This is a genomic window from Pseudomonas sp. B111 (assembly GCF_026428275.1).
GTDB classification, from domain to species: Bacteria; Pseudomonadota; Gammaproteobacteria; order Pseudomonadales; family Pseudomonadaceae; genus Pseudomonas; species Pseudomonas aeruginosa.
On sequence record NZ_CP097857.1, the window covers coordinates 1122707 to 2015504 of the forward strand.

Annotated in this window: 869 protein-coding genes, 21 tRNA genes, 13 pseudogenes and 5 riboswitches (2 of these 908 cut by a window edge); of the genes and pseudogenes, 403 read left to right on the forward strand and 500 right to left on the reverse strand. The window is 65.2% G+C overall.

Annotated elements, in window-relative coordinates; all coding sequences use genetic code 11:
* Together M6E97_RS05125 and M6E97_RS05130 are read right to left on the reverse strand one after the other, a co-directional pair.
* Positions 1-810, reverse strand: partial view of an autotransporter assembly complex protein TamA gene (locus M6E97_RS05125; RefSeq protein WP_003122638.1) — the beginning only. Its footprint begins 930 nt before the window's first position; the window shows 810 of its 1740 coding nt (coding positions 1-810); it begins with the start codon at positions 808-810; its stop codon lies off the left edge, out of view.
* Between the two features lie 133 nt (positions 811-943).
* Positions 944-1657: a GNAT family N-acetyltransferase gene (locus M6E97_RS05130; protein WP_003139068.1), complete on the reverse strand. Its 714-nt coding sequence runs from the start codon at positions 1655-1657 to the stop codon at positions 944-946.
* Between the two features lie 144 nt (positions 1658-1801).
* Between M6E97_RS05130 and xthA the strand changes: the two genes are divergently transcribed.
* Positions 1802-2614 (forward strand): exodeoxyribonuclease III, encoded by an 813-nt coding sequence (xthA, locus tag M6E97_RS05135; RefSeq protein ID WP_003089983.1) that lies wholly within the window; start codon positions 1802-1804, stop codon positions 2612-2614.
* A gap of 107 nt (positions 2615-2721) precedes the next feature.
* Here xthA and M6E97_RS05140 read toward each other — a convergent pair whose 3' ends face one another.
* A complete protein-coding gene (locus tag M6E97_RS05140; protein ID WP_003139067.1) occupies positions 2722-3153 on the reverse strand; it encodes a VOC family protein in 432 nt (143 codons plus the stop codon).
* A gap of 94 nt (positions 3154-3247) precedes the next feature.
* Between M6E97_RS05140 and M6E97_RS05145 the strand changes: the two genes are divergently transcribed.
* The 4 genes from M6E97_RS05145 (at position 3248) to M6E97_RS05160 (ending at position 6957) form a co-directional block, all read left to right on the forward strand.
* The gene (locus M6E97_RS05145; protein WP_078452307.1) at positions 3248-4162 is read left to right on the forward strand and encodes a LysR family transcriptional regulator; all 915 of its coding nucleotides are present in this window, start codon (positions 3248-3250) and stop codon (positions 4160-4162) included.
* Between the two features lie 59 nt (positions 4163-4221).
* Complete coding sequence (locus M6E97_RS05150) at positions 4222-5616, forward strand: substrate-binding domain-containing protein (RefSeq protein WP_003139062.1); 1395 nt, start codon at positions 4222-4224, stop codon at positions 5614-5616.
* A gap of 149 nt (positions 5617-5765) precedes the next feature.
* The gene (locus M6E97_RS05155; protein WP_022580463.1) at positions 5766-6809 is read left to right on the forward strand and encodes a TerC family protein; all 1044 of its coding nucleotides are present in this window, start codon (positions 5766-5768) and stop codon (positions 6807-6809) included.
* Entirely contained in the window at positions 6766-6957 is a 192-nt protein-coding gene (locus M6E97_RS05160) for a hypothetical protein (protein ID WP_003089995.1), read from the forward strand. The genes M6E97_RS05155 and M6E97_RS05160 overlap by 44 nt, the downstream gene beginning before the upstream one ends.
* A gap of 42 nt (positions 6958-6999) precedes the next feature.
* On the opposite strand, the gene M6E97_RS05165 is transcribed toward M6E97_RS05160, so the two are convergent.
* Positions 7000-8229, reverse strand: coding sequence for an acyl-CoA dehydrogenase (locus M6E97_RS05165; RefSeq protein ID WP_003089998.1), 1230 nt, complete (start codon positions 8227-8229; stop codon positions 7000-7002).
* A gap of 173 nt (positions 8230-8402) precedes the next feature.
* Here M6E97_RS05165 and M6E97_RS05170 point away from each other — a divergent pair, with 173 nt between their 5' ends.
* Positions 8403-9335 carry a LysR family transcriptional regulator gene (locus M6E97_RS05170; protein ID WP_003090000.1) on the forward strand — a complete coding sequence of 311 codons (933 nt, stop codon included), beginning with the start codon at positions 8403-8405 and terminating at the stop codon, positions 9333-9335.
* 117 nt (positions 9336-9452) lie between these two features.
* Here M6E97_RS05170 and M6E97_RS05175 read toward each other — a convergent pair whose 3' ends face one another.
* The 6 genes from M6E97_RS05175 to M6E97_RS05200 all read right to left on the reverse strand — a co-directional run bounded on the left by M6E97_RS05175 (position 9453) and on the right by M6E97_RS05200 (position 17296).
* Entirely contained in the window at positions 9453-10580 is a 1128-nt protein-coding gene (locus M6E97_RS05175; protein WP_033938714.1) for an acyl-CoA dehydrogenase family protein, read from the reverse strand.
* Between the two features lie 28 nt (positions 10581-10608).
* On the reverse strand, positions 10609-11799 hold the full coding sequence (locus M6E97_RS05180; protein WP_003108823.1) for an acetyl-CoA C-acyltransferase: 1191 nt from the start codon (positions 11797-11799) through the stop codon (positions 10609-10611).
* A gap of 17 nt (positions 11800-11816) precedes the next feature.
* Complete coding sequence (locus tag M6E97_RS05185; protein ID WP_003090005.1) at positions 11817-12584, reverse strand: 3-hydroxyacyl-CoA dehydrogenase; 768 nt, start codon at positions 12582-12584, stop codon at positions 11817-11819.
* A 19-nt stretch (positions 12585-12603) separates the two neighbouring features.
* On the reverse strand, positions 12604-14271 hold the full coding sequence (locus M6E97_RS05190) for an acyl-CoA synthetase (protein WP_034005388.1): 1668 nt from the start codon (positions 14269-14271) through the stop codon (positions 12604-12606).
* Between the two features lie 176 nt (positions 14272-14447).
* Complete coding sequence (locus tag M6E97_RS05195; protein ID WP_034005389.1) at positions 14448-15533, reverse strand: AraC family transcriptional regulator; 1086 nt, start codon at positions 15531-15533, stop codon at positions 14448-14450.
* A 68-nt stretch (positions 15534-15601) separates the two neighbouring features.
* Positions 15602-17296, reverse strand: a complete 1695-nt coding sequence (locus tag M6E97_RS05200; RefSeq protein WP_034005390.1) for an AMP-binding protein — start codon at positions 17294-17296, stop codon at positions 15602-15604.
* A 220-nt stretch (positions 17297-17516) separates the two neighbouring features.
* Here M6E97_RS05200 and M6E97_RS05205 point away from each other — a divergent pair, with 220 nt between their 5' ends.
* Complete coding sequence (locus M6E97_RS05205) at positions 17517-18209, forward strand: MgtC/SapB family protein (RefSeq protein ID WP_003102512.1); 693 nt, start codon at positions 17517-17519, stop codon at positions 18207-18209.
* A 136-nt stretch (positions 18210-18345) separates the two neighbouring features.
* Positions 18346-18492, forward strand: a complete 147-nt coding sequence (locus tag M6E97_RS05210; RefSeq protein WP_011666632.1) for a PSPA7_2676 family Cys-rich small protein — start codon at positions 18346-18348, stop codon at positions 18490-18492.
* 39 nt (positions 18493-18531) lie between these two features.
* On the opposite strand, the gene M6E97_RS05215 is transcribed toward M6E97_RS05210, so the two are convergent.
* Positions 18532-19074, reverse strand: a complete 543-nt coding sequence (locus tag M6E97_RS05215; RefSeq protein WP_003139045.1) for a DUF4946 domain-containing protein — start codon at positions 19072-19074, stop codon at positions 18532-18534.
* 318 nt (positions 19075-19392) lie between these two features.
* Here M6E97_RS05215 and srfA point away from each other — a divergent pair, with 318 nt between their 5' ends.
* The gene (gene srfA, locus M6E97_RS05220; protein WP_003090022.1) at positions 19393-19623 is read left to right on the forward strand and encodes a stress response facilitator SrfA; all 231 of its coding nucleotides are present in this window, start codon (positions 19393-19395) and stop codon (positions 19621-19623) included.
* 74 nt (positions 19624-19697) lie between these two features.
* Here the strand turns inward: srfA and M6E97_RS05225 are convergent, their stop codons facing one another.
* Positions 19698-19985, reverse strand: coding sequence for a hypothetical protein (locus M6E97_RS05225; protein ID WP_003090024.1), 288 nt, complete (start codon positions 19983-19985; stop codon positions 19698-19700).
* Positions 19986-20243: 258 nt separating this feature from the next.
* Here M6E97_RS05225 and ctpH point away from each other — a divergent pair, with 258 nt between their 5' ends.
* A complete protein-coding gene (ctpH, locus tag M6E97_RS05230; RefSeq protein WP_034005392.1) occupies positions 20244-21860 on the forward strand; it encodes a methyl-accepting chemotaxis protein CtpH in 1617 nt (538 codons plus the stop codon).
* Positions 21861-21984: 124 nt separating this feature from the next.
* Here ctpH and M6E97_RS05235 read toward each other — a convergent pair whose 3' ends face one another.
* A complete protein-coding gene (locus M6E97_RS05235) occupies positions 21985-22479 on the reverse strand; it encodes an anti-virulence regulator CigR family protein (protein WP_031631194.1) in 495 nt (164 codons plus the stop codon).
* A gap of 349 nt (positions 22480-22828) precedes the next feature.
* On the opposite strand from M6E97_RS05235, the gene M6E97_RS05240 reads away from it, so the two are divergent.
* On the forward strand, positions 22829-24316 hold the full coding sequence (locus tag M6E97_RS05240; protein ID WP_034005394.1) for a SulP family inorganic anion transporter: 1488 nt from the start codon (positions 22829-22831) through the stop codon (positions 24314-24316).
* Between the two features lie 9 nt (positions 24317-24325).
* Here the strand turns inward: M6E97_RS05240 and M6E97_RS05245 are convergent, their stop codons facing one another.
* From M6E97_RS05245 to M6E97_RS05260, 4 genes are all read right to left on the reverse strand, one after another.
* Positions 24326-25153 carry a class I SAM-dependent methyltransferase gene (locus M6E97_RS05245; RefSeq protein ID WP_003090032.1) on the reverse strand — a complete coding sequence of 276 codons (828 nt, stop codon included), beginning with the start codon at positions 25151-25153 and terminating at the stop codon, positions 24326-24328.
* On the reverse strand, positions 25143-25568 hold the full coding sequence (locus tag M6E97_RS05250) for a DUF1641 domain-containing protein (protein WP_034005396.1): 426 nt from the start codon (positions 25566-25568) through the stop codon (positions 25143-25145). The genes M6E97_RS05245 and M6E97_RS05250 overlap by 11 nt, the downstream gene beginning before the upstream one ends.
* A 22-nt stretch (positions 25569-25590) precedes the next feature.
* Positions 25591-26778 (reverse strand): NAD(P)/FAD-dependent oxidoreductase, encoded by a 1188-nt coding sequence (locus tag M6E97_RS05255; protein WP_003090036.1) that lies wholly within the window; start codon positions 26776-26778, stop codon positions 25591-25593.
* Between the two features lie 192 nt (positions 26779-26970).
* Positions 26971-27180 (reverse strand): hypothetical protein, encoded by a 210-nt coding sequence (locus tag M6E97_RS05260; RefSeq protein ID WP_003090037.1) that lies wholly within the window; start codon positions 27178-27180, stop codon positions 26971-26973.
* Between the two features lie 255 nt (positions 27181-27435).
* Here M6E97_RS05260 and M6E97_RS05265 point away from each other — a divergent pair, with 255 nt between their 5' ends.
* Positions 27436-29199, forward strand: a complete 1764-nt coding sequence (locus tag M6E97_RS05265; protein ID WP_033938720.1) for a putative bifunctional diguanylate cyclase/phosphodiesterase — start codon at positions 27436-27438, stop codon at positions 29197-29199.
* 58 nt (positions 29200-29257) lie between these two features.
* Here M6E97_RS05265 and M6E97_RS05270 read toward each other — a convergent pair whose 3' ends face one another.
* The 5 genes from M6E97_RS05270 to M6E97_RS05290 form a co-directional block, all read right to left on the reverse strand.
* The gene (locus tag M6E97_RS05270; protein WP_003108811.1) at positions 29258-29665 is read right to left on the reverse strand and encodes a hypothetical protein; all 408 of its coding nucleotides are present in this window, start codon (positions 29663-29665) and stop codon (positions 29258-29260) included.
* Positions 29666-29783: 118 nt separating this feature from the next.
* Positions 29784-30125, reverse strand: coding sequence for a hypothetical protein (locus M6E97_RS05275; RefSeq protein WP_003120049.1), 342 nt, complete (start codon positions 30123-30125; stop codon positions 29784-29786).
* 275 nt (positions 30126-30400) lie between these two features.
* Positions 30401-30769, reverse strand: a complete 369-nt coding sequence (gene lecA / locus M6E97_RS05280) for a PA-I galactophilic lectin (protein WP_003102492.1) — start codon at positions 30767-30769, stop codon at positions 30401-30403.
* 415 nt (positions 30770-31184) lie between these two features.
* Positions 31185-31271: transfer RNA gene (locus M6E97_RS05285), tRNA-Leu, on the reverse strand.
* 113 nt (positions 31272-31384) lie between these two features.
* On the reverse strand, positions 31385-32797 hold the full coding sequence (locus M6E97_RS05290; protein ID WP_033938722.1) for an ATP-binding protein: 1413 nt from the start codon (positions 32795-32797) through the stop codon (positions 31385-31387).
* 76 nt (positions 32798-32873) lie between these two features.
* Here M6E97_RS05290 and M6E97_RS05295 point away from each other — a divergent pair, with 76 nt between their 5' ends.
* Positions 32874-34217: an HD domain-containing phosphohydrolase gene (locus tag M6E97_RS05295; RefSeq protein WP_003090053.1), complete on the forward strand. Its 1344-nt coding sequence runs from the start codon at positions 32874-32876 to the stop codon at positions 34215-34217.
* A gap of 10 nt (positions 34218-34227) precedes the next feature.
* On the opposite strand, the gene M6E97_RS05300 is transcribed toward M6E97_RS05295, so the two are convergent.
* Positions 34228-35835 (reverse strand): methyl-accepting chemotaxis protein, encoded by a 1608-nt coding sequence (locus tag M6E97_RS05300; protein ID WP_003090055.1) that lies wholly within the window; start codon positions 35833-35835, stop codon positions 34228-34230.
* Between the two features lie 111 nt (positions 35836-35946).
* Positions 35947-37095, reverse strand: a complete 1149-nt coding sequence (alkB1, locus tag M6E97_RS05305; protein ID WP_003090058.1) for an alkane 1-monooxygenase AlkB1 — start codon at positions 37093-37095, stop codon at positions 35947-35949.
* A 346-nt stretch (positions 37096-37441) separates the two neighbouring features.
* Here alkB1 and M6E97_RS05310 point away from each other — a divergent pair, with 346 nt between their 5' ends.
* On the forward strand, positions 37442-38044 hold the full coding sequence (locus tag M6E97_RS05310; protein WP_003090061.1) for a nitroreductase family protein: 603 nt from the start codon (positions 37442-37444) through the stop codon (positions 38042-38044).
* 64 nt (positions 38045-38108) lie between these two features.
* Here M6E97_RS05310 and M6E97_RS05315 read toward each other — a convergent pair whose 3' ends face one another.
* Positions 38109-39008 (reverse strand): DMT family transporter, encoded by a 900-nt coding sequence (locus M6E97_RS05315; RefSeq protein ID WP_019371712.1) that lies wholly within the window; start codon positions 39006-39008, stop codon positions 38109-38111.
* A 132-nt stretch (positions 39009-39140) separates the two neighbouring features.
* Between M6E97_RS05315 and M6E97_RS05320 the strand changes: the two genes are divergently transcribed.
* Together M6E97_RS05320 and M6E97_RS05325 are read left to right on the forward strand one after the other, a co-directional pair.
* Positions 39141-39578 (forward strand): Lrp/AsnC family transcriptional regulator, encoded by a 438-nt coding sequence (locus M6E97_RS05320; RefSeq protein WP_033938724.1) that lies wholly within the window; start codon positions 39141-39143, stop codon positions 39576-39578.
* A 14-nt stretch (positions 39579-39592) separates the two neighbouring features.
* Entirely contained in the window at positions 39593-40153 is a 561-nt protein-coding gene (locus M6E97_RS05325) for a GNAT family N-acetyltransferase (protein ID WP_003090067.1), read from the forward strand.
* 31 nt (positions 40154-40184) lie between these two features.
* Here the strand turns inward: M6E97_RS05325 and kynA are convergent, their stop codons facing one another.
* Complete coding sequence (gene kynA, locus M6E97_RS05330) at positions 40185-41051, reverse strand: tryptophan 2,3-dioxygenase (RefSeq protein WP_003090069.1); 867 nt, start codon at positions 41049-41051, stop codon at positions 40185-40187.
* A gap of 324 nt (positions 41052-41375) precedes the next feature.
* Complete coding sequence (locus M6E97_RS05335) at positions 41376-41966, reverse strand: NAD(P)H-dependent oxidoreductase (protein ID WP_003108797.1); 591 nt, start codon at positions 41964-41966, stop codon at positions 41376-41378.
* 423 nt (positions 41967-42389) lie between these two features.
* On the opposite strand from M6E97_RS05335, the gene M6E97_RS05340 reads away from it, so the two are divergent.
* Positions 42390-43430 carry a hypothetical protein gene (locus tag M6E97_RS05340; protein WP_033938727.1) on the forward strand — a complete coding sequence of 347 codons (1041 nt, stop codon included), beginning with the start codon at positions 42390-42392 and terminating at the stop codon, positions 43428-43430.
* Positions 43431-43822: 392 nt separating this feature from the next.
* Here the strand turns inward: M6E97_RS05340 and M6E97_RS05345 are convergent.
* The 3 genes from M6E97_RS05345 to M6E97_RS05355 all read right to left on the reverse strand — a co-directional run bounded on the left by M6E97_RS05345 (position 43823) and on the right by M6E97_RS05355 (position 47789).
* A tRNA-Cys gene (locus M6E97_RS05345) sits at positions 43823-43896 on the reverse strand.
* Positions 43897-44186: 290 nt separating this feature from the next.
* Positions 44187-44720: a ProQ/FINO family protein gene (locus tag M6E97_RS05350; protein ID WP_003090076.1), complete on the reverse strand. Its 534-nt coding sequence runs from the start codon at positions 44718-44720 to the stop codon at positions 44187-44189.
* A 90-nt stretch (positions 44721-44810) separates the two neighbouring features.
* Positions 44811-47789, reverse strand: coding sequence for a response regulator (locus M6E97_RS05355; RefSeq protein ID WP_033938729.1), 2979 nt, complete (start codon positions 47787-47789; stop codon positions 44811-44813).
* Positions 47790-48935: 1146 nt separating this feature from the next.
* Here M6E97_RS05355 and M6E97_RS05360 point away from each other — a divergent pair.
* Both M6E97_RS05360 and M6E97_RS05365 read left to right on the forward strand, forming a co-directional pair.
* Positions 48936-50098 (forward strand): IS3-like element IS222 family transposase gene (locus tag M6E97_RS05360; protein ID WP_087920907.1). Its coding sequence is split into 2 segments (ribosomal slippage): positions 48936-49191 and positions 49191-50098, totalling 1164 coding nucleotides; the frame shifts between segments, so codons are not numbered across the junction.
* Positions 50099-50108: 10 nt separating this feature from the next.
* A complete protein-coding gene (locus M6E97_RS05365; protein WP_148104836.1) occupies positions 50109-50720 on the forward strand; it encodes a fimbrial protein in 612 nt (203 codons plus the stop codon).
* Between the two features lie 732 nt (positions 50721-51452).
* Here the strand turns inward: M6E97_RS05365 and M6E97_RS05370 are convergent.
* The 5 genes from M6E97_RS05370 to pqsH all read right to left on the reverse strand — a co-directional run bounded on the left by M6E97_RS05370 (position 51453) and on the right by pqsH (position 56152).
* Positions 51453-51528: transfer RNA gene (locus M6E97_RS05370), tRNA-Gly, on the reverse strand.
* 68 nt (positions 51529-51596) lie between these two features.
* Complete coding sequence (gene pgsA, locus M6E97_RS05375; RefSeq protein ID WP_003090349.1) at positions 51597-52157, reverse strand: CDP-diacylglycerol--glycerol-3-phosphate 3-phosphatidyltransferase; 561 nt, start codon at positions 52155-52157, stop codon at positions 51597-51599.
* Between the two features lie 33 nt (positions 52158-52190).
* A complete protein-coding gene (gene uvrC, locus M6E97_RS05380; RefSeq protein WP_003090350.1) occupies positions 52191-54017 on the reverse strand; it encodes an excinuclease ABC subunit UvrC in 1827 nt (608 codons plus the stop codon).
* Positions 54018-54662, reverse strand: a complete 645-nt coding sequence (uvrY, locus tag M6E97_RS05385; RefSeq protein WP_003090351.1) for a UvrY/SirA/GacA family response regulator transcription factor — start codon at positions 54660-54662, stop codon at positions 54018-54020. It lies immediately after the preceding gene.
* Positions 54663-55003: 341 nt separating this feature from the next.
* On the reverse strand, positions 55004-56152 hold the full coding sequence (gene pqsH, locus M6E97_RS05390) for a 2-heptyl-3-hydroxy-4(1H)-quinolone synthase (protein ID WP_003090354.1): 1149 nt from the start codon (positions 56150-56152) through the stop codon (positions 55004-55006).
* Between the two features lie 617 nt (positions 56153-56769).
* Here pqsH and M6E97_RS05395 point away from each other — a divergent pair.
* Positions 56770-57798, forward strand: coding sequence for an AraC family transcriptional regulator (locus tag M6E97_RS05395; protein WP_019485641.1), 1029 nt, complete (start codon positions 56770-56772; stop codon positions 57796-57798).
* A gap of 15 nt (positions 57799-57813) precedes the next feature.
* On the opposite strand, the gene M6E97_RS05400 is transcribed toward M6E97_RS05395, so the two are convergent.
* The 3 genes from M6E97_RS05400 to vqsR all read right to left on the reverse strand — a co-directional run bounded on the left by M6E97_RS05400 (position 57814) and on the right by vqsR (position 62619).
* Entirely contained in the window at positions 57814-59028 is a 1215-nt protein-coding gene (locus M6E97_RS05400; RefSeq protein WP_033938731.1) for an MFS transporter, read from the reverse strand.
* Positions 59029-59038: 10 nt separating this feature from the next.
* Entirely contained in the window at positions 59039-61693 is a 2655-nt protein-coding gene (locus M6E97_RS05405; protein WP_033938732.1) for a TonB-dependent receptor, read from the reverse strand.
* Positions 61694-61812: 119 nt separating this feature from the next.
* Positions 61813-62619 carry a transcriptional regulator VqsR gene (gene vqsR / locus M6E97_RS05410; RefSeq protein WP_009314107.1) on the reverse strand — a complete coding sequence of 269 codons (807 nt, stop codon included), beginning with the start codon at positions 62617-62619 and terminating at the stop codon, positions 61813-61815.
* A 152-nt stretch (positions 62620-62771) separates the two neighbouring features.
* Between vqsR and M6E97_RS05415 the strand changes: the two genes are divergently transcribed.
* Together M6E97_RS05415 and qteE are read left to right on the forward strand one after the other, a co-directional pair.
* A complete protein-coding gene (locus M6E97_RS05415; protein ID WP_003090368.1) occupies positions 62772-63875 on the forward strand; it encodes a polyamine ABC transporter substrate-binding protein in 1104 nt (367 codons plus the stop codon).
* A 209-nt stretch (positions 63876-64084) separates the two neighbouring features.
* Positions 64085-64657 (forward strand): quorum threshold expression protein QteE, encoded by a 573-nt coding sequence (gene qteE, locus M6E97_RS05420; RefSeq protein ID WP_003090369.1) that lies wholly within the window; start codon positions 64085-64087, stop codon positions 64655-64657.
* A 66-nt stretch (positions 64658-64723) separates the two neighbouring features.
* Here qteE and M6E97_RS05425 read toward each other — a convergent pair whose 3' ends face one another.
* The 8 genes from M6E97_RS05425 to M6E97_RS05460 all read right to left on the reverse strand — a co-directional run bounded on the left by M6E97_RS05425 (position 64724) and on the right by M6E97_RS05460 (position 73386).
* Complete coding sequence (locus M6E97_RS05425; protein WP_049310583.1) at positions 64724-65683, reverse strand: aliphatic sulfonate ABC transporter substrate-binding protein; 960 nt, start codon at positions 65681-65683, stop codon at positions 64724-64726.
* A gap of 135 nt (positions 65684-65818) precedes the next feature.
* A complete protein-coding gene (locus M6E97_RS05430) occupies positions 65819-66775 on the reverse strand; it encodes an ABC transporter substrate-binding protein (protein WP_003090373.1) in 957 nt (318 codons plus the stop codon).
* Positions 66776-66786: 11 nt separating this feature from the next.
* On the reverse strand, positions 66787-67773 hold the full coding sequence (locus M6E97_RS05435) for an aliphatic sulfonate ABC transporter substrate-binding protein (RefSeq protein WP_003113358.1): 987 nt from the start codon (positions 67771-67773) through the stop codon (positions 66787-66789).
* Positions 67774-67880: 107 nt separating this feature from the next.
* Entirely contained in the window at positions 67881-69032 is a 1152-nt protein-coding gene (locus M6E97_RS05440) for an acyl-CoA dehydrogenase (protein ID WP_033938734.1), read from the reverse strand.
* A 4-nt stretch (positions 69033-69036) separates the two neighbouring features.
* Positions 69037-70119 carry an LLM class flavin-dependent oxidoreductase gene (locus tag M6E97_RS05445; RefSeq protein ID WP_009314104.1) on the reverse strand — a complete coding sequence of 361 codons (1083 nt, stop codon included), beginning with the start codon at positions 70117-70119 and terminating at the stop codon, positions 69037-69039.
* 9 nt (positions 70120-70128) lie between these two features.
* Positions 70129-71073, reverse strand: a complete 945-nt coding sequence (locus tag M6E97_RS05450) for an ABC transporter substrate-binding protein (protein ID WP_033938735.1) — start codon at positions 71071-71073, stop codon at positions 70129-70131.
* 9 nt (positions 71074-71082) lie between these two features.
* Entirely contained in the window at positions 71083-72150 is a 1068-nt protein-coding gene (locus M6E97_RS05455) for an LLM class flavin-dependent oxidoreductase (protein ID WP_003130938.1), read from the reverse strand.
* A gap of 339 nt (positions 72151-72489) precedes the next feature.
* Positions 72490-73386 carry a LysR family transcriptional regulator gene (locus tag M6E97_RS05460; RefSeq protein ID WP_003090383.1) on the reverse strand — a complete coding sequence of 299 codons (897 nt, stop codon included), beginning with the start codon at positions 73384-73386 and terminating at the stop codon, positions 72490-72492.
* 112 nt (positions 73387-73498) lie between these two features.
* Between M6E97_RS05460 and M6E97_RS05465 the strand changes: the two genes are divergently transcribed.
* The 5 genes from M6E97_RS05465 to M6E97_RS05485 all read left to right on the forward strand — a co-directional run bounded on the left by M6E97_RS05465 (position 73499) and on the right by M6E97_RS05485 (position 79556).
* Entirely contained in the window at positions 73499-74104 is a 606-nt protein-coding gene (locus M6E97_RS05465) for a 3-mercaptopropionate dioxygenase (RefSeq protein ID WP_003097613.1), read from the forward strand.
* Entirely contained in the window at positions 74101-75684 is a 1584-nt protein-coding gene (locus M6E97_RS05470; protein WP_016253351.1) for a rhodanese-related sulfurtransferase, read from the forward strand. The genes M6E97_RS05465 and M6E97_RS05470 overlap by 4 nt, the downstream gene beginning before the upstream one ends.
* 456 nt (positions 75685-76140) lie before the next feature.
* Positions 76141-77373 carry a tyrosine-type recombinase/integrase gene (locus M6E97_RS05475; protein WP_034005885.1) on the forward strand — a complete coding sequence of 411 codons (1233 nt, stop codon included), beginning with the start codon at positions 76141-76143 and terminating at the stop codon, positions 77371-77373.
* Positions 77374-77669: 296 nt separating this feature from the next.
* Entirely contained in the window at positions 77670-77915 is a 246-nt protein-coding gene (locus M6E97_RS05480) for a helix-turn-helix transcriptional regulator (protein ID WP_034005886.1), read from the forward strand.
* Positions 77916-78041: 126 nt separating this feature from the next.
* A complete protein-coding gene (locus tag M6E97_RS05485) occupies positions 78042-79556 on the forward strand; it encodes a DUF3987 domain-containing protein (RefSeq protein ID WP_079385802.1) in 1515 nt (504 codons plus the stop codon).
* A 209-nt stretch (positions 79557-79765) separates the two neighbouring features.
* Here the strand turns inward: M6E97_RS05485 and M6E97_RS05490 are convergent, their stop codons facing one another.
* The gene (locus M6E97_RS05490; protein ID WP_034005890.1) at positions 79766-80173 is read right to left on the reverse strand and encodes a hypothetical protein; all 408 of its coding nucleotides are present in this window, start codon (positions 80171-80173) and stop codon (positions 79766-79768) included.
* Between the two features lie 226 nt (positions 80174-80399).
* Here M6E97_RS05490 and M6E97_RS05495 point away from each other — a divergent pair, with 226 nt between their 5' ends.
* Genes M6E97_RS05495 through M6E97_RS05515 form a run of 5 tightly spaced genes read left to right on the forward strand, consistent with a single transcriptional unit; the run spans position 80400 to position 82219 of the window.
* Complete coding sequence (locus tag M6E97_RS05495) at positions 80400-81116, forward strand: hypothetical protein (protein ID WP_034005891.1); 717 nt, start codon at positions 80400-80402, stop codon at positions 81114-81116.
* A gap of 31 nt (positions 81117-81147) precedes the next feature.
* Positions 81148-81615: a DUF5681 domain-containing protein gene (locus tag M6E97_RS05500; RefSeq protein ID WP_034005903.1), complete on the forward strand. Its 468-nt coding sequence runs from the start codon at positions 81148-81150 to the stop codon at positions 81613-81615.
* Positions 81612-81809, forward strand: a complete 198-nt coding sequence (locus M6E97_RS05505) for a hypothetical protein (RefSeq protein ID WP_034005893.1) — start codon at positions 81612-81614, stop codon at positions 81807-81809. Before M6E97_RS05500 ends, M6E97_RS05505 begins: the two co-directional genes overlap by 4 nt.
* 1 nt (position 81810) lies before the next feature.
* On the forward strand, positions 81811-81993 hold the full coding sequence (locus M6E97_RS05510) for a hypothetical protein (RefSeq protein ID WP_034005895.1): 183 nt from the start codon (positions 81811-81813) through the stop codon (positions 81991-81993).
* A 4-nt stretch (positions 81994-81997) separates the two neighbouring features.
* Entirely contained in the window at positions 81998-82219 is a 222-nt protein-coding gene (locus M6E97_RS05515) for a hypothetical protein (protein ID WP_034005897.1), read from the forward strand.
* A gap of 679 nt (positions 82220-82898) precedes the next feature.
* Here M6E97_RS05515 and M6E97_RS05520 read toward each other — a convergent pair.
* Genes M6E97_RS05520 through M6E97_RS05530 form a run of 3 tightly spaced genes read right to left on the reverse strand, consistent with a single transcriptional unit; the run spans position 82899 to position 83757 of the window.
* On the reverse strand, positions 82899-83111 hold the full coding sequence (locus M6E97_RS05520) for a GDCCVxC domain-containing (seleno)protein (RefSeq protein ID WP_071534228.1): 213 nt from the start codon (positions 83109-83111) through the stop codon (positions 82899-82901).
* A gap of 7 nt (positions 83112-83118) precedes the next feature.
* Positions 83119-83394, reverse strand: coding sequence for a mercury resistance system periplasmic binding protein MerP (merP, locus tag M6E97_RS05525; protein WP_024956395.1), 276 nt, complete (start codon positions 83392-83394; stop codon positions 83119-83121).
* A 15-nt stretch (positions 83395-83409) separates the two neighbouring features.
* Positions 83410-83757, reverse strand: a complete 348-nt coding sequence (locus tag M6E97_RS05530) for a mercuric transporter MerT family protein (RefSeq protein WP_024956394.1) — start codon at positions 83755-83757, stop codon at positions 83410-83412.
* 74 nt (positions 83758-83831) lie between these two features.
* On the opposite strand from M6E97_RS05530, the gene merR reads away from it, so the two are divergent.
* Entirely contained in the window at positions 83832-84230 is a 399-nt protein-coding gene (gene merR, locus M6E97_RS05535) for an Hg(II)-responsive transcriptional regulator (protein WP_024956393.1), read from the forward strand.
* Between the two features lie 152 nt (positions 84231-84382).
* Here merR and M6E97_RS05540 read toward each other — a convergent pair.
* A tRNA-Ser gene (locus tag M6E97_RS05540) sits at positions 84383-84470 on the reverse strand.
* A 187-nt stretch (positions 84471-84657) separates the two neighbouring features.
* Here M6E97_RS05540 and M6E97_RS05545 point away from each other — a divergent pair.
* From M6E97_RS05545 to M6E97_RS05575, 7 genes are all read left to right on the forward strand, one after another.
* Positions 84658-85326, forward strand: a complete 669-nt coding sequence (locus M6E97_RS05545) for a Bax inhibitor-1/YccA family protein (protein ID WP_003090386.1) — start codon at positions 84658-84660, stop codon at positions 85324-85326.
* A 110-nt stretch (positions 85327-85436) separates the two neighbouring features.
* Entirely contained in the window at positions 85437-85832 is a 396-nt protein-coding gene (tusD, locus tag M6E97_RS05550; protein WP_003090387.1) for a sulfurtransferase complex subunit TusD, read from the forward strand.
* A complete protein-coding gene (tusC, locus tag M6E97_RS05555) occupies positions 85829-86188 on the forward strand; it encodes a sulfurtransferase complex subunit TusC (RefSeq protein ID WP_003090389.1) in 360 nt (119 codons plus the stop codon). The genes tusD and tusC overlap by 4 nt, the downstream gene beginning before the upstream one ends.
* Positions 86188-86493: a sulfurtransferase complex subunit TusB gene (gene tusB, locus M6E97_RS05560; RefSeq protein WP_003090391.1), complete on the forward strand. Its 306-nt coding sequence runs from the start codon at positions 86188-86190 to the stop codon at positions 86491-86493. Before tusC ends, tusB begins: the two co-directional genes overlap by 1 nt.
* The gene (locus M6E97_RS05565) at positions 86490-86825 is read left to right on the forward strand and encodes a TusE/DsrC/DsvC family sulfur relay protein (RefSeq protein ID WP_003090393.1); all 336 of its coding nucleotides are present in this window, start codon (positions 86490-86492) and stop codon (positions 86823-86825) included. The genes tusB and M6E97_RS05565 overlap by 4 nt, the downstream gene beginning before the upstream one ends.
* Entirely contained in the window at positions 86822-87805 is a 984-nt protein-coding gene (locus M6E97_RS05570; protein ID WP_003090395.1) for a glycosyl transferase family protein, read from the forward strand. Before M6E97_RS05565 ends, M6E97_RS05570 begins: the two co-directional genes overlap by 4 nt.
* 87 nt (positions 87806-87892) lie before the next feature.
* Positions 87893-88867: a glutathione S-transferase family protein gene (locus M6E97_RS05575; protein WP_003138951.1), complete on the forward strand. Its 975-nt coding sequence runs from the start codon at positions 87893-87895 to the stop codon at positions 88865-88867.
* Between the two features lie 4 nt (positions 88868-88871).
* Here M6E97_RS05575 and cysG read toward each other — a convergent pair whose 3' ends face one another.
* The 5 genes from cysG to ftsK form a co-directional block, all read right to left on the reverse strand.
* Positions 88872-90269 carry a siroheme synthase CysG gene (cysG, locus tag M6E97_RS05580; RefSeq protein ID WP_267262523.1) on the reverse strand — a complete coding sequence of 466 codons (1398 nt, stop codon included), beginning with the start codon at positions 90267-90269 and terminating at the stop codon, positions 88872-88874.
* A gap of 1 nt (position 90270) precedes the next feature.
* Entirely contained in the window at positions 90271-91551 is a 1281-nt protein-coding gene (serS, locus tag M6E97_RS05585; protein WP_003097631.1) for a serine--tRNA ligase, read from the reverse strand.
* Positions 91552-91672: 121 nt separating this feature from the next.
* Positions 91673-92998, reverse strand: a complete 1326-nt coding sequence (locus M6E97_RS05590; protein ID WP_003138947.1) for a replication-associated recombination protein A — start codon at positions 92996-92998, stop codon at positions 91673-91675.
* A gap of 9 nt (positions 92999-93007) precedes the next feature.
* Entirely contained in the window at positions 93008-93634 is a 627-nt protein-coding gene (gene lolA, locus M6E97_RS05595; protein ID WP_003090414.1) for an outer membrane lipoprotein chaperone LolA, read from the reverse strand.
* 25 nt (positions 93635-93659) lie between these two features.
* Positions 93660-96095: a DNA translocase FtsK gene (ftsK, locus tag M6E97_RS05600; protein ID WP_003131123.1), complete on the reverse strand. Its 2436-nt coding sequence runs from the start codon at positions 96093-96095 to the stop codon at positions 93660-93662.
* A gap of 227 nt (positions 96096-96322) precedes the next feature.
* Between ftsK and trxB the strand changes: the two genes are divergently transcribed.
* The 4 genes from trxB to infA all read left to right on the forward strand — a co-directional run bounded on the left by trxB (position 96323) and on the right by infA (position 99076).
* Positions 96323-97273, forward strand: a complete 951-nt coding sequence (gene trxB / locus M6E97_RS05605; protein ID WP_034005901.1) for a thioredoxin-disulfide reductase — start codon at positions 96323-96325, stop codon at positions 97271-97273.
* A gap of 37 nt (positions 97274-97310) precedes the next feature.
* Positions 97311-97991 carry a leucyl/phenylalanyl-tRNA--protein transferase gene (aat, locus tag M6E97_RS05610; RefSeq protein ID WP_033939920.1) on the forward strand — a complete coding sequence of 227 codons (681 nt, stop codon included), beginning with the start codon at positions 97311-97313 and terminating at the stop codon, positions 97989-97991.
* A 54-nt stretch (positions 97992-98045) separates the two neighbouring features.
* Positions 98046-98753, forward strand: a complete 708-nt coding sequence (locus M6E97_RS05615) for an arginyltransferase (protein ID WP_003097644.1) — start codon at positions 98046-98048, stop codon at positions 98751-98753.
* A 104-nt stretch (positions 98754-98857) separates the two neighbouring features.
* The gene (gene infA, locus M6E97_RS05620) at positions 98858-99076 is read left to right on the forward strand and encodes a translation initiation factor IF-1 (RefSeq protein ID WP_002553999.1); all 219 of its coding nucleotides are present in this window, start codon (positions 98858-98860) and stop codon (positions 99074-99076) included.
* 81 nt (positions 99077-99157) lie between these two features.
* Here infA and clpA read toward each other — a convergent pair whose 3' ends face one another.
* Together clpA and clpS are read right to left on the reverse strand one after the other, a co-directional pair.
* Positions 99158-101434, reverse strand: coding sequence for an ATP-dependent Clp protease ATP-binding subunit ClpA (gene clpA / locus M6E97_RS05625; RefSeq protein ID WP_003090432.1), 2277 nt, complete (start codon positions 101432-101434; stop codon positions 99158-99160).
* 27 nt (positions 101435-101461) lie between these two features.
* Positions 101462-101830, reverse strand: coding sequence for an ATP-dependent Clp protease adapter ClpS (clpS, locus tag M6E97_RS05630; protein ID WP_003097649.1), 369 nt, complete (start codon positions 101828-101830; stop codon positions 101462-101464).
* 225 nt (positions 101831-102055) lie between these two features.
* Between clpS and cspD the strand changes: the two genes are divergently transcribed.
* Positions 102056-102328, forward strand: a complete 273-nt coding sequence (gene cspD, locus M6E97_RS05635; protein ID WP_003090435.1) for a cold shock domain-containing protein CspD — start codon at positions 102056-102058, stop codon at positions 102326-102328.
* A 73-nt stretch (positions 102329-102401) separates the two neighbouring features.
* Here cspD and icd read toward each other — a convergent pair whose 3' ends face one another.
* On the reverse strand, positions 102402-103658 hold the full coding sequence (gene icd, locus M6E97_RS05640) for an NADP-dependent isocitrate dehydrogenase (RefSeq protein WP_003090436.1): 1257 nt from the start codon (positions 103656-103658) through the stop codon (positions 102402-102404).
* A 358-nt stretch (positions 103659-104016) separates the two neighbouring features.
* Here icd and M6E97_RS05645 point away from each other — a divergent pair, with 358 nt between their 5' ends.
* The 28 genes and pseudogenes from M6E97_RS05645 to M6E97_RS05780 all read left to right on the forward strand — a co-directional run bounded on the left by M6E97_RS05645 (position 104017) and on the right by M6E97_RS05780 (position 137028).
* Positions 104017-106242, forward strand: coding sequence for an NADP-dependent isocitrate dehydrogenase (locus M6E97_RS05645; RefSeq protein ID WP_003090437.1), 2226 nt, complete (start codon positions 104017-104019; stop codon positions 106240-106242).
* Between the two features lie 86 nt (positions 106243-106328).
* Positions 106329-106799 (forward strand): NUDIX hydrolase, encoded by a 471-nt coding sequence (locus M6E97_RS05650; protein ID WP_003097654.1) that lies wholly within the window; start codon positions 106329-106331, stop codon positions 106797-106799.
* 43 nt (positions 106800-106842) lie between these two features.
* Positions 106843-107970 (forward strand): tRNA 2-thiouridine(34) synthase MnmA, encoded by a 1128-nt coding sequence (gene mnmA / locus M6E97_RS05655; protein ID WP_003131114.1) that lies wholly within the window; start codon positions 106843-106845, stop codon positions 107968-107970.
* Positions 107967-108587, forward strand: coding sequence for a high frequency lysogenization protein HflD (gene hflD / locus M6E97_RS05660; RefSeq protein WP_003090440.1), 621 nt, complete (start codon positions 107967-107969; stop codon positions 108585-108587). Before mnmA ends, hflD begins: the two co-directional genes overlap by 4 nt.
* Before the next feature lie 2 nt (positions 108588-108589).
* Positions 108590-109480, forward strand: coding sequence for a DMT family transporter (locus M6E97_RS05665; protein WP_023095475.1), 891 nt, complete (start codon positions 108590-108592; stop codon positions 109478-109480).
* 75 nt (positions 109481-109555) lie between these two features.
* On the forward strand, positions 109556-110926 hold the full coding sequence (gene purB / locus M6E97_RS05670) for an adenylosuccinate lyase (RefSeq protein ID WP_003090442.1): 1371 nt from the start codon (positions 109556-109558) through the stop codon (positions 110924-110926).
* 59 nt (positions 110927-110985) lie between these two features.
* Entirely contained in the window at positions 110986-112155 is a 1170-nt protein-coding gene (locus tag M6E97_RS05675) for a cupin domain-containing protein (protein WP_003090443.1), read from the forward strand.
* The gene (locus M6E97_RS05680; RefSeq protein WP_003090444.1) at positions 112148-112573 is read left to right on the forward strand and encodes a GNAT family N-acetyltransferase; all 426 of its coding nucleotides are present in this window, start codon (positions 112148-112150) and stop codon (positions 112571-112573) included. Before M6E97_RS05675 ends, M6E97_RS05680 begins: the two co-directional genes overlap by 8 nt.
* Before the next feature lie 6 nt (positions 112574-112579).
* Positions 112580-113200, forward strand: coding sequence for a hypothetical protein (locus tag M6E97_RS05685; RefSeq protein ID WP_023875212.1), 621 nt, complete (start codon positions 112580-112582; stop codon positions 113198-113200).
* Complete coding sequence (locus M6E97_RS05690; protein ID WP_003090446.1) at positions 113197-114018, forward strand: secretin N-terminal domain-containing protein; 822 nt, start codon at positions 113197-113199, stop codon at positions 114016-114018. The genes M6E97_RS05685 and M6E97_RS05690 overlap by 4 nt, the downstream gene beginning before the upstream one ends.
* Positions 114019-114612: 594 nt before the next feature.
* Positions 114613-116208 carry an isocitrate lyase gene (locus tag M6E97_RS05695; protein ID WP_003090447.1) on the forward strand — a complete coding sequence of 532 codons (1596 nt, stop codon included), beginning with the start codon at positions 114613-114615 and terminating at the stop codon, positions 116206-116208.
* Positions 116209-116386: 178 nt separating this feature from the next.
* A complete protein-coding gene (locus tag M6E97_RS05700) occupies positions 116387-118405 on the forward strand; it encodes a PhoX family protein (RefSeq protein WP_033939028.1) in 2019 nt (672 codons plus the stop codon).
* Positions 118406-118483: 78 nt separating this feature from the next.
* A pseudogene (locus tag M6E97_RS05705) lies at positions 118484-119037 on the forward strand (DUF4442 domain-containing protein).
* A gap of 599 nt (positions 119038-119636) precedes the next feature.
* Positions 119637-120050, forward strand: coding sequence for an NADH-quinone oxidoreductase subunit A (locus M6E97_RS05710; RefSeq protein WP_003090452.1), 414 nt, complete (start codon positions 119637-119639; stop codon positions 120048-120050).
* Between the two features lie 10 nt (positions 120051-120060).
* Positions 120061-120738 carry a NuoB/complex I 20 kDa subunit family protein gene (locus M6E97_RS05715; RefSeq protein ID WP_003090455.1) on the forward strand — a complete coding sequence of 226 codons (678 nt, stop codon included), beginning with the start codon at positions 120061-120063 and terminating at the stop codon, positions 120736-120738.
* 80 nt (positions 120739-120818) lie between these two features.
* Positions 120819-122600: an NADH-quinone oxidoreductase subunit C/D gene (nuoC, locus tag M6E97_RS05720; protein ID WP_003090458.1), complete on the forward strand. Its 1782-nt coding sequence runs from the start codon at positions 120819-120821 to the stop codon at positions 122598-122600.
* Between the two features lies 1 nt (position 122601).
* Positions 122602-123102 carry an NADH-quinone oxidoreductase subunit NuoE gene (gene nuoE / locus M6E97_RS05725; protein WP_003090460.1) on the forward strand — a complete coding sequence of 167 codons (501 nt, stop codon included), beginning with the start codon at positions 122602-122604 and terminating at the stop codon, positions 123100-123102.
* Positions 123099-124445 carry an NADH-quinone oxidoreductase subunit NuoF gene (gene nuoF / locus M6E97_RS05730; RefSeq protein ID WP_003090462.1) on the forward strand — a complete coding sequence of 449 codons (1347 nt, stop codon included), beginning with the start codon at positions 123099-123101 and terminating at the stop codon, positions 124443-124445. The genes nuoE and nuoF overlap by 4 nt, the downstream gene beginning before the upstream one ends.
* 131 nt (positions 124446-124576) lie before the next feature.
* On the forward strand, positions 124577-127294 hold the full coding sequence (gene nuoG / locus M6E97_RS05735; RefSeq protein ID WP_033939026.1) for an NADH-quinone oxidoreductase subunit NuoG: 2718 nt from the start codon (positions 124577-124579) through the stop codon (positions 127292-127294).
* A complete protein-coding gene (gene nuoH, locus M6E97_RS05740) occupies positions 127291-128286 on the forward strand; it encodes an NADH-quinone oxidoreductase subunit NuoH (RefSeq protein WP_003090465.1) in 996 nt (331 codons plus the stop codon). The genes nuoG and nuoH overlap by 4 nt, the downstream gene beginning before the upstream one ends.
* 11 nt (positions 128287-128297) lie before the next feature.
* Positions 128298-128846, forward strand: a complete 549-nt coding sequence (nuoI, locus tag M6E97_RS05745; RefSeq protein WP_003090467.1) for an NADH-quinone oxidoreductase subunit NuoI — start codon at positions 128298-128300, stop codon at positions 128844-128846.
* 11 nt (positions 128847-128857) lie between these two features.
* Positions 128858-129358: an NADH-quinone oxidoreductase subunit J gene (gene nuoJ, locus M6E97_RS05750; protein ID WP_003090473.1), complete on the forward strand. Its 501-nt coding sequence runs from the start codon at positions 128858-128860 to the stop codon at positions 129356-129358.
* 45 nt (positions 129359-129403) lie between these two features.
* Positions 129404-129712 carry an NADH-quinone oxidoreductase subunit NuoK gene (gene nuoK, locus M6E97_RS05755; protein WP_003090475.1) on the forward strand — a complete coding sequence of 103 codons (309 nt, stop codon included), beginning with the start codon at positions 129404-129406 and terminating at the stop codon, positions 129710-129712.
* Positions 129709-131556 (forward strand): NADH-quinone oxidoreductase subunit L, encoded by a 1848-nt coding sequence (nuoL, locus tag M6E97_RS05760; RefSeq protein ID WP_009314012.1) that lies wholly within the window; start codon positions 129709-129711, stop codon positions 131554-131556. The genes nuoK and nuoL overlap by 4 nt, the downstream gene beginning before the upstream one ends.
* Before the next feature lie 27 nt (positions 131557-131583).
* Positions 131584-133113, forward strand: coding sequence for an NADH-quinone oxidoreductase subunit M (gene nuoM / locus M6E97_RS05765; protein WP_003090479.1), 1530 nt, complete (start codon positions 131584-131586; stop codon positions 133111-133113).
* A 7-nt stretch (positions 133114-133120) separates the two neighbouring features.
* Entirely contained in the window at positions 133121-134581 is a 1461-nt protein-coding gene (nuoN, locus tag M6E97_RS05770; RefSeq protein ID WP_003090482.1) for an NADH-quinone oxidoreductase subunit NuoN, read from the forward strand.
* A 114-nt stretch (positions 134582-134695) separates the two neighbouring features.
* Positions 134696-135505, forward strand: coding sequence for a class I SAM-dependent methyltransferase (locus M6E97_RS05775; protein ID WP_033939024.1), 810 nt, complete (start codon positions 134696-134698; stop codon positions 135503-135505).
* A 119-nt stretch (positions 135506-135624) separates the two neighbouring features.
* Positions 135625-137028 carry an RtcB family protein gene (locus M6E97_RS05780; RefSeq protein ID WP_023091673.1) on the forward strand — a complete coding sequence of 468 codons (1404 nt, stop codon included), beginning with the start codon at positions 135625-135627 and terminating at the stop codon, positions 137026-137028.
* Between the two features lie 47 nt (positions 137029-137075).
* On the opposite strand, the gene M6E97_RS05785 is transcribed toward M6E97_RS05780, so the two are convergent.
* The 3 genes from M6E97_RS05785 to M6E97_RS05795 all read right to left on the reverse strand — a co-directional run bounded on the left by M6E97_RS05785 (position 137076) and on the right by M6E97_RS05795 (position 141418).
* A complete protein-coding gene (locus tag M6E97_RS05785) occupies positions 137076-138134 on the reverse strand; it encodes an AI-2E family transporter (RefSeq protein WP_003090487.1) in 1059 nt (352 codons plus the stop codon).
* Positions 138135-138293: 159 nt separating this feature from the next.
* A complete protein-coding gene (locus M6E97_RS05790) occupies positions 138294-139979 on the reverse strand; it encodes a methyl-accepting chemotaxis protein (RefSeq protein WP_003138923.1) in 1686 nt (561 codons plus the stop codon).
* 113 nt (positions 139980-140092) lie between these two features.
* Complete coding sequence (locus M6E97_RS05795) at positions 140093-141418, reverse strand: Na+/H+ antiporter family protein (protein WP_033939022.1); 1326 nt, start codon at positions 141416-141418, stop codon at positions 140093-140095.
* A 477-nt stretch (positions 141419-141895) separates the two neighbouring features.
* On the opposite strand from M6E97_RS05795, the pseudogene M6E97_RS31175 reads away from it, so the two are divergent.
* Positions 141896-142963 (forward strand): annotated as a pseudogene (locus tag M6E97_RS31175) (HAMP domain-containing protein); the annotation flags it as partial.
* 321 nt (positions 142964-143284) lie between these two features.
* A pseudogene (locus tag M6E97_RS31180) lies at positions 143285-143821 on the forward strand (methyl-accepting chemotaxis protein); the annotation flags it as partial.
* A 4-nt stretch (positions 143822-143825) separates the two neighbouring features.
* Here M6E97_RS31180 and M6E97_RS05805 read toward each other — a convergent pair.
* The 5 genes from M6E97_RS05805 to M6E97_RS05825 form a co-directional block, all read right to left on the reverse strand.
* On the reverse strand, positions 143826-144134 hold the full coding sequence (locus M6E97_RS05805) for a hypothetical protein (RefSeq protein ID WP_003097699.1): 309 nt from the start codon (positions 144132-144134) through the stop codon (positions 143826-143828).
* A gap of 90 nt (positions 144135-144224) precedes the next feature.
* Complete coding sequence (gene carS / locus M6E97_RS05810; RefSeq protein ID WP_033939020.1) at positions 144225-145562, reverse strand: two-component system sensor histidine kinase CarS; 1338 nt, start codon at positions 145560-145562, stop codon at positions 144225-144227.
* Complete coding sequence (gene carR / locus M6E97_RS05815; RefSeq protein WP_003090494.1) at positions 145559-146230, reverse strand: two-component system response regulator CarR; 672 nt, start codon at positions 146228-146230, stop codon at positions 145559-145561. The genes carS and carR overlap by 4 nt, the downstream gene beginning before the upstream one ends.
* Entirely contained in the window at positions 146230-146544 is a 315-nt protein-coding gene (locus M6E97_RS05820; protein WP_003131079.1) for a PepSY domain-containing protein, read from the reverse strand. Before M6E97_RS05820 ends, carR begins: the two co-directional genes overlap by 1 nt.
* Positions 146544-146852 carry a PepSY domain-containing protein gene (locus M6E97_RS05825; RefSeq protein ID WP_003090497.1) on the reverse strand — a complete coding sequence of 103 codons (309 nt, stop codon included), beginning with the start codon at positions 146850-146852 and terminating at the stop codon, positions 146544-146546. Before M6E97_RS05825 ends, M6E97_RS05820 begins: the two co-directional genes overlap by 1 nt.
* Before the next feature lie 214 nt (positions 146853-147066).
* Between M6E97_RS05825 and M6E97_RS05830 the strand changes: the two genes are divergently transcribed.
* The 3 genes from M6E97_RS05830 to M6E97_RS05840 are packed head-to-tail and all read left to right on the forward strand — an operon-like array spanning position 147067 to position 149319.
* Positions 147067-148149 (forward strand): hypothetical protein, encoded by a 1083-nt coding sequence (locus tag M6E97_RS05830; protein ID WP_003113385.1) that lies wholly within the window; start codon positions 147067-147069, stop codon positions 148147-148149.
* 26 nt (positions 148150-148175) lie between these two features.
* The gene (locus tag M6E97_RS05835) at positions 148176-149069 is read left to right on the forward strand and encodes a hypothetical protein (protein WP_033939019.1); all 894 of its coding nucleotides are present in this window, start codon (positions 148176-148178) and stop codon (positions 149067-149069) included.
* Positions 149053-149319, forward strand: a complete 267-nt coding sequence (locus M6E97_RS05840) for a DUF5329 domain-containing protein (RefSeq protein ID WP_003090500.1) — start codon at positions 149053-149055, stop codon at positions 149317-149319. The genes M6E97_RS05835 and M6E97_RS05840 overlap by 17 nt, the downstream gene beginning before the upstream one ends.
* Here M6E97_RS05840 and M6E97_RS05845 read toward each other — a convergent pair whose 3' ends face one another.
* From M6E97_RS05845 to hmpA, 3 genes are read right to left on the reverse strand one after another with little or no spacing between them, the layout of a single operon-like run.
* A complete protein-coding gene (locus tag M6E97_RS05845; RefSeq protein WP_003131074.1) occupies positions 149320-150513 on the reverse strand; it encodes an NnrS family protein in 1194 nt (397 codons plus the stop codon). It abuts the gene before it with no gap.
* On the reverse strand, positions 150500-150757 hold the full coding sequence (gene ppyR / locus M6E97_RS05850; RefSeq protein WP_003090502.1) for a psl/pyoverdine operon transcriptional regulator PpyR: 258 nt from the start codon (positions 150755-150757) through the stop codon (positions 150500-150502). Before ppyR ends, M6E97_RS05845 begins: the two co-directional genes overlap by 14 nt.
* Positions 150758-150811: 54 nt before the next feature.
* On the reverse strand, positions 150812-151993 hold the full coding sequence (gene hmpA, locus M6E97_RS05855) for an NO-inducible flavohemoprotein (protein WP_003090503.1): 1182 nt from the start codon (positions 151991-151993) through the stop codon (positions 150812-150814).
* Positions 151994-152147: 154 nt separating this feature from the next.
* On the opposite strand from hmpA, the gene norR reads away from it, so the two are divergent.
* The 3 genes from norR to mvaU all read left to right on the forward strand — a co-directional run bounded on the left by norR (position 152148) and on the right by mvaU (position 154819).
* The gene (gene norR, locus M6E97_RS05860) at positions 152148-153701 is read left to right on the forward strand and encodes a nitric oxide reductase transcriptional regulator NorR (RefSeq protein WP_033939018.1); all 1554 of its coding nucleotides are present in this window, start codon (positions 152148-152150) and stop codon (positions 153699-153701) included.
* A 100-nt stretch (positions 153702-153801) separates the two neighbouring features.
* The gene (gene queD / locus M6E97_RS05865) at positions 153802-154158 is read left to right on the forward strand and encodes a 6-carboxytetrahydropterin synthase QueD (protein ID WP_003090505.1); all 357 of its coding nucleotides are present in this window, start codon (positions 153802-153804) and stop codon (positions 154156-154158) included.
* A 307-nt stretch (positions 154159-154465) separates the two neighbouring features.
* Positions 154466-154819, forward strand: a complete 354-nt coding sequence (gene mvaU / locus M6E97_RS05870; RefSeq protein ID WP_003090506.1) for a histone-like nucleoid-structuring protein MvaU — start codon at positions 154466-154468, stop codon at positions 154817-154819.
* Positions 154820-154894: 75 nt separating this feature from the next.
* On the opposite strand, the gene M6E97_RS05875 is transcribed toward mvaU, so the two are convergent.
* The 12 genes from M6E97_RS05875 to M6E97_RS05930 all read right to left on the reverse strand — a co-directional run bounded on the left by M6E97_RS05875 (position 154895) and on the right by M6E97_RS05930 (position 165085).
* Positions 154895-155191: a VF_A0006 family four-cysteine protein gene (locus M6E97_RS05875; RefSeq protein ID WP_003097713.1), complete on the reverse strand. Its 297-nt coding sequence runs from the start codon at positions 155189-155191 to the stop codon at positions 154895-154897.
* Positions 155192-155454: 263 nt separating this feature from the next.
* On the reverse strand, positions 155455-156039 hold the full coding sequence (locus tag M6E97_RS05880) for a GspMb/PilO family protein (protein ID WP_031685717.1): 585 nt from the start codon (positions 156037-156039) through the stop codon (positions 155455-155457).
* On the reverse strand, positions 156039-156422 hold the full coding sequence (locus M6E97_RS05885; protein ID WP_003090512.1) for a hypothetical protein: 384 nt from the start codon (positions 156420-156422) through the stop codon (positions 156039-156041). Before M6E97_RS05885 ends, M6E97_RS05880 begins: the two co-directional genes overlap by 1 nt.
* A 646-nt stretch (positions 156423-157068) precedes the next feature.
* Positions 157069-158148, reverse strand: coding sequence for a general secretion pathway protein GspK (locus M6E97_RS05890; RefSeq protein WP_003138906.1), 1080 nt, complete (start codon positions 158146-158148; stop codon positions 157069-157071).
* Entirely contained in the window at positions 158138-158728 is a 591-nt protein-coding gene (locus M6E97_RS05895) for a PulJ/GspJ family protein (RefSeq protein ID WP_033939017.1), read from the reverse strand. The genes M6E97_RS05890 and M6E97_RS05895 overlap by 11 nt, the downstream gene beginning before the upstream one ends.
* The gene (locus M6E97_RS05900; protein WP_003138901.1) at positions 158725-159150 is read right to left on the reverse strand and encodes a PulJ/GspJ family protein; all 426 of its coding nucleotides are present in this window, start codon (positions 159148-159150) and stop codon (positions 158725-158727) included. Before M6E97_RS05900 ends, M6E97_RS05895 begins: the two co-directional genes overlap by 4 nt.
* Entirely contained in the window at positions 159150-159560 is a 411-nt protein-coding gene (locus M6E97_RS05905; protein ID WP_003110088.1) for a prepilin-type N-terminal cleavage/methylation domain-containing protein, read from the reverse strand. The genes M6E97_RS05900 and M6E97_RS05905 overlap by 1 nt, the downstream gene beginning before the upstream one ends.
* The gene (gene gspG, locus M6E97_RS05910; protein WP_003090519.1) at positions 159529-159963 is read right to left on the reverse strand and encodes a type II secretion system major pseudopilin GspG; all 435 of its coding nucleotides are present in this window, start codon (positions 159961-159963) and stop codon (positions 159529-159531) included. The genes M6E97_RS05905 and gspG overlap by 32 nt, the downstream gene beginning before the upstream one ends.
* Positions 159964-160016: 53 nt before the next feature.
* Entirely contained in the window at positions 160017-161204 is a 1188-nt protein-coding gene (locus M6E97_RS05915; protein ID WP_174217693.1) for a type II secretion system F family protein, read from the reverse strand.
* 4 nt (positions 161205-161208) lie between these two features.
* The gene (locus tag M6E97_RS05920; RefSeq protein ID WP_003090521.1) at positions 161209-162936 is read right to left on the reverse strand and encodes a GspE/PulE family protein; all 1728 of its coding nucleotides are present in this window, start codon (positions 162934-162936) and stop codon (positions 161209-161211) included.
* On the reverse strand, positions 162926-163729 hold the full coding sequence (locus tag M6E97_RS05925) for an ABC transporter permease (protein WP_003131067.1): 804 nt from the start codon (positions 163727-163729) through the stop codon (positions 162926-162928). The genes M6E97_RS05920 and M6E97_RS05925 overlap by 11 nt, the downstream gene beginning before the upstream one ends.
* 603 nt (positions 163730-164332) lie before the next feature.
* A complete protein-coding gene (locus tag M6E97_RS05930; protein WP_003110095.1) occupies positions 164333-165085 on the reverse strand; it encodes a class I SAM-dependent methyltransferase in 753 nt (250 codons plus the stop codon).
* A gap of 225 nt (positions 165086-165310) precedes the next feature.
* Here M6E97_RS05930 and M6E97_RS05935 point away from each other — a divergent pair, with 225 nt between their 5' ends.
* The 3 genes from M6E97_RS05935 (at position 165311) to M6E97_RS05945 (ending at position 168661) form a co-directional block, all read left to right on the forward strand.
* Positions 165311-166285: a quinone oxidoreductase family protein gene (locus M6E97_RS05935; protein ID WP_033939015.1), complete on the forward strand. Its 975-nt coding sequence runs from the start codon at positions 165311-165313 to the stop codon at positions 166283-166285.
* Between the two features lie 22 nt (positions 166286-166307).
* Positions 166308-167237 carry a LysR family transcriptional regulator gene (locus M6E97_RS05940; protein WP_033939014.1) on the forward strand — a complete coding sequence of 310 codons (930 nt, stop codon included), beginning with the start codon at positions 166308-166310 and terminating at the stop codon, positions 167235-167237.
* A gap of 182 nt (positions 167238-167419) precedes the next feature.
* Positions 167420-168661: a dienelactone hydrolase family protein gene (locus M6E97_RS05945; protein ID WP_003113399.1), complete on the forward strand. Its 1242-nt coding sequence runs from the start codon at positions 167420-167422 to the stop codon at positions 168659-168661.
* A 7-nt stretch (positions 168662-168668) separates the two neighbouring features.
* On the opposite strand, the gene M6E97_RS05950 is transcribed toward M6E97_RS05945, so the two are convergent.
* The 4 genes from M6E97_RS05950 to tssI all read right to left on the reverse strand — a co-directional run bounded on the left by M6E97_RS05950 (position 168669) and on the right by tssI (position 176054).
* Positions 168669-169631 carry a threo-3-hydroxy-L-aspartate ammonia-lyase gene (locus M6E97_RS05950; RefSeq protein WP_003090528.1) on the reverse strand — a complete coding sequence of 321 codons (963 nt, stop codon included), beginning with the start codon at positions 169629-169631 and terminating at the stop codon, positions 168669-168671.
* Positions 169632-169793: 162 nt separating this feature from the next.
* Positions 169794-169985 (reverse strand): hypothetical protein, encoded by a 192-nt coding sequence (locus M6E97_RS05955; protein WP_003090543.1) that lies wholly within the window; start codon positions 169983-169985, stop codon positions 169794-169796.
* Positions 169982-173935, reverse strand: a complete 3954-nt coding sequence (gene tse5, locus M6E97_RS05960; RefSeq protein WP_033939013.1) for a type VI secretion system effector Tse5 — start codon at positions 173933-173935, stop codon at positions 169982-169984. The genes M6E97_RS05955 and tse5 overlap by 4 nt, the downstream gene beginning before the upstream one ends.
* Before the next feature lie 49 nt (positions 173936-173984).
* On the reverse strand, positions 173985-176054 hold the full coding sequence (tssI, locus tag M6E97_RS05965; RefSeq protein ID WP_003158481.1) for a type VI secretion system tip protein TssI/VgrG: 2070 nt from the start codon (positions 176052-176054) through the stop codon (positions 173985-173987).
* 265 nt (positions 176055-176319) lie between these two features.
* Between tssI and M6E97_RS05970 the strand changes: the two genes are divergently transcribed.
* The 5 genes from M6E97_RS05970 to M6E97_RS05990 all read left to right on the forward strand — a co-directional run bounded on the left by M6E97_RS05970 (position 176320) and on the right by M6E97_RS05990 (position 183108).
* Positions 176320-177036: a response regulator transcription factor gene (locus M6E97_RS05970; RefSeq protein ID WP_019485278.1), complete on the forward strand. Its 717-nt coding sequence runs from the start codon at positions 176320-176322 to the stop codon at positions 177034-177036.
* Positions 177036-178376, forward strand: a complete 1341-nt coding sequence (gene pfeS / locus M6E97_RS05975; protein ID WP_023435125.1) for a two-component system sensor histidine kinase PfeS — start codon at positions 177036-177038, stop codon at positions 178374-178376. Before M6E97_RS05970 ends, pfeS begins: the two co-directional genes overlap by 1 nt.
* Before the next feature lie 98 nt (positions 178377-178474).
* Positions 178475-180715, forward strand: a complete 2241-nt coding sequence (gene pfeA / locus M6E97_RS05980; RefSeq protein ID WP_033939012.1) for a siderophore enterobactin receptor PfeA — start codon at positions 178475-178477, stop codon at positions 180713-180715.
* Between the two features lie 19 nt (positions 180716-180734).
* Positions 180735-181649 (forward strand): ferric enterobactin esterase PfeE, encoded by a 915-nt coding sequence (pfeE, locus tag M6E97_RS05985; RefSeq protein WP_033939011.1) that lies wholly within the window; start codon positions 180735-180737, stop codon positions 181647-181649.
* A gap of 340 nt (positions 181650-181989) precedes the next feature.
* Entirely contained in the window at positions 181990-183108 is a 1119-nt protein-coding gene (locus M6E97_RS05990) for a hypothetical protein (RefSeq protein ID WP_033939010.1), read from the forward strand.
* Positions 183109-183142: 34 nt separating this feature from the next.
* Here the strand turns inward: M6E97_RS05990 and M6E97_RS05995 are convergent, their stop codons facing one another.
* Positions 183143-184348: an NAD(P)/FAD-dependent oxidoreductase gene (locus tag M6E97_RS05995; protein ID WP_033939009.1), complete on the reverse strand. Its 1206-nt coding sequence runs from the start codon at positions 184346-184348 to the stop codon at positions 183143-183145.
* A gap of 268 nt (positions 184349-184616) precedes the next feature.
* On the opposite strand from M6E97_RS05995, the gene M6E97_RS06000 reads away from it, so the two are divergent.
* The gene (locus tag M6E97_RS06000; RefSeq protein WP_003090553.1) at positions 184617-185141 is read left to right on the forward strand and encodes an RrF2 family transcriptional regulator; all 525 of its coding nucleotides are present in this window, start codon (positions 184617-184619) and stop codon (positions 185139-185141) included.
* Positions 185142-185311: 170 nt separating this feature from the next.
* Positions 185312-185812 carry an acyl-CoA thioesterase gene (locus tag M6E97_RS06005; protein ID WP_003090555.1) on the forward strand — a complete coding sequence of 167 codons (501 nt, stop codon included), beginning with the start codon at positions 185312-185314 and terminating at the stop codon, positions 185810-185812.
* A 27-nt stretch (positions 185813-185839) separates the two neighbouring features.
* On the opposite strand, the gene M6E97_RS06010 is transcribed toward M6E97_RS06005, so the two are convergent.
* The 5 genes from M6E97_RS06010 to M6E97_RS06030 form a co-directional block, all read right to left on the reverse strand.
* On the reverse strand, positions 185840-186166 hold the full coding sequence (locus M6E97_RS06010) for a thioredoxin family protein (RefSeq protein WP_009313971.1): 327 nt from the start codon (positions 186164-186166) through the stop codon (positions 185840-185842).
* An 80-nt stretch (positions 186167-186246) separates the two neighbouring features.
* Positions 186247-187350 (reverse strand): DUF1615 domain-containing protein, encoded by a 1104-nt coding sequence (locus M6E97_RS06015; protein WP_034004966.1) that lies wholly within the window; start codon positions 187348-187350, stop codon positions 186247-186249.
* Positions 187351-187463: 113 nt separating this feature from the next.
* Positions 187464-188357: a helix-turn-helix domain-containing protein gene (locus tag M6E97_RS06020; protein WP_073657337.1), complete on the reverse strand. Its 894-nt coding sequence runs from the start codon at positions 188355-188357 to the stop codon at positions 187464-187466.
* Between the two features lie 169 nt (positions 188358-188526).
* A complete protein-coding gene (locus M6E97_RS06025) occupies positions 188527-188808 on the reverse strand; it encodes a XapX domain-containing protein (protein WP_003090560.1) in 282 nt (93 codons plus the stop codon).
* A gap of 56 nt (positions 188809-188864) precedes the next feature.
* On the reverse strand, positions 188865-189545 hold the full coding sequence (locus M6E97_RS06030; RefSeq protein ID WP_003090561.1) for a hydrolase: 681 nt from the start codon (positions 189543-189545) through the stop codon (positions 188865-188867).
* Between the two features lie 607 nt (positions 189546-190152).
* On the opposite strand from M6E97_RS06030, the gene M6E97_RS06035 reads away from it, so the two are divergent.
* From M6E97_RS06035 to M6E97_RS06060, 6 genes and pseudogenes are all read left to right on the forward strand, one after another.
* The gene (locus M6E97_RS06035; protein ID WP_003110530.1) at positions 190153-191991 is read left to right on the forward strand and encodes an amidohydrolase; all 1839 of its coding nucleotides are present in this window, start codon (positions 190153-190155) and stop codon (positions 191989-191991) included.
* Between the two features lie 48 nt (positions 191992-192039).
* The gene (locus M6E97_RS06040) at positions 192040-193347 is read left to right on the forward strand and encodes an OprD family porin (protein ID WP_003090563.1); all 1308 of its coding nucleotides are present in this window, start codon (positions 192040-192042) and stop codon (positions 193345-193347) included.
* A gap of 2 nt (positions 193348-193349) precedes the next feature.
* Positions 193350-194939, forward strand: coding sequence for an MFS transporter (locus tag M6E97_RS06045; RefSeq protein ID WP_003101515.1), 1590 nt, complete (start codon positions 193350-193352; stop codon positions 194937-194939).
* 146 nt (positions 194940-195085) lie between these two features.
* Positions 195086-195562 carry a type VI secretion system effector Tse2 gene (gene tse2, locus M6E97_RS06050; protein ID WP_003090565.1) on the forward strand — a complete coding sequence of 159 codons (477 nt, stop codon included), beginning with the start codon at positions 195086-195088 and terminating at the stop codon, positions 195560-195562.
* A gap of 9 nt (positions 195563-195571) precedes the next feature.
* Positions 195572-195805, forward strand: a complete 234-nt coding sequence (gene tsi2 / locus M6E97_RS06055) for a type IV secretion system immunity protein Tsi2 (protein ID WP_034004967.1) — start codon at positions 195572-195574, stop codon at positions 195803-195805.
* Positions 195806-195864: 59 nt separating this feature from the next.
* Positions 195865-196023: pseudogene (locus M6E97_RS06060) on the forward strand (DUF6434 domain-containing protein); the annotation flags it as partial.
* A gap of 36 nt (positions 196024-196059) precedes the next feature.
* On the opposite strand, the gene M6E97_RS06065 reads toward M6E97_RS06060, so the two are convergent.
* The 5 genes from M6E97_RS06065 to M6E97_RS06085 form a co-directional block, all read right to left on the reverse strand.
* The gene (locus M6E97_RS06065; protein WP_049310721.1) at positions 196060-197079 is read right to left on the reverse strand and encodes an AraC family transcriptional regulator; all 1020 of its coding nucleotides are present in this window, start codon (positions 197077-197079) and stop codon (positions 196060-196062) included.
* Between the two features lie 113 nt (positions 197080-197192).
* On the reverse strand, positions 197193-198374 hold the full coding sequence (locus tag M6E97_RS06070; RefSeq protein ID WP_003090569.1) for a vWA domain-containing protein: 1182 nt from the start codon (positions 198372-198374) through the stop codon (positions 197193-197195).
* A 48-nt stretch (positions 198375-198422) separates the two neighbouring features.
* The gene (locus M6E97_RS06075; protein WP_003090570.1) at positions 198423-198818 is read right to left on the reverse strand and encodes a GFA family protein; all 396 of its coding nucleotides are present in this window, start codon (positions 198816-198818) and stop codon (positions 198423-198425) included.
* Between the two features lie 64 nt (positions 198819-198882).
* The gene (locus tag M6E97_RS06080; protein ID WP_003090571.1) at positions 198883-199728 is read right to left on the reverse strand and encodes an AAA family ATPase; all 846 of its coding nucleotides are present in this window, start codon (positions 199726-199728) and stop codon (positions 198883-198885) included.
* 162 nt (positions 199729-199890) lie between these two features.
* Positions 199891-200976 (reverse strand): DUF748 domain-containing protein, encoded by a 1086-nt coding sequence (locus M6E97_RS06085; protein WP_033939006.1) that lies wholly within the window; start codon positions 200974-200976, stop codon positions 199891-199893.
* Between the two features lie 120 nt (positions 200977-201096).
* On the opposite strand from M6E97_RS06085, the gene cysK reads away from it, so the two are divergent.
* From cysK to M6E97_RS06105, 4 genes are all read left to right on the forward strand, one after another.
* Positions 201097-202071 carry a cysteine synthase A gene (gene cysK / locus M6E97_RS06090; protein WP_003090573.1) on the forward strand — a complete coding sequence of 325 codons (975 nt, stop codon included), beginning with the start codon at positions 201097-201099 and terminating at the stop codon, positions 202069-202071.
* A 58-nt stretch (positions 202072-202129) separates the two neighbouring features.
* Positions 202130-202744, forward strand: a complete 615-nt coding sequence (locus M6E97_RS06095; RefSeq protein ID WP_033942309.1) for a LysE family translocator — start codon at positions 202130-202132, stop codon at positions 202742-202744.
* A gap of 198 nt (positions 202745-202942) precedes the next feature.
* Positions 202943-204034 (forward strand): polyamine ABC transporter substrate-binding protein, encoded by a 1092-nt coding sequence (locus M6E97_RS06100; protein ID WP_003090575.1) that lies wholly within the window; start codon positions 202943-202945, stop codon positions 204032-204034.
* Positions 204035-204453: 419 nt separating this feature from the next.
* Positions 204454-205317, forward strand: a complete 864-nt coding sequence (locus tag M6E97_RS06105; protein ID WP_003119465.1) for a DMT family transporter — start codon at positions 204454-204456, stop codon at positions 205315-205317.
* 47 nt (positions 205318-205364) lie between these two features.
* On the opposite strand, the gene M6E97_RS06110 is transcribed toward M6E97_RS06105, so the two are convergent.
* The gene (locus M6E97_RS06110; protein WP_003090577.1) at positions 205365-205844 is read right to left on the reverse strand and encodes a winged helix-turn-helix transcriptional regulator; all 480 of its coding nucleotides are present in this window, start codon (positions 205842-205844) and stop codon (positions 205365-205367) included.
* A 353-nt stretch (positions 205845-206197) separates the two neighbouring features.
* Between M6E97_RS06110 and M6E97_RS06115 the strand changes: the two genes are divergently transcribed.
* Complete coding sequence (locus M6E97_RS06115; RefSeq protein WP_033939349.1) at positions 206198-208507, forward strand: molybdopterin oxidoreductase family protein; 2310 nt, start codon at positions 206198-206200, stop codon at positions 208505-208507.
* 16 nt (positions 208508-208523) lie between these two features.
* Positions 208524-208862 (forward strand): ferredoxin FdxA, encoded by a 339-nt coding sequence (gene fdxA, locus M6E97_RS06120; protein WP_003090580.1) that lies wholly within the window; start codon positions 208524-208526, stop codon positions 208860-208862.
* A 14-nt stretch (positions 208863-208876) separates the two neighbouring features.
* Here fdxA and M6E97_RS06125 read toward each other — a convergent pair whose 3' ends face one another.
* Positions 208877-210112: an NADH:flavin oxidoreductase/NADH oxidase family protein gene (locus tag M6E97_RS06125; protein ID WP_003114387.1), complete on the reverse strand. Its 1236-nt coding sequence runs from the start codon at positions 210110-210112 to the stop codon at positions 208877-208879.
* Positions 210113-210239: 127 nt separating this feature from the next.
* A complete protein-coding gene (locus M6E97_RS06130) occupies positions 210240-211070 on the reverse strand; it encodes an alpha/beta fold hydrolase (RefSeq protein ID WP_003101542.1) in 831 nt (276 codons plus the stop codon).
* Between the two features lie 232 nt (positions 211071-211302).
* On the opposite strand from M6E97_RS06130, the gene M6E97_RS06135 reads away from it, so the two are divergent.
* Positions 211303-211791: a MerR family transcriptional regulator gene (locus tag M6E97_RS06135; protein WP_003110523.1), complete on the forward strand. Its 489-nt coding sequence runs from the start codon at positions 211303-211305 to the stop codon at positions 211789-211791.
* Between the two features lie 99 nt (positions 211792-211890).
* Complete coding sequence (locus tag M6E97_RS06140) at positions 211891-212577, forward strand: type 1 glutamine amidotransferase domain-containing protein (protein WP_003131041.1); 687 nt, start codon at positions 211891-211893, stop codon at positions 212575-212577.
* A gap of 214 nt (positions 212578-212791) precedes the next feature.
* Here M6E97_RS06140 and M6E97_RS06145 read toward each other — a convergent pair whose 3' ends face one another.
* From M6E97_RS06145 to M6E97_RS06155, 3 genes are all read right to left on the reverse strand, one after another.
* The gene (locus M6E97_RS06145; protein ID WP_003090593.1) at positions 212792-213430 is read right to left on the reverse strand and encodes a DUF6348 family protein; all 639 of its coding nucleotides are present in this window, start codon (positions 213428-213430) and stop codon (positions 212792-212794) included.
* Positions 213431-213858: 428 nt separating this feature from the next.
* Positions 213859-214794, reverse strand: coding sequence for a FecR domain-containing protein (locus M6E97_RS06150; RefSeq protein ID WP_016254227.1), 936 nt, complete (start codon positions 214792-214794; stop codon positions 213859-213861).
* 2 nt (positions 214795-214796) lie between these two features.
* Positions 214797-215336: a sigma-70 family RNA polymerase sigma factor gene (locus tag M6E97_RS06155; protein ID WP_170869914.1), complete on the reverse strand. Its 540-nt coding sequence runs from the start codon at positions 215334-215336 to the stop codon at positions 214797-214799.
* A gap of 168 nt (positions 215337-215504) precedes the next feature.
* Here M6E97_RS06155 and M6E97_RS06160 point away from each other — a divergent pair, with 168 nt between their 5' ends.
* From M6E97_RS06160 to M6E97_RS06220, 13 genes are all read left to right on the forward strand, one after another.
* On the forward strand, positions 215505-215984 hold the full coding sequence (locus M6E97_RS06160; protein ID WP_003090600.1) for a VOC family protein: 480 nt from the start codon (positions 215505-215507) through the stop codon (positions 215982-215984).
* Between the two features lie 31 nt (positions 215985-216015).
* Positions 216016-216408 (forward strand): GFA family protein, encoded by a 393-nt coding sequence (locus M6E97_RS06165; RefSeq protein ID WP_003090602.1) that lies wholly within the window; start codon positions 216016-216018, stop codon positions 216406-216408.
* A 29-nt stretch (positions 216409-216437) separates the two neighbouring features.
* The gene (locus M6E97_RS06170; RefSeq protein ID WP_003090604.1) at positions 216438-216716 is read left to right on the forward strand and encodes a hypothetical protein; all 279 of its coding nucleotides are present in this window, start codon (positions 216438-216440) and stop codon (positions 216714-216716) included.
* A 74-nt stretch (positions 216717-216790) separates the two neighbouring features.
* On the forward strand, positions 216791-217333 hold the full coding sequence (locus M6E97_RS06175) for a hypothetical protein (protein WP_033939347.1): 543 nt from the start codon (positions 216791-216793) through the stop codon (positions 217331-217333).
* Between the two features lie 76 nt (positions 217334-217409).
* Positions 217410-219293 carry an AAA family ATPase gene (locus M6E97_RS06180; protein ID WP_079381527.1) on the forward strand — a complete coding sequence of 628 codons (1884 nt, stop codon included), beginning with the start codon at positions 217410-217412 and terminating at the stop codon, positions 219291-219293.
* Between the two features lies 1 nt (position 219294).
* The gene (locus tag M6E97_RS06185) at positions 219295-219933 is read left to right on the forward strand and encodes a 4Fe-4S single cluster domain-containing protein (protein WP_023111634.1); all 639 of its coding nucleotides are present in this window, start codon (positions 219295-219297) and stop codon (positions 219931-219933) included.
* A 14-nt stretch (positions 219934-219947) separates the two neighbouring features.
* Positions 219948-226244, forward strand: coding sequence for an AAA domain-containing protein (locus M6E97_RS06190; protein WP_034004972.1), 6297 nt, complete (start codon positions 219948-219950; stop codon positions 226242-226244).
* A complete protein-coding gene (locus tag M6E97_RS06195; RefSeq protein WP_033939342.1) occupies positions 226241-227590 on the forward strand; it encodes a hypothetical protein in 1350 nt (449 codons plus the stop codon). The genes M6E97_RS06190 and M6E97_RS06195 overlap by 4 nt, the downstream gene beginning before the upstream one ends.
* Before the next feature lie 164 nt (positions 227591-227754).
* On the forward strand, positions 227755-227979 hold the full coding sequence (locus M6E97_RS06200; RefSeq protein ID WP_023129708.1) for a SymE family type I addiction module toxin: 225 nt from the start codon (positions 227755-227757) through the stop codon (positions 227977-227979).
* 395 nt (positions 227980-228374) lie between these two features.
* On the forward strand, positions 228375-228755 hold the full coding sequence (locus tag M6E97_RS06205; protein ID WP_003155927.1) for a nucleotide pyrophosphohydrolase: 381 nt from the start codon (positions 228375-228377) through the stop codon (positions 228753-228755).
* A gap of 27 nt (positions 228756-228782) precedes the next feature.
* Entirely contained in the window at positions 228783-230639 is a 1857-nt protein-coding gene (locus M6E97_RS06210; RefSeq protein WP_033939340.1) for a DUF2075 domain-containing protein, read from the forward strand.
* A 276-nt stretch (positions 230640-230915) separates the two neighbouring features.
* Positions 230916-232256 (forward strand): site-specific integrase, encoded by a 1341-nt coding sequence (locus tag M6E97_RS06215; protein WP_033988831.1) that lies wholly within the window; start codon positions 230916-230918, stop codon positions 232254-232256.
* Positions 232257-232293: 37 nt separating this feature from the next.
* On the forward strand, positions 232294-232962 hold the full coding sequence (locus M6E97_RS06220) for a hypothetical protein (RefSeq protein ID WP_124123418.1): 669 nt from the start codon (positions 232294-232296) through the stop codon (positions 232960-232962).
* A gap of 29 nt (positions 232963-232991) precedes the next feature.
* On the opposite strand, the gene M6E97_RS06225 is transcribed toward M6E97_RS06220, so the two are convergent.
* The 4 genes from M6E97_RS06225 to M6E97_RS06240 form a co-directional block, all read right to left on the reverse strand.
* Entirely contained in the window at positions 232992-234455 is a 1464-nt protein-coding gene (locus M6E97_RS06225) for a YfjI family protein (RefSeq protein WP_071534398.1), read from the reverse strand.
* Positions 234452-234703: an AlpA family phage regulatory protein gene (locus M6E97_RS06230; protein ID WP_071534399.1), complete on the reverse strand. Its 252-nt coding sequence runs from the start codon at positions 234701-234703 to the stop codon at positions 234452-234454. The genes M6E97_RS06225 and M6E97_RS06230 overlap by 4 nt, the downstream gene beginning before the upstream one ends.
* Positions 234704-235128: 425 nt before the next feature.
* Positions 235129-237624, reverse strand: a complete 2496-nt coding sequence (locus tag M6E97_RS06235) for a UvrD-helicase domain-containing protein (RefSeq protein WP_124123420.1) — start codon at positions 237622-237624, stop codon at positions 235129-235131.
* 158 nt (positions 237625-237782) lie between these two features.
* The gene (locus tag M6E97_RS06240) at positions 237783-238106 is read right to left on the reverse strand and encodes a hypothetical protein (protein WP_033988836.1); all 324 of its coding nucleotides are present in this window, start codon (positions 238104-238106) and stop codon (positions 237783-237785) included.
* A 161-nt stretch (positions 238107-238267) separates the two neighbouring features.
* On the opposite strand from M6E97_RS06240, the gene M6E97_RS06245 reads away from it, so the two are divergent.
* The 12 genes from M6E97_RS06245 to M6E97_RS06300 all read left to right on the forward strand — a co-directional run bounded on the left by M6E97_RS06245 (position 238268) and on the right by M6E97_RS06300 (position 251199).
* Positions 238268-240196, forward strand: a complete 1929-nt coding sequence (locus M6E97_RS06245; protein ID WP_033988837.1) for a hypothetical protein — start codon at positions 238268-238270, stop codon at positions 240194-240196.
* Between the two features lie 15 nt (positions 240197-240211).
* On the forward strand, positions 240212-241420 hold the full coding sequence (locus M6E97_RS06250; RefSeq protein WP_033988839.1) for a hypothetical protein: 1209 nt from the start codon (positions 240212-240214) through the stop codon (positions 241418-241420).
* Positions 241417-241818 (forward strand): hypothetical protein, encoded by a 402-nt coding sequence (locus M6E97_RS06255; RefSeq protein ID WP_033988841.1) that lies wholly within the window; start codon positions 241417-241419, stop codon positions 241816-241818. The genes M6E97_RS06250 and M6E97_RS06255 overlap by 4 nt, the downstream gene beginning before the upstream one ends.
* A gap of 1 nt (position 241819) precedes the next feature.
* Entirely contained in the window at positions 241820-243709 is a 1890-nt protein-coding gene (locus M6E97_RS06260) for a DEAD/DEAH box helicase (protein WP_049310742.1), read from the forward strand.
* 309 nt (positions 243710-244018) lie between these two features.
* Positions 244019-245218, forward strand: coding sequence for a hypothetical protein (locus M6E97_RS06265; protein WP_124123421.1), 1200 nt, complete (start codon positions 244019-244021; stop codon positions 245216-245218).
* A gap of 44 nt (positions 245219-245262) precedes the next feature.
* On the forward strand, positions 245263-246576 hold the full coding sequence (locus tag M6E97_RS06270) for a PD-(D/E)XK nuclease family protein (RefSeq protein WP_033988842.1): 1314 nt from the start codon (positions 245263-245265) through the stop codon (positions 246574-246576).
* 226 nt (positions 246577-246802) lie between these two features.
* Complete coding sequence (locus M6E97_RS06275; RefSeq protein WP_071534400.1) at positions 246803-247129, forward strand: hypothetical protein; 327 nt, start codon at positions 246803-246805, stop codon at positions 247127-247129.
* Positions 247130-247221: 92 nt separating this feature from the next.
* Positions 247222-248190 carry a DUF932 domain-containing protein gene (locus M6E97_RS06280; RefSeq protein WP_033988844.1) on the forward strand — a complete coding sequence of 323 codons (969 nt, stop codon included), beginning with the start codon at positions 247222-247224 and terminating at the stop codon, positions 248188-248190.
* 86 nt (positions 248191-248276) lie between these two features.
* On the forward strand, positions 248277-249281 hold the full coding sequence (locus M6E97_RS06285; RefSeq protein ID WP_033988845.1) for a YqaJ viral recombinase family protein: 1005 nt from the start codon (positions 248277-248279) through the stop codon (positions 249279-249281).
* Between the two features lie 89 nt (positions 249282-249370).
* Positions 249371-250267, forward strand: a complete 897-nt coding sequence (locus tag M6E97_RS06290) for a hypothetical protein (RefSeq protein WP_033988847.1) — start codon at positions 249371-249373, stop codon at positions 250265-250267.
* 41 nt (positions 250268-250308) lie between these two features.
* Complete coding sequence (radC, locus tag M6E97_RS06295) at positions 250309-250806, forward strand: RadC family protein (protein ID WP_033988849.1); 498 nt, start codon at positions 250309-250311, stop codon at positions 250804-250806.
* A gap of 42 nt (positions 250807-250848) precedes the next feature.
* Entirely contained in the window at positions 250849-251199 is a 351-nt protein-coding gene (locus M6E97_RS06300; RefSeq protein WP_071534401.1) for a hypothetical protein, read from the forward strand.
* On the opposite strand, the gene M6E97_RS06305 is transcribed toward M6E97_RS06300, so the two are convergent.
* Complete coding sequence (locus M6E97_RS06305) at positions 251174-251521, reverse strand: helix-turn-helix domain-containing protein (RefSeq protein WP_033988851.1); 348 nt, start codon at positions 251519-251521, stop codon at positions 251174-251176. The genes M6E97_RS06300 and M6E97_RS06305 overlap by 26 nt on opposite strands.
* A 148-nt stretch (positions 251522-251669) precedes the next feature.
* On the opposite strand from M6E97_RS06305, the gene M6E97_RS06310 reads away from it, so the two are divergent.
* The 5 genes from M6E97_RS06310 (at position 251670) to M6E97_RS06330 (ending at position 255270) form a co-directional block, all read left to right on the forward strand.
* A complete protein-coding gene (locus tag M6E97_RS06310) occupies positions 251670-252014 on the forward strand; it encodes a hypothetical protein (RefSeq protein WP_033939301.1) in 345 nt (114 codons plus the stop codon).
* A 51-nt stretch (positions 252015-252065) separates the two neighbouring features.
* Positions 252066-252674, forward strand: coding sequence for a hypothetical protein (locus M6E97_RS06315; protein ID WP_049310740.1), 609 nt, complete (start codon positions 252066-252068; stop codon positions 252672-252674).
* A gap of 267 nt (positions 252675-252941) precedes the next feature.
* On the forward strand, positions 252942-253460 hold the full coding sequence (locus M6E97_RS06320; protein ID WP_033988853.1) for a PAAR domain-containing protein: 519 nt from the start codon (positions 252942-252944) through the stop codon (positions 253458-253460).
* Positions 253457-254164: a VRR-NUC domain-containing protein gene (locus M6E97_RS06325; RefSeq protein ID WP_033988855.1), complete on the forward strand. Its 708-nt coding sequence runs from the start codon at positions 253457-253459 to the stop codon at positions 254162-254164. Before M6E97_RS06320 ends, M6E97_RS06325 begins: the two co-directional genes overlap by 4 nt.
* Before the next feature lie 17 nt (positions 254165-254181).
* On the forward strand, positions 254182-255270 hold the full coding sequence (locus M6E97_RS06330) for a DUF3396 domain-containing protein (protein WP_033988857.1): 1089 nt from the start codon (positions 254182-254184) through the stop codon (positions 255268-255270).
* 196 nt (positions 255271-255466) lie between these two features.
* Here M6E97_RS06330 and M6E97_RS06335 read toward each other — a convergent pair whose 3' ends face one another.
* The 4 genes from M6E97_RS06335 to M6E97_RS06355 all read right to left on the reverse strand — a co-directional run bounded on the left by M6E97_RS06335 (position 255467) and on the right by M6E97_RS06355 (position 260630).
* Complete coding sequence (locus M6E97_RS06335; protein WP_033988859.1) at positions 255467-257047, reverse strand: hypothetical protein; 1581 nt, start codon at positions 257045-257047, stop codon at positions 255467-255469.
* Between the two features lie 48 nt (positions 257048-257095).
* Positions 257096-257251, reverse strand: coding sequence for a hypothetical protein (locus M6E97_RS06340; protein WP_086239748.1), 156 nt, complete (start codon positions 257249-257251; stop codon positions 257096-257098).
* A gap of 133 nt (positions 257252-257384) precedes the next feature.
* Entirely contained in the window at positions 257385-259535 is a 2151-nt protein-coding gene (locus M6E97_RS06345; RefSeq protein WP_033988861.1) for a hypothetical protein, read from the reverse strand.
* A 582-nt stretch (positions 259536-260117) separates the two neighbouring features.
* Positions 260118-260630 (reverse strand): inovirus Gp2 family protein, encoded by a 513-nt coding sequence (locus tag M6E97_RS06355; protein WP_306283416.1) that lies wholly within the window; start codon positions 260628-260630, stop codon positions 260118-260120.
* Here M6E97_RS06355 and M6E97_RS31115 point away from each other — a divergent pair.
* Positions 260517-260774 (forward strand): hypothetical protein, encoded by a 258-nt coding sequence (locus tag M6E97_RS31115; protein ID WP_256927406.1) that lies wholly within the window; start codon positions 260517-260519, stop codon positions 260772-260774. The genes M6E97_RS06355 and M6E97_RS31115 overlap by 114 nt on opposite strands.
* 456 nt (positions 260775-261230) lie before the next feature.
* Here the strand turns inward: M6E97_RS31115 and M6E97_RS06360 are convergent, their stop codons facing one another.
* A complete protein-coding gene (locus M6E97_RS06360) occupies positions 261231-261416 on the reverse strand; it encodes an AlpA family phage regulatory protein (protein WP_033988864.1) in 186 nt (61 codons plus the stop codon).
* Positions 261417-261587: 171 nt separating this feature from the next.
* Between M6E97_RS06360 and M6E97_RS06365 the strand changes: the two genes are divergently transcribed.
* Genes M6E97_RS06365 through M6E97_RS06380 form a run of 4 tightly spaced genes read left to right on the forward strand, consistent with a single transcriptional unit; the run spans position 261588 to position 265309 of the window.
* On the forward strand, positions 261588-262154 hold the full coding sequence (locus tag M6E97_RS06365) for a hypothetical protein (RefSeq protein ID WP_223724252.1): 567 nt from the start codon (positions 261588-261590) through the stop codon (positions 262152-262154).
* Entirely contained in the window at positions 262151-263524 is a 1374-nt protein-coding gene (locus M6E97_RS06370) for a 7-cyano-7-deazaguanine synthase (RefSeq protein WP_223724251.1), read from the forward strand. The genes M6E97_RS06365 and M6E97_RS06370 overlap by 4 nt, the downstream gene beginning before the upstream one ends.
* On the forward strand, positions 263521-264690 hold the full coding sequence (locus tag M6E97_RS06375) for an XRE family transcriptional regulator (RefSeq protein WP_033988866.1): 1170 nt from the start codon (positions 263521-263523) through the stop codon (positions 264688-264690). Before M6E97_RS06370 ends, M6E97_RS06375 begins: the two co-directional genes overlap by 4 nt.
* Positions 264665-265309, forward strand: coding sequence for a hypothetical protein (locus tag M6E97_RS06380; RefSeq protein ID WP_071534404.1), 645 nt, complete (start codon positions 264665-264667; stop codon positions 265307-265309). The genes M6E97_RS06375 and M6E97_RS06380 overlap by 26 nt, the downstream gene beginning before the upstream one ends.
* A gap of 128 nt (positions 265310-265437) precedes the next feature.
* Here the strand turns inward: M6E97_RS06380 and M6E97_RS06385 are convergent, their stop codons facing one another.
* Genes M6E97_RS06385 through M6E97_RS06395 form a run of 3 tightly spaced genes read right to left on the reverse strand, consistent with a single transcriptional unit; the run spans position 265438 to position 269614 of the window.
* Complete coding sequence (locus M6E97_RS06385) at positions 265438-267261, reverse strand: Hsp70 family protein (RefSeq protein WP_033988868.1); 1824 nt, start codon at positions 267259-267261, stop codon at positions 265438-265440.
* A gap of 2 nt (positions 267262-267263) precedes the next feature.
* Entirely contained in the window at positions 267264-268514 is a 1251-nt protein-coding gene (locus tag M6E97_RS06390) for a hypothetical protein (protein WP_034004975.1), read from the reverse strand.
* Positions 268511-269614 carry a hypothetical protein gene (locus M6E97_RS06395; protein ID WP_042857842.1) on the reverse strand — a complete coding sequence of 368 codons (1104 nt, stop codon included), beginning with the start codon at positions 269612-269614 and terminating at the stop codon, positions 268511-268513. The genes M6E97_RS06390 and M6E97_RS06395 overlap by 4 nt, the downstream gene beginning before the upstream one ends.
* A 106-nt stretch (positions 269615-269720) precedes the next feature.
* Here M6E97_RS06395 and M6E97_RS06400 point away from each other — a divergent pair, with 106 nt between their 5' ends.
* Positions 269721-270023, forward strand: a complete 303-nt coding sequence (locus M6E97_RS06400) for a hypothetical protein (protein WP_033988877.1) — start codon at positions 269721-269723, stop codon at positions 270021-270023.
* Between the two features lie 9 nt (positions 270024-270032).
* Here M6E97_RS06400 and M6E97_RS06405 read toward each other — a convergent pair whose 3' ends face one another.
* The 16 genes from M6E97_RS06405 to M6E97_RS06480 all read right to left on the reverse strand — a co-directional run bounded on the left by M6E97_RS06405 (position 270033) and on the right by M6E97_RS06480 (position 289589).
* Complete coding sequence (locus M6E97_RS06405) at positions 270033-272801, reverse strand: DEAD/DEAH box helicase (RefSeq protein WP_033988879.1); 2769 nt, start codon at positions 272799-272801, stop codon at positions 270033-270035.
* A gap of 9 nt (positions 272802-272810) precedes the next feature.
* The gene (locus tag M6E97_RS06410; RefSeq protein ID WP_033988883.1) at positions 272811-273323 is read right to left on the reverse strand and encodes a hypothetical protein; all 513 of its coding nucleotides are present in this window, start codon (positions 273321-273323) and stop codon (positions 272811-272813) included.
* Positions 273323-276595 (reverse strand): site-specific DNA-methyltransferase, encoded by a 3273-nt coding sequence (locus tag M6E97_RS06415; protein ID WP_033988886.1) that lies wholly within the window; start codon positions 276593-276595, stop codon positions 273323-273325. Before M6E97_RS06415 ends, M6E97_RS06410 begins: the two co-directional genes overlap by 1 nt.
* Before the next feature lie 10 nt (positions 276596-276605).
* Positions 276606-276818 (reverse strand): hypothetical protein, encoded by a 213-nt coding sequence (locus tag M6E97_RS06420; RefSeq protein ID WP_033988888.1) that lies wholly within the window; start codon positions 276816-276818, stop codon positions 276606-276608.
* A 207-nt stretch (positions 276819-277025) separates the two neighbouring features.
* Positions 277026-278045 carry a hypothetical protein gene (locus M6E97_RS06425; RefSeq protein ID WP_033988890.1) on the reverse strand — a complete coding sequence of 340 codons (1020 nt, stop codon included), beginning with the start codon at positions 278043-278045 and terminating at the stop codon, positions 277026-277028.
* A complete protein-coding gene (locus M6E97_RS06430; protein ID WP_033988893.1) occupies positions 278045-280792 on the reverse strand; it encodes a DUF499 domain-containing protein in 2748 nt (915 codons plus the stop codon). Before M6E97_RS06430 ends, M6E97_RS06425 begins: the two co-directional genes overlap by 1 nt.
* A 238-nt stretch (positions 280793-281030) precedes the next feature.
* Positions 281031-281107 (reverse strand) — tRNA-Pro (locus M6E97_RS06435).
* A gap of 89 nt (positions 281108-281196) precedes the next feature.
* Positions 281197-281553 (reverse strand): MerR family transcriptional regulator, encoded by a 357-nt coding sequence (locus M6E97_RS06440; protein WP_003090655.1) that lies wholly within the window; start codon positions 281551-281553, stop codon positions 281197-281199.
* Complete coding sequence (gene ihfA, locus M6E97_RS06445) at positions 281534-281836, reverse strand: integration host factor subunit alpha (protein ID WP_003090661.1); 303 nt, start codon at positions 281834-281836, stop codon at positions 281534-281536. Before ihfA ends, M6E97_RS06440 begins: the two co-directional genes overlap by 20 nt.
* A 3-nt stretch (positions 281837-281839) precedes the next feature.
* Positions 281840-284218 carry a phenylalanine--tRNA ligase subunit beta gene (pheT, locus tag M6E97_RS06450; RefSeq protein WP_023115907.1) on the reverse strand — a complete coding sequence of 793 codons (2379 nt, stop codon included), beginning with the start codon at positions 284216-284218 and terminating at the stop codon, positions 281840-281842.
* Between the two features lie 34 nt (positions 284219-284252).
* Positions 284253-285269 carry a phenylalanine--tRNA ligase subunit alpha gene (gene pheS / locus M6E97_RS06455; RefSeq protein ID WP_003090666.1) on the reverse strand — a complete coding sequence of 339 codons (1017 nt, stop codon included), beginning with the start codon at positions 285267-285269 and terminating at the stop codon, positions 284253-284255.
* 97 nt (positions 285270-285366) lie between these two features.
* Positions 285367-285723, reverse strand: a complete 357-nt coding sequence (rplT, locus tag M6E97_RS06460; RefSeq protein ID WP_003099086.1) for a 50S ribosomal protein L20 — start codon at positions 285721-285723, stop codon at positions 285367-285369.
* 23 nt (positions 285724-285746) lie between these two features.
* Complete coding sequence (gene rpmI / locus M6E97_RS06465) at positions 285747-285941, reverse strand: 50S ribosomal protein L35 (protein WP_003090673.1); 195 nt, start codon at positions 285939-285941, stop codon at positions 285747-285749.
* A gap of 61 nt (positions 285942-286002) precedes the next feature.
* Entirely contained in the window at positions 286003-286554 is a 552-nt protein-coding gene (infC, locus tag M6E97_RS06470) for a translation initiation factor IF-3 (protein WP_003119938.1), read from the reverse strand.
* Entirely contained in the window at positions 286554-288476 is a 1923-nt protein-coding gene (thrS, locus tag M6E97_RS06475) for a threonine--tRNA ligase (RefSeq protein WP_031636046.1), read from the reverse strand. Before thrS ends, infC begins: the two co-directional genes overlap by 1 nt.
* A 249-nt stretch (positions 288477-288725) precedes the next feature.
* On the reverse strand, positions 288726-289589 hold the full coding sequence (locus M6E97_RS06480) for an alpha/beta fold hydrolase (protein ID WP_003114410.1): 864 nt from the start codon (positions 289587-289589) through the stop codon (positions 288726-288728).
* Positions 289590-289780: 191 nt separating this feature from the next.
* Between M6E97_RS06480 and M6E97_RS06485 the strand changes: the two genes are divergently transcribed.
* Both M6E97_RS06485 and M6E97_RS06490 read left to right on the forward strand, forming a co-directional pair.
* A complete protein-coding gene (locus M6E97_RS06485; RefSeq protein WP_003090681.1) occupies positions 289781-290107 on the forward strand; it encodes a hypothetical protein in 327 nt (108 codons plus the stop codon).
* Positions 290108-290191: 84 nt separating this feature from the next.
* The gene (locus M6E97_RS06490; RefSeq protein WP_003099098.1) at positions 290192-290368 is read left to right on the forward strand and encodes a hypothetical protein; all 177 of its coding nucleotides are present in this window, start codon (positions 290192-290194) and stop codon (positions 290366-290368) included.
* A 327-nt stretch (positions 290369-290695) separates the two neighbouring features.
* Here the strand turns inward: M6E97_RS06490 and M6E97_RS06495 are convergent, their stop codons facing one another.
* The 4 genes from M6E97_RS06495 to M6E97_RS06510 form a co-directional block, all read right to left on the reverse strand.
* Entirely contained in the window at positions 290696-290983 is a 288-nt protein-coding gene (locus M6E97_RS06495; RefSeq protein WP_003090684.1) for a DUF3509 domain-containing protein, read from the reverse strand.
* A gap of 198 nt (positions 290984-291181) precedes the next feature.
* Complete coding sequence (locus M6E97_RS06500; protein ID WP_023094654.1) at positions 291182-291415, reverse strand: hypothetical protein; 234 nt, start codon at positions 291413-291415, stop codon at positions 291182-291184.
* 53 nt (positions 291416-291468) lie between these two features.
* Complete coding sequence (gene map, locus M6E97_RS06505) at positions 291469-292251, reverse strand: type I methionyl aminopeptidase (RefSeq protein ID WP_174217694.1); 783 nt, start codon at positions 292249-292251, stop codon at positions 291469-291471.
* Entirely contained in the window at positions 292248-292469 is a 222-nt protein-coding gene (locus tag M6E97_RS06510; RefSeq protein ID WP_003090688.1) for a ParD-like family protein, read from the reverse strand. Before M6E97_RS06510 ends, map begins: the two co-directional genes overlap by 4 nt.
* A gap of 156 nt (positions 292470-292625) precedes the next feature.
* On the opposite strand from M6E97_RS06510, the gene M6E97_RS06515 reads away from it, so the two are divergent.
* Entirely contained in the window at positions 292626-293339 is a 714-nt protein-coding gene (locus M6E97_RS06515; protein ID WP_033939297.1) for an endonuclease, read from the forward strand.
* A gap of 18 nt (positions 293340-293357) precedes the next feature.
* Positions 293358-293876 carry a thermonuclease family protein gene (locus M6E97_RS06520; protein WP_033939296.1) on the forward strand — a complete coding sequence of 173 codons (519 nt, stop codon included), beginning with the start codon at positions 293358-293360 and terminating at the stop codon, positions 293874-293876.
* Here M6E97_RS06520 and M6E97_RS06525 read toward each other — a convergent pair.
* Positions 293851-294081 carry a hypothetical protein gene (locus M6E97_RS06525; RefSeq protein ID WP_003090795.1) on the reverse strand — a complete coding sequence of 77 codons (231 nt, stop codon included), beginning with the start codon at positions 294079-294081 and terminating at the stop codon, positions 293851-293853. The two genes, M6E97_RS06520 and M6E97_RS06525, sit on opposite strands and share 26 nt — an antisense overlap.
* Before the next feature lie 65 nt (positions 294082-294146).
* On the reverse strand, positions 294147-294380 hold the full coding sequence (locus M6E97_RS06530) for a DUF3509 domain-containing protein (RefSeq protein WP_003090796.1): 234 nt from the start codon (positions 294378-294380) through the stop codon (positions 294147-294149).
* A 222-nt stretch (positions 294381-294602) separates the two neighbouring features.
* Between M6E97_RS06530 and M6E97_RS06535 the strand changes: the two genes are divergently transcribed.
* Positions 294603-295502, forward strand: coding sequence for a YihY/virulence factor BrkB family protein (locus M6E97_RS06535; protein WP_003090797.1), 900 nt, complete (start codon positions 294603-294605; stop codon positions 295500-295502).
* On the opposite strand, the gene M6E97_RS06540 is transcribed toward M6E97_RS06535, so the two are convergent.
* Complete coding sequence (locus M6E97_RS06540) at positions 295492-295809, reverse strand: hypothetical protein (RefSeq protein WP_003108875.1); 318 nt, start codon at positions 295807-295809, stop codon at positions 295492-295494. The genes M6E97_RS06535 and M6E97_RS06540 overlap by 11 nt on opposite strands.
* Positions 295810-295964: 155 nt before the next feature.
* On the reverse strand, positions 295965-296408 hold the full coding sequence (locus M6E97_RS06545; protein ID WP_003114414.1) for a YqaA family protein: 444 nt from the start codon (positions 296406-296408) through the stop codon (positions 295965-295967).
* 134 nt (positions 296409-296542) lie between these two features.
* On the opposite strand from M6E97_RS06545, the gene M6E97_RS06550 reads away from it, so the two are divergent.
* Together M6E97_RS06550 and M6E97_RS06555 are read left to right on the forward strand one after the other, a co-directional pair.
* Positions 296543-296917, forward strand: a complete 375-nt coding sequence (locus M6E97_RS06550; RefSeq protein ID WP_003090800.1) for a DUF5064 family protein — start codon at positions 296543-296545, stop codon at positions 296915-296917.
* A gap of 110 nt (positions 296918-297027) precedes the next feature.
* Complete coding sequence (locus M6E97_RS06555; RefSeq protein ID WP_003090802.1) at positions 297028-297357, forward strand: DUF883 family protein; 330 nt, start codon at positions 297028-297030, stop codon at positions 297355-297357.
* 65 nt (positions 297358-297422) lie between these two features.
* Here the strand turns inward: M6E97_RS06555 and M6E97_RS06560 are convergent, their stop codons facing one another.
* On the reverse strand, positions 297423-297620 hold the full coding sequence (locus tag M6E97_RS06560) for a hypothetical protein (protein ID WP_003090804.1): 198 nt from the start codon (positions 297618-297620) through the stop codon (positions 297423-297425).
* Positions 297621-297798: 178 nt separating this feature from the next.
* Here M6E97_RS06560 and M6E97_RS06565 point away from each other — a divergent pair, with 178 nt between their 5' ends.
* Together M6E97_RS06565 and eco are read left to right on the forward strand one after the other, a co-directional pair.
* A complete protein-coding gene (locus M6E97_RS06565) occupies positions 297799-298029 on the forward strand; it encodes a DUF2789 domain-containing protein (protein WP_003090806.1) in 231 nt (76 codons plus the stop codon).
* Between the two features lie 348 nt (positions 298030-298377).
* Positions 298378-298848, forward strand: coding sequence for a serine protease inhibitor ecotin (eco, locus tag M6E97_RS06570; RefSeq protein ID WP_003090808.1), 471 nt, complete (start codon positions 298378-298380; stop codon positions 298846-298848).
* 51 nt (positions 298849-298899) lie between these two features.
* Here eco and M6E97_RS06575 read toward each other — a convergent pair whose 3' ends face one another.
* Both M6E97_RS06575 and M6E97_RS06580 read right to left on the reverse strand, forming a co-directional pair.
* The gene (locus M6E97_RS06575; RefSeq protein ID WP_003160516.1) at positions 298900-299286 is read right to left on the reverse strand and encodes a hypothetical protein; all 387 of its coding nucleotides are present in this window, start codon (positions 299284-299286) and stop codon (positions 298900-298902) included.
* 186 nt (positions 299287-299472) lie between these two features.
* Positions 299473-299916, reverse strand: a complete 444-nt coding sequence (locus tag M6E97_RS06580) for a PACE efflux transporter (RefSeq protein ID WP_003090812.1) — start codon at positions 299914-299916, stop codon at positions 299473-299475.
* A gap of 102 nt (positions 299917-300018) precedes the next feature.
* Here M6E97_RS06580 and M6E97_RS06585 point away from each other — a divergent pair, with 102 nt between their 5' ends.
* Positions 300019-300906: a LysR family transcriptional regulator gene (locus tag M6E97_RS06585; RefSeq protein ID WP_033939295.1), complete on the forward strand. Its 888-nt coding sequence runs from the start codon at positions 300019-300021 to the stop codon at positions 300904-300906.
* Between the two features lie 210 nt (positions 300907-301116).
* On the opposite strand, the gene M6E97_RS06590 is transcribed toward M6E97_RS06585, so the two are convergent.
* Positions 301117-301431, reverse strand: a complete 315-nt coding sequence (locus M6E97_RS06590; protein ID WP_003090814.1) for a hypothetical protein — start codon at positions 301429-301431, stop codon at positions 301117-301119.
* A 364-nt stretch (positions 301432-301795) separates the two neighbouring features.
* Here M6E97_RS06590 and M6E97_RS06595 point away from each other — a divergent pair, with 364 nt between their 5' ends.
* Both M6E97_RS06595 and M6E97_RS06600 read left to right on the forward strand, forming a co-directional pair.
* Complete coding sequence (locus M6E97_RS06595; protein ID WP_003090815.1) at positions 301796-303076, forward strand: OprD family porin; 1281 nt, start codon at positions 301796-301798, stop codon at positions 303074-303076.
* A gap of 156 nt (positions 303077-303232) precedes the next feature.
* Positions 303233-303604, forward strand: coding sequence for a hypothetical protein (locus M6E97_RS06600; protein WP_003160518.1), 372 nt, complete (start codon positions 303233-303235; stop codon positions 303602-303604).
* Positions 303605-303646: 42 nt separating this feature from the next.
* Here M6E97_RS06600 and M6E97_RS06605 read toward each other — a convergent pair whose 3' ends face one another.
* Both M6E97_RS06605 and M6E97_RS06610 read right to left on the reverse strand, forming a co-directional pair.
* Entirely contained in the window at positions 303647-303991 is a 345-nt protein-coding gene (locus M6E97_RS06605) for a cupin domain-containing protein (protein ID WP_003090818.1), read from the reverse strand.
* A 111-nt stretch (positions 303992-304102) separates the two neighbouring features.
* The gene (locus tag M6E97_RS06610) at positions 304103-304312 is read right to left on the reverse strand and encodes a hypothetical protein (RefSeq protein ID WP_003090820.1); all 210 of its coding nucleotides are present in this window, start codon (positions 304310-304312) and stop codon (positions 304103-304105) included.
* Between the two features lie 268 nt (positions 304313-304580).
* Here M6E97_RS06610 and M6E97_RS06615 point away from each other — a divergent pair, with 268 nt between their 5' ends.
* Positions 304581-304769 (forward strand): hypothetical protein, encoded by a 189-nt coding sequence (locus tag M6E97_RS06615; protein WP_003090821.1) that lies wholly within the window; start codon positions 304581-304583, stop codon positions 304767-304769.
* A 14-nt stretch (positions 304770-304783) separates the two neighbouring features.
* On the opposite strand, the gene M6E97_RS06620 is transcribed toward M6E97_RS06615, so the two are convergent.
* Positions 304784-304975: a hypothetical protein gene (locus M6E97_RS06620; protein WP_003099127.1), complete on the reverse strand. Its 192-nt coding sequence runs from the start codon at positions 304973-304975 to the stop codon at positions 304784-304786.
* A gap of 348 nt (positions 304976-305323) precedes the next feature.
* On the opposite strand from M6E97_RS06620, the gene M6E97_RS06625 reads away from it, so the two are divergent.
* Positions 305324-306019: an alpha/beta hydrolase gene (locus tag M6E97_RS06625; protein ID WP_003090823.1), complete on the forward strand. Its 696-nt coding sequence runs from the start codon at positions 305324-305326 to the stop codon at positions 306017-306019.
* A 47-nt stretch (positions 306020-306066) separates the two neighbouring features.
* On the opposite strand, the gene M6E97_RS06630 is transcribed toward M6E97_RS06625, so the two are convergent.
* The gene (locus M6E97_RS06630) at positions 306067-306966 is read right to left on the reverse strand and encodes a Dyp-type peroxidase (RefSeq protein WP_003119903.1); all 900 of its coding nucleotides are present in this window, start codon (positions 306964-306966) and stop codon (positions 306067-306069) included.
* A gap of 341 nt (positions 306967-307307) precedes the next feature.
* Positions 307308-307889, reverse strand: a complete 582-nt coding sequence (locus M6E97_RS06635) for a TetR/AcrR family transcriptional regulator (RefSeq protein WP_003090825.1) — start codon at positions 307887-307889, stop codon at positions 307308-307310.
* A gap of 87 nt (positions 307890-307976) precedes the next feature.
* Here M6E97_RS06635 and M6E97_RS06640 point away from each other — a divergent pair, with 87 nt between their 5' ends.
* Entirely contained in the window at positions 307977-308945 is a 969-nt protein-coding gene (locus M6E97_RS06640; protein WP_033939294.1) for an enoyl-CoA hydratase/isomerase family protein, read from the forward strand.
* A gap of 5 nt (positions 308946-308950) precedes the next feature.
* On the forward strand, positions 308951-309433 hold the full coding sequence (locus M6E97_RS06645) for a DUF6632 domain-containing protein (protein WP_012613943.1): 483 nt from the start codon (positions 308951-308953) through the stop codon (positions 309431-309433).
* 149 nt (positions 309434-309582) lie between these two features.
* Here the strand turns inward: M6E97_RS06645 and M6E97_RS06650 are convergent, their stop codons facing one another.
* The 3 genes from M6E97_RS06650 to M6E97_RS06660 all read right to left on the reverse strand — a co-directional run bounded on the left by M6E97_RS06650 (position 309583) and on the right by M6E97_RS06660 (position 311135).
* Positions 309583-309993, reverse strand: coding sequence for a nucleotide triphosphate diphosphatase NUDT15 (locus M6E97_RS06650; RefSeq protein ID WP_022580247.1), 411 nt, complete (start codon positions 309991-309993; stop codon positions 309583-309585).
* Positions 309994-310014: 21 nt separating this feature from the next.
* A complete protein-coding gene (locus tag M6E97_RS06655) occupies positions 310015-310794 on the reverse strand; it encodes a PhzF family phenazine biosynthesis protein (protein ID WP_003108892.1) in 780 nt (259 codons plus the stop codon).
* A 101-nt stretch (positions 310795-310895) separates the two neighbouring features.
* Positions 310896-311135 (reverse strand): hypothetical protein, encoded by a 240-nt coding sequence (locus M6E97_RS06660; RefSeq protein ID WP_003099145.1) that lies wholly within the window; start codon positions 311133-311135, stop codon positions 310896-310898.
* A gap of 370 nt (positions 311136-311505) precedes the next feature.
* On the opposite strand from M6E97_RS06660, the gene M6E97_RS06665 reads away from it, so the two are divergent.
* Entirely contained in the window at positions 311506-312339 is an 834-nt protein-coding gene (locus tag M6E97_RS06665; RefSeq protein WP_020751079.1) for a 5'-nucleotidase, lipoprotein e(P4) family, read from the forward strand.
* 33 nt (positions 312340-312372) lie between these two features.
* Here M6E97_RS06665 and M6E97_RS06670 read toward each other — a convergent pair whose 3' ends face one another.
* Positions 312373-312597, reverse strand: a complete 225-nt coding sequence (locus M6E97_RS06670) for a hypothetical protein (RefSeq protein ID WP_003090833.1) — start codon at positions 312595-312597, stop codon at positions 312373-312375.
* A gap of 160 nt (positions 312598-312757) precedes the next feature.
* Here M6E97_RS06670 and M6E97_RS06675 point away from each other — a divergent pair, with 160 nt between their 5' ends.
* The gene (locus M6E97_RS06675; protein ID WP_003090834.1) at positions 312758-312928 is read left to right on the forward strand and encodes a hypothetical protein; all 171 of its coding nucleotides are present in this window, start codon (positions 312758-312760) and stop codon (positions 312926-312928) included.
* A 19-nt stretch (positions 312929-312947) separates the two neighbouring features.
* On the opposite strand, the gene M6E97_RS06680 is transcribed toward M6E97_RS06675, so the two are convergent.
* The 4 genes from M6E97_RS06680 to M6E97_RS06695 all read right to left on the reverse strand — a co-directional run bounded on the left by M6E97_RS06680 (position 312948) and on the right by M6E97_RS06695 (position 314965).
* A complete protein-coding gene (locus tag M6E97_RS06680; RefSeq protein ID WP_003119901.1) occupies positions 312948-313469 on the reverse strand; it encodes a hypothetical protein in 522 nt (173 codons plus the stop codon).
* 198 nt (positions 313470-313667) lie between these two features.
* Positions 313668-314255, reverse strand: a complete 588-nt coding sequence (gene tse4 / locus M6E97_RS06685) for a type IV secretion system toxin Tse4 (RefSeq protein WP_003138819.1) — start codon at positions 314253-314255, stop codon at positions 313668-313670.
* 4 nt (positions 314256-314259) lie between these two features.
* Positions 314260-314697, reverse strand: a complete 438-nt coding sequence (gene tsi4 / locus M6E97_RS06690; protein ID WP_003099162.1) for a type VI secretion system immunity protein Tsi4 — start codon at positions 314695-314697, stop codon at positions 314260-314262.
* Between the two features lie 191 nt (positions 314698-314888).
* Positions 314889-314965: transfer RNA gene (locus tag M6E97_RS06695), tRNA-Val, on the reverse strand.
* A gap of 183 nt (positions 314966-315148) precedes the next feature.
* On the opposite strand from M6E97_RS06695, the gene M6E97_RS06700 reads away from it, so the two are divergent.
* Positions 315149-316432 (forward strand): NAD(P)/FAD-dependent oxidoreductase, encoded by a 1284-nt coding sequence (locus M6E97_RS06700; protein WP_033939291.1) that lies wholly within the window; start codon positions 315149-315151, stop codon positions 316430-316432.
* 52 nt (positions 316433-316484) lie between these two features.
* Here the strand turns inward: M6E97_RS06700 and M6E97_RS06705 are convergent, their stop codons facing one another.
* The 3 genes from M6E97_RS06705 to M6E97_RS06715 form a co-directional block, all read right to left on the reverse strand.
* The gene (locus tag M6E97_RS06705; RefSeq protein WP_003090842.1) at positions 316485-317441 is read right to left on the reverse strand and encodes a formate/nitrite transporter family protein; all 957 of its coding nucleotides are present in this window, start codon (positions 317439-317441) and stop codon (positions 316485-316487) included.
* A gap of 81 nt (positions 317442-317522) precedes the next feature.
* Positions 317523-318500 (reverse strand): PA2778 family cysteine peptidase, encoded by a 978-nt coding sequence (locus M6E97_RS06710; RefSeq protein ID WP_023099459.1) that lies wholly within the window; start codon positions 318498-318500, stop codon positions 317523-317525.
* The gene (locus M6E97_RS06715; RefSeq protein ID WP_003090843.1) at positions 318485-318883 is read right to left on the reverse strand and encodes a PA2779 family protein; all 399 of its coding nucleotides are present in this window, start codon (positions 318881-318883) and stop codon (positions 318485-318487) included. The genes M6E97_RS06710 and M6E97_RS06715 overlap by 16 nt, the downstream gene beginning before the upstream one ends.
* Before the next feature lie 405 nt (positions 318884-319288).
* Between M6E97_RS06715 and M6E97_RS06720 the strand changes: the two genes are divergently transcribed.
* Entirely contained in the window at positions 319289-319633 is a 345-nt protein-coding gene (locus M6E97_RS06720) for a helix-turn-helix domain-containing protein (protein WP_003115217.1), read from the forward strand.
* 14 nt (positions 319634-319647) lie between these two features.
* Here the strand turns inward: M6E97_RS06720 and M6E97_RS31185 are convergent.
* A pseudogene (locus tag M6E97_RS31185) lies at positions 319648-320295 on the reverse strand (flavodoxin family protein).
* Between the two features lie 154 nt (positions 320296-320449).
* Between M6E97_RS31185 and bamI the strand changes: the two are divergent.
* The 6 genes and pseudogenes from bamI (at position 320450) to M6E97_RS06760 (ending at position 325829) form a co-directional block, all read left to right on the forward strand.
* A complete protein-coding gene (gene bamI, locus M6E97_RS06735; protein WP_033939290.1) occupies positions 320450-321109 on the forward strand; it encodes a biofilm-associated metzincin protease inhibitor BamI in 660 nt (219 codons plus the stop codon).
* Positions 321110-321186: 77 nt separating this feature from the next.
* A complete protein-coding gene (mep72, locus tag M6E97_RS06740; protein ID WP_033939289.1) occupies positions 321187-322986 on the forward strand; it encodes a metalloendopeptidase Mep72 in 1800 nt (599 codons plus the stop codon).
* Positions 322987-323156: 170 nt separating this feature from the next.
* Entirely contained in the window at positions 323157-323714 is a 558-nt protein-coding gene (locus M6E97_RS06745) for a DUF2975 domain-containing protein (protein ID WP_009313922.1), read from the forward strand.
* Positions 323715-323722: 8 nt separating this feature from the next.
* Positions 323723-323941: a helix-turn-helix domain-containing protein gene (locus M6E97_RS06750; RefSeq protein ID WP_003090850.1), complete on the forward strand. Its 219-nt coding sequence runs from the start codon at positions 323723-323725 to the stop codon at positions 323939-323941.
* A 114-nt stretch (positions 323942-324055) separates the two neighbouring features.
* Positions 324056-324524 (forward strand): annotated as a pseudogene (locus tag M6E97_RS06755) (GAF domain-containing protein).
* Positions 324525-324590: 66 nt separating this feature from the next.
* Entirely contained in the window at positions 324591-325829 is a 1239-nt protein-coding gene (locus tag M6E97_RS06760) for a M20/M25/M40 family metallo-hydrolase (protein ID WP_009313918.1), read from the forward strand.
* Positions 325830-325850: 21 nt separating this feature from the next.
* Here the strand turns inward: M6E97_RS06760 and mcpN are convergent, their stop codons facing one another.
* Positions 325851-327446, reverse strand: coding sequence for a nitrate chemoreceptor McpN (gene mcpN / locus M6E97_RS06765; protein ID WP_003108927.1), 1596 nt, complete (start codon positions 327444-327446; stop codon positions 325851-325853).
* A 243-nt stretch (positions 327447-327689) separates the two neighbouring features.
* Here mcpN and M6E97_RS06770 point away from each other — a divergent pair.
* Together M6E97_RS06770 and M6E97_RS06775 are read left to right on the forward strand one after the other, a co-directional pair.
* A pseudogene (locus M6E97_RS06770) lies at positions 327690-328768 on the forward strand (hypothetical protein).
* 434 nt (positions 328769-329202) lie between these two features.
* Positions 329203-329688 carry a hypothetical protein gene (locus tag M6E97_RS06775; protein ID WP_003138785.1) on the forward strand — a complete coding sequence of 162 codons (486 nt, stop codon included), beginning with the start codon at positions 329203-329205 and terminating at the stop codon, positions 329686-329688.
* Positions 329689-329765: 77 nt separating this feature from the next.
* Here M6E97_RS06775 and M6E97_RS06780 read toward each other — a convergent pair whose 3' ends face one another.
* From M6E97_RS06780 to M6E97_RS06830, 11 genes are all read right to left on the reverse strand, one after another.
* Positions 329766-331697, reverse strand: a complete 1932-nt coding sequence (locus M6E97_RS06780) for a right-handed parallel beta-helix repeat-containing protein (protein WP_019486205.1) — start codon at positions 331695-331697, stop codon at positions 329766-329768.
* Positions 331698-332025: 328 nt separating this feature from the next.
* The gene (locus M6E97_RS06785) at positions 332026-332316 is read right to left on the reverse strand and encodes a hypothetical protein (protein ID WP_019486206.1); all 291 of its coding nucleotides are present in this window, start codon (positions 332314-332316) and stop codon (positions 332026-332028) included.
* 93 nt (positions 332317-332409) lie between these two features.
* A complete protein-coding gene (locus M6E97_RS06790) occupies positions 332410-333006 on the reverse strand; it encodes a hypothetical protein (RefSeq protein WP_016253302.1) in 597 nt (198 codons plus the stop codon).
* Positions 333007-333075: 69 nt separating this feature from the next.
* Positions 333076-334116, reverse strand: a complete 1041-nt coding sequence (locus M6E97_RS06795) for a hypothetical protein (RefSeq protein ID WP_003138782.1) — start codon at positions 334114-334116, stop codon at positions 333076-333078.
* 1047 nt (positions 334117-335163) lie between these two features.
* The gene (locus tag M6E97_RS06800; protein WP_305955451.1) at positions 335164-335331 is read right to left on the reverse strand and encodes a polymorphic toxin type 44 domain-containing protein; all 168 of its coding nucleotides are present in this window, start codon (positions 335329-335331) and stop codon (positions 335164-335166) included.
* Between the two features lie 16 nt (positions 335332-335347).
* Positions 335348-335629, reverse strand: a complete 282-nt coding sequence (locus M6E97_RS06805; protein WP_123809176.1) for a hypothetical protein — start codon at positions 335627-335629, stop codon at positions 335348-335350.
* Positions 335630-335854: 225 nt separating this feature from the next.
* Positions 335855-336835 (reverse strand): IS5-like element ISPst7 family transposase, encoded by a 981-nt coding sequence (locus tag M6E97_RS06810; RefSeq protein ID WP_014595514.1) that lies wholly within the window; start codon positions 336833-336835, stop codon positions 335855-335857.
* Between the two features lie 186 nt (positions 336836-337021).
* Positions 337022-338184, reverse strand: a protein-coding gene (locus M6E97_RS06815; protein WP_087920907.1) for an IS3-like element IS222 family transposase whose coding sequence is annotated in 2 segments (ribosomal slippage) — positions 337022-337929 and positions 337929-338184 — 1164 coding nt in all. Because the reading frame shifts where the segments join, the coding sequence is not laid out codon by codon here.
* Positions 338184-338435, reverse strand: coding sequence for a hypothetical protein (locus tag M6E97_RS06820; protein ID WP_071534431.1), 252 nt, complete (start codon positions 338433-338435; stop codon positions 338184-338186). The genes M6E97_RS06815 and M6E97_RS06820 overlap by 1 nt, the downstream gene beginning before the upstream one ends.
* A gap of 147 nt (positions 338436-338582) precedes the next feature.
* Positions 338583-339497, reverse strand: a complete 915-nt coding sequence (locus M6E97_RS06825; RefSeq protein ID WP_023115895.1) for a Bro-N domain-containing protein — start codon at positions 339495-339497, stop codon at positions 338583-338585.
* Entirely contained in the window at positions 339475-339648 is a 174-nt protein-coding gene (locus M6E97_RS06830; RefSeq protein WP_023115894.1) for an Arc family DNA-binding protein, read from the reverse strand. The genes M6E97_RS06825 and M6E97_RS06830 overlap by 23 nt, the downstream gene beginning before the upstream one ends.
* A gap of 130 nt (positions 339649-339778) precedes the next feature.
* Between M6E97_RS06830 and M6E97_RS06835 the strand changes: the two genes are divergently transcribed.
* The 3 genes from M6E97_RS06835 to M6E97_RS06845 all read left to right on the forward strand — a co-directional run bounded on the left by M6E97_RS06835 (position 339779) and on the right by M6E97_RS06845 (position 341530).
* A complete protein-coding gene (locus M6E97_RS06835; protein ID WP_049311437.1) occupies positions 339779-340360 on the forward strand; it encodes a helix-turn-helix transcriptional regulator in 582 nt (193 codons plus the stop codon).
* A 96-nt stretch (positions 340361-340456) separates the two neighbouring features.
* A complete protein-coding gene (locus M6E97_RS06840) occupies positions 340457-340915 on the forward strand; it encodes a hypothetical protein (protein WP_124081071.1) in 459 nt (152 codons plus the stop codon).
* Between the two features lie 48 nt (positions 340916-340963).
* Positions 340964-341530, forward strand: a complete 567-nt coding sequence (locus M6E97_RS06845) for a hypothetical protein (RefSeq protein ID WP_034008237.1) — start codon at positions 340964-340966, stop codon at positions 341528-341530.
* A gap of 312 nt (positions 341531-341842) precedes the next feature.
* Here the strand turns inward: M6E97_RS06845 and M6E97_RS06850 are convergent, their stop codons facing one another.
* A complete protein-coding gene (locus tag M6E97_RS06850) occupies positions 341843-342232 on the reverse strand; it encodes a hypothetical protein (protein ID WP_124123655.1) in 390 nt (129 codons plus the stop codon).
* A gap of 197 nt (positions 342233-342429) precedes the next feature.
* Between M6E97_RS06850 and M6E97_RS06855 the strand changes: the two genes are divergently transcribed.
* Positions 342430-342732: a hypothetical protein gene (locus M6E97_RS06855; protein ID WP_023911946.1), complete on the forward strand. Its 303-nt coding sequence runs from the start codon at positions 342430-342432 to the stop codon at positions 342730-342732.
* Between the two features lie 229 nt (positions 342733-342961).
* Here the strand turns inward: M6E97_RS06855 and M6E97_RS06865 are convergent, their stop codons facing one another.
* The 15 genes from M6E97_RS06865 to M6E97_RS06935 all read right to left on the reverse strand — a co-directional run bounded on the left by M6E97_RS06865 (position 342962) and on the right by M6E97_RS06935 (position 353881).
* Complete coding sequence (locus M6E97_RS06865; RefSeq protein WP_023115890.1) at positions 342962-343204, reverse strand: hypothetical protein; 243 nt, start codon at positions 343202-343204, stop codon at positions 342962-342964.
* A gap of 24 nt (positions 343205-343228) precedes the next feature.
* Positions 343229-343990 (reverse strand): C40 family peptidase, encoded by a 762-nt coding sequence (locus tag M6E97_RS06870; RefSeq protein ID WP_003160548.1) that lies wholly within the window; start codon positions 343988-343990, stop codon positions 343229-343231.
* A 2-nt stretch (positions 343991-343992) separates the two neighbouring features.
* A complete protein-coding gene (locus tag M6E97_RS06875; RefSeq protein ID WP_033946795.1) occupies positions 343993-344742 on the reverse strand; it encodes a phage minor tail protein L in 750 nt (249 codons plus the stop codon).
* Entirely contained in the window at positions 344739-345077 is a 339-nt protein-coding gene (locus tag M6E97_RS06880) for a phage tail protein (protein ID WP_012075340.1), read from the reverse strand. The genes M6E97_RS06875 and M6E97_RS06880 overlap by 4 nt, the downstream gene beginning before the upstream one ends.
* Before the next feature lie 5 nt (positions 345078-345082).
* Positions 345083-348274 carry a phage tail tape measure protein gene (locus M6E97_RS06885; protein WP_034008239.1) on the reverse strand — a complete coding sequence of 1064 codons (3192 nt, stop codon included), beginning with the start codon at positions 348272-348274 and terminating at the stop codon, positions 345083-345085.
* Positions 348271-348534, reverse strand: a complete 264-nt coding sequence (locus M6E97_RS06890; protein ID WP_049246843.1) for a DUF1799 domain-containing protein — start codon at positions 348532-348534, stop codon at positions 348271-348273. The genes M6E97_RS06885 and M6E97_RS06890 overlap by 4 nt, the downstream gene beginning before the upstream one ends.
* A gap of 62 nt (positions 348535-348596) precedes the next feature.
* Positions 348597-348977, reverse strand: a complete 381-nt coding sequence (locus M6E97_RS06895; RefSeq protein ID WP_023115887.1) for a phage tail assembly chaperone — start codon at positions 348975-348977, stop codon at positions 348597-348599.
* A 9-nt stretch (positions 348978-348986) separates the two neighbouring features.
* Positions 348987-349640: a phage tail protein gene (locus M6E97_RS06900; protein WP_012075337.1), complete on the reverse strand. Its 654-nt coding sequence runs from the start codon at positions 349638-349640 to the stop codon at positions 348987-348989.
* 67 nt (positions 349641-349707) lie between these two features.
* Positions 349708-350118: a phage tail terminator-like protein gene (locus tag M6E97_RS06905; protein ID WP_003451667.1), complete on the reverse strand. Its 411-nt coding sequence runs from the start codon at positions 350116-350118 to the stop codon at positions 349708-349710.
* On the reverse strand, positions 350115-350789 hold the full coding sequence (locus M6E97_RS06910) for a hypothetical protein (RefSeq protein WP_034008241.1): 675 nt from the start codon (positions 350787-350789) through the stop codon (positions 350115-350117). The genes M6E97_RS06905 and M6E97_RS06910 overlap by 4 nt, the downstream gene beginning before the upstream one ends.
* Before the next feature lie 3 nt (positions 350790-350792).
* Positions 350793-351182 (reverse strand): hypothetical protein, encoded by a 390-nt coding sequence (locus tag M6E97_RS06915; protein ID WP_023101103.1) that lies wholly within the window; start codon positions 351180-351182, stop codon positions 350793-350795.
* Complete coding sequence (locus M6E97_RS06920) at positions 351182-351646, reverse strand: DnaT-like ssDNA-binding protein (RefSeq protein WP_033990709.1); 465 nt, start codon at positions 351644-351646, stop codon at positions 351182-351184. Before M6E97_RS06920 ends, M6E97_RS06915 begins: the two co-directional genes overlap by 1 nt.
* The gene (locus M6E97_RS06925; RefSeq protein ID WP_023088300.1) at positions 351630-352115 is read right to left on the reverse strand and encodes a hypothetical protein; all 486 of its coding nucleotides are present in this window, start codon (positions 352113-352115) and stop codon (positions 351630-351632) included. Before M6E97_RS06925 ends, M6E97_RS06920 begins: the two co-directional genes overlap by 17 nt.
* Before the next feature lie 41 nt (positions 352116-352156).
* Positions 352157-353128, reverse strand: a complete 972-nt coding sequence (locus M6E97_RS06930; protein ID WP_003103391.1) for a major capsid protein — start codon at positions 353126-353128, stop codon at positions 352157-352159.
* A 9-nt stretch (positions 353129-353137) separates the two neighbouring features.
* Positions 353138-353881: a DUF6651 domain-containing protein gene (locus tag M6E97_RS06935; protein WP_033990719.1), complete on the reverse strand. Its 744-nt coding sequence runs from the start codon at positions 353879-353881 to the stop codon at positions 353138-353140.
* 152 nt (positions 353882-354033) lie between these two features.
* On the opposite strand from M6E97_RS06935, the gene M6E97_RS06940 reads away from it, so the two are divergent.
* Complete coding sequence (locus M6E97_RS06940; protein WP_031637687.1) at positions 354034-354549, forward strand: hypothetical protein; 516 nt, start codon at positions 354034-354036, stop codon at positions 354547-354549.
* On the opposite strand, the gene M6E97_RS06945 is transcribed toward M6E97_RS06940, so the two are convergent.
* From M6E97_RS06945 to M6E97_RS06980, 8 genes are all read right to left on the reverse strand, one after another.
* Complete coding sequence (locus M6E97_RS06945) at positions 354532-355611, reverse strand: hypothetical protein (RefSeq protein ID WP_023115882.1); 1080 nt, start codon at positions 355609-355611, stop codon at positions 354532-354534. The two genes, M6E97_RS06940 and M6E97_RS06945, sit on opposite strands and share 18 nt — an antisense overlap.
* Positions 355608-356963: a DUF4055 domain-containing protein gene (locus tag M6E97_RS06950; RefSeq protein ID WP_033990710.1), complete on the reverse strand. Its 1356-nt coding sequence runs from the start codon at positions 356961-356963 to the stop codon at positions 355608-355610. Before M6E97_RS06950 ends, M6E97_RS06945 begins: the two co-directional genes overlap by 4 nt.
* Before the next feature lie 2 nt (positions 356964-356965).
* The gene (locus M6E97_RS06955; RefSeq protein ID WP_023115880.1) at positions 356966-358261 is read right to left on the reverse strand and encodes a terminase large subunit domain-containing protein; all 1296 of its coding nucleotides are present in this window, start codon (positions 358259-358261) and stop codon (positions 356966-356968) included.
* Complete coding sequence (locus tag M6E97_RS06960; protein WP_023101096.1) at positions 358248-358844, reverse strand: terminase small subunit; 597 nt, start codon at positions 358842-358844, stop codon at positions 358248-358250. Before M6E97_RS06960 ends, M6E97_RS06955 begins: the two co-directional genes overlap by 14 nt.
* Positions 358845-358901: 57 nt before the next feature.
* The gene (locus M6E97_RS06965) at positions 358902-359357 is read right to left on the reverse strand and encodes a hypothetical protein (protein ID WP_003103379.1); all 456 of its coding nucleotides are present in this window, start codon (positions 359355-359357) and stop codon (positions 358902-358904) included.
* Between the two features lie 66 nt (positions 359358-359423).
* Positions 359424-359771 (reverse strand): phage holin family protein, encoded by a 348-nt coding sequence (locus tag M6E97_RS06970; protein WP_003103378.1) that lies wholly within the window; start codon positions 359769-359771, stop codon positions 359424-359426.
* On the reverse strand, positions 359746-360126 hold the full coding sequence (locus tag M6E97_RS06975) for a putative holin (RefSeq protein WP_003103377.1): 381 nt from the start codon (positions 360124-360126) through the stop codon (positions 359746-359748). The genes M6E97_RS06970 and M6E97_RS06975 overlap by 26 nt, the downstream gene beginning before the upstream one ends.
* Before the next feature lie 107 nt (positions 360127-360233).
* On the reverse strand, positions 360234-360533 hold the full coding sequence (locus M6E97_RS06980) for a hypothetical protein (RefSeq protein WP_031685794.1): 300 nt from the start codon (positions 360531-360533) through the stop codon (positions 360234-360236).
* Between the two features lie 300 nt (positions 360534-360833).
* On the opposite strand from M6E97_RS06980, the gene M6E97_RS06985 reads away from it, so the two are divergent.
* Together M6E97_RS06985 and M6E97_RS06990 are read left to right on the forward strand one after the other, a co-directional pair.
* Complete coding sequence (locus M6E97_RS06985) at positions 360834-361109, forward strand: type II toxin-antitoxin system Phd/YefM family antitoxin (RefSeq protein ID WP_023101093.1); 276 nt, start codon at positions 360834-360836, stop codon at positions 361107-361109.
* Positions 361084-361392, forward strand: coding sequence for a Txe/YoeB family addiction module toxin (locus tag M6E97_RS06990; protein ID WP_034008242.1), 309 nt, complete (start codon positions 361084-361086; stop codon positions 361390-361392). Before M6E97_RS06985 ends, M6E97_RS06990 begins: the two co-directional genes overlap by 26 nt.
* A 59-nt stretch (positions 361393-361451) precedes the next feature.
* Here the strand turns inward: M6E97_RS06990 and M6E97_RS06995 are convergent, their stop codons facing one another.
* From M6E97_RS06995 to M6E97_RS07020, 6 genes are read right to left on the reverse strand one after another with little or no spacing between them, the layout of a single operon-like run.
* A complete protein-coding gene (locus M6E97_RS06995) occupies positions 361452-362321 on the reverse strand; it encodes a hypothetical protein (RefSeq protein WP_034008243.1) in 870 nt (289 codons plus the stop codon).
* A gap of 28 nt (positions 362322-362349) precedes the next feature.
* The gene (locus tag M6E97_RS07000; protein WP_023083722.1) at positions 362350-362793 is read right to left on the reverse strand and encodes a RusA family crossover junction endodeoxyribonuclease; all 444 of its coding nucleotides are present in this window, start codon (positions 362791-362793) and stop codon (positions 362350-362352) included.
* Complete coding sequence (locus tag M6E97_RS07005; RefSeq protein WP_010793143.1) at positions 362786-363541, reverse strand: replication protein P; 756 nt, start codon at positions 363539-363541, stop codon at positions 362786-362788. Before M6E97_RS07005 ends, M6E97_RS07000 begins: the two co-directional genes overlap by 8 nt.
* Positions 363444-364328 (reverse strand): hypothetical protein, encoded by an 885-nt coding sequence (locus M6E97_RS07010; RefSeq protein WP_034008244.1) that lies wholly within the window; start codon positions 364326-364328, stop codon positions 363444-363446. The genes M6E97_RS07005 and M6E97_RS07010 overlap by 98 nt, the downstream gene beginning before the upstream one ends.
* Positions 364329-364330: 2 nt before the next feature.
* Complete coding sequence (locus tag M6E97_RS07015) at positions 364331-364903, reverse strand: hypothetical protein (RefSeq protein ID WP_049311436.1); 573 nt, start codon at positions 364901-364903, stop codon at positions 364331-364333.
* Between the two features lie 31 nt (positions 364904-364934).
* Positions 364935-365153 carry a transcriptional regulator gene (locus tag M6E97_RS07020; protein WP_003451709.1) on the reverse strand — a complete coding sequence of 73 codons (219 nt, stop codon included), beginning with the start codon at positions 365151-365153 and terminating at the stop codon, positions 364935-364937.
* A gap of 97 nt (positions 365154-365250) precedes the next feature.
* Between M6E97_RS07020 and M6E97_RS07025 the strand changes: the two genes are divergently transcribed.
* The 16 genes and pseudogenes from M6E97_RS07025 to M6E97_RS07100 all read left to right on the forward strand — a co-directional run bounded on the left by M6E97_RS07025 (position 365251) and on the right by M6E97_RS07100 (position 374566).
* Positions 365251-366102 (forward strand): S24 family peptidase, encoded by an 852-nt coding sequence (locus M6E97_RS07025; protein ID WP_021263391.1) that lies wholly within the window; start codon positions 365251-365253, stop codon positions 366100-366102.
* Positions 366103-366235: 133 nt separating this feature from the next.
* On the forward strand, positions 366236-366886 hold the full coding sequence (locus tag M6E97_RS07030; protein ID WP_031637682.1) for a BRCT domain-containing protein: 651 nt from the start codon (positions 366236-366238) through the stop codon (positions 366884-366886).
* A 555-nt stretch (positions 366887-367441) separates the two neighbouring features.
* Positions 367442-367543 (forward strand): annotated as a pseudogene (locus M6E97_RS07035) (transposase domain-containing protein); the annotation flags it as partial.
* A gap of 60 nt (positions 367544-367603) precedes the next feature.
* Positions 367604-367963: a DUF4440 domain-containing protein gene (locus M6E97_RS07040; RefSeq protein WP_003130870.1), complete on the forward strand. Its 360-nt coding sequence runs from the start codon at positions 367604-367606 to the stop codon at positions 367961-367963.
* A 110-nt stretch (positions 367964-368073) separates the two neighbouring features.
* Positions 368074-368289 (forward strand): hypothetical protein, encoded by a 216-nt coding sequence (locus M6E97_RS31190; RefSeq protein ID WP_371245892.1) that lies wholly within the window; start codon positions 368074-368076, stop codon positions 368287-368289.
* Positions 368289-369451 (forward strand): IS3-like element IS222 family transposase gene (locus M6E97_RS07050; RefSeq protein WP_087920907.1). Its coding sequence is split into 2 segments (ribosomal slippage): positions 368289-368544 and positions 368544-369451, totalling 1164 coding nucleotides; the frame shifts between segments, so codons are not numbered across the junction. Before M6E97_RS31190 ends, M6E97_RS07050 begins: the two co-directional genes overlap by 1 nt.
* Complete coding sequence (locus M6E97_RS07055; protein WP_049310757.1) at positions 369448-369702, forward strand: hypothetical protein; 255 nt, start codon at positions 369448-369450, stop codon at positions 369700-369702. The genes M6E97_RS07050 and M6E97_RS07055 overlap by 4 nt, the downstream gene beginning before the upstream one ends.
* A 9-nt stretch (positions 369703-369711) precedes the next feature.
* Entirely contained in the window at positions 369712-370005 is a 294-nt protein-coding gene (locus M6E97_RS07060; protein ID WP_003130863.1) for a phage antirepressor KilAC domain-containing protein, read from the forward strand.
* 150 nt (positions 370006-370155) lie between these two features.
* Entirely contained in the window at positions 370156-370386 is a 231-nt protein-coding gene (locus M6E97_RS07065; RefSeq protein WP_003126630.1) for a hypothetical protein, read from the forward strand.
* A complete protein-coding gene (locus M6E97_RS07070) occupies positions 370383-370700 on the forward strand; it encodes a pyocin activator PrtN family protein (protein ID WP_019396880.1) in 318 nt (105 codons plus the stop codon). Before M6E97_RS07065 ends, M6E97_RS07070 begins: the two co-directional genes overlap by 4 nt.
* A 49-nt stretch (positions 370701-370749) precedes the next feature.
* Complete coding sequence (locus tag M6E97_RS07075; protein WP_003126620.1) at positions 370750-371376, forward strand: hypothetical protein; 627 nt, start codon at positions 370750-370752, stop codon at positions 371374-371376.
* Positions 371373-371612 (forward strand): hypothetical protein, encoded by a 240-nt coding sequence (locus M6E97_RS07080; RefSeq protein ID WP_003130862.1) that lies wholly within the window; start codon positions 371373-371375, stop codon positions 371610-371612. The genes M6E97_RS07075 and M6E97_RS07080 overlap by 4 nt, the downstream gene beginning before the upstream one ends.
* Before the next feature lie 9 nt (positions 371613-371621).
* Positions 371622-372101 carry a hypothetical protein gene (locus M6E97_RS07085; protein ID WP_023094641.1) on the forward strand — a complete coding sequence of 160 codons (480 nt, stop codon included), beginning with the start codon at positions 371622-371624 and terminating at the stop codon, positions 372099-372101.
* Complete coding sequence (locus M6E97_RS07090) at positions 372098-373978, forward strand: DNA cytosine methyltransferase (protein WP_003130861.1); 1881 nt, start codon at positions 372098-372100, stop codon at positions 373976-373978. Before M6E97_RS07085 ends, M6E97_RS07090 begins: the two co-directional genes overlap by 4 nt.
* The gene (locus M6E97_RS07095) at positions 373975-374187 is read left to right on the forward strand and encodes a hypothetical protein (RefSeq protein ID WP_003130860.1); all 213 of its coding nucleotides are present in this window, start codon (positions 373975-373977) and stop codon (positions 374185-374187) included. Before M6E97_RS07090 ends, M6E97_RS07095 begins: the two co-directional genes overlap by 4 nt.
* A 103-nt stretch (positions 374188-374290) precedes the next feature.
* On the forward strand, positions 374291-374566 hold the full coding sequence (locus M6E97_RS07100) for a pyocin activator PrtN family protein (RefSeq protein ID WP_003130859.1): 276 nt from the start codon (positions 374291-374293) through the stop codon (positions 374564-374566).
* On the opposite strand, the gene M6E97_RS07105 is transcribed toward M6E97_RS07100, so the two are convergent.
* Positions 374540-375694 carry a site-specific integrase gene (locus M6E97_RS07105; protein ID WP_003130858.1) on the reverse strand — a complete coding sequence of 385 codons (1155 nt, stop codon included), beginning with the start codon at positions 375692-375694 and terminating at the stop codon, positions 374540-374542. The two genes, M6E97_RS07100 and M6E97_RS07105, sit on opposite strands and share 27 nt — an antisense overlap.
* A 143-nt stretch (positions 375695-375837) precedes the next feature.
* Between M6E97_RS07105 and dusA the strand changes: the two genes are divergently transcribed.
* Positions 375838-376818: a tRNA dihydrouridine(20/20a) synthase DusA gene (gene dusA / locus M6E97_RS07110; protein ID WP_079381466.1), complete on the forward strand. Its 981-nt coding sequence runs from the start codon at positions 375838-375840 to the stop codon at positions 376816-376818.
* Between the two features lie 79 nt (positions 376819-376897).
* Positions 376898-377821, forward strand: coding sequence for a transaldolase (tal, locus tag M6E97_RS07115; RefSeq protein WP_003090868.1), 924 nt, complete (start codon positions 376898-376900; stop codon positions 377819-377821).
* 87 nt (positions 377822-377908) lie between these two features.
* Here tal and rssC read toward each other — a convergent pair whose 3' ends face one another.
* Positions 377909-378391, reverse strand: coding sequence for an anti-sigma factor antagonist RssC (rssC, locus tag M6E97_RS07120; RefSeq protein WP_003104052.1), 483 nt, complete (start codon positions 378389-378391; stop codon positions 377909-377911).
* Positions 378388-379572 carry a two-component system response regulator RssB gene (gene rssB, locus M6E97_RS07125; protein ID WP_003090870.1) on the reverse strand — a complete coding sequence of 395 codons (1185 nt, stop codon included), beginning with the start codon at positions 379570-379572 and terminating at the stop codon, positions 378388-378390. The genes rssC and rssB overlap by 4 nt, the downstream gene beginning before the upstream one ends.
* 245 nt (positions 379573-379817) lie before the next feature.
* On the opposite strand from rssB, the gene pilZ reads away from it, so the two are divergent.
* Positions 379818-380117 carry a cyclic di-GMP-binding protein PilZ gene (pilZ, locus tag M6E97_RS07130; RefSeq protein ID WP_023085356.1) on the forward strand — a complete coding sequence of 100 codons (300 nt, stop codon included), beginning with the start codon at positions 379818-379820 and terminating at the stop codon, positions 380115-380117.
* 57 nt (positions 380118-380174) lie between these two features.
* Here the strand turns inward: pilZ and M6E97_RS07135 are convergent, their stop codons facing one another.
* A complete protein-coding gene (locus tag M6E97_RS07135; RefSeq protein ID WP_003090872.1) occupies positions 380175-380879 on the reverse strand; it encodes a VacJ family lipoprotein in 705 nt (234 codons plus the stop codon).
* A gap of 102 nt (positions 380880-380981) precedes the next feature.
* On the opposite strand from M6E97_RS07135, the gene M6E97_RS07140 reads away from it, so the two are divergent.
* Positions 380982-381386, forward strand: a complete 405-nt coding sequence (locus tag M6E97_RS07140; RefSeq protein ID WP_003108942.1) for an acyl-CoA thioesterase — start codon at positions 380982-380984, stop codon at positions 381384-381386.
* Position 381387: 1 nt separating this feature from the next.
* Here the strand turns inward: M6E97_RS07140 and M6E97_RS07145 are convergent, their stop codons facing one another.
* Positions 381388-382107 carry a UTRA domain-containing protein gene (locus M6E97_RS07145; RefSeq protein ID WP_003104061.1) on the reverse strand — a complete coding sequence of 240 codons (720 nt, stop codon included), beginning with the start codon at positions 382105-382107 and terminating at the stop codon, positions 381388-381390.
* A 133-nt stretch (positions 382108-382240) separates the two neighbouring features.
* Here M6E97_RS07145 and M6E97_RS07150 point away from each other — a divergent pair, with 133 nt between their 5' ends.
* The 3 genes from M6E97_RS07150 (at position 382241) to M6E97_RS07160 (ending at position 383899) form a co-directional block, all read left to right on the forward strand.
* On the forward strand, positions 382241-382984 hold the full coding sequence (locus M6E97_RS07150; protein ID WP_003108944.1) for an HAD family hydrolase: 744 nt from the start codon (positions 382241-382243) through the stop codon (positions 382982-382984).
* On the forward strand, positions 382981-383562 hold the full coding sequence (locus M6E97_RS07155; RefSeq protein WP_003090877.1) for a phosphonate degradation HD-domain oxygenase: 582 nt from the start codon (positions 382981-382983) through the stop codon (positions 383560-383562). The genes M6E97_RS07150 and M6E97_RS07155 overlap by 4 nt, the downstream gene beginning before the upstream one ends.
* Before the next feature lie 73 nt (positions 383563-383635).
* Positions 383636-383899, forward strand: a complete 264-nt coding sequence (locus M6E97_RS07160; RefSeq protein ID WP_033937955.1) for a DUF4404 family protein — start codon at positions 383636-383638, stop codon at positions 383897-383899.
* A 66-nt stretch (positions 383900-383965) separates the two neighbouring features.
* Here the strand turns inward: M6E97_RS07160 and queF are convergent, their stop codons facing one another.
* The 3 genes from queF to ptrA form a co-directional block, all read right to left on the reverse strand.
* Positions 383966-384796 carry an NADPH-dependent 7-cyano-7-deazaguanine reductase QueF gene (queF, locus tag M6E97_RS07165; RefSeq protein WP_003090879.1) on the reverse strand — a complete coding sequence of 277 codons (831 nt, stop codon included), beginning with the start codon at positions 384794-384796 and terminating at the stop codon, positions 383966-383968.
* Between the two features lie 117 nt (positions 384797-384913).
* The gene (locus M6E97_RS07170) at positions 384914-385531 is read right to left on the reverse strand and encodes a cupredoxin domain-containing protein (protein WP_079381467.1); all 618 of its coding nucleotides are present in this window, start codon (positions 385529-385531) and stop codon (positions 384914-384916) included.
* Between the two features lie 171 nt (positions 385532-385702).
* Positions 385703-385894, reverse strand: a complete 192-nt coding sequence (gene ptrA, locus M6E97_RS07175) for a T3SS anti-activator PtrA (protein ID WP_003090881.1) — start codon at positions 385892-385894, stop codon at positions 385703-385705.
* A 125-nt stretch (positions 385895-386019) separates the two neighbouring features.
* On the opposite strand from ptrA, the gene M6E97_RS07180 reads away from it, so the two are divergent.
* Positions 386020-386700, forward strand: coding sequence for a heavy metal response regulator transcription factor (locus M6E97_RS07180; protein ID WP_003098784.1), 681 nt, complete (start codon positions 386020-386022; stop codon positions 386698-386700).
* Entirely contained in the window at positions 386697-388028 is a 1332-nt protein-coding gene (locus tag M6E97_RS07185; protein ID WP_015502726.1) for a sensor histidine kinase, read from the forward strand. The genes M6E97_RS07180 and M6E97_RS07185 overlap by 4 nt, the downstream gene beginning before the upstream one ends.
* Positions 388029-388077: 49 nt before the next feature.
* Here the strand turns inward: M6E97_RS07185 and M6E97_RS07190 are convergent, their stop codons facing one another.
* From M6E97_RS07190 to M6E97_RS07205, 4 genes are all read right to left on the reverse strand, one after another.
* Positions 388078-388857 (reverse strand): ABC transporter permease, encoded by a 780-nt coding sequence (locus M6E97_RS07190; protein ID WP_003119886.1) that lies wholly within the window; start codon positions 388855-388857, stop codon positions 388078-388080.
* The gene (locus M6E97_RS07195) at positions 388854-389786 is read right to left on the reverse strand and encodes an ABC transporter ATP-binding protein (protein ID WP_003090885.1); all 933 of its coding nucleotides are present in this window, start codon (positions 389784-389786) and stop codon (positions 388854-388856) included. Before M6E97_RS07195 ends, M6E97_RS07190 begins: the two co-directional genes overlap by 4 nt.
* 75 nt (positions 389787-389861) lie before the next feature.
* The gene (locus M6E97_RS07200) at positions 389862-390482 is read right to left on the reverse strand and encodes a glutathione S-transferase family protein (protein WP_033937959.1); all 621 of its coding nucleotides are present in this window, start codon (positions 390480-390482) and stop codon (positions 389862-389864) included.
* A gap of 114 nt (positions 390483-390596) precedes the next feature.
* The gene (locus M6E97_RS07205) at positions 390597-391268 is read right to left on the reverse strand and encodes a transglutaminase-like domain-containing protein (RefSeq protein ID WP_033937961.1); all 672 of its coding nucleotides are present in this window, start codon (positions 391266-391268) and stop codon (positions 390597-390599) included.
* Between the two features lie 152 nt (positions 391269-391420).
* On the opposite strand from M6E97_RS07205, the gene M6E97_RS07210 reads away from it, so the two are divergent.
* The 13 genes from M6E97_RS07210 (at position 391421) to M6E97_RS07270 (ending at position 401581) form a co-directional block, all read left to right on the forward strand.
* Complete coding sequence (locus M6E97_RS07210; protein ID WP_033937963.1) at positions 391421-393868, forward strand: acyl-CoA dehydrogenase; 2448 nt, start codon at positions 391421-391423, stop codon at positions 393866-393868.
* A gap of 128 nt (positions 393869-393996) precedes the next feature.
* Positions 393997-394377 carry a PA2816 family glutamine-rich protein gene (locus M6E97_RS07215; protein ID WP_003119883.1) on the forward strand — a complete coding sequence of 127 codons (381 nt, stop codon included), beginning with the start codon at positions 393997-393999 and terminating at the stop codon, positions 394375-394377.
* Between the two features lie 58 nt (positions 394378-394435).
* Positions 394436-394846 carry a PA2817 family protein gene (locus tag M6E97_RS07220; protein WP_003090890.1) on the forward strand — a complete coding sequence of 137 codons (411 nt, stop codon included), beginning with the start codon at positions 394436-394438 and terminating at the stop codon, positions 394844-394846.
* A gap of 263 nt (positions 394847-395109) precedes the next feature.
* Positions 395110-395835, forward strand: a complete 726-nt coding sequence (locus M6E97_RS07225; RefSeq protein WP_003108957.1) for a Crp/Fnr family transcriptional regulator — start codon at positions 395110-395112, stop codon at positions 395833-395835.
* A 65-nt stretch (positions 395836-395900) separates the two neighbouring features.
* Positions 395901-396494, forward strand: coding sequence for an RNA polymerase sigma factor (locus tag M6E97_RS07230; protein ID WP_003090892.1), 594 nt, complete (start codon positions 395901-395903; stop codon positions 396492-396494).
* 68 nt (positions 396495-396562) lie between these two features.
* Complete coding sequence (locus M6E97_RS07235) at positions 396563-396805, forward strand: RebB family R body protein (RefSeq protein WP_003090893.1); 243 nt, start codon at positions 396563-396565, stop codon at positions 396803-396805.
* 30 nt (positions 396806-396835) lie between these two features.
* Positions 396836-397468 carry a hypothetical protein gene (locus tag M6E97_RS07240; RefSeq protein ID WP_003108962.1) on the forward strand — a complete coding sequence of 211 codons (633 nt, stop codon included), beginning with the start codon at positions 396836-396838 and terminating at the stop codon, positions 397466-397468.
* Positions 397469-397518: 50 nt separating this feature from the next.
* Positions 397519-399660, forward strand: coding sequence for a hypothetical protein (locus M6E97_RS07245; protein WP_033937966.1), 2142 nt, complete (start codon positions 397519-397521; stop codon positions 399658-399660).
* A 10-nt stretch (positions 399661-399670) separates the two neighbouring features.
* The gene (locus tag M6E97_RS07250; RefSeq protein ID WP_015502724.1) at positions 399671-399865 is read left to right on the forward strand and encodes a hypothetical protein; all 195 of its coding nucleotides are present in this window, start codon (positions 399671-399673) and stop codon (positions 399863-399865) included.
* Positions 399866-399888: 23 nt separating this feature from the next.
* Positions 399889-400128, forward strand: coding sequence for a hypothetical protein (locus tag M6E97_RS07255; RefSeq protein ID WP_003116567.1), 240 nt, complete (start codon positions 399889-399891; stop codon positions 400126-400128).
* Between the two features lie 53 nt (positions 400129-400181).
* Positions 400182-400727 (forward strand): hypothetical protein, encoded by a 546-nt coding sequence (locus tag M6E97_RS07260; protein ID WP_003090901.1) that lies wholly within the window; start codon positions 400182-400184, stop codon positions 400725-400727.
* A 150-nt stretch (positions 400728-400877) separates the two neighbouring features.
* Positions 400878-401198: a RebB family R body protein gene (locus M6E97_RS07265; protein ID WP_003108980.1), complete on the forward strand. Its 321-nt coding sequence runs from the start codon at positions 400878-400880 to the stop codon at positions 401196-401198.
* Positions 401199-401260: 62 nt separating this feature from the next.
* Positions 401261-401581: a RebB family R body protein gene (locus tag M6E97_RS07270; protein ID WP_003108983.1), complete on the forward strand. Its 321-nt coding sequence runs from the start codon at positions 401261-401263 to the stop codon at positions 401579-401581.
* A 209-nt stretch (positions 401582-401790) separates the two neighbouring features.
* Here M6E97_RS07270 and M6E97_RS07275 read toward each other — a convergent pair.
* From M6E97_RS07275 to M6E97_RS07285, 3 genes are all read right to left on the reverse strand, one after another.
* Positions 401791-401866, reverse strand: a tRNA-Gly gene (locus M6E97_RS07275).
* An 84-nt stretch (positions 401867-401950) separates the two neighbouring features.
* A tRNA-Gly gene (locus M6E97_RS07280) sits at positions 401951-402026 on the reverse strand.
* A gap of 2 nt (positions 402027-402028) precedes the next feature.
* Positions 402029-402104 (reverse strand) — tRNA-Glu (locus tag M6E97_RS07285).
* Between the two features lie 217 nt (positions 402105-402321).
* On the opposite strand from M6E97_RS07285, the gene M6E97_RS07290 reads away from it, so the two are divergent.
* Both M6E97_RS07290 and M6E97_RS07295 read left to right on the forward strand, forming a co-directional pair.
* Complete coding sequence (locus M6E97_RS07290; protein WP_003090903.1) at positions 402322-403095, forward strand: hypothetical protein; 774 nt, start codon at positions 402322-402324, stop codon at positions 403093-403095.
* A gap of 61 nt (positions 403096-403156) precedes the next feature.
* Complete coding sequence (locus M6E97_RS07295) at positions 403157-403516, forward strand: glutathione S-transferase family protein (protein ID WP_033937968.1); 360 nt, start codon at positions 403157-403159, stop codon at positions 403514-403516.
* A 9-nt stretch (positions 403517-403525) separates the two neighbouring features.
* Here M6E97_RS07295 and M6E97_RS07300 read toward each other — a convergent pair whose 3' ends face one another.
* Complete coding sequence (locus M6E97_RS07300) at positions 403526-404008, reverse strand: GAF domain-containing protein (protein ID WP_003090905.1); 483 nt, start codon at positions 404006-404008, stop codon at positions 403526-403528.
* Positions 404005-404895 carry an ATP-binding protein gene (locus M6E97_RS07305; RefSeq protein WP_003090906.1) on the reverse strand — a complete coding sequence of 297 codons (891 nt, stop codon included), beginning with the start codon at positions 404893-404895 and terminating at the stop codon, positions 404005-404007. The genes M6E97_RS07300 and M6E97_RS07305 overlap by 4 nt, the downstream gene beginning before the upstream one ends.
* 82 nt (positions 404896-404977) lie before the next feature.
* Here M6E97_RS07305 and sagS point away from each other — a divergent pair, with 82 nt between their 5' ends.
* Positions 404978-407338 (forward strand): two-component system sensor histidine kinase/response regulator SagS, encoded by a 2361-nt coding sequence (gene sagS / locus M6E97_RS07310; protein ID WP_003130830.1) that lies wholly within the window; start codon positions 404978-404980, stop codon positions 407336-407338.
* Between the two features lie 18 nt (positions 407339-407356).
* On the opposite strand, the gene ospR is transcribed toward sagS, so the two are convergent.
* From ospR to msrB, 3 genes are all read right to left on the reverse strand, one after another.
* Positions 407357-407848 carry a hydroperoxide stress response transcriptional regulator OspR gene (gene ospR, locus M6E97_RS07315; protein ID WP_003090908.1) on the reverse strand — a complete coding sequence of 164 codons (492 nt, stop codon included), beginning with the start codon at positions 407846-407848 and terminating at the stop codon, positions 407357-407359.
* Positions 407845-408330 (reverse strand): glutathione peroxidase, encoded by a 486-nt coding sequence (locus M6E97_RS07320; RefSeq protein WP_003090910.1) that lies wholly within the window; start codon positions 408328-408330, stop codon positions 407845-407847. Before M6E97_RS07320 ends, ospR begins: the two co-directional genes overlap by 4 nt.
* A 111-nt stretch (positions 408331-408441) precedes the next feature.
* Positions 408442-408840, reverse strand: coding sequence for a peptide-methionine (R)-S-oxide reductase MsrB (gene msrB / locus M6E97_RS07325; protein WP_003090911.1), 399 nt, complete (start codon positions 408838-408840; stop codon positions 408442-408444).
* Positions 408841-409024: 184 nt separating this feature from the next.
* Here msrB and M6E97_RS07330 point away from each other — a divergent pair, with 184 nt between their 5' ends.
* The 4 genes from M6E97_RS07330 to M6E97_RS07345 all read left to right on the forward strand — a co-directional run bounded on the left by M6E97_RS07330 (position 409025) and on the right by M6E97_RS07345 (position 413016).
* Complete coding sequence (locus tag M6E97_RS07330) at positions 409025-410236, forward strand: pyridoxal phosphate-dependent aminotransferase (RefSeq protein WP_003090913.1); 1212 nt, start codon at positions 409025-409027, stop codon at positions 410234-410236.
* A 50-nt stretch (positions 410237-410286) separates the two neighbouring features.
* Positions 410287-410739: a hypothetical protein gene (locus M6E97_RS07335; protein WP_003115276.1), complete on the forward strand. Its 453-nt coding sequence runs from the start codon at positions 410287-410289 to the stop codon at positions 410737-410739.
* A 133-nt stretch (positions 410740-410872) separates the two neighbouring features.
* On the forward strand, positions 410873-411748 hold the full coding sequence (htpX, locus tag M6E97_RS07340) for a protease HtpX (RefSeq protein ID WP_003090915.1): 876 nt from the start codon (positions 410873-410875) through the stop codon (positions 411746-411748).
* A 140-nt stretch (positions 411749-411888) separates the two neighbouring features.
* Positions 411889-413016: a M14 family metallopeptidase gene (locus tag M6E97_RS07345; RefSeq protein ID WP_034005352.1), complete on the forward strand. Its 1128-nt coding sequence runs from the start codon at positions 411889-411891 to the stop codon at positions 413014-413016.
* A gap of 31 nt (positions 413017-413047) precedes the next feature.
* On the opposite strand, the gene M6E97_RS07350 is transcribed toward M6E97_RS07345, so the two are convergent.
* Positions 413048-413704 (reverse strand): thiopurine S-methyltransferase, encoded by a 657-nt coding sequence (locus M6E97_RS07350; RefSeq protein WP_034005351.1) that lies wholly within the window; start codon positions 413702-413704, stop codon positions 413048-413050.
* A 55-nt stretch (positions 413705-413759) separates the two neighbouring features.
* Entirely contained in the window at positions 413760-414206 is a 447-nt protein-coding gene (locus M6E97_RS07355) for a universal stress protein (protein WP_003138749.1), read from the reverse strand.
* Between the two features lie 156 nt (positions 414207-414362).
* On the opposite strand from M6E97_RS07355, the gene M6E97_RS07360 reads away from it, so the two are divergent.
* From M6E97_RS07360 to M6E97_RS07385, 6 genes are all read left to right on the forward strand, one after another.
* Positions 414363-415295 (forward strand): LysR family transcriptional regulator, encoded by a 933-nt coding sequence (locus M6E97_RS07360; RefSeq protein WP_034005350.1) that lies wholly within the window; start codon positions 414363-414365, stop codon positions 415293-415295.
* A 137-nt stretch (positions 415296-415432) separates the two neighbouring features.
* Entirely contained in the window at positions 415433-417025 is a 1593-nt protein-coding gene (locus M6E97_RS07365; protein ID WP_023106275.1) for an MFS transporter, read from the forward strand.
* 11 nt (positions 417026-417036) lie between these two features.
* Positions 417037-418101, forward strand: a complete 1065-nt coding sequence (locus M6E97_RS07370) for an HlyD family secretion protein (protein WP_021264961.1) — start codon at positions 417037-417039, stop codon at positions 418099-418101.
* On the forward strand, positions 418098-419537 hold the full coding sequence (locus tag M6E97_RS07375) for an efflux transporter outer membrane subunit (RefSeq protein ID WP_003090923.1): 1440 nt from the start codon (positions 418098-418100) through the stop codon (positions 419535-419537). The genes M6E97_RS07370 and M6E97_RS07375 overlap by 4 nt, the downstream gene beginning before the upstream one ends.
* 36 nt (positions 419538-419573) lie before the next feature.
* The gene (locus M6E97_RS07380; RefSeq protein ID WP_003130817.1) at positions 419574-420545 is read left to right on the forward strand and encodes a LysR family transcriptional regulator; all 972 of its coding nucleotides are present in this window, start codon (positions 419574-419576) and stop codon (positions 420543-420545) included.
* A 90-nt stretch (positions 420546-420635) separates the two neighbouring features.
* The gene (locus M6E97_RS07385; RefSeq protein ID WP_003109673.1) at positions 420636-421406 is read left to right on the forward strand and encodes a DODA-type extradiol aromatic ring-opening family dioxygenase; all 771 of its coding nucleotides are present in this window, start codon (positions 420636-420638) and stop codon (positions 421404-421406) included.
* A 366-nt stretch (positions 421407-421772) separates the two neighbouring features.
* Here the strand turns inward: M6E97_RS07385 and M6E97_RS07390 are convergent, their stop codons facing one another.
* On the reverse strand, positions 421773-423476 hold the full coding sequence (locus M6E97_RS07390) for a DEAD/DEAH box helicase (protein ID WP_003119873.1): 1704 nt from the start codon (positions 423474-423476) through the stop codon (positions 421773-421775).
* Positions 423477-423786: 310 nt separating this feature from the next.
* Between M6E97_RS07390 and M6E97_RS07395 the strand changes: the two genes are divergently transcribed.
* Positions 423787-424578: a crotonase/enoyl-CoA hydratase family protein gene (locus tag M6E97_RS07395; protein ID WP_034005348.1), complete on the forward strand. Its 792-nt coding sequence runs from the start codon at positions 423787-423789 to the stop codon at positions 424576-424578.
* Positions 424579-424604: 26 nt separating this feature from the next.
* On the opposite strand, the gene M6E97_RS07400 is transcribed toward M6E97_RS07395, so the two are convergent.
* Positions 424605-425354, reverse strand: coding sequence for a spermidine synthase (locus M6E97_RS07400; RefSeq protein WP_003130813.1), 750 nt, complete (start codon positions 425352-425354; stop codon positions 424605-424607).
* A 175-nt stretch (positions 425355-425529) separates the two neighbouring features.
* Here M6E97_RS07400 and M6E97_RS07405 point away from each other — a divergent pair, with 175 nt between their 5' ends.
* Positions 425530-426876: a class II 3-deoxy-7-phosphoheptulonate synthase gene (locus tag M6E97_RS07405; RefSeq protein ID WP_019485734.1), complete on the forward strand. Its 1347-nt coding sequence runs from the start codon at positions 425530-425532 to the stop codon at positions 426874-426876.
* Positions 426877-426916: 40 nt separating this feature from the next.
* On the opposite strand, the gene M6E97_RS07410 is transcribed toward M6E97_RS07405, so the two are convergent.
* The gene (locus M6E97_RS07410; protein ID WP_003110986.1) at positions 426917-428125 is read right to left on the reverse strand and encodes a winged helix-turn-helix domain-containing protein; all 1209 of its coding nucleotides are present in this window, start codon (positions 428123-428125) and stop codon (positions 426917-426919) included.
* Positions 428126-428207: 82 nt separating this feature from the next.
* Positions 428208-428441 carry a DUF1127 domain-containing protein gene (locus M6E97_RS07415; protein ID WP_003090935.1) on the reverse strand — a complete coding sequence of 78 codons (234 nt, stop codon included), beginning with the start codon at positions 428439-428441 and terminating at the stop codon, positions 428208-428210.
* 96 nt (positions 428442-428537) lie between these two features.
* Between M6E97_RS07415 and M6E97_RS07420 the strand changes: the two genes are divergently transcribed.
* Complete coding sequence (locus M6E97_RS07420; protein WP_003090936.1) at positions 428538-429392, forward strand: LysR substrate-binding domain-containing protein; 855 nt, start codon at positions 428538-428540, stop codon at positions 429390-429392.
* A 1-nt stretch (position 429393) separates the two neighbouring features.
* Here the strand turns inward: M6E97_RS07420 and M6E97_RS07425 are convergent, their stop codons facing one another.
* The gene (locus tag M6E97_RS07425; RefSeq protein WP_003110990.1) at positions 429394-430143 is read right to left on the reverse strand and encodes a sulfite exporter TauE/SafE family protein; all 750 of its coding nucleotides are present in this window, start codon (positions 430141-430143) and stop codon (positions 429394-429396) included.
* 100 nt (positions 430144-430243) lie between these two features.
* On the opposite strand from M6E97_RS07425, the gene M6E97_RS07430 reads away from it, so the two are divergent.
* The 3 genes from M6E97_RS07430 to ohrR (M6E97_RS07440) all read left to right on the forward strand — a co-directional run bounded on the left by M6E97_RS07430 (position 430244) and on the right by ohrR (M6E97_RS07440) (position 432314).
* Entirely contained in the window at positions 430244-431200 is a 957-nt protein-coding gene (locus tag M6E97_RS07430) for a LysR family transcriptional regulator (protein ID WP_003090939.1), read from the forward strand.
* An 85-nt stretch (positions 431201-431285) separates the two neighbouring features.
* Positions 431286-431741: a hydroperoxide stress response transcriptional regulator OhrR gene (ohrR, locus tag M6E97_RS07435; protein ID WP_003090940.1), complete on the forward strand. Its 456-nt coding sequence runs from the start codon at positions 431286-431288 to the stop codon at positions 431739-431741.
* Positions 431742-431885: 144 nt separating this feature from the next.
* Positions 431886-432314 carry an organic hydroperoxide resistance protein OhrR gene (gene ohrR, locus M6E97_RS07440; RefSeq protein ID WP_003090941.1) on the forward strand — a complete coding sequence of 143 codons (429 nt, stop codon included), beginning with the start codon at positions 431886-431888 and terminating at the stop codon, positions 432312-432314.
* Between the two features lie 87 nt (positions 432315-432401).
* Here ohrR (M6E97_RS07440) and efp read toward each other — a convergent pair whose 3' ends face one another.
* Both efp and earP read right to left on the reverse strand, forming a co-directional pair.
* Positions 432402-432968 carry an elongation factor P gene (efp, locus tag M6E97_RS07445; RefSeq protein ID WP_003090942.1) on the reverse strand — a complete coding sequence of 189 codons (567 nt, stop codon included), beginning with the start codon at positions 432966-432968 and terminating at the stop codon, positions 432402-432404.
* Between the two features lie 42 nt (positions 432969-433010).
* On the reverse strand, positions 433011-434141 hold the full coding sequence (gene earP / locus M6E97_RS07450) for an elongation factor P maturation arginine rhamnosyltransferase EarP (protein ID WP_022580569.1): 1131 nt from the start codon (positions 434139-434141) through the stop codon (positions 433011-433013).
* Between the two features lie 155 nt (positions 434142-434296).
* Here earP and M6E97_RS07455 point away from each other — a divergent pair.
* Both M6E97_RS07455 and oprI read left to right on the forward strand, forming a co-directional pair.
* Positions 434297-434386 (forward strand) — tRNA-Ser (locus M6E97_RS07455).
* A 416-nt stretch (positions 434387-434802) separates the two neighbouring features.
* Entirely contained in the window at positions 434803-435054 is a 252-nt protein-coding gene (gene oprI, locus M6E97_RS07460; RefSeq protein ID WP_003090944.1) for an outer membrane lipoprotei OprI, read from the forward strand.
* Positions 435055-435177: 123 nt separating this feature from the next.
* On the opposite strand, the gene M6E97_RS07465 is transcribed toward oprI, so the two are convergent.
* The 3 genes from M6E97_RS07465 to tesA form a co-directional block, all read right to left on the reverse strand.
* Complete coding sequence (locus tag M6E97_RS07465) at positions 435178-436149, reverse strand: L,D-transpeptidase family protein (protein ID WP_003090946.1); 972 nt, start codon at positions 436147-436149, stop codon at positions 435178-435180.
* Positions 436150-436226: 77 nt separating this feature from the next.
* Entirely contained in the window at positions 436227-436505 is a 279-nt protein-coding gene (locus M6E97_RS07470; RefSeq protein WP_003090947.1) for a hypothetical protein, read from the reverse strand.
* A 55-nt stretch (positions 436506-436560) separates the two neighbouring features.
* Positions 436561-437166 carry an esterase TesA gene (tesA, locus tag M6E97_RS07475; RefSeq protein ID WP_003119867.1) on the reverse strand — a complete coding sequence of 202 codons (606 nt, stop codon included), beginning with the start codon at positions 437164-437166 and terminating at the stop codon, positions 436561-436563.
* A 10-nt stretch (positions 437167-437176) separates the two neighbouring features.
* Between tesA and M6E97_RS07480 the strand changes: the two genes are divergently transcribed.
* The 3 genes from M6E97_RS07480 to greB are packed head-to-tail and all read left to right on the forward strand — an operon-like array spanning position 437177 to position 440919.
* Positions 437177-437860: an ABC transporter ATP-binding protein gene (locus M6E97_RS07480; protein WP_003090949.1), complete on the forward strand. Its 684-nt coding sequence runs from the start codon at positions 437177-437179 to the stop codon at positions 437858-437860.
* A gap of 8 nt (positions 437861-437868) precedes the next feature.
* Entirely contained in the window at positions 437869-440361 is a 2493-nt protein-coding gene (locus tag M6E97_RS07485; RefSeq protein ID WP_078463852.1) for an ABC transporter permease, read from the forward strand.
* A gap of 51 nt (positions 440362-440412) precedes the next feature.
* On the forward strand, positions 440413-440919 hold the full coding sequence (gene greB / locus M6E97_RS07490) for a transcription elongation factor GreB (RefSeq protein WP_003090951.1): 507 nt from the start codon (positions 440413-440415) through the stop codon (positions 440917-440919).
* A gap of 12 nt (positions 440920-440931) precedes the next feature.
* Here greB and M6E97_RS07495 read toward each other — a convergent pair whose 3' ends face one another.
* On the reverse strand, positions 440932-441249 hold the full coding sequence (locus M6E97_RS07495; protein WP_003090952.1) for a hypothetical protein: 318 nt from the start codon (positions 441247-441249) through the stop codon (positions 440932-440934).
* Positions 441250-441425: 176 nt separating this feature from the next.
* Here M6E97_RS07495 and thpR point away from each other — a divergent pair, with 176 nt between their 5' ends.
* The 3 genes from thpR to M6E97_RS07510 all read left to right on the forward strand — a co-directional run bounded on the left by thpR (position 441426) and on the right by M6E97_RS07510 (position 444177).
* Positions 441426-441974: an RNA 2',3'-cyclic phosphodiesterase gene (gene thpR, locus M6E97_RS07500; RefSeq protein ID WP_003163368.1), complete on the forward strand. Its 549-nt coding sequence runs from the start codon at positions 441426-441428 to the stop codon at positions 441972-441974.
* Positions 441975-442169: 195 nt separating this feature from the next.
* The gene (gene lipA / locus M6E97_RS07505; protein ID WP_014602739.1) at positions 442170-443105 is read left to right on the forward strand and encodes a triacylglycerol lipase; all 936 of its coding nucleotides are present in this window, start codon (positions 442170-442172) and stop codon (positions 443103-443105) included.
* A gap of 49 nt (positions 443106-443154) precedes the next feature.
* Positions 443155-444177, forward strand: coding sequence for a lipase secretion chaperone (locus M6E97_RS07510; RefSeq protein WP_023099439.1), 1023 nt, complete (start codon positions 443155-443157; stop codon positions 444175-444177).
* Between the two features lie 174 nt (positions 444178-444351).
* On the opposite strand, the gene M6E97_RS07515 is transcribed toward M6E97_RS07510, so the two are convergent.
* Positions 444352-444786 carry a DoxX family protein gene (locus M6E97_RS07515; protein WP_034005347.1) on the reverse strand — a complete coding sequence of 145 codons (435 nt, stop codon included), beginning with the start codon at positions 444784-444786 and terminating at the stop codon, positions 444352-444354.
* Positions 444787-444884: 98 nt separating this feature from the next.
* The gene (locus M6E97_RS07520) at positions 444885-446315 is read right to left on the reverse strand and encodes a transglycosylase SLT domain-containing protein (protein ID WP_003090959.1); all 1431 of its coding nucleotides are present in this window, start codon (positions 446313-446315) and stop codon (positions 444885-444887) included.
* A 246-nt stretch (positions 446316-446561) separates the two neighbouring features.
* Between M6E97_RS07520 and M6E97_RS07525 the strand changes: the two genes are divergently transcribed.
* The 5 genes from M6E97_RS07525 (at position 446562) to M6E97_RS07545 (ending at position 451623) form a co-directional block, all read left to right on the forward strand.
* On the forward strand, positions 446562-447365 hold the full coding sequence (locus M6E97_RS07525) for a TatD family hydrolase (protein WP_003130793.1): 804 nt from the start codon (positions 446562-446564) through the stop codon (positions 447363-447365).
* 138 nt (positions 447366-447503) lie between these two features.
* Positions 447504-448976 carry a methyl-accepting chemotaxis protein gene (locus M6E97_RS07530; RefSeq protein ID WP_003110283.1) on the forward strand — a complete coding sequence of 491 codons (1473 nt, stop codon included), beginning with the start codon at positions 447504-447506 and terminating at the stop codon, positions 448974-448976.
* A 125-nt stretch (positions 448977-449101) separates the two neighbouring features.
* Positions 449102-449461 (forward strand): Mpo1-like protein, encoded by a 360-nt coding sequence (locus M6E97_RS07535; RefSeq protein WP_003090963.1) that lies wholly within the window; start codon positions 449102-449104, stop codon positions 449459-449461.
* An 86-nt stretch (positions 449462-449547) separates the two neighbouring features.
* The gene (locus M6E97_RS07540) at positions 449548-450036 is read left to right on the forward strand and encodes a molybdopterin-dependent oxidoreductase (protein WP_003130791.1); all 489 of its coding nucleotides are present in this window, start codon (positions 449548-449550) and stop codon (positions 450034-450036) included.
* Positions 450037-450045: 9 nt separating this feature from the next.
* Positions 450046-451623: a sensor domain-containing diguanylate cyclase gene (locus tag M6E97_RS07545; RefSeq protein WP_031639117.1), complete on the forward strand. Its 1578-nt coding sequence runs from the start codon at positions 450046-450048 to the stop codon at positions 451621-451623.
* Positions 451624-451631: 8 nt separating this feature from the next.
* Here M6E97_RS07545 and M6E97_RS07550 read toward each other — a convergent pair whose 3' ends face one another.
* From M6E97_RS07550 to M6E97_RS07580, 7 genes are all read right to left on the reverse strand, one after another.
* Entirely contained in the window at positions 451632-452429 is a 798-nt protein-coding gene (locus tag M6E97_RS07550) for an acyl-CoA thioesterase (RefSeq protein WP_003090970.1), read from the reverse strand.
* A gap of 80 nt (positions 452430-452509) precedes the next feature.
* On the reverse strand, positions 452510-453280 hold the full coding sequence (locus M6E97_RS07555; protein WP_003117634.1) for a CHAD domain-containing protein: 771 nt from the start codon (positions 453278-453280) through the stop codon (positions 452510-452512).
* Positions 453277-455283, reverse strand: a complete 2007-nt coding sequence (gene tgpA / locus M6E97_RS07560; RefSeq protein WP_003130786.1) for a protein-glutamine gamma-glutamyltransferase TgpA — start codon at positions 455281-455283, stop codon at positions 453277-453279. Before tgpA ends, M6E97_RS07555 begins: the two co-directional genes overlap by 4 nt.
* Complete coding sequence (locus tag M6E97_RS07565; RefSeq protein WP_003119856.1) at positions 455280-456233, reverse strand: DUF58 domain-containing protein; 954 nt, start codon at positions 456231-456233, stop codon at positions 455280-455282. The genes tgpA and M6E97_RS07565 overlap by 4 nt, the downstream gene beginning before the upstream one ends.
* Positions 456233-457150 carry an AAA family ATPase gene (locus M6E97_RS07570; RefSeq protein ID WP_003090974.1) on the reverse strand — a complete coding sequence of 306 codons (918 nt, stop codon included), beginning with the start codon at positions 457148-457150 and terminating at the stop codon, positions 456233-456235. The genes M6E97_RS07565 and M6E97_RS07570 overlap by 1 nt, the downstream gene beginning before the upstream one ends.
* Before the next feature lie 258 nt (positions 457151-457408).
* Positions 457409-458107 (reverse strand): orotidine-5'-phosphate decarboxylase, encoded by a 699-nt coding sequence (gene pyrF / locus M6E97_RS07575; RefSeq protein WP_003452399.1) that lies wholly within the window; start codon positions 458105-458107, stop codon positions 457409-457411.
* Between the two features lie 96 nt (positions 458108-458203).
* Positions 458204-459097, reverse strand: a complete 894-nt coding sequence (locus tag M6E97_RS07580; RefSeq protein ID WP_003101696.1) for a LysR family transcriptional regulator — start codon at positions 459095-459097, stop codon at positions 458204-458206.
* Between the two features lie 45 nt (positions 459098-459142).
* Here M6E97_RS07580 and M6E97_RS07585 point away from each other — a divergent pair, with 45 nt between their 5' ends.
* Complete coding sequence (locus M6E97_RS07585; RefSeq protein ID WP_079381468.1) at positions 459143-459784, forward strand: DUF924 family protein; 642 nt, start codon at positions 459143-459145, stop codon at positions 459782-459784.
* A gap of 23 nt (positions 459785-459807) precedes the next feature.
* Here M6E97_RS07585 and M6E97_RS07590 read toward each other — a convergent pair whose 3' ends face one another.
* Positions 459808-460698 (reverse strand): LysR family transcriptional regulator, encoded by an 891-nt coding sequence (locus tag M6E97_RS07590; protein ID WP_049311524.1) that lies wholly within the window; start codon positions 460696-460698, stop codon positions 459808-459810.
* Positions 460699-460789: 91 nt separating this feature from the next.
* On the opposite strand from M6E97_RS07590, the gene M6E97_RS07595 reads away from it, so the two are divergent.
* A complete protein-coding gene (locus M6E97_RS07595; RefSeq protein ID WP_003110276.1) occupies positions 460790-461260 on the forward strand; it encodes a multidrug/biocide efflux PACE transporter in 471 nt (156 codons plus the stop codon).
* An 8-nt stretch (positions 461261-461268) separates the two neighbouring features.
* Here the strand turns inward: M6E97_RS07595 and M6E97_RS07600 are convergent, their stop codons facing one another.
* The gene (locus tag M6E97_RS07600; RefSeq protein WP_033937994.1) at positions 461269-462180 is read right to left on the reverse strand and encodes a response regulator; all 912 of its coding nucleotides are present in this window, start codon (positions 462178-462180) and stop codon (positions 461269-461271) included.
* 1 nt (position 462181) lies between these two features.
* A complete protein-coding gene (locus M6E97_RS07605) occupies positions 462182-463483 on the reverse strand; it encodes a sensor histidine kinase (protein ID WP_023125660.1) in 1302 nt (433 codons plus the stop codon).
* A gap of 236 nt (positions 463484-463719) precedes the next feature.
* Here M6E97_RS07605 and M6E97_RS07610 point away from each other — a divergent pair, with 236 nt between their 5' ends.
* Both M6E97_RS07610 and M6E97_RS07615 read left to right on the forward strand, forming a co-directional pair.
* Entirely contained in the window at positions 463720-463887 is a 168-nt protein-coding gene (locus tag M6E97_RS07610; RefSeq protein ID WP_003090984.1) for a DUF2897 family protein, read from the forward strand.
* 232 nt (positions 463888-464119) lie between these two features.
* On the forward strand, positions 464120-464884 hold the full coding sequence (locus tag M6E97_RS07615; protein ID WP_003090986.1) for a CPBP family intramembrane glutamic endopeptidase: 765 nt from the start codon (positions 464120-464122) through the stop codon (positions 464882-464884).
* Here the strand turns inward: M6E97_RS07615 and atuR are convergent, their stop codons facing one another.
* Positions 464885-465508, reverse strand: coding sequence for an atu genes transcriptional repressor AtuR (atuR, locus tag M6E97_RS07620; protein ID WP_003114740.1), 624 nt, complete (start codon positions 465506-465508; stop codon positions 464885-464887). It lies immediately after the preceding gene.
* Between the two features lie 253 nt (positions 465509-465761).
* Between atuR and M6E97_RS07625 the strand changes: the two genes are divergently transcribed.
* The 8 genes from M6E97_RS07625 (at position 465762) to M6E97_RS07660 (ending at position 477121) form a co-directional block, all read left to right on the forward strand.
* The gene (locus tag M6E97_RS07625; protein WP_003101727.1) at positions 465762-467564 is read left to right on the forward strand and encodes an acyclic terpene utilization AtuA family protein; all 1803 of its coding nucleotides are present in this window, start codon (positions 465762-465764) and stop codon (positions 467562-467564) included.
* Between the two features lie 72 nt (positions 467565-467636).
* A complete protein-coding gene (locus M6E97_RS07630) occupies positions 467637-468515 on the forward strand; it encodes an SDR family oxidoreductase (protein ID WP_009313867.1) in 879 nt (292 codons plus the stop codon).
* A gap of 1 nt (position 468516) precedes the next feature.
* Positions 468517-470133, forward strand: coding sequence for a geranyl-CoA carboxylase subunit beta (gene atuC / locus M6E97_RS07635; protein ID WP_034005346.1), 1617 nt, complete (start codon positions 468517-468519; stop codon positions 470131-470133).
* A gap of 116 nt (positions 470134-470249) precedes the next feature.
* Positions 470250-471410, forward strand: coding sequence for a citronellyl-CoA dehydrogenase (gene atuD, locus M6E97_RS07640; protein WP_003101733.1), 1161 nt, complete (start codon positions 470250-470252; stop codon positions 471408-471410).
* 20 nt (positions 471411-471430) lie between these two features.
* Positions 471431-472225, forward strand: a complete 795-nt coding sequence (gene atuE, locus M6E97_RS07645; protein WP_003119850.1) for an isohexenylglutaconyl-CoA hydratase — start codon at positions 471431-471433, stop codon at positions 472223-472225.
* A gap of 45 nt (positions 472226-472270) precedes the next feature.
* Positions 472271-474256 (forward strand): geranyl-CoA carboxylase subunit apha, encoded by a 1986-nt coding sequence (gene atuF, locus M6E97_RS07650; RefSeq protein ID WP_031685662.1) that lies wholly within the window; start codon positions 472271-472273, stop codon positions 474254-474256.
* 51 nt (positions 474257-474307) lie between these two features.
* A complete protein-coding gene (locus tag M6E97_RS07655) occupies positions 474308-475132 on the forward strand; it encodes an SDR family oxidoreductase (RefSeq protein ID WP_003101741.1) in 825 nt (274 codons plus the stop codon).
* A gap of 162 nt (positions 475133-475294) precedes the next feature.
* Entirely contained in the window at positions 475295-477121 is a 1827-nt protein-coding gene (locus tag M6E97_RS07660) for a long-chain-acyl-CoA synthetase (RefSeq protein WP_003101743.1), read from the forward strand.
* A gap of 13 nt (positions 477122-477134) precedes the next feature.
* On the opposite strand, the gene M6E97_RS07665 is transcribed toward M6E97_RS07660, so the two are convergent.
* From M6E97_RS07665 to cobG, 13 genes are all read right to left on the reverse strand, one after another.
* On the reverse strand, positions 477135-477557 hold the full coding sequence (locus M6E97_RS07665) for a hypothetical protein (RefSeq protein WP_003091000.1): 423 nt from the start codon (positions 477555-477557) through the stop codon (positions 477135-477137).
* Positions 477558-477902: 345 nt separating this feature from the next.
* Positions 477903-478667 (reverse strand): anti-sigma factor SbrR, encoded by a 765-nt coding sequence (gene sbrR / locus M6E97_RS07670; protein ID WP_023094637.1) that lies wholly within the window; start codon positions 478665-478667, stop codon positions 477903-477905.
* Positions 478664-479248, reverse strand: coding sequence for an ECF family RNA polymerase sigma factor SbrI (sbrI, locus tag M6E97_RS07675; protein ID WP_003130768.1), 585 nt, complete (start codon positions 479246-479248; stop codon positions 478664-478666). The genes sbrR and sbrI overlap by 4 nt, the downstream gene beginning before the upstream one ends.
* A 330-nt stretch (positions 479249-479578) precedes the next feature.
* Positions 479579-481018, reverse strand: a complete 1440-nt coding sequence (locus M6E97_RS07680; protein ID WP_003091003.1) for a PLP-dependent aminotransferase family protein — start codon at positions 481016-481018, stop codon at positions 479579-479581.
* 221 nt (positions 481019-481239) lie between these two features.
* Positions 481240-481608 (reverse strand): hypothetical protein, encoded by a 369-nt coding sequence (locus M6E97_RS07685; RefSeq protein ID WP_021264983.1) that lies wholly within the window; start codon positions 481606-481608, stop codon positions 481240-481242.
* Positions 481609-481694: 86 nt separating this feature from the next.
* Entirely contained in the window at positions 481695-482333 is a 639-nt protein-coding gene (locus M6E97_RS07690) for a response regulator transcription factor (protein WP_033937999.1), read from the reverse strand.
* 193 nt (positions 482334-482526) lie between these two features.
* The gene (locus M6E97_RS07695; RefSeq protein ID WP_003091007.1) at positions 482527-483336 is read right to left on the reverse strand and encodes an OmpA family protein; all 810 of its coding nucleotides are present in this window, start codon (positions 483334-483336) and stop codon (positions 482527-482529) included.
* Positions 483336-483695 carry a DUF4398 domain-containing protein gene (locus M6E97_RS07700; protein WP_003091008.1) on the reverse strand — a complete coding sequence of 120 codons (360 nt, stop codon included), beginning with the start codon at positions 483693-483695 and terminating at the stop codon, positions 483336-483338. Before M6E97_RS07700 ends, M6E97_RS07695 begins: the two co-directional genes overlap by 1 nt.
* Positions 483692-484540 carry a substrate-binding periplasmic protein gene (locus M6E97_RS07705; protein WP_003091009.1) on the reverse strand — a complete coding sequence of 283 codons (849 nt, stop codon included), beginning with the start codon at positions 484538-484540 and terminating at the stop codon, positions 483692-483694. Before M6E97_RS07705 ends, M6E97_RS07700 begins: the two co-directional genes overlap by 4 nt.
* A 69-nt stretch (positions 484541-484609) precedes the next feature.
* A complete protein-coding gene (gene cobJ / locus M6E97_RS07710; RefSeq protein WP_033938001.1) occupies positions 484610-486289 on the reverse strand; it encodes a precorrin-3B C(17)-methyltransferase in 1680 nt (559 codons plus the stop codon).
* Positions 486282-487034 (reverse strand): precorrin-2 C(20)-methyltransferase, encoded by a 753-nt coding sequence (locus M6E97_RS07715; RefSeq protein WP_003091011.1) that lies wholly within the window; start codon positions 487032-487034, stop codon positions 486282-486284. The genes cobJ and M6E97_RS07715 overlap by 8 nt, the downstream gene beginning before the upstream one ends.
* Complete coding sequence (locus M6E97_RS07720) at positions 487031-487657, reverse strand: precorrin-8X methylmutase (RefSeq protein ID WP_003107929.1); 627 nt, start codon at positions 487655-487657, stop codon at positions 487031-487033. The genes M6E97_RS07715 and M6E97_RS07720 overlap by 4 nt, the downstream gene beginning before the upstream one ends.
* A complete protein-coding gene (gene cobG / locus M6E97_RS07725; protein WP_033938003.1) occupies positions 487654-489024 on the reverse strand; it encodes a precorrin-3B synthase in 1371 nt (456 codons plus the stop codon). Before cobG ends, M6E97_RS07720 begins: the two co-directional genes overlap by 4 nt.
* An 89-nt stretch (positions 489025-489113) precedes the next feature.
* A riboswitch (cobalamin riboswitch) is annotated at positions 489114-489365 on the reverse strand.
* An 85-nt stretch (positions 489366-489450) separates the two neighbouring features.
* Here cobG and M6E97_RS07730 point away from each other — a divergent pair.
* Genes M6E97_RS07730 through M6E97_RS07740 form a run of 3 tightly spaced genes read left to right on the forward strand, consistent with a single transcriptional unit; the run spans position 489451 to position 492516 of the window.
* Complete coding sequence (locus tag M6E97_RS07730; RefSeq protein WP_015502696.1) at positions 489451-490698, forward strand: bifunctional cobalt-precorrin-7 (C(5))-methyltransferase/cobalt-precorrin-6B (C(15))-methyltransferase; 1248 nt, start codon at positions 489451-489453, stop codon at positions 490696-490698.
* A complete protein-coding gene (locus M6E97_RS07735) occupies positions 490691-491791 on the forward strand; it encodes a cobalt-precorrin-5B (C(1))-methyltransferase (RefSeq protein WP_033938006.1) in 1101 nt (366 codons plus the stop codon). The genes M6E97_RS07730 and M6E97_RS07735 overlap by 8 nt, the downstream gene beginning before the upstream one ends.
* On the forward strand, positions 491788-492516 hold the full coding sequence (locus M6E97_RS07740) for a cobalt-precorrin-6A reductase (protein ID WP_033938008.1): 729 nt from the start codon (positions 491788-491790) through the stop codon (positions 492514-492516). The genes M6E97_RS07735 and M6E97_RS07740 overlap by 4 nt, the downstream gene beginning before the upstream one ends.
* 53 nt (positions 492517-492569) lie before the next feature.
* On the opposite strand, the gene mntP is transcribed toward M6E97_RS07740, so the two are convergent.
* Positions 492570-493139, reverse strand: a complete 570-nt coding sequence (mntP, locus tag M6E97_RS07745) for a manganese efflux pump MntP (protein WP_003091017.1) — start codon at positions 493137-493139, stop codon at positions 492570-492572.
* Positions 493140-493147: 8 nt separating this feature from the next.
* A riboswitch (yybP-ykoY riboswitch) is annotated at positions 493148-493314 on the reverse strand.
* A gap of 156 nt (positions 493315-493470) precedes the next feature.
* A riboswitch (cobalamin riboswitch) is annotated at positions 493471-493676 on the forward strand.
* A 98-nt stretch (positions 493677-493774) separates the two neighbouring features.
* On the opposite strand from mntP, the gene M6E97_RS07750 reads away from it, so the two are divergent.
* From M6E97_RS07750 to M6E97_RS07765, 4 genes are read left to right on the forward strand one after another with little or no spacing between them, the layout of a single operon-like run.
* Positions 493775-495931 carry a TonB-dependent receptor gene (locus M6E97_RS07750; RefSeq protein ID WP_033938010.1) on the forward strand — a complete coding sequence of 719 codons (2157 nt, stop codon included), beginning with the start codon at positions 493775-493777 and terminating at the stop codon, positions 495929-495931.
* 52 nt (positions 495932-495983) lie between these two features.
* Positions 495984-496757: an ABC transporter ATP-binding protein gene (locus tag M6E97_RS07755; RefSeq protein WP_049310746.1), complete on the forward strand. Its 774-nt coding sequence runs from the start codon at positions 495984-495986 to the stop codon at positions 496755-496757.
* A complete protein-coding gene (locus tag M6E97_RS07760) occupies positions 496754-497725 on the forward strand; it encodes an ABC transporter substrate-binding protein (RefSeq protein ID WP_003122504.1) in 972 nt (323 codons plus the stop codon). Before M6E97_RS07755 ends, M6E97_RS07760 begins: the two co-directional genes overlap by 4 nt.
* Positions 497722-498753 carry a FecCD family ABC transporter permease gene (locus M6E97_RS07765; RefSeq protein WP_003119838.1) on the forward strand — a complete coding sequence of 344 codons (1032 nt, stop codon included), beginning with the start codon at positions 497722-497724 and terminating at the stop codon, positions 498751-498753. The genes M6E97_RS07760 and M6E97_RS07765 overlap by 4 nt, the downstream gene beginning before the upstream one ends.
* Here M6E97_RS07765 and M6E97_RS07770 read toward each other — a convergent pair whose 3' ends face one another.
* The 3 genes from M6E97_RS07770 to M6E97_RS07780 all read right to left on the reverse strand — a co-directional run bounded on the left by M6E97_RS07770 (position 498754) and on the right by M6E97_RS07780 (position 501220).
* Positions 498754-499620 (reverse strand): MBL fold metallo-hydrolase, encoded by an 867-nt coding sequence (locus tag M6E97_RS07770; protein WP_015502691.1) that lies wholly within the window; start codon positions 499618-499620, stop codon positions 498754-498756. It lies immediately after the preceding gene.
* A 119-nt stretch (positions 499621-499739) separates the two neighbouring features.
* Positions 499740-500333: a LysE family translocator gene (locus M6E97_RS07775; RefSeq protein ID WP_014603924.1), complete on the reverse strand. Its 594-nt coding sequence runs from the start codon at positions 500331-500333 to the stop codon at positions 499740-499742.
* Positions 500334-500383: 50 nt separating this feature from the next.
* Positions 500384-501220: an AraC family transcriptional regulator gene (locus M6E97_RS07780; RefSeq protein WP_003091026.1), complete on the reverse strand. Its 837-nt coding sequence runs from the start codon at positions 501218-501220 to the stop codon at positions 500384-500386.
* 210 nt (positions 501221-501430) lie between these two features.
* On the opposite strand from M6E97_RS07780, the gene M6E97_RS07785 reads away from it, so the two are divergent.
* Together M6E97_RS07785 and M6E97_RS07790 are read left to right on the forward strand one after the other, a co-directional pair.
* A complete protein-coding gene (locus M6E97_RS07785; protein WP_003091027.1) occupies positions 501431-502204 on the forward strand; it encodes an SDR family oxidoreductase in 774 nt (257 codons plus the stop codon).
* A 53-nt stretch (positions 502205-502257) separates the two neighbouring features.
* A complete protein-coding gene (locus M6E97_RS07790; RefSeq protein WP_023091599.1) occupies positions 502258-502515 on the forward strand; it encodes a hypothetical protein in 258 nt (85 codons plus the stop codon).
* Positions 502516-502526: 11 nt separating this feature from the next.
* Here the strand turns inward: M6E97_RS07790 and M6E97_RS07795 are convergent, their stop codons facing one another.
* Both M6E97_RS07795 and M6E97_RS07800 read right to left on the reverse strand, forming a co-directional pair.
* Positions 502527-504164: a methyl-accepting chemotaxis protein gene (locus M6E97_RS07795; RefSeq protein WP_174217641.1), complete on the reverse strand. Its 1638-nt coding sequence runs from the start codon at positions 504162-504164 to the stop codon at positions 502527-502529.
* A gap of 84 nt (positions 504165-504248) precedes the next feature.
* Positions 504249-505238 (reverse strand): LysR family transcriptional regulator, encoded by a 990-nt coding sequence (locus tag M6E97_RS07800; RefSeq protein ID WP_003130750.1) that lies wholly within the window; start codon positions 505236-505238, stop codon positions 504249-504251.
* Between the two features lie 100 nt (positions 505239-505338).
* Here M6E97_RS07800 and M6E97_RS07805 point away from each other — a divergent pair, with 100 nt between their 5' ends.
* The 5 genes from M6E97_RS07805 to M6E97_RS07825 are packed head-to-tail and all read left to right on the forward strand — an operon-like array spanning position 505339 to position 509596.
* Positions 505339-506508 (forward strand): M20 aminoacylase family protein, encoded by a 1170-nt coding sequence (locus tag M6E97_RS07805; RefSeq protein ID WP_003114014.1) that lies wholly within the window; start codon positions 505339-505341, stop codon positions 506506-506508.
* 59 nt (positions 506509-506567) lie between these two features.
* Positions 506568-507353: an ABC transporter substrate-binding protein gene (locus M6E97_RS07810; protein ID WP_003124439.1), complete on the forward strand. Its 786-nt coding sequence runs from the start codon at positions 506568-506570 to the stop codon at positions 507351-507353.
* 55 nt (positions 507354-507408) lie between these two features.
* Complete coding sequence (locus M6E97_RS07815) at positions 507409-508098, forward strand: ABC transporter permease (protein ID WP_003091034.1); 690 nt, start codon at positions 507409-507411, stop codon at positions 508096-508098.
* The gene (locus M6E97_RS07820; RefSeq protein ID WP_003091035.1) at positions 508095-508808 is read left to right on the forward strand and encodes an ABC transporter permease; all 714 of its coding nucleotides are present in this window, start codon (positions 508095-508097) and stop codon (positions 508806-508808) included. Before M6E97_RS07815 ends, M6E97_RS07820 begins: the two co-directional genes overlap by 4 nt.
* Before the next feature lie 20 nt (positions 508809-508828).
* A complete protein-coding gene (locus M6E97_RS07825) occupies positions 508829-509596 on the forward strand; it encodes an ABC transporter ATP-binding protein (RefSeq protein ID WP_003091036.1) in 768 nt (255 codons plus the stop codon).
* Between the two features lie 9 nt (positions 509597-509605).
* On the opposite strand, the pseudogene M6E97_RS07830 reads toward M6E97_RS07825, so the two are convergent.
* Positions 509606-509818, reverse strand: a pseudogene (locus tag M6E97_RS07830) (GNAT family N-acetyltransferase); the annotation flags it as partial.
* A 99-nt stretch (positions 509819-509917) separates the two neighbouring features.
* On the opposite strand from M6E97_RS07830, the gene M6E97_RS07835 reads away from it, so the two are divergent.
* Positions 509918-511249, forward strand: a complete 1332-nt coding sequence (locus M6E97_RS07835) for an esterase/lipase family protein (protein ID WP_003160602.1) — start codon at positions 509918-509920, stop codon at positions 511247-511249.
* A 50-nt stretch (positions 511250-511299) separates the two neighbouring features.
* Here M6E97_RS07835 and M6E97_RS07840 read toward each other — a convergent pair whose 3' ends face one another.
* Entirely contained in the window at positions 511300-512808 is a 1509-nt protein-coding gene (locus M6E97_RS07840; protein WP_033938012.1) for a PA2928 family protein, read from the reverse strand.
* Positions 512809-512930: 122 nt separating this feature from the next.
* Positions 512931-513545: a LysE family transporter gene (locus M6E97_RS07845; RefSeq protein WP_003091040.1), complete on the reverse strand. Its 615-nt coding sequence runs from the start codon at positions 513543-513545 to the stop codon at positions 512931-512933.
* Positions 513546-513610: 65 nt separating this feature from the next.
* On the opposite strand from M6E97_RS07845, the gene M6E97_RS07850 reads away from it, so the two are divergent.
* Positions 513611-514537 (forward strand): LysR family transcriptional regulator, encoded by a 927-nt coding sequence (locus M6E97_RS07850; RefSeq protein ID WP_033938013.1) that lies wholly within the window; start codon positions 513611-513613, stop codon positions 514535-514537.
* A gap of 10 nt (positions 514538-514547) precedes the next feature.
* On the opposite strand, the gene M6E97_RS07855 is transcribed toward M6E97_RS07850, so the two are convergent.
* The gene (locus M6E97_RS07855; RefSeq protein WP_003119828.1) at positions 514548-515138 is read right to left on the reverse strand and encodes a TetR/AcrR family transcriptional regulator; all 591 of its coding nucleotides are present in this window, start codon (positions 515136-515138) and stop codon (positions 514548-514550) included.
* A 125-nt stretch (positions 515139-515263) separates the two neighbouring features.
* On the opposite strand from M6E97_RS07855, the pseudogene M6E97_RS07860 reads away from it, so the two are divergent.
* The 3 genes and pseudogenes from M6E97_RS07860 (at position 515264) to cif (ending at position 518600) form a co-directional block, all read left to right on the forward strand.
* Positions 515264-516375, forward strand: a pseudogene (locus M6E97_RS07860) (alkene reductase).
* 65 nt (positions 516376-516440) lie between these two features.
* Entirely contained in the window at positions 516441-517619 is a 1179-nt protein-coding gene (locus tag M6E97_RS07865) for an MFS transporter (protein WP_003091044.1), read from the forward strand.
* A 21-nt stretch (positions 517620-517640) separates the two neighbouring features.
* Complete coding sequence (cif, locus tag M6E97_RS07870) at positions 517641-518600, forward strand: CFTR inhibitory factor Cif (RefSeq protein WP_003110290.1); 960 nt, start codon at positions 517641-517643, stop codon at positions 518598-518600.
* Between the two features lie 19 nt (positions 518601-518619).
* Here the strand turns inward: cif and M6E97_RS07875 are convergent, their stop codons facing one another.
* The gene (locus M6E97_RS07875) at positions 518620-518751 is read right to left on the reverse strand and encodes a hypothetical protein (protein ID WP_003091046.1); all 132 of its coding nucleotides are present in this window, start codon (positions 518749-518751) and stop codon (positions 518620-518622) included.
* Between the two features lie 458 nt (positions 518752-519209).
* On the opposite strand from M6E97_RS07875, the gene M6E97_RS07880 reads away from it, so the two are divergent.
* A complete protein-coding gene (locus tag M6E97_RS07880; protein ID WP_034005344.1) occupies positions 519210-519791 on the forward strand; it encodes a cytochrome b in 582 nt (193 codons plus the stop codon).
* A 155-nt stretch (positions 519792-519946) separates the two neighbouring features.
* On the forward strand, positions 519947-520195 hold the full coding sequence (locus M6E97_RS07885; protein WP_003091048.1) for a hypothetical protein: 249 nt from the start codon (positions 519947-519949) through the stop codon (positions 520193-520195).
* A gap of 55 nt (positions 520196-520250) precedes the next feature.
* On the opposite strand, the gene M6E97_RS07890 is transcribed toward M6E97_RS07885, so the two are convergent.
* Positions 520251-521780, reverse strand: coding sequence for a nucleobase:cation symporter-2 family protein (locus tag M6E97_RS07890; protein WP_003162544.1), 1530 nt, complete (start codon positions 521778-521780; stop codon positions 520251-520253).
* Between the two features lie 428 nt (positions 521781-522208).
* Here M6E97_RS07890 and paaP point away from each other — a divergent pair, with 428 nt between their 5' ends.
* Positions 522209-523819 carry an aminopeptidase PaaP gene (paaP, locus tag M6E97_RS07895; RefSeq protein WP_049311247.1) on the forward strand — a complete coding sequence of 537 codons (1611 nt, stop codon included), beginning with the start codon at positions 522209-522211 and terminating at the stop codon, positions 523817-523819.
* Positions 523820-523905: 86 nt separating this feature from the next.
* On the opposite strand, the gene M6E97_RS07900 is transcribed toward paaP, so the two are convergent.
* From M6E97_RS07900 to M6E97_RS07910, 3 genes are all read right to left on the reverse strand, one after another.
* Complete coding sequence (locus M6E97_RS07900; RefSeq protein WP_003101465.1) at positions 523906-525045, reverse strand: thiolase family protein; 1140 nt, start codon at positions 525043-525045, stop codon at positions 523906-523908.
* A 121-nt stretch (positions 525046-525166) separates the two neighbouring features.
* Positions 525167-525811, reverse strand: coding sequence for a vWA domain-containing protein (locus M6E97_RS07905; protein WP_003119819.1), 645 nt, complete (start codon positions 525809-525811; stop codon positions 525167-525169).
* 20 nt (positions 525812-525831) lie between these two features.
* The gene (locus M6E97_RS07910; protein WP_034005343.1) at positions 525832-526845 is read right to left on the reverse strand and encodes an ATP-binding protein; all 1014 of its coding nucleotides are present in this window, start codon (positions 526843-526845) and stop codon (positions 525832-525834) included.
* Positions 526846-527415: 570 nt separating this feature from the next.
* Between M6E97_RS07910 and M6E97_RS07915 the strand changes: the two genes are divergently transcribed.
* Entirely contained in the window at positions 527416-528510 is a 1095-nt protein-coding gene (locus M6E97_RS07915; RefSeq protein WP_003110207.1) for a 3-deoxy-7-phosphoheptulonate synthase, read from the forward strand.
* A 28-nt stretch (positions 528511-528538) separates the two neighbouring features.
* On the opposite strand, the gene cobN is transcribed toward M6E97_RS07915, so the two are convergent.
* Together cobN and cobW are read right to left on the reverse strand one after the other, a co-directional pair.
* The gene (gene cobN / locus M6E97_RS07920) at positions 528539-532285 is read right to left on the reverse strand and encodes a cobaltochelatase subunit CobN (protein ID WP_034005341.1); all 3747 of its coding nucleotides are present in this window, start codon (positions 532283-532285) and stop codon (positions 528539-528541) included.
* 75 nt (positions 532286-532360) lie between these two features.
* Positions 532361-533413, reverse strand: a complete 1053-nt coding sequence (gene cobW, locus M6E97_RS07925; RefSeq protein ID WP_003113998.1) for a cobalamin biosynthesis protein CobW — start codon at positions 533411-533413, stop codon at positions 532361-532363.
* 120 nt (positions 533414-533533) lie between these two features.
* Positions 533534-533725: riboswitch (cobalamin riboswitch) on the reverse strand.
* 58 nt (positions 533726-533783) lie between these two features.
* A riboswitch (cobalamin riboswitch) is annotated at positions 533784-533934 on the forward strand.
* 101 nt (positions 533935-534035) lie between these two features.
* On the opposite strand from cobW, the gene M6E97_RS07930 reads away from it, so the two are divergent.
* The 5 genes from M6E97_RS07930 to M6E97_RS07950 all read left to right on the forward strand — a co-directional run bounded on the left by M6E97_RS07930 (position 534036) and on the right by M6E97_RS07950 (position 537263).
* Positions 534036-534218, forward strand: coding sequence for a CbtB domain-containing protein (locus M6E97_RS07930; protein WP_003091059.1), 183 nt, complete (start codon positions 534036-534038; stop codon positions 534216-534218).
* A 17-nt stretch (positions 534219-534235) separates the two neighbouring features.
* Positions 534236-534937, forward strand: a complete 702-nt coding sequence (locus M6E97_RS07935; RefSeq protein WP_034005339.1) for a CbtA family protein — start codon at positions 534236-534238, stop codon at positions 534935-534937.
* A 72-nt stretch (positions 534938-535009) separates the two neighbouring features.
* On the forward strand, positions 535010-535438 hold the full coding sequence (locus tag M6E97_RS07940) for a cobalamin biosynthesis protein (RefSeq protein WP_003091063.1): 429 nt from the start codon (positions 535010-535012) through the stop codon (positions 535436-535438).
* The gene (cobM, locus tag M6E97_RS07945) at positions 535435-536187 is read left to right on the forward strand and encodes a precorrin-4 C(11)-methyltransferase (protein ID WP_023099417.1); all 753 of its coding nucleotides are present in this window, start codon (positions 535435-535437) and stop codon (positions 536185-536187) included. The genes M6E97_RS07940 and cobM overlap by 4 nt, the downstream gene beginning before the upstream one ends.
* A gap of 128 nt (positions 536188-536315) precedes the next feature.
* Positions 536316-537263: an alpha/beta fold hydrolase gene (locus M6E97_RS07950; RefSeq protein ID WP_003091085.1), complete on the forward strand. Its 948-nt coding sequence runs from the start codon at positions 536316-536318 to the stop codon at positions 537261-537263.
* 72 nt (positions 537264-537335) lie between these two features.
* Here the strand turns inward: M6E97_RS07950 and fabV are convergent, their stop codons facing one another.
* The 3 genes from fabV to M6E97_RS07965 all read right to left on the reverse strand — a co-directional run bounded on the left by fabV (position 537336) and on the right by M6E97_RS07965 (position 540395).
* Positions 537336-538532 carry an enoyl-ACP reductase FabV gene (gene fabV / locus M6E97_RS07955; RefSeq protein ID WP_003102929.1) on the reverse strand — a complete coding sequence of 399 codons (1197 nt, stop codon included), beginning with the start codon at positions 538530-538532 and terminating at the stop codon, positions 537336-537338.
* 184 nt (positions 538533-538716) lie between these two features.
* A complete protein-coding gene (locus M6E97_RS07960) occupies positions 538717-539646 on the reverse strand; it encodes an electron transfer flavoprotein subunit alpha/FixB family protein (RefSeq protein ID WP_034005338.1) in 930 nt (309 codons plus the stop codon).
* Positions 539646-540395, reverse strand: a complete 750-nt coding sequence (locus M6E97_RS07965) for an electron transfer flavoprotein subunit beta/FixA family protein (RefSeq protein WP_003091107.1) — start codon at positions 540393-540395, stop codon at positions 539646-539648. The genes M6E97_RS07960 and M6E97_RS07965 overlap by 1 nt, the downstream gene beginning before the upstream one ends.
* A 320-nt stretch (positions 540396-540715) precedes the next feature.
* Here M6E97_RS07965 and M6E97_RS07970 point away from each other — a divergent pair, with 320 nt between their 5' ends.
* Positions 540716-542371, forward strand: a complete 1656-nt coding sequence (locus tag M6E97_RS07970) for an electron transfer flavoprotein-ubiquinone oxidoreductase (RefSeq protein ID WP_003091109.1) — start codon at positions 540716-540718, stop codon at positions 542369-542371.
* A 49-nt stretch (positions 542372-542420) separates the two neighbouring features.
* On the opposite strand, the gene M6E97_RS07975 is transcribed toward M6E97_RS07970, so the two are convergent.
* From M6E97_RS07975 to M6E97_RS07990, 4 genes are all read right to left on the reverse strand, one after another.
* Entirely contained in the window at positions 542421-542990 is a 570-nt protein-coding gene (locus M6E97_RS07975; protein ID WP_003091111.1) for a DUF1285 domain-containing protein, read from the reverse strand.
* Positions 542983-543615: a DUF4823 domain-containing protein gene (locus tag M6E97_RS07980; RefSeq protein ID WP_003091112.1), complete on the reverse strand. Its 633-nt coding sequence runs from the start codon at positions 543613-543615 to the stop codon at positions 542983-542985. The genes M6E97_RS07975 and M6E97_RS07980 overlap by 8 nt, the downstream gene beginning before the upstream one ends.
* A 64-nt stretch (positions 543616-543679) precedes the next feature.
* On the reverse strand, positions 543680-544576 hold the full coding sequence (locus M6E97_RS07985; protein WP_003091113.1) for a radical SAM protein: 897 nt from the start codon (positions 544574-544576) through the stop codon (positions 543680-543682).
* A gap of 149 nt (positions 544577-544725) precedes the next feature.
* Positions 544726-545364 carry a TetR/AcrR family transcriptional regulator gene (locus tag M6E97_RS07990; protein WP_003091114.1) on the reverse strand — a complete coding sequence of 213 codons (639 nt, stop codon included), beginning with the start codon at positions 545362-545364 and terminating at the stop codon, positions 544726-544728.
* A gap of 85 nt (positions 545365-545449) precedes the next feature.
* Here M6E97_RS07990 and M6E97_RS07995 point away from each other — a divergent pair, with 85 nt between their 5' ends.
* Positions 545450-546583 (forward strand): aminotransferase class V-fold PLP-dependent enzyme, encoded by a 1134-nt coding sequence (locus M6E97_RS07995; protein WP_033938016.1) that lies wholly within the window; start codon positions 545450-545452, stop codon positions 546581-546583.
* A gap of 225 nt (positions 546584-546808) precedes the next feature.
* Here the strand turns inward: M6E97_RS07995 and M6E97_RS08000 are convergent, their stop codons facing one another.
* From M6E97_RS08000 to M6E97_RS08060, 13 genes are all read right to left on the reverse strand, one after another.
* Complete coding sequence (locus M6E97_RS08000; RefSeq protein WP_003091117.1) at positions 546809-547585, reverse strand: TatD family hydrolase; 777 nt, start codon at positions 547583-547585, stop codon at positions 546809-546811.
* A gap of 14 nt (positions 547586-547599) precedes the next feature.
* Positions 547600-547956 carry a PilZ domain-containing protein gene (locus tag M6E97_RS08005; RefSeq protein WP_003091119.1) on the reverse strand — a complete coding sequence of 119 codons (357 nt, stop codon included), beginning with the start codon at positions 547954-547956 and terminating at the stop codon, positions 547600-547602.
* Between the two features lie 33 nt (positions 547957-547989).
* Positions 547990-548976 (reverse strand): DNA polymerase III subunit delta', encoded by a 987-nt coding sequence (locus M6E97_RS08010; RefSeq protein ID WP_033938017.1) that lies wholly within the window; start codon positions 548974-548976, stop codon positions 547990-547992.
* Entirely contained in the window at positions 548969-549601 is a 633-nt protein-coding gene (gene tmk, locus M6E97_RS08015) for a dTMP kinase (RefSeq protein WP_003091125.1), read from the reverse strand. The genes M6E97_RS08010 and tmk overlap by 8 nt, the downstream gene beginning before the upstream one ends.
* A 28-nt stretch (positions 549602-549629) precedes the next feature.
* Positions 549630-550679: an endolytic transglycosylase MltG gene (gene mltG, locus M6E97_RS08020; protein WP_003130717.1), complete on the reverse strand. Its 1050-nt coding sequence runs from the start codon at positions 550677-550679 to the stop codon at positions 549630-549632.
* 5 nt (positions 550680-550684) lie between these two features.
* The gene (pabC, locus tag M6E97_RS08025; RefSeq protein WP_003110198.1) at positions 550685-551500 is read right to left on the reverse strand and encodes an aminodeoxychorismate lyase; all 816 of its coding nucleotides are present in this window, start codon (positions 551498-551500) and stop codon (positions 550685-550687) included.
* Positions 551500-552744 carry a beta-ketoacyl-ACP synthase II gene (gene fabF, locus M6E97_RS08030; protein WP_003104132.1) on the reverse strand — a complete coding sequence of 415 codons (1245 nt, stop codon included), beginning with the start codon at positions 552742-552744 and terminating at the stop codon, positions 551500-551502. The genes pabC and fabF overlap by 1 nt, the downstream gene beginning before the upstream one ends.
* Before the next feature lie 128 nt (positions 552745-552872).
* Positions 552873-553109 (reverse strand): acyl carrier protein, encoded by a 237-nt coding sequence (acpP, locus tag M6E97_RS08035; protein WP_003091135.1) that lies wholly within the window; start codon positions 553107-553109, stop codon positions 552873-552875.
* 195 nt (positions 553110-553304) lie between these two features.
* On the reverse strand, positions 553305-554048 hold the full coding sequence (fabG, locus tag M6E97_RS08040; protein WP_003091137.1) for a 3-oxoacyl-ACP reductase FabG: 744 nt from the start codon (positions 554046-554048) through the stop codon (positions 553305-553307).
* Positions 554049-554072: 24 nt separating this feature from the next.
* A complete protein-coding gene (gene fabD, locus M6E97_RS08045; protein ID WP_003104134.1) occupies positions 554073-555011 on the reverse strand; it encodes an ACP S-malonyltransferase in 939 nt (312 codons plus the stop codon).
* A gap of 105 nt (positions 555012-555116) precedes the next feature.
* Positions 555117-556127: a phosphate acyltransferase PlsX gene (plsX, locus tag M6E97_RS08050; RefSeq protein ID WP_071534418.1), complete on the reverse strand. Its 1011-nt coding sequence runs from the start codon at positions 556125-556127 to the stop codon at positions 555117-555119.
* Positions 556128-556130: 3 nt separating this feature from the next.
* Positions 556131-556313 (reverse strand): 50S ribosomal protein L32, encoded by a 183-nt coding sequence (gene rpmF, locus M6E97_RS08055; RefSeq protein ID WP_003091143.1) that lies wholly within the window; start codon positions 556311-556313, stop codon positions 556131-556133.
* Positions 556314-556326: 13 nt separating this feature from the next.
* Positions 556327-556863: a YceD family protein gene (locus M6E97_RS08060; RefSeq protein WP_003091144.1), complete on the reverse strand. Its 537-nt coding sequence runs from the start codon at positions 556861-556863 to the stop codon at positions 556327-556329.
* A gap of 109 nt (positions 556864-556972) precedes the next feature.
* Between M6E97_RS08060 and M6E97_RS08065 the strand changes: the two genes are divergently transcribed.
* Entirely contained in the window at positions 556973-557551 is a 579-nt protein-coding gene (locus M6E97_RS08065) for a Maf family protein (RefSeq protein WP_003110197.1), read from the forward strand.
* Between the two features lie 82 nt (positions 557552-557633).
* On the opposite strand, the gene sppA is transcribed toward M6E97_RS08065, so the two are convergent.
* From sppA to rluC, 3 genes are read right to left on the reverse strand one after another with little or no spacing between them, the layout of a single operon-like run.
* Positions 557634-558614 (reverse strand): signal peptide peptidase SppA, encoded by a 981-nt coding sequence (sppA, locus tag M6E97_RS08070; protein ID WP_003091146.1) that lies wholly within the window; start codon positions 558612-558614, stop codon positions 557634-557636.
* Complete coding sequence (locus tag M6E97_RS08075; protein ID WP_003104140.1) at positions 558607-559299, reverse strand: HAD-IA family hydrolase; 693 nt, start codon at positions 559297-559299, stop codon at positions 558607-558609. The genes sppA and M6E97_RS08075 overlap by 8 nt, the downstream gene beginning before the upstream one ends.
* Positions 559292-560248, reverse strand: a complete 957-nt coding sequence (gene rluC, locus M6E97_RS08080) for a 23S rRNA pseudouridine(955/2504/2580) synthase RluC (RefSeq protein ID WP_033938018.1) — start codon at positions 560246-560248, stop codon at positions 559292-559294. Before rluC ends, M6E97_RS08075 begins: the two co-directional genes overlap by 8 nt.
* A gap of 576 nt (positions 560249-560824) precedes the next feature.
* Here rluC and rne point away from each other — a divergent pair.
* A complete protein-coding gene (gene rne, locus M6E97_RS08085) occupies positions 560825-563998 on the forward strand; it encodes a ribonuclease E (protein WP_003130697.1) in 3174 nt (1057 codons plus the stop codon).
* A gap of 157 nt (positions 563999-564155) precedes the next feature.
* Here rne and murB read toward each other — a convergent pair whose 3' ends face one another.
* From murB to M6E97_RS08125, 8 genes are all read right to left on the reverse strand, one after another.
* A complete protein-coding gene (gene murB, locus M6E97_RS08090; RefSeq protein ID WP_003091153.1) occupies positions 564156-565175 on the reverse strand; it encodes a UDP-N-acetylmuramate dehydrogenase in 1020 nt (339 codons plus the stop codon).
* Positions 565172-565636, reverse strand: coding sequence for a low molecular weight protein-tyrosine-phosphatase (locus M6E97_RS08095; RefSeq protein ID WP_003091154.1), 465 nt, complete (start codon positions 565634-565636; stop codon positions 565172-565174). Before M6E97_RS08095 ends, murB begins: the two co-directional genes overlap by 4 nt.
* Complete coding sequence (gene kdsB, locus M6E97_RS08100) at positions 565636-566400, reverse strand: 3-deoxy-manno-octulosonate cytidylyltransferase (protein WP_003130694.1); 765 nt, start codon at positions 566398-566400, stop codon at positions 565636-565638. The genes M6E97_RS08095 and kdsB overlap by 1 nt, the downstream gene beginning before the upstream one ends.
* A complete protein-coding gene (locus M6E97_RS08105; protein WP_003091157.1) occupies positions 566400-566585 on the reverse strand; it encodes a Trm112 family protein in 186 nt (61 codons plus the stop codon). Before M6E97_RS08105 ends, kdsB begins: the two co-directional genes overlap by 1 nt.
* A 37-nt stretch (positions 566586-566622) precedes the next feature.
* Positions 566623-567621: a tetraacyldisaccharide 4'-kinase gene (lpxK, locus tag M6E97_RS08110; RefSeq protein WP_003130692.1), complete on the reverse strand. Its 999-nt coding sequence runs from the start codon at positions 567619-567621 to the stop codon at positions 566623-566625.
* Positions 567621-568061, reverse strand: coding sequence for an ExbD/TolR family protein (locus M6E97_RS08115; RefSeq protein ID WP_003091161.1), 441 nt, complete (start codon positions 568059-568061; stop codon positions 567621-567623). The genes lpxK and M6E97_RS08115 overlap by 1 nt, the downstream gene beginning before the upstream one ends.
* Positions 568058-568693, reverse strand: a complete 636-nt coding sequence (locus tag M6E97_RS08120) for a MotA/TolQ/ExbB proton channel family protein (protein WP_003091163.1) — start codon at positions 568691-568693, stop codon at positions 568058-568060. Before M6E97_RS08120 ends, M6E97_RS08115 begins: the two co-directional genes overlap by 4 nt.
* Positions 568694-568765: 72 nt before the next feature.
* Positions 568766-570991, reverse strand: a complete 2226-nt coding sequence (locus tag M6E97_RS08125; protein ID WP_033938021.1) for a DNA internalization-related competence protein ComEC/Rec2 — start codon at positions 570989-570991, stop codon at positions 568766-568768.
* Between the two features lie 130 nt (positions 570992-571121).
* On the opposite strand from M6E97_RS08125, the gene M6E97_RS08130 reads away from it, so the two are divergent.
* Positions 571122-571655 (forward strand): DUF2062 domain-containing protein, encoded by a 534-nt coding sequence (locus M6E97_RS08130; RefSeq protein WP_003091165.1) that lies wholly within the window; start codon positions 571122-571124, stop codon positions 571653-571655.
* 87 nt (positions 571656-571742) lie between these two features.
* Here M6E97_RS08130 and M6E97_RS08135 read toward each other — a convergent pair whose 3' ends face one another.
* The 3 genes from M6E97_RS08135 to M6E97_RS08145 all read right to left on the reverse strand — a co-directional run bounded on the left by M6E97_RS08135 (position 571743) and on the right by M6E97_RS08145 (position 574983).
* The gene (locus M6E97_RS08135) at positions 571743-572987 is read right to left on the reverse strand and encodes a lipoprotein-releasing ABC transporter permease subunit (RefSeq protein ID WP_003105198.1); all 1245 of its coding nucleotides are present in this window, start codon (positions 572985-572987) and stop codon (positions 571743-571745) included.
* Positions 572988-573056: 69 nt separating this feature from the next.
* Positions 573057-573740, reverse strand: coding sequence for a lipoprotein-releasing ABC transporter ATP-binding protein LolD (lolD, locus tag M6E97_RS08140; protein ID WP_003091168.1), 684 nt, complete (start codon positions 573738-573740; stop codon positions 573057-573059).
* A complete protein-coding gene (locus tag M6E97_RS08145; RefSeq protein WP_015502671.1) occupies positions 573733-574983 on the reverse strand; it encodes a lipoprotein-releasing ABC transporter permease subunit in 1251 nt (416 codons plus the stop codon). Before M6E97_RS08145 ends, lolD begins: the two co-directional genes overlap by 8 nt.
* Before the next feature lie 102 nt (positions 574984-575085).
* Here M6E97_RS08145 and M6E97_RS08150 point away from each other — a divergent pair, with 102 nt between their 5' ends.
* From M6E97_RS08150 to M6E97_RS08160, 3 genes are read left to right on the forward strand one after another with little or no spacing between them, the layout of a single operon-like run.
* Positions 575086-575685, forward strand: a complete 600-nt coding sequence (locus tag M6E97_RS08150; RefSeq protein WP_003091172.1) for a PilZ domain-containing protein — start codon at positions 575086-575088, stop codon at positions 575683-575685.
* Between the two features lie 9 nt (positions 575686-575694).
* A complete protein-coding gene (locus M6E97_RS08155; protein ID WP_033938022.1) occupies positions 575695-576003 on the forward strand; it encodes a hypothetical protein in 309 nt (102 codons plus the stop codon).
* Positions 576000-576722 (forward strand): glycerophosphodiester phosphodiesterase, encoded by a 723-nt coding sequence (locus M6E97_RS08160; RefSeq protein WP_003091176.1) that lies wholly within the window; start codon positions 576000-576002, stop codon positions 576720-576722. The genes M6E97_RS08155 and M6E97_RS08160 overlap by 4 nt, the downstream gene beginning before the upstream one ends.
* Positions 576723-576764: 42 nt before the next feature.
* On the opposite strand, the gene sthA is transcribed toward M6E97_RS08160, so the two are convergent.
* The 11 genes from sthA to M6E97_RS08215 form a co-directional block, all read right to left on the reverse strand.
* On the reverse strand, positions 576765-578159 hold the full coding sequence (sthA, locus tag M6E97_RS08165; RefSeq protein ID WP_003091177.1) for a Si-specific NAD(P)(+) transhydrogenase: 1395 nt from the start codon (positions 578157-578159) through the stop codon (positions 576765-576767).
* Between the two features lie 178 nt (positions 578160-578337).
* Positions 578338-578565, reverse strand: coding sequence for a (Na+)-NQR maturation NqrM (gene nqrM / locus M6E97_RS08170; RefSeq protein ID WP_003091178.1), 228 nt, complete (start codon positions 578563-578565; stop codon positions 578338-578340).
* A complete protein-coding gene (locus M6E97_RS08175) occupies positions 578562-579590 on the reverse strand; it encodes an FAD:protein FMN transferase (RefSeq protein WP_021265004.1) in 1029 nt (342 codons plus the stop codon). Before M6E97_RS08175 ends, nqrM begins: the two co-directional genes overlap by 4 nt.
* Positions 579583-580806: an NADH:ubiquinone reductase (Na(+)-transporting) subunit F gene (nqrF, locus tag M6E97_RS08180; protein WP_003091181.1), complete on the reverse strand. Its 1224-nt coding sequence runs from the start codon at positions 580804-580806 to the stop codon at positions 579583-579585. Before nqrF ends, M6E97_RS08175 begins: the two co-directional genes overlap by 8 nt.
* A 10-nt stretch (positions 580807-580816) precedes the next feature.
* Complete coding sequence (nqrE, locus tag M6E97_RS08185) at positions 580817-581425, reverse strand: NADH:ubiquinone reductase (Na(+)-transporting) subunit E (RefSeq protein ID WP_003091182.1); 609 nt, start codon at positions 581423-581425, stop codon at positions 580817-580819.
* Positions 581425-582099 carry an NADH:ubiquinone reductase (Na(+)-transporting) subunit D gene (nqrD, locus tag M6E97_RS08190; protein WP_003119802.1) on the reverse strand — a complete coding sequence of 225 codons (675 nt, stop codon included), beginning with the start codon at positions 582097-582099 and terminating at the stop codon, positions 581425-581427. Before nqrD ends, nqrE begins: the two co-directional genes overlap by 1 nt.
* The gene (locus tag M6E97_RS08195; protein WP_003091184.1) at positions 582096-582881 is read right to left on the reverse strand and encodes a Na(+)-translocating NADH-quinone reductase subunit C; all 786 of its coding nucleotides are present in this window, start codon (positions 582879-582881) and stop codon (positions 582096-582098) included. The genes nqrD and M6E97_RS08195 overlap by 4 nt, the downstream gene beginning before the upstream one ends.
* A complete protein-coding gene (locus tag M6E97_RS08200) occupies positions 582874-584085 on the reverse strand; it encodes an NADH:ubiquinone reductase (Na(+)-transporting) subunit B (protein WP_003109478.1) in 1212 nt (403 codons plus the stop codon). The genes M6E97_RS08195 and M6E97_RS08200 overlap by 8 nt, the downstream gene beginning before the upstream one ends.
* A 3-nt stretch (positions 584086-584088) precedes the next feature.
* Positions 584089-585426: a Na(+)-translocating NADH-quinone reductase subunit A gene (locus M6E97_RS08205; RefSeq protein ID WP_033938026.1), complete on the reverse strand. Its 1338-nt coding sequence runs from the start codon at positions 585424-585426 to the stop codon at positions 584089-584091.
* A 258-nt stretch (positions 585427-585684) separates the two neighbouring features.
* Positions 585685-587094 carry an amino acid permease gene (locus M6E97_RS08210; protein ID WP_003091187.1) on the reverse strand — a complete coding sequence of 470 codons (1410 nt, stop codon included), beginning with the start codon at positions 587092-587094 and terminating at the stop codon, positions 585685-585687.
* Between the two features lie 101 nt (positions 587095-587195).
* Positions 587196-588662 carry a glyceraldehyde-3-phosphate dehydrogenase gene (locus tag M6E97_RS08215; RefSeq protein WP_009313820.1) on the reverse strand — a complete coding sequence of 489 codons (1467 nt, stop codon included), beginning with the start codon at positions 588660-588662 and terminating at the stop codon, positions 587196-587198.
* Between the two features lie 139 nt (positions 588663-588801).
* On the opposite strand from M6E97_RS08215, the gene mfd reads away from it, so the two are divergent.
* Complete coding sequence (mfd, locus tag M6E97_RS08220) at positions 588802-592248, forward strand: transcription-repair coupling factor (RefSeq protein ID WP_003091189.1); 3447 nt, start codon at positions 588802-588804, stop codon at positions 592246-592248.
* A 10-nt stretch (positions 592249-592258) separates the two neighbouring features.
* Positions 592259-592888, forward strand: coding sequence for a CsiV family protein (locus tag M6E97_RS08225; RefSeq protein WP_003091190.1), 630 nt, complete (start codon positions 592259-592261; stop codon positions 592886-592888).
* 46 nt (positions 592889-592934) lie between these two features.
* Here the strand turns inward: M6E97_RS08225 and M6E97_RS08230 are convergent, their stop codons facing one another.
* The 3 genes from M6E97_RS08230 to psrA all read right to left on the reverse strand — a co-directional run bounded on the left by M6E97_RS08230 (position 592935) and on the right by psrA (position 595585).
* Positions 592935-593672: an S-methyl-5'-thioinosine phosphorylase gene (locus tag M6E97_RS08230; protein ID WP_003091193.1), complete on the reverse strand. Its 738-nt coding sequence runs from the start codon at positions 593670-593672 to the stop codon at positions 592935-592937.
* 11 nt (positions 593673-593683) lie between these two features.
* Positions 593684-594682 carry a beta-N-acetylhexosaminidase gene (gene nagZ, locus M6E97_RS08235; RefSeq protein WP_003118092.1) on the reverse strand — a complete coding sequence of 333 codons (999 nt, stop codon included), beginning with the start codon at positions 594680-594682 and terminating at the stop codon, positions 593684-593686.
* Between the two features lie 201 nt (positions 594683-594883).
* On the reverse strand, positions 594884-595585 hold the full coding sequence (gene psrA, locus M6E97_RS08240; RefSeq protein WP_003091195.1) for a transcriptional regulator PsrA: 702 nt from the start codon (positions 595583-595585) through the stop codon (positions 594884-594886).
* 231 nt (positions 595586-595816) lie between these two features.
* Between psrA and lexA the strand changes: the two genes are divergently transcribed.
* Complete coding sequence (gene lexA / locus M6E97_RS08245; RefSeq protein ID WP_003091196.1) at positions 595817-596431, forward strand: transcriptional repressor LexA; 615 nt, start codon at positions 595817-595819, stop codon at positions 596429-596431.
* An 11-nt stretch (positions 596432-596442) separates the two neighbouring features.
* Positions 596443-596928, forward strand: a complete 486-nt coding sequence (sulA, locus tag M6E97_RS08250) for an SOS-induced cell division inhibitor SulA (RefSeq protein ID WP_003091197.1) — start codon at positions 596443-596445, stop codon at positions 596926-596928.
* A 21-nt stretch (positions 596929-596949) separates the two neighbouring features.
* Here sulA and M6E97_RS08255 read toward each other — a convergent pair whose 3' ends face one another.
* From M6E97_RS08255 to fadB, 6 genes are all read right to left on the reverse strand, one after another.
* Positions 596950-597183: a hypothetical protein gene (locus M6E97_RS08255; protein ID WP_003109483.1), complete on the reverse strand. Its 234-nt coding sequence runs from the start codon at positions 597181-597183 to the stop codon at positions 596950-596952.
* 205 nt (positions 597184-597388) lie between these two features.
* Positions 597389-597907 carry a DUF6586 family protein gene (locus M6E97_RS08260; protein ID WP_003091199.1) on the reverse strand — a complete coding sequence of 173 codons (519 nt, stop codon included), beginning with the start codon at positions 597905-597907 and terminating at the stop codon, positions 597389-597391.
* Between the two features lie 106 nt (positions 597908-598013).
* Entirely contained in the window at positions 598014-600620 is a 2607-nt protein-coding gene (gene topA, locus M6E97_RS08265; protein WP_003091201.1) for a type I DNA topoisomerase, read from the reverse strand.
* 90 nt (positions 600621-600710) lie between these two features.
* Positions 600711-600974 carry a DUF1653 domain-containing protein gene (locus tag M6E97_RS08270; protein ID WP_003109484.1) on the reverse strand — a complete coding sequence of 88 codons (264 nt, stop codon included), beginning with the start codon at positions 600972-600974 and terminating at the stop codon, positions 600711-600713.
* A gap of 193 nt (positions 600975-601167) precedes the next feature.
* Complete coding sequence (gene fadA, locus M6E97_RS08275) at positions 601168-602343, reverse strand: acetyl-CoA C-acyltransferase FadA (protein WP_003091203.1); 1176 nt, start codon at positions 602341-602343, stop codon at positions 601168-601170.
* A 30-nt stretch (positions 602344-602373) separates the two neighbouring features.
* Positions 602374-604521 (reverse strand): fatty acid oxidation complex subunit alpha FadB, encoded by a 2148-nt coding sequence (gene fadB, locus M6E97_RS08280; RefSeq protein ID WP_003118095.1) that lies wholly within the window; start codon positions 604519-604521, stop codon positions 602374-602376.
* A 427-nt stretch (positions 604522-604948) separates the two neighbouring features.
* Here fadB and M6E97_RS08285 point away from each other — a divergent pair, with 427 nt between their 5' ends.
* The gene (locus tag M6E97_RS08285; protein ID WP_033938031.1) at positions 604949-605767 is read left to right on the forward strand and encodes a F0F1-type ATP synthase subunit beta; all 819 of its coding nucleotides are present in this window, start codon (positions 604949-604951) and stop codon (positions 605765-605767) included.
* A 16-nt stretch (positions 605768-605783) separates the two neighbouring features.
* Here M6E97_RS08285 and M6E97_RS08290 read toward each other — a convergent pair whose 3' ends face one another.
* Entirely contained in the window at positions 605784-606218 is a 435-nt protein-coding gene (locus M6E97_RS08290) for a hypothetical protein (protein WP_003109487.1), read from the reverse strand.
* Between the two features lie 207 nt (positions 606219-606425).
* Here M6E97_RS08290 and M6E97_RS08295 point away from each other — a divergent pair, with 207 nt between their 5' ends.
* The gene (locus tag M6E97_RS08295; RefSeq protein ID WP_003091210.1) at positions 606426-606863 is read left to right on the forward strand and encodes a universal stress protein; all 438 of its coding nucleotides are present in this window, start codon (positions 606426-606428) and stop codon (positions 606861-606863) included.
* A 29-nt stretch (positions 606864-606892) separates the two neighbouring features.
* On the opposite strand, the gene M6E97_RS08300 is transcribed toward M6E97_RS08295, so the two are convergent.
* Both M6E97_RS08300 and M6E97_RS08305 read right to left on the reverse strand, forming a co-directional pair.
* Positions 606893-607579: a DUF6901 family protein gene (locus tag M6E97_RS08300; protein ID WP_003091213.1), complete on the reverse strand. Its 687-nt coding sequence runs from the start codon at positions 607577-607579 to the stop codon at positions 606893-606895.
* A gap of 149 nt (positions 607580-607728) precedes the next feature.
* Positions 607729-609651, reverse strand: coding sequence for an ATP-binding cassette domain-containing protein (locus tag M6E97_RS08305; RefSeq protein WP_033938033.1), 1923 nt, complete (start codon positions 609649-609651; stop codon positions 607729-607731).
* 225 nt (positions 609652-609876) lie between these two features.
* Between M6E97_RS08305 and slt the strand changes: the two genes are divergently transcribed.
* Together slt and M6E97_RS08315 are read left to right on the forward strand one after the other, a co-directional pair.
* Positions 609877-611805 (forward strand): lytic transglycosylase Slt, encoded by a 1929-nt coding sequence (gene slt / locus M6E97_RS08310; RefSeq protein ID WP_015649145.1) that lies wholly within the window; start codon positions 609877-609879, stop codon positions 611803-611805.
* Positions 611806-611861: 56 nt separating this feature from the next.
* The gene (locus M6E97_RS08315) at positions 611862-612248 is read left to right on the forward strand and encodes a lysozyme inhibitor LprI family protein (protein WP_003091225.1); all 387 of its coding nucleotides are present in this window, start codon (positions 611862-611864) and stop codon (positions 612246-612248) included.
* 43 nt (positions 612249-612291) lie between these two features.
* On the opposite strand, the gene M6E97_RS08320 is transcribed toward M6E97_RS08315, so the two are convergent.
* From M6E97_RS08320 to M6E97_RS08340, 5 genes are all read right to left on the reverse strand, one after another.
* Positions 612292-613098 carry an MOSC domain-containing protein gene (locus tag M6E97_RS08320; RefSeq protein WP_003113973.1) on the reverse strand — a complete coding sequence of 269 codons (807 nt, stop codon included), beginning with the start codon at positions 613096-613098 and terminating at the stop codon, positions 612292-612294.
* 102 nt (positions 613099-613200) lie between these two features.
* On the reverse strand, positions 613201-614109 hold the full coding sequence (gene yegS / locus M6E97_RS08325) for a lipid kinase YegS (protein ID WP_003091230.1): 909 nt from the start codon (positions 614107-614109) through the stop codon (positions 613201-613203).
* A 74-nt stretch (positions 614110-614183) separates the two neighbouring features.
* On the reverse strand, positions 614184-615743 hold the full coding sequence (locus M6E97_RS08330; protein WP_003109491.1) for an FGGY-family carbohydrate kinase: 1560 nt from the start codon (positions 615741-615743) through the stop codon (positions 614184-614186).
* Positions 615744-615763: 20 nt separating this feature from the next.
* Complete coding sequence (locus tag M6E97_RS08335) at positions 615764-617344, reverse strand: glycerol-3-phosphate dehydrogenase/oxidase (protein ID WP_033938036.1); 1581 nt, start codon at positions 617342-617344, stop codon at positions 615764-615766.
* Positions 617345-617349: 5 nt separating this feature from the next.
* Positions 617350-618945, reverse strand: coding sequence for an FAD-binding oxidoreductase (locus M6E97_RS08340; protein WP_003143646.1), 1596 nt, complete (start codon positions 618943-618945; stop codon positions 617350-617352).
* Positions 618946-619121: 176 nt separating this feature from the next.
* On the opposite strand from M6E97_RS08340, the gene M6E97_RS08345 reads away from it, so the two are divergent.
* Positions 619122-620153 (forward strand): AraC family transcriptional regulator, encoded by a 1032-nt coding sequence (locus M6E97_RS08345; RefSeq protein ID WP_003091237.1) that lies wholly within the window; start codon positions 619122-619124, stop codon positions 620151-620153.
* Positions 620154-620181: 28 nt separating this feature from the next.
* Here M6E97_RS08345 and glp read toward each other — a convergent pair whose 3' ends face one another.
* Together glp and moaB are read right to left on the reverse strand one after the other, a co-directional pair.
* Positions 620182-621399: a gephyrin-like molybdotransferase Glp gene (glp, locus tag M6E97_RS08350; protein WP_003130665.1), complete on the reverse strand. Its 1218-nt coding sequence runs from the start codon at positions 621397-621399 to the stop codon at positions 620182-620184.
* On the reverse strand, positions 621396-621935 hold the full coding sequence (gene moaB, locus M6E97_RS08355; protein WP_003091240.1) for a molybdenum cofactor biosynthesis protein B: 540 nt from the start codon (positions 621933-621935) through the stop codon (positions 621396-621398). Before moaB ends, glp begins: the two co-directional genes overlap by 4 nt.
* A 66-nt stretch (positions 621936-622001) precedes the next feature.
* Between moaB and mobA the strand changes: the two genes are divergently transcribed.
* The 3 genes from mobA to M6E97_RS08370 all read left to right on the forward strand — a co-directional run bounded on the left by mobA (position 622002) and on the right by M6E97_RS08370 (position 623181).
* A complete protein-coding gene (mobA, locus tag M6E97_RS08360) occupies positions 622002-622598 on the forward strand; it encodes a molybdenum cofactor guanylyltransferase MobA (protein ID WP_003109495.1) in 597 nt (198 codons plus the stop codon).
* A 131-nt stretch (positions 622599-622729) separates the two neighbouring features.
* Positions 622730-622951: a YgdI/YgdR family lipoprotein gene (locus M6E97_RS08365; protein WP_003091247.1), complete on the forward strand. Its 222-nt coding sequence runs from the start codon at positions 622730-622732 to the stop codon at positions 622949-622951.
* Between the two features lie 153 nt (positions 622952-623104).
* Positions 623105-623181: transfer RNA gene (locus tag M6E97_RS08370), tRNA-Pro, on the forward strand.
* A gap of 57 nt (positions 623182-623238) precedes the next feature.
* On the opposite strand, the gene M6E97_RS08375 is transcribed toward M6E97_RS08370, so the two are convergent.
* The 3 genes from M6E97_RS08375 to M6E97_RS08385 all read right to left on the reverse strand — a co-directional run bounded on the left by M6E97_RS08375 (position 623239) and on the right by M6E97_RS08385 (position 625851).
* Positions 623239-624642, reverse strand: coding sequence for a cytochrome b6 (locus M6E97_RS08375; RefSeq protein ID WP_033938039.1), 1404 nt, complete (start codon positions 624640-624642; stop codon positions 623239-623241).
* 366 nt (positions 624643-625008) lie between these two features.
* Positions 625009-625248, reverse strand: a complete 240-nt coding sequence (locus M6E97_RS08380) for a glutaredoxin family protein (RefSeq protein ID WP_003109620.1) — start codon at positions 625246-625248, stop codon at positions 625009-625011.
* 45 nt (positions 625249-625293) lie between these two features.
* Positions 625294-625851: a TetR/AcrR family transcriptional regulator gene (locus M6E97_RS08385; protein ID WP_003109619.1), complete on the reverse strand. Its 558-nt coding sequence runs from the start codon at positions 625849-625851 to the stop codon at positions 625294-625296.
* Between the two features lie 165 nt (positions 625852-626016).
* Between M6E97_RS08385 and M6E97_RS08390 the strand changes: the two genes are divergently transcribed.
* The 4 genes from M6E97_RS08390 to opdQ all read left to right on the forward strand — a co-directional run bounded on the left by M6E97_RS08390 (position 626017) and on the right by opdQ (position 629862).
* On the forward strand, positions 626017-626613 hold the full coding sequence (locus tag M6E97_RS08390) for a glutathione S-transferase family protein (RefSeq protein WP_003091251.1): 597 nt from the start codon (positions 626017-626019) through the stop codon (positions 626611-626613).
* A gap of 16 nt (positions 626614-626629) precedes the next feature.
* On the forward strand, positions 626630-627562 hold the full coding sequence (locus M6E97_RS08395; protein WP_023095390.1) for a pyridoxamine 5'-phosphate oxidase family protein: 933 nt from the start codon (positions 626630-626632) through the stop codon (positions 627560-627562).
* The gene (locus tag M6E97_RS08400) at positions 627562-628428 is read left to right on the forward strand and encodes an MBL fold metallo-hydrolase (protein WP_023095389.1); all 867 of its coding nucleotides are present in this window, start codon (positions 627562-627564) and stop codon (positions 628426-628428) included. The genes M6E97_RS08395 and M6E97_RS08400 overlap by 1 nt, the downstream gene beginning before the upstream one ends.
* 168 nt (positions 628429-628596) lie before the next feature.
* Complete coding sequence (opdQ, locus tag M6E97_RS08405; protein WP_009313808.1) at positions 628597-629862, forward strand: porin OpdQ; 1266 nt, start codon at positions 628597-628599, stop codon at positions 629860-629862.
* A gap of 184 nt (positions 629863-630046) precedes the next feature.
* Here opdQ and M6E97_RS08410 read toward each other — a convergent pair whose 3' ends face one another.
* The gene (locus tag M6E97_RS08410) at positions 630047-631255 is read right to left on the reverse strand and encodes an ammonium transporter (RefSeq protein WP_023095388.1); all 1209 of its coding nucleotides are present in this window, start codon (positions 631253-631255) and stop codon (positions 630047-630049) included.
* A gap of 469 nt (positions 631256-631724) precedes the next feature.
* Between M6E97_RS08410 and M6E97_RS08415 the strand changes: the two genes are divergently transcribed.
* From M6E97_RS08415 to M6E97_RS08430, 4 genes are all read left to right on the forward strand, one after another.
* The gene (locus M6E97_RS08415; RefSeq protein WP_003091262.1) at positions 631725-632054 is read left to right on the forward strand and encodes a DUF883 family protein; all 330 of its coding nucleotides are present in this window, start codon (positions 631725-631727) and stop codon (positions 632052-632054) included.
* A 3-nt stretch (positions 632055-632057) separates the two neighbouring features.
* The gene (locus M6E97_RS08420; protein WP_003091263.1) at positions 632058-632438 is read left to right on the forward strand and encodes a phage holin family protein; all 381 of its coding nucleotides are present in this window, start codon (positions 632058-632060) and stop codon (positions 632436-632438) included.
* Positions 632439-632451: 13 nt separating this feature from the next.
* The gene (locus tag M6E97_RS08425; RefSeq protein ID WP_003130654.1) at positions 632452-632775 is read left to right on the forward strand and encodes a hypothetical protein; all 324 of its coding nucleotides are present in this window, start codon (positions 632452-632454) and stop codon (positions 632773-632775) included.
* Between the two features lie 116 nt (positions 632776-632891).
* On the forward strand, positions 632892-634223 hold the full coding sequence (locus M6E97_RS08430; RefSeq protein WP_003091265.1) for a deoxyguanosinetriphosphate triphosphohydrolase: 1332 nt from the start codon (positions 632892-632894) through the stop codon (positions 634221-634223).
* Positions 634224-634233: 10 nt separating this feature from the next.
* Here the strand turns inward: M6E97_RS08430 and M6E97_RS08435 are convergent, their stop codons facing one another.
* The 3 genes from M6E97_RS08435 to M6E97_RS08445 all read right to left on the reverse strand — a co-directional run bounded on the left by M6E97_RS08435 (position 634234) and on the right by M6E97_RS08445 (position 637867).
* Complete coding sequence (locus M6E97_RS08435; protein ID WP_009313806.1) at positions 634234-636459, reverse strand: ATP-binding protein; 2226 nt, start codon at positions 636457-636459, stop codon at positions 634234-634236.
* Positions 636460-636472: 13 nt separating this feature from the next.
* Complete coding sequence (locus M6E97_RS08440) at positions 636473-637096, reverse strand: response regulator transcription factor (protein WP_003091268.1); 624 nt, start codon at positions 637094-637096, stop codon at positions 636473-636475.
* 426 nt (positions 637097-637522) lie between these two features.
* A complete protein-coding gene (locus M6E97_RS08445) occupies positions 637523-637867 on the reverse strand; it encodes a YggL family protein (protein ID WP_003091271.1) in 345 nt (114 codons plus the stop codon).
* A 310-nt stretch (positions 637868-638177) separates the two neighbouring features.
* On the opposite strand from M6E97_RS08445, the gene dacB reads away from it, so the two are divergent.
* The gene (gene dacB, locus M6E97_RS08450; RefSeq protein ID WP_003091272.1) at positions 638178-639608 is read left to right on the forward strand and encodes a D-alanyl-D-alanine carboxypeptidase/D-alanyl-D-alanine-endopeptidase; all 1431 of its coding nucleotides are present in this window, start codon (positions 638178-638180) and stop codon (positions 639606-639608) included.
* Positions 639609-639677: 69 nt separating this feature from the next.
* On the opposite strand, the gene rlmKL is transcribed toward dacB, so the two are convergent.
* Positions 639678-641855 carry a bifunctional 23S rRNA (guanine(2069)-N(7))-methyltransferase RlmK/23S rRNA (guanine(2445)-N(2))-methyltransferase RlmL gene (rlmKL, locus tag M6E97_RS08455; RefSeq protein WP_033938041.1) on the reverse strand — a complete coding sequence of 726 codons (2178 nt, stop codon included), beginning with the start codon at positions 641853-641855 and terminating at the stop codon, positions 639678-639680.
* A 460-nt stretch (positions 641856-642315) separates the two neighbouring features.
* On the opposite strand from rlmKL, the gene rmf reads away from it, so the two are divergent.
* On the forward strand, positions 642316-642528 hold the full coding sequence (gene rmf / locus M6E97_RS08460) for a ribosome modulation factor (RefSeq protein ID WP_003103238.1): 213 nt from the start codon (positions 642316-642318) through the stop codon (positions 642526-642528).
* A gap of 87 nt (positions 642529-642615) precedes the next feature.
* Here rmf and M6E97_RS08465 read toward each other — a convergent pair whose 3' ends face one another.
* Together M6E97_RS08465 and M6E97_RS08470 are read right to left on the reverse strand one after the other, a co-directional pair.
* On the reverse strand, positions 642616-643644 hold the full coding sequence (locus tag M6E97_RS08465; RefSeq protein WP_003138558.1) for a quinone-dependent dihydroorotate dehydrogenase: 1029 nt from the start codon (positions 643642-643644) through the stop codon (positions 642616-642618).
* A gap of 56 nt (positions 643645-643700) precedes the next feature.
* Entirely contained in the window at positions 643701-643922 is a 222-nt protein-coding gene (locus tag M6E97_RS08470) for a DUF2835 domain-containing protein (protein ID WP_003103227.1), read from the reverse strand.
* A 152-nt stretch (positions 643923-644074) separates the two neighbouring features.
* Here M6E97_RS08470 and M6E97_RS08475 point away from each other — a divergent pair, with 152 nt between their 5' ends.
* The 3 genes from M6E97_RS08475 to M6E97_RS08485 all read left to right on the forward strand — a co-directional run bounded on the left by M6E97_RS08475 (position 644075) and on the right by M6E97_RS08485 (position 648101).
* Positions 644075-644956, forward strand: a complete 882-nt coding sequence (locus M6E97_RS08475) for a DUF6685 family protein (RefSeq protein WP_003109612.1) — start codon at positions 644075-644077, stop codon at positions 644954-644956.
* Between the two features lie 71 nt (positions 644957-645027).
* A complete protein-coding gene (locus M6E97_RS08480) occupies positions 645028-646029 on the forward strand; it encodes an alpha/beta fold hydrolase (RefSeq protein ID WP_003091278.1) in 1002 nt (333 codons plus the stop codon).
* A gap of 167 nt (positions 646030-646196) precedes the next feature.
* Positions 646197-648101 (forward strand): M14 family metallopeptidase, encoded by a 1905-nt coding sequence (locus M6E97_RS08485; protein ID WP_003091279.1) that lies wholly within the window; start codon positions 646197-646199, stop codon positions 648099-648101.
* Positions 648102-648217: 116 nt separating this feature from the next.
* Here M6E97_RS08485 and M6E97_RS08490 read toward each other — a convergent pair whose 3' ends face one another.
* Together M6E97_RS08490 and M6E97_RS08495 are read right to left on the reverse strand one after the other, a co-directional pair.
* A complete protein-coding gene (locus tag M6E97_RS08490; protein WP_003103222.1) occupies positions 648218-648694 on the reverse strand; it encodes a helix-turn-helix domain-containing protein in 477 nt (158 codons plus the stop codon).
* Between the two features lie 37 nt (positions 648695-648731).
* Positions 648732-649208 (reverse strand): helix-turn-helix domain-containing protein, encoded by a 477-nt coding sequence (locus M6E97_RS08495; protein WP_009313801.1) that lies wholly within the window; start codon positions 649206-649208, stop codon positions 648732-648734.
* A gap of 125 nt (positions 649209-649333) precedes the next feature.
* Here M6E97_RS08495 and M6E97_RS08500 point away from each other — a divergent pair, with 125 nt between their 5' ends.
* On the forward strand, positions 649334-649564 hold the full coding sequence (locus tag M6E97_RS08500; RefSeq protein ID WP_003091282.1) for a hypothetical protein: 231 nt from the start codon (positions 649334-649336) through the stop codon (positions 649562-649564).
* Between the two features lie 40 nt (positions 649565-649604).
* Here the strand turns inward: M6E97_RS08500 and pelG are convergent, their stop codons facing one another.
* The 12 genes and pseudogenes from pelG to M6E97_RS08560 all read right to left on the reverse strand — a co-directional run bounded on the left by pelG (position 649605) and on the right by M6E97_RS08560 (position 670392).
* Positions 649605-650975, reverse strand: coding sequence for an exopolysaccharide Pel transporter PelG (gene pelG, locus M6E97_RS08505; RefSeq protein WP_033938044.1), 1371 nt, complete (start codon positions 650973-650975; stop codon positions 649605-649607).
* A gap of 1 nt (position 650976) precedes the next feature.
* On the reverse strand, positions 650977-652500 hold the full coding sequence (pelF, locus tag M6E97_RS08510; RefSeq protein WP_003162448.1) for a GT4 family glycosyltransferase PelF: 1524 nt from the start codon (positions 652498-652500) through the stop codon (positions 650977-650979).
* On the reverse strand, positions 652497-653486 hold the full coding sequence (locus M6E97_RS08515; RefSeq protein WP_003091286.1) for a tetratricopeptide repeat protein: 990 nt from the start codon (positions 653484-653486) through the stop codon (positions 652497-652499). Before M6E97_RS08515 ends, pelF begins: the two co-directional genes overlap by 4 nt.
* The gene (locus M6E97_RS08520; RefSeq protein ID WP_031692613.1) at positions 653464-654831 is read right to left on the reverse strand and encodes a PelD GGDEF domain-containing protein; all 1368 of its coding nucleotides are present in this window, start codon (positions 654829-654831) and stop codon (positions 653464-653466) included. Before M6E97_RS08520 ends, M6E97_RS08515 begins: the two co-directional genes overlap by 23 nt.
* 5 nt (positions 654832-654836) lie before the next feature.
* Positions 654837-655355, reverse strand: coding sequence for a hypothetical protein (locus M6E97_RS08525; protein WP_033938046.1), 519 nt, complete (start codon positions 655353-655355; stop codon positions 654837-654839).
* A gap of 39 nt (positions 655356-655394) precedes the next feature.
* The gene (locus tag M6E97_RS08530; RefSeq protein ID WP_033938048.1) at positions 655395-658976 is read right to left on the reverse strand and encodes a tetratricopeptide repeat protein; all 3582 of its coding nucleotides are present in this window, start codon (positions 658974-658976) and stop codon (positions 655395-655397) included.
* Positions 658954-661800 carry a bifunctional glycoside hydrolase 114/ polysaccharide deacetylase family protein gene (locus M6E97_RS08535; protein WP_003109603.1) on the reverse strand — a complete coding sequence of 949 codons (2847 nt, stop codon included), beginning with the start codon at positions 661798-661800 and terminating at the stop codon, positions 658954-658956. Before M6E97_RS08535 ends, M6E97_RS08530 begins: the two co-directional genes overlap by 23 nt.
* A 481-nt stretch (positions 661801-662281) precedes the next feature.
* A complete protein-coding gene (locus M6E97_RS08540) occupies positions 662282-663268 on the reverse strand; it encodes an FUSC family protein (RefSeq protein ID WP_003109602.1) in 987 nt (328 codons plus the stop codon).
* 12 nt (positions 663269-663280) lie between these two features.
* A pseudogene (locus tag M6E97_RS08545) lies at positions 663281-663852 on the reverse strand (isochorismatase family cysteine hydrolase).
* 42 nt (positions 663853-663894) lie between these two features.
* Positions 663895-664338, reverse strand: coding sequence for a MarR family winged helix-turn-helix transcriptional regulator (locus tag M6E97_RS08550; RefSeq protein WP_003109601.1), 444 nt, complete (start codon positions 664336-664338; stop codon positions 663895-663897).
* A 147-nt stretch (positions 664339-664485) separates the two neighbouring features.
* Positions 664486-669348: an NAD-glutamate dehydrogenase GdhB gene (gene gdhB, locus M6E97_RS08555; RefSeq protein WP_023100922.1), complete on the reverse strand. Its 4863-nt coding sequence runs from the start codon at positions 669346-669348 to the stop codon at positions 664486-664488.
* Positions 669349-669621: 273 nt separating this feature from the next.
* Positions 669622-670392 carry a hypothetical protein gene (locus tag M6E97_RS08560; protein ID WP_003091293.1) on the reverse strand — a complete coding sequence of 257 codons (771 nt, stop codon included), beginning with the start codon at positions 670390-670392 and terminating at the stop codon, positions 669622-669624.
* A gap of 339 nt (positions 670393-670731) precedes the next feature.
* Here M6E97_RS08560 and M6E97_RS08565 point away from each other — a divergent pair, with 339 nt between their 5' ends.
* The 7 genes from M6E97_RS08565 to M6E97_RS08595 are packed head-to-tail and all read left to right on the forward strand — an operon-like array spanning position 670732 to position 678685.
* A complete protein-coding gene (locus M6E97_RS08565) occupies positions 670732-671712 on the forward strand; it encodes an AAA family ATPase (protein ID WP_003091294.1) in 981 nt (326 codons plus the stop codon).
* Positions 671713-671722: 10 nt separating this feature from the next.
* Positions 671723-672661 (forward strand): DUF58 domain-containing protein, encoded by a 939-nt coding sequence (locus M6E97_RS08570; protein WP_003091295.1) that lies wholly within the window; start codon positions 671723-671725, stop codon positions 672659-672661.
* Positions 672658-673152 (forward strand): DUF4381 domain-containing protein, encoded by a 495-nt coding sequence (locus tag M6E97_RS08575; protein WP_033938049.1) that lies wholly within the window; start codon positions 672658-672660, stop codon positions 673150-673152. Before M6E97_RS08570 ends, M6E97_RS08575 begins: the two co-directional genes overlap by 4 nt.
* Positions 673145-674167: a vWA domain-containing protein gene (locus M6E97_RS08580; protein ID WP_003091297.1), complete on the forward strand. Its 1023-nt coding sequence runs from the start codon at positions 673145-673147 to the stop codon at positions 674165-674167. The genes M6E97_RS08575 and M6E97_RS08580 overlap by 8 nt, the downstream gene beginning before the upstream one ends.
* Positions 674164-675924 carry a VWA domain-containing protein gene (locus M6E97_RS08585; RefSeq protein WP_023081481.1) on the forward strand — a complete coding sequence of 587 codons (1761 nt, stop codon included), beginning with the start codon at positions 674164-674166 and terminating at the stop codon, positions 675922-675924. Before M6E97_RS08580 ends, M6E97_RS08585 begins: the two co-directional genes overlap by 4 nt.
* The gene (locus M6E97_RS08590; RefSeq protein WP_003113945.1) at positions 675921-677552 is read left to right on the forward strand and encodes a BatD family protein; all 1632 of its coding nucleotides are present in this window, start codon (positions 675921-675923) and stop codon (positions 677550-677552) included. The genes M6E97_RS08585 and M6E97_RS08590 overlap by 4 nt, the downstream gene beginning before the upstream one ends.
* Positions 677553-677605: 53 nt before the next feature.
* Entirely contained in the window at positions 677606-678685 is a 1080-nt protein-coding gene (locus M6E97_RS08595) for a chlorophyllase/cutinase-like alpha/beta fold protein (protein ID WP_003112115.1), read from the forward strand.
* Between the two features lie 6 nt (positions 678686-678691).
* Here M6E97_RS08595 and M6E97_RS08600 read toward each other — a convergent pair whose 3' ends face one another.
* Positions 678692-681562 (reverse strand): S8 family serine peptidase, encoded by a 2871-nt coding sequence (locus M6E97_RS08600; RefSeq protein ID WP_223724226.1) that lies wholly within the window; start codon positions 681560-681562, stop codon positions 678692-678694.
* A 377-nt stretch (positions 681563-681939) separates the two neighbouring features.
* Here M6E97_RS08600 and cprR point away from each other — a divergent pair, with 377 nt between their 5' ends.
* Together cprR and cprS are read left to right on the forward strand one after the other, a co-directional pair.
* Entirely contained in the window at positions 681940-682611 is a 672-nt protein-coding gene (gene cprR / locus M6E97_RS08605) for a cationic peptide response regulator transcription factor CprR (protein WP_003091311.1), read from the forward strand.
* Entirely contained in the window at positions 682608-683903 is a 1296-nt protein-coding gene (cprS, locus tag M6E97_RS08610) for a cationic peptide sensor histidine kinase CprS (protein ID WP_033938051.1), read from the forward strand. The genes cprR and cprS overlap by 4 nt, the downstream gene beginning before the upstream one ends.
* A 71-nt stretch (positions 683904-683974) precedes the next feature.
* Here the strand turns inward: cprS and M6E97_RS08615 are convergent, their stop codons facing one another.
* The 10 genes from M6E97_RS08615 to M6E97_RS08660 all read right to left on the reverse strand — a co-directional run bounded on the left by M6E97_RS08615 (position 683975) and on the right by M6E97_RS08660 (position 698062).
* A complete protein-coding gene (locus M6E97_RS08615; RefSeq protein ID WP_003138533.1) occupies positions 683975-686356 on the reverse strand; it encodes an efflux RND transporter permease subunit in 2382 nt (793 codons plus the stop codon).
* Positions 686357-686367: 11 nt separating this feature from the next.
* On the reverse strand, positions 686368-687465 hold the full coding sequence (locus M6E97_RS08620; protein ID WP_023097386.1) for a WD40/YVTN/BNR-like repeat-containing protein: 1098 nt from the start codon (positions 687463-687465) through the stop codon (positions 686368-686370).
* 179 nt (positions 687466-687644) lie between these two features.
* On the reverse strand, positions 687645-689012 hold the full coding sequence (locus tag M6E97_RS08625) for a DUF1329 domain-containing protein (protein ID WP_003091320.1): 1368 nt from the start codon (positions 689010-689012) through the stop codon (positions 687645-687647).
* A gap of 58 nt (positions 689013-689070) precedes the next feature.
* Positions 689071-691035 (reverse strand): DUF1302 domain-containing protein, encoded by a 1965-nt coding sequence (locus M6E97_RS08630; RefSeq protein ID WP_033938052.1) that lies wholly within the window; start codon positions 691033-691035, stop codon positions 689071-689073.
* Between the two features lie 446 nt (positions 691036-691481).
* Entirely contained in the window at positions 691482-694139 is a 2658-nt protein-coding gene (gene pepN, locus M6E97_RS08635) for an aminopeptidase N (protein ID WP_033988676.1), read from the reverse strand.
* A gap of 18 nt (positions 694140-694157) precedes the next feature.
* Positions 694158-694991: a DUF2797 domain-containing protein gene (locus M6E97_RS08640; RefSeq protein WP_003091329.1), complete on the reverse strand. Its 834-nt coding sequence runs from the start codon at positions 694989-694991 to the stop codon at positions 694158-694160.
* Positions 694991-695254: a YeaC family protein gene (locus M6E97_RS08645; RefSeq protein WP_003104989.1), complete on the reverse strand. Its 264-nt coding sequence runs from the start codon at positions 695252-695254 to the stop codon at positions 694991-694993. Before M6E97_RS08645 ends, M6E97_RS08640 begins: the two co-directional genes overlap by 1 nt.
* Positions 695255-695337: 83 nt before the next feature.
* On the reverse strand, positions 695338-696198 hold the full coding sequence (locus M6E97_RS08650) for a rhomboid family intramembrane serine protease (protein WP_003104987.1): 861 nt from the start codon (positions 696196-696198) through the stop codon (positions 695338-695340).
* A complete protein-coding gene (locus M6E97_RS08655) occupies positions 696195-697175 on the reverse strand; it encodes a metallophosphoesterase (RefSeq protein WP_033938054.1) in 981 nt (326 codons plus the stop codon). The genes M6E97_RS08650 and M6E97_RS08655 overlap by 4 nt, the downstream gene beginning before the upstream one ends.
* The gene (locus M6E97_RS08660) at positions 697175-698062 is read right to left on the reverse strand and encodes an NAD(+) kinase (RefSeq protein ID WP_003104985.1); all 888 of its coding nucleotides are present in this window, start codon (positions 698060-698062) and stop codon (positions 697175-697177) included. Before M6E97_RS08660 ends, M6E97_RS08655 begins: the two co-directional genes overlap by 1 nt.
* 124 nt (positions 698063-698186) lie before the next feature.
* Between M6E97_RS08660 and M6E97_RS08665 the strand changes: the two genes are divergently transcribed.
* Positions 698187-699152, forward strand: a complete 966-nt coding sequence (locus M6E97_RS08665) for a DUF1853 family protein (protein WP_010793219.1) — start codon at positions 698187-698189, stop codon at positions 699150-699152.
* On the opposite strand, the gene M6E97_RS08670 is transcribed toward M6E97_RS08665, so the two are convergent.
* From M6E97_RS08670 to M6E97_RS08680, 3 genes are all read right to left on the reverse strand, one after another.
* The gene (locus M6E97_RS08670; protein WP_049311219.1) at positions 699153-700052 is read right to left on the reverse strand and encodes a 1-aminocyclopropane-1-carboxylate deaminase/D-cysteine desulfhydrase; all 900 of its coding nucleotides are present in this window, start codon (positions 700050-700052) and stop codon (positions 699153-699155) included. It lies immediately after the preceding gene.
* Positions 700053-700089: 37 nt separating this feature from the next.
* A complete protein-coding gene (locus M6E97_RS08675) occupies positions 700090-701529 on the reverse strand; it encodes a chromosome partitioning protein ParA (protein ID WP_074241308.1) in 1440 nt (479 codons plus the stop codon).
* 336 nt (positions 701530-701865) lie between these two features.
* Positions 701866-703905, reverse strand: coding sequence for an NADPH-dependent 2,4-dienoyl-CoA reductase (locus M6E97_RS08680; protein WP_003110070.1), 2040 nt, complete (start codon positions 703903-703905; stop codon positions 701866-701868).
* Positions 703906-704119: 214 nt separating this feature from the next.
* Here M6E97_RS08680 and M6E97_RS08685 point away from each other — a divergent pair, with 214 nt between their 5' ends.
* A complete protein-coding gene (locus M6E97_RS08685) occupies positions 704120-705238 on the forward strand; it encodes a carbon-nitrogen hydrolase family protein (RefSeq protein ID WP_023100919.1) in 1119 nt (372 codons plus the stop codon).
* Positions 705235-706272 (forward strand): AraC family transcriptional regulator, encoded by a 1038-nt coding sequence (locus tag M6E97_RS08690; protein WP_003091367.1) that lies wholly within the window; start codon positions 705235-705237, stop codon positions 706270-706272. Before M6E97_RS08685 ends, M6E97_RS08690 begins: the two co-directional genes overlap by 4 nt.
* Before the next feature lie 287 nt (positions 706273-706559).
* Here M6E97_RS08690 and M6E97_RS08695 read toward each other — a convergent pair.
* From M6E97_RS08695 to xcpR, 12 genes are all read right to left on the reverse strand, one after another.
* Positions 706560-706636: transfer RNA gene (locus M6E97_RS08695), tRNA-Asp, on the reverse strand.
* A gap of 114 nt (positions 706637-706750) precedes the next feature.
* Positions 706751-706827: transfer RNA gene (locus M6E97_RS08700), tRNA-Asp, on the reverse strand.
* 16 nt (positions 706828-706843) lie between these two features.
* Positions 706844-706919: transfer RNA gene (locus M6E97_RS08705), tRNA-Val, on the reverse strand.
* 138 nt (positions 706920-707057) lie between these two features.
* Complete coding sequence (gene xcpZ, locus M6E97_RS08710; protein WP_003091369.1) at positions 707058-707582, reverse strand: GspM family type II secretion system protein XcpZ; 525 nt, start codon at positions 707580-707582, stop codon at positions 707058-707060.
* A 1-nt stretch (position 707583) separates the two neighbouring features.
* Positions 707584-708732, reverse strand: coding sequence for a GspL family type II secretion system protein XcpY (gene xcpY, locus M6E97_RS08715; protein ID WP_003130411.1), 1149 nt, complete (start codon positions 708730-708732; stop codon positions 707584-707586).
* The gene (gene xcpX / locus M6E97_RS08720) at positions 708729-709730 is read right to left on the reverse strand and encodes a GspK family T2SS minor pseudopilin variant XcpX (RefSeq protein ID WP_003138522.1); all 1002 of its coding nucleotides are present in this window, start codon (positions 709728-709730) and stop codon (positions 708729-708731) included. Before xcpX ends, xcpY begins: the two co-directional genes overlap by 4 nt.
* Positions 709727-710440, reverse strand: a complete 714-nt coding sequence (gene xcpW, locus M6E97_RS08725) for a GspJ family T2SS minor pseudopilin variant XcpW (protein WP_003110067.1) — start codon at positions 710438-710440, stop codon at positions 709727-709729. Before xcpW ends, xcpX begins: the two co-directional genes overlap by 4 nt.
* Positions 710437-710826 carry a GspI family T2SS minor pseudopilin variant XcpV gene (gene xcpV, locus M6E97_RS08730; protein ID WP_003091373.1) on the reverse strand — a complete coding sequence of 130 codons (390 nt, stop codon included), beginning with the start codon at positions 710824-710826 and terminating at the stop codon, positions 710437-710439. The genes xcpW and xcpV overlap by 4 nt, the downstream gene beginning before the upstream one ends.
* On the reverse strand, positions 710823-711341 hold the full coding sequence (gene xcpU / locus M6E97_RS08735; protein ID WP_003103530.1) for a GspH family T2SS minor pseudopilin variant XcpU: 519 nt from the start codon (positions 711339-711341) through the stop codon (positions 710823-710825). The genes xcpV and xcpU overlap by 4 nt, the downstream gene beginning before the upstream one ends.
* Before the next feature lie 6 nt (positions 711342-711347).
* Entirely contained in the window at positions 711348-711794 is a 447-nt protein-coding gene (gene xcpT / locus M6E97_RS08740; RefSeq protein ID WP_003130409.1) for a GspG family T2SS major pseudopilin variant XcpT, read from the reverse strand.
* A gap of 4 nt (positions 711795-711798) precedes the next feature.
* Positions 711799-713016 (reverse strand): GspF family T2SS innner membrane protein variant XcpS, encoded by a 1218-nt coding sequence (xcpS, locus tag M6E97_RS08745; RefSeq protein ID WP_003091376.1) that lies wholly within the window; start codon positions 713014-713016, stop codon positions 711799-711801.
* Positions 713016-714524 carry a GspE family T2SS ATPase variant XcpR gene (xcpR, locus tag M6E97_RS08750; protein WP_003091377.1) on the reverse strand — a complete coding sequence of 503 codons (1509 nt, stop codon included), beginning with the start codon at positions 714522-714524 and terminating at the stop codon, positions 713016-713018. The genes xcpS and xcpR overlap by 1 nt, the downstream gene beginning before the upstream one ends.
* Before the next feature lie 219 nt (positions 714525-714743).
* On the opposite strand from xcpR, the gene xcpP reads away from it, so the two are divergent.
* The gene (xcpP, locus tag M6E97_RS08755) at positions 714744-715451 is read left to right on the forward strand and encodes a type II secretion system protein N (RefSeq protein ID WP_019486561.1); all 708 of its coding nucleotides are present in this window, start codon (positions 714744-714746) and stop codon (positions 715449-715451) included.
* A gap of 4 nt (positions 715452-715455) precedes the next feature.
* A complete protein-coding gene (xcpQ, locus tag M6E97_RS08760; RefSeq protein WP_023093918.1) occupies positions 715456-717429 on the forward strand; it encodes a GspD family T2SS secretin variant XcpQ in 1974 nt (657 codons plus the stop codon).
* A gap of 94 nt (positions 717430-717523) precedes the next feature.
* Here the strand turns inward: xcpQ and M6E97_RS08765 are convergent, their stop codons facing one another.
* The 16 genes from M6E97_RS08765 to leuC all read right to left on the reverse strand — a co-directional run bounded on the left by M6E97_RS08765 (position 717524) and on the right by leuC (position 735811).
* Positions 717524-718291: an SDR family oxidoreductase gene (locus M6E97_RS08765; RefSeq protein WP_003091381.1), complete on the reverse strand. Its 768-nt coding sequence runs from the start codon at positions 718289-718291 to the stop codon at positions 717524-717526.
* Positions 718288-719499 (reverse strand): O-succinylhomoserine sulfhydrylase, encoded by a 1212-nt coding sequence (locus M6E97_RS08770; RefSeq protein WP_019486563.1) that lies wholly within the window; start codon positions 719497-719499, stop codon positions 718288-718290. Before M6E97_RS08770 ends, M6E97_RS08765 begins: the two co-directional genes overlap by 4 nt.
* Before the next feature lie 16 nt (positions 719500-719515).
* Complete coding sequence (gene purF / locus M6E97_RS08775) at positions 719516-721021, reverse strand: amidophosphoribosyltransferase (RefSeq protein WP_003091383.1); 1506 nt, start codon at positions 721019-721021, stop codon at positions 719516-719518.
* A 221-nt stretch (positions 721022-721242) separates the two neighbouring features.
* The gene (locus tag M6E97_RS08780) at positions 721243-721785 is read right to left on the reverse strand and encodes a CvpA family protein (RefSeq protein WP_003113932.1); all 543 of its coding nucleotides are present in this window, start codon (positions 721783-721785) and stop codon (positions 721243-721245) included.
* 73 nt (positions 721786-721858) lie between these two features.
* Positions 721859-722506 carry an SPOR domain-containing protein gene (locus M6E97_RS08785; protein ID WP_011666600.1) on the reverse strand — a complete coding sequence of 216 codons (648 nt, stop codon included), beginning with the start codon at positions 722504-722506 and terminating at the stop codon, positions 721859-721861.
* Between the two features lie 3 nt (positions 722507-722509).
* On the reverse strand, positions 722510-723799 hold the full coding sequence (gene folC, locus M6E97_RS08790; protein WP_009313773.1) for a bifunctional tetrahydrofolate synthase/dihydrofolate synthase: 1290 nt from the start codon (positions 723797-723799) through the stop codon (positions 722510-722512).
* The gene (gene accD / locus M6E97_RS08795; protein WP_003104199.1) at positions 723796-724668 is read right to left on the reverse strand and encodes an acetyl-CoA carboxylase, carboxyltransferase subunit beta; all 873 of its coding nucleotides are present in this window, start codon (positions 724666-724668) and stop codon (positions 723796-723798) included. The genes folC and accD overlap by 4 nt, the downstream gene beginning before the upstream one ends.
* A gap of 268 nt (positions 724669-724936) precedes the next feature.
* Complete coding sequence (locus M6E97_RS08800; RefSeq protein WP_003091389.1) at positions 724937-725572, reverse strand: phosphoribosylanthranilate isomerase; 636 nt, start codon at positions 725570-725572, stop codon at positions 724937-724939.
* An 89-nt stretch (positions 725573-725661) separates the two neighbouring features.
* Positions 725662-726519, reverse strand: a complete 858-nt coding sequence (gene truA, locus M6E97_RS08805; protein WP_003091390.1) for a tRNA pseudouridine(38-40) synthase TruA — start codon at positions 726517-726519, stop codon at positions 725662-725664.
* A gap of 21 nt (positions 726520-726540) precedes the next feature.
* Positions 726541-729300 carry a motility hub landmark protein FimV gene (fimV, locus tag M6E97_RS08810; protein WP_033938058.1) on the reverse strand — a complete coding sequence of 920 codons (2760 nt, stop codon included), beginning with the start codon at positions 729298-729300 and terminating at the stop codon, positions 726541-726543.
* Positions 729301-729468: 168 nt separating this feature from the next.
* Positions 729469-730479, reverse strand: coding sequence for an aspartate-semialdehyde dehydrogenase (locus tag M6E97_RS08815; protein ID WP_033938060.1), 1011 nt, complete (start codon positions 730477-730479; stop codon positions 729469-729471).
* Positions 730480-730580: 101 nt separating this feature from the next.
* Positions 730581-731693, reverse strand: coding sequence for an aspartate-semialdehyde dehydrogenase (gene asd, locus M6E97_RS08820; RefSeq protein WP_003111187.1), 1113 nt, complete (start codon positions 731691-731693; stop codon positions 730581-730583).
* Between the two features lie 69 nt (positions 731694-731762).
* Positions 731763-732845: a 3-isopropylmalate dehydrogenase gene (gene leuB / locus M6E97_RS08825; protein ID WP_003091395.1), complete on the reverse strand. Its 1083-nt coding sequence runs from the start codon at positions 732843-732845 to the stop codon at positions 731763-731765.
* A 58-nt stretch (positions 732846-732903) separates the two neighbouring features.
* Positions 732904-733665: a class I SAM-dependent methyltransferase gene (locus tag M6E97_RS08830; RefSeq protein WP_003091396.1), complete on the reverse strand. Its 762-nt coding sequence runs from the start codon at positions 733663-733665 to the stop codon at positions 732904-732906.
* Between the two features lie 71 nt (positions 733666-733736).
* Positions 733737-734375: a 3-isopropylmalate dehydratase small subunit gene (gene leuD, locus M6E97_RS08835; protein WP_003091398.1), complete on the reverse strand. Its 639-nt coding sequence runs from the start codon at positions 734373-734375 to the stop codon at positions 733737-733739.
* An 11-nt stretch (positions 734376-734386) separates the two neighbouring features.
* Complete coding sequence (gene leuC, locus M6E97_RS08840; RefSeq protein WP_003091399.1) at positions 734387-735811, reverse strand: 3-isopropylmalate dehydratase large subunit; 1425 nt, start codon at positions 735809-735811, stop codon at positions 734387-734389.
* Positions 735812-735973: 162 nt separating this feature from the next.
* Between leuC and M6E97_RS08845 the strand changes: the two genes are divergently transcribed.
* The gene (locus tag M6E97_RS08845; RefSeq protein WP_003091401.1) at positions 735974-736867 is read left to right on the forward strand and encodes a LysR family transcriptional regulator; all 894 of its coding nucleotides are present in this window, start codon (positions 735974-735976) and stop codon (positions 736865-736867) included.
* Between the two features lie 92 nt (positions 736868-736959).
* Here M6E97_RS08845 and M6E97_RS08850 read toward each other — a convergent pair whose 3' ends face one another.
* Both M6E97_RS08850 and M6E97_RS08855 read right to left on the reverse strand, forming a co-directional pair.
* Complete coding sequence (locus M6E97_RS08850; protein WP_003115018.1) at positions 736960-737337, reverse strand: RidA family protein; 378 nt, start codon at positions 737335-737337, stop codon at positions 736960-736962.
* A 79-nt stretch (positions 737338-737416) separates the two neighbouring features.
* Positions 737417-738328: a LysR substrate-binding domain-containing protein gene (locus M6E97_RS08855; protein WP_003111185.1), complete on the reverse strand. Its 912-nt coding sequence runs from the start codon at positions 738326-738328 to the stop codon at positions 737417-737419.
* Between the two features lie 111 nt (positions 738329-738439).
* Here M6E97_RS08855 and M6E97_RS08860 point away from each other — a divergent pair, with 111 nt between their 5' ends.
* On the forward strand, positions 738440-739768 hold the full coding sequence (locus M6E97_RS08860; protein WP_033990017.1) for an SGNH/GDSL hydrolase family protein: 1329 nt from the start codon (positions 738440-738442) through the stop codon (positions 739766-739768).
* Positions 739769-739811: 43 nt separating this feature from the next.
* On the opposite strand, the gene M6E97_RS08865 is transcribed toward M6E97_RS08860, so the two are convergent.
* Positions 739812-740261, reverse strand: coding sequence for an Hsp20 family protein (locus tag M6E97_RS08865; protein ID WP_003091405.1), 450 nt, complete (start codon positions 740259-740261; stop codon positions 739812-739814).
* Between the two features lie 157 nt (positions 740262-740418).
* Between M6E97_RS08865 and M6E97_RS08870 the strand changes: the two genes are divergently transcribed.
* Both M6E97_RS08870 and M6E97_RS08875 read left to right on the forward strand, forming a co-directional pair.
* Positions 740419-741222, forward strand: coding sequence for a glyoxalase/bleomycin resistance/extradiol dioxygenase family protein (locus M6E97_RS08870; protein WP_033990019.1), 804 nt, complete (start codon positions 740419-740421; stop codon positions 741220-741222).
* A 16-nt stretch (positions 741223-741238) separates the two neighbouring features.
* Complete coding sequence (locus tag M6E97_RS08875) at positions 741239-741985, forward strand: SDR family oxidoreductase (protein ID WP_003104218.1); 747 nt, start codon at positions 741239-741241, stop codon at positions 741983-741985.
* Positions 741986-741999: 14 nt separating this feature from the next.
* On the opposite strand, the gene M6E97_RS08880 is transcribed toward M6E97_RS08875, so the two are convergent.
* The 11 genes and pseudogenes from M6E97_RS08880 to M6E97_RS08930 all read right to left on the reverse strand — a co-directional run bounded on the left by M6E97_RS08880 (position 742000) and on the right by M6E97_RS08930 (position 748954).
* On the reverse strand, positions 742000-742959 hold the full coding sequence (locus M6E97_RS08880) for a tRNA dihydrouridine synthase (protein ID WP_003091408.1): 960 nt from the start codon (positions 742957-742959) through the stop codon (positions 742000-742002).
* Between the two features lie 92 nt (positions 742960-743051).
* Positions 743052-743489, reverse strand: a complete 438-nt coding sequence (locus M6E97_RS08885; protein ID WP_003107647.1) for an acyl-CoA thioesterase — start codon at positions 743487-743489, stop codon at positions 743052-743054.
* A complete protein-coding gene (locus M6E97_RS08890) occupies positions 743489-744136 on the reverse strand; it encodes a bifunctional 4-hydroxy-2-oxoglutarate aldolase/2-dehydro-3-deoxy-phosphogluconate aldolase (protein WP_003091412.1) in 648 nt (215 codons plus the stop codon). The genes M6E97_RS08885 and M6E97_RS08890 overlap by 1 nt, the downstream gene beginning before the upstream one ends.
* Before the next feature lie 112 nt (positions 744137-744248).
* Positions 744249-745107, reverse strand: a pseudogene (locus M6E97_RS08895) (alpha/beta fold hydrolase).
* Positions 745108-745118: 11 nt separating this feature from the next.
* On the reverse strand, positions 745119-745661 hold the full coding sequence (locus tag M6E97_RS08900; RefSeq protein ID WP_003091415.1) for a TetR/AcrR family transcriptional regulator: 543 nt from the start codon (positions 745659-745661) through the stop codon (positions 745119-745121).
* 158 nt (positions 745662-745819) lie between these two features.
* Positions 745820-745895 (reverse strand) — tRNA-Glu (locus tag M6E97_RS08905).
* Between the two features lie 46 nt (positions 745896-745941).
* Positions 745942-746017 (reverse strand) — tRNA-Ala (locus M6E97_RS08910).
* Positions 746018-746110: 93 nt separating this feature from the next.
* Positions 746111-746186: transfer RNA gene (locus M6E97_RS08915), tRNA-Glu, on the reverse strand.
* A 48-nt stretch (positions 746187-746234) separates the two neighbouring features.
* Positions 746235-746310 (reverse strand) — tRNA-Ala (locus M6E97_RS08920).
* A 201-nt stretch (positions 746311-746511) separates the two neighbouring features.
* Positions 746512-747996, reverse strand: a complete 1485-nt coding sequence (gltX, locus tag M6E97_RS08925) for a glutamate--tRNA ligase (RefSeq protein WP_003130541.1) — start codon at positions 747994-747996, stop codon at positions 746512-746514.
* Positions 747997-748033: 37 nt separating this feature from the next.
* Positions 748034-748954 carry a LysR family transcriptional regulator gene (locus tag M6E97_RS08930; protein WP_003091419.1) on the reverse strand — a complete coding sequence of 307 codons (921 nt, stop codon included), beginning with the start codon at positions 748952-748954 and terminating at the stop codon, positions 748034-748036.
* A gap of 102 nt (positions 748955-749056) precedes the next feature.
* Here M6E97_RS08930 and M6E97_RS08935 point away from each other — a divergent pair, with 102 nt between their 5' ends.
* Positions 749057-750091 (forward strand): HlyD family secretion protein, encoded by a 1035-nt coding sequence (locus tag M6E97_RS08935; RefSeq protein ID WP_031635942.1) that lies wholly within the window; start codon positions 749057-749059, stop codon positions 750089-750091.
* Positions 750092-750140: 49 nt separating this feature from the next.
* The gene (locus M6E97_RS08940) at positions 750141-751640 is read left to right on the forward strand and encodes an MDR family MFS transporter (protein WP_079385783.1); all 1500 of its coding nucleotides are present in this window, start codon (positions 750141-750143) and stop codon (positions 751638-751640) included.
* 3 nt (positions 751641-751643) lie between these two features.
* Here the strand turns inward: M6E97_RS08940 and uvrB are convergent, their stop codons facing one another.
* Complete coding sequence (gene uvrB / locus M6E97_RS08945) at positions 751644-753656, reverse strand: excinuclease ABC subunit UvrB (RefSeq protein WP_003104590.1); 2013 nt, start codon at positions 753654-753656, stop codon at positions 751644-751646.
* Between the two features lie 187 nt (positions 753657-753843).
* Here uvrB and M6E97_RS08950 point away from each other — a divergent pair, with 187 nt between their 5' ends.
* The gene (locus tag M6E97_RS08950) at positions 753844-755040 is read left to right on the forward strand and encodes an amino acid aminotransferase (protein ID WP_003104588.1); all 1197 of its coding nucleotides are present in this window, start codon (positions 753844-753846) and stop codon (positions 755038-755040) included.
* 68 nt (positions 755041-755108) lie between these two features.
* Positions 755109-755184: transfer RNA gene (locus tag M6E97_RS08955), tRNA-Asn, on the forward strand.
* A 72-nt stretch (positions 755185-755256) separates the two neighbouring features.
* On the opposite strand, the gene M6E97_RS08960 is transcribed toward M6E97_RS08955, so the two are convergent.
* The 22 genes from M6E97_RS08960 to mtnA form a co-directional block, all read right to left on the reverse strand.
* Positions 755257-755586 carry a ComEA family DNA-binding protein gene (locus M6E97_RS08960; protein WP_003091430.1) on the reverse strand — a complete coding sequence of 110 codons (330 nt, stop codon included), beginning with the start codon at positions 755584-755586 and terminating at the stop codon, positions 755257-755259.
* Positions 755587-755776: 190 nt separating this feature from the next.
* Complete coding sequence (locus M6E97_RS08965) at positions 755777-757774, reverse strand: polysaccharide biosynthesis protein (RefSeq protein ID WP_021265047.1); 1998 nt, start codon at positions 757772-757774, stop codon at positions 755777-755779.
* A gap of 12 nt (positions 757775-757786) precedes the next feature.
* Complete coding sequence (locus M6E97_RS08970; RefSeq protein WP_023093916.1) at positions 757787-758812, reverse strand: MraY family glycosyltransferase; 1026 nt, start codon at positions 758810-758812, stop codon at positions 757787-757789.
* Positions 758813-758912: 100 nt separating this feature from the next.
* On the reverse strand, positions 758913-759854 hold the full coding sequence (locus M6E97_RS08975) for an NAD-dependent epimerase/dehydratase family protein (RefSeq protein WP_099319968.1): 942 nt from the start codon (positions 759852-759854) through the stop codon (positions 758913-758915).
* Positions 759854-761056 (reverse strand): glycosyltransferase family 4 protein, encoded by a 1203-nt coding sequence (locus M6E97_RS08980; protein WP_071534419.1) that lies wholly within the window; start codon positions 761054-761056, stop codon positions 759854-759856. The genes M6E97_RS08975 and M6E97_RS08980 overlap by 1 nt, the downstream gene beginning before the upstream one ends.
* A gap of 17 nt (positions 761057-761073) precedes the next feature.
* Positions 761074-762204, reverse strand: coding sequence for a non-hydrolyzing UDP-N-acetylglucosamine 2-epimerase (gene wecB / locus M6E97_RS08985; protein ID WP_003091435.1), 1131 nt, complete (start codon positions 762202-762204; stop codon positions 761074-761076).
* A gap of 17 nt (positions 762205-762221) precedes the next feature.
* Positions 762222-763340: a UDP-2-acetamido-2,6-beta-L-arabino-hexul-4-ose reductase gene (wbjC, locus tag M6E97_RS08990; protein ID WP_003091436.1), complete on the reverse strand. Its 1119-nt coding sequence runs from the start codon at positions 763338-763340 to the stop codon at positions 762222-762224.
* A gap of 3 nt (positions 763341-763343) precedes the next feature.
* A complete protein-coding gene (locus M6E97_RS08995) occupies positions 763344-764378 on the reverse strand; it encodes a polysaccharide biosynthesis protein (RefSeq protein ID WP_023093913.1) in 1035 nt (344 codons plus the stop codon).
* The gene (locus tag M6E97_RS09000) at positions 764371-765606 is read right to left on the reverse strand and encodes a hypothetical protein (RefSeq protein WP_023093912.1); all 1236 of its coding nucleotides are present in this window, start codon (positions 765604-765606) and stop codon (positions 764371-764373) included. The genes M6E97_RS08995 and M6E97_RS09000 overlap by 8 nt, the downstream gene beginning before the upstream one ends.
* Positions 765603-766607, reverse strand: a complete 1005-nt coding sequence (locus M6E97_RS09005; protein ID WP_003130527.1) for a glycosyltransferase family 2 protein — start codon at positions 766605-766607, stop codon at positions 765603-765605. Before M6E97_RS09005 ends, M6E97_RS09000 begins: the two co-directional genes overlap by 4 nt.
* Positions 766607-767842 carry an oligosaccharide flippase family protein gene (locus M6E97_RS09010; protein WP_015502630.1) on the reverse strand — a complete coding sequence of 412 codons (1236 nt, stop codon included), beginning with the start codon at positions 767840-767842 and terminating at the stop codon, positions 766607-766609. The genes M6E97_RS09005 and M6E97_RS09010 overlap by 1 nt, the downstream gene beginning before the upstream one ends.
* A gap of 86 nt (positions 767843-767928) precedes the next feature.
* Positions 767929-768990 carry a Wzz/FepE/Etk N-terminal domain-containing protein gene (locus M6E97_RS09015; protein WP_003091440.1) on the reverse strand — a complete coding sequence of 354 codons (1062 nt, stop codon included), beginning with the start codon at positions 768988-768990 and terminating at the stop codon, positions 767929-767931.
* An 86-nt stretch (positions 768991-769076) separates the two neighbouring features.
* Entirely contained in the window at positions 769077-769319 is a 243-nt protein-coding gene (locus M6E97_RS09020) for a lipopolysaccharide assembly protein LapA domain-containing protein (RefSeq protein ID WP_071534085.1), read from the reverse strand.
* A gap of 40 nt (positions 769320-769359) precedes the next feature.
* The gene (gene ihfB, locus M6E97_RS09025; protein WP_003091441.1) at positions 769360-769644 is read right to left on the reverse strand and encodes an integration host factor subunit beta; all 285 of its coding nucleotides are present in this window, start codon (positions 769642-769644) and stop codon (positions 769360-769362) included.
* Positions 769645-769780: 136 nt separating this feature from the next.
* A complete protein-coding gene (gene rpsA / locus M6E97_RS09030) occupies positions 769781-771460 on the reverse strand; it encodes a 30S ribosomal protein S1 (protein ID WP_003091442.1) in 1680 nt (559 codons plus the stop codon).
* 267 nt (positions 771461-771727) lie between these two features.
* Entirely contained in the window at positions 771728-772417 is a 690-nt protein-coding gene (cmk, locus tag M6E97_RS09035; RefSeq protein WP_003091443.1) for a (d)CMP kinase, read from the reverse strand.
* Positions 772417-774657, reverse strand: coding sequence for a bifunctional prephenate dehydrogenase/3-phosphoshikimate 1-carboxyvinyltransferase (locus M6E97_RS09040; RefSeq protein WP_023091538.1), 2241 nt, complete (start codon positions 774655-774657; stop codon positions 772417-772419). The genes cmk and M6E97_RS09040 overlap by 1 nt, the downstream gene beginning before the upstream one ends.
* Positions 774650-775759 (reverse strand): histidinol-phosphate transaminase, encoded by a 1110-nt coding sequence (hisC, locus tag M6E97_RS09045; protein ID WP_003130520.1) that lies wholly within the window; start codon positions 775757-775759, stop codon positions 774650-774652. The genes M6E97_RS09040 and hisC overlap by 8 nt, the downstream gene beginning before the upstream one ends.
* A 68-nt stretch (positions 775760-775827) precedes the next feature.
* The gene (gene pheA, locus M6E97_RS09050; protein ID WP_003091446.1) at positions 775828-776925 is read right to left on the reverse strand and encodes a prephenate dehydratase; all 1098 of its coding nucleotides are present in this window, start codon (positions 776923-776925) and stop codon (positions 775828-775830) included.
* Positions 776925-778010 (reverse strand): 3-phosphoserine/phosphohydroxythreonine transaminase, encoded by a 1086-nt coding sequence (gene serC / locus M6E97_RS09055; RefSeq protein WP_003111764.1) that lies wholly within the window; start codon positions 778008-778010, stop codon positions 776925-776927. Before serC ends, pheA begins: the two co-directional genes overlap by 1 nt.
* Positions 778011-778097: 87 nt before the next feature.
* On the reverse strand, positions 778098-780869 hold the full coding sequence (gyrA, locus tag M6E97_RS09060; protein WP_003091448.1) for a DNA gyrase subunit A: 2772 nt from the start codon (positions 780867-780869) through the stop codon (positions 778098-778100).
* A gap of 236 nt (positions 780870-781105) precedes the next feature.
* Positions 781106-782182 (reverse strand): S-methyl-5-thioribose-1-phosphate isomerase, encoded by a 1077-nt coding sequence (gene mtnA, locus M6E97_RS09065; RefSeq protein WP_003091449.1) that lies wholly within the window; start codon positions 782180-782182, stop codon positions 781106-781108.
* 109 nt (positions 782183-782291) lie between these two features.
* Between mtnA and M6E97_RS09070 the strand changes: the two genes are divergently transcribed.
* From M6E97_RS09070 to M6E97_RS09105, 8 genes are all read left to right on the forward strand, one after another.
* On the forward strand, positions 782292-783626 hold the full coding sequence (locus M6E97_RS09070; protein ID WP_003091450.1) for a TRZ/ATZ family hydrolase: 1335 nt from the start codon (positions 782292-782294) through the stop codon (positions 783624-783626).
* Between the two features lie 150 nt (positions 783627-783776).
* Positions 783777-784475: a bifunctional 2-polyprenyl-6-hydroxyphenol methylase/3-demethylubiquinol 3-O-methyltransferase UbiG gene (gene ubiG, locus M6E97_RS09075; protein ID WP_003091451.1), complete on the forward strand. Its 699-nt coding sequence runs from the start codon at positions 783777-783779 to the stop codon at positions 784473-784475.
* Positions 784472-785152, forward strand: coding sequence for an N-acetylmuramic acid 6-phosphate phosphatase MupP (gene mupP / locus M6E97_RS09080; RefSeq protein WP_003119716.1), 681 nt, complete (start codon positions 784472-784474; stop codon positions 785150-785152). The genes ubiG and mupP overlap by 4 nt, the downstream gene beginning before the upstream one ends.
* Positions 785153-785216: 64 nt before the next feature.
* A complete protein-coding gene (locus tag M6E97_RS09085; RefSeq protein WP_003091453.1) occupies positions 785217-785957 on the forward strand; it encodes a YciK family oxidoreductase in 741 nt (246 codons plus the stop codon).
* 158 nt (positions 785958-786115) lie between these two features.
* The gene (locus tag M6E97_RS09090; RefSeq protein WP_003091454.1) at positions 786116-786844 is read left to right on the forward strand and encodes an IclR family transcriptional regulator; all 729 of its coding nucleotides are present in this window, start codon (positions 786116-786118) and stop codon (positions 786842-786844) included.
* A 15-nt stretch (positions 786845-786859) separates the two neighbouring features.
* On the forward strand, positions 786860-787795 hold the full coding sequence (gene hutG / locus M6E97_RS09095; RefSeq protein ID WP_033938073.1) for a formimidoylglutamase: 936 nt from the start codon (positions 786860-786862) through the stop codon (positions 787793-787795).
* A 38-nt stretch (positions 787796-787833) separates the two neighbouring features.
* Complete coding sequence (gene gltS, locus M6E97_RS09100) at positions 787834-789048, forward strand: sodium/glutamate symporter (protein ID WP_003091456.1); 1215 nt, start codon at positions 787834-787836, stop codon at positions 789046-789048.
* Positions 789049-789276: 228 nt separating this feature from the next.
* Positions 789277-790200 carry a GGDEF domain-containing protein gene (locus M6E97_RS09105; protein ID WP_003105929.1) on the forward strand — a complete coding sequence of 308 codons (924 nt, stop codon included), beginning with the start codon at positions 789277-789279 and terminating at the stop codon, positions 790198-790200.
* A 103-nt stretch (positions 790201-790303) separates the two neighbouring features.
* On the opposite strand, the gene M6E97_RS09110 is transcribed toward M6E97_RS09105, so the two are convergent.
* Both M6E97_RS09110 and rluB read right to left on the reverse strand, forming a co-directional pair.
* Positions 790304-790681 carry a hypothetical protein gene (locus M6E97_RS09110; RefSeq protein ID WP_033938074.1) on the reverse strand — a complete coding sequence of 126 codons (378 nt, stop codon included), beginning with the start codon at positions 790679-790681 and terminating at the stop codon, positions 790304-790306.
* Between the two features lie 92 nt (positions 790682-790773).
* Entirely contained in the window at positions 790774-791934 is a 1161-nt protein-coding gene (gene rluB / locus M6E97_RS09115; RefSeq protein WP_003113439.1) for a 23S rRNA pseudouridine(2605) synthase RluB, read from the reverse strand.
* Between the two features lie 147 nt (positions 791935-792081).
* Between rluB and M6E97_RS09120 the strand changes: the two genes are divergently transcribed.
* On the forward strand, positions 792082-792519 hold the full coding sequence (locus tag M6E97_RS09120; RefSeq protein ID WP_003107683.1) for an NUDIX hydrolase: 438 nt from the start codon (positions 792082-792084) through the stop codon (positions 792517-792519).
* 89 nt (positions 792520-792608) lie between these two features.
* Here M6E97_RS09120 and M6E97_RS09125 read toward each other — a convergent pair whose 3' ends face one another.
* The 3 genes from M6E97_RS09125 to zwf are packed head-to-tail and all read right to left on the reverse strand — an operon-like array spanning position 792609 to position 795461.
* The gene (locus M6E97_RS09125; protein ID WP_003138452.1) at positions 792609-793271 is read right to left on the reverse strand and encodes a bifunctional 4-hydroxy-2-oxoglutarate aldolase/2-dehydro-3-deoxy-phosphogluconate aldolase; all 663 of its coding nucleotides are present in this window, start codon (positions 793269-793271) and stop codon (positions 792609-792611) included.
* Positions 793272-793288: 17 nt separating this feature from the next.
* On the reverse strand, positions 793289-794005 hold the full coding sequence (gene pgl, locus M6E97_RS09130) for a 6-phosphogluconolactonase (protein WP_003130495.1): 717 nt from the start codon (positions 794003-794005) through the stop codon (positions 793289-793291).
* Entirely contained in the window at positions 793992-795461 is a 1470-nt protein-coding gene (gene zwf / locus M6E97_RS09135; RefSeq protein WP_003091465.1) for a glucose-6-phosphate dehydrogenase, read from the reverse strand. The genes pgl and zwf overlap by 14 nt, the downstream gene beginning before the upstream one ends.
* A 186-nt stretch (positions 795462-795647) precedes the next feature.
* Here zwf and M6E97_RS09140 point away from each other — a divergent pair, with 186 nt between their 5' ends.
* Positions 795648-796505, forward strand: a complete 858-nt coding sequence (locus tag M6E97_RS09140) for a MurR/RpiR family transcriptional regulator (RefSeq protein ID WP_003091466.1) — start codon at positions 795648-795650, stop codon at positions 796503-796505.
* A gap of 8 nt (positions 796506-796513) precedes the next feature.
* On the opposite strand, the gene M6E97_RS09145 is transcribed toward M6E97_RS09140, so the two are convergent.
* From M6E97_RS09145 to edd, 11 genes are all read right to left on the reverse strand, one after another.
* Positions 796514-797365, reverse strand: coding sequence for a D-hexose-6-phosphate mutarotase (locus tag M6E97_RS09145; RefSeq protein WP_003112064.1), 852 nt, complete (start codon positions 797363-797365; stop codon positions 796514-796516).
* A 213-nt stretch (positions 797366-797578) separates the two neighbouring features.
* The gene (gene oprB / locus M6E97_RS09150; RefSeq protein ID WP_014603936.1) at positions 797579-798943 is read right to left on the reverse strand and encodes a carbohydrate porin OprB; all 1365 of its coding nucleotides are present in this window, start codon (positions 798941-798943) and stop codon (positions 797579-797581) included.
* A 43-nt stretch (positions 798944-798986) separates the two neighbouring features.
* Entirely contained in the window at positions 798987-800147 is a 1161-nt protein-coding gene (locus M6E97_RS09155; protein WP_003091469.1) for an ABC transporter ATP-binding protein, read from the reverse strand.
* 32 nt (positions 800148-800179) lie between these two features.
* Positions 800180-801025 carry a carbohydrate ABC transporter permease gene (locus M6E97_RS09160; protein ID WP_003091470.1) on the reverse strand — a complete coding sequence of 282 codons (846 nt, stop codon included), beginning with the start codon at positions 801023-801025 and terminating at the stop codon, positions 800180-800182.
* Positions 801018-801950, reverse strand: coding sequence for a carbohydrate ABC transporter permease (locus tag M6E97_RS09165; protein WP_003091471.1), 933 nt, complete (start codon positions 801948-801950; stop codon positions 801018-801020). The genes M6E97_RS09160 and M6E97_RS09165 overlap by 8 nt, the downstream gene beginning before the upstream one ends.
* Positions 801951-802050: 100 nt before the next feature.
* Positions 802051-803313 carry an ABC transporter substrate-binding protein gene (locus M6E97_RS09170; RefSeq protein ID WP_003091472.1) on the reverse strand — a complete coding sequence of 421 codons (1263 nt, stop codon included), beginning with the start codon at positions 803311-803313 and terminating at the stop codon, positions 802051-802053.
* Positions 803314-803426: 113 nt separating this feature from the next.
* Positions 803427-803780, reverse strand: a complete 354-nt coding sequence (locus M6E97_RS09175; protein WP_305954441.1) for an endonuclease domain-containing protein — start codon at positions 803778-803780, stop codon at positions 803427-803429.
* A gap of 57 nt (positions 803781-803837) precedes the next feature.
* Positions 803838-805259, reverse strand: a complete 1422-nt coding sequence (gene gtrS, locus M6E97_RS09180) for a two-component system sensor histidine kinase GtrS (protein ID WP_003130488.1) — start codon at positions 805257-805259, stop codon at positions 803838-803840.
* A 23-nt stretch (positions 805260-805282) separates the two neighbouring features.
* Positions 805283-806011 carry a two-component system response regulator GltR gene (gene gltR / locus M6E97_RS09185; protein WP_003091475.1) on the reverse strand — a complete coding sequence of 243 codons (729 nt, stop codon included), beginning with the start codon at positions 806009-806011 and terminating at the stop codon, positions 805283-805285.
* Positions 806012-806045: 34 nt separating this feature from the next.
* Positions 806046-807041 carry a glucokinase gene (locus tag M6E97_RS09190; protein ID WP_034005617.1) on the reverse strand — a complete coding sequence of 332 codons (996 nt, stop codon included), beginning with the start codon at positions 807039-807041 and terminating at the stop codon, positions 806046-806048.
* Positions 807042-807143: 102 nt separating this feature from the next.
* Positions 807144-808970 (reverse strand): phosphogluconate dehydratase, encoded by a 1827-nt coding sequence (edd, locus tag M6E97_RS09195; protein WP_033938777.1) that lies wholly within the window; start codon positions 808968-808970, stop codon positions 807144-807146.
* Between the two features lie 129 nt (positions 808971-809099).
* On the opposite strand from edd, the gene gap reads away from it, so the two are divergent.
* Positions 809100-810104 (forward strand): type I glyceraldehyde-3-phosphate dehydrogenase, encoded by a 1005-nt coding sequence (gene gap / locus M6E97_RS09200; RefSeq protein ID WP_023097374.1) that lies wholly within the window; start codon positions 809100-809102, stop codon positions 810102-810104.
* A 6-nt stretch (positions 810105-810110) separates the two neighbouring features.
* Here the strand turns inward: gap and M6E97_RS09205 are convergent, their stop codons facing one another.
* From M6E97_RS09205 to M6E97_RS09230, 6 genes are all read right to left on the reverse strand, one after another.
* On the reverse strand, positions 810111-810293 hold the full coding sequence (locus M6E97_RS09205) for a DUF1289 domain-containing protein (RefSeq protein WP_003091481.1): 183 nt from the start codon (positions 810291-810293) through the stop codon (positions 810111-810113).
* A 114-nt stretch (positions 810294-810407) separates the two neighbouring features.
* On the reverse strand, positions 810408-810938 hold the full coding sequence (locus M6E97_RS09210; protein WP_003114836.1) for a hypothetical protein: 531 nt from the start codon (positions 810936-810938) through the stop codon (positions 810408-810410).
* A gap of 81 nt (positions 810939-811019) precedes the next feature.
* Complete coding sequence (scpB, locus tag M6E97_RS09215) at positions 811020-812012, reverse strand: SMC-Scp complex subunit ScpB (RefSeq protein ID WP_023097373.1); 993 nt, start codon at positions 812010-812012, stop codon at positions 811020-811022.
* 144 nt (positions 812013-812156) lie between these two features.
* Positions 812157-812909 carry a segregation and condensation protein A gene (locus M6E97_RS09220; RefSeq protein ID WP_003124353.1) on the reverse strand — a complete coding sequence of 251 codons (753 nt, stop codon included), beginning with the start codon at positions 812907-812909 and terminating at the stop codon, positions 812157-812159.
* Positions 812910-813081: 172 nt separating this feature from the next.
* The gene (locus M6E97_RS09225) at positions 813082-813711 is read right to left on the reverse strand and encodes an L-threonylcarbamoyladenylate synthase (RefSeq protein ID WP_003091486.1); all 630 of its coding nucleotides are present in this window, start codon (positions 813709-813711) and stop codon (positions 813082-813084) included.
* A complete protein-coding gene (locus M6E97_RS09230) occupies positions 813708-814595 on the reverse strand; it encodes a PHP domain-containing protein (protein ID WP_003091487.1) in 888 nt (295 codons plus the stop codon). The genes M6E97_RS09225 and M6E97_RS09230 overlap by 4 nt, the downstream gene beginning before the upstream one ends.
* A 215-nt stretch (positions 814596-814810) precedes the next feature.
* Here M6E97_RS09230 and M6E97_RS09235 point away from each other — a divergent pair, with 215 nt between their 5' ends.
* From M6E97_RS09235 to M6E97_RS09265, 7 genes are all read left to right on the forward strand, one after another.
* A complete protein-coding gene (locus M6E97_RS09235) occupies positions 814811-815398 on the forward strand; it encodes a septation protein A (RefSeq protein ID WP_003091488.1) in 588 nt (195 codons plus the stop codon).
* 1 nt (position 815399) lies between these two features.
* A complete protein-coding gene (locus M6E97_RS09240; RefSeq protein WP_003091489.1) occupies positions 815400-815699 on the forward strand; it encodes a YciI family protein in 300 nt (99 codons plus the stop codon).
* A 175-nt stretch (positions 815700-815874) separates the two neighbouring features.
* Positions 815875-816243, forward strand: a complete 369-nt coding sequence (locus M6E97_RS09245; protein ID WP_003111064.1) for a hypothetical protein — start codon at positions 815875-815877, stop codon at positions 816241-816243.
* Between the two features lie 10 nt (positions 816244-816253).
* Positions 816254-816931: a response regulator transcription factor gene (locus tag M6E97_RS09250; RefSeq protein WP_003091491.1), complete on the forward strand. Its 678-nt coding sequence runs from the start codon at positions 816254-816256 to the stop codon at positions 816929-816931.
* Between the two features lie 128 nt (positions 816932-817059).
* The gene (locus M6E97_RS09255) at positions 817060-817500 is read left to right on the forward strand and encodes a Spy/CpxP family protein refolding chaperone (protein ID WP_003091492.1); all 441 of its coding nucleotides are present in this window, start codon (positions 817060-817062) and stop codon (positions 817498-817500) included.
* 114 nt (positions 817501-817614) lie between these two features.
* Entirely contained in the window at positions 817615-818952 is a 1338-nt protein-coding gene (locus tag M6E97_RS09260; protein ID WP_033938782.1) for a sensor histidine kinase, read from the forward strand.
* 43 nt (positions 818953-818995) lie between these two features.
* Positions 818996-819472: a hypothetical protein gene (locus tag M6E97_RS09265; RefSeq protein ID WP_003138434.1), complete on the forward strand. Its 477-nt coding sequence runs from the start codon at positions 818996-818998 to the stop codon at positions 819470-819472.
* Here the strand turns inward: M6E97_RS09265 and M6E97_RS09270 are convergent.
* Together M6E97_RS09270 and M6E97_RS09275 are read right to left on the reverse strand one after the other, a co-directional pair.
* Positions 819453-820013 (reverse strand): nitroreductase family protein, encoded by a 561-nt coding sequence (locus M6E97_RS09270; protein WP_003109199.1) that lies wholly within the window; start codon positions 820011-820013, stop codon positions 819453-819455. The genes M6E97_RS09265 and M6E97_RS09270 overlap by 20 nt on opposite strands.
* Before the next feature lie 64 nt (positions 820014-820077).
* A complete protein-coding gene (locus M6E97_RS09275) occupies positions 820078-820449 on the reverse strand; it encodes a YkgJ family cysteine cluster protein (protein WP_003114826.1) in 372 nt (123 codons plus the stop codon).
* Between the two features lie 157 nt (positions 820450-820606).
* On the opposite strand from M6E97_RS09275, the gene M6E97_RS09280 reads away from it, so the two are divergent.
* From M6E97_RS09280 to M6E97_RS09300, 5 genes are all read left to right on the forward strand, one after another.
* Positions 820607-822061, forward strand: coding sequence for a TrkH family potassium uptake protein (locus M6E97_RS09280; protein ID WP_003091497.1), 1455 nt, complete (start codon positions 820607-820609; stop codon positions 822059-822061).
* 66 nt (positions 822062-822127) lie between these two features.
* Positions 822128-823273: an MlaE family ABC transporter permease gene (locus M6E97_RS09285; RefSeq protein ID WP_004363206.1), complete on the forward strand. Its 1146-nt coding sequence runs from the start codon at positions 822128-822130 to the stop codon at positions 823271-823273.
* A complete protein-coding gene (locus tag M6E97_RS09290) occupies positions 823270-824064 on the forward strand; it encodes an ABC transporter ATP-binding protein (protein ID WP_267262534.1) in 795 nt (264 codons plus the stop codon). The genes M6E97_RS09285 and M6E97_RS09290 overlap by 4 nt, the downstream gene beginning before the upstream one ends.
* Position 824065: 1 nt before the next feature.
* Positions 824066-825004 carry an MlaD family protein gene (locus tag M6E97_RS09295; RefSeq protein ID WP_003091500.1) on the forward strand — a complete coding sequence of 313 codons (939 nt, stop codon included), beginning with the start codon at positions 824066-824068 and terminating at the stop codon, positions 825002-825004.
* Positions 825001-825633, forward strand: a complete 633-nt coding sequence (locus M6E97_RS09300; protein ID WP_003091501.1) for an ABC-type transport auxiliary lipoprotein family protein — start codon at positions 825001-825003, stop codon at positions 825631-825633. Before M6E97_RS09295 ends, M6E97_RS09300 begins: the two co-directional genes overlap by 4 nt.
* 22 nt (positions 825634-825655) lie before the next feature.
* On the opposite strand, the gene M6E97_RS09305 is transcribed toward M6E97_RS09300, so the two are convergent.
* Complete coding sequence (locus M6E97_RS09305) at positions 825656-826669, reverse strand: AraC family transcriptional regulator (RefSeq protein WP_003109194.1); 1014 nt, start codon at positions 826667-826669, stop codon at positions 825656-825658.
* A gap of 142 nt (positions 826670-826811) precedes the next feature.
* On the opposite strand from M6E97_RS09305, the gene M6E97_RS09310 reads away from it, so the two are divergent.
* Positions 826812-827129, forward strand: coding sequence for an Mpo1-like protein (locus tag M6E97_RS09310; protein ID WP_003091504.1), 318 nt, complete (start codon positions 826812-826814; stop codon positions 827127-827129).
* 216 nt (positions 827130-827345) lie between these two features.
* Positions 827346-828737, forward strand: coding sequence for a protein CyaB (locus M6E97_RS09315; RefSeq protein ID WP_003124349.1), 1392 nt, complete (start codon positions 827346-827348; stop codon positions 828735-828737).
* Here the strand turns inward: M6E97_RS09315 and M6E97_RS09320 are convergent.
* Positions 828727-829782: a glycosyltransferase family 4 protein gene (locus tag M6E97_RS09320; protein ID WP_033938783.1), complete on the reverse strand. Its 1056-nt coding sequence runs from the start codon at positions 829780-829782 to the stop codon at positions 828727-828729. The genes M6E97_RS09315 and M6E97_RS09320 overlap by 11 nt on opposite strands.
* A complete protein-coding gene (locus tag M6E97_RS09325) occupies positions 829779-830591 on the reverse strand; it encodes a UDP-2,3-diacylglucosamine diphosphatase (RefSeq protein WP_003091510.1) in 813 nt (270 codons plus the stop codon). Before M6E97_RS09325 ends, M6E97_RS09320 begins: the two co-directional genes overlap by 4 nt.
* A gap of 146 nt (positions 830592-830737) precedes the next feature.
* Between M6E97_RS09325 and M6E97_RS09330 the strand changes: the two genes are divergently transcribed.
* The 3 genes from M6E97_RS09330 to M6E97_RS09340 all read left to right on the forward strand — a co-directional run bounded on the left by M6E97_RS09330 (position 830738) and on the right by M6E97_RS09340 (position 832805).
* On the forward strand, positions 830738-831502 hold the full coding sequence (locus tag M6E97_RS09330) for a helix-turn-helix domain-containing protein (RefSeq protein ID WP_003091511.1): 765 nt from the start codon (positions 830738-830740) through the stop codon (positions 831500-831502).
* Between the two features lie 64 nt (positions 831503-831566).
* Positions 831567-831902 carry a tRNA-binding protein gene (locus tag M6E97_RS09335; protein ID WP_003109191.1) on the forward strand — a complete coding sequence of 112 codons (336 nt, stop codon included), beginning with the start codon at positions 831567-831569 and terminating at the stop codon, positions 831900-831902.
* A 9-nt stretch (positions 831903-831911) separates the two neighbouring features.
* A complete protein-coding gene (locus M6E97_RS09340; protein ID WP_033938785.1) occupies positions 831912-832805 on the forward strand; it encodes a DMT family transporter in 894 nt (297 codons plus the stop codon).
* A 79-nt stretch (positions 832806-832884) separates the two neighbouring features.
* Here M6E97_RS09340 and M6E97_RS09345 read toward each other — a convergent pair whose 3' ends face one another.
* The gene (locus M6E97_RS09345) at positions 832885-833838 is read right to left on the reverse strand and encodes a LysR family transcriptional regulator (RefSeq protein ID WP_003091516.1); all 954 of its coding nucleotides are present in this window, start codon (positions 833836-833838) and stop codon (positions 832885-832887) included.
* A gap of 101 nt (positions 833839-833939) precedes the next feature.
* Between M6E97_RS09345 and M6E97_RS09350 the strand changes: the two genes are divergently transcribed.
* From M6E97_RS09350 to M6E97_RS09370, 5 genes are all read left to right on the forward strand, one after another.
* Complete coding sequence (locus M6E97_RS09350) at positions 833940-834494, forward strand: NAD(P)H-dependent oxidoreductase (RefSeq protein ID WP_003109189.1); 555 nt, start codon at positions 833940-833942, stop codon at positions 834492-834494.
* Positions 834495-834569: 75 nt separating this feature from the next.
* A complete protein-coding gene (locus tag M6E97_RS09355; RefSeq protein ID WP_003091520.1) occupies positions 834570-835187 on the forward strand; it encodes a glutathione binding-like protein in 618 nt (205 codons plus the stop codon).
* A gap of 145 nt (positions 835188-835332) precedes the next feature.
* Positions 835333-836172 carry an SDR family oxidoreductase gene (locus M6E97_RS09360; protein WP_033938787.1) on the forward strand — a complete coding sequence of 280 codons (840 nt, stop codon included), beginning with the start codon at positions 835333-835335 and terminating at the stop codon, positions 836170-836172.
* Positions 836173-836283: 111 nt separating this feature from the next.
* Positions 836284-836670 carry a glycine cleavage system protein H gene (locus tag M6E97_RS09365; RefSeq protein WP_003109187.1) on the forward strand — a complete coding sequence of 129 codons (387 nt, stop codon included), beginning with the start codon at positions 836284-836286 and terminating at the stop codon, positions 836668-836670.
* Positions 836671-836754: 84 nt separating this feature from the next.
* The gene (locus tag M6E97_RS09370) at positions 836755-837498 is read left to right on the forward strand and encodes a DsbA family protein (RefSeq protein WP_003109186.1); all 744 of its coding nucleotides are present in this window, start codon (positions 836755-836757) and stop codon (positions 837496-837498) included.
* A 254-nt stretch (positions 837499-837752) separates the two neighbouring features.
* Here M6E97_RS09370 and azoR3 read toward each other — a convergent pair whose 3' ends face one another.
* Together azoR3 and M6E97_RS09380 are read right to left on the reverse strand one after the other, a co-directional pair.
* Positions 837753-838394: an FMN-dependent NADH-azoreductase AzoR3 gene (azoR3, locus tag M6E97_RS09375; protein ID WP_003091530.1), complete on the reverse strand. Its 642-nt coding sequence runs from the start codon at positions 838392-838394 to the stop codon at positions 837753-837755.
* Between the two features lie 146 nt (positions 838395-838540).
* Positions 838541-838858: a hypothetical protein gene (locus M6E97_RS09380; RefSeq protein ID WP_003091533.1), complete on the reverse strand. Its 318-nt coding sequence runs from the start codon at positions 838856-838858 to the stop codon at positions 838541-838543.
* Positions 838859-839057: 199 nt separating this feature from the next.
* On the opposite strand from M6E97_RS09380, the gene M6E97_RS09385 reads away from it, so the two are divergent.
* The 5 genes from M6E97_RS09385 (at position 839058) to M6E97_RS09405 (ending at position 843808) form a co-directional block, all read left to right on the forward strand.
* Positions 839058-839987: a LysR family transcriptional regulator gene (locus tag M6E97_RS09385; RefSeq protein WP_003091534.1), complete on the forward strand. Its 930-nt coding sequence runs from the start codon at positions 839058-839060 to the stop codon at positions 839985-839987.
* Positions 839988-839993: 6 nt separating this feature from the next.
* Positions 839994-840821, forward strand: a complete 828-nt coding sequence (locus tag M6E97_RS09390) for an alpha/beta fold hydrolase (RefSeq protein ID WP_033938789.1) — start codon at positions 839994-839996, stop codon at positions 840819-840821.
* Positions 840803-841366, forward strand: coding sequence for a peptidylprolyl isomerase PpiA (ppiA, locus tag M6E97_RS09395; protein ID WP_003109185.1), 564 nt, complete (start codon positions 840803-840805; stop codon positions 841364-841366). Before M6E97_RS09390 ends, ppiA begins: the two co-directional genes overlap by 19 nt.
* 61 nt (positions 841367-841427) lie before the next feature.
* Positions 841428-843260, forward strand: coding sequence for an ABC transporter ATP-binding protein (locus tag M6E97_RS09400; protein WP_003091539.1), 1833 nt, complete (start codon positions 841428-841430; stop codon positions 843258-843260).
* 281 nt (positions 843261-843541) lie between these two features.
* On the forward strand, positions 843542-843808 hold the full coding sequence (locus M6E97_RS09405; protein ID WP_003091540.1) for a DUF2790 domain-containing protein: 267 nt from the start codon (positions 843542-843544) through the stop codon (positions 843806-843808).
* A 32-nt stretch (positions 843809-843840) separates the two neighbouring features.
* Here M6E97_RS09405 and M6E97_RS09410 read toward each other — a convergent pair whose 3' ends face one another.
* The 7 genes from M6E97_RS09410 to M6E97_RS09440 all read right to left on the reverse strand — a co-directional run bounded on the left by M6E97_RS09410 (position 843841) and on the right by M6E97_RS09440 (position 851097).
* On the reverse strand, positions 843841-844965 hold the full coding sequence (locus M6E97_RS09410) for a GNAT family N-acetyltransferase (RefSeq protein ID WP_003091541.1): 1125 nt from the start codon (positions 844963-844965) through the stop codon (positions 843841-843843).
* 314 nt (positions 844966-845279) lie between these two features.
* Positions 845280-845438 carry a DUF3309 family protein gene (locus tag M6E97_RS09415; protein WP_003091542.1) on the reverse strand — a complete coding sequence of 53 codons (159 nt, stop codon included), beginning with the start codon at positions 845436-845438 and terminating at the stop codon, positions 845280-845282.
* A 108-nt stretch (positions 845439-845546) separates the two neighbouring features.
* Positions 845547-846173 carry a 3'-5' exonuclease gene (locus M6E97_RS09420; RefSeq protein ID WP_033938790.1) on the reverse strand — a complete coding sequence of 209 codons (627 nt, stop codon included), beginning with the start codon at positions 846171-846173 and terminating at the stop codon, positions 845547-845549.
* Positions 846170-847969, reverse strand: coding sequence for a cyclic nucleotide-binding/CBS domain-containing protein (locus M6E97_RS09425; RefSeq protein ID WP_003116398.1), 1800 nt, complete (start codon positions 847967-847969; stop codon positions 846170-846172). Before M6E97_RS09425 ends, M6E97_RS09420 begins: the two co-directional genes overlap by 4 nt.
* An 89-nt stretch (positions 847970-848058) precedes the next feature.
* Complete coding sequence (locus M6E97_RS09430) at positions 848059-849714, reverse strand: cation acetate symporter (RefSeq protein ID WP_003091546.1); 1656 nt, start codon at positions 849712-849714, stop codon at positions 848059-848061.
* Positions 849711-850022, reverse strand: a complete 312-nt coding sequence (locus M6E97_RS09435; RefSeq protein WP_003091547.1) for a DUF485 domain-containing protein — start codon at positions 850020-850022, stop codon at positions 849711-849713. The genes M6E97_RS09430 and M6E97_RS09435 overlap by 4 nt, the downstream gene beginning before the upstream one ends.
* A 217-nt stretch (positions 850023-850239) precedes the next feature.
* Positions 850240-851097 carry a glycine betaine ABC transporter substrate-binding protein gene (locus M6E97_RS09440; protein ID WP_003114808.1) on the reverse strand — a complete coding sequence of 286 codons (858 nt, stop codon included), beginning with the start codon at positions 851095-851097 and terminating at the stop codon, positions 850240-850242.
* A gap of 293 nt (positions 851098-851390) precedes the next feature.
* On the opposite strand from M6E97_RS09440, the gene M6E97_RS09445 reads away from it, so the two are divergent.
* From M6E97_RS09445 to M6E97_RS09460, 4 genes are all read left to right on the forward strand, one after another.
* Positions 851391-851612: a DUF2061 domain-containing protein gene (locus M6E97_RS09445; RefSeq protein ID WP_003091551.1), complete on the forward strand. Its 222-nt coding sequence runs from the start codon at positions 851391-851393 to the stop codon at positions 851610-851612.
* 141 nt (positions 851613-851753) lie between these two features.
* Positions 851754-853115, forward strand: coding sequence for an alpha/beta fold hydrolase (locus tag M6E97_RS09450; RefSeq protein WP_031685568.1), 1362 nt, complete (start codon positions 851754-851756; stop codon positions 853113-853115).
* 3 nt (positions 853116-853118) lie between these two features.
* Positions 853119-853922: a VacJ family lipoprotein gene (locus M6E97_RS09455; RefSeq protein ID WP_023111525.1), complete on the forward strand. Its 804-nt coding sequence runs from the start codon at positions 853119-853121 to the stop codon at positions 853920-853922.
* 139 nt (positions 853923-854061) lie between these two features.
* Entirely contained in the window at positions 854062-854919 is an 858-nt protein-coding gene (locus M6E97_RS09460) for a pirin family protein (protein ID WP_003109175.1), read from the forward strand.
* Positions 854920-854982: 63 nt separating this feature from the next.
* Here the strand turns inward: M6E97_RS09460 and M6E97_RS09465 are convergent, their stop codons facing one another.
* Both M6E97_RS09465 and M6E97_RS09470 read right to left on the reverse strand, forming a co-directional pair.
* Positions 854983-856152, reverse strand: a complete 1170-nt coding sequence (locus tag M6E97_RS09465) for a patatin-like phospholipase family protein (protein WP_003091575.1) — start codon at positions 856150-856152, stop codon at positions 854983-854985.
* 67 nt (positions 856153-856219) lie between these two features.
* Positions 856220-857158: a lipid A biosynthesis lauroyl acyltransferase gene (locus M6E97_RS09470; RefSeq protein WP_003091577.1), complete on the reverse strand. Its 939-nt coding sequence runs from the start codon at positions 857156-857158 to the stop codon at positions 856220-856222.
* A gap of 159 nt (positions 857159-857317) precedes the next feature.
* Between M6E97_RS09470 and minC the strand changes: the two genes are divergently transcribed.
* The 5 genes from minC to M6E97_RS09495 all read left to right on the forward strand — a co-directional run bounded on the left by minC (position 857318) and on the right by M6E97_RS09495 (position 861434).
* Positions 857318-858109: a septum site-determining protein MinC gene (minC, locus tag M6E97_RS09475; protein ID WP_003109174.1), complete on the forward strand. Its 792-nt coding sequence runs from the start codon at positions 857318-857320 to the stop codon at positions 858107-858109.
* 61 nt (positions 858110-858170) lie between these two features.
* Positions 858171-858986, forward strand: a complete 816-nt coding sequence (gene minD / locus M6E97_RS09480; protein ID WP_033938792.1) for a septum site-determining protein MinD — start codon at positions 858171-858173, stop codon at positions 858984-858986.
* Positions 858983-859237 (forward strand): cell division topological specificity factor MinE, encoded by a 255-nt coding sequence (gene minE / locus M6E97_RS09485; protein ID WP_003091581.1) that lies wholly within the window; start codon positions 858983-858985, stop codon positions 859235-859237. Before minD ends, minE begins: the two co-directional genes overlap by 4 nt.
* A 103-nt stretch (positions 859238-859340) precedes the next feature.
* Complete coding sequence (locus M6E97_RS09490) at positions 859341-859976, forward strand: RluA family pseudouridine synthase (RefSeq protein WP_003091582.1); 636 nt, start codon at positions 859341-859343, stop codon at positions 859974-859976.
* 168 nt (positions 859977-860144) lie between these two features.
* On the forward strand, positions 860145-861434 hold the full coding sequence (locus tag M6E97_RS09495; protein WP_023100908.1) for a M18 family aminopeptidase: 1290 nt from the start codon (positions 860145-860147) through the stop codon (positions 861432-861434).
* A 42-nt stretch (positions 861435-861476) separates the two neighbouring features.
* Here M6E97_RS09495 and M6E97_RS09500 read toward each other — a convergent pair whose 3' ends face one another.
* Both M6E97_RS09500 and M6E97_RS09505 read right to left on the reverse strand, forming a co-directional pair.
* A complete protein-coding gene (locus M6E97_RS09500; RefSeq protein ID WP_009313721.1) occupies positions 861477-862028 on the reverse strand; it encodes a GNAT family N-acetyltransferase in 552 nt (183 codons plus the stop codon).
* A gap of 65 nt (positions 862029-862093) precedes the next feature.
* Positions 862094-862810: a UTRA domain-containing protein gene (locus M6E97_RS09505; protein WP_003091585.1), complete on the reverse strand. Its 717-nt coding sequence runs from the start codon at positions 862808-862810 to the stop codon at positions 862094-862096.
* A 363-nt stretch (positions 862811-863173) separates the two neighbouring features.
* On the opposite strand from M6E97_RS09505, the gene M6E97_RS09510 reads away from it, so the two are divergent.
* The 6 genes from M6E97_RS09510 to M6E97_RS09535 are packed head-to-tail and all read left to right on the forward strand — an operon-like array spanning position 863174 to position 868364.
* Positions 863174-864232, forward strand: coding sequence for an ABC transporter substrate-binding protein (locus tag M6E97_RS09510; RefSeq protein ID WP_003091586.1), 1059 nt, complete (start codon positions 863174-863176; stop codon positions 864230-864232).
* 54 nt (positions 864233-864286) lie between these two features.
* Positions 864287-865096, forward strand: a complete 810-nt coding sequence (locus M6E97_RS09515; protein WP_003109171.1) for an alkaline phosphatase family protein — start codon at positions 864287-864289, stop codon at positions 865094-865096.
* Positions 865093-865932 (forward strand): ABC transporter permease, encoded by an 840-nt coding sequence (locus M6E97_RS09520; RefSeq protein ID WP_003091588.1) that lies wholly within the window; start codon positions 865093-865095, stop codon positions 865930-865932. Before M6E97_RS09515 ends, M6E97_RS09520 begins: the two co-directional genes overlap by 4 nt.
* On the forward strand, positions 865919-866716 hold the full coding sequence (locus M6E97_RS09525) for an ABC transporter permease (protein ID WP_003091589.1): 798 nt from the start codon (positions 865919-865921) through the stop codon (positions 866714-866716). Before M6E97_RS09520 ends, M6E97_RS09525 begins: the two co-directional genes overlap by 14 nt.
* 2 nt (positions 866717-866718) lie before the next feature.
* Positions 866719-867714, forward strand: a complete 996-nt coding sequence (locus M6E97_RS09530) for an ABC transporter ATP-binding protein (protein ID WP_003138362.1) — start codon at positions 866719-866721, stop codon at positions 867712-867714.
* A complete protein-coding gene (locus M6E97_RS09535; RefSeq protein WP_003091591.1) occupies positions 867714-868364 on the forward strand; it encodes an HAD family hydrolase in 651 nt (216 codons plus the stop codon). Before M6E97_RS09530 ends, M6E97_RS09535 begins: the two co-directional genes overlap by 1 nt.
* 66 nt (positions 868365-868430) lie before the next feature.
* Here M6E97_RS09535 and M6E97_RS09540 read toward each other — a convergent pair whose 3' ends face one another.
* The gene (locus M6E97_RS09540; RefSeq protein WP_033938795.1) at positions 868431-869393 is read right to left on the reverse strand and encodes an NAD(P)H-quinone oxidoreductase; all 963 of its coding nucleotides are present in this window, start codon (positions 869391-869393) and stop codon (positions 868431-868433) included.
* Between the two features lie 129 nt (positions 869394-869522).
* On the opposite strand from M6E97_RS09540, the pseudogene M6E97_RS09545 reads away from it, so the two are divergent.
* Positions 869523-871618: pseudogene (locus tag M6E97_RS09545) on the forward strand (carboxy terminal-processing peptidase).
* 95 nt (positions 871619-871713) lie between these two features.
* Positions 871714-873462 (forward strand): bifunctional diguanylate cyclase/phosphodiesterase, encoded by a 1749-nt coding sequence (locus M6E97_RS09550; protein WP_033938796.1) that lies wholly within the window; start codon positions 871714-871716, stop codon positions 873460-873462.
* Positions 873463-873475: 13 nt separating this feature from the next.
* Here M6E97_RS09550 and M6E97_RS09555 read toward each other — a convergent pair whose 3' ends face one another.
* The 3 genes from M6E97_RS09555 to M6E97_RS09565 are packed head-to-tail and all read right to left on the reverse strand — an operon-like array spanning position 873476 to position 874624.
* Positions 873476-873955, reverse strand: coding sequence for a sel1 repeat family protein (locus tag M6E97_RS09555; RefSeq protein WP_003109166.1), 480 nt, complete (start codon positions 873953-873955; stop codon positions 873476-873478).
* Positions 873945-874310: a hypothetical protein gene (locus M6E97_RS09560; RefSeq protein ID WP_003114793.1), complete on the reverse strand. Its 366-nt coding sequence runs from the start codon at positions 874308-874310 to the stop codon at positions 873945-873947. The genes M6E97_RS09555 and M6E97_RS09560 overlap by 11 nt, the downstream gene beginning before the upstream one ends.
* Before the next feature lie 2 nt (positions 874311-874312).
* Complete coding sequence (locus M6E97_RS09565) at positions 874313-874624, reverse strand: helix-turn-helix domain-containing protein (protein WP_003138351.1); 312 nt, start codon at positions 874622-874624, stop codon at positions 874313-874315.
* A 103-nt stretch (positions 874625-874727) separates the two neighbouring features.
* On the opposite strand from M6E97_RS09565, the gene M6E97_RS09570 reads away from it, so the two are divergent.
* On the forward strand, positions 874728-875474 hold the full coding sequence (locus M6E97_RS09570; protein ID WP_003091598.1) for a substrate-binding periplasmic protein: 747 nt from the start codon (positions 874728-874730) through the stop codon (positions 875472-875474).
* On the opposite strand, the gene M6E97_RS09575 is transcribed toward M6E97_RS09570, so the two are convergent.
* The 4 genes from M6E97_RS09575 to M6E97_RS09590 all read right to left on the reverse strand — a co-directional run bounded on the left by M6E97_RS09575 (position 875462) and on the right by M6E97_RS09590 (position 877449).
* Complete coding sequence (locus tag M6E97_RS09575) at positions 875462-875893, reverse strand: YkvA family protein (protein ID WP_003109163.1); 432 nt, start codon at positions 875891-875893, stop codon at positions 875462-875464. The genes M6E97_RS09570 and M6E97_RS09575 overlap by 13 nt on opposite strands.
* Before the next feature lie 369 nt (positions 875894-876262).
* A complete protein-coding gene (locus M6E97_RS09580) occupies positions 876263-877024 on the reverse strand; it encodes an FKBP-type peptidyl-prolyl cis-trans isomerase (RefSeq protein WP_003091600.1) in 762 nt (253 codons plus the stop codon).
* 256 nt (positions 877025-877280) lie between these two features.
* Positions 877281-877357: transfer RNA gene (locus M6E97_RS09585), tRNA-Asp, on the reverse strand.
* Between the two features lie 16 nt (positions 877358-877373).
* Positions 877374-877449 (reverse strand) — tRNA-Val (locus M6E97_RS09590).
* 164 nt (positions 877450-877613) lie between these two features.
* Between M6E97_RS09590 and rdgC the strand changes: the two genes are divergently transcribed.
* The 4 genes from rdgC (at position 877614) to M6E97_RS09610 (ending at position 880434) form a co-directional block, all read left to right on the forward strand.
* Complete coding sequence (gene rdgC, locus M6E97_RS09595) at positions 877614-878534, forward strand: recombination-associated protein RdgC (protein WP_003091601.1); 921 nt, start codon at positions 877614-877616, stop codon at positions 878532-878534.
* An 86-nt stretch (positions 878535-878620) separates the two neighbouring features.
* Positions 878621-879556, forward strand: a complete 936-nt coding sequence (locus M6E97_RS09600; protein ID WP_015502604.1) for a bile acid:sodium symporter family protein — start codon at positions 878621-878623, stop codon at positions 879554-879556.
* A gap of 139 nt (positions 879557-879695) precedes the next feature.
* Positions 879696-880010: a quaternary ammonium compound efflux SMR transporter SugE gene (gene sugE, locus M6E97_RS09605; RefSeq protein ID WP_003091603.1), complete on the forward strand. Its 315-nt coding sequence runs from the start codon at positions 879696-879698 to the stop codon at positions 880008-880010.
* A gap of 214 nt (positions 880011-880224) precedes the next feature.
* Positions 880225-880434, forward strand: a complete 210-nt coding sequence (locus M6E97_RS09610; RefSeq protein WP_003091604.1) for a cold-shock protein — start codon at positions 880225-880227, stop codon at positions 880432-880434.
* 60 nt (positions 880435-880494) lie between these two features.
* Here M6E97_RS09610 and M6E97_RS09615 read toward each other — a convergent pair whose 3' ends face one another.
* The 4 genes from M6E97_RS09615 to M6E97_RS09630 form a co-directional block, all read right to left on the reverse strand.
* The gene (locus tag M6E97_RS09615) at positions 880495-882369 is read right to left on the reverse strand and encodes an MFS transporter (RefSeq protein WP_003117607.1); all 1875 of its coding nucleotides are present in this window, start codon (positions 882367-882369) and stop codon (positions 880495-880497) included.
* A gap of 174 nt (positions 882370-882543) precedes the next feature.
* The gene (locus M6E97_RS09620; RefSeq protein WP_033989266.1) at positions 882544-884709 is read right to left on the reverse strand and encodes a TonB-dependent receptor family protein; all 2166 of its coding nucleotides are present in this window, start codon (positions 884707-884709) and stop codon (positions 882544-882546) included.
* Between the two features lie 96 nt (positions 884710-884805).
* The gene (locus M6E97_RS09625; protein ID WP_003117606.1) at positions 884806-885660 is read right to left on the reverse strand and encodes an AraC family transcriptional regulator; all 855 of its coding nucleotides are present in this window, start codon (positions 885658-885660) and stop codon (positions 884806-884808) included.
* 62 nt (positions 885661-885722) lie between these two features.
* Entirely contained in the window at positions 885723-886310 is a 588-nt protein-coding gene (locus M6E97_RS09630) for a GNAT family N-acetyltransferase (protein ID WP_003119682.1), read from the reverse strand.
* Positions 886311-886575: 265 nt separating this feature from the next.
* Between M6E97_RS09630 and M6E97_RS09635 the strand changes: the two genes are divergently transcribed.
* A complete protein-coding gene (locus M6E97_RS09635; RefSeq protein ID WP_033938798.1) occupies positions 886576-890055 on the forward strand; it encodes a PAS domain-containing hybrid sensor histidine kinase/response regulator in 3480 nt (1159 codons plus the stop codon).
* Between the two features lie 7 nt (positions 890056-890062).
* On the opposite strand, the gene M6E97_RS09640 is transcribed toward M6E97_RS09635, so the two are convergent.
* A protein-coding gene (locus M6E97_RS09640) for a DEAD/DEAH box helicase (RefSeq protein WP_033938800.1) crosses the window boundary here: on the reverse strand, positions 890063-892798 show its 3' portion. The gene runs 1611 nt beyond the window's last position; only the last 2736 of its 4347 coding nucleotides appear in the window; its start codon lies beyond the right edge, outside the window; the stop codon is at positions 890063-890065.

Here is an 892798-nt window from a genome sequence, read left to right on the forward strand (position 1 = left end):
GGGCTTGCGCGCCTCCAGCCGGACCGCTACCGGGATCGCCTGGCGCGCGCCGTCGGCCTGCGCCTGGGTCGGCGCGGCGTCGACCCGCACGCCCTCGAAGTAGCCGCTGGATTGCAGGTTCTGGTTGAGTTCGGCGATCAGTTCGGAGTCATAGGGTTGGCCGGCCTTGAACGGCACCATGCGGCGCAACAGTTCTTCCTCGATGATCGAGTCGCCGTCGAAGCTCACCTTGCCGAAGGTGTAGCGCTGGCCGCTGTCGTAGACCAGGTCGATGTCGGCGATGCCGGCGCGCGGATCGATGCTCAGGCGCTGGGTGCTGAAGCGGCCCTGGAAGAAGCCGTAGCGCGAGGCCTGGTTCTGGATCAGCCGCTTGGCGTCCTCGTAGACGCCCTGGTTCAGCTTCGCGCCCGGTTTCAGCTGCTTGCCCGACGGCAAGCGGAAGCTCTCCAGGCTGGCGGCCTCGCCGAGCACCTGGATGTTCACCTGGCGCAGGCGCACGGGCTCGCCGGGCACTACCTTGAGCGTGAGCTTCGGCGGCTTGCCGTCCTTCACCTCGCTGTCGATCTGCGCCTGGAAGTAGCCGAGCGCCTGGGCCGCCTTTTCCGCCTGCGCCTCAGCATTGCGACGGAAACGTTGCAACGCCGCCTCGTCCCGCTCGCCGAGGCTACCCACGTAGGCCTCGATATTGGCCTTCAGGGCGGCATTGGCGGGGGTGACGCGCACGCTAAGCTGGCTCTCCGCGAAGGCGGCCGTACTCAGGCACAGCAGCCCGGCCAGTGGGAACCGGAACAATCCTTGAGTCAGTCTCATGGCGCGGATGCTACGCAGGCGGGTGGCGCGCGTCCAGATTTGCGCGGACGCCGCCGACCACCTCCTGACATTCGGGTTTTATGACGCCAAGCGCCTGACAGGCATGGCTTTTCTCGCGCGTCCGGGGGAACGCTCAGGTCGCCGCCGGCGTCTCGCCAGGATGCAGGAGGACGTGCTCGCGCACCGCTCCCAGCGTCACCTCGCCGATCTCGCGGTAGCCGTGCCGCTGGTAGAAGTCCAGGTAGCGCGCATTGCCAGTATCCAGGACCAGCCCCTGCGAAGCGGAGTCCTCGGCGCACCAGCGCTGCACAGCCGCCAGCAACTGCTCGCCGATCTGCCTGCCCTGGTATTCGGGATGCACGCCGAGCATCGGCAACTGGTGGTGGGGGCCGACCGGCAGGCAGGCCTGCACCGCCCGGTGGTAATCCAGGTAGCGCCGGGTCGCGGCCAGGCCGACGCTGAACAGCATGCGCAGGCGCCAGCTCCAGCTCTCGGTGATATCCAGGCGCCGCTGCGGCGGCGTGATCAGGGCCGCCGCGACCAGCCGATCGTCGATGAACAGGCCGATGGCCGGCAACTCTTCGCCCAGATGGCGCTCGACCATCTCCCGGACGCAGGCACGCACGCGCTGGTCGTAGCCGGCGCGCTGCGCATCCATCAGGTAGGCGAAGGTCGGTTCGTGGCGGTAGGCGTGGTAGAAAAGCGAGCGGACTTCGCGGCTATAGCCGTCGTCGAGCAGACGGACATCGGTGACCTGATCAGGCATGGAACGCATTCCTTGTCGGCCGCCGGCGCAGCGACACGCACGCTTCGCCACGGCGATTGGTCGAGCGGATGGCCTGGCCATCCCCGTCCGCGGCAGACCACAGGGCCGGCAAAGCGCCAAGCCACACAGCCATCGGGTACCCGGCGGACACTAGCACAGCGCCTCCAGGGTCGCCAGGCATCCCCCGGCTGGGCTAGCATTCCTGTTTTTGCCAGGACGCCCACCATGAAAATCGTCTCTTTCAATATCAACGGTCTGCGCGCCCGGCCGCACCAGCTGGCGGCGCTGATCGAGCGGCACCAGCCCGACGTGATCGGGCTGCAGGAAACCAAGGTCGCCGACGACCAGTTTCCCCAGGCCGAGATCGAGGCGCTCGGCTACCACGTCCACTACCACGGGCAGAAAGGCCACTACGGCGTCGCCCTGCTCTCCCGCCAGGCGCCCCTGGAACTGCACCGCGGCTTCCCGAGCGACGGCGAGGAGTCCCAGCGTCGCTTCATCTGGGGCACCTTCAGCGACGCCCAGGGCAACCCGATCACCGTGATGAACGGTTACTTCCCGCAAGGCGAGAACCGCGAGCATCCGACCAAGTTCCCGGCCAAGCAGCGCTTCTACGCCGATCTCCAGTCGCTGCTGGAGAACAGCTTCAAGCCCGAGCAGGCCCTGGTGGTGATGGGCGACATCAATATCTCGCCGGAGGACTGCGACATCGGCATTGGCGAGGAAAACCGCAAGCGCTGGCTGAAGACCGGCAAGTGCAGCTTCCTGCCGGAAGAGCGCGAATGGCTGGCTACGTTGAAGAACTGGGGCCTGGTCGACAGCTTCCGGGCCCTGAATCCGGAGGTGAACGACCGCTTCAGCTGGTTCGACTACCGCAGCCGTGGCTTCGAGGACACCCCCAAGCGCGGCCTGCGCATCGATGTGATCCTGGCCAGCCGGGTGCTGCAGTCGCGCTTCAAGGACGCCGGCATCGACTACGACCTGCGCGGTATGGAGAAACCCTCCGATCACGCCCCGATCTGGCTGGAACTGGCCTGAGACCCAGCCTAAGGAAAAGGCTCATCCCCGGATGAGCCTTCAGGCGGTCGCTGCCTGGCCCGGGCGATCTCGCCGACGCCCCCCCTATCCGGCGCGCGACCTTTCCCTCAGGCAGGATTGTCCACCCGCGCCCCCTTCAGCTCCACTCGATTGCCGTCCGGATCGAAGAAGTACAGCGACCAGCCGTCGCCCTCGGCGCCGAAGCGGATTTCCGCGGGAACCTGCGGGACCAGGCCGAACCCCTCGAGATGGGCGATCAGCGCGGCCTCGTCGAACGGCTCGATGCGCACGCAGAAATGGTCGACGTTGCGCCCTTCCCCACCCGGCGCCGCACCGCCCTCCCGGCCGAGCGACCCGGACACCGCGACCAGGTCGAGCATCGACGTGCCCAGGCGTAGATGGGCCAGCTCCAGGTCGTCGCGCCACTTCACCACCACGCAACCGAGGACATCGCGATAGAACGCGATGCTGCGTTCCAGGTCGCGGACCCGCAGGACGATGTGATCGAGACGTTCGACGACGAAGGGTTGCATGGTCATTCACCTCTAGAACCGTGGACTATGGCGAGACTTTAGCCAGCACACCCCAGGTTGATAATGCTTTAATCCCTGATTCATTGATTACTGACAGTGAATTATCCCTGTGGATCACCTCACCGCCCTCAAGGTCTTCCGCGCCGTGGCCGCGAATGGCGGCTTCGCCGCCGCGGCCCGGCAGATGAATCTCTCGCCGGCCGCCGTGAGCAAGAACGTCGCCGAGCTGGAAGCGCACCTCAAGGTGCGCCTGATCAATCGCACCACCCGCAGCATGAGCCTGACCGAGGCGGGCGAAGTCTACCGGCAGCGCCTGGAGCGCATCCTCGACGACCTTGAGGCCGCCGACGCCGCGCTCACTTCGATGCAGCAGGGCCCCAGCGGCCTGCTGCGGGTCAGCGCCCCGCTGACCCTCGCCCTCACCTGCCTGACCCCGGCCATTCCGGCTTTTCTCCAGCGTTATCCGGACCTGCGCCTGGAACTGCTCCTGCAGGACGGCCGCCAGGACCTGATCGCCGAAGGCATCGACCTGGCCCTGCGCGGTAGCGACCGGGTTGCGGACTCCGGCCTGGTCGCCCGCCCGCTGCTGATCCTGGAGCACGTGCTCTGCGCGGCGCCGGCCTACCTCGGTCAGCATGGCCAGCCGCTGCGGCCGGAGGCCCTGCGCGAACACGAGTGCATCCGCTTCAGCCTCTCTGGCCATGCCGACCGCTGGACCTTCCGCAAGGGCCGCGAGTGCATAGCGGTGCCTATCGCCGGGCGTTACCGGGTGTCCTCCAGCCTGGCGGTGCGCGATGCCCTGCTCGCCGGCTTCGGCTTGAGTCTGATCCCACGGCTGTACGTACAGGCGGAACTGGCCGAAGGCCGCCTGGTTGAATTGCTGGCTGACTGGAAGGCCGACGAGACGGCGATCCACGCGGTCTATCCATCGCGCCAACTGGCCGGCAAGACCCGGGTGTTTCTCGACTTCCTGACCGAGACAATGGCGCAGGGCCATGATTCCCCAACGCTGTAACCTTAGCGTCACCCGTCTGACTTAATCTCGCCGGCAAATTCCCTTCCCCATAGAAGACGATGCCCGCGATGCCACACCGCCAGCGCGCCAGTGACAAAGACCTCTGGAGCCGTACCCTGAGCCTGGTTTTCCTCGGATTCCTCTGTTACGCCTTCCCCTGGTCGGTATTCGCCGCCCCCTTGCCGATCCCCACGGACGACACGCCGGCGCTGCGCATCCAGGGTTCCAACACCATCGGCGCGAAGCTCCTGCCGGCCCTGGTCGAGGGCCTGATGGAAGAGGAAGGCCTGGAGGATATCCGCCGTACCCCCGGAGAACGGGAAAACGAACTCCATCTGCTCGGCAAGAGCCGCGACGGCCGCCTGGTGAGGGTGGAGCTATCCGCCCACGGTTCGAGCACCGGCTTCGCCGCCCTCCTCGAACGCCACGCCGAACTCGCCGCGGCCTCGCGTCCCGTCAAGGACAGCGAAGTTCGCGCCCTGGCCGGCTTCGGCGACCTGCGCAGCCCATATGCCGAGCAGGTGATCGCCATCGACGGACTGGCGATCATCCTGCATCCGGACAACCCGCTGGCCTCGCTGGACACCGCGCAACTGGCGGCGGTGTTCGCCGGCGAGGTGCGTACCTGGGAAGAACTGGGCGGCAAGGGCGGCGCCATCCGCCTGTACGCTCGCGACGAGCAGTCCGGCACCTACGACACCTTCAAGGAACTGGTGCTGGCCAGTCACGGCAAAAGCCTGGCCAGCGACGCCCGCCGCTTCGAATCCAACGATCGGCTGGCGGCCGCGGTGAGCGCCGATCCGCACGCCATCGGCTTCGTCGGCATCGCGTCGGTGGGCCGGGCCCGCGCCTTGGCCATCGCCGACGGCGAATCGCTGCCGATGGCGCCCCAGGAAAGCCTGATCGCCACCGAGGACTACCCGCTGTCGCGCCGCCTGTTCCTCTACCTGAAGCCCGGCGAGAAGAACCCCTGGGCCCAGGCCCTGGTACGTTTCGCCCAGGGCCCGCGCGGCCAGGCGATCGTCACCCGCAGCGGCTTCGTCGCGCAGAAGATCCAGGCGGTGCAGATCGCACCGCGCCCGCAGATGCCCGCCGAATACCGCAAGCTCGCGGAACAGGCGCGGCGCCTGACGGTGAACTTCCGCTTCCAGGAAGGCAGCGCGCTGCTCGACAACAAGGCACTGCTCGACGTACAGCGTTTGCTGGACTACCTGCGGCAAAATCGGAAGTTGCAGGAGCGCACCGTGCTGGTGGGCTTCGGCGATCCCAAGTCCGACGCCGAGCGTTCGGTCCTGCTTTCGCGTCTGCGCGCCATGGCCGTGCGCCGCGAACTGGCCCGCGGCGGCGTGAGTTTCCGCGAGATCGCCGGCTTCGGCGACGAGTTGCCGGTCGCCAGCAACGACCAGGAACTGGGCCGACAGAAGAACCGGCGGGTGGAAGTCTGGGTCTACTGAACGCTGTAGCACTTTGTAACCTCGCCGTTTTGCCGGCGCCCGGAGCCTGGTTTATTTTTTCCGAGTGACTGCGGGCCCCTCTGACGGTAAGCAATTGCCGCCATGTCGGAGTCACATGACCATCCGACAATTCGAAGCGAGGGGGCCCAATGGCAGCTCTGCATGCATTTCTCACCGAACCGTTCCTCGGTACGGCTATCTGGTTCTGGCTGGCCTTCCTGGCCATCGTCATCGTTCTCCTGGTCCTCGACCTCGGCGTGCTGCAACGCGACCACCACGAAATCGGCGTGCGCGAAAGCCTGCTGCTGTCCGCCGGCTACTTCGCCTGCGGCCTGGCCTTCGGCGGCTGGGTCTGGTACGCCTTCGGCCCCACCAGCGCGGTGGAGTACTACACCGGCTTCCTGGTCGAACAGTCGCTATCGATGGACAACGTGTTCGTCATGGCGATGATCTTCAGTTTCTTCGGCATCCCCCGCCGCTACCAGCACCAGGTGCTGTTCTGGGGCATCCTCGGCGCCATCGTCCTGCGGGCCATCATGATCGGCCTGGGCGCCGCGCTGGTGAAGGAATTCGACTGGATCATGTACGTGTTCGGCGCCTTCCTGCTGTTCAGCGGCGTGAAGATGCTGTTCAACAAGCACGAGGAAGAACCCGACCTGGAGCACAACCCGGTGCTGCGCTTCCTGCGCAAGCACATGCGGGTGACCAAGGAACTGCACGAGCATCACTTCTTCGTCCGCCTGCCGGACGCCAACGGCAAGCTGGTGCGCTACGCCACCCCGCTGTTCTTCGCCCTGGTGCTGATCGAGCTGGCCGACCTGGTGTTCGCGGTGGACAGCGTGCCGGCGATCTTCGCCATCACCCAGGACCCGTTCATCGTCTACACCTCGAACATCTTCGCCATCCTCGGCCTGCGCGCCCTGTACTTCTCGCTGGCGGCGATGATCCACCGCTTCGTCTACCTGAAATACGCCCTGGCCCTGGTGCTGGTGTTCATCGGTGCGAAGATCATGCTCCACGGTGTGATCGGCAAGATTCCCGCCGGCCTCTCGCTTGGCGTAACCTTCGGCCTGCTGGCGGGCGGTATCCTGCTCTCCCTGCTGAAGACCCGCACGCCGAAAGCCACCGTCGAGGACAAGGCCGAACCGAATGCCGAACACGCTCTGGATCGAACGTCTGGACACCCACGCTGAACCTTTCTGGCGGGTCCGCCTCGGCACGCGTGGGATCTGCTTCCGCAACGAGCGGGCGGCCCGCGAGTTCGCCGCCCTGCTGCACAGCCGTCGCGCGTGGCAGCTGGAACGCAACGCCGAGGAAAAAGGGGCGGACTCCCCGGAATGAAAAAGGCCCGCACCCGCGGGCCTTTCCCCTATACCACAGCCGTCAGCGGCTGCTGCGCAGCATCTCCCTGGGCACGTACTTGCCCAGCTCGAACTTGCCGATCGCCGCGCGGTGCACCTCGTCCGGACCGTCGGCCAGGCGCAGGGTGCGCTGCATGGCGTACCAGTAAGCCAGCGGGAAGTCGTTGGAAACCCCGGCGCCACCGTGCATCTGGATCGCCCGGTCGATCACCTTCAACGCCACGTTGGGCGCCACCACCTTGATCTGGGCGATTTCGCTCTGGGCGATCTTGTTGCCCACGGTATCCATCATGTAGGCGGCCTGCAGGGTCAGCAGGCGCGCCATGTTGATCTCCATCCGCGAGTCGGCGATGTGGTCGATGTTGCCGCCCAGGCGCGCCAGCGGCTTGCCGAACGCGGTACGGCTGACCGCGCGCTTGCACATCAGTTCGAGGGCGCGCTCGGCCATGCCGATGGAGCGCATGCAGTGGTGGATGCGGCCCGGGCCGAGGCGCCCCTGGGCGATCTCGAAACCGCGGCCCTCGCCGAGGATGACGTTCTCGTAGGGCACCCGCACGTTCTCGAACAGCACTTCGGCATGGCCATGCGGCGCGTCGTCGTAGCCGAACACCGGCAGCGGACGGAGGATCTTCACCCCGGGGGTGTCGACCGGTACCAGGATCATCGAGTGCTGCTGGTGGCGCGGCGCGTCCGGGTTGGTCAGGCCCATGAAGATCAGGATCTTGCAGCGCGGATCGCAGGCGCCGGAGGTCCACCACTTGCGTCCGTTGATCACCCAGTCGTCGCCCTGGCGCTCGGCGCGCGCCTCCATGTTGGTGGCGTCGGACGAGGCCACGCCCGGTTCGGTCATGGCGAAGGCCGAGCGGATCTCGCCGCTCAGCAGCGGTTCCAGCCAGGTGCGCTTCTGCTCCTCGCTGCCGTAGCGCACCAGCACCTCCATGTTGCCGGTATCCGGCGCGGCGCAGTTGAAGGGTTCCGGCCCGATCAGCGAACGGCCCATGATTTCCGCCAGCGGCGCGTATTCGTGGTTGGCCAGCCCGGCACCGTACTCGGACTCGGGCAGGAACAGGTTCCACAGCCCTTCGGCCTTGGCCTTGGCCTTCAGCTCTTCCATGATCGCCGTCGGCTGCCAGCGGTCGCCCTCGGCGACCTGGCGCTCGAACACGGCTTCGGCGGGATAGACATGCGCTTCCATGAACGCGCTGACGCGTTCACGCAGCTCCTGGACCTTGGGGGAATAGGCGAAATCCATGGGGGATACCTTCTGACGGGTTGGCAGGCGAGGCATCGGACAAAGGCGCTGGTAACGATGCCGGAACAGGGCTTAAGATTTGCCCAGTCTATTTTTTCCGTCCATGAACATTCATGATCCATATGGGGGTCATCCAAGCCCCCAATAACAAGAAAAGTCGCGGAGCCAGTGCCATGAACCTGAACAAAGTCGACCTGAACCTGTTCATCGTGTTCGATGCGATCTATACCGAAGCCAACCTGACCCGCGCCGGGCAGATCGTCGGCATCACCCAGCCAGCCGTATCCAACGCCCTTTCCCGCCTGCGCGAGACCTTCAACGACCCGCTGTTCGTGCGCACCGCCCAGGGCATGGTGCCGACCCCGATGGCGCAGAACATCATCGGCCCGGTGCGCAACGCGCTGCAGTTGCTGCGGGTTTCGGTGCAGGAGAGCCGCAGCTTCGATCCGCAGCAGGCGAACAAGACCTACCGCATCAGCATGACCGACCTCACCGAAGCGGTCATCCTCCCCCCGCTGTTCCAGCGCTTGCGCCGCCTGGCGCCGAACGTGCATATCGAGAGCTTCCTCGCCAAGCGCCGCGAAACCACCAAGGAACTCGCCGCCGGCCGCCTCGACTTCGCCGTCGACGCGCCGCTGAACACCGATCCCCAGGTGCGCCACGTCAAGCTGATGGAGGACCGCTACGTCTGCGCCATGCGCCGCGGCCACCCACTGGCGGGCAAGCCGAAGCTGGCCCTGGACGATTACCTGGGCCTGACCCACATCCATATTTCCAGCCGCCGCAGCGGCCTCGGCTACATCGACCTGGCGCTGGGCAAGATGGGCATCCAGCGCAAGATCGCGCTGCGCTCGCAGCACTACCTGATGGCCTCCACGGTGGTCCAGCAGACCGACATGGCGATGACCGTGCCGGAACGCTTCGCCCGTCACCACGACCTGCACTACGCGGTGCTGCCGGTGAGCGACGTGCCAAAGCTGGAAACCCACCTGTACTGGCACGAGAGCACCGACCAGGACCCGGCCAACCGCTGGATGCGCGAACAGATCATCGAGCTGTGCCAGCAGGTCACCGCGCGCGAGAACAAGGCGGCACAGCCGGCGTGAGCGCCTGCCAAGGGGCGTAGGGCGAACGAGGCCACAGTCGTTTGCTTCCGAGGTGCCTCAGCGCGCCCTCTCCCTGAAGGGAGAGGGCGCCGTTGCGGAAACGACGGATAGTCGCCGCTACAGGCTGCGCGCGATCACCAGGCGCTGCACGTCGCTGGTGCCCTCGTAGATCTGGCAGACCCGCACGTCCCGATAGATGCGCTCCACCGGGAAGTCCTTGAGATAGCCGTAGCCACCGAGGGTCTGGATCGCCGCGGAGCAGACTTCCTCGGCCATCTCCGAGGCGAACAGCTTGGCCATCGAGGCTTCGGTCAGGCACGGCAGGCCGGCTTCGCGCAGGCTGGCGGCGTGGTGGACCATCTGCCGCGCCACGGCGATGCGGGTGGCCATGTCGGCCAGGCGGAAGGCCACCGCCTGGTGCTCGATGATCGGCTTGCCGAAGGTTTCCCGCTCGTGGGCGTAGTCGCGCGCCGCCTCGAACGCCGCGCGCGCCATGCCGATCGCCTGGGCGGCGATGCCGATGCGGCCGCCTTCGAGGTTGGCCAGGGCGATGCGGTAGCCCTCGCCCTCCTCGCCCAGGCGCAGCGTGGCCGGGATACGCAGGTCGTTGAAGGCCAGCTGGCAGGTGTCCGAGGCGTGCTGGCCGAGCTTGTCCTCGATCCGCACCACCTCGTAGCCGGGCGTGTCGGTGGGCACGATGAACGCGCTGATGCCGCGCTTTCCGGCATCCGGATCGGTGACCGCGAAGACGATCACCATCCCCGCGTGGCTGCCCGAAGTGATGAACTGCTTGGCACCGTTCAGCACGTAGTGGTCACCGTCGCGGCGGGCGCGGGTCTTCAGGAAGCTCGCGTCGGAACCGGCCTGCGGCTCGGTCAGGGCGAAGGCGCCGAGCATCGAACCCTGGGCCAGCGGACGGAGGAAGCGCTCCTTCTGCTCGGCGCTGCCGAACTTGTGGATCGGCATGCAGCCGACCGAGTTGTGCACGCTCATGATGGTCGAGCAGGCGCCGTCGCCAGCGGCGATCTCCTCGAGGGCCATGGCGTAGGCCAGGTGCCCGGTCTGCGCGCCGCCCCATTCCTCGGGCACCAGCATGCCGAGGAAGCCGAGGTCGGCCATCTCGCGGATCGCCTCGGCCGGGAAACGGTGCTCGCGGTCCCAGTCGGCGGCGAACGGTTTCAGCCGTTCCTGGGCGAACTGCCGCGCCATGTCACGGATCTGGATCTCTTCTTCGCAGGGAATCATCGCGGGTTCCTCTTCTTCACTGCCTGCATCAGCGCAAGCGCTCGACGGCGATCGCGGTCGCCTCGCCGCCGCCGATGCAGACCGCCGCCACGCCGCGTTCCAGGTCGTACTGCTGCAGGGCGTTGAGCAGGGTCACGACGATCCGCGCGCCGGACGCGCCGATCGGATGGCCCAGCGCACAGGCGCCGCCGTGGACGTTGAGGCGCTCGTGGGACAGGTCGAGGTCGCGCATTGCCGCCATGCCGACCACGGCGAAGGCTTCGTTGACCTCGAACAGGTCGACCTCGCCCAGCGACCAGCCGGTACGCTGCATCAGGCGCTTCACCGCACCGACCGGCGCGGTGGGGAACAGGTTCGGCGCGTCGGCGAACGAAGCATGCCCACGAATCGCCGCCAACGGCGCGAGCCCGCGTCGCTCGGCCTCGGAAAGGCGCATCAGGACCAGCGCGGCGGCGCCGTCGGAAATCGAACTGGAGTTGGCCGCGGTCACCGTGCCGCCTTCGCGGAACGCCGGCTTCAGGGTCGGGATCTTGTCCAGCCGGGCCTTCGGCGGCTGCTCGTCGCTATCCACCAGGCGCTCGGTCTTGCCGGCGGTGACCGTCAGCGGCACGATCTCGGCCTGGAAGCGCCCGTCGCGCATGGCTTGCTGCGCGCGGGTCAGCGAGGCCACGGCGAACTCGTCCTGTGCTTCGCGGGTGAAGCCGTAGGCCTCGGCACAGTCCTCGGCGAAGGTGCCCATCAGGCGGCCCTTGTCGTAGGCGTCTTCGAGGCCGTCGAGGAACATGTGGTCGAGCACCTTGCCGTGGCCCATGCGGTAGCCGCTACGGGCGCGCTCCAGCAGGTAGGGCGCGTTGGACATGCTTTCCATGCCCCCGGCCAGCGCGACCCCGGCGCTGCCGGCGAGCAACGTGTCATGGGCGAGCATCAGCGCCTTCATGCCCGAGCCGCACATCTTGTTCAGCGTCGAGCACGGCGTGCCGCGCGCCAGCCCGGCGCCAAGCACCGCCTGGCGCGCCGGCGCCTGGCCCTGGCCGGCGGCGAGCACGCAGCCGAGCACGGCCTCGTCCACTTCGTCGGCTTGCAGGCGCGCCCGCTCCACCGCGGCGCGCACCGCCGCGGCGCCGAGGGTAGCGGCGTTGACGTCCTTGAAGTCGCCGAGGAAGCCGCCCATCGGGGTGCGGACGGCGCTGACGATGACGATCGGATCTTCGCGGGTCATGGGATCTTCCTCCTGTATTAGCGGGCGGCCATGCGGATGGCGCCGTCGAGGCGAATCACTTCGCCGTTGAGCATGCTGTTCTCGATGATCTGCCGGACCAGCGCGGCGTATTCGTCCGGACGCCCCAGGCGCGGCGGGAACGGCACGCTGGCGCCGAGGGAGTCGCGCACCTCCTGGGGCATGCCGGCCATCATCGGTGTCTCGAAGATGCCCGGGGCGATGGTCATCACTCGGATGCCGAAGCGCGCCAGCTCGCGGGCGATGGGTAGGGTCATGCCGACCACCCCGCTCTTCGAGGCGGAATAGGCGGCCTGGCCAATCTGCCCGTCGAACGCCGCCACCGAGGCGGTATTGACGATCACCCCGCGCTCGCCGCCCTCGTCCGGCTGGCCCTGGGACATGGCCTCGGCGGCCAGGCGCAGCATGTTGAAGCTGCCCACCAGGTTGATGTCGATGACCCGGCGGAAACTCTCCAGGGCATGGATGCCATTGCGTCCGAGGACCTTCTCGGCCGGCGCCACGCCCGCGCAATTGGCCAGGCCATGGAGGCCGCCGAAGGCCTCCAGTGCAGTGGCCACGGCCTGGCGGCCGTCGGCCTCGCTGGCGATGTCGGCCCTGACGAAGCGCGCCTGGGCGCCAAGCTCGGCGGCCTTGGCCGCGCCGGCCTCGGCGTTGATGTCGGCCAGCACCACCTTACCGCCCTGCTCCACCAGCATCTTCGCGGTGGCGGCGCCGAGCCCGGAGCTACCGCCGGTGACCAGGAACACTCGATTTTCGATACGCACGTCGTTTTCTCCTGCTGAATCAGTTCGCGGCGGCCGCCCGTGGGGCCGCCTCGCGTTGCCGGGCGATCTCCTGGTTGCGCAGGAGAAAGCGCTGGATCTTGCCGCTGGGGGTCTTCGGCAGTTCCTCGAGGAACTCGATCTCCCGCGGGTAGGCGTGCGCCGACAGGCGCTGGCGCACGTATCGCTGCAGTTCGTCCGCCAGTTCCGGCGTCGGCCGGTGGCCGGCGCAGAGCACGACGAAGGCCTTGACCAGTTCGGTGCGCTCCGGGTCGGGCTTGCCGATCACCGCCGCCTCCATCACTGCCGGGTGTTCGATCAGCGCGCTCTCCACATCGAACGGGCCGACCCGGTAGCCAGAGGTGGTAATGACGTCGTCGGCGCGGCCGACGAAGCTGATGCTGCCGTCTTCGTTGAGTTCGACGGTATCGCCGCTCAGGTAGTAGTCGCCGACGAAGGCTGCGGTTTCCAGGCCCTGGTAGCCGGGGAACCACATCAGCGGCGAACGCCGCCGGTCGAGGGCGAGGATGCCCGGCTGGCCGGGCGGCAGTTCGTTGAGATCGTCGTCCAGCACTACCACCCGGTGCCCGGGACAGGCGAATCCGGCGGCGCCGACCCGCACCGGATGCGCCAGGGCATGGTGGTTGCACAGCACCATGCCCAGCTCGGTCTGCCCGTAATGATCGTGGATGGTGGTGCCGAGCCTGTCGGCGAACCAGCGGATCACCTCCGGCGTCAACGGCTCGCCGGCGCTGCTGACCGCGCGCAGGCGCCCCTTCAGCGCAGTTTCCGCGGCCGCGCCGGCGGCCATCAGCAGGCGATAGGCGGTGGGCGATCCGGCGAGGTTGGTGATGCCGTAGTCACGGATGATCCGACAGGTGCTTTCCACGCTGAACGGCCCTTCGTAGAAGGTGGTCGGATGGCCCATGGCGAGGGGACCGGCAACCGCGTAGTAGAGGCCGTAGGCCCAGCCCGGATCGGCGAGGTTCCAGAAGGCGTCCTCGGGGCGCAGGTCCACCGCCTCGCGCAGGTAGCCGACGAAGGCGAGGATCGCCTTGAGCGGCACCGGCACCGGTTTGGCCAGGCCGGTGGTGCCGGAGGTGAACATCATCAGGAACGGATCCTCGCCGCTGCGCGGAACCGGCTCGAATTCGGCCGGATAGCGCTCCAGCTCGGCCCAGAAGCTGAAATCGCCGCGACGGATGCCCTGCCCCTTCGGTCCGCCGACGGTGACGGCCAGAGGCGGATCGGCGAGTTCGTCGAGCTTGTCGCGGTTGGCCGCATCGGTGACCAGCACCTTGCTGCCGGCGGTCACCACGCGGTGTTCGATGGCCTTCGGGCCGAAGGCGGTGAACAGCGGCTGGTACACCGCGCCCAGGCGCCAGGCGCCGAGGATGGTGACCAGCAGCTCGGGCGTGCGCGGCAACAGGCCGGCGACGCAGTCGCCCGGGCGTACGCCCTGGGCCTGGAGGAAATTGGCGAAACGTCCGGAGAGCGCTTTCAGCTCACTGAAGGTATAGCTGGCGCGACTGCCATCCTTGCCCTCCCAGAACAACGCGATCCGACCCGGCAGGGCATGCCGGTCGCAGCATTCGACGCAGGCGTTGAGCGCCTGGAGCGTGCCGGAAAGCGTGGCGGCGGCGGTCCGCTGCAAGTCGAACCCGGCGGCAGTGGTGGCGTAGTCGCGCATTGCAGGACTCCTCGGCTTGTTTTTGTATGGAGTAGCTGGAATCTTCACGCCGTGGCTGGCGCGGGGCAATGTCGAAAGGCTTCAATCTGCCTGAGCGGTTTGGACAATCCGGGCTGGCTGCCTGTCCCCCCGAACCGTTCGCGACATACCGCGGATGACGCTGCGCGGCATTCGCCCTATCGACGGCCGAGCGTTTCGGACAAGACGCCTGACGATTCGGCCGACGCGGTTTCCGCCGCGACCTGCGCCCGGTACTGCCCGGGGGTCGAGCCGGTCCACTTCTTGAACGCCTTGTGGAACGCGCTGCCATCGGCGAAGCCCAGCTCCAGCGCCAGTTCGGCGAAATTCGCCGCGCCGGCGTCCAGCCGCGCGATGGCCAGGTCGCGGCGGACCTGGTCCTTCAGCGCCTGGTAGCTCTGCCCTTCCAGGGACAGCTTGCGGCGCAGGGTCGAGGGCGCCATGAAGAAATGCCCGGCGAGCGCGTCCGCGTCCGGCCAGCGTCCCGGCCGCAGGCTGCGCAGGTAGGCCTTGATCCGCGCCGCCAGGCTCTGCGGATCGCGATAGCGGACCAGGATGTTGGCCGGCGCGCCGAGCAGGAAGCGCCGCAGCTCCCGCTTGTCGCGGCGGACCGGCAGAGCCAGGCAGTCGGCATTGAACAGCAGGCGGCTGAGGGGACGGGAGAAACGCAGGTTGTCGCTGAACATCACCCGGTAGTCCTCGATGTAGTCCGGCTGCGGACAGCGCAGGTCGATGGCCAGGATCGGGATGCGCCGGCCGACCAGCCAGCAGGCCAGGCCATGGGTGATCATCCACAGGGTGAAGTAGGACAGCGCTCGCCCGTACCGGCCCGGCGCCTCGTCGAGGACGATTTCCGCCAGGCCGCCGCGGCGCTGCAGGCGCGGCTGGAAGTCGTCGAACTGCAGGCAGAGGAATCGCAGGATGCCGGTCAGCGCCGGTTCCAGGGTCTGCTCGTGGATCGCGCAGCGGCTCATGAAAGCGAAGCTGCCACTCTTCAGGCGCCGCGCGTCCATGCCGAAGAACTCGTCGTCCATGCGCCGAGCCAGATCCAGCCAGAGCCGCGAATAGGCGTGCGAGGTGACCCGCGCGTAGGGTTTGCCGAGCAGCTGCGGATCGATACCGGCGGCCTGGAGGACCTTCCCCTCCTCGCCGCCCTGCCGGCGCCACTCCACCAGCGCCTCGCCGACCAGGCGCACCGAGATGGTGCCCTTGGTGCTCGCCTGAGTCTCGCCGTCGTTCTTCACCCGTCCTTCTCGCCTCGCTGCGCGCCGCCCGCCACCTTAGCGCAGGAGCGGGGCGCGGCTCCATCCTCTCAATCGCGCCCCTCGCGCAGCGCGAGCAGGCGAATCTCTTCGATGCTGACCTCGCGCATGCGGAACTTCTGGATCTTGCCGGTAACGGTCATCGGGAACTCGTCGACGAACCTGAAGTGGCGCGGGATCTTGAAGTGAGCGATACGCGCCTTGCAGAACGCCCGCAACTGTTCGTCATCGGCGTGGTGGCCCGGATGCAGCTTGATCCAGGCGACGATTTCCTCGCCATAGCGCTCGTCGGGGATGCCGATCACCTGCACGTCGGCCACCGCCGGGTGAGTGAAGAAGAACTCCTCCAGTTCGCGCGGATAGATGTTCTCGCCGCCGCGGATGATCATGTCCTTGCTGCGCCCGACGATCCGCACGTAGCCGTCGTCGTCCATCACCGCCAGGTCGCCGGTGTGCATCCAGCGCGCCGGGTCGATGGCCTCGGCGGTGGCCTGGGGGTCGTTCCAGTAGCCGAGCATCACGCTGTAGCCGCGGGTGCACAGCTCGCCGATCTCGCCGCGCGGCACCACCCTGCCCGTCTGGTCGACGATCTTGCTCTCCAGCCTCGGCTGGGTGCGTCCGACAGTGGTCACGCGCAGCTCCAGGCCATCGTCCGGACCGGTCTGCAGCGACACCGGGCTGGTCTCGGTCATGCCGTAGGCGATCTGCACCTCGGCCATGTGCATGTCGCCAATGACCCGCCGCATCACCTCGATCGGGCAGGTGGCGCCGGCCATGATTCCGGTGCGCAGGCTGGAAAGGTCGAATTCGCGGCGGCGCGGATGATCCAGCTCGGCGATGAACATGGTCGGTACCCCGTACAGCGCGGTGGCGCGCTCCTCGGCCACGGCCAGCAGGGTCGCCTCGGCGTCGAAGCTGGGCGCCGGGTAGATCATGGTCGAGCCGTGGGTGACGCAGCCGAGGTTGCCCATCACCATGCCGAAGCAGTGATACAGCGGCACCGGGATCACCAGGCGGTCTTCCGCGCCGAGTCCGAGGCTTTCGCCGACCATGTAGCCGTTGTTGAGGATGTTGTAGTGGCTGAGGGTGGCGCCCTTGGGGAAGCCGGTGGTACCGGAGGTGTACTGGATGTTGATCGGCTCGTCGAACTGTAGCGAGGCCTGGCGCTGGCGCAGTTCCTCGGCGCCTACCGCGGCGGCCAGCCCCGGCAGGCCCTGCCAGTGCAGGAAGCCCGCCGGCGCCCGCTCGGCCAGGCTGATCACGCCGCGCAGCTCCGGCAGGCGCTCGCTGGCCAGTTCGCCCGGACGCGCCCGCGCCAGCTCCGGCAGCAGGTCGCCGAGCATCGCGTGGTAGTCGCTGGTCTTGAAGGCGTCGGCGCAGATCAGCCAACTGCAACCGGACTGCTTGAGAGCGTATTCCAGCTCGCTGCTGCGGTATGCCGGGTTGATATTCACTAGGACCGCACCGACCTTGGCGCTGGCGAACTGGGTAATGCACCATTCGGCGCAGTTCGGCGCCCAGATCCCCAGGCGCTCGCCGGGGCGCAGGCCCAGGGCGATGAAGGCGCGGGCGTAGGTATCGACCCGCTCCGCCAGTTGCCGCCAGTTGTAGCGCAGGCGTTGATGCCGCACCACCAGCGCCTCGCGCTCGGCATGATGCGCGACGGTGGCATCGAAGGCGTCGCCGACGGTGGTCGCCAGCAAGGCGACATCCTGGCGACCCGAGGTATAGCTCGGCTGATTCATGGCTTTCCCTTGTTGTGGTTGTTCTGGGAATGTCGCTGAACCGTCGTCCTGCGCCGCCGGGGCGCTACGACGGACACCGGCGAACGGTGTCGGTGAAGTCGATGAGCATGTTTACGTTAACGTAAAGGTAAACGCAAGAGGCTTGTCCGCCCGGGGCCGCTGGTCCCGGCGTGAACCAGCGGAACGGCGTACAATGGGCGGTTTTTCACAGGAGCACAGCATGACCCCGGAAATCGCCATCGGCCTGGTGACGGCCCTCGGCCTCGGTGCGCTGGTCGGTCTCGAGCGGCAATGGCGACAACGCTCTTCCGGCATGGCCACCCACGCGATGGTCGCACTCGGTGCGGCCAGCTTCTCGATCCTGCCGCTGTTGCTCGACAACGAGGTCAGCGTGACCCGCATGGCGGCCCAGGTAGTCAGCGGCATCGGTTTTCTCGGCGCCGGCGTGATCATGCGCGACGGCCTCAGCGTACGCGGCCTGAGCACTGCGGCGAGCATCTGGAGCACCGGCGCGATCGGCGTACTGGCCGGCAGCGGTTTCATCCTGGCGGCCTGCATGACGACCGCGCTGATCGTCATCGCCAACCTGTTCCTGCCCGCTCTCGGCCGGGTGGTGGACCGCCACACCTCGGGCGAGGCCGAGCAGGAGCGCTTCTACCAGATCAGCGTGTCCTGCGAGGCGCGCAACGAAGCGCTGGTGCGCATGCAGTTGCTGCAACGCATGGGCGACAACCGCCTGAACCTGCAGAGCTTGGAAAGCCACGCGCTGAAAGGCAGCGGCAACGTAGAAGTGAACGCCGTGGTGTTCACCCTGCACAAGGAGGATTCGCTGGTGGAACAGATGGTCGGCGAGCTGTGCCTGGCACCGCAGGTCACCGCCGCCAGTTGGGTGATGAATCCCGCCGCGGAATGAACCGGCGAATTTAGGTTGCCCATTCTAGACGCTTCGCCGCAGGCTTTTCCCACCTCCAGACAAGAACAAGCCGGAGTGAACCACACCACCACTGCCTGTTTCGTGGACGGGGCGAGCCGCCCCGCGGGGAGGAGTCATGCGCTTGCGTTGTTTCTTGCGAGGTTGCCGCTGGGACGAAGGTAGCCTGGTCACGGTAGGCCCCGACCTGATGCTGCGCCAACGTTGCCGGCGTTGCGGCGCCCAGCGCTATCTCAGCGTCGAGGCACCGCCCGAGGAAGCCTGAGCGACGCCGGTCGCGTCCAGGCGTCGAGCGGCTGGCCCTTCAGCGCAGGACCAGGCTGGCCCGGGTGCGCAGGTAGCTCTGCCGGTAGACCACGCTGTTGGCCGGACTGGCGGTATATACCAGGGAGTACATCGCGCGCTGTCCCAGGGCCATCGCCACGATCTGGGTCAGCAGCACCTCGTTGCCCTGGCTGATCCGGCAGTGGGTCTCCAGCGATGCCAGGCCGCCGAGGTTCGAGCGGATCGGCGTGGTGCAGCGCGAGCCCAGCCCGGCCTTGCGGTAGCCCGATTGGACGACATCGAAGACACTCTGGAACTGGCCGTCGATCTCCACCGACTCCTCTTCCATCATCTTCAGGCTGAGCAACTCGATGCTGGCTTCCTTCTCGCCTCCCGGCCCGAGCTTGGTCGCCAGTTGCCGGGAGCCCAGTTGCTCCACGTCGCGGGCCTCGGGTGGGATGCTCTCGGTGATCACCTGCCAGCCGGCCGGCCAGTCGACCTCGGGCTGATAGCCACTGCTGGCGCAACCCGCCACAAGCCCCGCCACTACCACCAGCGCCAAGCCGGACGCCTTGCTTCTCATAGCATTTCCTTACTCGCAAAACCCATCGGAGGGAAAGGTCGGACCTGTCGCCATGGCGCCGTCCGCGCAGTCTCCGAGCCCATGGCGACAACGTTCCCAGCTTACCGGAGAGACGGCGAGCGCCAAGGCGCAAGCCTGAACAAGCTAGCCGACTTGGCGAGGAACGCACAAATTTCATCGGCTGGCGTACAGGTATGGGACATCGGTACCAATAGCGAAGTCGCGCAATCCGTCAGTTTTTTTTGAATTTTTGCCATTGGAAAAAGTCTGTTCAGCGCAGCGTTTTTCCAAGTCCCATCCGGCCCGCAAGGAGAACCCATGGCTGAACCCCAGGACAAGTACACCCGGCGCACAGGTAGGACCTGGGCGGACGACCAGGCGACCTACAACCGTCTGCGCGAAGAAGCCGACGCCGCTCGCCAGAAGCTGCGCGAAAGCGGCTACAGCGGCGCCGAGTACGACCAGTTGCGTCAAGCCGCCTTCGATCTCAACCGCAAGGCCAACCAGTACTGGGAGCAGATGCTCAGCGACCTGCGCCAGGAAGACTGATCAGCGCCACGCCGGGAGACTGCCGCTCTCGGCCCGCACACCCCCTCCACTCTTTGCGTGCTCCTGGCGTCGGCTCATTCGGGCGCATCCGGGTATTGCACCTCGTCCAGCAGGCGAAACCCCACGCTGTCGGCGTCCAGCGCGCCGAGCAGCTCGATCTGTCGATCGATGTCCTGGTTGATATTGGCCAACTGGCCGATGAAGGCATTGGCCGCCTGGCGGGTGCCAGGGTCGGAGCTGCGCGACAGCTCGAAGCCGAGCTGGGTCAGGGCGGCAGCCAAGTGAGCGAGATTGCGCACACTCAACGAGTGCAACTGGCGGGAAACGGCCTGTTCATCCTGAACGGTGGGAGGGACATCCATGAGTCAGATCCTTCGACTGGCACAATGTGACATTCGTCACAGAGATTAACCGAAGCCCCGCAGAACATCCATGCCAGCTATTTCCCTTCGTCGGCTCTGGCCCGGCCCCTGCGTCGTCCTCAAGTTGTCAGATCCGCTGTCGATACTCTGCGAGCCGGAACACGCGCCACGCCCGCCTCGCCGGGCCACAGGGACGTCCTCGGCTGCCTCGTCGCAGCCTGCGTGCCGGTCCAACCTGGCAATCCATTGAGGCGTTCCATGCTGCAACAATCCCTACGTGCGCAAATCCTTGTCCTGCTCGGCGGCAGCCTGGCGGCGCTGCTACTCATAGCCCTGGCCTGCTTCGGCTCGCTGACCGGCGACGTACGCGCCTACCGCGAGCTGCTCGGCGGCCCCGTGCGGGCGGCGCAACTGATCGACGAGGCCAACCTGCAATTCCGCGGCCAGGTCCAGGAATGGAAGAACGTCCTGCTGCGCGGACGCCAGGCAGAGGCCCAGACGAAATACTGGAGCCAGTTCGAAGCCCAGGAGCGAGCGGTGCAGGACATCCTCGGGCGCCTGGGCAGCGTGGCCGAAGGCGAGTTGAAGGATCGTGCCGAGCGCCTGCGCGAAGAGCACCGGCGACTCGGTACGGCTTACCGACAAGGCAGGCAACGGTTCCTCGAGGCGGGCGCCGACCCCATCGCCGGCGACCAGGCGGTGACCGGCATCGACCGCGCCACCACCGCGCAGATGCAGGCCCTGCGCGACGAACTGCACCAGGCCAGTGATCTCCATTCCTCCTCCATCAGCGCGGAGGCCCGGCGCACCATGCTGCTCGGCAGCCTGGTGCTGATCGGCGCCAGCCTGGCCGTCGCCCTGCTCAGCCTGTGGCTGGTCAACCGCAACCTGGTCCGTCCGGTGCAACGCCTGATCGAGCACATCGCCCAGCTCAGCCATGGCGACTTCGGCGAGCGCATCGAGATCCGGCGCAAGGACGAACTCGGCAAGCTGGCCCTGGCCGCCAACACCCTGCGCGACTTCCTGGTGGACATCTTCGACCGGCTGCGGCGCAGTACCCGCGACCTGGACAGCGCCAGCGGCTCGCTGAACGCGATCGCCAGCCTGATGGCGGCCGGTACCCGCGAGCAGTTCAGCCGCACCGACCAGGTCGCCACGGCGATGCAGGAAATGTCCGCCACCGCCCAGGAAGTGGCGCGCTACGCCGGCGACGCGGCCAGGGCCGCCGACGAGGCGGACGATTCCGCCCAGCGCGGCGAAGACGTGATGGAAGAAACGATTCGCAGCATCGGCGAGATGCGCAAGGAGATCGACCATACGGTGGAGGTCATCCGCCAATTGGAAAGCGATAGCGGCAGGATCGGCAAGGTCCTCGACGTGATCCGTGGCATCGCCGAGCAGACCAACCTGCTCGCTCTCAACGCGGCCATCGAAGCCGCCCGCGCCGGCGATGCCGGCCGTGGCTTCGCGGTGGTCGCCGACGAGGTCCGCACCCTGGCGCAGCGCACCGCCGAGTCCATCGCCGAGATCCACCAGATCATCGATACCGTGCAGAGCGGCGCGGTGAATGCCGCGCGCGCCATCGAAAGCGGGCAGTCGCGCAGCGAGGCCGGCGCCGAGCAGGTTGCCAACGCCGGCGCCATGCTGCGCCAGATCACCGCCTCGGTGGAGGCGATCCGCGACATGAACCGCCAGATCGCTACCGCTGCCGAGGAGCAGACCGCCGTGGCCGAGGACATTTCCCGCAACCTCACGGAAATCGCCTCGATCGCCTCCAGCAACCAGGAACAGGTGGAGCAGACCGAAGCCGCCAGCCGTGATCTCCACAGCCTCTCCGCGCAACTGGGCGATGCCCTGCAACGCCTGCGGGCCTGACCTGGGGTAAGAAAAGGACTTCCACGAGGTAGGGCGGACAAGCGCAACACGGTTATCCGCCACTCCAACGGGGCCCGTCGGATAGCGCCTATGGCGCTACCCGCCCTGCACAGCCAAGGCCCGCTCAGTCGAGAGCGTTGTCCAGCACTTCGTAGATCAGCCCGGTCGCCACCGCCACCAGCAGCAGGTCGGTGCCGGCCTGCATCCACTCGTAGCCGTCGTAGTGCGGCAGCCGGCCGAGCAGGCGGCCGTCGAGTTTCCTGGCGATGCCGGGCGGCAGCGGCTTGCCGCGCGCCAGGTTCTTCTGGATGCCGGGCGGCAGGGCCGGTCCCGGGTTCCAGTAGCCGCGGTTGTCGCCGAGGATCACCCGTACCCCGCCGACGTCGATGCGCGGCCCCGAGTCCCGGTTGCCGCCGCCGTTGCCCTTCTGGCCGGAGCCGCCGCCCTTGTTGCCGGGGCCGCCCTGGTTGCCTTTGTTGCCCTTGTCAGCCTTTCCGCCGTCCATCTGGTTGCCATGCGGATTGCCCTTGCCATTGCCCGGGTCGGCCAGGACGGCAGGCGTACCGCCGAGCAGAGACAGGCTCATGACCAGCGCCAGCACAGAACGAGTGTTGAACATGATGATGTTCTCTCCATGCAAGGACGATCCCTCGATAGCTTAGAACCGTTTCGCCTGTTTGATTCAGCGCCACCGATTGCGCCCCCAGGGAATGTCCGGAGTAGAGCTTGGTCGGGCCTATCGAATCGGCTATGCTGCCGCTCCCTGCAAGCGACCACCCGCACTCCCCGATGACCTGGCTGCCCACTCCGCCATAGCCATGCCTGCCCCTTCCGGCAACGGTCCGAACGACCGCGGCCAGCGTTCGTTCGCCTGAACGCCTGTCGTCATCCCTAGTTTTTTCAATGCCATCCCACGGCCCGCACCGTCGACCGACGGCACGGGCCGCGCCTCGTCCCTGGATATCCCGATGCTACAGACGCTGAAACAGAACTGGTTCTCCAATATTCGCGGCGACCTGCTCGCCGGCCTGGTCGTCGCCCTGGCGCTGATCCCCGAGGCCATCGCCTTCTCCATCATCGCCGGGGTCGACCCGAAGATCGGCCTGTACGCCTCCTTCAGCATGGCGGTGGTGATCGCCTTCGCCGGCGGCCGTCCGGGAATGATCTCCGCCGCTACCGGCGCCATGGCGCTGCTGATGGTCAACCTGGTGAAGGACCACGGCCTGCAATACCTGCTGGCGGCGACCCTGCTCTGCGGCGTGCTGCAGATACTCGCCGGCTACCTGCGCCTGGGCTCGCTGATGCGCTTCGTCTCGCGCTCGGTGGTGACCGGTTTCGTCAATGCCCTGGCGATCCTCATCTTCATGGCCCAGCTACCCGAACTCACCGATGTCGGCTGGCCGGTCTACGCGATGACCGCTGCGGGCCTGGCGATCGTCTACGGCTTCCCGCACCTGCCACGGATCGGCCGGCTGCTGCCCTCTCCGCTGGTATGCATCCTGGTCCTCACCGGCATATCCATCTACCTGGGCCTGGACATCCGCACCGTCGGCGACATGGGACAGTTGCCCGACAGCCTGCCGCTGTTCCTCTGGCCGGACGTGCCGCTGAACCTCGACACCCTGCTGATCGTCCTGCCCTACTCCGCCGCCCTGGCGGTGGTCGGCCTTCTGGAGTCGCTGATGACCGCCACCATCGTCGACGAGATGACCGACACCGGCAGCGACAAGAACCGCGAATGCAAGGGCCAGGGGCTGGCGAACATCGCCACCGGCCTGCTCGGCGGCATGGCTGGCTGCGCGATGATCGGCCAGTCGGTGATCAATGTTAAATCCGGCGGGCGCAGCCGACTCTCGACCCTGGTGGCCGGCGTCGCGCTGCTGCTGATGGTGGTGTTCCTCAGCGACTGGGTCGGGCGGATTCCCATGGCGGCCCTGGTGGCGGTGATGATCATGGTGTCCATCGGCACCTTCCGCTGGGAGTCGATCCGCAACCTGAAGCGCTACCCGCTATCGACCAACCTGGTCATGCTGGTGACGGTCGGCGTGGTCCTCGCCACCCACAACCTGGCCTTCGGCGTGGTCGCCGGCGTTCTCCTGGCCTCGCTGTTCTTCGCCAACAAGATCGGGCACTACCTCGATATCGACAGCGAACGCTCCGCCGACGGCACCCGCCGCCACTACCAGGTGAGCGGGCAGGTGTTCTTCGCGTCGTCCGGCAGGTTCGTCGCTGCCTTCGACCTGAAAGAGACGCTGGAGCATGTGCTCATCGACCTGCGCCACGCCCACCTGTGGGACGTCACCGCCGTCGCGGCACTGGACAAGGTGGTCCTGAGCTTTCGCCAGCGCGGCGTGCAGGTCGACGTGCTGGGCCTGAACGCCGCCAGCGCGACCCTGGTCGATCGCTTCGGCGCCTACGACAAGCCGGGCGCAGTGGACATTCTCTCCGATCACTGAAACGCCCGTTCAGCGGCCGAGACTGGCGACGATGAATACTCGGCGGAACGGGAACAGCGTTCGTCCATCCAGTTCCCGTGGATAGTGACGGTGCAGCAGTTCCAGGTAACGGTCGAGGAAGCGCCGACGCGCCTCCTCGTCCAGTTCGCCGAGCACCGGACGCAAGGCGGAGACCTTGATCCAATCGAAGATCGGGTCGTTGCCGTCCACCACTTGCAGGTACTCGGTCTCCCAGATGTCCAGCTCCGCCGTCAGCGGTGCCAGTAGCCGGTAGTAGTTGTCCAGCGACAGCACATTGCGCCGATGCAGCCTATAGCGCAACGCGGGGCTGCCCAGCGATGCACCGCCGGGGCCCGCACTGTCCAGCGCATCGAGCATCAGGCGATACCAGGAAGCATCGCGCCAGTTCGGCATGTGCGCCGCCAGGCAGCCTCCCGGAGCCAGTTGCCCCAGCAGGCGTGGCAGCAGCTTGCCGTGATCTTCGAGAAAGTGCAGTACCGCCGCTGCGAACAGCAGGCTGGCAGGGCGCTCGGCGCACCAGTGGCGCAGGTTGGCGCGTTCCCAACTGGCCTTGATCGGCAAGCGCGCGGCCTCCTCGAGCATCTCCACGGAGCTGTCCACGCCGTGCAGTTCGGCCAGCGGCCAGCGGCGGGCGAGCAATTCGGTGGCGATGCCGGTTCCGCAGCCAAGATCGTAGATCCGTTCCGGACAGCACAGCTCGATATGGTCCAGCAACTCGACCACCGGCCGCTGGCGCAATCGGGCGAACTGCATGTAGGCGGAAGGGTTCCAACGCGCCTCTAGATCCGCACGATCTCGGAGAAGGTCATGCACCATGGGCAACCTCCTGCTCCGCGGCGAGTTGGCACCCCAGGCTGCGCAAGCTACCCAGCACGAGAACCAGCCCGCGCCGGGTATCGGCGTCGCGCAACAACCGCAGCAGGTCTTTCAGGCTTGGCGGCTGCTCTCGGAGCAGCTCCGCCTTGGCCACGCGTACCGCGTTACCGACTGACCAACCGACACTGGTGACCTGCTCGAAGAGCTGCGCCAGCCTGTCCACCATGGCCGGGTCCAGCAGATCGACGATATCCGAAAGCAGTGACAGCAGATCCACCAGGTTGTCCAGGCGGTGGCCCTCGATCAGCGGCTGCAACTTGACGGCCAGGGCCTGGAGACTCTCGCGGGTCTGCTCGGGAAACAGGGTGGTATCGGCCTGCGCCTGCGACGCGTATGGCTGCTGATGGCTATCCATGTCGGCTCCTCCCCGTGCGGGGTCAAAGCATTCCACGGGCTACGGCCCAGTACAGGCCGCGATTGAAACCCTGGCGCAACAACCCGCCAAGCTTGGTCGGCGGGGTCGGCTTTACGTCGTGCCGATAGTCGTACCAGAGCGGCATTCCGGCGTTCAGGCCCATCTGCGCGACAGCCTGGACTCGTCCATCGTAGATCGCGCAGGGCTTACCGAGACGAATCTCGGCAGCGATGTTGCTGGCGACTACCGGCGCCTGGTTGTGACAGGCACCACCGGCCTTGCTCACCGGCAGATCGACGGTATCGCCCAGGGTATACACCCGGTCGACGCCATACACCTGCAAGGTTTCATGGTTCGTCGGCAACCAGCCTTCGTCGGCGGCGGCCTGGGACAGGCCGCACTCCCGGACCGCATCCACGGCGTGGATCGGCGGTGTCGCCATGAGCAAGTCGAACGGCTGCTCGTCGCCCTCCTCCGAATAGGCGATGCGCCGCTCCGGGTCGACCCTGGCCAGGGTAAAACCGCGCTGGAAACGGATGCCGCGTTGCTCGAACAGGCTCGGCAGGATTTCGCAGGTCGGTCGTTGCAGGAACAGACAGTTGCGCAGCAACTGGGCCGTGGTGGGATAGGTGTAGACGATCTCGACACGTTCGCGGACACCCCGGCGGCGCAAGTAGTCGTCGAGCATCAGGGTCGTCTCCACAGGCGCGATCCCGCACTGGTGGGGCACATTCGGCGTCCTCGGGAAGCTCACCGTGATGAATACCCGCCCCGACTCCAGGCTCGCCAGCCGCTCGGCCAACCGACGGGCCGGCTGGTACTGGTAGAAATGGTCGCCAGCCTCTTTCAGCCCCTCGATACGTTCCGGAGCCGGCACGCAACCCGTGGCGATCACCAGGTAGTCGTAGCCATGGCGCCTGCCGCTGCGGGTCTGCAGTTCCTGGCGGGGGAAATCGAAACGGTCGACCCGGTCGAGCTGGAACATCACTTCCGGCCGCAGCAGCGAGCGCTGCGGTCGTTTCAGATCTTCGAGGAAGAATTGCTCGAAGGCGACGTACATGAAGGCCGGCTTGTAGTAGTGATCCGGCGAGTCGGAAATCAGCAGTACCTGCACCTCGCCGCCGAGTATCTCCGGGTAGAGCCGGACGACCAGCAGGTTGGCGAGCATAGTGCCGCCCACTCCGCCCCCGACGATGACGATTCGTTGCATGACTTCTCCTTAACCCTGAGGAAGCCATGGGTATATCTAGATGAACCGGGGGATTAGGCAAGCACGGCTTCGCCACGGAAACAGGACAAATCCGGAAACCTCACCCAGTTCAAGCGCTTGCCTGCGAAGACCCGCCGCCTACCAGAACTGGCAGGGTAGAACGACGGGAATACAGCGCTGCCTCGCTGACGCCTAGCGCCTCGTTCGGGCGAGGGCCCGGAACGTATCGAACGCCAGCACCAGCACGAGCATCGGCATGAGCAACGGGACGAAGGCGGACATGGCGTCTTGGTAAGGCCGCCCCAGCCACCACAGGTAGAGGCTGGCTCCGCCGATCAGCAGGATGACGAGAAGGATGACGAACTTGCAGAGGCGCGAGGCGAAGGAGAACGTATCGGACATGTCTTTTCTCGGTGGAAGCATGTGCGACCGTTTTAGCGAGCGGTGGTGCCGGTCGATATAGGAAACGTCCGATTGGCAGGTAATCGGTTTCGCAGAGCTGGCGTCGGCGTCGAAGGCCCTACCGGCATGACCGCGATCAACCCCCATGCCCTTTCATCGCTGCAATCTGGGAAAGAGCCCGCGCTCCACGAAATAAAGGCACAATGACATCATTGATTGCCGATGCCCGACATCGCAGTAGCCCAGGAGTCCAGCATGGCAACCCCACCCTATCCCGCGAACGAGCATTCCAGGCAAGCCTACGTCGACCAACTCGGATTGCTGGAAGAAGGTGCGGACGAGGTATTCGAGGAAATCCTCGCCGCCGCTACGTCCTACTTCCAGACGCCCATCGCGCTCATTTCCATCCTCGACCACCAGCGCCAGTGGTTTCGCGCGAGCATCGGCCTCGATACCCGGCAGACGCCGCGACGGGATTCGTTCTGCGCCTACGCGATCCTGGGCAAGGGAGTCTTCGAGGTGGCCGACGCCACCCTCGACCCGCGCTTCCGGGACAATCCCTATGTGCAAGGCGAACCGCGCATCCGCTTCTACGCCGGGGCTCCGCTGGCCACCGCGGAGGGTCTCAACCTCGGCAGCCTCTGCGTCATCGACCGGGAACCACGCGGGCCGCTGTCCGAGCGCGACATCGCCATGCTCGAGCATTTCGCCCGCCTGGTGATGGCCCGTATCCATACGCTGCGCTCGACCAACTACATCGACGAGCCAACCGGCCTGTACAACCGTCTCCGCCTGCAGGAGGACGTTTCCCTGCGCCTGCAGCGCGACGGCGCCCTCACCGTGATCGCCGCCGACCTCCTGCCCCTCGCCCTGCTGAATACCATCATCCGTACGCTGGGCTATCCCTTTTCCAACGACCTCATGCTCGAGGCGCGCGACCGCATCCGCGCGGCACTGCCGGATTTCACCCTCTACAAGATCAGCCCGACGCGCTTCGGACTGCTCCTGCCACGGCAGCAACAGGAAGAAACCGAGTCGGTCTGCCTCCGCTTGCTGCGGGCCTTCGAAAGCCCCGTCGTATGTCGCGGGATCCCGATCAAGGCCATCGTGGGACTCGGCGTACTACCGCTTGCCGACGATCCCCTCGACGGCGACCAGGACTGGCTGCGCCTGGTGGTCAGCGCGGCCGACGACGCCCGCGACCGCGGTGTCGGCTGGGCCCGCTACAACCCGCCGCTGGACCAGGCCCAGCAGCGCGCCTTCACATTGCTGACCTCGCTGTCCCAGGCGATCGGAACCGAAGAAGGCTTCCATCTGGTGTATCAGCCGAAAATCGACCTGCCGACAGGCAGGTGCACGGGCGTGGAAGCGCTGCTGCGCTGGCGGCACCCGCAACTCGGCTTCGTCAGCCCCGCCGAATTCGTGCCCCTGGCGGAGAAAACCGCACTGATGCGCCCCCTCAGCGACTGGGTGCTGCGCCATGCCATGGCCAAACTGGCGCAATGGAACGCACGGAACATCCCGCTCAGGCTGGCGATCAACGTATCGGCATCGGACATGGAAGACAGCAGCTTCCTGGAAGAGGCCGTCAGACTCGCCAAAACCTACGACATCGACCTTTCCGCCCTCGAGCTGGAATTCACCGAAAGCGTCCTCATCCGCGACGCCTCGGCGGTCGGCTCGGTGCTGCTGCGTGCCCGGGAGCTTGGCATGGGCATCGCCGTGGACGACTTCGGCACCGGCTACAGCAACTGGACCTACCTGCGCGACCTGCCGGTCACCGCCATCAAGCTCGATCAATCATTCACCCGCGACCTCGCCGGCTCGCCGAAGGCGCAGAGCGTCACCCAGGCGGTGATCGGCCTGGCCAGCCAGTTGGGTTATCGGGTGGTCGCGGAAGGCATCGAGACCCACGACACCTTCCACCTGCTGCAGGCCTGGGGCTGCCACGAGGGCCAGGGCTATCTGATCGCCCAGCCGATGCTGCCGGAGCAACTGGAGGACTGGCTGCGGCGCTAGCCGACGCAGGCACGTGGAATGGGCCGTACCAGCATGCTCGCCAGCCTCGGCGCGTCGCTCAGGGACTGGCGAGCAAGGCCCAGACCAGATAGATCGAGTAAAGGGTCAGGAGTATCAGTGCCGACAGCACCGCCCTGCTGGCATGGCGCGCAGCCACCCAGCGGGAGTTGCGCCCGCAGCGCCAGACCACGACGAGGCTGAGGCACAGGTAGGCCAGCCTCACCAGCTCGACACCGATCATTCCCCACAAGGTCAGGGCCACCGCATGTTCGCCGGGAGCTTCCTGCATCAGCGGATCGACAATGGCCACCATCGCCTGCCTGGCGGCGACACTGAGCAATAAGAAACCCGCAGCGAAGAACAGCCAGAATGCCTTCCACAGCGGCTGCCCACCGGAAAGGAAACCTCCCGCAGTCAGCCTCTCGTCGGCCAGGTCCGCCTCTGGGGTCTTGTATGGGTGCTCCATGCCCTGGGTCCTCCCTGCAAACGGGCACCCTAGCACATCCCGATCCGCTCGCCTTCTTCAGCGGGCGGCAGACCGTCCGTTGCACCTCGCGATATTTCCAGCACTCGGCCGAGCGTCTCTAGCGCGGGCAGGAGACCTGCGTGCCTTCCACCTTGCGGATGTGATCGCGATAGGAGCCGGAAACCAGGATCGATTGCGTGCCGCCCTTCTCGCTGAGAATGCCATCGCAACTGTAATCGCAGCCAGCCTCGATGCTGAGGCATACGTCCTGTCCCTCGAAACGGTACAGGTTGGCAGGCCACCCCGTGCAATCGTACAGGCCTGCGCCAGGGCATTCGACGGCCTCGAGTCTTCCGGCAACGACGATGGTCGAACCTGCCATGTCCTTGAGTTCCTCCGCGGCGCCAGCGGCAATGGAGAAGAGAGCGGGAAATACAACCAGGGAAAGTCGGCAGGGCATCGGCTTCGGTACTGTCTACTATGTGGACGGAATTCTGAATCGGGTCAGGAATCGATATTCCCGTTCAGGCCGAAGCGTGTTGAAGCAGTTCCCCGCCCCCACTCGCTCGGTTTCCCACGACCGCGGCAGCCCCAGGAGTTCGATACCCTTGTCATTGGTAGTCGCAACTGCGAAGCGCTGCCTGTCCGTTCATAACGGCCACACGGGCAACTTCACTTTATTTGTATTTAAAAAAAGAGCCCATTCGGGCCCTTTTTTTTTTCAGAGACAAGTTATCAGGACTGATCCTTTCCAATATTGACGCTGAACGAGCCGGAGTTATTGCCATAGGTTCCGGGCACGTCGTTGTAGATAAGAGTGATTGCGCCCTGGACATTATTGGGTGCAACCCAACGGAACAACCCGGTATTGACCGGAATGGTTCCGCTGTTGCCAATCTTCATGACCAGCGCGCCACAAAACGCATCGTGGCAGATCAGCCCTTGGTCCGGATGCTCCCGATCGCCCTGCGGCCCCCATTTCTGGGTAGGTCCGTAACTGGCCCAACCGGCGGCGACGATGGTAATGACATCGCCCGGATTGTAGATAATCGACGTTACCTGCCCTGCTTCGTTATTAGCCAGAACCTCACCTTTCCAAGCCATGATTGATCTCCGATATATGAATTCCTGTTCATAAACGAAAGAGGCGAAAAACCCTGATTCGCGATCCTTCCCTGTCAGCAAAGCACAGCAGCGAGAAAGTACCGCCTATCAATTCATGCAGGAGAAAACACAATAATTCCGCCAGTGAATTGAATATATTCGGAAAGGAAATTAAAAAGCAGGAGCAGAAGATAACGACAAAAAAACAAACTTCCAAAGACAACTACTTCAAACTGAACAAACACTCCCGCTCGCCAGCCAGGGCGAACCCTATACGGAGCCGTACTAGAATGAAACGCCTCCAAGGCCGAGGAGGGAAAGAAGGCAACGTCGACTCGTTGACTGCCGCGCGATTGCGGGCCAGAAGAAAATCGGGGAAGGAGCGCAGAAGTCGGCTGAACGCCAGGAAACACGATGGTGCCCGGAGCCGGGGTCGAACCGGCACGGGGTTACCCCCGAGGGATTTTAAGTCCCTTGCGTCTACCGATTTCGCCATCCGGGCAGGATCTCGCTTCAAGTGAGCCGGCAATGGGAACCAAACCGGCATCCCAACCCGAGACCCACCCCAAACGGTAGATAAATCATTGTCTTACGTTACCTTAAGCGGCGCAACAGTTAATTTCCGTGGGCTCCGCCCAGGTTGCCAGGCGATTCCAGGGGAAGCACGATCCGGAAAGCGCTGCCGACTCCCGGCTGGCTGCGTACCTCGATGGTGCCGCCGTGTTTCTGGACGATGCCGTAGGAGAGTGACAACCCCAGGCCGGTCCCCTTGCCTACCGGCTTGGTGGTGAAGAACGGATCGAAGATGCGCGGCAGGATCTCGGGGGAGATACCCTGCCCCGAGTCTTCCACTTCGATCCAGGCATGCTCCAGGGTATGCCCCGTGCGAATCACGATGCGACCCCGCTCCGGCCCCATCGCCTGGGCCGCGTTCATCACCAGGTTCATCACCACCTGGTTGATCTGCGACGGCAGGCACTTCACCTCGGGCAGATCGCCGTATTCGCGGACCACGTCGGCCCGGTACTTCAGTTCGCTGGCGACGATATTGAGGGTCGACTCGATCCCCTGGTGCAGATCGGTCCACTGCCAGTCGTCCTCGGCGTCGACGCGGGAGAAGTTCTTCAGGTCCTGGACGATCTTGCGCACCCGCCCTATTCCCTCCCTGGATTCGCGCAGCAACACAGCGACATCTTCCTTGACGAAGGCCAGTTCGACCCGCTCACCGAGCTGCTCCAGGCGTCTTGCCAGCGCCTCGTCGCGGATCGCGGGGCGAGCCTCTTCATAGGCTTCAAGTACCTCCAGCAAACGCCTGACGTGCTCCTCCAGGGTGGTGTAGTTGGAGGAAACGTAGCTGATGGGGTTATTGATCTCATGGGCGACGCCGGCGGCCAGGTGGCCGATCGAGGCAAGCTTCTCCGTCTGCACCAGTTGGCTTTCCAGCTCCTTGCGCTCGCCGATCTCTTTCTCCAGCGCCTCCTTGGCCTGGCCGACTTCCTGGGTGATCTCCTGGATGGCAGCCTCCATCCGGCTCATCTGCAATTGGAGGTGAGCCGTCACGTTCCACTTGGCGCTGAGATTGCCGGCCATCTGGCGGACCTCCTGTCCCTGCAAAGGCAGGCCGAGGAGCAGCAGGCGCTCTTCCGCGGCCCACGGCGCCAATAGCGGAAAATCGGCGGGAGGCGCATGCACCACGACCTGCAAGCGGGAGTCGAGACGCCAGAACCGCTCGAGAACGGGAATATCCGCGCCTACCGACGACATCCCGAGAAACACCACGGCATACGGCGCATCGGCCTGGAGGGCCGAGCGTATCCGCCCCAATGCCTCCTCGGCGCTTCCCGCCGTATCCACCTGGTAGCCCCGCTCAGGCGCCACGGGAGGCGATTCGGCCCCTAGGGTTCCCTGCAACAACCCGCATACACGATCTCGATCCGCCTGCCGCTCATCGATCACCAGCAAGCGCCGGTTCCTGATGGGTAACGCCTCCATGATCCGCACCTCCGCTCGCCCTGCCGCCGCATGCATGCCCCTCGTCCAGGCCAGACTCGGACTATGCTTGCCTGAAGCACTCAGGCAAAACTCACCCGGTGGACAGACACTCATGAACGATAGCGCACCTCCTTCCAACGAGACGGAGATCCGCTTCAGCGTACTGCTGGTCGACGACGAGCCGCTGATCCTCAGCAGCCTGCGCCGGCTGCTACGCAACCAGCCCTACGACCTGTTGCTGGCGGAAAGCGGCGAACAGGCCCTGCAACTGCTGGAAAGCCGGCCCGTGGACCTGGTGGTGTCCGACGCCCGCATGCCGAACATGGACGGTGCCGCCCTGCTCGCGGAAATCCATCGCCGCTTCCCGGAAACCATTCGCATCCTGCTCACCGGCCATGCCGACCTGCCGACCATCGCCAAGGCCATCAACGAAGGGCGCATCCACCATTACCTGAGCAAGCCGTGGAACGACGACGAGTTGCTGCTGACCCTGCGCCAGTCGCTCGAATACCTGTATTCCGAGCGCGAGCGGCGGCGCCTGGAGCGACTTACCCAGGAGCAGAACGACCGCCTCCAGCAACTCAACGCCACGCTGGAAAAGCGCGTTCAGGCGCGCACCGCCGAACTGCAGCAGACCGCCGACATGCTCGACCTCGCCTATGAGGAGCTAAAGCGTAGCTACGTGGTCGGCACCGAGGTCTTCTCGCTGCTGGTCAACCAGCGCCTGCCCAAGGACAAGCAGACCAACCAGCAGATCATCGAACTGGTCCGCGCCTGCTGTGCCAGCGGTCTCGTCGACGAATCGGATGGTCGCGACCTGGCGATGGCCGCGGCGCTCTACAACATCGGCAAGCTGAGCTGGAACGACACCCTGCTCCGCTCGCCCTCGGACCTGCTCTATCACCACGACCGCGATCGTTTCCGCGGCTACCCGGAACTCAGCGAGTCGCTGCTGATGTCGCTGGAGCCGATGCAGGACGCCGCCCGCCTGATTCGCCATCACCAGGAGCACTGGGACGGCAGCGGCTATCCGGACCACCTCAAGGGCGAGTCCATCCCCCTGGGCTCGCGCCTCTTGAAGCTGGCGGTGGATTTCGTCGAGTTGCAGCGTGGGCTGATCCTCGAACGGCGCATGAATCGCGACGAAGCGCTGATCTACATCCGCAAGTACGCCGGCCGGCTGTACGACCCCGAGCTGATCGAACCGTTCATCCAGGTCTGCGCGACGACCCTTGCCGACGTCACCCTGGCCGATCCGCAAGTCCGTGCCCATGGCACCCGCGACCTGGTTCCGGGCATGGTGCTGGCGCGCAACCTCACCGCCAACAACGGCATGCTGCTGCTCAACGCGGGCAAGGTCCTGAACCTGGCGCTGATCGAGAAGCTGATCGCCTTCGAAGCGATCGAAGGCGCACGCTACACGCTGTTCGTGCGCCTCCCGGAGTCGACGACCTAGGCGGCCCCCGTCAGATCTTGAAGCGCTCCACCGACGAGCGCATGGTCGCCGCAACCTCGTTCAGGCGCCTGGCGGTGGCGGCCATCTCGTGCATCGCCTGGGTGTTCTGCTGCGAACGCTGGGCGATGAGCTCCACGCGCTGGGCGATTTCATCGCTGGCGCGCGACTGTTCGCGGATGGTCTGGGAAATTTCGTCGACCACCGACGCGGCATGACGGGTTCCATCGAGGATCTCGTTGATCGACACCCCTGCCTGGCGGGCGAACGACACCCCCTCGTTGACCCGGCTCACGCCGGCCTCCATGCTGTTGATCGCTTGCCCCGTGCTGGCGCGGATGCGCTCGATCATCGCGGTGATCTCCTGGGTCGACTGGGTGGTCCGCGCCGCCAGCCCGCGCACCTCGTCGGCGACCACGGCGAAACCGCGCCCGGCCTCTCCGGCCCGCGCCGCCTCGATGGCGGCGTTCAATGCCAGCAGGTTGGTCTGCTCGGCGATCCCCTTGATCACCTGGATGATCGAATGGATCTCGTCCGACGACTGGCCGAGAGCGGTGATGCTGGTGGAGGACTGGTTGACCACGTCGGCGATGCGGCTCATCCCTTCCACCACGTTGAGGATCACCTGTCCGCCACTGCTGGCCAGCTCCTCGGACTTGGCCGAGATCACCCTGGCGTTGTCGGCGTGGTCGGAAATCTGCGAGATATTGGTGATCATCTCTTCCATGCTCGCAGCCATGCTGGTGGCGCTGTCGGCCTGTTGGCTGGCGCCGTGGACGATCGACTGCGAGGTCTGGCCGATGGACTGGGAGGTGTCGTGGAGCTCTTCGCTTTCCTGGCGGATGATGGTGATCATCTGCCGCAGGTTCTCCTGCATCTCGCCCAACGCCCGCTGCAACTGGCCGGCCTCGTCATTGCTGTCGACGCCGATCGGCTCCTGCAGGTTGCCCTGGGCGATCACCCGGGCCGATGAGACCAGTTTGCGCAGCGGCTGCAGGACGGCGCGCAGCAACTGGCGACAGAGCTGTCCGAGGACCAGGCAGGCGACCAGGATGCCGCCCGCGAGCATCCAGGCGGAATAGCGCATACTGTCTTCGCGCGCCCGGTTGGTCTGCTCGACGTGTTTCTCGATCAGGCTGCTGAGCGCTTCGTTGCGCCCTTCCAGATCCTTGAAGGCCTGGACGAACTGCGGCAGCTCGGCCCGCGCCGCCACGGGATCGAGCAACGCCTTGCCGACGATGCTCTCGGCGGCGCCGATGTAGGCTTCCAGGTCGGGCCGCAACTCGACCAGCGCCTGGTGGATGGCGTCGTTGAGAGGCAGCCCCTGGTTCTGCTCGACTACCTTGCGAAACCACTGACTGTGCTCCTGCAGGTCCTCGCGGACCTGCTCGGCCGCCGCGCCGTCGCCGGGCTGGACCACGAACGCCGCCAGGACGTCGGCGCGCAAGGCGTCGTGCATCATGTCGCCTTCCATGTGGTTGCGCAGCGCATTGACGCTCAGCTCGTTCTCCGTCAGCGCCTTGCCCAACCGCAATTGCCCCCAGAAGCCGACCCCGCCGAGCAGCACCACAGCCACGATGCCGATGGCGCCCGAAGCGAGGATCCTCTGCCGAATGTTCATCCCTGGGCTCCTTTCCATGCGAGATATCGCTAAGGATAGCCAACCCCCGGCAAGGCGGAATTACCCGAACGAAGAGCTATCCGGGCACGGAGCGGGAGGCATCGGCGATGCTCAGGAGGCCGCCGGCCGCTCGCTCTGTTCGGCCGTCAACTGGAACTCTTCGCCCGCATAGTAGGCCCGTACCTTGGGATCCATGACCGCCCGCCACAGCGGCGGGATCAGCGCCAGCACCACCATCCCGGCGTAACCGCTGGGCATCTGCGGGCTATCGTCATAATGGCGGAGGGCCTGGTAGGGGCGTTTGGCGAAGGCATGATGGTCGGAATGCCGTTGCAGATGGAACAGGACCAGGTTGGTGAAGACGAAGTTGCTGTTCCAGGAGTGGGTATGGTTGGTCCGCTCGTAGCGCCCGTCCTCGCCCTTCCGCCGATGCAGGCCGTAGTGCTCGACGTAGTTGATGATTTCCAGCAGGGTCACCGCGACGAACGCCTGGCCAAGGAAGAAAACCATCCCCAGCCAGCCGAACGCCCAACCGAAACCGACCAGCAACGCCAGGCTCAGCAGGTACCACCAGATCAGTTCGTTCTGCCAGCCGAACACCGGCAGGCCCTTCTTGCGCAGCCGCACCGCTTCGAGGCGCCAGGCGTTGAGGAAGTTGTACTTGTAGGCATGCGGCAGGAACTGGTAGACCGACTGGCCGAAACGCGCCGACGAAGCGTCCTCCGGGGTGGACACATGCACATGGTGGCCGCGCACATGCTCGACCTTGAACCCCGCGTAGCACACGGCGGCCAGCAGGATGCCACCGGCAGCCTGCTCCAACGCCGAGTCCTTGTGGATCAGCTCATGGGCGACGACGATCCCCACCGCTCCCATCACCGTGCCCATCGAGAGGATCCAGCCCAACCGGCCGAGCCAGCCCCATTCCTGGAAAGCGACGAACACGCCAGCGGCCCAGACCAGCGTGCCGATGAGCACCGGCACCGTGGCCAGGGTCAGCAATACGTAGTAGCCCTGGCCGAGCAACTGCGGCGTCTGGGTTTCCTCGTCTGGGTTGGCCGGGTCACGACCGAACAGCATGTCCAGCAATGGCCCGATGCCGAATACCGCAATCACCAGGGAAAATGCCCAGAAGGCCGGATGCGCGCTGTCCTGGGCCATCCAGTAGTTGAACGGCATGGACAACGCCAGCAGCAGCCAGAGCCAATAGGCGTACTTCTTGATGGCCAGCATGGTGGTGGGAGAGAAATTTTCAAACATCGTGCGCTCCAGTTTTTGTCCGACAATCCTACAATCGAACCATCACCGAGCCGGGCCGCCGGGTCACCATCACTAAAGGTTGGCCGCCTCCCTGGCCTCCACCCTGCTTGACCTGAATCAACGGTCAGGTCCTCGCGGGTTTATGCCCATCGACTTTCTCGATATTCCGATTTCATCCGCACTCGCCATCCCTCGCTGTCGGCCTCGCTGGACTGCTGATACCCGGCTTTCCTGGGGAAACAGGACATCCATCGCATCAGTCGATAGGAATCACCGGTTATTTCCCATTGATCTCATCGAGGCCGTCGCTAATATCGAATCCAACTTCCAAACAAGGAGCCTCACGATGTCTGACGCATTCCTCTCCTCCATCAAGAACCGCCGCACCATCTACGCCCTGGACAAGCAACTGCCTATCTCCCAGGAGAAAGTCGTCGAACTGGTCAAGGAGGCCGTCTCGCACAGCCCTTCCGCGTTCAACTCGCAGACCTCGCGGGTGGTCGTGCTGTTCGGCGCCGAGCACGAGCAGTTCTGGAACATCGCCAAGGACGAGTTGAAGAAGATCGTTCCCGCCGACGCCTTCGCCGCCACCGAAACCAAGCTCAACTCCTTCGCTGCCGGTGCCGGCACCGTACTGTTCTTCGAAGACCAGACGGTAGTGCGCCAGCTTCAGGAGCAGTTCGCCCTCTACGCCGATAACTTCCCGGTGTGGTCGGAGCAGGCCAGCGGCATGGCTCAGTTCGCGGTCTGGACCGTCCTCGCCGAGCACAAGGTCGGCGCCAGCCTGCAGCACTACAACCCGCTGGTAGATGCCCAGACCCACAAGACCTGGAACCTGCCGGAAAGCTGGAAGCTGCGCGCACAGATGCCTTTCGGCGCCATCGCCGCCCCGGCGGGCGAGAAAGCCTTCATCGCCGAAAGCGAACGCTTCAAGGTCTTCGGCAACTGATCGGCCGAGATCGCTGTAGAAAAGCCCCGCCCCCGTCACGGGGCTTTTTCTTTTCCCCGCCGCCTCAGCCGCGCCGCACTGCCGGCCCCGGCAGGCGCACGCTCCAACCCTGCTGCATGCCCGCCGCGGCAAGCAGGATGGCGGCCACGCCAAGCCACTGCGCCAGGCTCAGGCGATGTTCGAAGACCAGCCAGTCCACCAGGATCGCCGCGACCGGATAGATGAAGGACAACGCACCGGTCAGCGCCGTCGGCAATTTCTGAATGGCGCCGTAGAGCAGCACGTACATCAGCCCGGTATGGACGATTCCCAGGGTCGCCAGGCTGGCCCAGGGAGCAACGCCCCGGGGCAGTTCGGCAAGGTTCGCCAGCGGTGCGAGCATCAGCACGCCGGTGCCCACCTGGATCAACGCGATAAGATGCGGCGGCGTGCCTTGCAGGCGCTTCACGATCAGCGCGGCAAAGGCATACAGCAGCGCGGCAGCGAGCGCCAGGAGGATACCGAACAGGTAGTCCCCGCGCGGGGCGTCGCTGTCGCCGTGGGCGCTGACGATCGCCAGCATGCCGGCGAACGAAAGCCCCAGCCAGCCCAGCTTGCGCGCCGTGACCTTCTCGCCGAGAAACGCCGCGCCTAGCCCCACCAGCATGAACGGCTGGACGTTGTAGACCGCGGTACCGATGGCGATCGAAGCCCGTGAGTAGGATGCGAACAGCAACACCCAGTTGCCGACGATGAACACCCCGCTGAGGAGCGCCAGCAGGAACGCCTCGCGCCCCAGGCTGCCGCGGCGCAGGAAGCCCAGCGCGGCACAGGCGACCAGCAGGGCGGCGAAACCGAATACGCAGCGCCAGAACACCACGTCCAGCACGGGCTGCCCGGAGAGCAGCACCAGCCAGCCAATGGTGCCGCAGATCAGCATGGCCGAAGTCATTTCCAGCGTACCGCGACGGATCGGATCGTTCATGAGCGCTCTCCCGCAAGACAGGCCTATGATTATCCAAAGCCGTCTTCCAGCCCTCCATCGCATTACTCAGGCAAAAACCCGTGACGACCTTTTTTATCAGGGCTATTTTGAAAAAAAACTTTCGAGGCCGACATGACCGACGACATCGACCAACGCCTGATCAACGCCCTCATGGCTGACTCGCGACTGTCCCTCAAGGCCCTCGCCCAGGTCAGCGGACTATCGGCCCCGAGCGTCGCCGAACGCCTGCGCAAACTGGAAGAACGCGGCGTGATCCGCAGCTACACCCTGGATGTCGACCCCCGCTGTTTCGGCTACCAGTTCCAGGCGATCGTGCGCATCCGCCCCCTGCCCGGCAAGCTGCACGAGGTCGAGCGACAGATCCAGGACATCGCCGAGTTCACCGAGTGCGACAAGGTCACCGGTGACGACTGCTTCATCGCCCGCCTCCAGGTCCGTTCGATGGAACAGCTCGACACGCTGCTGGACAGGATCAACGGCTACGCGGAAACCAACACCGCCATCGTCAAGAAGTCCCCGGTTAAACGCCGGCTCCCCCCGATGACCTGAGCGAGGCACTCCGCATGCCCACACCCGGCACGGGTTCCGTCCCGGACCTGCAACTCGTCCCGTTCCAGCTGGAACACTTCCCCACCCTGCAACGCTGGTTCGCCACGGAAAAGGAGCTGGTGCAATGGGCCGGCCCCGCCCTGCGGCATCCGCTGAGCCTCGAGCAGATGCATGAAGACCTCGCGGAAAGCCGCCGACAACCGCCGCTGCGCCTGCTCTGGAGCGCTTGCCTGGATGGCCAGGTCATCGGCCATTGCCAGTTGCTGTTCGACCGCCGCAACGGCGTCGTCCGCCTGGCTCGCATAGCCCTGGCGCCAAACGCACGCGGCCAGGGCCTGGGGCTACCGATGCTGGAGGCGCTGCTCGCCGAGGCTTTCGCCGACGCCGACATCGAGCGCGTTGAATTGAACGTGTACGACTGGAACGCTGCCGCCCGTCATCTCTATCGACGCGCGGGGTTCCGCGAAGAAGGCTTGCGCCGCTCCGCCACCCGGGTCGGCCGGGAACGCTGGAATGTCGTTCTCATGGGGCTTTTGCGGCAAGAGTGGGCGGCGGGAGGCGCCGGCAACGACTGAGGCGCAGGCGGATGCTGCGCCTCATCCGGTACTACAGGTTGGAACGGAGCCGCCACAGTTCGGGGAAGAGGATGGTATCGAGCATGCTGCGCAGATACCCCACTCCCTCGGTTCCGCCCGTGCCGGGTTTGAAACCGATGATGCGCTCCACCGTGGTCACGTGACGGAAGCGCCACTGGCGGAACGAATCCTCCAGGTCGATCAGTTTTTCCGCCAACTGATACAGGTCCCAGTAGCGCTCCGGCGCCTGGTAGACCTGTCGCCACGCCGCCTCCACCGAGGCCTCGTAACAGGTGCCGGCCGCCGCGTCCCGGACGAGCCGCTCCTGGCTTACCGGCAGCCCCTGGGCGGCCATCAGGCGGATCGCTTCGTCGTATAGCGACGGCGTATGCAGGGCCTGCTCCAAGGCTGCCAGCAGCTCGGCGCGGTGAGCATGGGGCTTGAGCAGGGTGGCGTTCTTGTTGCCGAGGATGAATTCGATCTCGCGGTACTGGTAGGACTGGAAACCGGAAGACTGGCCCAGGTACGGGCGGATGGTGTTGTACTCGGTCGGCGTCATGGTGGCCAGCACCGCCCAGGCGTGTACCAGTTGGTCGAAGATCCGCGAGACCCTGGCGAGCATTTTCAGCGCCGGACCGAGCTTGCCTGACTTGACGTGCTCCCGGGCGGCCCGCAGTTCGTGGAGCATCAGCTTCATCCATAGCTCCGAGGTCTGGTGCTGGATGATGAACAGCATTTCGTTGTGGTCGGGCGAAAGCGGGAACTGGGCGTCCAGGACCTTGTCCAGCTTCAGGTAATCGCCGTAGCTCATCGCATGGGTGAAGTCCAGGGCGGCGTTATGCCACTCAGCCTCTCCGTCCGTTTCTCCCTGGGCCTGGGAGTGAGGGCAAGGACACATGTGAATCTCCTGAATTCGGCGGCAGGCGTCGGAAGTCGATGAGCGACCTGCCGGCAACGTTGTCGGGGGTGGCTTCGACGCGGTCGAAGCGCGCTCATTTTACGATGCGCCCATTCGAATATTCGTGCAAAGCATCCTTTCCTCCCCGTCCCCGATGAAATCTAATTCGACGGATCGATGGAAAAATCGAATTTCGGATCACTCGCGGGTCGTGGCCGACAAAAGCCCGGATAGCGGATCCGTGACCGTTAGGCCTCGTCCCGAGAGCCTGGATTTCGATCCGCCACTCCATCCAGCGAAGCGACACGAGGCCCGCCGTCGAACTCAGCCGGCGCGCCCGAACACCCTGTCCAGGTGCGCCTGGTAGGCAGCGACGGCAGCCGGGACGTCCGGGCGCTTCATCACATCCACCGCGAGGAACGTCGGCAGGCCGGACATGCCGAGGAACTGGTTGGCCTTGTGGAAGGGGAAATACACCGCATCCACGCCTTTCCCTTCGAAGAAGTCGCTCGGATCGTCGAACGCCTGCTGCGGCGCATTCCAGGTCGCCGAGATCATGTAGCGCTTGCCCTGCACCAGACCGCCGCTGCCATATTTCTGCGTGCTGTCGGAGCGGGTACGGCCGTCGTTGGCATAGAGGCTGCCATGACCGGCCGTGAAGACTTCGTCGATGTAGCGCTTCACCGTCCACGGGGCGCCCATCCACCAGCCGGGCATCTGGTAGATCACCACGTCGGCCCAGAGGAACTTGTCCACCTCCGCCGGGATGTCATAGCCGCCGTCGATGAAGGTCTGGCGCAGGTCGAAGCCACGGCGGTCCAGATGGGCCAGGGCGGTTTCGTGCAGGGTCTGGTTGAGGCGACCGTCGGAATGGGCGAAACGCTTTCCGCCGTTGAGCAGGAGAATGTTTTTCATGGTGTTCCGTACATGCTGGAACCGCAGCGGAGATGCCTGCCGATCCCGGGTTGAAGAGAGCGGCAGGTTAGATAGGCGCAGGGAACGGAAAAAGTCGTACGGCGGTAAAACAGATTTGATCCGCACTCACGAATCGCCAGAAGAGCTGGGATCCGCGTCTTCATTGCGCTCCCACGCAGCCAGCCCTCGATGACCGGCACGAACTCTACCCGCAGCGAGCCATCACCAACGCAGTACGCACTGGCTCGCCAGCATTCGCACGCATGTGAGTACCCAGGATTGCAGCAACAGGCTGTGACGCGCTCGACTCAAACGCTCCTTCCTACGCGCGGGACGAACGCTCCTTGGGAATCCGCAAGGAGTAGATTAGGATTCTTCCCGCACTCGCCTTAAGTCATTGGCCAGTATAGATAAGGATATCTCATGAAAACCATCGCTCGGCGTCTGAGCCCCTTCGCGATCCTGCTCCCGGCAAGCCTGTTGTCAGCCTGCGCCTCCCTAGGCAACGCCGGACTCGGCGGCTCCCAGCAGAACCCCACCAACCAGCTCCTGAACATGATCGATGAGGCTACCCGCGAAGGCATGTCCGTGGTGCTGGTACCGGCGCTCATGCCCAACAAGAGCGTGACGGACCTCTCCAGCTACTCGCATCGGGTCATATTCAAGAACAAGGACGTGCCCGGGATCGCCTACATGCAGGCCTTTGCCAACAACGACCTGGAGAAGATCAAGGAAGCCGTCTATCTGTGGGACTTCCTCGAGGTCAACATCGTCCCGCCGGGAACCTACCTGCTGTCCGGAGGGATCGACTACAAGATCGACAGCACCCTTGCTCAGATCAAGGCGCCAAAGGGGCAGCCGGCTGCCAGCCCACTTGGTTCGGTGAACCTGTCCGCCGTGCTGTATCGCCGGTTCGTGAAGGAGAACTACTGGCGCGACGCCTCCTATGCAGACAAAACCTACACACAGAATGTCTGCAGCGCCGTGCACATGGCCTCTGGCCAATGCGTGGGCTGGACCGAGCAGCAATACAGCCAGCGGGAAATGGTCTCGGATGCCGGTTGGGCCGAAGGCACGAAGATCGAGGATGTCCCCTCCATCAAGCTGCAAGCGCAGATACCCGACGCCTATGCCCCGCTGTCCTTCACCATTCAGCCTGGGCAGATCCTGCTCAGCGATCGGTTCCACTTGAAGACCCCGGCCGTGAGCTATGACAGGAAGACCTGCAAGGCCGTGGACACGCAAAACATCAAGTGCACCTTGCAGGATCTCCAGGTCTTCATGAGGCCAGCGCCCATGGAGCTGACGAAAAGGTTCATCGATCGCGAGCAGCCAAGGCTTGATGAAACGGGCCGCCAGGTGCTCGCGCGGATCCAGCCGATGGAAACCGAGATACTCGGCGAAGCAGGCATGGAAGACCTGACCTGGGGCCTGCCGGTTTCCTTGAAACGCAAGGCAAGATGAAACGGGCCCCCCGCCAAGCGCCTTCCGCTCGCGGTCGCCACAACGGTTGATCGATAAAGGCCCGGAAGGCAGGCGGCGGGACAGACCAGCTCGGCTGGTCATGTTCGATGACGACCAGCCGATGACCGACCCAGACCGGATCTTGCGTCCAGATAAAAGCCGCGCACGGGGCTGAATTGCAGGCAACGGCCGAAAACGTGACAGGTGCTGGGGTACTCCTCGGACACTCCGGAAAAGTAGTAATTACGGAGCGGCTTATCGGGAGAGGGAGGCGGTTGCGAGGCCGTAAAAGTATGAAAGCGTTATGGGGACACCCCAAGGAACTTGCTTCAGCAATACCGGACAGGAAAGAAAAAAGCCCCGTAACTCACTGAGCTACGGGGCTTTCCTGTTGGAGGCTGAGGTCGGAATCGAACCGGCGTTCACGGATTTGCAATCCGGTGCATAACCACTCTGCTACTCAGCCTTTGAGCGAAGCGACATGCGTTTGGCATATCGCTGAAATCTCTTTCCTGGTGCGATTTTGAACTTATAACCCTTTGATTTCAAAAGATTTTTAGCTCACCCATCGCTGGAATGGACGCAATTATGGACGGATTCGCCGGGCTTGGCAAGCGCTCTACGAAAAAAACTTTGCAGATCAGGCTATTGCGTAGCACAAGCCGGGAGAAACGGGCCCAGACGTCCGCGAAATGGGCCCCGCGGCGACCGGCAACCGAGGAGCGCGCCAGGATCCGACGCGCCCTGCCCCGGCGATCAGTTCGCCTCGGGACTCGCTTCGGTTGCGGGCGCTTCAGGCGTCGGCGCCTCCGTGGCGGCCGGCGCTTCGCTACCTGCCTGGGCACGCTTGGCGCGCTTCTCGCGCATCTGCTCGCGCTGCCGGCGAGACGCCTGCCGCCGCGCATACACCGCCTGCTCGGCGGTTACCTTGCCGGCAACCTGGCCTTGCAGATCCAGCCGCGGCGCATCTTCCACCATGCAACTCCAGTAGCGGCTGCCCTGGCACCAGGTGGCGATGGCCTGTTTCAGTTGTTCGGCGGTGATTCCCAGTAGCTCGAGGTGCTGCTGCGCATCCTGGAGGATGCCCTGCTTGAGCGGAACCTTGGCCGCGGGGCTTTTCGGAAACGCCAGCGGGAAATGCCGTTGCAGCCTCCAGATAGCCTCGACTCCCGGCTCGACGGCTTCACGTTTCTTCGCGCGTCCCGCGGAGCTTTTGGTTTGAGCCGGTTTCGCCTGCGCCGCCTGTGCGCGCAGACGGTCTCTCAGCTCGGCAAGTTGTTCAAAACCCATCGTTCGCTTCACTAGTGCTGGTTCATTTCTGCGAGAGATTACCCGATACATCCGCTCGCGGCACGCAAAACGGCAACCAGTCGGGCACTTTCATTGCGAATCGACGCTCGTAGGCATGAGCGGCTCTCCCCCGTTCAGCGCCCGAGCGAGCTCATCGAGCGTAGTCGGCTTGAACAGGACCCGGTCCATGCCGGCAGCCAGGCAACGCTCCAGCGCATCCTTCTCGGCGCTGGCGGTAAGCGCTATCACCAAGCAGCGACGCCGACCGCCAAGGGCTTCTTGCGAGCGGATCCGTCGCGCCAGCTCGTAGCCATCCATCCGCGGCATCATGCCGTCGGTAATCACGACGTCGAAGTCTTCGCCCTGCCAACGTTCGAATGCTTCCTCGCCATCTTCCGTGGAGGTCACCCGGTGCCCAAGGCTTTCCAATTGCATGGTCAGGGTCAGCCGATTGAACGGATGGTCTTCCGCAAGCAATATCGAGAGCGCCCTTGCCTCTTTCCGCTCCTCGACCTCGGCAACTCCGGAACGCGCTTCGCTGGACTCGCTGGGCGGAGGTTCGGTCAGCGGAAGATCGAACTCGACCGAGAAGCAGGAGCCGTTGCCCAGCTCGCTGCGCAGGCTGATCTGGCCGCCCATCAGGTGTACCAGGCGTCGGCTGATGTACAACCCCAGGCCGCTGCCGGACGCCTGGCCAAGCGCAGGCGAGCCGACCTGCGAGAATGGCCGGAACAGCCTGGCCTGGTCCTCCTCCGAAATACCGAGGCCGGTGTCGCTTACCTCGAGCAGCAAATGAAGCCTCTCCGCCTCGCGCCGCCCCACCGCCCGCACCGTTACCCCACCGCGCTCGGTGAACTTGATGGCGTTGCCCAGCAAGTTGAACAACACCTGCTTGAAATGCAGGGGATCCACCAGCACCCACTGCTCGAGATCCCCGTCGAGTTCCAGTGCCAGGGAAAGATTCTTCTGCCGCGTCAGCCCGCCAACCAGCGGCAGGATCCCTCTGATCAACTCGCCAGGAAGCACTGGTTCGGGAGCGGAATCGAACCGACCGGATTCGATCCGCGACAAATCGAGAATATTGCCCAGCAGAAGCAGCAACCCCTGGGCAGCTTCCTGGGCGATGCTCAGCGAATCGAGATCCAACACGCCCTTCTCGCCCTTTTTCAGCACCAGCTCCTGCAAGCCGATGACCGCGTTCAATGGCGTGCGGATCTCGTGACTCATCGTCGAAAGAAACACGCTCTTGGCACGGTTGGCAGCGTCGGCTTGCTCTTCTGCCTGGCGGGTCTTGCGCACCTGGCGCATCAGGTAGAAACCCCAGATGAGAGAGATGGAAATCAGTACGCCGAACAATCCGCCGATCTGCAGAATCTTGCTCCGGTGATCGCGCCAGAAGTCCGTCCCTCCCTTGGCGAAGCGAGGCTCCCAGCGGTGGAGGATTTCCGCCACTTCTTCCGGAGCGATCGCCAGCTGCGCCTTCTCCAGGATGCCCTGCAGCTCGGGCTGGTTCCTCGCCACACCGATGCTGATCGGAATGGAGAGATCATCGAGGATACCGACGACCTGGATCCGGTTGTCGAAATGCTGGGCGGACAGATAGCGACCGGTATAATCGCTGCTGATAGAAGCCTCGCTCTGTCCGGCATCGACGCTTTGCATCGCGGCGAGAAAGGTCGGATAGACCTGGAGCTTGATCTCAGGGTGATCGCGCCGAATGGTGTCGTTGAGGAAATAGCCAACCGTCGTGGCCAATCGCTTGCCGTCGAGATCCGCGAGGCCATGGACACGCTCCAGCCGTTCGCCCCGGCCGCCCCGGCTGGCGCTCATCAGCACCGTGGTGCTACGCAGGTAGGGAGTCAGGACCTCGAGGCCGGAATCGAGACGCTCCGTCGAGGGCATGGTCGGCGTAACCAACGCCTCGCCCGCATCCAGTCGACGTTTCGCCTCGACGAAGTTTCGGGCTCCGCTGAAGGAAAACTGCAGGCCGCTGCGCTTGCCGATCAGGTCCAGATAGTCACGCCCGATACCGCTCAGCCGCCCCTCGCTATCCAGTTGCCCGAGCGCGCCAAGGGAATGGTTGATCACCACCGGCACGACCGGATGCGTGGAGAGCCAACGCTGTTCCGCCGGCGCAAGCGTCACCCTGGGCTCGTCGAAACGCAGGCGCCGCCCGGCGCTCCAACTGCGCAACAGTTCGTCGCCGTAGCGCCCATTGATACGCGGCAGGGCTCGATCGAGGACCGCGAGCAGAGGCTCATCCCCCGGCCGGAGCAGGAAACGGAAACCCTGGCTGTCGATGGGCGCGAAGTTCTCGATACGCAAGTTCAGCAGGTAATGGGTCTGGATGAGATAGTGCGCGGAGACGGCGTCACCCAGCACGCCATCGACGTCCCCCATGCTCAGCGCTTCCAGGGCAAGCTGCGGCGAGTCGAACCAGATGACATTGCTGTGCGGATAGGCGGCCTTGATACGTTCGGCGGGAAGATAACCCTTGACCGTGGCCAGCCAGGACTCCGCCTGCGAATCGAACGGGGCGCCGCTGGAAGACACCAGTACCGGCCGGTCGGAAAGATACGCAGCGGATGCCAGCAATCCGTGTTGCCGGGCCTCGACCTCGCTACCGACACCGAGCAGATCGATCTCTCCCCGCGACAACGCAGCGATTGCCGCCTGCCGCGACGGAAAGTCCCTGACGCGCAACGGCCGCTCGAACACCAGGGCCAGGTAATCGGCCGTGAAGCCCTTGTAGGAACCTGCGTAGAAGATGGATAGCGGCGGATAGTCGGGAGAAACCACGCCTATCGTCAGCGGCTCCCGGGCATCCAGCCACTGCCTGGCTCGTTTGTCGAGCCAGGGGCGCGTCGTTGTCGTCATACGACCATCGAGCAGGATGGATTCGGCCGCGACGGGCAGCGGCTGCAGGATGATCGGCAACAGGCAAAAGACCGCAGACAGCAACGACCTTGTCAGCATGTCGAGTCTTCGATGGCAAAGTTCTCCGGCCGGATAGAGGGCATGGCATCCGCGCCCCAGAGCCTGCGGACACATCGGCACCGATGTCGCCATGTTAGCAGGTGAACGGGTATTTTTCCCAGACAGCCGTGGCGGAAACGAGCGGCTGCCGGTGTTTTTACGCTGATACGAAAAAAGGGCCTCTCGATCCTTTTCGAGGTTCTGCAGAACTTGGTGAAATCTGCATATCGATATCCTGGAGCGGGAAACGAGCCTCCATGATACTGACTCCAAAGGAGAGCCTTGCACTCACCTCGGATCGATGGACTGAATTAAGGACTAGTCTTCGAGACAGGACAGGCAGGCACAGTCGAGGAACGCCAGGCAGCCATTGCGTGGCCCTTCCCATGAGTTCCTTTCCCAGCCTTCCGCGCCACGGCTTTTCCCGAAGCCGCTCCACGAACGCTTCATCCTGCGGCCGCAGCTCCTGCCCCATAGCATCGCAGGAAGACCGCCTTGCGATGAATCCGCCGACAGGATGCGAGGCACTACGCCTGGCAAGCATTCCCGCCAGAGACCTGCGCAACCTCAAGTGTTATGGCTGGTTGAGAGGATCAGATTCCAGCGTTACTTCCAATCAGAAAGTTAAGAAATTTCATACAAGCCCCCCGGACCGGTCCTGTCTCAGTTGAAAGACCAGGGATGGAATAATCAGCGTGAGCAAATCATCCTACGAGTTCAAGGGTTCCCGTGAAAAAGCCAGCTCCCGCACACGTCAAGCTACTCTTCTGCATTGGTATATCGACCGCTGGATGCCTTTGGTCGCTCTCCTCGGTGGCCTATTGCGGCAAGCCTGAACTACCTACCAAGACCCCCCTGCCGATACAGAGCCTCCAATCCGTTTTCACCTTGAAGCACGCACCGATCGGTAAATCGATGGGAACAATGACCGTGCAAGTCGGCTCAGGAGAAACTCTAGGTGGCTGGGCGTGGTGCGGAAGTGACGGAAAGCCCGGACAATTCGGTTTTACAGCTCCCAAAACGACCCTCATTCCAATAGATGGAAATGGCCTCTATGAGTCTGGAGTGCCAGGGGTCGGTATCAGAATTGGACACCGAGCACGCTATAACTGGACCGAACCGACAGCAGCTCCCGCCACCTACCCCACGGGCAACATCGGCACCATGCGCTATATGTAGTGGTCTACTGATCCCGGACACCGATTTAGGCGAGAATCCTCGCCGTGAGAGAGGTGTCTGATGAGCAAGCAACGACGTACGTTTTCCGCCGAGTTCAAACGAGAGGCCGCGGCCCTGGTGTTGGACCAAGGCTACAGCCATATCGACGCCTGCCGTTCGCTGGGGGTGGTGGATTCGGCCTTGCGCCGTTGGGTGAAGCAGCTCGAGGCGGAGCGCCAGGGTGTGACCCCGAAGAGCAAGGCGTTGACGCCTGAGCAGCAAAAGATCCAGGAGCTGGAAGCCCGGATCAACCGATTGGAGCGGGAGAAAGCGATATTAAAAAAGGCTACCGCTCTCTTGATGTCGGACGAACTCGATCGTACGCGCTGATAGACCAGTTGAGTGAGCAGGAGTCGGTGGAAGTGGTCTGTTCAGCTTTCGATGTGGCGCGGTCTTGCTACTACGTCCACCGTCTTCGACGGCGGCGTGTCGATGCTCGCCGCGTGGCGCTACGCAGCCAAGTCAACCAGTTGTTCAGCCAGAGTCGGGGCTCGGCCGGCAGCCGCAGCATTCTGGGCATGCTGCGCGAAGAGGGCGTGACCATCGGCCGTTTCCGAGTGCGTCGGTTGATGCGTGAGCTGGGCCTGGTCAGCAAGCAACCGGGCTCGCACGCCTACAAACAGGCCACGGTTGAGCGGCCGGATATCCCGAATCGGCTGAACCGCAAATTCGCGACCGAGCATCCCAATCAGGTGTGGTGTGGCGACATCACCTACGTCTGGGCGCAAGGCCGTTGGCACTACCTGGCCGCGGTGCTGGATCTGCATACCCGGCGGGTGATCGGCTGGGCGTTCTCGGCCAAGCCGGATGCCGAACTGGTGATCAAGGCCCTGGACATGGCCTACGAACAGCGCGGCAGGCCACAGCAGGTGCTGTTCCATTCAGACCAGGGCAGCCAGTACGCCAGCCGCCTGTTTCGGCAACGGCTCTGGCGCTATCGGATGCAGCAGAGCATGAGCCGTCGTGGGAATTGCTGGGATAACTCGCCGATGGAGCGCCTGTTCCGCAGTCTGAAGTCGGAGTGGGTCCCGTCAACGGGTTACCTGACGGCGCAGGAGGCCCAACGGGACATCAGTCATTACTTGATGCACCGCTACAACTGGATCAGGCCGCATCAATTCAACGACGGGTTACCACCTGCGGTGGCCGAAGAAAAACTCAACCCACTGTCCGGGATGGGTTGACCACTACAATATGCCCACTGTTCTCGTAGTTGATTTCATCCGAACCGCAATGGGAGTAGGAAAGGGAGACATCACCCCTTTTAACTACTCAACCAATTTTTTCATCGATACCAACTACACAAATCCATCCAGGGCTGAATTCACCATAGAGGGATATAACCTTCGCGCAACGCTTGAACATAACGCTTTCTTCACCACGTGCAGCACACAAAAGTCGACCATTGATGTCAACATGGGGCGCCCAACGGCGTATGACATCAAAAGAGGGGCTGTGCCAGATCATGGCTTTTCACTGGATGTTGTGTGCGAAGGGCTCAATCCGAGTGTCAAACCTCCTGTGAAGGTCTACTTTGAAGGCAACTCGATCCAGGATGGCCTGTTGAACCTCACAGGTAGAGGAGAAGCCGGTGTAGCCCAAGGAGTCGGCATTTCGTTGACGTCCAGTAAGGGAGCGGCATTGCCATTCACCCAAGCCAGGGCCCTGCCCCTGGACTGGCTGGCCAGCGGTGCAGGGACGGAGATGTACCGCTTTGTGGGATCGGCTCGCTATGTCGCCACTGGCGGAAAAATCACCGCGGGTAAAGCTGACTCCATTTTGACCTACATCCTGGAGTACAACTAACCCAGCAGAACCGGTCGGTCGAACCGAACCCGGCTCACACTGCGGTACAACCAACGCATCGATGAGGCGACGCCGATGCCCACCAACTTCCGGAATGAGCGCCTCCCCGTCGGCTCCGCCTAAGTTGAATACCTAGAGATAAGGGGGCTCGCTCTGCGCGTAACTCATCGACCGCATGAACGGGTCAAATCGCGGGAACCGACCCAATGCCGGGTCGTCGATGCGACAGGGCATTCCGATGACTCGGTAGATGTATCTTCGAGAAGGCGCCCCTTCCACACACCGGGCTTCCCGGCACTCCTGTGTCCGTTGCTCGCAAGAGCCGAGCGCATGCGATCAATTCGCGGACACGACGCATCGGCTGCGAGCCTCTTTGAGAGCGACTTCAGGATAGCTGCCCGACCAAGCGCCTTTTGCTTGTCCTTCCAGCGATAGTGGAAATGCCGGCTCTTGCCATCCTCGGGCGAAACAGCCAGGGAAAGGCCATCGATGACTAAGACTATATGGACCTTGCCGGTGGCCTTCGAATGCCGAATGGCAACGCACCATGCTCAATGCTCTATTGCGCGGATCAAGGGATAGACGATCTGTAGCCGCCGCCCAGCACTGATGCACTAAAGAATGGACTAGAAGATGCTGGCCGATGCCGGGCCGATGGAACCCGCCGAAACGAAAAAAGGGCCCTAAGGCCCTTTTTTCAATGATCTACAGGCAAGCCTGTGGATCTATATCTGGAGCGGGAAACGAGACTCGAACTCGCGACCCCGACCTTGGCAAGGTCGTGCTCTACCAACTGAGCTATTCCCGCATCGTCTTGGTGACGGGCGCCATTCTATAGCATCGCGGCGCCGTGTCAACTCCTTGATTCAAAAAAGTTTATTTCTCTTTCGGGGTGGTCGACAGATGCGGCCACGCGGCCAGCAGGTAGTGCACCATGGACCACAGGGTCAGCGCCGCGGAGATGATCAGCAGCACGTAGCCGAGAATCACCCAGAAGGTCATCAGCGGCGGATTCGCCAGGAGAATGACCAGCGCCAGCATCTGCGCCGCGGTCTTCCACTTGCCCAGGTTGGACACCGCGACCTGCGCCCTCGCCCCCAGTTCGGCCATCCACTCACGCAAGGCGGAAACCACGATCTCGCGGCCGATGATGATCACCGCCGGCAGGGTCAGCCACAGGTTGGCGTGCTCTTCCACCAGCAGGACCAGCGCAACCGCCACCATCAGCTTGTCCGCGACCGGGTCGAGGAAGGCGCCGAACGGCGTGCTCTGGCCGAGGCGCCGGGCGAGGTAGCCGTCCAGCCAGTCGGTGGCGGCGGCCAGGGCGAACACGGCACTGGCGGTCAGGTAGCTCCAGGACGTCGGCAGATAGAACAGCAGAATGAAGATCGGAATGAGCAGGACGCGCAGTAACGTGAGCAGATTGGGGATATTCATCGGACCATCTAGGCTGCGAGGTGAGCCGGCATTCTACTCGCTGTGCAGGACGGCATAAATCTGCTCGGCAAGCTTTTTACTGATACCGGGGGCTTTGGCCAGTTCATCGATACTCGCCCGCGACAATTCCTGCAACCCGCCGAAATACTTGAGCAGGTCGCGCCGACGTTTCGGGCCGACGCCGGGGACATCCTCCAGCGTCGACGTCCGCCGTGCCTTGCCGCGCCGCGCACGGTGGCCGGTGATGGCGAAACGGTGCGCTTCGTCACGTATCTGCTGGATCAGGTGCAGCGCCGGCGAATCGGCCGGCAGGGTGAACTCGTGGGAGGCATCGTTCAGGTAGAGGGTTTCCAGCCCCGGCTTGCGGGTCACGCCCTTGGCCACGCCGAGCAGGATCAGACCGGCGACCGCCAGTTCCTGGAGCACCTCCTGGGCCATGGCCAATTGCCCCTTGCCGCCATCCACCAGGAGAATGTCGGGCATCTTCCCCTCGCCGTCCTTCAGGCGACTGAAGCGGCGGGTCAGCGCCTGGTGCATCGCCGCGTAGTCGTCGCCGGCCGTGACGCCTTCGATGTTGTAGCGGCGATAGTCCGACTTCAGCGGCCCTTCCGGGCCGAACACCACGCAGGAAGCCACGGTGGCCTCGCCGCTGGAGTGACTGATATCGAAGCACTCCAGGCGTTGCGGCGGCTCCGCCAGGTCGAGCGCCTCGGCAAGGGCTTCGAAGCGTGCCGCCACATGCTGGCGGTTGGCCAGGCGTGCGCCCAGGGCCTGTTCGGCGTTGGTCACCGCCAGTTGCTGCCAGCGGGCGCGGGTACCACGCACCCGGTAGCTGATCTCCAGTTCGCGGCCTCGCGCTTCGGCGATCGCCGAAACCAGCACCGGGAAATCCTCGTGCGTCACGTTGACGATCAACTCCGCCGGCAGGTCGCGCTCCTGGTGGCTGAGATAGTACTGGCCAAGGAACGCCAGCAGCACTTCGCCCACCTCCTCCTCGATCGCGACCTGCGGGAAGAAGTTCTTGCTGCCCAGCACCCGCCCGCCGCGTACGCTGATCAGGTGTACGCAAGCGCCGCCAGGGGTGACGATGGCGGCGACGATGTCGACGTCGCCGTTGCCACCTTCCATGCTCTGCTGGTCCTGGACCCGCCGCAGGATCGCCACCTGGTCGCGCAACTCCGCCGCCTTCTCGAAGTCCAGGCGCATCGCCGCCTGCTCCATGCCGACGTTCAGCTCGTCGGCCAACGCGTTGCTCCTTCCTTCGAGGAACATCACCGAGTGGCGCACGTCCTCGGCGTACTCCTCAGGACTGACCAGTCCCACGCAGGGCCCCTTGCAGCGCTTGATCTGGTATTGCAGGCAGGGCCGCGTACGGTTGCGGAAATAGCTGTCCTCGCACTGGCGGACGAGAAACGCCTTCTGCAGCAGGTTGAGGCTCTCACGGATCGCTCCCGCGCTCGGATAAGGACCGAAGTAACGCCCCTTGCGCTTCTTCGCGCCGCGGTGCAGGGACAGCCGCGGATACTCATCCTCGCTGGAGAGGAACACGAAGGGATAGGACTTGTCGTCCCGCAGCAGGATGTTGTAGGGCGGCCGCCACTCCTTGATCAGCGTCTGCTCCAGCAGCAACGCCTCGGTTTCATTGGCGGTGATGGTGGTTTCCACCTGGGCGATCCGCGCCACCAGCGCAGCGGTCTTCGGCGCCAGGCCGGACTTGCGGAAATAGCTGGCCAGGCGCTTCTTCAGGCTCTTCGCCTTGCCCACGTAGAGAAGCTTGGCGTCCGCATCGAACATGCGGTAGACGCCCGGACGATTGCTGCAGGTAGCGAGGAAAGCGCTCGCGTCGAAAACGGCGCTCATCTAGCTGGCGGCATCGACCATGCCGTGGCGGACGGCGAGCAGCGCTAGCTCCACGTCGCTGGTGATCGAGAGCTTCTCGAAGATGCGGTAGCGATAGGTATTCACGGTCTTCGGCGACAGGCACAGCTTGTCGGAGATGCTCTGCACCTTGTGGCAGTTGGCGATCATCAGGGCGATCTGGATCTCGCGCTCGGACAGCGAATCGAAGGGGGAATCGTGCTGCTGCGGCTGGAAGGACTTCAGCGCCAGTTGCTGGGCGATCTGCGGGCTGATATAGCGCTGGCCGGCGAAGACCTGGCGAATCGCCTGGACCATTTCCTCCAGCCCCGCGCCCTTGGTCATGTAGCCGGCGGCGCCGGCCTGCATGAGGCGGGTGGGGAACGGATCCTCTTCGCAGACGGTGACTACCACGACCTTGATGTCGGGCTGGCTGCGCAGCAGCTTGCGGGTCGCCTCCAGGCCGCCGATACCGGGCATCTTCACGTCCATCAGGACGACATCCGGCTTCAGCTCGCGGGCCAGTTTCAGACAGTCTTCACCGCAGTCGGCCTGGCCGACCACTTGCAAGCCTTCGATGTCGGCCAGCATGCGGGTAATACCGGTGCGTACCAGATCGTGGTCGTCGACCACCAGCACCTTAATCACGCTGCACCTCGTCGCGCATTAGCAGACAACCGCCCACACGGGCCCCCAGGAGATTTCGGCAACCTTAACAGAAAGCCATCCCATGACCTAGCTTGGCGCAAAGGCGTCATAAATCAAGCGTCATGGAAACATCATTCGACGGCATCGAACGGGCGCTGCGAAGTATACCGCCAGCCCCCGGCGAGCGGCAGACCGGATCGCAGCAAAAACCGGCGAACCTGTGGAGAGCCCAGCGACGCCGGGCCTGGTAAAGCGCAAGCGCCCTGGTCGCCCGGGACTTCTCCATAGCGACCATCGCCGAACTCGAAAACAGGCGACCAAGACGCCACTGGCACCTGCGGCTACTGCGCGGCCATCTCACCGACACCGGTGAAAAGACGCTGGTGGAGGCGCCTGCGACTGGCATTCGGCACCAGGCGAACGAGGGTATTCCTCAGCCAGACGCTCCAGGGCGATTCCCATTGACCAAGGCGGCCGACGATCCAGGATTGCTTCCTGATGAACTCGATCCGCGCCTCGCGTTGCTGCTGGAACAGGATCAGCGTCTCGGCGCGCGGCGCCAGACACCACAGGCGCGCCAGCAAGAAGGCGTCCTCCAGGGCCATGGCCGCGCCCTGCCCTAGGTTCGGCGTCATGGCGTGTGCGGCGTCACCGATCAGCACTACCCGTCCGCGGCACCAGGAGGCGCCGGCCAACTCCTCGAGGTCGTTGTGCACCAGCGTGGTGGCGCTCGGTATGAGCCGGGCGATGCTCGCGCCGATGCCGTCGAAGTCCGCGTAGTGGGCGGCCAGCCGTTGCGGGGTGACGAAGCCCTCCTCGTCCTCGGGCTCCTCCCGGCGCACCTTCAGGGTCGCGTAGACATACATCTCGCGCGGGCTGATCTGGATGAAGCCGAGGCGCTTGCCGTGCCCCCAGACCTCTCCCGCCAGCTCGGCGTCCTCCAGCCGATGGGGAACGACCAGGCGCCAGCAGGTTTCGCCGGAATGACGCAAGGTCGCCTCCGGCCAGACATAACGTCGCACGCTCGAACGAATGCCATCCGCACCGACCACCAGCGAACAGTCGTGGACAGTGCCGTCGCTCAGGGTCACGCGTTCGTGGTCGAGTCCGTCGAGGATCTGCACGATGGAGACCCCGACCCGAATGCGCGACTCATCCAGCCCCTCCAGTAGCGCCGCATGCAGTTCGTGGCGCTGCAACGCCAGGCCGCCGCGGGAATTCCCACCCAGGCTGGAAGGCATCGACATCAGCATCGAACCGTCGTGGGCGTATACGTTGATGCCGGCCAACGGCATGCCACGGCGGAACAGCCGGTCGAGATCCAGGGTGCTGGACAACGCCGTCAACGCATTGCTCGCCAGGGTGATACCGGTACCGATGGGCCTGATCTCGCTGGCCCGCTCGACCAGCAGCCAGTCGATGCCTGCCTTGGTGAATTCGCGCGCCAGCGCCAGGCCGGCGATCCCGGCCCCCTGGATAAGAACGGTCATCCGTTGCTCCTTAGCAGCGGCATCCGTCGCGACTTCGCGCGGTCGCGACAGGCCTGCCCGAGACGATGAAAATGTCCATCCTAGCCGCCCCGGACAGCCCACCGACCCTATCAGAAGATCGAGTTGACCCTGCTCGCCGACACCTCGCCGCTCGCTTTTCCTGTCCTCCAGGCCACCGGAAGTCCGGCGCGCCGGGAAGGCAAGCGTGGCCCGGGCACGGCACGCGTGGCCGGAAATCCCCGCTAGCAGCCGCCCGCCGCGGCGCTACGGTTTTCCTTGGCCAGCAGCCTCCCGAGCGCCGGCAAACGGCGATGGCGCTTGAAGCTCACGGCGATCGGCCCGCGCCACCATCGCCCACGACGATCATCCAGGCGCAGCCACCCCGGCGAGAGTGGCCGGGACGGCAGCGTTCGGCCGGGCCACGGCGAGCATGCACGACCGATCGGCACGGCGTCGCGGAGGCGCGGCTATACGCAGACCCCGCTCCTGTCAACCCCTTACGCAAGGTAGTGATTGCCGGAAGCCCAGCGTACGAAAATCAACCGAAACGACATCCGCATGGAATAACGAAGCCCTGACGCCTTCAGGGCGATAGCATCGCGTGCAAGAGGTAACCGATGAGCCCGTCCGAAAACATCCAGTACGATTTCGAGTGGCGACCACTCAACAACTACCTCGCCGTGCAACGCATCACGCCTCCGGACATGCGCCAGGGTTCGGCTGCCGAGCCGCGCCTGCCCAGCGAAGCGCTCTACGAGTGGATCGTGCTGAACGGGCGCTCCCCCCTGGAAGGCCTGAGCCTGGGGGAGCACTACCGCCTTTCCGACTACGGCGTCGCCGGGCTGGCGCTGCAGAGTGCCGGCACCGTGGGCGAAGCCTTGCAACTGATCAAGACCAACATGCTGCTGTTCCGCAAGGACATCCGCGGGATCGCGGTGAGACGTTCCAGTTGCGACACCGTGGATGTGGATATCGACCTGCAGGACAAGCCGGACTGGCCGCAGTCGGCCCGGTTGTACCACGCCAACGTCCTGGCGTCGGCCGCCTACGCGGTGTTCCGCGACCTGCTGCTGGGCGATCTGGAACTGGTCCGCCTGCGCCTCCCGGAAAGGAACGGCGACGTGCGGGCATACGAGGAGTATTTCCGGGTGCCGGTGTATTTCGCCGGCGAAGGCATCACCTTCACCCTCCCCGAGGAATTGCTCGAGGCCGAGATCGCCACTGCCAACTCCGCCGTGTTCCAGGCCTCGCTGGCGCTCGGCAGCAAGGCTTTCAACACCCGCGTCACCCGCGAGATGGGCGGCTACCGCCAACGCATCGTGGCACTGCTGGAGGTGCTGCAGGACCGCTACCCGAGCATCGCCTGGGTCGCCCGGCAATTGAAGGTCACCGAGCGGACGCTGCGCCGACGGCTCGCCGACGAGGGCACCAACTACCGGGAAGTGCTCGACCTGGTCCGCCACGACAGGGCGCGCCAACTGCTGCGGGACGAGCGACTGCGCATCGAGGAAGTCGCCGAGAGGCTGGGCTACATGGATACCTCCAGTTTTCGCCACGCCTTCCGCCGCTGGACGGGACAGTGCGCCAACGACTATCGCCAGACCCGCCTCGCCGGCAAGACCGCGCGGCGCCAGGGCGAACGCTAGCCGGCATGATTCCCCTCAGGGCAATTTCTGCGGATAGGGGCGAAAGGCGAACAGGCTGCACGCAGCCAGGGAAAAAGCCGCGAGCAGCACCCATTCGGCCGTCCCGTAGCCTTCGGCGCGGTCGTACAGCCAGCCCAGCAGGTAAGCGCCGAGACTGATCGACAGGGCGAAGGTGAACGGCTGGATCGAACCGTAGATCACACCGAAGCTGCGCAGGCCGAAGTAGCGCATCAACAGGTACTTGGTGGTGCCGCTTTCCCCTCCTCCGCCCAGACCGACCAGGAACACCGCCAGCCATAGACCGCTCGGTGTGTCGCCCACCAGGAACCAGGCCATGCCGAGCACCGCCGCCAGGGCGAAGGGCAACGCCACCCGCGGCGTCGCCACGCGGTCGAGAAGCCAGCCCATCAGCGGCTGCGACAGCATCATGCCGACCCACAACGCCGACAGCGCGGTGCCCGCCTCGCCCCGGGACAAACCGCGCTCCACCAGCATCGGCACACCATGGGTCATGATCCCGGACATCACGAACACCGCCAGCACCTGGTTGCCCAGCACCAGCCAGAAACTGGCGCTGCGCCAGGCCTGGGGCGCCGACGATCCGCTCAGCGCGGTTTCCGCTACGGCCGTGCCGGCGGCCACGCCAGCGCCCGGCGCTGGCTCGCGGAACAGCCAGGCCAGCAGCGGCAGCGCCAGGCCCAGTTCGAGCACGCCGTAGACCAGGAAAGCGCCGCGCCAGCCCCACGCTTCGAGGCTCTGGTGGCCGACCAGCAGGCCCAGCGGCCCGCCCACCCCGAAGCCCAGGCCGAGCAGGCCGTAGGCCACGCCCAGGCGTTGGCGGAACCAGAGTCCGAGGATACGTCCGTAAGGCAGGTTGCCTGGCGCCAGCAGGCCGATCAGCAGGAACAGCGCGTAGAGTTGCCAGACGGCATTCACCGCTGCCAGGCCGAGCAGCGGCAGCGACAGGGCCGCGGTCAGCCCGAGCATTGTCCGCCGCGCGCCCCAACGGTCGATCAGCCAGCCCTTGAGCGGGCTGGTGATGGCGACCGCCAGTCCGAACAGCGTCACCAGCAACGACACCTCGGCGCGGTCCCAGGCGTACTCGGCGCTCATCGGTGCGATGAACAGACTGAAGGTGTTCAGCAGGATGCCGGTGGGCCCGAGCATGATCGCCACCACCGACGCCAGCAGCACGCCGCCGCTGGTCGCGGAAAATTCTCGTTGCGCCACGCCTGGCCCTCTAGAAGCGGTAGGCCGCGCGCAGGTAGTAGAAGGCGCCGTTGAAGCCGATCTGCGAGGCATAGGTGTCGTAGCGCAGCACGTCGCCATAGGTGGTGTTCTGCGCGGGCAGCTTGTCCGGACGGACGTCGAACAGGTTGTCGGCGCCGGCGGTCAGCGTCAGGTCAGCGCTGAGCCGGTAGCGCGCGGCGATGTCGGTGATGTACTTCGGGTCGTTGACGAAATGGTTGAATTTCTCCGTCGACCAGGCGTCCGGCCCTACCGTGTAGTCGAGTTCCGAGCTGGTCCGGCCGTAGCGCGTCAGGCGCAGGCTGACCTCCCAGTCCTGGCGGCTCCAGGTGCCGCCGAGGGAAACCTGGCTGCGCGGGGTGGAGCTGGTGATCCAGGCGACCTGCTGGGCATTGAGCAGCGGCTCGCCGTTGGCGCCTCGATGGTTCTTGCGCAAGGTGGTGCGGTTGAAGTTGGCCGACAGTTCCCAGTCGACCTGCCCGTACTCGCCAAGCGCGACGAGGTAGTGACCGGTGATGTCGACACCGCGGGTGCGGGTGTCGGCACCGTTGGCCAGGTAATGGGTACTGACCGTACTGGCGCTGGCCGGCAACGAGATCCCCGCCGCAGCTAGGGCATCGATGGCTTCCTGGCCGGAATAGGTGGCGCTGTCGACAATGCGGTCGCGGATGCTGATCTGGTAGGCGTCGATGTTCAGCCCGACGTTTTCCCAAGGGTTGAGTACCAGGCCAAGGTTGAAGCTGGTCGACTTCTCCGGTTGCAGTTCGTCGGCGCCGAGCATCTTCGCTGCCGGCGAGTTGGCCGCCAGCAGGCCGAGGGCGATGGTCGGACCGACGCTGAGGCCGGTGTAGTGCTCCTGGACCAGGGACGGCGCGCGGAACCCGCTGCTTACGCTGGCGCGCAGCGCCACCCGCGGATCGAACTGGTAACGGGTGGCGAACTTGCCGTTGGTGGTGCTGCCGAAGTCGCTGAATTTCTCGTGGCGCACCGCCAAGTCGACCTCCCAGGCTGGGGTCAGGGAGGTACCCAGGTCCAGGTAGGACGCCCAGGCGTGCCGCGACCATTGCCCCTCGCTGAGCGGCGAGAGGCCAGCCAGGGATTCCGCCCCGCCGCTGTAGTAGGACGCCGGGTCGCCGGCGTCGATGCGGTAGCTTTCCCGCCGGTATTCCGCACCCAGCGACAACGCCAGCGGAGCAGCGAGGAAATCCAGTTGGAATTCCCGCCCCAGGTCCAGGTTGCTGGTCCATTGGCTGTTGCGGTAGCGCGCCAGGTCGAAGCTTCTCGGGCTGTTGCCGGTTTCACGATAGATCGCCGCGTTCACCGACTGGGTCATGCCGATATCGGGACGGTCGGCGCCGTAGCCACTGCTCAGGTCCCAGTGCCAGGCATCCAGCAGACGCTCGCCGCGCACCCCGGCGAGGAACGCATAGTCGTCCTCGTCGCTGTTCGGGCGCGGCGTGAAGCCGTCCGGATACAGCGTCGGCGCCACCGAAGCCAGGCGATAGTTGGCCGCCGAGGAGGCCTTGCGCCGAGTATAGGTGCCGAAGCCGTACACCTCGATATCGTCGCCCAACCCGAAACCGGAGTTGAGCGCCAACGATTGCCGGTGGAACGCGGGATCGCCCATGGAAATGTTGTCGCGCCGACCGGTGCGCTCATCGATGCCGCTGCGCATCGTGCGCTCCTGCTCGCGATATTCGGCGGTGAGGTTGACGAAGCCGCTATCGCCGAAGGCCAGTCCGATGTTCCCCCCGCCGCCATGGGTGAAGCCGTCGCCGTCGCCGGTCTGCCCGACGTCAGCGGCCGCCGACCCGCCGTGGTCGGCGGACTTGAGGATGACGTTGATCACCCCGGCGATGGCGTCCGAACCGTACTGCGCCGAGGCGCCGTCGCGCAGCACCTCGACCCGCTCGATGGCGTTGATCGGGATGGTGTCCAGATCGACGCCGGTGGAGCCCTTCTCCAGCCCCCCGCTGATATTGAGATTGGCCGTTTCGTGGCGACGCTTGCCGTTCACCAGCACCAGCACATGGTTGGGGCTCAGCCCGCGCAGCGACTGCGTGTGGGTCAACGCCGAGGCGTTGAACGGCTGGGCCTGGCGGGTCAGCGAGGGCAGCAGTTTGACCAGTGCATCGCGCAGGTCGACCGCGCCGCTGCTGCGTAGCTGGGTAGCGCTGACCACATCGATCGGGCTCAGGCTGTCCTGCGCCTTCACATCGCTCTTGCGCGTGCCGGTGACCACCACGGTGGACAAGGTCGGTGCCGCCGCCGCACCTCGCGCCTCCTGCACAGGCGCCTGTCCGCCGCGCAGGACGAAGGCACCGCTTTCGTCCTGCGCGTATGCCAGCCCGCTGCCGACCAGGGCACGCCGCAAGGCGTCCTCGACACTGAGCCGGCCGCGGATATCCGGTCCGCGCAACCCCGCCACCAGGCGCTGGTCGAAGGCGATCGGCACGTGTCCCTGGCGCACGATGTTCAACAACACCTCGGCCAGTTCGCCGGGCGCTATGTCGAATACCCGGGGCGCCGTGGCCGCGTCGCGCGGCCCACCGTCGGCGGCCTGCACCTCGCCCTGCAGCGCGCAGGCGAGCCCCACCGCACAGAGCACGGGGGTCAACGAACGAGAGGAAAGACGTACATCGGGCATGGTCGAATCGTCCTGGATGGAATTCGCCCATGAGTGCAATCCGACGCCGGCTTTTTCAGCGTCGGGCAATATGAATTTCGCATAACCTTATGCGCCCGGATTCCTCCGCAGGCGGCGCACTAGCGTGCGTCGGCGAGCCGCGGCGCGGGCGGGTTGATCAATAGCGCGAATATCTCGGAGTGGGACTTCACGTTCAGCTTCGCGTAGATATGCCGGCGATGCACCTTGATGGTGGCGATCGACAGCGTCAGCCGATCCGCTATTTCCTTGTTCGAGTATCCATCCAGCATCAGCCGGATGACATCCGACTCCCGCGCGGTCAGCGGCGATATCAACCCTCTCCAGGGCTGGACTTCCACCTCCGCCGCTGCGATCGGTTTCGCCTCCTCCCTGACCGCATCCTCGAAGTGGATGCGTTTTTTCATCAGCGCGATGACCCACGGGCGAAGCAGCTCGAACAGCGCGATCTGCTCGGCACCGAAGCGGCTCTCGCTGCCCAACGACAGGCATAGGGTTCTTTCACCATCCAGCGGGACGTTATATTGAACTTCGTCCGTCACCACATAATGCGCAAAGTACGCATTGTAATACTCGGTCGTTTCGAAATCTTCGGAGACGATATCCGCAAGATGAAAAAGCCCGCCGCGCCGACAGTTTCTGGATACCTGGTAGAAAGGATCTTGCAGATAGAGTCCGGTTATATATCGACTGATCAGCGGGTCCGGCTCGATTTCTTCTATCTCCTCTTCCATGAAGGAAAGAATCAAGGGGCTGGAGTCGCTGAATATCAGGGCCGCCCAATTGTCGACGGGGGCGAACTGGCCGAGGGTCTGCGCCATGATCCGCCAGAAGAACGGCCGGTCCAGCGCTTCGAGCAACTTTCCCAGTGACTCGTGCCAGGCGCCGCCGTGCAATGCGATATCCACACAACTACTCCTCTGGGATTAGTCACTCGGCGTTATGTCATGAAGAGTTCCAATGTGCATAATATCGATGCCTTCGAAGATAGCCACAGGTCAGAACTACCAGTTCTGGTAGGTGCAAAATCCAACTTGTTTCGTTTCGGAAAGGAAATCCAATGAAAAAAGTTTGTGCACTGGCGTTATCGATCCTGACGACGATCGGTGCGACAGCGGCGGACAGTGCATGGGCTGCGCAAACCAGCGTCCATCTTTACAACTGGTATGACTTCATCGCCCCGGAAACGCCCAAGGCTTTCCAGAAGGAAACCGGCACCCGTGTCGTCCTCGACACCTTCGACAGCGCCGAGACCGCGCAGGGCAAACTGATGGTCGGCCGCTCCGGCTACGACGTGGTGGTGATCACCTCCAACATCCTGCCCGGACTGATCAAGGCAGGCGTCCTCCAGGAACTCGACCGCGATCGGCTCCCCCACTGGAAGAACCTCGACGCGGACATCCTCGGGAAGCTTCAGGCCAACGATCCCGGCAATCGCTATGCCGTACCTTATCTCTGGGGAACCACCGGGATCGCCTACGACGTGGACAAGGTCCGCAAGCTGCTCGGCCCCGACGCGCCGGTCGACTCCTGGGACCTGGTCTTCAAGGAGGAGAATATCTCCCGCCTCAGCCAGTGCGGCGTGGCCACGCTGGACTCCTCCACCGAGCTGGTTTCCATCGCCCTCAACTACCTGGGCCTGCCGCACAACAGCCAGAATCCCGAGGATTACCAGAAAGCCCAGGAACTGTTGCTGAAGGTTCGCCCCTACATTCGCTATTTCGACTCCTCCAGAGTCGACACCGACCTCTCCAACGGCAACGTCTGCGTGGTGGTCGGCTGGCAGGGCACGGCCTACATGGCCCAGGTCAACAACGAACAGGCCGGGAACGGTCGCCATATCGCCTACAGCATTCCCCGGGAAGGCTCGCTGGTCTGGGCCGAGAACATGGTGCTGCTCAAGGATGCACCGCATCCGCAGCAAGGTTATGCGCTGATCGACTACCTGCTGCGTCCGGAGGTCATCGCCAGGACCTCCAACTACGTGGGCTATCCGAATGGCAACCAGGCGGCGCTGCCGCTGGTGGAGCGGAAGCTGCGGGAAAACCCGGCGGTTTACCTGAGCAAGGAAACCATGGCGACCCTCTTCCCGCTGGAAACCCTGCCACTGAAGGTCGAGAGAATCCGTACCCGGGTCTGGAGCCGAGTCAAGACCGGGAGCTGAAACCCGTCCGAGACGCCCCTGGAAGCACGGGAGCGCCCGGAGCCAGAAAAATCCAGCGAGGTCCGCCAGGACCGGCGTTCGCGCCCTTCACCGGGCGAGGCTCTGCCTCGTCCGTCAGGACGCGGCTTGCCGTCTGACCCGCGACCGATCGATAGAGATACCTCTCCCCCTGGGCGGGAAAGCCCCGGGCATGCCTGATGGAGAAAACCATGCTTATCCATTTCTGCCCCAGGCTGCTGACGCCTGCGGGGTTCGACCTGCCGTGCGAGCTGATCGACATCCGCATCAAGGAGTTCGACCTGCACCTGCTTGGCGGGCGCGACGTGGTGGCGCGTCACCCCCTCCCCGACAAGCGCTACCACGTGGCCTGCCGCAAGTCCGGCTGCAAGGCGGTGAATGGCCTGCTGGTGGACGTGGAAAAGCACGTTCCGCTGTTCACCGTGGACACCCGCTGGAGCATCGACGCCGAAGTGGTCCTGCGCCACCGCGTCGAGTACGTGGTGCTCGACGCCGAGCACGATGCGGTGAGCGACTACATGCTGCTGTGGTGCGACGAGGTGCCCAACTACTTCCTCGGCCAGAGCACCCCGGCCATGCAGGTTCCGTTGATGGAACTGATGCGCGGCAATGCGTTGCAGACCGAGCGGCAGGATGTGTTCCGCCTGCCAACGCTGAGGTCCGAACGCCTGCGCCAGGGCAACGCCGATGCCAACCAGCATCTTCCGAGCCGTGAGCAGGCGTTCCACGTCAAGGCCGAGCAGATCAGCTATGGGCTGGCCTGAAGGACGCGCGCCAACGGCAAGCTACGCTGGCCGCCGGTGCCGCGCATCACAGGGCAGCCGCGCCGCTCAGTGCCGCGGCTGCCATACCTCCACGGCGCGCGTATCCACCGGTTTGGGTAGCAGTCCCTGGGCGTGGAAGGCGTCGGCGATGCGCTGTTGCTCGTCGAGACCATCTGCGCTCACCGGTTGTACGTCGTAGCTGCGCCGCGCATTCGCCTGCTCGACGGTAGCGGCATCGAGATTGCCCCACAGCGGCCCCAGCAGCTTGGCCGCGTCGGCCGGGTGGCTCTTGAGCCAGCGCCCGGTGCGCTGCAGTTCGGCGAAGACCTGCTGGAGCACTTCAGGATGTTTCCTGGCGTAGTCGCTGGAGGCGAGGTAGTAGCGCTGGTAGCTGGCCAGGCCCTGGCCGTCGGCCAGTACCCGCGCGCGTTGCTGGCGCTGGGCGCTTGCCACGTAGGGGTCCCAGGTCACCCAGGCGTCGACCTTGCCGTTCTCGAAGGCGACGCGGCCGTCGGCTGGCGTCAGGTAGGCTGGCTGGATGTCGGAGAACTCAAGCCCGGCGCTGGCCAGCGCGGCGATGAGCAGGTAGTGGCTGCCGGCGGCCTTGGTCACGGCGATGCGCTTGCCCTTCAGCTCGGCCAGGGACTTCAGCGGCGAATGTTCGCCGACCAGTATCGCCTGCGCCGCGGGCGAAGGTGTTTCGCGGGCGAAGTAGGTCAGGCGAGCACCCGCCGCCTGGGCGAACACCGGCACGGTGTCGGCGACGTCGGCGGAGAGATCGACGTTGCCGACATTGAGCGATTCGAGCAACGGCAGGCCGCTGGGGAACTCATGCCAGGACACCCGGATGCCCTGCCTGGCCAACTCGCGCTCGAAGGTGCCCTGGCTGCGGATCAGGGTCAGCAGAGTCGAGGATTTCTGGAAGCCGATGCGCAGGACCTCCTCGGCATGTGCGCCACCAATGCCCGACAGGACGGCGGAAGCGGCAAACACGATGGCCAAGCGACGCAGGAACGGACGAGACATGCGATGACTCCTGGGATAGGTGCGAGCGCCCGCAGGGACGGGAGTTCCAGCTGCCGGCGACGGAACGGATAGATTATTGGAATAAAAAACAATCGATAAATAACTTATAGTTATCAATTAATGCCCGGGCAGCGCCTACCGGATATCCGCATCCGACGCCTGCCTGACCGCAAAGCCGCTGGCGAAGGTCGGCCGCACATCGAGGCGCTGCGGAATCAATCCATGGGCCTGGTAGAAATCGGCGGTCTCCTGCTGCTGGCCGAGCGTTCGCTCATCCAGCGCCTGCCAACGCAAGCGCCGGCGTTCGAACTGCAAGCGCGCGGCGTCCTCGGGGAAGCCGATGATCTGCGCCAGGCTTCGCGAATACTCGTCCAGGTGCAGGTACGCCCAGCGCTGGGCGCTGGCCAGGCGTTGCAGGTAGTCCTGCAGCACGGCGCGTTTCGCCGGGTCGGCCAGTGCGCTATCGGTAGCAGCGAGGAAGCTGTTGCCAGCCCACAGGCCGCGACCGTCGACCAGTACCCGAGCCTTGTCGGCGGTCTCCGCGAACGCGGTGTAGGGCTCCCAGGTCGCCCAGGCATCCACGGAACCATTGGCGAGGGCCATTTTCGCGTCCACCGGGCCGAGGAAGCGGAATTCGACGTCCTTCTCGCCCAGCCCGACCGAGGCCAAGGCCTTGAGCGCGACGAAGTGGCCGATGGAACCGCGCCCGGTGGCAATGCGCTGGCCTTTCAGGTCGTTGGCCGAGCGCAACGGCGAATCCCCTCTCACCAGCACGGCGGTACCGTAGGGATCGGATTTGTCGACGGCGATGGCCTTCAGCCGGGCACCGGCGGCCAGGGCGAAGAGCAATGGCGCGTCGCCGATGATGCCGGCATCCACCGCACCGGCATTGAGTGCTTCGGCGAGGGGGGCGGCGGCGGGGAATTCGAACCAGCGGATGTCGTAGGTCAGGTTGTCCAGCGCGCCGGCAGCCTCCAACTGGGCGCGCATGTTGCCCTTCTGGTCGGCCAGGCGCAGGGTCACGCGCTCGTCGGCACAGGCCTGGCCGACGAGCAGGCAGAGAAGCAGGAACAGGCTCAGGGTCTGACGCATTCCGTAACTCCTCAACGCTGGCCGACGCGGAGGTCGGCGGGCAACTGGCGGGCCACTTCGGCGGCACCAGCGGACAGGCTGAAGTCGAACGCCGGGGCGACCTCCAGCGACTTCGGCAGCACGCCTTCGGCATGGAAGAAATCGGCGGCGGTCTGCAGGGTGGCGGCAACCTCCGGACCGAAGACCACAGGACTGATGCGCGCCTCGCCAACCCAGCGCCGAGTGACTTCGCGCGGCATGTTCAGATCCTTGGCCAGGGCCTCGGCGAACGCCTCCGGGTGCCTCAGGGCCCAGGCCTGGGCACGCGCCAGGCGGGTCAGCAGGTCGCTGATCGCGGCCTTCTTGCGGGCGATCGCAGCGTCGCTGGCCAGGGCATAGGAGTAGCCGGTCATGATCCCGGCACCGTTGTCGATGACCCGCGCCTGATCGAGCAGCACGGCGCTGGAGGTATAGGGCTCCCAGGGCACCCAGGCGTCTACCGAGCCACGCACCAGGGCGGCGCGGCCGTCCACCGGACCAAGGAAGGAAAAGCTTACGTCCTGCGGTCCGAGGCCGGCGCGACGCAACGCGCCAAGGGCGAGGAAATGCCCCCAGCCGCCGCGATTGACGGCAATGCGCTTGCCCTTGAGGCCGGCCACCGAACGGATCGGCGAGTCCTTGCCGACCACCAGCGCCACGGTCGCCGGGTTGAAGTGCCAGGCGCCCACCGCCTTGAGCGGCGCGCCGGCAGCGTAGACGAAGAGGAACGGGATGTCGCCGGTAAAGCCTATGTCCAGGGCCCCGGCGTTGAGCGCCTCGAGCACCGGTGCACCGGAGGGGAACGCCGACATTTCCAGCTTGTACGGCAGGTCGTCGAGCTCGCCGGACGCGCGCAGGGCGGCGTAGCGGTCGCCCTTCACATCGCCCAGGCGCAGGCTGATGAGGTCGGCGGCGCTGGCGGCTCCAGCCAGCAGGGTCGCGGCCAGCAGGCCGGCAAGCACACACAGGGGTCGTTTCATGGGCAATCTCCAGGCAGCTCCGCACGGAGCCGGGGCTATCCTGGGCTATCCGTTCCGCCGGTGCGGTCGCCGACAAGGCCAGGGTCGAGAATCGTGGGAGGTACGTTTCAAAGACTCAGCGCCGCCCTCCCCGCCGCGATCCAGACGCTATCTTTCTGTGGCGTGTGGACACGTCCGCAAAGCACGTCGCGGTAGTGCCGCTGTAGCGGATTGTGCCGGCTGAGGCCGTGGTTGCCGCTCAGTTCCAGGGCCTTCTCGACCACCGCCAACGCGTTGTCGATGACCGCGACCTTGAGCAGCCCGGAGTCGCTGGCGGGCAACTGTCCGCAGCACGCGGCATCGAGCAGCAGGCGGTTCTGCAGGAGCAGGCCGTCGATCCCGCCGAGCGCCTCCTGCATCCTCGGCAGGCTCGCCAACGGCGCGCCGAGACTGGCCGGCACGCGCTCGCGCAGCCAGCCGACGAGCCACTCGCGGGCGCTCCCGGCGATACCGTCGTAGAGCGCGCCAAGCAATACCGCGCTAGCCTGGGCGAAGTCGCGCAGCACGGCCTGGTCCGGCGCCGGAGGCTGGTCGTGGGGATGCAGGCCGATGGCGTTTTCCAGAGGCACCGCCACCTCTTCGAAGAGCACCTCGTGGCTGCCGCTGGCGCGCATGCCCAGATGGTCCCAGCTCTCCACGATACGGATGCCTGGGCTGTCGCGGCGCACCAGCCAGGTACCCACGCGGGGGATCGGCTCGTCGCTGCGCGCCCATACCGCCAGCCAGGTCAGGCCGGGAATGCCGGTGGTGTAGAGCTTGTGCCCGGACAGCTGCCAGCCGTCGCCGACACGCCGCGCCAGCGTACCCGGCAGACCGCCGCGTGACGGCGAACCCAGCTCGGGCTCCACGCGCAGGCTATTGATCAACGCCCCCTGCTCCAGCACCTCGCGCGCCACGCGCCGCTTGAGCGCGCCGGGCCAATCGGGGTTATCGGCCAGGCGCCGCAAATGCAGGTACTGCATGCACAGCACCAGGGCCGTGGAGGGTTCGCCGCGAGCCACCGCGCCGATTACCCGGCGCAGCTCGCCGAGGCTGGCGCCGGGACCGCCGAGCGCAGGCGGCAAGGCCAGGGCGAGCAGTCCGTGGTGTCGCAGCAGGGCCAGGTTGGCATGGGGAAAATCTCCGCTGCGGTCATGGGCATCGGCGCTTTCCGCCAGTTGCCGGGTCAGTTCCGGCAGCCATTCGTCGAACGCCGCCGAGGGAGTCTGCAGGACGGCCATGGGATCAGGCCGTGGCGCGCCGGCGCTCGCGCTCGGCGACTTTGGCGCGGGTCAGCGGGATCAGCTCGCGGCCATATTCCACGGCATCGGCGAGGGGATCGAAACCGCGAATGAGGATATTGCGCACGCCCAGGTCGTAGTAGGCGAGCAGCGCGTCGGCCACCTGTTCCGCGGTACCGACCAGGGCGGTGGAGTTGTGCCCGCCACCGACCAGCCTGGCGATTCCGGTCCAAAGGCGCTCGTCGAGGCGCTCGCCCTGCTCCACCGCCTTGAGCAGACGCTGGGCGCCGACGCTCTGCGGCTTGCCCTTGGGGAAGCCGGCCTCGCCCAGGCGCGCGCCGGCGCTTGCGCGTATCGCCTCGGCCTTGGCCCAGGCCTCGTCCTCCGTGCGCCCGAGGATGGGCCGGAACGACAGGCTGAATTCCACTTCGCGACCATTCGAGCGCGCCTGTTCGCGCACAGCGGAGATGGTTTCGGCGGCCTGTGCCAGGGGTTCGCCCCAGAGCATGAACACATCGGCCTGCTTGCCGGCGACCTTCAGCGCGGCTTCCGAGGAGCCGCCGAAATACACCGGAATGTGCGGTTTCTGCTGTGGACGGATGGCCGAGAAGGCGTGCTCCACGCGGTAGTACGCGCCGTGGAAATCGAAGGGTTCGGTGCTGGTCCAGGTGCGCTTGAGCAGTTCGATGAATTCGTCGCTGCGGGCATAGCGCTGGTCGTGGTCGAGATAATCGCCGTCCTTGCGCTGGTCGGCGTCGCTGCCGCCGCTGATGATATGCACCGCCAGGCGCCCGTCGAGGAGGTGTTCGAGGGTCGCCAGCTTGCGCGCGGCCAGGGTCGGGGCGACGAAACCGGGGCGGTGCGCCAGCAGCAGACCGATCCGGGAAGTGGCCAGGCCAGCGGCGGCGGCCACCAGGAATCCATCCGGCTGGTCCGACCAGTAGCCGACCAGGATTCGATCGAAGCCGGCCTCTTCGTGGGCGCGTGCGAAAGCGGCGATGTAAGGCTTGTCGAGGATAGGTCCGACCGGCGCGAGGGTCTCCGAGGCCAGGCGATGGCCGATCATGCCGAGAAACTGGATGCTCATGGTCCGTACTCAGTGGAAGGCTTCGTTGAAGGACGTGTCGATCATCGTGGAAGTGTCGAACGGCTTGGGCAAGGCACCGGTCTGCAGCAGGAAATCCGCGGTCTCCTGGTAGTCGGTGGCGGCCTGGGCGTCTACCGGGCCGACGCTCATGCCGGCCTGGCCGATCCAATGGCGGGAGACTGCCCGGTCGAGATTGGCCTTCTGCGCCCAGAGGTCGGCGTACTGCTCCTTGTGTGCCTCGACCCAGGCCCGTGCCTTGCGCAGGCGGCCGAGGAAGTCGGCGATCTGCGCGCGCCTGGGCTCGATGGAAGCAGCGTTGGCGGCGATGCTGGACAGCCCCGGCATCAGGTCGCGGGCGGTGAGAATCGGCCGTGCGCCGGAAACCACGATCTGCTGCGAGATATACGGCTCCCACACCGGAAAGGCATCGATGCTGCCGCGCGGCAAGGCGGCGGCGGCGTCGATCGGCATCAGCTTGACGAACTCCACGTAGTCCTTCGGCAAGCCGGCTTTCTCCAGCGCGCGCAAGGTCAGTTGCTGGCTCCAGGCACCGGGCCAGTAGGCGACTTTCCTGCCCTTGAGATCGGCAATGCTGCGCACCGGAGAATCCTTCGGCACCAGCAGGGCTATGGTATCGAGGTTCTGCCGCGAGACGCCGACCAGCTTCACCGGCGCACCCTTGGCGGCGAGGAAGATGAAGCCCGAGTCGCCGAGGAAACCCAGGTCCAGCGCTCCGGCCTGCAACCCTTCGGCCACCGGCGCGGCGGACTGGAAATGCTTCCATTCGACCTGGTAAGGCGCGCCTTCGAGAACTCCCGAGGCCTCCATTGAAGCCCGCACGTTGTAGTAGTTCTGGTCGCCCACACGCAACGTCGGCAGGTCTGCGGCCTGGGCCAGGGAGGCACCGAGCAGAAGCGTGGCGAAGCTGGTTAGCAGGTATTGCTTGAGTTTCATCGGAGCTCCTCAACCGGCGTGCCGCAACAGCGGCAGGCGGGCGATATGGTCATGTATGGCGGGAATCAGGCCCTGGCCGTAGCGCACGGCGTCGCCGAGCGGATCGAAGCCTCGAATCAGGAAGGTCGAGACGCCCAGCCGGTAGTACTCGCCAAGCGCAGCGGCAACCTGCTCAGGGGTGCCTACCAGGGCGGTGGAGTTCCAGCGCGCCCCGGTCAGCCGGGCCACGCCGGTCCACAAACGGCTGTCGAGCACCTCGCCCTGCTCGGCGGCGGCCAGCAGGCGCTGCGAACCGACGTTCTGCGGCTGGTGGTCGCGCAGCGGCAGACCGAGGCGCGCACGGTTCTCGCGGACCTGTTCGAGCACCTCGGCGGCACGCTTCCAGGCGGCCTCCTCGGTATCCGCGACGATCGGCCGGAATGACACCGAGAAGCGCGGATCGCGTCCCTGGGCCTTGGCGGCGGCGCGCACTCGGCGGATATGCCCGTCGACCGCGGCCAGCGGCTCGCCCCAGAGCATGTAGGTGTCGGCGTGCCTGGCGGCGACCTCGATGGCTGCGTCGGAGGAGCCACTGAAATAGATCGGTATGTGCGGCGACTGGCGCGGGCGCACCGCTGGCGAGGCGCCCTGGAAGCGGTAGAACTCGCCGTCGAAATCCACCGGTCCCGTGGCGGTCCAGATAGCACGCAGGGCTTGCAGGTATTCGTCGGTACGGGCGTAGCGGCGGTCATGGTCGAGGTAGTCGCCATCGCGCGCGAGGTCCTCGTCGTTACCACCACTGACTACGTTCAGGGCCAGGCGGCCCTCGCTGAACTGATCCAAGGTGGCCAGTTGGCGTGCCGCCAGCGGCGCTGCGATCACCCCCGGGCGATAGGCCAGGAGAACGCCAAGGCGCCGGGTGGCAGCGGCGACGAAGGAACTGACCACCGCGCCCTCGGCGGCATTGCTGAAATACCCCACCAGCACCCGGTCGAAGCCGGCGTCCTCATGGGCCTGGGCGAAACGCCGGACGAAACCGGCGTCCACAGCCTCCCCCAACGGCTGGTCCACCTCGGAACTCGGTGTGGCGGTGATCATGCCGAGAATTTCCACGCTCACGCTGTTGCCCTCGCCTGGGCCGCTCGACTGATAAGGTTGGCGGCTGTCGTTATAAGAAAAACATCTGCATGGGTGCTTTTCTTAGAAGCTACAGGCTGAAACTACATGATGGAAATTCATTTTTTTCATATCTTAATATGCTAAACACGCATATTTAGCTTTTCCGTCTTTGCGTTTCCCAAGGCGGACACTATGCGTAGCCGCCCTCGCTCCCTCTTCCCTCTGAAGCGAAAAGGGGCTCGCAGGGGAATGTTGATCCCGACTGCAGCCCCTTCTCATTCACGCTCCCGTCTCCCGGGGATCTCCCGGCGCCGCTACTCAACCGGCTTGCATATCCAACCCCTCGGCCACCGCCCTGCCGAACAGCCGTGCCGGCGTCTCCAGATTGCCCAGCAGGCGCGGACGCACCAGCCAGAGCTGGATCAGCGGCTGGAAATCCTCCAATTGCAGCACCTGCAACTGATCGCGGTAGCGGCTACGCGCCAGGGCCGGCGCCGGCACCAGGCCGAGACCCCGGCCCGCGGCGACCAGGCCCAGTTGCAGCTCGCTGCCGAAAGTCTCGAGGTTCAGTTGCAGGCCCAGGCCCTGATCGGCCAGGGCCCGTTGCAGGCCGGCACGGAAGCCGCAGCCATCGGGGTTGAGCACCCAGCCATGGTGGTAGCAATCGAGCAGGCGTCGCGCCTGGATGGCACTGTCGCGGGCGACCACCACGCAGAGTTCCATGCGCCCTAGGGGCGTGGCGCCGAGTTCTTCGGGGAACACCTTGCTTGGCGGAAACAACACCACTGCCGCGTCCAGTTCGGCATTCTCCAGGCGCGCCAGCAAATGGCTGCCCCAGCCAGTGCCGACCTGCGCGCGCAGCTCCGGGTACTCGTCGGCCAGCCGCCGAAGGGCATCCAGCAACACCACCTCGCCGATACTCTGCGGCACGCCCAGGCGCAGCACGCCACTTGGTGTGGCGTCGCCGGCCACCAGTTCGCGCAGGCCATCCACCTCGCGCAGCACCCGCCGGCACTGTTCGTAAACCCGCAGTCCGCTGGCGGTGGGTTTGAGCGGCTTGGTATTGCGGTCCAGCAATGCCACTCCGAGGGACTCCTCCAGGCTCTGTACCCGCCGGGTGATCGCAGACTGGGTCAGGCCCAGGCTCTCGGCGGCCTGGCTCAGGGAAGCGTTGCGGATCACCGCGACGAAGGCGTCGATGTCATCGATTTTCATGGGGCCGGCACCAATTGCATTTCTCGCATATTAGCTTAGATTCAAAATGCATTTCAGGAATAAAAAAGCGTTTGCTACCGTACCGCCAGAACTTCCCGGAGTGAATCCCCGCATGTCATCCATCCTGCGCCTCGACCGCCTGCGCCAGTTCATCGGCGAGCTGGCGACACTGCTCGACAGCCGTCCCGACGAATCCACCCTGCTCGCCCAAGCCCACCCCCTGCTGGCCGAGCTGGTGCGCCAGGACGACTGGCTGCCGGAAGACTGCGCCCGCCCCGATCCACAGCGCTACCAACAGTACCTGCTGCATGTCGACTCACGGCAGCGCTTCTCGGTGGTCAGCTTCGTCTGGGGGCCGGGCCAGATCACACCGGTACACGATCATCGGGTCTGGGGCCTGATCGGCATGCTCCGCGGGGCCGAATACTCGCAGCCGTACGCCTTCGATGCGGGGGGGCGTCCGCATCCCAGCGGAGCCCGTCGACGCCTGGAGCCCGGCGAGGTCGAAGCGCTGTCGCCACGCATTGGCGACGTGCACCAGGTGAGCAACGCCTTCAGCGACCGCACATCCATCAGTATCCACGTCTACGGCGCCAATATCGGTGCGGTACGGCGTGCCGTGTTCAGCGCCGAAGGTGAGGAAAAACCCTTCATTTCCGGCTATTCCAACAGCCGCTTGCCCAATATCTGGGACCTGTCGAAAGAGAACCCCGCATGAGCCAGATCGCCGTACGCACCTTCCACGATATCCGCGCCGCTCTCCTCGCCCGCCGGGAGCTGGCGCTGCTCGACGTGCGCGAAGAGGACCCGTTCGCCCAGGCCCATCCCCTGTTCGCCGTCAACCTGCCGCTGTCCAGGCTGGAACTGGAGATCCATGCCCGGGTGCCGCGCCGCGACACGCCGATTACCGTCTACGACGACGGCGAAGGCCTGGCGCCGGTCGCCGCGCAACGCCTCCTCGACCTCGGCTACAGCGACGTGGCCTTGCTCGATGGCGGCCTGTCCGGTTGGCACAACGCCGGCGGCGAGCTGTTCAGGGATGTGAACGTGCCGAGCAAGGCCTTCGGCGAACTGGTGGAGGCCGAGCGCCACACGCCATCGCTGGCCGCGGAGGAAGTACAGACTTTGCTCGACGCCAGGGCCGACGCGGTGATCCTGGATGCCCGTCGTTTCGACGAATACCAGACCATGAGTATCCCCGGCGGCATCAGCGTGCCCGGCGCCGAACTGGTGCTGCGCGTCGCCGAACTGGCGCCGGACCCGCGCACCCGGGTGATAGTCAACTGTGCCGGGCGCACTCGTAGCATCATCGGTACCCAGTCGCTGCTCAACGCCGGCATCCCCAACCCGGTGGCGGCATTACGCAACGGCACCATCGGCTGGACGCTGGCCGGTCAGCAACTGGAACACGGCCAGACGCGACGCTTCGGTGCGATCTCGCAGGACACTCGCAAGGCCGCCGCCCAGCGCGCCCGTGCCGTCGCCGACCGCGCCGGCGTCGAACGCCTCGACCTGGCCGGTCTGGCCCAATGGCAGGACGAGCACGACCGCACCACCTACCTGCTCGACGTACGCACGCCCGAGGAATACGAAGCCGGTCACCTGCCTGGCTCCCGCTCCACGCCCGGTGGCCAGCTGGTTCAGGAAACCGACCATGTCGCCAGCGTGCGCGGCGCGCGCCTGGTACTGGTGGACGACGATGGCGTACGCGCCAACATGAGCGCCTCCTGGCTGGCCCAGATGGGCTGGCAGGTCGCGGTACTGGACGGACTCTCCGACGCCGACTTCAGCGAGAGGGGCGCCTGGAGCGCGCCGCTGCCGGGGCAACCCCGGGCCGACACCATCGACCCGACCACCCTCGCCGCCTGGCTGGGCGAACCGGGCACCCGGGTGCTCGACTTCACCGCCAGCGCCAACTATGCGAAACGCCACATCCCCGGCGCCGCCTGGGTCCTGCGCAGCCAGTTGAAGCAGGCACTGGAACGGCTGGGCACGGCCGAGCGCTACGTACTCACCTGCGGCAGCAGCCTGCTGGCGCGCTTCGCCGTGGCGGAAGTCCAGGCACTCAGCGGCAAGCCAGTGTTCCTTCTCGACGGCGGCACCAGCGCCTGGGTCGCCGCGGGCCTGCCGACGGAAGACGGCGAAAGCCTGTTGGCGTCGCCGCGCATCGACCGCTACCGCCGCCCCTACGAAGGTACCGACAATCCGCGCGAAGCGATGCAGGGCTACCTGGACTGGGAGTTCGGCCTGGTGGAACAACTCGGTCGCGACGGAACCCACGGCTTCTTCGTGATCTGAAGCCATTACCCGACGAAATCGGAGAGTCATCGAATCGACGCCGGGCAGGCTGCGGAAACGATCCGGAAGTGCGGAAGAGCGGCGCCCCGAAAATGCAAAAGCCCCGCTCAGCGGGGCTTTTCAGTACGCGGATATGGCGGAGGCGGTGAGATTCGAACTCACGGAAGAGTCTCCCCTTCGACGGTTTTCAAGTTTCCCGGTCAACCGCTTTACGCCACTGTGAGTAGCTATTGTAAGCCTTGCGTACCTTTACAGGTCAATGGGTTGCATTCGCTTTTTGTTTTGCGGAACTTGTCGTAACTTTACCTGTGGCGCTTACGAACTGCTTATGAGCGCCTGAAAAGATGCGGCCGGCGACTGCGCCAACAGTCCCGACCGCGTGGTCAACTCCCTTAAGTACGAAGGAAGCCAACGTGACGATAGTAACCACAACCGCACCAGTCAGCGAGGCGCTATATGCCTAAGCTGACGAAGAACTACATCGACAAGATCACCGCGCCCGCTGACAAGGAGGCGTTCCACTGGGACGACTCGCTCAAGGGGTTCGGCCTCCGGGTCACTCCTACCGGCAAGATCACCTACATCGTGCAGGGGCGCGTCAACGGCAGTTCGCCCCGTATCAGCATCGGCCCGCATGGGGTCTTCACCGTCGATCAAGCCCGTGATGTTGCCCGCGAGCACCTGCGCAGCATGCGCATGGGCATCGACCCCCGAGCCGTCGCCAAGAAGGAAGCAGCCCAGCGCGTGACCCTCCGCGACGTGGCCGACGCCTACAAGCGCGACCGCCCCTTGAAGGACAGCAGCAAGGCCGAGATTGAACGCCATGTGACCACAACCTTTGAGGCATGGCTCAAGAAGCCGCTCAGGGACATCAACCGCGAGATGGTCACGAAGCGCTTCAACGACATCAAGAACAAAGGCACGCGCGGCGATGGGCCAGCCCCCGCGCAGGCGAACCAGTCAATGGCGGTGCTTCGCGCCCTGTTCAACTACGCCATCCGCGAATACCGCGAGCCGGACGGGTCGCCAGTGCTGACGGATAACCCTGTCGATGTGCTCTATAAGAAGTGGGTGCCGCTCAAGCCCCGCACCAGCCGCGTGCCTGATAGCAAGGTCGGCGCGGTGTGGTCATTCCTCATCCATGCCCGCGACCAAGCCTACAACCGTGACACGCTGGCAAGCATTGACCTCGTGATGCTGCTCATGCTCACCGGCCTGCGGATTGGCGAGTGCAGCGAACTGACATGGGACAGGGTCAACCTTGAGGAAGGCTGGATTCACATACCCGACCCGAAGAACAGCAACCCCGTTTGGCTACCGCTATCCACGCAGGCGGTGCAGTTGCTGACCACGCGCCAGCGCGTCAAGGGTAGCCCGTTCGTGTTCTCGTCCTGGGGCAAGGCTGGGCACATCAAAGACCCGCGCGACACCATGAAGAAGGTCAGCGAAGCAGCAGGTACGAAGATCACGCCGCACGACCTGCGCCGCACCTTCACGACCATCGGCATCGCCAATTGCGGCATTGACTTGCACAAGGTCGAATTGCTGACGAACCATGTGCCCAAGGGTGTGACCGCGCGCCACTACCTTGAGACGAGTCACCTGCAATATCTCAAGCCTGAAACGCAGCGCATATCCGACTGGATCGAGCAGCAGGCAACGGCCTTAAACGACTGTTCAGAAAGTTAAACAGCCTTTTATATCAACAACTTACGCTTGCTTGTGGCGTAAAGCTGCGTTATAGTTGCGCCAACTTAGCCAACCCCCGTGCAACGCGGGGTTGGCAGTGTGCCGCACTGGGGCACGCCCGCGAGGCAACTTCCAGAGACGGAGCCGGTAGAGCAAGGGTGAAAGTCCCCCAGGACCCGGACACAGGCCAAATCCGTCAGGCCGAGTGACCATTCTGAAGAACCGACGGCAAGCATTCGCCTTGCTGACGCTCCTATTGCATGCGCTGGCAAGGCAAGGTCCGAGGACTACTTGCCATGACCACAATTTCCGCGCTCGACCCGAACCTGCGCACCAATGACGAAGCCGCCAAGCGGCTCAAGATCAAGCCCAACACCCTCGAAATCTGGCGGGGTAAGGGCAAAGGCCCGAAGTTCATCAAGCTGGGCGATTCCAAGCAGGCTCCCATTCGCTATCGGGACTCCGATATTGACGAGTGGCTGGAGCAGCAATCCTTCCGCAGCACCAGCGCCTACGCGCCGAACGCCAAACAAGCAGTTTGACGGTCATGGCGACGAAAACCCAATGCAGCCGCGCAACTTGCCGACCCCGCACACCCGCCGATAAGCCCTGCATAACTCCATCAAGAAAAAAGCCGTCGGGTCAGGACGGCTTTAGAGAGGAACAACATGCACAGCACGCATAGCGTAGGACAAGCCGCGTCTGACGGCTCGGATATTTTGCAAGCAGAGCTTGCGCACTGGACAGCGGTAGAAGCCGAGGCTGTACGGGAGTACCAAGCTCGCCAAGGGGGTAGCACTGGCGCAGCGCTGATCGCGGCCCCTGCCGCCGCTGTGGGGCCTGCGCCAGCGCGCAAGGAAGGCCAGCTTGCTTGGCCGCCGGGAATAGCGGGCAGCATTGCCAATCTGATCTACACCAGTTCAATGCGCCCCGTGCCGGAGGTCGCCATTGTCTCTGCACTTGGGCTACTTGCTGGCGTATGCGGTCGGTCTTGGGTAATCCCGAAATCAGGCTTGAACGTCTATATCGTCCTGCTGGCGCGTAGCGGTATTGGCAAGGAGGCAATGTCAGAAGGCATCTCCATGTTCATTCACGGCGCGGGAAAGTATCGGCAGGACGTGGAAGCACACTTCAGCTTTAACGAATATGCCTCCGGGCAAGCGCTGACGAAGGCAGTCGCCAACGCTCCTTGCTTTACCCACATAGCGGGCGAGTTTGGACGCAAGCTCAAAGCCATGAGCAACGGCAAAGACCCCGCAATGCAGAGCCTGCGCTCTGTCATGACAAAGATCTATTCCAAGTCCGGCCCTAACGCCATTGCTGGCGGGATCGACTACAGCAACAAGGATAACAACGTCGCCAGCATCGTCGGCGCGTCGTACAGCATGATAGGCGACTCTACGCCGGGCACCTTCCGGGAAGCATTAACCTCCGACATGATGGAGGACGGCTTTCTATCTCGCTTCACGGTCGTGGAATACACAGGCCAGCGCCCACCGAGAAACCCGCATTACTTCACCGAACTGCCGGACGCATGGGCGCAATGGTTCGCCTCGCTGACAGCTCACGCCCAACTGCTCGCATCAAACGGAAAGCCTTTGCCCGTGCAGTTCGATGAGCCAGCTACGGAGCTATTCGATCAGTTCGACCAGGAATGTGACGCCGAGGTGAATAGCACTGACGATGAATCACGCCGTCAGATGTGGAACCGCGCACAACTAAAGTCACTACGCATCGCGGCGCTGCTCGCGGTAGCTGATAACCACGTTCACCCGTGCGTCAATGTCGAACACGCCCAATGGGCGATAGACCTAATTCGGCATGACATCGCTTTATTCAGCGAGCGCCTGCGCAGTGGTGATATTGGCGAGGGAAGCGACGTATGTGAACGCAAGCTGCTCTCCATCATGAAGGAGTATCTCGTAGAGGAACCTTCTAAGGGGTACAAGATTCACCCCAGCATGCGGGCAAATTCAATCATTCCGCGTGCGTATCTCCAGCGGCGCACCGCCTCGCTACCAGCCTTCCAGAAGCACAGGTCGGGAAGCGCTACCGCTGCACTTGACCACGCATTGCGCAGCCTTGCTGATAGCGGCTACATCATGGAAGTGAAAAAGGATGTATTGGTAGAGCAGTACAGCGAATTCGGCAAGGCGTTCCGCATTTTGAAGCTGCCCCAATGAACTAACATAGATCGCCGTCTAACAAACTAGGCGGCGATCTATACGCGAGTCAGCGCTAAGTGCTTGCTGCACATGTACTTGCATACAAAATATAGAAATTTAAAAGTTTAGACAGGGGTGTAGTTTGCTGGTGCTGTATGGCGCTGCCTGCACCCTCTAAACGCCTAAACGGCCTAAATTCTATATCGTCCAACAGTTCCGGCCTACGGTTATGCGGTAGCGCGTGACAGGCCATTGAACTTGCGCCAAGCGTAAAACTCGCAGGCCACGTTGTTCGCGTTCCAGCCGTTCTCCGGTGCAGCGGCTTTCGCGTCCTTGATCGTTGCGTCCGGGTGTGCGTCCAGCCATGCCCAAACCGCAGCGCACAGCCCGCCATCCTTTGGACGCTTCACGCCGTTCTGCTCGACACGCTCCACCTTCGGGGCTGCTTTCTTCGGCTTGCTTGTGGTCAACACAGCGTCGGCGGTAGCGGGTGCCGGTGCTTCCATCGCCTTCCAGCCGAAGCGCACCTCATCGCCGTTTTTGTGAACGGTGATCTCTACCAGTTCGGCGGGCACCCCAGCGGCAACACCAGCGCGGCGGGCGTTCTCACGTTTCGTGTAGGTCTTGTCGGTCATGTCGTTGCTCCTGTGCGGGTTGAAGTGCGCACATTGCAAGACAGGTCTCCGAGAAGCGGCAACGACTTTTTGGACGCATGCGACAGCGACAGGATTAAGAACGAATAACGCTGAATTACTTGTTCGCTGTTTGCATGTTTTTGTTTTCCTTGCGGACCTTCGCTGATCTTTCACAGCATGTAAGCACTGCGTACAAAAACGCGCCTATTTATCAAGGAGTTTCGCCATGACAGACAACATTGATCCGCGTATCACGCCAACACTGCACCCCGATAACGTGAAGAGCATCGAAGGCTACGACGAGCAGACCGCGCCGTATCTCGGCCCGACCATGACCGCATTCAGCACCGCCTATGAAGGTGTGCGCGCTGTGTGGTCAGCCCGAGAAGCTGCCGCCCTCAATCCGACCTGGAATGAGGCCATGCAGATCATCCACACCGATGACTTCGCGCAGAAGCATTTCAACAAAATCTGCAAGAGCTTCGACGTGACCCGCTCGAATCTCGAAAAGGGTATTGCGATGCTGGAGCAGCAGCTTGCCGCACCTATTGAATCGAAGGCAGCGCAAAGCATCAGCGCCGAGATTCGTTCCTACGCGAAGAACCTGCCCAACGAGAAGCGACACGCATTTATCCAGCAGGCCATTGACGAGGGTGACCACACTACCGTCAGCGCACTGCTGGGAGCGCCTGCATACCTGTCCGGTCTCGATGCGAACTTCCAAGCTACCTATGTTCGCTTCTGGAACGAGCGCAGCGCGCCGGAGATTGCCCAGCGCCTCAAAGCAATGAAGGGTGCCAAGCAGATGATCGAAGAACGGGCAGGCTTGGTCTTCAAGGAGCTTGAGAAAGCAGTCGGCGCACCACCGCACAAAGCCGCCGCACTTCGTCAAGCCAAGACGAATGCTGAGAAGGCGTTCGTGCTGCAAGACCTCGGTCAGTGATCTTTAGATGATCTATCAAGAGGACTCGCCCATGACCGAAGTAGTTCAGCCTGAATGGCTCAAGGGCTACCAGCCCGACACCGCACCGCCACCGGGCAACCCGAAATGGCAGAAGGGCATGAAGTCCCCGAACCCTGCCGGTCGCCCGAAGGGCATCAGCGACAAGCGCGCCAAGCTCGCCCAGCGCATGCTGGACGACGCGCAAGGCATCGTGGATCGAATGATTGCCCAAGCGCTAGAAGGTGACCCGCAAGCGGCCAACCTGATCCTGTCGCGTGTCATGCCTGCACTGCGCGCACAGTCCGAGAAGGTGGAGTTTGATTTCGATGCGTCTGCATCTGTGACCGAGCAGGCAGAAGCGGTGCTGCAAGCCATCTCGGAAGGCAAGGTCGCGCCTGATGTAGGTAAGCAGATTCTGGAAGGCATCTCGACCCTCTACGGCATCAAGCAAATCGCAGAACTTGAATCGCGCTTACAAGCCTTGGAGGACAAGCAATGAGCTACACGACCCCTTATGCGTGGTTAAAGCCTCGCAGCGCTGCGCAGATCGCGCAGGAGAAGAAGGAACTGGAAGGCGATAAGCGTCTGATCGTCACCACATGCTACGAGGCGATTCTTAACAGCGACGAACCATCTGTCCGCTGGCAAGCCGCCCGACTGCTTCAACGAATTGGCCCACTGGAGGATCACTGACATGCGCAATATGCACACCGACCCGCGCGAGAACGCGCCAGTCAGCACGCCCGCAACCCCTGACGAGGTGAAGCTCATTCACCAGCACCGCATTGAGGCACAAGCAGACCGGCAAACCATGTCTGACTTGAACCTGCTACGCGCGGTCAAGCTGGGGCAGGCGTTGCGCGAACTGAAGGAGTAACCACATGGCCGACACGCGGGGCATGCTGGCACGGTTGCGCAAGCTGGAGCGCTCGCGCGGTGCTGGCGAGGAAATGTGCGACTGGATCAGCGAGAACTTCGGCGCTGCCGTTGCTGACGGTCGCATGTGTCCCGCTGATGGCCCCGTGGTGCTGCACTGTCTGCTGAATTGGATCAGCGACGGCACCGCGCGAAGCGGAATCGCTGGGGAGGGTCTGCTGCGATGAGTCAACCCGCATGGCTTGCGAACTGGCAACCCCAGCCGACGAACCACCGCAGCGGGCCACAGGTCGCGCCCAAGCCCAAGCCCGCCCCAAACCTCAAAGCAGAAGCCAACCCCTATGGCTTCGTGATACCCCAGCGCTGGCCACAGGATGGCGGCACGCGACGGGAACCAGTCCTTGACGTTGTTTTCGATCCGCCCCGTGTGGTCAGGCATGTCGGGTGGAAGAAGTGCATGCGCTGCGGGAAGTGGTTCTTTTCGGAAGACGTGGCGCGCTTGCGCATGTGCGACGAGATGAGCGCCACAGGGGTTCTGGGCTGTCGCAGAAAAGACGTTGATTACGACCTGCTCTAGTCCCACGGGAGCCGAGGCATAGCGGAGAGTCCCTCGTAAATCCAACCACCGCAGCAGCGGGACAGGAAGGCTCCTGCCTGTCTGACGCTGCCTTCAACGGGTGCCACATGGTGCCCGTTGTCGTGAGTACGCGAGCGCTGCGGGCGGCAGGGGCGACGATCACCACACCGCCGCCGCTAGGGTACTGGCGAGCACGGCACGCGGCCTGTAGCGGCGCGCATGCCAGCGGGCAAGGAACGACAAACACGGAGTTATTCGGGCTTGCCCGCTAACCGATTGATGGGCTTGTGGTTAGCTCGGTTCAACCGGGAGCGCATAAGCCCAGCGTACTAACCACAGCACTGTTTCTGAGTCTGGATCGGCGGGCAAGGCACTGATCCGAACGAGCAGAATACGCAGCAGTCACCCGGCTTTGGGCGCAGCAGAATTTTGCAATTCTCGCACTCGTAGTAGAACTGGCACGCATCGGTTGGCATGGTTTCCTTCTTTGCGAAGCCACAATGCGGACACGTAAGCACAGACTCAAGGACAACGGCATCCATAGTAGTATCACTTCCGCACTGTGGAGGGATAACCGGCGTTTGTCGTCGCTGTAGTCAGCACCTGCGGCTGCGCCTTGTCAGGGTCATACGTCACCGTGGCGGTCTTCGAGTCGTAATCAACTTTCACCGCGCTCACGCCAACGACCTTTTCGAGCGACTTCTTGACCGTGATTGGGCATGTGCCACAGGTCATGTTCTGGACATCAAGAGTGACCGTCTTCGGCGTACCGGCGAACACCGCCAACGGAAGCGCTGCAAGCGTGGTAATTAACAATCGGCGCATGGGAACAACCTCCTATCAGTAGAACAGTGGGGCCAGCCACGGCACCGACAACAAGGCGAAGAGCAGCACAGTAACGATCCAGAACACTAGTCGCTGGCGCTTGCGCGTTCGTGCATCAACGCAAGGCGTGTCTGGCGCGCAGGCCTGAGGCACTAGATAGAGCTTGCGGAACGCAAGCCCGAGGAACACCAGTGTCAGTCCGATGAGGATCGGTCGATATGGCTCAAGTGCGGTCAGGCTGCTGACCCATGCACCGCCGATGCCGAGGGTCAACAGCACGAGAGGGCCGACGCAGCACACCGAGGCACCGATTGCGGCCAAGGCACCCGCAATCAATGAGCCGTTGCCGGTGAGTTGTGCCATAAGAGTCTCCTTGAACCTATCTGCCTGGTGCTACTCTAAATGCTGTACCTAGGTACGGGATCAAGGGGAATTTGATGGCGGCAGAGCTAACTATCGGCAAGCTGGCAAATGCGGCTGGCGTGAACATCGAGACGATCCGGTACTACCAGAGGCGAGGCTTGCTGGATGAGCCACCCAAGCCTCTGGGCGGTCATCGCCGCTATGCGCCGCAGCAAGTCAAGCGTCTACGATTTATCCGCCGCGCGCAGGTTCTAGGATTCACACTGGACGAGATCGCCGGTCTCTTGAGGCTCGAGGAAGCGTGCGCATGCGCAGAGACGCTCGACCTTGCTGCTCACAAGCTCCAAATCATTGATGCCAAGCTCGCGGACTTGACTGCGATGCGCAAGGCGCTTGCTGACCTGATGCGCGAGTGCGAATCGTCTGGCATGAAAGGGGCATGCCCGATCATTCACACACTGGCAGCAGACTGAGCTTCGTAGGTAGTTGTCACGCGAACTGCTTATGGTGTGCTTACGCCACACCTTTTGCCCAACTACAAGAAAGCCCCGACTGGCGGGGCTTTTTGTCGCTTTTCACAAACCCTTTGCGCGCTCACAGAACTACGCTAAGCGCTTGTTTTTATTGGCGGAAGCGGTGAGATTCGAACTCACGGACCCTTGCGGATCGACGGTTTTCAAGACCGTTGCAATCGACCACTCTGCCACGCTTCCAAATTCATCCTACAACTGTTTTCAAGACCGTTGCCTTAAACCACTCGGCCACACCTCCGCATCGCGGGGCGCCATAGTACCGGATAGCAACACACTGTCAAACTCTATCGATTGGCCCTGGCAGAGGCTTTGCTATCATGCCCATCAGTACGTCATGGACCCGTTCCCGTTAAGGAGTACCCACACCATGCAAGAACAGCAATATCAGCTGAACTCCGCCGTCGCGGAACAGCGTGAAGTCAGCGGCGTTCTGCGCAATACCTACGGCCTGCTGGCACTCACCCTGGCCTTCAGCGGCCTGGTGGCCTACGTTTCGCAGCAGATGCGCCTGCCCTATCCGAACGTGTTCGTGGTGCTGATCGGCTTCTACGGCCTGTTCTTCCTCACCGTGAAGCTGCGCAACAGCGCCTGGGGCCTGGTCAGCACTTTCGCCCTGACCGGCTTCATGGGCTACACGCTCGGCCCGATCCTCAACATGTACCTCGGCCTGCCCAACGGCGGCAGCGTCATCACTTCGGCGTTCGCCATGACCGCCCTGGTGTTCTTCGGCCTGTCCGCCTATGTGCTGACCACCCGCAAGGACATGAGCTTCCTGTCCGGCTTCATCACCGCCGGCTTCTTCGTCCTGCTGGGCGCCGTGCTGGTATCGCTGTTCTTCCAGATCAGTGGCCTGCAACTGGCGATCAGCGCCGGCTTCGTCCTGTTCTCCTCGGCGATGATCCTCTACCAGACCAGCGCGATCATCCACGGCGGCGAACGCAACTACATCATGGCCACCATCAGCCTGTACGTGTCGATCTACAACCTGTTCATCAGCCTGTTGCAGATCTTCGGCATCGCCGGCGGCGACGACTGATAGAAAGCGCCTCCGGAAAAGCCCGTCCCCGCGACGGGCTTTTTCATTTGAGGACCGGCAAAACACAGGCATTGGTTTATCATTCGAAGAAATCCTTCGCGTATCGCAGCATGAAATTCGCCATCGCCCTATTCGACCCTCCCCACTCCCCCGCCGCCCGCCGCGCGCTGCGCTTCAGCGAAGCCGCGCTGGCCGGCGGGCACGAAATCGTCCGCCTGTTCTTCTACCAGGACGGCGTGCACAGCGCCTCGGCCAACGTCGTGAGCGGCCAGGACGAGTTCGACCTGCCCGCCGCCTGGCGCGAGTTGGTCGAGCGCAACGGCCTGGACGCCGTGGTCTGCATCGCCGCCGCCCTGCGCCGCGGCGTGCTGAACGCCGAGGAAGCCGAACGCTACGGCCGTCCCGGCGCCAACCTTGGCGCACCATGGGAACTGTCCGGACTCGGCCAGTTGCACGAGGCGGCGCAAAGCGCGGACCGCCTGGTCTGCTTCGGAGGCGACCGATGAGCCAGTCGCTGCTGATCATCAGCCGCCAGTCGCCCTGGTCCGGCCCGAGCGCCCGCGAGGCGCTGGACATAGCCCTGGCCGGCGGCGCCTTCGATCTACCGGTCGGCATGCTGTTCCTCGACGACGGCGCGTTCCAGCTGGCTCCCGGCCAGCATCCTGCGCACCTGCAGCAGAAGGACCTGCAGGCCAACCTGCAGGCCCTGCCGATGTTCGGCGTGGACGACCTCTACGTCTCGGCCCGCAGCCTGCGCGAGCGTGGCCTGGCGGAAGAGCGCCTGGCCCTCGCGGTCGAGGTGCTCGACGACCAGGCCCTGCGCGACCTGCTGCAACGCTACGACCAGGTGATTACCCTCTGATGGCCACGACCCTCCACGTACTGTCCCGCTCGCCGTTCAATGACGGCCGCCTGGGCAGTTGCCTGTACCTGCTCAACCCCGGCGACGGCCTGCTGCTCTGCGGCGACGCCGTGCACGCCTTGCTGGCCGGCAGCCACGCCTGCCAGGCCCTGGAACTGATGCCGGCGGAAATCGAACTGTTCGCCCTGCTGGAAGACCTCCAGGCGCGCGGTATCGAGGACGTCCCCGCTCGCCTGGTGGCGGTGGACTACCCCGGCTTCGTCGAACTCGCCACCCGCTTCGACAAGGTCAACAGTTGGCTATGACGCTCCTTACGCTGGAAGGCCGGGAAATCCGGCTGGACAAGGACGGCTACCTCGCCGCCCTCGACGATTGGTCGGAGCCGGTGGCGGAAGCCCTGGCCGCCCGCGAGGAGCTGGCCCTGACCGCCGAGCACTGGGAGATTCTCCAACTGCTCCGCGAGTTCTATGCGGAGTTCCAGCTGTCTCCGGCCAACCGCCCGCTGATCAAGTACGTCGCCCAGCGACTGGGTCCGGACAAGGGCAACAGCCTGCACCTCAACCACCTGTTCAAGGGCGCCCCGGCCAAGCTTGGCGCGAAGCTGGCCGGCCTGCCGAAACCGAGCAACTGTCTATGACTATCTCGACTCCCGCCGAACATCCGTTCGCCCAGTTCGTCCGCATCCTCGGCAAAGGCAAGCGCGGAGCGCGCAGCCTGACCCGGGAGGAAGCCCGCGAGGCCCTCGGCATGATCCTCGACGGCAGGGTCGAGGACACCCAGTTGGGCGCCTTCCTCATGCTCCTGCGGCACAAGGAGGAAAGCAGCGAGGAACTGGCCGGTTTCACCGAGGCGGTGCGCGAGCGCCTGCAAGTCCCGTCCTTGCGCGTCGACCTCGACTGGCCCAGTTACGCCGGCAAGAAGCGCCACCTGCCCTGGTACCTGCTGGCCGCCAAGTGCCTGGCCGGCCATGGCGTGCGCATCCTCATGCACGGCGGCGGCGCGCATACCGCCGGACGCCTGTACAGCGAACAGTTGCTGGCGGCGCTGGAGATCCCGCTCTGCCACGACTGGCTGCAGGTAGAACAGGCCCTGGAGCGCGGCCACCTGGCGTTCATTCCGCTCGGCGCCTGGATGCCGGTGCTGCAACGTATGATCGATCTGCGCAATACCCTCGGTCTGCGCTCGCCGATCCATTCGCTGGTTCGCCTGCTCAACCCCCTGAATGCGGATTGCATCCTGCAGAGCATCTTCCACCCCGGTTACCAGGAAACCCACCGCGAGGCCAGCCGCCTGCTCGGCGACCGGGCCATCGTCATCAAGGGCGAAGGCGGCGAGGTCGAAGTCAACCCGGACGTCGTCGCCCACCTGTATGGTTGCGACCAGGGCGAAGCCTGGGACGAGGAATGGCCGGCATTGTCGACGCACCGGCACATGAAGCCGGAACAGCTCGACCCGGGTTTCCTTCGGGCCGTCTGGGACGGCCGCGAAGGCGACGCCTATGGCCACCTGGCGGTGCTCTCCAGCATGGCCCTGGCGCTACGGGCCCTTGGCAAGAATCGCGAAGAAGCCTTCAAGGAAGCCGCACACTACTGGGCGACCCGAAACGAATCGATCTGATCGATACGAATAGCCCTTTATTTATATAAATTTATCGATCGACCGACACTAGACTGTTCCTCCAACGACGTATGGAGGAACCCGCTCATGGGACAGTTGATCGATGGCCGCTGGCACGACCAGTGGTATGACACACAGAAAGACGGCCGCTTCCAGCGCGAAAACGCCCAGCGCCGCCATTGGCTGGGCGAGCCGGCGTTCCCCGCCGAGGGCGGGCGCTACCATCTCTATGTCTCGCTGGCCTGCCCCTGGGCCCATCGGACCCTGATCGTGCGCAAGCTGAAGGGGCTGGAGTCGCTGGTGGATGTTTCGGTGGTCAGTTGGCTGATGCGCGAGAACGGCTGGACCTTCGACCCCGCCCACGGCTCCACTGGCGATCGCCTCGACGGCCTGGCCTTTCTGCACCAGCGCTATACCCGCGACGACCCGCACTACAGCGGCCGGGTCACGGTGCCGCTGCTGTGGGACAAGCAGGCGCAGAAGATCGTCAACAACGAATCAGCCGATATCGTCCGCATCTTCAACAGCGCCTTCGACGCCATCGGCGCCAACGCGCTGGACTTCTACCCGGAGCCGCTGCGCGAGGAGATCGACCGCCTCAACGGACGCATCTATCCTGCGGTCAACAACGGCGTGTACCGTGCTGGCTTCGCCACTCGCCAGGACGCCTACGAGGAGGCCTTCGTCCAGTTGTTCGAGGAACTGGACTACCTGGAAGGCTTGCTCGGCGAACGCCGCTACCTGGCCGGCGAATACCTGACCGAGGCCGATATCCGCCTGTTCACCACCCTGGTGCGCTTCGATGCGGTGTACCACGGACACTTCAAGTGCAACCTGCGGCGCATCGAAGACTACCCGAATCTTTCCGGCTGGCTGCGCGAACTGTACCAACGCCCGGGCATCGGCGAGACAGTGGACTTCGAACATATCAAGGGGCACTACTACGCCAGCCACCGCACCATCAACCCGACCGGGATAGTACCGCTGGGCCCGCGTCTCGACCTAGCGCGCGCGCCAGGCCGGGAACGACTTCCCGGCAAGGGCATCTGGGGAGAAGGCTGAAGGCTCAGGCGTCCTCGCGGGCGCCTTCGAACCAGGCCAACTTGTCGCGCAGTTGCACGGCTTCGCCGACGATCACCAGGGTCGGCGCATGCACTTCGTGCTCGGCCACCAGCTGCGGCAGGTTTTCCAGGGTTCCGGTGAATACCCGCTGCTGGGCGGTGGTCCCCTGCTGGATCAGCGCCGCCGGGGTCTGCGCGGAGCGACCGTGGGCGACCAGTTGCTCGCAGATCACCGGCAATCCCACCAGGCCCATGTAGAACACCAGGGTCTGGCCAGGCGCTACCAGGTCCTGCCACGGCAGGTCGGTGGTGCCATCCTTCAGGTGACCGGTGACGAAACGAACCGATTGCGCATGGTCGCGATGAGTCAGCGGAATCCCGGCGTAGGCCGCGCAGCCGCTGGCCGCGGTGATTCCCGGCACGACCTGGAAAGGTATGCCGTGGGCAGCCAGTTCGTCGATTTCCTCACCGCCGCGGCCGAAGATGAATGGGTCGCCACCCTTCAGGCGCAGCACGCGCTTGCCCTGGCTGGCCAGCTCCACCAGCAGGCGGTTGATCCGATCCTGCGGCACCGCATGTTCGGCGCGGCGCTTGCCGACGTACAGGCGTTCGGCATCGCGGCGGCATAGTTCGAGGATCGACGGCGCCACCAGGCGATCGTAGAGCACCACGTCGGCCTGCTGCATCAGGCGCAGGGCACGGAACGTCAGCAGGTCCGGATCCCCCGGCCCGGCCCCGACCAGATATACCTCGCCCGTGGCTATGTGCGCGAGGCCGCCGGCCAGGCGCTCTTCCAGGAGACGCTCGGCTTCCGCCGGACGGCCGGCCAGGACACGCTCGGCGATCTCGCCCTGGAACAGGTTTTCCCAGAACACCCGGCGCTGCTGCAGGTCGGGTAGCAATTCCTTGACCCGGTGGCGGAAGCGGCTGGCGAGTCCGGCCAGTTGCCCGTAGGTCGAGGGAATCCAGGTTTCCAGCTTGGCCCGGATCAGCCGCGCCAGCACGGGCGCATCGCCGCCGCTGGAGACCGCCACCACCAGCGGCGAACGGTCGACGATGGCCGGGAAGATCACGCTGCACAGGGCCGGCGCGTCCACCACGTTGACCGGTATCCCGCGCGCATTGGCCGCTCGCGACACCTCGGCGTTCAGCGGTTCGTCGTCGGTGGCGGCGATGATCAGGGCGCAGCCGGGCTGGTCGCCGTCCTGGTAGTCGCGTTCGAGCAGCTCGCCGCCGCCCTGCTCCACCAGATGCCGCAGTTCGATGTGGATCTGCGGCGCGACCACGCGCAGGCGCGCGCCGGCGTCGGCCAGCAGGCGCGCCTTGCGCAGGGCGACTTCGCCGCCGCCGACCACCAGCGCGAGGCGCCCTTGCAAGGAGTGGAACAGCGGCAGGAAATCCATGTCAGCCGATCACCTCGATGCCAGCCATGTAGGGCTTGAGGACTTCCGGCACACGGATCGAGCCGTCCGCCTGCTGGTAGTTCTCCAGTACCGCCACCAGGGTGCGACCGACGGCCAGGCCGGAGCCGTTGAGGGTGTGCACCAGCTCGGGCTTGCCGGTTTCCGGATTGCGGTAGCGGGCCTGCATGCGCCGGGCCTGGAAGTCGCCGCAGTTGGAGCAGGAGGAAATCTCGCGGTACTTGTCCTGGCTGGGAACCCAGACTTCCAGGTCGTAGGTCTTGGTCGCACCGAAGCCCATGTCGCCGGTGCACAGCGCCAGCACCCGATACGGCAGCTCGAGCAGTTGCAGGACGCGCTCGGCGTTGGCGGTCAGGCCTTCCAGCGCCTCGTAGGAGGTGGCCGGATCGACGATCTGCACCATCTCCACCTTGTCGAACTGGTGCTGGCGGATCATGCCGCGGGTATCGCGCCCGGAGGCGCCGGCCTCGCTGCGGAAGCACGGGGTATGGGCGACGAACTTCAGCGGCAACTGCTTGGCATCGAGGATCTGCCCGGAGACAATGTTGGTCAGCGAAACCTCGGCGGTCGGGATCAGGTAGAGGTCGGCTTCGCCGTCGCGGCCGATCTTGAACAGGTCCTCCTCGAACTTCGGCAACTGGCCGGTGCCTTGCAGCGCCGGAGCCTGGACGAGATAGGGGGTGTAGGCCTCCTCGTAGCCATGCTCGGCGGTATGCAGGTTGATCATGAACTGCGCCAGGGCGCGATGCAGGCGGGCGATCGGGCCGCGCATGAGGGCGAAGCGCGCGCCGGAAAGCTTGGCGGCGGTCTCGAAATCCAACCAGCCGTGCCGTTCGCCGAGGGCGACATGGTCCTTGACCTCGAAATCGAAGGTCTTCGGCGTGCCCCAGCGACGCACTTCGACGTTGGCGTCCTCGTCGGCACCGACCGGCACCGACTCGTGCGGCAGGTTGGGAATGCCCAGCAGCATGGCATCCAGTTCGCCCTGGATGGCGTCCAGTTGGCGCTTGCCTTCCTCCAGCTCGGAGCCCATGCGATCGACATCGGCCAGCAGCGGCGCGATGTCCTCGCCACGCTGCTTGGCCTGGCCGATCGCCTTGGAGCGCGCGTTGCGCTCGGCCTGCAGTTGCTCGGTACGGGTCTGTACCGACTTGCGCTGCTCTTCCAGCGCTTCGATGCGCGCGACATCCAGTTGGAAGCCACGGGTGGCCAGGCGGGCAGCCACTTCTTGCGGCTGGGTGCGTACCAGTTTGGGATCGAGCATGTTCTTTTCTCGTCTCGTGTCGGTTATCGGCGGTTCGTGGCCCGGTTGGCGCTTCGCCGGCCCCGGCGACGTCATCGACGCCGTCACGGAAGCCTGGCTAGCTCCGACGAGCCCATACCGCTCAGGATTTTCTGCGTTGGCGGGGGCTGGTGCGATCCAGCTCGGCCAGGTGTTCCAGCTTGTCGCGGATCTTCAGTTCCAGGCCCCTCGGCACCGGTTGATAGTAACGCCGCGGCTCCAGATCCTCGGGGAAATAATCCTCTCCGGCGGCATAGGCATCCGGCTCGTCGTGGGCGTAGCGGTATTCCTCGCCGTAGCCGAGGCTCTTCATCAATTTGGTCGGCGCGTTGCGCAAGTGCAATGGCACTTCCCGCGAGCCGCTTTCGGCGACGTCGCGCATCGCCGCGTTGAACGCGCTGTACACCGCATTGCTCTTCGGCGCGCAGGCCAGGTAGACGATGGCCTGGGCCACCGCCAGCTCGCCTTCGGGGCTGCCCAGGCGCTCCTGCACGTCCCAGGCCGACAGGCACAGGCCGAGGGCGCGAGGATCGGCGTTGCCAACCTCCTCGCTGGCCATGCGCACCACCCGCCGGGCGATGTACAGGGGATCGCAGCCGCCGTCGAGCATGCGCGCGAACCAATAGAGTGCCGCATCGGGATTGGAGCCGCGCACCGACTTGTGCAGCGCGCTGATCTGGTCGTAGAACGCCTCGCCGCCCTTGTCGAAACGCCGGCGGGTATCGCCGAGCAGATTCTGCAGCAGCTCGGGGCTGATCTCGCTGCCGTCCTCGGCGAGGTCGGCAGCGTTCTCCAGCAGGTTCAGCAGGCGCCGCCCATCGCCGTCGGCGGCGGCCAGGAGAACCTGGAAGCTCTCCTCCGGCAGGCTCAGCTTGCGCTTGCCGAGGCCCTTGTCCTCGTTCAGCGCGCGGCCCACCAGCTTGCGCAGGGCGGCTTCGTCGAGGCTCTTGAGGACATACACGCGAGCCCGCGAGAGCAGCGCGTTGTTCAACTCGAAGGACGGGTTCTCGGTGGTCGCGCCAATGAAGATCAGCGTGCCGTCTTCCACATAGGGCAGGAAGGCATCCTGCTGGCTCTTGTTGAAGCGGTGCACCTCATCGACGAACAGGATGGTCCGGCGCCCGTATTGCGCCGCGTGCTGCTTGGCCACCTCGACCGCCTGGCGGATCTCCTTGACCCCGGACAGCACCGCGGAAATGGTCTCGAAATGGGCGTCCGACACCTGCGCCAGCAGCCGCGCCAGGGTGGTCTTGCCGACTCCCGGCGGGCCCCAGAAGATCATCGAGTGCAGCGCGCCCTGCTCCAGCGCCTCGCGCAAGGGCTTGCCGCGGGCCAGCAGGTGTTCCTGCCCCACGTACTCGTCCAGGTTTGCGGGCCTCAGCCGTGCCGCCAGGGGCTGCGCGACGGGCTCGCTGCGGAACAGATCCACGGCTTGCGCTTACTCCTGGATCACGTCGACGCCCGGCGGAACGTCGAAGGTGAATTGCTTGGCATCCAGCGCCTCGTTCATCTTCACGTCGAAGAACAGGATGTTGGTGCGCTGGCCGACGCCATCGATCATCTGCATGTCGTTCACCTTGCCGCTGCGGAACGACAGGCGCAAGGTGTCGAAGAGGGTGTCCTTGGTCTTCGGCTTGAGCACGAAATCGACTACGTTGCCGCCTTCCTTGTAGGTGATGGCGAAGCTTTCGCTGATCTTCGAGATGTCGCCGGAGAGCAGCAGCGCCGGCGTCTGGGTCAGGCGCTGATCGAGCTTCTGGATGGTCACCTGCTCCAGGTCCGGGTCGTACAGCCAGACCTTCTCGCCGTTGGAAATGAGCAATTGCTCGTTCGGCGCATCGGTATGCCAGCGGAACAGTCCCGGCCGCTTCAGGCTCAGTTGGCCGGCGGTTTCCTGCAGGCGCGTGCCGCTACCGTCCAGGGTCAGCTGGGAAAAACGCGCGGTCAGGGTCTGGGCCTTGTTCAGCAGGCCGGTCAGGCGCTGGACGGCGGCGCTGTCGTCGGCATGGGCCAGCGAAGCGCCCATGGCCAGGGCGGCAACGAACAACGTGCGGATCAGTCGCATCGGAATCCTCTAAAACCTGTCGGGTTCAATCACGAACCGGCGCCGGCGCGATGACTTCGCGGGAGCCGTTGGTATTCATCGGGGTGACCACGCCGGCCATCTCCATCGCCTCGATCATCCGCGCGGCGCGGTTGTAGCCGATCTTCAGCTTGCGTTGCACGGCGGAGATCGATGCCCGGCGACTCTCGGTGACGAAACGTACCGCCTCGTCGTAGAGCGGGTCGTCCTCGCTGCCTTCGCCGGAGCCGTCGCCGCCATCGAAGGAACCGCCACCGCCGCCGCCTTCGTCGACGCCAGCGAGGATGTCCTCGATGTAGTCGGGCGCGCCGCGCAGCTTCCAGGCCTCGACCACCCGGTGCACCTCGTCGTCGGAAACGAAGGCGCCGTGCACGCGAATCGGCAGGCCTGTGCCCGGCGGCAGGTAGAGCATGTCGCCGTGGCCGAGCAGTTGTTCGGCGCCACCCTGGTCGAGGATGGTGCGCGAGTCGATCTTGCTGGAGACCTGGAAGGCGATCCGGGTCGGAATGTTGGCCTTGATCAGGCCGGTGATCACGTCCACCGACGGCCGCTGGGTCGCCAGGATCAGGTGGATACCGGCCGCCCGCGCCTTCTGCGCGATACGGGCGATAAGCTCCTCGACCTTCTTGCCGACGATCATCATCATGTCGGCGAATTCGTCGACCACCACCACGATGGTCGGCAGGGTGCTCAGCTGCGGCGGCTCGTCGTCCGGGCTTTCGCGACGGAACAGCGGGTCGGTCAGCGGCGTGCCGGCCTCCTCGGCGTCCTTCACCTTGCGGTTGAAGCCAGCCAGGTTGCGCACGCCCATGGCCGCCATCAGGCGGTAGCGCCGCTCCATCTCCGCCACGCTCCAGCGCAGGGCGTTGGCGGCTTCCTTCATGTCGGTGACCACCGGGCAGAGCAGGTGCGGGATCCCTTCGTAGATCGACAGTTCGAGCATCTTCGGGTCGATCATGATCAGTCGCGCCTCACTCGGCGTGGACTTGAACAGGATCGACAGGAGCATGGCGTTGACCCCCACCGACTTACCGGAGCCGGTGGTACCGGCCACCAGCAGGTGCGGCATCTTCGCCAGGTCGGTGATGATCGGCCGACCGCCGATGTCGTGGCCCAGGGCCAGCGGCACGGTGGACTTGTGCTCGTCGTACTCCGGCGACGACAGCACTTCGGAGAAGCGCACCATCTGCCGGTCTTCGTTGGGAATCTCGATGCCGACAGTGGTCTTGCCGGGAATCACTTCCACCACCCGCACGCTGATCACCGCCAGCGAGCGCGCCAGGTCCTTGGCCAGGTTGGAAATGCGGCTGACCTTGACCCCCGCCGCGGGCTGGATCTCGAAACGGGTGATCACGGGGCCCGGATGCACCGAATCCACGCTGACCTCGACGCCGAACTCCTTCAGCTTGATCTCCAGCAGGCGCGACATCGCCTCCAGCGACTCGGGCGAGTAGCTCTTCTGCTTCACTTCCGCCGGGTCGAGCAGCGACAGCGGCGGCAGGGTGCCCTCCACCGCCGTATCGACGAACAGCGGCGCCTGCTTCTCTTTCAGCACGCGCTTGCTCGGCTCCGGGGCCTTCGGCGGCGGTGGCGGATCGATCTTCGGCGGCGGGCGCTTCTCCCGCTCGCTCATGTGCTTGGCCAGGGCCTCTTCGCGTTCCAGCAGGCGCTCCTTGGCCTTGGACTGTTCGCGGCGGTCCGGCACGCTCGGCGCCACCACCTCGGCGACGCGCTCGTCGACCTCGCGCAGTTGCGCGACCAGTTGCTTGCGCTCGGCGCGCGCGCCCATCCAGCGATTGAAGGCGTTCTGGATCAGTTCGAAGAAGTCCAGGGTGATCTTGCCGGTGACATCCATCACCTTGAACCAGGAGAGATCGGCGAACACCGTCAGGCCGAAGAGGAACAGGGCGAAGAACACCAGCGTGCTGCCCTGCACGTTCAGCGCATCCACCGCGACGCGGCCCAGGCTCTGGCCGATGGCGCCGCCGGCCGAGGCGCTGGCCGGCATGTGGCCGCTGGCGTGGAAATGGATGTAGGCCAGTGCCGAGCCGGCCAGGATCAGGAAGATCAGCCCGACCAGGCGCCAGGAAAACAGCCAGGTGTTCCATTCCCACGGCAGGTTGCGGCGGCGGAATACCTGCCAGGTCTTGATGCCCAGCAACAGCGGAAAGAGGTAGGCGAAGTAGCCGAGCGTCATGAACAGGATATCGGCGGATACCGCACCGAGCCGACCGGCGGCATTCTGCACCTGGTCAACCTGGCTCGAGTGACTCCAGCTCGGATCGGCCGGGTCATAGGTGAGCAGAGCCATCCACAAGTAGAGGCAGAGCGCGCCCAGCGCGATCAGGACCCCTTCCTTCAGGCGGGAATGCAGTTGCTGACGCCATGCGGCGGCATGGCTCGCGGTGGTCGAATCCTTCAAATCGCTATTTTTCCTGCGCACGACTGGTGCTTTAGAAGCTGTCTTGGTCAAAACGCGCCTATTGTACGGCTTTAGGGAAACTCTGAAAAATCACACCCGAAATCAGCGGCAATCCGTGCGTGGCTGATCCCGGCCCCGGGGTTTTGCCGGCCTTTTGCGGATAGGTGTAGCATAGCCGGCAGAACTCTTCAGGCGGCTCCATTGGAGCACGCATTTTCTTATGTGACAAAGGCTTATGGAGTCTTTTTATGAGTGAAGTCAAGCATTCGCGCCTCATCATCCTGGGCTCCGGTCCGGCCGGCTATACCGCCGCCGTGTACGCCGCACGCGCCAATCTCAAGCCAGTGGTGATCACCGGCATCCAGCCAGGCGGCCAGCTGACCACCACCACCGAAGTCGACAACTGGCCGGGCGACGTCGAAGGCCTTACCGGCCCGGCGCTGATGACCCGCATGCAGCAGCACGCCGAGCGTTTCGACACCGAGATCGTCTACGACCACATCCACACCGCCGAGTTGCAACAGCGCCCCTTCACACTGAAGGGCGATAGTGGCACTTATACCTGCGATGCATTGATCATTGCCACCGGTGCCTCCGCGCAATACCTGGGCATGTCGTCGGAAGAAGCCTTCATGGGCAAGGGCGTTTCCGCCTGCGCCACCTGCGACGGCTTCTTCTACCGCAACCAGGTGGTCTGCGTGGTCGGCGGCGGCAATACCGCCGTCGAGGAAGCGCTGTACCTGGCCAACATCGCCAAGGAAGTCCACCTGATCCACCGTCGCGACAAGCTGCGTTCGGAGAAAATCCTCCAGGACAAGCTGTTCGACAAGGCCGAGAACGGCAACGTGCGCCTGCACTGGAACACCACCCTGGACGAGGTGCTGGGCGACGCCAGCGGCGTCACCGGCGTACGCCTGAAGAGCACCATCGACGGCAGCACCAGCGAACTGTCGCTGGCCGGCGTGTTCATCGCCATCGGCCACAAGCCGAACACCGACCTGTTCCAGGACCAACTGGAAATGCGCGACGGCTACCTGCGGATCCACGGCGGCAGCGAAGGCAACGCCACCCAGACCAGCATCGAAGGCGTGTTCGCCGCCGGCGACGTGGCCGACCACGTCTACCGCCAGGCCATCACTTCCGCCGGCGCCGGCTGCATGGCCGCGCTGGATGCCGAAAAATACCTCGACGACCATTGATCGGACCCGGGGGAGGCCCGCCCTCCCCTACCCCGCCATGCTGACCTGGCTTTCCCGCACCGACTTCGACTTTCCGCCCCTCGACAAGGCCCTGCAGGAGCCCAACGGGCTGCTCGCGGCCGGAGGCAACCTCAATCCGCAACGCCTGGTCGCAGCCTATCGCCACGGCTGCTTCCCCTGGTACCAGGATGGCCAGCCAATCCTCTGGTGGTCGCCCGACCCGCGCACCGTCCTGTTCCCCGACGAACTGCACGTTTCCCGCAGCCTGGCCAAGTGCCTGCGCCAGCAACGCTTCGAAGTCACTTTCAACCATGACTTCCGGGCGGTGATCCAGGCTTGTGCCGCGCCGCGTGACTACGCCGACGGCACCTGGATCACCACGCCGATGCAACTGGCCTACCAGGAGCTGCACCTGCGCGGAATTGCCCACTCCGTGGAAGTCTGGCAGGAGCGACAACTGGTCGGCGGCCTCTACGGCCTGGCCATGGGCAGGCTGTTCTTCGGCGAATCGATGTTCAGCCGCGCCGACAACGCTTCCAAGGTCGGCTTCGTCACGCTGGTCCGCCATCTGCGCGACGCCGGCTTCGTCCTCATCGACTGCCAGATGCCGACCCGCCACCTGCACAGCCTGGGCGCCCGCGCCATCAGCCGGGGGGAATTCGCCGACTACCTGCAACGCTATCGCGACCAGCCTCCTACCGGCGACCTGGATTTTTAGGCGAGTTTCCGTGCCTGGCATAAACTTGCTTATGGGTCCCTGCTGGAGTTCACCATGACCGAACTCGCCCGACTGAAGTTCTACGCGACGCAACCGCACCCGTGCAGCTACCTGCCCGAGGAGCAGGCAACCACCCTGTTCCTCGATCCCAGCCAGCCCATGGACACGCAGCTGTACGCCTCGCTGTCGGAGGTCGGCTTCCGCCGCAGCGGCGACCATCTCTATCGTCCGCACTGCCAGCATTGCACCGCCTGCATCGCCGCGCGCATACCGGTCGCCGGCTTCAGCCCGAACCGCCAGCAGCGGCGCATCCTCAAGCGCAATGCGGAACTGCAGGTGATCCGCAAGCGACCGAGCTTCAACGAGGAGTACTACGACCTCTATCGGCGCTACATCGAGCAACGCCACGCCGACGGCGACATGTATCCGCCCAGCCGCGACCAGTTCGCCACCTTCCTGGTCCGCGACCTGCCCTTCTGCTGCTTCTTCGAGTTCCGCCTGCATGGCCGCCTGCTGGCCATAGCCGTGACGGACGTGCTACCGAACGGACTCTCGGCCGTCTATACCTTCTACGATCCCGACGAAGAGCAGCGCAGCCTGGGACGCTACGCGATCCTCTGGCAGATCGCCGAGACCGAACGCCTGGGCCTGCAGGCCGTCTACCTGGGCTACTGGATCAAGAATTGCCGCAAGATGAACTACAAGACCCAGTACCGGCCCATCGAACTGTTCGTCAACCAGCGCTGGGTCGCCCTCACCTGATAGCCGTGTGGCGCTATTGTCGATTTTCTGGCACAATGCACGCCGCTTTTCACGGCCCACCTCTCATTGAAAGGGCCACCCATAGATACCGAGGGCTCTACTGCATGTCGAAAGAAGACAGCTTCGAAATGGAAGGTACTGTCGTCGACACCCTGCCCAACACCATGTTCCGTGTGGAGTTGGAAAATGGGCACGTCGTCACCGCGCACATCTCCGGCAAAATGCGCAAGAACTACATCCGCATCCTCACCGGCGACAAGGTCCGCGTGGAACTGACGCCCTACGACCTGAGCAAGGGCCGCATCACCTACCGCGCCCGCTGAGTCGACACGAGCCGCTGCGGCTCGCCGATTGCAAAAGAAAACGCCCGGCATCTGCCGGGCGTTTTCGTTGCCGCGCTCGGATCAGGCGGGCTCCGCCGCCGTGATCTCGAACTCGAAGGCCAGCTCGTCGCCCTTCAGGTCGACATGCACCAGGCCGCCATGCTCGGCCAGCTCGCCGAACAGGATCTCCTCGGCCAACGGCCGCTTGATCTTGTCCTGGATAAGCCGCGCCATCGGTCGCGCACCCATCTGCACGTCGTAGCCCTTCTCCGCCAGCCAGCCGCGCGCCGCATCGCTGACCTCGAGCTGGACGCGCTTGTCCTCCAACTGCGCCTGCAGCTCGGTGAGGAACTTGTCGACCACGCTCTTGATCGTCTCGGTGCTCAGGCGGCCGAACTGGATGATGGTATCCAGGCGGTTGCGGAACTCCGGGGTGAAGCTCTTCTTGATCACTTCCATCGCATCGGTGGTGTGATCCTGCTGGTTGAAGCCGATCGACGCGCGCGCCGCCACTTCTGCGCCGGCGTTGGTGGTCATGATCAGGATGATGTTGCGGAAGTCCGCCTTGCGCCCGTTGTTGTCGGTCAGGGTGCCGTGGTCCATCACCTGCAGCAGCAGGTTGAAGACCTCCGGGTGAGCCTTCTCGATCTCGTCGAGCAGCAACACGCAGTGCGGGGTCTTGGTGATCGCCTCGGTGAGCAGGCCGCCCTGGTCGAAGCCGACGTAGCCCGGAGGCGCACCGATCAGCCGCGACACGGTATGCCGCTCCATGTACTCGGACATGTCGAAGCGCACCAGTTCCACGCCCAAGGCCTTCGCCAACTGCCGCGCCACTTCGGTCTTGCCCACGCCGGTGGGACCGGCGAAGAGGAACGAGCCGACCGGCTTGTCCGGCGCCTTGAGCCCGGCCCGGGACAGCTTGATCGCGGTGGACAGCGACTCGATGGCGTCGTCCTGGCCGAACACGGTCAGCTTGAGGTCGCGTTCGAGGTTGCGCAGCAACTCCTTGTCCGAGGTGGTGACGTGTTTCGGCGGGATCCGCGCGATCTTCGCCACGATATCCTCGACCTGCGCCACCTCGATGCGCTTCACGCGCTTCTCTTCCGGCTGCAGGCGCTGGTAGGCGCCCGCCTCGTCGATGACGTCGATGGCCTTGTCCGGCATGTGCCGGTCGTTGATGTAGCGCGCCGCCAGCTCGGCCGCGGCGCGCAGCGCCTCGTCGCTGTACTCGATGTGGTGATGCTGCTCGAAGCGCCCCTTGAGGCCCTTGAGGATGCCATAGGTGTCTTCCACCGACGGCTCGGTCACGTCGACCTTCTGGAAGCGCCGCGCCAAGGCCCGGTCCTTCTCGAAGATGCCGCGGAACTCCTGGAAGGTGGTCGAGCCGATGCAGCGGATCTCGCCCGAGGACAGAACCGGCTTGAGCAGGTTGGAGGCGTCCATTACCCCGCCGGATGCTGCACCGGCGCCGATGATGGTATGGATCTCGTCGATGAACAGCACCGCGTGCGGGCGCTTGCGCAACTCGTTGAGCAAGGCCTTGAAGCGCTTCTCGAAGTCGCCGCGGTACTTGGTACCCGCGAGCAAGGCACCCAGGTCGAGGGAGTAGACCACGCTGTCGGCCAGCAGGTCCGGCACCTGGCCATCGACGATGCGCTTGGCCAGGCCTTCGGCGATGGCCGTCTTGCCGACCCCCGCCTCGCCTACCAGCAGCGGGTTGTTCTTGCGCCGGCGGGCAAGGATCTGCGCCACCCGCTCGACTTCATGCTCACGCCCCACCAGCGGGTCGATCCGCCCCTGGCGAGCCAGTTCGTTGAGGTTGCTGGCATAGGCGTCCAGCGGATGGTTGGACGTGGCCGACTCGCCACCTTCCTCATCCTGCATATCCTGCTCCCCATCCTGCGGATGTTCGGCATGCCCGGGCACCTTGGAGATGCCGTGGGCGATGTAGTTCACCACATCGATACGCGCGATGCTCTGCTGCTTGAGCAGGAACACCGCCTGGCTTTCCTGTTCGCTGAAGATCGCCACCAGGACATTGGCCCCGGTCACTTCGCGCTTGCCGGAACTCTGCACGTGGAACACCGCACGCTGCAGGACGCGCTGGAAGCCCAGCGTCGGCTGGGTTTCGCGCTCGTCGTCGTGCTGCGGGATCAGCGGCGTGGTGGAATCGATGAATTCCTGCAGGTCGCGCCGCAGCTTGTCCAGGTTGGCACCGCACGCACGCAATACCGTTGCCGCCGCCTCATTGTCCAGCAAGGCCAGCAGCAGGTGCTCAACCGTCATGAATTCATGGCGTTTGGCCCTCGCCTCCTTGAAGGCGAGATTGAGGGTGACTTCGAGCTCTCGATTCAACATGGCTTCACCTCGCTCCCAAACATCCGATCAACTGTCTTTCTCTATCTCGCAGAGCAATGGATGCTGGCTCTCCCGTGCATACTGATTGACCTGCATCGCCTTGGTTTCGGCCACGTCCCGGGTAAACAAGCCGCAGACCGCCTTACCCTGAGTATGTACCGTCAACATGATCTTGGTGGCTTTTTCCCGGTCCATGTTGAAGAACACTTCCAGCACTTCAACAACAAAGTCCATCGGCGTGTAATCGTCGTTGAACAGTACCACCTTATACAACGGTGGCGGCTGTAATACAGGCTTCGACTCCTGTACCGCGAGCCCCGCCCCTTCGTCCTCGTGTTCATGAGGCTCGGGATGGTCCTGATTGAATGTTAGTCGAATCTGGCTAGGTGCATGCATGAGGAAAAAAAGCTTTGCCTTTCTGGAAAGTTATGGACCGACATGATGTTGATCCGTTTCTCAGGCGTATGGTTCAGCGCCTTGACTAACTGCAAAAGGGTGTTACAAACAATGGAATACCCCTACAGGGTATCAGGGGTTCCGCACCCGTCTCGACCCAGGTCGGACGCGGGATCGTAGTGGATGATACTCCAGCGTTGGAGTCCTTTGCAGAGGGATATGAGCATGCTCAGCGGTAAGGTCAAGTGGTTCAACAACGCCAAGGGCTACGGGTTCATCCTGGCCGAGGGCCGAGATGAGGACCTGTTCGCCCATTACTCGGCCATTCAGATGGACGGTTACAAGACACTCAAGGCGGGCCAGCCGGTCAATTTCGAGATCATCCAGGGACCGAAGGGACTGCATGCCATCAACATCAGCCCCGCCACCGCGACAACCGCCGCACCCTCCGCCCCCGCCCCGCAGGAAGAGCCGCAGGCGACGCCCATCGAAGCCTGACCCCCAACGCGGATGCGGAAATGAAAAAGGCCGGTGCGAACCGGCCTTTTTCTCGTTCGGGCGCTAGCCCTTCCTACATCTTGGCGATCATCGCGTCGCCGAACTCCGAGCAGGACAGCAGGGTCGCGCCGTCCATCAGGCGTTCGAAGTCATAGGTCACGGTCTTGGCGGCGATCGCCCCGTTGGTGCCCTTGATGATCAGGTCGGCCGCCTCGGTCCAGCCCATGTGGCGCAGCATCATCTCCGCGGAGAGGATCAGCGAACCCGGGTTGACCTTGTCCTGGCCGGCGTACTTCGGCGCGGTGCCGTGGGTCGCCTCGAACATGGCCACCGAATCGGACAGGTTGGCGCCGGGCGCGATGCCGATGCCGCCGACCTCGGCCGCCAGGGCGTCGGAGAGATAGTCGCCGTTCAGGTTCAGGGTGGCGATCACGTCGTACTCGGCGGGGCGCAGCAGAATCTGCTGCAACATGGCGTCGGCGATCACGTCCTTGACCACGACGTTCTTGCCGGTCTTCGGGTTCTTGAACTGCATCCACGGACCGCCGTCCAGCAGCTCGGCGCCGAATTCATCGCGCGCGACTTCGTAACCCCAATCCTTGAAGGCACCCTCGGTGAACTTCATGATGTTGCCCTTGTGCACCAGGGTCACCGAACTGCGGTCGTTGTCGACGGCGTATTGCAGGGCCTTGCGCACCAGGCGCTTGGTGCCTTCCTGGGAAACCGGCTTGATGCCGATGCCGCAGTTCTCGGTGAAGCGGATTTTCTTGACGCCCATTTCCTCGGTGAGGAACTTGATGACCTTCTCCGCCTCCGGCGAACCGGCCTTCCACTCGACGCCGGCATAGATGTCCTCGGAGTTCTCGCGGAAGATCACCATGTCTACGTCGCCGGGCTTCTTCACCGGGCTGGGCACGCCTTCGAACCAGCGTACCGGGCGCTGGCAGACGTAGAGATCGAGTTGCTGGCGCAGGGCCACGTTCAGGGAGCGGATGCCGCCACCGACCGGGGTGGTCAGCGGGCCCTTGATGGAAACCACGTAGTCGCGCACGGCGTCCAGGGTTTCCTGGGGCAGCCAGGTGTCCTGGTCATAGACCTGGGTGGCCTTCTCGCCGGCGTAGACTTCCATCCAGGCGATCTTGCGCTCGCCCTTGTATGCTTTTTCCACTGCAGCGTCGACAACCTTGATCATGACCGGGCTGATATCGACGCCGATGCCATCACCCTCGATGAACGGGATGATCGGGTTCTTCGGTACGCTCAAGGACATGTCGGCATTCACAGTGATTTTGTCACCGGTCGCCGGCACCTGGATCTTTTGGTATCCCATGCTGAACTCCGTGTTGTGGTTAAAACCCTGTTGCAGCCTTCTAGGGTAGCCCAGTTGTCCGCCCGGAAACCACATCTTCCTTAGTCTAAACAGGCGAGCGCATCAGCCCGGCGAGAGGGTGGTATACTGCGCGCCATGACTTCGCAGTCATCGAGGTCCGAGCAGTCTGGGACCAGACCCTCTCCCCTCGCAGCGTCGGGTTCGCCACCATGAACCCGCCGTACAACGCTCTACTGGCGCCCCTATATCCCGCGGCATATCTCGATTTCGATTCAACCCGATGTTGAGCGAAGGCATCGCGTCCACCAACGCGTATCGAGACTCTGTGCGCGCCCAGCAAAAAAGAGAGTTACCGTAGATGTCCATCCGCTCGAAGATCACCTACACCTTCACCGACGAAGCACCCGCGCTCGCCACCTACTCGCTCCTCCCCATCGTCAAGGCCTTTGCCGCTTCCGCCGGCATCGACGTCGAGACCAGCGACATCTCTCTTGCAGGACGCATCCTGGCCAACTTCGCCGACCGCCTCGACGCCGACCAGCGTATCGAAGACGACCTCGCCCGCCTGGCGGTCCTGGCCACCTCGCCCGACGCCAATATCATCAAGCTGCCCAACATCAGCGCCTCGGTGCCCCAGCTGAAAGGCGCGATCGCCGAGCTGCAGGGCCTGGGCTACAAGGTTCCCGACTTCCCGGAAGACCCGCAGACCGACGAAGAGAAAGAGGTTCGCGCACGCTACGCGAAGATCCTCGGCAGCGCCGTGAACCCGGTCCTGCGCGAAGGCAACTCCGACCGTCGCGCGCCTGCCGCGGTGAAGGCCTACGCCCGCAAGCACCCGCACTCCATGGGCAAGTGGAGCATGGCCTCGCGCTCCCACGCCGACTACATGCGCGGCGGCGACTTCTTCTCCAGCGAACAGTCCATCACCATGGCCAAGGCCGGTGACGTGCGCATCGAGTTCGTCGGCAAGGACGGCAAGGTCGAGGTCAAGAAGCAACTGAGCCTGCAGGAAGGCGAAGTGCTCGACAGCATGTTCATGAGCTGCGGCAAGCTGCGCGACTTCTTCGAGAAGACCCTGCAGGACTGCAAGGAAACCGGCGTCATGTGGTCCCTGCACGTCAAGGCGACCATGATGAAGATTTCCCACCCGATCGTCTTCGGACATGCGGTGAGCGTCTACTACAAGGACGTCTTCGACAAGTGGGGCCAACTCTTCGAAGAGCTCGGCGTGAACCCGAACAACGGTATCTCCAGCGTCTACGACAAGATCAAGTCGCTGCCCGCCTCCCAGCAGGAAGAGATCCTCCACGACATCCACGAGGTGTACAGCCACCGCCCGGAAATGGCGATGGTCGACTCCGTGAAAGGCATCACCAACCTGCACATTCCGAGCGACGTCATCGTCGACGCCTCGATGCCGGCGATGATCCGCAACTCCGGCCAGATGTGGGGCAAGGACGGCAAGCAGAAAGACACCAAGGCGGTAATGCCGGAAAGCACCTACGCCCGCATCTACCAGGAAATGATCAACTTCTGCAAGACCAACGGCGCCTTCGACCCGACCACCATGGGCAGCGTGCCGAACGTCGGCCTGATGGCGCAGAAGGCCGAGGAATACGGCTCCCACGACAAGACCTTCGAAATGACCGCCGACGGCACCATGCGCGTGGTCCTGGCCGACGGCAGCGTGCTGATGCAGCACGAGGTGGAGACCGGCGACATCTGGCGCGCCTGCCAGACCAAGGACGCGCCGATCCGCGACTGGGTCAAGCTGGCCGTCACCCGCGCCCGCCAGTCCGACACCCCGGCGATCTTCTGGCTGGACCCGGAGCGCGCCCACGACCGCGAACTGCGCAAGAAGGTCGAGCTGTACCTCAAGGACCACGACCTGACCGGCCTCGACATCAGCATCATGGGCTACAACGAGGCCATTCGCGTCAGCATGGAACGCCTGATCCGCGGCAAGGACACCATCTCGGTGACCGGCAACGTCCTGCGCGACTACCTGACCGACCTGTTCCCGATCATGGAACTGGGCACCTCGGCCAAGATGCTCTCCATCGTTCCGCTGATGGCGGGCGGCGGCATGTACGAAACCGGCGCCGGCGGCTCGGCACCCAAGCACGTCCAGCAACTGGTGGAAGAGAACTACCTGCGCTGGGACTCCCTGGGCGAGTTCCTGGCCCTGGCCGTGTCCCTGGAGGAAACCGGGATCAAGACCGGCAACGCCAAGGCCAAGCTGCTCGGCAAGGCGCTGGACGAAGCCACCGGCAAGCTGCTGGACAACAACAAGTCGCCGTCGCGCAAGGTCGGCGACATCGACAACCGCGGCAGCCACTTCTACCTGGCGATGTACTGGGCCCAGGCCCTGGCCGCCCAGGACGAAGACGCCGAACTGAAAGCGCACTTCGCACCGCTGGCCAAGGCCCTGACCGAGCAGGAAGCGACCATCGTCGCCGAACTCAATGCGGTCCAGGGCAAGCCGGCCGAGATCGGCGGCTACTATCGCTCCAACCCGGAGCTGACCAGCAAGGTGATGCGCCCCAGCGCCACCTTCAACGCGGCGATCGACAGCCTGGCCTGATGGCGTCACGCTGACGAAGCAGAAACCCCGGGCCTACGCTCGGGGTTTCTTTTTATCGAGGCCTTTTCCGTACCGAGGAGACATCCATGAGCTGGCATCCCCATGTCACCGTAGCGACCATCGTCGAGGACCAGGGCCGCTTCCTGCTGGTCGAGGAACAGGCCGACGGCCGCGAGGTGCTGAACCAGCCCGCCGGGCACCTGGAGCCCGCCGAAAGCCTGCTCGAGGCCGCCCTGCGCGAAACCCTCGAGGAAACCGGCTGGGAGGTCGAGCTGAGCGCCGTCACCGGCATCTACCTGTACACCGCCCCGTCCAACGGCGTCACCTACCAGCGCGTATGCTTCGCCGCCCGCCCCGTGCGCCACCATCCCGAACGCGCCCTCGACGACGGCATCATCGGCCCGCGCTGGCTGACCCGCGACGAACTGGCCGCCCAGCCGCAGCGCTGGCGCAGCCACCTGGTGCTGCGCTGCATCGACGACTACCTGGCCGGCGGCCGCTATCCCCTGGCGCTGATCCGCGACACCCACGTGTCGCCCTCCCTGCCCCAGGCCTGATAGAATCCGCGTTTTACGAATTCGCCCGTGACGCCTGATCGCTATGTCTGAATCCGCCCCCACCCCACGCCGCGAGCGCGTGATCGTCGGCATGTCCGGCGGCGTCGACTCGTCCGTCTCCGCCCTGCTCCTGTTGCAGCAGGGCTATCAGGTCGAAGGCCTGTTCATGAAGAACTGGGACGAGGACGACGGCACCGAATACTGTACCGCCCGCGAGGACCTGGCCGACGCCCAGGCCGTCTGCGACCGGATCGGCATCAAGCTGCACACGGCGAACTTCGCCGCGGAATACTGGGATAACGTGTTCGAGCACTTCCTTGCCGAGTACAAGGCCGGCCGTACGCCGAACCCGGACATCCTCTGCAACCGCGAAATCAAGTTCAAGGCGTTCCTCGACTACGCGCTGATGCTCGGCGCGGACCTGATCGCCACCGGCCACTATGTGCGGCGCCGTGACCGCGACGGGCGCACCGAGCTGCTCAAGGGCCTGGACCCGAACAAGGACCAGAGCTACTTCCTGCACGCGGTGGGCGGCGAGCAGATCGCCCGCAGCCTGTTCCCCGTCGGCGAACTGGAGAAGCCGGAAGTCCGCGCCATCGCCGAGAAGCATGGCCTCGCCACGGCGAAGAAGAAGGACTCCACGGGCATCTGCTTCATTGGCGAGCGACGCTTCACCGATTTCCTCAAGCAGTATCTGCCGGCCCAGCCGGGCGACATCGAGACCACCGAAGGCAAGGTCATCGGTCGCCACAGCGGCCTGATGTACCACACCATCGGCCAGCGCCAGGGCCTCGGCATCGGCGGTCTCAAGGAAGCCGGCGACGATCCCTGGTACGTACTCGGCAAGGACCTGCAACGCAACGTGCTGCTGGTCGGCCAGGGCAACGACCACCCGCTGCTGTTCTCCCGCGCCCTGCTGGCCTCGCGAATCTACTGGGTCAACCCGGTCGAACTGGAGCGGCCGCGCCGCCTGCGGGCCAAGGTGCGCTACCGGCAGAGCGACCAGGACTGCGTCCTGGAGAAAACCGCCGAAGGCTACCGCGCGGTGTTCGACGAACCGCAGCGCGCAGTGACCCCGGGGCAATCGGTGGTGTTCTACGACGGCGACGTCTGCCTCGGCGGCGGCGTGATCGAAACGGCGGAAGCCTGGGATTTCGGAGGACGCCCGTGAGCGATCCGCGACAGCAACTGATTGCCCTCGGCGCCGTCTTCGAATCCGCAGCCCTGGTCGACAAGCTGGCACGCACCGGGCAGATCAGCGAAGCCCCGCTGGGCTGCATGCTCGGCAGCCTGCTGGCGCGCAACCCGGCCAGCACCCTGGACGTCTACGGTGGCGACAGCCTCAACCTGCGCGACGGCTTCAAGGCCCTGGCCAGCGCCCTGGAGCGCAAGCCCGGCAGCCTGCAGCGCGAACCGCTGCGCTACGCCCTGGCGATGCTGACCCTGGAACGGCAACTGGACAAGCGCGGCGACATGCTTGACCTGATCGGCCAGCGCCTCGACCAGGTCGAACAGCAGGTCCAGCACTTCGGCCTGGTCCACGAGAACGTCATCGCCTCCTTCGCCAGCATCTACCAGGACACCCTCAGCACCTTCCGCCAGCGCATCCAGGTACACGGCGACATGCGCCATCTGCAGGTCAGCAGCAACGCCGCGCGGATCCGCGCCCTGCTGCTCGCCGGCATCCGCTCGGCGCGGCTCTGGCGGCAACTGGGCGGCAGCCGCTGGCAGATGGTGTTCAGCCGGCGCCGGCTGCTCAACGAACTCTATCCCCTGCTGCGCGGCTAGCCATGGCCGTGGCCGGGAGCCAGCCGCAACGGCGCAACAGCCCGACCCAGGGCGCCGCCATGCTGGCTCTTTCGGCGCTGTTCTTCGCCCTGATGGGCGGCCTGATCCGCGAGGCTTCCAGCACCGTCAACAACGAAACCGTGGTGTTCTTCCGCAACCTCGTCGGCGTGCTGTTCTTCCTGCCCCTGGCGCTGACTCGCGGCATCGGCCCGCTGCGCACCCGCCGCCCGCTATCGCACCTGCTGCGCACCACCTACGGCCTGGGCGGCATGTACTGCTACTTCTACGCCCTCGCCCACCTGCCGCTGACCGACGCCATGCTGTTCAGCTATGCCGCGCCGGTGTTCACGCCGCTGATCGCACACCTGTGGATCAAGGAGCCGCTGACCCGCCGCATGATGGTCGCCACCCTGGTCGGCTTCCTCGGCGTGCTGCTGGTAGCCAGGCCCAGCGGCGCGGTAGTGGCGCCGATCGCCCTGGTCGGCATCGCTTCCAGCCTGATGGCCGCCTGTGCCTTCGTCTCGATCCGCGAAATGAGCGACAGCGAGCCAGCCTATCGCATCGTCTTCTACTTCGCCCTGTTCGGCACCCTGTTCTCCGCCGTACCGCTGGCCTGGGCCTGGCAGCCGCTGAACGGCCGGGAACTGCTCCTGCTGCTCGGCGCCGGACTGTTCGCCAGCCTCGGCCAACTGACCATGTCGCAGGCCTATGCCCTGGCCTCCCCGGGAGTGATCGGACCGATCGCCTACATGGCCATCGTTTTCGCCGGGGTGATCGCCTGGCTGCGCTGGGAGGAACTGCCCAGCCACACGTCGCTGCTCGGCGCCGCCCTGATCTTCGCCGCCAGTCTGATCCCCCTGCTGGGCAACCGCCCCGCCGAAAGGCCCCGCTGAATGCCCCACCGGGGCGCACCTTTCATGTATGATATGCGCCCCTTTTTCGTTGACTTCCAGCCACGAGAACGTCTCATGCAGCTTTCCTCGCTCACCGCGGTATCCCCCGTCGATGGCCGCTATGCCGGCAAAACCAGCAGCCTGCGTCCGATCTTCAGCGAATACGGCCTGATCCGTTTCCGCGTCATGGTGGAAGTCCGCTGGCTGCAGCGCCTCGCCGCCCACGCCGGGATTCCCGAGGTCGCGCCGTTCTCCGCCGAAGCCAACGCCCTGCTCGACAGCCTGGCCAGCGACTTCCAGCTGGAACACGCCGAACGCATCAAGGAAATCGAGCGCACCACCAACCACGACGTGAAAGCCGTGGAGTACCTGCTCAAGGAACAGGCCGCCAAGCTCCCGGAGCTGGCCGCGGTCAGCGAGTTCATCCACTTCGCCTGCACCTCCGAGGACATCAACAACCTGTCCCACGCCCTGATGCTCCGCGAGGGTCGCGACAGCGTGCTGCTGCCGCTGATGCGCCAGATCGCCGAGGCCATCCGCGAACTGGCGGTGAAATTCGCCGACGTGCCGATGCTCTCCCGCACCCACGGCCAGCCCGCCTCGCCGACCACCCTGGGCAAGGAACTGGCCAACGTCGTCTACCGCCTGGAGCGGCAGATCAAGCAGGTCGCCGGCATCGAGTTGCTGGGCAAGATCAACGGCGCCGTGGGCAACTACAACGCCCACCTGTCCGCCTATCCCGAAGTCGACTGGGAAGCCAACGCCCGCCAGTTCATCGAAGGCGACCTCGGCCTGACCTTCAACCCCTACACCACCCAGATCGAGCCGCACGACTACATCGCCGAGCTGTTCGATGCGATCGCCCGCTTCAACACCATCCTCATCGACTTCGACCGCGACGTCTGGGGCTACATCTCCCTCGGCTACTTCAAGCAGAAGACCGTGGCCGGCGAGATCGGCTCCTCGACCATGCCGCACAAGGTCAACCCGATCGACTTCGAGAACTCCGAGGGCAACCTCGGCATCGCCAACGCGCTGTTCCAGCACCTGGCCAGCAAGCTGCCGATCTCGCGCTGGCAGCGCGACCTGACCGACTCCACCGTGCTGCGCAACCTCGGTGTCGGCATCGCCCACAGCGTCATCGCCTACGAGGCCAGCCTGAAGGGCATCGGCAAGCTGGAGCTGAACGCCCAGCGCATCGCCGAGGACCTGGACGCCTGCTGGGAAGTCCTCGCCGAGCCGGTGCAGACCGTGATGCGTCGCTATGGTGTGGAAAACCCCTACGAGAAGCTGAAGGAACTGACCCGCGGCAAAGGCATCAGCGCCGAAGCCTTGCAGACTTTCATCGAAGAGCTGGCGATTCCCGCCGAGGCCAAGGTCGAGCTGAAGAAGCTGACCCCGGCCGGCTACGTCGGCAATGCCGCCGCCCAGGCCAAGCGCATCTGAGCACGCAACCCTTTTGCACGCCCGGCTGCGCCGGGCGTTTTTGTTTCAAGGACTTAACCATGAATGCTGATACTCCCCTGCAACTTCTGGGCGGACTGACCGCTGCCGAATTCCTCCGCGACTACTGGCAGCGCAAACCGCTGCTGGTCCGCCAGGCGATCCCGGACTTCGAAAGCCCGCTGTCCGCCGACGAGCTGGCCGGGCTGTCGCTGGAGGAGTCGGTGGAATCGCGCATCGTCCTCGAACACGGGAAAACCCCGTGGGAAATGCGCCGTGGCCCGTTCCAGGAGGAGGACTACCAGCACCTGCCGGAACAGGACTGGACCCTGCTGGTGCAGGCGGTCGACCAGTTCGTCCCGGAAGTCGCCCAACTGCTGGAGCAATTCCGCTTCCTGCCCAGCTGGCGGATCGACGACGTGATGATCAGCTACGCCGCTCCCGGCGGCGGCGTCGGTCCGCACTTCGACAACTACGACGTATTCCTGCTTCAGGGCCACGGACGCCGGCGCTGGAAAGTCGGACAGATGTGCAGCAGCGACAGCCCGCTGCGCGAGCACGCCGACCTGCGCATCCTCGCCGACTTCGAACAGAGCGACGAGTGGGTCCTGGAGCCCGGCGACATGCTCTACCTGCCCCCGCGCCTCGCCCACTACGGCATTGCCGAAGACGAGTGCATGACCTACTCGATCGGCTTCCGCGCGCCCAGCGCCGCCGAAGTGCTGACCCATTTCACCGACTTCCTCGGCCAGTTCCTCTCCGACGAGGAGCGCTACACCGATGCCGGCCTGCAACCGGTAGGCGACGATCCGCACCAGATCCAGCGCGACGCTCTGGAGCGCCTGCAGGGCCTGATCCAGGAGCACATGAGCGACGAGCGCCTGCTGCTGACCTGGTTCGGCCAGTTCATGACCGAGCCGCGCTATCCTGAACTGGTTGCCGGCGAGGATATCCCCGAAGAGGAGCTATTCGGCGCCCTCGAGGATGGCGCGCTGCTGGTGCGCAACCCCAGCGCCCGCCTGGCCTGGAGCGAGATCGACATCGGCCTGGTGCTGTTCGCCAGCGGCCAGAGCGTACTCCTGCCCGGCCAGCTCAAGGAACTGCTGAAGCTGGTCTGCTCGGCCGATGCGTTGCATCTGGAAAACCTCGGCCAATGGCTGGCCGACGACGATGCGCGTAAGCTGTTGGCGGAGTTGGTCAAACAGGGCAGTTTGGAGTTTGCAGATGAATAAGATCCGCGTACGCGTAGCCGACTGGCAGAAGGACAATGCCGAGCTGCGCCGCATCCGCGAAGCGGTCTTCATTGCCGAACAGTCGGTTCCGCCGGAACTGGAGTGGGACGCCGAAGACGACGAAGCCGTGCATTTTCTCGCCTATGAAGGCGAATACGCGATCGGCACCGCGCGCCTGCTGGGCGACGGGCACATCGGCAGGGTCTCGGTACTCAAGGACTGGCGCGGCCTGAAGGTCGGCGACGCGCTGATGCGCGCGGCCATCGAGGAAGCCGAGCGACGCGGCCTGAAGCGCCAACTGCTGACCGCGCAGGTCTACGCCATTCCCTTCTACGAGCGACTGGGCTTCAAGGTCGATAGCGGCGAATTCCTCGATGCCGGCCTGCCCCATGTCGACATGGTTCGCGACAGCGACTGAGGCCCGATGAGCGACACCCCGGAGACCTCGCCGGCCGACCTGCCGGCCATCGAATTCAGCTCTCCGGGGCGCTTTGCGGTACGCAACCCGGCAAGCGCCGCACCACCCGCGGAACGCTGGGAACCAGCGCCATTCCGCCTCGGCGAACATGAGCCGCTGGAGCGCTTCGAGCATCCGCAGGAAGCCCGCGCCCATGCCCTGGCCCTCCTGCAGCAGGCCCGCCGCTCGCTCTGCCTGCACAGTCCCGACCTGGAAAGCTGGCTCTATCACCACAGCAGCATCCAGGAAGCCTGCACCCGTATCCTCCTGGCCAATCCACGCAATCGCCTGCGTATCCTCGTTGGCGACAGCGCCCAGGCCGTGCGCAACGGCCACCGCCTGATCAGCCTTTCGCGCCGCCTGTCGAGCAACTGCCTGATCCGCCGGCTCAACCCGGACTACCCTAAAGAGGACGACGCCTTCCTCCTGGCCGACGACCAGGGCCTGCTGCTGCGCCCGAAACCGGCGCAACCGGCGGGCTACGCCTGCTACCGTGCCGCCGGGCGGGTGCGTCAACTCCAGGCCCGCTTCGAGCAGGCCTGGGACACCAGTCTTTCCGACCCGGACCTGCGGAGCTTCCTCCTGTGACCCTGTTGCGCACCACCCTGCTCTCCTCGCTGTTGGCGACAGTCGTTCTCGGCGCCTCGGCCGCCCCGCGCACCGAAGTGATCCCGCTCAACTACCGCACCGCCGACGACGTGATGGCGGTGGCCCAGTCGGTCATCGGCAGCGAAGGCAAGGTCACCGCCTATGGCAACCAGTTGATCGTCAATGCCGAGCCGGCGAAGATCCGCGAGTTGCAATCGGTCCTGCAGCAGATCGACTCGCGCCCGCATCGCCTGCTGATCACCGTGGATACCAGCGAGAACCTGCAACAGGACAGCCGCGGCTATTCGGTGGATGGTTCGGCCAGCGCCGGCAACATCGAGATCCAGAGCGGCCGCGGCGAGGTCAACGGCAAGGATCGCGTCCGCATCATCCGTCGCTCCACCGACAGCCGTTCCGGCGGCAGCCAGCAGGTCCAGGCCACCGAGGGCTACCCGGCGCTGATCCAGGTCGGCCAGAGCGTCCCCATCACCAGCACCGCCACCGGTCCCTACGGGCAGATCTACAGCCAGACCGAATACCGCAACGTCAACCGCGGCTTCTACGTCACCGCGACGCTGACCGGCAATCTGGTGCACGTCACCATCAGCTCCAGCAATGACCGCCTCAGCCAGAGCCATCCCGGCGTCATCGATACCCAGAGCACCGACACCCGGGTCAGCGGCAAGCTCGGCGAGTGGATCACCCTGGGCGGCGTCAGCGAACAGAACCAGGCCGACCAGCGCGGCTTCGTGCGTCGCTACTCGACCCAGGGACGCGACGACACCAGCCTGCGCCTGAAAGTCGAAACCCTCGACTGACCGACGGCGCTCTTTCCAGCGCGAATTGTCTCCCGCTCCGGCAAAGCCGCGAGGCGCGGGCTCTTGCGGGCATTTTCGATGCAAACGGAAACATCTCGACCAGACAAGACCATCCGGTCACTCTTAGACCTTCGTGTAGTAGTCTTGAAAAAACACTACAAAACGTTTGACGACGGATTTTTTCCAGAGCATGATGGCCCCGCTCCCGCTAATCAGGGGCTCTGAAACGACGAGCTCCCGGTGCCTGCGCCGATACGCCCTCGGCCTCCACCGTGTTGATCTGCCCACAAGGCGGCTTGACGAGATTGCGACTGGAACGAAGTTGTCCTGAGGGACGGGGAAGCGTTTACGTATCAGCCAGATCGAAAGACTCGACAGCGAGTCGCCCACCGGCAACCACGAGCCGAACGGCACTTGATCCAGTCGAGAAGCACGGTCCGCGAACTGTTCGTCTCCACCCCCTCCTCGGCGTCATTCTTCGCCACGGTCATTCTCTCGCCATGCAGCGGTGAGCCACCCGCAAGACAACCTTCACCAGCAGGTTTTGAGTGGGTCAGTCGGTGCTCAACCAATACATTTCTTGAAGGATTGACCATGTCCGCATATCAGAACGAGATCAAGGCAGTTGCCGCGCTGAAAGAGAAGAACGGCAGCAGCTGGAGCGCGATCAACCCCGAGTACGCAGCTCGCATGCGTATCCAGAACCGCTTCAAGACCGGCCTGGATATCGCCAAGTACACCGCGGCCATCATGCGCAAGGACATGGCCGAATACGATGCGGACTCCTCCGTCTACACCCAGTCGCTGGGTTGCTGGCACGGCTTCATCGGGCAGCAGAAGCTGATCTCGATCAAGAAGCACCTGAAGACCACCAACAAGCGCTACCTCTACCTGTCCGGTTGGATGGTCGCCGCGCTGCGCTCCGACTTCGGCCCGCTGCCGGACCAGTCCATGCACGAGAAAACCGCGGTTTCCGGCCTGATCGAAGAGCTGTACACCTTCCTGCGCCAGGCTGACGCCCGCGAGCTGGACCTGCTGTTCACCGGCCTGGACGCTGCCCGCGCCGCTGGCGACAAGGCCAAGGAAGCCGAGCTGCTGGCCCAGATCGACAACTTCGAAACCCACGTGGTGCCGATCATCGCCGACATCGACGCCGGCTTCGGCAACGCCGAGGCGACCTACCTGCTGGCCAAGAAGATGATCGAAGCCGGCGCCTGCTGCATCCAGATCGAAAACCAGGTGTCCGACGAGAAGCAGTGCGGCCACCAGGACGGTAAGGTCACCGTTCCGCACATCGACTTCCTCGCCAAGATCAATGCCGTACGCTACGCCTTCCTCGAGCTGGGCGTGGACGATGGCGTGATCGTCGCCCGTACCGACTCCCTGGGCGCCGGCCTGACCAAGCAGATCGCCGTGACCAACGAGCCGGGCGACCTGGGCGACCTGTACAACTCCTTCCTGGATTGCGAAGAAATTTCCGAGGCCGAGCTGGGCAACGGCGACGTCGTGATCAAGCGCGAAGGCAAGCTGCTGCGTCCGAAGCGCCTGGCTTCCAACCTGTTCCAGTTCCGCAAGGGCACCGGCGAAGATCGCTGCGTCCTGGACTGCATCACCTCGCTGCAGAACGGCGCCGACCTGCTCTGGATCGAAACCGAGAAGCCGCACGTCGGCCAAATCAAGGCAATGGTCGATCGCATCCGCGAAGTGATTCCGAACGCCAAGCTGGTCTACAACAACAGCCCGTCCTTCAACTGGACCCTGAACTTCCGCCAGCAGGTGTTCGATGCGTTCGTCGCCGAAGGCAAGGACGTTTCCGCCTACGACCGCAACAAGCTGATGAGCGTCGAGTACGACGACACCGAGCTGGCCAAGGTCGCCGACGAGAAGATCCGCACCTTCCAGCGCGATGGCTCGGCCCACGCCGGCATCTTCCACCACCTGATCACCCTGCCGACCTACCACACCGCCGCGCTGTCCACCGACAACCTGGCCAAGGGCTACTTCGCCGACGAAGGCATGCTGGCCTACGTGAAGGGCGTGCAGCGCCAGGAACTGCGCCAGGGCATCGCCTGCGTCAAGCACCAGAACATGGCGGGCTCCGACATCGGCGACAACCATAAAGAGTACTTCGCTGGCGAAGCCGCTCTGAAGGCCAGCGGCAAAGACAACACCATGAACCAGTTCCACTAAGGAACAGGGGCCAGCCGGGCAGCCACGATCTGCCCGGCCCGCCTCGCGAAAACCCCGGCTCCGGCCGGGGTTTTTCATTTCCGGATCATGGCAAAAGGCCTCGAGTGCCTGTCATCGTCCCGTCGCTTTCAGCGGTTAGCGTCAATGCTCCGTCGATCAGCCCACAAGGAGCACGTCCGTGAGCCTGGAGAAAAAAGATACCATCCTGTTCGGTGATGGCGACGAGTTGCCCAGCAACCATTCGAACAACCCGCACATGAACGACCTGATCGCCGGCCTCGGCCGCCGCCAGGTCCTGGCCGGCGGCGCGGCGCTCGGCGCCCTCGCCTTCCTCGGCGTCGCGCTCCCCGCCAGCGCCGCTCCCGCCGAAGCGCAGGCGCCCGCCGCGGAAGGCCTGCGCGGCTTCCCTTTCAAACGCCGCAACCGCTTACCCTTCGAAGCCATCGCCAGCGGCCGCGCCGATACCATCCGGGTGCCCGCCGGCTACAAGGCGACGCCCTTCATACCCTGGGGCACCCCGATCAGCGGCAGTTATCCGGGCTTCCTCGACGACGCCAGCAACAGCGCCCAGGACCAGGCCGAACAGATCGGCATGCACCACGACGGCATGCACTTCTTCCCGATCGACGCGCAGTTCGGCTTCGGCGGCGGACACATCAGCAACCATGGCCTGCTGGTGCTCAACCATGAATACATCGACGCGCCGCTGCTGCACACCAATGGCCCGACCGTGGTCGATGGCAAGCGCACCGTCGCCGATGAAGTGCGCAAGGAAATCAACGCCCATGGCGTTTCCGTCGTGGAGATCCGTCGCAACGTGCGTGGCGAGTGGAATGTCGTGCCGTCGCAACGCAATCGGCGGATCACCGCCGCCACGCCGATGCGTATCGCCGGCCCGGCGCGCGGCCACGAACTGCTGCGCACCCGCCACAGTCCGGACGGCACCCGCACCCGCGGCACCCATAACAACTGTTCCAACGGTTTCACCCCCTGGGGCACCTACCTCACCTGCGAGGAGAACTGGGTCGGCTATTTCTCCACCCAGGACAGCGAACTGCCGCGCGAACTGACCCGCTACGGCATTCGCAACACCAGCCGTTTCGGCTGGGAAACCCTGGCGGGCGACGAGTTCGAGCGCTTCGACGCCACCCGCAAGGGCAAACAGGCTCAGGACGACTACCGCAACGAACCGAACAACTTCGGCTGGATCGTCGAGATCGACCCGTTCGACCCGCAATCGGTACCGGTCAAGCGCACCGCTCTCGGTCGCTTCGCCCACGAAGGCCTGGTCTTCGCCCCGGTCAAGCCGGGCCGCCAGGTAGTCTGCTACTCCGGCGACGACTCGCAGAACGAGTACATCTACAAGTACGTCAGCCGCGACAAGTTCCGTCCGGGTCGCAGCAACGCTCGCCTGCTCGACGAAGGCACCCTCTACGTCGCCCGCTTCAACGCCGATGGCAGCGGCCAGTGGCTGCCGCTGGACATCGCCGACGGCAACTTCCGCGCGGCCTGTCGCAAGGCCGGGGTGAGCTTCGCCGACCAGGGCGAAGTGCTGATCAACACCCGCCTGGCCGCCGATGTCCTCGGCGCGACCAAGATGGATCGCCCGGAGTGGGGCGCGGTCAACCCGGACAACGGTGACGTCTACTTCACCCTCACCAACAACACGTCGCGCACCGTCGCCGACGCGGCCAACCCACGGGTGAAGAACGCCTACGGCCATATCATCCGCTGGCGCGAACGCAGCCGCGACTATGCCGGGCAACGCTTCACCTGGGACCTGTTCATGCTCGCCGGTCCCGGCGAAGACAGCCGCGGCCCGGACGGCAAGCCGCTGAACCAGGACAATATCCTGGCCAGCCCCGACGGCCTCTGGTTCGACCCGGAAGGCCGCCTGTGGATCCAGACCGACATGAGCGGCAGCCAGTTGAGCAGCGGCCCGTTCGGCAACAACCAGATGCTGGTGGCCGACCCGCGCACCGGCGAACTGAAGCGCTTCCTCACCGGTCCGCTGGGTTGCGAGGTGACCGGCATTGCCGCGACGCCGGACTTCCGTACGCTGTTCATCAACATCCAGCACCCGGGGGAAGGCTCGACCGCCGATAACCTCCTCAGCACCTGGCCGGACGGGCCGGGCCGCCGGCCACGCTCGGCCACCGTGGTGATCACCCGCGAAGACGGCCGACGCCTGCTCTGACGCGCCACGACGACCTGCGTTGGCCGGAATGCCGGCGCAGGTCGCCGCTACAGCCGTGGGCAAGCCCGGGCAAAGCGGGTGGAATGCAGACTCCCTCTCTATGGAAGGACGCCAGCATGCCCAAGCGCAATCGTCTCAGCCGCGCCGTCGGCGCCATCAACCTCCTCCCCCGCCGCCTGCGCAGCCGCAGCCTGACGCTGCTGCTGGGCTCCCAGGTGCGCTTCGCCGGCACGGCGAGGGTGCGCATCCATGAACTGGGGCAGGAGCGCGCCATCCTCAGCCTGAAGAACCGTCGACCGGTGCAGAACCACATAAAAGGTATCCATGCCGCAGCGATGGCCTTGCTCGCCGAGTCGGCCAGCGGCTTCCTGGTCGGAATGAACGTACCGGACGACAAGCTGCCGCTGATCAAGACCATGAAGATCGACTATCTCAAGCGCGCCCAGGGCGACCTGACCGCCATCGCGACGCTGGAGGCCGGACAGATCGAGCAGATCCGGCAACAGGACAAGGGCGAGGTCCGCGTGGCGGTGCTGGTCAGCGACGAGAACGGCAACCAGCCGATCGCCTGCGAGATGGTCTGGGCCTGGGTCGGCAAGAAACCCCGGGACGCTACCGCAGCCCCTAGGTAGCGCACCTCCAGAGCGACTACATCTGCGCTGCGAAGCGAACCGCCGCAAACCTTGCCCAGCGCCTTCGCATCCGTCACGAAGAACCGCGGGCGCAGCCCCAGGCGGCGCCACAGCCGGGTTGTCATGGTGCGGAAAGAAGAAAAACCGCCATGCGCCCGGCCCGGAAAATATTCCCGGTTTAATGCAATAACGGATTGATCGCGAGTAATTACCAATAAAAGGGTAAACAATAGTAACGCGGCGAAGAATATATGTAGCGAAGTTATACGGATGCGACATTGCAAACGATATTCATTATCGTTTGAGGTCTTGCAAAGAGCCCTCCCCCACGCTTCGCGGCAATACGACCAAAAGCCAGCCAGGCCGCGCCATTTCTCGCAGAGACAGCATTCACGAGGCTTTCGGGGATTAACCAAAGCGCTGGAAAAAGCAGAGAAGCGTCTGTTTGTGTTAGAAAAATTTACTTGTCCGGCGCTTTGGGCATAAAATCGGAAAGATACATACAACCCTTAGCTCACTACGCAGCGGGTTGCACAAGAAGTCGGGCATTGCGCCCAGAACCCACGATCTTATATATCCGGTACAGAAGGAGTATCAGCATGCCAAACCCAGCTGAACTTGCAGCTCATCACTGGGGATTCGCTGCCTTCCTTCTAGGGGTCGTTGGCCTTCTCGCCTTCATGCTAGGGGTTTCGTCCCTGCTTGGCAGCAAGGCATTTGGTCGCAGCAAGAACGAACCCTTCGAATCCGGGATCGTCCCCACCGGAGGCGCACGCCTGCGTCTCTCGGCAAAATTCTATCTGGTCGCGATGCTCTTCGTGATCTTCGACGTCGAAGCCCTCTTCCTCTTCGCCTGGTCGGTGTCGGTTCGCGAAAGCGGCTGGGCCGGTCTGATCGAGGCAACCATTTTCATAGCAATTCTGTTGGCGGGTCTTGTCTATCTTTGGCGGATCGGTGCGCTCGATTGGGCTCCCGAAAGCCGTCGCAAGCGGCAGGCGAAGCTAAAACAATGAGGCTTTGGCGATGCAATACAAACTTACCCGGATCGATCCCGATGCGGCCAACGACCAATACCCGATAGGCGAACGGGAAACCGTAGCCGACCCGCTGGTCGAGGGCCAGGTTCACAAGAACATCTTCATGGGCAAGCTCGAGGATGTGCTGAACTCCACCGTCAACTGGGGTCGCAAGAACTCGCTCTGGCCCTATAACTTCGGGCTGTCGTGCTGCTACGTGGAGATGACCACCGCCTTCACCGCGCCGCACGATATCGCCCGCTTCGGCGCCGAAGTGATCCGGGCGTCGCCGCGCCAGGCCGATTTCATGGTCATCGCCGGCACCTGCTTCATCAAGATGGCCCCGGTCATCCAGCGCCTCTACGAGCAGATGCTCGAACCCAAGTGGGTCATCTCCATGGGCTCGTGCGCCAATTCCGGCGGCATGTACGACATCTATTCGGTGGTCCAGGGGGTCGACAAGTTCCTCCCCGTGGACGTCTACATCCCCGGCTGCCCGCCCCGTCCGGAGGCGTTCCTGCAAGGCCTGATGCTGCTGCAGGAATCCATCGGCCAGGAGCGCCGCCCGTTGTCCTGGGTCGTTGGCGACCAGGGGGTCTACCGCGCCGAAATGCCGGCCCAGAAAGACCTGAAACGCGAGCAGCGCATCCAGGTGACCAACCTGCGCAGCCCCGACGAAGTGTGATCCGGAACTCCCGGCCAGCCCCGCTGGCCGGCCGAGACCAGCCGCGTTCACCCCACCGTTGACCGAAAGCGACCGAGACCATGACTGCAGACTCCGCTCTGTACATCCCGCCTTACAAGGCAGACGACCAGGATATCGTCGTCGAACTGAATTCCCGCTTTGGCGCCGAGACCTTCACCGTCCAGCCCACCCGTACCGGCATGCCGGTGCTCTGGGTCCCGCGCGAAAGACTGATCGAAGTCCTGACCTTCCTCCGTCAGGTACCCAAGCCCTACGTGATGCTCTACGACCTGCACGGCGTCGACGAGCGGCTGCGCACCCATCGCCGCGGCCTGCCGAGCGCCGACTTCAGCGTGTTCTACCACCTGATGTCGCTGGAGCGTAATAGTGACGTGATGATCAAGGTCGCCTTGTCCGAGCGCGACCTCAACCTGCCCACCGCCACCCGTATCTGGCCCAACGCCAACTGGTACGAGCGCGAAGTGTGGGACATGTACGGCATCACCTTCACCGGCCACCCGCACCTGACCCGCATGCTGATGCCGCCGACCTGGCAGGGCCATCCGCTGCGCAAGGACTACCCGGCGCGCGCCACCGAGTTCGATCCCTACTCCCTGTCCGCCGCCAAGCAGGACCTGGAGCAGGAGGCCCTGCGCTTCAAGCCGGAAGACTGGGGCATGAAGCGCCACGGCGAGAACGAGGACTACATGTTCCTCAACCTCGGCCCGAACCACCCGTCCGCCCACGGCGCGTTCCGCATCATCCTGCAACTGGACGGTGAGGAGATCATCGACTGCGTCCCGGAGATCGGCTACCACCACCGCGGCGCCGAGAAGATGGCCGAGCGCCAGTCCTGGCACAGTTTCATCCCCTACACCGACCGCATCGACTACCTCGGCGGGGTGATGAACAACCTGCCCTACGTACTCTCGGTGGAGAAGCTCGCCGGGATCAAGGTGCCGCAGCGGGTCGACGTGATCCGGATCATGATGGCGGAGTTCTTCCGTATCCTGAACCACCTGCTGTACCTGGGCACCTATATCCAGGACGTCGGCGCCATGACCCCGGTGTTCTTCACCTTCACCGACCGCCAGCGCGCCTACAAGGTGGTCGAGGCCATCACCGGCTTCCGCCTGCACCCGGCCTGGTACCGCATCGGCGGCGTCGCCCACGACCTGCCGCGCGGCTGGGACAAGCTGGTCCGCGAGTTCCTCGACTGGATGCCCAAGCGCCTCGACGAGTACGAGACCGCGGCCCTGAAGAACAGCATCCTGCGCGGCCGGACCATCGGCGTCGCCCAGTACAACACCAAGGAAGCCCTCGAGTGGGGCACCACCGGCGCCGGCCTGCGCGCCACCGGTTGCGACTTCGACCTGCGCAAGGCCCGCCCCTACTCCGGCTACGAGAACTTCGAGTTCGAGGTACCGCTGGCCCACAACGGCGACGCCTACGACCGCTGCATGGTCAAGATGGGCGAGATGCGCCAGAGCCTGCGGATCATCGAACAGTGCCTGAAGAACATGCCGGAAGGCCCGTACAAGGCCGACCATCCGCTGACCACGCCGCCGCCGAAAGAACGCACGCTGCAACACATCGAAACCCTGATCACCCACTTCCTGCAGGTTTCCTGGGGCCCGGTCATGCCGGCCAACGAAGCCTTCCAGATGATCGAGGCGACCAAGGGTATCAACAGCTACTACCTGACCAGCGACGGCAGCACCATGAGCTACCGCACGCGTATCCGGACGCCCAGCTTCGCGCACCTGCAACAGATCCCCTCGGTGATCAACGGCAGCATGATCGCGGACCTGATCGCCTACCTGGGTAGCATCGATTTCGTTATGGCTGACGTGGACCGCTGACATGAGCCAGAGCAACCTGATTCAGACCGACCGTTTCGTCCTCAGCGAAACCGAGCGCTCGTCCATCGAGCATGAAATGCATCACTACGAGGACCCGCGCGCGGCGTCCATCGAAGCCCTGAAGATCGTCCAGAAGCAGCGCGGCTGGGTGCCGGACGGCGCCATCCCGGCGATCGGCGAGGTGCTGGGGATCCCGGCCAGCGACGTCGAAGGCGTCGCCACCTTCTATAGTCAGATATTCCGCCAGCCGGTGGGCCGCCACATCATTCGCGTCTGCGACAGCATGGTCTGCTACATCGGCGGCCACGAGTCGGTGGTCGGCGAGATCCAGAAGCAACTCGGCATCGGTCTCGGCCAGACTACCGCCGACGGACGCTTCACCCTGCTCCCGGTCTGCTGCCTGGGCAACTGCGACAAGGCCCCGGCGCTGATGATCGACGACGACACCCATGGCGACGTGCGTCCCGACGGTGTCGCCAAACTGCTGGAGGCCTACGTATGACCCTTACCTCCATTGGTCCGGCCAACCGCATGACGCGTTCGGCGGAAACCCATCCGCTGACCTGGCGCCTGCGCGAAGACGCCCAGCCCGTCTGGCTCGAGGAATACCAGAGCAAGGACGGCTACGCCGCGGCGCGCAAGGCGCTGACTCAGATGGCCCAGGACGACATCGTCCAGACCGTCAAGGACTCCGGCCTCAAGGGCCGCGGCGGCGCGGGCTTCCCCACCGGCGTGAAGTGGGGCCTGATGCCGAAGGACGAGTCGCTGAACATCCGCTACCTGCTGTGCAACGCGGACGAGATGGAGCCGAACACCTGGAAGGACCGCATGCTCATGGAGCAGCTGCCGCACCTGCTGGTGGAAGGCATGCTGATTTCCGCGCGCGCGCTGAAGGCCTACCGCGGCTACATCTTCCTGCGCGGCGAATACGTCGACGCGGCGCGCAACCTCAACCGCGCCATCGACGAAGCCAAGGCCGCCGGCCTGCTCGGCAAGAACATCCTCGGCAGCGGCTTCGATTTCGAGCTGTTCGTCCACACCGGTGCCGGCCGCTACATCTGCGGCGAAGAGACCGCGCTGATCAACTCGCTGGAAGGCCGCCGCGCCAACCCGCGTTCCAAGCCGCCCTTCCCCGCCGCCGTCGGCGTCTGGGGCAAGCCGACCTGCGTGAACAACGTGGAGACGCTGTGCAACGTGCCGGCCATCGTCGGCAACGGCGTGGACTGGTACAAGACCCTGGCCCGCCCCGGCAGCGAAGACATGGGCACCAAGCTGATGGGCTTCTCCGGCAAGGTGAAGAACCCCGGCCTGTGGGAACTGCCGTTCGGCGTCAGCGCCCGCGAGCTGTTCGAGGACTACGCCGGCGGCATGCGCGACGGCTTCCAGCTCAAGGCCTGGCAGCCCGGCGGCGCCGGTACCGGCTTCCTGCTCCCGGAGCACCTGGATGCGCAGATGTTCGCCGGCGGCATCGCCAAGGTCGGCACCCGGATGGGCACCGGCCTGGCCATGGCGGTGGACGACAGCATCAACATGGTTTCCCTGCTGCGCAACATGGAAGAGTTCTTCGCCCGCGAGTCCTGCGGCTGGTGCACCCCCTGCCGCGACGGCCTGCCGTGGAGCGTGAAGCTGCTGCGCGCCCTAGAGCGTGGCGAAGGCCAGCCCGGCGACCTCGAGACCCTCGAGCAACTGGTCAACTTCCTCGGCCCAGGCAAGACCTTCTGCGCCCATGCGCCGGGAGCCGTCGAGCCGCTGGGCAGCGCCCTCAAGTATTTCCGTGCCGAATTCGAGGCGGGCATCTCCCGCCAGCCTTCGGCCGCGCCGCGCCCGGCAACGGTCGGCGCCTGATGCTTTGCAGCCGGACGGCCAGCCGTCCGGCGATGTTTCGTCGTCGTGCCGCGGCCCGGCCGCAGGCCCGACGGAACCGTGAGTTTCTATTAGCCACGCCCGCTGACAACGGGCCAACGAAGACTTGAACCATGGCCACTATCCACGTAGACGGCAAGACGCTCGAAGTCGATGGTGCAGACAACCTCCTGCAGGCCTGTCTGTCCCTCGGTCTCGACATTCCCTACTTCTGCTGGCACCCGGCGCTCGGTAGCGTCGGCGCCTGCCGCCAGTGCGCGGTGAAGCAGTACACCGACGAGAACGACAAGCGTGGTCGCCTCGTCATGTCCTGCATGACCCCCGCCACCGACAACACCTGGATCTCCATCGAAGACGAAGAGGCCAAGCAGTTCCGTGCCAGCGTCGTCGAATGGCTGATGACCAACCACCCGCACGACTGCCCGGTGTGCGAGGAAGGCGGTCACTGCCACCTGCAGGACATGACGGTGATGACCGGCCACAACGAGCGCCGGTACCGCTTCACCAAGCGCACCCACCAGAACCAGGAACTCGGCCCGTTCATCGCCCACGAGATGAACCGCTGCATCGCCTGCTACCGCTGCGTGCGCTACTACAAGGACTACGCCGGCGGCACCGACCTCGGCGTCTACGGCGCCCACGACAACGTCTACTTCGGACGGGTCGAGGACGGCGTGCTGGAAAGCGAGTTCTCTGGCAACCTCACCGAGGTCTGCCCCACCGGCGTGTTCACCGACAAGACCCACTCCGAGCGCTACAACCGCAAGTGGGACATGCAGTTCGCCCCGAGCATCTGCCACGGCTGCTCCAGCGGCTGCAACATCAGCCCCGGCGAGCGCTACGGCGAGATCCGCCGCATCGAGAACCGCTACAACGGCTCGGTCAACCACTACTTCCTCTGCGACCGCGGTCGCTTCGGCTACGGCTACGTCAACCGCGAAGACCGTCCGCGCCAGCCGCTGCTGGTGCTGAGCAAGCAGAAGCTGAGCCTGGACGGCGCCCTCGACCAGGCCGCCGCCCTGCTGAAGGAGCGCAAGGTGGTCGGCATCGGTTCGCCGCGCGCCAGCCTGGAAAGCAACTTCGCCCTGCGCGAGCTGGTTGGCGAAGGCAACTTCTACAGCGGCATCAACGAAGGCGAGCTCGACCGCCTGCGCCTGATCCTGCAGGTCATGCAGGAAGGCCCGCTGCCGGTGCCGAGCATCCGCGACATCGAGGACCACGACGCGGTCTTCGTCCTCGGCGAGGACCTGACCCAGACCGCCGCCCGCATCGCCCTGGCCCTGCGCCAGTCGGTGAAGGGCAAGGCCGTCGAGATGGCCGCCGACATGAAGGTCCAGCCGTGGCTCGACGCCGCGGTGAAGAACATCGCCCAGCATGCGCAGAACCCGCTGTTCATCGCCAGCGTCAGCGCGACCCGCCTCGACGACGTGGCCGAGGAAACCGTTCACGCCGCGCCGGACGATCTCGCTCGCCTCGGCTTCGCCGTGGCCCACGCGATCGACCCAAGCGCCCCGTCCGTGGCCGACCTCGACCCGCAGGCCCAGGCCTTCGCCCAGCGCATCGCCGATGCCCTGCTGGCGGCCAAGCGTCCGCTGGTAGTGTCCGGCAACTCGCTGGGCAACAAGGCATTGATCGAAGCCGCGGCGAACATCGCCAAGGCCCTCAAGCAGCGCGAGAAGAACGGTTCCATCAGCCTGGTGGTCGGCGAAGCCAACAGCCTCGGCCTGGCGCTCTTCGGCGGCGACTCCGTGGAAGCCGCGCTCGAGCGACTGACCTCCGGACAGGCCGACGCCGTGGTGGTGCTGGAGAACGATCTCTACCGCCGCACCGACGCCGCCCGTGTCGACGCAGCCCTGGCGGCGGCCAGGGTGGTGATCGTCGCCGATCACCAGCAGACCGCCACCACCGCCAAGGCGCACCTGGTGCTGCCGGCGGCCAGCTTCGCCGAAGGCGACGGCACCCTGGTCAGCCAGGAAGGCCGCGCCCAGCGCTTCTTCCAGGTGTTCGACCCGACCTACTACGACGCCAAGAACATGGTCCGCGAGGGCTGGCGCTGGCTGCATGCGATCCACAGCACCCTGCAAGGCAAGCGCGTCGACTGGACCCAGCTGGACCACGTCACCGAAGCCGTGGCCGAGGCCAAGCCGATCCTGGCCGGTATCCGCGACGCCGCACCGGCCGCCTCGTTCCGCATCAAGGGCCTCAAGCTGGCCCGCGAACCGCACCGCTACAGCGGGCGCACCGCCATGCGCGCCAACATCAGCGTGCACGAACCGCGCACCCCGCAGGACATCGACTCGGCGTTCGCCTTCTCCATGGAAGGCTACTCCGGCAGCCAGGAAGACCGTCAGCAGATCCCGTTCGCCTGGTCGCCGGGCTGGAACTCGCCGCAGGCCTGGAACAAGTTCCAGGACGAGGTCGGCGGCCACCTGCGCGCCGGCGACCCCGGCGTGCGCCTGATCGAACCGAAGGGCGAAGGCCTCGACTGGTTCCAGGCCGTGCCGGTGCCGTTCAGCGCCAAGGCCGACAGCTGGAAGGTAGTACCGCTGTACCACCTGTTCGGCAGCGAGGAAAACAGCTCGCGGGCCGCGCCGATCCAGCAGCGCATCCCGGAGACCTACGTCGCCCTGTCCAAGGAAGACGCGGACCGCCTCGGCGTCAACGACGGCGCGACCCTCGGCTTCCAGCTCAAGGGCCAGGCCCTGCGCCTGCCGCTGCGCATCGATGAACAACTCGGCGCCGGCCTGATCGGCCTGCCGGTCGGCTTCGCCGGCATCCCGGCGGCGATCGCCGGCTGCTCCGTGGAAAGTCTGCAGGAGGCTGCACAATGAGTTGGCTGACTCCCGCTCTGGTCACCATCATCCTCACCGTGGTCAAGGCCATCGTGGTGCTGCTCGCCGTGGTCATCTGCGGCGCCCTGCTAAGCTGGGTCGAGCGCCGCCTGCTCGGCCTCTGGCAGGACCGCTACGGCCCCAACCGGGTCGGTCCGTTCGGTGCGTTCCAGCTCGGCGCGGACATGGTCAAGATGTTCTTCAAGGAGGACTGGACCCCGCCGTTCGCCGACAAGATGATCTTCACCCTGGCCCCGGTGATCGCGATGGGCGCCCTGCTCGTCGCCTTCGCCATCGTGCCGATCACCCCCACCTGGGGCGTGGCGGACCTGAACATCGGCATCCTGTTCTTCTTCGCCATGGCCGGCCTGACGGTGTACGCCGTGCTGTTCGCCGGCTGGTCGAGCAACAACAAGTTCGCCCTGCTCGGCAGCCTGCGCGCCTCGGCCCAGACCATCTCCTACGAGGTGTTCCTGGCCCTGTCGCTGATGGGCATCGTCGCCCAGGTCGGCTCGTTCAACATGCGCGACATCGTCCAGTACCAGATCGACAACGTCTGGTTCATCATTCCGCAGTTCTTCGGCTTCTGCACCTTCATCATCGCCGGCGTCGCCGTGACCCACCGTCACCCGTTCGACCAGCCGGAAGCGGAGCAGGAACTGGCGGACGGCTACCACATCGAGTACGCCGGGATGAAATGGGGCATGTTCTTCGTCGGCGAGTACATCGGCATCGTACTGGTCTCGGCGCTGCTGGCGACCCTGTTCTTCGGCGGCTGGCACGGTCCGTTCCTGGACACCCTGCCCTGGCTGTCGTTCTTCTACTTCGCCGCCAAGACCGGCTTCTTCATCATGCTCTTCATCCTGATCCGCGCCTCGCTGCCGCGTCCGCGCTATGACCAGGTGATGGCGTTCAGCTGGAAGGTGTGCCTGCCGCTGACCCTGATCAACCTGCTGGTGACCGGCGCGCTCGTGCTGGCCGCGGCCCAGTAAGGAGAACCACCGTGATCAAAGAAATCATCAACGTCGTGCATGGCACCTTCACCCAGCTTCGCAGCCTGGTGATGATCTTCGGCCATGCCTTCCGCAAGCGCGACACCCTGCAATACCCCGAAGAGCCGGTCTACCTGCCGCCGCGCTATCGTGGCCGGATCGTCCTGACCCGCGACCCCGACGGCGAGGAACGCTGCGTAGCCTGCAACCTGTGCGCCGTGGCCTGTCCGGTTGGCTGCATCTCCCTGCAGAAGGCCGAGACCGAGGACGGTCGCTGGTATCCGGAGTTCTTCCGCATCAACTTCTCGCGCTGCATCTTCTGCGGCCTGTGCGAGGAAGCCTGCCCGACCACCGCGATCCAGCTCACCCCGGACTTCGAGATGGGCGAGTTCAAGCGCCAGGACCTGGTCTACGAGAAGCACGACCTGCTGATCTCCGGGCCGGGCAAGAACCCGGACTACAACTACTACCGCGTTGCGGGGATGGCGATCGCCGGCAAGCCGAAAGGCGCCGCGCAGAACGAAGCCGAACCGATCAACGTGAAAAGCCTGCTGCCATAAGGAGACGTCGCGTGGAATTCGCTTTCTATTTCGCTGCCGGCGTCGCCGTACTGGCCACGCTGCGGGTCATCACCAACAGCAACCCGGTGCATGCCCTGCTCTACCTGATCATTTCCCTGCTGGCCATCTCGATGACCTTCTTCAGCCTCGGCGCACCCTTCGCCGGTGCCCTGGAGATCATCGTCTACGCTGGCGCCATCATGGTTCTGTTCGTCTTCGTGGTGATGATGCTCAACCTCGGCCCGGCCGTGGTCGAGCAGGAGCGCAAGTGGCTCACGCCCGGCATCTGGGTCGGGCCTTCGGCCCTGGCCCTGGTCCTGCTGGTGGAACTGCTGGTGGTCCTCGCCCGCACCCCGAGCGGTGCCGGCATCGGCCATACCACGGTAGACGCCAAGGCGGTCGGCATCAGCCTCTACGGCCCGTACCTGCTGGTGGTCGAACTGGCCTCCATGCTGTTGCTCGCGGCCCTGGTCGCTGCCTATCACCTGGGTCGTCAAGACGCCAAACAATAAAGGTTCGGCGGGCGCCCTGCGCCCGCCCCAAGGGAACGTAACGCTATGAACGCAATACCACTGGAACACGGCCTGGCCCTCGCCAGCGTCCTGTTCGCCCTCGGACTGGTCGGCTTGATGGTGCGACGCAACATCCTGTTCGTACTGATGAGCCTGGAAGTGATGATGAACGCCGCCGCCCTCGCCTTCGTGGTCGCCGGCAGCCGCTGGGGCCAACCCGACGGCCAGGTGATGTTCATCCTGGTGCTGAGCCTCGCGGCCGCCGAAGCGAGCATCGGCCTGGCGATCCTGCTGCAACTGTATCGCCGCTTCCACACCCTCGATATCGACGCTGCCAGCGAGATGCGCGGATGAACCTTCTACCTCTTACCTTCCTGTTCCCCCTGGTCGGCTTCCTGCTGCTGTCGTTCTCCCGCGGCAGGTGGTCGGAAAACCTTTCGGCGCTGGTCGGCGTCGGCTCGGTCGGCCTCTCCGCCCTGAGCGCGGCCTGGGCCATCTTCAGCTTCCACAGCAGTCCGCCGGAAGGCGGCGCCTACAGCCTGGTGCTGTGGCAGTGGATGGCGGCCGGCGACTTCAGCACCAACTTCACCCTGTACCTGGACGGCCTCTCGGTAACCATGCTCGGCGTGGTTACCGGCGTCGGCTTCCTGATCCACCTGTTCGCCTCCTGGTACATGCGTGGCGAAACCGGCTATTCGCGCTTCTTCGCCTACACCAACCTGTTCATTGCCAGCATGCTGTTCCTGGTGCTGGGCGACAACCTGCTGTTCCTCTACTTCGGCTGGGAAGGCGTGGGCCTGTGCAGCTACCTGCTGATCGGCTTCTACTACAGCAATCGCAACAACGGTAACGCGGCGCTCAAGGCATTCATCGTCACCCGCGTCGGCGACGTGTTCATGGCTTTCGGCCTGTTCATCCTGTTCCAGCAGTTCGGCACCCTGAACATCCAGGAGCTGCTGGTGCTGGCGCCGCAGAAGTTCCCGGAAGGCAACCTCTGGCTGACCCTGGCGACCCTGGCCCTGCTCGGCGGCGCGGTCGGCAAGTCCGCCCAACTGCCGCTGCAGACCTGGCTGGCCGACGCCATGGCCGGCCCGACCCCGGTCTCCGCGCTGATCCACGCCGCCACCATGGTGACCGCCGGCGTCTACCTGATCGCCCGTTGCCACGGCCTGTTCACCCTGGCCCCGGACATCCTCGAACTGGTCGGCATCGTCGGCGCGGTGACCCTGGTCCTGGCCGGCTTCGCCGCCCTGGTGCAGACCGATATCAAGCGCATCCTCGCCTACTCGACCATGAGCCAGATCGGCTACATGTTCCTCGCCCTCGGCGTCGGCGCCTGGGACGCGGCGATCTTCCACCTGATGACCCACGCCTTCTTCAAGGCCCTGCTGTTCCTCGCCTCGGGCGCGGTGATCGTCGCCTGCCACCACGAGCAGAACATCTTCAAGATGGGCGGGCTGTGGAAGAAGCTGCCGCTGGCCTACGCCAGCTTCGTGGTCGGCGGCGCGGCGCTGGCCGCCCTGCCCTTCCTCACCGCGGGCTTCTACTCCAAGGACGAGATCCTCTGGGAGGCCTTCGCCAGCGGCCATCGCGAGTTGCTGATCGCCGGCCTGGTGGGTGCGTTCCTGACCTCGATCTACACCTTCCGCCTGATCTTCGTCGCCTTCCACGGCGAGCCGAAGACCGAAGCCCACGCCGGCCACGGGATTTCCCACTGGTTGCCGCTCAGCGTGCTGATCGTCCTGTCGACCTTCGTCGGCGCCCTGATCACCCCGCCGCTGGCTGGCGTCCTGCCGGAAAGCGTCGGCCACGCCGGTGGCGAAGCCAAGCACAGCCTGGAACTGGCCTCGGGCGCCATCGCCATCGCCGGCATCCTGCTGGCCGGCCTGCTGTTCCTCGGCCAGCGCCGCTTCGTCAGCGCCCTGGCGAAGAGCGCCCCGGGTCGCTTCTTCGGTACCTGGTGGTACCACGCCTGGGGCTTCGACTGGCTGTACGACAAGCTGTTCGTGAAACCCTACCTGCTGCTCTGCCAATTGCTGGGGCGCGACCCCATCGACCGTACCCTGGGCGTCGTTCCGTTCAGCGTGCGCGGCGGACACAACCTCCTCAGCCTCACCGAGAACGGCCGCCTGCGCTGGTACGCCGCTTCCCTGGTGGGTGGCGCCGCCATCCTGCTCGGCGCGCTGCTGCTGGCCTAACGAATTCACGGAGAGACTGAGCCTGTCATGATTCTGCCCTGGCTAATCCTGATCCCCTTCATCGGCGGTTTCCTCTGCTGGATCGCCGAACACAGCAGCAAGACCCTGCCCCGCTGGATCGCGCTGCTTTCGATGACCCTGGTCCTGATCCTGAGCCTGTGGATCTGGGCCACCGGCGACTTCCAGCTGGCGCCCGCGCCCGGCGGCGAGCCGGAATGGACCCTGCAATTCAAGGTGCTGTGGATCGAGCGTCTCGGCATCAGCGTCCACCTGGCGATGGATGGCCTGTCGCTGCTGATGGTCGCCCTCACCGGCCTGCTCGGCGTGCTCTCGGTCCTCTGCTCGTGGAACGAGATCCAGCGCCGCATCGGCTTCTTCCATCTGAACCTGCTGTGGATCCTGGGCGGTGTGATCGGCGTGTTCCTCGCCATCGACCTGTTCCTGTTCTTCTTCTTCTGGGAAATGATGCTGGTGCCGATGTACTTCCTCATCGCGCTGTGGGGACACAGCTCCGATGACGGCAAGAAGACCCGCATCTACGCCGCCACCAAGTTCTTCATCTTCACCCAGGCCAGCGGCCTGGTGATGCTGGTGGCGATCCTCGGCCTGGTGTTCGTCAACTTCAATGCCACCGGCGTGATCACCTTCGACTACGCCACCCTGCTGAAGACCCAGCTGAGCCCCCACGTGGAATGGCTGCTGATGCTCGGCTTCTTCGTCGCCTTCGCAGTGAAGATGCCAGTGGTGCCGGTGCATTCCTGGCTGCCGGACGCCCACGCCCAGGCGCCCACCGCCGGCTCCGTGGACCTCGCCGGCATCCTCCTGAAGACCGCCGCCTACGGCCTGATCCGCTTCGCCCTGCCGCTGTTCCCCAACGCCTCGGCGGAATTCGCGCCGATCGCCATGTGGCTCGGCATCATCGGCATCTTCTACGGTGCCCTGCTGTCCTTCGCGCAGACCGACATCAAGCGCCTGGTCGCCTACTCCAGCGTTTCGCACATGGGCTTCGTGATGATCGGCATCTACTCCGGCAGCCAGGTCGCGCTGCAGGGCGTGGTGGTACAGATGATCGCCCACGGCCTCTCCGCCGCGGCGCTGTTCATCCTCTGCGGCCAGCTCTACGAGCGCCTGCATACCCGCGACATGCGCAAGATGGGCGGCCTGTGGTCGCGCATGCCCTACCTGCCGGCGATCAGCCTGTTCTTCGCCTCGGCGTCGCTGGGCCTGCCCGGCACCGGCAACTTCGTCGGCGAGTTCCTGATCCTGATCGGCGCCTTCAAGGTGGTCCCGGTGATCATCGTGATCGCCACCTTCGGCCTGGTCTTCGCCTCGGTCTACTCGCTGATCATGATCCACCGCGCCTACTTCGGACCCAGCCAGTCCGACGAGCCGATCCTCGGCCTCGACGCCCGCGAACTGAGCATGGTGCTCGGCCTGGCGGTCCTGCTGGTCCTGCTCGGGGTCTACCCGCAGCCGGTGCTGGACATCTCCGCGGCCAGCATGCACGGCGTGCAGCAATGGCTGGGCGCAGCCCTTTCCACCCTTGCAGGACGGTAGTCGCGAAATGACCTTTACGATCCAACACTTCATCGCGCTCCTGCCACTGCTGATCACCAGCGCCACCCTGGTGGTGGTGATGCTGGCGGTAGCCTGGAAACGCAATCACTCGTTCACCGCCACTCTCTCGGTGATCGGCCTCAACCTGGCCCTGCTGTCGCTGCTGCCGGTCCTCGGCGTCACCCCGATCGAGGTGACCCCGCTGGTGCTGGTGGACAACTACGCCTGCTTCTACATGGCCCTGGTGCTGGTCTCCGCCCTGGCCTGCGTGACCCTCGCCCACGCCTACATGGAAAGCTATCCGGGTAACCGCGAAGAGCTGTACCTGCTCCTGCTGCTGGCCACCGCCGGCGGCCTGGTGCTGGTCAGCGCGCAGCACCTGGCCAGCCTGTTCATCGGCCTGGAGCTGCTCTCGGTCCCGGTCTACGGGATGGTCGCCTACGCCTTCTTCAACAAGCGCTCGCTGGAAGCCGGCATCAAGTACACCGTGCTCTCGGCCGCCGGCTCCGCCTTCCTGCTGTTCGGCATGGCCCTGCTCTACGCCGAGTCCGGTACCCTGGGCTTCGCCGGCCTTGGCGCCAAGGTTGCCGAGCACGTGCTGAGCGGTCCGCTGGTCAGCGTTGGCGTCGGCATGATGCTGGTCGGCCTGGGCTTCAAGCTGTCGCTGGTGCCCTTCCACCTGTGGACCCCGGACGTCTACGAAGGCGCCCCGGCACCGGTCTCGGCGTTCCTCGCCACCGCCAGCAAGGTCGCGGTGTTCGCCGTGCTGCTGCGGCTGTTCCAGATCGCCCCGGCGGCCCTGGACAACCAACTGCTGAACATCTCCCTGAGCGTCATCGCGGTCGCCTCGATCCTCTTCGGCAACCTGCTGGCACTGACCCAGAGCAACATCAAGCGCCTGCTCGGCTACTCGTCCATCGCCCACCTGGGCTACCTGCTGGTCGCCCTGATCGCCAGCAAGGGCATGGCCGTGGAAGCGGTCGGCGTCTACCTGGCCACCTACGTACTGACCTCCCTCGGCGCGTTCGGCGTGATCACCCTGATGTCCACCCCGTACAGCGGCCGCGACGCCGATGCGCTGTTCGAGTACCGCGGCCTGTTCTGGCGCCGGCCGGTGCTGACCGCGGTGATGACCGTGATGATGCTGTCGCTGGCAGGCATCCCGCTGACCGCCGGCTTCATCGGCAAGTTCTACGTGATCGCGGTCGGCGTCGAGTCGCACCTGTGGTGGCTGATCGGCGCCCTGGTGCTGGGCAGCGCCATCGGCCTGTACTACTACCTGCGGGTCATGGTCACCCTGTTCCTGGTCGAGCCCGGCATCCGCCAGCACGACGCACCGTTCAACTGGGGCCAGCGCGCCGGCGGCATCATGCTGGTGGCCATCGCCCTGCTGGCGTTCTTCCTCGGCGTCTACCCGCAGCCGCTGCTGGAAATCCTCCAGCATTCCGGCCTGGCCCTCGCCGGCTGAGTCGCCCGCTCCACGAAAACCCCGCCTCGGCGGGGTTTTTCTTTGGCCCGCCCCACGCACCCTGCCCCGCTGCCGTGGCATGCTCCGCGCTCCATGGATGAACCCGGAGGCCTCATGCCCACCTTCCACGATGTCGACGTCCTGCGACACAACAGCGCCAGTTGGGACGCCCAGGCCGCCCGTGACTGCGAATGGTCGCGACCGGTCAGCGCCGAAGAGGTCGCCGCCGCACGCCGCGGCGACTGGGCGGTAAAGCTGACCCCAGGCGCGTTACCCACTCACTGGCTGGGCGACGTACGCGGCCGCGAGATCCTCTGCCTGGCCTCGGCCGGCGGCCAGCAGGCGCCGATCCTTGCCGCCGCCGGCGCACGGGTCACGCTGTTCGACGCCTCGGCGGGACAGCTGGACAAGGACCGCCAGGTCGCCGCCCGCGACCGCCTCGAACTGGCCTGCGTGCAGGGCGACATGCGCGACCTCTCGACCTTCGCCGATGCCTCCTTCGACCTGGTCTTCAATCCCATCTCCAATCTCTACGTCGACGATGTCCTGCCGGTCTGGCGCGAATGCGCGCGGGTGCTGCGGCCGGGCGGCAAGCTGCTGGCGAGCTTCTACAACCCGGCGCTGTTCATCGAGGACCGCTCGCCGGAACTGGCAGAGCAGGGCCTGATCCGGCCGCGACATCGCCTGCCCTACTCCGACCTGGAAAGCCTCTCCGCCGAAGCCCTCGCGGCGAAGCGCGAGAAAGGCGAAGCCCTGGTGTTCGGCCATAGCCTGACCCAGCAGATCGCCGGCCAGCTCGCCGCCGGCCTGCTGCTGCAGGATTTCTACGAAGACTGGCAACCGCACCCGCGCTTCGTCATCGACCGCTTCATGCCGACCTTCCTCGCCACCTGCGCGCTCAAGCCGAAGTCCGCCGCCGGTTGACAGCGGCGCGCGCGGACCTTAGAGTCCGCGCTCCCTTCCCGCCTGTGCTGCTGAGCGGAAAGACGCCAGCCTCCGGTTTCCACCGGACGGCTTCGCATCGTCTGTAGAGCGGCACTGTCATGTCCAAACATTCCCGGCTTGAAAAAGCCTTCCTGCGCAGCGGCATCCTCGTCGACCGCCAGCAGGACATCGTCACCCTCACCCGTCGTCACGACGGTACTTCGGCCCAGGTCCTGCTGCCCGCTAGCTTCGCGCTGGAGGAAAAGGCCGTGCGCCAGTTGCTCGACTTCGCCTCGGTCCAGGCGCCCGGCGACACCGGGCACGTCTGCAAGGCCTGCGCCACGCCGGACTTCCATCCCGGTAGCATCGCCCCGGTCGGCTCCATCGTCGCCAGTACGGCGGACTTCGTCATTCCCGCTGCCATCGGCACCGACATCAATTGCGGCATGCGCCTGCTGCGTACCGGCCTGACCCTGTCCAGCGCCGAGGAGCACAGGCAAGCCCTGGTCGCCGGCCTGACCCACGTCCTGCTGCGTAACGGCCGCGACGTACCATTGCGGGTCCAGGCGTTCGAAGCGCTGTTCGCCGAAAGCCCCGGGCACTGCCTGGAGCGTCTCAGCGAAGACGGCCTGTGGGCCGAGGTCGACCAAGCGCGGCTGTTCCGCGAGCTACAGGGCTGCATCGGCCTGGATGAATTCGGCGGGCGTCTCGAGTATGCCCCCGAGGCCTTGCGCGATCGCCGCCGCAGCCTGATCCGCGATCCCGGCCTGGGTACCACCGGTTCCGGCAATCACTTCGTCGAGTTGCAGGTGGTGGACCGCCTGCTCGACCGCCACCAGGCCTTCGCCCTGGGCCTCAGGGCCGACGAACTGGTGGTGATGATCCACAGCGGCTCGCGCGATGTCGGCTTCCACGTCGGCCAGCGCTGGATGGACCGTGCCCGCACCGCCTGGCCGCGCGGCCGACGCCACCCCGCGTCCGGCCTCTACGCGCTGGGCGGCGAGCTGGCCGGAGAATACCTCCAGGCCATGGGTGGCGCTGCGCGCTATGCCTGGCTGAACCGGGTGGTGCTGGCGGAGCTGGTGCGCAAGGTCTTGCGCGAGACCTTCCAGCGCGACGACAGCGCCCTGCTGGTGGACGTCCCGCACAACGTGGTGCTCCAGGAACAGGGCCTGAATCTCCACCGCAAGGGCGCCACGCCGGCCCGCCAGGGCGACCTGCTGCTGATTCCCGGCTCGATGGGCGACTACTCGTACATCGCCAGCGGCCTGGGCCACCCGGACTGGCTATGGTCCTGCAGCCATGGGGCCGGCCGCAGCATCCGCCGGCAGGCGCTACGAGCGCTGAAAGGCCCGGGCGACAGCGCGCTGCCCTGGCACTGTGTGACCCTCCGTGAGGAGCGCCGCATCGAAGAGGCCCCGGGCGCCTACAAGCCGGTGGGGCCGGTGATCGATACCCAGGAGCGTGCCGGGCTGATCCGGCCGCTGGTGCGCTTGCGTCCGTGGCTGACCTTCAAGGCCTGAAACGAACAAGCCCCGCATTCGCGGGGCTTGTCTGCCACGGGCGCGACTCAGGCCTGTGGTTCTTCCTCGCGACCAGTGAACAGGTCCCAGCTGGCCATGAACAGCGCGGCGATCAGCGGGCCGATGACGAAGCCGTTGAGGCCGAACAGGGCCATACCGCCGAGGGTGGAGATCAGCACCACGTAGTCCGGCATCTTGGTGTCCTTGCCGACCAGGATCGGGCGCAGGATGTTGTCCACCAGGCCGATCACCACCACGCAGAACAGGATCAGCACTACGCCCTGCCAGATCGCCCCGGTGAGCAGGAAATAGGCCGCCACCGGCGCCCAGATCAGCGCCGCGCCGATGGCCGGCAGCAGCGACAGGAAGGCCATCAGGGTGCCCCAGAGCAAGGCGCCCTCGATGCCCAGCACCCAGAAGATCAGGCCGCCGAGAGCGCCCTGGGTGGCAGCCACGGCGATGTTGCCCTTCACCGTGGCGCGGATCACCGTGGTGAACTTGGCGAACAGGTGGTGCTTGTGTTCCTGGCTCAGCGGCACCGCCTGCTTGATCCGCCGGCCGAGCACGCGACCGTCGCGGAGGAGGAAGAACAGCAGGTAGAGCATGATGCCGAAGCTGATGACGAAGTCGAGGGTGTTCTGGCCGATGCTGAACGCCTTGGTCGCCACCACCTGGCTGGCCTGCATGGCCACCGAGGAGAGCTTCTCCTGCAGGCTCGAGAGATTGGCCAGGTCGAAGCGCTCCAGCCACTGGTGCACCGATGGCGGCAAGGCGGCCACCGCCTGCTGCAGGTAGGCGGCGAAGTTCAGTTCGCCGGACTTGACCCGCTGGTAGACGCTCGCGCCTTCCTGCACCAGCGAACCGGCGATGAAGATCACCGGGATGATCACGATCAGCACGCAGATCAGCAGGGTGATCAGCGCGGCGAGGTTCTTCCGATCCCTCAGACGCACCTGCAGGCGGCGTTGCACCGGGGCGAAGATGATCGCCAGGATGGTGCCCCAGAACACCGCGCCGTAGAACGGCAGCAAGAGCCAGCCGAAGGCGAGCGTGACCACCGCCAGCAACAGGAGAAAAGTCCGGGATTCCAGTTTCGTGTCGAGCATGTCCAATCCATCTGGCAGTGGGAAGCAAAGCATTAGTCAGCCGGCGGAGGTGGATCGTTCACGACTGCCGGCCGACTCCGCCGAATAATGACAGGAAGGCTCTGTGGCGCACCACTGCCGGCTGGCTCTTTTGCCGGCAGCGGTCGCGCGGGGGAAGGGTCAGATGCGGAACTGACCGACCAGCCGGCCCAGGCCCTGGCCCAGTTGCGCCAGGCTGCGGGCGGTCTGCGCGCCCTGCTGGGCCTCGTCGGCGACGCTGTCCACCGCGCCGGCGATCTGGTGCACGCTGCGGTTGATCTCCTCGGCCACCGCGGTCTGTTCCTCGGCGGCGCTGGCGATCTGCGCGTTCATCGCGTTGATGGTGGCAATCAACTGGGCGATGGCGTCCAGCGAATCGCCGGCCTGGTTGGCCTGGTTGCTGGTGCCCTCGCCGGCCTCGCCGGAACGGCGCATGGCGTCGACCGCGGCGTTGGTGCCCTGCTGCAGGCGATCGATCATGCCCTGGATTTCCTGGGTGCTCTGCTGGGTGCGGCTGGCCAGCGCCCGCACTTCGTCGGCGACCACCGCGAAGCCACGTCCGGCCTCGCCGGCACGGGCCGCCTCGATGGCCGCGTTGAGCGCCAGCAGGTTAGTCTGTTCGGCAATCGAGCGGATCACCCCGAGCACGCTGACGATCGACTGCACGTCCTGTTGCAGGCTGTCCAGCGAGGAACCGCTGTCGCGGATCTCGTCCACCAGCGCGTGGATGCGCTCGATGCTGCCGTCCACCACGCGCTTGGCCGCCTGGCCTTCGTGGTCGGTCTGCTGCGCGGCCTCGGCGGCGCGCTGGGCGCTCTGCGCCACTTCATGGGCGGCGGCGGACATCTCGTTGATCGCGGTGGCGACCTGATCGGTCTCGTGGCGCTGGCGCTCCATGGCCTGCTCGGAACGCTCGGCCTGGGCCGACATCTGCTCCACCAGTTGCTTGAGGTCGCCGGTCATCCCGGCGATCTGCCGCACCAGACCGTGGATCTTCTCGACGAAGCGGTTGAAGGAACCGGCCAGCTCGCCCAGCTCGTCGTGGCTGGTCACCGGCAGGCGGCGGGTCAGGTCGCCCTCGCCGGCGGCGATGTCGTCGAGGTTCTGGCGGATCTGGTGCAGCGGACGCAGCATCGCGTTGGCCACCGCCAGGCCGATCACCAGCAGGACCACCAGGAGGACCCCGGCGATCGCCACGATGCTGGCGATCAGGGTGCCGATACGCTCGTCGATGGCTTGCTTGATCTCCACCAGTTGGGCCTCGACGCCGTCGAGGTTGATCGCCGAGCCGATCACCATGTCCCACTTCGGCAGGTACAGGGTGTACGACAGCTTCGGCACCATGACGCTTTCGTTACCCGGCAGCGGCGAGGTATAGGTCACGTAGTGGCTGCCGTTCTTGCCTGCCTCCACCAGTTCGCGGTTGAGGTAGACGCCGCTGGGATCGCGGCGGTCGCGGAAGCTCTTGCCGACGTCCACCGGGCTGTCGCCACGGAACAGGCGCACCACCTGGGAGTCGTAGCCGAAGATATAGCCGTCCTTGCCGTACTTGACCTTCGACAGGCGCGCAATGGCCTCGGCGCGGGCGTTCAGGTCGCCGTTGGCCGAGCGGTCGTACTCGGCCTGGATACTGCCCATGGCGATCTGCACATAGTGCTCGAGTTCGGCACGACGGTCGCCGAGCAGGCGCTCGCGGGTATCCTTGACTTCGGTATCAGCCTGTTTTTTCAGGATCAGCACCGCTCCGCCGCTGAGCACCAGGGCGAAGAGCAGCACCGGCACCATGGCCAGCAGGAGGACTTTGGATTTCAGGGTCAGACGCATCATCAACTCCTAGCATGACGCCCAATAAAAAACGGGATTCCCGTTTCATCGGCAATCCCGTCGGAAGCTTAAGCGGCCGGCCCGACATTCCGTCAGGCGACCGCCCGAAATAGGACTCAGAGCAACATCGCGGCGGCCCAGCCGAACACCAGCAACGGCAGGTTGTAGTGCAGGAAGGTCGGCACCACGGTGTCCCAGATGTGATTGTGTTGGCCGTCGACGTTGAGCCCGGAGGTCGGCCCGAGGGTCGAGTCCGACGCCGGAGAACCTGCATCCCCCAGCGCGCCGGCGGTGCCGACGATGCTGACGATGGCCAGCGGGCTGAAGCCCAGTTGCACCGCCAGCGGGACGAAGATCGCGGCGATGATCGGCACGGTGGAGAACGACGAGCCGATGCCCATGGTGACCAGCAGGCCGACCAGCAGCATCAGCATGGCGCCGACCGCCTTGCTGTTGCCGATCCAGGCCACCGAGGCGTCGACCAGGCTCTGCACCTCGCCGGTGGCCTTCATCACCTCGGCGAAACCGGCCGCGGCGATCATGATGAAACCGATGGTGGCCATCATCTTCATGCCTTCGGTGAACAGGTCGTCGGTCTCCTTCCAGCGCACCACGCCGGACAGCGAGAAGACCACAAAACCGACCAGCGCGCCGATGATCATCGAGTCCAGCCACAGCTGCACGACGAACGCGGCGACGATGGAGACCCCGGCCACCGCCAGGCTTTTCGGGCTATAGCTGACATCGACGCGTTCGGCCTGCTCGATCCGCTGCAAGTCGTAGACGCGCTTGCGGCGGTAGCTGAACAGCACCGCGATGAGCAACCCGGCGAGCATGCCCAGGGCCGGGATGAACATGGCGTGGGTGACGTTGATCCCGCTGACGTTGACGCCGTTGCGCGCCACGTTGGCCAGCAGGATTTCATTGAGGAAGATGTTGCCGAAGCCCACCGGCAGGAACATGTACGGGGTGATGAGGCCGAAGGTGATGACGCAGGCGATCAATCGCCGGTCGATCTGCAGCTTGCTCAGCACATAGAGCAGCGGCGGCACCAGCAGCGGGATGAAGGCGATGTGGATCGGCAGGATATTCTGCGAGGATACCGCCACGCAGAGCAGCAGGCCGACCAGAATCCACTTGAACGCACCGGCGCCCTTGCCCTGCTCGTCGTGCCGGCCGAGCAGCGCCAGGACCTTGTCGGCCAGCGCATGGGCCACGCCGGAGCGAGCGATGGCCACGGCGAAGGCGCCGAGCATGGCGTACGACAGGGCCACCGTGGCACCCCCGCCGAGGCCGCCGTTGAAGGCCTTGAGAGTCCCCTCCAGGCCTAGGCCACCGAACAGTCCGCCGACCACCGCGCCGATGATCAGCGCCAGCACGACATGCACACGGCAAAGGCTGAGGACGAGCATCAGTGCGACCGCCAGCACCACTGCGTTCATCGTTGAACTCCTTGCAAATGAAACGAACCCGGCCGCCTGCGACCGAAAAAAGGGGCGTACTCTGCTACAGCCATCCCCGCCTGTCAAAGCCGCGCATGGGCGAATGTCGCCTGGCTATAAACCGTTGTGCACGGTTCTTGCGTGCGATTCGCCGCACGACGGCAATCCGGCGCCAGCGAACGAACCGTCGTCAAGAATGGGCGAGCCCTGCCGATAAGCCTTGGGCCCCCGCAGTTTCTTCGTACAAGGACCCCTCCCATGTTCCTTCGCCGCCTGTCCATCCAATGGAAGATCACCCTGCTGGCAGGCCTCTGCCTGCTCGGCGTGGTCGCCTTGCTGGTCGGCCTTTCGGTCTACCGCATGCAGCACAGCAGCGTACTGGTGAAAAGCGCCAGTACGCAGATGCTCGACGAATCGGCGCGCCTGCGCCTGGAAGCCCGCGGGGAATTGCAGGCGTTGCGCATCCAGCGCTATTTCATGGATGCCTTCCAGTACGGCAAGGGTTTCTCCCGGCAGATCCTGTTCCTCCGCGACCAGGCGCAGAAGCGCTTCCTCGACGCCTACGACCTGCGCGAAGACCTGACCCGCCAGGTGCGCACCGCGCTCGCCGCCAATCCCGAGGTGCTCGGCCTGTACGTGGTCTTCGAACCCAACGCACTGGACGGCAAGGACGAACTGTTCGTCGACCAGCCCGCCCTGGGCAGCAACGACAAGGGACGCTTCTCCCTGTACTGGGCGCAGGCCACGCCGGGACAGCTGGAGTCCGAGTCGATGGTCGAGTCCGAACTCGCCGACACCAGCAGCGGGCCCAGCGGCGCGGCCTACAACGCCTGGTACACCTGCCCGAAGGAAAGCGCTCAACCCTGCGTGCTCGATCCCTACTTCGACAAGGTCGGCGAGCGCCAACTGCTGATGACCAGCATCGCCTTCCCCCTCGAACTGGATGGCAAGGTGATCGGCGTGATGGGCCTGGACATCAACCTGAGCAATCTGCAGGCGCTCAGCGAACAGGGCAACCGCGAACTCTACGACGGCGTCGGCCAGGTCGGCATCCTCAGCCCGGCCGGGCTGTTCGCCGGCAACAGCCGCGACGCCGGCCTGCTCGGCAAGAACCTGGCCAAGGCGGATCCGCAGCACGCCGGCGAACTCCTGCAACTGCTGGCCGCCGGCAAGAGCCAATTGTTCAACGAGAACGACGACCTCAAGGTGCTGCAACCGTTGCAGCCGATTCCCGGCGCCAAGCCCTGGGGCGTGCTCCTCGAAGTGCCGAAGAGCGCCCTCCTCGGCCCGGCCCTGGCGCTGGAGCGGCAACTGGACGACATGCGTCGCGAAGGCACCTGGGTCGAACTGGGCCTCGGCCTCGGCGCCGCGGTGCTCGGCCTGCTGGTGCTGTGGTTGACCGCCCGCGGCGTGACCCGGCCGATCCTCGGCGTCGCCCACATGCTGCGCGACATCGCCAGCGGCGAAGGCGACCTGACCCAGCGTCTGCCGCACACCGGGCGCGACGAGCTGGGCGAACTGGCCGGATGGTTCAACCGTTTCCTCGACAAGCTGCAGCCGATCATCCGCGACGTGAAGGTCTCGGTGCGCGATGCGCGCAGTACCGCCGACCAGTCGGCGGCGATTTCCAGCCAGACCAGCGCCGGCATGCAGCAGCAGTTCCGCGAGATCGACCAGGTCGCCACCGCATCCCACGAGATGACCGCCACTGCCCAGGACGTCGCCCGTAGCGCCGCCCAGGCCGCCGACGCTGCGCGCGGTGCCGACCAGGCGACCCGCGACGGTCTGGCGCTGATCGACCGCACCACCCAGGGCATCGACAGCCTGGCCGCCAACCTGACCAGCGCCATGGGCCAGGTCGAGCAACTGGCCAGCAGCAGCGAGGAAATCGGTTCGGTGCTGGAAGTGATCCGCGCCATCGCCGAGCAGACCAACCTGCTGGCGCTCAACGCGGCCATCGAGGCGGCCCGCGCCGGCGACGCCGGCCGCGGCTTCGCGGTGGTCGCCGACGAAGTGCGCAACCTCGCCCGGCGCACCCAGGACTCGGTGGAACAGATCCGCGGAGTGATCGAAGGCCTGCAACAGGGCACCCGCGACGTGGTCGACGCCATGCACGGCAGCCATCGCCAGGCCCAGGGCAGCGTCGAGCAGGTGGATGAAGCGGTGGCCGCGCTGCAACGGATCGGCGAGGCGGTGACGGTGATCAACGACATGAACCTGCAGATCGCCAGCGCCGCCGAGGAACAGAGCTCGGTAGCCGAGGAGATCAACCGCAATGTCGCGGCGATCCGCGACGTCACCGAGTCGCTGTCGAGCCAGGCCGAGGAATCGGCCCAGGTCAGTCAGTCGCTGAACCGCCTGGCCAACCACCAGCAGGGCCTGATGGAACAGTTCAAGGCCTGACCGTTCACGGCCTGAATAGCGCCGGGGGGCCGTAGGTCCCCCAGATCGCCAGGCGGGCCAGCGAGCGCAGCCAGCCACGCAGACGCGCCGGGGCTCCCGCCTCGGCCACCTTCGCTGCCGCTGTCCCGGCCTGTCGCGGCTCGCCGCGCTCGCTGCGCAACGCGTTTTCCACGGCCTGCTCGTAGCGAGCCTGCGCGGGTAACCGCGGCGACCGCCCCTCCTCTCGCTGTCCACTGGACTCGCCCAACAGGAACACCAGCACCGGCAGCATCAGCGCCCAGCGCCAGCGGCCCGTACCCGTCCGCCGTTTCATCGTCCAAGACCTCCTTGCAAGAAGCCCGGGATGCTAGGGAAAGCGCAGGAGGAAATCTTGCCGGGACTGTCGGCAAATGGTGAAGAACTGTTAAGCCCTGGCGGCGCGGCCGCTCTTCTGCAACGACAACTCGATGCTCACTCGCAGGCCGCCCAGCGGGCTGTCTTCGAGACTCAGGCGGCCACCGCAGGCCTCGGCGATGTCGCGCGCGATGCCCAGGCCCAGGCCATGGCCGCTGACCTGCTCGTCGAGCCGGGTACCCCGCTCGAGCACCGCCTGGCGCTGGTCGGGGAGGATGCCGGGGCCGTCATCGTCGACCTCCAGGCGGACCATGCCCTCGCCCTGCGCGACAGTCAGGCGGACTTCGCTATCGGCCCACTTGCAGGCGTTGTCCAGCAGATTGCCGAGCATCTCCAGCAGGTCCTCGCGGTCCCATGGCAGGCGCAGCCCCGGTGGCGCGCTCCAGCTCACCTGCAGGTGCGGGCCGTGGATCAGGCGCAGGGTGTCGCACAGCGACGGCAACTCCTCGGCGCAATCGAAATGTGCGCCAGGCAGCGCTTCGCCGACCAGGCGCGCCTTGCCCAACTCGCGACCGAGGCGCTGCTGGATCTGTTCCAGCTGTTCGCGCAGGACCTGTTGCAACTCCGGCTGGCGCGCCATCTCCTCGCGCTCGGCGAGGCTGACCAGCACGGCCAGCGGCGTCTTCAGGGCGTGACCGAGGTTGCCCAGGGCGTTGCGCGAACGCTTCAGGGTCTCCTCGGTGTGCGCCAGCAGGTGGTTGATCTGCTCCACCAGCGGCTCCAGCTCCTCGGGAGCCTGGTTGTCCAGTTGGCTACGCTGGCCCTGCTGCAACTGGGCGATCTGCAGGCGCACCTCCTCCAGCGGACGCAGCGAACGACGCACGGTCAGGCGCTGCAACAGCAATACCAGGAGCAGCGCCAGGGCGCCGGCGCCCAGACCCATCCACTGCACGCGGGCGAAGCTTTCCAGGATCGGCGTATAGTCCTGCGCCACCACGATCCGCAGCTTCTGGCCCATGCGCTTGTAGTGGCCGCGGAACACCAGCAGTCGCTGCTCCTCGGGCCCATCGACCAGGCCCTGCACCAGCCCTTTCTTGTGCGGCACCTCCAGCTCGCTGTCCCACAGGGAGCGTGAGCGCCAGGTGTCCTTTTCCAGCTCGATGACGAAATAGCGCCCGGAATACGGGCGCTGGAACGCCGGGTTGAGGCGTTGCTCGTCCAGTTGCATGCCGTTCGGCCCGCGCACCATGGCCACCAGCAGGTTCTCCGCCTCCTCCCGCAGGTTGCCGGCGAAATAGCGCCGCAGGCCCTGGTCGAACAGCCACAGGCCGGTCTGCGCGAGGACCAGCCCGACCACCAGCAGCACCGCGAACAGGCCGACGCTCAGGCGCCGCTGGATCGACCTCATCCGGCGGCCACCCCGGCGTAGCGGTAACCCTGGCCACGGCGGGTCTCGATCACCTCGCGGCCGAGCTTGCGCCGCAGGTGGTTGACGTGGACCTCGATGACGTTGGAATCGCGTTCGGTCTCGCCGTCGTACAGATGCTCGGCCAGGTGCCCCTTGGACAGGACCTGGCCGGGGTGCAGCATGAAATAGCGCAGCAGGCGGAATTCGGCGGCGGTCAGGTCGACGTCGGCGCCGTTCAGGCACACGCACTGGCGCTGCTCGTCCAGGCGCAGCCCAGCGGCCTCCAGCTGGCTCTGGTTGGCCAGCCCATGGGCGCGGCGCAACAGGGCCTGGATGCGCAAGGCCAACTCTTCCGGATGGAACGGCTTGGTCAGGTAGTCGTCGGCACCGGCCTTGAGGCCATCGATGCGTTCGGCCCAGGAACCGCGCGCGGTGAGGATCAGCACCGGAGTCGCGAGTCCCAGCCCACGCCACTCCTGGAGTATCTCCAGGCCGGGGCGCCCGGGCAGGCCGAGGTCGAGGATGATCAGGTCGTAGGGCTCGCTGGCGCCCTGCACCGCCGCGTCGCGGCCGTCGGCCAGCCAGTCCACCGCGTAGCCCTGGCGGGTCAGGCTGGCCATCAGTTCGTCGGCCAGGGGAACGTGATCCTCAACCAGCAGCAACCGCATCAGTCGTCTTCCTCGTCCTTCAGGATGCGGCCGTTGCGGGCATCCAGTTCCAGTTCACGCACGACGCCGTCGCGGGTGAGCAGTTCCACCTCGTAGACATAGACGTCGTCTTCCTCTTCCAGCTCGACCTCCAGCAGGCGCGCCCCGGGGTAACGCCCCAGGGCTTCCTGCATGAGGGATTCGAGCGGCTGTATCACACCGTCCTGGCGCAGGCGCAGGACCTCGTCCTGGTCCAGGTCGCGCGCCATCGCCTCGAGGCTGATGACCGCCAGGACCAGTGCGATGATCCCGGCGTAGCGCATGAGCCACTTCATCAGTCGTCCTGGTGGTCCTTGAGCACGGCGCCGGTAGCGGCATCCAGCTCCAGGTCCCACTTCACGCCCTGCGGGTCGCGCAACTCGACCTGGTAGATGTAGCGGCCGTATTCCTCTTCCAGCTCGGTATCGTGGACGCTCGAGCCGGGATGCTTGGCGATGGCGTTCTTGTTCAGCTCTTCGAAGGACTTGATGGTCCCGGCGTCACGCAGCTTCAGCGCCTCGTCCGGGCCGAGGTCGCGGGCCTGGGCCAGGCCGGCAGTCAGGGCGATGGCGGTGGCGGCGAACAGGGCAGTCAGTTTCTTCATGGGAATCTCTCCGTGGGAATCAATCGTGTTGCTTTCGACGGTTTGCAGATTAACCGGGCGCTCTTAATTGAAGCTGAATTTGCCGCAAGGACATGGCCGGGGCGCGCCATAGGGTAGCGGAAAGCCTCTGCGATGGGGCTCGCCGGCGTTCGAAAGCGCTTGGTCCTGCGACAACTCGTCCTATAATCGCCGGTTCGCAAGGGAGAAGACCAGCATGCCAGCCATCCAGATCAAGTCCCCCGCACTGACCCTCAAGGCCGGTCGCCGCGCCCTCGCCCGCATCCGCGAGCGCGGACTGCAGCCGGCCGACGTCGGCATCGTCCCCGGTGCCGCCGGCGGGCCAAAGGCGCTGGGCATCCAGGGACTGGACCTGGCGATCTTCGGCGAGTGGCTGCCGCGCGCCCCGCGCGAACGCTCGCTGATCGGCGCCTCCATCGGTTCCTGGCGCTTCGCCAGCGCCTGCCTGCCCGACGCCGTGGCCGGCCTCACCCGCCTCGGCGAGCTGTACACCCGGCAGCGTTTTCCCAAAGGCGTGAGCATCGCCGAAGTCTCGCGCAAGTGCGCGGCGATGCTCGACGACCTGCTCGCCGGCCAGGACGCGCGGATCCTCGACAACCCGCTGTACCGCCTCAACGTGGTGGTGGTGAAGAGCCACGGGCGCCTCGCCCACGACCACAAGGCCAGCCTCGGCCTGGGGCTGTCCTCGGTGATCCGCGACAACCTGATCGGCCGCCGCCACCTGCACCGCCACTTCGAACGGGTGATCCTGCATGACGCCCGCCAGGCGCCGCCGCTGGCCGCGCTGACCGACTTCCCGTCGCGCTACCTGCACCTGGACGGCGGCAACCTGCGCCAGGCGCTGCTCGCCTCCGGCTCGATCCCGATGGTCATGGAAGGCGTCCGCGACCTGCCTGGCGCCGGCCCCGGCACCTACCGCGACGGCGGCCTGCTCGACTACCATCTCGACCTGCCCTACGAGGACCGCGGCGTGGTGCTCTACCCGCACTTCACCGACAAGGTGATCCCCGGCTGGTTCGACAAGGGCTTGCCCTGGCGCCGTGGCGACGCCGGGCGCCTGCAGGACGTGCTGCTGCTGGCGCCGTCGCGCGAGTACCTGGCGCGCCTGCCGCACGCCAAGCTGCCGGACCGCAAGGACTTCACCCGCTACCTCGGCGACGACGACGGCCGCGAGCGCTACTGGCGCCAGGCGATGGCGGAAAGCCGCAGGCTCGGCGACGAATTCCTCGAACTGGTCGACGGCGGCCGGCTCGGCGAACGCCTGCAAGCGCTGGACTGAGCCGCCACCGACGAGAAGGATCCTGCATGAAACTGGCCGTAGCGCTGATCCACGGCATCGGCGACCAGCCCGATAGCCGCGACGAGGACGGTCTGCACAGCTACGCCCGCGAACTGGTAGCGGCGCTGCGCCGACGTCTCGGTGCGGAAGCCGGCGAGGTGGCCTTCCAGAGCCTGTACTGGGCCAGCGTGCTGGACGCCCGCGAACTGGACTACCTCAAGCGCATCGAGCGCGAGCCGCTGGGCTGGCGCTGGCTGCGCCGGGCGGTGACGCTGTTCCTCGGCGACGCCAGCGGCTACCGAAAGGTCAGCGCCGCCTACGACACCACCTACCAGCAGGTCCACCAGCACGTGCGCAGCGGGATCATGGCCCTGCGCGCGAAGGTCGGGCCGCAGACGCCGCTGGTGATCCTCGCCCACTCCCTGGGCGGGCACATCGTATCCAACTTCATCTGGGACCAGCAGAAACTCAACCGCACGCCGAGTTGCTCGATCGACCCCTTCCTCGGCCTGGAAACCCTGGCCGGGCTGGTCACCTTCGGTTGTAACATCCCGCTGTTCACCTTCGCCTACGAGAAGGTCTGTCCGATCCGCTTTCCCGGCCACTGCCTGACCCCGGCGATCCGCCAGCAGGCACGCTGGCTGAACGTCTACGCGCCGGCCGATCCGCTCGGCTATCCGCTGCGGCCGTTGCAGAACTACGCCGCGGTCGTCCACGAGGACCTCGTCCTGCCGGTCGGTCCCTGGTACAAGCGGCACACCCCGTTGAGCCACATGGAGTACTGGAACGATGCGCGCTTTCACGATTACCTGGCGGACTACCTGCGCCGCCTGTTGGCTGCTGGCCTCGAGCCTGCCGGCGCTGGCCACGCCCTCCCCGCAGGCGAGCCAGGAGATCGGCCGCTTGCTGAGCTTTGTTGAAGACAGCGGCTGCACCTTCATCCGCAACGGCAGCGAATACCCGGCCGCGGAGGCCCGCGCCCACCTGCAGAAGAAGCTCGACTACCTGGAGCGCAAGGATCTGGTCGCCAGCAGCGAGGACTTCATCGAGCGCGCCGCGACCCAGAGCAGCCTCAGCGGCAAGCCCTACCAGGTGCGCTGCGCCGGGCAGACGCGCAACTCCGCCGACTGGCTGAACCAGGAGCTGCGGCGTCTGCGGCAAGCCCCCTGATCAACCGGGATGGCCGTCGACCCGCGGACGACACAGCATCGGCGCGTAGCACCAGGCGAATAGCAGGAACGCCAAAGCCCACAGTCCGCCTGCCAGGGGCAGCGCCCAGTTCGCCGGCAACAGGCTGGGCAGGAACACCCGCGCCGCGCAGCCGAGATTGAGCAGGGCGAAAGCCCAGGGCATCGCTGCCGGCGGTTGCAGCGCGCGACCGGTATGGCCGAGAGTGACCCGTGCCAGCATCGCCAGGATCAACCCGCCCATGCCGCCCACCGCCAGCGCGTGCAGCGCCTGGCTCGGCGCCAGCGCCAGGCCCAGGCTCCAGAGCGCCATGCCGAGCGGCGCCACGGCGATCCAGAAATACGCCAGGTGCAGTGACCAGAGCAACGGTACCTGCCAGATGCCGCGATCGCGCCAACGCCACAGGCGCCACAGTTGCGCACCGCCGAGGGCGGCGAACAGTCCTGCAAGCCAGGGCGTCGGCTGCGCCGTGACGCCCGCGGCGGTGAGCAGCGCCACCAGCACGCAGCCCAGCAGGATGCCATTGTCCAGCCAGGCGATCGCCGGCACCTGCTGCTGACGGCCGAGACCGCGCTGGGTGAAGAACGGGATCACCCGCCCGCCGATCAGGTTCATCATTCCGGCGATCAGCCATAGCGCGGCGATGGAGGCACGCCGTTGCCAGTCGTCGTTGCCCTCGAACAGGCCGAGCAGGACCAGGGCGTCGGCCAGGGTCAACAGCAGCAACAGGCCCACCACCGGGTAATTGCGCTTCTGCCGCACCCGCCACAGGCTGCGACCGATAGCCCAGGCCAATAGCGGCAGGAAGCTCAGTTGCAGCACCAGCAGCAGCGCCAGCGGCGCATCGAATAGCCAGGCCAGGCGCGCCGCCAGCCAGAGCCCGGCGAGCAGGGCCAGGGGTTTGCCCTGCAGGCCGGGTACGCCGGTCCAGGTCTGCACGGCGGTCAACAGGAAGCCGGCGATGATCGCCACACCGAAACCGAAGAGCATTTCGTGACGATGCCAGGCCAGCCAGCCTCCGACCGGTTGCCAGCCGCTCCAGAGCCCGGCCAGCGCCGCCAGCCAGAGCGCGATGGCGAGCACCGCGAACAGCGCGCCGCCGAGGAAGAACGGGCGGAAGCCCAGGCGCCAGATCGGCGGTATGGCCATCAGCCTGGAACGATCAAGCACTTGCACAGCAGACCTCCCAACCGGGTCGACGCATGCGGAACAGCGCGCTCAGGCGCATCACGTAGCCAATCTTCAACAGGGTCGGGCCGAGGATCACCAGCGCATGGGAAAACACCAGCGCCGGCATGTTCAGGTAGCGGTCGAGGAAATAGGCGGCGATCACGCCGGCGACGAGCAGCGCCAGGCCGGCCGCCAGCAGCCCGTGACCGATCCGCAGCACCCGCCGTGGACAATCGAACAGAGCGTTCATCTCGATCTCCTTTTTCCGAAAAAGGGCCGACGCACCTCGCGCCGGCCCGTCGCTTCAGGCGTCCAGCGCGGCGGCCGGACCGAAGAACTCGTAGTGGCATTGCTGCGAGGGTACGCCGAGGTCGGCCAGGTGGCGCTTGACCTGCGCCATGAAAGGCCGGGGTCCGAGGAAGTAGGCGTCCAGGTCGCGCTCCTGCGGCAACCAGTCGGCCAGTTTCTCGCGGCTCAGCAATCCCTCGGCGTCGGCACTGTCGCCGGCGCGCGGTTCGCTATAGCAGAAGAAGTGCTCGACCTGCTCGTGCTGCGCCGACACGTCTTCGATCCAGTCGCGGAAGGCATGCACGCCGCCATGCCGGGCGCAATGGATGAAGCGGATCGGCCGCGCCTGCGGCAGCGCTTCCTGCAACATGGCCAGGGCCGGGGTGATGCCGACGCCGGCGGTGATCAGCACCAGCGGCTTGTCGCTGTCACGCAGGACGAAATCGCCAGCCGGCGGAAACAGATCCAGCTCGTCGCCCTCGGCGACCCGGTCATGCAGGTGATTGGAGACCCGTCCACCCGCCTCGCGCTTGACGCTGATGCGGTATTCGCGGCCGTTGCTGGCAGCGGAAAGCGAATAGTTGCGGCGCACTTCCTCGCCGTCGATGTCCAGCCGCAGGCCGATGTACTGTCCCGGCTGGAACGCCAGCAGCGGCTGGCCGTCCACCGGCTCCAGGTAGAACGAGGTGATTTCCTCGCTCTCCGCCTGCTTGCGTGCCACGCGGAAGCGCCGCACGCCGCGCCAGCCGCCATCGGCCTGGGCGCTGGCGGCATACACCGACTCCTCGGCCTCGATCAGCAGGTCGGCCAGTTGCTGGTAGGCCGCGCCCCAGGCTTCGAGGACTTCGTCGGTGGCGATCTGTTCGCCGAGGACCTCGCGGATCGCCCGCAACAGGCAAGTGCCGACGATCGGATAGTGTTCGGGCAACACCTGCAGGGAGACATGCTTGTTCACCACCTTGGCCACCAGCGGGCCGAGTTCCTGCAACTGGTCGATGTGCCTGGCGTACATCAGCACGCCATTGGCCAGCGCCCGCGGCTGGTCGCCGCTGGCCTGGTGGGCCTGGTTGAACAGCGGGCGAACCTCGGGGTACTCGCCGAGCATGGTGCGGTAGAAATGGGTGATCAGCGCTTCACCGCCGGTCTCCAGCAGCGGTACGGTGGCTTTGATGAGGGCACGTTGGGCATTGGACAACATAGATGACTCCTGACGCATGCAAGGTTTTGTTTCACCTCGAAGCATTTCAGGAAGCGTGCCAAGGCAAACTACCAGAATTCACGGGCCTTGCAGGCCGGCATAGGTCATAATGACTGCAACCATTCAGAGTCATTAGGACTGCAAAGAGGTCGAAATGACCACCAATCCCTTGCTTGCCACCCTGATCCCGCTGGTTGCCGACCTGTCCCGCGACCTGCCGGAAGACGAACGCTACCGCCGCCTGCTCCAGGCCCTGCGCGACCTGCTGCCCTGCGACGCCACCGCGCTGCTGCGCCTGGACGGCGAATACCTGATCCCGCTGGCGGTGGACGGCCTCAGCCCGGACACCCTCGGCCGGCGCTTCCGGGTCGGCGAACATCCGCGCCTCGAGGCTCTCCTGGAGCGCCGCGGGCCGACCCGCTTCCCCGCCGACTGCGGCCTGCCCGATCCCTACGACGGTCTGGTGGAAGGCCTCCACGGCCACCTGGAAATCCATGATTGCCTGGGCTGTCCGCTGTACCTCGACGACCAGCCCTGGGGCTTGCTGACCCTGGATACCCTCGATCCGTCGCGCTTCGCCAGCGCCGACCTGGATACCCTGGAGGCCTTCGCCAGCCTCGCCGCCGCCACGGTCAAGGCCAGCGAGCGGATGCGCGACCTGACCCGCCGCGCCGAGGACGAGCACCAGCGCGCCGAGGCCTATCTCGAAGCCGCTGGCGAGCGGCCACGGGAAATGATCGGCCAGAGCGCCGCGCACAAGGCGCTGCTGGAAGAAATCCGCCTGGTCGCCAACAGCGACCTGAGCGTACTGATCACCGGCGAGACCGGGGTCGGCAAGGAACTGGTGGCGCAATCCATCCACCGGCATTCCATGCGCAGCGGCAAGCCGATGATCAGTCTCAACTGCGCCGCGCTGCCCGAGACCCTGGTGGAAAGCGAATTGTTCGGCCATGTGCGCGGCGCCTTCTCCGGCGCGGTCAACGAACGGCGCGGCAAGTTCGAACTGGCCGACGGCGGCAGCCTGTTCCTCGACGAGGTCGGCGAGTTGCCGCTGGCGGTGCAGGCCAAGCTGCTCCGCGTGCTGCAGAGCGGGCAGTTGCAGCGGGTCGGCTCCGATCGCGAGCACCGCGTCGACGTACGCCTGATCGCAGCCACCAACCGCGACCTGGCCGAGGAAGTACGTGCCGGGCGCTTCCGCGCCGATCTCTACCATCGCCTCAGCGTCTATCCCTTGCGCGTGCCGCCGCTGCGCGAGCGCGGCCGCGATATCCTCCTGCTGGCCGGCTACTTCCTCGAGGAAAACCGACCGCGCCTGGGACTGCGTAGCCTGCGCCTGGACCACGAGGCCCAGGCCGCGCTCCTCGACTATCGCTGGCCGGGCAACGTGCGCGAACTCGAGCACCTGGTCGGCCGCGCCTCGCTCAAGGCCCTCGGCCACAATCCGGAGCGATCGCGGATCGTCACCCTGCATCGGCAGGATCTCGACCTGCCCGCGGAAACCCCCGCGCCACCTCGCAGCGTGGTCGAGCCCGCGCCCTCCGTGCCACAGACCGGTCACTCGTTGCGCGCGGCCACCGACGCCTACCAACGCCGCCTGATCCAGGACTGCCTGGCCCGCCACCAGGGAAGCTGGGCCTCGGCTGCACGCGAACTGGGCCTGGATCGCGCCAACCTGGCGCGCCTGGCGCGCCGCCTGCAACTCAGGTGAACGACCGCCCGGTCGGAGCGCACCGGGCCCGGCGCGCAAACCTGTTACCATGGCGCCCCCATTCCGGTTGTCCGATAACCCCGATCCAGAGCGCACTACAGTGGAACTCTTCAAAGAATTCACCTTCGAATCCGCCCATCGCCTGCCCCACGTCCCCGAAGGCCACAAATGCGGGCGCCTGCACGGCCACTCGTTCCGTGTCGCCATCCACATCGAAGGCGAGGTCGATCCGCATACCGGCTGGATCCGCGACTTCGCGGAAATCAAGGCGATCTTCAAGCCGATCTACGAGCAACTCGACCACAATTATCTGAACGATATTCCAGGCCTGGAAAACCCCACCAGCGAAAACCTCTGCCGCTGGATCTGGCAACAACTCAAGCCGCTGTTGCCGGAACTCTCCAAGGTCCGCGTCCACGAAACTTGCACCAGCGGTTGCGAATATCGGGGCGATTGATTCGCCCGACTCTCCCCTGGCGCTTCGCCATCCGCTCTAAAACGGGCTTCCACACAACGGGCCCGTTCTGCCGTCTCTCTCCCATGGGTTGTACGAAGCATTATCCCCACGGACATAAAGGTTTCATATTCTTCCGGGAAACATCCGGCAAGCTGTCTCCACAGTCCGTTAGTCAATAAAACCGTGCAACTATATTGTTCTTCCAGTAGATAAAGACTTATCCTTTGCCGCGGACACGGAAAGTCCGTAAAGCCACTATAAATGCACCAAAACCCAGCACCATATTTTTAGAACGGGAGTGAAACGAATGTCCAAACTTGCCGAGTTCCGCGAGGCAGAGCGCAAACTTCAGGAGCAACTGGCCCTGCTGGAAAAGCTGAAAAGCGACAGCAGCCTGAAGCAGGAACTGGAATTCAAGGACAAGTTGCAGGCGTTGATGGACAAGTACGGCATGACCCTGCACAACATCATCGCCATCCTCGACCCCAAGGCTCCGGTCACCGTCAGCGCCGCTCCGCAGCGCCGTGCCCGCGCCCTGAAGGTCTACAAGAACCCGAACAACGGTGAAGTCGTCGAAACCAAGGGCGGCAACCACAAGGTTCTGAAAGCCTGGAAAGAACAGTACGGTTCCGAAACCGTCGAATCCTGGCTGCAACGCTAAGCCGGTTTTCCCGACGGCATCCTGCCGATGCCGTCGGAAACCTCACTGGCTACTTTCGCTCCCCTCCTCGCCAGATCAATTCTGCGACTTCGATTCGCAAGCGCTCCTGATCTTCTGCGCCGCCAGGTTGTTCTCCACCCCCGGCAGGTTCTCCAGCAGACACTCGTAATAAGCCTTTTCCCGCGACAGCAGGAAGGAGCCGTCGTTATACAACTTGTCGCAGGCCTGGGTGATGAAGTGAACCGCCACCCCGCTCTTCGCCGTGCGTTGGTAGTCGAGTATGCATTGGTCGTAGTCCTTGTCGTCGGCGAGAGCGGAAAGCGGGAATAACAGCAGCAGGGGCAGCAGGAACTTCATGGCAATGGTATCCATGGGAAAGTTGTGCTCCAGCATGGACGAGCCGGCTCGGAGTGCCAAGCCGACCATGAAGTAAAATTTTGCACTTGTTTACAGGCCGGACCAGACTGGCCGTTCTTCGCTGCGCGAATGCGACAATGGCGGGCCGGAGAGCCGAATCGCAGGCGTCCCGAGCGGATTCGGTTTCCCGGCCGCCTGGCGGCAACTCGCTCCATCGACGGGCACCGCCCTCCGCCGAACTCTTCCGGCAAACGGGTGCTGCCCGATCCGCATCCGCTTCAATAGGCCGCTACGAACAGGAACGACAACTGTAGATTGAGCATGGGCGACAAACTATTGTTCAGTTCCAGAAACTCCACCGCTACTTGCCGCTGCTCCGCTTCTATATCCTGCAACAACCGACTGAACGAGGCTGGCTCCAACTGCCCGCGAACCTGGGCCTCGATACGCGCGATCGTCCCTTGCTTCTCGAAGCCGCGAGGAAGCAGTACGCTCACTTCCGCGTCAGGGACGCCCGCCAGGCGAACCCGCTCGGTCAGCCAGGCCTGCACATCGGCCCTCGCCTGCGACGCATTCGGCGCCTGCCAGAAGCGCTCTCGCTGAAGGTTCAGGACCTGCTCCGCCTGCATCGCCCGCTCCGGCCAGGCGGTCTGCCGGGAAACGTCCTGGAGCTTGAGCCATTCCCCGGCCAGACGACGATATTCCTCCCCTCGTTCCTCCCTCCAATCCATGCTGAGCATGACCAGATGCACAACCAGCAGCAGGCACAGGCTCCAGATGGCCATGCGCAAGAGTGGTTTTTCCTGCCATTGTCGTTGCAGGTTCCGCCCCTGGAACTGCAGTGATCGCTGGAAGTCCGACATCAGGCACCCTCCCCCGGCGTACGCAGGACCAGGCTCAGCGATAGCCCCTCGCTCTGCGAAGGTTCCACCCTGACATCTTCGAAACTCCCCGACTCCATGAAACGCCGCACATAGAGACGCGGGTCGACACTGTCGGTGCCAATCCGCAAGTCCAGCTCGGAGCCTCGATAACGCCAGGCGAGCAACCGACTGTCCTTCGGCAACAGTTCCGCTACCTGTCCCAGCAGCGCCACCTGCGAGCGATGCTGCAAAGCGCGCCCCAGCTCCGTGGCCATCCGATTGGTCTGCAAGGCCTGGTTGCGTGCGCTGAGGATCGGCGAGACCTGGTCGCTCAGCTGGTCGTACTGCGTTCGCAGCGCACGCTCGGCCCACCACCAGGACAAACCTTCCCCCAGATTGAATCCGCATCCCAGCAACAGGGTGGCTATGAGCCCATGCGGCAACCAACGCTCCCATCGCAGCAGCGTTGCTTCCGCCGCCGGAACGGCCCAGGGACGGCCCAGCGCTTCCCCAGGCTCGGCAACCAGGCTCTCCGGAATGCGTATTCCCGCCAGCCCCCGGAGCAACCGAACCCATTGTTCTGGCTGGGGTGGGCTGGGAAAGAAATGGCTCAGGACAAGGCAGTCATCTCTCCAGACCTGCAGATCCAGCCCGGAGCGAACCCGAAGCAGCCGAACCGTCTCGCCTTCCGCGACCGACCGAGGGGGAGCCTGCAGGAGGGATTCGGGGATACAGCGATAACGCCGAGGTTGGTCGACGCAGTCTTCGGCAACGGCCTCCCGGACCTCCTCATCCCAGAACCAGACCAGAGCATGGCCACCCCGCCAGGCTACGTAATGGCCTGCGCGGCGAAAAGGCGCCAGGGCGGCAAGCTTCAACGCCAGTGCCTGATACCGGTCAGAGCGCGGCACATGATTGAGATCGAGACAGCGATAGACACACCACGCCCGATCCACGATCCACTGCGCTGGGGCGCGCCGCGCCAACCCTGTACCTCTACGTACCCACTCAAGCTGCGCCCGGCCATCCTTACCACGGCCTTGCCACAAGCGGGGCGGCAAGAACCCCGGGGGCGATATCGGGATGCAGCGGAGGATTCGAGTAGCGATCATTTATCTTCACGGACCTCTTCGAGAGAAGCTGCCAGGGTGGCAGCAGGCGGTGCTCTGAGTTGAAGCGGACCTCGTATTCCGTCCCCTGCTCGGCTCCTGGCGGGTAGAGCCGAATCGACAGGACCGGACTGGCCAGGCGCGCCCAGCCATCCTCGGGAACCAGCCTCGCATGCCCCCCGAGGACGTCATGCAGGTCCGACATCCGGGTGAACGGACGCTGCCAGCGGGCTTGCAGCAGTCGGCCGACAGCGTCCTCCGGTAGTCCCCAGGCAAGAGACAGGATTCGGGCATCCGCGGTGTTGATGTTCAGCGCCGCCTCGTCCGCCGCAACCAGATCGCGCCAACCGGCGTCGAGCAAATGCGCTTCCCAGGGGCGCCAGGCCTCCAGCCGGAAGACTTCCATCACCGAGCGCAACGGACGGCGCCGTGCCTGGCCCGGAGAGGACCTGTCGCTGGCTTGCGCGGCGCTACCCAGTCGTGGAGCGGCGCCGGGATAGAGATAGCTGAACCATTGGGCGACCATGACCTGCACCTGCTCGGCGGGAACCCCCAACCCCGCCAGCAGCCTGGACAGTACCCGCGGATCGATGCCGGAAAGACTGAGGCGCGCGGAGCGATCGAGCAGCGCAATGCACCAGCCATTGGCCATGCAGAACTCCCGGCCATCCAGAGGCAGCTCCCCGCCAATGGGCAGGATCGAAGTGTCCATGTCCACCTTGCTCGGCGCGGCGCCAGCATTTCCCGGTACGCTCAGGCCCGCGACGGTATAGCGCTGGGTAGCCACCAGCCATTGGACCCGCGCCAGCAAGGCATGCTCCTCCAGCTCACGAAGCAGCGCCTTGCGCCGGTTTTCCGTGGCATCCAGCGAGCGCCCGACCCAGAGTACAGCGGCACTGGCCAGCAGGGTCATGATGGCCAGGAACCAGACCACTCCGACCAGAACGAAGCCAGACGAGCGGGCAGACGCCGCATGTCGGCATGCGCCATCAGAAATCATGTTCGGCGGGCCTCGCTCTGGGCAGCGCGACCGCGACAAGGACAAACAGGCGCTCCTCGGGAGCCGTCAGTGCCATCGCCTCGGGAAGGGTATCGGCCAGTTGCGCGCTCGGCGGCCAGTCCCGGAGCCACTGGCCGTGACCGTCCAGATAGCGGAAGCGAGCTTCGCCGCGCAGATGCAGGAGGGGCCAGCGACTGTCCTCCAGCCTTCGCACATAGATCAACTCGGTCCGGTCCTCTCCTGCCCGCCGCTCGAGCCGGAAGGCCAAGGGCGTCGGGATGCCCGCACGGCGATCCAGGGCCGCGGCAGACATGGCCTCGAAACTGAGTTCGTCCCCTCGCAAACGCCAGCGGACCTCGCCAGCCTCGGGAGCGACCAGGTTCTCCACCGCATCACGGAACCAATCGAAGGTCAGCGCCCGGACCTGTCCGCGCCCCAGGTTCTGGTGCAAGGACTGGTTGGCCTTGCTGGCATAGCTCAACCCTTGCATGAGCAACGTGCCGATGAAGGAAACGACCAGCAGCACCACGATCATCTCGAGCAGGGTGAATGCATCCTGTTTTCGTCGCGAGCGGATCATGGTCCATCACCCAGTCGCGCTGGGATGACCACGTAACCGGGAAGCTCCAGTTGCAGCGCCTGCGGCGTTCCATCGCCAGCCTGGATGCTGGCGACGACCCTGAACAAGGTCACGTCGTAGATGCCCGGACTGCCGCTATGGCGGCCCACCGCCGCTTTCGATGCGGACAGCGGCGAACTTCGCCACTCCAGCCGGTAATGCCCCAGCCGGACCCTGCCTGCGGGTTCGAGCGCAGGGTTCATGCGCTCCAGATAGGCCATCGCCACCCGGGCCGTCTCGATGCGCAGCTCGGCCGCCTCGACCCGCTGCATGCTCCGAAAGGCACTGTTGAGCCAGGCGAAAAGCGCACCGCCGACCACTGCCAGGAGCGTCAGCGCAACCACCGCCTCCAGGAGCGTGAAGCCTTCCTGCCGCGCCGGCATCAGCGGATCGTCCCGGGCGCGCAGAGGGGTGGCTGAAGCAGCAGCGTATGTGTCGCGCGCCCATGATGGACCTGCAACTTTCCGCCCAGGCAAACTCCGTTTGCCATGTAACGTATCGGCGGCCGAGCAGTAACCGTCCAGCCATCGGGCAGTCGCAGCAACTGCTCGGGAACCGCCCCGCTCTCATCAATGAGCAGCTCCCGCCCGTCGCTGCGCACGCGATAGCCCAGGGTCTGCAATTGATTGAACAGATCGTCCAGCGCGGTCCTGCGCGCCCAGGTCTCCTGCATCCTCACCAGGCCGGGCAACGCCACCGCAGCAATGGCCCCGACGATCACCAGCACCACCAGCAGTTCGAGCAAGGTGAACGCGGCCTGGTCAACGTTTGGGCGCGTAACCGACATCGGCATCCAGGCCTTTCCCACCGGGCTGCCCATCCGCGCCCTGGCTGTAGAGAGTGAAGGGTTGTTCGGCACTCGGCCTGTCGCTGTACAGGTAAGGCCGGTTCCAGGGGTCCAGCGGTACGCCGCCCTCGAGGTAGGGCCCGTGCCAGAAGGCCCCGAGACGTTCATCGGAAGGCGGCGTGTTGAGTAGCGCCAGGCCTTCTTCTTCGGTCGGCAGCCGGCCGATGTCCAGGCGCATGGTGAGCAACGCGCCCTTGAGCATCTTCACCTGGGTATCCGCCGTCTGCGCCTTCGCCTTGTCGGCCTGACTGAACAGTCGCGGCCCGACGAGCCCCATCAGCATGCCGATAATCACCAACACCACAATCATCTCGAGCAGGGTGAAGCCCTGTTGTGCAGCTCTGTTCATACGGTTTCCACTTCACGTCTCATCCAACCAGCCGCGGCATCGATACCCGGCATTCAAAGCACCATGTCGTTGGCGCTGGTAATCGCCAGTACCACGCCGGTAATGATCAGGCCGAACACAGAGCCGATCAGCAGGATCGCCAGAGGCTCGATCAGCACCAGGGCCTTTTTCATTCGCGCCTGCCCGGCCTCTCCATAGAGCGTCGCCAGGCTCTGCAGCATCTCCGCGAGCTGCCCGGAGGCCTCTCCAACCCGCACCAGGCTCGAACCGATGGACGTGACCGCCTGGCGCTCCTCCAACGCTGCCGACAAGGCGATGCCGGCCCGCACATCCTGGGTGACTCGCTCCAGGGTCCGGCGCTGCCGGGCAATGCGGACGCCAGCGTCGGAAAGCGCCAGGGCCTCCACCAGCGGCACACGATTTCCCAGCAGGGTTCCAAGCACCTTCGACCATTGCGCTATTTCCGCCTGCATCAACCATTCCCCGACTACGGGCAGGCGCACCAACTGGTCGAGCGCATGGGCGCGGAGCGCCGGATTGCGCAACGCCACGGCAATGCCGCCAGCAAGCAGCAGGACGGCGAACGCCAGCAAGCCGGAACTCTCGTTGCTCCATACCCCGATGCTCAGCACTGCCCAGGCAAGCCACGGAAGCTGGGCGGTCTCGTTCAGGAGATTGGCGAATTTCGGAACGACGAAGACGAACAGGGTCGCCACGGCGAGCACCCCGCTGAGCACCAGAATCGCAGGGTAGATCAGCGCCCCTTGCAACTCGGCGCGGGTTCGCCGTTCGTATTCCATCTGCGTGGCACAGTCCCTCAGAGCTCCTGCGAGGTTTCCGGTCATCTCGCCGGCCGCCACCAGTTGATATACATAGCGCGGCAAGTCGAGGCCGGCGCTCTCCAGCACTACGGGAAAGGATTGCCCCTGGCGCAGACCATTGGCCATCGCCTGCAGGGCGGAAATCAACTTCGGGTGGCGCGCGCCTCGCTCCTGGGCCTCCACCGCGTCGGCCATGCTCACTCCCGCCGCGAGCATGGTGGCCAGCTCGTGGATGGCCATGTTCAATTCCTCGGCCTTGAGCCGACGTCGCGAGCCCAGGTTGCGGCGTTTCACCTCCAGGCTGAGCGGGGTGAGCCCCTGGCGCTGCAACTGCCGCAGCGCATCCTGGCGCGTGGGGAGGCAGAGTTCGCCACGAACGCGCCTGCCCTTGCGATCGACGGCTTGGTAGATGAAACTCATGGGCTTAGCCGCTGGTCACGCGATGCACCTCGTCAAGACTGGTCATACCCAACCAGGCCTTGATCAAGCCATCTTCACGCAGATTGCGCTGTCCCTGGCTGGCGGCAAGCCGATGCATCTGTTCGAGGGAAGCTCTCTGTACGATCAGGTCGCGCATCTCGGAAGACAGATCGACGAGTTCGTAGATGCCCACACGGCCGCTGTAGCCGGTACCTTCGCAGCGGCCGCAGCCTCGCGCCACGCGCCATTGCGCTGCCTGCCCCGGGAACAGCCGCGCGGTGGCCGCCTCGGTCGCTGCCAGATCGGCCGCAGCAAGGGTTGGCTCGCAAGGTTCCGCGCAGTGGGCGCACAACCTGCGCACCAGTCGCTGGGCCTGGACACCGCGCACCGGCGAAGCCACCAGGAAGGGTTCCACGCCCATGTCGATCAAGCGCGTGAAGGCGCTCACCGCATCGTTGGTATGCAGGGTCGAAAGCACCAGGTGACCGGTGAGCGAGGACTGTACGGCGATCTCCGCCGTCTCCAGGTCGCGTATCTCCCCGATCATGATCACATCGGGATCCTGCCGCAGGATCGAGCGCAAGGCGGCAGCGAAGGTCAGGCCGATGTCGGCATGGACCTGGACCTGGGTGATGTTGGGCACCTGGTACTCCACGGGATCTTCCACGCTGATGAGCTTGCGCACGCCATCATTGATTTCCTCCAGCGCGCCATAGAGCGTGGTGGACTTGCCCGATCCGGTGGGGCCGGTCACCAGGATGATGCCGTGGGGTTCCGCTACCCATGCACGCATCCTCCGCAAGTGGTCCGGGAGCATCCCGAGCCGGTCCAGGCGCAACCCCTCGCGCTCCTTCGGCAACAGGCGCATGACCACCGATTCGCCATGCACCCCTGGCAAGGTGGAGACCCGCACGTCGAGCTCCGTACCGCTGACCCGGATGCTCATGCGTCCATCCTGCGGCAACCGTCGCTCCGCGATGTCGATGGCGGAGATCAGCTTGATCCGCGAGACGACCGCCGCGAATCGCTCGCGGGGAAGGCTCAGTTGGTCGTGCAGGACGCCGTCGACGCGGAAGCGGATACGGAAGTCGAACTCCCGGGGTTCGATGTGAATATCCGAAGAGCGCTTTTCCATGGCCTGGCTCATCACGTTGTTGACGAGTTCGACTACCGGCGCCTCCTCCGCCAGCTCCCGCAGGTAGCGGATGTCTTCGCTGCCGTAGGCGTGCCGATCCGCACCTTGCCGGGCCAGGTCCAGGGAGTGCTCCAACCAGCCGTCCAGATCCTGGGAGCGGCACAGCACTGCTTGAATCGAGCGCTCCGGATAGAAATAGCCCAGGGTTTCGCGTATCGAAGGAGATAACGGATCACGCGCCGCGAACAGCAGTTGCTCGCCCTCCTCCCAGACCACCAGTTGCTCTTCGACGAACCAGTCGGTATTGATCGGGGTACTGAGCAGGAATGCGGCGATGGACTCTTCGCTCGGCTTCCGCAGGTCGTCCCCCACCAGCGGCAACCGCAGTTGCTCCGCCAGCACCTGCATGAGGGTATTTTCCGAGATGGCTCCGGAACGCACGAGAATACCTCCCAGGCGGCCGCCAAGCCGGCGTTGCAGGTCGAGCGCCCGCTCGAGTTCCTGGCCGCTCACCAACCCGCGTTCGAGCAAACGCTGCCCCAGCGGTATCCACTCGGCCGTCACCTGCGGGCCCGGGGAAACGGCCTCAGAGGACATCTGCAAAACCTTCCTGTACCCGACGGAACCAGAGGAAGCCCGATGAACAGACCAGCAGCGACGCAACGCAATAAACGCTGAAGACCTCAAGGGTCGGATAGGGAGCATCGAAAAGGATCGCCCTGACCATTTCCACCGGGATCGTCAGCGGATTGAGGTACAGGTAGGGCTGCATTACCGGTGGCAAGGATGACAGCGGATAGAACACCGGGCTGATGAATAGCAGAAGCACCAGGAGAAACTGGACGAACTGCCCTATGTCGCGAACATAGACCCCGAGCCCCGCGAGGAACCACGCCAGCCCCGTCACGCAGAGCAGGAAGGGGAGCAGGGCAAGCGGTAGCAGAACCAGTTGCCAGCCCGGCTCGACGCCGCTGAAGAGAAGAAAGATACAGAGCACCAGGTAGCCGAGCATGGCGTTGAAGAAAGCGGCCAGCAGCGGTGTGAGGGGGAGTATCTCCAGGGGAAAAACCAGCTTCTTCACGTAGTTGGCGTTGGCCTGGATGATAGTCGGGGCCCTGGACAGGCTTTCAGCGAGGATCCCGTTCAGCAGGAGTCCGGAAAACAGGGTCAAGGCGAAGGAAAGCGTGCTCTGGCTTCCGCCCCAGCGCGACTTCAGCACGAAGCCGAAGACAAACGTATAGATCAGCAAGAGCAGGAACGGCGAGACGATGATCCAGATGCGGCCCAACATGGCGTCGCGATAACGCAGTTCGACCTCGCGCCGGGTCATGACCAGCAGGAGCCTGATGCGACTGGCGAGACTGGCCGGTACCAAGAGGGAACCACTCACAGAAAAACTCTCCACGGCGAAGAAGAACAGAACCCGCTAACCATGAAGGATCGAAGCGAGCTGGGCCATCAGCCCCCACTACTTCTGGCGTAAGGTTTTTCTGATTCAAGAAGAGTCTTCAGAAGACCGGAGCAAGCCGGCACTCTCGCCAACTCGATCTCCCATCGGCTCCGTACCTGCTGGAAAGCACGTGGGTAACCCCGGCAATGGCAACGACTCTCAAGGTGTGGGGCCGGACTGCGCGGAGTGCACCCTCGATTCAGCAGCCAGCGGCAGTGAAACCGGGACGAAAGCAAGACTCATCCTGCAATCGGGGCGATTTCTTCATAGCGCTGGAAAACCTGGCTCAGTGAAACGAAAGCACGCACTGAGCGCCCCGTACGCCAGGGACTGGCAACCTGCACGCCGACCCGGCCTGGGGCGGCATGGCGAGTTCGACGAATACGACTCGGCGCGCCACCTGCCCCCTGTGCCCGCGCTCAAGCGACGCCGCGGCTGCCAAGGGGTTGCAGCGACCTGCGTAGACGGCAGGCGGAAGCGCTGGCGGACGCGATCGGCGCTCTCCCCGCCGTCATGGTTGAGTTTCGGATTGCGTCCGATGGCTCAGCGGATCACCCCGGCGCGCACCGTCAGCGGCCAACTGACCCGATAGCGCGTCTGCGGGTCGCCCCAGGCTTCGCGCAGCTCATCGACGAACGCGGCGCCCGGATCCTGGCCAAGGGCCTTGCCGGCCTCCTTCACCGCCGACCAGGTACCGACGTAGCCCAGCAGCTCGTCCAGGGTCCAGGCCACCTCGATGGCCAGGTCCGGCAGGCGGCGCTCCTCGAAGGGGAACGGCAGATTGCGGTAGCCCTCCTCCACGTGGCGCCGCTCGGCAGGCCAGTAGGGGCCGACGACCTGGTGGTAGAAGTGCTGGACCAGCGGTTCCATGGGTCCGTCGACATGCAATACGCCATAGGTGACCAGGGCCAGGATGGCATCCGCGCGGGCCACACGCCGGACTTCCTCGTAGAAGCGCGGCAGGTCCAGCCAGTGGGCGGCCTGGGCGACCGTCACCAGGTCGGCGCTGGCCGCCGCCAGCCCGCTGTCCTCGGCCAGGGCCACGCGATACTCGACCCGCTCGCGCGCCTGCGCCTTGTCGATCTGCGCGGCGCTGGCGTCGGTACCGACCACCCGTTCGAAACGCTCGGCCAACAGCACCGTGAGCTGTCCGGTGCCGCAGCCGCAGTCCAGGGCCAGGCGGGTGCCGGGGCAGAGCGCGGCCAGCTCGTCGACCAACCGCGCCGGGTAGGTCGGACGATGTGCGGCGTAGTTCGCCGAACCGGTGGAGAAATGATCCTTGAAAGGTGCCGTCATGGGACTCTCCCGAAATGATCCCGGCGACCACAGGGACCATGGCCGTCCAGGCTGCCGCCTTACACTAGGCGAATCCCGTCGATACGGAAACACGACTTTCGGTCACCTTGGAGCACCGTCTCACTACTGCATGCGGTGCAGCAATCAACTGCAAAGAACCTACCTGGTCATCCCCGGATGCTTCATTAGACTGCCGGAACAACGAACGCAGCCAAGGAGACCGCCATGCCCAGTCGCATCACCCTCAACGCAAACGGAGGCCCCGAGGTCCTGCGCCTGGAGCAAGTCCAGGCGCAGCAACCGGGCCCCGGCGAGGTCTGGCTGGAGCAGGCCGCCATCGGCGTCAATCCGCTGGACCTCGGCCAGCGCTCGGGAGCGGTACCGATTCCGCTGCCGTCCGGCCTCGGCCTGGAAGGCGCCGGAGTGGTCGCCGCGCTGGGTCCGGGAGTCTCCGGACTGGCGCCGGGCGACCGCGTCGCCTATGCCACCGGCCCGCTGGGCGCCTATGCCAGCGCCCGGCTCTACCCCGCCGAGCGCTTGCTGAAGCTGCCCGACACACTCGCTTTCGAGGACGCGGCGGCTCTGCTGTTCAAGGGGATCACCGCGCACTACCTGCTGCATGCCACCTACCCCGTCGGGCCCGGCACACGCATCCTGCTGTACGGCGCGGCGGGCGCCGTCGGCCAGTTGATGGCGGCCTGGGCCCGGCACCTGGGCGCCTGGGTGATCGGCGTGGTGTCGAAGGCGGAAAGCGTCGAGCGGGCCAGGGCTGCCGGCTGCGACGAGGTGCTGGTGTTCGACGCGGCCAGTCTCGCCGCCCAGGTCGCCGAGCTGACCGCCAGGCGCAAGGTCGATGTGGTCTACGACCCCATCGGTCGCGCTACCTTCGAGGCGTCCCTGGACAGCTTGCGTCCGCGCGGCCTGCTGGTGTCCTTCGGCGCTACCTCCGGCGTGCCGCCAGCCGTCGAAGTCGCCACCCTCAACGCCAAGGGTTCGCTGTTCCTCACCCGTCCCTCGCTCGCCGCCCACACCGCCAACCCGGAGGAATACCGGCTACGCGCGCAGGCTGTGCTGCGCGCCCATGCAGACGGTGTCATCCAGCCCCGGGTCTGGCGGCGCTACCCGCTGGCCGAGGCGGCCGTGGCGCATACCGATCTGCTGGAGGGACGCTCGCAAGGCGCGCTGGTACTCTTGCCCTGACCCACCCGCAAGAGGCGCATGCATGCAACCGTTCGACAGCCGGCAGGCCGATGAAGTCGCCACGCTCCTGGCCCTGGCCGAGCACGGTTCGTTCGCCGCCGCCGGCCGCGCCCTGCAACGCCATCCCTCGGTGCTCTCGAAGCGGCTCTGCGCACTGGAGCGTCGCCTCGGCATCCGCCTGGTCGAACGCACCACCCGGCAACTGCGCTTCACCGATGAAGGCGAGCGCCTGGCGAGCCGCTTCCGCCAGGCCGTCGACCTGCTCGACGAGGCCGAGCACGAAGCCAGCCTGGGCGCCGCGCAACTGCGCGGACGCCTGCGCATCGCCCTGCCGTCGGCGATGGGCCGGCTCTGGCTCGGTCCGCTGCTGGCGGAGTTCGCCCTGGCGCATCCGCAGGTGGTGCTGGAAACCGACTATTCGGAGCGCTTCGTCGACATCATCGCGGAAGGCTTCGACCTCGCGATCCGGGTCGGCGAACTGGCCGACAGCCGCCTGGTGGCCAGGCGGCTGTGCGCCCACCGGCGCATCCTCGGCGCCGCTCCCGACTACCTGGAGCGGCATGGGGTACCGCGTATCCCGGCCGACCTGGCGGCACACAATTGCCTCGGCTTCAGCGGACTGCACTCGTACCCGGAATGGAAGCTGACCCGCCAGGACGAACAGCAGCCCGTGCGGGTACGCGGCTCGATGGTCAGCAACGACAACGAGGCCCTGCTCTGCGCCGCACGCCAGGGCCTGGGCATCTTCGCCGCCGGCGAGTGGCTGATGAGCCGCGACCTCGAAGCCGGCAGGCTGGTACGGGTGCTGCCGGAGTGGCAACTGGACGCCGACGCCGGCGTCTACCTGGTGCGCCCCTCGGCGCGCTACGCCACGGCGGCGGCCAGCGCGTTCCGCCAATGGGTGGAAGCGCGGTTCGCCGCGGGCCCGCCCTGGCAGCGCCAGCGGGACTGAGCGGTATCCGCGAGCGGCTCGCCGAGGATCGCGCCGCCTCCCGCCCCTCGCTCCCGGACAATCCGGATACCCTCCCGCCAGCATGCGGATAGCCAATGACCCGCCGGCCGGTTCCTACTAGGCTGGTTCGCTTCGCTTTCCCGTTTTCCCACTCCAACAACAACCCGATGAGGAATCCAGGCATGGGACAGTACGTCAGCATCGCCGCGTCCGACGGCAGCGGCCGGTTCGACGCGTATCTCGCGCTCCCCGCCAGCGGCAAGGGGCCGGGCGTGGTGATCGGTCAGGAAATCTTCGGCGTCAACGCGAACATGCGCGCGGTGGCCGACCTGTACGCCGAAGAGGGCTACGTGGCCCTGGTCCCCGACCTGTTCTGGCGGCTCCAGCCGGGGGTCGACCTGGGCTACGACGAAGCGGCCTTCGCCAAGGCCATCGAGCTGTTCCAGCGCATCGACCTGGACGCCGCGGTGGACGACATCGCCGCCTGTATCGAGCACCTGCGCCAACGCGAGGAGGTGGTCCACGCCGGGATCGGCTTCGTCGGCTTCTGCATGGGCGGGAAGCTGGCCTACCTCGCCGCGACGCGCACCGACGTCTCCTGCTCGGTGGGCTACTACGGCATGGGCATCGAGGCGCTGCTCGACGAGGCGAAACAGATCAAGGGCCGGCTGGTGCTGCATTTCGCCGAACAGGACGCCTACTGCCCGCAGCAGGCCCGCGACGCGATCCTGCCCTGCCTGCGCAACCTGCCCAAGACCGAGTTGTACCTCTACCCCGGCGTCGATCACGCCTTCGCCCGCGTCGGCGGCATGCACTTCGACAAACCGGCCTACCTGATGGCCCACGAACGCAGCATCGCCGCCCTGAAGCGGGAGATCGGGCCGAACTTCGACCTCTCCGCGCTGTGGGACGAGCATGTGCGCCACGAGTTCGATACCCGCGACGTCGCCGCGACCATGGCGACCATGGTCGCCGAGCCCTACGTCAACCATGTCCCGACCCTCACCGGCGGCGTCGGCCAGCGCGAACTGAGCCGCTTCTACCGCCATCACTTCATCCACGGCAACCCGCCGGACATGACCCTCACGCCGATTTCGCGGACGGTGGGGGCGCTGCAGGTGGTCGACGAGTTCGTCATGCGCTTCACCCACAGCTGCGAGATCGACTGGCTGCTGCCCGGCGTCCCACCCACCGGGCGCTTCGTGGAAATCCCCATGCTCGGCGTGGTGCGCTTTCGCGGCGACCGCCTTTACCACGAGCACATCTATTGGGACCAGGCCGGCGTGCTGGTGCAGATCGGCCTGCTCGACCCGCAGGGCCTGCCGGTCGCGGGGGTGGAAAGCGCGCGCAAGCTGCTCGACGAAAGCCTGCCGTCGAACCGCCTGATGGCGCGCTGGGCAGCCAGCGAAGGACTCGGCCTCTAGCGGCCGGCTAGCCGCCGAGCAAGGCGCAGAAACGCGCCAGGTCGACGTTACCGCCGCTGAGCAGGATCCCGACCCGCTTGCCGCGCAATTCGTCCTTGCGCTGGCGGGCGGCGGCCAGGCCGAGGCAACCGGTGGGCTCGACCAGCAGCTTCATCCGCGCGGCGAGGAAGCGCATGCCATCCACCAGTTCGGCGTCGCTGGCGGTGAGGATGTCATCGACGTTGCGCTGGATCAGCGGGAAGGTGAGATTGCCCAAATGCTGGGTCTGGGCGCCATCGGCGAGGGTCTGCGGCGTATCGATATGCACGATGGCGCCGCTGCGCAGCGAACGCTGGCCATCGTTGCCGGCCTCCGGCTCCACCCCGTAGATCCGGCAGGCCGGCGCCAGCGCGCGGATCGCCAGGGCGCAGCCGGAGAGCAAGCCGCCGCCGCCGAGGGGCGCGAAGAAGGCGTCCAGCGGACCGACTTCTTCGAACAGTTCCTTGGCCGCGGTGCCCTGCCCGGCCAGCACGTCGGGGTGATCGTAGGGCGGGATCAGGGTCAGGCCATGGCGCTGCGCCAGGTCGCGGCCGATCTGCTCGCGATCTTCCGTATAGCGGTCATAGAGCACTACCTGCCCGCCGTAGCCACGGGTCGCCTCGATCTTCACCGCCGGCGCGTCGGCCGGCATCACGATGGTCGCCGGGATCCCCAGCAAGCGCGCCGAGAGGGCGATGGCCTGGGCGTGGTTGCCGGAGGAGAACGCCACCACCCCGGCGGCACGCTGCTCGGCGGAAAACCGCGACAGCGCGTTGAAGGCGCCGCGGAACTTGAACGCTCCCATGCGCTGCAGGTTTTCGCATTTGAAGAAGACTTCCGCGCCGAGTTCTTCGTCGAGGGTACGCGAGGACATCACCGGCGTGCGGTTGGCATGCCCGGCGATCCGCGCGGCGGCGGCGATCACATCGTCGTAGGTAGGCAGGTCGTGCATGGTCGGTTCCTCGGACCTTGGCAAAGAAGACAGGCAGGTCGCCAGGTTACCAGGCGAACGCCGCCAGCAGCGCCTGCGCGACAGCATCGGCGGCGGAAGACTGGCGGAGCCATTGACGAAGAGGTCCTGCATGGGTCGATGCTCCGCGATGCCGGGTCGGCCTCACTCGTCCAGGTAGCCGTCCCTGATGCCCTTCGAGCGGCGGTAGAGGTAGAGCCCGAGGCGCAGCACGACGAGCACGCCGAAGAACACCCCGACGGTCACCCAGGTGTTGCCGAAGAACCATTCCAGGCAGACGTAGAGCAACGCCAGCGGTATGCAGACGAGGGTCATCAGCAGGTAATGCTTGATCATTGCGGCGGGCACTCCTCTTCTTCGTCCTTCAGCGGGCATTTGACGATCTGCTTGCCCGTTTGCCAGGCGGCCTGGGTGGCCACGGCCTTCTTGATGGTATCGGCATGGGCGGCCTTGCGCGCGGCCAGCTTGGCCGCGCGGTTGGCGGTGTTGGCCGCCTGTCCGGAAAGGGTCCTGATCGCCTTGGCGGACTGCACCACAGTCTTGCCGGTGCTGAGCATGCCCGGCGCCACGGTGCCGATGGCCGCCGAGGCGCCGACGTGTTTCCAGTTGATGTCGATGCACTTCCACTTGATATCGGTGAGGTCGCGATCGCTGTCCCAGTTGTCCTTCATCTGCCCCAGCACCTGCTTGCCGGTCTGCATCCCCAGCTCGATGCCGGCGCCCAGCGCCGCTCCGATCGCGGCGCGGGCGGCGAAGGCACCGATCACCACCAGCGGGATGATCAGGCCGGTGGGATCGTAGGCCAGCGTGGGCGCGTTCAGCGCGTAGGCATAGGGGTTGGGACCACCGCCCAGGCCGAGCGGGTCCTGGCTGGCATAGCGCCCGGCTTCCGGCAGATAGTAACGGTAGCGGTTGTAGTAGAGGCCGCTTTCCTCATCGTGGTACTGCCCCTGGAAGCGAATCGGCTGCGCACCCGGCTGTCGTTCCGGCGCTACCGCCCGCCAGTCGTCCGGAACGCCCTGCCAACGCAGTTGGCCACGTTCGTCGCTCAGCTGCAGGGGGGTACCGAGGTGATCGGTGTGGAAGAAAGCGATCCGCGCCTCGCCCAGCGCCGGCACGCATTGCGCCGGCAGCGGCTGGCCCTCGGCGGCGAACGCCTGGCGCAGTTGCAGCAGCTCCGGGGGATCGGGCTCGCAGGCCTGCTCCAGGCGCAGCAACGGGACGAAACCGCCCGGTTCGTGAACGGTGGTGCGCAGTTCCCGCGCAAAGGCTTCGGCGCATTGGCGATCGCCGTCCCAGCCGAAGCGCACCTGCTGCTCGACACCCTCGCGCAGCACCACCTTGGCGATCCGTCGCGACAGCGCGTCGTAGCGGTAGCGCGCCTCCAGCCGCGTGCCGTCGGCGCAATCGCGCGACAGATGGACCAGGCGCTGCGCGCCGTCGTAGGCCAGGCACAGGCGCTCGCCGTCGGCGCCGATACGCTCGACCAGGTTGCCCAGCGCATCGAAGCGATAGCGGTTGCCGGCGATCCTCTCCACGCGGTTGCCAGCCCAGCGCGCCGGGCCTTCGCCGGCCTGGCTCGCGCGCGCCTCGGAGCGACTGAAACCGGAGCGGTACAGTTCGTTCTCGGCAAATGCCTGGCGAGCGTCCTCGCGCGCATGCTCGCCGACGCCCTCCAGGCGGTTGCCGGCGGCGTCATAGCGGTAGGTGCTGGCCGCCGCGCCAGCGCGCCGGCTGGCCAGCAGGCGACCGCCGAGGTCGTATTCGTAGCGCACCGACGGATACTGGTTGTCGTCGATGCCGACCAGTTGTCCAAGTCCGTCGTAGCGATAGCCGCGCTGCCAGTCGAAACCGCCGGCCAGACGCAGGTGGCTGCGCTGCAGGCGTCCCAGCGGCGCGTGCTGGCGCTCCTGGGTGAACAACGCGTCATCCTGCCCGTCACGGCGGGCGTCGCGACGCACCTCGCGGTGCAGGGCGTCGCGCTCGAAGGCCAGCTCGACCGCACCGACCAGCGCGCCGTGCAGATGACCCGGGCCATAGGTCAGCCAGGCGACCGGCGGCGCGTCGCCATAACGGCTGGTCTGGCGCACGCCTAGCGCGTCGTGGCTGTGCTCGACGCTGTAGACCCAACCGTCGGCATGTACCTGGCTTTCCAGGCGCAGGTTACCGACCTCGTCGTACGTGTAGCGCACCTCACAATCCGCCCCGCCGGCGCTGGCCAGGCGACCGTCGGCCAACCAGCGGTAACGCTCGACCAGGGCCGGTGCGTGCTCGGTGGCGGGAACCCGGATGCTCGCCAGGCGGCCGTCGCGGTCGTAGGCATAGGTGGTCTCGCGACCGTCGGCATCCTCGCGGGCGATCAGTTCGTCAGCGGCGTTGTAGCGATAGCGTTGGCGACGACCGTCGAAGCCGGTCTCTTCCACCAGACGGTCCAGCAGGTCGTAGCGGAACTGCGCCTGGACGCCGTTCTCGTTGGTCAGGGCGACCAGCCTGCCGGCTTCGTCGTGCAGGTAGGACAATTCGCCGCCGCCGGCGTCGGAAACCCGCGCCAGCAGATCGCCGTGGCCCCAGGAAAACAGCGTGGCGTGCCCCTCGGCATCGGCGATACGGGTCTGCCGCCCAAGGGCGTCGTATTCATAGCTCAGGGCGCTGCCGTCGGCCAATTCCAGGCCGATCAGTTGCCCCAGCGGGTCGTAGCGGCGCCGGGTCAGTTGTCCCAGCGGGTCGCTGCTGGCGACCAAACGTCCTTCGTTGTCGTAGTCGTAACGCCAGACCTGGCCGGAACAATCGGTCAACGCGGCCAACAGGCCGAAGCGGTTCCACTCCAGGCGCCGCTCGCCGCCGCGCGGGTCGACGATTCGCGTCGGCCGGTCGGGCAGGCGCGGGTCTTCGTAGGCGTAGCGGGTGCTGCCGGCCGGGCCGCGCACCGTCGTCGCATTGCCCCGTTCGTCGCGCTCGAAGGTCCAGCGGCGCTGCATCGCGTCCCCCAGCTCGACCAGCAGCCCGGTCTCTTCGTCGACGCGCTTGCGATAGCGCGCCTTGCCCGGCGACTCCTCCTCGAGCATCCGCCCCTGGCCATCACGCCGGCGCCGCGTCTCCCGTCCCAGCGGATCGCGCATGGCGACCAGGCGGCCGAACAGGTCGTAGTCGAACTCGCTACGGCTGCCGTCGGCCCTGACCAGCGCGGTCCAGCGCCGCTGCCCACCCTCGCCGGCGAACTCGTAGCGTTCGACGCGGCCGAGGCTGTCGCTGACCTCGGTGGCATCGCGCAGGTAGCGGAAGGTACGGGTCAGGCCGCCCGCCTCGATCTGCTTCACGACCCGCCCGTGCGGAGCATGGACATCCCACTCGTAGCGAACCTCCAGCCCACCCGGTTCGCCGTGGGCGACCAGCATGTGCTCGCGCCAGGCGAATACCCGGACCACCTGGCCAAGACGGTCGCGCACGGCGATCAGGTCGCCGCTGTCGCTGAACTGGTAGCGCACCAGCCAGTCGAGCCCCGGGCTCTGCGGATCGATGTAGTCCGGAGGCGGTCCGTCGTGGCTGGCCAGGATCACGCCGAACAGACGCAGGCCGTCGTCGCCCTCGCTCGGCTCGCAGGCTTGCTGGTAGACCAGCGCATAGCTGCGCCCGGCGCTGTCGCGCACGCCGGTGAGCAGGCCACGTCCGCTCCAGCGGAACTCGGTGCGATAGCCGGCGCGGCCGAAGCTGGCCTGCAGGCGCCAGATACCGTCGGGGCAACGCTGGAAATGCAGGTAGCTGTGGCCGGACAGCACCAGCACGGAGCCCTCCTGCGTCTGCAGTTCGGCCGGCACCGCCGCCCAGCGCCCGCGCCAGGCCTGCGCTTCGCCGCCGCTCGAACCGCCGCGGCGCAGCCACAGCTCCTCGCTGCCGGAATAATGCTGCGCGCCGGGAGCCAGCGCAGGAAAGCCGATCCGGCGGCCCTGGGCGTCGACCAGCACGCAGGCGTCTTCGCTCAGTTCCAGGTGCATGCTCTCGCCCGGCAGCCACCAGCCCCGGCCGAGCCGGCCGATACGGGGGTTGCTCGACAGGTAGCCACGGGCGAAGGTGAAGGTGTCCGGCGCCGCCAGGGCGAAATCGACCTCTTCCGGCAGCAGCTTGCTGCCGAGCATCGGGTTGACCGGCTTGCCCACCAACGGCACGCAGGCGGACACCCGGTCGGCCAGGCCGACCGCGCTGCTGCCGACGTGCACGGTGGGCGAGCCGGTGGAGATAACCCCTCCCGAGACTTTCTCGCCGACATGGGAAACCGGTAGGCCGCTCATCTATCCATCCTTCCTTGGGAAAAGCCGCGACAGGACATCCGCCCGCCGCTCAACAGTTGATATCGACATTGGGCGAGAGGATCTCGATCTCCCCCGGCGTCAGGCGGATCGTGCTCTGGCCGCAGCGCAAGAGGATCTCGCGGTCGGCGGTCAGCTCGATGCGCTGGCTGCCGAGGGTGATGCTCTGACCGTCCAGGGTGATCTTAGAGCCATCGTCGCTGCCGCCCACGCTCACTTCGTAGCTATCGCCCACCGACAAGGTCTTCTTCTTCATCACCTGGGTGCTCTGGTTCAGCCCGACCACGGTGTTCATCATCATGCCGACGTTCAGGCTGTAGCCGAGCCCGACGTTTTCCATGCGCCCCATGCCGACGTTCTGCAACGAGGCCATGAGGATGGTTTCCGTCTTGTTCATGCCGATCCTGACCGTCTCGTTGCGGTCGACCGTCTTGCTGCGGTTGGCATGCACGGTGATGGTCTCGTTGTTGTCCACGGTCTCGGTGCGATCGTGCTTCACATGCACCGTCTCGTCGTGGTCGATGGTCTTGGTCCGGTCGTGGCCGACCCAGTGGGTCTCGTCGTTCTCGACCTCGATGTCCTGGTTCCTCTCGGCATGGATGAACAACTGCTCGGCGCCCTTCTTGTCCTCCATGCGGATCTCGTTGAAGTTGGCCGGCGTGCCGCCCTTGCTCGAACGGCTCTTGGTGCCGCTCTGGGTAGCGTTCGCCGGCAGCTCGTAGGGCACCGTCTGCTCGGCGTTGTAGACCCGCCCGGTGATGATCGGCCGGTCCGGGTCGCCTTCGAGGAAGCTGACGATCACTTCCTGGCCGATCCGCGGGATCTGGATCGAGCCCCAGTTCTTCCCCGCCCAGGCCTGCGAGACGCGCATCCAGCAGGAGCTGTTCTCGTTGGACTGGTCGTGGCGGTCCCAGTGGAAATGCACCTTGACCCGGCCGTACTGGTCGGTCCAGATCTCCTCGCCCTTGGGCCCGACCACCACCGCGGTCTGCGGGCCGCGCACCACCGGCACCGGGGTCGACGGCAAGGGGCGGAAAGCCTGGCCGGCGTCGATACAGTCCAGCTCGCTCTCGAACTGCGCGCCGCCCCCGCCATTACCGGTCTCGTAGAGTTCCTGGACTACCCGGTACTCGGCGCCAACCACCAGGTATTCGCGGTTCTGGTCCAGGCGCGGGTAGTTGCTCAGGTGGAACAGATGGCCCGCCCCGATACCCCTGGCGCATCCCCGCAGGCGAACTCGCTCGTACTGGGTCTGGATCGCCTCGATGCGGGTCCGTGCATAGTGTTCGCCGTCCTGGCTCTGCACATACTCGCCAGGGTAGTCGTAGAGCGGGTAGTCGGCCGCGGCATGGGCGCGCCCGACATTGGAGCGCACTTCCAGGCGGGTGCCGGGACGCTGGAAGTCGTAGTCGTTGAGGCTCAGCGAGCCGGGCTGGACCTCGCGCGCCATGTGCCAGTCGAAGAAGTGGTCGCGCTCGCGATGGCCGAGGCTCGGCGGGTAATAGGGCACGCTGGTGTAGCCGGCCGGGCTGTGGTGCGCGCCGTAGGCATCGGAGAGCACCAGGATGTGACGCTTCTTTTCGTGGCGGAACCAGTAGTAGATGCCTTCCTGCTCCATCAGCCGGCTGACGAAATCGAAGCTGGTCTCGCGGTATTGCACACAGTATTCCCACTCGCGGTAGGAGCGGCTCAGGGCGTCCTCGAAGTCGGAGAAGCCGAGGTCGCGGAACACCTGCTTGATGATGTCTGGGACCTTCTGGTTCTGGAAGATGCGGCAGTCGGAGGTGCGCGTCAGCAGCCACAGCCAGGGCCGCAGGGTGACCTGGTAGCTGGCGAACTGGCCAGCGCCGGCGCCCTGGCTACAGCGCGCGACGATGCCGTGGAAATACCGCCGGCTGCCGCCGGGGAGTTCCAGCGCGAGGCTCATCGGCTTGCCCAACAGGGCATCCAGAGGCAAGGCGGGATTGCTCGAGACCAGTTCGAGCTCGTGGCTGAACAGCCGGCCCAGCTCTTCGCGACCCTCCAGCCGTTGCAGTTGCAGGACCTCGGGTCCCAGCGGGGAGTCCACGTGTACCAGGCGGGTGTGTTGGGAGAACAGCATGGGGAATCTTCCTTGATAGTCACCTGCGGCGGGCGGCCCGAACAACGCGCCAGCAGCGCGCCAGATGATCGTACAACCCAGTGCCGTCGCGAAAGGCTGGCCAATAGCCACGACACCCCTGCCCGCCTCCTGCGGACCCGCCGACCCTAAGCCAGAAAAAAAACCGAAGCAACGACGGCTTTGTCGAAAAGTATTTCCGCTCCGAGCACGCTGCGGCGCACTGGCCCATTGCCCGATCCCCGGCAAAAATGAGATATTCACGAACGTGAATCATTCTCATATCTCATCCCCATCTCCCCGCCTGCTGCTGGTCGAAGACGACCCGCGCCTGCGCGAGGATCTCGACGCGCATTTCCGCCAGCGCGGCTTCCGCGTGACCGTCTGCGGCGATGGCTCGCACGGGCTGGAAGCCGCCGGGCGCGAAGCGTTCGACCTGGTGTTGCTGGACATCATGCTGCCCGGCCTCGACGGCCTGGCCCTGCTGGAGTCGCTGCGCCGCGAGCAGGCCACGCCGGTGATGCTGATGTCGGCCCTGGGCGCCGAACAGGATCGCATCAGCGGCTTCACCCGCGGCGCCGACGACTACCTGCCGAAGCCGTTCAGCCTGGCCGAGCTGGATGCCCGCACCGACGCCCTGCTGCGCCGCGTACGACTGGACCGCCTGCCGTCGGCGCAGCGGCGGGATACCCGGCTGGTGTTCGACGACCAGGCCCAGGATGTGCTCCACCAGGGCCTTCCGGCGGGGCTGACGCCATCCGAGTACCGCCTCCTGGCGACGCTCCGCGAACACGCTGGCGAGGCGCTGAGCAAGCCGTTCCTCTACCGGAGCGTGCTGCACCGCAGCTACACGCGCCTCGACCGCGGTCTCGACGTGCACGTCTGCAACCTGCGGCGCAAGCTCGCCGCGGTCGCCGTCCGTCACCTGCAGATCCAGGCGGTACGCGGCCAGGGCTACCTGCTGGTGGAGACGGAACACCCCTGATGCGCAGGCACCCGCTGTTATGGAAACTGGCGCTGCTGCAGGTCGGCTTCTGCCTGCTGCTGACCTGGCTGATCTACACCTGGGGCCTGTCGGTGGAGCGCAGCACCTACTTCCTCGCCCCGGCCGACCGCAGCTACCTGGCGGACTACGCGCGGCAGGCGGAGGATGCCTGGCGCAGCGAGGGCGCCGCGGGCGCCGAACGCTTCCGCAAGGAACTGTCGGCGAAGGAAGATACCTGGGTGGCGCTGGTCGGACCGCACCTGGAAAGCCTCGGCAGCACGCCGCTGAGCGCCGAGGAGTCGAGCCACCTGACCTTCATGCGCAAGCTCGACTGGCCGATGAGCCGGCGCCTGCAGGACGAACTGCCGTACGTCAGCATCGAGTTCCCCGGACATCCCGAGCAGGGCCGGCTGGTAATCCAGTTACCGGAGCGCCTGCTGCCCGGCGGACTGACCCCCTGGACCCACCTGGTCACCCACGGCATAGTCCCGACCTTGCTGGCCGCCCTGCTCGGCCTGCTGCTCTACCGCCACCTGGTGGTGCCGCTAAACCGCTTGCGCGATCGCGCCGACGCCCTGCGCGCTGACGAACTGGAAAGCACTCCCCTCGCCGCACCGCTGGCGGCCCGCCGCGACGAACTCGGCGAGCTGGCCCAGGCCCTGGAGCACATGGCCGAGCGCCTGCGCCTGAGTCTCGCCCAGCAGCGCCTGCTGCTGCGCACCCTGTCCCACGAACTGCGCACGCCGCTGGCGCGCCTGCGCATCGCCCACGACAGCGAGCTACCGCCGGAACAGTTGCGCCAGCGCCTGGATCGCGAAATCGGCGACATGCAACGACTGCTGGAAGACACCCTCGACCTCGCCTGGATGGACACCGAGCGCCCGCAACTGCCCACCGAGCCGGTGCTGGCGCTGTCGGTGTGGGAAGCGCTGCGCGAGGACGCCTGTTTCGAAAGCGGCTGGGACCCGGCGCGGCTACCCTGCCGCTTGGGCGTCGACTGTCGCGTCGAGGTCCACCTGGACAGCCTGGCCCAGGCCATGGAAAACCTCCTGCGCAACGCCATCCGTCACTCGCCCGAGGACGGCACGGTCAGCCTCGACGGCGAGCGCGAGGGCGACTTCTGGCACCTGCGCCTGCAGGACCAGGGCCCTGGCGTGGCGGAAGACCAGTTGGAACGCATCTTCCTCCCCTACCAGCGCCTGGACGATAGCGCCGGCGAAGGTTTCGGCCTCGGCCTGGCGATCGCCCGGCGCGCCATCGAGCTACAGGGCGGCCGGCTCTGGGCCAGCAACGGCAAGCCCGGATTGTGCCTGCACCTGTGGCTGCCGGCGGCCGCCTGAGGGCGAAGTGTTTAGAAAGTTAATGCGCTTTACTCTCAAATAACAATCAATATCATTCGTGATCTCTTGCATTTCGCTGCATTGCCCGGAGATCACCGATGTCCTCACGCGCCCTTCCCGCCGTTCCCTTCCTGCTGCTGTCCAGTTGCCTGCTCGCCAACGCCGTACACGCCGCCGGCCAGGGCGACGGCTCCGTCATCGAGCTGGGCGAGCAGACCGTGGTCGCCACCGCCCAGGAGGAAACCAAGCAGGCGCCGGGAGTTTCCATCATCACCGCCGAGGACATCGCCAAGCGACCGCCGAGCAACGACCTGTCGCAGATCATCCGGACCATGCCGGGGGTCAACCTGACCGGCAACAGCTCCAGCGGCCAGCGTGGCAACAACCGGCAGATCGACATCCGCGGCATGGGCCCGGAGAACACCCTGATCCTGGTCGACGGCAAGCCGGTCAGCTCGCGCAACTCGGTGCGCTACGGCTGGCGCGGCGAGCGCGACAGCCGCGGCGACACCAACTGGGTGCCGGCCGACCAGGTCGAGCGCATCGAAGTGATCCGCGGCCCGGCGGCGGCGCGCTACGGCAACGGCGCGGCGGGCGGCGTGGTGAACATCATCACCAAGCAGGCCGGCGCGGAAACCCACGGTAATCTCAGCGTCTACAGCAATTTCCCGCAACACAAGGCCGAAGGCGCCAGCGAACGGATGAGCTTCGGTCTCAACGGGCCGCTCACGGAAAACCTCAGCTACCGCGTCTACGGCAACATCGCCAAGACCGACTCGGACGACTGGGACATCAACGCCGGCCACGAATCCAACCGCACCGGCAAGCAGGCCGGCACCCTCCCCGCCGGTCGCGAAGGCGTGCGCAACAAGGACATCGACGGGCTGCTCAGCTGGCGCCTGACGCCCGAGCAGACCCTCGAGTTCGAGGCCGGCTTCAGCCGCCAGGGCAACATCTACACCGGCGACACGCAGAACACCAACAGCAACAACTACGTGAAGCAGATGCTCGGCCACGAGACCAACCGCATGTACCGCGAGACCTACTCGGCCACCCATCGCGGCGAATGGGACTTCGGCAGCTCGCTGGCCTACCTGCAGTACGAGAAGACCCGCAACAGCCGGATCAACGAAGGCCTGGCCGGCGGCACCGAAGGCATCTTCGACCCCAACAACGCCGGCTTCTACACCGCCACCCTGCGCGACCTGACCGCCCACGGCGAGGTCAACCTGCCGCTGCACCTGGGCTACGAGCAGACCCTGACCCTCGGCAGCGAGTGGACCGAGCAGAAGCTCGACGACCCTAGCTCCAACACCCAGAACACCGAGGAAGGCGGCTCGATCCCCGGTCTCGCCGGAAAGAACCGCAGCAGCAGTTCCTCAGCGCGGATCTTCTCGCTGTTCGCCGAGGACAACATCGAGCTGATGCCCGGCACCATGCTCACCCCAGGCCTGCGCTGGGACCACCACGACATCGTCGGCGACAACTGGAGCCCATCGCTGAACCTGTCCCACGCGCTCACCGAGCGGGTCACCCTGAAGGCCGGTATCGCCCGCGCCTACAAGGCCCCCAACCTGTACCAGCTGAACCCCGACTACCTGCTCTACAGCCGTGGCCAGGGTTGCTACGGGCAAAGCACCAGTTGCTACCTGCGCGGCAACGACGGCCTCAAGGCCGAGACCAGCGTGAACAAGGAACTGGGCATCGAGTACAGCCACGACGGCCTGGTAGCGGGGCTGACCTACTTCCGCAACGACTACAAGAACAAGATCGAATCCGGCCTGTCACCGGTCGACCACGCCAGCGGCGGCAAGGGCGACTACGCCAACGCGGCGATCTACCAGTGGGAGAACGTGCCCAAGGCGGTGGTCGAGGGCCTCGAAGGCACCCTGACCCTGCCCCTGGCCGACGGCCTGAAGTGGAGCAACAACTTCACCTACATGCTGCAATCGAAGAACAAGGAAACCGGCGACGTGCTCTCGGTGACGCCGCGCTACACCCTCAACTCGATGCTCGACTGGCAGGCCACCGACGACCTCTCGCTGCAAGCCACGGTCACCTGGTACGGCAAGCAGAAGCCGAAGAAATACGACTATCACGGCGACCGTGTCACCGGCAGCGCCAACGACCAGCTCTCGCCCTACGCCATCGTCGGCCTCGGCGGCACCTATCGGTTAAGCAAGAACCTGAGCCTCGGCGCCGGCGTCGACAACCTGTTCGACAAGCGCCTGTTCCGCGCCGGCAATGCCCAGGGCGTGGTCGGCATCGACGGGGCCGGCGCGGCGACCTACAACGAGCCCGGACGGACCTTCTATACCAGCCTGACCGCGTCGTTCTGAGCCATAACGAGAAAGCCTGATGAGAACCTCCCTGCTCGTCGCCGCCCTGGGCCTCGCCCTGGCGGCGGCCCTGCCCGGCGGCGCGCCGCTGGCGCAACCGGACCCCGAGGCGACCATGGACCGCAGCCTGCTGCAACGCCAGGACCTGCCCTATCGCTTCAGCGCCGTGGACCTGGACTCCGTCGATGGCCAGCGGCATTACCGGCTGTGGCTCGGCCGACCGCTGCAGGCACCGCCCGCCGCCGGCTACCCGGTGGTCTGGATGCTCGACGGCAACGCCGCCGTCGGCGCCCTCGACGCGTCCACCCTGAGACGCCTGGCCGACGGCGACGCACCGCTGCTGGTCGCCATCGGCTACCGCACGCCGCTGCGCATCGACCGCGCCGGGCGTACCTTCGACTACACCCCGGCGAGTCCCGGCCAGGCCGATCAGCGCGACCCGCTCAACGGCCTGCCCAGCGGCGGCGCCGACGCCTTCCTCGACCTGCTGCGCGACGGCATGCGCCCGGCCGTGGCGGCGCAGGCGCCCCTGGACACTGCGCGGCAAACCCTCTGGGGACACTCCTACGGCGGCTTGCTGGTGCTCCACGCACTGTTCACCCGTCCCGGCGAGTTCGCCCGCTACGCCGCGGCCAGCCCGTCGCTGTGGTGGCGCGACGGGGCGATCCTCGGCGAGCGAGCGGGGCTCGAACAGCGCCTGCGCGGAAAGCGCGCGGAACTCCTGCTCTGGCGCGGCAGCGCCGAACCGCCCAGCCCGCGCGGCTCGCTGAAAGCCGAGCCGGGCCAGGCGATGGCGCGGCTGGTAGATGACCTGCGCCGGGTTGCCGGGCTCACGCTGGACTTCCAGCCGCTCGACGGCCTGGGTCATGGCGAAACGCTGGGGGCCTCGTTGCGCCTTCTGCTCGCCCGTCCGGCGGTGGAACGCCAGCGCTGAAGGCGCACGCTCCCAGGAGCCCTTTACGCTTACGCCGTCCCTTTCTTCCGCCCGCGAGAGAAGGTCGGATTGAAGGACAACCGCCTGGCGGCTCTTCTTCCTACCGAAAGGGCTGCGTCCTCCGGACACCGACCCCGGAAACGCCTCCACTGCAACCCTCTGCGGCGTTGGGAAGAGGAGCTATCTCGAAGCCTTTTGTCCTCGCGATCCCCGGCTCTCCCACCCCTCAAGCCCCGCTCACATGAGCAGCGCAGGAATCCTGCCAGCAATGCCAACTTGCCATCACTCGAATCTGATCTAGCGTTGCAAACAGAAGAGGCATCGAATCAGGAAGGACGACATGAACGGCAAAGGACGCGGCAATACTCTCTACGCCATCAGCCTGCTGCTGGTCGGCGGTTGCTCCAGCAGCCTGCAACATAACGAGGGGGCGACACAGGTAGCGCACAGCCCGGACAAGCGTGCGATGAGCAGCATCTTCCTACCGTCCGGACGCAACTCGACGACCGCCATCGAAAAGGGCGAAGCCCTGTCGATCAAGCTGATCGCGGCCTACCTCTGCGATTTTCGCGAGGAGAAAGGCAATGGCGACCTTCTGGCGAGCGGCAACAAGGAATCCAGCCTCTGCACCGGTGGCGACGGCAGCCTGTTCGACAATGCGCGCAGCACTCAGGGCGAGATCGCCATCACCGCCAGTGCCGGCGAACGCGGTGCGACCTCCAACGGCCTCAGCTTCAATCCCGCCGACATCAAGCGCAACGGCCGGGTTGTCTATTACAACGAGGACATCCGCGAGAGCGGCCAATTGATCAACGCGCTCAACATCCCGATCTACGGTCCGAAGACCTACGACGGCGGGACCTTCTTCGTCGACCTGGCGATACTCGAACTGGACGAGAACGAGAACAAACAGAGCCGCAAGCTCCTGCAGGAGCTGGCCAAGGTCGGCAGCGCCTCCTACGCCCCCGGCACGCCGGTTCTCAATCTGCTGAACAGCCTCGGCGACGCGCTGCTCAGCGCCAACGGCGACGACGTCGAACTTCGCTACCAGATGGAGTTCGATCCGCCGTACCAGGGACGCACGCGGAAAACGGATACGCAGCCACGCAACGGGACCAGCATCAGCAGCCGGGCTCCCTTGCGCGAGGGGTACTACGCCTTCGTGAGAATGGAGCAGCGTGACCGCCTGCCGGCCTTCGGGCAGTTGACAGTGTTCACCGGGTCCCACAATCCCCTGCTGGTCGAAGCGAAGACCAGGCAACTCTATCGAGGCGGCTCCTGGTTGCTGGTACGGGTTGCCCGCGAAGACCATGAGCAAGCCTCGGCGCAGGACGTTTCCACCGCGACCGCTGCATTCCTTGAACAACTGGGTCGCGCGGATGTCCCACCGGACACGTTCGCCAAGGTGCTGGAGCAAAGCCTCAAGCTCATGGCTGCGGAGACGGCGCCAGCCCAGTAGGCGAGCGCCTCCTCCAGCCCCGTCCGGCCAGGATTCAGGCCACCACCGGAATCAGCGGGTCGGCCGCCGCCAGCGCCACGGCGCGGTCCGCCGCCGGCGGGTAGATCCACACGCCATTGATCTCGGTCTTTATCTTCTTGCCCTCCTCGCGCACGAACCGTACCTGGCGGTCCCAGCCCTCGGTGAACACCGCGCCCCAGCCGCCGAGGTCGAGACAGGTCACGTACTTCACCTGGCTGTAGGGAATCGGCTCGACGCCGAGCAGGTCGGCGGCCACGTTATTGCCGGCCGAGCGACCCAGGGCGATGGCGTGCTGGCAGGTCATCAGGGCATGGTTGCCAAGGTCGTCGGTAGCCGCGCGGGCCACGTCGCCGGTGGCGTAGACATCGTCGAGACCGAGCACCTTGAGGTTGCGGTCGACATGCAGGCGACCCTGGGCATCGCGCTCGCCCGAAATCTGCCCGGTCAGGGTGCTGGCCCGCACGCCCACGGTCCAGACCACGGTCTTCGCCTCAATCCGCTGGCCGTCGTCGAGCGTCACGCCCTCGGCATCCACCGCCGCCACCGAACGCCCCAGGCACCACTCCACGCCCAGTTCCGCCGAGGCCTCGGCGATCAAGCCGCTCAGGTCCGCGCCCAGCGATGCGCCGATGGCGGCGCCGCGGTCGACCACGATCACTCGCAGCGCCGCTTTCTCGCCGAGGATCGCCCGCAGGCGCGCCGGCATCTCGGTGGCGGTCTCGATGCCGGTGAAGCCGCCGCCGGCGACCACCACGGTGTTGCGTGCCGGCGAATCCGGCAAGTCGCGCAGGGCATGCAGGTGTGCCTCCAGGCGCAGGGCGTCTTCCAACTGGTCGACATCGAAGGCAGCGTCGATGCCGACGACACTCGCCGGACGCCACACGCCGCTGCCGGCCGCCAGCACCAGGCGGTCGTAGTCCAGTTGCGCCAGCGTGCCCTCGGCATCGCGGTACTCCACCCACTTGCCGGCCACGTCGATGCGCTGCGCGCTGCCCTGCACGAAACGCACGCCGACCGCGGCGAACAATTCGCCCAGCGGCGCCGCCATGCGCTGCACGTCAGGCTCGTAGAAACGCGGGCGGATACGCAGCTCGGGCTGCGGCGCGAGCACCGCGACCTCGACGTCGTCGCGGCCCTGGCGGTCGAGCTGGCGCACTGCGCTCAGCGCGCTCCACATGCCGGCGAATCCGGCACCGACGATCAGGATACGTTGTTTCATTGGGGGCTCCTGGAGGGAAAGGACGGGATATCCGGAGAAAAGCCTCTCCGCAACTACGACTATATTTGTCGTAGTTAAGAAGATCAATCCCCGAAAAGCGTTCCGACAGGCAATCGCCCCTCGCCGTGAAAGAGAGGAAAAGACGTCGAAAACATACGAAAAGGATCGGAGATAGAGCGCTTCGAGGCGGAAGACAGCGAACGACCTGTCCTTGTGAGCGGCCTGAAAACCGCGCAGAATATTGCGAATATTTCTGTCGGAGTTAGTGATGGCTCTCTATAGCGCCGGCGTCGAATACGGCATCCACTGCCTGTTGTTCCTCGCCGACGAGAAAGGCGACAGCCGCGAGTCCAGCGTACGCACCCTCGCCGAGTTGCAGGGCGTGCCGCCGGAACTGCTGGCCAAGGTCTTCACCCGCCTGGCCAAGGCCGGCCTGGTGGCTGCCACCGAAGGCGTGCGCGGTGGCTTCCGCCTGGCACGGCCGGCCAACGAAATCAGCGTGCTCGACGTGGTCCGCGCCATCGACGGCGACAAATCGATCTTCGAATGCCGCGAGGTCCGCGAGCGCTGCGCGATCTTCGAAGGCAACCCGCCTTCCTGGGCGACCCGCAACACCTGCTCGATCCACGCGGTGATGCTCACCGCGCAGAAGCGCATGGAAGAAGCGCTGGCCCAGCAGACCATCCTCGACCTGGTACGCCGGGTGGGGCGTATCGCGCCACCGGAGTTCGGCGAAGAAGTGCTGCGCTGGATGGATGCCAGCCGGGAAGGACGCGGCGGCTCCCGCGACTAGCCCTTGGCGCATACGGAGCGGCGCCGCAAGCCCGTTTCGCGGAAAACACCATTGTCGACTGCGGTGCTAATCGCGCCGGCGTTTCTCCCTACCCTATCGCCAGAGGCCGCCGCAGAGCGGCCGCCGGCCCACTGCAATGGCCCGTGACCAACTTGCGTGATAGGTGAACGATGGAACCTGGCAGCTACCAACTGACCATGAGCGTGCTCATGACCCCCGACAAGGCGAACTTCTCCGGCAACGTCCACGGCGGCGCGCTGCTCAAGCTCCTCGACGAAGTGGCCTTTGCCTGCGCCAAGCGCTACGCCGGACGCTACGTGGTGACCCTGTCGGTGGATCAGGTGATCTTCCGCGAGCCGATCCATGTCGGCGAACTGGTGACCTTCCTCGCCTCGGTGAACTACACCGGGCGCACTTCGATGGAGGTCGGGGTGAAGGTGATGACCGAGAACATCCACGAGCGCACCGTGCGCCATACCAACAGTTGCTTCTTCACCATGGTGGCGATGGACGACCAGCGCCGGCCGGTGGCGGTGCGTCCGCTGGAACCGGAGACCGCGATCGAGAAACGCCGCTACGCCCAGGCCCTGGCCCGGCGCGAGCAGCGCAAGCTGATGGAACTGCGCTACCAGGAGATCCGCGAACAGGTGGATCACGCGATGCCGGCCTGAACGCCGCCCGGCCCGCGGGCCGGGTCCTCAGCCCTCGCCGACCAGGCTCTCGAACGCTTCTTCCAGCACGCTGGCGCTGCCGGGGCGGACTACCCGCGCCACCTCCCGGCCGTCGCGAAGAAAGACGAAGGTCGGCCACAGCTTGACCTGGAACGAGCGCCCCAGGCGGCGCCCGGGACCGTCCTCGACCTTCAGGTGGCCGACCTCCGGATAGTCGTCGAATACTTCCGCCAGCAGCGGCTGGGCGGCCTGGCAATGGCCGCACCAGTCGGTACCGAACTCCACCAGCGTCGGACCGGCGAGCCGGTCCAGTTCGTCGCGCGCCGGTGCCTCGGCGCTGTATCGGGTCTTCATACGCTGCTTCTCCATGAGCTTGGCTGACAGGACGGCAGACTCCCGCCGCGGCGCCAGGTTCGACCCGCGCGACGATGGACTCAGCGTTTCCGCACGCGCGCCATGCAACGCTGGTAGCGTTCGTCGACGCGCTTGGCGAACCAGGCGGTGGTCAGCTTGCGGGTGATCTTCGGGCTCTCCAGGGCGATCCCCGGCAGCACGGCGCGGGGCAGCGTCTTGCCGATGGCGCTTTCGGCCAGGGCGAAGACCTTGCGGTACAGCGCGCTGTCGGCGAACTCCGGGCTGTCGCCCTGCTCCAGCGCCCGGCGGATCGCCGCGTCGCTCATGTCCAGGCGCTTGCCGAGGCTGCGCACGGCCAGTTCGGTGGAGCCCGGCGTGCGCGTACCGTAGCGGATCAGATCGCCATCCAGCGCCAGCGGAATCCCCGAGACGCGACTCACCGCATTCTGGAACGCGGCGTTGCGACTGGCATACCAGCCGGCGTTGAAGTCGGCGAAGCGGTACAGCGGCGCCGGGTAGTCCGCCGGATAGCCAAGCAGGTGGGCGATGCCGAAATACATGCCGCCGCGCCGGCTGAACACCTCGCGGCGGATGCTGCCGTCCAGCGGATAGGGATAGCCGTCCGCGTGCTGCTCGGCGAAAGCGATGCTGACCTGCATCGGCCCGCCGGTGTGTACCGGGTTGAAGCCGCCGAACAGCTTGCCGCCCATGGGCACGATGGCGATGAAATCGTCGAATGTCTCGCTCAGTTCCTTCTCCGTGCGCGCCGCGGCCAGGCGCTGGCTGTAGGTGCGGCCATCGGGCGACTTGATATTCAGCGCCGAGCTGACCAGGAACGCCGGCACGTGCAGCTTGCCGGCACGGCGCTCGACCTCGCGGGTGGCGATCCTGCCCAGGCCGGCCACCGGCGGGTCGACCTGGTAGGTGGACTCCTGCTCGGTCACCGCCAGCACCGCACAGAGATTCTCGTCGCTGGGGTAGACCTGCTGGGCGGAAAAGGCCGCGTAGATATCGCTGGCCCACCCTTGGCGATCGCGCACCGTGGCCGGCATCAGGCGGACGATCTTCGCCCGTACTTCGTCGGGGTTGGGCGGCGGCGGCTCCGCCGACCGCGAACTGCACCCGGCCAGCGCCAGGAGCATGAGCAACCCCGTTACGCCGCGACCCTGGCGTACTGCTTTCATCTGCGATTCCCTGTTCCGTTGCGAAGTGGGCGGCCGGTGGCGACCGCCGAAGCCAGGGCATTCTAGCCGAGCATCCGGCGGCTTCCGTACCGTCCGTCACGCACCGTCGCGGTTCACAGCGCTGCGTCGGTGCGCTGCCGCTTGACCCGACGCCAGGTCGAGGGCGAGGCGCCGGCCAGCCGGAGAAAGATCCGCGAGAAATGCGGCTGGTCGGAAAAGCCGCAGGCGACGCCGATCTGCGAAAGCGGTTCGTCGCTGCCCAGCATCAGCTCCTTGGCCCGGTCGACGCGCAAGCGCATCAGCCATTCGTGGGGCGAAACACCGGTGCTGCACTTGAAGGCCTTGGTGAAATAGCTGCGCGAGAGCCCGCACTCCTCGGCCAGGCGCGCCACCGATACGCCCTCGGCCAGATGCCCGGCGATCAGCTCCTTGGCCCTGCGCAATTGCCAGGGCGCCAGGCCCTTGCCGGTGCAGGCCGGGACCTGGGTCGAAGCGAAGCGATCCTGGACGTGGGTCAACAGCGCCAGCATGACCTGTTCGATGAACAGCTCGTTGCGCTCCCCCGCCCTGGCGAAACTGGGCAGCAACGCCAGCGCCAGGTGATAGACCACCGGATCGTCGACACCGATGATCCGCTCCGGCTCGGCGGACGCGCGTTGCCCTTCTTCGTAGAGAAACTCCTTTATCGAAGCGCGCGGCAACATGAAGCGGACATTGTCGTAAGTTGTCCGATGCTGGCACTTTATTTCATCGCCAAGATAGGCGATGGAGATACTTTTCCGTGGATGTCCGCCATCGAAAACCAGTTTGTTTCCATTCCAGAGACGATGGGAATTGAAATCGCGCAACTGCACGATGACGGAAAACGAATCGGCACAAGGAATATGGATCACCTTGTCCGGATCGGGAGTCGCCTCACTATTGCGAATCAAGGCGTACCCTTCTCCCCTTATGATGTTCCCTGGCGTGGATTGGTCGCCCTTTGTTCTGTCTATGGCAACAGTCATGACTCCCCCTGATTCCATGCGCCTGATGATCTCGTGACACTTTTCTCTCGACGCGAAAAACGACGCACGAAAGCTCCCCCAGAGATTAATCCGAGGGAGCCGTTCCGGGGAAATCTAACCGACGAAGATAACTACCAGATTACTGCGCTGTTACTCGATGATATAACGCTCAACCCTTTTCCTGTTCCGACGGGCCAGCGGCCTGGTCGAGGCGATGCCGACCCGGTAGTTGCCCCAGCACATGGCCGACCGAACCCGCCTTGTCGCAGGCCGAGGCGAACGCGCAACCGCCGAGCAATTGCTTGCCGACCGGGATGACCTGCTCGCCGAGCAGGATGCCGAGCAACCCCACCAGCGCCACCAGCGGCGGAGCCGGCGAACGCACCTGCAGCAGGCTGTAGACGATCCCCACCAACAGTCCGGCGCCCAGCGACAATACGTAGAGCTTCATCTTCGTTCTCCTTCGCGGCCGTGCCGCCCGGCGGGCCGGAGCGGCACGGCCGGCATTCACTTGGCCGGATTCGGGCCGATGCGTTCGCCGTGGGTCACCCGCTCGGGCGCCTTGTGCACCATGGTGTAGGCGTAGTCCACGCCCATGCCGTAGGCCCCGGAATGCTCCTTGGCGATGGCCATCACGGCGTCGTAGGTATCCCGGCGGGCCCAGTCGCGCTGCCACTCCAGCAGGACCTGCTGCCAGGTCACCGGTACCACGCCGGCCTGGACCATGCGGTCCATGGCGTACTTGTGGGCGTCGCTGGAGGTGCCGCCCGAGGCATCGGCCACCATGTAGATCTCGTAGCCGCCCTCGAGCATGGCGCAGAGGGCGAAGGTGGTGTTGCAGACCTCGGTCCACAGCCCGGCGACCACGACCTTCTTGCGCCCCGCGGCGGCCAGCGAGTCGCGCACGTTCTGGTCGTCCCAGGAGTTCATCGAGGTGCGTTCGAGGATCTTCTGCTCGGGGAACACCGCCAGCAGCTCCGGATAGGTCGGGCCGGAGAAGCTGTCGGTTTCCACCGTGGTGATGGTGACCGGGATGTCGAATACCTTCGCCGCCTTGGCCAGGCCCACTACGTTGTTCTTCAGCGTCTGGCGATCGATGGACTGTACGCCGAATGCCATCTGTGGCTGCTGGTCGATGAAGATGATCTGGCTGTTCTGCGGAGTTAGAACTTCGAGATAGTGGCTCATGATTGTTTCCTGACAACGAACGATGAATTCCAGCTGTTGCGCACAACAGCACGCGGGCCAACAGATAATTTCCCGTGGCCGGCCAGACTATGAAGCATGAATATTGGAAAAAACAAACTTTTCGAGAAAATAAATCACTGAACTGCGGCCCTGGATAAAGTTGAACGGCGATATTCAAAATATTCGACACATCCATACAAAAAGCGCACACAGAGACAATAAAAGAAGGATTACCAGCTAGCAGAATCGACAGTCCGCCCTATAAGAAAAAGCCCCCATGAAGTTCAGGACATGTCTCGCGTCTTACTTGCTATCGACTACCAGCAAGTTGCGCTTGCAGGAGGATGCGTCATTCGGGAAAACCGCTCTTTCGTCCCGTACGTTTCCCGCCGCACCTATCCTGTCCGGTGGCCTCTCTCGCCGCCGCCCTCGCTGACCGATTCCGCCCCGCTGCCAGGAGCACGCCATGAGCCACGATCCGCCGAGCAAGGACCGCCGCCATTTCCTCACTACCAGTTCGGTGCTGGGCGCCGCCGGGGTCCTGTGGTCCGCCCTGCCCTTCGCCAACGCCGCCAGCCTTTCTCCCGCAAGCAACCCAGGAGGTTCCATGACCGCCGACCTGATCCTGCACAACGGCCGCTTCCACACCGTGGACCGCGACAACCCCACCGCCACCGCCGTGGCGATCAAGGACGGCAAGTTCCTTGCCGTCGGCAACGACGCCGAGGCGATGCTCCATCGCGGCAGCGCCACCCAGGTGATCGACCTGCAGAAGCGCACCGTGATCCCCGGTCTCAACGACTCGCACCTGCACCTGATCCGCGGTGGCCTCAACTACAACCTGGAGCTGCGCTGGGAAGGCGTGCCCTCCCTGGCCGACGCCTTGCGCATGCTCAAGAACCAGGCCGAACGCACGCCCAGCCCCCAGTGGGTGCGGGTGGTCGGCGGCTGGAACGAGTTCCAGTTCGCCGAGAAGCGCATGCCGACCCTGGAGGAATTGAACAAGGCCGCGCCGGACACCCCGGTGTTCGTCCTCCACCTGTACGATCGCGCCCTGCTCAACCGCGCCGCCCTGCGCGTGGTCGGCTACACCAAGGACACGCCCAACCCGCCCGGCGGCGAGATCGTCCGCGACAGCAGCGGCGAACCCACCGGCATGCTGATCGCCCGGCCCAACGCGATGATTCTCTACGCCACCCTGGCCAAGGGACCGAAGCTGCCGCTGGAATACCAGGTCAACTCCACCCGCCAGTTCATGCGCGAACTCAACCGCCTCGGCCTGACCAGCGCGATCGACGCCGGCGGCGGCTTCCAGAACTACCCGGACGACTACCAGGTGATTCGCGAACTGGCCGACCAGGGCCAGCTCACCGTACGTATCGCCTACAACCTGTTCACCCAGAAACCGAAGGAAGAACTCGCCGACTTCAAGAACTGGACCGGCAGCGTCAAGTACGGCCAGGGCAGCGATTTCTTCCGCCACAACGGCGCCGGCGAGATGCTGGTGTTCTCCGCCGCCGACTTCGAGGACTTCCTCGAACCGCGCCCGGACCTGCCGCAGACCATGGAGCAGGAGCTGGAGCCGGTGGTCCGCCACCTGGTGGAGCAGCGCTGGCCGTTCCGCCTGCACGCCACCTACGACGAATCGATCTCGCGGATGCTCGACGTGTTCGAGAAGGTCGACCGCGACATTCCGTTCAACGGCCTGCCCTGGTTCTTCGACCACGCCGAGACCATCACCCCGCGCAACATCGAGCGGGTACGGGCACTCGGCGGCGGCATCGCGATCCAGGACCGCATGGCCTTCCAGGGCGAGTACTTCGTCGACCGCTACGGTGCCAAGGCCGCCGAGGCCACGCCGCCGATCCAGCGCATGCTCGCCGAGGGCGTGCCGGTGGGTGCCGGCACCGACGCCACCCGGGTCTCCAGCTACAACCCCTGGACCTCGCTGTACTGGCTGGTCAGCGGCCGCACCGTCGGCGGCATGGCCCTGTATCCGCAGGGCCTGCCGCGGGAAACCGCGTTGCAGCTGTTCACCCACGGCAGCGCCTGGTTCTCCAGCGAGCAGGGCAAGAAAGGACAGATCAAGGTTGGCCAGCTCGCCGACCTGGCGGCGCTGTCGGCGGACTTCTTCGGCGTCGAGGAAGAGGCCATCAAGTGGATCGAGTCGGTGCTCACGGTGGTCGACGGCAAGATCGTCTATGCCGCCGCCGAGTTCGACAAGCTCGGTCCGCCGGCGCCGCCGGTGCTGCCGGACTGGTCGCCGGTGGCCAAGGTACCCGGCCACTGGCGGCAAGGCGCGCCGCTGACCGCCCAGGTCCACCAGTGCGTCGGTGCCTGCGCGGTACACGCCCACGAGCACAACCGCGCGCGCCACTCCAACGTACCGGTGAGCGACTTCCAGGGTTTCTGGGGCGCATTCGGCTGTTCCTGCTTCGCTTTCTGACGTACCCGGGCGGGCCCTTCGCGGCCCGCCTCGCCCGGAGTTTTCCCGATGATCCGCGTTCGACCGGTCGGCCGCCTGGCCCTTTTCCTGGCGCTGGGCGGCACCTCGCCGTGCCACGCCGCGACAGAGGAAGCCAAGGCGCCCGACTACCTGGAGTGGCGCCTGCTCAACCGCAACTACTTCCTCTACAACGACTATCGCCGCGCGGACGCCGGGCGCGGCTACCGCAAGGAATGGGCACACGGCCTGATCGCCGACCTGGAGTCGGCCTATACTCCCGGCCGCGTCGGTTTCGGCCTCGATCTCCACGGCTTCGCCGGCTTCAAGCTCGACGGCGGACGTGGCCATGCCGGCACCGGCCTGTTGCCGCTGGACTCATCCGGCGATAACGCCAGCGAGTATTCCGACGCCGGCGCCGCACTCAAGCTGCGGCTCGGCGAGAGCCTGCTCAAGGTCGGCGAGATGACCGTCGAGACCCCGGTCTTCGATACCAGCGACAAGCGCCTGCAACCCCAGTACGCCAGGGGCTTCTTCCTGCAGAGCGACGACCTCGACCGCGTGCGGATCCAGGCCGGGCGCTTCACCGCCTTCAAGGAACAGGCCTCCAGCTCCGGCCATGGCGACTTCGACGGCTACGGCGCGAGCACCGCCGGCAGCGCCATCGGCTTCGCCGGCGCCAGCCTGGCGGCCAGCGACAACCTGAGCGGCTCGCTGTTCGCCGCGCAACTGGACAACGTCTGGCGCCAGGTCTATCTCAACATGAACCTGCAACGTGCCGCGTTCAGCCTGGATGGCAACCTCTATCGCACGCGCGACCAGGGCCGCAGCCGGGCCGGCGCGATCGACACCCTGGCCTACAGCCTGCAACTGAAGTACCGCGTCGGCGCACAGGGTTTCTCCCTGGCCTACCAGCGTGTCCATGGGGATACGCCGTTCGACTTCGTCGGAGGTGACTCCATCTACCTCGCCAACTCGATCAAGTACGCCGATTTCAACGGTCCCGGCGAACGCTCCTGGCAGGCCCGCTACGACCTCGACCTGGCCCCGTTCGGCCTGCCGGGGCTGAGCTTCATGGCGCGTTACGTCAGCGGCCGCGCCATCGACGGCAGCCATGCGCCGGCCGGCGGCGCCTACAACCCGCTGGGCGCCGATGGCCGCTACCGGCCCTTGCAGGGCAGCGGCGGCAAGCACTGGGAGCGCGACCTCGACCTGCGCTACGTGTTCGCCTCGGGCCCGCTCAAGGACCTCTCGCTGAACGTCTCGCACCTCAGCCACCGGGCCAACGCGGCCCAGGCCGGCGACGACATCGACCGCCTCTACCTGATCGTCGAATACCCACTCAAAGGCTCGCTCTGACCATGACCGCACCCGCCGCCTCACCCTGGAGTCCCCTGCGCCAAGCCACCTTCCGCTGGCTATGGCTGGCCAGCATCGCCTCGAACATCGGCACCTGGATGCACGAGGTGGGCGCCGGCTGGCTGATGACCTCGCTCTCCGCCAGCCCGCTGAACGTGGCCCTGGTGCAGGTCGCCGGATCGCTGCCGATGTTCTTCCTGGCCCTGCCGGCCGGCGCCCTCGCCGATATCGTCGACAAGCGCCGCTACCTGCTCGGCGTGCAATTGTGGATGGCCTTGGTGGCCACCCTGCTGGCCAGCCTCACCCTGCTCCAGTTGACCAGCGTCTGGCTGCTGCTCGGCCTGACCCTGTGCATGGGCATCGGCACCGCGCTGATGATGCCGGCCTGGAGCGCCACCACTCCGGAACTGGTGGGCAAGGACGAACTGCCGGCGGCGGTGGCGCTGTCCAGTGTCGGGGTCAACCTGGCGCGGGCGGTCGGACCGGCCATCGCCGGGGTGCTGGTGAGCCTGGTCGGCCCCTGGCTGACCTTCGCCCTCAACGCCCTCTCCTTCTTCGCGGTGATCGCCGTGCTGCTGGCCTGGAAACGCGAGGCCGTGCCCTCGGTGCTGCCGGCGGAACGCCTGTTCGGCGCCCTGCGCGCCGGCTGGCGCTACAGCCGCAGCTCGAGGCCACTGCAATCGGTGCTGGTGCGCGCGGTGGCGTTCTTCCTCGGCGCCAGCGCCGGCATGTCGCTGCTGCCCCTGATCGTGCGCGGCGAACTGCATGGCAACGCCATGGACTTCGGCCTGCTGCTGGGCAGCGTCGGCGTCGGCGCGGTGCTCGGCGCCGCGTTCCTGCCGCGCCTGCGCGAACGCCTCGGCAGCGACCGCCTGGTGCTGCTCTCCAGCGTGCTCTACGCACTGGTGCTGGTGGCCCTGGCGCTGCTGCGCAACCTCTATTTGCTGGTGCCGGTGATGCTGCTCAGCGGCGCGGCATGGATCGCCGTGCTCTCCAGCCTGCAGGTCGCCGCGCAGACCTCCGTGCCGGCCTGGGTCCGCGCCCGCGCGCTGGCGGTCTACATCCTGGTGTTCTTCGGCAGCATGGCCGCCGGCGGCGCCCTGTGGGGTCTGGTCGCCAGCCACCTGTCGATCACCTTCGCCCTGCTCTGCGCCAGCGCCGCGCTGCTGCTCGGCCTGTTCGCGTCGCTGCGCTGCCGGCTGCCGGTCACCGAGGCCGAGGACCTCGCGCCGTCGCTGCACTGGCCGGCGCCACTGGTCGACGAAGAGGTGGACCAGGAACGCGGCCCGGTGATGGTCACCCTCGAGTACGACATCGACCCGCAGGACGCCGCGGCATTCCAGGCGGCGATGGTCGAGGTGCGCGCCATGCGTCGGCGCAACGGCGCGGTGTCCTGGGGGCTGGTCCAGGACAGCGGCAACCGTCGCCTGTGGCTGGAGTTCTTCATCGACGAATCCTGGCTGGAGCACCTGCGCCACCACCAGCGGGTGACCCGCGGCGAGTTGCGGGTCGAGGCCGCCGCCCGGCGCTTCCAGAGCGCCGGCGTGGAGGTGCGCATCCGCCATTACCTGCACGGCGCGGCCAGGCCTTGAGCCTCCCGGGCGACGGTCGTCGCCTGCCCCTGGCGGATCCGCCCACGGCTGTTATCCTGCTCGCCAATGGCGCCACAAGGACGGTGGCCGGTAGCGATGCCGCGCACCCGCGGCGCCGCGAACGCAACCCACAGGGAAGTCCACGCATGTCCTACGACTACGAGAAAACCAGCCTCACCCTCTACCGGGCGGTATTCAAGGCCAACTACGACGGCGACGTCGGTCGCTACCTGCGCCCCGACCAGGAACTCGCCGAGGCTGCGGAAGTCGCCCCGCTGCTGCATCCGACCTTCGACAGCCCCAACACCCCTGGCGTCCCCGCCCGCGCGCCGGACATCGTCGCCGGCCGCGACGGCCTCTACGCCCCGGACACCGGCGGCACCTCGGTGTTCGACCGCGCCGGCGTGCTGCGCCGCGCCGACGGCGACTTCGTGATTCCCGACGGCACCGACATCCCGCCGGACCTGAAGGTGAAACAGGACAGCTACAACAAGCGCCTGCAAGCCACCCACTACACCATCATGCCGGCCAAGCCGATGTACCGGGAGGTCCTCATGGGCCAGCTGGACAACTTCGTGCGCAACGCCATCCGCCGCCAATGGGAAAAAGCCCGCGGGCTCTAGGAGTGAACCATGAACCTGAAACCCCAGACCCTGATGGTGGCGATCCAGTGCGTCGCCGCGCGCACCCGCGAACTCGACGCGCAGTTGCAGAACGACGACCCGCAGAACGCCGCTGAACTCGAACAGTTGCTGGTCGGCTACGACCTCGCCGCCGACGACCTGAAGAACGCCTACGAGCAAGCCCAGGGCCAATACAGCGGCCTGCCGCCCTATGACCGGCTGATCGAAGAGCCGGCGCCCTGACGGCCCGTGGGCGGGCCGTCGTTGGCCTGCCCACTCCAGCGCGCGCAGAGGAACCACCGATGGTCTTCGGCTGGCACGGCGACACCATCACCCGCGACACCCAGGACGTACGGCGCTTCCTCGTCGGGCTGTGCGGCGCCGACTTCCGCTTCGATCGTGCCTTCATGGCCTGGATTGGCGACGGCGCGGCAAAGCCCCTGGGCGAGGTGGCGGACGAACGGCGGCGGCGCCAGCCCCTCCGCCTGAGCGAGCGCTCAGGCGCGGAAATGGCTCGGCGGCTGGCCGCTCCAGCGCTGGAAGGCATGGCGCAGGCTGGCGGTCTCGCTGAAGCCGAGTTCCTCGGCGATCCGGTAGATCGGCATGTCGCCGCTCTGCAACAGCTCCTTGGCGCGGGCGAAGAGCAGCTCGTCGAGCAGTTGCTGGTAGCTGGTGCGCTGCTGCTGCAAGTGCCGGCGCAGGCTGCGCGACGAACAGTTCAGGCGCCGCGCCAGTTCCTCCAGGCCCGGCGGGTCCTGCAGGCGCTCGGCGAGGATCGCCCGGACCTTGTCCAGCCAGGCGCGGCGCGCGGCCAGGTCGATGTTCTGCCGCCGGCACTGTTCCAGCATCTCCCGGTGGGTCACCGGGTCGGCCAGCGGCAACGGGCGCTCCAGCCATTCGGCGGCGAAGCCGATGGCGCTGCGCTCGCGTTCGAAGTGCAACTCGCAGGCGAAACCCTCGGCGTAGGCCCGCGCCATCGCCTCGTCGCCGGCATAGTCGAAGGCCGCTTCCAGCAAGGGCAGCGGCTGGCCGAGCAGGTCGGCGCAGGTGACCTTCAACGAGCCCAGGCAAAGCTCGGTGTTGAACGGCCGCAGCGCCTCGTCCTCGCCGTAGCCGGTGGCCACCAGCCAGGCGCGGCCGTCGGCGACCTCCAGCGACAGGTGGAAGTAGGTGCCGAGCAAGACCGGATAGCTGAGGCCGATGCGCAGCGCCTCGCCGAGGGTCGGCGCGGAGAGCAGCGCGTAGCCGAGCAGGCCGTAGGCGGAAATCCGCGTGCGCAGCCCCAGGCGCAGGCCGAGGGCCGGCTCGTCGCTGAGCCGGCAGGCGTTGGCGAACACCTGCTGCTCCTGCCAGGGGCTGATCAGGCGCCGCAGGTCGAGCAGGTCGGCGGGGGTGATGCCACTGCCTTCGAGCAGTTGCTCGCGGGCGAACCCTTCCTTCTCCAGCAGCGAGAGAGTGAGGGTCGACATGTGCAGCGAGTTGAGCCAGGTGGCGCGGGAGAAGGTCGAGTCGATCATGGCGTGCCCATCGTTACCGGTGGCCGCGCCGCGCTGTTACCGCGCGGACGGGATACACAGGGTAGGCAAGTTGCGTGCCGCCGCGCCTGTCGCCGGTCCCGCAGGCAGTTGGCTCAACCGCGCGAGAGGAAGCGCATGCCCTCCTCCAGGCCGCTCAGGGTCAACGGATACATCTGTTCCTTGACCAGTTCGCGGACCAGGCCGGTGGACGCCGTGTAGTTCCAGGTGTCCTTCGGATAGGGGTTGATCCAGATGAGCTTCTTGTACTTCTCCATGAAGCGCTGCATCCAGACGTAACCGGCTTCCTCGTTCCAGTGCTCGACGCTGCCGCCGGCCTGGGTGATTTCGTAGGGCGCCATCGCCGCGTCGCCGACGAACACCACCTTGTAGTCCGGACCGTACTTGTGCAGCAGGTCGAAGGTGGCGGTGCGTTCGCTGCTGCGGCGCAGGTTGTTCTTCCACACCGACTCGTAGATGAAGTTGTGGAAGTAGAAATACTCCAGGTGCTTGAACTCGGTCTTGCAGGCCGAGAACAGCTCCTCGCAGACCTTGACGTGGGCGTCCATCGAGCCGCCGATGTCCAGCAGCAGCAACAGCTTCACCGTGTTGCGCCGCTCCGGGCGCATCTGGATGTTGAGCAGCCCGGCGTCCTTCGCGGTGTGGTCGATGGTGCCGTCGATGTCCAGCTCCTCCGCCGCGCCCTCACGGGCGAACTTGCGCAGGCGCCGCAGGGCGATCTTGATGTTGCGCGTACCCAGTTCGACCTGGTCGTCGAGGTTCTTGTATTCGCGCTGGTCCCAGACCTTGGCCGCCTTGCCCTGGCGCTTGCCGGCGTCGCCGACGCGGACGCCCTCCGGGTTGAAGCCGCCGGAGCCGAACGGACTGGTACCGCCGGTACCGATCCACTTGTTACCGCCGGCATGGCGCTCCTTCTGTTCCTCGAGGCGTTTCTTGAACTCCTCGATCAGCTTGTCCAGGCCGCCGAGGGACTGGATCTGCGCCTTTTCCTCGTCGGTCAGCAGGCGCTCGAATTCCTTGCGCAGCCATTCCTCGGGGATCAGCGCCTTGAGGTGGTCGTCGAGCTTCTCCAGGCCCTTGAAGTAGGCGCCGAAGGCCCGGTCGAACTTGTCGAAGTGGCGCTCGTCCTTGACCATGATGGTGCGCGCCAGGTAGTAGAACTCGTCCATGTCGGCGAACACCACGCGGTGCTTCAGGGCGTCGATCAGGTCGAGCAGCTCGCGCACCGACACCGGCACCTTGGCTGCGCGCATTTCGTTGAACAGGTTGAGCAGCATGGCTGCGACCTCGTCTGTTGTCCGTTGATCCCGGCGCGCGAGCGCCGGTCAGTATTGGTGTTCCTGCGGCAGGTCGTCGGCGATGACGTACCAGTCGGCTTTCGAACCCACGTAGATGTGCCGCTGCGCTACCGATGGCAGCGGCGAGTCGAGGGTGCCGAGGGCGATCGAGGTGTACCTCGGGTCCTCGTTGCCGCCAAGCCACTGCAGGTTCGATCCGCAGTGGCGGCAGAAGGTACGGGTGACGCCTGGCGACGAGTGGTATTCGGCCACCGCGTCCGCCCCGGCGACATAGCGGAACGCCTCGCGGCGCACCTTGCCGTAGGTGGCGAACGCCGCGCCGTGGGCCTTGCGGCACTGGCTGCAATGACAATGGCTGGCCGATTCGATGGGCGCGTCGATCTCGTAACGTACCGCGCCGCACAGGCAACTTCCGCTGAGCATGGGATGTTCCTCCGCTGTCTGGCGTGCCGCCCCGCAGCCCTTTCCCCGGAAAGGGCCGACGCACTCAGCGGCTGGCGCGGCGGCTCATGAACGCCAGGCGCTCGAGAAGCTGCACGTCCTGCTCGTTCTTCACCAGGGCGCCGGCCAGCGGCGGGATCGCCTTGGTCGGGTCGCGTTCGCGCAGCACCGCTTCGCCGATCTCGTCGGCCATCAGCAGCTTCAGCCAGTCGACCAGCTCGGAAGTCGAAGGTTTCTTTTTCAGGCCGGGCACCTTGCGCACGTCGAAGAAGATGTCCAGCGCCTCGCTGACCAGCGACTGCTTGATGTTCGGGTAGTGCACGTCGACGATCTTCTGCAACGTCTCGCGGTCGGGGAAGGCGATGTAATGGAAGAAGCAGCGGCGCAGGAAGGCGTCGGGCAGTTCCTTCTCGTTGTTCGAGGTGATGATGATGATCGGGCGCTGCTTCGCCTTGATGGTTTCGTTGGTCTCGTAGACGTAGAACTCCATCTTGTCGAGTTCCTGCAGCAGGTCGTTGGGGAACTCGATGTCGGCCTTGTCGATCTCGTCGATCAGCAGGATCACCCTCTCCTCGGCCTCGAAGGCCTCCCAGAGCTTGCCCTTCTTGATGTAGTTGCGCACGTCGTGAACCTTGTCCACGCCCAGCTGCGAATCGCGCAGGCGGCTTACCGCATCGTACTCGTAGAGGCCCTGGTGGGCCTTGGTGGTGGACTTGATGTGCCAGGTGATCAGCTTGGCGCCGAAGGACTCGGCCAACTGCTCGGCGAGCATGGTCTTGCCGGTGCCCGGTTCGCCCTTCACCAGCAGCGGCCGCTGCAGGGTGATGGCGGCGTTGACCGCGAGCTTGAGGTCGTCGGTGGCGACGTAGGACTGGGTGCCTTCGAACTTCATCAGGAAATCCTCGAACGGTAACGCCCTGGCTGGAAAACCGGGCAGTTCAGTATTGTTTGAAAACCCGACTATAACGCGGGGACAAGCGCACTGTGAACGCAGACGGGTCATTCAGTCACTGAATGCCCGGCCACCTCGCGACCCGCCGTTCCGCCCGCGTCTTCAGCCGTCGTCGTCGCGCGTCGCCGGGGAACGCTCGAAACGAGCGTTGAACGCCTCGACGAACGCGTTGCGGAGAATCCCGAGGAACGCCTGGAACGCGCTGACGTCCCGCTGGTGGATATTACCGCTCAGGCTCACACGGGTTGCGAACTGGTCTTTGCGCTGGTTCTTCAGCACCGTCTCGCCACCGCCGACCAGCGCCTCCCACACCGAGCGGAACAGGTTCTTGTCGCCATCCTCCACGTCCTGCCGCCAGTTGAACACGTCCACGTCGCGCAGCAGCGGCTTGATGTAGCCATCCAACTGGCCGCGCTTAGCCTGGGCCTCCAGCACCAGGTCGCCGGTGCCGGCATTGAAGTCGAACTTGCCATAGGCGCTGGCGAAGTCGTTGAGCCGCTTCAGCTTGACCCGGGTGACCCGCAGGCGCAGGTCGAAGTCCTCGAAGTCGCTCAGCGGGTCGAAATGCGCCGCCACTTCCAGCGGCGCCTGGCCGAGTATCCGCGCCGTGCCTTCGAGACGCGCCGGCCGCTCGCCCCGGGCGTCGGCCACGTTGGTCAGGTTATAGATGCTGGCGTTGAGCGCCGAGGCGTGCAGGTTTACCGGCGGCTTCGAAGTGAAGTTGCGGAAACGCAGGGTGCCGTCCACCACCCGCACCTCGTTGAGGGTGATCGGCAGCAGCTTGTCCAGTTGCTCGCGCCAGTCGGTGCCGGCACCGGTCTGCGAGGCGTCGCGGTCGCCGCCGGCATCGACGAAGTTGAGCTGCGGACGCTCGAAGACCACCCGCGCCACTACTGCGTGATCATCCCAGAGCGCCTGCCAGCTCACCGACAGGTCGATGCTCGGCGCGTCGAGGAACGGCACCGGCACCTTGCCGTTGTCCTTGACGATGCTCAGCCCGTCGATCCGATACGCGCCGCGCCAGAGCGCCAGGTCGACGTCGGCGATGTGCCCACGGTAGTCGCCCATGTCGGCCAGCTTGCCGTTCAGGTAGTCGCGCACCAGGTACGGCAGCGCCAGGTGCAACGCCAGCAACAACAGAAGCAGCGCCGCCAGGCTGCCCAGGGGAATGGCATAGCGTTTCTTCATCGGTACGGCCCTCCTGGACAGTGGACACGCGCGGCGCGCCGCTGGTTCGAACGCGTCTGGACGCGCGGGCGGGGGCGGAATAGGCTGATTGATCTTTCTCCATGCGACAAGGACACCATCATGAGCCGCATCTTCGCAGACAACGCGCAGTCCATCGGCAACACGCCGCTGGTCCAGATCAACCGCATCGCCCCGCGCGGCGTCACCATCCTGGCCAAGATCGAAGGGCGCAACCCCGGCTATTCGGTGAAGTGCCGGATCGGCGCGAACATGATCTGGGATGCCGAAGCCAGCGGCAGACTGAAGTCCGGCATGACCCTGGTCGAGCCGACCTCCGGCAACACCGGCATCGGCCTCGCCTTCGTCGCCGCCGCACGCGGCTACAAACTGATCCTGACCATGCCGGCGTCGATGAGCCTGGAACGACGCAAGGTGCTCAAGGCGCTGGGCGCGGAGCTGGTCCTGACCGAACCGGCGAAGGGCATGAAGGGTGCGATCCAGAAGGCCGAAGAACTGGTCGCCGGCGATCCCGGGAAGTACTTCATGCCGCAGCAGTTCGACAACCCGGCCAACCCGGCGATCCATGAGAAGACCACCGGCCCGGAGATCTGGAACGATACCGAGGGCGCGGTGGACGTACTGGTCTCCGGGGTCGGCACCGGCGGCACCCTCACCGGCGTCTCGCGCTACATCAAGAACACCCGGGGCAAGCCGATCCTCGCCGTGGCGGTGGAGCCGGTGACCTCGCCGGTGATCAGCCAGACCCTCGCCGGCGAGGAGGTCAAGCCCGCCCCGCACAAGATCCAGGGCATCGGCGCCGGCTTCGTGCCGAAGAACCTCGACCTGTCGTTGGTCGACCGGGTCGAGAAGATCGGCGACGACGAAGCGAAGAACATGGCGCTGCGCCTGATGCAGGAAGAAGGCATCCTCTGCGGCATCTCCTCCGGCGCGGCGATGGCCGCCGCGGTGCGCCTGGCCGAGGAGCCGAATATGCAGGGCAAGACCATCGTGGTGATCCTCCCCGATTCCGGCGAGCGCTATCTTTCGAGCATGCTCTTCGACGGCCTGTTCAGCGAACAGGAACTGACCCAGTAACCACCGACCTGCGGCGCCGCAGCGAACCGGCGCCGCCTTGCGCCAGGCGTATCGAATCATGCTGGAAACCTCGCTCTTCGTAGCCACCCTCGCCACCCTGGGCATGCTCTCGCCCGGCCCGGACTTCTTCCTGATCATCCGCAACGCGGCGCGCTACCAGCGCTCGGCGGCGATGATGACCTCGCTGGGGGTGATCCTCGGCGTGGCCACCCACATGGCCTACTGCGTCGCCGGCCTGGCGGTGCTGATCACCACCACGCCGTGGCTGTTCAACGCGCTGAAGTACACCGGCGCGGTCTACCTGATCTGGATCGGCATCCAGGCCCTGCGCTCGCGCGGCGGCGGCACGCTCGACCTGGCGGTCGGCGGCGTGCAGCGCGGCGGCCACTGGAGCGCGTTCCTCCAGGGCTACCTGTGCAACCTGCTCAACCCCAAGGCCACGCTGTTCTTCCTCGCCGTGTTCACCCAGGTGCTGAGCCTGGACTCCAGCTTCGCCGAGAAGCTCTGGTACGCCGGCATCATCGTCGGCCTCGCCGCACTCTGGTGGCCGCTGCTGGTGGTGCTGATCCAGAGCGCGGTGGTGCGCCGTGGCCTGGCCAGGGCCCAGGGGGTGGTGGACAAGCTGCTCGGCGGCCTGCTGATCGCCCTCGGGGTCAAGGTCGCCCTGAGTTGAGGCAGGCGGGCGGAGCGACGCCCCGCTGCGGTGCCGCCTCCTGTCTGCGGGCCCGCAGGTAAAAGCCGCCCCTTTCCTCGCTTCCGGCAACGCGGGATAAAACCCGGGTGCCGGCCAGCGTTGCCGGCGCCCCCTGAGCGCCGGCGGCGAACCAGTCCGTCGCCGACGCTGTCGTCAGCCGACAGGACACCTACAACAATGAAGACCCGCATCGCTTCCCTCACCCTCCTCGCCCTCGCTTGCGGCAGCGGCGCAACCCTCGCCGCGGACAACCTGAAGATCTACAACTGGTCCGAATACATCGCTCCCGAAACCGTGGCGAACTTCGCCAAGGAAACCGGCATCCAGGCCACCTACGACGTCTACGACAGCAACGAGACCCTCGACGGCAAGCTGATGACCGGCCAATCCGGCTACGACGTGGTATTCCCGTCGAACCACTTCATGGCCAAGCAGATCCAGGCCGGCGCCCTGAAGAAGCTGGACAAGTCCCAGCTGCCCAACTGGAAGAACCTCAACCCGGTGCTGCTCAAGGCCCTGGAGGTCAACGATCCGGGCAACCAGTACGGCTTCCCCTACCTCTGGGGCACCACCGGCATCGGCTACAACCCGGCGAAGATCAAGGCGGTGCTCGGCGACGACGCGCCGCTGGACTCCTGGGATATCTTCTTCAAGCCCGAATACATGCAGAAACTGAGCAAGTGCGGGGTGGCGGTGCTGGACAACGGCCCCGAGCTGCTGCCCATCACCCTCAACTACCTCGGCCTGCCACACCACAGCCAGAAGGCCGACGACTACAAGCAGGCCCAGGCGGCGCTGCTGAAGGTGCGCCCGTACATCCGCTACTTCCACTCCTCGAAGTACGTCAGCGACCTGGCCAACGGCGAGATCTGCATGGTGGTCGGTTTCTCCGGCGACATCCTGCAGGCCGCGACCCGCGCCAAGGAGGCCAACAACGGCGTGGAAGTGCGCTACTCGACGCCGAAGGAAGGCTCGCCGCTGTGGTTCGACATGGTCTCGATGCCGGTCGATGCGCCCGACGAGAAGGCCGGCTACGCCTTCATGAACTACCTGCTGCGTCCCGAGGTGATGGCCGCGATCAGCAACCATGTGCACTACGCCAACGGCAACCTGGCCGCCGACCCGCTGGTGGACGCCGAGATCAAGGCCGACCCGGCGATCTACCCGCCGCAGGAGAAGATGGCCAAGCTGTTCGCCCTGGAATCCATGCCGCAGAAGATCGACCGCGTGCGCACGCGCACCTGGAACACGGTGAAGACCGGCAAGTGAAGCCCGGCGCCGGCCCGGTTTGTCGCCGGGCTGGCGTTTTAGCGCAAGGCTCGCCCACAGGCTCGTCAAATCCCGGACGGCCCGCTATAGTCCCTCTCGTTGTCTTCATCGACCGGATAGCCTCCATGAACCAGCGCTCGCACAGCTCGCTCCCCGCCCTTCCGGTAGCCACCGGCGAGGTCGGCGCGCTCCAGCCGTGCGCCAGCCTGGGCTGCGTTTCCCCTCCTGTAGTCGCCTCGCCTCCGCCTCCCCCTCCCGGTTCGGCCGCCTGCCCGCCGCCGGGCGTCAGTCCCTGACGAGCGCGGTAGCGCCCCAACTCTCTTCCACAGCCCGCCGCAAGCAGCGCCATCCGCTGCCGAGGCGTGCCGTCCGCCGCCGGCCCGAGCCCGCGGCATGCCCGACTACAAGGTGGCAGATCCATGTTTGCACTGAACAAATCCGCACTGGCCGGCCTGGCCAGCACCAGCCTCTTCGTCCTGCTCTGGAGCAGCGGGGCCATCGCCTCGAAATGGGGCCTGGCGCACTCCTCGCCGTTCGCCTTCCTGGTGTTCCGCTTCGGCATCGCCCTCGCCTGCCTGCTGCCGCTCGCCCCGCTGCTCAGGCTGCGCGCGCCGCGCAGCGCGCGTGAGCGCGGCAAGGCCCTGCTCACCGGCCTGGTGATGCTGGGGATCTATCCGATCTTCTATATCTTCTCGCTGAAGCTGCAGGTCACTCCCGGCATGATGGCGACCATCCTCGGCGTGCAACCGATCCTCACCGCCGTCATCCTCGAACGCCGGCAGTCGCCGGCGCGCCTGTTCGGGCTGCTGCTGGGCCTGGCCGGCCTGGTGCTGGTGGTCTACCAGGGCATCGGCCTGGCCGGGATGTCCACGGCCGGCATCCTCTGCGCACTGCTGGCGCTGGCCGGCGTCACCGGCGGCTCGATCATGCAGAAGGGCATCCGCGAGAACCCACTGGGCACCCTGCCCCTGCAGTACCTCGCCGGCCTCGGCCTGTGCCTGGCGTTCGTGCCCTTCCAGCCGTTCGAGTTCGAATGGAACGCCGGCTTCCTGGTCCCCGCGCTGTGGATGGGCGTCGTGGTCTCGGTGGGCGCGACCCTGCTGCTCTACCGGCTGATCGCCCAGGGCAACCTGGTCAACGTCACCAGCCTGTTCTACCTGGTGCCGGCGGTGACCGCGATCATGGACTTCATGGTCTTCGGCAACCGCCTCGGCTGGCTCAGCCTGCTGGGCATGGGGCTGATCGTGGTGGGTCTGATGTTCGTCTTCCGCAAGGCCGGCTGAGCGAACCGAGCGGGTCGCGGCCCGCCCATGGCAGAGCGCGCGCGGATTCAGTTCTGCGCGAGCTTGCCAGCCATCGCCGCGAACCCCGGCCCCGGCACCGCCGTCACATCGCGCGACCCCACCGGCTCGCCGCACTCCGGGCAGACCATGGTCGGCCGGAACTTGTGGCCACAGGCCTTGTGCACATACTCCACCGGAGCGCCGCGGCCCTCGTCGAGCCAGCGGTCGCCCCAATTGGCCAGGGCCAGCAGCACCGGATGCAGGTCGTGGCCCATCTCGGTGAGGCGGTATTCGTAGCGCGGCGGTCGCTCCTGGTAAGGCACCTTCTTCAGCGCGCCCGCCTCCACCAGCCGGCTCAGGCGGTCGGCCAGTACCTGACGGGTGACCCCGAGGCTGGCCTGGAACTCATCGAAGCGGCGCATGCCGAGAAAGCAGTTGCGCAGGATCAGCAGCGTCCAGCGGTCGCCGAGGATCGCCAGGCTGCGCGCCATCGAACAGGGCGTTTCGCCGACTTCTTGCCATTTCATGGGGTTCTCCCGGAAAAACCTCCGTCCATTCTAGGGGGCCGCTTCGGAGCCTGACCAGTTCCAAATTGGAACTTAGTATCCGGCCGAAAAGGTCATGGACCCGGCGCGCTCCTGGCAGGATCGGACAAACCAGCACTACGGACGGGTCCCATATCAGCGCCCGCATAGTAAGTTCCGATTCGGAACTGTAGAAGCGTCGAGCATGAGAGGGAAAGGCCGATACGACGGGGTTCCGTGTGCCGCCCGCGCGTCGTCCTTGCAGCACAGCGTCAGGCAGTCCCGAAAGAACGAAGCCCGCACGGCTGGGGTGCGCCCCAGGTTGCGCCGGCAACGACAACAACGAGGAACACACCGTGACTACGCCGTCCCCGCAATGGAAGAAGACCGCCTGTATCCTCTGCAGCCTCAACTGCGGGCTGGAAGTGCAGACCGAGAATGGCCGCATCAGCAAGATCCGCGGCGATGACGACCACCCCGCCTCGCAGGGCTACGTCTGCGAGAAATCGCAGCGCATGGACTACTACCAGAACGGCGCCGACCGCCTGGACACGCCGATGCGCCGGCGCCCCGATGGCAGCTACGAAGCCATCGACTGGGACACGGCGATCCGCGAGGTGGCGGAGAAGTTCCTCGCCATCAAGCGCAGGCATGGCGGCGAAAGCATCCTCTACTACGGCGGCGGCGCGCAGGGCAACCACCTCGGCGGCGCCTACGGCGACAGCACGCTGAAGGCCCTCGGGGTGAAGTACCGCTCCAACGCCCTGGCCCAGGAAAAGACCGGCGAGTTCTGGGTCCAGGGCAAGATGTTCGGTACCGGCGTGCACGGCGACTTCGAGCATTGCGAGGTGGCCATCCTGATCGGCAAGAATCCCTGGCAATCCCATGGTTTCACCCGCGCCCGCGTGCTGCTCAACGCCATGGCCAAGGACCCCGCGCGCTCGATCATCGTGATCGACCCGCGCCTGAGCGAAACCGCCGCCCTGGCCGACTTCCACCTGCAGATCCGTCCGGGCACCGACGCCTGGTGCCTGGCGGCGCTGGTCGGGATCATCGTCCAGGACGGGCTGCTGGCGCGCGACTGGCTGGCCGAGCACACCAGCGGCTACGAGCACATCGTCGACGAACTGAACGCCATCCCAGTGGCCTACTGCGCCGAGACCTGCGGGGTGGCGGAAGACAAGCTGCGCGCCGCCGCCCGGCGGATCGCCAGCGCCAGCAGCGTATCGGCGCTGGAAGACCTGGGCATGCAGATGAACCTGCACTCGACCCTCGGCAGCTACCTGCAACGCCTGGTCTGGTTGCTCACCGGCCATTACGGGCGCCCCGGCACCAGCAACGCCTTCGTGCCCTTCCTCTCGCTGTCCAAGGCGAGCAAGGGCGATACCTCGATGGGCAAGAAGGGCGCGCCACGCGTCGAGAAGCGCAGCCCGGTGGCCAATGCCAAGATCATCATCGGCCTGATTCCCTGCAACGTGATTCCAGAGGAAATCCTCACCGACCATCCCAAGCGCTATCGCGCCATGCTGGTGGAGACCGGCAACCCGCTGCATTCGCTGGCCGATAGCCAGCGCATGCGCGAAGCCATGCGCGCCCTGGAGTTGTCGGTGGTGATCGACGTGGCCATGACCGAGACCGCGCGCCACGCCGACTACGTGCTGCCGGCGGCGAGCCAGTTCGAAAAAGCCGAGGCGACCTTCTTCAACCTGGAATTCCCGCGCAACGCCTTCCATCTGCGCGCGCCGCTGTTCCCGGCGCGCCCCGGCACCCTGCCGGAAGCGGAGATCCACGCCCGCCTGCTGGAAGCCATGGGGGTGCTCGGCGAGAAAGACTACCGGCCGTTGCGCCTGGCCCTGAAGCTCGGGCGCAAGGCGTTCTCGGCGGCTTTCCTCGCCGCCGCGGCGACCCGCCCCAAGGTCATGAAATACGCGCCGGTCCTGCTCTACCGTACCCTCGGCCCGACCCTGCCCGCCGGCATGGAAGCGGCCGCGGCGATCTGGGGCATCTGCCAACTGCACGTGCTGAACAACCGCAAGACCGCTGCCCGCGCCGGCTTCGACGGGTTGCCGCCGCTGGCCGCCGACCGCCTGTTCCAGGCCATGCTCGACAACCCGTCCGGGGTGGTCTTCGCCGAAACCACCTACGCCGAAAGCTGGCAGGCCATCGCCCGTCCCGAACAGCGGATCAACCTGCACATCCCCGAACTGTTGCCGGAACTGGCCAAGCTCGCCCACAGCGCGCCACCCCACGATCCGGCCTACCCGTTCATCCTCGCCGCCGGCGAGCGGCGCAGCGACACCAGCAATACCGCCGTGCGCGACACCGGCTGGCACCGCCGCGGGCGCTACGGCACCCTGCGCATCAGCCCGCAGGACGCCGAGGCGCTGGGCTGCGCCGACGGCGAGGTGCTGCGCGTGGTGACCCGCCGCGGCGACGTCGAGGCGGAAGTGGAGATCAGCGACATGATGCAGCCGGGCAATATTTCCCTGCCCAACGGCCAGGGCCTGGACTACCGCAACGCCGAGGGCGAGGTGGTGCGCCGGGGCGTGGCGCCCAACGAGGTGACCGACTGCACCCAGCGCGACTTCCTCGCCGGCACGCCCTGGCACAAGTACGTGCCGGCGCGCCTGGAACGGCTGGCGACGCCCGCCGCTACGAACGCCTGAGCCAGGGAGGACGATCATGACCTTCGTCGTGCTGGAAGAATGCATCCGCTGCAAACACACCGACTGCGTGGAAGTCTGTCCCGTGGACTGCTTCTACGAAGGCCCCAACTTCCTCGTCATCCACCCCGATGAATGCATCGACTGCGCGCTCTGCGAGCCGGAATGCCCGGTCGCCGCGATTCGCGCCGAGGACGAGGTGCCGCTCGGGCAACGGCAGTTCATCGCCCTCAATGGCGAACTCGCCGCGCATCCCAACTGGACGCAGATCACCCGCAAGAAGCCGGCGCCCGACGACCACGACGCCTGGTTCGGCCTGCCGGGCAAGCTGGCCGAACTCGACCGCAACGGCGCCTGAGGCGCTGACGGTGCTCAGGCTTCGGCGCGCGAACGCATGAGCCGCCGGTAACGGCGGGTCTGCAGGAGCGCGCCGGCCTGCTGCGCGAGCAACGCGCACAGCGGCGACACCCGTGGGTTGGTCGCCCTGCCCCGGCTCAGCTTGCGCAACTGGAACTTCACCGCGGCCATGTTCGCCAGCGAGGCCAGGGGTTTGTTCCTCCAGGTTATCGGCCGCAACTGCGGCGCCGAGTCCTTGCCGGCGCGCCAGTCGCGCGGCAGGTTCGGCTCGATGGCCAGCGCCGTGCCGATGCCGACCATGTCCACCCCGCTGGCCAGCACCTGCTCGGCCACCGGCCGCCGGCGGATGCCGCCCGTGACCATTACCGGCATCCGCGCCGCCGCGCGGATGTCGCGGGCGAACTCGACGAAGTAGGCCTCGCGGGCCAGGGTCCGCCCATCGCGTGCTTCGCCCTGCATGGCCGGCGCCTCGTAGCTGCCGCCCGACAGCTCGACCAGGTCGACGCCCAGCCCATCGAGCATCCGTACCACCTCGCGGGCATCGTCGGCGCTGAAACCACCGCGTTGGAAGTCGGCGGAATTCAGCTTCACCGCCACCGCGAAGCCAGGGGCAACCTCGGCGCGCACCGCCCGGACGATCTCCAGCAGCAGGCGCGCGCGATTCTCCAGGGAGCCGCCCCAGGCGTCGCTGCGGCGGTTGCTCAGCGGCGAGAGGAACTGGCTGAGCAGGTAACCGTGGGCGGCATGGATCTCCACCCCGCTGAAGCCGGCCCGCTCGGCCAGGCCGGCGCTGCGGGCGAACCGCTGGATCACCTCGGCGATCATCGCCTCGTCCATCGCCTTCGGCGTAGCGAAGTGCCTGGACATCCCGCCCAGTTCCAGCGGCACCGCCGAGGGCGCCCAGGCCTGCTGGCCGAGATTGGCCTGCATCTGCCGGCCGGGATGGTTGATCTGCAACCAGAACTGCGCGCCGGCGGAACGCCCGATGCGCGCCCAGCGGCGGAATTTCTCCAGTTGCGCGTCGTCTTCCAGGACCACCCCGCCGGGGCCGGTCATGGCACGGCTGTCGACCATCACGTTACCGCTGATCAGCAGCCCGGCGCCGCCGTCGGCCCAGGCCTGGTAGAGGCGCATCAGGCGTTCGGAGGGGGCCTGCGCGGCATCGGCCATGTTCTCCTCCATGGCGGCCTTGGCGAGGCGATTGGGAATGGTCGAGCCGTTGGGAAGCGTCAGCGTGTCGAACAGGTTCATGGGCCTACCTCATGAGGACAGTGGCCCGACGATAAGATTGAAGTCGACTTCAAGGTCAACGCTTTTTTTTGCCACGCCGCCCGGGCCCCGACCAGGTGCCGGGAGCGCGCCCCGGCACCCGGCGCGCTCAGCCGCGGATGAAGGCCAGCAGGTCGGCGTTGATCACCTCGGCCTGGGTGGTCGGCATGCCGTGCGGGAACCCCGGATAGGTCTTCAGCGTGCCGTTGCGCAGCAGCTTCGCCGAGAGTACGCCGGAATTCTCGTAGGGCACGATCTGGTCGTCGTCGCCATGCATCACCAGCACCGGGATGTCGATGCGCTTCAGGTCATCGCTGAAGTCGGTCTGGGAAAAGGCCACGATCCCGTCGTAGTGGGCCTTGGCGCCGCCCATCATGCCCTGCCGCCACCAGTTGCGGACGATCCCTTCCGAGGGCTGCGCCCCGGGACGGTTGTAGCCATAGAACGGGCCGGCGGGAATGTCCTGGTAGAACTGCGCGCGATTGGCCGCGAGCTGCGCCTGGAGATCGTCGAAGACGCTCTTCGGCAGGCCGCCCGGATTGCCCTCGGTCTTCACCATCAGCGGCGGTACCGCGCTGATGATCGCCGCCTTCGGCACCGGGTCGTCGGGATAGCGGGCGATGTAGTGGACGACCTCGCCGCCGCCGGTGGAATGGCCGACATGGATCGCCCCGCGCACCCCGAGGCGCTCGACCACCGCCGCCACGTCGTCGGCGTAGTGGTCCATGTCATGGCCGTCCCAGACCTGGCTGGAACGACCGTGGCCACGGCGGTCGTGGGCCACTACGCGAAAGCCCTCGGCGAGGAAGAACAGCATCTGCGCATCCCAGTCGTCGGAACTCAGTGGCCAGCCATGATGGAAGTAGATCACCTGGGCGTCGCGCGGCCCCCAGTCCTTGTAGAAGAGTTCGACGCCATCCTTCGTTGTCACGTAACCCATGTCGCTTCTCCCGATCGGTGTGGATGCAGGCAACGGCGCCACCCTGCGGCCGCCGTCCCCTGTGTAGAGTAGAAAGCCGCCTGCGTTGCGCCGCCTGGACGAGGAAAACGCGACCGGCGGTAGCGCCCATGCGGCCTGGCGAACCCGTCGATGGAGGCGAGTTCGTCGCCCAGCCGTGAAACCACCCTAGGCTTGAAGTAGGCTTGAAGGTCAACGCGTTTCGAGGTGCGACATGAAAATCGGCGAACTGGCCAAGCTCACCGGCCTGGCGACATCGCGCATCCGCTTCTACGAGGCCAGCGGCCTGATCCGCTCGCAGCGCAAGGCCAACGGCTACCGCGACTATGCGGCAGATACCGTGTGGATCCTGGAGTTGGTCACCGGCGCCCAGGGCGCCGGCTTCTCCCTGGAGGAGATCGCTCGCCTGCTGCCGAGCGGCGACGGCGCCTGGCAGCACGGCGAGCTGCTCGAAGGCTTGCGCCGCAAGGTGGCCGAGATCGAGGCCCTGCAACGACGCCTGGAACAGAACAAGGCACAATTGCTGGTGGCCATCGAAAGCATCGAGAACAAGCCGGACGGTCTGCAGTGCACGGAAAACACCCAGCGCGTGCTGGAGCGCCTGCGCGAGGAAGGCCCTCCACAGACGGTCGGGCGTCCACGGCAAACCCGCTCGCGGGGGGCCTCTTCCACGCCGGCGGAGCAGCGGCTTTCCGACGCTTGACCTTGAAGTCGACTTGAATCTTAGAGTGACACCAACCCACCCGGACAGCCTGCCGAAACCGGCTGCCGAAGGGATCACTCACCGAGGAAGGTCAACGCAATGACCAAGCGCATCCTGCACGTCGTCACCAACGTCGCCCACTATGCCGATCCGACCCAGCCCACCGGGCTGTGGCTGTCGGAGTTGACCCATGCCTACGAGATCTTCGCCGCCCGGGGCTACCAGCAACGCCTGGTCAGCCCCCGCGGCGGCGAGTCGCCGCTGGAGCCGCGCGCCCTCGGCTGGCCCCACGCCGACGCCAGCGCCAAGGCCTGGCTGGCCGACGAGGCGCGCCTGGCGCTGCTGGCCGACACCGCCGCTCCCGAGCAGGTCGACGCGGAGGCCTTCGACGCCATCTATTTCACCGGCGGCCACGGCGTGATGTGGGACTTCCCCGACGACGCCGGGCTGCAGCGCCTGACCCGCGAGATCTACCAGCGCGGCGGCATCGTCTCGTCGGTCTGCCATGGCTATTGCGGCCTGCTCAACACACGCCTGGACGATGGCCGCCTGCTGGTCGCCGGGCGCCGCCTGACCGGCTACTCCTGGATCGAGGAAGTGCTCGCCGGGGTCGCCCGCAAGGTGCCGTACAACGTCGAGGAAGAAATGAAACGACGCGGCGCGCTCTACGAAAGAAGCCTGCTGCCGTTCACCAGCAAGGTGGTGGTCGACGGCCGCCTGGTCACCGGGCAGAACCCGCAGTCGGCCAAGGCCACGGCCGAGCAGGTGGCCGCCCTGCTCGGCTGAACACGCGGCGCGTCAGTCCTGCGCGCGCCTCATCTGGAAGTCGTGGCGCCGCTTGCCGATGAAGAACGACATCTGCATCGTGCCGTCGGCCAGGGGCCGCAGGATCGTCGCAGTGCTGGTCGTGTGGTAGGGGTCGAACTCGTCGAAGGGCGACCTGACATGGATGGAGCCGCCATCGTCCGGTTCCGCCTTGCGGGCTTCGCGACGCGGCGGCCTACGCCAGTGGCTTGAGCATGAGGAAGTTGCGCACGCTGTAGTAGCCCTGCGAATCCTGCCAGTCGAGAGCGGCCAGGTTCTGCATGCCGGCCTCCCACGGCTGGTTGTCGAACAGCGCCTCCACCGTGCGCTGGTTGCCGAAGGCACAGAAGAAATGCCGGAACCAGTGCAGGCGCGCGTCCAGCGGCTCGGCGCGGATCGCCCGCTCGATGCTCGGGAACAGCCCGGCCGGCAGCGGCGGCGCCTTGCCCTCGGCGCCGCGCAGGCCGAGGTTGCCGATATGCACCTCGAAACGCCGCTCGCCGATCTCCCAGGTCTCCACCATCACCTGGTCCTCCTCGGCCTGGCCCCAGAGCGCGGAAAGCAGCACGTGGAAAGAGTTGGAGGCGAAGTTACGCAACGCGTCCTGCAAGCCGTCCTCGCCGCTGCCGATGCCGGCGAAGGCTTCCTGCAACTGGCGCTCGTCCTCCAGCAGCACGTCGACATCCAGCCGCCCGGTCTTCTCCCCCGCATACCAGGTGGCGCGGATCGCCGGTAGCCGCCCGGCTGGCGCCACCCATTCGCCGTGCACGACGCACTCGATCCGGTGGGATTCGAACAGAGCAGCCAGATGCTGCGAGACGGAGACCGCTTCCATGGGTTGTCCTTGCATGGTCGAGGGCGCGCCGCCGAGGCGCTGCCCGGAAAGCCCGGCGAGGCCGGGCGAAACGCGGCATAGGGTAGCGCAGATCGGAACCCTCGGCGCCGCCAGCTTCGCCACGCTGGCGCAGCGACAGCCAAGAGCCCTACTGCCGTCGCTGCTGCGAGCGGGGCCTCGTCCACCTGGCTGGTCTGGCGCAGGCGTGGGACAGGTCGGGCCGAAGCACCCTCCCAGGCCCTGGCCGAGAACTCGGGCGCATAGGCAGGGAAACGCATCGGTAACGATGAGCCGGACGTAGTGCGCAGGAACCCGGAAGGGAATGCGACATCAGATTTTTCTGTTTGGCAACGTCCGCGGCTGCTTCATGTGTTGGCCGAACAAGAATGACCATCGGCAAGCCCGCGACGTTGTTCTGCGTCTGTCCTTCAGACCGACTCGACGGTGACCCAGTAACGCGTCAGGTAGCGCACGCGCACCGGCAGCGACTTGCCCAGGTTCTGCAGGACCGCGTCGATCCGGTCCAGGCGGTAGGCGCCGGAAAGGCGCAGCTCCGCCACCTCGGCGGCGCAGCGCAACACCCCGGTGCGATAGCGGGACAGCTCGGCGATGAACTCGCCCAGCGGCCAGTCCACCACCGTCAGCACGCCCTGCGTCCAACTGCCTTCGCCTTCGCGCAAGGGCGTCGACGAGTAGCCGCGTCGCTCGTCGAAGAGGGCCTGCTGGCCGGCTGGCAGGCGCATCGGCCGGGTCGGCGTTTGCAACGGGCGTAGCTCCACTGCATGGCTGAGGACGCAAACGCGCGTGCGCGGCCCCTCGCAACGCACGCTGAAACGGGTTCCCAGCGCGCGCACGCTGCCTTGTGCGGTGTGCACGAGGAACGGGCGAGCGCTCTGCGCGCTTTCCACGAGGATCTCGCCCCGCCACAGGTACGCCTGGCGCAGGCTTTCGTCGTAGGCCAGGTCCAGCGCGGTGGCGCTGCTCAGGTCGACCCGGGTACCGTCCGCCAGGCGCAGTTGGCGGCGTTCGCCGACGCCCGTGCGCTCCCCGGCGAGGAGCGCACGGTAAGGCAGGCCGCCGCTCGCCAGCCAGCCGCTACCCGCGGCGCAGGCCAGCAGGGCGAGCGTCTTGAGCAGCGCTCGGCGCCGCGCACGCACGCCTGCCAGCGTGTGCAGGGAGGTCTCCGCCGGCAGCGCCGCCCATTGGCCCTGCAAGCGCTCGATACGCTCCCAGGCCCGACGGTGTCGCGGGTCGGCCTCCAGCCATTCGCGCCAGGCCTGGCGCTCGCCATCGTTCGGCGGTTCCGCGCCGAAGCGCACGTACCAGGTGGCGGCGGCCTCCAGCACCTCGATCTCCAGTTCCATGGTCAGTCCTTGCAGAGCAACAGGCAGCGGGTCATGGCGCGAACCATGTGGTTCTCCACGGTGGTCATCGAGACGCCCAGGCGCTCGCCGGCCGACCTGTAGGTAAGCCCTTCGAGCTGTACCGCGAGGAACACCTGGCGGGTACGCTCGCCCATGCCGTCGAGGGCGAGGTCGATGGCAGTCAGGGTCTCCAGGATCGACAGTCGCGTTTGCGCTGGAATGTCCAGCGGCTCCGGCCGCGCGGCCAGGCTGTCCAGATAGGCCTGCTCGGTGGCGCAGCGGCGGAAGCTGTCGCTCATCAGCGCCCGGACGCTCGCGCTCAGGTAGCAGCGCGGTTCGCGGAGGGCCTCGGCGCTACGCGAGGCGAACACGCGCACGAAGGTGCCGTGGGCGAAATCGGCGGCATCCTGGGCATTGCCCAGGCACAGGCGAAGCCATTGCCGGAGCCGGCTTCCATGCTCGACGCGGGGTTTGCCTATCGAGGCCGTCGGGCACACTGGCCGTTCTTCTTGCGGTGGATGGGGGCTGGCGGGAGGGAGCATGGCAGTCCACGACACTTATGATAATGAGTCTCATTCTATTTACGCCCGAAGCGGAACTGCAACTGCGCATGCGATCGCCCGGCAGCGCCACCGTTCGGCGCCCAGCACGGCTCGAAACGCCCGCAGGTCTAGACTTCCACGGTCGCCCCCGCCCATGGAGACCCAGCCATGATCAGCAAGAACACCATCTGCCTCTGGTACGACAGTGCCGCCCTGGAGGCCGCGACCTTCTACGCCGAGACATTTCCTGACAGCGCCGTGCTGGCTGTCCATCGTGCGCCCGGCGACTACCCTTCCGGCAAGGAGGGTGACGTGCTGACGGTGGAGTTCCGGGTGATGGGCATTCCCTGCCTCGGCCTCAACGGCGGCCCGGCCTTCCGCCACAGCGAAGCGTTCTCCTTCCAGGTCGCCACCGACGACCAGGCCGAGACCGACCGCCTGTGGAACGCCATCGTCGACAATGGCGGCGAGGAAAGCGCCTGCGGCTGGTGCCGCGACAAATGGGGCATCTCCTGGCAGATCACCCCGCGCGTTCTCAGCGAAGCCATCGCCAGCCCCGACCGCGCGGCGGCCAGGCGCGCCTTCGAGGCGATGATGACGATGGGCAGGATCGATATCGCCACCATAGAGAAGGCCTTCAAGGGCTGAGCGCCCCAACGCCTTGCAGAGGAGTACCGAAATGGATCGATTCACCGGCGGCTGCCTCTGCGGCAAGGTCCGCCTGGTGGCGAGCGGCCAGCCCTATCGGGTCGGCCTCTGCCACTGCCTCGACTGCCGCAAGCACCACGGCGCGTTGTTCCACGCTTCGGCGATCTTCCCCGAGGAGGCGGTGAGCATCGAGGGCGAGACCCGCGACTACGCCGGGCGTTTCTTCTGTCCGCAGTGCGGCTCGTCGGTGTTCTCGCGCAGCGCCGACGAGATCGAGGTCAGCCTCGGCGCCCTCGACGCTCCCGACCAGTTCCAGCCCACCTACGAACTCTGGACCATCCGCCGCGAGGGCTGGTTGCCGGCGTTTCCGCTGGCACGGCACTATGAAAGGGATCGCGAAGGCGACGGCCGTAGCGAAGAGTGACGTTATTCCGCCAGGAGAAGGGAGGCAGCATGGACGAACTGTTCGAAGAGCACCTGGAGATCGCCAAGGCGCTGTTCGCCCAGCGCTTGCCGTACTGGTGCGATGTCTTTCTGCGCCCGGCCGACCGGGCTTTCAACGCCTACCTGAATGCCCGCGGCCAGGCCTCCACCTACCTGGTGCTCGAAGGCTTCGATCCGGTCTATATTCCTCGCGGCTGCGACCTCGACGCCGTGCGCGCGACCGCCAGGGCCAGGGCGCGACTGAGAGAAGCGGGGCTGGGCGAAGACGCGCTGCCCGTACTGCTCTGAGCGCAGGCCGCCAGTATCGCGGAAGCATCTGCTGGCAATTCCTCCCACCGCACTGTCCGCCAACGGAAGGCTACATGAACGCCCACCCCTACCTGCTCCGTCTCGCCGCCGGCCTGGCGCTGCTCCTGCCGGCCGCCTGCACGTCCCCTGCCCCGCCAGCACCGAACCTGACCGCGCTGTTCGCCGACGCCCTGCACTGCCGCGGCGACTTCCCCGACGCCCGCGACCGCGCAACCGCCGAGCGCCTGCGCGCCGAGGGCGTCGAAGTGCTGGATCGCGCGCCCGGCGAGACCCTCGACCTGCTCTACCGCTTCGCCACCCCGCTGCGCATCGACGGCAGCCTGGTGAACGCGGTGCGGGTACGCGGCGACAGCGGCGTGCTGGTGATGGCCTACGCCGAGGGCGACCTCGAAGACTTCGCCCGGCGCCAGGGCGCGACGCCGTACCCGGCGGAACGCGCCGCGCTGGATGGTTTCGGCGAGCTGGAGGTGCTCTACAGCCGGCCGCTGTCGCCGCGTCCCGGCCTCGACGAAAGCCCGCCGCGCCTGGTGATCGGCCGCGGGATCGAGGCGGCGGCGCAGGCGTTCCGCTGGGGCTGCCGGAGCTACGACGGTTGAGCAGGCGCTCCGCCAAGCCTGGCACCCGGAACTCGTAGCGGTTTTCGTCGCCTCCGGCGAGGTCAGGGTTGGAGACATGGCCCTCGGGGCAATATGCTGTGGCCATGACACACGCTGTGAGCGACTATCGATGCCAGGGACTGCACTGTTCGAAAAGCCACGCTGGTTGCGCGACCTCCTGCGCTTCCTGCCCCTCAAGAGTCAATTCGTCCTCTCCGGGAACATCCGCGACCTGCAAGCCTGTGAAGTGGTGCCGGGTACGGTTACCGCGCAGAGCTTCAACCAGACCCTCTGCGACGCCCTGCTGGACGCCGGCTACACCCAGGTGCTGGCCTGGGATCCGCTGGCCGGGTTCCGCGTGCTCGGCCGGCCGGGCAGCGAGGCGGGCGCCACTCCGCAGGTGCTTCTCGACCTCGGCCTGACCCCGGTGGACGGCGCCGCGCCGGCCGGCATCGACCTGCTCAGCGCAACCCTGCAACGCCTGGTCAACCGTAGCGGCGAGTCGATCGCCCTGATCGTCGACTTCGCCTCGCGCCTGGCGGTGCGCAACGACGCCCTGAGCGCCGCCGAGCATCAGTTGTTCACCCAGGCCCTGGTACTCTCCCACCAGGCCCGCAGCCGTCCCGCCGGGGAACAGCGCAAACCGTTCTTCAACAGCGTGCTGTGGGTGGTGGAAAAGGAAGGCGACCTGCCCGACTGGCTGCTGGTGGACAACCCGCGCCTGCGCCATATCCCGGTGTCGAAGCCCGACCAGGCGGCGCGCCGGGCCCTGGCCCCGGCGCTGCTCCGCGGGCTCGGCGGCGCGGGCGTCGCCGAGGAGGCCCTGCAACAGGCCGCCGCGACCTTCGTCGAGAACACCGAAGGCCTGCTGCTCCTCGATCTCAACGCCATCGTCCAGCTGGCGCGCGTGGAAGGCCTGGCCATGGAACGCATCGCCGACGCCGTGCGCCGCTACAAGGTCGGCGTCACCGAAGACCCCTGGCTGAAGATCGACCGCCAGCGCATCCGCCAGGCCGACGAGATCGTCCGCCGCCGGGTCAAGGGCCAGCAGCACGCGGTGACCCACATGCTGGACATCGTCAAGCGCGCGATGACCGGGGTCGGCGCCAGCCGCAAGGGCAACCGCCCGCGCGGCGTGGCCTTCCTCGCCGGGCCCACCGGGGTCGGCAAGACCGAGCTGGCGAAGACCGTCACCAGCCTGCTGTTTGGCGACGAGAGCGCCTACATCCGCTTCGACATGTCCGAGTTCAGCGCCGAGCATGCCGACCAGCGCCTGATCGGCGCGCCGCCCGGCTACGTCGGCTACGACGTCGGCGGCGAACTGACCAACGCGATCCGCGAAAAACCCTTCAGCGTGGTGCTCTTCGACGAGATCGAGAAAGCCCACCCCCGGATCCTCGACAAGTTCCTGCAGATCCTCGACGACGGCGTGCTCACCTCCGGGCGCGGCGATCGCGTGTACTTCTCCGAGGCGCTGATCGTGTTCACCTCGAACCTGGGCATCTACCGCCAGGGGGAAAACGGCGAACGGGTCGCCAACGTGCTCCCCGGCGAGCCCTTCGAGGCGGTGCAGGGCAAGGTCCACGGCGAGATCGAGCGCTACTTCAAGCTGGTTCTCAACCGCCCGGAAATCCTCAACCGGATCGGCGAGAACATCATCGTCTTCGACTTCATCCGCGCCGACGTCGCCGAGCAGATCTTCACCCAGATGGTCGACGGCACCTTCGCCGACCTCCGCGAGCAGCGCCTCGTCATCGAACTGGCCGAGGCGCCGCGCCAGGCGCTGCACGACCTCTGCCTGGGCGACCTATCCAACGGCGGCCGCGGCATCCGCAACCAGCTCGAAGCGCGCCTGCTCAACCCGTTGTCGCGGGCGCTGTTCGACCAGGACGCGCAGCCGGGCGAGCGCTTCCTGATCAGCGCCCTGGACGCCGACGGCCTGACCCTGGAACGCCGCTGAGATGGAACTGAGCCTGTCGCGGGTGCACTTCCCGGTGACCACCCTGGGCCCGGGACGGCGCCTGGGCATCTGGTTCCAGGGCTGTAGCATCCGCTGCCCCGGCTGCATCTCCGCCGATACCTGGGGGCCGGGCAGGCGGCGCATCGCCCTGGCACGCCTGCTCGCCGACATCCAGCCATGGCTGGAGCAGGCCGAGGGCATCACCGTCTCCGGCGGCGAACCCTTCGAGCAGTTCGCTGCCCTCCTCGCCCTGCTCGGCGAACTGCGCCAGCGCAGCCGCGCCGACATCCTGGTCTACAGCGGCTACCCGCTGGAGCATCTGCACGCGCAACTGGAACAGGCCGCCGGGCTGATCGACGCGCTGATCAGCGACCCCTACCAACAGCACGCCGAACAGAGCCTGGCCCTGCGCGGCAGCGACAACCAGCGCCTGAGCCTGCTCACCGACCTCGGCCGCTCGCGCCTTGGCGGCTACCAGCGGCCACTGCGCGAAGACGACAAGGCCCTCGACCTGATGTTCGACCATGACGGCAGCGTGTGGATGGCCGGCATCCCGCGCCGCGACGACCTGCTGCGGCTACAGGACCTGCTGCGCGAACAGGGCCACCAACTTAGCGTCAGCGCCCATCGGCCGCGCTGAATGGATCGATACCGATGATACGTTTCTGCCCCAACTGCCAGAGCGAACGCTCGCTTTCGGAAATCTTCTGCGAAGGCTCGATCCAGGGCCAGCCCTGCGGCTGGGACCTTTCCGCCGAAGCCATCCATCCCGCCGGCTGGCGACCGCAACCGGTGCTGACCCAGGAAGCCATCGCGCCGCCCGCCAGCGAGCCGCCAGCGGCGTCCGCCCCGCTCTGCGCCAACGGCCACCCGCTGCAACCCGGCGACCTGATGTGCCTGGAGTGCGGCGCCGCGCCGGCCGAAGGTCCGCTGCCGATGCAGGCCGAGGCCACGCCTCAACCCGCCGTCACGGAAACCCTGATCGACGGCTGGCGTCTGCTGCGGCAGATCGCCAGCAGCGACGGCGTGCGCGAGCGCTACCTGGCCGAACACGCGGAAAGCGCCCGCCAGGCGGTGCTCACCCTGTATCGCCCGGGCGCCGAGCCGGACCCGGCGATCTACGACGTGATCCGCCGCCTGCCGCGCGAACACGTGCCGGAAATCCTCGCCACCGGCCGCTGGGACGAGCGCGCCTACGAAGTGGTCGAGGAACTCACCGGCGGCAGCCTCGCCGAGCTCGGCACCGTGCTGGAGGACCGCGAGACGGTGCGCCACGTGGTCCGCGAGCTGGGCCACGCCCTGCACGTGTTCAACGAAGCCGGCCTGCGCCACCGCGACCTGCGCCCGGCCAGCCTGCTGGTGCGCAGCCACGAGCCACTGGACCTCGTGATCAGCGGCTTCGGCTCGGCGCGTTTGTCGGAATTCGACCTGGATATCGTCTCGCCGCTGGAGACCAGCCGCTACATGGCCCCCGAGGCGATCGCCGGCGGCGTGGCGGCGGCTTCCGACTGGTGGAGCCTGGGCATGATCCTGCTGGAGCAGTTGACCCGCGGCGCCTGCTTCGAAGGGGTCAACGCCAACGCCTTCCTGATCCACGTGCTGGCCAACGGCGTAGCGCTGCCCGACGACCTCGACCCGCAGTTGCACCTGCTGCTGCGCGGCCTGCTTGCACGCGACCGCCACCAGCGCTGGCAGTGGCCGCAGGTACAGGCCTGGCTGAACGGCGAGGCGGTGGACGCGCCGGCCTCGGCGGACAGCGAAAAGGACGACGCCGAAGGCGCCAGCATCGCCCTCGGCGCCCGGCGCTTCCGCAAGCCGACGGTCTTCGCCCTGGCCGCGGCCCAGGCCGAGCACTGGGCGGAGGCCCTCGACCACCTGCTGCGCGGGGCGATCGTCACCTGGGCCGAGCAGATCGGCCTGTCGCCCAGGCTGCTCGCCGGCCTGCGCCAGGTGGCCCAGCACGAGGGGCTGGAGGACGACTTCCGGCTGATGCTGGCGCTCAAGCTGTTGAACCCGGAAATCCCGCTGATCCAGCGCGGCGAGATCGTCACCCCCGGCTGGCTGCTGGAGCATCCGCTGGAAGGCTACCGGCTGATCAGCGGCTCGGTGCCCGACCTGCTCGAACAGTTACACACCGAAAGCTGGCTGTCGCGGCTCAAGACCCGCGCCGAGAACGTCCGCCAGCGCGCCCTGCACCAGCACATCGAACTCGCCGAAGAACAGTTGCGCATCTACCTGCTGTCGACCTCGCGGGCGCGCCTCGCCGCGCAGTGGCAGGAGCGCCAGCGCCTCCTGCCGGACACCGAGCACCCCGGCCTGCTGGCCCTGGCCGAGCGCCGGGTGATCGCCGAGGAAGACCTGATCGTCCTGCTCAGCGCCAACATCGGCCAGTTCCGTGCCGCCGAGGCGATCGTCGAGGAAGCCGCCGGCCTGGCCCGCGACGCCGATGTGCACCTGTTCGACGCGGAGACCGCGCGCGGCCTGTTGCAGCACTCGCGGCAGGAGCTGTACCGCCGCGTCGACGAACGCATCAGCGGCTTCGCCCGCAGCGGCGTGCCCAGGGTCGACGAATGGGCCGAGCAGTTCCGCCTGGAGCGGCGCATGCCGTTGGCGAGGGTCCTGGTGCTGCTGGCGATCCCGCCGGAACAGTGGCTGGAACCGCAGAAGCAGCAGTACGTGTCGCAGATCCTCGATTTCTTCGAGAAGAAAGTGGTCGCCGCGGTGATGCGCGGGCCGCTGGTGCGCATGAGCATCGGCAAGAGCACTCCACGCATCGACCTCAACGAACTGCACAGCGCGCGACGCCCCGCCGCCGCCCTGCTCGACCATCTGCTGCAACGCAACGCCCGCGCGGTGAGCCTCGACCCGGACAGCTTCCTCGCCAACCCGCAACTGGAAGTGCGGCTCAACGCGCTGTCCCGGCAAAGCTCGCTGTACAAGCGCGACACCGGCATCGACGGCCTCTACCTGGGCTTCCCCTTCCTGCTCAACCGCGACCCGCGCGGCACCACCCGCACGCGCATCCTGCCGCTGCTGTTGTGGCCGCTGAAGCTGCAGCTGGAAGTCGGCAGCCGTGGCCAGGTGGCGCTGGCCTTCGACGGCGAGCGCGAGGAAGTGCGCCTCAACCCGGCCCTGGAAAGCCTGCTCGGCCCCGAGCCGTGCAAGCGCTGGCGCAAGGTCGCCGACGAACTGCTCGGCCGCTCCGCGCTGCGCGCCGCCGACGTGATGGATGCCTTCGGCCTGCTCGCCACGCCGCGCGCGCGGGTGCTGGAAGGATTGCCGCCGAGTTCCACCGAGGTCACGCCCTACCAGGACCAACTGGCCTGCGCCGCGGTGCTGTTCCACGTCACCTTCATGGGCCAGGCGATCGGCGAGGACCTGCGCCAGCTGAAGAGCCTGCCGCCCTCCGGCACTGGCCTGGAGACCGCGCTGCGCCTGCGCGAGAACGGCGAGCCGGAAGCCCGCGAGAGCCCGCCGGAGTTGCAGCGCTACTTCACCGTGGCCAGCGACCCGTCCCAAGAGGCCGCCGTGTTGCAGGCCCGGCAGAGCCCGGGGCTGCTGGTGGAAGGCCCGCCCGGTACCGGCAAGAGCCAGACCATCGTCAACATGGTCGCCGACGCCATCGGCCGCCAGCGCAGCCTGCTGATCGTCTGCCAAAAGCACGCCGCCCTGGAAGTGGTGCACAAGCGCCTGGTGGCCGAGGGCCTGGGCCAGCGCATCGTCATGCTCAACGACGTCAACCGCGACCGCGAACCGGTGATCCGCAACATCCGCGAGCAGCTCGAAGCGCTGTTCGCCGACGCCGGCGGCGCCCAGGGCTGGGAGCGCCAGCGCGAGCGCCTGGCGGCGCGTATCGAGGCGCTGGAAGGCGAACTGGACCGCTACCACCAGAGCCTGCACCGCGTGGACGAGGCCACCGGGCTGAGCTACCGGCGCCTGCTCGGCGAACTGATCGAGCTGGAGAAAGGCTCGCCGCCGCTGGACTTCCCGGCCCTGCGCCAGCGCCTGGCGGCGCTGGACATCGGCAGCCTGGCGCGCCTGGAGGAAAACTGCGCGCCGCTGGTCCGCCTCTGGCTACCGGCCCACTACGAAGGCAGCCCGCTGGCGCAACTGCGCGCCTTCGCCACCGACCAGGCCACCCTGCAAGCCTTCGCCGACAGCCTGCGCGCCTTCGGCGAAGCGGAGAAGGCCCGGCAGAAAGCCCTCGACGAACACCCGGCGAGCTTCGAGGTCGACGACCCGACGCCCTACCGCGCCTGGCTGGCAAGCCAGGTCGGTACCCTGCTGAATTTGCGCGAGGAGCAACGCCAGCGCCTGGCCCACTGGCTGCCGCTGTTCCGCGACGCCGCGCCAGGACAGCCGAGCCGTGGCGACGGCCTGTTGGCGGAGGCCGAGCAGATCGAACGGCAACTGCGCCAGCTCGACCTCGAACGGCACGCGCCGCTGCTGTCTCCTGCCCTCGCCATGCTCGAAGAGAAAAACCTCGAACGCCTCCAGGCCCACGCCCGCCAGGTACTCGAGGCACGCGCCTGGCTGGCCCGGCTCAACCCGCTGCGCCTGCTGCGGCGCGGCCGCCTGCGGCGCTTCCTGCGCGAGCACGGCGAGGCCGACGACGACAGCCGCCTGGCCGCCCTCCTCGGCGCCTGCGACCTGGAGCGCCAGTGGCGGCCGCTGCGCCGGCAACTGGCGGCGCTGCAACAGAGCCTGGGGCTGGCGACAGTCGCCACCGATGCCGGTCCGGAACTGACCGGCCTGGCCGGCAGCGCCAGCCAGCAACTGCGCGAGATCCAGACCCTGGCTCGCAGCCTGGCCCAAGCGCCGCGCGCCGAACAGCTCGACGCAGTGATCCTCACCGGCGAGAAACAGCGCTTCGAAGCGCTGCTCGGCGACCTCGACGCCGCGCTGATCCGCCAGGCCGCTCGCCAGCTCAGCCTGGACAAACTCAAGGTGCTCGCCGACTGGCTCGGCGACGAACTGCTGGAACAGCTGCACCGCGCCATCGCCGGCAACCAGAGCAACCTGCCGGCCCTCGGCCGCCTGCGCGAGGCGCTGCCGCAACTGGTCGCCTACCAGCGCTTCCGTGGCCGCGCCAACCAGCTCGAAGCCACCGACCTGGAATTCCTGGCCCTGCTGCGCCAGCGCCAGGAACGACTCGACGCGATTCCCGCCGAAGCACTCGAAGCCACGGTGCGCCGCATGCTCAATCGCGAAGCACGGCTGGGCTGGAAGCAGCGCCTGGAACAAGACAATCCGGAACTGCTGTTCAGCCAGGACGAAGCCAGGGCCAGGGTCGCCAGCCTCGCCGAAGCCGACGTGCAGATGCGCGCGCTGAACCGCGAACTGCTCGGCAAGGGCATCGACGCCGCGCGCCTGGGCAGCCGCAAGCAGTGGGAAGACGTCACCCGCCTGACCGGCAAGCGCTCGCGGCGTCTGCGCGAGTTCATCGAGCTGGGCGCCGAACTCGGCCTGATGAGCCTACGCCCGGTCTGGCTGATGAACCCCGACCTGGCCAGCCGCGTGCTGCCGCTCAAGGCCGGGCTGTTCGACACGGTGATCTACGACGAAGCCTCGCAGATGCCGGTGGAGTTCGCCCTGCCGACCCTCTATCGCGGGCGGGTCACGGTGGTCAGCGGCGACGAGAAGCAGATGCCGCCGACCGCGTTCTTCTCCAGCCGCGTGGAAAGCGACGAGGCCGAGCTGTTCGACGGCGAAGCGCCCGAAGAGGACGCCGACGAGGAGCAGCGCGAAGCCTACGAGGACACCTGGAACCGCCGCGAGATCAAGGACTGCCCGGACCTCCTGCAACTGGCGCGCAACGCCCTGCCCAGCACCACCTTGCAGATCCACTACCGCTCGGCCTACCGCGAGCTGATCGGCTTCTCCAACGCCTCGTTCTACGGCAACCGCCTGAGCGTGCCGGTACGCCATCCGCAGGCCAACATCCTGCGCATCAAGCCGCTGGAACTGATCCAGGTGAACGGCCTGTACCAGAACCAGAGCAACGAGCGCGAGGCCGAGCGAGTCGTCGACTACCTCGCCGAACTCTGGCGCCAACCCTACGCGGCGCGGCCGTCGGTGGGCGTGGTCACCTTCAACCGCAAGCAGGCCGACCTCATCGAAGAGCGCCTGGAACTGCGCGCCGAGCAGGACGAAGCGTTCCGCGCCGCCTACAGCGAGGAGCGCGAGCGCAGCGAAGACGGCGAGGACATGGGCGTGTTCGTGAAGAACGTGGAGAACGTGCAGGGCGACGAGCGCGACGTGATCGTCTTCTCCTCCACCTTCGGCCGCAACGGCCAGGGCAGCTTCCGGCGCAACTTCGGCGTGCTCGGGCAGACCGGCGGCGAGCGCCGCCTCAACGTGGCGGTGACCCGCGCGCGGCGCAAGGTGGTGATGATCACCTCGATGCCGATCGGCGACATCTCCGACATGCTCGGCACCCAGCGCTCGCCGAGCAGCCCGCGCGACTACCTGCAAGGCTACCTGGAATACGCCCGCGCACTGTCCGCCGGCGAGTTCGCCGGTACCGGCCAACTGCTCGAGCGCCTGCACACCGACCGCAGCGACCAGCGCCGCCAGCACTACCAGCGACACGACGGCTTCAGCGAGATCGTCGGCGAGTACATCCGCTCGCTGGGCTGGTCCGCCGCGCCCGCCAGCGAAGGCGACGCCTTCGGCCTCGACTTCGCCATCGAGAACCCGGCCACCGGCCTCTACGCCATCGGCATCGAATGCGACGCCCCCTGCCACCCGCTGCTGGAACGCGCCCGCGCCCGGGAAATCTGGCGACCCTCGGTGCTGCGACGGGCGATCCCGCACCTCCACCGGGTTTCCTCCCAGGGCTGGTACCACGACGGCGACAACGAACGCGCACGGCTGCGCGCCGCCATCGAGAAGGCCCTGGCGCCCAGCGCGGAAACCCATCCCACGGCAGCAGCGGAGGCCTCCCAATGAGCGGACCGAAAGTCGTACGAATCGTCACCCGGGAAGAAGCCATCGCCACCTGCGAGCGCGACCTGCAACGCCTGGACAAGGCCCTCGCGCGCTGGGAAAACCAGGCCAGCCGGCTCGCCCAGCTCAGCGACGCCGAGCGCGCCGCCGCCCACGCCCGCCGCGCCAGCCTGCACGCCCTGCTCGAACAGGATCGCTGGCTGGACGTGCAATTGCAGGTGAAGATCGAAAGCGAATTCCTCAAGCGCGACCTCGCCGAACGCGAAGAGCGCGCCATCCGCCAGGCCGCGGAAACCCGCCAGCAACGCCGCCGCCTCCAGGAAAACGCCAGCGCCCTGCTCCAGGCCCTCGACGCCAGGCCCGATGCCGCCAGCGCGGCATTCCGGCAAACGCTGCAAGCGCTGGCCGACGGCGCCCTCCGCGACGACGCGGAAGCCCTGCTCGCCCAGGGCTTCGCCGCCCTCGCCAGCGCCCCCGCCGAAGAACGCCTCAGCGAAGCCCAGCACGAACTCGCCCAGCGCCTGAAGACCGACGAAACACCCATCACCCTGGAACAGTGGCGCGCCCGCCAGCAACCGGACACCCCGCGCGAACAGCGCCTGGCGCGCATCGACCGGCACATCGCCGAGCTGCAACTGCTGCAAGGCGAGGCCAGCGCCCAAGCGTTCCTCGAGCAACTGGCACGCGCCGAAGCCGAACAGCACCCGGAGCGCCGCAACCTGCTGCTCGACAGCCTGGTCCTCGACCTCGCCCAGGCCGCCCGCGAACACCGGCAGCAACGCCAACGCCTGGAACACCTGCAAGACCTCGCCAGCGAAGTCGCCGCCCTGGGCGCCGCCGAACACGAAGAACTGCTCCGGCGCGCCGCCGCCTGCCAGCCCGACAGCGATCCGCAGCACCTCGCCGAACTCACCGAGCGATGCAACGCCATCCTCACCGCCCACCTCCAGCAACAGGCCGCCCTCGCCCGCCGCCAGGCCGTGCTCCAGGGCCTCGCCAGCCTCGGCTACGAAGTCCGCGAAGGCATGGCCACCGCCTGGGCGCAGACCGGCAGGGTCGTCCTGCGCAAACCCGCCACCCCCGGCTACGGCCTGGAAGTCGGCGGCAAGGCCGACAACGGCCGCCTGCAACTGCGCGCCGTCGCCCTCAACGCCAACCGCGACAGCCAGCGCGACCGCGACATCGAAACCCTCTGGTGCGGCGAATTCCAACGCCTCCAGGCCCTGCTCGCCGCCCAGGGCGGCGAACTCAGCGTGGAACGCGCGCTGGGAGTGGGAGAAGTGGCGTTGAAGGAGATTGGCGAGGAGGAGCAGCGGGAGATGGGGGTGGTGCGGCAGAGGGGGTTGTGAAGGTGCCGGCTGGCGCCTCGGCGAGGCATTCGATCCGGGCAGTCCATCGCTTGACCCCTGGATGCCCCCTCGCTACCCTGCCGGCCAGGTGCTGAACACACCTTCTCTAGGCGGTTAGCCGCTCCCGAAAGCCAAGCGGTTTTTTACCTACACAGGAAAAAATCATGGCTACCCAGAAATCCCCTCTTTCGAATTCTCGACTTCTAAAGATCGGCTACCAGCTCTATGAAAGCCGTCATAGCGATTGGGAACGTCGTGGCAAGCCACGGCAAATTCCCTACCTGCGCTTGAGTGGCGACTGGCTGGAGGCTGCGGGCTTTGAGGTTGGCTGCAAGGTGAGCATTCAGGTCACCAGGCGGCGCCTTGTCATGCAAGTGGTTGAGGATTGAGGCCAAGCGCCCCTCGGGCAGAGGGTATCTGCTCAGGGGGCGCTGGTTTCTCTGTGAACCTTCATCCCATTCCTGCCGCATCTCGCCCTGCGCTCGCGCACCAGGCATCGTAGGAAAACGTCGCTCAGACACCCTTGTCTCCTCGAGCTGAAGCCAGCATGGGAGAGCAAGCTCAGCGTGAAGCGAACTCCTGGACTACAGGTAGCAGCAAAAAACCTATGGGTGGCTGACGATTCGCCAGGAGCACATCCTACAGCTTGTAGCCCCCCTATCCCATGAAGAATCCCTACGATCTTTCTCCCTTCGTCTGAAGGAAGTATGGTGGCGGGCAATGGCGTCGCAGACGCCCGAGGCCCCGCCTCGCCGCCAGCCCGAAAAGATTCCTGGATATCGCCGTGACAAACGCATCGCCCCCCTCCTCCCTGGTAGACGTCGGCCAGCTCGCCGCCGCCCTCGAACGTTTCGCCGCCGAGCGCAACTGGGCCCAGTTCCACTCGCCGAAGAACCTGGTCATGGCCCTGACCGGCGAGGTTGGCGAACTCAGCGAGATCTTCCAATGGATGGACGAGGAGCAGTCGAAAGACGCCGCGCGCCATCCCGACACCGCCCAGGCGGTGCAGGACGAACTGGCCGACGTACTCATGTACCTGGTGCGCCTGGCCTCGGTCCTCGGCGTCGACCTGGATGCCGCCGCCCGGCAGAAGCTGGAGCAGAACAACCGGAAATACCCGGTAGAGAAAGCCCGGAATAGCAGCAAGAAATACGACCAGTTCTGAAGAAAGGCCATATCAGGGAAGATCGACGTGATCGTTTACGAAGCGACCAAGAAGCAGTTCCTGCAAGACAGCGACAACGACGATATCGAAGAGGTGATCCTCCAGCATTTCAAGGCGGTCACCGGCAAAAGCGTCGGCAACTCGGAAATCAACTCGTGGAAAGGCTCCCTCGGCTACATGGCCAAGGTACTGCGCGACGAGGAAGTGCCCGTCGACACTGGCCTGGCCATCGAGTTGCATATCCCCCAGACCTCCAAGCGCATCGACATCACCCTCACCGGGCGCGACGAGTCGGGAGCCAAGAACGCGGTGCTGGTTGAACTGAAGCAGTGGAGCAAGGCCAGCGCCACCGGCAAGGACGCCATCGTCCGCACCGCCCTGGGCAATGGCCTGCGCGAGGTCGTCCACCCCTCCTACCAGGCCTGGTCCTACGCCACCCTGCTGGAGGGTTTCAACGAGGCGGTCTACGAGGCAAGCATTTCCGTCCGCCCCTGTGCCTACCTGCACAACTACCCGCGCGACGGTGTGATCGACTCCCCGCACTACCGCGACTACATGGAAAAGGCCCCGCTGTTCCTCAAGGGCAAGGAAGAACTGGCGCGCCTGCGCAGCTTCATCAAGCAGCACATCAGGACCGGCGACGCCAAGGAAGTGCTCTACGAACTGGCCAACGGCCGGATCCGCCCGTCCAAGGCCCTGGCCGACTCGCTCAAGGGCCTGCTCGCCGCCCAACCGGAGTTCGTACTGATCGACGACCAGAAGGAAATCTACGAGTCCGCCATCGCCGCAGCCAAGTCAGCCTCCGAGACGCATCCCCGTGTACTGATCATCGAGGGCGGCCCGGGCACCGGCAAGACGGTGGTCGCGATCAACCTGCTGGTCCACCTCACCGGGCTCGGCCTGGTCGGCAAGTACGTGTCCAAGAACGCCGCGCCACGCAAGGTCTACGAATCCAGGCTGGTGGGTTCCATCACCCGCAGCCGCTTCTCCCACATGTTCACCGGCTCCGGCGGCTTCATCGATACCGAGCCCAACACCTTCGACATGCTGATCGTCGACGAGGCCCACCGCCTGAACGAGAAGAGCGGGCTCTACGGCAACCTCGGCGAGAACCAGATCAAGGAACTGATCGAAGCCTCCAAGTGCGCCATCTTCTTCATCGACGAAGACCAACGCGTCACCCTCAGCGACATCGGCAGCAAGCAGGCCATCCGCGAGTTCGCCAAGGCGAAAGGCGCCACGGTCGAGGAATACAGCCTCGCCTCGCAGTTCCGCTGCAATGGCTCGGACGGCTACCTCGCCTGGCTCGACGACGTGCTCGACATCCGCCCGACCGCCAACCAGCAACTCGACGCCAGCCAGTACGACTTCAAGGTCTTCGACACCCCCGAGGCCCTGCACGCCGCCATCGCCGCCCGGAACCAGGACAACAAGGCCCGCGTCGTGGCCGGCTACTGCTGGCCATGGCGCAGCAAGAAGGATCCCCGGCAACAGGACATCGTCATCGGCGACTACCAGCGCCAATGGAACCTCGACCAGGACGGCAGCCTCTGGATCATCGCCGAGAACTCCATCGAACAGGTCGGCTGCATCCATACCTGCCAGGGCCTGGAGGTCGACTCCATCGGCGTCATCATCGGGCCTGACCTGATCGTCCGCGACGGCAAGATCATCACCGCCCCCGAACAACGCGACCGCCACGACAAATCCATCCGCGGCTACAAGAAACTGATGAAGGAAAACCCCGAACTGGCGCGCAAGGAGACCGACCTGATCATCAAGAACACCTACCGGACGCTGATGACCCGGGGGATGAAGGGGTGCTACGTGTTTTGTACGGATGAGGAGACGGCGAGGTATTTTCGGGGGCGTGGCGGAAGGTAGGACAGCTTCCAGGCATCGTGGACGCGTCATGCAAAGAGATGGGGATGAGGAGTTTTAATACTCTACCCCTTGCACCCCATACAGGTAATAACCCGTCCAAGCAGATTCAAGCAAATTCAAAGCAACCCCGTACAACCCTTGATTTTACTGGCTCGCAGCTAATTTCTCGTCCAAAATAGCCCTATTCGATTCGAAGAAAGCCGATCTCAATTGGCAACGAATTGGCAACCAGACAATCTCAATTGGCAACCAATTGGCAACGGGAAAACTGACCATATGGCCAAGATTACAGACCGCCAGATGACTGGCAAACCAGGGACAAGTGACAAATGGCTGAGCGAAGTCGCCATCTGGGGACATGGCAGCCTAGTAGCTCGGATCACTCCTAGCGGAGAGCGGCTGTTCTACTTTCGCTATACCAATAGCCGCAGCGAGCGCGTGACCTTCCCTATTGGTACATACAGCCGTGATGGCAACGAAGGCACGATGACGCTAGCCGAAGCCGGCCAACGAGCAAAAGAGCTTGCTGGGCTGCACAAGTCAGGTATCAAGGATGTAAAGGAGCATCTCGAAGCGGAGGAGGCCGCCCGAATTGCAGCTCGCGATGCCGAGCTTGCAAGAATCGTAGCTGAGAAAGCGGCCATCGAAGCAGCAAATGCTCGACTTGCTGCCAGGAAAACCGTCAATGACCTATTCGACCACTGGGCAAAGGTAGACCTGATTAACCTCAAAGATGGCGGCGATGAGGTTCGCCGGATGTTCAATAAGGACGTCCTACCTTTTCTGGGCCAACTACCTCTCGATGAAGTAAAGAAAGGCCACATCACAGAAGTGACCGATGCGCTGCTTGCCCGCGGCGTTAACCGGATGGCCAAAATGATCTTCAGTCTTATGCGCCAGATGTTCAGGTTCGCCGTGGACCGCGACTTGATTGAGCACGACCCAACAGCGAGCATCCGCAAAGCAAAAATTGGCGGCAAGGACACAGAACGCGACAGAGTTCTTAGTGAGGATGAAATCCGAACACTGGCCAAGCTAGCACCAGAGGCCGGACTGCTTCCTTCAACCGAAGCAGCAATCTGGATAGCCCTATCGACCTGTTGTCGTATAGGAGAACTGATGAACGCGCGCTGGGAGAATGTCGACCTGAAAGCAGGCACCTGGCTCATTCCCAGTGAAGACAGCAAGAATGGAAAGGCGCACACCGTGACTCTATCCGAATTTGCAATCGAGCAATTCGAACGCATCAAGGTAATCAGCAGCAAAAGCGAGTGGTGCTACCCCAACACCAAAGACACTGGGCCAGTCTGCTCCAAAACTGTTACAAAGCAGCTTGGAGACAGACAGCGCAAACCAGATCAAGGGACCATGAGCAATCGCAGCGCCAAAGCCCAAGCTCTCTTATTAAAAGGCGGGAAGTGGACTCCACATGACCTGCGAAGAACAGGAGCAACATTAATGACAGCTCTAGGTGTATTACCAGAAGTAGCAGAGCGATGCCTTAACCACACTGAGGAAAATAAGATAAAAAGAACCTACCAAAGACACAGCTACCAGAGTGAGATGACTGCCGCTTGGCAGGCCCTTGGCAAACACCTGAAAAAAATTATAAGTTAATAGCCTCGAAAATCACAATTCCAGATAGAACCCCAACATGAATATAGAAGAAAACCCAATCGACAACCCCTTCACAATCCGAAAGCGCATCAACAACGAACTATCAGAAATCGTGCCCAAGCTTTGGCCGGAAGAAACACACAGAACCCTAAAAGAACTAATCATCCAGGCAGGCCAAGAAAAAAAACTGACACTAGCCAACGCAAAGAAACTATGGAAGTCCGACCCAATAACAGAAACAATTAAATCAACACCCAACAATGGAAATACACTCTTCGAAAGCTACATAATGGCAACCCTCTACAACTCAAAAATAAAAATAAACCAAGATGTTAATCTTGGCTATAATTTTTCGTGTCTGGCTCTTTACCACCTAGGCAAGCTCGCTTGGCAGCTAGACATTATAGAAAACCATGAAAGATATCAAAAACTATCCGCATCAGGAGGAAAAGCCAAAAGCCAAGGTACAGAGTTAATTAACCAAAAAATAATACAGCTTCTTAACACACCACCCCAGGACGGCTGGACAACGAAAACTTCAACAGCAGATCTACTCGAAAAAGATGTAGATAAATTCATATTGGAAACAAACTTAGGGAAGCATATCTACAACACACGAGACTTCATAGAGCGAGCACTCCACTCCAACACAGGAATAAAGGATGCATTCAATAAAAATAAAAAAACTAGAGACACAAAAAAATAGGCCAGCTTATGCTGGCCTGATACGTGTTATTAATTCCTCCCAATCCGCTTCCTTACCCTTCTCCTGCCAGTAGGCGCTTCACCTACATACCTAACCCCTTCTTCCTTCCAAATTTCAATTTTCTTGCGAACAGACAAAAAATCTAACGCCAGCTCCAGGCGCGCCTTTTTCCTAGTTGCATTAGGCCCAGAGTTCATTAGCTCACTAATACGGATTTTTGTTACCCCATCATCGAATTTTTCATTCAACCAAAGCCACAAAGTTTCTGCCTCGCGCTCTTCCCTAGTCGAAGAAACAAAAAGCTCCTTAAAATCAATTGAGCAGCGCATGCAAAAGTCAATTGCATCGAGCAAGCAGTCACGAGAAACTGTAACATCACCGTACTCAAAGTAACTCACCACAGCAGCAACTCGTGCAACATTTTCCGCCAGTTTTGAGGCGTGATCAGTAGCACGCTCAAAGTATCCACCCGGACGAATTTGCCCCTCAACAAAGTTCGCAAATTTAACCCATTCATCAGTAGCCTCGCGCGACAAATTCAACACCTTCCGTTCTTGGCCGAGCTTATAGTTAGCCACCCCCTCTTCGGTAATTTCCATGATACGCTTGCTGAAGACCTCTAGTGCCTTCCAGCTTTGCAATGGATTTTCAATAAAACGCGTACCCTGCGTGGAGTCAGGATTAGCAACAAGAAATCGTGCCCACAAACCAGAAGCACGAGCCTCTTGGCCTCGCCGTTTCAAATAATCATCAAACAAGCCTCCCTGAACCATAATCGCCACCGTCAATCGCGCACCAGAAACAACAAATCGCCCTGCATTGACACGATCAATCGTCACATCATCACCACTCCACAGCGAGTTCTGCTTTGGAAGGTCATTAAAGGCTCGCCCAACAAGAATTTCCTTACCCTCACTGGTTACTAAGCCTGCATAGGGATATCCGGCACTCAAGCCCTTGAACAAAGCCTGCGAGGTAGCATCTTCGTACACAAACTGCATACTCATAGGGGCAAGCGGCTTCATTGAGTGAAGAACCTTAAGTGCCTCCATCAACTCTGCCCTCTCCACTTCATCCATCGACTTGGCAATTCGATTGACCAAAACCTTCTTCTTAGCCGTCCAAATTTCCAACTCCAACTCAAAACCATCCATACCAGCTTTATCGGCCAAAAGCTCACGCCGCTGAATGTGTCGAAATGGCTTAAGAAAATTATTCATGACGAAACTTTTGCGCTCACCAGAGTCGCCCAAAATCAAAAGCATAAGAGACGTCGGAATGACACTACCAAACGGTGTTTTTAAGTCACATACAGATTGCACAGCAAGTGACATTGCGGAAAGCGCCGACATGTAGATAAGAGAAGCAGGAGCCTGTACATTATTCTCCGCCTCATTGACCGCAGCGACGAAAGTCTTCGCCTCCGGAAAAGCCAGCCGCCCTTGAGCTGCTGAAATATACGACCGCGCCAAATGAACATAGTCTTCGTTCATTCATTTACCCCCAAATTACTATCAGTACCCTTCGACAGTTGCGCCTGCATACCGAGCCAAACTTTGACATCCTGCAGGAACCAACCTTTGGCTTTACCGCCCAACCCAATAGAACGCGGGAAAGAATCGTCATACCGAGGGGATTTGGGATTCATACGGTCATAAATCGTCGAACGCGAGAGACCGATCATCACGATCAATTGCTTGAGTCGAACGACTCGAAGCTCACTATCACCAACTTCTTTCATGCCCTGATCCTCCGAGCCTGTTTTTGAATGCCAGGCCAGCGTACGAGGGAGTGAAGAGCCGCACACCTCAAGCGCTTGCACGAGTTATTACGTGCGCAAGCACTTGACTTGACAAAGTCGTTTCGCCCCATTAGGCGAGTGATTCGCAGCAGAAAGTCAAAAGCATAGGCCTGCGAAACCTGCGAAAAACCGCAGGTTTCGCAAAGCAGCAAACTCGGACACAGATTCGCTCCTGCTCCACCGCAGAGAAAACCCAACAAGCGGTAATCGACCTAAACGTTGGGGGCTGGGGTGCATACAGGCATTTCAGTCATGAATGGCGGCCTTGAAACGCGAGCGCTTTCTCGTCAACCGATATACAGTCACCCAGCCGGCGCGCGTGTGGCTTGTATCAAATCTCAGTCGAATAGAGCTGGCCGCCTACCTTATCCTCGCCTGAAATCCTGAAAGTAGAGTTGGCTTTTATCGATGCGCTCCGAGGCTTTGAGCAGTCCTTGACTAGCGGCCTTTACCGGGTCCATGAACCAATAGCAGTGCAGCTTCGCACGGGTGATTGCCACATAAGCGAGTCTCATCACCTCCTCGGCCTGGGCCGCGTCATAGGCTCTGGGCTCGCCGTCGATTCCGAGATTGGCCTGGGCATACGCCTGATTTCGATAGTCCGAGAGCGTTTTCTGCTCGCAATCCCCCACGAGAAAAACAACATCCGCTTCAAGACCCTTTGAACCGTGATAGGTCATCAGGCGCACCCGGTGCGGCTGCTTGTCACGCTTCGCACGCAACAAAACTCCGCCTAGCTTTTGCGTGAGTTCGTCCAATGTGTTTCTGGAGCGAGAGAGCACCATGATCTCGTGCCCGCTCTCGTAGTGTTCTTCGAGTAGCGTCACAAGACGATCATCATCACGCGTCCAAAGCTGGACCGGAAACTTCAGCTGCTTCACATCCGGATGTGAAGCTTCGCCATGCTTGCCCTCAATGGAGCGGGTCAACTTCACAATGCTCTCGGCAGCATCAATGACCATCTGCTGAGATCGGAAATTCTGTTGCAGCATTAAGGGCAGCGTGTTGGGCGACGGGAAATAGCTTGTAAACTGCTGAAAGAATTTGGGTGAGCTGCCCCGCCAACCATAGATGCTCTGCCAGTCATCCCCTACCGCCATGAGCGATGGATAGATTACGCCGCGAGGTGAATCCTGCCGTGTACCGCGCCGTCGAAGCTCGGCGAACACCCCGCGCAACCAGGTGATGGTGTTGGCGCCACAATCCTGAAACTCATCAACCAACGTAACCATCTGGGGTTTCAGGACACTGTCCGGTAGTTTCCTAAAATTTTCCTCGCCGCGCTCGCTGTATATCGCGAACATCTTGTTAAAGGTGAAAATAGGCGGGTTCTGTTCCGCCAAAAAGCGCTCAAATGCAGGCCAGAAGAGGCCAAGGGCTTCGAAGAACTTTGCTTCGATATCCTCTTCCTTGAATGCCATACCCTTGATGGCTTCCGGCACCCCGAGGCCTACGTTTTCCAGGAAAGAAGCCGTGCTGTGAAACGCCTGCATAATCGGAGCCGGTTTGAGCTCTCCATTGACTTGGTAGCTAAATTTCGGACTGGCAGAAACTTTCCCTTTCAGCGTCTCCAGAGAGCTCAAGGCTTCTTCATAATTGCTGAAGAACAATACCCGCTCTGAGTAAAACAGCTGGAAAAAGATCTTCCGCATGTTCAGAGCAAGTGAAAGCTTCGTCTTCCCTGATTCGACCGTAAAGGAGTCCCCTTCGTTGCGATCAAGGCCGAGAACCACGAGAGCTTCTAATTCTTCTACATAGCCATTCGCATGGAAGGTCTGAGCACGGAACGTGAGAGGCACGATCTCTGCCCTCACCCCAGGCATCGGCCAATATCCCGCTTTCTGCCACAGGGACTCCACCGCTTCACAGGTCTCCTGATCACGATCTGAGCAACGCTTCAGCATCCTGATGCGCTTGGCCTGCGTCGGGTCATCTGGGTTAAGCGGCTCTCCAATTCTGACGGAATGGCTGACAAGCTCGATGACCAGCGCCCGAAACCGCTCGTGGTTTTCGAAAAGGTGCTGATAACACCGATTCATCAGTTCAAGCTGTCGTGAGTTCAGCCGGATATCCAAGACATTTTCCGGCTCCTCATCTTCGGCTCCTGGGTCCTTACTGAGAAACTCAAACGCCTTCGCCCCCTGAAACGCGGGCGACCACTTGAAGAAGTCGAGAATGCGCGAGTGGAACGTCCGAACGAAGCTCTTGCCGGCGTCCTCATCAAGGGGGATGTCCCACAAGCCGAATACCTTGATCACCTTTGCGATAAAGTCGAAGCGAGAATCACGGGTAAAGGTGACGACCGTTATGCTGCTAAGCGGTACCTTCAGATAATGGTGAAGAACCAGCAACCTCAGCACCATCGTCGTGGACTTGCCGCTACCGGCTCCCGCTACGATGTACGTCGAGGGGCTACGGGACAGGATCATGTCCCACTGCTGAGGTGTAGGATGTTGGTAATCGGGCAACCGAGCCTGGATATCCAAGCGGATAGCGTTCTCAAGCTCTGCAGAAATCGGAAAAGCAAAATTCTCAAAAAGGTTGGCATCCACGCCCGGCGCTACATCTATAGGTGTCGCGCCAGACTTCAGCTCCAGGATCAGCTTTCCGGCTTCCAAGCCAGCCTCGTGGCCCTCCTCATAGCCTTTTTGAAGTCCCTTTTTGCGGCCTTTCTCGTAGCCATCAGCGAATCCTGCGGAGCGGCCTGCTTCCCACGAAGAGGAGTCATGAGCCTGGACAGCCCGGAGCATCCATTCGGCAAGGATGTGCGCGGCCCTGCTCCAGAAACCCTGTGCTTGCGCAGGCTGTGTGATCGCTCGATTAGCAGATGTTTTTACATTCGATTCGCTTACAGAGCCCACTTGATACCAGCCTTTGCGATGTCCATGCGATTCGGCGAATCTGTCTCGCCAGAAAAGGCTGATCTTAACAGGGGAAAGCTACCTAACTGGCATTAGCTCCTTGCGGTGCCCCTCCGCTAGATTGCGCGTACCAGCCGGCCTCCCCCTCTAATTGCAGGTCAACCCTGTCGCTGAGCTTCCTGCTGCTGGAATGCAGCAGCCAAGGTGAGTTGCGCACGAGCCTCGATGATCTCGATCAACTCGAAGTGCTTGGGAAACTCGCGCTTGAGCCAGTCGCTGGGTACGAAGTGATGATCGAGGTGCACCGTTGTGCTCTGCCCGTCAGCAGAGGCGCAGAGCATGACGTGCAACTCCGAATCATCGCCAGCCATTGCCGCCGGCACGAAGACGGTGCCGTTGTCGCTGATGCCGAAGGAGCGTCGCCATTCAGGGAAACGCTTCTGCTCGGGGTTGGAGACAGCAAACCAGTGAATTCTGTCCATAACGATTCTCGAAAGTGGATATTTCCCCACCTACAGAGACTGAGGCAAACTGCCACTAGGGACAAGACGGTCGGCTATGACGGCCTGACTGAAACGAGACGTTCGCGATAAATCTGGGGCGCTTCATTTGACTCAGCGACCGACCTGAAGGACAAGATCACATGCAATCGAAGGAAGCTTTGGATCAAGGTTTTCGTACAGCACTAGGCGGCTTCAATGAGCTGCAGAACCAGTTTTTGAACGAGGCGTTGGAGCAGTACTCGGTGCTAATCAAACAGTCGATTAGTACCGACGCGGGCGTTATTACGAACCAGTCTCTGGACATCCAGCAAGGCTTCGCCGCGGAAGCTCACCATACCGGCTCATATAACATCGAGGCCGCGGGTAAAGGCGCTAACAACCATCGCGCCACGATGGATGTTGGGCGCCGTAACGACCCTGTGACCGACATTAGAATCAACACACCTGAAGGTTCGAAGGATTACCAGCTCAAATTTTACAAAGACGCCGAGAACAGCGCTAAAGCAATCAATCATGCTGATTACCAAGATGTCGGTAAGGTCGTTCCTGAGGAACAGCTAACAGATGCTCAGGCTACGGCCCACAAAGAAGCTGCCCGCAACCGTGATACACGGCCCGATGTCGGCAAAAACTACGAAAAAACAGCTGAGACGCTCGACGACTCCATCCATTCGGACGACCGCCCCGACATCAAAAGCAAGCCGCTTAAACGTCGGGGAGAAGGCAGTTCAGAAGAGCTCGTCAATGAGACAAAGAAGGATGGGAAAGGCCCCGAATACGCCGATAAAGACCGCGTTAGGGCTGAATTTAATCGCATGCAGTACGCAAATGCTGCCAAGGCTGGTGCGATATGCGGCGCTTCGATCGGCGCTGCATCCGAGCTACTCGGCATCCTGCGCAGCGACGAGCCTCTCACCATAGAACAATGCTGCGAAGCAGCCGAACGTATCGTGTTGAGTTCCCTTAAAGGTGCGGGGAACGCCATGCTCGTGACTGGTATACAGCATTTGGGCCAAAACCTGATCGACACGGCCTCACACTCTGCTCTTAAGAATGCTGGAGGCCATCTCGTCAAAGGCAACGTTGCCGCCGCTGTTGCCAACATTACAGTGAATCTCGGGCAGAACATCTACAAATTCTCCCAAGGCGAAATCGACAGCCTGGAGTTTGGCGGCTCCATGATCAGTACAACGGTCACTGTAGTGGGTGGATCGATGGCGTATAGCGCGGGAGCAGCCACTGCCACCTTCCTCGGTCAGTGGGTCGCCTCTGAAATCGCCTCCACCACCCTCCTGGGCACTACACTTGGTGCGCTGGGCCCGATCGCATTGGGTACCGTCTTCTCCATTGGCTTTTCCTTTGCCATATCGGCGTACGTCGGGCATTTCTCGGCGGAAGGCAAAAAGCTGGCGATGCAGGACTTGCAAGACGCGATGGCCAAGCTCAACGGCGGTACGATCAATCTCTCTCAGTATGTGGGGTTGGTCGGGACGATGTCGGAGTTTAAATTCGAGTGGAAGGACATGTTGCCGTTCTCGGGCAGCATCTCGGTTTTCTCCGAATACCGCACCCGCAAAAGCCAACTCATGGCTGTGCAGAAACAAATCGAATCGCAGATTTCCAAACTGCCTACTCAAGAGGCCGAAGCGCTTTACCAGCTCAAGGCTGGCTACCAGCAGAAAATACTGATGATCGAGCAGGACTATGAACATCAGCGACAGGAAATCACTCGCCAGGCTGGCGAGCGCTACCGGATGCTCAGCAAAGACCTGAATACTCACCTTGAAATCCAGTTCCTGATGTTTACGCCCATCAAGAACAACCTGGTCAATCAGCGCAAGGAAGTACAGACGGCCAGCATTCAGGAACGTCTCAAGCAAGCGCGAATAGAGGCATACAGTGAAGAGCTTAAGACGCTCCAACAGTCGCTCGAACAAACTGGGGTAGCGGGCGGCGATACGGAAAAGCTGACACGCACCATGCTGTCCACCATCGATATACGGCTGACCCAAGTCTTGCCTCACAAGAGCCCCTGGGATCAAGCCTACGAATTCTTCGTGCAGCCGTAGTGCTAGGAGCACAGGATGCTAAAAAAACTAATCCATTTTCTGACTAACCGCAGCCTCGAAAAGCATCGGCACAAAACGCAATGCATGATTGATGAGTACGAGCGTGAGGCGGCTGCAAGCCAAGCACGCGTTCAGGCAAAAGCGGACGCTTACAAACATCAAATTCAACAGCTCGCCAAGCTACGCCAGGAAGAACTGGAAAAATATGTGGCGCTATTAAACGATCACATTGAGCAGACGACCGACTACGTGGCCTACCTCGAAGAGCTGCCGGCAGCCATGTTCCTTTGCGTTGAGATCTGGTTGCGCAAAAACATCAGCGAGCAGCGCTGGAATCTGGACAAGGAAAAAGTCCAGGTCATTGTTTCTACCATCGACTACCTGGATGCCCTCGCTGAGGAAATGGTGCGGTTGTCGCGCGAGCAGGATCGGAAAGCCTGGCAAAACATCATTGCCGATCGCCCACCGCGGATCAGCACGGCGGCAATAATCAAACACACCAAGGACTTCCTGAGAGATGCCAAATCGGATGCGAAGGAGTACGACCGTGCCCTGCGCCGTATCGAAAGCTATAAACGTCTACTCAGGAAACAGCAAAGCGAGCTAAGAAAGTCCATTGCAGCGCTGAAGGCGGAAGTGGATAAGCATCGCGAGGAGCATCGCCAGGTCAAACAGCGGGTGAAGCAGCTCAACGAACTCTGCAGTACCAAGTTCAGGGAGCTGCAGGAAGTATTCGAGAACTATTACCAATTCACTCAGACCGACTCGCCTCTCGCCAACGAATGGATTTCTCAGATGCCCCATGGGGGAAATCTAAAGGAAATCCTTCTGTTGATCTCCGACACCGCGCCTATGTGGGAGGAAGCAAAAGCCAATATCTCAGACCTCCATGATCAGAGAAAACACGTCCAGTCGCGGATTGATCAAGCCTATCAAGATCAAGAGTATGAGTCGCTAGACGGTTACAAGGCAGAGCGGACAGGGATCTACGAGTCACTGAATCATGCCAAGGCTCGTAAAGACGATGTGTTTGCGGGACGGCAAGCCCTCTACCAGCGCCGGGATGAGATCAAGAAACTGTTGGGATGGATCAACGAGCTTCACCCGTCGAAGATCATCGAGCAAATCTTCCATCTACTTGCACGCGAAGACACTGAAATCTATTGGCCAGCCATTGGCCTCGCCACAAAAACCGTCAGGCCACCAGCAGGGAGTCGCAAGTGACCTCATCGAAAGCCGCTGTATCAAAACTCAGCTTTTACTGGCGCAGCCCGCATTCCAAAGAGAGCTTTGTATCCATCTGCGAAGCCGTACGCCTGGGATACAACACCAACGAATCCCTTCTCAAGGCTTTGCCGCAGTTTTCGATCAACCGCCTTGTGCTTGGCTTGGATCGATTGATTGCAGCCAACATGGCTCATCTCAACATGGGCGTGCTGACCGTCGACACCGACATGCAAATCGTAGAGGCGCTGGCAGCTGGCCAAGTACTGGAACTTCCCTTGGCAGCCGAGCAACTGGAACGAAATGCCCTACTGATCCACGAGATTTTGGCGGGTATCGGTGTTGATAACCCCGCAGGTGCCATGGTGCTCCTCAAACCAAAAGTCGAGGAGATCTGAGATGACAGCGAAAAAACTATTTGGCCAACCTGCTCCAGCCAGTCCCATTACTCCTGGCTCACCGCCTCCAGACTTGATCGATCACATTGACGACTGGCTGGAGTATCTCGTGAAGCTGGTCGACATGACGGATGATCCGATCACGCGCAAAAAATACGAGCGCCAAATCAAATACGTTACGCGGTTTCGCTGTGGTGCCAACTGCAACGTTTCTCACAATGTCATCCTGGCCAAGTACTACCTGGAGAAAGCCACTGCCATCGATGAAGCCGCGGGCGGTTACAAGCCATCCGCAGCATCAGGTTCTCGAACTCGCAACAAGGTTACTACTGAGTTCGCTGACGCGGGGCTACACGATTCAATGGCCATTGATGCGCCAACGCCAGTGCAAAAGTGTTATCTGACGGATACCTATGCCTACTCACAGATCCAGAAAGCCCTGGTGTGTGAGGACATCTTCTTCCTCCAGGGCCCGCCCGGTACCGGGAAGACCACGGCAATCGTTGAAATAATTCTTCAAACCCTGCGCAGCAAACCGGAGGCGCGGATTCTCATCACGTCGGAAACGCACGTTGCCGTCGACAACGCGCTTGATCGACTGACCATGCACCTCGACGCCGGCCAGATGAAGAAGGTAATGCGCTACCCACGCTTCTCAGTATCTTCACTGGAAAACCCAGCAGCCACTGAAGTCCAGGCCCTAGACCGAGCCGACACCGCATGGCGGCAGGCGCTAGCTCAGGCCCCGGAGCTCACCGCGCGGCTTTGGCAGAAGCTGGAATGTGGGCGTAAACGGGGTGGAGTTATAGATCTTCCCAGGTGGCAGGTGCGAAACCTGGCTGACCGCCACCAGATCATCGGCGTGACCTGCAATCAGCTGGAGCACTTCATGGACAAGGACAGCGAAATGTTCGACTTGGCCATCGTCGATGAATGCTCAAAGGCGACTATGCCCGAGTGGCTGATGTCGCTCACCGTAGCCCGCAAATGTGTATTGGTGGGAGACCACAAACAGCTCCCGCCAACTTTCTGCCAAGAAGAATCCGAAGCGCTTTCGGAGCTCGACGAAGCCCAAGAGAAGCTGATCCGAGACGGCGTTATCGAGCGGATCTTCGAGAACTTCCCGGAGTGCATGAAGGGGACGCTGCTAAAGCAGTACCGTATGCTGCCAGAAATCGGCATGTTCATCTCGAAACACTTTTATACCAATGGACTTGAGCACAGCCGCACCGTAGGAAACGGCTTGTTCGAGCATTTCGCCTGGCTGACCTACGACTCTAAGAATTACTACGTCCCCCCAGAGCGAGGCAACGAGCGGAAAACTCTAGTTAATCAGCGAGAGATCCAGATCATCATAGATCGCTTGGGCCAGATGCATCAGCAGATTGGCGAAACAAAAGCTGCAGCGTCCAATACCCAAGCGTTCCCTCGCGCAGACATCGATTCAGATGGCGTTATGCTCGACGCCGACGGAGGTTCTACCCATTTACCAGAAAGAGAGAGAAATGACGATTATTTCAACAACGGAAGGTGTTTAAGCGTAGCGGTGATCACGCCCTATCGTGCCCAATGCAAGCAACTTCAACTTGCTCTATCCAAACTCGATTTCAGCGAGCACCTAACTATCGAAGTAGATACCGTGGATGCCTTTCAGGGCAGGCAAGCTGATGTGGTTTTCTTTTCCTTCGTGCGGACTGTCGGGCCCGCTACCTTCTATGCCGATGACCGTCGCATAAACGTGGCTATATCTAGGGCGCGTGATTGCGTCTACTTGGTGGGGAGCATCGACTACATCAAAAGTAAGAGGATACCGGCGTTGACGGCACTTGCACGGAGGCCAGTGCTTTCCAGGCTCGACAAGCTCCCAAATAGCTTACGGCAGCTTTCGTGAGCCCACCCTCAACGGACATGACGGAACCTCATCTGATAGAGGTAGCCCTGGCACAAGTCGACAAGAGCGAGGTGCATAGCACCCAAACCAGGCTTACGAAACCGAGCGCCATCGCCCCGTGGTCACCTGGTGAAGCAAGCGAATTCAGGAAGCGGCTAGCTATAATCTTTCAGTATTCGCGCCCCAGAAGAGAGGTCGTTTCAATACGCTGACAACTGCCGGCTATCGGCCATAAGCGGAACAGCAGAAGCACCTACGAAATTCGGGGCGACTCAGTACCAATAATGATTCTATGAATAGGGATGTTTGATGCTTTTTTATGCTCAGCAGGTTGATAAGAAAGAAGGGACTGCGGGATACAGCGTCATACTTGATACCGCTGAGCTTGCCGACACCCTTGAACTGGCAAGGTTGTTAGGGGCATCTGAGGAAGACTTAGCCTCGGACAACCCTGCCTCCATGCTTCGCTTCGATTATTTGCCCGACAGCTACTTTGGTTGCCGGGAGGGTTCTTGGTACGAGATTCCCGACACATTTTGGGAGGGATGGGTTTATCAGGCCATCGATCCCACCGGACCGAGCAGTGTATTTCTGCGTGGCGAGCTGTCTGTGTCAGAGGGGAAAAAGAACTTCTCACGACACCTAGTTTCGCCAATGTTTATCGAACGAGGCATCGTATCTGCATCGTATTACCCGCTTTCCAGCCCGAGCGAGTTGGCATCGGTTAGTACGACTGCGACGCTTTCGGTGATCGACTGCGGGCACGGTAACTGGAACGAGATTCGCACGGATAGCCTGCGGATCATATACGACGTTGGCGCCAGCCGCCTCTACGACGCAGCACAAGTAGAGCGTCTTGTCGCATCACAGGGCATCGGTACACAAGGAGTTGAGGTCAAAATCTACATCAGCCATTGGGACGTCGATCATTATCAGTCACTTTTGAAATTTACTCACGCAGATATGACTGTGATAACAGAGGTAACAGCTCCTAGTCAGCTACCAGATACTGCGACCTGTAAGCGCATTATGGCTTTGCTCGATGAGCATGAGATATCGGTTCGGCTTTTGCCTCCTGCGCAACGGAATGCTCCGGGACGTACGATTAAACTGATCGAAATCCAACGTGTGGGGCCACTTACCGTATTTCGTGCAACTGCGGGTCGATCTCGCAACCAGAGCGGTATTGTTCTTTGTTATGAAGGCCGTAACAAATTAGCCCTACTGGTCGGCGACCACCATTATGAAAAAATACTGAATGCCATTCAGGGCCGTTTCCAATCAACAAAAGACTGCGTATTTGTTGCACCTCATCACGGGGGTAATGCTGGTTCGATAGACGTCAGTGCCTGGAGAGCATTGTTCTCGTCATTCGAGACGGTAATTTCATGCGGGGATAATGCTTGGGATCACCCATTGGCCGACAACCTGAATGGTTTGAGTGCACTCCAAAATAATATTGCCTCATACCGAACCGACCACGATGGAACTTTGCAATTCAGGCTGTGAGCAGTAAATATATTAAATAGTTGTTTTTCATGGGGGAGGCAAATGTGGAACCGTCGGAGCTCAACGCATTCTTGAGAGACCCCAAGCTTTTGGAGCTGATAGAGCTCAACAAAACTGTCGACAATGTTTTTGAGGTGACGACACTTCTGGAGAACCAAAATTCTGAAGTGCTTGCCTGGTGTATGAACCCCAATGAAGGCCATTCCCAAGGCGATGGGATTATTAAGGACTTCCTAGAAGCGGCCCACGCTGCGAGCGATGGTTGCACCTATGATAACCGCAAGTTTTTTGCAAAGTGGACGCCAGGAAAAATTCGCACCAGTAGCTTTGGCGCGGCATTCGTTACTCGTGAGTTCAGTATCAAAGGCAACGGAGGCACCGGCAATGGTAGGCTTGACCTATTTTTGGTCGACCCAGCAAATCAGATTCTGGTCGCGATTGAAAATAAGGTTAAAGCATCGTTGACGGCACAGCAGCTCGAAAAATATGTGCGCGCCGTCAAGGAGCAAATCAGCAGTCGTAGAGTTTTTGCTGATTACGACCTAGCTTTCGTCGTGCTCGACCAGGATCTTGATGCCTACAAGGAAAAGCAGTTGCTGGAGTTAGGTAAGCGCTGGGCCCTTCTTGACTATCGCTGGCTAGAAGCCTCTGCCAGCAGGGCCAGGTTCCAACTTAGCCGGGGTAATAACTCCGCGCAGTTACTGGTTGCCTATTGCCAAAGCGTGACTCGTTGGCAAAGCCCGATCAGCGAAAAGATTTCGGATCTTGCAGCTGATCTGGTTCTGACTCATCAGGCTGTGATCAGTGCAATGCGCCCTTTGAAATACAAGCCTCTAAATAAATGGACACCCGCTACGCTACAGGGGCACCTGGGCGAGTTGACATTGTTCCTCGCCCAGAATCAACATGTGTGTGAAAAGCTACTTAGCGTGAGGGGCGTAGCCAGCCTAGCGCCCTTGTTGTTCAAAGCTATCCCGACGCTCTCAGCCGAGCGGGTTGATCAGGGCACTCAATGGATCTCAATAACACCGCCAGAAGCCCTGGAGCTAATGCGTGATGAAGTCTGGCCGGTTTATATCACGATCTACCGGGTGGCCAAGGTGTCGAAACCATCGACCCCCAGATACAACGTAAGGCTGGACTGGGATAAAAACGAATTCAATGTAGAAAAGGTCAGTGAAACAAAACTGCGGTTTCACTTGAGTAAAAGCTTCTCCGGGCTGGAGAAATTTGCTTCCTCGCAAATGCGCCGGGTCTTGTTGGCGGAACATGTAACGCCATTACAGGCGATAGAGTCCGCCGCAAGAAACATGAAACTTCTATCTTTCCAAATAGCCAATTGTCCCGCGCCAGATTAAACCGACAAGGAGAAAAAATCAGATCACACTTGGCCAGCGCATGCTTGTCCGAAAGCATATTGAATAGCCATATATTCCCTAGAGCTTTCCATACCTAGTGTAAGTCCGCTTTTGCCGACTGCTACCTATTGTGCCCTTAATTTCGCTTCCATAAAGCGGCCATTCGATCCAAAAAATCTCAGTCACACATCACCGCAATGACATCCCCACCCTGGAGTCTTCAACCATGTCATTGCACTGCCCGAGCTGCGGCTCTCCTCAGGTATCTACGCACCTCACCGCCATGCGGATTGCTGCCTTCATCGGCATGCTGGGCGGTGCACTGCGTGGTGCCGGTACCATCCTGCTCACTGGTCCGGCCATTGCCAGCAGCGGCCTAGCCAAACCTCCCAACGTCAACCTCAATGCCCTGTCGTCGGCCATTCTCAGCGGCCTGGTTGGTGCTGCTGGTGGTTGTGCGATGGGCGCTCAGCTTGGTGAAAAACTTGACCGTCATGTGCTGGCCCACAACCACTGCCTGAGCTGCGGTCACCGCTTCAATCAACCGGTCTGATCCGGCGGCCCTTCTCTTTCATTCATCCCTAAATGCCGGTGCTGCGCCATGCGCAGCGCTTTATGCCGGCTATTGCTCAAAGGAAATTCATCATGGCTCATCAAGTCGAACAAATGGCTTACGTAGGCACCACTCCCTGGCATGGCCTGGGCAACAACCTACCTCGCAAGCAACCTATCGAGGTCTGGCAGCGCGAAGCTGGTATGGACTGGAAAATCATGGAGTCGCCGGTTCATTTCAAATCGGATGCTGTCGGTCACCTGGGCGCAATTCATTCCTTCCCAGAGCAGAAGGTGCTGTATCGCTCGGACACGAAAGCCCCACTGTCAGTAGTTTCCAACCGCTACCACACCGTGCAGCCGCGCGAGGTGCTGGAGTTCTATCGCGATCTGACCGAAGTATCCGGTTATGAGCTGGAAACGGCAGGCGTGCTCAAGGGTGGTCGCAAGTTCTGGGCGCTGGCGCGTACCAGACAGGGCACGTCGATCAAGGGCCACGATCAGGTCAACGGTTATTTGCTGCTAGCGACTTCCTGTGACGGCACCCTGGCCACCACGGCGACACCAACCACCGTGCGCGTGGTGTGCAACAACACTCTGACGGTGGCCCTGGACGGTACCAGCCGTGCGATCAAGGTGCCGCATAACACCCGCTTCGATCCGAAGGTGGTGAAGAAGCAGCTCGGCATCGCCGTCTCGCAATGGGACGACTTCATGTACCGCATGCGCGCGCTGGCTGAGCGCAAGGTGCAGTGGCATGAGGCCTTGGGCTACTTCATGAACGTGCTGTGCGAGGTCAGCCCGACCGGACAATTGCCCGAGCAGTTACCCAACGAACGCGCTTTGCGCCGCGTGCAGGAGCTCTACGAAGGACGCGGGCGTGGTTCGGATCTGGAGTCGGCTCGCGGCACTGCCTGGGGTCTGCTCAACGCGGTGACCGAGTACGTTGACCATGAGCGTCGCGCTCGCAGCACTGAGTACCGCCTCGACTCAGCCTGGTTTGGCCAAGGTGCACAGGTCAAGCAACGTGCGCTGGATGCGGCCCTGCAAATGGTCGCCTGATCTTCCCCTTTTCCATTTCATCCAATCCATGACGCCCGATCAGCTCAGCGCTGATCGGGCGTTTTTATGTCCGCAAGGTGAACACCATGAAAGCAACGTCATTGAATGGCAGCACCAGCAAGAAACGCCCTGCCCTTCGCCTGGTCAGCACCAAGGAGCTGCCGCGCGAGGACTGGCTGCAGATCCGCAAGCAAGGCATCGGCAGTTCAGATGCAGCAGCGGCGGTCGGCCTCAATCCCTACAAATCCCAGCTGGAGCTGTGGCTGGAGAAAACCGGCCGCGACAGCAACCTGCCGAAGACCGACCCGCACGACGAAGAAAGCCCGGCTTACTGGGGCAACGTGCTGGAGCCCATCGTGGCCTGGCATTACAGCAAGCGCACGAAGCACAAGGTACGTCGCATCAACGCCGTACTGCAGCATCCCAATCCGGAGTTGCCCTGGATGCTGGCCAACATTGATCGCGAGGTGATCGGTACAGACGAGGTGCAGATCCTCGAATGCAAGACAGCCGGCATAAACGGGGCACGCCTCTGGAAAGAAGGCGTCCCCGAATATGTACAGCTGCAGGTAATGCACCAGCTCGCCGTCACCGGCAAGCAGGCGGCCGATGTGGCGGTGTTGCTCGGTGGCCAGACACTGGAGATCCACCGTATCGAACGGGACGAGCAGATGATTGCTCGCCTGATCGAGTTGGAGCGCCGTTTCTGGCAGTACGTTGAAACGGACACGCCACCACCTGCCGATGGCAGTGCCTCGGCCGAGCTGGCGCTGCGTTGCCTGTATCCGCAGGACAACGGCCAGGTCGTCGACTTCAGCGGCAATGCCGGTCTGGCGGCTGCCTTCCTGGAGCTGAAGGCTGTACGTCAATCAATCTCCGAGAAGGAGAAACGAGAAGCCGAGCTCAAGCAAATGCTGCAGCAAGCCATGGGTGAATCCACTCGTGCTGAGTTCTCCAGCGGCTACGTGAGCTGGCGCAAAGCCAAAGACAGCACCGTGCTCGATGTCGAGCGCCTGCTCCAGGAAAAGCCCTACCTGCAGGCCCGTTATCCGAAGCTCAAGGAAGGTAGTCGGCGCTTTCTGATCGGCTGATCACCCTCTTCAACTCAATCCCTCCCCTTGGCCAGTCCATGCAGTTCGCGCTGTGTGGCTGGCCTTTTTTGTTTTCAAGGAGCGCCATCATGCTCAAAGGTCTGGCAATTACCCCTCCTGTGCTCGGACGCATCTCCATCGGCAAGGTCGTCGAGAAAAACGGCAAGCGTCTGCCGGAGAAAGACGATCAATTCACCATTACCTCTCAGGTGCAGGGCAAAGACGGCTGGCTACTGCATCCGCTGAATGATGAGCTGCGTCAGGGCAAAGACGACAAGCTGCGCAGCATCCCGGTGCGCTTGTTGTTCAACGAGCCAGAGCTGAACTTCCGCGCCGACTACACCTTGTTTGATCGGCAGAACGGTCGACCGGTGTGTGTCGGCAACGGTGAGACCTGCAAGCGTATCGGTAAGGAAGGCGTTCAATCGCTGCCCTGCCCGTCGCCCGATGCCTGCCCCCTGGCCAAGGGCAATGCCTGCAAGCCCTACGGACGAATGAACGTGGTGATTGGCGATGAGGATGCTCTGGGTAGCTTCGTGTTTCGCACCACGGGCTTCAACAGCATCCGCACGCTGATTGCCCGACTGCAGTACTTCCGGGCCATATCAGGTGATCGTCTGGCGTGCCTGCCGCTGGAGCTGCGTCTACGTGGCAAATCCACCCGGCAGAGCCATGGCACGCCGATCTTTTACGTCGATCTGACGCTGCGCAGCGGCATGAGCGTGGAGCAAGCGTTACTCACTGCGCGTGAGCTGGATGAGGCGCGTTTGGGGGCTGGTTTTGATCAAGCCGCGCTGGATGCCACCGCGCGTGTCGGTCTGGGCAACGGCATCTTCGAGGACGACGGTGAGGACAGCAGCGCCATTGCTGAAGAGTTCTTTCCGAACGGTCAGCCCGCCGCGTCGAAACCCGACAGCACCGTTCACACCCAGTCACTCGCTGAAAAACTCGAAGCCCAATCCCAGCAGCTTGAACCTTCTGCCTAACCACGGGCGGGCCGAATCGGCTCGCCATCCGGAGACACACCATGAAATTTCACAAGCTCAGAGCCGGTGAGGTCGCCGGCAGTTACCTGGTGGACTCGCCCGTTAGCGAAAACGACATCCTGCGCATGGCCCAACAGCTAGCCACTCAGCGACTGAGTAAAGGCCGCGCGCTGACTGATCCACACAAAGTCAGAGAGCATCTACAGGTGTTGCTGCAGGATCTGCCACATGAAGTCTTCGCGGTGTTGCTGCTCGATAGCAAACACCGCGTGATCAGTTTCGAGGAGCTGTTTCGCGGCACCCTCGACGCAGCCAGCGTCTATCCGCGTGAAGTGATCAAAACAGTGCTCGCGCAAAACGCCGCGGCTGTGATCCTGGTGCACAACCATCCTTCCGGCGATCCCTCTCCCAGCCAGGCAGATATACGCCTGACGCAAACACTCAAAAACGCCCTGGCCATGGTCGGCACCACCACGTTGGATCACTTCATCGTGGGGTCAGAAGGCATCGTGTCGCTGGCTGAACAGGGCTTGCTCTAACCACCCTTTACTGCGGGCACCATCACGCCCCGAGGAGCGATCATGTCCACACGCTGCTTGATCTGTGAATCATCCGCAGTGCTGTCCAAGGAATCGGTCGGCACGCTGGTCATGCTAGCCAGCGTAATAGGCGGTTTTATGGCTGCGGCACGACAACAGTCTGACCAGGAGGCTGCGTCACCTGAAGTGAAGTCAATCAACCTAGAACAGGTGCTGGGATTTATGACAGAGGGAATTGAATTAGCCCAGCGGCAATGGGCTGGGAACCAACCCTTTCTGCAAGACACCCGCCGCTATCAGTTCATGCAACACGACTGCATGTGCCTGCGTTGCGGGGCGCTGTTTAACCGTGCATCCGAACCTGAACTCAATCCTGACTCAGGCGTTGGGTGAGACGCTCGATCATCTCCAGCACCAACTGACGATCTGTCGGTGTGAGTTGATTGAGCATCTGGCTGATACGCACGGCCTGGTCTTCAGGCCGGTGGCTAGCTTGGGTCAGCAGATCCGCAGCCTCACAGCCGAATATCTCAGCAAACTGCATCAGGCGCTCGATGTTCGGCATCACGATGCCACGCTCGATACGCGACACCGCTTCACCACCAATCCCCAGCCGCTCGGCGACCTGCTCTTGGGTCAGTTCGCACAGCATGCGCTGCCTGGCAATCGCCAAGCCCACCACTTTGGCCAGGTTCGTTTCTTCAGACTTCGGCATACACCCTCCAGGTCAACCTGAATGGTCGAATGCCATCCTCTTGACATGAAGGGCTTCAAAGGTTGTTATCCAACCCATAGAGTCGACATGCATCCATCTAAGTCGACACTGCAAAACCCTTCATTGCGCAATAAGCGAGACCTTCACCATGACACAACTGACATTCGACGACTTGGCCACCGCCAAGTTGCCTCAACTCATCAGCCGCAAAGAGTCGTTTGAGGTCGTAGGCCTCAGCGGCAAGTTGATCGAGGCCGTTCGCCTGGTCGAAAGCAAGATCGAGGTCACCGGACTGACCTGTCGCGTTTACACCGTAGGACGTGTTGGCCTGGCAGCTGGCAGTTTTGCAGGAGGAGTCACGGGGGCATTCGGATTGCTCTCGGCGACCAGCATTGCTGTGCACAACCTGCTGACCTTCAACCCCGATTACGAGATCGAGAAGTACCCGGTGCATAACCGGATCGTCGTTCGCTACAAGAAAAAGAAGAAGTAACCCGCCCCATACCGAGCGGCCATAAGCTCACCATACGAAGGGAGTTCGATCATGAACCTGACCACAAACCCCAAACTGATTTTCGGTCTTGCTGCCACGCTGATCACTGCCGTCACAGCGAGTAACTTCACCACGGCCCAACAGCGTGAGGTGGACTACGTTGTTGGCGAGAACGTCTTTAGCTGCTCAACCACGAAACACAGAAGCATCGGTAGCTACGACTGCCGCCCTGCAGGCGACCGTACGCCACGGATCAAACGCCTGCCCTTCATCGACACCCAGACCGGCACCAAGACGCTAGAGGAAGTACCCGGCTCGTTGAACGTACTCTGCGACCAATACGGCTGCGCCACGATCTCGAATCAGCCTGGGTTTCCGAAGGGCACGATGGTAGGTAAAGGAGCCAACGGTTACTTCATCATCGAATCGGGTTGGTATCTGGGCTACGACAGCAATGGTCACACCACTGCATACCGTGGAGATGTGGGGCCAGACAGAGGCGACGCACCTTACGAACCGTTGGTGAATATCGCCAAATACGGAACGGATGCCTGTTACGACGACGCCGTCAATGCTATTGAGAGCAGAACTGGCGCACCCTTGGAGGAGTACTACATGATCCGCCAGATTCTCGAGGAATGCGGTCTGCCGACACAGTGACAGACTTCAGTAGCAACGAATGTCCCGCATCTGGCGGCGCGGGACATTCTTTTTTTGGCATTTCTTTATATCCAGCTCGTGCCCAACCCGAAATAAATTGTCACACTCCCTGCAAAGCCAAACAGGGCAAAGGCTAGCGGGCATTCGCGCAAAAAATTGCGCAATTTTTTCTTGCTATTGTCCCGCGCGAAATCTGACTGACGGCCACGCCTTCCAAGCTTAAAGCTCTCCGTAGCCCAGCCCCACGCTCATGCAAGGATCTGCAAAATGAGTGGAAAACCAGCAGCTCGCGTTACTGACCCAACGGCCTGCCCACTGCCAGGCCATGGCACCAACCCCATCGTTGCCGGCTCGCCCAACGTCCTGTTCGATGGTTTGCCTGCAGCCAGGCAAAGCGATGTCTCCGCCTGCGGGAGCCCAATCGCTTCTGCAGTAGCCTCCACTGTATTCATCAATGGCTTACCAGCAGCTACGCTGGGCAGCGTTGGTGCACACGGCAATGTGATCATCGGCGGCTCAGGAACTGTGTTGATCGGCGATGCCTCGGTCATGGCAGCTTTTACGCCACCGGTGCCACTGAACAATACGGCATCCCCATTCTCCGGGCGTTTCCAATTGATCGACCAAGAAACGGGCAAGCCCGCAGCCGGCCGCAAGGTCAAGGTCTGGTCGAGTGGCGGATGGAGCACCATGGAGACCACTGACGCAGATGGCATGACCTCTTGGGTCAAGCACGACGCTTCTGAAAGCCTGCATATCGACCTAGTTCAGGGAGATGGGCAATGAGTGATCAACCCGGCCTGTCACGAGGCGGTATGAGCCCCGCTGGCAAGGTCAATCCCGTCGGTGTGCTGGAGCCCAAGCTCGATCCGCAAGACAAGAATGTGCTGTGCTCAGCAATCTGTTACTGCAGCAGTACACCCAACGTCAGCCAGGACGGCAAAAACCTCAAACAGTCCTGTGTCGCCCAACGCCTCGGTGAGCTCAATGAGGTACTTCAAGGGCGCAGCCCTTACCGGCCGGAAGTCAGCTACGACATGACCAAGAACCCGCCGCAGCCCATTCTAGATAGCCAGACGGGCAGCAGCGCTCATGGCTGGATACCGGGGTGGATAAGCAAGTATTGGAATGATGACCCTGAACATCCGCCCTTCAAACCGGGCAAAGGGATGATTCGCCGACCTGACGTAGTGATCGTAAAAGATCCGAGCAAGCCGCCGACCCAGGACAATATCAAGCAGGTGGTGGAGATGAAGTTCCCACCAGACCAGAAGAATCGCGAGCAATCTGAAGCATATGCAGCTATCGCTGGGGACGAGCGGAAAGTGGTGGAAATGAAATCAACCGACTGCGACTGCAGCCAGGAAAACCAACAATCTAAGGTTCCTGTCGAGCAAATGGGTTGGGCCGCTGCTGCTGCAAGCGCTCTGATGTATATCCTGACGCGTGGCCGCTCGCCACGCCCGCCGCTGCCAGCACCTGCTTACTGATTTCGAGGAAACACCACATGGCACAACCATTCGACCTGGCCGAGGAACTAGCCAAGCAGCCTCACCTCCTAGAGATGCCGGGTAATCTGCTGATGAAAGGTGGCCCGGAGGACTACGTTGGGGCAGTGCTTTGCGTGCGCGGCACGCTCTACTTCAGAGAGGCACACACGCCCTTGGTACGTGAAGCGCTTTGCCAATGCTTCGACGAATTCAAGAAGGTGTCAGAACCGCATCTGACTTGGTTGTGGCGAGAAGAGCCCCCCAAGGGTAAGCCGCTTATCACCTACAAGGACGTGAAGCCGCTGCGGGATATGATGCAAGAGATGGATGAAGATGATCACCTCAGCTTCTCCTACACCAATGGAAAGAAAGCACATGATGCCGGCGCTTGGCTATTCGATATCTACGGCAAGCGTGGATGGCAGGCCAAGATGGGGAACGGCCTGAGCGTTCTAGAGTTCTCGGTTCCACTGCTTTACCAAGAACAAGATCCCCTGATTTTTCAGCAGCTGTTCATGAGCTTCGCCCGTCGGCTGGATCCCGAGCAGGGCTACGCCGGCCTGGCCTTCAACCTTTCACCGACTCGGCGCGATGACAACGAACCCACCGAAGCCTTTATGGCTCAACGCATGCCCGGGCTGGATGTAGGTACCGCAGCACTGCTTGCGAATCGCCCGGCGTTCAAGCAACCCAAGATCAAGTGCATCAGTTGGCTGACCTTGCTCAATCATGAACGCCTGGAGCAAGTGGGCGGCCTGGACGCGCTGCGCGGTCAATTGCCATCGAGTCATTTCGCTTTCTACAAATGTGGCAATGGCTTGGTCATTCAAGCAGGCGCCCACCCCTATCTTGGCGGAGATACAGACGACCCGAGGCCTGCTCCCTATGTGTTGCTGAACCATGCGCTCAAGGGGGTCCGCTACGAAACCGTAGGCTCCTTGCATGGTGGCTCACATGACGGGGAGTTACGGTTGGTGGGCTGGTCGGCAGATCAGTGGCTCAAACGCCTGGACGTGGATGATGGTGATCTCCCTGGCTGGCGAGACAAACTACTCAGCAGTGAGCCCTATCTAGACACCACCAACACCCTCCCTGAGCGCTTGTAGAGCATTCAGGGAGCATACAGCGGAAATCAGCATGCCTTGCCAGGCGCAGAACAACTGGGAATTAACCATAACCAGGCTTTGACTGCTGGAGGGAGTCGAAGACACGTTCGATATTCCTAAAGATATCTACGTCTGCTCGACGCCTCTGCCGTACGAGAAACGGCTAAGCAGAGAGAGAGCAACGCGTCTGACGTCGCTACATTTGGTGGTCATACCGGGCGATTTTCAGCATGTAGCAGACGTAGTCCAGCTTCTCTTCGGTGGGCTCATCATCACGCAGCCAACGCACCTTAATGTCCAGGTACTGCGCCCATTCAATTCCCTTCTTGAAACCCCGTCGGTCATCATTTTTTGCCGCGACCTCGACGTACTGGTTCACCAGCTTGTATTGGTTTTTACCTGCCCGGTACTTGGCATTTTCAAAGGCTGCCTGGAAGTGCGGCATGGCAGCCTCGAACTCCTCTCGACGATAGTGATAGACCCCGCGCAACCAGGGCACCATCCAGCAAAGTTGCTCATCCAGGCCGTAAGCAGCTACCTGAGCGGCATACTCGTCAATTTGATTTAGCTGGGTTGCTGGAGAACTCTTGAGGTCAAAACCTTTAAACAGAAGCTCGGCAAAACCGTGCGGAGGGGAAAATGCTGAGTGCCGCTGAATCAGATCCTGAATGGAGAGCACGGCAAAAGGGCCGTACTGACCTTTAAGCTCTTCAATGCCATCCTCGCCAAGGACGGCTTCTTGAAGCTGCTGGAAAGTACCGGCTGCGCCTCGCAGCCTCGCATAGAAGAAATCCCAGTAGCGATCCCAGCCAGCAAACCAGATAGCCTGGGCCATCTCAGAGGACTCTTCTTGCCGCATCTGCTCCTCCAATACGGCCTTGAACTCGTTGATGTCATCGGCGATCCACAGGGCATAATCACGGAATTGATTGCAGGCATCGGCGAGGTACTGATGACCGTAGGCGGCAGCAATTTCCCTCGTTAGGTAGCTTGAAACCCGGGCAACCATTAATGCCACGAGGATGCTGGCCTGAAGCTCTTTGGGTATCTCTCGCCCGCTTTGCGCCAGCGCGGCGAAGGACTCTTCGAAATTTCTAAACAAGGCAGGTAATGCAGGAAGCCTTGCGCCCCGCGTCCACTTGATGGCGTTGTCGAGATTCTGCTGAAGCATGTTGTTGTCGCTTCGCGGGTTCTTGCCTGGGTAGTGGAACTGCGTCTGCGAGAGATCACAACGCGCATAGACCCAGCGCATGACTTTTTCCAGCGGCATTACTAGGCGGCCATCTTCAGTAACCGTCGGCAGGTACCAGAATGCGTCTTCCGGCACTTCGAGCACCAGGTCTGCAATTCCGTGTTTGAGCAGGCTCTGATTCAGCGAAACGACCAGCAAAGGAATTGCCTTCGTCGAGATGAAGTATCGGAGGGTTTCAGCCTTGCTGAGATAGGTGCCCTCTTCGCGAACCAAGCGGTTGTATGCTTCCAGCAGATCATCGAACGGATCGCCAATAGCACTCATGATCTGAATGCTGGGCAAATACGCTGCCAGGATGCTGCTGAGCGTTTGAATCACCTGCCCGAAATTCGACAGCAGTCCGCCTTCTTCCTCGGCAAGCCTCGCCAATTGCTTTTGAATGACCTTCTTCTGTGTTTCATCAATACCATCGCGACTGGCTTCCTTGCTCGTACGGCGGGAGCCCTTGCGGGGAAGTACGCCGAATGCATCGTAGGCCAGCTTGGCCAGCTCGCCCTGGGTGGCAAAGCAAGTATCTCTACTCATCTGAAATCCTTGATACCCCCGGCCAGTGCTGACCGGGGGAGCGCGATCCTAGCGCTGATTGGGGTTGAGTTGTTTACCGCGATTGCCATGAACGTGGGCATTGGTCGGGTTGGTACCCGACGTACCGCGATTATTGTTCAGTGCATCCGAACGATGGTTGTGCTGCTGACGCTGCTGGCTGGTAGTGCTGGGTTGCTTGGACATAATCGTCTCCTGCTGGGTGGTTAGGAAGTCGCATCCTAGCCACCCGGCTTGATGCAGTATCTGGGCTTTTTGGAGACGAACTTTTGGGTGTTCTGCCGCCACCCAGCTATGCCAAGCTATTAACTGCAGAGCCCTAACAGATGCCGCGCCACAGCTCATCCGACTCGACCACGGCGACAAATCGCCCAGCACTAAACCCGTCAGGAAACAACGACCCCCGACTCTCCTCGCCACGCTGATCTATGGGCCCCAGGAGCCGCTTCTCATCACGCAGAACGACTTCCAGTGCCTCTCGGGATACCACCCTAAATCCTTCGACTGACTGACCATCGAGCTCAATTGAGGTATCGACGATCCAGGCGCGCATTTCCGCTCTAGGCTTTTGACCGTGATAGCCCAACCTAGCGCGCAACTCTTGATCAGCAACTAGCGCACTTCGAACAGCAGTCTGTTTGCGACGTAACTGCCAGGCCGCCTTGCGCAACGTGTTGGTGCGATGCAACCAGACCTCATGCTTGGTCGAACGGATATAGCCTGACTTGACCTCAAGCAGCAGTAGCACTCCATCCTGGTGGCAGATCAGATCCACCTCGCCGGCATCATCATCGTCTGTCACAGTCGGCCGATACCCCACCTCAACGGCAAAGCCTCGTTGCCGAAGACTCTCGGCCAATGCGAGTTCTACGCGTTGGGTTTCAGTCTGCATGTCGGCCCGACGGGCGTTTACCCGCCGAAGGTTATTGATGGCCGCCGTCAGGTTGTTCTGCTGCGCGCCAACCCAAGGGAACTGAAAGCTATAGCGTCCGATTTTGTAGAAGGGCTGCTCATTCAGCCTCGGCGCTGGCATCCCCGGCTGCAGTTTCAATTGCTGAGATAGCGCTTTGAAGTCGCTGGTCCAGAACGCGAGGATTGCCTTGGCCGAGCTGGCGCAGCCTTTCGGGTGTTCTTCACAGACAGTCCAGCCAGTGATCCTGCGGATCTTTTCTGGCTCTTCGGACCAGGTCATCGGGAACCGGTTTTCACCGGTAAGCATGCCATTCATGGCTAAGCGCCCCAGTGCCTGAGCAAGCACACCCGATTCGCGCAAGTGACGCTGGAATGGCTGGATAAACTCTTTCTGAAAGAAAACCGAGCTCAGCTCGCTCGCCAGCAGCAAGTGGTGAAGCTGAACCTGGGAGCCATCACTGAGCGAGAGCCGGTCACCCAAGCCGTAGATTTGCTGCAGCTGTAGCTTGCTGCGAACCGCCTTGATAAAGGCCAACTGGTTCAGCTCATGATTCTCAGGTGAACCGATGATTTGTTCAGCCATGCCGGAGAGAGCGAAGGCATGCACGGCGCGATTCATCCAGTAGTGCCAAAGCAAATCACTCTTACGCCCGGTACGCCGCCACCGCTCTGTTCCCGCCTCCGACTGGTTGTAGATAACCGGCTCACCGCGTTTTAGCTGGTAACGGCATTCAGGATCAAAGCAGAACCAGTCGATGGAGCCTTCGTAGTCGATCCGCTCTTGAGTGGCCCCAATCAGAATGGCCAGAGATTCGAGATTTTGACGACATCTCACCACATCAGAATTGCTGGATCCGGGAAAGATAATCGGTGACAGGTGCCGTTTCAGCGATTGCCCAAGCCGTGACTCGCTAAGGCGGAAATCCTCTTCTGAGCAAGCGCGAAGCTTGTTCAAAATAATGCGGTTGTAGACCTTCCACTGCTGACCGGATGGATCATCGGAACCGTCTTCGGCAAATGCCTGGTAGGCCAGCACACTTAGGTAGGAAAACAGCTCCAGCAGCGTTAAATGCTCAAGCTGTTTTTCGGCACTGGCAATCAGTTCATCAAAGGGCTTGAGCTGATCAAGCAATCGATCACAGACACCGAAGAAGACTTGCCAGTCATCCCCTGTGAGCGCCGCACGCAGGGCAAGCCAGAGAGGCGACTCGATACGCTCAAACAGCTTCGAGTAGCGAATGGCCCATCTGAGGGTTTCAGGGTTATGGCTAGCCAGGTGCAACAGCCGCTCGACACTGACTGCATTGTCGAAAAACAGCACTCGGCTGAGGGCAAGGCTGGCAAGCTCGGATTGGGCAACCGCATCCATATCAAGCCAGAACGATGCGGTCGCCAGACCTTGCGCACGATCAATGGCTGATAGATTCTTACCTGCAGGCCGCTGATCCAAGAAATGATGCAGGCTTTCATCAAGAGCCTGCCCCTTGCTAAGGTCAGGCTGGCTCTTCTCATAAACCAACTGGTAATGCTGCCGACAACGCTCCCGTTTCTCAGACATCCCTAAGCACTCACACCAGTCAATGATTCCTGGTCGGAGCCTAAACCATCAGTCGATCTGTACTCCATACACTGCGTGAGTCCAGAAACATCGACTTCATCTGCGATGAACCTGCACTTCTGATCCAAACTGCCTGAGTAACTGGGTTCACCGGGAGATAGACCGACTAGCAAACCCGAAAACCGGTTTTTGCTTGCCCCTTGCGCAAGCACTTCGCCCCCTTCGGACGCAGGCTCAATCGCTGAAACCGCTAGCTCATCGCTTGAAGGACATTGTCACGAGCCTGCTCGTCGCGCCGGTGAATCATCCCGATACCGCATTCATCACCGTACTGGGCTTTGTCATGATTGCAGTTGTGGTAGCTCCCTGTGCAACGGGTGATCTGCTCCCACAGAGCACCAATCTGCTGCGCCTTGTAGATGTCGCCTCGCACCATAGCGCCATTGAAGAAGAAGGCAGCATGGATGTGGTAACCGCGACGCTCCCCCCTGCTCAACACGGCAGATATAGCCAGTCTCATGCTCGAAGATCGAATTGCGCTCACATGGACGAGGATCCACGAGCCGGCCGAGGTTGCCTCATCTAGCCTCGACTGGTACCGAATCCACGTTGACGGTCGCCGTAAGATTTCGTCGCAGCCTTGCACAGGTAGCTGACCCGGTGGAGCAACTCTGGTAGCGCATCATGATCACCAGTACGGATGTATCGGTCTATCCGATACTCAGCCCGCTCAGGAATGTGCACCAGCCCCCATACCTGCTCAACTGGAAGCCTCAAAGCGCTAGCCCAGGCCTCTTCCATACGACGAACATTATTGGTTCTGCTTGAAACTAACCGTCCTACGCCGTAGTAGGCATCCCTGTTTAGCAGGACTAGCAAGTGATAATGCGGTCGTCTGTTTCGTCCAACCTCACGAGCCCAAACGTAACGAACTCGCGAGTCCCGTGCACACGGGTTCCTACCCTGTGCCCGGCTACGATCATGCCTGATCTTGGCCTTGAAGGACTCGATGAAACGACTGATAACTACATTCGTGTAAGCGTCATCAGGAAGCTCAGCATCCTGCGGAAAGCGCAGGTCTACCCTGAAGGCCAAGACCCTCGGGTAGTGATCCACTGCCCGCTCGATAGTTCGCTTGGTGGCTACAAGATATTCAAGAATAAATGGTCCTTTCTCGGACATGATTGGCATGCCCTCGAAGGTGTTCTCCCAGTACAGATGAAGATTCGGATTATCTGAATGACGGGTCACGGGTACTACTCCTCAAAGAGTTTCATACCCTGTGGTGCTTATATTTTTTTTTACTGCTCGGTAGTTAATAGCAACAGCGCACTGACCTGCGATAGGGCCTGCTATACCTTGCGATTCAGGAAGTAGATGTTCTATAAGGCATATTACTCACGCCAAAACCTTCCACCTCTGAAATATCTAAGAGCTTGGCTTGCCGCAACCTATAAAGGCCTGAGACCAAGCGACCGACAGTTACTCTGGAATTAAAATAAGGCTAGTCATACCGTTTGGCAATATTAAATCCCAAATCCTAGCTGTAACTGAATGCCCTGATTGCAGCCCCCAATTATTGACCAAGCCAAGCTGGTTGTGCTTCAAAACCATCCACTCTTCTTATATTTACATGATGCTGAACGCGGATACGTTGCGAGGCTTGCGTGCAGCGGCTAGTACCTCGTGAGCCGTTTAAGCCATATCGCGCTCATCAATCCTCGACCTAATCCAAGCCACTACCTCGCTCTCAATCCAGCCAACACTTCGTTCAGTCAGTGGCACAGGCCGCGGAAACGCGCTTGATCCAATCAGCTTATAGATTGTTGACCTGGCCAGACCGGTAGAGCTGATTACCTCTTTCAAACGCATGACTCTCAAAACATCTCTCCTCTGCTGACTGTGCCGCCTAGGCACAAACAAAGGATTCTCTCCGATCCGACACCCAGCCGCGAATGCGGCTAAGGCTCCTACAACCCCAACCTTGACAATGTCATATTTTTATATGAAATTACTGACATTGTCAGAAACGGTGACACCGGAGGCTGGACGATGAGCGACGGACCACACAGAAGCTTGCCGATGCGAAAGCCTTGGAAAGATCTGGCCATGCGCGGCGACAAGGCCGCCTACAGCGCCAGTGAAGTAGCAGAGGCCGCAACCAACGCCCTCGCCAGCGATTTCAAGATGGAGGTTTCCTGGGAACTGACCCAAGAGCTGAAATCCATTTTTTCCGGTCGTGACAATTCCCTCATGCTCCCTGAAATTGCGCTTGCCCAGCTAAATGAAACAAACGCTCTTGCTGCTGGATCAGTGTTTGGCAGAAATGTCGTAGCGTGCAGCATTGAGCTCATCCATGAAGGCAAATTCGGTTCAGATGCGTTTCATGAAGCTGTAGGCCTTGCTGCCAAAATGCGCGGACTAGCAACCGTGCGCTCTGTTGAAGAGCACTACCTGAGAGAGTCCAACCACAGGCGAGCGGACCATGTGAGCACGCGTATCTCCGACGCAATCTGCGGACTCTCAGAAAACCAACTGGGCTTGATTCTGTTGGGCCCAGCACCGGTCTCTCAGCGCTCAAGAAAAATGACCGGCTTGGACGCAGGAGTATCGCTTTGAAAAAATTCTCACCGCTGAAGGAGATGGCTGTTGATGTGGTCGAATCCGGCGTACGCCCACGAAAAGGCATGCTGCCCTGCCATCTCGGACAGAACATCAATTTCGATCTAGAAGCTCTCGCATCCTTCTCCTCGCAAAAATGGCAACCCAGGGTCTATGACGCCCTAGTCGTGGCCGCTGCCGTTGAGTTTTGTGATCGCACTCTTACCCGCAGCACAATGAACTGGGGGCGGCGTTTTGTTGTACGCATTCCAGTTCATGACCACGAAAAATGGTCAGAAAATGCAGTTACCGGAGCACTAGTGGAGGCACTGAACCTTCTTACCGGAGATGCCTGGCATTTCGAGTTTCACGCTCGAAAAGCTCCCGCAGAACCACCAGTTCAAGACCACATGCAGTTCCCATCCAACGCGGAAGCGGTCATTGCCTATAGCGATGGAATGGACTCCCGTGCGGTAGCCGAGCTGGAAAGCAAGCGCTTAGGAAAACGCTTGGTTCGCGTGAGAGTAGGCAGCAAGCAGCACGATATCTCCAGGAAGGAACGTCTCAAAATCCCGTTCACGGCACTCCCCTATTCAGTGAAGCTTGATGACCGCAAAAATACTGAAACTAGCGCCCGAAGCCGCGGATTCAAATTTGCTGTCGTATCTGCAATGGCGGCATACCTAGTTGATGCACCAGCAACCATCGTTCCTGAAAGCGGCCAAGGCGCACTCGCACCGGCCCTCCTTCCAGTTGGTCATGGATACGAGGACTACCGAAACCATCCGGTCTTCACCAAGCTGATGGAGCGATTTGTTAACGCGCTACTCGACTATCCGATCCAATTCCAATTCCCCCGTCTATGGAAAACGAAAGGCGAAACCCTGCGCGAGTTTGTCGAAACCTGCGGTGATGGAGCTGGCTGGGCAACTACCAGATCTTGTTGGCAGCAGTCGCGACAAACCGCCGTTCTAGGCTCACGGCGACAATGTGGCATTTGTGCTGCGTGCATCCTCCGTCGCCTAAGCGTACATGCCGCTGGCTTGAATGAAGCGCCGGAGACCTACGTGTGGGAATCGTTGAGTGCAACGGACTTTGAAGCTGGAGCAGCAAAAGACTTCAGCAGACAAACTCAAGCCTTGCGAGAATATGCCATCGCAGGGGTGCTCCATTTCGAGCACCTTTCTTCTATTAGGGAATCCACGCAGTACGAACTGATCAAACGCCTCAGGACGAACGAGCTAGCTCGTGCTTTGGCTGAAACGCCACAAACGGTGGCGGAGAATTTTGACCGGCTCTTGCAACAACATGCCATGGAATGGTCAGCGTTTACGAACGACCTGGGACCAGAGTCGTTTGTGAGAAAATGGATAGATTACGCATCATGACCAAACCAAATTACGATCTCAGCCCAGTAGAGCTGGGTGAACGACTGAAGGTTGCGCGGGAAACCGCGAACATCACCCAAGATGCTGCCGCTAAAGCAATAGGCGTAGCACGCACCACGCTTGTGGCCATTGAGAAAGGGCAACGTACTGCGCGGCTCGATGAAATCCAGGCACTCAGCCGCTGCTATGGCGTATCTGCCAACTCGCTGCTGCGACAGGAAGCCGTTCACGTGGATCTTGTTCCACGCTTCCGCTCGCTTCCAGATACCAATGAGGTAGGTGTCGAGCAAGCTGCGCGGATGCTGAACGATCTCGTCAGAGCTGAGGTTGAGCTTGAAAATGTGCTCGGTATTCAGAGAGCACACAACTACCCTGCAGAGAAAACTATCCTTCCTGGTGATGTCCGTAAGCAGGCGGAGCACGATGCACAAAGCCTGCGAAACTGGCTGGGACTTGGCGAAGGACCAATTCAGGACATCTTTGCGCTTTTGGAGCTACAGCTAGGCGTGCGAGTCTATAGCCGAAAACTCGCTCCAAAAGTCTCTGGGCTGTTTGCTTATGACGACTCCGTTGGTGCTTGCATACTAATCAATGCCAGTCACCGAAAAGATCGTCGAGCCCAAACCAGCGCTCATGAGCTTGGTCACTTTATTGCGACTCGGCGCCGGCCAGAGATCTATCAAGACGAAAAATATGAAAACTCCCGCGAGGAGCGATACGCGAATGCTTTCGCGAGTGCATTTCTTACGCCAGCCCGGGCCGTCATGGAGAAATTCAAGGAGCTAACCATTGGCTCAACTCATCTCACTCGCAGACACATCATCCTGCTTTCCAGCTTTTTTGGCGTATCTCGCCAAGCGATGGTGATGCGCCTTGAAGAGCTGAGTCTGACTAAAAAGGGAACCTGGGACTGGTTCATGGATAATGGCGGCATTACCGATGAGCAAGCCCGCCAGGTTCTGGGAGATACTGTATTTGACTCAATCCCTGCTGATGTTACGCAATCGTCACGGCTCTTCTTGCTGGCGATCGAAGCATGGAAGAAAGATCTAATCAGCGAAGGCCAGATGTCGGAGATGCTGAAGCTTGATCGCGAGAGAGTACGTGAATTGCTTGATGAGGCAGAAGAGGACGAGGTAGATGACCTTTTCAAGCTGTCTCATTAACCAGAGGAACGCCATCGTCCTGGATGCTAGCGTAATCATAAATTTGCTGGCGACGGATCATGCGAACACTATCTTGCAAGCATTAGCTGTCCCTCTCTATGTATCTGACAACGTCGTGCGCGAGATTGAGCAAGGCGCAGTAAATGGGCGTCCAGAAACGGCGTTACTGGCTGAACTGATCAGCAACAAAGTCTTGGTAGTCAAGGAGCTAACGGGGTTCTCCCTGGAGGATTTCTTTGGGATGGTGTCCGGACATACCTCAAGCTCACTTGGCGACGGTGAAGCGGCAACTTTAGCTCTCGCACATAGAAATGGATTCTCTGCCGCCATTGACGAAAAGAAAGCTACCCGGATCGCCGCGGAACGCTTTGAAATGCTGAAGCTCGTCACAACTGTAGATATCCTAGCGTCCCCCCCTGTGCAGGCCGTTCTGGGAAATGAAGTGCTCGCCACCGCGACGTTGTATGCTCTTCAGCGCACAAGAATGCAAGTTAGAGAACACCAATTTGACTGGATAGCTCAGCTGATTGGGAGACAAAACGTGGACGCATGCCAAAGCCTGAAACGACATGTAAGACGAAGGATGTCAGTCCTTACGGCCGCCAATAGTTGCGAGTGAGGATCGCGCGACGCCTGGTCACGCCCAACTCATCTTCTTTCCAATTCCATTAACTTCCAGGCTGGCTTATAGACTTTTCCTGTAAGTTTAACTGGATAGTGTACTCAAGCAGCTTGAGTGTGCCCCCATCAAAAATCGAATATTATTCTGCGGATGTTGCCAGTTTCACCAGAGGCACACTGGCACAAGGGATCATTGCTCCGCCGTCCACAGCCGCTACAGGGGGTGTAGTAGAGATTCTCCCGTACCTGCAATGGCGTGAGTTCATCCCGAGTGTAGGGTGTCATCTTCTGCACTTCATACAGATATTCGCCGGGTACTAGAGACTTGTCCTCACGCAGAGCCAGATTCGACCGAAGCAACAGCGCGCCCCTTGGCTCGCAGAACCTCCGGCCTTCAGGCTTTTTTAGTGCTGAATCCCCCTGATGCCCAATACCCCCCAGCCCTCCAAGACTCAGTCCAAACTCTAGGTTATGGATTTCGGTTGCATCCTGATCATTAGCAACAGTCGAGCGCACCTCGACCTGCAGAATCAGGTTCTCATCCACCCGCATATCCAGCTCAACACGCTCGAATAAACGACCGCTCCGCTCATCCACCTTTACGCTGAGACTGGCCAGATTGTTGCGCGGATCACTGGCCTGTACATGCCTGCCATGCCGGCGGGCAGGTACTTCCAACTGGATCTTCGCCACGCCATCACGAGGATCGGTGCAGTAAAGATTGAGTCTTTCGGATTGCTGTATCGCACCTTCGTGGGGCATCACTGAGCCTGCCTTGATCGCAACATGGCGAGTATCGCGCGCCAGTGCCAGCTCAACGTTCTTGGCCAGCAGCAGATCAGCCCGATCATGGGCAATCCAGGCGGCGCCCTTGGAAATGATCAGTTGCCCCTCTTCCGATACACACAGCCGCTGCGGCCCAAACATTTCCAGCAGACGAGTCTTGATCAGCGGCATGTTTACCATCCCACCAGTGGCCAGACACAGACTGATATCTGAGACCTCGAATCCAACCGCTCCCAACAAGCTGCTGATCATTTCTAGCCCCTCGGCCAGCTTGCCGCTGACGATCTCCTCCAGCACCTCGCGAGACAACTGATAGACAAGGTCGGGATCGAGGCCTACCTGGTTGGTACGGAAGTAATCAGGCACGTAAATCTGTGCCTGGCTCAGGCTAGACAGATCGATCTTGGCCCTCTCTGCACGCGCCAGCAGCTTTTTCTGGGCATCCGCCGCAACATCTACACCTTCAAGAGCCGCATGCTGGGCACAGTGACGGCGCACCACCTCATGCATAATCGACTCATCGATCACATCACCGCCCAAGTGACTGCAGCCATGGTTGATAATCTGCACTAAATAGCCATCGACCAGTTGGCACAGGGTCAGGTCGAGCGTACCGCCTCCCCAGTCGAACACCAGCATGTACTGGCGATCCAGGCGACGGATCTCGCTGGCAAAGTCGGGCAGACCGCGCAGATGTCCGTATAGCGCCGCCAGTGGTTCATGGACAAACTGATCGATGGTTACACCCGCCAGGCGAAACGCTTCGCGCAAGTCACGGCGGCGTTCACCACTCATGTCGACCGGGATAGTCACCACGGCGCGACTGTAATCCCCCGACCGCTCATCCCGTGCATGTCCAGTCACATAGCGGACGATGTCGGCCACCATCTGTCGCGGGCTACGGCTCACGCCATCCACATGCACCGAATGCTTTCCGAGCAGGGTTTTCGGTGAGCGCACCACATTGCCAATCACCCCTAGCCCGGAGCTGGACAGCCGACCCTTGGCTTCGTGCCCGACGACCACTTCGTCGCCGTCATAGCACACCACCGATGGATGAGGTGAACCACCATTGTCCTCATCCACGTATGCAATGCAGCGGTCACCCTCGACCACAGAGATCAGGCTGTTAGTCGTGCCAAAATCAAATCCGTAGATGGCCATGTTTACCTGTCCTTGATTCGACTGATTTCCTTGTTCAACTTCTCGACCACACTCCCAAGGTACTCACGGGCGACAGTCACCTTGGGCGGCTCCCGGTCCAGCGCAATGAGGACGTCCTGAAGGATTGGCATCTCGCTATTCAGCACACGCAGAACCTGCCCACGCAAACGCGACAGGTCATCATTGGAGTGCACTTCTTGGATGCGCGACTGCTCCTGGGCAGCACCCAGTTGTGCCTGGAGCTCATCTAGCCGGGCAGTCTTGTCGGCAAGCTCAGCCTCGCATGCTTTCAGCTGCTCTTCAGTCTGGCTCTTGTCTACAGCCAACTGGCGCAGTTCGCGCTCGAGCTGATCAGCCCGAGCATCGGCCTGCTGAACCATGCGCGCCTGATCATCCAACAGCCAAGTCAGGCCCGGCACATCCCCGAACGGCTGGCTAGCTAGCAGACGAACCAGCCCATCGCTCCGCTCACGTTGCAGCGGATTTGGTGCAAGGATCGAGCGGCGCAGCACACCTACTAGCTCGCGGGGAGCAGTACCCTGGTAGAGGCGCCACTGACAGGCCAGATAAAAACCGCATTCCAGACGCTTCTGAGCCTTCTTCTTTTCCGGCGCCGACACCTCAGAGGCAGCCACCTTCTGCACGGCATCCCGGACCTCGTTAGCAATGACTTCAAGGCTCAATCCGTCCTCTGTGGTTCGGGGCAACCAAGACTCCAGAGAGCGTTTACCCTGCCCCTGTACCCGCCGCCCGACCTCAGCGGCAAAGTAGCGTAACTGCTCCTCGATACTCCGATAACCATTCAGGTCTGCAGCTAGCAGCATCAGATTGAGGCTTTTCTCCAGGGTCGGGTCGTTCTCCTCTGCAAGGGCCAATAGCTCGTAGCGCCGGATCTCTTCGATTCTTGAGCTTTTCACCAGCTTGCGCAGTGTTGCTTCCGGCAAGGTCGACTTGGTCTTCCCAGCATAAAAGTGCTCAAGGAAATCAGCCAGGCTCTCGATCTTCTGCTGCTCCTTGTCCTTCGGCTTTAAGATGCTGACCGTATCCGGAGTGGCCTCGGCTACTGCTTCGCGGGCCTCATCTACTAGCGTTTCTGGCACAAGGTCGCTGGCAACTGGCGCGGCCTGTACAACTTCTACCGAAACCTCCAGCTCCGACACTTCCTGACGCCTAGCCGGCTGAAGCATCTCTTTCGCCCCAGTTTTCCGGCTCATGACAGGTACGCTACCCGGCTTGCTCATCTTGTCACTCATTGATTTATTCTCTCTAGCACCTGCTCGGCGTAGCCGGCAAAGACCGCATCATTCAGCAAGCGGCGCGCCATCCGCCGAAGCTCATCTGTCGATCGGTAGGTACGTCCCCATTCCAGCCACAGCACTAAAGCCTTGGTTCGGTCTTCTGCCGTCCATATCGAACTGGCACTGACCTGCTGCAGTTCATCCAACTCCCCTTCCTGTCGCTTATCCGGCAGGGCCATCCAGCTCAAAAGCCTGTCAGTGGCGTGATCAACGGGCAAACGTGCTTGAGCCTCCTGCGGCACTCCCGCACAGCCCTTCACAGGCTTTCCAGCCCAGCCTGCAAAAAGGCTAGCTGCAGCAGCTAGCGCTGGCGCATCGGCTTGGCTAGTAACCTGGACGAAGCTGTTGAACGAAAAGTTGATAATGCCGCGCATCGTCCGAGCCAGCGGCCTGTCCACGTAACGTAAGGCCTCCAGCGCCCGATTGAAGCGCTCCTTGTAATGAGCATGACTCAGCTGCGTACCACCTCGCTGATCCTTGGCCAACACACCGTAGAGATACTGGCAAACCCCCTCTAGGTATTCATTGGCTGTCTTCAGCGACTTGCAGGCCTCGGCAAAACGCCGGACATCATCGACACTCAGCTCGTTATCAAGAAAAAGCGTATTGAAAATGTCCTCAAGGCGCTGCAGCTCTGCAAGCTCCGGAATACAGAAGCGCAAATCGAGTCGTTCAGTAGTGTCCTGATTGCCAAGCTCCAAGACATGGAACCCCTGCCGACACTCGGCAAGCCTCTGAAACAGCTCTTCCGGGGCCATCGTTTGCCCATTCAGAGAGACGCTGTGGCAACTGCCCAGCAGCCAATCCGTGGCCTGGACAGGTACATTAATCACGGTTCCGCTATTACCCAACAGCTGCCCACACAGCAAGAGCTCCGGCTTACGGTATGGATGCGCCGTGAAAAAGTGGTCACGGCGCGCCTGGACACTGTCGAAATGGGCCGAGCAGCGCGGACACTCGTAGACTATCGGCTGCAGCACCACCGGTGGCGACTCCGGAATACTGACGCTGCCGCCAGCGTTACCAGGGTCGATAAAGCTCAGATACCAGGCCATCCATTTCCCCATCTAACTCAAGCTACAGTGCTTGGGACTTTATTGAAGTGGTCTGATCCGAGCGTGCTTTGGTAAGCTCCGCCGCCTCACAGGCAGGCAACAGACCATGAAACTCCTAAACACCTACGACGACCGCGACGAAGCTGAGGAAGCCGCCGAAAAACTAACCGGTGAAAAACGTCTGGCCAGCGAGCGTGACGCTACGATTACCATCTATAACCTTTTTGGCATACCGAGCTGGGGTAACTTCCACCGCCTTGGTATGTATAACCTAGCCGAGCTAAAGGAACTGCTGGATCGCCGCCCAACATGGCAACCAAATGACCAGATGAGGCATGAAGAGATTCTATCGGTACTGTCCAGCGTGGCCAGGAATTACGAGATCGAGGTCCCAGCTCACTGGTTTTAGCCCATACAGCTAGCTGACGATCTCAACATAACCAATCAGCTCCGCCGAATAGCTGCCATCACCATTCGCGGCCCCCTTGTGCTTGAGCTCCCGCTGCAGTGTAGGTTCAACCACTTGTGCGAATAGTTCCTGTCGCTGCTCTGGTTCGAACATCGGCAAGGCTACCGGTGCCTTCAGGTATTGCTCCGCCTGTCGCTCGACCGCCGGAACACGAGTGCCGTCCTGCTTGACGGCAATGGGTTGAAGGACGACACGGCGCTCACCGTTACCGGCGGACGATTCGACCATCCAGAGAGAAAGTAGAACCGGCGCGTCCACATACCCTGAAACCGCAATGCCAATATCTTCAGGTGCAACGCTGCGCCAGCGTCCAAATTCTTCCTGTATCAGCGGATGATCCAGGCCCATCAGTTCCACGTTATCGCTGCTGGTTGCCGTATCGCGGTTCAAGGTAAATCGTGCCCGACGTGTGCCATCAACCGTCACAAGGTCGTACGTTTCGTCGTCGATTTTGACTAGGCGCTGCTGACGATCCGCCACTGCTGCCGACAGGAAACGTACCAGCCGATCCAGGCTGGACGACACGTCGGAGAACGGCTTGTAGTCATCAAGACTGAAGCCGTCGAGGTCTTGGAACAGATCAAACACCACCTGCCGCGCCTCGCGTGAGTTCGACAACGCCGCTTCCAGTTCCACTTGTGTGCGTTTCAATTCAGGATCGGACAACGCTTCCTGGTAAAGACGGTCGTAATTGAGACGCTCGGATAGCTGGCCAAGAATCTGCGCGCGCAGGTCTTCGGCAACCTTGCCTTGGTCGTCGACCTTACCAACTGTCTTGGCAATTTCCGTCAGCTTCTCGTCGAGCATCAGGAAAATTCGTCCTTCGATAGTGTCGGACAGAACCAGGTTGTAGACCTGTGCCGTGTGATTTTGTCCATAACGGTGGATGCGCCCAATTCGTTGTTCCACATCCATCGGATTCCACGGCAAATCGAAATTGAACAGGATTCGCGCGAACTGCAAATTCAAGCCTTCGCGGCCGGCCGCTGTACAAACCATTACACGCGGCCCATCTTTCAGACGGAATTTCCGCTCTGCCGCCAACTTGGCACCGTGATCGCCGCCGCGCAGCACAACCACACCCTGGCCGGGATAGGCCTGCTCAATCTCACGTGCAATCAGATCGACCGTGCCGAGGTAGGTGGCAAAGATGACGATCTTCTCGCCGGCATTCTGCCGCCACAGATAGCCCAAGCCATCCAGCAACTTCTGCGCTTTGGTTTCCCGCTGGAGCGGAAAGACCTTGAGCAAATCGCCGATACGCAGGCGCTCCTCGGGCAAATGCAGCTCCACGACTGCAGAAGCAGCTTCCTCTGCGTGCGTTGCAGAGTATTCGCTGCCGTAAGGGTCGGAGGCCATTTCCAGGGCCTCCTCATCTAACTTCTTGACCAAGCGGTATTTGAGGTCGGCGAGCACACGATCCACTTCACTTCGCCCGATGCTGTCATGCGGCAGGCCAAACTCCTCATGAATTAATGCCCGCGCTTCCTCAGTCAGGCGCTCACGACCTTCAATATCAAGCTCTTTGTCCCGCAGCAGCGCTTCATGCAGGGTCAGCATAAGCAAGCGGCGCTTGAGCGTGCGGCGCACAGCCGCGAAGCTGGACGCTGCGATCTTCTGAAAGATCGCCATCAAAAAACCTAGGGCCCGCCCCTTGTTACCCTGGCGGCGGGCTAGGTCGAAGCCGTCCTCCAGATACTCACGCAGCTTCTCGTAGAACAGTCGCTCTGCCTGATTCATCAGGAAAGATTCGGTATGCACCCAACGCCTTGCAAACAATGGCGATCCATCAGGCTGACAGGCATCAGCCTTAGTGCGACGAAACATCACCGTATTGAGACGATGGCGGTTTTCCAACATCTCTTCGGGGCTGCGAAAGAGCGTGGGATTCAGGAGCTGAGCCAGCATCCAGAACTGGAAATGATTGCCTTGGTGGGGAGTGGCCGACAGCAGCATCAGATCACGCGAATGATCCTTCAAGGCCTCAGCCAGTTTGTAGTTCTCGGTCTTCCTGACCTTGCCCCCAATGCGGTGTGCCGTCAGATGGTGCGCTTCGTCGAACACCACAAGATCCCAACAAGGGGCATCAAGCAGGCGCTTGATACGTGCCGGGCGTTTGAGGGTGTCGATGCTGGCTATCAGCCGATCGTGTTTGGCAAAAGCATTCGTCTTGCGGTCGGTGATGTCACCCTCGGAGCCGAAAACCTCGAAATCAAGGTTGAACACTTCGTTCAGCTCGCGGTGCCAGTTGTTCACCAGCCCTGCGGGTACCACCATCAGAGCGCGATTCAACTCGCCTCGGCTAGCCAGCTCTCGCAAGATAAGCGCAGTTTCAATGGTCTTGCCCAAGCCCACCTCATCGGCAATCAGATAGCGCCTGGGAGATGCCGTGGCAATCCGATGTGTCAACACCACTTGATGCGGTAGCAGGTCGATCTTGGCCGAGGTCAGCGCCGATGCGCTCTCCATGACGGGCAGAGCATGGGCCTCGTAAGAGAGCCAAGCCTTTCTGGCTCGCTCTGCGCTGCCATCGACCGTTCGCAGGATGCGTTCAGTGCGCGAGACTTGGCGATGTACGGCACCGACCGGCACACGACGCTCACCCACGCCGAAGAAGGCACGAACGTAACCATCATGCGCGAGGTCAAGAACTACGCCCTGACCGAATTCATGGTGGGAGATCCGTTCGCCAGGTTGAAACTGTGTTTCTATTTCCACACGTCAATCTCAGGTAATTCGCAAATGGAAAAGACCCGCAGCTTTCGCGCCCTCGCGTAGCAGAATTTCCTGCGGATACTCGTTGGCCTCGCCCCAGAGTAATCGGCCAAAGTCGAGCTGCTTTCCACGGTGCGGCGCTTCGCACAACCACGACACTGCATCGGTAGTAGTTTGCACACTGAGGCGTTTATCTCCCTGCGGCATCCAGAAGATCAACGCACCATCGCCTCCCCATTCGTCCTGAAACGAGAGAATCGCGCGTTTTATCGTATCACCCAACCACACTTCACCCTGATCAGGCGCCAGCAAATCAAGACTACCCTCGAGGCCAGCAACCACCAGTGTTCTGCCTTGGTTACTAGGTAGATCCTCGGGCCACCCGTCCCCATTCGGAGCGGCGGCCAATAAGAACTGCCGGAGACTCCACACCTCGCCAGCAGCGCACACTGTATTGCGAGCTTCCTCATCCCATAGCCAACTGGTACCGCGCCGTTGCCATACCGTGTCGAGCACCTGCCTCATTACGCATACTCCCCATCGTCATTAAACAGCGATCCTTGCTGCGGCTTGGGTGCCTGGCTGGCTTGCCAGGTCGTGAAGATCGACACCGCACGCGAGGCTCCATTTCGGGTGGTTTGATCTGGACCGTTCTTCTGCAACCACTCCAGCAACGGCTTGAGGGCAACGTGCGGAGTAAAATTCTCGTTCTTCAACGTGTCCGAAGCATTGATACCGCTACCGTCGACACATGCGCCGATCAGAACCAGTGCTTGATCAAGATCGGAAACCAGTTTGTGCTTCTGCTTCCCATGCCACGCTCTGGCGAAATCGAGAGGATTGGTACGCGTAAACACCTTCTTCTCCTCACTACACCAGCCTCGCTGCACAAAATCATCGGGCGTAGTGATGGTGCCACGCAGAAATTTCTGTAACTGGTCACGCTTCATCTCGCTGACAGCACCGAAGGTGCGCAGAAACTGACGGGTGATCGGCTCAGCATTTACCGGCGGGGGCTCTTTCCCTTTATCGGCGTCTTCGTCAATAAGTTGGTTGATACCGACGAGCGCATCCCTGACCGAGATGGTGCGGTTTTCATCGACATAGACTTTGCCGTAGTGGCGAGAGAAATATTCCAACGCCTTGCCGCGTCGGATTACCTGAAGGTCTGCGGCAGGCAAGCCCTCCTTAGCGTGGTTTTCCAGCATTGCCTGCAGTTGGCGCACATCCGCCATCACCTCACGGCGCATCCGACCCCAGCTAACCGGCTTGGGCTCTTCGGTACGCTTGCGGCAGACGTGAATGATGTCGTATTCGATGGTTTGTGAGCCAAAGGTTCCAGGCTTCGCCCCATCACCCTTTGTTTCATCGGAGCGAATGGGGTACGTTGCTTCGAGGTAGAACCCAGCATCAAACAGCGATTCCAGCACCGCCACCCAAGGCTCATCCGCGCTATGGTGAAAAGTGAAGGCCAGGATGCCGCCTGGCTTCAAAAGGCGATGTGCCTCGCACCAACATTGGGTCAGGAGTCGCTGATAAAAGCCATCTGGGTCTTCCGGTTCCCTAGCTCGGTTGGCCACAGCCTCCAGCGATTTGGGAGTGTACTCTCCGCCGAAAATTGCTGGGTACTTGCTCTTCAGAACCAAGCGCAGCCAGACATAGAAAAAGTCTGCTAGTTCTGAGTAGTGGAGCAAGCCACCAAAAGGCGGATCAGTGATAACCAAATCTAGGCTGCCACTCTCCAACTGGGCAAGATCGGTGGACGAACCTTGATGCACCGCCACGTCCAGCACAGGGTCGCCGGGAAAGACCTTTTCGCTCTTTCCGCTCAATTGCTTCGCCAGCAGTGGCTCGCGACGCGTCAACGCTTCGGTGCTTACGGCTTCCCAGGGCTGAATCGCCCATTCGCGGCCTTCAATAATACCTTCGGAGCTTGAGGCCCAGTTGCCACGCCCCAATGCTGGAAAAACACAGTTTTCAACTACAGTCGATTTCGGGTGATAGTTGTTATTCGCAAACTGTGGTTCGAGCTTATCACCCTGAACATTCCATAAAGTGAACAGGCTTTGATTGCGCAAATATTGCTGAAAAGCCCCGAGCACAAACTCCCTCACCGTCCAGTCATAGTCACCGTTTTCAACAATTGCCTTGAGTAGTTGCGCATGTACCAGCAACTGACGTGGATTGAACATCGTCCACCAATGCGTGAAACCATGATTTGGTAGCCCCCCGTTGTTCATGTGCGTCATGAAGCCGTAAGGAAGCTCAGAGCGTGGCCAGTAATCTTTTAAGTCACCCTCCTTACGTGCCTCCCACTCCACGAACGCCGCTTCATACTGCTGGGTGTATGTCTGGTCATAGGCAGCAAAAAAGCGACCGCTGTAGGGCTTACCCGCCTCATCGCGCCGGGGCGCGTAACCATGAACCGCGTAACCAGCCATCGGGCCGGTTTTGCCGGTAGCCTTGATGGTGGTCAATACATCCTGCACAGTGCCGCAGGCTGCGCAAGCGTAGTGGGATTTTTTTGGAACCGTGCCATTTTCGGGGGAAAAAGTGACCTTGGTTTCCGGGCAGGTCACCTCCTCCGGCAATGTTCCACGAACCTCCAACAAGCGAATCTTGGAGGCACGCACCCTGCCCCAGCGCGAGGTCGCGGCCAGGTCATCCTGGAGTGAGCCACCATAGACGTGGTTATTCTCATCCTGCCTGGGTGAACCGGCCAACCATTGCGGATGCACCAGCAGACTCAATTCAACCTTCTTGTTCTTACCCTTACCCAGCTTGATCTGGCCGCGTGAGCCGGCAATAGCCAATCCGTCTTTGGGGTGGATATTGGCTGCTGCAATATCTCCGCAGTGAGGACAGGTAACGCCCGATACAGGATCAAGCACCGCATAGGGCTGCTCCGTAGGCGCCACGAATAGCGGTACATCAGCAGCCATTCGCGCTGCGTCAGCTTCAATATGGAACTGTCCCCCACATTTGCCGCAAGCGTGCTCCCAGTGCTTGACGGTGAGGGCCTTCACCGCCATCACAGGGCTGGTCATGATTGGCGTTCGGTGGCCGCAGCCGGTCACCTGACAAGGGCCGTGCTTGGCCCAAAAGGTGTAGATGATCTCCGGGCCTTCGTAGTGGTAGTCCTTGCGCTCGTTGCGGGGAATAGTCAGTGGGTCGAAATCAGCTGGCATTACCTTCTGGGTTGGTAGGTGCGTCCACGTACCTTTTTCACCTTCTGGGCCGTCGCAGTAGTAGTACGGCATGATCTGCGGCTTGACCTCAGCCTCGATATCGGCGAGAAGGCGCTTTACTTCCTCCAAATCGACGTTGGCCAGCTCTTGCTTGACCACGAACCAGGCGACCGGATTCAGGTCGTTACCAACCATCTGCATGCCGAGACGTGAGCCTTCAACCAGCGTGGTGCCGCCGCCCATGAAGATATCGGCCACCTTCAGGTTCTTAAACGCACCTTTTTTCTGGTGGTTCGCGTAGTAGTTTTCCCAAACCAGCTTGGCTGCGTGCGATTTGTCTTCTGGGGCCTTGGTCGCCGCTGCGAGCAACATGGAGCGGAAAACACTGGAACGACGACGCGCCCACCACTTCGACATCTGGTAAATCGGCTTGCCCGCATTACCCTCGATGATCGCCACCTGATTGACGGGCAGGATCGGGAAGTCCACCTCCAGGCAAGTCTTGGGACGATTCGGATCGTTGAAGTCGACGGTCTCAAGCGCAACCGCCTTACCTGCCCCAACAGCCTTGGCGACTTCCTGCGCGAGTAGTTCTTTTTTAGTGGCCATTCAAATTTCCTTAATCTTCTTGTACGCGGGACTGGCGGCGCATGTTTTCTACGGCGGCAACTAGATCGACTTGTGCCGTTGGGGCGGCCCAACGGGTCCAGAAGCGGATCATTGCACTACGTGGTTCGTGCTTGGGCTTCGACATCTTGATACGAGTCGACAGCAGGGTGGCATCGCCCAACACCACAGCCTCGCCCACATCCAACGTCGGTAGCACCTCCATCAGCCCCTCCAGATATTTTTTGCTTCATCTGTGGTCAGCACGTCGTCAACGGTATTTGCAAGTGCTCTGCCAGAGCTCCCATACCAGGAAGGCCATAGCCGCAAGAGAATCCAGACCTGACAAGGAGCACCGGAGCTTTACGAAAAGCGCCCTGTATTTCGTTGAAGAGCTCCTCAGGCAAATCTGCTACCGCCATATCGTGCCCGCCTATTTGGTCAGCTCAACAAATGGCGACAACACCTCCAACAGCGAGAGGCCTCCGTGCGTCAGAGTCGGGTAACCGCCTTGGCTACGCCATTTTCTTCGCCCCATAGCCAACAAATGAGTCCCGTGAGGACTCTGAATTTGCAAAGCAACCGGAGGAACGAAGGGGCCAGGGTCACCATTACCAGCATTACTACGCCCGCTGGAAAAAGTCTGTTTGAGGTGGGCAGCGACCTCACCATCGGCATCGGGGAAGTAACCCGTGGCGGCGTAGCCGTGATCCGAGGTAATGACCAAGCGCCGCCCAGTAGCCAGGCGCTCAACAAAGGCCCAAAAGTCCTCGCTGGAAAGCTGCTGCGCTGCGTCCTTGGTCAGCAGCTCAAGCCCCTGGCCTGCGCCGTAGTCATGCAGCTTGGCATCCGGCCAGTGATGCCAGAACACCCAGTTCTTCGCCCCGGACGCACTGAGAACCAGACTTTCACAGTCCTTCCAAGGTAGATCGATGGTCTCAGTCTGAGCCGGTTGCAGCTTGTGAGCTAAGCCACCTCCGTTGGCCTGCAATTGACTGCGACTTGCCAAGCCCAGTGCACGGGCGAATTGGTTGGTTTCACTAGGCAACTCAGAGGCGGTAGCTGTAACACCTTGCAGAGTAAAACCGCGCTCTTTGGCGCCCTGCAGCAACCAAGGCAGCTCCCGCAAGCTCAAGGCATCCAGAACCAGCACAGCACGGGCTGCGTTATTGCCATAGCTCGGCTCGGCCCACCAACGAGCTAGACGATCGGAAGTGCGCTCGACAGCGCTGATCTCGGGTTGACCGAAACACTGCCACAGATCCCAACCACTGGAAGCGAGAAACAGATCAAGCTCTCCGATCTCTCGGTCGCGCTTGACGACCTCGCCCGGTGCGTTGCTCTCGGCCAATGGTCGTGAAGCGATATCAAGCGTGCGCTCAATAATGAATTGCCACGCATCCGATGCGGAACCTTGAGTTAGGCGCTGCAATATTGCTGCATCGAGTGCCATCAGCTGTCCTCCTTCTCAAGACTCAACTCGAAAGTCATTCCGTCTGGCAACTTCTTAAGCAGTTCCTTGAGCTGAGCACCGGTAATCTGCGTGCTTTGACCAGCAGACACTCTGATCGAGACCTCTGCCACGGGCGTGGCTGGGCCAATGCCCCATCCTTCAAGCTTGCCGATCAGGTTGAGCGGCGAGGTTGGCGGGTTGGAGAGCGGGATGCGCAGTTTGGTAGTACTGCCAGTACCACCGAAGATTTCGCCAGGTGCTGGGGCTGGCTCGGGCGAAGTACCGGGGTGCGGTTCTTGTACACCGGAAGCGGTGCCCCCCCCAAAGATGTCGCCTCCGGTTCCAGCTGCGGGTAATTGCGGCACCTGTGGCGTAGTGCCGCCGGTAGCGGGCACGGCCGAGGGCTCCATGAGGAAAACTTCATCCAGTTGACGCCCGGTGTAGGACAGTTTGGGCCGCAAGCGCCGCCACGCCGATTCCTCGTCTTCGCCTGCGTGGGTTTGCAGATGCTCCAAATTACGCAGGTTGATGGCGATCTTGCCGCGTGCGCATAGGCGCAGGATGCGCTCCTTCATGGTGGTTTCACCCAGCCAGGGGATGCAGTCCTGGCCAGCCGGGCGGGGTTCCTGCAGCTCGCGCAGTAGCTTGCCAAGGGGCGCATTTTCCGAGGCGGCCTCGAGCACGAGGTCTTCGAAGTCTTCAGGCACGAAAAGATCGTTGGTCAGCGTTTCCTCGATACCTTCGGGGATTTGTGCTCCTTGCTTTTTCAGATGCTCGACACTGAAAAGGGATTGCAATGGGCTCTGGTGATCATAGCGGTGCAGTACAGCGAAACGGTCAAAGCGCCTCTTAAGGTTTTCACGCAGGGTGCCTTCGAACTCTTTGTGCAGTTTTTTGTATTCCGGGCTCTGGCCGCTCCACTCCTGCGCCTTCATTTCAGCGCGTGCGAGGATGAGCAGATCTCGATCCAGGAATGCATTGGTGGAACCAGATCTGGGCAGCAGGAAGCGAATGGTGTTACGACGCTTTTGCAGGTGATCTTTGAGCCAGCGGCCAAGTGCCTGATCAATTTTTTCCGGCTCTTCCGGTAGTACCAGGACGGGCAGACGGTCATCCCAGCGCTCAGGCTGCTCGGCTTCGTCAAGTGGTGTCCATGGGTCTGTCTGCCAGGATCTCGGCAATGCAATTACACGGAAGTTTTTTGCGACCTCGTCGCTGCCGCCGATTACGTAGCGAATCTGCTTGGCCAGCTGCGCCTGATCAGAGCCATCGGTGAACAGTTTGTCGTTACGGGCACAAGCCATCAATTTGGCCCGTGGGTTTTCTTCCTCACGGAAGACCAGGCGTGGGCCGTCCTGATGGATGTTGAAGCTGTTCTCAACAATCGTCGCCAGTTCAACCTGGAAGGCATTACCGTCTACCGGCTTGCTACGCGTGATGTCAACCTGCAGCGTGGCTGGATCGGCCCCGGCAAGATTGCCAACGGCAATCGACCGCAGCCACAGTGCGCCCACAATCTCTTGTAAATGCGGCGCAAGATCTGCATGGTCGTACACTGCCTCGGTTACCGAGATGATGTTGTGCTGTGCCTTTTCTCGCAGGGTGCGATGGTGCTCGTTGGACACCGAGTCCAACAGCGCGCCAATGCCCGAGGCATCGTCATCCAGCCGGAAGTCGGCGGCGGTGAGCACAGGCACTGCTTCGCCACGGCTCTTGTAAAGGTTGGCCAGGATACGAATCATGTCGCGCGTTTCCTGCGCGTCAGTGGCTATCAGCACCTGTTCCTCCAGCAGACGCAACAGGTGTGGTGCATAAGGCCAAGACTCGGTGAATTCGCGGCGTTTGCGCTCCTGCTCGGCCGGCGGCACATCAAGCAGGCGGAAGTATTCTGAGACGTGCTGGGCGACCAATGACTCAATAGTGCCGTCAGCTATCTGAAGACGGTTGTCGAACAAACGGTGCAGCAACATTCGCCGCCGATCCTGCTGGATGCGCTCAGCATTGCCCCCCGCTTTGAAGTCAATGGCTACAGGATTAACGCGGTGTACCTGCTGGTAGGCATCGCTGCCACCATTACGGACGGAGATCACGAGCACCAACAAATCTGGCCGCTCTTTGGCAATCTCCGAAAGGATCTGGATGAAGTTAAACGCCCAGTTCTTCCATGGGTACTGCTTAGTATTTGTCAGGCCGTCGTACCAGGTCTGGAATTCATCCAGCAGCAACATTGTTGGCGTGTGCTCTAGGAGCTCAACGATGAGTTTGTCAGATGGGATATCGGTCTTGGCCGCCCCCATACCCTCCCACTTACCTTTGATAAATTCGCCGCGAGGATGGCGCTCGAACAACAAATCCCACAAAAATTTGTAGCGCTGGCGGTGAAGGCTCTCGCCAATGACCAACATTCCATTGCGCAAAGCGATCTGACTGACATGGGCATCACCTAGCGTGGCAGCCCATCCGTTTAGCCAGGCCCCAGTCGATACTGGATCGTTAACGGCGTGATAAAGAGCAGCCATCAAGTGGGACTTACCTAGACCACGCTCCCCGATCACTACCACCGGGCGCCCCTGGTTAGGGCCTACGGCCTCAATGCCCTTTAACAGGTCATGGGTCGGATAGGTGATCTCAAGAAACTGCTGTGCGGCAATTTGCGTCGCACCAGTATTTGCGTCGTTGGAGAGCTCGATTGCTGTCCCTTTGAGGCGCTTGCCTCGAAACTCTTCCCGTAAAGTCAATCCAAGCATTATTCAAGCTCCCCAACAAAAATTGGGCCCTCAGGCTCTGGCTATGCACCTTGCACTACCAACATGAGACCTTGGGCTCGGCTTTTGTGACCAAATAGCCAAAAAGACATCATGGATAAGCCAATCTCAATTGGCAACCAATTGGCAACCAGAAAGCCATTTTCCTGGAATCGCAACAAAACCATCGGGCATAAAAAAATCCAACCACCGCTAAGTGATTGGATTTTCTAGGGTTTTTTGGTCGGGACGGAGTGATTCGAACACTCGACCCCTTGCACCCCATGCAAGTGCGCTACCAGGCTGCGCTACGCCCCGACTGTACTTCCAAGCTCAGTGGCTGTGCTTCCGAAGTGAGCCGCACTATATACTAAGCTTCTGATAAGTGGAAGTTTTTTTTGCTTCCGTCACTTCTTCAGGACCAGCAGGACTTCCTCCAGCTCGGCGATCATCTGGCGGATGAGCTGCTTGTACTGGGTGACGTCGTCCTTGGCCTCGTCGCCGGAGAGGCGCTGGCGCGCCCCGCCGATGGTGAAGCCCTGGTCGTAGAGGAGCGCGCGGATCTGGCGGATCATCAGCACGTCCTGGCGCTGATAATAGCGGCGGTTTCCGCGGCGCTTCACCGGGTTGAGCTGCGGGAACTCCTGCTCCCAGTAGCGCAGCACGTGGGGCTTGACCGCGCACAAGTCGCTGACTTCGCCGATGGTGAAGTAGCGCTTGCCGGGAATCGGTGGCAGCTCGTCGTTATGACTTGGTTCCAGCATATGCCTCAACCCTGGCCTTCAGTTTCTGCCCTGGACGAAAGGTGACAACGCGGCGGGCCGTGATCGGGATTTCTTCGCCGGTCTTCGGGTTGCGTCCGGGGCGCTGGCGCTTGTCGCGCAGGTCGAAGTTGCCGAAACCGGACAGCTTGACCTGCTCGTTGTGCTCCAGCGCCTGGCGGATCTCTTCGAAGAACAGCTCCACCAACTCCTTGGCTTCCCGTTTGTTCAGGCCCAGCTCTTCGTACAGACGTTCCGCAATTTCAGCTTTCGTCAGAGCCCCCATACGCTATTTCCTTAACGTGGCATTGAACCTTTCTTCCAACGACGTGACGATGTTCTGCGTCGTGCTATTGACTTCATCGTCATTAAGAGTGCGCGATGGATGCTGCCAGGTCAAGCCGACGGCAAGGCTTTTTCTATGCGGATCAATGCCTTTACCGTGATACACATCAAACAGCCTGAGGTCCGTCAGCCATTCGCCGGCCGCCGCACGGATTTGTGTCAGGATGTCTTGTGCCGGCACGTCCTGATCCACCAGCAGCGCCAGGTCGCGGCGCACTTCGGGGAAGCGCGACAGCTCGCGGAACTTCGGCAGGTGACCGTCGACCACTTCGGCCAACAGCAGTTCGAAGAGGAACACCGGCTGCTCGAGGTCGAGTTTCTTCGCCAGTTCCGGATGCAGCGCGCCCAGGTAGCCGACCAGCCGCCCGTCCCGCTCGATGCGCGCGGTCTGCCCCGGGTGCAGCGCCGGGTGCTCACCGGGCACGAAGCTGAAGTCGCCGAGGGCGCCGGCACTGGCCAGCACTGCCTCGACATCGGCCTTGGCGTCGAAGAAGTCCACGCCGTCACGGCCGTTGGCCCAGCCTTCCGGCAGGCGCTTGCCGCAGATGGCGCCGGCGAGCATGGCTTCCTGCTTCAGGCCTTCCAGTTGACCGACGAAGCGCAGGCCGCTTTCGAACAGGCGGACCCGCGACTGCTGGCGGTTGAGGTTGTGCTGCAGCGCCTTGACCAGGCCCGGCCAGAGGCTGGAACGCATCGCCGCCATGTCGGCGGAGATCGGGTTGGCCAGGGTCAGCGGCTGGGTGCCCGGATCGAACAGTTCGAACAGGGCCGGATCGATGAAGCTGAAGGTGATCGCTTCCTGATAGCCGCGGGCGACCAGCAGGCGCCGCAGCAGCGGCAGCGCGGCGCGCGCTTCCGGCTTGTTGTTCGGCGCCAGGCGCGCCTGCGGGTAGCGCACCGGCAGGCGGTTGTAGCCGTAGAGACGGGCCAGTTCCTCGATCAGGTCGACTTCCAGGGAAATGTCGAAGCGATGGCTCGGTACGCCGACCGACCACTGCCCTTCCCCGTCGGCTACCACAGTCAGTTCCAGGGCTTGCAGCAGGCGCACGATCTCGGCGGCGTCCAGCGGCATGCCGAGCATCTGGGTCACGCGCTCGGCGCGCAGGGTGATCGGCGCGACCTTCGGCAGGTGCGCTTCGCTGACCTGCTCGACGATCGGCCCCGGTTCACCGCCGACGATGTCGAGGATCAGGCGCGTCGCGCGCTCCATGGCCTTGCGCGCCAACTGGCTGTCGACGCCGCGCTCGAAGCGATGCGAGGAGTCGGTGTGCAGGCCATAGGAGCGGGCCTTGCCGGCCAGGGCGATGGTGTCGAAGAACGCGGCTTCGAGGAACAGGTCGCGAGTGCTGTCGCTGACGCCGCTGTGCTCGCCGCCCATCACCCCGGCGATGGCCAGGGCGCGCTGGTGGTCGGCGATCACCAGGGTGTCGGCGCGCAGGGTGATTTCCTGGCCGTCGAGCAGGACCAGCTTCTCGCCGTCCTCGGCCATGCGCACGCGCACGCCGCCGTTGATCTCGGCAAGGTCGAAGGCATGCATCGGCTGGCCCAGTTCGATCATCACGTAGTTGGTGACGTCGACCACCGGATCGATACTGCGAATGTCGGAACGGCGCAGGCGCTCGACCATCCACAACGGGGTCGGCCGGCTCAGGTCGACGTTGCGGATCACCCGGCCGAGGTAGCGCGGGCAGGCGGCCGGCGCGGCGAGTTCGACCGGACGGGTCTCGTCGTGCTGCGCGGCGACCGCGTCCACCGCCACCAGCGCCAGCGGGACGTCGTAGATGGCGCTGACTTCGCGGGCCAGGCCGGCGAGCGACAGGCAGTCACCGCGGTTCGGGGTCAGGCCGACCTCGATGGTGTAGTCGTCCAGCTCCAGGTAGGTGCGGACGTCCTGGCCGACCGGCGCGTCGGCCGGCAGCTCGAGCAGACCGGCGTTCTCTTCGCTGATCTGCAATTCCTTGGCCGAGCAGAGCATGCCGAAGGACTCGACGCCACGCAGCTTGGCTTTCTTGATCTTGAAGTCGCCCGGCAGTTCGGCGCCGATCATGGCGAAGGGAATCTTCAGGCCCGCGCGCACGTTTGGCGCACCGCAGACGACCTGGAAGGTCTCGCTGCCGTTGCTGACCTGGCAGACGCGCAGCTTGTCGGCGTCCGGATGCTGTTCGGTCGAGAGCACCTCGCCGACCACCACGCCGCTGAAGGCGCCGGCGACCGGCAGGTCGGCGTCGACCTCGAGGCCGACCATGGACAGGCGAGCGACCAGCTCGTCATGGGAAACCTGCGGATTTGCCCAGCTCCGCAGCCACTTTTCACTGAATTTCATCCTGTTCTCCTAAGGAATCCGGTTGCGTTCTGGCCTAGCGGAATTGTCCGAGGAAGCGCAGATCGTTATCGAAGAACAGACGCAGGTCGTTCACCCCGTAGCGCAGCATGGCCAGGCGCTCGGCGCCCATGCCGAAGGCGAAGCCCTGGAATTTCTCGGGATCGATGTTGGACATGCGCAGCACGTTCGGGTGCACCATGCCGCAACCCATGACTTCCAGCCAGCCGGTCTGCTTGCACACGCGGCAGCCGTTGCCGCTGCAGATCACGCACTGGATGTCCACTTCAGCCGAGGGCTCGGTGAAGGGGAAGAAGGACGGACGGAAGCGCACTTCGAGCTGCTTCTCGAAGAAGGCGCGGAGGAATTCCTCGATGGTGCCCTTGAGGTCGGCGAAGCTGACACCCTCGTCCACCAGCAGGCCTTCCACCTGGTGGAACATCGGCGAGTGGGTCAGGTCGGAGTCGCAGCGGTAGACGCGCCCCGGGCAGACAATGCGGATCGGCGGCTGCTGAGACTCCATGGTCCGCACCTGCACCGGTGAGGTGTGGGTACGCAGCAGCATGTTCGCATTGAAATAGAAAGTATCGTGCATGGCACGCGCCGGGTGGTGGCCCGGAATATTGAGCGCCTCGAAGTTGTGGTAGTCGTCTTCGACTTCCGGGCCTTCGGCGACTTCGTAGCCGATGCGGCTGAAGCACTGCTCGATGCGCTCCAGCGTGCGGGTGACCGGATGCAGGCCGCCGCTCAGCTGGCCACGACCAGGCAGGGTGACATCGATGCGCTCCGCGGCCAGCCGGGCGGCCAGCGCGGCCCCTTCCAGCTCGGTCTTACGCGCGTTCAGCGCATCCTGGACCTTTTCCTTGGCCACGTTGATCAGCGCGCCGACCTTCGGCCGCTCTTCGGCCGGCAGGTCGCCCAGGGTCTTCATCACCTGGGTCAGTTCGCCTTTCTTGCCGAGGTAGTGAACCCGGATCTGCTCCAGGGCATTGACGTCTTCGGTGTGTCGCACAGCCTCCAATGCTTGAGAGACCAGCGCATCCAGGTTTTCCATGTATGGACTCCAGATACAAAATAGGGGAAGAGCGGTAAGGCTCTTCCCCTATCGGTGACGTTACGTCCGGACCGAGGTCCGGTGATTGTCGTAGGGCTTAAGCCAAGCTTGCCTTCGCTTTCTCGACAATCGCGGTAAACGCCGCTTTTTCGTTCACTGCCAGATCGGCCAGGACCTTACGGTCGATCTCGATGGCCGCCTTTTTCAGGCCGGCGATCAGGCGGCTGTAGGACAGACCGTTCTGACGAGCACCAGCGTTGATACGGGCGATCCACAGTGCGCGGAACTGACGCTTGCGCTGACGACGGTCACGGTAGGCGTATTGGCCAGCCTTGATCACCGCCTGCTTGGCAACGCGGAACACGCGCGAGCGTGCACCGTAGTAGCCCTTGGCGAGCTTCAGAATTTTCTTGTGACGACGACGGGCGATAACGCCACGCTTAACACGAGCCATGAATTAATCCTCTACCTTAATAATCAGCGCAGACGCAGGGAGCGTTCTACGCGCGCAACGTCAGACTTGTTCAGCATCGAGGTGCCGCGCAGTTGACGCTTACGCTTGGTGGTCATCTTGGTCAGGATGTGGCTCTTGAAGGCGTGCTTGTGCTTGAGGCCACCAGCAGTCTTCTTGAAGCGCTTGGCCGCGCCACTTTTGGTCTTCATCTTTGGCATGTTCGGATACTCCGCATTGAGTGATTACGCATAACCGCAAGGCCTGCCAGTGCCCTGGTGGTTACTTTTTCTTCTTGGGAGCGATGACCATCATCAGCTGGCGTCCTTCCAGCTTAGGATGCTGCTCGACGGTGCCGTACTCCACGAGGTCGGCTTCGACCCGCTTCAACAACTCCATCCCCAGCTCCTGGTGAGCCATCTCACGGCCGCGGAATCGCAGGGATACCTTGGCCTTGTCCCCTTCACTAAGGAAACGTACCAGGTTGCGTAGTTTTACCTGGTAATCCCCTTCTTCCGTCCCTGGACGAAACTTGATTTCTTTGACCTGCGCCTGCTTCTGGTTCTTCTTGGCGACCGCAGCCTGCTTCTTCTTCTCGAACAGGTGCTTGCCGTAGTCCATGATGCGGCAGACAGGAGGCACCGCGTCGGCCGAAATCTCAACCAGGTCCAGCTTCGCCTCTTCGGCTAGGCGGATCGCCTCATCGATCGAAACAACACCAACCTGCTGGCCATCAGCTCCAATCAACCGTACCTCACGAGCCGAGATGTTCTCGTTGATCGGGGGTTTCGGTTGAGCTCGCTTATCCTGTCTCATTTCACGCTTAATAATGATTACTCCGAGTCTTGGCGACCACGCCGGGAAACCGCCTGTGCCAACAGCTCAGCGAACTGGGTGACGGGCATGGAGCCCAGGTCTTCCCCTTCGCGCGTACGCACCGCGACGGCCTTCGATTCAACTTCCCGATCTCCAATAACCAAGAGATAGGGAACCTTGAGCAAAGTATGCTCGCGGATTTTAAAGCCGATCTTCTCGTTTCTCAAGTCGGACTTGGCACGGAATCCGCTTTCCCCGAGGACCCGCACCACTTCGGCGGCGAAATCGGCCTGCTTGTCGGTGATGTTCATCACCACTGCCTGGGTCGGCGCCAGCCAGGCCGGGAAGGCTCCGGCGTAGTGCTCGATGAGCATGCCGATGAAGCGCTCGAAGGATCCGAGGATCGCACGGTGCAGCATCACCGGGCGCTTACGGTTGTTGTCCTCGGCGATGTAGCTGGCGTCCAGGCGCTCCGGCAGGTTCGGGTCGTACTGCAGGGTGCCGCACTGCCAGTTACGGCCGAGGCAGTCCTTCAGGGTGAACTCGATCTTCGGCCCGTAGAACGCGCCCTCGCCCGGCTGGTATTCCCAGGCCAGGCCGGATTCGTTCAGCGCATCGGCCAGCGCGCCTTCGGCGCGATCCCACAGCTCGTCGGAACCGACGCGCTTGGCCGGACGGGTCGACAGCTTCATGGCGATGTCGGTGAAACCGAAGTCGCGGTAGACCTGCAGGGTCAGCTTGATGAAATCGGCCGCTTCCTTCTTCACCTGCTCTTCGGTGCAGAAGATATGCGCGTCGTCCTGGGTGAAGCCGCGTACGCGCATGATCCCGTGCAGCGCGCCGGACGGCTCGTTGCGGTGGCAGGCGCCGAACTCGGCGAGGCGCAGCGGCAGGTCGCGGTAGGACTTCAGGCCCTGGTTGAAGATCTGCACGTGGCACGGGCAGTTCATCGGCTTGACCGCGTAGTCGCGGCTTTCCGAGGAGGTGGTGAACATGTTCTCGGCGTAGTTCGACCAGTGGCCCGAACGCTCCCAGAGGATGCGGTCGACCACCTGCGGGGTACGCACTTCGACGTAGCCATGGTCGCGCTGGACCTTGCGCATGTACTGCTCGAGCACCTGGTAGACGCTCCAGCCGTTCGGGTGCCAGAACACCATGCCCGGCGCCTCTTCCTGCAGGTGGAACAGGTCGAGCTGCTTGCCGATGCGGCGATGGTCGCGCTTCTCGGCCTCTTCGATGCGCTGGATGTAGGCCGCCAGTTGCTTCTTGTCGGCCCAGGCGGTGCCGTAGATACGTTGCAGTTGCTCGTTCTTCGAGTCGCCGCGCCAGTAGGCGCCGGAAATCTTGGTCAGTTGGAACGCCTTGAGGAAGCGGGTGTTCGGCACATGCGGGCCGCGGCACATGTCCACGTACTCCTCATGGAAGTACAGGCCCATGGCCTTCTCGTCCGGCATGTCGTCGATCAGGCGCAGCTTGTAGTCTTCGCCACGGGACTTGAACAGCTCGATGACCTCGGCGCGCGGGGTCATCTTCTTGATCACGTCGTAGTCCTTGTCGATCAGCTCGCGCATGCGTTGCTGGATCGCCGCCATGTCCTCGGGGGTGAAGGGGCGCTCGAAGAAAATGTCGTAGTAGAAGCCTTCCTCGATCACCGGGCCGATGACCATCTTCGCGGTCGGATAGAGCTGCTTGACCGCATGGCCGACCAGGTGGGCGCAGGAGTGGCGGATGATCTCCAGTCCTTCCTCGTCCTTGGGCGTGATGATCTGCAGGGTCGCGTCGCGATCGATGGTGTCGCAGGCGTCGACCAGGCGGCCGTCGACCTTGCCGGCGAGGGTCGCCTTGGCCAGGCCCGCGCCGATGGATTGGGCCACCTCGGCCACGGAGACCGGGTGATCGAAGGAACGTTGACTGCCGTCGGGAAGAGTAATGATGGGCATGGCGCCTCCTCTCCTAGTGGTGACCCCTACCAAAGGCCACGTGGGTTGGGATGTGCCAGTAAGCGTCGCCCGCCGGGCCGGCCTGCCTCACAGTGGCAGGCGCCTTGCGGCACCCCTGCGCCGAAGCGCGCGGACGGAGATCACTGGGAATGGATACTGACGAAAAACGCCGGAGCTGATCCGGCGCGAAGCGCCCATGGTAAAGCATCCGCGGCGAGCTGACGAGCGGTCAGTTCGCTCGACCTCGCTTCAGGACGTTTCCACGTCCGGCGCAACGCCATCGACGCGCGCCAGGAACTCCAGTACCGACCGGTTGAAAGCCGCCGGACGGGTGGCATTGAGGCCATGGGACGCGCCCTGGATGCGTTGCAGCTCGGCGCGCGGCAGGGCCGCCGCCAGCGCCTCGGCGGTGGCCGGGAATGGCAGCGGGCTGCGTTCGCCATTGAGGATCAGGCTCGGCAGGTCGATCGAGCGCAGTTCCGACAGCGCCAGCGCCGGCGGCTGGTCGGCCACCTGCCCGACCAGGGTCATGGCGTTGTCCAGGGTCATTCGGCGGAACGTCGCCGACGAGCGTTTCCATACCCCGGCGCCGCTCACCGTATCGACGAACAGTTCCAGTCCCCGTTCCGCCTCGCCGCCACGGATCAATTCGAGCGCCTGGCGCCGGAACTGGTTGCGTTCCAATGGCTCCTCGGGCGCAGGCAGGCCGGCGTGAGCGTAGACCTCGGCGGCATAGTCGCCGCCGGGATCGGCCAGGCTCAGCGAACGCAGGGCGTCCGGAGCGGCCAGCGCCAGGCGCAACGCCAGGTTGCCGCCACGGGAATGGCCGAGCAGGTGTACCGGCTCGCCGAGCCGCTCGACCAGCGCCAGCAGGTCGGCGACGTGGCGGGCGCTGGTGAAGTCCGCACCCTGCCCGTCCCAGCGCTCGGGGTAGTAGTGACGCAGGCTCGGCACGATCAGCCGGTGGCGCTCGCCGAGGCTGCGCAACTGCCATTGCCAGTAGCGGTAGTCGCACAGCGAACCGTGGACCAGTAGCACCGGCGTGCCCTCGCCCAGGTCCTGATAGACCAGTTGATACCCATCCACCTCGAACGAGGCGAGTTCGCCACTCATGCACGCAACCCTTTCGGTTTCTTTTTCGACTCAGCGCGACGAACGGTGAGCGGGCCCGCAGCCCGATGCACGGCATCGCCTGGAAAAGATGGATGTTAGCGGCCTGAGGTCACGCCCCGTAATGACAAATAGGTCTAGGGCCGTCTCGCCCGCTGGGCTAGGCTGGAAGTTCCCCTGCGGAGGTGACGCCGATGAATACGCCGATCTTCTACGAGCTATTCCGCAACCACCCGCTGCATGCCCCGTCCGCCCGGACCCTGGCGAGCATGCTGGCTCTCGGCCTGGCGCTGGCCGGGGTATGGGCCCTGCTGCTGGGCTGGGGCATCGGCCTGGGCATCGACAACTTCGCCATGTACTTCGGCTGGACCGCCCTGCTCATGACCATCCTCCTGGTCGCGCTGTTCCTCGGCGCCACGCTGTTGCGCATGGAGGCCATCTGGCTGGCCTTCCTGCTCGCCCTGCCCCTGCTGACCAGCCTGACCGGCTGCCTGGCTCTGGTCGGCGCCGGCCCCGAGTGACCGCGTTTCAGACCATGGTCGAAGACCGATTGCAGTAATTCCCCTTCCCGCAGGGTCTATCCTTGGGTAAGAGGAGGACGAACCATGACTCCCGAATCCTTCGTCACATTGCTGATCGTCGCCTGGCTGGGCCTCGCCGGCGTCACCCTGTGGGCCTTCCTGCGCGTGCCGCGTCGGCGCGCGCGCCTGCAACGCAAGGCACGGCAAGCCGAAAACCGGCATCCCGCGCGACCGCCACAGCCTCTTCCACAACGCAGCTGAAGCCGCCACGCCGACCGGTCACGGCAGGAAGGCGTGCTGGGAAACCCCCAGCAACAGATAGGCCGCCAGCACGGTGAACGCGAGAAAACCCACGACGTAACGCAGCATCCCGACTCCTGTCAGTCATTTCATCCCTGATGCTGACCCGAACGACCTTGCATCGTTCTGCGCCAGCCTGCCGAAGCGCCGAACGGGCAGGCCAGCCCTGGCCTTCCCTTCCGACACGAGCGGGGGCCGGTCGATCCTCGCCCAGCCCCCCTCGAAGCTTCACTCTAGCACTCTCGCCCGCCCTGCCGGAGGTCTCCGCCAGGATTCCGGACGAACCGTTCAGCCCGCCATGTAGCTCGGCAGGCCGCGCTCCTGCAGACGACGCAGGGTGCCGACCACATCCACCGGCAGGCTCCCCGCCTCCAGGGCCAGGTCGCGGCGCACGGCGTTGATGAACCAGTACATGCGCTTCTCGTCGGCCAACTGGGCGGCGGACACCACGCGACGGGTCACGATCTCTTCGCCGTTGCGCAGGGTCAGCAGGGCGCCGCCGTCCGGACGCATCTGGGTGGATACGGCAAAGGTGGCCTGGAAGGCATCGAACAGCATCTTGATGGACTTTTCCATGATCGTTTATCCCCTCTTGCATGAAAACCGACCGCGAACTTCAGCGCAGCCGCAACACGGGGAAAGGTGGCAGCTTTCATGCCAGCCACATGGAAAATTAAAACCATTTAAAATCAATAAGTTGTGAAAATACTCAGCGAAGCGGCCCGTGCAAACTGCAAGATCGTGCGAAATGCACCATGCGATTTGCCAGCAGGCTCAGTCGGAAAACAGCGGCCGGCCCCGCGCATCGAAGCCGCGCACCCGGTACAGCGCCGCTTCCGCCAGCGACAGCGCGGCCGCCGCACTCTCGCACGGCGGCTGGCCCGGCAGCACCAGCCATTCGGTGCGTCCGTCGTCGATGCTGGTTATCTCGATCTCGGCCAGATAGCCGCTGTCCTCGCGCAACCAGGTGGCGCGCAGTTCGAACTCGCCAAAACGCCTGCCGGACACCCGCCAGCCTCCCTTAGGAAAAGTCGTCGCAGTGTAACCAGGCCGGGCGTCGATCAGCCAGCCAGGTCGGCCAGCGCCTCGCGCTCCTCTTCGCGCAGGGTCAGGACCCGGCAACCCCGCTCGGTGACCAGCACGGTGTGCTCGTACTGGGCCGACAGGCGGCGGTCGCGGGTGGTCACGGTCCAGCCGTCCTTGTGCAGCTTCACCGCGTGGCCGCCCTGGTTGATCATCGGTTCGATGGTGAAGGTCATCCCGGCCTTCAGCCGCGCACCCGCGCCAGCGCGACCGAAGTGCAGGACCTGCGGCGCCTCGTGCATCTTGCGGCCGATGCCATGCCCGCAGTATTCGCGGACCACCGAATAACCGTTGGCTTCGGCGTGACTCTGGCTGGCATGCCCGATATCGCCGAGGGTGGCGTCCGGGCGCACCACGCGGATCGCCCGGTACAGGCATTCGCGGGTGACGTCGAGCAGCTTCTGCGCCTGGCGGTCGATGGCGCCGACCCGGTACATCTTGCTGCTGTCGCCGAAATAGCCGTCCTTGATCACCGTGACGTCGACGTTGACGATATCGCCGTCGCGGAGGATCTGCTGCGCCGACGGCCAGCCATGACAGACCACCTCGTTGACCGAGGTGTTCACCGTGAACGGATAGCCGTACTGCCCCTTGCTGCCGGGAATCGCCGCGAGGGTGTCGACGATGTAGCGCTCGCAGAAGCGGTCGATCTCTGCCGTGCTGATGCCTGGCCGCACCACCTCGTCGAGGGCTTCGAGGACTTTCGCGGTGAGCGCGCCGGCCACGCTCATGCGCTGGATTTCCTCCGCGCTCTTGATCATCCCGAGATCCTCGCCGCGTCCTGCTCGCGGCGGTCGCTTTCGCGCGCTTCGTCCATCAATTGGCGTAGCACCTGCGCATAGGTCAGGCCGGGATTGGCTTCGATCAGCATGCCGATGCGCATCCAGTGCTCGGCCTGGGCATTGATCGAGCGCGACATGGCCTTGCAGGCGATGCGCGCCTCTTCGTGCAATTGCTCGGAAATCTTCACCAGGCCCACACTACACCTCGACTACAAAACATATACGTAACGCATACTAACCATCGCATGGACGCGGCGCAAACGGGAAGGTCCGCCCTCGCCTGGCCATGGACTGGCCACGATTGGCATCTCCTGCAAAATCAGTAACATGCGGATTTTTTTGGAAGTTGCCGCATGCTTTCCCGTTTGTTTGTAGGCCTTTTCGCCCTCCTCCTCGCCAGCGCCGGCCAGGCCAACGCCCCGCGCACGTTCTCCGAAGCGAAGAAAATCGGCTGGAAGCTCTACGCCCGGCAATCCGTGGAGTTCTACTGCGGCTGCCGCTACTCGGGAAATCGCGTCGACCTCGCCAGTTGCGGCTACAAGCCGAGGAAGAACGCCAACCGCGCGCGGCGCATCGAGTGGGAACACATCGTTCCGGCCTGGGTGATCGGTCACCAGCGGCGCTGCTGGCAGAACGGCGGGCGGAGCAACTGCGCGAGGCACGACAGCACCTACCAGCGCGCCGAGGCCGACCTGCACAACCTGGTGCCGAGCATCGGCGAGGTCAATGGCGACCGCAGCAACTTCGGCTTCGGCTGGCTGCCGCAGAAACCCCAGCAATACGGCGCCTGCCCGATGGTGGTGGACTTCAAGGCGCGCAAGGCGATGCCACGCACGCAGATCCGCGGGATGATCGCCCGCACCTACTTCTACATGAGCGACCGCTACGGCCTGCGCCTGTCGAAGCAGGATCGCCAGCTCTACAACGCCTGGCACAAGCAGTACCCGCCACAGACCTGGGAGCGCCAGCGCAACCACATGGTCGGTTGCGTGATGGGCTGGGGCAATCCCTATGTCGGCCCGGTGGACCTGGCGACCTGCAGCAACCTATCCTCGCGTCGACGCTGACCTCCGCCGGAGTAGCCCATGATCTTCCGCACCCTCGCCCTGCTGCCGCTCTGCGCCGCCCTGGCGTTCGCCGCCGACGCCGGGGAGCGCCGCTTCGACTGCACGGTGGTGGCGATACACGACGACGCCAGCCTGGGCTGCCGCCTGCCCGGGGCGAACAAGGCGCTACGCATCCAGCTCGACGCCGTCGAGCTACCGGCCGCCGAGCCCTGGCGTCGGCGCGCCCGGGAAGCCCTGAAAGACATGCTGCTCGGCAAATCGGCGACCATCCGCGAGCAAGGCCGCGACGCGCGCTTCCGCATCCTCGGCGCGGCCTGGGTGACCCCGGCCGACTGCCCCACCTGCGGACATACCCTGGATGCCGGGCTGGCCCTGCTGACCATTGGCCTGGCCAGTTGGCGCGACGCGCCGGACAGCGGTCAGACAGCCGAGGCGCGTGGCCAGTACCGGTTCGCCGAGGAAGAAGCACGGGCGCGCAAGGCTGGCCAGTGGGGACCGCGCGACGCCGCTCCTACAGATGGATCTCCGCGAACTTGATGCCCAGCCCGCGCAGCTCCTTGACCGCGTCGTCGAGCCGGCGAAACGACATCACCTCGTCGCTCTCGTCGACCAGGAAATAGCTGCGCCCGCCGTCCTTCTTGAAGAACACGATCCATTCCCTGGCCAGGGTGGGATTGGCGATGATGTGGGTCGCCGAGATCTTCCCTGCCGCCTGCCTGTCCCGAACCTTCTCGCGCTTCATTGCCTTCCCGTCAGCTGTGTGGAAAGGCGGAATTATCGCATCATCGGTTCCCGCGGCGAAAAAACTCAGCGTGCCGCCATCGCCATTTCCATGCCCGGCACGGCCAGTTCCCGGCGGATGCTGCGGATCAGCCATTCGGTCTCCGGCGGCGCGCTGAGCTGCGGCGAGGGTATGGTGCGAGCTACGTAGCGGCCGTCGGCGGCCTGCAACTGCAACAACAGCGCGCCGTCGTGGCGGCTCTTGCTGGACAACTGGAACTCGGGAAAGGCAGCGGCGATTTTCTTCAGGTCGACAGACATGGTGCGCTCCATTTCTGAGAAGTTGGACGGAGGCCCGCCGCGCGGCGGGCAGGCGCAGTCTGGCTAACGGATGCGACCGAATGATGACGCCGGCGACGAACCAATTCGCCCGCCGTGGCGTCCCAGAAAGGACGCGACGAATTTCACCCAACGGAAAACGCCTGGCGGCAAGCGGCCATCGGTGGTCGATCGTCATCGGCACGCACACAGCAAGGAGATGGAATGTTCCGTACGGCTTATCGGGAAATAGGCCTGTTCGGCCTGGTCAAGCGCACCGTGAACGAGTTCCTCGAGGACGACATGCCGACCTACGCCTCGGCCCTCGCCTACCAGATGCTGTTCTCGCTGTTTCCGTTCCTGCTGGTGCTGATCACCCTCGTAGGCTACCTGCACCTGCCGGAGTTCTTCGCCTGGCTGCGCGAGCAGGCGGCGTTGCTGCTGCCGCCCGAGGCGATGGATCAGGTCAACCCGGTGATCGACCAGTTGCAGCAGCAGAAAGGCGGCCTGCTGTCGATCGGTATCGCGGTGGCGCTGTGGACCTCCTCGGCGGGCATCCGCTCGATGATGATCGCGCTCAACGCCGCCTACGACGTGAAGGAGAGCCGCCCGGTATGGAAGCGCTTCTCCCTGTCGATCCTCTACACCCTCGGCATCGCCCTGTTGTTGCTGGTGGCGGCCGGCCTGATGGTCACCGGGCCGCAGGTAATCGCCTGGATCGCCGGCCTGGTCGGTCTGGAACAGTACCTGGTGACGCTCTGGACCTGGCTGCGCTGGCCTCTTGCGGTGTTCCTGCTGATGCTCGCGGTGGCGCTGTTCTACTACTTGGTGCCGGATGTCGAGCAGCGTTTCCGCTTCATCACTCCCGGCTCGGTGCTCTCGGTGATCGCCTGGATCGCCGCGTCCCTCGCCTATGGCTTCTACGTGAAGAACTTCGCCAACTACAACGCCATGTACGGCAGCATCGGGGCGATCATCATCCTCCTGCTGTACTTCTACCTGTCGGCGGCAGTGGTGCTGTTCGGCGCAGAACTGAACGCGGTGATCGAACACCATTCGGAAGACGGCAAGGACCCTGGCGAACGCGAACTTCCGGACAACGACGACCCCGAACTCAAGGCTTGAGCAGGGCGTCGGCCTCGCTGACGCTGGCCTTGCCGGTGGCGCGCCGGTACAGACACAGCTCGCGGCCCTGGCGGCCCTGCATGTGCGGCTGCGGATAGCGGCCCTGCAGGAGCAGCGCCGAATAGCCCACCTCATCGTCGAAGGGCAGTACCTGCCCCACCGCGCGTACCTGGCGCAAGCCGCTGGCTTTCAGGCAGGCGGCACGCACCATGGCGTCGTGCGCCTGCCACGCCTCGGCCGTGGAAGCCCAGGCCGGCGCCGAACCGAGCAGCAGGCAGACCAGCGATCCCGCAACCACCCTCGACATTGCGCACCTCGCATCGCCGGAAACAGGCAGGAAAAGAGAAGCCCCCGGGACCACAGCGGCAACTAAAGGCCCCGGGGGCGATGAGGCGGCAGTTACACCTCGCAGCAATGGACATTGCCCCGCGAAAAATAGTTCTACGCTCGCCGACGAAGCGCTCAGCCGGCCCAGCCCAGCACCAGCGCAGCCAGGACGAGGTAGCGGAGCGTCTTGGCCAGGCCGACGATCAGCAGGAAACTCCAGCAGGGCTCACGCATGATGCCGGCCACCAGCGTCAGCGGATCGCCGATGACCGGCACCCAACTGAGCAGCAGGGTCCAGCGGCCGTAGCGGCGATAGTGTCGCTGCGCCCTGAGCAACTGCACCTCGCCCACGGGAAACCAGCGGCGACCGCGGAAATGCTCGAGGTAGCGACCCAGCCACCAGTTGACCCAGGAACCCAGCACATTGCCGACGATGGCCAGCGCCAGCAGCCACGCGACCGACTGGCCGCCGCGCAGCAGCAAGGCGGCCAGCACGGTTTCCGACTGCAACGGCAGCAGGGTCGCCGAACCGAACGCCGAGAGGAACAGCCCGGCGTACGCGGCCCAGTCAGTCAACACCGAACGCTCCCAGCGCCATTCGCATCCCCACTCCAATCCGAAAAAAACTGACCTGGGACAGCCGTCCCGAGGCCGGCGAAGCATACCCTGGCAGGCAAGGGCATTTCCCCGGTTATCCGAAAAGGAGGCAGGCCATGTTCATTCCCGGCCACCTGCATCTCGCCTCGGCCAGCGAAGTCGACCGCCAGGCATTCGATATCCACCTGCGCTACCGGGTCCTGGAGGCCGAGGCCCGCCCGGTGGCCGTACACTTCGACATGGAGGGCCGGATCGACGGCCAGCCTTTCAGCGAAAGCTTCGAACTGCCACGCGACGCCGCCGTGCATTTCGCCAGCCGTGCCAGTCGCCTGGCCCGGCGCCACGGCCTGCGCTTGCGGCAGGGACCGATCGTGCGCCAGCGCCGCGAGTACGACGCTATGTTCGACGACCTGCGCCGACGCCTGAAACTCAAGAGCGGCGAAGCGATCGACCTCGACCGCTACCTGCGCGGCGAGGCCGGGGCATCCTGAAACGGCTCTCCCGCATGCTACGGAAACCCCCGACGCAGGCCATGCCGTGCAACTTTCAGCGAAGCGGGCGACTCCATACCTAGGTAACCATCCTCGTCAAGGAGACCGACATGACTCTGAAAACCCGCTCCGCTCGCGCCAAGCAGGCTATCCAGGACCAGGCCATGGCCGAACTGCAGGACCTGATCGCCGAGGTGGACCAGTTGATGAGCGGCACCGGCAGCCTGGCCGGCAAGGAGGGCGCGAACCTGCGTGAACAGATCAATTCCGTGCTGCATCGTGGTCGCGACGCCATCGAGCGCACCCGCCGCGGCGTGGTGCAACGCAGCCAGGCGGCCGCCGAAGCGACCGAGGAATACGTCGAGGACCACCCCTGGCAGACCATCGCCGTCTCGGCCGGCGCCGGCTTCCTCCTCGGCTTGCTGGTGGGCCGCCGCTAGGGCGTTTCCGCAGGCAACAGAAAGCCCGCGCTCGGCGGGCTTTTCGGCAAGGCAAGGGCCTTGGCTCAGGCGGAGATCGCCGCCTCCAGCGGCCAACTCAGTTCCCAGGTTCCCTTCAAGGCTTCCGCCTCGTCACGACTGGTGAAGGGTCCGGCCCACATGGCACCGTCCACCATCAGGATCCAACAGGCCAGCAATCCCTTGCTGCGCAGCGATTCGGGAACGGACGTCCCCACCAGCACGGCGACTTCGATTCTGGACATAGGCTGACTCCGGTTATCATTAGCTTGCTAATAATAAGCGCCCGCCCCTTCGCCATGAAGCGCGCCGCGCACAACAGTCTTTTTCATCTGCGACAAAATTACCCACCCCCGGCTCCCACGGCAGCCCTGCCGTCCCGCCGGCTATAGTGGAAAAACAGCGAGTCCAGGAGGAACCGTCATGGACACCAGCCCGCACACCTTTTCCAACCTGTTCCGCCAGTTGGGGCTCCCCGCTGGGCGGGACGACATCGTCGCCTTTCTCGCCCGGCACCACCTCGAGGAGGGCACGGCGCTGCCCGATGCGCCATTCTGGAACCCTGCCCAGGCCAGCTTCCTGCGCGAGGCCCTGGCCGAGGACTCCGACTGGGCCGAACAGGTCGATGAACTGGCCTTGCAACTGACCCGCTGAAAAAAACGCAAACTGATGCGCTGACGGCTCTATCGTGCGGAACTTGCTATGAGTTGGCGGGGAATTTCAAGTCACCGGCATCGATAGCCACTATCAGCCCAAAGCATTTTTCCCCAGCGGAGCGGCGTGAGATCGTAGCGGCGTCGGGAGAACCCCAAGTCCCCGACGCTCCTTTGAAGACCATCGCCCTCCCCCCGCAGATGGTCTTTTTTTTGCCCGCGATTCGGCCGTGCCCCGACCGGCTGGCCCAGGACATGGAACATTCCGTTACGTCCCCCACTGAACTTTTCACCCGTGCCTCGGTGTCTTACCCTGCTCGCGTTACCACGTAAGGAGAACCTCAAGGACATGAAAGCACTACTGATCGCCGCCGGCGTTGCCGCTCTTTCCAGCACCGCCATGGCCGCCAAACTGGATGAAAAGGTTCCCTACCCGAAGGCAGATGCCGGCTTCACCCGCCAGGTCATCCACCTGCCGAAACAGGACGCGGAAGACGCATTCAAGGTCGAGATCATCGCCGGCAAGACCCTCGAGGCCGACTGCAACCAGCAGCGCCTGGGCGGCGAGCTGGAAGAGCACACCCTGGAAGGCTGGGGCTACTCCTACTACCGCCTGGACAAGGTCAGCGGGCCGATGAGCACGATGATGGCCTGCCCCGGCCAGAAGAAGGAGCAGCGCTTCATCCCGGTGGTCGGCGAAGGCTTCCTGCTGCGCTACAACAGCAAGCTGCCGATCGTGGTCTATGCGCCGAAGGACGTGGAGGTCCGCTATCGGATCTGGTCAGCGTCCGAAAAGGTCGAGAAAGCGGTCAGCGAATAAACGCCGCGCATGAAAAAGCCGCCCACGGGCGGCTTTTTCGTTGCGCCGGCGTCAGCCCGGCACCAGGCCGATGTTCAGGCCGGAGTCCACGGTGATCCGGTAATGCGTGGTCTGCCCGTTCTGCACATGCACCACCTGCTTGGGCGCCTCGCCGCGGCAGATCCCATCGCCCTGCACGGATACCACCCGCAGCCCCGCCGGAAGACGGAAACGCGCGCTCTCGCCGGCCTGGATCTCAGCGGCCAGGCGGCTATCGATGATCAAGCGGGTATTGCAGACGCTGCCGAGGAACTCGCGGTCCCGGGAAACCACCAGGAAGGCGTCGCCGTCGTCACGGAACTGGTAGTTGTACAAACGCTCCTTCGGTACCTGGTCCGTCTCGTCGAGCGAGGGCGTCGATGTCGAACAACCCGCCAGCAAGACGGCCCCCAGTAGCATCCCCAAAATCCGCATAGTGACCCCAATCCGTTCATCGAAATGCCGCACCCCATCCTCGCCGGGGCAGACCTTCATGGCTTGCGGTCGTACTTCCTCCCTGAACCGGCACCACAGCGCACGTCCGTCTAAGGTAGGCGATTTGCCCCGGCCAAGGCGAGCGCGAATGGCGCTGAAGAAAAAAAATCCTCAGACGGAGGCCGCCTCGCCGGCCGGCAACGCGGAAGTCGGGAGGCCGAACAGGCGATCGAAGGCCCAGTTGAAGAGGAAGGTGTAGCACGGGATCAGGACGATAAGCGCCAGGTCCAGCCAGAACGCCTCCAGCAGGGAAATCCCCATCCACCAGGCAATCAGCGGGATCAGGTAGACCACCAGGGTCAGCTGGAAGCCGATGGCGTGCGCCACCCGCCGCGCAATGCTGCGTCCGCGCACGGCCTGGCGCCGCTCCCAGAACTCGAACAGGCAGTTGTAGATGAAGTTCCAGGTCACCGCGACGGTGGTAATCACCACCGCCAGGGGGCCGGTGGTAGTGGGCGTGGAACCGGCGAGCAGGGCCAGCCCCAGGGTCGAGATACTCATCCCGATCAATTCGTAGGCGGTCACGTAGACCAGTTTGCGCTTGATGCCTTGCACGTGGACCTCTCGGGCGTGATAGCGGAAAGGCGGGCAAGGTTGGATCAATTTTCTTGACAGAAAAAGTCAACAGCTTTCAGATCTGCTGATAGGAGAATTGCCATGAACTTTTCCAGCGATACCATCGAGCTGTTCCTCGCCGTCCTCGACCGCGGCTCCTTTTCCGGCGCCGCCCGTGCCTTGGGTCGAGTGCCTTCGGCGGTGAGCATGGGCATCGCCAACCTGGAGGCGGAGCTGGGTTTCGCCCTTTTCGAGCGAACCCACCGCGAAGCCCGTCCTACGGCGCTGGCCAGGGCCCTGGCACCGCAAGCGCGGATGATCGCCGAGCAGCTCGCCCAGTTGCAGGTGCATGCGCTGGAACTCTCCCAGGGATTGGAAAGCCGCCTGTCGCTCGGCGTGGTTGCGGACATCGACAGCAGGCGGCTGTTCGGCGCCCTCCGCACCCTTTCCGAGCGCTACCCGCTGCTCGATGTCGAGGTGCTCAGCGCGGCGCAGGACGATGCCCTCGCCCTGCTCCATGGCGGCCGGATCAGCCTGTGCTTCGGATTCGCCGGCATCAGCGTGAACCCGCAGGAGCGCTTCCAGTATGTCGGCGCGGAATCGCTGGTCGCGACCATCTCGCCGCACCATCCCGCCCTGCAGAAGCCGGGGCAGGCGCTGTACCTGGAAGAGCTGGTGAACGTGCGGCAGATCCTGGTCGCCAGTTGCGACCTACCGTTGGCCGACACCCGTCCGCTGATTGCCGGCGCCTGCTGGCGCACCGACAGCCTGGGCACGGCGCTGGAAATGGTCGAGGCGGGGATCGGCTGGGGCAATTTCCCGTTGTCCCGGGTCGCGCCGCTGCTGGCAACGGGAAGGCTGGTACGCCTGGACTTCAGGAATACCAAGAACGAGCTGAAACTGCCTGTCCACGCTATCTGGCTGAAAAACCAGCCATTGCGCAAGGCCGCCCAGGAACTGGTTGGCATGCTGGCCACCCGTCCCGATTGAAGCGTTATGCAATGCACTTCACAGAAAAAACGAGACCCGTCACGCGAATCGCCGCACACGCCGGCTCCCCGGCCTCCAGTACTTGATCTCGATCAAGCGCAGCGCCGGCCATAGGCAGATGATCGTTCTGCGGCCATCCTCCGTTTGCGGCCGTAGAGCTCCGGACACTTCATGCTAGGGGGGCCGGAGCTCTTCCCTCTTCCTCGCGGCTCAGGAACAGGTCCTGGCCGCATCGATGAAGGCCCCGCGGGTGACCCAGGGCTGCTGGTCATGGATTCGCACCAGGCTGCCACCCCTCGCCGGCTGCACCTCCAGCCACTGACCGGCGTCCGCCAGGCGATAGCCGCGGCCTTCCTCCACCAGCGCCACGCCCGGCGCCTGGCGTTGCCACTTGGGCAAGACGCACATCGCGTAATCGTAGGGAGCCTTGCTGGTGCTGGCGGCCAGCGCCGGGGCGTTCGAAGCGGGAGGCGAGGCACAGGCGGACAGGGCCAGGGCGGCGAATACAGCGATAAGAATCTTCATGTCACGTCCCTCTTTGTCGATCCGTTCACGATTCGACGGTATCACCGCCCAAAGCGAGAACTGCAGCGACTTCGCGGCATGGTACTTATCGATAAGGTTGATATTGCAGGCGCATGACGAAGCGATCCGGCAACGCCCGATTCAGAGCCTATGGAAGGGGCTTTCCTTGCACTTTGGTTATTAGCAAATGACTCGAAGCTTTCTTGGATCGAACAATGTTCTGGTATTGTTGCGCCGCCAACGGGAGAAACAAGAAACCAGAACCGCCACGCACGGTAAATGGGACAAATGACTCCCGTGCACTTCGAACCTTGCGCTTCCTTCAATTTCAGCGCACATCAAGCCAACAACCAGGAACAATAAGATGTTGAAGAAAAGGATTTGCCTGCTGGCACTGGGCATCGCGACTGCAAGCCAGGCGATGGCCAATGACCAAGAAGCAGCAAAGGGGTTTGTCGAGGACAGCCACCTCGATCTGTTCTTCCGCAATGCATATATCAAACGCGACAAGAAGTACGGTACAGAGGACCAAGCAGAGTGGGGCCAGGCTGCAACCGCGACCTTCACTTCCGGCTTCACCCAAGGAACCATCGGGATAGGTGTGGACGTGTTCGGTATGTACGCTGTTCGCTTGGACGGCGGGAAGGGTCGTAGCGGCGCCGCCGGTATCGACTTCTTCAAGCAGGGCGACAGCGGCTCCGCGGCGGACGATCTGTCCAAGGGCGGCGCGGCGGTGAAGTTCCGCATCTCCAACACCGTGCTCAAGTACGGCGACCAGATGCCCAGCCTGCCGGTGCTCAGCTACGACAACTCGCGCCTGCTCCCGGAAAGCTACAGCGGCACCCTGATCACCTCCAAGGAGATCGAGGGCCTGGAGCTGAACGCCGGTCGCTTCACCGCGGAATCCCGCAAGAGCGCCGAAGGGCGCGACAGCGGCGGCCTGAAGAGCATCAACGTGTTCGGCGGCAAGTACGCCTTCACCGATCACTTCAACGCCTCGCTGTACGCTTCCGACGTCGAGGACGTACTGAAGAAGCAGTACATCAACCTGAACTACACCATCCCGCTGCAGGCCGACCAGTCGCTGAACTTCGACTTCAACGGCTATCGCACCAAGCTGGACAGCGACTTCGCCGACCAGAACTTCAACGGTAACCGCGACAACAAGATCTGGAGCCTGGCGGCGTCCTACACCATCGACGCCCACACCTTCATGATCGCCCACCAGCGCAACACCGGCGACACCGGCTACAACTACGGCTGGTACCAGAACGCCGGCGGCATCGGCGACGGCGGCACCACCATCTGGCTGGCCAACTCCTACTGGTCGGACTTCAACGCCGAGGACGAGCGTTCCTGGCAGGTCAGCTACGCCCTGGACTTCGCCAAGTACGGCGTGCCCGGCCTGACCTACCGCGTAGCCTACGTGCGCGGCGACAACATCAAGACCGCCGAGACCAGCAACGGCAAGGAGCGCGAGATCTTCAACCAGGTCCAGTACGTGGTGCAGAGCGGTCCGGCCAAGGACCTCACCCTGCGCCTGCGTAGCTCGTTTGCCCGCGTTTCTGCTGATGCCCGCGATAGCTACTTCAGTGGCGGCAACGAAATCCGTGCCTTCGTCGAGTACCCGTTCAGCGTGTTCTGATCGAACCCACGAGCGCGACGAGAACCCCGGGCCAGTCCCGGGGTTTTCTTTTTTGCGTTTCGTGCGCCAGTTCAACCTTATCGGGTAGAGCCGTACAGCTTCGGAAAGCCAGTGATAGCATTCGCTCTCGCTTGCCATTGCTTATCGATATCGACAATGCCGTTCCGGAAACACCTTCTGCTCCCCCTCCTCGGTCTTGCCTTGCTGCTCGGCGGTTGCGGCCCTAGCGTCAGCTACTCCTACATTCCGCCGACCAGCGATGCCGGCCTGCACTGCGTGAGCCAGTGCAATGCCGAGAAGCGCCAGTGCAAGACCCTCGCCAAGCTGCAGCAGCGCCAGGACGAGGCGCTCTACCAGGCGCAGAGCACGGCCTACAACTACTGCATGCAGAACAGCGACAAGAAGAAGCGCAAGTCCTGCCCCTACCCGCAGCGCAACTTCGATTTCGGCGACGACTGCCAGGACGAGTACCGCAGTTGCTACCAGTCCTGCGGCGGCACCATCCGCCGCATCGTCCACCAGGACTGAGGCGCGACGTCCGGCAGGCATCCCGGACGTGCGGCAATACCGTCAGGCGAAGACGAAGTACTTGCGCACCGTCTCCACTACCTCCCAGGTACCACGCAGGCCCGGCTCGATGACGAACACGTCGCCCGCCCTCAGGTGCACCGGTTGCTCGCCTTCCGGGGTGATGATGCAGTAGCCGTCGAGGAAGTGGCAGAACTCCCAGCGTTCGTAGTTCACCTCCCACTTGCCCGGCGTGCAGATCCAGGTGCCCATCAGCTTGCTGCCGTCCGCCGAGGCGTATGCGTTGAGGTTGACGGTATGCGGATCGCCGTCGATCCGCTTCCACTTGGTGGCGTCCAGCACGGGTACGGGACAGGTATCGCGCAGTACGGTGATGAAATCTGACATGGTCGCTCCAGGAAGGCAGTGGATGAATGCCTCACCATAGGGCCACGCGCGGGGCGCCGGTTGTCTGGGTTCGACATCGGCCTAGCTGAAAGCGCTAGGCAGCCCGGGCGCTCAGCGACGCCTGCCATTCAGCGCTGCCAGCAGGTCGCAGACCATGATCAGCAGCAGCATGGGTACGGCGAACGGAAAGAACGCCAGCGCCGCGTATTCGTAGGCCTGGCCCGTCCACCACAGGCAAAGGCTGGCGACCGCCACGAGCAGGAAGCTGGCGGCGACGATGAACTTGCACAAGCGCGAGGCGAACCTGAGCGTATCGTCCACGACGAATCTCCTTCGGCGACTCCCCCGCAGTCTGCCGAAACCGCTCTGTCCCGGCGGTGACGCAAGAATGACGATTCGGACAGAATTGTTACGCCTGCCGCAAAACTTCATTCCACTTTGTTAGCTGGCTAATCAAATTCCCCCTTGATATCGTCTTTTTCGCCAGATCCCCAAGGCCTGGCAAATGTCCCTTGTACAGGCCATTACCAACCCTCCCCCGCTTGGTAATGGCCTTTTTTTCCCTTCTGCCGTAGTCCATGGAGATCGCATGCCACGCATTGCCCTGGTCCTGGGTGTGCTGCTGGTCAGCGCCTGCGCACAACCTGTCACGCCGGACTCGATAGTCGAGGAATCGTTTTCCCGCAGCGCCAGCGAACGCCAGCTGGAAGAGCTGAACCGCCAGGGCCTTCCCTACGAGCAGTACCGGCTGCGCCGCCAGCGCATTCTCGGCCGCTGATCCCGGCGCCGCGCCTAGCGCTTCTTCGGCACCACCGCCCGCACCGCCTCGCAGACGACCAGCCCGACCATCAGCGGGATCAGCAGCGGCAGGATCGACATCGAGAGGTTTTCCGCTCCCGAGCTGAGGAGAAACGGAAACTGGCTGAGGAAGGCGACCATCGCCAGGCTGAGCAGGATCAGCAGGCCGTAGAGGCATGACGCCAATTTCAGAGCTTTTTCCATGACCGGGTAGAAAGTGAAGGATTCGGAAGAAAATCTACCCGCCCCGCTCCCCCGGTATGGCGAGAAGCAAGATTTTTTCAGATTCGGGTGCCCCGAAAAGACGCGAACCCGACCGACCGATCACCCCTCCATGCCCGTCGCGACAACCCGATCGGTCGGGTCCGGACTTGCAACATACCGCCGTGCCGATATCACGTCGCCTACCGGAACAAGGAGTTGTTCTTTTCGACGAACGTCCTCACCTCCCGCTATCGCCCGCCCATCGCGACCTCGTATGCTCGCCGGGCGATGCCTCATGCCAGCAACCCTCACCCACAAGGGAGCAACACGATGAGCAACCTGCCTGCGATCATCCTGGTCCACGGCTTCTGGGGCGGCGCCGCCCACTGGAGCAAGGTCATTCTCGAACTGAAACGCCTCGGCCACGACAACCTGCATGCCGTCGAACTACCGTTGACCTCGCTGGCGGACGATGCCGAGCGGACGCGCAAGATGATCGCGCAGCAACAGGGGCCGGTCCTGCTGGTCGGACACTCCTATGGCGGCGCGGTGATCACCGAGGCCGGCAACCAGCCGAATGTGGTCGGGCTGGTCTATATCGCCGCCTTCGCCCCCGACAGCGGCGAAAGTCCCGGCGGCATCACCCAGGAGCACTTGCCCCTGGCCGCAGCGAACCTGGCGCCGGACAGCGATGGCTATCTCTGGGTGAAGGCGGACAGGTTCCACGAAAGCTTCTGCCAGGATCTCGCTGCGGACGAAGGGCTGGTCATGGGCATCACCCAGAAGGCTCCGCTGGCCAGCACTTTCGGCGATGCCATCGGCAGCCCGGCCTGGAAGAGCAAGCCCTCCTGGTACCAGATTTCCAGCGCCGATCGCATGATTGCGCCGGAGAACCAGGAGCGGATGGCCGCGCGGATCGCACCGAGGAAGATCGTCACCCTCGATGCCAGCCACGCGTCACTGGCCTCGCGAGCGAAGGAAGTAGCGGCGCTGATCGACGAGGCCGCCGTGGCCACCGCCCACTAGCGCCGCGCAGGACGCGGCAGCAGGCCTGGCCTGCTGCCGCGGCGGGCTCAGAGGCCGAGGGCGGACAGGTCGAGGCGGCCGTCGGCCATGGGCGGACACCAGAAGTAGCTGCCGCTGATCGGCCGGGTGAAACGGAACAGGCCATCGAGCACCCCGTCTTCCACGCCGATCATCCGTAGCCACTGGACCTCGAAGGCCTCGAACGAGCGGCCGAAGGCGGCGAACAACAGCCCCGCGCGGTGCTCGTCGGACCAGGGCGCGCCGCGCCGCAGGAGGAACGCGGCGGGCTCGAAGCTTTCCTGCTCGGTGCGCTTGACGTGGGCGTAGGCCGGCGCGTCTTCCAGTTCTTCATCGTCGGACTTGCGGCGGCCGATGATGTTGTCCATCTCCTCGCCGGGGATCGCCTGCATCCGGTCGAAGTCATGCAGCCACTGCTGGACAGCAACGAAACTGCCGCCATCCAGGCCCGCACCGCGCCCGGAGACCAGCGCGGCTTCGAGCGCCGCATCGCCCTTGGGGTTCTCGGTGCCGTCCTTGTAGCCGGACAGGTCGCGGTCCTCGCCGTAGAGGAACGCATCCACCGCGCCGGTCCGCTGGAAGGCCGGCGCCAGCGACCGTTCCAGCGCGTGCGAGCGCAGCGTCACCTCGCCGCGATCCTCGCCGCGCAGCCAGCACCACAGCGCGGAGGGCGTGGACGGCAGGTCGATGCCGGGCGCGGCGAGCACCGGATAGTCCTTCATGCCCTCGACGGTCTTGCCGAGGCTGAGCATCAGCGAATGGCCGATACCCACCACCAGCTGGTAACCATCGGTGGCCGCGGCCAGGCTGGCCAAGGTCGCGGCCACCTGCTCGGGTTGGGAAATACTGAAAAACAGGTAGCGACCCACCACCGGAATCGGGGTGAGAATGCCTGGCTGAGCCGCGCTCATGTTGCCTCCATCTATCATCAGGCCGTGCGCCGCTCGTGGCGATGCACCTTCGATCTCGTTCTGGTTCGAGCAATGCTCGGTCTCGGAGCGCAGCGGCGGGCGACGCCAAGCGAAGCGGCTCCGAAATACCCGCGCATCCTAAACCGGTGCAACGCCAGAGACCACTCGAAGACGAGGGAAAAGCGCGAAGCCGGACCTGCGTCGCTCAGAACTCCATCGGCATGAGACCGACCACCAGGCCGGCGACGGCAAGAGCAAACACCAGCAGGGCCTTGGCGAGTTCGAGATGATGGGCGTTCATGGGCTTACCTGTCGGAGGGAAAGCCTGACGCTAGACGCCGAACATTGCAGTTGTGCAATCAGTCCCGGTCCGCTTGCGGCGAAACCGCTCCGCTCGCCGAAAGCAGGCCCAGCGCATGCTCCAGCGCCGCATCCAGGACCTTGTCGCGCGCCACCTCGCTCGCCTGGGCACGCGCGAGAAGCACCGCGCCGACCGACAGGCAGGTGAGCACCCAGGCCCGGTTCTCGTCGCCCATCAGTTCGGCCAGCCGCCGTTGCCGTTGTTCCAGGGCGCGTTCGAAGGTTTCCCGCACCTCGGGCCCTGCCCGGCCCACCTCGGCGGCCAGCGCCGGAATCGGGCAGCCCATGTCGGCATGCTGCGCATGACCGCGACTGAGGTAGAGACGGGTGGCGCCGGCCAGTTGCTCCAGGCTGTCCAGCGGAAAGGCATCGTGCTGGGCGCTCAGCTCGCGCTGCAGGATCGCTTCGAGCAACTCCGCCTTGCTGGAGAACTGCGAGTAGAACGCCCCGGTGGTAAGACCAGCCGCCTTCATCAAGGTGTCCAGGCCGGTGCTGGCGAAGCCCTGGCGCTTCACCAGCGGAGCGGCCTTGCTCAACAGCAGGGCGCGGGTGGCCTGTTTCTGTTCCGGTTTGTAGCGCATGCCGACTATCCGTTGGTTGGGGAGACGATGTCGTCACATTGGATAATGATCGTTATATAACGCTCGTTATCCAATGAGGAAGCCGCAATGACTCTAGCACCGCGACACCTGCGCATAGAACAACGAGGACGCGTCCTGCAAGTCCTGCTCGACAATCCCCCGGCGAACTTCCTCACCACGGCGGTGATGCAGGAACTGGCCGACCTGCTGGACGACCTGGAGCAGCGCCAGGACATCGGTGCCGTCATCCTTTCCGGAGCGGCGGATGGGGTCTTCCTGACCCACTTCGACGTCGACGAGATCGAGCGCGCCGTCGCCCCCATCACCTTCTCCATGCCGGCCTGGCTGACACGCCTGCTGCTGGAAAGCGAAAGCCTCCTGCGCCACTTGCCTGGGGCGAGGAAGCTGCTGCGGCGCACCCTGCTGGCAGGCGTCGCCGACATGAACCTGTTCCATGAGGTCACCGCGCACATGCGCCGCATGGACAAGGTGTTCATCGCCGCGATCAACGGCCTGGCCCTGGGCGGCGGCTGCGAGCTGGCGCTGGCCTGCGACCTGCGCCTGATGGCCGAGGACGACCAGGTGGAACGCTTCCTCGGCCAACCGGAAGTACTCATCGGCCTGATACCGGGAGGCGGCGGCACCCAGATGCTGGCGCGCAGCCTGGGCGTGGCCAAAGCCCTGGAGTTGTGCCTGGAAGGACAACTGCTGGAGCCGCGCCAGGCTCTTGCGCTGGGCCTGGTCAACGGGCTGGCGCCAGCGGAGGAGCTACTGGAAGCCGCCGACGCGCTGGCGCAACGCCTGTCCCGGCGCTCGCCGCAGGCGGTGCACCTGATCAAGCGTTCGATCTACCAGGCGGCTTCCCGCGACTGGACGGAGGGCATGGCCAGCGAAAAGGCCGGCTTCCTCTCCGCCGCCTCCCAGGGCAATACCCGCCGCGCCATGCGCGAATACATCGAACGGGTGCGCACCATCACCCGTGAAGAGCGTCCTTTCCGCCGTGCGGATTTCGACGACCTGACCGAAGGCAACGCCATCGACATGGCCTACAGGTGATCTGCATGACTGCCTCCTCTTCCCCGGTTTCCGCCACGCCCTGGCTGACCCTGAGCATTCGCCTGATGGCCGGCGGCTTCCTGCTGTTCTTCGGCCTGGCCCTGGCCACGCTGCTCCTGCGGCTCGACCAGTCGCTGCTCGACTCCGACGCCGGGCGCCTGCTGCTCCGCCTGGTTCGCTGGGGCGACCAGCAAGGCGGCGGACAGCACTATGAGCTGATGATCTCGACGATCTACCTGGTCTGGGGCGCATTCCTCTGGCGCGCCGCCAGCCAGCCCTTCCGCCACCGGCTGTTCATCGACTTCACCGTGGCGGCCAATGCCGCGCACTTCGGCCTGATGTTCCTGCAGGGACTATTGATGCCCGGCGAACACATCCACCTGGCCGGCGATGTCCTGCTGGGCTGGGCCTCGCTGCTGCCGCTGATGCTGTTCTGGATACCGCAACGCAAGCGGGCAGCCCCTTCGCTCGCCGTCGAGCGGAGATGACGACGGTGCAACGGCCTCAAAGGGGCCTAGCAGTTCGAACAGGCTCCTCTTGATGCCGTTGCGGACTGGCCTATGCTCACGGTGTGTGCGAACCCCAAGGGTATTTCCCGACCAGCTCCCCCGCGGTCGGGATTTTTTTTGCCTGTCGCTCAGCGCACCGGATCGAAGGGCGAATAGCCCCGCCGGCGCAGGCTCGCCAGGGGCGCGAACAGCGGCTCCGGCAGATCGGCCCAATCGAACCAGGCCCAGCCGTCGCACTTGTCCGGCTCCATGAGGCGCGCCTCGGCATCCTCCGCGCAACCGGCCAGGATGAACGCGGTGAGGTAGTGTCGCCCCTCGAAGACGTCATTGCTGAACGGGCCGTGGCGCAGTTCGCTCAGCGCCAGGCCGGTCTCTTCCAGGGCTTCGCGCAGGGCGCAGTCCTCCACCGCCTCGCCGAACTCGAGATGGCCGCCGGGCGCCGACCAGCAGCCAGCGCCGTGGCTGCCCTTGCGGCGCCCCAGCAATACCTTGCCGTCCCGCAAGATCAGGACGCCCACGCCTACCTGCGGTACCGGCATCGTCGCACTCCTGCTTCGGGATCAGAGATGGAGCGTACCGCTCATGTACAACGCCGCCTTGCCGGAGATGACCACCCGCTCGCCGCGCACGTCGCATTCCAGGCGCCCCTTGCGCGCCCCGCCCTGCTCGGCGCTCAGCCGGGTCTTGCCCAGGCGCTGCGCCCAGTACGGCGCCAGGGAGGTATGCGCGGAACCGGTCACCGGGTCTTCGTTGACGCCGACGTTGGGCCCGAACCAGCGCGAGACGAAATCGAAGCGCTGGCTGCGCGCGGTCACCGCCACCCCGCGGCACGGCAGGCCCTTCAGCCGGGCGAAGTCAGGCGCCAGGGCAGCGATCGTCTTTTCGTCGTCGACCACCACGAGGTAATCGTCGGTCTTCAGCACTTCCGCCTCGACAATGCCCAGCGCCTCCAGCAGTCCGTCCGGTGTCGCGCAAGGTTCCGGACGCTTGGCCGGGAAGTCCATCGCCAGCGAGTCACCCTCGCGCCGCACGCTCAGCTCGCCGCTGCGAGTGGCGAAACGCAGTACCGGGGAAGCGTCGTCGAGCTTGTGGATCAGCACCCAGGCCGTCGCCAGGGTCGCGTGGCCGCACAGGTCCACCTCGACCTGCGGCGTGAACCAGCGCAATCGATAGTCGCCGTCGCGGCCGACGACAAAGGCGGTTTCCGAAAGATTGTTCTCTTCCGCGATGGCCTGCAGGCGCTCGTCGTCCAGCCAGGCATCGAGGGGGCAGACCGCCGCCGGATTGCCCTGGAAGGGACTGTCGGCGAATGCGTCGACCTGGAAGATCGTCAGTTCCATGTTCCGGACTCCTGTATTGATGGGCTGCGCACCTTAGCAGCCGGACCTCGACCAGGACAATGCCGCGCCCCCGCGCGGTTGCGCCAGCGCAGGCGCCTCGCTCAGATCTGCCGGATATCCAGCAGCGCCCAGACCTGGTAACCCTGGCGCTTGGCTTCCTTCTCCGCCTCCAGTTGCGCGGTGACCTTGCTGATGGAGCGCGAGCGATGTTCGAAACGCAGCGGCAATCCCGCCCCGTCCTTGCGCACGCTCAGTTCGACGATGGTGTAGCGGACCGGCTGGCTAGCCTCGGTCCGGGCCTTTTTCGGTCGTGTTTCGGCAAGGCCCAGCGCCTTGCGCATCTGTTCTTCAGAGTAGATTTCCTGCACGCATTCACCCAGATTGAATAAAACCCGCAAATCCTATTGGTTCGCGACCCCACTTGCCAGGATAGTCGGCGAAGCGGGTCACACATCGACGCGAAAATCGCGCCTACCAGATCCGGCAGCTTCATCGAAACCGCCGCCGACATAAGCTGTGGGCGCTGTACATCCCTGGATCCTTTCCCGGCCTGCTCCACGCGGCCGGGATTTTTTTTGCCCGCCGCAGCCGTTTCCCGGACAACGCGTCAATCGGTTACGTCATTGCGCCATCGCGATTGTGGTACCGCACGCCTTGAAGTATGAAAACACACCGCCATTCCCGCGCGGACATACTGCCCAAGACCCATCCATGCCACGAACCAGAACAACAATAATCGCCGCCACCCTGCTGCTGGCCAGCTCCCTGCTCCACGCCCAGGAGCAGATGCCCGCCGCAACGCCAGCCTCGAACCTGCTCACCGCCGCAGTCGCCTGGCGGCAGACCGCCGCCGAATACCGCGCCCTCTACTACCAGGGCTTCAACGTTGCCCGCGATCGACTGGACCGGGCGCTGGCCGCGCGCCAGCCCGGGGCGAGGAAACCGGCGATCGTCAGCGACCTCGACGATACACTGCTCGGCAGCAACAGCTACTGGAGCTTCCTGCTCAGCCAGGACAAGGAGTTCTTCGACGACGCCGTCTGGGACCGTTGGGTCGCAGCCAACGGCCCGAGCCTGACCCCCGGCGCCCTGGAGTTCCTCGAATACGCCAGGTCCCGAGGCGTGGAGATTTTCTACGTGTCCAGCCGCGACCAGGGCGAAAAGACCCTGGAGTATGCCCTGGGCAACATGCGCGCCCTGCGCATGCCGTTCGCCGACGCAGAGCATGTGACCATCCTGCGCGACAGCTCGAATAAAGAGCCGGCGCAGAAGGCCATCGCCGCGCAGTACGACGTGTTGCTGATGCTCGGCGACAACCTGAACGACTTCCAGCGCCGCTACTACGTCGACGACGTGATGCAGCGCAACCGGCTGCTCGACGAGGACCGCAAGGCATTCGGCGAGAAGTACGTGATCTTCCCCAATCCCACCGACGGCCATTGGATGAAAGCCATCTTCGGTGAATCGGAACCCGCCGACACGCCGGCCAACCGCGCCCGCTTCCGCGCTGCGGCGAGCCAGGGCGCCTGGAAGGGCGGCGACTGAAACCCTACACGGCGCACCAGGGAAGGTCCGTCGTCAGTCGAGCGCCGCGCACTCCGCGCAAACGTAGTGCCCGTCCGCGTCCCTCGCTACCAGCACGTCCTCGCAGCAAGCGCAGGGTTGCCAGGCCGGCCCGGCTTCGCTCTCCTCGCCGCCATCGGCGTAGTCTTCGGCGGACGCCGCGTCGAACTCGTCCTCCAGGTATTCGTTGTCCAGCAGGTGGTCGTGCTCGGGCTCGTGGATGTCGTCTTCGTCGCGCATGTTCGACCGTCGTCTCGCTGGAGGTGGCGGACTTATAAATGCGCCCGCCCGTCACGTCAACGTCCGTTCGCAGCGGGCCGGCAAAAGGACGCACCCACTCCGGGCGCTCGTCGAATTGCCCTAGAATCGCCCCTGCCTCCTGCCACCGACCCAAAGCATCATGAGCAAACTCCAGCACATCGGCCTGTTCTTCTTCGTCCTCCTTTCCGCCGGTCTGGCCCTCGGCTACCAGCTCGACTGTGCGGACGGCAGTCACATCGAGACCTATCTGTTGCGCGGCCTGGGCGCCCGCCTGCTGGGCATCGACCTGTGCCTGCCGCCCAGCCACTGAGACCGGCAGCGCGGCGCCGCTAGCCGGCCAGTTGCAGCCAAAGCGAAAACACGCCCAGCGCACACCAGAAGCCGGCGAACAGAAACGGCACGCGTCGCGAGAACAGCAAGGTTTTCTCGAAGCTGCCGCGGTTGACCTCGCGTTCGCTGAACAATGGCGAATCATCGTAGGCCAGGCCGATTTCCGGATCGCTGTGCAGCAGGCAGGACTGCTTGAACTGCCAATGGCAGATGATCTCCGAGGATGCCTGGATGCCCGGCCAGGCATGCAGGGAATTGACGATCCCGAGCAGTGCCAGGAGCGCCGGCACTACCAGGGTGAACAGCTCGCCCCAGGCCGGGTTCAGGTTGGCCATCGACGAGGCGTAGGCGATGACCAGGAACGACTGTGCCGTCAGGTAGGCGTTGGTCCGACTGGATAGCTGGCCCGTCTCGTAGTGGATTTCCCGCCGGTAGAAGTCCAGCCGCTCCTTGGCTGAACAGAAGATCCGGACATCGGATTCTTGCGACAACGGCCCTCCGGGCATGATCAACCTGGACACAAGCACGACACCTCGAACGAGTGGATGGGCTTGTTTGGAAAGAACTGATCCACGCCGGTTCGGAATCTCCGACGACCGTTCCCCGCGCCGGTAACGATTTCCGCCACCGCCCCGCTGGCCATGGAACTCAACGGGGCCCTGGCCGCCGCACGCCTGCGCAAGGTAAAAAGGGCGATCCTCCCGGATCGCCCTCCTGCATCAGAACAACGCCCCCAGGTAAGCCGCCGCGCCGCCGCCGAACTGTGCACCGACGTTGACCCCGGCCATCAACAGGGCGCCACGGGACGATTGCAGCAATTGCCGCGACATGCTGGCGCCCAACGCGGCGGTCAATGGCGAGGCGCTCGCCAGCGCCACCGCCGCCAGCAGCTTGGGATCGAGGCCGAAGAGGATCGCCGTGCCCGAACCGCCGGCGATGACTCCCGCGCCGAGTTCGACGTACATGCAGGGCCCGGTGAAGTCGCCGCGGGACAGGTCGCGCCCCACCAGGCCGTCCGCGACCAAGACGGTTCCGGTGCTCGGCAACGCCTCCAGCGCACCGGCCCCGCCAACGCTCTTGCCCTTGACATTGAGGTTGACCTTGCCGAAGCGCGGCAGGCGCATGCCCAGTCCGATCCCGCCGCCCACCCCGCCATAGCGGAAGGACACGTTCTCACCCTCCGGCGAGAGCAACGTGATGGAGCCGCCGCTGCCCGCCAGGAAGGCCACGGTCACACCTCCGCCGCTGGCCGTCACATAGCGCCAGCGACTCTCGTTGAGGGGCAAGGGAATGGGAAGTTGCGACATGACTTCAATGTCCTTTTGAGGTCGGTTGGGAAGAACGCAGGCCCAGCAATCCCCTGAACCCGACAATACCGAAGAGTGCGCCGAAGCCGCAGAGGAAAGCGCTGGTTCCCCAGAGCGCGCCGGCATCGTCGACTATCGCGCTGGCCGCCGGCCGCCCAGCCTCGTAGAGGACGCGAACCGGCTCGCCCACCTGGTAGCCGAAGATGAAGCCGCCCTGGGGATAGGAAATCCGCTCGCCGGAAACACTGGTGAAATCGATCTGCGGATGCGAACCACCGGCATTCAAGGCGCTGACCGTCCCCTGGGCTTCCTGCGCAGTACGCAGGAAATGGTACCGCTCGACGGTCTTGAAACCGCCGGCGAGCAGGAGGCCGAGTCCGAGCAGGGAAAAAAGGGAAGCGTGAAGAAGTCCGCCGATACGCGAACCGGAAGAGGTCGTCATGAGCCTTGTCGCCTGAATCATCCGTGAAGGCGCTAGGGTCGGAAAAGACCGCCCCCGCTGTCAATAGCGGCTATGCGATGAAGCGCGAGCCCAGGCGAGCTCGGGCCGAGCGGCCTTTTTCGGGGCGCAAACGAAAAAAGGCGACCCTTTCGGATCGCCTTTCTTGTCCCGCCAGCAGCGCGGGATTTGTTTGGTAGGCACGATTGGATTCGAACCAACGACCCCCACCATGTCAAGGTGGTGCTCTAACCAACTGAGCTACGTGCCTGCTGATGGCGCGCATTCTACAGACCCCAAAAACACCGTCAAGCTTTTTTTTCGCTAACTCTCTGAAAAAGTGGAATTTTTATTTTCATGGGGTCCGTTGAAAATTTTGCACGGAGGCTAGCCGGCCGATTTCGACTCGGGTAGCATCCGGGCATCCGTAAAAAATAAAAAACAGAGGTGCAAGATGCCGCACACCCCCTACCCCTCCTCCTATTACGCCGCGTCGGCCAATCCCGCGCCGCCCCGCCCGGAACTCCAGGGCGAGGTCGAAACCGACGTCTGCGTGATCGGTGCCGGCTATACCGGCCTCTCCACCGCCCTGTTCCTGCTGGAGAATGGTTTCAAGGTCACCGTACTGGAAGCCGCCAAGGTCGGCTTCGGCGCTTCCGGGCGCAACGGCGGCCAGATCGTCAACAGCTACAGCCGCGACATCGACGTGATCGAGCGCACCGTCGGCAAGCGCGAAGCGCAGTTGCTCGGCGAGATGGCCTTCGAAGGCGGGCGCATCATCCGCGAGCGTGTGGCCCGCTACGGTATCCAGTGCGACCTGAAGGACGGCGGGGTGTTCGCCGCCTTCACCGAGAAGCAGATGGATCACCTGCGCGCACAGAAACAGTTGTGGGAACGCTACGGCCACAACCAGTTGGAGATCATGGACGCCAAGCGCATCCGCGAGGTGGTGGCGACCGACAGCTATATAGGCGGCATGCTCGACATGAGCGGCGGCCACATCCATCCGCTGAACCTCGCCCTCGGCGAAGCGGCGGCAGTGGAGTCACTCGGCGGCAGAATCTACGAGCAGAGCCCGGCGACCCGCATCGAGCGCGGCGCCAACCCGGTGGTGCATACCCCGCAAGGCAAGGTGAAGGCGAAGTTCATCGTGGTCGCCGGTAACGCCTACCTCAACGGCCTGGTCCCGGAACTGGCGGCCAAGACGATGCCCTGCGGCACCCAGGTGATCACCACCGAGCCGCTGAACGAGGAACTGGCCCACAGCCTGCTGCCGCAGGACTACTGCGTGGAAGACTGCAATTACCTGCTCGACTACTATCGCCTCTCCGGCGACAAGCGCCTGATCTACGGTGGCGGCGTGATCTATGGCGCTCGCGATCCGGCGGACATCGAGGCGATCATCCGGCCGAAGATGCTCAAGACCTTCCCGCAACTGAAGGACGTGAAGATCGACTTCGCCTGGACCGGCAACTTCCTGCTGACCCTCTCGCGCCTGCCCCAGGTCGGCCGCATCGGCGACAACATCTACTATTCCCAGGGTTGCAGCGGCCACGGCGTGACCTACACCCACGTCGCCGGCAAGGTCCTGGCCGAAGCCCTGCGCGGCCAGGCCGAGCGCTTCGACGCGTTCGCCGGCCTGCCGCACTACCCCTTCCCCGGCGGCAAGCTGTTCCGCGTACCGTTCACCGCCATCGGCGCCTGGTACTACAGCCTGCGCGACAAGCTCGGGGTCTAGTCCGCGTCGACAGAACGGCACCCCGGGGTGCCGTTTTTTTTCTGTCCGCGCCTCAACCTTCGCTACGGATCTGCGCATGACTGATCAGGGCGAAGATCAGGCTACCGCCGACGATGTTGCCACCCAGGGTAGGCAGGGCGAACTTCAGCAGGAACTCGGACCAGTCGATTTCCCCGGCGAACGCCAGGTAGCCTACCTCCGCCGAACCCACCACGATGTGGGTGAAGCTGCCCAGCGCCATCAGGTAGGTGACCATCGCGATGATCCAGATCTTCGCGCCCTCCGCCGCCGGGATCAGCCAGACCATGGTGGCGATCATCCAGCCGGAAACGATGCCCTTGGCGAACATCTGCGCCAGGTCGTTGTGCATCACCTCGCGGCCGATCTCGAGGAACGCCGCGTCGGCCGCTTCATTGAAGATCGGCAGATGCAGCACCGCCCAGGCGAACAGCAGCGTACCGACGATATTGCCGAACAGCACCACGCTCCAGAGACGCAACAGTTGCCAGGCCTTTTCCAGGGTCGGCTCGGTCATCACCGGCAACACGGCGGTCAGGGTGTTTTCGGTGAACAGTTGCTGGCGGGCGAGGATCACTGCCAGGAAGCCCATGGGATAGCCGAAGCTGCTGACGATGATCGCCCATTCCTGCTCGGGCAGGGCCGCGCGGAACAGGCCCATGCCCATCAACGAGAGGCCGATGGTCAGTCCCGCCGCCACCGCCGACCACCAGAGCGCCGCCAGCGTGCGCTGCAGCTCGTGTTCGCCCTGGACGCGAATCACCTCGTGCAGGACAGCGGCGCGCGGTGGCTGCTTGTCGTCGATCTCCCGCCGCTCGTTGGCGGTCAGCGCCGTGGCCGAACGTCCGTCGGCCGGTTTCTCTTTCCGCTCCTCGCCGCGCGCACGCGGCTTGCGCGCGCCCTCCGCTGCACGCCCCTGGCGCTTGCCCGCCGCGCCGCCCTTGGCCGGTTGTCGGGGGCCGGGAGTCGAAGTTTGCTTGTCGTTGGCCATGCTCTGCACCTGAGTGGGGTCCTCCCAGGTATAGAGCCGTCTCGCTGGAACGGGGTTCCGACAACCTTCGGCTGGGCCGCCTCAGCGGGGCGGTGCGCCAACGGGACAGGCCGGCAGCTCGGCGCACCGAGCCGCGGGTGCGACGGCCTGCGGCAAGGCCGCAGCGAAGCGGGCTTCCCCAGGCTGCAATGCCCGCGCGCAGGCCTGCGCCTGGCGCGCCGGCGCCGCGCAACCGCGTTCCGCCAGCAACTGGGACAGGTTGAACCAACCCGCGGCGAAATCCGCGCGACGCTCGACGCTGGTGAGCATGGCCTGTTCGGCAGCGGCGGAATCGCCTGCGGCGTAGCGACTGTTGCCCAGGGCGAACCAGGCGAAGGCGTCCTCAGGCCAGCGTCGCACGGCTTCTTCGTAGGCGCGCCGGGCAACCTTGGGGTGGCCGGTTTCCTCGCTGTCGCTGGCGGCCTTGAGCCACGGAACCGTCGCTGCCGTGGCCGGCAGGCGGTCACCCGGCAGGGTCAGCACCGCCCAGCGTCCCGAACGCTTCCAGGTCGATTCGAAGCTGGTGAAGTCGGTGACCCAGCGCCGGGTGATGCCCGAGCGCAGCACCAGTTCGCGGCGCTCCCGATCGAAACCGACCACCACCGCGAAGTGCCAGCGCGGCCACCAGGAGAAAGCCTGGTTCTGTAACACCAGCACCGGGTTGCCCGCCGCGACCTCCTCGAGCACGCTCTCCAGTCCGCCTTGCAGCGGATAGACCAGCATGCCGTGGCGGCGCGCCGCGGCGACCATCTCCAATTGCAGGCTGCCCTCGCGACCGGGAATGAACACCTCGTCCTTCAATTGCCCCGGCGTCAACGCCAGGCCGCGCTGGCCGAGCATCGTGGCCAGCGCGGCGGGACCGCACTGGTAGGCTTCCTGGGGGAAGAACGGCACGTCGCGCAGCTCCACCCGTGCGGGCAGCGCCGCGCTTTCCGGCGGCAGCCTCGGCGGCTGCGCGCAGCCGCCGAGCAATGCGGCGAGCAGCAGCGCCCCTGCCAGCCGCCTCACCGATTGATGCATTTGATGAAGCTGAAGATGTCCGTGGCGCAAAGCATGTCGGTGATGATGAAGATCACCAGGAACAGCACGATGATGCCGATGATGCCGCCCGCCGGTGCCTGGTCCAGTTGCTGGTTGAACTGTGCCAGCTCGGCGTTGGTCAGGCTGTTGATGCGGCTCGCCACCTGGTCGCGGGGCACGCCCATGGCCTCCAGTTTCTTCTGTACGCCCTGGTCGTCGAGCATCTTCAGCAGTTGCTGGCGATCGAGGTTGTGCTGCTGTTGCTGCATGACCTCGGCGGTGCCGATCATCGCCGCCTGGGCGAGCGGAACCTCGGCGAAGGTGAGCAGGTGCAGCGCTGCCAGGACGGCAGCGACACGGCGAATGCTTGTTGTTGTTCTCATGGGAATGACCTCTGCGTGAAACCCGACTATCAGCCCTGGGAGGCGAAGCTTGGTTCCGCGTCGCCGACCTCCCCTGAGTATCGTCCCGATCGCCGTTTTCCGCCGCCTCGGCGCCGATGCCCGCCCCAGGCGGCACGACGACCCGCCGCGCCCAGGCGACGAAGCGGCATTCGTTTTTATGCAATTCGCATATACTCCGGCTCGCCGCGAGAAAACCGGAGCATGCGCGATCTCGGCGACATCGACGCATATCCCCGCCGCAGCCTCGTACACGGCGTCGAAACCGCGCGCCGCCCCGGACGACAGAGCCTCCGGCACGGCGAAAACTAAGGATTCCTGAGCTTCCATCTTGTCCAGATTTGCCCAACCTTGAGCGAGCGGGCCAACGGGACGGGAGTTGTATGGATGCTAGGTACCCGGCTAAAAGCCGCAAGAATCAGAGCGGGATACTCGCAGAAACAGTTGGGCATGCTGGTGGGAATGGACGAGTTTTCCGCCAGCGCACGGATGAACCAATACGAACGCGAACGGCACTCCCCCAACATGCGGACTTCCGAACAGCTGGCCATGGTCCTCCAGGTCCCCATGGCCTACCTCTATTGCCCCGAGGACGAGCTGGCCGAGCTCATCCTCAAGGTGTCCAGCCTGACACCCGAGTTCAAGAAAGAGCTGACGCGTTTCATCGAACAGTTGCTCGCGGCCCAGGGATCCACCAGCCGCCAGCCTGTACGCACAAGGAGTGAACTGTGAACAAAAGCTTGGATTCAGACTCGATAACCACCGCCATAATGGCCCTGCGTCGCCTGCGCGACACGCACCCGGAGCAGTACCGGGAGCTGCTGCCGTTGTGCGCCTCGGGGCTGGTGGAGACCCTGGTCGGACAGAGCGACGGGGACGACCGCAGGAAGGCCGAGACGCAGAGCGAGACCATCGCCCGCTGGACCTGGCTGCAGTTGCTCGGCTGGGCCCAGAACAACAGCCTCAGCCAGCAGCAGATCGAAAGCCTCTACAGCATCGTCGAAGGCATCCGCAGTTGCCGGCCGCTGATGCAGGAGCGCGCCCGTCTCCTGCAACTGGCGCGAGGCTGAGGCCCCAGCGCGGCTAGAGGCCGTACCGGGTTGCCTGGAAATGAGCGAACATGCCAGCGTCGGCCGGGATGTCGACACCCCATAGCCAGCGCGAGGCGTCAGCGAAGCCAGTTGGACGAACCAGGGCTTTGAGGTGGCATCGGCGAACTTCTTGAACTGCCAGGCCGGTCCGCCCATCTAGGTGGGGCTGCCGAAGACGATGGCATCGGCTTCGACGAGCCGAGCAACTTCGTCCAGTTCTTCAAGCGCGAGGTCGGTCAGGTGCGCCGAAGCCTTCCGCCGCGAACAGCGTGGCGGCCGAACGCCAGCCTTGCCGCAGCGCACAGAGCGCACGTGACCTGGCGCCCGCAGCGCTCCGGCCTGATTCGCAGTTTCGTCACGCCGGCGCGCGGCCTGGCGCAAATGTGAACGGTTGCCGCCACGCCGGGAGAGGCTTCTTCCTAGACTCCGCGCCACGTTCACTCAGAGGAGAAACAACGTGGCCAAGACATGGATCTACGCAGCCTCGGCCGCCGCCATCGGCGGTGCGCTGATCGGCGGCTGGCTGCTCGACCCGGCTCCGCCCGAGGCACCGCCGCAGGCCCGCCAGTCCCCCGCCGCCCAGGCAGTCGCCGCCCCGGCAGCGGCGCTCGCGGCGCCGACGGCGGACACTACCCACATGCTCGCCCCGGCCCCCGTCGCAGCGCCCGCGCCACGCGAGCGGGTGACGCTCTGGCAAGGCGAACTGCGCAGCCGCGAAGGCGCCCAGGGCATTCCCGAATACCTGGCGCAGATCGAACCCGCCCTGCTCGACACGCTGGCGCTCGGCCAGGTGCTGGAAATGAGCCTGCCGGGTCGCGAGCGGCCCTTGCAGGCACGCCTCGCCAGCACCCATAACAGCGCCGGCCTGCCGGTCTGGCGCGGCGGCCTGGTGGACGGCGACGAGGCGGAAAGCCTGACCGTGGTGCGCGGCAGCCTGGAAACCCACATCAATGTCGCCACCCTCGACGGCAGCTACTCGATCATCGTCGACAACCGCAGCGGCAAGACCCGGGTGATCGACGAGAACGACATCGCCGCGCGTAGCGACCCGCATGGCGATCATGTCGACGCGCCGCTCGCCGAGCTGCCACCGATGCCGCCGCCCGCCCAGGGCTGAGCCCACCTTCCCAGCATGTTTCCCCAGCGGTGCCCTCGGGGCGCCATGGCTTCCTATTGTCCGAACACAGGCAACCCATGAAGAAATCCCTGCTCTGCTCCACCCTCGCCCTGGCGGTAGCCTCTGCCGCCCAGGCCGCGCCGAAGACCGTCGACATCATGGTGCTCTACACCCCCGCGGCGACCCAGACCGGAAACGGACGCGACATCGATGCGCGGATCGCCAGCTACATCGAGTTCGCCAACACCGCCTACGAGAAGAGCGGCGTCGACCTGCGCCTGCGCCTGGTGCACAAGCAGCGCCTGGACTGGGCCGACTACCCGACGGTGACCGGCACCAACCTCGATCGCTTCATGCGCGACCCGCAGGTGCAGCGCCTGCGCGAGCAGTACGGCGCCGACCTGGTCAGCCTGGTCAACCGCTCGCAGAACAGCGGCAACGGCTACATCACCTGCGGCATCGGCTACATGGGCTCGGGCGATAAGAACAGCGGGCGCTTCCACGGCAACGCCAAGGACATTGCCTACAACCTCACCGGCGTCGACTGCGGGCTCAACACCTTCGCCCATGAAGCCGGCCACAACATGGGCCTGCGCCACTCCTACGAGCAGGACCTGGAGTCCAGCTACTACGATCCGCGCTACGCCCACAGCGGCACCTACGAATGGAGCCGCGGCTACGGCGTGCAGGGGCGCTTCGCCACCGTGATGGCCTACCCGCATGCCTTCGGCACCAACAAGCAGGCACCGTTCTTCGCCAACCCGCGCCTGGTCAACGCCGAATGCGCCAACCAGCCCTGCGGTCGCGAAGAACACGCCGACGCCGTACGCGCGCTGAACAGCATGGCCACGCAGATCGCCGACTTTCGCCCGACCAAGGTACCCGGCACGCTCAACCCGGGCTCCGGCGGCGACACGCCGACCCCGCCGGACCTGCCATGGTGCACGAAAGCCAAGCTCGGCGGCATGCTCGGCGATGGCGAGTTCGCCAGCATGGAAGGCTGGCGCGCATGGTCCGGCAACGCCCAGCTGAGCCTGGTGAACGTCGCCAAGGGCTGCCGCGACAATGCCTTGCTGGTCGACGTGCGTGGCTTCGATCTGCTGGTCCGCCCCATTGCCCCCCTGCGCGCCGGCAGCGGCTACCGGCTGAGCGGCAAGGTCATGCTCAAGGCCGCCAATACCCGTGAAACCGTGCGCATGGCGCTGCTCAGCGAACGCGCCGATGGCGCCCTGGCCTACAACCCGGCGCAGAGCGTCGAACTGTCGGTCAGCGGCAACGAGTTCAGTCGCCTGGAGAAGACCTTCGACTACCGTCCCGCCGCCGACCAGCGCAACCTCTACGTGGCGGTCTGGAGCGACAGCGGCGCCAGCCTGCTGGTCGACGAGATGAACCTGCAGGAAGCCCAGGCCGCGCCGCCGAGCGTACCGCCGGCGCCGAAACGCATCGCCTACGACTTCGAGAGCGGCATCGGCGGCTGGAGCGGCGTGCATGCCAGCGCCCGCGCCACGCGCGTCGCCAGCGCCGGGCGGCTGGCCCTGGAAGCCTACCAGCGGCGCTACGCCGGCACCGGCGCGAGCACCAGCCTGCTGGGCAACCTGGAAGCAGGCCGGACCTACGCGTTCAGCGCGGACGTACGGGTCGGCGACGGTCGCGGCTCGCAGGCCATGACCTATGCCTACCTCTACCTGGAAAGCCAGGGTCGGCCCGGCGAATACCTGCCCCTGGGCTACAAGGTGGTCGAGAATGGCCGCTGGGCCAGCCTGCGCGGCCAGGTGCAATTGCCGAAGGGGCCGATCAAGCGTGCTGAACTGATGATCCTCAGCGGTAACCAGCAGGAGTCGATGTTCATCGACAACGTCCAGTTGCTGCAGAAGTAGGACGCTTCCCCTCCGTGCCCCCGGCAGGCACGGGGGGATTTTGCGGAGCGCTCCAGGCTGGATGCAGCGATCATAAAATTATCGTTTTACGATAACTTATTATTAAATTATGATCACTCCAATTTCCCTCGTTTCCGAGGGGCCTGCCCACCTTCCCAGGAGTACCCCCGATGACAAGCGACCGCCTGGCCGGCTACAGCCGCCTGATGGCTACCCTGACCCTGCTGTTGATCGCCGGCATGCTGCTGCTCAACGCCGCGTGCTGGATCTTCCCCGACCTCGCCAGCGAGCACGGCCTCGGCTTCGCCCTCACTGCCACCGGCGTCGCCGGCGACCTCGGCGTTGCGGCGCGAGACATGCCGCTCTGGCAGGCCCTCGGCGGCATCCTCCTGTCGAGCCTGCCGCTGCTGGTCCTGGCCAGCGGACTGCAAGCGCTGCGGCGGCTGTTCCAGCACTACGGGCGCGGCGAGTATTTCTGCGAAGAAGCCGCGGCGCTGCTCGGCAAGGTCGGCCTGTGCCTGGCTTGCTGGGTGCTGGCGAACTTCCTGCTGGAGCCGCTGCTGACGGTCTGGATCACCTTCCTCCAACCCCAGGGGCAACGCATCGTCAGTCTCAGCTTCGGTTCGGCGGAACTGGTCAGCCTGTTCGCCGCCGCCTCGGTGATGGTGATCGCGCGCATCCAGCGCAAGGCCGCCCTGCTCGCCGAGGAAAACCGCCAGTTCGTCTGAGGTCCGCCATGCCCATCGAAATCAGGCTGGACGTCATGCTCGCCCTGCGCAAGGCCAGGTCCAAGGACCTGGCCCAGGCCATCGGCATCACCGAACAGAACTTGTCGCTGCTCAAGCAGGGCAAGGTAAAGGGCATTCGCCTCGCTACCCTGGAGGCCATCTGCGCCTACCTGGCGTGCCAGCCGGGAGACCTGCTGGAGTACCTGCCCGGCCCGACCGAGGGGTGACAGCCGGGCGCTTATGCGCTCGAGCGAGGGGGAGCGCAACAAAGGGTATTTAGGCCAAGCCCCCTTTCGCCGCTACAGTCGCGGTTCATCCACCAGACATGGGCGAGGTCGGGCATGGCGAAATCCTCCGAACGATTCGAATCCCTGCGCCGGGATATCGACGCACTGGCCCGCCGGCTCGACGTGCCGTCGGTGCTGATCATGCGTTCCCTGCCCCGGCACATGCGCGTCGAGGCCTCCGCCGGGCGACTGGAGGACACCTACCCGATCGGCGCCGAAGGCCGCAAGAGCGTCCATGAAGACGGCGCCAAACCCCCTCTACTGCGAACGCGTGGTCGACCGCGACGCCCCGTTGCACGTGCGCGACTCGCGCCAGGAGACGGAATGGGCCGGCAACGAGGATGAAGTCGAGTTCGGCCTGAGCAACTACCTTGGCTATCCGGTTCATACGCCCGACGGCACCCCGTACGGCACCGTCTGCGTACTCGACAGCCGACCGCGCGACTATTCGGCCGAGGAACGGGCCCTGCTGGAAGAATTGCGGCGCAAGGTCGAGGCGCTGCTGGCGGAAACCGTCTCATGACCTAAGGTCAATCGGATACCGCGGCGCACAACCGCGCCGCCTCCGCCCACCAGACGAGGACCTTCCGTGCACGCCCGCCGCCTGCCCCACCTCTTGCCGCTCGCCCTCGCCTTCCTGCTTTCGCCCGCCGCCTTCGCTGCCGACACGCCAGCCACCGAGCTGCTGCGCCAGGCCGAAGCCGAACGCCCGGCCTACCTCGACACGCTCCGGCAACTGGTCGCGGTGGACAGCGGTACCGGCCAGGCCGAAGGCCTCGGCCAGTTGTCCGCGCTGCTCGCCGAACGCCTGCAGGCGCTCGGCGCGCAAGTCCGCAGCGCACCGGCGACGCCCTCGGCCGGCGACAACCTGGTGGCCACCCTCGATGGCACCGGCAGCAAGCGCTTCCTGCTGATGATTCACTACGACACCGTGTTCGCCGCCGGCAGCGCGGCGAAGCGTCCGTTCCGCGAGGACGCGGAGCGCGCCTACGGACCCGGCGTGGCCGACGCCAAGGGCGGCGTGGCGATGGTGCTGCATGCCCTGGCGCTGCTCAGGCAGCAAGGCTTCAGGGACTACGGACGGATCACCGTGCTGTTCAATCCCGACGAAGAAACCGGCTCCGCCGGCTCGAAGCAACTGATCGCCGAGCTGGCCCGGCAGCAGGACTACGTCTTCTCCTACGAGCCGCCGGACCGGGACGCAGTGACGGTAGCCACCAATGGCATCGACGGCCTGCTGCTCGAGGTGAAGGGTCGCTCGTCCCATGCCGGCTCGGCACCCGAGCAAGGCCGCAACGCCATTCTCGAACTGTCGCACCAGTTGCTGCGTCTCAAGGACCTCGGCGATCCGGCGAAAGGCACCACGCTGAACTGGACCCTCGCCAGGGGCGGCGAGAAGCGCAACATCATTCCCGCCGAGGCTTCGGCGGAAGCCGACATGCGCTACTCGGACCCGGCCGAGAGCGAGCGGGTACTGGCCGACGCCCGGAAGCTGACCGGCGAACGCCTGATCGCCGATACCGAAGTCAGTCTGCGTCTCGACAAGGGTCGTCCGCCCCTGGTGAAGAACCCCGCCTCGCAGCGCCTGGCGGAAACCGCGCAGACGCTCTACGGTCGAATCGGCAAGCGCATCGAGCCGATCACCATGCGCTTCGGCACGGACGCCGGCTACGCCTACGTGCCCGGCAGCGACAAGCCGGCGGTGCTGGAAACCCTCGGCGTAGTCGGCGCCGGCCTGCACAGCGAGGCGGAATACCTCGAACTGTCGAGCATCGCCCCGCGCCTGTACCTGACGGTGGCGCTGATCCGCGAGCTGTCCGCCGACTAGCGCCGACGCCCGCAGCCAGCCTCAGGTGCGGAAGCGACCGAGCACCACGCGCAAGCCAGCCATGTGCTCCTTGACCCTCTGGTTGGCCGAAAGCACTGCGGCGGTCCCTTCGTGGGCCTGCTCGGAGAGTCCGGAGACGTTGGTGATGTTGCGGTCGATGTCCTGGGCCACCTGGCTCTGTTCCTCGGCGGCGGTCGCGATCTGCTGGTTGAGGCCGTCCAGCTCTTCCACCGTGGCGACGATGCGCCCCAGCGCCTGGGCCGCGCTGTCGGCCTCGGCGAGGTTGCTCTGGGCATGGCTGGCGCTACCGCGCATGGCGGCTACCGCATCGTTGGCGCCGTCCTGCAACTGCTCGATCAGCCCCTGGATCTCCTGGGTCGACTGCTGGGTACGGTTGGCCAGCGAACGCACCTCATCCGCCACCACGGCGAAGCCGCGCCCGGCCTCCCCGGCCCGCGCCGCCTCGATGGCGGCATTGAGCGCCAGCAGGTTGGTCTGCTCGGCGATGCTGCTGATCACCGTAAGCACCTGGCCGACGCTGCCGGCGTGCTGGTGCAGGGTGTTCAGCGCCAGGGCGGTCTGTTCCAGTTCCTCCGCCAAGGCACCGGTCTGGCTGCTGGCGTGCTCCACCAGACGGCGTCCCTCGTGGGCCAGGGCCGCGGCGTCGCGGGTGGAATGCGCCGCATGGTTGGCGTGGCGGGCGACCTCGGCCACGGTGGCGCTCATCTCGTTCATCGCGGTGGCCACCTGGTCCAGGTCCTGGTGCTGGCGCGCCACCTGGTCACCGGCACCGAGCGCCTGCTCCAGGGCCTCGGCCACGTCCTTGTCGGTCTCTGCCGCGCTGCGCTTGACGTTCGCCAGCAGACCGCTGACGTCCTGGCGCATCCGCTCGTAGCCGGCGACGATGCGGCCGATCTCGTTGTCCGCATGGCCCGCCGCCAGGGCATGGGTGAAGTTAGCCGCACCGACCTCGGTCAGCGCCACCTCCAACCCACGCAACTGCCGCATCAGCGGCGCCAGGCCGAACTGCCGGCCGAGCACCACCAGCACCAGGATCGCCAACAGGCAACCGAAGGCGATCCACATCTGGGTGTGCTGGACACTGTCGGCGCGCGCGCTCATCAGCGAGACCAGTTTGTTCAGCTCGCCCAACAGCTCGGCGGAATACTGCGAGAAGCCGCGCAGGTCGACCTGGCTGGCAGGCTGTGCCACCTGGTCGAGCATGGCCCGATAGCGGCCCCAGATCTGCGCCACCTTCTGCCGCTGGGCGGCGATCTCCGGCGCGCCCATCCGGCTCACGTTGCGCTCGGCATTGCCCGCATCCAGGTCGGCGGCCGAGCGCTCGTACTGGGCGATGGTCGCGGCCAGGGCCTTTGGGTCGCCGGCGCCGAGCCGCAATTGCAGCGCCTCGCGGGCCATCTTCTGGCTGAGCATGCGCTGCGCACCGGCCACGTTGATGGTTTCCGGCGAGATCGACATGCTCAGGTACAACGCCACCGAGGCGCAGGCGGCCAGGCCGAACATCAGTGCATAGGACAGTAGGAACTGGGCGTTCAGGGTCTTCAACCCGAGCCCCCGCAGAATCCGATCGAACACCCTGGCGACGCTTTCGTTCATTGGCTTTTCCCCACTGGACTGCAGAAACCGATAACCACCCCATCGGCCCGTCGCGCCTGGGCTTGAATCGTCACTTCGCCGATTCCGTCCCCGAGCGCCTCCCTCTCCAGAGCGTGGCCCCCGGCGGGCAAGGCCTGAAGACAGTTTGCCGCTGCGGCATCGGGACGCGCCCTGTAAACTCTGGCAGGTACCCGGCACGCCGCGCCGGAGACGTCATGGAACCCAGCCCGCAAGGACGCCCGCGTGATCCCCGTCGCCCCTCTTCCCCTGATCGTCCCGCTCATCTACCTGTCGTCGTTCGTCGCCGGCATCTGGCTGCTGGTCTGGCTATCGCTCCTGGCCTTCAGCCCGCGCGCGCGCCAGCGCTTGCGCCGCCGCTGGCCGAGCCGCGGCCTGCTGATGCTGCTCCTGCTGATCCCGTTGGGACTGCGCGCCTGGCTGGAGATCGGTCTCTGGCAGTACGAGCGCGAACGCGCGCGCGAGGAAGCCGCGCACAGCGCCGTGCTCGAGCGCCCCTCGCGCCTCGGAGGCATCGAGATGCCTGCCGGCACCCGGCTGAAGCTGGAACTCAAGCACCAGCCAGAAAGCTTCCGCGAAGCCGAATTCCCCACCCCGGTGACGATCCGCGGCGTCGCCACCCGCCACCTGCAACGCTGGCTGCAGAGCGAGCAGGACGACCCGCAGGACCCATGGAAAACCACCGGCGTCCATCCCACTTCGCTGCGCCTGCGTGGCGAGGGCGTCGCCGAGATCGAAGGTTGGCGTTGCGACGCCAGCCAGGAAATCGCCTTCGCCAGCGAGCGCGACGGGCGTCCCGCCGCCTTCGAAGGCTGTAGCCTGGCGACCGGCAACCGCGCCGACGAGATCGACTTCCCCGCCGGTGCGCGATTGTTCGCCAGCGACGGCATGGTCTACACCGACGGCTACCGCGACGCCGAGCGCTGGCGGGTAATGCCGGAAACCGGGCAACGGGTGTCGGTGCGCGGCATCGCGCTGAGCGGCGGCGCCCTGGCCTTCGACCGCGACCGCGCCTGTACGGCCTCGGCGGCACGGTCCTCGCCGAGGCCTTGCAACTGGGCGCCTGGCACTACCCGGCGGGCACCGAGGTCAGCCTTTCGCCCCGCGCCGCCTGGCGCGCGCAACATCCGCACGCCTGGCTGTTCAGTCCTACCCGCGAAGCCGCTTCGCATGCCTCCGGCGAGCGCCTGGAACACGGCACCTCGCTGTTGCAGACGCTGGACGGCCAGGAACTCGAGCGCCTCGACAACCGCGCGGCAGGAGTCATCGACTTCATCGAACTGGAGATCGGCGACGACCGCTGAACCCGCGCCTCGCGGTTATCTGAGGCTCAGCCGGCAGCGCGGCGGGAAGGGCAATCAGGAAATGGACGAGGCGCATGGACCCTCCGTGGCCATCACTGCGGTATGGCTAGGCATTTTCCCGATCCCGCGGGAAAAGCGATGCCGCTTCGCTTGCCGCACAGCGAAACAGGGCTAGTCTTATCAAGGTGACTTTCTCCTATGGTGGTCACCAAAGCCCCGGGGGCCGCTCATCCCCCCGGGGCTTTCCCTCTCACCTGCTGCCTCTCCCCTCCTTGATACAGCAGCCCATCGCAGTTCAACGAGGAAACCCGATGAAACTCAGCATTGTCGCCCTGGGCCTCTTGTCCATGGCAGGGGTGCTCATCTGCACCTATCTGATCCTGAAATCGCTCAGTGCCATCTGATATCGCTCATCTACGAAGCTGTGGATGCCCATGGGCAGATCGAGCAGTCCGCGCGTAGGATGGGCAGGCACGCTTCCTGCCCATTTTCCGCCAGGAAAAGAAAGGAATTCCTTTCCGAGATTTCCACAGAGGTCATGGATGAAAAAAAGCCCCCTGCTGATACTGAGCGTACTCCTCGCCGCCTGCGGCCCCGACAAGCTGATTTCCGACCTGCCGTCGCCGAACGGGCAATACCACGTCGAGGTTCGGAAATGCCCGGAGAAAGGTTCGATCACCTGGGGCGAAGAAATACAGGTCTCCCTCCTCGAAACCGGGAAATCGGAAAAGTGCCATTCAGTCGTGCAGTCGCTGGCGCAATTCGACCTGCGCGCATCCGCGGACGAATTGCAATTGGAGTGGCTGTCCGATACGGAACTCAGGGCCTGGCACCCTAGCTTCGAGCCCGGAAACCAAGCGGACGGCTCGCGCCTGAAGCACGATGCGCCGGTGAAGATGGTCTTTGCGCCGAAGCGCTGAGCCGCTCGAAAAGCTGTCCTGGCATACCGACCATACGCCATGACAGTCGGAGGCAAGCCAAATAAAAGGTTTACGCGTCATTTCAGGACCCAGGTGCTTCCATTGCTCCATAGCTCGGCATACTGCCCATTGATCAAGGTCAGGCTGCTTCCTGTGTTGGTGTAGCTACCGTAGGTACTGCCCGTGATTCCTCCAGCCAGTGCCGTGACGTTGATGCTGCCGCTCGAACCATTCCTGATCCTGAAGACACAGCCCGAGGCAAGAGCGGCCTCCGGCAGTACGAATCCTCCGCTCCCCGTCAACTCGACCATTTGTCCGACATAATCCGTTCCTGCGATTGCTGAGGACGAGGACAAGGACACCATCGGCAGCTCGCTCCACCCTACGCCTCCTTGTACTTTCGTACGTAACGGCAAAACAGCAGGATAGCCATGTCGGTTGACGTAGACATTCCTCACCTTGGCGATTGTAGGAGCCGCCACTATTCCCATGGTCCACACGGGTCGAATGAGCTGTTGGTTATCGTCGAAGACGGTCAGCCCATCCACTTCGAAATTGCCCTTTGGTTCAATCACTTCCATGGAGTCAGAAGAGTCCTGCCAGACTCCGCATCGATTTATGTTTCCCGTGGCCACGCCGAAGTTCACATTTCTTATCGTGACATCCCTGATGAGTACCGGCGCGTTTCTGGCACTCCAGTTGCGGAAACGCATAGCGCTGCCAAAAGGCTCGTCGACAACGATGCCAACCAGTTGGATCAGACCCGACATAGTGTTTTTCGGAGAGACGCCCCCTCCATATATGAAACCCACTCCGCCATTCTTCGCCCCGTATTGAGTAGCCGAACCGTCTCGTCGGGACTGGAATCCGGAGACCCTGACGGAGACAGGGGAGTCCGTATTCGGGATGGTGAACTGGAGTCCGTTCCCAGCATTGCCCTCGCTCGAACAACCGATCAGGTTGATATCTTCGATGAAGTAACCGCTTCCTTCATTGGGCTCTATGTCGAAGGCCGCCCAGGGTCCATTGGCTGATGCACCAAGTCCATTGGTATTCGTGTTAGTCGCTCGGCAATTCAGCAGCGTCGCGCGCCTGGCATTGATGACCGAAAAGCCATTGCGTCCATTGAAGTTGCAAAGGACTCGGTCGATGCGTACATCTTCGCTTGGTCGCCCCGCATCGCCGGTAACGGCCAATCCATCACCGGAGAACGCGTTGATTGTCAGGTCCTGGACCAGGACTTTTTTCGAGCCATAGATGAAAAGTCCATATCGACCTTCGCCGCTGCGTGCCTCGTTCTTCTGTCCATTGATCTGCATTCCATTGCCGAAGATGAACACATTGCTCTGTCCGGCCATGCTGATGAACGGCTGGACATCCATCGTCACCGTACCGGGCTCCTGGAGAATGACAGTCCGGCTGGTTCCGGCGATGATCTGGTCCGAACCGATAACTAATGGACCGGAGCGAACGGTCGCCGGGGGAAACATGGCCGTGTAACCGATGTGGGCCGCAGAGCCTTCGTTCGAACGGGTTTGTTGCAGAAGCTTTTGCGCTGGCGCGGTGGCGAGTTCCCCTGGCAGCCAGCCGAACCATTCGAGGCGAATGCCATGGCCTTCGATTTTGCGGACAAAGCAGCCAAAGGCGGACGGCTCAGTTTCCCCCGAGCCATCCAGATAGCCAGCCAACCCCGTCTGGGCAGTGTACGCAGGAACAGTGGGGCTGATGATAGTCCCGCCGTTGTGGCGATTCCGCGCAACCGCCCCATCCCAGTAGAACCTGCCACCACCAGTGGTAATACCGGGTCTGTGGCCTTGAACGATGTACTCATGGGTGTAGCTTTGCGGAACATCTGGAAGATCGGCCAGGCTGGCTAAAACCATTGCCGATCTGCCTATAAGTGATGCGCCCTTTACGAGGTCGGTTTCGTCAATCAACGCATTCCATCGCTCATCGCTAGGGTCTCCTACTGTGGCCCCCACCATGGAACCGGTCGTGTCGTAGCTCATGCTTCCTCCTGAAAAATCCGTTTCGCACTTCACCAGGAAAAGGGCAGCCGCAATCGCCATGCTCCCTTGTCAGCAGCCCATGATATGACCGGGATCGTGACAAAGCCCCACCGCCCCAAGTCCTCTGAGCCCCATCGCACCGTGACATCAACTTCCGTCCCAAGCTCGGCATCATTCCTGCGAAAACGAAGCTACGCTACACGGTCTACTGGCGGGGCCGGCTGAACGTCCACCCATTGAAATGGACAACACACTCATTGCCCCCAGGAAAATGATGAAACGGCCCTCATGGCTTGTCGCTCTGCGGGTTGAGAGGAAGTACATCGGGCTAGACGCTGGCAAGGACATAACAAAGCGGCGCCATCCACAGCACCAGGTTGATCGCCCATTGCAGCGCTCTTTCGCGAGCGCTCCCCAGCTTTCGCTGCTGGAGCACGAATGCCAACGCAGTGGAATGCAGCAACAGGGCGCAGGCAGGAAAGACCAGCAGGTAGGCGAACAGCCCAGGCGCATTCATATTGGGATAGCCATGGCTGTCGAGCGATCGCCAGTACGCCACCAGGAAAGCGCTCGCGACCGCGAGGCTGAGCCCCAGGCTGATGCGGCTATACCACTTCATCGATACCCTCCCGACGCGCCTTCCGGACCTACGCCGATCGTCCCGGAAAACGGCCCGATCCGCCTCGCTTCACCCTGCTTCAGTCAGAGCGGCTCAGGGCTTCCGGGGCTCGTTGCCGAGCAGACGATCGAGTTCGCCCATGACGCGATCGCTCTTGGCCTCTTCGAGCTTGCGCCGGGCCTCGGCGAGATTGGCCTGGGCGCGCTCCATCTCGACCATGCCGACGGCGGTGATCACCGCCTGCAATGGCACGCCCCTGCCGGTGGAGCGCATGCCGTTGCGTTCGCGTTGCTGCGGCGCGCAGATGAACTGGAGGACAGCCTCATGGCTTTCGTTGGGCAGCGGGGTCCAGCCCTTGGCGAAGGTGAACTGGAGGTTCGTGGGTTGCCCGTTGTTGGAGAAGGTCTTGGCGTTGACCACCTTCACCTCTCGCGTATCGCAGCGGTACTGATGCGCGCTGAGCAGATGGAAAGAGTCGAACAGCATGGCGATCTGCACCTGCCAGGCGTTTTCCATACCCGGCACCGGTGCCAGCGAATCGGCATCGGCCAGGAACACGTCAAGCTCGGCAGGGTCGTCGCCCTTGTGTACCACCCACCAGTCTTCGGCCCAGGCATGGCCGGATGCGGCCAGCAGCGCGGCGCACAGCCAAGTCACGGCACTGCGGGAAACCTTGCGATAGACGTTCATGTCACCTTCCTTGTGGGGAAATGCTTCCGTGGATAGGGGCGACACCCGGCGCCCCTGAGCGAACACCCGCTATTTCAATGACAGCGGCACGCCCCAGACCGGGTCTTCCATGCCCTGCTTGCGCAGCGGTGTGATCTGCAGGGGCTGGAGCCTGGACAGCAGTTGCCGGTGCTTGTCGCTCAGGGCCCGCTGGGCGATCAGGGACTGGCTGAAGTCCATCGGCGCCGGCCAGGTGTAGACGGTCAGGTTTTCCAATGGGCATTCGATCTTCTTCGGATCGATCGCCCGGCACTTCGACTGCTGGTACTTGTAGCCGGGGGTCTTCAGGTGCATGCGCGGGGCCAGCAGCAATTGCCCGCCCTGCACGCTGAAGCTGGCCAGCGCCTTGTCGACCGGCAAGCGTGCCTGGATCTTGATCGAAGGTACGTCGCGGGAGTCGGTCTGCTGGTAATAGCCGGCCTGGGAGCCCTGGGTCGTCTGCGTGTATTGCTGCTCGCCCCAGCTCACGCAGGCGCCCGAGGCCACATGCACGGCGGTGCAGACCTTCTCGGTCTTGATCTCGCTGCCATAGGTGGCATCTTTCCAGACTTCTTCCCGGTAGTACTCGCGATACAGCTCGGGGGACAGGTACGCGGTGCCGTTGGCGCCATGGCCCGAACCGGGCGGACCGCCGCGGGCGCCGACCTGGTCGAGCAAGCCATGGATCTGGTAGTCGTCGCCGCCGGTCAGCAGGTACTTGCCGGGCGGCAGGATATGCACCTCGAAGGCCTTGAACAGATAGGTCTCGTCGGGCTTCCGCTGCAGCGCGTTGGTCTGGAACTTGCGGCCGAAGGTCACCTTCGGGTCCTTCTCGTACTCCCAGATCGCCGTTGGCGTCCACTGGGTCATGGTCAGCGCATCGCTCAGGGACTTGTGCGGCATCACGTCGGCCACCAGTACCACGGCCATGTTCCCTTTCAGCGCCTGGTCCACCAGGTCCAGCATCTGCGCGTTGCGCGGATCGTCCATGCTGCCATAGGCGCCCGAATCGAGTTCAGACACGCAACCGGAAAGGGAAAGAGAAAGCAGCAAGGCGGCGGAAAGGGTAAAACGCGGGCGGGACAGTCTCATGCATCGATCCTTGATAGAGGCTGGTGCGGGTCGTCGGACGGCCCATCTTACTGGCCCCAGCCTGGATCACAATATTTCAAATGAACTAGGTCGGCAGGGGCACACCGGCAGGGCCAGGAGCTGCCACGGCTCTCGTTGGTTCTACGCCTACGCAAACCTCCAGGCATTGGGAGCGGCGTTGTCTGGCAGGCCAGGCTCGGGAAACGTGCACATCCGGAAGAGTGGGTCCCGCGCGCATTGAGGCCACGCCAGTCTCTTCGGAGAGTTTCCAGATGTACCAGGTGTAAGCACTATATTACGGAGGTTTTGTCAGTGACTGAAAAACGGTCGCAGCCTATGTCAAGAAGGCTGATGGGGATGTCATCCGCATCGAGCGATTGGCTAACAGCATACGAGCCTCGCTGGAAGGTCTTGGGTTCTCGGACGCCCATGGTAGACAGTTGGAATTGCTCGCCACCGACGATATGGCACAGGCAACGATACTCGACCAGCTACGCATAATGGGAGTCGCGCTTTCAGCAGGCAGGGAATGGTGTCCAGCAGAGGTGTTGGAACTCCTATGTGACCAGGGACTGCTGCATCCTAAAGCACAAAAACTTCGCCACCACACTCCCATCCCTGCGGTGACGGCGCTTCATTTGTCAAGGCATGGTAGCCTTCAGGTTGAACCTAATGGGTACCAGTCGCCCTTCGATAATAAAGAATCCCTGACTCCTATACTTATAGATAGTATCCGTGACATACAAATCTGCTCGATCACCATGAATTTCACGCACAGCATTAGGACTCTTCGTTACCAGAAAGGGCTCTGCACCTCTCAGCTTCTTCAGAGCCTCAGCATCATCAGTCTGAAACTCCATCAAAAAATAGCGATAGACAAACGGAACTGTAGCCCCACCAGAGACATATAGGACCTCGTATATAGCCCCGCCATTTCCAACCACTTTAACAGAGACAATCCTTGCTGGAGAAGGCATACTTGGCGAAGTGAAATATATATAACCAAACAACCCCAGAGCCAAACACGAGAGCCCTATCAGAGCAAAATTAGTACCCTTTCGACTTCGCATAGTCTATTCCCGCCTTAATCCATATCTGATCAACGGGATTGTCGCCATACGGAGTACCCGCCCACCAAGCCCCAAAATCTTTATCAGAGGTTCCTGCTAGAGTCTGAGTAGCACCTGCCGCTCTCAATAAGATCTGCTCCGACAATCCTGCGGCAGCGCCCCTAGCACCATTTATCTCTCGCTGCCTTGCGCGCTTTGGCAGCAGCGGACCTCATCTTACTCTCTGTTTTCTTCTTGACCTCTGGGTATCCATCTTTTTCAATTCCACTACGAACAATTGACTCTTCCTGCATGACTTGTAGAAATGGATATTCGCTAGCCTCGACACCAGGAACACGCCTTCCCTTTCCAGTGCCACCTCCAGCAGGATCTCCAAGCCCATCTATAGAGGTGTTGTCGCCGTAGATCGTAGTAGAAACTAGATTTAGAGGTGCCTTACTCATTTCTCATTCCCCTACTTGCATCATATTTCACAACACGTTAAACACGAGTAATTATCAATTCAATTGAGAATTTTCCTAAGGATGGTCTGAAGTAGCCATGCATTTCCGGCTGACTTCAGCCTCCGCCGATTTTGAAAGCGGCAAACCGATCAAAAACGATCAGATAACCAGCTCATTTCGGTGTTTCTAGCCGCCGAGAACACCTCGCGGCGGCCATTTCCTGCATTACAGGCGCACCTCTCCTGCATTGGTCAGCAAATGTCGGCGTGCCATCCACAGGTTCGACAACGCGAACAGCGTCACCAGTTGCGCAGTATTCTTGGCCAAGCCACGGAAGCGCGTCTTCACATAACCGAACTGCCGCTTGATCACCCTAAACGGGTGCTCAACCTTGGCCCGTACCTGAGCCTTGGCTTTCTCGATCTTGCGTCTGGCTTTGTACAGCGCGCTGCTCTTGCCCAGCTTTTTGTAAGTGCTGCGCCGTGCTGCCACCTGCCAAATCACTTCGCGGCCATCATGCTCGGCACGCTTCTCGACGCCGGTATAACCCGCATCGGCGCAGACCACGTTTTCCTCGCCATGCAGCAACTTGTCGACCTGGGTGACGTCCGCCACGTTAGCCGCCGTACCTACCACGCTATGCACCAGGCCCGATTCGTCATCGACGCCGATGTGGGCCTTCATGCCAAAGTAATACTGGTTGCCCTTCTTGGTCTGGTGCATCTCTGGGTCGCGCTTGCCGTCTTTGTTCTTGGTCGAACTCGGCGCATTGATCAGCGTGGCATCGACGATGGTGCCTTGGCGCAGCGACAGGCCACGGTCACCCAGGTAGCCATTGATCACGGCCAGGATGCCAGCAGCCAGTTCGTGTTTCTCCAGCAGGCGACGGAAGTTGAGGATGGTGGTTTCGTCGGGGATACGCTCCAGGCTCAGCCCCGCGAACTGCCGCAGGATGGTGGTCTCGTACAGTGCCTCCTCCATCGCTGGATCGCTATAACCGAACCAGTTTTGCATTAGATGAACCCGCAGCATTGCCATCAACGGGTACGCCGGACGGCCACCTTCACCCTTGGGGTAATGCGGCTCGATCAGGGCAATCAACCCCTTCCACGGCACCACCCGATCCATCTCGATCAGGAACAGCTCTTTGCGGGTCTGCTTGCGCTTGCCGGCGTACTCGGCATCGGCGAAGGTCATCTGCTTCATCAGAAAACTCGGTGGGTGGCGTTCGGCTATTTTGCCAAAATCAGAAAGTCTTTTTCAGACTGTCCCTAAAGACGAAGTAGCCTGTTCTCCCCTCTGAAAGCCGAGAGTTCTAAGGCGCACTGGTGGACGTCGGCTGCGAGATAGGCAAGATCCGTCGAAGGAGATGCTGGGTGAATGGTGTAGTGGTCAACCCATCCCGGACAGTGGGTTGAGTTTTTCTTCGGCCACCGCAGGTGGTAACCCGTCGTTGAATTGATGCGGCCTGATCCAGTTGTAGCGGTGCATCAAGTAATGACTGATGTCCCGTTGGGCCTCCTGCGCCGTCAGGTAACCCGTTGACGGGACCCACTCCGACTTCAGACTGCGGAACAGGCGCTCCATCGGCGAGTTATCCCAGCAATTCCCACGACGGCTCATGCTCTGCTGCATCCGATAGCGCCAGAGCCGTTGCCGAAACAGGCGGCTGGCGTACTGGCTGCCCTGGTCTGAATGGAACAGCACCTGCTGTGGCCTGCCGCGCTGTTCGTAGGCCATGTCCAGGGCCTTGATCACCAGTTCGGCATCCGGCTTGGCCGAGAACGCCCAGCCGATCACCCGCCGGGTATGCAGATCCAGCACCGCGGCCAGGTAGTGCCAACGGCCTTGCGCCCAGACGTAGGTGATGTCGCCACACCACACCTGATTGGGATGCTCGGTCGCGAATTTGCGGTTCAGCCGATTCGGGATATCCGGCCGCTCAACCGTGGCCTGTTTGTAGGCGTGCGAGCCCGGTTGCTTGCTGACCAGGCCCAGCTCACGCATCAACCGACGCACTCGGAAACGGCCGATGGTCACGCCCTCTTCGCGCAGCATGCCCAGAATGCTGCGGCTGCCGGCCGAGCCCCGACTCTGGCTGAACAACTGGTTGACTTGGCTGCGTAGCGCCACGCGGCGAGCATCGACACGCCGCCGTCGAAGACGGTGGACGTAGTAGCAAGACCGCGCCACATCGAAAGCTGAACAGACCACTTCCACCGACTCCTGCTCACTCAACTGGTCTATCAGCGCGTACGATCGAGTTCGTCCGACATCAAGAGAGCGGTAGCCTTTTTTAATATCGCTTTCTCCCGCTCCAATCGGTTGATCCGGGCTTCCAGCTCCTGGATCTTTTGCTGCTCAGGCGTCAACGCCTTGCTCTTCGGGGTCACACCCTGGCGCTCCGCCTCGAGCTGCTTCACCCAACGGCGCAAGGCCGAATCCACCACCCCCAGCGAACGGCAGGCGTCGATATGGCTGTAGCCTTGGTCCAACACCAGGGCCGCGGCCTCTCGTTTGAACTCGGCGGAAAACGTACGTCGTTGCTTGCTCATCAGACACCTCTCTCACGGCGAGGATTCTCGCCTAAATCGGTGTCCGGGATCAGTAGACCACTACACAGAGCACCTATTGGTAGCAGCACTAAACAGATCAGGACTTTTTTTGCTGCCCCCATAGTGGGCTTTTGAAGATTTTGCGGCAGCCCTACTTCCTCATTAAGTGCTTCGCCACAGTACCTGCACTTAATCGCTTCAGCCTTGATTACTTCAGCGCAGAAGGGGCATTTCTTTTCGTCGGCATCCATACGACTCTCCACAATATAATTGTGGCGGAGGATACCAAATAGCCAGCATCAAGACCCAGGGCTCATTCGGCAGAAACAGAGAGGGCGCCTGAAGGCGCCCTCTCCATGCCGTTTACGGCCCATACCCTAGGATGAGCAGTTCCATGCTCATGCCGAAGCCCGCGTCGACCAGTTCAGTTGCTTGGCACAGTGCTTCCTCACGTGCGCTGCGGAACCCAGCCCATCCCACAGAAAGCCCGCCAACTCGACGCCAGCATTACAACCGAGCCCGCTCAGGTGAGTGGCCAGGCGACGGCTCTCAACGATCTTCCAGCACTTCTCCACGCAGTCGACCAGAAACGCGATGTTCGACCACGAGCAGGTGTCGACGGCCGACGCGGCTCTATCCTTCGGCAGCCACTCGCCTTCCAAGGCGTAGGCGGCGATGAAGTTCCGCGCGCTGTCGAGCCGGTCGGCCGGAATATCCTCGGCGGTCACGACGCTGAACGCCTTATGCACCTGGCTCCAGATGTGGTTCTTGGCGCCTCGGCGAATCGCCGACGGCAGGTGCCGCACCTTGCCATCGACGACGGCAGCCAGGCAGTGGAAGCCGTCGGTGCCGATAGTTTGGCCAATCAGAGTTACCAGGCGGCCCTGCTGGTCGTCGTAGCGACCGGTCTTGCGGATGGCTGGGAGCACTTCGCCGGTTACCCACTTCTTGAAGAGCTTCGCCTCTTGCTTGCGACTACGCAGGATGGCCGCGTATAGGCCAGACTCGTTGATCGCCAGCATTTCCTGGGCTCCACCGAGGGTACTCACAATCTGAGTACCCTTTTCGTCCTCGTCGAGGTTTCGGCACATGTTGAACGAATCGCGGTATTGGAGAGCTGCCGCGATGTCGGCAGCGACGAACCAAGGATCGCCGTCGATCAGCAGCGTACGAACCTGCTGCTTGCCAAAATTGAAAGGGATTACGTTTGTGCTATTATCGCTCATGACGTTTTTCCTAGACCGATTGACGTTATCCAAAGCCTCAGCGCCTGCCAGCACTGGGGCTTTTTCATGCCCGCTGTTTTTGCTCATTCTGCGTCTCCTCTTCCATCATCTTTTTCAGGCGATAGATGACCTCGCCGTTGATGGTGCGCCCGTTCGAATCAGCCTCCCCAAGCAACCACTCACGCATGGCCGGGGCCAGCCTCAAAACCGTCTGCACCTTTGCCTCTGCCTTTCTCATCACATCCCTCCATGTGCTTGCGTGTCGTTGAATGTCATTTAATGTCACTTACCTATGAATGTCAAGCTATGTCTCATGACATCATTTCTTCTCTGGTACAATGATATTGAACCTTGCAAAACGGCACGCTATGACTGACACACGAGAGTTTCCTGAGCGCCTCGCTTGGGCGCGCGCTGAAATGGGCCTGACCCAAAAAGAACTGGCCGATGCTGCCGGCATCAGCTTGGTGCAAATAGCTAGGTACGAGACTGGACGCTCAACGCCGCGCCTCAGCGGAGCCCTTAAGCTCGCCCGCGCACTGAAGATGGACGCCTTTGACCTGATGCCCGAACTCAAGAAAACCACCATTGAAGTGGAAATTGAGCTCAGCGACGATGAGCTAGCCCGATTCGAAGCGGAAGCGGAGGAGCTCGGCATAACCACAGAAGAGCTACTGAGGAAGCGGGCCGGAGTTGAGGAAGACGAATTCTCAGAAGAGCTGCCCGATACACAAGGCCGGAAAATCAGCCTCAACATTTCAGCAGAGCATGAAGCCAAGATCCACGAGTTCGCCAAGAAGGAAGGCGTCTCATTCGACGCTGCGGTACAGCTGATCCTTGCCCAGGGACTGAAGGATAGGCTTGATGCCGATTCCACCATACTCGCCAAACTAGAGCAGGACATTCCCGGCGCCTATGAAAAGCTGGTGGAGCTGCTCAGGAAGCAATAACCCCAAGCCCGGCCAAGCGCCGGGCTCTTTGAGCCAGCACAAACCCTTCCCGTCCAATCTTTCATCTTCTTCAGCTTTTTTTGATGGATCAACTTTATGGATGAATGGCTTACTAATCCACAGTTCTGGGTCGGAGCAGCAGTCTCTGGCACCGTAGGCTGGATGCCAAGTATTTACCGCTGGATGCGCATGCGCGCTCCTTCATGGTTTGAGAACACCAGAGGCCGAATTAGAAGAATTTATCGAGCGAAACGCTGTAAACGACTAATCCGGATTAAATCAATCAGGTTTGATAGCGCTAAAGTCAACCGGGAAATCGTGCTTAGCTATTTGTTGCTAGGCGCATTTATGGCAAGCACCGCAGCATGTATTGTGAGTTTCGTATTTGCCCCTCCTCAAGTTCACAAAAGCTATCCGCTTGCCATAATGTATGCTTCATTGACAGGTATGCCACTTCTTGTCTTCGAATTTGCATGGTTAGCAGCTTCTACTCGAGTTGGAGATATCTTAAAAGCCAGAAATAAGATCAAACGTCGTGGTCGTCGCCTTATTTGACCCCACCGGCCAAACGACGGTCGCCTTCTGAGCTAGAGGACAATCCGAATGCAGGTCACATGCTCGAAATTTGAAGCAGCCTCACGCCAGCTGGATGAAGCGATAGGCCTGCTCCTGGCCGATCATGACCCCCTGGCAGTTCGCACCCTTGCCGCGGCTGCTTTCGGCTTGTTCGCTGATCTTGTGGAGCATCAGAAACCGAACGAGTCTTGGCGTTCGGAGCTCATCGAGAGCTCGGGGCTTAATCGAAAAGAGGCGCTCGCCGTCATTCATAACGCGCAGAACTTCTTGAAGCACGCTGACCGCGACCCACATGAGCAGCTTTCTTTTGAGGAAAGCGAGAACGAAGAGCTGATTTTCATCGCAACTCTAGATTGCGGTGAGTTAGGTGGTCCTTTGACTACGACTATGCAGGCCTTTCAGGTCTGGTACATAGCGCTCAACCCAAGCAAGCTCGGTGCAGATCATGACTTTACTCAGAGGGCGAGCACAGCGTTTCAGAATCTGCCTACCCTATCCCGCGAAGAGCAGCTCGCTGCCGGGTTGGATTTTCTCCACCTCATGCTTGATAAGTACGGCAGAGGATCATTCCAGCCTCGAAAGACTCAGATGTAGTGGCAACCCGACGCCAGACGCAAAAAGCCCAGCGCGGGGCTGGGCTCTATACTGCTGGTTAGCCTTCGTACTGGAAGATCCATTGCATCTTGCAATCATTCCCGCTAATGCTGTCAGGATCCGGATCCTTCAACGAGACTTTGTTCCAGATAGGATGGCTTGCGTCTCCTAATGGCCATGAGTGACGACAAGAATTGGAACCAGCTGCCGGATTATCCCAATATACTTTGAACGACATTTTCATATTCTGGGGACCGGCATTCTTATAATCACCACATATCAGATACTCAACCCATCCTTCAGTGCCAACCGCTAAACCGTTTGACTCAGCCCCCAGGCAACGGCTTGGCCTGGAGCGATAGACTCTGGCGGTAGAGACCCACCCATCCAATTACTATGCTCCAAGCTGTGCTTGAATAATACCAAACTATATGGACTTCTATTAACAAGCGTTATTTTTACAGACCTAAAAGCGCTAGACTTAAAGTTGACGATATTAGCAAATTTATCATCAACCTTAATATCTTCCGAAGCAAGACTGTTACTAACTGAGTTAAATGATTCCAGAGCTGACGAAGAAAATTCCTCAGATATCAACTCTTCAGGTGAAAACTCTCTGTGAGGAACTACTCCACCGCCAAAAACATTGTTAATCCAGACCATCGCACGAGCATAACGGAGCTCATCTTCTGAGTTCGACATAGCGCCTCCCTTTCCTTAGTTGGCAAGTACCGTATGAACAACAGCATAGGGAGATTAGCAGAGATTTTTAGGCGCAACCCATTATCGCTGCCTGTCCACCCATCTACCCTGGACGGAAAGCCAGTACATGGCCTGGGTCTGGGCGTAGTAGCGTTGTGCCTCCCAACGAACTGCCCCGGACCGTTGCCGGAAAGCCCATGGACTGGGGCGATCAAGACCTAGGAGGTCAAATGGTCAAGCATCTATTCATTCCTCATAACCTGAGCGAAGACTTTGACAAGGAAAAAGCTGCCGCAATTCGTCGATCGTTTGATGCAGACGATGCGGAGATGCTGCTTTCTGCGCCCACCACTAACACGGTTTCCAGCATCGAAGGCAATAAGTACTCGGGCATAGTGAAGCATCACTTTGAACGTAATGACAGCCCGGTCCATTACGAATACCGGCCAGATGCTGAACAGGGCTCGAAATTCATAATCACCAAAGACAACCGTGACTGATGGAACGAGGTTGAAATGGGAATCAGAAGTCTTGTGCAAAATCTCCCCAAAGACCCCGACAATCTTGGATGGGTTCTGGGCTGGGCAGTTGTCCAAAGCTCTCCTTGGAGGTTCGTGGATATTTACGCCTCTGAAGCCACTGCCCTAGCGGAAGCTGCGTCACGTGGCGTCGGGTTCGCAGTCGAGTACGGCTCGCATCAGGTGGGCACCGATAACTTCGTCGGCGGCCTCACCCCTCCGACAGATTAATCCGAGCCTCCTTCGGCTCTACCAACGAGAAGCCGAAGGAGCACTGTCCTGACTTCAGAACTGCCGTGAGGCCGGGCTCGCCGCAAACTAAACGGCGATAACCCGGACCTCCGCTGACCTTGCCAATGAGTCGCTCTACTCGCACCATCTGGGACTCCTTCTGCAGCGCAATTTCTGCAGATCCCAGTAAGTTAAAAATGCGCAGCTCGTAGACTTCACACATGACATCCTCCTGCGGCCAGGCCGCTCAGCTTGTTCTTGAGTCTTTGTGGCGCAGCACTAGGCGAGCCCGCTCGTGCCAGTTACCGCCGTAGACGATGATCTCGCTGGGCTTTCCGTACAGGTGGTGCAACAGGAACGGGCCAGCGCCGAAAACTTTGGTCTCCTCGCCCGGCAGCGACGGATCGTCGCCCAGGTAGATCCCGGCGTGGTTCGGATGCGCGGTGCGCCCCACCGCCATCACGATCATGTCGCCGCGCTGCGGCCGATCCACCCGGACGAATCCTGCAGCCTCGAACTGCTGCTCGTAGAGGCTCGGACCGTCTGCCCGCTCCCACCAGCCATCGGCACGCTCGAAGTGCGGGAACTCGATGCCCCACTCCCGCTGGTACCAGTCGGCGCAGACCTGCCAGCAGTCCTGCACCCCATGCACGAAGGCGCGCCCGAGCAGCGGCACCTGGTCGACGGGCTCGATGGTACGCAAGTCGCCCTCCGGCCAACTCAGGATGTGCCATGTCAGGCCCGAGGCGTTGCACATAGCGACGTCTGCGGCACTCGGTCGGCTGGCGGCATCGGGATGGCTGTGCACCACGGCGACGATCTCGCCCTGGTCCTCTGCCTCGGCATACGCCTTCGGTGCGATGCGGAACTCTTCGCCGGCGTCGGTAGCGGTGTTTTCGCAGGGAACGTATCGCTGGCTCCGGCCAGAACGGATGATCAGTCCGCAGCACTCGCGCGGATACTCTGCCGCGGCATGCTTCTGCACGGCAGACAGGATGTGCTTGAGCATGGTCAGCTCCTGGCGATGATCGAGACGGCAGGGAAGCCGCCGAAGGGCAGTTGGTTCCCTTCACCGAAGCGCGGGATGCAACCGGTGCCCAGGCAGCCATCACACTCGTCCCGGGCTGGATCATCGGTGGGGTTGCCGTCGATGTCGAAGTACGGGCCGGTGTAGCCGCAGTCGGGCCCGCGGTACCCGCCCGTCATCGCCCAGTGGCAAAGGGTGGTCATCTGCCGGCCGACCTGCTCGCCGCCAACGTCGCCTGGCGAGGCCAGTTCCCAGGCCACGTACTGGCCGTCCTCGCTGGTTTTCTGGTCCAAGTACCAGATTTCGACGATCTCCTGGGAGGGATCAGCGTCGGGATTGCCGCCTGGGAAGTTCGCCGCGTCCAGATATTTCGCAAGCGTCGTCCGGATGGTGAGGCGGAACTGGAGCAGGTCCTCGAACGCCAGGCAGAGCGCCGTAATCCGGCCATTGACGTTGCCGGCGGTGAAGCTCGGCCGCGCCGCAGTACCATCGCTGTTGGCCTCGATGCCCTCGATCTGCACCGGCCAGGCCGCGTATTCGTGGCCCTGCCACCAGATCGATTTCGCCGGCAACTGGTCGGCGTTGGCGCCGGCAGCGGCCAGTTCCTGCGGACTGTGCGGGATAGCGTGACCGTGGAACCGGACCACGTCGGCGCCGAAGTCGCTGCCGTCGAGCTCGAACAGCACGACCTCGCCGCCCGGCTCCAGCTTCTGGATATCGGTGATCAGTGTCATGGATGGAATGCCTGTTCAAAGGTCGCGGTCAACCGGTAGACCCGGCCGCCGAGGTTGACGGGCCGGTAGCCCGCACAGGTGTAGAAGCCCAGGCCGCCCAGGGGCGGCGTCCAGAGAAATGCACGCGCTCCGGTGTGGCGGTCCAGGAAGTCCATCACGGCCTTGATGGTCGCCGCCGGCCCGGTGATGGACACCGGCCAGCTCTGGGACTTGCTGTTCAGACCTTCGCTCACTAACTGCTTGTAGCCGTCACCGAATTGCGCGGACCTGGTGGCGAAGGTTATGTCGCCCTCGCCACCGCTCTCGGTGGCCCAAGTGAAGGTTTCGATTGCCATGTGCTCTACCCGTTGATGGCCCGGCCGATCGCACCGTCACGCCGCAGATCCCGCGCCAGGAGTTGTCGGTATTTCTGCTCGACGAACGTCCCGATGTCGCGACCGAACTGGTCCAGGCCAGGCTGGCTGCTGGAGACGTTGGCCGAACCATCCGAGGCAATGTTCACCTCGACGTTGATCTGCGAACCGCCGCCGCCCATAGCGCGCACACCGAGGGCGCCGGATGAGGTTCTGGTCAGCGGCATCACTGCCTCTGGCCCCGCTTCGCCCATCACACCCAGGCGGCCGCCGCTCATGCCGAACGCGGTTGGCGTGCTGACCACGCTGTTGGTGAAGGCCCCGCCGGTGGCGAACATCTGCACGCCTCCGGCGAACGTGCCACCGTTGGCGAACAGCCCACTGTTGCTCACCAGGTTGTCGACGCCCGACTGCACGGCAGCGTTTCCACCGCCGAAGAAGCCGCCGAAGAGGGACGAAAGGGCCTGCGAAGCAGCGGCGCGCATTGCAATCCGCGCCATGTCGGCCAGGATGCTCTTGGCGAAGTCGGAGAACGACAACTTGCCGGTCGTGGCGAAGGTAGCGACTGCATCCTCCATAGCGCGGAAGGCGTTGGTGAACAGGTCATGTGTCTGCCCTGCGACATTCCTGGCGCTTTCGAGATAGTCGTTCCAGGCTCCGCTCGCTCCGTTGCTCCAGTCTGACTGGGCAGCGGTCATCTGGTCGTAGTTGCTGACCACGGTGTCTCGCAGGTCCTGATGCACCTTTCTGAGCGCGGCCAGACGTTTCTCGTACTCCTCGTCCGACATTTGCCGACTGGGATCGGAGCGCTGGTTCTCCAGGTCCATCAGTTGCTGGTTGTAGCGGTCGTCGAGACTGTTCAACTGCTCGAAGCGGGACCGCTCTCGTCCGCCCATGCTGACACCGGCCGCAGCGCGCTCGCCCTCCAGGCGCAACGCATCGACCTGTGCCTGCAGCGCCTGCGTGTAGCGCTGCACCGACTGCTCCTGTCGCCGAAGCCTCCCCTGCTCGCTGAGTTCGATCTGGTTAAGCTGTGAATCTGCGTCCTGCTGCGCCTTGACCAACGCAGTCCTGGCGTCGGCGATGTTCTGGTCGAGTTGGATTCGCTGGGCTGCCGAGGTTCCTTGCTTCGCCCTGGCAGCCTCCAGCGCTGCGATTTCACGCTCGTAGGCATGGGTGACCTCATCCCGCTCCTGCTGGATGATCGAGATGCGCTGCTGCGCGTAGCTTTCCGCGCTGATCACGCCTGCGCGTTGGGATGCCTCCAATTCCTTTTGCGCGTTACGGTAGGTCGCGGTGATCTCGGCCAAGCTGTTCTTCGCAGCGTTGGCCGCGCGTAGGTCCACCGAACCGGCGGTTCCCTTCTGGTCCTTGTACTTGGCGTTGATGTTGGCGATCTCGCGATCGACGGTCGCCTGCCGCAGGCGGTCATCGTTCGGGTTCACCTCGCGGATCGCCTGTAGATCCTTCTTGTACTGCTCCAACTCCTTGGCGCGCTTCTGCTGGTTGGTCAGCGCCGCCCTGGAACGAGCGTCGATCCGGTCAATAGCATTCTGGGCGGCCTGTTCAGCCCGAGCGCGCTCGCCGGCGGTTCTGGCATCGTCCTCCATCGCCTTCTTCCGCTCGCGGAGCATGTCGAGCTCTTCGCGCAGGCGGTTCCGGCTCTCGTCGCGGTTGCCGACCAGGCCGAAACCACCTTGATCGAGCTGGGCAAGGCGCCGCTCCACGTCGGCGATCTGGGAGTCGATGTCCTGGCGACCAATGCTCTTGGCATCATCCCACGCGCGCTTCGCAGCACGTGCGACTCCATCCCAAGCACGCTCAATCCAACCCAGGTTCTCCAGAATCTTCGGGGTCCGCTGGTTGATTGCGTCAGCGTAGGCCTCAGTCGCCAGCTTCACCGCGCCGGCGTGATCCCCCTGCTCCTCCAGCGCCTTGATCTGCGAGTAGACGGATACGGTGAGGTAGTTGTACTGCTCGTTCAGGGCCTTCGAGGCCTTCACAGGGTCCTCTCCCAGCCTCACGAACTCGGCGACGGTATCCCCCACCGCGCGGCCAGTTGCCTCTTCCATCGACAGCGCGGCCTGGGTGATGGCAACGAAGCTTTCGCTGGCCAGGTCTCCCTTGCCTGCCAAGGTGGCCAGCACTTCGGCAGCAGCTCCGGTCGTGCCAACCGTATTGCTGACTTGGCGCGCCATTTCGCCCAGTCCAGAGGCGCTGGTACCAGCGTAGTTGCCGGTCATGATCAGCGCCTTGTTGTATTCGCCCTGTTCCTTGCTGCCCAGGTACGCCGCCGCAGTCACACCACCGATCGCCGCTGCCAGCAGCCCAATCGGGGCCAGGACGCCGATAACACCGCGCGCGGCGCCGCCGGCGTTCACACCGATCTCGGCGATGTTGTGGGCGGCGACCCGCCAGTTACCGGTGGAGAGGGCGTTACCCAACTGCAACACGTTCTCGCGCGCTTCCTTGCTGGTCAGCCCGAGCTTGTTGATCGCGCCGCCGGTCCCTTCGATGTCCCGCCGCTTCGCCGCGATCTTCTCCAGGCCTGCGGCCAATCCGGCGTCATCCAGCCCGCCGGCGGCGCGCAGCCCACGCAACGCGGCTTCCTGCTTCTCAAGCCTGGCCAACGCGGCGGTCACCGGATCGATGCTGTTGACCGTGCGTTGCATCGCTTCGATCTGACGGTTCTGCGCCGCGACCAGGCGCTGCTTCTCGGCGGCCTCCTTGGTTTCCGCTTTCTGCAACCGGTCATAGGCCGCACCCAGGCGATCCTGATACTGCGCTTCGTCCTGCAGCGTGGTCAGGCCGGCCTTGCGCGCCCGCTCGAGCAAGCTCTCGGCGCGAATCAGATCGTCGATGTTGGCGACGTTGCCGGAGAGCGCCCGTTCCAACTGGCTGATGATGGATATCTCGCCAGCGGCACTGTCGTATACCTTCCGGCTGGCAGCAGCCTGGCGTTCACGCGCACCGGCCGCCTTGTCGACACTGCGGGCAGCGTCCTCCTCCGCGCGCGACACTCCCTTGGTGGCCTGCTCGAGGCCCTTGCTGGCGTCGGACAGGTTGTCGATTGCCTGTTCGGCCTGATCGGCGGAGTCGACCAGCTTGTCGAGGTCCTCGGCCGCCTTTACGGCCGGGCTCGAATCGACCTTGATGCCCAGTTCGGCGAAGTTGCTCATCCCGACTTCCTCTGCTCGTGGAAGGCCTTCAGCGCAGCGTCTTCCATCACCCGGATATCCGCGAATACCGCGGGTTGCTCACCAGCGGCTACGCCGCACATCTGCATCACCACCGGCAATGCGGTGTAGTCCAGGCCTGTTGCGCCACACATGCCAGCCCGCCACTGGGTGCTCATCGCCTCGAAGACGATGAATGCCGTCCAGTTGCAGGGCCAAAGCTCCATCTGCTCGTCGCTTTCGTCGAAGTCATCCGGCGACAATCCGAACTGCGCCAGCTCCTGGGGGCTGGCTACAGGCCGATAGAGCTCCTGTGCGGCGCGCTTCAGTTTCCCAAGCGCCCTCTGCTGTAGGCGCTCTGGTAGGCCTCGAGGATGGCCTCGGGCACGCTGACCAAGGAGGACACCAGCAGCCGGACGTTGGCCTCGGTGAACGCCTCGTCGAACCCCCACCCGGCCACAACGGCTTGTACCTGCTCGACCTGGAGGTCGATCTGGCCCTTGGTGAACGCTTCCAGAGACTGCTCGCGAGTCTCCTCGACCAGGCGTTTGAACCGCTCCCCCCAACTGCTGTAGAGGTCGGCCAGCGCTTCACGATCTAGGTACTTGAAGGTGAATGGCACCTTGATGGACTCCCCGCCGAGGCGGGGAATCTCCACACTGGATTCGAAGGTGGGCGCCTGCGCGATGCTGAACTTCTTCGCCATGACAGTTCCTTAGGGGGCCGGGTTGTAGCGAACAGGGCGACCATCGAGAGCGATGGTCAGGGTCCGGGTCATGATTTCGTTGACGTTCAGGGTCGGAGTGTCGCTGACCGAGACGTAGCCGTTGTAGAAAACCTCCGATCCGTTGCGCAGCGTCAGGCGGATAACCTGCAGCGCCTTACTCTGGTCCGCCGCCTCAATCACCGCCCACTGCGGCAAGTTGGGGTCGTCGGCGATCGGCATCGAGAACGACTGCGCGTTGCGGAAGGTAGGCAACTGGCGCTGGTCATCGTCCTCGAGGTACTGGTACTGGACGAACTGCTGCTCGCCGCCGGAGGTGGTCGGGTTCATCACCTGCTGGATCTGCTGCCAGGTGAGGACCTTCTTCGCCGAACCGATGCCGCCACCGGCCGGGTAGCGGATCACATCCGTGGTATCGATATTGCCCAGGGAGAAGGTGTCCTCGGTGGAAGCTGCGACCTTGACGGCTCGGCCGTTCAGGCCGGTCCAGCCGGACACCAGCGACACGACGTCACCGACCAGCAGGCCGTGAGCATCTGCGGTAGCAACCGCTGGCTTGGCGTTGGAGACAGCGGTAACCGGAATAGCCGGGCCGTAGGTGGCAGCAATGGCCAGCAGCGCGCCGTTGGGGAGGCTTGCGGACATGGAGTTTTCCTCGTGTGGAAATGAAAAAACCCGCTCATGGCGGGTGCTGGTGTGCCCATGCGGGCGATCAGAAGATGTCGGCGCGATAGCCGATGGAGACTGGCTTGGTATCGGCGATGTCCCCCGATATCCAGGGTCCCGGCGCTGGGGGGCTCACCACCTGCACAGAGAAACCGGGGCGGGACAACTCGCTGTAGAGAGGGAACTGCTGACCCAACCCGGCGATGATGTCTGCGGCAACGCCGGTGCCCTGCCCACCAGGGACCACGATGCTGATCTGGAACACACCGGTGAAGCCCCGGTGGTAGCCGCCCAAGTCGCTACTGGTACTGCCAGCGGGCAGCGTGAAGCAGCGCAGATAGATGGCACCCGGCGTCGGTTCGAACGCCACATTCGGGTACGCGACCGGGATTCCCTTGGCCTTCGCCCAGACGTCCAGGCGAGCCTCGAACAGTTGCTGAATGATCTCGTGACTCATACCTGGTTCGCCCTGACGGCGGCCTCCACAATCTGCTGGAATTCAGCGATGGTCACCCGGACCATGCCAGCCGGTGCCTGGCTGGAGTGCCCGTACTCCAGCGGTACCGCATACGGCAGGTTGTTCACCAGGTAGGCGGTATCACCGAGCTTCAGCGGCTGGACCCCAGCGGTCACTGCAGAAATTGCCTTGCTGCCAGTCGGGTCGACGTCATCAATCTCTCCCGGTGCGGCCGTGCCAATGCTGAACTGCCAGTTGGCCCGAAAGCGCCCGCCAACATACCCGCGCCCGGCCACCATCCCGTTGACGTCGAAGTTCTGGTCACGCTCCGCCTTGGTCAGCGGCTTCGCGTGCTTCACGCCTCGACGTAGCTTCCCGTTCCTGGTGAAGTTGCTCGGATTCAGGTTGATCAGGGTGTTGCGAATCGCAACGTTCTCGTCGTAGCGGTCCGCCGCAGCACTCGCTCGCTGGCGGTAGGCGACGTTCGCGGCCCACCGCTCCGGGTCACCGACTGGAAATTTCTCGATCACCTTGACCGACAGGTCCAACATGATCCGCTGGTAGATCGCATCGCCGGCAGCCAAGGCTTGGTCGCGGAATTGCGCCACCGCTGCAGCGAAGCTGCCCTGGCGCCCCGAGTAGCGTTGACGCATGCGAGAGCCACGGGCCATGCGCTACCTCCTCGCTTGCGCGACGAAGCCGATGCCCAGGCCGGCATAATTCCAGGCTTTCGCAGTCACCACCTTGAAGGCCTCGCCGTCGAACTCGATACGGTCGCCGTTCCTCGGCGCCGGCATGTCCTGCCCCCCAAGCTGCACTGGAGACATGATGATCTCGACATCACCCTGTTGGATCAGCGAACCGTCGATAACCCGCACATCGTAGTCCTGGCGCATGCCGGAACCATCGAAGCGGCGCTCGATGGTTGGACTTCCACCGGTCGCCGGGTCGTACTCGCCCTGCTCGAACTTGGTCAGGCGTAGCTCAAGCCCCCTACCGCCCTTGCTCCGCGGTGCCAGCATACGAATGGCCATCGCCCGGGAACGGTCGTAGATATCAGCCATCAGCTCATCCTCGACACCCTGACGTTGAACATGCCGCCGCCGACGGTCAGCGCCTCCAGAAGCCGATCCACTGCAACGTAGCGCGGCTGCCCCTGGTTCACCGGATCGGCGTAGACCGTGGTGAGGGGCCCCACCGTCTCGGATTTCACAGCGGAGGCCTGCTGTACCTTGTCCAGCGGCCCGTCGAGCGCCAGCAGGGCCAGTTCGCACGTTGCGGCCTGCAGCTTCCGGTTCGGCCAGGCCAGGCCGGTGCGTGGAAACTCCAGCGGCTGGTCCGGGTCGACCTTCGAGCCTCGGAATTGATAGCTGCGGTCGATGTAGTCGGTCGCCCTGATCAGTGCCGAGGAGCGGCTGTCATTGGAGGCCGACGCCCAGGCAGCATTGCCGCGCTGAGCGTGATACTCGGTAGCCTGGTCGACGGAGACGTAGCTGTTGGCGCTGTCACCCTCAGTCATCACCGCCATTGGCTTTCTCCTCGGTCGCCTTCAGGAGCTCGCGCAGCGAATCGGGCGTGGCGCCTTCCGGCACCTCGACACCCAGTTCAACGAGACGCGCCAGCACCTGCTCGGCGTTCAACGGCGAGGGCTCCTGGGCCGCCTTCGCCTCGGCGAGCAGTTTCGCCAACGCAGCCTTGCCTGCACGCCCATCGAACGCGACGCCGAGGGCCTTCAGGTCAGCCTTGATTTCGTCGAGGGTGGGCTCGCCGTCATGGATACCCGGAGCCTTCGCAGCACCGTTGGTTTGCAGTTCGATCAGGTCGTAGGCCACCGAGTATGCCCGCGGCACCTCGCCGGCCACCGCATCGGCCTGTTCGAGGAAGTCACCCTGGCGATAGGCGAGCGGATCCCGAATCGTCAGCCCATTGCGCTGGGCGAACTCCATCTGGTCCGAGGTCGCCGGGCCAGCTACGAACCACAGAATCTTCTTGGTCATTGTCCACCTCATGAAAAGGGGGCCTGGCGGCCCCTCTGCGGTTACTTGCTCAGCACCAGAACGCCGGCGGTGTCTTTGACGCTGGTGGCGGTGCGCTCCCAGTTCGCCGCGGTGCCGATCGCGGTATCGTTCGGCGAAGCGCCGCCCGTACCGGTCTTCCAGGTGTAACCGAGCACGCCCAGGTTGTAGCTCCATTCGGCCTGGTAGACCGAACCCAGGTTCTCCTTGCCGGTAGTACGGTTCAGAACGGCGTCGAAGTCGTTGTTGCCGGTCACCAGCACCGAGCTCTGCACCAGGCCCAGGGAGCGGAACGAAGCTGGGTTGGCCTCGGGGTCGGCGCCAGCCGGCACGATCAGCGAGTCGGCGTCGGTCACCACGAACAGACGGCCGAACGGGTCGCGCATCACGTTCACGCCGTCGTAGGTGAACAGGTTCTCGGCGTTCGCAAGAGCGTTGTCGTAGAGATCGCTGACCACGCTGGAATGGAACACCCAGGCCGCGATGGCGTTGGCGCGGTCACCGAACTTGAACGCCGCCTTGTTCAGGGTGCGGAAGGTTGCGGTCTCGGTGGCGCTGCCATGGGTCGCGTCGGCGTGACCGCTGATTGCAGCCACCGCGCCTCGGATGGCGGTGTTCAGCATATCCGCGACACGTGCTTTACCCAGTTGCTCACCGATGGTCAGGGCCGCCAACGCCGGGTTTTGCAACACCCAGTTGTACTGGGCCGCTTCATACTCGATCGGTGGCGTGCCGGCGGCGACCTTCACCGCGGCGTTGAGCAACTGCGTCAGACGAGTCGCAGCCACGTCGCCGTTGCCGTAGACGTTGCGGCGGCGCACCAGATTGGCGATCAGCTTGAAGCTGGCCTTGATGTCGAAGTCACCCTGCGCCGGCGCGTTCTGTAGAACGATGGTGCCGGCGGATGCCTGGTTGAATTTGTCGATCGCCTGGGCGACGGTTTCGGTCAGAGCCGTGTAGGTCTGCTTGTTGAATACAGCGAGATCGAAAGCCATGTGGCCTCCTTACTTGATCGTTTCGAGGTAGGCGACCTTCTCGGCCTCTGTCTTGCAGTCGGCGAGCGACTTGGCCGTGCTGCCGGAGGGCTTGCCGCCCGGGGGCGTTCCGCCGCCGGAGTGGCCAGAGCCCTTCAGGATCTGGTCGCGGTAGGGGTACTGGTCGACGAGAATCTCCAGCGCTTCATCGAAGTCGGCGGCCTCGCCGGGACGGGCCTTGCTGTACAGCTTGTTGCCGTGGGCGTCGTAGGCCACGACATTGCCGTCCTCGACTTTCAGGTGCTTGCCGAACACGGACTGCACCATGTCGGCCGGAACAGCCAGGCGGTCTGCCACGAACTTCGAGCGGGAGAAGCTGCCGCCGATCTTCTCGGCGTAGAGCTGCTGCTCCAACTGCTCCGCGCGCGTGGTGACCTCGGTCAGCTTGGTGTCGTAGGCCTTGCCGATTTCAGCCTTCACCTTCTCGATCTCGCCGGCATCCACCAGCTTCTTCGCGTCGAGATTGGCGACGGTTTCCAGGGCTTTGCGCGCTGCGGCCGGGTCCTCGATGCCTTCGAAGTCCTTTGCGATTTTCTCGGCCTTCTCCGCCCGCTCGCGGTGCTGCTTGGCCTCTCCGTTCAAGCGGGTGATGGTGGCTCGGGTACCAACCGCATCGAAAGCGATCTCCTTGCCGTCATCCTCCACGTAAACCGGCTTGCCATCCTGGACCTCGGCGTATTGCTTGCCATCGACTTCGACAGTCTTCAGTTTCATCTCGTCTTTCTCCGGCCATCCGGCCATTGCGATGGGCCATCCGGCCCGGAAGGCGCCCCGCTCCATCCGAAACGCAGGCATAAAAAAACCCGCCAAGGCGGGTCGTAGGTTGTAATTTGATGCGTTCCTACCGATTGCAAATGGAACTCAAGATGAGCACCACCACGAACTCACTATGGAATGCACTGAGCCCCTTGATTGCAGCAGCCATAGGGGGATTTGCCGCGTTGGGTGGCCAACTGATAGCGACGAAATCGAGCGATCGCTCTATCGAACAAATTGCAGTCCAAAGTTGTATTCAGCGCATCGACACCCAGGAGGCGAAACTACGTGAGGTTGGCGAACGGCTCTTTGGAACACTCGGGGGCTTGATTGGAGCGTCGGTCGAAAACGATCAGCAATCCTTCAACAGTGCGGGCAAGGAGATCATCCGGGCCGCTTTCGAAGTGAATGCGTATGCCCCTCCCGAGCTCGCCCTTGCAGCCTTAACCATCGCGCAGCTGACACGACAGGGAATGACTGCAAGCACGCCAGAGCAGCAGGAAACAGCGATCCGAGCAGCATTGGCTGGCTACAGGCTCTGGCCCCAGCAGTACCGAGAGCAGATGGGCGAGTTCGATAAGCTACGACACTCCTGCGAGAGCAGCAGGTTAGCGAACTCCGACTGACTCCCTAAGTTGAGCCAGGCTCAGCGGGTTGCCCCGCTGGTCCAACAGGTCGCTCAAGGTGATGACGCCTCGGCGCCAGAGGTCGGCGCGATCGGGCCCCAGCTTCTCGTCCTGGAAGGCCTTCGACTTACCCTTGAGCCATGTCTCGAAGTTCAGACTGGCCGGCACCTGGCCGTCCATCGACGCCCGGGTGCTCTTCACCTCGTCGACGTCGATACCCAGCTCACGCATCGTCTTGAGCCAAGGCAGAGTGGTACTGCGACACCCCCAGTGCCGCGGGCAACCTTGCTTGTACGGCAACGAGTGCCCCACAGGCCTGAACTGAAGATCCCAAGTCTTCTGGTCGTAGACCATGCAGATTTCAGTGGTGTGCGAGTCCAAGGTGCTGAGCTGGCGATACCCTTTCACCGGGCCATTCTCGCCAGAATTGGCCTTGTAGACCTCCATCCTGGCGCCATTGGCCACCGCTTGGGCGCTGTTGTGGACCAAGGTCCTCGCCGCGCGCTTGCTGACATCCATGAAGCCCTTCACCGGCGGTTGGTCGCCCCGAGCCCGGCGGCCGACGATCTGGGTGACCATCTGTTCCGTGGTCTCGCCGTTCACGAAGCCATTGCGCACCACACCGGCGAACCGGAACGACACATCCGCAGCCTGCTTGAGCCACCATTGCTTGGTCGGCGCGCCCTCGATGAGCGTATTCGCAACCACAGCGCTGAGTCGGTTCTTGCCGACGCCGAGCATGATTGGCCGGCTCACCAGACTGTTGATTGAGTTCGACGCGAAGCCTCCTTCGATGACCGCGAGTTGCCGCAGGTTGGCATCATGTGCCGCAGCGATCTCGGTGTACTGCGCCTTGATTGCCTTAGCCGCCTCGTCGAGGATCGCATTGACCTCCTTAACGTTCTTCAGCGGCAACCGGCGGCCCTGCAGCAGCTTCACCAACTCCTCGGCGAGTTCGGTGATCTTCTCCTCGACTTCCTTCGACATACCCGCCGTGGCCCTGATCAGGTCGATACCATGGTCGGTATACAGCTCCGCCAGCAGCACCTCCAAGCGAGTCATATCGCAGGCTCCTGGTTGCGGATCCGCTCCTGCTCCGACTCCCAGTCCAGGTCCTCGGCAAGCATGCCGCGGCGCTGGGCCTCGTTGAACAGGGTCTGGTCTGACAACGAGCCGCCGTCACGCATGCGCTGCAGCACACCCATGGTCTCGGCCGGAGCATAATCCGGGTCGAGATTCGGCTGGAGCTGCACGGTGCCGCCCTCGGCGCGGTTGTTCAGTGCGAGGGAGAAGTACGACAGGAACAGCACCAGGCTGTCCTGCAGGCCCTGGCACATCATCGCCAGTTTGCTGGTCTCCTTCGCCGATTCCTCGCCAGACTGCTTCGCCGTCATGACCTGGGTGGACTTTTCCACCAGCTTCGCACCGGCCTGCCGCATCTCCTCTTGCAGTGAGTCAAGCTGTTCCCGCGCGGTCTTGATGGCGGCGCCGGTGTGCTCGACGTACTTCATGTCGGCTTCCCGAGGCAACTTCACCGCGGAGCGCGCGCCGATGGCCAGCTCGTCGCCGGAGTCGACACCAGTCATCACCAGGATCGGCACGCAGGCGACATCAACCAGACTGTCCAGGGAGGACTGGAGCCACCAGTGCTTCGCCACCAGGTGGGCGAGTTCGAGCAGCGGTGGCTTTGCTGTGAGGAACCCGGTACGCGCGGTGTAATACGGCACCAAGGGGATGAAGCCGAGCGTGTACGGGGTGTCCGTCACCATCTCCCACCCGTCCTTGCCCTCCTCGAACACACGATGCCGGTGGGGCTCGATCACGCGGATCTGCTCAACGGTTTCGTCGGTGAACTCGTCCACCTCCTCCACCCGGCACGTCCGGAAGCGGAACTGGGTCAGGCTGTCGACACCAGCAACCTTGCCGGTCTTCCACCCCAGCACCTGGCCAGGCTCGATCAGCACCCCGTAGGGCCTGAAGCCGGCTTGTTGCTCGGCCTGCCGTGTGTTCGGCAGATCCTCTGGCCGTTGCGGTATCTCGACCAGGGCGAACTTCAGGCCATACTCCAGCCCGCCGCGGAACCAGTCTTGGGCGAACACTTGCAGGTCACGTCCCTCCGTATCCACGTCGGTCAGCAGGTCGGCGATCTCCTGCGGCACGTCATCGCCGATCACGACCGGCTTCGCAAACACTCGCCCCACCATGGCGCCGACCGTTTCCTCGAACGCGGGGTGCAGCGTCGCCAGCTTCAGCCGCGCTTCATAGTCCTCCCTCGTCTCGAGTTGCCGCTTGGGCAGATACGCCTCCCCCGCCTCGCGCATGGCCGAGGTGCCGCCCTTGATGCAATCGATCAGCTTCCAGTGCTCGCGCATCTCCTCGACAGCAGCGCAGCACTGGCAAACGGAATCGCTCATGGTCAGAACCTCAGGGTGGTAACAACGGCCGCAGGTCGCTCGACCGGGAATTCCTTGTGAATGAAGTAGCCCGCAGCATCGTTGGGGTGATCGATGTCGGCGGACTTGTCCGGCTCACCGTTGGTGCCCCAAACCTGCTGCTCGAGGGCATCGGCGTAGGTCGGGCAGCGGTCGGGATTGACCCGATACCGCCGCTCGCCCTTGGCGTTGCAGAACATGGCGTTCATGGAGTTGATCCGGTCCTTGACCGGAGGGTTGGCGGCGGGCGCCGAGACGATGAAGCCGGCCTGCTTGAGCAGCGCGATATCGGTCTCGCTGGCCCGGACGGACTTGCGAGAGTCGCCGGAGGCGTCGGGGTAGATCCTGATCTGGCGGGTCGGTCGGTAGTCACCGTCGGCGTACAGCCAGAACCGCTCCTTGATCTGGCGGATCATGTCCGGGGTGTCGTACCCGTTGACGATCTCGTCGACCGCATGCGGCAGGCCCAGGCGCTTCACATGCACCACGGCGGCCATCTTTCCGACGTTGAAGTCCATGCCCACGAACAGCGTTTCGCCGGGCTGTACGGTCTCCTGCGAGGCGTTGAGGGTGCGGTCGTAGGCGGTGTAGATCGTGCCCGACGTCAGGTTGACGAACTGGCCGCGCAGGTACGCCGCGATTAGTTGCGGCGGGTACGACTCCATCAGCGAATCGATGTAGTCGTCCGGCAGATTCGCCTCGTTGTCGTAGGTGCTGGCCTGGACCAGTCCATACAGGTCCTGCAGGTGCGGCTTCTCGCGCAACTGCTTCACGAACTGCTGGAAGACGAACTTGAAGCCTTCCGGGGTGGTGGTGACGTCGACACGGTTGCGCAGGCCGTCCACCTTGTAGCGCATCCGCGCGATGATCTTGCGCCAGGCCTGCTGCGCCTTGACCAGCGACAGGACGTCGAGCTCGTCCACCAGGGACCGGCCGACCTTGAAACCGACGATGGTTTGCGGCTTCTCCATGGAGCGGCAGATGATCGTCGTGCGGTAGGCGCTACCACTGAAGAGGTGAACCTCGTGGTTCGCCTGGTTGATCCTGGTCCGCAGCCCCCAGTCGAAAGCCACCTCCTCCATCGTTGGGTAGAAGATGTCGCGGATCTGGGCGTAGGTCGGCGCGAAGTAGCCGGCGTTGATGCGCGGCCATTCCCAGGCGTGCTGGGCGAGCCCTGAGCAGCCCACCCAGGTCTTCCCACTGCCAAACCCCGCAATAAAACCGCAGAACTTGTGCGGCATGGCCAGGAACTTCGCCTGGGGCACGTTAAGCGTCGGCATCGCGCACCCTCGCGTCGATGATGGTCACCGCGACGCTGGTCGGCGGCGCATCGTCCTCGGGGTTCTCCAGCAGCTTCAGCTCGGCGCGTTTCTTCGCCACTTCCAGGCGCTTCAGCTCGATGTCCAGGGCGGCGGACTCGGTGCCGACGTGCCGGCTCAGCAGCTCCAGGTTGCGGAGCTTGTCCGGCCACTTGACCTTCCGGAGAACGCCGGCAATGCGCCGGTCATCACCACGGCCTTCGAACAGCTCGGCGACCTCGATGCCGGAAAGGAACTGGCGCCAGACCTTTGGCCATTCGCGGATCGGCTTGAAGCTGCCGTCGTCCTCATGGATGTCCAGGACGTCCATCTCGTCGATCTCGCGCAGGCGGCGGACGACGTAGTCGGCCGATACCTCGGTGCGCTTCGACCGCTCGGCCATAGCCTGGGCAATCGCCTCGGCCACTTCGGGGATGCGGAGCAGCTCGTAGCCCATCTCGGCCGCACGCTTCGGTGCGTAGCCGGCTCGGATGGCTGCCTGCGTCGCGTTGAGGTCGACCAGGTACTCCTCGACGAACAGGCGCCGCTTTTTGTTCAGCGCCATGTTGGACCTCAAATGAAAAGCCCCGCTCTAGGCGGGGCTAAAACTGGTGACCTGCTGCTATTCAGGCCCTCTTGCGATCGCATAGAGAATCGAAAGAGCCAACATTGCGTATCCATTATCAGTATTGAAACCCGAGACGAGGTATGGGTTGCTTGTCTCGTCTCCACCGAAGGTGCCGTTCTCATCCATGCGGAAATGCCAAACCTTGACCCACTCTGCTTGATCGAATGGGTTCCGCATCTGTTTCTCGATGATGAACTTTCCAACACTGCCTTTTGGGCCCACCGAAAGTTCAAGACGCCCACGACCAGCGCCATAAGGAGTGTCGATTGCAATCCAACCCTGCGGGGAAGGCTCAAATGAAACGCCCCAAGATTCTTTTGGGAAAGGGTCATCGAAAACCTTCTTGATCCCCTGAATCACCCCTTCAGCTCGCCTCTTGAGTTTGGCGGCATCATCAACAGCGTAACGTACCTGGTTGATTTGCTCTTCGCTGAAACGTCCAAATTCCATGGCAACCTCCTGTTTGCAGAGCAGGGAGTATGCCGTCGGAACGACCTCCGGACTAGCTGGTCGGGCTTAGTGCTTCAGCTTGCGCCGCTCAGCCCCGTCCCAATGTTCGCTCCAGTCGATGCGGATGATTCGCGCAACGTTGCCGCGCGCCTTGAAGACCAGAACGGCCAGCACGACCAGGATGATCAGCAGCCATGGGGACAGCGCTGGGTGGTAGTTCCCGCGCAGGGTGTCGAGGAAGAACGTGAGGGAGTAGCAGCCCGAGCCAACGGACAATAGGTATGCCAGTAGCGAAACGCCAGCACGGTAGCGCGCGCCCTGCCGGCGGTAGCTGGCGATGCGAACGCAGATCGCGCTGCAGATCACTGCGGCGATCAGGGACCACGGATCAACCATTCCGGCCATCTCGATCATCTCGACCTCCAAAGCGGCCCGCGATGAAGCGGAACCAACCCGGCGTCTTCCCCCCCTGCACCCACTCCAGCAAGCTGATGCCCAAATAGACGCACAACAGGGCGCCGACCCCAGCCACCAGGCCGGAGGTCTCAACCCATTGCTTACCGACGAACTCGCCGGCGATGTAGTAGCCGAAGATCCAGGACACCAGGAAGTACCCGACGCGGGAGAAGACCGAGAGGTCTTTCGCCTGGACTACGAAGAACATGGCGCCAGCAAAGGCGCCGATGATGGCGTTGATGTCGACGCCCAGCAGGTAGCCGCCGCCGAATCCGACGGCGCCAGCAACTGCGATGGCTCCGGCTTCGGACATGGGGCGATCTCCAGGGTGTTCAGGCAGATGGGCGGCGTGCATTGCGCGACCCTGGTGTAGAAATCAAAAAGCCCGGCTCAAGCCGGGCTTTTTGCTCTTCGTGTCGATCAGATTTTGCCAGCCTCAGCCCAGCGCATTAGCGTCTTTATGGCGATGGCTCCATTCTGAGAGAAACCACGAACAACTGAGGCCTCCGTGACAGGAAAATCAATATCGAAGAGATCATCCTGTGATACTTCCACGAAGGTATTGAGGAGTATCTCAGCGTACTGCGCCTGCTCGGTGTCAGTATGGCGCTTAGGCAGTTGGCGATCGATGTAAGCGCCCACGGTGATGGGACACACCGTTCGCATGGTTTCGTACATATCGATCAAGTTGCGGGCGGTGTCACTTAGGTTGGTTTTCATCCTGAAATCCTTCTACTGCAGGAGCCCAAGAATTAACGATTCCAAAATGATATCGCAACAAAAAACCCGGCGCGATGGCCGAGTTTCGGTGTGTTTATTCGTGCGGGTGCAACTGTGCATATTGGTGGAACAGTACCCAAATGCTCTTCAAAGCGCAATAGGGCCTTGACATAGGTACAGATTTAGGTACAATGATCGCCGTCAGTTTGTAACTGACAGCTTCGCTGCCGGCTGTGCCGGCAAATTACCAGGGCCTAAGGAAGCCCCCCTAACTTGGCGGTGCCAAGAAGGAAAAAAGCTATGCAAATACTCAACTTTAGCCAGGCTCGCGCCGGTCTAAAGCAGACGATGGACGATGTCTGTCGGGACCATGAGCCCGCAGTCATCACACGGCAACGCGGCGAGCCAGTCGTTATGATCTCTCTCGAGGACTATAACGGCATGAAGGAAACACTCTACTTGTTGGAGTCTCCGGTTAACGCTCAGCGCCTACGCGAGTCCATTGATCAGCTTCGGTCCGGCCAAGTCGTCGAACGGGAGATACCGATCAATGTCCAGCAAGAAGAAAGAAAGTAACAAAGAGCAAGCCCGCACCACCGCAAAGGTCACCTTCACAACCAACGGTTGGGAAGACTACCAGCACTGGAAGTCCACCGATGCCAAGATCTCCCAGGCTATCGACGACTTCGTCGAAGAGTGCACCCGCACTCCCTTCACTGGCACCGGAAAGCCCGAAGCCCTCAAGGGCAGCCTCTCTGGCTTCTGGTCGCGTCGCATCACCCGCGAGCATCGTTTCGTCTACCTGCACGAAAACAACCAGCTGTTCGTGATCTCCTGCCGCTACCACTATGAGAAGTAAACCCTTCGCATGAAGCTCGCGCCGAAGACGCCGCCTCGCCCACCTGCGAGGCGGCACCTTCATGCGACGTCCCGAAGGCGCTCCCGCTGGGCCCAGTACGCCGCCACGCGGTCGTGGTATCGCTGGTGCACGTCCGGCTGCTCGTAGACGTCGTCCTTCCACTCAGCGCGATAGGCGTCACTGTAGCGCCTCATCCGGCCCGCCCAGGCTGCCAATTGCTGGTTGGACATGCTACGCAGGCGTTCGGCAAGGCGCTCCTGCATCTGCTCGCGGTGGCGAGAGTAAAGCTCGGCGCGCTGCTCGGCGACAATGTCGCGATCTTCCTGCAACCAGCGCCAGCCTGGCCCTTTCCGCAGCCCACTCTGCTTCGCCACAACTTCGGCAACCGGCCTGAGCGCCTGCGCGTCCAGCTTGTCGACGTGGCGCGCCAGGCGCTCCCAGGTGGCGGCGTAGTCCCGCGCCCAGTTGCAGGGGTCGACGCGACAGCCCAGGCGCTCCTCGACGAACAGGCAGACCTCGCCGGGGCCCAGCGTATCCCGGCCATTCACCGCCCGCTTGTGAGAGTTGATCGCCGCCAGCGCCATCCAATACGCCCGCTCGCCCTGACGCTGTGTGAGTTGGCCAAGGCCGGCGCCGATCCAGACCAGGCCGTGGGCGATCGCCACATCGTCACCAGTGGCCAGCGGCGAGTACAGCGTGTGGCCGAAGTGCTGCAGCGGCTTCGGCAGCGAGCGGATGGCAGCCTGCACCAGGCCGGCGGCCAGCATGTGGGCGGAGCGCCCGTTGGTGTCCTTGCGGTCCGGGTGCGTCTCGTTGGCCACCCGCCCCCGCTTGCCGAGTTTCGCCTTCTCCGCGGCCACGGCGAGAACCGAATCGCGGTTCTCGTAAAGTGCGTCGTGCCATGCCTGGCGGGCGCTGGTCAGTTTCATTTCGGCTCTCCCCTGTGGTTTTCTGTGGTCACTGCTCGCCCTCGAGGAGAGGGACGATCTTCACTCGCACGCCTGGCGTTTCGCTCCAGAGCTTCTGGAATATGCCGCGGGTGGCCTGAACATCGTCACGCCAGACAACGCCGTTGCAGGCATCGCAGATGGCCTTGAGGCAGTTGTCCGCATCCGGTTTGCGCATGGCGGCGATCTCACCGGCCAGAGCCTGTGCACGCTTGCGTTTCGACCATGAGGCTGGCACTTGGTGGTACATCCAGATCTCGATGAGGCAAGGCCGGGTTATCAGCGGGCGCCCCGCCATTGCCTGCTGTGCGGCCATGGCCACCAGGCCTTCGTACGCCACGGTCTTCGCGGGAGTGAACATTCTGGCGTGGGCGCCGACGCGGCCGATACGCGGCCTCCCCTTCCCCTGAGGCTCGCCGGGTACGGTGAACATCACCGGGCGGAGGTCATGCATCACGGCGCACCTCCGGCGCTTTCCGGCGCATCTTGGCCAGCAGCAGTTCCCGCGCCTGTGCGCCACTGAGCCCATCCAGGCCCTGGGCTTGCATCCGGTGGAGCAGTTGCTGCTCGGCAAGCTCATCGGCGCGCTGCAGCTCTGACTTCTGGCTGTCGAGGCCAATCGCCTTGGCGACCTTTCCGTCCAGCGGCTCACCAGCCTCGAGGCGTCGGACCACTACGGCATAGTTATGCTCGAACTCAGCGCGAAGTCGCTTGTCGCCGTACTGGGCCCGACGAAGCTCGAACAGGCCTGTGAGTTCGGCAGCCACCTTCACGACCTTGTGGCTGTAGCGCTGCTCCAAGGCTTCGTACCAGGCGCCCTCGGCGCTCGGCAAACCGTCGATCTTGCGGCACAGCCGCAGGAACTCCTTGAGGCTCGGAGGAAAGTCCTGATCCAGCACCATCCGCTGGAGGCCTCGGTCGACCTGCATGTCGCTCAGGTGCTTGATACCGGTCAGCCAGACTCGCTTGGCGAGCGTCTCCGCACGACGTTCCCCGTAGTGCTTCTCGTACCAAGCCGGATAGCTGGTTTTGAGGGTAGCGAACACGCGTTTCACCGCCCTGCGCGCCTGGGCGTCAAGTTCGACCAGATTCTCGATCTGCGGCTCACCAGTCGTCGTCGTGGAGGATGTCAACAGCGTTGCGCGAACGTCGTGCAGCGGGTCGCTGACGTGCTTGGGTGTTTCGTCCGTCGGTTTGCTCATGGCGGTGCTCCGCATGCGGTGCTGTTGCCATCCGGTGGCGCTCCAGCAAGAGTTCATCGAGAAAATTTCGGTAGTACAGGGGGGAGTCAGGCGGGGCGCCGAGCTTGGCTTCGGCGATCTCTATTGCCGCGAGCATCTGCTCCGCGGTGACACCGCGCTCGACCCAAGAGGCGAACAGCGGCATGGTCCTGGCGGTCTGCACCGCGTGGATCTGGAATCCGCGCTCGCGGATGAAGAACTGGCACCACTGTCCCGCAGTGGCCGGATCGGCTGGGCATTCGCGCACGCACGCGTTAGGTGCGGTACGGTTATTACCGGATACCGGAGGTGTGCCCACTTTTTCACTTTCACCCCCTCCCACATATCTGCCCTCTTTTTCCGGGAAAGCCGCGTAGTTACTGGGCTCCGACCCTTCCACATAACTGCCCGCTTCATCTGCCCACTTAGTGCCCACTTTTTTTCGGACGGATTGATCCCGTGAAGCCTTCGGCAACTCAAAAATCAGGCGCCTTTCGGCCAAGTTGGGGCCCACCAGGCCCACCTTCTGCAGCCAGACCAGCGCCCGCCGCAGTTCCTTTTCGGAGGGCTCCCCGCCCTTGATGCCCTGGTGCGGCTCGACGTAGAGCTCCTCGGCAATCGACTTCCAAGAGATCCCGCGCCGCTCTCCGACAACGCCTGTTGCGAAGTCCATGAACGGGCGCACGGCGAACACGTAGATCTCGCGGGCAAGCATGGGTAGGCCGCGGAGCGCCTCCCGCTCCTCGTCGTTGATCTGGAAGGACGGCACGGCTACCCCTGAACAAGGCGCGGCCAGCGCATCTGGTCGATCATCCGCAGCGCCTCATCTGTCGCCGCCCTGGATTCGGAGAGCTCCCGGTGGGCCTCCTGCAGTTCCTGGTCATCGGCGCCGTCGACGAGATTGGCAACAGCCTGCTGCGCCTCACCGTTCTCCTTGATGAGTGTCCGGAGCATGCAGAGCACCTCCGGCCGCTGGCCGGCATCCCCGCCGATCAAGCGCACCGACACGCCCAGCGGCGTCAGGATGTCGCCCAAGGCCTGGACCTTCAGGTCAGTCGGCAGCGCCGCGAGGATGCTGGGAACGAAGTTCGCCGGCACCAGGTTGGTGTCCTTGGTTCCGTCGTCGAGCCAGCGGAACACTCGGTCGGTGTTGACCTTCATCCGCTCGGTTGTATCGCGTGTTGGCGGGTCGAAGACAATGCCGGTGACCAGCGCTCCCTGGATGCGCTCGTGCACCTCCACGATGTGCTGGACGACGGTCTCTCGGCTCCACCCCTCTCGGCGGCGCCATTGGTTCACCACGCCGAGCAGCGTGGAAATCAGGGTGTGCGATTCGCTTCGCATGACGTGGCGGCTCCTGGCCAGTAAGGTGTGCTCAGGCAGCCGCACCCCATGGGAACGACGGGCACAGTTCGCTTCGGAGGACCCGACCAGCGGTGAGCGCCTCGATCTCAACTGCACGTTTCGCGGGGATTGGTCGAACGCCTGAACACCATTGACTTACGGTGGGCGCTCTCACATTGAGCTTTCGCGCCAACTCGGCCCGACTGCCCAACAGCTCGGCGGCCTGGCGCACTGCTTCTGCTGGAGTCATGTCTCTTCTCCGGGGAATGTTGGAGAGAGAGTAAGGCACTAGCTAATCACAGGCAAGCCATTGCCTAACCACACTACAACTGACGTTAAATTAGGCAATGCTTACCGGACCCCAACTCGGCGCCGCTATTGAGGCCGCCAGACTCGCCAAAAACATGTCGAAAAAGGCTCTCGCAGAGCAGTTCGGCGTGAAGCCCCCTTCTGTCCAGGGATGGATCAACACCGGCAGGATCGATAAAGCGAAACTGATCGAATTGATATCGTTCTTCTCAGGCGTCGTTGGCGCAGAACACTGGGGATTAAGCGAAAAGGAGGCGGAGCTTATTGCGCCAGGTAGTTCGCCTCAGCGCCCTGGCTCATCGGCCGCGGAAAAGGTGATGGAGATGCTCCAGCGCCACGGTAAAGGGCTGAGCGGCGAAGCTAAGGAGAAAATCGCGCAGGCAGTAGCCGAGTCTCTCGATGGCGATCAATCGACGACATCGAACGTGATTCACGCTGACTTCAACCGCACCACTCTGGTGAAAGGAAATACGATTTCGATCGCCCAGTACGACGTGCGCGCTGCCATGGGTGGCGGCCAGGTACCGGCCGAGTACCGCGAGTTCGTCAGGAATCTGGTGGTCGACAAGGTCCAACTGGATGACCTTGGTCTGAAGTACACCGATCCGGCCAACCTCAAGATCATCACCGGGTGGGGCCAGAGCATGCTGGGCACCATCGAGGACAAGTCCCCGATCCTCGTCGACGTGGGCATCACCGACTTCGTCGAGGAAGGCGTCTACGTCTTCACCTGGCTGCAGCACCTGTTCGTGAAGCGGGTGCAGATCCACGATGCCGAGCACTACCTGCTGGTGTCGGACAACAAGTCCTTCGAGCCGCAGAAGGCACGCATGGAAGACGTCCATTTCCAAGCCAAGGTGCTGGGCGCCTGGAATTTCAGAAAGCTTTGACAGGCAAGGTAATCTGGCGGAGTGGGGATTTGTAAAGCGACGAGCATGGCCAAGACCAGCATACATGCCAGGTGCTGCTGGTGTGGAATGCGAAAAGGTTGTGATGGACACCTGACGTTCAAGGAGAGAAGCAATGGTCGACTGGCACGCTGAATTTGGGAAAAGTCGGATTTTCCACGAGAAGCGCATAGACCGAAGGTCTGTCGATGCGCTCTCAGGACTGGCCGCTGGGATCACTGCTGATGGGCATATCAATCAGCATGAGGCCGAGTTCCTACAGGATTGGATCGCTACGAACTTGATCCATCTTGACGATCCAGTGACCAACCTCCTCTACCGGAGGCTCTCAGACATGCTGTCCGATGGCGTGTTAGACGCTGATGAGTCTGCCGAACTGCTTGAGATTCTTAGAGGGTTTGGTGGCCTCTCTGCTTCCAAGCCGAAACCAAGCGACAATGCCTTTACTCCATCGAATGCTCTTCCGCTCAACAATCCAGCTCCCAAGCTTGAGTGGTCGGGCCATCTCTACGTTTTCACTGGCGTCATGGTCTACGGCCCCAGAAAGCATTGCGAAGAGATCGTCGTCAACCGCGGCGGGGGAATAGCCTCAGGCATCAGCAAAAAGGTGCACTACCTGGTCGTCGGCGAGATAGGCAACGAGCAGTGGCTACACAGTACGTATGGAACCAAGATCAAGCGAGCTGTCGAGCTGCGCGAGGAAGGCCATCCCATCGCAATCATCAGCGAGAAGCACTGGCAAGCCTCGATGTTCAACCTGATCTAGATGAAGCGTAGCGTCATCGTATATGGGTTACAGGCTCACAAGCACCGCATCATAGGCAAGGTCATATGGCATTGGAGGCGGCATTGGATAGGAGATCGCTTTGGTTGTGTTTATCGCTTGCCTAGCAGCTTCCCTTTTGGACCCATTGGTGTTCGTCCTTTGCGCGGCTATCGGGTTCTTCATCAAGAGCAGAATCTCGGTACTGATCTCTGCTTGTGTATATGTCGCTATCACGCTTGCCTTTTCAGGCAGTATCCCAGCCAGCGAGAACCCTACTACTCTCCTTCTGGCCAAAGCAGCAGCAGGCGCCATTTTCTGCCTGCTTGGCATGGCCATCAGGAGATTCACTCTAAGACGCCGCAGATAGAATCTTTCCAAAGGAGCCAGGTCATCTGGCGGTGTATTGATCTCTAACCCATGCCGCAGGAGTACCGGAAAATCATGGGGTAGTGACCGCCCGCCTGGAGGCCGTGCCCCCACTCAAACGCGGCCTTATCGTTTACTCCCCCGGCAGTCGTGACAGCATGATCTAGGCCTCAACCAGGGCTGCTGCTCAATGATCCGTATGTCTACCTCAAAGAGGTGCTGACGCGGCTGCCGACGTTACGGCCGAAAGACATCAGCCAGTTGCTGCCGCATCAGTGGGTACTGATCTAGCTTATGTGATCTATTGTCCCCTGTGAAACACATATAAATCACACTTGGTAGGTGAGGGAAATGGATATTCGTCTGGAGATTTTAGCGCTTGAACAGCTGTTGCTAGATCCGGAAGCGAGAAAGAATGATCGACTGCTTAAACAGCTGCTTGCCGAAGACTTCGTTGAATTTGGAGCTGTCGGCAAAAGCTGGACGAAAGCGGAGGTGATCGTGGGACTAAAATCCCAGACTTGGATCAAAAGGACAATCGAGGATTTCAAACTGCGTGTGCTTGCAGATGGTGTCGCGTTAGCAACGTACCGATGCCGTCATCAAAATGCTAATGGCGATGAGTCGTTATCAATGCGTAGCTCTGTTTGGAAAACCTACGAAGATGGTTGGCACATGGTATTTCACCAAGGCACGAGGGTCTCCGAGTAGATGTCGGTACCTCACACATATGAATCGATTCTTTTGCTGATACGGCTCAACCTAAGTAAAGGTGTATTGGCCGTACGCTTACTGCCAGTATAGATATCAAGGATTAGCGAATGAATGCTCGTATCGAAATCACGGTCAACCCAGGAGAAAATGAACGCTCGGCTATCCTTAAACCCTTACGGGCTCATAATTTTTCTAAAGCGGGTGATCCAAAATCGGAGTCAATCGCTCTGCTAGTCCGCGATGAGCAAACCAACGACTGTAGTGGTCTACTGATCCCGGACACCGATTTAGGCGAGAATCCTCGCCGTGAGAGAGGTGTCTGATGAGCAAGCAACGACGTACGTTTTCCGCCGAGTTCAAACGAGAGGCCGCGGCCCTGGTGTTGGACCAAGGCTACAGCCATATCGACGCCTGCCGTTCGCTGGGGGTGGTGGATTCGGCCTTGCGCCGTTGGGTGAAGCAGCTCGAGGCGGAGCGCCAGGGTGTGACCCCGAAGAGCAAGGCGTTGACGCCTGAGCAGCAAAAGATCCAGGAGCTGGAAGCCCGGATCAACCGATTGGAGCGGGAGAAAGCGATATTAAAAAAGGCTACCGCTCTCTTGATGTCGGACGAACTCGATCGTACGCGCTGATAGACCAGTTGAGTGAGCAGGAGTCGGTGGAAGTGGTCTGTTCAGCTTTCGATGTGGCGCGGTCTTGCTACTACGTCCACCGTCTTCGACGGCGGCGTGTCGATGCTCGCCGCGTGGCGCTACGCAGCCAAGTCAACCAGTTGTTCAGCCAGAGTCGGGGCTCGGCCGGCAGCCGCAGCATTCTGGGCATGCTGCGCGAAGAGGGCGTGACCATCGGCCGTTTCCGAGTGCGTCGGTTGATGCGTGAGCTGGGCCTGGTCAGCAAGCAACCGGGCTCGCACGCCTACAAACAGGCCACGGTTGAGCGGCCGGATATCCCGAATCGGCTGAACCGCAAATTCGCGACCGAGCATCCCAATCAGGTGTGGTGTGGCGACATCACCTACGTCTGGGCGCAAGGCCGTTGGCACTACCTGGCCGCGGTGCTGGATCTGCATACCCGGCGGGTGATCGGCTGGGCGTTCTCGGCCAAGCCGGATGCCGAACTGGTGATCAAGGCCCTGGACATGGCCTACGAACAGCGCGGCAGGCCACAGCAGGTGCTGTTCCATTCAGACCAGGGCAGCCAGTACGCCAGCCGCCTGTTTCGGCAACGGCTCTGGCGCTATCGGATGCAGCAGAGCATGAGCCGTCGGGGGAATTGCTGGGATAACTCGCCGATGGAGCGCCTGTTCCGCAGTCTGAAGTCGGAGTGGGTCCCGTCAACGGGTTACCTGACGGCGCAGGAGGCCCAACGGGACATCAGTCATTACTTGATGCACCGCTACAACTGGATCAGGCCGCATCAATTCAACGACGGGTTACCACCTGCGGTGGCCGAAGAAAAACTCAACCCACTGTCCGGGATGGGTTGACCACTACAAACCACGCCCTCTACGACGCCGAAACCCGTCAAGCAGTCCACGTCACTCTCGACATTGAGCGCGGCGCTGGACAGGTCCACGTCATCGTTCGAATGGGCTCCACGCTGAACAGCCTGGGCCTCCCGCTCGACTCCCAGTCCAACGCCAACACCGTGGCCGACTACATCGAGTCCATCGCGAATGGCCGCCTGGACACCGCGGACGAGACCCCGGCTCGCCGCCGTTTCGACCAGGCTGCGTAGGGGGCCGCGATGAAAGACTTGTCCCTGCACCAGGCCGCGCAGCGCCTCGGCCTGAGCCGTCCCGAGCTGATCAAGCGCATGAAGGCGGCCGGCCTGCTCGACAGCAGCAACCTTCCAGCCGCACCGGTCCGCGACCGCCTCTACCTGCGCGCAAAGGAAACGTCCTGGCACCACCCCGAACTCGGCATGCAGTACAGCCACTCGACGAAAGTGCGCCCGGCCGGAGTGGCATGGCTGGCCGACAAGCTCGGCATCCCCCGCGTCTGCGCCCCAGCGGCCCCGGACCGCCGCGAAGTTGGCTGACGAGCCCCGGCCCCGCGAATACGCCCGCCAGATCGTCGCCCTTCGAACCATCGAGGAACGCAGGGCGGCCCTGGAGCGGGTGCCGGAACACCTACGGGAACTTGTACGAACCCACGTAGAGATCGCCTGGAACCACCCGAAGGGGACCAAATGAACAACGCACGCCGACGCCAACTGCAACAGATCACCGCTCAACTCGAAGAGATCCGCGAGCAGATCGAAACCTTGGTTAGCGAGGAGGAGGAGGCCCTGAACGCTATGCCCGAGAGCCTGCAAGCCAGCAACCGCGGAGCGCGCATGGAAGAGATCGTCGACCAACTCAACGAAGCAGCCAGCGGCATCGAGGACGCGGTAGCCGTGCTCAACGAGGCCGCCGCATGAGCACTCCGCACGACAACCAACCCGAGCTTCGCCTGACTCCGGCCCCACGCCCGGAGACGGTGGAACTCCTCTACCGCACGTTCGGCGATGTACTGATCCCGCTGGAGCAACTGCGCACCAGGTACTTCAGGAACCTCAACGAAGACAGCTTCAGCCTGGCCATCAAGGCCAAGCGGATAGCTCTCCCGTTGACCACCCTGGACCCCAGCCGCAAGGCGCCTTTGTTCGTTGACGTACGCCACCTTGCGGCCCTGATCGACTCCCGAGCCTGGCAGGCCGACGAGGCATATGCCCGACCCGGCAGTAACGAGTAACCACACCGGCCGCCACCACCGGCCATCCACCACCAATGGAGAAACCACCATGCATACCCAACACATCATTCTCGCGGCCACCACGCTAGCCGCGCTGCTGATCCTGATCGCCACCGCTTACCTTGCTGGCCGCAAAGACCGGAAGAACTCGCAACAGCAGGCGGTCGACGAGGCGCTCTATCTCTGCCGCGTCTCGCACGGCCAGGAACTGACTGCGCTGCATACCGACCTGATCAAGCTGCGCACCAATGCCCAGCGCCTGCAACAGGTCATAGATGAGCAGGAGGAAGAGATCAGCGACCAGAAGGAGCTTCGTCAAAGCATCGAAGCCGAGGCCACCGAGAAACTTGCGGATTGGCAGCAGCGCCACGAAGAGCAACAAGCGGAACTGAAGCGCCTGGAGACGGAGCTGGAGACAAGCATCGCGACCAATCATCGGCAGGCTGAGACCGCGAAGCTCCTCCGCGAGCAGAACTTGGCCGCCGAAGAACTGGACGCCATCCGCACCGCCAGTCGCCTCCTCAGCGGCCACGCTCGACAGTTCCAAAAGACCGGCACCACCAAGCGCAACGCAGACGCCGAAGCCCAACAGCAGCTCGCCGCGATCCTCCAGCGGCTCGCCATCACGGAGCTGGCCAGCCAGAGCGCAGAAGCTGAAGCGCAGGAGGCGGCATGAACTACTCCAGCCTCTCCACCTACGACCTGCTGAAGCACCGCAGCCACCACGTCGACAGCCTGACCCGCCTGCGCCGCGCCCAGCCGCAGTGGGACGAGGACGCTGCTCGACGCGGGGAAATCACGATGGCCGATATCAGCGACCAGATCCGCGAGATCGATTACCACCTTCGTCCGAGCGGCTGGGAGTCAGTCGACCTCGACTACTCCGGCGACACCGCCCCGATGTGCATGTGAGGCAGCGCGATGACTACTATCCCGGCTAGCCGCGTAGCGGCACAAGACCAGGGCGCCGCCCTGGCACACGCCACCCACAGCACCCAAGCCCCGGCCGCGCAAAAGCGCGGCGGCGGCCTGGCACGTCGCATCCAACTGATCGCCATCGCCCAAGGCCGCCAACCGATGCCCGAGGGTGGCGCTATAGAAAGCCACTGCTGCGCAGCAGCAGGCATATTCCAACCCAACCTTCAGCACACGCCGAAGGCACGCATACCCCACGAAAGGCTGCGCCGGGGCGCGAAGCACATAGCCACGCTTCGCTTAATGACTCGCTCGCCCGCGCAGCTTGTCGAGGGGGGAAAGCGCCCACCGAAGCCCACCGATAACGCACTGATCCGCACGCTGTGCGCGCAGATCCGCGAGCAGAACCAAGAGATTGCCGCGCTGCGCATCGCGAACACCGACCTCCTCCAGCGCCTGGAGAAAGCCGAAGGGGGACGGGCATGACCGCTTTCCGTCGCCACGATCTCGCCCAGGCCATCTACCAGGCCCAGCTCCCTCTCGATCTTCGCGAATATCTGAACATCGATCTCTTCGCCGGCGGCGGCGGGGCCTCTGAGGCCATGGAGGAAGCCACTGGCGAGTTCGTCGATATCGCCGTGAACCATGACGACGATGCCGTGAGCATGCACATCGTCAACCATCCGCAGACCACGCACTACCGAGAAGATATCCGCCTGGTAGAGCCTCGGGTGGCAACTCGCGGGCGGCCCGTAGGCAGACTGCACGCCAGCCCCGAATGCACCCACCATAGCCAAGCCAGAGGTGGGCAGCCCCGCAGCAAGGAAAGTCGGTCGCTGTCATGGATGATGATCAAGTGGGCAGGCCAAACACGTCCCCTGATGCTCACCATGGAGAACGTGATGCAGATCCTCCAGTGGGGTCCGCTGATCGCCAAACGCTGCCCGCAGACCAAGCGGGTGGTCACTCTCGACATGGTGCCGCACCCAACCACCGGCAAGCCCATGCACCGCGTAGCCGAACCAGGCGAGCGCGTACCCGTACAGCGCCAGTACCTGATACCGGACCCCAAGCGCAAAGGACGCACCTGGGCGCGCTTCCTTCGCCTGCTCCGAGACATGGGCTACCAGTACCACTACGACAAGCTCGTTGCCGCGGACTTCGGCGCCGCCACCACCAGGGAACGCCTGTTCTTCATCGCGCGCCGCGATGGCATCCCATTGAACTGGCCAGAGCCAACCCACGCCAAGACCCCAGGCCCTGACCAGCTCCCATGGGTTCCCGTGGCTACGCACATTGACTGGAGCATTCCGTGCCCGTCGATCTTCCTCGACGCGACTGAAGGCAAGAAATTCAAGGTACGCCGCCCCCTCGTCAGGAAGACGCTCGACAGGCTCCGCAAGGGCGTAAAGAAATACGTCACCGATCACGCCGATCCATTCATCGTCAGCGTGAATCACGGTGGCGCCGGGTTCCGGGGTCAGTCCGTGCGCGAGCCCGCAGCCACCATCACCGGAGGCCACGGATTCGCTGTAGCTCAGCCCACGCTTGCCCCATTCATCACTGAGCATGCCAACGCAAGCAACCAACGCAACATGCCAGCCAACGAGCCCGCGCGAACTATCTGTAGCGAGGTGAAAGGGGGCCATTTCGCCGTTGTCGCCCCCGTACTTGTGAGCGCTGGCGGCCCTTCCTACGGCGGTAAACCGACCAGTTGCGGACAACCGGCCGGCACGGTCCTTACTGAAAACCACCGTGCCGTGGGCGTCGCCTACCTGGCGCAACACAATGGCGGGTACAACGCGACACTCGGCCGCCATCCTGCGGAGCCAGCCACCGCCCTGACCACCAGCGGGAGCCAACAGAACGTCGTGACCGCCAGCTTAGTAACACTGCGCAACGGCTGCACCGGCCGCGATCTCCGAGAAGGAGCCCCAGCGATAACCGCCGGCGCCGATGACCTGGCGCTCATGGAATGCACGCTATCGCCGGAGAACGAAGCCGGTGCGCTGCGGGTGGCGGCCTTCCTCATGGGGTACTACGGGTCCGACAACACCTACGATCCGCGAGATCCGGCCGCCACCATCACCACCCGCGACCGCCTCGCACTGGTGACCGTGACGATCAAGGGAAATCCCTACGTGATCGTAGATATCGGCATGCGGATGCTCACGCCGCTGGAGCTGTTCCTGATCCAAGGGTTCCCCAAGACCTACAAGATCGACGTAGGGCACGACGGCCGCCGTTTCAGCAACAAGGCCAAAGTGAAGATGTGCGGCAACTCGGTGTCGCCCAAGCCCTATTACGCCCTCCTCAAAGCCAACCCCCTCTTCCCCGAAGAAACCATGAGGGAGGCAGCATGAGCCAGAACACCCAACAAGACAGCCGCCCCATCGTCGAGGTGGTCGACCTTCCAGAGTTCAGCGTGGAGCACTCCACCGAGTTTCTGACCGGTTCCGCACCGTGCGCCGGCGTATCCCGCCCACTGACCTCCGTCTGGTTCGACCAGCGCGCCCACGCACTGTCCAACATCAACAAGACTGAGGGGGAGCAACAATGCGTAGAGCACTGACCGCACTCGGCATCATCGCCGCCCTCGGCCTTGCCGCGGTGCTCGCTGCAGAGGTGTTCCCAGCCCTCCGCACGCTGGCCGCCTGGCAAGCGGGGTGCTACTGATGAATACCCTGTTCCTTCTCATGGCCCAGTACAACGGCCTCGCCATCATCCCGCTGAATAGAGTATGCGCCGACTACTTCAGTCACCTGACTGTCGAGCAGTTCCAGCGGAAGGTCCTGGCCGGACAGATCCAGATCCCTATCACGCGGATCGAGTCCAGCCAGAAGGCTGCCAGAGGCATTCACTTGGCGGACCTGGCGGCGTATCTGGACAAACAGCGCGAGGTCGCCCTGAAAGACCATGAACGGCTAAACCGAGCCCGACCGGCGGCCTGACTTCTTCTTGGAAACCCATTCCCCGAAGGACACCGGCATCGCCAGGACCTTCGGGAGCCATTCCCAGCCAGCATATTTATCGCCAGACCCACGCAGATGGGTATATCGCCGAAGAGAGTTCCAATCTCGGTGCCCGCTGACCGAAGCCACCTTGGGAATGTCCCACTCCAGCTCAAACAGCCGACTGATCGCTTCGTGGCGCAGATCGTGAAACGTCAGATCCTCTATACCTGCGGCAGTGATCGCGCGACTCCATGCCCCCTGAATCGCATCGGTGGTGTATGGAAAGATCTCCTCGAAAGCCCGCGGCATACTCTTGATGACCGCCATTGCCTCCTCGGGTAGCTGACACCACACGTCGTTACCCCACTTGTCGCCTGGGTTCTTCATGTCCCGGACCAGGACGGCGCCCCGGGCCTCGTCCAGATCCGCCCACCGGATACGGATGATCTCCTCCTGCCTTCGGCTGGAGAACAATGCGAAGGCAGCGACCTTCGCCATGCACATCGAGGTCGGCCGCGATCGCCATGAGCGCTCGAACGCCTGGAACAACCGATCCAACTCTTCAAGTGTCGGGCGCCGATCACGCTCCCTGCTGCGCAACTTGTAACCCAGGTTCTTGAGAACTCTGCGGGCTTTCGCCATAACGTCCGGGTCGACTTGATACCCCCAGGCTGCCTCCGCCACTCCTAACACCGACCCAAGATGTGCCAGGTCATTGGCAACTGTCTGCGCCTTCACCCCTCCCCCGTCCGGCCCCATGCGCCACAGCGCATAGTCAACGAGCACCTGACTGGTGATATCCCGGTCGATGGTATCGCCCAGGTGGGAAGCGGCGATGGCGGTCAGCGTGGCGATCTTGGTCTTACCCAGCGGGCGAGTCTTATCCCGGTCGGCCAGGTACTGGGCGATGATGTTCCGAAGCAGTACCCCCTTTTTCGTCGCCCGCTCCAAGCCACCGGGCTCCGCCAATTCAGCCTCCCGACGGAGCGCCCATGCTTCAGCGGCCTTTTTCCGGCTGAAACTTGCGCTCTCCTGATAGACTTGCGCGCCTCCGCGCTTGATACGAATCTGCGCGGTGTACATCACCGTTCCATCGGCGTTGCGCCGAGCGCGAATAGTGGCCATCGTAACTCCCGGTCCCGGTGGTAAAAGGCGTTAGGCGAGTGGTAATTTTTACCACCAACCCGCCAAATATGCCCGAAAACCCCGAAAAACGCACCGATAAAGCGCACACAAAAGACCTGATGAATCAAGCCTCAACGCCAGCAATGACGCGCCCTACACTCTCCCGCCGCTTCTCCGTTGCGCCGATGATGGACTGGACCGATCGCCACTGCCGCTTCTTCCTGCGCCAGTTGTCCCGTCACACCTTGCTCTACACCGAGATGGTCACCACCGGCGCGTTGCTGCACGGCGATCGCCAGCGCTTCCTCCGCTACGACGAATGCGAGCACCCACTGGCGCTGCAACTGGGCGGCAGTGTGCCGGCGGAACTGGCGGCCTGCGCGCGGCTGGCGGAAGAGGCCGGCTACGACGAGGTCAACCTCAACGTCGGCTGCCCCAGCGACCGGGTCCAGCACAACATGATCGGCGCCTGCCTGATGGGGCATCCGGCGCTGGTGGCGGACTGCGTGAAGGCGATGCTGGATGCGGTGGAGATAGCGGTGACGGTGAAGCACCGCATCGGTATCAATGGGCGCGACAGCTATGCCGAACTCTGCGATTTCGTCGGCCAGGTACGCGAGGCCGGCTGCCGGAGCTTCACCGTGCATGCGCGGATCGCCATCCTCGAAGGGCTCTCGCCCAAGGAGAACCGCGAGGTGCCACCGCTGCGCTACGAGGTCGCGGCGCAATTGAAGAAGGACTTCCCGGACCTGGAGATCGTCCTCAACGGCGGCATCAAGACCCTCGAGGCCTGCCGCGAGCATCTGCAGACCTTCGACGGCATGATGCTCGGTCGCGAGGCCTACCACAACCCCTACCTGCTGGCCGCGGTGGACAGCCAGTTGTTCGGCAGCGAAGCGCCGCCGCTCAGTCGCAGCGAGGCCTTGCTCCGTCTGCGTCCGTACATCGAGCGACACCAGGCCGAAGGCGGCGCGATGCATCACGTGACCCGCCATATCCTCGGCCTGGCCCAGGGCTTCCCCGGCTCCCGGCGATTCCGCCAGTTGCTCTCGGTGGACGTGCACAAGGCCGCCGATCCGCTGCGGGTTTTCGACCAGGCGCTGGAACTTCTGGCGGGGCGATAGCTCCCATTGAGCCGCGCCTGCGGCTCGGGTAAGGTCGGGGGATTCTTCTTCCCAAGAACCCACCTGACAAGACCTCGCCATGACTTCGAAGCTGGAACAACTCAAGCAATACACCACGGTGGTCGCCGACACCGGCGACTTCGATGCCATTGCCCGCCTGAAGCCGGTGGACGCCACCACCAACCCGTCGCTGCTGCTCAAGGCTGCTGCCCTGCCGCGCTACGCCGAGCACCTTCGACAGGCTACCGCGGGTAGCGGCGGCGACGCCGGACTGGCTTGCGACCGCTTCGCCGTGGCAGTCGGCAAGGACATCCTCGGAGTCATTCCCGGACGTATTTCCACCGAAGTCGACGCGCGCCTGTCGTTCGACAGCGAGGCCACCCTCGCCCGCGCCCACCGCCTGATCGAGCTGTACGACGAACAGGGCATCGACCGCGAGCGGGTGCTGATCAAGATCGCCTCCACCTGGGAAGGAATCCGCGCCGCCGAGATTCTGGAACGCGAGGGCATCCAGACCAACCTGACCCTGCTGTTCTCCTTCGCCCAGGCGGTGGCCTGCGCCGACGCCGGGGTGTTCCTCATCTCGCCGTTCGTCGGGCGCATCTACGACTGGTACAAGAAGAGCGAGAACCGCGACTACGCCGGCGCCGAGGATCCCGGCGTGCAGTCGGTCTCGCGCATCTATCGCTACTACAAGGCCAACGGCTACAAGACGGTGGTGATGGGCGCCAGCTTCCGCAATCTCGGCCAGATCGAGCAACTGGCCGGCTGCGACCGCCTGACCATCAGTCCCGACCTGCTGCAACAACTGGCTGACGCCCAGGGCGAGCTGCCGCGCCTGCTGCTGCCGGGCGAAGGCGAGCCGCGCCAGGTGCTCGACGAGAGCGCTTTCCGTTGGCAGATGAACGAGGACGCCATGGCCACCGAAAAGCTGGCCGAAGGCATCCGCCTGTTCGCACGCGACCAGGAAAAGCTCGAATACCAGTTGGCGACCCGCCACTGATCGCCGCTGCCGGCGGGACGCGCATGCAGGGCGTCCCGTTCCGGCGCAGCGGAGGATTCAGCAGGAATTCGGGAAGGGATCGACCGGTTAATGGCGCTCCAGGGCGCTGACCAGGTCGTGGAAGGCTTCGCGGTTGGATTCGTTGAGGCCCATCAGGATGCGGTGCGCCTCCAGGACCTTGTCGCGCACCACATCTTCCGACTGGTCCTGCGGCGGCAGGTCGGACAGGCACTCCGGACACGGAATCGGACGATCGACGATATTGAACACCTGATCGAAACCCATCGACTGCAACAGACGGGTAATGTCCGGATTGGTGGTCACCAGCGTGGGCAACAGGCCGATTTTCTGCCGCGACAGGATGGACAGCTTGGCCAGCAGGCCGAGCGTGGTGCTATCGATGCTCTGGGTTTCCGTAAGATCGATGATGATCGCCGAGAAATTCAGCGCAGCGAAGATCTTTTCGATGGTGGAATCCAGGGCCGAGCACAGGGTGAGGCGGACCTCACCGACGAATTTCAGAACGAAGGAGCCGTTCTGTTCGGCAAACTGGATTTTACCGGTACTCATGCAAGGTTCCTGCTCAACACCAGCAAGGCGATATCATCCGGCATCTCCGCCAGGTTGGCCAGCCCGAAGACCTGGCGCAGCCCGTCGAGGGTGCCTCCGGCGGCTGCCACCTGCTCCGGTAGCAAAGCCTCTTTCTCCTTCAGCGTAGCTCCTGGCAGCACATCGAGGATGCCATCGGAAAACAGCGACAGGCTGAAGGAAGGGGGCAACTCCATGACCCGGTCGTCATAGCTCGCATCGTCGAACAGGCCCACCGGCAGGCCACGGCCTTCCAGGTAGCTCGCCTGCCCGTCGACGAACAGTACCGGGAGCGGCAGGTGGCCGCCGATGCTGTAGGTCAGGCAGTTCTTCTCCAGGTCGATGACCCCGCCGAGCATGGTCACGTGCTTGCCCAGCTTGGTATTGATCAGACCGCGGTTGATGTGCGCCAGCACCTCGGACGGCTTGAACTCCGGGAGCGTGCCGTTGCGCCGTGACTCGTAGAGCAGACGCGTGGTCATGAACTTCAGCAGCACCGTGACGAAGGCCGAGGAAGCGCCGTGGCCGGAAACGTCGGCCAGGTAGAACGCCACGCGTCGCTCGTCGACCCGGAAGTAGTCGACGAAGTCGCCAGAGAGATACAGCGACGGAATGATCCGGTGGGAAAACTCCAGCCCCTCGATGCTCCACGGCGTCACCGGAAGCATGTTCATCTGCACCTGGCGTCCGGCGTTCTGGTCTTCCTGGAGCAGGTTCAGGCTGGCCTGCAATTCGCGGTTGGCGGCTTCCAGCTTGTCGCGGTAGCGCTGGTTCTCGACCCGCAGGTAGGCGCGATCCAGGGCCCGGCGCACCGAATGCTCGAGCACCGCGAGGTCTTCCAGGGGCTTGATCAGGTAGTCGGCGGCGCCCAGGCGCAAGGCTTCCACCGCATCGCTCATCACGCCGGCTCCGGAAAGCACGATGATCGGCGTTTCCGAAGCGGTCTGGCGGATGCGGCGGATCAGTTCGAGGCCGTCGATCTGCGGCATGCGCAAATCGCAAATGACCAGGTCCGGCTGTTCGCTTTCGAAGATCTGCAGGCCCTGCAGACCGTTGAGGGCCTGCAACACCTTGAAGTTGCTGTCTTCCAAGTAGGCAGCGAGGCTTTCGCGCACCACCTCGTCGTCATCGATGATCAGCAGCGTGGCACTGACTTTATGCATGGGTCATCCAGGCAAACGGCGCCGGAAACAGTGGGTCCTAGGCGCTTATTGTAAGTGACAACAGCGCGGCTACGGGGTTCGACAAGGCGCAGACGGTACTCCCATCCGTTGAGCAGTTCAAGCCGTTGACCTTTGCCGGAAAATCCGCCTTTGTCCGTCCGATCCCGTCCGCACGGTATAAACTTTGACGATAATCGCCAGGATTGCCAGTCGCCCCCCATCGCCCCGACCATGAGGATCAGCCCATGCAGCCCATCGAGCACAACTACAGCGAGAAGCGCGACTTCATCCGCATGAAGCTCGACACCCCGGTCACCATCCGCTGCGAAGGCCACGAGTCGGTGGCCCTGTGCCGGGACCTGTCCGCCAGCGGGCTGCTGCTGGAAGCGCAAAGCGAGCTGGCTCCGGGCGACCACCTGCGGGTGAGCATCCCGTCCACCCACGAGACCCTCACCGGCCTGGAACTGGAAGCCCGCGTGGTGCGCTGCGAACGGCTCGGCCCGGGGCGGCATAGCCTGGGGCTGAGCATCGTCGCGATCCACTGAAACGACGAAAGGCGACCCAAGGGCCGCCTTTCCAGGTGTCGCACGAAGCGGGTCGACTTAGAAGTCGTCCTCCACCTCGCCGTCCTTGACCTTGAACTCGCGGTTCTGCAGGTAGGCGTTGCGGATGAAGATGTACTTGTCGCCGCTGATCAGTTTTTCCGACTTCAGCAGGTTGGCACGGGTGTCGACGGTGTTGATGCCGAACATCACGTTGCGCGCGCGTACATCGTCCATGTAGTGGTAGGGACCGACATAGATGTCCGGGATCTTCGCCGGGGCATCGCGCAGCGTGCTCGGGCCGAGGAACGGCAGCATCACGTACGGGCCGCTGCCGACGCCCCAGTAGCCCAGGGTCTGGCCGAAGTCCTCGTCGTTGCGCTGCAGGCCCATCGGGGTCGCCACGTCGATCAAGCCGGCCAGGCCGAAGGTGCTGTTGAACAGCAGGCGGCTGGTGTCCACGCCGGCATTGTGGAACTTGGCCTGCAACAGGTTGTTGGCCAGGTTCTTCACGTCGCCGAGGTTGTTGAAGAAGTTGTGCACGCCGTCCTGAACGAAGTTCGGGGTGACCTTCTGGTAACCCTGGGCCAGCGGTTTCAGCGCATAGGTGTCCAGGGTGTCGTTGAAGGTGAAGATGGGACGGTTGATGCTTTCCCAAGGGTCTTCTTCACTGGCCGCCAGGGACAGCGTGGGTGCCAATGCGAGGCTGGCGCAAGCCAGGATTCGGGCACTACGTTCGATCCAGTTCACGCCGCGGGCGCGCATTGCTGTATCTCCTTTGCATGACTAGTCTTGGCCGCCAGCGCGGCTTCAGCGTGCGCGCAGTATATAGGCTCGCATTGAATTTGAGACTAGAAGAGTTACGAGATGGCTGACAGACAATTGCTACACACGGCCCATATCCCGGTGCGCTGGGGCGACATGGACAGCTACGGGCACGTCAACAACACCCTCTATTTCCAGTACCTGGAAGAAGCCCGGGTGGCCTGGTTCGAAACCCTTGGCATCGACCTGGAAGGCGCTGCCGAGGGGCCGGTGGTGCTGCAAAGCCTGCACACCTACCTGAAGCCGGTGGTGCATCCGGCCACCGTGGTGGTGGAACTGTACGCCGGCAAGCTGGGCACCAGCAGCCTGGTACTGGAACATCGCCTGAGCACCCTGGAAGATCCGCAAGGCACCTATGGCGAAGGCCACTGCAAGCTGGTCTGGGTGCGCCACGCGGAAAACCGCTCGACGCCCGTGCCGGACAGCATACGCGCCGCGATCGCCTGACTCAGGCGCCCGGATAGGCCGCGTCGAGCACGATCTCCAGGGCGTCCGGGCGCCAGAACTCCTGGTCGAACTCGACCACCCTCTGCCCCTCCGCGTAACTCAGTCGCTCCAGGTACAGCGCCGGCGAACCCGGCGCCAGTTGCAGCGGCTCGGCCTGGGCCGCGTTCAGCGCGGTCGGGTGCATCGCCAGTTGGCAGCGCGTCGGCTGCAGGCCGAAACGCTCGCGCAGCAGGCTCATCAGCGAAGTATCGAGGTCGTGGTCCAGCAGGCCCGGGCACCACCCGGCATCCAGGGCGATCAGTTCGATCAGCACCGGACGCTCGTCCACCCAGCGGCGCCGTTGCAGGAAATACACCGGCGCGCTGTCCTCCAGCCCCATCCGCTTGGCCAGCCAGGCGCCGGCTGCTCGCCGCTCGGCGTGCAGCGTCTCGGTACGCGGCTGGCGTCCCTGGGCGCTGACGTATTCCATGAAGCCGGTGGTACGGGTCGGGTTGTAGCGGATCCGCGGCGGCGCGACGAACCAGCCGCGGCGGTTCTCGCGATAGACCAGGCCTTCGGTTTCCAGTTGCTGCAGGGCTTCGCGAAGGGTGATGCGGGTACACAGGAAGCGCTCGGCCAACTCCCGCTCGGAGGGAAGTTTCACCTGCAGCACGCCCTGGGCGATATCCGCGGCGAGCTGGTCGCGGATGCGCAGGTACTGACGAGATTGATCGACCGGCATGACGGCCTCGCTGATTCAGACCGGCCGATTATAACGGCAGCCCGTCGGCCTATCGCCACTGCCACGAAAACGTCACGGCAGCGTCACAAAACCCCTCTAGGCTGGCCTAGACCATTTGCCAGACGCCTTTCGCATGCCCAGCTCCGACCAACTCCCGCGCTTCACCGCCCTGCTCTTCGGACTCTCCGGCGGCCTGGTGGATTTCGGCGCCCGGACCCTGTCCCTGGCGCTGCTGCGCAGCCATCCGCATAGCCCTGCCGAACACCTCCGCGACGCCAGTCTGCTGCCCTTCGCCGAGGCACAAAGCTTCCTGTTGCGGCGCAAGCCGAACAAGAGCGAGCGCCAGCGCCTGGAGCAGGCCCTCGACGAAGCCGCCGGGGAACAGGCCGAAGCCATCGCCGGTGCCGTGGCCCTGTTGGAGAGCCTGGACGAACAACGGATTCCCTATGCCTGGCAGGACGAGCTACCGGAATCGGTCTGCCAGCGCCTTGCCGCGCCGCTCGGCCGAGCGGACGCCCTGATCCCCCTCGCCGGCGCGCGCCCCTGGCCGGCCCCCGATGGCTGCTGGCAGGCCCTCGCCCGGCTGGGCATCGAGCGCCTCGACGGCTGCGTGCTGGTCAGCGCCCAACCGCGTCAACTCCAGGCCGGACTCAATGCCGGGCTATGGACCATCGGCCTGGCCGCCAGCGGGCCGTCGTGCGGCCTCTCGCCGGCCGACTGGGACGCTCTCGGACACACCGAGCGCGACCGCTTGCGTGCCGACGCCACCCTGGAACTGTACCGCCTGGGCGTGCATTCCGTGATCGATCACCTGGGCGAGCTGCAACCCTGCCTGCACGACCTCGCCGTCCGCCGCCTGAAAGGAGAAAAACCATGAGCCGCGCCCGTCACCGCTTTCTCGACGAACTGGCCGAACGCTTCGCCAGCCATGGCGCCGAGCCCTATGGCGAGGCAGTCAGCCAGGCCGAGCACGCGCTGCAGTGTGCGACCCTGGCTGAGCGCGCCGGCTGCTCGGACAGCCTTGTAGTCGCCGCCCTGCTGCACGATATCGGCCACCTCTATGAAGACCCGGCGCAGATCGACGAGGAGGACCTGCGCCACGAGGAATTCGGCGCACGCCTGCTACGCGAGCTGTTCCCCGAGTCGGTCTGGCAGCCGGTGCGCCTGCACGTATCGGCCAAGCGCTTCCTCTGCGCGGTGGACCCGAGCTACCACGCCAGCCTGTCGCCGGCCTCCCGGCACAGCCTGGTGCTGCAAGGCGGGCCGTTCGACGAGCGTGCCGCCGCGGCCTATATCAAGGCGCCCTATGCCCAGGACGGCCTGACCCTGCGCCGCCTCGACGACCTGGCCAAGGACCCGGCCATGCGCACCCCCGAACTGACGCACTTCTTCCCGCTGCTGGAACGCCTGCTGCGGATTGATCCGGATCGCGCACATCTGCGCCCGACAGGTTAATCTGTTCGGCATGGACGGACCTTTCGGCGCCCGCCGGAGGTCCACCGAAGACTTGTACGTCGAGGGAAATACCATGCCGAAAGAGAGTCTGCTGCGCGAACTGTCCGCCCTGCGCGAGCAACTGGAGCAACAACCGCCGCTGAACGAAGAGCAGCGCACCGAACTGGAACTCCTGATCAGGGACATCGAACTGAAACTGGCCAACGAGGACGCCCTCAACGAAGGCAGCCTGGTCGATGGGGTCAACCTCGCCGTCGAGCGCTTCGAGGTCAGCCACCCGACCCTCGCCGGCACGCTCCGCTCCATCGTGCAGAGCCTGGCCAACATGGGTATCTGAACGACTTGCCGAAATGAAAAGCCCCGGCATGGCCGGGGCTTTTTCGTATCCGCGTGTTGCGAGGCGTTACTGGCGCACCAGGCGTCGGTTGTCCGGTGCGACCTCCGCCAGGCTGCGGTAGGGATTGATATCCAGGCCGCCACGGCGTACGTAGCGCGCGTAGACGCTGAGCGCCTGCGGCTGCAACAGGCGCTGCAGGTCGAGGAAGATGCGTTCGACGCACTGTTCGTGGAAGTCCTGGTGCTGGCGGAAGGAAACCAGGTAGGCCAGCAGGCTGGCCGGGTCCAGCGCCGGGCCCTGGTAGTCGACCACCAGGGTGCCCCAGTCGGGCTGGCCGGTGACCGGGCAGTTGGACTTGAGCAGGTGGCTGTAGAGCTGCTCCTCGACGATCCGCCCGGCGTCGCAGCGCAGCAGTTCCGGGCGCGGCTGCTCGTAGCCGTCGACGGCGATGTCCAGCTCGTCGATGCAGCGCCCCGGCAGACGCCCGATGCCCTCCTCGGCCACCTCGTCGAGGCTGCGCAGGCGCACGCCCACGGGCGCCCCGGCAGCGGACGAGAGATCTTTCTCCAACACCGTACGGAGCGCCTCGCGACTGTCGAAGGCGGACTGGTTGAGGGAATTGAGGTAGAGCTTGAACGACTTCGACTCGATGATGTTCGGCGAGTCCGCCGGGATCGAGAACTCACCGATCGCCACCACCGGCTTGCCGGCCGGGGTCAGCCAGGACAGCTCGTAGCAATTCCAGATATCCACGCCGCGATAAGGCAGAGTCTCGGCGCTCAGGCCAAGCTCGGCCCATTTCGCCGTGCGTGAAATGGGGAACAGCAGCGACGGCGTGTAGCTGGAGACGTATTCGCTGGTCTTGCCCAGCGGCGAATGTTCGGCGGGATGCTGCATGAGGGAAACCTGCTGGATGAATCGCGCAGGGCCCTTCCCCGCGCGCCGCGCCGCACTGGCGGGCGGCGGCAAGTGTATACGGATCGGCCGGCATCTTCACGCCGGCCGTCCGCCGGCTCAGGGCTGCACGGTCAGTTGACCGACCATCCCGGCCTGGTAGTGGCCGGGGATGTTGCAGGCGAACTCCAGCCGGGTGGCCTTGGCGAAGGTCCAGGTCAGCTCGGCGCTCTTGCCCGGCTCGACCAGCACGCTGTTGGGGTCGTCGTGCTTCATCATCCGGCCATGGTCCATGCCGGCCATGCCGTGGCCCATCTGACTATGGTCCATCGACGCCATGCCGGTCGGGGTGAGCATCCCGGACTGCTGCATCTCCAGCATCTCCTTCTGGTGCTCGGCATGCATCGCCGCGTCTCCCAGGTTGAACTCGTGCAACAGCTTGCCTTCGTTCTTCAGCACGAAGCGGACCGTCTCGCCGGCCTTGACCTCGATCGCCCGCGGCTTGAAGTACATGTCGCCGAGCGCCACCTCGATGCTGCGGCTGGCCTGCGCGGCCTGGGCCGGCTTGCCGAAGGCCTGGCCGTGGGCCGGTGAAGCCTGGGCGCTGGCACCGAAAAGCACGCCGAGGACGATCAGGGAAGCGGGAAGCAGGCGGCGCGGAAACATACGGGGAATCTCCATCGGGTTGATGTCGCCTATCCTGTGTCGCTGCGCCTGCCGGCTGGCTGTCGGGAGCATTACATCTTTGTCAGCTTGCCGCCGTTGCGGACCGCGAAGGCTAAGATCGCCCAGCGCCACCGACGGGCATAAAAAACCCGCCGACCGGAAACCAGGGAACCGGTGGCGGGTGAAGACGGGATCGGAGCCCTCCGTCATCCCGTGTGGAGCCGGGGGTGGAAGAACTGGCGATCAGCAGTTTTCCTTGTCCTTCTTCGTCGCTTCGGCCTGCTTCGCCAGTTTTTCCTGGTGCGCGGCACGAGCCTTGGCGGCCTGGGCCTGCATGCGCTCGAAGACGATGTCGCCGCCGCTGTCGGCCATGGCCGGAACGGTCGGGGCGAGGACCAGCAGGAAAGCGAGGGTGGAGGCAGTGAAGGTACGCATGGGAAGTCTCCTCGAATGAGTTCCCCTGTAGTCTGCGCGGGGGCCACTGTCGCCCCCGTTACCCACTGATTACGATGCTGTCAGAAACAGGTCGGCATGGCCGGCAAATGTAACGAGGGATGAACATGAAACTGCTGATCGTCGAAGACGAACCGCGCATCGGCCAGTACCTGCGCCAGGGGCTCGCCGAGGCAGGCTTCGCCGTCGACCTGAGCGACGATGGCAACGAGGGCGAGCAACTGGCCCTGGGCGGCGACTACGACCTGCTGATCCTCGACGTCATGCTGCCCGGCCGTGACGGCTGGCAGATCCTGCGCAGCGTGCGCGACGCCGGGATGACCGTACCGGTGCTGTTCCTGACCGCCCGCGATGCCGTAGAGGACCGCGTGCGCGGCCTCGAACAAGGCGCCGACGATTACCTGGTGAAGCCGTTCGCCTTCGTCGAACTGCTCGCCCGGGTGCGCACCCTGCTGCGCCGGGGCAGCCAGCAGTTGCAGGAGACCACCCTGCAACTGGCCGACCTCGAACTCGATTTGCTGCGCCGCCGGGTGCAACGCCAGGGCAAGCGGATCGACCTCACCGCCAAGGAGTTCGCCCTGCTCGAACTGCTGCTGCGGCGCAGCGGCGAGGTGCTGCCCAAGTCGCTGATCGCCTCGCAGGTCTGGGACATGAACTTCGACAGCGATACCAACGTCATCGAGGTGGCCATCCGCCGCCTGCGCGCCAAGGTCGACGACGACTACCCGCAGCGCCTGATCCATACCGTGCGCGGCATGGGCTACGTTCTCGAAGAGCGCGACGAATGAGCGCCGGGTTCGGCTCGCGGATGTCCCTCGGCGTCCGCCTGAGCCTGCTGTTCGCCGCCTGCACGGCGGCGGTCTCGCTGATCGCCGGATTGATCTTCAGCAGGGCCATCGACGAGCATTTCGTCGAGCTCGATCATATGGCGATGTCCGCCAAGCTCGCGGTGTTTCGCGATGAGCTGCGCGGCCTCGGCTCGGAACAGCAGATGCGCCGCCGCGAAGCGGAACTGCTGCGCGAACTGGCACGCCACCCCGACCTCGGCCTGCGCCTGAACGGCCCGGATGGCAACCTCTGGTTCGAGCGCCTGCCGCAGCCTGCGCATCCCGGCCTGCCCGCCAACCGCGAACTCGGCGCCCCGCTGGAGCCCGGCAACGACGCTTCGCCGCGACTTACCGTGATCCTCGACATCAGTCATCACCAGCACTTCCTGCAACGCATGCGCCAGTTGATCTGGCTGACCATGAGCCTGTCGGCGCTGGCCACCGCGCTGCTCGGCGCCTGGGCCACCGGCGCCAGCCTGGCGCCGCTGCGACGGATGCGCGAAGTCGCCGCGCGGGTTTCCGCCAACTCCCTCACCACCCGCCTCGACGCCAGCCGGATGCCAGAGGAGCTGCGCGGACTGGCCGGCGAGCTGAACGCCATGCTGGCGCGCCTGGAAGAAGCCTTCCAGCGCCTCTCGGCGTTCTCCGCCGACATCGCCCACGAGTTGCGCACCCCGCTCACCAGTCTGCTGACCCAGACCCAGGTGGTATTGTCCCGCCCACGCTCGCTGGAGGATTATCGCGAGGCCCTGCACGGCAACCTCGAGGAGCTGGAACGGCTCACCGCGATGGTCAACGACATGCTGTTGCTGGCCAAGGCCGACCACGGCCTGCTGGCGCCCAGCCGCCAGGCCCTGGACCTGGGCGCGGAAGTCGACTCGCTGCTGGAGTTCTACCAGCCGCTGGCGGAAGACCGCGACATCCGCCTGCTGCGCGAAGGCAGCCTGAGCCTGCCCGGCGACCGCGGCATGCTGCGGCGGGTGCTGGCCAACCTGCTGGACAACGCCCTGCGCTTCACCGCCGGTGGCGGCGAGATCCGCATCCGTCTCGGCGACCGACGCCTGAGCGTGGAGAACCAGGGTCCGGCGATTCCTCCCGAGCGCTTGCCGCGCCTGTTCGACCGGTTCTATCGTGCCGATCCGGCGCGCCGCGAAGGCCAGGGTGAACACGCCGGGCTCGGCCTGGCGATCTGCCGCTCCATCGTCCAGGCCCACGGCGGCGAGATTCGCTGCGAGTCTGCCGACGGCTGGACCCGTTTCGTCATCGATTTCGCTCGCCCGCGCCGATGAAACGCGAAGCCCCCATGACGGGGGCTTCTGTTTCATGCCTTCGAGCGTTTCATTGGCGCATGCCGCGCCCGCTCACCAGCAGCCTTACGCAGCCGAGATAGAGCACCGCGGTGGCCAGCAGCATGAAGCCGATGGCCACGCCGATGCGAATGTCGGAGACGCCGAGGATGCCGTAGCGGAAGGCGTTGACCATGTGCAGGATCGGGTTGGCCAGCGACACGGTCTGCCAGAACGGCGGCAGCAGGTTGATCGAGTAGAACACCCCGCCCAGGTAGGTCAGCGGCGTCAGCACGAAGGTCGGGATGATCGAGATGTCGTCGAAGTTGCGCGCGAACACCGCGTTGATGAAACCGCCCAGGGAGAAGATGGTCGCGGTCAGTACCACTACCAGTACCGTGATGCCCAGGTGGTGCACCTGCAGCTTGGTGAAGAACAGCGACAGCAGGGTCACGATCACCCCCACCGCCAGGCCGCGCAGCACGCCGCCGATGGTGTAGCCGAGGAGGATGGTGTGCGGCGACACCGGCGACACCAGCAGTTCCTCCACCGAGCGCTGGAACTTGCTGCCGAAGAAGCTCGACACCACGTTGCCGTAGGCGTTGGTGATCACCGACATCATGATCAGGCCGGGCACGATGTATTCCATGTAGGTGAAGCCGCCCATGTCGCCGATCTGCCGCCCGATCAAATTGCCGAAGATCACGAAGTACAGGACCATGGTGATCGCCGGCGGCAGCAGGGTCTGCGGCCAGATCCGGGTGAAGCGGCGCACCTCGCGGTAGACGATGGTGTTCAGGGCGACCAGGTTGGCGCTCAGTTCGCTGCTCATCGGGCGATCCTCGTCAGGTTCTTCTCCACCAGCGACACGAACAGCTCCTCCAGGCGATTGGTCTTGTTGCGCAGGCTCAGTACCTCGATGCCTTGTGCACCCAGTTGGGCGAACAGGTCGTTGATGCCCTGGCTCTTCTCCACCTGCACTTCGAGAGTGTGGTCGTCGACCAGCCGCGTCGGATAGCCGTCGAGGGTCGGCGGCAGGGCCTGGACGTTCTTCAGGTCGAGCAGGAAGGTTTCCGAATGCAGGGTCATCAGCAGGTCGCGCATGCTGGTGTTCTGCACGATCTCGCCGTGGTCGATGATGGCGATGTTGCGGCAGAGCTGCTCCGCCTCTTCCAGGTAGTGGGTGGTGAGGATGATGCTGATGCCTTCCTGGTTGAGTTCTGTGAGGAAGCTCCACATCGAACGGCGCAGCTCGATGTCGACCCCGGCGGTGGGCTCGTCGAGGATCAGCAGGCGCGGCTGGTGGACCAGTGCGCGGGCGATCATCAGGCGCCGCTTCATGCCGCCGGAGAGCATCCGCGAGGCTTCGTTGCGCTTGTCCCACAGGCCCAGTTGGGTCAGGTAGCGCTCGGCGCGCTCCTTGGCGATCTTCGCCGGGATGCCGTAGTAGCCGGCCTGGGTCACGACGATGTCGAAGACCTTCTCGAACTGGTTGAAGTTGAACTCCTGCGGCACCACGCCGAGGCAACGCTTGAGGCCGGCCGGGTCCTTGTCGAGGTCGTGGCCGAACACCGAGACCGAACCGCTGGTCTTGTTCACCAGGGTCGATAGAATCCCGATGGTGGTGGACTTGCCCGCGCCGTTGGGGCCGAGCAAGGCGAAGAAATCACCTTCGGCGACGTCCAGGTCGATGCCCTTGAGGGCCTGGAAACCGTTGCCGTAGGTTTTCGTCAATTGACGGATGGACAGGGCGGAACTCATTAGGCTTCCCGTGTCGGAAGGTGAAGAGGAAGAGCTAGATAAGGCTACGGGTAACAAAATGCAACAGTAGCCGGCTCAGGTCAGTTCGGTCATTACCACGGTGCGGAACGCCGGGCGCTCGCGCAAGCGCAGGTACCAGGCCTCGAGGTGGGGCAGCGGCGGGCGCTCGATGGGCATCTCGAACCAGGCGTAGATGAAACAGCCCAGGGGAATGTCACCCATGCCGAAGCGTTCGCCGGACAGCCAGGGTTGGCCGGCCAGGGTCTGGTCCGGCACCCGCAGCAACTCGCCGCAGGTCTGCAGCGCCTTTGCGATCAGGGCCTCGTCGCGTTGCTCCGGCGGCGTACGCAGCGTTCCCCAGAACAGGTCGCGGAACGGCCCGGCGAGAGTCGAGGTGGTCCAGTCCATCCACTTGTCGGCGTCGGCGCGGCGCACCGGGTCCTGCGGATAGAGGTCGCCCGGCGCATAGCGGGCGGCCAGGTAGCGGACGATGGCGTTGGACTCCCAGAGGACGAAGCCGTCGTCCTCGATCACCGGCACCCGACCGTTCGGGTTCATCGCGCGGAACGCCGGCTCATCCACCAGGCCGAACGCCCCGCCGGCATCCACCGTCCGGTACTCCAGGCCAGCCTCCTCGGCGCACCACAGCGCCTTGCGCACATTGCTCGAGTTCTTCCGGCCCCAGATGGTCAACATACTCTGCGTTCCCTCTTCGGTTGATGCGGCGGATGGGTCGCCGGAGCGCCCGGACGACATGCCGCACCCTACCGAGGATGGACCGAAGAAGGAAGACGCGCCGGCTGATGGTGACTATCGACGCCCTTCATCTTGTCCGGCCTCGGCCTGGAAATCGCCGTCCAGGGCCAGCGGGCGGCCGGAGAACAGGTGCGGATAGTGCTGCTGCAGGTGAGAGAAGAACAGTTCCTCCGGCAGGTCGGCGAACTGGCCGTGATCGACCAGGTACTCCATGTAGCGCTCGCCCTGGCGGTTGAACGGATGGAAGACGCTGTCGGCGACGCCGTCGAACTCCAGCGGAGCGACGTCGAAGGCGCGGCACAAGGCACGGTTGAACGCCGGGGTGACCTTCACCCAGCGGCCCTCGAGGTACAGCTCGGTATAGCCGTGCATGGCGAACACCTCGCTGCGCAGCGCTTCCAGCAGGCGCGGCGTGGCCAGGTGGTTGCGCACGTCGGCCAGGCCGATCCGCGCCGGAATCCGGCAATGCCGGGCGCAGGCGGCGAGCAGGATGGCCTTGGGCACGCAATAGGACTCGCCCTGCTGCAGCGCGTGGCTGGCCTTCAGGGTCTGCGGATCGCGGCTGAACACGTAGGGGTTGTAGCGCACCCCGTCGCGTACCGCGTAGTACAGCGCGACCGCCTGGTCACGCGGTTTCGCCGAATTCCCCCGGGATTTTTCCGCGAACTCCACCACCACGGGGTGGTCACTATCCACGAAGCGGCCGGATTGTAGGTAGGACTGCATGGCGGGCTCCCGGCGGGCAATTTGTCCCAGTCTAAACGGGAAGTTTTCGCCTATAACGTGACAAACCGGCCAAGCTGACCGGCCCTGCCGCCAAACGGCGGCAAACGGGCTAAGCTCGAGACGCCGCCTGGCGTCTTCATGGAGGATTCCGCATGTTGTTGCTCTGGTTAGTCGTACTGGTACTCGGTGTCGCTTACCTCGCCCATCGGCGTACCCCACCCGCTCCCGCGCTCGGCATCAGCGCCGCCTACCTGATCCTGATGGGCGTGTTCAGCCACGCGCCCGGCTGGCTGCTGCTGGTCTTCTGGCTGCTCTGGCTGGCGGTGGCGCTTCCCCTCGCCCTGCCCGACCTGCGCCGGCGCGTGCTCAGCGGTCCGCTGTTCGCCTGGTTCCAGAAAGTCCTGCCGCCGATGTCCGACACCGAGCGCGAGGCCATCGAGGCGGGCACCGTGTGGTGGGATGGCGAATTGTTCAGCGGCCGCCCGGACTGGCAGAAACTGCTCGACTACCCCAAGGCGCAACTCACCGAAGAAGAGCAGGCCTTCGTCGACGGCCCGACCGAAGAACTCTGCGCCATGGTCAGCGACTGGGACATCGGCCAGCGCATGGACCTGCCGGAAGAAGCCTGGGCCTTCATCAAGCAGCACGGCTTCTTCGGCCTGATCATTCCCAAGGAGTACGGCGGCAAGGGCTTCTCCGCCTTCGCCCACTCACAGGTGGTGATGAAGCTCGCCACCCGTAGCGGCGACCTGGCCTCGACGGTGATGGTGCCGAACTCCCTCGGCCCGGCCGAGCTGCTGCTCCACTACGGCACCGACGAGCAGCGCCAGCGCTACCTGCCGAGCCTGGCCAAGGGCGACGACATCCCCTGCTTCGCCCTCACCGGCCCCTACGCGGGCTCCGATGCCGGCGGCATGACCGACGTCGGCATCGTCTGCAAGGGCGAATGGGAAGGTCGCGAGGTGCTCGGCCTGCGCCTGACCTGGGAAAAGCGCTACATCACCCTAGGCCCGGTGGCCACCCTCCTCGGCCTGGCCTTCAAGTGCCACGACCCGGACCATCTGCTGGGCGACGAGGAGGACCTGGGCATCACCCTGGCGCTGATCCCCACCGACACCCCCGGGGTCGAGATCGGCCGCCGCCACGTGCCGCTGGGCGCCGCCTTCATGAACGGTCCGAACTCCGGCAAGGACGTGTTCGTGCCGCTGGAGTACATCATCGGCGGGCAGGAAATGATCGGCAAAGGCTGGATGATGCTGATGAACTGCCTGTCGGTCGGACGCTCCATCTCGCTGCCGGCGGTGGGCACCAGCGCCGGCAAGGCCAGCAGCTACGTCAGCGGTCGCTACGCCCAGGTCCGCGAGCAGTTCAACGTGCCGATCGCCGCCTTCGAAGGCATCCAGGAGGCGCTCGCCCGCATCGGCGGCAACGCCTGGCTGATGGACAGCGCGCGAATCCTCACCGCCAACGCGGTGGACCTCGGCGAGAAGCCCTCGGTGCTTTCGGCGATCCTCAAGTACCACCTCACCGAGCGCGGCCGCGAGTGCATCGCCCATGCCATGGACATCCATGGCGGCAAGGGCATCATCATGGGCCCGAACAACTACCTGGGTCGTTCCTGGCAGGGCGCGCCGATCTTCATCACGGTGGAAGGCGCGAACATCCTCTCGCGCAACCTGATGATCTTCGGCCAGGGCGCGATCCGTTGCCATCCGTACGTGCTCAAGGAAATGGAACTGGCCCAGCGCGAGGACAAGGACCAGGCCGCCCGCGAGTTCGACGCGCTGCTGGTGAAGCACATCGGCTTCGCCGTCGGCAACGCCGCCAGCAGCTTCCTCCTCAGTCTCAGCTGCGGCCACCTCGGCAACGCGCCCGGCGACCGCATCAGCCGTCCCTACTTCCGCGCGCTGAACCGCCTGGCGGCGTCCTTCGCCCTGCTCGCCGACTTCAGCATGATGCTGCTGGGCGGCGAACTGAAGCGCAAGGAACGCCTCTCCGCGCGTCTCGGCGATGTCCTCAGCTATCTCTACCTGGGCTCGGCGGCGCTCAAGCGCTACCACGACCTGGGCAACCCGGACTACCTGCATCCGCTGCTGCGCTGGGCCATGGAGGAAAACCTCGGCAAGGCCGAGGCGGCGCTGGAGGACCTGCTGAACAACTTCCCCAGCCGCTTCTTCGGCTGCGCGCTGAAGGTCCTGGTACTGCCGTTCGGCCGCCGGCACAAAGGGCCGGGCGACGAACTGGACGCCGAGATCGCGGAAATCCTCGTCCGCCCGGACGACGACCCGGCGTTGCAGGCGATCCTCGCCGGCGCGTTCCTGCCGAAGGACCCACAGGACCCGGTCGGTGCCCTCGCCCACGCCTTCGACGCGGTACGCGAAAGCGCCGCGCTGGAGAAAACCCTGCACAAGGCGATCAAGGAAGGCAGGGTCCAGCCGCAAGCGGGGCAGAACCCGATCGATGCCGGCGCCGCCGCCGGCGTGCTGAGCGCCGAGCAGGCGCAGGCCCTGCACCAGGCCGAAGCGGCACGGCGCAAGGTGATCGACGTCGACGACTTCGCCAAGGAGGAACTGCAACTGGCCGACGGCAGGATCCGCTGACACTCCGCGGCAAAGCGACGGTCGCAACCGACAAAGGCGCCTTCCGGCGCCTTTGTCGTCTTCACCCACCCAAACCCGGGCGATTGGCTAGAATCGACGGGCACATCCCTGACGTACGGGAGGCCATCATGCTCAAGCTACTTGCCACCGGCCTGGCAGCCTCGTTTCTCCTCCTGCCCCCGGCGCAGGCTGCACCGCCTGCGCCCTATGGCGTGCAGCCGCACCAGCAGGCGGTGCAGCGCGCCGGCGAACAGCGCCAACGCCAGCTCCAGGAACAGCGCCAGCGCTTCGACGAACAACGCCTGCAATTGCAGCAGGATCAACTGCAACGCCAGCAGCAGAACCTGCAGCGGCAACGGCAGCAGCGACAGATGCAGGACAACCTGATCCGCCAGCAGCAACTGGACCAGCAGCGCTGGCGCCTGGAGCAGGACCAGCGGCGCCTCGACAGCGAACGCCGGCAACTGGAAAACCGCCGGCGCCAGAGCCAGTCCCCGGCGATCCGCTGAAACTGGCCGGCGCCGCGAAACCCTTTATACTGCCCAGCTTTTTTCCAGAGGACCCGTCATGGCCAACTCCTACCTCGAGCACCACCTCGCCCTGCTCCAGCACCTGCGCAACATCCTCGGCGCCCTGGGCGAGGCCGAGCAGGTGCCGGAAGAAAACCACGGGCTGTTCCTCGAGCGTTTCGACGAACTGATGGACGAACTGCCGCGCGACCCGGAAGGCGCCCAATACCTCGGCCAGGACCTGATTTCCCAGGTCTTCCACCGCTATCCGCAGATCGCCCACCTGGTACCGCGCGACCTGCTGTGGTTCTTCGGCGGCGATTGCCTGCACTTCATGCCGGACGAAGAGATCGACCTGTTCCAGCGCCTCGACGAGCGCCGCTACGAAGCCGAAGAGCGCGGCGAAACGTTCGACTGGAACCGCGAAAAGCAGTTGCTCGCGCTGCCCGAGGACAGCCCGCGGCACTGAATCGCCACGGCCACCGGCCGTCCCGCCCCGACCGCCATCCGTGCGCTCGGGGCCGCCTCCCGCCAGCCCAAACCTCGCTACCCTTTCCGAATAAAAAACGGACCGCCCGCCCGACTGCCGGAGCGCGCCGAGTCCGTACCTAGCAGTTCTGCCGGGTAGCCGGAGCTTCACACCCCTTCGCCGCACACGTCCCCACTGATTGCTCTGCAGCGAGCATGTCGTACCTCGCCGGAGCTGCCGATCAATCTGGCGAAGGCGCAGGCATGCACTCGAACGAGTCAACGGAAGACCGCTGTTCACGCCACTACACCCTGCTGCAACGGTGCCCGCTGCTGCACGGGCTGCCCGATCTGCTGCGGCACGTGGCGACCCATGCGTCGGAGCGCCGGTTGCGCGACAAGGACGTCCTGTTCCTCAAGCACGACCCTGAAGACTTCATCGGCCTGGTCCTCGGCGGACACCTCTATACCGTGCTCTACGGGCCGGACGGGCGGGAACTGATCGTCAATGACATCCGTCCTGGCGAAGTGATCGGGGAAACCGCGCTGATCCAGCCGAACCGCCGCGAGACCTCCGCCTACGCCTCCGGCGCGGCGTCGGTGCTGATCCTCCACCGACGTCACTTCGCCCCGTTGATCGCCGACACGGAATTCCTCAACCGCGCGCTGGCCCTCCTCTGTTCGCGCCTGCGCGAAGCCTCCGGTTTCGTCGAGAGGGTCTGCCTGCATCGCCTGGAGTCGCGCCTGGCGCGCCATCTCCTGGCCAGCCTGGCGAGCGAACAACCCGAGGGAGCCTGCGCGACGCTACCGACCAACCAGAGCATCCTAGCAGCGATGCTCAACGCCAGCCGGCCGAAGCTCAACGCGCAACTGCAAATATGGAAACGCGAAGGGCTGATCAGCTGCCGCAACGACCGGATCCTGATCAACGACCTCGGTCGCCTGCGACGCAAGGCCGAACTACCAGCCGCGCCCCTGTCACCCAGGTAACAGCCTCGCCCACCGCCCGCCTCACAGACTGCTCGCCGACACGAGCAACCAGGGAGGTAGCGGTTATGGATCGTCCGAATCAGCCAGGCGGCAACGAAACCGGTTCCGATCGCCTGTTCGAGGAAAGCTGGCGTGCCGCGCAGGCTGGCCTGCGCAAACGCGCACAACGCCTTGCGCGCGGCAACAGCCATCGGGCCGAAGAATGGCTGTCGAGCACCGCGGTCAAGGCGCTGCTGTTCCTGCGCCAGTCACCGGAGCGGGTACGCGACCCCCAGGGCTTCCTGTTCCTGGTCCTGGAACACGTCTACCTGGACAGCGCGCGCCACCAGATCCGCGAGGACCGCCTCATCGACCGCGGCATCGACCTGCACGATGGCCAGTTGGAGCGCTTCGCCGCCGTCGGCTCGCCTCTGGAACGCCTGGAGCAGCTGGAACGTCTCGACCAGGTGGACAAGGCCCTGGCCTCGCTGTCGCGCCAACAGCAGCAGCTCTTCGAACTGCGCTTCATCGAGGAACTGCCCTATGCCGACATCGCCAGCCAGCTCGGCATAGCCCCGCCGCTGGTGCGCAAGCGCGTGCAGTTGCTGCGCTCGCGGCTGAGCGCCGACTTTTTCGCCGGCGACGTTTCACAAGACAGACGCAGCCGCGTTCATTCCTGACAAGCGAGTCGAGGCCCGTGCGACCGGCCCCCTGCCCGACGAGCACCTGCCCATTCAAGGAGAGTCCCATGGCTGACCCCACGGCTGTGAATGCCCAGATCACCGATGCCGTCACCCAGACCAACGTCAAGGTGGTCGCCGAAGCCCCGGCCCAGGCCATCGCCGCGCTCTACCAGATCGCCAGCCATTCCGCCGGCCTGTCCCTGCAGAACGCAGTCTACAGCCAGCAGGCCCTGAACCAGATCTCCACCGCGGTGGTTTCCAAGGCGGTGTCGATGATCATGGCGATAGAAGACAAGAAAGGTATCTGACCCGCCCCTTGATCCCAGGAGTGCCCAGACATGTTCGGCTTCGGCAAGAAATCCGCGCCCGCGCCCGCGCCATCCGGCGACAGCGAGCAAGCCGCCGCCCCCGGCGAGGCCGGCCGGCAGACGCCAGCCAGCGGCGGCAGGGCGTCCGCCAACGGCGACGTGAAGCTGCCGTCGCGCCCTTCGCCGCTGGCCGGCATGAGCGAGCGCCTGCTCAAGCAGACCGAGGCGCCGCCGCCGGACACCAGCGCCCTGAACAGTCAAGTCGTGCAGGCGGTGCAGATGAGCAACAGCGAAACCGCCGGCTATGCGCCGTCGCAGATCGCCATCGCGCCGAACATGATGATCAGCCAGGCCTCCGGGCTGGTGGCGCAATCCGCCGCCAGCTACTTCGACGGAGTCAGCAAGATCGCCCTGGCCAGCCAGGCGATCCTGCTCCGGCAGATGACCCAGAACATCGCCGAAAACAAGCTGGCCCAGGCTGCCGAGGACGCGCTCGGCGCCCTCGCCACCGACCTGCTGATGGGCGCCGCCGCCGCGGTAGCCGCGGCGGCCGGGGCGATCGAGGCGGAATCGGCCAGCTTCGCCATCGACAAGATCGACCAGAGCATCGCCAAGTACAGCGAGACCCTCGCCAGTCGCGGCGGCAAGGACACCCAATCGTAGCCACCACCGGCTGGGCCGGCGGCGTCCGGCCCTGGCACAGGAGAGCCGTCATGGCCTATTTCAAGCTGGAAGAACCGGTCAGGTTCCATCGCTATCCCTTCGACTTCCATAGTCACTTCGCCGGCATCCTGCCGGTGGAAAGCAACAGCCGCTGGACGCGCGACCGCCGGGTCTTCCGCGTCGGCGAGCGGCAGGTGAGCCTGGAGAAAGGCCAGGAGCTTTCCCTGATCGGGCTGCTGATGAGTGCCCGCGGCGTCGCCCCGGACGTCGATGGCAAGGCGCTGGAGGAGGCTCGCCAGGCCGCGCACTATGAGCTGTTCGAACTGGCTCTGCAGCGGATGGTCAGGCGCAATCCGTTCGCCGCGACCGACCGTCAGGGCTACCTGCGCGGCGAATGCGCGGCGGAGAACATCTATCTCGCCTGCCTCATCCTGGCGCAACGTTTTGGCCGGACCTCGCCGCCAGCGGCCATCGACCAGCCAGCGATCTACCTCGGCACCCTGGAACTGCTCGGTGCGAGCGCGGTTCGCGACAGCGAGACGGACCAGTTCGTCCGCTACTTCAACCGCAAGATCTGGAGCGGCAACAAGTACACGCCGTTCGACGACGCCTACTGGGCCCGCGGCGCCATCCGCGATCGCCATCCGGGCGAATTCGCCTGCCTGACGCTGGGGTTCCTCCTCCACGAAGGAATCAGCCATACCCAGACGGCGACGGGGGAAGACGAGGTGGCCGTCCTCGATTCCCTGTTCGAACAATTCAACGCCTCCGAGAAAACCGCCTACCGCCTGCTCGCCCACACCGCGCATGGCTATGCCAGCGAAGCCGCCTTCGATGCCGAGCTGCACAGGATCCTCCGTCATTTCGAAATACAGCAGGGGCAGCCACCGCAGGCCCGGCTGGTCGGCATCGACCTGCTCGGCATGGAGACCGCTACCGGCCTGTACCGACAGTTCTTCGACTTCCTCCTCGGACAGGCCGCGGTGTTTCGCCGCTACCTGGACGGCAAGCCGGAAACCCGCAAGGTGGTCCTGCACATCCATTGTGGAGAGGGGACCGGGGTGTCCGACGACAACCGGTCGCTGTGCGGTTACTTCCTGCGCAACGCCAACGCGCTGGACGATTTCTACGCAGCGCTCTCCGCCTATGCCTGGAAGTGCTATGGCAACACCATCCGCCAGGTCAAGGCGCGGCTACGCGAACGGGAGAACCTGCAGGACCGTGACAAGGCGCCCAGCGCCCTCGCCGGCCTTTTCGACGAACTGTTTTTCGGCAACAGCCTGACCGCCTCCGGCCTGCGGCTACGCCGCTTCGACATCACCAGCGGGACTACCCAGGCCCTGGTCGCCTACTACGCCCGCACCAACGTCGTGAACCTCTGCCAGGCGCTGGCCAGCCGCGACGCCGACGGCAACAGCTACTACCGCCGCCTGCTGGAGAGCGATCTGTTCAGCCTGCGCATCGGCCATGCCTACTACTACCGCAACTATCTGGCCAGCAAGTTCTCCGAGCTGTGCTTCGACACCAACCTGGGAAGCAATTTCATTACCGGCGCCTCCGGCCTCTTCGACTCGCTGCAGGAATACCGCCTGAACCGTGGCCTGCGCCATCTCGATGGATACGTCGGCACCGACCAGCTCAAGGAACTCAGTCTGGCCATCGCCTACCAGGGCGAACAGCGCCTGGACCCACAACAGATGCAGTACGTCCATGCCCTGGCGGAAAGCCAGAGCGGCTTCGACGAACTGGGCGAACACCTCCCGGGTACACCCGGCTGGGCGAAACCCGCGCTGGAACAGTTCTTCGCAAGTCAGTGCGCGCTCTACCGCTCCGAGGAGGATCGCTACTTCCAGTTCGAAGCCTACCGGCGCCTCTTCGCCCAGGTCCTCAACTGGCGCTCCTATCTGCTGGGCGCCGACGGCCAGGGTGTCGAGCACTCCAACGTACAGGACGAAGCGATCCGCATGGCGCTCCTGCTCAACTATGCCGCCGCGGACCGCCACGGCCGGGTTCCGGCCGCTTCGCTGGAGAATGCCCAACGCCTGCTGGTGCAACTGGGCAGCGCCTACTGGGAGGAAACCATCGGCGCCGTCGACCTGGCCGGCGCGCCCCATCGGGACCGAGAGCTGCAGCGCTTCGAAGGATTCGCCGCCCCCGCCTCGGTCGTGCGCATCTCCACCCGCAGCAGTTGAGGAGCGACCGATGAGCGCCTACGCACGCTACATCAGACGCCGCGCGCTCGCCGCCGCGGACCGCCCGGCGCAGCGTTCGCCGGACGCCAGCGAGGAGGCACGGGACCAACCGCACCCCAGCGGGCCGGCGAGCGGAAAGCGTCTGCTGGAAATATCGGACAGCGATGCGGCCAAGCTCTTGGCCGTGCTGAAACTGCTCGGATGAGCACCTACCCCAGGAGAAGCGTCATGAAGGAAGAACTCGAAACCCTCGTCACCCAGGTCAAGGCACTCCTCACCGAATGCCTGCAAGGCTGGCTCCAGGCCCTGTCCCAGGGAGACAGCGTGGACGACCCGGCCAGCCTCGGACAGTTGGCGGTGCAGTTGAGCACCGCCTACAGCACCCTGCAGGCCGCTGCCGCCGCCTACCCCGGCGATACCGGCGGCAGCGCGCAGGCCCCCTCGGCGGACGGCACGCAGCAGTACTGAAGCCTCGCCACGACACCCCGCGCACCGCGCGTCTATCGCAGAGGAGTCCGCGCATGTCGATCTCGGAAGAATTGGGAAGGAATCTGGTACAGCTGGCGCAACGCTGGCTGAAACGCCCCCTCACCAGCGAAGAACACGAGCAGTTGAGACAGTTCCAGCTCGGCCTCGGCAACGACGCCAGCAGCGATCCGGCCGTGCACGCGCGACAGCAGGCCGAACAGGTGATCGAGAACGGCCGGCAGCGTTCCGAAGGCTCCATCCGCCAGATCCTGCAGAACGTCCAGCAGGCCTCGACCCAGGCCCTCCGCGCCCAGGACAGCGGCGAGCAGGCGATTCTTGAGGCGGTCAATGCCGCCGGCAGCCTGGCCGAACTGCGTCCCGGCCACCTGCAGAGCGGCCAGGCAAGCGCCAACCAGTTGGTGATGTCGCAGATTGCCGACCGCCTGGCCAACCTAGTGAAGAGCGAGGTACGCCTGTGCTTCGAGCAGAACTTCGGCTCGCTCAAGCAGCAACTGGAGAACGCTATCGCCATCTTCAACCAGAGCAACCACAACACGTCCGCACCGCCGCCGGACAAGCCCGACCCACCCGCCGCATGAGACCGCACCGACAAGCGCCCCGCCTCGCGGGGCGCTTGCATTTTCGCCGCCCGCCAGGCCTGGCGCCGACGGATTCACAACTCCCTGGCTGGAGCGTTCATCAAGACAGCACGACATGAGCCGTGCCGTTCACTCACAGGGAGTCACATCATGAGTTTTCCGACCGCAGTCAACGACCAGATCACCGATGCCGTCACCCAGTCCAACGTCAAGGTCGTCGGTGAGGCGCCAGCCATGGCGCTGGGCACCATCTACCAGACCATGGCCCACTCCACCGGGATTCTCTTCGAGAACGCGGTGAGCGCCCAGCAACAGCAGAACGCCCTGGCCCTGGCCGCCTCCAACATGGGCGTGATGCAGATCTACAGCCTCGACACCGCCGCCGATGCCGGAGCCACCGAGAAAGTCGGCCAGTTGGGCGTGGCCGACAACCTCACCAGCCTGCTGACCGTACTGAAATCCTTCACCTGAGCCTGACCCGCCGGGTCCAAGCAATCGCCGTACATCCTTCGCAATGATTCAGGAGAATCACCATGAGCTTCCCAACCGCAGTAAACAACCAGATCACCGATGCCGTCACCCAGTCCAACGTCAAGGTGATCGGTGAAGCCCCGGCCATGGCGCTGGGCTCGATCTTCCAGACCATGGCCCACTCCACCGGCATCCTGTTCGAGAATTCGGTAGCTGCCCAGCAACAGCAGAACGCCCTGGCCCTGGCCGCTTCCAACATGGGCGTGATGCAGATCTACAGTCTGGATACCAGCGCCGCCGGCGGCGCCACCGAGAAGATCGGCCAGCTGGGCGTGGCCGACAACCTCACCAGCCTGCTGACGGTGCTCAAAGCGCTGCCCTGATCGCCGCCGTCGCTACACCAGAGAAGGCCACTCCACGAGTGGCCTTTTTCGTCTCGACGATCGAGCGAGCAGATGCGGAGGGACAGCGGCCTGCCGAGGGGAACATGGGGGGAATCGGGAAAAGCACCAGGGCGGTGCGGATCGCAGAAACGAAAAAAGGGCCCGAAGGCCCTTTTCTCTTCGACCCAGGCCGAAACCTGGATCATGTTTGGAGCGGGAAACGAGACTCGAACTCGCGACCCCGACCTTGGCAAGGTCGTGCTCTACCAACTGAGCTATTCCCGCGTTACAACTTGTTGCCCGTTCGGCCGAAACCGAACCTTTGACGCCTAACTTTCACCAACCCCGCCGAAGCCAGGCTGTAGAATTTGGAGCGGGAAACGAGACTCGAACTCGCGACCCCGACCTTGGCAAGGTCGTGCTCTACCAACTGAGCTATTCCCGCAATGGCGTCCCCTAGGGGACTCGAACCCCTGTTACCGCCGTGAAAGGGCGGTGTCCTAGGCCACTAGACGAAGGGGACGCGGCCCGGAACTTACAACAGATCTTTCCGGCTTCCAGTGTTTCGCGTTTGGCTTCACGCTGGAAGTGGCGCGCATTTTATGGAGCGTCCGGGGAGGCGTCAACCCTTCTGAGAAAATTTTTTTAAATCAAAGACTTCTGTGCAAATAATGAGCTGCTGCTATCAGTGGTAGCACCAAGACATTAGACTGAGAAAATTCTTACAGCGGAGTCCCAAGGTGTCGCCACTCCTCATTACCGCCCTCATCATCGGCGGGATCGCCCTCCTAATCGCCATTGGCTATATCAACCACGTGGTGGAAAACAGCAAGCTGGAGAAAGCGCGCCTGAAAGCCGAACTCAACGACCGGGTCCGGCGCTGCGCGCAGATTTCCGAGAGCCTTCCCGGCCAGTTCGTCAGCCCGTCGCTGAAGCTGTTGATGAGCCAGATCGAGCTCAGCCTCAGCGAGCAGCAACTGGCGCTGGAGAAGAAAGCCGATGCCGGGCTCAAGGCTCGTATAGAAGAGTTGCGCGCGCTGGTCGCCAAGGGCGAGTCGATCCCGGTGCGCAATCCGCCCCAGGCGATCCTGACCGAGGACAAGGCCAAGGAAGTCCGCTTCCTCTTCGAAGCCCTGCATGCCCAGCTCACCCGTTTCACCCAGGACGGCCACCTGCCGCGCAGCGAGGCGCAGATCTGGGTCAAGGAGATTCGCCACCTCCTGGTGCGCCTGCATATCGAGTTCTTCGGCAATCTCGGCCAGCAGGCCCTGCAGCAGAACGAACCGCGCCAGGCGCGCCTGGCCTTCGAACGCGGCGCCCAGTACCTGCGCAAGCAGCCCGAGCTGGCGCGCTACCAGGCGGAGCTGCAGCAGATGGAAGCGCAGCTGGCCCGCGCCAACGCGATGGTGCTGAACAACAGCCAGCCGGCGAGCGAGGAGCCCAGCGAACTCAACGAGGGATTGAAGGCCCTCGATGCAGACGACCTGTGGAAGAAGAAGAACGTCTACGACTGATTCCGGCCTGCCCACGGCAGCCGTGCTATAACCCAGGCTCATATCGACCGAGGAAATCGTTATGAGCCTGACACTCTACGGAGCCCCGCTGTCTCCGTTCGTCCGCAAGGTCCGCCTGCTCCTGGCCGAAAAGGGCCTCGACTACCAGTTGGAAGCGATCGCCCCGTTCGGCCAGCCGGCCTGGTACCGCGAGATCAGTCCGCTGGGCCGCATCCCGGCGTTACGCGACGGCGACCTGGCCCTCGCCGACCTGGCGATCGCCAGCCAGTTGGTCAACCTGCGTCACGCCGGCGAAAACCTGGACGAGCAACGCTGGCCGGCCCTCGCCGCGCATTTCGCGCGGATGCTCGAACGCCCGGCGATGCAAGCGCTGCTGCCGGGGGAACGACGGACCCTCGACAAGCTCGCAGCGAAAGCCTGAACGCGTCGCTCAGCAGTCCGTCAGGCGCAGGAATATCTCCACCAGGCCTTCGATCCCGGCCTGGTCCTCGGCGCTGAAGCGTCCCACGCTCGGGCTGTCCAGATCGAGCACAGCGACCAGGCGGCCGTCCTTGAGCAGAGGCACCACCAGTTCGCTGCTGGAAGCGCTGTCGCAGGCGATGTGGCCGGGAAACGCGTGGACGTCGTCGACCCGCTGGGTCAGCCGGGTACGCGCCGCGGCGCCGCAGACGCCCTTGGAGAAGGGAATGCGGACGCAGGCGACCTTGCCCTGGAACGGTCCCAGGACCAGTTCCTCGTTGCGGTTCAGATAGAAGCCGGCCCAGTTCAGGTCGCCCAGCTCATGGAAGAGAAAGGCGGAGAACTGCGCGGCGTTGGCGATGAAATCGCGCTCGTCGGCGAACAGCGCCTCGGCCTGCGCCGCCAGCAGGGCGTAGCCGGCCAGCCCGGCGCCAGATTGCTGCAGATCGATCATGCCTGGCGCTCCAGCAGTTGCTTGCCCACCCAGTAGCGGGAGAACTGATAGGCGCAACGGCCGTTGCGGTTGCCGCGGCCAAGCGCCCAGCGGATCGCTTCCTTCTCCAGTTCCTCGCTCCAGCTCCAGGCCAGCCCGGCCTTCTCCGCGAGCACGTCCACCCAGTGGCGAACCACGCTGAGGAAATGCTCCTGGGTGAAGGGATAGAACGACAGCCACAGGCCGAAACGGTCGGACAAGGCGATCTTGTCCTCCACCGCTTCGTTGGGATGCAGCTCGCCGTCCACCATCTTCCAGTTCTCGTTGTCGCTCTGCTTCTCCGAAACCAGGTGCCGGCGGTTGGAGGTGGCGTAGAGCAGCACATTGTCCGGCGCCTGCTCCAGCGAGCCGTCGAGCACGCTCTTGAGTACCCGGTAGTCGCCTTCCCCGGCATCGAACGAGAGGTCGTCGCAGAACAGCACGAAGCGCTGCGGCAGGCCTTGCAGTTGCTCGACCACGCGCGGCAGGTCAGCCAGGTGGTCGCGCTCGATCTCGATCAGGCGCAGCCCGGCGCCGGCCAGCTCGGCCAGCAGCGCACGAACCAGAGAGGACTTGCCGGTCCCGCGGGCCCCCCAGAGCAACGCGTGGTTGGCCGGCTGGCCGGCGACGAACTGGCGGGTGTTGCGTTCCAGTTGCTCGCGCTGCCGCTCTACGCCCAGCAGGTCGGCCAGGCGCAGGTCGAGGCTGACCTCCAGCGGCTGCAGGTAGCCACTGCGGCCGTCGCGGTGCCAGCGCGCCGCCAGGCTGCGCTCCCAGTCGACGGCTTCGCGTACGGCCGGCAGCAGCGGCTCCAGGCGCGCGAGCACGCTTTCGGCGCGGGCAAGAAAATCGCTCAATCGGGAATCCACTCTGTTCTCCTCGGATCGGACTGACGTCACGGATCGATCATCGGTTGCGCCCAGGAACCCCGACAGACGGTCGGGATGGGCTATGCTAGGCGGCAGAACCTCGCCAAGGCTGATCCCCGCCCCCATGGATATAGCGCTGACCCATCGCCTGTCGTTCAAACAGGCCAGCCTCACCGTGCTGGTGGCCTTTATCCTGGGAACCCTGCTCAGCCTGATTCAGGTTGGCGTCGATTATGCCAGCCAGGACGCATCCATCAATCGCGAAGTGCGCGCGCTGCTGGACGTCAGCCACAACCCCGCCGCGCGAATCGCCTACAACATCGATGCGGAGCTGGCCCAGGAGCTGGTCCTCGGCCTGCTGCGTTCGCCCGCCGTAGTCCGCGCGGAAATCATCGACACCTCCGGCCTGCCGCTGGCCAGCGCCTCGCGCGAACCCGCCGAAAGCCGCCTGCGGCCGCTCAGCGACTTCCTCTTCGGCCACAAGCGGGTCTACGAGGACCCGTTGCATGTCGACCATGCGCCGGGCGAGGCCCTCGGCGTACTGCAGCTGGAAATCGACACCTTCGTGTTCGGCAACGACTTCCTCCGTCGCGCCGGCATCACCCTGCTCTCCGGCTTCGTGCGCAGCCTGCTGCTGTCGCTGATCCTGCTGGTGCTCTTCTATACCCTGCTGACCAAGCCCCTGGTCAGCCTGATCCAGGCCCTCAGCGGACACGATCCACGCTCGCCGGCACGCATGCGCCTGCCCTGCCCCAAGGGCCACGAACGCGACGAGATCGGCGTGCTGGTGGAAGTCATCAACCGCCAGCTCGGGCGCATCTCGGTAGAGATCGAACAGCGCCGGGAGGCGGAGAACCGCCTGACCCAGTACCTGGAGGAGCTGGAAAGCATCGTCGCCGCCCGTACCGCCGAGCTGAAGGCCGCCAACGCGCGCCTGACGCTATCCAACCAGGAACTCGAAGAAGCCCGCCAGACCGCTCTCGATATGGCCCAGGCCCGCGCCAGCTTCCTGGCCAACATGAGCCACGAGATCCGCACGCCGCTGAACGGCCTGCTCGGCATGCTCTCGCTGAGCCTCGACGGCCCGCTCACCCCGGAACAGCGCCAACAGCTGTCGATCGCCCACGACTCCGGCAAGGTACTGGTGGAATTGCTCAACGACGTGCTCGACCTCTCCAAGTTCGAGGCCGGGCAACTGGTCCTGGAACAGATCCCGTTCGACCTGGGCGTCCTGGTGGAAGACACCGCCAGCCTCCTCTCGCAGAACGCCGCGGCCGGCGTGGAGTTGACCTGCCTGGTCGACCCCGCCCTGCCCGCCCAGGTTTCCGGCGACCCGACGCGGATTCGCCAGGTCGTCAGCAACCTGCTGTCCAACGCGCTGAAGTTCACCCGCCTGGGGCGGGTCGACGTTCGCGTGGAAGCCACCGCCGAGGGTGTGCGCATCAGTGTGCGCGACACCGGCATCGGTATCGCCCAGGAGGCGCTGGATCGCATCTTCCAACCGTTCACCCAGGCCGACGCGGGTATCACCCGCCAATACGGCGGCACCGGCCTCGGCCTGGCCCTCACGCGCAAGCTGTGCGAGGCCATGCAGGGCGAACTGACGGTGGAGTCGACGGTCGGCCTGGGCAGCCTGTTCAGCGTCGGCCTGCCGCTGGCACCGGTCAGCCCTCCGCTACAGGCGCTGCCGCTGCGCGGCCGGGTGATCGCGCAATGCTCGGCCAACAGCGGGCTGGCGCAGCTGCTGCAAACCTGGCTGCCGCGCTGGGGCCTGGAGTACAAGCGCCTGGAGACCGACGACAGCCTGCTCGGCCACTCGCTCGACGTACTGATATCGGATTGCCCGGACTGCCTGATGGGACTGCGTCCGAGCATCGGTACGCCGATCCTGCTGGTCACCGCCTACGGCAGTTTCCTCGAACCGGAGCTGGCCCGCCGCCTGTCGCCGTTGCGCCAACTGGCCAGGCCGCTGAGTCGCAACCAGTTGTACCAGGCCCTGAAACACGTGCTCGAACACACCGCCATAGCCCCGTCGAGCGCCTCGGACACCGCGGGAGAACAGCGCAACACCCGGGTCCTGCTGGTGGAGGACAACCCGGTCAACCAGTTGGTCGCCAAGGGTCTGCTGCACAAGCTCGGCTGCCAGGTATGGATCGCCGAACACGGGCTGAATGCCCTGAAGATGCTGGAGGAGCATCCCATCGACCTGGTCCTGATGGACTGCAACATGCCGGTGATGGACGGCTACGAAGCGACCCGGCAGATCCGCGACAGCGGACGCTGGGGCGGCCTGCCGATCATCGCGCTGACCGCCAACGCCCTGCCGGACGAGCGCGAACGTTGTCGTGCCGCCGGCATGGACGACTACCTGGCCAAGCCCTTCCACCGCGACGAACTGAAGGCCATCCTCGACCGCTGGTGCCCGCTCACCGCGGGCGACTAGCCGGTCTCGCGACGACGGCTAGCCTCCCACCACCAGGCGAAAACGCGACAGCAACCCGCCCAGGCGCTGGTGCAGGTCGAACATCTCGTTGAGGTCGAAACCGGTGCTGCAGATCAGTTGCTGGCGCAGCGGAATGACCCGTTCGCGCAAGGTGATCCCTGGCACCGTCAGCGCCAGGTGCACCTCCCGCTCATCGTGGCTGGCGCGACGGCGATCCACCAGGCCGAGCTGTTCGAGGCGCTTGAGCAAGGGCGTCAGGGTTCCCGAGTCGAGCAGCAGGCGGTCGCCCAGGGCCTTCACCGTCGGCTGCTCCGGCGGGCTCGCATGCCACTCCCAGAGCACCAGCATGACCAGGTACTGCGGATAGGTCAGGCCGATCTGTTCGAGCAGCGGCCGATAGCCGCGAATCACTGCGCGCGAGGCGGCGTACAGCTTGAAACACAGCTGGTTGTCGAGCAGCAGCGATTCTTCGACGCCATCCGGCCTGGCGACTTTTCCCCGGGTGCTCATTCAAGCAGCGCCTCGATCGCCGAGCTCAGCTCCTCCGGCTTGGTGGTCGGCGCGTAGCGCTTCACCACCTGGCCATCGCGGCCGATCAGGAACTTGGTGAAGTTCCACTTGATGCCCTGGCTGCCGAGCAGGCCCGGCGCGCGCTTCTTCAGGCTGACGAACAACGGGTGGGCGCCGGCGCCGTTGACCTCGATCTTCCTGAACAGCGGGAAGCTCACCCCGTAGTTCAGTTCGCAGAACTGCGAAATCTCGCCCTCGTCGCCCGGTTCCTGCTTGCCGAACTGGTTGCAGGGGAAGCCGAGCACCACCAGTCCGCGCTCACGGTATTTTTCCCACAAGGCCTCCAGCCCCTGGTACTGCGGGGTGAAGCCACATTTGCTGGCGGTGTTCACCACCAGCAACGCCTTGCCGCCGAAATCGGCCAGGGTCTTCTGTTCGCCCTTGATGGTGGTGCAGGGAATGCTCAGCAGCGAATCGCTCATGGCTTGTCTTCCTTGTTGAGGGTGGGTCTCGAAACAAAGTAGCTCGCAATTCAATTGCACACAACTTGATTGAATGAAAAACGACCCGAACCAAAGACGGGTCGTCGCTCTCTAGCTCTCCCGCGGCACCAGCTTCAGCGAGGCCGAGTTGATGCAGTAACGCAACCCGGTGGGCCGGGGGCCATCCGGGAAGACGTGCCCCAGGTGGGCATCGCAGCGGCCGCAGCGGACTTCGATGCGGTGCATGCCGTGGCTGAAGTCGTCCAGTTCGCGGACCGCCTCGGCGTCCACCGGCTGGAAATAGCTCGGCCAACCGCTGCCGGAGTCGTACTTGGCGTCGGAGTCGAACAACGCCGTGCCGCAGCAGGTGCAATGATAGATCCCGGGGGTCTTGGTGGCGTGGTATTCGCCACTGAAGGCGCGTTCGGTACCGCCCAGGCGACAGATGTGGAACTGCTCTTCGGTCAACTCCTCGCGCCAGGAGTCCAGGGGTTTGTCGATCTTGCTCATCGGCTCTACCTCGCGATCTGAAAAATGCCCGGCGCTCCCTTTTCCGGGGGACGGGCCGCACGTATCATGCGTGCTCCTTATAGACGCCAGTCTGTCATCCGCGTTACAGCCTGCCAAGCCGCGATCCAGCGGGCTTTTCGCAGCCTGTTCCACGGTGTTCGCTCACTTCGGGACTCGACACATCATGCAGGTCAGCAAATCGAACAAGCTCGCCAACGTCTGCTATGACATTCGCGGGCCGGTGCTCAAGCACGCCAAACGCCTAGAGGAAGAGGGTCACCGCATCCTCAAGCTGAATATCGGCAACCCGGCGCCGTTCGGTTTCGAAGCTCCCGAGGAAATCCTCCAGGACGTCATCCGCAACCTGCCGACCGCCCAGGGCTACAGCGACTCCAAGGGTCTGTTCAGCGCGCGCAAGGCAGTGATGCAGTATTACCAGCAGAAGCAGGTGGAGGGCGTCGGCATCGAGGACATCTACCTCGGCAACGGCGTGTCGGAACTGATCGTGATGTCCATGCAGGCGCTGCTGAACAACGGCGACGAGGTGCTGATCCCCGCTCCCGACTACCCGCTGTGGACCGCCGCGGTCAGCCTCGCCGGCGGCAAGCCGGTGCACTACCTGTGCGACGAGCAGGCCAACTGGTGGCCGGACCTCGAAGACATCAAGGCGAAGATCACGCCGAACACCAGGGCGATGGTGATCATCAACCCGAACAACCCCACCGGTGCGGTGTATTCCAGGGAAGTGCTGGAAGGCATGGTCGAGCTGGCCCGCCAGCACAACCTGGTGCTGTTCTCCGACGAGATCTACGACAAGATCCTCTACGACGGCGCCGTCCACGTCTCCACCGCCTCGCTGGCGCCGGACGTGCTCTGCCTGACCTTCAACGGCCTGTCCAAATCCTACCGGGTGGCCGGCTTCCGCTCCGGCTGGGTGGCGATCTCCGGACCCAAGCAGCGGGCACAGAGCTATATCGAAGGTCTCGACATCCTCGCCAACATGCGCCTGTGCGCCAACGTCCCGGCGCAGCACGCGATCCAGACCGCTCTGGGCGGCTACCAGAGCATCAACGATCTGGTCCTGCCGCCGGGGCGCCTGCTGGAGCAGCGCAACCGCGCCTGGGAACTGCTCAACGACATCCCCGGCGTCAGCTGCGTGAAGCCGATGGGCGCGCTGTACGCCTTCCCGCGGATCGACCCGAAGGTCTGCCCGATCCACAACGACGAGAAGTTCGTCCTCGACCTGCTGCTCTCGGAAAAACTGCTGATCGTCCAGGGCACCGCCTTCAACTGGCCGTGGCCCGACCACTTCCGGGTGGTCACCCTGCCCCGCGTCGATGACCTGGAGCAGGCGATCCTGCGCATCGGCAGCTTCCTCAAGGGCTACCAGCAGTAACCCCCCGCTCCCGCGGCGCCGCTGGCGCCGCCCTGCCCGGCGACCCATCCATGGACCTGCAGATCGACGACTTCCACAAGGACGCCGCTGGCGGCCTCCTGCTTCTCTACCAGGCGTTTCCGCGCAAGACCGCGCTCTACGTCGAAGACCTGATCGGCCGCGAGGCGCCGGACGAGTTCGGCCTGCCGAGCAAACGTCACCAAAGTTGTCTGGGCGCGTTGCTCTGGCTCGCCGAGGAAGGCTACCTGCGCTTCGCCAACACCATTCATTACGAGGCTCTCGACCAGGCGGTGCTCAGCGAAAAGGCCTTCCTAAGACTTACCCGTATCGTCCCCCGGGCCGCGGCGGCGCTGGCCGAGGCGCCGGCCAGCGTCCGCCGCGAACAGGCCAGCCTGGCCAACCAGTTGCGCCAGGCGCTGGCGCAGGGCGACGGCGAACGCCTGGCCGGGCTGACCCGCCTGCTGTTCGAGGGCAACCTGGGCGCGCAAGGCGACACAGTTTGAAATAGTCCCTCGATTGAACCGCCATGGACCGCCCCTTATATAACCCCGCATGATTATCAGGAGCCCGTTCGCCCGCCCCGGCGGCCTGCGAACCGCGCTCCGTGCCTTCAGCCGTGAGGAGAAGCTTTACACCATGATGCGCATCCTGTTGTTCCTGGCCACCAACCTGGCAGTCCTGGTGATTGCCAGCATCACCCTGAAACTGCTCGGGGTGGACCGCTTCACCGGCCAGAATTATGGCAGCCTGCTGGTCTTCTGCGCCGTGTTCGGTTTCGCCGGTTCGCTGGTCTCGCTGTTCATCTCCAAGTGGATGGCGAAGATGAGCACCGGTACCGAAGTCATCAGCCAGCCGCGCACCCGTCACGAACAGTGGCTGCTGCAGACCGTCGAAGAGCTGTCCCGCGAGGCCGGCATCAAGATGCCGGAGGTCGGCATCTTCCCCGCCTACGAGGCCAACGCCTTCGCCACCGGCTGGAACAAGAACGACGCGCTGGTCGCGGTCAGCCAGGGCCTGCTCGAACGTTTCTCGCCCGATGAGGTGAAAGCCGTCCTCGCCCACGAGATCGGCCACGTCGCCAACGGCGACATGGTCACCCTGGCGTTGATCCAGGGCGTGGTGAACACCTTCGTGATGTTCTTCGCGCGAATCTTCGGCAACTTCGTCGACAAGGCCATCCTGAAGAACGAGGACGGCCCGGGCATCGGCTACTTCGTCGCGACCATCTTCGCCGAACTGGTGCTCGGCATCCTCGCCAGCATCATCGTCATGTGGTTCTCGCGCCGCCGCGAGTTCCGCGCCGACGCCGCCGGCGCCCACCTGGCCGGCACCGGCGCGATGATCGCCGCGCTGCAACGCCTGCGTTCGGAACAGGGCGTGCCGGTGCAGATGCCCGACACCCTGAACGCCTTCGGCATCAATGGCGGCCTCAAGCACGGCCTGGCCGGCCTGCTGATGAGCCACCCGCCGCTGGAAGATCGTATCGAAGCGCTGCGCGCCAGCGCACGCTGATCCGCTTTCACACTTGGGACAGGGCGACCATCGGTCGCCCTTTTTTTATGCCCGGGAAAGCCACCTATCCATGGTCGCTTTGACAGCCGCGGGCCAGCCCCGGAACATGCGGGTCCGTGATTTCGCCCGATGAGGTTCCCATGCAGATCCGCGCCGATTTCGACAGCGGCAACATCCAGGTCATCGATGCCAGCGATCCCCGCCGGATCCGCCTGGCGATCCGTCCCGACCTGGCCAGCCAGCATTTCCAGTGGTTCCACTTCAAGGTCGAGGGCATGACTGCCGCCACCGAGCACCGCTTCACCCTGGTCAACGCCGGCCAGTCGGCCTACAGCCATGCCTGGAGCGGCTACCAGGCAGTCGCCTCGTACGATGGCGAACGCTGGTTCCGCGTACCGACGCAATACGACGCCGACGGCCTGCATTTCCAGCTGGAACCGGAGGAAAGCGAGGTCCGCTTCGCCTACTTCCAGCCCTACAGCCGCGAACGGCATGCCCGCCTGGTCGAACGTGCGCTCGGCATCGAGGGCGTCGAACGGCTCGCCGTCGGCACCAGCGTGCAAGGCCGCGACATCGAATTGCTGCGGGTCAGGCGCCATCCCGACAGCCACCTGAAGCTGTGGGTCATCGCCCAGCAGCATCCCGGCGAACACATGGCCGAATGGTTCATGGAAGGCCTGATCGAGCGCCTGCAGCGGCCGGACGATACGGAAATGCAGCGCCTGCTGGAAAAGGCCGACCTGTACCTGGTGCCGAACATGAACCCGGACGGCGCGTTCCACGGCAACCTGCGCACCAACGCCGCCGGCCAGGATCTCAACCGGGCCTGGCTGGAGCCGAGCGCCGAGCGCAGCCCGGAAGTCTGGTTCGTCCAGCAGGAGATGAAGCACCATGGCGTCGACCTGTTCCTCGATATCCACGGCGACGAGGAGATCCCCCACGTATTCGCCGCTGGCTGCGAGGGCAACCCGGGCTATACGCCCCGCCTGGAACGGCTCGAGCAACGCTTCCGCGAGGAACTGATGGCGCGCGGCGAATTCCAGATCCGCCATGGCTACCCACGCAGTGCGCCGGGCCAGGCCAACCTGGCGCTGGCCTGCAACTTCGTCGGGCAGACCTACGACTGCCTGGCGTTCACCATCGAGATGCCGTTCAAGGACCACGACGACAACCCGGAGCCCGGGACCGGCTGGTCCGGCGCCCGCTCCAAGCGGCTCGGCCAGGACGTCCTGAGCACCCTTGCGGTGCTGGTCGACGAACTCCGCTGAAAATGGACGGGGCGCCGCGCGGCGCCCCGTTTCAGCCTCTCTCCAGCAGGTAGACGGCCTCGTTCAGCCAGGACACCCCGCGCTCGAGGAATTTCCAGTTGACGCCGAGCACGTCGCCGCGCTCCAGTTCCTCGATCCGCCAACCGCCAGCGTAGTAGCCACGCACCTCCTCGTCGGGCACGGCGAACGGCGGACCGGCCATCTCCGCCTGCGGGTAGTCGATGGTGACCAGCAAGCCGAGGCTGCGCGTCGGCAGGACCGCCTGGAGATGCCCGGCATAGCGCTCGCGCATCTCCGGCGGCAGGGCGATCAGCGCGGCGCGGTCGTAGAACGCCCTGCACTGCGCCAGGTGCTCTGCCTGCAAGGCGAAGAAATCACCCTGCAGCAGGGTGATGCCGGCGACCCGGTAGCGGCGGAAACCACCCAGTTGATCGATCTCGGGGCGCAGGTCGTGCTCCTCGAAGAAGTCGCTCACGGCCTTTTCCGAAAGCTCCACCCCCAGCACCTCCAGTCTCTGGGCGGCCAGCCAGGCCAGGTCCAGGGTCTTGCCGCACAACGGCACCAGGATCCGTTCGCCCGCTTGCAATCGCAGCCGCGACAGGTGGCGCATCAGGTAGGGATTGATCTCGTCCAGATGGAAGCCGATCTGGTTGTTCGCCCAGCGGGCGTGCCAAAAATCCGCCTGCATCCTGCCCTCCGCATTCGTGGAAAAACCCGCAAGGTGGCGACAATCGGCCGGCAGGTCAACTCCCCTGCGCATCTTCCTCGCGCACTTCCACCAGCACCGGACACGGCGCCTCGCGGATCACCCGGTCGCCGACCGAAGGATCGAGCAGGCGCTCCAGCCGTCCCAAGTGCCGATGGCCGATGACGATCAGCTCACAGCCCAGGCGCCGCGCCTCGCCCAGGATCACCTGCACCGGGTCGCCGGCGCGTAGCTCGGCCCGTACCTCCAGCTCGCACCCGGCTAGCAGCGCACGGGCCTCGTCGAGCACCTGCCGGGCCTCTTCGCACTCGTGCGCGGCGGGCGGATAGTCGAGCAGCGTCGGCCGGCCCGGCAACGCATAGCCGGCGTCCACCGCGCACAGCAGGTGGACCCGCGCGCCCGGCGCGGCGGCCTGCCGCGCCAGCTCGGCAATGCGACGGGTCTGCGGGCCGCCGTCGATGGCGACCAGGAGTGTATGGAACATCGGCAAATCCTCGGACAGGGCGTACACCGGCATTCTTCGGTAGCCACCGGCGCGCGTAAAGGCATCGCGGACGCAATCCAGCAATGCAGCGAACGCACGCCTGGGAGAGCAAAAGACTGCACCTTGCGCACTCAAGGGTGCTTATACTTCCACTCCATGCATCTTCCCGATATGAATCTCCTGGTCGCCCTCAACGTTCTTCTCGAAGAGGGCAGCGTGGTCGGAGCCGCGCGCCGCATGCACCTCAGCCCACCGGCGATGAGCCGTACCCTGTCACGGATCCGCGAGGCGGTAGGCGATCCGATCATGGTCCGCGCCGGCCGCAAGCTGGTGCCCACGCCCCGCGCCCTGGAACTGCAGGAGCAGGTCCGACAACTGGTGGATCAGGCCCGCGACCTGTTCAACACCCGCGAGACCATCCAACTGGACAAGCTGGAGCGCTGCTTCACCCTGCGTTCCAACAACACCCTGGTCGGCGGTCTGGCCACCCGCATACTGGAAATCTTCAGCAAGGAAGCGCCACGCTGTACCCTGCGCTTCGCCCCGGAATCGGACATAGACGACGAAGCCCTGCGGCAGAACCGCATCGACCTCTACATCGGCGCCTCGTCCTGGATGGAGCCCGAGGTCAAGACCCAGCAACTGCTCACCACCCGCTTCGTCGGCCTGGCCCGCCAGGGGCATCCGATCTTCGACGGCGACATCACCCCACAGCGCTTCGCCGCCTTCCCCCACATCAGCGTCTCGCGCCGCGGACTCCACCACGGCCCGCTGGACCAAGCCCTGGGAGAGCTGGGGGTGACCCGCCAGGTCAAGCTGGTCTGCGCAACCTTCCACTCGGCGATCTTCGCCCTGCCCGGTTCCGACCTGCTGCTGCCGATCGCCGAGCACTCCCTGTGGCGGGCCAACCGACTGGGCCTGAGCCTGCGCCAGTTCGACATCCCGGTGCCATTGAAGACCGTGATGGTGGTCCAGGCCTGGCATCCACGCTTCGACAACGATCCCGCGCACCGCTGGTTCCGGCAAACGGTCAAGCGGCTTTGCGAGGAAGTGCAGAACGATCCCCATCCGCTGCTGGGCTCCAACTGATATAGATGCGTAAAACGCACTGATTCATTTCGATCATTTCAATTTTCACACTATCTGGACGCCCCTAGACTGCGGCGGAAATCAGAAGAGTTTCCGCCCATGCCTTGTTTCCCCACCCTCGCCGTAGCGAGGTCGCGATGACTTCGCTCGCCACCCCGCTCGGCCAGCCGACGCCAACCGCAGCCCCCGCCGCCCAGCCTTTCGGCGCGCGCATCGTGGTCGGCCTGCTCGGCGTGCTGCTCGCCTCGCTCACCGCCGGTCTCAATGGTCATGTCACCGAGATCGCCATGACCGATGTGCGCGGCGCACTCGCCATCGGCCATGACGAAGGCACCTGGCTGACCGTGCTCTACGAAGCCACCCAGGTCGCCGCCATGGCATTCGCGCCCTGGTGTTCGGTGACATTTTCCCTGCGCCGCTTCACGCTCTTCGCCATCGGCGGCTTCGCCCTGCTGGCCCTGCTCTGTCCGTTCGCGCCGAACCTCGAGAGCCTGCTGGTCCTGCGCACCCTGCAAGGGTTGATGGCCGGCTGCCTGCCGCCGATGCTGATGACCGTGGCGCTACGCTTCCTGCCGCCGGGGATAAAACTCTACGGCCTGGGCGCCTATGCCCTCACCGCGACCTTCGGGCCCAACCTGGGCCTGCCACTGGCGGCGTTCTGGTTCGAATACGTCGGCTGGCAGTGGGTGTTCTGGCAGGTCATTCCGCTGTGCCTGGTGGCGATGGCCGCAGTGTCCCATGGCCTGCCCCAGGACCCGGTGCGCCTGGAACGCTTCCGCCAGTTCGACGGCATCGGCCTGCTCACCGGTTTCCCGGCGATCTGCGCCCTGGTGATCGGTCTGCTGCAAGGCGAACGCCTGGACTGGTTCGAGTCGCCGCTGATCTGCCTGCTGCTGGGCAGCGGCAGCCTCCTGCTGGGGCTGTTCCTGGTCAACGAATGGAGCCACCCGCTGCCGTTCTTCCGCCTGCAGTTGCTGAAGCGGCGCAACCTGACCTTCGCCCTGATCACCCTGGCCGGCGTGCTGGTGGTGCTCGGCGCGAGCATGGGCGTGCCGACCGAATTCCTCGCCGAAATCCGCGGCTACCGTCCCCTGCAGAGCGTACCCATGGTGTTGCTGGTGGCTCTTCCGCAGCTCGTCGCGCTGCCGCTGGTGGCGGCCCTCTGCAACATCCCGCGGGTCGACTGCCGCTGGGTGCTGGCCTGCGGCCTGTGCCTGTGCGCCGGTGCCTGCCTGAGCTTCAGCCAACTGACGGCGGACTGGGTGCGCGAGGACTTCTACCTGCCGATGCTACTACTGGTGGTCGGCCAGCCGATGGCGGTGATTCCGCTGCTGATGCTCTCCACCAGCGTCATCGCGCCCATCGAGGGGCCCTTCGCCTCGGCCTGGTTCAACACCGTCCGCGGCTTCTCCGGGGTAGTCGCCACCGCGGTGATCGGCGCCCTCGGCACCGCCCGCGAGCACTACCACTCCAACCGCCTGGTGGATCACCTGGGCAATGCGTCCCAGGCCGTCGAACTGCGCCTGCAACAGATCGCCGGCCTGCAACCGGGCGCCGACTCCGGCGCGCACTGGCAGCACCTGGCCGAACAGGCCCGCCAACAGGCCCAGGTGCTGGGCAACGCCGATGTGCTGCTGGCGATGGCCGGCCTGGCCTGCGCCCTGCTGATCCTGATTCCGATCCTGCCGCAACGGGCCTACCCGCCCCGCCCGGTCGCTCCCACACACTGAAAGGTCGCTGTATGTCGTTCATCACTTCGCGCAAGGGCAGCCTGCTGCTCGCCGCCCTGCTGGTCCTGATCCTACTGGTCTACCTGCTGTTCCACCTGCTCGCCCCACGGGTCGTGCAGAGCACCGACGACGCCTATGTGCACGCCGATTTCACCCTGGTCGCGCCGAAAGTCGCCGGCTTCGTCCAGGACGTTCTGGTCGAGGACAACCAGCCGGTCAAGGCCGGCCAGTTGCTCGCCCGCCTCGACGACCGCGACTTCCGCACCGCCCTGGCCGCCGCCGAAGCCGACGTGCTCGGTGCCGAGGCCAACCTGGCCAATGCCGAGGCCAACCTGCAACGCCAGCAGGCGCTGATCGAACAGGCGCGGGCCAAGGTCCGCGCCGAGCAGGCCGAGCTGGTCTTCGCCCGTCACGAGCAAAGCCGCTACCAGACCCTCGCCAGCAAGGGCGCCGGCAGCCTGCAGAACGCCCAGCAGGCGCAATCGCGGATCGATACAGCCAGCGCCCGGCTGGCCGAGGGCCAGGCCGCGGTGGATGCCACGCGCAAGCAGGTGAGCGTCCTCGAAGCCCGCGTCGGCCAGGCCCGTGGCGACCTGCAACGCATGCAGGCGCGACGCGACCAGGCCCGCCTGGACCTCTCCTACTGCGAACTCCGCGCGCCCTTCGACGGCCAGGTCGGCCGCCGCCAACTGCGCGTCGGCGCCTATGTCACGCCGGGCAGCGCGCTGCTGGCGGTGGTGCCCCTGCAGCAGGCCTACGTGGTCGGCAATTTCCAGGAAACCCAACTGACCCACGTCTCTCCCGGACAGGCCGTGGAGATCCGCGTCGATACCTTCCCCGGCGAGGTTCTGCGCGGCCATGTCGACAGCATCGCCCCGGCCACCGGCCTGAGCTTCGCGCCGATCGCCCCGGACAACGCCACCGGCAACTTCACCAAGGTGGTCCAGCGGATCCCGGTGAAGATCGTTCTCGAACCGCGCCAGGCCATGGCGGGCAAATTGCGCGTAGGCATGTCGGTGGAAGCGCGGATCGACACCGCGACCGGCACCCACTCCGCCGAGGTCGCCCAGCAATGAAAGGCACTCCGCTCCTGCTTATTGCCAGCCTTGCGCTCGGCGCCTGCAGCCTCGGCCCCGACTTCACCCGCCCGGACCGCCCTGCGCCCGGCGACTGGTCGCTCCAGGCCGCTGCCGGCAACCCCAGCCACCTCGCCGCCGCGCCACTCGCAGCACAATGGTGGACGCTGTTCGACGACGCGCAATTGAACGCCCTGCTGCAACGGGTCCAGCGTGCCAACCTCGACCTGCGCAGCGCCGCGGCGCGCCTGCAGCAGAGCCGCGCGATCCGTCGCAGCCTCGGCGGTGACGCCCTGCCCTCGGTGGACGCCAGCGGCAACTACCAGCGCCAGCGGACCACCAGCGCCGGCCTGTTCGATCCTTCCGGCAAGGCCGGCAAAGGCAACTACAACCACGCCCTGGCCGGCTTCGACGCCTCTTGGGAGCTGGACTTCTGGGGCCGCGTGCGACGCGAGCTGGAAGCCGCCGACGCGACGGTGGAAGCCAGCGAGAACGAACTGCGCGACGTGCAGGTCTCGGTGCTGGCGGAAGCCGCGCGCGACTATATCCAGTTGCGCGGCGAACAGAGCCGTGCGGCGATCATCCGTGACAACCTCGAGACCGCACGGCGCAGCCTGGAACTCACCCGCACGCGCCTGGCCAACGGCGTCGCCACCGACCTCGAGGTAGCCCAGGCGCTGGCCCAGGTGGCCAGCATGGAGGCACGCCTGCCCGAGGTGGAAAAGAACCAGGCGCACCTGGTCAACGCCCTTGGCTACCTGGTCGGAGCCAGCCCCGGCAGCCTGCTCGCCGAACTCGGCCCGGCGCGGGAGATTCCGCGTCCGCCGGGCAGCGTGCCGGTCGGCCTGCCGTCCGAACTGGCCCAGCGCCGCCCCGACATCCGTCGTGCCGAAGCGCGCCTGCACGCCGCTACCGCCAGCATCGGCGTGGCCAAGGCGGACTTCTATCCGCGCATCACGCTCAACGGCAACTTCGGTTTCGAATCCCTGCAACTGTCCAGCCTGGGCGACTGGGACCATCGCCAGTTCGCCATCGGCCCGGCGTTCAGCCTGCCGATCTTCGAAGGCGGACGCCTGCGCGGACGCCTGGAGCTACGCGAGGCACAGCAGCAGGAAGCCGCCATCGACTACCAGCGCACCGTGCTGCGTGCCTGGCAGGAAGTCGACGACGCGATGCACGACTACGCCGCCAACCAGCGCCGCCAGGAGCGCCTCGGCGAAGCCGTGGCGCAGAACCGCCGCGCCCTGCAGAGCGCCCGCGAGCAATACCGCGCCGGCGCGGTGGACTTCCTCAGCGTGCTCGACAGCCAGCGGCAACTGCTGGACAACCAGGAACAGCAGGTCGCCAGCGACGAAGCGGTGTCTCTGACCCTGGTCAACCTCTACAAGGCGCTGGGCGGCGGCTGGAGCCCAACGTCCGACCCGGCGTCGGGCTGAAACGACGCCGGGCGCGGACCGGCGAAGGAGTTGGAAATGGACCTGCTGCACGGTATCCGGACCTTCGTCCGCGTGGTGGAGCACGGCAGCTTCACCCAGGCCGCCCAGGCGCTGGGCACCTCTCCGGCGACCGTTTCGCGCCAGGTCGCCGGGCTCGAACAGGCGCTCTCGGCGCGCCTGCTGCAACGCAATACGCGCAGCGTCGTGGTGACGGAAAGCGGTCTGCGCTACTACGAGCATTGCAAGCAGATCCTGCGTACGGTCGCCGCCGCCGCCGCGGACGTCGAAGACAGCCAGTCCCACGCCAGTGGTCGCCTGCGCCTCCACGCGGTGACCGAACTGGGCCTCGAGCACCTGATGCCGCTACTGGTGGACTACCTGGACGGCCACCCGGACGTCTCCGTCGACCTCACGCTGGCCCAGGGCACCCCGGCCCTGCTCGAGGAAGGCCTGGACGTGCTGATCACCCTCGGCCGAACCTTGCCGGACTCGACCCTGGTCGCCCGCGATCTCGGCCAGGTGTTCAGCGTGGTCTGTGCCGCGCCGGAATACCTGGCACGGCATGGCGTGCCGCGCACGCCGGAGGACCTGCTGCGGCATCGCTGCCTGAACGTGGCCGCGCCGTCCTGCCCGCAGGGCTGGGCCTTCGTCGGCGAACGCGGCGAAACGCTGCTCGATCTCGACGAGGCGCTCAAGGTCAACCTTCCCGAGGCCGCCTGCGCCGCCGCCGCGGCCGGGCTCGGCGTCTGCCTGCTGCCCGGCTTCGTCGCCGCCCGCGCGCTGCAGGAGGGCAGCCTGTTGCGACTACTGCCGGGCCATCGACTGCACGTCCGCGAGGTGTTCGTGCTGTACTCCTCGCGGCGCTACCTGGACGCCAAGATCCGCACCTGGGTGGACTTCCTCAGGGAACGCCTGCCCCTGGCGTTCGAGCGTGACCGGGCGATCCTCGACGATCGGCGCTACTGGGCGGAAAGCCCAACCGGCGTAGCGCGCGAGACCGCGACCTAACGCCTGGATCGATAGGTATCCTCAAAAACATATACTGGTTTTCGATTGATCGAGGGAGGAACATGGCTCATCCGAGTCATGAGGTGAATCATGCTACCGACTCTCTATATTTCCCACGGCTCACCGATGCTCGCCCTCGAACCGGGCGCCAGCGGCGTACAACTGCGCCGCCTGGCTACAGAGCTGCCGCGGCCGAAGGCGATCCTGGTGGTTTCCGCGCACTGGGAAAGCGACGACCTGCGGGTAACCGGCGCCGCGGCGCCGGATATCTGGCACGACTTCTACGGCTTTCCGCCGCCCCTCTACGCCGTGCGCTACCCGGCCAAGGGCGCGCCGGCGCTGGCGCAGCGGACGATCGAACTGCTCCAGGCCGCCGGCCTGCCGGCCCAGGCCGACCCCCAGCGACCGTTCGACCACGGCACCTGGGTGCCGCTGAGCCTGATGTACCCGCAGGCGGACATCCCGGTGCTCCAGCTGTCCCTGCCGAGCCGCCTCGGCCCGGCCCTGCAGAGCCGCGTCGGCCAGGCCCTGCGCCAACTGCGCGGGGAAGGCGTGCTGCTGATCGGTTCCGGCAGCATCACCCACAACCTGGGCGAACTGGACTGGCACGCCGGACCGGAAGCCATCGCGCCCTGGGCGCGGGAGTTCCGTGACTGGATGGTGGAAAAGCTCCAGGCCGACGACGAGGCCGCGCTTCACGACTACCGCCGGCAGGCGCCCTGGGCGGCGCGCAACCACCCCAGCGACGAGCACCTGCTGCCGCTGTTCTTCGCCCGCGGCGCGGGCGGCGGCGGGATGCGCGTCGAGCACAGCGGCTTTACCCTGGGCTCGTTGGGGATGGATATCTATCGCTTCGATTGACAGAACTTCTCGTGGGACTGGCGGAGAGCATTGGCTTCCCGCCGCAAGCTGGGTGGACTCGGCTGGCAGCCAGGAAATCGCGAGCGATATAGTCCTGTAGCGCGAATAACGCCATAGGCGTTATCCGCGATGTCATGGATAGGCGGCGGATCAGGGCTTCGGTATGTGCAGGTCTGGCATGCACGACGTGGTGCCTGCCCTGGCGGCTGGGCGAGTCTTTTGTTTCCTTTAGACGCTTGCCAGAGGGGCTCGTCCGGGGTGACGAAACGAGAAGCCGGGGCAGGCGCGAAAAACAGCCTGGCCAGCAAACATCAAGCCCATGAAAAAGCCCCGCCGAAGCGGGGCTTTTGTTCATCGCGCTGGACCTCAGTCCTCGCGATAGCGGCGCAGGCGCAGGGCCTTGCCGGCGACGCGGGTGTCCTTGAGCTTGGTCAGCAGGCGCTCGAGGTTGGCCTCGGGCAGTTCGATCAGGCTGAAGGTATCGCGAATCTGGATGCGACCGATGTCCTCGCGGGACAGGCCGCCCTCGTTGAGGATCGCGCCCAGCAGGTTCTTCGCTGCGACCCCGTCGCGCGCGCCGAGGGCGGTGCGGCAGCGGGCACGGCCTTCGCTCGGCGGCGCCATCGGACGACGCTCGCCGCTGCGCTCCGGACGCTCGCCGCGTTCGCCACGGTCGGCACGCTCGCGCGGTGCCGATGGGGTCAGCGGCTGTTCGCGGCGCACCGACTCCAGGTCCAGCGCCTTGCCGGCGGTCAGGCGCGCCAGCAGTGCGGCGGCCAGGGTCTCGGCATCGCAGCCGAGGCGACGGCACAGCTCGTCGCGCACCGCGCCGCGCTGCTCGACGGCGCTGTCGAGCAAGGGCGTCAGGCTCGCGGCCAGGCGCGCCAGGCGGGCCTCCAGTACGGTCTCGGCATCCGGCAGGCGGACTTCGCCGACCTTCTGCCCGGTGACCCGCTCGATCACCTGCAGCATGCGCCGCTCGCGCGGAGTCACCAGCAACAGCGCGCGCCCTTCCCGACCGGCACGGCCGGTACGGCCGATGCGGTGCACGTAGGACTCGGGGTCGTAGGGCATATCGATGTTCAGCACGTGGGTGATGCGCGGTACGTCCAGGCCCCGGGCAGCAACGTCGGTGGCGATGACGATGTCCAGCGAACCGTCCTTCAGCGACTCGATGACCCGCTCGCGCTGGGCCTGCGGCATGTCGCCGTTGAGCGCGGCGGCGCGGTAGCCCTGGCGCTCGAGCAATTCGGCGTAGTCGAGGGTGGCCTGCTTGGTGCGGACGAAGGCGATCAGCGCGTCGAACTGCTCGACTTCCAGCAGGCGCTGGATCGAACCGGCCTTCTGGTCGGCATGGACCATCAGATGGACCTGCTCGATGCGCGCCACGGTCTGGGTCTTGGCGGCGATCTTGACGTGCTTGGGCTGCTTCAGGTGGCGCTCGGCGATGCCACGGATGGACGCCGGCAGGGTCGCCGAGAAGAGCACGGTCTGGCGCGATTCGGGAAGCGCCTCGAAGATCACTTCCAGGTCGTCCATGAAGCCGAGCTTGAGCATCTCGTCGGCTTCGTCGAGCACCAGGCGCTGGACGGTGGCCAGCAGCTTCTCGTCGCGGCGCAGGTGGTCGCACAGGCGGCCGGGGGTAGCGACGAGGATCTGTGCGCCCTGGCGCAGGGCCTTCAGCTGCGGCCCCATGGGCGCGCCGCCGTAGACGGCGACCACGCCGACGCCCGGCAATTGCTTGGAATAGGTTTCGCAGGCGGTGGCGACCTGCAGGGCCAGCTCGCGGGTCGGCACCAGCACCAGCATCTGCGGCTCGCGACGGCTCGGGTCGATGCGCGACAGCAGCGGCAGGGCGAACGCGGCGGTCTTGCCGGTACCGGTCTGCGCCTGGCCGATCATGTCGTGGCCTTCGAGGATCAGCGGAATCGATTGAGCCTGGATAGGCGAAGGCTCTTCGTAGCCTACGGCGACGATTGCCGCGAGCACATTGGGGTGAATACCGAGCGCGGCGAAGCCGACGGTTTCCTGAGTCATGGGTTTGCCTCGTATACATCCGCAAAGACCCATGACCCATGGCTGCTCATGCCCTGTACGGCCGAAACGGCCACCCAGGCAGCTGGGGCGGGGATTTGCGAGATTGCTTTTGAATTAGAAGATTACGTAAAGGAAATCCGCAGAGCGGATACACAGCCAGAGCACAGCGCTCCGAAAAATGCAGGTCCTGAACGGGGTCAGTTTTGACCGGCGCGCATCATACCGGAATTTTGACGTTTGTGTGCGTTTTTTCCGACATGCGTCATCGGAGAGACTGACAATGGACATCCCGATTCCAGACGTCTATACCGTCGTTGCCCGCCCCCCGCCAGGAAACCGCCGCATGAACGACACCCTCCCAGGACGCATCAGCCGCGAACGGCGCGGCCACCTGCTGCTGCTCGGCCTCGACCGCGTGGCCAAGCGCAACGCCTTCGACCTGCCGATGCTCGACGACCTGGTCGCCGCGCTCGGCGAATACGAGGCCGACGACAAGTTGCGCTGTGCCCTGCTCTTCGCCCACGGCGAGCATTTCACCGCCGGGCTGGACCTGGCCAATGTCGGCGAGACCTTCCGCCAGGGCTGGAAACTCCCCGAAGGCGCCGTCGATCCCTGGGGCACCTTCGGCGGCCGGCGTCCAAGCAAGCCGCTGGTGGTGGCCGTGCAAGGCTACTGCTACACCATCGGCATCGAACTGATGCTGGCGGCCGACATCAACCTCTGCGCCAGCAACGCGCGCTTCGCCCAGCTCGAAGTGCAGCGCGGAATCCTCCCGTTCGGTGGCGCGACACTGCGCATGCACCAGGTCGCCGGCTGGGGCAACGCCATGCGCTGGCTGCTCACCGGCGACGAATTCGACGCCCACGAAGCCTATCGTCTCGGCCTGGTGCAGGAAGTCACCGCCCCGGAAGACCTCCTCGACCACGCCATCGCCCTCGCCGAACGGGTCGCGGCCCAGGCGCCGCTGGGCGTGCGCGCCACCCTCGGCTCGGCGCGCCAGGCCCTGCTGGAAGGCGAAGCGGTCGCCGCCGCTGCGTTGCCGGAAGCCGCCAGGCGCCTGCTCGACAGCGAGGACGCCAGGGAAGGCCTGCGCGCGCTCCAGGAACGCCGCCCGGGACGCTTCGAAGGACGCTAGGCCGGGCCCTTGTCCGCGCGCCCTGGCTACTGGGCCGGGCGCAGGCTGTCGATATAGCCCTGCAACGAATAGCCGAGTTGCGGCTCCAGCGCCGCGGCACGCGTCCGCAGGGCTTCCTGGTCGAGTTCGAGGGCCAGGTTCGCCGGCACCAGCATCACCACGTTGCCCTCGGCCACCGGACACTCCCAGTAATGATGGTGATAGCGCCCGCGCAGCAGCGGCGCGCCCAGCGGCTTGCCATCGGTGCCGCTCCACTGGTTGATCACCAGCCAGCCATCCTCGGCGAGGCGCTCCTGGCAGGCGCCGAGAAAATTCCAGGCCAGGTGCGCGGCCGACGGGCCGGTATCGGTATAGAGGTCGAGGAAGATCAGGTCGGCCTCCGCGCATTCGCCCAGGCTCTCCAGTGCGTCGCCGATGCGCAATCGCAGGCGCGGGTCGTCGCGCAGCCCCAGATGCTCGCGGGCCAGGCGCGGAATCGCCGGGCGCAGCTCGATGGCCTCGGCCTCCTCCAGCGGCAGGTGGCTCAGGCAGGCCTGGGTCAGGCTGCCGGCGCCGAAACCGAGGAACAACGCGCGACGCGGTTGCGAATGGCAGAGCCCGCCGAGCAGCATGGCGCGGGTGTAGTCGTATTCCAGCCAGGCCGGATCGGGCATGAACACGCAGCTCTGTTCGACACCGTCGCCGAACTCGAGGAAGCGATAGTCGCCGGACTCGATGACCCGGATGACCCCGTATTCGTCGCGCTCCTCGACCAGCAGACGTTCTTCGCTCACCACTCACCTCCCCCCGCCGCTTCGCCGGCTATCGCCAGGCGCTCCGGCAAAAGCACCGCAGCATAGCAAAGCCGGCCCGACGATGGATTTCCGCTATTGCAACGATCGCTGGCGGCGCTGCGGCGAGCTGCTCTACCATGCCGCAATCCGCTTTCCCGAGCATTGCCAAGAGTCGTAGATGAGCCAGTCCTGGAGCCCCGAGAGCTGGAGGGCCAAGCCGATCCAGCAACAACCCGAGTACCCCGATGCCGCGCACCTGGCCAGGGTCGAGCAGACCCTCGCCGGATACCCGCCGCTGGTCTTCGCCGGCGAGGCTCGCGAGCTGCGCCGGCAGTTCGCCGAAGTCACCGCCGGACGCGCCTTCTTGCTCCAGGGCGGGGATTGCGCGGAAAGCTTCGCCGAATTTTCCGCGGCGAAGATCCGCGATACCTTCAAGGTACTGTTGCAGATGGCGGTGGTAATGACCTTCGCCGCCGGCTGCCCGGTAGTGAAGGTTGGGCGCATGGCCGGCCAGTTCGCCAAGCCGCGCTCCTCCGGCGACGAAACGCAGAACGGCGTGACCCTGCCCGCCTATCGCGGCGACATCGTCAACGGCATCGGCTTCGACGAGAAGAGCCGCGTGCCGGACCCGGAGCGCCTGTTGCAGGCCTACCACCAGTCCACCGCCAGCCTCAACCTGTTGCGCGCCTTCGCCCAGGGCGGCTTCGCCGACCTGCACCAGGTGCACCGCTGGAACCTCGATTTCATCGCCAACTCGGCGCTGGCCGAGCGCTACCAGCAACTCGCCGACCGCATCGACGAGACCCTCGCCTTCATGCGCGCCTGCGGCCTGGACAGCGCGCCGCAGCTCCGCGAAACCAGCTTCTTCACCGCCCACGAAGCGCTCCTGCTGAACTACGAGGAAGCCCTGACCCGCCGCGACAGCCTGACCGGCGAGTGGTACGACTGCTCGGCGCACATGCTCTGGATCGGCGACCGCACCCGCCAGCTCGACGGCGCTCATGTCGAGATGCTGCGCGGCGTGGGCAATCCGATCGGGGTCAAGGTCGGGCCGAGCATGGCCAGCGAGGAGCTGATCCGCCTGATCGATATTCTCAACCCGGACAACGATCCGGGCCGCCTCAACCTGATCGTACGGATGGGTGCCGACAAGGTCGGCGACCACCTGCCGCGCCTGATCCAGGCCATCCAGCGCGAGGGCCGCCAGGTGCTGTGGAGTTCCGATCCGATGCACGGCAATACCATCAAGGCCTCCAGCGGCTACAAGACCCGCGACTTCGCCCGCGTGCTCGCCGAAGTCCGCCAGTTCTTCGAGGTGCACCAGGCCGAAGGCAGCTACGCCGGCGGCATCCACATCGAGATGACCGGGCAGAACGTCACCGAATGCATCGGCGGTTCGCGACCGATCACCGAAGACGGCCTCAGCGACCGCTACCACACCCACTGCGACCCGCGGCTGAACGCCGACCAGTCGCTGGAACTGGCCTTCCTGATCGCCGAGACCCTGAAGCAGGTACGCCGCTGAGCGCGCCGCGGCCGCTCCCGCCGCCCGGCGGGAGCGTTCGCTAGAGCAGCACCCCGCGCAAGCGCACCGCCAACTCCCCGCGCCCCTCGATCGCCACCGTCGCCAGGCCCAGCCAGGCGGCCATGCTGCGCAGCTGCTCGGCCAGCTCGTGCAGGGCGGCATCGTCCATGCCGTTCGCCTCGGCATGCAGCGCATGCACCGCCAGGCGCTCCCGCGCCCGCTCGGCGCGGAGGTCGACGCGGCCGACCAGACGGCCGTTGTACAGGAATGGCAGCACGTAGTAGCCGTACACGCGTTTTTCCTTCGGCGTGTAGATCTCCAGGCGATAGCGGAAATCGAACAGGCGCTCGGCCCGCGCCCGCTCCCAGACCAACGAGTCGAAGGGCGAGAGCAAGGCACTGGCGCCCAGCCGCCTCGGCACCTGCGGTTCGCCGGGGCAGTAGGCCGGCTGGCTCCAGCCCTCGACCCGGACCGGCAGCAGCTCGCCAGCCTCCACCAGTTCGGCGAGGCGCGCGCGGCTCTGCGCCGGGCTCAGCCGATAGTAGTCGCGCAGGTCCTTTTCGGTGGCCACGCCCAGGGCGCTCGCCGCCATCCGCAACAGCTCGCGCTGGGCCTGTGCCTCCGAAAGCTCGGGACGCGCCAGCAATTCCGCGGGAAACACTCGCTCCGGCAGGTCATAGAGCCGCTCGAAGCCGCGCCGTCCGGCCACCGTCAGCTCACCGGCGGCGAACAGCCATTCCAGCGCATGCTTTTCCGCGCTCCAGTCCCACCAGGGACCGGCCCGCTCCTGCCGCGTGCTCAGGCTGCCGGCACCCAGCGCGCCTTGCTCGCGCACCGCCTGCAACACCTGGCGGATCAGTGGCTGCTGTTCCCGGCCGAAACGTGCTAGTTGCTGGTAGATGCCCTGGCCGTCGGCGGCCTGGCGCATCCGCCAGCGCATCAGCGGGTAGTGTTCCAGCGGCAGCAGCGAGGCCTCGTGCCCCCAGTATTCGAACAACTGGCGGTGACGGCCGACACTCCAGGCTGCCTCGTCGAGCAGCGTCATGGAGTAGGGACCGAGGCGGGAAAACAGCGGCAGGTAGTGCGAGCGCACCAGCGCATTCACCGAATCGATCTGTAGCAGGCCGAGGCGCGCGAGCATTTCGCGCAGATGCCGCCGCTGCACGCTGCGGCGCGTCCGTCGGCCGTCGAAGCCCTGCGCGGCCAGGGCCAGGCGGCGGGCTTCGGCGAGGGAAAGCGAAAGACTCATGGAGCGCCCCAGTCGATGAAGGAGACTGCGAGTCTATCGTGCCCCCGCCGCCGCGCCAGCCCGGCGCGCCGCTGCGGTTCGCTCAATGCCGACGCAGCGGGTCGTCCCAGAAATGCCGCTCGCCCTCTTGGAAGATATCCGCCCGACTCAGGCCGAGGTCCTTCAGCGCTTCGTCGCTCATCCTCAGCAGTTCCCGGCGCTCGCGGGCCAACTGCAACCAGCGCCGCCAGCGACGCCACAACGACGGCGCAGCGGTCGAGGCGGGATGGGATGCAGCGTGGCAGTGACTGCCGAAATAATCCTGTTGACCTTTCATCGTCTTGCCCTCCGTTCGGGATAGGCACAGTCTCCCGCCAGGCATAGGATCAATCCAACGAATCATTCTTATGCAATGCATCTTGGAGATTGATGAATGAGCTACCAGCCCGGCATCGATACGGAATTGCTCCGCACCTTCGTCGCCATCGCCGAGCACGGTGGTTTCACCCGCGCCGCGGAGGCGGTGAATCGCACCCAGTCGGCGGTCAGCATGCAGATGAAGCGGCTAGAGGAGGACGTCCTGCAGCGCTCGCTGTTCGAGCGCGACGGAAGGCAGACCCGCCTCACCGCCGAAGGCCAGGTGCTGCTCGGCTATGCCCGGCGGATCCTCAAGCTGCACGGCGAGGTGTTCAACACCCTGCGCCGCCCGCACATGGTCGGCTCGGTGCGCATCGGCACCCCGGACGACTACGTGATGCGCTTCCTCCCGGCGATCCTGTCGCGCTTCGCCGAAGCCTATCCGCTGGTGCAGGTCGAGGTGCATTGCGACACCTCGCTCAACCTGCTGGCGCGCAACGACCTCGACCTGTCCATCGTCACCCGTGAGCCGGGCACCGAGATCGGCCAGTTGCTGCGCCAGGAGCCCTTCGTCTGGATGGCCGCCGAGGGCTTCTGCCCCCACGACCAGCGGCCGATCCCGCTGGCCATGTTCAACACCACCTGCTTTTGCCGGGCCTGGGCCTGCAACGCCCTGGAGGCGGCGGAACTGGACTACCGCATCGCCTACAGCAGCCCCAGCCTGTCGGCGCTGTTCGCGGTGGTCAGCGCCGGCCTCGCCGTGACCGTGCAACTGCGTAGCCTGCTCACCGGCAACCTGCGCATCCTCGACGAGAGCGAGGGCCTGCCCGCCCTGCCCTCGGCCAGCATCATGCTGATGCGCAACCCGCACAGCCAGTCGCCGGTCACCGAGAAGCTCGCCGAATACATCGGCGAGGGCTTCCGTCTCTGACTCAACCGCGCACCAGCAGGAGCACCGCGCACAACGCGAGGAAGGCACAGAAGGCCATGCGCAGGCTGCGCTCGGGCAAGGCGTGGGCCAGCCTCACGCCCCAGGAAATGCTCAGCAGGCCGCCCAGCGCCAGGGGGATCCCCATCCGCCAGTCGACATGACCGTGCATGGCGTAGGTCCCCAGCGCCACCGCCGTGCTCGGTGCGGCCAGGGCCAGCGCGAGGCCCTGGGCGACGACCTGGGCGAGGCCGAACACCGAAGTCAGCACCGGTGTCGCCAGCACCCCGCCACCGACCCCGAAAAGCCCGCCGAGCGAACCTGCGCCAAGGCCCAGCACGCCCATCCAGGGCAAACCGTAGCGCGGCGTCGCGCCGCCCTGCGGCGGGCGCCGGAACAGGCGCCAGAACATGTAGCCGGCCAGCGCCAGGAGGAAGATCACGAACGCTTCGCGCATCCGCGCCGCATCGATCCGCGCGGCCACGCTGGACGCCAGGAACGCGCAAAGCAGGCCGGTCAGGGCAAGGACTCCGGCCTGGCGCGGATCGATGCGGTTGCGCTGGTGGTAGCGCCACAACGCCAGCACCACGTTCGGTACCACCATCACCAGCGCGGTACCCTGCGCCAATTGCTGGTCGAGGCCGAAGATCACCCCCAGCACCGGGATCGCCAGCAGGCCGCCGCCTATCCCGAACAGACCGCCCAGGCAACCGAGCACCATCCCCAGCAGGAAATCGAGAAATACATCCAGCATGTCAGCCCCTCTTTCGACGCCTCCATGCTAGGCAAGCGTGGCTGGATGGGAAACGCACAAGAAAGCACAATGGCTATGCCAATCACGCAAAGGCATGAGCATGTTGCCCGATACCCTCAGCGAACAGTTCGTTCTCTACCTCGATGTCCTCGATGGCGGCAGCTTCTCCGCCGCTGCCCGCAAGCACCCGCTCACCCCGTCCGCCGTGGCGCGCCGGATGGACGCCCTGGAACGCGCCGTCGGCAGCACCCTGCTGGTGCGCACCACCCATACGGTGCGCGCCACGCCGGCCGGCCTGGCCTTCGCCGACCGCGCCCGGCGGATCGTCACCGAACTGCGCCTGGCCCGTGCCGAAGCGGTGTCCCTGAGCACCGCGCCGCAGGGCCTGATCCGTATCGATGCGCCGGTGCCCTTCGGCCGCCGCCACCTGGCCCCGGCGGTCGCCGACTTCCTCAAGGCCAACCCCGGCCTCGACGTGCAATTGCGCCTGATCGGCAGCTTCATCGACCTGCAGGGCGAACATCTCGGCGAGGTCGACCTGGTGTTGCGCGCCGGCCCGCTGCCCGACAGCCGCCTGGTGGCCACTTCGCTGGCGCCGATGGTGCGGGTGGTCTGCGCCAGCCCGGAGTACCTGCGCGAACATGGCGTTCCCGCATCCCCCGGCGAACTGCCGGAGCATGCCGGCATCGATTGGGACAACCTGTCGCCACCCTATGCCTGGCGCTTCCAGCACGACGGCAAGCTCCAGCACCTGCGGCCGAAACGGGCGCGGCTGGCCACCAATAACGCCGAAGCGATGGTCGACGCGGCGCTGGCCGGCCTCGGCATCGCCCACCTGCCAACCTGGTTGTGCAGCGAGTACCTGCTGCGCGGCGAACTGCAGGCGCTGTTCTGCGACGACGGCTTGCCCGCCGCCGAGCCCACCTGCATCTATGCCCTGCGCCTGGAACGCGAAGCCAGTTCGCGAACCCGCCTGCTGCTGGCTTTCCTCCGCGAGCGCTTCGGCTTTCCGCCACCCTGGGACCAAGCCCTGCAGCAGCGTCTCGGCGAGCGCTGAAGACACCACCCGGCGGGAAACCTGGAAAGCCAATAGCCACTACGCTAAATTCATGCACAGCGCCCTACTTACTTGGAAGACAGCCATGTCCCGACTGCCCACCACCCCTTGCGAGCAGCTCAAGCTGGACAACCAGTTGTGCTTCGCCCTGTATTCCACCTCGCTGCAGATGACCAAGGTCTACAAGCCCCTGCTGCAAGCGCTCGGCCTCACCTATCCGCAGTACATCGCCATGCTGGTGCTATGGGAACGCGACGGCCTGACCGTGGGCGAAATCAGCGCACGCATGCTTACCGACCCGGGATCGCTCACGCCTCTGCTCAAGCGCCTGGAGGGCGAAGGTCTGATTACCCGCACTCGCAGCAGCGAAGATGAGCGCGTAGTCCTGCTGCGCCTGACCGACAAGGGCCGCGCCCTGCAGCGACAGGCCGAGAGCATTCCCGCCTGCATCCTGGAGAGCACCGGCCTCGACTTGCCACAGCTGGTCGCCCTCAAGGATGAGCTGCTGGCCCTGCGCGGCAACCTGCAAGCACCGGACTGAGGGGCTTATACCTACCTGTCTGATTTTTATCGCCAAATCTTCCAACGATTTATCTTGCGCGCAAAATAACATGACGATAAATTTCATTTCACGCACTTACTTAGCGCGCAATAAATTAACGCACAACCTAGACAGGTGACCCTCATGCAAACCATCAAGGCTCTCTACACCGCAAGCGCAACCGCCACCGGAGGCCGTGACGGCCGTGCGGTATCCTCGGACGGCGTGCTCGACGTAAAACTCAGCACTCCGCGCGAACTGGGCGGCCAGGGCGGCGCGGCCACCAACCCGGAACAACTGTTCGCCGCCGGCTACTCGGCCTGCTTCATCGGGGCCCTGAAGTTCGTTGCCGGCCAGCGCAAGCAGACCCTTCCCGCCGACGCCTCGATAACCGGCAAGGTCGGCATCGGCCAGATTCCCGGCGGCTTCGGCCTGGAGGTCGAACTGCACATCAGCCTGCCGGGCCTGGAGCGCGAAGCCGCCGAAGCGCTGGTAGCCGCCGCCCACCAGGTCTGCCCCTACTCCAACGCTACCCGCGGCAATATCGACGTACGCCTGAACGTGTCGGTTTGAAGCTTCTGACTCTCCGCGCCGCGGCGGCGGACAGCGGAAACGAAAAAGCCCGGCGAATGCCGGGCTTTTTCTCGTCGCGCGAAAGGATCAGGCCTTGACGCGGGACTTGTACTCGCCGGTGCGGGTATCGATCTCGATCGAGTCGCCGATTTCGCAGAACGCGGAAACCTGCAGCTCGGCGCCGTTGTTCAGGCGCGCGGTCTTCATCACCTTGCCCGAGGTGTCGCCGCGGACGGCCGGCTCGGTGTAGGCGATCTGGCGAACGATGGTAGTCGGCAGCTCTACCGAGATCACCTTGTCGTTGTAGAACACGGCTTCGCAGATGTCGGTCATGCCGTCTTCGATGAAGGTCAGCACGCCTTCCAGATCGTCTTTCTCGATCTCGTACTGGTTGAACTCGCTGTCCATGAAGACGTACAGCGGGTCGGCGAAGTAGGAGTAGGTCACTTCCTTGCGATCGAGGATGATCGGCTCCAGCTTGTCGTCGGCCTTGAACACGGTCTCGGTACCGGCGCCGGTCAGCAGGTTCTTCAGCTTCATCTTGACGACGGCAGCGTTACGGCCGGACTTGTTGAACTCGGCCTTCTGGATGACCCAGGGAGCGCCATTGATGTTGGCAACCTGGCCGGCGCGGAACTCTTGAGCGGTTTTCATACGAATATCCGATGGATGAAAGACAAAAAATCAGGCCGCGTATCATAGCCAATCTGCGTAAAATTGCACCAGCCTTGCCGCAAGATCCGGACGCATGCCCTGTTCGTCGGCCCAGCGCTGCGCTTCCCTACGCCACTCGGGCAGTTGCCTCTCCAGCCCCTCCCAGGCCCCGGCAAGTCCACCGCCGGCGTTCCACGCCAGCCAGAAGGTGCGCAGGTTTTCCGCCAGGTCGGCGGGCAGGCCGGCGCAATAGAGTTCGAGGAATGCCTCGAGCTTCGCCAGGTGCGCCTCCTCTTCCTGTCTATAGATGTGCCAGAGCAGCGGCCGTCCCGCCCACTGCGCGCGAACGAAGGAGTCCTCGCCGCGCACCGCGTTCAGGTCGCAGCACCACAACAGGCGATCGTAGTCGTCCTGCGCCATGAACGGCAGCACCTGGACCCGCAACGCGTCGCGCACGTGGACGTCCCCAACGGCCAGCGTAGCCACCCGCAGCCAATCGGCGACATCCGCCAGCACCCGCCCCTCCGGCACCAGCAGCAGGCTCGGCTGGCGGGCGTCGCGCAGTTGTTCCAGCCAGCCAGGCAGCGCCGGGTTTTCGTAGGCAAACAGCGAAATCAGTCGCTCGCCAACCTTCCGTCGCACGCCGAGGGAGGCGAGAAACTCATCCTGCGCCGAGGCAGAGGCCTGGAAACGGCGCCGACGTTCCAGCAGGCCGGCCTCGCGCAACAGGCCGCCACTGGGCTCGCGGAACCCGGGAAAGAAGAAGTACTTGGAAAGCCCGCACGCCTGCAGCGACGGCAATGCGTGGCAACTGCCGATCCATTCCTCGGCACTCAGGTACTCCAGGTTCAGCCACAGGGACGGCCGCTCGCGCTCGCGCATGGCCTGCCGGTGCGCCTCCGGCAGTTCGCAGGCGAAGGCCTCGATCACCACGTCGGCGGCCGCCACCGGTGCCCACGGCCGGCCCCAGGCACGCACTTCGACCCCATCCAGGCTCTGCACGTGCGCCGCCGGGTCCGCCCGCGGACAGATCCGGGCGAAGGCCTGCGGCTCGTCCACCCACAGGCGCACCGCCTGACCGTGCTCGGCGGCCAGTTGGCGAGCCAGGCGCCAGGTGACGCCGATGTCGCCATAGTTGTCGACCACGCTACAGAAAATGTCCCAGCTCGCCATCCGCCTCTCCTCTTCGTGCCCGGCAGTCTACCAAGGCACCCCGCGGACTTTCCTCCGACGACCTAAGCCGATGAAAAAGTTAAAAAAATATTTGCCAAGCGGGAAATGTTCGAGTAAATTGCGCGCCTCGACAGACACGGCGCTGTCGAGAACCTGGTGAGGTGTCCGAGTGGTTGAAGGAGCACGCCTGGAAAGTGTGTATACGGGAAACCGTATCGAGGGTTCGAATCCCTCCCTCACCGCCAGATCGCAAGAAGGCCCGGCTAATCAAGTTAGCCGGGCCTTTTTCATTTCCGCACCAATACTTACGGCATTTCCGGCAACATGCTGGCAACTTAGTTGTTACTTGCCACTCCCCGCCAAGTCGATAAGCGCCAGCCACTCCGGCGGAACATTCTCGACAACCCGGCAGCCCTCATCCCCCGCCTCTTGCAGCAACTCTACCCAAGGTCCGGGAAATTGCTTACTTGCGCCGCACGCTGGATATTTTTTGAACAAACGACACTCCAACTACTGCTAAAGTCGGGGGGACTAAAAAAAAAGTTGCTCGGCTTGCGCTTGGTCAGTTTACTTACTACAAGTAATGGGTAGTATGTAGCCGGCTAATTTCCCCGGCTGGGGAGATTGCTGTTATGGAAATGTCCACCTTAAGGGGAACACGATGAACAACGTTCTGAAATTCTCTGCTCTGGCTCTGGCTGCTGTTCTGGCCACCGGTTGCAGCAGCCACTCCAAAGAAACCGAAGCTCGTCTGACCGCTACCGAAGACGCAGCTGCTCGTGCTCAGGCTCGCGCTGACGAAGCCTATCGCAAGGCTGACGAAGCTCTGGGCGCTGCTCAGAAAGCTCAGCAGACCGCTGACGAGGCTAACGAGCGTGCCCTGCGCATGCTGGAAAAAGCCAGCCGCAAGTAATAGGTCCCACGACCTGTTGAAAACCGGTCCCTCGGGGCCGGTTTTTTTATGCCTGCGTTTCGCCGGGCATGAAAAAACCCGCGTCCCTTGCGGGTACGCGGGCCTCTGCCTCGACGCTCTCCGTCAGGGCGTAAGCTGGGTAGGATCGCTATCCACCGTCGCGGTCATCGCCGGCGCCGATTCCTGGGCGATTTCCACCGGCACGCCATCCTCCGAGGCCACCACTTCGCGGACCACGTCCCAGTTCAACTGGATACGCTTGGCCAGGTCGTCGCGCTTGAGCAGGGTATTGATCACCGCGGTGTGCTTATCCACCACCGACGGGTCGCCATGGTCGTTCAGCGGCGTATGTGCCTCCAGGTAGACCTTGCCGTTGCTCACGCCGAACTTGTAGGGCTCGTTGATGATACGCACGCTGGTGCCGACGCTGATCATCGAGAACAGGTGGGTCACGTCGGCGTTGTACATGCGGAAGCAGCCATGGCTGGTGCGGGTGCCGATGCCGAACTTCTTGTTCGAACCATGGATCAGGTAGCCCGGCACACCCAGGGTCAGCTTGTACGGTCCCAGCGGATTGTCCGGGCCCGGCGGCACCACGGTCGGCAGCGGATCGCCATCGGCGGCGTGCTCGGCGCGGATCGAGGCCGGCGGATACCAGGCCGGGTCCTTGGTCTTGGCGGTGATGCGGGTGTTCGCGATCGGCGAACCCCAGCCCTCGCGGCCGATGCCCAGCGGATAGGTGTGCACCACGTTCTGCCCTTTCGGGTAGTAGTACAGGCGGTACTCGGCCAGGTTGATCACCACGCCTTCGCGCGGGCCAGGCGGCAGCACGAAGCGGGTCGGGATGATCACCTCGGTGCCGACGCCCGGCAACCAGGGATCGACGCCGGGGTTGGCGGCGACCATTTCGCTGTAGCCCAGGTTGTACTGCTCGCCGAGGTCGGCGAAAGTGTCCTCGTACTTGGCCTTGATCACCTGGACCTGGCCGACGACGTCCTCGCCCGGAGGCGGGAGCTGCAGTTCCAGGGCCGATGCGGAGCCGGCCGAAAGCAGCGCGGCGAAAGACAGTGAGACAACGGGTACGCGCGACAACATTCCGGAGAATCCTTGGCGAGTGCGATGAAGGAGTAGGAAAGACAGTGTAACACCCCGCCAGGTTTCACCGGGAGGGCTCAGACCAACCAGGACAGGCGCTCCCCGCGCTTTTCCGCCTCCAGTTGTTTCCGGCAATCGGGACACAGCAGCCGGTCGCGCAGACGCGCCCGTTCCAGCGGCTGCCAGCGCGGCTGGGCCGGCAGCAGCTTGCCGCAAAGCGTGCGGTCCGCCGGGGTATCCAGCTCCAGCTGACGCGCCACCACATGCACCCGGACCTCGCGACAGGCGAACAGGTCCAGCTGATCGTCGGGCTCGATCAGTTGATAGGCGTAGAGGGTCCAGGCGGGACGCGGCATGGGGGGCTCCTGAGGGGTGCGCAACCTTAGCCGAAAGCGGTTTCCCGGGGAAGTCTCAAAGCAGCGGTTTCAGCGTCGGCCAGACATTTTCCAGGAGCCTCGGCTGGGCGGCGAGCGCCGGATGGATGCCATCCGCCTGCATCATCCCCTGGACCCCGCCGACCCCTTCGAGGAAAAACGGCACCAGGGCGGTCTTTTCCTGCGCCGCAACCGCGCCGTAGACCTTGGAAAAGGCCTCGATGTAGCGCGGGCCGTAGTTCGGCGGCAACTGGATACCCAGCAGCAGCACCTTCGCCCCTTCCGCCCGGGCCTTTTGCGCCATGCTGGCAAGATTCTGTTGCAATTGCGCCGGCGCCATTCCGCGCAGCCCGTCGTTGCCTCCCAGCTCGATCACCACCAGCGCCGGCTTCTCCTCGGCAAGCAGCGCCGGCAGGCGCGCCAGGCCGCCCGCAGAGGTGTCGCCGCTGATCGAGGCGTTCACCACCCGGTAGTCGTAACCTTCGTCGGCGAGGCGCTTCTGCAACAGGGCGACCCAGCCCTGGCTGGTATCCAGTCCCAAAGCGGCGCTGATACTATCGCCCACGACCAACAGCGTCTGCGCCGCGGCCTGCTGGGTCAGCAGGACCAGGGCCAGGCAGCCGCTCAACAGCAATGCACGCATCGGAACCTCCATGAGCGCCAGCATTCTCAACGCGCAGAACCTTAGCAAGGTTGTCGGTAGCGCGGAAGGCAAGTTGACCATCCTCCACGACCTCTCCCTCGACCTCGCCCGCGGCGACAGCCTGGCGATCGTCGGCAGTTCCGGCTCCGGCAAGTCGACCCTGCTCGGCCTGCTCGCCGGGCTCGACCAGCCCAGCGGCGGCGAGGTCCGTCTCGCCGGGCACGCCCTCGGCGACCTCGACGAGGACCAGCGGGCGCGCGTCCGCGCGGCCCATGTAGGCTTCGTGTTCCAGTCGTTCCAGTTGCTCGACAGCCTTGATGCGCTGGAGAACGTGATGCTGCCCCTGGAGCTGGAAGGCCGCGCCGACGCTCGCCAGCGCGCCAGAGAACTGCTCGAGCGAGTCGGCCTCGGCCAACGCCTGGGCCACTATCCGCGCCAGCTCTCCGGCGGCGAGCAGCAGCGGGTCGCCATTGCCCGCGCCTTCGCGGCGGAGCCGGACGTGCTGTTCGCCGACGAACCCACCGGCAACCTCGACAGCGCCACCGGCGAGCGGATCAGCGACCTGCTCTTCGAACTCAACCGCGAACGCGGTACCACCCTGGTCCTGGTTACCCACGACGAGCGTCTGGCGCATCGCTGCCGGCGCCTGATCCGTCTGGAAAGCGGACGCCTGATCGACCGGGTCGAACCCTGATGAAGCCGGTGCCCCTCTCCCGCCTGCTGAGCCTCGCCGCTCGCCAATTGTTCCGCGAGTCGCGCAGCGGCGAGCTGCGCGTGCTGTTCTTCGCCCTGCTGATCGCGGTCGCCTCGAGCACCGCCATCGGCTATTTCAGCGCCCGCCTGAACGGCGCCATGCTCGCCCGCGCCGCCGAGTTCCTCGGCGCCGACCTGGTGCTCAACGGTACCCAGCCGGCAAGCGCCGAACAGATCGAACGCGGCACCCGTCTGGGCCTGCGCCACGCCGACAGCGTCGAGTTTTCCAGCGTGATCGCCACCGACCAGGGCATCCAGCTCAGCAGCATCAAGGCGGTCGGCGACCGCTACCCCTTGCGCGGCCAGCTCAAGAGCGCTGCCGCGCCGTTCGCCGCCGAGCAGGCCGGCGGTCGTCCGCAGGCGGGCGAGGTATGGGTCGAATCGCGCCTGCTGGTCAGCCTCGACCTGAAGGTCGGCGACAGCATCGAGATCGGCCGCAAGCCGCTGCGCATCGCGCGCATCCTTACCTACGAGCCGGACCGCGCCGGCGACTTCTACAGCCTGACGCCCCGCGCCATGATGAGCCTGGCCGACCTCGATGCCACCGGGGTGGTCCAGCCGGGCAGCCGGGTGCGCTACCGCGATCTGTGGGAAGGCCCGCCGGAAGCCCTCCAGGCCTATCGCCAGCAGGTCAGGGGAAGCCTCGCCGCCAACCAGCGCCTGCAGGATGCCCGCGACGGCAACCGCCAGGTGGGCGATGCCCTCGGCCGCGCCGAGCGCTACCTGAACCTGGCCAGCCTGGCCGCGGTGCTGCTCGCCGGCGTCGCCGTGGCGCTGTCCGCCGCCCGTTTCGCCGCACGGCGCTACGACGCCAGCGCGCTGCTGCGCTGCCTCGGTCTGTCGCGCAGCGAAACCCTGCTCCTCTACGCGCTGCAACTGTTGCTGCTGGGCCTGCTCGCCAGCGCCATCGGCGCCCTGCTCGGCTGGTTGGCGCAGCTCGGCCTGTTCCGCCTGCTCGCCACGCTGCTGCCGCCGGACGTACCGGCCGGCGGCCTGTTCCCCGCCTTCGCCGGGATCGCCACCGGCCTGGTAGCGCTGGCCGGCTTCGCCCTGCCGCCGCTGGCAGCCCTGGGCCGGGTACCGCCGTTGCGGGTCCTGCGCAGCGACCTGCTGCCGGTGCCGATGCGCACCTGGATGGCCTACGCCTGCGCCCTGCTCGCCCTGGGCCTGATCATGTGGCGGTTGAGTCTCGACCTGAAGCTGACCCTCGCCCTGCTCGGCGGCGGCCTGGTCGCCACGCTGGTGCTCGGCGCCCTCCTGCTGCTCGGCCTGAACGGCCTGCGCCGGGCACTGGCGCGTGCCAGCCTGCCATGGCGGCTGGGACTCGGCCAGTTGTTGCGGCACCCGCTGGCCGCCGCCGGACAGAGCCTGGCCTTCGGCCTGATCCTGCTGGCCATGGCCCTGATCGCCCTGCTTCGCGGCGAACTGCTGGATACCTGGCAGGCCCAGTTGCCGCCGGACGCCCCCAACCATTTCGCCCTGAACATCCTGCCGACGGAAAAGGACGCCTTCGAACGTCGCGTGCAAAAGCTCTCCCCCGGCGCCGAGCCGCTGTTCCCCATGGTTCCCGGGCGCCTGGTAGCGGTGAACGGCAAGCCGGTCCAGGCGCTCGACGAAGACGTGCGCAGCGAGCGTGCCCTGCAGCGCGACCTCGGCCTGACCTGGTCGGAGCGACTGCCCTCCGGCAACCAGCTCACCGCCGGACGCTGGTGGAGCGCGCCGCAGCCGGGGGCCCTGCCGGGCGTGTCGGTGGAAGAGAAGCTGGCCGCCAACCTGCGTATCCAGGTCGGCGACCGGCTCACCTTCAGCGTCGCCGGGCAGAATCGCGAGGTCCAGGTCCAGAGCCTGCGCAAGGTGAAGTGGGACAATTTCCAGCCGAACTTCTTCATGGTCTTCCAGCCCGGCACCCTGACCGACCTGCCGGTGACCTACCTGACCAGCTTCTACCTGCCGGCCAGCCAGGAACGCGACCTGATCGAACTGGCCCGCGCCTTCCCCACCGTCACCCTGCTGCCGGTAGACGCCCTGCTGAGCCAGCTGCGGAGCATCCTCGACCAGGTCACCCTGGCCGTGGAGTACGTGCTGGTGTTCGTTCTCGCGGCGGGCTTCGTGGTGCTCTTCGCCGGTCTCCAGGCGACCCTCGACGAGCGCGTGCGCCAGGGTGCCCTGCTGCGCGCGCTGGGTGCCGAGCGCGAGTTGCTGCAACGTACCCGGCGGGTCGAGTTCGCCCTGCTCGGCGCAGTCAGCGGCCTGCTCGCGGCGCTCGGCTGCGAGGCGGTCAGCCTGCTGCTCTACCGACTGGTCTTCGACCTGCCGTGGCAAGCGCACCCCTGGTTGCTCGCGCTGCCTCTGGTAGGCGCCGTGCTGGTAGGCGGCGCCGGCCTGCTGGGTACCCGTCGCGCCCTCAACAGCAGCCCGCTGCGGGTCCTGCGCGAGGGCTGATCGGATACACTGGCAGGCTTTCATCCGTTCATTTGTGGAACCACCCGAACCATGAGTCGCTATCGTCCACCGCGCACCGCCGGCACCCCGCTGATCACTCCGGAGGGCGCCGCGCGGTTACGCGCAGAGCTGCATGAACTCTGGCACGTGCGCCGTCCCCAGGTGACCCAGGCGGTCAGCGAAGCCGCCGCCCTCGGCGATCGCTCGGAAAACGCCGAATACATCTACGGCAAGAAGATGCTGCGCGAGATCGACAGCCGCGTGCGCTTCCTGCGCAAGCGCCTGGAGAACCTGAAAGTGGTCGGCGAGCGGCCGGCGGATCCGAACCGGGTGTACTTCGGCGCCTGGGTGACCCTGGAAGACGAAGACGGCGAGCAGGCCCGCTATCGCATCGTCGGCCCCGACGAACTGGACCTGCGCAACAACCAGATCAGCATCGACTCGCCGCTCGCCCGCGCACTGGTCGGCAAGGAGCTGGACGCCGAGGTGCTGGTGCGCACCCCGGCCGGGGAAAAGCTCTGGTTCGTCGTCGAGATCGAGTATCCACCGGCGCCCTGAGGGGCCACGCGCTCAGCGCAGGATACGGCGGGTGATCAGGCCCTGGCGGGCGACCCGGATCAGTTGCCGGACCACCAGGTCCAGATCTTCCGCCCCGGGGGCCTGGACCACGGCGAAGTCGAACGCGTCGCTGGGGAAGCGCGCCAGGTCCTTGCCGTCCTGGGCGAACTGGATAAGGAAGGTACGCGAACCGTTCCAGCGCTTCGGCCAGCCTTCGAGGTAACGGACGAGGGTCGGCTGGTGCGGCCCGCTGAGGAGAATCCTCGGGTTCCGCCGGACCAGGCCGGTGGTGATGGGTGCCAGGCGCAATTGCGTGCTGGGACAGGTCATGACGTCATGTCTCCGCCTCTTCGGTCCCGCTGGACAGCGGTGAGAGGCAACACCGAGCCAGCGCTTTAGCGGTATTTCGGCTGCTGCCGGGCGCCCCGCAAGTTGCTGTTTAAATCGGCGCACGCGCATCCTAGAAAAGCCGCATGGAGACTGTCAAGAAACACGCGGAGGCGCCCATGCCCGATCGCTCTCTTCGCCTGTTCTTCGCCCTGCCCTGTCCACCTCCCCTCGCCGAGCGGATCGGCCGGTGGCGCGATGACCAGCCACTGCCCGGACGCCAGGTGGCGACGGCGAACCTGCACCTGACCCTGGCCTTCCTCGGGCAGGTCCCGTCCGCTCGGCTCGAGGCCCTGCTGGACATGGCCGCGGCCATCGAGGCCGCGCCCTTCGACCTGTGTCTCGACCGTCTGCTGCGCTGGAGGAACGGCATCCTGCTGCTGGCCCCCAGCCAACCGCCCGGCGCCCTCCTGCGCCTGCGCCGCGCCCTGCGCTCCGGCCTTGCCGAACTGGAGCTGCCCGTGGAAACCCGCCCATTCAGCGCCCATCTGACCCTGGCTCGCGATGCCGCGCCGCTGGAGGACGTCCCGCCACCCCCAACCTTCGTATGGCAGGTCGACCATTTCAGCCTGTTTTGCTCGCAAAACGACGCCGCGGGCGTGCGCTACCGCACACTCGGTCGCTGGGCGTTGTGCGGGGAAGATTCAAACGAGCGTTTCGCGCCGTAACAACCCGCCTCTTCCGCTCTGCCACGCAGGTTATGACCGGCCGCCAGGAAGCCGCGGATTTCCTGGCCTGGAGGAAAAAAGCCGAAGCTGGCACGGTTCCTGCGCAAGGGACAGCGAAGCGGTTCTCCCGGAAGGATTCGGGCGATGGCTGGCAGGACGCGCCCCTCGGCCCCATCAACCTGAGATGAGAACAACATGAAGAAGAAGTCTCTGCTCCCCCTCGGCCTGGCCATCGGCCTCGCCTCTCTCGCTGCCAGCCCTCTGATCCAGGCCAGCACCTACACCCAGACCAAATACCCCATCGTGCTGGCCCACGGCATGCTCGGCTTCGACAACATCCTCGGCGTCGACTACTGGTTCGGCATTCCCAGCGCCTTGCGCCGTGACGGTGCCCAGGTCTACGTCACCGAAGTCAGCCAGTTGGACACCTCGGAAGTCCGCGGCGAGCAGTTGCTGCAACAGGTGGAGGAAATCGTCGCCCTCAGCGGCCAGCCCAAGGTCAACCTGATCGGCCACAGCCACGGCGGGCCGACCATCCGCTACGTCGCCGCCGTACGTCCCGACCTGATCGCTTCCGCCACCAGCGTCGGCGCCCCGCACAAGGGTTCGGACACCGCCGACTTCCTGCGCCAGATCCCACCGGGTTCGGCCGGCGAGGCAGTCCTCTCCGGGCTGGTCAACAGCCTCGGCGCGCTGATCAGCTTCCTTTCCAGCGGCAGCGCCGGTACGCAGAATTCACTGGGCTCGCTGGAGTCGCTGAACAGCGAGGGGGCCGCGCGCTTCAACGCCAAGTACCCGCAGGGCATCCCCACCTCGGCCTGCGGCGAAGGCGCCTACAAGGTCAACGGCGTGAGCTATTACTCCTGGAGCGGTTCCTCGCCGCTGACCAACTTCCTCGATCCGAGCGACGCCTTCCTCGGCGCCTCGTCGCTGACCTTCAAGAACGGCACCGCCAACGACGGCCTGGTCGGCACCTGCAGTTCGCACCTGGGCATGGTGATCCGCGACAACTACCGGATGAACCACCTGGACGAGGTGAACCAGGTCTTCGGCCTCACCAGCCTGTTCGAGACCAGCCCGGTCAGCGTCTACCGCCAGCACGCCAACCGCCTGAAGAACGCCAGCCTGTAGGACCCCGGCCGGGGCCTCGGCCCCGGCCCTTTCCCGGAAGCCCCCTCGCGTGAAGAAAATCCTCCTGCTGATTCCACTGGCGTTCGCCGCCAGCCTGGCCTGGTTCGTCTGGCTGGAACCTTCCCCCGCACCCGAGACGGCGCCCCCGGCCAGCGCGCAGGCGGGCGCAGTCCACGCCCCGCCAGCAGCCTCCGCGGGAGAAGCGGTGCCGGCCCCCCAGGTCATGCCGGCCAAGGTCGCGCCGCTGCCAACCTCCTTCAGGGGCACCAGCGTCGATGGCAGTTTCAGCGTCGACGCCAGCGGCAACCTGCTGATCACCCGCGACATCCGCAACCTGTTCGACTACTTCCTCAGCGCCGTCGGCGAAGAGCCCCTGCAGCAAAGCCTGGACCGCCTGCGCGCCTACATCGCCGCCGAACTCCAGGAGCCGGCGCGCGGCCAGGCGTTGGCGCTGATGCAGCAATACATCGACTACAAGAAGGAACTGGTGCTGCTCGAACGCGACCTGCCGCGCCTGGCCGACCTCGACGCCCTGCGCCAGCGGGAAGCCGCGGTGAAAGCCCTGCGCGCGCGGATCTTCAGCAACGAAGCGCACGTGGCGTTCTTCGCCGACGAGGAAACCTACAACCAGTTCACCCTGGAGCGCCTGGCGATCCGCCAGGACGGCAAGCTCAGCGCCGAGGAAAAGGCCGCCGCCATCGACCGCCTGCGCGCCAGCCTGCCGGAAGACCAGCAGGAAAGCGTGCTGCCGCAACTGCAAAGCGAACTGCAGCAGCAGACCGCCGCCCTCCAGGCCGCTGGCGCCGGCCCGGAAGCCATCCGCCAGATGCGTCAGCAACTGGTGGGCGCCGAAGCCACCACCCGCCTGGAGCAACTCGATCGGCAACGCTCGGCCTGGAAGGGCCGGCTGGACGACTATTTCGCCGAGAAGAGCCGGATCGAAAGCAATGCCGGCCTGAGCGAAGCCGACCGCCGCGCGGCGGTCGAACGCCTGGCCGAGGAGCGCTTCAGCGAACAGGAACGCTTGCGCCTGGGCGCGCTGGAACAGATGCGCCAGGCCGAGCAGCGCTGACCGGCACGGAAACGCCGAGAACGCGGCGAAGGGCGCTTCGGCGGATAACGCCGGCGGCGTCCCCTCAGGGGTGCAGCCCTGGCATGGCCGGCGAGGCGGAAACCTGTGCTGCGCGCCGCAACGAAAAAGGGCGGCCACCCGAAGGTGTCCGCCCTTTTTCGTCGCCAGCCCGGTTCAGCGGGACAGCTTGCCGTCCAGCGAGAACTTGCCGGCGCCATCGATCAGCAGCGCCACGCTGATCATCAGCAGGGTCAGGGCATATTCATAGCCGTTGTCGGTGATGAAGAAGCCATTGCCGATGTGCACGCTGAAGATCGCCACGATCATGATGAAGCCCACCACCACCGACGCCGGACGCACCAGCAGGCCGATCACCAGCGCCAGGCCGCCGAAGAACTCGGCGCTGCCGGCCAGGGTCGCCAGCAGGTAGCCAGGGGTCAGGCCGATGGATTCGAACCACTGCGCCATGCCGTTCAGGCCGGCGCCGCCGAACATGCCGAAGAGCTTTTGCGAACCGTGGGACATCAGGGTAAGACCGGTGACGATACGCAGGATGGCCAGGCCGGCACCGGCGTTGGTCGACAGGATGGTCTTGATCAGTGGATTCATGGTGCGTCCTCAGGTGTGGGATAAGATGGGCACACTATAGGCAAGATAATTCGATATTAAAACCGCAAAAAACGCGTTATCAACATCGAATTTATAGATTATTTTTGAGCCGTCGCCGTCTTCGCACGTACCCCAGGCTCCAGGCGAACCCGTTCGCGTTCATATGCAAGGTAGTACTTGTTGACGCTGCTGACATAACTCACCACACCCATGCCTATCTCTTCCGCAGCCACCCGCTCGACCTGGAAGAACCAGCGATTCGGATCGAGCCCCCGGCGACGCGCCTGGGTGCGCAGGTTCTGCACCCGCTCCGGGCCCATGTTGTAGGCCGCCAGGGTGAACGCCAGGCGCTCGCGTTCGTCGAGGTGCTTGCTGGAGAAGAACTGCTTGCGGATCTTGGTCAGGTAGCGACTGGCGGCCAGCACGTTGCTGTCCTTGTCGTGCACATTGCCGACCCCGACGCTGCGCGCCGCCGCCGGGGTGATCTGCATCAGCCCGCTGGCGCCGCCGGAACCGCGCGCCTTCGGGTTCAGGTGCGACTCCTTGTAGGCCACCGCCGCCAGCGCCAGCCAGTCCATGCTGCTCTGCCGCGCGTAGCGCTGCAGCAGTGGACGGACCGCTTCCAGGCGCTTGCGGTCCGCCGCGCCGAGGGGGTTGCGGACCTTGTAGGCGCGCCGGTAGACGCGCTGGAAAGCCACGTCCTGGTCGGCCGGCGCGCGGTAGTCGGCGAGGAAGCGGTCGATGGTCGCGCGCAGGGTGCTGGCATCGCGGCGCACGTACCAGGCCATGTCGGCGCGATTGTCCAGCACCAGGTGGCGGTCGACGCGCAGTTTCGGCAGCACCTTGGCCCAGCGTTCGGCGATGGGCTGCTCGACCACGGTGAAGCCGAGGATGCCTGCCTGGACCATTTCCATCACATCCTCGACGGCCAGGGAAGCGTCCAGCTTTTCGATCCGGATCGGTGCCATGCGGCGTTGCGCCAGGCGCTGGTTGACCAGTTCGATGGCGCCCTCGGCGGCGCTGCCGGCCGGCAGCGGGATGGTCCGCCCGGACAACTGCTCCAGGCGCGTGTAGCGCCGGTTGCCCTTGCGCGCCACCAGCACCAGCGGCACATCGGCGCGCACCGGTGCGCTCGGGCTGACCTGCAGGCCGTCGTGCGCCGGCAGCAGTTCGCCGGGGGCGACCAGGTCGCCTTCGCCACGCTGCAGGGCGGCAAGCAACTGGTCCTTGGGCTTGGGTATGAGCTTGAGGGTGAGGTTCCGCGCGGACGGCGAGCGGCTGTTGAGGTATTGCTCGAAGGCGCGCAGGCGACGGTACTCGACGCCGATCGGCTCGCCCTTCACCTCGCCCGAGCTGTTGCGGCTCTGGTTGACCAGCACCTTGAGCACGCCAGCGCGGCGGATGCTCGCCAGGTCGCGGGTCTCCGGCTGTTCCTTGTGCCAGTTGTCCGGCTGGCCGGTGATGCGCGCAGCCGCCGGCAAGGGTGCGAGCACCAGCAGGCAAAGCGAAAGCAGCAACAGACGCGTCATCCAGGTCTCCAGAGGCCAGGCTCGATGTCCCTCTCCGGGGGACCGGATCAATCAGAGCATGGCAGTCTTGGCAAGTTCCTCTCCGACAGCGGCTGCAAACGGAGGCATTGGGTAGATAATCCGGGCGCCGAAGAACCCGATCTGCGATTATAACGGATTGTTCTACAAGCGGTTTGCCACCCATCCCCCGGCGGGTCCGGCGCGATCGAGGGGGCGCCGCCTCGCTGCGAATTCCAGGAAGGCACCATGCAACTCATCGATATCGGCGTCAATCTGACCCACGCCAGCTTCGCCCCGGAACGTGAAGCACTGCTCGCCCGCGCGCGCGCCGCCGGGGTGGTGCAGATGGTGATCACCGGCACCAGCCTGGCCGACAGCGAACAGGCGCTGCAGCTCTGCGGCGAACTCGACGAGGGCGGCCGGCTGTTTACCACCGCCGGCGTCCACCCCCACGAGGCCAGCCACTGGAACGCCGACACCGCTCGCGGCCTGCGCGCCCTGTTCGACGACCAGCGGGTACGCGCGGTGGGCGAATGCGGTCTCGACTTCAATCGCGACTTCTCTCCCCGTCCGGCCCAGGAAAAGGCCCTGGAGGAACAACTGGCACTGGCCGTCGAGCTACAGCGTCCGGTGTTCCTCCACGAACGCGACGCCAGCGAGCGCCTGCTGGCGATCCTGCGCGACTTCCGCGATCGCCTGCCGGCCGCCGTCGTACACTGTTTCACCGGCGAGCGCCGGGCGCTGTATGGCTACCTCGACCTCGACCTGCACATCGGCATCACCGGCTGGATCAACGACGAGCGCCGCGGTACCCACCTGCATGATCTGGTAGGCGAGATCCCGGTCGGCCGTCTCATGCTGGAAAGCGACGCGCCCTACCTGCTGCCGCGCAGCCTGCGGCCGAAGCCGAAGAACGGGCGCAACGAGCCGGCCTACCTGGTCGAGGTGCTCGCCTGCGTGGCCCGCCATCGCGGCGAGAGCGCGGAGCGCCTGGCCGCTCACACCAGCGCCGCGGCGCGGGCGTTCTTCGGCCTGCCGACGATCGACTGAGATCGCCCTCAAGCTCCCGGCGGATCGGCCGCTAAGCTGACGAACGGTCTCGTTGACCCGCATCAACGATTGCCCCTTACTCAGCTTTCAAGATAATGGCGCCTTGCCATTAGCTTGCCGATAAGAAGAAATCCCCCTATGGGCACCTGGATCAGCGACATTCCACTGAAATACAAGTTCTGGGCCGTCAACGCGGTGGCCTTCTTCACCACCCTGCTGCTGGTGTTGTTCGCCATGCAGCAGGAAGCCGCCGGGCGCAACGCTTCCGCCCAGCGCGCCGCCGCCGCCGAGGGCGAGCTGGTTCAGAGCTGGCCGGCCGGCAGCGCCCTGCCCGCCCGCAGCAACCTGCTGCCGCTGGAACAGGCCGCGAGCCTGGGCGGCACCGCTGCCCAGGCGCTGGGCAAGGGGCAGGGTTGGATCGAGTTGTCCGGCGCGCGCCAGGGCGATACCCCGCTGCTCGGCGCCTGGGTCGGCCAGACCGGCTCCGGCCAGCGCTTCGCCGTGCTCGCCCCGGCCAGCGACCTGTGGCAGGTCTTCGCCGACCGTGCCGGCGCCTACGCCGTCGCCGTGCTGGTGCTGATGCTGGCGCTGCTGGCGGCCTCGCAACTGCTGATCCGCTTCATCCTCACCCACCTGCATACCCTCAAGGACGTGATGCTGCACGTCGAGAAGAGCGGCGACCTGTCCGCTCGCGTACCGCTGCAGGGACGCGACGAAGTCGGCCAGATGGCCAGCGCCTTCAACGCCATGCAGGCCGGCTACCAGCGCATCGTCGGCACCGTCGCCGCGGCCGCTACCAAGCTCGACGAAGGCGCCCAGGCGCTGGCCCGCAGCATGGGCCAGGTACGCCAGGGCATGCTCGGCCAGCAGAGCGAGACCGACCAGACCGCCACCGCGATCAACGAAATGTCCACCACGGTCTTCCATATCGCCCAGCACGCCGCCGATACCCGTGACCAGTCGCAGGAAGCCGACCGCCTGGCCGGCGCCGGCCAGCAGGCGGTGAGCCGGGTCAGCGCGTCGATCGCCGGGTTGTCCCAGGGCGTCCAGGACACCGCCGAGATGATCCAGAAGCTGGCCGAAGACAGCCAGAAGATCAGCGGCGTGGTCAACGTGATCCACGGCATCGCCGAACAGACCAACCTGCTTGCCCTCAACGCCGCCATCGAGGCCGCGCGGGCCGGGGAAATGGGCCGCGGCTTCGCCGTGGTGGCCGATGAGGTGCGCAACCTCGCCCGTCGCGTGCAGGACTCCACCGACGAGATCACCCAGATGATCCTCGCCCTGCAGTCGGGTACCCGCGACGCCGTGGAGTTCATGCAGGAAAGCTCGCTCAAGGCAGACGGTTGCGTCAGCCAGGCCGGCGACGCCGGCGAGGCGCTGGCGGCGATCGCCAACGCGGTGGCGCAGATGCGTGAAAGCAACACGCAGATCGCCGTCGCCGCGGAACAGCAGAGCCAGGTCGCGGAAGAGATGACCCGTTCGGTGGTGGGCATCCGCGACGTCACCGAACTCACCGTGCAGCAGACCGTCGAGTCGGCGGCCACCAGCCAGCAACTGGTCGACCTGGCGGGCGATCTGACCCGCGCCATCGGCCAGCTACGCCTCTGATCCGCAGGCGCACCTGCCTATCGCCCGGATAGGCAGGAATCATTCGCCGCGCTGCCGCACCCCGCCTAGACTCGACGACATGCAACGACCCGCCTCGCGGGTCGCCGTCACGGAGTACCGAGAACATGGGCAAACGTCATCCCAACCTGCTCGCCTGGCAATGGCGCGGCTATGCCGCCAACCACCGCAACCCGACCAACCTGGTCCTGCACCTGATCGCCGTGCCGCTGTTCGTCGTCGCTGCGATCCTGCTGCTCGGCGGCCTGTTCGGCCTGGACCTGCTGCAGGTGGTGCTCGGTGTCATCGGCATCGGCGCCGGCCTGGCGATCCAGGCCAAGGGACACGCGCTGGAGAAACAGGCACCCGAGCCATTCAGCGATCGGCGCGACGCTGTCAGTCGCCTGCTCGTCGAGCAGTTCGTCACCTTCCCCCGCTTCGTCCTCAGCGGCGCCTGGTGGCGGGCTTGGCGCGAACGGCATAAGTGACAGTTCGTCCGGGATTTTGCACAGCCCTTCAGTTTTAGCGCGACGCTGCCGATATAATCGACGGAATCCTGTCGTGGACCGACAACATGCCGTCAATGCGTCAATTAATCGTCTTTTCCTGTTGCCTGGGGCTGCCTCTTGCCCAGGCCGCGGAACCCGTGCCGCTGGGCGGACGTCCGATCGTCACCCTGCAGCGGTCCGGCGGCGCTCCCGTACGGCTGACCCTGTCCGACCTCGAAGCCCTGCCCAGCGAGACCCTGGAAGCCCAGCTCCCCGGCGAGGCCAACGCCCGCTGGCAAGGCGTGCGCCTCAGCCTGTTGCTGCGCCACCTGGACCTGGCGCCGCCCAAGCGCCTGCGCGTGCTGGCGCTGAACGATTACTCGGCGATCATCCCGTACAGCGACCTCGACAGCTACCAGCCCATCCTCGCCTATCGCCGCAACGGCGCCTACATGGCGATCCGCGAACGCGGACCGCTTTTCATCATCTACCCGATGGCCCGCTATCCTGAGTTGAGAAACCAGGTCTACTACAACCGTACCGTCTGGCAGGTCAGCTCCATCACTCTTGAGTAAGTAACGGACATGACTGTGCCGCTGCTCGATCCGACAAAGCTGCGCCGGCAACGCCAGATCATGGGGCTGTTGCTCGGCCTGGTGCTGCTCATGGCGTTGATCGCCGGGGCTGCGCTGTGGCTGGCGGTGCGCCAGGCCCAGCAACTGGCCCAGCCGAACCTGCACAACGAGCTGTGGCAGACCTACTCGCTGCGCGCCGAACTGGATCGCACGCTGGACGCCGCGCGGCACACCGAGAGCGGCGAAGGCCAAGCCGACGACCTGGCGATCCGTCTCGAAGTCCTCGCCAGCCTGATCGCGCCGCTGCGCCGCCAGTCGTTGTTCAGGCATCTCGCCGAACCGCGTCCGGAGGTACAGGCCACCCTGCAACGCCTGATCGAGCTCAGCGATCGCTGGTCGGACCAGGCCCCCTGGGGCGATCCCGTCGCCGCGCGCCGCCTGGCCGCGGAGATCGTCCAGCAGGTCCCACCCTTGCTCGAACCGACCCACCAGATCGTCGTCGCCAGCAACATCGCCCTGACCAACCAGTTGGACGTCGACCGCAAGCGCCTGCACCGGGCGTTCTACGCGTTGTTCTGGGCGCTGCTCGGGATCGGTGCCGGCGGTGCCCTGCTGGTGCTGCGCCTGGTCGCTGACTTCAAACGCGCACAGCAACTGGCCGGGCATCTGATCGAGCTTAACGCCACCCTGGAGAAACGCGTCGGCGAGCGCACCCGCCAGCTCAGCGAAGGCAAGGCGCTGCTGCATTTCATCCTCGAGGCCAGCCCGAGCGACGTGGTCCTGCTCAGCGCCTGCGGCGCCAGCATCCATTACGTCAGCCCGCGCCTGCTCAAGCGCCTGGGTTGCCAGGCCCAGAACGACTTCAACCTGCCCCGGCTGTTCGCCAGCGCCAGCGAATACAGCCGCCTGCAGAACGCCCTGGAGGCGCGCGGCCAGGTGGATGGCTGGGAAGCCCAGCTATGCGGGGAAACGCCTTGCTGGGCGGTGATCTGCGCGCGCCACCTGGAAATCGACGGCGAGCCGGCGACCCTGATCTGGTGCTACGACATCAGCCGGCGCAAGGCCATGGAACAGGAACTGCGCCTGCTGGCCAGCACCGATACCCTGACCGGCCTGCACAACCGCCACTCGTTCCTGCACCAGGCGGAACTCATGCTCAAGGCCGCCGAACGCTTCCGCCACCCCTGCGTGGCGCTGATGCTGGACATCGACCATTTCAAGAACATCAACGACAGCCACGGCCACCTGACCGGCGACCGCGCCCTGCAACGTGTCGCCGAGACCCTGCGCCAGGGCCTGCGCGAGGTGGACCTGCTCGGTCGCCTGGGCGGCGAGGAATTCGCCGCGCTGCTTCCGGAGGTCAGCCTGGACCAGGCGCTGGACGTCGCCGAACGGCTGCGCGCCGGCGTCGAGGCGCTACGGGTGAGCAATCCCGACGGCGAACCGCTGCGGATGACCGTGAGCATCGGCGTCGCCCTGCGCAGGGACGCCGGGGACGACCTGGAAAGCCTGCTGGTGCGCGCCGACAGCGCGCTCTACCAGGCCAAGAGCGGCGGGCGCAACCGCACCGAGTACGCGCCCGCCTGACATGCGCCTCAGCCGAACACCGTGACCATCTGCCGGCTGATCGCCAGCAACTGGCCGTCGGCGCTCCACATCCGCGCCGCCACGTGGCCGTAGCCGTCGCGCGCCTCCTCGATCTCCGCCAGGTAACGGCACCAGTCGCCGCTGCCCTGCTGCGGCAGCGGCTGGAGGAACTCGGCGGTCCAGGTCAGCGAGCTGGCCATCGCCGGGGTGCCCAGGTGCGGCAACAGCGCCGGCGGCCAGGAGTCGAGCAGCGCCAGCAGGTGGGAAACCTCCATGGGCTCTCCCTCGGGTTCGTCGCGGAAACGCATCCAGCCGCCCATCTGGCGCGACTTGTTCGAAGAGAACGGCAGGCCGCCCACTGCCCAGCGCATGGCGATGTAGCGAGTGAACTCCGGGGTCACGTTACGGATATAGGGCAGCTCCTGGCTCTCTTCGGGGCCCTTCATCCCGGCCGCCGGCAACGCTTCCACCGCCACCGCCGACGCGCGGGCGACGCCGAAACTGGCCTGGACCAGCGTCACCACCTGCTCGCCCTGACGGACCTCGACCTGTACCTGGCTCACCGCCTTGCCCTCGCGCAACAACCGGGCGCTGAAGCTCGCCGGCTGCTCGGGGGCCAGCGGTCCGACGAAGCTGACGCCGATGGAGCGCAACGGACGCCCCGCCTCGACCACCGCAAGCATGGCCTCGTAGGCCAACGCCACCACCAGGCCACCGAAGGTGGCGCGGCCCTGGCCCCAACTGGCCGGTACTACCACCGAGGAAGGGTCGCGGCGGACCGCCTGGATCAATTCGGAAAAATTCATGTGTGCCTCGCGAGGGGATTCGAGGGCCCATCTTAGGCGAGGCGATCCTTGGGAAAAAGCCGATCGGAATACCGGCGGCCTCAGTGCTCGGCAAGCGCCTGCTGCAATGTCGACAGGGCCCGTCCGGCACGCTCCCGGGCCAGTTCGAAGCGTGCCGTCCAGACCTCGCGCACGGGCGCCAGGTCCGGCTCGCGCTGGCATCGCAACAGCCACTGTTCGAGGTCGTGCCAATCGCCCAGCGCCGACTGGGCCGCCTTGAGCGGCGCCAGCAGCGAGCCGGGAATGCTGCAATCGTGCGGATAGGCCTCCAGCCCGTAGCGCACGCGCTTGATCCGCAGCCGTAGCGGGTGCCAGTGCTCGTAGGTGGTGTCCGCCAGCTCGGCGCGCAGGGTCTTCCATTGCCGGCGCAGGCGCTTGCGCACCCGGCCGTGCAGGCCATCCAGCACGGCATGCCGCTGGGCCGTACGCAACAGGGCCGGCCAGACGTCCAGGCAAAGCTGCAGGCGGTGCAGCGGCTGGCTGGCGAGAACCGCCACGTAGCCGGACTCCAGCACCGGCCGGCGCACCGCCAGCGCATCCCGCAGCCCTTCGGCGGCGAGCGCCGGCAGCAGCACCTCCAGGTCGCGGATCGGCCCGCTGAGCCGCCCGACCTCGGCGGCGGCATGCTCCAGCTCCTCGACGCCGGGGACTCCGCGGATCGGCCGCAGCAGGCTGCGCAGACGGCGCAGGGCGATGCGCAGGTCGTGCAGTGCCTCGCCATCCGTGCGCGCCTCCAGGCGGGCGACCGCCGACATCAACGCCACCTGCTGGCCGATCACCTCGGCCAGCAGTTCATCGATGAACCCCGTCATGCCTGCTCCTCTCCCCGGCCATCCCGCGTGGGCGTGCGCACCAGGCGCCAGGGCAGCGCCCGGCGCAATGCGCGCAGACGCAACCCTGGATCATCGGCACCGCCGTGTCCATAGCGTTGCGCTTCGAACGCGCCGACGAAGGCCGCGATGGCTGGCGCCTGCGCCGGCAGGACGCGGGCGGCGCGCTCGCCGTAGGAGCGTAGCCCTTCGCCGGGGGAACGGCGCAGGCCATGCATCTCCAGCAGACGTTCGAAGCGGCGCAGTTGGCGGCTGCGCAGATCGCCACGGCCTTGCCAGGGCTTGAGTAGGAACAGCGCGAGCAGACCGACCGACAATATCGCCGCGGCACCGAGCAACAGGCCCAGTCGGGTCGGATCGAGCCCGCCGAACCAGCGCTGCAGGAAGGCGCCCTGCTGCTCACCCTGGTAGGCCAGGACCCAGCGTTGCCAGCCGTAGTTCAGGCTGTCCCAGGCCAGACGCATGTCGTTGAGCCAGGGCAGGCCACGGTAGCGCAACGGCGACAGCGGTGCGTCGGCGAGGTACTCGCTGTCCCCGGCCAGGGCCTGCTCCAGCCCCTGTTCGATCCGTTCGGGCGCCACCTGGTAGGTCGGGTCGACGCTCAGCCAGCCCTGCTCCGGCTGCCAGTATTCGACCCAGGCGTGGGCGTCGAACTGATGCACCAGCAGGTAGTTGCCCGCCGGATTCAGCTCGCCGCCCTGGTAGCCGGCCACCACTCGCGCAGGAATGCCCGCGGCGCGCAAGACGAAAGCCATCGCCCCGGCGTAATGCGCGCAGAAGCCGCTGCGCGTGTCGAACAGGAAATCGTCCACCCCGTCGGCGCCGGTCGCTGGCGGTTTCAGGGTGTAGGCGAAGGGCTCGCGGTTGAAGCGCTGCAACAGGGCCGCGACCAGTGCCTGCGGTTGCGCATGGGCCTGGCGCAGTTGCTCGGCCAGGGCGCGCGCGCGCGGATTGCCGTGCATCGGCAACTGCAGGTTGCGCCAGCGCATGCGCGGATCGATGCTGGACTCGCGCAGCGCCTGTGGCCAGGAACTGACTCGGTAGAACAGACGTTGCTCGACCGGCTGCCGCCGCTGCAGGTGGAAATCGCTCATCAGGCGCGTGTCGGTCTGGTCGGTCTGCGCCACGTCGAGGGCGAACAGCCAGGGCTGCGAACTGGGCTGCATGATCACGTCGTAGCGCAGCTCAGGGCCACGCTTCTGCCAGTGCAGAGCATCCTCGCCCGACCATTGCGGCGCCTGAGCCCAACGTCGTCCGTCGAAACGCTCCATGGTCAAGGCGCGCCAGTAGAGCTGCTCGCGCGGCGGCGGTGCGCCCTCGAAGCGGACCCGGAACGCCAGTTCGGCGGAGCGCCCAAGCTCGGCGATATCCCCTGGCGCCATGCTCTCCGAGAGTCCGGTGACCCCCTTGTTGCCGGGCATCGGCAACGACCACAGCGGCCCCAGGCGGGGGAAGAACAGGAACAGCAGGAGCATCAGCGGCAGCGCCTGCAGCAACAGCCCGCCGGCCAGCCGCAGGGTCGGCCAGGGCCGGCTGGCGAAAGCGCTCTGCTGCAAGCCGATCAGCGCCGCCAGCAACGCGGTCACCGGCAGCAGGCTGTACAGCGCGGCGAGGAAACCGTCGTCGAACAGGTAGCCCACCACCACTGCGAAGAAACCGAGGAACACCAGTACCAGCGCATCGCGGCGGGTCTTCATTTCCACCAGTTTGAGGATGAACGCGGCGATCAGCAGCACCGCCCCCGCGTCCAGGCCCACCAGGCTGCCGCGCGACAACCAGACCCCGGCCCCGGCGAGCAGCGCCAGGGCCAGCTTGACCCAGGCGCGCGGATAGCCGGCACGCATGCGGAAGACCTGCACCCGCCAGGCCGCGCAACCGAGCCACATGGCCGCGATCCACAGCGGCATGTAGGCCAGGTGCGGCAGGATCACCAGTACCTGCGCCACCAGCAGCCAGACCAGCGCGACCCGCGGAATCGCGTTCATCGCGCCGCTCCGAACAACGCCAGCGCGCGCAGGCAGGCCTCGCGCTGGGCCTCGCCGCTGGCCGGTTGCAGGCGCGTGCCGGGCAGCGCCAGGCCATAGGGCTGCTGCCGCGCGGAGAGTTCCAGGACTGCATGGCACAAGCGGCCCAGGCGACTTTCGAGATCCCCGCCGAGGCGCTCGAATTCCAGCCACAGGTCTTCCCCGCCGAGCGCGGCGAAGTCCTTCACCAGCAGCCCCTGGCCACGGGAAAACGCCTTCCAGTGCAGGCGCCGCCGCGAGTCGCCCGGCTGGTAGGCGCGCAGTCCCTGGTAGTCGTCGACGCCCGTGCTCGCCAGCGCGCGCCCCTGGTCCTCGGCATCCTCCGCGCCCGGCGCGAGGAACGGCTCGCCGGCCAGCGGCCGAGGGTAGACCAGCGCCTGCTGGCGCAGGTCGACCCAGCTCCAGGCCACCAGCAGGCCGAGGGGAAAGCGACTCTCCACCCGCAGGCGCCCCGGCCGCAGCCAGCCGCGTCGCTCGGTCGGGTGGAACAGCAGCACCTCGGCAGCCGCGTCGCCTGCCAGGTCGGCGTATTCCAGCGGCCGCTCCGGCCAGCCGACGGCGATGGCCTGGCGCGCCCGCCGCGGGCTTTCCAGGCGCACCCGGAAACCGGCGCGCTCGCCGGCGAACACCGGGTCCGCTCCCAACGCGGTGAGGCGCAGGCCGGCAAGGTTGCGATAGGTATGGAGGATGGTCACCACGCCCAGGGACAGCAGCAAGAAGGTCAAACCGTAGGCCAGGCTGTTCTGGTAATTGATCGCCGCCAGCAGCATCACCAGCAGCGCCAGGCCGAAAGCGCCGCCCTGGCGGGTCGGCAGGATGAATACGCGGCGCTGGTTCAGCTCGACGCTGCTCGCCGGCGGTATCCGCCGGTTCAGCCAGCGCTGCCAGCGCGGCCAGTTGCGCAGGCGCATCAGAGCGCCGGGACTTCGCGCAGCAGCCATTGCACCAGCGCGCCGCCACCGTGCCCGGTGGGGTCCGCCTGGTCGCGCAGGCGATGCCCGGCGACCGCCGGCAACACCGCCTGGACGTCTTCCGGAATCACATAGTCGCGTCCCGCCAGCAGCGCCCAGGCACGCGCCGCGGCGAGCAACGCCAGGCTACCGCGCGGCGACAGGCCGAGGGCGAAGGCCGGCTGCGTGCGGGTCGCTTCGACCAGGCGCAGCACGTAGTCCACCAGCGCATCGCTGGCGCGGACCTTCGGCACTTCGGCCTGGAAAGCGGCCAGCGCCGCGTGGTCGAGCAAGGGTTCCAGGCGCGGCAGCAGATCGCGCCGGGCTTCGCCGAGCAACAGCGAGCGTTCCGCCGCGCGCCCGGGGTAACCCAGCGACAGGCGCATCAGGAAGCGATCCAGCTGCGATTCCGGCAGGGAGAAGGTGCCGCCCTGGCTGGCCGGGTTCTGCGTGGCGATGACGAAGAACGGTTCCGGCAAGGGCCGGGTGGCGCCCTCGATGGTCACCTGGCCTTCTTCCATCGCCTCGAGCAAGGCGCTCTGGCTTTTCGGCGTGGCGCGGTTGATCTCGTCGGCGAGCACCAGCTCGGCGAAGATCGGCCCGGGATGGAAGACGAATTGCCCGCTGTCCTTGTCGAACACCGAGGTACCGAGGATATCGCCCGGCAGCAGGTCCGAGGTGAACTGGATGCGCTGGAAACTGAGCCCGAGCACCCGCGCCAGGGCATGGCTGAGGGTAGTCTTGCCCATCCCCGGCAGGTCTTCGATCAACAGGTGCCCACGGGCCAGCAGGCAGGCCAGGGCCAGGCGCACCTGGCGGTCCTTGCCCAGGAGAATCTCATCGACCGCCTTCAGGCAGGCTTCCAGGGTGTTCAGCATCCCGACCTCGCGTTTCCGGGGAAAACAGCGATCCTACTGGCCTGGGGCCAGCCGGCAAGGCACTTGCAATTTTTCCTCACGAAACTGTGAAACCGTTGCCACCGGTACTTGCCGGAGTGCCCGCTACAAGCCTAGACGCTGGGGACGGACAGGCGACCGCAGGCGCCCCCCCTGGGCGCCGGCGCGGATGATGCCTGCGCCAGTCCGGCTCGACACGGCGCGCGACGGTCGCCGACGGCAGGCGTGGGGGAAGCCGCCTCAGCCCAGTTCGGCGACGATCGCCGCCAGCGCCTTGGCCGGGTCGGCGGCCTGGCTGATCGGCCGGCCGATCACCAGGTAGTCGGAGCCGGCGTCCAGGGCCTGGCGCGGGGTGAGGATGCGCCGCTGGTCGTCCTGGGCGCTGCCGGCCGGGCGGATGCCCGGCGTGACCAGTTGCAAGCCCGGATGGGCAGCCTTCAGCGCCGGCGCTTCCTGGGCCGAGCAGACCAGGCCGTCCATGCCGGCCTTCTGCGCCAGGGCGGCGAGGCGCAGTACCTGCTCCTGAGGCTCAATGTCGAGGCCGATGCCCGCCAGGTCCTCGCGCTCCATGCTGGTCAGCACGGTCACGCCGATGAGCAACGGCCTGGGTCCGCTGAAGGCCTCCAGCGTCTCGCGGCAGGCGGCCATCATGCGCAGGCCGCCGGAGCAGTGCACGTTGACCATCCACACGCCCATCTCGGCGGCGGCCTTCACCGCCATCGCCGTGGTGTTCGGGATGTCGTGGAATTTCAGGTCGAGGAACACCTCGAAGCCCTTGCCGCGCAAGGTCTCGACTATACCCGCGGCACAACTGGTGAAGAGTTCCTTGCCGACCTTCACCCGGCACAGTTTCGGGTCCAGCTGATCGGCCAGCGCCAGGGCGGCCTCACGGGAGGGGAAATCCAGGGCGACGATGATGGGGGACTGGCAGGCGGACATGGGCTCTCTCGCGGCGAATCGAAAACGGCGCGCATTGTCGCAGAATCCGGCCGTTTGCCGTAGCCCGGAACGCGCCGGGGAGATGAACGTCGTGGACTAGAGGCGGGCGCGGAGCAGTTGCTCCAGCCAGTCGACGAATGCCCTGACCCGCCGCGACAGATGCCGCCGGTGCGGATACAGGGCGTACGCCGGCATCGCTTCGGCCCGCCACTGCGGCAGCACCTCGCGCAGCTCGCCGCGTTGGAGGTGCTCGCGCACGTCGTAGGCAGGGATCTGGATCAGGCCCAGTCCGGACAGGCAGCAGGCGATGTAGCTTTCCGCGTTGTTCACCGTGACCCGGCTGCGCAACGCGCGGGTCAGGGTGCGCCCATCCTCGCGGTACTCCCAGGGCAACACCCGGCCGCTGCTGGGCGAGGCATAGTTGACCGCCCAGTGCCGGTCGAGGTCGGCCGGCGTCCGTGGCTCGCCATGCTCTTCCAGGTAGGCGGGACTGGCGCAATTGATCAGTTGCATCTCGCCAAGGCGTCGCGCCACCAGGCTGCTGTTGCCCAACTGGCCGACCCGCAGGACGCAGTCGACGCCCTCCTGCACCAGGTCCACCGAACGGTCGCTCGAGCCCAGTTCCAGTTCGATGTCCGGATGCTGGCGGAAGAATTCCGGCAGCGCCGGGGCGATCAGCAGTCGCGCCACCCGGCTCGGCACGTCGACCTTGAGCCGGCCGCTGGCGCGGCTGCCGTCGTGGAACAGGCTCTCCAGCTCTTCCATGTCTTCCAGCAGGTGACGGCAACGCTCCAGCACCACGCTGCCGTCGTGGGTCAGCTGGACCTGCCGGGTGGTGCGATGCAACAGCCGGCTGCCGAGTTGCGCTTCGAGCTGCTGGACCGCCGCCGAGACCGTCGCCCGCGGCATGTCCAGCAGATCCGCGGCCTTGGTGAAGCTGCCGGTTTCGGCAACGCGCAGGAACACGCGCATGCTGTCCAGACGATCCATGGGCAGGCCCCTTCTCTCTATTCGGGATGGCTGGACAGTCTATCCATGCCACCCACGTTTATCCAAAGAACCCGGACCAATAGCCTGGAGTCCCTACTCTACTTCCTGGATCCGCAGATGCCCCATGCAGCGCTTTTGCCTTCTCCCAGCGCGTCCCCGCTGCCGGAAGTGGTCGGTTTCTGGCGCGATGCCGGCCCTACCCTCTGGTTCGCCAGGAACGCCGATTTCGACCGGCGCTTCCGCGAGCGCTTCGCCCATCTTTACGAGCTTGCCTGCGCCAACGCGCTGCGCCCGGCTGCCGGTGAAGCCGAGGACCATCTCGGCCTGCTGTTGCTGCTCGACCAGTACCCGCGCAACGCCTTCCGCGGCACCCCGCGCATGTACGCCAGCGACACCCAAGCGCGGCGCTGGGCGGAGCGGGCACTGGGACAAGGCCTCGACCGCCAGGTCGGGGACGCGCTGCGGCTGTTCTTCTACCTGCCGTTCGCCCATGCCGAGAACCTTGCCGACCAGGATCGCTCGGTAGCGCTGAACCACGGACTCGGCCAGCCCTTCCTCGCCCACGCTCGTGAGCATCGCGAGATCATCCGCCGCTTCGGGCGCTTTCCCCATCGCAATCCGATCCTCGGTCGCCTGTCCAGCGCCGAGGAACTCGCCTTCCTCGCCGCCGGCGGCTTCGCCGGCTGAACCGGGGCTCAGCCGGCCCCTCCCTAGATAGGCAGGTCGCGATCCAGCAAGCGGTCCAGCAACCAGTTGGCCGCCGGTCCCAACGGCCGCTGCCGCGACCAGACCACATCCACCGCCTGGCTGCGCGGCCAGCCGGACACCGGCAACTCCTTCAGCCGTCCGTTGGCGTAGCCGCTGACCAGCCAGCGCGGCAGCTCGGCCCAACCGAAGCCGTGGGTGGCCATTTCCAGCAGCAACAGGTAGTTGGGCGCCGACCAGCAGCGCCCGCCGCTGGACGGCAGGCCGTCGTTGATCGCCGCGCCGGTCTCGCTATAGGTGTTCAGGCGCAGCAGACGCCATTCGGAAAGGTCACGCTCGCTGACCCGCTCCAGGCCCGCCAGCGGATGGTCGACGGCGGCGAACAGACCGAACTCGGCACGCTCGGCGACCGCCGCCACGCCCAGCTCCGGCGGGTAGTGCGGCTGCGCGGCGAGCAGGCCGAGGGTGGCGCGGCCGCGGCTGACCTGGGCGATCACGTCCTGGTCCTCGGCGATCAGGCATTCGAACTCCAGCTCAGGGTAACGCTCGTCCAGTTCGGCCAGGCGCGCCTCGTAGCGCGCCGAATGGTAGGTGTCGGATAGCGCCAGGGTCACCCGTGGCTCCGAGCCGCCGGCGAGCAGCGCGGCGACCCGGCGCAGGCGGTCGGATGCGCCGAGGACCTCCTCGACCCGTCCCAGCAGCGTGCGCCCGGCCCCGGTCAGTTGCGGCTGGCGGCTACTGCGATCGAAGAGTTCCAGGCCGAGGTCGATCTCCAGCCGGGCAATGGCCTCGCTGACGGTCGACTGGCTCTTGCCCAGCTTGCGCGCGGCGGCGCTGAAGGAGCCGAGGGAAACGGCCTGGACGAAGGCCTCGAGGGATTCGGGCGACAAATGCATATCGGTTTTTCCGATGGTATCCAACTTAACCCTATCCCAAAGACCGATGACAATACAGCCCGACTTCAACGACGAACCGGGAGCGTTCGCCATGACCCACACCCACACCGCCCTCGACAAGACTCTCAAGGAGCGGATCTTCCACGCCCTGGCCTTCGAGGGCCTGGCCGTCCTCCTCACCGCGCCGGTGCTGTCGCTGGTGATGAACAAGCCCCTGGCGCACATGGGTGCGCTGACGCTGATGTTCTCCACCGTGGCGATGCTCTGGAACATGCTTTTCAACAGCCTCTTCGACCGCGCCCAGCGGCGCATGGGCTTCCAGCGCACCCTGCAGGTCCGGGTGCTGCATGCGATGCTCTTCGAGCTGGGGCTGATCGTGGTGCTGGTACCGCTGGCCGCCTGGTGGCTGTCGATCGGACTGGTCGAGGCGTTCCTCCTCGACATGGGCCTGATCCTGTTCTTCCTGCCCTACACCATGGCCTTCAACTGGAGCTACGACGTACTCCGCGCACGCCTGGTGGAAAGCCGCCAGACCAAGGCCGCCGGTTGCGACGCCGGCTAGGCCGGCGTTCAGGCCGTCAGCCGCTCGCGCAGGCGGCCGAGCATGCCGAGCAGGCTGCCGACCCGTTCCTTCTCGCGCTCTTCGCGCGGCACCTCGGCCAGCCGGTCGACCTCCGGCAGGCTTCGCCCGCGCCACAGCAAGGCCTGCTCGGCGGCCGCCTTCAGGCCTTTCTCGAACAATCCCTTGCGAATCGGCTTGGGCAGGTAGCGGAATATCTGCGCCTGGTTGATCAGCTCGAGCAGGGCCTGGGTGTCGCGGAACGGCGTAACCACCAGGCTGAGCAGGCGCGGATGGGCCTGGGCCAGGGATTTCAGCAGCGGCGCGGTATGCTCCCCGGCCAGCTTCAGGTCGCTGACCAGCACCTCCACCGGTTCGGTGTTCAGCCACACCAGCGCCTCGGCCAGGTTGCGCGCGCGCAGCAGGCGATGCCCGCCGGCATGGCAGAAGGCACCGACGCAGTCCAGGGTTTCCGGGTCGTCGTCGAGCAGCAGCACGCTCAGCGGCGCCGCCAGCGTGGCCGCGGGCGGTGCCGGCAGACCCTGGCGGCTGGCGATCTCCGCCGCCTGGCGCAGGGTGAAGGCCATTTCCTGGGGATTCCAGGGCTTGGTCAGGTAGCGGAAGATGCCGCCGTCGTTGAGCGCGTCGACGGCGGCGTCGAGGTCGGAATAGCCGGTGAGGAGAATCCGCAGGGTCTCCGGATAGCGCTCGCGAGCCTGCGCCAGCAGTTCGGCGCCGCTCATCTGCGGCATGCGCTGGTCGCTGACCAGCACCTGTATCCGTTCCGTCTTCAGGCGCTCCAGGGCGCGCCGCGGGTCGCTCTCGGTGAGCACCTCGTAATGGCGGCGGAACTGCATGGCCAGGCTGCGCAGGATGCGCTCCTCGTCATCGACGAAGAGGATGCGGACGGGAGATGGGCTCATGTCAGGCGCTCCGTTTCAGTTCGCGGGCCTGCTCTCGCGGCAGGCTGATGAGGAAGCGGGTTCCGCGGCCCGGTTCGGAGGCCACGCGGATGGTCCCGCCATGTTGCTGGATGATCTTGTAGCTGATCGACAGGCCGAGCCCGGTGCCCTGCCCCACCGGCTTGGTGGTGAAGAACGGGTCGAAGATCCGCCCGAGGACCTCGGTGGGCATGCCCTTGCCGTTGTCCTGCACGGAGAGGAACACCTGGCGCTCGTCGGCCCAGCTCTTCAGCAGGATGCGGCCGAAACGCTCCATGGCCTGCGCGGCGTTGGTCAGCAGGTTCAGCAGCACCTGGTTGATCTGCGACGGCGCGCAGGCGATAAGCGGCAGCTCGCCAAGCTGGCTGCTGATCTCGGCCTTGTCCTTGATGGCGGTGCGGGCGATCAGCACGGCGTTGCGCACGCAGTCGTTGAGGTCGACCTCCTCGCTGAAGGCGCGGTCCAGGCGGGCGAAGTCCTTGAGCCCGGAAACCAGCTCGCCGATCTGGCCGAGGCCGTAGCGGGTATCGACGAACAACTGCCGCAGGTCCTCGCGCAACTGTTCGACGGCGGCTTCGCGGCGCACCGCGTCGGCCGCCTGCAGCGCCTGCGCCAGGCGCGCTTCGTCGCACTGCGGGTCGCCCAGGCAGTCGACCAGCGCCGCCTGGGCATCGGCCAGGCGCAACAAGGGATCGCTCAGCTCCTCCAGCAGCGCCAGGTTGTTGCCGACGTAGCCGAGCGGCGTGTTCAGCTCGTGTGCGACCCCGGCCACCATCTGCCCGAGCGAAGCCATCTTTTCCGACTGCACCAGTTGCGCCTGGGACTCCTTGAGGTCCACCAGCGCCTTGCGCAGCACCCGGTTGCGCTGGGCGATGCGCGCCTCCATGGCCTTCAGCAGGTCGAGCACGGTGCCCAGGCCACGGTAGCGGCCCTCTTCGTCGACCAGGGCGAAGTCCTCGGTGATCGGATACTGCAGGCGACCGGTGACCTGCTGCGCCGCCTCTTCCAGGCTGGCGCCGAGGGAGACGCTGAGGGGCGCCCGGTTCATGACGTCGCGCACCGGATGGCGGCCCCAGAGGTCGCGGCCGAAACGCTGCATGAAGATGTCCTGGAGGGTGTAGCGGCTGACCAGGCCGAGGACCCGGCGCTCGTCGTCGACCACCGGCAGCGAGAGGAAGGCACGGTGCTCCGGCATCAGCAGGCGGTCGGCGACGTCGCTGATGCTCATCGCCGGAGTCAGGGGTTCCACCGGGCGCAACAGACGGGACAACGCGCTCGGAGACATCGGCAACCTCTCGCTGGCAGGCCCGGACGGGGCAATGAAGGGATACCCGCCAGTTAAGCAATGTCAGATTGCCAACATGTGACAGGCATCACGCCGACCAGGCTCAGCGCTTTCTCCGCCCGCAACTTCCAAGCGCCGCCGGGAGTCTCAACCACAGGACCTCGCGCCGGAACGTTGCCTGACAGAAAGGCAAACCCGGCGTATGGTGAACATTCATATCGATGAGGGAGAACAACATGCCCTGGTACGCCTGGTTGATCATCGTCCTCGCCCTGGGCTCCATCGTCGGCGGACTCCTGCTGCTGCGCGACTCGGCGAAGAAGCTGCCGTTGAGCGAGGAACAGCTCAAACGCATCCATGAACGCAACGCCGAGCTGGACGCGCAGGAGGCGAAGGACCGCTGAACCTATTGGCCTGCCGGCGGGTCACTAGGTCTCGTAGGAAAACCCCGGCGGGCGAAAAACCGGCGAGGCGAAGGCTCGCGTGGCGGAGTCATGCGGGCCGCGCATGGTTTTTCCTGCGCAACCTGGGGTTCGTTCCCCGTGTGTTTCCCTCTGGCAGAAGGTCCGTTCCTTGCGCTTTTCCCATCCGCGGGTCGAAATGCCTTTAGAATCCCTCCTTTAAACGGGAGGCTGCATGCTCGGGCGTCTGATACCGCTTCTACCCATTCTGTTCCTGCTCGGGGGCTTCTTCACCGGGCACATCGCGCTGCTGACGGCGGTCATCGTCCTGCTCTACATCATCTGGGTGACCTACGCCGAACGCTGGCTGCCGACCCTGCTCTGGTGGCCGGTGAGCCTCGCCGCCAGCGCCCTGATCGCCATCCACTACCTGCCCGGCTTCATTCCCCTGCGCCTGTTCCCCTGGGACCTGGCCAGCGCCAGCCCGCCGATCCAGATGATCTGGCTGCCCTGGGACAAGGCCCTGGTCGCCCTTACCCTGCTCGCCTGGTGGCTACGCCGGCCGAAGCAGCCGCTGGTGTCGCTGGATATCACCGCGCTGGCCTTCTGCCTGACCTTCTTCGTGGTGCCGCTGCTGTCGATCATGACCAATGCCGCGAGCTGGCAGCCGAAGTGGCCGGATGCCTTCTGGTGGTGGCTGGTACTGAACGTCGGGGTGGTCTCCCTGGCCGAGGAGGCGTTCTTCCGCGGCCTGCTGCAAAGCCAGTTGATCCGCTGGTTCGGCGCCTGGCCGGGGATCATCGTCGCGACCCTCGCCTACGCCGCGCTGCACCTGCTGGTGAACCCGGTGTACGCGCTGCTGGCCGGGATCGCCGGGCTGGGCTACGGCATGGTCCTGCACTTCAGCGGGCGGCTGTCCCTGGCGGTGCTGCTGCACGCTTCGATCAACACCCTGCACTTCCTCCTGCTGAGCTACCCGTTCCGCCTGATCTCCGAGTGATCAGGCGTTCTTGATCACCAGCGCCAGGGCCTCCTCGGCGAGCTGGTCGAGACTCATCGGTCCTTCCGGACGGAACCAGGTGGTGGTCCAGGACAGCGCGCCGGTGAGGAAGCGCCGCAGGATGAACGGATCGCCCTGGCAGTAGCCGGCCAGCCGCGCCTCCCCCAGCACGTCGAGCCACATCTGCTCGTAGATGTCGCGCAGGCCGAGGATGTACGCCTGGCCTTCGGCGGACAGCGAGCGCCACTCGTAGACCAGCACCGCCATCGCCTCGCCGGTGCCGCCCATGATCGATTGCAGCTCGCAACGGATCAGTCCCAGCACCCGCTCGCGCAGGTCCTCGGCATCGGCCAGGGCGGCGCGCATCAGGGCGGTGTTGTAGAGGATGGTCTCTTCCATCACCGAGCGCAGGATCTCGTCCTTGCTCTTGAAGTGATGGAAGATGCTGCCCGACTGGATGCCCACCGCGCTGGCCAGGTCGCGCACCGTGGTGCGTTCGTAGCCTTTGCTGCGGAACAGGTGGGCGGCGGTCTGCAGCAGCTTGCCGCGGGCGCTTTCCGGATCGGTGAGCTGTCCGGTAGCCACCAGCTCCAGCATCACTTCCCGGGCTTTCTGATCGTCCAACGCTGAGTACCCCTTTTCCGGATCGTCGGCGGCTCGGTGCCGCTCATCCGCGCGCCCGGCCGCTCCGTATTTGCCGACCGGCCTCGGGATTGCCCCGCAAGTGCTTGTCGGCATTCATGAAATGTATGCCTGCGAAGACGACCGAGCAAGCGCTTGGGTAACAGCCGAGAACGGATTTGTTTCCGCCCTCTTCTCAACCAAGCGCTTGCTTGGTAATGTCGCCCCACACTTCCGCCGTCACGGGTCAAGAACAATGCAAAAGACCGTACGCATCGGCTGCGCCTCGGCCTTCTGGGGCGACACCTGCACCGCGGCCGCGCAGCTGGTGCGCGGCGCGCCGCTGGACTACCTGGTGTTCGACTACCTGGCCGAGATCACCATGTCGATCATGGCCGGCGCCCGCCTGAAACAGCCGGACGCCGGCTACGCCACCGACTTCGTCGAGGTCCTCGCACCGCTGCTGGGCGAGATCGCCGAGAAGAAGATCCGCGTCATCAGCAACGCTGGCGGGATCAATCCGCAGGCCTGTGCCGCCGCCCTCGCCGCGGCCTGCGAGAAGGCCGGGGTGCAGTTGAAGATCGCCGTGCTCCATGGCGACAACCTGCAAGCGCGCCAGGCCGAACTGGCCAAGGCCGGCATCCGCGAGATGTTCAGCGACGCGCCTTTCCCGCCGATGTGCGTCTCGCTCAACGCCTACCTCGGCGCACCGGGCATCGTCGAGGCCCTGCGCCTGGGCGCGGACATCGTGATCACCGGCCGGGTGGTCGACAGCGCGGTGGTCAGCGCCGCCCTGGTGCACGAGTTCGGCTGGGCCTGGGACGACTACGACCGACTGGCCCAGGCCGCCCTCGCCGGGCACATCGTCGAATGCGGCGCGCAATGCACCGGCGGCAATTTCACCGACTGGGAGCAGGTGCCGGACTACGAGCACATCGGCTTCCCCATCGTCGAGGTCGAGGCCGACGGGCGCTTCGTGGTGACCAAGGCGCCCGGCACCGGTGGCCTGGTCAGCGAACTGAGCGTCGGCGAACAGATGCTCTACGAGATCGGCGACCCACGCGCCTACCTGCTGCCCGACGTGGTCTGCGACTTCACCGAGGTGCGCCTGCGCCAGGCCGGTCCCGACCGGGTCGCGGTGGAAGGCGCGCGCGGCCTGCCGCCCACCGACCGGTACAAGGTCAGCGCCACCTATCCGGACGGTTTCCGCTGCACCGCCAGTTGCCTGATCGCCGGCATCGATGCGCTGAAGAAGGCCGAGCGGGTCAGCCAGGCGATCATCGCCAGGACCGAGGAAATCTTCGCCGAGCGCGGCTGGGAGCCCTACCGCGAGGTCAATGTCGAACTGCTCGGCAGCGAAGCCACCTATGGTCCCCATGGGCGACGGCAGGACAGCCGCGAAGTGGTGGTCAAGCTGGCCGTCCGGCATCCGCGCAAGGAAGCCCTGGTGCTGTTCTCCCGCGAGATCGCCCAGGCCGCCACCGGGATGGCGCCCGGCCTGACCGGCATCGTCGGCGGCCGGCCGACGGTGTATCCGGTGATCCGCCTGTTCTCTTTCCTGATCGACAAGGCGCAATGCGCGTTGAGCGTGGAGATCGACGGCCAGCGCCATCCGCTGGAACTGCCGGTCCTCGAAGCCTTCGACCCGGCACGATTGGCCGAGGCGCGCCAGCCGCCACGCCCGGAGCAGCCCGCCAGCGCCAGCGTGCCGCTGGTGAAGCTGGCGGTGGCGCGCTCCGGCGACAAGGGCAACCACAGCAACATCGGGGTCATGGCGCGGCGTCCGGAGTACCTGCCGTGGATCGCCGAGGCGCTGGAGGAAGGCGCGGTGGTGGACTGGATGCAGCATGTGCTCGACCCGCAGACCGGCCGGGTCGGCCGCTGGTACCTGCCGGGCAGCCACAGCCTGAACTTCCTGCTGGAGAACGCCCTCGGCGGCGGCGGCGTCGCCAGCCTGCGCATCGACCCGCAGGGCAAGGCCTTCGCCCAGCAGTTGCTGGAGTTCCCGGTGGCGGTGCCGCAGGCGCTCGCCGACGCGCTGGAAACGCAGGGCAGATAACCACGACCAGGAACGACGAATGCGGCGTTCCGCTGCAACCACCCCACGGGATTCATCGGAGTCACCAGAACAATGAGCTACGACTCGATCTTCCGACCTGGCCTGTTCGACGGCCAGACCATCATCGTCACCGGCGGCGGCAGTGGCATCGGCCGCTGCACCGCCCATGAGCTGGCGGCCCTCGGCGCCCACGTGGTGCTGGTCGGACGCAAGGCGGAAAAGCTGGAGAAGACCGCCGGCGAGATCGTCGAAGACGGCGGCAGCGTCAGCTGGCACGCCTGCGACATCCGCGAGGAGGAAGCGGTGAAGACGCTGGTGGCGAATATCCTGGCCGAACGCGGGACCATCCATCACCTGGTCAACAACGCCGGCGGCCAGTATCCCTCGCCCCTCGCCTCGATCAGCCAGAAGGGCTTCGAGACCGTGCTCCGCACCAACCTGGTCGGCGGCTTCCTGGTCGCCCGCGAAGTGTTCAACCAGTCGATGAGCAAGACCGGCGGCAGCATCGTCAACATGCTCGCCGACATGTGGGGCGGCATGCCCGGCATGGGTCACTCCGGCGCCGCACGCTCCGGCATGGAGAATTTCACCAGGACCGCCGCCGTCGAGTGGGGCCATGCCGGCGTGCGGGTCAACGCGGTGGCGCCGGGCTGGATCGCGTCCAGCGGCATGGATACCTACGAAGGCGCGTTCAAGGCGGTGATCCCGACCCTGCGCGAGCACGTGCCGCTCAAGCGCATCGGCAGCGAGTCGGAAGTCGCCGCCGCCATCGTCTTCCTGCTCTCCCCCGGCGCCGCCTTCGTCAGCGGCAACACGATCCGCATCGACGGCGCCGCCAGCCAGGGCAGCCGCGCCTTCCCGCTGCTCAAGGGCAAACCGGGACAGAGCCGCGCGTACAACGGCTTCCACCGCGCCTACCTGCCCGACGTGCTGAAGGACCAGGAGGACTGACATGCCCGCGATCCAGTCGGAACTCGACGTCAACGGCGAGGACTTCGCCCGTAACCGCGAGGCCATGCTCGCCGCCGTGGCCGGCTTCCGCGAATTGGAGCAGAAGGTCCTGGACAAGGCCGCCGAGGCCAGGCCGAAGTTCGAGAAACGCGGACAACTGCTGCCGCGCGAACGCCTGGCGCTGCTGCTCGATCCGGGCGCGCCGTTCCTCGAACTGTCCTCGCTGGCCGGCTACAAGCTGCACGACGACAAGGACGGCACCCAGGCCGGCGGCGGGATCATCGCCGGGATCGGCTACATCGCCGGGGTGCGCTGCCTGGTCAGCGCCAGCAACAGCGCGATCAAGGGCGGCACCATCTCCCCGACCGGGCTGAAGAAGACCCTGCGCCTGCAGCAGATCGCCATGGAGAACAAGCTGCCGGTGGTGACCCTCACCGAAAGCGGCGGCGCCAACCTCAACTACGCGGCGGAGATCTTCGTCGAAGGTGCGCGCGGCTTCGCCAACCAGGCGCGGATCTCCGCCATGGGCATTCCCCAGGTCACCGTGGTGCATGGTTCCAGCACCGCCGGCGGTGCCTACCAGCCGGGGCTGTCGGACTACGTGGTGGTGGTGCGCGGCAAGGCCAAGATGTTCCTCGCCGGGCCGCCGCTGCTCAAGGCCGCCACCGGCGAGATCGCCAGCGACGAGGAGCTCGGCGGAGCCGAACTGCACGCGCAGGTCGCCGGCACCGCGGAATACCTGGCGGAAAACGACGCCGACGGCGTGCGCCTGGCCCGCGAGATCGTCGGCATGTTGCCGTGGAACGCACAACTGCCGGCGCGCCCGACGCGTTCCTGGCGCGAACCGCTGTACCCGGTGGAGGAGCTGCTCGGGGTGGTTCCGGCCGACCCGAAGAAGCCCTACGACGTCCGCGAGATCGTCGCGCGCATCGCCGACGGCTCCGAGTTCCTCGACTTCAAGAACGAGTTCGACGGCCAGACCGTCTGCGGCCACCTGCGCATCGAGGGCCACGCCTGCGGCCTGATCGGCAACAACGGACCGATCACCCCGCAGGGCGCGGCCAAGGCGGCGCAGTTCATCCAGCTCTGCGAACAGAGCAACACGCCGCTGCTGTTCCTGCACAACACCACCGGCTTCATGGTCGGCACCGAGTCGGAGCGCCAGGGCGTGATCAAGCACGGCTCGAAGATGATCCAGGCGGTGGCCAACGCCCGCGTGCCCAAGCTGACCCTGGTGGTCGGCGGCTCCTACGGCGCCGGCAACTACGCGATGTGCGGACGCGGCCTCGACCCGCGCTTCATCTTCGCCTGGCCGAACAGTCGCACCGCGGTGATGGGCGGCGCCCAGGCCGGCAAGGTGCTGCGCATCGTCACCGAGGAGAAACACGCCAAGGAAGGCAAGGAAGCCGACCCGAAGATGCTCGACATGCTGGAAACCGTCACCGCGCAGAAGCTCGACAGCCAGTCCACCGCGCTTTACGGCACCGCCAGCCTGTGGGACGACGGCCTGGTCGACCCGCGCGACAGCCGCAGGCTGCTCGGCTACCTGCTGGATATCTGCGCGGAAGCCGAGGCGCGGCCGCTGAAGGGCAACAGCTTCGGGGTCGCGAGGTTCTGACTGCAACAGGCGAGCCGGCGACAGCCCCTCTCCCCGCTCTCCCTGAAGGAAGAGGGTTGGGAGAGAGCAAGCGGATCCTGCCGGAAAACAATGATGCCCAGGAGGAAAGACAACCCATGATCTTCACCCAGGAACACGAGGAACTCCGCCGCACCGTTCGCAGCTTCGTCGAGCGGGAAATCAACCCCAACGTCGACCAGTGGGAAAAGGACGGCCGCTTCCCGATCCACGAGATCTTCCGCAAGGCCGGCGAACTCGGCCTGCTGGGCATCTCCAAGCCGGAGAAGTTCGGCGGCATGGGCCTGGACTACAGCTACTCGATCGTCGCCGCCGAGGAATTCGGCAGCATCACCTGCGGCGGCATCCCGATGGCCATCGGCGTGCAGACCGACATGTGCACCCCGGCCCTGGCCCGCTTCGGTTCCGACGAGTTGCGCGAGGAGTTCCTCCGCCCGGCCATCGCCGGCGAGATGGTCGGCTGCATCGGCGTCTCCGAGGTCGGCGCCGGCTCCGACGTCGCCGGCCTGAAGACCACCGCGCGCAAGGACGGCGACGACTATGTGATCAACGGCAGCAAGATGTGGATCACCAACTCGCCGTCGGCCGACTTCATGTGCCTGCTCGCCAATACCTCCGACGACAAGCCGCACGTCAACAAGTCGTTGATCGTGGTCCCGATGAAGACCCCGGGCATTACCCTCAGCCCGCACCTGGACAAGCTCGGCATGCGCAGTTCGGAGACCGCCCAGGTGTTCTTCGATAACGTCCGCGTACCGCAGCGCAACCGCATCGGCGCGGAAGGCGCCGGCTTCATGATGCAGATGCTGCAGTTCCAGGAAGAACGGCTGTTCGGCGCGGCCAACATGATCAAGGGCCTGGAGCACTGCATCGACGTCACCATCGAGTATTGCAAGGAGCGCAGGACCTTCGGCCAGCCGCTGATCGACAACCAGGTCATCCACTTCCGCATGGCCGAGATGATGACCGAGGTCGAGGCGCTGCGCGCCCTGGTCTACCAGGCCACCGAGCTGTACGTGAAAGGCAGGGACGTGACGCGCCTGGCTTCCATGGCCAAGCTCAAGGCCGGCCGCCTCGGCCGCGAGGTCAGCGACGCCTGCCTGCAGTACTGGGGCGGCATGGGCTTCATGTGGGACAACCCGGTCTCCCGCGCCTACCGCGACACCCGCCTGGTATCCATCGGCGGCGGTGCCGACGAGATCATGCTCGGCATCATCTGCAAGCTGATGGGCATCCTGCCGGGCAAGAAGAAAGGCTGACGTTCCAGGAGGAAACCGGCATGAGCCTGCCGCATTGCGAGACCCTGCTGCTGGAACCCGTCGAGGGCGTCCTGCGGATCACCCTGAACCGCCCGCAAAGCCGCAACGCCATGAGCCTGGCGATGGTCGGCGAACTGCGCGCGGTGCTCGCCGCCGTGCGCGACGACCGTAGCGTGCGGGCGCTGGTGCTGCGCGGCGCCGGCGGGCACTTCTGCGCCGGCGGCGACATCAAGGACATGGCCGGTGCCCGCGCCGCCGGGGCGGAAGCCTACCGCACGCTGAACCGCGCCTTCGGCAGCCTGCTGGAGGAAGCCCAGGCCGCCCCGCAACTGCTGGTGGCGCTGGTGGAAGGCGCGGTGCTCGGCGGCGGTTTCGGCCTGGCCTGCGTGTCGGACGTAGCGATCGCCGCCGCCGATGCGCAGTTCGGCCTGCCGGAAACCAGCCTCGGCATTCTCCCGGCGCAGATCGCGCCTTTCGTGGTCCGCCGCATCGGCCTGACCCAGGCCCGCCGCCTGGCCCTCACCGCCGCCCGCTTCGACGGCCGCGAGGCGCTGCGCCTGGGCCTGGTGCATTTCTGCGAGGCCGACGCCGATGCCCTCGAACAGCGCCTGGAGGAAACCCTCGAGCAACTGCGCCGCTGCGCGCCGAACGCCAACGCCGCCACCAAGGCCCTGCTGCTGGCCAGCGAAAGCGGCGAACTCGGCGCCCTGCTGGACGATGCGGCGCGCCAGTTCGCCGAAGCGGTGGGCGGCGCCGAAGGCAGCGAAGGCACCCTGGCCTTCGTACAGAAACGCAAGCCGGTCTGGGCCCAGTGAGCCACGACCGCGAAACAGGGCAACAGCCTCCAGGAGCCGAACGACATGCCCAGCTTCAACAAGATCCTCGTCGCCAACCGCGGTGAAATCGCCTGCCGGGTGCTGCGCACCGCCCATGAACTGGGCTACCGCAGCGTCGCCGTGTACAGCGAGGCGGACGCCGACGCCCGCCATGTGCAACTGGCCGACGAGGCCGTGTGCATCGGCCCGGCAGCGGTGGCGCAGTCCTACCTGAACCTCGAGGCGATCCTCGACGCCGCCCGTCGCAGCGGCGCCGAGGCGATCCACCCCGGCTACGGCTTCCTCTCCGAGAACGCCGAATTCGCCCGTGCCTGCGAAGCCGCCGGGATCGTCTTCATCGGCCCGGATGCGGAAGCCATCCACCTGATGGGCAGCAAGCGCCTGTCGAAGATCGCCATGCTCGCCGCCGGGGTGCCGTGCATCCCCGGCTACGAAGGCGCCGAACAGGACGACGCGACCCTGCGGCGCGAGGCCGAACGCATCGGCTACCCGCTGATGATCAAGGCCAGCGCCGGCGGCGGCGGCCGCGGCATGCGCCTGGTGGAGGAACCCGGCCAACTGCTGGAACAGTTGCGCACCGCGCGCTCGGAAGCGCTGGGCGCCTTCGGCAGCGCCGAGCTGATCCTGGAGAGGGCCGTGCCGCGCCCGCGCCACGTGGAGATCCAGGTGTTCGGCGACCGCCACGGCAACCTGCTCTACCTCGGCGAACGCGACTGCTCGGTGCAGCGCCGCCACCAGAAGGTCATCGAGGAAGCCCCCTGCCCGGTGCTCGATGCCGACCTGCGTCGCGCCATGGGCGAGGCGGCGGTGAAGGCCGCGGCCTCGGTCAACTACGTGGGCGCCGGCACCGTCGAGTTTCTTCTCGGCGAGGATGGTCGCTTCTACTTCCTGGAGATGAATACCCGCCTGCAGGTCGAACACCCGGTCACCGAACTGGTCACCGGCCAGGACCTGGTGGCCTGGCAGATCCGCATCGCCGAGGGCCATCCGCTGCCGCTGCGGCAGGAGCAGGTGGAACTGCGCGGGCATGCCATCGAGGTCCGCCTCTACGCCGAGGACGCCGGTCGCGGCTTCCTGCCGCAGACCGGCACGGTGCTGCGCTGGGACCCGGAACTGCTGCCCGGCGTACGCATCGACCATGGCCTGGTCGAGGGGCAGGCGGTGACGCCCTTCTACGACCCGATGCTGGCCAAGCTGATCGCCTACGGGGCGACCCGCGACGAAGCCCGGCGCAAGCTGATCCGCGCGCTGGAGCGCTGCGTGCTGCTGGGGGTCGACGGCAACCAGCGGTTCCTCGCCAACCTCCTGGCGCATCCGGACTTCGCCGCCGGCGAGGCGACCACCGCCTTCATCGGCGAACGCTTCGCCGAAGACCCCAGCCTGCAACCGCGCCAGCCGGGCGCCGAGGAACTGGCCCTGGCCGCCGCCCTGCTCTACCAGGCCGGCGCCGAGGCCAGTGCGCACCAGCCCGGCCTGGCCGGCTGGCGCAGCGCCGCCGGGGCGCCGTGGAAGATCGTCCTGAAGCACGCCGAACAGCGCCTGGAGATCGGCCTGGAGGTCCTCGAAAGCGGCCGTCGGCCGCGACTGCTGGCGCGCCTGGAGCGACGCGAGATCGCCGTGCGCCTGCTCGACTGCGACGGACGCTGGGCCAGCGTCGAACTCGACGGCATTCGCCGCCGCCACGCCTACCACCTGGACGGCGGGCGCCTCTGGCTGTACGGCCACGGCGGCAACCTCGAACTGCTCGACGTCACCCACGCCGGCGCCAGCGCCCAGGTCGGCGCCAGCTCCGGCACGCTCAAGGCGCCGATGGACGGCGCCATCGTCGAGGTGCTGGTCGGCGAGGGCGAACGGGTCGGCAAGGGCCAACTGCTGCTGGTGCTGGAGGCAATGAAGATGGAACACCCGCTGAAGGCCGGAGTCGACGGCGTGGTCCGCCGCGTCCAGGTCGGCCGTGGCGAGCAGGTGCGCAACCGGCAGGTGCTGGTCGAGGTGGAAGCCGACGCCTGAGACAACCCGCCGCTCATCCGCAACGACAACGACAAGAAAACGGAGACGCCCATGTCACTGCACGGCAAGACCCTGTTCATCACCGGCGCCAGCCGCGGCATCGGCCGGGAGATAGCCCTGCGCGCCGCGCGCGATGGCGCCAACCTGGTGATCGCGGCGAAGAGCGCCGAGCCGCATCCGAAGCTGGAAGGCACCATCTTCAGCGTCGCCGCCGAGGTCGAGGCCGCCGGCGGCCAGGCCCTGCCGCTGCAACTCGACGTGCGCGACGAGCAGGCCGTGGCGGCGGCCATGGCCCGCGCCGCCGAACGCTTCGGCGGGATCGACGCGCTGGTCAACAACGCCGGGGCGATCCGCCTGGTCGGGGTGGAAAAGCTGGAGCCCAAGCGCTTCGACCTGATGTACCAGATCAACACCCGCGCGGTGCTGGTCTGCAGCCAGGCCGCCCTGCCCTACCTGCGCAGGAGCGCCAACGGCCACATCCTCAGCCTGTCGCCGCCGATCAACCTGGCCGGCAGGTGGTTCGCCCAGCACGGCCCCTACACGGTCACCAAGTACGGCATGAGCATGCTTACCCTGGGGATGCACGAGGAGTTCGGGAAATACGCCATCAGCGTCAACGCGCTGTGGCCGAAGACCATGATCGCCACCGCCGCCATCGAGTTCGAGCTGGGCAGCCGTGACGCCTTCCGCCGCGCGCGCACCCCGGCGATCATGGCCGACGCCGCGCACGCCATTCTAACCAGCGAGGGGCGCAGCCTCAGCGGGCGCCTGCTGGTCGACGAGGAATTGCTGCGCGAGCGCGGCCAGAGCGATTTCGAGCAGTACCGCTACGACCCGGAGGGTGGCGCGCTGGTGCCCGACCTGTTCCTCGACTGAGGTCTCCGACGAAAGGCGCGCGGCGCTCTGCGGCGGGCTTCCGGGCTATTTGCCGAAGTGCCCCGGGGCGACCGCGCAACGGTCATAGCCGAGGCGGCGGCTGCGGTCTAGAGTCGCGGGAGCGTCCTACGCCCCGCACAACAACGACAAAGCGCGAGAGCCATGACCCACGCCGACCTGATCACTTTCAACCGTTTCGTTGCCCGCCTGCCTGCCACCTTCGGCCGCGTGCCGCGCATGCTGCGCGGCCTGTACTACACCGCGATCCGTAACCGCGAGAAGAGCCTGTCCCTGGGCTGGGCGCTGGAGCGCGCGGCACGCCTGTACCCGGACAACCCGGCGGTGCTCGACGGCCAGCGGCGGATCAGCTACGCCCTGTTCAACGGCTGGGCCAATCGCCTGGCGCGCGCCTTCAAGGCCGAGGGCGTAGGCCACGGCAGCGTGGTCGCGGTGATGCTGGAGAACCGCGTCGAGCTGCTGGCGATCCTCGCCGCCCTGGCCAAGCTCGGCGCCATCGGCGCACTGGTCAACACCACCCAGCGCGGCAAGGTCCTGGTGCACAGCCTGAACCTGGTGAAGCCCGGCCACTTCGTGGTCGGCGAAGAGTTGCGCGAGGTGTTCGAGGAAGTCCGCCAGGAGGTGCTCGGCAACGCCGGCCATTGCTACTGGGTCGACGACGGCGACACCCTCGGCGATCCCGGCTCGCCGCCGATGGGCTGGCGCAACCTGATGCGCCTGGCCCAGGGACAGACCTCGGAGAACCTCGAGGACACCGGCAGGGTGCGGCTCAAGGACTCCTGCTTCTACATCTACACCTCCGGCACCACCGGCCTGCCGAAAGCCTCGATCATGAGCCACGGCAAGTGGATCAAGGCCTACGGCGGCTTCGGCCATTCCGGCCTGGGCCTGGGCCGCGACGACGTGCTCTACCTGACCCTGCCCTGCTACCACAACAACGCCGTGACCGTCTGCTGGAGCGCGGCGCTCGCCGGCGGCGCGGCCATGGCCCTGCGCCGCAAGTTCTCCGCCAGCGGTTTCTGGAAGGACGTGCAGCACTACCGGGCGACCTGCTTCGGCTACATCGGCGAACTCTGCCGCTACCTGCTGAACCAGCCGCCGTGCGCCGAGGAACGCGGCAATAGCCTGACCTGCATGATCGGCAACGGCCTGCGCCCGTCGATCTGGGCCGAGTTCAAGCAACGCTTCGAGATCCAGCGGATCACCGAGTTCTACGCTTCCAGCGAAGGCAACATCGGCTTCACCAACGTATTCAATTTCGACAATACGGTGGGCTTCTCCCCAGCCACCTACGCCATCGTCCGCTACGACCTGGAGAACGACCGCCCGGTGCGCGACGCCAAGGGCTTCATGGAGAAGGTCGGCAAGGGCGAGGTCGGCCTGCTGATCAGCGAGATCAGCGCGAAGTGGCCGTTCGACGGCTACACCGATCCGGCCAAGAGCGAAGCGGTGATCCTCCGCGACGTGTTCAAGAAGGGCGACGCCTGGTTCAACACCGGCGACCTGATGCGCGACATCGGTTTCAAGCACACCCAGTTCGTCGACCGTCTCGGCGACACCTTCCGCTGGAAGGGCGAGAACGTTTCCACCACCGAGGTGGAAAACGCCCTCGGCGCCTTCGACGGGGTCGAGGATGCGGTGGTCTACGGCGTGGAGATTCCCGGCACCAACGGCCGCTGCGGGATGGCCGCACTGCGCCTGGCCGATGGCGTCGAACTGGACCGCGAGGCCCTCGCCGCGCACCTCGACCGCGAGTTGCCGGCCTATGCCACGCCGGTGTTCCTGCGCCTGCTGCGCGAAGTCGAGACCACCGGCACCTTCAAGTACAAGAAGACCGACCTCAAGCGCGACGCCTACGATCCCGCGCGGGTGAGCGACAAACTCTTCGTCAGGTTGCCCGGCAGCGCCGGCTACCAGCCGTTGGACGCGGAGCTGTACCAGGCGTTGCAGGAGCAGCGCTACCGCTTCTGAGCGCCGGGGCGGCCTACTGGCGGAACTCGAACTGCAACTCGGCCCCTTCCAGGGGCCGCGACACGCCCAGTTCGCGGTCGCGATAGAGCAACTGGCCGTTGAGGCGGAAGTCGCTGTCGTCCTTTTCCTCGAACATCGGCGGCAACAGCGGCTTGGGCTTATGGGTCTCTTCCGTGCCGGGCGGCGCCATCTTCTGCACCAGTTCCTTCGGCAGGCGCAGGTCCAGCTTGGCGCTCGGCAGCGGCTTGCGCACCTCGGGGTCGAGACGAGCGGTGGAAGCGCGCTTCGCCGGCGCCGGCTTGTCCTTGGCGACCGGCCTGCTGGCCGGCTTCGGCGGCGCAGCCGCAGGCTTCGGCTTGGCCGGCGGCTTGGGTTCGGCAACCTGCTCCGCGGCTGGCGCGACCTTCTTCGAAGCTGTTTTCGGCGCGGCAGGCACGGCAGGCGCTGGCTCCGCTCGTGCAGGCTTCACTGGCTTGGCAGGGGCGCGCTGCTCCTGCGGCGGTGCTTCCGGGGCTTTCTTTTCCGGTGCCTTGGAGCCGTCATCACAGGCCGCCAGGAAGCAACCGAAAAGAACAACGACGCAAATTCGGCAAAGACGTTTCATAGTCACGCAGGTATGGCCAATTGCGGCAATGCTGACGGCAGACTGCAACCAAGGCAAGGGGTCACTATCGTCATCCTGGCACTCTCTCGGTTGTTCGCCCCATGTCTAACCTGTCATGCACGGATAACCGCTTGATGTCAGCCCGCGACGCCATCACGGCGTCGCGGGCCATGGTCGTCACGGCCGTTTCTTGGCGCTCGCGGCTATCGTCGCGAGGCGTTCCAGTCGTTCCACCAGGTTCTCTCCGGGGAAACGTTTCTGCAGCTCGGCCAACTGGGTCGCGGCCTGCTCCGTCTTGCCCTGCTCACGCAGGGCAAGGACCGCCCCGAGCGCCTCGTCGAGCACCTCCGGCTTCACCGCAACCGCCTTGCCCCTGGCCTGGGCGACGAAGTCGCCAGCCAGCTCCGCCTGGACCTTCGCCTGCTGCGCGGCCTGGGCCGGCGGTCGGTCGGCCAGGGCAGCCGGAGCCGGCGGCGCGGCCTCGGCCATCAGTTGCGGCGCCTCCCCGGACGATGCGTAGCTGGCCAGCAAGGCCGGGGACTCCGACATCTCGCCGGACAGCGGAGCCGGCGCCGCCGGCGCGCGCATGGCCCGCTTCGCCGCAGCGGCCCCGGCGACTCCGTCGCGCAGGGGCACATCGCTGAACGCCACTTCGGGCCGGGCCTGGCGCTCGGCGTCGTCCAGCACGTTGTGGCTGACCAGCCCCAGCACCAGCGCCACGCCCAGCAGGCTGGCGAAGGCCGCCTGCCAACGCGGCCTGCGGGAGGCTTCCAGCCAGCGCCGCCACCAGGGCCGGGCAGGTTCGACATGCGCCGCCTGGCGTCGCGCGGCGGCGAGGATCGCCTGGTCCAGCGCCGGCGCCGGCTGCTGCGGCGCGTGGGCGCGGAAATGCGCCAGCATCTGCTCTTCGGCGACGCTCGCGGAATGCTTCTGTGGGTTCATACCGCCACCTCCTCGGCCAGCAGCCGGCGCAGCTTCTGCACCGCGTAGCGGAAACGGCTCTTCACCGTCTCCAGCGGCGACTGGGTGAGCGTGGCGATCTCGGCCAGTTCCAGTTCGCCGTGGGCGCGCATCAGGAATACCTCGCGCTGTTCCTCGGGCAGGGTCTCCAGCGCGCTCTGCAAGCGCTCGCCGTCGCGGCTCAGGCTGAGCTGCTGCTCGGGGCCGGCGCCCTGGTCGGGTTGCGCGTGCAACTGTTCGTCGTAGCTGTCCTGCAACGGCTGGCGCTGGCCATGCTTGCGCCAATGATCGATGAGGCGGTTGCGGGCGATCTGGTAGAGCCAGGTGCGGAAGCTCGCCCGGCCCTGCGGCTGGCTCTCGCTGCGGATCAGGCTGAGCCAGGTTTCCTGGTAGATCTCGTCGGCCAGTTCGGTCTGTCCGGCCAGGCCGCAGAGAAAACGGTAGAGACCTTGCCGGTGGCGCTGGTAGAGCACCTCGAAGGCCGCGCTGTCGCCCTTGCGGTAACGCGCCAGCAGCGTTTCGTCGCTGCCGGCGGCCGTCGTGGTGCTGGTGGAGGCATGCATGCCGCTGGTCGACTCCTGTCCTGTGTCAAAGGCGACCGAGAGCAGGCTCATCGGCCACATCCTTCGCGGCACGCATCGGCGTCGCCACGAAACGCCCGGGCCGTCGCCAGAAGCGCGGCCGGAGCGGCTATCGGTAGACATTTTCCAGCGTCGGACAGTTCGGCGAAAGTGCCGGTCCGGATGGAAGCCGGGAAAAACATCGAGACGACCTCGTCGTGCAGCGGAGAGATACCCGCTGAGACGAAGCTGTCGGTGGATTCGGGTTAATCCCCGGGAAAATTCTTCGCGGACTGTCGCGGGGCGCCCCTCAGCCAGGGGAGCGCCTCGCGCTCAGGCGGCGATCAGGCCTTCCTGGCAAAGCTGCCCGGCAAGCATGCCGAGGGTCATGATCGCCCGCTCCGCCTCGCGGTTCCAGGGAATCCCGCAGGTCAGCCGCAGGCAGTTGTTGAACTGCTCGGTGTTGCTGAAGATCAGCCCCGGGGCGATGCTGATGCCCTGCTCCAGGGCCCGCACGTGGAGTTCCTTGGTGTTGACCTTGGCCGGCAGGCTGACCCAGAGGATGAAGCCGCCCTTGGGCCGGGTCATCTGCGTCCCCTCCGGGAAGTACTGCTGCACCGCCAACTGGTAGGCGGTCATGTTCTTCCGGTACTCCTGGCGGATGTAGCGCAGGTGGCGGTCGTAGCCGCCGTTCTCCAAGTAGGCGGCGACGCCCATCTGGGTCACGGTGCAGGCCGAATGGGTGGTGAAGGTCTGCAGGCGACGGATCTCCTCCTGGTAGCGCTCGGCGATGATCCAGCCGATGCGTACGCCGGGCGAGATGGTCTTGGAGAAACTCGAGCAGTAGATCACCCGGCCGTCGCGGTCGTGGGACTTGAGCGAGCGCGCCTGGCCCTGGTCGAACATCAGTTCGCCGTAGATGTCGTCCTCGACCACCCCGATGTTGTGTTCGGCGGTCAGTTTCAGCAGTTGCTTCTGGCGATCCTCGGGAATCGTCCCGCCGAAGGGATTGCTCAGCCGCGCGGTCAGCACCAAGGCCTTGATCGACCACTGGTTGGCCGCCAGTTGCAGCGCTTCCAGGCTGATCCCGGTGCGCGGGTCGCTGGGGATCTCGATGACCTTCAGGCCCAGCACGTCAGCCAGTTGCAGCAGGCCGTAGTAGCTCGGCGACTCGGTGGCGATCAGGTCGCCGGGACGGGTCAGCACCCGCAGGGCCATGTGGATCGCATCCACGCAGCCGTGGGTGATGGTCACCTGCGACGGGTCGACCACCACGCCGGCGTCGCGCATGCGGATCGCCACCTGCCGCCGCAGCGGCTCGAAACCGGGGCTGAACATGTAGCTGAACGCCCGTGGGCTCTGGAAGCGGGTGACCTTGGCCAGTTGCTGGTGCAAGGCGCGCACCGGCAGGTAGTCCACATGCGGCACCGCCGCGCCGAGCGGGAATACCCCTTCGCGGCGGGACTCGGCGAGCACCTGGTTGATGATGCTGCTGCGGGTGACCAGGCCGGGACGCTCGACCCGCGCGATATCCGGGGTCGGCGCGGTCAGTGCCGGGGTGCGGTGGACGTAGAAGCCGGATTGCGGACGGGCACGGATCAGTCCCTGGTCCTCGAGGGTGGCGTAGGCCTGCAGCACGGTGGCGTGGCTGACGTTCAACTGGGTGCTGAGCTTGCGCACCGACGGTACCCGCTCGCCCGGCTGGTAGACGCCACGGCGAATGTCCTCGGCCAACTGCTGGGCGATGCGTTGGTAAAGCAGCAGATTGGTCATGGCGGGTTTTCCTCGGCGATTGAACCGAAACAGTAGCTCAATTCGTGAAACTGCTCCAGAACAGTTCGGCCGACAACCAGGCATACAGTCGCAAAACTGTACGGGTCGGTCGCAGAGACGGCGCGTTTGCGAGGAAAAGAAAACCCGGTCGGTCGCCACCGGCCGGGTGCGGGCGGGAAACAGTCCGCCAAGAGCCGCCTGGGGAGCGGCCATAGGGAAAGTCAGAAACGCAACGCGTCCGCCGCCGCGCTCTCGCCGGTCGACGCTTGCCAGGCGAAGGGGCTTGGCGTCAGGCCGAGATCGCCGAACAGGCGGTAGTCCGGGACGGCGGCGGGCTGGCGGGAGGTCGGGGAAAAGTCATCGCGGCTGAGGCGGGTGACCAGAACCCGGGCCTGCACCTGCAATGCCACCAGGCTGAGGCTTTCCCGCGCCGTGCAGCCCGCCTCGCCGCACGCCACCGGCGAGTCCTCCAGCAGGAGTTCCTGGCGGCGTGCTTCGGCAACCGCGCGGAGTTCGGCGGCGAAGGACGGCTGGCACAGGCTCAGCAACAACGGCAGGACGAAACGGGCAAAGCGGGGCTGGCGGATCATGCGGATTCCTCGGCTGCGGCGGGATGGCTCCCGGGGGCTGGCGAGGATTGTTCCGCAACTGGCGGTCGAGATGTTTCGAACCCCGGTCAGGCGAGTTCGTGGAGCCAGTTCATCACGCCCAGGGCGATCAGTTCGGCGTCACTGTTGAGGCCTATCTTGACCATCGCGTTCTTCTTGTGGGTGCTGATGGTCGACACGCTGCGCATGGTCCGCTGGGCGATCTCGCTGACCGTGTCGCCACGCGCCAGGCGCCGGAGGATGTCCACCTCGGTGGGGCTCAGCGGCTTGCCGGTATGCCGCTGCGGGTGCAGGCCGGGGTCGAGGAAGGTCTGTCCGAGCGCCATGCACTCCAGCGCCGCCTTCAGCGTCTCCAGCGGGCTGCGCTTGCTGATGTAGGCCGAGGCGCCGCTGCGCAGGACCGCCTTGGCCAGCAACGGAGCGCTGAACACCGAGTAGACCATCACCTTCATTTGCGGGCAGTGCCGGGTCAGCCATTCCACCAGGTGGATACCGTCGCGGCTGCGCTGGCCAGGCAAGCCCAGCTCGGTGATCAGGATGCTTTCCGGCGGCAGGTCGGCCAGGCACTCCACCAGGCTGTCGCTATCGCCGACCACCGCCAGCACCTGGCGTCCGCACTCCTCGCTGAGGTAGCGCTGCAGCGCCCACTGCATGACCGGGAAGGAATCGGCGATCACCAACCCCGGCAGGGTTTCGTTCGAACTCATGGCGCCTCTCTACTCGTTATAACGAAATACAAGGTGCTTATGCTGCACGGATTGCCGCTCGAACTAGTTCGATCCCGATGATAGCCCGCTCTTGCGCAAGTTCTGACAGAGAAATCCAGCGCCACCCGGTTCGCCAGACGAAAAAAGCCCCGGACCCTTTGGGGTACCGGGGCTTCCTGCGGCGGCGCGGTTCTCAGCGCGGCGCGCTGAGCTGGCCCTTGTCGTTGGAGAAGACGATCTCCACCCGGCGGTTCTGCGCCCGTCCCCGGTTGGAGGCGTTGTCGGTGACCGGGAAGGCTTCGCCGTAGCCGACCACCTGCATGCGCGCGGGATCCACGCCGAGATCGGCGAGCACGTCGGCCACCGCCTGGGCGCGCTCGCGCGACAGGTCGAGGTTGGCCTGCCTGTCGCCGACGCTGTCGGTATAGCCTTCGATGCGGATCACCCGCCGCGGATTGAGCTGGAGGAACTGCACCAGCTTCAGCGCGGTGCGGTTGGCCGCCGGCTTGAGTTCGGCGCGGTTGAAGTCGAACAGCACGTCGCCAAGGGTGAGCACCAGGCCACGCTCGGTTTCCTCGGTGCTGAGACTGGCGATCTCCTCGCTCAGGCGCTGGCCCTGCTCCTGCACGCTGAGCAGCTTGGCTTCGCGCAGGGCCAGTTGCAGGCGCTCGCGCTCCAGTTGCAGGCGGGTCAGGCGCTCCTGGTTGAGGTTGAGCAAGGCGTGCTGGCGAGCGATCTCGCTGTAGCGCTGGCTCAGGTAGGCATACTGGATCACGTCGCTGCTGCTGCCCCAGTAGCTGGACAGGCGTTCGGCGCGGGCCAGCGATTCGCCGGCGCGGATCACATCCTTGGGCGCCGCGCGGAGCACGTCGGAATCTTCCTTGACCTGGTCGAACTCGCTCTGCGCCTTGGCCAGCGACTGTTCGCTGAGCTTGTGGTCGGCGCAGCCAGCCAGCGCGGCGCAGGCCAGCAGGGTGGCGAAGAGAGTCGCTTTGCCCGGCATCAGTCGGTCTCCCCCAGTTGCTTGCGCAGACGTTTCAGGCTCTTGTCCAGCTCGCCGAGCTGGTCCTTGCTCTTCTGCGTCAGCACCTTGGACTCGGCGAGGCGTGCGTCCAGCTCGGCCTGCTCGGCCAACAGGCGCGCCTTCTTGTAGGACTCCGCGGTCATCGCGATCTGCGCTGCGGCGTACTTGTCCTGGGCCAGTTTCAGCTCGGCCACGTCGTCGGTGGCACCCACCGCCTTGGCCTGCTCCAGCGCCTGTTCGGTCAGGCGCATCTGCTCCAGCGGAGCCGGGTCGTTGCTCGCACAACCGCTCAGGGTCAGCGCGGCGAGGCCTGCGGCCATCATCCATCGAATGCTCACAAGTCACTTTCCTGCGTAGTCGAACTGGCGCCGGAAGCCGGCAATTGCTGGGCTTTCCAGCGTTCGAGATTGTCCTGCAAGAGCGTTACGGGAACGCCGGCAGCCGACAATTCTGTCATCTTTTTCGCCAGTTGTCCGCGCAGCCACGGATCGTTGCAAGCGGAGTTGTGCGACAGCGTCAGGTACAGCCCCTCGCTGCTCAGCACCGGTTCCAGCGCCTCCAGGTCGTCGGCCATGCCCAGCGCCTCGACCTGGGCCTGCCCGGGCAGCGCCTGGTAGAGGAGGAACTCGCTGCGTTTGAGCATCAGGTCCTGCAAGCCCTGGGTCAGGCTCGGCACCGGCTTCAGGTCGAGGCTGGCCTTGGCGAAACGGTCGAACTCCTCGCCCAGGCTGCTGCCGGCCAGCACGCTGCCCTTGTGCCCGATCAGGTCGTCGCGGCCGATGAACGGGAACGCGGCGTCCTTGTTCACCCAGACCACCCCGCTGGTCATCAGGAACGGCGGATGCACGTAGTCCATGCTGCCGAGCCGTGCCAGAGTCAGGTAGGCTCCGGCGAGCAGGTCGGCGCGACCGCTGGTCACCTCTTCCTGGGCCTTCTCCCAGGAGCCGCTGTAGAGCACGTCGATGCGCACGCCAAGTTCCTTGCCCAGGCGCTGCAACAGGTCGGCATTGGCTCCGATCAGGCGCTTCGGATCCTGCGGGTCGCGCCACAGGTAGGGTGGGTACTCCGGGTTGCCGGTGGCCACCAGGCGCTCGCAGGAGCCGGCCGCCGCGGCCAGCCCCGGAACGAACAGCGCCGCCAGCAGGATGCCGGCCAGGCGGCACGGGGAACAGCGAAAGGACATGGATTCAGGCTCCGCGGTACAGGGATGCGCGCAGCAGTCTGCCACATTTCCGCGCGCGCTCCCGCCCCGCTATTCCGATGGGTACCAGCGCGGCGTGTAGACCCAGGCTTCGCCGTCGGCGCGCGGGAAGCTGCAGGTGGTGGACGAGCCGATGATCAACAGGGTGCGCATGTCCACCTGCTCCGCACGCAGCTCGCCCAGGGTGGTGCGCAGCAGGCGCTCGCCGGGCCGCCCGATGTCGCGACCGAGCACCACCAGGGTCTGCGGCGAACGATGGCGGGCGACGATCTCCAGCGCCCGTCCCAGTTGCCAGGGCCGCGCCCGCGAGATCGGATTGTAGAAAGCCATCGCCAGGTCGGCGGCGCCGGCCAGGTCGAGGCGCCGCTCGATCACCTCCCAGGGCTTGAGGTTGTCGGACAGCGACAGCAGGCAGAAATCGTGGCCCAGAGGCGCCCCCGCCCTGGCCGCGGTGGCCAGGGCCGCCGAGACGCCAGGGAAGATCCGCAGCTCGACCACGTCCCAGGCCGGCTCGCCAGCGCCATGCAGGGCTTCCAGCACCGCGGCGGCCATGGCGAACACGCCGGGGTCGCCGGACGATACCAGCACCACCGCCCTGCCCGTCGCCGCCAGTTCGAAGGCATGCCGGGCGCGCTGCAATTCCTCGCGGTTGTCGCTGCCATGCAGCACCTGTCCAGCGCGGAAGGGTCCGGCCATGTCGACGTAGGTCTGGTAGCCGAGGATGTCCTCGGCCTCGTCCAGTGCCCGCCGCGCCGCAGGCACCATCAGCTCGGCGCAGCCGGGCCCCAGGCCGATCACCGTGAGTCGGCCGCGACGCTGGCCGATGCGGTCCATCGCCAAGGGCGCGGCGGCCACCGCCAGCCGGTCGCCAACCTGCTCGGCGGCGGGCAAGGCCTGGCGCAGGCGCGCAGCGGGATCGGCCTGCGGCAGGAAGCGCAGCGGTACGCCGAGCGCATCGGCGGCGGCCTGCAGGCGCGGATCGGCCATCCGCGCGCTGTCGGCCAGCAAGCCGCCGAGCGCCGCCGCGGCCAGGCCGGCATCGACCAGCGCCTGGCGCACCGCGTCCGCCGCCGCGTCGGCAGGTTCGAGCGCCGCCAGCACGCAGCGCGGATGGATCAGCAGTTCCTCGGCCCGCGGCGCACGCGCCGAGGGCGTCACGTGAATCGCCAGCGCCGCCGCCGGGTCGCGCGGCAAACGGGCCGCGTCGAGCCAGCCGGCGGCACCCTCGACGCGCACCGGCTGGCCACCGAGCAAATCGGCAACGAAGCGCTTGCCCTGCTCCAGGTCGGCCAGGACATAACCGGCGGGCGGGTTGAGCACGCAGGTGCCGAAGCGCAGCTCGCCGCTGGTGGTGATCGCCGGCGCCACGGCCAGCACCTCGCCGATTTCCCGCGCCAGCCGGTTGACCCCGGCCAGCCCGCCGAGCAGCGGCACCACCGCGCTGCCGTCCTCGGCCAGGGCCAGCACCGGCGGCTCCGCTCCCTTGCGTTGCAACAACGGCGCCAGGCTGCGAATGACGATGCCGGCGGCGCACAGGGCGACGATCGGGCGGTCGGCGCAATACAGTTCGCGCAGGGTGTCGCCGAAGTCCGTATAGGAACGGTCGGCCTCGACCCGCCCGGCGAGCCCGTGGACCAGCGCCCCGGGATAGCGCGCCTGGACCCGCCGCGCGGTAACCAGCGCACCCTGGCCGAGGATGACGATGGCCGGAACCTGCTGGGCGTCACTCACCGCCGGCCCCTCCCTGCCACTTGTCGCCGGGGACGACGATCAGCGAGAAGTACGGCGAGGCCATCGGCTCCACCCGTTCCAACGGCACGATCCGCTGGTTGGCCATGGTCGCCCGCTCGACGTACAGCGCGCGGCGCTCGAGGCCAAGCTCGACCAGCACGCGGCGGACCTTGTCGAAATTGCGACCGAGTTTCATCACCACCGCCGCGTCGGCATCCGCCAGGCGCCGGCGCAACTCCTCCTCGGGCAGCACTCCGGAGAGCACCGAGAGGCTCTGGTTGCGGTACACCAGCGGCGCACCGAGCACCGCCGCGCCGCCGAGCATCGAGCAGACGCCAGGCACCACTTCGCTTTCGTAGCGCGTCGCCAGGCGGTCGTGCAGGTACATGTAGGAACCGTAGAAGAACGGGTCGCCCTCGCAGATCACCGCCACGTCGCGGCCGGCGTCCAGGTGCGCGGCCAGCTGTTCGGCGGCGGTGTCGTAGAAATCGCTGATGATGGTCTCGTAGCACAGCGGCGGTTCCAGCTTCTCGGTGGTCACCGGGTAGACCAGCGGCAGGCGCACCTGGGCCTGGTCCAGGTGCGCCTCGATGATGCCGAAGGCGTTGCCCTTCTTGCCCTTGGCCACGAAATAGCCGACCACCGGCGCCGCGCGCAGCAGGCGCAGGGCCTTGAGGGTGATCAGTTCGGGATCGCCGGGCCCGACGCCCAGGCCCAGCAGGCGGCCCTTCACGACACTCATCATTCGCGCTCCGTGGCCAGGGCGTTCACCGCCGCGGCGGCCATGGCGCTGCCGCCACGGCGACCGCGGACGATCACGTAGGGCACCCCGCGGCTATCGGCGGCGAGCATCTCCTTGGATTCCGCGGCGCCGACGAAGCCGACCGGGAAGCCCAGGATCAGCGCCGGTTTCGGCGCGCCGGCGTCGAGCATTTCCAACAGGTAGAACAGCGCGGTCGGCGCGTTGCCGATCACCACCACGCTGCCCTCCAGGTGCTCGCGCCAGTGCTCCAGGGCCACCGCCGAGCGGGTATTGCCGAGTTCCGTGGCGAGCGCCGGCACGTCCGCTTCGTTGAGGGTGCAGATCACCCGGTTGGCGGCGGGCAGCCGCGAGCGGGTCACGCCTTCGGCGACCATCCGCGCGTCGCAGAGGATCGCCGCGCCGGCGGCCAGCGCGGCGCGGCCGGCGGCGCCGGCGCCCGGCGAGAAGCGCAGGTCGTCGACCACGTCGACCATGCCGCAGGCGTGGATCACCCTGACCGCGAGCTTTTCCAGGTCGGCCGGGATGCCGGCGAGGTTCGCTTCGGCGCGGATGGTGGCGAACGACTGGCGATAGATCGCCTGGCCATCGCGGATGTAGTCAATCATGCGGGTTTTCCGGAAGTGGGCTGGGAAGGCAGGGCCGCCAGGTAGTCGGCGGCCGTGGCGAAAGTCAGGCGGCTGGCCAGCAACTGGCCGAATCCGGGGTGACATGGGTCGTGCCGGTACAGGTCGTAGAACCCGCCGCTGCGCGCCAGCAGGGTGAGCGGCGCGCGGTGGGCAGCGGCGCAGGACCGTTCGCAGCCGCACAGGTGCAGTTGCGGCAGGTCGCTGCGCGGGCCGAGGCGTTCGGCCAGGCGCAAGGCGTCGCCCTTGGTGTCGGCCAGGCCCCTGGCGCAGGCGCTGGAACCGCTGCAGGCGATCAGCCGCGCCAACGGCGCATCGGGCTCGGTCAGCAGGCCGAGTCCGCGCAGGCCGAGCAGCGCCTGGTCGGCCTCGGCCTGCGCCAGGTTCGGCAGGAGCACGCCTTGCCAGGGGGTCAGGCGCAGGCTGCCGTCGCCATGGCGTTCGACCAGCTCGGCCAGGCCTTCCAGGCAAGCGCTGTCGAGCCGGCCGAGCGGCGCCGCCGCGCCGACCATCGCCAGGCCCGGCTGGCGTTGCGGCTGGACGCCGAGATGACTCCACGCACGCCCCGGCGGACGCCGCCAGGCCGCCACCCGCTCGTCACGCCGCAGAGGGAAATCCAGGCGCGCCTGCAAGGCCTCCAGCAAGGGTTCTCCGGCCAGCTCCTGCAACAGGTGGCGCATCCGCGTCTGTTGCGGCTGGGCGCGTTCGAGGAACAGGTCGAGCAGCGCCAGCACCAGGGACTCGCCCCGCTCCGCCGGCAACGCCGCCAGGGGGCGGTCGCGGGCCGGGCAGCCGGCGAGTCCGAAGACCAGCGTCGCGGTCGGCGCCGCAGGCATCGGCGAGAGCCAGATGTCATGGGGATGTTCGAGCATCGCCAGGTCTTCGCCGCCGTCCAGCTGGATGGCGAACTTGGCCGACAGCGCGTGGTAGCGGCTGTCCGCCTGGAGCCGCAGCAACAGCCGAGCGGCCAGCGGGCGCACGTCCAGCGACAGGTGCGGATCGAGCCCGGCGGCCGGGCTGAGCATCAGGTTGCGCACGTCGTCGGCGCCGGCCAGGGCCCCATGCCGGGGACCGAGGCCGGCGTCCAGCAGGCGGCGGACGAGCCGCTCTTCCTCGCCGCGGCGGACGCCACGCAATTGCAGGTTGGAACGGTTGGTCGCCTCGATCACGCCGCTGGCGCAATCCCGCGCCGCGGCCGCCACGGCGCGTGCCTGGGCGGCGTCCAGGCGACCGGCATCGAGCTTGATGCGGCAGATGCCGCCGTCCAGCGCCTGGACGATACGCAGCAGGCCGGGACAGGGCGACGGACGTGGTACGGGCAGGGGCGCCGGGGTCTGGTCGTCGTTCAAAAACGCTACTCGAATCGGCGTCGCGGCGACCGCACCGCTGTCCCCCAGGGACAGACCACGGCATCGGTACACCCCGCCCGATGTTGGCACTCGCGACTGGTTTCGGCGGCAGGTCTCCTGGCTCGCAGCCCGGCGTTCCACCCGGGGGAGGAACCTCCGCTTCACGCCGCCTTCCCGGTAATCCAGTGGCGAATGGCGCGAATACAGGCTGCATACAGTTGCGGGGGCAGCCACGGCTAGGCCCGGGCTTCGAAAAGACCGCGGCTCCGTGTTCCCTCTTCGGCCCTCGTTGGCCCCGCGCTAACGCGAAAGGGCCGGGCACCGACGAACGCGCTATTATGCCGCCCAGCCCGGGGCCGGGAAAACCCATTCCGTCCGGAAGCCGTCGCGGGCCCTTCACAGACGCATTTCAGGAGTATCGGAACCGTGTCATCGGCAGACTCGACGCCGCCCTGGCTGACCCTGGTGGGCATCGGCGAGGACGGTTATCCCGGCCTCGGCAAGCAGGCCCGGCGTGCCCTGCTGCAAGCCAGCCGGATCGTCGGCGCGGCACGCCAGCTGGAACTGCTGCCGCCGTGCATCGGCGCCGCCCGCGAAACCTGGCCGACGCCGTTCTCCCTGGAACCATTGCTGGCCCGGCGCGGCCAGCCGACCTGCGTGCTGGCCAGCGGCGACCCGATGCTGTTCGGCGTCGGCGCCAGTCTCGCCCGGCAACTGCCGGCGACCGAACTGCGGGTCCTGCCGGCGCCCTCCTCCCTCTCGCTGGCCGCCGCCCGCCTCGGCTGGGCCCTGCAGGAGGTCGCCTGCCTGTCGCTGGTGGCGCGTCCGCTGGCGGCGCTGCAGGCACAGGTCCACGACGGCCGGCGCCTGCTGGTCCTCAGCAACGACGGCGACAGCCCGGCCGCCATCGCCCGCCTGTTGAGCGCCCGTGGCTTCGGCGCCAGTCGCCTGAGCGTGCTGGAACACCTCGGCGGGCCGCTCGAGCGCCGTCTCGACGGCCTCGCCGGCGACTGGTCGCTGCCGCGCGCCGCCGATCTCAACCTGGTGGCGGTGGAATGCCGCGCCGGCACCGGCGCCGTGCGCCTGCCGCTGACCCCGGGCCTGGCCGACGAAGCCTATCGCCACGACGGCCAGTTGACCAAGCGCGACGTCCGCGCCGTGACCCTGGCGCGCCTGGCGCCCTGCCCCGGCGAGCTGCTCTGGGACGTCGGCGCCGGTTGCGGCTCCATCGGCATCGAATGGATGCGCGCGCACCCCAGTTGCCGGGCGATCGCCATCGAAGCCAACGACGAGCGCCAGGAACATATCCGCCACAACCGCGACGCCCTCGGCGTACCGTCCCTGCACCTGGTCGCCGGCAGCGCCCCGGAGGCGCTGCTGGAACTGCCCGAGCCGGACGCCATCTTCATCGGCGGCGGGGTCACCGCCGAGGGCGTGCTGGAAACCTGCTGGGAGCGCCTGCGGCCCGGCGGCCGCCTGCTCGCCAACGCGGTCACCCTGCAGAGCGAACGGGTGCTGCTCGACTGGCAGCAACGCCTGGGGGGCGACCTCACCCGCCTCGGCGTCGCCCACGCGCGACCGCTGGGCGGTTTCGATACCTGGCGCCAGGCCTTGCCGATCACTCTGCTGGAATTGCGCAAACCCGCCGCCAGGAAGCCTCCCCGCGATGCGTGAGGAAACCCCCGAGCAGCCCGCGCCGTTGCGCAGCGGCTACACCACCGGCAGTTGCGCCACCGCCACCAGCCTGGCGGCGGCGCGCCTGCTGCTGGGCGGCACGACCAGCGACGCGGTGCAGATCGTCCTGCCCAAGGGCCAGCAGGTGCTGATGCGCCTGGAATTCTGCCGCGCCTGGGAAAACGGCGCGGAAGCCGGCACCCTCAAGGATGCCGGCGACGATCCCGACGTCACCCACGGCGCCCTGGTGTTCGCCCGGGTGCGCCTGGGCGCCGAGCCTGGCGTGCGCTTCCATGCCGGCCCCGGGGTCGGTACGGTGACCCGCCCAGGGCTGACCCTGGCGGTCGGCGAGCCGGCGATCAATCCGGTGCCGCGACAGATGATCGAACGCCACCTCGCCCAGCTCGCCGCCGAACGGGGCTACGCCGGCGGCTTCGAGGTCGCCATCGGCGTGGAGGGCGGCACCGAGCTGGCGCTGAAGACCATGAACCCGCGCCTGGGCATCCTCGGCGGGCTGTCGATCCTCGGCACCAGCGGCATCGTCCGGCCGTTCTCCTGCTCGGCCTATATCGCCTCGATCCATCAGGGCATCGATGTCGCTCGCGCCAACGGCGTCCGTCACATCGCCGCCTGTACCGGCAACGCCAGCGAGGACGCCATGCGCCGGCGCTATGGGCTGCCGGAGATCGCCCTGATCGAGATGGGCGACTTCGCCGGCGCGGTGCTCAAGCACCTGCGCAAGGCACCGGTGGAAAAACTCAGCCTGTGCGGCGGCTTCGGCAAGATCAGCAAGCTCGCCGGCGGCCACCTCGACCTGCACAGCCGCCACTCCAGTATCGACCTGCCGCAACTGGCCGGCTGGGCTGCCGCGCTCGGCGCCAGCGCCGCGCTACAGGACTGCATGCGCGCCGCCAACACCAGCCAGCAGGCGCTGGCCCAGGCACACGCCGAGGGCGTGGCCCTGGGCGATGCGGTCTGCGCCCACGCCCTGCGCTTCGCCCGCGGCATCGTGCCCACCGAGGTGGCGCTGGAAGTCTTCGCCATCGACCGCCAGGGCAACCTGGTCGGCCAGGCCTGCGAGGAGCGCCGATGAAGCGCCTGTTGCTGCTCGGCGGGATCGGTGAGGCCCTGGCCCTCGCCCGCCGGCTCGGTCCGGCGCATCTCTACAGCCTCGCCGGGCTGGGCAAGGTGCCCGGCGACCTGGCCTGCCGGGTCCGGGTCGGCGGCTACGGCGGCGCCGAAGGGCTGGCGGCGTTCATCGACGAGCAGGGCTTCGACCTGCTGGTGGACGCCACCCACCCCTACGCCGCACGGATCAGCCAGAACGCCGTGCGCGCCGCGCGACTGGCCGGAGTGCCCTGCTGGGCGCTGCGCCGGCCCGGCTGGCAGGCCGGGCCCGGCGACGACTGGCGCGAGGTAGCCGACTGGCGCGAGCTGATCACCGCCCTCGCACCCTTCCGCCGTCCGCTGTTCACCCTCGGCCGCGAACCGCTGGAGCATCTCGGCCAGGTCCCGCCGCACCAGCACTGGACCGTGCGCTGCCTGCAAGGCCAGCCGGCCGCGCCGCGCGCCGAGGTGATCGGCGCGCGCGGGCCGTTCAGCCTGGATGGCGAACGGGCGTTGTTCGAGCGCCTCGCCTGCGACGTGCTGGTGAGCAAGAACAGCGGTAGCCAGGCCACCCAGCCGAAGCTCCAGGTGGCGCGGGAAATGGGCCTGCCGGTGCTGGTCCTGGCACGTCCGGCGCTGCCGCCGGCGGACCGCGAGTTCGCCGACGGCGAGGCGCTGCTGGCGGCAATCCGCGATTGGGAAAGCGCCTGAAGCGAACGCCCACCCACTCGCCGCGACCTGTCCCGCCCCGTCTCCGATGCCGCTCACGCCGCGCTGAGATGCTCGTAGAGAATGGTCGCACCGACCAGGATCAGCACCACCCCGCCGACCATCTCCGCGCGCTTGCCGGTCACTGCGCCGAGCGCCCGGCCGAGCATGGTGCCGAGGGTGACCATGGTCATGGTGGCCAGGCCGATGGCGCCAGCGGCGAGGAAGATGTTGACGTCGACGAAGGCCAGGCCGACGCCCACCGCCAGCGCGTCGATGCTGGTGGCCAGCGCCGTCACCGCGAGAATCCAGAACGAATGCTGGCCGGGCTTTTCCTGTTCCGTCGCATGATCCGCGCGCAGGCCGTTGTGGATCATGTGCAGGCCGAGCAGCACCAGCAGGACGAAGGCGATCCAGTGGTCCCAGTCGGCGACGAACTGGCTGGCGGCCTGGCCAAGCAGCCAGCCGACCAGAGGGGTGATCGCCTCGATCACGCCGAAGATTATCCCGGTGCGCAGCGCCTCCGACAGGCGCGGCCGATCCAGGCTGGAGCCCTTGCCGATGGCCGCGGCGAAGGCATCGGTGGACATGGCGAAGGCGAGGAAGATCAGGGAAACGGGATTCACGCGGATACTCCAGCCGGGCATGAGTCAACGACATGACCCCGCGGCCCGGCTTCGGCGCAGGAATGTCGTTGGTCTCACCAATCCGGATGGATGCGCTGGCCATGGCGGGTTGCCAAGAATGTTGACCAGCGCGCCGTCAACGGGTGACGGCAGGCTACTCCCCAAGGAAGGCCGGCAGCATAGCAGGCCGGCGTGAAGAAAATGTGATGACCCGGGAAGCTGCGCCGGGGCGTGGGTCCGGCGAAGAAAGACTGCACAGGTGAATTGTTATAGTATAACATTTTATTCAATCCAGATCGTTCAAGGCTTGACTGGAAACGGTGCGGATGTTCCCATCCGGCCCGTTCCAGGTGCCTCCTGCCGCCGCGCAGGAGGTGAAACGGGAAGCCGGTGCGTCACTTCGGTGATCAGTCCGGCGCTGCCCCCGCAACGGTAAGCGAGCGAAATCCTCTTCAGGCCACTGTGCTCCGGCATGGGAAGGCGAGGATTTCACGACCCTCGCAAGCCCGGAGACCGGCCTGCAACGCCCTGTTGGCACACCCGCGGTGGGCGGGAGCGAGCCGGTTGTTCGAGGCGCTGTCGCGCCTGCGATTTCCTGCGCGTTCCGTCCTGCCCGGTCATGAGATGGAACGCCCATGCCCCGCTTCAGCCGTTTGCGCACCGAGCCTTTCGCCCTCGGCCTATCCACCAGCCTGCTGCTGGTACCGCCCGCCCTCGCCGAAACCGAGGAAGCCGCCCTCGCCCTGCCCAGCCAGTTGGTCAGCGTTCGCCAGGACCCCGCCGAACTCGACCACATCGACCTCGCCACTCCGGTCAGTGCCGGTTCGCGCCTGGGCCTCAGCGCCCTGGACACCCCGGCGAGCACCAGCAGCATCAGCGGCGAGGAAGTTCGCCGGCGCAACAACCCCAGCGTCCAGGCCGCCGTCACCCGCAGCCCCGGCATCAGCTTCATCGGCACCCCAGGAGATGGCGGTACCGGCCTCTCGGCGCGCGGCTTCAGCGGCCACGCATCGGTGATGCAACTGTTCGACGGCACGCGCCTGTACACCGGCATGGGCACGGTGAACTTCCCCAGCGATCCGTGGATGGTCGAGCGCATCGACGTGATCCGCGGCCCGGCCTCGGTGCTGTACGGCGAAGGCGCCACCGGCGCGGTGATCAACGTGGTGCCGAAGAAGCCTTTCGCCGGCGAGATCCGCAACCACCTGCGCCTCGGCTACGGCTCCTACGACAACCGCCAGTTGGCCCTGGACAGCGGCGGCTCGCTGACCGACAGCCTCAGCTACCGGCTCAACCTGAACCAGCAGCAGAGCCACGGCTGGATCGACCGTGGCGACTCGCGCAACCTGGGCATCAGCGCGGCGCTGCGCTGGCAGGCCAGCGACGATCTGGCCTTCACCCTCGCCCACGACTATGGCGACCAGGAGCCGATGAACGACTTCGGCACCCCGCTGGTCGGCGGCAAGTACCACAAGCGCCTGCGCGAGAAGAACTACAACGTGCGCAACGACGTGCAGCGCTACAACGACCAGTGGACCCGCCTGACCAGCGACTGGAGCCTTTCCGACAGCGTCACCGCGAGCAACCAGCTGTACTACATCAAGGCCCGCCGTCACTGGCGCAACGCCGAAACCTACGAATGGGACGTCCCGCGCGAAGAGCTGTTGCGCAGGGACTACCTGCGCATCAGCCACGAGCAGGAGCAGATCGGCGACCGCCAGACCTTCGCCTTCCAGCACGCCCTGTTCGGCCTCGACAGCCGCACCCTGGTCGGCGCCGAGTACAACCGCATCCGCTTCCGCCTGACCAACAACTCGCCCTATACCGATGTCGGCGGCGACTACATCGACCCCTGGCACCCCGCGCCCGGCTACTTCGAAAGCCGCTCGCCCTACCGGCCGCACTCGCGCAGCCAGACCCGCACCTTCGCCCTGTTCGCCGAGAACCGCCTGCAACTCAACGAGCGCCTGTCGCTGGTGACCGGGGTGCGCCGCGACCAGAACCATATCGACCGCGACGACCTGCGCGCCGGCACCCGCAGCGACCGCAGCCTGCAGGGTGGCAACTGGCGCGCCGGGCTGGTCTTCGCGCTGACCCCGGAACTGTCGCTGTACGGCCAGTACTCCACCAGCGAGGACGGCGTGAGCAACCTGATCACCCTCAACGCGGCCCAGCAGCAAATGGACCTGACCCACTCGAAGCAGACCGAGGTCGGCCTCAAACAGCTGTTCCCGGACGGTCGCGGCGAATGGACCCTGGCCGCCTACCATATCGTCAAGAAGAAGCTGCTCAGCGCCAACCCGCTGCCGCCGCACGACGCGCAGCAGGTCGGCCAGCAGAGTTCGGACGGCCTGGAGGCCAGCCTGGAACTGAACCTGGCCCAGGACTGGCGGCTGTCGGCGAACGCCGCGCTGGTGCGTGCCGAATACGACGACTTCGACGAAACGATCGACAAGCAGACCTACTCGCGCAACGGCAACCGCCCCAGGAACGTGCCGCGGCGCACCGCCAACCTCTGGCTGGACAAGTCCTTCGCCGATACCCTGCGCGTCGGCGCCGGGCTGCGCTACGTCGACCGGCGCTACGCCGACGCCGCCAACCAGGCCAGCCTGCCCGGCTACACGGTGGTCGACGCCAACCTGGGCTGGCGGGTACGGCCGGACCTGACCCTCGGCCTTGAGCTGTACAACCTGTTCGACCGCCAGTACGCCCTGGCTGACAACAACAACGGCCAGCAATGGATCATGGGCCAGCCGCGCTCGTTCAACGTCACCGCCGACTTCAGTTTCTGAAGCCGGCACCGCGGCAATCGTCTCTGCTGAACCACCGGACCTGCGAGTAGCCATGTCGTCCCTTCACCTCGATGCCCTGCACTGGTCGCCCGACGCCTCCACCGAGTTGCTGCGCGGCGTGCACCTGGAAGTCCCGGCCGGCAGCTTCGTCGGCCTGATCGGCCCCAACGACAGCGGCAAGACCAGCCTGCTGCGCTGCGCCTTCCGCTATGCGCGACCGCAGCGCGGCCGGGTGGTGCTCGACGGCGACGACCTCTGGCGCCAGCCGCCGCGCTGGGCCGCCCGGCGCATCGCGGTGGTGTTGCAGGAATTCCCCGAGGACTTCGGCCTCGCCGTCGAGGACGTGGTCGCCATGGGCCGCACGCCGCACAAGGGCCTGTTCGACGGCCACGGCGCGGACGACCGCCAGCGGGTCCGCCAGGCGCTGCTCCAGGTCGGTCTCGAAGGGCGTGCCGCGAGCCCCTTCGCCAGCCTCTCCGGTGGCGAGAAGCAGCGCGCCCTGCTGGCTCGCGCGCTGGTCCAGGAACCGCGCCTGCTGATCCTCGACGAACCGACCAACCACCTCGACCCGCGCTACCAGCTGGAGCTTCTGCGCCTGCTGCGCGGCCTCGGCCTGAGCACCCTGGCGAGCTTCCACGACCTCAACCTGGCGGCGGCCTTCTGCGACCGCCTCTACGTGCTCGACGGCGGGCGCATCGTCGCCCAGGGCACGCCGACCGAGGTGCTCGACGCCGACCTGCTGTGGCGGGTGTTCGGCGTCCGCGCCCTGGTCGACCGCCACCCCCTCGCCGACCACCCGCGCCTGACCTGGATTACCCAAGCATGAAGCACCCGCTCCTGCACCACCTGCTGCTCGGCGCCCTGCTCGCCTGCGCCGATGCCGCGCTGGCCGAGCGCTACCCGCTCAGCGTGCGCAGTTGCGAGCGCGAAGTGACGTTCGAGCGCGCGCCGTCGCGCGCGGTCAGCCACGACATCAACCTCACCGAGATGATGGTCGCCCTCGGTCTGCAGACGCGCATGGTCGGCTATACCGGCATCAGCGGCTGGTGGAAGAATGCCGATCCCGGATTGATCGCCGCGCTCAAGCCGCTGCCCGAGCTGGTGGCGCGCTACCCCACGGCGGAAACCCTGCTCGATGTCGACGCCGACTTCTTCTTCGCCGGTTGGGGCTACGGCATGCGCGTCGGCGGCGACCTCACTCCGGCCAGCCTGGAGCCGCTGGGGGTGAAGGTCTACGAGCTGAGCGAATCCTGCGCGCAGATCGGCGAGCCGCGCCGCGCCAGCCTCGACGAGCTGTACCGCGACCTGCGCAACCTGGGACGGATCTTCGACGTCGAACCGCGCGCCGAGCGCCTGGTCGCCAGCCTCCAGGCACGCATCGAGCGCGCCCGCGCCGGCATCCCGGCGAACGCCGAGGCGCCGCGGGTGTTCCTCTACGACAGCGGCGAGGACCGCCCCTTCACCTCTGGCCGCCTGGGCATGCCGCAGGCGCTGATCGAGGCCGCCGGCGGTCGCAGCGTGACCGACGACGTGGCGGCCAGCTGGACCCAGGTCAACTGGGAAAGCGTGGTCGCCCGCGATCCGCAGGTCATCGTCATCGTCGACTACGGCGAGACCAGCGCCGCGCAGAAGCAGCGTTTCCTCGAAGAGAACCCGGCGCTGCGCAGCCTGACCGCGATCCGCGAGCGACGCTTCATCGTCCTGCCCTATAACCAGGCCACGCCAGGCATCGGCAACGCCGCGGCGATAGAAACCCTGGTCGCCGGCCTCCACCCTCGGGCGCCACGTCCATGACCCTGTTCCGCAGCCCTCGCGCCTATTGCCTGTTGCTGGGCAGCCTGGTCCTGTTGCTCGGCCTGTCCTGCGTGGTCGCCCTCGGCTTCGGTCCGGCGCGACTGGACAGCGGCCTGGTCGGCCGCATCGTCCTCCAGCGCCTGTTCGGCGTGGCGGCGGAGCCCGGTGCCTGGAGCGCCGGCCAGGAGCACATCGTCTGGCTGATCCGCGCCCCACGGGTACTGCTCGGTGCCTGCGTCGGCGCCGGCCTGGCGCTGGTGGGAGCGGCGCTGCAGGCGGTCACGCGCAATCCGCTGGCCGATCCGCACCTGCTCGGCGCCACCTCCGGCGCGACCCTCGGCGCGGTGCTGGTGGTGCTCTACATCGGCGAGGTGATCGGCCTGCTGACCCTGCCGCTGGCGGCCTTCCTCGGCGCCCTCGGCAGCATGCTGCTGGTGCTCGGCGTGGCCAGCCGCGGCGGCCGCCTGGGCAGCGACCGGCTGTTGCTGGCGGGGGTCGCGGTGTCCTTCGTGCTCCTGGCGCTGGCCAACCTGCTGCTGTTCCTCGGCGACCACCGCGCCGCCTCCTCGGTGCTGTTCTGGATGCTCGGCGGCCTCGGCCTGGCGCGCTGGTCGCTGATCTGGCTGCCGGCGCTGTGCGTGGCCGGCGGCCTGCTGGTACTGCTCGGGCTGGGCCGTGCGCTGAACGCGCTGATGGCTGGCGAACAGACCGCCGTGACCCTCGGCCTGGACGCCCGTCGCGTACGCCTGTGGGTCTTCGTCTGCTGCTCGCTGCTGACCGGCGTGCTGGTCTCGGTGAGCGGCGCCATCGGCTTCGTCGGTCTCATGCTGCCGCACGCCGCGCGCCTGCTGGTGGGTGCCGAGCACCGCCGACTGCTGCCGGTGTGCGCCCTGCTCGGCGCGCTGTTCCTGGTCTGGATGGATGTCGCCGCGCGCACCCTGATCGCCCCCCAGGACCTGCCCATCGGCATCGCCACCGCGGCCATCGGTGGGCTGTTCTTCATTCTCCTGCTGCGTCGCCGCAGCTGATCAGAACAGATCCAGCGGGATCTTCAGGTAGCGCACCCCGTTGCCTTCCACCGGCGGCAGGTTGCCGCCGCGCATGTTGACCTGGATCGCCGGCAGCATCAGGGACGGCATGCCGAGGGTGGCATCGCGCTGCTGGCGCATGGCGACGAACGCCTCCTCGTCGACGCCTTCGCGGACGTGCACGTTGTGCCGGCGCTGCTCGCCGACGCTGGTTTCGCAGCGGTGCTCGTCGCGGCCGGGAGCCGTGTAGTCATGGCACATGAACAGGCGGGTCGCGTCGGGTAGCGCGAACAGGCGCTGGATCGAGCGATACAGCTGGCGCGCGTCGCCGCCGGGGAAATCGCAGCGGGCGGTGCCGTAGTCGGGCATGAACAGGGTATCGCCGACGAAGGCGCTGTCGCCGACCAGGTAGGTCATGCACGCCGGGGTATGCCCCGGGGTATGCAGCGCGCGGCATTCCAGGGCGCCGATGCGGAACGACTCGCCGTCCTCGAACAGGTGCTCGAACTGGCGGCCGTCCACCGGGAACGCCTCGCCCAGGTTGAACAGGCCGGAGAATTTCGCCTGCACCTGGGTGATTCGCGCGCCGATGGCCAGGCACCCGCCCAGTTCGCGCTGCAGGAAGATGGCCGCCGACAGGTGGTCGGCGTGCACGTGGGTCTCCAGCAGCCATTCCACCTGCAGGTCGTGCTGGCGAACGTGGGCGATCAGGCGTTCGGCGCTGGCATGGCTGGTGCGCCCGGCGGCCGGGTCGTAGTCGAGCACCGGGTCGACGATGGCGCAGGCGCGGCTGGACGGGTCGCGCACCACATAGCTGTAGGTGGAGGTGGCCGGGTCGAAGAAGGCAGTGATGTCGGGTTTCAACATGGAGGTTCCTTGCGCGGCGTGCTGACGGCGACCGCACCATGGCTACGGATCGTCCCACCATAGCCAACCCGGGCCCCGCGTACCAACCCACAGGTTTGTCAGGAAGCTACCGGACCGCCTCAAAGCAGCAGGGCGGCCCAGGCCGAGGCCAGCAGCAACAGCGCCATGCCCTGGTTGAAGCGCTTCATCAGCGACGGCGAGCGCAGCAGCCGCGCGCTGCCGACGCCGAGCAAGGCCCAGCTGGCCAGGCACGGCAGCGAAACCAGGAAGAACAGCAACGCCAGCAGGCCGATCCGCCCGGCCTGTCCGGCGCCTTCCCCGGCGAACAGCGCCAGCGCGGCGAGGGCCATCATCCAGGCCTTGGGATTGACCAGTTGCAACGCCGCGCCGCCGAGCACGCCGAGGCGCCGCGGCGGCTCCGCGCCGTCGATGCCGCCCGCGCTGCGGAACAGGCTCCAGGCCAGGTAGCTGAGCCAGCCGACGCCAAGCCAGGCGAGCCCCTGCTGGAGCAACGGGTGGCGCCGCAGCAGCTCGCCCAGGCCGAGCCCGAGCAGCAGGATCAGCGCCGCCACCGCCGCGCAGGCGCCGAGCACGATCGGCCAGGCGGCGGCCAGGCCGTGGCGCTGGCTGTTGCTCAGGACCAGGATGTTGGTCGGTCCGGGGGTGATCGAGGCGACGACGGCGAACAGCAGGAAGGGCGCGAGGGATTGCATGGACGGGCTCCTGTGGCGGGGGAGCCTTCATCCTGGCGGCGCACCGGGCCTCAGTCTGGAAGCTGGGTGCACTGCCTGCGGTAGGCCGCCGGAGTCATCCCGTAGGCGCGCCGGAACCAGCGGCCGAGATGGCTCTGGTCGGCGAAGCCGAGGGCGCTGGCGAGGTCCGCCGGTTGCCCGCCGACAGCGAGCATCTGCCGCGCCTTGGCCAGCCGCAACTGGACCAGGTAGGCGTAGGGTGGCAAGCCGTAGGCGGCCTTGAATGCACGGTTCAGGCGGAAGCGGTCGGTACCGCAGGCGCTGGCCAGCTCGTCCAGGCCGATGTCCTGGTAGAAGTGCGCATGCAGGTAGTCGCGGGCTTTCTGCGCCACCAGCGGCAGGCGCGGATCGAACGGCTTCGCCTCGCGCCAGCCGAGGTGCACGCGCAGCCGCTCCAGCACCAGCTCCAGGGCGGTCTGCCGCAGCAGTCGCAGCTCGCGGCCATGCAGGACGCGGAAGGCCTGGGCGATGGCCAGGGTCAGGCGCGGGTCTTCGGTGAGGTTGGCGTGGAAGCCGGGATCGCGGTCGCTGGGCGCGTCGTCGAAGGTCGCCCGCAGTTCGCGCCGCAACCAGTCCGGCTGCAGGTACAGCATCGAGTAGGTGAAGCCGCCGGCGATCGGCGCGCGGCCGTCGTGGATCTCCCCCGGCTCGACCAGGAATACCTGGCCGGCGGTGCTGTCGTGTCGGCGTCGGCGGCAGTTGAATTGCTGCACGCCGATCTCGGTGTAGCCGATCAGGTAGCTGTCGTGCCAATGCGGATCGTAGGCGTGGCCCTCGAAATGGGCGCGCAGGGTCTCGATCCCGGTCTCGGCGTCGCGGGCCAGGTCGATCCAGTCTCGGCTGCCCATCGTGCGTCAGGTCTTCCCACTCGTTGGTTTCGTCGTCGCGACTATAACGCGCCCGTCCCGGGGTTCTAGAAGATTCGTGCAGCCGGCTGCGCTCCTCCGGAGGCGGGAATTGATCGGCGTTTCTGGACAATCTATCCAGGCCGCCGCGATTACTCCGCAAGGCCGCCCTCCCTAGACTGGGTTCTCCACTCACCGCAGGAGAAACACCCCATGGTCGACCACTCCATCAAAGGCAAGACCGTCCTCGTCACCGGCGGCGCCAAGAACCTGGGTGGGCTGATCGCCCGCGATCTCGCCGCCCACGGCGCGAAGGCCATCGCCATCCACTACAACAGCGCCGCGAGCAAGGCCGACGCCGACGCCACCGTCGCCGCGCTGCAGGCAGCCGGGGCCAAGGCGGTAGCGCTGCAGGGCGATCTCACCAGCGCCGCGGCCATGGAAAAGCTGTTCGCCGACGCCATCGCCGCGGTGGGCAAGCCGGACATTGCCATCAACACCGTCGGCAAGGTGTTGAAGAAGCCTTTCACCGAGATCAGCGAGGCCGAATACGACGAGATGAGCGCGGTCAATGCCAAGTCTGCGTTCTTCTTCCTGCGCGAAGCCGGCAAGCACGTCAACGACAACGGCAAGATCTGCACCCTGGTGACCTCCCTGCTTGGCGCCTATACCCCGTACTACGCCGCCTATGCCGGCACCAAGGCGCCGGTGGAGCACTTCACCCGCGCCGCCTCCAAGGAATTCGGCGCGCGCGGCATCTCGGTCACCGCGGTCGGCCCGGGTCCGATGGACACGCCCTTCTTCTATCCCGCCGAGGGCGCCGACGCGGTGGCCTACCACAAGACCGCAGCGGCGCTGTCGCCCTTCTCCAGGACCGGCCTGACCGACATCGAGGACGTGGTGCCGTTCATCCGCCACCTGGTCAGCGAAGGCTGGTGGATCACCGGCCAGACCATCCTCATCAACGGCGGCTACACCACCAAGTGACCCAGCGTCCCGGTCGCCGCCACGGCGACCGGCACCTGTCCGGGAAAGACCCCATGCACGTGACCCTGGTAATCGCCGGCGGGATCATCCTGCTCGGCCTGTTCCTGCTCTTCGGCGAACTCTGGGAGGCCGGGCCGGCGCCCGCTGCCGGCCTGTTCCTGCCGACCTGGCTGGCCGTCGCGCTGGTCAACCTGTGGGTCGGCGTCCAGCACGCCGGCTACGGCTTGCGCGAAGAACTGCCGATCCTGCTGCTGGTCTTCCTGGTCCCGGCGGCCCTGGCCGGCGTAGCGTTCTGGCTGGCGCCGCGCTAGGCGGCGGCGCTTCAGACGCGGAAACGCCCGACCAGCCGCGCCAGTTCCGAGGACAGCTCGGACAGCCGGCGGCTGGCCCCGGTACCCTGCTCCGAATGTTCCGCCGCCTGGGCGGAAAGCTCGCGCACCTCGCTGATGTTGCGGGCGATTTCGTCGATCACCCGGCTCTGCTCCTCGCAGGCCGAGGCGATCTGCGCGGCGAGGTCGTTGATCCGCCCCACCGCGTCGCCGGTGGCGGCCAGCACGCCGTCGACCCCGGCGGCGCGCTCGACGCTGTCGCGCGCCTTGAGGCTGCCCGACTGCATGGCCCGCACGGCGTTCTGCACCCCGGCCTGGAGGCGCTCGATGCGCGCCTGGATGTCCTTGGTCGAATCCTGGGTGCGCGCCGCCAGCGCCCGCACCTCGTCGGCCACCACGGCGAAACCGCGACCCTGCTCGCCGGCCCGCGCGGCCTCGATGGCGGCGTTGAGGGCAAGCAGGTTGGTCTGTTCGGCGATGCCCTTGATCACCGTCAGCACCGCGTCGATGCTGGCGGTTTCCTGGGCCAGTTGCTGGATGCTCTCGGAACTGCTCTCCACTTCCTGCGCCAACTGGCGGATCACCTCGATGGTCGCTTCCACCACGTTGGCGCCCTCGCGCGCCTGCCGGCGGGCGTCATCGGCCACCTGCGCGGCGCTCTGGGCGTTGCGCGCCACCTCCTGGACGGCACTGCTCATCTGCGTCGCGGCGGTGCTGACCTGGTCCACCGACGCGTGCTCGCTGTTGATCAGACGATCGTTGGCGGCGGTCATGCCGGCCAGCGAACCGGCGGAATCGGCAACCTCGCCGGTGACCCGGCCGACCTCGCGGATCAGCGGCTGCAACTTGTCGAGGAAGGCGTTGAAGGCGCTGCCGAGGCGGCCGGGTTCGTCGCGCGAAGTGACCTCCAGGCGCACGCGCAGGTCACCATCGCCGTTGGCGATCTCTTCCAGGCGTTGCAGCAGGCGCTGCAACGGACGGGTCACCAGGCCGGGGAACACCAGTACCAGCGACAGGCACACCAGCAGGCCGAACGCCACCAGCGCCACCTGCTGCCAGCGGTGGCGCTCGCCCAGCGCGGAGGACGCCTCGCCGTCGGCGGCCGCGGCCGCCTCTTCCATCTCGTCGAGCTGGTTGATCACCTCGCGCATCGCCCCGAACTGGCGATCGCTGTCACCGTAGCTGAGCTGCGCCGCGGCGCTCGGATCGCTGGCCGCCAGGCTCAGCACCCGCGCCGAGGTCGCGCTCCAGAGGGCATAGCCGCGCTCGAACTCGGCGACCTTGGCCAGTTCCGCCTCGCCCGGCTGCATCGCCGCGTACTGGCGCACCCGATCCAGGGCCTGCTGCAGGTTTTCCGCGTGATCGTTCCTCAGGCCGGCGATCTGCTCGGCGTTCAGGAGGCTATCGAGCAGGCTGCGCTCGGCGACGAAGGCCTGGTAGAGATCGCGGTCGGCGTTGAGCAGCAGGGCGATGCCGGGGAGAAAACGCTTGCCCAGGCGCTGGTTGGATTCGTTCTGCTGGGCGATGCCATGCACGCCGAGCGCGCCCACCAGCAGCAGAAGCACCGCGAGCAGGAGGATCGGCAGGGCGATTTTCCTGCGGAACGATAGGTTAGCGAACCATTGCAGCATGCCGGCATCCTCGCTCGTGGCTTTCCAGGCTATCGGTCGCAGCACGACCGATCTTGAGCGACCGTACGTCCGTGCCAGTAGGAATCAGACTAGCAGGCGCAGGGTTTCGAACAGGCGCCGGTCATCCTTCTTCGCCGAGCGGGCGTGGCGGCGGATCACCTGCAGCAGGCACTCGACGAAGCATTGCGCCGGATTGCTGAGGGCGCCGCCGCGCCGGGTGATGATGCCCAGCCGCCGTGGCTCGAAGGTTTCCCGCAGCGCCAGCGGCACTACCCGGCCGAGCAACGGCGGGGCGGCGCCGATGATCGCCGGCACCCAGGTGCACATGTCGGCCTGCTCCACCAGGGTCTGCAGGATCGCCACGGAGTGCGCGCGAACGATGCGCCGCTCGTCGATCAAGGCGCCGTGGCGCCAGAACAGCTCGCGCATCAGGGTGTCGTGGCCGTCGCCGGTGTAGTTCAACGCCCAGTCCTGTTCCAGCAGTTCGTGGATCGAGCCGCAACCCGCCAGCGGATGCCCCTGGCGGACCAGCACCGCGGTGTCGTAGTCGAGCAGCTTCTCGCAGGCGAATTCCTGGGCCGCCTGGGCGCCGTGCAGCGGGCCGATGGCGAAATCCATGCTGCCGTCGCGAAGCAATGGCTGGGCCACCGCCATCAGGCTTTCGAAAAGCTCCAGGCGCACCTCCGGCATGCGCTCGCGGAACGCCTGCACCGCCTCCGAGAGGAAGGTCAGCGCCACCCAAGGCGTCACCCCGATGCACAGCCGGCCGCTGGCCTGGCCACGCAGGTGGTCGAGTTCGACCTGCGCGTGCTCCAGTTGCTTGAGCACCAGCCGGGCGTGGATCAGCAGCGCCTTGCCGTATTCGGTGAAGGTCAGGCCGCTGGGCGTGCGGACGAACAGCGGCAGATGCTGTTCGGTTTCCAGTTCGCGCAGCGCGCGGGTCACGGCCGCCTGGGAAATCCCCAGGGCGCGGGCGGCGGCGCGGATGCCGCCGGCGTCGGCACTGGCGACCAGGGCTTGCAACTGGTGGAGTTTCACGGGCTTACCGAGGTGACAACGAAAGGTTGTCATCATAGCCAAAGCGAGCCTCCCCGCCAGTCCCCCGCTTGCCTACCATCGGCTTCGACAACGCCCTGCCGCCCACCGGTCGGAGCCCTTGAGGAGAACAAGAAGAATGACCGAGCCTGCCGTCCTGCCCGCCATCGCGGCGCTGCGGGAAGAGATGGTTACCTTGCGCCGCCACATCCATGCCCACCCGGAGCTGGGTTTCGAGGAACGGCGAACCGCCGCGCTGGTCGCCGAATGCCTGGAGGCCTGGGGCTACCAGGTCAGCCGTGGGGTGGGTCGCACCGGCGTGGTCGGCACCCTGTGCCGCGGCGAGGGCCCCGCGCTGGGCCTGCGCGCCGACATGGACGCGCTGCCGATCCAGGAAGCCACCGGCCTGCCCTACGCCAGCCAGGTGGACGGCGTGATGCACGCCTGCGGCCACGACGGCCACACCGCGATGCTCCTCGCCGCGGCCAGGCACCTGGTCGAGTCGCCGCACTGGCGCGGCACCCTGCAACTGATCTTCCAGCCTGCCGAAGAGGGCCTCGGCGGTGCCCGCGCGATGCTCGACGACGGGCTGCTGGAGCGCTTCCCCTGCGACGCCATCTTCGCCATGCACAACGTCCCGGGATACCCCGTCGGCCACCTGGGTTTCCATCCCGGCCCCTTCATGGCCTCGGCCGACACCGTGGTCATCCGCGTGATCGGCAGCGGCGGCCACGGCGCGGTGCCGCAGCGCACCGTCGACCCGGTGGTGGTCTGCTCCGCCATCGTGCTGGCCTTGCAGAGCATCGTCTCGCGCAACGTCGACCCGCAGGACACCGCGATCGTCAGCGTCGGCGCGATCCATGCCGGGACGGTCTCCAACGTGATCCCGGCCAGCGCCGAAATGATCCTCAGCGTCCGCGCCCTGACCGCGGAAACCCGTGCCCTGCTGGAGCGCCGCATCGGCGAACTGGCCCGCGGCCAGGCCGCCAGCTTCGGCGCGCGGGCGGAGGTCGACTACCGGCATTGCCATCCGGTGCTGGTCAACCATCCCGGGCAGACCGCGTTCGCCCGCGAGGTGGCCCGCGACTGGCTGGGCGAGGAATGCCTGATCGACGGACTGCGGCCGTTCACCGCCAGCGAGGATTTCGCCTTCATCCTCGAACGCTGTCCCGGCAGCTACCTGGTGATCGGCAACGGCCAGGGCGAGAGCGGCTGCCAGTTGCACAACCCCGGCTACGACTTCAACGACGACTGCCTGGCCGTCGGCGCCAGCTACTGGGTGCGACTGGCCGAGCGCTTCCTGGCCTGAGCCAGGGTTTTCAACGGGCGCGCGGCCTGGCGCGCGCGAATCGACAGAGGACAACCACAATGACAAGAACCCTCGGCAGCATCGCCCTCTCCCTCCTCCTCGCCGCACCGGCCGGCGCCGCCGACTGGACCGGCAAGGTCCTGCGCCTGGGCGTCGACCCGACCTACCCGCCGCTCGAATACAAGCAGCCGGACGGCCGCCTGGCAGGCTTCGGCATCGAGATCGGCGAAGCCCTCTGCGCGGAGCTGCGAGCCCGCTGCGAATGGGTCGAAAGCAACTGGGACGGCATCATCCCGGCGCTGCTGTCGCGCAAGATCGACGCCATCGTCTCGTCGATGACCATCACGCCGAAACGCGCACAGCACATCGCCTTCACCGACCGCGTCTCCAACGCGCCGAGCCGCCTGGTGGTACGCCGCGGCTCAGCGCTCCTGCCCGACGCCGAGAGCCTGCGCGGCAAGCGCGTGGGGGTCGGCCAGGGCTCCAACCAGGAGGCCTACGCCAAGGCCGAATGGGCCGCCAAGGGGGTGCGGGTCGTCTCCTACCAGAACCAGGACCAGGTCTACGCCGACCTCGTCATGGGCCGCCTCGACGCCTCGCTGCAAGGCGCGGTGCAGGCCAGCTACGGCTTCCTCGACAAGCCGGTCGGCAAGGATTTCGAACTGGCCGGAGCGGTGCTGGACGACCCCCGCTACTTCGGGGTCGGCGACGGCATCGGCCTGCGCAAGGAAGACGTGGCGCTGCGCGAGGACCTGAACAAGGCGCTGGCGACGATCCGCGCCAACGGGACCTACGCGCGAATCAACGCCCGCTACTTCGATTTCGACCTCTACGGCGCGCCCTGAACGGCGTCCGGCCGTTTTTCACCTCGACCGACAACAACAAGCAATGGAGAGTGAAATGTTCCTCGACGGCTTCGGCCCGCAGATACTCGCCGGCACCCTGGTGACCCTGAAACTGGCGCTGGGCTCCCTGCTCGGCGCCGTGCTCATCGGCCTCCTCGGCGCCAGCGCCAAGCTCGCCGCCAACCGCCCGCTGCGCGCCCTGGCCAGCGGCTATACGACGCTGATCCGCAGCGTCCCCGACCTGGTCATCATGCTGTTGCTGTTCTTCAGCCTGCAGATCCTCCTCAACCGCGTCACCGACGCCCTCGGCATCGGCCAGGTCGACATCGACCCGTTCGCCGCCGGCTGCGTCACCCTGGCGTTCATCTATGGCGCCTACTTCACGGAAACCTTCCGCGGCGCCTTCCAGGCGGTCCCGGCCGGCCAGGTCGAAGCCGCGCAAGCCTACGGCATGGGGCGCTGGCGAGTGTTCCGCCGGGTACTCCTGCCGCAGATGCTGCGCTACGCCCTGCCGGGCATCGGCAACAACTGGCAGGTGCTGGTCAAGTCCACCGCGCTGGTCTCGATCATCGGTCTCGGCGACCTGGTCAAGGCCACCCAGGACGCCGGCAAGGGCACCCTGCAGTTCTTCCACTTCACCCTGGTCTGCGGGCTGATCTACCTGGCCATCACCGCAATCTCCAACGCCGCGCTGCTGTGGCTGGAGCGGCGCAGCTCGCTGGGCGTCAGGAGGCCGCTGCCATGAACGCGGTACTCGACGAATACTGGCAGGCCTACCTGTGGACCGACGGCCTGCAACTGACCGGACTGGCGATGACCCTGTGGCTGCTGATCCTCGCCGTGGCGCTTGGATTCCTGCTGGCCATCCCGCTGGCGGTGGCGCGGACCTGCGGCAACCCGCTGCTGCGCTACCCGGTCTGGCTCTACACCTACGTGTTCCGCGGCACCCCGCTGTACATCCAGTTGCTGTTCTTCTACACCGGCGTCTACAGCCTGAATGCCATACGCGCCCAGGACTTTCTCAACGCGTTCTTCCGCGACGGCTTCAACTGCACGGTGCTGGCCTTCGTCCTCAACACCTGCGCCTACATGACGGAAATCTTCGCCGGCGCGATCAGGAACACGCCCCACGGCGAAGTGGAAGCGGCGCGCGCCTACGGCATGGGCGGCTTCACCCTCTACCGGCGCATCGTCCTGCCCTCGGCGCTGCGCCGGGCACTGCCGTACTTCAGCAACGAAGTGATCCTGATGCTGCATTCCACCTCGGTGGCGTTCACCGCCACCGTGCCGGACCTGCTCAAGGTGGCCCGCGACGTCAATTCCGCCACCTATGCGCCGTTCCTGTCCTTCGGCATCGCCGGCGCGCTCTACGCCGGCACCGCCTTCCTGCTGATCTGGCTGTTCCGCCGCGGCGAGCTGCGCTGGCTGGCCTACCTCAGACCGCAAACCCACTGACCTCTCCCGGAGACACGCGCATGTACAGCCTGCAGGTCGAAGACATCCACAAGCGCTACGGCAGCCATGAGGTGCTCAGGGGCGTTTCGCTCAGGGCCGGCAAGGGAGACGTGATCAGCATCATCGGCTCCTCCGGCTCGGGCAAGAGCACCTTCCTGCGCTGCGTCAACTTCCTGGAAAAGCCCTGTGCCGGGCGCATCCGCGTCGGCGACGAGGAACTGCGCACCCGTCCCGGCGCCCTGGGCGAGCTGCGCGCCGCCGATCCCCGGCAGTTGCAGAGGATCCGCAGCCGGCTGGCGATGGTCTTCCAGCATTTCAACCTGTGGAGCCACCTGACGGTGCTGGAGAACGTGGTCGAGTGCCCGGTCAACGTCCTGAGAATGAACCGCGACGACGCCGTGGCCCGCGCGCGCCACTACCTGGCCAAGGTCGGCCTGGCGGAGAAGGTCGAACGGCAGTATCCCTGCGAACTCTCCGGCGGCCAGCAACAGCGCGTGGCGATCGCCCGCGCCCTGGCCATGGAGCCGCAGGTGATGCTGTTCGACGAACCGACCTCGGCGCTCGATCCGGAACTGGTCGGCGAAGTGCTGAAAGTCATGCAGCAGTTGGCCGAGGAAGGTCGCACCATGGTCCTGGTCACCCACGAGATGGCCTTCGCCCGCCAGGTTTCCAGCCATGTGATCTTCCTCCACCAGGGCGTGATCGAAGAGCAAGGGACGCCGGACCAGGTGTTCGGCGCGCCGCGCAGCGAGCGCCTGCGCCAGTTCCTCGCCGGCAACCTGAAATGAGCCCGGGGCTCAGCGCGACGGCGCGAGGAAACGCACGAAGACCAGCTCCGGATCACCTTCGTCGAGGTTGTCGATCACCCCGCTCGGCTGGAATCCCTCGCGCTCAAGCAGGCGCCGCATCGGCAGGTTGGAGCGGTTGCAGGAAGTGAACAGGCGGTCGCCACAACAGTCGTCCCGCGCCTGCCGCAGCAAGGCGCTGGCGATGCCGCGCCGGCGGCAGTCGGGGGCGACTGCCGCATCCTAGACGTTTTCACAGGTCAGGGCACGTCGCCGCGGCGCATGATCTATAGTCGCCCGGATCAGCCCCAGAGGATGCCGGACATGCCCCGTTCGATCGTCATCGTCCACGGCTGGAGCGACGATTCGAAGTCGTTCCGCCGCCTCGCCGAGCAGCTGGAAGCCTGGTTCGGCAGCGCGCCGACGCAGATCCGCCTCGCCGACTGGATCTCCCTGCAGGACGACGTCACCTACGCCGACCTCGCCGCCGCCCTGGATCGCGCCTGGACCGCCCAGGGACTGTCGCGGGCGCCGCGCACGGTGGACGTGGTGGTGCACAGCACCGGCGCCCTGGTGCTGCGCGACTGGCTGACCCGCCACTTCGACCCCGCCAGCGCGCCGGTCAAGCGCTTCCTGATGCTCGCCCCGGCCAACTTCGGCTCGCCGCTGGCGCACAAGGGACGCTCCTTCATCGGTCGCGTACTGAAAGGCTGGAACCGCTTCGTCGGGCAGACCGGCACCCAGGTGCTGAAGGGACTGGAGCTGGGCTCGCCGTACTCCTGGCAACTCGCCGAGCGCGACCTGTTCGGCGCCGAGGCCTGGTACGGCGCCGGCCGCCTGCTCGCCACGGTACTGGTGGGCAATGTCGGCTACAGCGGCGTCGAAGCCATCGCCAACGAAGCCGGCGGCGACGGCACGGTGCGGATCGCCACGGCGAACCTCAACGCCTGCCGCCTGAGCCTCGAACTGGATGTCCGCCAGCGCGCCAGGCCCGGCTGGCGCCTGGAAGAATCGCGCGGCGAGATCGCCTTCGCCATCGTCGACGGCGAGAACCACGCCAGCGTGGCGCTGAAGGACCGCGGGCCGAAGAACCCGCATACCCTGGAGCTGATCCGCGCCGCACTGGAGGTCGAGGACGCCGATTACCGGAGCAGCGGCGCAAGCTTCCCCTGGCAGCGCCGCATCGATCAGCTCGACCCCGGCATCGAGCGCCGCTCGCCGCGCTACCTGAACCTGGTCAGCCACGTCTGCGACGACCTCGACCAGGAGGTGCGCGACTACTTCATCCAGTTCTTCCGCAAGCTGAACAGCGACCGGCGTTTCGAGCAGCGCTTCTACGAGCAGGTCATCGCCGACGTCCATCCCTACGAGGACAACCCCGCCTACCGCTCGCTGTACCTGTCGATCGAGTCCCTCGACGACCTGCTCGCCGGCTTCGCCGTGGACACCCTGTCGCTCAGCGTGTCGGCCCAGCCGCCGTTCGATCCGCCGCGCCAGCCGGTCGGCTATACCGCGGTGGGCCCCGGCGACAGCGAAGGCCTGGCGATTCCGCTGGCGCAGGTGCCGCGCTTCCTCGCCGCCCACCGCACCCTGCTGTTGCGCATCCGCCTGACGCGCCTGGTGGACAGCGGCGTATTCGTCTTCAGGAACCCCTGAAACGGCGCCCGGCCCCCCGCTGGGCAGCCACCCAGGCCGGGCGCAGGCGATCACGGTTGGCCTTCGGGCCACTCGACCCGCTGCAATGGCGCGCCGCCGCGCCCGAGGCGATGGACGATGCCGCTGCCCCGGCGCAGATCGACCCGCACCAACCGTCCGCCGTCCTCTCCACGGCCGCTGAGAAGCAGGTTGCGGGCATCCAGGCGGAACAGCCGTTCGGGACGCTCGATGGGCAGCCCCAGGGTCCAGAGCAAGCTGCCGTCGGCAGACACCGAGCTGAGCAGCAGTTCGCTACGCTCGGCCAGGCTGCGCCGGTGCAGCACCAGCCAGTTGCCGTCGACTCGCCAGGGACGGCGCGCCAACCTGGAATCGCCGCCCGGCAGCGCCGAGGCATAGCGACGGTACAACGCCTCCTCGCGCGTCTGCTCGTCGCGCCGGCGACGGTACTCGGCATCCGCCGCCGCCTCCAGGTCGGCGACCCGTTCCCGCCAGGCATCGTGCGCGGCAATCCAGCGTCGTCGTTCCTGGCGGTAGGCGTCACGCGCCGCAAGGAACGCACGGGTACTGGGAAAACGCTCCACGCGCTCGTCGAACTCTTCCGGCGGCTGCGGCTCGGACGGCAGCGACGGACGCTGGCGCTGCCGCTCGGACGGTCGCTCGAGCAGCCGCTGCGGCTCTTCGGCAGCGGCTGGATCGGGCAGCAGGCCAGCCTGCAGGAAGGCCGCGTCGAGCAGTGGACGCAGTCGATTCTCCGCCGGCGACCGCCAATCCAGGGTGCCCAGTGACAGGCGCTGGCGTCGCGCCCGTTGGTTCGCTGCCGGCAGCGCCTCGCCACGCTCCAGCGCTCGGGCCTCGTGATCGCTGGCGAGGATCAGCAGGCGTCCGTCGGGCAGGCGCGTCAGACCCGGCGCCTGCCAAGCGATCCCGGCATTCGCCGGCGGCGGCGGGTCGCCCTGGAAATACCGCGCGGCATCGACTTCCGGGGCTTCGCGCAGGGCCAGGCTGTCGCCGTCGAGGAACCAGACGCGGCCGTCCAGGGCAAGCATCAGCAATCCGCCCCGGCCTTCGTCGTAGCGATAGGCGTCCTTCCCCCAGGGCGCCGACTTCAACGGCAGGCCGCCAGTGCGCCGCTCCAGCTCGTCGAACGCCAGCGCAGGGGCGGCGTCGCGCCGGTCGAGTACGTAGAGTTCGTTGCGCAGGAAGAACAGGTAGCGCGACGACTGGCCCAGCAGTTCGCCGGAACCCCAGTCGTCGCCGCGCTCGTTGTCGGCATCCAGGCGCGCGCTCCAGCGCAGGCTGCCGTCCTCGAGATCGACCACCTGGGCATAGCTGCGGCTGCTGCCGTGCACCACGCCGTTGTCCACTTCGTTGGCGCGATAGTCGTCGAGGGTGAACGCCAGGTAGGAATGGCCCTGTTCCTCGAAGACCAGTTGCGGCCCGCTGAACCCGGCCTCGTCGTACTGGCCGAGAATGAAATGGATGGCCACCGGCAAACCGACCAGCAGGCCCAGGCCGAGTACCGCCCAGAGGACGGCGAAAAGCGTCGCTCCCTTCTTCATGCAACTCCCATGCGTCCCGCGATCCTGGGACCGTCCCTCAACTGGCGACGGCATGAACGGCGCATTCTAGGGAGCCGCCGGCCTCGCTTCAAAGGCGGCAAGCGGCCATCAGTGGTCCATGCTCATGGGCTTTTCGCCCCCAGCAGGACACCGAAACCGACCAGCAGGGCGCCGAAAAACTGGTCGATGCGCCGGCGGAAACGCAGGAGTCGGCCGCGCACCGCCGGGCTCGAGAGAAAGCAGGCGACCAGGCCGAACCAGGCCACGTGGGCGAGCGCGATGAAGGCCCCGTAGCCCAGTTGCGCCGGCAACGCGGTATGCGGATCGATCACCTGCATGAACAGGCTGACCACGAACAGGCAGGTCTTCGGATTGAGCGCATTGGTCAGGAAGCCGCTGCGCAACATCGCCCAGGACGAAACCCCGGCGCCGCCCGCCGCCTCCTCCGCCACCGTGTCCTCTCGCGCCAGCAGCATGCGCAGGCCGAGGAACACCAGGTAGGCGGCGCCCGCCAGCTTCAGCGCGGTGAACAACGCCAGCGACTCGCGCACCAGCACGCCGACGCCGAGGATGCTGTAGCCGACATGTACCGTCACCCCCGCGCCGATGCCCAGCGCGGTGAGCAGGCCGGCGCGGCGGGAATACAGCAGGCTGTTGCGCGAGACCATGGCGAAATCGGCGCCGGGGCTGATCACCGCAAGCACGGTGATGGTCAGGAAAGCTAGCAACTCTGTCATGCCTGGAAGGCTCCAAGGTAGAATGGATGGCACAATCTACCGGTCTCCAGCGCCGAGCGAGAACGATGAATACTGACAATCATGGTGAGGAAAACTCACCATTCAGGCGCCGCCGCCTGCCCTCGCTGAACGCCCTGCGCTGCTTCGAGGCCGCCGCCCGCCTGGAGAACTTTTCCCGTGCCGCCGAGGCCCTGTGCCTGACCCACGGCGCCATCAGCCGCGCCGTGCGGACCCTGGAGGAGGAACTCGGTTGTGCGCTCTTCGAACGCCGCGGCCAGCGGGTTTTCCTCAGCGAGGCCGGCAGGCGCCTGCTCGCCGGCACCGGCCCGGCCCTCGACCTGATCGAGCGCACCGGCGAGGCCCTGCGCGCGGAGGTCGGACCCACCGCGCTGGTGCTGTCCTGCGAACCGACCTTGCTGATGCGCTGGCTGATCCCGCGGATCGCCGGATTCATGCAGGAACAGCCACGACTGTCGATCCAGCTGGTCGCCGGCGGCGGGCCGTTCGCCTTCGGCCGCGGCATCGACCTGGCGATCCGCCGCAACGACTTCCCCTGGCCGCCCGGCAGCCATGCCCACTGGCTGTTCGACGAGCAGGTCGGGCCGGTCTGCCGGGCGAGCGACGTCGAACGGCATTTCCACCTCGATGCAGGCCCGCCCGGGCTTCGCGCCGTCGCACCGCGCCTGCACACGGCGACCCGCCCGCAAGCCTGGAACACCTGGACCCGTCTCGCCGGACAGGCGCCGGCGACGACCGAAGGGCAGCGCTTCGAGCACTTCTACCTGAGCCTGCAGGCGGCCGGCGCCGGACTCGGCGTAGCCATCGGCCCCTGGCAACTGGTGCGCGACGATCTGTCCGCCGGCCTGCTGGCGGCGCCGCTGGGATTCCTCGCCGACGGCAGCAGCTATCACCTGCTGACCCCGCGACCGTTGCAGGCCGGAGAGCCCGCCACCCTGCTGCTGGAATGGCTGCGCCGCAGCGCGGCGGCCTGATGCGGCCCGCTCAGGGCCAGGCGCGCAGCGCCCGTTCGACCACCGCCAGCAGGCGCTCGCAAGGCACCCGGTCCTTGGCCTGCACGCTGAGGCCGAACAGCACGGTAGCATAGAAGGTCGCCAACTCCTCCACGTCGGTGTCCGCCGCCAGGTCGCCGTCAGCGATGCCGCGCCGCATGCGCTCACGGAACAGGCGGATCGACTCGCCGCGCTCGGCGCTCAACGCGTCCCGCACCGCCTCGCTTTCCGGGGTTCCGGTCAGCGCCGCGAGCACCACCAGGCAACCGCGCGGGAACTCGTCGGAACAGAAGCGCGCGACGGTCTCGCGGAGCAGCTCGGCCACGCCCTCGCGGGCGCTCGGCGCGCCATCGAGGACATCCCGGCGATAGCGGCCGTGCTGGCCGAGATAGTGGGCCAGGGCTTCGCGGAACAGCCCTTCCTTGCTGCCGAAGGCGGCGTACAGGCTGGGCGGCCTGATTTCCATCGCCTCGGTCAGGGCCGCCAGCGAAGCGCCTTCGTAGCCACGCACCCAGAACACGTCCATGGCTCGCTGCAGGGCGGTGTCCCTGTCGAATGCCCGTGGCCTGCCTCGCGTTGCCATCCTGACCTCCATTATTTGTATCGATCACTATAAATTTACTTGACGAGCGTTGCCGTCGCCATATTATTTAGCGACCGATACAGATATTCAAGCCATCTCCCTGCCGCCTTCGAAAGGAAAAGACCATGTCCAAATTGCTCCTCTCCCCGCTCGCCGTAGGCAACCTGGCCTTGCGCAACCGCATCGTCATGGCGCCGATGACCCGCTCCCGGGCGCAACAGCCGGGCGACGTGCCGACCGCCCTGAACGCTCTCTACTATGCGCAGCGCGCCGGCGCCGGGCTGATCGTCAGCGAGGGCACGCAGATTTCCCGCCTCGGCCAGGGCTACGCCTACACCCCCGGTATCTACAGCGAGGCGCAACTGGCCGGCTGGCGCCAGGTCACCGAGGCGGTGCACGCCGCCGGCGGACTGATCGCCGCGCAGCTCTGGCATGTCGGGCGCATGTCGCATCGCTCGCTGCAGGCCGGCGGCGAGGCGCCGATCGCGCCCTCGCCGATCCAGGCCAAGGCCCAGGTGTTCATCGCCGATGGCCAGGGCGGTGGATCCATGGCGCCGGCCGACGCGCCGCGGGAAATGACCCTGGAAGACATCCGCCGGGTCCGCGACGAATTTTCGTCCGCGCCGCGCGCAACGCGCTCGACGCCGGCTTCGACCTGGTCGAGCTGCATGGCGCCAATGGCTACCTGATCGACCAGTTCCTCGCCAGCGCCAGCAACCGGCGCAGCGATGCCTACGGCGGTAGCCTGGAGAACCGCGCGCGGTTCCTGCTGGAGATCGTCGACGCGCTGGTCGCCGCGGTCGGTGCCGAGCGCGTCGGCCTGCGCCTGTCGCCCTGGGGCACGATCAACGACATGCACGACGACGAGCCGGAAGCGATGACCCTTTACCTCGCCGAAGCCCTGCAGCGACGCGGCATCGCCTACCTGCACCTGGCCGAGTGGGAATGGAGCGGCGGCCCGGCCTACCCGCAAGGCTTCCGCGAGCGCCTGCGCGAACGCTTCCGCGCGCCGCTGATCGTCTGCGGCAACTACGACGCCGAGCGCGCCGAAGCGATACTCCAGGCCGGACTGGCCGACGCGGTGGCGATCGGCCGGCCGTTCATCGCCAACCCCGACCTGGTCGAGCGGATCCGTCTCGGCGCGCCGCTGGCCGAGGCCAACCAGGCGCGGTTCTACGGTGGCGACGCCGCCGGCTACACCGATTACCCGACCCTCGGCCAGTCCGCTACGGCCTGATTCCCTTCCCTCCCATGCATCGTTCCCGGGCGCGGCCACGGCTGCGCTCGCGGAGGAGTCTTGCCGTGCTATTGCCGATCCTCCTGCTGGCCGCCGCCGGCTTCACCATCCTGACCACCGAGTTCGTCATCGTCGGCCTGCTCCCGGCGCTTGCCGCAGACCTCCAGGTCAGCGTCGCCCAGGCCGGCCTGCTGGTCAGCCTGTTCGCCTTCAGCGTCGCCGCCTTCGGTCCGTTCCTCACCGCCGCGCTGGCGGGCGTCGAACGCAAGCGGCTGTTCGTCGCCTGCCTGCTGCTGTTCGCCGCGGCCAATGCGCTGGCCGCCGTGGCCGGTGATATCTGGACGATGGCCGTGGCGCGCTTCGTCCCGGCCCTGGCGCTCCCGGTGTTCTGGGCCATGGCCAGCGAAACCGCCGCGCACCTGGCCGGCCCCTCGCGCGAAGGGCGCGCCGTGGCGCTGGTGTTCTTCGGCATCGTCGCCGCCACCGTGCTCGGCATTCCCATCGGCACGCTGATCGCCGACGCCTGGGGTTGGCGCCTGGCATTCGCCGCACTCGCCGCGCTGGCCCTGGCCAAGGCGCTGCTGCTGGCCGCCTGGCTGCCGCGCATTCCCGGACGGCCGGGCGTCTCGCTGCGCAGCCAGGCGAGCGTGTTGCGCCAACCGCTGGTGCTCGGCCACCTGTTGCTGTCGCTGCTGGTCTTCACCGGCATGTTCACCCCCTACACCTACCTGGCCGACATCCTCCAGCGCCTGGCCGGCTTCAGCGGCTCGCTGGTCGGCTGGACGCTGATGGGCTTCGGCGCGGTAGGCCTGCTCGGCAACTGGCTCGGCGGGCGCCTGGTGGATCGCAGCCCACTGGGCGCAACCCTGCTGTTCGTCCTGCTGATGGCGCTGGGCATGCTCGCCCTGGTGCCGACCCTCGGCAACGCCTGGCTGCTCGCCGCCACCCTGGCGACCTGGGGCGTGGCCCAGGCAGCACTGTTCATCGTCGGCCAGGTGCGGGTGATGAAGTCCGCGCCGCGGGCCCCGGCGTTCGCCGCCTCGCTGAACATCTCCGCCTGCAACGCCGGGATCGGCATCGGCGCCCTCGCCGGCAGCCGGGTGATCGACGGCAGCGGCCTGGCGCCGCTCGGCGAGGTCGGCGCGCTGGTCTGCCTGGCGGCGATGGCCGTGGCCCTGCTGCTGATGCTGGCGCCACGCCAAGCTGCCACCGAGCCGTCCCTCGGCGGCCACATCCCTCACTGACCCCACCAAGGAAGCACAACCATGATCCTCGATAGACTCTGCCGCGGCCTCCTGGCCGGCATCGCCCTGACCTTCTCCCTGGGCGGCTTCGCCGCCGAGGAGTTCCCCGTCCCGAATGGCTTCGAAAGCGCCTACCGGGAAGTCGACGGCGTGAAGCTGCACTATGTGAAAGGCGGCCAGGGGCCGCTGGTGATGCTGGTGCACGGCTTCGGCCAGACCTGGTACGAATGGCACCAACTGATGCCGGAACTGGCCAAGCGCTTCACCGTGATCGCGCCGGACCTGCCCGGCCTCGGCCAGTCCGAGCCGCCGAAGACCGGCTATAGCGGCGAACAGGTCGCCGTCTACCTGCACAAGCTGGCCCGGCAATTCAGCCCGGATCGCCCGTTCGACCTGGTGGCCCACGACATCGGTATCTGGAACACCTATCCGATGGTGGTGAAGAACCAGGCCGACATCGCCCGCCTGGTGTACATGGAAGCGCCGATCCCGGACGCGCGGATCTACCGCTTCCCGGCCTTCACCGCCCAGGGCGAGTCGCTGGTCTGGCACTTCAGTTTCTTCGCCGCCGACGACCGCCTGGCGGAAACCCTGATCGCCGGCAAGGAACGCTTCTTCCTCGAGCACTTCATCAAGTCCCATGCCAGCAACACCGAGGTGTTCAGCGAGCGCCTGCTGGACCTGTACGCCAGGTCGTACGCCAAGCCGCACAGCCTGAACGCCTCGTTCGAGTACTACCGCGCGTTGAACGAGAGCGTGCGGCAGAACGCCGAACTGGCGAAGACCCGCCTGCAGATGCCGACCATGACCCTCGCCGGCGGCGGCCACGGCGGCATGGGCACGTTCCAGCTGGAGCAGATGAAAGCCTATGCGGAGGACGTCGAAGGCCATGTCCTGCCCGGCTGCGGCCACTGGCTGCCGGAAGAGTGCGCAGCGCCGATGAATCGCCTGGTGATCGACTTCCTCAGCCGCGGTCGCTGAGTCGTCCCGGTCCGGGCGATCAGAACTGCTCGCCCGGGCAGAACAGGCAGCGCAGCAGCAGGGTCATGAGCACGACAGCGCCGGAAACCAGCAGGTAAGGCAACGGGGAGAACAGGTCGTCCTGGTCCTTGCCATCGTGCTCACTACTCATGCTCTCACCTCGAGAATCGTCATGGCGGAAAAGACGCAGGATATGCACTTGCCGTCCTTGAAAGTGCACGGCGAAGTGTTCGAAGACTATAGAAACGAAGCGATCGAGTTCAATTACATCTGTGTCAGCTTGCTGTCGGCAAAACGTCAGCGGAAAGACAACGGAATATATTTCCCGATAATGCTTGCGGGGTCTGCCGCGCGCCGCCCCCAGGCTCTCCCAGCGTGAGGAATAGCCTCGGCGAAGGAAAAACCCACTTACAATGATCCCGACCCGGAATTATTCCGCCAAGTGGGCTCCGTTTCGGAAAAAAGCGACTCGCAGCACTGTTTCGGTGCAATAACGTCACATGTGAAAGTTTCGATTAAGTTTTCCGTTATCGATTATCCATAAATACGTTTGATCGCTCTCCGGACGTTTCATAGATTGCACGCCTTCACTCTCTGCGAGGCATTCCCGTGACGCATCCAGCGACCGTCTACAGCCTGTCCACCCGCCTGCTGCACTGGAGCATGGCGTTCTGTTTCATCGGCGCGATCGTGCTGGCCTATTTCGTCATCTGGGTGCTCGGCCACGACCACCCGCAGCGCCTGCCGGTACTCAACCTGCACTGGGTGCTGGGCCTGCTGGTCGGCCTGCTGCTGATCCCTCGGATCGTCTCGCGGCTGCGCGGGCCGCACCTGCCAGCGGTCCCCGGGACGCCGCTGGAGCACCGCCTGGCGCACTACGCGCACCTGTCGCTGTATGCCTTGATGCTGGTGATGCCGCTCACCGGCTACGTCGGCACCCGCCTGCCCACCGACTTCGGCCTGTTCGTGGTACCCAGCTTCAAGGACACCGCGCTGTTCGCCTGGATTTCGCAAACCTGGAACCTGAGCTGGGAGGCATTCGAGAAGCCCTTCGACGCCGTTCACCGCGTGGTCGGCCTGTGGCTGAGCACCTCGGTGGTGCTGCTCCATGCGCTCGCCGCCGGCTATCACCAGTGGGTCCGCCGCGACGGCACCCTGGAGCGCATGCTCGGCCGTCGCCAGCGCCGCTGAGCGGGGCCCTTCGTCGGCTCTCGCGGCGGATCGGCGACGATCTGCTATAGAGGTAGGGACACGCAGGGAAAACCTCGCCGCCCCGAGGCTCCTCCGTGGCAACCACAGGCGTCGCGCAGGTAGCCGGGTCGGCCTCCGACAGAGAGGAGCATGCCATGGCCAGCCTGCACTGCCAGCACCGCAGCTACACCATCACCGCCGACGTCGTCGAGCATCCGGGCATTCCCACGCCCTGGGCCGGCGGCTGCCACATCACCGATCCCGAAGGCCACACCAGCAAGCGCATCGCCCTGCCCGTGCGCTTCGCCTTCCTCGCCGACCTGGAAAACGCCCAGCGCGCCTCCATCGCCCACGGCAAATGGCTGGTGGACCAGCGCCTGGACCGCGGCAAGGCGCTGTTCTGAAGCGCACAACGAAAACGGCCCTCGCAAGGAGGGCCGTCGTTCATCGCGGCGCGGCTCAGGCGCTGCCGGCTTCAGCGGTTTCGCTGCGCCGTCGCGGCGGCGCGCCATGGCTGTCGTCGCCGGCCAGCGGCACTTCGTTGCCCTGGGCGTCGTACAGCTTGCCGTCGAGGAAATAGTCGCCTTCGTGCAGGGCGGCGATGTCCTGGTAGCGCAGGGTCCGCTCGCTGGCGGCGACGAACACCGACTGCTGGTCGGAGTTGCCGGCGGTGAAGTGGTTGAACGCCAGGTTGAGCAGGATCGCCATGATCGCCGAGGAACTGATGCCGGAGTGGAAGATGGTGGCGAACCAACTGGGGAAGTGATCGTAGAAGGTCGGCGCGGCGATCGGGATCATACCGAAGCCGATCGAAGTGGCGACGATGATCAGGTTCATGTTGTTGCGGTAGTCCACCTTCGACAGGGTGCGGATGCCGCTGGCGGCGACCGTGCCGAACAACACGATGCCGGCGCCGCCGAGCACGGCGGTGGGCACCGCGGCGATCACCCGGCCCATCACCGGCAGCAGGCCGAGGATCACCAGGAACAACCCACCGGTGGCGACCACGTAGCGGCTCTTGATCCCGGTCACCGCCACCAGACCGACGTTCTGGGCGAAGGCGCTCTGGGTGAAGGAGCCGAAGATCGGCGCCAGCATGCTGGAGAACATGTCCGCGCGCAGGCCGTTGCCCAGGCGCCGCGAGTCGACCTTGGTGTCGATGATCTCGCCTACCGCGAGGATGTCCGCCGAGGTTTCCACCAGGGTCACCATGATCACGATGCACATCGAGATGATCGCGGCGACCTGGAAGGTCGGCATGCCGAAGTGGAACGGCGTGGGAAACGCCACCAGCGGGCCTTCGGTGACCTTGGAGAAGTCGGCCATGCCGAGGAACACCGCGATGACGGTGCCGATGACCATCGCCAGGAGGATCGACAGGCGCGAGATCGAGGCGCTGCCGAGCTTGCTCAGCAGCAGCACGATGACCAGGGTGATCGCCGCCAGGCCGATGTTGGCCATGCTGCCGAAGTCCGGCGCGTGGCTGTTGCCGCCCATCGCCCAGCGCGCGGCGACCGGCATCAGGGTCAGGCCGATGGTGGTGATGACGATGCCGGTCACCAGCGGCGGGAAGAATTTGGTGATGCGCGAGAAGATCGGCGTGATCAGCAACCCGATCAGCGAGGCCGCCATCACCGCGCCGAGCACTGCGGGAATGCCGCCGCTGCCACCGCTGCCGATGATCGCCACCATGGTCGCCACGCCAGCGAAGGACACCCCCTGGACCAACGGCAACTGACAGCCGAAGAACGGCACGCCGAGGGTTTGCAACAGGGTCGCCAGGCCGCCGGCGAACAGCGAAGCGGCGATCAGCAGGCCGATGTCGCCGGGCGCGAGGCCGGCGGCCTGGCCGAGGATCAGGGGGACCGCGACGATACCGCCATACATGGTCAGCACATGTTGCAGGCCGTAGGCCATGTTGGCGCCGACACCGAGGTTCTCGTCTTCAGGCCGTGGAACGGGTGGGGTTCCGGAGGACGTCGTTTTCATGGTGCGCTGTTCTCGCTTTTATTGTTGTGCGCACACTGTAGACAATTCGATCCGAAAATATCCAGACAAATGTATACAAAATTTCCGACAAATCTGTGACAGCGCTGGTGCCAGCCACTTCCGCTCGCGCGCTTATCCGCGCGCCAGACGGTTTCCTTCCTGCTGCACCATCCTCCCAGCCCCGACCAACGGCCATGGGCCCGCGCCGAAGGGCATTAACGATAGAAAGCCGCCCTCCATCCCGCCAGCGAGCTATCAGCAATTCTTCTGCAAAAAGTTGATGAAATTCACATTTCAGGAATTACGCCAGGACAGCCCGGAAAGCGCTCCTAGTCTGGCAGTCAGGCCATGCCCGAGGCGGCATTTCGGGCAATAGCGCCATGCCATCAACGGCTTATCGATCATCGCCTCACAAGGAACGGAGTCTCATGAGCAACAAGAACAATCTCAGATACGCACTCGGCGCCCTCGCCCTCTCGGTTTCCGCCGCATCCCTGGCGGCACCTTCGGAAGCGCAACAGTTCACCGAGTTCTGGACGCCCGGCAAACCCAACCCGTCGATCTGCAAATCGCCGTTGCTGGTCAGCCCCCCGCTTGGCCTGCCGCGCTGCCTGCAAGCCAGCAACGTGGTCAAGCGCCTGCAGAAGCTGGAGGACATCGCCAGTCTCAACGACGGCAACCGCGCCGCCGCCACGCCGGGCTACCAGGCCTCCGTCGACTACGTGAAGCAGACCCTGCAGAAAGCCGGCTACAAGGTCAGCGTGCAGCCCTTCCCGTTCACCGCCTACTACCCGAAAGGCCCGGGTAGCCTGAGCGCCACCGTGCCGCAGCCGGTCACCTACGAATGGGAGAAGGACTTCACCTACCTGTCGCAGACCGAGGCAGGCGACGTCACCGCCAAGGTGGTCCCGGTGGACCTGTCCCTCGGCGCCGGCAACACCTCCACCAGCGGTTGCGAGGCGGAAGACTTCGCCAACTTCCCGGCCGGCTCGATCGCGCTGATCCAGCGCGGCACCTGCAACTTCGAGCAGAAGGCCGAGAACGCCGCGGCCGCCGGCGCCGCCGGGGTGATCATCTTCAACCAGGGCAACACCGACGACCGCAAGGGCCTGGAGAACGTCACCGTGGGCGAGTCCTACGAGGGCGGCATCCCGGTGATCTTCGCCACCTACGACAACGGCGTGGCCTGGTCGCAGACCCCGGACCTGCAGTTGCACCTGGTGGTCGACGTGGTACGCAAGAAGACCGAGACCTACAACGTGGTCGCCGAGACCCGTCGCGGCAACCCGAACAACGTGGTGATGGTCGGCGCGCACCTCGACTCGGTGTTCGAAGGCCCCGGTATCAACGACAACGGTTCGGGCAGCGCCGCCCAACTGGAGATGGCCGTGCTGCTGGCCAAGGCGCTGCCGGTCAACAAGGTGCGCTTCGCCTGGTGGGGCGCCGAGGAAGCCGGCCTGGTGGGCTCGACCCACTACGTACAGAACCTCGCCCCGGAAGAGAAAAAGAAGATCAAGGCCTACCTGAACTTCGACATGATCGGCTCGCCGAACTTCGGCAACTTCATCTATGACGGCGACGGTTCCGACTTCGGCCTCCAGGGTCCGCCCGGCTCGGCCGCCATCGAGCGCCTGTTCGAAGCCTACTTCCGCCTGCGCGGCCAGCAATCGGAAGGCACCGAGATCGACTTCCGCTCCGACTACGCCGAGTTCTTCAACAGCGGCATCGCCTTCGGCGGCCTGTTCACCGGCGCCGAGGGCCTGAAGACCGAAGAGCAGGCGCAGAAGTACGGCGGCACCGCCGGCAAGGCCTACGACGAGTGCTACCACAGCAAGTGCGACGGCATCGCCAACATCAACCAGGACGCCCTGGAGATCCACAGCGACGCCATGGCCTTCGTGACCAGTTGGCTGTCGCTGTCGACCAAGGTGGTCGACGACGAGATCGCCGCCGCCGGCCAGAAAGCACAATCGCGGTCGCTGCAGATGCAGAAGAGCGCCAGCCAGATCGAACGCTGGGGTCACGACTTCATCAAGTAACCGCGACTACCCTGCGCCGGGCCGCCGGCGCAGGTTCCCCATCCAGGCCCGGCTCATCCACCGGGCCTTTTTTCATCGGTGCGCGATCACTCCACCGCTTCCAGCAAGGTCGCCACGCCCTGGCCGCCGGCGATGCACTGGGTGGCGATGGCATAGCGCCCGCCGGTGCGCCGCAGCAACGCAGCGGCCTTGCCGGTGATCCGCGCGCCGGTGGCGCCCAGCGGATGACCGATGGCCAGGGCGCCGCCATCCAGGTTGATCCTGTCCATGTCCAGCCCCAGTTCGCGGATGCAGGCGATGGATTGGCTGGCGAAGGCTTCGTTGATCTCCACCAGGTCGATGTCGGCGATGCCCAGCCCGGCCCGTTGCAGAACCTTGCGCGTCGCCTGCACCGGCCCCATGCCCATGATCTCCGGCGCACAACCGGCCACCGCCACCGCCTTGATCCGCGCCAGGATCGCCAGCCCGTGGCGGCGCGCGAAGTCCTCGCTACAGACCAGCAGCGCGGCGCTGCCATCGGTGAGCGGCGACGAGGTGGCGGCGGTGACGCTGCCGCCGAACGCCGGCTTCAACTGGGCCAGGCTCTCCAGGTTGGTACCCGGGCGGATGCAGCCATCCTCGGCGACCCGGCCGGCGGGGGTGTCGATGGCGACGATCTCCTCGCGCAGCAAGCCGGCCTCGCGCGCGGCGACTGCCTTGGCGTGGGAGCGTACGGCCATCTCTTCCTGCTCGACGCGGCTGACGGCGTAGCGCTCGGCGACATTCTCGGCGGTCTGCCCCATGCTCATGTATACCGCCGGATAGTCCTGCAGCAACGCGGGATTGGGCGACAGGTTGAAGCCGCCCATCGGCACCCGCGTCATCGACTCTACCCCGGCGGCGATGAAGGCTTCTCCGGCGCCCAGCAGGACTTGCCCGGCGGCGTAGTGGACGGCGCTCATGGACGAACCGCAGAAACGGTTGAGGGTCGCACCGCCGAGGCTCTGCGGGAAGCCGGCACGGAAACTGGCGATGCGCGCGATGTTCATGCCCTGTTCCGCCTCCGGATAGGCGCAGCCCATGACCACGTCCTCCAGCAGCGCAGGGTCGAGATCGAGTTTCTCCACCAGCCCCTTGAGCACCGCGGCGGCCAGGTCATCCGGGCGGATATCGACCAGCGCGCCTTTCCTGGCGAAGTGGAACGGCGAACGGGCGTAACCGGCGATAACGACTGAAATCGGCGACATGAGGATATCTCCGTGAGATGGATTGGCTGGATCGCAGGAAGATATTACGCGCATAATATTTATTGAATGACAGTCGAAATACAATTTGACCGAAAAAGCCGCAGGACTCGCCGAAACGCCCTCAGACTTCGTTCAATTCGCTGATATGCCGATACTCGGCCCCCAGTTCCCGGGCCAGGCGCTCGGCCTTGCCCAGGCGCAACGGGCCGCTTTCGAGGTCGACCAGCAGGCTCGGGCAGGCAGCCTCCGGCAGCGCCGGCCAGTCGCGCAGACGGCCGTCGGTAAGCACCAGCAGACGCTGATGCTCGGCGGGTTTCTGCCGCTGTCGGCGCGCCAGCCAGCCAGCGGCCTGGTGCAGGGCGTCGAGCAGCGGCGTACCGCCGCCGGCGCCCAGCTGGCGCAGCCAGTCCTGCAACTCCCGCGAGGCCTTCTGCCCCTGCCAGAGCCATTGCGCCTGCTGCCCGGTGGCATGCAGCACGGCCAGGCGGATGCGCTGCCGATAAGCCTCCTCGAACAGCGTCGCCAACACTCCCTTGGCCTGGGCCAGGGCGCCGTACCGGCGGGTGCTGGCGGAGGCATCGACGATCACCAGCCAGAGTTCGCCCGGGCGCCGGCTGCGCGGCTGGCGAAGCAGGTCGCGGCGCTGTCGGGGACGTCCGCGCAGCAGGGTCGGCAACCATTGGATGGCGCCCTCCGCACCCTGGCTCAGGGCGCCGCCAAGACCGCCGCGCAGGGCTCCGGGTCTGCTCCTGGCATCCGCACCCATGACCGAGCGCGGGCGGATGCTCAGGGCTTTTTTGGCCAGCGCGGCAGCTCGCGGGCGGTCCCCATGGCCACCGGCCGAGCCGGCAATTCGCCCCACTGCCCTTCGCCGTCGCCGGCGCGCTCCGGGAGCGCGGCAGGGGCCGCGGGCGGTGGCGGTGGATTGGCCGCCGATGGCGGCGGGCTCGACTGACGACGGCGATGCAGCAGGGCGAAATGTTCCACCGCATCGATGTCCTCCGCCTCGATCCGCTCGCCGCCGCGCCAGGCCGCATGGGCACGCGCCGCGCGCAGCCAGACCAGGTCGGCGCGCAGGCCATCGACAGCCGCCTCGAAGCAGCGTCGGGCGATGCTGTCCAGCGCCGCATCGTCCAGGGGAATCCGCGCCAGCCGCCGGCGCGCCTCGGCGCAACGGCGGCGCAGGGTGTCCTGCTGGCCTTTCCAGCGTTCGACGAAGGCCTGCGGGTCGGCATCGAAGGCCAGCCGGCGACGGATGATCTCTGCCCGCTCGGCCGGCGGCGGCTGGGTGTCGAGGCGCACGTTGAGGCCGAAACGGTCGAGCAGTTGCGGGCGCAGTTCGCCCTCTTCCGGGTTCATCGTGCCGATCAGCACGAAACGCGCCGGATGCCGGTGGGAAATGCCATCGCGCTCGACCAGGTTGACGCCGCTGGCGGCGACGTCGAGCAACAAATCCACCAGGTGGTCCGGTAGCAGGTTCACCTCGTCGACGTAGAGCACGCCGCCGTCGGCCTTGGCCAGCACGCCCGGGGAAAACCGCGCGCGACCTTCGCCGAGGGCGGCGTCCAGGTCGAGGCTGCCGACGATGCGCTCCTCGCTGGCGCCCAGCGGCAGGGTAACGAACTCGCCCGCCGGCAGCAGTTCGGCGACGCCCCGCGCCAGGGTCGACTTGGCCATTCCGCGCGGCCCCTCGATCAGTACCCCGCCGATCGCCGGATCGACCGCGGCCAGGCACAGCGTCAGCTTCAGTTCGTCGGCGGCGACCACGGCGGACAGGGGGTAATGCACGGTAGCGCTCATGGGGATTCCTGCGGCGGACGGACGGAAATACGGACCGCCAAGTCTATCAGGCCGGCGGCGCCGGTATCGAACCGTGAAACAGTCGTTGAACCGGCCGCCTCGCTTGCAGTAAGCTCGGGACTCGTTCACGGGAGAAACCCATGCCGCACACCCGCCATCCGCACCTGCACTCCAGCGCCTCGCGCCCTGGCCTGTCGTTGCGCGCGCGTGCGCCGCAGGCACCCCGTGCCGCGTATTTCTTCGGGTATTGGTTTAGCCACTCCGGCGCCTGATACCCCAACGGCGCCCACTGTATACGGGACGCCTACCCTGCACACGCAAACCCCCGGTCGGCTCCCCGACCGGGGGTTTTGTTTTTCCAGCCCGATTTTCCGGCCCACAAGGCCACAACCACAGACCAACGCACAGGACATCGATCATGACCGCATACCGCTACCGCACTGGCTACCCGCTCAACACCTGGCGATTTAGCGACGGCCGCCAGCCGCTCGCCAACCCACGACATTGCCGAACACCTCGATAGGGCACGACGCGCGCGGGATGCCCGCCGCCAGCCCAGGAAGCCAGACCATGAACTCATCCGTATCCGCACTGACCGCCCTTTCGCCGAACGCCCAGGCCGTCGCCCTGCCCAGCGCCACCGCCCGTACCGCCCTGGAACGCCTGCCCAGCCCGCTCGAACTCAAGGCTCGACAGCCGTTGCCGCTGGAGCTGGCCAGCCAGGTCGCCGCCAGCCGCGACGCCATCCGCGCCATCCTCGACGGCGACGACCCACGCCTGCTGGTGGTAGTCGGTCCCTGTTCGATCCACGATCCCCGCTCCGCCCTCGAATACGCCGAACGCCTCGCCGCGCTGAGCGACGAACTCGACGGCCAGTTGCTCCTGGTGATGCGCGCCTACGTGGAAAAGCCACGCACCACGGTGGGCTGGAAGGGCCTCGCCTACGACCCGCACCTGGATGGCAGCGACGACATGGCCGCCGGCCTGGCGCTATCCCGGCAACTGATGCTGGACATGCTGCGCCTCGGCCTGCCGCTGGCCACCGAACTCCTGCAACCGCTGGCCGCCGGCTACTTCGACGACCTGCTGAGCTGGGCGGCGATCGGCGCGCGCACCAGCGAATCGCAGATCCACCGCGAGCTGGTCAGCGGCCTCGGCCTGCCGGTGGGCTTCAAGAACGGCACCGACGGCGGCGTCGGCATCGCCTGCGACGCGATCCGTTCGGCGGCCCACGGCCACCGCCATTTCGGCCTCGACCCGCACGGTCACCCGGCGCTGATCGAGACCCGCGGCAATCCGGACACCCATGTGGTGCTGCGCGGCGGCCGCCACGGTTCGAACTACAGTCCCGAGCAGGTGCAGGCCGTACGCCAGGCCCTGGAAAGCCAGGGCATCGCCACGCGGATGATGGTCGATTGCAGTCACGCCAACAGCGGCAAGAACCCGCTGAACCAGCCCGGCGTCCTCGCCAGCGTGCTGGACCAGCGCCTGGTCGGCGCCAGCGACCTGGTCGGGGTAATGCTGGAAAGCCACCTGTTCGACGGTTGCCAGGCGCTCGGCGGCGAACTGCGCTACGGCGTCTCGATCACCGACGGCTGCCTCGGCTGGGAAGGCACCGAGCGGATTCTCCGCGACGCCGCCCGGCGGCTCGCCGAGGGGCGCTGAAAGCGGCGCGAGCGGCCATGCCGCTCCGCTATTCCTCTTCGACGTCCAGCAGCAGGTTCTCCAGGGCCTCGCGATAGGCCCCCGGCTCCTGCCAGAGCCCGCGCCGCTGCGCCTCCACCAGGCGCTCGGCCATGTCGCGCAAGGCTTGCGGATTGTGCTGGCGGACGAACTCGCGGGTCTCCGCGTCGAGCAGGTAGGCGTCGGCCAGCAGCGCGTACTGGTGGTCGTCGATCAGCTCGCTGGTGGCATCGAAGGCGCACAGGTAGTCCACCGTCGCCGCCAGTTCGAAGGCGCCCTTGTAGCCGTGGCGCTTCATCCCGGCGATCCACTTCGGATTCACCGCCCGCGCCCGCACCACCCGGTTGAGTTCTTCCTTGAGCGTGCGGATGCGCGGGTTGTCCGGCTGGCTGTGGTCGCCGTGGTAACTGGCCACCGGCGCGCCGCGCAGGGTTTCCACCGCCGCCAGCATGCCGCCCTGGAACTGGTAGTAGTCGTTGGAATCGAGCAGGTCGTGCTCGCGGTTGTCCTGGTTGTGCAGCACCGCCTGCAGGCGTTCCAGGCGCTGGGCGAAGCGTTCCCGCGCCGGCGTGCCGTCGTCGGCGGCACCGTAGGCGTAGCCGCCCCAGTTCAGGTAGACCTCGGCAAGGTCGGCGCGGGTCTCCCACAGCCGCTCTTCGATTGCGCCCTGCACGCCGGCGCCGTAGGCACCCGGCTTGGCGCCGAAGATCCGCCAGCCGGCCTGCCGGCGCGCCTCCGCCGGCGCCGTACCCTGCGCCTCGAGGCGCTGGCGTTCCAGGCGTACGCGAGCGGCCAGCGGGTTCAACTCCTCCGCCTCGTCCAGCTCGGCGACCGCCTGCACCGCCGCATCGAACAGGCGGATCAGGTTGGCGAAGGCGTCGCGGAAGAACCCGGAGACCCGCAGCGTCACGTCGACCCGCGGGCGGTCCAGCAGGGAGACCGGGAGGATCTCGAAATCGGCGACGCGCTGGCTGCCGGCCTGCCAGACCGGTCGCACGCCGAGCAGGGCCAGGGCCTGGGCGATGTCGTCGCCGCCGGTGCGCATGGTCGCCGTGCCCCACACCGAGAGGCCGAGCTGGCGCAGGTGATCGCCATGTTCCTGCAGGTGACGCTCGAGCAGCAGATTGGCCGACTGGAAGCCGATGCGCCAGGCGGTCGGGGTCGGCAGGTTGCGCACGTCCACCGAGAAGAAGTTGCGTCCGGTGGGCAGCACATCGAGTCGCCCGCGACTCGGCGCGCCGCTCGGACCGGCCGGTACGAAGCGCCCTTCGAGGGCTGCCAGCAGTCCGTCGATCTCGGCCGCGCCACAGGCGTCCAGGGACGGTGCCACCTGTTCGCACAAGCCGCGCAACACCTCGCCGCTGGCACGCCAGGTGGCAGGCGGCGATTCGCCGCCCAGGCAGCGTTCTATCCAGTGCAACGCCAGCAATTCCAGGCGTTCGCGGGTATCCCCGAGAGTACGCCAGGGCTCCCCGCCCCGCTCTTCCAGGCAGGCCGGCCGCGCGCCCTGCCAGGCCTCGCCCATGTCGCAGGCCAGCGGATCGAAGCCCAGGCCAAGGTCGTCCGCCAGGCTCTTCAGCAACCCGGCGTTGGCGCCCTTGCCATCGCCGCGCGGAACCCGCAGCAGCGCCAGCAGGGTATCCAGGCGCAATCGCCCGCTCGGCGATTCGCCGAACACATGCAGGCCGTCGCGGATCTGCGACTCCTTCAGGTCGCAGAGATAGGCGTCCAGCTGCGGCAGCCAGCTGTCCGGATCGTCGCTGAGCTGCAAGCCGATCTCGCGGTCGAGACGGTTGTCGCGCAGGAGGACGAGAATCTCGCCGCGCAACTGTTCGGCGCGGCGCGGGTCGAGCAGCGAGGCATCGTAGAACTCGTCGGCCAGGCGCTCCAGGTCGCGCAGCGGGCCGTAGCTCTCGGCGCGGGTCAGCGGCGGCATCAGGTGGTCGATGATCACCGCCTGGGTGCGGCGCTTGGCCTGGGCGCCCTCCCCCGGATCGTTGACGATGAACGGATAGATGTTCGGCAGCGGACCGAGCAACGCGTCCGGCCAGCATTCGGCGGACAGGCCGACTCCCTTGCCCGGCAGCCATTCCAGGTTACCGTGCTTGCCGACGTGCAGCAGGGCATCGGCGCGGTAGGCGTGGCGCAGCCAGAAGTAGAACGCCAGGTAGCCGTGCGGCGGCACCAGGTCGGGATCGTGGTAGATCGCTGCCGGATCGAGCTGATAGCCGCGCGCCGGCTGGATGCCGACGAAGGTCAGGCCATAGCGCAGGCCGGCGACCATCATCCGCCCGTCGCGGAACATCGGGTCCTGTTGCGGTTCGCCCCAGCGCGCCAGCACCGCCTGGCGATTGCGCTCCGGCAGGCGTGCGAAGCAGGCCAGGTAGTCGTCCAGCGCCAGGCTCTGGGCGCAGGGCCGTAGGTCGAGATGCTCCAGGTCGTTGCTGACGCCGCCGAGCAACTGGCGGATCAGCTCGGTTCCGCTGGCGGGCAGTCCGTCGACCGGGTAGCCCTGCTGGCGCAGGGCACGAAGGATGTTCAGCGCCGCCGCCGGGGTGTCCAGGCCGACGCCGTTGCCGATCCGGCCATCGCGGGTCGGGTAGTTGGCCAGCACCAGCGCCACCCGTTTTTCCGCGTTTGGCTTGCGCGCCAGCTCGGCCCAGCGCCGCGCCAGTTCGGCGACGAAATCCATGCGCTCGTCGTCGGCGAGGTAGCAGACCACGTCGCTCTCGCTGCGTTCGCTGCGCCAGGCCAGGCCCTTGAAACTGATCGGCCGGGTGACGATACGTCCGTCCAGCTCCGGCAGCGCCACGTGCATGGCCAGGTCGCGCGGCCCCAGGCCTTGCGGGTTGTCCAGCCAGAGCGGGCGGTTGTCCAGCGAGCAGATCGCCTGCAACACCGGCACGTCGCGACGGAACGGACGCAACTCGGGCGCCTCCGGATTGGACTGGGCGAAACCGGTGGTATTGACGATCAGCGCGGCGTCGCTGCGCTCCAGCCAGTCTTCCACCTGCGCCAGGCAGGCGCTTTCCTTGAGGCTGGCCAGCGCGATCGGCAACGGGTTGAGCCCCTGCGCCGCGAGGCGTTCGCAAAAGCGTGCGATGAAGGCGGTGTTGGCTGCCTGCAGGTGGGTGCGATAGAACAGCAACGCGACCACCGGACACCCGGCCTGCCAGTCGGCACGCCAGTGTTCCAGGGTCGCCTCTGCATGCCGTGGATGGAACAGCGCCACCCGCGGCAGCGCCTGCGGTTCGCGCCAGGCGTAGTCGCGGCCGAGGCACTGGCTGGCCAGGCAGCGGTAGAACTGCCCGGCGTTCTCAAGGCCGCCCTGGCGCAAGTATTGCCAGAAGCGCTCGGCCTGCTCCGCCGGCAGGTTGCCGAGGGCGCTCAGCTCCGGGTCGGGGCGGTCGTCGCCGGGCACCGGGATCAGCAGCGCGCCGCGCTCGGCCAGCGCCACCAGTTGCTCCACGCCGTAGCGCCAGTAGCCGATGCCGCCGTGCAGCGAAAGCAGGATCACCCGTGCGTGCCGCAGCACTTCCTCGACGTAGAGGTCCACCGAGGCGTGGTTCTGCAACTGCATGGGGTTGGCCAGGCGCAGACTCGGGTAGTCGTCCGGCAGCGCACGGGCGGCCTCGGCCAGCAATGCCAGGTGCGAATCGCCGCTGCAGAGGATCACCAGCTCGGCGGGAGTCTGGGCCAGGTGGGCGATGCCGTCGTCGGGAACGAAGCCGCCGGGTTGGGTGCGCAACAGGTGCATGGACGTTCTACCGGTAGGACGCAAGAAGCTGGGGCCGGCGAATCGCCATCGCCGGCCCCGGCCGGGGATCACGGATCAGGCAAGCGCTGTGCGCAGCTGGTTGGCGATGGCGGCCTGGTCCAGCTCCTGGCCGATCACCACCAGCCGGGTGCTGCGGGCTTCGTCGGCCAGCCACTTGCGGTCGAAATGCCTGTCGAAGCGCTTGCCGACGCCCTGCACCAACAGGCGCATGGGCTTGCCCGGAATGGCGGCGAACCCCTTGATGCGAAGTATGTCGTGACGCTCCACCAGTTCGCCGAGGGCCTCGAGCAGCGCAGCTTCCTCCACCTCGGGGAGATCGACGTGGAAGGAGTCGAACTCGTCGTGGTCGTGGTCCTCGTGGCCTTCGTGGTCGTGGTGGGTCGGCCGGCCGTCGATGTGCAGCTCGGCCTCGGCGTTGAGGCCCAGCAAGACCGGGAGCGGCAGCTCGCCCCGGCTCGCCTCGACGATCTTCACCGCCGCCGGCAGCTCCCCGGCGATCTCCGCGCGGACCCGCGCCAGGGCCTCGGCGTCGAGCTGGTCGGCCTTGTTCAGGATCACCAGGTCGGCACTGGCCAACTGGTCCTCGAACAGTTCGTGCAGCGGCGATTCATGGTCGAGGTTGGGGTCCTGGCGGCGTTGCTGGTCCACCTGCTCGGGATGGGCGGCGAAGGTGCCGGCCGCCACCGCCGGGCTGTCGACCACGGTGATCACCGCGTCGACCGTGCAGGCGTTGCGGATTTCCGGCCACTGGAAGGCCTGCACCAGCGGCTTGGGCAGGGCCAGGCCGCTGGTCTCGATGAGGATCTGGTCAAGGTCGCCGCGGCGCGCCACCAGCTCGCGCATCACCGGGAAGAACTCTTCCTGCACGGTGCAGCACAGGCAACCGTTGGCCAGCTCGAAAACGCGGCCCTGCGCCTCTTCTTCGCTGCAACCGATGGAACATTGCTTGAGGATCTCGCCGTCGATGCCGAGTTCGCCGAACTCGTTGACGATCACCGCGATGCGCCGGCCTTCGGCGTTGTCCAGCATGTGCCGGAGCAAGGTGGTCTTGCCGGCGCCGAGGAAGCCGGTGACGATGGTGACGGGGAGTTTCGCCAGGGTTTTCATGGGCAGCCCTTGTTCAGCTCGGCGGGCATGCGGACGAGTGGCGCGGACGCAGGGGCCGCGCAACGGATTCGCCACCGGATCACCCCGCCCGGTTGTATGGAAGTCTTGTCCCCGGGCATCGCGCCACGGGATCGACGAGGCAGGTCTCCTGGCTCACGGTCTGGCGTCTCCGCCGGTTCCCCGCCTTCCCGCGTCACGCAGTGGCATTGGGGAACGATCGCCGTTCACAGTTGCGGGGGCAGCCGCGGCATCGACCGCGTTCCCTCTTAGCCCCGCCGTCGCCGGCGAGGAACCTCGAACCGGCAAGGCTACGCAGTGCGCGGGCCAGGGTCAATCGGGCCGGTTGACGCCCGGCGGTCCTTCATGCTGTCCTAGGCGGGTTGTCCCAGGTGTCTCGTGCCGGCGCGCACGAGGTGAAACGGGAAGCCGGTGACGCTCTCCGAGCCAGTCCGGCGCTGCCCCCGCAACGGTAAGCGCATCGCGCGCGAGCCCGGAGACCGGCCTGGAACCTTTCGTTTGATTCACCCGCGGTGGGCGGGCGCAAGCGTGAAGCGGGCCGTCCGGGCCTGTTCCTCGTGCGTACTCCTCTGCCACGCCCATGCCAATCCAGAGGGAACGCACCATGTCCAGCAGCACCCTGGCGCACGCCAGCTCCACCACCTCCCTGTCGAAGCGACTGAGCCTGGCCATCGGCGCCGGCCTGCTCGGCGCGCTGCTGGTCTATTTCGCCGGTTTCTCGCACATCGACGCGGTACACAACGCCGCCCACGATACCCGGCACAGCTCCGGCTTCCCCTGCCACTGAGTCGCGAGAGAACCAGAATGATCAAGCGCATCGCCCAGACCGCCGGCTTCGCCGGCCTGCTCGCCGCCCTGCTGCTGACCCTGCTGCAGATTCTCTGGGTCACCCCGCTGATCCTCGAGGCGGAGACCTACGAGAAGAGCGAGCCGGTCGCGGCCCAGCCCCACGAACACGCCCCCGGCGTCGCCGCCCATGTCCACGACGAGGAGGCCTGGGAACCGGAAGACGGCTGGCAGCGTACCCTCTCCACCACCGGCGGCAACCTGGTGGTGGCGGTCGGCTTCGCCCTGATGCTCGCCGGCCTCTTCACCCTGCGCGCGCCGGGCCAGACCTGGCAGGGCCTGCTCTGGGGCCTGGCCGGCTACGCGGTGTTCTGCCTTGCGCCGTCGCTGGGCCTGCCGCCGGAGCTGCCGGGTACCGCCGCGGCCGACCTGGTGCAACGCCAGTACTGGTGGATCGCCACCGCCGCCGCCACCGCGGTGGGCCTGGCCCTGCTGGTGTTCGGCGGCAACTGGCCGCTGAAGCTGGTCGGCGCCGTCCTGCTGGCGCTGCCGCACCTGTTCGGCACGCCGCAGCCCGAGGTCCATGCCAGCCTGGCGCCGGAAGCCCTGGCCCAGCGTTTCGTGATCGCCTCGCTGGTCAGCAATGCGCTGTTCTGGGCCGCCCTCGGCCTGGCCGCTGCCTGGCTGTTCCGGCGCAACCGGGGCGGCGTCGACGCCTGACCGCCTGCCACCCGCGACCCTTGCCGGTCGCGGGTCCATAGTGTCTCTCCTTCCATCTCCTCCGGTCCGCGCATGCCCCTGCCCATCCCCAGCCTGCTGATCGCCGGCATCGGCTGCCGCCGAGGCTGTAGCGCCGAGCATCTGCGCGCGCTGCTGGAGCGAACGCTGGGCGAACACGGGCGCAGCCTGGCCGACCTGGACGCCCTCGCCAGCATCGACGGCAAACGCGACGAACCCGGCCTGCGGCAACTGGCCACGCTGCTCGAACGCCCCGTGCATTTCCTCGCGCCCGCCGTCCTGCACGACTACGAGCCGCGCCTGCTCAGCCCCTCCGCCGTCGCGCTGCGCGAAACCGGCTGCTCCAGCGTCGCCGAGGCCGCCGCCCTGGCCCTGGCCGAACGCCTGGGTGGCGGTCGCGCCGATCTGCTCGGGGCGAAACGCAGCGATGATCGGGCGAGCATCGCCCTGGCACGTCTTCTCACCGAACGAGAACTCCCATGACCGTCTATTTCATCGGCGCCGGTCCCGGCGACCCCGACCTGATCACCGTCAAGGGGCAGCGCCTGATCCGCCAGTGCCCGGTGATCCTCTACGCCGGCTCGCTGGTTCCGCAAGCGCTGCTCGAGGGGCACCAGGCCGGCCAGGTGGTGAACACCGCCGAGCTGGACCTCGAACAGATCGTCGAGCTACTCGCGCAAGCCCATCGCCGCGGCCTCGACGTAGCCCGCGTGCATTCCGGCGATCCCTCCCTGTACGGCGCCATCGGCGAGCAGATCCGCCACCTGCGCGAACTCGGCATCCCCTATGAGATCGTCCCCGGAGTCACCGCCACCGCCGCCTGTGCCGCCCTGCTCGGCTGCGAGCTGACCCTGCCCGAAGTGTCCCAGACGCTGATCCTGACCCGCTACGCCGCACGCACGAAGATGCCGGAAGGCGAGAGCCTGGGCGACCTGGCGCGGCACCGGGCGACCCTGGCGATCCACCTGGGCGTCGCCCACCTGGCGAAGATCGTCGAGGAACTGCTGCCGCACTACGGCGCCGACTGCCCGGTCGCGGTGATCCACCGGGCCAGTTGGCCCGACCAGGAACAGGTTCGCGGCACCCTCGGCGACATCCTGCCCAAGGTCGCCGCCAGGAATTTCCGCCGCACCGCGCTGATCCTGGTCGGCGAGGTGCTGGCCGCCGAAGGCTTCGCCGACTCTTCGCTGTACCGCGCCGAGCATCGACATCTCTATCGACCCGGCGATTGAACCGCCGTCCTTAGGTTCGGCGCCGACCACCGGCAGCACGCCTAGACTCGTCGCAAGGCTTGCGACAGCGGGCCGGCACGGCTAGCGTTCAGCGCTGGCCCCTTTTTTCCTGAAGCCTTCGGACACCCATGAAACGATTCCTCCTCGGTCTGGTTCTGCTGCTGGCGGTCGCCGCCGGCGTCCTCTACTTCGTCCCGGCTACCCTCCTCGCCAGCGTACGCACCGTCGAGCGCGGCCTCGCCGGTCTCAGCGAGCACAGCGTGCAGGTCGACAACCTGGAGATCGCCTACCTGGAAGGCGGCTCGGAGAAGAACCCGACCCTGTTGCTGATCCACGGCTTCGGCGCGGACAAGGACAACTGGCTGCGCTTCGCCCGGCCGCTGACCGAGCGCTACCATGTGGTCGCCCTCGACCTGCCCGGCTTCGGCGACAGCAGCAAGCCGCAACAGGCCAGCTACGACGTCGGCACCCAGGCCGAGCGAGTCGCCAATTTCGCCGCCGCCATCGGCGTGCGCCGCCTGCACCTGGCCGGCAACTCCATGGGCGGGCACATCGCCGCGCTCTACGCGGCGCGCCATCCGGAACAGGTGCTATCGCTGGCGCTGATCGACAACGCCGGGGTGATGCCGGCGCGCAAGAGCGAACTGTTCGAGGACCTGGAGCGCGGCGAGAATCCCCTGGTGGTGCGCCAGCCGGAAGACTTCCAGAAGCTGCTCGACTTCGTGTTCGTCCAGCAACCGCCGCTGCCGGCGCCGCTCAAGCGCTACCTCGGCGAGCGCGCGGTAGCCGCGTCGGCGTTCAACGCGCAGATATTCGAACAACTGCGCCAGCGCTACATCCCGCTGGAGCCGGAACTGCCGAAGATCGAGGCACCGACCCTGCTGCTATGGGGCGACCGCGACCGCGTGCTGGACGTCTCCAGCATCGAGGTGATGCGTCCGCTGCTGAAGCGGCCCAGCGTGGTGATCATGGAAAACTGCGGACACGTGCCGATGGTCGAACGCCCAGAGGAAACCGCGCAGCACTACCAGGCTTTCCTCGACGGCGTACGGAACGCCCAGGTGGCCGGTCGCTGAAAACGCGAACCGGCGCCTGGGCGCCGGTTCGGGGGAGCGGGAGCCGTCGCGAGGACGGCTCGGATCCAGGCCTCAGGCCTGGATCAGGTTGGCGATCTGCACGTCCGGGTTGACGTCCTGCTCGTAGTCGACCCCAGCGACCTCGAAACCGAACAGGTTGAGGAACTCGCTCTTGTAGCCGGCGAAGTCGGTCAACTCGTAAAGGTTCTCGTTGGTTACCTTGTCCCACAGCTCCTCGACACGGGACTGCACTTCCGGCTGCAGTTCCTTGTAGTCGGCACGCAGGCGGCCTTCCTCGTCGAGGCGCGGCTCGGCGCCGTACAGGCTCTCCCGGTACAGGCCGTCGACCTGCTCGATGCAACCTTCGTGGGTGCCCTGCTCCTTCATCACCTTGAACAGCAGCGACAGGTACAGCGGCATCATCGGGATCGCCGAGCTGGCCTGGGTCACCACCGCCTTGAGCACCGACACGCGCGCATCGCCGCCCAGCGGGGCGAGCTTGTCGCGGATACCGAGGACCTTCTGGTCGAGATCCTTCTTGGCCGCGCCGATGGAACCGTTCCAGTAGATGTCGTGGGTGATCTTCTCGCCCAGGTAGGTGAACGCGGTGGTCTTCGCGCCGTCGGCCAGCACGTCGGCTTCCAGCAGCGCGTCGATCCACATCTGCCAGTCCTCGCCGCCCATCACCGCAACGGTATCGGCGACTTCCTGGTCGCTGGCCGCCTCCAGGACGACGTCCTTGATCACTTCCTTGTCGGTGTCCAGGCCACGGAAGCTGACCGACTTGCCGATCGGCTTGAGGGTCGAGGAGAACACTTCGCCGCTCTTCGGATGGGTACGGCGCGGCGCGGCCAGGCTGTAGACCACCAGGTCGACCTTGCCGAGATCGCGCTTGATGGTCTCGATGGTCAGCCGCTTCACCTCGTCGGAGAAAGCGTCGCCATTGATGCTGCGGGCATACAGGCCTTTCTCGTGGGCGAACTTCTCGAAGGCCGCCGAGTTGTACCAGCCGGCGGTGCCCGGCTTGCTCTCGCTGCCCGGACGCTCGAAGAACACCCCGAGGGTATCGGCGCCGGAACCGAACGCGGCGGTGATGCGGGCAGCCAGGCCATAGCCGGTGGAGGAACCGATGACCAGGACCTTCTTCGGTCCGTTGACGACGGGGCCCTTGGCCTCGACGTAGTCGATCTGTTGCTTGACGTTGGCCTCGCAGCCTGCCGGATGGGTAGTGACGCAGATGAAGCCACGCACGCGCGGTTTGATGATCATGAAAACCTCGGTTGCTAGATGCCGGAAAAGCACATTCAGGAGCTAGAGACGTCGCGCATTGTAAATGAGACACCTCCGCTTGGGCGGACCGAAGGCAGGAATCGTGACCAAAGGGTCACGCGTCGCAGCCCGGACATAAAAAAACCCGCTCCGGGGAGCGGGTCTTGTCGGCTTGGAATCGGGCTCAGACGGCCTTTTCCAGCTCCGGTACGGCGTCGAACAGGTCGGCGACCAGGCCGTAGTCGGCGACCTGGAAGATCGGCGCCTCTTCGTCCTTGTTGATCGCGACGATCACCTTCGAGTCCTTCATGCCCGCCAGGTGCTGGATGGCACCGGAGATACCTACCGCGATGTACAGCTGCGGGGCGACGATCTTGCCGGTCTGGCCGACCTGCATGTCGTTCGGCACGAAACCGGCGTCGACCGCGGCGCGGGAAGCGCCGACTGCGGCACCCAGCTTGTCGGCCAGGGCGTAGAGGATCTTGAAGTTGTCGCCGTTCTGCATGCCGCGGCCGCCGGAGACCACGATCTTGGCAGCGGTCAGTTCCGGACGGTCGGACTTGGCCAGCTCTTCGCCGACGAAGGCGGACTTGCCGGCATCGGCCGGGCCGGAAACCTGCTCGACGGCAGCCGAACCGCCTTCGGCGGCGACGGCGTCGAAGCCGGTGGTACGCACGGTGATCACCTTGACCGCAGCCGAGGACTGCACGGTAGCGATGGCGTTACCGGCGTAGATCGGACGCTTGAAGCTGTCGGGGCTGACCACTTCGACGATCTCGGAGATCTGGTCGACGTCCAGCAGCGCGGCGACGCGCGGCAGGAAGTTCTTGCCGTTGGTGGTAGCCGGGGCCAGCACGTGGCTGTAGTTCTTGCCCAGCTCGGCGATCAGCGGTGCGACGTTTTCCGGCAGTTGATGGGCGTAGGCGGCGTTGTCGGCGACCAGCACCTTGGAGACGCCCTCGACCTTGGCGGCGGCTTCGGCCACGGCGGCAACGTTCTGTCCGGCGACCAGCACGTGGATGTCGCCGCCAATGGCCTTGGCAGCGGCAACGGTGTTCAGGGTGGCAGCCGCCAGGGCCGCGTTGTTGTGCTCAGCGATAACCAGGATAGCCATTAGATTACCTTCGCCTCGTTCTTCAGTTTCTCTACCAGTTCAGCCACGGACTTGACCTTGATGCCAGCGGAGCGTGCAGCCGGCGCCTCGACCTTCAGGGTCTTCACGGTGGAAGCGGTGGAAACGCCCAGGGCGTCCGGGGTCACCACGTCCAGCGGCTTCTTCTTGGCTTTCATGATGTTCGGCAGCGACGCGTAGCGCGGCTCGTTCAGGCGCAGGTCGGTGGTGACGATGGCCGGCAGGTTCAGCGCGACGGTCTGCAGACCGCCATCGATCTCGCGGGTCACGTTGACCTTGTCGCCAGCGACCTCGACCTTGGAGGCGAAGGTGCCCTGGGCGTAGCCGGTCAGCGCGGCGAGCATCTGGCCGGTCTGGTTGTTGTCGCTATCGATGGCCTGCTTGCCGAGGATCACCAGCTGCGGCTGCTCCTTGTCGACCACGGCCTTGAGCAGCTTGGCCACGGCCAGGGAGTTCAGCTCGTCGTTGCTCTCCACCAGGATCGCACGGTCAGCGCCCAGCGCCAGCGCGGTGCGCAGTTGCTCCTGGGCGGCGGTCGGGCCGACGGAGACAGCGACGATCTCGGTAGCCACGCCCTTCTCTTTCAGGCGTACGGCTTCTTCCACGGCGATTTCGCAGAAGGGGTTCATGGACATCTTGACGTTGGCGAGGTCGACGCCGGAGTTGTCCGCCTTGACGCGGACCTTGACGTTGTAGTCGACCACTCGTTTGACTGCTACAAGAACCTTCATGGATTCCTCGTTATTCTCCGGTGAATAAGGATGTCGCCAGACAGGCCTGGCCGGTGATGCTCGCCGGCCGGAAACCGACACTCTGCTAGACAGCGACCGCAAAACCGCCCGTATCTTGACCGGATCACCCTTTTCGGTCAATACGGCAAAAGGGTGGTTTCCCCCCCTCGAATGCCGATTCTATCAGGCTTCCAAAGAATTCAAACAAACGTTTGTATTGGACCTGCCCATGCAGCTATATATAATGCGCCCGCTCTGATCAGGGAAAGATCTCAGCCACCAATAAACAGATACCGTGAGCCTTGAGTAGGAGATCGATAGTGGAACGCGAATACATGGAATTCGACGTCGTCATCGTCGGCGCCGGCCCCGCCGGTCTGTCCGCCGCATGCCGACTGAAGCAGAAGGCCGCCGAAGCCGGTCAAGAGATCAGCGTCTGCGTGGTCGAGAAGGGTTCCGAAGTGGGCGCCCACATCCTCTCCGGCGCGGTGTTCGAGCCGCGCGCGCTGAACGAGCTGTTCCCCGACTGGAAGGAACTCGGCGCGCCGCTCAATACTCCGGTGACCGGCGACGACATCTACGTCCTGAAGAGCGCCGAGAGCGCTACCAAGGTGCCCAACTTCTTCGTGCCCAAGACCATGCACAACGAGGGCAACTATATCATCTCCCTGGGCAACCTCTGCCGCTGGCTGGCCCAGCAGGCCGAAGGACTGGGCGTGGAGATCTACCCGGGCTTCGCCGCCCAGGAAGCGCTGATCGACGAGAACGGCGTGGTCCGCGGCATCGTCACCGGCGACCTCGGCGTCGACCGCGAAGGCAACCCGAAAGAAGGCTACTACACCCCCGGCATGGAGCTGCGGGCCAAGTACACCCTGTTCGCCGAAGGCTGCCGCGGGCACATCGGCAAGCAACTGATCAAGAAATACAACCTGGACAGCGAGGCCGATGCCCAGCACTACGGTATCGGCATCAAGGAAATCTGGGACATCGACCCGTCCAAGCACAAGCCCGGCCTGGTGGTCCATACCGCCGGCTGGCCGCTGAACGACGAAAATACCGGCGGCTCGTTCCTCTACCACCTGGAGAACAACCAGGTGTTCGTCGGCCTGATCATCGACCTGTCCTACAGCAACCCGCACCTGTCGCCGTTCGACGAGTTCCAGCGCTACAAGCACCACCCGGTGGTCAAGCAGTACCTGGAAGGCGGCAAGCGCGTGGCCTACGGCGCCCGGGCCATCTGCAAGGGCGGCCTGAATTCGCTGCCGAAGATGGTCTTCCCCGGCGGCGCGCTGATCGGTTGCGACCTCGGCACCCTGAACTTCGCCAAGATCAAGGGCAGCCACACCGCGATGAAGTCCGGCATGCTCGCCGCCGACGCGATCGCCGAGGCCCTGGCCGCCGGCCGCGAAGGCGGCGACGAGCTGTCCAACTACGTCGATGCGTTCAAGGCCAGCTGGTTGTACGACGAACTGTTCCGCAGCCGCAACTTCGGCGCGGCCATCCACAAGTTCGGCGCTATCGGCGGCGGCGCGTTCAACTTCATCGACCAGAACATCTTCGGCGGCAAGATCCCCGTCACCCTGCATGACGACAAGCCGGACTACGCCTGCCTGAAGAAGGCCAGCGAAGCGCCGAAGATCGACTACCCGAAGCCGGACGGCAAGCTCAGCTTCGACAAGCTGTCCTCGGTGTTCCTCTCCAATACCAACCACGAGGAAGACCAGCCGATCCACCTCAAGCTGGCCGACGCGAGCATTCCGATCGAGAAGAACCTGCCGCTCTACGACGAGCCGGCCCAGCGCTACTGCCCGGCAGGCGTGTACGAAGTGGTGGCCAACGACGACGGCAGCAAGCGCTTCCAGATCAACGCGCAGAACTGCGTGCACTGCAAGACCTGCGACATCAAGGACCCGGCGCAGAACATCACCTGGGTGGCGCCGGAAGGTACCGGCGGGCCGAACTACCCCAACATGTAAGGCAAACGAAAAAGGCTCCCTCGGGAGCCTTTTTTTCATGCTGCGCCTGTCAGTCCGGCTGCGGGCCGATGGGAAAGAACTCGCCGTGGCTCCAGACGCCGAGCCATTCGATGCCGTCGATCCGGCGCGGCACCGCCAGCTCGACCAGTTGGTAGAACACGTTGCGATGCACCAGCGCCTCGAGGTTGTCGCGCACCCGCAGGTAAGGCGTGGGTTCCTGGGTGCCGGGGTCGATCTCGACGCGCAGCGGATGCCCGGCGTCCGCCTCGACCTCGTCCTCGACGTTGGTGGCGAAGCGCAGTACCTGCGCCCCGCCCTCGCCCTGCACCTGCAGGGTCACCGCGACGAAGGGCGCATCGTCGACGCGGATACCGACCTTTTCCACCGGAGTCACCAGGAAATAGTCGTCGCCGTCGCGGCGAATGATGCTGGAGAACAGCTTCACCATCGGCTTGCGTCCGATCGGCGTGCCCAGGTAGAACCAGGTACCGTCGCGGGCGATGCGCATGTCGATGTCGCCGCAGAACGGCGGATTCCACAGGTGCACGGGCGGCAGGCCCTTCTTTTCGCCCCTGGGGATCTGCGCCAGCAGGTCGTTGGCCTTGCCGGTATCACTCATAGCCTGTTCCTCGACTGTTCAGGCCCAGCAATTCCTGGGCGTATTGCTCCAGCGGCGGACGCAGCAGGTCTTCCGGGGTGGCGTCGTAGAACGTCAGGAAACCGCCGCGGCTGCGAATGGTCGCGCTGTCCACCAGGAAACGGGTGCTGGTCTCGATCAGCATGACCTGGATGACACTGCGATCGCGCCCGACCCGGCCGAGTTCCTCTTCGTCTTCCCACTCCTCCCAGTTGCCGATCCTGTTGTCGCCCCGGGCGAAACGGCAGTACAGCAGGTAGTGGGCGCCGGCGGCACGCGCCTCGCGCATCGCGTCGTCCAGGCCGAGCGGCGCCTTGGCGCGGCGCACCAGCGGGAAATACTCGACGAAACCTTCGAAGGCCTGCTCGGCCACCACGTTCGGCCGCGCGTACCGGTAGCCCGGCGGCACGAACGGGCCCTGGCCGATGTAGATGAAGGAGTCGGCCTGGATCCGCCGGTTGTTGCTGCGCTGGCTGGCGCTGTGATCGAGCACCCCGGCGTCGCGCAGGTAGTAGTCGGCGCCGTCGGCCAGGTCGCTGGGCTTCATGCAGGCGGACAGGCTGCCCAGGAGGAGCATCGCCAGGGCGATACGGAACAGGTGCAACATCGGTCATCTCCCCTGCCGGCGTCGGAAAACCGGCGAATGACGAGCCGATGCAGCTTCCGCGCCATCACAGGCCACGCTGCCACTCCTGGCGCAGGGCAGCGTGCTGCGGCTGCTCGATGGCCTGGCGGACCTCGGCCAGCAGGCGCGCCTTGTCGGCACCCAGCTCGCCCTTGAGCACCAGATAGTTGGAAGCGTGGTCGCTGCGAAATACCGTGTCTTCGAGCTCCAATCCCTGCAACAGGCGTTCGACCTCGACGAACAGGGCACGCCGATCCAGCGCCTCGAAATCGGCGAAGCCAGCACGGAAACGCTGCTCGCCGGTAGGGAAACTCACCACCAGGGTCGACAGGTACTCCGGCTGGGCGGCGTTCATCAGGCGCGCGGAGTTGTCCGCGTGCTGCGCGCTCAGGGTCATTCCGCCCAGACCGTTGAGGATCATCACCGAACGACTGATCCCCGCCTCGCCAAGCTTTTCCAGCGCATCCAGGGTAGAGGAATAGGTCTCGCCCTTGTTGACCCGTGCCAGCACTTCGTCGTCGCCGGACTCGGCGCCGACATAGGCCATTCGCAGCCCGGCGTCGGCCAGTTCGCGCAACTCGTCGACCGACTTCCTGCGCAGGTTGCGCGGCAGGCAGTAGCTGGATACCCGCTCCACCTCCGGCAAGTGCTCGCGAATCGCCTGCAGCACCGCGAGCAGCCGGCGGGTCGGCAATACCAGGGCGTCGCCATCGGCGAGAAACACCCGCTTGACGATCAGGCGCTCGCCGCAGCGGCGGATCTCCTCCAGTACCTCGTTCTCGTCGCGGGCGCGAAATTTCTTTTGCGGCTGGGTATACATCTCGCAAAAGCCGCATTTGTTCCAGGAACAGCCATTGGTCACCGGGAGGATCAGCGAATGCGCCTCGCTCGGGGGCCGGAACACCGGTTCGATGTAGTGGATAGGGAATTCACGGACACTCATCGGAGAACTCCTGAACGAACGTGGAGCCGCCGGCGGATTCGCCGGAAATGGGCAGCCGACGTCCCGCCGGCGGATCGATGGGCGACGAGTATATCCCTGCCGGCAAAGAGTGCGCGGGGCGCAGTGACTGCGTCCCGGCACCACAGGCATCAGGCGCTGGGAGCGTCGCCTTCGCGCTTGCGCTTGTTGCCCATGCGCACGCCGATATCCATCAGGAAGTGGAAGAAACCTTCCTGGTCTTCCAGCACCTCGCGCCAGAACGGCGAGTGGTACAGCGCCACGGCGCCATGCACCAACGCCCAGGCAGCGCAATAATGGAAGTACGGCGGAACGTTCTCCAGCTTGCCGTCGGCGATACGCTCCTTGATCAGCTGGGTCAGGCGTTCGAAGTTGGAGGCGCGGATCTTGTGCAGCTCCTCGACCATCTCCGGCACCTGGCTGGTCTTCACCACCTTCTCTTCCAGGCGGTCGAACAGGCGGTAGCGCTGCGGATCGCGCATGCGGAACTCGAAGTAGGCGCGCGACAGGGCTTCCTTGTCGCGGGCTACGTCTTCGGAATGGAACAGGGCGGCGAGATCGCGCTCGTAGTCCAGCATCAGGCGCAGGTAGATCTCCGCCTTGGACTTGAAGTGCTTGTAGATCGTGCCTTTGCCGATGCCGACGGCATCCGCGATCATCTCGACCGTTACGCTGTCTTCCCCCTGTTCGAGGAACAGCTTGAGGGCGGTATCGAGAATCTCCTGTTCACGGCGACGAAATTCACGAACTTTGCGAGGCTCTTTCTGCATAAAAAGACTGTCAGGTCAAAATGAGTCAAAAATCGAAGCCGCGTATTATGCCTATTCAGCACGAAAATGCACGGAACATCCGACGATGAATTGTTACCAGGACGAATTCGACCAGACCAACGGTCTGCGCTACCTCAACCACGCAGCGGTCGCACCCTGGCCTAGACGCGCCGCCGACGCGGTGAGCGCCTTCGCCCGGGAGAACGTCGCCCACGGCTCCAGCGACTATCCGGAATGGCTGAAGATAGAACATCGCCTGCGCGAACGCCTTGCCCGACTGCTCAATGCGCGCGCCGGCAGCGACCTCGCACTGGTCAAGAACACCTCCGAGGCGCTTTCCTTCGTAGCCTTCGGCCTGGATTGGCGAGAGGGCGACCAGGTCGTCATCGGCAACGAGGAGTTCCCCTCCAATAGAGTGGTCTGGGAAGCCTTGCGCCCGCGCGGCGTCGAAGTGGTCGAGGTCGGTCTCGCCGGCGACGACCCCGAGGGCGCCCTGCTCGCCGCCTGCGGCCCACGCACCCGCCTGCTGTCGATCAGCGCGGTGCAGTACGCCAGCGGCCTGCGCCTTGACCTGGAGCGCATCGGCACGGGATGTCGCCGCCGCGGCGTGCTGTTCTGCATCGACGCGATCCAGCAGCTCGGCGCCCTGCCCTTCGACGTACAGGCCTACGATTGTGCCTTCGCCATGGCCGATGGGCACAAGTGGATGCTCGGCCCCGAAGGGCTGGGCGTCTTCTATTGCCATCCCGAGCAGCGCGAGCGCCTGGCGCTGCACGAATATGGCTGGCACATGCTGGAACATGCCCTCGATTACGAGCGTCGCGACTGGCGGCCGGCGCGCAGCGCCCGGCGCTTCGAATGCGGCAGCCCGAACATGCTCGGCGCGATGGCCCTGGAGGCCAGCCTGGGGCTGTTGGAGGAGGTCGGCATGGAGCGGGTCGACAGAGACATCGCCGAGCGCGTCCAGTGGCTACAGGACGGTCTGTCGGGAATTCCCGGGGTACGCCTGCACAGTCCGCGGAACCCGAGCCGACGCGCGGGCATCCTGACCTTCAGCCTGGACGGCCAGGACAGCCGGACACTCTTCGAAACGCTTCGCCAGGAGCGGGTCATTTGCGCCCAGCGTGGCGGAGGTATCCGTTTTTCCCCGCACTTCTACACGAGTTCGACGGTGATCGACGACACCCTGGCGATCTTGCGCCAGGTCGCAGGCACCTAGGTGCTCAAGGACGGCGAGGGTATTCCAAATCTGTTTAAAAAACCGCCAGCCCTGTCTGGACGCCCCACGAACATGACCAATACTGAAAGGTACTGGCGCGCGGTATCTCCCCCCAAGTACCCAGCCAGTGAAGGTACCGAGGAATGCGTACCTTTGTTCCACTCCTAATGGTCTTGACCCGGATTCATCCCCCAGAACCCGGGTTTTTTTTATCCGTTTGCCGGCCTAGCGGGCCAACGGAAACAGCCGATGGAAATTGGCGGTAGTCTGCTCCGCCAGGGTTTCCAGGCTGACGCCACGCAACGTCGCGAGGAATTCGGCGACATCGCGCACGTATTCCGGCAGGTTCGGCTTGCCGCGATGGGGAATCGGCGCCAGGTAGGGCGAGTCGGTCTCCACCAGCAGCCGGTCGGCCGGTACCTGGCGAGCCACCTCGCGCAGGGCATCGGCATTGCGGAAGGTGACGATGCCGGACAGGGAAATGTAGAAGCCCAGGTCCAGCGCCGATCGCGCCATCTCCCAGTCCTCGGTGAAGCAATGCAGCACGCCGGCCTGCGGCAACGCCGCCTCGCGCAGCAGCGCCAGCGTATCGGCGCGCGCCTCGCGGGTGTGCACGATCACTGGCTTGGCGGTGATCCGCGCGGCTTCCAGGTGCAGGCGAAACGCCTCCTGCTGCAACTCGGCGGCTTCCGGTTCGTAGTGGTAGTCGAGGCCGGTCTCGCCGATCGCCACCACCCGCGGATGCGCCAGTTCGCCTAGCAGCCAGTCCAGCGCTGGCGCGCTTCCGGGCTCCAGGTCCAGCGGGTGCACGCCGACCGAACAGTGCACGTCGGCATAGCGCTCGGCCAGGGCCTTCACCGCCTGGGCATTGTCGGCGCTGACGCCGATGCAGAGGAATTGACCGACGCCACGCGCTCGCGCGGCATCCAGCGCCGCATCGAGCGAGCCGCCATGGGCGGCCAGGTCGAGGCGATCGAGGTGGCAGTGGGAATCGACCAGCATGATCCTGTCTAGCGTTACATCGTGTGGGTCGGCCGGTCCGACTTCAGCGCCCCGGCCAGGTAGGTTTCGATCTTGTTGCGGGCGGTGTTGTCACCGTCGTTGAACTGCACGCCGATGCCCGCCGCACGGTTGCCCTGGGCGCCCTTCGGGGTGATCCAGACGACCTTGCCGGCCACCGGGATCTTCTCCGGCTCTTCCATCAGGTTGAGCAGCATGAAGACCTCGTCGCCAAGCTTGTAGTTCTTGTTGGTGGGAATGAACAGCCCGCCGTTCCTGATGAACGGCATGTAGGCGGCGTAAAGCACGGACTTGTCCTTGATGGTCAAGGACAGGATGCCGTTACGCGGCCCCAGATTGGGTGGCAAACTCATGCAGGTTCCTGCCAGTCGAATATCAGCGGGATTCTAGCCCGGCCCGGGCAGGCTTGCCCACTGCACCAGCAGGGCTTCGAGAAGCAGGACACGGTTGAGGTTGGCCTTGTTCAACACTTTCTGCCGCTGTTGCAGCAGCCAGTCCTGCATGGCCAGCACCTTGGCCTGCCCGGACTTTTCGCCCAGGTACTGGATCACCTTGCGCATGTCGGCCAGCCCCAGCCCCTCCTCGTCGCGGGTCAACTGGTAGCGCAGGATGCCCAGCGTCCAGTCGCAGAACCAGTCGAACAGCAATGGCAGCGGCACGCTGTTCCAGCTTTCGGCCAGTGGGCTGGCGGCGATCTGCTGCTTGAGCAGCTTCTTCACCCCCTCGACCACCTGCGCGCGCTGCTCGCGCACGCCCTGGCCGTGCAGGCGCTGGGCGGTGAGCGGCGAGCCGCCGGAAAGCGCCAACAGTTCCTCCAGGGCCTCGGCCGGCTCGTCGGGCAGGGCCCGCGCCAGCCATTCCAGACTCGCCGCCGCGCCCGGCAAAGGGCAGGCCTGCTGCACGCAGCGGCTCTTGATGGTCGGCAACAGGCGGCTGGGCTGGTGGCTGATCAGCAGCAGCACGGTATCGCCCGACGGCTCTTCAAGGCTTTTCAACAGGGCGTTGGCGGCGTTCACGTTCATCGCCTCGGCGGGCTCGAGCAATACGACCTTGCGCCCGCCCAGTTGCGCGGTCTGCACCACGAAGCCAACCAGGTCGCGGACCTGGTCGACCCGGATCGGTTTCTCCGCCTCCTCCGGCTCCAGCACGAAGTAGTCCGGATGGGTACCGGCGGCCAGCAACTGGCAGGCCTTGCACTCGCCGCATGCGCCAGCGGCGGCAGGCCGCTGGCAGAGCAGTTGGGCGGCCCAATGCTCGGCCAGGGCACGCTTGCCGATCCCGGCGGGACCGTAGAGCAGATAGGCGTGGGCGTGCTGGGCGCGGCCGCCCAGTTGGCTCCAGAGCGCCTGCTGCCAGGGATAGATATCAGCCATTCAGACGCTCCAGCAGATTCGGCAGCAGCCGATCCAGGCCAGCCTGCACCTCGGCCAGCGGCAACCCGGCATCGAGCACCTGGTAACGCTCCGGGGCCTGCGCGGCGCGCTGCAGGTAGGTCTGACGCACGGCCTCGAAGAAGCGTCGGTCCTCCTGCTCGAAACGGTCGAGCCGGCCACGCGCCGCCGCCCGCGCCAGGCCGATTTCCACCGGCAGGTCGAAGACCAGCGTGAGGTCGGGCCGCAGGTCGCCCTGGACGAAGCTTTCCAGCGCGGCGATGCGCGCCTCCGGCAAACCGCGTCCGCCGCCCTGGTAGGCATAGGTGGCATCGGTGAAGCGATCGCAGAGCACCACGGCCCCGCGCGCCAGCGCCGGGCGGATGACCCCGGCGAGATGCTGGGCCCGCGCGGCGAACATCAGCAACAGCTCTGTATCGGCGGCCATCGGCTCGTCGCTGGGCGCCAGCAGCAGTTCACGGATGCGCTCGGCGAGAGGCGTGCCGCCAGGCTCGCGGGTCAACTGCACCTCGATGCCGCGCTCGCGCAGGCGCTCGGCCAGGTAGTCGCGGTTGGTGCTCTTGCCGGCCCCTTCCGGGCCCTCCAGGGTGACGAACAGGCCGGTCACACGGCACTCCTTATCTTGGCTGCGCCGCTCATTGTGGCGGCGGGGTGATAGGCGCGGGGCTGGAGCGATAGTCCGAGCGACGCTTCAACTGGTACTCGCGGACCGCCTTGTTGTGTTCGTCCAGGCTGCTGGAGAACACATGGCTGCCATCGCCGCGCGCCACGAAATACAGGGTCTCGCCCTCGGCCGGATGCAGCGCGGCGCGAATCGCCTCGCGCCCGGCCAGGGCGATCGGGGTCGGCGGCATGCCCGGCACCACATAGGTATTGTAAGGGGTCGGTTCGCGCAGGTCGGCGCGGGTGATCTTGCCGTTGTAGCGCTCGCCCATGCCATAGATCACCGTCGGATCGGTCTGCAACAGCATGCCGCGCTGCAGGCGGCGGACGAAGACGCCGGCGATCTGCGAACGCTCTTCCGGCACGCCGGTTTCCTTTTCCACCAGCGAGGCCATGATCAGCGCCTGGTAGGCGTCGCGATAAGGCAGGTCCTGGCTGCGGCCATCCCATTCCTTGGCGAGGATGGTCTGCATGCGCTGGTAGGCCTTGCGCAGTATGTCGATGTCGCGCATGCCACGGGTGTAGCGGTAGGTATCGGGGAAGAAGCGCCCTTCGGCCACTTCGTCGGGCTTGCCGAGGCGTTGCATGATCTCGCCGTCGCTCAGGCCGGCCAGGGTCTGCTCCAGCTTGCCCTGCCTGGCGAGCGCTTCGCGCACCTGGCGGAAACTCCAGCCCTCGACCAGGGTCAGGCTGTACTGCACCACCTCGCCTTCACGCCAGAGTTCCAGCAGGTCGGCGCCCGTCATCCCCGGCAAGAGGCGGTATTCACCGCTGTGCAGGGCCTGGCCCGGCAGGTTGAAACGCCAGTAGAGGCGCAGCCAGAACGCGCCATGGAGCACCTCTTCCTGCTCCAGACGTGCGAGCATGCCGCCCGGCGTGGAGCCCGAGGAAACGTCCAGCAGGCGCTCCTCGGTCAATTGCAGGGGCTGCTCCAGCGCCCGCTGCTGCTGCCATGCAGCCAGGCCGACGCAGAGGCCAACGAACAACAGGCCACTCTCCAGCAGCACCAGCAGTTTGCGCATCAAAGTCAGAAATCCAGGTCGTCGCGAAGTTGGTCTTGCAGTTTACGGGTCAGCTCGCCGACCGGCCAGACGTGCTCGTCCAATGCCCGGACCGGCCAGATGCCGAACTGGCTGTTGCACAGAAAGACCTCGTCGGCCGTCGCCAGTTCAGCCATGGAAACATCCCGTATCGCCAGCGGGACGCCGATTCCTTCGGCGCGCTCGAGCAATTCCGCGCGCATCACTCCCGCGACGCCGCAGCGCCGCAGGTCAGGCGCCACGAGGGTGCCGTCGAGAACCAGCAGCAGGTTGCTGAACACGCCCTCCACCACCCGCTCGTGCACGTCCAGCATGAGCCCTTCGGCATGCCCGGCGTCGCTCCACTCGGCACGGGCGAGGACCTGCTCCAGGCGATTGAGGTGCTTGAGGCCGGCCAGCAGGGGCTGCTCGGCCAGGCGCGTACGGCAGGCGAACAGGCGCACGCCTTGCTGCCAGTGGCGCTCGGGATAGGCCGGACGCGGCGATCCGGAGAGGATTCGCCGCGGCGAGGCCTCGGCAGGCGGCGCGTAGCCACGCAAACCCTCGCCGCGGGTGACGATCAGCTTGGCGACACCGTCGCCCAGCGCCGCGCAGAACGCCAGCAACTCCTGGCGCAACGCTGCGGCGTCGAGAGGGATCGCCAGGCGTCGACACCCCTCTTCCAGGCGCGCCAGGTGGCGTTCCAGGAGACGCGGCGTGCCGGCGCGCACCGCCAGGGTCTCGAACAGCCCGTCGCCATAGGCCAGTCCGCGATCGCGCACGGACAGCTCGGCGGCGGGCCGGCCGTCGACCCAGTCCAGCATCAGTCGGCGAACCTGCGGAACACCAGGGTGCCGTTGGTCCCGCCGAAACCGAACGAGTTCGACAGGGCCACGTCGATCTTGCGCGGCTTGGCTTCGTGGGCCACCAGGTCGAGGTCGCAACCTTCGTCCGGGTTGTCCAGGTTGATGGTCGGTGGGGCGACCTGGTCGCGCAGGGCCAGCACGCTGAAGATCGCCTCCACCGCACCGGCGGCACCCAACAGGTGGCCGGTCATCGACTTGGTCGAACTCATCGACAGCGCATGGGCATGCTCGCCGAACACGCTCTTCACCGCGGCGATCTCGGCGATGTCGCCGGCCGGGGTGGAGGTGCCATGGGCGTTGATGTAATCGACCTGACGAGGATCCAGGCCGGCATCGCGCAGCGCGTTCTTCATGCAGCGGGCGGCACCGGCTCCGTCTTCCGGCGGCGCGGTCATGTGGAAGGCGTCGCCGCTCATGCCGAAGCCAACCAGCTCGGCATAGATCCGCGCGCCGCGGGCACGGGCGTGCTCCAGTTCTTCGAGCACCAGGGCGCCGGAACCGTCGGACAGGACGAAGCCGTCGCGATCCCGGTCCCACGGACGGCTGGCACGGGTCGGCTCGTCGTTGCGAGTGGAGAGCGCGCGAGCCGCGCCGAAACCGCCCAGGCCGAGACCGCAGGCAGCCATTTCGGAACCGCCGGCGACCATCACGTCGGCCTCGCCATAGGCGATGTTGCGAGCAGCCATGCCGATGCTGTGGGTACCGGTGGTGCAGGCGGTGGTGAGGGCGTAGTTGGGCCCCTGCAGACCCAGGTGGATCGACAGGAAGCCGGAAACCATGTTGATGATCGAACCGGGCACGAAGAACGGCGAGATGCGCCGCGGCCCCTGCTCGAACAGGGATCGGCAGTTGTTCTCGATATTGGTCAGGCCGCCGATACCGGAACCCATGGATACGCCGATACGCTCACGATTGGCGTCGGTGACCTCCAGGCCGGAATCGCGAACGGCCTGGAAGCTGGCGGCGAGACCGTACTGGATGAACAGGTCGAGCTTGCGGGCTTCCTTGGCGGACAGGTATTCCTCGACATTGAAACCCTTGACCGAACCACCGAAGCGGGTGGAATAGGCGGACAGGTCCATATGCTCGATCGGGGCGATCCCGCTGCGACCGGCGAGAATACCTTCCCAACTGCTCGGGACATCCAGGCCCAGCGGCGACAGCATGCCCATGCCAGTAATGACGACGCGTCTACGCGACACTACGACTTCCTCTTTCTCATTTCACGGGGTTGCGCCGACAGACTACCAGAGTAGGTAAGGCGCTAAAGAAAAGCCGCACGCCCTTACAGGCTGTGCGGCTTTTCCACGTCGGAAAATCCGACGACTACTTATTGCTGGTGAGCAACGATGTAGTCGATGGCTTCCTGAACGGTGGTGATCTTTTCAGCTTTCTCGTCAGGGATTTCGGTCTCGAATTCCTCTTCCAGAGCCATCACCAGCTCGACGGTGTCAAGGGAGTCGGCGCCCAGGTCTTCGACGAAGGAAGCGCTGTTGGTGACTTCTTCTTCCTTCACGCCGAGTTGTTCAGCGACGATCTTCTTAACGCGTTCTTCGATGGTGCTCATACCTTGTTTTCACTCCTATGGAAAATCCGAGCAGCTGGGCTGCGGGTAAGTGTATAGAAAGGGTTTTCTGCTTTTCAAGCTGAACGCCTCACCTTCCCACGGCCACTTCGATAATTCTATCTAATAACCCGGCTGCAATTCCGCAACGAATTCTAGACAGCGCTTATGACAGACCCGAGAAAGGTAACGTCACATTCAGCTCATGTACATCCCACCATTGACCGGCACGGTGGCCCCGGTCACATAGGCTGCGCCGTCCGAAGCGAGGAAGCCGACCACCTTGGCGATCTCTTCCGCCTGCCCCAGGCGACCCAGCGGAATCTGGCCCAGCAGCGCTTCGCGCTGGGCTTCCGGCAGCTCGCGGGTCATGTCGGTGTCGATGAAGCCCGGCGCCACCGCATTCACGGTAATGGCACGCGAACCGACTTCCCGGGCCAGCGCACGGGTGAAGCCCTCCAGGCCGGCCTTCGCCGCGGCATAGTTGGTTTGCCCGGCATTGCCCATGGCGCCGACCACGGAACCGATGTTGATGATGCGCCCCCAGCGGGCCTTGGTCATACCGCGCAGAACGGCTTTCGACAGACGGTAGAGACTGTTCAGGTTGGTGTTGACCACATCGAACCACTCGTCGTCTTTCATGCGCACCAGCAGATTATCGCGGGTGATGCCGGCGTTATTGACCACGATCAGCGGTTGGCCGAGATGCTGCTGGATGTGCTCCAGGGTCGCGGCTACGGATTCGTCGCTGGAAACGTCCAGGACCAGGCCCGCACCCTCGACGCCATTGGCCTTGAGGGTTTCGGCGATCTTCTCGGCGCCGGACGCGCTGGTCGCGGTGCCGATGACCACGGCACCCAGGCGCCCCAGTTCCAGCGCAATCGCCTGGCCGATGCCACGGCTGGCGCCGGTTACCAATGCGACCTTACCTTGCAGACTCATGGGATTCTCTCCTTTCACTCTCTCTCAGGCCAGGGCGGCGCGCGTGGCGGCGAACGCCTCGACACCATCCAGGCCATGGGTATTGATGCCTTTCGCACAGCGCCTGTTGAGGCCTGCCAGGACCTTGCCCGGCCCGCACTCGACCAGCTCGGTGACGCCCTTTTCCGCCAGCAGCTGGATGCTCTCCACCCAGCGAACCGGGCTGTACAGCTGTGCCAGCAGGTCGCGGCGCAGCGTATCGAGATCAGCCGGCACGGCGGCGCTGACGTTCTGCACCAGCGCAATCTTCGGCGCCTGCCACTGCAAGCTTTCGACCGAGGCGGCGAACTGCTCGGCGGCCGGACGCATCAGTTCGCAATGCGACGGCACGCTGACCGGCAGCGCCACCGCGCGCTTGGCGCCGCGCGCCTTGCACGCCTCGATGGCACGCTCAACGGCAGCCGCGGCACCGGCGATCACTACCTGCCCCGGCGCGTTGAAGTTGACCGCGCTGACCACCTCGCCCTGGGCCGCCTCGGCACAGGCCGCCAATACATCGGCGTCTTCCAGGCCTAGGATCGCGGCCATGCCGCCCTGCCCCGCCGGAACCGCCTGCTGCATCAGTTGGCCCCTACGCTCGACCAGCTTGACCGCATCGGCGAACGCCAGGCTTTCGGCCGCGACCAGCGCGGAATATTCGCCCAGGCTGTGCCCGGCGACGAACGCCGGGCGCGCGCCGCCCTCGGCCAGCCAGAGGCGCCAGAGCGCGATCGAAACCGTGAGGATGGCCGGCTGGGTCTTGTCGGTCTGGTTCAGGTGCTCTTCAGGTCCATTCTGGACCAGCGCCCAAAGGTCGTAACCGAGCGCCTCGGAGGCCTCGGCGAAGGTATCGCGCACCAGCGCCTGCTGGGCGCCCAGCTCGGCCAGCATGCCGAGGGATTGCGAACCCTGGCCGGGGAAGACGAATGCGAGGGATGCAGACATTGAATAGGTCCCTTGTGGTCTTTTGCTCGTCGGAGATAACGCGCCAGCCGCGACTGGCGCAGGAAACTGAGTGTTGGATGGCTGCCTGGACCGCCCGGTCACACATTAGAGCAGCAGATGCTCGAGACGGCCATGCAATCGTTGCGGCAGGTTTTCCCGGACTTCCAGTGCCGCGCGACGCAAGGCGCTCTGGAAACCCTCCTCGGCGGCAGACCCATGGCTTTTCACCACTATCCCCTGCAATCCGAGGAAACTGGCGCCGTTATAGCGTGCCGGAGCGATATCGCCGCGCAGCCGGCGCAGCAGCGGCAACGCCAGCGCACCGACCAGCTTCGCCGCCAGTCCATCGCGGAAGCGCTGTTCGATCCGCGCCGACACCATGGCAGCCAGGCCTTCGCTGGCCTTCAGCAGGATGTTGCCGACGAAACCGTCGCAGACCACCACGTCGGCCTCGCCGCGATACAGGCCATCGCCCTCTATATATCCGCTGAAATTCAACCCCTGGGCCTTCTGCAACAGGCTCGCCGCCAGCTTGACCTGCTGGTTGCCCTTGATCTCCTCGGTCCCCACGTTGAGCAGGGCGACCCGGGGCGAGACGCAGCCCAAGGCCTCTGCCGCCACCGCGCCCATCACCGCGAACTGGTAGAGATGCTCGGCACTGCAATCCACGTTGGCGCCGAGGTCGAGCAGATGACAATGCCCCTTCTCGGTCGGAACCGCCGTCACCATCGCAGGGCGGTCGATACCGGGCAGGGTCTTCAGCAGGTGCCGCGACAGCGCCATCAACGCCCCGGTATTGCCGGCGCTGACGCACGCGTGCGCCCGGCCGTCGCGGACCAGCTCCAGCGCCACGCGCATGGAAGCGTCCGGCTTGCCACGCAAGGCCTGGGAGGGACGTTCGTCTGAACCTATCACTTCGCTGGCCGCATGCACGCGCAGGCGCTGCCGGTCGAGCGACGGATAGCGGGAAAGGAGTTCTTCGAGGAGGGCAGGCTGACCGACGAGGATCAGTTGCGAATAGGAATTCTCGGCCAGGAAGGCAATAGAGGCCGGAACAACGCAGTGGGGACCGAAGTCCCCACCCATTGCATCAATCGCGATGATTGGTGCGGACAAGGATTACTCGTCGGAGCCCTTGTCTACTACCTTACGGCCGCGATAGAAGCCGTCCGGGGATACGTGGTGGCGCAGGTGGACTTCACCGGTGCTCTTTTCCACGGACAGAGCATTGGACTCGAGCGCATCGTGGGAACGACGCATGTCACGAGCGGAACGAGACTTTTTGTTCTGCTGAACAGCCATGATTGATTAACTCCTAAACGTTTGGGTCACGCTTCAACTGTGCCAGTACGCTGAACGGATTAGGACGCTTGTCCTCGACTTCGCTCGACTCCGGCTCGTCTTCGACGACGAATCCAGCCGGGTGCTGACATACTTCGGGGTCATGGGCCGGAACGATGGGTAAGGCGAGCAACAGCTCGTCCTCGACCAGCGCCAGCAGGTCCAGGGGTTCCTCCCCCACTTCCAGCGCATCGTACCCCTTCGGCAGACCGTCGGCGGACTGACCTTCCCGAAGAATGGCGTAGGTATATTCGCCATGCACGGGAATGGCCGCCGCATCCAGGCAGCGTTGGCATACCATGCTCACCTCGGTATCGAGCTGCATATGCATGACCGCCAGCTTCTGGTGGTCGCGCTCGAAGGAAACCTTCACGCGCACCTCACCGGCATCGCTGGTCAGTTGCTCGCATACACGCGGCATATCGGCGAGCGCGTACACACCCTCGAGGGTGGCGCCGCGGTCGACCAACTTGCGCGGATCGATATGAGGTGGAATCGGCCCATTCAACATAAGCGCGCCATTATAGGGACGCCCCCGCGCCTGTCAAAGGAAATTAGCCATAAACCGCTGTAAGGACGAGTCTTTTCGTTAAAATCGGCCGCTCGCCATGGAGAACCTCATGCCCGACCTGATCCTCGCCTCCAGCTCCCCCTATCGACGCGAACTCCTGACCCGCCTGCGCCTTCCCTTCGAAAGCGCCAGCCCCGATATCGACGAAAGCCATCGCCCCGGGGAAAGTGCCGAGGAACTGGTGCGCCGCCTTTCCGCCAGCAAGGCCGAAGCGCTGGCCGGACGCTATCCGCAACACCTGGTGATCGGCTCCGACCAGGTCGCCGTACTCGACGGCGACATCCTCGGCAAGCCGCACACCCCCGAACGCGCCATCCAGCAGCTACGGGACGCCAGCGGCAAGAGCGTGACCTTCCTCACCGGACTGGCCCTCCTCAACAGCGCCAGCCGGCGCATCCAGGTGGCATGCGTGCCGTTCACCGTGCACTTCCGCCACCTCGACGAGAGCCGCATCCGCCGCTACGTCGAAGCGGAACGCCCATTGGACTGCGCCGGCAGCTTCAAGGCGGAAGGCCTGGGCGTCAGCCTGTTCCGCGCCACCGAAGGAGAGGACGCCACCAGCCTGGTAGGGCTGCCCCTGATCCGCCTGGTCGACATGCTCCTCGAGGAAGGCGTCGAAATCCCCTGAGCCGGCATTCCCATATCCGGCATTCCCATATAAAGAAGCCCGGCTTCGGCCGGGCTTCTTTATATAAGGAAGGGAAACGCTCTCAGCGCAATACCGGGCCCTGCCAGCCCATCCACAGCGCGAGGCGCTCCGCCACACTGGCACCGAACTTCTTGGCGAAGCGATCGAAAGGCGACTCCTGCACGGTGTAATCCTCGATCTTCTTCTCCTTCACCACTTCGCGCGCCACATAGCTGGCATTGCCCAGACCGTCGATCAAACCGAGCTGCAATGCCTGTTCGCCGGACCAGACCAGACCCGAGAACAGCTCCGGGTGCCCCTCGACCTTGAGCCGGTCGCCGCGCCCTTTTTTCACGCTGTCGATGAACTGCTTGTGGGTAGTATCCAGCACCTGCTGCCAGAACTGGGTCTCCTCGGGCTTTTGCGGCTGGAAAGGATCGAGGAACGACTTGTGCTCGCCGGAGGTATAGACGCGCCGCTCGACACCGAGCTTCTCCATGGTGCCGACGAAACCGAAGCTGGCCGCCGTCACGCCGATGGAACCGACCAGGCTGGCCTTGTCAGCGTAGATCTGGTCGGCGGCGCTGGCGATGTAGTAGGCGCCGGAGGCACCCAGGTCGCTGATCACCGCATAGACCTTGACGTTCGGGTGCTCGCCGCGCAGGCGACGAATCTCGTCATAGATATAGCCCGACTGCACCGGACTGCCGCCCGGACTGTTGATCCGCAGGACGATCCCCTTGGTACCCTCATCCTTGAACGCCGCGCGCAAGGCCGTGACGATATTGTCGGCACTGGCCGGCTCATCGTCGGCGATCATGCCCTTCACCTCGATCAGCGCCGTGTGGCTACCGCTGCGCGAGGCCGATTTCTCCAGGCTGCCGAACGGACTGAAGGCCAGCAGCACGACAAAGAGATAGATGAAGGTCAGCGACTTGAAGAATATCCCCCAGCGCCGCGCCCGCCGCTGCTCCTGGACCCCGGCGAGAACCGCCTTCTCCAGCAGCTTCCAGCTCTTGTCGTCATTCGCCTTCGGCGTTTCCGACTTCCACTCGTCAGACATGCTCAACCACTCCTGAAACCGCCTCACGTCGAGCACCGCCCAACCAGGCGCGCAACTCGGTGAAATGCTCAACTTCCAGCCGCGGCGCATAAGGCCGCAACTGCTCCAGCGATTGGGCGCCATAGGCCACCGCAACCGAATCCATCCCCGCCCGCCGCGCCATTTCCAGGTCGAACGGCGAATCACCGATCATCAGCGCCCGCCCCGGCTCGACCCGGCAGTGCGCCAGGATCTCGTGGAGCATCAACGGGTCCGGCTTGCTGGCCGTTTCGTCGGCGCAGCGGGTGATATCGAAGAAATCGCTCCAGCCATGCCCCGCCAGCACCCGGTCCAGGCCGCGCCGACTCTTGCCGGTGGCGACCGCCAGGCGGAACCCGGCCTCGCGAAAATGCACCATGGCTTCGGCCACGCCGGGGAACAACCGCGACGGCTGCGCTTCCTGCGCCAGGTAATGCTCGCTGTAGGCACACCGGAAACGCTCGACCAGAGCAGGATCGCCAACCTCCGGATAGAGCGAAGCGATCGCCTCGGGCAAGCCGAGGCCGATGATGCCCTTGATCCGGGTATCGTCCCGCTCCGGCAGAGCGGTTTCCCGCGCCGCTGCCTTCATCGAATCGACGATGCGCGCGATCGAGTCGACCAGGGTGCCGTCCCAATCGAATACCAGCAACGCGTAGTCAGTCATTCAAACGCTCCAGCGAACGCTGCCACATCTCGTCCACCGGCGCCTCCAGCTCCAGCACCTGCCCGTCGGGCAGCGGCACGCGCAACTGCGCGGCATGCAGGAACAGGCGCTTGCCGCCCAGCTCGCGGATCTCGCGGGAGAAATCCTCGTCGCCATACTTCGGGTCGCCGGCGATGGCATGCCCGGCGTGCTTGGCATGCACGCGGATCTGGTGGGTCCGCCCGGTGATCGGGCGCGCTTCCACCAGGGTGGCGAAATCGCCGAAGCGACGCAGCACCCGGAACTCGGTCAGCGCGTCCTTGCCCTCGACGTTCACCTCGACCATCCGCTCGCCCGAACGCAGGTTGTTCTTCAGCAGCGGCGCGCGCACGTTCTTCTTGCCAGCCGGCCAGTGGCCACGGACCAGGGCGTGATAGCGCTTGTCGACGATCTTCTCGCCCCGCAGGGCCTCATGCAGGTGACGCAACATGCTGCGCTTCTTGGCGATCATCAGCAGGCCGGAGGTATCGCGATCGAGACGATGCACCAATTCGATATCCTTGGCATCGGGGCGCAACTGGCGAAACACCTCGATGACCCCGGCGCTCACGCCGCTGCCGCCATGCACGGCGATCCCGGCGGGCTTGTTGACCACGACCAGCGCCTTGTCCTCGTAGACGATCGCCGCCTCCATCCGCTCCAGCAGCCCCTGCGCCAGCGGCGCCGGCTCATCGCGCTCGGCCAGGCGCAGCGGCGGCACGCGCACCTGGTCTCCGGCCTGGAGCCGATAGTCGGGCTTGATCCGCCCCTTGTTCACGCGCACTTCGCCCTTACGCAGGATGCGATAGATCAGGGTCTTGGGCGCACCCTTGAGACGGGCGATAAGGAAATTGTCGATACGTTGACCAGCCAGTTCCGGCGGCACATCGAGCAGCTGGACACCGGTGGTCGGAGAGGCGGGAGTAGTCATCCGTACATCATAACAATTTTTCATTCAATTGAAGCACTTAATCATTGCTGCTATAGTCGGGAAGCCGCCATAAGCGGCCTGGCCTGCGGATGATTGCCAACCTGCATTTCCCCCTCGCCTGCAAACACTTTGAACGGACGTCAGGCCGTCCTACAGAGGCGTTTCAGCGGAAATACGAAAATTTCCAACCCGCTAACGACTCGAAACCAAAGCCTTGAAACATGAGCCGCGACCACTTCGGTGAGCGCGAGATGCCAACCCGCTCCGGATACTGCGAGCGGCGCCCGATTCTTAAGGAACATGTGTAGGGTGGAGATGTACGGCTGTTGGACTGCGTAGCTTCTAGCTTGATCCAGACGCATTTTTCGTCCGCCTCCGACAGCCGATTCCTCCTCCTGACTCAAGTGCTTCTGAAACACAGGAAGCAGGAGACGTAGTCGCGGACCGGCACCCAGTGCCGAGCGCCGCTGGACACGGGAATGGCCCGCCATTCCTGAATACGCGCCCGAGCACCGACCGTGAGAGTCGTGTGTGCCGATCGCCGTTTCCGGTAGCCCCGGAAACCATTGGTACTACATGAAAAGAATGCTGATCAACGCGACTCAACCCGAGGAGTTGCGTGTTGCACTGGTCGACGGCCAACGCCTGTTCGACCTCGACATCGAGTCGGGCGCCCGCGAGCAGAAGAAGGCCAACATCTACAAAGGCCGCATCACTCGCGTCGAACCCAGCCTCGAAGCCGCCTTCGTCGACTTCGGCGCCGAACGCCACGGCTTCCTCCCCCTCAAAGAAATCTCCCGCGAATACTTCAAGAAATCCCCCGAAGGCCGGATCAACATCAAGGAAGTCCTGAGCGAAGGCCAGGAAGTCATCGTCCAGGTCGAGAAGGAAGAGCGCGGCAACAAGGGCGCCGCCCTGACCACCTTCATCAGCCTGGCCGGCCGTTACCTGGTGCTGATGCCGAACAACCCGCGCGCCGGCGGCATCTCCCGCCGTATCGAAGGCGAAGAACGCAACGAGCTGCGCGAGGCCCTGAACGGCCTCAACGCACCGGCCGACATGGGCCTGATCGTGCGCACCGCCGGCCTCGGCCGCAGCACCGAGGAACTGCAGTGGGACCTCGACTACCTGCTGCAACTGTGGAGCGCGATCAAGGAAGCGTCCGGCGAACGTGGCGCGCCCTTCCTGATCTACCAGGAAAGCAACGTCATCATCCGCGCCATCCGCGACTACCTGCGCCAGGACATCGGCGAAGTGCTGATCGACAGCATCGACGCCCAGGAAGAAGCCCTGAACTTCATCCGCCAGGTGATGCCGCAGTACGCCAGCAAGGTGAAGCTGTACCAGGACAGCGTTCCGCTGTTCAATCGCTTCCAGATCGAGAGCCAGATCGAGACCGCCTTCCAGCGTGAAGTGAAGCTGCCGTCCGGCGGCTCCATCGTCATCGACCCGACCGAGGCCCTGGTTTCCATCGACATCAACTCGGCGCGCGCCACCAAGGGCGGCGACATCGAGGAAACCGCCCTGCAGACCAACCTGGAAGCGGCCGAGGAAATCGCCCGCCAGCTGCGCCTGCGTGACATCGGCGGCCTGATCGTCATCGACTTCATCGACATGACCCCGGCGAAGAACCAGCGCGCCGTGGAAGAGCGTGTCCGCGAAGCCCTCGAGGCCGACCGCGCGCGCGTCCAGGTCGGTCGCATCTCGCGCTTCGGCCTGCTGGAAATGTCCCGCCAGCGCCTGCGTCCGTCCCTCGGCGAGACCAGCGGCATCGTCTGCCCGCGCTGCAACGGCCAGGGCATCATCCGCGATGTCGAGTCGCTGTCGCTGGCCATCCTGCGCCTGATCGAGGAAGAAGCCCTGAAGGACCGCACCGCGGAAGTCCGCGCCCGCGTGCCCTTCCAGGTCGCCGCCTTCCTGCTCAACGAGAAGCGCAACGCCATCACCAAGATCGAACTGCGCACCCGCGCGCGCATCTTCATCCTGCCGGACGATCATCTGGAAACCCCGCATTTCGAAGTCCAGCGTCTGCGCGATGACAGCCCCGAACTGGTTGCCGGCCAGACCAGCTACGAAATGGCCACCGTCGAGCACGAAGAAGCCCAGCCGGTCAGCTCGACCCGCACCCTGGTCCGCCAGGAAGCAGCAGTCAAGACCGTCGCTCCCCAGCAGCCCGCACCGCAACACACCGAAGCACCGGTCGAGCCGGCCAAGCCGATGCCCGAGCCGAGCCTGTTCCAGGGCCTGGTGAAGTCCCTGGTCGGCCTGTTCGCAGGCAAGGATCAACCTGCCGCCAAGCCTGCTGAAACCAGCAAGCCGGCTGCCGAGCGCCAAACCCGCCAGGACGAGCGTCGCAACGGCCGCCAGCAGAACCGCCGCCGCGATGGCCGCGACGGCAATCGCCGCGACGAAGAGCGCAAGCCCCGCGAGGAACGCGCAGAGCGCCAACCGCGCGAAGAGCGCGCCGAACGCCCGAACCGCGAAGAGCGCAGCGAACGCCGCCGCGAAGAGCGCGCCGAGCGCCCGGCTCGCGAGGAGCGCCAGCCGCGCGAAGGCCGTGAAGAGCGCGCCGAGCGGACGCCCCGCGAAGAACGCCAGCCGCGCGAAGGCCGCGAAGGTCGCGAGGAACGCAGCGAACGCCGCCGCGAAGAGCGCGCCGAACGCCCAGCTCGCGAAGAGCGCCAACCCCGCGAAGGCCGTGAAGAACGCGCCGAGCGCCCGGCCCGCGAAGAGCGCCAGCCGCGCGAGGATCGCCAGGCTCGCGACGCCGCGGCCCTGGAAGCCGAGGCGCTGCCGAACGACGAGAGCCTGGAGCAGGACGAGCAGGACGATACCGATGGCGAGCGCCCGCGCCGCCGCTCCCGCGGCCAGCGTCGTCGCAGCAACCGCCGCGAACGCCAGCGCGAGGTCAGCGGCGAGCTGGAAGGCAGCGAGGCGACCGATAACGCCGCCGCGCCGCTGAACACCGTCGCAGCCGCCGCTGCTGCCGGTATCGCTGTCGCCAGCGAAGCCGTAGAAGCAAACGTGGAGCAAGCCCCGGCCACTACCAGCGAGGCTGCCAGCGAAACCACGGCAAGCGATGAAACCGACGCACCGACCAGCGAAGCCGTGGAAACCCAGGGCGCGGACAGCGAGGCCAATGCCGGCGAAACCGCCGACATCGAAGCGCCGGTGACCGTCAGCGTGGTCCGGGACGAAGCCGACCAGAGCACCCTGCTGGTCGCGCAAGTCACTGAAGAAGCTCCCTTCGCCAGCGAAAGCGTGGAAAGCCGCGAAGACGCCGAGAGCGCCGTGCAACCGGCAACGGAAGCGGCCGAAGAAGTTGCCGCCCCGGCGCCCGTCGAGGTAGCAGCCCCTAGCGAGCCCGCAGCCACCGAGGAGCCGACCCCGGCCATCGCGGCGGTGCCGGCCAACGCGACCGGCCGTGCCCTCAACGACCCACGGGAAAAACGTCGCCTGCAACGCGAAGCCGAGCGTCTGGCACGCGAAGCCGCAGCAGCAGCCGAAGCGGCAGCTCAGGCCGCTCCCGCCGTCGAGGAGATCCCAGCTGTAGCGAGCGAGGAAGCGTCGGCCCAGGAGGAACCTGCTGCACCCCAGGCTGAAGAAATCGCCCAGGCCGACGTTCCGTCCCAGGCGGACGAAGCCCAGGAAGCGGTACAGGCCGAGCCTGAAGCTTCCGGCGAAGACGCCGCCGACACGGAGCACGCGAAAAAGACCGAGGAAAGCGAAACCTCGCGCCCGCATGCCTGAGTGACAGGCTGAAAAAAGGGGATGCCATGGCATCCCCTTTTTTTGCGCGCCATTCCGCGGCACTCCGGCATACCGCCCGTCATGACCAGAGCCGCCGAACACGCACAATGAAAAAGGGATGCCGCCGGCATCCCTTTTTCATTCTCCAGCCGCACCCTCAGTAGAGATTGGGTTCAGGCTCCAATTCGACGCCGAAACGCCGACGGACGTCCTCCTGGATACGCTCGGCCAATGCCCGGACCTGGGCACCAGTGGCGCCGCCATGGTTGACCAGGACCAGCGCCTGCTGCGCGTGTACCCCCACCGGGCCATCGCGGAAACCCTTCCAGCCACCCTTGTCGATGAGCCAGCCTGCAGCCAGCTTCAGCCGACCGTCCGCCTGCGGATAGCCGACCAGATCCGGGAAGGCCTGACGCAAGCGTTCGGCCTGCGCCGCATCCACCAGCGGGTTCTTGAAGAAGCTGCCGGCATTGCCCAATACGGCGGGGTCGGGCAGCTTTTCCCGGCGAATGGCGCAGATTACCCGGCTTACGTCCCTGGCCGTCGGACTGGCGATGCCCTCCTCCTCCAGGCGCTGGCGTACCGGCCCGTAGTCCAGGTGCAGCCTCTCCCGCCGTGTCAGGCGCAGGCGCACGCGGAGGATCAGCCAGCGATCCGGCTCCTGCTTGAACAGGCTGTCGCGGTAGCCGAAACGGCAGGCCTGGCGATCGAACTCACGCAGGGTTCCATCCTGGCGATCCAGCGCCGTCAGGCTGTCGAAGACATCCTTCAGCTCCACGCCATAGGCGCCGATGTTCTGCATCGGCGCCGCACCCACGGTGCCGGGAATCAGACTGAGATTTTCCAGACCGGCCAGGCCCCGCTCCAGGCTCCATTGCACGAATGGGTCCCAGGCCTCGCCCGCCTCCGCCTCGACCAGCACCGAATCCGCGGCATCGGAAACAATTCGCCGCCCCTGGCTGGCCATGCGCAAAACCAGCGCCTCGACGTCACGGGTCAGCAGCAGGTTGCTGCCACCACCGATCACCAGCAGCGGCAATCCACGCTCCCGAGCCAGGGCCAGGGCCTCGCGCACATCAGCCTCGTCCCGGGCGTGGGCCAGCAGGCGGGCGCGCACGTCGATGCCGAAGGTGTTATAGGGCTTCAGCGAGCAATGCTCTTGCAGTTCCAGGCTCACAGTCGCCCCTTGGCTTCGATCAACAGACGGTCGCAGGCATGTTCGATCAGGTCGAGGACCTGCTCGAAGCCTTCTTCGCCGCCATAGTAGGGATCGGGCACTTCGTCCCGCTCGGATCCGTAGCGACGCAGGAACAGATCCAGTTCGGCGGCACCGCGCCCGGCACGCAGGGTCTCGAGGTCAGCCAGGTTGGACAGGTCCATGGCCAGGATCAGGTCATGGCAGGAGAAATCCTCGATGCCGACCTGGCGTCCACGCAGTGCCGACAGGTCGTAGCCACGCCTTTGCGCGGCCAGGCGGGTGCGCTGGTCAGGCGCCTTGCCGACATGCCAGCCGGCGGTGCCAGCGGAATCGACATGGATACGGGAGGCCAGACCGGCCTCCTCGACCTTGCGCCGGAACACGCCTTCGGCGGTGGGCGACCGGCAGATGTTGCCCAGGCAGACGAACAGGACGCGCATCAGTCCCCCAGCACGCGGCGAACGCGTTCGAGGTCTTCCGGCGTATCCACGCCCGGAAGCATGGTTTCGCGGGCATCGGCCACATGGATTCGCACCCCGTGCCAGAGCGCGCGCAATTGCTCGAGGCTTTCGGCGTTCTCCAGCCAGCACGGTCCCCAGGCGACGAAATCGGCAAGGAAACCCACGCGATAGGCGTAGATGCCGATGTGGCGACGATAGGGCACGCCCTCCGGCAGGCTGTCGCGATCGCGGGCGAAGGCGTCGCGAGCCCAGGGCAAGGGCGCACGACTGAAAGTCAGGGCCAGGCCGTCGATGTCGGTGGCGACCTTGACCACGTTCGGATTGAACAGCGCGGAGACCTCATGGATCGGCTCGGCCAGGGTAGCGATGGCGGCTTCCGGGTGCGCCGCCAGGTTGGCCGCCACCTGATCGATGAGCGCAGGGGGGATCAGCGGCTCGTCGCCCTGGACGTTGACCACGATGGCATCGCTGGCCAGGCCGAGCCGGGAAGCGACTTCCTCCAGGCGATCGGTGCCGGAGTTGTGCTCGGCACGCGTCAGCAGCGCCTCGGCGCCGAACCCCTGGCACGCCGCCAGGATGCGTTCGTCGTCGGTGGCGACGACCACGCGGCTGGCGGCGCTCTTGCGGGCCTGGTTCCAGACACGCTGGATCATTGGCTGGCCGGCGATATCCTGCAATGGCTTGCCGGGCAGACGAGTGGAGGCGTAGCGGGCGGGAATGACGACAGTGAACGCCTGGGTCATTACTTGTCCAGCCGCTCGTCCACGTTCAGGGAGCGAGCCTCGCTCTCCAGCATCACCGGGATGCCGTCGCGGATCGGATAGGCCAGGCCAGCCTGCTTGCTGATCAGTTCGGTCTTGTCTTCGCTGAGCACCAGCGGGCCCTTGGTCAACGGGCAGGCAAGAATATCGAGGAGTTTCGGGTCCATGGCGGAGTCCTTCATACAATGGCGGCACGGCCGCCGGTCAGCGCGCCAGGAGATGCTCGAGTCGGGCGTCGAACCAGGCGACGAATGCAGGGGAAGGCACCGCATCGACCGCCAGGTACCACCAGTCGGCCGCTGCGAAAGCCCGGCATTTAACGGCATCCTTCTCGGTCATCAGCAGCGGCAGCGGCGGGCTGAACGCCAGTTCGGCCGCCGTGTAGGTCGCGTGATCCGGGAAGGCATGCGGAATCGCCCGCCAGTGTAGCGCCTCGAGCGTCCTGAAGAAACGCTGCGGATTGCCGATCCCGGCCAGGGCGTGGACTTCCTGGCCCGCGGGAAAATGCTCCAGCGGTCGGCGCTCGCCGCTCTGCAGGTTGATCAGCGCAGTAGGCTGCAAGCGGAATGCGTAACCGCCGTCAGGATCCTCGTCGGCGCCGTTGTAAAGCAGCGCGTCGACGCTTTGCAGACGCTCCGCCGGTTCGCGCAACGGACCGGCCGGCAGGCAACGACCATTGCCGAGACCGCGCGCGGCATCGATCAGCACCAGCTCCAGATCGCGCGCCAGGCGATAGTGCTGCAAGCCATCGTCGCAGAGGACCAGGTCCAACTGCTCTTCGGCGAGCAGCGCCTGCAGGGCGCGCGGACGATCCGGGTCGATCATCAGCGGCACGCCGCTGCGCCGGACGATCATCAGCGGTTCGTCGCCGGCCTCCGCGGCGTCCTGCTCGGCCCGCACCCGCCACGGCGTGGTGGGCGGCCGGGCACCATAGCCGCGGCTGATCACGCCAACCCGCAAGCCGCGAGCCCTGCAGTGCTCGATCATCCAGAGGATCATCGGCGTCTTGCCGGTTCCGCCGACGGTGATGTTGCCTACCACCAGCACCGGCAGCGGCGCCCGATAGGCGGGCTTGCGCCCGGACAGGAAGTCCGCCCGGCGGCCGTTCGCCACCCGGCGATAGAGAGCCTCCAGCGGACGCAGCAACGCCAGCGCCGGATGCCCCTGGTACCAGGCGGCGAGCAGCCGCTCGGAGAACGACATCAGGGCTTGGCCGCCGTGTTCTCGACCGTGGTGATGCGCAGGTGGACGAAGCCCAGCTTGCCCGCTGCGTCCATCGCCGTGACCACCGACTGGTGGGTGGACTTGGCATCGGCGCTGATCACCACCGGCAGGTTGTTGTCGCCCGCCGATTCACGCTGCATCGCCGCCATCAGGGTGGCCAGGTCGCTCTTGGCCAGCGCCTGCCCGTTCAGGGCGTAGTGCCCCTCGGCATCCACCGAGAGTTCCAGTTGCTTCTGCTCGGTGCCGGCGGTTTCGCCGCTCTCCGCCGATGGCAGCTCGATGTTGAGCTGCTCGGGGCGGGTGAAGGTGGTACTGACCACGAAGAACAGCAGCAGGACGAAGATCACGTCGATCAGCGACGCCAGGTTGATGAAGACGTCTTCACGGGCGGCACCCGCCCGTCTGCGGCGGAATTTCACGCTTTGCCTTCCTCGACGTAGTCGACTTCACGATCGCCCTGCACCACTTCCACCAGCTTGATGGCCTCCTGCTCCATGGCGATCACCAGTTCGTCGACCCGCCGCAGCAGGTAGCGATGGAAGAACACCGCCGGAATCGCCACCAGCAGGCCGGCGGCGGTGGTGATCAATGCCTTGGAGATGCCCGCGGCGAGCATCGGCGAGTTGGCCATGCCGTTGTCCATGAAGGCGCCGAAGATCTGGATCATGCCGAACACCGTGCCCAGCAGGCCCAGCAGCGGCGCCATCGCGGCGATGGTGCCGAGGGCGTTGAGGTAGCGCTCCAGCTCGTGGATGACACCGGAAGCAGCCTCCTCGATGCACTCCTTCATGATCTCGCGGCCGTGCTTGGAGTTGGCCAGGCCGGCGGCGAGGATCTCTCCCAGCGGCGAGTTGGCGCGCAGGTCCTTGAGCTTCTGGGCGCTCAGTTGCTTGCCCTTGATCTGCTTCCACACCTGGCCGAGCAGCTCGGGCGGCGCGACGCGGCTCTTGCGCAGCGTCCACAGGCGCTCCGCGACGATGGCGGTGGCGGCGATCGAACTCAGAATGATCGGCAGCATCATCCAGCCGCCGGCTTGAACCAGTTCCCACACAGTGGCATATCCCCGAAAAAAAAGTGGCGCCACTCTAGCACAGCGACCCTTTTCCGCCGACCGCCACGGTTCTCATTTTTCCCGCCAGAAGTGCGCCGAATCACGCTCCCGGCGTGCGCCGCCACGGCTTCCGAGGAGAAACGTCAGGGCACCGTCGCGTGCCGTGTCGTGGACCTGCGCGGCGACCCTCGCGTAACGTTCCATCACTTCGCCATGGGGATGGCCGAAGGCGTTGCGCCAACCTCGCGAGACCAGCACATGGCGAGGCCGCGTACGCAACACGAAGGCGACTCCGGAGGAGCTGCGGCTGCCGTGATGCGGCGCCAGCAACCAGTCGACCCGCGGATCGGCCTGTCGCGCCAGCCAGGCATGCTCGGCCGCACGCGAGATGTCCCCGGTCAGCAGCAGGACTTCGCCATCGGCCACGACCCTCAGCACACAGGAGCGGTCGTTGCTGTCGCCGGCCTGCGCCCATGCCCACTGTTCGAAAACCACGCCATCCCAGGACCAGCGCCGCTCGTCGCAGTTGTCCGCGAACAACGGCGAAGGCAGGCGCGCGGGTTCGCCGCTGACCAGCCAACCCGGCGGGAATCGGGAAGCGACCGTAGGAGCACCGCCTGCATGGTCGTTGTCGGCATGACTCAGCAACAGGCCGTCCAGGCGCCGCAGGTCCAGGCTGCGCAGCACCGGCACCACCACCCGCTCGCCCATGTCGAACGCCCCCTGCCGCGCACCGCTGTCATAGAGCAAGGCATGCTCCCGGGTACGCACCAGCACGGCCAGCCCTTGGCCGACGTCCAGCACCCGCACTTCCGCCCGCCCCCATTCGACAGGCGGCGATGACGGCAACAACGCCGGCAGTAGCAACGCGGCACCGAGGGCACGCAACGGCAAGCCAGCCGGTGCCAGCCAGCAGAGCGCGCCGAGCATGCCCAGCGCTACGCTCCAGGCCGCTGCGGCGGGTGGCTGCCAGGCCTCGGCCAGGCCCGCCAGCAGGCCAAGCGCACGAAACAGCAGGCCCAGCGAAACGCCAGCGGCGCGAAGCAGCCCCTCGCCCAGCCCGGGCACCCACAGCAGCAGGCTCCCCGCCAGGGCCGGGGGCACTACCAGCAGTTCGATCCAAGGCACCGCCAGCAGGTTGGCCAGCGCTCCGCTCAGGCTCAACGGCAGGCCCAGCGCCAGCAGCGGCATCGCCAGCCCCAGCGCCATCCCACACTGCGCCCGCCCCCAGGCCGCCCACCAGCGCCAGCGCCCAAGGCGCCCGGCGAACAGCCAGAGCAGCAGGGCAACCGCCAGGAACGACAGCCAGAACCCCGCCTGCAGGCTGGCCAGCGGCTCGACCAGCAAGACCAGCACCAGCGTTCCCAGCAGCGGGGTCAGCAAGCCCAGGTGGCGGAAACGCAGGCGCCAGACCAGCGCCAGGCTGACCATCAGGCAAGCACGCCGCACCGGGACCTCGAAACCCGCCATCAACCCGTAGCTCCAGGCACCAAGCAAACCCAGGGCGCAGGCACAGGGCAGCCAGGGCAGGCGCCGCGGCCAGCAGCCCAGGCGATGCAAGGCCGCCACCAGGCCATAGAGCATCCCTGCCAGCAAAGAGATATGCGAACCGGAGATGACCATCAGATGCACGGTGCCGGTGTCCTGGAACATGCGCCACTCGGCCGCACTCAATCCCGAGCCATCCCCCAGCACCAGCGCCGCCAGGGCGGCGCCGCGCCCCTGTGCGTCGACCGCCAGCAGGCGCTGGCGCCAGGCATCGCGCCAGGCATCCAGGCCGCTGGCCGGCTGCAGGCGTTCGCCCGCCTTCACCGTGCCCACAGCACCGACCCGCTGCGCCAACAACCAGGCCTCGTAGTCGAAACCCGCCGCGTTCACCAGGCCGCGGGGGCGTTTCAGGGTCACCGCCAGGCGCCAGCGTTCGCCGCCCATCAGCGGCGGCGCGCCGCGCCAGCTCAGACGCAGACGCTCGGGAAGAAGCACGCCCCGCGCAGCGCTGACCTCCTCCAGCCGGAAGCGCGTGACGCCCTCGCCGCTCGCCGGCAGATCGACCACACGCCCCTCCAGCCAAAGGGTGCGACCATCCAGCTCGGCGGCCAGGCGTCCGTCCAGGGCGACTTGCGCCGAGCCGCAGGCCCAGGCGAACCCGAGCAGGAACAACCCCAGCCAGTACAGCCGGCCGAACAGCAGCAACAGTCCGGCGGCGGCCATGCCCAGCAGCCAGCCGACCGACGGCAATTCCGCCAGGAAGCGCAGGGCCAGCAGCCCCGCGGCGAGGGCTGGCAATCCCAGGCGCATGAACGGTTCCTCCCATCCCCGTGGCGTGCCCTCCGCTCCCCGACATGTCACATGGGGTCATACAATGGGCAACGAAATCCTGTCATCTTGCTTGGCATAATACGCAAGCCTATATCCACCGAGAGCCCACATGCCGCGTCGCCTGTTCAAGCGCTACATGCCCGATCCGGAAAGCATCCGCTCGCAGAAGTCGCTGCGCTTTCTCGGCAAGTTGACGCACGATCCCAACCTTTGGCATCTCAATCGCCACTCGGTATCGCGCGCCATGGCCGCCGGGCTGTTCGCCGCCTTCATCCCGATGCCGATGCAGATGCTGCTGGCGGCCGGTCTGGCGGTGTGGATTCGGAGCAATCTGCCAATCTCCGTCGGATTGGTCTGGCTGACCAATCCGATCACGATGCCCCCGGTCTTCTATTGCACCTACAAGCTGGGCGCCTGGTTGATGCAGGTGCCGCCGCGCACCCTGCCGGACCATCTCACCTGGGAATGGATCAGCCAGGAGCTGTCCAGCCTCTGGCAGCCCTTCCTGCTCGGTTCGGTGGTGTGCGGCATCATCGCCGCCATCCTCGGCTACGCGCTGACGATGCTCTACTGGCGCTGGTGGGTGCAGCGCAGTTGGAGCCGACGCTGCCGGCAACGTCGCGAACGGGTCGCCGCGAAGTGATCCGCCTGACATGAAAAAGCCGCCTCGAAGGCGGCTTTTTCGTGGGCCTTGTCCGCCCCGTGCAGGGACTGGCGCAGGCCTTCTCGCTCACTCGTAGCGCAGCGACTCGGCCGGTTGTGTCCGCGCCGCGCGCCAGGATGGGTACAGGGTAGCGAGGAAGCTCATCAGCAATGCAGCGCTGCAGATCAGCACCACGTCCAGCACCTGCAGGTCGGAAGGCAGGTAGTTGATGAAGTACACGTCCGAGCTGAAGACCTTGTGTCCGACCAACCGTTCGATGCGGTCGATCATCCCGGTGATGTTCAACGCCGCGAACACCCCGAGCACCCCGCCGATGACCGTCCCGATCACGCCGATGACGGTGCCCTGGACCATGAAGATCGCCATGATCTGCCGCGGCGTGGCGCCGAGGGTACGAAGAATCGCGATGTCGGTGCGCTTGTCGGCGACCACCATGATCAGGGTGGCGATGATGTTGAAGGCGGCGACCGCGATGATCAGCAGCAGGAGCAGGCCGATCATGGTCTTTTCCATCTTCATCGCGTTGAACAGGCTGCCCTGGGTCCTGGTCCAGTCGCTGGACCTGAAGCCCTGCCCCAACTCCTTGACCACCTTGGCGGCGACCTGCGGCGACTGGTAGAGATCCTTCAGTTCCAGGCGCACGCTCGGCACCTGGCCCGGTTGCAGGCGCAGCAACTGTCCGGCATCGGCGATGTCGATCAGCGCCAGCGAGTTGTCCAGTTCGGCGCCGACCTTGAACAGGGCGACGATGGTGAAGCGCTGCATGCGCGGAGTGATGCCACCCGGCGCACTGGTGGCTTCCGGGACGATCAGGGTCAGCTTGTCGCCGACATTGACATGGAAGCGCCGCGCGGTGATCTCGCCGAGGACGATGCCGAACTCGCCAGGCTTGAGGTCGTCCAGGCTGCCCTGGACGATGTGCTCGCCGATGATGGAAACCTTGCGCTCCTCCTGCGGGTCGATGCCGTTGACCAGCACCGGCAGCATGTTGCCCTTGTACGACAGCATGCCCTGCAGTTCGGCGAACGGCGCCGCGCCGACCACCTCGCGGTGCCGCAGCGCCGCGTTGGCGACGGTCTGCCAGTCGTCCAGCGGCTGCGTCGCGCTGATAGTGGCATGCGGCACCATGCCGAGGATCCGCGTGCGCATTTCCTTCTGGAAGCCGTTCATCACCGAGAGCACGATGATCATCGCCAGCACGCCCAGCGCCAGGCCGATCATCGAGGTCAGCGAGATGAACGAGATGTAGTGGTTGCGGCGTTTGGCGCGGGTGTAGCGCAGGCCTATGAAGAACGGTAACGGTCTGAACATGTCGCGGATGCACCGAGTCGATGGGGGATTCGCCGGACGGGAGCGGACGGCGGGCACGCCGTCGCCCCGCTACGCGGCGATCAGTCGGCCTTCTTCCAGGCGCAGGATGCGATCCATGTGCCCGGCCAGCTGGAGATCGTGGGTTACCACCAGGAACGAGGTCTGCAACGAACGGCTCAGTTCCAGCATCAGCTCCTGGATACCCTGGGCGGTATGCTGGTCGAGGTTGCCGGTGGGCTCGTCGAGCAGTACCAGCTGCGGACGGTTGACCAGCGCGCGGGCGATCGCCACCCGCTGGCGCTCGCCGCCGGACAGCTCGGCCGGCTTGTGCGACAGGCGATGCCCCAGCCCGACCCGCTCCAGCAGCTCGGCCGCCCGCTGGCGGGCTTCCGCGATCGGCGTGCGGCCGATCAACAGCGGCATGCAGACGTTCTCCAGGGCGGTGAACTCCGGCAACAGGTGGTGGAACTGGTAGACGAAGCCCAGCGCGCGGTTGCGCAGCAGCCCGCGGGCCGTCTCGTTCAGCGCCGAGAGTTCCTCGCCGGCGAGCCAGACGCTGCCGGCGGAGGGCGTGTCCAGGCCGCCAAGCATGTTCAGCAAGGTGCTCTTGCCCGAACCGGAGCTGCCGACGATAGCCACCCGCTCCCCAGGCAGCAGGTTCAACTCGACGCCGGACAGCACCTGCACCGATTGCGGTCCCTCGTCGTAGCTCTTGCTCAGGTTGCGGCAACTCAGCACCGACTTGTCATTCATAACGCAAAGCCTCCGCAGGCTGGGTGCGAGCCGCACGCCAGGCTGGATACAAAGTGGCGAAGAAGCTGAGGACCAGGGCCGCGCCGCAGACCAGCACGACATCGTCGAGCATCAGTTGCGACGGCAGGTAATCGATGAAGTACACGTCGGACGCGAGGAACTGGTGGCCCAGCAGCTTTTCCAGGGCGGAAATCCAGGCGCTGACGTTGAGTGCCGCGACCACCCCGAGGACCCCGCCGACCAGCGTGCCGATCACCCCGATCACCGTACCCTGGACCATGAAGGTAGCCATGATCTGCCCCGGCGTGGCGCCGAGGGTACGAAGGATGGCGATGTCCGACTTCTTGTCGGTGACCACCATCACCAGGGTGGAAATGATGTTGAACGCGGCGACCGCGACGATCAGCAGCAGCAACAGGCCGATCATGGTCTTTTCCATGCGGATGGCCTGGTACAGGTTGCCGTGGCTGCGCGTCCAGTCGCGGGCGTAGAAGTCATTGTCGGTCAGGGTCCGGGCGATCTCCCAGGCCACCCGCGGCGCCTGGAACAGGTCGTCGAGCTTCAGGCGCAGCCCCTGTACCTGGTTGGTCTTCCAGCGCTGCAGGCGCGCGGCGTCTTCCAGGTGGATCAGCGACAGGCCGCCATCCAGTTCGCCGGCGCCGACGCGGAAGGTGCCGACCACGGTGAAACGCTTCATCCGCGGGAACACCCCGGCCGGGGTGACCGCCACCTCGGGGAGGATCAGGGTGACCTTGTCGCCGATGCCGACGCCGAGCTTCTGCGCCGCCAGTTGGCCGATGACGATGCCGAAGCCGCCGGCCTTGAGTTCCGCCAGCGAGCCCTGCTTGAAGAAATCGGGAATGATCGAGACCTTGGCCTCTTCCAGCGGATCGACCGCATCGACCATCACCGTCTGCACCGCGCCATTGGCGCTGAGCATGCCCTGCATCTGGGTGAACGGCGCTACCGCGCTGACATGCTCGTGGGCCTTGACCTTCTCGGCCAGGGCGCGCCAGTCATCGATGGGCTGGTACGACTCGACGGTGGCCTGCGGCACCATGCCGAGGATGCGGGTACGCATTTCGCGATCGAAGCCGTTCATCACCGAGAGCACCACGATCATCACCAGCACGCCCAGTGCCAGGCCGATCATCGAGGTCAGCGAAATGAAGGAGACGAAATGGCTGCGACGTTTGGCCCGCGTATAGCGCGTGCCGATGAAAACGGACAGGGGTCTGAACATGTCGCCCTTAGCTGGCAGAAAATGGATGCGTCGGGATGGCGAAGTGGCGAGGCATCGCCGGCGGCCTTACACTCTGACCATCACTGCCGCCGTGGGTTCGCCATGTCCACTCGTGACGCGGATGACCGCCGCGAATACTACCGTATCGAAGATACCCTCGCACTGGAATTTCGCCCTGCCGGGGCCGTCGAAGACGGCCTGGAGAGCGAGCCGGGGGCCACCCTGTTCAGCCTGCTCAGCGACCTCCACCTGATGGATTACGAGTCGCAGCACCTGCTGCGCCACATCAGCGAACGCGACCGCACGCTGGCCAACTACCTGAAGGTGATGAACAAGCGCATCGACCTGCTTGGCCAGGTCATGGTGCAGAGCCTGCTCAAGGAGATCGGCGAACCGCGCAAGGTCAGCCTGTCCGAGGGGGGCGTCAGCTTCCACCACGACCGCGCATTGCCGGTCGGCCAGTTGCTCGTCCTGCGCATGGTCCTGTTGCCGCAGGGGTTCGGCCTCGAACTGCGGGCCCGGGTAATCCACGCCCAGCCACACGACGACGAATTCGAGATCGGCACCGAGTTCGAAGCGTTGAGCGACGCACAGCGCCAGTTGCTGGCCCGGCATATCCTCCAGAAGCAGGCCCAGCAGCGCCGCCTGGCACGGGCCGGACAAGGCCCGCTCGGCGAGCCGGGCCAACCTTCTTCGACCTGAGATGTGCCGATGCTCCGTTCGCCACTGCTGTGCTCCCTCCTCCTCGCCCCGCCGCTGTTCGCCGACACCCTGAGCATTCCGCTGGGCGCCCAGGGCGATACCCGGGTCGCCCTGCCCGCGCGCGGCGAAAGCCGCGAAGCCGTGCTGCAACGCTTCGGCCTGGCCGACGAGGAACATCCCGCGGTCGGCCAGCCGCCCATCGTGCGCTGGGATTACCGCGACTTCTCGGTATATTTCGAAAGCGGCCGGGTGATCGACAGCGTTCGCCATCATCGGCCGCGGAATCCCGCGCAACCCTCGAACAAGGAGCCACAGTGACTCTCATCTATGGACATCGCGGCGCCAAGGGCGAAGCGCCGGAAAACACCCTGGCCAGCTTCCAGCGCTGCCTGGAGCATGGCGTCAACCGTTGCGAACTGGACCTGCACCTGTCCCGCGACGGCGAACTGATGGTGATCCACGACCCGACCCTGAAGCGCACCACCGGCCGCCGCGGCAAGGTCGCCGAACACGACGCGGCCACCCTGGTCACCTACGACGCGCGCGAAGGCGGCCCCGGCTGGGTACGGCCGACGCCGATCCCGCGGCTGGAGGAGTTGTTCGAGAAGTGCCCGTTCGAGCACTGGCAACTGGAAGTGAAGAGCGCCTCGCGCGAACGCGCGGCGCGGACGGTAACGCGGATCAGGGAGCTGACCGAGCGCTTCGGCAACCGCGACAAGGTCACCGTCACCAGCGGTTCGCGGACCGTGCTCAAGGCCCTCAACGAACTGACCCCGGAGCTGTCGCGCGGGCTGGTCGCCGAATACGCCTGGCTCGACCCGCTGAAGGTCGCCCAGCACTATGGCTGTGCCCTGCTCGCCCTGAACTGGACCCTATGCACCCCGGAACGCCTGCTCAAGGCCCAGCGCCAGGGGCTTCACGTCTCGGTGTGGACGGTCAACGAACCGGCGCTGATGCGCCGGCTCGCCGACTTCGGCGTGGACAGCCTGATCACAGACTTTCCCGGTTTGGCCAGCGCCACCCTCGGGAATCGCTGAGCACATCCCCTCCGGCCGGCTCAGGCCGCCGGCCGGAGTCCTTCAAAAAAGCCGGTTGAGGCCGTCGAACGCCGCTACCCGATAGGCTTCCGCCATGGTCGGGTAGTTGAAGGTGGTGTTGACGAAGTACTTCAGGGTATTCAGCTCGCCCGGCTGGTTCATGATCGCCTGGCCGATGTGGACGATTTCCGAAGCCTGGTCGCCGAAGCAGTGCACGCCGAGGATCTCCAGGGTCTCGCGATGGAACAGGATCTTCAGCATGCCCACCGGCTCGTTGGAAATCTGCGCCCGGGCCATGCCCTTGAAGAACGCCTTGCCCACTTCGTAGGGAATCTTCGCCGCGGTCAGTTCGCTTTCGTTCTTGCCGATCGAGCTGATCTCCGGAATGGTGTAGATGCCGGTCGGCACATCGTTGACGAAGCGCCAGCTGTCGCTCTCGACGATGTTGCCGGCGGCCGAGCGGCCCTGGTCGTAGGCAGCGCTGGCCAGGCTCGGCCAGCCGATCACGTCGCCGGCGGCGAAGATGTTGCTCACCGAAGTGCGGTAGTTCTCGTCCACCTCGATCTGGCCACGGCTGTTGACCTTGATGCCGACGTTCTCCAGGCCGAGCTTGTCGGTATTGCCGGTCCGGCCGTTGCACCAGAGCAGCGCGTCCGCCTTGATCTTCTTGCCCGACTTCAGGTGCAGGATGACGCCGTTATCCAGCCCCTCGACGCGCTCGTACTCCTCGTTGTGGCGGATCAGCACGTTGTTGTTGCGCAGGTGGTAGCTCAGCGCATCGGAAATCTCGTCATCGAGGAAGCTGAGCAACTGGTCGCGCGTATCGATCAGGTCCACCAGCACGCCCAGGCCGCTGAAGATCGACGCGTATTCGCAGCCGATCACCCCGGCTCCGTAGATGATCAGCCGGCGCGGGGTGTGGCTCAGGGACAGGATGGTGTCGCTGTCGTAGACCCGCGGGTGGTTGAAATTGATGTCCGAAGGACGATACGGGCGCGAGCCGGTGGCGATCACGAACTGGTCGGCGACCAGGCGCTCCACCGCACCGCTCGGCGTCACCACTTCGACGGTGCGTTCGTCGACGAAGCTGGCGGTGCCGGTGAACATGTCGATGCGATTGCGCGCGTAGTAGCCGGTACGCGAGGCGACCTGCTTGGAGATCACCCGGTCGGCGCTCTTCAGCACGTCGGGAAAGGAGAACCAGCGCGGCTCGCCGATCTGGCGGAACATCGGGTTGGTGTTGAACTCGATGATCTGCTTCACCGAGTGGCGCAGGGCCTTGGAAGGAATGGTGCCGAGGTGCGTGCAGTTGCCTCCGACCACGCGACGGCTGTCGACTACCGCCAGCTTGCGTCCGTACTTGGAGGCGTTCATCGCCGCCCCTTCGCCCGCCGGACCCGTGCCCAAAATCACCACGTCGTAGTTGTAGACAGCCATGCGTACTCCTCAGAACAGGCCGAGGCGCCCACTGGCGCCTCCGGCAAAGCCGCTGCACAACATGTGCGCGGCGGATCGATTCGATCATCGGGTCGGTGCGAACGACGGCATTCGCCGGGCAAGGCTCGGTCCGACCTCGAGGCGGGCATATGTTACGCCCTGTGCGAAATGTCGCACATTAGCGTTTGGTCGCGTCGTAGGCGAGTTTTCCGGGCACTACAGATTCGTCGCGGTTGGCTTCCTCGCATTTCTGTCGGTCGCCGCCGCAGATCGAGCATTCCTTCTCGATCCCCAGGTTGGCGATGCCGCCGCAGGAACCGGCGATCGGCTTGCGGCCCATGATGACGCCGATGGACATGCCGAAGACCACCAGCAGCATGATGACGAAGACCAGTAGCCAGGTCATGGACGTTCTCCTTGGTTGCCGAACAGTTGCTCGTAGCGTGGCGTGGTGCGGCTGTCGAAACCGTTGCCCTGGCGACTGACGAACAGCGCCGCCAGTCGGTGCTTCTCGGCGAAACGGTAGCCCTCTTCCGGACCGAGCACCATCAGCAGGGTCGACAGGCCGTCGGCGTTGCGCGTCGACGGATCGAGCACCGTGACCGAAGCCAGGTGATGGTCGATCGGCGCGCCGGTGCGCGGGTCGAAGGTGTGCGAATAGCGCTGGCCGTTCTCTTCGAAATAGTTGCGGTAATCGCCCGAGGTCGAGACGCCGTAGCCGTCCAGCGCCAGCACCTGCTGGGCGACCCGCTGGCCCTCGCGCGGCGCTTCGATAGCGATGCGCCAGGGCGTGCCGTCCGGCTTGCGCCCTTCGGCTTTCAACTCGCCGGTGATTTCCGCCAGGTAGCTGCGCACGCCAAGCTCCTTCAGGCGTTCGCCTACCGCGTCCACCGTATAGCCAGCGGCGATGCTGTCGAAGTCCAGCTGTACGGCGGCGTCCTTGCACAGGCGCTGGCCGTCGATGCGCAGGTGTCGATGGCCGACGTCACGGCGCGCCGCGGCGATCTGCTCGGCGCTGGGAACCTTCTCCACCCGCGCCTGCGGACCGAAGCCCCAGAGGTTCATCAGCGGCTCGACGGTCATGTCGAAGGCGCCCTGGCTCTGTTCCGACAACTCGCCGCCATAGCGCAGCAACTCCAGCATCGGTGGCGGCAGCTCCATGCAGGACTGCGCCGGCAGCGCATTGAAACGCGAGACCAGGGAGTCGTCGCGGTAGGTGGACATCTGCCGGTCGACCTCGGCGAGGATCGCTTCCACCGCGGCTTTCGCCGTCTGGACGTCGGGCGCCGAGGCGCCGCGCACGTACTTGATCGAATAGGTGCTGCCCATGGTCGGGCCGCCGAAGCTTTCCAGGGTGTCGCCGCAACCGGCCAGGACCAGCGCCAGCGCTGCCAGTCCGGCCATGGCAAGCGGACGGAAACGCTCAGCCACCGAAATCGTCCAGCAGGATATTCTCGCGCTCCACGCCCAGGTCGGTGAGCATCTTGATCACCGCGGCATTCATCATCGGCGGGCCGCACATGTAGAACTCGCAGTCTTCGGGCGCCGGGTGGTCCTTCAGGTAGTTCTCGAACAGCACGTTGTGGATGAAGCCGGTCAGGCCGGTCCAGTTGTCCTCCGGCTGCGGGTCGGACAGCGCCAGGTGCCACTGGAAGTTGGGGTTCTCCGCCTGCAGCTGGTCGTACTCCTCGGTATAGAAGGCCTCGCGCAGCGAGCGCGCGCCGTACCAGAAGCTGATCTTGCGGTTCGACTTGAGCCGGCGCAACTGGTCGAAGATGTGCGAACGCATCGGCGCCATGCCGGCGCCGCCGCCGATGAAGACCATCTCGGCCTCGGTGTCCTTGGCGAAGAACTCGCCGAACGGCCCGTACACGGTGACCTTGTCGCCCGGCTTGAGGTTGAACACCCAGGACGACATCTGCCCCGGCGGCAGGTCGCTGCCCGGCGGCGGCGAGGCGATGCGGATGTTGAACTTGACCACGCCCTGCTCTTCCGGGTAGTTGGCCATCGAGTAGGCGCGGATCACCGTCTCGTCGACCTTCGACACGTAGCGCCACATGTTGAACTTGTCCCAGTCGCCGCGATATTCCGGCTGGATATCGAAGTCCTTGTACTCGACCACGTGCGGCGGGCATTCCAGCTGCACGTAGCCGCCGGCGCGGAAATCCACGCTCTCGCCGTCCGGCAGGCGCAGGGTGAGTTCCTTGATGAAGGTGGCGACGTTGGGGTTGGACTCCACCGTGCATTCCCACTTCTTCACCCCGAAGACCTCTTCAGGCACGCGGATCTGCATGTCCTGCTTGACCGGGGTCTGGCACGACAGGCGCCAGCCCTCCTTCGCCTGGCGCCGGGTGAAGTGCGACTCCTCGGTGGGCAGCATCTCGCCGCCGCCCTCGACCACCACGCACTTGCACTGCGCGCAGGTGCCGCCGCCGCCGCAGGCGGAAGACAGGAACACGTTGTTCGTCGCCAGGGTTTGCAGCAGCTTGCCGCCGGCCGGCACGGTCAGGCTGTGCTCGCCGTTGATCTGGATGGTCACGTCGCCACTCGACACCAGCTTGGCGCGGGCGACCAGGATGATCGCCACCAGGCCCAGGACGATGGCGGTGAACATGCCGATGGCCAGGAAAATCTCGAATCCGATCACGGGCCTCTCCTTACAACTGCACGCCGGAGAACGACATGAAGCCCAACGACATCAGGCCGATGGTGATGAAGGTGATCCCCAGGCCCTGCAGGCCCTCGGGGACGTCGCTGTACTTGAGCTTCTCGCGGATACCCGCCAGCGCGGCGATCGCCAGCGCCCAGGAAAAGCCCGAGCCGACGCCGTACACCGTGCTCTCGGCAAGGTTGTAGTCGCGCTCGACCATGAACAGCGAGCCGGCCATGATCGCGCAGTTCACCGTGATCAGGGGCAGGAACACGCCCAGCGCGTTGTAGAGACTGGGTACGTACTTGTCGAGGAGCATCTCGAGGATCTGCACGATGGCGGCGATCACCCCGATGTAGCTGAGCAGGCCGAGGAAGCTCAGGTCCACCTCGGGCAGCCCGGCCCAGGCCAGCGCGCCGTCCTTGAGCAGGTAGGTGTAGATCAGGTTGTTGGCCGGCACGGTGATGGTCTGCACCACGATCACCGCGATACCCAGGCCGATGGCGGTCTCCACCTTCTTCGAGATGGCGATGAAGGTACACATGCCGAGGAAGAACGCCAGCGCCATGTTCTCGACGAACACGGCCTTCACGAACAGGCTGATGTAGTGCTCCATCAGTAAGCCTCCTTGCTGGATACCTGCGGGGCCATCTTGTAGGTCGGGGCCTCGACCTGGTCTTTCTTCCAGGTCCGCAGGGCCCAGATGATCAGGCCGATCAGGAAGAACGCCGAAGGCGGCAGCAGGAGCAGGCCGTTCGGCTGGTACCAGCCGCCATCGTTGACCGTCGGCAACACGCTGATGCCGTAGAGCTTGCCGGCGCCGAACAGCTCGCGGACGAAGCCCAGCACCAGCAGCATGGCGCTGTAGCCGAGACCGTTGCCGATGCCGTCGAAGAACGACACGAGCGGCGGGTTGGCCATGGCGAAGGCTTCGGCGCGGCCCATCACGATGCAGTTGGTGATGATCAGCCCGACGAACACCGAGAGCTGCTTGCTCAGGCTATAGGCATAGGCCTTGAGCACCTGGTCGACGACGATCACCAGCGAGGCGATGATCACCATCTGCACGATCATCCGGATCGAGCTGGGAATCTGCCGGCGGATCATCGAGATGAACAGGTTGGAGAAGCCGGTCACCAGGGTCAGGGCGATGGCCATGACGGTAGCGGTCTTCAGGTTCGAGGTTACCGCCAGCGCCGAGCAGATCCCGAGGATCTGCAGGCCGATCGGATTGTTCTGGAAGACCGGATTGAACAGGACTTCGCGGATCGTGGGTTGAGCAGCCATCACGCCTCCCCTTTGCGCAGATTGGCGAGGAAGGCGTCGAAACCGTCCTTGCCGAGCCAGAAATGCAGCAGGTTGTCGACACCCTTGCTGGTCAGGGTGGCGCCGGCCAGGCCGTCGACCTGGTGGGTCGCCTTCGCCGACTGCGGGTCCACCGAGCCCTTGATGATCTGTACGGCAAGATCGCCCTGGGCGTCGTAGAGGGTCTTGCCGACCCACAGCGCCTTCCATTTCGGATTGTCGACCTCACCGCCGAGACCGGGGGTCTCGCCATGCTGGTAGAAGCCGAAGCCGGCGACCGTATTGAGGTCGCCCTTGAGCGCCAGGAAGCCGTACAGGGTCGACCACAGACCGTAGCCGCGCACCGGCAGGATCAGGGTGTCGAGCTTGCCGTCGGTCTCCACCAGGTAGACCGTGGTGTAGCGCTCGCGGCGCTTGATCGAGGCGATGTCCTCGGCGGCGGGCAGCGCCTCCGACAGCGCCGGGTCCTTGGCCGCTTTCAGCGGGTCGTAGCCGAGCGGGTCCTGGGCATCGCTGAAGGTGCCGCTCTGCAGGTCGACCACCTTGGCGGTGATGCGACTGTCGAACAGCGCCTTGACCTCTTTGCCGGACATGCCCGGCTCGCCGAGACCGGCGATGGCGAGGATGCTGCGCTGCTTGTCGAGCAGGCGGTTTTCCGCCTGGGTCGGCTTCAGCGCCACCGCCGCGCCGGCGACGAACACCGAGCTGACCAGGCACACCACCAGGGCTACCAGCAGTGTGCGGGTGGTGGATTCTTGATTAGCCATTGCGCGCCAGCCTCCGCTTGATGTTGGCCTGAACGACGAAATGGTCGATCAGCGGTGCGAACAGGTTGGCGAACAGGATCGCCAGCATCATGCCTTCCGGGAACGCCGGGTTGACCACCCGGATCAGCATGACCATCACTCCGATCAGGGCGCCGAACAGCCACTTGCCGGTATCGGTCATGGACGCCGAGACCGGGTCGGTGGCCATGAAGATCATGCCGAAGGCGAAGCCGCCGGTGACCAGGTGCCAATACCAGGGCATGGCGAACATCGGGTTGCTGGCCGAGCCGATGGCGTTGAACAGGTAGCTCATGGCGACCATCCCCAGCATCACCCCGGCGACGATGCGCCAGGAGGCGATGCGGGTCAGCAGCAGCACGGCGCCGCCGATGAAGATCGCCAGGGTGCTGGTCTCGCCCATCGACCCCTGCATGTGGCCGAGGAAGGCATCCATCCAGGTCAGGCCGTGGCCGAGGATGTTGTCCACCCCGCCGGCGGCGGCCAGGCTCAGCGAGGTGGCGCCGGCGAAGCCGTCCACCGAGGTCCATACCGCGTCGCCGGACATCTGCGCCGGGTAGGCGAAGAACAGGAAGGCCCGGCCGACCAGTGCCGGATTGAGGAAGTTCTTCCCGGTGCCGCCGAACACTTCCTTGCCCAGCACCACGCCGAAGCTGATCCCCAGGGCTACCTGCCACAGCGGGACGGACGGCGGCAGGGTCAGGGCGAACAGCACCGAGGTGACGAAGAAGCCTTCGTTGACCTCGTGGCGGCGGATGCTGGCGAACAGCACCTCCCAGAAACCGCCGACGATGAAGGTGGTCAGGTACACTGGCAGGAAGTACGCGGCGCCCTGGACCAGGCAATCCCACAGGCTGTTCGGGTCGAACCCGGCCAGCGCGCCGATCAGGGCGAAGCGCCAGCCATCCTGGGCGCTCAACAGGTCGGGGCTCTGGGCGAAGATCAGGTTGGCCTGGTGGCCGACGTTGTACATGCCGAAGAACATCGCCGGGAAGGTGCACAGCCAGACGATGATCATCATGCGCTTCAGGTCGATGCCGTCGCGCACGTGTGCAGTGGTGCGGGTGACGCTGCCGGGACGATAGAGGAAGGTGTCCACGGCTTCGTACAGCGGGTACCACTTCTCGTAGCGCCCGCCCTTCTCGAAATGATGCTCGACCTTGTCGAGCAGGTTACGCAAACCCATGGCTCAGCCCTCCTGCTCGATGCGTGCCAGGTTGTCCCGCAGAATCGGGCCGTATTCGTACTTGCCGGCGCAGACGTAGCTGCACAGCGCCAGGTCCTCTTCGTCGAGTTCCAGGGCGCCGAGCTTCTGGGCCATTTCCGTGTCGCCGACGATCAGGTAGCGCAGCAGTTGGGTCGGCAGGATATCCAGCGGCATCACCGCCTCGTAGTTGCCTACCGGCACCATCGCCCGCGGGCTGCCGTTGGTGCTGGTGGTGAAGGCGAAACGCTTGCCGCCGAGCAGCCTGGAGACGAACACGTTGAGCAGCGAATGCTTTTCCACCCCGGCGCGCAGGTAGTGGAGGAACTCGCGCTGGTCGCCCTCCTTGAGACAGGACAACTGCAGGTGGTAGCGCCCCAGGTAGGCGTAGGCGCCATGGGCGGTGCGACCGCCCAGCACGGAGCCGGAGATCAGCCGGTTGTTGCCCGGCTGCAGCTGGCCGGCGGCCAGTTCGTCGAGGTTGGCGCCCAACCGGGTGCGCACCAGACGCGGCTTTTCCACCACCGGACCGGCCAGGGCGATCACCCGCTCGGTCCACAATTGCCCGGTCGTGAACAGCTTGCCGATGGCGATCACGTCCTGGTAGTTCAGGTTCCACACGCTCTTGCCGGCACCCACCGGGTCGAGGAAGTGGATATGGGTGCCGGGCAGGCCCGCCGGATGCGGACCGGAGAAGGCTTGCGCGGTCACGCCGGAGAGCGCCTCGCCGGGTAGCGAAACGCCTTCCGCCTTGCACAGGAACACCCGGGCCAGGCGCCCGAGCACCGTCAGCCCGGCCTGGAACGCCTCGCCCTGCTCCGCGATAACCACCTGCGGATCGGCGGCCAGCGGCTGGGTATCGATGGCAGTGACGAAAATCGAACTGGGGCTGGACTCGGGATCGGGCACCTTGCTGAACGGCCGGGTCCGCAGCGCGGTCCACAGGCCCGACTGCAACAGGTTGTCGCGGACCTTCTCGGCGCTCAGCGTGGCGAGTTGGTCCGCGGGATAACGGGCGAACTCCAGTTGCTCGTCGCCGTCGAGATCGATGACCACCGATTGCAGGACGCGCTTCTCGCCACGATGGATGGCACTGACCACACCGGCGCCGGGTGCGGTATAGCTGACGGAGGGATTCTTCTTGTCGGTGAACAGCGCCTGCCCCAGCTTCACCCGGTCGCCTACCTGCACCGCCATGGTCGGCTTCATGCCGTGGTAGTCGAAACCGATCAACGCCACGCTGCGTACCGGGCGTGCTGCCTCGATGCGCTGTTCGGGGGCGCCGCTGATGGGCAGGTCCAGGCCACGTTTTATCTTGATCATGTCTAGTGCCTAGTGGTCGTGGACAGAAAAGACGAGGCCCAAGTCAGAAAATGACCATCATCGCGCACAACGTACTGAATTGGCACGATTGATGAATGGCCCCGCAAGGTAACTCCGGGATTATAAAGAGCCACCTCCCCGGGAGCCACCCAAGCCGCACACCGGGCCTTGAAACGCGTAACAGAAAACGACAGAAAAACTTGCCCGTACGAAATGAAAAACGGGAGCCGAAGCTCCCGTCCCGCGCCACCCGCAGGCTCAGGCCTGCTGGCCGAGCCCGCGCCTTTCCGCCAGCGACAGCTTGACCCGGTAGCACAACCACATCAGCAGCAGCCAGAATGGGATGGCGTACACCGAGATGTTGATCCCGGGGATCATCAGCATGATGCCAAGGATGAACACCACGAAGGCCAGGCACAGGTAGTTGCTGAACGGCGACCAGAGTGCCTTGAAGAAGGTGTCCACGCCCTGCCGCTTCATCGCCGCGCGGAACTTCAGGTGCGACAGGCTGATCATCGCCCAGTTGATCACCAGCGCCGCCACCACCAGCGACATCAGCAGTTCCAGCGCCTTGTGCGGCAATACGTAGTTGACGATCACGCAGAGGAAGGTGATCAGCGCCGAGACCAGGATCGACAGCACCGGCACGCCCCGGCGGTCCACCGACATCAGCACCTTCGGCGCGTCGCCCTGGGCGGCCAGGCCGTAGAGCATCCGGCTGTTGCAGTAGACGCCGCTGTTGTAGACCGACAATGCCGCGGTGAGGACTACGAAGTTGAGGATGTTGGCCGCGGTGCCGCTGCCGATCAACGAGAAGATCTGCACGAACGGGCTGCCACTGTAGTCGTCGCCGGAAGCGTTGATGGTCTCCACCAACTGGTCCCATGGATACAGCGAGAGCAGCACCGCCAGGGCGCCGATATAGAAGATCAGGATCCGGTAGATCACCTGGTTGATCGCCTTGGGAATCACCTTCCTCGGCTCGGACGCCTCGGCGGCGGTGATGCCCACCAGCTCCAGGCCACCGAAGGAGAACATGATGATCGCCAGGGTCATCACCAGGCCGCTGAGGCCGTTGGGGAAGAAGCCGCCGCGGTCCCACAGGTTGCTCACCGAGGCTTGCGGCCCGCCACCGCCGCCGACCAGCAGGTAGATACCGAGCAGGATCATGCCGATGATCGCCGCTACCTTGATGATCGCGAACCAGAACTCGGTCTCGCCGAAGGCTTTCACGTTGGCCAGGTTGATCGCGTTGATCAGCACGAAGAACGCCGCCGCCGTGGCCCAGGTCGGCACGTCAGGCCACCAGTACTGGATGTACTTGCCCACCGCGGTCAGCTCCGACATGCCCACCAGGATGTACAGCACCCAGTAGTTCCAGCCGGAGAGGAAACCGGCGAAGCCGCCCCAGTACTTGTGTGCGAAGTGGCTGAAGGAGCCGGCCACCGGCTCCTCGACGATCATCTCGCCGAGCTGGCGCATGATCAGGAAGGCGATGAAGCCGCCAATGGCGTAACCGAGGATCATCGACGGGCCGGCCGTCTTGATGACGCCCGCCGAGCCGAGGAACAGCCCGGTGCCGATCGCCCCGCCCAGCGCGATCAACTGGATGTGGCGATTCTTCAGGCCACGCTTCAGCTCGCCCTGGTGCAGATGTTGACCATCCATTGAAAAACCCTAAATCGAAGTGAGTAGTTTCTTGTTCTGGTTATCCACAGAAATGAAAAACGGGAGCCCGAGAGCTCCCGTTTTCCTCTACGCCTTGCGCATCAACGCGGGAAGGCCGGCGGGTTGACCCCAGCCATGTCTTCCATCACGCGCACTACCTGGCAGCTGTAGCCGAACTCGTTGTCGTACCACACGTACAGGACGACACGGTTGTCGTTGCAGATGGTCGCCTCGGCGTCCACCACGCCGGCATGGCGCGAACCGACGAAGTCGGTGGAAACCACTTCCTGGGAGCTGACGAAGTCGATCTGCTTCTGCAGGTCCGAGTGCATGGCCATCTGGCGCAGGTACTCGTTGATCTCTTCGCGGGTGGTGGCCTTTTCCAGGTTCAGGTTGAGGATCGCCATGGACACGTTCGGCGTCGGCACGCGGATCGCATTGCCGGTCAGCTTGCCTTTCAGCACCGGCAGGGCCTTGGCCGCGGCGGTGGCGGCACCGGTCTCGGTGATCACCATGTTCAGCGGCGCGCTGCGGCCACGACGACTGCCCTTGTGGAAGTTGTCGATCAGGTTCTGGTCGTTGGTGTACGAGTGAACGGTCTCGACGTGACCGTTGACGATGCCGTACTGGTCGTTGACAGCCTTCAGCACCGGCACGATGGCGTTGGTGGTGCAGGAGGCGGCCGAGATGATCTTGTCGTCGGCGCCGATGTCGGTGTGGTTGATACCGTGCACGATGTTCTTCAGCGCACCCTTGCCCGGCGCGGTAAGGACCACGCGATCGATCCCCGGGCACTTCAGGTGCTGGCCGAGGCCTTCGGCGTCGCGCCACTTGCCGGTGTTGTCGACCAGCAGGGCGTTCTTGATGCCGTACTGGGTGTAGTCGATCGACGCCGGGTCGTTGGAGTAGATCACCTGGATCAGGTTGCCGTTGGCGGTCAGCGTGTTGTTTTCTTCGTCGATGGTGATGGTGCCGTCGAACGGACCGTGCACCGAGTCCCGACGCAGCAGGCTGGCCCGCTTGACCAGGTCGTTCTCGGCGCCCTTGCGCACAACGATCGCGCGCAGGCGCAGGCCGTCGCCGCCGCCGGTCTTCTCGATCAGGATACGCGCCAGCAGGCGACCGATGCGGCCGAAGCCGTAGAGCACGACGTCGGTGCCTTCGCGGGCATCGCCGTTCTGCTTGCCGGCCACTTCGGCCAGCTCGGCCTTGACGAAGTCCTCGATGCTGCGGCCGTTACCTTCTGCCTTGAACTTGGCGACCATCTTGCCCAGATCGACGGAAGCGGCACCCAGCTTGAGCTCGCTCATCGCCTTGAGGATCGGGAACGTCTCGTGAACCGACAGCTCGGCGTCATCAGCCATGCGATGACGGGCGAAACGATGCGCCTTCATGATCGCGATCACCGAGCGGTTGATCAGACCACGGCCATGGATCGAGGTCACCACATTGTTATTGCGGTAGAGCTGGCCAATCAGCGGGATCATGGCTTCCGCGATGGCTTCACGATCGATCCATTCACCGAGACACTGGTCGGGCTTCTGAGTCACGGGCAATACCTTCCACATGTAGGGGATGAAAAAAGGGGCTACATTATGACCGCGCCGGCCAGGCTCGGCAATCTGCAGCAGTCGGAAGACTGACATCCAGCAGTCGGGAAAGTTACAATCCGGCGGGTCAAATTCCCGACCGGAGCCCAGCTTGCCCGTGTCCGTACTGCGTCTTCCCAGCCTGCCGGCCAGCGCCGGCAAGCAACACTGGGGCAACCTCCCCGGTGCCGCGCTGAGCCTGGCTGTCGCCGAGGCCGCCAGTTCCGCCAAGCGCTTCACCTTGCTGCTGACCGCCGACAGCCAGAATGCCGAACGCCTGGAACAGGAACTGCGGTTCTTCGCCCCCGACCTGCCGGTATTGCATTTCCCCGATTGGGAAACCCTGCCCTACGACGTCTTTTCGCCGCACCAGGACATCATTTCCCAGCGCATCGCCGCCCTCTACCAGTTGCCGCAGCTCAAGCACGGCGTGCTGGTGGTGCCGATCTCCACCGCCCTGCACCGCCTGGCGCCGACCCGCTTCCTGCTCGGCAGCAGCCTGGTCCTCGACGTCGGCCAGAAACTCGATGTCGAGCGGATGCGCCTGCGCCTGGAAGGCGCCGGCTACCGCTGCGTCGACACGGTCTACGAGCACGGCGAATTCGCCGTCCGCGGCGCGCTGATCGACCTGTTCCCGATGGGCAGCGAGTTGCCCTTCCGTATCGACCTGTTCGACGACGAGATCGAGACCCTGCGCACCTTCGACCCGGAGACCCAGCGCTCCATCGACAAGGTCGAGTCGATCCGCCTGCTGCCGGCACGCGAATTCCCCCTGAACAAGGAAGCGGTCACCGGTTTCCGCGGCCGCTTCCGCGAGCGCTTCGACGTTGACTACCGGCGCTGCCCGATCTACCAGGACCTCGCCAGCGGTTTGACACCCTCGGGAATCGAGTACTACCTGCCGCTGTTCTTCGAGGAAACCGCGACCCTCTTCGACTACCTGCCGCAAGACACCCAGGTATTCTCCCTGCCCGGCATCGAACAGGCCGCCGAGCAGTTCTGGAATGACGTACGCAGCCGCTACGAGGACCGCCGGGTCGATCCGGAACGGCCATTGCTGCCGCCGGCGGAAGTGTTCCTTCCGGTGGAAGACTGCTTCGCCCGGCTGAAGAACTGGCCACGGGTGGTCGCCAGCCAGGAGGACGTCGAGCCGGGCGTCGGGCGCGAGCGCTTCCCGGCCCTGCCGCTGCCGAACCTGGCGATCGAAGCCAAGGCCGCCGAGCCGCTGGCCGCGCTGCGCCGGTTCATCGAGGAGTTCCCCGGCCGCGTACTGTTCTGCGCCGAATCGCCCGGACGCCGGGAAGTCCTGCTGGAGCTGCTGGCCCGACTGAAGCTGCGCCCCGAGGAAGTCGACGGCTGGCCGGCCTTCCTCGCCAGCCAGGCACGCCTGGCGATCAGCATCGCGCCGCTGGACGAGGGCCTGCTGCTGGACCATCCGGCACTCGCCCTGGTCGCCGAAAGCCCGCTGTTCGGCCAGCGCGTCATGCAGCGCCGGCGCCGGGAAAAGACCCGCGACGGCGGCGACGCGGTGATCAAGAACCTCACCGAGCTGCGCGAAGGCGCGCCGGTGGTGCACATCGACCATGGCGTCGGCCGCTACCTGGGCCTGATCACCCTCGAGGTGGACAACCAGCAGGCGGAATTCCTCATGCTGCAATACGCCGAGGACGCCAAGCTCTACGTGCCGGTCGCCAACCTGCACCTGATCGCCCGCTACACCGGCGCCGACGACGCCCTGGCGCCGCTGCACCGGCTCGGCTCGGAAACCTGGCAGAAGGCCAAGCGCAAGGCCGCCGAACAAGTTCGCGACGTCGCCGCCGAACTGCTCGACATCTACGCCCGCCGCGCCGCCCGCGAAGGCTTCGCGTTCAAGGATCCGCAGGCCGACTACGCGACCTTCTCGGCCGGCTTCCCGTTCGAGGAGACGCCGGACCAGCAAAGCGCCATCGAGGCGGTGGTCGCCGACATGCTCGCGCCCAGGCCCATGGACCGCCTGGTCTGCGGCGACGTCGGCTTCGGCAAGACCGAAGTGGCGATGCGCGCGGCGTTCGTCGCCGTGCATAGCGGCAAGCAGGTGGCGGTGCTGGTGCCCACCACCCTGCTCGCCCAGCAGCACTACAACAGCTTCCGCGACCGCTTCGCCGACTGGCCGGTGAGCGTCGAGGTGATGAGCCGCTTCAAGAGCGCCAAGGAAGTCGAGAACGCCGCGCGGCTACTGGCCGAAGGCAAGATCGACATCCTCATCGGGACCCACAAGCTGCTCCAGGAAGACGTGAAGTTCGCCAACCTGGGGTTGGTCGTGATCGACGAGGAACACCGCTTCGGGGTGCGCCAGAAGGAGCAGCTCAAGGCCCTGCGCAGCGAAGTGGATATCCTCACCCTCACCGCCACGCCGATCCCGCGGACCCTGAACATGGCCGTCTCCGGCATGCGCGACCTGTCCATCATCGCCACGCCGCCGGCGCGCCGCCTGTCGGTGCGCACCTTCGTCATGGAGCAGCAGAACGCGGTGATCAAGGAAGCGCTGCTCCGCGAACTGCTGCGCGGCGGCCAGGTGTACTACCTGCACAACGAAGTGAAGACCATCGAGAAGTGCGCCCGCGACCTCGCCGAACTGGTCCCGGAGGCGCGCATCGGCATCGGCCACGGACAGATGCACGAGCGCGAGCTGGAACAGGTGATGAGCGACTTCTACCACAAGCGCTTCAACGTGCTGGTGGCCTCGACCATCATCGAGACCGGCATCGACGTGCCCAGCGCCAACACCATCCTCATCGAGCGCGCCGACAAGTTCGGCCTGGCCCAGTTGCACCAGTTGCGCGGCCGCGTCGGTCGCAGCCACCACCAGGCCTACGCCTACCTGCTGACACCGCCGCGCCGACAGATGACCCCGGACGCCGAGAAACGCCTGGAAGCCATCGCCAACGCCCAGGACCTGGGCGCCGGCTTCGTCCTCGCCACCCACGACCTGGAGATCCGCGGCGCCGGCGAGTTGCTCGGCGACGGCCAGAGCGGGCAGATCCAGGCGGTCGGCTTCACCCTCTACATGGAAATGCTCGAACGGGCGGTGAAGGCCATCCGCAAGGGCGAGCAGCCGAACCTCGAGCAGCCGCTGGGCGGTGGGCCGGAGGTCAACCTGCGGGTGCCTGCGCTGATCCCCGAGGATTACCTGCCCGACGTGCATGCCCGGCTGATCCTCTACAAGCGCATCGCCAACGCCCCTGACGAGGAAGGTTTGCGCGAGTTGCAGGTGGAGATGATCGACCGCTTCGGGCTCCTGCCCGATCCGGCGAAGAACCTGATGCGCCTGACCCTTCTGAAGCTGCAGGCGGAAAAACTTGGAATCCTCAAGGTCGATGCCGGACCGCAGGGCGGTCGTATAGAATTCGCCGCCGATACCCAGGTCGACCCGCTGGTACTGATCAAGCTGATCCAGGGCCAGCCGAACCGCTACAAGTTCGAAGGCGCAACCCTGTTCCGCTTCCAGGTGCCCATGGAACGACCGGAAGAACGCTTCAATACCCTGGAGGCGCTGTTCGAGCGCCTGACACCGCAAACCACCTAAGGATTAGCCTATGCGCTTGTTCCGTTGCCTTGCCCTGCTGCTCTCACTGGCCGCCCCCGCGGCATTCGCCGGCGGTCCCTACCAGGTGGAACTGGTGGTGTTCCGCCAGGCCGGCGATGCCGTGCCGTCCAGCCAGCCGGCGCCGGACGACTGGGCCACCGGCGCACAGCCGCTGGCCAGCGACGCCCTGCGCGCCACCGCGCTCGACAACCAGCTCGCCAAGCTCAGCCAGGACAACGGCTACACCGTGCTGCTGCACAAGGCCTGGCGCCAGGACATCGGCGAGACCCCGGTGAAGATCGCCCTCAGCGAAGGCCAGGAACAGGATCATCATTTCCCGGTGGAAGGTACGCTGACCCTCAGCCAGGTGCGCTTCGTCGACATGGAGGCCGATTTCTGGGTCAATCGCTTCGGCGACGACGGTTTCCTCGCCGGCAGCCAGCACATCAGGCAGGGCACGCGGCTGAAGAATGGCGAACTGACCTATCTCGACCATCCGAGCCTGGGCATCCTGATCAAGGTGGTGCCGGTCGGCGCCCGTCCCGCCGCCCCCAATCCCATGGAAATGGAAGAACAGCAGGCACCGGCGGACGCGCCTCCCGTCGAAGGCGGTTTCGACGCCGCACCTCCTGCGCAATAGCGAAAAAGGCCGCAATAGCGGCCTTTTTTTTCGTTGCGATGGCCGCCTAGCCGGCCAGGACCCGCGCCAACACCTCGCGCACCTTGCCGATGCCATCGTGCAATGCCTGTTCGATTTCGGCCATGGTGATGATCCCCGCCGACTTCCCCGCCGCGGGATTGACCACCAGCGCCAGGCAGGCGTAGGGCAGGTCCAGCTCGCGGGCCAGTGCCGCCTCGGGCATGCCGGTCATGCCGACGATATCGTTGCCGTCCCGCTCCAACCGGGCGATTTCCGCCACCGTTTCCAGGCGCGGCCCTTGGGTGCAGGCGTAGACCCCATGACTGCTGTGCGCCAGCCCCAACGCACGCAACGCCTCGATCAGGCGCTGGCGCAACGGCTCGTCATAGGGGTGGCTGAAGTCGATATGGGTGACATGCTCGATATCGCCGGCGAAATAGGTGTGCTCGCGTCCCGAGGTGTAGTCGATCAACTGGTGCGGCACGCACAGGTGCCCCGTTCCCATCGCCGCATGAATGCCACCCACCGCGTTCACCGCGATCACCGCCTCGGCACCCGCCTGCTTCAGCGCCCAGAGATTGGCGCGGTAGTTCACCTGGTGCGGCGGGAAGCGGTGCGGATGACCGTGACGCGCCAGGAACAGCACCTCGCGCCCGGCGTAGCGGCCACGCTGGAGCGGCGCGGACGGCGCGCCATACGGCGTTTCGATCGGCAGGGACTCGCTCAGCGTCAGCCCTTCCAGCTGGGTCAGGCCGGTTCCTCCGATAATCGCGTAGACACTCATCGACAGCTCCCTCAATCAATCAGTTGCGCGGCGCGCAACGCGGACAGTGCTTCCAGCCAGCGCGGCTGCTGGCGATAGTCGGTATTCGCGTAGCCCTTGCCGCGCATGCGTTGCAGACGCGACGGCGGGGTCACCTTCAGGCGTTGCAGGGCTGCCAGGGCCAGCTCGGCGGAAGCCCGATCGTTGCACACCAGGCCCATGTCGCAGCCCGCGGCCAGAGCGGCCTCGATGCGGCTGGCGGCGTCGCCGACCACATGGGCGCCGGCCATCGACAGGTCGTCGCTGAAGATCACCCCGTCGAACTTCAGCTCGCCGCGCAGGATCTCCTGCAACCAGCGCCGGGAAAAGCCGGCGGGCTGCGGGTCGACCTGCGGATAGATGACATGGGCCGGCATCAGCGCGTCGAGCTGTCCGGCCAGGCGGGCGAACGGAACCAGGTCGCTGCGCCGGATTTCCTCGAGGCTGCGCGCGTCTTCGGGAATCGCCACATGGGAGTCGGCCTCGGCCCAGCCGTGACCGGGAAAATGCTTGCCGGTGGCGGCCATCCCGGCGGCATGCATGCCGCGAATGAAAGCACCGGCAAGCAGCGCGGCACGCTCCGGGTCGCCCTCGAAGGCGCGGCTACCGACCACGGCGCTGCGCTGGTGATCGAGATCCAGCACCGGCGCGAAACTCAGGTCGAGGCCGACCGCCTGCACCTCGGTCGCCATCAGCCAGCCACAGTGCTCAGCCAGCTCTTCGGCATTGGGGTTGTCGGCGATCGCGCGCATCGCCGGCAGGCGCACGAAGCCCTGGCGCAGGCGCTGCACGCGCCCTCCTTCCTGGTCGACGGCCAGCAACAGGTCGGGACGGATGGCGCGAATGGCCGCACACAGTTCGCGAACCTGGGCAGGATGCTCGATGTTGCGAGCGAAGATGATCAGCCCGCCCACCTCGGGGTGGCGCAGGATTTGGCGGTCCTCGGCGGTCAGCCAGGTGCCGCCGATGTCGAGCATCAGAGAGCCTTGCATGAAGAGTCCTATGGCCTGGAAATCAGCGAAGCCCGCCGTCACGGGCCTCAGACAGCGCACACTGTACTGCACCCGGCAGAAAGACTTAAGTCCCGGGGCGGTACCGCGCGCCTGCCAATGGAGCCGGCCCGGCGCATGGAGTTCCGCCCGGAGCACAGAGAAAGGGGAAAGTAAAACGGCGCCCTGGGGCGCCGTCTGCAATCAGGCCTTGGCGGGCGTCTTGTTCCGCGGGCGCAGTTGCGCCCCGGCCAGCAGCGGATCGTCGATGCCGCTCTCGGCGCGCATGCCGGCAGCGAAGAACGGCACCATCAGGTGCATCACCTGCTCGGTGGAAGTGTTCACGCCGAAATCGGTTTCCGCCATCGCCCGCAGGGCCTTGATCCCCGACATGCTGAAGGCGGCCGCGCCGAGCATGAAGTGCACGCGCCAGAACAGCTCGATGGGCGGCAGCTTCGGCGCCGCCTCGTTGACCAGCAGCATGTAGCGCCGGAAGACCTTGCCGTAGACCTCCTCCAGGTACTTGCGCAGGTGCCCCTGGCTCTGGCTGAAGGCCAGGCCGAGCAAGCGCATGAAGATCGACAGGTCGTTGCCGCTGCGCGGCTTCACCGCCATCGCCTGGGACACCAGCAGGTGCAGGAGGTCCTCCAGGGTGGCGTGCTGGGCCTCGGGCTTGGCCTGGCGACGATCCAGCTCCTTTTCCAGGCTGGCGCAGAATGGCCCGAGGAAGCGCGAGAACACCGCCTGGATCAGCGCCTTCTTCGAACCGAAGTGATAATTCACCGCCGCCAGGTTGACCCCGGCCTTGCTGGTGATCAGACGCAACGAGGTTTCGGCGAAGCCTTTTTCCGCGAACAGCTGTTCCGCCGCATCGAGAATGCGTTCGACGGTTTCCGACTGGGCCATGGTTTCTCCGCCTGACAAACACTTGTTTGAAACATACGTTTCAGCCACATCCCTTGTCAAGCGGCAGATGACGCACCAGTCAGGAAAATTACAGAGAAGTCCCGAAAAACGGAAGCAAGACACTGGCCAACTTCATCGTGACGCAGGACGAAATGTCATGCGGAAAATCATTGCCACGCCTCGCTCACTGTATATAATCCCAGTCACTGGATAAAAACACAGAGCGACGACATGCAGAAGCTGACGCCCCGCCAAGCCGAGATCCTCTCCTTCATCAAGCGCTGCCTGGAAGACCACGGCTTTCCGCCGACCCGGGCGGAAATCGCCCAGGAACTCGGCTTCAAGTCGCCGAACGCCGCCGAGGAGCACCTCAAGGCGCTGGCACGCAAGGGCGCCATCGAAATGACTCCGGGCGCCTCTCGCGGCATCCGCATTCCCGGCTTCGAACCGCATGCCGCCAACGACGATGAGGGCCTGCCGGTGATCGGACGGGTCGCCGCCGGCGCACCGATCCTCGCCGAACAGAACATCGAGGAATCCTGCCGGATCAATCCCGCCTTCTTCAATCCTCGCGCCGACTACCTGTTGCGCGTGCGCGGCATGAGCATGAAGGACATCGGCATTCTCGACGGCGACCTGCTGGCCGTCCACGTCACCCGCGAAGCGCGCAACGGCCAGGTGGTGGTCGCGCGGATCGGCGAGGAGGTCACGGTGAAACGCTTCAAGCGCGAAGGCAGCAAGGTCTGGCTGCTGGCGGAAAACCCTGAGTTCGCTCCGATCGAAGTCGATCTGAAGGAGCAGGAACTGATCATCGAAGGCTTGAGCGTCGGCGTGATCCGACGCTGACAGGAGATACCATGCAGACCTCCCACTCGCTGCCCAGCGCCCAGTTGCCACTGTTCCAGGAAGCGTTCTGGGCCAGCAACGGCGCTCCCTTGCTCGACGATGTCATCGACAGCCCTTCCAGCGCCTCCATCGAGGAACCCGCTGCCTTTAGCGAACTTTCGCTCAGCGGCCTGCCGGGGCACTGCCTGACCCTGCTCGCGCCGATTCTCCGCGAGCTCAGCGAGGAACAGGATGCCCGCTGGCTGACCCTGATCGCTCCGCCGGCGAGCCTGACCCATGAATGGCTGCGCCGCGCCGGCCTGAACCGCGAGCGCATCCTGCTACTGCAGGCGAAGGACAACGCCGCTGCCCTGGCGCTCAGTTGCGAGGCCTTGCGCCTGGGCCGCAGCCACACCGTGGTCAGTTGGCTGGAACCGCTGAGCCGGGCGGCGCGCAAGCAACTGTCCCGCGCCGCCCAACTGGGCCAAGCACAGAGCCTGAATATTCGTCTGGGTTGAAAAAACGGCGGGGGACAGCGTTCAGTGCAGGACGCGGGGGCCTTCGTCGTGTTCCATCTCGCCCTCGGCAAGACGACCGGCCATTTGCACGCCGACATTGAACATGGCCTTGGCCACTTCGACATGCTGGCCTTGCAGGAAATTCTTCGCGTCCCCGGAGAACTCCAGGGTCACCAACGCCTCCTCGTCATCGGCGCGACGCAGCACGATGCGCCCGTCGGGCATTTCTACGATTTCAAGGAAGGATGTTGGCATGACAGACGCTCTCTACGAAGACGCGACATTGTAACAGCCCATCCAGTGCATCCCTAGCCCGCATCCGCCTTCCGGTTCCGCTCTCGCGCCTGTAACGGCGGTTCCAGAGCGCCCGGACGGCATCCGCTAAATTTTTTTGCTGGCAAATCAACCGAGTGGAACGGTAGGAAAATTTCCTACCGCTGATCGGCGAATGACGACGGCGTTACAGCTCCGTCAAGCTCTCGCGAAAACGCAGGACCAATTGCTTCAGCGACTGCCGCCATTCCTCGAGGGTTTCGCGAGAAAGCAAGGGGGCGTCTTCGTCGATACTCACGGCAACGATCAACGGTGTGCTGGGGTCGATCTTCGCTGCCTTGGTCGGTCGCGGCGGCAGGAACAGCTCGGAGTAGGCGCCCAGCAACTGGCCCAGCCAGGTTTCCGGCTGCGACGCCAACTCCACCAGCTCAGCCAGCTCGGGGCTGGGCGCGGCCGCCAGCACTTCGGCATTCAGCAATGCATCCACGCGAGGAGCGGCAGCCTGCGGCAGACGGTAGTAACCGGCGATCTCATGGCATACACCGAGCACTGCGCCATAAAGGTGGAACAGCGCCGATTCGCGCTCCCCCTGGATGATCGCCTGGGCATTCATCGCGCGCTCGGCATCGGCTCGCTTCCAGGCCTCCAGAGCCAACCCGGCGAAATACAGCTTCTGGTTGGTGCGGGTATAAAGCTCTTGGGCCATGCCGGTACTCCCGGTTAAAACTGGAAGGAATGCGGAGCGCAGGCCAGGTCAGCGCCCGGCCTTCGCGCAGTATAAGCGCGCCCCATGCAAGCGGGCGCGCCATCCATCAGCGCTTGTCTTCGACCTTCCACTTGCCGCCATCGTAGAAGGCGCGCCAGCCGGTGGGCTTGCCATCGACCTCGGACTGCACGTATTGCTCCTTGGTCTTGCGGCTGAAACGGATCACCGCGGGACGGCCGTCCGGGTCTTTCTGCGGGGCGTCGCAGAGGTAATGGTACTTGGGATCCAGCTCGGCCTTGTGCGGGATGATCTCGCTCACCAACGGCGCGCGGGTCTCGCGGTTCTTCGGGAACTGGCTGGCGGCCAGGAACATGCCCGAAGCGCCGTCGCGCAGCACGTAGATATCGTCCACCTTCTCGCACTTCAATTCAGGCATGCGGATGGCGTCCATCTTCGGCGGCGCCGCCTCGCCATTCTTCAGCAGCTTGCGGGTGTTCTTGCAGGTCGGATTGGTGCAACCGAAGAACTTGCCGAAACGGCCGGTCTTCAACTGCATCTCGCTGCCACACTTGTCGCATTCCAGGCTCGGCCCTTCGTAGCCCTTGATCCGGTACTGGCCTTCCTCGATCTCGTAGCCCGGACAGTCGGGGTTGTTGCCGCAGATATGCAGCTTGTGTTTCTCGTCCAGCAGGTAGGCGTCCATCGCGGTACTGCAGATCGGGCAGCGATGCTTGCCACGCAACACCCGCGACTCGGACTCGCCCTCGTCGTCCGCGGCGATCTCGTCGCCGGGAATCAGGTTGACGGTCGCCTTGCAACGTTCCTTCGGCGGCAGGCTGTAGCCCGAGCAGCCGAGGAACACGCCGGTGGAGGCGGTACGAATCATCATCGGCCGGCCGCACTCGCGGCAGGGAATGTTAGTCAGGGTCGGCTGGTTGGCGCGCATCCCCTTCTCGCTGACTTCGGCCACCTCGAGCTTCTTCTTGAAATCGCCGTAGAACTCGTCGAGCAGGTGCTTCCAGTCGCGCTCGCCCTGGGCCACGTCGTCGAGATGCTCCTCCATCCCGGCGGTGAAACCGTAGTCCATCAGGTTGGCGAAGCTCTCGTTGAGCCGATCGGTGACGATGTCGCCCATCTTCTCCGCATAGAAGCGGCGGTTGTGGGTGGTTACGTAGCCGCGCTCCTGGATGGTGGAGATGATCGCCGCGTAGGTCGAGGGGCGGCCGATACCGCGCTTCTCCAGTTCCTTGACCAGGCTCGCTTCGGAGTAGCGCGCCGGCGGCTTGGTGAAGTGCTGGCTCGGATCGAGCTTGATCAGCTTGAGGTTCTCGCCTTCCTTCATTTCCGGCAGGACGTCGTCCTCGCCCGGCTTGCTCTGCTGCGGCAGTACCCGGGTATAACCGTCGAACTTGAGGATGCGGCCCTTGGCGCGCAGTTCGAAATCGCCGGCGGTGACGCTCACGCTGGTCGAGAGGTATTCGGCCGGGGTCATCTGGCACGCCACGAATTGGCGCCAGATCAGGTCGTACAGGCGCTCGGCGTCGCGCTCCATGCCGGACAGCTGGGTCGGCTTGAGGTTGACGTCGGAAGGACGGATCGCCTCGTGCGCTTCCTGGGCGCCCTCCTTGCTCGAGTAGACGTTGGCCTTGCCCGGCAGGTACTTCTGGCCGAACTCGTCCTCGATGAAACCGCGGACCATGCCAATGGCATCGGCCGACAGGTTGGTCGAGTCGGTACGCATGTAGGTGATGTAGCCGGCCTCGTAGAGACGCTGGGCCATCATCATGGTCTTCTTCACCCCGAAGCCCAGGCGGTTGCTCGCCGCCTGCTGCAGGGTGGAAGTGATGAACGGCGCCGAGGGTCGGCTGGAGGTCGGCCGGTCCTCGCGCTTGGCGACGCTATAGGCCGATGCCTTGAGCTTTTCCAGGGCCGCCATGGCCTGGGCTTCGTTGAGCGGCTTGAAGGCCTCGCCCTTCTCACGGGTAACCTCGAAGCGCACGTTGGCGCCCTTGGCGGTACCGAGGTCGGCATGCACCTCCCAGTACTCTTCCGGGACGAAGGCGCGGATCTCGCGTTCGCGCTCCACCACCAGCTTCACCGCCACCGACTGCACGCGGCCGGCGGACAACCCGCGGGCAATCTTCTGCCAGAGCAGCGGCGAGACCATGTAGCCGACCACGCGGTCGAGGAAACGCCGCGCCTGCTGGGCGTTCACCCGGTTGATATCGAGCTCGCCGGGCTGGGAGAAGGCCTCCTGAATGGCCTTCTTGGTGATTTCGTTGAATACCACGCGCTTGTAGCGGCTTTCGTCACCGCCGATGGCTTCCCGCAGGTGCCAGGCGATGGCCTCCCCTTCGCGGTCCAAGTCGGTCGCGAGATAGACGGTGTCGGCGTCCTTGGCCAGGCGGCGCAGCTCGTCGATGACCTTTTCCTTGCCGGGCAGGATCTCGTACTTGGCCTTCCAGCCATGCTCGGGGTCGACCCCCATGCGCGAGACCAGTTGGCGCCTGGCCTTCTCCTTCGGTGACAGCGCCGGCGCCTCGGAGGCGCTCTTGCGGCCCTTGGCCGCCGGCTCCTTGGAACTCGACGAACCACTGGTGGGCAGGTCACGGATGTGGCCGATGCTCGACTTCACCACGTACTGGCTACCCAGGTACTTGTTGATGGTCTTGGCCTTGGCCGGGGATTCCACGATGACCAGCGATTTACCCATGGATCGGAAGGTTCCTGCGTCGAAAAGATGAATATAAAGAAGGGAGCGACTAGCGCGGCACCGCTATATATAGTGGCGAACGAGCCAAGGTCAAGCGCGGTCTTCCCCGCCGGGAGCTTTCTGCAAGCCCAGGGGATCGGCCTCGGGACTCACCAGGACGAAGCGCGGCACCCACTCGCCATCGACCTCCACGGCCTCGGTGAACATCTCCAGCGGACGCACCCAGAGACCGAATTCGCCGTACAGCGCCTGGTAGATCACCAGCGCCTCTTCCGTCTCCGAATGCCGCGCGACACCCAGGACCCGGTAGTTCTGTCCCTTGTAATGACGATAGAGCCCAGCCTGCAGGTCCATGTTCCTTACCTTGTCTCGAAAATCGGAAAACAACGGCACAATGCCGACATACAACAGCCCGGTATAGGCACGGATCGCACAATAGGCAAACCCGCGCTCCCGGGGCGTCATTCGCTCGATGCAGCCGGAAACGACTGACACTGAAAAACGAAAGCCGGGGCACGAGGCCCCGGCTTTCCCCTTCTACGAACGCTTAGACGCGCTCGAAGACGGTGGTGATACCCTGTCCCAGGCCCACGCACATGGTGGACACGCCAAGGGTACCGCCGTTCTGCTTCATCACGTTCAACAGGGTGCCGGAAATGCGCGCACCGGAGCAACCGAACGGGTGACCCAGGGCGATGGCGCCGCCGTGGAGGTTGACCTTCTCGTCCATCTTGTCGAGCAGTTTGAGGTCCTTCAGCACAGGCAGGGCCTGGGCGGCGAAGGCTTCGTTGAGTTCGACGAAATCGATGTCGGCGATGGTCAGGCCGGCACGCTTGAGCGCCTTGTTGGTCGACGGCACCGGGCCGTAGCCCATGATCGCCGGGTCGACACCCGCCACGGCCATGGAGCGGATCACCGCCATCGGCTGGATGCCCAGGTCCTGGGCGCGCTGGGCCGACATCACGATCATGCAGGAGGCACCGTCGGTGATCTGCGAGGAGGTCCCCGCGGTCACGGTGCCGCCTTTCGGATTGAACGCCGGCTTCAACTCGGCCAGGGTCTCGACAGTGGTTTCCGGACGAATGGTCTCGTCGAAGTCGAAGACTTTCAGGAAACCATTCTCGTCATACCCTTCCATCGGGATGATCTCGTCCTTGAACTTACCTTCCTGGGTGGCCTTCCAGGCCAGTTGGTGCGAACGCGCGCCGAACTTGTCCTGCGCCTCACGGCTGATACCGTGCATCTTGCCGAGCATTTCCGCGGTCAGGCCCATCATGCCCGAGGCCTTGGCGGCGTACAGGGACAGGTGCGGGTTCGGGTCGACGCCATGCATCATGCCGACGTGGCCCATGTGCTCCACGCCGCCGATGACGAATACATCGCCATTGCCGGTCTGGATCGCCTGGGCGGCGGTGTGCAGCGCGCTCATCGACGAACCGCACAGGCGGCTGACGGTCTGCGCGGCGCTGGTGTGCGGGATCTGGGTCATCAGCGACGCCATGCGCGCGATGTTCCAGCCCTGTTCCAGGGTCTGGTTGACGCAGCCCCAGATCACGTCTTCCACTTCGGCCGGGTCGACCTTCGGGTTACGCTCCAGCAGCTTGCTGATCAGGTGCGCCGACATGGTCTCGGCGCGGGTGTTGCGGTGCATGCCACCCTTGGAACGACCCATCGGGGTGCGGCCGAAGTCGACAATGACGACGTCTCTCGGATTCAGGCTCATAAATTCACTCTCGCTCTAGTCGTTCCGCGATTAACCGAAGAATTTCTGACCGTTCTTGGCCATTTCACGCAGCTTCGCGGTCGGGTGGTACAGCGCGCCCAGCTCGGCGTACTTGTCGGCCAGGGCCACGAACTCGGCGACACCGATCGAATCGATGTAGCGCAGAGCACCACCACGGAAGGGCGGGAAGCCGATGCCGTAGATCAGGCCCATATCGGCCTCGGCAGCGGTCTCGACGATGCCGTCTTCCAGGCAACGCACGGTTTCCAGGCACAGCGGGATCATCATGAAGTTGACGATGTCCTCGTCGGTCACTTCGCGCTGCTCGACCACGATCGGCTTGAGCACTTCGTAGGCCTGCGGATCGGTGACCTTCTTCGGCTTGCCGCGCTTGTCGGTCTCGTAGGCGTAGAAGCCCTTGCCGTTCTTCTGGCCCAGGCGGTTGGCCTCGTACATCACGTCGACGGCGGTCTTGCCCTCGACCGCCATGCGGTCCGGGAAGCCCTCGGCCATGACGTCGCGGCCATGGTGGCCGGTGTCGATGCCGACCACGTCGGACAGGTAGGCCGGGCCCATGGGCCAGCCGAACTTCTCCATCACCTTGTCGATGCGCACGAAGTCGACGCCGAAGCTCAGCAGCTTGGCGAAGCCGCCGAAGTACGGGAACAGCACGCGGTTGACCAGGAAGCCGGGGCAATCGTTGACCACGATCGGGCTCTTGCCCATCTTCTTGGCGTAGGCGACGGTGGTGGCGATGGCGGTTTCACCGGTCTTCTCGCCACGGATCACTTCCACCAGCGGCATCATGTGCACCGGGTTGAAGAAATGCATGCCGCAGAAGTTTTCCGGACGCTTCAGCGCCTGGGCCAGCAGGCTGATGGAGATGGTCGAGGTGTTGGAGGCGATGATCGCGTCTTCCTTCACCGCGCCTTCCACTTCGGCGAGCACGGCTTGCTTGACCTTGGGGTTCTCGACGACGGCTTCGACGATGATGTCGACGTTGCCGAAGTCGCCATAGGACATGGTCGGACGGATGCCATTGAGCGCCTCGGCCATCTTCGCCGGGGTCAGGCGACCCTTCTCGACGCGCTTGCCGAGCAGCTTGGCGGCCTCGTTCAGGCCCATCTGGATACCCTCTTCGCGGATATCCTTCATCAGGATCGGGGTGCCCTTGAGCGCCGACTGATAGGCGATGCCGCCGCCCATGATGCCGGCGCCGAGCACGGCGGCCAGTTTCACGTCCTTGGCGACTTCGTCGTATTTCTTGGCTTTCTTCTTCAGTTCCTGGTCATTCAGGAACAGGCCGATCAGGCTCTGCGCGACCGAGGTCTTGGCCAGCTTGACGAAGCCGGCGGCTTCGACTTCCAGCGCCTTGTCGCGGCCGAAGTTGGCGGCCTTCTGGATGCTCTTGATGGCTTCCACCGGCGCCGGGTAGTTCGGACCGGCCTGGCCGGCGACGAAGCCCTTGGCGGTTTCGAAGGCCATCATCTGCTCGATTGCATTCAGCTTTAGCTTTTCCAGCTTCGGCTGGCGCCGTGCCTTGTGGTCCAGCTCGCCGGCGACGGCGCGCTTGGCCAGGTCGAGGGCAGCGGCCTGCAGTTGCTCGGGAGCGACCACGGCGTCGACGGCGCCGACCTTCAGGGCGTCCTCGGCCTTGTTTTCCTTGCCCGAGGCGATCCACTCGACGGCGTTATCGCAGCCGATCAGGCGCGGCAGGCGGACGGTGCCGCCGAAGCCCGGGTAGATGCCCAGCTTGACTTCCGGCAGGCCGACCTTGGCGGTCGCGCTCATCACGCGGAAGTCCGCGGCCAGGCACATCTCCAGGCCGCCGCCGAGGGCGATGCCGTTGATCGCGGCAACGGTGGGTACGTCCAGGTCTTCGAAGTCGCTGAAGATCTTGTTGGCTTCGAGGTTGCCCGCCATCAGTTCCTCGTCGGGCAGCTGGAAGTTGTCAACGAACTCGGTGATGTCGGCACCAACGATGAACACGTCCTTGCCGCTGGTCACGATCACGCCCTTGACCGATGCATCGGCCTTGATCGCATCGACTGCCGCACGCAACTCACTGAGGGTGAGACGGTTGAACTTGTTGACGGACTCGCCCTTGAGATCGAAATTCAACTCGACGATGCCGCCCTCAAGAGGCTTAACCGTGATGGCTTTACCTTGGTAAATCATCAACTGATCTCCACGCTATTATGGAAGCTTGAACTTACACATCGGACGCCGTGTCGGGACCCTTTCGGCAACCGCCGAGCATAGTCCCAAACCCTTCGGCACACCCGCCGACGCGATAACCGGGTCTCTATTGTCGAGGCCTGCGCGAGGCAAACGCTCGATTCATACGCCCGTTTGACTTGGGTGCGCACACATTCCGGCAAAAGCCGGGAATTGTCAATCAGCCATCCGGAAAACACCTGCCCTCCTCCAGGCCCTCTGCGCAGGGCCATTCAGCCAGCCTCTGTCGGACCATTCAGATGTTCGATGATCGGCGCCGTGGGCGCTTGTCCCGGTGCGGAAAGGCAGGCTAGAGTCGCCGCAGATCGCCATGCATGATCGGCCACGGGCCGTTACAAAAGAACAACAAGAAGGCCTCCAGGGCCACATGGAGATGGAACCCATGATCTGCCGTCCGTTCACTCTTTGTCTGGCCCTGCTCGGCCTACTGAGCCTCCCCGTCTTCGCGGCAGGGGCCGCCGATGACCTGCTCGCCCTGCACCAGATGCGGCTCGCCACGCAGAAATCCCTGAACGCCTTCTTCATGTACGTCGGCCAGGAAGGCGATCAACGCTACGCCAGCCTGATCGAAAGCTCGACGCAGACGGCGGAAGCCCGCCTGCAGCGACTCGACGGCGTGAACGGCAGCGAATCCCGGCGCCTGCTGGGCCAGCTTCGCGAGCAATGGCGGGACTATGCGCAAGACCTCGACAAGCTGACCGGCGCGGTGCGCGCCAAGGGCTACAGCGACCTGCAACCGGTCGCCGACCTGGCACGGCGCAACCAGCAACTGATGGACCTCGGCGGCCAGTTGTATCGCAGCCTGCAACGGGAAAACGCCGCCACGGTGCCGACGCTCACCGAGCAGAGCCGCGAACAGAGCCTGCTGATGCAGGACATTGCTCTGGACTATGCCTCGCGCAACGCGTCGGTGGGCGCCAGCTTCTTCGGCGGCGGCGAGGAGCGTCCACTGGATGACCTGGCCAGCCGCTTTTCGGTCAACCTGTTGAAGCTGCAGCAGGCGCCGCAGAACGACGAGGAGATCGCCAGGGCGCTGCGCAGCGTGGCGATCAAGTGGCACTACATCGAGAAGTCCCTGCGCAACTACAACCAGAACAGCGTGCCGTTCCTGGTCAACAAGAATGCAGACCGGATCATCGATGGCCTGGAGAAGGTCGCCGCGCTGTATGCCGCGCGCAACCAATGAACCTCGGCGCGCCGCCTCAGGCGCGCTGGCGGAGAAACTCGGCGATGCGCCCGAGGTCGGCGCTATCGCCGCGCTCGCCCCAATACAGGGCAAGGAACTGGGCGGTCGCCTCCACCTTGTAGACATCCCCGGGGAGGCTGCGCAGGGCGTCCAGCAACTCATCGTCCGCGCACGGCTCGCGCCACTGGTTCAGCCACTGGCCCGGGGTATTCTGCCAATAGCACCAGGCCTCCCGGCCGCGTCGGCGCGGGCAGTGGAACTGCGCGCAGGACGTCGGCGGAGCGCTCTCCAGCCAATGCGGCCAATCCTGGCGCGCGAGCTGCATGGCCAGGCCGAGACGGCGCGCCTCGAGGCGCAGGGCCATCTTGCCGCGCTGCCTGTTGGACGGCATCAGCCAGGCCAGGGGACTGAGCATGACAGCCAGCAGCAGGATCACCAGCCAAGTGGTCATAAGGAACGGACACTCGAAAAACGGTTAAGGCATTTGCCTCGATCCGCGCGCACAGGCAGGATCGGTCGCAGTCGCCAAGGGAGGCGCAGTTTACAGGCGAATGCGACCACGGCGGAGCAGCTTTTTGCCCAGCGCAACGGAACAGGTTCCACGCGCGGCGCGAAAGTCCATAATGAAAACACTATCCCCTTCTGGGAGGAGACGTTCATGCCCTATCAACACATTCTGGTCGCCGTCGACCTGACCGACGAATGCGACCCGGTGATGAAGCGTGCGGCGGCCCTGGCCACCAGCAACCAGGCCCGGCTCTCGGTGGTGCATGTGGTCGAGCCCATGGCCATGGCCTTCGGTGGGGACGTGCCGATGGACCTGTCGATGTTGCAGCAGCAGCAGTTCGACCAGGCCCGTGAACGCCTGGATGCCTTCGCCGTACGCTATCCGGACCTCGGCAGCGAGCAGCGCCACCTGGTCTACGGGCAACCGCGCCAGGAAATCCACCGCCTCGCCGCGGAACAGGCCTGCGACCTGATCGTGGTCGGCAGCCACGGTCGCCACGGCCTGGCGCTGCTGCTCGGTTCCACTGCCAACGACGTGCTGCACGGCGCGCCCTGCGACGTGCTCGCGGTGCACCTGAAGAAAGCCTGATCTCTCCCCGCTCGGCCGGGGCCTGCGCCTCAGCCGAGCGTTTCCTCGGCGCTCATCACCAGCGGGCGGATCTTCTGCAACTGGGTTTCCAGCGAATAGCTGATGCTCGACGACAGCGAGAAGAAGGTCAGGAACGCCTTCAGGTTGGAATCGCTGACACAGGTGTCGTGGATTCGCTGCCAGAACGCCTGGTTGACCAGTTGCAACTGCTGGAACAGCCGCACCAGCCCTTTCAGTTCCCAATCGGCATGCCGCCCCTCGCGGAAGTTGAAGTACTGGCGCATCAGGTACAGCGGCACCACCCGCAGCACGAACTCCTGGTTGCTGGCGAACGGCAGGTGCTGCATGGCCATCGGCCTCAGCGGCGCCAGCAGCGGACAGGCGCTGCTGGCCATGATCAAGCCGATCAGCGCGCGCAGTCCTTCCTCCAGGCCCGCCTGCTTGATGTACTCGCGCTCCGGCGTGCGCACGCAGATGCCGGCCTTGCGGAACGCCGGCAGGTTGCGGAAATCCTCGATCACCCCATGCAGGTCGACCGCCGCCGGACAATGGCTGTAGCGTTCGCGATCGAGCGGGCAGTTGCTGCAGCGATTGTGTTCCAGGCGCGTCCAGCGCGGCGCTGCGGCAGCCGCCTGCGGGTCGTAGTGCCGCTCCAGCTCGATGCGATAGTTGAGCTGATGCTGGTCGTCCAGCGTAATGCGGTACTCGATTGCCATGGACTGATCCTTTCTCGGGAGACGGCCGGCCCGTCAATGACGCCAGCCAGAGGGACCGACGGGGGACTGCACCCACCGCCGGCAAGGCCCGCAAGGATCATCGAGATGAGCCGCTATCACATTGATGCAGCTCACTTTTTCGAGATGGATCAGTCTTCCAGTTCGGCCCAGCGCTCGAGCAAGGCATCGAGTTCCTGCTGCAACGCGTCCAGCCGCGCCAGGGTTTCGCGCTGCTCGTCCTGCGGGCGCAGATAGAAATCCTGCTCCGCGATGGTTTCCTGGACACCCGCCAGCTCCGCCTCGACCGCGTCGATCTGCCCGGGCAAAGCCTCCAGCTCGCGCTGCAACTTGTAGCTGAGCTTTTTCTTCGCCGGCGCCTCGCTCGGCGCCGCGGCAGCCGGCGCGGGTTCGGCGGCGGGCGCCAGCGCGGTATTCAGCTCGGCCTTGCCGCTCTTCGACTCGCTCACGCCGAGCAGGCGCGGCGTGCCCCCTTGGCGCAGCCAGTCCTGGTAGCCACCGACGAATTCGCGAACCTTGCCCTCGCCCTCGAAGACCAGGGTGCTGGTCACCACGTTGTCGAGGAAGGCCCGATCGTGGCTGACCATCAGCACGGTGCCCTGGAAGCCGAGCAGGACTTCCTCCAGCAGTTCCAGGGTTTCCACGTCGAGGTCGTTGGTCGGTTCGTCGAGCACCAGCAGGTTGGCCGGCTTGCTGAACAGCTTGGCCAGCAACAGGCGCGCGCGCTCGCCGCCGGACAACGCCTTCACCGGGGTGCGGGCGCGCTGCGGACTGAACAGGAAGTCGCCGAGATAGCTGAGCACATGCCGGTTCTGGCCGTCGATGGTGATGAACTCGCGGCCTTCGGAGATATTGTCGATCACCGTCTGCTCGGGTTCGAGCTGATGGCGCAACTGGTCGAAGTAGGCCACTTCCAGCTTGGTGCCCACCTCGATCTTGCCCGAGGTCGGCTGCAGGTCGCCAAGCAGCAGCTTGAGCAAGGTGGTCTTGCCGGTACCGTTGGCGCCGAGCAGGCCGATACGGTCGCCGCGCTGCAGGACCATGGAGAAGTCGTGTACCAGCGGCTGGCCGCCGGGATGGGCGAAGCTGACGTGCTCCACCACGATCACCTGCTTGCCGGACTTGTCCGCGCTTTCCAGCTGGAAGCTGGCCTTGCCCTGGCGCTCGCGGCGCTCGGCGCGTTCGCGACGCATTTCCTTCAGTGCCCGAACCCGCCCTTCGTTGCGCGTGCGGCGGGCCTTGATGCCCTGGCGGATCCACACTTCTTCCTGGGCCAGGCGCTTGTCGAACAATGCGTTGGCAGCTTCTTCGGCGGCCAGTTGCTGTTCCTTGTGCACCAGGAAACTGGCGTAATCGCCGTTCCAGTCGATCAGGTGGCCACGATCCAGCTCGAGGATGCGGGTCGCCAGGGATTGCAGGAAGGCGCGGTCGTGGGTAATGAACAGCACCGCGCCGTTGAAGCCCAGCAGCGCTTCCTCGAGCCAGGCGATGGCGCCGATGTCCAGGTGGTTGGTCGGTTCGTCCAGCAGCAGCAGGTCCGGCTCGGCGACCAGCGCCTGGGCCAGCAGCACGCGCCGACGCCAGCCGCCGGAGAGTTCGGCGAGGGTCTTGTCGGCCGGCAACTGCAAGCGGCTGAGGGTGCTGTCCACCAGTTGCTGCAGGCGCCAGCCATCGCGCGCCTCGAGTTCCTGCTGGACCCGCGAGAGGCGCGCCAGGTCATCGTCGGTATGGATGTTCAGGCTCAGGTGGTGGTACTCGGCGAGCAGCTTGCCGACTTCCGCCAGACCCTCGGCCACCACGTCGAACACTGTCCGTTCGTCGGCACGCGGCAGTTCCTGGGGCAATTCGCCGATCTTCAGCGCCGGTGCGCGCCAGACTTCGCCGTCGTCGGCCTGCTGTTCGCCCTTGACCACCTTGAACAGGCTGGACTTGCCGGTACCGTTGCGTCCGATCACGCAGACCCGCTCGCCACGGCCGATCTGCCACGACACCTTGTCCAGCAAGGGAGTGGTGCCAAAGGCAAGGGATACATCGGTGAACTTGAGCAGGGTCATGGGCGCCTCCGGAAACAGGGCGCGCATTTTACGCTGGATAGGCATCGGAAGGCACGGCGCTTTCACCGCCATGCCGCAACGGCTAAGCTTAGGCGAGCCATCCGCCCGGCTTCGGGCGCGCCCCGCGACAGCGGTCGCGCGCCGGTCCCGCGAGCGGTCGAAACGCCCGTAGGCAGCCGTTGCGGACCTGCCGACGTTACCCGACATCACCTGCCCGGATAAGTCATGCGCGGTCGCCTGTTCACTCTCGTTTCCTGCCTTTTGCTCAGTATTTCCTCCGTCGACGCGGTCCACGCCGCTTCCCTGACCGAACAACGCCGTCTCTACGACCAGGCCAAGGCCGCCCTGGCCAAGGGCAACAGCGCGCCCTACATGGCCTCGCGCAGCGCCCTGCGCGATTACCCGCTGGAACCCTACCTGGCCTACGACGAGCTGACCCACCGGCTGAAGACCGCCAGCAACGAGGAGGTCGAGCGCTTCCTCACCGAACACGGCGACCTGCCGCAGATCGGCTGGCTGAAACTGCGCTGGCTGCGCCTGCTGGCCGATCGCGGCGACTGGAAGACCTTCGTCAACTACTACGATCCGAAGCTGAACTTCACCGAACTCGACTGCCTGTATGGCCAGTACCAGCTGGGCCACGGCCAGAAGGCCGAAGGTTACGCCACCAGCGAACGCCTGTGGCTGGTCGGCAAGTCGCAGCCGGCTGCCTGCGATACCCTGTTCGGCCTCTGGCAGGGCGAAGGCCAGCTCACCGAGGAAAAGGTCTGGAAACGCCTCAAGCTGGCCGCCGAAGCGCGCAACTACAGCCTCGCCTCGCACCTCGCGCAGCGCCTGCCGACCCTCGGCAACCAGGGCGCGCTGATGGTCAGCGTGGCGCAGAACCCCGCCCAGCTGAGCCAGACCGGCCGCTTCAGCCAGCGCGACCATGCCACCGCCGACGTGGTCGGTCTCGGCCTGCGCCGCCTGGCGCGGCAGGACCCGGAAAAGGCCCTGAGCCTGCTCGACTACTACAGCTCGGCGCTACCCTTCTCCAGCGACGAGAAGGTCGCCATCGCCCGCGAGATCGGTCTCAGCCTGGCCAAGCGCTTCGATCCGCGTGCACTGCCGCTGATGACCCAGTACGATCCCGGCCTGCGCGACAATACCGTCACCGAATGGCGCACCCGCCTGCTGCTGCGCCTGGGCCGCTGGGACGAAGCCTACGCGCTGACCCGCAAGCTGCCCCAGGATCTCGCCGCCACCAGCCGCTGGCGCTATTGGCAGGCACGCAGCCTGCAACTGGCACAGCCGAACAGCAAGGAGCCGATCGCGCTGTACCAGAAGCTCGCCGGCGAGCGCGACTTCTACGGTTTCCTCGCCGCCGACCGCCTGAGCGTGCCGTACAAGCTCGGCAACCGCCCTGCGCACATCGACCCGCGCGTCCTGCAACGCGTACGCAACGCCGCCAGCACGCGCCGGGCCATGGAGTTCTTCAACCGTGGCGAAGTGATCAACGCCCGCCGCGAGTGGTACCACGCCGCGCGCCTGTTCGATCGCGACGAGCTGATCGCCCAGGCCAGGCTGGCCTACGACATGCAGTGGTATTTCCCGGCGATCCGCTCGATCAGCCAGGCGCAGTACTGGGACGACCTGGACATCCGCTTCCCGATGGCGCACCGCGCCACCCTGGTGCGCGAAGCGAAGAACCGCGGCCTGCACTCCAGCTGGATCTTCGCCATCACCCGGCAGGAAAGCGCGTTCATGTCCGATGCCCGTTCCGGAGTCGGCGCCACCGGGCTGATGCAGCTGATGCCCGGCACCGCCAAGGAGACCTCGCGCAAGTTCGGCATCCCGCTGGCCTCGACCCAGCAACTGATCGTGCCCGACGTCAACATCCGCCTCGGCGCCGCCTACCTGAGCCAGGTGCATGGCCAGTTCAACGGCAACCGGGTACTCGCCTCGGCCGCCTACAACGCCGGTCCGGGCCGCGTCCGCCAGTGGCTGAAAGATACCCGCCACCTGGCCTTCGACGTGTGGATCGAGACCATTCCGTTCGACGAGACTCGCCAGTACGTGCAGAACGTGCTGTCCTATGCGGTGATCTACGGGCAGAAGCTCAATGCACCGCAGCCCATCGTCGACTGGCACGAACGCTACTTCGACGATCTCTGACCCCCAACCCGGCCCGGACGCCCGGGCCTTTCCAGTACCTTGAAAAGGACCTCAAGATGAACAAGCCCCTCGCTACCGCCCTGCTCGCCGCCTCCAGCCTGCTGCTCGCCGACGGCGCCCTGGCCGCCGACGCCTGCGGTACGCCGCGCAACGCCTTCGACAGCGTGTATTGCCGCAGCGGCGAGTTTTCCCAGGCCGACCGCGAGCTGAACCAGCAGTTCGGCACCCTGCGCAAGCACCTGAACGACGGCCAGAAAGCCCTGCTGAAGAAGAGCCAGATCGCCTGGATCAAGGAGCGCGACGCGGCCTGCAGCGAAAGCAAGGACAACGGTTATTTCGTCAATCTCGACTGCGCCACCGAGAAGACCCGCCAGCGCCTCGACTTCCTCCGCGAACGCGAGCGCGAGTGCCTGAGCACCGGTTGCGTCGACGCCAAGCTCTGATCGCCGGCAATGGCCGCCCGCCGCAACGGCGGGCGACCGTTCCTCAGTCGAGGATTTCCACCGGCATCCCCACCTCCAGGCTGCCCTGTCCCAGCGCAATCAGGTTCTGCCCGAACAGCACCGCGCCATCCTTTTCCCGGTAGGTCTTCAGGGTCGTCAGCGGCTCGCGGTCCTCGTTGCGCTCGCCGGTCGCCGGGTCCAGGGTGGTGAGGATGCAGCGGGAACAGGGCTTGGCCACGACGAACTCGACCGAGCCGATGCGGATGCGTTTCCAGCCGTCCTCGGCGAACGCGGCACTGCCTTCCACCACCAGGTTGGGACGGAAGCGCAGCATCTCCAACGGCCGGCCGACCCGCTGGCTGAGGTCGTCGAGCGAAGCCTGGCCGATCAGCAGCAGCGGGAAACCGTCGGCGAAATGCACCTTCTGCCCCGGTTCGGCGTAGCCGGTATCGACCTGCCGCGCGCGCGCCTCGGGAATGTGCACCAGGCGCGTCGGGCGGCCGAGGAAGCGCGTCAGCCAGTCCGCTGCGGCGTCGCCGGCATCCGGCGCCTGCAAGGTATCGCGCCAGACTGTGACGCCACGCAGGTTGGCGTCGGCTGCCGGTACTTCGAGGCTCAGCTCGGACATCCCCGGCGCATTCAGCCGCAGGACCTCCGGCGCCGCCCAGCGCGCCTGGATACGCCCCAGCTGCGGCAGCAGGCGCTGGGTGAAGAAACGTCCGGTTTCGGTGTCCACCGCCATCCAGCGTCGGTCGCCGACCACGCCCAGCGCATCGAGCGCGACGCGCTCCAGGGACTCGGCGGCGGAAGACTTGATCGGATAGCGGTACAGCGCGGAGAGACGGAACATGGAACCAGCATCCTTGGTGGAAAGATGCTGTTATACGGTGTCGCGGGAAAGGCCGACAAGACACAGACGCCACTCCAGGCAGCGGATCAGTCGGCCCCGCCCTCAGTCCTCGCGCGGCGGCTCGCGCAACAACGGCGAACCGGCCGGCAAGTGCACGCGCAGCGCGCCCGGGGAAACCGAGAAACGCAGCTTGCGTCCTTCCAGCGGCTCGCCGTCGAGATTGACGTCGAGACCTTCCGCCGCCTCCACTTCCAGCCATGGCACCCGCGCGCGGACGAACAGGCTTTCCACTCCGTTGCCACCGCCGAGCAGGGTGCCCAGGGTACCGACCATGTCCTGCGGCGTCGGCAGGATGCTCACGTCCAGCAGGCCGTCGTCCACTCGCGCTTGCGGACACAGTACGTGCCCGCCGCCGGCCTGGCGCCCGTTACCGATGCCCAGGGCGAGGAACTCGCCTTCCCACTGGAAGTCCGGGGCGCTGAAACGGCCCTGGGCGGCATGCACTTCGGAAAAACGGGTCAACCCGGTCAACAGGTAGGCGGCACCGCCGAGAACCTTCTTCAGGTCCTCCGAGGTATTCGCCGTGACCTTCGAACCGAAGCCGCCAGTGGCCATGTTGAGGAACAGCTTGCCGTTCACCTCGCCCAGGTCGATCGGCCGCGCCGTCTGGTCGAGCAGCGCCAGCGCCGCGGCCGGCTCCAGGGGAATCCCGGCGGCGCGGGCGAAATCGTTGGCGGTGCCCAGCGGCAGGATCGCCAGGCTCGCCTCGCCTCGCCCACGCGCCAGCGCTTCGGCCACCTCGCGCAGCGTGCCGTCGCCACCTCCGGCAACCAGCGTCGCATAGCCGGCCGCCAGCGCCTCCTCGACGATGCGCCGGGCGTCGCCGTCCTCCCAGGTTACTCGCACCGCCAGCTCCCGTCCGGCCTCGCGCTGCGCCGCGACCGCGGCACGAACCTCTTCGTTGCCCGCCTGCTTGCCATGCAGGACCAGCAGAACCTTGTCCTTGTCCATCGAACCGAACCCCTCGTCGTGGCCTTGTCTTTGCCTATTGACCGCGTATCCGGGACGGAAGTGCGGCGCCCGGTTCAGGCAGGGTAGCCGGTAATCTCGCGAATGCTGCGGTAGAGCGGGCGCAACTGGCGATACATGCGCAGGTAGACCTCGCCATAGAGCCGCTGGTAGATCTGCCGGGCTTCCGCCTGGGGCAGGAAAACCCGGCCGACGCGGGTCATCCCGGCCACCGCGCTGGCGACGTCCGGATAGAGGCCGAGCCCCACCGCGCAGTCGATCGCCGCACCCAGGCCGGACGCCTCGTAGACATGCGGGCGCTCGGCCGGCAGGCCGAAGATGTCGGCGGTGAGCTGCATCGCCGCGTCGCTCTGCGAGCCGCCGCCGGCCACGCGCAGGCGCACGATCGGCGTGCCCGAACGCTTCTCGATGCGCTCCTTGCCCTGGCGCAGGGCATAGGCCAGGCCCTCGAGGATGGCCCGGTAGATGTGCGCCCGGGTATGCACGTCGCCGAAACCGATCATCGCCCCCTTGGCCTCCAGTCCCGGTTCGCGGATTCCCGGCGACCAGTAGGGTTGCAGGGTCAGGCCCATCGAGCCGGGCGGCACGCCGTTGACCAGTTCGTCGAACAGTTGCTCCGGCTCGACCCCCTGCTCGCGCGCCTGCTGCATCTCGCGCAAGCCGAACTCGCGCTTGAACCAGCTGACCATCCAGTAGCCGCGATAGATCATCACCTCGGTATTGAAATGATCGGGAATCGCCGCCGGATAGGGTGGAATCAGCGGCACGGTTTCCAGGTAGCGGGCGCGAGTGGTGTTGATGGTCGCCGTGGTGCCGTAGGAGAGGCAGGCGATGGTGGGCTCCAGCGCACCTGCGCCGAGCACCTCGCAGGCCTTGTCGGCCCCCGCGGCGATCAACGGCAGGCCTTGCGGAATGCCGGTGTGCCGGCTGGCCTCGGCGCTGATCTCGCCGAGCCGCTCGCCCGGCTTGAACAGCTCCGGCAACTGCTCGCGGCGTACCGCCAGCGCCTGCCATTTCCAGTCGCGCGGCGCGGCCCAGCGCAGGCGCTTGTAGTCGAACGGCAGGTAGGCTACGCAGCACCCCACCGAATCGACGAAACGGCCGGTCAGGCGGTGGCTGAGAAAGCCGGAAAGCAGCAACACCTTGTCGGTCTTCGCGGCGATCTCCGGCTGCTCCTGCGCCACCCAGTTGACCTCGGCCTGGGCGCGGAAATGCTCCACCGCGCCCTCGGCGCCGACCAGCTTGAACAGCCAGCCCCACGGCCCCCTGATGCGCTCGCGGACCTCCGCCCGGCGCTGGTCGAGCCAGAGGATCGCCGGACGCAACGGCCTGCCCTCGGCATCGACGTGGATCACCGTACCGCGCTGGGTGGTCAGCGACACCCCGCGGATGAGCCCGCGATCGATGTCCACCTGGTCCCAGAGCCGCCGACAGGCCTCGCCGAGCATCGCCCAGTAGTACTCGGGGTCCTGTTCGGCCCAGCCCGGATGCTTCGAGTAGTAGGCCTCCAGCTCCACCTTGCCCTTGCCCAGCAGGTTGCCCTGCAAGTCGAACAGCAGGGCGCGCACGCTCTGGGTGCCATTGTCGATCGCCAGCAGATAGTTCTTGTCGTTCATCTCGTTCTCGTCTCGGCTGGTCAGACGGGCAGGCTGTAGTGCCGGCGCCAGAGGTCCAGATAGGCCTGTTGCTCACGTTCCCAGCGCGGGTCGTCCCAGCCCAGGCGCGCTTGGCAGAGTGCGCGGATACGCGGCAGGTATGCCGCGCCGCCTCCGGGCAACAGCAGGCCGAGGCGGGTGCGGCGCAACAGCAGGTCGTCGAGATGCAGCACCATTTCCGCCTCGGCGGCGAACGCCAGTTCGGCCCAGAGCGTTTCGCTGGCACCCACGCAGTCCGTTCCGAGGGTGTCCACCAGCCGCTTGAGGCGGACCAGGTCGCGTCCGTAGCGACCGGCCAGGCGGCGTCGCTGGCCGCTGCCGAGCCCGTCGATGAGCGGGCCTTCGCAGGCGCCGAACACCGCCGCGCCATCGTCCGTGACCGTGCGCCCGAGCAGCGGCGCGCAGGCTTGTAGCACCTCCACCGCCAGCGGCCGGAAGGTGGTCAGCTTGCCGCCGGCCAGGGTCACGCAGCCCGGCTCGCGCCAGAGCACATGCTCGCGTTTCTCGTCGGAAGGCTTGCCGCTGTCGTCGCCGCTGCTGACCACCGGTCGCACGCCGGCCCAGGTCGACAGCACGTCGCACGCCTCGATGGCAACGGCGGGAAACTGCTGGGCGCAGGCCGCCAGCAGGTAGTCGAGTTCGGCGCGGCTGATCCGCGCGTCCTCCCCAAGGCCGTCGCGATGGTCGAGATCGGTGGTGCCGACCACCGTCGCGCCCTCCCAGGGGAACACGAACACCGGTCGCCGGTCCGTGGCGTGCATGAAGCTGAAGGCATGGGCCACCGGCAGGCGCCAGGCCGGCAGCAATAGATGGCTACCGCGCAGCGGGCGGATGTGCTCGCTTCCGCCGGGCTGGCGCAACTCATCGGCCCAGGCCCCGGTGGCCACCGCCAGGGCACGGCAGCGAAAGTCGAGAAGCTCGCCGCTCTCGCGGTCCTCGGCGCGCAGGCCGACCACCTGGCCGCCCTCGCGCAGCAATTCGCGCACACGCATGCCGTTGAATGCCTCGCCGCCGTCGTGACGCGCCTCGGCCAGCACCCGCAGCACCAGGCGCGCATCGTCGGTCACCGCATCGAAGAATCGCGTGCCGCCGAGCAGCCGTTGTTCCTTCAGGCCCGGCGCCAGGTAGCGCAACGCGGCGGCGTCGTAGAAACGGTGGTTGCGCCGCCCGGCAAGGGCGTCGTAGACGCTCAGCAGGCCGCCGAATAGCCGCGGGCCGGGAAAGCCGCCGCGGTAGTGGGCCATCACGAAGCTCAACGGCTCCACCAGCCCAGGCGCCTCGCCGAGCAGGCGCTGGCGCTCGCGCACCGAGTCGCGGGTCAGCCGCCACTGGCCCTTGGCGATGTAGCGCAGGCCGCCATGGACCATCTTCGACGAGCGGCTCGAGGTGCCCCAGGCGAAGTCCCGCTGCTCCAGCAGCAGGCAGCGCCAGCCGCGCCGCGCGGCTTCGCGGAGGATGCCGGCACCGCTGATGCCGCCGCCGACCACGATCAGGTCCCACTCCTGCCCCGCCAGCGCCGGCAGGCGGCGGCGACGCCACTCCTCGTTCCAGGCTGAAGTCATTCCGCTCAGTCCTGCAGCAGGGTGCCGCGGTTGAGCCGCCCGGCCGGGTCGAAGTGACCGGCCATGGCACGCAGCGCGGCGACGCCCAGTTCGCCCTTCTCGCGGGGCAGGTAGGGTGCGTGGTCCTTGCCGACGCCATGCTGGTGGCTGATGGTGCCGCGATTGTCGACGATCGCCTGGCTGGCCGCATGCTTGAGACGCTTCCAGCGCTCCAGCGTCGCCGCATAGCTCGCGGCCGGACGGAACACGTAGGTGGTATAGATGCTCGACCCCTCGCCATAGACATGCGAGAGGTGGGTGAACACATGGACCTTCTCGCCCTCGGCGGCCAGGCCGTCGCGCAGGCTGGCCTCGATCTTCTGCAGCAGGCCGTCGACGTTGCTCCAGTCGGTGGCGGTCTCCAGGGTGTCCACGGCGTAGCCCGCCTGCCACAGGGCCTCGCGCAGGTAGGGGAAGCGGAAGCGGTTCTGCGCCCACTTGCGCCCCAGCAGGGTGCCGGTGAAGACCCCGCCGAAGCGTTTCAGCAAGGCCTTCGCCTGGCTCAGCGACAATCCGTTCTGCCGACGGTTGCCAGTCACGCCGAAGGTCAGCATGCACTTGCCCTCGCCCGCGCCGCGCAGTGCCAGGTATTTCTCCAGCCAGGCGATCTGTCCGGGATGGCCGGCCAGGGCCAGTTGGGTCATGGTTTCCACGGCGTTGGACAGGCGCAGCATCGACAGCGGCACGCGCGCCTGGGCCAGCTCGCGGGTGGCTTGCAGGGCCTGCTGCCAGTTCGGCAGGAAGACGCTGTAGAAGCGCTCGTCCTCGGCCAGCGGCGAGACCCGCACCTTCACCGAGGAAATGATCCCGAAGCGTCCCTCAGAGCCCAGCACCAGTTCGCGCAGGTCCGGTCCCGCCGCGGATGCCGGGAAGGTAGCGATTTCAAGCGGCCCGGCGAAGGTCTCCAGGGTCCCGCCGGCGAAAAGTTGTTCGATCCGCCCGTAGCGCAGCGACTGCTGGCCGCTGGAGCGGCTGGCGACCCAGCCGCCGAGGGTCGACAACTCCCAGGACTGCGGGAAATGCCCGAGCGTGTAGCCCAGCGCACGCAACTGGCTCTCCACCTGCGGGCCGGCGGCGCCGGGGCCGAAGGTCGCGACCAGGCTCTCGCGGTCCAGATCGAGCAGGCGGTTCATACGCTCCAGCGAGACCGTCAGTACCGGCCGCCGCGAGGCTTGCGGATTGATATGGCCGGCCACGGAAGTACCGCCGCCATAGGGAATCAGTTGCAGGTCGCGGGAGTCGGCCAGGGCCAGCAACTCGCGGATCTGCTCGGCGGTTTCCGGATAGGCCACGGCGTCCGGGTAGACGCCGAAGTCGCCCTCGCGCATCGCCAGCCAGTCCGGCAGGCTCTGCCCGCGGGCATGCAGCAGACGCTCACGGGGGTCGATGCTGTAGCGCGGATCGGCCTCCAGGCGCGACGCCGGGACCTTCGCCAGCGCCGCCTCCAGGCTGGCGTCCGGCAAGCGTGCGCCCTGCCCGACCAGTTCCGCCAGGAACCCACGGGCGCTGTCCGGCAATTCGACCACGGTGCTTTCTTCGCCCCAGCCATTCCAACGACGCATGAACCTCTCCCCTCGCTTGTCGCGGCAACCTGTTTATCGGAACCTTTCTGGCTGCCTATACTAGCCAGCCGCCCTCGCCTGTCACTGTCGGATCGAGACACTCCCTGTGACCGATCAAGACAGCCGGCACGCACGCCGGACGGCCTGTTCCACCCGCCACGACAAGAACAACGACCATGCAGACCCTTGGCTCCACCTCGGTTCCGGCCCTGCTGAAGTACCTGCGCCACGCCGAACGGCTCGGCCTGGACATCGCCCCTGCCCTGGCCGCCGCCGGCCTCCAGGCCGACCAGCTCAACGACAATCGCCAGCGCCTGCCGGGCGAAGCCCACGAGCGCCTGCTCGGCTATTTCTGCGAGCATTCCGGTGATCCCCTGTTCGGCCTGCATTCGGCGCGCTTCGTCCAGCCCGGCTCCTGGAGCGTGCTCGGCTACATCGCGATGAACTGCGCCACCCTGGGCGAGGCCATGAGCCGCATCACGCCCTACGAGAAGCTGGTCGGCGACATGGGCACCAGCCGCATCGAGGCGGCCGGCGGGCAGGTCCGGCTGATCTGGAACTGCCGCCACCAGACACCCCTGGTACGGCGCCACATGGTCGAGCACGTCCTGGCTTCCTGGGTCCTCTACGCGCGCTGGATCGCCGACCTGGAAGGTTCGCCGGACGAGGTCTGGCTGGAACACGACCTGCCGGACGGAACCCGCGTGGAAGACTACGAGACCTTCTTCGGCTGTCCGGTGCGCTTCACCCAACCCTGTTCGGCGCTGCTGGTACCACTGGACTACCTGGCGCTGCCGCTGCGCCAGGCCGACGCGACGCTGCTGCGCACCCTGGAAGAACATGCCCTGGCGCTGATGGCCGAGCTGGACGATGACGAGCCGCTGCCGCTGCGGGTGAAGAACGCCCTGCGCCAGCTACTCAAGGACGGCCTGCCGCGCAAGGAACGGGTGGCGGAGAAGTTCGGCATGACCGTACGCACCCTGCAACGCCACCTGCAGCAAGCCGGCAGCAGCTACCAGCAGACCCTCGACGAACTGCGCCGCGAACTGGCCGAGCACTACCTGCTGCATAGCGAGCTGCCGATCCAGGACATCGCCCAGTACCTGGGCTTCACCGAGTCCCGCTCGTTCCATCGCAGTTTCAAGGGCTGGACCGGGCAGACGCCCGGCGAGTACCGGCAACGGCGGAAGGAGCCGGCGGCGCAATGAGAACGGCGGCCATCCGGCCACCGTCGGCTCAGTCGAGCAGTTCGCTCAGCGGAATGAACGCCACGCCCTCGCCTTCCACGAGGGTACGTCCCTCGCGGACCTCCACCAGCCCCTCGGCCCAGGAAGCGCTGCGCAGTACCCCGGAACTCTGGTTCGGATAGAGCACCGCACGGCCCTGCTCCAGGCGACCACGCAGGTACTCGCGACGCTGCCCCGCCTTGGTCCAGGCGAAGCCGGCCGGTACCTCCACCCGCAGCGGCGCGACCTGCGCCACGCCGAGCCGGCGCAGCAGGTAGGGACGCGCCAGCAGGGCGAAGGTGACCAGGGTTGAAGCCGGATTGCCCGGCAGGCCGATCACCGGGATGCCCTGGAACTGGCCGACGGTCAGCGGCTTGCCGGGTTTTATCGCCAGCTTCCAGAGGGTCAGCTCGCCGGCTTCGCGCAGCGCCATGCCGAGGAAGTCGGCCTCGCCCACCGATACGCCGCCAGTGGAAAGGATAAGGTCCACCCCGGCCAACCCGGCCAGGCGCTCGCGGGTACGTGCCAGGTCGTCGGGAAGGATACCGGCGTCGAGCACGTCGCAGCCCAGGCGTTGCAGCCAATCCTTGAGCAACGGGCGGTTGCTGTTGTAGATCTGCCCGGCCTGCAGCGGCTGGCCCGCCTCGACCAGCTCGTCGCCGGTGGACAGCAGCGCCACCCGCGGCTTGCGTCGCACCTCCAGGGTCGCGCAGCCGAGCGAAGCCGCCAGCCCCAGTTCGATGGAGCGCAGGCGCGTGCCGGCCGGCAGGACCAGGTCGCCCTGGCGGATTTCCTGGCCACGCGGGCGCACATGCTGGCCCGCGCGCAACGGCTGGGTGAAGCGCACGCGGCCATCGTCGAGCGCTTCGGCGTTTTCCTGCATCTCTACCAGATCGGCGCCTTCCGGCAGCGGCGCACCGGTGAAGATCCGCGCACAGGTACCCGCTTGCAGCGGCTCCGGCGCCTGTCCGGCAAAGATCTTCTGGCTGACCGGCAGTGGCTCGCCGTTCCAGTCGGCGAGTCGCAAGGCGTAGCCGTCCATGGCGCTGTTCGGCCACGGCGGCAGGTCCAGGCCGGCCAGCAGGTCGACCGCCAGCACGCGGCCGCCAGCCTGCTCCAGGGGCACCTGCTCACACGTATCGATAGGCGTTTGCGCGGCCAGTTCGAGGAGCCGTTCCAGCGCCGTCTCGACCGGCATCAGCCCCGGCTGTTCGCAGCAGCCGCTCACCCGCGGCTCTCGCAGGGCGCCGCCTGTTTCAGGTGCGGGACGAAGTTGCACGGGCGATGACGGGCGTCCAGTTGCTCGACGAGGATGCCTTCCCAGGCAGTGCGGCAGGCATTGGTGGAGCCCGGCAGGCAACAGACCAGGGTACCGTTGGAAAGCCCGGCCAGGGCCCGCGACTGGATGGTGGAGGTACCGATGTCGGCCAGCGAAATCTGCCGGAACAGCTCGCCGAAGCCGTCCACCTGCTTGTCCAGCAGGCAGGCCACCGCTTCCGGGGTGCTGTCGCGGCCGGTGAAACCGGTGCCGCCGGTGATCAGCACGACCTGCACGCTGTCCTCGGCGATCCAGGTCGCGACCTGTGCGCGGATCCGGTACAGGTCATCCTTCAGCAGCACGCGAGCGGCCAGGTTGTGCCCGGCCTCGGTCAGGCGGTCGACGAACAACTGGCCTGAGGTATCGGTTTCCAGGGTACGGGTATCGCTGACGGTCAGGACGGCGATGTTCAACGGCACGAATGCCGTTTCGGCCTTGTGGCTCATGGGGTTGGCCCTTGCTTGTGGACGTGATCGCGGTGTTATATCACAGGCCCGACACGGAGACCCCAGATGCCCGATAGCGCCCTGCCCCCCTGCTCCATCCTTCTCCTGGCGGGAGGCCGCGGCCAGCGCATGGGCGGTCGCGACAAGGGCCTGATCGAGTGGCAGGGCCTGCCCCTGATCGCCCACCTGCATCGCCTGGTGCGCCCGCTCACCGATGACCTAATCGTCTCCTGCAACCGCAACCAGGAACGCTATGCGGCCTATGCCGACCGCCTGGTGAGCGACGACAGCCGAGACTTCCCCGGCCCGCTCGCCGGCATCCGCGCCGGCCTGGCGGTGGCCCGGCATCCCTGGCTGCTGGTGCTGCCCTGCGACGCGCCGCGCATCGACCGCGCCTTGCTGGAAACCCTGCTGCAGGCCGCCGGCCGTACACCGGCGCGCCCCTGGATGCTGCGCTGCGGCGGCCAGTGGGAACCGCTGTTCAGCCTGATCCCGACGCACCTGGCCGAAGAGATAGAACACGCCTGGCGCCAGGGCGACCGTAGCCCACGCCACGTCCTGTTGCCGCTTGGCGCGGAGGCCATCGAGCTGGCCGCGGGCGATCCGCGGCTGGCCAACCTGAACACCCCCGAGCTGTTGGCTAATCACCGCGAACTGAAGTAAAACGGAAGGGACGTCGAGTCGAATTTTCTCGAAGGTGGGGGGAACACTCGTTTTTAGGGGGGAACTCTTCCTAGAACTCGTCTGTCAGAAACTCGTAACTTCAAAGTCTGACCGCACAGGAGAACTGCGCAATGATCAAGCGGATGCTACCCGCCCTCCTCCTCGCCGTAGGCCTCGGCGCCCTCGCGGGTTGTTCCAGCCCTACCGTGATCACCCTCAACGACGGACGTGAAATCCAGGCCGTAGACACCCCTTCCTATGACGAGGATTCCGGCTTCTACGAGTTCGAACAGCTCGACGGCAAGCGCGCCCGCGTGAACAAGGACCAGGTCCGCACCGTCAAGGAACTCTGATACCGTCGCGTAACAGGTTTTCCTGAAGACCCCGGCGACTCGAACGAGCGACGGGGTCTTTGCTTTTCCGCCCGGGGAAACCGGGGCTCGAAAAAAAGTTCATCTAACCCCTTGTGTACCAAAACTTTTTCTGTAGAATGCGCCCCAACAAAACGGAGCGTAGCGCAGCTTGGTAGCGCGTCTCGTTCGGGACGAGAAGGTCGCTGGTTCGAATCCAGTCGCTCCGACCATATCCCGAAAAACCCGCCTCAACGGCGGGTTTTTTATTGCCTGCGATTCGGTCTTTCTCACAGGGTACGCAGGTAGGCCACCAGGTCGCCCTTCTCTTCCGCGGACAGCTTGCGCTCCAGCACCAGGTTGAAGAACTCCACCGTGTCCTCCAGGGTCAGCAGGCGGTCGTCGTGCAGGTACGGCGGCGAATCCTTGATCCCGCGCAACGGGAAGGTCTTGATCGGCCCGTCGGCGGACGCCATCACGCCATTGACCAGTTTCGGATCGTAGAAGCGCTCCACCTTCAGGTTGTGCATCAGGTTGTCGGTGAAGTAAGGCGGCGCATGGCACCCGGCGCAGGCCGCCTTGCCGTAGAACAGCTTTTCGCCACGCAATTCCTGCTCGCTGGCCTTGCCCGGATCGAGCCGCCCCTCCACATCCAGCTTCGGTGCCGGGGGGAAGTCCAGCAGCGCCTGGAACTCACCCATGAAATGCACCTGACTGCCACGCTCGAGCACGTTCACCCCCTTCTTGGTGGCGATTACCGGATCGCCGTCGAAGTAGGCGGCACGCTGCTCGAACTCGGTGAAGTCCTCGACGGTCTTCAGCGCCCTCTGCGAGCCGAACAGCCGCTGGATGTTCACCCCGCGCAGCGTCGGCGTGTCGATGCGGTGGCGGAACGGTTGCGGGCGCACATCGCCGGCCAGGTGGGTAGCGGCATTGGTATGGCCGTTCGCATGGCAGTCGAAGCAGGCCACGCCGCGGCTCGGATGCTCGCTACGGCGATCGTCGGTGAGGTTGAACTGCTGCTGCGGAAAGGCCGTTAGCAGCAGGCGCAGCCCTTCCAGTTGCTTGGGATTGAGAATCCCGTTGAACAGCTCGAAATAGTTGTCGATGGTCACCAGCTTGCCCTTGGACACATCGCCCAGGTCAGGCCGGGTGATAAGGAACATCGGTGCCGGGAATTCCGGCAGGAAGTGGTCCGGCAGGTCGTAGTCAAGGTCGAAACGGGTCAGGTCGCGGCTTTCCTGGCGCTTGATCTCGTCGATGAGGAACTTGGGAAAGACCATCCCGCCTTCGGCATGGTTGGGGTGTGGCAGCGGCAGGAAGCCACCGGGGAACAGCCCCTGCTTGCGGATTTCCTCGGGGCTCAGCCTGGCCAGCTCCTCCCAGCTGGTGCCGGCCGGCAGCTTCACCCGGCCCCCTTCCTGCAGCGGCTTGCCGCGCGTCATGCTGGCACCCTTGGCCGGCCTGTCGCTGAGATCGTAACGCTGCTCGAGAAGCGTCTTGTGGGCCTGCTCGATCGACGGCTTGTTCGCCGTCATGCGCTTCATGATGGTGGCGAAGTCCTCGTTGATCACCACCGGCGAATAGCTGGAAGTCTTGCTTGGCTGCTCATCCCCCGCGACCACGGCGGATTGCAGCCCCAGGGCGAGCGGCATGACCCAGAGGGCATGGCGCGTCCAGGCGGGCGTTTTCATCAGGCGTCCTCTTTCGTTATGAGGAAACGCCGAGCCTCGTCGTCCCGACCCCACACCCCGGCGGTCCGCGACAGCGGACCGAACGACCTGCGACGCGTCCTGCGCCACGCGGGTTCCCGGCTGTTTCCAGTCAGTCCTGAAGGGAACTCAGGGTTTATCCATCGCCCTTAGGCCTAGCCGAACGCAGCCTGCCGAGCCAATAGGCTCAGGCTATGAAAACCATTGAGAAACGCCTATGCATCGCTTCGCCAGCATCGCCGAAGCCAGGCACCGCGCGGCATGGGGGAAGGAAGCGGAACGCAGTCCGGTTTGCGCATAGCGCGCGGGGTTACCAGCGGTGCCGCGCTTAGCGCGAATGAATAGGCATCAGCGGCTGAGGAAGGCTGCGACCTGCTCGGCCTCGAACGGCCAGTTCAGCTCGGCGCCATTGTCGCAGCGGCGCAGCACCGGGATCCGCAGGCCATAGCGCTCGACCCAGGCTTCGTCGTCGGCGATGTCCACCAGTTCGACCAGCAGGCCATGTTCGACGAAGGGCATCAGCACCGCCTCCGCGACTTCGCAGAGGTGGCAACCGAGGGTTCCGAAGAGTTGGCATTCCGGGGGCATCGAAAGGACCTGTGCAGTGTTTCGCGGCGATGGTAGCACCCGCGCTCAGATGCCAGCGACCTGCAACAGACTTTCGGCCGCCTGCCGGGCCTCGCGGGCCTGGTCCGCCGGCCCGTGGATGTGCGCCATCACCAGGGCGCCCTCCATCAGGTATTGCAACTGCCGCGCAAGCAGTGCCGCCGAACGCACGCCCAGGCGCTCCAGCTGGCGCTGGAAATAGGCTTCGACGAAGGCCTTTTGCTCGGCCGCCTGGCGGTGGATCGGATGCGAGCGCTCATGGAACTCGGCGGCGGCATGGATGAAGGCACAGCCACGGAACGCCTCGTCCTGGAGAAACTCCTGCAGACCATCGAACACCGCCAGGATCGCCGCGCGCGGCTGCAACCGTGCCTCGGCTTCGAGCATGCGTTCGGCGGTGCGCTGCCGACGCACCTCCAGGGCGGCCATGATCAGTTCGTCCTTCGAGCGAAAGTGTTTGTACAGCGTCATCTTCGCCACGCCGGATTCGGCCAGGATGCGGTCGATGCCGGTGGCGTGGTAACCCTCGCGATAGAACAGGTCGACGGCGGTGCTGAGCAGTTGCTCGCGTTTGCGGGATGTCATGGAAAGCCTCCTGAGCGGCCCATTATGCGCGACCCTGCCGCCCCCTTGAACCGCTCTGCGTCGCTCCCCGGACGAATACCGACGGAAAAAGGCGAACGCGTGCCTTGAAATATACAGACCTGTCTGTCTAATATCCAGACACCAATACCCGCCTGGAACCCTCAGATGAAACTCCATGACCTGGATCTCTCCGGCAACGCCTACAAGGTCCGCCTGTTCCTCTCCCTCATCGGCCGCGAGGCGACGCTGCGGCCGGTCGATTTCCTCAACCGCGAGCACAAGACCCAAGCCTTCCTCCGCATGAATCCCCGCGGGCAGATCCCGGTGCTGGAAGACGGCGAGCTGCAACTGGGCGACTCCCATGCCATCCTCGTCTATCTGGCGCGACGCCATGCCGATCCCGTGTGGTATCCGCTCGACCCCGTCAGCCAGGGCCGAATCGCCTACTGGCTCAGCTATTCGGCCAACGAGGTGCAGAACGGTCCGGCCAGCGCCCGGCTAATCGCCCGCTTCGACCTGCCGCTGGATCGCGAGCAGACCCACCAGCGAGGCCTGGAAGTGCTGCGCCTGGTCGAGCGGCACCTGGCCGAGCATCGCTGGCTGGCCCAAGGCGAACAGCCGAGCATCGCCGACGTGGCCCTCTACCCCTACCTGGCCCTGGCCCCCGAGGGCGGCCTGGCGCTGGACCACTACCCGGCGCTGAACGCCTGGATCGCCCGCATCCGCGCGCTGCCCGGCTACATCCCGATGCCCGGCCTGTAGCTCGACAGGAGGCAGCATGAGCCAGGAACAGAGCCCCTTCCACGCCGGCGAACTGGCGATCCAGGAACGCGCCGGCGTTCGCGAGCAGGTCGCCGGCTTCGGCAGCCGCGCGATCCGCACCTTCATGCCGGACCAGCATCGGGAGTTCTTCGCCCTGCTACCGCTGTTGCTGGTGGGCAGCCTCGACGCCGACGGCTACCCCAGCGCCTCGGTGCTCTGGGGCCCCCCCGGCTTCGCCCGTTCGCCGGAACCGACCCGCCTGCGCATCGACAACCTGCCGCAAGCGGACGATCCGCTGGCGGCCAATCTCGAGGCTGGCACCCGCCTCGGCATCCTCGGCCTGGAATGGCCGACACGCCGCCGCAACCGCATGAATGGACGGGTCCTGGCGCGGGACGGAAAGGGTTTCACGGTCGGCGTCGAGCAGTCCTTCGGCAACTGTCCCAAGTACATCCAGGCGCGCAGCCATCAGCCCGTCTCCAGGATCGCAAGTCCCGCGTTGCAGGGCGAAGGACTCGATCCGCGCTGGCTGTCGCTGGTCTCGCGCAGCGATACGCTGTTCATCGCCAGCCAGCATGCCGACCCGCTCAGGGGCGGCGTCGACGTCTCCCATCGCGGCGGGCCGCCGGGCTTTCTCCGGCTCGGCGCGGATGACCGCCTGTGGTTGCCCGACTACGCCGGCAACCGCCTGTTCAATACCCTCGGCAACCTGCTCCAGGAGCCTCGCTGCGGCCTCCTGTTCATCGATTTCGACAACGGCGACCTGCTGCACCTGCACGCCGAGGCCGAGCTGTTCTGGCCGGGTTCGCAGCCATCCATCCCCTGGCCCGCCGGCGCCGAGCGCCTGCTGGCGTTGCGCCCCGCAGGCTGGCGCTGGCGGCGCGGCCGCCTGCCGCTGGCATTCGGCGAGCCCCAGCCATCCCCTTTTCTTCCTGCCGGTGAATCTTGATGCCTTTCCTGTATCGCCTTGCCTCGTTGTTGATCGCCCTCCTCGTCCTGCCGGTGCAGGCGGCGGAAATGCGAGTCGCCCTGTTGCGCACCTCGGGAGTGGAAACCCTCGATGCGCTCACCGTCGACGGCGGCTCCTGGGTGCGCCGGGTGCCGCTCAGCCATACCGCGGTGCTGATCGAGCACCACGCCGCCACCCTGCTCTTCGACACTGGCCTGGGGCGCGACATCGACGCCCAGTTCCGCGCCGACATGCCTTGGTGGGCAGCGCCGCTGTTCGCTTACCAGAAAGTCGCCCCGGCGCGCGACCAACTGGACGCCGCCGGTATCCGCGTCGATCGCATCCTGCTGTCCCACGCACACTGGGATCACGCCTCGGGCCTGGTCGACTTCCCCGAAGTACCGGTCTGGGCACCCTACGAGGAGATCGCCTTCAGCCGCATCGCCACCCCGCCGGCCGCCTTCCCCAGCCAATTCCGCCATGGCGTGCGCTGGCGACCTTACAGCTTCGATCCGCAGCCGTTCATGGGCTTCGACGAAAGCCTCGACCTGTTTGGCGACGGCCGCCTGGTGCTGGTCCCCCTGCCCGGCCATACGCCCGGCTCGGTCGGTCTGTTCGTCACCCTCGACAGCGGGCGCCGGCTGTTCTTCAGCGGCGACACCAGTTGGCGACTCGAAGGCGTCGAAGGCCCACGGCAGAAGTTCTTCGCCGGCCGCGCCCTGGTCGATCGCGATCCCGCGCGCACCCTCGCGCAACTGGCGAAGATCCGCCTGCTGCTCCGCAGCGACCCGCGCCTGAGCGTGATTCCGGCGCACGATGCGCGGGTCCAGGCCGCCCTGGGCTACTTCCCGCACTGGCTGGAATAGCGGGAAAGCCCGTCCTAGACAGGGTTCGTGCCAATTCGCGGCCACCCTCGACTAATGTCTAACAGTGGCCGTCTTCCTGTAGTGCTTAAGTAACCGGGCTGTCACAGGCCGACGTGGCGTCACGCCGCCGCCATCGGCCTGCCCCAAGCGCTCGAGGAGACAATAACAATGAGCATGACCCCGATCGCCCGTGCCGTGGCTTTTGCCACGCTGGGTTCCAGCATTACCGTCCCAACCCTGGCCCATGCCGAGTTCATCAAGGACAGCAAGGCCAGCATCGAACTCCGCAACTTCTACTTCAACCGTGATTTCCGCCAGGAAGGCGCCAGCCAGTCCAAGGCCGAGGAATGGGCCCAGGGCTTCCTCCTGCGCTACGAGTCCGGCTACACCGAAGGCACCATCGGTTTCGGCGTCGACGCCATCGGCCTGCTCGGGGTGAAGCTCGACTCCAGCCCCGACCGCAGTGGCACCGGCCTGCTCAAGCGCGACCGCGAGACCGGCCGCGCCCAGGACGACTATGGCGAGGCAGGGATCACCGCCAAGCTGCGGGCGTCGAAGAGCACCCTGAAGATCGGCACCCTGACCCCCAAGCTGCCGGTGATCATGCCCAACGACAGCCGCCTGCTGCCACAGACCTTCCAGGGCGGCGCGCTGAACTCCATGGAGATCGACGGCCTGACCCTCGACGCCGGGCGCCTGAAGAAGGTCAACCAGCGCGACTCCTCGGACAACGAGGACATGACCATCACCGGTGGCGGCAAGCGCAACATCGTGGTCCGTTCCGGGCTGACCTCGGACAAGTTCGACTTCGCCGGCGGCAGCTACAAGTGGACCGACAACCTCAGCACCAGCTACCACTACGGCAAGCTCGACAACTTCTACAAGCAGCATTACCTCGGCCTGGTGCACACCCTGCCGATCGCCGACAAGCAGTCGCTGAAATCCGACATCCGCTGGGCGCGCTCCACCGACGACGGCTCCAGCAACGTCGACAACAAGGCGCTCAACGCCATGTTCACCTACAGCCTCGGCTACCACGCCTTCGGCGTCGGCTACCAGAAGATGAGCGGCGACACCGGCTTCGCCTACATCAACGGCGCCGACCCCTACCTGGTGAACTTCATCCAGATCGGCGACTTCGCCAACAAGGACGAGAAATCCTGGCAGGCGCGCTACGACTACAACTTCGCCGGCGTCGGCATTCCCGGCCTGACCTTCATGACCCGCTACGTCAAGGGCGACAACATCGACCTGCTGACCACCTCGGGCGAAGGCAAGGAATGGGAACGCGACATGGACATCGCCTACGTGTTCCAGAGCGGCCCGTTGAAGAACCTCGGGGTGAAGTGGCGCAACGCGACCATGCGCACCAACTACACCAACGACTACGACGAAAATCGCCTGATCGTCAGCTACACGCTGCCGCTCTGGTAACGGCAGGCCCCGCGGATAGCCGCGCTACGGCCATCCGCCCCTCCCCAGAGCCCCGCGGCGGAACGAAGAGGCCACCCTTGGGTGGCCTCTTTCATGGCGGGATGCCTCGCTCGCAACGTGCAGGACGGATAGCGCCTGGGGCGTTATCCGCCGATACCCCGCCGGACCAAGGAAGTCCGCCCCCTCATTCGTGGCTGATCGCGCCGATCTTGTGGATCGACAGGTCCGCGCCGTAGTACTCCTCCTCCTGGCTCAAGCGGATGCCCAGCAGCGCCTTCATCAGCCCATAGACCAACAGGCCGCCGGCGAAAGCCACCGTCACCCCCAGCAGGCTGCCGAGCGCCTGGCTGGCCAGGCTCACCCCGCCGAGCCCACCCAATGCCTGCTGGCCAAAGATGCCGCAGGCAATCCCGCCCCAGACCCCGCAAAGACCGTGCAACGGCCAGACACCGAGGACGTCGTCGATCTTCCAGCGCACCTGGGTCGCGGTGAACGCCCAGACGAACAGGGCCCCCGCCACCAGGCCGGTAGCCAGCGCGCCGATCGGATGCATCAGGTCGGAACCGGCGCACACCGCCACCAACCCGGCCAGCGGACCGTTGTGCAGGAAGCCCGGGTCGTTGCGGCCGATCAGCAGCGACGCCATGGTGCCGCCAACCATCGCCAGCAAGGAGTTGACCGCCACCAGCCCGCTGACCCCGGCGAGGGTCTGGGCGCTCATCACGTTGAAGCCGAACCAGCCGATGATCAGGATCCACGACCCCAACGCCAGGAACGGGATGCTCGACGGCGCCATCGCCATCAGCTTGCCGTCGCGATAGCGACCGTTGCGGCTGCCCAGCAATAGCACCGCCGCCAATGCCAGCCAGCCGCCCAGCGCATGCACCACCACGGAGCCGGCGAAATCGTGGAAAGGTGCGCCGAACTCCAACTTCAGCCATTCCTGCAAGCCGAAATTGCCGTTCCACACCAAGCCTTCGAAGAACGGGTACACGAAGGCCACGATCAGCGCCGTGGCGCACAACTGCGGGCCGAACCGGGCACGCTCGGCGATGCCGCCGGAGATGATCGCCGGGATTGCCGCGGCGAAGGTCAGCAGGAAGAAGAACTTCACCAGCGCATAGCCACTGTCCACGGTCAGCGCCGCCGCCGGGTGGAAGAAGGTCACGCCGTAGGCGATCCAGTAGCCGACGAAGAAATAGGCCAGCGCCGAGATGGCGAAGTCGGACAGGATCTTCGACAAGGCGTTGACCTGGTTCTTCAGGCGCACGGTGCCCACCTCGAGGAAGGCGAAGCCGGCGTGCATCGCCAGCACCATCACCGCTCCGAGCAGGATGAACAGGGTATTGGAGCCGTGGATCAGGACTTGCACCGCACTATTCAGGTTATCCATGGATTGAGGCAGCCTTCGCGCGTAGAGAGAAAGCACCAGAAACGCCCACGCCCGTCCTTCAACGCACCATGACGAAGCAGTAGTCGTCGTGCGAACCGCCGCTTTTCTTCGGCGGACGTTTCGCAAGGTGCCTGAGGCAGCATGGAAAGCTCCCGGACTTTCCTTGATTTTCATTGGGTTGGACGTTCATCCCGAAGTACCCTCCGGGAGCGCCTGGCGCCCTCGCAAGGGGCATTCCGGCCGACGTGCGCACCAGGGAATTGCAAGCGCCATACCAGTTCGCGCCCCGTTGCGAGGCAGCCGGATGGGCGTCATCTCGCCGCAGCCGCGCCGACAGGCACGCTGTGGCAGTCTTTAATGAAAGGAGCGCCGGGAGCGACCGGCAACGCGCGGAAATTACCCACCGGTTGAACCTTCCGCCCCGCGCTCGGCTCGAAAAAAACACACCCCATGACCAGAGGAGCTCGTCATGCCCCGCAAGACCACTGCAAACGCTGCAAAGGATGAACTGTTGGCTGAATTCCAGGCACTGGTCGCCGATACCGAGAAACTCCTGCAAAGCACCGCCGACGTGGCGGGCGACCAGGCGGAAGAAATCCGCGGCAAGATCCACGATAGCCTCAAGCGCGCTCGCGACACCTTGCGCGACACCAAGGACTCGCTGAAGGACAACGTCCGCGAACGCAGCCAGGCCGCGGTGGACGCCACCGAGGTGTACGTCGGCGAACACCCCTGGCAGAGCATCGGCATCGCCGCCGGCGTCGGCTTCCTGCTTGGCCTGTTGGTCAGCCGGCGCTGAGCCATGAGCGAAGGAAAGGACCCGGCGGACGGCCGCCCCTCCCTGCGGCGCTTCGGCGCCGCCTTCCTCGGCCTGTTGCACGGTCACGTCGAGCTGTTCGGCATCGAGCTGCAGGAACAGAAGGCCAACACCCTGCGCCTGCTGCTGTTCGCCGGGCTGGCCCTGGTATTCGCCCTGCTCCTGCTGGTCGGCCTGTCGCTGCTGGTGCTGATCGTGTTCTGGGACACCAACCGGCTCGCAGCGGCGCTCGGGTTGTGCCTGTTCTACGTGATCGGCTCGCTGTTCTGCGGCTGGCGCCTGTACCAGTCGATCAACGACGAAAGCTCGCCGTTCAGCGCCACCCTGGAAGAACTGGCCAACGACCGCGAGCGACTGCTGCCATGACAAGGAAACGCGCATGAGCCAACTACCGGTGAACGCGACCGGCCTGTCGCGTCGCGAATTGCGCAAGGCGGTGATCCGCCTGCGCCTGGAAATGCAGCGCCAGCAATTGCGCCGCGAAAGCCAACTGCTGGTGCAACCCTTCCGCCAGGCCCAGGGGCTGGGCCACAACCTCAGCCAGCAACTGTTCGGCGGTGGCAATGCGGCGCTCTGGGGCGCCGGCGGAGCCGCACTGCTGGGCGTACTGCTTGGCAAGGGCGGACGCTGGCAGCGTCTGCTGCGCCTGGGCGTCGCCCTGGCCCCGCTGTTGCTCGGCCTGCGCACGCGGAAAGGCCGTTGAAGGATGCGCCGACCGGCAACGGTCGGCGCCCTCCGTTTCCCCAACGCGACGATTGAGCTTGCCGAGGCAAACCGTTAGCGTGTCCGCATCGCCTCAGCGCATCCCTGGAATTCCCGATGGACTGGCAGACCCTGCTCACCCGCGAACGGCTCGGAAAGCCGGTACACAGCAACGATGAACTGGGCCGCAGCGCCTTCCACAAGGACCATGACCGGATCATCTTCTCCGGCGCGTTTCGCCGCCTCGGACGCAAGACCCAGGTCCATCCGGTCTCCAGCAACGATCACATCCACACCCGCCTGACCCACTCCCTGGAAGTCGCCTGCGTCGGCCGCTCGCTGGGCATGCGGGTCGGCGAGATCCTCCGCGAGGAGCTACCCGAGTGGTGCGACCCCAGCGACCTCGGGGTCATCGTCCAGTCGGCCTGCCTGGCCCACGACATCGGCAACCCACCGTTCGGGCACTCCGGCGAAGACGCGATCCGCAACTGGTTCCAGCAAGCCGCCGGACGTGGCTGGCTGGACGAAATGAGCGACGCCGAGCGTTCCGACTTTCTCCACTTCGAAGGCAACGCCCAGGGCTTCCGGGTCCTCACCCAACTGGAATACCACCAGTTCGACGGCGGCACGCGGTTGACCTACGCCACCCTGGGCACCTACCTGAAGTACCCCTGGACCTCGCGCCACGCCGAAGCGCTGGGCTACAAGAAGCACAAGTTCGGCTGCTACCAGAGCGAACTGCCACTGCTCGAGCAGATCACCCATAAGCTCGGCATGCCGCAACTCGACGACGAGCGCTGGGCTCGCCATCCGCTGGTCTACCTGATGGAAGCGGCGGACGACATCTGCTACGGCCTGATCGACCTCGAAGACGGCCTGGAAATGGAGCTGCTCGAATACAGCGAGGTCGAGGCGCTGCTGCTCGGCCTGGTCGGCGACGACCTGCCCGACACCTATCGCCAACTCGGCCCCAGGGACTCCCGCCGGCGTAAACTGGCGATCCTCCGCGGCAAGGCCATCGAGCACCTGACCAATGCCGCCGCCCGTGCCTTCGTCGACCAGCAGCAGGCCCTGCTCGCCGGGCAGCTTGCCGGCGACCTGGTGGAACACATGCACGGCCCGGCCAAGCTCTGCGTGCAGCGGGCCAAGGCCATCGCGCGGGAAAAGATCTTCCAGGACAAGCGCAAGACCCTCCACGAGATCGGCGCCTACACCACTCTGGAGATCCTCCTCAACGCCTTCTGTGGCGCCGCGCTGGAGCAATACGGCGGGCATACGCCGTCGTTCAAAAACCGGCGCATCCTCGACCTGCTCGGACGCAACGCGCCCGACCCGCAGTGGCCGCTGTACCGCGCCTTTCTCCAGGTGATCGATTTCATCGCCGGCATGACCGACAGCTACGCCACGGAAATGGCCCGGGAAATGACCGGACGCTCGAGCCCCTCCTGAACGGAAGGGCTCATACCGCAGCGGCCGCCAACTGCTCCTGGAGTTCCTCCTGCAACGCCTCCAGGGCCAGCCGGAGTCTTTCGCCAGACGCCTGCAGGCACTCCCCGTCGCCACCTCGCCGGCAGGCGTCCTCCAGGGCCTCGCAGGCCTCCAGCAGGGTACGCGCCCCGATCATCCGCGCGGCGCCCTTGATGCGGTGGGCATGCTCGGCGAGCCGGGTCCTGTCGCCCTCGCGCAGGAGGATGGCAAGGCGCTGGAGGTCCTGACGGTTGCTGCCTAGCAGGGTCTCCAGCAGTTCGCGCAGCCGTTCCGGGCGGCCGCCACCGAGGCTGCTGAGAGCGTCCGCGTCATAGAGCCCCCGGGGCTGCGCGGCGTCGCGGCCGAAAGAGGTCGCGAGGTAGTTGCGCAGGGTCTCCAGGCCGAGCGGCTTGAACAGGCAATCATCCATGCCCGCGTCGCGGCAGCGCTGTACCTCGTCCGGCTCGGCGTCGGCGGTATAGCCGAGGATCAGGATCGGCGCGCGCCGCTCGCACCGTTCCTGGATGCGTATCCTGCGTGCCAGCTGATAGCCGTTCAGGCGCGGCATGTTGCAGTCGCTGATCAGCACCTCGAAGCGCTCGTCGGCCCAGAGTTCCAGCGCCACCTGGCCATCCTCCGCTTCCGCCACCCGGTGGCCGAGAAACTCCAGTTGCTGGCGCAGCAGTACCCGGTTGGGCGGATAGTCGTCGGCGATGAGGATATGCAGGCGGCGAGACGGCTCCATGGATGCTGCCAGCGGGTCCTGGCCGGATTCAGGCATTTTCGGCCCGCACTGGCGCAAGAGCAGGTCGAGCGACACCCGGGTGCCTTTGCCCGGCTCGCTGTGCATCTCGACATCGCCGCCCATGAGGTCCACCAACTTCCGACAGATCGCCAGCCCAAGGCCGGTCCCGCCCTGCACCGTGCGTCCCTTGGCCACCTGGATGAAAGGCTGGAACAGGCGCGCCTGGTCCGCCGGAGCGATACCGATACCGGAATCCTCCACGTCCACCCGGACGATCGCCCTCCCCTCGTCCAGGCTCCTTTCCTGGAGACGGATCGTCACCTGTCCCCGCTCGGTGAACTTGATCGCATTGCTCACCAGGTTGGAGAGCACCTGCTTGAAGCGCAGGGGATCGATCAGCACGTCCCGTCCTGGGGCATCGTCCAGCTCCACAACGAGCCTCAGGCCTTTCTGCCGGGCCAGGCCTTCGAACATGCGGCGCACCGACTCCACGACATGGCGCAGGCGAACCCGCTCGGGCGTGAGGGTCAGGTGGCCGGACTCGATCTTGGCGACGTCGAGGATGTCGCCGATGAGCAGTTGCAGCGACCCCGCAGCCTCGTAGGCGACCTCCAGCGAGGCGCGTTCGCGCTGCTCCGGCGCCAGGCGCTGCAGGACCAGTTCGAGGATACCGATGACCGCATTCATCGGCGTACGGATCTCGTGGCTCATGGTCGCCAGGAAGACGCTCTTCGCCCGATTCGCCTCGTCCGCCTGGCGCATCGCCTCGCGCAACTGGCGGGCCAGGCGCTCCCGTTCGGTGATGTCGATCCAGCCGTTCATCAGGCCGAGCACCCGTCCCTGGCGATCCCTGTAGGGCGTGACCCAATGGTGGATCTCCAGCAATTGCCCGCCGATGCGCACCGCCATGTCGGTGAAGCTCGCCGTTCCTCCCCGAGCCACCGCCAGGCACTGCTGGTGCATGAGCCGTGCCTTGCTGCCCTCGACCCAGTCGGAATCGGTCAACAGGGTGCCGCGGGCCTGCTCACGGGTCATCCGCAGGCTTTCCAGGTAATTGCGGTTGCAGGCCAGCAGGCGACCGTCGAGCGTGCGGATGCTCACCGGGTAGGGAATCCCGTCGACCAGCGCCTGCTTCAATGCCAGGCGGCCGCTCAGGTCGGCTTCGGTACGTTGCCAACGCCTGAGCCTGAGCTGCAGGACGGTATTCCAGCCCAGGCATCCGACGCAGACCAGGCAGGCCACCAGCAGGCCGAGCACCAGGCTGGAAGGGGATGGCGAGCGCAGCCCGTCGGCAGCCTGGCGTAGCGGCGCTTCGTCGACCACATCGGCGTCCCCCGGACGATCCGGAGCGGGAATCCGGAGCATGGAAGCATATTCGCCAGCCGTCGCCCTCGCCGGAACGGCATATCCCGCCATGCAGGCGAATATGAGAAGCAGGCCGAGCATGCACGCACTGCGTTTCTGGAACTTCATTCGGTTCCGGCCCTTAGATAAGCGTATTGCGTTTGGCGAACTCGATGAGATCCACCAGCGAGCCGGCGTTCAACTTCAACAACAAGCGCGCCTTGTAAGTGCTGACGGTCTTGTTGCTGATAAACATCTGCTCGGATATCTGCTTGTTCGAATAACCCTGGCTGAGGTATTGCAATACCGATACTTCGCGATCGGACAGGCGTCCGAGCAATTCCACATCGTCGGAATAGGCGCCCTGTTGCACAGGACGCATGGCCGAGCTGGGAAAGTAACTGTATCCCGAGGCGACCGCATTCACCGCCGTCACCAGTTCGGCCAGTCCGCCCTGCTTGCAGACGAACCCGGCGGCGCCCGCCTGCATGCTGCGCAGGGCGAAGAGCGAGGCGCTCTGGCCGGTCAGGACGAGGATCTTCAGGGGCAACGCCAGCACCATCAGGCGGCTGATGACCTCGAGGCCGTCCAGCCTGGGAATGCCGATATCGAGGATGACCAGGTCCGGCTTCAGCTCCCGCCCGAGGCTGATGGCATCCACGCCATTATCGGTATCGCCGACGATCTGGTGCCCTTCGGCTTCCAGCAACATCTTCATGGCCATGCGAATCACGGGATGATCGTCGACTATCAGGATACGGCTCATTGTCTGATTTCCTTGCCAATAAAAATTCAGAAAAAATTCTCCTGAGCAAGATATAGACGGGAGCCATATTGTCGAGATATTCGATGGCAACTCATATACTTTAAGGAATATTCTCACGGAAACTTAATTTATTTCTTACGGCGAATTCAAAACCTCGTATATTGCCAAGCAATTGGCCTGGTTATCTGCATGAAAAACACCCGCATATATACGCGCTCTCCCGGCTCGTTATCTGCCAGAGCGAGTTGAATAGTTCGTCAGGGGCTTCGGAGTAATGCTATCCGCATGTACGGCCACAAGCCGCCGACATGCCTTCGGCAGGACAAAGGGAAGCACGACGGGCGCCGGGCCAGATAGCGCCGGAGCAGGATTGAAAGGGAGGGAAGACGCGACCGCCATCCTCGGGCGGGATGGCGGCGCTATCGCTTAGAGCTTCGGCAGGACAGGCTGTTCCGGGTACCAGGCGTCGACCAACGCGCCAACCTCGACGCTGGCCAGTTCCGGTTGCTGCTTCAACCAGGCCTCGATCAGGGCCCGCTGCTCTTCATTGACCGAGCCACGGCGCGCCAGGCAGACGAAACCGAATTCGTCGCAGCCGCCATAGGTCAGTTCGTTGGCTTCGATCGCCTGATCGATGAAGCGCAACATGAAAGCGTTCACCGCATCGGCATCCACGCCTTCCTTGTAGTGGAAGTTCAATTCGAAACCCAGCTCCTGGAATTCATCGACGCACAATTTCTTGCGCAGGCGGCGGGAACGATTAGTAGCCATGGCGGCATCTCCTGGATTGACGCTCCATTGGCGGAGCCTCGCATTACAGACAGTAGCCGACGCCGCTGGAGCCGCGGGCGAACCCCGGCAAGCTCCGCGCGGCGCGGCCGGATTGCCGGCGCACTCTACCAGTTCCGACCATTCGGCGATATGACGGCGAACTCCGCGAAACTCCAGCGCATCGTTATCCGCCTTGCGGCATAATGAGCAAGACGGCCTCTTCGCGTGATGCCCGTCTCTTTTTTCAGGTTCGCTTCGTTTTTCATCTTCATTTCATTTTCTACCCTCCGTCTTCAAGGGTTCTTCATTAATGTTCAAGTCGCTGCGTACTCTTGCCTTCGCCACGCTCCTGCCTTTCGCCCTTCCCACCCTCGCCCAGGTCAACGCCACCCTGCCGGCCAACGTGCAGAAAGCCCTGCAGACCAACAAGCTGACCGGCAACGATCTGTCGCTGGTGCTGATTCCGCTCGACGGCCCGGGCAACCCCACCTACTACAACGCCGACGTATCGGTGAACCCGGCCTCGACCATGAAGCTGTTCACCACCTATGCCGCCCTGGAAATGCTCGGCCCGACCTACCAGTGGAAGACCGAGTTCTACACCGACGGCCAGCTCAAGAACGGAGTGCTCAACGGCAACCTCTACCTCAAGGGCGGCGGCGATCCGAAACTGAACATGGAGAAGCTCTGGCTGCTGATGCGCGACCTGCGCGCCAATGGCGTGACCAAGGTCACCGGTGACCTGGTACTCGACCGCAGCTACTTCAACATCCCGCAGTTGCCGGTATTCAACGACGACGGCGGCGACGACACCAAGCCGTTCCTGGTCGGTCCGGACTCGCTGCTGGTCAACCTGAAGAGCGTGCGCATGGTGGTGCGCACCGACGGCAACAAGGTCAACGTGCAGATGGACCCGCCGCTGGCCAACGTACGCATCGACAACCAGGTGAAGATGACCGCGCCGGCCACCTGCCCGGCCTGGCCGAAGCTGCGCTTCAGCCCGGTGACCCAGTTCGACGGCACCACCCTGCTGGCCACCGGACAGATTCCCCAGGGCTGTAGCGCGCAGACCTACATGTCGCTGCTCGACCATCCCGGCTACACCGCCGGCGCGGTGCGCGGCATCTGGCAGGAACTGGGCGGCAGCATCCTCGGCAAGGACCGCCAGGGCAGCGTACCGCGCAACGCCACGCTGATCGCCAAGGCCTTCTCGCCAGACCTGGTCGAGATCATCCGCGACATCAACAAATACAGTAACAACACCATGGCCCGGCAGTTGTTCCTCTCCATCGGCGCGCAGTTCCGCAACAGCGCCGACGGCGACGACGCCCAGGCCGCGCAGCGGGTGGTGCGGCAGTGGCTGGCGCGCAAGGGCATCACCGCGCCGCGCCTGGTGATGGAGAACGGCTCGGGACTGTCGCGCCAGGAACGGGTCAGCGCCCGTGAGATGGCGGCGATGCTGCAAGCCGCCTGGCACAGCCCCTATGCAGCGGAGTACATCTCCTCGCTGCCGCTGGCGGGCCTCGACGGCACCATGCGCAAACGCCTGCGGCGCACCGCACTGGTCGGCGAGGCGCACGTGAAGACCGGCACCCTCAACACCGTGCGCGCCCTCGCCGGCTTCAGCCGCGACGCCAGCGGCCACAACTGGGTGGTGGTGGCGATCCTCAACAGCCCGCGGCCGTGGGGCGCTTCGGCGATCCTCGACCAGGTACTGCTGAGCCTGCACGCGCGGAAATAAGGCGCAGTACGAAAAAAAAGGCCGCCAGCGGTTGCCCGCCGGCGGCCTTTTGCATGAATGCCGCTCGCCTCAGCGAACGGTGATTCTCCAGGCCCGATGGATCTTCGGATTACGCGCGAAATCCGGATCGAGGGTTTCGCCAGTGATCTCTTCGACCGCATAGCGGGCCTGCACGCTCTCGTCCAGTTCGAACTTGCGGAAGTTGTTGGAGAAATACAGCACCCCGCCCGGCGCCAGCCGCGCCATGGCCAGGTCGAGCAGTTCGACGTGGTCGCGCTGCACGTCGAATACGCCTTCCATGCGCTTGGAGTTGGAGAAGGTCGGCGGGTCGATGAAGATCAGTTCGTACTGGCCATCGTCTTCCCGCAACCACTCCATCACGTCGCCGTGCACCAGGCGCTGCTTGTCGGAAAAGCCGTTGAGCGACAGGTTGCGCCGCGCCCAGTCCAGGTAGGTCTTCGACAGGTCGACGCTGGTGGTGCTGCGCGCGCCGCCCCTGGCCGCATGTACGGTGGCCGTGGCGGTATAGCAGAACAGGTTGAGGAAGCGCTTGCCGGCCGCCTCCTTCTGGATGCGCAGGCGCATCGGCCGGTGATCGAGGAACAGCCCGGTATCCAGGTAATCGGTCAGGTTCACCAGCAGGCGCACATCGCCCTCGCCCACCTCGAGGAACTTGCCCTCGCTGCTCTGCCGTTCGTACTGCTTCTTGCCGGCCTGGCGCTCGCGGCGCTTGACCACCACCCGCTCCTGGGCAACGCCCAGGGTCTGCGGAATCGCCGCCAGGGCGTCGAACAGGCGCGCCTGGGCTTTTGCCGGATCGATCGACTTGGGCGCGGCGTACTCCTGGACGTGAACCCAATCGCCGTAGATATCCACCGCCAGGGCATACTCCGGCATGTCGGCGTCATACAGGCGATAGCACTCGATCTCGTCGCGGCGCGCCCATTTGCCCAGTTGCCGGAGGTTCTTCTGCAGGCGATTGGCGAACATCTGCCCGCCCTCGCTCAGCCGTGCCGGCTCGCTCGGCGCCCGCGCCAGGCCTTCGTCGTTGCGTTCGCCACGCTCGCCGGTGACGAACTGGCGCGGCTCGACCTGGATCATCAGCAGCTTGCAGGCCAGCGCGCCGTTCCAGAACGCGTATTGCTTATGGCTGCGGATACCCATGCGCTTGCCCAGTTCCGGCGCCCCGGTGAACACCCCGGCGCTCCAGCCGATGCAGCTCTGGCGCAGGCGCTCGCCGAGGTTCTGGTAGAGATACAGCAGGCTGGCTTCGTCGCCGAGGCGCTCGCCATAGGGCGGGTTGCAGATCACCAGGCCGGTCTGGCCCTTGTCCGGGCGCGGCTCGAAAGTCGCCAGTTCGCCCTGGTAGATCTTCACCCAGTCGGCCACTCCGGCACGCTCGATATTGTTGCGCGCCGGCTGGATCAGGCGCGGATCGGCCTCGTAGCCGCGAATCCACAACGGCGGCCTGGCCAGGCCGGCCGCCGCGCGCTGCTGGGCTTCCTCGTGGAGCTTGCGCCACAGCGCCGGCACGTGCCCCAGCCAATTGCTGAAGCCCCAGCGCTCGCGCCTGAGGTTCGGCGCGATATCGGCAGCCATCAGCGCCGCCTCGACCAGGAAGGTGCCGACGCCGCACATCGGGTCGGCCAGGGCACCGCCCTCGGCGGCGATCTTCGGCCAGCCGGCACGGATCAACACCGCCGCCGCCAGGTTCTCCTTCAGCGGCGCGGCGCCCTGCTGCAGACGATAGCCGCGCTGGTGCAGGCTATGCCCGGAGAGGTCCAGGGAAAGGGTCGCCTGGCCGCGGTCGAGGTGCAGGTGGACGCGCACGTCCGGATTGACCTTGTCCACCGACGGGCGTCGGCCGGAGCGCTCGCGCAGGTTGTCGACGATCGCATCCTTGACCTTCAGCGCCCCGAAATGGGTGTTGTCGATGCCCGAGCCCTTGCCGCTGAACTCCACCGCCAGCGTGCCGCCGGCGTCCAGGTGGTCTTCCCAGTTCACCGCGTGGACCGCCATGTACATGGACTCGGCGTTCTCCACCGGGAATCGCGCCAGCACCAGCAAGACCCGGTTGGCCAGGCGCGACCACAGGCAGAGGCGATAGGCCACCTCCAGGCTGCCCTGCCCGCGCACCGCCGACACCTGGGCGCGCGCCTCGTCCAGGCCGAGCCCCTGCGCCTCTTCGAGGAGCAGGCTTTCCAGGCCTTTCGGGCAGGTCAGAAACAATTCGTAAACATCAGCCATATCGCCTTCCCGGGCCGTAGCCCTTGTCAGTGGAAGCACCCTCATGGGCACTTCTTTGGCACCAGGTGCCGTGGTTCGATTGCCGGAACGCTCCCGGCGTTGCTCGCTGCGACCCCGAGTCGCAGTCTGGGCGACCCTTCGTCGGAATGCGAGGAAATCTCAATTGGTGGGGGTGCAAATCGTTATAAGGCGCAACCCCGCGACCCTGCGGCGTTAGCGCCGGAAACCAGGCGTCATGAGCCTGCAACATATGGCCCTATCGACGAAAGCGTTAAGTCTTTATGACAAATCGGTCATTCACACGCCTGAACGCTTTGGTTAGAACTCCAGTTAATCCGCCACCGCAACGGTGTCGGGCGAGGGTCGTCACGCCGGCAACGACCCCTTTCGGCGAAAGCTTCGCCAGGCCTCCCCTGGGGGCCAACGGGACATAACAGTCAACAAGTGAGGGCAACACCCTATGAGAAGACTTAAGCGTGATCCGTTGGAAAGAGCCTTCTTGCGTGGTTATCAGAACGGCATAACCGGTAAATCTCGTGATCTTTGTCCGTTCACCCATCCTACGACGCGGCAGTCCTGGCTCAACGGCTGGCGCGAGGGCCGTGGCGACAACTGGGACGGCCTCACTGGCACGGCCGGCTTACAACGTCTCAATCAACTCCAGCACGTGTAAGCGACAACACGGATAGCACCGATTTCCCCAAGGCACGCCCCATCCGGGCGGCGGGCGCAAGCCCAAGGGCTCCGCAAGGAGCCCTTTTCAATTCCGCCGCGGCAATGCGGCGATGGCGTCCACCGCTTCGCGGATCAACGCCGGTCCCTTGTAGATGAAACCCGAATAGATCTGCACCAGGCTCGCCCCGGCGGCGATCTTCTCCGCCGCGTGCGCGCCCTCGGTGATACCGCCGGCGGCGATGATCGGCAGCCGTCCGCCCAGCTCGCCGGCCAGCACCTTCACCGTGTGCGTGCTCTTTTCCCGCACCGGCGCGCCGGACAGGCCACCCGCCTCGTCGCCATGCGGCAGGCCTTCCACGCCTTCGCGGCCGAGAGTGGTATTGGTCGCGATCACCGCGTCCATCCCCGCCTCGACCAGCGCCGCGGCGACCAGCGCGGTCTCTTCGTCGGTCATGTCCGGGGCGATCTTGATCGCCAGCGGTACCCGCCGGCCATGCCGCAGCGCCAGCGCTTCCTGGCGCTGGCGCAGTGCCTCCAGCAGTTGCTTGAGCGAATCGCCGAACTGCAGGCTGCGCAGGCCGGGCGTGTTCGGCGAGCTGACGTTGACGGTGACGTAGCTGGCGTCGGCGTAGACCTTGTCCAGGCAGATCAGGTAGTCGTCGACCGCGCGCTCCACCGGGGTATCGAAGTTCTTGCCGATGTTGATCCCCAGTACGCCGCGATACTTCGCCGCGCGCACCCGTGCCAGCAGGTGGTCGACGCCGTGGTTGTTGAAGCCCATGCGATTGATGATCGCGTTGGCTTGCGGCAGGCGGAACAGGCGCGGCTTGGGATTGCCCGGCTGCGGTCGCGGAGTGACGGTGCCGATCTCGATGAAGCCGAAACCGAGCTGGCCGAACCCGTCGATGGCGTCGCCGTTCTTGTCCAGGCCCGCGGCCAGCCCCACCGGATTGGGAAATTCCAGGCCCAGCACAGAGACCGGCAGGCTGGCCGGCTCGGGCGTCAGCAGGCGGTTCAGGCCCAGGCGACCGCCGGCCCCGATCAGGTCGATGGACAGTTCGTGGGAGGTTTCCGGGGACAGTTTGAACAGCAGCTGGCGGGCCAGGGTGTACATGGTCGGGTATCGGTCGGCAGAATGAAGGGTGCCGATTATAGCCGTCGAGCACCCGCTCAGGCGAGGCGTTGCAGCGCCAGCAGGCGGCCGTCCTCGCTGAAATCGAGGCGGAACGTGCCATGCACGCCATCGTGGCCGATGAACGGACGCAGGTGATGGGCCGGCAGGTTCACCCGGCGACCGTCGCGGCTGCGCAGCAGGACCCGATTGGCCCTGCCGCCGTAGATGGCCTGCAGGCGTTCGCCGGACAGGGCGATATCCATGATGAGACTGGGCATGGAGCCCCCCGCTTGAATGAACCACGACAGCTTGCCACAAACCACGCGGTTGAATGTCACGCCCGAACCTGTGCTTCAATGGACGGACCGTCGCCGTCCCCTCCCGCCCCTTTCCGCGTCGGTCGCCGAGCCCGAGGAGCCCTCCGTCGATCATGAGTTCCAACTCGCGTAGCAACAGCACCTTCACCGGTCGCCTTTCCGCACTCGCCAACCGCCTGCGCCTGGGTGCCGCGCGAAGCGATGGCCGGGAGCTGCGCGAACGGGCGGCCGCCCTCGAGCTGCCGTTCCAGCCATTGCGACGGCCGGAGCCGAGCGTCTGGTGGCAGGCCGGACCGCCCCTGCACACCCTGGTCGATCTGCCGCGCGGCGCGCTGTCCGGCCCGGTCCAGGAAGACAAGGCGGAAGCCCACGCGGTCCTCAAGCGCCTGGTGCGGGTCAGTCACTCCACCCTGGAGTCGGTCGACCTGAAGACCATCGAAGGCGTATGCAGCCGCGAGATCCTCGTCCAGACACCTTGCCCACGCCTGGAAGACCTGGCCACGGCCGAGGTCTGCCGGGGCGTACGGATCATCAGCTACAAGGATTTCGTCAAGGCCCTGAGCCTGGCCCTGCCGCGTTTCACCAACGGCGACAGCATCCGCCTGCGCCAGGCCGCCTGGCACGGCGAGCGCCTGTTCTGGGCGGGCGAACGTCAGGCCTGCGCCTTCGCCGCGGCGATCGTCTACGCCCGCCGCCGCGAACTGGAACTGAAGCTGCCGGCACACCTGGAACGCTACGAACTGGAGCCCGGCGCGCTGGACGAACTGGAACAGCGCTACCACATGCTGCGGATTCCGACCCAGGCCTGGTCCGAGCCGACCTTCATGAGCCTGCTGCTGGATACCGGCCTGCCCTATGCGCGACTCGCCCTGTTCACCCCGGAAACCCCGGAGTGCCTGTTGCTGCCCCGCAACGACGAACGCGCCGATGCCCTCGGCGAAGGTCTGCGGGCGGCTGGCGCGGCAGACGTGGTGAAGTATCTGAAGCAACTGTAGGCAACCGGCCAGGACTGGCCAGCTCGCGCCCTGACGTGCATCCTCCAGCAGACCCACACAGGAGCGATCGCATGTCCCTACCCCGCCTCAGTCTCTGTCTCGCCCTCGCCTGCGGGCCGGCGCTGGCCAGCCAGGCGCCGGTCTACGGCGAACGCCTGGAAGGCTTCGACTACGCCTATCCGGTGCATTATCTGGACTTCACCTCCCAGGGCCAGCCGCTGAGCATGGCCTACCTCGACGTCGCGCCGAAGAAAGCCAACGGCCGCACCATCCTGCTCATGCACGGCAAGAATTTCTGCGCCGGGACCTGGGAGCGCACCATCGACGTGCTCGCCGACGCCGGCTACCGGGTGATCGCCGTCGACCAGGTCGGCTTCTGCAAGTCGAGCAAGCCGGCCCATTACCAGTACAGCTTCCAGCAACTGGCAGCCAACACCCACGCCCTGCTGGAACGGCTCGGCGTCGCCCGGGCCAGCGTGATCGGCCATTCCATGGGCGGCATGCTCGCTACCCGCTACGCCCTGCTCTACCCGCGGCAGGTCGAACGACTGGTGCTGGTCAACCCCATCGGCCTGGAGGACTGGAAGGCCCTGGGCGTGCCCTGGCGTAGTGTCGACGACTGGTACAGACGCGACTTGCAGACCAGCGCCGAAGGCATTCGCCAATACCAGCAAGCCACCTACTACGCCGGCGAATGGCGCCCCGAGTTCGATCGCTGGGTACAGATGCAGGCCGGCATGTATCGCGGCAAGGGGCGCGAGTCGGTGGCCTGGAACTCGGCGCTGACCTACGACATGATCTTCACCCAGCCGGTAGTCTACGAACTGGACCGGTTGCAGATGCCGACCCTGCTGCTGATCGGCGAGAAAGACAACACCGCCATCGGCAAGGACGCCGCGCCGGCGGAACTGAAAGCCAGGCTGGGCAACTACGCGCAACTGGGCAAGGACGCCGCCCGACGGATTCCCCAGGCGACCCTGGTGGAATTCCCCGACCTTGGCCATACCCCGCAGATACAGGCTCCGGAACGCTTCCACCAGGCACTGCTGAAGGGTCTGCAAACCCAGCCCTGAACCATCCACCGGCGGCGCTCTCGCCATCGGCTTCGCCGCGCCTTGCCCGGCGTCAACACCGATGCCTGCCGCCGGCGTTTCACTGCACTGGCTGCGCGACGACGCGTGGCTCGCGTCGCGCAAGCCCACCCACGCCGCGGCCGTTCCCATCCACATGGAGGTTCATCGTGTTCCCTTGCCAACCCCGTTCGCTACTCGCCGGCGTCCTGCTGGCGAGCGCCCTGCCCGCTCACGCGGAGCTGCCCCACGCGCCCGCCTACATCGATGACAGCGCCTACCCGGCCGCGGCCCGCCAGCGCATCCTGCCACCGATGTTCGAGCAGAAGCTGGGCAGCCTGCGCTACCTCGCCAAGCCCGGCGACCCCTTGATCACCCAGGCCGAGAGCAGCGACTTCCAGCGCACCAGCGACTACCGCGAGACCCGCGCCTACCTGGAGAAACTGGTAGCCGCCTCCTCCGGCCGCATCGCCCTGCGCGAGTTGCCCGAGCGCAGCGCCGAGGGCCACCCGATGCTGCTGGTGACCGCCTCCACCGAGGCTGACAAGTCCGCCGCCGGCCTGAAGCGCTCCGCCAAGCCGACCTTGCTGGTGGAAGCCGAGATCCATCCCGGCGAGGCCAACGGCAAGGACGCCATGTTCATGCTGCTGCGCGACATGAGCGCTGCCGACCGCCCGCTCGCCGGGCTGCTGGAGAAGATCAACCTGCTGTTCATCCCGGTGGTCAACGTCGACGGCGACCTGCGCCGCAGCGCCTACGGGCGGATCAACCAGAACGGCCCGCGGGAGACCGGCTGGCGGGTGAACGGCCGCAATCTCAATCTCAACCGCGACTTCACCAAGCTCGACAGCGCGGAGATCCGCAACGTCGCCTGGGTGTTCAACCACTACGAACTGAGCTTCTTCGCCGACACTCACTCCACCGACGGCGCCATGTATCCCTACGACAGCTCCTACTGCCACAACGGCAATGGCTGGTCACCGGCGAGCAGCGCCTGGATGGACCAGGTCATGCGCAAGCCGGTGTACCAGGCGCTGGAAAGCCTCGGGCACATGGTCCATGAATGCATCAGCCTGAACGACAATCAGGATCCGACCCAGGGCTACTACCCCTACCGCACCGACCTGGCGCGCTTCTCCAACCAGTACGGCGACATCCGCAACGTGCCGTCGATCCTCATCGAGCAACACGCCCTGCATCCGTACAAGACCCAGGTGCTGGGCAACTACGTGATGCTCAAGGCGATGTTCGAGGTGATCGGCGAGCAGGCCGCCAGCCTGCGCCAGGCCATCGCCAGCGACCGCGAGCGCCTGCTGCGGCAGAAGGAGGTGATCCTCACCTGGAAGCCGGGCGAGGCCACCGAGACGCCGTTCGTGGTGGGCGACTACCGCTACGAGCAATCGCCGGTCACCGGGGCCCGCACCATCGTCTGGAGCAACCGGCCGAAGACGCTGAAACTACCGGTGACCGACAACGGCGTACCCGACCTGGTGGTGCCGCGTCCCCAGCGTTTCATCGTCCCGGCGCAGTGGCACGAAGTGATCGCCCGGATCAAGGCCCACGGCATCCGCTACACCACCCTGGAGCGTCCGACCGAAATCGCCGTGACCCTGTACCGCATGGACGACATCAAGCTCGCCGATGGCTTCGAACCGGATCGCGTGCAAGGCAACCGGATTCCGGGCTACGAAGGTCGCCTGCTGGTCAGCGGCACGCCGAAGCCGTTCCAGCGCTTGCAGACCTTCCCGGCCGGCTCGCTGTCGATCGACACCGCCCAGCCGCTGGGCGTCCTGGCCATCGACCTGCTGCAACCGCAGAGTCCGGATTCGTTCTGGTCGTGGGGCTTCTTCAATTCCACCCTGGTGGCCGCCGAGGAGCCGGAGGAATACGTGATGGAGCCGATGGCGCGCAAGATGCTGGCGGAAGACCCGGCGCTGAAGGCCGCCTTCGACAAACGCCTGCGCGAGGACAAGGCCTTCGCCGCCGATCCGCAGGCGCGCCTGCAATGGTTCTACCAGCGCACGCCGTTCTACGACGTGAACGCCTTCGTCTATCCGGTAGGAGTAGTGTTCTGAGGCCCACCTGGGGCTGACGGCGGATAACGCTGCGCGTTATTCGCCCTACCGCTGGGCTTCGGGAGCCCCGTTCCCTCTCCCGCTTGCGGGAGAGGGCTGGGGAGAGGGAGCCGGTCTCAGGTACCGTCGGTGGGTGTGGGCAGGTTGCTTCTCGGCTTGCGCTTGCGCCTGGGTTTCGGTGGTTTTTCGGGTGGCGGCGACAGTTCCCGCTTGCGCAGCTTCTTGAGGATTTCCCGATGCTTCTCGCGCCAGGCCGGCACGTCGAGACCGTGGAGTTCGAGCAGCTCGGGGTTGCGCTCCACCAGATAGACCGCCGCTTCCTGGGCGGCCTCGGCGATCTTCCAGGCGATCGACTGCGGTTCGATGCTGCCTTCATAGGCGATCCAGTCGCTGAACTCCGGAAAGGTCCCGCAGACCTTCTCGAAATCCTCGTCGTGCATGCGCTGCCGGCCACTCTCGATGTTCTCAAGGCGTTTGGGATCCATGCCGACCACTTCGGAAAACTGCGGTCGGTTCAACCCCGTCAGCCCGCGCAACCCGAACAGGCGCTCGCCGGCGCGAAACAGGCAGCGCTTCCTCACTACATAGACCATGTACAGATACTTCCCTTCGTTTCTGGCGCGATGCGCCTCAGTCGCCCTTGCCGCTCGCGGGCGTTTTCCTCTTCCGCTGGCGCCTGGGTTCCGGCGGCTCTTCCAGGGGCGCCGGCTCCGCCTCCGGCGCCTGTTCCGCCGCCAGCAGCGCCTCGCGTATCTCGCGGTGGCGTTCGCGCCAGGCCTGCATGTCGATGCCGTGCCGCTCCAGCAGCACCGGGTTGCGCTCAACCAGGTAGACCGCGGCCGCCTGCGCCGAGTCGGCGACCTTCCAGGCGATCGACTGCGGCTCGATGCTGCCTTCATAGGCGATCCAGTCGCTGAACTCCGGGAAGGTTCCGCAGACCTTCTCGAAGTCCTCGTCGTGCATGCGCTGCAGTTCGTTCTCGATGTTCTCCAGGCGCTTGGCCGTCATTCCCACCAACTCGGCGAACTGCGGACGGCTCAAGCCCATCAGCTCGCGCAGGGCGCGCAAGCGCTTGCCAGCAGTGAACAAACGTCGATTCTTTACCATGTGTAGTCCGCGTCTGATGGTTCTCTATGCATATTGATTCACTAACTGTTAGTAGATCAATATGAATCCAAGCCCTCTAGACCGAGGGTTCCCCTCCAACATCGGACCATGGTGCAGGACGCCTGATGAAAGTGGAAGAACTCCCCCAAGAGGGTTTCGCCGAGTGCCCCCGCTATATAACCCTGATGCGTTTCGCCTTCCTGACCGGCCTCAGCGACCGGCCGGACCTGCTCTACGCCTGGATAGAGAGCGGCGACCTGCCGATGCGAACCTTCGGTACGCAACGCCTGGTGGATATGCAGAAGCTGCAAAAACGCATCGAGGAAGCAAAAAAAGGAGCCGATTCAACCGGGTGAATCGGCCCTTTCTGAAAGACCCTGCCGCCGGCGAAACCCCTCAGCGATTGAGCATGAAGGTCTCGTACTCCAGGTCGTCCAGCGCGGTGGTCAGGCGGTACAGCCCGACCAGCACGCAGACCAGCAGCGACAGGGTGAAGCCATAGCCGAAGAAGCTCGGCCCAAGCAGCAGGCTGACGAAGGTCAGGGCGCCGTTGACGATCACGAACAGCACGCAGAGTTCGAGGACGATGCGGCGCTTGTCCAGGTAGAAGAAGACGTTGAGCAAGGCCATGAACACTACCTGGATGCTCACCCCGATCAGGTCGATGTAGAACAGCGGCAGGTAGTAGCGGGAAATTCCCAGCCAGCCGAGCAGTTGCGGCGCCAGCAGGAACAGCAGGACCACCGCCAGCCCCTGCACCTTGCAGATTTCCAGCAGGCCCTGGCGGATGGCGAGGATCATCTGCTCCTTGAGCAGGCCGATGTGCTGCAGGGTCTCGCCGCCGCGGATCGCCTCGTAGACCCGCTCGTACCACTCGGCGAAGTCGGTCTCGATGCGCACCAGGAACACCGCCATGCCGGGAATGATCGACAGGTAGGCGAGGAAGATCGGCAGGTCGTAGAGGATCGAGGCGCGCAGCGGGCCGATCACCAGGTCCGAGGTGGATGGGTTGAACCAGAAGATGAACTTGTCGATCCAGATCCCCAGGTTGTAGCAGAGGCCGGTCAGCAGCAGGCTGACGAAGACCTGCCGGCGGTCGAGGAAGTCGAAGGCCACCATACGCCCGGCCGGGTACTCGCGGAGGATGTCGTAGAGGAAGACGAACAGCAGGCTGGCGTGGCCGATCAGCAATGCCAGCAGCAGGCCGTCCATCTGCATGAAGCGCAGCAGGTAGGCACAGGCGACCATCAGCGCGTAGCCGATGAACATCACCAGCAGGATGCGTTTGTAGGCCTTCATTCCCGACAGGAAGATGATCACCAGCCACAGGTTGCAGAGCACCACGAAGTTGGCCATCACCAGCAGGCGGTAGGCGAACGGCTCATCGAACAGGGTCGCCAGCAATATCGCCGAGAGCAGGCCCGCCGCCAACGTCACCAGCAACAGCACGCCCACCAGGTTGGGCAGGATCGCCTCGTGCTTGCGCTCGAACAGGCGATCGGAAATGAAGCGGGTGAAGAACAGTTGCAGTCCCCCGGTGAAGATCAGCGACAACGCCATCAGGTAGGTCACCGTGATCAGGAACTGCCGGACCAGCACGTCCGGCACCACCACGCCGAGGCTCAGCACGCCGATCAGCATCACGCTGACGATCGACAGCACCCAGGGACCGGAGCTGATCAGCCCGGCGTAGAGATAGGCGCGCAGGGTCGCCGTATAGGAATCGCGGGAAAGGATCTTCCGCAGTTCGAAGCCGATGCCGGCCATGTCATGCAATCTCCGTGGCTTCGCGGTACAGCCCGCGGTAACGTCCGAGCATCAGCGCCTCGGTGTAGTAGCGTTCGACCCGTTGCAGGCCGACCGCCTGGGCCGCCTGCCAGCGCTGCGGATTGCGCAGCAGGGCGAGGATCGCCCGCGAAGTGGCCTGCGGGTCGGCGATCGCCACCACCTCCCCGGCGCGACCCAGGGCGCGATCTTCGGCGTCGGCGCCTTCGATCAGTTCGCGGCAGGAGCCGACGTCGCTGCTCACCACCGGGGCGCCGGCAGCCCAGGCTTCGAGGATCACCAGCGGCTGCGCTTCGCTGATCGAGGTGAGGACCATCAGGCCGAGTTGCGGCAGGACCTCGCCGATCCGACGAAAACCGAGGAACTTCACCTTGTCCTGCAGGCCGAGGCTGGCCACCAGGCTGCGGCATTCGCTGGCATAGTCCGGGTCTTCCTCCTCCGGACCGACGATCCAGCCCTCCGCCTCCGGCATTGAGCTGACCACCCCGCGCATGGCGCGGATGAAGGTCTTCACGTCCTTGATCGGCACTACCCGGCCGACCAGCCCGACCACCGGCGGAATCCCCGGCGGCCGCCGTTCGAGGGCGCCGGCCCAGGCATCGAGGTCGATGCCGTTGGGGATCACCCGGGTACGCCGTGGCTCGGCGCCATCGAGTACCTGGCGCTGGCGGTTGCCTTCGTAGAGGGCGACGATCGGATTGGCGGCGCGATAGGTGAGCAGGCCGACACGCTCGAAGAAGCGGATCCACAAGCGACGGATGTAGCTGACCTCGGCATCCAGTCCGGTACTCAGCTGCTCGTCGGGGTTCTCCGCGATCCAGTTGGCCTGGGCCAGGTCGATCTTGCGCTCCTTGGTGTAGATGCCGTGCTCGCTGAGCAGGTAGCGGCAGCCCCAGCGACGTTGCAGGATGCAGCCCAGCAGGCCGGCGTAGCCGGTGGAGATCGAGTGCAGCATGCGCGCCCGCGGCATCCGCCGGGCCGCCTCGGCGAGCATGAACACCGGCGCCTGCATCGAGCGCAGGGTCCAGAAGTAATTGACGAAGGACGGATCGGTGCAATAGCGCTCGTAGCCTGCGGTGATCGCTTCCCAACTGGCCTTGCTGTGGAGAAAGTCCTCGCGGCCGATGCGGCCCTCGGCGAGCAGGTCGAGCAGCGCGTCGCCCTCCTCCACGTCCGGCGTCTCCGGGTAGTGGAAGAAACGGTGCAGATCGCGCAACGCCTTTTCGGTCTCGCTACTGCCCTGTCGCGTCTGCGGGTTCGGCGAACTCCAGGCGGTTTCCAGGAAGTGTTCCTCGATGTGCAGCACATTGTCCGGGATCGGGTAGTGGCGCTTGCCGTAGGCATCCTTCTGGCCGCCGATGAAGAACACCGAGAAGGTCAGGTCGGGGAGACCGAGGATCAACTGGTTGACCCAGCTGGAGACGCCACCGCGGACATAGGGCCAGGTGCCCTCCAGCAGCAGGCAGACATCGGCGACGGGCGCCGTCGGAGCGGTGTGTTCGGTCATGTCCAGTATCTCGCCAGGGCCGCGAAGGGCGGCCGTTGCAGCATGTCGTCGGGCATTCCGGCGAGAAGCCGGGGGATGTCCCGGTAGCGCCGCTGGAAGAACGCCACCTCGGCGCGGAACGGCGCCAGCTGGGCGCTATCGATTCCCGCCTCCTCGGCGGCCTGGAGGGCGTGCCCGGCATCCTCCAGGCGGCCTTGTTCGAGGGCGATGCGTCCGGCCAGCAGATGCAGGTCGGCCGAGGGTGTGCCGCGTAGCGCCTGGTCGGTATGCTCGCGCGCCTGCTCGAGGATGTGCTCCAGCACGCTGCCCTGGGCCAACCCCAGGTAGGCCAGTTCCCAGTACCAGCGCGCCAGGGTTCCGTGCAGCGCGCCGCGTCGCGCCGGCGTGGCGCCGGCGAGGCGGCCGAGGGCGGCCTCGATGCGCTGGTTGATCCGGCTTTCCTTCTGGTCGAGCATCGAGTAGGCCAGCAGGCGGACGTCGTCGGCGGGGTCGCGCAGGGCCAGCTTGAGGATCGGGATCGCCTCCTTGCCGGGCATCCGCCGGGTGGCGAAGATCGCCGTGAGCCGCTGGTTCGGGTCCGGCGCATGGCGCAGGACGTCCTGCAGACCGCCGTCGCTGAACATCATGTCGAGGCGCTTTTCCTTCGGCCGGAACGGCAGCTCGGGGACGCCCATCGCCTGCCAGGCCTGCTCGCCACGCTGGCGCGGCAGGTACAGCGCCGGGAATACCGCCGCGGCGACGCCGACCGCCCCGATCAGCGGCACGAAGAAGGCCAGGCTGAAGAGGAACAGCGGGCTCCACGGCAGCGGGAACTTGTAGCGCCGCGGCAGCAGCAGCCATACGCCGACGCACAGCAGGGCGCTGCCCAGGCCGTGGGCGAACAGGTAGAGCGCCAGCGCCTGGCCGATCGGCAGGTCGGCGAAGACGCTCGCCCAACTGCTCAGCTCGAACAGGAAGGCGCCGCTAAACAGCCACTTGCTGATCATTCAGGCCACACTCGTTGAAAAGGAAATGTCCCAGCGCCTGCCGATCGTTGCCGGCGTCCAGTTCGTACTGGCGGATGCGCACGCCCAGCGACTCCAGCTCGCGGGCCTGGCCGAAGCGTTCGGCGAAGAGAATCCTCAGGCGCTGCAGATACCCCTGGGAGCCTTCGGCGGAAGTCAGCGGCAACAACACCAGCAGGACCCGCCGGCCCTCGTCGTTGCGCAGTCGCAACTGCACGTCGAGGCCACGCTGGCTGCCTTCCAGCAGACGCTGGACCTCTTCGCCGTAGCGCGCATCGGTCAGCTCGAAGGCATACAGGCAGGCCGGCAACCCATGGTCGCGGGCGTCCAGCAGGGAGCGCTTGAGGTACTGGGAGAAGCGCTGGGCGTCGATGTCGGCCAGTTGCAGCGCGCGACGGTCGCTCTGCAGCAAGTCGGCGACGTGCCCGGCGAGGATCGCCAGCAGGCTGAAGGTGCGTTCGTTGAAGACGAAGAACGGCATCTGCTCCACCGCCAGCAGGGCGAGGATCCGCCCATCGGTGTCGACCAGCGGCACGCACACCTGCAGCGCGCTGTGCGCACGCTGCTCGCCGCGCTCCAGCAGTTCCTGGCGCACGCTGACCAGTTCGCCGCGCTCCAGGCAGGTGCGCACCAGCAGGTCGTCGGCGTCCAGCGCCGGCATCTCGCCGAGCGACGCCAAGGGTTGCGGCTCCGGGGTGCGGTCGTGGCGCACCCGGTAGAGTCCGGCGATGCGCAGCGAACCGTACTGGGCCAGCAGCGCCAGCACGGTTTCCGCCAGCGCATCGAGCGGAGCTTCCTCGCCCGGCAGCTCGCGCAGCAGTTGTCGCAGACCGAGCAGCGAACTGCGCAGGCTCTGGTCGTTGCCGGCGACCCGCTGCTCCAGGCGATCGTGGGAGATGCGCAGGATGTGATGGGCACGGGTGAATTCGTCGAGGCGCAACTGGCGGTACTCGTTCGCCAGCTCCAGGCGCTCCAGGCGGCGTTCCCAGATGTCGCGGAACTCGCCCACCAACATGGCGCAGAGCAGCATGCCGACGATGAAGGCCGCCGGTACCTGGGCATAGGCCTCGACGCCCCGGGCGCGGAACGCGAACAGCGCGGCCACCAGCAGCGCCGCGCTGGCCAGGCCGCGGACGAAGCCGTAGCGCATGCCCAGCAACAGGGGCGCGAGGATCACCCAGGGAAAGGTGGCGTTGACCTGCAGCGGGTCGTCCGGGCTGAACCACCAGCCCAGGCCCAGCGCGAGCGCGCTGATGACCAGCGTCTCGACCCAGGAGACACTGCCGCTGGCACGCGGTGCGAGGGTGAAATCCTTGTGCGCGGACATCGCCGTCACTCGAGCCGCAGGTCGCCGACCAGCTCGCGCAGGACTTTCTGCGCGGCGCCCGCCAGGCTTTCCCGGGACCAGCCGGCGCGCGCCCCGCTGGTGCTCCAGAGCACCCGCCCGGAGGCCGGCTCCAGCACCTGCAGGCTGACGCCCACCGCCGGCTCGCCGTCCAGGCCGTTCTTGTACTGCCACTCCTCGACGCTGCCGGTGACCACGTAGGCCAGCTTCTGCTGGCGTGCCCAGTCCAGCGCGCGCTGCTGGCGCTCGCGGTCGTCGACCAGTTGCAGGTCGCCTTGCGGCTGCGCCGGGTACAGGCGCGGCCGCACGCCCTCCTCGGCCAGCACGCTGAGCAGGATCTGCTCGGCACGCTCGCCGGCCTGCGGCGCCTGGGAATAATTGAGCAGCGGCACCAGGCCCCACTGCGCGCCGTGCGCCAGCGGCGTAGCGCTTTCGCTGGTGAAGCTGGAGCAGCCCGCCATGAACAGGGCGACGGCCGCGAGAGCCAGGCAGCGGATGGATTGCATGTTGTGTTCCTCCTGTTGAATTCCGTATCCGGGCCGCGTTCAGCGGCCGAAGCGCGTGCTGTAGGTCACCCCGAGCGTGCCGCCGGCATCGCCGCCGCCGCCCTGGGGAGCCGACTGGTAGCCGAAGGTGAACGCCAGTTCGTCATCGCCCAGCAGCTCCATGCCGATGCCGAGATCGATGCCGTAGTTGAACTCCTTCTCTGTCCACTGCCAGCCGGCCAGGGTGTCGACGATCCAGGTGTATTGCGGACGGCTGCGGTTCAGCGCGCCAGGGAAGCCACGGCGCCAGGTGCTGCCGAGGTAGACCTGGCCATAGCGGTCCTGCAGCAGGTCCTGGCTGCGCGCGCCATCGAGCGTCAGCGCACCGCCATGGGCCGCCAGCAGGTCGTCCGGCACGCGGTTCTCCAGGCGATTGCGCTGGTAGTCGATGCCGCCGCGCAGTTGCCAGGCCGGGCCATCGAAGAACAGTGTGTGGGCCCACTCCAGGGACAGCGCCTCGCCGTTGCCGAGGTCGTCGCCCTGGCGGGTGGAAAAGCGGTTGTGCGCCAGCGACCAGCTCAACTGGTCGCGCCCGCTGAGGGTGTGGCGGCCGCCGAGTTTCACGCTGTCGCGCATGCCGAGGGCGCGCATCAGGCCGGTCTCGTCGGTCTCGCGGTGCCAGTCGAGGCCCGCTTCCAGTTCGTCGCGCGCACTCAGCCGCCAGTTGCGCAGCAGGCCCAGGCCGTGGCGGTCCTCGTCGTCGCGCCAACTGCCATCGAGCGTCGCCGCGGCGAAGCCATCGGCCAGTTCGCGCCGCAACGTCAGCCTGGCGTTGCGTTCGCTACCGAGGAGCGAACTATCCAGTGCGTCGCCGCGATAGCGACCGCTGCCCAGCGCCAGGTCGGCGTACCAGTCGTCGCCGAGGTGGCGCGCCGCGCGCAGCGTCGGTCCCTTGAAGTCGAGACCGCCGAAGTCGCGCTTGTTCCAACCCAGTTGCAGGCCCTGGGGCGTGCGTTCGAGGATTTCCGCCGCCTGCCGCCGCAACTGCTCGCGGTTGTCGCGCGAGTGGCCGTCACCCAGTGCGCCCAGGGCCTCGCCCAGCGCTTCGCCGCCATGGCCGAGACGCACCAGCGCCTCGACCCGCTGCGCCGGATCCAGCTCGCCGCGCTCCAGCAGGCGTTGCAGGGCGGCGCGATTCTGGCTGCGCAGGGCGGCCTGGATCTCTTCGTTGCGCCCGATCTTCAGGCCCCGGCCGCGCGCCCAGGCCAGCCAGTCATCCTTCAGCGGCTCCTGGTTGGTGGCGGCGAGCTGGTCGAGGAACTGCTCGAACCACAGCTGCAGCATCGCCGGCTCGCCATTCCAGGCCCGCCGCGCCTCGCCCTGGGCGAGCAGCGGCCCCTGGGCCACGGCGAGCAGGCGCAGGTAGGCGGCGAAGCTGTCCGGGGTGGCCCTGACCGCCTCGCGGTCGAGCCGCCGGAGCAGTTGCCGGCGCAGGCGCAGGGCCTTGTCCTGGTAGCCGCTGGCATCCAGCGCGTCGGCGTAGGCGGCCTGTACCAGCCAGTCGTTGGGATTGGACTTGAGGTACAGGCGGAACCAGGCCAGCGCCTGATCGTTACGCTCGAGCAGCAGGCTGGCGCTGGCGAACGGCAGCCACAGCGTGCTGTCCCGCAGCGCCAGGCCATGCCACTGCGCCAACAGGGGCACCAGGCTGTCGCGACGGCCACGGTCGATGTAGAACCAGAGCAGGCGTTCGCGCACCAGGTTCTCGCCGGGGAAACGCACCAGGGCTTCCCGGTACAGACGCTCGGCGACGTCGCCATGGCCTTCCTGTTCCGCCAACCGCGCCCTGGCCACCCAGTAATAGGGGCTGCCCTGCGCTTCCGGCAGGCCTTCGGCCTCGGCCAGCAGGCTCTTCAGGGCCGGCCAGTCGTGGAGGTTCTCCGCCAGTTGCAGGGCGCTGGCCAGGCGCCGCGGATCGCGGCTGCGCTGCCAACTGCCGATAAGCACCTGCAAGGCCTGCTGCGGATTGCTGTCCCGGTACAGGGCGATCAACTGGTCCTCGTCGCTGCTGTTCAGGCGGATGTCCAGGGCCAGCATGCGCTCGTAGGCGGCGCGGGCATCGTCGTCCTGCTCCAGGGCCCAGGCCAGCGCCGCGCGCAGGCGCCAGAACTCCGGCTCGCGGATCGCGCGGGTATCCACGCCGGCGAGGACCTTCCAGGCCTGGCGCGGATCGAACAGGTTCCAGTGGGTTTCCGCCCACTGCATGCGTTCCTTGACGCTCAGCGGGAAATGCCGGGCCATCCGCGCCCAGACCCCGGTCTCTTCCTGCAACTGCTGGGTGTGTTCGAGGATCTGCTGCAAGCGCTGCCAGGCCAGGCGCTGTTTCGGATAACCCTGCACGTAGCCGCGCAGCCATGCCTCGCCCTCTTCCGGCGTGCCGCGGGTTTCATGGCTGTAGACCAGCGCATCGAGTTCCTCGTCGGTCATCTGTCGCTGCGCGCCGATGGGCGCCAGCAGCTCGATGGCGCTGTCGAAATCGAACATCTGCAGCGACAGGCGCCAGGCATGCTCGCGCAGGGCCGGGTCATCGGCGCCGGCCAGCAGTTGCTTCCACAGGCCCAGGGCCTGCGGGCCGTTGCCGGTCCATTCGCCAAGGCGCGCGAGATCGGCCAGCAGCGTCCTGTCCTGCGGGCGCAGGGCCAGCAGCTCCTGGCCGACCTCCCAGGCCCGCTCGATCCGCCCGGCGGCCATGTTCAGGCGCAGGTCGGCGGCCAGCGCCTCATGGTCCTCGGGGCGCAATTCGCGCCAGCGCCGGATGAAGCGTTCGGCCAGGTCGTAGCGCTGGCTGCCTTCGGCGGCGCGTACGCCCTCGGCGAGCCAGGCCAGGGTCGATTCATCCTCCGGCAAGGCGTCCAGCCGCTCGTCCAGCAACAACGCCGCCTGTTCGCCGCGCTCGCCAGCGAGCAGGCTGGCGAAGGCCTGGCGCAGATAGGCCAGGCGCTTCGCCGGCTCGGTTTGCGCTTCGGCCAGTTGCCGCTGGATGTCCGCCGCCGGCAGCGGCTCGCCGGAAGCCAGGTACCAGCGCGCCGCCTCGTCCAGCCAGCGCTGCCGGCCCTGCGGGTCGCGGCCGGCCAGTTCGGCAAAGGTCCGCGCCGCCAGGTCCGGCGCGTCCAGGGCCAGGGCATGACGGGCAAGTCGTTCGAGCATGGCGTCGTTCAACGAAACATGCTCGATCTTGCGCAGGCGCTCCAGCAATCGGCGCGTCTGCTCCTCATCCATGCCCTCGGGCCTGGCCAGGGCGCCAAGGATGTCCAGTTCCACCTCGTAGAACGGCGTTGCCAGGCGGTCCTTGCCGCGCAGACGGGCGAGGTGATGACGCGCCTGCTCGAAGTCACCGAGCTTGACCAGCAGATCGATCAGGGTCAGGCGCAGCGCGTCGTTCTCCGGGTGCGCCTGCAACAGCAGTTCGGCGTAGTTCACCGAGACCGCGTCGGGCTCGCCATCGCCGCTGGGCATGAATACTTCTTCGCTGTTGAAGGTCAGCCACAGCACCAGCGCCACCCCAAGAGCGACCGGCAGCAGGGCCCAGGGATTCAGCAGGCGCGCCTGGGGATGCTTGTCAGCGGCAGACGAGTTGGCCATCGCGCACCTGCTCCATCGGCAACTCGAACGTCCACAGGCCGTTGCCGGCCTTTCCCGGGAAGGCCTTGCCGGCCGCACTCAGCCGGCAATCGCCCGCCGCGCGCACCACCAGGCGTAATGGCAGGTGCCCGGCGAAGGCGAACTCGACGCGGCCATCGTCGCGGTAGCGCCAGTGCTTCAGCGGCAGGTTGGCCTCCTCCAGCGCCGGCCGCGGATCGCGGCTGTCGCGCAGGACCAGGCGCGCATTCGCCGCACTCAGGTGCACATAGCGCCCCTGGGGCAGGTCGCGCACGCCCGCGACTCCCGTGGAGCGAGCGAGGTCCGGCCAACCCAGCGCCGGGTCCAGGCGCACCGTGCGCAAGGCGGCGAAGCCGCGCAACTGCCAGCTGCCATCGGCACGCTTGGCCAGGCTGGCGCGATGCAGGCCTTCCAGGCGCGGGATGTAGTCGCTCATCCACAGCGACAACGGATGCTCCGCCTGCATCGCCGCGTAGATCTGGTGCATGGTGCGGATCGAGGCCTGCTTGGTCCCCGAATAGAAGTGGTAGTACAGGTGCAGGCCGCGCAGGCGGCGCGGGCTGTCGGTCAGGGCGAAGGTATCGATGACGCCGCGGAAGCCGTAGTACGGCCCCTGCCAGAGATTGGTGTAGACGTTCTCGTTGATGATCGGCGCGTAGTACTGCACGCCGCCGCGGGTGGGCCGGATCAGCGGGTAGAGTCCGGTCAGCGAGGGAAAGGCCCGGGTCAGCGCGGTATTGCCGCCGTTGACGTTCATCAGCCCGGCGTCGTAGGCGAGCTTGATGGTGGCGGCGTCGGGCAGCGCGTCGCCGGACCAGAAGATCATCTTCACCGGCTTCCGCGGGGTGGTCAGGCGCTGCTCGATGTAGTCGCGGGCCCCGATCACCTCGCGTACGAAGTCGACCTTGTCGTAGCCCGGGATGGCCATCTTGTAGCCATACTGGGCCTCGAAGTTCTCGCCCTGCTCGGCCAGTTGCGGCTGCCAGAAGAACGGATGGCTGAAGGTATGGCTGGCGACCTCGACCTTGTCGTCGGCGAAGATGCGCCGGGCGATCGGCTCCAGCTCCCTGGCCAGGTGCGGGTACATGCCCTTCGGCCCGACCTCGCCTTCGATCACCGAGACCGAGGTGAGGAACGGATAGGGCTTGATGAAGTCCTCCAGCACCTGCTGGCCGGCATAGGGACTGCCGGGCACCTCGGCACGGGAGACGAAGCCGTCGCCATCGATGTGCACGGTGGCGATGCGCCGGCCATTCTCGGTGGTCGCGTCGGGACTCGGCAGCGGCGCAAGGCGCAAGGCCTTGCGCAGGAAGGCGAACGGATCGAGGATCCAGCGCCGGTGCTCGCTACCCTCCTCCAGCACATAGGGCGCCAGGGCGAAGCCGCCCCAGTCGGCGGTCGCCACCGGCACGTACTCCTTGCCGTCGCCCTTGAGCTTGAGCGCCGGGGCCACCCGCGCCGGGTCGAGTACGGTGAGCGCCGGCAGGTCGCGGACCCGGATCACCAGCGGCGCTTCGAAGGCGCCCAGCAGCGCCTGGTCGTGGGTCTCGGTGCTCGGCTTGACCTTGAGCTTCTGCGACAGCCGGCGAATACCCAGGCGCTGCAACAGGCCGTCGTTCTCTGTGGGCAGGCCGGCGAGGAACGCCACCGGCACCTTTTCGTCGAGACGCGCAGCGATCCAGTTGTCGAAGGCGTCGCTGGCCAGCGGCGGTCCACTGGTCATCCAGGTGACTACCCCCGCGTAGAGACCGCTCAGCGGACGTTCGGGCAGCGGCTGGTCGGTGGGCAGGTAGTCGACCCGATAACCGAGGTATTCGAGCAGGCCGCCGAGGTAGACGTGGCCGGGGCTCAGGGTCAGGTCGCCCTCGCGCGGATCGTAGAGCAGCGCGATGCGCCGCGGTTGCACCTCGACGTCGCTCACCCCCAGGTAGTCCAGCGCCGGGGTGCTGACGAACGGCACGTAGCCTTCGCTACGCAGGCGCGCAGCGAGCGCGCGCGCCTCGTCGCGCCGCTCCGGCGGCAGGTAGTCGATGGCGACGATGGGCATGCCCTGGGCGCGCAGGGCATCCAGGTGACCCTTCAGCCAATCGCGATCGTCCTGGGGCACCTCGCGGTATTGCCCGGCAGCGGCGTCCCAACCGGCATGGATCGACTCCACGGCCACCGCCGACGCGACGCCGGGCAACTCCGGCAGCACTTCGAAACCGCGATTGAAAAACAGCTTGAGGCCCGGCTCCTGGCGATGCAGCTGGGCGAGGAAACTGGCCAGCGCCCGGCGCTGGCCCTCGCGGCGCTCCTCGGCCTGTAGCTGGAAGCTGTCCAGGGTATCGAGGAACAGGCCGGCGTAGCCCTGTTTGCGCAGCTCCGCGGCGCGCTTGAGCAGGTACGCCCGCCAGCTCGGCGCGGCGAGGTCCATTACCTGGCTGTTCCAGGCTTGGTTGCGGACCGCGCTCTTGCCCCGGGCCAGGCCGCTATCGGCGATGGCGGCGGCGTCGCCGTCGAACTCGCCGACCGACAGATAGGCGAAGGGCGTGCTGCCCTGCTCTTTCAGATACCCGACATCGGCCGGCTTGAGGTGCGCCGCTTCGAGCACCACCCAGTCGAACTGGGAAAGCTCGGCCAGCGGCGGCCGCTCGGCGTACCAGAACGCCACGCTGGACGGCCCGCCGGCAGCCCCTGCGGCAGCGCCGGCACAAAGCGCCAGCGCCAGGCCGGCAAGCCAGGCGAGCGGGCGTTCGATGGGTCGAAGGATGTTACGGCGGGACGGCAGACGCAGCACGGCGATTCCTTTCTTGCTGAACCGCATGCCCAGCCTACGCGGCAGGGTCGATACCGACCGAAGCGGCAGGTCGGGAGCATGGATGCGGTTTCCGATGGCAACGTCGAATCCCTGACAGTGCGGGCACGGCCAAAGCAGCCGCAGGCGATTAACGTCAATCTAATGACTAAATATGCTAATTGCTAATTTTTTAAGCGGAAACTGTCAATTTTTAGGCACATACATGACGCCATGGTGTCCTTTTGCCTGCCCGTGACGCTTTGCAGGTCAACTCCGCGCTTTCCGAGACACCGGTGTGGCAAAGTGGAAAGCCCAGGTTTCACGCACTTCATCAGGAAAGTCGACGGCCCTCCGGAAGCCCCCGGAAGTCACTTCGTCTAGACCCATCGGTTCGGTAGACGCCGTTCGCTAATAACTAAATATTTATTAAATCCGTGAAACAGGTTGTCTTTTCCGGCCAACGAAAGGCGCCGGGCATTTGGCGCACGCGCGTGCGGTCGCACCGCCTTCAGTTGCGTGCGAGGAACCGCACCAGCCACACCGAGGCGACGCCTATCGCCCCACCCGCCAGTACTTCGGCGACCCGCAGCGAGGCGACCAGGGGCGACTGCTGAATCGCCCAGGAGGCGCAGGCGATGCACGCGCAACGCGCGGCAAAACCTGTCGCGTAGTGACGGAATCCGACGAGGGTGAGGACCGAGGCAAGAGTCGCCAAGGTGTGGACCAATAGAACATGCGGTAGAGCGGCCCCTACCGCGAGGCCGAGCGGTACGCCGAGCAGCGCGCCAAGCCCGCGATCGCGCAGCTTCAGGTGCGCGCTGGCGGCATTGCCGGTAACCACGCTGGCGGACGACCAGATCGCCCACTGGCCGTATTCGATGTGCCGCCACGCCACCAAGGTCGCGCTGCAGGCTACGGCGAGTGTGACCGCCAACACAGCCTGGAGCAGCTCGTCATGCGCGGCCGCGTGGCCCGTCAAGTGCGCCCCACGCCAGCGCAGCAGGGTGCCGTAACGGCGTGCGAGCGCTGCGTGGCGCAAGGTATCGACACCGGCGAGCGCCACCGATGGTAGCGTCGCGACGACGAGATACGGCACCAGGGACAGCGCAGCGCGGTGCGTCGCGGCAACCTCGCAGGCCAGATAGAGCACAGGAATAAAGACGAAATTGCCCAGCGTGCGCAAGCGCGTATCCAGGCCGGATAGCGCGACAGCAGCAGCGGCGAGCGCTGCGCAAGCGATGGCAAACGCCGCTCCCCAGGCGAGCGCGAACGACAAGCCGAGAAAGCCGAGGATGATCGCCACCCCCTGGCCGAGCGCCGCGAGCGGTGCGCCACCGACCCGCTCGACAACGACCGCCACGGAGATCGTCGCGATATTCGCCAGCAGCCAGTTGGCATCGCCGCTGGCGCTGTAGAGCACGAACAGCGGCAGCGACACGGCGAGCGCGCGCCCCATGGCGCGGCCGTCGAACAGGCGTGTCAGCGAGGCGCACACACGACGCGCCGCCTAGAGCGCTGCCAACTGGTCGAGCGTGACGATCCGCGCGATGCCGCCCAGGACCTCGATGGAGCGCCGGTGCTCCTCGTCGCTGGCCGCCGCGCAGGCCTCCTCCAACACCAGCACTTGGTAGTCGCGATCGTGCGCATCGCGCGCGGCGGCCTGCACAGCCCAGGTCGTACTGACACCGGCGAGCACCAGGCGCTCGATCCGCCTCGCCCGCAACACGGCCTCCAGGCGCGTGGCATAGAAGGCGCTGATGCGCGGCTTGAGCACTTCCATCTGCACGGCATCCCGCTTCAGGTCAGGATGAAATGCGCAACCGCGCCCGCAGAGGTCGAGAGCGCCGAGTGCCTGCGCGGCAGCGAAGATCGGCGAATGTTCCGGCAGGTCCGGATAGCCGGGCTCGAAGCCCACCCTCACCGCGATCCGCAGCCAGCCACGCTGCTCGCGACGGCGAGAGCGCGGTTGAAACGCGCGACCACGCCACGCAAGGCGGCCTGTTCTGCACAGCGGGCAATCCTACCGTCGGGATGCATGATATCGACGATGTAGTCGAGACCGATCAGTGCTGTGTTCATCGGGAACTCCTCTTCCATCTGCCGGAACTCAAAGCCCTGGATTCAGGGCTCCTCGAATTGCGCCAGGCGTGTCAGCAACGGACCGGCCGCCGCCAGCAGGGCGCGCTCGCTCTCGTCGAGACAGGCGTGCATGGCACGCACCAGCCATTCTTCGCGCTTGGCGCGGTTGCCGTAGAGATTTCGCCGGCCCTCCGAGCTCAGCGACACGCGGGTTCTGCGCCCATCTTGCGGATCGGCGTGACGGACGATCAGCCCTCCGCGTTCCAGTTCGCGCAGCAGCGCGGCCAGATTCGACGAGCGCATCCGCTCGGCGGCGGCCAGCTCGGAAGGTGTGACGTCGCCGCCAAGGCGGTCGATCGCGCCAAGCACGACCAGTTGCGAGAATTGCACCGGATCGGCCTGCGCCTCGCGACGCAGGCGGCGGGTCAGGGTGGTGACCTGGCTGCGCAGATGCGCTGCCAGTTGGAGATCCTGGTTGGTGGGCATATTTATCTACATAATCATAGCTATATTTTCATAGCAAAATAACACGTCCAACGCCGCCCGCCATGGGAGCCGACCGACGGCACGACAGCTGAAATGAAAGAGCCCCGCACTAGGGCGGGGCTCTTGCTTGCCGTCAGTCCGGTCGCATCAGGGGATGCAGACACCGTGCTGGCTGCTCTGCGCCAGGTCCATCAGCTCGCGGTTGGCCACGGCGTACATGGCGTAGTCGGTACCCGACGCGGCACGCAGTTCGACCAGCATCGCCCGCCAGCGCTCGACCAGCGGCAGGTGTTGTTCCAGCCACAGGCCGACGCGCGCCTCGACCTCCTTCGGTCCGTCCTGCATCTGCAACACCGAGACGGTGATCGCCCGCTGCTGCCAGTCGAGGTCGTCGCGGAACGCCTCGCGGGCCAGCGCCTGCCAGTTGTTCTCCACCGGCAGGTTGGTGATCTGTTGCAGGTACCAGGTAAGGTCCAGCGCGCTGCCCACGGCGAAATAGGCCTTGGCCACTTCCGCGGTGTCCTGGCCGGTCACGTCGGACGCCTCGATGATCGGCAGCAGCGTATACAGGTGGCTGGTGCCGGCCACCATGCGTGCCAGCAGTTCCGGTACGCCGGCGTCGACGTAGGTCTGGTAGCGCGCCTGCCACAGCTCGCGGGTCGGCCCTTCGAGCAGCTCGTTGAGCTTCAGGCCGAGGGCGGCGATGCGCGGGCCGAAGTGGGCCACGTCGCGCGCCGCGTCCAGCTCGTTGCGGCGGCTGCGGAGGAACCAGCGGGTGGCGCGGCGACCGAGACGCATCAGTTCGTCCATCAGGGTCAGCTGGATATCAGCGGGCACCTGGTAGTCGAGGTTCTCGATCTGGCGGAACCAGTGCGGCAGGTGGAACACGTCGCGAACGATCACGTAGGCCCCGGCGACGTTGGCCGCGCTCATGCCGGTGGACTCCTTCAGGCGCTGCACGAAGGTGATGCCCATGTGGTTGACCAGGTCGTTGGCGATCTGCGTGCTGACGATCTCGCGCTTCAGGCGATGGCGGCGCATGGCGTCGCCGAACTTCTCCGCCAGCAATGCCGGGAAGGCGGTCTCCATGTCGCGGGTCAGGTAGTCGTCGTCCGGCACCAGCGATTTCAGCAGCGATTCCTTGAGGTCGATCTTGCTGTAGGAGATCAGCACCGACAGCTCGGCGCGGGTCAGCCCCTGGCCGGCACTGATGCGTTCCGCCAGCTCCTCGTCGGAAGGCAGGAACTCCAGGGCGCGATCGAGCTTGCCGCGCGCCTCGAGGTCGCCCATCAGCCGCTTGTATTCGGCGATCCGCTCGCGGGCGCGGCGTTGCGCCAGGGACAGCGCCTGGGTCTGCTTGTAGTTGTTGCCCAGCACCAGGGCGCCGACCGCGTCGGTCATCTTCACCAGCAGCGCGTTGCGCTGCTTCTCGGTCATGTCGCCGGCCTGCACCACTTCGTTGAGCAGGATCTTGATGTTGACCTCATGGTCGGAGCAGTCCACGCCACCGGCGTTGTCGATGAAGTCGGTGTTGTTGGCACCGCCGTGCAGGCCGAACTCGACCCGCGCCAGTTGGGTCATGCCCAGGTTGCCGCCCTCGCCCACCACCTTCGCGCGCAGCTCGCGGCCGTCGACGCGCAGACCGTCGTTGGCCTTGTCACCGACATCGGCGTGGGTTTCCTTGCTCGACTTCACGTAGGTGCCGATACCGCCGTTCCAGAGCAGGTCGACCGGCGCCTTGAGCAGCGCGTGGATCAGCTCGGTGGGCGCCAGCCTGTCGGCCTGGATGTCGAAGCGCGCCTGCATTTCCGGGGTGATGGCGATGCTCTTGGCGCTGCGCAGGAAGATCCCGCCGCCGGCGGAGATCAGCTTGGCGTCGTAGTCGGCCCAGCTCGAACGCGGCAGGTTGAACAGGCGCTGGCGCTCGACGAAGCTGCTGGCGGCGTCCGGGTTCGGGTCGATGAAGATATGCATGTGGTTGAAAGCGGCCACCAGTTGCAGCTTGTCCGACATCAGCAGGCCGTTGCCGAACACGTCGCCGGCCATGTCGCCGATGCCGATGACGCTGATGTTGTCCTTCTGCACGTCGATGCCGCGCTCGCGGAAGTGCCGTTGCACGCTGACCCAGGCGCCCTTGGCGGTAATCCCCATGCCCTTGTGGTCGTAGCCGGCGGAGCCGCCCGAGGCGAAGGCGTCGCCGAGCCAGAAGCCGTACTCGGCGGCGATGCCGTTGGCGATGTCGGAGAAGGTCGCCGTGCCCTTGTCCGCTGCGACCACCAGGTAGGGATCGTCCTCGTCGTGGCGGACCACGTTGGCCGGCGGCACCACTTCGCCTTCCTTGAGGTTGTCGGTGATATCGAGCAGGCCGGAAATGAAGATCCGGTAGCAGGCGATCGCCTCGGCCTGGATCTCGTCGCGGCTACCGCCAAGCGGCAGGCGGCGCGGGACGAAGCCGCCCTTGGCGCCGACCGGCACGATCACCGCGTTCTTCACCTGCTGGGCCTTGACCAGGCCGAGCACCTCGGTGCGGAAGTCTTCCTCGCGGTCCGACCAGCGCAAGCCGCCGCGAGCCACCTTGCCGCCGCGCAGGTGCACGCCCTCGACGCGCGGCGAGTAGACGAAGATCTCGTACTTGGGCACCGGCCTGGGCAGCTCCGGGATGGCCTTCGGGTTGAACTTGAAGCTGAAGTAGCTCTTGTTCTGGCCGTTGCCGTCGGGCTGGTAGAAGTTGGTCCGCAGGGTCGCCTTGATCAGGTCGAGGTAGCGCCGCAGGATGCGGTCCTCGTTGAGCACCTGGACTTCGTCGAGGGCGCCGAGGATCGCCTGCTCCAGCTTCTGTTGCTTGTCTTCCAGGTCTTCCGCGGTGAGTTTGCGCGCCAGGTAGAAGCGGGTCTTGAACAGCCGCACCAGCTCGCGGGCGATGTCGGTGTGAGCATTCAGCGCGCTGGCGATGTAGCCGAGGTCGAAGCCCAGGCGGATCTGCTTCAGGTAACGCGCGTAGGCACGCAGCAGGGCGACGTCGCGCCACGGCAGGTTGGCGGTCAGCACCAGGCGGTTGAAGGCGTCGTTCTCGGCGTCGCCGCTGACGATGTGGACGAAGGCGTCCTGGAGGATCTCGTTGAGCTGCTGGATGTCCACGTCCAGCCCTTCGGCGTAGGTGAAGGCGAAGTCGTGGATCCAGTATTCGCGGCCGTTCTGGTGGCGCAGGCGGTAGGGGAATTCGCCGAGCACGCGCAGGCCGAGGTTCTCCAGGATCGGCAGGACGTCGGACAGGGCCAGCGGGGTGTCGGCGTGGTACAGCTTGCAGTGCAGTTGCTGCTCGCCCTGCGCCAGCGGCTGGTAGAAGCTCATCACCAGCGGGCGCTGCTCAGAGAGGCTGAGCAGGTGCTGCAGGTCGACCACCGCGAAGTGCGGGGCGAAGCGCTCGCGGTAGCCGGCCGGGAAGCCTTTCGGGAAGTCGGCCAGGACGTTGGTGCCCTTGGCCTCGCCGAGGTTTTCCACCACCAGGCTGCTGTAGTCGTCCTGCCAGGAACGGCAGGCCTGGATCACTTCTTCCTCCAGGCGCGCCGGGTCGATGTCGATGCGCGACTTCGGGTCGACGCGGAGGATGAACTGCACGCGGGCCAGCACCGACTCGGAGAAGAAGGTCCAGAACTCGCAGTCGCTGGCTTGCAGGCGCTCCATCAGGACCTGCTGGATCTTCAGGCGCGTCTCGGTGGAATACACGTCGCGCGGCACGTAGGCCAGGCAGTAGCAGAAGCGGCCGTAGGGGTCCTTGCGCAGGAACACGCGGATCTTGTTGCGCTCCTGGATGCGGACGATCGCCAGGGCGGTGCTGAACAGCTCGTCCACCGGGGTCTGGAACAGGTCGTCGCGCGGCAGTACTTCCAGCACCTGGGCCAGTTCCTTGCCGAGGTGGGCCTTGGTGTCGAAACCGGAGCGCCGCATCACTTCGGCGACCTTGCCGCGGATGAAGGGAATGTCGTTGACGCTCTCGTTGTACACCGAGGAGGTGAACAGGCCCATGAAGCGGCACTCGCGGATCACCCGGCCCTTGCCGTCCAGCTCGCGGATCGACACGTAGTCCGGGTAGGCCGGGCGGTGCACGCGGCTCGGATGGGCAGCCTTGGCGAAGGACAGCAGGACCGGTTCGCGCAGGTAGGCGACGGCATAGTCCTCGATGTGCAGGTCATCCTTGCTCAGGCCGGCGCGCAGCAGACGGGTCAGGCCGAGGAAGGATTTCTCGTCGTAGACCATGCGCCCGCCGTCGGCCTCGTCGGCGACGCTGAATTCCTCGTAGCCGAGGAAGGTGAAGTGGTTGTCCAGCAGCCATTCGAGATAGCTGCGCACTTCCTTCAGCTCCTCCGCCGGCACCTTCAGCTTGGCCTTGCCGAGCCAGGCCAGCAGTTCGAGGGCCTTGGCCTTCATCGGCTCGAAGTCGGCGACGGTCACGCGCACTTCGCCGAGCACCTCCAGGAGGGCCTTCTCCAGCGCCCGCAGTTCGCCGGCGTGGGCACAGCGGTCGATCTCCAGGTACATCAGCGATTCCTGGCTGACGTCCTTGCCCTGGGTGCCCTTGGGCAGGATTTCCTTCAGCTCGCCCTTGGCCGAGCGGCGCACGCTGAGGACGTTGGTCTGCAGGGTATGGATGCTGTAGCCGCGGCGGTTCAGTTCCATGCGCACCGAGTCGACCAGGAACGGCAGGTCCGGGTGCAGCACTTCCACCGCGGTGTGGGTGGATTGCCAGCCGTGCTTCTCGTAGTCGGGGTTGTATACGCGGACTTCGGGCTGGTCGCGGTCGAAGCGCTCCAGCAGGCGCCAGGCGGAAAGGGTGCAACCGACCAGGTCGGAAAGCCGACGCTGGGTCAGTTCATCGAGGGAGATCAGGCTGAAGAACTGTTCGGCGAACAGCGTGACTTGTGGTAACGCCTTGTCGCCGAGGTGCTGCGCCAGTGCCGTCTGCAGTTGATGCTGGAAATCGGCTTTGCTGGCCGCGGTGAAGAACGCCATGGTTGTACTCCGCTTGGCTTGTTATTTCATGGAGGCGAGCGGTTCGCGGGAAAGGTCGCGAGCAACGCACCTTCGGACCGACCCTCGCTGCGTCCATGAAGTTCAGCAGAAGCTGAGCATTAATCCAGGCAGGCAGGCGCACAGCAAAGGCTGACCGGGAACCGCCCTTTTTCGGCGAGCGACCCGCCGGTCATATCCGACAGAGCTTAACGAGCCGGCAAGGCAAAACACTTACCGTGCTGCGACATATTCGTTCACCCCGGGAGCATCGGCTCACTGCACCGGCAGGAAATGCATGAACAGCAGTCCCTGGGCGTAGTTCACGCTGATCCGCCGGTAGCGTTCGCCGAGCACCTCGGCGAGCAGGTCCAGGCGCGCGACGATCTTGGCGAACTCGCGGGCGTAGCTGAGGTTGCTGGCGTCGTCGGTGAGGGCGTTGGAAAGCAGCAACGGGGCACCCTTGTCGTCCTTGCGGGTAGCCAGCATCCAGGTGGCGACCTCGACGTTGCGCGCGGCGTTGTAGACGTACTGCGCGTCGATCCCCTGATAGACGTAGAACTCGGTGCGCCCGCCATGGGCGGTGATCAGCATGCTGGCCAGGGAGTAGATGAAGGCACCGACGCGGTCGCCCTTGAACGCCGGATCGAGGGAGTAGGACAGCGCGGCGATGTCGCGGCGGCCGCCCAGGTCGCTGAGTTCGCGGTTCTGCTCGATGGCCCGGCGGATCGCCAGCTCGGCGTCGGCCTGGCTCGGCAGGCCGGTCTTCTTCCATTCGGCGGGATTGCGCTTGTACAGCTTCCAGAGCAACTGGTAGAGGCTTTGCAGGTTGTCGCGCATGGCCAGGGTGGCCATGCGATCGGCATCGGTCTGGAGGAATTCGCCGGCGCGCATCGAACCCTGGCTGGTGTCCTCGCCGGCGGCGTTGCGCGGCGCGTTCGAACATCCGCTGGCGAGCGCGCCGAGCAGCAACAGCAGCCCGCCGACCCAGCGCCGCCACCCACGCCGGGCGCGGCCCTCCCCCTTGCGCCGGGCAAGCCCCGGCAATGTCGCTCCTGACAAACGCTCTGTCCATTCGCTGTTCGCATCGCGGAAACCGACCCGCCTGAGCCGGCGAAGTTCCCCGGGCGCGTCGATCCGCCACGCTTCGCGAGGCAGGTCACGGCGAGAGGCGGAGGCTTTTCACCGGCATACCCGCGCGGGTTCACGAATAGGCGCGGCACGAGCGTCGGAGAGTACGCTAGGCAGTCGCCGTGCGCTAACATGTGCGGGATCGGGGGGCGTCATCCGCCGCAGAGCGGAGCCTTCTCCCCGCCCGCGCGCGCCGGCCTCGCCGTGCGCCACCGAGCGACACCCCAGCAGGCCTTGGAACCGGTAGTCCAGACAATGAGCAACGAGCCAGAAAGCACGCAGCACAAGAGCGCCCTGCAGGGACTGAAGGGCTACCTGTCGAGCCAGATCCTCGGCCAGGAAAAACTCGTCGACCGCCTGCTGATCGCGCTGCTAGCCGACGGCCACCTGCTGGTGGAAGGCGCGCCGGGACTGGCCAAGACCAAGGCCATCAAGGACCTCGCCGAAGGCCTCGAAGCCGAGTTCCACCGTATCCAGTTCACTCCCGACCTGCTCCCCGCCGACATCACCGGCACCGAGATCTACCGTCCGGAGACCGGCACCTTCGTGTTCCAGCAAGGCCCGATCTTCCATCACCTGGTGCTGGCCGACGAGATCAACCGCGCCCCGGCCAAGGTGCAATCGGCGCTGCTCGAAGCCATGGCCGAGCGCCAGGTTTCGGTCGGCCGCAGCACCTACGACCTGCCACAGCTGTTCCTGGTGATGGCGACACAGAACCCGATCGAACAGGAAGGCACCTACCCGTTGCCGGAAGCCCAGCTCGACCGCTTCCTCATGCACGTCAAGATCGGCTACCCGGAGGCCTCGGTGGAACGCCGCATCCTCCAGCAGGCGCGTGGCGAGGCACTGAACGGCGAGGCCCGGCCGGAGCGCCGGGTGACCCAGGAAACCATCTTCGCCGCGCGCCAGGAAATCCTCGGCCTGTACATGGCCGACGCGGTGGAGGAATACCTGGTGCAACTGATCATGGCCACCCGCACCCCGGCCAAGCACGACGCGGAACTCGCCGAATGGATCTCCTACGGCGCCAGCCCGCGCGGCTCCATCGCCCTCGACCGCTGCGCGCGCGCCCACGCCTGGCTGGGCGGACGCGACTTCGTCAGCCCCGAGGACATCCAGGCGGTGCTGTTCGACGTGCTGCGCCATCGCCTGATCCTGACCTTCGAGGCGGAAGCCGCCGGCATCGACCAGGACCGGGTCGTGCAGCGCATCCTCGACGTGGTCGCCGTGGCCTGAGGCCGCCGCCATGCTGAGCGCCGCCCCTGGCGTCGAACTGGGCCTCGACGAGCTTCTGGAAATGCGCCACCGGCTCCACGAAGCGCGCCTGTTCTCCTCGCAGAACCGCCGCAGCCCGCTGGTCGGCCTGCATCACTCGCGCCTGCGCGGACGCGGCGTGGACTTCGACCAGGTGCGCATCTACCAGCCCGGCGACGACGTACGGACCATCGACTGGCGCGTCACCGCGCGCACCCGCGAGCCGCACACCAAGCTGTTCCACGAGGAACGCGAGCGACCGGTGTTCGTCCTGGTCGAACAGAGCCAGCGCCTGTTCTTCGGCTCCGGCCTGTGCTTCAAGGCAGTGCTGGCGGCACGCGCGGCGGCCTTCATCGGCTGGTCGGCGCTGGCCCACAACGACCGTATCGGCGGCCTGGTATTCAGCGACCGCGACTGCCACGAAATCAAGCCGCGACGCAGCAAGCACAGCCTGCTGCAACTGTTCAACCAGCTATTGCGGGCCAATCGCGAGCTGCGCGAGACGCCGGCCGAGCGACCTGGCGAACTGTTCGGCCTGGCCCTGCGCCGCGCCCGCGAAGTGCTGCGCCCGGGCAGCCTGATCCTGGTGCTGTGCGACGAGCGCACCCTCAATGACGTCGCCGAGCAGCAACTCAGCCTGATCGCACGTCATACCGACCTGGTGCTGCTGCCGCTGTCCGACCCGCTCGACCATGCCCTCCCCGCCGCCGGACTGCTGCGCTTCCGCGAAGGCGCCGCCGACCTCGAGCTGGACACCCACGCCGACGAGCTGCGCCAGGCCTATCGCGAGCTGGCCGAGGCGCGCCGCGCGCGCTGGCAGCGGCTGGCCCAGCGACTGGGCGTGCCGCTGCTGCCGCTGTCGACCCAGGAAGACCTGGTGGAGCAGTTGCGGGACCTGCTGGAACAACACCAGCCGGGGTATCGCGCATGAATCCGCTCGACCGGCTGGAACCGCTGATCGCCCCCCCGCCCATCGGCTGGTGGCCGCCGGCGCCCGGCTGGTGGCTGCTGGCCGCCCTGCTGCCGTTGCTCGGTTGGGGGCTCTGGCGACTGCGCCGGCACCTGCCGCGGCGCACCATCGCCACCCGCGGCGAAGCGCCGCTGGATCCGCTGCGCGAAGCAGCCCTGGCCGAACTGGCCGCGCTTGCCAAGCCCTACGGCAGGGCTTCCGCCGGGCCCTGGCTGCAGGCCATCAACGGCCTGCTCAAGCGGGTCTGCAGGGCGCGCTGGCCAGATAGCGGCAGCCACGCCCTCAGCGGCCGCGCCTGGCTGGCGTTCCTCGACAACCGTTGCCCGGCCGCCGGCCTGACCCGCTGGATGATCCTGGTGGAAGGCGGCTACCGCGCCGACTGCACCCTCGACGACAAGGCCGTGGACGGCCTCAACGCCGCCGTCGCCACCTGGATTCGCAAGCATGTTTGAGTTCGCCTGGCCCTGGGTCTTCGCCCTCGCCCCGTTGCCCTGGCTGCTGCGCCTGGTGCTGCCGGCCGCCGACAGTGGCGAGGCGGCGCTCAAGGTGAGCTTCCTCGACGAACTCGAAAGCCTCGCCGGACGCCGTGCCCGCGCACGCCTGCCGGCCTGGCGGCAGCAGGTGCGCTTCGCCCTGCTCTGGTTCCTCCTGCTGCTCGCCGCGGCCCGCCCGCAGTGGGTCGGCGAACCCCTGCCGCTACCCGCCAGCGGCCGTGACCTGCTGCTCGCGGTGGATGTCTCCGGCTCCATGGACTACCGCGACATGCGCTGGCAGGACGACGAGATCAGCCGCCTGGAACTGATCAAGAAACTCTTCGGCGACTTCATCGAAGACCGTCGTGGCGACCGCGTCGGCCTGATCCTGTTCGGCAGCCAGGCCTACCTGCAGGCGCCGCTGACCTTCGACCGGCACACCGTGCGGGTCTGGCTGGACGAGGCGCAGATCGGCATCGCCGGCAAGAACACCGCGATCGGCGACGCCATCGGCCTGGCGGTCAAGCGCCTGCGCCAGCGGCCCGCGGAAAGCCGGGTGCTGGTGCTGATCACCGACGGCGCCAACACCGGCGGACAGATAGCCCCGCAGATCGCCGCGCAACTGGCCGCCGAGCAACAGGTGAAGATCTACACCATCGGCGTCGGCGCCGACCCGCAGCAGGGCGGCGTGCCCGGCCTGTTCGGCTTCAACCCGGGGCTCGATCTCGACGAGCCGACCCTGCGCGGTATCGCCGAGATCACTGGCGGCGAATACTTCCGCGCGCGATCCAGCGCCGAGCTGGAAAGCATTTCCGCGACCCTCGACCGCCTCGAACCGGTCGCCCAGCAGACTACCCGGGCGCGCCCGGCCCTGGCGCTGTACAGTTGGCCGCTGGCCGCCGCCCTCGGCCTGAGCGTGCTGCTGGTGGCGCTGGAACTCTGGCCACGGGAAAACCGGACCTGGCCGCGCCGCCGTTCCGGGAGGCAACCATGAACCTGTTGCTGGACGCCTGGCCGCACTGGCTGCGCCCCTACTGGCTGCTGCTGGCGCCGCTGCTTGGCTGGTTGCTGTGGAAGCTGCTGCATCGCCAGCGTCGTGCCGGACGCTGGCAATTGCTGCTGCCGACGGCCTTCCAGCCCTGGCTGCTGGTCGGCGGCGCCGGGCGGCAGAACCGCATGCCCTGGATCTGCCTCGGCATCGCCTGGCTGCTGGCCCTGCTGGCCTTGCTCGGGCCCAGTTGGCAGCAACTGGAACAGCCCTCGATGAAGCGTAGCGACCCGCTGGTGGCGATCCTCCAGCTGACTCCCGGGATGCTTGCCGGCGACCTGTCGCCGACCCGCCTGGAACAGGCCCGGCGCAAGCTGCTCGACCTGCTTCGCACGCGCAACGACGCGCAGACCGCGATCGTCGTCTACGCCGGCAGCGCGCATACCCTGGTGCCGCTGTCGGACGACCAGCTCACCGCGCGCAACCTGCTCGACGCCCTGAAACCTTCGATCATGCCCGAGCCCGGCCAGCGCGCCGACCTCGCCGTGCGCCAGGCCCTCGACCTGCTGGAACAGGGCGCCCAGGGCCGCGGCCGCCTGCTGCTGCTGACCAGCGGGCTGAGCGAACCCGAGCGCCAGGGCATCCGCAGCGCCCTCGAGCACCGGACGGCGCGCCTCGCCGTGCTCGGCGTCGGCACGCCGAAGGGCGCTCCGGTGCAGCAGGAGGATGGCAGCTTCCTCAAGGACGACCAGGGCGGCATCCTCCTGCCCAGGCTCGACGAAAGCGGGCTGCGCCGCTTCGCCGCGGAGATCGGCGCCGGCTACCAGCGCCTGCGGCCGAACGACCGCGACCTCGACAGCCTCGGCCTGCTGGCCCGCGGCGGCACGCTGGAGGAAGACCGCGAGAACGCCCTGCTGCGCCTGCAGCGCTGGGCCGACCAGGGTTACTGGCTGCTCCTGCCGCTGCTCCTGCTGGCCGCCTGTGCCGGACGGCGCGGCTGGCTGTTCTGCCTGCCGCTGTTGATGCTGAGCCTGCCGCAACCGGCCATGGCCTTCCAGTTCGAAGACCTCTGGCTGCGTCCGGACCAGCAAGGCCAGCGCCTGTTGCAACGGGGCCAGGCGGACGAGGCGGCGAAGCGCTTCGAGGACTTCCGCTGGAAAGGCCTGTCGCTCTACCAGGCCCGCGACTACGCCGCCGCTGCCCAGGCCTTCGCCCAGGGCGACCAGGCCGACGATCACTACAACCGTGGCAACGCCCTGGCCCGCCAGGGCGAACTGGAAGCCGCCGTCGACGCCTACGAACAAGCCCTGGAGCGCCAGCCGCAACTGGTCGCCGCGCAACGCAACAAGGCCCTGGTCGAGGAACTGCTGCGCCAGCGCCAGGAACAGGCGGCGCAGCAGCAGGCCGGCGAGAACAAGGAACAGCGCCAGGAAGCGAGCCAGCAGAGCCCGCCATCCGGAAGCAGCCAGCGGCCGCCGCGCGATGCGGCGACCGTCGATGCGCAGAAGGCCCAGGCCGCGGCGCCCTCGACCAGCCTGCCGGAAGACGAAGGCGAGAAGACCGCCGGAGCACCCGGCCAAGCGCAGCCGCAGCCCGACGCCGAGGACGAGCGGACGGGCGACGAGGAAGCCGACGACGGACTCGACGACGAACGTCGCCAGGCCCTCGAGCAATGGCTGCGACAGATTCCCGACGATCCCGCCGAGTTGCTGCGGCGCAAGTTCTGGTACCAACAGCAGCAACGCCAGGAAGCCACGCCATGATCCGCCTGTTCTGCAGCCTGCTTCTCGCGCTCCTCTGCGTCTCCGCCCACGCCAGCTTCAGCGCCAGCGTCGACCGCGCCCGCCTGACCGAAGGGGAAAGCGTCGAACTGACGCTGGAATCGGACGACCCGACCCTCTTCGGCAAGCCCGACCTGAGCCCGCTGGACGCCCTCTTCGAGGTCCTCGGCACGCGCCAGGTCAACCGTCTCGCCACGCAGAACGGCCGGGCCCAGGCCACCACCCGCTGGATCGTCACCCTCCTGCCGAAGCAGAGCGGCTACGTGGCGATCCCGCCGATCAGCCTCGGCGCCAGCAGCACCCAGCCGATCAGGCTGCACGTACTGGAGGCGCGCGACCGCGCCAAGAGCAGCAAGCTGGCGCCGGTCTTCATCGATGCCAGCGTCGACCAGGAGACGGTCTACGTGCAGGCCCAGGCGATCCTCACCCTGCGCATCTACCACTCGGTGTCGCTATACGACGACAGCAGCCTGACCCCGCTGGCGATGAACGACGCGAAGGTCGAACAGCTCGGCGAGGCGCGTACCTACGAGAAGGAGATCAACGGCATCCGCCACGGCGTGATCGAGGTGCGCTACGCGATCTTCCCGCAGAAGAGCGGCACCCTGGAGATTCCTGCGCAAGCCTTCAGCGCGACCCTGGTCGACCGTGGCAGCGACGACTACAACCCCTTCGGCCCGCGCCCCGGCCGGCAGATGCGGGTGACTTCGCCGAGCATCCCGCTGCAGGTCCGGCCCAAGCCTGCCGACTATCCGGCCGACGCGCCCTGGATGCCGGCCCGCGCGCTGAGCATCAGCGAAAGCTGGAGCCCGCAGCCGGAGCAGGCACAGGTCGGCGAATCGCTGACGCGCAACGTGCTGCTGAAGGTCGAGGGGCTTTCCGGCACCCAGCTTCCGCCGTTGCCGCTGCCCGACGTGCAAGGCCTGCGGCGCTACCCGGACCAACCGCAGCTGGCCGACCAAAGCACCGACCAGGGCCTCATCGGCAGTCGCGAGGAACGCGAGGCGCTGGTGCCTGAGCAGGCCGGGCGCATCGAGTTGCCGGCGCTCGAAGTGGTCTGGTGGAACACCCGCGAAGACCGCCTGGAGCGCACCAGCCTGCCACCGCGCACCCTGGAAGTGGCCGCCGCGCCGCAGGCAGAGGCGGAGCCGCCGGCGGCGGCGCTGCCGCTCGGCGAACGCCTGGAGCCGACGCTCTGGCCCTGGCAACTGGCTACCGCCGTGCTGGCCCTGACCACCCTGCTCGGCTTCGGCCTCTGGTGGCGCGCCCGCCAGCTGCCGGCGGTGATCCGCGCCGCAGCCAACGGCCCGAGCAGCCGCAGCCTGCTCGACGAGCTGCGCCGCGCCTGCCTGGCCAACGATCCCCAGGCGACCCGCCAGGCCCTGGACGCCTGGGCTCGTCAGCAACCCGATACCCTGGCCGACATGGCGGCCCGCTTCGTGCCGCTGTCCGACGCCCTGGATGGCCTCAACGGCGCGCTGTACAGCGAGAGCGGCCATTCCTGGCAGGGCGAGGACCTGTGGCGGGCGATCCGCGCCCTGCCCACCACGGAACAAGCGCCGGCGGGAGCGGTCGACAATGGCGGCCTGCCACCGCTCTATCCGCGCTGAACGGCGCTATGGTTAGGACTGGCACGACATTCCGATTCCGCAAGAGGGCCCGCATGCGCTTCCGTACCCTGTACCTCGTCCTGTGCGGCCTGCTCCTGGGCCACGCCGCGACGGCCGCCGAACCGCCGACCGCGCCCACGCCGCCGACGCAGCCGGCCGAAGGGCCGGGCGGCGCGGCCTATCGCCATGCCAGCGTGCATCAGTGGCACTTCGGCGAAGGCGCTCGCGAATACTGGGTGTTCACCCCCGAGCAACCGGTCCCCGGCAACGCTCCGCTGGTGATCTTCCTGCACGGCTGGAGCGTGATGCAGCCGGACCTCTACCGCGCCTGGATCGACCATATCGTCCGCCGCGGCATGGTGGTGGTCTACCCGCGCTACCAGCCGGACCTGAAGACGCCCAACGCAGACTTCCTCGACAATGCCGCCGGCGCCCTCGGCGACGCCCTCAGGCGCCTGCAGGCCGGCGAGCTGGGGGTGCGCCCGCGGCTGAACCAGGTCGCCTACCTCGGCCACTCCGCCGGCGGACTGCTCGCCGCCAACCTGGCGGCCGCCAGCGAACGCCTGAAGCTGCCGGCGGCGAAGGCGCTGATGGTGGTCGAGCCCGGCAAGAGCCAGGGCAAGCGCTGGGACGGCGTGGCCCAGGAACGCCTGTCGGGGCTGGCCAAAGGTACCCTGCTGCTGGCGGTCTGCGGCGACGAGGACAGCCACGTGGCCTGCACCGACGCCAAGCGCATCTACCGCCAGAGCCGGCACATTCCGCCCAGCGACAAGAACCTCCTGCTGCTGCGCAGCGATCGCCACGGCGCTCCGCCGCTGCTGGCCAACCACGCGGCGCCCACCGCGCCGGTATTCGGCCCGCAGTATCCGAAGGAAGAAGACAGCGACTGGTTGCTCGACCGCGTCGAGAAGCGCCTCGAAGTCCAGCAGGCCGAAGGCCGCTATACCGGCCACGACCCGCTGGTGATCGACGCCCTCGACTGGTACGGCACCTGGAAGCTGTTCGATGGCCTCACCGACGCGGCGTTCTACAACCGCAACCGCCAGTACGCCCTGGGCGCTACGCCGGAGCAGACCGGCATGGGCCAATGGAGCGACGGCACCCCGGTGAAGCCGATCAAGGTGCTCAAGTAGCCAGCGCTAGAAGTCGTAGCTCAGGCGCAGGTTGACGGCGCTGCCGGCGACCCGCTCGCCTTTCGTCCCCTGCAGCTCCAGGCTGCCCTGCAACGGACCGCGGCGGGCGTGCAGCGCCATCCCCGCACTGAACAGGTCGCGCCCCCGATGGGCCGAAACCTGCTTCAGGTCGACGCCCTGCAGGCTAGCCTCGGTGTGGCTCGCCGGCACTCCCAGGGCACGCTCGTAGCCCAGGTTCAGCTCCGGCTCCAGCGACCAGTCGGCCACCCGCAGGCTGCGCGCGACGCTCAGTTCCAGGGTGGCGAAGGTCGCATCCCTGGCCGCGCGGTCGACGTCCAGCGCCAGCTCGCTGTGCTTTTCGCGGAAACCTTTCCATTCCGTGCGGGTCGCCAGCAGGCCGACCCGCGGCTCGACCCGCCAATCGTCCTTGCGCCAGCGGTAGCCGCTCTTGACGCTGGCGTGGTAGAGCCAGCCCTCGCTGTCGCCCTTGGCCGTGGCAAAGCCCGGCAGGCGCCGCTTGCTGGCGGCGTCGAGGTAGCCGGCGCCGAGCATGGCACTGACGTAACCGCCCTGTTCCAGGCTGTCGAAGGCGTGTAGCAAGCCCACGGCGAGCTGGGTGATGTCCAGCTCGACCTTGCCGCCGGCGCTGTTGATCCGTCCCTTGGTCTGCGCCAGCGTCGCGCCGCCCTGGGTTCGTTCGTCGAGCGCCTGGACCAGGCCCAGGGCAATGCCGTCGCTACGCACGCGACTGCCGCTGACGCCTGAGCGCCCCTCGTTGCGCAAGCCGGAAGCGAGCCCCTGGAACCACAACCGCGGCGCCTGCCCGGGCTGCGCCCAGGAAAGCTCGCCGAACATCGCGCGATCCACTTGCGACGGCTGCCGACTCAGGTAGGCCAGGCTGTCGGCATACACCTGGCCGCCGGCGCTGCGTGGCAGGCCAGCAAGATCGCCGCGCGCCAGGCTGGCCTGCAGCCAATCGTTGTAGGCGCCGGGGCGCAGGGCGATGGGCCGGTCACGGAGCGCGTTCAACGCCGCCGCGGAACGCCCGGCGTTGCCTTGTAGGTTGACCTGCCCCGGCAGGTCGAGCGGAGCCAGGGCCAGGGCGATGCCATCCGCAGCGAAGCGCAAGTCGTGGCGCAGGCCCCGCGCGGCCAGGCCCGGCGCCTGTTGCAAGGCATCGAAACCGCCCTGGTAGGTGGCGCCCCGCGCGACCGTCAGGAACTTCTGCCCCGCCCCCGCCGCATCGGCCGCCGTCAGTTGCAGCCGCCCGCCCAACCGGGCGAAAGCAGCCGCGCCGTCGAGGCGGATCGGCGGTTGCCCGCCCAGCGCCACCCGGGTCGTGCTCGACGGCGACAGTTCGAGCGAGCGGGTGAAACTCGGCGCGCCCGCGAGGCGGTCGGCGGCGAGCACGCCGTCGATCCGGGTCGGCGCGGCAATGGTGCCGCCGCCGCCCAGCTCGCCGGCCCGGGCTACCCTCAACCCCGGTCCTTCGAGCGTGCCGTCCACCACCAGGCGCCCGCCGCGAACCTCGCTGGCGGCAGAGAACCGGTTGCGCCCAGCGAGCGCCAGTTCGCCGGCCTCGACCGCGACCCCGGCGAAACGGTTATCGCCCGACAGCCGCAGCGCGCCGCTGCCGGCCTTGCCAAGCATGCCACCGGCGCGGATGTCGTTGTTCCAGGCATCCCTGGCATTCCAGCCGCCGCGCGCCGCGTCCAGCGTCACCCGCTGATCGCCGAACAGTTGGCCTGGTCCACGTACCGCCCGGGCCAGGTCCAGCAACCCCCAGCCGAAACGCGCGTCGACCCCAGGCTCGCCAAGATCGACGGCGGTGCTCAACATGGTCATCCGCACCTGCGCCATGTCCATGTAGGGAAAACGCTCGGCCAGCAATGCCGCGCTGGCGCTGACTAGCGGCGTGGCGTAGGAGGTACCGCTCTGGTCGGCATAGGTGTAGGTCAAGCGTTCGGCCGAGGCACCGTTCGCCGCGGCCACGTACATGTCGCCGGGCGCCGCCAGGCACCAGTCTTTCGTCACCCCGCACTGGTTGGAGTAGTCGGTGAGGTCGCGGTCCGGACCCAGCGCGACCACGCTGAGGAAACCGCTTTCCAGTCCGGGCATGAAGCGCGGCAAGGTGGCGAGCAAGCCGGGCTGCGCGCGGCTTTCGTTGCCGGCTGCGAACACCAGCAGGCGCCCGTCGCGCACGCCGTCGGCCAGGGCATTCAGGTAGGGATGCGGCGCTGCGGGATCGATCGCCGCATAAGCGGCATCCACCGCGGCGGCGTCATTGCCGATAGGATCGTCGTTGTAGCTGTTGTTGATGATCCGTACCGTCGGCGCGCCCCGGTAGAGGGTGCTCAGGGCGCCATGGACGAGTTCCTCGCTGCCCGGTTGCAGCAGGCTGGCCTGGCTCGCTGCTTCGTCTTGTTCCTCCTCTATGTCGGCATCCTCGTCATCGGCTTCGTCGCTGGGCCTGATTTGCGTCTGGAAAAGCCCGACCTTCGGCGCCACGCCACCACGATAGGTGAAATCGGCAATGACCTCCGGCCTGGCCGCGATGATTCCGCTGACATTCGCGCCATGGCTGGCGACCTGGATTTCTCCGCTTTGCTCATCGCGATCGAAGAGCGGCCGGGAGGGATCGGCGATCGCTTCCTCGCCGTCGATGGCCACTCGGTTGGCCAGCGGAGTGATCGCCTGGCCGGCGAACGCCGGATGCTGCGGAAGGAAACCGCCATCGATCACCCCGACATCCACGCCTTTGCCGGTCAGGCCCAACGCGCGCGCGACCGGCACGCCGATGAAGTCCTGCTCCCAGCCGCTGGACCGGGCTTCGGCCAACGCACAGGGCGACAGCGATAGCGAAACGCCCAGCGGCACCAGTGTGCGTATCCCGCACTTTCGAACATCCTTCCAACGCGTCGTCCGCGACATGGCAAAAAATCCCCCAAAAACGAAAGGCACCCGCACTCTTCGCGGATGGCACCCGGCAATAGCCTGGCGGCTAGCGTTCCGAGCAGGCGCACGCTAGCTCCCGGGGGGTTAAAAAAGGCTTAACGCGGACACGCCGACGGGAGCGGCACGGGGTCACAGCGGAGGCGCAAACCGGGTGGGCAACTGGACAGCCCGCGCCCCGATCGACGAACATCGCTGCCCGACTCGCGAAAACCGCCGACCGCCCGCCTCTCCCGAACCGCCCATGGCGCGACGGCCATCCACCGCCAGTCGACCAGCCCATTCGTCACGCGACCCAGGCCATGCATATCCACGTACTCGTCGTCGAAGACAACTTCGATCTCGCCGGCACCGTCATCGACTACCTCGAGGCCGCCGGGGTGGTCTGCGATCACGCCCGCGACGGCCAGGCCGGCCTCAACCTGGCGCGCGCCAACCGCTACGACGTGATCCTGCTGGACATCATGCTGCCGCGCATCAACGGCCGGCAGGTCTGTCGCCAGCTGCGCGAAGCCGGCCTGCAGACCCCGGTACTCATGCTCACCGCCCTGGATACCTTGCAGGACAAGCTCGACGGCTTCGACGCCGGCGCCGACGACTATCTGCTCAAGCCCTTCGAACTGCCGGAGCTGCTGGTCCGCCTGCAAGCCCTCAGCCGGCGCCGCAGCGGCCAGGCCCAGCGCCTGCAGGTCGACGACCTGGTGATGGACCTCGACAGCCGCCAGGCCAGCCGCGGCGGCACGCCCCTGGCGCTGTCCCCCACCGCCTGGAAGATCCTCGAGTGCCTGATGCGCGCCAGCCCCGCGCTGGTCACCCGCGAGCAGCTGGGGCGCAGCGTCTGGGGCGACGAGCCGCCGGAAAGCAACACCCTCAACGTGCACATGCACCACCTGCGCAGCACCGTCGACAAGGGGTTCGCCACCCCTCTGATCCATACCCTGCACAGCGTCGGCTTCCAGCTGGAGCGCAAATGAAACGCGGCCTGAGCCTGATCCCCATCGTCGGCGGCGGCGTCAGCCTGATCCTCGCCGGGGTGCTGCTGGTCTACACGCGCATGCTCGGCGACTACGGTGAGACCGGCGCCCTCTACCTGCTCAGCATGATGATGGAAGAGGAAGGGCTGTACTTCGCCCAGCGCTACCAGGAAGACCCGGCTACGCCGGCGCCGGACAGCTACTACTTCAAGGGCAGCGTCGGCACCGCGGGGCTGCCGCCGAAACTCAGGGAGATGCTCGACACCCCGCCCTACAAGAGCATCGGCGCCATGCAACTGCTCGGCAACTGGGACGACGATGACGAAGAGGAGGATGACGACGCGCCCAGCGACGATGCCTACGTGGTGGTCCGCCAGCCACTGGCCGACGGCAAGACGCTCTACCTCTACGACAACGACGCCGCCGGCAGCATCGACACGCCGCTGTCCGACGCCATCATCGACGCCCGCGTCAGGCAGACCTGGATCGTCACCCTGTCGGTCACCCTGCCTTCGCTGGCCGCCGTCGGCCTGCTGGTCTGGTTCATCGTCGCCCCGCTGCGCAAGCTGACGCGCTGGTCGATGACCCTCGACGACCTCGCCCCGGACAGCCAGCGGCCGCGCTTCAACTACCGCGAACTCAACGTGCTGGCGGATACCCTGTGGAACAGCGTGACCCGGATCAAGGACTTCAGCCAGCGCGAGGAGCGCTTCCTGCGCTACGCCAGCCATGAGCTGCGCACCCCGCTGGCGGTGATCGGCATGAACCTGGAGTTGCTCGACCAACCCGGCCGCGCGCCCTCCCCGCATGCCTTGCAACGCATCCGCCGCTCGGCGCTGGGCATGCAGCAGATGACCGAGACCCTGCTCTGGCTCAGCCGCGAGAGCGGCGAACTGCGCGACGACGGACACATTGAGGTCGGCCACCTGCTGGAGGAGCTGCTCGAGGAACAGCAGGCGCTGAGCCAGCGCCGCGGCCTGACCTTCCACCTCGACGTGGAGCCACACAGCCTGCCGCAGACCCGCGCACGGATCATCATCGGCAACCTGCTGCGCAACGCCCTGCAGTACAGCGACGAGGGCGTGGTGGAAATCGTCGTGCGCGACCGCAGCCTGCTGATCAGCAACCCCATCGGTGCGGCCCAGGGCACGGAGGAGTCGATGGCGTTCGGTTATGGCCTGGGCCTCGACCTGGTCCAGCGCCTGTGCCAGAAGAGCGGCTGGCGCCTGCATTACAGCAGCGACGAGCAGCGCTTCCGCTGCGAGCTGCTATTCCCCGCCACACCAGACTGAAGCGCGGCGGCCTTCCTCCGCGCGAAAAAAACCGCGGCCGGGGCCGCGGTCTTGGCGAGGCTCGGTGCGACTCAGTGAGCGAACAGCGAGGCCTTCCTGGCCTGCAGCTTGGCCGGGTTGATCAGGAAACGCGCCAGGGCCGGCAGCAGCCAGAGGGCGCCGAACATGTTCCAGAGCAGCATGAAGGTCAGCATCAGGCCCATGTCGGCCTGGAACTTGATCGCCGAGAAGATCCAGGTGGCCACGCCGATCGCCAGGCACAGGCCGGTGAACAGCACCGCCTTGCCGGTGGAGCGGAGGGTCTCGTAGTAGGCCTCCTGCAACGGCAGGCCCATGCGCAGGAAAGACTCCAGGCGGGTGTAGATGTAGATCCCGTAGTCCACCCCGATGCCGACGCCGAGGGCGATCACCGGCAGGGTCGCGACCTTCACGCCGATGCCCAGCGCCGCCATCAGCGCGTTGCCCAGCACCGAGGTGAGGATCAGCGGCAGGACGATGCAGAGGGTCGCGGCGAAGGAACGGAAGGTGATCATGCACATGGCCGCCACGCAGATGTACACCAGCACCAGGATGATCAGTTCGGACTGCTTGATCACCTCGTTGGTGGCGGCCTCGATCCCGGCGTTGCCGGCGGCCAGCTGGAACTGCAGGTCGTCCTTGTCATTCTCCGCGGCGAAGGCCTGCACCGCCGCCACCGCGCGGTCGAGGGTCTCGGCCTTGTGGTCGTTGAGGAAGACCAGCAGCGGCGCCAGCGAGCAGTCGGTGTTGTAGAGACCGTCGGCACGGGCGATGGAGTTGTTCAGCACGTCCTGGTTGCGCGACAGGGTCTCCCATTTCAGGTTGCCTTCGTTCATCCCCTTGATCACCTGCTTGGACACGGTGACCATCGAGATCGCCGACTGCACGCCCTCGGTGTTCTCCAGCTTCCAGGCCAGCTCGTCCATGGCCGCCAGGGCCTGGTGGGTGGAGCAGCCTTCCGGGGTGGTCTTGACCATCACCACCAGCACGTCCGAACTGGTCGAGTAGTTGCGGATGATGAAGTCGTTGTCGAGGTTGTAGCGCGAGTCGGGACGCAGTTCCGGCGCGCCCTGGTCGAGGTCGCCGATCTTCAGGTGCTTGCCATACCAGAGGCCGCCGCCGAGCATCAGCAGGGCGATGGCGATGGACACCGGGGCCACCTTCGGGCTGGCGAAGTTCGACAGCAGGCGCCAGAACGGGTGCTCGCGCACCGCGTCGTCCTTGCTGCGCTGCACCGCCTTCTTGCTGATGCCGATGTAGGAGATCGCCACGGGCAGCAGGATCAGGTTGGTGAAGACGATCACCGCCACGCCGATCGAGGCGCCGATGGCCAGCTCGCGGATCACCCCGATGTCGATCACCAGCAGGGTGATGAAGCCGACGGCGTCGGCGAGGATCGCGATCATCCCGGGCAGGAACAGTTGGCGGAAGGTCAGCCGCGCCGCCATCAGTGCATTGTCGGCGCCGCTGGACTGCAAGGCGATGCCGTTGATCTTCTGCACGCCGTGGGAGATGCCGATGGCGAAGATCAGGAACGGCACCAGCATCGAGTAGGGATCGAGGCCGAAACCGACCAGGTTGAGCAGGCCGAGCTGCCAGAGCACCGCCACCAGGGTGGTGATCAGCACGGCGATGGTGCTGCGGATGCACTTGGTGAACCAGTACAGCAGGACCAGGGTGATCAGCAGGCAGATACCGAAGAAGCCGACCACCATCACCAGCCCGTCGATCAGATCGCCGACCTTCTTCGCGAAGCCGACGATGTGCACCTTCACGTTGGGGTTCTGCAACTGGTACTTGTCGCGGATCTTCTCTTCCAGCTCATGGGAGAACTGGCGGTAGTCGAGCTTGATCAGTTCGCTCTGGTTCTTCGGATTCGGGTACATCTCCAGCAGCGGCACGTCGACGATGCTCGACTTGAAGTTGTTCGCTACCAGGCGGCCGATCTGCCCGGACTTGAGCACGTTGTTGCGCAGTTCCTCCAGCGCCCGCGGCGAACCGTCGTAAGTCTGCGGGATCACCTCGCCGCCGGCGAAGCCTTCCTCGGTCACTTCGGTCCAGCGCACGCTGGGGCTCCACAACGACTTCAGGCCGGAACGGTCGACGCCGGGGATGTAGAACACCTCGTCATGGATCTGCCGGAGCGTTTCCATGTACTCCTTGGTGAAGATGTCGCCGTTCACCGCCTCCACCGAGATGCGCACGGTGTTGCCGAGGTTGGCCAGGTCGTTGCGGTGCTCGAGCATTTTCTGGATGAACGGGTGCTCCAGCGGGATCATCTTCTCGAAGCTGGTGGACGGCCGCACCTGGGTGGCCTGGTAGAACAGGAAGACGCTGACCAGCAGGCAGAGGAAGATCACCACCGGCCGGTTGTTGAAGATCAGGCGTTCGAGCAGGCTCGCCTTGTTTTGCTGATGCTGGTTCATGGCACTCATGCGACCCCGCCTTATTGTGGTTGTTCGAGCGCGGCACCGTTCGCCGCAGCGAGGTGCACGCCGCCCTGGCCGACCAGGATCAGGTGGCCGTCGCCGGTGGCGCTGACGCCGGCCAGGGACAGCCGGTCGGGACGGTTGAACACGCTGAAGCTGCGCCCGCCGTCGGTGCTTTCGAGAACGCTACCGCCGTGGCCGACCACGACGATCCGCCCGTCCGCCAGCAGCGCGCCGTCGGAGAGACCGAATTCCAGGTCGCCGGACGCCGCCTTCAGCGGTATCTCTTCCCAGCTGTCGCCGAAATCGGCGGAGCGGAACAGGTGGCCGCGCAGGCCGTAGACCAGCACGCCGCCCGCATCGGCGGTACCGATGGCGCCGAACAGCGAGCCCTCGTAGGGGCCTTCGAGTTTTTCCCAGGTGGCGCCCCAGTCCTTCGAGCGGAACAGGCTGCCGGCTTCGCCGACCACCAGCAGGCCGTTGTCCTTGACCGCGGCGATGGCGTTGAGGTGGAACTGGTCCTCGTTGTCCAGGCGCTCGCTGACGTCTTCCCAGTGCTGGCCGCCGTCGCGGGTCTCCAGCAGCGCGCCATAGGCACCGACGGCCAGGCCGTGCTGTTCGTCGGCGAACCAGATGTCCAGCAACGGCGCTTCGCGGCCGAGGTCCTCGAACTGCCTGGTCCAGGTGCTGCCGGCGTCGTCGCTGACGAGGATCTGCGCATCGTGCCCGACCGCCCAGCCCTTGCGCTCGTTGACGAAGAACACCGAGGTGAGCAACTGGCGGGTCGGCACCTTGGCCTGGGTCCAGGTCTTGCCGTCGTCGTCGGAGAGCAGGATATGCCCACGGTCGCCGACCGCGACCAGCCGCTTGCCGGCATGGGCGACGCTGAGCAGCAGGCTGCTGGCGGCCTTCGGCGATTCCACGGCGAATTGCGGCGGCGCGGCGGTTGGCGTCGACTCGGCCAGGACCGGGGTGGCGGCGAAGGTCAGAAGAGAAAGCGCCCCGAGAAACGACAGGGCCCTGCTGGCCAGGGGCGATCTGGAAGGAATGGCCGGATGCCGCGAAGCGTCCGCGGATTGGCCGGGCGAAGTGCGCCACGTCATGGGCTCACGCATGGATACCGTCCCCGTTGTTGTTATTAGTGGTTCGTGGTGAGCGTTATATAGCCAGCGTTTGGCGACGGAGACAATTGAAGCCACGTTATCTTTTGTTAAGCGTGTAAGCCGTCTGTAACGGGGGATCGGCGCCGCCCTCCTCCCCGGAGGGAAGCGGTCGGCGCCGGCGAGCGGAGCGATCAGCGGGTGCCGCGGCGGCGCAGGGCCGAGGGCTTGAAGTAGGAGTCGTCCGGTATCGCCTGGGTGAAGTCGATGGTACCCGGCTCCTCGTTGTCCAGGTTCTGCACGTGGTAGCGACGCGCCTGCAGGTCGTGGAACACGTCCAGCGCGCTCCAGGTGTACGGCAGGTCGTAGAAGTTCTTCAGGTAGGCCATGGACACCCGCCACAGTTCGCCGCGACCGTCGTACTGGTCGACCACCGCCGCGCTCCAGCTGTCCTCGTCGAGGTACAGGGTGCGCTTGGAGTAGATATGCCGCGCGCCCGGCTTCAGGGTGCCTTCCACCACCCACACGCGGTGCAGTTCGTAGCGGGTGTATTGCGGATCGAGATGGCCCGGCTTGAGCAGTTCCTCGTACTTCACCTCGGGGCTGCTGACCTTGTAGTTGTTGTAGGGAATGTAGATTTCCTTCTTGCCCAGCAGCTTCCAGTCATAGCGGTCCGGCGCGCCGTTGAACATATCGGTGTCGTCGGCGGTGCGCAGGCCGTCGGCGGCGGCGATCGGCGTGTCGTAGGCAAGGTTCGGCGCACGCCGTACACGGCGCTGGCCGGCGTTGTAGCCCCAGGCCTGGCGCGGCTCCTTGACCTGGTCGAGGGTCTCGTGCACCAGCACCGCGCCGCCGGCCAGGCGCGCCGGGCTCTTGGTGAACGAGAGGTAGTAGAACATCAGGTTGTTCAGGTCGGCGAAGCTGCCGCCCTTGAGGTAGTACTTGAACAGCGCTTCCTGCTGCGAGGTCACCAGCGAGTAGCTACCGTTGCGCTGTACCGCGACTTCCGAGGCGCGGCGCACGACATAGGTACCGCGGTAGCGGGCGACATGGTTCCACAGCGCCTCCACGCCGCTCTTCGGAATCGGGAACGGCACCCCGCCATAGGCGTCGGCGAACCCGTTGCCGCCGTCCAGCAGCCTGGCGCTGGTGGCATTGGCGAAGGTGTTGTCGTACAGCCACTGCGGCGCCGAGCCGGAACGGCGACTGGGGTAGACCGGCATCCGGAAGCTGTCCGGGTAGGTCTTGAACAGCGCCAGTTGGCCCGGGGTCAGGTGTTCCCTGTACTGCTCCAGGTTGGCCTTGTCGATGGTGAACAGCGGCTTGTCCGCGGCGAACGGGTCCGGGTGGTGCTGGCCCGGCTTGTAGCCGGCCGGCGCCTGGGTGATGCCGCCGGTCCAGGCGGGAATGCTGCCGGCGGCGTTGCCGGCCTTCTCCGCGCCCAGCGGGGTGAGGCTCGACTTCAGTTGCGCCGCCTCGCCGGCGGAAACGCCGGCCAGCGCGCCGCCGCTGCCCAGTGCCAGCGCCAGGGAAGCGCCGATCAGCAGGTGCTTGTTCAACATGAGGGTTCTCCGTGTGAGGTGCCGGGCGCTCGCGGCGCCCGTGTCGTTATCGGTTCGGTCAGAAGGAGTACTTGACGGTCAGGCCGATGTTGTCGCGGTCGCGGATGTTGTTGTTCTGTCCGCCGCCGTAGAACTCGGTGTACTGCAGTTCGCCTTCCAGGCTGTTCAGGTAGGTGGCCTTGACCCCCAGGGTGTAGGCCTTGCGACCTTCGATGAAGTTGCCGGTCTGGTAGGAGTTGCCTTCGAAGTCGTCCTTGTAGACCACGTAGGGCGACACGTTGACCCCGGCGAACACGTCGTTCCAGGTGCCGCTGAGCAGCAGGGTGTAGCCGTAGGCGTTGCGGTTCACCTGGTCGCCACGGTCGCCGCCGGAAACGTACGAGCTGTTGCCGCGCCCGGCATAGTAGCGGGTGCTGCCGTCGTAGGCGGCGTACTTCAGGCTGCTGCCACGCAGGTGTTCCGAGGCCAGCTCGGCGACGCCGGTCAACGAGTCGAAGCTCAGCGACGGGCCGAAGTTGTAGATGGTCCCGAGGGAGGTGTTGAACGCCTCGACCCGCTCGTAGTTGTGGATCTGCCCGCCGAGGCCGACCATCTGCCCGCCGACGTTGATCTGCCCGCCGTTGGCGGCTTCCGCCGCACCGTGGGCGAGGTCGCCGATCAGGTCGTTGGTGGCGGCGATGCCGATCGGCAGGTTCGGCCGATAGGCCAGCTCGCCGAACACCGAGGCGTCGCCCACCGTGGTGTTGAAGCTGAAGCCGTACATGCGGATGTCTTCGGCGAACTCGCGCCGGGCATTGATGTTGCCCATCACGTCGGCGGTCACCAGGCCGTTGGCCAGGGCTTCGGCGAGGTTGCCGGCGATCGGCCGCAGGGTGTTGGCCAGCGCCGCCAGGTCGGCCCCGGCATAGTCGCCGATGTCGGCGTACAGGGTCGGCTCCTTGGAGTGGTAGTTGACGAAGTAGAAGCCGAACTCGGTGCTGTTCAGTTCCTCGGCGATGTAGCGGAAGGCCACGCCGAACTGGCCGTCGTTGCGCGCGTTGATGTCCTTGCCGATGGACGACACCTTCATTACGTTGCCGTAGGCCGGGGTCACGCCGTTGGCATAGAGGCCGGTGTTCTTCAGCGCGCCGCTGAGCAGCGGATTGTTGCCCAGCGCCTGGTACAGGCCGATGACGTTGCCGAAGCCGGGCACCGGGGTGTCCAGCGCGGTGCCGGTGAAGTCGCTGTAGCCGGTGTTGCCGCCGTCGGCGAACAGGTCGGTCTCGGAGAAGAAGGTTCCGACCGGGTCGAGGCGGGTTTCCTTCCAGTTCCACTGGTAGAAGGTTTCCATCGACAGGTTGTCGGTCAGGCCGATGTTGAAGCTCAGCGCTTCCACCGGCATCAGCACTTCCTTGAGCTCGGAACCGGGCAGGCGGTACTTGGCGGCGTCCACCGGGTTGGTGGTGTTGACCCCGCCACGGTAGAAGATGCCCTCGCCCCAGTTGAACACCTGGCGGCCGAAGCGCGCGCTCAGCGGCATGTTGCCGATGTCCCAGCTGCCGTAGACGTAGGCGTCGAGGATTTCCGCCTTGTGCCCGGCGATGTCGCGGGTCTGGCTGGTGAAACGGTCGTCGTGGGGATAGCTCTGGCTCGGCTGCGATGGATCGTTGTGGCTGTAGTAGTCGTTGCGCTTGTCCATGATCTGGGTGTCATAGAACGCCGTGCCGCGAATGAACACGCCATAGTTGCGCCAGGTCGCCTCCAGGTCCGAGGTGATCTTGTAGACCTCGGAAACCAGGCCGGTATCGAAGTTGCGGTTGCCGTCGTTGGTGTTGATGTCGTTGTTGCTCTTGTCCTGCCCCTGCACCCGCCACAGGGTGCCGTAGGACAGGGTGGTATCGAGCGAACCGGACACCTCGTTGTCGAGGAAGCTGAATTCGACGGCCTGGGCCTGGCCGCCCAGCAGCGGCAGCAGCCCGGCGAAGGCGAAGCCGGCCCGGGCCGGCGCGGAGCGCAGCCGGGGCTGGCGGTTGGGGATGTACATCGGGAACTCACTCCATGTGGTCATGCGTTGGGCGCCGCCACTGCGGGCGGTTCGCCGTTCGGCCGTTTCTCTGCGGCCTTGTTATGGGTGGTCGCGGCGTCACCGGCCTCGCGTCGACGAAAGGGAACCGCGCGACGAGGCAGTGCAACCGGGATGCCAATTCAACGGAATCCTCCAGGGAATTCAATGGATTGCGACAAAAACAGGACTTCCTGCCAGATGACTGTTCATTCACTGACCAGAAAACAGGAAGTGTCCGACAAAACGCGCCAGGCGAATGTCGCCGGTGGCGCGAAAAGTCCCTTCGCAGAGCCTGCGCAAGGTGGTTCGCGAAACACGATTAAGCGGGCTCCATCAATGGAAAACAGTGAAGCGATTCCCAGAAGTAACAAAGGGCGTTACCAGCCAGTGGCCAGTAACACCCTCTTCTGGGAGAAGCTGGCGGATCAGGCCAGGCTCTTGCTCACCACTTCGTAGACGTCGCTGGACAGCTCGCCGGAGGCCAGGATGCGTTCCAGCTCGCCGCGCATCAGCGCCTGCCGCGCCTCGTCGTACTTGCGCCAGCGGGTCAGCGGCACCAGCAGGCGCGAGGCGATTTGCGGGTTGAGTGCGTTGAGCACGATCACCTGGTCGGCGAGGAAGCGATAGCCGGCGCCGTCAGGACGATGGAAGTTGACCAGGTTCTGGTTGGCGAACGCGCCGATCAGCGCGCGCACCTTGTTCGGGTTCTTCAGGGTGAAGGCCGGGTGCTGCATCAGCGCCTGGACCCGCTCCAGCCCGCCCGGCAGCGGCGAGCCGGCCTGCACGCTGAACCACTGGTCCATCACCAGCGGGTCGTCCTTGAAGTAGTCGGCGAACATGGCCAGGGCCTTGCCCTTCTCCGCCTCGAAGCCGGAGTTGACCACCACCGCCAGGGCGGTCAGGCGCTCGGTCATGTTGTCGCAGCCTTCGTACTGCTCCAGGCAGGCGGCGAGGATTTCCTCCCGGCCCGACAGCGACAGGTAGGACAGCGCGATATTCTGCAGGCTGCGCCGGGCGATGTGCGAGGCCTCGGCGAGGTAGGCGGTGTCGCGGGAAATCTTGCGGTTGGCCTGGTAACGCTGCCACAGCGGCTCGAACAGCGCTTCGCCGATACGCTGGCGGGCGAATTCGCGGGCGGCATGGATCGCGTCGACATCGGCGACTTCGCTGATCTCGGTGAGATAGGCCTCGCTGGGCAGCGAGAGCATCTCGGCGACCATCGCCTGGTCCAGCGCCTCGTCCGCCAGGAGGGTGCGGTAGGCCTCGATCAGGCGCGGGTCGAGTACCAGTTGCGCGCCGCGCTGGTGCTGGCCGATCAGCTCCTGCAGGACCTGCACCGAAAGCTGTTGGCCGGCCTCCCAGCGGTTGAAGCCGTCGCTGTCGTGCTGCATGAGGAACAGCAACTGGTCGCGGCTGTAGGGGAAGCTCAGTTTCACCGGCGCGGAGAAGCCGCGCAGCAGCGATGGCAGCGGCCGCTCCGGCACCTCGACGAAGACGAAGCGCTGCTCGGCCTCGGTCACCGCCAGCACACGGTTGCCGCCCTGGGCCGCGGCCTCGCCTTCCAGGCGCAGCGGAAGTTCGTGGCCCTGGCCGTCGAGCAGGCCCAGCTCCAGCGGGATGACGAAGGGTTCCTTGCTCGGCTGGCCGGGAGTCGGCGGGCAGCTCTGGCGCACCGTCAGGGTGTAGCGGCGGGCGGCGGCGTCGTACTCGCCTTCCACCGCCAGGCGCGGAGTGCCGGACTGGCTGTACCAGCGCTTGAACTGGGTCAGGTCGACGCCATTGGCGTCTTCCATGGCCTTGACGAAATCGTCGCAGGTCACCGCCTGGCCGTCGTGGCGCTGGAAGTACAGGTCCGAGCCCTTGCGGAAGCCTTCGGCGCCGAGCAGGGTGTGGATCATCCGCACCACTTCCGAGCCCTTCTCGTAGACGGTCAGGGTGTAGAAGTTGGAAATCTCGATGAACGAGTCGGGGCGCACCGGATGCGCCATCGGCCCGGCGTCCTCGGCGAACTGGTTGGTGCGCAGGAAGGCGACGTCCTCGACGCGCTTGACCGTGCGCGAGTTCATGTCGGCGGAGAATTCCGAGTCGCGGAATACGGTGAAGCCTTCCTTGAGCGACAGCTGGAACCAGTCGCGGCAGGTCACCCGGTTGCCCGACCAGTTGTGGAAATACTCATGCGCCACCACGCCCTCGACCCGCTGGTGGGCGGCGTCGGTGGCGGTTTCGGCGCGGGCCAGGACGCAACTGGAGTTGAAGATGTTGAGGCCCTTGTTCTCCATCGCGCCCATGTTGAAGTCGTTGACCGCGACGATCATGAAGATGTCCAGGTCGTACTCGCGGCCGTAGACCTCCTCGTCCCAGCGCATCGACTTCTTCAGGCTGTCCATGGCGTGCTGGACCTTGTCGATGTTCTCCGGCTCGACGTAGATGCGCAGCGCCACGTCGCGCTGGCTCATGGTGCGGAAGCTGTCCTCGACGCACCAGAGGTCGCCGGCGACCAGGGCGAACAGGTAGGCCGGCTTCTTGAACGGGTCTTCCCAGGTCGCCCAGTGCCGGCCGTTGCCTTCGGAACCGCTGGCCACCGGGTTGCCGTTGGAGAGCAGCACCGGGTAGCGCTGCTGTTCGGCACTGACGGTGGTGGTGAAGCGACTCATCACGTCGGGACGGTCGAGGTAATAGGTGATCTTGCGGAAACCCTCGGCCTCGCACTGGGTGCAGAACATCTTGCCGGACTTGTACAGGCCTTCCAGCGCGGTGTTGCTCTCCGGATGGATACGCACCGTGCTCCTGAGGACGAACTCGGCCTGCCGCGGTTGCACCCCGAGCTGCTCGTCGTCCAGCTGGTAGTCGTCCGCGCCGAGCGCCTGGCCGTCCAGTTCGAGCGCCAGCAGCTCCAGTTGCTGGCCATGCAGCAACAGCGGCGGCAGGCCGGCGCCGCGCTCGGGGTTGCGCCGCAGCTTCAGCTCGGCGTGTACCAGGCTGTGGTCTTCGAACAGTTCGAACTTCAGGTGGGTCTCGTCGATCAGGTAGTCCGGCGCCTGATAGTCCTTGAGGTGGATGACTTTCGGTTGCTCGGTGCGCATGGCTTGTGGCCCTTCTGCTCAGTGATGCACGGCGATCTGGTAGGCCGTGTATTTGCGAATGTTGATCACCCCGGTGTCGAGGATCAGGTACTGGCCCTTGATACCGCGAAGCGTGCCTTCGACGATAGGCGTTTTTTCCAGGTCGAGGCTGGCGACCTTGCTCGGGTAGGCCTCGACCGGGTAGGCGATCTCGAGCGGATCGAGGTCGATAACCGGTTGGATCGCCTGCAGGCCGAAACGTTGCTGCAATTCGCGCAGGCCGTCGGCGCACTGGTCGAACAACTGCTCGCGGACTGCCGCCAGATCGACCGGCTCGGCCTCGCCCTTGAGCATGGCCCGCCAATTGGTGCGGTCGGCGACCTGGCTGCGCAGCAGGTCTTCCACCAGGCCGGACTGCTGGCGGGTGGCCACGCGCAGGATCGGCAGCGCCTGGCGCGCGCCCTGGTCGATCCAGCGGGTGGGAATCTGGCTGGCGCGGGTGATGCCGACCTTCACCCCGGAGGAGTTGGCCAGGTACACCACGTGGTCGGTCATGCAGAACCGCTCGCCCCACTCCGGTTCGCGGCAGGTGCCCTGCTCGTAGTGGCACTTCTCCGGGCTGACGATGCAACTGTCGCACTGCGCCAGCCGGGTGAAGCAGGGATAGCAATAGCCCTGGCTGAAACTCTTCTTCGTCTTGCGGCCGCAATGGGTGCAGAAGATGCTGCCGAGGTACTCCAGGCGCAGCGGCCGGCCGATCAGCGGGTTCACCGCGACTTCGCGGTCGTCGAGGCGGAAGGCGTATTGCACGGGAGCATTGCTTTCCAGGCGCGCCGTCATCTTGCTCAGCGCGCCGCGGGCGATTTCTTCCATCAGTGCACGGAGTCCGACTTGAACAGGATGTTCGGGATCGGCTCGTCGGAATGCGAGGAGCAGTGCTGCGGGCCCATGTAGCCGGTGCGCTCCTCCTCGGGGAGGTTCTGCAGCTCCCAGGCGATCACCGCCTGCAGGCAGAGTTCCTTCTGCTCCTGGGTCAGCTTGCGGCCGTCCGGCCACTTGCCGATCTCGATGGCCAGCTTGAGGTTCTGGTAGATCTCAGGAGTGATGTTCTCGATCGCTTGATTGAAGGACGACATGGCCGGCTCCGGTGAAAAGGCGTACCGGCCATTCTACCGGGCCGGGGCCGGCGGCGCACATCGAAGCTGCCGCAGCCCCTCGCTCAACGGCGACGCCGCGCCAGCAGGCCGCCCAGCAAACCGCTGAGGCAACCGACCAGCAGCCCGCCAACGTGCGCGCCGTTGGCGATGGAGCCGAAGCCGAGCAGGTCGATCACCCCGGACAGGCACACCAGCAGCCAGATCAGCATCATCGCCACGACGCCCCTGGGCAGGCGATAGGCCTGGTTCGGCGCCAGGTACTGGAAGATCCAGCAGTGCCCGAGCAGGCCATAGAGCACCCCGGACAACCCGCCGAACAGGCTGGCGCCGCTCACCGCGTACTGCACCACGTTGGACACCAGGCCGAACAACAGGGTCAGGCCGAGCAGCATCGGACGGCCCTGGCGGAATTCGATGCGCCGGCCCAGCTCCCAGAACCACATGGCGTTCATCGCCAGGTGCAGCCAGCCGAAGTGGATCAGCATCGGCGTGAACAGCCGCCACCATTGACCCGCCGCCAGGCTCTCGGCCAACGGCGTGAACAGCGCGTACTGGCCCTGGATACGGAAGTCCTGGAAGGTCAGCCAGCGCATCGTCGCGAAGTTGTCGCCAAGGTAGGTGACGGCGGCGACGACGAAGGTCAGCAGCAACACCGCGGCGGTCATCGGGCTCATCCGCAGTTGCCGGACGAAACCCTGCCCCGCCGGTCGCGGCGCGGCCTCCAGGGTCGCCTGCGGATCGCCTTCGGGATAACGCCGGTACAACTCGCGGACCTGCTCGGCGAGCCGCTCGTCGGGCACCCAGAGGACCTGCTGGCCGGATTCCTCGCTGACCCGGTGCGGCACGTTCAGACGCCGCAGCAGGCCGACGAAGCCGGCCAGGTCGACCGACAGGGGAAACTTCAGGACCTGCACCGCGCTCACTCGTCAGCCTCCGGCCGCTTCACTTCGACCCAGACGAACTTGTGCCGGTCCAGGCGGGTTTCCTCATCCAGGCGGTAGGCCGCCAGCTTGCCGTACATCACCGCGCTGTAGTCCAGGCAGGCCAGGTTCGGCCGGATCGGCGCCGGCGTGCCGCGTCGCCAGTAGTGGCCGACGAACAACAGCGGTTCGTCGGCGCCGTAGGTCAGCAGGCTGGACTTCTGCTCCTCGCTGAGCGGCTCGCGGGCGATCGCTTCGGGCAACGCGTCGGGCTGGAAGACGATATCGCCGTAGGTGCGCGGCGCCTCGTCCTCGACCCAGAACTTGGTGCGGAAGAAGGCGCGCGTATAGCCATCGCTGCTGGTCAGCGTGGCACCGTGCGGCAGGCGCATGTCGGTACCGCGCAGCAGGCGGTTGCAGGCCAGGTCGGCGAAGCTGCCGGGCTCCGCCGACTCCTGCAGGAAGGCTTCGCTGATCCGCCCGTCGGGGAACTGCCGGCGCAGGGTCGCGATCAGTTCGCCGTCCCAGCAGGCATGGACCATGCGGAAGCGCCCGGCATCGAGGAACAGCGGCAGTTGCTGGAACCAGCCGAGGAAGTCGCGCCAGTCGGCATCGTGGCCCTCGAACTGCTCGAGGGTCTCCTTGATCAGCCGGGCATGCCGCGGCGTATGCTCGCGGACGTACTGGCGGCCGCTGCCGGGCGCCGCCGGGGTGCTCCAGCCGAGCGCGTTGAATTCGTGGTTGCCCATGATGCACAGCGCCTCGCCGGCGTCGACCATCGCGTGCACCCGGTGCAGGGCCTCGCGGATGCGCGGGCCGCGGTCGACGATGTCGCCGAGGAACAGCGCCTGGCGCCGCGGATGGCGCCAGACGCCGCCCTGCAGGCGGTAGCCGAGCAGGTCGAGGAGGCGGTCCAGGGTATGCGCGCAGCCGTGGACATCGCCGATCAGGTCGTAGCCAAGTCCGGGGTCGAGTTGCATCAGTCGCCTCCGCCCAGGCGGCTGCCCCAGCCGAGCTTGGTCCGGCAGATCTCGTAGTAGTTGTGGTCGATGGGGTGGATCAGGCGCAGCTTCTGCGGCTTCTTGCTGATCGTCACGGTATCGCCGGGGGCGCAGGTGAAATGGTTCTGCCCGTCGCAGGAGACCTGCGGGTAGATCTGCATGTTCGGCGACACGACGATCTTCAGCTCGCTGTTGCCGTCCACCACGATCGGGCGGCTGGAAAGCATGTGCGGGTACATCGGCACGATGACGATGGCATCCAGCTTCGGATGCATGATCGGACCACCGGCGGACAGCGCGTAGGCGGTGGAACCGGTGGGCGTGGCGACGATCAGGCCGTCGGCCTTCTGGCTGCAGACGAACTGGCCGTCGATATACAGCTCGAACTCGATCATCCGGGTCGACTTGCCCGGGTGCAGGACCACGTCGTTGAGCGCATCGCCCTGCCCCATCGAGTCGATACCGCGACGCACCTGGGCATCGAGGAGGAAGCGGCTCTCGACGATGTACTGGCCGTCCAGCACCTCGCCGACCTTGACCTCCAGTTCGTCCGGACGGATGTCGGTGAGGAAGCCCAGGCTACCGCGGTTGATCCCCAGCACCGGCACCTTGTGCCGGGCCAGCGCGCGGGCCGCGCCGAGCATGCTGCCATCGCCGCCGACCACCACCACCAGGTCGCAGATCTCGCCCATGATCTTCCGCGAGCAGGTCTGCAGGCCGTGTCCGGGCAGGACTTCGGCGATGGTGTCCTCGAGGATCACATGCAGGTGGCGATCGATCAGGAATTTCTTCAGCCGGCGGATGGTGTCCAGCACCTGGGTGCTGCCGAGGCGGCCGATGATGCCGATATTGCGAAAGGGTTCCATGCGGTTCCTGCGAAAAGCTGGCGGGCGGGATAGAGCGGATTATGGGCGAAAGCCGCGGACAGCGGCAAACCCGCGCATGTACGGGAAATCGCCGCGAGTGGCGCAACCCGGCTAACCTCTGAGTATGACGCTGCTGACCGAATTGCTCGACGAATTGCGCCACCCGGCCGTCCGCGACCTGGCCTGGACCCTGCTCGCCCCGCCGTTGCTGCGCCGGACCCCGGAGCCGCAGCGCCATCCGCTCGCCGCCAGCCGCTGGCGCCAGGAACCGGAGCGCCTGGCCGCCTGGTTGCGCGAACAGGAGCGACAGCCGCAGCACCTCGCCGCCTGGCTCGCGCAATGGCCACGGCAGCGTCTCGGCCTGTACTACGAACATCTCTGGCAATTCGCCCTGGAACAGGCCCCGGACGTGCGCCTGATCGCCGCCAACCTGCCGGTGCGCGACGGCGGGCATACCCTTGGCGAACTCGACCTGCTGCTGCGGGACGACGACGGCATCCACCACCTGGAACTGGCGATCAAACTCTACCTGGGGCCCCAGTCCGGCCCCGGCGACTGGCTCGGGCCCGGCGGCCAGGACCGCCTGTCACGCAAGCTGGAACACCTCTGCCGACACCAGTTGCCGCTGGCGGCGACCCGCGAGGGTCGCCAGGTGCTGGCCGCCCATGGCGCCGAATCGGCCGTTTCCGCATTGTGGCTGAGCGGCTACCTGTTCCATCCCTGGCCCGGGCCGGGCAGCCTGCCCGCCGACATCGAGCCACGGCATCTGCGTGGCCGCTGGCTCCGCCAGCGCGACTGGCCGGCGTACCTGGCCAGCCTGGCCGGACCGCAGGCCGGGCAGCATTGGCTGCATCTGTCGCGCGAGCACTGGCTGGCGCCGGCCATGCGGCGGCAGGACCCGCTCGACCCACCGCGCGACGGCGCCTGCTGGAACATCGCCTTCGCCGGCGAGGCACGTCCGCAAATGCTGGTAAGGGTGGTGCCGCGCGACGGCTACTGGGTAGAGGCCGAGCGCCTGTTCCTGGCCAGCGACGACTGGCCGCCGGGGCTCAGCCTGTGGGGTAGCGCGCGCCAGGCCGCGGATGCCTGATCAGAGCAACGCCAGCAAACGCTCCTGCAATGCCCGGCGGCCCTGCAGGCCTCCGCTGTGCAGCGCCACCAGCCGGCTGCCGCGAGCCACCGCGCCGCTCTCCACAGCCTCGCGCAGGGCGAGCAGCAGCTTGCCGGTGTACAGCGGTTCGAGGGCGACGCCGCTGGCCGTCTCGAACTCGACGATGAACCGCGCCAATCGCCCATCGAGGCGGGCGAAACCGCCACGGCTGGCGTCCAGCAGGCGATAGCCGGCATCGGCCCAGCCCGCCTCGGCAAGGGTCGCCGCGACCTGGGCGGCGACGCCGTGGTCCTCCGGCACCGCCAGCGCGCCCACCACGGGATGCCGCCCGGCCTCGCCGAGCACCAGGCCGGCCAGTGTCGTACCGGTACCGGCGGCCACCCAGATCGCGTCGTAATCGTCCCAGCCGAGCGTCGGCAACTGGGTCGCTATGCGCTCCACCAGCCCGATGCAACCGCGCGCGCCCTGCAGCCCGCCACCGCCCTCGGCGACCGGCAGCAAGCCTGGGTAACGTTCCCGCCAGGGAAGCCAGAAGCCGGCGGCATGCCGCTGGCGATAGCCGCCGTAGCCGAGCCAGTGCAGTTCCATGCCGAGACTGCGCAGGTCGCGCACCGTCGGCGTATCGACTTCGTGTCCGCGCAACAGGCCGACGCAACGGAAACCGAAACGCGCGCCGGCGCCGGCCAGCGCGTGCAGGTGGTTGGAGTGGGCGCCGCCGAGGCTGATCAGGCCATCCAGCCCCTGCTCGTGGGCCAGCGCCAGGTGTGGCGCAAGCTTGAACCCCTTGTTGCCGGAGATCAGCGGATCGGCCTGGTCCAGGCGCAGCAGCGCCAGTTCGACCCCGGCCCGTTGCAGCCAGTCGAGTTCGAGACGCTGCAAGGGTGTATGCGGTGACCAGTGGGGAAACGGCAAGGAGTCAGCTCACGGTGCGCAGGCGCCCCGTGGTCTTGTGCCGGGCGCAGCAGTTGGTGTCGCCGGCGACGAAGCGCGCCGGGTTGTCGACCCGGTCGAGCGGCAGGTTGCAGCGTTCGCCGCCGGGCAGCAGCGCCTCGCAGCGCGGCTGCTGGAAGTGGTCCAGCCACTGGCGGTACTGGCTCTCGGAGACGAAGCACTTGGCCGCCGCGTAGGCCAGCGGATTGTCCTGGTAACGCGGGATGTCCTGCAAGGGGATGGTCAGGTGCCCGGCGCCGGGATGGTAGGCGACGAATACCACGCCCTGGCCGGATAGACGCTCCAGCAGTTGCTCCGGCCCCTGGGCGGCCAGACGGTCGCGCTCGGCGCGCAGCTCGGCCAGTTCCTGCTCCAGTTGCTGGTCCAGCTCGTTGCGGTAGGCCAGTTCGACGTCGCGGATCGAGACCTGCTCCTTGTAGCCGGCCACCGCCACCGCCACCCGAGCCTCCAGTTCGTCGGCGAACTCCGAGCGCAGCAGGTCGGTCTCGTTGCGCCCCTGGTTCTCGATGAAACGCAGTTGCCGGGTCAGTTCCTCGCGGTTGCGCTGGAACTGCTCGCCCTGCTCCAGCAGACGCTGCTGCAACTCGGCGTTCTCCCGCGCCTGCCGTTCCAGGGCCTGTTTCAGGCTGAGCACTTCGCTGCGCAGGATGTCCAGTTGCCCGCGGGCGTCCTGTTCGCGCCTGGCCAGTTCCTCTTCGTGCTGCCGGGCGAGCCCGGCCAGGCGCTGCTCCTGCTGCCGGGCCAGGGCGGCGAGCTGTTGCCGCTGCTGCTTGACCAGTTGCGCCAGGCGCGCCGCCTGCTCGTCCTCCTGCTTGCGCGGAGGCTCCGCGGGCGCTGCCTTTGGGGCGGCGGGACCGGCGGCGTACCATTGTTCTTCGGCGGCCATCTGCAGCCGCTGCGGCTCCACCGAGGCAGGCTCCTCGTCCACCAGCAGGCCGAGCTGGTTGCGCCTGAGCGCGTCGCGGATGAGTACGAAATGGTTGCGTCCGGCGCTGCTCTCCGGGTCCCACAGGTGCATCTGGTGCCAGGACACCGGGCACTGGCTGCGACAGGCCAGGCGGATCGGCCCGCCGCCCATGTCGGGGCCGCGTCCGGCGCGTTCGGCGAGGTTGCGCAGAGGCAGGTTCCAGCCGGTGTCGGCGCCGCCCTGCTCGTCGAAATCGAGATAGAAGAACACCGCTGCCCGCGCCTGCAGGCGCGGATTGATCAACACATAGGCCAGGTGCATCTGCCGGTCGGCGTATTCCGGCATGCGTACCAGACCATCGAGCAGCGCCTCGAATTCGGGATACAGCATTTCCTTGCAGACGCCGCTGTCGTTGAAGAACAGCACGGCCTCCGCCATCTGTGGCTTTTTCTGCATGCTCATCGCTAACCCTCGAACGCCTGGCGAGGCGGCCCGCATCCGGCAGTACCCATCTGGCATGTCACCTGAAAAACAGGCGCTATCTCGTTGTTCGGGCAAGTCTAGGGGAAAAAATGTCGCGGGCAATGTGACTGGGTTGGCAGACACCCGGGCGATGCCGGACGGCCCGCCGAGCGGTAGGGGAAATTGTGAAGCGGTCGGGTTTTGAGCGGACGGAGATCACCGTGGCAGAGCGCCACCGTTCACCAAACCGGTGCGCAGCGCCCCGCCGCGCCGACGAGCGCGGACAGGGACGATACGCAGAACCTGTGCGAGCTGGAGAAAAGCCGTTTTCAACGCAGTTTCTCCGCTACGTAACAGATCGCGGACAGGTTCTCAGAGTTCGGCAGCCAGGCGCGAACCCTGGTTGATGGCGCGCTTGGCATCCAGCTCGGCGGCGACATCGGCGCCGCCGATCAGGTGCACGCTCCGGCCGGCCGCCAGCAGGCCGTCCTGCAACTCGCGCAGTGGGTCCTGGCCGGCGCAGACGATCACGGTATCCACCGGCAGCACCTGCGGCTCGCCCTCGGCAACGCGGATATGCAGGCCGGCGTCGTCGATCCCGAGATACTCCACGGCATTCACCATCTGCACCTGCTTGTTCTTCAGGCCGGCGCGATGGATCCAGCCGGTGGTCTTGCCGAGGCCGTCGCCGACCTTGCTCTTCTTGCGTTGCAGGAGGAACACCTGGCGCGCTGCCGGATGCACCTCGGCCTTGACCCCGGCGATGCCGCCGCGGGCCTCCAGGCGGGTATCGATCCCCCACTCCTTCCAGAACGCTTCGCGCTCCAGGCTGGTGGACGGACCGGCATGGGTGATGAATTCGGAGACGTCGAAGCCGATGCCGCCGGCGCCGATCACCGCCACCTTGCCGCCCACCGGCTTGCGCTCGAGGATCGCGTCCAGGTAGCTGATCACCTTCGGATGCTCGATGCCGGGGATCGCCGGCGTGCGCGGGACGATGCCGGTGGCGAGGACGATCTCGTCGTAGCCGCCCGCGACCAGATCGTCCACGCCGACCCGGCGGTTCAGGTGCAGCTCGACGCCGGTGCTCTCCAGCTTGTTGCGGAAGTAGCGCAGGGTCTCGTGGAACTCTTCCTTGCCGGGAACCCGCTTGGCCACGTTGAACTGCCCGCCGATCTCGCCGGCGGCGTCGAACAGGCTGACCCGGTGCCCGCGCTCGGCGGCCACGGTGGCGGCGGCCAGGCCGGCCGGACCGGCGCCGACCACGGCGATCTTCTTCGGCCTGGCGGTGGGAATGTAGTTCAGCTCTGTTTCGTGGCAGGCGCGCGGGTTGACCAGGCAACTGGTCAGCTTGCCGCCGAAGGTGTGGTCGAGGCAGGCCTGGTTGCAGCCGATGCAGGTGTTGATCCGTTCAGCGTGGCCGGCGGCGGCCTTGTTGACGAAGTCCGGGTCGGCGAGGAACGGCCGGGCCATGGAGACCATGTCGGCATCGCCCTCGGCCAGGACCTTCTCCGCCACCTCGGGAGTGTTGATGCGGTTGGTGGTGATCAGCGGGATGCCGACCTCGCCACGCAGCTTGGCGGTGACCTTGGTGAAGGCCGCGCGCGGCACCTTGGTGGCGATGGTCGGGATGCGCGCCTCGTGCCAGCCGATACCGGTGTTGATCAGGGTCGCGCCGGCCTTCTCGACGGCCTTGGCCAGCAGCACGATCTCGTCCCAGCTGCTGCCGCCCTCGACCAGGTCGAGCATGGACAGGCGATAGATGATGATGAAGTTCGGCCCCACCGCCTCGCGCACCCGGCGGACGATCTCCACCGGCAGGCGCATGCGGTTCTCGTAGCTGCCGCCCCAGCGGTCGGTGCGCTGGTTGGTGTGCTGCACGAGGAACTGGTTGATGAAGTAGCCTTCCGACCCCATGATCTCGACGCCATCGTAGCCGGCGACCTGGGCCAGGCTGGCGCAGTTGACGAAGTCGGCGATCTGCTTCTCGATGCCTTCCTCGTCGAGTTCCTTGGGCTTGAACGGATTGATCGGCGCCTGGATCGCGCTCGGCGCCACCTGCTTCGGGCTGTAGGCGTAGCGGCCAGCATGCAGGATCTGCATGCAGATCTTGCCGCCCGCCTCGTGCACCGCCTGGGTCACGATCCTGTGCTTCTCCGCCTCTTCCGGCGTGCTCAGCTTGGCCGCGCCGGAATACACGCCGCCCTCTTCGTTCGGGCCGATGCCGCCGGTGACCATCAGGCCGACGCCGCCACGGGCGCGTTCGGCGAAATACGCCGCCATGCGCTCGAAGCCTTGCGGCTTCTCTTCCAGACCGGTGTGCATGGACCCCATCAGGGTGCGGTTGCGCAGGGTGGTGAAGCCGAGGTCCAGCGGGGCGAGCAGGTGCGGATAGGGAACGGCGGCGGTCATCGGGGGTCTCCACATCGGGCGAAACGCGTTCACGGATATGCCGCGGCCTCGGGCGCAATGCGCGGGACGGGCAGCGGTCGGTATGGCGACGACTCTAAGGAGCGCCACCGGAGCGCTCAATGATCCTAAATGACAAGTTACTGATCGGAATGCACAGGGATGCTTGGCAAGCCGACGCCACTCCCCTACCCTGTGGGCTGCCTTGGAGACCCGCATGCGCAAGCTGATCTTCCTGATCCTCATCACCCTCTTCGCCGCCTACGCCGGCTGGGCCGAACGCCGCCCGGTAGGCCACTACCTGTCCGACCTGCGCAGCCAGGTCAGCGTGGTCCAGGGCCAGCCCGGCGAGCGCGGCAACCTGCTGGCGGTCCAGCCGGAACTGTTCACGCCGGACTACCAGAGCGCCGAACGGTTGCAGCTGAAATTCCACGCCTACCTGGAAAATGCCCGCCGCCAGGGCCTGCTCAACGAGCGCACGGTGGTGGTGTTCCCCGAGCATGTCGGCACCTGGCTGGTGGCCAGCGGCGAGAAGCCCGAGGTCTATGCCGCCGCCGACTGGCCCACGGCGATGGACTGGATGGCCGCGAGCAACCCGCTGAAGGTGGCGCGCGGCTGGATCACCGCGCGCGGCGATCAGCGTCTCACCGACACCCTGTTCCGGATGAAGGCGGTGGACATGGCCCACGACTACCAGACCCTGTTCGGCGGGCTCGCCCATGATTTCAAGGTGACGGTGGTCGCCGGCTCCATCGTCCTGCCCGACCCCGAGGTCGAGGACGGCGAGCTGCGTCCCGGCACCGGCCAGCTGTACAACGTCAGCCTGACCTTCGGTCCCGACGGCCGGCCGCTCGGACAGCCGCAACGCAAGGTGTTCCCGACCCGTCACGAACTGAGCTACCTCAACAATGGTCGCGGCGAGCGCCTGCAGGTGCTGGATACGCCTGCAGGACGCCTGGGCGTGCTGATCGGCACCGACAGCTGGTACCCGGACACCTACGCCACCCTGGTCGAACAGCGCGTCGAACTGTTGGCGATCCCCGCCGCCCTGAACCAGAGCGGTCGCTGGCAGCAACCCTGGCCCGGCTTCGATGCCGAGCTGGTTCCCGGCGACGTGCGCCTGGCGCCGAACAGCCTGAGCAACGCCGAGGCCTGGCAGCGCCTGGCGGTCGGCGAGCGCCTGCTGGCCAGCGGTGCACGCGGCGGCGCCGTGGCCTTCGCCCATAGCCGCCTGTGGAACGTCACCGAAGACGGCCAGAGCCTGCTCGGCTCGCCGCAGGGCATGCGCCAGGCCAATCCCGGCGGCGGTGCGCAACTGGTCAATCTCTGGCTATGAGCGCGCCCCGGGTTCGCCTCGGCGACCTCTCGGTCGGCTTCGTCCAGGCGCTGGCCGACGCCCTGCTCGCCGCCGGCGTCGAGCCCGCGCCACTGCTCGAACAGTACGGCCTCGACCAGCGGCGCCTGGCCGAACCCGGGGCGCGCCTGTCGATCCCTCGCTACATGCGCCTCGGCCATGCCGCCATACAGCTCAGCGGCGACCCCGCCCTCGGCCTGCAGATGGGCCGCCTGAGCCGTCTCGGACAGATGGGCCTGGCCGGCGTCAGCGTCGCCCAGGCGCCCAACCTGCGCGCCGCCGCGCGGGCAATGATCCACCTGGAACCGCTTTACGCGCAGAACTACCGGGGCCAGTCGAGCCTGGTGGAAGACGCCGGCGGCGCCTGGCTGCGCTTCTATTCGATCAGCCCTTACAACGCCTACAACCGCTTCGTCGTCGATTCGGTGCTGGCAGGCTGGATCAGCCATCTCGGCGCTCTGGCAAGGCAGCCGTTGAAAGCGGAGCGGGTGGAGATCGAATATCCAGCGCCGCCTTGGGCCGAGCGCTACGAGGCATTCTTCGGCTGCCCGGTGGAATTCGGCGCGCCGACCAACCAGTTGCGCCTGAGCCAGGCCAGCCTGGCCCTGGCGAATGCCGAGCACTGTCCGAGCACCTGGAGCCAGATGCTGGAACTCTGCAACCGCGAACTGGAGCAGTTGACCCGCACCCGCAGTTGGCGCGAGCGCGTCAGCCGCCTGCTGGGGCCGATGCTCAATGGCCGCGAGCCGGACCTCGAGGAAGTCGCCGCGCGCCTCAAGTTGCCGACCTGGACCCTGCGGCGCAAGCTGGCCGAGGAAGGCACCCAGTTCCGCAGCATCCTCAACGACACCCGCCGCGACCTGGCGATGGTCTACATCCGCGAGACCGACCTGGCTTTCGGCGAAATCGCCTACCTGCTCGGCTTCGCCTCGGCGGAAGCCTTCCAGCGCGCCTTCAAGCGCTGGAGCGGACAGACGCCCGGCGAATTCCGCCGCGCCCAGCGACAGAGCGCCTGATCACATCTCGGTGACGTCGTCCGCCGGCTCCGGCAGGTCGCATTCGGCGGCATGCTGCTCCAGCAGTTCTTCCTGGTAGTCGTCCATCGCGGATCACCTTTCGTTCGTCTGTGTCTTTCAGCTGTAGACGAGGAAGATGACAGCGGGATTACCGCGCGCGGACCGACGGAGCAGGAAATCCGGCAAACAAGGAGAAAACGGAAGACGCAGGGGACGACGGAAACGAAAAAAGCGGCCATTGGCCGCTTTCTTCGTGGCTCACCCCGCCTCGGCGTGGTGAAGATGTATGGCGCAGCGGACGGGACTCGAACCCGCGACCCCCGGCGTGACAGGCCGGTATTCTAACCGACTGAACTACCGCTGCGCGTCGGCTGGGCAAGATGCCCGGTAAAGCGACTTCCTCTCGTTGCAGCCTGGCTGCCCGCCTTCTGGCGGAAGACGGCGAGTTCGGGGTGGTGAACTCGGGAGGGGAAGTGAATGGCGCAGCGGACGGGACTCGAACCCGCGACCCCCGGCGTGACAGGCCGGTATTCTAACCGACTGAACTACCGCTGCGCGTAACTTGCGAGATTGGTGGGTGATGACGGGATCGAACCGCCGACCCTCTGCTTGTAAGGCAGATGCTCTCCCAGCTGAGCTAATCACCCTTCACTCTCGAAGTGGGGCGCATTCTACCGACCGAAAAACCTAAGTCAATGCCCTGATTGAATTTTTTTTGAAATTTCGGCGATCGCCTGTCGCCAAGGTCGGCGCCGGGGCCCATGCCGGCCCCAGCCACGGGCCGCTCACTCGACCCGCAGGCTCAGGCGCGCCGAGACCCGGCCGTCGACCTGGCGGTCCAGGCCGGCCTCCGCCACCTGCACGCCCTGCCCGTTCAACTGCTCCAGCCAGGGCAGCAGCTTGGCGAATGGCGCCGGCTGCAGGGCCACCTGCACGGCGCCCTCGCCTTCGTTGTCGAGGCGCTCGACACTCAGTCCGGCCTGGGCCGCCGAAGCCGTGACCATGCCCTGCAGCGCCGCCGGGTCGATCTGCGCCTGTGGCGCCGCGGCATCGGCCTGGCGCACGTTGGGCGCCTGCTGCTGGATGTAGGCATGCAGCGCGCGCTGTTCGGTGAAGTACTGCCGCGCCGACTGCAGATGGCGCTCGGCCGGGCGCCACAGCGCCAGGTAGAGCACCACCAGCAGGAGGAACGCACCGAGCCAGAGCAGCGCCAGGCGGTCCCGCGCCGGCAGCCCGCGCCAGCGGATCGCCAGCTGCGAGGTTTCCGCCTGGGCCCTGAGGCGCTCGTGGAATTGCGTCATCACCTTCATCTCAACCTCCTATCACCAGGCGCGCGCTGACCGTCGAGCCATCGCGGCTGGCCGAACCCAGCTGCACCGCCAACCCGGACTCGCTGAGACGCGAACGCAGCCGTTCCAGCACGTCGAAACCGGGAGCCCGCACCTGGAGGGCGACGTCGCCGCGAGCGGCGCTGAAGTCCAGTTGCTCGACGCTCACCGTTGGCTCGCCGCCGATCACCGTGGCGGCCTGGCCAAGCAGGCCGAGCAACTGGCCCTCGCCGCCGCTGCTGGCGCTGTCGGCCAGGTGCTGGTCGAACTGCGCGCGCAGGTTGATCAGCTTGCGGTCCTCGGGAAACAGCTGGCGGTAGAGTTCTGCGCTCTGCGCCGCGTAGCGGTCGCCTTCGCGCTGCAACTGCCAGGCCTGGACCAGGGTAAAGCCCCATTGCAACACCAGCCACAGCCCGACCAGCCCCAGCAGCGGCCGCCAACGGCGCCACTGGCTGCTCTGCTGGCGCGCGGCGAACTCGGCCTGGGCCAGGTCGGTGCCCAGCGGCTGCTCGCTCAGCCAGACGTGCGGATTGCCCGCCAGGGCCTGGACTTCCACCCCCTCCAGGGGCGCCACCTCCTGCGCGGCGAAGGCCCGCTGCGGCGGCGGGCAACTGTCGCGCAGCACCGGCCAATCCTCGCTGCCGCAGGCCAGGCGTACGGCACCGCTGCCGCCGAGCAGCCAGCGCTCTTCCAGCCAGAACAGGCAGCTGCCCTCGCCCGGCAGGCAATCGGCATCGACATGCAGCGAAGCCGGCGCCTTGCCCACGCCCTCGGCCAGCGCCAGCCAGGCGGCAAGCCAGGTGCGCTGCACGGCGAATACCCGGTGGCGGCCGTCGGCCAGCGCCGGACCAAGGGCAAGGTGCATCTGCTCGACATCGTCGGCCAGTTGTTCCTCCACCGCGAACGGCAGCGACTGGCGCAACCAGCGCGCCTTCTGCGTAGGCAGGTTCACCGCGCAGGCGGTCACCGCCTCCACCGGCAGGTACAGCCGCCAGGGCGCACGGATTTCCGCCAGCGCCTGGGCGAACGGCGCGCGCCGGCACTCGCCATCCTGCACCCACCATACCGCCAGTTCCCCATCGGCCCCCGCCGTGCTGGCGGGCGGCAGGAACAGCGCACTCACTCCACTCATCGCTCGTCCTTCTTCCAATCGTCGCCGCCCGTCGACGGGATGGGCAGGCCGCCCTGCCCCATGTCGCGGGCCATCACGCGTATCTTGCCGTCCTTGCCCCGCTGCAAGGTACTCACCAGCACCTGCCGGCGGTCGCCCAGGCTGACCTCGCTGATCACCTGGAAGTAGCGGGTGCCGACGGCAAAGTTGACGTTACTTGCCTTTGATCCCAACTCGTTCAGGTGCTTGCTGAACTCAGTCTTCTCCTGGAAGCCTTCTCGCCCACGAGCCGCCACGATGTTTTCCGCCTGTCCCGGATCGATCTCGAACATGGCGGCCAGCACCGGCACGCTGGCAGTGTTCACGTTCAGCGGCGCATCTTCGGGCAAGGCGCTGACGAACGGCAGCAGGCGTCGATAGTCGGCTTCCGACAATTTCAGCAGGCGCAGCTCGGACACGTCCTTGAAACTGCGGTTGGCGGCGCGGTAGGCCGGCGCCTCCAGCAGGTACTGGTTGTCCTCGGCGCCTTGCTCGCCCTGCGGATTCTGGTCGGCGTCGAGCCAGTCGGCCAGCCGGTCCGGCAAGCCCTGGACGATCTCTTCCTTCATCCCCAGGGTGGCCAGCAGGCGACGGAACTGCTTCACCGAATCCGGCTTGACCTTGCGCTTGCGCACCAGTCCGTTGAGGTTGAAACGCCCGCTGGGGTCCTCGATCCGCACCCGCAGCTCGCCGCCGTCATCCAGCTTGAACGGCGTCATCGGTCGCGCCCAGGCCTCGCCCAGGTGGTCCACCGGCTCGCGGGTATTCTCGCCGCCCTGGCGCAGGTCGCGGCGCAGCACCGCTTCCGCCAGGCGTTCGCCGCCCAGCGCATAGTGCCAGGCCTGGCGCACGTGCAACTGGTTGGCGCTGCTGCGTATCGCCAACTGCTGGCGGATGATCAGCCCGGCGCAGACGATGGTCACCACCGCCACCACCAGCAGAACGGTAATCAGCGCGACGCCGCTCTGCCCGCGCCTCATTCCGGCGCCCCCGGCATGCCTTCCGGCGGCTGCGGCACCCCGCCCTCGCCGTTCTCGCCATTCTCGCCGCCCGGCTGGCCCTGCGGCTGGTCCTGCTTGAGCGGCGGATCGAGCAGACGCCAGACGCGCACCAGCTTGCCGTAGTGGCGGTGCTCCAGAGTCATCTCCACCGCCAGCGGCAGGCTTTCCAGGCGCTCCTCCTCGCTGCCTTCGTCGGTCGGCCAGTGGCCCTGCCAGTTGTGCTCCTTGTCGAGGAAGCGCCAGCTCAGCGCGGTAACCCCGTCCAGCACCTGCTGCACCCGTGGCTTGCTGTCCTGGGCGCGGTCCAGAACCAGCCAGTAGCGGCGTTCGAGGGTCTCCCCGGACAGCGACCAGCGCACCCGCTGCAGGCGCGAGCGCGCCTGGCCGAGCGGGTTGCGCCAGCCGCCACGGGTGAATTCGACGATCTGGTCGTTCTCGCCCTCGCTGAGGAAGGCGCCACGGTTATCGCCCAGTTCGTCGCGTACCGGACGTTCGACCGCCTGGGTCAGGTCGCGCTCCAGGGCGCCCATCGCCCGCACCAGCTCGCGCATGCGCTGCTCCTGCACGCGAGTCGCCTGGTCGGTCTGCATCACGCTGTCGAACATGCGGTAGGTGGCCAGGGCCAGCAGGGCGAAGATGGCGATGGCGATCAGCAGCTCGAGCAGGGTGAAGCCCCGCTGTAGCCTCATGGCTGGCTCCCGAGGAAACCGACGAGGCGCGCCGCGGCGCGTTCCTCGATGCTGCCACGCTCGCGGCCAAGGGGCTTCGCCGCGACCCAGACGATCACCCGCCGCATATCCTGCTCGGCGGTGCTGTCGACCTGGGTGCGCCACTCCCAGCGGCGCCCGGCGAACTCCAGCTCGCCCTGGTTGCGGCCGCTGGAGGGCGGCGTCTGTTCCAGTTGCAATTCGTTGAGACGGTTGTCGGCGATCCACATCGCCAGGGTCTTGTCTTCCAGTCGCGAGGCGTTCTGCAGGCTGCGCGCGCTGGCACTGAGCACGCTGGCCGCGACCATGGCGAAGATCGCCAGGGCCACCAGCACTTCCAGCAGGGTGAAACCACGCGCGCGCCTCATCGCCGCGCCACCTCGACCCGTGGCAGGCGGAAACCGTCGCTGCTCAGCGACAACGCCCGCCCCTCGGGTCCGCGCTCGGCCAGGCGCAGGCGGAACGGGCTGAGTTCGCCACTGGAAAGGATCAGCAATTGCGGCTGATCGGTGCCTTTCTTCTGCTCCTTCTCGCCCTTGCTGCCGGCCAGCACCAGCGGCTGGCCGTCCAGCTCGAAGGTCAGCTCCGCCCACTCCGGCAGGCGGTGGCTGTCGCGCGCCACCGGCAACCAGCGCGCCTTCGCTTCGTCGTAGCGCAGCACCTGATAGGCATCGCGCTCCAGGCGCAGGCCGTACTCGCGGTTGTCCAGCACGGCCTCGTCGGTCAGCACGCCGATCAGCCCGGCGAGCCGCTCGGCCTCGCTGTCCAGCTCCCGCGAGGTGCTGGCGAAGCCGGTGCTGAGCACCGCCAGGCCGATCAGTACGCTGATGATGACCATCACCACCATCAGCTCGATGAGGGTGAAGCCGCGCGAAGCCCGCATGTCCGGTCAGTTGTCCCAGTTGCCGATTTCGGCGTCGTTGTCGCTGCCGCCTTCCTTGCCGTCGGCGCCCAGCGAATACAGGTCGAACGGGCCCTTGGTGCCCGGCGCCAGGTACTGGTAGGGATTGCCCCACGGGTCGACCGGCAGCTTCTTCAGGTAGCCGTCCTTGTTCCAGTTCTTCGGCTGCGGGTTGCCGGTGGGCTTCTTCACCAGCGCCTCGAGGCCCTGCTGGGTGCTCGGATAGGCGAAGTTGTCCAGCTTGTACATGTCCAGCGCGGCAGCGATGGCCTTGATGTCGCCCTTGGCCACGGTGACCTTGGCCTGGTCGGGACGGCTCATCACCTGCGGCACCACCAGGGCGGCGAGGATGCCGAGGATGACCACCACGACCATGATTTCGATCAGGGTGAAGCCCGACTGTTGGCGACGCTGCAATGGGCGGCTCTGATTCACGCGATTACCCCACGAGTTGGTTGAGAGAAAGGATCGGAAGAAGAATGGCCAGGACGATGACCAGCACCACCGCGCCCATGAATATCAGCATGAACGGTTCGAACAGGCCGACCATCAGGCCGATCTGCGCCGCCAGGTCGTTCTCCTGGTTGCGCGCGGTGCGCGCCAGCATCTGGTCCAGCTCGCCGGAGCGCTCGCCGCTGGCGATCATGTGCAGCATCATCGGCGGGAACTGCCCGGTGGCTTCCAGCGAGCGGGTCAGGCTGGCGCCCTCGCGGACCTTCTGCGCGGCCTTGACCACTTCGTTGCGGATGATCCGGTTGGCGATCACCTCGGCGGCGATCGCCAGCGCCTCCACCAGCGGCACGCCGCTGCGGGTGAGGATCGCCAGGGTCGAGGCGAAGCGCGCGGTGTCGGTGGAACGCACCAGCCGACCAACCAGCGGCACACGCAGCAGGAAGCCATGCCAGCGCTCGCGAAAGGCATCCTTGCGCAGCGCGTAGCGGAAGCCGATCACCCCGCCGATCGCCGCGACGAAGGCCAGCGCGCCCCAGGCCTTGACCCAGTCGCTGACGCCGATCAGCACGCGGGTCAACAGCGGCAGGGTCTGCCCGCTGTCGATGAACACCCGGACCACGTCGGGCACCACGTAGCCCAGCAGGAAGCCGACGATGGCCAGCGAAGCGACCATCAGGATCACCGGATAGAGCAGCGCCAGCTGGATCTTCTGCCGCGACTGCTGGCGCTGCTCGGTGTAGTCGGCAAGTTGCTCCAGCACCGGGCCGAGGTGCCCGGCATGCTCGCCGGCAGCCACCGTCGCCCGGTACAGCTCGGGAAAGGCGGTGGGAAACTCGCGCAGGCTGCCGGCCAGGCTGTGGCCTTCGAGGACCTTGGCGCGCACCGCGAGGAGCATCGACTGGATGCGCTGCGAGGTGGACTGCGCCGCGGCGGCGCGCAGCGCCTCCTCGATCGGCAACGCGGCCTGGACCAGGGTGGCCAGTTGGCGGGTTACCAATGCCAGGTCGCGCGCGGACAGTCCGCGGGCGAACGTCAGGCGCCCGCCCTGCCCGCTCTGCTCGCGGGTACGGGTGGGCTTCACGTCGAGCGGCGCCAATTGGCGCTCGCGCAGCAACTGGCGGACCTGGCGCGCGCTGTCCGCCTCCAGCACGCCCTTCTGCTGGCGGCCGCTGGGGTCGAGGGCGAGGTATTCGAAGGCGGCCATTATTCTTCCCGGGTCACGCGCAGGACTTCCTCGACCGTGGTGACGCCTTCCAGCACCTTGCGCCGACCGTCGTCGCGGATGCTCGGTCCACTGGTGCGGGCATGCCGGGTCATTTCCTGCTCGGAGGATTCGTTGTGGATCAGCGAGCGCATGTGGTCGTCGAACACCACCAGTTCATAGATACCGGTACGCCCGCGATAGCCATGCTGGTGGCACTCGCCGCAGCCGCGGGCGCGATGCAGGGTCGGCGGCGCGGCGGGATCGACGCCGAGCAGCGCGCACTCGGCCTCGTCGGCCCGGTAGGGCTCCTTGCACGCCGGGCAGAGCACCCGCACCAGGCGCTGGGCCAGCACGCCAAGCATGGAGGAGGACAGCAGGAACGGCTCGATGCCCATGTCCACCAGGCGGGTGATCGCGCCGATGGCGCTGTTGGTGTGCAGGGTCGAGAGCACCAGGTGGCCGGTCAGCGAAGCCTGCACCGCGATCTCGGCGGTCTCCCGGTCGCGGATCTCGCCGACCATTACCACGTCCGGGTCTTGCCGGAGGATCGCCCGCAGGCCGCGGGCGAAGGTCATGTCGACCTTGGCATTGACCTGGGTCTGGCCGATGCCCTCCAGGTGGTATTCGATCGGATCCTCGACGGTGAGGATGTTCCGCGTGCGGTCGTTGAGCGTGGTCAGGCTGGCGTACAGGGTGGTGGTCTTGCCCGAGCCGGTGGGGCCGGTGACCAGCAGGATGCCGTGCGGCTTGCGCACCGTTTCGTCCATCAGCTTGCGGTCGCGCTCGCTCATGCCCAGGTGTTGCAGGTTCAGGCGCCCGGCCTGCTTGTCGAGCAGACGCAGCACCACCCGTTCGCCGTTGGCCGAGGGCAGGGTCGAGACGCGGATGTCCACCTCGCGCCCGCCGACCCGCAGGGAAATCCGCCCATCCTGGGGAATACGCTTCTCGGCGATGTCCAGCCGCGCCATGACCTTGATCCGCGATACCAGCAGGGCCGCCAGCTCGCGCTTGGGCTCCAGCACCTCGCGCAGCACGCCGTCGACGCGGAAGCGCACCACCAGGCGTTTCTCGAAGGTTTCCAGGTGGATGTCCGAGGCGTTCTCGCGGATCGCCTCGCCGAGGATCGCGTTGATCAGGCGAATGATCGGCGCGTCGTCCTCCTGCTCCATCAGGTCCTCGGTTTCCGGGACCTGGTCGGCCAGCGCGGCGAGATCCAGGCTGCCGCCGAGGTCTTCGGCGAGCTGCATGGCCGCCGAGGAATCGTGCTGGTAGGAGGCCGCCAGGGCCTGGTTGAAGGCGTCCTCGCCGAGCGCCTTGAGCGGCAGGCGGCGGCCGGCGAAGCGCTGCGCCTCGGCAATCGCCGCCAGCTCCACCTGCGGCCGGCAGGCCAGCCAGTACTGCTCCTCCAGGCACAGGAACAACAGGCCCTGGCGCTTGGCGAAGCTGAACGGCAGACGCCGTGGCGGTGCGGCCGGCGCGGCGATGTCGGGTAATGGGGCTGTCATCATGGATGCCTTATAGCGGTAACCTTACAGAAGTATCTTGGTCGTATATGACCACTGAACGGTTACCGTCAGTATTGTTAGTTGTTAGTCGTTTTGTGCGGCCGATCCCGAGTTCCTCTTGCAGAAGTATCCTGGCGAGCCGTTATCTTAAGCACAAGCGTGCCTGGCCCGGCCAGTCACACCTATTGATAGAAGTAGGTAGCCTACCGGCAACGAACTGCTATGATCCCTCGGCGATCTTCAGACATAACGATAAAGACCAGGAGTGATGTATTGCCTTTCTCCGGCGCCTCTTCCCGCTGGCTGCAGCGGTACGCCCCGGCCCTTCTGGCTGTTGCCCTGATCATCGCCATGAGCATCAGCCTCGCCTGGCAGGCGGCCGGCTGGTTGCGCCTGCAACGCAGCCCGGTAGCCGTCGCCGCCTCGCCGGTCAGCCACGAGTCGATCAGCAGCGATCCGACCCGCCTGGCGCGCCTCTTCGGCACCAGCGCCCAGGACCCCAACGCCCCGCCACCGGCCACCAACCTCGACCTGGTGCTCAAGGGCAGCTTCGTCCAGAGCGATCCCAAGCTGTCCAGCGCGATCATCCAGCGCCAGGGCGACAAGCCGCACCGCTACGCGGTCGGCGGCGAGATCAGCGACGGCGTGAAGCTGCACGCGGTCTACCGCGACCGCGTCGAACTGCAGCGCGGCGGGCGCCTGGAAAGCCTGCCCTTCCCGCACCGTTCCGGGGGACTGCTGGCCAGCGCGGACGACATTACAAGCGAGAACGACTCGATCGAACAACTGCAAAGCCTGCAGGATGAGAACGCTGCAGCATTGCGCGAGCGCCTGGATGCCTTGCGCCAGCAAATGGAAGCCACGCCCATCGCAGAACCCGCCGAAGAAGACTCGAGCGAGCCCACGACCACGCCTACGGAAAGCGACTGACCCGATGTCCCAGCCCTTGTTCCGCGCCCTGTTTACCCCCACCAGTCGTTCGTACGTTCCCGCCGTCCTTCTCAGCCTGGCCCTCGGCATCCAGGCGGCGCACGCCGAAGACAGCGGCAGGAACGCCTTCGTCCCTGCCGGCAACCAGCAGGAGGCGCACTGGACGATCAACCTCAAGGATGCCGACATCCGCGAATTCATCGACCAGATTTCCGAAATCACCGGCGAGACCTTCGTCGTCGACCCGCGGGTCAAGGGCCAGGTCAGCGTGGTCTCCAAGGCCCAGCTCTCGTTGAGCGAGGTCTACCAGTTGTTCCTCTCGGTGATGAGCACCCACGGCTTCACCGTGGTCGCCCAGGGCGACCAGGCGCGCATCGTGCCCAACGCCGAGGCCAAGACCGAGGCCGGCGGCGGCCAGAGCGCGCCGGATCGCCTGGAGACGCGGGTGATCCAGGTGCAGCAGAGCCCGGTATCGGAACTCATCCCGCTGATCCGTCCGCTGGTCCCGCAATATGGCCACCTCGCCGCGGTGCCCTCGGCCAACGCGCTGATCATCAGCGACCGCAGCGCCAACATCGCGCGAATCGAAGACGTGATCCGCCAGCTCGACCAGAAGGGCAGCCACGACTACAGCGTGATCAACCTGCGCTACGGCTGGGTGATGGACGCCGCCGAGGTGCTCAACAACGCCATGAGCCGCGGCCAGGCCAAGGGCGCGGCGGGCGCCCAGGTGATCGCCGACGCGCGCACCAACCGCCTGATCATCCTCGGCCCGCCGCAGGCGCGCGCCAAGCTGGTGCAACTGGCGCAGTCGCTGGACACCCCGACCGCGCGCTCGGCCAATACCCGGGTGATCCGCCTGCGCCACAACGACGCCAAGACCCTAGCGGAAACCCTCGGCCAGATTTCCGAAGGCATGAAGAACAACGGCGGCCAGGGCGGCGAACAGACCGGCGGCGGCCGACCGAGCAACATCCTGATCCGTGCCGACGAAAGCACCAATGCGCTGATCCTGCTGGCCGACCCGGATACGGTCAACGCCCTCGAGGACATCGTTCGCCAGCTCGACGTGCCGCGCGCCCAGGTATTGGTGGAAGCGGCCATCGTCGAAATCTCCGGCGACATCCAGGATGCCGTCGGCGTGCAATGGGCGATCAACAAGGGCGGCATGGGCGGGACCAGGACCAACTTCGGCAATACCGGGCTGTCCATCGGCACCCTGCTGCAAGCGCTCAAGGACGACAAGCCGCCGGCGCTTCCCGACGGCGCCATCGTCGGTATCGGCAGCAGCAGCTTCGGCGCGCTGGTCACCGCGCTGTCGGCGAACAGCAAGAGCAACCTGCTGTCGACCCCGAGCCTGCTGACCCTGGACAACCAGAAAGCGGAAATACTGGTCGGTCAGAACGTCCCCTTCAATACCGGCTCCTACACTACCAACAGCGAAGGTTCGAGCAATCCTTTCACCACGGTCGAACGCAAGGACATCGGCGTCAACCTCAAGGTCACCCCGCACATCAACGACGGCGCGGCCCTGCGCCTGGAGATCGAGCAAGAAATCTCCTCCATCGCCCCCAGCGTGCAGCAGGTCAGCAACACCGACATCATCACCAACAAGCGCTCGATCAAGAGCACCATCCTCGCCGAGAACGGCCAGGTCATCGTGCTCGGCGGCCTGATCCAGGACGACGTGGTGCAGGCAGAGTCCAAGGTACCGCTGCTCGGCGACATTCCCTGGCTGGGCAAGCTATTCCGCTCGACCAAGGACACTCACACCAAGCGCAACCTGATGGTCTTCCTGCGCCCGACCGTAGTGCTCGACGGCGCAGGCCTGGCGGCGATTTCCGGGAAGAAGTACAGCGACATCCGCGTGCTCGACGGCCGTCGCAGCCCAGAAGGCCGTGGGAGCATCTTGCCGAGCAGCGCCGGACAATTGTTCGACGGTCAGACCGTCGACCTGCGCGACCTGAAAGCGGAGTAACGTTCCTCAGGCTCTCCTGCGAGACAGCGGAGGACAACAAAAAAGGCGCGGCCCCTTGCGGGTCAGCGCCTTTTTCACATCGACATGGCAACACTCAGTCGAGGTAGACCATTTTCCGGGTCATGCCGCCATCGACCAGGAATTCCTGGCCGGTGACGAAACCGGCGTCCTCGGAGAGCAGCCAGGCCACCAGCGACGCGACATCCTCCACCGTTCCGACCCGGCCGACCAGGTGTTGGTCGTGGTCCAGCTCGGTCAGCGGCGCAGCCTCGCGCTCGGCGGCCTCGCGGGTATCGATCCAGCCGGGGCTGAGCGCATTGACACGGATCTCCGGGCCCAGGCTGGCGGCCAGGGCATGGGTCAGCGCCAGCAACCCGCCCTTGCTCGCGGCGTAGGCCTCGGAGTCAGGCTCTGACTGGTGGGCACGAGTCGAGGCGATGTTGACGATGGCGCCGTTGTGCGCGCGCAGATAAGGCGTGCAGTACTTGGCCAGCAGCATCGGACCGGTCAGGTTGACCGCCAGGGTGCGGGTCCACTCGCCGAGGCTCAGCGCCTCCAGCGGCGTATTGCGCGGATTGGCGATGGCGGCGTTGCAGACCAGGCCGTCGAGGCGGCCGAACTGACCGAGCACCTCGGCCACGCTCATCGCCACCTGGCCCTCCTGGGCCACGTCCATGGCCACGAACCAGGCGTGCTCGCCCAGCGCCTCGGCCACCCTGGCACCGCGTTCACGGTCGTTGTCGGCCAGCACTACCTGCCAGCCCTCGGCGATCAGCCAGGCACTGATGCCCAGGCCAATGCCCCGGGCCGCCCCGGTGACCAGGGCGACCTTGCCGTTGCCTCGCAGGTTGGGTTCGATCACAGCGCGGCCAGCCCCCGGGCCATGTCGGCCTTGAGGTCGTCGAGGTCTTCCAGGCCGACCGCGACCCGGATCAGGCTGTCGCCGATCCCGGCGCGCGCGCGGTCCTCGGGGGACAGCCGACCGTGGGAGGTGGTCGCCGGGTGGGCGATGGTGGTCTTGGTGTCGCCCAGGTTGGTGGTGATCGAGACCATCCGGGTGGCGTCGATGAAGCGCCAGGCGGCATCGCGCCCGCCCTTCACGTCGAAGCTGACGACCGCGCCGAAGCCACTCTGCTGGCGCCGAGCCAACTCATGCTGAGGATGGCTCTGCAGGCCCGCGTAGTAGACCCGCTCGATGCCCGGCTGGTGCTCCAGCCATTCGGCCAGAGCCAGGGCACTGGCGCTGTGCGCCTGCATGCGGATACGCAGGGTTTCCAGGCCCTTGAGGAACAGCCAGGCGTTGAACGGGCTGAGGGTCGGTCCGGCGGTGCGGAGAAAGCCGACCACTTCCTTCATCTGCTCGCCGCGACCGGCGACCACCCCGCCCATGCCCCGGCCCTGGCCGTCGATGTACTTGGTCGCGGAGTGGATCACCACGTCCGCACCGAGCTTCAACGGCTGTTGCAGCGCCGGCGTGCAGAAGCAGTTGTCCACCGCCAGCAGCGCGCCCTTGGCGTGGGCGACCTCGGCCAGCGCGGCGATATCCACCAGCTCGGCCAGCGGGTTGGATGGCGACTCGACGAAGAACAGCTTGGTATTCGGCTTGCACGCCGCCTCCCAGGCCGCGAGATCGCTCAACGGCGGATAGTCGACCTGGATGCCGAAGCGCTTGAAGTACTTGTCGAACAGGCTGATGGTCGAGCCGAACACGCTGCGCGAGACCAGCACGTGGTCGCCGGAGCTGCACAGGCTCATCACCAGGGCGAGGATCGCCGACATGCCCGACGCCGTGGCCACCGCCTGCTCGGCTCCTTCGAGGGCAGCGATGCGCTCCTCGAAGGTGCGTACCGTGGGGTTGGTGTAGCGCGAATAGACGTTGCCCGGCACTTCGCCGGCGAACCGCGCGGCCGCGTCGGCGGCGGTGCGGAAGACGTAGCTGGAGGTGGTGAACAGCGCCTCGCCGTGCTCGCCCTCCGGCGTCCGCCGTTGCCCGGCGCGAACCGCCAGGGTGTCGAAGGCCGCGCCTTCCAGGTCGCTGTCGAGACGCCCGGCATCCCAGTCCTGAGTCATGCCGCTCTCCCCTTTGTCAGTCGTTGTACAGATCGATGATCGCGCTGACCGCCTGGCTCTTGGCCTTGGTCGCATCGTTGCGCGCCTGTTCGATCCGGTTCAGGTAGGCCTCGTTGACGTCGCCGGTCACGTACTCGCCGTCGAACACGGCGCAGTCGAAGTGATCGATCTTGATCTTGCCGCCGCCGACCGCGTCGATCAGATCGGGCAGGTCCTGGTAGACCAGCCAGTCGGCGCCGATCAGCTTGCTGACGTCCTCGGTGCTGCGATTGTGCGCGATCAGCTCGTGCGCACTCGGCATGTCGATGCCGTAGACGTTGGGGTAGCGCACGGCCGGCGCGGCGGAGCAGAAGTAGACGTTCTTCGCCCCGGCCTCGCGGGCCATCTGGATGATCTGCTTGCAGGTGGTGCCGCGGACGATGGAGTCATCCACCAGCATCACGTTCTTGCCGCGGAACTCCAGCTCGATGGCGTTGAGCTTCTGCCGCACGGATTTCTTCCGCGCCGCCTGGCCGGGCATGATGAAGGTGCGGCCGATGTAGCGGTTCTTGACGAAGCCCTCGCGGAACTTCACGCCGAGCCGGTTGGCCAGTTCCAGCGCCGCGGTGCGGCTGGTGTCCGGGATCGGGATGACCACGTCGATGTCGTGGTCGGGACGCTCGCGGAGGATCTTGTCGGCAAGCTTCTCGCCCATGCGCAGGCGCGCCTTGTACACCGAGATGCCGTCCATGATCGAATCCGGACGCGCCAGGTAGACGTGCTCGAAGATGCACGGCGCGTATTTCGGCGCCTTGGCGCACTGGCGGGTGTAGAGCTTGCCTTCCTCGGTGATGTATACCGCCTCGCCCGGCGCCAGGTCGCGGATCAGGGTGAAGCCGAGTACGTCCAGGGCCACGCTCTCGGAGGCGATCATGTATTCGACGCCATTCTCGGTATGCCGCTGGCCGAAGACGATCGGACGGATCGCATTGGGGTCGCGGAAACCGACGATGCCGTGGCCGGTGATCATCGCCACCACCGCGTAGCCGCCGACGCAACGGTCGTGCACGCAGGAAACCGCGGCGAAGATGTCCTCCTCGGTGGGCTGCAGCTTGTTGCGCACCGCCAGCTCGTGGGCGAACACGTTGAGCAGCACTTCCGAATCGGAGTTGGTGTTCACGTGGCGCAGGTCGGATTCGTAGATTTCCTTGGCCAACTGCTCGACATTGGTCAGGTTGCCGTTGTGCGCCAGGGTGATGCCGTAGGGCGAGTTGACGTAGAACGGCTGCGCCTCCGCCGAGCTGGAGCTGCCGGCGGTCGGGTAACGCACATGGCCGATGCCGACGCTGCCGATCAGGCGCTGCATGTGGCGCTGCTGGAAGACGTCGCGGACCAGGCCGTTGTCCTTGCGCAGGTACAGCTTATCGTCATGGCAGGTGACGATACCGGCAGCGTCCTGGCCGCGATGTTGGAGGACGGTGAGCGCGTCATACAGCGCCTGATTGACGTTCGACTTGCCCACGATACCGACGATGCCACACATGTGACGCAACCCCTACTTGGCTCAAGCTGGAAAGATGGGAAGCGCGATCGGTCCGTCCCGGACCATCGAGCTGACCAGGGCCTGTGGGCCGCTGGCTCCCGCGAATCGGCGACCTTCGCCGCCGACTGGCTCGCGGCACGTCCTGTGCCGCCGGCGCCGCGCCATCGACGCGCCGCCCTGGAAAACCGCGGGACCCGGCCTCGGCCAGTGTCCCGCCAAAATCACTGGCTGGGAAGCAGCCCGCCGATGCCGCTCGGCGGCGTTATCGGCGCGGCCGGCAACCACTGGCCGGCGAAACCGAGAATGAAGTTCTTCGACCAGTCGGCGACCATCAGGAAATGCGGCATCAGCACCGACTGCTGCCACCAAGGGTCCTGCTGTACCGGGGCCAGGCTGAGCAGGCCGACCAGCAGCACGACCAGCAGTACGCCGCGCGCGCCGCCGAAGACCATGCCGAGGAAGCGGTCGGTGCCGGACAGGCCGGTGACCCGGATCAGTTCGCCGATGAGGTAGTTGACCAGCGCCCCGAGCAGCAGGGTCGCGATGAACAGCAGCGCGCAGGCTGCGATGATGCGGGCCGAGGGGGTCTGGATGTATTCGCCCAGGTGCTGCGCCAGCGCCCCGCCGAACATCCAGGCCACCGCGCCGGCGACTATCCAGGTAAGCAGGGACAAGGCTTCCTTGACGAAGCCGCGACTCAGACTGATCAGGCTGGAAACGACGATGATGGCGACCATCGTCCAATCGACCCAGGTAAATGCCACTATGCAGCCCACAAGCAGAAAAGGCGCTGCATTTTAGCAGAGCGCGCCCGCGACGGTAAGCCGCGGGTCGCGGTCAACCGCGTTCCGGCTGGAAGCGCACGACGAAGCCGTTGAGCTTCTGCTGCTTGCTCAACTGGTCGCGCAGGCGATCCGCCTCGGCGCGCTGGATCACCGGCCCGACGAAGACCCGGTTCATCCCGTCGAAGCTGCGGATGTAGGCGTTGTAGCCCTGGGAGCGCAGGGTCTTCTGCAGTTCCTCGGCGCGCGCCCGGTTGGACAGGCTGGCAAGCTGTACCGACCAGCTCTGCGGCAGGTTGTTGGCGTCCAGGCGCTTCTCCGCGGGCGGCGGGCTCGGCGGCGCAGCGGGCGGTTGCGGCTGGCTTGGCGGCGGGCTGGCGGCCGGCGCCTGGGTCTGGGCAGGCGGCGGGGTCGCCGGCAGGCCGCCGATCGGCTGGCTGGGCTGGCCGGCGGCGGCCGGGGAGCCTTCCTCGACGATCTCGGGAGCGATGTCTTCTTCGCCGGGCTGCAGTTCCGGCACCTCGGTCGGCTGCACCTCGACACTGGGCATGGCCGGCGCTTGCGGGCGCGGCGGCGCTTCCACCACGACCTGGCGCGACTCGTCTTCGCGGGTGAACAGCATCGGCAGGAAGATCACCGCCAGGGCGATCAGCACCAACGCCCCGACGATGCGCTGCTTCAGCCCTCTTTCCAGCAAGGCCATGATTTACTCCCCCTTATCCGTTCTACGGGCCAGCCATTCCAGGCCTTCGGCCACGCTATAGAACGATCCGAACAGCAGAATGACATCATCCGCGGTAGCCTTGGCGCACTGCGCGTCCAGGGCGGCGGCGATATCCGCATGGCTGCTCGCCGGAACCTGGCGCAGGATCAGCGCCGCCTCCAGCTCCGCGGCCGGCCGCGAACGCGGGGTCGGCAACGGTGCAACGGCCCAATCCTGCACCAAGCCGGTCAAGGGTTCCAGTACGCCATCCAGGTCTTTGTCCGCCAGCAGGCCGAAGACCGCCAGGTAGCGTCCTCGTGGCGCTGCGGCACGCAGGCGTTGCGCCAGGTACTGGGCGGCCTGGGGATTGTGCCCGACGTCCAGCAGGAGCTGGCGTGGCTGGCCGTTCCAGGACAGGTCGCGGCGATCGAGGCGACCGGTCACCCGGGTCCGCCGCAGCGCCTCGGCCAGGCGCTCCGCCTGCCAGGGCAACTCGAGCAACGCGTAGGCCTGCAGGGCCAGCGCGGCGTTTTCCATGGGCAACTCGAGCAACGGCAGATCGTGCAGCGCCAGCGCCTGGCCGTCCGCGGCCAGCCCGCGCCAGTGCCAGCCATGATCGGCGAGCGCCAGGTCGTAGTCGCGACCGCGCAGGTAAAGCGGTGCCCCCAGCGCAGCCACCTGCTCCAGCAATGGCTGCGGGGGATCGAGATCGCCGCACAGGGCCGGTTTGCCGGCGCGCAGGATACCGGCTTTCTCGAAAGCCACGCTTTCGCGGGTATCGCCCAGCCACTCGGCATGGTCCAGGCCGATGCTGGTGATCAGCGCCAGGTCGGCGTCGATCAGGTTGACCGCATCCAGGCGCCCGCCAAGGCCGACTTCCAGCACCGCAAAGTCCAGCCCGGCGCGCTCGAACAGCCAGAAAGCGGCCAGCGTGCCCATTTCGAAATAGGTCAGGGAAATCTCGCCGCGTGCGGCCTCCACCGCGGAGAAGGCGTCGCACAGTTGCGCATCGCCGGCCTCGACGCCATCGATCCGCACCCGCTCGTTGTAGCGCAGCAAGTGCGGCGAGCTGTAGACCCCGACCGACAACCCCTGCTCACGCAGCAGTTCGGCGAGCAGGGCGCAGGTAGAGCCCTTGCCGTTGGTCCCGGTAACGGTGACCACGCGTTTCGCCGGCCTTCCCAGGCCGAGCCGGCGCGCTACCTCGCGGGAACGCTCCAGGCCCATGTCGATGGCCGTCGGATGGAGTTGTTCGAGATAGCTCAGCCAATCGGCCAGGGAACGCTGGGTCATGCGGATACGGGGCTCGGCGAATGAGTGAAGGCCGACAGCAGATTGGCCAGGCGCGGCCGCAACTCGGCACGATGCACGATCATGTCGATGGCGCCATGCTCGAGGAGGAACTCGCTACGCTGGAAGCCTTCCGGCAGCTTCTCGCGGACGGTCTGCTCGATCACGCGGGGACCGGCGAAGCCGATCAGCGCCTTGGGTTCGCCGACGATCACGTCGCCGAGCATCGCCAGGCTGGCGGAAACGCCGCCGTAGACCGGGTCGGTCAATACCGAGACGAACGGGATGCCTTCTTCGCGCAGGCGCGCCAGGACCGCCGAAGTCTTGGCCATCTGCATCAGCGAGATCAGCGCTTCCTGCATGCGCGCGCCGCCGGAGGCGGAGAAGCAGATCAGCGGGCAGCGCTTCTCCAGGGCGACGTTGGCCGCGCGAACGAAGCGCTCGCCGACGATGGCGCCCATCGAACCGCCCATGAAGGAGAACTCGAAGGCGCAGGCGACCACCGGCATACCCTGCAGCTTGCCGCTCATGGCGATCAGCGCGTCCTTCTCGCCGGTGTCCTTCTGTGCCGCGGCGAGGCGATCCTTGTACTTCTTGCTGTCGCGGAATTTCAGGCGGTCCACCGGCTCGAGGTCGGCACCCAGCTCCTCGCGACCGTCCTCATCGAGGAAGATGTCCAGGCGGGTACGCGCGTTGATGCGCATGTGGTGGTCGCACTTCGGGCAGACATCCAGGGTCTTTTCCAGCTCCGGACGGTACAGCACGGCTTCGCAGGACGGGCATTTGTGCCACAGGCCTTCCGGTACCGAACTCTTCTGGGACTCGGAACGCATGATGGAAGGGATCAGCTTGTCTACCAGCCAGTTGCTCATGCTCTTTGTTCTCCAGTGCAAGGTCGGGATGGCCGCACCGATCCGGTGACGGCGTCCCTGAGCAAATTCATCTTCGTGACCGCCGGCAGCGGTGGGCCCCACGGCTGCGAAGCGTTTCGCGGCCTGTCCCATCCCCCGCCTGCGCGGTCACCTGGGCGATACCCGGCGAGCGGCTATCGCGAAATGTCTGGCCTCCCTATCGGCGGCCGGGCGTTGTCGCGGAAACGGCGACACGCTAGTGGACGGCGGCGGGCCGCCCGTCGTCACATCATGTCTCGTCGCGGCGCCGCGAACGCACCGCGTCCACGAACGCGCGGACCCTCGCCGCATCCTTGATTCCCTTGCTCGCCTCGACGCCACCGCTGACGTCCACCGCGTAGGGCTTGACCTGCTCGACTGCCCTGCCGACGTTATCCGGCGTCAGACCGCCGGCCAGCACCAGGGGTTTGCCCAGGTCGGCCGGCACCAGCGACCAGTCGAACGCCGCCCCCGTGCCGCCGGGCACGCCTTCCACATAGGTATCCAGGAGAATCCCGGCAGCTCCCGGATATGCCGCCGCGCGCCCGACGATGTCGTCGCCGGGCTTCATCCGCAGGGCTTTCAGGTAGGGTCGCCGATGTCCCTCGCAGTCCTCGGCGCGCTCGTCGCCATGGAATTGCAGCAGGTCCAGCGGCACCGCATCGAGAATCTCGCCCAGTTCGCAGCGGCTGGCGTTGACGAACAGGCCGACGCTGGTCACGAACGGCGGCAGGGCACGAACGATTTCCCGCGCCCGATGGATATCCACCGCCCGCGGGCTCTTCGCATAGAACACCAGGCCGATGGCATCGGCGCCCGCCGCGGCGGCGGCCAAGGCGTCCTCGACTCGGGTGATACCGCAGATCTTGATGCGAACGGCTGGCAACGACGGAGAATCCTCGGCGAGTGAGCGACGAACCGCCGGACGGCCGGTCCGGCGGGAATTCTCGATGGTAGCAAAAGCCCGATTCGACGTCAGCCGACGATATCGGGCAATCCGGAAAGGAAATGCGGCCCCAGGTAGCGCTCGGGCAACTCGAACTCCCCGGGGTACTCCACCCGCACCAGATAGAGTCCGTAGGGGTGCGCGGTGACCCCACCGGCGCGCCGGTCGCGCGCCTCGAGCACCTCCTTCGCCCATTCGATCGGCCGCTCGCCGGCACCGATGGTCATCAGGACGCCAGCGATGTTGCGCACCATATGGTGAAGGAAAGCGTTACCGCGGATGTCCAGCACGATCAACCGACCATGCTCCAGCAAGCGCACGTGATGCATGGTCTTGACCGGCGACTTGGCCTGGCACTGCACCGCCCGGAACGAGGTGAAGTCATGGGTGCCGACCAGTACCTGGGCCGCCTCGCGCATCCGCCCGATATCCAGCGGCCGATGGTTCCAGGTGACCTCCTCGGCCAGGTGCGCCGGGCGGATCGGATCGTTGTAGATGGCGTAGCGATAGCGCCGGGCCATGGCCGAGAAGCGCGCGTGGAAATGCGCCGGCATCACTCTCGCCCAGGTCACACTGATATCCGCGGGCAGGTTGGCGTTGGTGCCCATCACCCATGCTTTCAACGGGCGCTCCACCGCGGTGTCGAAATGCACCACCTGGCCGCTGGCATGAACGGCAGCGTCGGTACGGCCGGCGCAGATCACCCCGACCGGCTCGGCGGCAACCTTCGACAAGGCGCGCTCCAGCGCTTCCTGCACGGAAGGCACGCCGGCTTCCTGGCGCTGCCAGCCACGATAGCGGGAGCCCTTGTACTCGATGCCGAGGGCGATTCTGGAAACGCCAGCGGCAGCCGATTCGGCTGCCGCTGGCGGAACAACATCGTTCATGAGGGTCGCTTCATTTCCGGATCAGGCCAGGCGCTCCAGCAACTCGCGGGCTTCCGCCTGCTGGCTGTCGTTACCTTCGGCCAGGACTTCGTCGAGGATATCGCGCGCGCCTTCGCTATCGCCCATGTCGATGTAGGCGCGAGCCAGATCCAGCTTGGTCGCCGCTTCGTCGGCACCGGAGAGGAAGTCGAAGTCATCGTCGGCGTCTCCGTCCAGGGCAGAGGCGACCGCCGCATCCTCGGCGGAGAAACTCGGCGCCGCGCTCTTCGGCTCGTCAAGGTTGCTGGCCAACTCGTCCAACTGCGCACTCACCTCGTCCAACTGGGCGGCGAAACTGTCCTCGCCCTTCTCCGGAGCGGCCGGCTCCGTCGGCTCGTCGGCCAGCGACAGGTCGAAGTCGTCCGGCAGGGACAACGCCGGCTCTTCGGCAGCCTCGGTATCGAGGGTGAATTCGTTGTCGGCTGGCGCCGCGGCGGGCACCTCGTCGTTCAGCGAAAGCAGGAAGTCGTCGTCCGAAAGCTTGTCTTCCGGCGCATCGAGATCCAGGGAGAAATCGCCCAGGTCGTCATGCTTGGGTTGGCTCGGAGTCTCTGCCAACTCCGCGAAATCCAGGCCGAAGTCGAGATCGTCGACAGGCTTGTCCGCCGCGGTCGAGGCCGCCAGGTCCAGATCGCTGTCCAGGGTCAGGTCGTCCAGCGCCCCGCTGTCGGACTTGAGGTCAGCCTGCACGTCGTCGCCGCCCAGGTCGTCCAGGCTCAGGTCGAAGGCGTCGTCGAGATCCTGTCCTGCCGCATCCGGCTTGGCCGCGTGACCGCTGTCGTCGAGCGACAGGTCGTCGAGGCTGAAACTATCCAGCTCGTCCTGCGCCAGCTTGGCGCCGGCCAGGCCGGCAACCGCGGCGACCGCGACCATTGCCGGATAGCGCGACTTGAGCTGCTCGACCTGCGGCTGTGCGCCGCCGATTTCGCGCAGCTCGTTTTCCTGGCGAGCGAAACCTTCGCGATCGCCCATCTCGGCATAGACTTCCATCAGCTTGAGGCGCAGGTCGGTGCGCTGCGGCTCGTCGTAGATGGCGTTCTGCAACAGTTCGGCGGCCTGGTTGAAACGCCCGTAGGCGATATAGATGTCGGCCTCGCCCAGCGCATCGGAAGTCTGCGCAGTGGTCTTCTCGACCTGCGGCGCAGCGGCTGCGACCTGCGGTTCAGGCTCGTCGAGGGTCAGGTCGTCGAAGCCGTCCTTTCCCAGGTCCAGCGCATCCTCCTGTTCCTCGCCGGCATCCGCGGCGAAAGCCTGGGCTTCTTCCTTCTCTTTCTGCGCATTGCGCCGCGACAAGATCATCAGCAGCACCAGCAACGCCAGCAGTGCGCTACCGCCGATCACCGCCAACCACAGCGGGTTGGCCAGCAGTTCGTCGAGGAAGCTCGGTGCCGGCTGTTCTGCCGCCTGTACCGGAGCGGGCGCCGGAACGGCAGGTGCCGGAGGCTTCTCGGCAGCTGGCGCGGGCGGCGGCGCCACCGGAGGCTGCGCCGGAGCGGCGGGTGCTTCTCCGGCCGGAGCAGGAGTCGGCGCTGCCGCAGCGGGAGTCCCGGGCTGAGCCGGCGCCTGCGCGGCTGCATTGGGCTGGGACGCATCCGGCAGGGCTGCGTTCGGCTGGGCTGCGCCCTGGCCTTCGGCGCCCAACTGCCCTTGCAGCTTGGCCAACTGGGCGTCCTTCAACTGGATCAACTTCTGCAGCTTGTCCAGCTGGCTCTGCAGATCCTGCATGCGGCTCTGCAGTTCTTCGTTCTCGCGGCGAGTGCTATCGAGGCTTTCCTTGGTCACCGCCAGGGTATCGGCGAGCGCCTTGCTGTCGCCCTTCCCGCCCTTGTCGGCACCCTTGCTGGCCTTGCCCTCGCCAGACACCAGGCGCAGGTTGTCCGTGGCGTCGACCTTGGATGGCGCCGACCCGGCGGCATTGCGCTGGGTCGCATCCAACTGCCTGGCGCCAGCGCTGCCCGCGGCCGGATTGCGGCTGCCGCGCCAGCTCTGGTTCTGCGCCTGCACCTGGGACAGCGCCTCGCGCGGCGAGCGCTCCAGCATCTGCTGTTCGGTGGGAATGCGCAGGACCTGGCCGCTCTTCAGCCGGTTGATGTTGCCATCGACGAAGGCGCCCGGATTCAGTTCCTGGAACGCGAGCATCGCCTGGGGTACGGAAACGCGATCGGTACGGTTGCGCTGGGCGATCTCCCAGAGCGTGTCGTTGGAAACGGTGCGATAGGTGTCGCTGCCTGCCGGCGCGGTGGTACGCACCGGAGCCGGAGCCTGCGGGGCTCGCGGGGCGCCGGTCGCGCGCGGCGCGCTGACCGGCGCTTGCGGAGCGCTTGCCGCGGCCTGCGGGGAGTACAGCGGCGGATCCAGCAGGACGGTGTACTCGCGCAGCAGGCGGCCGTTCGGCCAGAGCACCTGGACCAGGAAGTTCAGGTAGGGCTCCTGCACCGGCTTCGACGAGGTCACGCGAATGACGCTCTTGCCGTTGGGCTTCACCACCGGCGTGAACTTCAGGTCGGTGAGGTAGTACAGGCGATCGACGCCCGCCTTGCTGAACTCTTCCGGCGACGCCAGGCTCGGGATCACCTCGCCCGAACCCAGGTCACGAACTTCGAGCAGCTCGATCTCGGCATCCAACGGTTGGTTCAACGCCGACTTCAGGGTGATTTCCCCCAGTCCCAATCCATGCGCCATGCCGGAAGTCAGGACCGAGGCCGCCGCGATTGCCCGAACCAGTGTACGAAGCCGAACCATAGTGTAATCCCTTGGTTTTAATATCTTTTCTCGTTTCACGAGAGGGAGTGCGTCGGTGCTTGCTGTCCGCTCGCCCAGCCATGCATGGACGGACGCTCCCCGGCAGCAGCGGATCGAACCAGTATTAACAAGCTCGAATAATTCTACAAATCTGTGGGTAAGTATCTTTTACAGATAGTGTTTTATCAACAACTCACCCAGGAGCACGGCATTCAGCGCGGCACCTTTTCGCACATTATCAGACACAATCCACAAATTGACCTGACAGGGATCAGCCTGCCCCGCCCTCACCCGGCCGACATAGGTCTCGTCCTGGCCGAGGGCATCGCCGACCACCGTCGGATAATCGCCCTCGCCGACCCATTCGATACCTTTCGTCGCATCGAGGACCCGCGTCACCGCGGCCAGGTCCACCGGTTCCGCGCACTGCAGGGTCACGCTGAGGCTATCGCCGAAGAATACCGGCGCCTGGATGCAGGTAACGTTCAACGGTCCGATACGCTCGCCAAGCAAGGCCTGCACCTCCGCGAAGATGCGCCGCTCGATCGCGCTGTGTCCCTCGGCATCCACCGCGCCGACCTGCGCCAGCAGGTTGAAGGCGATCTGGCGGTCGAAGAGACGCGGCTCCAGGGGGCGCGCATTGAGCAGTTCGGCGGTCTGCCGGGCGAGTTCCTTGACCCCTTCGCGCCCCAGGCTGGAGACGGAGAGGCAGGCTGTCAGGTTCAGTTGCCGGCAATCCAGCGTGGCCAGTAGTGGCGCCAGCACTTCGCACAGTTCGGCGGCTACGGCGCAAGGACTGGACAAAAGGAACGGCGCCGCTTGCGAGGCCAGGCGTTCGGCATTCACCGAAACCATGACCGGCGGTGCGACGCTCGGTTCCAGGGCGCCGCTCAGGTCGATCACCGAACAACCCGCCGCGCGGGCGCGCTCGGCATGGGTACGCGACACCTCGGCTGCCGCGGCGAAGAAGGCCAGGCCGACACTGGAAAAATCGAAGCTATCGACATCGCCGACGCGCAGGCTGCTTTCGGCGAAACCCATGCGCTGCCCGGCCGACTCGGCGCTGGCCAGCAGGTGCAAACGATGAAGCGGGAAGTCGCGTTCGTCGAGGAGACCGACCAGAGCCTCGCCAACCGATCCGGTGGCGCCTACGACTGCGACATTGAGGGGCTGGGACATGGGAAAAGCCTCGGCGGTCTGCGAAATAGGCGTGGCACTTTACTTGCCCACCTTCGCCCAGGCAATCGAGGCGCCGCCCATTGCGGGCGGCGCCGGATCGATCAGCGCTCCAGCAGGATGCGCAGCATGCGCCGCAGCGGCTCGGCAGCGCCCCACAGCAACTGGTCGCCGACGGTGAAGGCGCCGAGATACTGGGAGCCCATGTTCAGCTTGCGCAGGCGCCCGACCGGAACGCTCAGGGTGCCGGTGACGGCGGCCGGGGTCAGCTCGCGCACGCTTACCTCGCGGTGGTTCGGCACCAGCTTGACCCAGGGATTGTGCTGGCTGATCAGGCCCTCGATGTCGGTCAGCGGCACATCCTTGTTCAACTTGATGGTCAGCGCCTGGCTGTGGCAACGCATGGCGCCGACGCGCACGCAGATACCGTCGACCGGGATCGGGTTCTTGAAGCGGGCGAGGATCTTGTTGGTCTCCGCCTGGGCCTTCCACTCTTCGCGGCTCTGCCCGTTGGGCAGTTCCTTGTCGATCCAGGGGATCAGGCTGCCGCCCAGCGGCGCGCCGAAATGCTCGGTGGGGAAGGCTTCGCTGCGCAGGGTCTCCGCCACCTTGCGGTCGATGTCGAGGATCGCGCTGGCCGGGTTGGCCAGGTCATCCGCCACCGATGCATGGGCGGCGCCCATCTGCTTGAGCAGTTCACGCATGTTCTGCGCGCCGGCGCCGGAGGCGGCCTGGTAGGTCATGGCGCTCATCCACTCGACCAGCCCGGCGTCGAACAGCCCGCCCAAGGCCATCAGCATCAGGCTGACGGTGCAGTTGCCGCCGATGTAGTTGCGGGTGCCGGCGTCCAGGGCCTGGTCGATGACCTTGCGGTTGACCGGGTCGAGGACGATCACCGCGTCGTCTTCCATGCGCAGGCTGGAGGCAGCATCGATCCAGTAGCCCTGCCAGCCGGCCTCGCGCAGCTTGGGGAATACTTCGCTGGTGTAGTCGCCGCCCTGGCAGGTCAGGATCACGTCGAGGGTCTTCAGCTCGTCGATGCTGTAGGCGTCCTTCAGCGGAGCGATGTCCTTGCCCACTTCCGGGCCCTGGCCACCGACGTTCGACGTGGTGAAGAACACCGGCTCGATCAGGTCGAAGTCCCGCTCTTCCAGCATCCGCTGCATGAGTACGGAACCCACCATCCCGCGCCAACCGATCAGACCTACACGCTTCATCGCAACTACACCTATATGAGAGAAGTGAGCTGGCCGGCAGCCATCATGGCGCCGGCCAAGCCCGTCAGATTACAGATTCTTGAGTGCCGCGACTACGGCATCGCCCATTTCCCGGGTGCCGACCTTGCGGCAGCCTTCGGACCAGATGTCGCCGGTGCGCAATCCCTGGTCGAGGACCTTGCTCACCGCCTGCTCGATGGCGTCGGCGGCGGTCGCCTGGCTGAAGCTGTAGCGCAGCATCATCGAGACCGAGAGGATGGTCGCCAACGGGTTGGCGATGCCCTGACCGGCGATGTCCGGGGCGGAACCGTGGCAGGGTTCGTACATGCCCTTGTTGTTCGCGTCGAGCGAGGCAGAAGGCAGCATGCCGATGGAACCGGTCAGCATGGAAGCCTCATCCGACAGGATGTCGCCGAACATGTTGTCGGTGACCATCACGTCGAACTGCTTGGGCGCGCGCACCAGCTGCATGGCGGCGTTGTCCACGTACATATGGGAAAGCTCGACGTCCGGGTAGTCCTTCGCCACCTCTTCCACCACTTCCCGCCACAGCTGGCTGGAGGCGAGGACGTTGGCCTTGTCCACCGAACAGAGCCTGTTGTTGCGTACGCGGGCCATGTCGAAACCGACGCGGGCGATACGACGGATTTCGCTCTCGCTGTACGGCAGGGTGTCGTAGGCCTGGCGCTCGCCGTTCTCCAGCACGCGCTGTTCGCGGGGCTGGCCGAAGTAGATGCCGCCGGTCAGTTCGCGGACGATGAGGATGTCCAGCCCGGCGACCACTTCCGGCTTCAGGCTGGAGGCCGCGGCCAGTTGCGGGTAGAGGATGGCCGGACGCAGGTTGGCGAACAGGCCCAGTTGCGAACGAATCTTCAGCAGACCGCGCTCGGGACGGATATCGCGTTCGATCCTGTCCCATTTCGGCCCTCCTACCGCGCCCAGCAGCACCGCATCGGCCTGGCGCGCGCGCTGCAGGGTCTGGTCGGCCAGCGGCACGCCGTGCTTGTCGATGGCCGCGCCACCGATGACGTCCTCGGCCAGTTCGAAGCCGAGCTGGAACCTGTCGTTGGCCAGCTCCAGCACCTTGACCGCTTCCGCCATGATTTCCGGACCGATACCGTCACCGGGGAGAACCAGGATCTGCTTGCTCATAACACCCTCTTGTCCTTCATTCATTGAACGGCGGGCATGCGCCGCCGTGATCGAACCGTCACTCCCGACGCAGCCACAGCACCAGCACGTCGGTGCTGAACGAGCCGTCGTCGGCAATCTCGAAATACTCTCTGACTTCCTCGCCCACCGCCAGCTGCAGGCTGCGGATCGCCTGGCGGAACACCTCCGGCGTACGCATCCGCTCGACCCACGACTGGAACTCCAGGCGCAGACGCTGGCGCCGGCTTCCGGTGACCAGCAACCCCGCCTCGCCGCTCAGGCGCGCCCACTCGGCCGGCGAGTAGTTGCGCACATGGCTGGTGTCGCGGAGCAGCTCGACGGTCTGCAAGAAGGTGTCCGGCAAGGCCTGCCCGGGCGCCGCCACGTCGACGAAGATCGCCACCCCGCCGGGCTTGAGCACCCGTCGCACCTCGCGCAGGGCCAGGCCGACGTCGCGCCAGTGATGGGTGGAATAGCGACTGAAGACGAAATCGAACTCGCCGTCGGCGAAGGGCAGGCTCTCCGCCTTGCCCTGCTCGGTGCGGATGTTCGCCATGCCCCGTTCCGCGGCGCTCTGCGCCACCACGGCGAGCATCTCGGCGGAAAGATCGTAGGCCACCACCTCCCCTGCCAGGGCGGCGACCTGGAAGCTCACGTGGCCGGCGCCGCAACCCAGGTCGAGGACCCGCGCTTCCGGGCGCCCGGCCAGGGCGTCGCGCAGCAAGGCGAATTCCTCGCCCTGGGCATGCACGGCGCTGCTCAGGTAGGCCGCAGCCTGGGCGCCGAACTGGCGCTGGACAACGTCATCGTGGTCGCTCATGAACCTACTCCAGGAGAAAAACCGGGCGCACCCTACCCAGGATGCGCCCGGCAAGGGGACTCGCGTGGCGCTCAGCGGAACAGCCAGGGCTGCTGCTGGCGGTAGCCGTCCTCGAAGGCGCGGATCGCATCGGCGTCCTGCAGCGTCAGACCGATGTCGTCGAGGCCGTTGAGCAGGCAATGCTTGCGGAACGGGTCGACCTCGAAACCCAGCACCTTGCCATCAGGACGGGTAACGGTCTGCGCCGCCAGGTCGATGGACAACTGGTAGCCTTCGTTCGCCTCGACCTGGCGGAACAGTTCGTCCACCTCGGCCTCGGGCAGGATGATCGGCAGCAAGCCGTTCTTGAAACTGTTGTTGAAGAAGATGTCGGCATAGCTCGGTGCGATCACCGTGCGGAAACCGTACTCGTCCAGCGCCCAGGGCGCGTGCTCGCGGGACGAGCCGCAGCCGAAGTTCTCCCGCGCCAGCAGTACGCTGGCGCCCTGGTAGCGCGGCTGGTTGAGGACGAAGTCCGGGTTCAGCGGACGCTTCGAGTTGTCCTGTCCCGGCTGCCCGACATCCAGGTAGCGCCATTCGTCGAACAGGTTGGGGCCGAAGCCGGTGCGCTTGATCGACTTGAGGAATTGCTTGGGAATGATCTGATCGGTATCGACGTTGGCGCGATCCAGCGGAGCGACGAGACCGGTCGTTTGGGTATAGGGTTTCATCTCGGTTCTCCTCAGGCGAGCAATTCGCGGACATCGATGAAGCGGCCGTTGACGGCCGCGGCGGCGGCCATCGCCGGGCTGACCAAGTGGGTACGGCCACCGGCGCCCTGACGGCCCTCGAAGTTGCGGTTGGAGGTCGAGGCGCAGTGTTCGCCGCTCTCCAGCCGGTCCGGGTTCATCGCCAGGCACATGGAACAGCCCGGCTCGCGCCATTCGAAGCCGGCCTCGATGAAGATCCGGTCCAGGCCTTCCTTCTCGGCCTGCTCCTTGACCAACCCGGAACCCGGCACCACCAACGCCTGCTTGATGGTCGCGGCGACCTTGCGGCCCCTGGCCACTTCGGCGGCGGCACGCAGGTCCTCGATCCGCGAGTTGGTGCAGGAACCGATGAATACCCGGTCCAGCTGGATGTCGGTGATCGCCTGGTTCGGCCGCAGGCCCATGTATTTCAAGGCGCGCTCGATCGAACCGCGCTTGATCGGGTCGCTCTCGCGGGCCGGGTCCGGCACGTTCTGGTCCACGGCCAGGACCATTTCCGGCGACGTGCCCCAGCTGACCTGCGGCTTGATCTGCGCGGCGTCCAGCTCGACCACGGTATCGAAGCGGGCATCGGCGTCCGACACCAGCCCCTGCCAGCAGGCGACGGCCTGGTCCCATTGCTCGGCGCTCGGCGCGAAGGGCCGGCCCTTCACGTAGTCGATGGTCTTCTGGTCGACGGCGACCAGGCCGACGCGGGCGCCCGCCTCGATCGACATGTTGCAGATGGTCATCCGCCCTTCGATGGACAGGTCGCGGATGGCGCTGCCGGCGAACTCGATGGCGTGGCCGTTGCCGCCGGCGGTGCCGATCCTGCCGATCACCGCGAGGACGATATCCTTCGCCGTGACGCCGGCCGGCAACCTGCCTTCGACCTTGACCAGCATGTTCTTCATCTTCTTCGCCACCAGGCACTGGGTCGCCAGCACATGCTCGACCTCGGAAGTGCCGATGCCGTGGGCCAGCGCGCCGAAGGCGCCGTGGGTGGAAGTGTGCGAGTCGCCGCAGACCACGGTCATCCCCGGGAGGGTCGCGCCCTGCTCCGGACCGACCACATGGACGATGCCCTGGCGCACGTCGTTCATCTTGAATTCGGTGATGCCGAAGTCATCGCAGTTCTCGTCGAGGGTCTGCACCTGCAGGCGCGAGACCTCGTCGGCGATGGCGGCGATGCCGCCCTTGCGCTCGGTGCGGGTGGTCGGCACGTTGTGGTCCGGGGTGGCAATGTTGGCGTCGATCCGCCACGGCTTGCGCCCGGCCAGGCGAAGACCCTCGAAGGCCTGCGGCGAGGTCACTTCGTGCAGGATATGGCGGTCGATATAGATCAGCGCCGAACCGTCGTCGCGCTGCTTGACCAGGTGCATGTCCCAGAGTTTGTCGTAGAGGGTCTTGCCGGCCATCGGGATTTCCTCATCAGCTCATTTCTATGCCCACAGGGCTTGTGAGGATGATCCTATGGCTTGTCTACGAATAACTCAAATTCATATTTTTCATCCAAAGCATTCCCAACAGGAATCCATTGGCGCTAAGCTCCGGGCAGCCGAAACCAGCGGAGGCCCGCAATGGACCTGAACAGCCTCAACACCTTCATCGCCATTGCCGAGACCGGCAGCTTCTCCGAAGCCGGCGAGCGCCTGCACCTGACCCAACCGGCGGTGAGCAAGCGCATCGCCGCCCTCGAACAGCAGCTCAATGCCCGGCTGTTCGACCGGGTCGGCCGCGAGGTCAACCTCACCGAGGCCGGCCGCGCCCTGCTGCCGCGCGCCTACCAGTTGCTCAACGTACTCGACGACACCCGCCGGGCGCTGAACAACCTCACCGGCGAGGTCAGCGGCCGGCTGGTCCTGGCCACCAGCCACCACATCGGCCTGCATCGCCTGCCGCCGCTGCTGCGCGCCTTCACCCGGGCGCATCCGCAGGTGGCGCTGGATATCCAGTTCCTGGATTCGGAAGTGGCCTACGAGGAGATCCTTCATGGCCGTGCGGAACTGGCGGTGATCACCCTGGCCCCGGAAACCGCCGAACCGGTGCGCGCAGTCCCGGTGTGGGACGACCCGCTGGACTTCGTCGCCGCCCCGGAGCACCCGCTGGCCCGACAGGGCACGGTGTTCCTCGCCGACGTCGCCAAGCACCCCGCGGTATTCCCCGGCGGCAACACCTTCACCCACCACATCGTGCGGCGCATGTTCGAAGCCGAAGGGCTGACGCCGAACATCGCCATGAGCACCAACTACCTGGAGACCATCAAGATGATGGTCTCCATCGGCCTGGCCTGGAGCGTGCTGCCGCGGACCATGCTCGACGACCAGGTGGTGCGCCTGCCGCTACAGGACATCCAGCTCAGCCGCCAGCTCGGCTACATCCTGCACACCGAGCGGACCCTGTCGAACGCCGCGCGCGCCTTCATGCGCCTGCTCGACGAACAGGCATTCGGCAACGGCACTCCAGCGGCCTGAAGCGATTCAGGTCGAACGCCACGGGTAGGCCCTCCCCTCTTCGCCGTCCGCGGCCAGCGCTCACCCGACCTGCATGCCAATGCCCTCGCGACTCAGCCCTCGCCGACCCACGCCTGCACCTCGACCTCCACGTCGACCCCCAGCGCCAGCCCGGCGGTCACCGTCGAGCGTACCGGCAAGGCCCCCTGCACATGACGCTGGTAGACCTCGTTGAAACCGGCGAAGTGAGCCATGTCCGACAGCCAGACGGTGACCTTCACCAGTTGGTCGAAACGCGCGCCACAGCTCTCCAGGGTCTCGCCGATGCGTGCCATCACCGCTTCGGTCTGGGTCTGGATATCGCCACGTACCACCTCGCCGCTCGGACTCATCGGCACCTGTCCGGAAAGAAACAGGAAGCCGCCGGCCCGCACCGCGCGGGAAAAGGGAAACGGCAGGCTGCTGGGGTAACGCTGGATGTCATCGCTCATCTGGATTGCCTCCTGTGGATGAAGCGCTAGGAAGAAAAGCTTTCGGCCGCGGAATCGGCGTATTCATGTAGCACTGCGATCAACCCTGGCTCATATCGACGCGCTCCGCCAGAAAGTCCAGGAACGCCCGCACGCGCAGCGGCAGATAGCCGCCCTGGCCGACGTAGACGGCGTGGACTTCCTCCAGGTCGCCCGGGTTGTATGCCTCGAGCACGGGAATCAGGCGCCCGGCGGCTATGTCCTCGCGCACCTGGAACGCGGCCAGCCGCGCCAGGCCCAGGCCGGCCACGGCCAGACGGCGCAGCGCCTCGCCATCGCTGGCCTGGGCGTTGCCCGACAACGGCACCACGAGTTCCTCGCCGGCGTCCCGCAGCGGCCAGCCGGAGCGCGTTCGCACATAGTTGGCGCCGAGGCGGTTGTGCCCCAGCAGCGCCTGCGGCGTGGCCGGCATGCCATGCCGGGCCAGGTAGGCCGGCGCACCGACGATCAGCATGCGCGTGCTCCCCAGCTTGCGCGCCACCAGGCTCGAGCTTTTCAGCGGCCCCGCGCGCACGGCCACGTCGGTGCGCTGCTCGAGGATGTCGACGACCTCATCGGTCAGCACGATATCCAGCGTCACCTCGGGATGCTGCGCGAGGAACTCGGGCACCAGCGGCAGCAGGAAATGATGTCCGAAAGGCACGTTGGCGTTGACTCGCAAGCGCCCGCGCGGCGCCGCGTTTTCGCTCGCACACCGCTCGGCTTCCTCCAGGTCGGCCAGGATACGCACCCCGCGCTCGTAGAACGTGCATCCCTCGGGCGTCAGTTGCAATTGACGGGTGGAGCGGTTCAGCAAGCGGGTTCCCAGGCGCTGTTCGAGCCGGGTGATCAGCTTGCTGACTGCCGAGGGCGTCATGCCGCAACGTCGAGCGGCGGCGGAAAAGCCCCCCGACTCGACGACCCGGGCAAACACCTCCAGTTCGCCGGAACGGTTGACTTCAAGCCGGGCCATGGCGCCCTGCCTGATGATTTCGCTTCATAAATGATATTCCCCGCTACGGTCTATTTCCCTTAAATCTTTGAATTCATCATCAGCTACAGGATAACCACTGAATTCAACGACATGAAACGACCCATCGAAAGACTTCCCGCCGCGACCTCCAGCGCAACCCGGGCCTTCGCGCTCGCGACGAGCCTGTTGTACGCCTGCGCCGCGCCGGCCGCTTCCTGGACCGCCAGCTGGCAGGCCAGCCCGCAGCCGGTCTGGGCTGAGGACTTCCTGTTTCCCAGCAACGTGCCAGCCGAACTGCACGACCAGACGGTGCGGCAACTGGCGCGAATCAGCCTGGGAGGAACGCGCGTGCGCATCGTCCTGGCAAATACCTATGGAAAGCGCCCGATCCGGATCGGCCGGGCCACCCTGGCCAAACCGGGTTCCGAGCGCGCCGCGGTCGCCACCGGCAGCCTGCATGACGTGACCTTCGGCGGACGCCGGACGGCGACCATCGCGCCCGGCGCCACGCTACTCAGCGATCCGGTGGCGATGCCGGTGGCCGCGCTCTCGCAGGTGCTGGTGAGTCTCTACCTGCCGGCCGCCACGCCCATGGAAACCTTCCACTGGGACGGCCGCCAGACGGGCTGGATCGTCGCCGGCGAGCAGACCCAAAGCCACGCATTGCAGTTGGACGCGGCGGACAGCCAGAGCACCACCGCGCGCCTGCTGTTGACAGGTATCCTGGTCGAAACCGAAACGGCAACGCGGACGCTGGTGACGCTCGGCGACTCGATCACCGACGGAGCCAGCGCCAGCCTCGACCGGAACAGCCGTTGGCCGGACTTCCTCGCCGAACGCCTGGCCCCGCATGGCGTCGCCGTGGTCAATGCGGGGATTTCCGGCGCCCGTCTGCTGAGCGACGGCATGGGCGCGAGCGCGCTGGCACGTCTGGACCGCGACGTACTGGCCCAGCCAGGCGCAAGCAGCATGGTGGTGATGCTCGGCATCAACGACATTGCCTGGCCCGGTACCGCTTTCGCCCGGAATGCCGCACCGCCCACCCTGGAAGTGCTGATCGCCGGCTACCGGCAATTGATCGAACAGGCGCACAACCGGGGTATCCGGGTCGTCGGCGCGACCCTCACGCCGTTCGAGGGCGCACTGCCCGGCACGCCGTTGAGCGATTATTACCAGCCCACCAAGGAAGCCCTGCGCAGGCAGGTTAACGAGTGGATCCGTCATGCCGGCGCCTTCGATGCGGTGATCGACTTCGACGCGGCATTGCGCGATCCGGAGCAGCCGTCGCGGCTCGCCGCGCGCTACGACTCCGGCGACCATCTGCACCCCAGCGACGAAGGCAACCGGGCGATGGCGGCCGCCGTCGACCTCGACGTCCTGCTGGACGAGGTGCCTGACGGCACACCGGCAGAGCCCCGGGCCGATAGCGCAACGAAATGAAAAAAGGCGCCCGAAGGCGCCTTTTTTCGATCACCGCTGACGGTTACTGGTTGTCCAGTGCCGGGCGCTGGCCATTGATGGCGATACGCTTCGGCTTGGCTTCTTCCGGAACCAGCCGGACCAGGTCGATGTTCAGCAGGCCGTTGGCCAGCGAAGCCGCCTTGACCTCGATATGGTCGGCGAGGCGGAACGACAGCTTGAAGGCGCGCTGGGCGATGCCCTGGTGCAGGTAGGTCACGTTGTCCGTGGACTTCTCGCGCTTGCCGCCACTGACGGTCAGCACGCCGCGCTCGACCTGCAGGTCCAGGTCTTCTTCCTGGAAGCCGGCGGCGGCGATGACGATGCGATACTCGTCGTCACCGTGCTTTTCGACGTTGTAGGGCGGGTAGGTACTCCCAGCCTCATTGCGCAGGGCCGACTCGAACAGATCGTTGAAGCGATCGAAGCCTACGGAATGACGGAACAGCGGGGCGAGGGAAAAAGCGTTGCTCATTGCGAATCTCCTGAATTATCAGCAAGTACTCTGGTGCGGAACCCGTCTTCGGCATCCCGCACGAACTAGATAGGGATCGTCGGAAGTATTTCAAGAGCCTTGAGAACGACCGTTCGTCGTGCTCAGATCGAAACTCATCCTTTCGAGAACCGTCGCCATGGAACGCGCAATCCCGACCTTCCCCTGCCGCGATCTGGACAGCGCCAGCGCCTTCTACCAGTCCCTCGGCTTCCACCTTGGCGCTCGCTATCCGACCTACGCCATCCTCCAGCGCGGCGCCCTGGAGCTGCACCTGTCGCTGTTCGAAGCGCTCGAACCGAAGACCAATTGCAGCGCTGCCTACCTGCGCCTGGAGGACGCCCAGGCGCTGCATCGCCAGGCCGCGGCCCTCGGCCTGGGCAGTCAGGGGATTCCACGCATCACGGCCCTGGAAGACCAGCCCTGGGGCATGCGCGAATTCGCCCTGGTCGATCCCGACGGCAACCTGCTGCGGGTCGGCCAGGAGCTCGATGCGACGCCAGAGCAACACCGGGTTCGCCTGGCCAGCGCCGACGACGTCCCCGCGGTGGCCGCGCTCTGGCAAGCCAATGTCCGCGAAGCCGGGGAAACCCTGGATGCCGGCGACCAACAGGCGATCCAGGCACTGCTCCTGGCCGCCTCGCGCAACCGCTTGCTCTGGCTGGCGGAGGCCCAGCAGAATCCCCGCGGTTTCGTCCTCGCCCACTTGTGGCAGATCGAGGACGGTCAGGCACGGGTGGGAGAGATCGCAGAGCTCTACGTACTGCCGCAGGCCCGCCGCCAGGGCCTGGCCCGGGAACTGGTGGGCAGCGCCGAGGAGGCCCTGCGCTCGCGCGGCGCCGGCCTGATCCGCGCGCAATCGGCCCTCGACGCGCCGCTGTCCAACCTGTTCTGGCAGGGCCTGGGCTGGGACGCCGACTACCTGACCTTCACTCGCTACTGACCTGGGGAGCATCATCATGCGCAACGTCATGCTGATCACCGGAGCCAGCCGCGGCATCGGCGCCGCCACCGCTCTGCTCGCCGCCGAACGCGGCTATGCGGTCGTCCTCAACTATCTGCGCAACCGCGAGGCCGCCGAAGCGCTGCGCCAGCGCATTGAGCGCCAGGGCGGCGAAGCCCTGGCGGTGGCGGCCGACGTAGCCGAGGAAGGCGATGTCGAGCGGCTGTTCGCCGCCATCGACGAACGTTTCGGCCGCCTCGACGTGCTGGTCAACAACGCCGGCATGCTGGAAGCGCAGACGCGCCTGGAAAACATCGACGCGGCGCGCCTGCACAGGGTATTCGCGACCAACGTGACCGGCAGCTTCCTCTGCGCCCGCGAGGCGGTGAAGCGCCTGTCGACCCGCCACGGCGGGCGCGGCGGCAGCATCGTCAACGTTTCCTCGATGGCCTCGCGGCTGGGATCGCCCAACGAATACATCGACTATGCCGCCGCCAAGGGCGCCATCGACAGCATGACCATCGGGCTGGCCAGGGAAGTGGCGGCGGAGGGTATCCGGGTCAACGCGGTGCGGCCCGGACTGATCGATACCGAGATCCACGCCAGCGGCGGCGAGCCCGGCCGTATCGAACGCCTGAAGGGCGGCATACCGCTAGGACGCGGCGGTACGGCGGAGGAAGTCGCGCGGGCGATTCTCTGGCTGGCGTCGGACGAAGCCAGCTACAGCACCGGCACCTTCATCGATGTCAGCGGCGGCCGCTAGGCCTGCTACGCAAGCTAGGCCGCCTGGCTGAACGACACCTGCAACAGCCGGTCGATGGTTTCGCAATCGCTTTCCCGGCGAATCCGCGCGAACAGCTCGACGGCTTCGGGATAGGTGCGCGTGAGCATGCCCAGCCACTGCTTGAGACGCCCCGGGGCATAGCGCGGGGCGAGCTTGCGCCGGGCCTGTAGCCAGAAGTCGCGCAGCAGCGGCAACAGCTCGCTCCAGGGCATCTCGTGGATTTCGCCGCCATCGCGCCAGGCGGCGATCTGCCGAGCCAGGCCAGGACGCGAGACCAGGCCGCGACCGAGCATGATGTCCTCCACCCCGCTGACCTCGCGACAACGCAGGTAGTCGTCGAGCGTCCACACTTCGCCATTGGCGAACACCGGCACGCGCACCGCCTCGGCCACCCGCGCCACCCACTCCCAGTGCGCCGGCGGCCTGTAGCCATCGACCTTGGTCCGGGCATGCACCACTACATGGGCCGAGCCGCCGTCGGCCAGGGCCCGCGCGCAATCCAGGGCGCCGTCGGGACTGTCGTAGCCCAGGCGCATCTTCGAGGTCACCGCAATCTCGCTCGGCACCGCGCGACGCACGGCGGCGACGATGTCGTGCATCAGCTCCGGCTCCTTGAGCAATACCGCTCCGCCGCGCGAGCGGTTCACGGTCTTGGCCGGACAACCGAAGTTCAGGTCGATCACCGGGGCACCCAGCTCACAGGCGAACGCGGCGTTATCCGCCAGGCACGCAGGATCGGAGCCGAGCAACTGCACACGCATCGGCGTCCCGGCGCGGGTCCGGCTGCCGTCGCGCAGCTCCGGCGCCAGCTTGTGGAAAGCCGTGGCCGGCAGTAGGCGATCGGTGATGCGGATGAATTCGGTGACGCACCAATCGATGCCGCCGACGCGGGTCAGCACGTCGCGGAGGATTTCATCCACCAGACCTTCCATCGGCGCCAGGGCGATTTGCACGAACCACTACCTCGAAAATGACAGGCGGCGGATTCTAGAGAATCCGCCGCCCGGAACAAAGTGCGAATGCCTGTCGGCCGACGCGCGACGGGTCAGGCCCCGGCGAGCAGAGCCTGGCCGTAGCCGTCGATGAACTCCGCCGGCATCCGCTTCGGCTTGCCGCTGGACAGTTCGATGCAGACGAAGGTGGTCTGCGCCCGCAGCAGCGTGGCGCCATCCGCCGGGCGTACCAACTGGAAGCGCCGGTTCATCCGCAGGCGCTGGTCGGACTCGACGATCCAGGTCGCCAGTTGCAGTTCGTCGCCCTCGTAGGCCGCGGCCAGGTAGTCGATCTCGTGGCGCAGCACCGCCATCGCCCGGTCCAGCCGGCGGTACTCGGCCAGGTCCAGGCCCAGCCGCTGCGAGTGGCGCCAGGCGCAGCGCTCCAACCAACTGACGTAGACGGCGTTGTTCGCGTGGCCGAGCCCGTCGATGTCCTCGGCGAGGACCCTGAGGTCGATCACGAACGGATCGGCGTAGTCCCAATTCATCAATGCTGCTCCAGGCTGCCGGCCAGTTCGCGCGCTTCCCTGGCCAGTTGTGTGATCTGATCCCAGGCCCGCGCCCGGATCAGGCTCGGCGGCGCCAGCCAGGTGCCGCCGACACAGGCGACATTGGGCAGGCGGAGGAAATTCAGCAGGTTGTCCAGGTTGACCCCGCCGGTCGGGCAGAAGCGGATGCCGGTGAACGGCCCCTTCAGGCTTTTCAGCATTTTCACGCTGGCAGTGCCATCGGCCGGGAACAGCTTCAGCGAGCGATAACCGTACTCCAGCGCCAGCAACACTTCCGAAGGCGTCATCACCCCGGGCAGGTATGGCAGGCCGGCATCCTCCGCGGCGGCGGCAAGGCGCGGCGTGCATCCGGGGCTGACGGCGAACTGCGCGCCCGCGTCGCGTGCCTCGAGAAACTGCTCGGTGTGAATCAGGGTACCCGCCCCCAGCAGGACCTCGGGCACCTCGCGATGGATGGCGGCGATCGCGTCCAGCGCCTGCGGCGTGCGCAGCGTCACTTCCAGCACCGTGACGCCGCCCGCATACAACGCGCGCGCCAGGTCGGGCGCCAGCGCCACGTCCTCGATCACCAGCACCGGCAATACCGGGCTGGCCTGCAGCAGGACCCGATCCAGCGGCAATGTCATGGGCATTCCTCGATTCGAAACGGCTCGCCCCGCCGGATCGCTCCGCGCGGGCCACAGCGCTTTTTACCGAAGAACCGAGGTCAGGACAACGACAACCCCTCTGCTACGCGCCTCAGGAAGCGCTCGCCGTCTTTTCCACGCGCCGGCAAGCGCGCATCGCCGGACGCTCCTCGAGCAGCGCCAGCAGCGACTCGCTCAGCCTGCGCTCGCCGAGCAGTCGGTGGTGGCCGCCGCCCGGCAGGCGCAGCAAGCGACTGGCCGGCCAGGCGGCATGGATACGCTCGGCATTTTCCACCGCTACGCGCGGGTCGTCGTCGGCATGCACCACCAGTCCGGGCATTTCCAGACGGTAGCGCGCCACATCCAGGCACGCCGCGGATATGCCCGCCTGACGCTCGACCAGGCGGATGAAATGCGAGCGAGCCAGGGCCGGCAAACCGACGAAACGAGCGAACAGGCGCAACTGTTCGAGAATCCGCGACGGCGCCGAGACCGTCACCAGCGCTTCGCTGCGCAGCCCCATCTGGGCCGCCAGCAACGCCGCCGCGCCACCCAGGGAATGACCGACCACCGCACGCAGCGGCGGCAACTCGCCAGCGGCCTCCAGCAAGGCGTGGGCGAACAGCACCACGTTCGCCTCCCTGCCCGGCGAGCGGCCATGGGCCGGCGCATCGAGGGCATACACCGAATAACCCGCGCCAACCAGTTGCTCGATCAGATGGGCGAACTGTGTCGGCCTGCCGGCCCAGCCATGCAGCAGCAAGACTGCCGGCCCCTCGCCCCAGCGCAACACCGACAGCCCGAAGCGCAGAGTGACGCGCTCCGAGCTGGCCAGCAGCGGCAGCTCCCAATCCTTCGGCGGCCACTCGCCAGGCATCATGAAACGCCCGACGCATACGCTCGGCCGTCCAACGCGGCGCGATGCGGCCGATCATCCCGTTGAAACCGCGAATCCAGGTCAGGCTGCTCATCTCGCACCTCCTCAGTTCACCGCCTGCTTGGCGGCACGCAGAACCCGGTCGGACAGCTCGCCCGGCCCCAATGCCCGGGCCAGCGCCAAACCGCCAATCATCAACACCAGGTCGGCCAGGGCGACGTCGGTTTCCTCGGGACTTTCCGCCAGGCTGGCGACCATGATCTCGACATGCCTGCTCAAGACCTCGCGAAACCCCTCCGGCAGGCGCGCCACCTCGGCGAGGGTCGCCGGCAGCGGACAACCGGCGTCGACCTGTGCGTCCCGATGCTTGCGCGACAGGTAGAAAGCGGCCGCCAAGGCCCGACGCTCCTTTCCCGACAATCCGGGGTCGAGTTCGCCGAGCAGTTCGCGGCGCTTGCCGAGCAATTGCTCGAACGCCTCGAGCATCAGCGCATCCTTGCTCTGGAAGTGGGCATAGAAGCCGCCGACGGTGAGCCCCGCCGCGCCCATCACTTCCCCGACGCTAGGCTCGACGGCGCCCCGCTCGAGCAGGGCCTGGGTGGCGGCACCGAGGATGCGGGCACGGGTCTGGGTTTTCTTGTCGCTCATGACGATCTCCGAAAATATTATGAGTGAAATATTATATGCATAATAAAAATCGGCAAGCGTACGGCCGGACCGTCTGTCAGGAAATTCGAAAAGGGAAAAAACAAAAGGGCCATTCCAATTCGGAATGGCCCTATAGAGCCCCGCAGAGCGGGAAAAAGTGGCGTCCCCTAGGGGACTCGAACCCCTGTTACCGCCGTGAAAGGGCGGTGTCCTAGGCCACTAGACGAAGGGGACAATGAAACCTTCGAAAAGTAAGGCCAGCGATGCTAGCCTTGGAATGTGGTGGAGCTAGACGGGATCGAACCGTCGACCTCTTGCATGCCATGCAAGCGCTCTCCCAGCTGAGCTATAGCCCCGAATTCGCCATCAGGCGGGCGATCTTCCGATCGCTTCGACAACCTTCCGGTCATCGACACGCTCATCCATTGCTGGGACGGATGAACATGAAGTGGCGTCCCCTAGGGGACTCGAACCCCTGTTACCGCCGTGAAAGGGCGGTGTCCTAGGCCACTAGACGAAGGGGACGAAACCTTCGTAGGAATCCGCAAAACCAACCGCGTATTCCCGGCAATTTGGTGGAGCTAGACGGGATCGAACCGTCGACCTCTTGCATGCCATGCAAGCGCTCTCCCAGCTGAGCTATAGCCCCAAAGTACCGCTGGATCGCTTCACTTCGTTGAGTTCGTCGTGAAGACGGGGCGCATACTAAGGGCGAGGCTTGAGGCTGTCAACATTATTTTTCATCGAAACCTAAAAAATTTTACCGGAAGAACAATCACTTACCTCCCCTCCCCAAAAAACGAGGCCCGCAACTGGGCGGGCCTCGTCATCGACTGTGGAAGAAAGCCGGTCAGCCGGGAATGGCGTCGCGGATCTTCTCCCACTCCTTGGTTTCCTTTTTCGACGCCCCGCCCAGTAGCTCCAGGGCCTGGCGCAAGCGATAGCGCGACAGGTCGGCACCAAGGATCTCCATGGCGTCCAGCACCGAAACCGAGCTGGCATGCCCGGTGATGGCCGGGAACATCAGCGGCATCACGTCGCGCAGCTTGAGCTGGAGGTGTTCGGCGACAGCCTGGATGCAGCCGGTGATGCGTTCCTTCTCCCACTGGCGCAGGGATTCGAGTTTCCACAGCACCAGTTGCAGAACCTGGCGGACCTGGGTCGGATCGAGCTTCTTGTGTTCGAACAGCGAAGCGTCCAGCGGCACCCCGCCGCTGAAGAAGAATCCGGCCAGCGGTGCGATCTGGCTGAAGTTCTCCACCCGTCCCTGCACGTGCGGAGCGATCTTCATCAGGTATTCGGGATTCAACGCCCACTTCTGCACCTCACGGGCGAACTCCTCCACGGACTGCTCGCGGATCCACTGCCCGTTCAGCCAGGAGAGCTTCTCCAGGTCGAAGATCGGTCCGCCCAGGGAGACGCGCGACAGGTCGAAATGCTCGATCATCTCGGCGAGGGTGAATTTCTCGCGCTCGTCCGGCATCGACCAGCCCATCCGCCCAAGGTAGTTGAGCAGCGCCTGCGGCAGGTAGCCCATGCGTTCGTAGAAGGTGATAGAGGTCGGGTTCTTGCGCTTGGACAGCTTGCTCTTGTCCGGGTTGCGCAGCAGCGGCATGTAGCACAGCTGCGGCTGCTCCCAGCCGAAATACTCGTAGAGCTTGATCAGCTTGGGCGCCGACGGCAGCCACTCTTCGCCGCGCAGGACGTGGGTGATGCCCATCAGGTGGTCGTCGACCACGTTGGCGAGGAAGTAGGTGGGCAGGCCGTCGGCCTTCATCAGCACCTGCATGTCCATGCGATCCCACGGAATCTCGACATCGCCGCGGAGCATGTCCGGCACCACGCAGACACCCTCGGTCGGCACCTTCATGCGGGTGACATGGGACTCGCCGGCGGCGAGGCGGCGCTGCACCTCATCCTTCGGCAGGTGCATGCAGTGGCCGTCGTAGCGCGGGGTTTCCTTGCGCGCCATCTGCTCGGCGCGAACCGCATCGAGGCGCTCGGGCGTGCAGAAGCAGGTGAAGGCATGGCCCTTCTCGACCAGTTCGTCCGAATACCTCTTGTAGATGTGCCCGCGCTCGCTCTGCCGGTACGGGCCATGCGGGCCGCCGACGTCCGGGCCCTCGTCCCACTCGATGCCGAGCCAGCGCAGGGCGTCGTAGATCTGCTGCTCGGACTCCCGCGTCGAACGCAGCTGGTCGGTGTCCTCGATGCGCAGGATGAACTGACCGCCGTGCTGACGCGCGAAGCACAGGTTGAACAGCGCGATGTATGCGGTACCGACGTGCGGGTCGCCCGTCGGCGACGGGGCGATGCGAGTACGAACAGTGGTCATGGAGACTCTCTTGCCAAGCGGAAGTTAAAACGGAAATTCAGGGGCGCGATGTTATCAGGCGGGCCGCCTCCGGCTCCAGTAAACGACCGGTGTCGGCCGGCAGGCGGCTGATCAGGAAATCGAGGAAGGCCTTGACCTTCATCGCCTGGAAACGCCGCGAAGGATAGACCGCATACAGTTCGCCGACCGGCAACGGCACGTCCGCCAGCAAACGCACCAGACGCCCGCTGTGCACGCTCTCCGCACAAATCAGCGCCGGTAGCGCGGCAATGCCGGCACCGGCGACCACCGCCTCGCGGGCGAAGGTGATGTTGTTGCAGGACAGCACCCGCTGGCAGGGCAGGCTGTCTCCGGAAAGCGGCCAGTAGCGCTGGGAGTCGGTGGACAGAAGGACCGCGCGATGCCCGGCAAGCTCGGCCACCGATGTCGGCGTGCCGTGCGCCGCCAGGTAGTCGGGGCTGGCGCAGAGCCAGCGGCTGGTAGAGAGCAGGCGACGGGCCACCAGGGTGGAATCCTCCGGCTGGCCGACCATGATCACGATGTCGACGCCCTCCTGCAGCGGATCGACGCTGCGCGAGGCCAGCTCGACCTCGGCGGTGATCTGCGGGTACTGGCGCATGAAGTCGCCCAGCAGGCTGGCGAGGAACATCTGGCCGAACTCTATCGGCGAGGTGATCCGCAGCAATCCCGACGGCGCCTGCTGCAACTGCATGACCGCCTGCTCGGCCTCGGCGAAATCGTGCATGATCTGCCGGCAGCGCTCGTAGTAGGCCTGCCCTACTTCGGTCAGGCGCAACTTGCGGGTGGTGCGATTGAGCAGGCGCACGCCCAGGCGCTCCTCCAGCAGGGCGATGCGCCGGCTCACCGTGGACTTCTGCATGCCCAGGCTCTGCGCGGCCTGGGTGAAGCTGTGGTACTCCACCACGCGGGTGAAGATCAGCGCATCATCAAGCCCCATTATTGTTCCCTATAAGCAACAAAGAGTCCGAAGTGTAGCGCCTATAACGTCCGGCGGAACACTGCTAGATTGGCCGAATTTTGCCGACGGAACACTCCACCCATGCCCGCCCAACTCAAACGTCGCCTGACCGTCTTCCTGGTGGCCGTCGGCCTGATCGCCCTGGCCTTCTTCCTCCACTGGTGGTTCATCGGCCGCCACGTGGAAAGCACCGACAACGCCTACGTCCAGGGCGAGATCACGCGGGTGGCCAGCCAGCTGGGCGCGCGGGTCGAGGAAGTCCTGGTGCGCGACAACCAGCACGTGGACAAGGGGCAGCTACTGGTACGCCTGGAAGACGCCGACTTCAAGCTCGCCGTCGAGCGCGCCCAGGCCGCGCTGGCCACCCGCGAGGCGGAACTGGCCCAGGCGCGCAGCAAGCTGGTGCAGCAGGGCAGCCTGATCGCCGCCAGCGCCGCCGACGTCAACGCCAGCCAGGCAACCCTTGGCCGCGCACAGATCGACCTGAACCGCGCCGAAGCCCTGCGCAAGCCCGGCTACGTTTCCGAGGAACGGGTCACCACCCTCACCGCCGACAACCATGTGGCTCGCTCGCAACTGGCCAAGGCCCGCGCCGACCTCGAGGCACAACGCGTCCAGCGCGACACCCTGGGCGCCGAGATCAAGCGCCTGGAAGCGCAGATCGCCAGCGCCCGAACCGAACTGGCGCAAGCCGAAATCAACCTGTCACGCACCCTGGTCCATTCGCCGATCAACGGCCTGGTCGGCCAGCGCAGCGCACGCAACGGCCAGTACGTGCAGGTTGGTACCCATTTGCTGTCACTGGTGCCGGACGAAGACATCTGGGTCCAGGCCAACTTCAAGGAGACCCAGGTCGGCCGCATGCGCGACGGGCAGAAGGCGCGCCTGACCTTCGACGCCTTCCCCGACACGCCTATCGACGGTCGCATCGATAGCCTGTTCGCCGCTTCCGGCGCGCAGTTCAGCCTGCTGCCACCGGACAACGCCACCGGAAACTTCACCAAGGTGGTGCAACGCATCCCGGTGAAGATCGTGTTCGAGGCCGACAACCCGTTGCATGGCCGCATCCGCCCCGGCATGTCCGTCGAAGCCGAGGTCGAGCTCCGTGACCGCTGAGGCGCTGGCCCGGCCGCTTGGCGAACCGACCCGGCGCGACTGGATCGCGGTGCTCAGCGCCATGCTCGGCGCATTCATGGCGGTGCTCGACATCCAGATCACCAACTCCTCGCTGAAGGACATCCAGGGCGCGCTGGCGGCGACCCTCGAGGAAGGCTCGTGGATCTCCACCTCCTACCTGGTGGCGGAGATCATCATGATCCCGATGACCGCCTGGCTGGTGCAGCTGCTCTCGGCAAGGCGCCTGGCGGTGATGATCTCGGTGGGTTTCCTGGTGTCCTCGCTGCTCTGCTCGTTCGCCTGGAACCTGGAAAGCATGATCGTGTTCCGCGCCATGCAGGGTTTCACCGGCGGCGCGCTGATTCCGCTGGCGTTCACCCTGGCCCTGGTCAAGTTGCCGGGACACCACCGTCCGAAGGGCATGGCGCTGTTCGCCATCACCGCCACCTTCGCGCCCTCCATCGGACCGACCCTGGGAGGCTGGCTGACGGAAAACTTCGGCTGGGAATACATCTTCTATATCAACGTGCCGCCGGGCCTGTTGATGATCGCCGGGCTGCTCTACGGCCTGGAGAAAAAGGCGCCGCACTGGGAACTGCTGAAGAGTACCGACTACGCCGGCATCGTCACCCTCGGCATCGGCCTGGGCTGCCTGCAGGTCTTCCTCGAGGAAGGTCACCGCAAGGACTGGCTGGAGTCGCAAATGATCGTCAGCCTCGGCAGCGTCGCCCTGTTCAGCCTGGTCCTGTTCGTCATCCTGCAGCTGTCGCGGCCGAACCCGCTGATCGACCTGGGCATCCTGCGCAACCGCAACTTCGGCCTCGCGAGCATTTCCAGCATCGGTCTGGGCATGGGCCTGTACGGCTCGATCTACGTACTGCCGCTGTACCTGGCGCAAATCCAGGGCTACAACGCCATGCAGATCGGCGAGGTGATCATGTGGATGGGCATTCCCCAGCTGTTCCTGATCCCGCTGGTCCCGAAGTTGATGAAGCTGGTCTCGCCGCGCCTGCTCTGCGCCGCCGGCTTCGGCCTGTTCGGCCTTGCCAGCTTCTTCTCCGGAGTGCTCAACCCGGACTTCGCCGGACCGCAGTTCAACCAGATCCAGCTACTGCGCGCCCTCGGCCAGCCGATGATCATGGTGACCATTTCGCTGATCGCCACCGCCTACCTGCAGCCACAGGATGCCGGCTCGGCCTCGAGCCTGTTCAACATCCTGCGCAACCTCGGCGGCGCCATCGGCATCGCCCTGCTCGCGACCCTGCTCGACAGTCGCGCCAAGGTGTACTTCGACTATCTGCGCGAAGCCCTGGTGCCGACCAACCCGCAGGTCGACGAACGCCTCGCGCAACTCGCCGCGCAACTGGGCAGCCAGCAGGCGGCGCTGGGCAAACTCAGCGAGATCACCCACCAGCAGGCGATGATCATGGCCTACAACGATGCTTTCCATGTCATCGGCATGGTGCTCGCAGTGAGCATGCTCGCGGTGCTGCTGACCCGCTCGCTGCCGGCCGGCATCGGCGCCCGCGCCGACGCCGGGGCTCACTGAGGTTCAGACGTTGACCAGGCGCTCGCGCAGCGTCTGGATCTCGTCGCGCAGTTGCGCCGCCGCCTCGAACTCCAGGTCGCGGGCCAACTGGTACATCTTTTCCTCCAGTTGGCGGATGCGCTTGCTGATCTCACTCGGCGAGCGCAGTTCGTTCTCGTAGCGCCCGCTCTCCTCCGCCACCTTGGCCACGCCCTTGCGCTTGCCGCGCGCGCCGGGCACCACGGCGCCTTCGAGAATGTCCTTGATGTCCTTGCGCACCCCCTTGGGCACGATGCCATGGGCTTCGTTGAAGGCGATCTGCTTGGCCCGACGCCGCTCGGTCTCGTCGATCGCACGCTGCATCGAGCCGGTGACGTTGTCGGCGTAGAGGATCGCCTTGCCGTGCAGGTTGCGCGCGGCACGACCGATGGTCTGGATCAGCGAGCGCTCCGAGCGCAGGAAGCCTTCCTTGTCCGCGTCGAGGATCGCCACCAGCGACACCTCGGGCATGTCCAGGCCTTCGCGCAGCAGGTTGATCCCCACCAGCACGTCGAACGCACCGGCGCGCAGGTCGCGGATGATCTCCACTCGCTCGACGGTATCGATGTCCGAGTGCAAGTAGCGCACCCGCACGTCGTGATCGCCGAGATAATCGGTGAGGTCCTCGGCCATGCGCTTGGTCAGGGTAGTCACCAGTACCCGCTCATCCTTGGCCACACGCTGGCGGATCTGCGAGAGCAGGTCATCCACCTGGGTCATCGCCGGGCGTACCTCGATCTCCGGATCGACCAGCCCGGTGGGACGCACCACCTGCTCGATGACCCGCCCGGCATGTTCCGCCTCATAGGGGCCCGGGGTAGCGGAGACGAAGATGGTCTGCGGACTCACCGCCTCCCACTCTTCGAAGCGCAGCGGCCGGTTGTCCAGCGCCGAAGGCAGGCGGAAACCGTATTCCACCAGGGTCTCCTTGCGCGAGCGGTCGCCCTTGAACATCGCGCCGACCTGCGGAACGCTGACGTGCGATTCGTCGATAACCAGCAGCGAGTTGGCCGGCAGGTAGTCATAGAGCGTCGGCGGCGGCTCGCCGGGGGCCCGCCCGGAAAGATAGCGCGAGTAGTTCTCGATGCCGTTGCAATAGCCCAGTTCGAGGATCATCTCCAGGTCGAAACGGGTGCGCTGCTCCAGGCGCTGCGCTTCCACCAGCTTGTTGTTGTTGCGCAGGTAGTCCAGGCGTTCCTTGAGTTCGGCCTTGATCTGGTCGACCGCCTCCAGCAGCGTCTCGCGCGGAGTCACGTAGTGGCTCTTGGGGTAGAAGGTGAAGCGCGGCAGCTTGCGGATCACCTCGCCGGTGAGCGGATCGAAGGCCGAGAGGCTTTCCACCTCGTCGTCGAACAACTCGACACGAATCGCCTCGAGATCGGATTCGGCCGGGAAGATGTCGATCACATCGCCACGCACACGGAAAGTCGCACGAGCGAAATCCATGTCGTTGCGGGTGTACTGCAGGCTGGTCAGTCTCCGCAGTAGTTCGCGCTGGTCGATGCGGTCGCCGCGGTCCAGGTGCAGGACCATCTTCAGGTAGGACGCGGGATCACCGAGGCCGTAGATGGACGACACGGTGGCGACGATGATCGCATCCGGACGCTCGAGCAGCGCCTTGGTCGCCGACAGGCGCATCTGCTCGATATGGTCGTTGATCGAGGAGTCCTTCTCGATATAGGTATCGGAAGACGGTACGTAGGCCTCCGGCTGGTAGTAGTCGTAGTAGGAAACGAAGTACTCCACGGAATTGTGCGGGAAGAACGTCTTGAACTCCCCGTAGAGCTGGGCCGCCAGGGTCTTGTTCGGCGCCAGGACAAGGGTCGGGCGCTGCACCTGGGCAATCACGTTGGCGATGCTGAAAGTCTTGCCAGAGCCCGTCACCCCCAGCAGGGTCTGGTGCGAAAGCCCCGCCTCCAGCCCCTCGACCATCTGCCGGATGGCTTCCGGCTGGTCGCCGGCGGGCTTGAAGCGCGAGTCGAGTTGGAACGTATCCATGAAAAACCTCGCAGGGAGCTGTGACGCCAAGGAAAATCCGGCGTCAGAAATAGCTGAAAGCATGCACCTAAATGTCGCCGCATGCATCAAGGGGTGTCTATAATAACCCCCCGTTTGCGCAACCCTTTGCGCCCCCGCATGACGGGTTGCGTTGCCCTCCTCTCTTCACACTCCGAGCAGCCGCAAAATGAGTCTGTTTTCTGCCGTCGAAATGGCACCGCGTGATCCCATCCTTGGCCTGAACGAAGCCTTCAACGCCGATACCCGTCCGGGCAAGATCAACCTGGGCGTGGGCGTGTACTACAACGAGGAGGGGCGCATTCCGCTGTTGCGTGCCGTGCAGGCTGCCGAGAAGGCCCGCATCGAGGCCCACGCGCCGCGCGGCTACCTGCCGATCGAAGGGATCGCCGCCTACGACCAGGGCGTACAGAAACTGCTGTTCGGTAACGAATCCGAGCTGCTGGCCGCCGGCCGCGTGGTCACGACCCAGGCCGTCGGCGGCACCGGCGCCCTCAAGCTCGGCGCCGACTTCCTCAAGCGCCTGCTGCCCGACGCCACCGTGGCCATCAGCGACCCGAGCTGGGAAAACCACCGCGCACTGTTCGAAGCCGCCGGCTTCCCGGTGCAGAACTACCGCTATTACGACGCCGCCAGCAATGGCGTGAACCGCGCCGGCCTGCTGGAAGACCTGAATGCCCTGCCGGCCCGCTCGATCGTGGTCCTGCACGCCTGCTGCCATAATCCGACCGGCGTCGATCTCGAGCTGGACGACTGGAAACAGGTGCTGGACGTGCTCAAGGCCAAGGGCCACGTGCCGTTCCTCGACATCGCCTACCAGGGCTTCGGCAACGGCATCGAGGAAGACGCCGCCGCGGTGCGCCTGTTCGCCCAGTCGGGCCTGAGCTTCTTCGTTTCCAGCTCGTTCTCCAAATCCTTCTCGCTCTATGGCGAACGCGTCGGCGCCCTCTCGATCGTGACCGAAAGCCGCGATGAATCGGCCCGCGTGCTGTCCCAGGTGAAGCGGGTGATCCGCACCAACTATTCGAACCCACCGACCCACGGCGCCAGCGTCGTCTCCTCCGTGCTCAACAGCCCGGAACTGCGGGCCCTCTGGGAGCAGGAACTGGGCGAGATGCGCGACCGCATCCGCGACATGCGCCTGGCGATGGTCGAGCAACTGGCAGCCCACGGCGCCAAGCGCGACTTCAGCTTCGTCGGTCGCCAACGTGGCATGTTCTCCTATTCCGGCCTGACCGCCGACCAGGTCGAGCGCCTGAAGACCGAGTTCGGTATCTACGCCGTCAGCACCGGCCGTATCTGCGTCGCCGCGCTGAACAAATCGAACCTGGAGACCATCACCAAGGCCATCGTCCAGGTCCTGTAGGGAAAAAGGGGAAGTCATCGGGAGAGGCTTGACTTCCCCTTTTTAATCAGTAACATACGCCTCGCTGTTCCGCGATAGCTCAGTCGGTAGAGCAAATGACTGTTAATCATTGGGTCCCTGGTTCGAGTCCAGGTCGCGGAGCCAAATTCAAAGCCCTCGGCACATGCCGGGGGCTTTTTCGTTATCGGGACGAAAGTTCGCCCCTTCAGTCGCACCTCACTCGATGACGATCCGCGACCGGTTCTTCTCCAGCAACGCCGGGCCTACCCCTTTCACTTCCAGCAGTTGATCCACCGAGACGAACGGACCATGGGCCGCACGATACTCGAGGATCGCCCTGGCCTTGGCCTCGCCGACACCGTTGAGCCCCCGTATCAGGGCGGCCTCATCGACCGTATTGATATTGACCTGCTCCCCCGGCGACACGGTCGTCGCAGGTGTCGTTGCGGCCAGCGGATTCTTGGCGACGGCGACCGGTGCGGCGGAAGCCGAAAACGGAAGACAGGCGAACAGGATGAGAAGCAGAGCGGATTTGATTAGGTGCATGGGTGCACTCCTTCAGAAATGAATGACCACGTAGAGGGCTTCATGCCCATCCACGAAACCACCTTATCGCCGTGGAACGCACCTGGATCGACAGCCCCAGCAAAGCAGTCGCTTCCTGGTCCGGCACCGGAAACATCGTACGGAGAAAACAAAAAAGGCCGCTAGGCGGCCTTTTCCGGAGAACGATGACTCAGGGTTCTCGCCGCCTCTGGCGATAGATCCAGTCGACGATTTCACCGTCAGGCGCATAGCCGCTGACGGTTTCCCGCAGCAACTGGCGAACCCGCGAGTAGTCGTCCTTCTCCACGGCGGCCAGCAACTGCTCCAGCACGACCTTGAAGGCCTCCCAGCTCAGGTGTTCCTCGTTGGCCCGCATGATCATCGGATGGTCGGTGGGATTCACGTTGTCACCGATCAGCAGCTCTTCGTAGAGCTTCTCGCCAGGACGCAGACCACTGAACTCGATGGCGATATCACCATGGGGCGAACGCTCGGAACGCACGCTCAGGCCGGACAGGTGGATCATCTTCTCGGCGAGCTCCAGGATCTTCACCGGCGGCCCCATGTCCAGCACGAATACATCTCCGCCCTGCCCCATCGAACCGGCCTGGATGACCAACTGCGCCGCCTCGGGAATGGTCATGAAGTAACGGGTGATGCTCGGGTGGGTGACCGTCACCGGGCCGCCGCGCTTGATCTGCTCGCGGAACAGCGGAATGACCGAGCCGGACGAACCGAGGACGTTGCCGAAGCGGACCATGGTGAAACGGGTCTTGTTGACGTGATGCACGTCCTTCCGGTCACCGAACAGCACCGGCGCCGATTCGTTGCTGAGCGCCTGAAGGACCATCTCCGCCAGGCGCTTGGTGCTGCCCATCACATTGGTCGGCCGCACCGCCTTGTCGGTGGAAATCAGCACGAAGTTCTGCACGCCGACCTGCACCGCGGCCTGCACCGCATGCAAGGTGCCTATCACGTTGTTGAGAACGCCTTCGGCGATGTTGTGCTCGACGATCGGCACATGCTTGTAGGCCGCCGCATGGTAGACGGTATTGACCTTCCAGGTACGCATCACGTCCACCAGGCGCTCGGGATTGCGCACCGAACCGAGGATCGGCAACAGGTTCACCGAAAGCGACTCGCGCTTGATCCGACGCTCCAGTTCCTGATGGATGCTATAGAGGTTGTATTCGCTGTGCTCGAACAGGATCAGCACGCTAGGCGAACAACTCATGATCTGCCGACAGAGTTCCGAACCGATAGAGCCGCCCGCCCCGGTCACCATCACCACCTGACCGCGGATGCACCGTTCCAGCAGCTCCTTGCGCGGTGCGACGCTGTCGCGTCCCAGCAGGTCAGCGATGTCCACCTCCTGCAGGTCGTCCACCTTGACCCGGCCGCTGGCCAGGTCCATGAAGCCGGGCATGCTGCGCACGTGCAGCGGGAACGGCTCCAGGGACTCGAGAATCTCTCGGCGCCGGGCCCGAGTGGCGGAAGGAATCGCCAGGAGAACCTCCTGCGCGCCCGTCTCGTCGATCATCTGGCGGATATGCTTGGCGGTATAGACCCGCAGACCGGCAATGACCCGGTTGGCGATCTGCTTGTCGTCATCGATGAACGCCACCGGACGCATCGCCCGACCGAGACGCAACGCCGCAACCAACTGGTTGCCGGCCGCCCCCGCGCCATAGATAGCCACCCTGGGCAGGCCATCCTGGCGGTTGAGAAATGGTACCGACTGCACAGCAGAGTACCAGTCGCCCATGAAATACTGGCGCATGGCCAGACGCAAGCCGCCGATCAGCAGCATGCTCAACCACCAGTAGTTGAACACCAGGGAACGCGGCACCGGCGCCGGCGCGCCACGATACCAGTACACCACCAGCGACAGCACCAGAGCCGAGATGGTCACCGCCTTGGCGATGGCGATCAATGCGTCGTTACCGAGATAGCGCATCACCGCACGATACATGCCGAAGCGAATGAATAGTGGAATGGCGATGACCGGCGCAGTGATGAAAAGCCATGCATGCTCGCCGAACACGTCGATCATATCGTCTGTGCCTAGACGGACCACAAAAGCGAGCCACAGAGACAGCCATACCAGAAGGATATCCGTAGCCACTTGAAGCAAACGTTTCCAGCGACGAGGCATGGATAACAACTTTACTCTTAAACGATCTAGCATTCCCCTACTCCTTTAGGCCTGAGCGGACGACTCTAGCTTACCCGCCTTGAACCTCACTGCCAGAAAAACGAGAGGGACGTAGGCTATGACGATGCCCATCAAAGGCTCTAGAGACCCACTCCCGACCAACAAGGCTATAGGGAGGAGCCAGATGACGTTCAATGCCGTGACGCCAATCGTAACAGGAGCATGCTTTCCATAGTATCGGCTTGCGTATTGATAGGCATGGCTTCGATGAGCCTCATACACCTTGTCCCCTCTCAGCAAGCGACGAATCAGGGTATAGGTCGCATCGACGATGAAAACGCCTAACAGGACCAACCATGCCCAGAAAAAATTCGTATTCATCCACATGGCATGAATGGAAAGAATTCCTAAAACAATCCCCAGAAAACCACTACCCGCATCTCCCATGAAAATTTTTGCGGGTGGAAAATTCCAGAACAAGAATCCAAAAACGGCAAAAGCTAGCGATAAGGGGAGCAAAGCCTGCGTCAGTTGGCCATTCAGCCAGTATAATAATGCCCCACCAACACAGACAAAAATGGCCTGAAGGCTAGCAAGTCCATCGATCCCATCCATGAAGTTATAGAGATTCAGCAACCACACGAGATAGAAAGCAAAGAGAAGTCCTCCGAACCACCCCAGGTCCCAACTGACACCAACAATCTGAAATGGTGGTATGCCATTCAAAAAGTACAATGAGACCAAGGCTGCACTAAAATGTCCCAGCAGACGCCAGCGTGCGGCGATATGACCGTGATCATCCATGAATCCAATAATGGCAACCCCGCCGCCAGCGAGAAGTAAAGCCCAGGACACGGCCCATGAGATATTTCCCAGTACAGCCCAAATAGGCAGCATGAGACAAAAAGTAACTACAATGGCGACCCCTCCTCCGCGTGGAGTGGGAACGACATGGGAACTTCGAGAGTTAGGGGTGTCAAGTAAGCTCCTCGCTAAGGCATAACGACGCAAGAGGCCTGTAAGCAGTCCCGAAACCCCAGCTGCAGCGAGTAACAAATACCATTCTTCCATTTATAAATTTATCCCCAAAAATACTCTCACCCCTTCAACAGGGTTCTATTCGATTGTTCTGCGTGGTACGCCATGCTAGTAGCAAAGCGCCTGCAGATAATCATTCAGTACGTTTGACATATATTCTACCAACATCTTCCAACGCGGAAAGGGTGCTCTTGCGGGGTTCCCAACCAAGCAAAAGCCTACCTTTCGACGAGTCGACCTCTAGTGAGCAGCATAACTGAGTGTATAACCCACCCTTTCCTACTAATTTAAGAAACCTCAGAATAAACCTAGGAACAGGCCACATGATGGGGCGACGCCCCATTCCCGCAGCAAGCGCAGTCACCAGTTGCTTGGTAGAAATCTCCTGACCATCGGATACCAAAAACAGTTCGCCGGCAGCAGAAGGGTGCGTCATACAGCAAGCTAGAAAGTCAACTAAATTATCCAGAGAAACAAAACTTCGTCGGTTATCTATGCAACCAAATGGAAGAGGAAGTCCCGAAGCAACCAGCTTCAACAATCGCGAGAAATTTCCAGGAGCATTCCAGTCGTAAACGAGTGGAGGCCTGACGATAACAAGTTCTGTTGAGGACTGCTTGAAAAGCTCCCGAAGCGCTACTTCAGCCTCAAACTTTGAAATCGCATATTCTGCATGAGGAGCCGGCTTGGAGTTCTCATCGAAGGGCTTTTCTTTGGTTAAAGCGCCATTTACACCAATAGAACTAACAAAAATGAAACGCTTTACAGATGCTTCGATCGCCTGCCGAGCAAGCGCCAGAGTAGCATCGCGATTCACCTTCCGAAAAATATCTAGTGAATCACGCTGCCTTCCAAAGATATGGGCTCGTCCAGCTAGATGAACTACACATTCAACACCCCGCAGCGCAGCATCAAGCTTAGTGCTCTCTTTCAGCTCCGCTCGAACATACTCAACCCCCGTAACAGGATTGCACAGGGATCGTACTTGTCCGACAACCTGAAAGGGGCCGGCAGCAAGCGACCTGCAAAGCGCACTCCCGACAAAACCGCTAGCCCCGGTTACCAGCACCTTCATCATATTTTCGACTCAGACAGAAGCGGTCGAACACAGGCAGCGAATTTTTCCAATGAAATATATTCAGAATAATTTTGCTGAAGGACACTCCGCGGGACTCCGCCTAAACTAGACAAGTCGAGTTCACAAATCTCATCGATCAATCTTGCCAAAGCAACCGGATCATTCGGCGGACAGTTCCAACCGATTCCGGTCTCATCTATTATACGGGAGATTTCAGCCCCTTTTTCCATGACAGCTAGAATCGGTTTGTCTGCTGCCATGGAGAAATATGCCTTGCTGGGAACCCCAAGCCCGAACATTCCTTCTTCTAAGGTAACTAAGGCAACGTCACAGGCAGCCAAACCAAAATTCTTTTCGGCTAATGGCAGCCTTCCAAAATACCTCAACCGAGCACGCTGATCTTCCAGCGCGTGTTTTTTTACACTGTCGACCAAGGCACCATCTCCAATAAAAGCAAAAGCCGCCTTCTCGTTTTTAACCAACTGAATAGCAGAAAGTATGTTTTCTATACCTTGTAATCGACCGACATTACCAAAAAATTGGAAAACCTTTTTACCTTTCCATTCAGGAATATTGATAAAAGGAGCATCCTCTCTCGGTACTGGGAAAACCTCTTTCTCACAGGCCCAATTCGAAATAAAGACCAAAGATCGCGGGTCATACACCTTCTCTTTCATAAGAGCTTCCATATCGCGCCCTATTACGACTAGACGATCAGCGGATGAGTAAATGAAAGAAAAGAGACGACGTAGAAGCCGGTAGGCAATACTATCTTTCTTCAGAACGCCCGCCGGCACCAAGTTCTCGGGAAACACATCATGCACCAGCAGCACCCACTTGAAACCGAGGGCATACCTTAGCAAGGGAAACGTCATCAGTAGAAGAGCAGGGTTGGTTCCACTCAATACCACATCTCCTCGTCTGGCACGAGAAGTCAATTTTACTGAGAACAGAAACGCCTGAAAAATCTGCGCTAATCCTCTAGAAAGGAGCCTATTCTTATTGCTCCTCGGAAACTTAAAGCATTCTTGCTCAACGGAAGGTGAAACCACAGGCGGGGTTTCACCTGCGGTCAGCGGGAAAATTACGGTTAGCCCACCAAACTCCCGCTGCATCTTTCCTATTATCTTCTCCCAATAGTATCCCGTGGAGTTCTGATTGGCACCGACATACTCAGAAACCACAAATATCCTTGCCATCAACTCCACGCCTCAAGTTAATATTTTTTCCAGACAGTTCGCATGACATAGTCCCGATAGCTATGAACTATGCGAACAATCTTTTCAGAAACGTTGGGCATGCTATAGTCAGCGACCAAGCGTAACATGCGCTCTGCGTCGCGCCTCTGTCCCTCCAACACCTCGAGTGCTTGTAGTACTCGATCCGAATCCAGTCCGACCATCATCACCACAGCCTCTTCCATGCCTTCTGGGCGTTCATGAGCCTCACGAATATTCAAAGCGGGAAAATTCAGTATTGAAGACTCCTCACTGATGGTCCCACTGTCAGAAATAACTGCCTTGGCTGTAATTTGCAGTTTATTGTAATCCTTAAAGCCGAGGGGTTTCAGCAGTTTAATACCCTCGTGAAACTTTGCCTCCGTCGCCTCAATTCTCTTTTTTGTTCTAGGGTGAGTTGATACGATGACGGGCAGCGAGTACTTTTCTGCCACAGCGTTGAGCATAGAAACCAACTTCAAGAAATTCTTATCCGAATCTATGTTTTCCTCTCGGTGCGCACTCACGACAAAGAACCGCTCTGTTTTCAACCCGAGCCTTTCAAGAATATCGGAGGACTCGATCCCGTCACGATAGTGCTCGAGAACTTCGAACATAGGGCTACCAGTCTTGATAACCATGTCTGGAGAAAGTCCTTCACGCAAGAGATAATCACGCGCAATTGTACTATAGGTCAAATTTACATCAGCTGTATGATCGACAATGCGCCGATTTATCTCTTCAGGCACACGCATATCGAAACAGCGATTGCCTGCTTCCATATGAAAGGTCGGTATCTTACGCCGTTTTGCAGGCAGTACCGCCATACAACTATTGGTATCACCCAGCACGAGCAGCGCATCGGGATCTATTTCGCCCAGAACACGATCGACTGCGATTATTACATTCCCTATCGTTTCAGCCCCGGAAGACCCGGCGGCGTTTAGAAAATAATCCGGCTTTCTTATACCGAGGTCCTGAAAAAATATTTCATTAAGTTCGTAATCATAATTCTGTCCAGTATGGACAAGTACATGATCGCAGTACTGATCAAGCTTCGCCATGACCCTAGACAAGCGAATAATCTCAGGACGAGTTCCAACAACCGTAACGACTTTTAGCTTCTGCATTGTTATCTCACTATACCTTACGCACCTTCGCCTACTGAACAAGCGTAGGTATCCGGATTTTCCCGATCAAATACTTCGTTAGCCCACAACATGACTACCATATCGTCAGTTCCGACATTAGTAATGTCATGAGTCCATCCAGGTACTGTTTCGACAATTTCTGCCTTTTCACCATTAGTGCAAATTTCGTAAAATGCCCCGGTCAGGATGTTTCTAAACTTGAAACGTGCCATCCCTTTGATAACCAGAAACTTTTCGGTTTTCGAGTGATGGTAATGCCCGCCCCTGGTAACACCTGGATGAGCCGTAAAAAACGAGAACTGGCCAGAGTCCGCGGTCTTTAGCATCTCGACGAATGTGCCACGCGGATCCGAATGCATTGGCACGTCGTAACTAAAACTATCTTCTGGCAAGAAACTTAGATAAGTCGAGTACAAGGCGCGCGTCAATCCCGAGCCAACCCTTGCGGTAGTCAGTGACTTTCGACTATTACGAAACTCATACAATTGTTCTGCGAGCTCACCAACAGAAATCTGATACTGGGGCTCGACCTGTAGTGAAACTGCATTGGATAGCTTCCCATCCATGACTTTCATGAAGGTGCGAACCACATCATCTATGTATACAAGAGTGATCTCTGCCGAGGAATTGTTAATTTGAATCGGAATATCTCGAATAATATTATGACAAAAAGTCGCAACCGCTGAATTATAATTCGGACGCGACCATTTACCGAATACATTAGGAAGGCGAAATATGTAGACAGGACAACCAATATCCTCACCTAGCACTTGGAGATGCTCTTCTGCGGCTCGCTTGCTTAAACCGTACTCATTATCCACCTCAGCCTGAATGGATGAAGTATAAAGAAGTGGTATGGCTCGTCCATTGGACCTTACCGCCTCACACAGAGCATACGTGAGTTCGGAATTCCCGATCTTAAACTCTTCTGGTTTTTCCGGACGATTGACCCCGGCAAGATGAAAAATAAAATCGACGGAACGAATTAGCTCAGGCAAATTACCAACACTACTCTCGCGGGTGAATGGCACCACCTCGATACCACCCCGCTCTGCAAGATGAGCGCACAGATTCCTTCCAACAAATCCATTCGCGCCAGTTACAAGAACTTTCATCGTTTATTCCTCTGGACTGGCACTCTCGCCACGCTGAATAGCACGAATGAAATCCAACTTCAGCAACAGCTTTTTCATTCCTTCGATATCCAGACGTTTGGTATTATGAGAATTATAGTCCTCTGTATGAGTAATTTTTTCCTCGCCTTGCTCCACAAACTTACTATAGTTCAGATCACGCAAATCTGGGGGGATACGATAATAGTCACCCATGTCTTCAGCACAGGCCATTTCCTCTCGACTAAGAAGCGCCTCATAAAGCTTCTCTCCATGACGCGTACCTATTACATTGATAGGATAACCATTCTTGCCAAGCAATTGAGTAAGCGCATGAGCCAGCACCTCGATGGTTGCAGCCGGTGCTTTCTGTACAAAAAGATCTCCATTGGTACCATGCTCGAAAGCATAAAGCACAAGGTCTACGGCATCCGTAAGCGTCATCATGAAACGTGTCATGTTTGGATCAGTGATTGTGAGAGGCTGGCCTGATCGCATTTGCTCGATAAAGAGAGGAATGACCGAGCCCCTTGAAGCCATGACGTTACCATAACGGGTGCCACAAATTACGGTAGGAGTGCGTTCTAGGTTTCGAGACTTGGCGACCATGACCTTTTCCATCATGGCCTTTGAAATACCCATGGCATTGATTGGGTAAACTGCCTTATCCGTACTCAGACAAACGACTTTTTTGACGCCATTCTGGATAGCAGATTCGAGGACATTTTCCGTTCCGATGACATTGGTCTTCACAGCCTCCATCGGGTAGAACTCACAAGAGGGAACCTGTTTCAATGCAGCCGCATGGAAAATGTAGTCCACACCGCGAGTAGCATTCAGAGTGCTTTGATAGTCGCGGACATCTCCAATATAAAACCTCAACTTGGGGTGAGCATAGCACTTACGCATATCATCTTGCTTCTTCTCATCCCGACTGAATACACGTATTTCACCAATATCTGTATCCAGAAAACGCTTCAAAACGGCATTTCCAAAGGAACCAGTTCCACCGGTAATTAACAGAACAGAGTTCTTATCCATACACCACCTCTTTACTAATGTGTTCAACGTCCCTTTTCCGCCTCAAAATATAAAGAAAGCGAAAAACAACGAGCCAGAACAATGCAGCCCCTACCGGATGGAAAAGCCCACCGCCGCTAAAGACATAATTAACGAACCAGATTATAAATGCAGAGCATAAGAAGCCTAACTCTGTACAAGCTGTTTTTCTTCGCCGGAAGACAAGCAAAAATACAGAGTAGACAAAAAGCAACAATAGCAAAAGAACAGCCAAGCCACCAAAAATGAAACCATAGATGCAAAGCAGCTCGACAATACCATTGTGCGCCATTGGATATTGCGCATACCCTAGAACCCCCCCTCCCCCAAAAACGCCCGCGCCCAAAACAAGTATCTCGCTACCGTAGAAAGACAATGTTTCCAAAGGCAGTGCAGTTACCCGATCGAATATGGATTCGAAGAATGGAACATCTTGCGAGACTGAGGAATCGGAGGTGAGGAGCCCGACAATCAGTCGATGCACGGTTTCCAGACTGCCAGCCCCGAAGTCTGCAAGGAAAAATACAGATAAACCCAGCCCTGCAAGAAGGAAGGTGAAAAACAAGTATGTCTTTTTGATCAGTTTTAGCCAATAGGCAAAGAATAAGACAATGACGATATTGGCCAGAGCAGCTTTCTGCAGCGACAGCATCGCCCCCAAGCAAAGAAGAAGGAAACATACCACGCGCGCCCAACCCTTTAGATAAAAGAGTGAAGCAAGTGCGGGAACTCCTACCATAACACCATATGCGGTCAAACTTCCTACCAATGATGCAAAACGGGCGCCCCCAGCACGCTCACTGGCTTCAGCGAACCATTCTATAGGTCCAAATACATACTGCCAGAGAAAAGAAAGAGCCGCCAGACTGAAGAAAAATGAAATAAGTTGCATGGGCACTTTTAGATTATCTCTGGCAAGAACCATAGCAACAAAGAGAAGAGGTAATGATGCCCACAACCTGAAAATCCCTATGGAATAGTCTCCATATAGATCGAACCATAACACCGAAACGAGCGAGGCATACGTCCAGAAGAAAATAACAAATATACCTAATGCGCTATATTTAATATCCCTCCAGTTATTAATAAATAAGAGAAAAAACAGCCCACAAAACCCAGCAAGAACTAAATAATACGCACCGGATAGATTCCGGAGAATATGAAAGAGAAACACAAAAAGGAGAACCAGAGCAACGCTTCTCTGCTTCACGAGTACCACCCATCTTTGTTTGCTTTCTCTTTGGAAAGTTTCGACTTTCTATCGAGAACCCCCTTCCGATAGGATGAGGCCAAAACGAGCCTATAAGCAGCTCTAGAGTAGAGCCATCGAATAGAGTCCGTTTTCTCTAGAGAATGAATAAGAATATTTGAAAACTTTGACTCCAGCGCAAGACACAGCACTGCTCTGAATAGACTCTGAAACTTGCTTGACAAAGCAAAGCCCGGCTCCATCCATCGTATAGGACCAAGAGTCTCAAGGTCATCAGTTGTTGCAACTTTCATGAATTCCGGCATTCCGTCACGGGCGGCATGATAGTACTTGCGACAGAACTTCGAAATACTGCCTTCCGGTTCGACATGCTCGATTTCAGCCCGACAAGGAAGAACAGAATAACCAAGCTTGCCAACCCTTAACCCAAACTCCGTATCTTCAAAGCCGTACCCAACAAATCGCTCATCAAAAAGAGCATTATCTTGGAGCAGAATATCCCTCTCAGCGAGCATATTCATGGTAACAATAGTTTTATACCCCAAGGAGTTGGGCAGCGGCTTGTCAGCAGAGAAGTGACAACTATCCCTATAGCGATAGTAATTACTCGTCGACACCAATGAGCAAGAAAATCTGACACCACCGCACCAGATAACGCGTTCCCCCCTTCGAGAGTTAGCAGCGTTCAGAAAATTCGAGAGATGAGCAGGATCTGGCACACAATCATCATCAAGAAGCACTACGTAGCGCCCCTTCGCTAAACGAACGCCTTTATTTCGTTTTGCACTAGCCGAATTCAGCTCGGCCTGCTCAAGACGGACGTTGAAGCCCTGAACCGCTTCGAACTCGCGGACCACATCGGGTGTTTCATCACCACTATTACTGTCGACAACAATAACTTCAAAATCCTTAAAAGCCAGAGACTGCGCTACAAGGCCGGCCAGGACCAATTTTAGTTCCTTGGGACGACGCCAAGTACTAACGACGACACTCAACAACATCAAAGTCCCCTTTTCTCTCTCAACTTAACCGTGGCCAGGAAAAACATTCCCATCCCCAAAGAGACCTCTGTAACGACCAGCGTCCACGCTCCAAAAAGCTCATCCCCCCAAAGCGCCAAGAGGATAAATGTTAATACCCCGCCCAATTCCGCAAAAAAAATTGCTCGCAAATATACACCATCATACCCAGAAGGAACAAGAGTCAACCCTCCATACAGAACACCAATACAAGCAAACACTGGCACTATCGAAAACATTCTTATTACAACAGTTAGACCTCTGGACTGTTCCGGGAATAGGAGATATGAAATGTATTCAGAAAATAAGAAAAGAAATAAACAACTAGGAATAGCTATTAGTAACATCAGACCTAGCGCTTTCCTTCTTAAACTGCCGACTGCCGGGTCGGCACTCGCATACATCCTGCTAAAAGTCGGAAATAGAGCGCTAGCTATGGGTGAAGTAGCAGCCGCGATCCCGCGAAGGAATTTATCCGCAGTAGAAAGCACTCCGGCCGCGGAGGCTCCACCAACAACACCAACCGCCGCAACGAGCACTTGCATGTGCAAGCTAAGAAAAGCCAGAGAAAGAAAAGATCGAGCACCGTCACGCAATATATCGAGAATTCTGTCTTTCTCGAGAACCGGGCGCCACCGTATTCCCATAGAAAATAAAATACAACAGAGAGCACTTCCACCTATGACATAGGAAAAACCAAACCCCAACGAAGCCAGCACAAGGTCAGAATCCTTCGTGACAAAAAAAACGACCAATAGGAAATAAAATACCTTAGACAAAAAATTGGTAAGCGCCAACCATCCAAACAGCGCTCTTCCCTGAAAGAACCATACTGCTTGAAGATAATTTCCAACTACTGCCGGAAGAGCAGCCGCAACCAATACAAGCAAGGGGATTGGTAAAATAGAAGATACAGCCAAAATGGCCAGCACTAAAAGTGAAAGCAGCAACAATAAGAATCTAGCACTCTGTACAACAGAAAAGAAACTAGACAGTTCAACTTTGTTATCGATAATGGCAGCCTTTCTTGATCCTGCCAGAATAAATCCAAAGTCTACCAGTTGACATAGAATGACAGCCACGGCCTGGGCAATCACCAATTGGCCAAACGCTTCGCTTGACAATGTTCTCGTGAGAAAAGGAATCGCAGCAAGAGGCAAAAGATAGTTGCTGCCCATGGATATACCGGAGTAGAAAACGCCCCGCCTTATTGACATTCTACTCGATACCCCCTAATACAATTCAACAACTACAACAAGTAAACCCTGATGCCAGTAAGTGGCATCAGGGTTTAGATCAAAACTTAGCGAAGAGAGCCATCGCTACGAAGCTTCCTTATAAAACCAGCGAGCACTGCGAGTAGAATTCCAATTATCAATCCTGCCAAAGTACCTATAGTAACTATAAGAATCTTCTTCGGCTTAATGGGTTGATTTGAAAAAGAGAGTCCCTCGTCTTCCTTGTAGACAGCCACCGCATCAGAATCCACAGACAAACTGGAGTTCCAAGATAGTTTCTCTTGGAGAGTTCTCAACTCAGGAATGAATGGAGCATCTACACTACGCGACTCAAGATTGTTGATTTCAGCGCGCAGCGCCTTAGCTCCTCGCATGTACATCAAGTCACCATCCATGATCGAGGAGAGTTGTTGCTCGGACGCCCCTTCTATTAATGGCGGGCCATCTATCTTGAGCGACTCCGCAATCAGCAATGCCTCCTTCAAACGTGCAATTCTATCATCACGGCGGCCCTTCGCCATATTCTGCAGCACGGTTATGCGGCTCTGCATTGCAGCATTTCTTACCTGGAAATCTCTACCTGCACTATCAATAACCTCATGCACGGCCCGATCCGCAGCCAAACGCACGAAAGCTTGTGCCCATGTAGCAAGAACCTCTCGCTTCGTGCCCTCCACAATTACCGTATAACGGTCTGCATCTGGCTTGTTAGCAGGATCAATCTTTACCTCTTTGGAGAACTTCTTATAAAACTCCTCCTGCTCATCTTCGCTTTCCGCTCCCTCACCCACCTGGGGAAGGTATATCTTATAGAAGAACTCTTTTTTATTCTCATCCGAAAGCAGATTGCGCGAAAAGATCGCATAGATACTTCTAACAGTATATGCATCTAGGCCATTCTCCCTTCTACCAACATTGAAACCTTCGATAGACCCAAGAGCAGGAGGCACTACTGCAACCCTATATTCATATACAGGCTTACTCAGATACGCATAGGTAAAAGACCCGATTAATGCAAGAAGAGTAGTCAGAAGAATCAGAACCTTGTTAACCCAAAGCTCCTTGACCAGCTTCACCAGGTCAACCTCACCATCAGCCGTCATCAAAGAAGAATTCTGCTTATTCACATTCAGTCCATCATCAGTCCAATCGGAAACTCTATCAGGGGAAAAGCCCAACAAGATATATTGGACACCACGATCCCCGACAAGTTCTACACGGAAGGTTGTCTTGACGACTTATGATGCGCAAAGCCTGCAAAAACTCCAAAAAACCAACCGAGCAGACCGCCCGCAACAAACACCAATGAAAATAACAATGCACTCGGAATCGCAGGCGTCTCCCACCCCAAGAAGGAAAATTGGATAAGAGCACGATTTTCCAAAGTAAAAATAATTGCCGACAAGGCCACAACCACTATCAGTAGCCCAACAAGCATTCTTTTAAGCGTGCGCATGAATACCTCCATACCAAGCAGGTCAAGCCTCTAAACAGCCTTATTCCGGCTCGTTGACCCGATCCCGCAACTCCTTGCCCGGCTTGAAGTGCGGCACGAACTTGCCGTCGAGGCGTACCGACTCCCCGGTCTTGGGGTTGCGACCGACGCGCGGGGCGCGGTAGTGCAAGGAAAAGCTGCCGAAGCCACGGATCTCGATCCGGTCCCCGGTCGCCAGGGCCTGGGACATTTGCTCCAGCATGGTCTTGATTGCCAACTCGACATCCTTCGCGGACAGTTGCCCCTGATGGGTAACGATCCGTTCGATCAACTCCGACTTGGTCATGGTTTTCCCTTCTTTTTCAAGCGGCTAGATCAGCTCAGGTCTCTTTTAGCATGCTGATCAGTCTTTGAACAGGTCCAAGAAGGGGAAAACGAAAAAGGGCGGCCTAGGCCGCCCTTTTTCATGATGGATCAGAGACTTAGCCCTGATTCTCCATCTGAGCACGGATCAGATCACCGATGGTGGTCGGACCAGCGCTTTCTACTTCCTGCTTACGCAGTTCTTTCATTGCGTCCTTCTCGTCGTCGACGTCCTTGGACTTGACGGAGAGGCTGATGACGCGGCTCTTGCGGTCGATGCTGATGATCTTGGCTTCGACTTCCTCGCCTTCCTTCAGGACGTTGCGCGCGTCTTCGACGCGGTCACGGCTGATTTCGGAAGCCTTCAGGATACCTTCGATGTCGTCGCCCAGGCTGATGACAGCGCCTTTGGCGTCGACTTCCTTCACGGTACCGCGGACGATGCTGCCTTTCTCGTGCAGGGACGCGTAGTTGGAGAACGGATCGTCTTCCAGCTGCTTGATGCCCAGGGAGATGCGCTCGCGCTCCGGGTCGACCGACAGGATGACGGTTTCCAGCTCGTCGCCCTTCTTGAAGCGACGTACGGCTTCTTCGCCGACTTCGTTCCAGGAGATGTCGGACAGGTGGACCAGGCCGTCGATGCCGCCGTCCAGACCGATGAAGATACCGAAGTCGGTGATCGACTTGATGGTACCGGAGATACGGTCACCCTTGTTGAACTGGCTGGAGAAGTCTTCCCACGGGTTGGATTTGCACTGCTTGATACCCAGGGAGATACGACGACGCTCTTCGTCGATGTCCAGAACCTGAACTTCCACTTCGTCGCCAACCTGGACGACTTTCGACGGATGGATGTTCTTGTTGGTCCAGTCCATTTCGGAGACGTGTACCAGGCCTTCCACGCCCTCTTCCAGCTCGGCGAAGCAGCCGTAGTCGGTGAGGTTGGTGACGCGGGCCATGACGCGGGTGCCTTCCGGGTAACGCGCCTTGATGGCAACCCACGGGTCTTCGCCCAGTTGCTTCAGGCCCAGGGATACACGGTTGCGCTCGCGGTCGAACTTCAGGACCTTGACGTCGATCTCGTCGCCAACGTTGACGATCTCGGACGGATGCTTGATGCGCTTCCAGGCCATGTCGGTGATGTGCAGCAGGCCGTCTACGCCGCCCAGGTCCACGAATGCGCCGTAGTCGGTGAGGTTCTTGACGATACCCTTGACCTGCTGGCCTTCCTGCAGCGATTCCAGCAGAGCTTCACGCTCGGCGCTGTTCTCGGCTTCCAGGACGCTGCGGCGGGAAACGACAACGTTGTTGCGCTTCTGGTCGAGCTTGATGACCTTGAACTCGAGCTCTTTGCCTTCCAGGTGGGTGGTGTCGCGAACCGGACGCACGTCGACCAGCGAACCCGGCAGGAACGCGCGGATGCCGTTGACGTCGACGGTGAAACCGCCCTTGACCTTGCCGTTGATGACGCCCTTGACCACTTCGTCGGCAGCGAAAGCCGCTTCCAGAACAATCCAGCTCTCGGCGCGCTTGGCTTTCTCGCGGGACAGCTTGGTCTCGCCAAAGCCGTCTTCTACCGCGTCCAGTGCGACGTGGACTTCGTCACCCACCTTGATGGTCAGTTCGCCCTGTTCGTTGTAGAACTGCTCGACCGGGATGACGCCCTCGGATTTCAGACCGGCATGGACGGTGACCCAGTCACCATCGATGTCGACCACGATGCCGGTGATGATGGCACCCGGCTGCATGTCGAGGGATTTCAGACTTTCTTCAAAGAGTTCTGCGAAGCTTTCGCTCATGTTCATACCTGTAGTCAAAGGCCCGGAAGGGCCCGATTCCGCATCACCAGCCAATGCGGTCAAGTCATTAAATGAAGCCGCAGGACAATTTGCTGGTTTCCTGCTAGCTTCTGATTGCACTCCCGAATGGGAATGCCCAGTTGGGTTGTTCTGCGATGGCGCCAGGCAAGTCGGGAGGCAACCCTCGCCGCACCTGCAAAACGCCACAACATAAGGTCTGGAATATTAGCAACCAGGCCCTGTATCGTCAATTCCCGCGCCGAAACCTCAGACGTCCCAGCCCTGCCGCTCGCAGTGCCGGATGATCGTCTCGACCACCGCCTCGATGCTCATTTCGGTGGAGTCCAGCAGGATCGCGTCATCGGCCGGTTTCAGCGGCGCGACCGCGCGCTGGCTGTCGCGCTCGTCGCGCTCGCGGATTTCTTCCAGCAAGGCAGACTGGTCGACATCCGCGCCCTTCGCCTTCAACTGCAGGTAGCGTCGACGCGCACGCTCCTCCGCCGAGGCGGTGAGGAAGATCTTCAGAGGCGCATCGGGAAACACCACGGTGCCCATGTCGCGGCCGTCGGCCACCAACCCCGGCGCTTCGAGGAACGCCCGCTGGCGCTGCAGCAACGCATCGCGCACGGCCGGTAAGGCGGCGACCTGTGAGGCGCCGGCACCGACCTGCTCGGTACGGATCACATCGGTCACTTCCTCGCCTTCGAGAATGATGCGCTGCCCATGGCTGCCATCGGCAGCGACGAACTGCACATCGAGGTGCGCAGCCAGGACCTTCAGCGCCTCTTCATTGGTCAGGTCGACACCATGGTTGACCGCGGCGAACGCCAACAGCCGATAAAGCGCCCCGGAATCCAGCAGGTTCCAGCCCAGGCGCCGGGCGAGCAGCCCGGCGACCGTGCCCTTGCCGGCGCCACTGGGGCCATCGATGGCGAGCATCGGTACAGCGCCGTTCATCAATTGTTCTCCACGGCGACCCGGATACCGGTCTGGGCACACAGGGCGAGGAAGTTGGGGAAGGAGGTGGCGACGTTGGCGCAATCGTGGATGCGGATCGGCCCGCTGGCGCGCAGCGAAGCGACGCTGAAGGACATGGCGATACGGTGGTCGCCGTGCGCCCAGACTTCGCCGCCACCGAACGCACCACCCTCGATGACGATGCCATCCGGGGTCGGCTCGGCCTTCACGCCCAGGGCCTTCAGGCCGTCGGCCATGACCTGGATACGGTCCGACTCCTTGACCCGCAGCTCTTCGGCGCCACGCAGGACGGTGCGCCCCTCGGCGCAGGCGGCAGCCACGAAGAGTACCGGGAACTCGTCGATGGCCAGTGGCACCAGGTCCTCGGGAATGTCGATGCCCTTGAGCCGCGCGGAGCGCACGCGGATGTCGGCGACCGGCTCGCCGCCGACCTCGCGCTGGTTTTCCAGGCTCAGGTCACCACCCATCAGGCGCAGGATCTCGATGACGCCGACGCGCGTCGGGTTGATGCCGACGTGCTGCAGGACCAGTTCCGAACCTTCGGCGATACTGGCGGCAACCAGGAAGAAGGCTGCCGAGGAAATGTCGGCCGGGACCTCGATATGGGTGGCGCTCAACTTATGCCCGGATTCGACCTTGGCGGTGCTGCCCTCGACCTCCACCGGATAGCCGAAGCCGCGCAGCATGCGCTCGGTGTGGTCGCGGGTCGGCGCCGGCTCGGTGACCGAGGTCTCACCCGCGGCGTAGAGCCCGGCGAGCAACAGGCAGGACTTCACCTGGGCGCTGGCCATCGGCATGTCGTAATGCATACCGGTGAGGCGCTGGCCGCCGCGAATGGTCATCGGCGGACGGCCTTCCGGCCCCGTCTCGATTACCGCGCCCATTTCGCGCAGCGGCTTGGCTACGCGATTCATCGGCCGCTTGGAAAGGGAAGCGTCGCCGGTCAGGGTGCTGTCGAACGGCTGGGCCGCCAGCAGACCGCTGAGCAGACGCATGGAAGTACCGGAGTTACCCAGGTAGATCGGCCCAGGCGGCGCCTTGAGGCCGTGCAGGCCAACGCCATGGACGGTGACGCGGCCGTTCTGCGGCCCCTCGATCACCACTCCCATGTCGCGGAACGCCTGGATGGTTGCCAGTGCGTCCTCGCCCTCGAGGAAGCCCTCCACTTCGGTGGTGCCTTCGGCCAGGGAGCCGAGCATGATCGAGCGATGGGAGATCGACTTGTCGCCCGGTACCCGGATGGTTCCGGACAGGCTGCCGCCCGGCTGGGCCAGATAAATCAGGTCGTTGTTGTGCATGGCGTCCACATAGGCCCGACGGGCCAGGATTTTGCTGAAATGCTCACGGGCTACCCGGGCGCGCGTGAAAACGCCCAACAACTGGTGCCCGTCCCCAGTGTCGACGGCCTCGCGCAGCGCGTCGAGGTCGTCACGAAAAACATCCAGTGTACGCAGCACCGCCTCGCGATTGGCGAGAAAGATGTCGTGCCACATCACCGGGTCGCTGCCGGCGATCCGTGTGAAATCACGGAAACCGCCGGCGGCATAGCGGAAGATCTCCAGGTTCTCGCTGCGCTTGGCCAGGGAGTCGACCAGGGTGAAGGCCAGCAGGTGAGGCAGGTGGCTGGTGGCCGCCAGAACCTCGTCGTGATGCTCGACCTCCATGTGCTCGACGTCCGCGCCCAGCGCGCGCCACAGGCTGTCGACCAGCGCCAGCGCGTCGGCATCGGTCTCCGCGGAGGGCGTGAGAATCACCTTGTGCCGGCGGAACAGGGTCGCCTTCGCCGCGGTCACTCCGCTCTGCTCGGAACCCGCGATCGGATGCCCCGGTACCAGGTACCGCGGCATCCCGCCGAACGCGGCACGCGCGGCACGCACGATATTGCCCTTGGCGCTGCCAACGTCGGTCAATACAGCCTTGCCCAGATCGAGTTTCGCCAGGTCGGCCAGCACCCGTTCCATCGCCAGGATCGGCACCGCCAGCTGGATCACGTCGGCGCCGACGCAGGCGCGGCCAAGATCCTCCTCGCAACGGTCGACCACGCCGAGTTCCACCGCCAGGCGGCAAGACTCGGCATCCCGATCCACGCCGACCACTTCGCGGAACAACCCTTTGCTCCGCAACCCCTTGGCGAAGGAGCCGCCGATCAGGCCCAGCCCCACCACCACCAGGCGGCCCAGCTTAGGGGTCGACTGTTGCAGCGGCGTGACCTCAGTCATGCGCCAGCACCTTGCCCAGCGCCTGGAGGAAACGATCGTTCTCTTCCGGCAGCCCGATGGAGACGCGCAGGAAGGTCGGCATCCCGTAGCCAGCCACCGGACGCACGATCACGCCTTCGCGCAGCAGCGCCTGGTAAACCGGACCGGCATCACGAGCCAGATCCACGGCGATGAAGTTGCCCTTCGAGGGAATCCAGGACAGGCCCAACGCGTGAAAGCCATCCTCCAGCTGCGCCATGCCGGAATCGTTTAGGCGGCGACTCTGCGCCAGGTAGTCATGGTCATCCAGCGCCGCGCAGGCAGCCGCCAGGGCCAGGCTATTGACATTGAACGGCTGGCGCACGCGGTTGAGCACATCGGCCACCGCCTTGCTCGAAAGCGCGTAGCCGACCCGCAGCGAAGCCAGGCCATAGGCCTTGGAGAAGGTCCGCGAGACCAGCAGGTTGGGATGGTGCGCCAGGTAGTCCAGGCCATCGGGCAGCTCGTCGCCCTCGGCGTATTCGATATAGGCCTCGTCCAGCACCACCAGCACCTCCGCCGGCACCTGGGCGAGGAACCGCTCCAGGGCGTCCGCACCGAACCAGGTCCCGGTCGGGTTGTTCGGGTTGGCGACGAACACCACGCGAGTTTGCCTATCGATGGCGGCGAGCATCGCTTCCAGGTCATGCCCCCAGGCGCGCGCCTTGACCGCCCGCCCCTCGGCGCCCACGGCCTGGGTGGCGATCGGGTAGACGGCGAAGGCATGTTCGCTGAACACGGCGTTCAGACCAGGCGCGAGGTAGGCACGGGCGACCAGGTCGAGAATGTCGTTGGAGCCGTTGCCCAGGGTCACCTGCGCCGCATCCACCGCGCAACGCTCGGCCAGCTTGCGCTTGAGTTCGAAACCGTTGCCGTCAGGATAACGGGTCAGTTCCGCCAGTTCGGCGCGGATAGCCTCCAGCGCCTTTGGGCTCGCACCCAGCGGGTTCTCGTTGCTGGCGAGCTTGACGATCGCCGCAGGGTCGATGCCCAGCTCGCGGGCCAGTTCGTCCACCGGCTTGCCAGGGACGTAGGGCGACAGCTTTTGCACCCCCGGCTGGGCCAGGGCAAGGAAATCGGACATGGATAGTTCAGCCTCGACGCGGGACGGGGCATTCATCGATGACCCGTCTCTTCGGAATGACAGCGCGCTCAGAGCACCGCTTTCGGATAGGAGCCCAGGACCTTCAGGGCGACGGCTTCCTGGCCGATCTTCTCCAGGACGTCCTTGATCAGCGGTTCTTTATGGTGGCCGACGAAATCGATGAAGAACACGTAGGTCCATTTGCCGCTGCGCGACGGGCGGGTTTCGATGCGGGTCAGGTCGATACCGTTGTTGTGGAACGGTACCAGCAGCTCGTGCAGGGCTCCCGGCTTGTTGCGCATGGAAACGATGATCGAGGTCTTGTCGTCGCCGGTCGGCGGAACCTCCTGGTTGCCGATGATCAGGAAGCGCGTGGAGTTGTCCGGGCGGTCCTCGATCTTCTCGTGCAGCTTGCTCAGGTCGTACAGGCTGGCCGCCATGTCGCCGGCGATCGCCGCCGAATTCCACTCGCTCTTCACCCGCTTGGCCGCGTCGGCGTTGCTCGACACCGCCACCCGCTCGACGCTCGGGTAGTGCGAGTCCAGCCACTTGCGACATTGCGCGAGGGATTGGGCATGGGAATAGATCCGGGTGATGTTGTCGGTCTTGGTGGTTTCGCCGACCAGCAGGTGATGGTGGATACGCAACTCGACTTCGCCGCAGATCACCATGTCGTGCTCGAGGAAGCTGTCGAGGGTATGGTTGACCGCCCCCTCGGTGGAGTTTTCCACAGGCACCACGCCGAAGTTCACCGCGCCGGCGGCGACCTCGCGGAACACCTCGTCGATCGCCGCCATCGGCGTGCTGATCACCGCGTTGCCGAAATGCTTGAGTGCCGCGGCCTGGGTAAAGGTGCCCTCGGGTCCGAGATAGGCCACTTTCAGCGGCTGCTCAAGCGCCAGGCAGGACGACATGATCTCGCGGAACAGCCGCGCGACCTCTTCGTTGTCCAGCGGCCCCTTGTTCAATTGCATGATGTGCTTGAGCACCCAGGCTTCGCGCTCGGGACGGTAGAACACCGGCGCCTCGCCCTCGCCCAGGGTTTGGGTCTTCACTCGCGCCACGTCCTGGGCGCAACGGGCACGCTCGCTGATCAGCTCGAGCAACTTCTCGTCGAGGCTGTCGATGCGCAGGCGCAAGGCCTTGAGCTGGTCCTGGTCCGCCATCAGCCGTGCTCCTTCTCGAACTCCGCCATGTATGCGACCAGCGCCTCGACCGCGTCCAGGCCAAGGGCGTTGTAGATGGAAGCGCGCATGCCGCCGACCGAGCGGTGGCCTTTCAGGTTGAGCAGCCCGCGCGCCTCGGCGCCTTCCAGGAACGGCTTGTCGAGACGCTCGTCGGCCAGGCGGAACGGCACGTTCATCCAGGAGCGGGCGCTCGGCTGGATCGGGTTGGTGTAAAAGTCGCTGGCATCGATGGTCTTGTACAGCAGGTCCTTCTTGGCGCGGTTGCGCTGCTCCATCGCGGTCACCCCGCCCTGCTCCTTCAGCCATTCGAAGACCAGGCCGGACAGGTACCAGGAGTAGGTCGCCGGGGTGTTGTACATGGAACCGTTGTCCGCGGCGATCTTGTAGTTGAGCATGGTCGGGCAGACGCTGCGGGCGCGGCCGAGCAGGTCTTCGCGAACGATCACCACCACCAGGCCGGACGGGCCGATGTTCTTCTGCGCCCCGGCATAGATCAGGCCGAAGCGGGACACGTCGAGCGGGCGCGAGAGGATATCGGAGGACATGTCGGTGACCAGCGGCACGTCGCCGGTCTCGGGAATCCAGTCGAACTCGAGGCCGCCGATGGTCTCGTTGGAGGCGTAGTGCACATAGGCCGCGTCCTTGGTCAGCGTCCACTCGTTCTGACCCGGAATGGCGAAGTAGTCGTACTCCTTGGCGCTGGCCGCGACGTTCACGGTGCCATAGCGACGAGCCTCCTCGATGGCCTTCTTCGACCAGATACCGGTATCGATATAGTCGGCGACGCCATCTTCGGGCAGCAGGTTCAGCGGAATCTCGGCGAACTGCTGGCTGGCGCCGCCCTGCAGGAACAGCACCTTGTAGTCCGAGGGAATGTCGAGCAGGTCGCGCAGGTCCTGCTCGGCCTTGCTGGCGATGGCCACGTAGTCATCACTACGGTGGCTCATTTCCATGACCGAAAGGCCCTTGCCCCGCCAGTCGAGAAGCTCGGCCTGGGCACGTTGCAGAACTGCGTCGGGAAGCGCCGCGGGACCGGCGCAGAAATTGAAGGCTCGCTTGCTCACATCCACTCTCGCTATAGGTAGGGCGGATAGCCGTGAGTTATCCGCCGACGTCATCGGCCGGGCGGGCGCAGGCGCCCGCCCCGAGCCTTACTCTTCGTTGCCTTCCGCTTCCGCCGCGGGCTCGGACTCGGACTCGGCCGACTCGCCCAGAGATTCGGCAGCTTCCTCCCCTTCGGGCAGGTCCTCGTCATCTCCGCCCGACGGCTCCTGGACACGCTCCAGACCGACCAGTACCTCGTCGCTGGCGAGCTTGATCAGGGTTACGCCCTGGGTATTGCGGCCGGACAGGGAGACTTCGTCGACACGCGTCCGCACCAGGGTGCCCTGGTCGGAAATCAGCATGATCTCCTCGCCTTCCTGGACCTGTACCGCGGCGATCAGCGCGCCGTTGCGCTCGTTGGTGACCATGGCGATCACCCCCTGGCCGCCACGGCCGCGACGCGGGAACTTGCTCAGCGGGGTACGCTTGCCGAAGCCGCGCTCGGAGGCGGTGAGGATCTGCGCCCCGGACTCCGGAATCAGCATGGAGATCAGCTGCTGCCCCTTGCCCAGGCGCATGCCGCGTACGCCGCGGGCGTTGCGGCCCATGATGCGCACCACGCTCTCGGCGAAGCGGATCACCTTGCCGGCGCTGGAGAACAGCATGACTTCCTTGGCGCCATCGGTGATCGCGGCGGCGATCAGGGTGTCGCCCTCTTCCAGCTTGAGCGCGATCAGGCCGCTGCTGCGCGGACGGCTGAACTGCACCAGCGGGGTCTTCTTCACGGTACCGAAGGCGGTGGCCATGAAGATGTAGGCGCCGGTCGGCTCGGCCACCAGCTCGGCGGTCTCGCCCTCGACTTCCTCGACCTCGGCGGCCTCAACCACCTCGCCCTCGAGCACCGCGCCTTCGGCTTCGTCGAGGTCGTCATCGGCGCCACCGTTCTGCTGCAGCGCCTCCAGGTCGATCTGCAACATCGCGGTGATCCGCTCGCCCTCGTCCAGCGGCAGCAGGTTCACCAGCGGCCGGCCACGCGCGGTACGCGAGGCCTCCGGAATCTCGAAGGTACGCAGCCAGTAGACCTTGCCCTTGCTGGAGAACAGCAGGAGGGTCGCATGGCTGTTGGCCACCAGCAGGTGTTCGATGTAGTCCTCGTCCTTCATCCCGGTGGCGGACTTGCCTTTGCCGCCGCGACGCTGCGCCTGGTAGGCGGCCAGCGGCTGGGACTTGGCGTAGCCGCCGTGGGAAATGGTCACCACGCGGTCTTCCTCGGTGATCAGGTCGGCGATGGTCAGGTCGACCTGGGAAGCCACGATCTCGGTGCGGCGAGCATCGCCGAATTCGGCCTTGACCGCTTCCAGTTCCTCACGGATCACCTCCATCAGGCGCGCCGGGTTGGTCAGGATGCGGATCAGCTCGCCGATCAGGTTGAGGATTTCCTGGTATTCGGAGAGCAGCTTCTCGTGCTCCAGGCCGGTCAGGCGATGCAGGCGCAGCTCGAGGATCGCCTGGGCCTGTTCCGGCGACAGGTAGTACTTGCCGTCGCGCAGGCCGTACTGCGGATCCAGATCTTCCGGACGACAGGCGTCGGCGCCGGCACGCTCGACCATCGCCTCCACCGCGCTGGACTCCCAGGCAGTGGCGATCAGGCGTTCCTTGGCCTCGGCCGGGGTCGGCGAACTCTTGATCAGCTCGATCACCGGATCGATGTTCGACAGGGCGACCGCCTGGCCTTCCAGGATGTGCCCGCGCTCGCGGGCCTTGCGCAGCTCGTAGACGGTACGCCGGGTCACCACTTCACGGCGGTGGCGGACGAACACTTCGAGCATGTCCTTCAGGTTCAGCGTGCGCGGCTGGCCGTCGACCAGGGCCACCACGTTGATGCCGAACACGCTCTGCAGCTGGGTCTGGGCGTAGAGGTTGTTGAGGACCACCTCGCCCACCTCGCCGCGACGCAGCTCGATGACCACGCGCATGCCGTCCTTGTCGGACTCGTCGCGCAGCTCGGAAATACCCTCGATCTTCTTCTCTTTCACCAGTTCGGCGATCTTCTCGATCAACCGCGCCTTGTTCAATTGGTACGGCAGCTCGGTGATGATGATCTGCTCGCGACCGCCGCCCTTCTCCATCTCCTCGACGACGGCGCGGGCGCGGATGTAGATGCGCCCGCGACCGGTGCGGTAGGCCTCGATGATCCCGGCGCGGCCGTTGATGATGCCGGCGGTGGGGAAGTCCGGACCGGGGATGTACTGCATCAGCTCATCGACGGTCAGGTCGGGGTTGTCCATCAGCGCCAGGCAGCCGTCGATCACTTCGCCGAGGTTGTGCGGCGGGATGTTGGTCGCCATGCCCACGGCGATACCGCTGGAACCGTTGACCAGCAGGTTGGGAATCTTGGTCGGCATGACCGCCGGGATCTGCTCGGTGCCATCGTAGTTGGGCACCCAGTCGACGGTTTCCTTTTCCAGGTCCGCCAGCAGTTCGTGGGCCAGCTTGGCCATGCGCACTTCGGTGTATCGCATGGCTGCGGCGTTGTCGCCGTCCACCGAACCGAAGTTGCCCTGGCCGTCTACCAGCATGTAGCGCAGCGAGAACGGCTGCGCCATGCGCACGATGGTGTCGTAGACCGCGGTGTCGCCGTGCGGGTGGTACTTACCGATCACGTCGCCGACCACACGGGCGGATTTCTTGTAGGGCTTGTTCCAGTCGTTGCCCAGCTCGCTCATGGCATAAAGCACACGGCGGTGCACCGGCTTCAGGCCGTCACGTGCATCCGGCAGGGCCCGCCCGACGATCACGCTCATCGCGTAGTCGAGATAGGACTGTTTCAGCTCGTCTTCGATATTGACCGGGAGAATTTCTTTGGCCAGTTCGCCCATGAGAAGCCTGGTTCCTTTTTCTGGTGGAACTTCGCCGCCTCGATCCTGAGGCAAACGAAGTAGGTCGGCGCATGCCCGAGCAGCGCCAACTCACTACAAATCAACGACTTGAGTCAAGGATTCGCGCACTCTCGAGGCCCCTCCGCGGGGCGCTCGAATAACCGTCGGAGCTTACCACAGCCCACGCCCCAGCCCAAGGCAAAGGCCCTGGCGGGGACGACCTCCAGTCGCCTCGTTCAATGCAGGCGCTTGCGGCTCATCAGGGCGGCCATGCGCTCGGCGTCGGGACGCTCGACGACGCCACGCTCGGTCACGATGGCATCGATAAGGTCCGCCGGGGTCACGTCGAATACCGGATTGTAGGCATCGACCTCGGCCGCTACCCGTCGCCCGCCGATTTCCAGCAGCTCGCGACCGTCGCGCTCTTCGATCGGGATGTCCTCGCCGCTCTCCAGGTTCATGTCGATGGTCGAACTCGGCGCCACCACCATGAAGCGCACGCCGTGGTGCATGGCGTTGACCGCCAACTGGTAGGTCCCGATCTTGTTGGCGACATCGCCATTGGCGGTGATGCGGTCGGCGCCGACGATGACCCAGGTGATGTTCTCGGTCTTCATCAGGTGCGCGGCGGCCGAATCCACGTTCAGGCTGACCGGGATGCCTTCGTTGGCCAGCTCCCAGGCGGTCAGTCGCGAGCCCTGGAGCCAGGGCCGGGTTTCGTCGGCGTAGATGCGATTGACCAGGCCTTCCAGGTGCGCGGCGCGGATCACCCCCAGCGCGGTGCCGAACCCGCCGGTCGCCAGGGCGCCGGTATTGCAGTGGGTGAGGATGTTCTGCGGGCTGCCCTGCTGCTTGCGGATCAGCTCCATGCCCAACTGGGCCATGGTCAGGTTGGCCTCGCGGTCGCTTTCATGGATGGAGATCGCCTCGGCTTCCAGCACCGCCAGCGGCTGGTCGCCCTCTTTCATACGCTCCAGACGGTCGCGCATGCGGTTCAGCGCCCAGAACAGGTTGACCGCCGTGGGTCGCGAGTCGGCCAGCAGGCGGAAGTCCTCCTCCAGCGCGGCGCGCCAGTCGCCGCCCTGCGCCAGGCGCGCGCGGGCGCCAAGGACGATGCCGTAGGCGGCGCTGATGCCGATGGCCGGCGCGCCGCGCACGACCATATCGCGAATGGCCTTGGCCACCTCGGCCGCCGACTCGTGTTCGAGCCAGACCTCCTCCTGGGGCAGCAGGCGCTGATCCAGCAACCGCAGCGTACCGTCCCGCCACTCGATCGCCTTGACCCGCTCGGCCGCCAGCAGTCGCTCTCGCATGCACACACCTCTCGCTGAATCACGGAAAAGCTGCGGATTATAACGAGCCCCAGCCGCGGACGCTCGGGTATACTTCCGGCTTCCCGCTCTGCGCCCAGGATGCGCCGCCATGCCCAACGTCCGTAACCCCTTCGACCTCCTCCTGCTGCCGACCTGGATCGTCCCCGTGGAGCCCGCCGGGGTGGTGCTGCGCGATCACGCGCTGGGCATCCGCGACGGCCAGATCGCCCTGGTCGCGCCGCGCGAGCAGGCCATGCGCCATGGCGCCACGGAAATCCGCGAATTGCCCGGCATGCTGCTCGCCCCCGGCCTGGTCAACGCCCACGGCCATTCGGCAATGAGTCTGTTCCGCGGTCTCGCCGACGACCTGCCGCTGATGACCTGGCTGCAGGACCACATCTGGCCGGCCGAAGGCCAATGGGTCAGCGAGGATTTCATCCGCGACGGCACGGAGCTGGCCATCGCCGAACAGGTAAAGGGCGGCATCACCTGTTTCTCCGACATGTACTTCTATCCACAGGCCATCTGCGGCGTGGTCCATGACAGCGGGGTACGCGCCCAGGTGGCGATCCCGGTGCTGGACTTCCCGATCCCCGGCGCCCGCGACAGCGCCGAGGCGATCCGCCAGGGCATGGCGCTGTTCGACGACCTCAAGCACCACCCGCGCATCCGCATCGCCTTCGGCCCGCACGCACCTTATACGGTGAGCGACGACAAGCTGGAGCAGATCCTGGTGCTCACCGAGGAACTCGACGCCAGCATCCAGATGCACGTCCACGAGACCGCCTTCGAGGTGGAGCAGGCCATGGAGCGCAACGGCGAGCGCCCGTTGGCCCGCCTGCACCGCCTCGGCCTGCTCGGCCCGCGCTTCCAGGCAGTGCACATGACCCAGGTGGACGACGACGACCTGGCGATGCTGGTGGAAACCAACAGTTCGGTGATCCACTGCCCGGAATCCAACCTCAAGCTGGCCAGCGGCTTCTGCCCGGTGGAAAAGCTCTGGCAGGCCGGGGTCAACGTGGCCATCGGCACCGACGGCGCGGCGAGCAACAACGATCTCGACCTGCTCGGCGAGACCCGCACCGCGGCGCTGCTGGCCAAGGCCGTGTACGGCCAGGCCACCGCCCTCGACGCCCACCGCGCGCTGCGCATGGCCACCCTGAACGGCGCCCGCGCGCTTGGCCTGGAGCGCCTGATCGGCTCCCTGGAAGCCGGCAAGGCCGCCGATCTGGTGGCCTTCGACCTGTCCGGCCTGGCCCAGCAACCGGTCTACGACCCGGTTTCGCAACTTATCTATGCCAGCGGCCGCGACTGCGTGCGGCATGTCTGGGTCGGCGGCAGGCAACTCCTCGACGACGGCCGCCTGCTCCGTCACGACGAACAGCGCCTGATCGCCAGGGCCCGCGAATGGGGGGCGAAGATCGCCGCCAGCGACAGGTCCTGAACCGCGGCGGGCCGGCCCGCTGCGACAAACTGACATAGGAAGGCAAACCGCCGCCGGCCCCATCCCTCTGCCAAAGCTGGCAACATGAAGGATTGGATTCCGCCGCGGCGGCCCTTCCCCCAAAGGCTTCACTCTTCAACGGGAACGATTATGAGCAACGTCGACCACGCCGAGATCGCCAAATTCGAGGCACTGGCCCATCGCTGGTGGGACCGCGAGAGCGAGTTCAAGCCGCTCCACGACATCAACCCGCTGCGCGTCAACTGGATCGACGAGCGCGCCGGCCTGGCCGGCAAGAAGGTGCTCGACATCGGTTGCGGCGGCGGCATCCTCAGCGAAGCCATGGCCCAGCGCGGCGCCAACGTCACCGGCATCGACATGGGCGAAGCGCCGCTCGCGGTGGCGCGCCTGCACCAACTGGAATCCGGCGTCGCCGTCGACTACCGGCAGATCACCGCCGAGCAGATGGCCGAGGAAATGCCCGGGCAGTTCGACGTGGTCACCTGCCTGGAGATGCTCGAACACGTGCCGGACCCGGCCTCGGTGATCCGCGCCTGCCACCGCCTGGTCAAGCCGGGCGGACAGGTTTTCCTCTCGACCATCAACCGCAATCCCAAGGCCTACCTGTTCGCGGTGATCGGCGCGGAATACATCCTCCAGTTGCTGCCGCGCGGGACCCACGATTTCCGCAAGTTCATCCGTCCGTCGGAACTCGGCGCCTGGTCGCGCGAGGCCGGTCTCGAGGTCAAGGACATCATCGGCCTGACCTACAACCCGCTGACCAAGCACTACAAGCTGGCCAACGACGTCGACGTCAACTACATGGTCCAGACCCAGCGGGAGGCGTGAAGCGCATGCGGCTCAAAGCGGTACTGTTCGACATGGATGGCACCCTGCTCGACACGGCGCCGGACTTCATCGCCATCACCCAGGCCATGCGTGCCGCCCACGGCCTGCCGCCGGTGGACGAGCAACGGGTGCGCGACGTGGTCTCCGGCGGCGCGCGCGCGATGGTTGCCGCGGCCTTCGGCCTGTCGCTGGACAGCCCGGAACTGGAACCCCTGCGCCAGGAGTTCCTCGACCGCTACCAGGAGCATTGCGCGGTTCTCAGCCGGCCCTACGACGGCATCCCCGAACTGCTTGCGGCGATCGAGAAAGCCGGGTTGATCTGGGGCGTGGTGACCAACAAGCCGGTGCGCTTCGCCGAACCGATCATGCAGCGCCTGGGCTACGCCGAGCGTTCCAGGGTGCTGGTCTGCCCGGACCACGTGACCCGCAGCAAGCCCGATCCCGAGCCGCTGCTACTGGCCTGTAGCCAGCTCGGCATCGATCCGTCGAGGGTGCTGTTCATCGGCGACGACCTGCGCGACATCGAATCCGGCCGCGACGCCGGAACCAAGACCGCGGCGGTGCGCTACGGCTACATCCACCCCGAAGACAACCCCGCGCACTGGGGCGCCGACGTGATCGTCGACCACCCGCGCGAACTCATCGACGTTCTCGACCGCGCGCTCTGCGACTGCTGATCCGCAGCGCCGCCGACAGACAACGACCCGCCGCCAGGCGGGTCATGCATTCAAAGGATTCGACATGTTCCAGTACTCCGCCCGCCCCGACCTGCTGAAAGACCGCGTGATCCTGGTCACCGGCGCCGGCCGCGGCATCGGCGCCGCCGCCGCCAAGACCTTCGCCGCCCACGGCGCCACCGTGCTGCTGCTGGGCAAGACCGAGGAGTACCTGAACGAGGTCTACGACGCCATCGAGGCCGCCGGCCATCCGCAGGCCGCCGTGATCCCGTTCAACCTGGAGACCGCCCAGCCGCACCAGTTCGAGGAACTGGCGGCAACCCTGGAGAACGAGTTCGGCCGCATCGACGGCCTGCTGCACAACGCTTCGATCCTCGGTCCGCGCTCGCCGATGCAGCAGATTTCCGGGGAGAACTTCATGCGCGTGATGCAGGTGAACGTCAATGCCATGTTCATGCTGACCACCGCCATGCTGCCGCTGATGAAGCTCTCCAGCGACGCCTCGATCATCTTCACCTCGAGCAGCGTGGGCCGGAAGGGCCGCGCCTACTGGGGCGCCTATTCGGTATCGAAGTTCGCCACCGAGGGCCTGATGCAGACCCTTGCCGACGAACTCGACGGTACCAGCGCGATCCGCGCCAACAGCGTCAACCCCGGCGCCACCCGCACCAGCATGCGCGCCCTCGCCTACCCTGGGGAAAACCCGCTGAACAACCCCACCGGCGAGGAGATCATGCCGGTCTACCTGTACCTCATGGGGCCGGACAGCGCCGGCGTCAACGGCCAGGCCTTCGACGCCCAGTGATTCCCCGGCAGCCTCGCCGCCCGGCGAGGCTGCCCTGTCCTTCTTTTCCCTCTTCCCGTCCGGAACTTCCCATTCTTTTTGCATATTTTTCCCACTGAGTGGGAAAGTGGTTTCATTTTCCGGGAAATCGCCTTCACCCTGTGGGTCAAGGAGTTCCCATGTCGAAGCATTCCCCCACCGATCGCCTGCTGCAGATCCTCATTGCCCTCGGCCAGGCTCCCGAAGCCCTGTCTGCCAAGGAGCTGTCGCTGACCCTGGAGCAGCCGCTGAGCAGCACCTACCGGCACCTGAAGACCCTGTTGCGCTGGGGCCTGGCCGAAGAACAGGCCGGACAGGGCCGCTACCTGCCCGGCCCGGCCTGCCTGCAACTGGCGAAGAAATTCGATCGCGAGGCCTCGCTGATCGGTCTCGCCAAACCGGAACTCAAACGCCTGGCCGACCTGAGCCAGGAGAGCGTGGCGCTGATGGTGGCCAGCAACCAGCAGGCGATCTGCCTGGAACTGTTCGACAGTCCGCAGCCGCTGCGCTGCTGCTACCAGAAAGGGCTGGCGCAGCCGCTGTTGCATGGCGCCTCGGCCAAAGCCCTGCTGGCGCACCTGGAGGACGAACGGCGCGAGGAGCTGTACCTCGCCCAGGAACTCTCCGCCGAGCGTATCGACAAGCTGGAGCAGGAACTCCGGCTGATCCGCGAACAGGGCTACGCCGTCAGCCAGGGCGAGATCGACGAAGGCGTCTGGGGCATCAGCGTACCGCTGCTGGACAGCCGCCAGCGCCTGCACGGCGCCCTCAGCCTGATGGCCCCCGCCTTGCGCGCCCAGTCGCGCAGCGAACGCTTGCGGCAATGGACCCTTGACGCCGCCGCGCGACTTTCCGCGCGGCTGGACTGACCAACAGGAGTTTCGATGTACCCCGCCCCCGACATGAGCCTCTGGCAAGGCCGGATCGATAGCCAGGAAGGCGCCGACGCGCGGCGCTGGCACCAATGGATGCGCCCCTACGCAGACGACGCCGAAGCGGCCAGCGTGCTGCTCGGTTTCGCCAGCGACGAAGGCGTGCGCCGCAACCAGGGTCGCCAGGGCGCGCGCCACGGACCGCCGGCCTTGCGTCGCGCGCTGGCCAACCTGGCCTGGCACGGCGAGCAAGCGATCTACGATGCCGGCGACATCGTCGCCGGCGACGATCTGGAAGCCGCCCAGGAACGCTACGCGCAACGCGTCGCCGACCTGCTCGCGCGCGGCCACCGGGTGGTCGGCCTGGGCGGCGGCCACGAAATCGCCTACGCCAGCTTCGCCGGCCTCGCCCGCCACCTGAGTCGGCATGAGCGCCTGCCGCGCATCGGTATCCTCAATTTCGACGCGCATTTCGACCTGCGCCACGCCGAACGGGCCAGCTCCGGCACGCCGTTCCGCCAGATCGCCGAACTCTGCCAGGCCTGCGACTGGCCGTTCGCCTACTGCTGCCTGGGCATCAGCCGCCTGAGCAACACCGCGGCGCTGTTCGACCAGGCCCAGCGCCTGGGTGTGCGCTACCTGCTGGACCGTCAGTTGCAGCCATGGAACCTGGAACGCAGCGAAGCCTTCCTCAACAGCTTCCTGCAATCCGTCGACCACCTCTACCTGACCGTTTGCCTCGACGTGCTCCCGGCCGCCCAGGCGCCCGGCGTCAGCGCGCCCTCGGCGCACGGCGTGGAGATGCCGGTGGTGGAGCACCTGGTCCGCCGCGCCAAGGCCAGCGGCAAGCTGCGCCTGGCCGACATCGCCGAACTCAACCCGCAACTCGATAGCGACCAGCGCACCGCCCGGATCGCCGCGCGCCTGGTCGACAGCCTGGTCAACTGATCGCCCTTTCGCCCACACAACAACAATAGAGCCCCGCCATGCCGACATTGCACCTGGACGCCCTGTCCACCACCGCCCTCGCCCTGCTCCTGCTCGCCCTCGGCAGCCAATTGAAGAAGCGCAGCCGCTGGCTGACACGTCTGTGCGTACCGTCGCCGGTGATCGCCGGCTTCGGCTTCGCCTTCCTGGTCTGGCTGCTCAGGGATCGCGGCTGGCTCGACATCGGCCTCGACACCAGCCTGCAGACGCCCCTGATGGTGGCGTTCTTCACCACCGTCGGCCTCGGTGGCAGCCTCGGCCTGCTGCGCAAGGGCGGCAAGACCCTGCTGGTCTACCTGTCGGCCTGCTGGGCGCTGGCGATACTGCAGAACCTGATCGGCGTAGGCAGCGCCGGACTGCTCGGCCTCGACCCGTTGCTCGGGATCATGGCCGGCGCGGTGTCGCTGGAAGGCGGCTTCGGCGCGGCGGCGGCCTTCGGCCCGGTTGCGGAAGGGCTCGGCGCCCAGGGCGCGACCACCGTGGCGCTGGCCTCGGCCACCTTCGGCATGGTCGCTGGCGGGCTGCTCGGCAGCCCGGTGGCGCGCTGGCTGATCGAACGCAACCGCCTGCCGGTGCAGGCGGAAAGCGACAATCGGCTGGAAGCCCTCGGGCAGCAGGAGCGACGCCAGCATGCGGCGGCCACGCTGGACGGCAATCTCCTGCTGCGCCTGCTGACCTGCGTGCTGCTGGTGATGGTGCTCGGCTTCTGGCTCGGCGACGCGCTCCAGGAACGCCTGGGCCTGGTGCTGCCCAGTTATGTCGGGGCGATGTTCATCGCCATCGTCCTGCGCAACCTCGACGACCGGCTCGGCTGGCTGCGCATTCCGGACCACGCCGTCGGTACCCTGGGCGACGTCTGCCTGGGCATCTTCCTGACCATGGCGATGATGAGCCTGAAGTTCTGGGAGCTGGAGAACCTCGGCCTGCCGCTGCTCGGCGTACTGTTCATCCAGGTCGCGGTGCTGTTGCTGCTGACGATCTTCGTGCTGTTCCGCCTGCTCGGCCGCAACTACGACGCGGCGGTGCTCTGCGCCGGCTTCCTCGGCCACGGCCTGGGCGCCACGCCCAACGCGGTGGCCAACATGGGCGCGGTCTGCGAGCACTATCGGGTGTTCTCGCACAAGGCCTTCATCATCGTGCCCCTGTGCGGCGCGGTACTGATCGATCTCGTCGCCATCCCGGCGATCACCTGGTTCATCAACGCCTTCAGTTGAACCATGGCGGCGCTCCGCTAGCGGAGCGCCAGCTTTCCGACGAGCGCCTCGGCCACTCGCCAGCAAAACGCCATTATTCCGTCGAAATCTCTCCGAAATTCCTACAGAATGTGGAAACCATTCCTAGGAAAACCTGTCTGTGCCTCTGATTTCTCCGTTCTTCAGTTGGCTGGCACGAAACTCGCCTTAGCCCTACTGTCGCCGTCTTTCGCGCCAGAGGTTCCGCGCATGGCTCCTCCCAAGCAGTCCAATACCATCGATTTCGACGCCGCCAAGCAGAAGCGCGGCCCCCAGCCCGGCGGCAACGCCAGCGGGCCGCGCGCCAGCAACCTGACGGAGTTGCGCCAGCAACTGACCCTACAGTTGCAGAGCAGCCTGGAGGCGGAGCGGATTCTCGGCCTGTTCTTCGAGGAAGTCCGCCAACTGATCCCGCTGGATGCCCTTGGCTACCGCCATCCGGGCTCCGACCTGCGCCTGGAGTTCGGCAGCAGCGCCAAGCATTCGGTGAGCTATCGCCTGAGCCATGACAGCGACTACCTCGGCGAACTGATCTTCCGTCGCCGCCAGCGCCTCGGCGAAGACGAACAACGGCAACTGGAGAGCCTGCTCGGCACCCTGCTGTTCCCGCTGCGCAACGCCCTGCTCTATCGCGCCGCGATCCAGACCGCCCTGCGCGACGCCCTGACCGGCACCGGCAACCGCATCGCCATGGACCAGGCGCTCGGCCGCGAACTGGAACTGGCCCGGCGCAACCTGCAACCGCTCTCGGTGCTGATGCTCGATATCGACCACTTCAAGCGGGTCAACGACCACTACGGTCACGCCGTCGGCGACGAAGCCCTCAAGGCCGTGGCGGAAACCATCAAGGACCACCTGCGCAATGTCGACATGGTGTTCCGCTTCGGCGGCGAGGAATTCCTCGTCCTGCTGTCCAGCACGCCGCTGCAGGCTGCCTGCATGGTCGGCGAACGCCTGCGCCAGGCGGTGGAGGAACTGGACTACCGGCACGCCGGCGAACCGCTGAAGCTGTCGATCAGCCTCGGTTGCGCCGACCTGCGGCCCGGCGAAGGCAGCGACGACCTGCTGCGACGGGTCGACGAGGCGCTCTACGAAGCCAAGCGCGACGGCCGCAACCGCCTGCGCTGCGCCTGAGGCTTACCGACTCGCCCCCGAAGCGCGGAGCAGGCGCATCGGGCGACGGCAGTAGCGACGGCTCTCACCGGCGCAGTCACGGTTTCCGCCAAGGTCCTGCCGCTTATGGCTGCGCCGGCTCGTCCGGGGCGCCATAGGCCTGGCGCAAGCGGACGCGTTTCTCCAGCAGCCAGCCGCTGGTTTCCTTGCCGTCTCGAGCCACGTACATGACGTTCAGCCACTCGCCGCTCGGCTTGTAGACAGTGATGAAGTCGCCGGGAATCACGAAGACCCCGGTGACACAGTCGGCACGCGGCGCGCTGTGGAAATAGGCGCGCCCCTTGTCGATTACCTCGCCCTCCAGGGGCGGACGGAAGTTGACCTCGGGGCCGGCCGTCGCCTCGTCAAGGCTTGCACAGCTCTGCGCCGGCATCGCCGCATCCTCGGCCAGCCCGGCGACGCTCCATAGCATGCAGAGCGCGATAGCCAGGATCCTGTGCATTTCACCACCTCCTTGTGTGCGAGCGATCATTAGACACCGATTCCCAGGCATGAAAAAGGCCCCCGAAGGGGCCTTTCCAGGGCGCTTTCCGCTCAGCGGCGGAAGCCCGGACGCATACCGTCGCCGGCCGGTTTCGGCCGCCGCTTGACCTGCGGCTTGCGGGCCGCCGGCTTGTCGCCCGGCGCGCTGGCCGGACGCTCGTCGCGCGGCTTGCTCGGGCGCGGCTTGCGGTTGCTCTCGCGGGGCCGCTCGGCAACCGGAGTGCCCTGCTCGCGCCCCTTGCGCTCGGCGCTCGGCTGCGGACCGCGCGCGGGACGCGAAGCCGGCGCGCGACGAGCGGCATTCTCGCCGTCCTCGCGCCTTGGCGCACGCTTGCGCCCGGCTTCCGGACGCTCGCTGCGCGCCAGCGGACGGGCCTGCTTGCGCTGCTGGCGTTCGGCCTTCTCGCGCGCCTTGGTGGTCATGCCCGGCAGCGCCACCGGCTTGAGGCCGACTTCCTCGCTGAGGATGTCGATTTCGCGCTGGTCCATTTCGCGGTAGCGGCCCATGGTCAGCTCGGAGGTCAGGAACACCGGGCCGAAACGCACTCGCTTCAGGCGGCTGACCACCAATCCCTGGGATTCCCACAACCGGCGCACCTCGCGGTTGCGGCCCTCCATCACTACGCAGTGGTACCAGTGGTTGAAGCCTTCGCCGCCCGGCGCCTGCTGGATATCGCTGAACTTGGCCGGGCCGTCCTCGAGCATCACGCCGTTGAGCAGGCGCTCGATCATCTCTTCGGTGACCTCGCCGCGCACCCGTACCGCGTATTCACGGTCCATCTCATAGGAAGGATGCATCAGGCGGTTGGCCAGTTCGCCATCGGTGGTGAACAGCAGCAGGCCGGTGGTATTGATGTCCAGGCGACCGACATTGATCCAGCGACCGGTGCGCAGGCGCGGCAGGCGGTCGAAGATGGTCGGGCGGCCTTCCGGATCGTCGCGGGTGCAGACCTCGCCTTCCGGCTTGTTGTAGATCAGCACGCGACGGACACTCTCGGCGGCCTCTTCGCGGCGGATCAGGTGGCCATCGACGGTGATCGCATCGTGGCTGTCGACCCGCTGGCCGAGGCTGGCCACGCTGCCATTGACGTTGACCCGACCTTCGGCGATCCACACTTCTACGTCGCGCCGGGAACCGACGCCGAGACGGGCGAGGACTTTCTGCAATTTTTCCCCGACCGGTACGTGGGGATTCTCTGGGGTATCGTTCATCTGGGCACCTCCCGGTGTGGCTGGCAACGAATCGAAGGGCGCGCATCATACGCGCTTCGTCAGGACAAAGCACCGTCCCCGGGCGGAAACCCGGACAATCCCGCTAGACTAGGCCGGGTTCACCCACCCCGCCACCCGGAGGCCCCGGTGCACGATGTCCCTCCCTTCAGCGGCGCCAAGCTGGCGCTGTTCTATGGCGACCACCTGGTCGTCTACAAACGCGACGAAAAACCCGGCATTCCCTTCCCCGGCTACTGGGACTTTCCCGGCGGCGGCCGCGAGGGCCTGGAGACGCCTGCCGAATGCGCCCTGCGCGAACTCGAGGAAGAGTTCTCCATCCGCCTGGAAGAACCTCGTATCGAATGGCAGCGACAGTATCCGAGCACCAGCGGCAGCGCGCCCTTCGCCTACTTCCTGGTGGCGCGCCTGGAGGACCGCGAATTCGAGGCCATCCGCTTCGGCGACGAAGGACAATACTGGCGATTGATGGAGGTGGACGCCTACCTCGCGCATGCCATGGCCGTACCCTACCTGCAGAGCCGGCTCGGCGACTATCTGCGGGAACGCCGGCGCATCGGCGAATAACGCCGATGACGTCAGCCGTTCCATGCCCCGGATAATCCGGACGGCATAAAAAAACCCGGCCGAAGCCGGGCATGCCCAGGCGGGCAGTCTCAGTGTCTGCGGTGCTCGGCGAAGCGCTCCAGGGCTTCGCGGCTGAGGCGCTCGACCTGGGCCCAGTCGCCGCGGTCGACCACGGCCTTGGGCAGCATCCAGGTGCCGCCGACGCACATCACGTTGGGTACCGCCAGGTAGTCGGCGAGATTGTTCAGGCTGACGCCTCCGGTGGGGCAGAAGCGGATATCGGGGAATGGTCCCGAGAACGCCTTCAGCGCCGCCGGGCCGCCGCTGACCTCGGCGGGAAACAGCTTGAAGCGGCGGTAGCCATGGCGGTAGGCGAGCATGATCTCGGAAGCGCTGGCCACGCCGGGCAACAGCGGGACTTCGCTGTCCAGGGCGAAGCGCAGCAACTCGTCAGTGCATCCCGGGGTGACCACGAAGCTCGCCCCGGCCTTTTCCGCGGCGGCGAAGGTCTGCGGGTCGAGCACGGTGCCGGCGCCGATGCGCAGGTGCGGGCGCTCCTCGCTGAGGCGACGGATGGCGGTCAGCCCGTGTGCCGTGCGCAGGGTGATCTCCAGGGCGGTCAGGCCGCCGGCGGCGAGGGCATCGGCCATCGGCAGGATGTCCGCCTCGCGGTCGATGGTGATCACCGGGAGGATGCGCGCCTCCCGGCACAGCGTGTCGATGCGGGCGGTCTTCTGTTCAAGGTTGTGCATGGCTACAGCTCCGCCACTCAGGGGTACCAATGGATCGTCAGCGGCGCGCGGAGGAAGGCGCGAACCGGCATCCGCCGTTCGTCCTCGACCGCCAGCGCGGTGTTCAGGGTGGCCAGCTTGGACTGGCCCTGGATCGCCAGCAGCTGCACCTTCGCCGCCGCCAGCACGGCGCGCGGCAGGGTCAGGCGCTGGTGCGGCACGCTCGGCGCCCACATCGGCAGGCAACGGCGCGTGCCCTGGGGATCCATCGCCAGGTCCAGGCCAGGGCTGTTCGGGAACAGCGAGGCGGTATGGCCGTCGTCGCCCATGCCGAGGACCAGCACGTCGATCGGCAACGGCAGCTCGTGCAGGTGGTGGTCGGCCAGCTCGGCCGCTTCCTCCAGGCTCGCCGCCGGCTGGTAGAGGCCGATGAAGCGCGCCTTCGCCGCCTCGCCACGGAGCAGGTGGCGGCGAACCAGGCCGGCGTTGCTATCGGCATGCGACTCCGGCACCCAGCGCTCGTCGGCCAGGCTGAGGGTGATCCGCGACCAGTCCAGCGGCTCCTCGCTCAAGGCTTCGAGGAAGGCCACCGGACTGCGCCCACCGGACACCACCAGCAACGCCTGGCCCTGCTCGGCCAGCGCCGAGCGCAACCGGCCGGCGACCTCGGCGGCCAGGCCGCGGGCCTGCTCGGCGGCGCTGCCCCAGACCTGCAGGCCGACGCCGGCCGGCAGCTTCAACTCAGAAATCGCCATACCAACTCCTCCCATCGCGGGCCACCAGGGCCACCGAGGCCACCGGCCCCCAACTCCCCGCCGGATACGGCTTGGGCGCTTCGCTCAGGCGTTCCCAGCCAGCGATCAGCTGGTCGCACCACTTCCAGGCGAACTCCACCTCGTCCTTGCGCACGAACAGGTACTGGTTGCCCTGGGTGACCTCCAGCAGCAGACGCTCGTAGGCATCGGGAATCCGCGCCGCGTGGTAGGTCTCGGAAAAACTCAGTTGCAGCGGGCCGGTACGCAATTGCATGCCCTTGCCCAGACCCTGGTCCTTGGTCATCACTTGCAGGGAGATACCTTCGTCCGGCTGCAGGCGGATGATCAGCCGGTTGCTGATCAGCGAACGCTGCTCGGGAGCGAAGATGTAGTGCGGCGGCTCCTTGAAGTGGATGACGATCTGCGACAGCTTCTGCGGCATGCGCTTGCCGGTGCGCAGGTAGAACGGCACGCCCGACCAGCGCCAGTTGCGGATATCCACGCGCAGGGCGACGAAGGTTTCCGCGTCGCTGTCGCGATTCGCATGTTCCTCCTCCAGGTAGCCCGGCACTGCCTTGCCGTCGCTGAAACCGGCGGTGTACTGCCCACGCACCACGCGCGAAGCCAGTTGTTCGGCGGGAATCGGCTCGAGGGCGCGGAGCACCTTGACCTTCTCGTCGCGAATGCTGTCCGCCGAAAGGTCGCTGGGCGGATCCATGGCGATCAGGCAGAGCAGTTGCAGCAGGTGGTTCTGCACCATGTCGCGCAGTTGCCCGGCCTGGTCGAAGTAGCCCCAGCGGCCTTCGATGCCGACCTTCTCGGCCACGGTGATCTCCACGTGGGAGATGTGGTTCTGGTTCCACTGGGTCTCGAAGAGGCTGTTGGCGAAGCGCAGGGCGATCAGGTTCTGCACCGTCTCCTTGCCCAGGTAATGGTCGATCCGGTAGATGCGGCTTTCCGGGAAGAACCGGGCGACTGCCTCGTTGACCTCGCGGGACGACTCCAGGTCATGACCGATGGGCTTCTCCAGCACCACCCGGGTGCGCTCGGCGAGACCGGCGGCGGCGAGGTTCTCGCAGATGCCGCCGAACACCGAGGCCGGCGTGGCGAAGTAGGCGACCAGCGGCAGTTCGTCGTCCACCGCCTCGCGCAAGCCGACATAGGCCTGCGGGTCGAGGAAGTCCATGCTCAGGTAGTCGAGGCGTTCGCGGAAACGCTGCCAGACCGCGTCGTCCCACTCCTTCGCCGGCACCGCCAGGCGCAGGCGCTGCTCCAGCGTCGCCAGGTGTTCGGCGGGAGCGCCTTCGTCACGGGCCAGGGCCAGGACGCGGGTATCGCGGTGCAGCAGGTTCTCGCGATCGAGTTGGTAGAGCGCCGGGAACAGCTTGCGCAAGGCGAGATCGCCCAGCGCACCGAACAGCGCTAACGTGCAAGGCAGAACGCGGACATCAGGCATTTGTTGTTACCAACCAAATATTGAGTGATATTGAGCCATCCACTGCGCAATTAAGACAAATATGTAGTAATTAAACAACATATTTTTCCCAGCCCGCCACGCTGTTGGTCGCATGCCGGCCTGACGTTAGGATAGGCGCCGCCGCCGGCCCTTCTCCGCCGGGCCGACAGAACACGAGGAACCCGGATGAAAAACCTGCTGGAGCAGATCCAGAGCCGCCTGGACGAACTGAACAAGGCGGAGCGCAAAGTCGCCGAGGTCATCCTGCAGAACCCGCAGCAGGCCACCCGCTTCAGCATCGCCGCCCTGGCCCAGGCGGCAGCGGTCAGCGAACCGACGGTGAACCGCTTCTGTCGCTCCTTCGGCATGAGCGGCTATCCGGAACTGAAGATCCAGCTGGCCCAGAGCCTGGCTAGCGGCGCTGCCTTCGTGACCCAGGCGGTAGCCGAGGACGACGGGCCGGAAGCCTATACACGGAAGATCTTCAGCAACACCATCGCCTCCCTCGACAGCGCCCACAAGCTGCTCGACCCACGCGTCATCGACCGCGCCGTGGACCTGTTGATCCAGGCCCGGCAGATCCACTTCTTCGGTCTCGGCGCCTCGGCCTCGGTAGCGCTCGACGCGCAGCACAAGTTCTTCCGCTTCAACCTGGCGGTGAGCGCCCAGGCCGACGTGCTGATGCAACGGATGATCGCCTCGGTGGCGCATACCGGCGACCTGTTCGTGGTGATTTCCTATACCGGACGCACCCGCGAGCTGGTGGAGGTGGCGCACCTGGCGCGGGAGAACGGCGCCTCGGTGCTCGGCCTGACCGCCGCCGGCTCGCCGCTGGCCAGGGCCAGCACCCTGTGCCTGGACATCCCGTTGCCGGAAGACACCGACATCTACATGCCGATGACTTCGCGGATCGTCCAGCTCACCGTGCTCGACGTACTGGCCACCGGAGTGACCCTGCGCCGCGGCGTGGACTTCCAGCCGCACCTGCGGCGGATCAAGGAAAGCCTGGTGCCGACCCGCTATCCCCTCGACGAGGACAACTGACCGCCCGCCTATTGCAGGCCGGCGGCGAGACTCAGGCGCATGCGTTCGCCGGGCGCCAGGATCAGCCCACCCGGGCGGTAGCCAGCGGCGCCGATACAGAGGAAGCGTTCCGCTTCGCCCGGCTCGACCTGCTCCACCGGGCGGCTGCCGGGGTGCCAGATCACGCTGCCGGCGCTGACGTTCTTGTCGATCCGCAAGCGGCGGTTCCAGCCGCCGTCCTCCAGCACCAGCGATCCGGGATGGTAGAGCACCTGCTTGACCGCGCCGCGCGGTATCCAGGTTCCCGGAATCCGCGAAGCGCCGCGCTGGCCGCGAGCCGACTCCAGCTCCATGCCGTGCACCACCACCCGGCTCAGCGCGCCGACCCGCCAGTAGGGCTGCAGGGCGAAGCTGAACAGGCAATCGTCGTCTTCCTCATGGTAGCTGCACAGCTCCAGCTCCAGGCGCTGGCCAAGGCGCGCATCGAGGCGCACGTGCCAGTCCTCCAGGTCCAGTTGCCAGCTCACCACCACCTTGCTTTCGTCGGCGTAGGCATCCAGCAGGCGCCATTCGCGTTGCCGCGCCCAGCCCTGCTGCGGCCATTCGCTGCCGTTCGGATGGCTGCCGAACCACGGCCAGCAGACCGGGATGCCGCCGCGCACCGGCGCACTGCTGAGGGCCGGCCATTCGCTGGCGCACCACAGCAACGGGCGTTCGCCCTGCGGCTGGAAATGCAGGAGCTGCGCCCCTTGCCGACTGAATACGGCCTGGCACAGCGGATGGTCGATCAACAGCAGATCGCGACGTTGGAAGCGTACCCAGTCGAACGGTCGCTTGGCCCGCATGGAATGAAAGAAACGCTGCAGCGGATGCTCAAGCATGTCCGATTGTCCTACCCTCTCCCCTTCCCGGAAAGCCCGGGCGTGCATCCGTGTAGTTTTACTACATTTCGCACGCAAGCCCCAAATGATCGGCACAGGAAAAGCGTAGTCGGTTTGTAACAGGCAGCCGGGAAGAGCGGTCGCCGGAAAAAACGGCCCGCCCGAAACGCTCGGGCGGGCCCAGGCACAACACCGGAGCAGGCAACGCGACGGTCAGAACACCGTCTGGATCTTGATCCCCGCCACCAGCGCGTTGTCGACCTCGTCGACCCCGCCCGGCTGCTTGATGTATTGCAGGTTCGGCCGCACCGTCAGCCAGTCGGTCACATGCACCCCGTAGTACAGCTCGGCGTTGTACTCGGTGTCCTGCAGCGGCTGGTACAGCGGGTTGTCGTAATCGTCGATGCCGTTCACCTGGTTCACCAGGCGCTGGCGCTTCTTCACATCGTCGTTGACGTGGATGCGCGCGATGCCCAGGCCGATGTCGTCCTTCGGCCGCGCATCGAACGGACCCTTGTAGACCACCCCGAGCTGCTGGTAGTTGTCCACCACGTTGGTCGCCTTGTCGTGGACCGTCAGGTTGGCGAACAGGCTCAACCCGCGCGAAGCATCGCCGTTGTGCGAAGTGACCTGCTGCTGCGCCACCACCCACCAGCCATGCTTGCTGCCGCGCGACTTGAAGTCGTTGCCGGTCAGCCCCTGCGGCTGGCCGTCGACGTCGTCGTAGACGTCATCGGCCTTCGCCGTGCTGTAGTAGTAGCCCAGCCGGTACTCGCCCGGCAGTTGCTCGGCGCCGACCTTCGGCTGCCAGATCAGCTCCACCGGCAGCAGCGCGCCCTTGGTCCCGCTGCCGCTCATCTTGAAGCCGTTGCCGGTCTCCAGGTTCGACGGGTTCTGCTCGTAGGCGCCGACCTGCACGTACCAGTCCGGCGCGAAGTTGTACTTCACCCGCAACGCCCACTGGCTGACCGGCCAGTTGTACCAGATGCTCCCCGCCCAGTTGCCCACCTGCGAGCCGCAGAAGGCCAGGTTCTGGAAATCGCAGGGGAAGCTGTTGAAGTCCTCGCCCTCGCCGAAACGGCCGAATTTCACGTCCAGCGCGCCGTCGAAGTACTGCTGCTTGAGCCACAGCTGGGTCAGCCGCCAGGTCTGCCCGCGGCCCCAGACCTCCTGCACCGAGCTGATGTGCCCGGCACGCGGGTCGCCGATGCGGTCGTTGGAAAGGTTCTTGCCGTTGCGCTCGGTGACGGTGAACTGGAACTCGGCGGCCTTCCAGCCGAGGATCTTCTCCAGGTCCATGTGCACGCCCAGGGCGAACTGGTCGGTGTAGCGCCCGGTCTTGTCGTCGTCATAGCCGCCGTCGAGGTTGGCCGCCGCCTCGCCGACGTACTCCAGCTTGAAGTCGTAGCCCTTCTCCAGCAGCTCGGTGCGCTTGCCGCCCCAATCGCCGAGCATCCATTTCGAGTTCGGGGAGAACGCCTCGGCGGCGTGCGCCGCGCTCCCCAAGCCCAGCGCTCCAAGGGCAAACAGGCAGCCAACGGTCCTGGCGGCCGGTCTGGTTTTCTTGTTCTTGTACATTTCCAGCGTCCTCGTGGTTGTGGTCTAGGCAGTACGAAAGGATTCAGGAGTTCTTCTGGCGATTGCCGTTCAAGGCGGTGACCTTCTCCGCCGCCACGCCCGCCGTGCGCACGGCCACGCGCTCGCCGCTCTGCGCGTCGAACAGCAGGACCCGCGCGGGATCGAAGCGCAGGCTCATGCCGCTGCCCGCGGCCGGCGCGACGTCCGGCGCCAGGCGGCAACAGACCTTGACCTGGTTGACGGTGACGAAGACCAGGGTGTCCGGCCCGGTCGGTTCGAGCACCTCGACCTCGGTACGCAGGTCATGGGCAGCGCTGCCATCGCCCAGGGCGATCTGCTCGGGCCGTACGCCGAGGATCAGCTCGCGCCCCTCCTCCAGGCCAGGCTCCAGGCTCAGCGGCAGTTCGATACGGTCCTGGCCGCTATCGAGCAGGCCGGTCCAGCGTCCGTCCCGGCGCTGCAGGCGCAACGGAATGAAATTCATCGGCGGCGAACCGATGAAGCTGGCGACGAACAGGTTGGCCGGGTCGTTGTAGATCTGCTGCGGCGTGCCGAACTGCTGGATGACGCCGTCCTTCATCACCGCCACCTTGTCGCCGAGGGTCATGGCCTCGATCTGGTCGTGGGTGACATACACGGTCGTGGTCTTCAGCCGCTGGTGCATCAGCTTCAGCTCGGTGCGCATTTCCACCCGCAGCTTGGCATCGAGGTTGGACAGCGGCTCGTCGAACAGGTAGACCTTGGGCCGCCGCGCCAGCGCCCGGCCCATGGCCACCCGCTGCTGCTGGCCGCCGGAGAGCTGCGACGGCTTGCGTTCGAGCAGGTGCTCGATCTGCAACAGCCTGGCCACCCGCGCCACCTCCTCGTCGATGGCGGCCTGGGACATCTTGCGGATCTTCAGGCCGAAGGCGATGTTCTCGCGCACGCTCATGGTCGGGTACAGGGCGTAGGACTGGAAGACCATGGCGATGTCGCGGTCCTTGGGGCTCATGCCGCTGATGTCCTGGCCGTCCACCAGGATCGCACCGCCGGTGATGCTCTCCAGTCCGGCGATGCAGTTCATCAGGGTCGACTTGCCGCAGCCCGAGGGGCCGACGAGGATCAGGAATTCGCCGGAGTCGATCTTCAGCCGGATGTCCCTGAGGGTATCGGCCAGGCCGCTGCCGTAGCTCTTGTGCAGGTTGCGCAGTTCGAGGGTTGCCATGTTTCGTTCGTCTCCGGGGTCAGCGACCCGTCTCAGCCTTTCACGGCACCGGCGGTGAGGCCGCGCACGAAGTACTTGCCGGCCAGTACGTAGACCACCAGCGTGGGCAGCGCGGCGATCATCGCCGCGGCCATGTCGACGTTGTATTCCTTGACCCCGGTGGTGATGTTCACCAGGTTGTTCAGGGCCACGGTGATCGGTTGCGAATCGCCGCTGGCGAACACCACGCCGAACAGGAAGTCGTTCCAGATCTGGGTGAACTGCCAGATCAGGCAGACCATCACGATGGGCGTGGACATCGGCAGCAGGATGCGCAGGAAGATGGTGAAGAAACCGGCGCCGTCCAGGCGCGCGGCCTTGACCAGGGCATCCGGGATCGCCACGAAATAGTTGCGGAAGAACAGCGTGGTGAAGGCCAGGCCGTAGATCACGTGGACCAGCACCAGGCCACTGGTGGTATTGGCCAGGCCGAGCTTGCCGAGGGTGAAGGACATCGGCAGGAGGATCACCTGGAACGGTAGAAAGCAGCCGAACAACAGCGCGCCGAAGAACAGCTGGGAACCGCGGAAGCGCCACATCGACAGCACGTAGCCGTTCAACGCGCCGATGAAGGTGGAGATCAGCACGCCGGGCACGGTGATCAGCACCGAGTTCCAGAAGAACGCGCCGACGCTGTCCCAGGCCTTGAGCCAGCCGATGACGGTGAAGGTGTCGGGCAGCGACAGCAGGTTGCCGGTGCGGATGTCGTCCGGCGTCTTGAAGCTGGTCAGCAGCATCACCAGCAGCGGCACCAGGTAAAGCGCGCAGGCGCCCCAGAGGGTCAGGTGCACGGCCAGGCGGCTGACGCTGAAGCTCGGGTTCAGGGACGCGTCACGCATGGCGCTTGCCTCGCAGTTCTGAATACAGGTAAGGCACCACGATCGCCAGTACCGCGCCGAGCATCAGCATCGCGCTCGCCGCGCCGAGCCCCATCTGGCCACGGGTGAAGGTATGCGCATACATGAACATCGCCGGCAGGTCGGAGGAATAACCCGGCCCGCCGGCGGTCATCGCCGCTACCAGGTCGAAGCTCTTGATCGCGATATGGGCGAGAATCATCAGCGCGCTGAAGAACACCGGGCGCAGGCTCGGCAGGACGATGCGCAGGTAGATGGTCGGCAGGCTCGCACCGTCGACCTGGGCGGCGCGCACGATGGCCGGGTCGACCCCGCGCAGGCCGGCGAGGAACAGCGCCATGACGAAGCCGGAGGCCTGCCACACGGCGGCGATCACCAGGCAGTAGACGACCCGCTCCGGGTCCACCAGCCAGTCGAAGCGGAAACCTTCCCAGCCCCAGTCGCGGAGCAGCTTGTCCAGGCCCAGGCCCGGATTGAGCAGCCACTTCCAGGCGGTGCCGGTGACGATCATCGACAACGCCATGGGATACAGGTAGAGGGTGCGGATGAAGCCTTCGCGGCGGATACGCTGGTCCAGCAGCACCGCGAGGAACACCCCGAGCACCAGGCAGATGGCGATGAACGAGCCGCCGAAGAGCAGCAGGTTCTTGCTCGCCACCCACCAGCGGTCGTTGTCCCACAGGCGCTGGTACTGGCTCAGCCCGGCCCACTTGTAGCTGGGCATGAAGCGCGAGTTGGTGAAGGACAGCAGCAGCGTCCAGCCGATGTAGCCATACATGCAGAACAGCACCACGACCACGCTTGGCGCCAGCACCAGCTTCGGCAGCCAGCCTTGCAGGCGATCGAGCGGCGAGACGCGACGAGGCGCTACCGGAGCCGTGGGATAGACAGGGGAATTGGTCGCCATGCGTTTTCTCGCGTGCGAAGGAACCCACCCGTGCCGCTCGGCGGCACGGAGCCAGTCGGGAGGATCGAGCGGAGCCCAGGCCGGGCTCCGCGCCAGGGACTTACTGCGCCGCCGCCTCGATGGCGGCCGCCAGTTGCTGGGCGGCCTTCTGCGGGTCCGCGGCGGGGTCGTTGAAGAAGTTGGTCACCACGTCGAAGATCGCCCCCTGCACGTAGCTGGAAGCGGCCATGCTGTGGGCCATGCTCGGCACCAGGTTGCCGTCCTGGGAAGCCTGCTTGAAGTCCTTCATCGACTGCTGGGCGCAACTGTCGAACGGCGCCATGTCGGCGTCCAGGCGAACCGGGATGGAGCCCTTGTTGAGGTTGAAGTCCTTCTGGAAGGACGGATCGAGCACGCTGCGCGCCAGGTCTTCCTGGGCCTTGCGGTTCTCCGCGTTGCTCAGCTTGAACATCACCAGCGAGTCGATGTTGTAGTCGAAGGCCTTCTGCGTGCCGGGGAACGGCAGGCACTGGTAGTCCTTGCCCGGCACCTTGCCGGCGGCGGTGAACTCGCTCTTCGCCCAGTCGCCCATGATCTGCATCCCGGCCTTGCCGTTGATCACCATCGCCGTGGCGGCGCTCCATTCGCGACCGGCGGCGTCGGCATCGACGTAGCCGCGGAGCTTCTTCAGCGCGGCGAACACCTCGACCATCTGCGCTCCGGTGAGGGTCGCCTTGTCCTGTTCGACGAAGGCCTTGCGATAGCCTTCCGGACCCATCTTGCTCAGCACCAGGTTCTCGAACACGGTGCCGTCCTGCCACGGTTGGCTGCCATGGGCCAGCGGCGTGAAACCGGCGGCCTTGAGCTTGTCGGCGGCGACGAACAGTTCGTCGAGGGTGGTCGGCGGGGTGGCGCCGGCCTTCTTGAACACTTCCGGGTTGATGTAGAGCCAGTTGACCCGGTGTACGTTGATCGGCACTGCTACGTAGTCGCCGTCGTACTTCATGATCTGCGCCACCTGCTTCGGCAGCAGGCTGTCCCACTTGCCTTCGGCGGCCACCGCGTTGAGGTCGGCGAGCAGGCCCAGTTCGCCCCACTCCTGGATATCCGGCCCCTTGATCTGCGCCGCGGCCGGCGGATTGCCGGACACCGCGCGGGTCTTCAGCACCGTCATCGCCGCCTCGCCGCCACCGCCGGCCACGGCGAAGTCCTTCCAGGTGTGGCCCTTGGCTTCGACCAGCTTCTTCAGGGTTTCGGCGGCGCGCTTCTCGCCGGCGGAGGTCCACCAGTGCAGCACTTCGACTTCGCCGGCCTGGGCCAGCAGCGGGGAGAGACAGAGGGAGGAAAGACAGATGACGGCAGAGAGGCGACGGATCGCATTCATGAGGAAAACCTTCTTCTTGTTATTCGGAGCAAGTCTGCGCTTGCAATGCTTCGAGTCTATTCAAGCGTTCCGCGTCGCGGGTAACGAAGCGATCCGGGTTTGTCACGGAGTGGTTACATTGGAATTGAGGCAGAGCAGGAAAATCTGGACTTGAACTCGGCAAGGCGGTTTCGCGACAGAAACCTCCTACAACACGAGAATGACCTCCAGCACCACCTCCCTGCGCGCCAGCACGTTGTCGTTCCAGAACCGCAGTACCCTGGACCCCGGCTCTCCAGCCAGGCATCGGCCGGCGAACCCACATGCTGCCCGCCATCCAGTTCGATCACCAGCATCCGCTCATGACAGACGAAATCGACGATGTACGGCCCGAGTATCTTCTGCCGACGAAACTTCAGCCCGAGCAATCGATGCCCGCGCAAACACTGCCATAGCGCCCGCTCCGCCTCTGTCTGCCGCTGCCACAGAACGCGGGAGAACCTCGTGCCTACCTGCCTCGTTCAAGGGCCCGCCAAGCCAGCCCATCACTCCAGCCCCAGGCGCGGCAAGCGCAGGCTGACCCGCAGGCCGCCCTCGCGACGGTTCTGCAAACTGACTTCGCCGCCATGGGTGTGCGCGATGTTGCGCGCGATGCCCAGGCCCAGCCCGTAGCCCTGCCCTCGCGGAGACAGGCGGAAGCGCGGCTCGAAGATCTGTTCCAGGCGCTGCTCGGGCACGCCGGGGCCGTCGTCGTCGACGTGCAGCACCACCGCTTCCGGTCCGTCCTCCAGGCTCAGGCGGGCGCGTTCGCCGTATTTCAGCGCATTGTCCAGCAGGTTGCCGATACAGCGCTTGAGCGCCAGGGGCTTGCCCGGATAAGGCTCCGCGGCGCGACCGACGACCTCCACCCGGCCATCGGCCAGGTAGGGCTCGGCGATGTGCTGGAGCAACAGGTTGAGGTCGACCGGCTCGACGTTCTCGTGGATATCGGTGTCCTTCACGCACTGCAGCGCGCCCTTCACCAGCAGTTCCAGCTCGTCCAGGTCGCGCCCGAACTTCTCCTGCAAGCGCTCGTCCTCGAGGAGTTCTACCCGCAGGCGCAGGCGGGTGATCGGCGTGCGCAGGTCGTGGGAGATGGCGCTGAACAACTGCCCGCGCTCGTTCAGGTAGCGGTCGATGCGCTCGTGCATGGTGTTGAAGGCGCGCGCCACCTCCACCAGTTCGCTGGCGCCGCGTTCCTCCAGCGCTGCCGACGGACTGCCCAGGGCCAGGTCGCGGGCGGCGCGCGCCAGGCGCTTGAGCGGACGGCTCTGCCAATGCATCAGCAAGCCGGTGAAAAGCAGCAGCAACAGGCTGGTGAAAACGATCGAGAGCACCTGCTGCGGTTGCAGTCCCTCGGGTTCCAGGCTGACATACGGCGCCGGCATCAGGCTGGCGATGTACAGCCACTCGCTGTCGCCGATGCGGATCTGGGTCACCAGCACCGGCGGGTTCACCGGCTCCAGGGTCAGCGCGTAGTGCGCCCAGGAACGCGGCAGCTCGTCGAGCTTCAGCGCGCCGTTGAACAGGCGCAGCTCGTCGGGACTGACGAATTCGACCTGCAGCTCGACCTCCTTGCCCAGGCGTTGATGCAACACGTCCTGGACGATCTCCAGCACCGCCTGCTTGTTCGGCGTGTCCGGCAGGGCACGCATCTCCAGCGGCCGGTCGTTCAGCGAGACGAAGAAGCGCGTACCGCCCATGCTGCGCAACTGGTCGAGCACCAGCGGACGGTAGCCGAGCGGCAGGGAACGGAAGTAGCTGACGCTGGCCGCCATCGAGTAGGCCAGGCTGCGCGAGCTGGTGAGCAGGCCCTCGCGCTGGCTGGAGCGCAGGTGCGACAGCCAGAACAGGCTGGAAAGCCCTTGCGCGACCAGCACCGCGAGCAGGGTCAGGAGCAGCATGCGCCCGAGCAGCGAGCGCGGCACCGGCGACCAGCGCCGCCGTTCGCTCATGGCTGCAGGTGCGGCCGCACCTGCGCCGCCAGCAGGTAGCCACTGCCGCGCACGGTCTGGATCAGCCGCGGCGCCTTGCCGGTGTCGCGCAGGCGCTGGCGCAGGCGGCTGACCGCCATGTCGACGATGCGCTCCAGCGGCAGCACCTCGCGGCCGCGGGTGGCGTTGGCGATGGTGTCGCGGTCGAGGATCTGCTGCGGATGGTCGAGGAACAGCTTGAGCAGGGCGAAATCCGCGCCGCTGAGGAAGAACTCCTCGCCGTCCTCGTGGAACAGCCGGTGGCTGACCGTATCCAGTCGCCAGTCCTCGAAGGCCAGTACGTCGCCACCGCGCACCTGGGTGAACTGCGCGCGGCGCAGCAGGGCCTTGATCCGCGCCAGCAGCTCGCGCGGGCTGAACGGCTTGCCCAGGTAGTCGTCGGCGCCCAGTTCCAGGCCGATCACCCGGTCGGCCTCGTCGGAACTGGCGGTGAGCATGATGATCGGCATGCAGGCCAGGCGCTGGTGGGAGCGAATCCAGCGACAGAGGCTGAAGCCGTCCTCGTCCGGCAGCATCACGTCGAGGATCGCCAGGCTCGCCTCCTCCTCGCACAGCGCCTGGCGGAAGTCGGCGCCCCGCGAGACGCTGCGGACCTGGAAGCCGGCGCGGCTCAGGTAGGTCTCCAGCAATTCGCGGATCTCCTGGTCATCGTCCACCAGCAGGATCGATCGTCCGTTCGCGCTCACGAGGCTCCTCCTTATGCGGTTGCTCGACGCCGACTCAGCCCTCGGCGTCCAGGGCCTGCTGCAGGGCGACGCCGGCGCCGAGCAGGCCCGGATGTTCGGCGGTCATGACCCACACCGGTACGTCCTGCAGGTAAGCGCCGCTGGTCTTGCCACGCCTGGCGAAGGCCTCGGCGAAGCCGCTGGCGATGAAACGCTCGAGGAAACGCGGGACGATGCCGCCGGTAATGTAGACGCCACCGAGCGCGCCGACGGTGAGCACCGCGTTGCCGGCGACCCGCGCCAGCCACAGGAAGAAGTGCTCCAGCACGGCGCCCGCCTGGGCGTCGCCGGCCATGGCCAGGGCACCGACTTCCGCCGCACTGCTCGCGCGTACGGCGACCCCGTCCAGGGCACAGCTGATTTCATAGAGGGCGAGCAGGCCGTTGCCGGACAGTGCGCGCTCGGCGGAGACATGTCCGTAGCGCGCCTGCAGGCCCTGCCAGAGCGCGAAGTCGCGCGGCGAAGTGACCGGCAGGTCGACATGCCCGCCCTCGCAGGGCAGCACTTCCCAACGTCCCCCGCCCAGCGGCAGCAGGCTGCCGACGCCAAGGCCGGTGCCGGGACCGATGATCAGCCGGGCGCGATCCGCCTGGGCGCTGCCGGCGCGGACCTGCACCAGCTCGTCCGCGCCCAGCCGCGAGGCGGCCCAGGCCATGGTGCTGAAGTCGTTGACCAGCAGCAGGTGATCCAGCCCCAGCTCCTCGCGGAACGCGGCGCGATTGATCACCCAGTGGTTGTTGGTGAAACGGAAATCGGCCGCCCCGACCGGACCGGCGCAGGCCAGGCAGACCGAGTCGATGTTCGCCACCGATTCGCCGATCCGCGCCAGGTAGTCGCGCACGGCCAGTTCAGGCCGCGGGTAGTCGGCGCAGGCGAGCACCTCGATGGATTCCAGGCGCTGCCCGCGCCAGAGCGCGAAACGCGCATTGGTGCCGCCGATATCGCCGACCAGGCCGAGGCCGCCGGCGCTTCTCTTGTTGTCGTTATTCATCGTCATTGAACCGCAATGCCCCGCGCCAGGGCGGGACGGTCGGCAGATGTTGCCGGAGAGACAGCCGCCAGCCAAGCGCCGGCGGACATCGACCTATCAGAATCAGCGCCAGCCGTTGAGGCTCTCGGTAAAGCTGCAGGCGCCCTCTTCCGCGCTGCTCATGGCGTTGCGCATGAAGGCGAACAGCTCGCGGCCGCAACCGAGATTGCCGTCCTGCGGCGCCGGCTCCAGGCTGCGCGCCTGCCATTCGGCGTCGTCGACCAGCACCCGCAACTCGCCGTTCACCCCATCCACCCGTACCCGGTCGCCGTCGCGCAGGCGCGCCAGGGGACCGCCGGCGATGGCTTCCGGACTCACATGGATGGCCGCGGGCACCTTGCCCGACGCCCCGGACATGCGCCCGTCGGTGACCAGCGCCACCTTGAAGCCACGATCCTGCAGGACCCCGAGGAACGGCGTGAGCTTGTGCAGCTCCGGCATGCCGTTCGCCCGCGGGCCCTGGAAACGCACCACGGCGACCAGGTCGCGCTCCAGCTCGCCGGCCTTGAAGGCCGCGGCCAGGCTGGCCTGGTCGTGGAAGATCCGTACCGGCGCCTCGACCACCTGGTGTTCCGGCGCCACCGCCGAGACCTTCATCACGCCGCGACCGAGGTTGCCCTCCATCAGGCGCAAGCCGCCTTCGGCGGAGAACGGCTTGTCCAGCGGACGCAGGATGGCTTCGTCGAGACTCCGTTCCGGCCCTTCGCGCCAGACCAGCCGGCCATCCTCGAGGAACGGCTCGCGGGTGTAGCGGCGCAGGCCGGGGCCGGCGACGGTCTGTACGTCCTCGTGAAGCAGCCCGCCGTCGAGCAGCTGGCGGATCAGGAAGGACATGCCGCCGGCCGCCTGGAAGTGGTTGATGTCGGCCTGGCCGTTCGGATAGATGCGCGCCAGGGTCGGCACCACATGGGACAGCTCGGACATGTCCTGCCAGGTCAACTGGATGCCCGCCGCCTGGGCGATCGCCAGCAGGTGCAGGGTATGGTTGGTCGAGCCGCCGGTGGCGAGCAGCGCCACCACCGAGTTGACGATGGCCTTCTCGTCGACGATCTCCGCCATCGGCACGTAGTTGCCGTTCTCAGGGGTCAGCCGGCTGGCCTGGCGCGCCGCTTCGCGGGTGAGTTCGTCGCGCAGCGGGGTGTTCGGGTTGACGAAGGAGGCACCGGGCAAGTGCAGGCCCATCACCTCCACCAGCATCTGGTTGGTATTGGCGGTGCCATAGAAGGTGCAGGTGCCGGGTGCATGGTAGGAGGCCATTTCCGAGGCCAGCAGCTCTTCGCGAGTGGCCTTGCCCTCGGCGAACAGTTGGCGCACCGCGGCCTTTTCCTTGTTGGAGATGCCGGTCGGCATCGGCCCGGCCGGGACGAACACGGTGGGCAGGTGGCCGAAGCGCAGCGAGCCGATCAGCAGGCCCGGCACGATCTTGTCGCAAACACCCAGGCACAGCGCCGCATCGAACATGTTGTGAGACAGCGCGATGGCGGTGGACATGGCGATCACGTCGCGGCTGGCCAGCGACAGTTCCATGCCCGGCTCGCCCTGGGTCACCCCGTCGCACATGGCCGGCACGCCGCCGGCGAACTGGCCGACCGAACCGATCTCGTGCAGCGCCTGTTTTATAAGCCCCGGAAAGCGCTCGAACGGCTGGTGCGCCGAGAGCATGTCGTTGTAGGCGGAAACGATGGCCACGTTGGCCTGGTTCATCAGCCGCAGGGTCTGCTTGTCGCTTTCGCCACAGGCCGCGACCCCGTGGGCGAGGTTGCCGCACGGCAGGGTGCCGCGGTGCGGCCCCTTGCTGGCCGCCGCCCTGACCATCTCGAGGTAGCGCTGGCGAGTGGCCGCGCTACGGGCCTGGATGCGGCGGGTGACTTCGAGCACACGAGGGTGCATGGCAGATTCTCCTACAGACTATCAATTGTTGTTTTTACAACATAATCATCGGTTGAAGGATGTTTACTTTTCTTTCTGGACGAAATGTAATGGTTTTTACCACAACAATAGAAAAGAGACGACCTCATTATGACTATCCGCCTGGCCATCAACGGCTTCGGTCGCATCGGCCGAAACGTTCTTCGCGCCCTGTATACCGGCCACTACCGCGAACAGTTGCAGGTAGTGGCGATCAATGACCTCGGCGACGCCGCGGTCAACGCCCACCTGTTCCAGTGCGACAGCGTCCATGGACGCTTTCCCGGCGAGGTCGAGCACGATGCCGAAAGCCTGCGGGTGATGGGCGACCGCATCGCCGTCAGCGCCATCCGCAACCCGACGGAACTGCCCTGGAAGAGCCTCGGCGTGGACATCGTGCTCGAGTGCACGGGGCTCTTCACCAGCCGCGACAAAGCCGCCGCCCACCTGCAGGCCGGCGCCGGCAAGGTGCTGATCTCGGCGCCCGGCAAGGACGTCGACGCCACCGTGGTCTACGGCGTCAACCACGAGGTGCTGCGCGCCTCCCATCGGATCGTCTCGAATGCCTCCTGCACCACCAACTGCCTGGCACCGGTGGCCCAGGTGCTGCATCGCGAGCTGGGCATCGAGCACGGCCTGATGACCACCATCCATGCCTACACCAACGACCAGAACCTCTCCGACGTGTACCACCCGGACCTGTACCGCGCACGTTCGGCGACCCAGTCGATGATCCCCACCAAGACCGGCGCCGCCGAGGCGGTCGGCCAGGTCCTGCCGGAACTCGCCGGCAAGCTTACCGGGCTGGCGGTGCGGGTGCCGGTGATCAACGTGTCGCTGGTCGATCTCACCGTGCAGGTGGCCCGGGATACCAGCGTAGACGAGGTCAACCGCCTGCTACGCGAAGCCAGCGAGGGCTCTCCGGTGCTCGGTTACAACACCCAGCCGCTGGTGTCGGTGGATTTCAACCACGACCCGCGCTCGTCGATCTTCGACGCCAACCACACCAAGGTCAGCGGCCGGCTGGTCAAGGCGATGGCCTGGTACGACAACGAGTGGGGCTTCTCCAACCGCATGCTGGACAGCGCCCTGGCGCTGGCCGCCGCCCGCGACTGACGCGCCTCAGCGGAACTTGCGCCGACCGCGCGCCTGCAACGCCAGCAGGCGCAGGTCGGCCTCGGCGAGGATCAGTCGCTGCTCGGCCTTGTCCGCGCGCTTCCAGGCACGGATTTCCTGGCGCGTACGCCCGCAGCCGCGGCACACGTCGGCATCGAACTCACAGATATTGATGCAAGGACTTTTCAAGCGTTCCCCCTTTTTCGGCGCGGACCGCAACCGGTCCTCGCCCGTCACTTCACGACAGGCGGTGGGCCGGCGTCCAGGAGGGAATGACTATCGGGCCGATCGAGCGGCCCGCGGTCACTCGGCCTCGGCGTCGCGCAGGCTTTCGTAGGCAGGCGCGGCATAGATGCCGGCCTCGACGCAGAGCGCCATGACCCGCGGCAGGTCCTGGGTATAGACCAGCACCGCCTGCAACTCGTCGTCCAGCGGCTCGCTGAAATCCACCAGCACGTAGCCGCCCTTTTCCGGATACATGCTGCTCAGTTGCACCTGGATACGGTTGAGGGCGACCAGTGGCTCGGTCTTGAGCAACTGCTTCGGCTTGATGTTGAACGCCACGTCCTTGCCGAAGGAGGCGACGATCCGGGCGAACAGCTCGGCATAGGTATCGGCCTGGAACAGCACGATATCCGGCAGGCTACCGACCACCACCCACTCGCCGAGCGGGATCGGGAAGCTGTCGTCGTAGTTGATGTCCGGGTTGGCGGCGAGGAACCCTGCCGGATCGGCGTAGGCCTGGGCCGCCTCGTCGGCGATCCGCCGGATCTCCTCGGCGCCCATGCAGCCGGTGCTGATGAGGGTGATCAGTTCGTTCAGGGTCTCTTTCATGGGCGGGTTCCAGGGTCGATGAAACGGAGCGGGCCGGCCTCGCCGGCGCGGCCGGATGAATTCTACAGGGTGGAACGACGGTCAGCGGCGCGGCCAGTCGTCGTCGGCGTCCAGTGCCTCGCGCTCCTCGCGCATGGCCTCCGCCAGGGCGCGCTCCTCGTCATCGGGATCGGCGCCCGCGACAGCCTCCGCGACGGCAGGCTCGACGGCTTGCTCCGCGACCACGGGAATCGGCCCAGCCGCTGGCTCGGCGGACTCGTCGCTCTGCTCCGAGGGCTCCGGAGGGTCGAGCAGGTCGTCGAAGTCGGTCTTCAGGCCCTGCTCCATCTCGTCCAGTTCCAGCAGCAGGCTGCGGAAGCTGGTTTCCTCGCGCGGCTTCTCCGGCTCGCCGGCCTCCCCCTCGATCTCCTCGAGGCTTTCCCCGGCCTCGGCGATGGCGCGATCGGCCAGGGCCTGGATCGAGGCAGGAATCGCATCCTCGTCGAGATCGTCGCGCGGCGGCTGCGCCGCCACCTCGACCGGCGGTTCCGGCTCGGGCTCCATCTCGCGCAGCGCCGACAGCGGCGGCAGCTCGTCGAGGCTCTTCAGGTTGAAATAATCGAGGAACGCCTTGGTAGTCGCCAGCATCGCCGGGCGCCCCGGCACCTCGCGGTAGCCAACGATGCGGATCCACTCCCGCTCCATCAGCGTCTTGACGATCTGGGTGTTCACCGCCACGCCGCGGATCTCCTCGATCTCGCCACGGGTGATCGGCTGGCGGTAGGCGATCAGCACCAGGGTTTCCAGGAGCGCGCGCGAATAGCGCTGCGGACGCTCCTCCCAGAGGCGGCCGACCCACGGCGAGAAACGCTCGCGAATCTGCAGGCGATACCCGGACGCGACTTCCTTCAGCTCGAAAGAACGCCCCGCGCAGGACAGCGCGAGGATCGCCAGGGCGTCGCGGAACTGCCCCGGTTCCGGCCGCTCGGCCTCGTCGAACAGCTCGGCCAGGCGCTCCAGCGACAGCGGCTTGCCGGCCGCGAGGAGGATGCCTTCGAGCAGGGTGGCGAGTTCGTGGGGATCGGACAGGTTCATCGTCGCAACGGATACCGGAGCCAGGAAGAGGGAAAGATAGCGGAATCGGGCATGCAGCTTAACAGGCCACGGCAGGGAGCGAAGCCGGAAGCTCGGAAAAGCTGACCGTCCGCAGGGGGACGAACGGCCAGCGGCGCGGCGCGATCACTCGAAATCGTCTTCCAGGGCTTCCTCCAGGGTTTCGCCTTCCTCCGCTTCGCGGGCTATCCGCAGGCGCACATGGATGGCGCCGAAAGCCTCGTTCTGCACCAGTTCCACCATCTGCTCCTTGACCAGTTCGAGGATCGCCATGAAGGTGACCACCACGCCGAGCTTGCCCTCCTCCAGGGTGAACAACTGGATGAACGGCACGAAGGCGCCGCCTTTCAGGCGCTCCAGCACTTCGCTCATGCGTTCGCGGGTGGACAGTACCTCGCGGGTCACCTGGTGGCTCTCGAACAGGTCGGCGCGGCGCAGCATCTCGCCCATCACCAGCATCAGCTCCTGCAGCGCCAGCTCCGGCAGCAGCTTGCGCGCCCGCGCCTCGGGAGCAGCCACCGCCGGCACCAGCACGTCGCGGCCGACCCGGGGCAGTTCGTCGAGGTCTTCGGCGGCCTTCTTGAACCGTTCGTACTCCTGCAGGCGGCGGATCAGCTCGGCCCGTGGATCTTCCTCTTCCTCCTCGGCTTCCGCCGAGCGCGGCAGCAACATGCGCGACTTGATCTCCGCCAGCATCGCCGCCATCACCAGGTACTCGGCGGCCAGCTCCAGGCGCACCGCCTTCATCAGCTCGACATAGCCCATGTACTGGCGGGTGATTTCCGCCACCGGGATATCCAGGATGTCGATGTTCTGCTTGCGGATCAGATACAGCAGCAGGTCGAGCGGGCCCTCGAAGGCCTCGAGGAAGACCTCCAGCGCGTCCGGCGGGATATAGAGGTCCTGCGGCAGCTCGGTGACCGCCTCGCCGTAGACCAGCGCCAGTTGCAGCGGCACCCGCTCGGCGGCGGGTTCGGCTGGAGGGGGGGCGGCGTTGGCCGGGTTATCGTCCTGCATCGGTAGGCTCGTGGTGGGCGGATTCGGGCGGCGCTCAGGCCGGCTGCATGAACGGCGCCGGATCGCCGCAACCCACGCGGATCACTTCGGGATCGGTGTCGGTCAGGCTGATCACGGTGGAGGCCTCGCCGCCGCCATAGCCCCCGTCCACGATCAGGTCGACCTGGTGTTCCAGTACCTGGCGCATTTCATAGGGATCGTTCAGTGGCTCGCCGCTGCCGGGCATGATCAGGCTCACGCTCATCAGCGGTTCGCCCAGTTCCTCCAGCAGCGCCCGGGCGATCGGACAGTTCGGCACGCGCAGGCCGATGGTGCGGCGCTTGGGGTGCAGGAGCATGCGCGGCACCTCGCGGGTGGCGCTGAGGATGAAGGTGTAGGGACCGGGGGTGTGCGCCTTGAGCAGGCGGAACAGGCCGGTGTCGACCTTGGCATAGACCCCCAGCTCGGAAAGGTCGCGGCAGACCAGGGTGAAGTTGTGCTTGTCGTCCAGTTGGCGGATGCGGCGGATGCGATCCACCGCGGTCTTTTCGCCGATGCGGCAGCCCAGGGCATAGGACGAGTCGGTGGGATAGACGATCACCCCACCCTGGCGGACGATTTCCACCGCCTGCTTGACCAGCCGTGGCTGGGGATTTTCCGGATGGATCTGGAAGAACTGGCTCATTCGGCCCCCTTGGCTTCGGAATGACGTTCGGTATCGCGAAAATGCCTGGCGAAACGCGGCCACATGGCCGGAAGGTCCTCTGGAACCGCACGGTACATGCCCAGTTCGGACCAGTCGCCCGGCGCGTGGAAATCGCTGCCGGCGGTGACCATCAGGCCGAACTCGCGGGCCAGGATCGACAGGGTACCGACCTGTTCGGCCGGCTGCACGCCATTGACCACCTCGATGGCGTGTCCGCCGGCCTGGAGAAAGTCGGCGACCAGGCGCCGGCGCTTGGTCCGGGTGAAATCATAATGGTACGGGTGCGCCAGGCTGATCCAGGCGCGCGCCTCGCGCAGGCAGCCGACCACTTCCTCCAGGGTCGGCCAGTGCTGCTTGACGTCTCCCAGCTTGCCGGCCCCCAGCCACTTGCGGAACGCGTCGGCGCGATCCTTGACCCAGCCGCCCTGGACCAGGAACTCGGCGAAATGCGGCCGCGCCGGCGCGTTGCCGCTGTCGCCCAGGGCCCGCTGGATCGCCCGCGCGCCCTCCAGCGCCCCGGGCATACCCTTGGCCGCCAGCCGTCGGTCGATTTCCTCGGCGCGCGCCCAGCGGCCGCGGTGCAGGGCTTCGGTGGCCTGGCGCAGGGGAGCGGCGTCGAGGTCGAAACCGTAGCCCAGCACATGGATGGTGGCGCCACCCCAGGTGCAGGACAGCTCGACGCCGTTGACCAGTTCGATACCGAGTCGAGCGGCCGCCTGGTGGGCTTCCGGCAGGCCTTCCAGGGTGTCGTGGTCGGTCAGCGCCAGCAGCCCGACGCCTTTCTCGTGGGCCCGCTGCACCAGGGCGGCGGGCGCGAGAACGCCATCGGAGGCGGTACTGTGGCAATGCAGATCGACACGCATGGCTGAATCCTGATTCCAGTGAAGAATGGTGATGAAGCAACGCCGATTCGCTGCCTCGCGGTATCGAGACGTACCGTTCATGGGTCCGGGGAGCCTGCTCCACCTGGCGAATGCGCCTGCGGCACAGGCCTGACGCATTCGGAAAGACAGGATGACTGTTTCAGAACATCCAGAGGTTGCTATTATGCCGCTTCAACCGTGTCCTGACTGCCACCATGAAGCAATTCATCGATTTCATCCCACTGATCCTGTTCTTCATCGTCTACAAGATAGACCCTCAGAACGTCGAGTTCGCCGGGTTCAATCTGAGTGGCATCTACGGCGCGACCGCGACCCTGATCCTCGCCTCGGTGATCGTCTACGGCGCCCTCTGGCTCAAGCACCGCCACCTGGAAAAGAGCCAGTGGTTCACCCTCGGCGCCTGCCTGGTCCTCGGCGGCCTGACCCTGGCCTTCCACGAGGACACCTTCCTCAAATGGAAGGCGCCGCTGGTCAACTGGCTGTTCGCCCTGGCCTTCGCCGGCAGTCACTTCATCGGCGACAAGCCGATGATCCAGCGCATCATGGGCCATGCCATCCAGTTGCCGCAGGGCCTCTGGGTGCGCCTGAACATCGCCTGGGTGGTGTTCTTCCTGGTGTGCGGCTTCGCCAACCTGTACGTGGTCTTCACCTATCCGAACTTCTGGGTGGACTTCAAGGTGTTCGGCAGCCTCGGCATGACCTTGCTGTTCCTGATCGGCCAGGGCCTGTTCCTGGCTCGCCACCTGCACGACGCCGATACCGGCGAAAAGCCCAAGGACTGACATGCTCTACGCGATCATCGCCCGTGACATCCCCGCTTCCCAGGAACGCCGCCTGGCCAGCCGCCCGGCCCACCTGGCCCGTCTCGAACAGCTGAAGGAAGAAGGCCGCCTGGTACTCGCCGGCCCGCACCCGGCGATCGACAGCAACGACCCGGGCGCCGCCGGCTTCACCGGCAGCCTGATCGTCGCCGAATTCGATTCCCTGGCCGCGGCGCAGAGCTGGGCCGAGGCCGACCCCTACCGGGCCGCCGGGGTGTATGCCGAGGTGGTGGTCAAGCCGTTCAAGAAAGTCCTGCCCTGAGGCAGTCGCCGGGTACCGGCGGCCGGCCCGGTCGCCCTCCCGGCAAACGTTTTCGCACCGGACGCCGCTTTCCGGTGCCCGCCGCAGCGCAACCAGGCCGGCCCGGCGCTTTCGCCAAGCCGGAAGGGCGAACCGGAAGACAGTGCAATCCGTCGCTTCATCGGTACAAGGAGTCATGATGCGTCCATCCACTGCCCATTGCCTGCTGCTGAGCCTGAGCCTGGGAGCTTCCCTGGCCCAGGCCGAGGAACCCGCGCCAGCACCGATTCCAGCCGCGCAGCCTTCCATTGCGCAGGCTACCGCCGAACTGGAGCGCCGCCTGGTGGAAACGGAACGCCAGCGCGACGAACTGGTCAGTCGTATGCGCCAGGAGAACCGCCAGTTGCGCGAGCAGTTGCAGGCGGCCCAGGCGCAGCGGCAACCGCCGCTGCTCACGGAAGAGCAGACCTGGTATGTCGCCGGCGCCGCCACCGCCCTGCTCGCGTTCGTCCTCGGCGCCCTGAGCCGCGGCCGCCGGCGACAGCGACGCGAATGGATCAATTGAGCGACACCCGATGAGCGAACTGCTGTTGATCGACGATGACCGGGAGCTCTGCGAGCTGCTCGGTACCTGGCTGGTCCAGGAAGGTTTCTCCGTGCGTGCCAGCCACGACGGCGCCCAGGCCCGTCGCGCCCTCGCCGAGCAGACGCCGGATGCCGTGGTGCTCGACGTGATGCTGCCGGACGGCAGCGGCCTGGAACTGCTCAAGCAACTGCGCGGCGACCATCCCGACCTGCCGGTGCTGATGCTGTCCGCCCGCGGCGAGCCGCTGGACCGCATCCTCGGTCTGGAACTGGGCGCCGACGACTACCTGGCCAAGCCCTGCGACCCGCGCGAACTCACCGCACGGCTGCGCGCCGTGCTGCGGCGAACCCACCCGGCGCAGCCCAGCGCGCAGATGCAACTGGGCGACCTGTCGCTGAACCTGACGCGCGGCGTGGCGCAGATCGACGGCCAGGAGATCAGCCTGACCCTTTCCGAAAGCCGCATCCTCGAAGCGCTCCTGCGCCAGCCCGGCGAGCCGCTGGACAAGCAGGCCCTGGCGCAACTGGCGCTGGGCCGCAAGCTGACCCTCTACGACCGCAGCCTGGACATGCACGTCAGCAACCTGCGCAAGAAGCTCGGCAGCCACCCCGACGGCAGCCCGCGCATCCTCGCCCTGCGCGGCCGCGGCTACTACTACAGCCACTGAGCGGGTTTCGTCAGCCCGCCGACACAAGGTCTTTACCCAAGCTTTACCCAGGGCTGACCGCGCTTGACCTTGACCTCCCTAGACTGGGCTCATCCGGTAAATGGCCGGACCCAGAAAGGAGAAACACCATGCGCAAGACGCTAACCGCCCTGTTCATCGCCGCCGCCCTGCCGACCTTCGCCATGGCCGCGCCCGCCGCCAACGACCTGCCGCCCCCGCCGATGGAAGGCGGCCACATGATGGGCCAGCACGGTCCCCGGCATGGCGGCCCGATGAAGGAACTGAACCTGACCCGCGAACAGCGCCAGCAGATGGGCAAACTGATGGGCGAACAGATGAAGGCCCGCCACGAGATCACCCAGCGCTACCTGGCCAAGCTGCCGGCGGCCGAGCAGAAGGCCCTGAAGGACGAACTCAAGGCCAGCCACGAGAAGACCCAGAAAGACATCCGCGCCCTGCTCACCCCCGAGCAGCAGAAGAAGTTCGACGAACTGCAGAAGAAGCGCGAGCAGCGCAAGGCAGAGTGGGCCGAATTCCAGCAATGGAAGGCCGACAAGAAGTCCAACTGACGTCCGAGCCACCGCTACCGGGTCCTCCGGTAGCGGTCTTCCGACCAGCCGGAATCGCATATCCTAGGGATTTACCCACGCGGCCGGCCCGACATGCGATTCAACAGGAAAACCATGCGTTCACTCTTCTGGCGAATCCTCGCCGCCTTCTGGCTGGCCCTGCTGCTGGTAGCCGGGCTTTCCATCCTGCTGGGTCGCGCGCTGAACCAGGACACCTGGATCATCGCCCGCCATCCCGGCCTGAAGGATCTCGCCGAGCAGTGGACCGCCCTCTACGAAGAACAGGGCAGCTACGCGGCCCAGGGCTTGCTGGAGCAACGCCGCCGCGACTACGGGATTTCCATCCAGGTGCTCGACGAAAGCGGCCAGCGCCTGGTCGACGGCACCTACCTGCCGCGCCCCCGCCACCGCCCGCCGCGCACCAGCGACCGCAACCTGCCGCGCTTCCCCTGGCGCCAACTGAGCCAGGAATACGTCAGCCCGCAGAGCAACCATACCTATCTGTTCATCTACCGCATCCCGCACCCGGAGCTGGAGGCCTGGCACCGCGGCAGCCTGCTCTGGCCGCTCAGCGCGCTGGGCATCGCACTGGTGGTGCTGACCCTGTTCAGCCTGCTGCTGACGCTGTCCATCACCCGTCCGCTGAACCGTCTGCGGCGCGCCGTGCACGACCTCGGCCAGACCGCCTACCAGAAGGACAGCCTGGCCCGCCTGGCGCGGCGCGGCGATGAACTGGGCACCCTGGCGCGCGATTTCAACCGCATGGGCGAACGCCTGCAAAGCCTGATCGGCAGCCAGCGACAGTTGCTCCGCGACGTGTCCCACGAACTGCGCTCGCCGTTGGCGCGCCTGCGCATCGCCCTGGCCCTGGCCGAACGCGCCGAACCGGAAGCGCGGGCGCAGATGTGGCCGCGCCTGGAACAGGAATGCGACCGCCTGGAAGCGCTGATCGGCGAGATCCTCGCCCTCGCCCGGCTCGACGCCGAACCCGGCGCGAGCCAACGGATCGCCCTGCTGCCGCTGCTCCAGCGGCTGCGCGAAGACGCCCTGCTGCTGGCTCCGGAGCAGGATATCCGCCTGGAAGTGGCGCCTGACCTGAGCATCGACGGCTGGCCGGACATGTTCGAGCGCGCGGTGGACAACCTGCTGCGCAACGCCGTGCGCTTCAACCCCGCCGGCCAACCGCTGGAGGTGCGCGCCAGCAGCGCCGGCGACTACCTGCGCCTGAGCGTCCGCGACCATGGGCCGGGCATCGCCGTCGAACTGCAGGAGCAGTTGGGCGAACCGTTCTTCCGCGCACCCAACCAGAGCAGCCCGGGACACGGCCTGGGCCTGGCCATCGCCCGCCGCGCCATCGAGCGCCACGGCGGGCACCTGCGCCTGGGCAACCATCCCGACGGCGGCTTCATCGCCACCCTCAGCCTGCCGCTACGGCGCAAGGCGACCGAATGACGCCGCGCCCTGATGCGCGGCACTTCCCCCTGGAGCATCCGGCATGACTCTTCCCGCTTCGTTGTTCCTCGATGAACGCCCGCTCGCCCAGGCCATCGCACCGCCGGAACTTCCCGGCGACGAGCCGCAATCGCTGGTCCTGGCGGTCGAGCTGGGACAGGTCGTCCAGCAACTGCGGCAACGCTGGGCGCGCCTCGACCTGAGCCTGCCGGAGCGCGGCACCTGGCCGCTGGAGAGCTGGCGCCCGGCCTTGCACGAGGCGCTCTACGGCCTGCTCGGCGGCGCCGCGCAGGCCCGCCCGTGGCAGCGCATCACGCTGAATCCGGCGCTGGACGCGCGCCACGGCCGGCTGCGCCTAGACATCCTCGGCCAGGCGGAAGAAGGCCGGCGCTGGCTGCCGGCGGCCGTGGAAGCCGCCCGACGACTGGCCGGCTGGCAGGGCGGACGACTGCTCTGGCACGCCCAGGGCGCGTATTGGTGCGTACGCCTGCTGTTGCCGCTCAGCCCGGCCAGGCGCTGACGAAGGCCGTCGGGTCGAGTTCCGCCGGCGTGCGCAACTCGCCCATCGGCGTACCCAGGTAGACGAAACCGATGATCCGCTCCTGCTCGCCGAGCCCCAAGCCGGCGTGCACCACCGGATCGGTGGCCATCTCGCCGGTCCGCCACATCGCCCCCAGTCCCTGGGCATAGGCGCCCAGCACCAGGCCGTGGGCAGCGCAGCCGGCGGCCAGCAGTTGCTCGCCATGCGGCACCTTCGGGTGATCCTGCAGGCAGGCGACCGCCACGACCAGCAGCGGTGCCCGCAGCGGCATGTTGCGGGCCTTGGCCAGCGCTTCCTCGGCGGCGTCCGGCTGGCGGCTCGCCAGGGCGCGGGCGTAGAGGTCGCCCAGGGCCCGGCGGCCTTCGCCTTCTACCACGATGAAGCGCCAGGGCCGCAGTTGCCCGTGGTCCGGGGCACGCAAGGCGACCCGGAACAGCCGGTCGAGCTGCTCCGGCGAGGGCGCGGGATCGCTCAGGCGGGCGTGGGAAACGCGAGTGAGCAAGGCGTCGAGAGCCTCCATGGGCGAACTCCTGTCAGAAACGAAATCGCCATTGTAGACGCAATCGCCAGGCTCACGCCCGCTCTCAGGCGACCCGTCCCGGCGCCAGGTGCGGCTGCAGCGGCGGGGTCAGCGGTGGCAGGCCGTAGGCGGCGCGCGCGGCATCGCAGGCCGGGTTGGGCTGGCCGTTGGCCCAGGCCGCCTCGAACTCGCGGCAGGTACTCGAGCGCTGCTCGTAGACGGTGCAGCGAACGCCGCAACCGACCTCGCCGAGCAGCCCGACGCAGCGCGCCGGCTTGTTCTCGGTACCGCTCATGGCGACCATCTGCGGGCTGATGCGGACGGTCAGTTCGTCGGGTACGACGCCGCCTGCGGAACGGCACTCGCCCCAATAGAAAGACACACGAAAATGCGCACAGCAGGCGCCGCAGGTAAGACACGGATTGTCAGTGGACATGGTTGGCAGAACACCAGAGAAACCGGCGAGCGCCGGCGGGCGAAGCGAGATTCTAGCGATTTCGCGGCTGCTGTGAAGAGGGGCGCAGCGGCAGATTTACTCTCCGCGGACGGCTGGTAGAATGACCGGTCCGCCACCGCCCAGAGCCCCACGATCCATGGCCTTGCCGACCCTACGCATCCTCGGTTTCATCATCGGCATCTTCCTGATCACTCTGGCCGCCAGCATGCTGGTCCCGATCCTGACCATGCTCGCCTTCGACCGTACCGAAGGCATCCAGGCGTTCATCTGGTCCAGCGTCGCCACCTTCGTCACCGGCCTCGGCCTGGTCCTGCCGGGGCGTCCCGAGCATGTCCACCTGCGCCCGCGGGACATGTACATGCTCACCGTATCGAGCTGGGTGCTGGTATGCATCTTCGCCGCCCTGCCGTTCGTCCTGCAGCAGCACATCAGCTACACCGATGCCTTCTTCGAAAGCATGTCGGGGATCACCGCCACCGGCTCCACCGTGCTCAGCGGGCTGGACGACATGTCCCCGGGCATCCTCATCTGGCGCTCGCTGCTGCACTGGCTGGGCGGCATCGGCTTCATCGCCATGGCCGTGGCGATCCTGCCGATGCTGCGGATCGGCGGCATGCGCCTGTTCCAGACCGAATCCTCGGACCGCTCGGAAAAGGTCCTGCCACGCTCGCACATGGTCGCCAAGTACATCGTCGCCACCTATGTCGGCATCACCCTGCTCGGCAGCCTGGCCTTCTGGGGCGCCGGCATGAGCCCGTTCGACGCGGTCAACCACGCCATGTCGGCGATTTCCACCGGCGGTTTCTCCACCTCCGACCAATCCCTGGCCAAGTGGAAGCAGCCGGCGGTGCACTGGACCGCGGTAGTGGTGATGATCCTCGGCAGCCTGCCGTTCGCGCTCTACGTCGCCACCCTGCGCGGACACCGCAAGGCGCTGATCAAGGACCAGCAGGTCCGCGGCCTGCTCGGCCTGCTGCTGGTGACCTGGCTGCTGATGGGCACCTGGTACGCGGTAACCTCCAAGCTGCCCTGGATGGATGCCTTCCGCATCGTCGCGGTGAATGTCACCTCGGTGGTCACCACCACCGGCTTCGCCCTCGGCGACTACAGCATGTGGGGGCACTTCTCGATCATGCTGTTCTTCTACCTCGGCTTCATCGGCGGTTGCTCCGGCTCTACCGCCGGCGGCATCAAGATCTTCCGCTTCCAGGTCGCCTACACCCTGCTCAAGGCCAACCTCTACCAGTTGATCCACCCGCGCGCGGTGCTCAAGCAGAACTACAACGGCCATCGGCTGGACGAGGAAATCGTCCGCTCGATCCTGACCTTCTCGTTCTTCTTCGCCATCGTCGTCTGCCTGCTCGCCCTCTGCCTGTCGCTGATCGGCCTGGACTGGATGACCGCCCTCACCGGCGCCGCCAGCACCGTGGCCGGCGTAGGCCCGGGGATGGGCCCCATCATCGGCCCCTCGGGCAACTTCGCCAGCCTGCCGGACGCCGCCAAGTGGCTGCTGGCCGCCGGCATGCTGCTCGGCCGCCTGGAGATCATCACCGTGCTGGTCCTGCTGACCCCGGCGTTCTGGCGCCACTGAGCGCTCACGGGCCTGTCTGCAATGGCTCTACTCAGGGACTGAAAAGCCGGTGTAAGCTTCTGCACCATGACGACACAGCCGCAACCCGGCCACGTGAGCCTGGATAGCTCCACCCAGCCCGCCCGCGTCAGAGCCATAGGTGATTGGACGCTCGCCCACTACACGGCTCTGGAGCGCGAGGTGACGCGCCTGCGCAGCGAAGTGGCGGGCAACGCCAGCTTCGACCTGAGCCAACTGGGCGCCCTGGATACCGCCGGCGCCGCCCTGCTCGCCGAATTGCTCGGCGCCGAGCGCCTGGCCGACCTCGCCGAGCTGGAGCCCGGCCTGCCGCGCGAGCGCCAGGCCCTGCTGAAGACCGTCGGCCACGCCCTGCACGACTTCTGCGAACCGGAAAAACCCAAGCCGCCGACCACCGCCATCGAACTGCTGGCTCGCATCGGCTGTGCCATGGAGACCTTCTGGCTGCACCTCAAGGCACTCCTCGGCTTCATCGGCCTGACCCTGGAGACCCTGCTCCGCAGCCTGGTCCGCCCGGCCAGTTGGCGGGTCACGCCGCTGGTGGCGAACATCGAGAAGAGCGGCCTGGACGCGGTGCCGATCATCGCCCTGCTGACCTTCCTGGTCGGCGCGGTGATCGCCTTCCTCGGCGCCACGGTGCTGGCCAACTTCGGCGCGACCATCTACACGGTCAACCTGGTGGTGTTCTCCTTCCTCCGCGAGTTCGCCGTGCTGCTCACCGCGATCCTCATGGCCGGCCGTACCGCCAGCGCCTTCACCGCGCAGATCGGTTCGATGAAGGCCAACGAGGAGATCGACGCGATCCGCGCCCTCGGCCTCAACCCCATCGAGCTGCTGGTGCTGCCGCGGGTGCTGGCGCTGCTGGTATCGCTGCCGATGCTGACCTTCGTCGGCATGCTCTGCGGCATCGTCGGCGGCATGACCGTCTGCGCCTGGACCCTGGACATCCCGCCGGCGATGTTCCTGTCGATCATGGAGGACGGAATCGGCGTACAGCATTTCCTGGTCGGTATCAGCAAGGCCCCGCTGTTTGCCTTCCTGATCGCCGTGATCGGCTGCCTGGAAGGCTTCAAGGTCAGCGGCAGCGCCCAGTCGGTGGGCGAGCACACCACCACCAGCGTGGTCCACTCGATCTTCGTGGTGATCCTGCTCGACGCCCTCGCCGCGCTGTTCTTCATGGAGATGGGCTGGTGAGCCAGGATAACCCGCAGGCGATCATCCAGGTCCGCGACCTGTGCAACCGTTTCGGCGCCCAGGCGGTCCACGAGCACCTCGACCTCGACGTCCGTCGCGGCGAGATCCTCGGCGTGGTCGGCGGCTCCGGCACCGGCAAGTCGGTGCTGCTGCGCAGTATCGTCGGCCTGCGCCGGCCGACCTCCGGCAGCGTGCGGGTGTTCGGCGAAGACCTGCTGCAACTGCCGGAGGAGCGCCGCTCCCTGGTCGAACGGCGCTTCGGCGTGCTGTTCCAGCAGGGCGCGCTGTTTTCCTCGCTTACCGTGGTGGAGAACGTCGCCCTGCCGCTGATCGAGAACGCCGGCCTGCCGCGCGCCGACGCCGAGCACCTGGCCCAGGTCAAGCTGGCCCTGGCCGGGCTACCGGCCAACGCCGGCGACAAGTATCCGGCCTCGCTTTCCGGCGGCATGATCAAGCGCGCCGCCCTGGCCCGCGCCCTGGCGCTGGACCCGGACATCCTGTTCCTCGACGAGCCCACCGCCGGCCTCGACCCGATCGGCGCGGCGGCCTTCGACAACCTGATCCGTACCCTGCGCGACGCCCTCGGCCTGACGGTGTTCCTGGTCACCCATGACCTGGACACCCTGTACACCATCTGCGACCGGGTCGCCGTGCTGTCGCAGAAGAAGGTCCCGGTGGTCGATACCCTGGAACGGGTCGCCGCCACCGACGACGCCTGGGTCCGCGAATACTTCCACGGGCCGCGCGGGCGCGCCGCCCACCAAGCCGCCGCCGTGCCGGAGAATCACTGAGATGGAAACCCGAGCCCACCATGTGTTGATCGGCCTGTTCAGCGTGATCGTGATCGGCGCCGCCCTGCTCTTCGGCCTGTGGCTGGCCAAGTCCGGCTCGGAGGGCAAGTTCAACTACTACGACATCGTCTTCAACGAAGCGGTCAGCGGCCTTTCCCAGGGCAGCTCGGTGCAGTACAGCGGGATCAAGGTCGGCGACGTGGCCTTCCTCCGCCTCGATCCGCAGGACCCGCGCAAGGTCTGGGCACGCATCCGCGTGGTGGCCAGCGCGCCGATCAAGCAGGACACCACCGCCAAGCTGGCGCTCACCGGGATCACCGGCACCTCGATCATCCAGCTCAGCAGCGGCACGCCCGCCAGCCCGATGCTGGAGGGCAAGGACGGGAAGATCCCGGTGATCGTCGCCACGCCCTCGCCGCTGACCCAGTTGCTGAGCAACGGCGAAGACCTGATGGGCAACATCAACCAGCTCATCGCGCGCTTCAGCAACCTGCTCTCCGAGGAAAACACAGCGCGCATCAGCCGCACCCTCGACCATCTCGACCAGGCCACCGGCGCGCTCTCCGCCGAGCGCGAGAACGTCAGCGCGGTGATGCAGCAGTTGGCCCAGGCGAGCAGGCAGGCCAACGCCGCCCTGGCCCAGGCCAGCGAGTTGATGCGCAGCGCCAACGGCCTGCTCAACGAGCAAGGCAAGGGGATGCTGGAAAACGCCAACAAGACCATGGCTTCGCTGGAGCGCACCAGCGCCACCCTCGACCAGTTGATCAGCGAGAATCGCCACTCGCTGGACGGCGGCATCCAGGGACTCGCCGAGCTGGGCCCGGCGGTCAGCGAACTGCGCGATACCCTGGCGGCACTGCGCGGAATCAGCCGGCGCCTGGAAGAGAACCCGGCGAACTACCTGCTGGGCCGGGAAAAAACCAAGGAGTTCACCCCATGAGGCTCGCCCTTCGCCCGCTGCGTCGCCTGTCCCTGGCCGCGCTCGCCACCCTCGGCGCCTGCTCGATCCTGCCGGAAGCGCAGGTCCTCCAGGTCTACCTGCTACCGGTGCACAACCCTCCGGCCAGCGCCGCCGCGCGGCCGGTCGACTGGTCGCTGCGGATCGCCCGGCCGCGTACCAGCCTGGTGCTGGAGAGCCCGCGCATCGCAGTGCGCCCGCACGGCGACGAAATCAGCGTGTACCAGGGCGCGCGCTGGAGCGATCCGGCACCGTCGCTGCTGCGTGACCGTCTGATGCAGGCGTTCCAGGCCGACGGCCGGGTCCGCGGCCTGAGCAGCGACGACAGCAACCTGCAGGCCGATTTCGAACTGGGCGGCGACCTTCGCGCCTTCCAGACCGAGTACCCGAACGGCCAGGCCAGCGCGCTGATCCGCTACGACGCGCGCCTGGTGCGTACCGACGACAAGCGCGTGGTCGCCAGCCGGCGTTTCGAGGTCAGCCAGCCGGTGGACGGCAAGAAGGTCGCGGCGGTGGTCAGCGCCTTCGGCAAGGCCGGCGACACGCTGTCGGCCCAGGTCCTCGACTGGACCCTGCGCCAGGCCTCGGCGCAACCCGCCGGGCAGCCCTGAAGCGTACCACCTGGCCTGGCGACTAGCCCGGGCGCCCCTGGCGGCGCGCCCGGTATTCGTTGGGCGTGCAGCCGAACCAGCGGCGGAATGCCCGGAAGAAATTGCTCGGATCGGCGAAACCCAGCAGGTAGGCGACCTCCAGCAAGGTCAGGCCGGGCTGCTGGAGATACTGATCGGCCATATCCCGACGTGTGTCGTCGAGCAGTTGCTGGTAGCTGGTGCCCTCCTCCTGGAGGCGTCGTTGCAAGGTGCGCTGCGACAGGTGCAGCGCCTGGGCCACTCGTTCGCGCTTGGGTTCTCCCTGCGGCAACAGCCGGCACAGGGTCTGCCGGGCCAGATGGGTGATGCGGCTGGTGCTGAAACGCGCCAGGTATTCGCCGGCGAAGCGATCGTGCAACTGGGCCAGCGCCTCGTTGGCCGAGGGTAGCGGCGTCTCGAGGTCGACGCGGGAAAACACCAGCGCGAACTCCTCGGCGTGAAAGCGCAGCGGCGCGCGGAACAGCTCGGCATAGGGTGCCAGCGGCTCGCGGGGCGCGCCGGGCAGTTCCACCGCCAGCGGGTCCAGCGGCCGGCCGGTGATCCAGCGGACCATGTCCACCAGGTAGGCCAGCGAGCATTCGGCACTCTGCGGCGGCGCCGGCAGGCGATCGCCATGCACCGTGACGCCGAGTCGATAGCCCTGCGGCGTGCGGCGGAAAGTCAGGTCGGACGCTTCCGCGATGATCCGCTGGTAGCGTTCCAGGCGCGCGAAGCCTTCCGCCAGGTTGCGGCTCGACATCAGCGCATAGCCGACGACGTGGAAAGCCGGGCGCCGGACCCGGGCGATGTTCAGGGCGATCGCCGGGTTGCCGCTGAGCGCCACCGCACGCTGCCACAGACGGCTCATCGCATCCTGCGGGAAGCGCGCGTCGGGGTCCTGCAAGGCCTGGTAGTCGAGGCCCAGCTCGGCGAACAGCTGGCGTCCGTCGAGGCCTTCCAGCTCCAGGGCGAGGACGATGCCCTGGACCCAGCTGGACAAGGTTGTACGTTCCGGCATCGGTCTCTTCTTGTTCTGGCGGGAGGCACGCCGACCGTCGACCGGCCTGGCGGCCCAAGGATACTAAACTGGCCCTGTATGTCATCCGCGACATCGTGCGGCCCGCACTACACTGCGCGGACACAACGAGAGGAGGCATTCCATGAGCAGCCCTGACGACGAGCGTTTCCACAGTTTCGCCGAGTTCTACCCCTACTACCTGCAGGAACACAGCAATGCGGTGTGCCGCCGCCTGCACTACGTCGGCAGCCTGCTGGTGCTGGCGGTGCTGTTCCTCGCCGTGGCCAGCCAGCAGTGGCTATGGCTGCTGGCGCTGCCGCTGGTCGGCTATGGCTTCGCCTGGGTCGGCCACTTCGTCTTCGAGAAGAACCGCCCGGCCACCTTCAAGTACCCGCTGTGGTCGTTCATGGGCGACTGGGTGATGCTCAAGGACGCCTTCACCGGCCGCATCCGCTTCTGACCCATCCGCGCGACTGGCCCCCGGGCCGGTCGCTCCCCCGGGACGACCGTCGGTCCCGGATCGGTGCGCTTTCCTGAACTATCGCTCAGCTGTCACTGGCCGCCGCGCAAACGCTTGGTTAAGATTCCGCCAGCAACCTGGCCAACCGCCATTCCCCAGGCGGAAAGCTCACGAAGCCGAGCCAGGACGAAAATACACAGGGATCCTCTCCAGCGCATGAAGCCTACCCTCCCCGACCGCTCGCCGACGAGCCGGTCCGTCGCGTCCATGCGTGAATACTATTCGCGCGTGCTGGCCTATATCGCCTGTGGCGCCAGCATCGCGGCGGGAACCTACACCCAGTATTTCAGCTACGGCATCCTCTGGATGGTGCCCTATGCGCTGCTCTACCCGCACCTGGCGTACCACCTCGGCCAGCGCTTCCGCCAGCACGACCCGCGCAAGGTGACCCGCGCCCTGCTCGCGGTCGACGCCGTGCACTGTGGCCTGGGCATGGCGCTGCTCGGCTTCTCCGTGGTGCCCAGCCTGATGTTCCTGCTGGTGCTGAGCTTCACCGCGCTGGTCATCGGCGGCCTGCGCCTGCTCGGCATGGCCCTGCTGGTATCGGCCAGCAGCGCCCTGCTGGTCGCCGTGCTCGTCGCCCCGCCGCTGCTGGGCAACACCCCGGTCGAGGTGGCCGCGGTCAGCATCCTGTTCTGCGGACTGTACATCTGCATCACCGCCTTCTTCGGCCACCAGCAGGGCCTGCGACTGGCCCAGGTGCGCCAGGAGATCGCCCGCGAGCAGGAAAAGGCCGCGCGGCTCGCGCGCAACCTGGCCAAGTACCTGTCGCCGCAGGTCTGGGAAATGATCTTCAGCGGCAAGAAGAGCGTGCGCCTGGAAACCCAGCGCAAGAAGCTCACCGTGTTCTTCTCCGACATCCGCGGCTTCACCGAGCTATCCGAGGAACTGGAAGCCGAGGCCCTGACCGACCTGCTCAACAACTACCTCAACGAAATGTCGAAGATCGCCCTCAAGTACGGCGGTACCATCGACAAGTTCGTCGGCGACTGCGTCATGGTGTTCTTCGGCGACCCCAGCACCCAGGGCGCGAAGAAGGACGCGGTGGCTGCGGTATCGATGGGCATCGCCATGCGCAAGCACATGAAGGTGCTGCGCCAGCAGTGGCGGGCCCAGGGCATCACCAAGCCGCTGGAAATCCGCATGGGCATCAACACCGGCTATTGCACGGTGGGTAACTTCGGCGCCGACACGCGCATGGACTACACCATCATCGGCCGCGAGGTGAACCTCGCCAGCCGCCTGGAAAGCGCCTCGGAAGCCGGCGAAATCCTCATTTCCCACGAGACCTACTCGCTGATCAAGGACGTGATCATGTGCCGCGACAAGGGCCAGATCGCGGTCAAGGGCTTCAGCCGCCCGGTGCAGATCTACCAGGTGGTGGACTCGCGCCGCGACCTCGGCGCCGCGCCCAGCTACGTCGAGCACGAATTGCCCGGCTTCTCCATGTACCTGGACACCAACAACATCCAGAACTACGACAAGGAACGGGTCATCCAGGCCCTGCAACAGGCCGCCGAGCGCCTACGCGACAAGGTCATCCTCTGAGTTCGTCGAGCGCCGCCGGCAGTTCGTCGCGCCATTCCGGCGCAGTCCGCGGACCGCTCGCCTGCAGCGCCAGGAACTCCTCCGCCGAAACCCGCCAGGACTGCTCCCGCGCCCAGCGCCCGCAGGCCTGGCGATCCAGCGCCAGCGCCTGGCGGCAGGCTTCGCCAAGATCCTCGTGCATGACCCCGGTCACGCCCTGCTGCAATACATCCAGCGGCCCCGGCACGGCGAAGGCCGCCACCGGCACGCCGCAGGCCAGGGCTTCGAGCATCACCAGGCCATAGGTATCGGTCAGCGAGGGAAACACCAGCACCGAGGCCGCCCGGTAGGCGTCGGCCAGTGCGCGGCCATGGCGGTAGCCGAGAAAACGCGCCTGTGGATAGCGCTGCTCCAGCGCCGCCCGCTGCGGGCCGTCGCCCACCAGCCATTTTTCGCCCGGCAGTTCGAGATCGAGGAACGCCTCCAGGTTCTTTTCCGTCGCCAGCCGCCCGACATACAGGAACACCGGCGGCCGCTCTTCCGCCGGGGGTGTCTCGGCGGGATGGAACAGTTCGGTATCGACGCCCTTGCGCCACAGCCGCAGGTGCTGGAAGCGCCAGGCGCAGAACTCGTCGCGCAGGCGCGGGGTGCTCACCAGCACCGCCCGGCTCGGCCGATGGAAGGCGCGCAGGAAGGCATAGCCCCAGGACAGCGGCAGCCACGGACAGCGGTCACGCAGGTATTCGGGAAAACGCGTATGGATCGCCGAGGTGAAGTCCAGGCCGCGCTTGCCCAGCCAGCGCCGCGCGGCCCAGCCGAGCGGCCCCTCGGTGGCCAGGTGCACGGCATCCGGGGCGAAGGCCTCGATCAGCCCGCCGAGGCGCCAGAGATTCCAGGCCAGGGGGATTTCCGGATAGCTGGGACAGGGCAGGCAGCGAAAGTCGGCGGGCGACAGCACCCGTACCTGGTGGCCCAGCAGTTCCAGCTCGCGCTGCAGGGCCAGCAGGCTGGTGACGACTCCGTTGACTTGCGGTAACCAGGCGTCGCTGACGATCAATAGCCTCATGCCGCCGGCTCGACCGCCGCGGCCTGCGCCGCCAGCCGCGCCTGCTCCTCGGCCAGGCGGTAGAGCTGGATGCTGCCGTCCCAATGTTCGATCAGCGCCGTGCAGGATTCTACCCAGTCGCCGCAGTTGAGGTAATCGACGCCCTCGATGCGGCGGATCTCGGCATGGTGGATGTGCCCGCAGACCACCCCGTCGAGCCCGCGCTTGTGGCACTCGTGGGCGATGGCTTCCTCGAAGTCGCTGATGAAGTTCACCGCGGTCTTGACCTTGTGCTTGAGGTACGCCGACAGCGACCAGTAGCCGTAGCCCCAGCGCCGCCGCCAGTGGTTCAGCCAACGGTTGAGGAGCAGGGTGAACTCGTAGGCGGAATCGCCGAGGAACGCCAGCCAGCGGTGGTAGCGGGTGATCACGTCGAACTGGTCGCCGTGTATCACCAGCAGCTTGCGGCCGTCGGCGGTACTGTGCACCGCCTCGTCGACCAGGCGGATGTTGCCGAGGATCAGGCTCGAATAGCGGCGCAGGAATTCGTCATGGTTGCCGGTGACGTAGATCACCTCGGTGCCGCGCTTGCTCAGGGTGAGCAGGCGGCGGATCACGTTGGTGTGCGCCTGCGGCCAGTAGATGCCGCCGCGCAGCTTCCAGCCGTCGATGATGTCGCCCACCAGGTAGATGCGATCGGCGTGGTAGCGCTTGAGGAACGCCGCCAGGTGTTCGGCCTGGCAATCCCGCGTCCCCAGGTGGACATCCGAGATCCACAGGGTCCGAACCCGCTGCTTGCGGTTCGAGGTGAAGCGTTGCGCGGTGCTCATCGGCGGGTCTCCGACGGTGTTTTTCCGATCTTGGACGGCGCCGGTGAAACGACTGTGACAGGCCGGCGACCGTTGCGTGACAGGGCGCGACTGTCTGTCGCCGGCGCCAGCGGGTAGACTGGGCGCCTGCCTCCGGGAGCTTCGCCATGGGTTCGATCCTTTCCCTGCGCCACTACAGCCACGACCAGATCGTCCACAGCCATGACCATGCCCAATTGGTCCTGGGCCTCAGCGGCTGCCTCGAGTTCGAGGTCGAGGGGCGCGGCAGCCGCGTGTTGCGGCAGACCTTCGCGGTGGTGCCGGCGCAAGCCCGGCATGCCTGCTCGAGTCCCGCCGGCAGCCGCTGCCTGGTCCTCGACCTGCCCTGCGACGGCAGCCTGCTGCTGGGCCTGGGCGAACACGCCGAAGCCGGCAGGCGGCTGTTCGAGCGACCGCAGGCGCTGTCGCTGACACCCGCCCAGGGCCAACTGGTGAACTGGCTGGCCAGCGGCCCGATCAACGACCCGGTGATCGCCCACCAGGGCGCCGGCCTGCTCCTCGCCAGCCTGGCCAGCGAGCGCCAGCCGCCGCGCCAGCAGCCCCGCCTGCCACTGGCCAGCCTGGACGCCTACCTCGACCGCCATGCCGCCCATCCGCTACAGGTAGCCGACCTGGCGCGGCTGGCCGGTCTTTCGGTGGCGCGCTTCCACAGCCTGTTCCTCGCCGAGACCGGACAGACGCCCATGGACTACGCGCGCAGCCGACGCCTGCACCAGGCCCACGAACTGTTGTTGGAGAGCAGCCTGGCGGTGGGCGAGATCGCCGCCCGGGTCGGCTACGCCTCGCAGAGCGCCTTCACCGCAGCGCTGGTCCGCGAGTTCGGCGTCACCCCGCGACAACTGCGTCGCGAGTCCCGCGACAAAACCGGCTAGCCGCACGACAGACAAATCCGTCACGACTCCTTACTCTCTGCCCATCGACAGACCAGGAGTCAGCATGGACATCATCGAATGGCAGGATTTCGAACGCGTCGAACTGCGCGTCGGCACCATCCTCAGCGCCGCTCCCAACCCCAAGGCACGCAAACCCGCCTATGTCCTCGAGGTCGACCTCGGACCGCTCGGCCTGCGCACCTCCAGCGCGCAACTGACCGCGCACTACCAGGCCGAGCAACTGGTCGGACGCCAGGTCCTCTGCGTCTGCAACTTCGCTCCGAAGCAGATCGCCGGGGTGCGCTCGGAGGTCCTGGTCACCGGGGTCTACGATAGCGAGGACAAGGTGGTCCTGGCCGGCTTCGACAAGCCCCTGCCCAACGGTGCGCGCCTGGCCTGAAGGATCCCCATGAATCGACGTTCCGCCCTCGCCGCCCTGCACGGCGGCGCCCTCCTCTTCGGCCTGACCGGGGTGTTCGGCAAGCTGGCCAGCGCCTCCCCCGGGGTGATCGTGTTCGGTCGCGCGCTGTTCGCGGTGCTCGCCCTCGGCCTCTTCGCCCGCCTCGCGGGCCAGGCCTGGCGCGCCCTGGGACCCGCGCAATGGCTGCGCCTGGCGCTCTGCGGCCTGCTCCTGGCCGGGCACTGGGTGAGTTTCTTCATCGCCGTGAAGACCGCCGGCGTGGCCATCGCCACCCTCGGCTTCGCCAGCTTCCCGGCCTTCACGGTAATCCTCGAAGGGCTGCTCTTCCGCGAGCGCATTCATCTCGCGGAAGGACTGCTGGTAGTCCTGGTCAGCCTTGGCCTGGTGCTGGTCACGCCGAACTTCGACCTCGCCAGCGGCGCCACCCTCGGCCTGCTCTGGGCGATCCTTTCCGGCCTGCTGTTCGCCCTGCTGTCGCTGGCCAACCGCAGCAACAGCGGGCAGGTCGGCCCGGTGCAGGCGGCGCTCTGGCAGAACCTGGTAGTCGCCCTGTGCCTGCTGCCATTCGCGGTCGGCGAACTACCGGCGCTACCCGCTCTCGACTGGCTCTGGCTGGCCCTGCTGGGCGTCTTCTGCACCGGCCTGGCGCACAGCCTGTTCGTGGCCAGCCTGGCGGTGGTCAAGGCCCGCACCGCGGCACTGGTATTCTCCCTGGAGCCGGTCTACGGGATCGCCTTCGCCTGGCTGTTGTTCCATGAGACGCCGGGGCCGCGGATGTTCCTCGGCGGCGCCCTGATCGTCCTCGCCATCGTGCTGTCGGCGCGGCTCGGCGCCAGGAACCGGCCGGTCCCGGACAGCGGCTTATCCGCTAACCGGGGCTGAACCCGCCGAGCCTTGCATCCGGGTCACGCGCACCGGATAGCGGAAGGTTCGAGCTGCCCCGGAATGGCGGCGGCGGGCCTCAGGTTCGTTGCGCGAGGCCGGACTCGAGCGCCAGCGCGATGGGCGTGAGCTGTATCTCGGGGTTCTCCGCGAACAGCTCCATGACCCAGTTCACAAAGCAGCGCACACGAACCGACAGGTGCCTGGAGCCCGGGTAGATGACATGCACCGGCGCCGCAGAAAAGTGCCATTGCGGCAGTACCGGAACAAGTTTCCCTGCGCGTACGAATCCAGCCACCGCGAATGGGGCGCCAGGGCAGATGCCGCTGCCCGCCACGCAGGCCGAAATAGCCACGTCGGGTTCGTCGAACTGCATTCCATCGCCGGACTGCACCACGAAACGCTCCGAGCCGGACTCCAGCTCCCACATGAACGGGTTGCGCTCCCTGCCGCTGAACCAGCTCAACCGCCTGAACTGCGATAGATCGTCCGGACTGTCTACACCGCCTATGGAGGCCAGGTACTCGGGCGAGGCATACAAGCCCATCTGGATGTCGCAAAGATGCCTGGCGATCATGCTGGAATCCTTGAGCGCACCTCCCCGGATCGTGCAATCGATGCCGTCCTCCAGCAGATTGCTGATCCGGTCCGAACTACTCAGCCGCAGCTGGATCCTCGGGTAGCGCGCCTGGAAGTCGTGCAGCCTTGGAGCGATCACCCATCGGGCGATGGTGATCAGGGAGTCCACTCTGAGCCGGCCGATGGGCGTCGCCGTCCCGCCCCTGAGCGTGGCCTCCAGTTCGTCTATCTGCTGCAGCAGGACCTGGCATTTGTCGAAGTACGCGCTGCCATCGTGCGTAAGGCTCAGGGCACGGGTCGTACGATTGAGCAAGCGCACGCCTAGATGCTTTTCAAGATCGCTGACGCGCTGCGAAACGCGAGCTTTCGGCAGGCCCAGGGCATCGGCCGCGCGTGTGAAGCTGCCGGCGTCCACCACCTTCACGAAGGTGGCCATGGCGGTGAGTTTGTCCATAGATTGTTCGCGATTATTGAACCAAGAGTAACTTTGGATAATATTTTTCTTATTCTCAATCCCAATTATGGTTCCTTCCGTCCACCCACCAGGGAACCATCATGTCAAAAGCAGTCGTTGTTTATTTCTCCGGATATGGCCATACCAAGCGCGTAGCACAAGCGGCGGCGGAAGGCGCACAGGCTTCGCTGATCGAGATCGATAGCGAGGGCAACATTCCCGAGGCAGCCTGGGACCTGCTCGACCAGGCGCAATCCATCCTCTTCGGCGCGCCCACGTACATGGGCTCGGTGCCTTGGCAATTCAAGAAGTTCGCGGACGCCACTTCCAGGAAGTGGTTTGTTCGGCAGTGGCAGGACAAGGTCTTCGGCGGCTTCACCAACAGCGCAAGCCTGAACGGCGACAAGCAGGTTTCCCTGATCCTCATGCACACGCTGGCGTCCCAGCACGGCGGCATCTGGGTCAGCCTGGGCCTGGCTCCCGCCAACACCTCGGCCTCGAGCCGCGCGGATATCAACAACCTCGGCGCCTCGGTCGGCGCGCTGGTGCAGTCGCCGTCCGACGCGGATGCCCAGGCCATTCCCAGCGGCGATCTCGAGACCGTGAAGCTCTACGCCGCTCGCGTCGCCAGGATCGGACAACAGCTGCACGCCTGAGCCAGGCGCCGATGAATCACCGGCGCACCCTGCGCGCGTCGCTTGAACCTGCAACTACCTCGAAGGATATCGATCATGAAACTGTACTACTCCCCCGGCTCTTGCTCGCTGGCCATCCACATCGTGCTTCGCGAGGCCAACGTGCCTCACGAACTGGCCAAGGTCGACCTGTGGCAGCACAAGACCGCCTCGGGCGGCGATTACTTCCAGATAAACCCGAAGGGCACGGCGCCCGCCCTCGAGTTCGAAGGCGGCTTGCTGACCGAAGGCGCCGCCATCAGCCAATACCTCGCGGATCGCTACGCCCCAACGTTGGTGCCAGCCAACGGAACGTTGGAACGCAGCCGTTTGCACGAGATACTGAATTACCTCTCTTCGGATTACCACAAGTCCTTCACCCCGCTGTTCTACCTGTCCCCTTCGGACGACCCCACGGCCGCGCAGCGCCCAGTGATAGCCAAAGTGGCCTACCTGAACAACCTCCTCGCGGACGGCCGCCCATACATCCTGGGTGACGAGTTCACCGTCGCGGACGCACATCTCTTCGCCCTTACGCGCTGGTGCCCCCAATTCGGCATTTCGCTGGCCCCATTCCCAGCCTTGATGGATTTCATGGCCAGGATTGCAGCCCGTCCGGCAGTCAGGGCCGCGCTACAGGCCGAAGGACTGGAGGAACACCCCGACCAGTGCTGAGCCCTCGCTAGGTACCGGTTCTACGCGGACTGACGCCAGCGCTAGCACAGACGAGACCCGTGGCTGGGTTTCGCAGCCGACGTCAGCCCCCCTGGACTTTCCTGAACGCGTCCCGCTGCTCGAGGCGGACATCCTGGAGATCGATATGTCGAAGAAAATTCTTGTTCTAGGTGCGACGGGAACAGTCGGCAAGCCGTTAGTCGAAGGCCTGCTGGCCAAGGGAGAGGCCGTCAAGGCCGCTTCCCGCGCAAATCGGAAAATGGATGGAGTCGAGAGTACGCCCTTCGATTTCGGCAAACCGGAAACCATCGCCACCGCCCTGGAGGGTGTGGATCGCACTTACATGCTCCTGCCCGCCGGCTACCTGAACGTACGCGATCTGCTCCTGCCGTTCGTCGAAGCCGCCGCAAGCCGCAAGGTGAAAATAGTCTTCCAGAGCGCCTTTGGCGTGGATGCGAATGACGCCAACCCCATGCGCCAAATGGAAATCCTGCTGGAGAAATCCGGCACGCCCCATGTGAACTTGCGGCCGAACTGGTTCTCCGACAATTTCCATCACTTCTGGAAAGCCGGCCTCGACCAGGGGCAGATCGCCTTGCCAGCCGGTGATAGCAGGACCAGTTTCATCGATGTGCGCGATATTGCGGCCAGCGCCATCGCCGCGCTCACCTCAACCGCTTTCGACGGCAAAGCATTCAACCTCACCGGTCCCGAAGCGCTCAGTTATGCCGATGCCGCGGCGATCCTGTCCGAAGTGACCGGCAAGCCCGTGCGATACGCCGCGACATCGGACAAGGCGTTCATCGACATGCTGGAGAACAACGGTGTGCCCGCCGCCAATGCGGCGCACATGGCCTCGATCTTCCACCCGGTGCGCCAAGGCTGGATGAGCGTAGTGACCGACGATGTCATGAAGCTCACCGGCAAGAGACCGCGGACACTGCGGGAATACGCACAAGACAAGGTCGCCGCCCTGACGGCCTAGGGCCGGGCCGCGACGCCTTGGGCCTCGAAAGTCGCTGGCGCCAACCAAAAACGCCTGGGGGCACCAGCATAACCTCTGTTTTTCCAGGTTGAACGGGAGACGACCGTGTCCATGCAATTTTCCAAAGACCATTACTGGGTTCGCCTCGCCGACACCCTCGATGGCCACGCTATCGACAGCGTTGTCGTCGGCGTCACCCCACGGGCACTGGACGGCCTGGGCAACCTGATTTCGGTGATCCTGCCCAACGTCGGCGAGACGTTGGCGCAGGGAGCCGCCGCGGCCGAGATCGAGTCGGACAAAGCGGTGACGAACCTGTACACCCCCGTCTCCGGCGAAATCATCGCCGTCAACGCGGCCTTGCGCGACACCCCGACGCTTGCCAACACCGACCCGTTGGGCGCCGGCTGGTTCTTCAGGGTCAAACTCAGCAACCCGGGGCAACTGGATGCGCTGCTCGACGAGAAGGCTTATGCCGAACTGTTCTGGGCCCCGTGACGACCGATTGGCTGGCCGGCACTGCGCTGGCGGCGCGATAGCCGCGGCAGACCTCCATACAGCCTCAACCTGTGGACTCCAACCATGACACTCATGAACTGCGATCCGGCCACCGGCAGTTGCCGGATTCCCGACGCTGCTCCCATCCTCCCCCAGGGGGCGAAGCAGGCCCCTGGCGGCGAAGTCACGCTCAGGTACATCGGCGACCCCATGTGCTCCTGGTGCTGGGGTATTTCCTCCACGCTCGAAGAACTCGCACGGTACTGCGAACAGAAGGGTATCGGCTTCACCCTCACCATGGGCGGCCTGCGCGCGGGCGGGGGCGACGCATGGGGGCCGGAGTTCCGGGAGTTTCTACGCCGGGAATGGACCCATATCGCCAAGGTCACCGGTCAACCATTCGGTTTTTCCCTGCTGTCGGCAAAGCATTTCGACTATGACACGGAGCCTGCCTGCCGAGCCGTTGTGGTCGCCGAGCAAATGCTCGACCAGAAGCGGCCTGTCGCCTCCGCGACCCTGGCATTTTTCTCTGCCGTGCAGCGCAAGTTCTATGTCGAAGGCGAGGACCCCAAGAACGTGGACTTTTATAGATCCATTTGCGAAGACGCTTCGCTATCGTTCGAAGACTTCCGCGCGCATTTCGCCACTGCCGCTGCACGGCAAGCCGTCTATCGGCAATTCGCCCAGTGTGGAGAGTGGGGCGTACGCGCATTCCCCACCCTTCTGCTTGACCTGGCTGGTGATCTGAAGCAACTGAGTTCAGGCGCCACCACAGCGGCAAGCGTGATCGAACGGATCGAACATCTGCTGGGCGCGCGCACCGACTGAACATCCGGGCCGGCGAGGCGGGTGGCGCAATGCACGGCCCGCCAACAGCATTCTGCGGGCAGGGTTCACCGTCCTCCTTGCAACAGTCCCCGCTGCCCCCTGGCGCCGTTCACCCGTGTCGATGCGACAACGCCAGCGCGAAAGCCCCTGCCAGACTCTCTGCGCTCCGGAATCCGGGGCCTGGAACCATCGCGAAATAAAAAAACCCGGTCGAACACGCGGGGGGAAGGGGTTCGACCGGGTGCTGCGTCCAATCACCGGAGCGTTGGCAGAGGGACGCAAAGGGAAGTGTTCGTTTCCAGCGCCTGCAGCATCCGCTCGCGGGCTCGCGCCAGGCCTTTCTCACGGAACTCCGGGCCCATGTTCATGCCCTCCGCGTGGATGAAGGTGACGTCGTGGATGCCGACGAAGCCCAGCACCTGGCGCAGATAGGGCTCCTGGTGGTCGAGACCGCCGCCGGCGTAGATTCCGCCGCGGGCGGTGAGAACGAAGGCGCGCTTGCCCTGTAGCAGGCCTTCCGGCCCCTGCTCGGCGTAACGGAAGGTCAGGCCGGCGCGCAGCACATGGTCGAACCAGCTCTTCAGGCTGCTGGGAATGGCGAAGTTGTACATCGGTGCCGCCAGCACCAGCACGTCCGCTATCCGCAACTCCTCGGTCAGGCGATTGGAACGCTCGAGGGCGCGCCTTTCCGCAGCGCTATGGCCATCGCAGGGGGTGGTCCAGGCTCCCAGCAATAATTCATCGAGGTGCGGCAGCGGCTCGCGCGCCAGGTCGCGGACCTGGAAGCGATCAGCGGGATGCGCGGCTTTCCAGTGGGAGATGAATTCCGCCGTCAGCAAGCGGGAAACCGAGCCCCGTTGGCGGGCACTGCTCTCGATAACCAGGACACGGGACATGACTCGACCTCCACCCACTGCGATACAACGATGAAGGTGAGGGTAGAGAATGATTAATCGATTAAAAAGTTGAAAAAACCGCTGTTAAATATCGACCATATTGATTTATAAACAGGCAACACCTAGTCTTTCGGTGAGAGAACGCTCTATTTCGCGATCTTGCAGGTCAGCTTGATCCGCAACTTGATGATGTCGCGGCCGAACTGCGCGGTGAAGTTGCTGTTCTGCCCGGGCTGGATCACGCCCTTGCGCACTTTCGGGGTCTCCGGGCCGTTGCGGAACACCGCCGTGCATTCCGCCGCCTGGCCACCCAGGTTGGTGAGGAGGATGGCGCCCATGTCGCGACCGATGTCCTGGGTGCTGTAGGAGACCTCGGTGCCGTTGAGTTGCGGGTCGACCTCGATCGGATAGGCGAAAGCGGACAGGGGCAGCAGCGATAGTGCGAAACAGCAAAGCCTTTTCATGGCCGGACTCCCGGTAGCGACAGATGGAAAAATGGCAACACCCTGAAAACCACGGCATCCCGTACGTCAAGAGAATGGACAGCCATCCCGTACAGGATGCCGACGACACGATAAGCGAAGTCGCCCCTCCGGCGCACTCGTCATCGCCTGCCGGCCGCGGAAACGCCGGCGAGGCATCCCTGCATTCGAGGAGGCGGAAATGAAAGCGCCACGCGTAACCCTGGACCAATGGCGGACCCTGCAGGCGGTGGTCGACCACGGCGGCTTCGCCCAGGCCGCGGAAGCCCTGCACCGCTCGCAATCGTCGATCAGCTATACCGTGGCGCGCATGCAGGAACAGCTCGGCGTGCCGCTGCTGCGCATCGACGGACGCAAGGCGGTGCTGACCGAGGCCGGCGAAGTGCTGCTGCGCCGCTCGCGGCAACTGGTCAAGCAGGCCGGGCAACTGGAGGAACTGGCCCACCACATGGAACAGGGCTGGGAGCCCGAGGTGCGTCTGGTGGTGGACGCCGCCTACCCCACCGCGCGGATCGTCCGCTCGCTGTCCGCCTTCATGCCGCAGAGCCGCGGCTGTCGCGTGCTGCTGCGCGAGGAAGTGCTCTCCGGCGTCGAGGAAGCGCTGATCCAGGGCGCCGCCGACCTGGCGATCAGCGGCCTCATCATTCCCGGCCACCTCGGCGCCGACCTCAGCGTGGTCGAGTTCGTCGCCGTGGCCCACCCCGACCATCCGCTGCACCGCCTGCAACGCGAGCTGACCCACCAGGACCTGGAAACCCAGATGCAGGTGGTGATCCGCGACAGCGGCCGGCTACAGCCGCGCGACCACGGCTGGCTCGGCGCCGAACAGCGCTGGACGGTGGGCAGCCTGGCTACCGCGGCGACCTTCGTCGGCAACGGCCTGGGCTTCGCCTGGCTGCCGCGACACATCATCGAGCGCGAACTGCAGAGCGGCCAACTCAAGCCGCTGCCGCTGAGCCAGGGCGGCGTGCGGCAGAGCCGCTTCTACCTCTACACCAACAAGGAGAAGCCGCTCGGCCCGGCCAGCCAGATCCTCATGGAAATGCTCAAGTCGTTCGCCAACGTACCGCTCAACGCGCCCTTCGCGGCGCCCGAACCGGCCGCCGAGTGAACGCAGATGCCTGACTTCCAGCACCGCGACTGCACCCTCGTCTACGACGACCATCCCGGACCCGCCGAGCGCGCGCCGGTCCTGCTGTTGCACGGTCTGGGTTCGAGCGCCCGCGACTGGGAATACCAGTTGCCGGCCCTGCTGGGCCGCTACCGCCTGCTGGTCCCGGACCTGCGTGGCCACGGCCGCTCCGGCAAGCCGCGCGGCGGCTACAGCATGGCCGGCTTCGCCGATGACTGCGCGGCGCTGCTCGACCGGCTCGGCTGCGGCCCGGTGCACCTGGTCGGCATCAGCATGGGCGGGATGATCGGCTTCCAGTTGGCCTGCGACCGCCCCGACCTGCTGCGCAGCCTGACCATCGTCAACAGCACTCCGGAAGTCATCCCGCGCAAGCCCCGCGAACACCTGGAAGTGGCCAAGCGCAGGCTCCTCTCGCGCCTGCTCAGCCTGCGGACCATCGGCCGCGCCCTCGGCCGGCTGTTGTTTCCCAAGGCGGAACAGGCCGGGCTGCGAGAAAAGATCGAGGCGCGCTGGGCGGAGAACGACAAGCACGCCTACCTGGCCAGCCTCGACGCGATCATCGGCTGGGGCGTGCAGGAACGATTGGCCGAGATCGCCTGTCCGACCCTGGTGATCAGCGCGGATCGCGACTACACGCCGGTATCGCTGAAGCAGGCCTATTGCGAGCGGATCGCCGACGCCCGCCTGGTGGTGGTGGAGGACTCCCGCCACGCCACGCCGATGGACCAACCCGAGATTTTCAACACCACCCTGCTCGGCTTCCTCGCCGATATCGATAAAACCAAGGAACAACCATGCTCAAACGTCTCCTGATCGCCACCTGCACCCTGCTCTTCGCCGGTTCCCTGCTGGCCGCCACGCCTGCCGCCAAGCCGCACGTCCTGATCGCCACCAGCCTCGGCGAGATCGAGGTAGAACTCGATCCGACCAAGGCGCCGATCAGCGTGAAGAACTTCCTCGAGTACGTCGACAGCGGCTACTACGACGGCACCCTGTTCCACCGCGTGATCCCGGGCTTCATGGTGCAGACCGGCGGCTTCAGCGCCGGCATGCAGGAGAAGAAGACCCGCGCACCGATCAAGAACGAGGCCGACAACGGCCTGCTCAACGAGCGCGGCACCCTCGCCATGGCCCGCACCGGCGTGGTCGATTCGGCCACCAGCCAGTTCTTCATCAACCTGACCGACAACGACTTCCTCAACCATGGTGCCCGCGACTTCGGCTATGCCGTGTTCGGCAAGGTGGTGCGTGGCATGGGCGTGGTCGACCAGATCGCCAAGGTTCCCACCACCCGCCGCAACGGCTTCGCCGACGTGCCGAGCGACGACGTGGTGATCCTGTCCGCCAAACGCCTCTGAGTCCAGCCGCAGGGGCTTGATCCGGCGGGCCCAGGACGGGCCCGCTCCAGAAAGAGCCATCATGCTTTATCGTCGTTTCGAACGTCTGATCGACCCGTTCCGCAGTGCTTCCGAACGCATGCCGCCCAGCGAAGTGCTGCGTTTCTATGTCTACTTCCTGCGCCAGGTCTGGCCGGTGTTCCTGGCCCTGCTGGCGGTCGGCCTGATCGTCGCGCTGATCGAGGTGGCGCTGTTCAGCTATCTCGGTCGCATCGTCGATCTCGCCCAGAGCACGCCCAGCGCGGAATTCTTCCGCGTGCACGCCAACGAACTGATCTGGATGGCGGTGGTGGCGCTGGTCCTGCGCCCGCTGTTCAACGCCCTGCACGACATGCTGGTGCACCAGAGCATCAACCCGAGCATGACCAACCTGATCCGCTGGCAGAACCACCGCTACGTGCTCAAGCAGAGCCTCGGCTTCTTCCAGAACGATTTCGCCGGACGCATCGCCCAGCGCATCATGCAGACCGGCAACTCGTTGCGCGATTCGGCGGTGCAGGTGGTGGACGCCCTCTGGCACGTGCTGATCTATACCGTCAGCGCCCTGGTGCTGTTCGCCGAGGCCGACTGGCGCCTGATGATCCCTCTGGTGCTGTGGGTGTTCGCCTACGTCGGCGCCCTCGCCTACTTCGTTCCCCAGGTCAAGCGCCGCTCGGTGGAGGCCTCGGATTCGCGCTCGAAGCTGATGGGGCGGATCGTCGACGGCTACACCAACATCACCACGCTGAAGCTGTTCGCCCACACCCGCCAGGAAGAGGACTACGCCCGCGAAGCGATCGGCGACCAGACCCTCAAGTCGCAACGCGCCGGGCGCGTAGTGACCTCCATGGACGTGACCATCACGGTGATGAACGGCGTGCTGATCACCGGCACCACCGGCCTGGCCCTGTGGCTGTGGAGCCAGGAGCTGATCTCGGTGGGCGCCATCGCCCTGGCCACTGGGCTGGTGATCCGCATCAACAACATGTCCGGCTGGATCATGTGGGTGGTCGGCGGCATCTTCGAGAACATCGGCCAGGTCCAGGATGGCATGCAGACCATCGCCCTGCCGCGCAAGGTGGTCGACCGCGAGGACGCCCAGCCGCTGCGGGTAGAGCGCGGCGAGGTGGAGTTCGAGCACATCGCCTTCCACTACGGCAAGGGCAGCGGCGTGATCCAGGGTCTCGACCTGAAGGTCCGGCCCGGCGAGAAGATCGGCCTGGTCGGACCTTCCGGCGCCGGCAAGTCGACCCTGGTCAACCTGCTGCTGCGCCTGTACGACCTGGAGAGCGGACGCATCCTGGTCGATGGCCAGGACATCGCCGGGGTGACCCAGGAAAGCCTGCGCGCGCAGATCGGCATGGTCACCCAGGACACCTCGCTGTTGCACCGTTCGATCCGCGACAACCTGCTCTACGGCCGGCCCGGCGCCAGCGACGCGGAACTCATGGAAGCGGTGCGCAAGGCTCGCGCCGACGAGTTCATCCCGCTGCTCAGCGACGCCGAGGGCCGCCGCGGCTTCGACGCCCATGTCGGCGAACGCGGAGTGAAGCTCTCCGGCGGCCAGCGCCAGCGCATCGCCATCGCCCGGGTGCTGCTCAAGGACGCGCCGATCCTGATCCTCGACGAAGCGACCTCGGCGCTGGACTCGGAAGTCGAATCGGCGATCCAGGAAAGCCTGGAGACCCTGATGCAGGGCAAGACGGTGATCGCCATCGCCCACCGCCTGTCGACCATTGCGCGCATGGACCGCCTGGTGGTGCTGGACAAGGGCCACATCGCTGAAAGCGGCACGCATGCCGAGTTGCTCGCCCATGGCGGCCTCTATGCGCGCCTCTGGCAACACCAGACCGGCGGCTTCGTCGGCGTCGACTGAAGCCTCGGCACCGGGCGGCGGCTCGCGCCGCCCGGCCTGGGTGACCTTGTCAAAGGCTCTGCAACGGGCCTTTGCGCGGCAATCATCACCGCCGTCGATCTCGACTAACACGCGCTTCGATTTTTTCCGCCAGCGAAACGGTGTTCTTATCGAACCCGTGCCCCGGCTCGATCCCGACGCCTGCCGCATCGTCCCCGTCCACCTGGCGTCGGCCACGGACGACCAAGGATGCCAGTGCTCGGTACCGGGGGTTTCGCCCCATCGCTACGGAGAATCACAGAATGAAACTTGCCTCTGTCGTGTCCGCCGTCATCACCAGCCTCGCCCCCATGGCCTTCGCCCAGGACGTGGACAAGGACCCGGGCCGCGGCCTGCCGGTCGAGGAATACCACTACGGCATGCAACTGGACGTGAAGAATGTCCTGCACCGTACCGACAATTCGACCAGGACCGGCGTAGTGCCGGTGACCGTGGTCTACGAGGACCATAGCGGCGAGCTGCACAAGATCCGCTTCCTCGAATGGGGCGGCAGCACCAGCAACGGCTGAGCGGACGCCACGCCCTATCGTTCCGGCCCCCTTCAGGCCTGGCGGTAGGGCAACAGGCCGTGGGCCTCCTCGGCGTAGGCGCGCACTCCCGCCCGCTCCTGTTCGAGGAACTGCGCCACGGCATCGCGCAGACCGGGATGCGCCAGGTAGTGCCAGGAGCGCGTCAGCACCGGCTCGAAACCGCGGATCAGCTTGTGTTCGCCCTGGGCGCCGGCGTCGAAGCGCGCCAGGCCGGCGCCGATGGCGAATTCCAGGCCCTGGTAGAAGCAGGTCTCGAAGTGCAGCCGGTCGAACTCGGCCAGGCATCCCCAGTAGCGCCCGTACAGGGTGTCTCCAGCGACCAGGCTGAACGCCATCGCCACCGGCTTGCCACGCTGGTGGGCGAAGACCACGCGGATCGCCTCCGGCATGCGCTCGGCCAGCAGGCCGAAGAACTCGCGGCTCAGGTAGGGATCGCGGTCGCGCACCAGGTAGGTGTTGGCATAGCAGAGATAGACGAAATCCCACTCCAGTTCGGACAACTGGCCGCCTTCCCGCCATTCGAACTCGATGCCCTGTCCGCCGACCTGTTCGCGCTCCTTGCGCAGTTGCTTGCGCTTGCGCGAACTGAGGGCCTCGAGGAAGTCCTGGAAGTCCCGATAGCCGCGGTTGTGCCAGTGGTACTGGCAGCCCAGGCGTTCGAGCCAACCGTCACGCGCGGCAAGCAAGGTGTCCGCCCGGGCGTCGGTGAAATTCACATGGATGCTCGACAGACCGCTCGCCTCGGCCTCCTCGCCAAGGGACGCGAGCAGCCCCTGCAACCCTTCGTCCTCGCCCAGCAGGCGCGCACCGGCGACCGGGGTGAAGGGCACCCCTACCAGCAGCTTCGGGTAGTAGCGGATACCGGCCCGCTGGCAGGCGTCGGCCCAGCTCCAGTCGAACACGTATTCGCCGTACGAGTGCGCCTTCACATAGGCCGGCAGCGCCGCGCTCAGGCGCCCTTGCGGATCGCGCAGCACGCGATGGGCCGGGCGCCAGCCGGTGGCGGGCGTCACGCTGCGGCTGTCTTCCAGCGCGGACAGGAAAGCATGACGCAGGAATGGCTGGGCGGGAGGCAACAAGGCGTCCCACTCGGCGGCGTCGATATCGGCAAGGGTGGCGAGCGTCTGGATCGGCATGCGCGCCAGTCTGGCGCGAGACGCAAGGCAAGTGAAGCCGGTCGATGGAAAAAAAGCGCCCGGCGGACCCCGCGATGAAACCGCCCTTCACCAAGCGAAGGCTTCGAACCATCCTACGTAGAGCGCATGACGCCAACGGCGTTATCCGCCGATACCCGTCGCAACGGCGGATAACCGCGATGCGGTTATTCGCCCTACCCCAGGGCGGAGCGAAAGCAGGGAAACCCTCCGCGTAGGGCGCATAACGCCGGAGGCGTTATCCGCCGATACCCGTCGCGACGGCGGACAACCACGACGGCATTCCCGGTCGGGCCCTAGATCATGCCCAGCAGCAACAGGACCAACAGCACCACCAGCAATGCGCCGACGATCCCCGAGGGTCCGTAGCCCCAGTTGCGCGAATGAGGAAAGACCGGCAGGCCGCCGATCAGCAGCAGGATCAGGATGATCAGAAGAATCGTACCGAGACTCATGGGCGTCGCTCCTGTTCGGCTCATGGGGCAAAGGGCGGCAGATTCCGCCCTTGTAGTTCTCGACCCCCGCCGAGCAACGAAGATTCAATAAATTCGCGCCCTCCAGCCTCAGTGGATGACCTTGGGCGCCGGCCCCTTGAGCAGGCGCATGAACATCAGCGCCACCGCCTGGGCGTCGCCGAGGGCGGTATGGCGACCGCTGACCGGCACATCCAGGGCCCGCGCCAGGGTGTCGAAGCGCAGGTCGATGTGTGCGTCGGGAAAATGCCGGCTGATCTTCCGGTGGTACAGCGACGAAATCTCGATGGAAGGGTTGTGCAACTGTCGGTCGAAGAGCTGGCGCAGGTGCCGGTTCAGCACGGCGACATCGAACGACAGGTAGTAGCCGAGCAGCGGCCGGTCGCCGATGAACGCCAGCAACTGGCGCAGGGCCTGCTCCAGCTGCAACTGTCCCTCCAGGTCGGCGCGGCGCAGCTTGTGGATGCGGATCGACTCCGCGTCCAGGCTCGGCGGCGGCTCGACGTAGAGTTCCAGGCGCTCGCCCATGACCAGTTTGCCGCGCCGCACCAGCACCGCGCCGATGCTGAGGATGTCGGCACGACGCGGGTCGAGGCTGGTGGTTTCGAGATCGAGGGAGATCACTTCCTCCGCCTCGACCGCCTCGTGCATCCACCAATACAGCCGGCGGCGCCAGCCCGGCCAGCGGCTGTCGGGCAACTTGACCATGGTGTTCATCGGGTCTCCAGGTGGAATTGACGGGCCACGCTCTGCTTGAACTTCTTCACCACATGCAGGCCGTAGCGCAGCATGTCGCGATCGTGGCGGCTCATGCCGCTGACGTCCAGGCCCTGCTGGCGACCGTCGCGTTGGCCGGCCAACTGGCGGGTCAGGCGCAGTTGCAGGAACAGCTCGAAAGACTCGCTCAGGTCGTCCGCCAGGCGCGCTTCGAGGACCTTGTGTCGCTTCAGCGCCTCGATCCGTGCCAGGGTCCCGCGGGTTTCCAGGCCTTCGCGCAGGGCCAGGGTGCGGATGCCGTGGACGATGGGGAAGATCCCGCCGCGCTTGAGATCGAGGCGGGCGTCCTGGGTCTTCAGTTGGCCGAGGAAGGTCAGCGGCGTATCGAATTGCAGGGCCGCTGCCGCGATATCCGCCAGCCAGCGCTCACCGCCGTCGGCGAAACCGCGCAGTTGCCGACGCAACGGCTCGAACAGTTGCAGGTTACCGGCCACCGGCCAGGCATCGGCCAGGATCGACAGGCGCAACAGCTGCTCCGGCTTGCCCTCCAGCAGCGTCCCGCGCAGCTCCGCCTGCCAGGCCGCCAGCGGCTTGCACCATTCCGGCCGACTGGCCATCACCCCTCCGGGACAGGGCGGATAACCGAACTCCAGCAAGGCCGCGCTGAAGCGCTGCATCATCGCCAGGGCCTGTTCCTGCGGCAGATCGTCGGCCAGGACCAGGGCATTGTCCTGGTCGGTCTTCAGCAACTGCTCGCCGCGTCCTTCGCTGCCCATCACCAGCAAGCAGCAGCGCCCGCGCAGGGTTGGCGGCAGCAACAATTCGAAAAGCCGTTCGAGCAATTGCTCGTTGAGCGCGCTGACCAGCTGCATGATGAAGCGCAGGCGGATACCGTTGCCGGCCAGGGTAGCGATCAGGGTGTCCAGGGTTTCCGCGCAGCGGCGCAGGTCGCCGAGGTCGTCGGCGCGGGCGATGCGCAGCGCCAGGACGTGGGAATGGGTGGAGAACAGGCTGAGCACCTGGGTCAGGTGCAACAGGCCGATCACCTGGCCGTCCTCGGTGACCGCGACCCGCTCGATACGCTGGCGCGTCATGAGGATCATCGCGTCGAACAGGAAATCGCCCAGTTCGACGCTGGCCAGCGGACCATGGGCCAACGGCCCGATCGCCTCCAGCTCGCTGCGCCCGTCGCGGAAGTGCGCGCTCATGAGGTCGGTGCGGGTGACGATGCCGAGCTCGGGCCCGTCCCTCTCCAGCCGCACCAGCAGGGCATCGGCGCCGTGGCTCAATTGCAGGCGCGCGGCGTCGCCGAGGGACAGCGAGGCCTCCACCTCCAGCGCCGGCAGCAAGTGCTCGCGGGCGATGCGGGTAAGGATGAACTCGGCCAGGTTCTGCCCGTCGCGCTGGGCCAACTGGCGCTTGGCCGCCAGGTCGGCCTGGAAGAAGCGGGCGAACCCCGGGTTCTCCCCGCACAACTGGTGGAAGCAACTGGCCGGCAACTCGTAGACGATGCTTTCCTCGATCGCCAGGTAGCGGTGCTTGCTGCTGCCGGAGAACAGCCCGCGGACGTCGAACAGGTCGTCCGCGGCGTATTGGGCGAATACCCGCCCGTCGTCGCCGCGCTCCTCGACCACGCCCTTGAGCAGGACGAACAGCCCGGGGACCGCCGAACCGGCCTCCAGCAAGGTTTCCCCCGGCGCGTAGTAGCCTACGCTGAGGGCCTGCTTGAGGGTCTCGCGCTGATGGGGACGCAACTGGTCGAAGGGCGGCGAGGCGAAGTTGAAACTGTCAGGCATGGCTCATCTCGCTGTGACCGGGACGCTGAAACGAAAGGCGGCGGACCGGAAACCCGGCCGCCGCCTCGGGCTACGCCTTCACGTAGCGCTTAGTGGGCCACCGCGCCAGAGGCGCCCAGGCCGGTCTGGGAACGGATGAACTGCGGGAAGAAGCGCGCCCGCTCCTCGTCGGCCGCCGCCGACTTGTCGGTGATGGAGAAGAACCAGATACCGACGAAGGCGACGATCATCGAGAACAGCGCCGGGTACTCGTACGGGTAGATGGCTTTCTCGTGGCCGAGGATCTGCACCCAGATGGTCGGGCCGAGGACCATCAGGCCCACCGCGGTGATCAGGCCCATCCAGCCGCCGATCATGGCGCCGCGGGTGGTCAGCTTCTTCCAGTACATGGAGAGCAGCAGCACCGGGAAGTTGCAGCTGGCGGCGATGGAGAAGGCCAGGCCGACCATGAAGGCGATGTTCTGCTTCTCGAAGAGGATGCCGAGCACGATGGCGACCACGCCCAGGGCCACGGTGGTCATCTTCGAGACCCGCAGCTCGTCCTTCTCGTTGGCCTTGCCGCCCTTGAACACGCTGGCGTACAGGTCATGGGAGACGGCCGAGGCCCCGGCCAGGGTCAGCCCGGCGACCACCGCGAGGATGGTGGCGAAGGCCACCGCCGAGATGAAGCCGAGGAACAGGCTGCCGCCCACCGCGTCGGCCAGGTGCACCGCCGCCATGTTGTTGCCGCCGATCAGGGCGCCGGTGGCGTCCTTGAAGTCCGGGTTGGTGCTGACCAGCAGGATCGCGCCGAAACCGATGATGAAGGTCAGGATGTAGAAGTAGCCGATGAAACCGGTGGCGTAGAACACGCTCTTGCGCGCTTCCTTGGCGTCGCTGACGGTGAAGAAGCGCATCAGGATGTGCGGCAGCCCGGCGGTGCCGAACATCAGCGCGAAGCCCAGGGAGAATGCCGAGATCGGATCCTTGACCAGGCCGCCCGGACTCATGATCGCCTCGCCCTTCGGATGCACCTTGATGGCTTCGGAGAACAGCGTGCTGACGTCGAAGTTGACGTGCTTGAGCACCATGATCGCCATGAACGAGGCGCCGGAGAGCAACAGCACGGCCTTGATGATCTGCACCCAGGTGGTCGCCAGCATGCCGCCGAACAGCACGTAGAGCACCATCAGGATGCCCACCAGGACCACTGCGACATGGTAGTTGAGGCCGAACAGCAGCTCGATCAGCTTGCCGGCGCCGACCATCTGCGCGATCAGGTAGAACGCCACCACCACCAGCGAGCCGCAGGCCGACAGGGTGCGGATCTGCTTCTGCTTGAGACGGTAGGAGGCGACGTCGGCGAAGGTGTACTTGCCCAGGTTGCGCAGGCGCTCGGCGATGAGGAAGAGGATGATCGGCCAGCCGACCAGGAAGCCGATCGAGTAGATCAGGCCGTCGTAGCCGGAAGTGAAGACCAGCGCCGAAATACCCAGGAAGGATGCCGCCGACATGTAGTCGCCGGCGATCGCCAGGCCGTTCTGGAAGCCGGTGATGCGGCCGCCTGCGGCATAGTAGTCGGCCGCCGAGCGGTTGCGCTTGGATGCCCAGTAGGTGATGCAGAGGGTCGCGCCGACGAAGGCGACGAACATGACGATGGCCGAGACGTTCAGCGGCTGGCGCTGCACGTCGCCGGTCAGCGCGTCGGCCCAGAGGGCCGGAGCGAAGGCCGCAAGGCCGAGCGCGGCAAGGAGACGAGCGATCATTGCTGCGCCTCCTTGAGGATTTCCTGGTTCAGGCTGTCGAACTCGCCGTTGGCGCGACGCACGTACAGGCCGGTCAGGATGAACGCGGCAAGGATCAGTCCGACACCCATCGGGATACCCCAGGTCACGGACGAATCGGGACTGATACGCGCGCCCAGCAGCTGCGGCTGGAAAGCGATCAGCAGGATGAATATCACGTAGAGGCCAAGCATGATCGAAGAAAGTATCCAGGCGAAACGCTCTCGCTTGGCCACCAACTCCTTGAAGCGCGGATTGGTATCAATCCGCTGGTAGATGCTGTCGTTCATTGTTTTTATCCTCACAGCGGGGTGACGCGGAATGTCGTCGATATCCACTGTAGGACGCTGGTGCAAGCGCTCCAGACGACTTTAGTCGTAGCGTTTCGCCAGCCGCTCTAGACCGGTATTCCCGGGCCTTCCGGCAGATTCCGGAGCCAGCCTTCGGCAAGGAAAAACGCCGTGCCCGGTTGCCCGGGCACGGCGTTCCCCAATCGAACCAGCCGTGCTACTGCACCCAGTCCTTGACCCGTCCCGGGTTGGCCGCCACCCACTGCTTCGCCGCATCCTCGGGTTTGGCGCCCTCCTGGATCGCCAGCATCACCTGGCCGACCTCGTTGCCATCCTTCCAGCCGAACTTCTTCAGGAACTCCCAGACCGGCTTGGCCTTGGCTTCCAGCGCCGGGTTGGCGACGGTGTCGACATGCTCGGTATCGCCATAGACCTTCTTCGGGTCGTCGAGGAACTTCAGCTTCCACTTGGCGAACATCCAGTGCGGAATCCAGCCGGTCACCACCACCGGCTTCTTCTCGTTCTCGGCACGGGTCAGCTCGGCGATCATGCCGCTGCCGGAACTGGCCACCAGCTTGTAGTCGAGGCCATATTGCTTGATCGCCTCGTCGGTCTTGATCATCACCCCGGCGCCGGCATCGATGCCCACCACGCGGCCGCCGAAAGCGTCCTTCTGCGCCTGGAGGTCGGCGATGCTGTTGGCGCTCACGTATTCGGGGACGATCAGGCCGATGCGTGCGTCCGGGTAGTTGATGGCAAGGTTGACCACCTTATCCTTCATCTTCTCGTAGTAGGCGCCGTGGGTGCCCGGCAGCCAGGCCGAGAGCATGGCATCGAGCTTGCCGCGCGCCACGCCCTGCCACATGATCCCCGCCGCCACCGGCATCAGCTTCACCTCGTAGCCGAGCTTCTCGCGGATCACCTCGGCGGCCACATGGGTGGTCGCCACGCTGTCCGACCAGCCGTCCACGTAACCGATGGTGATCACCGGCTTGTCCGCCGCGGCCGCCATCCCCACCGCCGCCGACATTGCCAGGCCCGCACTCCAGCACAACAGTCGTCGCATCATTCGCATCAGACGTACCCCTTGTTCTATGCCGACGGGGACGCTCCCCGGCGGTCGCGGCACTCTGCGGTGCCGCCGTCCATCATCGGCGCGCCCGGACGGCGGACTGCTCTGAGAACGACACCCATCGCACCCGATAACGACATGCCTCGAACTGCGCTGCGGCACGCTGCGGATGTGCTCCGAGACAGTGCGATCGAAGCGCTCTATGCACTCGATTGGACAGGCCGATTTCCGCTTGGCCGAGCGCCTGGATAGGCTTTCGCCAAAGAGGAATGATTCTCGATCAAAGGAGAGCAGCCATGCTCAAGACCCTGACCTTCACCGTCATGCACTTCATCATCGCCTTCAGCGTGGCCTATGCGCTGACCGGCAGCATAGCGGTCGGCGGGCTGGTGGCGGCGGTCGAGCCGCTGTGCAACTCGGTCGGTTTCTACTTCCACGAGAAGATCTGGAAACGCTTCGAGAAAGACGGCGCGCCGCGCCCGGCTAGCGCCCACGGCTGGCTGCACCGCCACGCCTGAAGGGAAATTCGCGAGGCATGGCAAAAGGGGAAAAAAACGATTGGAACACTGGCTGCAATAACCCACTGCACTACTGAGGCTTGCAGTTGTCATAGTGGCAGTATATTCACTCAGTACTTTTCCCTCGAAGGGATTCCCCCGATGCCCCACTTCCTCCGTTTCGCTGCCCTGCTCGGCGGCCTCGCCCTCGGTTGTGCCAATCTGGCGCAGGCCCGGGACGTGGACGCCGCGAGCTACGGCTATCCACTGACCAACCCGTTCGAGGCGACCATCGCCACCACGCCGCCGGAACTGCGTCCCGAGCTTCCGCACAGCGAGGACATCGACCAGAAGGACTACAGCCTGAAATTGCGCCCGGAGCGCGAATTCGCCCTGCCGGACAACTTCTGGCCGGTGAAGAAGCTGCGCTACCGCCTGGCCCGCCAGGATCATGCGGCGCCGCTGATCTTCATCATTGCCGGGACTGGCGCCCACTACGCCAGCAGCTTCCCGGAATACCTGAAGAAGCTCTTCTACCAGGCCGGCTACCACGTGGTGCAGTTGTCCTCGCCGACCAGCTGGGACTTCATGGCCGGCGCCTCGCGCTTCGCCACGCCGGGCTTTTCCAGCGACGACGCCGACGACCTGTACCGGGTGATGCAGGCGGTGCGTGCGCAGCAGCGCGACCTGCCGGTGACCGACTACTACCTCACCGGCTATAGCCTGGGGGCGCTGAACGCCGCGTTCGTCAGCCACCTCGACGAAAGCCGCCAGAGCTTCAACTTCAAGAAGGTGCTGCTGCTCAATCCACCGGTGAACCTCTACACCTCGGTGAGCAACCTCGACAAACTGGTGGAAACCCAGGTCAAGGGCATCACCGACTCGCGCACCTTCTACGAGGTGGTGCTGAGCAAGCTGACCCGCTACTTCCGGCAGAAAGGCTACGTCGACATCAACGACGCCATGCTCTACGACTTCCAGCAGTCGAAGCAGCGCCTGAGCAACGAGGAAATGGCCATGCTGATCGGCACCTCGTTCCGTTTCTCCGCCGCCGACATCGCCTTCACCTCGGACCTGGTCAACCGTCGCGGCCTGATCACCCCGCCGAACTACCCGATCAACGAAGGCACCAGCCTGGAGCCCTTCTTCAAGCGCGCGCTGCAGTGCGACTTCGAGTGCTACATGACTGAGCAACTGATCCCGATGTGGCGAGCCCGTTACGACGGCGGCAGCCTGACCCAACTGGTCAACCAGGTCAGCCTCTACAAGCTGCAGGACTATCTGCACGACAGCCCGAAGATCGCCGTGATGCACAACGCCGACGACGTCATCCTCGGCCCGGGCGACCTCGGCTTCCTCCGCCGGACCTTCGGCGAACGCCTGACCGTCTATCCCTATGGCGGTCACTGCGGCAACCTCAACTACAAGGTCAACGCGCAGGACATGCTGGACTTCTTCGCCACGCCCGCTGCCGGACAGACCCAGGTCGCCAGCGCGGCCCTCACCCAGCAGGCAGGAAACTGATCGATGAGCCGAACCGCACACTGGATGTTCGCCCTTCTGCTGAGCGCTGCCGCCAGCGCCCAGGCCGACCAGGCCGCCGCGCCGGCCGAACTGCCGCCACGCCAGCTCGACGGCGACGGTTTCAGCCGTCCACTGGACCAACTCAAGTTCAATCCCGGCCTGGATCAACGCGAATTCGAGCGCGCCACCCTCGACGCACTGAACATGTACGATCCCTGGGAATCCTGGAACCGCCGGGTCTACCACTTCAACTATCGCTTCGACGAGTGGGTGTTCCTGCCCGTGGTACGAGGCTACGAATACGTCACCCCGCACTTCGTCCGCAGCGGCGTGAGCAATTTCTTCGACAACCTCGGCGACGTGCCCAATCTGCTGAACAACCTCGCCCAATTGAAGGGCAAGGCGGCGATGGAAACCACCGCGCGGCTGCTGTTCAACACCACCTTCGGCGTGCTCGGCCTGTGGGACCCGGCGACCAAGATGGGCCTGCACAAGCGCAGCGAGGATTTCGGCCAGACCCTCGGCTTCTACGGCGTGGGCGGCGGCCCCTACCTGGTGCTGCCGATCCTCGGCCCGTCCAACCTGCGCGACACCGGCGGACTGGTGGTGGACTACGTCGGCGAATACCAGGTGAACTACCTCAACGTTCCCCAGGCCAGCGGCGACCACCCGGAGATCACCGCCCTGCGCGTGGTGGACAGGCGCTACAACACCAGCTTCCGCTACGGCCAGATGAACTCGCCGTTCGAGTACGAGAAACTGCGCTACATCTATACCGAGGCGCGCAAGCTGCAGATCGCCGAGTGAGACGAAGAACCGTCGCCCTGTGCGGCGGTTTCTTTTCCTCAGAACAATTCAATAAATCGATAGGAATCACATAAAACTCGCAACCATATATCGACCAGAGAGGACTATCATCGAGCCATACACGAACCAGGAGGTTCCCATGACCCGCTACCGTGATGTCCTCGAACTGCATACCGGCCACCCCGCCTCCGATGGCGCCGGCGTCCGCCTGACCCGCGTGATCGGCGGCCCGTCCCCGGAACGCTTCGATCCGTTCCTGATGCTCGACCAGTTCGATACCCAGAACCCGGACGACTATGTCGCTGGCTTCCCTTCGCACCCGCACCGCGGCTTCGAGACCGTGACCTACATGCTCGAAGGACGCATGCGCCACGAAGACCACCTCGGCAATCGCGGCCTGCTCAAGCCCGGCGGCGTACAGTGGATGACCGCCGCCCACGGCATCATCCACAGCGAGATGCCGGAACAGGTGGAAGGCGCGATGCGTGGCTTCCAGCTGTGGGTCAACCTGCCGGCGAAGAGCAAGCTGGCTCCGGCCGGCTATCGCGATATCGAGCCGGAAGACGTGCCGCGCCTGGAAACCGCCGGAGGCGTGAAGGTCACGGTGATCGCCGGTCGCTTCGACGACGGCCAGGCGCAGCAGATCGGCGCCGTGGAAAGGCCGGACACCGAGCCGCACTACTACGACCTGCAACTGCCTGCCGGCGGCCGCATCGCCCCGCGCCTGCCGGACGGCCATCGCGTGCTGCTGTACGTCTACGAAGGCAGCCTGACGGTGGAAGGCGAACGCCCGGTGGAAATCGCCACCAATCGCCTGGCTCGGCTGTCCGAAGAAGGGGAACTGAGCCTGCGCAGCGAAGCCGGCGCCCGGGTACTGGTGCTCGCCGGCAAGCCGTTGCGCGAGCCGATCGTCCAGTACGGTCCGTTCGTGATGAACAGCCGCGAGGAAATCGAGCAGGCGCTACGCGACTATCGCGACGGTGTCCTGGCCGTCTGAACCGTGCGCGAGCCGCCCTTCGGGGCGGCTTTTTCCTTCCGCCTGTCCCGTCCTGAATAAGGTTTACCGCTCGATCCGCAGGAAGCGCTCCAGTTCCGCCCGCTTGCCCATCGCATCGTGGTAGCCCAGTTCGATCAGTTCGCTGCAATAGCCGCGCTCGAACAACAGGTAGCTCAATACCCCCGCCCCGCTGGCGCGGGTCGCTCCGGGACCGCGCAGGAAAAGCCGCAGCACCCGCGACAGCTCCCGGTAGTGCCGCGCGGCGATCTCGTCCAGCGGCCGGCTCGGCGACACCAGCAATACCTCCACCGGCTCCAGCCCACCCGCCTGGCGGCGCACCTCCGGCGCCACCAACTGGCCGATCTGGTTCATCCGCTGCAACTGCTCGATGTCGCCTTCCAGGCTGTCGATGAAGGTGCTGTTCAACAGGTGGGCGCCGATCTGCGCCAGGCTCGGCGGTCGGTCGGACGGCGGCAGGCCGGTCATGGCACTGTCGCCACCGGTGGCCGGGTTGCCGCTGACGCCGATCACCAGCACCCGCGTGGCGCCCAGGTGCAACGCCGGGCTGATGGGCGCCTGGGAACGCACCGCGCCGTCGCCGAAGTACTCGCGGTTGATCCGCACCGGCGGGAACAGCAGCGGGATCGCCGCGCTGGCCAGCAGGTGCCGAAGCTCCAGGCGGGTGGGAATGCCCAGGCGCCGATGGCGTACCCAGGGATCGATGGTCGCGCGCCCCTGGTAGAAGGTCACCGCCTGCCCCGACTCGTAGCCGAACGCGGTCACCGCCACCGCGCGCAACTGGCGCTGGCGCACCGCCGCATGAATCCCGGAAAAATCCAGCTCACGTGCCAGCAGCTCATGCAACGGCCGGTTGTCCAGCAACGCCACCGGCACCCGCCGCCCCAGGCCGAGCAGGCTATGGCCGAGGAAGCGCGAGGCCTGGCGGGTCACGCCCGGCCAGTCGCTGCGATAGACATGTTCGGTGCGGAATCCCTGCCAGACCGCGGTCAGGCGCTGGATCGCCTGGCGGAATTGCAGGGCGCCGCAAGCCAGGCCAACGGCGTTGATGGCGCCGGCGGAGGTACCGACGATGACCGGGAAAGGATTGCCGGCGCTGTCCGGCAGCAGGTCGGCGATGGCGGCCAGGACGCCGACCTGGTAGGCCGCGCGGGCGCCGCCCCCGGAAAGGATCAGGCCGGTGAGCGGCGGACGTGGGGCAAGGGGATCGGACACAGCGGGGCTTCCGTCATGAACTGCGGCGAGTATAGCCAGACCCCGCGCGCGTCCGGAATGCCCGTCCTCAGCGCTTGCGCCGTTTCGGATAGAGCTTGGCTTCGCCTGGCGGGCGGGTCTTGAAACGCCGGTGCGCCCACAGGTACTGCTCGGGCTGCTGGCGCACGCAACGCTCGACCCACTGGTTGATCCGCAGGCAATCGGCTTCCTCGCTCTCGCCGGGGAAGTCCTCCAGCGGCGGGTGGATGGTCAGGCGGTAACCGCTGCCATCGGCCAGACGGCTCTGGGTGAACGGCAACACCCGCGCCCGGCCCAGGCGGGCGAACTTGGTAGTGGCGGTGACGGTGGCCGCCGGGATGCCGAACAGCGGCACGAACAGGCTCTGCTTGGCGCCGTAGTCCTGGTCCGGTGCGTACCAGATGGCGCGGCCGCCACGCAGCACCTTGAGCATCGAGCGCACGTCCTCGCGCTCGATGGCGGTGGCATCGAGGTTATGCCGCTCGCGGCCACGGCGCTGGATGTAGTCGAACACCGGGTTGTCGTGCTCACGGTACATGCCGTCGATGGTGTGCACCTGGCCGAGCAGCGCCGCGCCGATCTCCAGGGTGGTGAAATGCAGGGCCATGAGGATCACCCCCTCGCCCTTGGCCTGGGCCTCGCGCAGATGCTCCAGGCCTTCTATATGGGCAAGACGGGCCAGGCGCGCCTTCGGCCACCACCAGCTCATGGCCATCTCGAAGAAGGCGATGCCGCTGGAGGCGAAGTTCTCCTTCAGCAGACGCTCGCGTTCGGCGGGCGACTTTTCCGGAAAGCACAGTTCGAGGTTGCGCGCGGCAATCTCGCGGCGCGAGCCGACCAAGCGGTACATCAGCGCCCCCAGGCCACGGCCGAGCATCAGCAGGACGGGATACGGCAACTGCACCACCAGCCAGAGCAGTCCCAGGCCGAACCAGAGCGGCCAGTAGCGGGGATGGAGGAAAGCGCTGGAGAAACGGGGGCGATCCATGGACGGTTCCGACGACGATCAAAGCCCGCCATTCTACCCTGCCCGCCGTCCCGGCGGGACGCCGCGTTGCCGATCGATGCCGCCCCGGCTATCTGCCACGCTTGCGGGCATCCGGCGTTCTCGTTATAAGTCCCTGCAATTCAACGACCGACAAGCCCCATGAGCCAAGCCGACCTCCTCGATCAAGACCCCGTATTCCAGCTCAAGGGCAGCATGCTCGCGGTGACCATCCTCGAACTGGCGCACAACGACCTGGCGAGGCTCGAACGGCAACTCGCCGACAAGGTGGCGCAAGCGCCCAACTTCTTCCGCGACACCCCCCTGGTCATGGCCCTCGACAAGCTGCCCGAAGGCGAAGGCCGCCTTGACCTGCCGGCGCTCCTCGAGGTCTGTCGCCGCCACGGCCTGCGCACCCTGGCGATCCGCGCCGGGCGCGAGGAGGACATCGCCGCCGCCCAGGCCCTGGACCTGCCGGTGCTGCCGCCCTCGGGCGCCCGCGAACGACCGCTGGACATCAAGGACAGCGCCCCGCGCAAGCCTGCCGAAGAGCCCAGCCCGAGCGCCGGTGAAGCCAGGCCCGAGCCGGCCAAGGCGGAAGAGAAGCCCGCCGACCCCGTCAGCCGCCCGACCAAGGTGGTGAAGACTCCGGTGCGCGGCGGCATGCAGATCTACGCCGCCGGCGGCGACCTGATCGTGCTGGCCGCGGTCAGCCCCGGCGCGGAACTTCTCGCCGACGGAAACATCCATGTGTACGGCCCGATGCGCGGACGCGCACTGGCCGGCGTGAAAGGCGACGCCACGGCGCGAATCTTCTGCCAGCAGTTGGCCGCCGAACTGGTCTCCATCGCCGGTAACTACAAGGTCGCGGAGGACCTGCGACGCAGCCCGCAGTGGGGCAAGGCAGTGCACGTCAGCCTGTCGGGTGACGTGTTGAACATCACCCGCCTTTAACGGATACTGCCGCCACTTTCAGGGACCAGAATTCTTACGTTTTTCATTGGGGTGAATCACCTTGGCCAAAATTCTCGTAGTCACTTCCGGTAAGGGTGGCGTCGGTAAAACCACCACCAGCGCAGCTATCGGCACCGGCCTGGCCTTGCGCGGTTTCAAGACCGCCATCGTCGACTTCGACGTCGGCCTGCGTAACCTCGACCTGATCATGGGCTGCGAACGCCGCGTGGTGTACGACTTCGTCAACGTCGTCAACGGCGAGGCCACCCTCACCCAGGCCCTGATCAAGGACAAGCGCCTCGAAAACCTGCATGTCCTGGCCGCCAGCCAGACCCGCGACAAGGACGCCCTGACCAAGGAAGGCGTCGAGAAAGTCATGGCCGAGCTGCGCAAGGACTTCGAATACATCATCTGCGACTCCCCGGCGGGCATCGAGAAAGGCGCCCACCTGGCCATGTACTTCGCCGACGAAGCGATCGTCGTGACCAACCCCGAGGTTTCCTCGGTACGCGACTCCGACCGCATGCTCGGCCTGCTGGCAAGCAAGTCGCAGCGCGCCGAGAAAGGCGAGGAGCCGATCAAGGAACACCTGCTGCTGACCCGCTACAACCCGGAGCGCGTCACCAAGGGCGAGATGCTCGGCGTCGACGACGTCGAGGAAATCCTCGCCATCCGCCTGCTCGGGGTGATCCCGGAATCCCAGGCCGTGCTCAAGGCGTCGAACCAGGGCGTGCCGGTGATCCTCGACGAGCAGAGCGACGCCGGCCAGGCGTACAGCGATGCGGTCGACCGCCTGCTCGGCAAGGAAATACCGCATCGGTTCCTCGATGTGCAGAAGAAAGGATTCCTGCAAAGACTGTTCGGAGGACGTGAATGAGCCTTTTAGACTTCTTTCGCAGTCGGAAATCGCAGAACAGCGCTTCCATCGCGAAAGAACGACTGCAGATCATCGTTGCCCACGAACGTGGCCAGCGCGCACAGCCGGATTATCTGCCCCAGTTGCAGAAAGACCTGCTGGAAGTGATCCGCAAGTACGTACCGATCGACCAGGAGCAGATCCAGGTGGAACTGGAGAACCAGGGCAACTGCTCTATCCTGGAACTCAACATCACCCTGCCGGATCGTTGATTCGCCCAGGGTCCATACTGCGGCGGCCATTGGCCGCCGCAGTCGTTTCACCGAGCCTGCCCGCCAGGCTCCCTGCCGCCTCCCGGCGATGAGCCCGTTCGCTATGCCGCTGTCCCAGATCCGAATCGTTCACCAGGATGACGCCCTGCTGGTGGTCGACAAGCCCACCCTGCTGCTGTCGGTGCCCGGCCGCGCCGATGACAACAAGGACTGCCTGGTCACCCGCCTGCAGGAAAACGGCTATCCCGAGGCCCGCATCGTCCACCGCCTGGACTGGGAAACCTCCGGCCTGATGGTGCTCGCCCGCGACGCCGACAGCCACCGCGAGCTGTCCCGCCAGTTCCACGACCGCGAGACCGAGAAAGCCTATACCGCCCTTTGCTGGGGCCTGCCGGAACTGGACAGCGGGCGCATCGAACTGCCGCTGCGCTACGACCCGCCGACCAAGCCGCGTCACGTGGTGGACTTCGAGCACGGCCGCCACGCCCTGACCTTCTGGCGTGTGGTCGAGCGTCATGAGCGCTGGAGCAGGGTCGAGCTGACACCGATCACCGGCCGTTCGCACCAGTTGCGCGTGCACATGCTCTCCATCGGCCATCCGCTGCTCGGCGACCGCCTCTACGCCAACCCCGAAGCCCTCGCCGCCCACGAACGCCTGTGCCTGCACGCCAGCCTGCTGTGCCTGACCCATCCGCAGAGCGGCGAACGCCTGCGCTTCGAGTCGCCGGCGCCGTTCTGAGCCTGCCCCGCCGCGTCCCGGCCCGCCGGGACGTCGCCCGCCGATTTCCGGTACCCCGTCTTGCCATACAACGACCAGCTTCCGCTTTTTCTGGCCGGCCCCGCCGCCAACGACCTGAACCCCGTCGGACAATACGATAGACTGCATGGATTGCCGTCCGGAGCCACTATGCGCGCAGAACTCAACCAGGGCCTGATCGATTTCCTCAAGGCCTCGCCCACGCCTTTCCATGCTACCGCCAGCCTCGCCCGCCGCCTGGAATCCGCCGGCTACCGCCGCCTCGACGAGCGCGACGCCTGGCACACCGAAGCCGGCGGCCGCTACTACGTGACCCGTAACGACTCGTCGCTGATCGCCATCCGCCTGGGCCGTCGCTCGCCCCTGGAAAGCGGCTTCCGCCTGGTCGGCGCGCACACCGACAGCCCCTGCCTGCGGGTCAAGCCGAACCCGGAGATCGCTCGCAACGGCTTCCTCCAGCTCGGCGTCGAAGTCTATGGCGGCGCCCTCTTCGCCCCCTGGTTCGACCGCGACCTGTCACTGGCCGGGCGCGTCACCTTCCGCGCCAATGGCAAGCTGGAAAGCCGCCTGGTCGACTTCCGCAAGGCCATCGCGGTCATCCCCAACCTGGCCATCCATCTCAACCGTGCCGCCAACGAGGGTTGGCCGATCAACGCGCAGAACGAACTGCCGCCGATCATCGCCCAACTGGCGCCGGGCGAGGCCGCCGACTTCCGCCTGCTGCTCGACGAACAGCTGCTGCGCGAGCACGGCATCACCGCCGACGTGGTACTGGACTACGAGCTGTCGTTCTACGACACCCAGTCCGCCGCGGTGGTAGGCCTCAACGACGAGTTCATCGCCGGGGCGCGCCTGGACAACCTGCTGTCCTGCCACGCCGGCCTGGAAGCCCTGCTCAACGCCGAAGGCGACGAGAACTGCATCCTGGTCTGCACCGACCACGAGGAAGTCGGTTCCTGTTCGCATTGCGGCGCCGACGGTCCGTTCCTCGAACAGGTACTGCGCCGCCTGCTGCCGGAAGGCGACGCCTTCAGCCGGGCGATCCAGCGCTCGCTGCTGGTCTCGGCCGACAACGCCCATGGCGTACACCCGAACTACGCCGACAAGCACGACGCCAACCATGGCCCGGCGCTGAACGGCGGTCCGGTGATCAAGATCAACAGCAACCAGCGCTATGCCACCAACAGCGAAACCGCCGGCTTCTTCCGCCACCTCTGTCAGGACAGCGAAGTGCCGGTGCAGAGCTTCGTGACCCGCAGCGACATGGGATGCGGCTCGACCATCGGCCCGATCACCGCCAGCCAGGTCGGCGTGCGCACCGTCGACATAGGCCTGCCGACCTTCGCCATGCACTCGATTCGCGAGCTGGCCGGCAGCCATGACCTGGCGCACCTGGTCAAGGTGCTCGGCGCCTTCTACGCCAGCAGCGAGCTGCCCTGAGCGCCAGCCTCGCTCACGCCCCGGGCATTCGCCCGGGGCCACTCAGGCGTGCGCAGCGTGCCATTCGCTGCGCAACAGCGTGTAGATCGCATGGTCGTGGGCACGCCCGGCGATGATCTCGTTGGCCCGGATCACTCCGTCGCGCCGGAAGCCCTGGCGCTCGGCGGCGCGCTGGCTGCGCAGGTTCTCGGTGGAACAGCGGATCACCAGGCGCTGCAGGTCGTAGCCAAGGAAACCCAGCTCGATCGTCTTCCCCAGCGCCCTGGCGAGCAGCCCGCGCCCTTGCGCGGACGCCGCCAGCCAGTAGCCGATGCTGGCGCTGCGGCTGTCCTCGGTGAAATCGTGCAGGTCGATGACGCCGACCAGGCATCCGGATTCGACGATCCCGCAGCGGCAACTCCTGCGCTCCGCCCACAACCGCTGGCCTTCGCCAATGAAACGGCGGGTATCGTCCGCGCTCTGCGTCAGTGGCACCCACGGCATCCAGGGCGCCAGGTGCTCGCTGTTGGCGCGCACCAGGCGGAACAGTTCCTCGGCGCGCGGCTGGTCGAGCAGCTCCAGGTGCAGGTCGGACGAAATCGGCAGTATGAACATGCGAGGGCTCCTTTTCCCGGGAGCCCATCCTCGCAGAAGGTGCCGCAGGTCGTCGACGCGTGGCGTTACTGCGGTACCTCGACGCTGATATGGATGGCGTCGTGGCGCCAGAACTCCAGGTCGCAGTCGATCAGCCGACCACGCTGGTCGCGGTTGATCCGGCTGATGCGCAGGGCCGGGCTGCCCACCGCCACCTTCAGCGGCGCCGCAGCCTCGGCATGCAGTGCAGTGGGCACCATGTCGAAACGCACCCGCCCATAGTGGATGCCGTACTCGCTGGCATAGAGTTCGGTCAGCGAGCGGGTCAGGTCGTGGCCGAGGATTCCGGGGAAGTACTGCGCGTTCAGGTAGTGCTCGACATACAGCACCAGCCGCCCGTCCACCCGCCGCGCCCGGCGGATCTGGTAGACGCTGGACAGCGCCGGCAGCTCCAGCAGCTCGCAAACCGCCGCGCTCGCCGGCATCTGCCGGGCCGACAGAACCTCGGTCGCCGGCACCCGGCCCTGTTCGCTGACCATCGCATGGAAGTGGCTGCGGACCAGCGGGTTATAGGCCAGCCGCTCGGGGGAGACGAACCAGCCGCGGCGCTCCTCGCGGTAGATCAGGCCCTGCGACTCCAGCTGGATCAGCGCCTCGCGCAGGGTGATCCGGGTCGTCGCGAACAGCTCGCTGAGCTTGCGCTCGGCCGGCAGCTTGCCACCCGCCGGCAGCAGACCATGGCCGATCTGCTCGCTGAGCGCCCGGCAGATCGCCGTTACGGTGGGTAGCGCTTCGTCACGCATCGACTGCTTCCTTATTGGTCTAGTCCAGCCCCAGCCAGGGGCACTTCCACCGGCCCGCCCTGCGCCTCCGGCTCGTCCGATGCTAGGAAACCCAGATGACCGGGACGTGACAGGCACAAGACAGCGGTCTTCCCGGAAGCGCCCGACGCCCATGGAATCGAGGGCTTAAGCATGGTCTACGCTTCTGCGGATGCAAGCCGCGGCGATGCCAGGCGCGGCTAGCTGACATGAAACCGTCATCCAGCGGCTCTAGATTGGCCTGGGTCTTGCTGATCTAGACCACACCCGCGGCAGTCCCGCCCGAAGGAGCGTCGAGAACTCCCGAGGCTGCCCGACCGAACCTCTCGAACGAAGGAGCACCGAATGAAACGCATGCTTGCTTCATTGCTGGGAACCGCCATCGCCCTCGGCAGCGGCCTGGCGTTGGCCGCCGAAGCGGACCTGCAGGCGCTGGAACAGGCCGCGCGCAAGGAAGGCCAGGTCAACAGCGTCGGCATGCCCGACAGCTGGGCGAACTGGAAGGACACCTGGAAGGACCTTGAGAGCAAGTATGGGCTCAAGCACATGGATACCGACATGAGTTCGGCCCAGGAGCTGGCCAAGTTCAAGGCCGAGAAGGACAACGCCAGCGCCGACATCGGCGACGTCGGCGCCGCCTTCGGCCCCATCGCCGTGCAGCAGGGCGTCAGCCAGCCGTACAAGCCGAGCACCTGGGAACAGATCCCGGCCTGGGCCAAGGACCAGGACGGCCACTGGGCGCTCGCCTACACCGGGACCATCGCCTTCATCGTCAACAAACAACTGGTGAAGGACGTACCGCACAGCTGGGCCGACCTGCTGCAGGGCAAGTACAAGGTCACCATCGGCGACGTCAGCGCTGCCGCCCAGGCGGTCAATGGGGTGCTCGCCGCGGCCATCGCCAACGGCGGCGACGAGAAGAACATCAAGCCGGGCCTGGAGTTCTTCGGCAAGATCGCCAAGCAGGGCCGCCTGTCGCTGACCAACCCGGTGATCGCCACCCTGGAAAAGGGCGAGGTCGAAGTCGGCATCGTCTGGGACTTCAACGGCCTCAGCTACCGCCAGCAGATCGACCCGGAGCGCTTCGAGGTGCTGATCCCCTCGGACGGCTCGGTGATCTCCGGCTACACCACCATCATCAACAAGTACGCCAAGCACCCGAACGCCGCCAAGCTCGCCCGCGAGTACATCTTCAGCGACGCCGGACAGATCAACCTGGCCAAGGGCAACGCGCGACCGATCCGCGCCGAGAGCCTGACCCTGCCGGACGACGTGAAGGCCCAACTGCTGCCCAACGAGCAGTACGCCAAGGCCCAGCCGATCAAGGACGCCAAGGCCTGGGAGGAAACCTCCAAGCGCCTGCCGCGGCAGTGGCAGGAAGCGGTGATCATCAACATGCAGTGACGCGGAGCGCGGCCGCCCTCGCCGGCGGCCGCCCCGCATCGACGGATACCCCGAATGCGCCACGACGTCATCCTCGTCCTGCTGGACGGCCTCAACCACAGCGTCGCCCGCGACTGCATGGGGCATCTCCAGGCCCTCTGCGGCGCCGGCCGCGGCCAGTCGTACCGCCTGGAATGCGAGTTGCCTTCGCTGTCCCGGCCGCTCTACGAATGCATCCTCACCGGAGTGCCGCCGATCGATAGCGGCATCCTGCACAACGACGTGGTCCGCCTGAGCCAGGAACAGAGCCTGTTCCACTATGCCCGCGCGGCCGGCCTGAGTACCGCGGCAGCGGCCTACCACTGGGTCAGCGAACTGTACAACCGCGCGCCGTTCGACCCGGCCCGCGACCGCCACACCGACGACAGCGCACTGCCGATCCAGCGCGGACACTTCTACTGGAACGACCACTATCCGGACTCGCACCTGTTCGCCGATGCGGAAAGCCTGCGCCGCCGGCACGCACCGAACTTCATGCTGGTCCACTCGATGAACATCGACGACGCCGGGCACAGGCACGGCCTCGCCAGTCCCGCCTACCGCAACGCCGCGCGGCGCGCCGACGCGCTGCTGTCGGAATACCTGCACCAGTGGCTGGCGGCCGGCTACCAGGTGGCGATCACCGCCGATCACGGAATGAACGAGGACCGCAGCCACGGCGGCATCCTCGAGGAGGAGCGCGAGGTGCCGCTGTTCGTCTTCGGCGACGCCTTCAGCCGCGACGACCTGGCGCAACCGCTGCAGACCGACCTCTGCGGCACGCTCTGCGAAATCCTCGGCGCCGCCCACGACAAACCCGTCTGCCGGGAGCTGCTCGCCCCATGAAACGACTCTCCGGCAAATGGCTGGCGCTGCTGTTCCTGCTGCCCTTCGCGGCGTTCTTCGTGATTTTCCAGATAGCGCCGCTGGCCTGGGTCGCGCTGAACAGCCTGAAGGCCAGCGATGCCTGGAGCCTGGCCAACTACCTCGAGCTGTTCGGCTCGCCCTTCTACCGCCAGGCGATCCGCCATAGCCTGGAGATCGCCGGCTGGTCGAGCCTGCTCGGCCTGCTCATCGCGGTGCTCGGCAGCCATTCGCTGCGCCACGTCGACAGCCGCCTGCGCGACTTCGTCATGGCCTTCTCCAACATGACCAGCAACTTCGCCGGGGTACCGCTGGCGTTCGCCTTCATCATCCTGCTCGGCTTCAACGGCGCGCTGACCCTGTTACTCAAGCAGGCCGGCTGGATCGACGACTTCAATCTCTACTCGAAGACCGGCCTGATAATCCTCTACACCTATTTCCAGATCCCCCTCGGGGTGATGCTGCTCTACCCGGCCTTCGACGCCCTGCGCGAGGACTGGCGCGAGTCCGCCGCGCTGCTCGGCGCCAACGGCTGGCAGTACTGGCGACACATCGGCATCCCGGTGCTGACCCCGGCACTGCTGGGCACCTTCGTCATCCTCCTGGCCAATGCCCTCGGCGCCTACGCCACGGTGTACTCGCTGACCACCGGCAACTTCAACGTGATCCCGATCCGCATCGGCGCGCTGGTCGCCGGCGACGTGTTCCCCGACCCGAACATGGCCAGCGCGCTGGCCATGGTGCTGGTCGGCCTGATGACCCTGATCACCCTGGTCCACCAATGGCTGCTGCGCAGGAGCTACCATGTCGCGCGCTGATCGACGTCCTGCCGCGCTCTACCATCGCCTGGTGGTCTGCGCGCTGTTCCTGATCCTGGTCCTGCCGCTGGCGGCGACCCTGCTCTACTCGCTGGCCACCCAGTGGTCGGCGACCCTGCTGCCGGACGGCCTGACCCTGAAGTGGTACCTGACACTGTGGAGCGACCAGCGCTTCCTGCTGGCCTTCGCCCGCTCGCTGCTGGTCTGCTTCGGCGCCCTGGCGTTCAGCGTGTTGCTGATCCTGCCGCTGATGTTCGTCATCCACTACCACTTCCCGCGCCTGGACGGCGTGATGAACGTGCTCATCCTGCTGCCCTTCGCGGTGCCGCCGATCGTCTCCTCGGTGGGCCTGCTGCAACTCTATGCCAGCGGACCGCTGGAAATGATCGGCACGCCCTGGGTGCTGGTCGGCTGCTACTTCACCATCGCCCTGCCGTTCATGTACCGGGCGATCACCAACAACCTGCAGGCGATCAACCTGCGCGACCTGATGGACGCCGCCCACCTGCTCGGCGCCAGCACCTGGAAGGCGGCGCTGCTGGTCGTGCTGCCGAACCTGCGCAAGGGCGTGATGGTGGCCCTGCTGCTGTCGTTCTCCTTCCTCATCGGCGAATTCGTCTTCGCCAACCTGCTGGTCGGTACCCGCTACGAGACCCTGCAGGTGTTCCTCAACAACATGCGCAACAGCAGCGGCCACTACACCAGCGCAGTGGTGGTCTCCTACTTCGTGTTCGTCCTGGTCCTGACCTGGGCGGCCAACCGACTGAACAAGGACAAGGCCTGATCATGTCGTTCGTCAGCGTCGAACAGCTCGACAAGAGCTACGGTGCCACCAGCATCTTCCGCGATATCGACTTCGCCGCCGCCCGCGGCGAGTTCGTCACCCTGCTCGGCCCCAGCGGCTGCGGCAAGTCCACCCTGCTGCGCTGCATCGCCGGGCTGACCGAGGTCGACAGCGGGCGCATCCTCATCGACGGCGAGGATGTGGTGCCTTTGCCGCCGCAGAAGCGCGGGATCGCCATGGTGTTCCAGAGCTACGCGCTGTTCCCCAACATGACCGTGCAACAGAACGTCGCCTTCGGCCTGCGCATGCAGAAGGTGCCGGCGGCGGAACTGAAGCAGCGGGTCGCCGAAGCCATCGAACTGGTGGAACTGGGCGAGTACGCCGCACGCTACCCGCACCAGCTCTCCGGCGGCCAGTGCCAGCGGGTGGCGCTGGCCCGCTCGCTGGTGACGCGCCCGCGCCTGCTGCTGCTCGACGAGCCGCTGTCGGCCCTCGACGCGCGCATCCGCAAGCACCTGCGCGAACAGATCCGCCGCATCCAGCAGGAGCTGGGGCTGACCACGGTGTTCGTCACCCATGATCAGGAAGAAGCGCTGACCCTGTCCGACCGCATCGTCCTGATGAACGCCGGACGCATCGTCCAGAGCGGCGACGCGGAGACCCTCTACACCGCGCCGGAAAACGCCTTCGCCGCCGGCTTCATCGGCAACTACAACCTGCTCGACGCCGAACAGGCCAGCCGCCTGCTCGGCCAGCCCTGCGCGCACCAGGTGGCGATCCGCCCGGAATCCCTGCGCCTGGGCTACGAACCGAGCGAAGGCGTGCCGGCGCTGGTACGCTCGCACAGTCTGCTCGGCAACGTGATCCGTTACCGCGTCGAGGCCGCCGGGGTGGAACTCACCGTCGACGTCCTCAACCGCAGCGCAGACCGCCTGTATCCGGCCGGCAGTCAGCTGACGCTGGTCATCGATCGCAACAGTATTCGAGAGGTAGCTTGATGAGCCTGGTGATCTTCGACCTGGACGAGACCATGATCCACGGCGACTGCTCCAGCCTGTGGAGCCAGCGCATGGCGAGTCTCGGCTGGGTCGACGAATCCTTCGTCCGCCGCGACGCCGAACTGATGGAGCAGTACGCCGAAGGCAAGCTGTCCATGGACCTGTACATGGACTACACCCTGCAACCGCTGATCGGTCGCAGCGTCGAGGAAGTCGAGCGGGAAGTGGAGGCCTACGTCGAGGAGGTCATCGAGCCGCTGATCTACAGCGACGCCTGCGCCTGCCTGGCGCGCCACCGCAGCGCCAACGACCGGGTGCTGATCGTCTCCGCATCCGGGGTGCACCTGGTCAAGCCGATCGCGGCGCGGATCGGCGTCGACGAAGTCCTCGCCATCGATCTCGAAGTGCTCGACGGACACTACACCGGCCGCACCCTCGGCACCCTCACCTATCGCGAAGGCAAGGTATTGCGTCTGCTCGACCTGCTGGAAGGAGACGATCGCCAACTGGCCGACGCCTGGTTCTATTCGGACTCGCGCAACGACCTGCCGCTGCTGAAGCTGGTCGGCCATCCGAACACGGTCAATCCGGACCCGACCCTGCTCGCCTACGCCAAGGAAATGGGCTGGCCGGTCAACGCCTGGCGCTGACAGGCTCGCCGCGAAAGCGCGAGCGGATCGCGCTTTCCATCGCCTCGACGGTGCCGAAGCGGCTCCTCAGGCCAGCGATGGGTCCACCACCAGCACGACCTTGCCCTGCACCTGGTTGCTCGCCAGCGCCTCGAACGCCGTCTCGGCGTCGCCGATCGGGAAGGTTCGCTCCAGCTGCGCACGGAGTTTCCCGGCGGAGAACAATGGCCAGACCTTCAATCCCAGCTCGGCAATCAGTTGCGCCTTGAACTCGGTATCGCGGGTACGCAGGGTCGAGCCGGTCAACTGGATGCGCTTGCCTAGCAGTTGTGCCAGGTCCAGTTGCGCCTCGCGGCCGCCCATCAGGCCGATGATCACCCAGCGCCCGTCGCTCCGCAGCAGCTCCAGGTTCAACCCGGCATAGCGGGCACCGACCGGGTCGAGGATCACGTTGAACGGGGCGAAATCGCGCAGCGATTCCAGGCTCTGCTTGCGCAGCGCGCCACCGGCGGCGCCCAGGGATTCGCAGTAGGCCAGGCGTTCGGCAGAACCGACGCTGACCCAGCAGGGGTTGCCGAACGCCTTGCACAGTTGGATGCCGGCCGAACCGACGCCGCTGGCGCCGGCGTGCAGCAGCACTTTCTCGCCGGGCTGCAACGCCGCCAGTTGGAACAGGTTCAGCCAGGCCGTGGCGTAGACCTCCGGAATCCCCGCCGCCTCCGCCAGGCTCAGCCCTGCCGGGACCGGCAGTACGTGGCGCGCGTCCACCACCACTTCCTCGGCCATGCCGCCGCCGGCGAGCAGCGCGCAGACCCGGTCGCCGACCTGCCAGGTGCTGCCCGCGCCCACCTCGCTGACCACACCCGCACACTCGAGCCCCAGCGCCGGGCTGGCGCCGGGTGGCGGCGGGTAGAGCCCGGCCTTCTGCAACAGGTCGGCGCGGTTGAGTCCGGCGGCCGCCACGCGGATGCGGATTTCGCCCTGACCGCAGGACGGGGCGGCGATTTCCGACCACTCGACACGACCTTCGATACCTTGCAATGCGTTCACGCTGCCTCCATAGTGGGGTTGTTACGGCCCGATCACCCAGAGTCGGGCTTTTTGCATTGCGCCAAGGGAACCCGGCGCCGGCTAATAAGGCCTAATATGCGTCATTACTCCGCGATCAGTCGAATCAGCATGAAGCGTTTTCTGCCCCGTACCGCCCTGTTGCTCCTCCTCGGCGCCAGTTCGCTGCCGCTGTTCGCCTCGACCGCCGTCTCCGTCGGCAGCGCCCAGAATTCCTGGGACAGCCTGCAGCCGGACCGCGAGCAGGTCATCGCCAGCCTCAACGTGGTGGAGCTGCTCAAGCGGCACCACTACAACAAGCCGCCGCTGAACGATGAACGCTCGGCCAAGATCTACGACAGCTACCTGAAGATGCTCGATCCGGCGCGGATGTACTTCACCGCCGGCGACATCGCCGAGTTCGATCGCTGGCGCAACAGGTTCGACGACTTCCTCAAGAGCGGCGATCTCGATCCCGGCTTCGTCATCTACAAGCGTCACCTCGACCGCCTGAAAGGCCGTCTCGACTACGCCCTGGCGATGCTCGACAAGGGCGTCGACAAGATCGACTTCAGCGTCGACGAGAGCCTGCTGATCGACCGCGAGAAGGCCCCCTGGGCGAAGGACACCGCAGAGCTCGACGACCTCTGGCGCAAGAAGGTGAAGGACGAGGTCCTGCGCCTGAAGATCACCGGCAAGGACGACAAGGCGATCCAGGAACAGCTCACCAAGCGCTACAAGAACCAACTGTCGCGCCTGAAGCAGACCCGCAGCGAAGACATCTTCCAGGCCTACATCAACGCCTTCGCCCAGTCCTACGATCCGCACACCCAGTACCTGTCGCCGGACAACGCGGAAAACTTCGACATCAACATGAGCCTCTCGCTGGAAGGCATCGGCGCGGTGCTGCAGAGCGACAACGACTACGTCAAGGTCGTACGCCTGGTGCCGGCCGGCCCGGCGGCGAAGAGCAAGCAGATCGCCACCTCCGACAAGATCATCGGCGTCGCCCAGGGCAAGGGCGAAATGGTCGACGTGGTCGGCTGGCGCCTGGATGAAGTGGTCAAGCTGATCCGTGGGCCGAAAGGCTCCCAGGTACGCCTGGAAGTGATTCCGGCGAGCAACGCGCCGAACGACCAGACCAGCAAGATCGTCGCCATCACCCGCGAGGCGGTGAAGCTGGAGGACCAGGCGGCGAAGAAATCCATCATCAAGGTCGACCACGAAGGCCGCAGCTACAAGCTCGGCGTGATCGACCTGCCGGCCTTCTACCTGGACTTCAAGGCCTACCGCGCCGGCGACCCGAACTACAAGAGCACCACCCGCGACGTGAAGAAGCTGGTCGCCGAATTGCAGAAGGACAAGGTCGACGGCATCGTCCTCGACCTGCGCAACAACGGCGGCGGCTCCCTGCAGGAAGCCACCGAGCTGACCGGCCTGTTCATCGACCAGGGCCCGACCGTGCTGGTGCGCAACAGCGACGGCCGCGTCGACGTGCTCAACGACGACGAAGGCAAGGCCTTCTATACCGGCCCGCTGGCGGTGCTGGTCAACCGTCTCTCGGCCTCCGCCTCGGAGATCTTCGCCGGCGCCATGCAGGACTACCACCGCGCGCTGATCCTCGGTGGACAGACCTTCGCAAGGGCACCGTGCAGACCATCCAGCCGCTCAACCACGGCGAACTGAAGCTGACCCTGGCGAAGTTCTACCGTGTCTCCGGGCAGAGCACCCAGCACCAGGGCGTGATCCCGGACATCAGCTACCCGTCCATCGTCGACGACAAGGAAATCGGCGAAAGCGCCCTGCCCGACTCGATGCCCTGGGACACCATCCGCCCGGTGGTGAAGGACGAGGCCAACCCGTTCAAGCCGTTCCTCGCGCAACTCAAGGCCCAGCACGACGCGCGCACCGAGAACAACGCCGACTTCGTCTACGCCCGCGAGCGCCTGGCGCTGGCCCAGGAGCTGATGAAGGAGAAGACCGTCAGCCTGAACGAGGCCAAGCGCCGCGCCCAGCAGACCAGCATCGAGAACCGCCAGTTGGCCATGGAGAACGCCCTGCGCAAGTCCAAGGGCCAGGAGCCGCTGAAGGAACTCAAGCGCGAGGACGAGAACGCCCTGCCGGAAGAGGACGACAAGACCAAGCCGCAGGACGACGCCTACCTCACCGAGTCCGGGCACATCCTGCTGGACTACCTGAACCTCAACTCGGCGGTGGCCAAGCACTGAGTTCAGCGGGAGCGTCATAAAACAGTCATGGGACTGTCGTGAAATACGGGGCCGGTTGCACAACCGGCCCTTTTTCATTGCGACGAGAGCGTTCCATGACCGTCACCGAGCAGTTGAGCGCCCTGGACAGCATCCTGGCCCACGGCGACCTGCACTGCCTGTTCCAGCCCATCCTCTCGCTTTCCGAACGGCGTCTGGTCGGCTACGAAGCGCTGACCCGCGGTCCGTCCAACAGCCCGCTGCACTCGCCCCTGGCGTTGTTCGCCGTGGCCCGCCAATGCGGACGGCTGAGCGAACTGGAACTGCTCTGCCGACAACGCGCCTTCAGCCGCTTCCGCGACATCCAGGGCGACGCCAAGCTGTTCCTCAACGTCTCTCCGGAGTCCCTCCTCGAAGCCGGCCATCCGCCCGGCCGCACCCTGCAATTGCTGCAACAGCTGGGGATCTCGCCGAACCGGGTGGTGATCGAACTGACCGAACAGACCCCCATCGACGACTTCGACCTGCTCGACACCGCGCTGCACCACTATCGCGCCATGGGCTTCTCCATCGCCCTCGACGACCTCGGCGCTGGCTACTCCAGCCTGCGCCTGTGGTCGGAACTGCGTCCGGATTACGTGAAGATCGACCGCCACTTCGTCGACGGCATCCACCTGGACACCGTGAAACGCGAGTTCGTCGGCTCCATCCTGAAGATGGCCCGAGCCTCTCGCGCCCAGGTCATCGCCGAAGGCATCGAACTGCCCGAGGAACTGGCGGTGCTTAGCGAGATGGGGGTTGACCTGGTGCAAGGCTATCTGTTCGGCCGCCCGCAGGAACACCCGGCAAGCGACGTACAACAGATGCTGCCCAGCGCTGGCGCCCCCAGCCAGTCTTCCAGCGACGAGCATGGCGACCTGCGTGCGCTGCTGCTGGAACAGCGCGCGGTCGACGTTCGCACCTCGACCCAGGAAGTGGTGGAAATCTTCCGCCGCCAGGCCAACCTGAACTCCCTGGCGATCCTCGACGAAGAGGGGCGTCCCATCGGCATCGTCCATCGCCACGCGCTCACCGACGCCTTGCTCCGGCCCTTCGCCTGCGACCTGTTCCTGCGCAAGCCGATCAGCCGCCTGATGAGCGACGATTTTCTCGCCGTGGAACTCGGCCAGACCCTGCAGCAGGTCAGCCGCCTGCTGACCAGCCGCGCACGCCAGCGTATCGAGGAAGATTTCATCGTCACCCGCGGCGGGCACTATGCGGGCATGGGCCGGGTGATCGACGTGCTCAGGCTGATCACCGAGGAAAAGCTCCAGCAGGCGCGGCACGCCAATCCGCTCACCTTGCTTCCCGGCAACGTGCCGATCCAGCAATGCCTCGAACGCCTGCTGCAACAAAGGCGCGAGGCGGTGATCTGCTACATCGACATCGACAGCTTCAAACCCTTCAACGATCTCTACGGCTACGCCCGCGGCGACGAGGTCCTGCTGTGCCTGGCACAGTGCCTGAGCGAACGGATCGACCCGGGCAGCGACTTCGTCGGCCACATCGGCGGCGACGACTTCATGCTGGTGCTCGGCCCCGAGGACTGGCGCACACGGATCGACCGGTTGCTGGAAACCTTCCAGAGCCAATGCCGGCGCTTCTACAGCCGCGAGCACCTGGAAGCCGGCTGTTTCGTTGCGCACAACCGCCATGGCCAGCGCGAGGAGTACCCGCTGCTGTCATTGTCCGTCGGCGTGGTGCATCTACCGGCCGAAGCCTGCCAGGGAATGGATGCCGCGCACCTGGCGACGCTGGCCTCCGAGGCCAAGCGCCAGGCCAAGGCGGTGCCAGGCTACAGCCTGCACCTGATCGAGGCCGCCTGAATCGTTCGTTCAGCTATAGACCGAGCGCGGACGCCCGTTGCGCATAGTGCTCGGCGCGCTCGCTGTCCGGCGCCAGGCCCGGGCCTCCATCGCGGTAGAGTTCCGCCAGCTTGCGCGCCGCCAGCGGGTGGCCCGCCTCTGCCGCTAGTGCCCAGTGGCGGCTGGCTGCCAGCGCGTCGGGCGCTTGCCGGCTGTCGCCCTTGAGCGCCTGCACGCCGAGCTGGTAGGCCGCTTTCCCATCGCCCGCGCTGGCAGCCAGGCGCAGCAGGCGCAGGCCCTCCTCGCGTGCGCCGAAGCCCTGTCCACGGAACAGCAGCAGGTGACCGTAGAACGCCTGGGCGTCGCGGTGTCCGAGGTTGGCCATGCGCGAGAACTGCCCCTGCATCCACTGCCAGGCTCGCGGCTGCTTGACCAGCCAGGGCCAGCCCAGCAACTGCCGGGCCACGCCGTAACCGAGGCGGGCGCGCAGGCGCCAGATCCATTCAGAGTTCATCGGGATACTCGAATTCGAAGACACGGACCACTTCCGCCGCATGCCAGCCAGCCGCGGCCGGGCCGTCCGGCGGACCGGAAAAACGCCCGAGGCGCTCCACGCACTCGAAGAAACCGGTGCGCGGCAAGCGGCTTGCGCCCTGGCTGATGACCAGCGAACTGCGCAACGGACGCCCCGAGCGCGCATCCAGCGATGCCAGGTGCTCGAGAGCCGCGGTGAGGGTGGTCATCGCCGGAGTCGGCAGTTGCAGGCGCTCGATCAGCGCCCGGTAGGTGAGCAGATGACGCTGGCGACGCGCATCCTCGATTTCCAGCAGCAGGCTATCCCAGTGTTTACGGCTGATCAGCACACTCAAGGTCAGGCCCCCGTCGCTTTGCCCAGCACACGCTCCAGGGCGAACAGGATGGCCTCGCTGGCCTCGCGTTCGCCGCGTTCGATCATCGCCATGTAGGAAGGACTGATACCGACCTCCCGGGCCACCTGTTCCAGGCTCAGGCCGCGCGCCTCGCGGCGCTCCAGCAGGCTCGCGAATGGCACCGCCGGCGCGGTCGTCTCCACCGCGACACTGGCGGCCGGGCGACCGGCGGCGGCCAGCAACGCCTGGTATTCGGCCCAGGGCAACACCGCGTATTCCGCCTCGCCGTCTCGCGTGATCACTTGGACATTCATGTCGGTCTCCTTGCAAGCCGCCATCTTATCAGGCACCGCGCCGCTGCGGACTGGCTATACTGCTGCCCTGGTCACACAGTCTGCCTGGTGGAGGAGCCCACGGGTGCGCCGGAGAAGTCTTGGTTTGTGCATCCTGCTGGGAGTCGGACAGGCCTTCGCCGGCGAGCTGCGCTGGGGCTTCAGCCCCGCCGACGGCATGCCCTACGTGGACATCGTCGATCACCAGCTGCAAGGCGGCTTCACCCGCCAGTTGGGGGAGCGGGTCGCGCAGCGGCTGGGATTGTCGCTGCGTTTCGTGGAAACGCCGAACCGAAGGATCGACGGCTTCATGGCCAGCGGACATATTCACGTGATCTGCAACTCCAACCCCGGATGGGATAGCAAACCCGAACGCTACCATTGGTCTCCTGCCCTCTTCGAAGAGCAGGACGTCCTGCTGCAGCGCGACGACCGTCCGGCGATCCGCGACTTCGCCGAGCTGCGCGGCAAGACCCTGGGTACAAGTCTAGGCTATGTCTACGCGGACGATCTCATGCAGGCCTTCGCTGCCGGGGAAATTCGCCGCGAAGATACCCGCGACCTGGCCAGTCGCGTGCAGATGCTCAAGCGTTCGCGCCTGGACGCCGCGGTGGACATGCGCCGCCCGCTGCTCTACCTGACGCGCCAGCATCCCGAGCTGGGCCTGAGCGTCAGTCCGCTGGTACTGCAGAGCTATCGGATGCACTGCATCTATGGCGGACAACTGCCGGTCCCCGTCGAAAGTATGGACCGGGTGCTCGACGAGATGGTCAGGGACGGCAGCATCGAGCGCCTGCTGGAAAACAGCCTGCGAACCCCTCAGGAACCCTGAACGCGCTCCGCCCTGGGAGCCGGCAGCTCTCGCAGCGCCTGCTGCGTCTCGACGCCCTGGGCGTCGCGCCAGACCTTGAAGGCATCCAGCTCGGACTGCCAGCGACGCACTACCCAGGCCAGGACGGCGAGATCGTCGAGCAAGCCGACACCGAAGATGAAGTCGGGGACGATATCCACCGGCGAAAGGAAATAGGCCAGCGCCGCGATCACCGAGAGCAACGCCTGGCGGCTGAGTCCGCGGTATTCGCCGCGAACCCAGGCCACCAGCAGTTCCTGCAGCAGGCGCAGGTCGCTCTTCACCAGCTTCAGGCGCGAGCGCTTGCGTGCTACCGCAATCAACAAGGCGGGCACCCGGCCACGGGCCAGGAAACGTTCCGCGATCCCCAGGTAACGACTGAATCCTCGTGGTGCATCCATCCTTCCACCTCGCTCAAGCGCTTGCCGCCGAGGCTCTCCGGGTTATCCACGCATACTGTGGATAACCTTGTGAACAGCCCCCCCTTCCGTCGGCGAGAAGCCCGTCGCTACAGGCTTTCCGACAGATCGGACACTTTTTAGACAATGCTCTAAAAGCATTGAAAATCAAGGGTTTGACCTAGCGCAACGGACAACCCGAGGTCAATACCGTAGGTCGGGTCGACGTGCGACAAATGTGTGCATAAGGGTAACACCGGCCGTGCCCTCGACCTGTTTTCAGACCCTCGCGGCAGCGCCTGGGTTCAGCCGAATCCGCAAATGAAAACGCCCCGTCATGGACGGGGCGTTTCATGCATCGCGGCGGAAGAATTACTTCTTCGCGTCCGCCTTGGCTTCGGGCTGCGCTGCGGCACCGGCCTCGGGCTCCGCGTCCGGCTTGGACGGATCCTTGATGCCGAGCAGTTCCATGTCGAAGACCAGTACCGAGTTGGCCGGGATCGCCGGGCTCGGGCTCTGCGCGCCGTAGGCCAGCTCGCTGGGGATGTACAGCTTGATCTTCTCGCCGACATGCATCAGTTGCAGGGCTTCGACCCAACCCGGGATCACGCCGCTGACCGGCAGGTCGATCGGGCTGCCGCGCTCGATGGAGCTGTCGAAGACGGTGCCATCGGTCAGGCGGCCTTCGTAGTGGACGGTCACCACGTCGGTGGCCTTCGGTTGCGGGCCATCGGCCTTCTTCACGATTTCGTACTGGAGGCCGGAAGCGGTGGTGGTCACGCCGTCGCGCTTGCCGTTTTCCTCGAGGAACTTCTTGCCGGCCTTGGCGTTTTCGTCGCCGATGGCGGCCATGCGCTCCTCGGCACGTTTCTGCAGGAAGGCGAAGGCTTCGGTCAGCTCTTCATCGGTGAGCTGCTGCTTCTTCTTGCCGAGGGCGTCTTCGATGCCCTTGGCGACGGCTTTCGAATCCAGGTCGTCCATGCCTTCCTGGGACAGGCTCTTGCCCATGTTCAGGCCGATACCATAGGAAGCTTTCTGCGCCGGGGTCTTCAACTCAACGTTGGTCTGCGAATCGCAGCCGGAGAGAACCAGACCGACCAGTGCGATCGCTGCTGCCAACCGATGTTGTTTCATGCTGAGTCCTTTAATCTGTTCGCCGCTCGGGCATATTCGATGAAGCCGCGAGCTTAGCAGGCTGTCGCGACCAGTGGCTATGGGCAATAGGAACAGGTGCGCGCGGATAAGTTCAAGGCCGAACTTTCCGAAAAATGAAGGAGATAGCAGAACGAACGCGTGGAACGAGGACAGAAGAACAGCGGAAAGGAAGCGTCGAAAAACGTCGAATTATGAAGCGGGAAGGAAGCGCAAGAGATACAGCGAAGGAAGGAAATGGCGCAGCGGACGGGACTCGAACCCGCGACCCCCGGCGTGACAGGCCGGTATTCTAACCGACTGAACTACCGCTGCGCGTAACTTGCGAGATTGGTGGGTGATGACGGGATCGAACCGCCGACCCTCTGCTTGTAAGGCAGATGCTCTCCCAGCTGAGCTAATCACCCTTCACTCTCGAAGTGGGGCGCATTCTACGGAGCGATTCGGCCCCTGGCAAGCCCCTCGATGAAAAAAATTTTCTGCCGTTCCAAGGAGTTAGCGACGGACCGGGGTTGGCCTGAGCCGCCAGCGGCGGAATAATGGGTCCTTTGTGCCCGGAGAGAACGACCCCATGTGGTTCCGCAATCTGCTCGTCTACCGCCTCACCCAGGATCTGCAACTGGATGCCGATTCCCTCGAGAAAGCCCTCGGCGAAAAACCCGCCCGCCCCTGCGCCAGCCAGGAGCTGACCACCTACGGCTTCACCGCGCCGTTCGGCAAAGGCCCGGACGCACCGCTGGTACACGTCAGCCAGGACTTCTTCCTGATCTCGGCACGCAAGGAAGAGCGCATCCTGCCGGGCAGCGTCGTGCGTGACGCACTGAAGGAAAAGGTCGACGAGATCGAAGCCCAGCAGATGCGCAAGGTCTACAAGAAGGAACGCGACCAGTTGAAGGACGAGATCGTCCAGACCCTGCTGCCGCGCGCTTTCATCCGCCGCTCCAGCACCTTCGCCGCGATCGCGCCGAGCCTCGGCCTGATCCTGGTCGACTCGGCCAGCGCGAAGAAGGCCGAAGACCTGCTCTCGACGCTGCGCGAAGCGCTCGGCTCCCTGCCGGTACGCCCGCTGAGCGTGAAGGTCGCGCCGACCGCGACCCTCACCGACTGGGTCAAGACCCAGGAAGCCGCCGGCGACTTCCACGTGCTCGACGAATGCGAGCTGCGCGACACCCACGAGGACGGCGGCGTGGTCCGTTGCAAGCGCCAGGACCTGACCAGCGAGGAAATCCAGCTGCATCTCACCGCCGGCAAGCTGGTCACCCAGTTGTCCCTGGCCTGGTCGGACAAGCTGTCCTTCGTCCTCGACGACAAGCTGGCGGTCAAGCGCCTGCGCTTCGAAGACCTGCTGCAGGAGCAGGCGGAAAAGGACGGCGGCGAAGACGCCCTCGGCCAGCTCGATGCCAGCTTCACCCTGATGATGCTGACCTTCGCCGAATTCCTTCCGGCGCTCTTCGAGGCCCTCGGCGGCGAAGAAATCCCCCAGGGCGTCTGACGCCCCGCTCTCCCGGCGGCGCCCGCCGCTGGGAGAGTCGCGCCCGGCATGGCAGACTGGCGGCCGTCCAATAACAAGGAAAGCCCATGCGTGCCCTGACCGCCCTGAGCCGTTTCGTCAGCGCCAGCTTCCCGTTCTGGGTCCTGCTGTTCGCCATCCTCGCCTTCTTCCAGCCGGCCTGGTTCCTCCCGCTCACCGTCGCCATCGCGCCGCTGCTCGGCCTGGTGATGTTCGGCATGGGCCTGACGCTCAAGGGCGAAGACTTCCGCGAGGTCGCCCGGCACCCCATACGGGTGCTGATCGGCGTGCTGGCCCAGTTCGTCATCATGCCCGGCCTGGCCTGGCTGCTCTGCCGCCTGTTGCAGTTGCCGGCGGAGATCGCGGTGGGCGTGATCCTGGTCGGCTGCTGCCCCGGCGGCACCGCTTCCAACGTGATGACCTGGCTGTCCCGTGGCGATGTCGCCCTGTCGGTGGCGATCACCTCGGTGACCACCCTGCTCGCCCCGCTGGTCACGCCGGCGCTGGTCTGGCTGCTGGCTTCGGCTTGGCTGCCGGTGTCGTTCGCGGCGATGTTCCTGTCGATCCTCCAGGTGGTGCTGGTGCCCATCGCCCTCGGCCTGCTGGCACAGCGCCTGCTCGGCGAGCGCACCCGGCAGGTGGCGGAGGTGCTGCCGCTGGTCTCGGTATTCAGCATCGTGGTGATCATCGCCGCGGTGGTGGCCGCCAGCCAGGCGCGGATCGCCGAGTCCGGCCTGCTGATCATGGCCGTGGTGATGCTGCACAACGGCTTCGGCCTGTTGCTCGGCTATCTCACCGGCAAGCTGACCGGCATGCCGCTGGCGCAGCGCAAGGCCCTGGCCATCGAAGTCGGCATGCAGAACTCGGGGCTCGGCGCGGCGCTGGCCAACGCCCACTTCTCGCCCCTGGCAGCGGTGCCCAGCGCGCTGTTCAGCGTCTGGCACAATCTCTCCGGTTCGCTGCTGGCCGCCCTGTTCCGGCGCATGGAAGATACGCCGCGTTGAGCTGGATCCCGGTCGGGAAGCCTTGTCCCGACCGATGAACCATGCAAAATACCGCACGCAGTGAGGACGACCTCACCACCCGCCTCCGGCCGGTGACCGAATGGGGACGGCCCCGCCACCCGTTGCCCTGGAGATCGCCATGTCCTGGATCATCCTGTTTTTCGCCGGCCTGTTCGAAGTGGGCTGGGCCGTTGGTCTGAAATACACCGAAGGCTTCAGCAAGCCGCTTCCCACGGTCCTCACGGCGCTCGCCATGCTGGTCAGCCTGGGCCTGCTCGGCCTGGCCATGAAGCACCTGCCGCTGGGCACCGCCTATGCCGTCTGGACCGGGGTCGGCGCGGTCGGCACGGTAATCGCCGGGATCGTCCTGTTCGGCGAATCCATGGCATTGCTGCGCCTGGCCAGCGTCGCGCTGATCGTCTGCGGACTGGTCGGCCTCAAGCTGAGCCATTAGACATCCATCGAATATGCTCCGAGGGGTATCGCTTTCCGCAGTTTTATCGCGTACTCTGCGACCACTGTGCTTGCTTGGGTCACAGTGAATCGTGACCTGGTGTGGTAGATCTCGGTCCGCTCATCGCCTCGGCTCCTCGTACTCTTTGCAACTCAGTACCTACCGGCTCGGATATTTCCGTCGCCGCAATCAACTTTGTTTCAGGAGTTACACCATGTCGAATCGTCAGAACGGCACCGTAAAATGGTTCAACGACGCCAAAGGCTTCGGCTTCATCACCCCGGAAAGCGGTAACGACCTGTTCGTTCACTTCCGTTCCATCCAGGGCACCGGCTTCAAGAGCCTGCAGGAAGGCCAGAAGGTTTCCTTCGTGGTCGTCAACGGCCAGAAAGGCCTGCAAGCCGACGAAGTACAAGTTATCTAACTTGTAGTTCGCCAAAAAAAGCCCCGGCATCGCCGGGGCTTTTTCGTTTCTGCGGATCGATCAGCGAGCTTCGCCGCGCAAGCTCGTCACCCGCGCCTGCAGGTCGAGGCGCTCCACCGCCTCCGGCGCCACCGATTCGCCGGCCACCAGGCTTACCCGCGACCACAGGCGGCGGAAGAAGCCCTTGTTCGGGTCGCGGCTGAAGAAGCTGCCCCACAGACCCTGCAGCGCCATGGGGATCACCGGAACCGGGGTTTCCTCGATGATCCGCTCGATCCCGGCGCGGAACTCATTCATCTCGCCGTCGGCGGTCAGCTTGCCCTCAGGGAAGATGCACACCAGCTCCCCGTCCCTCAGGTAGTCGGCGATGCGCTGGAAGGCGCGTTCGTAGATCCCTTCGTCCTCGTGGCGCGCCGCTATGGGCACCGCGCCGGCGGTGCGGAAGACGAAGTTGAGCACCGGCAGCGAGAAGATCCTGTAGTACATGACGAAGCGCACCGGCCGCCGGATCGAGCCGGCGATCAGCAGCGCGTCCACGTACGAGACGTGGTTGCACACCAGCACCGCCGCTCCCTCGTCCGGGATCGCCTCCAGATTCACATGCCGGACCCGGTACATGGTGTGGCTGAGCAGCCAGACCAGGAAGCGCATGGTGAATTCCGGGACGATCTTGAAGATGTACACGTTCACCGCGACGTTCATCAGCGACAGAGCGAGAAACAGCTGCGGGATCGACAGCTTGGCGACGCTGAGGAAGAGGATCGAGACCAGCGCCGCGGCGACCATGAACAGGGCGTTGAGGATGTTGTTGGCGGCGATCACCCGGGCCCGCTTGTCTTCGTCGGTGCGCGCCTGGATCAGGGCGTACAGCGGTACGATGTAGAAGCCGCCGAAAATGCCGATGAACAGGATGTCGGCCAGCACCGCCCAGGTCTCATGGTGGCGCAGCACCGCCAGCCAGTCGTAGGGCGCCTCGCCTGGGGGAATGCCGCCGGCGTGCCACCAGAGGAGGATGCCGAAGACGGTCAGGCCGATCGAGCCGAACGGCACCAGGCCGATCTCCACCTTGCGACCGGAAAGCTTCTCGCACAGCATCGAGCCCAGCGCGATGCCCACCGAGAACACGGTGAGGATCAGGGTCACCACGCTTTCGTCGCCGTGCAGCCATTCCTTGGCGAAGGTCGGGATCTGCGTCAGGTAGACCGCGCCGAGGAACCAGAACCAGGAGTTGCCCACCAGCGAGCGCGAGACCGCCGGGCGCTGGCCGAGCCCCAGGCGGAGGATGCTCCAGGACTGGGCGAAGATGTTCCAGTCGAGCTTCAACCCCGGCAGCGCCGCCGCCGCTCGCGGAATGCCGCGGCTGGCCAGGTAGCCGCAGGCGGCCACCAGCACCACCGCGGTGGCCACCGCCGCCGCGTAATGCGCATGGGACATCAGCACGCCGGCGCCGATGGTGCCGGCCAGGATCGCCAGGAAGGTGCCCATCTCCACCAGCGCGTTGCCGCCGACCAGTTCGTCCTCGTGCAGGTGCTGGGGCAGGATCGAATACTTCACCGGGCCAAATAGCGCCGAGTGGGTGCCCATGGCGAACAGCGCGACGAACATCAGCGGCAGGCTGCCGAAGACGAAGCCGGCAGCGCCGACCAGCATGATGCCCACCTCGGCCAGCTTCAGCGCGCGCATCAGCGCGTCCTTGTTGTACTTCTCGCCGAACTGTCCGCCCAGTGCCGAGAACAGGAAGAACGGCAGGATGAACAGCAGCGCGCAGAGGTTGACCAGCAGGCTGCGGTCGCCGCTGACGCTGAGGTGATAGAGGATGGCGAGGATCAGCGACTGCTTGAAGATGTTGTCGTTGAAGGCGCCGAGCAGCTGGGTGATGAAGAACGGCAGGAAACGCCGCTTGCCCAGCAGGGCGAATTGCGAATGTTGGGTCATCGTCCTTGTTACCTTGCGTGGCCGCCGAAAGGAAGCCCGTCATCGATTGGACTGCATGGACCGCGGATCAGGCCACAGCGTTCCGATGGAAATTCCGCGCCCATCATAGAACAGGCGTCCGCGTTGCCGCAGGACGCCTGTCGTCGGACGATGCGCCAAGTCGCATCCGAATATTCAGAAACCGACGCTGGCCTGCATGAACAGCGTTCGCGGCTGACCCACGTAGATTCCCGAATTGTTGTCGCTGGAGCGGGTGAAATACTGCTTGTCGAACAGGTTCTTCACCCCGAGGCCGAGCTTCAGGTTCGACGCCTGCGGGCCGAAGTCGTAGCCGACGCGGGCATTCCAGGTCACGTAGCCGGGAATGTCGCCGTACTGGCCGTCGGCGCTGGGCTCGGTGATGTAGTTGTGGGTGAAGTTGCCCTGGCTGTCGGTGCTCAGCCCTGGCGCGCGCTGCATGGACTGGGCGAAGGCGTCGAGGTTGTAGGTCCAGTGGTCGACCTCGTAGCGCACCCCGGCGGTGGCCACCTGGCGCGAGTAGAGCGGCAGGTCGCGCCCCTTGAAGGAGGGAATGTCGCCTTCGTAGGTGGCGCGGGTATAGGTGAGGCTGCCGTAGACCGACAGGCCGTCCAGGCGCGGATCGAGAGCGGCGAAGTCATAGTGGCCGGAAGTCTCGATGCCCTGGTGCTTGGTGGCGCCGAGGTTGGTCCAGCCGACGTCGTTGCTGACGTACTGCAGCTCGTCGTCGAAGTCGATGTAGAACAGCGTGATCTCGCCGCCCCAGCTGCCGTTGTCGTAGCGCGTGCCCAATTCGTAGGTCTTGGCCTTCTCCGGCTCCAGGCCGGCGGCGGTATCGTTGCCGCTGCCGCCCTGGCCGAGCTGGAAGTACTGCAGGCTGCCGAACGATTCGGAGTAGTTGGCGAACAGCTTCCACTCGTCGCTCAAGTGATACATCAGGCTCAGCGCCGGCAGCGGTTCGTTGTAGTCCTTGCTGCGCTTCTTCTCCTGCACCGGCTTGCCGTTCAGGCCGAGCACCGGGCGGTCGCGCCAGTCGCTGTCGATCTTCTCGAAGCGGATGCCGGGGGTGATGGTCCAGTTGCCGACATCGATCTTGTCGTCGATGTAGAAGGCGCTGGCCTCGGTACCGCCGGTACGGTCCTGGTAGGTATGGCCGTCCGAGCCGGGACGCACGGTCGGCACATTGTCGACCAGGGCCAGCTGGCTGGCGCGCTCGTTCATCGCTTCCTTCAGGTAGCGGTAGCCGATGCCGACCTCCTGGGTGGTCGGGCCGGCGAAGAAGATCCGCGAGACCCGCGGCTCCACCGCGAACACATGGTAGTCGCGCGGGTACGAGGTGATGGTCCTGAGGTTGCGCGCGGCGATGCTGCTGCCGCGGAAACTGTCGCTGTAGTAGGTGAGCACCTCGAACTGGGTGAGGTCGTCGACCTGGCGGGTGTACTTCAGCGAGAAGTCCTTGCGCCGACCACGGAAGTTGTCCCAGTCGCGCACCGACTGGAAGGGATCGTCGTCGTACTGCGCCTGGGTCAGGCCGCCCGGCATATCGGCGTAGGCGTCGTAGTAGTGGAAGTTGGCCGCCAACTGGTCGCTGTCGGTGAGCTGCCAATGGGTCTTGAGCAGCACGTCGTCGATATCGTTGTCGTTGTTGCCGTCGCGGTAGTCGGCGCCCTTCACCCCGGAATACAGCAGCGCCACGCCCAGGCCGTTGTCGGCGGTCCCGCCGAGGAACGCCTGGTTGAGCTTCTTCCAGCCGCCGTGGCCGGCATGCTCGATGGTGGTGCCGATTTCGCCGGAGAACTTCTCCGGAATCGCCCGGGTCACGAAGTTGATCACCCCGCCGACGTTCTGCGGGCCGTAGCGCACCGAGCCGGCGCCGCGCACGACGTCGATGCTCTCCAGGTTGCCGATGGACAGCGGCATCATCGACAGCTGCGGCTGGCCGTAGGGCGCCACCGCCGCCGGCACGCCGTCGATCATCACCGTCGAGCGCGGCGACAGGCGTGAAGTCAGGCCACGCACCCCGACGTTCAGGGAGATGTCGCTGCCGCCGGTACCGTTGTTGTCCTGCACTTGCACGCCGGGCACCTTGCGCAGCACGTCACGGACGCTCTGCGCACCGCTCTCGAGCATTTCCCGACGACGCACCACGCTGCGCGCGCCGGGATGGTTCTGCACCACCGCCTGGTCGGCTTCGCCCAGCCAGTCGCCGACCACGGTGACCGTGCCCAGCTCCTTGGCTTCCTCTTCGGCCTGCGCTGCCTGCATGGACACACCCAGCGCGATGGCGACGGCCAGGCGCGACAACGAACTCACGGACGACATCGAGGCTCCCCCAGGGACGCAGGAAAAAGTGGGGCGCAAAATTACGGCAAATCGTAAAGAACGTAAATACAAATGATTTGCAAATGTGAGCTTGACTTATTCGTATGTCGTCAAGGACGAGCGCGCGCAGGCCGAGCGGTATTCACCCGGTGCCACCCCGTAGGCCTGCTTGAACTGGCGACCGAGGTGGCTCTGGTCGGCGAAGCCCAGCTCCAGGGCCACCTCCAGCGGCGCCCGGCCGCTCTTGAGCAGTGCCCTGGCCTGCTCCAGGCGGCGCTGTCTGAGCCAGGCGTGGGGCGGCATGCCGGTGGCGCGACGGAAGACCCGGGCAAAATGGAACGGGGACAGATTGACCGCCGCCGCCAGTTCCTCCAGCGAAGGCGGATCGAGCAACCGCGCCGCCAGCAGTTCGCGGGCGCGGGCCACCGCCAACGGCTCCTGCCCGGCCTTCGGCGCTTCTGGCAGGCGGGCGTGGCGACGGAACAGGGCGAGCACCGTCTCGCGCCAGCGGGTCTGGGTTTCCAGGCTGCCGGCATGCTCGGCCAGCAGGCGGTGCAAGTGGACGAAGGCGCGTGCCAGGGGCTGGTCGTGGATCACGCTGTCGGCGAAACGCGGCACGCCGCCATGATGGATTTCCAGCTCGTCGAGAATCCCGTCGATCTGCTCCATCTCCGGGTAGTAGCCGCGATAGAGCCAACCGGCATCATGGGCCTTGGAGCCGGTGTGCACTTCGTCGGGGTTGATCAGCACCATGCTGCCCAGCGGGGCCAGGTGCTCGCCGCCACGATGGCGGAAGCGCTGCGCGCCCTGCTCGATGATGACCAGGGCGAAGCTGCTGTGCACGTGCGGCGCGAAGCGCTGCTCCACATAGCGCGCGTGCAGCAGTTCGACGCCGCCCAGTTCGGCGGCGCGCCAGAAATGCGTGTGTTCTCCGCTCGTCTCGTCCGGCACTGCCGTCTCCTCGTTCGCCCGGACGGGCCGCCCAGCATACCGCAGGAGCGACGGAACCGGCTTCAGCCGGTGAAGCTGGCTTCCAGCGCCGCCTTGACCTGCGGCCATTCGTGGTCGGTGATGCTGTAGACGAAGGTGTCGTCTAGCCGCCCGCCGGCCAGCCGCCGGTGGTTGCGCAGCACGCCCTCGCGCTGCGCGCCGAGCTTGTCGATGGCGCCCTGGGCGCGCAGGTTGCTCGCCGCCGTGCTGAGCTGCACGCGGACCATGCGCAGGTTGTCGAAGGCATGCTTGAGCATCAGGTACTTGATCATGCGGTTCAGGCCGCTGCCGTGCTGGGCCTGGTCGAGCCAGGTCCAGCCGATCTCGCAGGCCGGCAAGGCGGGAAGGAATTCGGCGAAGCGCGTGGTCCCGACCAGTTGCACGCCGAGGCGGACGGCGAGCGGCAACGCCCTGCCCTCGCGCTGCTCGGCGAGGCTCTGGCGGTACCAGTCCGGCCGCGTCGGTCCGTCCATGTACTGCAGCGCCTCGCGGTTGGCTTCGGCGAGGCTCACCAGCTCGGGAATGTCCGCTTCCACCAGCGGCTCGAGACGCAAGGCTCCGCGCTGCAGGGTGATCGGTAGCGGCTTGAACATGGGCGCCCTCCTCGACATCGACGCAAAACTCCGCTCCCATCAGAGCGTAGCGGCCGCGTTTAGTGCCGCAGCCGAAACCGGCTACGATGAACGGACAGCCGGCCGCCGGGGCCGTCCGCGCTCACGCAGCCCGGCACGCTACCAACTCCGCGCGTCCGGCTCAAGCATGCGTGCGACCTTGGTCGCAGGCGGCCTGACGCGCGGGCCGACAAGTGCGAAACTGGCGCGAAAGCAAGACCCCCGCCTCACGCCAGCTTCACGCGGGGACATCATCGGAGTTCGCATGTCGCTGTCCATCGGGCTGATCGCCGTGGTCGCCCTGGTCTACATGGCCATCCTGTTCGCCATCGCCTTCTATGGCGACCGTCGCCGCACCCCGCTCTCACCCCGCCTGCGCGCCTGGGTCTACAGCCTCTCCCTGGCAGTGTACTGCACCAGTTGGACCTTCTTCGGCGCGGTCGGGCAGGCCACCGACCAGCTCTGGTCGTTCCTGCCGATCTACCTCGGACCGGTGCTGCTGATGCTGTTCGCGCCCTGGGTGCTGCAGAAGATGATCATGATCAGCAAGCAGGAGAACATCACCTCCATCGCCGACTTCATCGCCGCCCGCTACGGCAAGTCGCAGGCGCTGGCGGTGGTGGTGGCGCTGATCTGCATGGTCGGCGTACTGCCCTACATCGCCCTGCAACTGAAAGGCATCGTCCTCGGGGTGAATCTGCTGATCGGCTCCGGGGCCGACTCCACCGGTACCCGCGCCCAGGACACGGCGCTGATCGTGTCGCTGGTGCTGGCGCTGTTCACCATCGTCTTCGGTACCCGCAGCCTGGATGTCACCGAACACCACCGCGGCATGGTCCTGGCCATCGCCTTCGAGTCGCTGGTCAAGCTCACCGCCTTCCTCGCCGTGGGCATCTTCGTCACCTTCGGCCTCTACGACGGCTTCGCCGATCTCTTCTCCGAGGCCCGCGCCGCGCCGCAGTTGGCCGACTACTGGGAAGAGACCGTGCACTGGCCGGCGATGCTGCTGCAGACCGGCGTGGCGATGACCGCGATCATGTGCCTGCCGCGGCAATTCCACGTCACCGTGGTGGAGAACATCGAGCCGCGCGACCTCAACCTGGCGCGCTGGGTGTTCCCCATCTACCTGGTGCTGGCCGCGTTGTTCGTGGTGCCGATCGCCCTCGCCGGCCAGTTGCACCTGCCCGCCGGGGTAATGCCGGACTCCTTCGTCATCAGCCTGCCGCTGGCCGAGGCGCACCCGGCGCTGGCCCTGTTGGCGTTCATCGGCGGCGCCTCGGCCGCCACCGGAATGGTCATCGTCGCCAGCGTCGCGCTGTCGACCATGGTCTCCAACGACATGCTCCTGCCGTGGCTGCTGCGACGCCGGGAAAAGGACACCGAACGGCCCTTCGAGGCCTTCCGTCACTGGCTGCTGACCGTGCGCCGGGTGAGCATCGCGGTGATCCTGCTGCTCGCCTACGTGGCCTACCGCCTGCTCGGCTCCAGCGCCAGCCTGGCGACCATCGGCCAGATCGCCTTCGCCGCCATCGCCCAGCTCGGCCCGGCGATGATCGGCGCGCTGTACTGGAAACAGGCCAACCGCCGCGGGGTCTTCGCCGGCCTCGCCGCCGGCTCGCTGCTGTGGGCCTATACGCTGGTCCTGCCGGTGGTGGCCAAGGGCCTCGGCTGGCCGCTGGAGCGCATCCCCGGCCTGACCTGGCTGGCAAGCAATCCCTTCGGCCTGCCGATCGAGCCGCTGACCCAGGGCGTGCTGATCTCGCTGGTCGGCAACTTCGCCCTGTTCGGCCTGGTCTCGGTGCTCTCGCGCACCCGCGTGTCCGAGCACTGGCAGGCCAGCCGCTTCATCGGCCAGGAGATCTCCCAGCGGCAGAACTCGCGCTTCATGCTCGCGGTGCAGGTGGAAGACCTGCTGATGCTCGCCGCGCGTTTCGTCGGCGAGGAACGCGCGCGGCAAAGCTTCATCCGCTTCGCCTACCGCCAGGGCAAGGGCTTCACCCCGAACCAGACCGCCAACAACGAGTGGATCGCGCACACCGAGCGCCTGCTCGCCGGGGTCCTCGGCGCGTCCTCGGCGCGGGCGGTGGTGAAGGCCGCCATCGAAGGGCGCGAGATGCAGGTGGAGGACGTGGTGCGGATCGCCGACGAAGCCTCCGAGGTGCTGCAATTCAACCGCGCCCTGCTGCAGGGCGCGATCGAGAACATCACCCAGGGCATCAGCGTGGTCGACCAGTCGCTGCGCCTGGTGGCCTGGAACCACCGCTACCTGGAACTGTTCGAGTACCCGGACGGGCTGATCTACGTCGGCCGACCGATCGCCGACATCATCCGCTACAACGCCGATCGCGGCCTGTGCGGGCCCGGCGATCCGGACATGCACGTGGCCAAGCGCCTGTACTGGATGCGCCAGGGCACTCCGCACACCTCCGAGCGGCTGTTCCCCAACGGCCGGGTTATCGAGCTGATCGGCAACCCGATGCCCGGCGGCGGCTTCGTCATGAGCTTCACCGATATCACCGCCTACCGCGAGGCCGAACAGGGCCTCAAGGGCGCCAACGAGTCGCTGGAACAGCGGGTCCAGGAGCGTACCCAGGAACTCTCGCAGTTGAACCAGGAACTCAGCGAGGCGAAGAGCAACGCCGAGGCCGCCAACCAGTCGAAGACCCGCTTCCTCGCCGCCGTCAGCCACGACCTGATGCAGCCGCTGAACGCCGCGCGGCTGTTCTCCGCCGCCCTCGCCCACCAGGACGCGCTGCCCGGCGAGGTCCGCGACCTGGTGCAGCACCTCGACTCGTCGCTGCGTTCCGCCGAGGACCTGATCACCGACCTGCTGGACATCTCGCGCCTGGAAAGCGGCCGGGTCAGCGCCGAACGCAACCCGTTCCCGCTGAACAACCTCTACGATGCCCTCGGCGTCGAGTTCAAGGCGCTGGCCCAGGAACAGGGCCTGCATTTCCGCCTGCGCGGCAGCCAGCTGCGGGTGGACAGCGACATCAAGCTGCTGCGGCGCATCCTGCAGAACTTCCTGACCAACGCTTTCCGCTACGCCAAGGGCCACGTGCTGCTCGGCGTGCGCCGCGAGGACGGCTGCCTGCGCCTGGAAGTCTGGGATCAGGGGCCGGGCATCCCACCGGACAAGCAGAAAGTCATCTTCGAAGAGTTCAAGCGCCTGGACAGCCACCAGACCCGCGCGGAGAAAGGCCTCGGTCTCGGCCTGGCGATCGCCGACCGGCTCTGCAAGGTCCTCGGCCATCCGCTGGAGGTACGTTCCTGGCCGGGCAAGGGCAGCGTCTTCAGCGTCCGCGTACCGCTGGCGCGGCAGGCGCCGCCGGCCCTGGCCAACGGCCACAAGGCCGAACCGGCGCAAGCGCTGAACGGCGCCCAGGTGCTCTGCGTGGACAACGAAGACAGCATCCTCGCCGGCATGAACAGCCTGCTCAGCCGCTGGGGCTGCCAGGTCTGGACCGCGCGCAGCCGCGAGGAATGCGCCACGCTGCTGGACAGCGAGATGCGCCCGCAACTGGCGTTGATCGACTATCACCTGGACGACGGCGAGACCGGTACGCAACTGATGGCCTGGCTGCGCACGCGCCTGGGCGAGCCGGTGCCGGGCGTGGTGATCAGCGCCGACGCGCGGCCGGAACTGGTGGCGGAGATCCACGCCGCCGGCCTCGACTACCTGTCCAAGCCGGTCAAGCCGGCCGCGTTGCGGGCCCTGCTCAGCCGCCATCTGAGCCTGCGCTGAGCGGGCCTCAGTGACGGCGGATCAGCAGCGCACGGATCTGCTGCGCGGTCTCGCCGTCGACTTCCGCGAGCATCCGCACCTTGCCGGCTACCAGCGCCGCCAGCGGCGCTCCGTCTCGATAGAGCAGGCGGTTGCCGGTCACCGCCGGCACCCGTTCGCCGGGTAGCAGGCCGCCGACCAGGTTCAACGGATCGACTGCCGACACCACCAGCATCGCCCCATCCGGCGGCCGCTTGCGCACCTCGCGCAACAGGCCGACCGCTTCCGCCAAGGCGAACTGCTCGCCGGCCAGGCCGGCGATGAAACGCCCGCCGCGAATCTCGCCGCGCGCTTCCAGGCGATGGTAGACGCGCAGCAGCTCGCGCCACGGCGGCAGCCAGTCGGCTTCGCGCTCCAGCAGGCGCCAGGCGACCACCCCATAGCGCCGCAGCAGGGTCCGGGCGACATGTTCGAGGACCTCCGCCGGCAAACGCTGCCCCGCTTCTTCCACCTTCGCCCGGCGCAGCGGCGCCCAGCGCCCGGCGTCCTGCATGCCGCCCGGCAGGCCGCGCGAGCGGCGCTCCTGGCGGCTGCGCTTGTCCGCCGGCATCAGCAGGGTGCGCAGCCCGGCGAAGCTGTCGGCGTTGACCCGGCCGACCGAGACCAGCTCGCCGAGGGCGTTCTCCAGCTCGCTGCGCAGCAGGTGGGCGTCCTGGCTCAGTTCGTCGAAGAACGATGCACCCTGCTCGCGCAGCACCTCCAGTACCCTGGCCGCGCGCGGCGACAGTTCCGGCTCCGGCGCGTCGCGCTGCAGGACGCTCCAGAGCCCCAGCTCGCGGCGCGGCAGGAGCACGATCGGCGCGCTGCGCAGCGGACCGCCGGCGGCCTTGCTGCGTCCGGCCAGGCGCGCCCAGACGATGCGTCCGGAACGGCACAGCTGGTCCAGCCAATGGCTGGCGTAGTCGGCCACCCGCGCTGCCAGCAGTTCGCTTTCCCAGGCGGCCGCCGCGGCCTGGAAGCCTTCCAGCTGCTCGACCACCGTAGCCAGGGACTCCGCACCCCGGCCACGGGTGCCCGGCGCCAGGCGCTGCCAGTCGAACAGGAAACGCATGAAATCGGTGCGCTGCACCGGCTCGATTTCCCGGCGCAGGCGCTTCACCGTATAGCGATGGATGCGCGCCAGCAGATGGCGTTCGCACCACTCCTCTTCCGTCGCGCCAGGACTGAAGCGGCCACGCAGCACATAACCTTCGCGCTCCAGGGCGGCCAACGCGTACTGCTGGTCGGCCAGGCCGATGCCCAGGTCGGCCGCCAACTGCCCGGCCGTGCGTGGCCCGAAGCCACCCAGGCGGGCGCGGGTCAGCTCCACGGTCGCCGCTTCCGCCGAGTCCGGCGGCGGATAGCCGCGAGGCGCCTGGAAAGCGTCGGGCACCTTCGCCGCGGGATGCACCAGGCGCATCGCCGGCAGGCGCTCCGCCGCCAGCCAGAGAGTGCTGCCTGCGCAGTCCAGGCGTCCGGCGCGGCGTTGCTCCGACAGTTGCGCAAGCCATTCCCTCCAGCCCGGATTGGCCTCGGCCTCGCCCGAGGTGAGGAAGCCCAGGCTGTTCAGCGCCTCATGCATCTCGTCGGCGTTGCGCGCTTCCGGCCAGGCCTCGCCACGCACCGCCTCGATCGCCTCAAGGTCCAGGGCGCCGAGGTCGTCGGCGGACTCGGGATCGCTCCAGCGGCGATTCTGTACCGCCTGGGTACGCCGCTCCTCCAGCGGCGCATCGTCGAGATAGGCGTAGGGACGCGCGGTGAGTATCTCCGCCGCCAACGCCGAAGGCGCCGGCAGGTCGCGCGCCAGCAAGTCCACCGCGCCGCTCTCCATGTCGCGCAGCAGGGCCAGCCAGCCGTCGCAATCCATCGCCTCGTGCAGGCAGTCGTCAAGGGTCTGCGCCACCAGCGGGTGATCGGGCACCTCGCGCTCGCCGACGATATTCTCCAGGCACGCCACCTGGTCGGGGAACACGCTGGCCAGCAGATCCTCGCTCTTCATCCGCAGCAGTTGCGGCGGCACCTTGCGACCGCCGGCATAGCGCGGCAAACCGAGCGAGGTGGTCAGGTTCCAGCGCCAGCGCACGCCGAACAGCGGCGCGTCGAGCACGGCCTGTACCAACAGGTGCTCGGCGCTCGCCGAATGCAGGTAGCGCCAGACCTCGTCGAGGGGAAAGCTGTGGCTGGTGGACAGCGAGAGGATGATCGCATCCTCGGTGGCCGCCGCCTGCAGCTCGAAGTTGAAGCTGCGGCAGAAACGCTTGCGCAGCGCCAGGCCCCAGGCGCGGTTGAGGCGGCTGCCGTGGGGACTGTGGATGATCAGTTGCATGCCGCCGGATTCGTCGAAGAAGCGTTCCATCACCAGCCGCCGGCTCCCGGGCAGGCCACCCAGGGCCTGGCGGGCGCGGGCCAGGTACTCGACGATCTGCCGCGCGGCGCCATCGTCCAGCCCGAGGGTGGCGCCGAGCCAGGCGATGGCTGGCTCCAGCCGCTGCCCTTCCGGCAATGCCTGGCCTTCGCCGAGCAACTCGTCGAGGGTGTCGCGCAGGCGCGCCACGCTGGCCGACAGCTCGTCGCTGCGCCCCGGCGCCTCACCCAGCCAGAACGGAATGTTCGGCGGCTGGCCCTGGGCGTCCTCGACCCGCACCCGTCCCGGCTCGATGCGGATGATCCGGTACGAGGTGTTGCCCAGTTGGAACACGTCGCCGGCCAGGCTCTCCACCGCGAA

Bases quoted from the DNA above. Each gene is read 5' to 3' on its own strand.
- M6E97_RS09225 (WP_003091486.1), bottom strand. From the start codon at position 813,711: ATGAGCCAGTTCTTCCAGATCCATCCGGAAAATCCCCAGCCACGGCTG.
- M6E97_RS09355 (WP_003091520.1), top strand. From the start codon at position 834,570: ATGAAACTGTACTACTCCCCCGGCTCTTGCTCGCTGGCCATCCACATC.
- radC (WP_033988849.1), top strand. From the start codon at position 250,309: ATGAAATTTCACAAGCTCAGAGCCGGTGAGGTCGCCGGCAGTTACCTG.
- minE (WP_003091581.1), top strand. From the start codon at position 858,983: ATGAGCCTTTTAGACTTCTTTCGCAGTCGGAAATCGCAGAACAGCGCT.
- M6E97_RS09350 (WP_003109189.1), top strand. From the start codon at position 833,940: ATGTCAAAAGCAGTCGTTGTTTATTTCTCCGGATATGGCCATACCAAG.
- M6E97_RS06935 (WP_033990719.1), bottom strand. From the start codon at position 353,881: ATGAAACTGAAGACTGTCGAAGTCGATGGCAAGCAATACGCCGAGGTC.
- cobM (WP_023099417.1), top strand. From the start codon at position 535,435: ATGACCGTCTATTTCATCGGCGCCGGTCCCGGCGACCCCGACCTGATC.
- M6E97_RS05675 (WP_003090443.1), top strand. From the start codon at position 110,986: ATGAATGCTGATACTCCCCTGCAACTTCTGGGCGGACTGACCGCTGCC.
- M6E97_RS08195 (WP_003091184.1), bottom strand. From the start codon at position 582,881: ATGGCTAATCAAGAATCCACCACCCGCACACTGCTGGTAGCCCTGGTG.
- M6E97_RS08640 (WP_003091329.1), bottom strand. From the start codon at position 694,991: ATGGAAGAAATCGCCCGCGGCGCGCTGAGCAAGATGACGGCGCGCCTG.
- qteE (WP_003090369.1), top strand. From the start codon at position 64,085: ATGCTTATCCATTTCTGCCCCAGGCTGCTGACGCCTGCGGGGTTCGAC.
- nqrM (WP_003091178.1), bottom strand. From the start codon at position 578,565: ATGACCTGGCTACTGGTCTTCGTCATCATGCTGCTGGTGGTCTTCGGC.
- M6E97_RS06850 (WP_124123655.1), bottom strand. From the start codon at position 342,232: ATGTCGAACTCAGAAGATGAGCTCCGTTATGCTCGTGCGATGGTCTGG.
- M6E97_RS08850 (WP_003115018.1), bottom strand. From the start codon at position 737,337: ATGAGCGATGACATCCAGCGTTACCCCAGCAGCCTGCCGTTTCCCTTT.
- M6E97_RS09525 (WP_003091589.1), top strand. From the start codon at position 865,919: ATGTCGCGCGCTGATCGACGTCCTGCCGCGCTCTACCATCGCCTGGTG.
- M6E97_RS09010 (WP_015502630.1), bottom strand. From the start codon at position 767,842: ATGTCAATAAGGCGGGGCGTTTTCTACTCCGGTATATCCATGGGCAGC.
- atuD (WP_003101733.1), top strand. From the start codon at position 470,250: ATGATCTTCACCCAGGAACACGAGGAACTCCGCCGCACCGTTCGCAGC.
- M6E97_RS07530 (WP_003110283.1), top strand. From the start codon at position 447,504: ATGGGCACCTGGATCAGCGACATTCCACTGAAATACAAGTTCTGGGCC.
- M6E97_RS08615 (WP_003138533.1), bottom strand. From the start codon at position 686,356: ATGAGTGCCATGAACCAGCATCAGCAAAACAAGGCGAGCCTGCTCGAA.
- M6E97_RS05515 (WP_034005897.1), top strand. From the start codon at position 81,998: ATGGCCGACACGCGGGGCATGCTGGCACGGTTGCGCAAGCTGGAGCGC.
- opdQ (WP_009313808.1), top strand. From the start codon at position 628,597: ATGAGCATGACCCCGATCGCCCGTGCCGTGGCTTTTGCCACGCTGGGT.
- atuC (WP_034005346.1), top strand. From the start codon at position 468,517: ATGCCCGCGATCCAGTCGGAACTCGACGTCAACGGCGAGGACTTCGCC.
- M6E97_RS06135 (WP_003110523.1), top strand. From the start codon at position 211,303: ATGAAAATCGGCGAACTGGCCAAGCTCACCGGCCTGGCGACATCGCGC.
- M6E97_RS06670 (WP_003090833.1), bottom strand. From the start codon at position 312,597: ATGCGCGACGAAGACGACATCCACGAGCCCGAGCACGACCACCTGCTG.
- ihfB (WP_003091441.1), bottom strand. From the start codon at position 769,644: ATGACCAAGTCGGAGTTGATCGAACGGATCGTTACCCATCAGGGGCAA.
- thpR (WP_003163368.1), top strand. From the start codon at position 441,426: ATGCCCGATCGCTCTCTTCGCCTGTTCTTCGCCCTGCCCTGTCCACCT.
- M6E97_RS08565 (WP_003091294.1), top strand. From the start codon at position 670,732: ATGAGCAACGAGCCAGAAAGCACGCAGCACAAGAGCGCCCTGCAGGGA.
- M6E97_RS07570 (WP_003090974.1), bottom strand. From the start codon at position 457,150: ATGCTGAACACCCTGGAAGCCTGCCTGAAGGCGGTCGATGAGATTCTC.
- pgsA (WP_003090349.1), bottom strand. From the start codon at position 52,157: ATGAATATCCCCAATCTGCTCACGTTACTGCGCGTCCTGCTCATTCCG.
- M6E97_RS06285 (WP_033988845.1), top strand. From the start codon at position 248,277: ATGAAAGCAACGTCATTGAATGGCAGCACCAGCAAGAAACGCCCTGCC.
- M6E97_RS06380 (WP_071534404.1), top strand. From the start codon at position 264,665: ATGACCTTTTCAAGCTGTCTCATTAACCAGAGGAACGCCATCGTCCTG.
- asd (WP_003111187.1), bottom strand. From the start codon at position 731,693: ATGAAGCGTGTAGGTCTGATCGGTTGGCGCGGGATGGTGGGTTCCGTA.
- xcpQ (WP_023093918.1), top strand. From the start codon at position 715,456: ATGTCCCAGCCCTTGTTCCGCGCCCTGTTTACCCCCACCAGTCGTTCG.
- M6E97_RS05570 (WP_003090395.1), top strand. From the start codon at position 86,822: ATGACTATCTCGACTCCCGCCGAACATCCGTTCGCCCAGTTCGTCCGC.
- thrS (WP_031636046.1), bottom strand. From the start codon at position 288,476: ATGCCCATCATTACTCTTCCCGACGGCAGTCAACGTTCCTTCGATCAC.
- M6E97_RS09315 (WP_003124349.1), top strand. From the start codon at position 827,346: ATGAAGCCTACCCTCCCCGACCGCTCGCCGACGAGCCGGTCCGTCGCG.
- mvaU (WP_003090506.1), top strand. From the start codon at position 154,466: ATGTCCAAACTTGCCGAGTTCCGCGAGGCAGAGCGCAAACTTCAGGAG.
- tusC (WP_003090389.1), top strand. From the start codon at position 85,829: ATGAGCCAGTCGCTGCTGATCATCAGCCGCCAGTCGCCCTGGTCCGGC.
- M6E97_RS06645 (WP_012613943.1), top strand. From the start codon at position 308,951: ATGACTGCCTCCTCTTCCCCGGTTTCCGCCACGCCCTGGCTGACCCTG.
- M6E97_RS09240 (WP_003091489.1), top strand. From the start codon at position 815,400: ATGCTCTACGCGATCATCGCCCGTGACATCCCCGCTTCCCAGGAACGC.
- M6E97_RS08660 (WP_003104985.1), bottom strand. From the start codon at position 698,062: ATGGAACCCTTTCGCAATATCGGCATCATCGGCCGCCTCGGCAGCACC.
- M6E97_RS06075 (WP_003090570.1), bottom strand. From the start codon at position 198,818: ATGCTCAGCGGAAGTTGCCTGTGCGGCGCGGTACGTTACGAGATCGAC.
- M6E97_RS09400 (WP_003091539.1), top strand. From the start codon at position 841,428: ATGCTTTATCGTCGTTTCGAACGTCTGATCGACCCGTTCCGCAGTGCT.
- M6E97_RS08415 (WP_003091262.1), top strand. From the start codon at position 631,725: ATGCCCCGCAAGACCACTGCAAACGCTGCAAAGGATGAACTGTTGGCT.
- M6E97_RS06175 (WP_033939347.1), top strand. From the start codon at position 216,791: ATGAACGCCCACCCCTACCTGCTCCGTCTCGCCGCCGGCCTGGCGCTG.
- ubiG (WP_003091451.1), top strand. From the start codon at position 783,777: ATGAGCAACGTCGACCACGCCGAGATCGCCAAATTCGAGGCACTGGCC.
- M6E97_RS06710 (WP_023099459.1), bottom strand. From the start codon at position 318,500: ATGCATCAATCGGTGAGGCGGCTGGCAGGGGCGCTGCTGCTCGCCGCA.
- M6E97_RS06970 (WP_003103378.1), bottom strand. From the start codon at position 359,771: ATGATCGAGATGGCCGGAATGGTTGATCCGTGGTCCCTGATCGCCGCA.
- M6E97_RS05490 (WP_034005890.1), bottom strand. From the start codon at position 80,173: ATGACCGACAAGACCTACACGAAACGTGAGAACGCCCGCCGCGCTGGT.
- ptrA (WP_003090881.1), bottom strand. From the start codon at position 385,894: ATGCGTACCTTCACTGCCTCCACCCTCGCTTTCCTGCTGGTCCTCGCC.
- M6E97_RS07265 (WP_003108980.1), top strand. From the start codon at position 400,878: ATGAGTTTTCCGACCGCAGTCAACGACCAGATCACCGATGCCGTCACC.
- M6E97_RS07600 (WP_033937994.1), bottom strand. From the start codon at position 462,180: ATGAGCCCATCTCCCGTCCGCATCCTCTTCGTCGATGACGAGGAGCGC.
- M6E97_RS06615 (WP_003090821.1), top strand. From the start codon at position 304,581: ATGCCACGCATTGCCCTGGTCCTGGGTGTGCTGCTGGTCAGCGCCTGC.
- tssI (WP_003158481.1), bottom strand. From the start codon at position 176,054: ATGCTGTTCTCCCAACACACCCGCCTGGTACACGTGGACTCCCCGCTG.
- M6E97_RS06170 (WP_003090604.1), top strand. From the start codon at position 216,438: ATGGACGAACTGTTCGAAGAGCACCTGGAGATCGCCAAGGCGCTGTTC.
- M6E97_RS06705 (WP_003090842.1), bottom strand. From the start codon at position 317,441: ATGGCCAACGACAAGCAAACTTCGACTCCCGGCCCCCGACAACCGGCC.
- M6E97_RS06995 (WP_034008243.1), bottom strand. From the start codon at position 362,321: ATGAAACTGACCAGCGCCCGCCAGGCATGGCACGACGCACTTTACGAG.
- M6E97_RS06200 (WP_023129708.1), top strand. From the start codon at position 227,755: ATGGCTACCCAGAAATCCCCTCTTTCGAATTCTCGACTTCTAAAGATC.
- M6E97_RS05265 (WP_033938720.1), top strand. From the start codon at position 27,436: ATGGCAACCCCACCCTATCCCGCGAACGAGCATTCCAGGCAAGCCTAC.
- merR (WP_024956393.1), top strand. From the start codon at position 83,832: ATGGCGGCAGAGCTAACTATCGGCAAGCTGGCAAATGCGGCTGGCGTG.
- M6E97_RS09440 (WP_003114808.1), bottom strand. From the start codon at position 851,097: ATGCGAATGATGCGACGACTGTTGTGCTGGAGTGCGGGCCTGGCAATG.
- M6E97_RS06600 (WP_003160518.1), top strand. From the start codon at position 303,233: ATGCCGTTCCGGAAACACCTTCTGCTCCCCCTCCTCGGTCTTGCCTTG.
- M6E97_RS07850 (WP_033938013.1), top strand. From the start codon at position 513,611: ATGAATACTGACAATCATGGTGAGGAAAACTCACCATTCAGGCGCCGC.
- M6E97_RS09445 (WP_003091551.1), top strand. From the start codon at position 851,391: ATGCTCAAGACCCTGACCTTCACCGTCATGCACTTCATCATCGCCTTC.
- purB (WP_003090442.1), top strand. From the start codon at position 109,556: ATGCAGCTTTCCTCGCTCACCGCGGTATCCCCCGTCGATGGCCGCTAT.
- M6E97_RS06260 (WP_049310742.1), top strand. From the start codon at position 241,820: ATGACAGCGAAAAAACTATTTGGCCAACCTGCTCCAGCCAGTCCCATT.
- M6E97_RS09510 (WP_003091586.1), top strand. From the start codon at position 863,174: ATGAAACGCATGCTTGCTTCATTGCTGGGAACCGCCATCGCCCTCGGC.
- M6E97_RS09415 (WP_003091542.1), bottom strand. From the start codon at position 845,438: ATGAGTCTCGGTACGATTCTTCTGATCATCCTGATCCTGCTGCTGATC.
- ppiA (WP_003109185.1), top strand. From the start codon at position 840,803: ATGCTCAAACGTCTCCTGATCGCCACCTGCACCCTGCTCTTCGCCGGT.
- M6E97_RS05460 (WP_003090383.1), bottom strand. From the start codon at position 73,386: ATGAAAATCGATGACATCGACGCCTTCGTCGCGGTGATCCGCAACGCT.
- atuE (WP_003119850.1), top strand. From the start codon at position 471,431: ATGAGCCTGCCGCATTGCGAGACCCTGCTGCTGGAACCCGTCGAGGGC.
- M6E97_RS06525 (WP_003090795.1), bottom strand. From the start codon at position 294,081: ATGAAGCGCGAGAAGGTTCGGGACAGGCAGGCGGCAGGGAAGATCTCG.
- M6E97_RS06900 (WP_012075337.1), bottom strand. From the start codon at position 349,640: ATGTCCGCAAGCCTCCCCAACGGCGCGCTGCTGGCCATTGCTGCCACC.
- M6E97_RS06415 (WP_033988886.1), bottom strand. From the start codon at position 276,595: ATGGCCACTAAAAAAGAACTACTCGCGCAGGAAGTCGCCAAGGCTGTT.
- M6E97_RS09255 (WP_003091492.1), top strand. From the start codon at position 817,060: ATGCGCAAGACGCTAACCGCCCTGTTCATCGCCGCCGCCCTGCCGACC.
- M6E97_RS07365 (WP_023106275.1), top strand. From the start codon at position 415,433: ATGACTTCGCTCGCCACCCCGCTCGGCCAGCCGACGCCAACCGCAGCC.
- ospR (WP_003090908.1), bottom strand. From the start codon at position 407,848: ATGAGCACCCGGGGAAAAGTCGCCAGGCCGGATGGCGTCGAAGAATCG.
- accD (WP_003104199.1), bottom strand. From the start codon at position 724,668: ATGAGCAACTGGCTGGTAGACAAGCTGATCCCTTCCATCATGCGTTCC.
- M6E97_RS07695 (WP_003091007.1), bottom strand. From the start codon at position 483,336: ATGCCGGGCAAAGCGACTCTCTTCGCCACCCTGCTGGCCTGCGCCGCG.
- rmf (WP_003103238.1), top strand. From the start codon at position 642,316: ATGAGAAGACTTAAGCGTGATCCGTTGGAAAGAGCCTTCTTGCGTGGT.
- M6E97_RS06655 (WP_003108892.1), bottom strand. From the start codon at position 310,794: ATGGAACTGACGATCTTCCAGGTCGACGCATTCGCCGACAGTCCCTTC.
- M6E97_RS07155 (WP_003090877.1), top strand. From the start codon at position 382,981: ATGAGCCGCGCCCGTCACCGCTTTCTCGACGAACTGGCCGAACGCTTC.
- M6E97_RS07105 (WP_003130858.1), bottom strand. From the start codon at position 375,694: ATGGCCACTATTCGCGCTCGGCGCAACGCCGATGGAACGGTGATGTAC.
- nuoF (WP_003090462.1), top strand. From the start codon at position 123,099: ATGACCCTTACCTCCATTGGTCCGGCCAACCGCATGACGCGTTCGGCG.
- M6E97_RS08385 (WP_003109619.1), bottom strand. From the start codon at position 625,851: ATGACATCCCGCAAACGCGAGCAACTGCTCAGCACCGCCGTCGACCTG.
- M6E97_RS06020 (WP_073657337.1), bottom strand. From the start codon at position 188,357: ATGACTGTTGCCATAGACAGAACAAAGGGCGACCAATCCACGCCAGGG.
- cobN (WP_034005341.1), bottom strand. From the start codon at position 532,285: ATGCACCTGTTGCGCACCCAACCCGGCGGCTTCGTTCCCGACGACGGC.
- M6E97_RS07580 (WP_003101696.1), bottom strand. From the start codon at position 459,097: ATGGATCGTCTGGACAGCATGCGCGTGTTCCTGCGCGTTGCCGAAACC.
- M6E97_RS06845 (WP_034008237.1), top strand. From the start codon at position 340,964: ATGCAGGTCACATGCTCGAAATTTGAAGCAGCCTCACGCCAGCTGGAT.
- M6E97_RS07855 (WP_003119828.1), bottom strand. From the start codon at position 515,138: ATGGCAACGCGAGGCAGGCCACGGGCATTCGACAGGGACACCGCCCTG.
- M6E97_RS08440 (WP_003091268.1), bottom strand. From the start codon at position 637,096: ATGAGCCGTATCCTGATAGTCGACGATCATCCCGTGATTCGCATGGCC.
- M6E97_RS06290 (WP_033988847.1), top strand. From the start codon at position 249,371: ATGCTCAAAGGTCTGGCAATTACCCCTCCTGTGCTCGGACGCATCTCC.
- M6E97_RS05325 (WP_003090067.1), top strand. From the start codon at position 39,593: ATGCCCACACCCGGCACGGGTTCCGTCCCGGACCTGCAACTCGTCCCG.
- M6E97_RS06335 (WP_033988859.1), bottom strand. From the start codon at position 257,047: ATGAGTAGAGATACTTGCTTTGCCACCCAGGGCGAGCTGGCCAAGCTG.
- M6E97_RS08470 (WP_003103227.1), bottom strand. From the start codon at position 643,922: ATGCCCAGTCTCATCATGGATATCGCCCTGTCCGGCGAACGCCTGCAG.
- M6E97_RS07890 (WP_003162544.1), bottom strand. From the start codon at position 521,780: ATGAAAACGACGTCCTCCGGAACCCCACCCGTTCCACGGCCTGAAGAC.
- M6E97_RS07655 (WP_003101741.1), top strand. From the start codon at position 474,308: ATGTCACTGCACGGCAAGACCCTGTTCATCACCGGCGCCAGCCGCGGC.
- M6E97_RS09500 (WP_009313721.1), bottom strand. From the start codon at position 862,028: ATGTTCATACTGCCGATTTCGTCCGACCTGCACCTGGAGCTGCTCGAC.
- M6E97_RS08675 (WP_074241308.1), bottom strand. From the start codon at position 701,529: ATGCGGGCCGCCTCGCCAGGCGTTCGAGGGTTAGCGATGAGCATGCAG.
- M6E97_RS06960 (WP_023101096.1), bottom strand. From the start codon at position 358,844: ATGGCGCTGAACAAAAAGCGGCGCCTGTTCGTCGAGGAGTACCTGGTC.
- M6E97_RS07810 (WP_003124439.1), top strand. From the start codon at position 506,568: ATGACAAGAACCCTCGGCAGCATCGCCCTCTCCCTCCTCCTCGCCGCA.
- M6E97_RS08475 (WP_003109612.1), top strand. From the start codon at position 644,075: ATGAGTTCCAACTCGCGTAGCAACAGCACCTTCACCGGTCGCCTTTCC.
- M6E97_RS06245 (WP_033988837.1), top strand. From the start codon at position 238,268: ATGCAATCGAAGGAAGCTTTGGATCAAGGTTTTCGTACAGCACTAGGC.
- M6E97_RS08135 (WP_003105198.1), bottom strand. From the start codon at position 572,987: ATGTTCAGACCGTTACCGTTCTTCATAGGCCTGCGCTACACCCGCGCC.
- fdxA (WP_003090580.1), top strand. From the start codon at position 208,524: ATGACCTTCGTCGTGCTGGAAGAATGCATCCGCTGCAAACACACCGAC.
- M6E97_RS06880 (WP_012075340.1), bottom strand. From the start codon at position 345,077: ATGGCAATCGAAACCTTCACTTGGGCCACCGAGAGCGGTGGCGAGGGC.
- M6E97_RS06625 (WP_003090823.1), top strand. From the start codon at position 305,324: ATGAGCAACCTGCCTGCGATCATCCTGGTCCACGGCTTCTGGGGCGGC.
- infA (WP_002553999.1), top strand. From the start codon at position 98,858: ATGTCGAAAGAAGACAGCTTCGAAATGGAAGGTACTGTCGTCGACACC.
- M6E97_RS07380 (WP_003130817.1), top strand. From the start codon at position 419,574: ATGGACCTGCTGCACGGTATCCGGACCTTCGTCCGCGTGGTGGAGCAC.
- M6E97_RS05200 (WP_034005390.1), bottom strand. From the start codon at position 17,296: ATGAATCAGCCGAGCTATACCTCGGGTCGCCAGGATGTCGCCTTGCTG.
- M6E97_RS08125 (WP_033938021.1), bottom strand. From the start codon at position 570,991: ATGCGCCTGGGATTGCCAGCCCTCGCCGCGGGGCTGCTGGCCCTGCGC.
- lpxK (WP_003130692.1), bottom strand. From the start codon at position 567,621: ATGTCGTTCTCCGAGCGGCTGCTCGCCGCCTGGTACCAGGGGCATCCG.
- leuC (WP_003091399.1), bottom strand. From the start codon at position 735,811: ATGGCCGGCAAGACCCTCTACGACAAACTCTGGGACATGCACCTGGTC.
- M6E97_RS06915 (WP_023101103.1), bottom strand. From the start codon at position 351,182: ATGGCTGATATCTACGACCGTTCCCGGGCGATGGCCATTCGTATGCTG.
- minC (WP_003109174.1), top strand. From the start codon at position 857,318: ATGAGCCAAGCCGACCTCCTCGATCAAGACCCCGTATTCCAGCTCAAG.
- M6E97_RS07020 (WP_003451709.1), bottom strand. From the start codon at position 365,153: ATGACTCCAGCAGAAGCAGTGCGCCAGGCCGCCGAGCTGTTGGGCAGT.
- M6E97_RS06240 (WP_033988836.1), bottom strand. From the start codon at position 238,106: ATGGACAGAATTCACTGGTTTGCTGTCTCCAACCCCGAGCAGAAGCGT.
- M6E97_RS07900 (WP_003101465.1), bottom strand. From the start codon at position 525,045: ATGTCGCCGATTTCAGTCGTTATCGCCGGTTACGCCCGTTCGCCGTTC.
- M6E97_RS07135 (WP_003090872.1), bottom strand. From the start codon at position 380,879: ATGCGCGCCCGCGGCGTGAACTGGATCGAACGTAGTGCCCGAATCCTG.
- M6E97_RS06250 (WP_033988839.1), top strand. From the start codon at position 240,212: ATGCTAAAAAAACTAATCCATTTTCTGACTAACCGCAGCCTCGAAAAG.
- M6E97_RS08420 (WP_003091263.1), top strand. From the start codon at position 632,058: ATGAGCGAAGGAAAGGACCCGGCGGACGGCCGCCCCTCCCTGCGGCGC.
- M6E97_RS08320 (WP_003113973.1), bottom strand. From the start codon at position 613,098: ATGTTCCGTCTCTCCGCGCTGTACCGCTATCCGATCAAGTCTTCCGCC.
- topA (WP_003091201.1), bottom strand. From the start codon at position 600,620: ATGGGTAAATCGCTGGTCATCGTGGAATCCCCGGCCAAGGCCAAGACC.
- M6E97_RS09105 (WP_003105929.1), top strand. From the start codon at position 789,277: ATGGCTCCTCCCAAGCAGTCCAATACCATCGATTTCGACGCCGCCAAG.
- M6E97_RS08935 (WP_031635942.1), top strand. From the start codon at position 749,057: ATGCCCGCCCAACTCAAACGTCGCCTGACCGTCTTCCTGGTGGCCGTC.
- M6E97_RS09070 (WP_003091450.1), top strand. From the start codon at position 782,292: ATGCCCAACGTCCGTAACCCCTTCGACCTCCTCCTGCTGCCGACCTGG.
- M6E97_RS08590 (WP_003113945.1), top strand. From the start codon at position 675,921: ATGATCCGCCTGTTCTGCAGCCTGCTTCTCGCGCTCCTCTGCGTCTCC.
- M6E97_RS08210 (WP_003091187.1), bottom strand. From the start codon at position 587,094: ATGGATGGTCAACATCTGCACCAGGGCGAGCTGAAGCGTGGCCTGAAG.
- M6E97_RS09470 (WP_003091577.1), bottom strand. From the start codon at position 857,158: ATGGATCGCCCCCGTTTCTCCAGCGCTTTCCTCCATCCCCGCTACTGG.
- acpP (WP_003091135.1), bottom strand. From the start codon at position 553,109: ATGAGCACCATCGAAGAACGCGTTAAGAAGATCGTCGCTGAACAACTC.
- M6E97_RS05355 (WP_033938729.1), bottom strand. From the start codon at position 47,789: ATGGCGACATCGGTGCCGATGTGTCCGCAGGCTCTGGGGCGCGGATGC.
- M6E97_RS05395 (WP_019485641.1), top strand. From the start codon at position 56,770: ATGAGCCCGTCCGAAAACATCCAGTACGATTTCGAGTGGCGACCACTC.
- M6E97_RS06605 (WP_003090818.1), bottom strand. From the start codon at position 303,991: ATGTCAGATTTCATCACCGTACTGCGCGATACCTGTCCCGTACCCGTG.
- M6E97_RS05470 (WP_016253351.1), top strand. From the start codon at position 74,101: ATGAGCCAGATCGCCGTACGCACCTTCCACGATATCCGCGCCGCTCTC.
- M6E97_RS05275 (WP_003120049.1), bottom strand. From the start codon at position 30,125: ATGCCCTGCCGACTTTCCCTGGTTGTATTTCCCGCTCTCTTCTCCATT.
- M6E97_RS09305 (WP_003109194.1), bottom strand. From the start codon at position 826,669: ATGCCGGAACGTACAACCTTGTCCAGCTGGGTCCAGGGCATCGTCCTC.
- M6E97_RS09155 (WP_003091469.1), bottom strand. From the start codon at position 800,147: ATGGCAACCCTCGAACTGCGCAACCTGCACAAGAGCTACGGCAGCGGC.
- M6E97_RS05215 (WP_003139045.1), bottom strand. From the start codon at position 19,074: ATGAGAAGCAAGGCGTCCGGCTTGGCGCTGGTGGTAGTGGCGGGGCTT.
- M6E97_RS05565 (WP_003090393.1), top strand. From the start codon at position 86,490: ATGACGCTCCTTACGCTGGAAGGCCGGGAAATCCGGCTGGACAAGGAC.
- M6E97_RS06430 (WP_033988893.1), bottom strand. From the start codon at position 280,792: ATGCTTGGATTGACTTTACGGGAAGAGTTTCGAGGCAAGCGCCTCAAA.
- M6E97_RS05445 (WP_009314104.1), bottom strand. From the start codon at position 70,119: ATGAGCATCCAGTTTCTCGGCATGATCGGCCATCGCCTGGCCTCGGAG.
- hisC (WP_003130520.1), bottom strand. From the start codon at position 775,759: ATGTCCGATTTCCTTGCCCTGGCCCAGCCGGGGGTGCAAAAGCTGTCG.
- M6E97_RS07430 (WP_003090939.1), top strand. From the start codon at position 430,244: ATGTTGCCCGATACCCTCAGCGAACAGTTCGTTCTCTACCTCGATGTC.
- M6E97_RS07950 (WP_003091085.1), top strand. From the start codon at position 536,316: ATGAAACGATTCCTCCTCGGTCTGGTTCTGCTGCTGGCGGTCGCCGCC.
- M6E97_RS06310 (WP_033939301.1), top strand. From the start codon at position 251,670: ATGACACAACTGACATTCGACGACTTGGCCACCGCCAAGTTGCCTCAA.
- icd (WP_003090436.1), bottom strand. From the start codon at position 103,658: ATGGGATACCAAAAGATCCAGGTGCCGGCGACCGGTGACAAAATCACT.
- M6E97_RS09410 (WP_003091541.1), bottom strand. From the start codon at position 844,965: ATGCCGATCCAGACGCTCGCCACCCTTGCCGATATCGACGCCGCCGAG.
- M6E97_RS08130 (WP_003091165.1), top strand. From the start codon at position 571,122: ATGCCGCGTCGCCTGTTCAAGCGCTACATGCCCGATCCGGAAAGCATC.
- M6E97_RS07765 (WP_003119838.1), top strand. From the start codon at position 497,722: ATGACCCTGTTCCGCAGCCCTCGCGCCTATTGCCTGTTGCTGGGCAGC.
- M6E97_RS08490 (WP_003103222.1), bottom strand. From the start codon at position 648,694: ATGGTCTATGTAGTGAGGAAGCGCTGCCTGTTTCGCGCCGGCGAGCGC.
- rssB (WP_003090870.1), bottom strand. From the start codon at position 379,572: ATGCATAAAGTCAGTGCCACGCTGCTGATCATCGATGACGACGAGGTG.
- M6E97_RS05895 (WP_033939017.1), bottom strand. From the start codon at position 158,728: ATGATCCGCTCGCGACGAAAACAGGATGCATTCACCCTGCTCGAGATG.
- M6E97_RS09170 (WP_003091472.1), bottom strand. From the start codon at position 803,313: ATGAATGCGATCCGTCGCCTCTCTGCCGTCATCTGTCTTTCCTCCCTC.
- M6E97_RS06830 (WP_023115894.1), bottom strand. From the start codon at position 339,648: ATGAGAAAGGCAGAGGCAAAGGTGCAGACGGTTTTGAGGCTGGCCCCG.
- M6E97_RS08685 (WP_023100919.1), top strand. From the start codon at position 704,120: ATGCGCAAGCTGATCTTCCTGATCCTCATCACCCTCTTCGCCGCCTAC.
- alkB1 (WP_003090058.1), bottom strand. From the start codon at position 37,095: ATGTTTGAAAATTTCTCTCCCACCACCATGCTGGCCATCAAGAAGTAC.
- M6E97_RS05180 (WP_003108823.1), bottom strand. From the start codon at position 11,799: ATGACCCGCGAAGATCCGATCGTCATCGTCAGCGCCGTCCGCACCCCG.
- M6E97_RS06810 (WP_014595514.1), bottom strand. From the start codon at position 336,835: ATGAAGCAGATGACCTTCGCCGATGCCGAGTACGCCGGCAAGCGCAAG.
- M6E97_RS05165 (WP_003089998.1), bottom strand. From the start codon at position 8,229: ATGGATTTCGCCTATTCCCCCAAGGTCCAGGAGCTGCGTGAACGCGTC.
- M6E97_RS08215 (WP_009313820.1), bottom strand. From the start codon at position 588,662: ATGTGGAAGGTATTGCCCGTGACTCAGAAGCCCGACCAGTGTCTCGGT.
- rdgC (WP_003091601.1), top strand. From the start codon at position 877,614: ATGTGGTTCCGCAATCTGCTCGTCTACCGCCTCACCCAGGATCTGCAA.
- M6E97_RS09335 (WP_003109191.1), top strand. From the start codon at position 831,567: ATGGACATCATCGAATGGCAGGATTTCGAACGCGTCGAACTGCGCGTC.
- M6E97_RS09005 (WP_003130527.1), bottom strand. From the start codon at position 766,607: ATGTTGTTGAGTGTCGTCGTTAGTACTTGGCGTCGTCCCAAGGAACTA.
- mep72 (WP_033939289.1), top strand. From the start codon at position 321,187: ATGAAGAAATCCCTGCTCTGCTCCACCCTCGCCCTGGCGGTAGCCTCT.
- M6E97_RS09370 (WP_003109186.1), top strand. From the start codon at position 836,755: ATGACACTCATGAACTGCGATCCGGCCACCGGCAGTTGCCGGATTCCC.
- M6E97_RS09125 (WP_003138452.1), bottom strand. From the start codon at position 793,271: ATGCACAACCTTGAACAGAAGACCGCCCGCATCGACACGCTGTGCCGG.
- M6E97_RS05240 (WP_034005394.1), top strand. From the start codon at position 22,829: ATGCTACAGACGCTGAAACAGAACTGGTTCTCCAATATTCGCGGCGAC.
- M6E97_RS05450 (WP_033938735.1), bottom strand. From the start codon at position 71,073: ATGAAACTCAAGCAATACCTGCTAACCAGCTTCGCCACGCTTCTGCTC.
- M6E97_RS05835 (WP_033939019.1), top strand. From the start codon at position 148,176: ATGAAACTGGCCGTAGCGCTGATCCACGGCATCGGCGACCAGCCCGAT.
- M6E97_RS07480 (WP_003090949.1), top strand. From the start codon at position 437,177: ATGAGCGCCAGCATTCTCAACGCGCAGAACCTTAGCAAGGTTGTCGGT.
- oprI (WP_003090944.1), top strand. From the start codon at position 434,803: ATGAACAACGTTCTGAAATTCTCTGCTCTGGCTCTGGCTGCTGTTCTG.
- yegS (WP_003091230.1), bottom strand. From the start codon at position 614,109: ATGGACAAGGACAAGGTTCTGCTGGTCCTGCATGGCAAGCAGGCGGGC.
- M6E97_RS05645 (WP_003090437.1), top strand. From the start codon at position 104,017: ATGTCCATCCGCTCGAAGATCACCTACACCTTCACCGACGAAGCACCC.
- M6E97_RS06070 (WP_003090569.1), bottom strand. From the start codon at position 198,374: ATGCTGCTCAACCTGTTCAACGAAATGCGCGCAGCCAAGGTGCCGGTG.
- M6E97_RS09580 (WP_003091600.1), bottom strand. From the start codon at position 877,024: ATGAAACAACATCGGTTGGCAGCAGCGATCGCACTGGTCGGTCTGGTT.
- M6E97_RS09020 (WP_071534085.1), bottom strand. From the start codon at position 769,319: ATGCGCACGCTTAAAAGAATGCTTGTTGGGCTACTGATAGTGGTTGTG.
- M6E97_RS06140 (WP_003131041.1), top strand. From the start codon at position 211,891: ATGACCAAGCGCATCCTGCACGTCGTCACCAACGTCGCCCACTATGCC.
- M6E97_RS05235 (WP_031631194.1), bottom strand. From the start codon at position 22,479: ATGTTCAACACTCGTTCTGTGCTGGCGCTGGTCATGAGCCTGTCTCTG.
- M6E97_RS08585 (WP_023081481.1), top strand. From the start codon at position 674,164: ATGAACCTGTTGCTGGACGCCTGGCCGCACTGGCTGCGCCCCTACTGG.
- xcpX (WP_003138522.1), bottom strand. From the start codon at position 709,730: ATGAGGCGCGGGCAGAGCGGCGTCGCGCTGATTACCGTTCTGCTGGTG.
- M6E97_RS07760 (WP_003122504.1), top strand. From the start codon at position 496,754: ATGAAGCACCCGCTCCTGCACCACCTGCTGCTCGGCGCCCTGCTCGCC.
- M6E97_RS06650 (WP_022580247.1), bottom strand. From the start codon at position 309,993: ATGCCGGTACCGCAGGTAGGCGTGGGCGTCCTGATCTTGCGGGACGGC.
- M6E97_RS09140 (WP_003091466.1), top strand. From the start codon at position 795,648: ATGAAAAACCTGCTGGAGCAGATCCAGAGCCGCCTGGACGAACTGAAC.
- M6E97_RS07360 (WP_034005350.1), top strand. From the start codon at position 414,363: ATGCATCTTCCCGATATGAATCTCCTGGTCGCCCTCAACGTTCTTCTC.
- M6E97_RS06780 (WP_019486205.1), bottom strand. From the start codon at position 331,697: ATGAGCTACGACACGACCGGTTCCATGGTGGGGGCCACAGTAGGAGAC.
- M6E97_RS06025 (WP_003090560.1), bottom strand. From the start codon at position 188,808: ATGAAGCTCTACGTATTGTCGCTGGGCGCCGGACTGTTGGTGGGGATC.
- pfeS (WP_023435125.1), top strand. From the start codon at position 177,036: ATGCGCAGGCACCCGCTGTTATGGAAACTGGCGCTGCTGCAGGTCGGC.
- rluB (WP_003113439.1), bottom strand. From the start codon at position 791,934: ATGAACGATACCCCAGAGAATCCCCACGTACCGGTCGGGGAAAAATTG.
- M6E97_RS07750 (WP_033938010.1), top strand. From the start codon at position 493,775: ATGCCCCGCTTCAGCCGTTTGCGCACCGAGCCTTTCGCCCTCGGCCTA.
- M6E97_RS08815 (WP_033938060.1), bottom strand. From the start codon at position 730,479: ATGTCCCAGCCCCTCAATGTCGCAGTCGTAGGCGCCACCGGATCGGTT.
- M6E97_RS08005 (WP_003091119.1), bottom strand. From the start codon at position 547,956: ATGAGTTTGCCACCCAATCTGGGGCCGCGTAACGGCATCCTGTCCTTG.
- M6E97_RS06330 (WP_033988857.1), top strand. From the start codon at position 254,182: ATGGCACAACCATTCGACCTGGCCGAGGAACTAGCCAAGCAGCCTCAC.
- M6E97_RS05140 (WP_003139067.1), bottom strand. From the start codon at position 3,153: ATGACCATGCAACCCTTCGTCGTCGAACGTCTCGATCACATCGTCCTG.
- M6E97_RS06855 (WP_023911946.1), top strand. From the start codon at position 342,430: ATGGACTGGGGCGATCAAGACCTAGGAGGTCAAATGGTCAAGCATCTA.
- M6E97_RS09295 (WP_003091500.1), top strand. From the start codon at position 824,066: ATGGAAACCCGAGCCCACCATGTGTTGATCGGCCTGTTCAGCGTGATC.
- M6E97_RS05505 (WP_034005893.1), top strand. From the start codon at position 81,612: ATGAGCTACACGACCCCTTATGCGTGGTTAAAGCCTCGCAGCGCTGCG.
- M6E97_RS07630 (WP_009313867.1), top strand. From the start codon at position 467,637: ATGAGCTACGACTCGATCTTCCGACCTGGCCTGTTCGACGGCCAGACC.
- cprR (WP_003091311.1), top strand. From the start codon at position 681,940: ATGCATATCCACGTACTCGTCGTCGAAGACAACTTCGATCTCGCCGGC.
- M6E97_RS06195 (WP_033939342.1), top strand. From the start codon at position 226,241: ATGAGCGGACCGAAAGTCGTACGAATCGTCACCCGGGAAGAAGCCATC.
- M6E97_RS09385 (WP_003091534.1), top strand. From the start codon at position 839,058: ATGAAAGCGCCACGCGTAACCCTGGACCAATGGCGGACCCTGCAGGCG.
- M6E97_RS06965 (WP_003103379.1), bottom strand. From the start codon at position 359,357: ATGGAATTTGGACGTTTCAGCGAAGAGCAAATCAACCAGGTACGTTAC.
- cobW (WP_003113998.1), bottom strand. From the start codon at position 533,413: ATGAAAACCCTGGCGAAACTCCCCGTCACCATCGTCACCGGCTTCCTC.
- pgl (WP_003130495.1), bottom strand. From the start codon at position 794,005: ATGGCGATTTCTGAGTTGAAGCTGCCGGCCGGCGTCGGCCTGCAGGTC.
- M6E97_RS06595 (WP_003090815.1), top strand. From the start codon at position 301,796: ATGTTGAAGAAAAGGATTTGCCTGCTGGCACTGGGCATCGCGACTGCA.
- M6E97_RS07685 (WP_021264983.1), bottom strand. From the start codon at position 481,608: ATGATCCGCCAGCCCCGCTTTGCCCGTTTCGTCCTGCCGTTGTTGCTG.
- M6E97_RS05245 (WP_003090032.1), bottom strand. From the start codon at position 25,153: ATGGTGCATGACCTTCTCCGAGATCGTGCGGATCTAGAGGCGCGTTGG.
- M6E97_RS08875 (WP_003104218.1), top strand. From the start codon at position 741,239: ATGCGCAACGTCATGCTGATCACCGGAGCCAGCCGCGGCATCGGCGCC.
- M6E97_RS08205 (WP_033938026.1), bottom strand. From the start codon at position 585,426: ATGATCAAGATAAAACGTGGCCTGGACCTGCCCATCAGCGGCGCCCCC.
- sthA (WP_003091177.1), bottom strand. From the start codon at position 578,159: ATGGCTGTCTACAACTACGACGTGGTGATTTTGGGCACGGGTCCGGCG.
- M6E97_RS06795 (WP_003138782.1), bottom strand. From the start codon at position 334,116: ATGAGACTGTCCCGCCCGCGTTTTACCCTTTCCGCCGCCTTGCTGCTT.
- M6E97_RS08950 (WP_003104588.1), top strand. From the start codon at position 753,844: ATGAGTCTGTTTTCTGCCGTCGAAATGGCACCGCGTGATCCCATCCTT.
- M6E97_RS07740 (WP_033938008.1), top strand. From the start codon at position 491,788: ATGAAGCGCCTGTTGCTGCTCGGCGGGATCGGTGAGGCCCTGGCCCTC.
- M6E97_RS06325 (WP_033988855.1), top strand. From the start codon at position 253,457: ATGAGTGATCAACCCGGCCTGTCACGAGGCGGTATGAGCCCCGCTGGC.
- pelG (WP_033938044.1), bottom strand. From the start codon at position 650,975: ATGGCCGGCATCGGCTTCGAACTGCGGAAGATCCTTTCCCGCGATTCC.
- M6E97_RS07100 (WP_003130859.1), top strand. From the start codon at position 374,291: ATGAATACCCTGTTCCTTCTCATGGCCCAGTACAACGGCCTCGCCATC.
- M6E97_RS08330 (WP_003109491.1), bottom strand. From the start codon at position 615,743: ATGAACGACAAGAACTATCTGCTGGCGATCGACAATGGCACCCAGAGC.
- M6E97_RS07320 (WP_003090910.1), bottom strand. From the start codon at position 408,330: ATGAGCGATTCGCTGCTGAGCATTCCCTGCACCACCATCAAGGGCGAA.
- M6E97_RS06630 (WP_003119903.1), bottom strand. From the start codon at position 306,966: ATGATAGATGGAGGCAACATGAGCGCGGCTCAGCCAGGCATTCTCACC.
- M6E97_RS08960 (WP_003091430.1), bottom strand. From the start codon at position 755,586: ATGCACCTAATCAAATCCGCTCTGCTTCTCATCCTGTTCGCCTGTCTT.
- M6E97_RS09450 (WP_031685568.1), top strand. From the start codon at position 851,754: ATGCCCCACTTCCTCCGTTTCGCTGCCCTGCTCGGCGGCCTCGCCCTC.
- M6E97_RS09430 (WP_003091546.1), bottom strand. From the start codon at position 849,714: ATGATCGCTCGTCTCCTTGCCGCGCTCGGCCTTGCGGCCTTCGCTCCG.
- M6E97_RS05260 (WP_003090037.1), bottom strand. From the start codon at position 27,180: ATGTCCGATACGTTCTCCTTCGCCTCGCGCCTCTGCAAGTTCGTCATC.
- M6E97_RS06395 (WP_042857842.1), bottom strand. From the start codon at position 269,614: ATGGCCTGGTATCTGAGCTTTATCGACCCTGGTAACGCTGGCGGCAGC.
- M6E97_RS08655 (WP_033938054.1), bottom strand. From the start codon at position 697,175: ATGCAACTCGACCCCGGACTTGGCTACGACCTGATCGGCGATGTCCAC.
- ohrR (WP_003090940.1), top strand. From the start codon at position 431,286: ATGTCCCGACTGCCCACCACCCCTTGCGAGCAGCTCAAGCTGGACAAC.
- rplT (WP_003099086.1), bottom strand. From the start codon at position 285,723: ATGGCTCGTGTTAAGCGTGGCGTTATCGCCCGTCGTCGTCACAAGAAA.
- xcpW (WP_003110067.1), bottom strand. From the start codon at position 710,440: ATGAGGCTACAGCGGGGCTTCACCCTGCTCGAGCTGCTGATCGCCATC.
- M6E97_RS08995 (WP_023093913.1), bottom strand. From the start codon at position 764,378: ATGGATAAGAACTCTGTTCTGTTAATTACCGGTGGAACTGGTTCCTTT.
- M6E97_RS06925 (WP_023088300.1), bottom strand. From the start codon at position 352,115: ATGACCAAGAAGATTCTGTGGTTCGTAGCTGGCCCGGCGACCTCGGAC.
- M6E97_RS07805 (WP_003114014.1), top strand. From the start codon at position 505,339: ATGACCGAGCCTGCCGTCCTGCCCGCCATCGCGGCGCTGCGGGAAGAG.
- mtnA (WP_003091449.1), bottom strand. From the start codon at position 782,182: ATGCGAGAGCGACTGCTGGCGGCCGAGCGGGTCAAGGCGATCGAGTGG.
- M6E97_RS05130 (WP_003139068.1), bottom strand. From the start codon at position 1,657: ATGGCCAGGCCATCCGCTCGACCAATCGCCGTGGCGAAGCGTGCGTGT.
- M6E97_RS07245 (WP_033937966.1), top strand. From the start codon at position 397,519: ATGGCCTATTTCAAGCTGGAAGAACCGGTCAGGTTCCATCGCTATCCC.
- M6E97_RS05255 (WP_003090036.1), bottom strand. From the start codon at position 26,778: ATGCAACGAATCGTCATCGTCGGGGGCGGAGTGGGCGGCACTATGCTC.
- M6E97_RS08570 (WP_003091295.1), top strand. From the start codon at position 671,723: ATGCTGAGCGCCGCCCCTGGCGTCGAACTGGGCCTCGACGAGCTTCTG.
- M6E97_RS05945 (WP_003113399.1), top strand. From the start codon at position 167,420: ATGGGACAGTACGTCAGCATCGCCGCGTCCGACGGCAGCGGCCGGTTC.
- rne (WP_003130697.1), top strand. From the start codon at position 560,825: ATGAAAAGAATGCTGATCAACGCGACTCAACCCGAGGAGTTGCGTGTT.
- tgpA (WP_003130786.1), bottom strand. From the start codon at position 455,283: ATGAACGCGATTCCGCGGGTCGCGCTGGTCTGGCTGCTGGTGGCGCAG.
- M6E97_RS07835 (WP_003160602.1), top strand. From the start codon at position 509,918: ATGCCCCGTTCGATCGTCATCGTCCACGGCTGGAGCGACGATTCGAAG.
- M6E97_RS07270 (WP_003108983.1), top strand. From the start codon at position 401,261: ATGAGCTTCCCAACCGCAGTAAACAACCAGATCACCGATGCCGTCACC.
- M6E97_RS05190 (WP_034005388.1), bottom strand. From the start codon at position 14,271: ATGCGCGACTACGCCACCACTGCCGCCGGGTTCGACTTGCAGCGGACC.
- M6E97_RS07525 (WP_003130793.1), top strand. From the start codon at position 446,562: ATGCAACTCATCGATATCGGCGTCAATCTGACCCACGCCAGCTTCGCC.
- M6E97_RS09575 (WP_003109163.1), bottom strand. From the start codon at position 875,893: ATGGATGCACCACGAGGATTCAGTCGTTACCTGGGGATCGCGGAACGT.
- clpA (WP_003090432.1), bottom strand. From the start codon at position 101,434: ATGTTGAATCGAGAGCTCGAAGTCACCCTCAATCTCGCCTTCAAGGAG.
- xcpS (WP_003091376.1), bottom strand. From the start codon at position 713,016: ATGGCCGCCTTCGAATACCTCGCCCTCGACCCCAGCGGCCGCCAGCAG.
- M6E97_RS08785 (WP_011666600.1), bottom strand. From the start codon at position 722,506: ATGGCCTTGCTGGAAAGAGGGCTGAAGCAGCGCATCGTCGGGGCGTTG.
- M6E97_RS08690 (WP_003091367.1), top strand. From the start codon at position 705,235: ATGAGCGCGCCCCGGGTTCGCCTCGGCGACCTCTCGGTCGGCTTCGTC.
- M6E97_RS08625 (WP_003091320.1), bottom strand. From the start codon at position 689,012: ATGTTGAACAAGCACCTGCTGATCGGCGCTTCCCTGGCGCTGGCACTG.
- dacB (WP_003091272.1), top strand. From the start codon at position 638,178: ATGTTCAAGTCGCTGCGTACTCTTGCCTTCGCCACGCTCCTGCCTTTC.
- M6E97_RS07795 (WP_174217641.1), bottom strand. From the start codon at position 504,164: ATGCTGCAATGGTTCGCTAACCTATCGTTCCGCAGGAAAATCGCCCTG.
- M6E97_RS06080 (WP_003090571.1), bottom strand. From the start codon at position 199,728: ATGAAGTTCGAAGGCACCCAGTCCTACGTCGCCACCGACGACCTCAAG.
- M6E97_RS06940 (WP_031637687.1), top strand. From the start codon at position 354,034: ATGAGCACCACCACGAACTCACTATGGAATGCACTGAGCCCCTTGATT.
- cmk (WP_003091443.1), bottom strand. From the start codon at position 772,417: ATGAACGGCGCTGTACCGATGCTCGCCATCGATGGCCCCAGTGGCGCC.
- M6E97_RS07755 (WP_049310746.1), top strand. From the start codon at position 495,984: ATGTCGTCCCTTCACCTCGATGCCCTGCACTGGTCGCCCGACGCCTCC.
- M6E97_RS08480 (WP_003091278.1), top strand. From the start codon at position 645,028: ATGTCCCTACCCCGCCTCAGTCTCTGTCTCGCCCTCGCCTGCGGGCCG.
- M6E97_RS07190 (WP_003119886.1), bottom strand. From the start codon at position 388,857: ATGAGCAGCGAACTGAGCGCCAACCTGGTCGCCCTGAACACCATCGTC.
- edd (WP_033938777.1), bottom strand. From the start codon at position 808,970: ATGCACCCTCGTGTGCTCGAAGTCACCCGCCGCATCCAGGCCCGTAGC.
- M6E97_RS09330 (WP_003091511.1), top strand. From the start codon at position 830,738: ATGGGTTCGATCCTTTCCCTGCGCCACTACAGCCACGACCAGATCGTC.
- M6E97_RS05995 (WP_033939009.1), bottom strand. From the start codon at position 184,348: ATGAAACAACGTATCCTGATCGTCGGTGCCGGATTCGCCGGCATGTGG.
- M6E97_RS07005 (WP_010793143.1), bottom strand. From the start codon at position 363,541: ATGAGCAAACCGACGGACGAAACACCCAAGCACGTCAGCGACCCGCTG.
- M6E97_RS05175 (WP_033938714.1), bottom strand. From the start codon at position 10,580: ATGATTCCCTGCGAAGAAGAGATCCAGATCCGTGACATGGCGCGGCAG.
- cprS (WP_033938051.1), top strand. From the start codon at position 682,608: ATGAAACGCGGCCTGAGCCTGATCCCCATCGTCGGCGGCGGCGTCAGC.
- gltS (WP_003091456.1), top strand. From the start codon at position 787,834: ATGCCGACATTGCACCTGGACGCCCTGTCCACCACCGCCCTCGCCCTG.
- M6E97_RS08200 (WP_003109478.1), bottom strand. From the start codon at position 584,085: ATGGGTTTGCGTAACCTGCTCGACAAGGTCGAGCATCATTTCGAGAAG.
- lipA (WP_014602739.1), top strand. From the start codon at position 442,170: ATGAAGAAGAAGTCTCTGCTCCCCCTCGGCCTGGCCATCGGCCTCGCC.
- M6E97_RS07150 (WP_003108944.1), top strand. From the start codon at position 382,241: ATGCCCAGCTCCGACCAACTCCCGCGCTTCACCGCCCTGCTCTTCGGA.
- M6E97_RS06975 (WP_003103377.1), bottom strand. From the start codon at position 360,126: ATGTCCGAAGCCGGAGCCATCGCAGTTGCTGGCGCCGTCGGATTCGGC.
- M6E97_RS08530 (WP_033938048.1), bottom strand. From the start codon at position 658,976: ATGGCCAACTCGTCTGCCGCTGACAAGCATCCCCAGGCGCGCCTGCTG.
- M6E97_RS06065 (WP_049310721.1), bottom strand. From the start codon at position 197,079: ATGATCGACTCGACCTTCTCCCGCGCCACCTGGCTCAACTCGCTGCAC.
- M6E97_RS08155 (WP_033938022.1), top strand. From the start codon at position 575,695: ATGCTCCGTTCGCCACTGCTGTGCTCCCTCCTCCTCGCCCCGCCGCTG.
- M6E97_RS06390 (WP_034004975.1), bottom strand. From the start codon at position 268,514: ATGAGTGACAAGATGAGCAAGCCGGGTAGCGTACCTGTCATGAGCCGG.
- M6E97_RS09165 (WP_003091471.1), bottom strand. From the start codon at position 801,950: ATGGCGACCAATTCCCCTGTCTATCCCACGGCTCCGGTAGCGCCTCGT.
- M6E97_RS06010 (WP_009313971.1), bottom strand. From the start codon at position 186,166: ATGAAGACCCGATACAGCGCCGAGGCACCGGCGCGCGACGAACTGGAC.
- M6E97_RS06485 (WP_003090681.1), top strand. From the start codon at position 289,781: ATGAATACGCCGATCTTCTACGAGCTATTCCGCAACCACCCGCTGCAT.
- M6E97_RS07625 (WP_003101727.1), top strand. From the start codon at position 465,762: ATGCAAAAGACCGTACGCATCGGCTGCGCCTCGGCCTTCTGGGGCGAC.
- M6E97_RS07515 (WP_034005347.1), bottom strand. From the start codon at position 444,786: ATGAATCCACTGATCAAGACCATCCTGTCGACCAACGCCGGTGCCGGC.
- M6E97_RS07820 (WP_003091035.1), top strand. From the start codon at position 508,095: ATGAACGCGGTACTCGACGAATACTGGCAGGCCTACCTGTGGACCGAC.
- M6E97_RS05510 (WP_034005895.1), top strand. From the start codon at position 81,811: ATGCGCAATATGCACACCGACCCGCGCGAGAACGCGCCAGTCAGCACG.
- M6E97_RS08065 (WP_003110197.1), top strand. From the start codon at position 556,973: ATGCCCGACCTGATCCTCGCCTCCAGCTCCCCCTATCGACGCGAACTC.
- M6E97_RS08305 (WP_033938033.1), bottom strand. From the start codon at position 609,651: ATGACCCTGCTCAAGTTCACCGATGTATCCCTTGCCTTTGGCACCACT.
- M6E97_RS09365 (WP_003109187.1), top strand. From the start codon at position 836,284: ATGCAATTTTCCAAAGACCATTACTGGGTTCGCCTCGCCGACACCCTC.
- M6E97_RS09340 (WP_033938785.1), top strand. From the start codon at position 831,912: ATGAATCGACGTTCCGCCCTCGCCGCCCTGCACGGCGGCGCCCTCCTC.
- M6E97_RS08680 (WP_003110070.1), bottom strand. From the start codon at position 703,905: ATGACCGCCGCCGTTCCCTATCCGCACCTGCTCGCCCCGCTGGACCTC.
- M6E97_RS07910 (WP_034005343.1), bottom strand. From the start codon at position 526,845: ATGAGCGCTACCGTGCATTACCCCCTGTCCGCCGTGGTCGCCGCCGAC.
- M6E97_RS09145 (WP_003112064.1), bottom strand. From the start codon at position 797,365: ATGCTTGAGCATCCGCTGCAGCGTTTCTTTCATTCCATGCGGGCCAAG.
- pelF (WP_003162448.1), bottom strand. From the start codon at position 652,500: ATGACCGAACACACCGCTCCGACGGCGCCCGTCGCCGATGTCTGCCTG.
- M6E97_RS07200 (WP_033937959.1), bottom strand. From the start codon at position 390,482: ATGTTGACCATCTGGGGCCGGAAGAACTCGAGCAATGTGCGCAAGGCG.
- pheS (WP_003090666.1), bottom strand. From the start codon at position 285,269: ATGGAAAACCTGGATGCGCTGGTCTCTCAAGCATTGGAGGCTGTGCGA.
- M6E97_RS07240 (WP_003108962.1), top strand. From the start codon at position 396,836: ATGTTCGGCTTCGGCAAGAAATCCGCGCCCGCGCCCGCGCCATCCGGC.
- M6E97_RS06000 (WP_003090553.1), top strand. From the start codon at position 184,617: ATGGCTCTCTATAGCGCCGGCGTCGAATACGGCATCCACTGCCTGTTG.
- nuoG (WP_033939026.1), top strand. From the start codon at position 124,577: ATGGCCACTATCCACGTAGACGGCAAGACGCTCGAAGTCGATGGTGCA.
- tse4 (WP_003138819.1), bottom strand. From the start codon at position 314,255: ATGTCGCAACTTCCCATTCCCTTGCCCCTCAACGAGAGTCGCTGGCGC.
- M6E97_RS08105 (WP_003091157.1), bottom strand. From the start codon at position 566,585: ATGGACCCGAAACTCCTCGATATTCTTGCCTGCCCGTTGACCAAGGGC.
- M6E97_RS08290 (WP_003109487.1), bottom strand. From the start codon at position 606,218: ATGACCACTTGGCTGGTGATCCTGCTGCTGGCTGTCATGCTCAGTCCC.
- M6E97_RS06490 (WP_003099098.1), top strand. From the start codon at position 290,192: ATGACTCCCGAATCCTTCGTCACATTGCTGATCGTCGCCTGGCTGGGC.
- M6E97_RS07385 (WP_003109673.1), top strand. From the start codon at position 420,636: ATGCTACCGACTCTCTATATTTCCCACGGCTCACCGATGCTCGCCCTC.
- M6E97_RS06420 (WP_033988888.1), bottom strand. From the start codon at position 276,818: ATGGAGGTGCTACCGACGTTGGATGTGGGCGAGGCTGTGGTGTTGGGC.
- M6E97_RS07840 (WP_033938012.1), bottom strand. From the start codon at position 512,808: ATGAAGAAGGGAGCGACGCTTTTCGCCGTCCTCTGGGCGGTACTCGGC.
- M6E97_RS06980 (WP_031685794.1), bottom strand. From the start codon at position 360,533: ATGAAAACCAACCTAAGTGACACCGCCCGCAACTTGATCGATATGTAC.
- M6E97_RS08525 (WP_033938046.1), bottom strand. From the start codon at position 655,355: ATGCAATCCATCCGCTGCCTGGCTCTCGCGGCCGTCGCCCTGTTCATG.
- M6E97_RS08225 (WP_003091190.1), top strand. From the start codon at position 592,259: ATGCGCTTGTTCCGTTGCCTTGCCCTGCTGCTCTCACTGGCCGCCCCC.
- M6E97_RS06550 (WP_003090800.1), top strand. From the start codon at position 296,543: ATGTTCATTCCCGGCCACCTGCATCTCGCCTCGGCCAGCGAAGTCGAC.
- M6E97_RS06110 (WP_003090577.1), bottom strand. From the start codon at position 205,844: ATGAAATGGCAAGAAGTCGGCGAAACGCCCTGTTCGATGGCGCGCAGC.
- M6E97_RS07255 (WP_003116567.1), top strand. From the start codon at position 399,889: ATGAAGGAAGAACTCGAAACCCTCGTCACCCAGGTCAAGGCACTCCTC.
- M6E97_RS07470 (WP_003090947.1), bottom strand. From the start codon at position 436,505: ATGCCGCGTCCCGCCTGGACCCTCTACGCCTATCAACTGATCGAGCCC.
- M6E97_RS08580 (WP_003091297.1), top strand. From the start codon at position 673,145: ATGTTTGAGTTCGCCTGGCCCTGGGTCTTCGCCCTCGCCCCGTTGCCC.
- cysK (WP_003090573.1), top strand. From the start codon at position 201,097: ATGAGCCGCATCTTCGCAGACAACGCGCAGTCCATCGGCAACACGCCG.
- M6E97_RS05485 (WP_079385802.1), top strand. From the start codon at position 78,042: ATGCACAGCACGCATAGCGTAGGACAAGCCGCGTCTGACGGCTCGGAT.
- M6E97_RS07965 (WP_003091107.1), bottom strand. From the start codon at position 540,395: ATGAAGGTTCTTGTAGCAGTCAAACGAGTGGTCGACTACAACGTCAAG.
- rpsA (WP_003091442.1), bottom strand. From the start codon at position 771,460: ATGAGCGAAAGCTTCGCAGAACTCTTTGAAGAAAGTCTGAAATCCCTC.
- M6E97_RS06035 (WP_003110530.1), top strand. From the start codon at position 190,153: ATGACCGCCGACCTGATCCTGCACAACGGCCGCTTCCACACCGTGGAC.
- M6E97_RS07180 (WP_003098784.1), top strand. From the start codon at position 386,020: ATGAAACTGCTGATCGTCGAAGACGAACCGCGCATCGGCCAGTACCTG.
- M6E97_RS06905 (WP_003451667.1), bottom strand. From the start codon at position 350,118: ATGAGTCACGAGATCATTCAGCAACTGTTCGAGGCTCGCCTGGACGTC.
- nuoK (WP_003090475.1), top strand. From the start codon at position 129,404: ATGAACGCAATACCACTGGAACACGGCCTGGCCCTCGCCAGCGTCCTG.
- M6E97_RS06560 (WP_003090804.1), bottom strand. From the start codon at position 297,620: ATGTCCAGAATCGAAGTCGCCGTGCTGGTGGGGACGTCCGTTCCCGAA.
- M6E97_RS06700 (WP_033939291.1), top strand. From the start codon at position 315,149: ATGCCGCACACCCCCTACCCCTCCTCCTATTACGCCGCGTCGGCCAAT.
- M6E97_RS09600 (WP_015502604.1), top strand. From the start codon at position 878,621: ATGCGTGCCCTGACCGCCCTGAGCCGTTTCGTCAGCGCCAGCTTCCCG.
- M6E97_RS06190 (WP_034004972.1), top strand. From the start codon at position 219,948: ATGATACGTTTCTGCCCCAACTGCCAGAGCGAACGCTCGCTTTCGGAA.
- M6E97_RS06100 (WP_003090575.1), top strand. From the start codon at position 202,943: ATGAAGACCCGCATCGCTTCCCTCACCCTCCTCGCCCTCGCTTGCGGC.
- M6E97_RS08860 (WP_033990017.1), top strand. From the start codon at position 738,440: ATGAAACGACCCATCGAAAGACTTCCCGCCGCGACCTCCAGCGCAACC.
- M6E97_RS07545 (WP_031639117.1), top strand. From the start codon at position 450,046: ATGACTGTGCCGCTGCTCGATCCGACAAAGCTGCGCCGGCAACGCCAG.
- cspD (WP_003090435.1), top strand. From the start codon at position 102,056: ATGCTCAGCGGTAAGGTCAAGTGGTTCAACAACGCCAAGGGCTACGGG.
- M6E97_RS05875 (WP_003097713.1), bottom strand. From the start codon at position 155,191: ATGGATACCATTGCCATGAAGTTCCTGCTGCCCCTGCTGCTGTTATTC.
- M6E97_RS06895 (WP_023115887.1), bottom strand. From the start codon at position 348,977: ATGGCGAAGAAGTTCAGCATCGCGCAGGCGCCCACCTTCGAATCCAGT.
- M6E97_RS09610 (WP_003091604.1), top strand. From the start codon at position 880,225: ATGTCGAATCGTCAGAACGGCACCGTAAAATGGTTCAACGACGCCAAA.
- xthA (WP_003089983.1), top strand. From the start codon at position 1,802: ATGAAAATCGTCTCTTTCAATATCAACGGTCTGCGCGCCCGGCCGCAC.
- M6E97_RS07225 (WP_003108957.1), top strand. From the start codon at position 395,110: ATGCACTCGAACGAGTCAACGGAAGACCGCTGTTCACGCCACTACACC.
- M6E97_RS08075 (WP_003104140.1), bottom strand. From the start codon at position 559,299: ATGACTGACTACGCGTTGCTGGTATTCGATTGGGACGGCACCCTGGTC.
- M6E97_RS07800 (WP_003130750.1), bottom strand. From the start codon at position 505,238: ATGATGACAACCTTTCGTTGTCACCTCGGTAAGCCCGTGAAACTCCAC.
- M6E97_RS07215 (WP_003119883.1), top strand. From the start codon at position 393,997: ATGCTCAAGCTACTTGCCACCGGCCTGGCAGCCTCGTTTCTCCTCCTG.
- M6E97_RS06825 (WP_023115895.1), bottom strand. From the start codon at position 339,497: ATGAGCAAAAACAGCGGGCATGAAAAAGCCCCAGTGCTGGCAGGCGCT.
- M6E97_RS05890 (WP_003138906.1), bottom strand. From the start codon at position 158,148: ATGATTTCTGATGGCGCATGCCGACATGCGGCGTCTGCCCGCTCGTCT.
- M6E97_RS08260 (WP_003091199.1), bottom strand. From the start codon at position 597,907: ATGGCCCAAGAGCTTTATACCCGCACCAACCAGAAGCTGTATTTCGCC.
- M6E97_RS05340 (WP_033938727.1), top strand. From the start codon at position 42,390: ATGAAAACCATCGCTCGGCGTCTGAGCCCCTTCGCGATCCTGCTCCCG.
- M6E97_RS06805 (WP_123809176.1), bottom strand. From the start codon at position 335,629: ATGAGTAAGGCACCTCTAAATCTAGTTTCTACTACGATCTACGGCGAC.
- M6E97_RS31190 (WP_371245892.1), top strand. From the start codon at position 368,074: ATGAATGCTCGTATCGAAATCACGGTCAACCCAGGAGAAAATGAACGC.
- map (WP_174217694.1), bottom strand. From the start codon at position 292,251: ATGATCAAGAGCGCGGAGGAAATCCAGCGCATGAGCGTGGCCGGCGCG.
- M6E97_RS09320 (WP_033938783.1), bottom strand. From the start codon at position 829,782: ATGAGGCTATTGATCGTCAGCGACGCCTGGTTACCGCAAGTCAACGGA.
- rpmI (WP_003090673.1), bottom strand. From the start codon at position 285,941: ATGCCAAAGATGAAGACCAAAAGTGGCGCGGCCAAGCGCTTCAAGAAG.
- M6E97_RS05795 (WP_033939022.1), bottom strand. From the start codon at position 141,418: ATGAACGCAGTGGTGCTGGCGGTCGCACTGATGCTCGTCCTCAGCCTT.
- M6E97_RS06520 (WP_033939296.1), top strand. From the start codon at position 293,358: ATGATCTTCCGCACCCTCGCCCTGCTGCCGCTCTGCGCCGCCCTGGCG.
- kynA (WP_003090069.1), bottom strand. From the start codon at position 41,051: ATGTGTCCTTGCCCTCACTCCCAGGCCCAGGGAGAAACGGACGGAGAG.
- M6E97_RS06555 (WP_003090802.1), top strand. From the start codon at position 297,028: ATGACTCTGAAAACCCGCTCCGCTCGCGCCAAGCAGGCTATCCAGGAC.
- M6E97_RS06775 (WP_003138785.1), top strand. From the start codon at position 329,203: ATGGGCAGATCGAGCAGTCCGCGCGTAGGATGGGCAGGCACGCTTCCT.
- M6E97_RS07350 (WP_034005351.1), bottom strand. From the start codon at position 413,704: ATGCAGGCGGATTTTTGGCACGCCCGCTGGGCGAACAACCAGATCGGC.
- M6E97_RS09435 (WP_003091547.1), bottom strand. From the start codon at position 850,022: ATGAACGACAGCATCTACCAGCGGATTGATACCAATCCGCGCTTCAAG.
- M6E97_RS07995 (WP_033938016.1), top strand. From the start codon at position 545,450: ATGAATTGTTACCAGGACGAATTCGACCAGACCAACGGTCTGCGCTAC.
- M6E97_RS08595 (WP_003112115.1), top strand. From the start codon at position 677,606: ATGCGCTTCCGTACCCTGTACCTCGTCCTGTGCGGCCTGCTCCTGGGC.
- rlmKL (WP_033938041.1), bottom strand. From the start codon at position 641,855: ATGGCTGATGTTTACGAATTGTTTCTGACCTGCCCGAAAGGCCTGGAA.
- M6E97_RS07520 (WP_003090959.1), bottom strand. From the start codon at position 446,315: ATGACGCGTCTGTTGCTGCTTTCGCTTTGCCTGCTGGTGCTCGCACCC.
- tse5 (WP_033939013.1), bottom strand. From the start codon at position 173,935: ATGAGCGGCCTACCGGTTTCCCATGTCGGCGAGAAAGTCTCGGGAGGG.
- M6E97_RS07975 (WP_003091111.1), bottom strand. From the start codon at position 542,990: ATGAGTGATACCGGCAAGGCCAACGACCTGCTGGCGCAGATCCCCAGG.
- rpmF (WP_003091143.1), bottom strand. From the start codon at position 556,313: ATGGCTGTTCAGCAGAACAAAAAGTCTCGTTCCGCTCGTGACATGCGT.
- M6E97_RS06305 (WP_033988851.1), bottom strand. From the start codon at position 251,521: ATGCCGAAGTCTGAAGAAACGAACCTGGCCAAAGTGGTGGGCTTGGCG.
- M6E97_RS09275 (WP_003114826.1), bottom strand. From the start codon at position 820,449: ATGTCCACTGACAATCCGTGTCTTACCTGCGGCGCCTGCTGTGCGCAT.
- M6E97_RS08010 (WP_033938017.1), bottom strand. From the start codon at position 548,976: ATGGCTGATATCTATCCCTGGCAGCAGGCGCTCTGGAGCCAACTGGGC.
- M6E97_RS06865 (WP_023115890.1), bottom strand. From the start codon at position 343,204: ATGTGTGAAGTCTACGAGCTGCGCATTTTTAACTTACTGGGATCTGCA.
- M6E97_RS07085 (WP_023094641.1), top strand. From the start codon at position 371,622: ATGACTACTATCCCGGCTAGCCGCGTAGCGGCACAAGACCAGGGCGCC.
- tesA (WP_003119867.1), bottom strand. From the start codon at position 437,166: ATGCGTGCATTGCTGTTGAGCGGCTGCCTGGCCCTGGTCCTGCTGACC.
- M6E97_RS06955 (WP_023115880.1), bottom strand. From the start codon at position 358,261: ATGCCGACGCTTAACGTGCCCCAGGCGAAGTTCCTGGCCATGCCGCAC.
- xcpY (WP_003130411.1), bottom strand. From the start codon at position 708,732: ATGAGTGGAGTGAGTGCGCTGTTCCTGCCGCCCGCCAGCACGGCGGGG.
- M6E97_RS07060 (WP_003130863.1), top strand. From the start codon at position 369,712: ATGAAAGACTTGTCCCTGCACCAGGCCGCGCAGCGCCTCGGCCTGAGC.
- M6E97_RS08665 (WP_010793219.1), top strand. From the start codon at position 698,187: ATGACGCTGCTGACCGAATTGCTCGACGAATTGCGCCACCCGGCCGTC.
- M6E97_RS06265 (WP_124123421.1), top strand. From the start codon at position 244,019: ATGCTTTTTTATGCTCAGCAGGTTGATAAGAAAGAAGGGACTGCGGGA.
- folC (WP_009313773.1), bottom strand. From the start codon at position 723,799: ATGACCCAGCGTTCCCTGGCCGATTGGCTGAGCTATCTCGAACAACTC.
- M6E97_RS08980 (WP_071534419.1), bottom strand. From the start codon at position 761,056: ATGGCAAGGATATTTGTGGTTTCTGAGTATGTCGGTGCCAATCAGAAC.
- M6E97_RS31115 (WP_256927406.1), top strand. From the start codon at position 260,517: ATGCCTGATCTTGGCCTTGAAGGACTCGATGAAACGACTGATAACTAC.
- M6E97_RS07590 (WP_049311524.1), bottom strand. From the start codon at position 460,698: ATGCATTTGTCGCCCGAATCCCTCGAGGCCTTCGTCCAGGCCGTTTCC.
- M6E97_RS09460 (WP_003109175.1), top strand. From the start codon at position 854,062: ATGACCCGCTACCGTGATGTCCTCGAACTGCATACCGGCCACCCCGCC.
- lecA (WP_003102492.1), bottom strand. From the start codon at position 30,769: ATGGCTTGGAAAGGTGAGGTTCTGGCTAATAACGAAGCAGGGCAGGTA.
- M6E97_RS06910 (WP_034008241.1), bottom strand. From the start codon at position 350,789: ATGGCCCGTGGCTCTCGCATGCGTCAACGCTACTCGGGGCGCCAGGGC.
- tsi2 (WP_034004967.1), top strand. From the start codon at position 195,572: ATGAACCTGAAACCCCAGACCCTGATGGTGGCGATCCAGTGCGTCGCC.
- srfA (WP_003090022.1), top strand. From the start codon at position 19,393: ATGGCTGAACCCCAGGACAAGTACACCCGGCGCACAGGTAGGACCTGG.
- M6E97_RS05680 (WP_003090444.1), top strand. From the start codon at position 112,148: ATGAATAAGATCCGCGTACGCGTAGCCGACTGGCAGAAGGACAATGCC.
- M6E97_RS05435 (WP_003113358.1), bottom strand. From the start codon at position 67,773: ATGAAACGACCCCTGTGTGTGCTTGCCGGCCTGCTGGCCGCGACCCTG.
- M6E97_RS05685 (WP_023875212.1), top strand. From the start codon at position 112,580: ATGAGCGACACCCCGGAGACCTCGCCGGCCGACCTGCCGGCCATCGAA.
- ctpH (WP_034005392.1), top strand. From the start codon at position 20,244: ATGCTGCAACAATCCCTACGTGCGCAAATCCTTGTCCTGCTCGGCGGC.
- M6E97_RS07170 (WP_079381467.1), bottom strand. From the start codon at position 385,531: ATGCTCCCGACAGCCAGCCGGCAGGCGCAGCGACACAGGATAGGCGAC.
- M6E97_RS06280 (WP_033988844.1), top strand. From the start codon at position 247,222: ATGGCTCATCAAGTCGAACAAATGGCTTACGTAGGCACCACTCCCTGG.
- M6E97_RS07935 (WP_034005339.1), top strand. From the start codon at position 534,236: ATGATCAAGCGCATCGCCCAGACCGCCGGCTTCGCCGGCCTGCTCGCC.
- M6E97_RS05415 (WP_003090368.1), top strand. From the start codon at position 62,772: ATGAAAAAAGTTTGTGCACTGGCGTTATCGATCCTGACGACGATCGGT.
- fadB (WP_003118095.1), bottom strand. From the start codon at position 604,521: ATGATTTACCAAGGTAAAGCCATCACGGTTAAGCCTCTTGAGGGCGGC.
- M6E97_RS08465 (WP_003138558.1), bottom strand. From the start codon at position 643,644: ATGTACACCCTGGCCCGCCAGCTGCTGTTCAAACTGTCCCCGGAAACC.
- M6E97_RS05615 (WP_003097644.1), top strand. From the start codon at position 98,046: ATGACCGAACTCGCCCGACTGAAGTTCTACGCGACGCAACCGCACCCG.
- M6E97_RS07680 (WP_003091003.1), bottom strand. From the start codon at position 481,018: ATGACCAATCTGCTGCTTTACCAACGCATCGCCCAGCAGTTGGCCGAG.
- M6E97_RS06945 (WP_023115882.1), bottom strand. From the start codon at position 355,611: ATGACTCGCTTGGAGGTGCTGCTGGCGGAGCTGTATACCGACCATGGT.
- M6E97_RS06565 (WP_003090806.1), top strand. From the start codon at position 297,799: ATGGACACCAGCCCGCACACCTTTTCCAACCTGTTCCGCCAGTTGGGG.
- M6E97_RS09620 (WP_033989266.1), bottom strand. From the start codon at position 884,709: ATGTCGTCCGTGAGTTCGTTGTCGCGCCTGGCCGTCGCCATCGCGCTG.
- M6E97_RS06160 (WP_003090600.1), top strand. From the start codon at position 215,505: ATGATCAGCAAGAACACCATCTGCCTCTGGTACGACAGTGCCGCCCTG.
- M6E97_RS05905 (WP_003110088.1), bottom strand. From the start codon at position 159,560: ATGCCGATGTCGGTTACGCGCCCAAACGTTGACCAGGCCGCGTTCACC.
- M6E97_RS08390 (WP_003091251.1), top strand. From the start codon at position 626,017: ATGAAACTCCATGACCTGGATCTCTCCGGCAACGCCTACAAGGTCCGC.
- M6E97_RS07370 (WP_021264961.1), top strand. From the start codon at position 417,037: ATGTCGTTCATCACTTCGCGCAAGGGCAGCCTGCTGCTCGCCGCCCTG.
- M6E97_RS05880 (WP_031685717.1), bottom strand. From the start codon at position 156,039: ATGTCGGACTTCCAGCGATCACTGCAGTTCCAGGGGCGGAACCTGCAA.
- M6E97_RS05205 (WP_003102512.1), top strand. From the start codon at position 17,517: ATGACCCCGGAAATCGCCATCGGCCTGGTGACGGCCCTCGGCCTCGGT.
- M6E97_RS05955 (WP_003090543.1), bottom strand. From the start codon at position 169,985: ATGATCAAGCATTACCTGCTGATGACCCTCGTCTGCATACCGCTGGCG.
- M6E97_RS08380 (WP_003109620.1), bottom strand. From the start codon at position 625,248: ATGCCCCCGGAATGCCAACTCTTCGGAACCCTCGGTTGCCACCTCTGC.
- M6E97_RS09550 (WP_033938796.1), top strand. From the start codon at position 871,714: ATGACCGTCACCGAGCAGTTGAGCGCCCTGGACAGCATCCTGGCCCAC.
- M6E97_RS05790 (WP_003138923.1), bottom strand. From the start codon at position 139,979: ATGATGCGTCTGACCCTGAAATCCAAAGTCCTCCTGCTGGCCATGGTG.
- aat (WP_033939920.1), top strand. From the start codon at position 97,311: ATGCTGACCTGGCTTTCCCGCACCGACTTCGACTTTCCGCCCCTCGAC.
- M6E97_RS09270 (WP_003109199.1), bottom strand. From the start codon at position 820,013: ATGGAGGCTCTCGACGCCTTGCTCACTCGCGTTTCCCACGCCCGCCTG.
- M6E97_RS05310 (WP_003090061.1), top strand. From the start codon at position 37,442: ATGTCTGACGCATTCCTCTCCTCCATCAAGAACCGCCGCACCATCTAC.
- pepN (WP_033988676.1), bottom strand. From the start codon at position 694,139: ATGCGCACCGAGCAACCGAAAGTCATCCACCTCAAGGACTATCAGGCG.
- M6E97_RS06790 (WP_016253302.1), bottom strand. From the start codon at position 333,006: ATGAACGTCTATCGCAAGGTTTCCCGCAGTGCCGTGACTTGGCTGTGC.
- M6E97_RS08550 (WP_003109601.1), bottom strand. From the start codon at position 664,338: ATGCCCACCAACCAGGATCTCCAACTGGCAGCGCATCTGCGCAGCCAG.
- M6E97_RS06635 (WP_003090825.1), bottom strand. From the start codon at position 307,889: ATGCGCTACAAACCGGAACAGAAACAGGCCACCCGCGCCCTGCTGTTG.
- M6E97_RS06410 (WP_033988883.1), bottom strand. From the start codon at position 273,323: ATGAGGCAGGTGCTCGACACGGTATGGCAACGGCGCGGTACCAGTTGG.
- M6E97_RS06300 (WP_071534401.1), top strand. From the start codon at position 250,849: ATGTCCACACGCTGCTTGATCTGTGAATCATCCGCAGTGCTGTCCAAG.
- dusA (WP_079381466.1), top strand. From the start codon at position 375,838: ATGACGCGCCCTACACTCTCCCGCCGCTTCTCCGTTGCGCCGATGATG.
- fimV (WP_033938058.1), bottom strand. From the start codon at position 729,300: ATGGTTCGGCTTCGTACACTGGTTCGGGCAATCGCGGCGGCCTCGGTC.
- M6E97_RS06425 (WP_033988890.1), bottom strand. From the start codon at position 278,045: ATGGCACTCGATGCAGCAATATTGCAGCGCCTAACTCAAGGTTCCGCA.
- M6E97_RS08970 (WP_023093916.1), bottom strand. From the start codon at position 758,812: ATGGAAGAATGGTATTTGTTACTCGCTGCAGCTGGGGTTTCGGGACTG.
- M6E97_RS08645 (WP_003104989.1), bottom strand. From the start codon at position 695,254: ATGTCGTCCTTCAATCAAGCGATCGAGAACATCACTCCTGAGATCTAC.
- M6E97_RS08870 (WP_033990019.1), top strand. From the start codon at position 740,419: ATGGAACGCGCAATCCCGACCTTCCCCTGCCGCGATCTGGACAGCGCC.
- M6E97_RS09235 (WP_003091488.1), top strand. From the start codon at position 814,811: ATGAAGCAATTCATCGATTTCATCCCACTGATCCTGTTCTTCATCGTC.
- M6E97_RS07235 (WP_003090893.1), top strand. From the start codon at position 396,563: ATGGCTGACCCCACGGCTGTGAATGCCCAGATCACCGATGCCGTCACC.
- M6E97_RS08395 (WP_023095390.1), top strand. From the start codon at position 626,630: ATGAGCCAGGAACAGAGCCCCTTCCACGCCGGCGAACTGGCGATCCAG.
- M6E97_RS05935 (WP_033939015.1), top strand. From the start codon at position 165,311: ATGCCCAGTCGCATCACCCTCAACGCAAACGGAGGCCCCGAGGTCCTG.
- M6E97_RS08965 (WP_021265047.1), bottom strand. From the start codon at position 757,774: ATGCTAGATCGTTTAAGAGTAAAGTTGTTATCCATGCCTCGTCGCTGG.
- M6E97_RS07960 (WP_034005338.1), bottom strand. From the start codon at position 539,646: ATGGCTATCCTGGTTATCGCTGAGCACAACAACGCGGCCCTGGCGGCT.
- M6E97_RS09265 (WP_003138434.1), top strand. From the start codon at position 818,996: ATGACTCTTCCCGCTTCGTTGTTCCTCGATGAACGCCCGCTCGCCCAG.
- M6E97_RS08400 (WP_023095389.1), top strand. From the start codon at position 627,562: ATGCCTTTCCTGTATCGCCTTGCCTCGTTGTTGATCGCCCTCCTCGTC.
- M6E97_RS06185 (WP_023111634.1), top strand. From the start codon at position 219,295: ATGGAACTGAGCCTGTCGCGGGTGCACTTCCCGGTGACCACCCTGGGC.
- M6E97_RS06440 (WP_003090655.1), bottom strand. From the start codon at position 281,553: ATGCTGGAACCAAGTCATAACGACGAGCTGCCACCGATTCCCGGCAAG.
- M6E97_RS07690 (WP_033937999.1), bottom strand. From the start codon at position 482,333: ATGAGTTCGAACGAAACCCTGCCGGGGTTGGTGATCGCCGATTCCTTC.
- nuoN (WP_003090482.1), top strand. From the start codon at position 133,121: ATGACCTTTACGATCCAACACTTCATCGCGCTCCTGCCACTGCTGATC.
- wbjC (WP_003091436.1), bottom strand. From the start codon at position 763,340: ATGAAAGTTCTTGTAACTGGCGCGAATGGATTTGTTGGAAGGAATCTG.
- M6E97_RS07780 (WP_003091026.1), bottom strand. From the start codon at position 501,220: ATGGGCAGCCGAGACTGGATCGACCTGGCCCGCGACGCCGAGACCGGG.
- mcpN (WP_003108927.1), bottom strand. From the start codon at position 327,446: ATGAACGAAAGCGTCGCCAGGGTGTTCGATCGGATTCTGCGGGGGCTC.
- M6E97_RS07585 (WP_079381468.1), top strand. From the start codon at position 459,143: ATGCCACCCACGTTTATCCAAAGAACCCGGACCAATAGCCTGGAGTCC.
- M6E97_RS05825 (WP_003090497.1), bottom strand. From the start codon at position 146,852: ATGAAGAAACTGACTGCCCTGTTCGCCGCCACCGCCATCGCCCTGACT.
- M6E97_RS06345 (WP_033988861.1), bottom strand. From the start codon at position 259,535: ATGTCTGAGAAACGGGAGCGTTGTCGGCAGCATTACCAGTTGGTTTAT.
- M6E97_RS09300 (WP_003091501.1), top strand. From the start codon at position 825,001: ATGAGGCTCGCCCTTCGCCCGCTGCGTCGCCTGTCCCTGGCCGCGCTC.
- queF (WP_003090879.1), bottom strand. From the start codon at position 384,796: ATGCAGCATCCCGCCGAACATTCGCCGCTGGGCAAGACCAGCGAATAC.
- norR (WP_033939018.1), top strand. From the start codon at position 152,148: ATGACCACCAATCCCTTGCTTGCCACCCTGATCCCGCTGGTTGCCGAC.
- M6E97_RS07095 (WP_003130860.1), top strand. From the start codon at position 373,975: ATGAGCCAGAACACCCAACAAGACAGCCGCCCCATCGTCGAGGTGGTC.
- M6E97_RS07990 (WP_003091114.1), bottom strand. From the start codon at position 545,364: ATGCAGAAAGAGCCTCGCAAAGTTCGTGAATTTCGTCGCCGTGAACAG.
- M6E97_RS09260 (WP_033938782.1), top strand. From the start codon at position 817,615: ATGCGTTCACTCTTCTGGCGAATCCTCGCCGCCTTCTGGCTGGCCCTG.
- M6E97_RS09455 (WP_023111525.1), top strand. From the start codon at position 853,119: ATGAGCCGAACCGCACACTGGATGTTCGCCCTTCTGCTGAGCGCTGCC.
- M6E97_RS06745 (WP_009313922.1), top strand. From the start codon at position 323,157: ATGACAAGCGACCGCCTGGCCGGCTACAGCCGCCTGATGGCTACCCTG.
- M6E97_RS05805 (WP_003097699.1), bottom strand. From the start codon at position 144,134: ATGAAACGGCGGACGGGTACGGGCCGCTGGCGCTGGGCGCTGATGCTG.
- M6E97_RS08885 (WP_003107647.1), bottom strand. From the start codon at position 743,489: ATGAATTGGGACTACGCCGATCCGTTCGTGATCGACCTCAGGGTCCTC.
- fabD (WP_003104134.1), bottom strand. From the start codon at position 555,011: ATGTCTGCATCCCTCGCATTCGTCTTCCCCGGCCAGGGTTCGCAATCC.
- oprB (WP_014603936.1), bottom strand. From the start codon at position 798,943: ATGTACAAGAACAAGAAAACCAGACCGGCCGCCAGGACCGTTGGCTGC.
- M6E97_RS05300 (WP_003090055.1), bottom strand. From the start codon at position 35,835: ATGAACATTCGGCAGAGGATCCTCGCTTCGGGCGCCATCGGCATCGTG.
- M6E97_RS06950 (WP_033990710.1), bottom strand. From the start codon at position 356,963: ATGAGCGATTCCGTTTGCCAGTGCTGCGCTGCTGTCGAGGAGATGCGC.
- M6E97_RS07715 (WP_003091011.1), bottom strand. From the start codon at position 487,034: ATGATGAGTGTCGTGAAGGGCCGCCTGCTGGGCCTGGGCGTCGGGCCC.
- M6E97_RS06675 (WP_003090834.1), top strand. From the start codon at position 312,758: ATGAGCAAACTCCAGCACATCGGCCTGTTCTTCTTCGTCCTCCTTTCC.
- sbrR (WP_023094637.1), bottom strand. From the start codon at position 478,667: ATGAACCCACAGAAGCATTCCGCGAGCGTCGCCGAAGAGCAGATGCTG.
- lexA (WP_003091196.1), top strand. From the start codon at position 595,817: ATGCAGAAGCTGACGCCCCGCCAAGCCGAGATCCTCTCCTTCATCAAG.
- M6E97_RS07355 (WP_003138749.1), bottom strand. From the start codon at position 414,206: ATGTTCCATACACTCCTGGTCGCCATCGACGGCGGCCCGCAGACCCGT.
- M6E97_RS05785 (WP_003090487.1), bottom strand. From the start codon at position 138,134: ATGCTCGACACGAAACTGGAATCCCGGACTTTTCTCCTGTTGCTGGCG.
- M6E97_RS06030 (WP_003090561.1), bottom strand. From the start codon at position 189,545: ATGAGCCACTATCTCGAAGTTCTAACTCCGCAGAACAGCCAGATCATC.
- efp (WP_003090942.1), bottom strand. From the start codon at position 432,968: ATGAAAACCGCTCAAGAGTTCCGCGCCGGCCAGGTTGCCAACATCAAT.
- M6E97_RS06495 (WP_003090684.1), bottom strand. From the start codon at position 290,983: ATGGAAAAGTCCATCAAGATGCTGTTCGATGCCTTCCAGGCCACCTTT.
- M6E97_RS06535 (WP_003090797.1), top strand. From the start codon at position 294,603: ATGTTCCGTACGGCTTATCGGGAAATAGGCCTGTTCGGCCTGGTCAAG.
- M6E97_RS05495 (WP_034005891.1), top strand. From the start codon at position 80,400: ATGACAGACAACATTGATCCGCGTATCACGCCAACACTGCACCCCGAT.
- M6E97_RS09160 (WP_003091470.1), bottom strand. From the start codon at position 801,025: ATGCGTGACGCGTCCCTGAACCCGAGCTTCAGCGTCAGCCGCCTGGCC.
- rssC (WP_003104052.1), bottom strand. From the start codon at position 378,391: ATGAGTACCGGTAAAATCCAGTTTGCCGAACAGAACGGCTCCTTCGTT.
- M6E97_RS05940 (WP_033939014.1), top strand. From the start codon at position 166,308: ATGCAACCGTTCGACAGCCGGCAGGCCGATGAAGTCGCCACGCTCCTG.
- M6E97_RS07040 (WP_003130870.1), top strand. From the start codon at position 367,604: ATGGATATTCGTCTGGAGATTTTAGCGCTTGAACAGCTGTTGCTAGAT.
- M6E97_RS08890 (WP_003091412.1), bottom strand. From the start codon at position 744,136: ATGACATTGCCGCTGGATCGGGTCCTGCTGCAGGCCAGCCCGGTATTG.
- M6E97_RS07825 (WP_003091036.1), top strand. From the start codon at position 508,829: ATGTACAGCCTGCAGGTCGAAGACATCCACAAGCGCTACGGCAGCCAT.
- pheA (WP_003091446.1), bottom strand. From the start codon at position 776,925: ATGGCGGACCAGGACCAGCTCAAGGCCTTGCGCCTGCGCATCGACAGC.
- M6E97_RS05475 (WP_034005885.1), top strand. From the start codon at position 76,141: ATGCCTAAGCTGACGAAGAACTACATCGACAAGATCACCGCGCCCGCT.
- truA (WP_003091390.1), bottom strand. From the start codon at position 726,519: ATGAACGATGTTGTTCCGCCAGCGGCAGCCGAATCGGCTGCCGCTGGC.
- M6E97_RS09615 (WP_003117607.1), bottom strand. From the start codon at position 882,369: ATGACCCAACATTCGCAATTCGCCCTGCTGGGCAAGCGGCGTTTCCTG.
- M6E97_RS06220 (WP_124123418.1), top strand. From the start codon at position 232,294: ATGAATATAGAAGAAAACCCAATCGACAACCCCTTCACAATCCGAAAG.
- M6E97_RS07015 (WP_049311436.1), bottom strand. From the start codon at position 364,903: ATGCGAAGCGAATCGCACACCCTGATTTCCACGCTGCTCGGCGTGGTG.
- nagZ (WP_003118092.1), bottom strand. From the start codon at position 594,682: ATGCAAGGCTCTCTGATGCTCGACATCGGCGGCACCTGGCTGACCGCC.
- M6E97_RS06660 (WP_003099145.1), bottom strand. From the start codon at position 311,135: ATGCGCAAGGCGCTGGGCCTTGCCGAAACACGACCGAAAAAGGCCCGG.
- M6E97_RS09405 (WP_003091540.1), top strand. From the start codon at position 843,542: ATGAAACTTGCCTCTGTCGTGTCCGCCGTCATCACCAGCCTCGCCCCC.
- lolA (WP_003090414.1), bottom strand. From the start codon at position 93,634: ATGCGACTGATCCGCACGTTGTTCGTTGCCGCCCTGGCCATGGGCGCT.
- tsi4 (WP_003099162.1), bottom strand. From the start codon at position 314,697: ATGACGACCTCTTCCGGTTCGCGTATCGGCGGACTTCTTCACGCTTCC.
- M6E97_RS05225 (WP_003090024.1), bottom strand. From the start codon at position 19,985: ATGGATGTCCCTCCCACCGTTCAGGATGAACAGGCCGTTTCCCGCCAG.
- M6E97_RS05160 (WP_003089995.1), top strand. From the start codon at position 6,766: ATGCCGAACACGCTCTGGATCGAACGTCTGGACACCCACGCTGAACCT.
- M6E97_RS08495 (WP_009313801.1), bottom strand. From the start codon at position 649,208: ATGGTAAAGAATCGACGTTTGTTCACTGCTGGCAAGCGCTTGCGCGCC.
- sbrI (WP_003130768.1), bottom strand. From the start codon at position 479,248: ATGCATGCCTCCACCAGCACCACGACGGCCGCCGGCAGCGACGAAACG.
- M6E97_RS09520 (WP_003091588.1), top strand. From the start codon at position 865,093: ATGAAACGACTCTCCGGCAAATGGCTGGCGCTGCTGTTCCTGCTGCCC.
- M6E97_RS06045 (WP_003101515.1), top strand. From the start codon at position 193,350: ATGACCGCACCCGCCGCCTCACCCTGGAGTCCCCTGCGCCAAGCCACC.
- M6E97_RS06215 (WP_033988831.1), top strand. From the start codon at position 230,916: ATGGCCAAGATTACAGACCGCCAGATGACTGGCAAACCAGGGACAAGT.
- M6E97_RS07070 (WP_019396880.1), top strand. From the start codon at position 370,383: ATGAGCACTCCGCACGACAACCAACCCGAGCTTCGCCTGACTCCGGCC.
- kdsB (WP_003130694.1), bottom strand. From the start codon at position 566,400: ATGACCCAGGCGTTCACTGTCGTCATTCCCGCCCGCTACGCCTCCACT.
- M6E97_RS08520 (WP_031692613.1), bottom strand. From the start codon at position 654,831: ATGTCCGCGCACAAGGATTTCACCCTCGCACCGCGTGCCAGCGGCAGT.
- M6E97_RS09345 (WP_003091516.1), bottom strand. From the start codon at position 833,838: ATGGACAAACTCACCGCCATGGCCACCTTCGTGAAGGTGGTGGACGCC.
- sulA (WP_003091197.1), top strand. From the start codon at position 596,443: ATGCAGACCTCCCACTCGCTGCCCAGCGCCCAGTTGCCACTGTTCCAG.
- gap (WP_023097374.1), top strand. From the start codon at position 809,100: ATGACTATCCGCCTGGCCATCAACGGCTTCGGTCGCATCGGCCGAAAC.
- pabC (WP_003110198.1), bottom strand. From the start codon at position 551,500: ATGCTGGACTGGGTCGACGGCCGGCCCGCCGCCGAGCTGTCCGTGCGC.
- M6E97_RS08855 (WP_003111185.1), bottom strand. From the start codon at position 738,328: ATGGCCCGGCTTGAAGTCAACCGTTCCGGCGAACTGGAGGTGTTTGCC.
- M6E97_RS06125 (WP_003114387.1), bottom strand. From the start codon at position 210,112: ATGAACCTGTTCGACACGCTGACGCTTCCCAACGGCTCGACCATTCCC.
- M6E97_RS09505 (WP_003091585.1), bottom strand. From the start codon at position 862,810: ATGCGTGACGAAGCGCTACCCACCGTAACGGCGATCTGCCGGGCGCTC.
- M6E97_RS08145 (WP_015502671.1), bottom strand. From the start codon at position 574,983: ATGTTCAGACCCCTGTCCGTTTTCATCGGCACGCGCTATACGCGGGCC.
- M6E97_RS08300 (WP_003091213.1), bottom strand. From the start codon at position 607,579: ATGGCAATCGAGTACCGCATTACGCTGGACGACCAGCATCAGCTCAAC.
- ppyR (WP_003090502.1), bottom strand. From the start codon at position 150,757: ATGAACGCTCTGTTCGATTGTCCACGGCGGGTGCTGCGGATCGGTCAC.
- M6E97_RS07230 (WP_003090892.1), top strand. From the start codon at position 395,901: ATGGATCGTCCGAATCAGCCAGGCGGCAACGAAACCGGTTCCGATCGC.
- M6E97_RS08630 (WP_033938052.1), bottom strand. From the start codon at position 691,035: ATGTACATCCCCAACCGCCAGCCCCGGCTGCGCTCCGCGCCGGCCCGG.
- M6E97_RS07390 (WP_003119873.1), bottom strand. From the start codon at position 423,476: ATGGGTCTTTGCGGATGTATACGAGGCAAACCCATGACTCAGGAAACC.
- uvrC (WP_003090350.1), bottom strand. From the start codon at position 54,017: ATGAGCGCCGTTTTCGACGCGAGCGCTTTCCTCGCTACCTGCAGCAAT.
- earP (WP_022580569.1), bottom strand. From the start codon at position 434,141: ATGGCGAGCTGGGACATTTTCTGTAGCGTGGTCGACAACTATGGCGAC.
- M6E97_RS07775 (WP_014603924.1), bottom strand. From the start codon at position 500,333: ATGCAATCCCTCGCGCCCTTCCTGCTGTTCGCCGTCGTCGCCTCGATC.
- M6E97_RS08410 (WP_023095388.1), bottom strand. From the start codon at position 631,255: ATGGATAACCTGAATAGTGCGGTGCAAGTCCTGATCCACGGCTCCAAT.
- tal (WP_003090868.1), top strand. From the start codon at position 376,898: ATGACTTCGAAGCTGGAACAACTCAAGCAATACACCACGGTGGTCGCC.
- M6E97_RS05530 (WP_024956394.1), bottom strand. From the start codon at position 83,757: ATGGCACAACTCACCGGCAACGGCTCATTGATTGCGGGTGCCTTGGCC.
- M6E97_RS05170 (WP_003090000.1), top strand. From the start codon at position 8,403: ATGAACCTGAACAAAGTCGACCTGAACCTGTTCATCGTGTTCGATGCG.
- nuoC (WP_003090458.1), top strand. From the start codon at position 120,819: ATGACTGCAGACTCCGCTCTGTACATCCCGCCTTACAAGGCAGACGAC.
- M6E97_RS06365 (WP_223724252.1), top strand. From the start codon at position 261,588: ATGAGCGACGGACCACACAGAAGCTTGCCGATGCGAAAGCCTTGGAAA.
- M6E97_RS09425 (WP_003116398.1), bottom strand. From the start codon at position 847,969: ATGCCTGACAGTTTCAACTTCGCCTCGCCGCCCTTCGACCAGTTGCGT.
- M6E97_RS06180 (WP_079381527.1), top strand. From the start codon at position 217,410: ATGGCCCTCGGGGCAATATGCTGTGGCCATGACACACGCTGTGAGCGA.
- gltX (WP_003130541.1), bottom strand. From the start codon at position 747,996: ATGACCACTGTTCGTACTCGCATCGCCCCGTCGCCGACGGGCGACCCG.
- M6E97_RS08900 (WP_003091415.1), bottom strand. From the start codon at position 745,661: ATGAGCGACAAGAAAACCCAGACCCGTGCCCGCATCCTCGGTGCCGCC.
- purF (WP_003091383.1), bottom strand. From the start codon at position 721,021: ATGTGTGGCATCGTCGGTATCGTGGGCAAGTCGAACGTCAATCAGGCG.
- atuF (WP_031685662.1), top strand. From the start codon at position 472,271: ATGCCCAGCTTCAACAAGATCCTCGTCGCCAACCGCGGTGAAATCGCC.
- M6E97_RS05270 (WP_003108811.1), bottom strand. From the start codon at position 29,665: ATGGAGCACCCATACAAGACCCCAGAGGCGGACCTGGCCGACGAGAGG.
- M6E97_RS09635 (WP_033938798.1), top strand. From the start codon at position 886,576: ATGTCGCTGTCCATCGGGCTGATCGCCGTGGTCGCCCTGGTCTACATG.
- pfeA (WP_033939012.1), top strand. From the start codon at position 178,475: ATGTCCTCACGCGCCCTTCCCGCCGTTCCCTTCCTGCTGCTGTCCAGT.
- M6E97_RS05575 (WP_003138951.1), top strand. From the start codon at position 87,893: ATGGGACAGTTGATCGATGGCCGCTGGCACGACCAGTGGTATGACACA.
- M6E97_RS05210 (WP_011666632.1), top strand. From the start codon at position 18,346: ATGCGCTTGCGTTGTTTCTTGCGAGGTTGCCGCTGGGACGAAGGTAGC.
- gspG (WP_003090519.1), bottom strand. From the start codon at position 159,963: ATGAACAGAGCTGCACAACAGGGCTTCACCCTGCTCGAGATGATTGTG.
- M6E97_RS05155 (WP_022580463.1), top strand. From the start codon at position 5,766: ATGGCAGCTCTGCATGCATTTCTCACCGAACCGTTCCTCGGTACGGCT.
- M6E97_RS05695 (WP_003090447.1), top strand. From the start codon at position 114,613: ATGTCCGCATATCAGAACGAGATCAAGGCAGTTGCCGCGCTGAAAGAG.
- M6E97_RS07250 (WP_015502724.1), top strand. From the start codon at position 399,671: ATGAGCGCCTACGCACGCTACATCAGACGCCGCGCGCTCGCCGCCGCG.
- M6E97_RS06320 (WP_033988853.1), top strand. From the start codon at position 252,942: ATGAGTGGAAAACCAGCAGCTCGCGTTACTGACCCAACGGCCTGCCCA.
- M6E97_RS08500 (WP_003091282.1), top strand. From the start codon at position 649,334: ATGAAAGTGGAAGAACTCCCCCAAGAGGGTTTCGCCGAGTGCCCCCGC.
- M6E97_RS06665 (WP_020751079.1), top strand. From the start codon at position 311,506: ATGCCACGAACCAGAACAACAATAATCGCCGCCACCCTGCTGCTGGCC.
- M6E97_RS09530 (WP_003138362.1), top strand. From the start codon at position 866,719: ATGTCGTTCGTCAGCGTCGAACAGCTCGACAAGAGCTACGGTGCCACC.
- xcpV (WP_003091373.1), bottom strand. From the start codon at position 710,826: ATGAGGCGCGCGCGTGGTTTCACCCTGCTGGAAGTGCTGGTGGCCCTG.
- M6E97_RS05710 (WP_003090452.1), top strand. From the start codon at position 119,637: ATGCCAAACCCAGCTGAACTTGCAGCTCATCACTGGGGATTCGCTGCC.
- M6E97_RS07295 (WP_033937968.1), top strand. From the start codon at position 403,157: ATGAGCCTGACACTCTACGGAGCCCCGCTGTCTCCGTTCGTCCGCAAG.
- psrA (WP_003091195.1), bottom strand. From the start codon at position 595,585: ATGGCCCAGTCGGAAACCGTCGAACGCATTCTCGATGCGGCGGAACAG.
- M6E97_RS09630 (WP_003119682.1), bottom strand. From the start codon at position 886,310: ATGTCGAGGAGGGCGCCCATGTTCAAGCCGCTACCGATCACCCTGCAG.
- M6E97_RS06515 (WP_033939297.1), top strand. From the start codon at position 292,626: ATGCTTTCCCGTTTGTTTGTAGGCCTTTTCGCCCTCCTCCTCGCCAGC.
- M6E97_RS05990 (WP_033939010.1), top strand. From the start codon at position 181,990: ATGAACGGCAAAGGACGCGGCAATACTCTCTACGCCATCAGCCTGCTG.
- M6E97_RS06150 (WP_016254227.1), bottom strand. From the start codon at position 214,794: ATGGAACTGGAGATCGAGGTGCTGGAGGCCGCCGCCACCTGGTACGTG.
- M6E97_RS06225 (WP_071534398.1), bottom strand. From the start codon at position 234,455: ATGAACGAAGACTATGTTCATTTGGCGCGGTCGTATATTTCAGCAGCT.
- M6E97_RS06105 (WP_003119465.1), top strand. From the start codon at position 204,454: ATGTTTGCACTGAACAAATCCGCACTGGCCGGCCTGGCCAGCACCAGC.
- M6E97_RS06480 (WP_003114410.1), bottom strand. From the start codon at position 289,589: ATGAGTGGCGAACTCGCCTCGTTCGAGGTGGATGGGTATCAACTGGTC.
- M6E97_RS07345 (WP_034005352.1), top strand. From the start codon at position 411,889: ATGCAGATCCGCGCCGATTTCGACAGCGGCAACATCCAGGTCATCGAT.
- M6E97_RS07145 (WP_003104061.1), bottom strand. From the start codon at position 382,107: ATGCCGGTCGATCAATCTCGTCAGTACCTGCGCATCCGCGACCAGCTC.
- pqsH (WP_003090354.1), bottom strand. From the start codon at position 56,152: ATGACCGTTCTTATCCAGGGGGCCGGGATCGCCGGCCTGGCGCTGGCG.
- nuoE (WP_003090460.1), top strand. From the start codon at position 122,602: ATGAGCCAGAGCAACCTGATTCAGACCGACCGTTTCGTCCTCAGCGAA.
- M6E97_RS07090 (WP_003130861.1), top strand. From the start codon at position 372,098: ATGACCGCTTTCCGTCGCCACGATCTCGCCCAGGCCATCTACCAGGCC.
- M6E97_RS07940 (WP_003091063.1), top strand. From the start codon at position 535,010: ATGCCCCTGCCCATCCCCAGCCTGCTGATCGCCGGCATCGGCTGCCGC.
- M6E97_RS09390 (WP_033938789.1), top strand. From the start codon at position 839,994: ATGCCTGACTTCCAGCACCGCGACTGCACCCTCGTCTACGACGACCAT.
- M6E97_RS07395 (WP_034005348.1), top strand. From the start codon at position 423,787: ATGAACGACACCCTCCCAGGACGCATCAGCCGCGAACGGCGCGGCCAC.
- M6E97_RS08930 (WP_003091419.1), bottom strand. From the start codon at position 748,954: ATGGGGCTTGATGATGCGCTGATCTTCACCCGCGTGGTGGAGTACCAC.
- rluC (WP_033938018.1), bottom strand. From the start codon at position 560,248: ATGACTACTCCCGCCTCTCCGACCACCGGTGTCCAGCTGCTCGATGTG.
- M6E97_RS05440 (WP_033938734.1), bottom strand. From the start codon at position 69,032: ATGGCCGTCCTGCAGACTCCCTCGGCGGCGTTCGACGAATGGCTGCCG.
- M6E97_RS06085 (WP_033939006.1), bottom strand. From the start codon at position 200,976: ATGAAGAAACGCTATGCCATTCCCCTGGGCAGCCTGGCGGCGCTGCTT.
- M6E97_RS09245 (WP_003111064.1), top strand. From the start codon at position 815,875: ATGATGCGTCCATCCACTGCCCATTGCCTGCTGCTGAGCCTGAGCCTG.
- M6E97_RS07660 (WP_003101743.1), top strand. From the start codon at position 475,295: ATGACCCACGCCGACCTGATCACTTTCAACCGTTTCGTTGCCCGCCTG.
- M6E97_RS08335 (WP_033938036.1), bottom strand. From the start codon at position 617,344: ATGACTTCAGCCTGGAACGAGGAGTGGCGTCGCCGCCGCCTGCCGGCG.
- M6E97_RS06585 (WP_033939295.1), top strand. From the start codon at position 300,019: ATGAACTTTTCCAGCGATACCATCGAGCTGTTCCTCGCCGTCCTCGAC.
- M6E97_RS08060 (WP_003091144.1), bottom strand. From the start codon at position 556,863: ATGTTGAATGGGCCGATTCCACCTCATATCGATCCGCGCAAGTTGGTC.
- M6E97_RS05350 (WP_003090076.1), bottom strand. From the start codon at position 44,720: ATGGGTTTTGAACAACTTGCCGAGCTGAGAGACCGTCTGCGCGCACAG.
- M6E97_RS07495 (WP_003090952.1), bottom strand. From the start codon at position 441,249: ATGACCTGTCCCAGCACGCAATTGCGCCTGGCACCCATCACCACCGGC.
- M6E97_RS06230 (WP_071534399.1), bottom strand. From the start codon at position 234,703: ATGAAAGAAGTTGGTGATAGTGAGCTTCGAGTCGTTCGACTCAAGCAA.
- M6E97_RS09380 (WP_003091533.1), bottom strand. From the start codon at position 838,858: ATGAAAAGGCTTTGCTGTTTCGCACTATCGCTGCTGCCCCTGTCCGCT.
- M6E97_RS05430 (WP_003090373.1), bottom strand. From the start codon at position 66,775: ATGCGTCAGACCCTGAGCCTGTTCCTGCTTCTCTGCCTGCTCGTCGGC.
- M6E97_RS05455 (WP_003130938.1), bottom strand. From the start codon at position 72,150: ATGATCACCGCCACACCGAGTTCCGAGGTGGACCAGCCGTTGGGGGAG.
- wecB (WP_003091435.1), bottom strand. From the start codon at position 762,204: ATGCAGAAGCTAAAAGTCGTTACGGTTGTTGGAACTCGTCCTGAGATT.
- M6E97_RS08285 (WP_033938031.1), top strand. From the start codon at position 604,949: ATGGAGATGGAACCCATGATCTGCCGTCCGTTCACTCTTTGTCTGGCC.
- M6E97_RS06885 (WP_034008239.1), bottom strand. From the start codon at position 348,274: ATGAGCAACTTCGCCGAACTGGGCATCAAGGTCGATTCGAGCCCGGCC.
- M6E97_RS07300 (WP_003090905.1), bottom strand. From the start codon at position 404,008: ATGATCGATCTGCAGCAATCTGGCGCCGGGCTGGCCGGCTACGCCCTG.
- M6E97_RS08865 (WP_003091405.1), bottom strand. From the start codon at position 740,261: ATGAGCAACGCTTTTTCCCTCGCCCCGCTGTTCCGTCATTCCGTAGGC.
- carR (WP_003090494.1), bottom strand. From the start codon at position 146,230: ATGCGGTTGCTGCTGGTTGAGGATCACGTTCCCCTGGCCGACGAACTG.
- M6E97_RS06530 (WP_003090796.1), bottom strand. From the start codon at position 294,380: ATGTCTGTCGACCTGAAGAAAATCGCCGCTGCCTTTCCCGAGTTCCAG.
- hmpA (WP_003090503.1), bottom strand. From the start codon at position 151,993: ATGTTGTCCAATGCCCAACGTGCCCTCATCAAAGCCACCGTACCGCTG.
- M6E97_RS08430 (WP_003091265.1), top strand. From the start codon at position 632,892: ATGGACTGGCAGACCCTGCTCACCCGCGAACGGCTCGGAAAGCCGGTA.
- M6E97_RS07425 (WP_003110990.1), bottom strand. From the start codon at position 430,143: ATGCTGGATGTATTTCTCGATTTCCTGCTGGGGATGGTGCTCGGTTGC.
- M6E97_RS05250 (WP_034005396.1), bottom strand. From the start codon at position 25,568: ATGGATAGCCATCAGCAGCCATACGCGTCGCAGGCGCAGGCCGATACC.
- leuD (WP_003091398.1), bottom strand. From the start codon at position 734,375: ATGAAACCCTATACCCAAACGACCGGTCTCGTCGCTCCGCTGGATCGC.
- M6E97_RS07735 (WP_033938006.1), top strand. From the start codon at position 490,691: ATGCGTGAGGAAACCCCCGAGCAGCCCGCGCCGTTGCGCAGCGGCTAC.
- M6E97_RS05900 (WP_003138901.1), bottom strand. From the start codon at position 159,150: ATGCCGGCGCGGCAGGAAGGCTTCACGCTCCTGGAGGCGGTGGTTGCG.
- M6E97_RS09535 (WP_003091591.1), top strand. From the start codon at position 867,714: ATGAGCCTGGTGATCTTCGACCTGGACGAGACCATGATCCACGGCGAC.
- M6E97_RS08230 (WP_003091193.1), bottom strand. From the start codon at position 593,672: ATGAGTGTCTACGCGATTATCGGAGGAACCGGCCTGACCCAGCTGGAA.
- M6E97_RS09110 (WP_033938074.1), bottom strand. From the start codon at position 790,681: ATGCACAGGATCCTGGCTATCGCGCTCTGCATGCTATGGAGCGTCGCC.
- M6E97_RS09565 (WP_003138351.1), bottom strand. From the start codon at position 874,624: ATGAATGTCCAAGTGATCACGCGAGACGGCGAGGCGGAATACGCGGTG.
- M6E97_RS06920 (WP_033990709.1), bottom strand. From the start codon at position 351,646: ATGGCGGTGATGACTGAGGGTGACAGCGCCAACAGCTACGTCTCCGTC.
- M6E97_RS06315 (WP_049310740.1), top strand. From the start codon at position 252,066: ATGAACCTGACCACAAACCCCAAACTGATTTTCGGTCTTGCTGCCACG.
- M6E97_RS08000 (WP_003091117.1), bottom strand. From the start codon at position 547,585: ATGCTGGTCGATTCCCACTGCCACCTCGATCGCCTCGACCTGGCCGCC.
- M6E97_RS07565 (WP_003119856.1), bottom strand. From the start codon at position 456,233: ATGCGCCTGCGCAACTGGCCGCGCTGGCAGCGCTGGCTGAACCGGCGG.
- M6E97_RS06930 (WP_003103391.1), bottom strand. From the start codon at position 353,128: ATGGCTTTCGATCTCGCTGTATTCAACAAGCAGACCTACACGGCTCTG.
- M6E97_RS07205 (WP_033937961.1), bottom strand. From the start codon at position 391,268: ATGCAGTCCTACCTACAATCCGGCCGCTTCGTGGATAGTGACCACCCC.
- M6E97_RS05150 (WP_003139062.1), top strand. From the start codon at position 4,222: ATGCCCGCGATGCCACACCGCCAGCGCGCCAGTGACAAAGACCTCTGG.
- M6E97_RS07985 (WP_003091113.1), bottom strand. From the start codon at position 544,576: ATGAGTGTCCGTGAATTCCCTATCCACTACATCGAACCGGTGTTCCGG.
- M6E97_RS09495 (WP_023100908.1), top strand. From the start codon at position 860,145: ATGCGCGCAGAACTCAACCAGGGCCTGATCGATTTCCTCAAGGCCTCG.
- M6E97_RS06275 (WP_071534400.1), top strand. From the start codon at position 246,803: ATGTCATTGCACTGCCCGAGCTGCGGCTCTCCTCAGGTATCTACGCAC.
- M6E97_RS07770 (WP_015502691.1), bottom strand. From the start codon at position 499,620: ATGTTGAAACCCGACATCACTGCCTTCTTCGACCCGGCCACCTCCACC.
- M6E97_RS08365 (WP_003091247.1), top strand. From the start codon at position 622,730: ATGATCAAGCGGATGCTACCCGCCCTCCTCCTCGCCGTAGGCCTCGGC.
- M6E97_RS06400 (WP_033988877.1), top strand. From the start codon at position 269,721: ATGAAACTCCTAAACACCTACGACGACCGCGACGAAGCTGAGGAAGCC.
- azoR3 (WP_003091530.1), bottom strand. From the start codon at position 838,394: ATGTCCCGTGTCCTGGTTATCGAGAGCAGTGCCCGCCAACGGGGCTCG.
- gyrA (WP_003091448.1), bottom strand. From the start codon at position 780,869: ATGGGCGAACTGGCCAAAGAAATTCTCCCGGTCAATATCGAAGACGAG.
- M6E97_RS07905 (WP_003119819.1), bottom strand. From the start codon at position 525,811: ATGGGTGCGGATGCCAGGAGCAGACCCGGAGCCCTGCGCGGCGGTCTT.
- M6E97_RS07705 (WP_003091009.1), bottom strand. From the start codon at position 484,540: ATGTCCTTTCGCTGTTCCCCGTGCCGCCTGGCCGGCATCCTGCTGGCG.
- M6E97_RS07410 (WP_003110986.1), bottom strand. From the start codon at position 428,125: ATGAGTCTTTCGCTTTCCCTCGCCGAAGCCCGCCGCCTGGCCCTGGCC.
- M6E97_RS06715 (WP_003090843.1), bottom strand. From the start codon at position 318,883: ATGAGAACAACAACAAGCATTCGCCGTGTCGCTGCCGTCCTGGCAGCG.
- M6E97_RS08830 (WP_003091396.1), bottom strand. From the start codon at position 733,665: ATGAGCGACCACGATGACGTTGTCCAGCGCCAGTTCGGCGCCCAGGCT.
- M6E97_RS06870 (WP_003160548.1), bottom strand. From the start codon at position 343,990: ATGCTCAAGCACATCCTGTCTGCCGTGCAGAAGCATGCCGCGGCAGAG.
- M6E97_RS05930 (WP_003110095.1), bottom strand. From the start codon at position 165,085: ATGACGGCACCTTTCAAGGATCATTTCTCCACCGGTTCGGCGAACTAC.
- M6E97_RS05425 (WP_049310583.1), bottom strand. From the start codon at position 65,683: ATGTCTCGTCCGTTCCTGCGTCGCTTGGCCATCGTGTTTGCCGCTTCC.
- M6E97_RS05545 (WP_003090386.1), top strand. From the start codon at position 84,658: ATGCAAGAACAGCAATATCAGCTGAACTCCGCCGTCGCGGAACAGCGT.
- mnmA (WP_003131114.1), top strand. From the start codon at position 106,843: ATGTCTGAATCCGCCCCCACCCCACGCCGCGAGCGCGTGATCGTCGGC.
- cif (WP_003110290.1), top strand. From the start codon at position 517,641: ATGATCCTCGATAGACTCTGCCGCGGCCTCCTGGCCGGCATCGCCCTG.
- M6E97_RS06785 (WP_019486206.1), bottom strand. From the start codon at position 332,316: ATGAAGTGGTATAGCCGCATCAGCCTGGGGCTCAGCCTCGCGGTCGCG.
- tusD (WP_003090387.1), top strand. From the start codon at position 85,437: ATGAAATTCGCCATCGCCCTATTCGACCCTCCCCACTCCCCCGCCGCC.
- M6E97_RS08435 (WP_009313806.1), bottom strand. From the start codon at position 636,459: ATGAAGTTCCAGAAACGCAGTGCGTGCATGCTCGGCCTGCTTCTCATA.
- M6E97_RS08575 (WP_033938049.1), top strand. From the start codon at position 672,658: ATGAATCCGCTCGACCGGCTGGAACCGCTGATCGCCCCCCCGCCCATC.
- M6E97_RS05500 (WP_034005903.1), top strand. From the start codon at position 81,148: ATGACCGAAGTAGTTCAGCCTGAATGGCTCAAGGGCTACCAGCCCGAC.
- M6E97_RS05650 (WP_003097654.1), top strand. From the start codon at position 106,329: ATGAGCTGGCATCCCCATGTCACCGTAGCGACCATCGTCGAGGACCAG.
- M6E97_RS06385 (WP_033988868.1), bottom strand. From the start codon at position 267,261: ATGGCCATCTACGGATTTGATTTTGGCACGACTAACAGCCTGATCTCT.
- M6E97_RS07930 (WP_003091059.1), top strand. From the start codon at position 534,036: ATGTCCAGCAGCACCCTGGCGCACGCCAGCTCCACCACCTCCCTGTCG.
- M6E97_RS06145 (WP_003090593.1), bottom strand. From the start codon at position 213,430: ATGGAAGCGGTCTCCGTCTCGCAGCATCTGGCTGCTCTGTTCGAATCC.
- M6E97_RS09490 (WP_003091582.1), top strand. From the start codon at position 859,341: ATGCCGCTGTCCCAGATCCGAATCGTTCACCAGGATGACGCCCTGCTG.
- M6E97_RS08535 (WP_003109603.1), bottom strand. From the start codon at position 661,800: ATGCGGTTCAGCAAGAAAGGAATCGCCGTGCTGCGTCTGCCGTCCCGC.
- msrB (WP_003090911.1), bottom strand. From the start codon at position 408,840: ATGAGCAAGATCGACAAACCCCTGGACTCCTGGCGCGAGGAGTTGACC.
- M6E97_RS08620 (WP_023097386.1), bottom strand. From the start codon at position 687,465: ATGCGTGAGCCCATGACGTGGCGCACTTCGCCCGGCCAATCCGCGGAC.
- M6E97_RS05465 (WP_003097613.1), top strand. From the start codon at position 73,499: ATGTCATCCATCCTGCGCCTCGACCGCCTGCGCCAGTTCATCGGCGAG.
- trxB (WP_034005901.1), top strand. From the start codon at position 96,323: ATGAGTGAAGTCAAGCATTCGCGCCTCATCATCCTGGGCTCCGGTCCG.
- greB (WP_003090951.1), top strand. From the start codon at position 440,413: ATGAGTCGCTATCGTCCACCGCGCACCGCCGGCACCCCGCTGATCACT.
- M6E97_RS09250 (WP_003091491.1), top strand. From the start codon at position 816,254: ATGAGCGAACTGCTGTTGATCGACGATGACCGGGAGCTCTGCGAGCTG.
- M6E97_RS08375 (WP_033938039.1), bottom strand. From the start codon at position 624,642: ATGAAAACGCCCGCCTGGACGCGCCATGCCCTCTGGGTCATGCCGCTC.
- M6E97_RS09515 (WP_003109171.1), top strand. From the start codon at position 864,287: ATGCGCCACGACGTCATCCTCGTCCTGCTGGACGGCCTCAACCACAGC.
- M6E97_RS06575 (WP_003160516.1), bottom strand. From the start codon at position 299,286: ATGCTACTGGGGGCCGTCTTGCTGGCGGGTTGTTCGACATCGACGCCC.
- nuoM (WP_003090479.1), top strand. From the start codon at position 131,584: ATGATTCTGCCCTGGCTAATCCTGATCCCCTTCATCGGCGGTTTCCTC.
- ihfA (WP_003090661.1), bottom strand. From the start codon at position 281,836: ATGGGGGCTCTGACGAAAGCTGAAATTGCGGAACGTCTGTACGAAGAG.
- lolD (WP_003091168.1), bottom strand. From the start codon at position 573,740: ATGAATGACAAGTCGGTGCTGAGTTGCCGCAACCTGAGCAAGAGCTAC.
- M6E97_RS07025 (WP_021263391.1), top strand. From the start codon at position 365,251: ATGCTTACCGGACCCCAACTCGGCGCCGCTATTGAGGCCGCCAGACTC.
- pyrF (WP_003452399.1), bottom strand. From the start codon at position 458,107: ATGTCCGCCTGCCAGTCCCCCATCATCGTCGCCCTGGATTTCCCCTCC.
- M6E97_RS06590 (WP_003090814.1), bottom strand. From the start codon at position 301,431: ATGAAGATTCTTATCGCTGTATTCGCCGCCCTGGCCCTGTCCGCCTGT.
- M6E97_RS07185 (WP_015502726.1), top strand. From the start codon at position 386,697: ATGAGCGCCGGGTTCGGCTCGCGGATGTCCCTCGGCGTCCGCCTGAGC.
- M6E97_RS09285 (WP_004363206.1), top strand. From the start codon at position 822,128: ATGACGACACAGCCGCAACCCGGCCACGTGAGCCTGGATAGCTCCACC.
- M6E97_RS05775 (WP_033939024.1), top strand. From the start codon at position 134,696: ATGCCCACCTTCCACGATGTCGACGTCCTGCGACACAACAGCGCCAGT.
- M6E97_RS08270 (WP_003109484.1), bottom strand. From the start codon at position 600,974: ATGGACCTGCAGGCTGGGCTCTATCGTCATTACAAGGGACAGAACTAC.
- M6E97_RS06540 (WP_003108875.1), bottom strand. From the start codon at position 295,809: ATGTCGAGGGTGGTTGCGGGATCGCTGGTCTGCCTGCTGCTCGGTTCG.
- M6E97_RS08445 (WP_003091271.1), bottom strand. From the start codon at position 637,867: ATGGCTACTAATCGTTCCCGCCGCCTGCGCAAGAAATTGTGCGTCGAT.
- M6E97_RS06165 (WP_003090602.1), top strand. From the start codon at position 216,016: ATGGATCGATTCACCGGCGGCTGCCTCTGCGGCAAGGTCCGCCTGGTG.
- M6E97_RS07065 (WP_003126630.1), top strand. From the start codon at position 370,156: ATGAACAACGCACGCCGACGCCAACTGCAACAGATCACCGCTCAACTC.
- M6E97_RS07785 (WP_003091027.1), top strand. From the start codon at position 501,431: ATGGTCGACCACTCCATCAAAGGCAAGACCGTCCTCGTCACCGGCGGC.
- M6E97_RS09090 (WP_003091454.1), top strand. From the start codon at position 786,116: ATGTCGAAGCATTCCCCCACCGATCGCCTGCTGCAGATCCTCATTGCC.
- slt (WP_015649145.1), top strand. From the start codon at position 609,877: ATGCGCGGTCGCCTGTTCACTCTCGTTTCCTGCCTTTTGCTCAGTATT.
- M6E97_RS08345 (WP_003091237.1), top strand. From the start codon at position 619,122: ATGCAGACCCTTGGCTCCACCTCGGTTCCGGCCCTGCTGAAGTACCTG.
- M6E97_RS07335 (WP_003115276.1), top strand. From the start codon at position 410,287: ATGGACCTGCAGATCGACGACTTCCACAAGGACGCCGCTGGCGGCCTC.
- pilZ (WP_023085356.1), top strand. From the start codon at position 379,818: ATGCAGCCCATCGAGCACAACTACAGCGAGAAGCGCGACTTCATCCGC.
- tse2 (WP_003090565.1), top strand. From the start codon at position 195,086: ATGTCCTACGACTACGAGAAAACCAGCCTCACCCTCTACCGGGCGGTA.
- M6E97_RS07550 (WP_003090970.1), bottom strand. From the start codon at position 452,429: ATGAATTTTTCCGAATTGATCCAGGCGGTCCGCCGCGACCCTTCCTCG.
- M6E97_RS06820 (WP_071534431.1), bottom strand. From the start codon at position 338,435: ATGGATGCCGACGAAAAGAAATGCCCCTTCTGCGCTGAAGTAATCAAG.
- M6E97_RS07405 (WP_019485734.1), top strand. From the start codon at position 425,530: ATGAGCCAGTCCTGGAGCCCCGAGAGCTGGAGGGCCAAGCCGATCCAG.
- mobA (WP_003109495.1), top strand. From the start codon at position 622,002: ATGCCCGATAGCGCCCTGCCCCCCTGCTCCATCCTTCTCCTGGCGGGA.
- M6E97_RS07210 (WP_033937963.1), top strand. From the start codon at position 391,421: ATGTTGTTGCTCTGGTTAGTCGTACTGGTACTCGGTGTCGCTTACCTC.
- M6E97_RS07595 (WP_003110276.1), top strand. From the start codon at position 460,790: ATGACCCACACCCACACCGCCCTCGACAAGACTCTCAAGGAGCGGATC.
- clpS (WP_003097649.1), bottom strand. From the start codon at position 101,830: ATGCATGCACCTAGCCAGATTCGACTAACATTCAATCAGGACCATCCC.
- htpX (WP_003090915.1), top strand. From the start codon at position 410,873: ATGATGCGCATCCTGTTGTTCCTGGCCACCAACCTGGCAGTCCTGGTG.
- M6E97_RS05335 (WP_003108797.1), bottom strand. From the start codon at position 41,966: ATGAAAAACATTCTCCTGCTCAACGGCGGAAAGCGTTTCGCCCATTCC.
- M6E97_RS05290 (WP_033938722.1), bottom strand. From the start codon at position 32,797: ATGCATGCGGCGGCAGGGCGAGCGGAGGTGCGGATCATGGAGGCGTTA.
- pfeE (WP_033939011.1), top strand. From the start codon at position 180,735: ATGAGAACCTCCCTGCTCGTCGCCGCCCTGGGCCTCGCCCTGGCGGCG.
- M6E97_RS08255 (WP_003109483.1), bottom strand. From the start codon at position 597,183: ATGCCAACATCCTTCCTTGAAATCGTAGAAATGCCCGACGGGCGCATC.
- M6E97_RS08095 (WP_003091154.1), bottom strand. From the start codon at position 565,636: ATGCGCGTCCTGTTCGTCTGCCTGGGCAACATCTGCCGGTCGCCCACC.
- M6E97_RS07465 (WP_003090946.1), bottom strand. From the start codon at position 436,149: ATGTTGTCGCGCGTACCCGTTGTCTCACTGTCTTTCGCCGCGCTGCTT.
- M6E97_RS09210 (WP_003114836.1), bottom strand. From the start codon at position 810,938: ATGAAAGAGACCCTGAACGAACTGATCACCCTCATCAGCACCGGCTGC.
- M6E97_RS07605 (WP_023125660.1), bottom strand. From the start codon at position 463,483: ATGTCTCCGAGCGCGTTGTCCCGTCTGTTGCGCCCGGTGGAACCCCTG.
- M6E97_RS07195 (WP_003090885.1), bottom strand. From the start codon at position 389,786: ATGAGTTCCGCCCTGTCCATCCGTCAATTGACGAAAACCTACGGCAAC.
- M6E97_RS09325 (WP_003091510.1), bottom strand. From the start codon at position 830,591: ATGAGCACCGCGCAACGCTTCACCTCGAACCGCAAGCAGCGGGTTCGG.
- M6E97_RS08340 (WP_003143646.1), bottom strand. From the start codon at position 618,945: ATGCGTCGTTGGAATGGCTGGGGCGAAGAAAGCACCGTGGTCGAATTG.
- fabG (WP_003091137.1), bottom strand. From the start codon at position 554,048: ATGAGTCTGCAAGGTAAGGTCGCATTGGTAACCGGCGCCAGCCGTGGC.
- M6E97_RS05715 (WP_003090455.1), top strand. From the start codon at position 120,061: ATGCAATACAAACTTACCCGGATCGATCCCGATGCGGCCAACGACCAA.
- cysG (WP_267262523.1), bottom strand. From the start codon at position 90,269: ATGGATTTCCTGCCGCTGTTCCACTCCTTGCAAGGGCGCCTCGCGCTG.
- nqrE (WP_003091182.1), bottom strand. From the start codon at position 581,425: ATGGAGCACTACATCAGCCTGTTCGTGAAGGCCGTGTTCGTCGAGAAC.
- M6E97_RS08975 (WP_099319968.1), bottom strand. From the start codon at position 759,854: ATGAAGGTGCTGGTAACCGGGGCTAGCGGTTTTGTCGGGAGTGCGCTT.
- M6E97_RS07535 (WP_003090963.1), top strand. From the start codon at position 449,102: ATGGGCAAACGTCATCCCAACCTGCTCGCCTGGCAATGGCGCGGCTAT.
- M6E97_RS09420 (WP_033938790.1), bottom strand. From the start codon at position 846,173: ATGAACACCATGGTCAAGTTGCCCGACAGCCGCTGGCCGGGCTGGCGC.
- mltG (WP_003130717.1), bottom strand. From the start codon at position 550,679: ATGCGCAAACTGCTGGTGCTGCTGGAGAGTGGCCTGTTGTTCGTTGGC.
- M6E97_RS06015 (WP_034004966.1), bottom strand. From the start codon at position 187,350: ATGAAAGCAGTACGCCAGGGTCGCGGCGTAACGGGGTTGCTCATGCTC.
- fadA (WP_003091203.1), bottom strand. From the start codon at position 602,343: ATGAGCCTGAATCCGAGAGACGTCGTCATTGTCGACTTCGGCCGCACC.
- M6E97_RS07790 (WP_023091599.1), top strand. From the start codon at position 502,258: ATGCACGTGACCCTGGTAATCGCCGGCGGGATCATCCTGCTCGGCCTG.
- gdhB (WP_023100922.1), bottom strand. From the start codon at position 669,348: ATGGCGTTCTTCACCGCGGCCAGCAAAGCCGATTTCCAGCATCAACTG.
- M6E97_RS09360 (WP_033938787.1), top strand. From the start codon at position 835,333: ATGTCGAAGAAAATTCTTGTTCTAGGTGCGACGGGAACAGTCGGCAAG.
- M6E97_RS05780 (WP_023091673.1), top strand. From the start codon at position 135,625: ATGTCCAAACATTCCCGGCTTGAAAAAGCCTTCCTGCGCAGCGGCATC.
- M6E97_RS08150 (WP_003091172.1), top strand. From the start codon at position 575,086: ATGTCCACTCGTGACGCGGATGACCGCCGCGAATACTACCGTATCGAA.
- M6E97_RS08515 (WP_003091286.1), bottom strand. From the start codon at position 653,486: ATGATCAGCAAGTGGCTGTTTAGCGGCGCCTTCCTGTTCGAGCTGAGC.
- M6E97_RS07160 (WP_033937955.1), top strand. From the start codon at position 383,636: ATGCCGAAAGAGAGTCTGCTGCGCGAACTGTCCGCCCTGCGCGAGCAA.
- M6E97_RS05315 (WP_019371712.1), bottom strand. From the start codon at position 39,008: ATGAACGATCCGATCCGTCGCGGTACGCTGGAAATGACTTCGGCCATG.
- M6E97_RS07080 (WP_003130862.1), top strand. From the start codon at position 371,373: ATGAACTACTCCAGCCTCTCCACCTACGACCTGCTGAAGCACCGCAGC.
- M6E97_RS06750 (WP_003090850.1), top strand. From the start codon at position 323,723: ATGCCCATCGAAATCAGGCTGGACGTCATGCTCGCCCTGCGCAAGGCC.
- M6E97_RS06375 (WP_033988866.1), top strand. From the start codon at position 263,521: ATGACCAAACCAAATTACGATCTCAGCCCAGTAGAGCTGGGTGAACGA.
- M6E97_RS07000 (WP_023083722.1), bottom strand. From the start codon at position 362,793: ATGCATGACCTCCGCCCGGTGATGTTCACCGTACCCGGCGAGCCTCAG.
- M6E97_RS07220 (WP_003090890.1), top strand. From the start codon at position 394,436: ATGGCCAACTCCTACCTCGAGCACCACCTCGCCCTGCTCCAGCACCTG.
- M6E97_RS07555 (WP_003117634.1), bottom strand. From the start codon at position 453,280: ATGACGGGGTTCATCGATGAACTGCTGGCCGAGGTGATCGGCCAGCAG.
- M6E97_RS07415 (WP_003090935.1), bottom strand. From the start codon at position 428,441: ATGAAAGGTCAACAGGATTATTTCGGCAGTCACTGCCACGCTGCATCC.
- fabV (WP_003102929.1), bottom strand. From the start codon at position 538,532: ATGATCATCAAACCGCGCGTGCGTGGCTTCATCTGCGTCACTACCCAT.
- M6E97_RS07140 (WP_003108942.1), top strand. From the start codon at position 380,982: ATGGCTGACAGACAATTGCTACACACGGCCCATATCCCGGTGCGCTGG.
- M6E97_RS06990 (WP_034008242.1), top strand. From the start codon at position 361,084: ATGTCCAGCAAGAAGAAAGAAAGTAACAAAGAGCAAGCCCGCACCACC.
- M6E97_RS05405 (WP_033938732.1), bottom strand. From the start codon at position 61,693: ATGCCCGATGTACGTCTTTCCTCTCGTTCGTTGACCCCCGTGCTCTGT.
- M6E97_RS07885 (WP_003091048.1), top strand. From the start codon at position 519,947: ATGGCCAGCCTGCACTGCCAGCACCGCAGCTACACCATCACCGCCGAC.
- M6E97_RS07815 (WP_003091034.1), top strand. From the start codon at position 507,409: ATGTTCCTCGACGGCTTCGGCCCGCAGATACTCGCCGGCACCCTGGTG.
- M6E97_RS08315 (WP_003091225.1), top strand. From the start codon at position 611,862: ATGAACAAGCCCCTCGCTACCGCCCTGCTCGCCGCCTCCAGCCTGCTG.
- M6E97_RS07875 (WP_003091046.1), bottom strand. From the start codon at position 518,751: ATGAGTAGTGAGCACGATGGCAAGGACCAGGACGACCTGTTCTCCCCG.
- M6E97_RS05365 (WP_148104836.1), top strand. From the start codon at position 50,109: ATGCCCACTGTTCTCGTAGTTGATTTCATCCGAACCGCAATGGGAGTA.
- M6E97_RS05920 (WP_003090521.1), bottom strand. From the start codon at position 162,936: ATGTCCTCTGAGGCCGTTTCCCCGGGCCCGCAGGTGACGGCCGAGTGG.
- M6E97_RS06155 (WP_170869914.1), bottom strand. From the start codon at position 215,336: ATGCTCCCTCCCGCCAGCCCCCATCCACCGCAAGAAGAACGGCCAGTG.
- xcpR (WP_003091377.1), bottom strand. From the start codon at position 714,524: ATGATGACAGCCCCATTACCCGACATCGCCGCGCCGGCCGCACCGCCA.
- zwf (WP_003091465.1), bottom strand. From the start codon at position 795,461: ATGCCTGATGTCCGCGTTCTGCCTTGCACGTTAGCGCTGTTCGGTGCG.
- M6E97_RS07980 (WP_003091112.1), bottom strand. From the start codon at position 543,615: ATGTTGCACCTGTTCCGTATCGCCCTGGCGATGCTCCTCCTGGGCAGC.
- M6E97_RS06040 (WP_003090563.1), top strand. From the start codon at position 192,040: ATGATCCGCGTTCGACCGGTCGGCCGCCTGGCCCTTTTCCTGGCGCTG.
- xcpP (WP_019486561.1), top strand. From the start codon at position 714,744: ATGATCCCTCGGCGATCTTCAGACATAACGATAAAGACCAGGAGTGAT.
- M6E97_RS06640 (WP_033939294.1), top strand. From the start codon at position 307,977: ATGACTCTAGCACCGCGACACCTGCGCATAGAACAACGAGGACGCGTC.
- M6E97_RS05830 (WP_003113385.1), top strand. From the start codon at position 147,067: ATGCCAGCCATCCAGATCAAGTCCCCCGCACTGACCCTCAAGGCCGGT.
- M6E97_RS09280 (WP_003091497.1), top strand. From the start codon at position 820,607: ATGGCCTTGCCGACCCTACGCATCCTCGGTTTCATCATCGGCATCTTC.
- carS (WP_033939020.1), bottom strand. From the start codon at position 145,562: ATGAGGTCGATCCAGCGGCGCCTGAGCGTCGGCCTGTTCGCGGTGCTG.
- M6E97_RS06875 (WP_033946795.1), bottom strand. From the start codon at position 344,742: ATGACACTGATCACCGATATCCAGAAGCTGGAGCCGGGCGGCGAGGTC.
- M6E97_RS07845 (WP_003091040.1), bottom strand. From the start codon at position 513,545: ATGACAGAGTTGCTAGCTTTCCTGACCATCACCGTGCTTGCGGTGATC.
- M6E97_RS07375 (WP_003090923.1), top strand. From the start codon at position 418,098: ATGAAAGGCACTCCGCTCCTGCTTATTGCCAGCCTTGCGCTCGGCGCC.
- tusB (WP_003090391.1), top strand. From the start codon at position 86,188: ATGGCCACGACCCTCCACGTACTGTCCCGCTCGCCGTTCAATGACGGC.
- M6E97_RS05950 (WP_003090528.1), bottom strand. From the start codon at position 169,631: ATGCACGACCTGCCTACCTACGACGATGTGATCGCCGCCGCCGCGCGG.
- xcpU (WP_003103530.1), bottom strand. From the start codon at position 711,341: ATGCGGGCTTCGCGCGGCTTCACCCTCATCGAGCTGATGGTGGTGATG.
- sugE (WP_003091603.1), top strand. From the start codon at position 879,696: ATGTCCTGGATCATCCTGTTTTTCGCCGGCCTGTTCGAAGTGGGCTGG.
- M6E97_RS09230 (WP_003091487.1), bottom strand. From the start codon at position 814,595: ATGCGTGTCGATCTGCATTGCCACAGTACCGCCTCCGATGGCGTTCTC.
- M6E97_RS07915 (WP_003110207.1), top strand. From the start codon at position 527,416: ATGAACTCATCCGTATCCGCACTGACCGCCCTTTCGCCGAACGCCCAG.
- M6E97_RS08425 (WP_003130654.1), top strand. From the start codon at position 632,452: ATGAGCCAACTACCGGTGAACGCGACCGGCCTGTCGCGTCGCGAATTG.
- M6E97_RS06130 (WP_003101542.1), bottom strand. From the start codon at position 211,070: ATGGGTTACGTGACAACGAAGGATGGCGTCGAACTCTTCTACAAGGAC.
- M6E97_RS05295 (WP_003090053.1), top strand. From the start codon at position 32,874: ATGAACGATAGCGCACCTCCTTCCAACGAGACGGAGATCCGCTTCAGC.
- hutG (WP_033938073.1), top strand. From the start codon at position 786,860: ATGTACCCCGCCCCCGACATGAGCCTCTGGCAAGGCCGGATCGATAGC.
- M6E97_RS06835 (WP_049311437.1), top strand. From the start codon at position 339,779: ATGACTGACACACGAGAGTTTCCTGAGCGCCTCGCTTGGGCGCGCGCT.
- M6E97_RS09040 (WP_023091538.1), bottom strand. From the start codon at position 774,657: ATGACTGAGGTCACGCCGCTGCAACAGTCGACCCCTAAGCTGGGCCGC.
- paaP (WP_049311247.1), top strand. From the start codon at position 522,209: ATGAGCAACAAGAACAATCTCAGATACGCACTCGGCGCCCTCGCCCTC.
- M6E97_RS05665 (WP_023095475.1), top strand. From the start codon at position 108,590: ATGGCCGTGGCCGGGAGCCAGCCGCAACGGCGCAACAGCCCGACCCAG.
- M6E97_RS07540 (WP_003130791.1), top strand. From the start codon at position 449,548: ATGCCGTCAATGCGTCAATTAATCGTCTTTTCCTGTTGCCTGGGGCTG.
- leuB (WP_003091395.1), bottom strand. From the start codon at position 732,845: ATGAGCAAGCAGATCCTGGTTCTCCCCGGTGACGGTATCGGTCCGGAA.
- M6E97_RS06985 (WP_023101093.1), top strand. From the start codon at position 360,834: ATGCAAATACTCAACTTTAGCCAGGCTCGCGCCGGTCTAAAGCAGACG.
- M6E97_RS06095 (WP_033942309.1), top strand. From the start codon at position 202,130: ATGCTGGAAACCTCGCTCTTCGTAGCCACCCTCGCCACCCTGGGCATG.
- M6E97_RS09555 (WP_003109166.1), bottom strand. From the start codon at position 873,955: ATGAACTCTGAATGGATCTGGCGCCTGCGCGCCCGCCTCGGTTACGGC.
- M6E97_RS07330 (WP_003090913.1), top strand. From the start codon at position 409,025: ATGCAGGTCAGCAAATCGAACAAGCTCGCCAACGTCTGCTATGACATT.
- M6E97_RS07610 (WP_003090984.1), top strand. From the start codon at position 463,720: ATGCCCTGGTACGCCTGGTTGATCATCGTCCTCGCCCTGGGCTCCATC.
- M6E97_RS08770 (WP_019486563.1), bottom strand. From the start codon at position 719,499: ATGACTCAGGACTGGGATGCCGGGCGTCTCGACAGCGACCTGGAAGGC.
- sppA (WP_003091146.1), bottom strand. From the start codon at position 558,614: ATGTCTGACGAGTGGAAGTCGGAAACGCCGAAGGCGAATGACGACAAG.
- M6E97_RS05320 (WP_033938724.1), top strand. From the start codon at position 39,141: ATGACCGACGACATCGACCAACGCCTGATCAACGCCCTCATGGCTGAC.
- M6E97_RS05915 (WP_174217693.1), bottom strand. From the start codon at position 161,204: ATGAGTTTCATCTACCAAGCCGTCGATCGCAAGGGCAGGCGCGTTCGT.
- serS (WP_003097631.1), bottom strand. From the start codon at position 91,551: ATGCTCGATCCCAAACTGGTACGCACCCAGCCGCAAGAAGTGGCTGCC.
- uvrB (WP_003104590.1), bottom strand. From the start codon at position 753,656: ATGGATACGTTCCAACTCGACTCGCGCTTCAAGCCCGCCGGCGACCAG.
- eco (WP_003090808.1), top strand. From the start codon at position 298,378: ATGAAAGCACTACTGATCGCCGCCGGCGTTGCCGCTCTTTCCAGCACC.
- M6E97_RS09310 (WP_003091504.1), top strand. From the start codon at position 826,812: ATGAGCAGCCCTGACGACGAGCGTTTCCACAGTTTCGCCGAGTTCTAC.
- scpB (WP_023097373.1), bottom strand. From the start codon at position 812,012: ATGAACCTGTCCGATCCCCACGAACTCGCCACCCTGCTCGAAGGCATC.
- M6E97_RS05480 (WP_034005886.1), top strand. From the start codon at position 77,670: ATGACCACAATTTCCGCGCTCGACCCGAACCTGCGCACCAATGACGAA.
- M6E97_RS08295 (WP_003091210.1), top strand. From the start codon at position 606,426: ATGCCCTATCAACACATTCTGGTCGCCGTCGACCTGACCGACGAATGC.
- M6E97_RS06720 (WP_003115217.1), top strand. From the start codon at position 319,289: ATGCTAGGTACCCGGCTAAAAGCCGCAAGAATCAGAGCGGGATACTCG.
- nuoL (WP_009314012.1), top strand. From the start codon at position 129,709: ATGAACCTTCTACCTCTTACCTTCCTGTTCCCCCTGGTCGGCTTCCTG.
- M6E97_RS09190 (WP_034005617.1), bottom strand. From the start codon at position 807,041: ATGAATAACGACAACAAGAGAAGCGCCGGCGGCCTCGGCCTGGTCGGC.
- moaB (WP_003091240.1), bottom strand. From the start codon at position 621,935: ATGAGCCACAAGGCCGAAACGGCATTCGTGCCGTTGAACATCGCCGTC.
- M6E97_RS05520 (WP_071534228.1), bottom strand. From the start codon at position 83,111: ATGGATGCCGTTGTCCTTGAGTCTGTGCTTACGTGTCCGCATTGTGGC.
- M6E97_RS07075 (WP_003126620.1), top strand. From the start codon at position 370,750: ATGCATACCCAACACATCATTCTCGCGGCCACCACGCTAGCCGCGCTG.
- M6E97_RS07615 (WP_003090986.1), top strand. From the start codon at position 464,120: ATGCTCGGGCGTCTGATACCGCTTCTACCCATTCTGTTCCTGCTCGGG.
- merP (WP_024956395.1), bottom strand. From the start codon at position 83,394: ATGCGCCGATTGTTAATTACCACGCTTGCAGCGCTTCCGTTGGCGGTG.
- M6E97_RS06005 (WP_003090555.1), top strand. From the start codon at position 185,312: ATGGAACCTGGCAGCTACCAACTGACCATGAGCGTGCTCATGACCCCC.
- M6E97_RS06340 (WP_086239748.1), bottom strand. From the start codon at position 257,251: ATGTCCAAGCAACCCAGCACTACCAGCCAGCAGCGTCAGCAGCACAAC.
- sagS (WP_003130830.1), top strand. From the start codon at position 404,978: ATGCTAGGCGGCAGAACCTCGCCAAGGCTGATCCCCGCCCCCATGGAT.
- M6E97_RS07420 (WP_003090936.1), top strand. From the start codon at position 428,538: ATGAGCTACCAGCCCGGCATCGATACGGAATTGCTCCGCACCTTCGTC.
- pheT (WP_023115907.1), bottom strand. From the start codon at position 284,218: ATGAAATTCAGTGAAAAGTGGCTGCGGAGCTGGGCAAATCCGCAGGTT.
- M6E97_RS05820 (WP_003131079.1), bottom strand. From the start codon at position 146,544: ATGAAGTGGCTCATGCGCTACGCCGGGATCATCGCACTGGTCCTGGCG.
- M6E97_RS07720 (WP_003107929.1), bottom strand. From the start codon at position 487,657: ATGATTGACTACATCCGCGATGGCCAGGCGATCTATCGCCAGTCGTTC.
- M6E97_RS06840 (WP_124081071.1), top strand. From the start codon at position 340,457: ATGGATGAATGGCTTACTAATCCACAGTTCTGGGTCGGAGCAGCAGTC.
- ohrR (WP_003090941.1), top strand. From the start codon at position 431,886: ATGCAAACCATCAAGGCTCTCTACACCGCAAGCGCAACCGCCACCGGA.
- nuoH (WP_003090465.1), top strand. From the start codon at position 127,291: ATGAGTTGGCTGACTCCCGCTCTGGTCACCATCATCCTCACCGTGGTC.
- xcpZ (WP_003091369.1), bottom strand. From the start codon at position 707,582: ATGAAGGTGATGACGCAATTCCACGAGCGCCTCAGGGCCCAGGCGGAA.
- M6E97_RS07260 (WP_003090901.1), top strand. From the start codon at position 400,182: ATGTCGATCTCGGAAGAATTGGGAAGGAATCTGGTACAGCTGGCGCAA.
- M6E97_RS07030 (WP_031637682.1), top strand. From the start codon at position 366,236: ATGGTCGACTGGCACGCTGAATTTGGGAAAAGTCGGATTTTCCACGAG.
- M6E97_RS08845 (WP_003091401.1), top strand. From the start codon at position 735,974: ATGGACCTGAACAGCCTCAACACCTTCATCGCCATTGCCGAGACCGGC.
- M6E97_RS09085 (WP_003091453.1), top strand. From the start codon at position 785,217: ATGTTCCAGTACTCCGCCCGCCCCGACCTGCTGAAAGACCGCGTGATC.